The sequence below is a fragment of the Culturomica massiliensis genome, assembly GCF_900091655.1.
Taxonomy (GTDB): domain Bacteria; phylum Bacteroidota; class Bacteroidia; order Bacteroidales; family Marinifilaceae; genus Culturomica; species Culturomica massiliensis.
In genome coordinates this window covers 1784581-2499257 of record NZ_LT594621.1, presented here as the reverse complement: position 1 = coordinate 2499257, position 714677 = coordinate 1784581, and the positions used below count along the sequence as shown (strand labels likewise).

At 43.9% G+C, this 714677-nt stretch carries 552 protein-coding genes, 10 tRNA genes, 13 pseudogenes, 1 CRISPR repeat array and 2 riboswitches (1 of these 578 running past the window's edge); of the genes and pseudogenes, 334 read left to right on the top strand and 241 right to left on the bottom strand.

The features are described from left to right. The 20 genes from BN8908_RS11830 to BN8908_RS11735 form a co-directional block, all read left to right on the top strand. Positions 1-798 (top strand): FISUMP domain-containing protein (locus tag BN8908_RS11830; protein ID WP_276525972.1); only part of this gene is annotated, 798 nt, incomplete at its 5' end. A 56-nt stretch (positions 799-854) separates the two neighbouring features. After that, positions 855-19733 (top strand): immunoglobulin domain-containing protein, encoded by an 18879-nt coding sequence (locus tag BN8908_RS11825; protein ID WP_068690749.1) that lies wholly within the window; start codon positions 855-857, stop codon positions 19731-19733. A gap of 76 nt (positions 19734-19809) precedes the next feature. Next, positions 19810-22866 (top strand): SUMF1/EgtB/PvdO family nonheme iron enzyme, encoded by a 3057-nt coding sequence (locus BN8908_RS11820; protein WP_021988033.1) that lies wholly within the window; start codon positions 19810-19812, stop codon positions 22864-22866. Positions 22867-22886: 20 nt separating this feature from the next. Beyond that, on the top strand, positions 22887-34583 hold the full coding sequence (locus BN8908_RS11815) for an immunoglobulin domain-containing protein (protein ID WP_068690747.1): 11697 nt from the start codon (positions 22887-22889) through the stop codon (positions 34581-34583). Between the two features lie 248 nt (positions 34584-34831). After that, entirely contained in the window at positions 34832-37291 is a 2460-nt protein-coding gene (locus BN8908_RS11810) for a hypothetical protein (RefSeq protein ID WP_021988040.1), read from the top strand. Between the two features lie 12 nt (positions 37292-37303). Further along, entirely contained in the window at positions 37304-44131 is a 6828-nt protein-coding gene (locus tag BN8908_RS11805; protein WP_068690745.1) for a hypothetical protein, read from the top strand. Then, complete coding sequence (locus tag BN8908_RS11800) at positions 44109-50945, top strand: T9SS type B sorting domain-containing protein (protein WP_068690743.1); 6837 nt, start codon at positions 44109-44111, stop codon at positions 50943-50945. The genes BN8908_RS11805 and BN8908_RS11800 overlap by 23 nt, the downstream gene beginning before the upstream one ends. Positions 50946-51170: 225 nt before the next feature. After that, positions 51171-52115: a PorP/SprF family type IX secretion system membrane protein gene (locus tag BN8908_RS11795; protein WP_021988043.1), complete on the top strand. Its 945-nt coding sequence runs from the start codon at positions 51171-51173 to the stop codon at positions 52113-52115. Positions 52116-52361: 246 nt separating this feature from the next. After that, a complete protein-coding gene (locus BN8908_RS11790; RefSeq protein WP_021988044.1) occupies positions 52362-54353 on the top strand; it encodes a tetratricopeptide repeat protein in 1992 nt (663 codons plus the stop codon). 258 nt (positions 54354-54611) lie between these two features. Beyond that, complete coding sequence (locus tag BN8908_RS11785) at positions 54612-55085, top strand: four helix bundle protein (protein ID WP_068690741.1); 474 nt, start codon at positions 54612-54614, stop codon at positions 55083-55085. Next, positions 55082-55978, top strand: coding sequence for an NAD kinase (locus BN8908_RS11780; RefSeq protein WP_021988046.1), 897 nt, complete (start codon positions 55082-55084; stop codon positions 55976-55978). Before BN8908_RS11785 ends, BN8908_RS11780 begins: the two co-directional genes overlap by 4 nt. A gap of 10 nt (positions 55979-55988) precedes the next feature. Then, complete coding sequence (gene porG, locus BN8908_RS11775) at positions 55989-56714, top strand: type IX secretion system protein PorG (protein ID WP_021988047.1); 726 nt, start codon at positions 55989-55991, stop codon at positions 56712-56714. A gap of 161 nt (positions 56715-56875) precedes the next feature. Next, complete coding sequence (locus BN8908_RS11770) at positions 56876-57619, top strand: isoprenyl transferase (RefSeq protein WP_021988048.1); 744 nt, start codon at positions 56876-56878, stop codon at positions 57617-57619. Between the two features lie 71 nt (positions 57620-57690). Beyond that, complete coding sequence (locus BN8908_RS11765; RefSeq protein WP_068690739.1) at positions 57691-60243, top strand: BamA/OMP85 family outer membrane protein; 2553 nt, start codon at positions 57691-57693, stop codon at positions 60241-60243. Between the two features lie 44 nt (positions 60244-60287). Then, positions 60288-60821, top strand: a complete 534-nt coding sequence (locus BN8908_RS11760; RefSeq protein ID WP_161945868.1) for an OmpH/Skp family outer membrane protein — start codon at positions 60288-60290, stop codon at positions 60819-60821. Positions 60822-60861: 40 nt separating this feature from the next. Then, positions 60862-61383: an OmpH/Skp family outer membrane protein gene (locus BN8908_RS11755; protein WP_021988051.1), complete on the top strand. Its 522-nt coding sequence runs from the start codon at positions 60862-60864 to the stop codon at positions 61381-61383. Positions 61384-61540: 157 nt separating this feature from the next. Beyond that, on the top strand, positions 61541-62371 hold the full coding sequence (murI, locus tag BN8908_RS11750; RefSeq protein ID WP_021988052.1) for a glutamate racemase: 831 nt from the start codon (positions 61541-61543) through the stop codon (positions 62369-62371). Between the two features lie 303 nt (positions 62372-62674). Continuing rightward, positions 62675-64864 (top strand): RelA/SpoT family protein, encoded by a 2190-nt coding sequence (locus BN8908_RS11745; RefSeq protein WP_021988053.1) that lies wholly within the window; start codon positions 62675-62677, stop codon positions 64862-64864. Between the two features lie 4 nt (positions 64865-64868). Beyond that, positions 64869-65324, top strand: coding sequence for a Fur family transcriptional regulator (locus BN8908_RS11740; RefSeq protein ID WP_021988054.1), 456 nt, complete (start codon positions 64869-64871; stop codon positions 65322-65324). A 136-nt stretch (positions 65325-65460) separates the two neighbouring features. Next, a complete protein-coding gene (locus BN8908_RS11735; protein ID WP_021988055.1) occupies positions 65461-66729 on the top strand; it encodes an adenylosuccinate synthase in 1269 nt (422 codons plus the stop codon). Positions 66730-66871: 142 nt separating this feature from the next. On the opposite strand, the gene BN8908_RS11730 is transcribed toward BN8908_RS11735, so the two are convergent. The 9 genes and pseudogenes from BN8908_RS11730 to secDF all read right to left on the bottom strand — a co-directional run bounded on the left by BN8908_RS11730 (position 66872) and on the right by secDF (position 79973). Next, complete coding sequence (locus BN8908_RS11730; RefSeq protein WP_021988056.1) at positions 66872-69013, bottom strand: cation:proton antiporter; 2142 nt, start codon at positions 69011-69013, stop codon at positions 66872-66874. A 313-nt stretch (positions 69014-69326) separates the two neighbouring features. Beyond that, a complete protein-coding gene (locus BN8908_RS19105) occupies positions 69327-69539 on the bottom strand; it encodes a Fic family protein (RefSeq protein ID WP_021988057.1) in 213 nt (70 codons plus the stop codon). Positions 69540-69611: 72 nt separating this feature from the next. After that, positions 69612-69830 (bottom strand): annotated as a pseudogene (locus BN8908_RS19100) (ATP-binding protein); the annotation flags it as partial. Positions 69831-69956: 126 nt separating this feature from the next. Beyond that, positions 69957-71027 (bottom strand): leucine-rich repeat domain-containing protein, encoded by a 1071-nt coding sequence (locus tag BN8908_RS11715; protein ID WP_068690732.1) that lies wholly within the window; start codon positions 71025-71027, stop codon positions 69957-69959. 32 nt (positions 71028-71059) lie between these two features. After that, positions 71060-72184 (bottom strand): leucine-rich repeat domain-containing protein, encoded by a 1125-nt coding sequence (locus tag BN8908_RS11710; protein ID WP_021988106.1) that lies wholly within the window; start codon positions 72182-72184, stop codon positions 71060-71062. A gap of 243 nt (positions 72185-72427) precedes the next feature. Then, on the bottom strand, positions 72428-73840 hold the full coding sequence (locus BN8908_RS11705) for a monomeric [FeFe] hydrogenase (protein WP_021988107.1): 1413 nt from the start codon (positions 73838-73840) through the stop codon (positions 72428-72430). Between the two features lie 130 nt (positions 73841-73970). After that, on the bottom strand, positions 73971-75149 hold the full coding sequence (locus tag BN8908_RS11700; RefSeq protein WP_021988108.1) for a SpoIIE family protein phosphatase: 1179 nt from the start codon (positions 75147-75149) through the stop codon (positions 73971-73973). A gap of 34 nt (positions 75150-75183) precedes the next feature. After that, a complete protein-coding gene (locus BN8908_RS11695) occupies positions 75184-76893 on the bottom strand; it encodes a [Fe-Fe] hydrogenase large subunit C-terminal domain-containing protein (protein WP_021988109.1) in 1710 nt (569 codons plus the stop codon). An 86-nt stretch (positions 76894-76979) separates the two neighbouring features. Then, positions 76980-79973, bottom strand: coding sequence for a protein translocase subunit SecDF (gene secDF, locus BN8908_RS11690; RefSeq protein WP_021988110.1), 2994 nt, complete (start codon positions 79971-79973; stop codon positions 76980-76982). A gap of 188 nt (positions 79974-80161) precedes the next feature. Between secDF and BN8908_RS11685 the strand changes: the two genes are divergently transcribed. Next, positions 80162-80617 (top strand): retropepsin-like aspartic protease, encoded by a 456-nt coding sequence (locus BN8908_RS11685; RefSeq protein ID WP_021988111.1) that lies wholly within the window; start codon positions 80162-80164, stop codon positions 80615-80617. A 71-nt stretch (positions 80618-80688) separates the two neighbouring features. Here the strand turns inward: BN8908_RS11685 and mdh are convergent, their stop codons facing one another. Continuing rightward, positions 80689-81624 (bottom strand): malate dehydrogenase, encoded by a 936-nt coding sequence (gene mdh, locus BN8908_RS11680; protein WP_021988112.1) that lies wholly within the window; start codon positions 81622-81624, stop codon positions 80689-80691. Between the two features lie 155 nt (positions 81625-81779). After that, positions 81780-83150, bottom strand: a complete 1371-nt coding sequence (locus BN8908_RS11675; protein ID WP_068690730.1) for an MATE family efflux transporter — start codon at positions 83148-83150, stop codon at positions 81780-81782. 449 nt (positions 83151-83599) lie between these two features. Between BN8908_RS11675 and BN8908_RS11670 the strand changes: the two genes are divergently transcribed. From BN8908_RS11670 to BN8908_RS11645, 6 genes are all read left to right on the top strand, one after another. Further along, complete coding sequence (locus BN8908_RS11670) at positions 83600-84574, top strand: D-alanine--D-alanine ligase (protein ID WP_021988114.1); 975 nt, start codon at positions 83600-83602, stop codon at positions 84572-84574. 325 nt (positions 84575-84899) lie between these two features. Beyond that, entirely contained in the window at positions 84900-86741 is a 1842-nt protein-coding gene (locus tag BN8908_RS11665) for a sensor histidine kinase (RefSeq protein ID WP_021988115.1), read from the top strand. Positions 86742-86748: 7 nt separating this feature from the next. Continuing rightward, positions 86749-88650, top strand: coding sequence for a tetratricopeptide repeat-containing sensor histidine kinase (locus BN8908_RS11660; RefSeq protein ID WP_021988116.1), 1902 nt, complete (start codon positions 86749-86751; stop codon positions 88648-88650). Positions 88651-89402: 752 nt separating this feature from the next. After that, positions 89403-90455, top strand: a complete 1053-nt coding sequence (locus tag BN8908_RS11655; RefSeq protein WP_021988118.1) for a hypothetical protein — start codon at positions 89403-89405, stop codon at positions 90453-90455. A 109-nt stretch (positions 90456-90564) separates the two neighbouring features. Next, a complete protein-coding gene (locus BN8908_RS11650) occupies positions 90565-91023 on the top strand; it encodes a hypothetical protein (RefSeq protein ID WP_021988119.1) in 459 nt (152 codons plus the stop codon). 32 nt (positions 91024-91055) lie between these two features. After that, a complete protein-coding gene (locus BN8908_RS11645) occupies positions 91056-91421 on the top strand; it encodes a hypothetical protein (RefSeq protein ID WP_021988120.1) in 366 nt (121 codons plus the stop codon). Between the two features lie 386 nt (positions 91422-91807). On the opposite strand, the gene BN8908_RS11640 is transcribed toward BN8908_RS11645, so the two are convergent. Beyond that, positions 91808-91883: transfer RNA gene (locus tag BN8908_RS11640), tRNA-Arg, on the bottom strand. Between the two features lie 238 nt (positions 91884-92121). Here BN8908_RS11640 and BN8908_RS11635 point away from each other — a divergent pair. From BN8908_RS11635 to floA, 4 genes are all read left to right on the top strand, one after another. Next, entirely contained in the window at positions 92122-92640 is a 519-nt protein-coding gene (locus BN8908_RS11635) for a DUF6913 domain-containing protein (protein WP_118773353.1), read from the top strand. Between the two features lies 1 nt (position 92641). Further along, positions 92642-93517, top strand: a complete 876-nt coding sequence (dapA, locus tag BN8908_RS11630; RefSeq protein WP_021988122.1) for a 4-hydroxy-tetrahydrodipicolinate synthase — start codon at positions 92642-92644, stop codon at positions 93515-93517. A 178-nt stretch (positions 93518-93695) separates the two neighbouring features. Beyond that, entirely contained in the window at positions 93696-94172 is a 477-nt protein-coding gene (locus BN8908_RS11625; protein ID WP_021988123.1) for an NfeD family protein, read from the top strand. Continuing rightward, a complete protein-coding gene (gene floA, locus BN8908_RS11620; protein ID WP_021988124.1) occupies positions 94165-95163 on the top strand; it encodes a flotillin-like protein FloA in 999 nt (332 codons plus the stop codon). Before BN8908_RS11625 ends, floA begins: the two co-directional genes overlap by 8 nt. 180 nt (positions 95164-95343) lie before the next feature. On the opposite strand, the gene lysA is transcribed toward floA, so the two are convergent. The 4 genes from lysA to BN8908_RS11600 all read right to left on the bottom strand — a co-directional run bounded on the left by lysA (position 95344) and on the right by BN8908_RS11600 (position 100406). Next, a complete protein-coding gene (gene lysA / locus BN8908_RS11615; protein ID WP_068690726.1) occupies positions 95344-96486 on the bottom strand; it encodes a diaminopimelate decarboxylase in 1143 nt (380 codons plus the stop codon). 129 nt (positions 96487-96615) lie between these two features. Beyond that, on the bottom strand, positions 96616-97935 hold the full coding sequence (locus tag BN8908_RS11610; protein WP_068690724.1) for an aspartate kinase: 1320 nt from the start codon (positions 97933-97935) through the stop codon (positions 96616-96618). Positions 97936-98158: 223 nt separating this feature from the next. Beyond that, entirely contained in the window at positions 98159-99010 is an 852-nt protein-coding gene (gene prmA, locus BN8908_RS11605) for a 50S ribosomal protein L11 methyltransferase (protein ID WP_068690722.1), read from the bottom strand. Positions 99011-99029: 19 nt separating this feature from the next. Continuing rightward, positions 99030-100406: a methyltransferase RsmF C-terminal domain-like protein gene (locus tag BN8908_RS11600; protein WP_068690720.1), complete on the bottom strand. Its 1377-nt coding sequence runs from the start codon at positions 100404-100406 to the stop codon at positions 99030-99032. Positions 100407-100819: 413 nt separating this feature from the next. Here BN8908_RS11600 and murB point away from each other — a divergent pair, with 413 nt between their 5' ends. Together murB and BN8908_RS11590 are read left to right on the top strand one after the other, a co-directional pair. Continuing rightward, complete coding sequence (gene murB, locus BN8908_RS11595; RefSeq protein WP_021988129.1) at positions 100820-101833, top strand: UDP-N-acetylmuramate dehydrogenase; 1014 nt, start codon at positions 100820-100822, stop codon at positions 101831-101833. 78 nt (positions 101834-101911) lie between these two features. Further along, positions 101912-101984, top strand: a tRNA-Trp gene (locus BN8908_RS11590). A 70-nt stretch (positions 101985-102054) separates the two neighbouring features. Here BN8908_RS11590 and BN8908_RS11585 read toward each other — a convergent pair. From BN8908_RS11585 to BN8908_RS11565, 5 genes are all read right to left on the bottom strand, one after another. Continuing rightward, positions 102055-102681 (bottom strand): outer membrane beta-barrel protein, encoded by a 627-nt coding sequence (locus tag BN8908_RS11585; protein ID WP_021988130.1) that lies wholly within the window; start codon positions 102679-102681, stop codon positions 102055-102057. Positions 102682-102736: 55 nt separating this feature from the next. Beyond that, positions 102737-103399 (bottom strand): DUF4136 domain-containing protein, encoded by a 663-nt coding sequence (locus BN8908_RS11580; protein ID WP_021988131.1) that lies wholly within the window; start codon positions 103397-103399, stop codon positions 102737-102739. Positions 103400-103614: 215 nt separating this feature from the next. Next, the gene (locus BN8908_RS11575) at positions 103615-104007 is read right to left on the bottom strand and encodes an ExbD/TolR family protein (RefSeq protein WP_021988132.1); all 393 of its coding nucleotides are present in this window, start codon (positions 104005-104007) and stop codon (positions 103615-103617) included. A gap of 1 nt (position 104008) precedes the next feature. Next, the gene (locus tag BN8908_RS11570) at positions 104009-104686 is read right to left on the bottom strand and encodes a MotA/TolQ/ExbB proton channel family protein (RefSeq protein WP_021988133.1); all 678 of its coding nucleotides are present in this window, start codon (positions 104684-104686) and stop codon (positions 104009-104011) included. Between the two features lie 249 nt (positions 104687-104935). Then, entirely contained in the window at positions 104936-105832 is an 897-nt protein-coding gene (locus BN8908_RS11565; protein WP_021988134.1) for a LysR substrate-binding domain-containing protein, read from the bottom strand. A gap of 222 nt (positions 105833-106054) precedes the next feature. Here BN8908_RS11565 and BN8908_RS11560 point away from each other — a divergent pair, with 222 nt between their 5' ends. The 8 genes from BN8908_RS11560 (at position 106055) to BN8908_RS11525 (ending at position 114529) form a co-directional block, all read left to right on the top strand. Continuing rightward, on the top strand, positions 106055-106660 hold the full coding sequence (locus BN8908_RS11560) for a V-type ATP synthase subunit E (protein WP_021988135.1): 606 nt from the start codon (positions 106055-106057) through the stop codon (positions 106658-106660). A 90-nt stretch (positions 106661-106750) separates the two neighbouring features. After that, on the top strand, positions 106751-107566 hold the full coding sequence (locus BN8908_RS11555) for a DUF2764 family protein (RefSeq protein WP_021988136.1): 816 nt from the start codon (positions 106751-106753) through the stop codon (positions 107564-107566). A 161-nt stretch (positions 107567-107727) separates the two neighbouring features. Then, positions 107728-109488 carry a V-type ATP synthase subunit A gene (locus tag BN8908_RS11550; RefSeq protein WP_021988137.1) on the top strand — a complete coding sequence of 587 codons (1761 nt, stop codon included), beginning with the start codon at positions 107728-107730 and terminating at the stop codon, positions 109486-109488. Positions 109489-109591: 103 nt separating this feature from the next. Further along, positions 109592-110914 carry a V-type ATP synthase subunit B gene (locus BN8908_RS11545; protein ID WP_021988138.1) on the top strand — a complete coding sequence of 441 codons (1323 nt, stop codon included), beginning with the start codon at positions 109592-109594 and terminating at the stop codon, positions 110912-110914. A 39-nt stretch (positions 110915-110953) separates the two neighbouring features. Continuing rightward, positions 110954-111313, top strand: coding sequence for a four helix bundle protein (locus BN8908_RS11540; protein WP_068690719.1), 360 nt, complete (start codon positions 110954-110956; stop codon positions 111311-111313). A 53-nt stretch (positions 111314-111366) separates the two neighbouring features. After that, a complete protein-coding gene (locus BN8908_RS11535) occupies positions 111367-111963 on the top strand; it encodes a V-type ATP synthase subunit D (protein WP_021988140.1) in 597 nt (198 codons plus the stop codon). Between the two features lie 110 nt (positions 111964-112073). Then, on the top strand, positions 112074-113972 hold the full coding sequence (locus tag BN8908_RS11530; RefSeq protein WP_068690717.1) for a V-type ATP synthase subunit I: 1899 nt from the start codon (positions 112074-112076) through the stop codon (positions 113970-113972). Positions 113973-114079: 107 nt separating this feature from the next. Then, entirely contained in the window at positions 114080-114529 is a 450-nt protein-coding gene (locus BN8908_RS11525) for a V-type ATP synthase subunit K (protein WP_161945899.1), read from the top strand. Positions 114530-114605: 76 nt separating this feature from the next. Here BN8908_RS11525 and BN8908_RS11520 read toward each other — a convergent pair whose 3' ends face one another. The 7 genes from BN8908_RS11520 to folE all read right to left on the bottom strand — a co-directional run bounded on the left by BN8908_RS11520 (position 114606) and on the right by folE (position 122842). Further along, positions 114606-116108 carry a GldG family protein gene (locus BN8908_RS11520; RefSeq protein WP_068690715.1) on the bottom strand — a complete coding sequence of 501 codons (1503 nt, stop codon included), beginning with the start codon at positions 116106-116108 and terminating at the stop codon, positions 114606-114608. A gap of 7 nt (positions 116109-116115) precedes the next feature. Beyond that, positions 116116-116838: an ABC transporter permease gene (locus BN8908_RS11515; RefSeq protein WP_021988144.1), complete on the bottom strand. Its 723-nt coding sequence runs from the start codon at positions 116836-116838 to the stop codon at positions 116116-116118. Between the two features lie 5 nt (positions 116839-116843). After that, on the bottom strand, positions 116844-117764 hold the full coding sequence (locus BN8908_RS11510; RefSeq protein ID WP_021988145.1) for an ATP-binding cassette domain-containing protein: 921 nt from the start codon (positions 117762-117764) through the stop codon (positions 116844-116846). A 297-nt stretch (positions 117765-118061) separates the two neighbouring features. Then, complete coding sequence (locus BN8908_RS11505) at positions 118062-119096, bottom strand: LacI family DNA-binding transcriptional regulator (RefSeq protein ID WP_021988146.1); 1035 nt, start codon at positions 119094-119096, stop codon at positions 118062-118064. 18 nt (positions 119097-119114) lie between these two features. Continuing rightward, entirely contained in the window at positions 119115-121202 is a 2088-nt protein-coding gene (locus BN8908_RS11500; RefSeq protein WP_068690713.1) for an HD family phosphohydrolase, read from the bottom strand. 88 nt (positions 121203-121290) lie between these two features. Beyond that, entirely contained in the window at positions 121291-122166 is an 876-nt protein-coding gene (gene fabD / locus BN8908_RS11495; RefSeq protein WP_068690711.1) for an ACP S-malonyltransferase, read from the bottom strand. A gap of 52 nt (positions 122167-122218) precedes the next feature. Next, on the bottom strand, positions 122219-122842 hold the full coding sequence (gene folE / locus BN8908_RS11490; RefSeq protein ID WP_021988149.1) for a GTP cyclohydrolase I FolE: 624 nt from the start codon (positions 122840-122842) through the stop codon (positions 122219-122221). A 197-nt stretch (positions 122843-123039) separates the two neighbouring features. Here folE and BN8908_RS11485 point away from each other — a divergent pair, with 197 nt between their 5' ends. After that, the gene (locus BN8908_RS11485; protein ID WP_068692257.1) at positions 123040-123747 is read left to right on the top strand and encodes a DUF169 domain-containing protein; all 708 of its coding nucleotides are present in this window, start codon (positions 123040-123042) and stop codon (positions 123745-123747) included. Here the strand turns inward: BN8908_RS11485 and BN8908_RS11480 are convergent. Further along, positions 123744-124733, bottom strand: coding sequence for a cation diffusion facilitator family transporter (locus BN8908_RS11480; protein ID WP_068690710.1), 990 nt, complete (start codon positions 124731-124733; stop codon positions 123744-123746). The genes BN8908_RS11485 and BN8908_RS11480 overlap by 4 nt on opposite strands. Positions 124734-125032: 299 nt before the next feature. On the opposite strand from BN8908_RS11480, the gene BN8908_RS11475 reads away from it, so the two are divergent. Together BN8908_RS11475 and BN8908_RS11470 are read left to right on the top strand one after the other, a co-directional pair. Further along, complete coding sequence (locus tag BN8908_RS11475) at positions 125033-125866, top strand: formamidopyrimidine-DNA glycosylase (RefSeq protein ID WP_068690708.1); 834 nt, start codon at positions 125033-125035, stop codon at positions 125864-125866. A 33-nt stretch (positions 125867-125899) separates the two neighbouring features. Next, positions 125900-126763 carry a nitroreductase family protein gene (locus tag BN8908_RS11470; RefSeq protein WP_021988153.1) on the top strand — a complete coding sequence of 288 codons (864 nt, stop codon included), beginning with the start codon at positions 125900-125902 and terminating at the stop codon, positions 126761-126763. Between the two features lie 76 nt (positions 126764-126839). On the opposite strand, the gene BN8908_RS11465 is transcribed toward BN8908_RS11470, so the two are convergent. Next, positions 126840-127415: a GNAT family N-acetyltransferase gene (locus BN8908_RS11465; RefSeq protein ID WP_235837437.1), complete on the bottom strand. Its 576-nt coding sequence runs from the start codon at positions 127413-127415 to the stop codon at positions 126840-126842. Between the two features lie 167 nt (positions 127416-127582). Here BN8908_RS11465 and bla point away from each other — a divergent pair, with 167 nt between their 5' ends. The 3 genes from bla to BN8908_RS11450 all read left to right on the top strand — a co-directional run bounded on the left by bla (position 127583) and on the right by BN8908_RS11450 (position 130718). Beyond that, positions 127583-128461: a class A beta-lactamase, subclass A2 gene (gene bla, locus BN8908_RS11460; RefSeq protein ID WP_068690706.1), complete on the top strand. Its 879-nt coding sequence runs from the start codon at positions 127583-127585 to the stop codon at positions 128459-128461. A 32-nt stretch (positions 128462-128493) separates the two neighbouring features. After that, the gene (locus BN8908_RS11455; protein ID WP_021988156.1) at positions 128494-129066 is read left to right on the top strand and encodes a sugar O-acetyltransferase; all 573 of its coding nucleotides are present in this window, start codon (positions 128494-128496) and stop codon (positions 129064-129066) included. Between the two features lie 167 nt (positions 129067-129233). Beyond that, positions 129234-130718: a catalase gene (locus tag BN8908_RS11450; protein ID WP_068690703.1), complete on the top strand. Its 1485-nt coding sequence runs from the start codon at positions 129234-129236 to the stop codon at positions 130716-130718. Between the two features lie 161 nt (positions 130719-130879). Here the strand turns inward: BN8908_RS11450 and BN8908_RS11445 are convergent, their stop codons facing one another. Together BN8908_RS11445 and BN8908_RS11435 are read right to left on the bottom strand one after the other, a co-directional pair. Beyond that, complete coding sequence (locus tag BN8908_RS11445) at positions 130880-131626, bottom strand: class I SAM-dependent methyltransferase (RefSeq protein ID WP_068690700.1); 747 nt, start codon at positions 131624-131626, stop codon at positions 130880-130882. A 258-nt stretch (positions 131627-131884) separates the two neighbouring features. Continuing rightward, positions 131885-132214 carry an RNA recognition motif domain-containing protein gene (locus BN8908_RS11435; RefSeq protein WP_021988160.1) on the bottom strand — a complete coding sequence of 110 codons (330 nt, stop codon included), beginning with the start codon at positions 132212-132214 and terminating at the stop codon, positions 131885-131887. Positions 132215-132692: 478 nt separating this feature from the next. Between BN8908_RS11435 and hydG the strand changes: the two genes are divergently transcribed. The 3 genes from hydG (at position 132693) to BN8908_RS11420 (ending at position 136368) form a co-directional block, all read left to right on the top strand. Next, complete coding sequence (hydG, locus tag BN8908_RS11430; protein ID WP_068692253.1) at positions 132693-134111, top strand: [FeFe] hydrogenase H-cluster radical SAM maturase HydG; 1419 nt, start codon at positions 132693-132695, stop codon at positions 134109-134111. A 317-nt stretch (positions 134112-134428) separates the two neighbouring features. Beyond that, positions 134429-135403 (top strand): NADP-dependent oxidoreductase, encoded by a 975-nt coding sequence (locus tag BN8908_RS11425; RefSeq protein ID WP_068690696.1) that lies wholly within the window; start codon positions 134429-134431, stop codon positions 135401-135403. An 83-nt stretch (positions 135404-135486) separates the two neighbouring features. Further along, positions 135487-136368 carry an ATP-binding protein gene (locus BN8908_RS11420; RefSeq protein ID WP_068690694.1) on the top strand — a complete coding sequence of 294 codons (882 nt, stop codon included), beginning with the start codon at positions 135487-135489 and terminating at the stop codon, positions 136366-136368. On the opposite strand, the gene BN8908_RS11415 is transcribed toward BN8908_RS11420, so the two are convergent. Both BN8908_RS11415 and BN8908_RS11410 read right to left on the bottom strand, forming a co-directional pair. Beyond that, positions 136365-136952 carry a Crp/Fnr family transcriptional regulator gene (locus BN8908_RS11415; protein WP_021988164.1) on the bottom strand — a complete coding sequence of 196 codons (588 nt, stop codon included), beginning with the start codon at positions 136950-136952 and terminating at the stop codon, positions 136365-136367. The two genes, BN8908_RS11420 and BN8908_RS11415, sit on opposite strands and share 4 nt — an antisense overlap. Beyond that, positions 136949-138298, bottom strand: a complete 1350-nt coding sequence (locus BN8908_RS11410) for an MATE family efflux transporter (protein ID WP_068690692.1) — start codon at positions 138296-138298, stop codon at positions 136949-136951. Before BN8908_RS11410 ends, BN8908_RS11415 begins: the two co-directional genes overlap by 4 nt. Positions 138299-138751: 453 nt before the next feature. Between BN8908_RS11410 and BN8908_RS11405 the strand changes: the two genes are divergently transcribed. The 10 genes from BN8908_RS11405 (at position 138752) to BN8908_RS18540 (ending at position 150349) form a co-directional block, all read left to right on the top strand. After that, positions 138752-140092 carry a sigma-54-dependent transcriptional regulator gene (locus tag BN8908_RS11405; protein WP_068690690.1) on the top strand — a complete coding sequence of 447 codons (1341 nt, stop codon included), beginning with the start codon at positions 138752-138754 and terminating at the stop codon, positions 140090-140092. Between the two features lie 408 nt (positions 140093-140500). Beyond that, entirely contained in the window at positions 140501-140581 is an 81-nt protein-coding gene (gene kdpF, locus BN8908_RS19165; RefSeq protein WP_068690688.1) for a K(+)-transporting ATPase subunit F, read from the top strand. A gap of 11 nt (positions 140582-140592) precedes the next feature. After that, positions 140593-142299, top strand: a complete 1707-nt coding sequence (gene kdpA, locus BN8908_RS11395; protein WP_068690686.1) for a potassium-transporting ATPase subunit KdpA — start codon at positions 140593-140595, stop codon at positions 142297-142299. A 71-nt stretch (positions 142300-142370) separates the two neighbouring features. Further along, positions 142371-144404, top strand: a complete 2034-nt coding sequence (kdpB, locus tag BN8908_RS11390) for a potassium-transporting ATPase subunit KdpB (RefSeq protein ID WP_068690684.1) — start codon at positions 142371-142373, stop codon at positions 144402-144404. 103 nt (positions 144405-144507) lie between these two features. Then, positions 144508-145086, top strand: coding sequence for a K(+)-transporting ATPase subunit C (locus tag BN8908_RS11385; protein WP_068690682.1), 579 nt, complete (start codon positions 144508-144510; stop codon positions 145084-145086). 25 nt (positions 145087-145111) lie between these two features. Then, positions 145112-145810, top strand: a complete 699-nt coding sequence (locus BN8908_RS11380; RefSeq protein ID WP_068690672.1) for a hypothetical protein — start codon at positions 145112-145114, stop codon at positions 145808-145810. Positions 145811-145905: 95 nt separating this feature from the next. Further along, positions 145906-147030: a histidine kinase gene (locus BN8908_RS11375; protein ID WP_068690671.1), complete on the top strand. Its 1125-nt coding sequence runs from the start codon at positions 145906-145908 to the stop codon at positions 147028-147030. Between the two features lie 37 nt (positions 147031-147067). Beyond that, the gene (locus tag BN8908_RS11370; RefSeq protein ID WP_068690669.1) at positions 147068-148516 is read left to right on the top strand and encodes a sensor histidine kinase; all 1449 of its coding nucleotides are present in this window, start codon (positions 147068-147070) and stop codon (positions 148514-148516) included. Positions 148517-148615: 99 nt separating this feature from the next. Continuing rightward, entirely contained in the window at positions 148616-149704 is a 1089-nt protein-coding gene (locus tag BN8908_RS18545; RefSeq protein ID WP_068690667.1) for an FMN-binding protein, read from the top strand. A 12-nt stretch (positions 149705-149716) separates the two neighbouring features. Further along, positions 149717-150349: a nitroreductase family protein gene (locus BN8908_RS18540; RefSeq protein WP_068690665.1), complete on the top strand. Its 633-nt coding sequence runs from the start codon at positions 149717-149719 to the stop codon at positions 150347-150349. 134 nt (positions 150350-150483) lie between these two features. On the opposite strand, the gene BN8908_RS11355 is transcribed toward BN8908_RS18540, so the two are convergent. Beyond that, entirely contained in the window at positions 150484-151011 is a 528-nt protein-coding gene (locus tag BN8908_RS11355; RefSeq protein ID WP_068690663.1) for a DJ-1/PfpI family protein, read from the bottom strand. A 144-nt stretch (positions 151012-151155) separates the two neighbouring features. On the opposite strand from BN8908_RS11355, the gene BN8908_RS11350 reads away from it, so the two are divergent. Genes BN8908_RS11350 through BN8908_RS11340 form a run of 3 tightly spaced genes read left to right on the top strand, consistent with a single transcriptional unit; the run spans position 151156 to position 153422 of the window. Further along, positions 151156-151575, top strand: a complete 420-nt coding sequence (locus tag BN8908_RS11350) for a winged helix-turn-helix transcriptional regulator (protein WP_021988176.1) — start codon at positions 151156-151158, stop codon at positions 151573-151575. Beyond that, positions 151517-152572: a winged helix DNA-binding domain-containing protein gene (locus BN8908_RS11345; protein ID WP_068690661.1), complete on the top strand. Its 1056-nt coding sequence runs from the start codon at positions 151517-151519 to the stop codon at positions 152570-152572. The genes BN8908_RS11350 and BN8908_RS11345 overlap by 59 nt, the downstream gene beginning before the upstream one ends. Before the next feature lie 49 nt (positions 152573-152621). Beyond that, the gene (locus BN8908_RS11340) at positions 152622-153422 is read left to right on the top strand and encodes an MBL fold metallo-hydrolase (protein WP_021988178.1); all 801 of its coding nucleotides are present in this window, start codon (positions 152622-152624) and stop codon (positions 153420-153422) included. A gap of 35 nt (positions 153423-153457) precedes the next feature. Here the strand turns inward: BN8908_RS11340 and BN8908_RS11335 are convergent, their stop codons facing one another. Continuing rightward, positions 153458-154291 (bottom strand): MerR family transcriptional regulator, encoded by an 834-nt coding sequence (locus tag BN8908_RS11335; RefSeq protein WP_021988179.1) that lies wholly within the window; start codon positions 154289-154291, stop codon positions 153458-153460. A gap of 117 nt (positions 154292-154408) precedes the next feature. Between BN8908_RS11335 and BN8908_RS11330 the strand changes: the two genes are divergently transcribed. Together BN8908_RS11330 and BN8908_RS11325 are read left to right on the top strand one after the other, a co-directional pair. Next, complete coding sequence (locus BN8908_RS11330) at positions 154409-154855, top strand: GNAT family N-acetyltransferase (protein WP_068690659.1); 447 nt, start codon at positions 154409-154411, stop codon at positions 154853-154855. Next, entirely contained in the window at positions 154852-155424 is a 573-nt protein-coding gene (locus BN8908_RS11325) for a DUF6434 domain-containing protein (RefSeq protein WP_021988181.1), read from the top strand. Before BN8908_RS11330 ends, BN8908_RS11325 begins: the two co-directional genes overlap by 4 nt. A gap of 135 nt (positions 155425-155559) precedes the next feature. Here the strand turns inward: BN8908_RS11325 and BN8908_RS11320 are convergent, their stop codons facing one another. Both BN8908_RS11320 and BN8908_RS11315 read right to left on the bottom strand, forming a co-directional pair. Continuing rightward, positions 155560-156279 (bottom strand): Crp/Fnr family transcriptional regulator, encoded by a 720-nt coding sequence (locus BN8908_RS11320; RefSeq protein ID WP_021988182.1) that lies wholly within the window; start codon positions 156277-156279, stop codon positions 155560-155562. Between the two features lie 11 nt (positions 156280-156290). Then, entirely contained in the window at positions 156291-157859 is a 1569-nt protein-coding gene (locus BN8908_RS11315) for an NAD+ synthase (RefSeq protein WP_021988183.1), read from the bottom strand. 109 nt (positions 157860-157968) lie between these two features. On the opposite strand from BN8908_RS11315, the gene gldB reads away from it, so the two are divergent. Beyond that, positions 157969-158964, top strand: coding sequence for a gliding motility lipoprotein GldB (gene gldB / locus BN8908_RS11310; protein WP_068690658.1), 996 nt, complete (start codon positions 157969-157971; stop codon positions 158962-158964). A 12-nt stretch (positions 158965-158976) separates the two neighbouring features. Further along, the gene (locus tag BN8908_RS11305; RefSeq protein ID WP_068690655.1) at positions 158977-159504 is read left to right on the top strand and encodes a 5-formyltetrahydrofolate cyclo-ligase; all 528 of its coding nucleotides are present in this window, start codon (positions 158977-158979) and stop codon (positions 159502-159504) included. Between the two features lie 37 nt (positions 159505-159541). Here BN8908_RS11305 and BN8908_RS11300 read toward each other — a convergent pair whose 3' ends face one another. Then, positions 159542-159712 (bottom strand): 4Fe-4S binding protein, encoded by a 171-nt coding sequence (locus BN8908_RS11300; protein ID WP_021988186.1) that lies wholly within the window; start codon positions 159710-159712, stop codon positions 159542-159544. Between the two features lie 392 nt (positions 159713-160104). On the opposite strand from BN8908_RS11300, the gene BN8908_RS11295 reads away from it, so the two are divergent. From BN8908_RS11295 to hisIE, 13 genes are all read left to right on the top strand, one after another. Beyond that, entirely contained in the window at positions 160105-160674 is a 570-nt protein-coding gene (locus BN8908_RS11295; RefSeq protein ID WP_021988187.1) for a 50S ribosomal protein L25/general stress protein Ctc, read from the top strand. 14 nt (positions 160675-160688) lie between these two features. Next, positions 160689-161264, top strand: a complete 576-nt coding sequence (pth, locus tag BN8908_RS11290) for an aminoacyl-tRNA hydrolase (protein ID WP_068690653.1) — start codon at positions 160689-160691, stop codon at positions 161262-161264. Positions 161265-161515: 251 nt separating this feature from the next. Then, positions 161516-161911 carry an RNA-binding S4 domain-containing protein gene (locus BN8908_RS11280; protein ID WP_021988189.1) on the top strand — a complete coding sequence of 132 codons (396 nt, stop codon included), beginning with the start codon at positions 161516-161518 and terminating at the stop codon, positions 161909-161911. Positions 161912-161922: 11 nt separating this feature from the next. Then, positions 161923-162462 carry a DUF4924 family protein gene (locus BN8908_RS11275; RefSeq protein WP_021988190.1) on the top strand — a complete coding sequence of 180 codons (540 nt, stop codon included), beginning with the start codon at positions 161923-161925 and terminating at the stop codon, positions 162460-162462. 30 nt (positions 162463-162492) lie between these two features. Next, positions 162493-163539: a hypothetical protein gene (locus tag BN8908_RS11270; RefSeq protein ID WP_021988191.1), complete on the top strand. Its 1047-nt coding sequence runs from the start codon at positions 162493-162495 to the stop codon at positions 163537-163539. Positions 163540-163905: 366 nt separating this feature from the next. Further along, complete coding sequence (hisG, locus tag BN8908_RS11265) at positions 163906-164763, top strand: ATP phosphoribosyltransferase (protein ID WP_021988192.1); 858 nt, start codon at positions 163906-163908, stop codon at positions 164761-164763. 19 nt (positions 164764-164782) lie between these two features. Further along, positions 164783-166063, top strand: a complete 1281-nt coding sequence (gene hisD / locus BN8908_RS11260) for a histidinol dehydrogenase (protein ID WP_068690651.1) — start codon at positions 164783-164785, stop codon at positions 166061-166063. An 11-nt stretch (positions 166064-166074) separates the two neighbouring features. Continuing rightward, complete coding sequence (hisC, locus tag BN8908_RS11255) at positions 166075-167127, top strand: histidinol-phosphate transaminase (RefSeq protein ID WP_068690650.1); 1053 nt, start codon at positions 166075-166077, stop codon at positions 167125-167127. Then, entirely contained in the window at positions 167124-168221 is a 1098-nt protein-coding gene (gene hisB, locus BN8908_RS11250) for a bifunctional histidinol-phosphatase/imidazoleglycerol-phosphate dehydratase HisB (protein WP_068690649.1), read from the top strand. Before hisC ends, hisB begins: the two co-directional genes overlap by 4 nt. Continuing rightward, the gene (gene hisH / locus BN8908_RS11245; protein ID WP_021988196.1) at positions 168218-168802 is read left to right on the top strand and encodes an imidazole glycerol phosphate synthase subunit HisH; all 585 of its coding nucleotides are present in this window, start codon (positions 168218-168220) and stop codon (positions 168800-168802) included. Before hisB ends, hisH begins: the two co-directional genes overlap by 4 nt. A gap of 26 nt (positions 168803-168828) precedes the next feature. Next, on the top strand, positions 168829-169539 hold the full coding sequence (locus BN8908_RS11240; RefSeq protein WP_068690647.1) for a 1-(5-phosphoribosyl)-5-[(5-phosphoribosylamino)methylideneamino]imidazole-4-carboxamide isomerase: 711 nt from the start codon (positions 168829-168831) through the stop codon (positions 169537-169539). 102 nt (positions 169540-169641) lie between these two features. Then, complete coding sequence (gene hisF, locus BN8908_RS11235; protein WP_068690645.1) at positions 169642-170397, top strand: imidazole glycerol phosphate synthase subunit HisF; 756 nt, start codon at positions 169642-169644, stop codon at positions 170395-170397. Positions 170398-170511: 114 nt separating this feature from the next. Beyond that, the gene (gene hisIE / locus BN8908_RS11230) at positions 170512-171117 is read left to right on the top strand and encodes a bifunctional phosphoribosyl-AMP cyclohydrolase/phosphoribosyl-ATP diphosphatase HisIE (RefSeq protein ID WP_068692251.1); all 606 of its coding nucleotides are present in this window, start codon (positions 170512-170514) and stop codon (positions 171115-171117) included. A gap of 48 nt (positions 171118-171165) precedes the next feature. On the opposite strand, the gene obgE is transcribed toward hisIE, so the two are convergent. After that, on the bottom strand, positions 171166-172155 hold the full coding sequence (gene obgE / locus BN8908_RS11225; RefSeq protein ID WP_021988200.1) for a GTPase ObgE: 990 nt from the start codon (positions 172153-172155) through the stop codon (positions 171166-171168). Positions 172156-172202: 47 nt separating this feature from the next. After that, entirely contained in the window at positions 172203-172760 is a 558-nt protein-coding gene (locus BN8908_RS11220) for a phosphoribosyltransferase (RefSeq protein ID WP_021988201.1), read from the bottom strand. Positions 172761-172869: 109 nt separating this feature from the next. Here BN8908_RS11220 and purE point away from each other — a divergent pair, with 109 nt between their 5' ends. The 3 genes from purE (at position 172870) to BN8908_RS11205 (ending at position 176318) form a co-directional block, all read left to right on the top strand. Next, the gene (purE, locus tag BN8908_RS11215) at positions 172870-173376 is read left to right on the top strand and encodes a 5-(carboxyamino)imidazole ribonucleotide mutase (RefSeq protein ID WP_021988202.1); all 507 of its coding nucleotides are present in this window, start codon (positions 172870-172872) and stop codon (positions 173374-173376) included. 71 nt (positions 173377-173447) lie between these two features. Further along, positions 173448-174248, top strand: a complete 801-nt coding sequence (locus BN8908_RS11210) for a hypothetical protein (protein ID WP_021988203.1) — start codon at positions 173448-173450, stop codon at positions 174246-174248. Between the two features lie 3 nt (positions 174249-174251). Further along, entirely contained in the window at positions 174252-176318 is a 2067-nt protein-coding gene (locus tag BN8908_RS11205; protein ID WP_068690643.1) for a helix-hairpin-helix domain-containing protein, read from the top strand. A gap of 204 nt (positions 176319-176522) precedes the next feature. Here BN8908_RS11205 and BN8908_RS11200 read toward each other — a convergent pair whose 3' ends face one another. Beyond that, on the bottom strand, positions 176523-177257 hold the full coding sequence (locus tag BN8908_RS11200; RefSeq protein WP_068690642.1) for a hypothetical protein: 735 nt from the start codon (positions 177255-177257) through the stop codon (positions 176523-176525). A 157-nt stretch (positions 177258-177414) separates the two neighbouring features. Next, positions 177415-177573, bottom strand: coding sequence for a 50S ribosomal protein L34 (rpmH, locus tag BN8908_RS18245; RefSeq protein WP_074042463.1), 159 nt, complete (start codon positions 177571-177573; stop codon positions 177415-177417). Positions 177574-177789: 216 nt separating this feature from the next. Between rpmH and BN8908_RS11195 the strand changes: the two genes are divergently transcribed. The 7 genes from BN8908_RS11195 (at position 177790) to BN8908_RS11165 (ending at position 185044) form a co-directional block, all read left to right on the top strand. Then, entirely contained in the window at positions 177790-178659 is an 870-nt protein-coding gene (locus BN8908_RS11195; protein WP_021988206.1) for a sigma-70 family RNA polymerase sigma factor, read from the top strand. A gap of 231 nt (positions 178660-178890) precedes the next feature. Beyond that, on the top strand, positions 178891-179985 hold the full coding sequence (locus BN8908_RS11190; protein WP_068690641.1) for an aldose epimerase family protein: 1095 nt from the start codon (positions 178891-178893) through the stop codon (positions 179983-179985). A 35-nt stretch (positions 179986-180020) separates the two neighbouring features. Next, a complete protein-coding gene (locus BN8908_RS11185; protein ID WP_021988208.1) occupies positions 180021-181307 on the top strand; it encodes an MFS transporter in 1287 nt (428 codons plus the stop codon). A gap of 30 nt (positions 181308-181337) precedes the next feature. Then, positions 181338-182486: a galactokinase gene (gene galK / locus BN8908_RS11180; protein WP_068690640.1), complete on the top strand. Its 1149-nt coding sequence runs from the start codon at positions 181338-181340 to the stop codon at positions 182484-182486. Between the two features lie 277 nt (positions 182487-182763). Further along, entirely contained in the window at positions 182764-183633 is an 870-nt protein-coding gene (gene pdxS / locus BN8908_RS11175) for a pyridoxal 5'-phosphate synthase lyase subunit PdxS (protein WP_021988210.1), read from the top strand. A gap of 116 nt (positions 183634-183749) precedes the next feature. After that, the gene (gene pdxT, locus BN8908_RS11170) at positions 183750-184322 is read left to right on the top strand and encodes a pyridoxal 5'-phosphate synthase glutaminase subunit PdxT (protein WP_068690639.1); all 573 of its coding nucleotides are present in this window, start codon (positions 183750-183752) and stop codon (positions 184320-184322) included. Positions 184323-184357: 35 nt separating this feature from the next. Continuing rightward, positions 184358-185044, top strand: a complete 687-nt coding sequence (locus BN8908_RS11165; protein ID WP_021988212.1) for a DUF3298 and DUF4163 domain-containing protein — start codon at positions 184358-184360, stop codon at positions 185042-185044. A gap of 47 nt (positions 185045-185091) precedes the next feature. Here BN8908_RS11165 and prfB read toward each other — a convergent pair. Both prfB and BN8908_RS11155 read right to left on the bottom strand, forming a co-directional pair. Then, positions 185092-186205, bottom strand: a protein-coding gene (prfB, locus tag BN8908_RS11160; protein WP_148453293.1) for a peptide chain release factor 2 whose coding sequence is annotated in 2 segments (ribosomal slippage) — positions 185092-186141 and positions 186143-186205 — 1113 coding nt in all. Because the reading frame shifts where the segments join, the coding sequence is not laid out codon by codon here. A gap of 86 nt (positions 186206-186291) precedes the next feature. Continuing rightward, positions 186292-189432, bottom strand: a complete 3141-nt coding sequence (locus BN8908_RS11155; RefSeq protein WP_021988214.1) for a glycosyltransferase family 117 protein — start codon at positions 189430-189432, stop codon at positions 186292-186294. A 192-nt stretch (positions 189433-189624) separates the two neighbouring features. Between BN8908_RS11155 and BN8908_RS11150 the strand changes: the two genes are divergently transcribed. The 4 genes from BN8908_RS11150 to BN8908_RS11135 all read left to right on the top strand — a co-directional run bounded on the left by BN8908_RS11150 (position 189625) and on the right by BN8908_RS11135 (position 191608). Further along, a tRNA-Gln gene (locus BN8908_RS11150) sits at positions 189625-189695 on the top strand. Positions 189696-190110: 415 nt separating this feature from the next. Then, positions 190111-191325 carry a site-specific integrase gene (locus tag BN8908_RS11145; protein ID WP_068690638.1) on the top strand — a complete coding sequence of 405 codons (1215 nt, stop codon included), beginning with the start codon at positions 190111-190113 and terminating at the stop codon, positions 191323-191325. 98 nt (positions 191326-191423) lie between these two features. Beyond that, a tRNA-Leu gene (locus BN8908_RS11140) sits at positions 191424-191507 on the top strand. Between the two features lie 17 nt (positions 191508-191524). Continuing rightward, positions 191525-191608: transfer RNA gene (locus tag BN8908_RS11135), tRNA-Leu, on the top strand. A 397-nt stretch (positions 191609-192005) separates the two neighbouring features. Here BN8908_RS11135 and BN8908_RS11130 read toward each other — a convergent pair. Both BN8908_RS11130 and BN8908_RS11125 read right to left on the bottom strand, forming a co-directional pair. After that, positions 192006-192554: a hypothetical protein gene (locus BN8908_RS11130; protein ID WP_068692242.1), complete on the bottom strand. Its 549-nt coding sequence runs from the start codon at positions 192552-192554 to the stop codon at positions 192006-192008. A gap of 417 nt (positions 192555-192971) precedes the next feature. Continuing rightward, positions 192972-195479, bottom strand: coding sequence for an ATP-binding protein (locus BN8908_RS11125; RefSeq protein ID WP_235837436.1), 2508 nt, complete (start codon positions 195477-195479; stop codon positions 192972-192974). Positions 195480-195747: 268 nt separating this feature from the next. Here BN8908_RS11125 and BN8908_RS18990 point away from each other — a divergent pair, with 268 nt between their 5' ends. Further along, positions 195748-195975, top strand: coding sequence for a hypothetical protein (locus BN8908_RS18990; protein ID WP_235837435.1), 228 nt, complete (start codon positions 195748-195750; stop codon positions 195973-195975). Positions 195976-196458: 483 nt separating this feature from the next. On the opposite strand, the gene BN8908_RS11120 is transcribed toward BN8908_RS18990, so the two are convergent. Continuing rightward, on the bottom strand, positions 196459-197295 hold the full coding sequence (locus BN8908_RS11120) for an OmpA family protein (RefSeq protein WP_021988220.1): 837 nt from the start codon (positions 197293-197295) through the stop codon (positions 196459-196461). A 111-nt stretch (positions 197296-197406) separates the two neighbouring features. Further along, positions 197407-198261 (bottom strand): type I methionyl aminopeptidase, encoded by an 855-nt coding sequence (gene map / locus BN8908_RS11115; RefSeq protein WP_068690634.1) that lies wholly within the window; start codon positions 198259-198261, stop codon positions 197407-197409. Between the two features lie 398 nt (positions 198262-198659). On the opposite strand from map, the gene pfkA reads away from it, so the two are divergent. The 4 genes from pfkA to BN8908_RS11095 all read left to right on the top strand — a co-directional run bounded on the left by pfkA (position 198660) and on the right by BN8908_RS11095 (position 203914). Beyond that, a complete protein-coding gene (gene pfkA, locus BN8908_RS11110; protein WP_068690632.1) occupies positions 198660-199643 on the top strand; it encodes a 6-phosphofructokinase in 984 nt (327 codons plus the stop codon). Positions 199644-199772: 129 nt separating this feature from the next. Next, positions 199773-201683 carry an amidophosphoribosyltransferase gene (locus tag BN8908_RS11105; RefSeq protein WP_068690630.1) on the top strand — a complete coding sequence of 637 codons (1911 nt, stop codon included), beginning with the start codon at positions 199773-199775 and terminating at the stop codon, positions 201681-201683. Positions 201684-201795: 112 nt separating this feature from the next. Continuing rightward, positions 201796-202785, top strand: a complete 990-nt coding sequence (locus BN8908_RS11100; RefSeq protein ID WP_068690628.1) for an aldo/keto reductase — start codon at positions 201796-201798, stop codon at positions 202783-202785. Positions 202786-202963: 178 nt separating this feature from the next. Beyond that, the gene (locus tag BN8908_RS11095) at positions 202964-203914 is read left to right on the top strand and encodes a 3-oxoacyl-ACP synthase III family protein (RefSeq protein WP_068692239.1); all 951 of its coding nucleotides are present in this window, start codon (positions 202964-202966) and stop codon (positions 203912-203914) included. Positions 203915-203960: 46 nt separating this feature from the next. On the opposite strand, the gene BN8908_RS11090 is transcribed toward BN8908_RS11095, so the two are convergent. The 3 genes from BN8908_RS11090 to BN8908_RS11080 all read right to left on the bottom strand — a co-directional run bounded on the left by BN8908_RS11090 (position 203961) and on the right by BN8908_RS11080 (position 207174). Continuing rightward, positions 203961-204626 carry an MgtC/SapB family protein gene (locus BN8908_RS11090; RefSeq protein ID WP_021988226.1) on the bottom strand — a complete coding sequence of 222 codons (666 nt, stop codon included), beginning with the start codon at positions 204624-204626 and terminating at the stop codon, positions 203961-203963. A gap of 18 nt (positions 204627-204644) precedes the next feature. Continuing rightward, a complete protein-coding gene (locus BN8908_RS11085; protein ID WP_021988227.1) occupies positions 204645-206147 on the bottom strand; it encodes a potassium/proton antiporter in 1503 nt (500 codons plus the stop codon). Positions 206148-206271: 124 nt separating this feature from the next. After that, on the bottom strand, positions 206272-207174 hold the full coding sequence (locus tag BN8908_RS11080) for a DMT family transporter (protein ID WP_202668899.1): 903 nt from the start codon (positions 207172-207174) through the stop codon (positions 206272-206274). A 329-nt stretch (positions 207175-207503) separates the two neighbouring features. Here BN8908_RS11080 and BN8908_RS11075 point away from each other — a divergent pair, with 329 nt between their 5' ends. The 4 genes from BN8908_RS11075 (at position 207504) to lpxA (BN8908_RS11060) (ending at position 214155) form a co-directional block, all read left to right on the top strand. Beyond that, the gene (locus BN8908_RS11075) at positions 207504-208691 is read left to right on the top strand and encodes an efflux RND transporter periplasmic adaptor subunit (protein WP_148453291.1); all 1188 of its coding nucleotides are present in this window, start codon (positions 207504-207506) and stop codon (positions 208689-208691) included. A 23-nt stretch (positions 208692-208714) separates the two neighbouring features. Next, positions 208715-211891 (top strand): efflux RND transporter permease subunit, encoded by a 3177-nt coding sequence (locus BN8908_RS11070; RefSeq protein WP_021988230.1) that lies wholly within the window; start codon positions 208715-208717, stop codon positions 211889-211891. A gap of 8 nt (positions 211892-211899) precedes the next feature. After that, positions 211900-213285, top strand: coding sequence for an efflux transporter outer membrane subunit (locus BN8908_RS11065; RefSeq protein ID WP_068690624.1), 1386 nt, complete (start codon positions 211900-211902; stop codon positions 213283-213285). 90 nt (positions 213286-213375) lie between these two features. Continuing rightward, positions 213376-214155, top strand: coding sequence for an acyl-ACP--UDP-N-acetylglucosamine O-acyltransferase (lpxA, locus tag BN8908_RS11060; protein WP_021988232.1), 780 nt, complete (start codon positions 213376-213378; stop codon positions 214153-214155). A gap of 82 nt (positions 214156-214237) precedes the next feature. Here lpxA (BN8908_RS11060) and BN8908_RS11055 read toward each other — a convergent pair whose 3' ends face one another. Continuing rightward, positions 214238-215125 (bottom strand): DMT family transporter, encoded by an 888-nt coding sequence (locus BN8908_RS11055; protein ID WP_262361137.1) that lies wholly within the window; start codon positions 215123-215125, stop codon positions 214238-214240. 375 nt (positions 215126-215500) lie between these two features. On the opposite strand from BN8908_RS11055, the gene BN8908_RS11050 reads away from it, so the two are divergent. From BN8908_RS11050 to BN8908_RS11015, 8 genes are all read left to right on the top strand, one after another. Further along, a complete protein-coding gene (locus BN8908_RS11050; protein ID WP_068690622.1) occupies positions 215501-216313 on the top strand; it encodes a class I SAM-dependent methyltransferase in 813 nt (270 codons plus the stop codon). A 220-nt stretch (positions 216314-216533) separates the two neighbouring features. After that, on the top strand, positions 216534-217298 hold the full coding sequence (locus tag BN8908_RS11045) for a M23 family metallopeptidase (RefSeq protein ID WP_227461769.1): 765 nt from the start codon (positions 216534-216536) through the stop codon (positions 217296-217298). Positions 217299-217436: 138 nt separating this feature from the next. Next, positions 217437-219098: a putative transporter gene (locus BN8908_RS11040; RefSeq protein WP_068690620.1), complete on the top strand. Its 1662-nt coding sequence runs from the start codon at positions 217437-217439 to the stop codon at positions 219096-219098. Between the two features lie 78 nt (positions 219099-219176). Beyond that, positions 219177-219740, top strand: coding sequence for an RNA polymerase sigma factor (locus BN8908_RS11035; RefSeq protein WP_068690618.1), 564 nt, complete (start codon positions 219177-219179; stop codon positions 219738-219740). Positions 219741-219804: 64 nt separating this feature from the next. Continuing rightward, a complete protein-coding gene (locus BN8908_RS11030) occupies positions 219805-220638 on the top strand; it encodes an energy transducer TonB (RefSeq protein WP_068690616.1) in 834 nt (277 codons plus the stop codon). A gap of 230 nt (positions 220639-220868) precedes the next feature. After that, entirely contained in the window at positions 220869-221552 is a 684-nt protein-coding gene (locus BN8908_RS11025) for a queuosine precursor transporter (protein WP_068692236.1), read from the top strand. Continuing rightward, the gene (locus BN8908_RS11020) at positions 221546-222199 is read left to right on the top strand and encodes an HAD family hydrolase (RefSeq protein WP_068690607.1); all 654 of its coding nucleotides are present in this window, start codon (positions 221546-221548) and stop codon (positions 222197-222199) included. Before BN8908_RS11025 ends, BN8908_RS11020 begins: the two co-directional genes overlap by 7 nt. Positions 222200-222209: 10 nt before the next feature. Next, the gene (locus BN8908_RS11015; RefSeq protein WP_161945867.1) at positions 222210-224036 is read left to right on the top strand and encodes a DUF255 domain-containing protein; all 1827 of its coding nucleotides are present in this window, start codon (positions 222210-222212) and stop codon (positions 224034-224036) included. 112 nt (positions 224037-224148) lie between these two features. Here BN8908_RS11015 and kbl read toward each other — a convergent pair whose 3' ends face one another. Continuing rightward, entirely contained in the window at positions 224149-225339 is a 1191-nt protein-coding gene (gene kbl, locus BN8908_RS11010; RefSeq protein ID WP_068690602.1) for a glycine C-acetyltransferase, read from the bottom strand. A 232-nt stretch (positions 225340-225571) separates the two neighbouring features. Here kbl and BN8908_RS11005 point away from each other — a divergent pair, with 232 nt between their 5' ends. From BN8908_RS11005 to BN8908_RS10990, 4 genes and pseudogenes are all read left to right on the top strand, one after another. Continuing rightward, entirely contained in the window at positions 225572-226093 is a 522-nt protein-coding gene (locus BN8908_RS11005; protein WP_068690599.1) for an ECF transporter S component, read from the top strand. Beyond that, a complete protein-coding gene (locus BN8908_RS11000) occupies positions 226083-226481 on the top strand; it encodes a phosphoribosyltransferase (protein ID WP_068690597.1) in 399 nt (132 codons plus the stop codon). The genes BN8908_RS11005 and BN8908_RS11000 overlap by 11 nt, the downstream gene beginning before the upstream one ends. Positions 226482-226680: 199 nt before the next feature. Then, positions 226681-227622, top strand: a pseudogene (locus tag BN8908_RS10995) (DUF362 domain-containing protein); the annotation flags it as partial. A gap of 169 nt (positions 227623-227791) precedes the next feature. Next, positions 227792-229306: a 4Fe-4S binding protein gene (locus BN8908_RS10990; RefSeq protein WP_068690593.1), complete on the top strand. Its 1515-nt coding sequence runs from the start codon at positions 227792-227794 to the stop codon at positions 229304-229306. A 76-nt stretch (positions 229307-229382) separates the two neighbouring features. Here the strand turns inward: BN8908_RS10990 and BN8908_RS10985 are convergent, their stop codons facing one another. The 11 genes from BN8908_RS10985 to BN8908_RS10935 all read right to left on the bottom strand — a co-directional run bounded on the left by BN8908_RS10985 (position 229383) and on the right by BN8908_RS10935 (position 245889). Then, positions 229383-231566 carry a S46 family peptidase gene (locus BN8908_RS10985; RefSeq protein WP_148453288.1) on the bottom strand — a complete coding sequence of 728 codons (2184 nt, stop codon included), beginning with the start codon at positions 231564-231566 and terminating at the stop codon, positions 229383-229385. A 4-nt stretch (positions 231567-231570) separates the two neighbouring features. Further along, positions 231571-233523 carry a 4Fe-4S binding protein gene (locus BN8908_RS10980; protein WP_068690591.1) on the bottom strand — a complete coding sequence of 651 codons (1953 nt, stop codon included), beginning with the start codon at positions 233521-233523 and terminating at the stop codon, positions 231571-231573. Between the two features lie 194 nt (positions 233524-233717). After that, the gene (locus BN8908_RS10975) at positions 233718-235295 is read right to left on the bottom strand and encodes a DUF6850 family outer membrane beta-barrel protein (protein WP_068690590.1); all 1578 of its coding nucleotides are present in this window, start codon (positions 235293-235295) and stop codon (positions 233718-233720) included. A gap of 89 nt (positions 235296-235384) precedes the next feature. After that, positions 235385-236566 carry a DUF4876 domain-containing protein gene (locus BN8908_RS10970; RefSeq protein ID WP_068690589.1) on the bottom strand — a complete coding sequence of 394 codons (1182 nt, stop codon included), beginning with the start codon at positions 236564-236566 and terminating at the stop codon, positions 235385-235387. A 23-nt stretch (positions 236567-236589) separates the two neighbouring features. Then, on the bottom strand, positions 236590-239424 hold the full coding sequence (locus BN8908_RS10965; protein WP_068690588.1) for a TonB-dependent receptor: 2835 nt from the start codon (positions 239422-239424) through the stop codon (positions 236590-236592). A 43-nt stretch (positions 239425-239467) separates the two neighbouring features. Beyond that, the gene (locus BN8908_RS10960) at positions 239468-239764 is read right to left on the bottom strand and encodes a hypothetical protein (RefSeq protein WP_021988252.1); all 297 of its coding nucleotides are present in this window, start codon (positions 239762-239764) and stop codon (positions 239468-239470) included. Between the two features lie 118 nt (positions 239765-239882). After that, a complete protein-coding gene (locus tag BN8908_RS10955; protein ID WP_021988253.1) occupies positions 239883-240455 on the bottom strand; it encodes a hypothetical protein in 573 nt (190 codons plus the stop codon). 7 nt (positions 240456-240462) lie between these two features. Further along, positions 240463-241011 carry an RNA polymerase sigma factor gene (locus tag BN8908_RS10950; RefSeq protein WP_021988254.1) on the bottom strand — a complete coding sequence of 183 codons (549 nt, stop codon included), beginning with the start codon at positions 241009-241011 and terminating at the stop codon, positions 240463-240465. Between the two features lie 134 nt (positions 241012-241145). Then, positions 241146-242825 (bottom strand): metallopeptidase TldD-related protein, encoded by a 1680-nt coding sequence (locus BN8908_RS10945; protein WP_068690585.1) that lies wholly within the window; start codon positions 242823-242825, stop codon positions 241146-241148. A 33-nt stretch (positions 242826-242858) separates the two neighbouring features. Beyond that, a complete protein-coding gene (locus BN8908_RS10940; protein WP_021988256.1) occupies positions 242859-244544 on the bottom strand; it encodes a TldD/PmbA family protein in 1686 nt (561 codons plus the stop codon). Between the two features lie 91 nt (positions 244545-244635). After that, positions 244636-245889: a Calx-beta domain-containing protein gene (locus BN8908_RS10935; protein ID WP_068690583.1), complete on the bottom strand. Its 1254-nt coding sequence runs from the start codon at positions 245887-245889 to the stop codon at positions 244636-244638. Positions 245890-246383: 494 nt separating this feature from the next. Then, positions 246384-246504: riboswitch (FMN riboswitch) on the top strand. Positions 246505-246588: 84 nt separating this feature from the next. Here BN8908_RS10935 and ribD point away from each other — a divergent pair. The 4 genes from ribD (at position 246589) to ribH (ending at position 250175) form a co-directional block, all read left to right on the top strand. Continuing rightward, a complete protein-coding gene (gene ribD, locus BN8908_RS10930; RefSeq protein ID WP_068692229.1) occupies positions 246589-247710 on the top strand; it encodes a bifunctional diaminohydroxyphosphoribosylaminopyrimidine deaminase/5-amino-6-(5-phosphoribosylamino)uracil reductase RibD in 1122 nt (373 codons plus the stop codon). A gap of 13 nt (positions 247711-247723) precedes the next feature. After that, the gene (locus tag BN8908_RS10925) at positions 247724-248356 is read left to right on the top strand and encodes a riboflavin synthase (RefSeq protein ID WP_068690581.1); all 633 of its coding nucleotides are present in this window, start codon (positions 247724-247726) and stop codon (positions 248354-248356) included. Between the two features lie 39 nt (positions 248357-248395). Continuing rightward, positions 248396-249628, top strand: a complete 1233-nt coding sequence (locus BN8908_RS10920; protein ID WP_021988260.1) for a bifunctional 3,4-dihydroxy-2-butanone-4-phosphate synthase/GTP cyclohydrolase II — start codon at positions 248396-248398, stop codon at positions 249626-249628. A gap of 85 nt (positions 249629-249713) precedes the next feature. Further along, the gene (gene ribH, locus BN8908_RS10915; protein WP_021988261.1) at positions 249714-250175 is read left to right on the top strand and encodes a 6,7-dimethyl-8-ribityllumazine synthase; all 462 of its coding nucleotides are present in this window, start codon (positions 249714-249716) and stop codon (positions 250173-250175) included. Positions 250176-250247: 72 nt separating this feature from the next. Here the strand turns inward: ribH and tpx are convergent, their stop codons facing one another. Together tpx and BN8908_RS10905 are read right to left on the bottom strand one after the other, a co-directional pair. Then, entirely contained in the window at positions 250248-250745 is a 498-nt protein-coding gene (gene tpx / locus BN8908_RS10910; protein WP_021988262.1) for a thiol peroxidase, read from the bottom strand. A 212-nt stretch (positions 250746-250957) separates the two neighbouring features. After that, positions 250958-252754 carry a right-handed parallel beta-helix repeat-containing protein gene (locus BN8908_RS10905; protein ID WP_235837471.1) on the bottom strand — a complete coding sequence of 599 codons (1797 nt, stop codon included), beginning with the start codon at positions 252752-252754 and terminating at the stop codon, positions 250958-250960. Between the two features lie 291 nt (positions 252755-253045). On the opposite strand from BN8908_RS10905, the gene BN8908_RS10900 reads away from it, so the two are divergent. After that, a complete protein-coding gene (locus BN8908_RS10900) occupies positions 253046-253924 on the top strand; it encodes a hypothetical protein (RefSeq protein WP_148453285.1) in 879 nt (292 codons plus the stop codon). 20 nt (positions 253925-253944) lie between these two features. Here BN8908_RS10900 and BN8908_RS10895 read toward each other — a convergent pair whose 3' ends face one another. The 10 genes from BN8908_RS10895 to BN8908_RS10850 form a co-directional block, all read right to left on the bottom strand. Next, a complete protein-coding gene (locus BN8908_RS10895) occupies positions 253945-254157 on the bottom strand; it encodes a 2TM domain-containing protein (RefSeq protein WP_021988265.1) in 213 nt (70 codons plus the stop codon). Between the two features lie 9 nt (positions 254158-254166). Next, positions 254167-254508, bottom strand: a complete 342-nt coding sequence (locus BN8908_RS10890; RefSeq protein ID WP_068690578.1) for an alpha/beta hydrolase family protein — start codon at positions 254506-254508, stop codon at positions 254167-254169. 58 nt (positions 254509-254566) lie between these two features. Beyond that, positions 254567-254857 (bottom strand): winged helix-turn-helix domain-containing protein, encoded by a 291-nt coding sequence (locus BN8908_RS10885; RefSeq protein ID WP_068690577.1) that lies wholly within the window; start codon positions 254855-254857, stop codon positions 254567-254569. Then, positions 254850-255449 carry a hypothetical protein gene (locus BN8908_RS10880; RefSeq protein ID WP_068690575.1) on the bottom strand — a complete coding sequence of 200 codons (600 nt, stop codon included), beginning with the start codon at positions 255447-255449 and terminating at the stop codon, positions 254850-254852. Before BN8908_RS10880 ends, BN8908_RS10885 begins: the two co-directional genes overlap by 8 nt. A gap of 186 nt (positions 255450-255635) precedes the next feature. Continuing rightward, positions 255636-257495 (bottom strand): membrane protein insertase YidC, encoded by a 1860-nt coding sequence (gene yidC / locus BN8908_RS10875; RefSeq protein WP_068690573.1) that lies wholly within the window; start codon positions 257493-257495, stop codon positions 255636-255638. An 86-nt stretch (positions 257496-257581) separates the two neighbouring features. Beyond that, positions 257582-259177: a CTP synthase gene (locus BN8908_RS10870; protein ID WP_021988270.1), complete on the bottom strand. Its 1596-nt coding sequence runs from the start codon at positions 259175-259177 to the stop codon at positions 257582-257584. Between the two features lie 132 nt (positions 259178-259309). Next, positions 259310-261154: a DUF349 domain-containing protein gene (locus BN8908_RS10865; RefSeq protein WP_021988271.1), complete on the bottom strand. Its 1845-nt coding sequence runs from the start codon at positions 261152-261154 to the stop codon at positions 259310-259312. A gap of 110 nt (positions 261155-261264) precedes the next feature. Continuing rightward, entirely contained in the window at positions 261265-262308 is a 1044-nt protein-coding gene (locus BN8908_RS10860; RefSeq protein ID WP_021988272.1) for a GNAT family N-acetyltransferase, read from the bottom strand. Then, positions 262287-263177 carry a DUF2156 domain-containing protein gene (locus tag BN8908_RS10855; protein ID WP_021988273.1) on the bottom strand — a complete coding sequence of 297 codons (891 nt, stop codon included), beginning with the start codon at positions 263175-263177 and terminating at the stop codon, positions 262287-262289. Before BN8908_RS10855 ends, BN8908_RS10860 begins: the two co-directional genes overlap by 22 nt. 189 nt (positions 263178-263366) lie before the next feature. Beyond that, positions 263367-265367: a glycoside hydrolase family 97 protein gene (locus BN8908_RS10850; protein ID WP_068690571.1), complete on the bottom strand. Its 2001-nt coding sequence runs from the start codon at positions 265365-265367 to the stop codon at positions 263367-263369. Between the two features lie 211 nt (positions 265368-265578). Here BN8908_RS10850 and BN8908_RS10845 point away from each other — a divergent pair, with 211 nt between their 5' ends. From BN8908_RS10845 to BN8908_RS10810, 8 genes are all read left to right on the top strand, one after another. Next, positions 265579-266457, top strand: coding sequence for a lysophospholipid acyltransferase family protein (locus tag BN8908_RS10845; RefSeq protein ID WP_021988275.1), 879 nt, complete (start codon positions 265579-265581; stop codon positions 266455-266457). An 80-nt stretch (positions 266458-266537) separates the two neighbouring features. Beyond that, on the top strand, positions 266538-267548 hold the full coding sequence (locus BN8908_RS10840) for a glycosyltransferase family 2 protein (protein WP_068690567.1): 1011 nt from the start codon (positions 266538-266540) through the stop codon (positions 267546-267548). 63 nt (positions 267549-267611) lie between these two features. Next, positions 267612-268172 carry an RNA polymerase sigma factor gene (locus tag BN8908_RS10835; RefSeq protein ID WP_202668898.1) on the top strand — a complete coding sequence of 187 codons (561 nt, stop codon included), beginning with the start codon at positions 267612-267614 and terminating at the stop codon, positions 268170-268172. Positions 268173-268197: 25 nt separating this feature from the next. Next, positions 268198-268584, top strand: a complete 387-nt coding sequence (locus BN8908_RS10830) for a hypothetical protein (RefSeq protein WP_068690565.1) — start codon at positions 268198-268200, stop codon at positions 268582-268584. Positions 268585-268591: 7 nt separating this feature from the next. Further along, on the top strand, positions 268592-269041 hold the full coding sequence (locus BN8908_RS10825; protein ID WP_021988279.1) for a hypothetical protein: 450 nt from the start codon (positions 268592-268594) through the stop codon (positions 269039-269041). A gap of 102 nt (positions 269042-269143) precedes the next feature. After that, positions 269144-269231: transfer RNA gene (locus BN8908_RS10820), tRNA-Ser, on the top strand. A gap of 406 nt (positions 269232-269637) precedes the next feature. Continuing rightward, the gene (locus BN8908_RS10815) at positions 269638-270696 is read left to right on the top strand and encodes an NAD(P)H-dependent flavin oxidoreductase (RefSeq protein WP_068692228.1); all 1059 of its coding nucleotides are present in this window, start codon (positions 269638-269640) and stop codon (positions 270694-270696) included. A 282-nt stretch (positions 270697-270978) separates the two neighbouring features. Continuing rightward, positions 270979-271917: a DUF1848 domain-containing protein gene (locus BN8908_RS10810; protein WP_068690561.1), complete on the top strand. Its 939-nt coding sequence runs from the start codon at positions 270979-270981 to the stop codon at positions 271915-271917. Positions 271918-272277: 360 nt separating this feature from the next. On the opposite strand, the gene BN8908_RS10805 is transcribed toward BN8908_RS10810, so the two are convergent. From BN8908_RS10805 to BN8908_RS10795, 3 genes are all read right to left on the bottom strand, one after another. Beyond that, on the bottom strand, positions 272278-272526 hold the full coding sequence (locus BN8908_RS10805) for a hypothetical protein (RefSeq protein WP_021986888.1): 249 nt from the start codon (positions 272524-272526) through the stop codon (positions 272278-272280). Positions 272527-272536: 10 nt separating this feature from the next. Then, entirely contained in the window at positions 272537-272938 is a 402-nt protein-coding gene (locus tag BN8908_RS10800; RefSeq protein ID WP_021986887.1) for an ATP-binding protein, read from the bottom strand. A 69-nt stretch (positions 272939-273007) separates the two neighbouring features. Next, positions 273008-273988: an IS30-like element IS4351 family transposase gene (locus tag BN8908_RS10795; RefSeq protein WP_005794072.1), complete on the bottom strand. Its 981-nt coding sequence runs from the start codon at positions 273986-273988 to the stop codon at positions 273008-273010. Between the two features lie 236 nt (positions 273989-274224). Between BN8908_RS10795 and BN8908_RS19160 the strand changes: the two genes are divergently transcribed. Then, the gene (locus tag BN8908_RS19160) at positions 274225-274446 is read left to right on the top strand and encodes a helix-turn-helix domain-containing protein (protein WP_021986886.1); all 222 of its coding nucleotides are present in this window, start codon (positions 274225-274227) and stop codon (positions 274444-274446) included. Positions 274447-275000: 554 nt separating this feature from the next. Here the strand turns inward: BN8908_RS19160 and BN8908_RS10790 are convergent. The 10 genes from BN8908_RS10790 to BN8908_RS10745 all read right to left on the bottom strand — a co-directional run bounded on the left by BN8908_RS10790 (position 275001) and on the right by BN8908_RS10745 (position 287022). After that, a complete protein-coding gene (locus BN8908_RS10790; protein ID WP_068690559.1) occupies positions 275001-276101 on the bottom strand; it encodes an OmpA family protein in 1101 nt (366 codons plus the stop codon). Between the two features lies 1 nt (position 276102). Beyond that, positions 276103-276639 carry a DUF3575 domain-containing protein gene (locus BN8908_RS10785; RefSeq protein WP_068690555.1) on the bottom strand — a complete coding sequence of 179 codons (537 nt, stop codon included), beginning with the start codon at positions 276637-276639 and terminating at the stop codon, positions 276103-276105. 46 nt (positions 276640-276685) lie between these two features. Further along, complete coding sequence (locus BN8908_RS10780; protein WP_068692227.1) at positions 276686-278194, bottom strand: hypothetical protein; 1509 nt, start codon at positions 278192-278194, stop codon at positions 276686-276688. A 17-nt stretch (positions 278195-278211) separates the two neighbouring features. After that, positions 278212-279237 (bottom strand): hypothetical protein, encoded by a 1026-nt coding sequence (locus BN8908_RS10775; protein WP_068690554.1) that lies wholly within the window; start codon positions 279235-279237, stop codon positions 278212-278214. Positions 279238-279372: 135 nt separating this feature from the next. Continuing rightward, complete coding sequence (locus tag BN8908_RS10770; protein ID WP_068692226.1) at positions 279373-280452, bottom strand: FimB/Mfa2 family fimbrial subunit; 1080 nt, start codon at positions 280450-280452, stop codon at positions 279373-279375. 23 nt (positions 280453-280475) lie between these two features. Then, positions 280476-281354, bottom strand: a complete 879-nt coding sequence (locus tag BN8908_RS10765; protein WP_068690553.1) for a hypothetical protein — start codon at positions 281352-281354, stop codon at positions 280476-280478. Positions 281355-281525: 171 nt separating this feature from the next. Further along, positions 281526-282989 carry a sodium:solute symporter gene (locus BN8908_RS10760; protein WP_068690552.1) on the bottom strand — a complete coding sequence of 488 codons (1464 nt, stop codon included), beginning with the start codon at positions 282987-282989 and terminating at the stop codon, positions 281526-281528. Then, positions 282986-284248, bottom strand: a complete 1263-nt coding sequence (locus BN8908_RS10755) for an MFS transporter (RefSeq protein ID WP_021986733.1) — start codon at positions 284246-284248, stop codon at positions 282986-282988. Before BN8908_RS10755 ends, BN8908_RS10760 begins: the two co-directional genes overlap by 4 nt. Then, a complete protein-coding gene (locus BN8908_RS10750) occupies positions 284241-285566 on the bottom strand; it encodes a SpoIID/LytB domain-containing protein (RefSeq protein WP_068690550.1) in 1326 nt (441 codons plus the stop codon). Before BN8908_RS10750 ends, BN8908_RS10755 begins: the two co-directional genes overlap by 8 nt. 1 nt (position 285567) lies before the next feature. Next, positions 285568-287022, bottom strand: a complete 1455-nt coding sequence (locus BN8908_RS10745) for a glycosyltransferase family 2 protein (RefSeq protein ID WP_068690548.1) — start codon at positions 287020-287022, stop codon at positions 285568-285570. 174 nt (positions 287023-287196) lie between these two features. Between BN8908_RS10745 and BN8908_RS10740 the strand changes: the two genes are divergently transcribed. Then, positions 287197-288036 carry a hypothetical protein gene (locus BN8908_RS10740; RefSeq protein ID WP_068690546.1) on the top strand — a complete coding sequence of 280 codons (840 nt, stop codon included), beginning with the start codon at positions 287197-287199 and terminating at the stop codon, positions 288034-288036. Positions 288037-288198: 162 nt separating this feature from the next. Here the strand turns inward: BN8908_RS10740 and BN8908_RS10735 are convergent, their stop codons facing one another. Then, a complete protein-coding gene (locus tag BN8908_RS10735; protein WP_068690543.1) occupies positions 288199-288810 on the bottom strand; it encodes an NUDIX hydrolase in 612 nt (203 codons plus the stop codon). Between the two features lie 83 nt (positions 288811-288893). On the opposite strand from BN8908_RS10735, the gene pyrE reads away from it, so the two are divergent. After that, positions 288894-289523, top strand: a complete 630-nt coding sequence (gene pyrE, locus BN8908_RS10730; RefSeq protein WP_068690542.1) for an orotate phosphoribosyltransferase — start codon at positions 288894-288896, stop codon at positions 289521-289523. 65 nt (positions 289524-289588) lie between these two features. Further along, entirely contained in the window at positions 289589-290056 is a 468-nt protein-coding gene (locus tag BN8908_RS10725) for a hypothetical protein (protein ID WP_068690539.1), read from the top strand. Between the two features lie 33 nt (positions 290057-290089). On the opposite strand, the gene clpX is transcribed toward BN8908_RS10725, so the two are convergent. The 3 genes from clpX to BN8908_RS10710 form a co-directional block, all read right to left on the bottom strand. Further along, a complete protein-coding gene (gene clpX, locus BN8908_RS10720) occupies positions 290090-291304 on the bottom strand; it encodes an ATP-dependent Clp protease ATP-binding subunit ClpX (RefSeq protein WP_068692222.1) in 1215 nt (404 codons plus the stop codon). Beyond that, positions 291294-291986: an ATP-dependent Clp endopeptidase proteolytic subunit ClpP gene (gene clpP, locus BN8908_RS10715; RefSeq protein ID WP_021986741.1), complete on the bottom strand. Its 693-nt coding sequence runs from the start codon at positions 291984-291986 to the stop codon at positions 291294-291296. Before clpP ends, clpX begins: the two co-directional genes overlap by 11 nt. Before the next feature lie 62 nt (positions 291987-292048). Further along, entirely contained in the window at positions 292049-292774 is a 726-nt protein-coding gene (locus BN8908_RS10710; RefSeq protein ID WP_068690537.1) for a DUF4396 domain-containing protein, read from the bottom strand. A 70-nt stretch (positions 292775-292844) separates the two neighbouring features. Between BN8908_RS10710 and BN8908_RS10705 the strand changes: the two genes are divergently transcribed. Together BN8908_RS10705 and BN8908_RS10700 are read left to right on the top strand one after the other, a co-directional pair. Next, positions 292845-293333 carry a pentapeptide repeat-containing protein gene (locus tag BN8908_RS10705; RefSeq protein WP_068690535.1) on the top strand — a complete coding sequence of 163 codons (489 nt, stop codon included), beginning with the start codon at positions 292845-292847 and terminating at the stop codon, positions 293331-293333. Positions 293334-293584: 251 nt separating this feature from the next. Next, entirely contained in the window at positions 293585-294841 is a 1257-nt protein-coding gene (locus BN8908_RS10700) for a YeiH family protein (protein ID WP_021986744.1), read from the top strand. Positions 294842-294871: 30 nt separating this feature from the next. On the opposite strand, the gene BN8908_RS10695 is transcribed toward BN8908_RS10700, so the two are convergent. Next, positions 294872-295750: a carbohydrate kinase family protein gene (locus BN8908_RS10695; protein ID WP_068690531.1), complete on the bottom strand. Its 879-nt coding sequence runs from the start codon at positions 295748-295750 to the stop codon at positions 294872-294874. A gap of 186 nt (positions 295751-295936) precedes the next feature. On the opposite strand from BN8908_RS10695, the gene BN8908_RS10690 reads away from it, so the two are divergent. The 6 genes and pseudogenes from BN8908_RS10690 (at position 295937) to lgt (ending at position 299087) form a co-directional block, all read left to right on the top strand. Next, complete coding sequence (locus BN8908_RS10690) at positions 295937-296755, top strand: NigD1/NigD2 family lipoprotein (RefSeq protein ID WP_068690529.1); 819 nt, start codon at positions 295937-295939, stop codon at positions 296753-296755. A 112-nt stretch (positions 296756-296867) separates the two neighbouring features. Further along, positions 296868-296950, top strand: a tRNA-Tyr gene (locus BN8908_RS10685). A 180-nt stretch (positions 296951-297130) separates the two neighbouring features. Then, positions 297131-297203 (top strand) — tRNA-Gly (locus tag BN8908_RS10680). Between the two features lie 103 nt (positions 297204-297306). Further along, positions 297307-297399 (top strand): annotated as a pseudogene (locus BN8908_RS19095) (Arm DNA-binding domain-containing protein); the annotation flags it as partial. Between the two features lie 72 nt (positions 297400-297471). Further along, a pseudogene (locus BN8908_RS18985) lies at positions 297472-297618 on the top strand (IS256 family transposase); the annotation flags it as partial. 638 nt (positions 297619-298256) lie between these two features. Then, a complete protein-coding gene (gene lgt, locus BN8908_RS10665) occupies positions 298257-299087 on the top strand; it encodes a prolipoprotein diacylglyceryl transferase (RefSeq protein ID WP_068690522.1) in 831 nt (276 codons plus the stop codon). Between the two features lie 376 nt (positions 299088-299463). On the opposite strand, the gene BN8908_RS10660 is transcribed toward lgt, so the two are convergent. The 8 genes and pseudogenes from BN8908_RS10660 to BN8908_RS10630 form a co-directional block, all read right to left on the bottom strand. After that, positions 299464-300456: a hypothetical protein gene (locus BN8908_RS10660; protein WP_068690520.1), complete on the bottom strand. Its 993-nt coding sequence runs from the start codon at positions 300454-300456 to the stop codon at positions 299464-299466. Positions 300457-300633: 177 nt separating this feature from the next. Next, positions 300634-300783 (bottom strand): annotated as a pseudogene (locus tag BN8908_RS18235) (ATP-binding protein); the annotation flags it as partial. Positions 300784-300848: 65 nt separating this feature from the next. Further along, positions 300849-301067: a hypothetical protein gene (locus tag BN8908_RS10655; protein ID WP_021987383.1), complete on the bottom strand. Its 219-nt coding sequence runs from the start codon at positions 301065-301067 to the stop codon at positions 300849-300851. Between the two features lie 90 nt (positions 301068-301157). Further along, positions 301158-301610: a cold-shock protein gene (locus BN8908_RS10650; RefSeq protein ID WP_021987384.1), complete on the bottom strand. Its 453-nt coding sequence runs from the start codon at positions 301608-301610 to the stop codon at positions 301158-301160. 81 nt (positions 301611-301691) lie between these two features. Beyond that, complete coding sequence (locus BN8908_RS10645) at positions 301692-302816, bottom strand: DEAD/DEAH box helicase (protein ID WP_021987385.1); 1125 nt, start codon at positions 302814-302816, stop codon at positions 301692-301694. Positions 302817-302908: 92 nt separating this feature from the next. After that, complete coding sequence (locus tag BN8908_RS10640; RefSeq protein ID WP_068690517.1) at positions 302909-303982, bottom strand: NAD(P)H-dependent flavin oxidoreductase; 1074 nt, start codon at positions 303980-303982, stop codon at positions 302909-302911. Positions 303983-304187: 205 nt separating this feature from the next. Then, the gene (locus tag BN8908_RS10635) at positions 304188-304469 is read right to left on the bottom strand and encodes an RNA recognition motif domain-containing protein (RefSeq protein ID WP_021987387.1); all 282 of its coding nucleotides are present in this window, start codon (positions 304467-304469) and stop codon (positions 304188-304190) included. 325 nt (positions 304470-304794) lie between these two features. After that, on the bottom strand, positions 304795-305289 hold the full coding sequence (locus BN8908_RS10630; protein ID WP_161945866.1) for an FUSC family protein: 495 nt from the start codon (positions 305287-305289) through the stop codon (positions 304795-304797). A 460-nt stretch (positions 305290-305749) separates the two neighbouring features. On the opposite strand from BN8908_RS10630, the gene BN8908_RS10625 reads away from it, so the two are divergent. The 8 genes from BN8908_RS10625 (at position 305750) to BN8908_RS10585 (ending at position 319717) form a co-directional block, all read left to right on the top strand. Further along, complete coding sequence (locus BN8908_RS10625) at positions 305750-306346, top strand: RNA polymerase sigma-70 factor (RefSeq protein WP_068690516.1); 597 nt, start codon at positions 305750-305752, stop codon at positions 306344-306346. An 8-nt stretch (positions 306347-306354) separates the two neighbouring features. Continuing rightward, positions 306355-306603 carry a hypothetical protein gene (locus BN8908_RS10620; RefSeq protein ID WP_148453279.1) on the top strand — a complete coding sequence of 83 codons (249 nt, stop codon included), beginning with the start codon at positions 306355-306357 and terminating at the stop codon, positions 306601-306603. A 142-nt stretch (positions 306604-306745) separates the two neighbouring features. Next, positions 306746-307924, top strand: a complete 1179-nt coding sequence (locus BN8908_RS10615) for a FecR family protein (RefSeq protein WP_068690513.1) — start codon at positions 306746-306748, stop codon at positions 307922-307924. A 75-nt stretch (positions 307925-307999) separates the two neighbouring features. Further along, positions 308000-311485, top strand: a complete 3486-nt coding sequence (locus BN8908_RS10610) for a TonB-dependent receptor (protein ID WP_161945865.1) — start codon at positions 308000-308002, stop codon at positions 311483-311485. Between the two features lie 12 nt (positions 311486-311497). Beyond that, positions 311498-312946 carry a RagB/SusD family nutrient uptake outer membrane protein gene (locus BN8908_RS10605; RefSeq protein ID WP_068690509.1) on the top strand — a complete coding sequence of 483 codons (1449 nt, stop codon included), beginning with the start codon at positions 311498-311500 and terminating at the stop codon, positions 312944-312946. 82 nt (positions 312947-313028) lie between these two features. Then, on the top strand, positions 313029-314507 hold the full coding sequence (locus BN8908_RS10600; protein ID WP_068690507.1) for a M28 family peptidase: 1479 nt from the start codon (positions 313029-313031) through the stop codon (positions 314505-314507). A gap of 34 nt (positions 314508-314541) precedes the next feature. Next, positions 314542-316965, top strand: a complete 2424-nt coding sequence (locus BN8908_RS10595; RefSeq protein WP_068690505.1) for an alpha/beta hydrolase family protein — start codon at positions 314542-314544, stop codon at positions 316963-316965. 418 nt (positions 316966-317383) lie between these two features. Beyond that, positions 317384-319717, top strand: coding sequence for a sensor histidine kinase (locus tag BN8908_RS10585; protein ID WP_068690503.1), 2334 nt, complete (start codon positions 317384-317386; stop codon positions 319715-319717). A gap of 6 nt (positions 319718-319723) precedes the next feature. Here BN8908_RS10585 and BN8908_RS10580 read toward each other — a convergent pair whose 3' ends face one another. The 7 genes from BN8908_RS10580 to pstS form a co-directional block, all read right to left on the bottom strand. Continuing rightward, positions 319724-321484 (bottom strand): sensor histidine kinase, encoded by a 1761-nt coding sequence (locus tag BN8908_RS10580; RefSeq protein ID WP_068690502.1) that lies wholly within the window; start codon positions 321482-321484, stop codon positions 319724-319726. A gap of 71 nt (positions 321485-321555) precedes the next feature. After that, a complete protein-coding gene (locus BN8908_RS10575; RefSeq protein WP_021987404.1) occupies positions 321556-322239 on the bottom strand; it encodes a response regulator transcription factor in 684 nt (227 codons plus the stop codon). 33 nt (positions 322240-322272) lie between these two features. Further along, on the bottom strand, positions 322273-322992 hold the full coding sequence (locus tag BN8908_RS10570; protein ID WP_021987405.1) for a phosphate signaling complex PhoU family protein: 720 nt from the start codon (positions 322990-322992) through the stop codon (positions 322273-322275). 25 nt (positions 322993-323017) lie between these two features. Next, a complete protein-coding gene (gene pstB, locus BN8908_RS10565) occupies positions 323018-323788 on the bottom strand; it encodes a phosphate ABC transporter ATP-binding protein PstB (RefSeq protein ID WP_021987406.1) in 771 nt (256 codons plus the stop codon). 21 nt (positions 323789-323809) lie between these two features. Continuing rightward, positions 323810-324673 carry a phosphate ABC transporter permease PstA gene (pstA, locus tag BN8908_RS10560; RefSeq protein WP_068690501.1) on the bottom strand — a complete coding sequence of 288 codons (864 nt, stop codon included), beginning with the start codon at positions 324671-324673 and terminating at the stop codon, positions 323810-323812. A gap of 66 nt (positions 324674-324739) precedes the next feature. Further along, the gene (pstC, locus tag BN8908_RS10555; RefSeq protein WP_021987408.1) at positions 324740-325591 is read right to left on the bottom strand and encodes a phosphate ABC transporter permease subunit PstC; all 852 of its coding nucleotides are present in this window, start codon (positions 325589-325591) and stop codon (positions 324740-324742) included. A 25-nt stretch (positions 325592-325616) separates the two neighbouring features. After that, positions 325617-326675: a phosphate ABC transporter substrate-binding protein PstS gene (gene pstS / locus BN8908_RS10550; RefSeq protein ID WP_068690500.1), complete on the bottom strand. Its 1059-nt coding sequence runs from the start codon at positions 326673-326675 to the stop codon at positions 325617-325619. Between the two features lie 828 nt (positions 326676-327503). Between pstS and BN8908_RS10545 the strand changes: the two genes are divergently transcribed. Beyond that, positions 327504-328007: a hypothetical protein gene (locus BN8908_RS10545; RefSeq protein WP_021987411.1), complete on the top strand. Its 504-nt coding sequence runs from the start codon at positions 327504-327506 to the stop codon at positions 328005-328007. A 49-nt stretch (positions 328008-328056) separates the two neighbouring features. Here BN8908_RS10545 and metF read toward each other — a convergent pair whose 3' ends face one another. The 5 genes from metF to BN8908_RS10520 all read right to left on the bottom strand — a co-directional run bounded on the left by metF (position 328057) and on the right by BN8908_RS10520 (position 335172). Then, positions 328057-329010, bottom strand: a complete 954-nt coding sequence (gene metF / locus BN8908_RS10540) for a methylenetetrahydrofolate reductase [NAD(P)H] (RefSeq protein ID WP_021987412.1) — start codon at positions 329008-329010, stop codon at positions 328057-328059. A 109-nt stretch (positions 329011-329119) separates the two neighbouring features. Continuing rightward, positions 329120-332644 carry a methionine synthase gene (metH, locus tag BN8908_RS10535; RefSeq protein ID WP_068690498.1) on the bottom strand — a complete coding sequence of 1175 codons (3525 nt, stop codon included), beginning with the start codon at positions 332642-332644 and terminating at the stop codon, positions 329120-329122. A gap of 72 nt (positions 332645-332716) precedes the next feature. Beyond that, positions 332717-333466: a UPF0280 family protein gene (locus BN8908_RS10530; protein WP_021987414.1), complete on the bottom strand. Its 750-nt coding sequence runs from the start codon at positions 333464-333466 to the stop codon at positions 332717-332719. Between the two features lie 116 nt (positions 333467-333582). Beyond that, a complete protein-coding gene (locus BN8908_RS10525; protein WP_068690497.1) occupies positions 333583-333993 on the bottom strand; it encodes an NIL domain-containing protein in 411 nt (136 codons plus the stop codon). A 27-nt stretch (positions 333994-334020) separates the two neighbouring features. Continuing rightward, positions 334021-335172, bottom strand: coding sequence for a homocysteine biosynthesis protein (locus tag BN8908_RS10520; protein WP_021987416.1), 1152 nt, complete (start codon positions 335170-335172; stop codon positions 334021-334023). A 257-nt stretch (positions 335173-335429) separates the two neighbouring features. Beyond that, positions 335430-335533: riboswitch (SAM riboswitch) on the bottom strand. 180 nt (positions 335534-335713) lie between these two features. On the opposite strand from BN8908_RS10520, the gene BN8908_RS10515 reads away from it, so the two are divergent. From BN8908_RS10515 to BN8908_RS10470, 10 genes and pseudogenes are all read left to right on the top strand, one after another. Further along, positions 335714-336889 carry an acyltransferase family protein gene (locus BN8908_RS10515; protein ID WP_068692221.1) on the top strand — a complete coding sequence of 392 codons (1176 nt, stop codon included), beginning with the start codon at positions 335714-335716 and terminating at the stop codon, positions 336887-336889. Positions 336890-336900: 11 nt separating this feature from the next. After that, the gene (locus BN8908_RS10510; RefSeq protein ID WP_068690496.1) at positions 336901-339051 is read left to right on the top strand and encodes an alpha-N-acetylglucosaminidase; all 2151 of its coding nucleotides are present in this window, start codon (positions 336901-336903) and stop codon (positions 339049-339051) included. Between the two features lie 34 nt (positions 339052-339085). Then, positions 339086-339277, top strand: a complete 192-nt coding sequence (locus tag BN8908_RS10505; protein ID WP_068690494.1) for a hypothetical protein — start codon at positions 339086-339088, stop codon at positions 339275-339277. Between the two features lie 314 nt (positions 339278-339591). After that, positions 339592-340445, top strand: a pseudogene (locus BN8908_RS10500) (site-specific integrase). 100 nt (positions 340446-340545) lie between these two features. Further along, a complete protein-coding gene (locus tag BN8908_RS10495) occupies positions 340546-340749 on the top strand; it encodes a helix-turn-helix transcriptional regulator (RefSeq protein WP_068690492.1) in 204 nt (67 codons plus the stop codon). Positions 340750-340752: 3 nt separating this feature from the next. Then, the gene (locus BN8908_RS18810; RefSeq protein WP_068690490.1) at positions 340753-341514 is read left to right on the top strand and encodes a DUF2971 domain-containing protein; all 762 of its coding nucleotides are present in this window, start codon (positions 340753-340755) and stop codon (positions 341512-341514) included. Between the two features lie 4 nt (positions 341515-341518). After that, positions 341519-343108 carry a class I SAM-dependent DNA methyltransferase gene (locus BN8908_RS10485; protein WP_068690487.1) on the top strand — a complete coding sequence of 530 codons (1590 nt, stop codon included), beginning with the start codon at positions 341519-341521 and terminating at the stop codon, positions 343106-343108. Further along, positions 343095-344138, top strand: a complete 1044-nt coding sequence (locus BN8908_RS10480) for a PDDEXK nuclease domain-containing protein (protein WP_068690482.1) — start codon at positions 343095-343097, stop codon at positions 344136-344138. The genes BN8908_RS10485 and BN8908_RS10480 overlap by 14 nt, the downstream gene beginning before the upstream one ends. Position 344139: 1 nt before the next feature. After that, positions 344140-345264 (top strand): restriction endonuclease subunit S, encoded by a 1125-nt coding sequence (locus tag BN8908_RS10475; protein ID WP_068690481.1) that lies wholly within the window; start codon positions 344140-344142, stop codon positions 345262-345264. A 12-nt stretch (positions 345265-345276) separates the two neighbouring features. Continuing rightward, on the top strand, positions 345277-348504 hold the full coding sequence (locus BN8908_RS10470) for a type I restriction endonuclease subunit R (RefSeq protein WP_068690480.1): 3228 nt from the start codon (positions 345277-345279) through the stop codon (positions 348502-348504). Between the two features lie 113 nt (positions 348505-348617). Here BN8908_RS10470 and BN8908_RS10465 read toward each other — a convergent pair whose 3' ends face one another. Both BN8908_RS10465 and BN8908_RS10460 read right to left on the bottom strand, forming a co-directional pair. Continuing rightward, a complete protein-coding gene (locus BN8908_RS10465) occupies positions 348618-349199 on the bottom strand; it encodes a porin family protein (RefSeq protein WP_021987419.1) in 582 nt (193 codons plus the stop codon). Between the two features lie 44 nt (positions 349200-349243). After that, on the bottom strand, positions 349244-350005 hold the full coding sequence (locus BN8908_RS10460; RefSeq protein ID WP_068690479.1) for a TrmH family RNA methyltransferase: 762 nt from the start codon (positions 350003-350005) through the stop codon (positions 349244-349246). A gap of 99 nt (positions 350006-350104) precedes the next feature. Between BN8908_RS10460 and tamL (BN8908_RS10455) the strand changes: the two genes are divergently transcribed. The 8 genes from tamL (BN8908_RS10455) to BN8908_RS10420 all read left to right on the top strand — a co-directional run bounded on the left by tamL (BN8908_RS10455) (position 350105) and on the right by BN8908_RS10420 (position 366244). After that, on the top strand, positions 350105-352423 hold the full coding sequence (tamL, locus tag BN8908_RS10455; protein WP_068690477.1) for a translocation and assembly module lipoprotein TamL: 2319 nt from the start codon (positions 350105-350107) through the stop codon (positions 352421-352423). A gap of 99 nt (positions 352424-352522) precedes the next feature. Then, the gene (locus BN8908_RS10450) at positions 352523-353464 is read left to right on the top strand and encodes a sensor histidine kinase (RefSeq protein WP_021987422.1); all 942 of its coding nucleotides are present in this window, start codon (positions 352523-352525) and stop codon (positions 353462-353464) included. Positions 353465-353570: 106 nt separating this feature from the next. Beyond that, positions 353571-354224 (top strand): response regulator transcription factor, encoded by a 654-nt coding sequence (locus tag BN8908_RS10445; protein ID WP_021987423.1) that lies wholly within the window; start codon positions 353571-353573, stop codon positions 354222-354224. Between the two features lie 156 nt (positions 354225-354380). After that, positions 354381-357482, top strand: a complete 3102-nt coding sequence (locus BN8908_RS10440) for a SusC/RagA family TonB-linked outer membrane protein (protein WP_068690475.1) — start codon at positions 354381-354383, stop codon at positions 357480-357482. 50 nt (positions 357483-357532) lie between these two features. Continuing rightward, a complete protein-coding gene (locus BN8908_RS10435; protein WP_068690473.1) occupies positions 357533-358984 on the top strand; it encodes a RagB/SusD family nutrient uptake outer membrane protein in 1452 nt (483 codons plus the stop codon). A 139-nt stretch (positions 358985-359123) separates the two neighbouring features. Beyond that, complete coding sequence (locus BN8908_RS10430) at positions 359124-363788, top strand: translocation/assembly module TamB domain-containing protein (protein ID WP_068690471.1); 4665 nt, start codon at positions 359124-359126, stop codon at positions 363786-363788. After that, positions 363785-366091 (top strand): translocation and assembly module lipoprotein TamL, encoded by a 2307-nt coding sequence (tamL, locus tag BN8908_RS10425; RefSeq protein ID WP_068690469.1) that lies wholly within the window; start codon positions 363785-363787, stop codon positions 366089-366091. The genes BN8908_RS10430 and tamL (BN8908_RS10425) overlap by 4 nt, the downstream gene beginning before the upstream one ends. Positions 366092-366156: 65 nt before the next feature. Beyond that, positions 366157-366244 (top strand) — tRNA-Ser (locus BN8908_RS10420). Between the two features lie 128 nt (positions 366245-366372). On the opposite strand, the gene BN8908_RS10415 is transcribed toward BN8908_RS10420, so the two are convergent. Further along, complete coding sequence (locus BN8908_RS10415; RefSeq protein ID WP_082989247.1) at positions 366373-367395, bottom strand: M48 family metallopeptidase; 1023 nt, start codon at positions 367393-367395, stop codon at positions 366373-366375. Positions 367396-367612: 217 nt separating this feature from the next. Between BN8908_RS10415 and BN8908_RS10410 the strand changes: the two genes are divergently transcribed. Further along, a complete protein-coding gene (locus BN8908_RS10410; protein ID WP_068690462.1) occupies positions 367613-368929 on the top strand; it encodes an acyloxyacyl hydrolase in 1317 nt (438 codons plus the stop codon). A 173-nt stretch (positions 368930-369102) separates the two neighbouring features. On the opposite strand, the gene gpmA is transcribed toward BN8908_RS10410, so the two are convergent. The 5 genes from gpmA to rimP all read right to left on the bottom strand — a co-directional run bounded on the left by gpmA (position 369103) and on the right by rimP (position 375681). Continuing rightward, positions 369103-369849: a 2,3-diphosphoglycerate-dependent phosphoglycerate mutase gene (gene gpmA / locus BN8908_RS10405; protein ID WP_068690460.1), complete on the bottom strand. Its 747-nt coding sequence runs from the start codon at positions 369847-369849 to the stop codon at positions 369103-369105. 36 nt (positions 369850-369885) lie between these two features. Further along, complete coding sequence (locus BN8908_RS10400) at positions 369886-370938, bottom strand: class I fructose-bisphosphate aldolase (protein ID WP_068690459.1); 1053 nt, start codon at positions 370936-370938, stop codon at positions 369886-369888. 146 nt (positions 370939-371084) lie between these two features. Next, positions 371085-373868 (bottom strand): translation initiation factor IF-2, encoded by a 2784-nt coding sequence (gene infB / locus BN8908_RS10395; RefSeq protein WP_068690458.1) that lies wholly within the window; start codon positions 373866-373868, stop codon positions 371085-371087. 40 nt (positions 373869-373908) lie between these two features. After that, on the bottom strand, positions 373909-375150 hold the full coding sequence (nusA, locus tag BN8908_RS10390; RefSeq protein WP_068690457.1) for a transcription termination factor NusA: 1242 nt from the start codon (positions 375148-375150) through the stop codon (positions 373909-373911). A gap of 63 nt (positions 375151-375213) precedes the next feature. Further along, positions 375214-375681: a ribosome assembly cofactor RimP gene (gene rimP, locus BN8908_RS10385; protein WP_068690455.1), complete on the bottom strand. Its 468-nt coding sequence runs from the start codon at positions 375679-375681 to the stop codon at positions 375214-375216. 369 nt (positions 375682-376050) lie between these two features. On the opposite strand from rimP, the gene lpxD reads away from it, so the two are divergent. From lpxD to lpxA (BN8908_RS10370), 3 genes are read left to right on the top strand one after another with little or no spacing between them, the layout of a single operon-like run. Then, entirely contained in the window at positions 376051-377085 is a 1035-nt protein-coding gene (gene lpxD / locus BN8908_RS10380) for a UDP-3-O-(3-hydroxymyristoyl)glucosamine N-acyltransferase (RefSeq protein ID WP_021987435.1), read from the top strand. Next, positions 377085-378485, top strand: a complete 1401-nt coding sequence (locus BN8908_RS10375; RefSeq protein ID WP_021987436.1) for a bifunctional UDP-3-O-[3-hydroxymyristoyl] N-acetylglucosamine deacetylase/3-hydroxyacyl-ACP dehydratase — start codon at positions 377085-377087, stop codon at positions 378483-378485. Before lpxD ends, BN8908_RS10375 begins: the two co-directional genes overlap by 1 nt. Positions 378486-378535: 50 nt before the next feature. Beyond that, a complete protein-coding gene (gene lpxA, locus BN8908_RS10370) occupies positions 378536-379315 on the top strand; it encodes an acyl-ACP--UDP-N-acetylglucosamine O-acyltransferase (protein ID WP_021987437.1) in 780 nt (259 codons plus the stop codon). Positions 379316-379429: 114 nt separating this feature from the next. Here lpxA (BN8908_RS10370) and pckA read toward each other — a convergent pair whose 3' ends face one another. Together pckA and BN8908_RS10360 are read right to left on the bottom strand one after the other, a co-directional pair. Then, positions 379430-381037 (bottom strand): phosphoenolpyruvate carboxykinase (ATP), encoded by a 1608-nt coding sequence (pckA, locus tag BN8908_RS10365; RefSeq protein ID WP_021987438.1) that lies wholly within the window; start codon positions 381035-381037, stop codon positions 379430-379432. A 148-nt stretch (positions 381038-381185) separates the two neighbouring features. Beyond that, a complete protein-coding gene (locus BN8908_RS10360; protein ID WP_235837433.1) occupies positions 381186-381770 on the bottom strand; it encodes a DNA alkylation repair protein in 585 nt (194 codons plus the stop codon). Between the two features lie 98 nt (positions 381771-381868). On the opposite strand from BN8908_RS10360, the gene BN8908_RS10355 reads away from it, so the two are divergent. Next, positions 381869-384172: a S9 family peptidase gene (locus BN8908_RS10355; protein WP_068690453.1), complete on the top strand. Its 2304-nt coding sequence runs from the start codon at positions 381869-381871 to the stop codon at positions 384170-384172. A 59-nt stretch (positions 384173-384231) separates the two neighbouring features. On the opposite strand, the gene BN8908_RS10350 is transcribed toward BN8908_RS10355, so the two are convergent. Beyond that, positions 384232-387660, bottom strand: a complete 3429-nt coding sequence (locus BN8908_RS10350; protein WP_068690451.1) for an ATP-binding protein — start codon at positions 387658-387660, stop codon at positions 384232-384234. Positions 387661-387932: 272 nt separating this feature from the next. Between BN8908_RS10350 and BN8908_RS10345 the strand changes: the two genes are divergently transcribed. Further along, on the top strand, positions 387933-388421 hold the full coding sequence (locus tag BN8908_RS10345) for a Dps family protein (RefSeq protein ID WP_021987442.1): 489 nt from the start codon (positions 387933-387935) through the stop codon (positions 388419-388421). Between the two features lie 166 nt (positions 388422-388587). Here the strand turns inward: BN8908_RS10345 and rlmD are convergent, their stop codons facing one another. Both rlmD and BN8908_RS10335 read right to left on the bottom strand, forming a co-directional pair. Then, positions 388588-389991, bottom strand: a complete 1404-nt coding sequence (gene rlmD / locus BN8908_RS10340; RefSeq protein WP_068690449.1) for a 23S rRNA (uracil(1939)-C(5))-methyltransferase RlmD — start codon at positions 389989-389991, stop codon at positions 388588-388590. 83 nt (positions 389992-390074) lie between these two features. Next, positions 390075-390767: an SIR2 family NAD-dependent protein deacylase gene (locus BN8908_RS10335; protein WP_021987444.1), complete on the bottom strand. Its 693-nt coding sequence runs from the start codon at positions 390765-390767 to the stop codon at positions 390075-390077. A gap of 213 nt (positions 390768-390980) precedes the next feature. Between BN8908_RS10335 and BN8908_RS10330 the strand changes: the two genes are divergently transcribed. Together BN8908_RS10330 and BN8908_RS10325 are read left to right on the top strand one after the other, a co-directional pair. Then, entirely contained in the window at positions 390981-398978 is a 7998-nt protein-coding gene (locus tag BN8908_RS10330) for an immunoglobulin domain-containing protein (protein ID WP_068690444.1), read from the top strand. Between the two features lie 10 nt (positions 398979-398988). Continuing rightward, complete coding sequence (locus BN8908_RS10325; RefSeq protein WP_021987446.1) at positions 398989-399993, top strand: PorP/SprF family type IX secretion system membrane protein; 1005 nt, start codon at positions 398989-398991, stop codon at positions 399991-399993. Positions 399994-400279: 286 nt separating this feature from the next. On the opposite strand, the gene BN8908_RS10320 is transcribed toward BN8908_RS10325, so the two are convergent. Beyond that, positions 400280-401044: a YaaA family protein gene (locus BN8908_RS10320; protein ID WP_021987447.1), complete on the bottom strand. Its 765-nt coding sequence runs from the start codon at positions 401042-401044 to the stop codon at positions 400280-400282. 312 nt (positions 401045-401356) lie between these two features. Between BN8908_RS10320 and BN8908_RS10315 the strand changes: the two genes are divergently transcribed. From BN8908_RS10315 to BN8908_RS10285, 7 genes are all read left to right on the top strand, one after another. Continuing rightward, the gene (locus BN8908_RS10315; RefSeq protein ID WP_068690441.1) at positions 401357-402346 is read left to right on the top strand and encodes a FimB/Mfa2 family fimbrial subunit; all 990 of its coding nucleotides are present in this window, start codon (positions 401357-401359) and stop codon (positions 402344-402346) included. Positions 402347-402360: 14 nt separating this feature from the next. Further along, positions 402361-403191, top strand: coding sequence for a hypothetical protein (locus BN8908_RS10310; RefSeq protein ID WP_021987449.1), 831 nt, complete (start codon positions 402361-402363; stop codon positions 403189-403191). A 23-nt stretch (positions 403192-403214) separates the two neighbouring features. After that, positions 403215-404144: a hypothetical protein gene (locus BN8908_RS10305; protein ID WP_068690436.1), complete on the top strand. Its 930-nt coding sequence runs from the start codon at positions 403215-403217 to the stop codon at positions 404142-404144. Continuing rightward, positions 404141-405055, top strand: coding sequence for a FimB/Mfa2 family fimbrial subunit (locus BN8908_RS10300; RefSeq protein ID WP_148453276.1), 915 nt, complete (start codon positions 404141-404143; stop codon positions 405053-405055). Before BN8908_RS10305 ends, BN8908_RS10300 begins: the two co-directional genes overlap by 4 nt. Positions 405056-405060: 5 nt before the next feature. Next, positions 405061-405387 (top strand): thioredoxin family protein, encoded by a 327-nt coding sequence (locus tag BN8908_RS10295; protein WP_227461758.1) that lies wholly within the window; start codon positions 405061-405063, stop codon positions 405385-405387. A 259-nt stretch (positions 405388-405646) separates the two neighbouring features. After that, complete coding sequence (locus BN8908_RS10290) at positions 405647-406330, top strand: response regulator transcription factor (protein WP_068690429.1); 684 nt, start codon at positions 405647-405649, stop codon at positions 406328-406330. 9 nt (positions 406331-406339) lie between these two features. Continuing rightward, the gene (locus BN8908_RS10285; protein ID WP_068690427.1) at positions 406340-407611 is read left to right on the top strand and encodes a sensor histidine kinase; all 1272 of its coding nucleotides are present in this window, start codon (positions 406340-406342) and stop codon (positions 407609-407611) included. On the opposite strand, the gene BN8908_RS10280 is transcribed toward BN8908_RS10285, so the two are convergent. Beyond that, on the bottom strand, positions 407595-409487 hold the full coding sequence (locus BN8908_RS10280; RefSeq protein WP_068690420.1) for an AAA domain-containing protein: 1893 nt from the start codon (positions 409485-409487) through the stop codon (positions 407595-407597). The two genes, BN8908_RS10285 and BN8908_RS10280, sit on opposite strands and share 17 nt — an antisense overlap. 296 nt (positions 409488-409783) lie before the next feature. On the opposite strand from BN8908_RS10280, the gene BN8908_RS10275 reads away from it, so the two are divergent. The 4 genes from BN8908_RS10275 (at position 409784) to trxA (ending at position 412366) form a co-directional block, all read left to right on the top strand. Continuing rightward, complete coding sequence (locus BN8908_RS10275; RefSeq protein WP_068690418.1) at positions 409784-410440, top strand: HAD family hydrolase; 657 nt, start codon at positions 409784-409786, stop codon at positions 410438-410440. 270 nt (positions 410441-410710) lie between these two features. Then, positions 410711-411154: a PepSY-like domain-containing protein gene (locus BN8908_RS10270; protein WP_021987457.1), complete on the top strand. Its 444-nt coding sequence runs from the start codon at positions 410711-410713 to the stop codon at positions 411152-411154. A 25-nt stretch (positions 411155-411179) separates the two neighbouring features. Further along, a complete protein-coding gene (locus tag BN8908_RS10265; protein WP_068690414.1) occupies positions 411180-412004 on the top strand; it encodes a PepSY-like domain-containing protein in 825 nt (274 codons plus the stop codon). A gap of 59 nt (positions 412005-412063) precedes the next feature. Continuing rightward, the gene (gene trxA / locus BN8908_RS10260) at positions 412064-412366 is read left to right on the top strand and encodes a thioredoxin (protein ID WP_068690412.1); all 303 of its coding nucleotides are present in this window, start codon (positions 412064-412066) and stop codon (positions 412364-412366) included. A 110-nt stretch (positions 412367-412476) separates the two neighbouring features. On the opposite strand, the gene BN8908_RS10255 is transcribed toward trxA, so the two are convergent. From BN8908_RS10255 to BN8908_RS10210, 10 genes are all read right to left on the bottom strand, one after another. After that, a complete protein-coding gene (locus tag BN8908_RS10255; protein ID WP_068690410.1) occupies positions 412477-413913 on the bottom strand; it encodes a BACON domain-containing protein in 1437 nt (478 codons plus the stop codon). Positions 413914-414021: 108 nt separating this feature from the next. Next, on the bottom strand, positions 414022-416370 hold the full coding sequence (locus BN8908_RS10250; protein WP_068690408.1) for a BACON domain-containing protein: 2349 nt from the start codon (positions 416368-416370) through the stop codon (positions 414022-414024). 40 nt (positions 416371-416410) lie between these two features. Further along, positions 416411-417850 carry a BACON domain-containing protein gene (locus BN8908_RS10245; RefSeq protein WP_021987462.1) on the bottom strand — a complete coding sequence of 480 codons (1440 nt, stop codon included), beginning with the start codon at positions 417848-417850 and terminating at the stop codon, positions 416411-416413. 15 nt (positions 417851-417865) lie between these two features. Further along, positions 417866-419173, bottom strand: a complete 1308-nt coding sequence (locus tag BN8908_RS10240) for a DUF4302 domain-containing protein (RefSeq protein WP_068690404.1) — start codon at positions 419171-419173, stop codon at positions 417866-417868. 44 nt (positions 419174-419217) lie between these two features. Next, positions 419218-420096 carry a zinc-binding metallopeptidase gene (locus BN8908_RS10235; protein WP_021987464.1) on the bottom strand — a complete coding sequence of 293 codons (879 nt, stop codon included), beginning with the start codon at positions 420094-420096 and terminating at the stop codon, positions 419218-419220. A 25-nt stretch (positions 420097-420121) separates the two neighbouring features. Then, positions 420122-421627, bottom strand: coding sequence for a RagB/SusD family nutrient uptake outer membrane protein (locus tag BN8908_RS10230; protein ID WP_021987465.1), 1506 nt, complete (start codon positions 421625-421627; stop codon positions 420122-420124). A 12-nt stretch (positions 421628-421639) separates the two neighbouring features. After that, complete coding sequence (locus BN8908_RS10225; protein WP_082989246.1) at positions 421640-425248, bottom strand: SusC/RagA family TonB-linked outer membrane protein; 3609 nt, start codon at positions 425246-425248, stop codon at positions 421640-421642. A 135-nt stretch (positions 425249-425383) separates the two neighbouring features. Next, entirely contained in the window at positions 425384-426574 is a 1191-nt protein-coding gene (locus tag BN8908_RS10220; protein ID WP_068690402.1) for a FecR family protein, read from the bottom strand. A gap of 60 nt (positions 426575-426634) precedes the next feature. Further along, positions 426635-427201, bottom strand: a complete 567-nt coding sequence (locus BN8908_RS10215) for an RNA polymerase sigma factor (RefSeq protein WP_021987468.1) — start codon at positions 427199-427201, stop codon at positions 426635-426637. A gap of 123 nt (positions 427202-427324) precedes the next feature. Beyond that, positions 427325-427846: a C40 family peptidase gene (locus BN8908_RS10210; RefSeq protein WP_068690400.1), complete on the bottom strand. Its 522-nt coding sequence runs from the start codon at positions 427844-427846 to the stop codon at positions 427325-427327. A gap of 221 nt (positions 427847-428067) precedes the next feature. Between BN8908_RS10210 and BN8908_RS10205 the strand changes: the two genes are divergently transcribed. Then, a complete protein-coding gene (locus BN8908_RS10205; RefSeq protein ID WP_068690399.1) occupies positions 428068-428640 on the top strand; it encodes an acyl carrier protein phosphodiesterase in 573 nt (190 codons plus the stop codon). 48 nt (positions 428641-428688) lie between these two features. Further along, positions 428689-429093 (top strand): hypothetical protein, encoded by a 405-nt coding sequence (locus BN8908_RS10200; RefSeq protein ID WP_021987472.1) that lies wholly within the window; start codon positions 428689-428691, stop codon positions 429091-429093. 242 nt (positions 429094-429335) lie between these two features. Here BN8908_RS10200 and BN8908_RS10195 read toward each other — a convergent pair whose 3' ends face one another. Both BN8908_RS10195 and BN8908_RS10190 read right to left on the bottom strand, forming a co-directional pair. Beyond that, entirely contained in the window at positions 429336-430250 is a 915-nt protein-coding gene (locus BN8908_RS10195) for an RluA family pseudouridine synthase (protein WP_068690398.1), read from the bottom strand. Between the two features lie 77 nt (positions 430251-430327). After that, positions 430328-432175, bottom strand: coding sequence for a biotin/lipoyl-containing protein (locus BN8908_RS10190; RefSeq protein ID WP_021987474.1), 1848 nt, complete (start codon positions 432173-432175; stop codon positions 430328-430330). A 350-nt stretch (positions 432176-432525) separates the two neighbouring features. On the opposite strand from BN8908_RS10190, the gene coaD reads away from it, so the two are divergent. Both coaD and BN8908_RS10180 read left to right on the top strand, forming a co-directional pair. Beyond that, a complete protein-coding gene (gene coaD / locus BN8908_RS10185; protein WP_021987475.1) occupies positions 432526-433017 on the top strand; it encodes a pantetheine-phosphate adenylyltransferase in 492 nt (163 codons plus the stop codon). Positions 433018-433019: 2 nt separating this feature from the next. Continuing rightward, entirely contained in the window at positions 433020-434165 is a 1146-nt protein-coding gene (locus tag BN8908_RS10180) for a serine hydrolase domain-containing protein (protein WP_068690397.1), read from the top strand. Between the two features lie 61 nt (positions 434166-434226). Here BN8908_RS10180 and glyA read toward each other — a convergent pair whose 3' ends face one another. Beyond that, a complete protein-coding gene (gene glyA / locus BN8908_RS10175) occupies positions 434227-435507 on the bottom strand; it encodes a serine hydroxymethyltransferase (RefSeq protein ID WP_021987477.1) in 1281 nt (426 codons plus the stop codon). Positions 435508-435911: 404 nt separating this feature from the next. Between glyA and BN8908_RS10170 the strand changes: the two genes are divergently transcribed. From BN8908_RS10170 to cas2, 12 genes are all read left to right on the top strand, one after another. Next, positions 435912-436412, top strand: a complete 501-nt coding sequence (locus BN8908_RS10170; RefSeq protein WP_021987478.1) for a hypothetical protein — start codon at positions 435912-435914, stop codon at positions 436410-436412. A gap of 139 nt (positions 436413-436551) precedes the next feature. After that, a complete protein-coding gene (gene cas6, locus BN8908_RS10165; RefSeq protein WP_068690396.1) occupies positions 436552-437583 on the top strand; it encodes a CRISPR system precrRNA processing endoribonuclease RAMP protein Cas6 in 1032 nt (343 codons plus the stop codon). A gap of 11 nt (positions 437584-437594) precedes the next feature. Continuing rightward, a complete protein-coding gene (locus BN8908_RS10160; protein ID WP_148453273.1) occupies positions 437595-439880 on the top strand; it encodes a CorA family divalent cation transporter in 2286 nt (761 codons plus the stop codon). Further along, positions 439877-440278, top strand: coding sequence for a hypothetical protein (locus BN8908_RS10155; protein ID WP_068690395.1), 402 nt, complete (start codon positions 439877-439879; stop codon positions 440276-440278). The genes BN8908_RS10160 and BN8908_RS10155 overlap by 4 nt, the downstream gene beginning before the upstream one ends. A 4-nt stretch (positions 440279-440282) precedes the next feature. Further along, positions 440283-441977 (top strand): hypothetical protein, encoded by a 1695-nt coding sequence (locus BN8908_RS18805; RefSeq protein WP_068690391.1) that lies wholly within the window; start codon positions 440283-440285, stop codon positions 441975-441977. A gap of 1 nt (position 441978) precedes the next feature. Next, positions 441979-443610, top strand: a complete 1632-nt coding sequence (gene cas10 / locus BN8908_RS10145; RefSeq protein WP_068690390.1) for a type III-B CRISPR-associated protein Cas10/Cmr2 — start codon at positions 441979-441981, stop codon at positions 443608-443610. A 6-nt stretch (positions 443611-443616) separates the two neighbouring features. Further along, positions 443617-444726, top strand: coding sequence for a type III-B CRISPR module-associated Cmr3 family protein (locus BN8908_RS10140; RefSeq protein WP_068690389.1), 1110 nt, complete (start codon positions 443617-443619; stop codon positions 444724-444726). Positions 444727-444738: 12 nt separating this feature from the next. Next, entirely contained in the window at positions 444739-445650 is a 912-nt protein-coding gene (cmr4, locus tag BN8908_RS10135) for a type III-B CRISPR module RAMP protein Cmr4 (RefSeq protein ID WP_068690387.1), read from the top strand. 31 nt (positions 445651-445681) lie between these two features. Beyond that, positions 445682-446056, top strand: coding sequence for a hypothetical protein (locus tag BN8908_RS10130; protein WP_148453269.1), 375 nt, complete (start codon positions 445682-445684; stop codon positions 446054-446056). A 1-nt stretch (position 446057) separates the two neighbouring features. Then, positions 446058-446834: a type III-B CRISPR module RAMP protein Cmr6 gene (cmr6, locus tag BN8908_RS10125; protein ID WP_161945864.1), complete on the top strand. Its 777-nt coding sequence runs from the start codon at positions 446058-446060 to the stop codon at positions 446832-446834. 6 nt (positions 446835-446840) lie between these two features. Continuing rightward, positions 446841-449105 (top strand): CRISPR-associated endonuclease Cas1, encoded by a 2265-nt coding sequence (gene cas1, locus BN8908_RS10120; protein ID WP_068690383.1) that lies wholly within the window; start codon positions 446841-446843, stop codon positions 449103-449105. Positions 449106-449115: 10 nt separating this feature from the next. Then, complete coding sequence (gene cas2 / locus BN8908_RS10115; RefSeq protein WP_068690382.1) at positions 449116-449406, top strand: CRISPR-associated endonuclease Cas2; 291 nt, start codon at positions 449116-449118, stop codon at positions 449404-449406. A 446-nt stretch (positions 449407-449852) separates the two neighbouring features. Beyond that, positions 449853-450919: direct repeats of the CRISPR family, unit length 35 nt; unit sequence GATTTAGAGAATAGCTGTAATCACGGCATTGAGAC. A gap of 155 nt (positions 450920-451074) precedes the next feature. Here the strand turns inward: cas2 and BN8908_RS10110 are convergent. The 9 genes and pseudogenes from BN8908_RS10110 to BN8908_RS10075 form a co-directional block, all read right to left on the bottom strand. Next, entirely contained in the window at positions 451075-452268 is a 1194-nt protein-coding gene (locus BN8908_RS10110) for a DUF4468 domain-containing protein (protein WP_068690381.1), read from the bottom strand. 327 nt (positions 452269-452595) lie between these two features. Next, positions 452596-452763: a hypothetical protein gene (locus BN8908_RS18515; protein ID WP_021987484.1), complete on the bottom strand. Its 168-nt coding sequence runs from the start codon at positions 452761-452763 to the stop codon at positions 452596-452598. A gap of 7 nt (positions 452764-452770) precedes the next feature. Further along, on the bottom strand, positions 452771-453628 hold the full coding sequence (locus BN8908_RS10105) for a hypothetical protein (RefSeq protein ID WP_068690379.1): 858 nt from the start codon (positions 453626-453628) through the stop codon (positions 452771-452773). Between the two features lie 648 nt (positions 453629-454276). After that, positions 454277-455545, bottom strand: a complete 1269-nt coding sequence (gene nqrF / locus BN8908_RS10100; RefSeq protein WP_021987486.1) for an NADH:ubiquinone reductase (Na(+)-transporting) subunit F — start codon at positions 455543-455545, stop codon at positions 454277-454279. 196 nt (positions 455546-455741) lie between these two features. Next, positions 455742-456359 (bottom strand): annotated as a pseudogene (gene nqrE, locus BN8908_RS10095) (NADH:ubiquinone reductase (Na(+)-transporting) subunit E); the annotation flags it as partial. 43 nt (positions 456360-456402) lie between these two features. Then, complete coding sequence (locus BN8908_RS10090; RefSeq protein ID WP_068690372.1) at positions 456403-457044, bottom strand: NADH:ubiquinone reductase (Na(+)-transporting) subunit D; 642 nt, start codon at positions 457042-457044, stop codon at positions 456403-456405. A 1-nt stretch (position 457045) separates the two neighbouring features. Next, entirely contained in the window at positions 457046-457732 is a 687-nt protein-coding gene (nqrC, locus tag BN8908_RS10085) for an NADH:ubiquinone reductase (Na(+)-transporting) subunit C (protein WP_021987489.1), read from the bottom strand. A 68-nt stretch (positions 457733-457800) separates the two neighbouring features. Beyond that, positions 457801-458937, bottom strand: coding sequence for an NADH:ubiquinone reductase (Na(+)-transporting) subunit B (locus tag BN8908_RS10080; RefSeq protein ID WP_021987490.1), 1137 nt, complete (start codon positions 458935-458937; stop codon positions 457801-457803). A 94-nt stretch (positions 458938-459031) separates the two neighbouring features. After that, the gene (locus tag BN8908_RS10075; RefSeq protein WP_021987491.1) at positions 459032-460387 is read right to left on the bottom strand and encodes a Na(+)-translocating NADH-quinone reductase subunit A; all 1356 of its coding nucleotides are present in this window, start codon (positions 460385-460387) and stop codon (positions 459032-459034) included. 122 nt (positions 460388-460509) lie between these two features. Between BN8908_RS10075 and BN8908_RS10070 the strand changes: the two genes are divergently transcribed. From BN8908_RS10070 to BN8908_RS10055, 4 genes are all read left to right on the top strand, one after another. Further along, positions 460510-461745 carry a type IX secretion system plug protein gene (locus BN8908_RS10070; protein WP_021987492.1) on the top strand — a complete coding sequence of 412 codons (1236 nt, stop codon included), beginning with the start codon at positions 460510-460512 and terminating at the stop codon, positions 461743-461745. A gap of 136 nt (positions 461746-461881) precedes the next feature. Continuing rightward, the gene (locus BN8908_RS10065; protein WP_021987493.1) at positions 461882-462313 is read left to right on the top strand and encodes an META domain-containing protein; all 432 of its coding nucleotides are present in this window, start codon (positions 461882-461884) and stop codon (positions 462311-462313) included. A gap of 359 nt (positions 462314-462672) precedes the next feature. Further along, on the top strand, positions 462673-464139 hold the full coding sequence (locus tag BN8908_RS10060) for a Do family serine endopeptidase (RefSeq protein ID WP_021987494.1): 1467 nt from the start codon (positions 462673-462675) through the stop codon (positions 464137-464139). A gap of 97 nt (positions 464140-464236) precedes the next feature. Then, a complete protein-coding gene (locus tag BN8908_RS10055; RefSeq protein WP_021987495.1) occupies positions 464237-465097 on the top strand; it encodes a sigma-70 family RNA polymerase sigma factor in 861 nt (286 codons plus the stop codon). 51 nt (positions 465098-465148) lie between these two features. Here BN8908_RS10055 and BN8908_RS10050 read toward each other — a convergent pair whose 3' ends face one another. The 3 genes from BN8908_RS10050 to BN8908_RS18800 form a co-directional block, all read right to left on the bottom strand. Next, complete coding sequence (locus BN8908_RS10050) at positions 465149-465913, bottom strand: TIGR03915 family putative DNA repair protein (protein ID WP_068690370.1); 765 nt, start codon at positions 465911-465913, stop codon at positions 465149-465151. 19 nt (positions 465914-465932) lie between these two features. Further along, complete coding sequence (locus BN8908_RS10045; protein ID WP_068690368.1) at positions 465933-467201, bottom strand: putative DNA modification/repair radical SAM protein; 1269 nt, start codon at positions 467199-467201, stop codon at positions 465933-465935. Between the two features lie 247 nt (positions 467202-467448). Continuing rightward, positions 467449-467988 (bottom strand): NUDIX hydrolase, encoded by a 540-nt coding sequence (locus BN8908_RS18800; protein WP_068692215.1) that lies wholly within the window; start codon positions 467986-467988, stop codon positions 467449-467451. A 1144-nt stretch (positions 467989-469132) separates the two neighbouring features. On the opposite strand from BN8908_RS18800, the gene BN8908_RS10030 reads away from it, so the two are divergent. The 13 genes from BN8908_RS10030 to BN8908_RS09970 all read left to right on the top strand — a co-directional run bounded on the left by BN8908_RS10030 (position 469133) and on the right by BN8908_RS09970 (position 496869). Then, a complete protein-coding gene (locus tag BN8908_RS10030) occupies positions 469133-470770 on the top strand; it encodes a hypothetical protein (RefSeq protein ID WP_161945863.1) in 1638 nt (545 codons plus the stop codon). Positions 470771-471022: 252 nt separating this feature from the next. Then, positions 471023-480658: a PKD domain-containing protein gene (locus tag BN8908_RS10025; RefSeq protein ID WP_068690362.1), complete on the top strand. Its 9636-nt coding sequence runs from the start codon at positions 471023-471025 to the stop codon at positions 480656-480658. Positions 480659-480729: 71 nt separating this feature from the next. Then, the gene (locus BN8908_RS10020) at positions 480730-481575 is read left to right on the top strand and encodes a PorP/SprF family type IX secretion system membrane protein (RefSeq protein WP_068690360.1); all 846 of its coding nucleotides are present in this window, start codon (positions 480730-480732) and stop codon (positions 481573-481575) included. 97 nt (positions 481576-481672) lie between these two features. Then, a complete protein-coding gene (locus tag BN8908_RS10015) occupies positions 481673-482599 on the top strand; it encodes a GEVED domain-containing protein (protein ID WP_021987502.1) in 927 nt (308 codons plus the stop codon). A gap of 219 nt (positions 482600-482818) precedes the next feature. Beyond that, the gene (locus BN8908_RS10010; RefSeq protein WP_068690356.1) at positions 482819-483805 is read left to right on the top strand and encodes a hypothetical protein; all 987 of its coding nucleotides are present in this window, start codon (positions 482819-482821) and stop codon (positions 483803-483805) included. A 26-nt stretch (positions 483806-483831) separates the two neighbouring features. Further along, positions 483832-486912, top strand: coding sequence for a SusC/RagA family TonB-linked outer membrane protein (locus BN8908_RS10005; RefSeq protein ID WP_148453266.1), 3081 nt, complete (start codon positions 483832-483834; stop codon positions 486910-486912). A 21-nt stretch (positions 486913-486933) separates the two neighbouring features. Then, entirely contained in the window at positions 486934-488451 is a 1518-nt protein-coding gene (locus BN8908_RS10000) for a RagB/SusD family nutrient uptake outer membrane protein (protein WP_021987505.1), read from the top strand. Positions 488452-488549: 98 nt separating this feature from the next. After that, positions 488550-488813 carry a LysO family transporter gene (locus tag BN8908_RS09995; RefSeq protein WP_021987506.1) on the top strand — a complete coding sequence of 88 codons (264 nt, stop codon included), beginning with the start codon at positions 488550-488552 and terminating at the stop codon, positions 488811-488813. A gap of 114 nt (positions 488814-488927) precedes the next feature. Continuing rightward, positions 488928-489530 carry a LysO family transporter gene (locus BN8908_RS09990; protein ID WP_021987507.1) on the top strand — a complete coding sequence of 201 codons (603 nt, stop codon included), beginning with the start codon at positions 488928-488930 and terminating at the stop codon, positions 489528-489530. Between the two features lie 84 nt (positions 489531-489614). After that, positions 489615-492749 (top strand): beta-galactosidase, LacZ type, encoded by a 3135-nt coding sequence (gene lacZ, locus BN8908_RS09985; RefSeq protein ID WP_068690354.1) that lies wholly within the window; start codon positions 489615-489617, stop codon positions 492747-492749. Between the two features lie 32 nt (positions 492750-492781). Next, positions 492782-494698 (top strand): MGH1-like glycoside hydrolase domain-containing protein, encoded by a 1917-nt coding sequence (locus BN8908_RS09980; RefSeq protein WP_068690353.1) that lies wholly within the window; start codon positions 492782-492784, stop codon positions 494696-494698. Between the two features lie 81 nt (positions 494699-494779). Beyond that, positions 494780-496057 (top strand): M64 family metallopeptidase, encoded by a 1278-nt coding sequence (locus BN8908_RS09975; RefSeq protein ID WP_021987510.1) that lies wholly within the window; start codon positions 494780-494782, stop codon positions 496055-496057. A 488-nt stretch (positions 496058-496545) separates the two neighbouring features. Further along, entirely contained in the window at positions 496546-496869 is a 324-nt protein-coding gene (locus tag BN8908_RS09970) for a hypothetical protein (protein WP_021987511.1), read from the top strand. A gap of 61 nt (positions 496870-496930) precedes the next feature. On the opposite strand, the gene gap is transcribed toward BN8908_RS09970, so the two are convergent. The 6 genes from gap to BN8908_RS09945 all read right to left on the bottom strand — a co-directional run bounded on the left by gap (position 496931) and on the right by BN8908_RS09945 (position 504678). Then, positions 496931-497935 (bottom strand): type I glyceraldehyde-3-phosphate dehydrogenase, encoded by a 1005-nt coding sequence (gene gap / locus BN8908_RS09965; protein WP_068692213.1) that lies wholly within the window; start codon positions 497933-497935, stop codon positions 496931-496933. 139 nt (positions 497936-498074) lie between these two features. Continuing rightward, on the bottom strand, positions 498075-498209 hold the full coding sequence (locus BN8908_RS19045) for a hypothetical protein (protein ID WP_262361115.1): 135 nt from the start codon (positions 498207-498209) through the stop codon (positions 498075-498077). A gap of 340 nt (positions 498210-498549) precedes the next feature. Next, positions 498550-499896: a tRNA lysidine(34) synthetase TilS gene (gene tilS, locus BN8908_RS09960; protein ID WP_068690350.1), complete on the bottom strand. Its 1347-nt coding sequence runs from the start codon at positions 499894-499896 to the stop codon at positions 498550-498552. Between the two features lie 79 nt (positions 499897-499975). Further along, positions 499976-501844 (bottom strand): ABC-F family ATP-binding cassette domain-containing protein, encoded by a 1869-nt coding sequence (locus tag BN8908_RS09955; RefSeq protein ID WP_068690342.1) that lies wholly within the window; start codon positions 501842-501844, stop codon positions 499976-499978. A gap of 77 nt (positions 501845-501921) precedes the next feature. Further along, positions 501922-502629, bottom strand: a complete 708-nt coding sequence (locus tag BN8908_RS09950; RefSeq protein WP_068690341.1) for a DNA alkylation repair protein — start codon at positions 502627-502629, stop codon at positions 501922-501924. 3 nt (positions 502630-502632) lie between these two features. Next, positions 502633-504678: a BatA domain-containing protein gene (locus tag BN8908_RS09945; protein WP_068690340.1), complete on the bottom strand. Its 2046-nt coding sequence runs from the start codon at positions 504676-504678 to the stop codon at positions 502633-502635. Positions 504679-504907: 229 nt separating this feature from the next. Here BN8908_RS09945 and BN8908_RS09935 point away from each other — a divergent pair, with 229 nt between their 5' ends. The 14 genes from BN8908_RS09935 to BN8908_RS09870 all read left to right on the top strand — a co-directional run bounded on the left by BN8908_RS09935 (position 504908) and on the right by BN8908_RS09870 (position 518674). Further along, a complete protein-coding gene (locus BN8908_RS09935; RefSeq protein WP_068690337.1) occupies positions 504908-505681 on the top strand; it encodes a ParA family protein in 774 nt (257 codons plus the stop codon). A gap of 63 nt (positions 505682-505744) precedes the next feature. Further along, a complete protein-coding gene (locus tag BN8908_RS09930; protein WP_021987519.1) occupies positions 505745-506644 on the top strand; it encodes a ParB/RepB/Spo0J family partition protein in 900 nt (299 codons plus the stop codon). A 20-nt stretch (positions 506645-506664) separates the two neighbouring features. Further along, complete coding sequence (locus tag BN8908_RS09925) at positions 506665-507327, top strand: DUF5683 domain-containing protein (protein WP_068690335.1); 663 nt, start codon at positions 506665-506667, stop codon at positions 507325-507327. A gap of 12 nt (positions 507328-507339) precedes the next feature. After that, positions 507340-508899 (top strand): lytic transglycosylase domain-containing protein, encoded by a 1560-nt coding sequence (locus tag BN8908_RS09920; RefSeq protein ID WP_148453263.1) that lies wholly within the window; start codon positions 507340-507342, stop codon positions 508897-508899. A gap of 295 nt (positions 508900-509194) precedes the next feature. Next, on the top strand, positions 509195-509914 hold the full coding sequence (locus tag BN8908_RS09915) for an MBL fold metallo-hydrolase (protein WP_068690333.1): 720 nt from the start codon (positions 509195-509197) through the stop codon (positions 509912-509914). Between the two features lie 51 nt (positions 509915-509965). Next, positions 509966-510343, top strand: a complete 378-nt coding sequence (locus BN8908_RS09910) for a VOC family protein (protein ID WP_021987523.1) — start codon at positions 509966-509968, stop codon at positions 510341-510343. Between the two features lie 133 nt (positions 510344-510476). Further along, positions 510477-511133, top strand: a complete 657-nt coding sequence (fsa, locus tag BN8908_RS09905; RefSeq protein WP_021987524.1) for a fructose-6-phosphate aldolase — start codon at positions 510477-510479, stop codon at positions 511131-511133. A 92-nt stretch (positions 511134-511225) separates the two neighbouring features. After that, the gene (locus tag BN8908_RS09900) at positions 511226-511831 is read left to right on the top strand and encodes an L-threonylcarbamoyladenylate synthase (RefSeq protein ID WP_021987525.1); all 606 of its coding nucleotides are present in this window, start codon (positions 511226-511228) and stop codon (positions 511829-511831) included. A gap of 208 nt (positions 511832-512039) precedes the next feature. Continuing rightward, positions 512040-513356 carry a TolC family protein gene (locus BN8908_RS09895; RefSeq protein ID WP_068690332.1) on the top strand — a complete coding sequence of 439 codons (1317 nt, stop codon included), beginning with the start codon at positions 512040-512042 and terminating at the stop codon, positions 513354-513356. 26 nt (positions 513357-513382) lie between these two features. Further along, positions 513383-514588, top strand: a complete 1206-nt coding sequence (locus tag BN8908_RS09890) for an efflux RND transporter periplasmic adaptor subunit (RefSeq protein ID WP_068690329.1) — start codon at positions 513383-513385, stop codon at positions 514586-514588. Between the two features lie 154 nt (positions 514589-514742). Then, positions 514743-515483 carry an ABC transporter ATP-binding protein gene (locus BN8908_RS09885; RefSeq protein WP_021987528.1) on the top strand — a complete coding sequence of 247 codons (741 nt, stop codon included), beginning with the start codon at positions 514743-514745 and terminating at the stop codon, positions 515481-515483. Positions 515484-515599: 116 nt separating this feature from the next. Further along, positions 515600-516820: an ABC transporter permease gene (locus BN8908_RS09880; RefSeq protein WP_068690327.1), complete on the top strand. Its 1221-nt coding sequence runs from the start codon at positions 515600-515602 to the stop codon at positions 516818-516820. 87 nt (positions 516821-516907) lie between these two features. Next, positions 516908-517951, top strand: a complete 1044-nt coding sequence (locus BN8908_RS09875) for a sensor histidine kinase (RefSeq protein WP_068690325.1) — start codon at positions 516908-516910, stop codon at positions 517949-517951. A gap of 9 nt (positions 517952-517960) precedes the next feature. Further along, on the top strand, positions 517961-518674 hold the full coding sequence (locus tag BN8908_RS09870) for a LytR/AlgR family response regulator transcription factor (protein WP_068690323.1): 714 nt from the start codon (positions 517961-517963) through the stop codon (positions 518672-518674). A 71-nt stretch (positions 518675-518745) separates the two neighbouring features. Here the strand turns inward: BN8908_RS09870 and BN8908_RS09865 are convergent, their stop codons facing one another. Next, positions 518746-520752 carry a DUF4954 family protein gene (locus BN8908_RS09865; protein WP_021987532.1) on the bottom strand — a complete coding sequence of 669 codons (2007 nt, stop codon included), beginning with the start codon at positions 520750-520752 and terminating at the stop codon, positions 518746-518748. Between the two features lie 943 nt (positions 520753-521695). Between BN8908_RS09865 and BN8908_RS09860 the strand changes: the two genes are divergently transcribed. After that, positions 521696-522802 carry a DUF4434 domain-containing protein gene (locus BN8908_RS09860; protein WP_068690321.1) on the top strand — a complete coding sequence of 369 codons (1107 nt, stop codon included), beginning with the start codon at positions 521696-521698 and terminating at the stop codon, positions 522800-522802. A 35-nt stretch (positions 522803-522837) separates the two neighbouring features. Next, the gene (locus BN8908_RS09855) at positions 522838-524235 is read left to right on the top strand and encodes a sugar porter family MFS transporter (RefSeq protein WP_068690319.1); all 1398 of its coding nucleotides are present in this window, start codon (positions 522838-522840) and stop codon (positions 524233-524235) included. Positions 524236-524304: 69 nt separating this feature from the next. On the opposite strand, the gene BN8908_RS09850 is transcribed toward BN8908_RS09855, so the two are convergent. Together BN8908_RS09850 and BN8908_RS09845 are read right to left on the bottom strand one after the other, a co-directional pair. Beyond that, on the bottom strand, positions 524305-525678 hold the full coding sequence (locus BN8908_RS09850) for a sensor histidine kinase (RefSeq protein ID WP_082989245.1): 1374 nt from the start codon (positions 525676-525678) through the stop codon (positions 524305-524307). 6 nt (positions 525679-525684) lie between these two features. After that, positions 525685-526386, bottom strand: coding sequence for a response regulator transcription factor (locus tag BN8908_RS09845; protein ID WP_021987561.1), 702 nt, complete (start codon positions 526384-526386; stop codon positions 525685-525687). A gap of 300 nt (positions 526387-526686) precedes the next feature. On the opposite strand from BN8908_RS09845, the gene BN8908_RS09840 reads away from it, so the two are divergent. Next, positions 526687-529188, top strand: coding sequence for a TonB-dependent receptor (locus tag BN8908_RS09840; RefSeq protein WP_068690317.1), 2502 nt, complete (start codon positions 526687-526689; stop codon positions 529186-529188). Positions 529189-529273: 85 nt separating this feature from the next. Here the strand turns inward: BN8908_RS09840 and BN8908_RS09835 are convergent, their stop codons facing one another. Beyond that, positions 529274-529966, bottom strand: a complete 693-nt coding sequence (locus BN8908_RS09835; RefSeq protein ID WP_021987559.1) for a hypothetical protein — start codon at positions 529964-529966, stop codon at positions 529274-529276. A 310-nt stretch (positions 529967-530276) separates the two neighbouring features. Between BN8908_RS09835 and BN8908_RS09830 the strand changes: the two genes are divergently transcribed. The 4 genes from BN8908_RS09830 (at position 530277) to BN8908_RS09815 (ending at position 536312) form a co-directional block, all read left to right on the top strand. After that, positions 530277-530696: a DUF6769 family protein gene (locus BN8908_RS09830; RefSeq protein ID WP_021987558.1), complete on the top strand. Its 420-nt coding sequence runs from the start codon at positions 530277-530279 to the stop codon at positions 530694-530696. Between the two features lie 123 nt (positions 530697-530819). Further along, the gene (locus tag BN8908_RS09825) at positions 530820-531968 is read left to right on the top strand and encodes an efflux RND transporter periplasmic adaptor subunit (RefSeq protein ID WP_068690316.1); all 1149 of its coding nucleotides are present in this window, start codon (positions 530820-530822) and stop codon (positions 531966-531968) included. 54 nt (positions 531969-532022) lie between these two features. Then, positions 532023-535133 carry an efflux RND transporter permease subunit gene (locus tag BN8908_RS09820; RefSeq protein ID WP_068690314.1) on the top strand — a complete coding sequence of 1037 codons (3111 nt, stop codon included), beginning with the start codon at positions 532023-532025 and terminating at the stop codon, positions 535131-535133. A 3-nt stretch (positions 535134-535136) separates the two neighbouring features. Then, positions 535137-536312 carry a TolC family protein gene (locus BN8908_RS09815; protein ID WP_021987555.1) on the top strand — a complete coding sequence of 392 codons (1176 nt, stop codon included), beginning with the start codon at positions 535137-535139 and terminating at the stop codon, positions 536310-536312. A 342-nt stretch (positions 536313-536654) separates the two neighbouring features. On the opposite strand, the gene BN8908_RS09810 is transcribed toward BN8908_RS09815, so the two are convergent. The 14 genes from BN8908_RS09810 to ppdK all read right to left on the bottom strand — a co-directional run bounded on the left by BN8908_RS09810 (position 536655) and on the right by ppdK (position 550089). Then, complete coding sequence (locus BN8908_RS09810) at positions 536655-537125, bottom strand: hypothetical protein (RefSeq protein ID WP_068690313.1); 471 nt, start codon at positions 537123-537125, stop codon at positions 536655-536657. Then, positions 537118-537594 (bottom strand): hypothetical protein, encoded by a 477-nt coding sequence (locus tag BN8908_RS09805; RefSeq protein WP_068690312.1) that lies wholly within the window; start codon positions 537592-537594, stop codon positions 537118-537120. The genes BN8908_RS09810 and BN8908_RS09805 overlap by 8 nt, the downstream gene beginning before the upstream one ends. Then, the gene (locus tag BN8908_RS09800) at positions 537587-538000 is read right to left on the bottom strand and encodes a pepsin/retropepsin-like aspartic protease family protein (protein WP_068690311.1); all 414 of its coding nucleotides are present in this window, start codon (positions 537998-538000) and stop codon (positions 537587-537589) included. The genes BN8908_RS09805 and BN8908_RS09800 overlap by 8 nt, the downstream gene beginning before the upstream one ends. Next, the gene (locus BN8908_RS09795; RefSeq protein WP_068690304.1) at positions 537997-538395 is read right to left on the bottom strand and encodes a hypothetical protein; all 399 of its coding nucleotides are present in this window, start codon (positions 538393-538395) and stop codon (positions 537997-537999) included. Before BN8908_RS09795 ends, BN8908_RS09800 begins: the two co-directional genes overlap by 4 nt. Beyond that, complete coding sequence (locus BN8908_RS09790; protein WP_068690302.1) at positions 538396-538812, bottom strand: hypothetical protein; 417 nt, start codon at positions 538810-538812, stop codon at positions 538396-538398. A gap of 229 nt (positions 538813-539041) precedes the next feature. Next, positions 539042-539335 carry a WG repeat-containing protein gene (locus tag BN8908_RS09785; protein WP_262361136.1) on the bottom strand — a complete coding sequence of 98 codons (294 nt, stop codon included), beginning with the start codon at positions 539333-539335 and terminating at the stop codon, positions 539042-539044. Between the two features lie 72 nt (positions 539336-539407). After that, positions 539408-540388: an IS30-like element IS4351 family transposase gene (locus tag BN8908_RS09780; RefSeq protein ID WP_005794072.1), complete on the bottom strand. Its 981-nt coding sequence runs from the start codon at positions 540386-540388 to the stop codon at positions 539408-539410. A gap of 162 nt (positions 540389-540550) precedes the next feature. After that, on the bottom strand, positions 540551-541444 hold the full coding sequence (locus tag BN8908_RS18340; RefSeq protein WP_082989243.1) for a WG repeat-containing protein: 894 nt from the start codon (positions 541442-541444) through the stop codon (positions 540551-540553). Beyond that, positions 541431-541706 (bottom strand): hypothetical protein, encoded by a 276-nt coding sequence (locus BN8908_RS09770; protein ID WP_068690300.1) that lies wholly within the window; start codon positions 541704-541706, stop codon positions 541431-541433. The genes BN8908_RS18340 and BN8908_RS09770 overlap by 14 nt, the downstream gene beginning before the upstream one ends. A gap of 962 nt (positions 541707-542668) precedes the next feature. Next, positions 542669-543121, bottom strand: a complete 453-nt coding sequence (locus BN8908_RS09765) for a JAB domain-containing protein (RefSeq protein ID WP_068690298.1) — start codon at positions 543119-543121, stop codon at positions 542669-542671. An 89-nt stretch (positions 543122-543210) separates the two neighbouring features. Then, entirely contained in the window at positions 543211-543483 is a 273-nt protein-coding gene (locus BN8908_RS09760; protein ID WP_068690296.1) for a hypothetical protein, read from the bottom strand. Between the two features lie 252 nt (positions 543484-543735). Beyond that, positions 543736-545628 carry a DEAD/DEAH box helicase family protein gene (locus tag BN8908_RS09755; RefSeq protein ID WP_068690294.1) on the bottom strand — a complete coding sequence of 631 codons (1893 nt, stop codon included), beginning with the start codon at positions 545626-545628 and terminating at the stop codon, positions 543736-543738. 351 nt (positions 545629-545979) lie between these two features. Continuing rightward, a complete protein-coding gene (locus BN8908_RS09750) occupies positions 545980-547188 on the bottom strand; it encodes a tyrosine-type recombinase/integrase (protein WP_068690291.1) in 1209 nt (402 codons plus the stop codon). A gap of 168 nt (positions 547189-547356) precedes the next feature. Then, entirely contained in the window at positions 547357-550089 is a 2733-nt protein-coding gene (gene ppdK, locus BN8908_RS09745; protein WP_021987554.1) for a pyruvate, phosphate dikinase, read from the bottom strand. Between the two features lie 324 nt (positions 550090-550413). Here ppdK and mnmL point away from each other — a divergent pair, with 324 nt between their 5' ends. From mnmL to mnmA, 7 genes are all read left to right on the top strand, one after another. After that, complete coding sequence (gene mnmL / locus BN8908_RS09740; protein ID WP_068692212.1) at positions 550414-551346, top strand: tRNA modification radical SAM protein MnmL/YtqA; 933 nt, start codon at positions 550414-550416, stop codon at positions 551344-551346. Positions 551347-551450: 104 nt separating this feature from the next. After that, positions 551451-551945, top strand: a complete 495-nt coding sequence (locus tag BN8908_RS09735) for a prolyl-tRNA synthetase associated domain-containing protein (RefSeq protein ID WP_021987552.1) — start codon at positions 551451-551453, stop codon at positions 551943-551945. A 109-nt stretch (positions 551946-552054) separates the two neighbouring features. Next, entirely contained in the window at positions 552055-552717 is a 663-nt protein-coding gene (locus BN8908_RS09730; RefSeq protein WP_021987551.1) for a hypothetical protein, read from the top strand. 54 nt (positions 552718-552771) lie between these two features. Further along, positions 552772-554094: a signal recognition particle protein gene (gene ffh / locus BN8908_RS09725; protein ID WP_021987550.1), complete on the top strand. Its 1323-nt coding sequence runs from the start codon at positions 552772-552774 to the stop codon at positions 554092-554094. A gap of 34 nt (positions 554095-554128) precedes the next feature. Continuing rightward, complete coding sequence (gene folD / locus BN8908_RS09720; protein ID WP_021987549.1) at positions 554129-555004, top strand: bifunctional methylenetetrahydrofolate dehydrogenase/methenyltetrahydrofolate cyclohydrolase FolD; 876 nt, start codon at positions 554129-554131, stop codon at positions 555002-555004. A 66-nt stretch (positions 555005-555070) separates the two neighbouring features. Next, a complete protein-coding gene (locus BN8908_RS09715; protein ID WP_068690289.1) occupies positions 555071-556303 on the top strand; it encodes a nucleoside recognition domain-containing protein in 1233 nt (410 codons plus the stop codon). A 5-nt stretch (positions 556304-556308) separates the two neighbouring features. Then, a complete protein-coding gene (mnmA, locus tag BN8908_RS09710; RefSeq protein ID WP_068690287.1) occupies positions 556309-557358 on the top strand; it encodes a tRNA 2-thiouridine(34) synthase MnmA in 1050 nt (349 codons plus the stop codon). Between the two features lie 3 nt (positions 557359-557361). On the opposite strand, the gene BN8908_RS09705 is transcribed toward mnmA, so the two are convergent. Further along, positions 557362-558627 carry a DUF3472 domain-containing protein gene (locus BN8908_RS09705; protein ID WP_021987546.1) on the bottom strand — a complete coding sequence of 422 codons (1266 nt, stop codon included), beginning with the start codon at positions 558625-558627 and terminating at the stop codon, positions 557362-557364. A gap of 293 nt (positions 558628-558920) precedes the next feature. On the opposite strand from BN8908_RS09705, the gene BN8908_RS09700 reads away from it, so the two are divergent. After that, positions 558921-560342 carry a tetratricopeptide repeat protein gene (locus BN8908_RS09700; RefSeq protein ID WP_068690285.1) on the top strand — a complete coding sequence of 474 codons (1422 nt, stop codon included), beginning with the start codon at positions 558921-558923 and terminating at the stop codon, positions 560340-560342. Positions 560343-560381: 39 nt separating this feature from the next. After that, the gene (locus BN8908_RS09695) at positions 560382-561137 is read left to right on the top strand and encodes a CPBP family intramembrane glutamic endopeptidase (RefSeq protein ID WP_235837431.1); all 756 of its coding nucleotides are present in this window, start codon (positions 560382-560384) and stop codon (positions 561135-561137) included. Positions 561138-561226: 89 nt separating this feature from the next. Here BN8908_RS09695 and BN8908_RS09690 read toward each other — a convergent pair whose 3' ends face one another. The 4 genes from BN8908_RS09690 to BN8908_RS09675 form a co-directional block, all read right to left on the bottom strand. Then, the gene (locus tag BN8908_RS09690) at positions 561227-561514 is read right to left on the bottom strand and encodes a winged helix-turn-helix domain-containing protein (protein ID WP_021987543.1); all 288 of its coding nucleotides are present in this window, start codon (positions 561512-561514) and stop codon (positions 561227-561229) included. Then, positions 561499-562086, bottom strand: a complete 588-nt coding sequence (locus tag BN8908_RS09685; RefSeq protein WP_021987542.1) for a hypothetical protein — start codon at positions 562084-562086, stop codon at positions 561499-561501. Before BN8908_RS09685 ends, BN8908_RS09690 begins: the two co-directional genes overlap by 16 nt. Positions 562087-562217: 131 nt before the next feature. Beyond that, positions 562218-564614 (bottom strand): outer membrane beta-barrel family protein, encoded by a 2397-nt coding sequence (locus tag BN8908_RS09680; protein ID WP_082989242.1) that lies wholly within the window; start codon positions 564612-564614, stop codon positions 562218-562220. 5 nt (positions 564615-564619) lie between these two features. After that, positions 564620-565042 carry a DUF2141 domain-containing protein gene (locus BN8908_RS09675; RefSeq protein WP_021987540.1) on the bottom strand — a complete coding sequence of 141 codons (423 nt, stop codon included), beginning with the start codon at positions 565040-565042 and terminating at the stop codon, positions 564620-564622. 433 nt (positions 565043-565475) lie between these two features. Here BN8908_RS09675 and proC point away from each other — a divergent pair, with 433 nt between their 5' ends. Beyond that, positions 565476-566276 (top strand): pyrroline-5-carboxylate reductase, encoded by an 801-nt coding sequence (gene proC, locus BN8908_RS09670; protein WP_021987539.1) that lies wholly within the window; start codon positions 565476-565478, stop codon positions 566274-566276. A 132-nt stretch (positions 566277-566408) separates the two neighbouring features. Here the strand turns inward: proC and BN8908_RS09665 are convergent, their stop codons facing one another. Further along, on the bottom strand, positions 566409-567089 hold the full coding sequence (locus BN8908_RS09665; RefSeq protein WP_021987538.1) for a response regulator transcription factor: 681 nt from the start codon (positions 567087-567089) through the stop codon (positions 566409-566411). Then, positions 567086-567556 (bottom strand): sensor histidine kinase, encoded by a 471-nt coding sequence (locus BN8908_RS18710; protein WP_161945861.1) that lies wholly within the window; start codon positions 567554-567556, stop codon positions 567086-567088. The genes BN8908_RS09665 and BN8908_RS18710 overlap by 4 nt, the downstream gene beginning before the upstream one ends. A 1030-nt stretch (positions 567557-568586) precedes the next feature. Here BN8908_RS18710 and BN8908_RS09655 point away from each other — a divergent pair. From BN8908_RS09655 to BN8908_RS09620, 6 genes and pseudogenes are all read left to right on the top strand, one after another. Further along, the gene (locus tag BN8908_RS09655) at positions 568587-570053 is read left to right on the top strand and encodes a TlpA family protein disulfide reductase (protein WP_068690281.1); all 1467 of its coding nucleotides are present in this window, start codon (positions 568587-568589) and stop codon (positions 570051-570053) included. Between the two features lie 376 nt (positions 570054-570429). Further along, positions 570430-571725 carry a TlpA family protein disulfide reductase gene (locus tag BN8908_RS09650; protein WP_148453260.1) on the top strand — a complete coding sequence of 432 codons (1296 nt, stop codon included), beginning with the start codon at positions 570430-570432 and terminating at the stop codon, positions 571723-571725. Positions 571726-571746: 21 nt separating this feature from the next. Then, positions 571747-572419: pseudogene (locus tag BN8908_RS18215) on the top strand (cysteine peptidase family C39 domain-containing protein); the annotation flags it as partial. 542 nt (positions 572420-572961) lie between these two features. Next, positions 572962-573846, top strand: a complete 885-nt coding sequence (locus tag BN8908_RS09635) for a GLPGLI family protein (protein WP_161945860.1) — start codon at positions 572962-572964, stop codon at positions 573844-573846. An 85-nt stretch (positions 573847-573931) separates the two neighbouring features. After that, complete coding sequence (locus BN8908_RS09630; protein ID WP_068690271.1) at positions 573932-576568, top strand: peptidase associated/transthyretin-like domain-containing protein; 2637 nt, start codon at positions 573932-573934, stop codon at positions 576566-576568. 802 nt (positions 576569-577370) lie between these two features. Then, complete coding sequence (locus tag BN8908_RS09620; RefSeq protein ID WP_068690267.1) at positions 577371-578237, top strand: BRO-N domain-containing protein; 867 nt, start codon at positions 577371-577373, stop codon at positions 578235-578237. 664 nt (positions 578238-578901) lie between these two features. Here the strand turns inward: BN8908_RS09620 and BN8908_RS09615 are convergent. Then, positions 578902-578975: transfer RNA gene (locus tag BN8908_RS09615), tRNA-Pro, on the bottom strand. A 177-nt stretch (positions 578976-579152) separates the two neighbouring features. Here BN8908_RS09615 and BN8908_RS09610 point away from each other — a divergent pair. Continuing rightward, the gene (locus tag BN8908_RS09610) at positions 579153-580166 is read left to right on the top strand and encodes a metallophosphoesterase family protein (protein ID WP_068690265.1); all 1014 of its coding nucleotides are present in this window, start codon (positions 579153-579155) and stop codon (positions 580164-580166) included. Between the two features lie 116 nt (positions 580167-580282). Here BN8908_RS09610 and BN8908_RS09605 read toward each other — a convergent pair whose 3' ends face one another. Then, a complete protein-coding gene (locus BN8908_RS09605) occupies positions 580283-581785 on the bottom strand; it encodes a potassium/proton antiporter (RefSeq protein ID WP_021986507.1) in 1503 nt (500 codons plus the stop codon). 162 nt (positions 581786-581947) lie between these two features. Here BN8908_RS09605 and BN8908_RS09600 point away from each other — a divergent pair, with 162 nt between their 5' ends. The 3 genes from BN8908_RS09600 to BN8908_RS09590 all read left to right on the top strand — a co-directional run bounded on the left by BN8908_RS09600 (position 581948) and on the right by BN8908_RS09590 (position 587068). Next, positions 581948-584197 (top strand): cation:proton antiporter, encoded by a 2250-nt coding sequence (locus tag BN8908_RS09600; RefSeq protein ID WP_068690263.1) that lies wholly within the window; start codon positions 581948-581950, stop codon positions 584195-584197. 244 nt (positions 584198-584441) lie between these two features. Further along, positions 584442-584663 (top strand): hypothetical protein, encoded by a 222-nt coding sequence (locus BN8908_RS09595; protein ID WP_021986505.1) that lies wholly within the window; start codon positions 584442-584444, stop codon positions 584661-584663. Between the two features lie 29 nt (positions 584664-584692). Further along, positions 584693-587068 (top strand): FtsX-like permease family protein, encoded by a 2376-nt coding sequence (locus tag BN8908_RS09590; RefSeq protein ID WP_068690262.1) that lies wholly within the window; start codon positions 584693-584695, stop codon positions 587066-587068. Positions 587069-587964: 896 nt separating this feature from the next. Here BN8908_RS09590 and BN8908_RS09585 read toward each other — a convergent pair. Next, positions 587965-589194 (bottom strand): IS4 family transposase, encoded by a 1230-nt coding sequence (locus BN8908_RS09585; protein WP_068688501.1) that lies wholly within the window; start codon positions 589192-589194, stop codon positions 587965-587967. A 480-nt stretch (positions 589195-589674) separates the two neighbouring features. Here BN8908_RS09585 and BN8908_RS09580 point away from each other — a divergent pair, with 480 nt between their 5' ends. The 4 genes from BN8908_RS09580 (at position 589675) to BN8908_RS09565 (ending at position 596703) form a co-directional block, all read left to right on the top strand. Continuing rightward, positions 589675-592002, top strand: coding sequence for a GH92 family glycosyl hydrolase (locus BN8908_RS09580; protein ID WP_068692199.1), 2328 nt, complete (start codon positions 589675-589677; stop codon positions 592000-592002). A gap of 29 nt (positions 592003-592031) precedes the next feature. Next, positions 592032-594341 carry a GH92 family glycosyl hydrolase gene (locus BN8908_RS09575; protein ID WP_068690261.1) on the top strand — a complete coding sequence of 770 codons (2310 nt, stop codon included), beginning with the start codon at positions 592032-592034 and terminating at the stop codon, positions 594339-594341. A gap of 274 nt (positions 594342-594615) precedes the next feature. Then, positions 594616-595752: a clostripain-related cysteine peptidase gene (locus BN8908_RS09570; RefSeq protein ID WP_021988282.1), complete on the top strand. Its 1137-nt coding sequence runs from the start codon at positions 594616-594618 to the stop codon at positions 595750-595752. A 159-nt stretch (positions 595753-595911) separates the two neighbouring features. Next, on the top strand, positions 595912-596703 hold the full coding sequence (locus BN8908_RS09565; RefSeq protein WP_021988283.1) for a C40 family peptidase: 792 nt from the start codon (positions 595912-595914) through the stop codon (positions 596701-596703). A 66-nt stretch (positions 596704-596769) separates the two neighbouring features. Here BN8908_RS09565 and BN8908_RS09560 read toward each other — a convergent pair whose 3' ends face one another. Then, positions 596770-597873 carry a PdxA family dehydrogenase gene (locus tag BN8908_RS09560; protein WP_021988284.1) on the bottom strand — a complete coding sequence of 368 codons (1104 nt, stop codon included), beginning with the start codon at positions 597871-597873 and terminating at the stop codon, positions 596770-596772. 450 nt (positions 597874-598323) lie between these two features. Here BN8908_RS09560 and BN8908_RS09555 point away from each other — a divergent pair, with 450 nt between their 5' ends. Further along, positions 598324-599559 carry a site-specific integrase gene (locus BN8908_RS09555; RefSeq protein ID WP_068690260.1) on the top strand — a complete coding sequence of 412 codons (1236 nt, stop codon included), beginning with the start codon at positions 598324-598326 and terminating at the stop codon, positions 599557-599559. Positions 599560-599571: 12 nt separating this feature from the next. Beyond that, positions 599572-599934 carry a virulence RhuM family protein gene (locus BN8908_RS09550; RefSeq protein WP_004308431.1) on the top strand — a complete coding sequence of 121 codons (363 nt, stop codon included), beginning with the start codon at positions 599572-599574 and terminating at the stop codon, positions 599932-599934. 79 nt (positions 599935-600013) lie between these two features. Here the strand turns inward: BN8908_RS09550 and BN8908_RS09545 are convergent, their stop codons facing one another. Next, a complete protein-coding gene (locus BN8908_RS09545) occupies positions 600014-600319 on the bottom strand; it encodes a helix-turn-helix domain-containing protein (RefSeq protein ID WP_004308430.1) in 306 nt (101 codons plus the stop codon). Positions 600320-600351: 32 nt separating this feature from the next. Next, positions 600352-600645, bottom strand: coding sequence for a helix-turn-helix domain-containing protein (locus tag BN8908_RS09540; protein ID WP_008645715.1), 294 nt, complete (start codon positions 600643-600645; stop codon positions 600352-600354). A gap of 210 nt (positions 600646-600855) precedes the next feature. Between BN8908_RS09540 and BN8908_RS09535 the strand changes: the two genes are divergently transcribed. From BN8908_RS09535 to BN8908_RS09410, 26 genes and pseudogenes are all read left to right on the top strand, one after another. Further along, on the top strand, positions 600856-601215 hold the full coding sequence (locus BN8908_RS09535; RefSeq protein ID WP_005830221.1) for a helix-turn-helix domain-containing protein: 360 nt from the start codon (positions 600856-600858) through the stop codon (positions 601213-601215). Positions 601216-601218: 3 nt separating this feature from the next. Beyond that, positions 601219-601569, top strand: a complete 351-nt coding sequence (locus BN8908_RS09530) for a helix-turn-helix domain-containing protein (protein WP_004308425.1) — start codon at positions 601219-601221, stop codon at positions 601567-601569. 20 nt (positions 601570-601589) lie between these two features. After that, complete coding sequence (locus BN8908_RS09525) at positions 601590-603179, top strand: DUF3945 domain-containing protein (RefSeq protein WP_008780589.1); 1590 nt, start codon at positions 601590-601592, stop codon at positions 603177-603179. 59 nt (positions 603180-603238) lie between these two features. Further along, positions 603239-605350, top strand: coding sequence for a type IA DNA topoisomerase (locus BN8908_RS09520; protein ID WP_005643883.1), 2112 nt, complete (start codon positions 603239-603241; stop codon positions 605348-605350). A 168-nt stretch (positions 605351-605518) separates the two neighbouring features. Then, entirely contained in the window at positions 605519-605971 is a 453-nt protein-coding gene (locus tag BN8908_RS09515) for a DUF1896 domain-containing protein (protein ID WP_005830224.1), read from the top strand. Continuing rightward, positions 605961-607626: pseudogene (locus tag BN8908_RS19155) on the top strand (N-6 DNA methylase); the annotation flags it as partial. The gene BN8908_RS09515 and the pseudogene BN8908_RS19155, both read left to right, overlap by 11 nt. Before the next feature lie 116 nt (positions 607627-607742). Next, positions 607743-611741, top strand: a pseudogene (locus BN8908_RS09510) (helicase-related protein); the annotation flags it as partial. 217 nt (positions 611742-611958) lie between these two features. Continuing rightward, a complete protein-coding gene (locus BN8908_RS09505) occupies positions 611959-613041 on the top strand; it encodes a helix-turn-helix domain-containing protein (protein ID WP_068692197.1) in 1083 nt (360 codons plus the stop codon). 236 nt (positions 613042-613277) lie between these two features. Then, complete coding sequence (locus BN8908_RS09500; protein ID WP_068690258.1) at positions 613278-614378, top strand: DUF3575 domain-containing protein; 1101 nt, start codon at positions 613278-613280, stop codon at positions 614376-614378. A 16-nt stretch (positions 614379-614394) separates the two neighbouring features. Beyond that, the gene (locus BN8908_RS09495) at positions 614395-615282 is read left to right on the top strand and encodes a FimB/Mfa2 family fimbrial subunit (RefSeq protein WP_068690257.1); all 888 of its coding nucleotides are present in this window, start codon (positions 614395-614397) and stop codon (positions 615280-615282) included. A 20-nt stretch (positions 615283-615302) separates the two neighbouring features. Beyond that, positions 615303-616190 (top strand): fimbrillin family protein, encoded by an 888-nt coding sequence (locus BN8908_RS09490; protein WP_068692196.1) that lies wholly within the window; start codon positions 615303-615305, stop codon positions 616188-616190. 34 nt (positions 616191-616224) lie between these two features. Continuing rightward, complete coding sequence (locus tag BN8908_RS09485; RefSeq protein ID WP_068690255.1) at positions 616225-617787, top strand: fimbrillin family protein; 1563 nt, start codon at positions 616225-616227, stop codon at positions 617785-617787. Between the two features lie 22 nt (positions 617788-617809). Beyond that, positions 617810-619519 (top strand): fimbrillin family protein, encoded by a 1710-nt coding sequence (locus tag BN8908_RS09480; RefSeq protein ID WP_068690252.1) that lies wholly within the window; start codon positions 617810-617812, stop codon positions 619517-619519. A 228-nt stretch (positions 619520-619747) separates the two neighbouring features. Further along, positions 619748-620245: a DUF2589 domain-containing protein gene (locus BN8908_RS09475; RefSeq protein ID WP_005680436.1), complete on the top strand. Its 498-nt coding sequence runs from the start codon at positions 619748-619750 to the stop codon at positions 620243-620245. A gap of 21 nt (positions 620246-620266) precedes the next feature. Further along, positions 620267-620971: a DUF2589 domain-containing protein gene (locus tag BN8908_RS09470; protein ID WP_007749099.1), complete on the top strand. Its 705-nt coding sequence runs from the start codon at positions 620267-620269 to the stop codon at positions 620969-620971. 4 nt (positions 620972-620975) lie between these two features. Further along, positions 620976-621569, top strand: coding sequence for a hypothetical protein (locus BN8908_RS09465; RefSeq protein ID WP_068690250.1), 594 nt, complete (start codon positions 620976-620978; stop codon positions 621567-621569). A gap of 179 nt (positions 621570-621748) precedes the next feature. Next, positions 621749-624094, top strand: coding sequence for a hybrid sensor histidine kinase/response regulator (locus BN8908_RS09460; RefSeq protein ID WP_008616536.1), 2346 nt, complete (start codon positions 621749-621751; stop codon positions 624092-624094). Beyond that, positions 624075-625382 (top strand): sigma-54-dependent transcriptional regulator, encoded by a 1308-nt coding sequence (locus BN8908_RS09455; RefSeq protein ID WP_008019868.1) that lies wholly within the window; start codon positions 624075-624077, stop codon positions 625380-625382. The genes BN8908_RS09460 and BN8908_RS09455 overlap by 20 nt, the downstream gene beginning before the upstream one ends. 868 nt (positions 625383-626250) lie before the next feature. Beyond that, on the top strand, positions 626251-626544 hold the full coding sequence (locus tag BN8908_RS09450; protein WP_007215943.1) for a hypothetical protein: 294 nt from the start codon (positions 626251-626253) through the stop codon (positions 626542-626544). Positions 626545-626549: 5 nt separating this feature from the next. Next, complete coding sequence (locus tag BN8908_RS09445; RefSeq protein WP_005807227.1) at positions 626550-626732, top strand: hypothetical protein; 183 nt, start codon at positions 626550-626552, stop codon at positions 626730-626732. Positions 626733-626737: 5 nt separating this feature from the next. Continuing rightward, a complete protein-coding gene (locus BN8908_RS09440; RefSeq protein WP_005807225.1) occupies positions 626738-627070 on the top strand; it encodes a hypothetical protein in 333 nt (110 codons plus the stop codon). 12 nt (positions 627071-627082) lie between these two features. Then, positions 627083-627385, top strand: a complete 303-nt coding sequence (locus tag BN8908_RS09435) for a hypothetical protein (RefSeq protein WP_068690248.1) — start codon at positions 627083-627085, stop codon at positions 627383-627385. Beyond that, positions 627369-627626 carry a hypothetical protein gene (locus BN8908_RS09430; RefSeq protein WP_022209415.1) on the top strand — a complete coding sequence of 86 codons (258 nt, stop codon included), beginning with the start codon at positions 627369-627371 and terminating at the stop codon, positions 627624-627626. The genes BN8908_RS09435 and BN8908_RS09430 overlap by 17 nt, the downstream gene beginning before the upstream one ends. A gap of 788 nt (positions 627627-628414) precedes the next feature. Further along, positions 628415-628798 carry a single-stranded DNA-binding protein gene (locus tag BN8908_RS09425; protein WP_005807219.1) on the top strand — a complete coding sequence of 128 codons (384 nt, stop codon included), beginning with the start codon at positions 628415-628417 and terminating at the stop codon, positions 628796-628798. A gap of 355 nt (positions 628799-629153) precedes the next feature. Then, entirely contained in the window at positions 629154-629468 is a 315-nt protein-coding gene (locus BN8908_RS09415; RefSeq protein ID WP_005807217.1) for a hypothetical protein, read from the top strand. 28 nt (positions 629469-629496) lie between these two features. Then, the gene (locus tag BN8908_RS09410; RefSeq protein ID WP_005807216.1) at positions 629497-629778 is read left to right on the top strand and encodes an LPD11 domain-containing protein; all 282 of its coding nucleotides are present in this window, start codon (positions 629497-629499) and stop codon (positions 629776-629778) included. Positions 629779-630134: 356 nt separating this feature from the next. Here BN8908_RS09410 and BN8908_RS09400 read toward each other — a convergent pair whose 3' ends face one another. Next, positions 630135-630749: a recombinase family protein gene (locus BN8908_RS09400; RefSeq protein WP_068692195.1), complete on the bottom strand. Its 615-nt coding sequence runs from the start codon at positions 630747-630749 to the stop codon at positions 630135-630137. Positions 630750-630987: 238 nt separating this feature from the next. On the opposite strand from BN8908_RS09400, the gene BN8908_RS09390 reads away from it, so the two are divergent. From BN8908_RS09390 to BN8908_RS09360, 7 genes are all read left to right on the top strand, one after another. Next, positions 630988-632028 (top strand): hypothetical protein, encoded by a 1041-nt coding sequence (locus tag BN8908_RS09390; protein ID WP_068690242.1) that lies wholly within the window; start codon positions 630988-630990, stop codon positions 632026-632028. An 18-nt stretch (positions 632029-632046) separates the two neighbouring features. Then, the gene (locus BN8908_RS09385; protein ID WP_005815981.1) at positions 632047-632493 is read left to right on the top strand and encodes a hypothetical protein; all 447 of its coding nucleotides are present in this window, start codon (positions 632047-632049) and stop codon (positions 632491-632493) included. Between the two features lie 13 nt (positions 632494-632506). After that, entirely contained in the window at positions 632507-632908 is a 402-nt protein-coding gene (locus BN8908_RS09380) for a hypothetical protein (protein ID WP_005807212.1), read from the top strand. Positions 632909-632982: 74 nt separating this feature from the next. After that, positions 632983-633477: a hypothetical protein gene (locus BN8908_RS09375; RefSeq protein WP_225678910.1), complete on the top strand. Its 495-nt coding sequence runs from the start codon at positions 632983-632985 to the stop codon at positions 633475-633477. A 1-nt stretch (position 633478) separates the two neighbouring features. Continuing rightward, positions 633479-634324 carry a helix-turn-helix domain-containing protein gene (locus BN8908_RS09370; RefSeq protein ID WP_068690240.1) on the top strand — a complete coding sequence of 282 codons (846 nt, stop codon included), beginning with the start codon at positions 633479-633481 and terminating at the stop codon, positions 634322-634324. Between the two features lie 219 nt (positions 634325-634543). Then, the gene (mobV, locus tag BN8908_RS09365; protein ID WP_032529487.1) at positions 634544-636001 is read left to right on the top strand and encodes a MobV family relaxase; all 1458 of its coding nucleotides are present in this window, start codon (positions 634544-634546) and stop codon (positions 635999-636001) included. 52 nt (positions 636002-636053) lie between these two features. Then, a complete protein-coding gene (locus BN8908_RS09360; RefSeq protein WP_068690239.1) occupies positions 636054-637478 on the top strand; it encodes an OmpA family protein in 1425 nt (474 codons plus the stop codon). 93 nt (positions 637479-637571) lie between these two features. On the opposite strand, the gene BN8908_RS09355 is transcribed toward BN8908_RS09360, so the two are convergent. Together BN8908_RS09355 and BN8908_RS09350 are read right to left on the bottom strand one after the other, a co-directional pair. After that, the gene (locus BN8908_RS09355) at positions 637572-637745 is read right to left on the bottom strand and encodes a histone H1 (protein ID WP_005807207.1); all 174 of its coding nucleotides are present in this window, start codon (positions 637743-637745) and stop codon (positions 637572-637574) included. Between the two features lie 78 nt (positions 637746-637823). Continuing rightward, positions 637824-639077, bottom strand: a complete 1254-nt coding sequence (locus BN8908_RS09350) for a retropepsin-like aspartic protease (RefSeq protein WP_068690237.1) — start codon at positions 639075-639077, stop codon at positions 637824-637826. Positions 639078-639487: 410 nt separating this feature from the next. Here BN8908_RS09350 and BN8908_RS09340 point away from each other — a divergent pair, with 410 nt between their 5' ends. The 6 genes from BN8908_RS09340 (at position 639488) to BN8908_RS09310 (ending at position 643037) form a co-directional block, all read left to right on the top strand. Next, on the top strand, positions 639488-640069 hold the full coding sequence (locus BN8908_RS09340; RefSeq protein WP_005807206.1) for a hypothetical protein: 582 nt from the start codon (positions 639488-639490) through the stop codon (positions 640067-640069). 426 nt (positions 640070-640495) lie between these two features. Continuing rightward, positions 640496-640981: a hypothetical protein gene (locus BN8908_RS09330; RefSeq protein ID WP_005807200.1), complete on the top strand. Its 486-nt coding sequence runs from the start codon at positions 640496-640498 to the stop codon at positions 640979-640981. A gap of 85 nt (positions 640982-641066) precedes the next feature. Further along, positions 641067-641261 carry a hypothetical protein gene (locus BN8908_RS18970; RefSeq protein ID WP_068690231.1) on the top strand — a complete coding sequence of 65 codons (195 nt, stop codon included), beginning with the start codon at positions 641067-641069 and terminating at the stop codon, positions 641259-641261. A 52-nt stretch (positions 641262-641313) separates the two neighbouring features. Beyond that, on the top strand, positions 641314-641604 hold the full coding sequence (locus BN8908_RS09320; RefSeq protein ID WP_068690229.1) for a hypothetical protein: 291 nt from the start codon (positions 641314-641316) through the stop codon (positions 641602-641604). 192 nt (positions 641605-641796) lie between these two features. Continuing rightward, entirely contained in the window at positions 641797-642234 is a 438-nt protein-coding gene (locus BN8908_RS09315) for a DUF2867 domain-containing protein (protein ID WP_068690227.1), read from the top strand. Between the two features lie 41 nt (positions 642235-642275). Continuing rightward, complete coding sequence (locus tag BN8908_RS09310; RefSeq protein WP_021891532.1) at positions 642276-643037, top strand: class I SAM-dependent methyltransferase; 762 nt, start codon at positions 642276-642278, stop codon at positions 643035-643037. Between the two features lie 121 nt (positions 643038-643158). On the opposite strand, the gene BN8908_RS09305 is transcribed toward BN8908_RS09310, so the two are convergent. From BN8908_RS09305 to BN8908_RS09230, 16 genes are all read right to left on the bottom strand, one after another. Then, positions 643159-644847 carry a zincin-like metallopeptidase domain-containing protein gene (locus tag BN8908_RS09305; RefSeq protein WP_068690225.1) on the bottom strand — a complete coding sequence of 563 codons (1689 nt, stop codon included), beginning with the start codon at positions 644845-644847 and terminating at the stop codon, positions 643159-643161. Between the two features lie 5 nt (positions 644848-644852). Continuing rightward, on the bottom strand, positions 644853-645464 hold the full coding sequence (locus BN8908_RS09300; RefSeq protein WP_068690223.1) for a hypothetical protein: 612 nt from the start codon (positions 645462-645464) through the stop codon (positions 644853-644855). Positions 645465-645543: 79 nt separating this feature from the next. Then, complete coding sequence (locus BN8908_RS09295) at positions 645544-645735, bottom strand: hypothetical protein (RefSeq protein WP_005815998.1); 192 nt, start codon at positions 645733-645735, stop codon at positions 645544-645546. Continuing rightward, positions 645732-647282, bottom strand: a complete 1551-nt coding sequence (locus BN8908_RS09290; RefSeq protein ID WP_068690221.1) for a glucosaminidase domain-containing protein — start codon at positions 647280-647282, stop codon at positions 645732-645734. Before BN8908_RS09290 ends, BN8908_RS09295 begins: the two co-directional genes overlap by 4 nt. A 4-nt stretch (positions 647283-647286) precedes the next feature. Next, positions 647287-649671, bottom strand: a complete 2385-nt coding sequence (locus BN8908_RS09285; RefSeq protein WP_068690219.1) for a MutS N-terminal domain-containing protein — start codon at positions 649669-649671, stop codon at positions 647287-647289. Between the two features lie 25 nt (positions 649672-649696). Continuing rightward, positions 649697-651505, bottom strand: a complete 1809-nt coding sequence (locus BN8908_RS09280) for a hypothetical protein (protein WP_068690218.1) — start codon at positions 651503-651505, stop codon at positions 649697-649699. Positions 651506-651512: 7 nt separating this feature from the next. Further along, on the bottom strand, positions 651513-651797 hold the full coding sequence (locus BN8908_RS09275) for a hypothetical protein (protein WP_025068803.1): 285 nt from the start codon (positions 651795-651797) through the stop codon (positions 651513-651515). 23 nt (positions 651798-651820) lie between these two features. Further along, positions 651821-652651: a M23 family metallopeptidase gene (locus tag BN8908_RS09270; RefSeq protein WP_068690216.1), complete on the bottom strand. Its 831-nt coding sequence runs from the start codon at positions 652649-652651 to the stop codon at positions 651821-651823. Positions 652652-652675: 24 nt separating this feature from the next. Then, the gene (locus BN8908_RS09265; RefSeq protein WP_008781610.1) at positions 652676-653341 is read right to left on the bottom strand and encodes a hypothetical protein; all 666 of its coding nucleotides are present in this window, start codon (positions 653339-653341) and stop codon (positions 652676-652678) included. A gap of 12 nt (positions 653342-653353) precedes the next feature. Next, on the bottom strand, positions 653354-654037 hold the full coding sequence (locus BN8908_RS09260; RefSeq protein WP_068690214.1) for a hypothetical protein: 684 nt from the start codon (positions 654035-654037) through the stop codon (positions 653354-653356). Positions 654038-654048: 11 nt separating this feature from the next. Continuing rightward, complete coding sequence (locus tag BN8908_RS09255) at positions 654049-654744, bottom strand: hypothetical protein (protein WP_005807186.1); 696 nt, start codon at positions 654742-654744, stop codon at positions 654049-654051. Next, entirely contained in the window at positions 654725-655213 is a 489-nt protein-coding gene (locus BN8908_RS09250; protein WP_005816004.1) for a PH domain-containing protein, read from the bottom strand. The genes BN8908_RS09255 and BN8908_RS09250 overlap by 20 nt, the downstream gene beginning before the upstream one ends. 12 nt (positions 655214-655225) lie before the next feature. Beyond that, a complete protein-coding gene (locus BN8908_RS09245; protein ID WP_005807184.1) occupies positions 655226-656377 on the bottom strand; it encodes a toprim domain-containing protein in 1152 nt (383 codons plus the stop codon). A gap of 4 nt (positions 656378-656381) precedes the next feature. After that, positions 656382-657881: a hypothetical protein gene (locus BN8908_RS09240; protein WP_068690212.1), complete on the bottom strand. Its 1500-nt coding sequence runs from the start codon at positions 657879-657881 to the stop codon at positions 656382-656384. Positions 657882-657906: 25 nt separating this feature from the next. Beyond that, positions 657907-658131 carry a hypothetical protein gene (locus tag BN8908_RS09235; RefSeq protein WP_005807182.1) on the bottom strand — a complete coding sequence of 75 codons (225 nt, stop codon included), beginning with the start codon at positions 658129-658131 and terminating at the stop codon, positions 657907-657909. A gap of 12 nt (positions 658132-658143) precedes the next feature. Further along, positions 658144-658902 carry a DUF4099 domain-containing protein gene (locus BN8908_RS09230; protein WP_008781608.1) on the bottom strand — a complete coding sequence of 253 codons (759 nt, stop codon included), beginning with the start codon at positions 658900-658902 and terminating at the stop codon, positions 658144-658146. A gap of 218 nt (positions 658903-659120) precedes the next feature. Between BN8908_RS09230 and BN8908_RS09225 the strand changes: the two genes are divergently transcribed. Continuing rightward, positions 659121-659789, top strand: a complete 669-nt coding sequence (locus tag BN8908_RS09225; RefSeq protein ID WP_068690210.1) for a M23 family metallopeptidase — start codon at positions 659121-659123, stop codon at positions 659787-659789. Here the strand turns inward: BN8908_RS09225 and BN8908_RS09220 are convergent. After that, a pseudogene (locus tag BN8908_RS09220) lies at positions 659784-660035 on the bottom strand (phosphoribosyltransferase); the annotation flags it as partial. The gene BN8908_RS09225 and the pseudogene BN8908_RS09220 overlap by 6 nt on opposite strands. Positions 660036-660303: 268 nt before the next feature. Here BN8908_RS09220 and BN8908_RS09215 point away from each other — a divergent pair. Continuing rightward, positions 660304-660528, top strand: a complete 225-nt coding sequence (locus BN8908_RS09215; protein ID WP_005807178.1) for a DUF7688 family protein — start codon at positions 660304-660306, stop codon at positions 660526-660528. Positions 660529-660836: 308 nt separating this feature from the next. Here the strand turns inward: BN8908_RS09215 and BN8908_RS09210 are convergent, their stop codons facing one another. Both BN8908_RS09210 and BN8908_RS09205 read right to left on the bottom strand, forming a co-directional pair. Next, a complete protein-coding gene (locus BN8908_RS09210; protein ID WP_007215973.1) occupies positions 660837-661688 on the bottom strand; it encodes a hypothetical protein in 852 nt (283 codons plus the stop codon). Positions 661689-661697: 9 nt separating this feature from the next. Then, on the bottom strand, positions 661698-662504 hold the full coding sequence (locus BN8908_RS09205; RefSeq protein WP_034752794.1) for a DUF4377 domain-containing protein: 807 nt from the start codon (positions 662502-662504) through the stop codon (positions 661698-661700). A 798-nt stretch (positions 662505-663302) separates the two neighbouring features. On the opposite strand from BN8908_RS09205, the gene BN8908_RS09200 reads away from it, so the two are divergent. Both BN8908_RS09200 and BN8908_RS09190 read left to right on the top strand, forming a co-directional pair. Next, the gene (locus BN8908_RS09200; RefSeq protein ID WP_068692194.1) at positions 663303-663944 is read left to right on the top strand and encodes a hypothetical protein; all 642 of its coding nucleotides are present in this window, start codon (positions 663303-663305) and stop codon (positions 663942-663944) included. Positions 663945-664373: 429 nt separating this feature from the next. Beyond that, complete coding sequence (locus BN8908_RS09190) at positions 664374-669359, top strand: N-6 DNA methylase (RefSeq protein ID WP_068690206.1); 4986 nt, start codon at positions 664374-664376, stop codon at positions 669357-669359. A gap of 300 nt (positions 669360-669659) precedes the next feature. On the opposite strand, the gene BN8908_RS09185 is transcribed toward BN8908_RS09190, so the two are convergent. The 3 genes and pseudogenes from BN8908_RS09185 to erm(F) all read right to left on the bottom strand — a co-directional run bounded on the left by BN8908_RS09185 (position 669660) and on the right by erm(F) (position 672693). Beyond that, on the bottom strand, positions 669660-670946 hold the full coding sequence (locus tag BN8908_RS09185) for a retropepsin-like aspartic protease (RefSeq protein WP_068690204.1): 1287 nt from the start codon (positions 670944-670946) through the stop codon (positions 669660-669662). Positions 670947-671130: 184 nt separating this feature from the next. Beyond that, positions 671131-671342: pseudogene (locus tag BN8908_RS18965) on the bottom strand (mobilization protein); the annotation flags it as partial. Between the two features lie 550 nt (positions 671343-671892). After that, on the bottom strand, positions 671893-672693 hold the full coding sequence (gene erm(F), locus BN8908_RS09180) for a 23S rRNA (adenine(2058)-N(6))-methyltransferase Erm(F) (protein ID WP_002682030.1): 801 nt from the start codon (positions 672691-672693) through the stop codon (positions 671893-671895). A gap of 193 nt (positions 672694-672886) precedes the next feature. Here erm(F) and BN8908_RS09175 point away from each other — a divergent pair, with 193 nt between their 5' ends. The 5 genes from BN8908_RS09175 (at position 672887) to BN8908_RS09145 (ending at position 677036) form a co-directional block, all read left to right on the top strand. Continuing rightward, on the top strand, positions 672887-673867 hold the full coding sequence (locus BN8908_RS09175; protein ID WP_005794072.1) for an IS30-like element IS4351 family transposase: 981 nt from the start codon (positions 672887-672889) through the stop codon (positions 673865-673867). A 286-nt stretch (positions 673868-674153) separates the two neighbouring features. Next, entirely contained in the window at positions 674154-674567 is a 414-nt protein-coding gene (locus BN8908_RS09165) for a DUF4313 domain-containing protein (protein WP_068690200.1), read from the top strand. Between the two features lie 804 nt (positions 674568-675371). Beyond that, complete coding sequence (locus tag BN8908_RS09155; RefSeq protein ID WP_005807140.1) at positions 675372-675785, top strand: single-stranded DNA-binding protein; 414 nt, start codon at positions 675372-675374, stop codon at positions 675783-675785. A 233-nt stretch (positions 675786-676018) separates the two neighbouring features. Continuing rightward, positions 676019-676774 carry a ParA family protein gene (locus BN8908_RS09150; protein ID WP_068690196.1) on the top strand — a complete coding sequence of 252 codons (756 nt, stop codon included), beginning with the start codon at positions 676019-676021 and terminating at the stop codon, positions 676772-676774. A gap of 7 nt (positions 676775-676781) precedes the next feature. After that, on the top strand, positions 676782-677036 hold the full coding sequence (locus BN8908_RS09145; RefSeq protein WP_068690194.1) for a hypothetical protein: 255 nt from the start codon (positions 676782-676784) through the stop codon (positions 677034-677036). Positions 677037-677078: 42 nt separating this feature from the next. Here the strand turns inward: BN8908_RS09145 and BN8908_RS09140 are convergent, their stop codons facing one another. After that, positions 677079-678398 carry an ATP-binding protein gene (locus BN8908_RS09140; protein WP_068690192.1) on the bottom strand — a complete coding sequence of 440 codons (1320 nt, stop codon included), beginning with the start codon at positions 678396-678398 and terminating at the stop codon, positions 677079-677081. A gap of 512 nt (positions 678399-678910) precedes the next feature. On the opposite strand from BN8908_RS09140, the gene BN8908_RS09130 reads away from it, so the two are divergent. The 6 genes from BN8908_RS09130 (at position 678911) to BN8908_RS09100 (ending at position 683302) form a co-directional block, all read left to right on the top strand. Beyond that, entirely contained in the window at positions 678911-679168 is a 258-nt protein-coding gene (locus tag BN8908_RS09130) for a hypothetical protein (RefSeq protein WP_007216000.1), read from the top strand. A 45-nt stretch (positions 679169-679213) separates the two neighbouring features. Further along, a complete protein-coding gene (locus tag BN8908_RS09125; protein ID WP_068690188.1) occupies positions 679214-680944 on the top strand; it encodes a ParB/RepB/Spo0J family partition protein in 1731 nt (576 codons plus the stop codon). A gap of 422 nt (positions 680945-681366) precedes the next feature. Further along, positions 681367-681810 carry a JAB domain-containing protein gene (locus tag BN8908_RS09115; protein ID WP_005807125.1) on the top strand — a complete coding sequence of 148 codons (444 nt, stop codon included), beginning with the start codon at positions 681367-681369 and terminating at the stop codon, positions 681808-681810. A 531-nt stretch (positions 681811-682341) separates the two neighbouring features. Continuing rightward, positions 682342-682620, top strand: a complete 279-nt coding sequence (locus BN8908_RS09110; protein WP_005807124.1) for an RNA-binding protein — start codon at positions 682342-682344, stop codon at positions 682618-682620. Between the two features lie 7 nt (positions 682621-682627). Continuing rightward, positions 682628-682900 (top strand): hypothetical protein, encoded by a 273-nt coding sequence (locus tag BN8908_RS09105; RefSeq protein ID WP_005807122.1) that lies wholly within the window; start codon positions 682628-682630, stop codon positions 682898-682900. Between the two features lie 33 nt (positions 682901-682933). Then, a complete protein-coding gene (locus BN8908_RS09100) occupies positions 682934-683302 on the top strand; it encodes a hypothetical protein (protein ID WP_005807120.1) in 369 nt (122 codons plus the stop codon). Between the two features lie 137 nt (positions 683303-683439). Here BN8908_RS09100 and BN8908_RS09095 read toward each other — a convergent pair whose 3' ends face one another. Further along, positions 683440-684651, bottom strand: coding sequence for a hypothetical protein (locus BN8908_RS09095; RefSeq protein WP_068690184.1), 1212 nt, complete (start codon positions 684649-684651; stop codon positions 683440-683442). 382 nt (positions 684652-685033) lie between these two features. Between BN8908_RS09095 and BN8908_RS18330 the strand changes: the two are divergent. The 12 genes and pseudogenes from BN8908_RS18330 to BN8908_RS18500 form a co-directional block, all read left to right on the top strand. Next, a pseudogene (locus BN8908_RS18330) lies at positions 685034-685651 on the top strand (sugar O-acetyltransferase); the annotation flags it as partial. A gap of 12 nt (positions 685652-685663) precedes the next feature. Continuing rightward, positions 685664-686167: a GNAT family N-acetyltransferase gene (locus BN8908_RS09090; RefSeq protein ID WP_068692193.1), complete on the top strand. Its 504-nt coding sequence runs from the start codon at positions 685664-685666 to the stop codon at positions 686165-686167. Positions 686168-686206: 39 nt separating this feature from the next. Beyond that, entirely contained in the window at positions 686207-686647 is a 441-nt protein-coding gene (locus tag BN8908_RS09085; protein ID WP_068690182.1) for a hypothetical protein, read from the top strand. Positions 686648-686752: 105 nt separating this feature from the next. After that, complete coding sequence (locus tag BN8908_RS09080) at positions 686753-687922, top strand: IS4 family transposase (protein WP_068688305.1); 1170 nt, start codon at positions 686753-686755, stop codon at positions 687920-687922. Next, positions 687923-688681, top strand: a complete 759-nt coding sequence (locus tag BN8908_RS09075) for a TraB/GumN family protein (protein ID WP_068690180.1) — start codon at positions 687923-687925, stop codon at positions 688679-688681. It begins immediately after the preceding gene. Between the two features lie 49 nt (positions 688682-688730). Then, positions 688731-689645 carry a hypothetical protein gene (locus BN8908_RS09070; protein WP_068690179.1) on the top strand — a complete coding sequence of 305 codons (915 nt, stop codon included), beginning with the start codon at positions 688731-688733 and terminating at the stop codon, positions 689643-689645. 48 nt (positions 689646-689693) lie between these two features. After that, the gene (locus BN8908_RS09065) at positions 689694-690146 is read left to right on the top strand and encodes a hypothetical protein (RefSeq protein WP_068690177.1); all 453 of its coding nucleotides are present in this window, start codon (positions 689694-689696) and stop codon (positions 690144-690146) included. Between the two features lie 115 nt (positions 690147-690261). Beyond that, complete coding sequence (locus tag BN8908_RS09060) at positions 690262-691242, top strand: IS30-like element IS4351 family transposase (protein ID WP_005794072.1); 981 nt, start codon at positions 690262-690264, stop codon at positions 691240-691242. A gap of 14 nt (positions 691243-691256) precedes the next feature. Then, positions 691257-692156 carry a gluzincin family metallopeptidase gene (locus BN8908_RS09055; protein WP_148453257.1) on the top strand — a complete coding sequence of 300 codons (900 nt, stop codon included), beginning with the start codon at positions 691257-691259 and terminating at the stop codon, positions 692154-692156. 17 nt (positions 692157-692173) lie between these two features. Further along, positions 692174-692866 (top strand): DUF6624 domain-containing protein, encoded by a 693-nt coding sequence (locus tag BN8908_RS09050; RefSeq protein ID WP_068690174.1) that lies wholly within the window; start codon positions 692174-692176, stop codon positions 692864-692866. Between the two features lie 8 nt (positions 692867-692874). Further along, positions 692875-693510, top strand: a complete 636-nt coding sequence (locus BN8908_RS09045; protein WP_148453254.1) for a hypothetical protein — start codon at positions 692875-692877, stop codon at positions 693508-693510. Beyond that, positions 693492-693638, top strand: a complete 147-nt coding sequence (locus BN8908_RS18500; RefSeq protein ID WP_154670136.1) for a hypothetical protein — start codon at positions 693492-693494, stop codon at positions 693636-693638. Before BN8908_RS09045 ends, BN8908_RS18500 begins: the two co-directional genes overlap by 19 nt. A gap of 123 nt (positions 693639-693761) precedes the next feature. On the opposite strand, the gene BN8908_RS09040 is transcribed toward BN8908_RS18500, so the two are convergent. Both BN8908_RS09040 and BN8908_RS09035 read right to left on the bottom strand, forming a co-directional pair. After that, positions 693762-694295, bottom strand: coding sequence for a glycoside hydrolase family protein (locus BN8908_RS09040; RefSeq protein ID WP_068690170.1), 534 nt, complete (start codon positions 694293-694295; stop codon positions 693762-693764). Continuing rightward, a complete protein-coding gene (locus BN8908_RS09035; protein ID WP_005807115.1) occupies positions 694292-696478 on the bottom strand; it encodes a type IV secretory system conjugative DNA transfer family protein in 2187 nt (728 codons plus the stop codon). The genes BN8908_RS09040 and BN8908_RS09035 overlap by 4 nt, the downstream gene beginning before the upstream one ends. A 152-nt stretch (positions 696479-696630) precedes the next feature. Between BN8908_RS09035 and BN8908_RS09030 the strand changes: the two genes are divergently transcribed. Together BN8908_RS09030 and BN8908_RS09025 are read left to right on the top strand one after the other, a co-directional pair. Then, positions 696631-697350: a DUF6088 family protein gene (locus BN8908_RS09030; protein ID WP_005816027.1), complete on the top strand. Its 720-nt coding sequence runs from the start codon at positions 696631-696633 to the stop codon at positions 697348-697350. Next, positions 697347-698339 (top strand): nucleotidyl transferase AbiEii/AbiGii toxin family protein, encoded by a 993-nt coding sequence (locus tag BN8908_RS09025; RefSeq protein ID WP_007216011.1) that lies wholly within the window; start codon positions 697347-697349, stop codon positions 698337-698339. Before BN8908_RS09030 ends, BN8908_RS09025 begins: the two co-directional genes overlap by 4 nt. A 48-nt stretch (positions 698340-698387) precedes the next feature. On the opposite strand, the gene BN8908_RS09020 is transcribed toward BN8908_RS09025, so the two are convergent. The 20 genes from BN8908_RS09020 to BN8908_RS08920 all read right to left on the bottom strand — a co-directional run. Then, complete coding sequence (locus BN8908_RS09020; protein WP_235837428.1) at positions 698388-699059, bottom strand: DUF1566 domain-containing protein; 672 nt, start codon at positions 699057-699059, stop codon at positions 698388-698390. A gap of 8 nt (positions 699060-699067) precedes the next feature. Continuing rightward, a complete protein-coding gene (locus BN8908_RS09015) occupies positions 699068-699580 on the bottom strand; it encodes a hypothetical protein (RefSeq protein ID WP_022209712.1) in 513 nt (170 codons plus the stop codon). Continuing rightward, positions 699577-700428 carry a conjugative transposon protein TraN gene (gene traN, locus BN8908_RS09010; protein ID WP_068692191.1) on the bottom strand — a complete coding sequence of 284 codons (852 nt, stop codon included), beginning with the start codon at positions 700426-700428 and terminating at the stop codon, positions 699577-699579. Before traN ends, BN8908_RS09015 begins: the two co-directional genes overlap by 4 nt. Before the next feature lie 46 nt (positions 700429-700474). After that, positions 700475-701254 (bottom strand): DNA-methyltransferase, encoded by a 780-nt coding sequence (locus BN8908_RS09005; RefSeq protein WP_068690168.1) that lies wholly within the window; start codon positions 701252-701254, stop codon positions 700475-700477. Next, complete coding sequence (locus tag BN8908_RS09000; protein WP_068690166.1) at positions 701251-701604, bottom strand: hypothetical protein; 354 nt, start codon at positions 701602-701604, stop codon at positions 701251-701253. The genes BN8908_RS09005 and BN8908_RS09000 overlap by 4 nt, the downstream gene beginning before the upstream one ends. Positions 701605-701618: 14 nt before the next feature. Then, positions 701619-702764: a conjugative transposon protein TraM gene (traM, locus tag BN8908_RS08995; protein ID WP_068690163.1), complete on the bottom strand. Its 1146-nt coding sequence runs from the start codon at positions 702762-702764 to the stop codon at positions 701619-701621. Next, positions 702761-703150, bottom strand: a complete 390-nt coding sequence (locus BN8908_RS08990; RefSeq protein WP_068690161.1) for a hypothetical protein — start codon at positions 703148-703150, stop codon at positions 702761-702763. The genes traM and BN8908_RS08990 overlap by 4 nt, the downstream gene beginning before the upstream one ends. Positions 703151-703162: 12 nt before the next feature. Next, the gene (gene traK, locus BN8908_RS08985; RefSeq protein WP_068690159.1) at positions 703163-703777 is read right to left on the bottom strand and encodes a conjugative transposon protein TraK; all 615 of its coding nucleotides are present in this window, start codon (positions 703775-703777) and stop codon (positions 703163-703165) included. A gap of 6 nt (positions 703778-703783) precedes the next feature. Beyond that, a complete protein-coding gene (locus BN8908_RS08980; protein ID WP_008781598.1) occupies positions 703784-704179 on the bottom strand; it encodes a hypothetical protein in 396 nt (131 codons plus the stop codon). Positions 704180-704221: 42 nt separating this feature from the next. After that, on the bottom strand, positions 704222-705355 hold the full coding sequence (locus BN8908_RS08975; RefSeq protein ID WP_005807089.1) for a hypothetical protein: 1134 nt from the start codon (positions 705353-705355) through the stop codon (positions 704222-704224). A gap of 21 nt (positions 705356-705376) precedes the next feature. Continuing rightward, positions 705377-706135, bottom strand: coding sequence for a DUF5045 domain-containing protein (locus BN8908_RS08970; protein ID WP_008781597.1), 759 nt, complete (start codon positions 706133-706135; stop codon positions 705377-705379). An 18-nt stretch (positions 706136-706153) separates the two neighbouring features. Then, positions 706154-706879 carry a hypothetical protein gene (locus BN8908_RS08965; RefSeq protein WP_005807085.1) on the bottom strand — a complete coding sequence of 242 codons (726 nt, stop codon included), beginning with the start codon at positions 706877-706879 and terminating at the stop codon, positions 706154-706156. After that, complete coding sequence (locus BN8908_RS08960; RefSeq protein WP_446479571.1) at positions 706876-709413, bottom strand: hypothetical protein; 2538 nt, start codon at positions 709411-709413, stop codon at positions 706876-706878. Before BN8908_RS08960 ends, BN8908_RS08965 begins: the two co-directional genes overlap by 4 nt. 5 nt (positions 709414-709418) lie before the next feature. Further along, positions 709419-709898: a DNA-directed RNA polymerase subunit alpha C-terminal domain-containing protein gene (locus BN8908_RS08955; protein ID WP_068690157.1), complete on the bottom strand. Its 480-nt coding sequence runs from the start codon at positions 709896-709898 to the stop codon at positions 709419-709421. An 11-nt stretch (positions 709899-709909) separates the two neighbouring features. Next, positions 709910-712615, bottom strand: coding sequence for a TraG/VirB4 family ATPase (locus BN8908_RS08950; RefSeq protein ID WP_068690155.1), 2706 nt, complete (start codon positions 712613-712615; stop codon positions 709910-709912). Between the two features lie 104 nt (positions 712616-712719). Continuing rightward, the gene (locus BN8908_RS08945; RefSeq protein WP_005807076.1) at positions 712720-713016 is read right to left on the bottom strand and encodes a hypothetical protein; all 297 of its coding nucleotides are present in this window, start codon (positions 713014-713016) and stop codon (positions 712720-712722) included. Positions 713017-713028: 12 nt separating this feature from the next. Then, complete coding sequence (locus BN8908_RS08940) at positions 713029-713406, bottom strand: DUF4134 domain-containing protein (RefSeq protein WP_005807074.1); 378 nt, start codon at positions 713404-713406, stop codon at positions 713029-713031. Between the two features lie 49 nt (positions 713407-713455). Next, positions 713456-713779: a DUF4134 domain-containing protein gene (locus tag BN8908_RS08935; RefSeq protein ID WP_005807072.1), complete on the bottom strand. Its 324-nt coding sequence runs from the start codon at positions 713777-713779 to the stop codon at positions 713456-713458. A gap of 1 nt (position 713780) precedes the next feature. Then, the gene (locus BN8908_RS08930) at positions 713781-714236 is read right to left on the bottom strand and encodes a hypothetical protein (RefSeq protein ID WP_005807070.1); all 456 of its coding nucleotides are present in this window, start codon (positions 714234-714236) and stop codon (positions 713781-713783) included. A gap of 245 nt (positions 714237-714481) precedes the next feature. Continuing rightward, a protein-coding gene (locus BN8908_RS08920) for a toprim domain-containing protein (RefSeq protein WP_068690151.1) crosses the window boundary here: on the bottom strand, positions 714482-714677 show its 3' end. The gene runs 692 nt beyond the window's last position; 196 of the gene's 888 nt are visible here — the last part of the coding sequence; the start codon falls outside the window, past its right edge; it ends in the stop codon at positions 714482-714484.

The window sequence follows — 714677 nt, the reverse complement described above, 5'->3', positions numbered from 1 at the left end:
CTGATCGACAGTGAGGAGGGTATCGCGAGCAAGAAGCGTTACCGTACGGTGGAGATCGGGGGTAAGTGCTGGTTTGCCGATAACCTGAACCGTACGCTGGCGTCGGGTCAGTCGGGGGCGGTGAAGTGTTACGGTGATGTGGAATCGAATTGTGACACTTACGGACGTTTGTATAACTGGCTGGCAGCGACACAGAACGATGCTGGGGCCGGTGTGCAGGGTATTTGTCCTACGGGCTGGCATTTGCCGACAAATGACGAGTGGATCGATTTGTTTGCGACCTTAGGAACAACGGTGGATGCTTCGAATTCGGTTGTTGACGGAAAAGCGATTAAGGGAGAATTGAATTATTGGGGAGGAAAAACCAATCCGGCAGCTAATATCGGTGATAATACGATAGGCTTTAATGCCCAGCCGGGAGGCGGTTTGTTTTATGCATATAGCGGCAGTTATATGACGGAAGCCGGCATTGCTTCGAGGAACGGTTATAATGATATTGGTGAGCGTGGTTGGTGGTGGACGTCGACGACAACCGGAACATTGTGGAGTTATTGGTATTCCAATAGTACGGGTTGGTCGATGCAGTATATGCCTTATTATGTGCGGATGGATGAGGACGGCAAAGTGGCTTTCAATATCAATAAGATTGTAAATCCGTCTTATGCTTCTCTGACGAATACGATTTTCCATTCGACTGTACACCATTATATTTTGGATAATACAAGTTCGAACAATGGGAATGCATTGACCCGGGTGAGGACTAATTTTTATTTCAGTGTCCGCTGTGTCAAAGATTGAGGGACGAAGAGAGAAAAGGTGATAAATGAATGAACGTATCTGTAAAATAAGATAGAATGAAAGCGTGGCTTTTGGTCATATTGTTTTTTGTATGGGGAATACCGCATTTGTCGGCTGGGAATATAAGCCCGGTGCAGGGAAGGTCTGCGGGTGCAACCGGTATCGCTTCCGTAAAACTGACATTGACTCCTGATCCTGTAAACCGGGTGTTCAGAGGAGGGGACGATGTACAGTTCGGTTTGGATTTGGCATTTGAGGCTGACGGAAGACCGGCTTATAAATTGGCATGGCGTAAGCTGGGGCGGTCGGAAATCCTTTCGACGGAGGAAACGTTGAGTCTGAACAATATGACTGCTATCGAGAGCGGCCGTTATTATTGCCTGGTTACCGATACGGATCACAGTTCTGTCTATACTTCGGATACGCTGGAAATCAAAGTAATAGATACCAAGGTAAATGCCTACGGCTTTACCCGTCTTTGTCTGGGAGATACTGTAAAATACGGTGTGGCGGTGAGCGATACTTTTCAATATGCCTATACCTGGTATCATCTGCCTTCGGCAGATCCCGTCGGGCATGCTGAATTTTATACCGTCGAACCGGTGGAGCTCGCCGATGCGGGAGAGTATTATTGTAAGGTAGAAGATTTAACCAACGGTTTTGTGTTTTTATCGGATACCCTGGATGTCCGGGTTTCCGGTTATCCGCAGGTTGGGATCACCGTGAATGGGGTTACCAATAATGCGGCTAAGTCCTTTGCTTTCTGTTACGGCTCGGAAGTAACGCTTACGGTGGCAAACGGGGAAAGCGGACAGCCCGATGCCCGGTTTTTGTGGACCGGGAATGCTTTGGAAGGCGATTCCGGAGATCCGACGGTGAAAGTGAACCTGAAGCATACGTCCGTTTACCGGGCGATGATTACCAATAACGGTTGTGTGCGGGAAGATTCCGTCGAGTTGACGATGGTGCGTCCCGATGTGTTGTTGCCGGAAAGCCGTTATGTTATCGAGGGGGAAAATGTGACGCTCCAATCTTCAGCTGTCGGCGATAATTACACATATTCCTGGACCAATGGAACAAATGCGGGGGTAGCTACGTCGAAAAGCTATACTTTTAAGGCAGTGAAGGGAAAGACTGTCGTGGCTCTGGAGGTAAAGACAGCCGATGCTTTGCAGTGTAGCAACAGCGATACCTGTCAGATCATCGGGTTGCCTAAGATTGCTTATACGACATCCGTTAACGACGGCTATGTAATCAGTCGTAAACCGCTGGACATTATCCAGACGGATACGGTTCTTTGTGCCCGTCAGCCGTTGACACTGGAAGTTGCATACGGAGGATATGACGGTTATACCTACGAGTGGATGAAAATAGAGGGTGCTTCTGTATCTCCGGTAGATACGGGACGCATTATGCATATTGCTTCGGCAGAAGTGACGGCTGTCAGCGGCGTGAAGTATTTTTGCCGGGCTTATGATGTGGAAGCCGACGGCTATGTGTATTCGGATACCGTAAAGGTGGTTGTAAAATACAGACCTGTCGCAGAAATAACGGAACCGGACGCTCTGACCGGACAGTGCGGTGGTTATTTGGTAACTCTGAAGGGACGGGATGTTTTACAGGCATCTCCGATGACTGAATACCGTTGGACGGGTTCCGGTATCGTCAGTGGACAGCATTCGTCCGAACTGACGGCTAAAATGGGCGTAAACGGATTCTACCAATTGGAGGTAGGGATGGACGGCTGCTGGGATACAACGGATATTTACATCCCTACCATTATACGTACGATAGATATTGCTTCGCAATTGATTCTGCCGCAAGCTACGGATCAGGTGCAGTTTGTGGCTGCCCGTCCGGAGGGCGGCATTCTGACGTGGTATCCGAATGCCGACCCGGCCCGAGCCGTACAGGAGGGCAGTGGAGACGGTCCGACAGCCTATCTGAATATTCAGGAAGGCGATTCGCTGGTTGTTGTTAAAATGGACAAAGAAGGGTGTAGTTTTTACGACACCTGTATCGTTATGATCCGGGAATTCGTGCCTTCGGCAGATCCGGCGGCTCCGGATGACGGTTTCGCTTTATCCTATCCGAGTCTGCGGGTAACGTCTACGGTTCCCCGGGTGTGTATCGGCCGGGATGTTACGCTTTCCGTGTACAATCTGGGGTATGATAATTACAAATACGAGTGGCGTAAAGTCGGGGCTCCGGATCAGACGGGTTTGAGCGACAGTATTTCCTATACGATATTTCACGCCGGAGCCAATGATTACGGAAAATATTATTGCGTGGCTGTCGATCCGGAAGATCCGGCTACGATCATTTATTCCGATACCCTGACCTTGACGGTAGATGAAGGTCCGGAGGCCATTATCGATAGGGACGGGCTTGCACAGGCCTGTTACGGAGAAATCATCGATATCCACAGTTCTACGCTTTTCGGTGGTAGCGGTGCTGAAGTTGCCGACGTTTTATTATGGACGGGAGAAGGTATTGTGTCGGGACAAGGTACTCCGAATATAAAGGTAAAGGTAGGCGATGCTTTGCATTTTACCTTACGGGCCTCAAAAAATGAAGGTTGCTGGTCGGAAGATACGATTACCATTCCGGTTGTGAAACCTCAGGTTAAAATTTATCCGCCACTGACTTCCCTGGAAAAAGGAAAAGAACTTACTTTCCGGGCGGAGACAGCCGTTTCGACTTTTGAGTGGGGAAAAAACGGTGTCGCCGATGCGCAGACAGGAAAAGAGGTGAATATGACCTTCGATTCCACCGGTTATGTAACGGTTATCGCCAGTGAGAAAGGATGTATGGGCCGGGATACGGCACGGGTGTTTGTGAAATTCGCTCCGACATTTAACGGAGGAGAGAACGACGGGTTTACACTTTCCCGGGTAAAACCGAAAATCCCCGGAGAATTGCAGTTGATTAATGCCTGTCCGGATTCTTTGTTGACTTTCCGTATCCTTTATCCGGAAGTGGAGAATTTCAGTTATATATGGTGGAAGTTCGTACCGGGAGGTGATCCGCAATTGATATATGAAGGAGCCGAATATACGTTTAATGTGAAACGGGACGACGGCGGCCGTTATTTCTGTACGGCTTCCGGGCTGGATGGGACTGCCGACGGAACGGGAGTGCTGTATTCCGATACCTTACTGTTGCAGGTGGGGATCGGTCCGATAGCGCAGATTACGCCGACTCAAACAGTCGTTTGTATTGACGGGGAAGTTTCGTTGGATGCCAGCGCTTCGGCTGACGGAGCCGGTGGAGCTGTTACTTACCATTGGACCGGAGAGGGCATTACAGCAGAGAATGCAACGGATGCGATTGTTACCGTTTCGCCTCAGGCCGATGCCGTATATACGGTACGGGTCAGCAATGAAGGTTGTTCGGATACGGCTTCGGTAGCGATACAGGTAAATTCTCCTGTAATCGGATTGCCCGACCGTGTGCAATTACCGGCGCCCAATGCTTCTTATAAGGTCAATGCCGATATCCCGCAGGGAACTACGGTAGAATGGAGTTTCCGGGAAACAGCCACGAACGCTCTGATTCCCGGTAGCGGTGACCGGATCAGTGTGGCCCGGGACGGTTGGGCGATTGCCCGGGCGACGGATGGAAACGGATGTACCGTTTATGATTCCTGTTATATCCGGGTACGTCAGTTGGAACCCTATTACGGAGGGGAAGATGACGGTTTCAGCGTATTGGAAGTATCCACCAACGTGTGGCTTGAGCCGACCATAGATACCCTGCATTTATGTCTTAACAACCGCCTGTCTTTGAAGGCGGGTATCAGCGGTTTGGGACGTTATACTTATAGCTGGCACCGGGTGGAAGACGATACGGAAGGACATGTCGGTCCGGAATTGGGTACGGCAGCGGAACTCGATATCGACTATATGGGATTTGATCAGGCCGGAATATATTACTGTATTATTTCGGACCTGGAAGATTTGAAAGACAGTAAACCGAAAATGTATTATACGGATTCCATCCAGGTGCTTATTAAGAACGGTCCGGTGGCTAAGATTGAGCAGAAAGACGGTTCGACCGATTGGAATACGTGTTTGGGAAGCGAGACGGTATTGTTCGGAGGTTTGGAAAATGAAGGGGAGTTTTCCGGGGTGACCTACACCTGGTCGGGGGATAATTTCGAATTGATGAGCGAGGAGGTGATCAAAGCCCGGCCGTTGAGGGACGGTGTTTATTTACTGACGGTGAAGGATGGAGAAGACGGCTGTCAGGACACCGTGCATGTTAAATTCAATATATCCTCTCCGAAAGTGCGGATTCCCGCGACTTATCAGTTGGCGGCATCGGGAAATATAACGATTCAGGCAGAAGCCAACGGGACGGGGAGTTTTACCTGGCATAAGCGGGTGTATCCGAGTACTTCCCTGACATCGGACAATCCTGCCGTTATCAACGTAACGGAAGACACCCGTATTATCGTATGCTTCCAACAGGGAAGTTGCTATGGATTCGATACGACCGAAGTGTTTGTCAAGTATCCGCAGACTTTCGGCGGGGGTGAGGACGATGGTTTTGTCGCTTCGGATTTGGAATTGAAAGTAGGGTTGCTGAAAAATAAACTGGATGTGTGCCGGGGTTGGGATATCGTTATTCCGCTGTATACGGCTGAGTTGGGACGGGTGTTGAATTACAAATGGTATAAGGTCGGCGATGAAAGCCGGACCGTATTGAGTGAAGAGTCTACTTTGGTGTTGCGGGCAAATAGTATGGACGATGCCGGCGAGTATTATTGTATTGTAGCCGATCCTTCGATCAAGGATAATTTAAAAAAGACGGTCAGTACGGATACGGCTACCGTCACCATGATCAACGGTCCGTTGGCTGAAATCTCCGTACCCAATGCCAACCGGTTGAAAGATATTTTCTGCCGGGGCAGTGAGGAGACGATCAGTGCGCTGGCTACGGAAAATAAGAAGGTAAACGGTTCGGATGTTTATGCTTACGAATGGTTTGGGGAAGGCATTACATTTACAGCCCGTGATTATGAGATTACGGCAAAGATGGGAAATTCAGGGCGTTACATTGTCAAAGCTTCGCTCGGAGAATGTTATACCTACGATACGGTAGATATGCAGATATACGAGCCGGATATTTACGTGCAGCCGGTGGTTTTCTTACCGAAACCGGAGAATGTGGCGATCGGCGTGGATAATCCGGACGGGGATGAGATTATGTGGCGTTTTTATTATAATAATGCCCCTGATTATATGGTAGAAATGCAGCCGGGTGATACGTTGAAGTACAGAGTGATTGACGATGGCTTTGCAATTGTGGAGCGTTACGACAGCCGTTGTATCGGATACGATACCTGCCGCTTTTTTGTGAAGACGACGGGAACCTTCTCCGGAGGAGAGGACGACGGTTTTGTGACGGGAGGTTCCGGTGCCTATTGTAAACCGATTGTATTGACGGATGAAGTGTGTGAGGGCAATGTGGCAACGTTGTACGTACCGATGGTCGGAGATGATTTTTACCGCTATAAATGGGTAAAGGTCGGTGAAGAGAGCCGGGAATTCCCTTCTTCTCCGTTGTGTAAGTTCGAATCGGTAACGAAGAAAGACGAGGGTTATTATTATTGTATCATTACGGATGTCAATAACGATAAGACACTGACGACCGAGCGGGCTTATATGAAGGTGAAGGAATTGCCCAAATCTTCGATTAAGGTGGACGAGACCTCTGTTTGCTACGGAGAAGATATACGCCTGGAAGCGGACAATTCCCAATTGAAACCGGATATTACCTATAGTTATTTGTGGGGTGGGAAAGGACTGAAAAATTATGTAAGTCCGGTAACCGAGGCCCGGATTGAGGAAGACGGTGTGTATCGGTTGGTGGTATCCGACGGGGATTGTTATGTTACCGATTCGGTATCCGTGTCTGTTGTAAAGACACGCCTGGAAGTGGAGACAATCCACCACCTGAAAAAAGGAGAGGGGTTGACGATGACGGCGAAAGTGAACGGTTCGGCGACGGAGCCGGTGACCTGGCTGGTGGGCAGTAATTATTACCGCAATATCAATCCGTTGGAGTTGGCAGCTTCTTCTTTGACCAAATCGATGGCTTATACGGTCAGTACAACCGGTAAATGTACGGTAGAGCTGAACGGAATGATCTATGTGCGTGAGAATACGGCTTATGCCGGTGGTAATGACGACGGGTATGTGTTGCCGAACAACCTGCCGCAGATTCTCGATCAGTGTGATGTATTGCTGGGATGTAATGTCGATACGGCAGTATTGTGGGTGTCTGTGCTGGAATCGGAAAATCTGATTTACAGTTGGGAAAAATATTTTGAAACGGGAGGATGGAAGACTTTCCAGCCGGTTGTCGGAGATACCCATGTTTCCGGACAGGATTCGGCCCGTTTGATTTTTAAATCGATATTGACTGATGACGGTGGCCGTTATCGCTGCAAGATACGTAACAATTACGGGTATACGTATAGCCGGGAAATCCGTCTTGTCAAAGGAGGAACACCGGATTTGTCGGCTTATCCGATTGTCGGTACTCCGGTTTGTGAGAAGACGGAATTTACCTTTATTACGAATGCGGATATTCCGCACGGCGGAACTGCACAAGGAACGAATCTGCATTGGAAATGGTATTATTCGAAAGACGGTATCAATTTCTCGCAACGCAAGCCGGAGGTAGATTACGATAATTCTTCCTTTACGGTGAAGCCGTGCAAGGAGTCGGATGAAGGTTATTATATGGTGCAGGCGGAAAATTTCTGTGGTTCGGCTTACGATACTACTTTCCAGGAAATCTGGGAGGCTCCGCGTTTTGTACAGCAGCCGTCGGATATTTATGTGTGCGACCGGGGAAGTGTCGAAGTGGTTACGGAAGTAGAAGGCGGTGGTACCTATAAATATTCGCTCTGGCAGGTAAATGTCGATAATAAAGGAAATTATGTGAGCGATAAACGGCGTATGATGCGTGAGCAGACCTCTCCGAGCTATACCTTTAATATGGTAGAGGCATTCGATGACGGGTATTACCAGTGGAGGGTATCCAATCAGTGTGATTCTGCCCGGAGCAAGCTTTTCCGCTTGACGGTAGAGCAACCCATTGTGGCTGATTTCGAGTTAGTGGATACGACCGTATGTGCCGGTGTGGGTAATTCGTTGCTGATGGTGGCACAGGGGAATGTAACGAATCCGACTCCGACCTTGCAATATTATTGGGAAAAAGACGGTGTACGCTTGTCCGGAAGCAGTAGCAGTTACCGGATTACCAATCTGGAAGAGGCGGATGCCGGAGTTTATATTTGCTGGGCTAAACATTCCTGTCCGGAAAAACAGATCAAGCAATATACGGTACGTACGAAATCCCGTCCGAAAATTACGATGCCTGTCGAGTTGAATGACGGCGGTAATTATTGTGAGGGAGCTACCGTAGAGATGAAGATCGATTATACGTCGGATGCCGGAGAAGTGAAATGTTTCTGGGTGCGTGAAAATACTCAATTGGCAGACGACGGGCATTTCAGCGGAACACATACCTGGCATATGACCATTAATAATGCGGTATATGCCGACCGGGGGACCTATTATGTGAAATTACAGAACGATTGCCCGGGTGTGACTTCCAGTAATCAGGTGTATCTGAATATAAAAGAGAAGGCTCGTTTTACCCGTGATCTTTCGGATCAGGCAGCGAAGCTTTGTGTCGGCAGTACCCTGACTCTTTCGGTCAGTACGAGTGGGGTAGCTCCGATTACCTATACATGGATGAAAAACGGGGAGCCGATCAGCGGAGCGAGGTCTTCTTCCCTGAAACTGTCTAATGTGACACATGATGCAACAGGAGAGTATGCTTGTTATATACAGAATGAATGCAGCGGTGTGGAGGGTGCTACAACCAAGACAACGGTAGAAGTGATTACGCCCGTTGCATATGAAATTCAGGGCGGCGGCGGTTATTGTGCCGAAGATTTCCGGGAAATCAGACTCAGCGGGTTTGAGACGGGAGTAACTTATACGTTGAAGCGCAGGAATAAGCTGGATGAAACGTCATATACGACCCTGAGAACAATCGACGGGGATACGGTAAGCACGCCTTATCTGACTTTCGGCAGATGGGGAACAGGGTATTACCATGTGGAAGCTTCTGCCAGAAAAGGGACGACGACCTGTACCGCTACAATGCAGGGAGAGATATACATTTATCAGAAGCCGACACCGCAGCAATTCGATTTCTTTGTTTCAGACCCGATGTGTACCGGAGAAAAGTACGGTTCGTTGAAACTGGCGCAGACGGAAACACAGGATGTGGAATACGAGTTGCAGGTTTACCGGAAACTGGCGATGTTGGAAGGCTGGGTGACCTTCCGGGCTCCGCTGCCGGGAACGGGAGCTCCGTTGGTATGGGAGAATATTGCTCCGGATGCTTATCGGTTGATTGCCAGAAATAAAGTATCGGGTTGTGAGGTGCAAATCGGAGAAAATGATACGATAGCTGAGCGTCCTTATCCGGTGGCTTACGATTTGTTTGCCGTAGGCGGCGATACGACGGCCTGTTACGGTATGGAGAGTGATGTGGTGTTGCAATTGGCCAATAGTCAGAAAACCTGTCAATATACTTTGTATAAAGACGGGGAAACAACCGGCAGAACCGAGTCCGGAAACTTGATTCTTTGGGATAAGGTGAAAGGCGGTGTCTATACCGTACATGCCGTTACGAATTACGGTTGTGAAAAAGATATGGGCCGGGTAGAGGTAGTCGACTTGCCACAATTGGATCTCTGGCTGTTGAGCGGCGACCGGGTGTTCTGTCAGGAAGAAACCGGGGAGCGGCATTATGTTGTTCAGGAAGGCTCTACGCCGGGAACCGAATACAGGCTTTATGCGGCTTCTTCAAGTGTAGCGCTGGATACGATGTTCGGAGACGGTAAGTATCTGAATTGGCCGGTGACCCTGACAAAAGACGAGACGTATTATGTTGTTGCCCGGGATACGCACGATATGTGTATACAAAATATGGGGAATGAGGTTAAAATAGACGCCAATAAATTAAAAATCAGCGTTATACCGGATACCTTGATCATTGTTAATACGAAGGCTCATTTGTGGGTAAATATAGAGAATGCCATGGGAACACCGGAAGTTGTCTGGGCTCCTGCCGGTAAATATACGCCGATTGAAGGCTCGTATGATGTGATGACGGAGATATTGACAAAGGGTGAATTGTATGCCGTTACCGTACAGGACGACTATTGCTCGGCCGAAGGGATGGTGCAGGTAAATGTGGAAGGACAGGAGTTGGCGGCAGAATTAAGGGCTTCGGATTGTTTTACCCCGATCGATACCTTGTATCTTTGCGAGGGGGACAATGTCAGTTTGTGTGCTTTTGTAACCGGCGGCGGCGGAGATTACGTTTACTCGTGGACGGATGATTTTTATACGGACAGCATTCCTGTGGCTCATAAGAGTAAAATTACATATATCCGGAACGGTAATCAGGACGGCTTTGTCGCTCTGAAGGTGCAATCTGTCTATAAAGACCATATACAGGAAGTGCTCGATACCGTGTGGATACGGGTACGTAAAAAACCGGATGTATTCCTGGAAAACGGTTCGTTAACCTGTGTTGTTCCGGGAGCGGATACGGCTGTCAGACTTTCGGGTACGGAAGCCGGTGTCGTATATGAATTGTTCTGGCGTCCCCAGGTAACGGTGGCTTATGCTTCCAGGGGGCAGGTGACGGGTGACGGCAACGCTGCTTCTTTCCCGGTTAATGCCTATGCAGATGCAGAACATGCCGGTTATTACCAGTTGAAGGCAACGAAGAATTATACGGAGGTCGAAGGAAATACACAGTGTGTATTTACTACTCCTGTATTCCAGATCAGACGGGCTCCGAAGCGCGATACCCTCAGGACCGGTGATTTTACGGAATATTGTGAGGGAGAGCGGAAGGATACGCTATATCTCGGCCATTCGGAAACCGATGTTACCTATCGTTTGCTGAGAGGCAGCAAGATTGCCGGACAAAATCCGGTGTTTGTGGAACAGAAGACCGGAACAGGAGATCGGTTGGAATTCAGGGGAACATACGGCACAGGACATTATCAGGTTGTTGCTGCCTTGGATCGGTGTATCGATACGATGGCCCGGTTTGCGGATATCAATTCCAAGCCCCGCCCGGTTATTGATCCGTTGGTGGAAGGTATGCACGATCATTGTATCAGTGAGACGGCCATTCGTGTGAAGATCGTTAATCCGAAGTTTGGAGTGAGGTATTCGATTTACCAGCAAGATAATGTAAACGAGATCGTCGGAGAAGCCGGGGGCTCGGAAGATTTCCCCCTGATTTTACCCGATCCGGTTACTGTCGGAAATTACTTCCTGGTGGCTTACGACCCGAGTGTGCAATGTAGCGATACCGTGCAGGGATTGACGGTTATTGCCGATCCCGGAAGCCTGACATTGCCGAAGACGGCTTTTAAATACTGTAACAATGAAGCCGGGGTTGACGGCGGGGAGATCATTGCAGTGGGGGCTGATCCGTTGGTTAAATATGAGTTGCGTGATGCCTTGGGGAATAAGATCGGCGATTTTATGCACCTGAAAGACGACACGATCTGTTATAATGGTGTGATTCAGGTGACCGGAACAAGCGGTAACGAGTTTGATATTTATGCCAATGCCGGAACCTGTTCGGCTGCCAAGGGGTATTTCAATGTGGGGATTTCCTATGCGCCTTCGGACATGGCTTTGCTCGGCGATACACTCGGATGTATCGGAATGCCTCATTTGATGGGTCTGGCCACTTCAGCTACGGGCGTAACCTATTCCTTGTACAAGGATGATGATACGGAACCGTTGCAAACATTGGAGGGGGGCGGTAAGCTGACTTTCGGCTATTATCAGGACCTGGGTATTTATTCCATCCGGGCCCGGAATGCCGAAGGTTGCGAAAGTGTGATGAGCCATCGGTATCATATCCGGGAATTACCAACTTTCTATAAGATCTATACGGAAGGGAATGTCCTGAGTTATTGCGAAGGAGACGAAGGAGTACAATTCGGAATAACCGGAACACAGGAAGGCGTGATTTATTATCTGCAGGCCTGGGATATCGTTAAAGAAAATTTCAAGGATGTGCAGGGTGTTCAGTTGTCCGGTATCGGTTCCGGTCCTATGTTGTTCGGAGGCCGCTATAAGAGCGGTACTTACCGGATACGGACGGACTATTGCAATCTGCCTATGCTGGATACGATCGAGATTACGGAGCGGCCGTTACCGGCGTTGGTAAATCTGGATTATGAAGGGAAGGCTTGTATCGACAGTCTGATGTCGATCGTGGTGAAACAACCGGAGAGCGGTTCCAGCTATATGCTGAAATACAACGGAGTGGATGCCGGGATGACGGTATTGCCCGGGGATGCGGAAGTGAAATGGGATATTGCACAAGTCGGCAGCGGAGTATATACCGTATCGGCAGAGAGGGACGGATGTACGCGGGAATTGAAAGACAAGATCACGGCTGCTGCGGCTCCGTTGATCGGGGAGTTGCAGGGTATTGTTACCAATAAGTGCGAGGGAGATACGGCGATGTTGTATCTGGAGGAATGGGAAGGAAATGCCGTTTATTCGCTGTATACGCTGGATGGTAAGTCCGGATATAAAGGGACGGATATCGACGGTAAAATGGTATTTGCCGAGGTGCCTGCCGGATCGGATTATTATGTGTCTGCCAGACGGGAAAATTGTACCGTGGAACGGGGGGCTTTCGAATTCCCGGGTATTGCGTTGCCGGTATTGGCAGAGAATACGATGCAGGTAATCGATTGCCAGCCGGATCGGATTTCCTCGATTCAGTTGACCGGGTTAAAATCCGATTATCAATATACTTTGGCCGGAATGACTGAATCCTATCAGGTGAAAGCTTTTGCCGGCGATACGTTGATCCGGAATGTCAGCAACGGAGAATATGCGTTGGTGGCATACGATCCGTTGACTACCTGTACGTCAGAACCTTTGACCGCAACCGTACGGAACAGCGTACCGCAGGATTCGATTGTCGGACAGTTGGAATATTGTCAGAATGAGAAAGGAGTGCAGGTGCATATTTCCGGACAGACTTACGGCGTACTCTATACCTTGAAAAATGCCGATACCGGAGTGCCTGTCGATAGTATGACTTCGGCAACGGTGTTTAACAAGACCGTTCCGGCCGGTCGTTATGTATTTAAGAGCGAGCGTGTCGGATTGTGGGGAGGGTGCTGGACGACGGATACCTTTACCGTTCAGGAATATCCGTTCCCGAATGTCCGGTTGGATGTCGAAGTGCCGGAAGGGGCTTTGTGTGCTGCCGGGTCGAATGAGATTACGATAAGCAATTCCGAGGAGCATGTATATTACATGTTAAAAAATACGGATACGGATACCTATTTGGATACCATTTACGGAAACGGCGGGCGTATACAGTTCGTCGGGCGGAAGCCGGCCGGCCATTATAAGATAGAGATGGCGTATAAAGGGTTGTGTGCGAAAAAATATTACGATACGTTTACCGTCAGTGATGTGCCGCCTAAAGCAGAGGTGTCCGATTGTGATTATTGCCAGGATGCCGATATACAGGAGACGGGATGTGAATTGTATCTTGCCGGGTTGAAAACGACGGCCGAATATGTATTGTACAATAAAGCCAACAGTCAGGCTCTGGATACCCTGTACGGTGTCAGTGCCGGATATTACAAGGCGTTGCCGGCAGGTGACTATTTCGTGACCGGTACTTATATCGAGAATCAGTGTGCCGACGTCGTAGCGGAAATGTCTATCCGCCGTCTGACCAAACCGAAAGTCTATCCGATTGTCAATGCAAACGGAGGCGGGGATTGTGCTACGGAGGTACAGGTGGCGCTTTCCGGCGGATATGAAGGAGACAGTGTGAAGTATTACCTCTATATGGATGGTTTCTATCAGGTGGAAGGTCCGGTAACGGCTTCGCAGACAGGGGTTAACTTTAAAAAATATAAGACTCCGGGTAACTATACGGTGTATGCCGTGAAAGGGGACGGAACCTGTTCCGCCTGGATGGACGGCAGTGTCGTGTTGTACGACCGTCCGGCCAATGCCGAGTTGAAAGTAGATGGTTATAACTGTAGCGGGGAAGCATCGGCAAGAGAAGTGACGATTACGGCAACCAAGACGGAACGCGACTGGAAATATTATATCGCCAACGAAACTTCGGTATCGGAGAAGAAGGAGGGAGCACCTTATGTCGAGCTCACCTGGAATAAGATCGGCGGTAAACGGTTGCCTTCCGGCCGGTATATTCTGTATGCTTCCAATGCATGTGATTCCGTCATTGCTATGGATACGGCCTGGGTATACGATGCGGCTGCTCCGCAGCAGGTAAGTCTGAAACGTTACAGGGACGGTGTCGTTTGTGACGAGGATAGTTATGATTTCAATTTAGGCACCAGTGAAAGAGGGGTTACTTATACCCTGAATTTCGGCGGAGAAACTTTTGAAGCGATCGGAGACGGAAAATCCGAACTGTATCTGGGATCGGTAACGATGAATACGAATCAGCGGGTAGCGATGTTGTATGCGACGGTAGATACTTCCCAGTGTACATATTTTATCGACTCACTCCGGTTGATTAAGGACCGTACAACGGAGAATCCGCATGTCGTCGGTACGGATACCTGTGTGGAAGCGGGGAGTTCCATTACGATAAGTTTACATCAGCCGCGTGTGCCTTTGCTGGATTACTACCTGATGGTAAACGGACATCCTGTAGATACGATACGCGGGGATGCTCCGACGAGTAATCTGAGCTTTAAGCCGCAGACGGAAATCGGATGTTATTCGTTATATGCTACCAGTAAAACGCGGAAGTGTGATGCCGAATATCCGGCCCGGTGTATGAGTCTGGCTCCGGACGTACGTTCGATTGCTACGGATTGGAACGGGCAGTTGTGTGAAGGGGAAAGTCATGAGGTGGTCGTGTTGCAACCGCAGGCCGGTGTGAAATACCATTTGGTAAAGAACGATGTGGTTCAGCGGGACTCGGCTTACGGAGAAGGGGAATCGCTGGTGGTTGCTCAGGTAAGCGAGCCCGGTAATTACAAAGTAATGGCCCGGGTATCCGATGCTTGTACGGCTATGCTTGACGGCGAATTGAACGTCGTTTTGAATCCGAAACCGGAATTGCATGTGATTAAGGAGTATACTTATATAAAGGGAGGAAACGGGGTTGAGATTACGATACCCCGACCGACCAGTCCGGGAGTATATTATCAGATCGGTACCAAACAGGACTATCCGAATAAGACGATTTACTATGCGGCTGCCAATGAATACGGGGATGCTGTCAATTTGAGCACAACGGGTATCCGTTATAAAGCCGGGACATATATGGTATGGACTTTCCAGACAGGACCGGGTGCATTCAAATGTGTGGCCGTCGATAGTATTGTCGTGAAAGAGGTCGGGGTCGAAGAGTTCGATCTGGAGGTTATCGGTACGCCTTACATGTGTGAGGCGGGAGAATGTCGTAAGCTCCGCCTTTCCGGTAGTGAAAAGGGCACGCATTACGAGTTGTTCCGCCGTGCGGGTGAAAAGGTAGACTTTGTGGCTTCGGCCGATGGTTCGGGGAAGACGATCGATTTCGGTTCACAGTGTGATACGGGTTACTATTATGTCATCGCTTCCAAGGATATTCTGGATGTGGCGAGCGGAGAGACGATCAGGGCAGAAGCCCGGATGGGGGCAGAGGTGCATTTGTATGTGGCTTCTAAACTTGAGAGATACCGGCTGATTGCAGAGAACGACGGATATTGTTATTTGGGTGCCGACGGAATGCCGGCAGCACCGGGAGGTTCTGTGATATTGGAAAGCAGCCAGTCCGATCAGGTGACATATCAGTTGTATTGTAACAATAATCCGGTACCGGGACAGACCCTGACGGGAACCAGCGGCGGTAAGCTGAAATGGTCGAACTTGCTGGGTAAAACCTGTGATAAGAACAGTGATATCGGAAATGAATATAAAGTAGTGGCTACCGACGGTAAGTGCCAGGTAGAAATGTCCGGAACGGTGAATATCGTTGCCGTAAATCCGCCCCAATTGATCAAACAGCCGCATGACGTTTCCGTTTGTACGGGTGAATTGGCTGTACTGGGAATTCAGGCTTACGGCTGCTTGCTGCATTACGAGTGGAGGTCGCGCGACCGTATTGTTCATACGGATGAGGGTGATGTGCTTGTGAAAGGGGAAATTGTCGGCAATTCTTCTTCTTATGTGATCGACAGCGTGACAATGGCGGATATGGGCGTTTATGAATGTACCGTCTCCAATTATTGTAAGAGTATCGACATCGATACGATAACGGTATCGGTGCGGGAAGTCGTTCGTATGCCGGAGAAGATGGTCGATAAGATGGTCTGCGGCACGGCAAGCGACAGTGTCAAACTGGCCAGTCTGGCCGTCGGTGAAAACTATTTCTGGTACAAGGCCGGATCAACGGATACTTTGGCCAAAACGCCCGTATTGACATTGAAAAATGTAACCGAAGCGGCAGATGCCGGAGACTATGTCTGCTGTACATGGAACAGTTGCGGTGCTTTGTTCGATACGGTACGGCTGGAATTCAACCGGGAACCGGATGTGACGGGCTTTACTTATCGTACCGATACCCTTTGTGCCGGTTCGGCATTCGAATTGAATATCGAGAGCCGGGATACGCTGTATTGGTACCGGAATGACCGGCTGATCAGCGGTAAGCAGGATCAGAAATTGCAGATCGATTCGGTTACGTATGCTGAGGCGGGTACGTATAAAGTATTGGCGCGTAATGCTTGTAAAGAGAAGGAATTCAATCTTGTCCGACTGTATGTTGACGATACATTGCGTCCGACAGTTCTGCCTGTGGACAGCAAGCATTATTGTGAAGGCTCCTTGTTGCAATTGAACGTGCAGTTCGAACCGGCTGCGGATCCGGAAGCCGGATCGCGTATCTATACAATGTGGGCGAAACGGAATGTTGTTGATCCGGGCTATACCAATGCGCTGACTTATTCCATCAATACCACGGCCCGGGATGAAGGCGGATTTATAGAGGTGAACTATTGGAACAAATGCGGCCGGGGATCGAAGGTACATTATATGTATATCGATAAACCGGTGAAACTGGCGAATTTTGTGAAAGATTCCGTAGTCAGTGTGTGTTCGGGAGAAGGAAAGACGGAAGTCATTATCCGGGATCCGGTACAAAACCTGCCTTCCTATAATACCTATCAGTGGTTTAAACGGAGTGGAAGTACGACAATACCGGCCGGTAACAGCGATACGTTGCAGATTGAGAAAAAAGTGGCCAATACGGGGGTATTCTATTGTGTTGTCAGCAATACCTGCAGTACGGTTACTTCCGGAGATGTGAATTTACATATCGACACGATTCCGACAGTCATCACTCAGCCGAAGGCCGACAATCCGTATTGTGAAAACAGTACGCTGGGCGTGAAAATGAAAGCCCGGGGCGGGGATTTGAAATACAATTGGTATGCGATAAAGAAGAATTCCGCTGTTGCCGAGCGTGTCGGTTATCTGGAGAAAGGTGAGATCGAGTCGGAAGCGCAGTGTACGATGGAGAAATTGTCTTATGATTTCGATAGTTGCCGGTTGTGGTGTATGGTTGAAAACAGTTGCGGTTATGTGTTGACGGATACGGTGATTGTCCGGGTAGACCGGGAGGTTGATCTGAGGACGAACAGGACGTTGGCTTATATTTGCCCCGATGATGTGGCGAAGGTTGTGGTATCCACGACTGTCCCGGCCTGTACCCGCTGGGATTATTATGTGGCCCGCGAAGGGGAGGAAAAGGTGTTGCATTCTGTAGCCGGTTCCGATAGCGATACCCTGAGATTGAACCGGGAAGGGGTGTACCGGATATTCGACATCTTTACGACGGATACGAAATGTTATGCCGCAGAGAGTGAGGTGATGGTGACCGTACAGCCGCATGATTTGTTCTATGTCTCTTTGGACCATGTCGGCCGGGATACGGTTTGCCGCGGCGAGTCCGTTCGGTTGAGGGTTAAAGTGGAAGGAGGCGAAGCTCCGTGGCGGATCGATATCCGGCGCAGGGGAGATGGAAATACGGCTCCTGAATTGGGAAGTTTACCGGTTGAGATCTGGTCCAACGATACGATTTTCGAACTGAATGTAATTACCGATCAGAAATTCTATATTGCCTCTGCCTCTCAATTTACGGACCCGGATGCATGTGCCGGTATTGTCCGGGGCGAGGATGTGCTTTTCGTGATACAGCAGCCTTACGGCACACGTATCGGAAATGTGACGGATACCGTTTTCGGACAATGTCAACAGGTGAATCTGGTGGATTTGCTGCAGCCTTATCCGGATGCCTCCATCGGTAAATTCTACCTCAACGGTAAATTGAGCGATGATAATATCCTGTCCGGTGCTGCGGGAAGGTATAAGGTGGTGTACCGGGCTGAGACATCTGCGGGCTGTGCCGATTCGGCTCAGGTTTATCTCCGGTTGGATAAGCTGCCGGAACCGAAGTTGAGTTTGAGTACTCCGGATATTTGTCACGGCGGTAAAGCTGATCTGTTACTTGAAGCCAACGGTGCCGGTGCCTTTAATTTTACGATCCGGGCCATTGCTTATGATGTCAACGGAAAGATGATCGGCCGGCCTACGTCGTTGAGCAATACGATGGATAATGCGATTTCTTACGCGCTCAGTTACGATGAGACGATGAATTCTTCGGATTCATATCGTACGTATCAATTGATCAGTATTACGGACAAGCACGGTTGTGTTGTCAAACCGGCCGATGAGCCGCTGAAATTGAATTGCCGCAAATCACCGGGATTCCGGGTAACCGGCAGGCATCCGATCGTGACGGGAAATAACGAGGACGAAACGATTCAAAATTTCGTGGTTCCTGTTTCCAATAAGATTGTGAGCTTTATGGTATATATGCCGAACGAGTTGGGGACCAAGCCGTGGAACAGTTATGTCGAATACACCCGTCTGGACGGGTCTGTCGGTACAAGTTCGAAATTGAAACTGACGACAGATGCGCGTCTCTTCCAGTCGACGGAAGCCGGAACTTACCGTTTTACGGTTTCAGATGCCTATTGTCCGGGCCGGAAGACGGTTGTACGTACGGTTACCGTATTGGATACCGTCTTTATCAGGACGAAAGTGCTTCTGGAAGGGGCTTATCGCAAAGATGAAAAGAAAATGGCCAGTACGTTGTGGACCAATAATAAGGTTCCCAATGCCCAGTGGGGAAATAAATGGCCGGCATTGGGCGAACGGAAAGGTGTCGATTGGGTTACGCTTGAATTGAGGAAAGACAGCGTCAACGGAGAAAAAGCATTCAGCGGTCAATTCCTGTTGTTGGATGACGGAACGGTGGTCGACCGAACGGGAAGCGAAGCCTTGCCCATACCCAATGTCGATTTCGATACGAAATATCATCTGGTCATTAAACACCGGAACCATTTGGCTATCGGTTCTGCCTTGCCGGTTACTCTGGCGATGACCCGTGACGAAGCAGTACTGATGGATATGCGTATGCTGGGGAACATTTATGTTAAGGAAGGGGATGCAACGCTGCATGTCGTTTGGCTGGGCCAGATCAATTCAGTCTCGGTATTCGGAATGTGTGTCGGGGATGTATTCGACAATGCTTTGATAACCATAAACAATGCGAATGAAAGTATCTGGAAGGCGATTCATGAATTCGGATACTATAAAGCAGACGTGAATTTCGACGGATTCGTTACGATTCCGCAGATTTCCTCTTCGGACGGAAAACTTTATCCGGACCCGGCAGGAGCGGAACGGGACGATATGTCTAAAATTTATAACAACCGGGATAAATTTTCGGAGATAATAAATTAGCATATATTTTGAAAAATGTGTTAATGTTAGTAAATTTGCAAGAAAATGTCAATATTTTATAATATTTCCCATAATTATGGTAAAAATAATAATTGCAATCCTATTGCTGATTGTTTGGTTACAACCGGCAATAGGTAATGATGTTCGTATCCGGGGCGAGGCGAAAGTTCAGGCTATTACGGAGAATACGGCATTGATTACGTTCCCGTTGTCCTGGGAGCATTCCTGGCGGGAAAGTGAGAGTTGGGATGCCGTGTATTTATTCGTAAAGTACCGGCGGGTAGGAGTGAATGAGCCGTGGCATCATGCTTATCTGAAAGAGGACGGACACCGGGTGACGGGGGGAGGAAATGTCCCGGCGATGGAATTTTTGCCGGTAAAAACGGAGAACATCAATTTGTTGCGGATGGACGTCATATATGCCGGAAATTATCAGCCGACACAGATTACATCCAAGCAGGAGGTAGCGGGGGTATTTTTATTCCGGCGTACACCCGGAAACGGGAATCTGAACATTCCCCGGGTGTCTTTGGAATGGGATTTCAAGCAGGGGGATTTGAATCTGTATTATGATGTAACGGTAGAGGATATCCGTCAGGGGAAAATAGAGGTTTCCGTACAGGCGGTAGAAATGGTGTATGTTCCTAACGGGCCTTATTACCTGGGGGACCGGATTTCTCCTTATTCTTTCGTTTCCGAGGAATGCAACTCTGCTTTTTATGTAAATACGGACGATGAGGTAAAGGTGCATATTATGGGAGCGACGGCAGACAGGGGAGTACTGAACAGATGGGTGGTGCCGGATTTGTATCCGACGGGCTATACCGGATTTTATACGATGAAGTATGAGGTGTCGCAGGAACAGTATGTGAATTTCCTGAACCGGATTACCTATACCGATCAGAAAAAACGCATCGGAAACGACCTGGACAATCTGGCTCCGGGGCAATTTGCTTTCGGAAAAAAAGATGTGCCGAATTACCGGAACGGCATCATTTTGCAGGAACGGTTCCGTACTCACGATACGGCCGTTATCTTCGGTTTCGATCTGAACGGAAACGATCCGATCAATTCGGATGCCGACGGAAAAAGTGTGGCCTGTAATTACCTGACGCCCGATGATGTCCGGGCTTATTGCGATTGGGCGGGTTTGCGTCCGCACAGTGAAATGGAATATGAAAAAGGATGTCGTCAACGGAATCCGGCTATTGGGGCCAATGACCGCTCTTTTGCGTGGGGCACGCCTAATTTTGCTTCTTTGCAGGCCTGGAATATTTCGACCGTGAAAAATGACAATGCGGAAGACGAGGAAGTATTGATCGCCAATGCTGCCAATACCGGTCGTATGAACGGTCCGAAAGTGCATAATCTCGGGCCGGTCAGATGCGGGGCTTTTGCGACGGAGACTTCCGATATCTATAAAGCCGGTGCTTCCAAGTGGGGAATTATGGAAATGACGGGGAATTTAGCCGAGATTTACTACAATGCCCGGCAGGGAAAAAATTTCAACGGGGAAGTTTTCGGGGATGGGAATATATGGTCGTCTGTGGCTTCCTGGCGGACGGATACGGTGGTACATGTTTATGGAATATTTGATGTCGGACAGGGAAATTATACGGTGATTGCTTCCAAAAGTCTTCCGATGCAGACCATCAATAAAAAAGGCAACCGGATGACAACCATCGTCCGGCAGGCGAAATCCGGATATTGCGGAAGTTATTGGGGGTGTGAGATTGTGATAGACGAAGATGTAACGATTCCCTGGCCGGTAATGGACTGGCCGGCTGCGAAAGAAAACTTTATCCTGAAAGGCGGTTCTTTTGCTTCGGAGGCTTTAGGCGCAGGCAGTTCTTTGCTGGTGGGCGACAATATGGCGGTGTCGTATCGTGGAGATACGGTATATGCCAGGGCTTTGCCGGATGAATTGCGTTATGCTTATTCCGGTTTCCGGGGAGGACGCAGTGTGCCGATGAAATCGATCCTTACCGGAAAGATTGAGGGACAGGGAGGCAGAAACCCCGATACGGCCCTTATATGTGCCGCTCAGCCGTATGCGATTACGGAAGTTGAGCCGGGAGACGATACCCCGGCTTCTACCGTTTATTTGTGGGAAATGAACGATGAGGGAGCAGGCTGGGAGGCTTTGCCCAACAGCAATACCCAGAACTGGACTCTGAATACCTGCCTGATCGATGAGACATTGTATCACACTTATAAATTCCGGCGGCAAAGTATTGCTTCACATGCCGAGTCATACGGGAACGAGGTAACGGTAGTCGTACCGGGCTATGTCATTAACGGAGGGAACAGCTATATGGAGATGAACCCGTATGTTTCTTCGGTTACTTTACAGACGGACCTGGGAATTGCCGGAGATGTAAAAGTGGAATGGAGGTTGGAGTCGAAGAGTACGTGGCATTTGTTGTCCAATCAGATAGGAGTAACGAAAGATATCGTGACGGTTAACCGGACCGATCTGACTTCCGAGATTCCTTTGAATGACGGTGGTGCCTGTAAAGTGCGGGTAACCGTGACATTGGGGGCCTGTACGTTTGAAAAAATCCTGGATTTGGCGGTTCGGGTGGCCGGATTGGCTTGTCCGGCTACAGTAACGGATAATGACGGAAATTCCTATGCTGTAGCACAACAACCGGACGGACGTTGCTGGATGATGGTGAATTCGAAGGTGTTTGTAAACGGTGCTTCTACCGGAGGATTGTATACGTGGAAGCAGATACAGGCCAACGGAGATAATTTGTGCCCGCCGGGATTTGCTATTCCGACGAAGCAGATGTGGGATGTGCTGTGGCGTTTTTATGCGACACAGGGAGAATCTCCGTGCGGCGATCCGGCTACACAGGATTATGTAAGTGACGCAGATCCATGCAGTACTGGGTATAATCCGGGCTTGTATGCACCGGGACTCGATAATTTTATGGCAGCGATGGGCGTACCTCCTGCCGACGGTAATTTAGGTGGCTGGTGGCTGAAGGATTTGAACGGTTGGTATGTTAATATCAGCTACGATACGACGGATCCTTATTTTAGTGTTATGTCTTTCGAACCGGATGCGACCGTAGGAAATCCGCTGGCTACGGAAGGAAAACACCCGATACGTTGTTATAAAAAGTAAGAAAATAAATTATATTGCGTATGAGACGCTTTTTAGTGTGCATTGTTTTGCTGTTGACAGGCTATATGGCTGCCGGACAGATATACACCGGAGGAAAAGGGGACGGAGCGACTATGTCGTGTGTACCTCCGGTGGTAAAAACGTTAAGTGCTACGGAAATTACCTGTGTCAGCGATACGATTCTATTGGTCGTACATGCCACGGGCACCAATCTGCAATACAAATGGCAGAAGCTGGGTGCTAATTTCTTTACGGATTTGACAGATGCGTCCAGGTATTTAGGATTGGGGACCGATTCCTTGCGGATATTGAATCCGACCAGTGCCACCGATTCCGGACGTTATCGCTGTCTGGTGGTGAATAGTTGTGATTCGGATACCAGTGAGGTATTCCATATCGATCTCAACCGGGCGCCCTGGCTGACGAATCCGATGGCGGCTCACGAATATTTACAATATGCCTGTATCAATACCGGTTCCGTACAATTGGTACCCAGTTTTGCTGCAGAGAAAAACGATATTCAATATGCCTGGAAAAGGATAGATACGTTAAGCGGAAGAACGACGATATTGCCCGATACGACCCGGGATCTGACCGTTAAGCTGACACCTCCCGCCGAAGATGTGGAAGGGCTGTATGTGGTATCGGCCTATAACGAATGCGGTATCGTTTCGGATTCGGTCTTTTTGCCGGTATACGATATTCCTCAGGTCATCTGGGATAATGTTGTTGTCGACGGGGTGTTGACGACCTGTGAATACGAACGCCTGGAACTGAGGGCTAAAATTACAGGAGGCGGATCTTATACCTGCTATTTGGAGAAGTTATATAAAGATTGGAGTACGGGAGAATGGAGGGTACAGAATTCCAAATTGCTGCCTTCTTCCTCTATTTTTATCAACGGGGTGCTGATGTCGGATGCCGGTTATTACCGTTGGGCGATTTCCAACCAATGTTCGGATGAAGATTCCTACAGTGAGATCATCGAATTGAAAGTAGAAAAAAAGCCCAGTTTTATCCGGCCGGTGAGTGAAGTGTATGTATTTCCGGATACGACGGTCTGTGAGGGGAGTACGCTTGTAATGACCTGTACGGCCAGCGGTTCGGCAAACCAGTATTACTGGACGAAAGACGGAGTACGTATTCCGGAATCCGAAGGCAATGTGCTTCGTCTGGAGAATATTCAGGAAAGCGATGCCGGTAATTATTTCTGTGTCGCTTATAATAATTGTATCGAAAAGGAGACATCCAGACCGATTCGGGTAAAAGTGACTTTACGTCCGCGTTTCGACCGGGATCCTTTTTTGAAAAAACGGGCTTGTGTGGGAGATTCCATTACCTATTTCGGTGTGGAACCCGATCTGACAACCGATAGTTTGCGCTGGTATTTCAACCGGTTGCCTTTGTATGATAACGGGCATTATGAAAATACGACTTCGGAGGATTTCGATATTCTTCATATCGGAGAGAGTGATCTGGGACTCTATCAGGTGAAGGCCTATAACCAGTGCGGGGGTACTCTGAGTGAGCCTGTGCGTCTGGAAAATCTGGCGATTCCGGTCAGCTTTAAAAAGGGTGTCGGAGGATACAACATGCTTTTGTGTGCCGGAATGGAACAAAAACTTTCGGTAGCGACGACGGGTACGACTCCCATCCATTACCGGTGGGTACTTAACGAACATACATACGAATCGGATACCAATTTCGTAGAAGTGAAGGGCCAGGATGTGACGGAACGGAATAAATACAAGGTATATGCTTATAACGTATGTAATGCGGCCTTGGACAGCGGTTGGGTGGATGTAGAGGTTTTCGAGCATTATAAATTCACCGGAGAGGGGGAATACTGTGCCGGGCATACGCCGACGGGAAATTTGACCTTAGCCGGTTCTTCCGATACGTTAACTTATTCACTATACCGGGATTACGGTATTTTTGTCAAGGAATTGAAAGGTACGGGCGATTCCCTGAAATTCGAGAATATGGCGGGTGGTATATACTACATTATGGCCACGAACCCCAAAACCGAATGTTCCCAGGAAATGAACGGACGGCCTTATATCGACGAATGGCCTTCGCCCAAGGCCCCGAACTTTTTTATTTCCTCTTACTATTGTATGGGAAACAGCGGTGCCACCCTGGTATTGGGAGAATGGGAAAACGATGTGCAGTATCAGTTGGAACGCAATCAGGGAAGCGGCTTCCAGAATGTGCCTTATACGACATTTACGGGAGGTGTACGCATCTTTGCCGTTCCGGAATTGAATTCGCCTCCCGACGGGGAGCCTCGTATTTATGAAAATATGGATTACGGGCGTTACCGGGTCGTGGCTACCGGTGTCAACGGTTGTACGACGACCATTACGCTCGAAGATTCCGTGTATATGTTGCCTCCTCCTTCCATTCATAAGTTGTCGGCTCTGCACGGAGATACTGTAAATTGCAACATCAAGCTTGCCGACGGTACGATCTATACGGAATTTACCGAGTTGCAGGTTGACCGTTTTATGGAAGGGGCGACTTATACCTTGTATAAGAATGGGGTACCGGATCCGGACAAAGAACCCGACCGTACCTCTCCCATCGGCTGGTCGCATATCGGCGAAGGGGAATATGAGGTGCATGTGGAGACACGTGAAGGTTGTACGGGAACGACCAATAAGGTCCGGATACGCAATGTGGATGCTCCCAAGGAGCAGACACTTTCGGCCAGCGGCAGCCTGTGTGCCGAGCTGGATACGGACGGGGATACCAAAACATTGACGATAGATGCGACGGAGCCGGGGGTAACTTACGAAGTATATCGTCAGGATCCGGCAAAGTTGTGGTATAAATTTATCGGTGACGGTAATCCGAAGGATATTATTATTCCGAATCAGCGGGCGACTTTTTATGCCAAGGCGATCGACCCGACGGGTATGTGCAGTACTTCTTTTTCCAAGGATATTACTGTCAAAGCCAGTAATTTCCAGGTGTCGACCAATCCGGCGGATATTTATCTGGACGCTAAAGGATTGACGACCTGGCTGCATGTCGATATTACCGGAAATTATGTACAGCCGCTGGAAGTACAGTGGGAGAAAGAGTCGGAATTGCAGCAGACGGGAGTGATTTCTTTACCCAATACGACAGTGCACAAACAATATTATTGGCCGTTCTGTCCTTGTGCAGCCAAGCATGATTCCTATGGATCGGATTGGGTGCATCGGTATTCCCACGGTCCGAACTGTACACTGACGAATTGCCCGTACCTGTACCATGCTTACAATCCCGCCGCACACGGTTGTGTTTATATGGGAACGGAGTGGAATACGTATACGGTGGCCGGTTATGCCCGTAGGGGAAAATGGTACGACCTGTACTATTGCCGGGATCAGGTGACGGATGATGCCGGACAGGAGTGGTATGAGAACGATAAGAGCAATCCGTTCCGCAACCGGCTGACGACACCGGTGAACGAAGACCGTACTTATAAAGTGACGGTAACCGACGGAGCCGGGTGTGTACACAGCGATGACGTAACCGTCCGGGTGATCGGCGGTAAATTACGGGCGGAAATTCTTTTTTCCGACATACACAAGCATTACGAATATCCGTTCTGTCCTTGTGTCGCCCAGCATACAGGCTACCATTACTGTTCGCGGAATTGTAATTCCGAAAACTGTATCCGTCAGTACCATGCCCACAAACACGAGGGGTGTATCAAGCGGAAGACGGAATATATCGAATACCGGGGACGCTACCAGAAATATTACGACCTGTGGTATTGCTGTACCAATCTCGAAGCAACCGATACCATTGTGTATAAGAACGACGAATTGTTTTTCTGTTCGGATGCCAAAGGAGGAGATTATGTGTACGAGAAAAACTGGTCGTTCGACGCTCCCGGATATGCCGATGCTTCATGGGGCGGAATGAAGGGGGATACCGTGATGTTTACCGCCAAGCAATCGGGCTGGCTGCGTCTGCGTGTTACGAGTATGGGACAGGAAGTGCGTGACAGTATCTGGATTGAGGTATACCGCCGTCCGTTTACCGCCTATATACAGGACGGGAACGGACAGGACCGTATCGATTCTTTGTATCTGTGTAAAGGAGAAGAAACGAAACTATACGCCTATACCGCGGGAGGAGACGGGGATGTAACGACAACCCAATGGTGGGGAGACGGTTTTACCGGTCCGAATACCGGTTGGTGGATTTTTACGCCGGAAAGAAGCGGCTGGTTCTTCCTGACGGCCCGCAACGACGATGTGGTGATTACCGACAGCGTTTATATTCTGTTGCGGGAAAGTCCCGGCACACCCGAGGTCGAAGATCCGGGAGCGCGTTGTGTTTTGCCGGGACAGAGCGAGACCATTAAAGTGCTTAGTCCGACAACGGCGGGAGTCAATTATGTGCTGGAATACAGTGTGGACAACGGCGGTTCTTTTGTCGAAAAAGACCGGTATAATAATTCCAGAGGGGGAGCCATTCCGTTCCGGGTGGAGTCGCCTGTCAGGGATGCCGGAGTCTACCGGGTAAAGGCCGAGAGTGTTGCCGGCGATCATCATTGCTCCACTTATTCCGAGCCGATCGAATTTATTGCGCCGCCTTCTCACGATGAGCTTACTTCTTTGAAATATTGTGACGGAAAGCAACTGGTGTTGCAGTTGAACTCGACGTCGACGGATATGTCTTACTCTATTTTGTCGAACAGAAACATCTGTTTCGAGACGATCCATGCACCTAACGATTATTTCCACAAACAGTTCGGAGCCGGTACGTATAAATTCGTATATACCCGTAACGGTCATTATCCGTTCGAGAACGGATTGACAAAATCCTGTTCGGATACGGTCGATATCGAAATACGTAAAGTCGTTCCTCCGGCGCAGGTAGACGCTGTTGTCAACAACGGATTGGGAGCCTGTGAGGGACAGAATGCGACACTTGCTTTGTCGCCGACCGAAAGAGATGTGACTTATTTCCTGGAGGCTCCGAACGGAGAGCGTACGGAGTTGTTTACCGGAAACGGGGGCGTGGCTGAAACGGTGCTTTCGGCCAGACCTTACGGCACCTATCAGGTGAAGGCCGAACGGGAAGGCTGTCCGACACTGGTGAATTGGTTTACTTTCAACCGGAATCCGAAGCCGGTGGTTCAGCCGGATGTATATTATTGCTATCCTTATGGCAGATTGAGTCTGGGCGAAGGAAGCGATCTGACCTATACCGGTCTGGAAGCGGGAGTGACCTATATATTGCAACGGGAGGGCATTTCTTTCGATACGATTGTCGGACCGGGCACCAAAACCTTTCAGGGAATACAGAATGGAAAATATACGGTGCTTGCCCAAAATGACGAGACGAATTGTTTCTCGACGACGGATTTTGAGGTAAAAGCCGAAGAAGCTCCGAAGGAATTTACCCTGTACGCCGATTGTGCACAGGAGAAAAATATCACCCTTCGCTCGAGCGAGAGAGGAGTACGTTATACCTTGTACAGAGATAACGAGGTTGTTGCGACAATGGCCGGTACGGGAGATACCCTGAAATTCGGAGTTTACAATACGACCGGCGTATATACGGTGAAGGCTGAAAATACAACGACGAATTGTAAGGCTGATATGAACGGCAATGTGCAGATTACAGAACTCGATATCTGCGATCTGGTACAACAGCGGCCCACCTGTACTGCGGCTACGGTAACCGATTTGATCTATCCTTGCAGCAGTAAGGGTTGGTCCTATTACCTGAAAGACGTCACCACTACCGATACCTTGATGAGTGACGTGCTTGCGGGTACCGGCTCTGCGATCAGCTGGTCGTCGGTGGGGCCCCGGATGATCAAGCCATATGTTTCCGGCAGGGTGACCAAGAATTCCCGGTATATTTTATGGGGACGGGATGTGTGTGGCGATATTCCTTTGGATACGATCGAGGTCGGTGTAACAAAGCCCGGTTCCGGTGTGCTTTCCATGGAAAATGTCACTTCTTTGGACAATGTTCCGGCAGAATCCTGTATCAACGAGTGGGAAAATATTTACCTCTCCCAGGTGAAGGCGGATAATAAATATGTATTGATCGGTTTGATGGATGGCGGGTACCGGGATTCGCTGACGTCTTATACCGCTACGGAAGATAACAATACGGACCGGATTTTCCTGGGGGCATACAAGGCTTACGATGCTTATGTGCTGGATATGGATCACAAGGGATGTATTTCCAGTTCCCGGATCAACGTCAATTACAAACCGATGCCCCAGTTATCGGGTTTGGACGGAACAAGCATCTGCGGTAACGAAGGGCAACTGGAGGTGAGTCTGGTCGGGAAATTACCGAATCAGAATTATTACCTCTACATTGATTCGAAAGCAGAGGCGCTGGATACGTTGTCGGCTTCGGAAAGTGATATACAGTTCAGGCCCCAGACCGAACCGGGACGTTATTGGGTGATCGTAGACAATATCGATCCGGTGAGTAAAGCCCGTTTCTGCCGGGATACCATGTATCCTTCATACGCTATCGGGCAGGCCCCGCAGGCATTCGATATTACCCGTTATCCGGAACTCGACGGCGGAAATATTTACCTCTGTAAGGGAGATACGGCGACGATTTCTCTGGGTAGAACCGAAAAGGCTGTAGAATATGCCTTGTTCCGGGACGGCGTGGAGGTGTCTCCGATGCGGCAGTACCGTGTCGATGGCGGTGAGATTACGTTTAGCGTACGCGAAGCCGGGGTATACTCCGTGGTCGGCTTTTTAGGAGCCTGTACACAGGAGATGAATAATAAGATTACGGTGTATATGGATACTTTGCCGAAATTGCAGCTTTACGATACCTATTATTATTGTAAGGGTGCAGAGACGGGGGCTAAGATCGAAGTACTCGGAGCACCGTACAAATGTGTCTTTGAGTTGAGGGACGGAGGACTCGGAACGGATCCTATTGAGCGGGATACGGTACAGCGGTATTGGGGAGACGGTATCAGCGATACGATTTCTTTCAATCACCTGTGTCCGGCCGGTGAGCAGTATTCATACGTGCTGACTTTCCAGACAAAAGGAGGATGCCGCGGGCATCATTATTTCGATGTCGAGGAGGTCGAACCTCCCACGAAGTTCGAGGCCATCAGTACGGGAGATGCCGTGTGTGAAGCCGAATGTACCCGTTTCGGTATTGCCGGCGACCAATACAATGTCGAATATTCATTGATGAAGGTCGATCCGGACGGAGATTACGAATACAACGACAATTATATTGTCGGCTGGGGAGACCGCGATACGTTGTGGTTCCCGTACCCGGTTTGTGAGCGGGGAGAATTCTATGTAAATGCGACCTTCTATACCCGCCCGCAATGCAGCAGCCGTTTGAAAGTAAACGGTGTAGATACGGTATTTCTGGCCGAGGTAGATACGATACGGGAATGTAGCCTCAGGGATTATGAAGTACATTACTGCTCGGAAACTGCTGTCGGAGGAACAATTACGCTGTTGAATGCCCAGGCGGGTATCGAATACCGGTTGTGTAAGGATGGTGTCGATCCGGTTGTGGTCGGGGATTACCTGAAACAGGTATGTACCGTTGAAGGGGAAACGCTCGAATGGACGGATGTGGCTGCCGGAGAAATTTGTAAGGGCGAGGATTTCGACAACGGAACATTATACAGAATATGGGCCTATAACCCGGCAACCCGTTGCTCCAAATGGATGGAGGCACCGGTGTTGGTTATCGGAGACAAACGGCCGGAGGTTTCGGCAATGACGGCTCCTTATTATGAATTCTGTGACGGAGAGGGTGTATTGCTGAAAACCCGGGCTACCGGATGCGGTTTAAGTTATGAATGGTTCCGGGTGGGTACTTCCGGTAATATTGCAGTGGGAAGAGATGCCGACCTGGAAATCGGACAAACGGGAAGTTACTATTGTAATATTACCAATACATGCGGTACTTTCCGCAGCGAGCCGAACATAGTGCTTTATGTAAAAGATGAGACCGTCATGACTCCGATGGGTGTCAAAACCCTTTGTGAGGGTACGCCGGGATTGATTTTCAGTGAGTTCGAAAATGTTAATGACGGAGATTACATCTGGTACCGGGCAGAAAAACCGGATGCCGTACTCAGTACGCATCCCTGGCTGGAATTTGAGAACGTAACTCATACCGACGAAGGGTATTATGTTTGTGTCGGCGGAGATATGAAAAAAGGATATTGTAATGTGTATGCCGATACGGTGTTTGTGAAAGTATCCAATCATGTGGACAGTGCCCGCATACAATTGAAGCGGGATACTCTGTGCTGGGGAACGACAAAATCCATGAGTGTGGATTTGCCCGGTTACAATATACAATGGTATTTTAACGGAGAGGCGATACCCGGTGCGACAGCCAGAGCGTACAGCAAGACCTTCTATACAACTGATGCCGGGCGTTATGCGGTGAAGATCAGCAGCGGTTGCGGAGAACGGGATTTGATTCCGGCCTACGACATTGTTGTGGATACGGTCATCGATCACATCTGGCATACGGACGATCAGAACCTTTGTACGGATGGTCCGCTTTACCTCGAAGTACGTACTTCTCCGATGTCCGGAGTCAATTATGTATGGCAGCAGATTATCGCCGGAGAACCGAAAACGGTGATCGGAAACAGCGCCGGTATAAAGGTGGATGTACCGAAGGATGTGGCCCATGTTACTTACCGGGTGTTCTATTACAATACCTGTAACGATTATGCAAGCAGTGCTTATCAGGATGTGGAGGTCAATGTGGCAGTCAGCATTAAAGCGACGACGCCCTGGCCGGAAGAAATGACTTTCTGCGAAGGTTCGGGAGGTTCGTCGGCGGATCGAACCCTGACGGCTACGATGACCGGTACCACCGTTCACGAGTATGTCTGGATTTTTAATCCGGCAGGTACCGCGGAGACGGATACCGTTGCCCGGGGAAAAACGGTGAATTCCTACACGATTCCCGATAATAAGGATGCTTCCGGGCTCTATACCTGTATGATGACGACCGATTGCGGACGGATGCGCTATGACTACAGTTGCTGGGTACGTATCAATACTCCGGCTTCGATTGTAACCGATTTGGCGGCTACTGCCGGTAAGATGTGTGAAGGAAGTTTGTATACGCCTTCCATTACGGCGACAGGTAGTGATCTGCAATTCCGCTGGATACTGTGCCATAAAGACGGGACAGTGGATACCGTGGCGCGGGGGATCGGCTACGAATGGGAAGATACCCATATGTTGTCGTTGGTAACGGAAGAGCGGTATGCCGGAGATACCTTGAAGTGTATCGTGTATAACAATTGCGGCTTGGATGAGTCCACTCCGGTGATCCTGGAGATCGAAGGACGGCACAACATAGATGTGGAACCGGAAACGTGGGTATGTTATGATTCCCTGGCGACGGTACATGTCAAATTAATGGACGGACACGGTGCTCCTTATGTATCCGGCGCCTGGAGTTATGAGCTTTGCCGGGAGGATTACAACCCGATCGACCGGGATGTTGAGGCCGGTAGGGCTGTGGATACCGTTACCCGTTTGCAGCCCGGAAACTATGCTGTGAAGAACCTGACGGACGGCGTATGTGATTACAAAGACCAGGAAATGGCCGTCTTTACGATAAGCGAACGGACGAAGGCTACGGCTCAGATGTCTTTGCCGAACGGGAAACGGGACACAACCTTGTGTGCCCAGGCCGACTTGCCGATTTATGTGAAGATAGCCGGAGGCACCGGACCGTTTGAAGTAACCATCTGGCAGAAAAAGACCGGAGAGGCGAATTGGTCGGTGTTCAACGAATGGATCAATGTCAATCCGTTCTATATAGAGGCTGCCGAAGCACATGCCGGCTATGTATACAATATTCCGGTGGTAAATCCGGCCCGCTTTATGGTAACGGTCCGCGACCTGAACGGTGGCGACGGAATAGACGGGGCTTGCGAGGTATTTATCGACTCCGGAACGGAGATCATCGATGTAAATATCGTACCCAAATCGAATGTGAACTGGGGCATGCCGGTCGGACGTACCGATTACGGAGAGTGTGAGTTACCGATTAACCTGAACACCATTCTCAATCCCTCGGTGGCCAACGGTATATACCATATTACCAAGTTGCAACCCGGAGGAAGTGAGGATATTACTTTTGACCGTAATTGGAACTCTCCGTTTATTTTACAGACGGACGGTCCGGGGCGTTATCAGGTAACTTATTCTACGGGAGGCATCTGTGATGAGGTAACCAATTCGAAAATTATCTTTGTGATCGATTCGTTGCCGAAGGCTCATTTTATACCGAAAGATACGATTATCTGTACGGGAAATATGCCGCCGAGGGTGTATGTTGAAATGCGGGGAGCAGAACCGATGGATTATATCCGTGTGGAATCGAGCCGTCTGAGACGGGACGGAACGGTAGAGCCGTTTACGCGGCCGGGTTGGGAAGCCGGTACTCCGGTGGGGACAACCATCAGTTATCCGAGACAGGAAGTACCGTTCTACATCGTCAATACCGATTCGATCGTGCGCTATGTGCTGAAGGAACTGAAAGACCGTCACGGATGTGCTATGGCTGCGGGACCGGAAATTTCGACCTCGCTGACAATTGCCCAATTGCCGCGGGTGACCGTGGAAGGTTCCAACCAGGCATATGACAACGGCTTCTGGAATTCCGTATTGCAGGAATACAGTATAGCGACGGGAGATAGCGTGCGCTTCCGCATCCGGATGACGTCCGGAACGGCACCCTGGACCTTGACGGTGACTTACGGCAATTCCTATCCGATTATGGACGGGGAGGTGACGACCTATACCGTGTATGCCAAGGATACTATTTTAATCGAGAAACGGGATGGACATTATTTGTTCAATTGTGAAGACGCTCACGGTTGTAGTCTGAACAACTTAGGGACGACACACCGGCAAATCAGTATCGAACCCGACGGCTACTTTAAGCTGGAAGGAGTGTTGTTGGGAGGTGCGGTCGATCCGACGCTGCGCGGACAATCTGTCAATGGAAGTCAATTGATGTTGACGGGGGTTATGAAATCAGATTTGATGACCTACGGATTATTGCCGACTACCGATCTGGAACCGATGGCCCTGGCGAAGAGTGCCGATTTTATCGATTGGATTTATGTGGAAGCCCGTACGCAGGATGTACTGGGTAAGTGGACAGTCGTGGCCCGGGATAGCTGTATCCTGTTGAAAAACGGTAAGGCGCTTGGCAGAGACGGTTCCAACGTTTTGAAACTACCCAAAACGGGAACGCATGGGAAGACTTTCTACATTGCCGTATTGCACCGGAATCATTTGCCGGTGATGACGGCGAATCCGATACAGTTGGGAGCCAGTCCGACGGCGCCGCAAACGGTGACCTTCTGGTACAAAGAGAATTTCTGGACCCGGGATAACGATTTGGAAAAACACGCCTGGAAAGGGATTGTGTTGCTTAACGGCGGTATAGATATCTGGGCGATGGCACCGGCTTACCTGAACATCAATCAAAAGGCCTTGCTGGTAAGTATGTCGAATCCGAATGCCTCCTTCTTCAATGCAGGAGCTCCCGGTTATAGTATTTTCGATGTGAATTTCGACGGTATTGTCGATTTCCCCGGCTATATTTCAGACTGGAGCCAGATTAACAGCTACGGCAGCAGTGAAGATGCCTGGTTGTTGTTGTTGAACCGGGATAAGTTTTCGGAAATAGAACTCGAACCTTAAACGAAGGACGGCAGGTATGAACATAAAGTATAAATTATTGCCTTAAATGTGAGTTTGAATTTACAATTTGAAGTTATGGTGCTGACAGATTGATTTGTTATCGGATTTGTTTAATCTAAAATCGTAAATCTGAAATCTACAATTCAAATGCCGGTTTAAAGCAACAGTCCGGCTTCAAAATCGGGTAGGTTAATTTTAAGAAAAAATGTAAAAAAAAGTTTTTTTACAAAAAATATATTAACTTTGTAATGTATAATATGAATGTGATGAAGGGGATTTTATGCAAGTGGTTAGGGATCAGTGTGTTCCTGCTCGTTCTTCTGTTTTGTACCCAAAAGACAGAGGCGGCTGTATATACCGATTCATTGACTTTTAAGATCGATAGCGCCAAAATCGAGGGGGATTTTTTGGAGTATTCGGTAATGTTTTGGCGGACGAATGAAAGTTGGGTCGGAGACAATGGAATACAGGATACATTATTGGGGAATACCGACCTTAATTTTTGGTTGGAAGATGTCGTGTTCGATAAGAATGTGGCACCTCAGATTGTACGTAAACATGCGGATTTGGATCTGAATACGGCGGGGGGCTTTGCGTTGATGAATATCGAAGCCCGTTATTATGCTTACCGTTTTTCCATCAAGGTCAGTCCGAAAGAAAACCCCATGAGCAATATGCGGGTGGTGTCCGTTTTATACAACCAGCCGGTAGAGTTGTGCCGGGTGCGTTTGAAGATGACGAATCCGAATCAGAATCCCGGTTTGGAATGGGATGTAAAAGCTACGGGCGGTCAATCGACGATAGGGGAGCCCCTTATCCTTGCTTTGGATGGAAATATCAGACTCAATCCTCAAAAAGACATTATACTGGTTGATAATTCCCATGTACAATGGGTATGTGAAGGCGGGGATGCCAAAATCTGGGCCAAAGGACATTCGTCCGGGGACAAACTGAAGATTGCCTGGTATATGGCCGAAGACCCGGATTGTGTGGGAGCTTACAACGGCAATCCGAACGATGCAGCTAAATTTACAAGTAATATTACCGGAAACCTGGTTTCCGGTCAAGTGCATGTAGCCGATTTCCTGAATACTTCGAAATGGGGAAAACTTCGTTACCACATTACCTGTGCCAACGACGGTTTGGAGCGGGTGGATACGCTGCATATTTTCAATGTGCCGATATCCATGGACAGTATTTATTTCCAATGTGAATTGTCGGATGCCTCTTTGTCCGGAGCGCCCCGTTATTCGACGAATACGGCAAACGGTACGGACAATCAAAAAACACAGCTTTTGGTTCGGGACAGCCTTCACGGTTGGTTCGCTTCTTCCGATCCGACGCTGCGGGACGATGGCCCTGCCGGTATCGGGGCGAGTGACCGGACCGATACGGTGATGAGATGTCCCAGTATCGGGGCCGTGGTGTCTTTCTATTTCTTCGGACCGGATTGCGATGCCGATCACCAGATAATCGGGAGTTATATGGACGTGACCTACCAATGGCAGGATGCTTTGGGAGCCAGTGATGTAGATACCTACCGCGTTTCGTCCTGGGAAAAGGTAAACGGGAAAAACGCTCCCAACGGCAAATGTTTGTATAAGGGCTCGGTTTTACTGGCACAGGAACTTACCGACAAATTGGTGTGGATCAGATCGATTTCTACCGAAGCGGGATGTAATAACGGTTCTTCTTACCGGAAATACGATACCCTGTATGTAAAAGACCTGCCCCAGGACCAGACTCTGGTGGCTACCCTGACCGATACGACCCTGTCAGCGGGAGAAAGTATGACATTAAGACCCGGTTTTGATAGCTATACGTTGAAACAACCGGCACTCGGTTCGATAAATACTTCTGCAAAGACGTATACGGCTCCTTCGGCCTCCTGTTCCGATCCGGACGGATGCCGCGATACCCTGGTCTATAAATATACCATGAATATCGGAGAAGGTACCGATTGCCAGATGGAATTCCAGCAGGTAGTGAATTTAAGTGATGTCTACTATTTGAGTTTAAAAGTTTTGTTGGAAGGAGGGTTTGCTTATAGTTCGACAAATTTGATGGTTTCTTATCCGGTAGCCTTGTTTCCTCGAGATGCCAGTGGATATTATACTTCTCCATATTGTGATCAGAAAGTGGCTGTAATGCCTTCAATTGCGACACCGACAGAAGGGGACATTACAGATTGGATATATATTCAGTTAAGAGATGTTTCTAATATTGGTAATTTGTTTGAATCTGTAGATTCAGTTTCTGCAATTGTTAGACAAGATGGGACTGTTTTTAGTTTAGATGGTAAGCCGTATGTTACTTTTAAAAATCTTGCTAAAACAAAATATCATGTTGTTGTAACACATAGAAATCATGTAGGAGTTATGTCAAAAGAACCAATAGAACTTAAAACTTCTGTAGCTTCTTTACCTGCAACTCCATTGATTGATTTTACAAACGTATCTTTAGTGTATGTATCTGATCCAACGATACCTGTTATGTATTTATTACCGGATGGACGGGCTGCTCTTTTTGTTGGAGATGTTACAGAAGATGGCTTTATAACGGTTCCTGATGCGAATGAGATTATATTTAATATGAGCAGCACTACAGGTGATGTTTATCGGCCATCTGACCTTGATTTTGATGGTGTTGTGAATGCATCTGATTACAATAGATGTTTAAATAATTTGGGGAAAAAGACTCAATATTAAAAGCGAGTATTTATGAAGAGGATACTTTTTATAATATTTTTTGTAATACAGATACTCCAAGGGGGAGCACAGACCTTTTATGGTACAGAAAATTTGCCAACGGATTGGTGTGGCTCTAAATTCGGGAATAATGAATGGGATAATACACTTGAGACTGCTATTCAAAATGTGACAGTTAATGGGGATTATCTTGAGTTTGATATTTATTTGAGCAGGATTGGTAAATGGTTTAATCAGGCATGGACATCGGAAAGGAAAAGGTTGTCTATCGTGACTCTTGCTTTTGATTATAATTATAATGTTTTAAGTACGAATAAATCAGATTTTACTTATACAATAGGAGAGGAGTGGGAAGCTGATGTAGATGTTAAAAGCTGTGGTTTGGAAGAAGCTCCTTCATTTGGAGATCCTCATTTTTTGCAAATGAATTTTGCAAGTATGAATTATTATACATTTTCTGCTCCGGGAGAAGGTGTATTTTTTATGCATATAAAATGGAAAATAGCATCTAAATCAGGAAAAACAGGAGTAGTACTTCGTACACCAGGTCCTCCAAGATCTTCTGAAGCAACGACAGATCAAAGTGCTGCGGTATGTGTTGTTCAGACAGGAAATGCTGACATCCAACTCGGGTCAGAATCCGCTCCGGTAATAACGGATCTGGCTGTTGCTGACGCTTGTGCCGGGACGACTCAGGGAATCACGGCGACGGTTACCGGTACTTATACGGGGATTAACTGGGAATTAAAAAAGAACGGAGCAATATCGACCGATGGTACGATTACGGTCGGAGCTTCCAAAGAATTGGCTTCTGTTGCTTGGGGAACATCGGCCAGCGGCACTTATGAAATTTGCGGAACGCCTCAGTCTTCGGTAGCCGGAGCTGTACCGTTTTGTAAAAACGTAACGGTGACGGCTGCACCGGCCTTGGAGATTGCCAAGAGTACGACTGATGAATGTGTGAATACGTCTGTAACTCTGACTCCACAGCAAGTGGGCGGGGGGGCCGTCGGTTCGTTACTGAATGCCTCTTCTTATAAATGGACTAAAGATGCGAGTGCTGCCTCTTTGGCTACTTCGTTAACCTATACAACCGGTTTGACAACCACGTCTACGGTTTATCATTTTACGGCAACCACGGTAACGGGTAATTGTCCGGTGTCTGCCGATATTACCTTGCAGGGTGTAGCTGCTCCTGTCGTTTCCGGCATTTCAGCTATTGTGGCAAGCGGGGCTTCGCTGATAGACAAGAAATATTATGCCGGTGACAATATTACATTCAGTGTACCGAATAATGTCGATTATACCTATGCATGGACCATCGATGGGGTATCTGCCGGTAGCGGCAACTCCTGCCAGATCGAGAGTGCGACGGCAGCTTCTTATGTTGTAAAGGTTACCGTAACCAATAGTGCCGGTTGTTCTACCGAGCTGACGGAAACTTATACGTTATCTGCCGGTTGTGGACTTACGGTGGCTTTGCAGGATCATTTCAATCCCGGAAATCCGGTTCGGATTTGTGCGAACGGTGTTGCTCTGATAGATGCTGTGGCGACAGCTAATTGTGCCGGAGAGTCTGTGCTGTATTATGTATGGTATCAGAAACAAGCGGATAATACCTATAAAGAAGTATTGCGGGATGAAAATCCGGGGGCTTTGAAAAGTACTTTTGCAGCGACTGTGGCAGGAACATATCAGGTATGGGTATATAGTGCCAGAGGCATGATAAAGAGTGCCGATTTGCAGGTGAATGCTTCCGGATCGATTTATACCGCTGATATCGTAGAAGCCTGGGATCCGGTGTACATACCCCTGGGTGGAGGCCCTGCCGATTTGGGAGCGAATGGAAACAACATCGACAGCTATTACTGGAAACCCGAGAAATGGTTTACCGGGTCTGCCCATACGGCGCAGTTCCCGACGACTTCGGCTTTGTCGCAGGCGACGACATTCTTTGTATATGCCTCACACTCCGACGGTTGTGTGTCGATGGATAGTTCGCATGTCGTGTTGTCTGATAAGACATTGGATATAACGATACAAATAGCGGGTAATCCCGTTTGTGCCAATGGTAAAATCCGTTTGACGGCAGAAGTGTCGAACGGAAGCGGAAATTATGATTATACCTGGGCAACGAATGAATTTACAATCGGCTATCCTAATAAAAATAAGGAAATGGTTTTTGAAGCCAACAAGAGCCTGATTCCGGCAGAAGGAAAAGTGTTGACACAGACACTGTATGTAAAGGATACCGATACGGAGGTTGTGGGAACGGCTAAAGCGGTGATCAATTTATCGAACCTGGAAGATCCGAAACTGAAATTCGATCTGGTCGGTAACGCTACCTGTGAAGGAAATACCCTGAGCGTAGTTAAAACTGCCGGCCCGAATATCGCTACCTATTATTGGTTTGTGCGGGATGAATCTTTACCGAATAAACCGGTGACGATGACGACTTCGACGACTCCCGGACTGAAACTCGATAAACGGGGCGATTATACCGTATGGGTAGGAGCGAAGACAATTAATGTCAGTGGCTTGGAAGGGTGTTATTCGGATACGGTGAATGCCCGTTTACCGCTGAAAGTGAAAGGGTTCGATCTGGCATGGTCTACCCAGCCGGCGGCAACCTATGTTTCCGGTCAGGTGTTGAAAGCGGGTGCTATAGCTTCCAATTCGACGACCTCGAATGATTATACTTTCGAGTGGCTTTCTCCGGCAGGAGGAACGATGACTTCGGCTACTCAAACGACAAATCCGAATAATTTCCAACTGGAAGGGGCAGAATTGGCCCAATACGAATTTAAAGTAAAAGTGACGAACGACGGATGTCCGAAAGAATTATCCGAAATCGTAAACCGCAACGCTACCGATAACGGCTTGTTGCTGACACTGGCATCCGATCAGGTGAAATATTGTGCCGGCGGAGCTGCTATCATGAGCGCGAGGGCTACCGGAGGAAAAGCGCCGTACCGGGTGACCTGGTATAAAGCGGGCAGTGAATCTTCTCCGATCGAAGGACCGAAAGAGATGGCTATCGACGGAGGTGCCGGTTTCGACCGTTTGATCATTACGACTCCCTTATCCGATGGCGATAAGATTGTTGTAAAGGTAGAGGATGGAAATACAGCTTCTCCGAAAATCCGCAGGGATACGGTGACCGTAAATGTGACGGGAGCTGTTCAGGCCCCGCAGATTTCAGCCGGGGCTGACCGGACGATTGCCAGAGGTACTTCTACTTATCTGCTGGGTGAAGTGCTGGCGGAAGGCAACGGGATTACTTCCTGGACCTGGTGGGACGGAAATAATCTTGTCGCCGATGCGACAACGGCTAATCCGCAGACGAAAGCTTTGAACAGTGCTACGACTTTTTCGGCCTATGTGACCGATGCTGCCGGATGTACGAGTTTGCCGGATGAGGTGGAAATCCGTGTGACGGCAGATCCTTACGATCTGGCCGTGGATATGAACGCACCCGGCCTATTGTGTCATAACAGTAAGGTGCCGTTGTCGGCTGACGTTACTCCGGGTGACCGGGCGATAAGCAAATGGCAGTGGACCACGACCTTGGGAACTTTGTCGAATGCTGCGTTGGCAACTCCGGATTGGACGATGAACGTATCGGCCAACGGTACGGCTACTCTGATGGTATTGGTTGAAGACGGAGCGGGGGTAACGGCTGTCGATAAGGCTGTTGTGACCGTTTCGGATAAAACGGCGCCGGAATTGATTTTGGCCGGCTATAATACTGCCGGGGGTAAAAATACGCTTTGTTCGGGCAGTACGGAATTGAAAGTAACGGAGAAAAACGGAATCGCTTTGTCGGGATATGTATGGTATGCTGACGGTGCGGTCGTGGCCCGGGATGTTGATACCTATATACATGCTGTTAGCGCGACCTCTTTGGTGACGGTACGGGTGACGGCTTCGGCTGCAAGCGGCGGATGTCCTGCCAGCAATGTAGCGGAAGTGCCGTTGACGGCTTATCCGCAACCGGCTATTGCCTGGGCGGCTTCTTCGACTCCTGAATTTGTTGATGCAAATACGACGGTAAAAGTGACGGCCGAAGTGACGACGACCACAAAAGCACCTTATACCTATACCTGGAAACATATTTCTACGCCGGTCAATCCGAATGCACCGGGCTATACGGATGAAGCGAATGCTGCCGGTACACCTCCTGCTGCCAGCAGTGAGGCAAATCTGGCGGGCGGTGCTTCAGCCGATTCTCATCCCTATGATTTTCAGGTAACGGTGACCGATGGAAACGGTTGTCCGTCGGATGAAATAACCCGTTCTATCGTGGTGAACGACGGCAGCCTGTATGTAACGGTAGCACCGAAATACGGCGACTATTGTATAAACGGGGCCGGTGTGCTTACCGCATCGGTGAAAGGGGAAGGGGTAACGGCTGACAATGTTACCTACCAATGGTATAAAGATGGAATCTTGATGGCGGGAGAAACCGGTAAGGAACTGGTTGTCATGAACCCGAATGAGACGGACAAATATCATGTGGAAGTGGAATGTGGAGGAAAAACCGGTTCTACAGCGGGCGTTCCGACTCAATTGAAACAAGGTACGAATACGGCTCCTACGCTTACGGGTATCGATCTGCAGATTCCGACTGGGTCGCGTACGGCTTTGGTGGTCGATCCGAACGGTGCGGTAATCACCGAATGGCAATGGAGTCCGGAAGATAAGCTGGCCAGTGGAGAAAGTACACTATCGTCGCCTTATACGGTTGCTTTGAATGCTTCGCAGCAATATACGGTTTACGGTGTAGATCGGAACAAATGTGTCAGTGCTCCGGCTATCGTGAATGTAGATGTCATCAATGTACTGGATCCCGCCGACCGGCAGGATAATCTGATGGTGAAGGCCTGGCCGACACCGGATACGGTTTGTATCGGTAACGAATTGAATATCTATGCGACGGTTTGGTCTTCGGTAACCGGTGATAAAACCTATACCTGGATGGGCGATGATAACCTGAACGTTAAAAATACACCCGGTGTGATTTTCAATCCGACCAACCAATCGTTGCCGGCCGGTACATATACTTATGCCGTGATTGTCGAAAATGCTGTCGGTATGAAGGCTGTCGACCGGGCTATAGTAACGGTTATCGACGGTACGACACCGACGTTGACGGAACAAAATCCGGGTGACCGTTGTGCCGGAAACGATGTGGTCGTAAAACTGACCCCTTCCTCCGGAGCTGAGTATACGTGGATTGTCAACGGGGTTGTCGATGAGACGGTTACGGGTAACACCTTTACCTGGCCGGATGTAATGGATGAAACCGGGGTTCATTATAACCTGAAAGTCATAGCTAAAACCGCCGGTTATTGCCGTACGGATACATTGAAGATCGATGCGGATGTGCAACCGGGCGTGAAGTTTGAAGGTTTGCAGATTGCCGATAGCTGCGGACAGGTCATTCTCTATTCGAAGACGAAAGAAAATGCCAACTATAGCTGGAGTTTGACCGCAGGTGCGCCTTATTTGAAGACAAAGGCCGGAGGATCGGCAGATACTTGTTATGTTGTTCAGGATATGGAATTTACAACACCTTCGATGGGATATACGCTGAAGGTCGAAGTAACGCCTAACGGTGGCGGTTGTAAAGCAAGCGGCCAGTATACGGGTAAATTGTACTACAGGCCGACTGCCCGGATTGCAGGCTGGAATCCGGCAGGAGAGGCGACACCTTTGTTTTATACAATGGTGGAGAAAAACGGATCGGAAACCGTTTATCTGGATGCCGTTAACTCGCATTATACGACAACCAATTCGGATGTCGATTGGACGGCTTTACATGCTAACATTACGGCAGCCAGCAATAAACAAACGGCTACTGTCAGAAACGTGGCTGTGGACGATTCCGTTTTCCTGACTATCGCCAATAAGGAAGTAGCTACCTGCCAAAGCCGCGATACCATGCCGGTATACCTCTATCCGGAGGCACCGACTTTAAGGATCGATACGGTTGACGGTAGTTTTGTGAACGCCGGATTATATCTGGACGGCGGTAGCGGTGACAACTATACTATCTGGAGCCGGAAATGGGATCCGTATTGTCTGACCGACCGCTTTACCGGTGATCAGGTGTATAAGAAAGAGCCGGGGGCTATAAACATCACGGATAAATTGTGGAAAGAACCGGCTATGGATACATTGGAATTCTATTATGCTACAGCCGGAAGAACTATTGCAGGACGTACCTGGGATAGTCCGACGACAAGTGATACGGTTGGATATTATTTGCAAGACATAAACAAGAATACAACTTCTGGTAAAACCTCAAATAATTTAGTTCCGGTTTATTTTGATTTTACAAAAATGGGATATCCGACTTCTGGAGATTTATTGAAATTGTGGACATCTAAGTTTAGTGTTGTAAGAACGTTTAATTATAGTACTCAAGGATGGTCTGGAACAACAAATCCGGCTGGTTCGATTATTATAGGTTCATTTACAATTGTACAAGGGACTGTTATTCAGATTGAACCAAAAATAAATTGTCAGTTTATGCAGTACGGTAAGTTGCCGAGTCTTTATGATTTTTCTGTAAACAAAACAAATGCAACGAGTAAAGGGAATAATAATTTAGTCTTTTTACAACCTTCAAGAGCTGCAATGTTGATGGCTAGGGAAGTGTTAGATGAGGTTGTAGATTTGAGTACTGTACGTTATTTTGGTTTTGATAATCAGGGATGGAATGCAGCACGATATGTAACATCTACAGTATTTTTAGGTGATTTTAGTTTAATACCTTTATTGCCATTGCAAATGGAATTGAAGGCGGCATTTAATGGCAGTATTAATTGGAAGTAATATCAGCGTGATGAAAAAATGTTTATTGGTCTTCTTTTTGTGCATAATTACAGTAGGGGCTTTTGCACAATTGAATTTCACGTTTACTATTTGTAGTTCGGGCACAGATTTGACCGGAAGTTCTGTTTTGACTCAAGGGGATGTGACTTGGACTATGGAAAATAAGGGGGTAACAGTTACAAATGCAGAGTCTACTTTTTGGTTAATGGATAATCAAGGAGGCCAGGTGTTTATAATGTTTGACCCGATGACAGACATGGCTTCTAAAGGGGGGTCCCTTTCTCTCGGTGATGTCGTCAATATAACGATAAAGGTTACAAATCCGGCTCATCCTTTATATAATAAAACAACGAGTGCCTCAATTCCTATTAATTCAATGAGTTCAGATGATTATGTAATGTTCTGTGCATTGAATTTTACGGCAACGCTTCCAACAATAAATATTCCTGATTTTACAATGTGTGCAGGTGAGACAGGAAAAACGGTGATTGCTACAATCACTGATGCTCCTGCTGATATTGCTAGTTATACGATTGATTGGGGTGGAGGAATTACAACAGCAGGTGCTGTTGGTGCAACGACAACAGGAAATGTTCCTTCTTCTATAACGAGTGGTACTTATACTGCAAATTTGAAAGATGGAGGAGGAAATATAGTTGCTTCTAAGACATATAAAGTTACTGTTAATGCGGCTGCTACTATATCAATTACAGTGCCCAATACGCAAAAAGATGGGGCGGACGCTTACTATTGTAGCGGGGGATCGGATAAATCGACAGTTGTCCTTACGGCAAACGGGCCCAGCGGTTATACCTATGCCTGGGAAAAAGACGGTGCAGCTATTGCGGGTGCCGGTAGCGTTACGGCAAATCAGCCGGGTGTTTATAAGGTAAAAGGAACGCATACAACGGGTTGTCCGGGCGAGGCAACGGTTACGGTAGGTGAAAAGACGGCTCCGGCTGCTCCGGCTATTACGGCTCCGGCGAAAGCGGATGTCTGTGTGGAAGACGGAGGTTCGACGACCCTGGCTGTGACTTCCCCGAATGCCGGTTATACTTATATATGGACAGGAGCAACTGCCGGTACGCCGACCAGTTCTGCAACGGTACAACACAGTAGTGTTGCCACAAATGCAGCCGGTTCGCAATATACGGTAAAAGCCAAAGATAACTTTTGTACATCAAATTCTTCTACAGCGGCTGTTTTGAAAGGCCATAAGATCAGTGTTACCCTGGATAAAACCGGATCGATACAGGTGGCTGACGGTGTGACGCAGACTTTGACGGCAACCCCGACGACAACGCCGGCGACCGGTACCGTAGATGCTACGACCTGGAACTGGACTTCTACCGGAGCGGCAATCGCTTCCGGGCAGGGAACGGGCAGTATTACGACCGACCCGATCCATGCGACGTCTACCTATAAGGTGACTGTAAAAGACCAGTACGGATGTCCTGCTACCAGTGCAACAACAACCTTTACGATCAAGGCCGGTACGACCTGGGACATTACATTGGCCGATGCCAAGGCTTGTGCAGGAACTCAGATCAATTTGGCCCCCACGACGACTGCCGGTGTAACTTTGCCGGCTCCGGTTACTTATGCGTGGTCTTCTTCCGACGGGTTGACATTTACGAGTACGAATACATTAAATACTTCTGTTCCGACGACAATGGCGCCGGGAACTTACAAAGCGAAGATTAAAATCACGGACGGTAACGGCGTTTCCAAGGAAAAAGAGGTAACGGTTAAGGTATACGGTAAACCGACTTTGACGGATGTTACGGTTACTTCTACAGAGGTTTGTAAAGGAGATGCCGTGGAATTGTCAGCTAACGGCGGTGCTGCTTCGACAACGGTGATCGATAATTCGGCAGTATTGACGTATAACTGGACGGGGGCTACGAAAAAGGCCGACCAAACGAAAGCTTCGGCAACATTAAAGGCCGGCGACAATCTGTATGAAGTACAAATCGTCGATGGTAACAATTGTAAAAGTGAAAAAAGAAGTGTCACTTATGTCGGACATGAAGTAACGGTTATTGCTTCGCTGAACGGAAGTACTTCTTCTCCGGTGAGTGTACCTTACGGTTCGGCGGGAGCGTTGGATTGTACGCCGAGTTTCAATCCGGGCACAGGAGCCGCCGCCGGGCATGCGGATACTTACGAGTGGGTAAAAGCGACGGGTACAGCCGGTATTGACGGTGTAAATACGAATAAAACCGCGACGACGGAAGCTTTGACATCGGCCGGTTCTTTTAAAGTGACGGTTACCGATCAGTTCGGTTGCCCGGGTACGGGTACGATCAATTATACGACTACCGGCGGTGCGTTGACCGTTTTATTGAATCCGGCATACATTTGCGCCGGTTCGGATACTCCATTGTCCTGTACTCCCGGTGGAGGAACGGGGGGAGTTATTACTTACGAATGGATTGCTGTGAACGGCGATGTGACGTTTGACGATCCGAGTGCTGTTCAGCCGAAACTGGCAGCGGCAACCCTACCGGGTGTATATAAAGTAAAAGTGAAGATTAAACAGGGAGCTCAGACTGTAGAGTCGGCCGTTGTGGATATTACGGTCGGTGCACAGCCCAAGCTCGCTACGATCGGAATATTCCAGAACGGCAACCTGATTCCGGACGACGGAACTTCCGTATTGCCGGGTAGTAAGGTGTCGGTAGTGGCAACGGGGACAAACCTGCCTGCCGGTACTGTTTACGACTGGACTCCGCCGGCTTTGGTAGAGTCTGTTTCAGCCGATCAACTGACGGCAGAGAGTGTGGCGTTGTCGAGAAGTGCTTCGACGTGCTTTAAACTGACGGTGACGAATGCTGACGGGAAATGTCCGGATTATAAAGAGGCTTGTGTGCCGGTAGCCGGTACGGAATTCGTACTGGATATCCCGGATGCTTCGGTCTGTTTCGGAATGCCGTTGAATGTGACTTCTGTCGGAAATATAACCGGAGGTGTGAAACCGTATGTCCGTTATACCTGGACGTGTGCCGATCCGAATTTCAATTTCACCGAATCAGCCGATCATCAGTATATTACAGTGGCAGCTACGACTCCGGTCGGCACCTATACCGTGCATCTGGAAGTTGAAGATACCAAAGGCAATGTCGTTGCCGATGATTTTACGGTAACGGTGGCTGCTGTTCCTGTGTTTACTGCCGTGCCGGCTTCCCCGCAAACGGCGAAAGTGGGTACGACCGTGAATTTGTCGGCTACGGTAAATCCGGGTACGGCTACGGTAAACTGGATCCCGGGAGGTCCGGTACAGGGAGCACAAACCGGCGGTACGGGCTATGCCCAGATTACGGCAGGACAATTTACGGCTGCAGGGGCTTATAATTACAGAGTGGAGGCGGCCCTCGGCACTTGTAGTATAGATTCGGTTATTGTGATCAATGTACAGGAAAAAGTGGATGATATTGTTATTGTTGCGGCTGATGCAGAGGCTTGTGAGGGAGACGGAGATATCCGGCTGAGCGCTTCGGCAACGGGCGGATCGGGTAGTCTTTCTTACCGCTGGGAGGTACTTAGCGGAGATATCGTGTTGTCCAGTTCTACCGGACAGACGACGACGGTGCAATCTGCATCCGTCGGTTCACACCGGGTAAGGATACATGTGACGGATAATTCGGCCACCGATCCCGCACCGGCACAGTATAAGGATATTCTTGTTACCATATATGGCAAGCCGACGATTACTTCGATTGCGGTAGATAATGTAACGAGCGGTGCTTCCAATGTAACGGTGGTGGATTTCGGAGACGAGTTGAAACTGACCGGTACGGTTGATCCGACCAATGCAACCTGCGCCTGGACGGACGACCGGGGAGCTTTGCTTTCTCCGAACGGTAATCCGGTATATACCAAGCCGATGACGGATAATACGCGTTTTACCCTTAAGTTGACGAACAACAATGGATGTTCGGTGAGCCAGGATGTAAGCGTGACGGTAAAACAACCGGAAAACGGGGCTTTGCTGCGTCTGGAACTGGCGAAAGAGTGTGCCGAATCGGGCCGGGATATGGTACTGACAATGACAGCGACGGGAGGTACGACCTATTCCTTCCATTTGAGGAATAATGCCGGTCTGGATGTACTTTTCGAAGGAACGGGTCCCTGGACCTACAATATTCCGTTGAGCGGTCAGGATACTTATTTTGCACAGAACTTCCAGGCTTTTAAAAACGGGGTGGAAATTTTACCGACCTACGTACAGCCTGAAAATCTGGAAGCTTTGTTCTATACGACTCCGGTTATTACGATAGCCGGCGGAAATACGAAGACTGTTTGCGAGGGTAATGCTTTGACCTTGTCGGCTTCCGCCCAATTGGGAAATACGGTTTTCGAATGGGATGATCCGAATGTCGTGAACGGGCGGCCTTTCTTCCCGACGACATCGGGTACCTATACGGTTACTGCGACGTCAGACCGGGGATGTGAAGCAACCTCCAGGGTAGATGTGACGATAATCCCGAGACCGACGGTGACGATCAATGCTTCGCCGGAAACGATCTGTCTGGGAGATACCGTATTCCTGACAGCCGGAGGATCGGCTACGGAATTTACCTGGAACAACGGAAAGACGGGAACGGATATTTTTGATATACCGAATGTGGGAGGAACGATAAAATACGTGGTATCCGGTAAGGAAACCGTAAACGGCTGTACCGATACCGCTTCGGTGAAGGTGCTTGTAAATGAGCCGCCGGTGATTGTATCGACTTCCCGTACGACACGTAGTATCGCCATCGGTAAGAATGCGACTTTTGCAGTCAAGGCTACCGGTAAGGATCTGAGATACGAATGGCAGCGGTGGACCGGTTCGTCCTGGCTGACTCTTTATGACGGCGATGACGACCAGCCCGGTGTATCCGGCTCGCGTACCGATTCGTTGACACTGACCGGCGTGCCGATGAGTTGGAACGATACGAAGCTGCAATGTATCGTTACCAATGATTGCGGTGTTGCCGATACGACCTTCCTGCTATATGTGAAAGAATGTTTCGATATCCTTGACCTGGAATGGGATATGTGCGAAGGTATCCGTCCGGAAACCGATCCGACGGTGGCAATTGACGGCTGGTATTGTCCGGGAACAAAGATTGCCATCTGTGCCAGACTGATTCTCGACGATCCGGATGCCGATCTGGGAAGTGCCGTGTATAAATGGACGGTAGACGGATTATCTACCGATGACGGCCGCTGGGGAGAAATGGTGTTTATTTCCGATTCCAGTGTATTGAGTTGGGTACCGCCCGCCTCCTGGCAGGATAATATTACCATAGCCTTGTGCGCTTATATCGACGGAGCCTGTGATACGGTATGTAAGAGTTATCTGCGCTTGAAGGCAACGGCTTATACCGAACTCGACTGGAAGATGATGACTTCCGTCGATCCGTCCAGAATGTTCTGTCCGGGAGATACGGTAACTTGTTGGATAGACGATCCGAAACAAACGGCAGGTTTGAACCCGACCTATAAATGGTATAACGATATTTTCGATCTGTCGACGGAAAAGCCTTCGACCAACGAAGTGGTCAGCTTGAAGAACGACCGGGTAGTGATGAAGATGGGACAAAAAGATACGTGGATGAAGGTGGTGATGACTCCTTCTCCTGAAATCTGTACCCGCCAGGGAGAATATGCCGATACGGCTTTCTTGCAGGTAAAACAGATCGTAGAACCGGAGTTCTCAATCTGGAGCGAGGATACATTGGCTTGTGCCAATGACGAGATTTACCTGGAAGCCCGTTGGAAAAATGCCGGAGAGCATCCTAAATTCCAATGGACACGCAGTATCGGAGAACCTTATTGGAACCTCGGAACCGAATATTATGCCAAGACGGTATTGGATGAAAACGACGTATGGATCAAATGCGTACTGACGCCTTCGGATGAAGTTTGCTTCAGACAGGATACCGTATTTGTCGGAGCTAAACAGATTAAGGTTATCAAGGATCCGGCCGTAGTGATTTTCGCCGACCTCGAAAATAAAGTGCAGGGAGACGAAATCATCATCGAATCGGATATTACGAAAATGCCGATCAAGGATCCGTCTTATACCTGGTATGTCAATAATCTGATCGAACCGAGCGAAACGGAAGAGGAATGGATTTCTTCCGATTTTAAACAAGGCGATAAGATACAATTGGGTGTGAAAGGAGAACGGATTTGCCAGAACCAGATCATGTCCAATATTCTGGAGATCGATTTCAACAACTCGGCCCGCGATACGCTGGTAGTGATCTATCGGGACGAACGTATCCGTAATCTGGATTTGTTTAAACCGGGTGACGAACTGAAAGAGTTCTCTATCGCCCAGGGCGGTTATACCGGTTCGGGTAAGGTTTCGATGGGACTTGACGGGAAGTTCAATTACATTCCGGATCGTGATTTCATCGGTATGGAGAAAGTGACGTATGTGATCTATAATAAGTATACGGGAACAACGGAAACCGGGCATGTTTACATTCAGGTAAAAGACAAAGACCGTTTCTTTATTCCGAATATCATTACGCCGAACGGGGATGGTTTGAACGATACCTGGAAGCTCGATTTCCTGGCTGATTACCCGGAACACAGAGTGACGATTTACAACCGTTACGGTAAGGTCGTCTTCAGGGCTGACCATTACAACAACGACTGGGATGGATCGGGTCAGGGAAACAGTGGCTATGTGGCCTACTTCAACCTGCCGAACGGAATTTATACTTATGTGATCGATCTGGGTAATAAGGAGATATTGAAAGGATGGGTAGAGATCCGGAAAAATATGAACCTCGGGAGATATTCGCGCTAAACGGGTATAAAACGTGGTGATGAAAAGGTGAAAATCTCCCGGGCTGTAAGGGCCGGGGAGACTTTTGCCGTTTATAAATATTTGAAGGAAGGACGCGGAATTTTGAAAATTAATTTGTAGTTTAGAGCGTTTTAAATTAGGTTAAAATTATACGAAAGTTTATAAAGTTTTTAAATCGGTATTCCGTCTTTACTTTCGTATTTTTACCTTAACAGACATGGTATTATGAGATTTATTGTTGCAGGTTTATTGGTGGTAATGTCGGTGACTGCGGGGATTGCGCAGACGAATGTGTTGAGATTTACGGATTATGCAATGGTACAGCCGGTTGTTAATCCCGCTTGTATGGGTATGGAAGAAGGGGTGGCCGGGTTATTACTTTACCGGAGTCGTTTTGAGAAATCCGATTACTGGCCTTCTACCGGTGTGTTTAATATCAATTCCGGTATCAAAGGGAAGAATCTGGGAGGGGGTATAAACCTGATTTACGACAAATACGGTCCTTATGAAAAATTGTTCGCTTATGTAGCGGGTTCTTATAAGCTGAAAGTGAATGAAGGTAAGTTTTTATTTTTCGGATTGCAGGCGGGTATCAATTATGTCAGCAATGCCGGAAATTATAAAAAATACGAGGAAGAAGTCATATTCAGTGATAATTACAGTCAGCCGAACTTCGGTTTCGGTTTGCACTTCCAGGCCGATAAGTATTATGTCGGTTTGTCGATTCCGGAATTCAGGTATAATACAATCAACGAAGAGGGGCAAAAAGTAAATTCGATGATGTCGAATATGCTGAAGGTATTTCTTTATGGCGGTTACCGCTTTAAAATTGCGGAGAATACAGATTTGGAGCCTTATTCCTGGATTACATATTCGGGAGAGGAAAATACGATGCTGGATCTGGGAGCCAAATTGATATACAAAGACAGCTTTATCGTCGGTGCTCAATACCGTACGGAGGAAGCATTCGCTGCCATGGTAAGGGTAAGATTGACGGGAGATATCTGGCTGGGGTATGCGTTTGAAGGCAATCATTCGGATATTGACAACAGCTTTAACAGTGTACAGGAAATCGGACTGACTTTCCGTTTCGGCGGTAAGAAAGGAACCGGCGGCAGTGCGACGAGTGACGAGAAATACGACGATATAAAATCAATCCGTTATTTTTAATACGGAGTCGCAAAATCATAAAGTCGCAGAGAATTTTGGATTGAATACACAAGGCTGAATTTGAGAGGAATTAAAAATTGCAGATTTACGATTTTAGATGAAACGGAGCTGATAACGAATCTGGATGCCCGATAATCTAAAATTAAAATCTGAAACCGTAAATAAGTTAGGAAGCAGGAATAGTAAAATCAGCGTGGGATCCGGGAGAACTGCGGAAGTAATTTACAATTTAAATCTAAAATCAGGATGAAGTTCATATTCACCATATTGTTTGTGATGCTGATGTCGATGGGGGCTTTTGCACAACAGCAGAGCCGGGCTGACCGGATGTTTGAGAGGGGGGATTATTTGGGTGCTATGAAATTGTACCGGAAGGAACTGGATGCGGGTACGGGAGACCAGGAGCGAACGAAAGCACGGGTAGCCAATTGCCTTTTTCATTTGAATGATGTTATCCGGGCCGGACAATTGTACCGGGAACTGGATCCCGATAAACTTGGGGCGGATGATTTGCTTTATTATGCGATTACCTTACAGCGCTCGGGGGAATATGATAAAGCATTGGGGCTGGTGGATATGATCGAAAGTATGGGAGGTGATGTTATCGCTACGGAGCGTTTGCGTCAATCCTGTAGTTTTGCAGAGCAAATGAAGAAGGAAAAGCCGGTGTATGCCGCTAATAAGACAAATATCAATTTTGCCGGCTTTTCTGCCGGTGTTACCTATTATAAAGGCAAGGGGGTTATTCTGGCAGCTCCGGGCAGCGGCGAGAATGCCATGCAGGACTCTAAAGGCTATAAGTTTACCCGTTTGTACAATGCCGTATTTTCCGGAGATGGAAAAGGAGGACGCCTGATACCGTTCGGAGAGGAACTGGTAGATAAATACCACATCGGAGCGGTGACTTTTTCGAAAAATTTTCAACGGATTTATTTTACGAAAACCATTTTGAAAAAAGACGGCACCAGTATATTGAAGCTGATGACGGCAGAGAATAATGCCGGGAAATGGGAGAACATTCGGGAGTTGAATATCAATTCTGACGATTACTCCTGTGCTCATCCTTGTTTATACCGGGATTCGCTTTTGTTTTTCGTTTCGGATATGCCGGGAGGGTATGGCGGGAAAGACATTTACAGGACGGTGGTCGATGGGGACGAGTGTGGCGAGGTACAGAATCTGGGAGGTGTCATCAACACGGAAGATGACGAATTATTCCCGTTTATTGATAGTGACGGTTGTCTGTTTTTTGCTTCCAACGGGCATGTCGGTTTGGGAGGCTTGGATATTTTCGAAAGCCGGATGACGGCGGAGGGATGGACAGCACCCCGAAATATGGGCCGTCCGATAAATTCGTCGATGGATGATTTCGGGCTGGTGTTTCTGGATACGAAGCGCACCGAAGGCTATGTTTCTTCCAACCGGGGAGGTACCGGATATAACGACTTTTTATTCAGTCTGCGGATATTGCCGAGCCGGTCTCCTAAAGTAGACGTGCCGGCGCCTGTGGATCAGCAGGTTGTCGTCGATCCCAAAGACATGTTCAAGGTGGATTACCGGTATGCGATACAGGTAGGGGCTTTTCGGAATCCTGTGCCGCGGGTCTATTTCGATAAATTTCAAAATGTCAAGGTATATCTGGGGTATGATAATATCTATCGGTATACGTTGGGAGAGTATCCGGAAGAGCAGGTGGCGCAGAACGACTTGAAAGAAGTCCGGAAAGTGATAGGCGACGCCTTTGTGTGTAATGTCGATAGTTATGTTGTACAGCAAAAAATCCGGAACGATGTGCAGGGGGATAAAATCAGCGATGACGAACTGTTGTTAATCCGCCTGAAAAATCTCGAAATACAGGAAAAGGCGAAGAGAAACCGGCCACAGCCGCAAAAAACACACCGTTATCTGGAAAAACCCCGGGATACGGAAATGGCCGTGAGGCGTAGTGCCTATACGGTGGTGCTGATGTCTGTCAATCAGGTACTCGATATGTCGAAATTCAACGGTATCCGGGAAATGGATGTTTATGAGGTGGAGGATGGAAGCTACCGTTATTGTACCGGACGCTACAATAGAAGGGAAGATGCGGAGAATGCCTTGCAGCGTGCGCGTAATTTGGGTTTCCGGGAAGCATATGTTACCAATACCAGCGAATACGGCTATGAACGGAGAAGGGTTGCTGAAGACAGTCCCTCCCGGGATGTACACGGTATGAAAGAACTGCTGAAAGATTTGTAAAACCGGCTTATAATTAAGCCTGCACTTTGCCGAAAATTACACACTGGGACGGACTCAATGTGTAATTTTTGATTTACGACTTTACTTTTTTGCCGGGTCGGATTGTGTGTTGAATCTGTAATCTACAATCGTAAATCAAAAATCATAAATCGTAAATCGTAAATCATAAATCTGTCTGGTGGACTAACGAAAATCAAAATTCGTTTACTTTTCATTGATTTTCCTTCGTAATCTCCAAAAAGTTGTATCTTTATTGCGTTGAAAAATGGAGTTTTCAGATATGCGGACACGAAGTATTTGATTATGGGTGATGATGTGAATTTAAGCGGGTGGCGGCTTTGGAAGGAGGCCCGGCATTTGGTGCAGGAAATATTCCGGTATATACCGGATGTGAAAGCAAACAGCGTTTATATCCAGATGCGGCGTGCTGCCCTGCAATTGTTGTGTTCCGTTTCTGAAAGCCGGCTTGCGGCGTCGCGCCGTCAGGCTATTGTGTTGTTGGACGATGCTTTACAAATTTGTGCAGAACTTAGGCACATGTTACGTATATACCGTTGCTATCGTTATATACCGAATGAGGTATCGAGGGAGTTAGATGTACTTTGCCAAAAATTATATCCGGCCCTGGAACAGGAAATTCAGCGGTTGAGTATGGGGTTCGGACGTTTATACCCGGAAAAACCGGAGGAAAAAGGCACTGAAGATTCGGATCTTGTAAAAGGAAAGGAATGAACGGGAGAAGCATTGCTATTTATGGAAAAACGATTCAGGATGAGTTTTTTCCGTACCTGGAGAAGATGTTATGCCGTATAAAAGCGGAAGGTATTGCGCTCGATTGTGAAGTGGGGTTCGCTGCTTTTTTGGCGGAACATTTCGGTTGCAGGGATTGGTTCCGCCAATTGTACCGGCAGTCTGATTTCCCGCGGGAAGATACGGCTTTGCTGCTGAGTATCGGAGGAGACGGAACTTTCCTGGATGCCGTGCTTTATGTGAGAGACAGTGGTATTCCCGTACTGGGGATGAATACGGGGCGGCTCGGTTTTCTGGCTAATATTTCGGTCGATGAGGTAGACGAAGCCGTCGAATATATTTGTGGGGGGGTGTATGATACGGAACCGAGGGATGTATTGGGACTGAAAGTGAAAGGAGGCAATTTCCCGGGGTTTACTTACGGACTGAACGAGGTCGGAGTACACAAGACGGACAGTTCGTCTATGCTGAAAATCCATGCTTATATCGGAGATATTTATCTGACGACTTATTGGGCGGACGGCTTGATCGTTGCGACGCCGACCGGTTCAACAGCCTATTCGCTTAGTGGGGGAGGACCGATTGTGAGTCCGGCGTGTAAGAATATTATTTTGACGCCGGTATGTCCGCATAATCTGACAATGCGGACGCTGGTGGTGCCCGATACGGCCGTTATCCGGCTGAAGGTGGAAGGACGGTCAGGTGATTTTATGTTGAGTCTGGATTCCCGGCTCGAACGAATGAGTGACGAGTGTGAGATCGAGATTACGACCGGTGATTTCAAGATTAATGTCGTAAAGTTACCGGGACACGATTATTATGAGACATTACGGGATAAATTGGGATGGGGAGGAGATATCCGGAATGGAAAATAGAGAATGAAAAATGAAAAATAACGAAGAAGCGGCATTTGAGCATCGGAAAATGAAAAAACGGCCAACACTTTTTGTGTTTATTACCCGTTTTTTCACTTTTCACTTTTCGCTTTTCCTGCTATTGTTGTTATCTTTGGACGGTTTTAGTCAGCCCGGAGCGGAAATTGGGATCATGGGAGGCGGTGGATATTATTTAGGTGAATATAATCCGTCCCATCATTTTAAGTTTACGCAAGGGTATTTCGGCGGATTATACCGTTATAATCTGAACGACCGTTTTGCTTTGAGGCTGAATGCCGGCTTTTCGCGCATTGATATTAAAAATGTCATATTGCCGGATAATCACGGGGTAATTTATCCCACCGGTTTTAAAGCCAATATCCGGGATTTAAATCTTGTGGGAGAATTTAATTTCCGGAGTTTTATGGTTCCTAAAGTCGATAAATCTTCTTTATGGTCGCCATACATTTATGCGGGGATCGGTTTTTTGAGTGCCGGAGATGCCGGGAGTATCAGTATACCGCTCGGCGTAGGAGTGAAGTTTAATTTATGGGGTCCTGTATCCTGTGGGGTAGAATGGGGCTGCCGGAAATTGTTTACGGATAAATTAGACGATTTGGAAGATCTTTGGAAGACAGGGGAAACGAACTTTATTTTCAATAAGGACTGGTTTTTTGTCGGAGGGGTAACACTGACTTACCGCTTTCCGATTGATCCGGTTTGTTGGGGATATTGATTTGATTGTAAACGGAAAAATATTGTATTCGATGTATAATCCGATTTATGATTTACGATTTTATTTTGCCGGGTTGGCTGGTTGGTTGGTATAATCTGCAATTTGAAATCTGAAAGGGGATCGGAGTGTTTATAGTATATTATTAATAATTCAGGCTACTTATGACGGATGAAAAAATGCCGCGGCATGTGGCAATTATCATGGATGGAAACGGAAGGTGGGCGAAGGAGAGAGGTTTGGAGCGTGTCTATGGGCATCAGAAAGGAGTGGAGACTGTCAGGCGGATTGTAGAGGCTGCCGGGGAGATCGGGCTGGAATACCTGACATTATATACTTTCTCGATTGAAAACTGGAACCGGCCTAAAGCGGAAGTCGATGCGTTGATGGGATTGATGGTTGATGCGATTATCCGGGAAACGCCGGACCTGATGGAGAAACATGTAAAAGTGCTGGTGATCGGAAATGTCGCTGATTTACCGGAGACGGTACGTCAGAAATTAGGGGAGCTGGAGGCAAAGACGGCTGCAAATGACGGGGTGAAGTTGGTGTTGGCGCTGAGCTATGGTGCCCGCTGGGAAATAACGGAAGCGGCTCGTAGAATAGCTGAAGCCTGCCGATCGGGAAAAATCGGAGATGTCGATGAAATAACCGAGTCTTTGTTTGCTACTTATCTGACTACGGCAGGCATTCCGGATCCGGATTTATTGATCCGTACCAGCGGAGAATGCCGGTTGAGTAATTTCCTGTTGTGGCAGTGTGCTTATACGGAATTTTATTTTATTGATAAATTTTGGCCTGATTTTGAAAAAGATGATTTATATTTGGCAATTCGTAATTTTCAGTTGCGCGAGAGGCGGTTTGGCATGACGGGAGAGCAGTTGAAAGCCGGAAATGCCGGAAAATAAAGTGGGGCGGATCTTTGAAAAAAGAAGTGGGAGGTTTGTAAAATAGATAATACTTGGTAACAATAATACAAATGATAAAGAGGGTAATTCTTTGTTTTATAATAACCTTTTTGTGTGGTAGTGGAATAATGGCGCAAACAACCGATTCCATTGTGCAGCCGGAAGTTTACTATTCTTCACCTAAAACGTATGAAATCGGAGGCATAGAAGTAACGGGTATTGCCGATCACTATGATCCGGAAACTTTGGTTCAATTGGCCGGATTGAAGGTCGGCCAGGAGATTAAATTGCCCGGAGACGAGATCACGAAAGCCATTAAACGCTTGTATAGTAACGGTCTTTTCTCGGACGTCGGTTTTTTTATCGATAGAGTGGTCGATGGTAAAGCTTATTTGATTTTACATTTGCAGGAAAGGCAGAAATTGTCGAAAATCAATTATATCGGCTTGAAAAAGTCGGAAGAAAATAAGATCAAAGAAAAGATCAATCCGCTTCCCGGTACGCAGGTGACCGATAATATGATCACTAATTTGAAGCATATCGTTGAAAAGCATTTCAAGGAAAAAGGATTTTACAATATCAGTATCAAAGCTCTCCAGCGCGACGATCCGGAAAAGGACAACTTCGTGATTCTGGATGTCATCGTAGAAAGGAATAACAAGATTAAAATTCAGGATATTGTCATTAACGGTAATAAGGAGATAAAGGCTTCGGTGTTGAAACGGGCCATGAAGAAAACCCGGGAGAAATCTTTGGTGAATTTTTTCAAATCGTCGAAATACATTGAAGCAAGTTACGAGGACGATAAATACAACTTGCTGGATAAGTATAATGAGAAGGGATACCGGGATGCCATGATATTGTCAGACAGCGTGGTACAGGTTTCTCCCAAGCGGGTGAAGATTTATATCAATGTGGAGGAAGGTAAGAAATATTATTACAACAATATCACGTGGGTAGGTAATACGGTATATGATTCGGAGCGTCTTTCCCGTATTCTGAATATCCAGAAAGGGGATGTCTATAATAAGAAATATTTCAACGAACGTCTGAACGACGATGAAAATACGGCGGTTAATAAATTGTATGTGAACAACGGTTATCTGTTTTTCCGGGCAATACCGGTAGAGACAGTTGTCGGTAATGATTCGATCAATGTGGAAATCCGTATTTTTGAAGGTCCGCAGGCTACGATCAACCGGGTAATCATCAAAGGTAACGACCGTACGCACGAGCATGTTGCCCGTCGTGAGTTGTATGTCTATCCGGGGGAATTGTTCAGCCGGGAAGACGTCATGCGTAGTTACCGGGAATTGGCGAATCTGGGACATTTCGATCCGGAGCAGATCAAACCGGATGTAAAACCCGATCCGGAAGCCGGTACGGCAGATGTAATTTTCAGTGTTGTGGAAAAAGCCAATGACCGGGTGGAATTGTCCGGTGGTTGGGGTGCCGGTATGATCATCGGTTCGCTGGGGTTGACTTTTACGAATTTCTCTATCCGGAATATCTTTAACTGGGAATCTTACCGGCCTTTGCCGCAAGGGGACGGACAGACATTGAGCCTGAAAGCTCAAACGAACGGTAAATATTATACCTCGTTCAGTGCTTCTTTCCGGGAGCCCTGGCTGGGAGGACGGAAACCCAATTCGTTGAGTGTGTCTGCTTATTATTCCCGTCAGACCGGTTACTCTTCCAGCTATTATAACCATTCCTATTATGTCAACAATTCAAAAGACATGTATGACGACAGTCAGTTGATGACGACTTTCGGTGTGAGTGTCGGATTGGGACGGCGAATCAAGTGGCCGGATGACTTTTTCACAATGTATACGGAGGTATCCTATCAGCGTTATCATTTGAAAAACTGGCCGTACTATATTTTCAGTAACGGTAATTCCAACAATTTGTCGTTTGCTTTCCAGTTGAAGCGGAGTTCTATCGATAATCCGTTGTATACCCGTAAGGGAAGTGATTTTACTTTCGGGCTATCCTTTACTTTGCCTTATTCCTGGTTTGACGGTATCGATTACGACAAATCGAACCTGGAGGAGAAAAACCGTTACAGATGGATTGAATACCACAAATGGAAATTTATCGGTAAAACGTTTATGCCTTTGGACAGAAACGAGAAACTGGTATTGTATGCCGGCGTTCAGTACGGTTATCTGGGTTATTACAACAAACACAAGCGTTCTCCGTTCGAAGGTTTCGAGATGGGAGGTGACGGAATGTCCGGTTATAGCCTGTACGGACGTGAATACATCGGTTTACGGGGGTATCAGAACGGTTCGTTGACAAATGCCGGATCAAACTTTATTGCTCCGAATGCTGCGGATGCCAGTCTTTATTCCAAGTGGACCATGGAGGTTCGTTATCCGATCTCTCTGGCACAGTCGGCAACGATTTATGCCCTGGCATTTTTGGAAGCCGGAAACTCCTGGTATGAGCTGAAAGAGTTCGAGCCGTTCAATCTGTACCGTTCTGCCGGTGTCGGCCTGCGGGTATTCCTGCCGATGTTCGGATTGCTCGGTATCGACTGGGGATACGGTTTCGACGAAGTTCCGGGACGTCCGGGTGCAGCCGGTTCGCAGTTCCATTTTGTATTGGGTCAGGAGTTTTGACATTAATTATAAATAATTTTCAGCGTTCAATTTGCATGATACAATTGAAAACCATAATTATTTTACTATTTTTGTCCTGTATTACGGGTATGGGAATGGCACAAAGCCGCTATGCTTTCGTTAATATGGATTACATCCTGGAGCATATTCCCGATTACGCCAAGGCGAAGCAGGAGTTGGACGAATATTCCCGGAAGCTGCAGGCCGATATTGACGCTTTGTATGCGGAGATTACGGAAATGCGCGACAAATATAATTCGGAACGGGTGTTTCTGACACCGACGATGCGCGAGCAACGGGAAAAGGCAATAGCGGAGAAAGAAAATAAAGCCCGCGTATTGCAACAGAATTATTTCGGACCGAACGGGGAGCTTTTCCTGAAACGTGAGGAATTGATCAAACCGATTCAGGACGAAGTGCTGGACGTGATCCGGGATGTGGCCAAAGAGGGGAATTTCGGGGTTGTTATTGATATTTCAGCCGATAATTCGGTGATTTATTACGATCCTAAACTGGATAAAAGTAAAAATGTCCTGCGCAAGTTAGGATATTCGACAGCAGAGAAAAGTGAGGAATGAGACTTTGCAATTAGAAATTGGTTAATTAAAAATAGAGAAAATGAAGAATACAATGAAATGGTTGTTACTGGCCGCTTTTATGGTGGCTGCAATGAGTTTGTCTGCTCAGCAAAAACCGCTTAAACTGGGACATATCGAGAGCAGTAAGCTGGTGGCTGCAATGCCTGAGATGGCCCAGGCCCAGAAAGATTTGGAAGCTCAGCAAGCAGAGGTACAAAAGGAAAGCCAGAATCTGCGCGATCAATATCAGAAATTGATTGTGGAATATACACAAAACCAAAAGACTTACTCAGAAATTATCCTGGCTTCTAAAGAGCAGGAAATTAATGAATTGGGTCAGCGGATACAGAAGTTTGAAGAATTGGCTATGAATAAGTTGCAAAAAACACGGGAAGAATTGTTCGAACCGGTGATGACAAAAGCAACCAACGCAATTAAAGAGGTGGCCAAAGAGAACGGTTTTACTTATATTTTCGACATGAGTTCCGGAGCTATTTTGTTTGCATCCGAAACATCGGAAGATATATTGCCTTTAGTAAAGAAAAAATTGGGGATCCAGTAATAACTGCAATTTATCCATCCTGCCGGATGCCGAGAAAATTGAAGTGTATGCGATCCTGAATTTTGAAATTCACGATAATTTTAAAAATTAGTCGGACACCCGTAAGGTCTTAAAATAGAGATACTGCGGGTGTCTGTTTTTTATATTGAAATCCGGTATGACAGATAGAAATTCCATCGGCGTTTTTGATTCCGGTTACGGAGGCCTGACGATATTGAAAGAGATTGTACGGGTTTTGCCGGAGTATGATTATATCTATCTGGGAGATAATGCCCGTACGCCTTACGGAACCCGTTCGTTCGAGGTGGTTTACCGCTATACCCTGGAGGCCGTCCGCAAGTTGTTCGGTATGGGGTGTCCCCTGGTGATCCTTGCCTGTAATACGGCGTCGGCAAAAGCCTTGCGTACGATTCAGCAGGTAGATTTACCCCGCATGGAAGCTACGCGCCGGGTGTTGGGTGTGATCCGGCCGAGTGTCGAGGCTTTGGCTTCCTTTACCCGGAACGGGCATGTCGGAATCCTGGCAACGAAGGGAACCGTAGCCTCGGAATCCTATCCGCTGGAGATCGAAAAATTGTACGGTAAAGAAGCTTTTCGGATTACCCAGGTAGCTTGTCCGATGTGGGTGCCTTTGGTCGAGAATAATGAGTTGGCAGATGAAGGGGCCGTTTATTTTGTCCGGAAATATATTGCGGAACTTATGACGGCCGATCCGCAGATCGATACCGTCATTCTGGGATGTACGCATTATCCTTTGTTACGGTCTCTTATTTTGCGTTATTTACCTGCTCACGTGAAATTGGTGGAGCAGGGACATATCGTAGCAGATAGCCTGAAAGATTACCTTTTGCGGCATCCGGAAATGAAAGAACGTTTGTCGGCGGAGGGCAACCGGCATTATCTGACTACGGAAAAGACGGAATTGTTTGAGCGGATGGCCGGTTTGTTTATGGGAGAAGAACTCCGGGCCGAACAAATAGAAATTTAAGAAGGATGCGGGATTTGGAAGCAGAGTTTTCCGCTTTTGGTTTATATTTTATATATTTACGAGATAAAGGGGTTTTATTGTAGATTTTTGATTTACGATTTACGATTTACGATTTTTGATTTACGATTTCTTTTTGCGGGGTTGTATTGTGTGTTCAATCTATAATCTGCAATTAAAACGTTTATGTAGATTGTAAATTTTAGATTTTAGATTTTAAATTGCTTGACAATCTGGTTTGTTATCAGATTCGTTTCATCTGAAATCTGCAATTAAAACGTTGGTTTGAGGACTAATAGGAATAGCATGACAGAGCAGGAATTGATAAAAAATGCTTTTGAAGATTTGATGGCGAACCTGCGTCCCGGGACGTCGAAGGAAAGCCGGCAATTGATCCGAAAAGCTTTTGATTTTGCGAATGAAGCGCATAGCGGTGTAAAACGACGTTCCGGAGAGCCTTATATCCTGCATCCGATAGCTGTAGCCCGTATCGCAGCCAAAGAAATCGGGCTGGGAACTAAATCGGTCGTTGCGGCTTTGCTTCATGATGTTGTGGAGGATACGGACTATACGGTGGATGATATCGCGAGCCTTTTCAGTCCGAAGATAGCTTCGCTGGTCGATGGATTGACCAAGATCAGTGAGGTGATGGGAGCCGACAGTAGTAAACAGGCCGAGAGTTTTCGGAAAATGATACTGACATTGGCGGATGATGTGCGGGTGATTCTGATCAAGATCGCCGACCGCCTTCACAATATGCGGACGCTGGAGTCCATGCCGGAACACAAACAGGTGAAGATTGCCGGGGAAACACTATATATTTATGCGCCTTTGGCTCATCGTATGGGATTACATGCGATCAAAACGGAGTTAGAAGATTTGAGCATGAAGTACGAGCACCCGGAAGAGTATGAGGTAATTGCCCGCAAAATAGCCGTTTATCACCGGGAGTTTTCCGATCTGCTGGAAAATTTTGTCGGTCCGATCCGGGAAAGCCTGGATAGGAACGGATACGAATATACGCTTACAGCACGTACGAAAAGTGTATATTCCGTATGGTTGAAGATGCAGAAACAGAATATCAGCTTTGATGAGATTTACGATTTATTGGCCGTAAGGGTTGTTTTTACTCCTAAGCCGGAGCAACCGGAGAAGTGGCAGTGCTGGAATATTTATTCCCTGATTACGGATTTATACCGGCCGAAGCCGGAGCGTATCCGCGACTGGATAAGTACGCCTAAGGCTAACGGTTATGAGGCTTTACACCTGACGGTTATGGGCCCTGAAGGGCAGTGGTTTGAGGTGCAGATCCGTTCGCAGCGTATGGACGAGATTGCAGAGAAGGGATGGGCAGCCCATTGGAAATATAAGACGGAAGGGGGAGAAGGTAATTCAGAGCTCGACAAATGGCTGGCGAGCATAAAAGAGATGCTGGAGCAACCTGATTCGGATGCCCTTGAATTTCTGGACGAGTTTAAGCTGAATTTGTATACGAAAGAAATCCGGGTATTTACTCCGAAAGGATATATGAAGACCTTACCCAAGGGAGCTACTGCTTTGGATTTTGCTTACGAGATACACACAGAGATCGGTAATACCTGTATTGGGGCGAAAGTCAATCACCGCCTGGTACCGATGAGTTATAAATTACAGAGTGGCGATCAGGTTGAGATCCTGACAAGTGATAAGCAGACGCCCCAGAAAGAGTGGTTGGATTTTGTCATCACGGCCAAAGCAAGGTCACATATCGATGCTGTTTTTAAGAAAGAGAGAAAAGAAGCCATCCGGCAGGGAATTGCTTATTTCGAGGGAATGGTGAAAGAGGCGAATCTGCCGCCGACATCGGAACCCTTGAAAAAAGCGTTGGCTTTTCTGAAGTTGACGAATAAAGACGATTTATATATCCAATTGTCGAAAGATACCGGTGTCCGGGAACAATTGTTGAAGGAGCTGAAGAAGAAAAACGAAAACCGGTTTATGAAATATTGGACTCTCCAATTCTTGTGGAGCGATAAGGATAACGAAGGGAAAAAAATCAAGCGGAACGAAGAGTTGGGAATTACCGATACGAATACGGATATCGTCATCGCTCCCTGTTGCAGTCCGATACCGGGGGATGATGTGGTGGGTATGAATATCGGCGGTAAGGTGACGGTACATAAGCGTAAATGCCCGGAAGCGATTCGCTTGATGTCCAGTTACGGGGATAAAATTGTGCCGGTGAAATGGGTCACCCAGAAGGTGATGTCTTTCCAGGCGATCCTGAAATTGTCAGGGATTGACCGGGTCGGGATGGTCAGTGATATTACGACGGTGATATCAAAAGAAAGCGGAGTAAATATGCGGGTGGTGCATTTCGAGACCAAGGACGGCGTTTTTGAGGGGATGATTCATGTGTATGTTCATAATACACAGGACTTGAATCGGTTGATCAGTAAAATTTCCGCTTTGAAGGGAGTGGAAAAAGTAGTAAGGGTAGAAAATATCGAAAGTTGAGAATATGCCGAACGAAATGGAAAAGGTGAAGACCGTAAAAGATATTTTTACAGCTTATATGCAGGAAAAAGGACTGCGTAAAACTTCCGAGCGCTATGCCATATTGGAGGAAATCTACATCCATCCGGGGCATTTTAATGTAGAGTCTTTGTTTGAAGCGATGCTGCGTAAAAATTACCGGGTCAGTCTGGCAACGGTATATAATACATTACAGTTGTTGCTGGATTGCAATCTGATCGTCAAACATCGCTTTGAGAATAATATGTCTTTGTTTGAACCTACATACGACATTACCCCGCATGAGCATTTGGTGTGCCTGCATTGCGGGAAGGTGGAAGAACTGACGGATATACATATCGATGAGGCGATAGAGAGTGTAAAGGACAAATGCGGATTTTCCGTCCACCATCATTTATTGTATATCTACGGACTCTGTAAAGAATGCCAAAAGAGTCATTAATTTTCAGTTTCTGATTTCCAATTTTCGATTTTTAAAGCTACCTTTGTACGTTTGCGTTTTTCAGGAGGAAAACGTGTAACGATGTGGAATTTTATAAACCGGGACTGTTCCGGCAGTCGTAACTAAACGAATACAGATGAAAGTAGATGTGTTACTTGGATTACAATGGGGTGATGAAGGAAAAGGCAAGGTGGTGGATGTGCTGACACCGAAATATGATTTGATAACCCGTTTTCAGGGAGGGCCGAATGCCGGTCATACGTTGGAATTTAACGGAGAAAAATATATCCTTCGTTCTATCCCTTCGGGAATCTTTCAGGGCGGAAAAATGAATATTATCGGAAACGGAGTGGTGTTGGATCCGGTACTTTTCAGACAGGAAGCTGAAAGCCTGGCTGCCAGCGGACATGATATCCGGAAGCAACTTTGTATATCTAAAAAAGCACATTTGATTTTGCCTACTCATCGCATGCTCGATGCTGCAAATGAAGCAGCCAAGGGAGATGCCAAAATCGGTACTACCGGTAAAGGTATCGGACCGACTTATACGGACAAGGTGAGCCGTAACGGTGTCCGGGTAGGAGATATCCTGCATAATTTTGAAGCGAAATATGCCCGTGCTAAAGCCCGTCACGAAACGATGCTGAAAGCATTGAACTATACTTACGATATTACAGAACTGGAAAAAGAATGGTTTCAGGCCATCGACTATCTGCGGCAATTCCGTTTGATAGACAGTGAGCACGTTATCAATAACCTGTTGAAAGAGGGCAAAAATGTCCTGGCAGAAGGCGCTCAGGGAACGATGCTGGATATTGATTTCGGTTCTTATCCTTTTGTGACTTCTTCCAATACAATTTGTGCAGGAGCCTGTACGGGACTCGGTATCGCTCCGAAAGCGATCGGAGAAGTATACGGTATTTTCAAAGCCTATTGTACGCGTGTCGGCAGCGGGCCTTTCCCGACCGAGTTATTCGATGATCTGGGTAAGGCTATGTCTACGTTGGGCCATGAATTCGGTTCGGTAACGGGACGTGCCCGTCGTTGCGGATGGCTCGATCTGGTGGCGTTGAAGTATGCCGTTATGATCAATGGTGTGACTCAGTTGATTATGATGAAGAGTGATGTGCTCGATTCCTTCGAGACGGTGAAAGCTTGTGTTGCCTATGAGATTAACGGAGAAGTGACAGATGAGTTTCCCTATGAGATCAATGACGATATCAAGCCGGTTTATGAAGAATTCCCCGGTTGGAAAACAGATATGACACGGATGACATCCGAAGACGAATTCCCGGAAGAGTTTAATGCTTATGTCAGCTTTATCGAGGAGCAGACCGGAGTACCGGTGAAAATCGTATCTGTCGGAGCCGATCGTGAACAGACGATCGTGCGTTACGAAGATTAACTTCATGCCGGGCCCGCAGATTTGGTCAATTGGATTTACGATTTTAGATTCGATAAATCTGACAACGGATTCGTTTATCAGACAATTTAAAATCAATCTATGGGATCAACAGAATCTGCGGGTCCGGTCTGTCTGAATAATTCTATTTATTTCGCTTAAACAAACGTCCGAGAACGTTGGCCAGATTCTCTCCTTCGGAGTGATATACCATGGAGATACTGCGGAACGTGTCGGTTTCCTCTTCTCCTATACCCATTTGTACCGGATAAATCAACAGGCAACTGTTGGTTTGAAAGTATTTATTCAGATAATTGGGTATCAGCGACATTTGTCGCAAGTAAGAAGGACAGTTTTTCCGGCTCATCACGACAATCAAGGCGTCGTCGGGATGAATGGCCCGGGATACGACCAGAAAGTCGTCCCAATTGGAAAACTCATTAAATTCGGCTACAATACGGTGTTTCCGTTGTACTTCCTGTAGTATGGACAATACAGAGTAATTGCCGTAAAATACAATTTTATTTCCGGTGTTCTTACTCAAATTCCACACCCGGATCAGCCAATACGGGAAACCGATTTCTTTTTCCGCATCGGGAGGTATTAAAACGATGTAGCGTTTTACCGTCGATAAAGGCTGTACCGGACGGTATATCATCGTCGTTGTCGCACACTTGGTTAGGACGCCTTCCGTTAAATTTCCCAGAAAGGTATCCGAGATATCACTTTCTTTTCGTAATCCCAATACGATATCGGTTATCTTATGCTCCTTAACGACATTTTTTATCCCGTTTACAATATTGATATCGTAACGCATCAATCCCTGAATCGCATGATCGGAAGCTGCTGCCGTCTTCGCCGCTTTATCCAGTAGAGCCTGTGATCTTTTCTCCGCGGAAAGGTCGTTGCTATCCGATTTAATAATGCTCAACGCCATCATCATCGCTTTGCATTTCCGGGGTTTCACCGTTGTCCCTAAGGTGATCAGTTCTTCCACATTTTCAGCATTGCTCAAAGGAATCAGGATTTTGTCCCCGGTATCTTCTTCTCCGGACAATTCCTCTGCAGATATGTCGGCGATTGCTACATTCTGCGCACCCCTTTGGGTGACGAAAGAAGCAATGGTACAAGTCACCAATATCATCACGACGGTACCGTTCAATACATTCTCATCCAATAGGCGGATGGCTTCCCCCTCCGGAGTCCACCCCAGGACGACCTGATAGCCTACCAGTACGGCTGCCAATGTCGCTGCCGCCTGGGCATTCGACAAGCCGAACAGTAAACGCCCTTCGTCCCGGGTATAGTGCAGGGTCTTTTCCGTAATATAGGCTGCCAGCCATTTGGACAATGTAGCTACCAGACACATGATGAAAGCCACCCACAGGGAAGCCCAGCCGTTCATAAATACCCGGTAGTCGACCAACATACCGACACCGATCAGAAAAAAAGGAATAAAAAGTGCATTCCCGACAAATTCGATCCGGCTCATTAATGCCGAAGTGTTCGGAATCAGCCGGTTTAACGCTAATCCTGCCAGGAATGCACCGATAATATCTTCCAGACCGGCAAGTTTTGAGAGGAAGGAAGCCATAAATACCAATGCCAGGACAAAAATATACTGGGCAATGCTGTCCTCATAGCGTTTGAAAAACCAACGTCCCAGAATGGGAAAAAGGAGGAGTATGCCGGCTACGAATATCGCCGTAGATAAAGAAAGCCGCCACCAGAAATTACCGTTGATTTCTCCGGTAGACATTCCGACAATCACTGCCAGCACCAATAAAGCGAGCAGGCAGGTAATTACCGTAGCCCCGATTGAAACGTTAACCGCCCGGTTTTTGGTTACTCCGTATTTACTCACAATCGGATAGGTCATCAGGGTGTGCGAAGCAAACATACTGGCCAATAATACCGAACTGGGCCAGGACAGTTGCAATAAATATACTCCGGCAGCCGTTCCCATACCCATTGGGATCAGGAAGGTGAGTAAACCGAAATAGACCCCCCGGCTGTAATTTTTCTTTAAATCCGCCAGATCGATTTCCAAGCCGGCAATAAACATGATATATAAAAGTCCGACTTTACCGAACAGTTCAATGCTGCTGTCCCGCGCCATGATGCCTAAACCGTTCGGTCCGATAAGGGCCCCGGCAAGAATAAGGCCGATAAGATCGGGTATTTTAAAGCGATGCAGGATAATCGGTGCCAAGAGGATAATGAACAGGATCACCGAAAATATCAGCACCGGATCTGTCAAAGGAAACTTTAACAATGAAGAAAACATAGACATAATTTATCGGAACAAAAATACAAATAAAAGCCGATATTGAGAAATTTGGGGCAGATTAGTTTATAATTAAGCATTTAGGGCTTTGTGACAAAAATCGGTAAAGTCAGTCGAAACCATAAAAAAGACAAGTTAAACCGGAGCAGAATGGCCAAAGCAATACTTTTGGAGCAGCAGGGATTTTGTTTCCCCATTTGAACTCCGCTTTCATTTCCTTGCCGAGTTTCTTAAAACAGGTTTGCTTACCATGATTATCTGTAAGTTCACATCTGAATCCTTCTTATGTTTTTTCTTTTTCGCCATACAACCATTATTGTTTCAGCAAATCTTTCCCTTTATCCGTGAGACGGTATTTCTGTTTTGGATGCTTAGGGTTTTCAGGATGTGTCTGTTCTATCAGTCCGTCTTTCATAGCGGGATTGAGATAGCCGGTAATAAAATTATCACGTCCGGTCAAGGATAATCGTTCCATGATTTCCTTTAATGACAGAACATTATTTTTCAAAGTAGATACAAGCGACATTACTTGTCCTGTTACTTGTCCTGTTACTTGTCCTGTTACTTGTTGTAAAGCCCTATACCGAAAAACAAGTTTTACTTGTGAGGCATCTGCATTGAACTCTGGTTCAGGTAGATTGGCTTTGCGACACTCTTCCATTATAAGACTAATGCCACGACCCCAACTTTCCAATATCTTGCGTTTATAAAGAACATTGGCAATCAATGGGTTTTGTGGTTCTGAGTTATGTTCAGACTTCAATTTTTCAACACTCCACCCAACGGGAAGTGTTCCGGGATTCTCTATTTCCAATCTATCATCATAAAAATGCTATTTTTGCCGAAAAATCAAAAATCCGCCCTTTTCCGGAAATTGTAAATTTGCAATTTTTACCGACTTCTTTTTTGAGTTTTAAATCTTTATTTCAGGGGATTTAGAATTTTATTGCCAGTCAGCAGGAATATTGTCCGTTATATTCAGACATCCTCCGAAACATTTGGTTCCATTGATTGTCGGCGGATAACCGGGTTGCCCGGCTCTGTCCCATAGTTTAAGATTACCTGTTGTGGGAGTCGTCCCGGTCAAAGAACTACATCCAGAAAAAGTGTAACTGAAATTTGTGACATTTTTACAGTTATCAAATAAAGAAATTGGAATTGTGTAAAGATTATTACAAGAGGAGAAAGTTCTCATAAAAGATGTAACATTGGGACTATAAGAAAATAAATCGGCTGGTAAAGTTGTCAGGTTTTTACAGTTTCCAAAAGTGAAAGTAAAGTTTGTTACTTTGGAGCAATTTTCGAATAATCCTTGTGGTAAAGAGATTAGTCCTGTATTTTGAAAGGTTACTGCGAAATTTTCCGCGTTATAACAATCTTTAAATAAACGGGGAGGCAGACTTTTTAGATTGGTACAATTGGAAAATGTCATAGGAAAAGATTTGCTTTTGGTGCAATTGCTGAACAGTCCATCCGGCAATGTCATCAATCCAGTACAATGACTAAAGGTTGAAGAATAGCTTTCTAAATTAGGAATACCGGCAGCAATGGAATAGAGGTTTTCACATTTAAAGAATGCCAAAGCAAGGGTTTGAAAACTTACATTTCCCCATTGGATAATTTGGTATAAATAAGGCTTACAATTTTCCTGAATATTTAATTGAGGGAAAATACCCAGAATTTTTATCCGATAGGTCGCTGTAGCGGCATATTTATGTTGTGCCCGGTAGTAATCGGACTTATGAAATATCATTGTTAAATCGCTGTTATCCCCCCAGTCAATAATGCAGTTGTATTGTCGGTTGGTATCCAGTGTAAAGGTTACCAGGGAGTCCTTAGGTACGGTCCATTCCGTAATAAAAGATTCGGAGTCGTAATCTGCCCTGCTTAGCAATTCTTGCTGATAGTTGTCGTCGTTTGTTAATTTTGGATCATTTTGGCAGGCATATATTAAGAGTATACCTAAACAGGTATATAAGAGATGCTGAAGTAAATTATTCGATTGTTTTTTCATGGTGATGGATATTTGGTGATTGTGCATGTAGTTTATTTCCAGTTTGTTGGAATAGAATTGTAATTAGTTAGATTTGTACAGCCATAAAAACAGATAAGTCCGTTAATCGTTGTAGGATAGCCGATTAGTCCCGCTCTTTCCCACAATTCAATACCGTTCGTTTTGGGTGTCTCACTTGTTAAATTGAAACATAGATAGAAAGTTAACATGAAATCTGTTGCTTTTTTACATTTATCGAATAATCCCAATGGAATTGTTTTTAAATTGTCACAAAATGCAAAGGTTTGGAGAAATGAAATGACATTTTCATTTTTATCAAAGAGTCCGATAGGAATATTTGTTATATTTTTACAATTTCCAAAAGTGTTTTGAAAACTGGTAATGTTTTGACAATTATCGAATAATTTCTCTGGAATATATACAAGTCCCGTAGTATAAAATGTTCCGTTAAATTCAGTAACAGCTGTACAAGCATTAAATAAATCCTGCGGTAGAGACCTTAAAGAAGTACAGTGACTGAATGTATTCGAAAAGCTGGTTGTATTGACACATTTGCTAAATAGTCCAGAAGGTAAGGTTGTTAAACTTTCGCAGCCATAAAATGTATTGTTGAAATTTTCCATATTGGGAATGCCTGCTGGGATAGAAGATAAAGCAATGCAGGCAGCAAAACTTTCCTCAAAATTTTTAGCGTGGACATTTCCCCATTGAATAATTTTTGTCAGAAATTGCCGGCATTCTATAGGGTGTGTGGACCTGCCCCATCTCCAGGCTTCACAAGTGCCCAATATACGGACGGTATAGATTCCGCTGTTCATATAGGTGTGACGGGCGTTGGGATCGTTGAAGGCAACCACTTGGCTTAAATCGGAATCGTCGCCCCAGTCTACGATAAAGTTATAGGAGTAAGCGCTGTCGAGTGGCAACACGATCGTAGTTGCTGCCGGTACGGTCCATTCTGTAATAAAGGCATCCGTTTCAAAGGAGCCGCGTTGCAGTATGTCGAGTATGCCGGTATTTAGCATGCCGGAACCGGTCGGTGCAAATGTGTTAAATTCTTTTTCCTGGCAGGAGAACATTAGTGCTATTCCTAAAATTAATATTCCCCAATAACTGATATTGGAATTATTTGCCAAATGAGTTCTTTTTATGATCATACTATTGTATTTGAATTAATATATAAATATTAACAAATGTATACAATTTATTTAAATGACAATGTATTTGTACTAACTATTTGCTATGTAAATTAAATAATAGGATATAAATGGAATGAGTTGAATGGAAAGAGCCCGGCATTGCACCGGGCTCTTATATAAAAAGAATTCTTAACTAGCCGACTTTAGAAGATATGCGGCTTATTTAAAGCTTTACTTTTTTGTTCTGTCTTTACAATAAAGTTATAGTATTTTTTTGATTTGCCGTCTGGCGAGGGTCAAGGGGGCTAATGAACAGGGGCCGTTGATGCATCCGCCGTCACAGGCCATGACTTCTATAAAGTTGGCTTCCGGTCTTTTGATCATGGCTTTGAGTAAACCCTGATTTTTTTTATCGAGTCCTTCGATGGCTGTAGTAGTGACTTCGTCTCCGACGGCATTGGCAATTGCCTGGCGAACACCTCCTGCCTGGGCAAAGCCGCGACCGAAGCGTGTCACTTCGCTGCTTAATTCTTTCTCCCCACAGTTGGCGACATCTATGTCGTAGGCTACCATAAAAGCGCCCAACTCTTCGAAGCTCATGACATAATCCACTTCCGGGACCGATTCGGCTTCATAACGTTTGGCCAGACAGGGACCGATAAATACAACTTCCGCATCCGGATACTTTTCTTTGGCGTATCGTGCGGCATAGACCATCGGGCTTCGGGTATCCGACACATAAGGTTTCAGCATGGGAGCGTGTTTGTCTACCCAGCCGGTATAAGCCGGACAGCAGGAGGACGTCATAAATGTCACACCTTCAGCCAAACGTTCTTTCAGCTCTTGGGCTTCGTTAGCTGCTGTGACCTCGGCTCCGTAAGCAACTTCGATGACGTCATCGAAACCGATTTGCTTGATGGCGGATAGGATCTGTCCCGGAGAAGCATTGAATTGCCCGTATATGGCAGGAGCCGGAATGGCAACGATTTTTTTATTGGGGTGGGTCATCGTTTTATGTATGTCGATGATCTTCGAACGTTCCATAATGGCGCCATAAGGACAGGCTTGCATACATTTTCCGCAATAGATGCATTTACTTTTGTCGATGTGTTCGATTCCCTCTTCGTCTTTGTCGATTGCATTTACCGGGCAAGCTTCCTGGCACGGTACAGGGGTGTATACAATGGCGTGATAGGGACATACTTTCTGACACAGTCCGCAACTGACACAATCTTCGGTGCTGATCGAAGCTTTACCGCCTTTAAAAGAAATGGCGGCTTTGGGACAGTTCATAACACAGGGACGTCCCTCGCATCCCCGGCAGAGGTTGGTAACCGCATACTGGGATTGGATACAGGCACTACAGGCCTCGTGCACAACCGACAAAATGTTTTCTTTCGTGTTTTTGTTGGCCATGGCCATGCGGGCAAATTCCGACAAGTGAATCAAATCGATTTCTTCGTCTTTGATTTCAAAGCCGAGAATGGAAATGATTTTGTGTTTGAGAATGTAGCGGTCTTTATGGACACAACATCTTACCGGTTTTTTATTGCGGGGGCGCATTTCGACCGGCAGGTATTTTAGCTTTGTAACTAACTCATCCTCTTTCAGTAATTTGACGATCCGGATCAGCAACTCCCGTTTGGTGAGCATTGCAAAGTTATCGTACAACATTTTATTTTATTTTAGATTTTAGATTTTAAATTTACGATTGTTTCAGGCTCTGAACGGTTCCGTAAAGAGATAGTCCTAATTCATAAATTATAAACCGTAAATTGAATGACCTCGTTTTTAATTTCAGGGCTCAAAGATAGCTAATTTCAACGTCTTTAAGGAATTTTGTCTCTAATAAAAATTTGATATTTTTGATGACGTTCCTTCGGATTTCCAGTTCTACCGGCAATGTCGGGTCCTGGTGGGCAATGTTAATACAGGTGCCGACCAGGAATGTGATTTTGTCGCTGTTGTGTAGCAGGCGGAATAACTCGCCGGCTCCTCCTGCATTTTTGTCGTCTTCTTTGCCGGAGAGTATGCGTTCGGTTTGGCTCAAAGTCAGGATACCTTCGGTAACGAGATCAACTCCTTCCATGTCAGAGGTCGGAGGCAGGTCATCGCCGTTGTCGTTTGTTGAGATTTCGATGGGGATATGGAGTTCCCGCGAGAGTATCCGGGCGGTTGTTCCTCCGCAAATTACTTTTTTCCCTTTGAAATCCTTGAATTTACCGGCTAGGTAGTTGTCGTTTTTCGGATCGTAAGGCGGGCCGGAACAGATGAGTAAGTTGCGGGGAGTCCGGTTGTATATGACAAAGCAACTGGCATCGTCGAGCAGGTTATAGCCGTCGTTTTTTTCTGCCTGGATGACCATACGGTGGGCCAGTTCTTCGGCTGAGATCGTTGGATGTGAACGGACGATTTCCCGAAGATAGTCAGGGATTTCTTTATCCCAGCCTGCCGGAAAGCGGGAGCCTCCCATGCCCGATTGGCTGATGCCGTCTGTAAAAAAGATCAGACGATCTTCTTTTTCCAGTTTGAATTCCGAGATCCACATGGCAGAGTCCAGTAAATCCAATCGTTTGACCGGTATTTTTTCCTTCCTTACTTCCTGTAATTCTCCCTTCCGGAGAAGATGGAATGCCGGCGTTTCATATTCGATGACCTTGGTATTGCCGAAACAGTCGATATCCAGGATACAGAATGTCGAATAACTGATTTGTTTGTCCCGGTCTTGGGGAAGTGTATCGATAATGGAACGGGCTGTCGAGAGAATGGATTCATTCATTGCCGTATAATTGATGGCCATTGTAGCTGTCATCGAAGAAAGCACGCTGGCTTTGATGCCGCTTCCCAGGCCGTCTGAAAGTACGCCGATAATACGTCCTTCTCCTTTCAGACGTCTGGACATAAAACAATCGCCGCAAACGCTGTTACCGGCTTTGTTTTTTTGGTAATAATCGATCTCGATGAAAATATCAGAAGCAATCATAGTGGCGTTGAGGTTTGGGATGACGGTATTGTTCTTATTCTTCTTTACCTTTCAGGGTTTCTATTACGGCTTTCAGGGAAGTATCCGTGAAGGCCGCATTCTCTCCGAGTAAGCAGGCGATCTGCCGGACGGTTTCCATGTGTTTCCGGATCACTTCATCCGTTTTATTCAGCATCCACTGTTTTTTTCCGTAAGGTTCGCGCATGTCTTGCAGCAGGCCGAATACCAGGCGATGAGGCTGGATGTTGTATATCGAGAGCATCCATATCTTGTCGTTTTCCCGGATTTGCCGTTCGATAATTTCTTTTCCGGTTGAGAGGGCCGCTCCGAATAGTCCAGGGAAGGAGCATATATCTTCCAGGGCAACACCTTGCAAGCCCGGAGAAGCGTCGTATACCAGTGATGTTTCTTCTCCCAGAAGCTCGGCGGCAAACCGGTTCATATCTACTACCTTTAAATCGGAATCGGCCAGAATAACACCTGCCGGGATTTTCTGCAATAATACGGTGGCTTTATCGTGAGCGATTTTACGCATATACGATACACACATGTTTTCTTCTGCTCTGCCGGCCAGCAATGCCCGGGCAAAATCGCGGCAACTGTCGTATCCGCAACCGCTGCAATTCAGTTCGTCGGCAGCAGATGTTTTGCCGACGGCAGAGAGGGCCTGAACAATCTGTTCCTCGCTGTAATCGGCGGTGTCAGTTTGGGGATCGGCTTTATAGCAAGCAAAGAGGTCCGGGGGGGCTACCAACGGGGCGGGGCGCTCTTTCTCCGCTTTGCGGGTAACCTCGTATCGTTTGAGTGCCAGCGATGACGGGCTCAGTTTTCCGGGACCGTTGATGCATCCTCCCTTGCAGGAAAGAAGTTCCAGGAATACGCTGTCTTTCCGGTTTTCCCGATGCAGATTACGGAGTACATCCCTTACGTTTTCCATACCCGAAAACGCCATTTTGATAATTTTTTTATCATCTCCGTGGATGCCGGCCAGCATACCGCCTTCCACCGGGTAAAGTGCACCTTCTCCGGAATGGTAAGGTACGAATTCCGAATTCTCCTTATTTTGAGGAGACACGTCTAAGGCGATACCTTCTTCTCCCAGCCATTGGCGCAGATCTTTAAAGGTGATGGCGATCTGAACCAATTCCTTATGATTGTCGGCTTCTATCTTTTTGCCGATACAGGGACCTGCAAAAATGACCTTTGTGTCTTCTCCGTATTTGCTTTTCAGCAGGCGTGCATGTGCCAGCAGCGGAGATAAAACCGGCGTGAGGGACGGAAGAATTTCCGGGGCATATTTCCGGATGTATTCGACGACGACCGGACAGGCGGAAGAAATGTAAATTCCGGGAGGAGATTCCAGCAAATACCGGTTTACAGTGTCCGAAACCAATTCTGCACCGAGGGCTGTCTCGGAGACATCACTGAATCCCAGCTGCTTGATTGCATGTATGAGGACCGGTGTCGGAATATCGCTGAATTCGCTCACATAGGAAGGAGCCAGAGATAGTATGACTTTTTTGTGTTGTTGTAAGATTGCTTTTACGACGGGTACTCCATTACGTATTTTTTTGGCTCCGGTCGGACATATTTGCGTGCAATGGCCGCAATAGATACAACGGTCGGCGATAATATAAGCTTTGTTATTCTCTATCCGAATCGCTTTTACTGGACATTCGCGGATGCATTTGTAACAATCCTGACAATTGTCCGGTTCCGTATAAATGGGACGCTGAGTCATCATAGAAGATATGTTTGGGTTGATATATTCTACAAATATATAAAAAAAGCCGCCGAAAAAACGGCGGCTTTCAAAGACAATGCAGTCTTTTATTTCTTTATTTCTTTTTTCTTGCCGAATCTCCGTCTCAAGTCATAAGAAACCGGAGTGGCAACGAACAAGGAAGAATAAGTACCGACTACAATACCGATCAACAAGGCGAATATAAAGCCTTTGATTGAAGTACCGCCGAAAATGAAGATAGCCAGCAATACGACAATGGTAGATAACGAGGTGTTGAACGTACGGCGCAAGGTCGAGTTCAATGCTTCGTCGGTCACTTCCATATCGTCCCGTTTCGGATATAGGTTGTGGTATTCACGGATACGGTCGAATACAACCACGGTATCATTGATCGAGTATCCGACAACCGTCAGGATAGCGGCGATAAATGCCTGGTCGATTTCCAATGAGAACGGCAGAATACCGGAGAAAGCAGAGAATGCTCCCATTACGATGATGACGTTGTGAGCCAAGCCGATCACGGCACCGGCACCGTATTGCCATTGAGAGAAACGGACCATGATGTAGAGGAATATACCGATCAATGCGAAGACTACAGACCAGATGGCTGCCCGGGTGATGTCTTCGGCTACGGCGGGTCCTACTTTTTCAGACATCTGACGGTTTACTTCCAGGAACTGCTCGCGGGAAGTACCTTCCGGCAAATATTGCTGTAAGCCTTCGTATAACAAGGTTTCAACTTCGTCATCCACTTCGGTGCCTTCTGCATCGATTTTGTATTTGGTGGTGATTCTCACCTGGTTGTCCCCTCCGAAAGTTTTTACCTCAGGCGCACTACCGTATACCTCTGCCAGACTGCCAGCCACTTCTTCCACCTGAACCGGACGGTCGAAAGTAACGGTATAGGTTCTACCACCTACGAAGTCGATACCTTTATCCAGTCCTTTTCCGAAAAGGAAAACAAGGGATAAGATTACGACTGTCCCGGAAAGGACATAAGAGATTTTGCGTTTTTTCAGGAACGGGAATTTCGGGTCTCTCAACCAGTTTTGTGTCAGTTTGGTCGTGAAAGGTACGCTTTCGCTTCTGGAGGCTGCCCGGTCTAAGATCAAACGGGTAAGGAAAATGGCACAGAACAAAGAAGAGAAAATACCGATGATCAATGTCGTAGCAAAACCTTTGATCGGACCTTCACCGAAGTAATAAAGGATAAAACCGGTCAGTAAGGTCGTTACGTTACTGTCGATAATGGCAGAATAAGCATTTTTGTATCCCTCTTTAATAGCGAGTTTCAGGCCTTTTCCGGCACGTCTTTCTTCCTCGATGCGTTCGTATATCAATACATTGGCATCGACAGACATACCCATTGTCAACACAATACCGGCGATACCCGGCAGTGTCAGTACCGCTCCGATGGAAGCCAGAATACCGAACAGGAAGAATAAGTTCGCCAGCAATGCAATGTCGGCAGCTAATCCCGCACCTTTACTATAGAAGAAAAGCATGTAGAACAATACCAATGCGAAAGCAATAATAAAGGACCACATACCGGTCTGGATGGATTCCTGTCCCAGGGAGGGTCCTACGATTTCGTCGGCAATGATACGTGCCGGAGCCGGTAATTTACCGGATTTCAGAATGTTGGCCAAGTCTTCTGCTTCTTTTACGCCGAAGTGTCCGGAAATCTGAGAGCTACCTCCTTTGATTTCGGTATTTACAACGGGAGAAGAGCATACATAACCGTCCAATACGATGGCGACACAGCGTCCTACGTTTTCTTTGGTCATCCGGGCCCATACTTTGGCACCTTCACCGTTCATATTCATGGATACGACAGGAGAACCGCCGCTTTGCTCGTCGAAAGATTTACGGGCATCTACAATGACACCGCCGTCCAACGGTGCTTTACCGTCACGGGTAGTGATTTTGATGGCATGCATCGCTAAGAAATCACCTTCCGGTTTCATTTCCCAATACAAGCGTGCGTTACGTGGGATCAAAGATTTAACCTGTGGTAAAGCTAACATAGCATTGATTGCCGATGTATCTTTCAAGCGGGCATAACCTACGGTAGATCCGGGACGTAATGCTCCGTTTTGTGCAACTGCCGGATTTAAGAGAGCGAAAAGCGGATTTTGTTTCCGGAAAGCTGCTTCATCATTGCTCAGTGAGCTTGAATCTTGGGCTGCTTTCAACAAAGCATCGATACCTTCATCGGTGGAGTCGGCAGCTACTTCTTCGGTTACTGTTGTAACCTGAACCGTATCTTTACTCAACCCGAGAATGTCTCCGGTAATTTCAATATCTCTCAGTTTTTCGTTGATAGCTGCCAAATGAGGATAGAACTCGGAATTTTCGAACGTTTCGAAAAATTCCAGGGCAGCCGTTCCTTGCAAGAGCTTTCTTACCCGTTGTGCATCTTTGATACCCGGAAGTTCGATGTTGATACGTCCGGAAATATCTGCTTTACGGATGTTGGGTTGAGCTACGCCGAAACGGTCGATACGGGTACGTAAAATATTGAACGTATTGTCGATCGCTCCTTCTGCTTCTTTGCGGATGACATCCAGCACTTCTTTGTTGCTGGCTCCGACTTTGATTTTATCTTTCATCTCTACGGTACCGAAAATGTCCGGAGATGCCAATTGAGCATTCGGTGCGATCCGGGCAAAAGCTTCCCCGAACAAGGTAACGAAGTCTTTGGGACTTTTCGTACGCATGGTTACAGCTTCGTTGATAGCCTGCAAGAAGGCCGGATCCTGACTGTTGTTTGCTAAGCTTTTGACAACATCCACCACATCCACCTCCATGGTTACATTCATACCTCCACGTAAGTCGAGGCCTAACGGAAGCTCTAATTCTTTACATTCTTTGTACGTAAATTTGGCAAGTCCCAGAAAATTATATACGTTCTGGTTTGCAATAGAATCCAGATATGCTCTCTCTTTCACGGGGTCGCCATTGGCGTATTCCCGGGCCGCTTTCTCCACCTGGGATGTCTTGAAAGTGAAAAACAACTGGTAAGCACTCACTAGCGCGAGCGCTATTGTGAGTAGTGTGATCGCTCCTTTGTTTCGCATTTTTAACTAATTTATATTTAAACTTTAATAATTCTTCCACGAAGATTTAATGCGCAAAAGTATAATATTTTTTTGAAATAACTATGCTAATTTTTAATTCTCCGTCTTCAAATTTCAATTATTGGTTATTTTCGCTTTTTTGATTGCAAAAATGTATCTTCGCCGTGGTTAAATCCGATAAAGTAAATATGCAGCGTAAGAGAAATAATAAAATAACGGTACCTCTGGAAATTGTGGAATTGGAAAGTGATAGTTTTCATTTGCTCGTTCCGGTTGTGATCAATGGGGAGCAGGGAGATATGATTGTGGATACCGGGGCTTCTGTGACTGTGGCAGACCGACGGTTTTTTCCTGACGGATGTGAGGAGGAAACAGACGTGCAATTGCAATCCGGAGGAATTACCGGTTCGATTTCTGATGTTCGTACAATAAGTGTAAGGCAGTTTTGTATCGGAGAACTGAAATTGCGGGATAAACGGATTGCGGTGATCGATTTGGATTATGTCAATGATATGTACCAAAAACATGTACACCGGAAGGTGATGGGTTTGCTGGGGTCCGATTTCCTTATCGCTCACCGGGCGGTTATTGATTATCCGGGCCGGAAATTGTTACTGGAGAAACCGGAGGAGACAACGGAATAAAAAACAACCCCGGATATCCGCTGTTGTACACAGTGTCCGGGGTTGTTTCGGTTATGCCGTTTCAATTAAAATCAGAACATTTTCATGTTGTCCAGTACACTCATTACTGTCTTCACGGCTTGTGCCGAGTTTTTCAATAACTCTTTTTCGTCATCGTTCAATTGTACTTCAACGATCTTTTCAATTCCGTTTTTACCGAGGATAACCGGAACTCCCAGGTAGATATTTTCCATTCCGTATTCACCGTTCAACAGAGCACATACCGGGAATACTCTTCTGGAGTTGCAAATGATAGCTTCCACCATCTGGGCGGCAGCAGCACCCGGAGCATACCAGGCAGAAGTCCCCATCAATTTAACCAATTCACCACCTCCGACTTTTGTTCTTTCGATGATGGCCTTCAATTGCTCCATGTCGATCAGTTCGGTAACAGGAATACCGCAAACTGTGGTATAACGTGGCAGGGGCACCATTGTATCTCCGTGACCTCCGAGTAATAATGCCTGTATGTCTTTCGGAGAAACATTCAACGCTTCTGCCAGAAATGATTTGTAACGGGCTGTATCCAGGATTCCGGCCATACCGAATACACGTGAAGAATCGATTTTGGCTGCCAGATAAGCACAATAACACATGACATCCAACGGATTGGAAACAATGATTATTTTTGCATTCGGAGAATATTTGATTACATTTTCAGTTACGGATTTAACAATACCGGCATTGGTAGAGATTAAATCGTCACGGCTCATGCCCGGTTTACGGGGAAGGCCGGAAGTGATGACTACAACTTCCGAATCGGCAGTGGCAGAGTAATCGTTTGTAACACCTTTAATGCGGGTGTCATACATATTGATCGGGGAGGTTTCCCACATATCCAGGGCTTTACCTTCGGCAATACCTTCTTTGATATCCAAAAGGATTACTTCATTGACAATGTCTTTTTCGGCGATGCAGTTTGCACATGTTGCTCCTACGTTACCTGCTCCAACAACTGTTACTTTCATTTCAGATAATTTTTATGTGTTATACTTAAGATGTTTTTCTTTATAAAATGGAATAAAAACCGGATAGTTGCCCGGATCGTTCGTTTTTTCAAAATTCCGGCGGCTTCTATTACCGACGTCAAATTTAGACCTTTTTTTCAATATCAGCTAAAAAATTAGAGAATTTTTTCTTTAATTTTTGAGGCCTTCAGGAGCTTCTTCTGGAAGTAAAGATACCATATGGGGAGAACTGTGCCTTTGGCAATGCTGGAGATGGTAATACTCCACCAGATACCGGTTAATCCGAGTGCAGGCAGGGAGCATAAATACCAGGCCAAAGGAATTCTGGCTCCGGTGAACAGGATGCCGGAGAGGGAAGGGGGAATCGTTTTTCCGCATCCGTTAAAAGCACCTTGAGTAACTAATTCCGTTACCATAAATACCTGGGAGAGGGCCAGTATTTTCAGATAAGTACCTCCGGCGTCAATGGCTTCGGGTTCCGGGATAAATAAACTGAAAATTTGCCGGTCGAATACAAAAAACAGAATGCCTGCGGTAAGTCCAATACTTCCGGCGATATACAAGGTCAGTTTGTAGCCTTGCCGGATGCGTTCGTAATTTCCGGCTCCGTAATTTTGACCGACAAAGGCAGCCAGAGCCGTTGAAAATCCGGTGGCTGTCATCCAGGAGAGGGCTTCTATTTGTGAACCTACGCTTTGTGCGGCAACTCCTACGGCTCCCCAGCGGGCTGCCAGTGCTGCCAGTGTTAAGGAAAACATAGAAAATAATGCACTTTGCAAACTGACCGGCAGTCCCAAAAGTATGATTCTCCCGGAGGTTTTTTTTTGTAAGGCGGAGAATGGCCGCATTTTTCCGAGGGGAAAATGTACGGAGAAAATACGGCGGGCAAAGAGTAGGCAGACAACCAACTGGGCCAGTATCGTGGCAATGGCGGCTCCTGCCGTACCCAGACCGGGGAGCGGTCCGTAGCCGTAAATCAATAGCGGATCGAGTACGATATTGATCAGTAGTCCTACGGCTGTGATCCGGAAAGGTGTTTTGCTGTTGCCTTGTCCGTTATACAAGCCGCTGAACGTATTGTTGTTGAATTGAAAGAAAATACCCGGAGCGACGATCCGGAGATAAGTGACGGATTGGTGCGCTATAGGCGAGTCGAAGTTGAAGAAACCGATCAGAAATCCGGCAGCAATCAAAATGAAAACGACATAGCCTAGTCCGATGAGTGAGGACAGGATAATGGCATGGTTGGCATAAGTCGCGGCCCGGGGGAGATCGCGTGCTCCTATCGCCTGGGAAATGGTGATCTCAGCACCGGTTTTCGTCATGTAAGAGAGCGCGTTGCTGAGCCAGACGAAAAATCCGGCAGCACCGACAGCAGCCACCGCCTCGCTTCCCAGACGTCCGAGCCAAAGCATGTCGGTCATGCTGTAAGCCATCTGTATGAAGGAAGAGGATATCAATGGCACGGCCATGATCCAAAGATTGCGGATGATGCTCCCCTGTGTGAGATCTGTTATTTTTTTCATAAAGTACGTAATTGTTCAAAATTATATTATGCATTTAAATACTTTAAGTATCTGTACACAAAGAGTCTGCGAAAATATGAAAAAAGTCAACGGATTTGTTGAAAAATGTGTGCAAAGATAGGAAAAAATTGAGAGATGAAAATGGAAGGACAGAAATGAAATTTTTAGCGATTTCTTTCTATTTTTGCAGTTGGCATTATAGAGCCGTAGAGAATTTTGATTGACGATTGGGGACGGGTCCGTTGGCCTCATTAATGGTACGGATTTATGATTTTAGTTGACGATTGGCAATTTTTGACAGGATGTATCTGTTGGAGGGGGCATGTTTTGTGGAGGATTTATATACTTCGTTTACAATCTCAAATTTACAATATTGTCTGCGGAATCTGTGAAGTCTGCGGGGAATCTGAATAATTCAATCAACGGGAGCAATTTAAAATTTAAAATTGATGAAAAAGAATGTGGTAGTCATTGCGGGAGGTAATTCTTCCGAATACGGAATTTCCATTCAGTCGGGAAATTATGTGTATGCAGAGATCGACGGGGAACGATACAATAAATACCTGATGATATTGAAAGGGCGTGATTGGCATGTACAATGGAACGGCAAAGAGTATGCCGTCGATAGAAATGATTTCTCTTTTGAATGCGAGGGGAAAAAGGTCAGTTTTGATTTTGCGTATATTACCATTCATGGAAATCCCGGAGAAAACGGTATGTTACAGGGATATCTGGATATGATGGGGGTACCTTATTCGACCTGTAGTACTTTATGTGAGGCACTTACATTCGATAAATACACTTGTACCAATTATTTGCAGGCATTTGGGATACGGACGACAAATCCGGTTTTGCTGTTGCGCGGGAAAGCCTATGATAAAGAGGCTTTGTTGAAGGCTGTAGGATTACCTTGCTTTGTGAAACCTAATGCAGAAGGGTCCAGTTTCGGTGTATCGAAGGTAAAGACAGCGGAAGCTTTTGATGAGGCCTTGGATTTGGCTTTCGGGAAATGTAAAGAGGTATTGGTAGAGGCGTTTCTGGACGGAACCGAGTTTACCTGCGGTTTGTATCGTGCCGGGGATAAGAAAGTGATTTTTCCTGTCGCCGAAGTGGTGCCGAAAAAGGAATTTTTCGATTTTGAAGCAAAATACGATGCGAAGATGTCGGACGAAATTATTCCCGGTCGTTTTTCAGATGAAATTACGGAGAAAATTCAGGAAATGGCTTCGGAAGTATACGATATTCTGCGTTGTGAAGGGATTATTCGTATGGATGGTTTTGTATGCGGAGACGAGGTCATTATGCTGGAAGTAAATACGACTCCCGGAATGACAGCAAACAGCTTTATTCCCAAAATGGTGAGAGCGATGGGAGGCAATCTGAAAGATATCCTGACTGAAATCATTGAGGACAAGCTGGTTTGAGTTTTTTGATACGTCCGCTGACTTATTTTATATTTTAGCAGACTCTTTGTGTACAGATACTTGAAGTATTTAAATGTATAATTAATTTTGAACAGTTATTTGTGTAATTGACGATTTACGCCGGGGGTATTTGCCGACCGTTTAAAAGATTGCAGGGTGGTTATGTATGATTTGTCTGCGGAATCCGTGAGATTATCGGAGACGATAAAAATCAGAGTCGTTTCCGGTTTATTTTTTCCGGCTCATAAAAACGGAAATTTGTTTATGTTGTTTTTTTAGATTGTATGTTGGAAGCTGTTTCTTGTGTTTTTGTAATATAAGAAGAATGAGGATCTTGTTCCTATTGTCATTGCTGGTCGTTTTCTGGGGAAAATGTGATGCGCATACTGTTTCGAAAGTAGACGATCGTTTGTACGGACTGTTATTTCTGCTTTCCAGTGAAAGCCTGAATTACAGTACGACACTTCCGGAGGACAGTCTTATCTGTCTTTGTAATAAGTTGGGGGAGCAGGCATTGGGGGCAAAGGATTATGTTACGTATTTCAAAACAGGACAAATTGCCGTAAATTCCCTTTGTTTGCAGGGTGACTGGGGGCTTGCCCTTGACAAAGCTTCTAAAATGTATAAGGAAGCCAGAAAACAGAACAATCGTTTGGGAATCGCTTTGGCACTTCAGGCATTGGGGGATACTTATATGTATACCAATCGTTATGAGCAGGCGGAGGAATCTTTTGCAGATGCTTTTAAGATGCTGGAAGGAATTCGTGATGATGATGCTAAGATCCGCCTGTTTATACAGTATATGCATGTTTGCCTGCACGCTGATAAAATAGATAGGTTGCCCGGCTATATGGATCAAGCTGAGGAATTGATTATCCGATTGAATTCCCGGGAGAAAGAAAACTATCATTTTTTCTTACGTTGTTACCAGACCTTGTATTTCCTGTCGGTGAAGGATGAAGAACGAGCCGTAGCTTGTCTGGAACAAGTTTTAAAGGCAGATGTTTCCGAACGGGTATTTAATCAATGGATACACCTGCTGTTTGCTCAATTTTGTCTGGGCCGGGGAGATTATGAAAATGCGTTGCTGTATTCCGATTCGGTATTAATGGATTTGAAGAAAAGTAATAATCTGGGCGGATATATCTACTTTTTGAAAAATAAAGCATTGATATTTGAAAAAAAGGAACAGCCGGAAGAAGCTTTTCGTATTTATCAACGGGTAAATACCCTTTCCGATTCGGTGAATGTGGCCAGATACCTGCATCAGCTCAACGAATTGCATCTTACTTATCGAATCGATCAGACACAGTTGGATACGGCAGCCGAATACAATCGTCTGTTGAGTTGGATCGTTTTTTTCTGTTTTTTACTGTTGCTGACAGTGATTGTCGTTGTCGTTATACTCAAGCGGAAAAACCGGACTTTAAAGCTTTGCCAGAAACACCTGGAGGCGGAAACGGAAAAAGCGGTACGGTCTATTCAATCGAAAAGTTTATTTCTGTCGAATATGAGTCATGAAATAAGAACCCCGTTGAATGGTATTGTGGGCTTTTCGGAGATTCTGGCCGCTTACGGGGATATCGATGCAGAAACAAAGCGTTTGTATGGGGACAATATCCGCCAGAATTCGGATTTATTGCTGAAGTTGATAAATGATCTCATGGATTTATCTGACTTAGAAGAAAATACGATGAGCTTTACATTTGCTGTCTGCGATGCTGTCGATGTTTGTCACAGCGTTATCCATACGGTGAATGCAGTAAAGACAACGGCGGCGCAGCTTATATTTTCCTGTCCTTTGCCTTGTCTGGAGCTTTATACCGATAGTAACCGGCTTCAGCAAGTGCTTATCAATCTGCTGGTCAATGCTGCGAAGTTTACAAAAGAGGGCACAATCCGGCTCGTATTGGATGTTGATGCTGATAAGCATGAGGCGATATTTGTAGTAGAAGATACGGGGTGCGGAATTCCTCCGGAAAAGCAAAAATATATATTCAATCGCTATGAGAAATTGCACGAAGACATACAGGGCAGCGGATTGGGGCTTTCTATTTGCCAACTGGTGATAAAACGTATCCGGGGACGCATCTGGCTGGATACCGGATATACGCAGGGAGCCCGTTTTGTTTTTACGCATCCTTTGCCCCGAACGTCTAATGAATAGCGTATCTATGAAAAAGCTGATTCTTTTATTGTATTTGTTATTTGCCGGAATGTTTTACGCTTTTTCGACAATTAGCGATGTGCAGCGTGAATTGCTCCGTCAGCTGGAAGTTGCAGGACATGATACGTTGCGTCTGAATATATTGGATGAATTGGTCGGAATAAATAAGCAACAACCTGAGGCAAGGGCGTATTATGCCGGGGAACTTTTAAAGGAAGCCGAATGGCAGAAAAATAGTACATTTCAATGTAAAGCTTATCTCTATTTTGTATTTATAGAGTTTAACAAGCGGAATATACGAGCGGTAAAGTCGTGGATGCAGAAACTGGAACTTTTGGCGCGTCGGGGAAAATTATATGATATAATGTGGCAGGGACAGCAATGTTATATTGAGTTGCTGGTGCTTGATGAAGAATATGAACTGGCGGAACGGGAGACACAGAAGATGTTGAAAGAGGCCGAAAACCTGAATAGTGTGTATGGACAGATTATTGCCGATATCTGTTTGGCCGGTATTTATCAGACGACTTTTCGTGGGCAAGAGGCTACCGAAGCTTTAGAGCATGCTTTTGCACTTTCATCAAAGATCGATAATGAATTGACGACGACTGAAATCATCAGTTATCTGATTGCTCATTACCGGAATATGGAAAATAATTCTCAATGGTTGAAATATTTGAAAATCAAGGAATCGTGGATCAAGTCATTGATAAAGAAGCATCCGCAGAGAAAAAATGCCCTGAAAGGCGATCTGTTGATGATTTATTTATCCTATATGAGATATTATGCGCTGCAGAATCGACTGGATTTGGCCGGACAATATAAACAACTGGCAGATAAATATTACATTGATGAGTATGTCGCTTACAGGTTCAGCTATTATATGGAACTTGCGGTTTACTATCAGGTTATGGGAGAGCTGGAGAATGCTTCGGAAGCCCTTGACCGGGTACTTGGCATACTTAAAGGCAGGTCGAAAAAGGATTATTGTGCTGCTTTATTCATGAAGGGAGAGCTATTGGGGAAAATGGGACGATATGAAGAAGCTTTGGGGATTGAAAAAGAATTATTGCTTGCCAAGGATTCATTGCGGATAACTGTGTATAACAAGCAGATCGGGCAATTGAATGAAAGCTATAGCATTGACTCTGCGCTTTTGATGCGGTCCCGTATTCAGAGCTGGTTTAAGTTGGTTGTATTAGGTGTGATTGTTTTATTGATTGCAATTTTATTGTACTTTGCGCTTCGTTTTTATTACATCCAGCGATGTCTTAATAAATCGGAAAAAAAGATACGGAAAATAGCGGAAGATGTCAATCGGGCAGTCCGGGTAAAAGAACGTTTTCTGACCAATATGAGTTATGCCATCCGTATGCCTTTGGGGGAGGTTGTAAGACATTCGTTGCTGTTGGCATCCGATGAGCCGATGGATGAGGCGAGACGGGAAAAAATAGTACATATCATTAGCGATAGTTCGACCCAATTGATTGCTTTGGTAAATAATATTCTCGATCTGTCGCGTCTGGAAGCGGGTAAGATGAAATTCAGTGTCAGTGAAATAGATGTGAAGTATCTTATTCAGGATGTCATCGGGAGGGCGGCTGTGAAAGATATTCAATTTAATTCAGCCATCCCGGAATATGGGAAAGTGAACATAGACGGTATGCAACTGAGACAGATATTGGACAGTTTGTTGGTGTTGGCGGACGGGGCTGTTTTTTTACGTATAAACCTGGAGCAGTCAGGCGGAAAGTTTTTCGTGGTGACCGTCACCAATAGCGCACTTGCCTCTGTGGAACCGACGCAAGAAATGATTATCCGGAATGAAATCAACCGGATGATTATCGAATATTTCGGCGGCCAGTATGAAGTCCGTTCCGGTTTTATCCGTTTTACCCTGAAAATATAAATTGCCGCAAAGATTTTTCCAATATTTGAAATAAAAGATTTCATTAACAGGTTGAATTCACCGATTACGGAAAGGCATCCATCGTCCTGCTTTACCGGTTCGGTCAGCACATCCGTCAATAAGGGTTTTCAAAAGTCGGACATATTCCGTTCATCGTTATCCGGCAGTTTTACACTACCTTCCAAACGGTAGTGCTTGATGCGGGTCCATCGGCCGGAGCAGGCCATATAAAAATGAGCAGATCCACAGATGGTCGTTCGTATATGGTAAATTCCCAGGCACGCAGATGCCGGTAGACCATTCCATTCAGGCTATTTCTTCTATTGAGCTATATATGTTTTGAAATTTTACTAAATAAATGTAATTTTATCCGTAAATTACAATACGATGAAGCTGTGGTTCAAAAATATATTTTCCCTCAGAGAGGCTGCCGGTTTTGTGCCGGACGGACAGGAAAGGAAGGAGCTGGGATGGAGAAGAAATATGCACTATTGAAATATACGTGATCAGGCCGTAGAGGGTTGTGTCGTTGTGCGTATGCATCGTCATTGGTGGAGTTGCTTTTTCGGGTATACAAAAGAATAGCCGGATAAAAAAAGGCGGTCAAAGAGAGATAACTCACGGGGCGCAACCGTCGGGTTGTTTTGGGGCGGAATCGGGAACAAAGCGGAAATGAATGGCGGTCCACAGCCCGGAATACCCGTTCCCGCAGGCTATTTGTTTAAGCGATAAAGACAATAAATAAAATGATTATGAAATATTTTTCAAACTTGCTACTGTTATTCGTTTTCTTATCTGTTTCCATTATGATTCAGGCACAGACGCCGGTAAGACCTTATAATCAATGGGAGGCAACCCAGTTTATCGCAGTAAACGGACATCAGCCCGAAGACTATGTAATGCCGGACAATAATTGGGAAATACTATACAATCTGCGGACTCCGCACACCCAGGCTGAACTTCGTGAGATGGGGGTCAAATGCACTGACAGCCAATTACTGCTATTGGAGGTTGGCGGACTTATCAGTAAAACAAGAGGAAAATGGAAGACCACCATACCTATTCTCGACAAAGAACAAACCAGTTCTTTAAGAAGTTTGAGCAAAGAGCTGGCCGGGGCCATTTATGCAAAAACAAAAGCAGACTTTATATCACTGAGCCAGACTATCAGTGATATGGGATTTAAGAATAATACGCTCTCACTCGTCTTTTCATATCTTCTGGACGGTAGAATGTGGACAAAACTGGTATTGTTTGAGGATATTAATAATTATACAAGCTGGAGTGGCTGTTACTGGGTATTATACGAGCCAAGAAATGGCCTTTCATGCGGTACGAATGGTTTCGGAGAACAGGATTTGATATTGACTTACATCAACAGCGGCATTGCTCCCGGAAACAACATTATGGACCAGTGTGCTGATGAAATAGCCAGGTTCGGAAAAATAACAGATACCCAACTCATTTCCCGGTTAAAACCCTACGGACTGGCAGACAATAATGGAAATGTATTATTTCCTATTATTAAGAAACAGCAAGATAGTTTTCATCAGATAAGTGAAAAACTGGTAAACGCCATCAGTGCAGAACTAAAGAATAATTGTGGTTCATTGACAACCCGATACGGCATTGAGAATGAAAAAGTAGCGACGGTGATGTTATACCATGAAGTCATGTGGTATTTGGTAGATAAGCTGATTCAAGATAAGGTAATTTCCCTTCCGGCTATTTTTAAAGATGAAAAAGCGAATAAAAACCGGTTAAATGAGGTTGTTTTCTTTATAGAGGGAGGATTAATGCAATAATTCAATAGAAAAATCTACAGTATCCGGTTTGGCAGACAGTCTGTGTCATTAGTATTGTTGGGTTATTCCGGTAATGTTATTTTTTGGGTGTTTTTAAAATTGAAACGATATGAGTTGGGACGTATATTTGATTAAGAGTGAAACCAATCAGGAGTCCAGTCCGGACGAAATTGAAAAGCCACTGCCAATTGCTGCGAAATCCGAGGTGCACGCCTGGTTGCGACAGAATTACCCGGAGGCGGATTTTACGGATCCGAATTGGCCGGTGGTGTTTACGGACAATTATTCGGTGGAAATTATGCTGGAGGAAGAAGAGGTGCAAAACGATATTATGCTGGCTATCCGGGGGAATGAAGCTCCTTATGATTTGATTGAAGCGATGTGCCAGGCGTTTGCTTGCCGGGCTGTGGATACCGGCACTGGCGGTTTTTTGGAAGGTCCGGAAACAGCTTCGTTCGAAAGCTGGAAAGATTTCCGGGACGAGGTGCAGGCCGAGTATGAAGCTCCCCGGGAAGGATGGTTCCGGAAATTGATGGCGTCATTGGGAAGATGGTTTTCGGGGAAATGATCCTTTTTTCAGCTATTTTTAAATAAAGGTCTATGTTCAAAGCGCTTCTTGTTTTTCTGACCGAAAGTGTGCTGGTATTGCCTTTTCCGCTATATTGTATATATGAGGAAATGTGGGGAGCAGGGAGTGGTTGGTTGGCCGGCATCGGTTATGTTCTGGCAGTTCCTTTGCTCGCCCTGTATGCGGGATCGTTTCATGGACTGGTTGCGTCGCTGTATTCAAACGGGTTATATTATTACTTGGTATCTTTTGTATTGACAGGTTTACTTTGCTGGTTGGGATTAGTTTGGGTGGACGGTGCTTCTGTCTATGGTAAGGAAACCTGGCCTGTTGCTTTGGGTATATCCGCCCTCATGGGACTGTTGGGACTTATTCCGGCAGCTATTCTTCGAGGATAGAGGATTAATCGGGGAGGCGGGTATGATGATTTCCCCGACATCAAAGCAGAGGAATTTGAAGAAGATTCCGATATTTCATTTTGCACGTTTGCGTGAAATTTAAAAAGGAAGACTGGTAAAACTTGAAATTATAGATAAATCAGACCTGTTGCTGGGTATTTTTCACAAATATCATATACTGTTTGAGAATGAAAATGAACATTCTGCTGTTAGTTGTTGCTTTCCGGCAAAGATAAATTCTGTGAAGTTATAAAAGGGTATCTGATTGTCAGTTGTATTTTGCCGCTCATCGCTCTGTGCTGCATGGGATTTTGTTGTGTTTCCGGTAAGTCTGATAAAAGAAAAACTCCTGAAAATTTTGATTTTCAGGAGTTCGCTTTTTGATCTGGTGAACTCGGCGGGAGTCGAACCCACAACCTCTTGGGCCGTAACCAAGTGCTCTATCCATTAAGCTACGAGTCCGTTGTTCTCTAAAGCGGTGCAAATATAGACAGCTTTCATGAATTGTGCAAATGTTTTGTTGTTTTTTTTATTTTTCTATGAAATTCTGTTGTAAAAGTAATAAAATAACGAGGGTTCTATTTAAATTGTTATTTTTGTAAGCACGGAGGAGAGAAGCTATAAATTCCGTATCGGTAGAGGTACCGGAAGACATAATAGGGTGAGGTCGGTGTGACGGCCGAAAGCAAATAAGAGACGTATGAAAATAATAAAGAGCATTTTCCAGCGTATGAAAGGAGATTCGCTGGCGAGGAAAATGACAGAGGTACGACGGGAAAAGGAATATAGTCATATGCATACCGTTAAAAGCGGGGTGGTATTTTGGATTGCGGGGGTTGGGGAGCAGCCGGGCTTGGAAACGATCCGGGAGAAATTCCCGGAAGTGAAAATGGATAAGGTGTGTTTTTTGCCGGCTAATTATCAGGGATTGCAGGTGGATGATGTCGTATATGTCAAGGCGGAGGATGTAGGGTTCGGAGGAAAAATTATGAATGATAAGCTGTTTCATGTGCTGGAAAAACCTTATGATTTACTGATCGACTTGACCCGTGAATCCAATGTTCTCGTCGACTATGTGTTAAAGAATTCGCAGGCGAAATGTAAAGTCGGGATGGAAAAAGAAGGCTTTGAAGCGGATATTGTTTTGAAAGGAATTTCTGATCCTGTGGTTTTCATTGGAGAGTTAGCAAAATTGTTATCGGATTTAAAGGAATATTGATATGAAATTTAAAGGAGTAGGGGTTGCTTTGGTAACTCCGTTTGATGAAAACGGAAAAATAGATGAGGTGGCATTGGGAGGCTTGGTGGATGATGTGATTGCCGGAGGTGTCGATTATCTGGTTGCTTTGGGTACGACTTCGGAAGCAGCTACAATGTCGGAAGCCGAACGCATGGAGGTGTTGCGTTTGATTCTGGAGAAAAATAACAAACGGGTACCGGTGATGGTCGGTATCGGTGGAAACAATACGGCTGAAGTTGTGAAGAAATTACAGGAATTTCCTTATGCCGATGTCTGTGACGCTGTTTTGAGCGTTGTCCCTTATTACAATAAACCTTCACAGGAGGGAATGTATCAGCATTTTAAAGCTATCGGAGCATGTTCGCCGTTACCTGTTTTCCTGTATAATGTACCGGGACGTACCGTTGCCAATCTGGCGGCATCTACGGTTGTCCGTTTGTCGAACGATTGTCCGAATATTATCGGAATCAAGGAGGCTAGCGGTAATTTCGCACAAATCAGTGAGATACTGAAATTCAAACGGCATGATTTTACTGTTGTTTCGGGGGATGATGGGATTACCCTGCCTTTGATGGCCATCGGGGTGGAAGGTGTTATTTCTGTGATTGCCAATGCCTGCTCCCGTGAATTTTCAGCTATGGTGCATTTGGCACAAGTGGGCAAGTTCGGGGAAGCTGCGGAGATACATTTACAATTGAGTGAATTGTTTCAGGCTTTGTTCGCCGAAGGAAATCCGGCAGGTATAAAAGCAGCTTTGCATCTGAAAGGAATTATCCGGAATAATAGTCTCAGATTACCCTTGATACCTGTAACGCCGGCACTGTATGATCGGTTGAGAATGTTGTTGGGGTGTTGATTATTAACGTTTTTTTTATATCTTTATCGGCAAAAGAGATAAATTGCCGGGAAAAGCCGGTGCCTTCATGAGGTCGTGAGATACGGAAAAGGCCGGAGGGTTGTTTTTATTTCGGAGTGTAGGGGGATTGGCAGGGAGAGTATTAGGGATCAAAAATCGTAAACTAATTATAAGGGTTATGGAATGGTTGGTTTTGATCGTACTTATTTTAATCGGTTTTGTGTTGCTGATATTGGAATTTCTGGTTTTTCCCGGTGTAAATATCGTGGGATTGATCGGTTTTGCCTGTTTGTGTTTCGGTGTTTATTTGGGGTATGAGTTTTTTGGGACGAAAACCGGTCACCTGGTGGTGTTGGGGACGGCGTTGGGGGGATGTGTACTGACGTGGTATGTTTTGCGGGCTCAAACCTGGAAAAGATTGAGTCTGGAAAGTAAGATCGATGGAACAGTGGAGCCGGTAGACGAGCGTATACGGCCCGGAGATTGCGGTGTCTGCATCGGCCGGCTGGCACCGATGGGAAAAGTGAAAATCGGGGAATCGGTTGTGGAGGCTTTATCTGAAGACGGCTATGTCGATGCCAATAGTAAGGTAGAAGTTGTGAAAGTATATAGAGATAAAATTGTTGTTAAATTAAAAGACAGTTTGTATGGATAATAATTCAGTCATTATTTTGATTGCGGCGATCGTAGGCGGTCTGTTCCTTTTGTGGATTATTTTGTACCTTATCCCGCTGGGTTTGTGGTTTCAGGCGTTGGTGTCGGATGTAAAAATTTCGCTTTTACAGTTGATATTGATGAGGTGGCGTAAAGTGCCGCCGACGGTTATTGTGGGGGCTATGATCGAAGGGAAGAAAGCCGGAATCGAGTTATACCGGGATATGCTCGAGGCCCATTATCTGGCCGGAGGACATGTGGCACAGGTTGTGCATGCATTGGTATCCGCGTCGAAGGCAAATATCGATTTGACATTTCAGATTGCGACTGCTGTGGATTTGGCCGGCCGGGACGTTTTTGAGGCCGTACAAATGAGTGTCAACCCGAAGGTAATCAATACTCCGCCGGTGACGGCCGTGGCCAAGGACGGTATTCAGTTGATCGCTAAAGCACGGGTAACGGTACGGGCCAATATCAAGCGTTTGGTCGGAGGTGCCGGAGAAGAAACGATATTGGCGCGTGTCGGGGAAGGTATTGTCTCTTCTATCGGTTCGTCCGATTCACACAAATCTGTGATGGAGAATCCGGATTTTATATCCAAGGTCGTGTTGGAAAAAGGTTTGGATTCCGGAACAGCTTTTGAAATTTTGTCTATCGATATTGCCGATATTGATGTCGGTAAGAATATCGGTGCCGGTTTACAGATTGACCAGGCCGATGCCGATTTGAAAATTGCACAGGCAAAAGCAGAGGAAAGAAGGGCAATGGCTGTTGCCAAAGAACAGGAAATGAAGGCTTTGGCACAGGAGATGAAAGCCAAAGTGATCGAAGCAGAGGCTCACGTGCCGTTGGCTATGGCAGATGCATTCCGTTCCGGTAATTTGGGGGTAATGGATTATTACCGGATGAAAAATATCGAAGCAGATACCCAAATGCGGGAATCTATTGCTAAACCGGAAGATAAAAAGAAGAAATCGGATAAGTTGACATAGTAAAAGTTAGCCGGAGATTGTCCCCTAAAAAATGCGGCATTTTTACAGGTGCACCGCATTTTTTAGGGGCGTTTTATTTATGATTTACGATTTACGATTTTAGATTAAAAGAGTCTGATAACGAATCTGTTTGCCAGGCAATTTACAATCTAAAATTTATAATTTGTATAAACGATTTTATTACTCAGAGAAATAAGTTTGCGGCAGATCCCTTAGATTGTAACGGGAAGACATGGTTTCGCCATAGGCTCCGGCCGTATGAATGACGATCAGGTCGCCCCGGGATACTTCATTCAGGGAAACATCTTTGCCGAAACAATCCGAAGATTCGCATATCGGACCGACAACGTCGTATTTTTCTTCCGGCCGGTCGGAACTGATATTCTCGATTTTGTGAAATGCCTGGTAAAGGGCCGGTCGTAACAGGTCATTCATACCGGCGTCGAGAATGGCAAATTTTTTATTCCGTCCTTCTTTTACATACAACACTTTGGCGATTAGATCCCCGCAATGTGCAATTACGGAACGGCCTAATTCAAAATGAATGTGTTGATGAGGAAGCGGTTCGTAAAATCGGGCGAAAGTCGCGAAATAGTTTTCAAAGTCGGCAATCGGTTCTCCATAGGGGGTATTGTATTCGGTACCTAACCCGCCGCCGAAGTTGACATGCGGAAGACGGATACCTCTGTTTTGTAACTGTTGCTGGATTTCGTTAACTTTCAGGCACAGGCTGCGGAATACATTCATATCGGTAATTTGGGAACCGATGTGGAAATGCAGGCCGATCAGTTCGGTGTGAGGCAGTTGAAGCGTTTCTTCGATCACATGATTTAAATCATACAGGTAAATACCGAATTTGTTTTCTTCTATACCGGTTGTAATGTAATGGTGGGTATGGGCATCGACATTCGGGTTTATCCTTAAAGCGATACGGGCTTTCTTGTGCATTCGCCCGGCAATTTCATTGATGACGCGGATTTCCGGCAGAGATTCGCTGTTGAAACAAAAGATATCGTTTTGCAGAGCGATTTCGATTTCCGCATCGCTTTTCCCGACTCCGGCATAAACGATCTTATCCACAGGAAAGCCGCATTCCAATGCGCGTTGTATTTCGTTACCGCTGACACAATCTGCTCCTATCCCGTAGCTGCTGATGATTTGCAACAGGACCGGGTTTGCATTGGCTTTGACTGCATAATGGACATGAAAAGCCGGATATTTTCCCGATTCGGTATTTATTTTTTCCAGCGTTTTCTTTAATAGTTCGATATTATAGTAATAACAGGGGGTTTGTATTTCCCTTAATTTTTCTGTGAACACCATTGGTTTATATTGTAAGTTCCGGACTTAAGTCCGTGGATGTTTTAATTTTAGATTAAAAATCTGATATCGAATCAAGTGGCAAACAATTTAAAATTTGCAATCTGCAATTTCCAATTTATATGAATTCATTTATTCTTTTTCAAGCAGTTGGGCACTCAGGTCGCGTAAGGCTTGTTGCTTGTCTTCTTGTTTTACGAGAAAGGAAATGTTGTGTTCGCTTCCTCCGTAAGAGATCATACACAAAGGAACATGAGACAGAGCATTTAATACTTTTGCACCCAGGCCGGTTTTGGCTGCCGAAAAATCACCGACAATACATATAATGGACAGGTTACTATCGACTTCTATCGTGCCGAATTTTTCAAGGTCTTTGATTATATTTTCCAGGTGTTCGGTGCAGTCGATCGTTAAAGATACGGCTACTTCCGAGGTTGCGATCATATCGATCGGGGTTTTCCAGGATTCGAAAACTTCGAAAACTTTACGCAGAAAGCCATAAGCCAGCAGCATATTGGTTGATTTGATTTTAATGGCCGTAATGCCGTCTTTGGCTGCAACAGCCTTGACGTTTTGTGCCGGACTTTCCTTGGTGATTAATGTACCTTCGTCCTCGGGATGGAGGGTGTTTTTCAGGCGTACCGGAATGTTTTCTTTTTTAGCCGGTTGAATACTGGAGGGGTGGAGGATTTTGGCACCGAAATAAGCCAGTTCAGCAGCTTCGTCGAAAGACAAATGACGAATGGCTTTCGTATTTTCGACAAAACGGGGATCGTTGTTGTGTACTCCGTCGATGTCTGTCCATATTTGTATTTCGCTAGCCTGTATAGCAGCTCCTACCAGTGCCGCAGAATAATCGCTGCCGCCTCGTTTGAGGTTGTCTATTTCTCCGTATGCATTCCGGCAGATAAATCCCTGGGTAATGATAAGCGGCCTGATATCCGGTTTGGCTAATTCCCGCTGCAGGTTTTGCCGGATGTAAAAATAATCCGGTTCACAGTCTTTGTCGATCCGCATATATTCCAGAGCGGACACCAGACTGGAGGGGATACCGCATTCCTCCAGGTAATAATGCATCAGGGTGGTCGACATGATTTCCCCTTGCGCTACGACCGCTTTTTCCTGAAGCGGATAGAAGTCTTTGTTAATGAATGAACGCAGATAGGTGAAAACGGTCTGAACAAACTCTTTGGCTTTTCGGATATAAGGTTCTGTTTCATATAATTCGCTGATGGTAATATAATAATTCAGTTCCAGATTCTGAATAATGTCCAACGCTTTTTGCTTGTCGGTGCGATACAGGCAATCTGCAATTTCCAATAACTTATTGGTTGTGCCGGACATAGCCGAGAGCACGACAATTTTGGGTTGGTTGTCGTCGATTAATGCAGCTACCGATCGTATTCTGTCTGCACTGCCGACAGAGGTTCCTCCGAATTTTAAAACTTTCATGTTTATTTTATTTCTTAGTGTGTTGTCAATGTATTGTTTTTCTGCAACTGAAAATAAAGGCTATTTTCTATCTTTCTCATCGGTTACAATGAGGACCGGCACTTTATAATAAAATGAAGTGGGTACAAAAAAGATATGCGGAATAGCTATCTCTGTTCGCGGGTGCAAATATCATATATTGTGTTCAATTAAACAAGTGATTGTTTAAAAATAAACATATTGTTTATTCTTTGTAGAAAGATGCAGCTACCCAATTGTCCTGTTCTTTGTGTGTCTGATAGGTGAGTGCCAATTGTTTGGCTTTTTCCCGGATCATGGGCAGGTCTTGGGAATAAAAGCCGCTCATGATTAAAAAGCCTTTTGCAGCCAGGTGAGCTGTGTAACGGTGCATATCGTTCAAAAGAATGTTCCGGTTGATGTTAGCTAGGATAAAGTCGAATTTCCCTTCCTGCTCCAGTAAGGAGGCATCTCCGATTTTTATTGTAATGTTGTTTAAACCGTTGGTATGGATATTTTCCATGGCGTTGTTATAGGCCCATTCGTCAATATCGATACCGACAATTTTCAGGGCTCCTGTTTTGGAGGCCATAATGGAAAGTATACCGGTTCCGCATCCCATATCCAGTATTTTTTTGTTTTTTATCCGGGGGGCAAAATCCAATAGCGTTTCAAGCATCAGGGCTGTTGTGGCGTGATGTCCGGTTCCGAAGCTCATTTTAGGGTCGATAATGATTTCATATTCGATACCCGGAATCGGGTCGTGAAATCCGGCTCTTACCTGAATCCGGTCGTTGACTACAATGGGCGTAAAGTTTTCTTCCCATTCTTTATTCCAGTCCCGTTCTTCAATTTGTTCACAACTTTTCCCGATTCTATAGGTGGAGGGGAGAATATCCGGGAGTTTCAGGTTATCCAATGCTTTTTCATTATAACGGGAAGAAGGTATATAGGCGGTGAAGCCGTTTTCATTGTATTGAAAGCCGTCGTATCCCAATTTACTTATTTCTGCGATGAGTGCATCGGCGATATCTTCCGAAAAAGGAGTGATGGTAAAATTTATTGCTGTGTATGTCATGATGATGAAGGTAAAATTTCTAAATAAGGTCGGTTGGCAGATCCATGCGGATTCTCCATTCTTTGGGTAAATAATTGTTCAATCGGTTACCGAGGTTTTTGCCCCATCCGAGGGCAATATGCCGGTAAGTGATCAATATCCATTCCCCGGTTTTTGCATTTACCTGTATGTCTTCTTTTTTCAAATAGCGAAGAGCTTCCGGCAATTCGGCTTCATAACAGGAGCAGGCTTGCTTGTTGAGCCAGGTTGTGAGTGCCAGGGGATGTAATAATTTGATTTTCCGGTTGTATAATTCGGCTGCTTCACAGCCGTAAGCCGTAACTTTTAATTCCGAACGGAGTTGCCGGATAAATTCACCGTGCATATCCGGCAATATCGTAATCCGGTTGTCTTCGTTTTGTGCAGTAAGATTCTCAGAATGAATCAGTAGCCGACTTAGTTCCGGAGGAATAGGGAATGTAGTCGTTTTTTGTTTTTTATTTTTCTTCGGGCGGTATTTTTCTCCGTCTTTTTTCCGGATAAGTCCGCAGAAAAATCCTTCCCCGGTTGTCTTATGCGGGTAAAAATGGTAACCGTAAGCAGTTGAATTTCCGGGTGTAATTGTATCGGCCGGCAGTGAAACCGGGATACTTTCGGCCTGAAACTGCCGGCAGATCCATTCCAGTATTTCTTCGTTTTCTCCGGGGTTATAGGTACAGGTGCTGTAAATCAGGTAACCGTCGGGTTTCAGTGTTTTCCAGATATCCGTCAATATCCGTTTTTGCCGGTCCCGGCACACGGTCAGGTTGTTTTCGTTCCATTCGCCGATAGAAGCCGGATCTTTGCGAAACATCCCTTCCCCTGAGCAGGGAGCATCTACGATGACGATATCGAATGCACTTTCAAATGCGGAGAAATCTGATGGGTCGTTGTTGGTGACAACGACGTTGCTGTATCCCCAGCGGAGCATATTTTCTTTGAGGATGGTTGCCCGTGAGCGAATGACTTCGTTGGAAACCAGCAGACTGTCGGCGGGAAGGGCCGAAACGGTCAGGCTTGATTTTCCTCCGGGGGCGGCACAGAGATCCAGTACTTTTACCGGTTGTTCATGTATAATTTGCTTTAAAAGGTATCCGATAAACATGGATGAGGCTTCCTGAACATAGTAGGCTCCTCCCTGATAACAGGGGTCCAGGGTAAATACCGGGCGTTGGGATAAGAAATACCCTTCCGGACACCATTCGGTCTTTTTGTCTACGATGGATTGAAGCGTATCCGGTATTTTACCGGTTGTTTTAATCGGATTAAGGCGGATGCTGACCGGTGCCGGTTGGTTGAGGGCCTTGAAGAATGCATCGGCCTCCTGACCGAGTTGTTTTCTCATGCGTGATTCGAAAGCCGGCGGTAAATTGCTCATTTCGGGATATCCTTTATATTAATTTTAGATTTTAGATTTTAAATTTTAGATTTTAAATTGCCTGGCAACTTGATTTGTTATCAGATTTTTTGATCTGAAATCGTAAATCTACAATTAAAACGTTCTTTTTTTATAAGTTGTCCTGCATAACTGAAATATATTTGGCTCTGTACCCGGCTTGCATTATCTTTGCAACAAATAAGTCTGCCGGATTGAACTCAAATGGACGTTGTACTGCATTCTGCTTGTATTATATTGGGTGCAAAGATAATGTAAGTTGAATGCAGAATCAAATTTATTTGAGTTCTGCTGAAAATGTCATCTGTTTTGTGTAAAGATAATAGAGACTGGCATTCATTGTCTTTTGACGTATCATTATTTATTTGAGTGTATTAGAAGCGGAATAATAGAATATGAGAATTGAAGAAAATTTTAACTTAAAGAAATACAACACCTTTGATATAGATGTTTGCTGTAAATATTTTGTAGAAACGGAACAGGAAGATGAGTTGATCGGGTTTGTATCGGAATATGAATTGAAGCCCGAAGAAATATTGATTCTGGGAGGGGGGAGTAATTTTTTGTTTACCGAGGATTTTGACGGAACGGTCCTTTATCCGTTGATGTCCGGTATTGAAATAGTTGATGAAAATCAGGATAAGGTGTGGGTACGTGTCGGAGCCGGTGTCGTATGGGATGATTTTGTTGCCTGGGCGGTGGAGCATGGTTATGGAGGTGTAGAAAATTTGTCTTTGATTCCGGGACATGTCGGAGCTGCACCGGTACAAAATATCGGTGCTTACGGTGTTGAAGCCAAAGATACCCTGTGCCGGGTTGAGGTTATTGATCTGGAAAAAGCCTGTAAGGTGACGATAGAGGCTGCCGATTGTCGGCTGGCTTATCGGAACAGTATTTTCAAGCAGGAATGGAAGAATAAGTATGTGGTGACTTATGTTGTATTCTGTTTGGATAAACAACCGGTTTTCAAGCTCGGATACGGAAGTATCCGGCAGGAGTTGGAAAAGACAGGAGAACAGCTGGGGTTGAAGCAGATCCGGGAGGCTGTGATCCGTATCCGAAAGGCTAAATTGCCGGAAGTATCGGAGGTCCCCAGTGCCGGAAGTTTTTTTAAAAACCCGGTGGTAGCCGAAGTCATTGGCCGTCAGTTGCAGGAAAAATATCCGGCTATGCCTTTATATCCGGCCGGAGAGGGTATGGTAAAACTGGCTGCCGGTTGGCTGATTGAGCAATGCGGATGGAAAGGGAAAACGTTGGGGCGTGCCGGGGTATACGAGAAACAGGCTTTGGTGTTGGTAAACAAAGGAGGTGCTACCGGTATTGAAGTCACCCGGTTGGCCAATGCGATTAAAAAAAGTGTATTTATGCAATTTAATATCTGGATTGAACCCGAGGTTATTATCATATAATCCGGAGAGGGTTGGCCTACTTTCTCCGGTTATTGTTTGCATTATTGGGAAACTTTTCTTTCCTTTGCACCGCGAAATACGGAAGTAGCTCAGTTGGTAGAGTACCGGTCTCCAAAACCGGCTGTCGGGGGTTCGAGCCCCTCCTTCCGTGCAAAAAGAGGTTGCCGTTTTTCGGCAACCTCTTTTATTTGTTTTTCCTTTCTGAGGAATTTTTGCGGGAATCAATATTGTTGACCACCGCCCATCAGTATCAAGCCGACACTGAAGGTGAGGCTTTGGAATTCAGGAATCCTTCCGTGTGAGGCTTTGGTTCCGTAGCTGTATTTGGCTCCGAAGTTCAAAGCCAATTGTTCGTTGAGAGGTACATACATACCGACCTCCGGGGCAAATGTGAATTGCCATCTGGAGATTGTCGATGTATACTGGCCTATTTCCAAACGTTTTTCAGTCCAGCGGGTTCCTACACCCAATCCGAAGAACGGGCGTACGGCGGTTGTATTGTCGGTGAAATAATAACGGCCGACAGCCATGATGGGCACAGTATTGACATAGCGGTACTGGTTTCCGGTAATGGTGTAGATGTTATCATTGCCGCTGAAGCGGAAATCTCCGGTTTCGTGATCCAGGTTTTTGTAAAATACGTTCCAACCGATGGCACCACCGATAGAGAAGTGATCACCTAAAAATTGGTGGTATTCGATGTCCATACCCCGGAAGCTGGCTTTGTCAGTAAAGTCTTTAATATCTCCCAGCGGTACGCTTATCTGATAATTTAAGTTAAGCATCTGAGCTTTTACAAGCGGGCTCAGGCTGAACAGAATTATAGCGAGGGTTAATATTTTTTTCATAATCATTTGTTTTTAAGTCACTGTTAATTTATACATTTTTCCAAGTTTGCCGTTTTTATTTGGTTCCCAGATAAGGAGATTGTGCAAAACATTGGTTGATTTGTTTTTCTGCCCGTTGTTGTATTGAGCTGGCAGAACCGGCGATAATGCCGTCGGCAATACCGCTCCATAATACCGGTACCTGATTGCTTGATTCATTAACATTAGACGGATCCAACATATCGATTACGATCGAACCGGAACGGTAAGAGAAGACATTGACAGGTCCCCACGGGTAGTAAGGTCTGAAATAAGGCCAATCCCAGCCGTACCAGTTCCAACCCGGATACCAACCCCAATAGTCATACCAGTTGTTGCCTACGAAATAGTAATTTACATTCGAAAAGGCTGATACGGTTACGAAGAAATCGGGTTTATCCGTTTCCGAGCCCACAATTCTCTGGTATCCCAAAGCTTCAAATTTTGAAGCGACCAGGGTCAGGATGGCTTGGTCAAATTGGTGATTTCCCATAATTTCGTCATTTTTACTGACAAAATAAACGATAGAGTCCGGCATGGAGAAAGTTTTCAGGCCTGCAAAATAAGCGGCATCTTTATCCCTGTCGTAGCTGGTCATGGCAACATCATAGTCCTCTGTGTTGTCTGCACCCTCCGGATAGCAGGATACTAACAGTTGCGCAAACAATCCGGTTAGTAGTAAAAAAAGTAAACGTCTCATACTTAGTTTGTTTTTAGTTTGACATTTTTTTATTAGAAATCTGCATTTTGAGATTTTAATAAACCATTTTTAATGTAGGAAGGTATACGCTGATGATTTTAAATAGTTGCAATAAGTGTTTTAATTGTAGATTTTAGATTTACAATTTTAGGCTAGACGTACAATCCTCTTCTGTCGAAAGAGGTATCGTAAATTAAAAATTGAATAATTGTTATTTATTCCGGATCGGTAGCGAGAATGGATTTATAACCGTGGGTTTTGGCGATATTCATTACCCGTACGACATGTTCGATGGGAACCGATTTTTCAGCCTGGATGGTGATACAGGGATCGTCGGAATTTTTCAATTCCTCTACGATTTTACTTTCCAGCATGGAAAAGGGGGTAACCTTGGCATTGAAATAGTAGACGAGATTTTTATCGATGGATACGGTTACGGATTCCCGGTTGGAAAGCTGGTTGGTACTTTTGGGTAGTAATAGTTTTAAGGCATTGGGATTGACCAATGTAGAAGTGACCAGAAAAAAGATAAGTAAAAGAAATACGATGTCGGTCATTGACGACATGTTGAAATTCGGATTTATTTTACTTTTTCTTTTGATCGCCATGTTATTTCCGGTTTTGAGTTTCGTATTGTGAATCGATAAATTCTGCAGATGCGTTTTCCATATCGGCAGCAATCCGGTCGATCCGGCTTACCAGGGCATTGTAGGCTAAATAGGCAATGATCCCGACAATCAAACCGGCGACCGTGGTAATCATGGCCGTATAGATACCCCGGGAAAGCAGGGTGATGTTTATGTTGTTTCCGGCAAGAGACATATCGTAAAATGCCTGTACCATACCGACAACCGTACCTAAAAAACCGATCATGGGAGCCATCCCGGCTATCGTTGCCAAGGCAGGCAGGCCTTTTTCCAATGCAGCTATTTCTTTATTGGCGGTATTTTCCATGGTTATCCGAAGTTCCGTAGTCGGGATATGGCTGTAATGTATTCCTTTTTTAATCATCCGGGAAACCGGAGAATCTTCTGTATCACACTCCTGCAAGGCTGCCGTTTTGTTTCCGTTTTGAAGGTAGCTGAATACTTTTTCGGTAAATACTTTCGGGGAAACGGAAGCCTTCCGGATGACCGTAAATCTTTCACAGATGATGTATACCGCTATGATTGAAAGAATGAAGATAGGGATCATCAGCCAGCCTCCCTTTACGATCATATCCCATAAGTTCATTTGCTGGTCGCTGACGGGGGGAACCGGTGCTGTGATGAAAGTAAATATATTCATATCCTGATACTGAAATTATTCGTTTGTATGACGGGTTTACACCTGCCCGTTTATTTTCGCAGCGAAGATACTGTAGTTTTCACAAAAAACAAAGGAGATTTTTAATTGCAGATTCTTAATTTTAAATTTACGATTTACGCTTTTAGATTGCACGCACAAACTCACCCGATCTTGAGGATTTACAATTCTTCTTTATTGGGTGGGAAATTGCGAATTTAATTTAAAATCGTAAATCTAAACTTTTAATAGTCATTTGTCGTGTTTTTGACTGTATCGGATGGCATAGTCCATGAATTTGCGGGCATACGCATCCAGGTAGCCCTGTTTGTGTATGATGTGAAACATCCGTTCGATGGTAACATCCTCGATGTCGATGATTTTTAATTTTCCCGCCATCAATTCATGACGGATGCTGTATACGGAGAGGAAAGCAAAACAATCCGTCAGTTGAAGGTAGTTTTTGATGCCTTCGGTCGTACCCAATATGAGTTGTTCGTGCAGGGAAGACAGGGGGATGCCGATTTCGGATAAAGCTTTGCGGATAACAGAGAGGGTGCCTGAATCTTTTTCTCTGAATACGAATTTCAATTGCGGGAGCTCTGTTTTTTGCAGAGTAGCCGGAATTTTGGCAGATGCGGCGCCGGTGAGTACGATCTCGTCTTTTAAAAAGGGGATGTAATGGATGTCGGGTTGGTTTGGTGTGCCTTCAATAAAAGCGAGGTGCAGGTTATCGTTACAGATTTCCTGTTCGATTTGAGCGGTATTGCCGCTGATAACCTGAATATGTATATTGGGATAACGGGCCGTAAATCCGGACAGAATTTCCGGCAAAATATACTGGGAAAGGGTTGTGCTTGCTCCCAGGCAGAGTGTTCCCGAAAATGTATTTTTCAGCCGGTCGATATCAGACCGGATATCCCTTTCTTTCCGAATGAGATCTTCGGTTGCTTGCAGCAGATATTTCCCCGCAGTCGTCAGTTGCATACGTCCTTTTATCCGGTCGAAAAGGGTAATGGAAAGCTCGTTTTCCAGTTCTTTGATGCTTTTGGATACGGCCGGTTGGGAAAGGTGAAGTGTTTCAGCCACTTTGGTCATATTGGGATTTTTGGCCAGGTGATTGAATATGATTAATTTATGATCGAGCATGTAAATTTTTTTTAATATATCGGATAAACGAAGATACGGTCTTAAAATTGAAAAAGCAATATGATTTGCAGGCGACTGACAAAAAGCTTTTCGAAAATGTTTGCAGGAGTGGGGCTGAATATTGTTTTTTCCCGTAAAAAGAGGTAAATTGAGCCCGAAAATAAAATAAGGTTTGCCTGTTTGTTTGTATTTTTAAAATCAGGAATAAAAAATAAATTTTATATGGAGAATAAATTAGATGTTTTAACTAAAAAGCTGTATGAAGAGGGGGTAGACAAAGCGAACCGGGAAGCTGAAAAAATTATGGCTAAAGCGAAGGAGGAGGCAGCGAAGCTGATCGCTGACGCCGAGGCTAAAGTGAAAGAAATGAAAGCCGGTGCAGAAGCGGATATCGAGAATCTGAAGAAAAAAGCCGAATCGGAAATGGCTTTGAGTGCGCGTCAGGCTATTACGGCATTGAAACAGTCGGTTACGAATCTGATTTCCGGAGAAGTGGCCGGCGAGATTGTCAAGTCCGGATTTAAGGATGAGGCTTTTGTGCAGGAGTTACTGGTTGAAATTGTGAAAAAGTGGGATGTTGCTTCCGGGAACCTGAATCTGGAACTGATTCTTTCTGAGAGTGAAAAAGCAAACTTCCAGAAGTTTGTGGCTGCAAAGTATAAAGATTTGTTAGACCGGGGGCTGGAAATCAAAACGGGAAATACGGAAGGTGCTTTTGTCATCCAGCCGAAAGAGGGCGGTTATCAGGTCGCTTTTTCCGAAGAGTTGTTTGAAGCTTTCTTTAATCAGTATATGAGAAGCTTTACGAAGACCTTACTCTATAAATAATTGTAAATTGTAAATTTTAGATTGTAAATTGATTGGGCAGCTTGTTCTGATAAATCTGAAATCTAAAATTTAAAATCTAAAATTAATCACGTGGATTATATTGCTTTTATAGCAGGTTTGCCGGAGATAGCCTGGGATGACCGGAAGTTATCGTTGACGGTCGGAGAATTCCGGGCACAGTTGAAAGATTATATCCGTGGCAGGGATGAGCAGTTGGTCGATTTGTTTTTTTTGCCGAACGACAATGCGCAGGTATTGCGTTTACTGAACAAACAGGAGGCTGACCCGGGATTGACGACGGTGTATCCGGTGAAATTGCTGGAAGATGAAATACAGGAACCGGATAAGATGATACCGTCTTATTTGCGGGAATTTATTACGGATTTTAAGGAAGAGCATCTGCGTTATGAGGTGTCGCCTGAAAATGTGTTGAGCTGGATGTATCACGATTACATGATGAAAGCCGATAATCTGCTGGTCAGAAAGTATGCGGAATTTTCCATGAATCTGAAAAATTTGGTGGCAGCGTTGAATGCCCGGAAATACGGTATGAATGTCGCAAGAGAAATCATCGGTAGTAATGAATTTGCCGTGGCGTTGCGTACATCGAATGCCAAGGATTTCGGGCTGGGGATGGATTACCCTTATGTCGAGAAGGTGATTGCTTTGATGGAGAATGATAATTTGGTCGAGCGGGAGCGGGGATTGGATTTGATCATCTGGAATTTTCTGGATGAGGCTGTGACGTTCGAATATTTTTCTCTGGAAAGGGTTATCAGCTATATGTTGCGTTTGATGATCGTCGAACGCTGGAGTAAGATGAATTCCGAATCCGGCCGGAAGGTATTTATGGAAATGATTGAAAAATTCCGGCAGAGTTTTCAGTTTGAAGAACAGTTTAAATAATAATTGTAAATTTTAGATTGTAAATTTTAAATTGATGGGGAGTAGATTCGCAGTCCGCTTTTTAATCTGGTATCTAAAATCAGGACTTCAGCTATAGATTGTCGGGAGATATCGAAGCAATTTAAAATTTAAAATTTAAAATTTAAAATCGAATAGGATTTATGGCTAAAACACAAGGAAAAGTCCATAGCATTATTTCCAACCTTGTACTGGTAAAAGTCGAAGGGCCTGTTTCCCAAAATGAAATTTGTTTCATTGAGGTGAAGGAGGAACGTTTGATGGCCGAAGTGATAAAGGTTGTGGGAGATCTTGCTTATGTACAGGTATTTGAAAGTACCCGAGGCTTAAAACCCGGGATGCTTGTGGAGTTTCAGAACCACATGCTTGAAGTAAGTCTGGGACCCGGTCTGTTGTCGAAAAATTTCGACGGTTTGCAGAACGACCTGGATAAGATGACCGGCGTTTTTTTGAAAAGGGGTGAATATACCAATCCGTTGGAAGACGATAAAAAATGGAGCTTCACTCCTTTGGCTAAAGCCGGGGATAAGGTAAAAGCTGCCGATTGGTTAGGGAATGTAAAAGAGAACTGGCTGGATCATAAGATTATGGTTCCCTTTAAGTTAGAGGGAGAATATACGGTTGTTTCTATTGTATCCGAAGGGGAATATACCATTAAAGATACGGTTGCCGTATTGAAGGATGATGCTGGAAAAGAGTATCATGTATCTATGGTGCAAAAATGGCCGGTGAAGGTTGCTATCCGTAATTATGTAGATAAGCCTCGTCCTTTCCGGCAGATGGAAACCGGTGTGCGGGTTATCGATACGATGAATCCGATGCTGGAGGGAGGTACCGGATTTATTCCCGGTCCGTTCGGTACCGGTAAAACGGTGTTACAGCATGCTTTGGCGCGTTTTGCAGATGCCGATGTCATTATCATGGCGGCTTGTGGCGAGCGGGCCAATGAGGTGGTGGAAATCTTTACGGAATTTCCGGAATTACAGGACCCGCGTTCGGGACGTTCATTGTATGAGCGTACGACGATTATTGCAAATACGTCCAATATGCCGGTGGCGGCCCGTGAGGCTTCCGTATATACGGCCATGACGATCGGAGAATATTACCGTGCTATGGGCATGAAGGTATTGCTATTGGCGGATTCGACTTCGCGTTGGGCGCAGGCTTTGCGTGAGATGTCAAACCGTATGGAGGAATTGCCCGGGCAGGATGCTTTTCCGATGGACTTGTCGGCAATTATCTCTAATTTCTATGCGCGGGCCGGTATGGTTTATCTGAATAACGGGAAAACCGGTTCGGTTACTTTTATCGGGACGGTATCTCCGGCCGGAGGTAACCTGAAAGAGCCGGTGACGGAATCGACCAAGAAAGTGGCCCGTTGTTTCTATGCGTTGTCGCAGGCCCGGGCCGACTCGAAACGTTATCCGGCAATTGATACGTTGGATTCTTATTCAAAATATCTGGAATATCCCGAGTTTGTCGAGTATGCGAAGAAAAATATTTCTGCGACCTGGATTGCCGATGTGAATGAGGCCCGTAATATGTTGGTGAGAGGGCGTGAAACGGCAGAGCAGATCGATATTTTGGGTGACGACGGAGTGCCTTTGGATTATCATGTGATTTTCTGGAAATCAGAGTTGATAGACTTTGTCATATTGCAGCAGGATGCATTTGATAATATCGATGGTTCTACTTCTATGGAGCGTCAGCAATATATGTTGAATATGGTACTCGAGATTATCCGTTCGGATTTCGATTTCGACTCCTTCGAAGAGGTGAATCCTTATTTTAAAGGGATTATCAACGGCTTTAAACAGATGAACTATTCCGAATTCCAATCCGATAAGTTTAAAAAATTCGAGTCGGAAGTACGGGATATGATTAGTGAAAGAAGAAAGGATTAATTTACGATTTACGATTTATGATTTACGATTGGGCTATACGTTGAGGTATTAGAGAATTGTGAGAGAATCATAAATCGTCAATCCAAAATCAAAAATAATAAGTATGAACACTGCTTTTCAAAAAGTATATACCAAGATCACGCAGATCACAAAAGCGACTTGCTCGTTGAAAGCTCAGGGGGTTGGAAACGATGAGTTGGCTATTGTGAACGGTCGTTTGGCGCAGGTTGTCAAAATCTGGGGGGAAGATATCACGTTGCAGGTGTTTTCAGGTACCGAAGGTATTCCCACCAATGCTGAAGTAACTTTTCTTGGAAAGGCTCCTACACTGAGAGTAGGGGATGATTTATGCGGACGTTTTTTCAATGCGTTCGGTGATCCTATCGATGGCGGACCTGCTGTGGACGGAGAGGAACGAGAGATCGGCGGTCCTTCGGTAAACCCGGTGAGACGTAAGCAACCGTCAGAATTGATTGCTACCGGTATTGCCGGTATCGACCTGAACAATACCCTGGTGTCCGGTCAGAAAATTCCGTTTTTTGCGGATCCGGACCAGCCTTATAATCAGGTAATGGCGAATGTGGCTTTACGTGCCCAGACCGATCGTATTATATTGGGAGGTATGGGGCTGACCAATGACGACTATCTGTATTTTAAGAATTTGTTCGATAATGCGGGAGTACTCGATCGCATTGTCAGTTTTGTAAATACGACAGAAGCTCCTCCTGTCGAACGTTTGCTGGTGCCGGATATGGCATTGACGGCAGCCGAGTATTTTGCCGTTGAGAAGAATGAAAAAGTGCTGGTGCTGCTCACCGATATGACATTGTATGCCGATGCTCTGAGCATTGTGTCCAACCGAATGGACCAGATCCCTTCGAAGGATTCTATGCCCGGATCTCTGTATTCCGACCTGGCAAAGATTTACGAAAAGGCCGTACAGTTCCCGCAGGGAGGCTCTATTACGATTATTGCGGTAACGACATTGTCCGGAGGGGATATTACCCATGCTATTCCGGATAATACGGGATACATTACGGAAGGACAGTTGTTTTTGCGTAAGGATACGGAAATCGGGAAGGTGATTGTCGACCCGTTCCGGAGTCTGTCCCGCTTGAAACAGTTGGTAATCGGTAAGAAGACCCGGAAAGATCATCCGCAGGTTATGAATGCCGCCATCCGTCTGTATGCCGATGCTGCCAATGCCCGTACGAAGCTGGAAAACGGCTTCGACCTGACGGATTACGACAGGCGTACCTTGGAATTTGCCAGAGACTATTCGAATGAATTACTGGCCATTGACGTGAATATCGGTATTACGCAGATGTTGGATACCGCCTGGGCCCTGTTCCGGAAATATTTTACACGTTCAGAACTGGGTATTAAGAAAGAGATTGTGGATGAGTTTGGAAATTATAGCGATTAAAAGATTTTAGATTTTAAATTTTAGATTTTAAATTAATGGATGGACAGCGCTGATTTTCAGAAAAGGACAAAGAAATTGGGTTTGCTGGTGATTGAATTGGTTGAGTTATTACCGCAAACGAAGGCTGCTTCGGTGATAGCTGGTCAGATACTGCGTTGTTCTTTGTCTGTCGGCGCTAATTATAGGGCTGCTTGCCGGGCTAAGTCTGACAGGGACTTTATTCACAAAATGAAAATTGTGGAAGAGGAAACCGACGAGACAATGTATTGGCTCGAAATTATTCAGGAATCTGGTTTGCTTTTACCGGATCAATTGAAAGAGGCAGGGAGAGAGACGAAGGAAATACTTGCAATGATAGTTGCATCGATTAATACAAAATTGAGAAATCTGAAATCTTGAATGGTATAAAGGTAATTTACAATTTACAATCTACAATTTAAAATTAAGAATGGATGATAAAGTTTCAATACAATAAAACGTCGCTCCAGGGGCTTGATAAACAACTCAAGATGCGGGTGCGGGCTTTGCCTACCATCAAGAATAAGGAATCTGCCTTGCGGTCGGAAGTAAAAAAAGCGAAAGAGGTTGCAGATGAGTTTGATACGAAGTTGAGCGATACCCTCAATAGCATTAACGATATGTTGCAGCTTTACGACGAATATCGTCCCGATATTCTTACGGTGAAGGATGTGGATATGTCGGTTAAAAAGATCGCAGGTGTACGGACGCCGGTGTTGGATCATGTGGAGTACGAAGTACAGGACTTCAGTTTGTTCAATACGCCGGGATGGTTCCTCGACGGGATACAGCATGTGAAAGAAGTCGTTCATATAGCTCTTGAACGGGAGTTTTATATGCGAAAGATGGAATTACTGGATCGGGCACGTAAAAAAACGACACAGAAAGTGAATCTGTATGAAAAGGTGCAGATACCCGGTTTTCAGGAAGCTATCCGTAAGATTAAGCGTTTTCTGGAAGACGAGGAGAATCTTTCGAAATCGGCGCAGAAAATTGTAAAAACCCGTAAAGCGACGGAGGAAGAATACTAAATTTACGATTTACGATTTATGATTTACGATTGGATTAAATCTTGAGATACTTTTGAATAGAGGGACAGAATCGTCAATCAAAAATCAACAATCATAAATATGAAAGGATTATGATAGTACCTATGCGAAAATTATCCCTGCTGGTATTCTACAAGGATTATCAGGATTTTCTCGAAGAACTTCGGGACAGGGGTGTGGTTCATATCCATGAAAATAAAAAACGATCGGCCGAGGACGAAGAGTTGAAGCAGAAATTGGCTGTTATTAAGCGGATTATTGAGATCACTAAGCAATTATCTAAACGGGTTCCGAAGAAAGAAATGTCTTTTACTGATATGTTGGAGCGTTGGTCTCTGGCGGTTGAACCGAAAGACAAGCTGGCTTTTTATCGGCAAATTTTCTACCCGGAGGAGCAATTGCCTGAAGAATCGGAAGTGACAGAACTGGATGTACTGGCTTTTTTGGAAGGTCAGTTTAAGCGGATGGAACAGCTGGATCAGCAGATCGCTTCCCTGGAAAAAGACGGTACGATATATGTGCCTTGGGGAGATGTACCGACGGAGCGGATCAACGGTTTACAGGATGCCGGCTGGGATCTGCGCTTTTTTACGGTTCCTGACCGGAAATATTTACCGGAATGGGAAGATAAATACAATGCTTTTATTGTTCATCAGGATAAGGGGCAGAAGTATTTTATCACAGTGCTGCCTAAAGATGGCCAGGAATATCTGGAGGCCGACAGTGTTCAGTTTCCGCAAATGAGTGCGGCTGAAATCCGTGAGCAGGTGGAAAAGTTGCGGTCGGAAAAAGCGGACATTACAGACTCATTGAAGAAGACGGCCGTTGTTTCAATCGAATATCTGAAGGATTTGCGGAGGCAGATCAATGAGGATGTCGATGTGTTGAAAGTGAAAGATGCCGCCCAGGTATTACTGGAAGATAAGGTCATTGCTCTGGAAGGATGGGTGCCGGAAAATATTGCCGAGGCTACGGATGAATGGTTGTCCGGAAAGGATATCGCTTACGAACTGACGGAGCCTGAGAAGCAGGATAACCCGCCGATACAATTGAAGAATAATAAGTTTGCCCGTTTGTTTGAATTTATCGGTGAACTTTATTCATTACCGAATTACCGGGAAATTGACCTGACTCCGTTTTTTGCTCCGTTTTTCGTGTTGTTCTTCGGCTTTTGTCTGGGGGATGCCGGATACGGCTTGTTGATTTTGTTGGGCATTACCATTTATAAGTTTAAGGCTAAGCCGTCCATAAAACCGATTTTATCATTGGCACAATGGCTGGGGTTATCGACGGTGATTATGGGCATTGTCAGCGGTACGTTCTTCGGGATACAATTGCTGGATGTACAGGTGCCCTGGGTCGTAAAAATAAAAAGCCTGATGCTCGATTCACAACAATTGTTCAATCTGGCCTTGATGATCGGTGTGGCGCAGATTATTTTCGGTATGTTCCTGAAAGTGGCTAACCAATGGAAACAGAATGGTTTGGCGGGGGCATTGTCGACAATCGGCTGGCTGGTATTGATCGTAGGCGGCGGGGTTTGCTACGGACTTTCGCTAAAAGGCTATGATGTCACGATTCCGTTGTATACGGTGGTTATTATTGCCGGTCTGCTGATCTTTATATTCAATAATATACGACGGAATGTATTTATCAATATCGGTGCCGGATTGTGGGATTCTTACAATATGGTAACGGGTTTGCTGGGGGATACGCTTTCGTATATCCGTTTGTTTGCTTTGGGGATATCAAGTGCCGTGTTGGGCTTGGTGTTCAATGATCTGGCAATGAATATGAGTCCGGATATACCGGGAGTAAAACAACTGGTGATGTTGATTATTTTGCTTTTTGGCCATAGTGTAAATATTTTTATGGCCGGTCTGGGATCGTTTGTTCATCCGATGCGTTTGACCTTTGTTGAGTTTTATAAAAATGCCGGTTTTGAAGGTGGGGGCAAGAAGTACCAACCTTTTAAAAAGCGGACCAATTAATTTCAGGTTTGTGATTCTAAATTGAAATACATGTAAAACGAATCACAGGCCGTTGATTATGAATCAAAAATTTAAATAGTAATTATAATAACAATTAAAACACAAAAATTATGAATGAGATTATTTTAGCTTATATCGGAGTAGGATTGATGTTAGGATTATCCGGTATTGGTAGTGCTTATGGTGTGACAATTGGCGGTAATGCAACGATTGGGGCTTTGAAGAAAAATGACGAAGCGTTCGGTAATTATATGGTGTTGTGTGCGCTTCCCGGTACGCAGGGACTTTATGGTTTCCTGGGCTTTTTCCTGTTGAAGAACGTTTTGGTAGCGGGAATAACCTGGTTACAGGCTGCGGCCGTATTCGGTGCCGGTTTAGGTCTTGGTTTGGTTTGTTTGTTTTCTGCCATCCGTCAGGGACAGGTTTGTGCCAACGGGATCATCGGTATCGGTTCCGGTTACGATGTATTCGGTAAAACGTTGATCTTGGCTGTGTTCCCGGAATTGTATGCTATTGTGGCGGTTGCGGCAACCTTTATGATCAGTACGATGATTTAATAATTCATAGGAGATAAAAAATGCCGGCTGAAAATTTCAGCCGGCATTTTTATTTTTGATTTACAGACGTTATATTTTATATATATCCCGGTCTCGAGCGGTTGATACGCTTGATGCGCTTGGTGTGGAAGCGTATGGCTGCTGCTATCAGGGTGATGAGTAGCGGGAGCAGAAAGTTGAAATATTTGAGAAAACTTTTGGTATAATCGTCTATCGGTTCCAGAGAGGCAAATGTGGTAAATTTATTCCGTAGTTTGATCAGTCCGGAATTATCGCCGAGCCATTCGATCGAATTGACCGCAAAGTTGATGTTGTCGGTTCTTAACGGATGGGCGTAAATACCGATGTCATTGATCAGAAAGTCTGCGTCTGTAATTGTCACGATAGCACTGTTGTTGTCGTCATTGGTCAGAAGAGCGGCCACGATACTGTGCGGTTGGTTGAAGTCGTTACGGGTCCATTGTTTTTGCAGATTGAAAAATACCGGAGCCTGTTGTCTGCCGGAGATAGAGGATGTTGTTGCCAGGGGCGTAAAAATATAGGTAGAATTTGTTTTTACCTGTTGGATACTACTGGCAAAAGGTAATAAAATCGCATTCAAGCCGTGGGTGATGGTATGCTTGCTGAAATTTGTGATGATAGGCAAGTAGGGAAAGCTGACACTACTTTGGTAGCTCATAAATCCATTGTGCTGTTTTACCGTGATGGTACTGCAATTGTTGTCTACAACAAAATCATACCGTATTTTCAGACCTTTGTCTTCCAGTAAATCTTCGATACCTGTCCGGTTGATAAATCCGCTGTTTTGGCTTTCGTTTATTTGTCCGACAGCGTGGTTAAGCGCTATAAACAGCCGTCCGCCCTGGCGAAGGTATTTGTTGAGCTGTTCCTTTTCATAAGGTGTGTATACATCTTTCGGATCGATGATACACAATACGCTATAAGGTGACAGATCGTTTGTGGAGAAAAGATCGATTACCGAAATATCGGTCAATTGAGAAAGTTCGTTGATCAATTGCGGCATTTGTCCCAGACTGGCTTCCTGATGCCCTTTGATAAAAGCGATATGGGGTTTCAGGGTATCCGAGGCCTGCTTTAATAAGCGTGTAATTTCATATTCCAACGGGGTGTTGTAATTGATGAAAGGCAATACTGCTTTTTTCTCTCCGATGCTGAAAACGGCACCCATATAGATATTCTGGATTTTTTCCATATCCCGCTCGCTGATCTCGATCAATATCGGCTGTATGCCGGCTTGCAGGGCTTTGTGCTCTGTCTGCTCGTTATCGGGGTGTATCGTATTGATCTTAAAATAGACGTTGCTGAGTGATTTGTATTCTTTCAGGATGTAGATAAATTCTCTGGCTATTTTTTTCAGTTCTTGCGGAAGGTCTTCCGTTACGTAAAAATCCACGGTGATAGGCTCTGTATTTGTCTTTATCGTGCTCTTACTGACTTTACTCAGGGAATATCGGTTGTTGGATGTAAAGTCGATCCGGACGAATGCGAATACAGAGAAAATATTCACCAGAATGATGACGATGATAATGTATATATTATTTTGAACGACTTGTTTCATATTGTCTTTAAAAGCGGGTTTTGCAGATAAATAATTTAGCTAAAGACAGGAAAATAGTGATGACAGAGGTAAAATATATGATATCTCTGGAGTCCAGGATGCCTCTTGATAAGGGGTCGAAATGTTCACTGATGGACAGATAGGCAAATAATTCAGCTATAAAACCGGAACCGAATTGTTGTGCCAGTATTCCGAATAATAATTGGAAACAGAGGCCGATCCCCAGGCTGACAAAAAAGGCGGTAACAGGCGTTTTGGCAAAGGAGGATGCAAAGATACCGATACTGATATAACAGGCGCTGATTTCTATCAGCCCGAAATAGCCTAGTATGACACTTCCGTGATCGACATGACCGATGAAGGCGATCGTAATATAGTAAGGTAGCGTTAATAATAATGCAATCAAAATGATAAAAAGCTGCGCCCAGAACTTTGCAGCGATCAACTGTGATGTACGTATCGGTTTTGTCAGTAACAATTCTAACGTACCGCTTTTCTTTTCGTCGGCAACCGATTTCATGGTCATGGCGTGGACGAGGAAGAAGATGGTCCAGTTGATGACTGTAAAAGAAGACAGCATATTGGCCTGTCCCATTGAAAATACATTGGACGGGGACAGCCAGCAAACAAAGCCGCATATACAGAAAAACAACAGGTATCCTGTATAGATCATCCAGGAGTCAAAAGCGGTGCTCAGTTCTTTACCGATAAGTATTTTTATTATTCTCACGCTCGTTAGTTTTGGGTTACCTGACGGAAAATGTCTTCCAAATGCTTTTCAATAGGAGTCATTTCTTTGATATACCATTGTTTGGATGCACACAGTTGAAATATATCTTTTTCGATTTCATAATTCAGGGAGGTTTGTAATTTGAATTTTCCTTCTCCTGTAATGTCAATCTGTTCGATGTTATCCAGATGGTTTAAATTTTCATAGATAATATCTGTATCTCCACCACTGATCTTTATGTTCAACATTTTGTTCGTATTTGATTTCCGGAGTTCGGCAGAGGTGCCGTCTGCCACGATTTTACCTTTGTTGATGATCAGAACCCGGTCGCAGGTAGCTTCAACCTGTGCCAAAATATGTGAGCTAAGGATGACGGTTTTTTCTTTGCCGATCATTTTTATCAGTTCCCGGATTTCGATAATCTGGTTCGGGTCCAGTCCGGTCGTGGGCTCATCCAGGATCACAATTTCCGGGTCATGTATCAAAGCCTGTGCAAGACCGACCCGTTGCTTATAGCCTTTGGACAGTTGGTTTATTGTTTTGTGTTTTTCATTTTCAAGACCGCATAAGCGGAGCATATCCAATACCCGGGCCATGATCTTATACCGGGGAATATTGTGTATCTTTGCAACAAAGATCAGAAAATCAATGATGTTCATGTCTTCATAGAGCGGGTTGTGTTCCGGCAGATAACCTATCAGTTGCTTGATTTTGTAAGGATGTTTGCGGATAGAGTATTTGTCGATAAACACTTCTCCCTGGTCGGGGAACAGAAAACAGGTAATGATTTTCATTGTTGTCGTTTTACCGGCTCCGTTCGGCCCCAGAAAGCCCAGAATCTCGCCTTTCCCGACCCGGAAAGAGATCGAATCGATAGCTTTTTGTGAATCGAAAGATTTCGACAAATTTTCTACAACGACATCCATATAGCTGCTTTTAGATTTTTACAAATATAACGACGGAAGCTTATAAATATAAGGGTTTAACAAACTTTAACCGCATTCCTGAAACGGAAAGGGAAGAGGTTAAAAGTGGTTTATAAAACCGAAACGATCTGTAATGATTAATGTCTGTCCAGACAAAATGGAGGATGGAAAGTAAAAAATAGCATATAAAACCCCAAAAGATAAAAATGTATCGTTTTTATCCTTTGGGGGTCTTGAACTTCCTGACAATTATTAAGCCTTCGTTTGTCTTGCCTGTACCGATTACCGGCAGACCGGTCAATCGTTCAGATAAGAACGGTCGGAGGACTCCCGTATAATTAATTCACAGTTTACAATTTCTTCCCGGACCTGAGCATGTTTCGGATTCAGGATTTGCTCGAAAAGAAGCTCTGCGGCTACTTCTCCGATTTTTTCCGGAAACTGGTTTACCGTACTTACGGACGGGTTCATGTAACGGGAACGTTTGGTGTTTGAGAATCCGAAAACGGCAATATCTTCCGGTATTTTTAAGCCTTTTTCTTTAATGGCTTCGATGGCTCCGATCGCCATATCGTCGTTAATACCGAAAATGGCATCCGGAATATGTTTCAGATTTAATAAACGTGTTGTTGCTTCTTTAGCCGATTTTACAGAGAAATCTTCACATCTTACGATATAGTCGGTGTTGATTTCCAGTTTGTTGACTGTCATAGCCTTCAGATAGCCTTTCATTCTGTTTTTACCGATGGACATGTGTTCCGGGCCTGTCAGCAACGCAATTTTGCGGGCTCCGCCGTGAATCAGGTGCTGTACGATTTTATAAGCGGCATCAGCATCGTCGGCAATAACTTTCGACACGTCTAATTCCTTGGTTGTACGATCGAATAGTACCAAGGGTACTCCCTGGTTTTGGATGTTTTTGATATGCTCGAAGGAGGACGTCGCTTTGGAAATGGAAAGGATGATGCCATCTGTCCGGTTGGCTAAGAAAACATCGATGTTTTTCTTTTCTTTTTCGAAACTTTCGTTGGACGAAGCCACCAACACATTGTATCCGTATTTGTCGGCAATTTCCTCTACTTTTTTCACTACCGTTGCGAAAAAGGTGTTTACAATTTGAGGTACGACTATTCCGATGGTATGGCTTTTGTGGGTTTTCAGAGCAACCGCAATCGGATTGGGACGGTACCCCAGTTCTTTAGCTAAAGCCTGAACCGTTTTACGGGTTTGCTGGCTGATTTCCGGATTATCTTTTAATGCCCGGGAGACAGTCGATACTGAAATGTTTAGCTTTGCAGCCAAATCTTTGATGGTAATGGCTTTCTGTGTCATATTGTTCAAGTTTATAATTTATTTTTCGTCTTCTTTATTTTTATCCTTTGGCTTTTCTGTTTTTTTCAAAGGAGGATAAGCAATTCGTGAATGATAAATATTGGTAAGCATGTCGATAAATACCCGTTTTACGGCAGCTATATCCTTAAAGGTTATGTCTGCGTTCTGGAAACGGCCGTCGGCGACCTGTCCGTCAATGATATCGTTGACCAATTTCGTGATATTATCTTCTGTTTTGTCACGTAAAGTACGGGATACGGCTTCCACGGCATCGGCCATCATGACAACCGAACATTCCTTGCTTACCGGATCGGGACCGGCATAGGTAAATAAGGTTTCGTCTATGGGTTTGTCCGGATATTTGTTTTTAAATGAATTATAGAAATATTTGACCTTGCTTTTACCGTGATGGGTGCGGATAAAGTTGATAATGGCTTCGGGCAAATTGTATTTTTTAGCCAGTTCCTCTCCTTGGGTGACGTGGTTGATGATGTGTTGGGCACTGACGTCGAATTCGCACTGGTCGTGCGGATTAATTCCTCCGGTCTGATTTTCGATAAAATAAATCGGATCGTAGGATTTGCCGATATCGTGGTACAAAGCTCCGGTACGGGTCAGAAGCGGATTTCCCCCGATCCGGTAAATGGCTTCTTCAGCCAGGTTTGCAACCATAAGAGAATGCTGGAAGGTGCCCGGTGCTTTTTTGGTTAATGCCCTTAATGCAGGATGATTGGGGTTTGATAATTCGATTAAGGTGATTTCGGAGATAAAACCGAATATCCGTTCGAATATGTATATTACCGGATAGGTCAAACTCAGCAATAAACAGTTTACAAATAGCCAGAGCAGGCCGAACAGATGTGTCAGTACAAATTCTCCTTCCTGGGTAAGCAGAAATGCGATGTAAACTGCGACATAGGTCAGAAAGATAAAGAATATCGAAATAAATAACTGTCCCCTGCGTTGTAATTGTGCCAGTCCGAAAATAGCGACGATGCCGGCTGCTATCTGCATAAAAATGTACATATAGCTGTTCGGTGCGAAATAAGATATGAGCAGAGAGGAGCTTAAGAGCAGGTATAAGGCAGAGCGGCTGCCGACCAGTATGTTGACGATGATGACAAAAAACAGCACCGGAAGAGACAGCATATTGATATTTTGGTAATAACCGACACTTCCCAGCAATACGGTTGCCAGAAAAGAAGCATATAAAAAGATGAATTCCTTGTTGTTATAAAAAATCCGTTTTTTGGAATAGTAGAAAAATATCGAAAAAATAGTTAAGGCTATCAATGTCAGAATGATCTGTCCGCCGGTGAGACGGAGGTTGCCCGACGAACTGCCTGCATTATGCCGGTATTCTGTTTTCAAAGAGTTCAACAGTTTGACTTTTTCAGGAGTCACCAATTCTCTTTTGGCAATAATGACTTCACCATTGCGCACCATTCCTTGTGTCAAACTGATGTTCTTCAACTGATTGGCCAGTTGAAGACTTGTTTTCGAGGCGTCGAATTCCAGATTGGGCTGGATGTAGTTGTTCAGGTTCAGACTGAGGATATGTTCTTTGACGGTTTTAGGCAGGGAGAGCGATTGTACCAGTTCGTTTAAAGCCGAATAAGCTTTTTTGAGGGTGTATACGTTCTGAAAATCGACATCCCGTCCGATATTGTTGTGTACGATTTTAATGGTTTTGATATTACCGGCCTCCAAAGCATCCGGAAGTTGTAATATACCGTAGTCATAAAAAACAGCTAATTTTTTGCGAAGTAATTCTATGGCGGCACTGTTGCCCGGTGTCATGTATTTGTCGGTAGCCGCAATAAATTTAGTCAACTGCGTATGCTTGACGTTTTCGTTTAAATTGAAAATCGGAGGTTGTTCTTTAGCAACTTTGGCACTTTCAGCCTCTAATTCGGCTTCTGTTTTATATATCGGGAAGTCGAATGGGGCATACAGGGTTTCATACCGCCAGGGCATACCCTTCTGAAATTCGTATTGGAAACTACCGGCTTTGGGAAATAGAAATACGATTATACTGCAAATAACCAGTATAATGACAATGCGGAAAATAATATTGAATTGTTTTTTCTGCTTTTTATTCGACATAAATATCCTAAGATACGTTTTAATTTGCGACTTAAAGATATAAAGATTTTACAAAAAAAGGTTCCGTTTCCAGAACCTTTTTTTATGCTTATTGGATACCGTTTGTTTCCATTTCCTTGTCCAGCTTTTTTATCAACCCCTGCAGCACTTTTCCCGGTCCGATTTCCAGGAAAGAAGTTGCTCCGTCTGCAATCATGTTTTTCATGATCTGGGTCCATTTTACGGACGATGTCAACTGGGCAACGAGATTTTTTTTGATCTGTTCCGGGTCTGTGTAGGGGTGTGCGTCTACGTTTTGATATACCGGGCATATCGGTGTCGAGAAATGGGTGGCTTCGATAGCGGCAGCCAGTTCCTGACGTGCCGGCTCCATTAACGGAGAGTGGAAGGCACCGCCGACATTTAAGGGAACGACTCTTTTGGCTCCGGCTTCCGATAGCTTGGCACAAGCGGTTTCAATTCCCTTATTGCTTCCGGAGATTACGATTTGTCCCGGACTGTTATAATTGGCGGGAACGACAACCTCGTCTATTTCTGTACAGATTTTTTCTACAATCTGATCATCGAGTCCTAAAACGGCCGCCATGGTTGACGGATTGGCTTCACATGCTTTTTGCATTGCCAGAGCCCGGGCGTGTACCAAACGAAGTCCGTCTTCAAAGGATAAGGCTTTGGCTGCAACCAGAGCAGAAAACTCACCGAGGGAATGACCGGCTGTCATATCCGGTTTTTCAGTCAGGCTGTCAGCCAGAATAACGGAATGCAAAAAGATCGCAGGTTGTGTCACTTTGGTTTGTTTCAGATCGGCATCCGTACCGTTGAACATCAGATCGGTGATACGGAATCCTAAAATATCATTTGCCTTTTCAAATAATTCTTTGGCTTTGGGAGAGTTTTCATAAAGTTCTTTCCCCATCCCAACAAATTGTGCTCCCTGTCCGGGAAATACAAATGCTTTTTTCATATTGCTGGTTTTTAAATTATATGGTGTCAATACAACACCGGATGATTAATTTTTAATGTAAATTCGAACTGATCAGACGGATAAATTCTTCCCGGGTGGCCAGTTTTTCAAAGGCTCCGCTAAAATCAGACGTAGTCGTTACGGAATTTTGTTTCTGTACCCCACGGATTGCCATACACATATGTTTTGCTTCGATAACGACTGCCACACCGAGGGGGTGTAACGTGTTTTGAATGCAGTTTTTGATTTCGTGTGTCAGGCGTTCCTGTACCTGTAAACGGCGGGCATACGTTTCTACAACGCGGGCTATTTTACTTAAGCCTGTGACATAGCCGTTGGGAATGTAAGCGACATGAACCCGTCCGTAAAAAGGGAGCATGTGGTGTTCACAGAGTGAATAGATCTCGATGTCTTTCACGATGACCATTTGCTGATAATCTTCTTTGAACAGTGCGGAGCTTAAAATTTTTTCCGGGTTCTGATAATATCCCTGGGTCATAAACTGCATGGCTTTAGCTACCCGGAGCGGAGTTTTTTGCAGGCCTTCGCGTTCCGGATCTTCACCCAATAGTTTCAGAATTTCCCGGTAATGATAACTCAATTTTTCGGTTTTTTCCGTATTGAAATATTCTACTTTTTGGTAAAATTCAGCTTCGTTTGTAATTTCCTGGTCCATTACTTTTTTCATTTAGATACGGCATGTCGTGTAAAAACAGGCCTGAAAAACGGTACAAAGTAAATATAAATAATTGTAAGTCCATGGACTTACTGAAATCTTTTTAAGCCGTTCTTTCCGTATCTTTGAACAGGTAATAATTTGTTGTAACCGGGGAAATGCCTATATTTGATAGGATAAACAAATGAGATAAAATGATGGAAGTAAAGGCATTTATAGAAAATTACAAGGAAGCTTTCGGAGAAGCGGCCGAGTTGCCTCTTGGGTTTTGGTATTCTGACGAACGTATCGGAATAACAGAAAAGACCGGAGGGTGTTTTTTCAAAGCAATGAAAGATGTACGTGCCGGCCGGATGATCAGCCTGAATGCAGAAGTAATCGGTTGCGGCGGGGGTAAGTTTTATACCGGGTTTACGGAAATGCCGGAGTTTGTTCCGGAGTTTGTTTCTTTGAAGGAAAAGTATAAAAAGACACCGGAAATGGTTGTTGACTATGTGAAGGCTTTGAAGGTACCGTCTGCTTCCCGGCAATATCTTCATTTTGCCCGTATCGATTGTGTGGATTGTTTTGACGAACTGGAAGGCATTCTGTTTTTAGCCGGTCCGGACATGCTTTCCGGTTTGGTAACCTGGGCTTATTTTGATAATAACCGGGAAGATGCTGTTGTGGCTGCTTTCGGTTCCGGATGCAGTACAATTACTCAGGCTGTTGTTGAAAACCGTAAGGGAGGCGACCGGACATTTCTCGGTTTTTTTGATCCTTCGGTGCGGCCTTGGTTTGAGCCCGGCATATTGAGTTTTATCATACCGATGTCCAGGTTCCGGGTTATGTGTGGGACGATGCGTGATAGTTGCCTTTTCGGTACTCATGCATGGGGGAAAATCAGGGAACGGATGAACGGTTAATTTTCATTTTTTTCTTCGTCATTTTGGGTCATATTCGATAGCGTTATTTTTTCCAGCTCTGAAAACGGGGATTTCCGGAAATGACAGTCGGCTATCTCACAATGTTTGCAATGTGCCATCCGGCAGGGATCGGAGTGAATGGAAATTTGTATTTGGGGAGAAAAATTGGTTGTAAGTGTTTTTCTGAGGTTTTCACAAGCTTGATGTCCTTCGGTAAGATTGTAGTAAAAGGGTAGAGTCAGGTCACAATCGATGTAAAGATAACTTCCGTATTTTATGATTTTTGTGTTGTGAATATCTATCCAGTCGGGTTGGCGGTGTTTGTTGATGCTTTCTGCCATGTCGTTTAATGTCTTGTCGTCGGCTTTATCCAGTAAGCCGGCGACTGTTTTTTTGAGAATAGATATGCCTGACAGGATAATGATACTTCCGAATATGAGGGCCAGAGCGCTGTCGATCCACTCGATACCGGTGTAATAAAGCAATAAGAGGCCGATGACGAGTCCGATTGTGGAGTAAGTGTCCGATTGCAAGTGTTTTCCGCCGGCAATCAGTGCTATAGAGTTGTATTTTTTCCCCGCTTTTATACTGAACCAGCCCATGAAATAATTGATCAGGCCTGCGGCAGCAACGACAATGATACCGATGTCGAGTTTACCGATAGAGGCCGGAGAAAAGAGTCTCTGTATGCCTTCATAGATAATTAACCCTCCGGCAAGGGCGATCAGTATTCCCTCTATTGAGGCTGATATCAGTTCTATTTTACCATGTCCGAACGGATGCTCTTTGTCTTTGGGTTTAGCCGCCCATCGCAGGCTGAACAGGCTGATGATTCCGGCTACGATATTGACGATACTTTCCATAGCATCGGTAAGAATACCGACAGAATTGGTTATATAAAAGGCGATAAATTTTCCGCCTAAAATCAATAGGGAGATAAGTACAATCCATTTTTGGATTTTTTGTTTTATGAAATCTTCGTTCATTTGGCTGTAAATTAATCCATTCGTAAGGCGGGTATGGCTTTTTTATCACGTTTGTTGTCTGTCTTCCTTGCTGTCGGTTTGCAGTTGTGTGGGGAAGGAATTACCGCCGTTTATGATTTTAGCAAAGATAGAAAATAAAACCGAGAGTAAGAGCCGGTTAAAACAGGCGTGTCGTAGCAAGGGGATTTTATGCCTCGGCTTGCTTTACGAAGATACAATTATTTGTTTCTTTTTGTCATACAATAATGGAAGGGGGATAAATTATCCGTATATTTGAAAAACGATAATATTGAAAAATCATGATCGAAATTCCCGAATCTGCCATTATCAGTCGTCAGGCTGCCGGAGTGCTTACAGGCAGGAGAATAGCCGAAGTGATACCTGCAACCAGTCCGCACAAGTTTACCTGGTATAACGGGGACCCGGCCGGATATCCTGAAGTATTGGAAGGACGCAGTATTGAGACCGTCGATGGGCATGGGGCATTCATCGATTTGGTGATGGATAAGGATACGCATTTTTTAATCAGTGACGGGACGATTATGCGTTACGGTCAGGCCGGGGAACTCCATCCGGTAAAGCATCAGCAACTCCTTGTATTGGACGACGGGAGTTTTTTGGTGTTTACGGTAGCGATGTATGGGGGAATTTATGCTTTCCAGGGAGAATATGACAATCCTTATTATCAGGGAAGTATTCACAAGTTAAATCCCTTGGCAGAAGCTTTTGATGAAGTTTATTTTGAAAATATGGTCCGGGGATTGAAAAAAGATGTATCCGCCAAGGCTCTGTTGGCGACAGAACAACGTATACCGGGACTTGGAAATGGGGTTGTACAGGATATTTTATACAATGCCGGTATTCATCCCAGGCGCAAGGTATCTACTCTCGGGGATCTTGAAAAATCCGATTTGCTGTACAGTATGAAAGGAACTTTGGCAAATATGGTTGAATTGGGGGGCCGGGATACCGAAAAAGATTTTTTCGGGAATTGGGGAGGTTATAAGGTTATTTTATCTAAGAATACATACAAAGAGCCGTGTCCGAATTGCGGACATGGGATTATCCGGGAGGCTTATTTGGGAGGAACAGTATACTATTGTCCGGTTTGCCAGCCTTTGGAACTGAAATGATATTTTTGACCTGAAATGATAAACAGATTGACGATGGAACTGATGTTAAGTATTGATATTGAGAAATGTATCCGTTGCGGGAAATGCGTGAAAATTTGTCCTTCTATGATTCTGGGACAAGAGAAGACAGGAGGGGAGATACGGGTGTTAGCCCCGGAAAATTGTATCCGTTGCGGACATTGTGTGGCGGTCTGTCCGACAGGAGCTGTCGTACATGCAGATTTTCCGCCGGAAAAAGTACATGCGTTTGATTATAAAGATTATCCTGCAGCTGAGCAAATGATGTTGCTGTGCCGCGCCAGGCGGTCGAACCGGGCTTTTGCTGAAAAACCGGTGCCGGAAGCTTTACTGTCACAGATTGTAGAGGCGGCTTATCGGGCACCGACCGCCAGTAATGCGCAGGAGGTAGGATTTACCTTGGTCACCGATCCGGCTAAATTACGGTTGATAACAGAATTTACTTTAGGGGTATTCGGTAAGGCTCTGAAAAAAATGCGGCATCCTTTATTACGACCTTTGGTAAAATGGACAATGCCCGATGCATTGCGTTACGAGCCGGTGTTTGAGCGGTTATTACGGGAGGATGCCCAAGGTCATGATATGATTTTACGGAATGCGAAAGCGGTCCTTTTGATTCATACGCCGCAAGCCAGCCGTTTCGGATGTCAGGATGCGAACCTGGCTTATCAGAATGGATCGTTGATGGCGGAGTGCCTGGGAGTAAGTCAGTTTTATACGGGCTTTGTCTGTTCAGCTATTCAGCAGGACCGTAAGAGCCATTTGGAGAAAATGCTGGGTATTGAAGGGCAGATTCATGCCGGAATGGCTTTGGGAATGCCTGCTTTCCGGTATGTGAATTATATCGACCGGCTGGGGCTGAGGGAAAATACATTGTAGTTGATCATTTATGATATACGATTTTCTTTTTCACAGGGCCGGATGTGTGTTTAATCTAAACTATTAAATGTGGGATTTACGGGAATATCTCATTTTTCAATATACTGTATACATTGAGGTTTGCATATTCTCCGGAAATCATTAATTCTCCGGCCCGTTCGATTCCTTCCCAACGAAATCCCAGGCGTTTCGGAATCGCATTACTGGGTACGTTCCCGACAGCACAACGGATCTGAATACGTTGCATGCCACGGTATTGCACTGCCCATTCACATAAGCAACGCACACAGCGGGTCATTATTCCCTGTCCCTGAAATTCAGGCAAAAGCCAATAACCGATTTCAGTCCGATGATTGACCCGGTCGGTCGTCACAAAGCCGATTAAGCCGCAAAATACCCCTTTTTTTTCAATCACCATCACCAAATTCCTTTCTTCAAAAGGTACGGCAAGGACTTCACGTAGAAAAGCTTCTTCATCTTCTATGGTATGCAGTCGCAAAACAAAGGGCAGCCAGGTCTTCAGATAATCCCGGTGATCATATATGGCCTGCCAGACAAGGGCTGCATCATCCAAACGGGCTTCCCGCATGGTAACATCTTCATATACTTCGAGTACACCTATCGTTTCCTGTTCCGACATCGCAATCATCATTTATTATTCCTCTTTTTACATAAGGAGGGTTGTGTGTTCAATCTAAAATCTAAAATCGTAAATTTAAAATCAACGATCTATATGTATAAATTCACTACCAAATATACTTAAATAGACTGGAAAAATATATCTTCGCCGGAAAATAAAATTCCGTATAAAAAATAACGATGACGAAACTTCTCACAACTCTATCGGCTGTGTTTTTGTTTTTTTCGGTCAGCACAGCCGGTACATTGCAAAAACAAATCCGTTCCATCCTGAAAGATAAAAAAGCGATGATCGGTGTTGCTGTATTATACAATGGAAAAATAACGGTTTCTGTGAACGACGATCAGGGGTATGCCATGTTAAGTACTTTTAAATTCCCTTTGGCATTGGCCGTATGTGATTATCTCGACCGACAAAAATTGCCACTCGAAACGGAAATTTATGTATCCAAAGCAGACCTGCACCCCGATACTTACAGTCCTCTGAGAGACAAACAACCGGAGGGTGACTTTCATATATCGATTAAAGAATTGCTCCGATACTGTGTATCCCTGAGCGATAACAATGCCTGTGATATACTGATCCGTTATATCGGAGGCATCGAAAGACTCCAGCAATATATCGCAGATCTGGGTTTCCCGGATATGGTAATCGTTGCTACGGAAACACAAATGCATCAACAGACAGGCAACCAGGCCCTGAACAGAACCCGCCCTTCCGCGGCAGTTCTGTTATTCGAGCAATTCCTGCAAAAAAAATTATTGTCGGCAACTTACCAGGATTTTCTCGAGCAAATTTTAATTGAGACAACAACCGGAGCGAACAAACTCAAAGGACTTTTACCGTCCGGCACTCTTGTCGGTCATAAAACGGGCAGTTCCGACCGGAATGCGGCCGGCTTGAAAATCGGTGATAACGACATGGGATTTGTTTATCTCCCCAACGGTAATTATTTCGTTATAGCCGTCTTCATTATGGACTCCATGGAAGACGACGACACAAATGCTTCCATTATTGCCCGAATTTCCAGGACCGTTTATGACCATTATACTAAATAATTCAATAACAGAACAATTTATAATCCGCAACGATGACAGAAAAAGAAAAAGCGAGACAAGGTTTACTATACGATGCTAATTATGATCCTGCGCTGGCACTGGAAAGAGAACAGTGTCAATCCCTTTTATTTCAATACAATCAGCTCTCTCCTCAACAATCTTCTGAAAAGAAGCAGATACTGCAAAAATTATTAGGCAAAACCGGAAAAAATTTCATTTTCACACCTCCTTTTTTTTGTGATTACGGCTACAATATAGAAATCGGAGAAAATTTTTATGCCAACACAAATCTGGTAATCCTGGATGCAGCTAAAGTGCGGGTCGGTGACAATGTCTTTATCGCTCCCCATGTCGGCATATACACAGCAGGCCATCCTCTGGATATCGGACAAAGAAATGCCGGTCTGGAATACGCCCGGCCGATAACTATCGGTAACAACGTATGGATCGGCGGTCACGTCGTTCTTTTACCCGGTGTCAGTATCGGCGACAATACGACAATCGGAGCCGGCAGTGTCGTAACCAAAAACATTCCGGCCAACGTATTGGCTGTGGGAAATCCTTGCCGGGTTATCCGTCCGGTATCGCCAAAAGAAAACAAATAGTTTACAATAAAATTTACAAACATTATACTTTTATGTGATAAATTAATCTGTATTATTGGTCCAGGCAATTAATATTCTTTACCTTTAGTCGAAAGTTTTACCCGAAATTATACATCAACTTCCTGTTGATCTCTTTCACGTATATTTTTACCCTCAAAATAAATGTTATGGAAAGAAAGAAAAAACGACTCACCACTCAAACGGGTTCTCCTGTCGGCGATAACAAGAACTCCCGCACGGCAGGGCCTAAAGGTCCTGAATTACTCGAAAACGTATGGTTGCTTGAAAAGCTGGCCCATTTCAACCGGGAACGTATTCCGGAACGTATTGTACATGCTAAAGGCTGCGGTGCATTCGGTACTTTTACCGTCACCCACGACATCACCCGCTATACCCGGGCAAAGATTTTTTCCGAAATCGGTAAAAAAACTGAAATGTTTGCCCGTTTTTCTACTGTAGCGGGAGAAAGAGGTGCTGCCGATACGGAAAGGGATGTGCGTGGATTTGCGTTGAAATTTTACACCGAAGACGGTAACTGGGATCTTGTCGGTAATAATACTCCCGTATTTTTTGTCCGTGATCCATTGAAATTTCCGGATTTTATTCACACCCAGAAGCGAGACCCCAAAACCAACCTTCGTAGCAATACCGCAATGTGGGATTTCTGGAGTCTTTCTCCCGAAACCCTTCACCAGGTAATGATATTGATGAGTGACCGCGGAATTCCTCAAAATATGCGGCAACAACATGGTTTTGGCAGCCATACATTCAGTTTTTACAATGACAAGGACGAACGGGTATGGGTTAAATTTCACATGATCAGTCAGCAGGGTATCGCTAACTATACTAATGCAGAAGCAGAGCAAATCGTCGGTAAAGACCGGGAACACTCTCAACGCGATCTTTTCGAGAATATCGAGAAAGGTAATTTCCCGCGTTGGAAAATGTGTGTGCAGATTATGCCCGAACACGAAGCACATACTTACCGTTTCAATCCCTTCGATCTGACGAAAGTATGGAGTCACAAGGACTATCCCCTCATTGAAGTTGGTATCATCGAGCTGAACCGCAATCCCGAAAATTATTTTGCCGATGTCGAACAGGCTGCGTTCAATCCGGCCGATGTCGTTCCGGGAATCGGATTCTCTCCCGACAAAATGCTGCAAGGACGCCTCTTTGCTTATGGTGATGCACATCGTTACCGGCTTGGTGTTAATGCAGACTTGATTCCGGTTAATCGTCCCCATTGTCCGGTAAGCAACTATCACCGGGACGGCTATATGCGTGTCGATGAAAATGGGGGAGGAAGTGTCAATTACGAACCCAACAGTTTCGACGGACCGGTTTCCGACACACATTACAACTATCCGCCGCTTTCACTGGAGGGGGCTGCCGATCATTACGAACAGGACCACGATTTTTACACACAGCCCGGTGATCTTTATCGTTTGCTTCCCGCTGACGAAAAAGACCGCCTGACCTCTAATTTTACGGCTGCGACAGCCGATGTCCCGGAACACATCCGTATTCGGGCTATCGCCCGCTTCTATCAGGCCGACGAAAATTGCGGTAAAGATATGGCACGGAAAACAGGCATCGATATCCATAAAATTCTGGAAGAAGTCAAACGCCAGCAAACAGAAGAAAGATAATTTACACCGATATGTAAGGTGTGAAATTCTACCGTCTTTCAGAGGTTTCGTTTTTGTCTATAGCCTCTGACTAGGACTTTATAACGAACGGGAGTTCCGGCAGTCAATCGCCGGAAAACTCCTGTTTGCTAATTCGCTTTTTTAATCGGATACCTGTATTTCTACAATCTGTGATTTTCTTTTTTCCGCGCAGCGATAATCAGCATCATGGGACGGCGCATTTCGTCTTTCATGCCTTCAATGGAAAGCATACGTACAGGCGGTTGAGGTTCTACGATGTTTAACAGTTCAAAACCGTTCGTCAGCAAGCCGTTCAGATAAGTTGTAAGCGTTTTGTGATATTTTGTCACTTCTTCACCTAAAAAATGTGCTTTGCGTTCTCCCTCGTAAAAGTAATTGTCGACCGGAAAGTGTAAGATTTTCCCATCTTTATCGGAATACCAATCCTGTGTTCCATAAGCCGTGAAGACCGGATGTTCTACCGAAAAAACGAAAAATCCCCCATCGGTCAGGCAGGCGTTTACTTTTCGGACAATATCTTCAAAAGACCGGAGATAGTGGAACGCCAGCGAACTCATGACGATGTCGAAGCTACCGGGTTTAAAATCAATGTCTTCTATCGGCATGCAAAGGTATTCGATTTGTGGATATGTCGTCTTTTTTTGGGCTATAGCCAACATTTTTTGGGATATGTCGATACCTGTAACAGAAACGGCGCCTTGCTCTATGGCATAAATACAATGCCAACCGTAGCCGCATCCTAAATCGAGCACCCTTTTACCGTTGAAATCAGGCAATAACTTTTTTAAGGTTTCCCATTCTCCTGCACCGTGAAGTCCTTCTTTAGAGCGGCTCATCTGACTGTATTTTTCAAAAAATACAGGATCATCGTATTTGTTTTCCGGCATGTTTTAATTTTATTTTCAGATACAAAGTAATGAAAATTTCCGGATTGAACCGATGGATCAGGTGCGTATTTTATGCTCTGATGGTGAGTTACCGGAAAAAACGGGTGAATATCGTTTTTCAAAAGGAGAAGGGTATTTTATCGATATTGCTCTGACGAGGGCAAGCATCCGGTTTGCGGGTAAGATCAAAAAAATCGTACAAACAGACGTCCGTACGATTTTTATTTATTTCCGGAGTATTTCACTCCTTATGCGAGATTAATATCTGCGATTGGAATTGTAACCTCCACCGCGGTTTGAGTTGTAACCTCCGCGACTGTTGTTACCGCGATTGTTGCCTCTGTTTTCACGGGGTTTGGCTACGGATACATTGATAACCTTACCGTCGTATTCAGCTTGGTTCAATTCGTTAATAGCCTTTTCAGCTTCTTCGTCGTTAGACATTTCTACGAAGCCGAAGCCGCGGGAACGTCCTGTTTCGCGGTCTGTAATGACTTTAGCAGAAGAAACTTCACCGTATTCGCTGAATAACTGGTTTAAATCGGCGTCGCTTATGCCGAAACTTAAATTTGAAATGTAAATGTTCATTGTAAATAAACTTGAAAAAATAATTAATAAATAAATGAGGTTGAAAAAAATTGAACGGAAAGTCTGTTAAAACAATAAAACATTTACTGTTGTCTAAGAATTTCGAATACCAAAAATATTTCTTCTCAATTACGGGGTAAAGGTAAGATTATTAATTGAATTGCCGTTATAAAAAATGTAATTTATTTTATACTAAAATTTTATCTTTATTTATAGACGGAAGTCATCCTGGAAAATTGAGCTGCACAGCATGAGAATTCAGGCTTTCAGCTTCTTCTGCACCGCTTCCAGAGGTTGTCACCGGAAGGAATAAAATGTTTGAGACACATTGGGGATACAGGCGACCAACGGCGTAAAAGGAGGGCCGGACCGGAATGAAATGTAAATTCCGGAATTTATAGCTTCTTTTTCTGAAAATATTCTTTCAATCGGGTAAAATCTTGTACTTTTGTTAGCACTAGATTATAAGCCTGAAGATATGTACAATGTAAAATCAAAAGTAGCGGAGGAGTTTATTGACGACGCAGAGATTTTATCTACCATAGAATATGCCCAAGCCAATAAAAATAACCGGCAGCTGATAGAAAGCCTGATAGAACGGGCCCGGAATTGTAAAGGACTGACACATCGTGAAGCAGCCTTGTTGCTCGAATGCGAAGATCCCGGTCTTATAGAGAAGATGTTTGAGGTTGCCAAAGAAATCAAGCAAAAATTTTACGGCAACCGTATTGTTATGTTTGCTCCGCTGTATTTATCCAACTACTGTGTGAATGGCTGTGTTTATTGTCCCTATCATGCGAAAAACAAGACGATAGCACGCCGTAAACTGACCCAGGAGGAAATCCGTCAGGAGGTGATCGCCCTTCAGGACATGGGACATAAGCGTCTTGCCCTTGAAGCCGGAGAGCATCCGGCGATGAATCCCATAGAGTATATTCTGGAGAGTATAAAGACAATATATTCCATTAAGCATAAGAACGGAGCTATCCGCCGCGTGAATGTCAATATTGCGGCAACGACGGTGGAAAATTATCAGAAATTGCGGGATGCGGGAATAGGTACTTATATTCTTTTTCAGGAAACTTACCATAAGAAGAATTACGAAGCTTTACATCCCAGCGGTCCTAAGAGCAACTACGCCTATCATACCGAAGCGATGGACCGTGCGATGGAAGCAGGGATAGATGACGTGGGTATTGGAGTATTGTACGGATTGAATACCTATCGTTATGATTTTATCGGGTTGCTGATGCATGCGGAACATTTGGAAGCGACATTCGGGGTCGGACCGCACACAATCAGTGTACCTCGTTTGTGTGATGCCGATGATATCGATACGGATGATTTTGCCAATACTGTTCCCGACGATATTTTCCGGCGAATTGTAGCCGTGATCCGGATTGCGGTGCCTTACACCGGGATGATTGTTTCTACCCGGGAATCTCAAGCTTCCCGGGAAAAAGTGCTGGATATCGGTGTGTCGCAGATCAGTGGCGGATCGCATACCAGTGTCGGCGGATATGTCAATAAGGAGGAATTTGATGAAACGACTTCTCAGTTCGATGTTTCCGACCGCCGTACTTTGGACGAGGTGGTGTCGTGGTTGCTGGATTTAGGATATATTCCAAGTTTTTGTACGGCTTGTTATCGTGCCGGACGTACAGGCGACCGTTTTATGTCTTTGGTAAAGTCAGGACAGATAGCCAATTGCTGTCAGCCGAATGCCTTGATGACGTTGAAAGAGTATTTGGAAGATTATGCTTCGCCGGAGACCCGTTTGAAGGGAGAACGGATGATTGAAGCAGAAATGCAGCGGGTGCCTAACGAGAAAGTACGTTGTATTGCTGTGGAAAATCTGGAAAGAATTGCCAAAGGCGAACGGGATTTCAGGTTCTGATTCCAGAAATATTCCGATGATGATTTGATATATCGGGAGCAGCTTATCGGTAAAGCTGTTCCCGATATATTGTTTAGAGAAAGCTTTATGTTTATTTCCGGTTATATGTACAAACGGACCCGGTTTTCGGAAAAAATCCCAATCGGTATGAATTTTAAGCCGGCATAAATCAGCCTGTTATTTTTTAATTTAAAGTTTGATTCTCTTTGACCGGGAGATCGGAATCTTTGGGAACAATATGAGATTGTAAATCGTAAATTAAAAATTTACGGGAAGCAAAGTATTATATGGTATAAATTGAAAAATCAGGTAAGGATATGAAGGCAATGGTATTGAAGAAATTCGGAGGGATAGAGAACTTTGTATTGGAGGATATTTCGAAGCCGCAAGTAAAGGCGGGAGAGGTATCGGTCCGGGTTATAGCGATCGGTCTTGATCCGATTGATGTGAAAACCCGCAGAGGGGGCGGGGTGGCTTCCGGGTATGAAGGGGATGCTCCGATGGTATTGGGATGGAGTATTTCCGGAATTGTGGATCGGGTAGGGCCGGGGGTCGAGAATTTTTCAGCCGGAGACGCTGTTTTCGGAACAGTAAATTTTCCGGGGCGGGGAGGTGCCTATGCTGAATATGTTGTGGCTCCCGCCGGCCAGCTGGCCCGGAAACCGTCCGGAATTTCTTTTACGGATGCAGCCGGGGCTACATTGGCGGCTTTGACAGCCTGGCAGGCGTTGGTAGACAGGGGGCATGTGAAGCAAGGCGATAAGGTGCTTGTTCATGGGGCTGCCGGAGGAGTCGGAAGTTTTGCCGTACAGATCGCTAAATTTTTCGGGGCCTGTGTAATAGGAACAGCTTCCGGTGAAGATATCGGTTGCGTGAAACAACTCGGAGCAGATGAGGTGATTGATTATAAAAATCAACGGTTTGAAGAGATTACTTCCGGATTCGACCTGATCCTGGATACGATCGGAGGGGAAAATTTTGTGCGTTCATTAAAAGTGCTCAAACCGGAAGGGGTGATTGTATTGTTGCCTTCGGATAAAAAAGACGAAGCGGAAAAGGTGATGCAGGACCGGTATATCCGGAATTATTATCACATACTTGTACATCCCAATGGAAGAGAAATGCAAAAGATAGCTTCTTTACTTGGGACGGAAGACATAAAAGTAAGGATTGGTAAAGTTTTTCCTTTCAGGCAGTTGCCTGAAGCCCATGCAGCTTTAGAAAACAGAAAAGTCAGAGGAAAGATCGTTGTTTCCTTAGCCGATTTGGGTGGAGAGATGTCGGTTTGTTAGGAATTATTAAAGGACGGTGTAACAAATGTGACGTTCATTGAAGGCCGGAGCTATTATCTTTGTACAAAAAAGATAGTAAATTGATGAAAGGAAAGAGAAAAATTATCAGCATAGACGAGTCGTTGTGTAATGGATGTGGTGCTTGTGTTGCCGGATGTCATGAAGGAGCTTTACAATTGATAGATGGAAAAGCCCGGATTGTGAGTGAACTTTATTGTGACGGCTTGGGGGCTTGTATCGGAGAATGTCCTGCCGGAGCAATAACGATAGAAGAACGGGAAGCGATGCCTTATGACGAGCGGGCTGTAATGGCCCGGATTGTGCCCCAGGGAGAAGAAACCGTTAAAGCCCATTTGGAACACTTACAAAAACACGGAGAGACGGCTTATGTCCGTCAGGCCCTTGACTATTTGAAAGAGTCCGGGATAATGATGAATTTTTTACTTTCTGGCCCGGAGGATAGAGAAACCTCATCCGGCATGGGAAAACCTTTGCCTTGCGGATGTCCCGGTAGTATGTCCCGTTCTTTTGTCGCTCCGGCTAAAATTTCCGGGACGACTCATGGGGAAGTTCAATTACCGTCACAGCTTAGTCAATGGCCGGTGCAATTACATCTGCTGAATCCCCAAGCCGGTCATTTCCAAGGTGCGGATGTTGTATTGGCAGCCGATTGTACGGCTTATGCCTACGGGGATTTTCATCGTCGTTTCCTTCGGAACCGTACGCTTGCAATTGCTTGTCCCAAATTAGACTGTAATAAAGAATCTTACGTGGCCAAACTCGTCGGTATGATCGATTCGGCCGGGATCAATACATTGACTGTTGTTATTATGGAGGTTCCCTGTTGTGGAGGACTGGTACGCATTGCCCGGATGGCAGCAGAACAGGCAAGCCGTAAAGTACCCCTTAAAAAAGTGGTTGTTGGTGTACAAGGGGAGATTGTAGAAGAAACCTGGCTTTCTTAAATATGCCTCGATAATCCCGCCAAACGATTTCTGATACGACTGAGCGATTGAGCGGTGATTCCCAGATAGGACGCGATGTATTTCAAAGGAACAGCCCGGATGATTTCGGGTTGTTTTTCCAGGAGGGTGACATAGCGTTCTAAGGCCGTACGATTGTATGAGTCCAGCCAGGCCACCTCGATTTCAAGCATGAAATTTTCGAGTATTTTCCGGCCTAAATTGGCCAGGGAAATAGAAGACTGAAACAGTTGTTCCAGTTTGGATCTGGACAGGCAATAGGCTTCGCTGTCCGTTACGACTTCCAGGGTCAGGTGTGAAGGAAGATTCGAAGTATATCCCCATACAGAGAGAGCCATTTCTCCTTCGGAGACAAACCATAACGTCACTTCGACTCCGTCTTTAAATGTATATGCCCGCCATACGCCTTGGGTGATAAAATACAGGTTACTGTTTATTTCCCGTTCATGGACGACAATATCTTTCGGGGTAAAGGATATTTTTTCCGCGTCTTTCAGTAACAGCCGGATTTCCTGCCCGGAGACGGCAAAATGTTCGGCTATTTTCTCGAAGGTATTGTCTTTCATTGTTTTTTACCTTGTTTTAAATAATAGAGGACAATGATTACAAAGGTAAATAATTCTGTGAATGGGACAGCTAACCAGATGCCTTTAATCCCTAAAATAAGCGGAAGACAAGTAAAGTTCAGGGATAAAATAACAATGCCCCGCAATACGGTAAAAATCGTTGCCGGCCGGAATGATTCGATGCTTTGATAATATCCGATGCAGACGATATTAAGTGCAAAGAAAATAAATCCGAGAGAGAACCATGGAATCCCGTGTACGGCAATTGTATATGCCGGCCCGGTATCTCCTAAAAATAAGGCTACGACAGCAGTGCATAAGGCAATCGTAAGTAATGTGGCAATCGAACCGCATATCACGGCATAGGTTACGGAGAGGCGGAATGCCTGTTTTACCCGTTTCCATTGCTTTATTCCGTAATTGTAACTGATGATGGGCTGTGTGGACTGGGCTATAGCATTGTTTATCATAAAAACAATGGGAAAGCAGTAGCAGGCGACACTGTATGCAGCAACACCGTTTTCGCCTAAATAGTGAATGAAAACGTAATTCCCTACCAATAACATACAGGCAATGGCAGCTTCACTAAGGAATGCGGAAAAGCCTAATTTTACCATATAGCCGATATTTCTTACAGTCAGGCGTATGCTTTTACGGGTGAATTTCGGCCGGTAGAGGTGTAATACATTTGCATATTTCAGTAAATAAACCAGAATCATGATGCTACCGATAACAACTGAGATTACGGATGCCAAAGCAGCTCCTGCCAGGCCGTAATCCAGCGGATATACGAAAACATAGTCTAGTACAAGGTTAATTAAGGCCGGAATAGCGCTGCATAGCATGGCGAACGTCGGTGAGCCGTCCAGTCGGATAACAAATAATCCTATACTTAACAGCATGTTGAATGCCAGAAAGGGGACGATCCAGTTCATGTATTCCAATACCAAAGGCAACAGGGCCTCCGAACTTCCCAACAGATAGGCGACATCGGTTCTGAATGCCATAACGACAGCGGATAACAGTAGTGTGAGGCAGAGAGAAACGGAAAGTGCCTGGGTAATATTGATGCAGGCAACTTTTATTTTGTGCTGTGACAGGCGGATGGAGGCGACGATTGAAGCTCCGACACCGAACATCAGGCCTATGCCGGTGGATAGCATGAAAAAAGGAGCGACGATGTTTACGGCAGCGAGGGCATCACTTCCTATCCCCCGGCCTACAAAGATACCGTCGGCAATGGTGATTGTTGCTGCAAGAACCATCCCCAACAGGGTCGGAATGAACATTTTACGAAATAATCTGGGGATATTCATTGTCCCGAAGTCAATATTGTCCTGCATCATCTCCTCTTTATGCTTAATTTCAGGCTGCAAAAGTAGGTATCCTTTTTTCGGAAAAAGTTATCGTTAGGGTAAAAAATAAACTAAAAAGTAAGCCTTAGAGAAAGGAAAATCTTATTTGCGGCGGAAAGAATTGATTTCCAGGCAGAACAGATGAAATTTTTAAATGTAAGTTTTTCAAACGGATGACGTTACAGGGGATGAGGTGATAAAGAATGGCGGAATTTATTAAATTTACCGTCCGGATTTCTCTCTCGGAATCAGTTATGGATAAAATTCGGAAATCGTATATTTCGCCTGTCATTGATATTGACGGTTTTATTGAACGGAGACCGTTGCCGGCCGTGTTTTTAGAATGGTATTGACGGTAGTCGGTTCATACTTGTATTAATTTTATAGGATTAAGATTTCAGGGGTCTTGGGGAATCTATAATTTTGCATACTAAATTTTGCTTTATGGACAGCATATTGATTATAGATGATGAGCCGCAAATACGCAAGCTGCTTTCGCGTATTATGGAGCTGGAGGGGTATGAGGTGTGGCAGGCTGCCGATTGTCAGTCGACGTTGAAACAGTTGAAGCTGCACCGGCCGCAGGTGGCCCTGTGTGATGTATTTTTGCCGGATGGGAACGGGGTGGAGTTGGTGAGCACAATAAAACGACTTTATCCGGAAATTGAGGTGATTTTACTAACGGCTCACGGAAATATTCCGGATGGGGTACAGGCTATTAAAAACGGGGCTTTTGATTATATTACGAAAGGTGACGATAATAATAAGATCATCCCGCTGATCAGCCGGGCTATGGAACAGGCCAAAAAAAATATAGGAGAAAATGTAAGTAAGGATGTGTCTGTTATAGGGACGTTCGATATGATTCTGGGAAAATCGGCTTGTTTGCAGGAAGCGGTGAAACTGGCACAGAAAGTTGCTGCAACGGATGTCACTGTATTACTGACAGGCGAAACCGGGACGGGGAAAGAAGTATTTGCACAGGCGATTCATTATAACAGTCGTCGCCGTGAACGTGCGTTTATGGCCGTCAATTGCTCTGCATTTAGCAAAGATTTACTGGAAAGTGAATTATTCGGGCATAAAGCGGGAGCCTTTACCGGGGCTGTAAAAGATAAAAAAGGACTTTTTGAAGTGGCAGATAACGGAACAATTTTTCTCGATGAAATCGGAGAAATGGCTTACGATTTGCAAGCCAAACTGTTGCGGGTGCTTGAAACAGGAGAGTATATTAAAATCGGGGATACGAAACCGACTAAGGTAGATCTGCGGATTATTTCTGCTACCAACCGCGATTTGAAAAAAGAGGTTGTAGAGGGACATTTCAGAGAGGATCTGTATTATCGTTTGTCCGTTTTTCAAATTCATTTGCCTCCGTTGCGTGAGCGTCGGGAAGATATCGAATTATTGGCCCGTTCTTTTGTGCGTCTTTTCTCCCGAAAACTGAATAAAGAGATCGGGAGTATCACTCCCGGTTATTTGAATGTTTTGCAAACTAACGAATGGAAAGGGAATATCCGGGAATTGCGTAATGTGATCGAACGTAGTATGATCGTTTGTGACGGTCAGCTCACAGTGGAGGACTTACCTTTTGAGTTGCAAAATATCCATGTAGCCGATGCCGGTAGTCTGAATTATCCGGAATTTGAATTGGCAGCGGTCGAGAAACGTCATATTGCCCGGGTGCTTCAATATACACGCGGTAATAAAACAGAGGCGTCCCGTTTATTGAAAATCGGTTTGACGACCTTATATCGTAAAATTGAAGAATACGGACTTTCATGATGCTGTCGCTGTATTTCAGTGTGTAAATTGTTTGACAGCCTGATTCGTTATCGGATTTTTCGAATCTGCAATCGTCAATCTACAATCACGAATCGTGGTTTATAAATTAAAAACTGTATCATTTTGGTAAGGGACCTTTTCATTTTGGAAAGGTCTTTTTGTTTTTATTTTTACCCTTCTCTCTGTATCTCTTTATCTATCAAAATGTTTTGAATGCTGTCGTCGTTGTGGCACGAGCTTGGCATATTCGTCAATCGGTTAATGATAATATTTATTTAATAAAATGATTATGGACTTCATTTCGATTGGATTTTTAGTGTGTGTACTGAGCGGGATTGCTTGCTTTTGGTTTTTCTTCAAATGCATAGATTGGTTTGAAAAGATTTAATAAAAAGGAGGAATTGTAGGATGTATACGGTTTTATTTATTCTCAGTATTGTGATGTTCGGGTATCTGTTGTATGTGCTGATAAAGCCCGAAGAATTTTAAAATGATGTAGTATGAATGCGGAAATTTTAGGGGTAATCGTGCAAATTGTTCTGATGGTAGCGATCAGTTATCCGTTGGGAAAATATATTGCTAAAGTTTTTAAAGGTGAAAAGACGTGGATGGATTTCATGAAACCCATCGAGTGCTGGATTTTTAAATTGAGTGGTATTCATCCGGAAAAAGAGATGAACTGGAAACAGTTTCTGAAAGCTTTACTGACGGTGAATTTATGTTGGTTTCTTTGGGGAATGCTGTTGTTAGTCCTGCAAGGTGTCTTGCCGCTGAATCCGGATGGTAATCCCGGACAGACGGCTCATCAGGCATTCAATACCTGTATCAGCTTTATGGTGAACTGTAACCTGCAGCATTATAGCGGTGAAAGCGGATTGACTTATTTTACCCAGTTGTTTGTAATTATGTTGTTTCAATTCATTACCGCTGCCTGCGGTATGGCTGCGATGGCCGGAATTATGAAAGCTCTGGCGGCAAAGACCACCCAAACAATCGGGAATTTCTGGAATTATTTGGTACTGAGTTGCACCCGTATTCTGTTGCCGCTTTCGTTAATCGTCGGTTTTATTTTGATACTTCAGGGAACGCCGATGGGATTTGACGGTAAGATGGAAGTTACTACGCTGGAAGGAACGACTCAACTGGTTTCACAGGGACCGACGGCGGCGATTGTGCCGATCAAGCAGTTGGGGACCAACGGCGGTGGCTATTTCGGGGTCAATTCTTCTCATCCTTTGGAAAATCCGACTTACCTGACGAATATGGTGGAATGTATAGCGATATTGATTATTCCGATGGCCATGGTTCTTGCATTCGGATTTTATTTACGCCGTAGAAAGTTGGGATATTGTATTTATGGGGTGATGTTGGTGGCCTATTTAATCGGTGTCGGTATTAATGTTAGCCAGGAAATGGGCGGAAATCCGCGGATAGATGAGATGGGTATCGCACAGGGAAACGGAGCGATGGAGGGGAAAGAGGTGCGTTTGGGAGCAGGGGCGACGGCTTTGTGGAGTGTAACGACTACGGTTACGTCTAATGGTTCGGTTAACGGGATGCATGATTCTATGATGCCGCTTTCCGGTATGATTCAAATGCTGAATATGCAGATTAACACCTGGTTCGGAGGTGTCGGTGTCGGATGGATGAATTATTTTACGTTTATAATCATAGCCGTATTTATCAGCGGATTGATGGTGGGACGTACGCCTGAATTTCTGGGGAAAAAAGTAGAAGCGCGGGAGATGAAGATAGCCTCTATCGTTGCTTTGCTCCATCCTTTTATCATATTGGTCGGAACCGGATTGGCCGCCTGGCTTTTTGTCCATGCTCCCGGATTTGTGACGGGTGAAGGCGGATGGTTGAATAATCCCGGATATCGTGGATTGGGGGAGATGCTGTATGAATATACTTCCTCGGCTGCCAATAATGGATCCGGTTTTGAAGGCTTGGGTGACAACACCTGGTTCTGGAATTTTTCCTGTGGTTTGGTACTGATATTGGGACGTTTTCTGCCTATCGTCGGGCAAGTTGCCATCGCCGGGTTGTTGGCCCAGAAAAAGTTTATACCTGAAAGTGCCGGTACACTCAAGACGGATACGGTGACTTTCAGTGTGATGACTTTTGCGGTCATATTTATTGTAGCTGCATTGTCGTTCTTCCCGGTACAGGCGTTGAGCACAATAGCCGAGCATCTCAGTTTGTGATACCGGGGGATTTCAAGTGTTTCCGGATATGGTTTAAGGGGTTTGATTTGTTGGAATAATAAATTTAAAATATGAGAAATAATAATACATCCTCCCTGTTTCAAAAAGATCAGGTGAGGGAAAGTTTGAAACAATCATTCGTGAAATTGAATCCGCGATTGATGATTAAGAATCCGATTATGTTTACGGTGGAGGTTTGCACGGTCGTCATGTTTTTTGTGATGCTGTATTCTGCTGTTAACGATTCGCAAGGTTCGTTTGCCTATAATACCTGGGTTTTTATAATCCTGTTTGTTACCTTGTTGTTCGCTGATTTTGCAGAGGCGATTGCAGAGGCCCGCGGTAAAGCCCAGGCCGATAGTTTGCGTAAAACCCGTGAAGAGACTCCGGCAAAATTGCAGGTAAACGGTAGAATTGTAACGGTTACCAGCTCTGAATTGAAGAAGGGGGATATTTTCATCTGCGAAGCGGGGGATATCGTACCTGCCGACGGCGAAATTATAGAAGGGCTGGCTTCTATAGATGAGAGTGCAATAACGGGAGAATCGGCACCTGTCATTCGGGAAGCCGGCGGAGATAAAAGTTCAGTGACCGGGGGAACGAAAGTTTTGTCCGACCGTATTGAAGTATTGGTTACGACTCAACCGGGAGAGAGTTTTCTGGATAAGATGATTGCTCTTGTAGAAGGGGCGTCCCGGCAGAAAACTCCGAATGAAATCGCTTTGACCATTTTGCTGGCAGCTTTTACGCTGGTGTTTGTGATTGTGTGTGTGACGCTGAAACCTTTTGCCGATTATACTGGAACGGTAATTACGATCGCTTCTTTTCTGTCTTTATTTGTTTGTCTGATTCCGACGACAATCGGCGGTTTGCTTTCTGCTATCGGTATTGCCGGAATGGACCGTGCATTGCGTGCCAATGTGATTACTAAATCCGGTAAAGCAGTGGAAACGGCCGGCGACATAGATACATTGTTGTTGGATAAGACAGGAACGATTACAATCGGTAATCGTAAGGCGACCCGGTTTTATCCTGTAAACGAAGCGGAGCATCAGGCGTTTGTCAGGGTTTGTGTACTTTCTTCCGTGTCTGATGAGACTCCGGAAGGGAAATCGATTCTCGAATTGGCCCATGAATCCGGAATCCGTATGCGTGATTTACATACGGAAGGGGCCCGGATGATTAAATTTTCGGCTGAAACGCGTTGCTCCGGTATTAATTTGAAGGACGGAACCGAGATTCGTAAAGGGGCTTTCGATACCATTCGTAAACTGACCGAATCTGCCGGATATGTATTCCCTGCGGAAGTGGCAGATCTGATACAGAATATCACAGCGAACGGAGGTACGCCACTGGTTGTGTGTGTCGATAAAAAAGTGGCCGGCGTGATTGAATTACAAGATGTTATAAAGCCGGGCATTCAGGCTCGTTTTGAACGCTTGCGGAAGATGGGGGTCAAAACCGTTATGGTAACCGGTGATAATCCCTTGACAGCTAAATATATTGCAGAAAAAGCCGGGGTCGATGATTTTATTGCGGAGGCCAAACCGGAAGATAAGATGGAATACATCAAAAAGGAACAGGCTGCCGGGAAGTTGGTCGCCATGATGGGAGATGGCACAAACGATGCACCTGCATTGGCACAGGCAAATGTGGGGGTTGCAATGAACAGTGGGACTCAGGCGGCAAAGGAAGCCGGTAATATGGTGGATCTGGATAATGATCCGACGAAGTTGATCGAGATTGTCGAGATCGGTAAACAGTTGCTGATGACCCGTGGTACGTTGACTACTTTTTCCATTGCCAATGATGTGGCGAAGTATTTTGCCATCGTGCCCGCTTTGTTTATGTTATCGATTCCTGAGTTGGCTGCATTGAATATCATGGGATTGCATAGTCCGGAAAGTGCCATTTTATCGGCAATCATTTTCAACGCAATCATTATCCCGATTTTGATTCCGCTGGCATTGCGGGGAGTGCAGTATAAACCGGTCGGGGCTTCGGCTTTACTTCGCCGTAATCTGTTGATATATGGCTTGGGTGGTGTAATTGTTCCGTTTATAGGGATTAAGTTGATCGATTTGTTGATCGGTTTGTTCTTTTAATGATGGTTGCACTTCGGTTTTATTTTCAAAATTCGCTGAATACAGCGTATATTGAGACGTTTGTGTGTTATCATTTATTATATGTATTTAATAGAAATTTAGTATGAATAACTTTATAAAATCATTGCGGCTTACGGTTGTTTTTTGTCTTTTCTTTTCGGTATTTTATATTTTGATATTGTGGTTGTTTGCCAAAGTAGCCGGACCGAATTCGGGAAATGCCGATGTGGCTATATTGAACAGTAAGGTTGTCGGAGCCGCGAATGTCGGACAGATGTTTACCCAAGACTGCTATTTCTGGGGACGTCCTTCCTGTGCCGGTGCCGGTTATGATGCTGCTAACTCTTGCGGGAGTAATAAGGGCCCGACGAATGAAGCATATCTGGCAGAAGTGAATGTCCGTATCGACAGTTTTCTTGTTTATCATCCCTATCTGAGTCGTAAAGATGTGCCTGCCGAGATGGTTACGGCAAGCGGTTCCGGCCTGGACCCTCATATTACGCCCGAAAGTGCTTATGTACAGATGGAACGTGTGGCTAAAGCCCGCGGGATGGATGTTATCTCTGTAAAAGCGATTGTCGACGAGCTTGTAGAGAAGCCGTTGCTGGGTATATTGGGAACGGAAAAAGTAAATGTATTGAGGTTGAATATTGCCTTGGAAGAGGCTCGGAAAAACAAATGAGAGAATTGTAATTTTTGTGATCGATATGAAAAAGATAATATTGTTTTGTGTGTTGGGTATTGTCATAAAGACAGAAATGAAAGCACAATCAACCTTCGGTGTAACCGGAAAGATTGATTTTGTCAGTGATTATATCTGGCGCGGAGCTTACCAGAATTCCGGTTTTTCGTTACAACCGGCTCTGGGCGTATCTTATGGAGATCTTGCCTTAACAGCCTGGGGAAGTCAAAGTTTGACAAAAACGGACGGAGCACAGGAGGTCGATCTGACTTTAAGTTATACCTTGGGACGTTTCGGAATTGCGGTGACCGATTATTGGTGGAACGGGATCAGTAGTCCCTATGGTGATTATAAGCATGATCATCATTTTGAGGCTGCATTGAGCTGTTCTGTCAGTGAGACGTTCCCCTTGACACTGGGATGGGCGACCATGTTTGCGGGGGGAGACGATAACGATGAAGGGGACCGTGCTTTTTCCACTTATATTTCTGTATCGTACAGCTTTCATGGCCCGGCAGATATTCAACTGACCCCGCTTGTCGGCTTTACTCCCTGGCAAGGAATGTATGATGCCGATGGAGCCAATATAACCGATATTTCATTTAAGGCAAGTAAATATCTGCAGGTGACGGATCGTTTTTCATTTCCTGTATTTATTCAGGCGATTGCGTCGCCGGTTTATGATAAGGCTTATTTGATCGGAGGTGTCGGTCTCGGATTTTAAAAACCGGAGCTTTCGGGCTGAATACATTCTTCGGGTGGCTTTACCTGAAGGACTGCTTTGTAAACTTTACGAATGTTGAATTTATAAACCGTTCTATGAGCAGAGAAGAAAACGTACAACACTTTCTGGACCTGATAAGGCGTTCCCGGCGGGGAAAGTTTAAGATATACATCGGTATGATAGCCGGAGTCGGAAAGACGTATCGTATGCTGCAGGAGGCGCATGAATTACTGGAAAACGGCATTGATGTACAGATCGGTTATATCGAGACACACGGACGGGCAGGCACCGAAATATTACTGGACGGTTTGCCCCTGATTCCCCGTAAAGGAATATTTTACAAAGGCAAGGAGCTGGAAGAGATGGACCTGGATCGTATTCTTCTTTTGCATCCCGAATTGGTGATTGTAGATGAGCTCGCCCATACCAATGTCGAAGGAAGCCGTAATGAAAAGCGCTGGCAGGATGTACTGGAATTATTGGATGCAGGAATCAATGTGATTTCAGCAGTCAATATCCAGCATATTGAAAGTCTCAATGAAGAGGTGAGAAGTATTGCGGGAATTGAAGTGAAAGAACGTATTCCCGATAAGGTTTTGCAGGATGCCGATGAGGTGGTGAATATCGATTTGACAGCGGAAGAGTTGATAAATCGGTTAAAGGCCGGAAAAGTTTACCGGCCGGAAAAAATACAGGTGGCGTTAAATAATTTTTTTAAAACCGAAAATATTCTTCAATTGCGGGAGCTGGCTTTGAAAGAAGTGGCTTTCCGGGTGGAAAAAAAGGTGGAAAATGAGGTCGTATCGGGAGATGTTGGGGTTCGTCACGAGAAATTTTTAGCTTGTATCAGTACAAATGAAAAAACGCCCCGTCATATTATCCGTAAAGCTGCCCGGTTGGCAACGCATTACAACACGACTTTCATTACACTTTATGTGCAGACACCCGGAGAGCGTTCCGACCGTATTGATTTAGCCTCTCAACGGCATTTGCTGAATCATTTTAAACTGGCAACGGAACTGGGCGGGGAGGTGGTACAAATAGTATCGCCTCATGTGATAGATACGATTATCGAAATCTGCCGTAGTCGCCAGATTACAACCGTGTGTATGGGACAACCGGCTTTTCAGATGCCTTCCTCATTATTGAAGATTTCAAAATACCGAAAATTTTTGAGAGCTTTAAAAGAAATGAGTATTGATTTGATTATACTTGCATAACGAAAGCTTGCGGATAGTGTTTATAAACAAATTGATTATGAATATAAAAGCTAAATTAACGATCGGTATTGGTGTTTTGGTTGCCATGATTGTATTGCTGGTTGTACTGGCGGTGGTAAATTTGCAGATATTGACGGCAACCGATCCGGACAGTCCGGCTGCCGGTCCGGGGTTATACCGTGCATTGATTTGGATTTCAGTGGTCGGCGTCGCTTGTATCGCTATCGGGTTTACCATGCTATTACGCTTGCCTTCTGCTATTAATAAACCGATTAAGGAACTGACAGATGCAATTCTGGAGATTGCGAATCACAATTATGAAAAGCGTTTGGATATCCGGGATAATGCGGAATTTGCCGAAGTGTCCCGGAATTTTAACAGGATGGCTCAGCGTCTTGCCGATTATCATGCCAGTACATTAGCTGAAATGATGGCTGCCAAAAAGTATATGGAGACGATTATCAATAGCATTAACGAACCGATTATCGGTTTGAATAATGAGATGGAGATTTTGTTTGTCAATGATGAGGCGTTGAATGTGTTTGGTTTGAAGCGGAACGATGTGCTCCGGCATTCGGCCCAGGAAATCGCTTTGCGGAACGATTTATTGAGAAAGTTGATCCGGGAATTAATCGGAGATATTCCTCAGGGAAAAAAAGAACCGTTGAAAATTTATGCTGATAATAAAGAAAGCTATTTTCAGGCTAAATACATGACGATTACCCAAACAAAGACGGACAACCGGACTCCGGAAAAGAAGGGATATGTTATTTTATTGAAAAATATTACCGAATTTAAGGAGCTCGATTCGGCTAAAACGACTTTTATTTCGACAATTTCGCATGAATTGAAGACTCCGATTTCGGCTATATTGATGAGTTTAAGATTGTTGGAAGACAAACGGGTCGGAGCTTTGAATCCTGAACAGGAAGAATTGTCCGGCAGTATCAAAGAAAATGCGGACCGATTGCTTGATATTACCGGAGAATTGCTGAATATGACCCAGGTAGAATCCGGTAAGTTGCAATTGAAACCTAAGATTACAAAACCGATAGAATTGATAGAATATGCCATTAAAGCCAATCAGGTACAGGCGGAGAAATTCAATATTCAGATAGAAGTAGAATATCCCGAAGATAAGATAAACAAACTGTTTGTCGATAGTGAAAAAATCGCCTGGGTACTGACGAATTTGTTGAGTAATGCAATTCGTTATTCTCATGAGAACAGCCGGGTTATCATCGGAGCCCGTAGTGTCGGTGACGGTTACATTGAAATGTATGTGCAGGATTTTGGCAAAGGCATCGATCCGCGCTATCATAAAAGTATTTTCGACCATTATTTCCGGGTTCCGGGTACCAAGGTACAAGGTAGCGGTTTAGGTCTTTCCATTTCCCGGGATTTCGTGGAGGCGCATAATGGCTCCCTTACTGTGCAGAGTGAATTGGGTAAAGGAAGTACTTTTATTATGCGATTGAAATCATAACAAGTGTTATCGGATTGCAAAAAATAGTGAATTTGCAAATATTTGTCAATTAAAAATATAACTTCGCATTGGATTAACCAAGGTCTGTATGTGCAACTTATGAAATATTTAAAAATCCGGCAAATCGTTTCGTTACTTACTTGCCTTTTACTACTTCTGGCTGTCGCCATAAATAAAGAACACAAAGTTTTCGGTATTCCGTTGACGAAAAAAAGTATTCCTGTCGGGCAATCGGATACGATTGCTACCCTCCGCCAGGCAGCTGACGGAATCCAGATTCTGACAACCGGTCAAATTGCTAAGGATATTTTCGGGTATGGGGGAAATATACCACTTGATATTTATCTGAAAGAAGGGCGTATTATTAAAATTGTAGTACTGGAAAATTCCGAAACGCCTGGATTTTTGGCAGATGTCGTTGATAACGGACTTCTTACGCAGTGGGATAACCTGTCTCCGGATGAAGCACTGGAGAAAAAAGTCGATGCCGTTTCCGGGGCGACATTTTCATCGGATGCCATTATTCTATCGGTGCAAAGGGCCATGCAATACTTGAAAAGTGTCCCTTCGGCATCCAGTCAAAGTATACTTCCGAGTCTGGATTTTAAATTTTTTTGTGTTCTCTTGGTCGTCCTGTTGGGGCTGATCGTTCCCTGGATGACAAAATCTCCTAAAATCAGATTGTTTCAATTGATACTGAATGTTGTCATTTTGGGATTCTGGAGTGGAAGTTTTATATCACTGCCTTTACTGACCAACTATTTTTCCAATGGTATCCGTATCGGAACCGCCCTTATTCCGTTGTTACTTTTAATTGCTGCTTTTGTCTTTCCGTTATTGGGGAAAAAAAGCCACTATTGTTCCTGGTTGTGCCCTATGGGATCTTTACAGGAATTAATCGGAAAAGCTGTCCCTTACAAATTGCCGATAAGTGCAAAAATCAATATATACCTGACCTATTTCAGGGAAAGTTTGTGGTTTTTACTTTTGTTTTTCATGTGGTTGGGGGTCGGTTTCCAGCTGATGGACTACGAGCTTTTTACGGCTTTCCTGTTTGATCAGGCTGCCTGGCCGATTATTATTGCGGCCTGTGTTTTTCTGTTGTTATCCTGTGTGATCCAAAGACCGTATTGTCGTTTCGTCTGTCCGACCGGGACCTTATTGAAACTGTCGCAACAAACCAAATAAAGTCTTCTGATTATGAATACGTCTAAAGTTCTGAACCTATTGCTGGCTATTGTACTTGTTATACTGTGCATAAAAATAGCTTTTGATACAAATGAGTCACCTTCCTCAAGCGATTCACCGTCCATTCTGGATGTCATCGCTACCAGGACAAGTGTCCGGGCTTATCAACAACAAGCCGTCGAGGAAGAAAAAGTCGAACGATTGCTTCGGGCAGCCATGGCCGCTCCTTCCGCAGTCAACAAACAACCCTGGGCTTTTATTGTTGTGAGAGAGAAAGAAACATTGGAAAAATTAGCCGCTACTCTTCCTTATGCAAAAATGACGGCTGAAGCACCACTGGCGATTGTCGTTTGCGGTGATTTAACCAAAGCTCTGGAGGGTGAAGCCGCCGATTACTGGATACAAGATGCTTCTGCTGCTACGGAAAATCTGTTATTGGCCGCCCATGGTTTAGGTTTGGGAGCCGTATGGACAGGACTTTATCCTATACCGGACAGGGTTGAAAGTGTACAACAAATACTCCGTCTGCCTCAGTATATCGTTCCGTTAAATGTCATTCCTATTGGCTATCCCGCAGAAACACCTGCCATCAAAGACAAATGGAAACCCGGGAATATTCATTATGAATATTGGGGAGAGGACTGACTGTCTTTATGGATTTCAGGTTTATGATTTTTGATTTACGATTTTAGATTGAGCCCGTAAATCTTCCTGATTCTCAGGCGTATTTTTCTTTAATCGTAAATCAAAAACAGGAATGTCCGTTGACTGCCGTTATCTTATTGTAAAGCTTTCAGCAATTCGGGTAGGAAAGAGGAAATACTGTGCTCGCATTGGGCGGTATAGAAATTTCCGTCGATAGTGAAAGCTTCATCGGTAGGAATACCTTTCTGTATTGCCGGTTTAGCCAGCGGATGTACAGCCAGTTTCCGGCCTTCGGTGATGCCTGCTATTTCAAACAGTAATGCGGCTGCACAATGGCCGATCATCAGTTTTTTATGCTCTGCAAATTCTTTGATAACGGCCAGCATATCGATGTTGAACGGTTTGTCTGCATTGTTCTGAAAAACCGGAATGGCATCTCCGCAGGCAAATACCAAGGCATCGTATTCGTCAGCATGTCCTTTGAGATGGGCAATTGTGTCATGGACTTCCAGTTTTATGCCGGAGTTCGTAGAGATGGAGGTCGAGTCGGCTACAGCAAATACTTTGTAGGAAATACCTTTTTCGAAGAAAGTTTCGAGATACTGAAACAAACCGAAGCCGTTTACAGGATTTACAGCTAGTACAGCAATTTTCTTTGTCATGATAGTTATTTTTAGTAAGTTTATTATTTTTGTATCGTAAAGTTAATGGGTCTGTGGCGGATAAACAAGAACAAACCTGTAGATAAGATACTTACACGGGTGTTACTAATGTTGGTGCACAGGCGGATAAAGTAAAGTTAAAATATGCAAAATTTCCATCATACAACGGATTGCCCGGTTCGGGATATAATCAGTCGCTTGAGTAGTAAGTGGGGAATGCTGGTGTTGTCAACGCTGCATGCGAATGAGGTGATGCGTTTCTGTGACATACAGAAAAGTATCGGTGATATTTCACAGCGGATGCTTGCCGTTACTCTCCGGACTCTGGAAGCAGATGGTTTGGTCAGTCGTAAAGTGTATCCGGAAGTGCCTCCTCGTGTGGAGTATCGGCTGACGCCGAGGGGGGATAGTCTTATGCCTTATCTGGATGGCTTGGTCGGATGGGCAATGGCCAATATGCCGCAGATTTTGGCCGAGAGAAAATTTAATAACGAAAACCAGGATTATGGAGAAAATTGCTCAAATGCGTTTCAGAAGCCAGCAACTGGCGACTCCGGCTTTTAAATGTCCGCGTGATTTGGTCGCGTGGATGGGGGCTGTACAGGCACAGGATTATGATATGTCGAAATGGGCCGTGGGGATGCGGATAGAAGGGGGAACGCTTCGGATGGTCAATGAAGCTTTGGAGAAGGGGGAAATTGTACGTACCCATATAATGCGTCCTACCTGGCATTGGGTGGCGGGAGAGGACATCCGGTGGATGTTGAAATTGTCGGGAGCACGCATAAAGAAGTGTGTAGATTTGTGGACAAAAGCAAGTGGGATTGATATTCCGGAGGATGTATATACCCGGTGTAATGATTTGCTGGGAAAAATATTGTCGGGGAACAAAAGCCTGACGAAAGAAGAAATGACGATTGAATTCAATAGAGCCGGAATTTTGACGGAGGATGAACGGGTAAGACGCTATATGCTTCGGGCAGAGGTGGAAGGCATTATTTGTAGCGGTGCCGACCGGGATGGAAAACCGACTTATGCCCTTATCGAGGAGCGTGTTGCTCCGGTACGGGAATTGAGCAAGGACGAGGCATTGGCTAAATTGGCATTGAATTATTTCAGGAGTCATTCTCCGGCGACGCTGAAAGATTTCGTATGGTGGTCCGGATTGACGGTTGCAGAAGCAAAATCGGCAATAGGGGCGATTGGAAATCAATTGATTACCATGCAGTTTGAATTACAGGAATTTTTTATTCATGAATCTTGCCGGGAAGCTATCGGGGACCACATACATTTTTTGCCTTCTTACGACGAATATTTGATCAGTTATAAAGATCGGAGTGCTGTTTTGGATCCTCAGCATTATCCGAAAGCGTTCAACAGATGGGGGATTTTTTATCCGGTACTGCTTTATAAAGGACGGATTATCGGTAATTGGAGCAGGGAGACTAAAAAAGGAAAAATCAATATTGATGTGTCCTTTTTTGAACCGGCGGACAAAGTGGAGAATGGACCGTTGAAAGCAGCCGAAAACAGATACCGGAAGTTTAGGGAAGAAAAATAGAATTTGAAAAAAACGGATTATTTTTATCGTGTAATAAAGTCAATCGGATATGGAATTAATTATGTTAGGCACAGGGAATGCCATGGTAACGAAGTGCTACAATACCTGTTTCGCCCTCCGGAACGAGGACGAATATTTTTTGGTGGATGCCGGCGGAGGAAACGGAATTTTCAATCAGCTTGAAAAAGCGGGTATTCCCTTTACCGGGATACACCGGATGTTTGTGACACATGCACATACGGACCATGTATTGGGGGTAATTTGGGTAATCCGAAAGATCGCTACCCTGATGTCGCAAGAAAAGTATACGGGTGATTTTGTAATTTACGGACACGATGAAGTCGTGAAGGCATTGACCGTTTTTTGCCAATTGACTTTGCCTCGGAAGATTGTACGGTATTTGGGCGACCGGATTCGTTTACATGAGGTTACGAACGGGGAAAAGGCGGAAGCCCTGGGGATGGAGTTACAGTTTTTTGATATTGCATCGACAAAGATGAAGCAGTTCGGTTTCCGGGCTGTATTGCCTGATGGGAAGAGATTGGTTTGCTTGGGGGATGAACCTTACAATGAAGTTTGCCGAAAATATGTGGAAGGAGCTGATTGGCTGTTGTCAGAGGCTTTTTGTCTGTATGCCGACCGGGAAATTTTTTCGCCTTACGAGAAACATCACAGTACGGCATTGGATGCGGGAAAGCTGGCTGAAGCTTTGCAGGTGCGAAATCTGGTTTTATACCATACGGAAGATAAAAACCTGGTATTCCGTAAAGAAAAATATACCGGAGAGGCTTGCTCTGTCTTTTCAGGCCATGTGTTTGTTCCCGACGATCTGGAACGCATCGGGTTGTAAAACACAGAGGAACGATCCTCTGTGTTTTTCGGGGGTTAATCTATGCTTACGGGAATTTCGATTTCGGAGAGCCATTCCTCTTCGGATTCTTTATTCCAGATGCCGTCGATATAACTGAAACGGGGACTATCTATGATTTTGTAGCCGTTTTGTTCAACAAACTCAAAGAGTTGTGCAAATGTTTGGGGAAAGGTTTCGTACCCTCCGCGATGTTTTATGCAGACGGCTATAGGGACGGCTGGTATTTCTTTAAAGCGGATTAATTCTGAGTCTTCCCTTTTTTCATTAACAGATTCACAGTATTCGATGTCGATGTTGCTTTCGTTGTATTCTTTATTGTGTTCGATGGTATAGCAATAACCCGGCTCCGGACAGGTGCATCCCAGTCGTTCCATTTCCGGACCGATAATTTTCGGGCAAAGATCGAATAATTCCCGGTATCCGTTGATGATACGACGATGACTGGCTACGATAATGGCCGGAAGCGATTTGATAAATACTTTTTCCATTTTTTTTTCTTTTTGCAGGGATTTTGCCAAGCTGTTGAGTTCATTGTAACGCCGTTGAAGTTGTTTTTGCTCGCCTTCACATTGCCTGATTTTAGCTTCGATCGCAGCTAATGAGGGTGTATGTCGACCGGTCGCAAACAGGTCCCGGATTTCTTCGAGAGAAAAACCGAGCTGTTTCAAATAGATGATGGTATTCACCTGTTGGAACTGTTCTACCGAATAGTAACGGTAACCTGTCCATTCGTCGGTTTCGTAAGGAACCAGCAATCCGATTTCTTCATAATAGCGGAGGGTTTTGACTGTTACACGGTTGAGCCTGGAAAATTCACCGATTTTAAATTTAATTTTATACTCACTCATAAACTTTTGCGCAAATGTTTCGGATGCAAAGATATACTATGCCCTAAGGTACGAGTCAAGGAATCGGGTGTTAAATTTTTAATTATTTTTGAAGGCAAATAATTAGGTATAAAATTTATGGTTTTGGATAAGGATATTATTCCGGTTAAACCGGAAAAAGTGGATGAATTGGTGAAATTGTGGGAATTGTCGGTCCGGGCTACACATTTTTTTTTATCGGAATCTGATATTGTAGCCTTGCGGCCTTTGGTAAAAGAGGGGATAAAACAGTTGGAAAATGTCTATTGTATTTGTGACGAATGGGATAAGGCTGTTGCTTTTATGGGAATAGAGGGGAATAAATTAGAGATGTTGTTTGTACATCCTCAGTGCCGGGCAAGAGGGGTGGGGAAAAAAATGATAAATCAGGCTTTGTCATTGGGCGTCCGTTATGTGGATGTCAATGAGCAGAATCCACAGGCTGTCGGTTTTTACGAGCATTTGGGATTTCGTCGTTTTCGTCGTTCGGAATTGGACGGACAGGGAAATCCTTTTCCGATATTGCATTTAAAATTGAAAAAATGACCGGGAGACCTTTATTATGTGCAGATTTAGACAGCACGACTTTTAAACAGTATTATTATTTGCGGAAAGAGTTGGTCGCTTTTTGCCGTGCATCCGGATTGTCAAGTTGCGGAAACAAGGAAGAACTGACAGAGCGGATTCGGTGTTTTCTGGATACAGGGGAGAAATTGCAGCCTGTGGTGCAGCATAGAGCAAGACACCGGCAGCGGGAGATTACCCTTGAAAGCCGGATTGAAGAAAATCTGGTTTGTTCCGAAAGGCACAGGCATTTTTTTCGGCAGATTGTCGGTCCTTCCTTTACTTTCCGGGTTGCTTTTCAAAAGTGGCTGAAGTCTCATGCCGGGAGTACTTATGCAGAAGCGGTGAACGTGTGGTTTGAAATGTGCGGACAACAAAAAACGGCAGAAATTGACAGGCAGTTTGAATACAATACTTATATCCGTGATTTTTTCCTTGATAATCCCGGAAAATCTTTCCGGGAAGCGATTTGTTGCTGGAATTATAAAAAATCATTACCCGGAACGCACCGCTATGAACGTTCGGACCTGAGTGTGTTATCCGAAAAGTGATTTGCTTTGAAAGGGAGTTTGTAATTTTGAAATCCGGCTTCTCCTTGTAAATTTAAAATGGTCTGGTGATTTACTTTGTATCAGATTCATTTACTCTAAAATCGTAAATTAAAAGCTGTAAATTTGAAGATTACTTTATCCTTGCTCATTGATTTGTTCCAGTTTTTCTTTTTGTATAATTTTTATTTTTTTGCCGACAAGTTCTACAACGCCTTCTGTGGCAAAGTTGGAAAGGGTTCGGATTGCGTTTGCCGTTGTCATATTGGACAGATTGGCTAAATCTTCCCGGGTAAGGCATACTTTGAGGGTTGCGTTGTCTTCTTCATAGCCATAGGTGTCTTTCAGTACCAGCAATGCTTCGGCAAGGCGTCCCCGGATGTGCTTTTGGGTAAGAGTCACAGTCCGGCGATTGGAAAAGCCGAGGTCGGTAGCAAAAGCCCGGATAATGTCCATCGCTAAGTCGGGAGTGGTACGGACCAAATTGAAAATCAACTCTGTTTTTATGCGGCAAACGATAGAATCTTCGATCGCTTCTGCTGAAGCGATATGTATTTCTTCGGCAAAGAAAGCCCGGTAGCCGATAAAGCCTACCGGTTTTGCCATACGGACGATTTGTTGCCGGCCTCCGATACCTGCTTTGAATATCTTGACTTTGCCGGTAAGAAGGCATAATAACCCCATCGGCATATTTCCCTCCTCATAAATGATATCTCCTTTTTTGTAGGAGATGCATACAGTGGCTTCGACGATTTGCCGTTTTGCTTTTTCGTCGAGTTCTGACAACAGCGAGTGAGGGTTTTCAATGCATACCCGGCATAGCTGATTGTGAAGGTTATTGTCAGTAATGATTTGCATGGCACTTGTTTTTAGAAAGGCATTCTCCGGCCGGATCCGAATGCTTTTTTACTGATTTTGAGAATAGGCGGACATTGAGCCCTTTTGTATTCGTTACGGGTAACCAATTGAATGATGTGATCCACGGTTTCCGGATTGTATCCTTGGGCTTTGATTTCTCTTGCCGACCGGTTTTCTTCCACGTATAGTTTCAGTATCGTGTCTAAAATATCATAGGGCGGAAGGCTGTCCTGGTCTTTCTGATCCGGCCGTAACTCGGCCGAAGGTGCTTTCCGGATCGTATTTTCCGGGATAATCGTTTTTTCACGATTCAGGTAAACGGCCAGTTTATATACTTCGGTTTTGTATAGGTCGCCGATAACAGACAGGGAACCGCACATATCTCCGTATAGAGTTCCGTATCCTACTGCGGCCTCACTTTTATTCGAGGTATTCAACAGAATAGAGCCGAATTTATTGGAGGCAGCCATAACCAAAGTCCCCCGGATACGCGCCTGTAAATTCTCTTCCGCTACATTGAAAGGCAGGTCTTTAAAAAGGGGTTTAAGACTTTGCAGATAACCGTTGTATATTTCCTTAATCGGCAGGGTTTCATAGGGCATACCTATGTTCTCGGCCAGTTCGATGGCATCGGTTACGGAATGATCCGTAGAATAAACGGAAGGCATCAGTAGTCCCATCACCTTGTCTTTTCCAAGAGCTTCCGCTGCCAATGCTGCGACAACGGCCGAGTCGATACCTCCCGACAAACCGAGCACAGCCCGGGTAAAACCGTGTTTGTAGAAGTAATCCCGTATGCCGTTTACCAGGGCATTGTGGATCAGTGCAATCGGTGTATCCGGTTTGTTTTTTATCGGAGGTAAACTATTCAGTTTAGTCAGGTCGATGGTTTGGAAATCTTCGGTAAAAGAGCGCATTTGACAGACCGATGTGCCTTTGGGAGTGTATACCATCGAATTGCCGTCGAATAAAACAGAGGTTGCCCCGCCCGTATAATTTAAAGATACAATGGGTTTACCGTATTTCCGGGATATACTCTCCAGTATTGTTTTGCGATAATTAAGGCTGTCCGTCGTAAATGGGGCGGTACCGACAAAGATAACCAGACTGTCCTGTTTTTCGATAAATTCCGTTTCGTATTCGTCGAATAAGATGCGGATGTTTTGGTTGCGGAAACGAATGGATGAGTTGTCTTCCCCTGCGACAAAATAACGGCTTTCATTGAAGATATCGTAATCGCTTAAAATCGTTTTATGAACACCGTCACAAACTTCGCCGTTTTGAATAAAATAGGCTGAATTATACATGATCCCATTGGATATATCCAGATTCGGGGCTCCGATAATAGCGGCCATCGGTCCGCAGGCTTCTGCCAGCCGGTCTACGGCCATCCTGCATGCATCAATAAAATCTTCCCGTTCGAGCCAATCGCCGGCCATCGGTCCGCATACGGCAAGTTCCGGAAAAACAATCAGATCTGCTTTTTCACTGCGTGCTTTTCGGATAGCTTGCAGCATGATTTCCTGGTTTTTTTGAATATCTCCAGTATGATAGTTGAGTTGAGGTATGGCTATACGCATAAATTTATATTTGGTATATCTTTTGTCTTTAAGGCTTTACCTTTGATTTTAAGTTTTATCTTTGTCGTAAAATTACAATTTCTACCTTTAAAAATGAATAAAAAATAAGATGAAGTTTAAATATATTCTTTTAATTTTTTTTCTTTTGTTTATGGGATGTCATTCGGATAAGCGTCCGGATGTCAGTAAGCTGTTAAAAGACAGAAAAATCCTTCGTTTTGACCGGGATGTATTTGCATTGGATAAGGAGCAGCCGGATGTGAAGAAAATGCGGGAGAAATACGGTGCTTTTTTTGAGGTGTATGTTGCCGGTGTATTGCAATTGGGAAATGCAGATGACCCGGAACTTCCCGGATTGTTTTCATTGTTTTTGAAAGATTCGGTCATTAACGAGGTATATGATTCTGTACAGGTAAAATATAAAGATATGTATGAGCAGGAACAGGAATTTTCCCGGGCTTTTGCTTATTACGCCTATTATTTCCCCGACAGTCGGATTCCGCAGTTGTATACTCATATTTCCGGTTTTAATCAATCGGTCATTGTAGACAGTAGCTTTATAGGAATCAGTCTGGATAATTATTTGGGAGAAAATTGTGTTTTTTACCGGATGTTGGCGACTCCTATACCGGCGTATATGCAGAGACGTATGGGGAGAGAAAATATTGTGAAGGATGCCTTATTCGGCTGGTTGTGTACCGAGCTCCCTTTTATTCCCCGGCACAATGATTTGGTAAGCGGGATGTTGTATCAGGGGAAGGTTATTTATTTGTTGGAGAAATTATTGCCGGACTATGCTCCGGAAAGGTTGTTCGATTATACGGCGGAACAGTTGCAATGGTGTAAGGATAATGAGAAGCAGATGTGGGATTTTCTGGTCGAGAATGAATATTTATTTGGAACAGGACAGATGCTGTTGCGTAAATTTTTGTTTGATGCTCCTTTTACATCGGGAATGCCGGCAGAATCTCCCGGTAAGGCTGTCGTATGGAACGGATACCGGATAATCCGGTCCTATATGAAGAAGCAGGACATTTCTATGGAAGCATTGATGAAAGAACAGGATTACCATAAAATATTGCGGATATCCGGCTATAAACTTTAATTGATCTGAAAGATGGAAAAGAAAGAATTGAGAAAATACATCCGGGAACTGAAGAGGCGGTATACTCCGGAAGAAAAAAGAGAAATGTCTTATCCTTTGTGGAAAAAACTGGAGCAAAACGAGTGTTTCCAGCAGGCTGAGGTGGTGTTGGGGTATTGGTCGATGGAAGATGAAGTGTATACCCATGATTTTATTATCGAATGGGCAAGAGAGAAAACGTTTTTATTGCCTTGCGTCCGGGGAGACGAATTGGAATTGCGTTATTTTGATAGTGAAGAAGCCTTGTGTCCCGGGGAAGCATTTGCTATCCCGGAGCCGGTCGGGACTTTGTTTACGGATTTGAGCCTGATAGATTTTGTAATTGTCCCGGGAGTGGCTTTTGATGCCCGGGGAAATCGTTTGGGGCGGGGCAAAGGCTATTACGATCGGATTTTAAAATATTGCCGTGCTTATAAAGCCGGATTGTGTTTTGATTTCCAGTTTGTAGATGAGGTCCCGATAGACGGGAATGATGTCCGGATGGATATTGTCATCCATTAAAAAAGCGACTTGAAAAAGTCGCTTTTTTTATTTTTTCTTAAGCTTGTTTGATGGCTTCCACCGGACAAACTCCGGCACAAGTTCCACAATCGGTACATGCATCCGGATCAATTTGATAATGATCAGCACCCATAGAGATTGCTCCTACCGGGCATTCTCCTTCGCATGTACCACAAGAGATACAATCATCAGATATAACGTAAGCCATTTCTTTTAGGTTTTATTGATTAATAATGGGCAAAAATAAAATCATTATTTGAAAGAAAAAAGGTTTTCGGGGTTTTATTTGTTCCTGCAAAAAACTTTAGGGGTATTTAATTGTTATTAAAGAGTAGAACATCTCTGTTTTTTTTGCGTAAATAAATGACAAATTTTGAGGCTTTTCGGATGACGCAGTATCTTTCCCAATACACACACGCTAATGCTAGTCCGGGAGGCCTCATTTTTTATATCGGCTTATTTCTGTTTTCCAATAATTTTTGTAATTTTGCCACCTGATTTTAAACGGGGAATAATGGAAAATAGTGTGATGGGAAAACAGGCTGGCTTATACCCCCGGAGTTTAGGCCTGTTTTTGAGTAGCACGTAATATGAGTTATTATGCAAGTATTTGAATTAAAAGGAGAAAAGAGAAACGATTTAGGCAAGAAAGCAACAAAAGCTGTAAGAGTAGATGCAAAAGTTCCCTGTGTGCTTTATGGTGGTGGAGAAAATGTACATTTTTCTGTTGTAGAGAAAGATCTTTCTAAATTGTTGTATACTCCGGTGGTATATACGATAAAATTGGATATCAACGGAACTTCTTATAATGCTGTAATGAGAGATATCCAATTTCATCCGGTGACAGATCGTGTATTACACATTGATTTTTTCCAGATTTCTGCTGATAAACCGGTTATAATGGAAATTCCTGTGAAATTGAGAGGTTTTGCAGAGGGTGTTCAAGCCGGTGGTAAATTGGTGCAGGTTATCCGTAAATTGAAGGTAAAAGCACTTCCGGCTGATCTTCCGGGAGAGTTGGATGTTGACGTAACTTCTTTGGGATTGGGTAAATCAATCAAGGTAAAAGAATTGTCTTTCGACAAATTCGAGATTGTAAATGCAAAAGAGGTGGTTGTTGCTCAGGTTAAGATGACAAGAGCTGCAAAAGCCGCAGAAGATAAAAAATAGTTTGAAGTGAAATTATGAAGTATCTTATTGTCGGGTTGGGTAATATCGGCCCCGAATATCAGGATACGCGACATAATATCGGATTTAGTGTGTTGGACGCCTTTGCTGAGGCGTCCAATGCTGTTTTTGAAGATATGCGTTACGGAGCTGTTGCCGAAGTCAAATTGAAAGGACGTTCTTTGGTGTTACTGAAACCGAACACCTATATGAATTTGAGTGGAAAAGCCGTGAGTTATTGGATGCAGCGGGAAAAAATAGCGTTGGAAAACGTGTTGGTAATTGTCGATGATTTGGCATTGCCGTTTGGAACCCTTCGGTTGCGGGGACAAGGTAGTGACGGAGGGCATAATGGCTTGAAAAATATCAATCTGATTCTCGGCACGGATAATTATGCCCGTTTGCGTTTTGGTATCGGGAATGTATTTTCAAAAGGATACCAGATCGACTATGTGCTGGGGACCTGGCATGAAGACGAACAAAAACATTTACCGGCTATGTTGCACCGGTGTGAAGAGATTATCGTTAGCTTTGTATTGCAAGGCTTAGGGAAGACGATGACGATGTTTAACGGCAAGGTAATTACGGAATAACAACGGAATCATAGCACCCTAAAGATTTTTGATTTACGATTTACGACCGGGGGTGCGACCGGTTCCGGCTGGAATTTCAGATTTTAAACTGAAAACAGAGCCGGCCTGGAAATTACACACTGGGACGGACTCATTGTGTAATTTTAGATTTATCGGAGCAGGAGTTTTGTTGAGGGGAGTAAATTCTTTTTTAACCGGAGAGGTTGTATTTTTGTAACGATAGAAAGACACGAATCTATAATTTAAGAGGTATGTTAGAGGGAGATCGAGTAAGGATAGACAAATGGCTGTGGGCTGTCCGGATTTTCAAAACAAGGACGTTGGCTGCTGAGGAATGTGCCAAAGGACATGTAAGGATTGGAGATGTGCATGTGAAGGCGTCGAGGGAAGTGAGAGCCGGTGAGATTGTCCGGGTGAGGATGTCTCCTATCGAGCGTCATTTTTTGGTGAAAAAGCTTGCTGATAAACGCATGTCGGCTCAACTGGCAGCAGATTTTGTGGAGGACATTACACCGCAGGAGCAGTTGGACTTGCTGAATGCGGCAAAGGTATGGGGCTTTGAATACCGGGAAAGAGGAAGCGGTCGTCCTACGAAGCGTGACCGCCGGATGATCGACCGGATGAAAAATTGTGATGAGGAGGATTAAATACAAGTATCATGTTAATAGCCAGAGAGAAAAAAAAGAGTAATATTGCCGAATATATATTGTATATGTGGCAGGTGGAGGATATGTTGAGGGGATTGGGCTTGGATATCAACCGGGTAAAGAACGAATTGATCGCTCGTTTTCAGGTGGATGAAAAAACGGCACAGGAAATGTACGACTGGTATGACAATCTGATCGAAATGATGCGGATGGAAAAAGTGGAGCAAGCCGGACATATCCAGGTTTTGAGAAATGATGTGAATGAGTTGACGGAATTACATTTTTTCTTGCTGCATGAGGTTCACGATATGCGTTATCAGCAGATTGTCTCCGGGGCTGCCATGAATCTGGTGGAATTCCGGACAAAAGCAGGTGTCGGGAATGAGGTGTCGGATGTTGAATTGGCATTGAATGCTTTATATGGACATTTGATGCTGCGGTTGCAAAAGAAAGAGGTGTCGGCTCAAACGTTGCAGGCCATGGAAGCCTTTGGTAAAATGATCGGTTATCTGGCTGCCCGGTATAAAAAAATGGAAGAAGAAAACAAATAAGCTTATTATTGTATTTAATAGAATAAACCCATGAAGGCTATATTAATTATTTTAGGGATTATGGTGATCAGCTTGAATTTACAAGCTGTAACCAGTAAAAAAGAATATCAGAAGTCATTCGATAAAGGCGATATTAAAGAGGTTGTGATTTCCAATCAATACGGACAGATTGAAGTCGAGCAAAAAGAGGCGGATCAGATTACCGTTTCAGCCAGTATTGCTGTGACGGCAAAATCCGGTAGTAAAGCCGATGAGCTGATGGAGTATATTGATGTGAAGGACGTCGTGAACGGTGCTTTTTTGAATCTGGAGACGACAATCGGAAAAGACATGACTTTTAAGCAATTGCTGTCGGGAGTCGAGATCGCAATAAATTATAAGGTGATTATTCCGAAAGGAATAAAATTACGTTTGATTAATAAAGAAGGAAACGTATTTGTCGATAATTTTTCCGGAGATTTGATTGTGGATATCAAATCCGGTAATTTTCAGGGAGGCAGTTTGAAAGAAGGAGAATTGCAGATCAATCAATCTGACGGGAGCTTGAGGATAACCGATGTGGATAAACTGAACGGGCAGTTTAAGGGATGCGATATTAAGATCGATAATGCCAATGAGATAAAAATAAGTCCGGATAATTGTACGGGGACACTGGAATCTGTAACCAGATTGAACATTTCATCCCGTGGCGGAGAGTGGAAGTTGGGACAGATCGAGAGTATGAACGGTAATGCCGGTTCGACGAAATTTGAGATACAGGATATTGGTGACGAGTTGAAGATGGATATGAAATATGGGGAAATTAACGTGCGGAATATCCATTTTAATTTTTCTGCCGTAGAGGTGAAAGGTTCTTATACAAAAGTAGGTCTGACTTTTATGGACGGTGCCGGATATAACCTGGAACTTAGATATAATAAAGCTTTGAAGAGAATGGATTTACCCCGCAGTCTGAAGCTGACAGAGCAGCCGGCATCAGAGAAGAATGTAATTGTGAAAACCGGGTTTGTCGGAGATAAGAAATACAACGGAAAAGTGTTGGTTGATATCAGAAGCGGTAACCTTTATATTCAGTAGACCGTTTGTTACGGCTATAGTGTGCAAGGAATGCCCGGAATTCAGGATACCCGTAAGGTTTGATAAATCTTACGGGTATCTTGTTTCATTTCCGGCTGCTTTTATACGTTCGATTGTTAAAAATGTAACATTTTGTTCTGTATATTTTGGATAATCCATATTTCCTTCTACATTTGTCCCTGTAAAATTGAAAAAATGAGAAAATCTGTATTACATCATAATCATCATCATTGTCATCGCTGTTTTCAGGTGAGATGATGCTCCTGTGCTGTAATCTTAAATAGTATAGTAAGCTCGCCTGAATCAGGCGGGCTTTTTTTATATTCCTTTCTGGTTCAGGTATAGCGTTAAAATCATCCTAACGTTATGACCAATTTAAAAATCGCTGTTCAGAAATCGGGTCGGTTAAGTGAAGACTCCCTGACTTTATTAAAAGAGTGTGGTATTTCTCTCAATGTGGGTAAGGATCAGTTGATAGCTCAGGCTTCTAATTTTCAACTGGAAGTATTGTATCTGAGAAATTCAGACATACCTCAGTATGTACGGGATGGGATTGCCGATATAGCCATTATCGGAGATAATACCGAAAAAGAAAAGAAAACCGGTATTGTTCCTGTTTTGGATTTGGGTTTTTCCCGTTGCCGATTGTCGATAGCAGTGCCCAGGGCTGTTGAGTTCAAAGATTTGTCTTATTTGCAAGGCAAGAAAATAGCAACTTCCTATCCGAATACGTTAAAAGACTTTCTGACGGAGCATGCTATTGAAGCCGAAATACACGAGATTTCCGGTTCTGTCGAAATTGCACCGAATATCGGGTTGTCGGATGCGATTTGTGATGTTGTCAGTACCGGCAGTACACTGGTAAAGAACGGTTTGAAAGAAGTGTATAAGATATTCGAATCTCAGGCCATATTAGCGGCGAATCCAAACCTGGAAACAGAGAAAAAGGATATACTGGATCAGTTGGTGTTTCGGATCAAGGCTGTGTTAGCTTCTAAAAATAGTAAATACATTTTATTGAATACTCCGGAAAAAGTATTGGATGAAGTGTGTGCTTTGTTGCCGGGAATGAAGAGTCCGACAATTATGCCTCTCCGTCAGAAAGGTTGGGTTTCGGTACATTCCGTCGTTCAGGAAAATGAATTTTGGGAAGTGATCGGGAAGTTGAAAGCGGTAGGTGCCGAAGGGATATTGATAATTCCTATCGAAAAAATGATTCTTTAATTTTAATCGGACATATAAAATGAAAACATTGATTAATCCATCTGAAGAGCAATTGGCGGATCTGTTGGTTCGTCCGGGGATAAAAACGGATGATCTGGAAAAAATCGGCCGGGATATTTTTACTGAGGTCGGTAAGACCGGTGATGCGGCTGTGAAAAAATATACCTGGTATTTCGACCGGGTGCATCTGGAAAACTTACGAGTATCACCGGAAGAATTGGACAAGGCAGAGAGCATGATCCGGGAGGAACTGAAAGAGGCTATCCGGCAGGCAGCGGGACATATAGAAGCTTTTCATAACGGACAGAAGATGAAAAAATGCGAATACTTGAACGAAGCCGGATTCCGGTGTTGGATGGAAGTGAGAGGCATCGAGAGGGTCGGTTTATATATTCCGGGAGGAAGCGCTCCTTTGTTTTCGTCGGTATTGATGCAGGCTATTCCGGCCCGCATTGCCGGTTGTCGTAGGATCGTCATGTGTACACCCCCCGACAGGGAAGGAAACGTTAATCCGGCGATTTTATGGGCAGCTCGTTATTGTGGTGTGACTGAAATATATAAGATCGGAGGGATGCAGGCTATTGCCGCTATGGTATTCGGAACGCAAACCGTACCTAAGGTGTATAAAATTTTCGGACCCGGTAATCAGTATGTGACGGCGGCAAAACAGCTGGCTTTGCAATATGGTGTGGCTATCGATATGCCGGCGGGCCCTTCCGAAGTAATGGTGGTTGCAGACGAGTCGTCCCGGCCCGGATTTGTGGCTGCCGATTTGCTTTCGCAGGCAGAGCACGGGAAGGATAGCCAGGTCATTTTGGTCACTTGCTGTCCGGAAATACTTCCGGATGTAGAGCGGGAACTGGAAAGGCAACTTGCCGTTTTGCCCCGGAGGGAAGTCGCTGTTGCTGCTTTGCAATACGCTAAGTTTGTCGTTATGCCGGATATAGCCGGTTGTATACGGGTCGTAAATGAATATGCCCCGGAGCATTTGATTTTGTGTGTAGCCGATTACAAAAAATACATCCCGGATATACAGAATGCCGGTTCTGTATTTTTGGGTAATTATTCTCCGGAAAGTGCCGGGGACTATGCCTCCGGCACCAATCATACTTTACCGACAGCAGCTTATGCGAAGGCATATAGCGGGATAAATCTGGATGCCTTTATAAAAAAGATCACTTTTCAGGAAATCACGGCTGCCGGGTTGAAGTATCTGGCTCCTGTCATTATGACAATGGCTGAAAATGAACAATTGTTCGCTCATAAAAATGCCGTGAAAGTGAGAATGGAGGATAAATAACAGAAAATCGTATGGAAATAGAGTCTTTAATACGGAAAAATATCCGGGAACTGAAGCCTTACCGCTGTGCCCGGGATGAATATGAGGATATGGATGCTGTCTTTCTGGATGCGAACGAGAGTCCGTTTGAAAACGGATTCAATCGTTATCCGGACCCTTATCAGCGTTGTTTGAAATTTATTCTGGCCGATTTTAAGCAGGTTGCGGCGGAAAATGTGATTCTGGGAAACGGAAGCGATGAGCTGATCGATTTATTGATCCGTTCGCTTTGCCGGCCGGGGATAGACAATATCATTGTTTTTTCTCCGGGCTACACCATGTATGAAGTGTGTGCGGCAATCAACGATGTCGAGGTCCGGAAAATAAATTTAACAGTGAACTTTTTACCGGATTGGCGGAAGGTAGAGCAACAGAGGGATTGTTGCACAAAGATTATTTTTTTATGTACGCCGCATAACCCGGTCGGGAATATCATTCCTTTATCCGATATTGAAAATTTATGTAAGGTGTCGGACTGCATGGTTGTCGTAGATGAGGCTTATATCGATTTTACAGATATGCCGTCGGCTATCGGTTTACTGGAACGGTATGAGAATCTGTTTGTTTTACAGACGTTGTCGAAAGCCTGGGGAATGGCCGGGCTACGTTTGGGAATGGGATTTGCGAACGAAAAGCTGATCGCTGTTCTGAATCGGGTGAAGCCACCTTATAATATCGGCGTTTTAGCCCAGCAGACTGCTGTACGGACATTAAAGGACCGGGACGGTTTCCGGAACAACGTTGCTTGTATCCGGAGGGAGAGGGAGCGTCTGTTACAGGCATTTTTGCAATCGGGTATTTTTGAAAAAGTATACCCTTCCGAGGCAAATTTTATACTCGTAACTTCCCCGCAGGCAGATGAGCTATACCGGTTTCTTCTCCGGAATGGGATCGTTACCCGTTTGCGGGATATACCTCCTTTACTGACCGGAGGGATACGGATTACAGTGGGAAACCGTGAGGAAAATGACCGGTTATTGGGTTTGCTGGCTTGCTGGACAAATAAATTATATCCGTCGGAATGAGAAAAAAGATTTTGTTTATCGACCGGGACGGTACGATTATCCGTGAACCGGAAACTGATTTTCAGGTAGATGAGTTGAGTAAATTCTGTTTTTTCCCGGGTGTTATCGGAGCTTTGCGGAAGATAGCAGAGGAAACCGATTATCGTTTGGTATTGGTGACGAATCAGGACGGTTTGGGAACAGGTCGCTTTCCCGCAGAAACTTTCTGGCCTTTACAACAATTGATGGAAAGAACCCTGGAGGGAGAAGGCATTGTCTTCGATGAGATATTAATCGATTCGAGTTTACCCGAAGAATATTCTTTTGGCCGTAAGCCGGGTATCGGACTGGTTGAAAAATATCTTAATGAGAACCTGGACTATGAGAATTCTTATGTAATAGGGGATCGTTTAACCGATATGCAATTGGCTGCCAATATGGGGTTAAAAGGAATATATTTAGGCATGCAGGATTGGAAGGATTTGCCTGTCGTATATGTATCCCGGGATTGGAATATGATTTATGCTTTTTTGAAGCAACGGAGCCGTCGGGTTGAACGAGTGCGTAAAACGGAGGAAACAGACGTCCGGATCAGTTTGAATCTGGAGGGGAGCGGGAGAGGTAAGGTACATACCGGAATCGCTTTTTTCGATCATATGTTGTTACAGGTTGCCCGGCACGGTGGTGTGGATTTGGAGATAGAGGTCAGGGGTGATCTGGAAGTAGATGAGCACCATACGATAGAAGATACGGGGTTGGTTTTGGGCGAATGTTTTAGGACGGCTTTAGGAAGCAAGAAAGGAATCGAGCGTTATGGCTTTGCTTTGCCGATGGATGATTCGAAGACGGAAGTGTTACTGGATTTTGGAGGCCGAATGTATTTGAAATGGGAGGTGGAATTCAGCCGGGAATATGTGGGGGATTGTCCGACGGAAATGATCCGGCATTTTTTTGCCTCATTTTGTCAGGGGTGTATGTGTAATTTACATGTGAAAGCTGATGGTGAGAATACACATCATTTGATTGAAAGTATATTTAAGGCATTTGCCCGGAGTGTGCGTGCCGCTGTGCGGCAGACGGGGATAACGGTGCCTTCCTCAAAAGGTATGATATGAAAATAGTGATTATCGATTATGGTGCCGGGAATGTATTTTCGGTACAAAGGGCTGTAGAACGCCTGGGATACGAGGTGCTTCTGTCGCGGGACCCTATGGTTGTACAGTCTGCTGACCGGGTGATTTTTCCGGGGGTAGGACAGGCTTCCGTTGCCATGAAGCGATTGAGGGATTGTGGTTTGGATCAGGTTATACCGGAGTTGAAAGTACCTGTTCTGGGCATCTGTTTAGGTATGCAATTGATGTGCAGATATACGGAAGAAGGAGATACGGCCGGATTGAACATTTTTCCATTGGATGTTTTGCAGATCAGGGGAATGCAAAAGATTCCTCATATAGGATGGAATACTATAGATGAATTGGAGTCCGGTTTGTTTACCGGTTGCCAATCCGAAGAATGGATGTATTTCGTGCATTCCTATTATGTCCCGGATAATGGATACCGGATAGCGGTCTGTAATTATCAATGCCGTTTTGCGGCTGCCATTCGAAAAGAGAATTTTTATGGCTGTCAGTTTCATCCGGAAAAATCTTCACGAACGGGTGAAATGGTGTTACGGAATTTTATTTGTGGATATTGAATGTTTGAATTTATAAAAGATAGAAAATGGATATTATACCTGCGATAGATATTATAAATGGAAAATGTGTTCGCCTGACAAAGGGCAATTACAGTCAGTGTAAGATATATGCCGAAGATCCGTTGGAAGTTGCTTTGCGTTTTGAAGCTGCCGGCTGTAGGCGTTTGCATCTGGTCGATCTGGACGGGGCGAAATCGTCGGGGGTTATACATGAGGCTGTTTTGGCTAAAATTTGTAGACAAACCGGATTGATTGTCGATTTCGGAGGGGGTGTTAAGTCTGATACGGATATCAGAAAGGTTTTCGATGCCGGGGCAGCTTTTGTCTGTATCGGCAGTCTGGCACAATCCGCACGGGAGCAGGTGTGTCAATGGCTGGCCCGTTATGGCGGAGAGCGCCTGATAATAGGGGCGGATGTCTGGAATCAAAAGGTGTGCATTAACGGTTGGAAAAAAGTGACGGATACGACAGTATATCAGTTGGTCGATTTTTATGAAGGGCAACTGAAGTATCTGATGTGCACAGATATCACCAAAGACGGAACGCTGGAAGGTGCCTCGCTTGGCTTGTACCGCGAGTTGAGAAAGAAATATCCGGTATTGAAGCTGATCGCTTCCGGTGGAGTATCGCGGATGGCTGATTTGGCCGGGTTGGAGGAGCTGGGGATGTATGGGGCAATTGTAGGAAAGGCAATCTATGAAAACCGGATCAAATTGGAAGAATTGTTCGGTAATTGAAGTCTGATGTCCGGCGGTTGGCGGACAACCGGGTTTTACAGATTGTAAGTCGGTGTGAAATTTTTGAGAATGATTATTTGAGGATTACTAAAAGATCAGCATATGTTGGCGAAACGTATCATTCCGTGTCTGGATGTTTTGAACGGAAGAACAGTGAAAGGGATAAATTTTTTGGATTTGAAAGATGCCGGAGACATTAGCGATCTGGCATCCCGTTATTCGGAAGCGGGTGCAGACGAATTGGTGTTTTTGGATATCACGGCAAGTAGTGAGGTCCGGAAAACACAGTCTGTCTGGGTCGGGTGTGTTGCTGCCGCCGTCAATATCCCTTTTACGGTGGGCGGAGGTATTACAACAGAAAAAGATGTCGAATTTTTATTGAAAAAGGGAGCGGACAAAATATCGGTGAATTCGGCTGCTTTGCGATGTCCGGAATTAATCGGACAGTTGTCTTACAATTTTGGGAAGCAATGTGTCGTTGTGGCAATAGATGCCCGGGAAGAGGATGGGGTTTGGCAGGTGTATGGCAAAGGAGGACGGGAAAAAACCGGAAAAGAACTTTTCAGTTGGGCGCAGGAAGCGGAAGAACGGGGGGCAGGTGAGATCTTGTTTACTGCAATGAGTCAGGACGGAACCCGGCGCGGATTTGCCTGTAAAACTTTGGCCCGGCTTACCGGAAAACTCGGCATTCCGGTTATTGCTTCGGGGGGAGCGGGAAAACTGGCCGATTTTTACGAGGTTTTCGATACCGGAAAAGCGGATGCCGCTTTAGCTGCAGGTGTATTCCATTATGGAGAATTGACTGTTGGTGAAGTTAAGGAGTATCTGGAGGGGAAAGGAATACCGGTGAGGATGTGATTTAATGGTAGTTTTTGGATTTTAAATTAAAAGATAAGCTCGTGGAAAAATGACACAATGAGTCCGTCCCCGTGTGTCATTTCACGAGTCAGTGCGTATTTTAAATAAATGAAAATGGATATAGACAGTTTGAAATTTGATGAAAAAGGATTGATTCCTGCTATCATACAGGATATAAATACACAGGTTGTATTGATGCAGGCTTATATGAACCGGGATTCGCTGCTAAAAACGATAGAATCCGGTAAAGTTTGTTTTTTCAGCCGTTCCCGGCAGCGATTGTGGGTAAAGGGAGAAAAAAGCGGGCATTATCTGTATTTAAAAGAGATAAGGTCCGATTGTGACAAAGATGCGTTGTTGGTAAAAGTAGCTCCGGCAGGACCGGTATGTCATACCGGAAAGGATACCTGTTGGGGGGAAACCAACAGGCACTCCGGTTTCCTTTTTTATTTGCAGGAATATCTGAAGATACGAAAAGAAGAATCTCCGGAAGAATCCTATACGGCACGTTTAATTTCCAAAGGAATAAATAAGGTCGCTCAAAAAGTAGGAGAGGAGGCTGTGGAGTTAGTGATAGAAGCGAAGGATGACCGGGAAGATCTGTTTTTGAATGAGGCCGCCGATTTGATGTATCATTATTTGGTTTTATTAATTGCGAAAGGATACGGTCTGGAGCAAGTCATAGATGTATTGAAAGGCAGGCATAAAACAGAAAAGTAGATGTGTCGGATGAAAAATCCCCGCATGGTATGGTGCGGGGATTTTTTATCAGCTATTGAGGGCTTTCCACAATGTATCTTTTAGCTCGGTGATACCGGTTCCGGCAACGGAGGATATGAAAACATAAGGAATTTTCGGAAGGTCTTTTTCAATCTCTTCGATCAGTTCCTGGTCTGCGTAATCACATTTGGTGATTGCGAGGATTCTTTTTTTATCCAGTAATTCCGGGTTGTATTCCCGTAATTCGTTCAGCAGGATTTTGTATTCGGCATGAATGTCATTTGAGTCGACGGCGACCATGAACAAAAGCACGGAATTACGCTCGATGTGACGAAGGAATCTGATTCCTAATCCTTTGCCGAGATGAGCCCCTTCAATGATACCGGGAATATCGGCCATGACAAAAGATTTACCATCCCTGTAGGATACGATACCCAGATTGGGAACCAGAGTGGTAAAGGGGTAATTGGCTATTTCCGGTTTTGCGGCAGAAACAACAGATAACAAGGTCGATTTTCCGGCATTGGGGAGTCCTACCAAACCGACATCGGCCAGTACTTTTAATTCCAGGATGACGGTACGTTCTACCCGGGGATCTCCGGGTTGTGCGTAACGGGGAGTCTGGTTGGTGGCGGATTTGAAGTTCCAGTTACCGAGTCCGCCGCGTCCTCCTTTTACGAGGATGACCTGTTCCTGGTCCTGAGTGACTTCACATATGACTTCTCCGGTGTCGGCATCTTTGGCAACGGTACCCAGAGGTACATCGATAATCTTGTCCTCTCCGTCGGCTCCTGTACAGCGGGATTCACTACCGCTTTCTCCGTCGCCGGCAAATACGTGACGTTGGTATTTCAGGTGGATAAGGGTCCAGTAGTTCCGGTTGCCCCGAAGTATTACATGGCCTCCGCGTCCTCCGTCTCCACCGTCGGGACCGCCTTTTGCGGTGAGTTTATCCCGGTGTAAATGTGCAGAACCTTTTCCTCCCGCTCCGCCGCGGCAGAATATTTTTACATAGTCGATGAAATTCGTTGAAGCCATATAGGTATTGTGATTAATTTAAAATGAAATCGGTCACGGAAATGAGATTAAGCGTGATTTGCCGGTTGGTCGTCCAGAATGTATAAATCCGGTAAATTGCGTCCCAAATCGTCATAGTCGAGGCCCCGTCCTACGACAAAGTCATTTTCCAGAGATAATGCGTAATAATCCACCGGGATTTTGCAAACCAGGGCTTTGGGTTTATAGAACATGGTCGCTACGACAATTTTTTTCGGATGGCGGGCAGCCAGCAGATCCAGCAAATAAGCCATCGAATTTCCCGAATCGATCATGTCTTCCAGGATAACGATTGTTCTGCCTTCGATGTTTTTATTGAAGCCGATTAATTCCCGGACTTTTCCTGTAGAGCAAGTGCCGGCATAAGAAGCTATTTTGATAAAACAGATTTCAGTTCCGGGAACAGTAATCTGTTTGATCAGGTCAGAAGTAAACATAAATGAGCCGTTGAGTACACTTAGAAATAACGGTTTTTCTCCTTCCAGATCCCGATTTAATTTTTGTGCAAGTTCTTGTATGGCCGAATCTATAACAGAAGCTTCAAGAAGCAATCTGAATTCTTTGTCGTGTAATTTTATTTTTTTCATTGTATATTACTGTTTATGACCCGGAGAATCTAACGATCTCTTTTTTGTTTACGTTACATTTTTATTTACTTTGCACAAAAGTACAATTTTGAATTTAATATATGATAAAATGACACCGAAAGTAAGTATTATTATGGGAAGTACTTCGGATTTGCCTGTCATGGAGAAGGCAGCGAAGGTATTGGATGATTTTTGTATTCCGTTTGAAATAAATGCCTTATCTGCACATCGGACTCCGGCAGAAGTGGAATCTTTTGCTACGAATGCGGCAGGCAGAGGTATCGAGGTCATTATCGCCGGAGCCGGAATGGCAGCACATCTGCCCGGGGTTATTGCTGCGATGACTCCGGTACCGGTTATTGGTGTGCCGATTAAAGCTTCAATGGAAGGTATGGATGCCTTGCTGGCTATTGTACAGATGCCTCCGGGGATACCTGTGGCAACGGTGGCTATCAATGGGGCAATGAATGCCGGAATACTGGCGACACAGATCTTAGCCGTAGGAGATATTGAGCTGAAGAAGAAAGTTGTGGCTTACAAGGAATCATTGAAAAAGAAAATTGTGGATGCGAATAAAGAATTGGCAGAAGTAAAATATACTTATAAGACCAACTGATTTTATTTATTTCCAAAAATAATTAAATAAACGTTACCGCTCATGTCCTTAAATTTTGTAAATTTGAGGATATGAGATGTTTGTTTGTGTTAATATTCTTAACGGCAGCAAATATCCAGGCACAGGTGCAGGACGCTGCTACGCCCTTTTCCGGAATGGCTGACGTCGACTGTGCTTCTTTTTCCCCGTGGTGTGTTTTTTCAAATCAAGCCGGAATCTCCCGGACAGACCGGATTGCAGTCGGCGTTTCCTATCGGCAGGTATTGGGATTACATGAACTCAGTATAAAGTCGCTGTTTGCCCTCTTACCTACCCGATGGGGAGTGCCGGCTATTACTTATTCACATTTCGGTTATGAAAAATACAATGAACAACTCATCGGACTGGCATACGGACGTCGTTTGGGACGTTTCCTGAATATAGGGGTAAAAATCGATTATTTATATTCATTTGTAGCTAAGCAGCCGCAGGTCCGCCAGGCTTTTTTTTTCGAGACAGGTATTCTGATTGCTTTACCTGAAAATATCTTATGTGGCTTACATGTTTATAATCCCGGGGATATCGCCCGGTTGACGGCTCCGGAACAATTGTATGTAGCGGAAGCCTATGCTATTGCGGTTTCCTGGCAACCGGACAGTATGTTTTTGTTGGCTATGCAATCGGACCGGATTGATGGGGTCTGGTATTTTTCGGTGGGGACTGCATTTACCTATAATAATTTACTGACTTTTCGTGGTGGACTGAAAAACAGATACAATAAGATTTATGCGGGAGTCGGTTGTTTGTTGGATTTTATGGAGCTGACTCTGGATTACAATACACATCCTCAGCGGGGGAATACGCTTGGTATCAGTTTATGCGGTAAGTTTTGAACAATGAAACGGTTGTTTTTTATCGGATTTATTTTGCTGGGTACAATCGGTTTATTGTATCCACAGGAACTTGCTGACATTGAAGAGTTGCTGGAATCGAATGATATCCGGCCTTCGGAAGAAGGCTATGAAGAGATGGTTTCTGGTTTACTTCAGTTGCAGGTTTCTCCGCTCGATATCAATACGGCTGATTTCGATTCATTGAAAATGTTGTTTTTTCTTTCCGACAATCAGATTGACAATATACTGGCATTTCGCAGAAAATACGGGGTCTTTCTCGCTTTGGAGGAATTGCTGTTGGTGGGCGGTATCGGGAAAAAGGATTTGACCAATATCCGGCCTTTTGTCCGGATAGGAGATGTATCCGTAAGGGATAGGGTAAGGGCTGTCAAAAAAACGATGTCCCATGAAATTGTCGCACAAAGTAAGCTTGCCTGGCCGTTTCAGGAAGGGTATAAAGTTTATTCGCCCCGGAATTTTAAAACAGAAGCACAATACCGGAAAAAACTGGATAGTCGTTTCAGGGGCATACCGTTGGGAACATTCGTAAAATATAAGATGAAAATAGGAAAACATTTACAGGGGGGAATTACGTTGGAGAATGATCCGGGGGAAGCCTATTTTACGCGTTATCAAAAGACCGGATTCGATTTCTTTTCTTTTCATTTATATGCTACTGCCGGCGGAAGAATTCGTACGCTGGCTTTGGGGGATTACCGGATACAGTGGGGACAGGGGCTTTTGGTCTGGAGTGGTTTTACATCGGGAAAATCGGCATTGGCATTGGGAAATGAGAAGTCGGCACGGGGGATTGCTCCGTATACTTCTACCGATGAGAATAATTACCTGCGGGGTATGGCCGTCGCTTTAAAGCCATGGCAAGATGTGACGGCAGAATTGTTTTTCTCTTATAAAAGGACAGACGGAACCATTTTAGAAATGGATAGTCTTACCGATGATGATGTACTTACTGCGGCATTGTATCGTTCCGGGTATCACCGGAATAAGAACGAATGTGAAAAAAAGAATGTATTGAAGGAATTGACGACAGGGGCTTCGGTACGTTGGAATACTCCTTTGTTGCGGTTTGGGGTGAATGCGCTGTATTATGATTTCAATCCGGAAATCGAAATCGGAGATAAAGTATATCGCCGGTATCATGATACCGGCAATCGCCGTTTTTTAGTCAGTGCCGATTATAAAACGGGATGGGGAAATATATATTTGTTCGGAGAGACGGCTTATGCAGCCCGGAGAGGTTGGGCTACGGTGAACGGATTGCGTTTCAGCGGTAGCAGTAAAGTGGCTTTATGTGCCTTATACCGCCGGTATGATAAGAAGTATGTATCGCATTATGCGGGCGGATTTGGCGAATATTCGAATACTTCGAATGAAGAAGGTGTATATCTGGGGGCGGATTTAACTCTTTTCCCTAATCTGAAGATCAATGCTTATTACGATTGGTTTCATTTTTTCAGTCCGCGTTACAATGCCTTTATGCCGGGATACGGGCAGGAGACATCGGTTGTTGTAAGCTATACCTGTTCCGCTTTCGGACATCTTTTTCGTTATAAGCGGGAAAAAAAGCCGGAGGATAGAAAAGGTGCGGTATTGGGATCGGTTCTTCGCCGGAAAGAAGAGTTCCGCTATCAGTTTACCTCCCGGATAAACCGGCAATGGGAACTCCGCTCCCGGTTTGATCTTTCTTTATATGAGAAAGGGGGGCGGAAGGAGAGTGGATATATGATTTATCAGGATGTGGTTTATACGGCAGCTTCTCCGAAATTCAAAGGGTATTTCCGGGTCGCTTATTTTGATACGGATTCTTATTATTCCAGGATATATACTTATGAGAATACGGTTTTGTACGGTTATTCTTTTCCTGCTTATTTCGACCGGGGGATACGTACTTATGTGAATTTAAACTGGAAACCTTTTTCTACGGTGACGCTTTATTTGAAGTCCGGTATGACTTATTACCCGGACCGGGAATATTTAGGTTCTTCGGTAACTAAGGTAGAAGACAATAAACTTTTTGATGTAATTGTGCAATTGCGTGTAAAATTGTAGACTCACGATTGAAGAACGAATCGAAATTGTAGGTCTGTAAATCTGAAATTGTTTGACAAACCGATTCGTTATCGGATTTATTTGATCTGAAATCTGCATTTATTTTTGATTTATCATTTATGACACCTCTTTTTGCAGGGGAGGATATGGGTATAATCGTAAATCTAAAATCAAAAATCTGAAATCTAAAATTTTAAACCTGGGTTATTTCTTTTTGAGAAGGCTCTGTATTTCTTCATCGGACAATTTTTTCACGTTTGTGATGATCATATTTTCGTGTAGAAAATTTCCGTATAGGTTGCATTCCTCGACAATGCCCGAAAATAATATTTTCAGGTCTGCATTCAGCGGTATGAGAACGGTAAATGTGGAGTAACCGGTTGAAAAATGAATCTGTTCCAGTTCCCCTTTTAAAGGAGATAAGGCTGCTTCTGTCTCGTTGCGGACGATTTTTTGCTGGAATTCCTCCAGGGAATTCTCTTTTTGCCGGTTTAAAAACACGCAAAAATAACGCAACAGGTTGCCTCGTCCACCCAATCCCGTAGAAATAAAAATTTCAGGATCTTCGAGAAGATTGGATTGGATAAGCATCCGTGACTGTTGAAGAGCTACCGTTGCCCAGGATTTTAGCGGAGTGTCCTGTTTCGAAAAATTTTCGATAGCCCGGTAAATGGAGATGTCGTCCAGTGTCGCCAGGACGGTGAGCATTTCTTTTTTTTGTTTCTCCGGTATATTTTCGTCGAATAATTGGTTGATGTTTTCTGTATACTTTTTACAGAGTTGCTTGAATTTCCGGGGCTTTTTGGTTATGGAATGAGCAAGGTTGAAGTATTCCCGTTGAATTTCGATGTCTATTTCCTCTTCCAGGACATTTAAATGAGCACCGTTTTTCGATAATAACTCATTTATTTCGTTCCATTGTTCTGTGTTCTTGTCCATTCTATCTGTTTATGCTACAAATTTAAAGCATTTCTGTGTGAATAAAAATAGTAGGAACGATTCCCGGAGGTTTTGTCCTTATTATTTCCATAAACAGTCCGGAGTATTGCATAAAAAAAGCTGCCCTCAGAGCAGCTCTTTTTATATCTTGAAAAGATTAAGCTTTGTGTCTGTGTTCGTCAGATACAGTTAACTTTTTTCTTCCTTTAGCTCTTCTTTTAGCTAATACAGCTCTACCGCTTGCAGTAGACATTCTTTCCCTGAAACCATGTTTGTTTCTTCTCTTTCTGTTAGATGGTTGAAATGTACGTTTCATTGCACTTATTTTTTGAATATTATTTTCAAACTTCGGACTGCAAAAGTATGGATTTTTTTGATTACTACAAAGAAATGCTATTTTTTTTAAGGGAGAAAAAGCAGGTGTTTTTATTTATTTTTTGAAACTTTTTTTTTCTTTTCACGTATAATGGGGTAATTGCGAGTCAAATGATAAATTATTTTGATTGATTAAATCAAGGAGGATAAAGCTATTATGAGGCAATTGAAGATCGTCAAACAGATTACCGAAAGAGAATCTTATTCCATCGACAAGTATTTACAGGAGATAGGTAAGATTCGTGCAATTTCGCCCGACGAAGAAGTGGTTTTAGCTAAGCAGATCAAGGCTGGTAACAGGCAAGCCCGGGAGAAGTTGGTGTTGAGTAATCTGCGCTTTGTTGTATCTGTTGCCAAGCAATATCAGAATCACGGTCTGACTTTGGGTGATTTAATCAACGAAGGGAATTTGGGATTGATGAAGGCGGCCGAATGTTTTGACGAAACAAAAGGATTCAAGTTTATTTCATATGCGGTATGGTGGATACGGCAGTCTATTTTACAAGCTATTGCAGAAAATTCCCGTCTGATTCGTTTGCCTCTCAATAAAATCAGTACCATTAATAAAGTAAACAGATATTATACTTTACTGGAACAGGAGTATCAGCGGGAGCCTACGGCGGAAGAAATTGCCGAAAAAATGGATATTTCCGCGGAAGATGTAAAAGAAAACATGAAGATTGCTGTCAAGCCGTTGTCTATGGATGCTCCGTTGACAACCGGAGAAGAAACGATTAATCTGTACGATATTTACATCGCCGGTGACAATGTGATGCCTGCGCCGGAAACCGCTTTGATTCAGGATTCTTTGAAAAAGGATATCGAACGTTCGTTGTCTATGCTGAATGAGCGTGAGGCAACGATTGTCAGTATGTATTACGGCTTAAACGGTAAGCCGGGTATGTCTTTGGAGGAAATCGGAGAAATACTGAAACTGACCAGTGAACGGGTACGTCAGGTGAAATCGAAGGCCTTGCGTAAGTTGAAAGAAAACGGAGGAATTCGCCGGTTGAAAACTTATCTTTAGTTATTTATTTTTAATTTGTTGTATTATTTGTTGCATAAATATTCCTAAAAGAGGTCGAAAGACCTCTTTTTTATTTGATATTGTATAAAATCGGATTATTTTTGCAAATGTATGTCGGATCGGTAGAAAATATATTGAAAGCCGGTGTGATGAAGAAATAACGGAGAAAAATTTGAGAAATTTCCGAATCCTGAAGGGTGCGGAAAGGTATTTATTATATAAACGAAAATTATGACACCTAACAATTTATTGCCTAAAAGTCGGATCGCTTTAAAGCGTGAAGATTTCCAGGCGGAAGTGAATGGGAAGGAAACCGACCTGTTCATTTTGAAGAATAAAAATGAAATGGAAATTGCTGTAACCAATTACGGAGGTTTTGTTGTTGCAGTAATGGCTCCGGATAAAAACGGCGATTATGCCGATGTTGTATTGGGGCACAGTAGTCTGCATGATTATCAGCATACACCGGAGCCATACCTGGGGTCTTTAGTAGGACGTTATGGTAACCGGATTGCCGGAGGAAAATTTACGCTGGAAGGGAAGGAATATACATTGGCAATAAACAACGGGCCGAATACGCTTCATGGTGGTTTAACAGGTTTTAATGCTGTCGTTTGGGACGCTGAACAACTGAATTCGCAAACGTTAAAGTTGAATTATTTGTCGGTAGATGGTGAAGAAGGTTTTCCGGGCAATTTATCTGTAGAGGTGATTTATCACTTGAGCAATGATAATGCCTTGGAGATTTCTTACCAGGCAATGACCGACAAGACAACGATCATCAACCTGACTCAGCATTCATTCTTTAATCTGGCCGGAAATGCCAAGCCTACACCTACGATTTGTAATCATATTCTGACGATTAATGCAGACCATTATACCCCGATGGATAACGTTTCCGTTCCGACGGGACAGATTGCCCCCGTGGCCGGGACCCCGATGGATTTCCGGACTCCGCATGTTGTCGGAGAGCGTATCGATGACAAATTCGAGCAGTTGGTTTTCGGGAAGGGATATGACCATTGTTATGTGTTGAACAAAAAAGAGACAGGTGAGCTTTCTTTTGCCGCTAAAGTTACAGAACCCGAGAGCGGACGTACCCTGGAAGTATATACGACAGAACCGGGGGTTCAGTTGTATACGGGCAACTGGCTGGGCGGATTTGAGGGCAAGTATGGTGCGACTTATCCGGAACGGAGTGCTATTTGCCTGGAAACGCAACATTTCCCGGATAGTCCTAATAAACCTCATTTCCCCTCAGTGGTATTGCATCCCGGGGAGGTTTATACACAAAAATGTATCTATAAATTCGGTATAGAAAAATAATTCCAGAATAATCATTACACTAAATATTTTAAATTATGACACAAGAGAAAAAAAACTACACTTTGCCTATTATAATGATGATCATGCTTTTCGGTATGATTTCATTTGTAACCGGTTTACAAAATCCGATGGGCATCATCGTCAAAAGCCAGTTCGGTGCTTCTAACCTGATGGCTACATTGGGTTATGCGGCCAATTTTATCGCTTATGCTTTTATGGGTATTCCTGCAGGTTTCCTGTTGCAGAGAATCGGATATAAAAAGACGGCTTTAGCGGCTATTATCGTCGGTTTTGTCGGGGTTGGGATTCAGTATTTTTCAGGTATCGCTGAAAGTTTTGCTATTTATTTGATCGGTGCATTTGTTGCCGGTTTTTCCATGTGTATGTTGAACACGGTCGTAAATCCGATGTTGAATACCCTGGGAGGCGGCGGAAATAAAGGAAATCAGTTGATACAGATCGGTGGTTCCTTTAACTCATTGAATGCAACTATTGTTCCCGTATTGGTAGGTTATCTGATCGGTAGCAATGTGAGTACGGCCACAATTCAGGATGCAAATCCGGCATTATTTCTGGCGCTTGGTATTTTTGCGCTGGCATTTATCGTGCTTTTCTTTGTGAATATTCCCGAACCGCGCCAAACTGTCAGTGAAAAAACGGCTGAAAAGAATGAACACAGTGCTTTGTCATTCCGGCATTTTAAATTGGGAGCGATTGCTATTTTCCTGTATGTAGGTATAGAAGTCGGTATCCAGATGTTTATCAATCCGTTTATGACCGGTAGTGCTACCGAAGGCGGACTTGGTATCGATACGACGACAGCGGGTTCGGTAGTCGGTACCTATTGGTTTTTAATGCTTGTCGGACGTTTGGTAGGCGCTTCTATCGGAGCGAAAGTATCCAGCAAGGCGATGCTTGTTTTTGTTTCCGCTTTGGGTATTATTTTGACATTGGCGGCTATGTTTACTCCGATCTCCAGTACGATTAAAATGCCTGTTTTCCAGTCTGATATTTCTTTCGGAATGGCAGAAATTCCGGTTAGTATCATGCTCCTTGTGTTGTGCGGTTTGTGTACTTCCGTTATGTGGGGTGGTATCTTTAACCTGGCTGTGGAAGGTTTGGGTAAATATACGGAAGCTGCTTCCGGTATTTTCATGGTGATGGTTTGCGGTGGCGGATTATTGCCTTTACTGCAAGGTGTTGTTGCCGACGTTTCTTCATACCTGGCCAGTTATTGGGTTATTTTCGGAGCGTTGGTATACCTTTTGTATTATGCGATTGCCGGTTCGAAAAATGTCAACAAGAACATACCGGTTGAGTAATGGATTATGAACAATAAAGATAAAAGTAGTATGGATACTAATATAGTAAGAACGAAATTCAAAGAAAAATTCGGAACAGAAGGTATGTTGTATTTTTCTCCGGGACGTGTGAATCTGATCGGGGAACATACCGATTATAACGGAGGATGTGTGCTCCCGGGAGCAATCGATAAAGGAATTCTGGCAGAGATCAAGCCGAACGGAACCGATAAGGTAAGAGCTTATTCTGTGGATTTGGATGATTATACCGAATTCGGCCTTCGTGAGGAAGATAAGCCGAAAGCTTCGTGGGCATGTTATATTTTCGGCGTGTGCCGGGAGATGCAGAAAAGGGGAGGAAAAATCGAAGGTTTCGATACTGTTTTTGCAGGAGATGTACCTCTGGGAGCCGGTCTTTCTTCATCGGCAGCTTTGGAGAGTACCTATGGATTTGCTTTGAATGAAATCTATAATTGCGGTTTTGACAAGAAAACGTTGGTATTGGTCGGCCAAAAAACAGAACATAACTACTGCGGGGTGAATTGCGGTATTATGGACCAGTTCGCTTCTATCTTCGGTAAGGAGGGGAATCTGATCCGTTTGGATTGCAGTACGATGGAATATGAATATGTTCCGTTTAATCCGAAAGGATATAAAGTAGTACTGGTGGATTCTGTCACCAAGCACGAGTTGGTGGATTCTCCTTACAACAAACGCCGGCAATCATGCGAACGGGCTGCTGCTGCCATTGCGGTAAACCATCCGGAAGTTAAATTGCTGGGAGATGCCAACATGGAAATGCTGGAAGAAGTAAAAGGTAAAATCAGCGAAGAAGATTATATGCGGGCAACTTATGCCATTCAGGAGAATCAGCGTTTGATTGACACTTGCGAGGCTTTGAAAAAAGGAGATTACGAGACCGTGGGTAAGAATGTATATGCAACCCATTACGGTATGAGTAAATTGTATGAAGTGAGTACGGTGGAACTGGATTTCCTCAACGATGTGGCTAAAGAATGCGGGGTAACCGGTTCCCGTATTATGGGAGGTGGATTCGGTGGTTGTACCATCAATTTAGTACCGGAAGACAAATACGATCACTTTATCGAGACCGCAATTGCTAAATTTAAGGCGGAATTTGGTAAAGAGCCGAAAATATATCCGGTAAAAATCAGTGACGGAGCCCGTCGTTTAAGCTGATCCGGCTCTATATAAAAGAAATGCGGGAGGGAATACCTCCTGCATTTTTTTTATTGCTTTTTCTCTTCTATTTTCAGTTCTTTGTTTACGCTTTTTCTCTTTTTTCTTAAACTAAATTCCTATATTTGCGAACATTTAATGAGATTTTACAACTTTTTACCTAAAATATGTAAGTGAAATAGGGGGTGAATGTTGGAACTTGAAACTCGTAGATGTATATTGCGTAAATGCAGAGATTTATAATATCTTATATATTAATTTTATAAAATATAACCTTATGGGAAAGTACGAATTAAATAAAAACCTCGCACAAATGTTGAAAGGCGGAGTTATTATGGATGTGACAAACGCAGAGCAGGCTAAGGTAGCTGAGGCTGCAGGTGCCTGTGCTGTAATGGCGCTCGAACGGGTTCCGGCTGATATCCGTCGTGACGGCGGTGTGGCCCGTATGTCGGATCCACAGATGATAAAAGAAATTCAGAAGGCAGTTTCTATTCCGGTAATGGCCAAAGTACGTATCGGACATTTTGTAGAAGCTCAGATATTGGAAGCGATAGGGATCGATTTTATAGACGAGAGTGAGGTGCTGACTCCGGCAGATGAGTTGTATCATGTAGATAAGACCGCTTTTAAAGTACCTTTCGTTTGCGGTGCCCGGAATCTGGGAGAGGCATTACGCCGTATTGGAGAAGGTGCTGCTATGATCCGTACCAAGGGAGAAGCCGGAACGGGAAATGTTGTGGAAGCTGTTACCCATATGCGTCAGATTGCAGATGATATGCGTCGGGTAAAAAATGCACCTGCTGAAGAACTGATGAGTTTGGCTAAAGAATTCGGAGCTCCTTTCGAACTTGTAAAATATGTGCATGAAAACGGTAAGTTGCCGGTTGTGAATTTTGCTGCCGGTGGTATTGCAACTCCTGCTGATGCTGCCTTGATGATGCAGTTGGGTTCTGAAGGTGTTTTTGTGGGATCCGGTATTTTTAAATCAGGCGATCCGGCAAAACGGGCCAGAGCTATCGTACAAGCTGTTACTTATTTCAACGATCCGGCTAAGTTGGCTGAATTGTCCGAAAACTTAGGAGAACCGATGTCCGGACTTGAAATTAAAACATTAGAAAACAAGTACGCAGAAAGAGGTTGGTAATAAGGATGTCCCAAAAATCAGTTTCAGCGGTGAAATCATAGTGATAAGCTTTATTTTACTGGAAAGACTGATTCTTGGGACATTTTGTGTAAATACCTGGCTTAATGAATAATCGAATGAAAAAGATTGGAATTTTGGGCTTTCAAGGGGCTTTTGTCGAACATGAGTTGCATATTGAACGATTGGGACATGAGGCTGTGGATGTCAGATATCCCGGGCAATTGGAGGAGTTGGATGGTATTATTTTGCCCGGAGGAGAGAGTACTACGATCGGTAAATTGCTGATAAGGACCGGTATGATGGAACCCTTGCGGCAGAAGATCGAAAACGGTTTGCCGGTATGGGGAACTTGTGCCGGAATGATATTGCTGGCAAAGGAACTGGAAGACGATCCGATGAAACATTTGGCTGTAATGAATATCAAGGTAAGGAGAAATGCATACGGGACTCAAATTGATAGTTTCGATACGGATATTTTAATTCCGGCAGTCAATTCCGAGCCGATTCCTTTGGTTTTTATCCGGGCTCCCTATGTGACCAAAGTCGGGGCCGGAGTAGATGTCCTGTGTGAAATTCAAGGGCATGTAGTAGCTGCCCGGGAAAAAAATATGCTCGCCACGTCTTTTCATCCGGAATTGACGAATGATTCTTCTTTTCATCGTTATTTTATCGATATGTGTAACGAATAACCGGATACTCCGTATAAAATCTAAAAAAATAAGTAATGAAAAATATTTTATTGATAATGACAGGCCTGGTGTTTCTGCTGGGAAGTTGTCAGAAACCGGTACAAATTGATGTGTCTGAGGTAAAGTTTGTTGAGGAGACACCGAATTGGGAAGTGCATGTAGAGAAAAGTGTTTTTTCTTCTGCCGATCCGAAAGTAAATAAAGCCTGTGTGGCTGTCAATGAGGCGATTCAGAAGCGCATTGATACGTTACAGGCTCAATTGAAGAAAGATGCCGACGATTTATTCAGTACGTTTGAGAAAGATACAATCAATCGGCCTGTATGGAGTTATCAGTTGTATGTAAGTGATACCGTCCTTATGGCGGATGAAAATTATATCAGTGTCCGTATGCAGGTATATACTTTTACGGGAGGTGCCCATGGTATGACGGGTTTTGATGCATTCAATTACGATATCAAACGGCAGGCTTTTGTTGCTGCCGATCAGGTTTTGAATTTTAAAGAAGCAGAAAAACTCAACGATTTGCTGGCTCGTAATTTTAAAGATGAACAAGGATGCTTTACGGATAAACCGACCTTGACAAACGGATTTACGGCTTTTAATCTGACACCGACGGCGGTTTGCTTTACTTATCCGCAGTATGTCCTGGGACCTTATTCTTGCGGTGTTGCCGAAGTCTACATACCGAGAACGGAATTACAGGGACTTTGGTTGAAATAAAAACGATAGAAAAATAAAAAATGGAGAATTTTTAATTCTCCATTTTTTTATCCTTCCCCGCCGAATTCCATGAGGTAGGCTTTGATGAAATCATTGATATCGCCGTCCATAACCGCTTGCACATTGGATGTCTGGTAGTTTGTCCGGTGATCTTTTACCCTTCGGTCATCGAAAACATAACTGCGGATTTGCGATCCCCATTCGATTTTTTTCTTATTGGCTTCTACTTTTTCTTTTTCAGCCATACGATGTTGTAATTCTTTGTCGTAAAGAATGGAGCGCAATTGGCGCAGTGCATTTTCTTTATTTTTCGGTTGGTCGCGGGTTTCGGTATTCTCAATCAGAATTTCTTCCTCTTCTCCGGTATACGGGTCTTTGTATTGATAGCGCAAACGTACACCCGATTCAACTTTGTTGACATTCTGGCCTCCGGCACCTCCGGAGCGGAAGGTGTCCCAACTGATAGCTGCCTGGCTGATAACAATGTCGATTGAATCGTCTACCAAAGGGGTAACGAATACAGAGGCGAAAGAGGTCATTCGTTTGCCCTGGGCATTGAACGGAGACACCCGCACCAGACGGTGTACGCCGTTTTCACCTTTTAAATAACCGTATGCCGAGTCTCCTTCGATTTCCATTGTCACTGTTTTAATACCGGCTTCATCGCCGTCCTGAAGGTTACTGATGGCTAATTTATAACCGTTGTCTTCTGCCCAACGGATATACATCCGCATAAGCATGGAAGCCCAATCCTGGCTTTCCGTACCTCCGGCTCCCGAATTGATTTTCAATACGCAACTCATGGAATCTGCTTCCTCGCGCAACATGTTTTTCAATTCCAGGTCCTCGATCAGTTGCAATGCATGCCGGTATTGCTTTTCGACTTCTTCTTCCGTGGCTTCGCCTTCTTTGGCGAAATCGAAAAGTACTTCCAGGTCTCCGACAGCCCGGTGAATATCTTCACATCCCGAAATCCATTTTTTTAATTCGCGGACTTTCCGCATAACGACTTCTGCCTCTTTCGGATTGCTCCAGAATTCAGGAGCCTGAGTGCGCAATTCCGTTTCTTCTAATTCGATCTTTTTGTGATCGACGTCAAAGATACCTCCTCAAAGCGTCACCACGCTCTTTTAGCTCTTTTATATGATCTACTGTAATCATGTCATTAATATTTTTAGTTTTAAAATAAAGTTGTCCCAAAACGGTCCGTTAACGGAACTTTCGGGACAACGATAGAATTCAATAAGTTAAGACGGACGATTGGTATCCTTTATTTCCTTCTGCAATTCCGGTTGGTAAGGATGAATAGCAGTCGGATTATAAAGGCTTTCTACCTGATTGGCCCATTCTTTAGCCACATCGGACTGACCTGCCCGGCTGGCAAAATTGATCAGAATCTGGAGAACATTCAGACTGATCCGTTCGTCCTGTGGTATATCCCCGCTATGGGCATCTTCCGGTGAAAGGGAATTGATATACCTCAAGGTTTGGTAGTTGATCGTTGCCAACTCATTCAACAGGTGATTTGCCTTGTCTGTTTGTCCTAAGGTGTAATAAAGCGGGATATAATTGATCAGGCTGTTGTCCGGCGGAATCTGCGACAATGGAAGTTCTTCCAGACTTTTATCCAGTACGGCGATGGCTTTTTCGTGCTTACCCTCTTCCTGTAGTTTTTCTGCAAGGCGTAAGAAGGTGGTCCGGTATTTCATCACCCCGATGTTATTATCGTGGAAATAATCGATGTTTACTTTCGGGTCTTTGATATTGCCCCATTCGAATTTGTTCATGAGGTTATCATAGAGTATATCCGAATCGATCTGTCCGTACTCATAGTAATCCGTTGCTTTGGTATAAATCGGAACGACGCGGTAAGCGGCTCCTTCCAGTTGGAAATAATTTTCGAATCCCATATAGCTGTCCGGGCCCATACCGATACCGAAATAAACAGGACGTTCCCAATTGTTGGTAGCCAGAATATCAAGTACCATCAGGCTGGATTTGCTGATCATATTGCCTTTTAAAGGTATCGTTACCTGTTTTACGATTTTATCGGCGTCTTCCGGACGTACGGTTCCGTTTGCAATGACTTTGGCCGAATCCACCGGAATATAGACATTGCGGGTCGGGATGTAATCCAGGGATTCACCGGAGTAAGTCCTGACCTTGGTATTGGGGTTATCGCTGGCAACAAATGCCATGACATCCTTCAGGTTGGCAGATTTGATTTGCTCCTGAACGACAGTCCACTCCCGTACTCCGTCGTGATATTGATCGTGGGTGAGGGAAATCGGAACTCTGTCGCTTTCATAAGCTTTTCGGTTGATTTGGTCAATATACCAGCCTCCGTTAAGCAGGCTGAGATTAACGATGCGTATATCTCTTCTTACCCCTTCTACTTCCTGGGCATACCATAACGGGAATGTATCATTGTCCCCATAGGTAAAGAGAATGGCATTCGGTGCACAGGAGTTGAGGTAGTTCTTGGCATTGGCAATTGTTGCGTACCGTCCGCTACGGTTATGATCATCCCAGTTTTGAGCAACCATGTTGACCGGAACGGCTACCAGACAGATTCCTGTTACTATTACGGCTGCCGGAGCCGATTTCATGCGCTTGCGTAAAAATTCCCATAACGATAGTACGCCCAGACCGATCCATATAGAATAGGCATAAAACGAACCGGCATAAGCGTAATCCCGTTCCCGTGGTTCCCGCGGTGTCTGATTCAGGAAGATGATGATAGCGATACCTGTCATGATGAAGAGCAACATGACTACCCAAAAGTCCTGTTTCCCTTCCCGGCCTTTACGGTATTGGTAGAACATGCCCAATAATCCCAATAAGAAAGGAAGCATGTAATATTTATTGAGTGCTTTTTCATTTTTCAGGGTGTCGGGAATTTCAGATTGATTTCCCAAACGAAGCTGATCCAGGAATTTAATACCCGTGATCCAGTTTCCGTAACGGATGTCACCGTAACCTTGTATATCGTTTTGTCTTCCGGAGAAATTCCACATAAAATACCGCCAGTACATGTGCCCCAACTGATAATTGAAGAAATACCGCAGATTGTTCATAAAGCTGGGGCTTTGTACGTCTTCTCCGTTGACCCTGTATACAGGACCGTTGGGCTTACCTCCCCAGGCTTCGTATTCCTGAGCAAAATAAGGACGCTGACTGCTGTGCATACGGGGGAAGAACGTACAGAAACGGCTGTCGTATTCAAATTTCTGGGAATGTCCGATGACATCGTATTTACCTGTTTTTTTATTTTGGTAATATCTGGGTGCCCCTTCTTCGATTTTGAGTAGGGGAGCATTGTAATATTGACCGTAAAATAACGGATTTTCACCGTATTGATCCCGGTTCAGGTAGGATAACAGGGCGAATACATTATCCGGGCTGTTTTCATCGATAGGAGGATCGCTGATAGAACGGATAACGACCATGGAATAAGAAGAATATCCGATCAGCATAACCACAAAGCAAGTAAAAATGGTATTCAGGATCGTTTTGTTTTTATTCAAGGTGTAACGGATTCCGTAGGTCAGACCGATAATCAACAGGAGGGCATAAATGATTACGCCGGTGTTGAAGGGCAACCCCATACCGTTGACGAACATCAGTTCGAACCACCCGGCGATTTTTACGACACCCGGGATAAATATGAAATTGGTAAACCCAAGGATAACCAAAGAGATCAGTCCTGTTTTGATAACCCCCGACCTGGTCGGTGTGTATTTTTTAAAATAATATACAAATACGATGGCTGGAATGGCCAATAAGTTCAATAGGTGTACACCGATGGAAAGTCCGATTAAATAAGCAATCAGCACGAGCCAGCGATTGGCGTAAGGTTCGAATGCTACATTTTCCCATTTCAGGATCGCCCAGAACACCAGTGCGGTAAACAGGGAAGACAGGGCGTATACTTCTCCTTCCACAGCGGAAAACCAGAATGTATCCGTAAAAGTATAGGTCAATGCTCCGATCAGAGAGGCTCCCATGACGGCAATCACCTGACCTAAGGTGCATTCCTGTGTTTTAATAATCAGCTTACGGGCCAGGTGGCTGATACTCCAGAATAAAAACAGTATCGTAAAGCCTGAAGCAAGGGCTGACATGTAATTGATCATTGCCGCTTGCTTTTCAGGGCTGGGGGCGAAGATAGCAAAGAGGCGGGATATAATCATAAATAACGGGGCTCCGGGAGGATGCCCTACTTGCAATCCCACAGATGTGGTGATGAATTCGCCACAATCCCACAGACTGGCTGTCGGCTCGACCGTAAAAATATAGGTGAGACTGGCAATAATGAATGTTACCCAACCGACCAGATTGTTAATCAGTTGGAAATTTAAATTCGGATGATTTTGAATCTTATACATTGGCTATTAATTGATTTTTCCTTGTTTTTTGTGATAAAAAATATTAAAATTCAGCAGGCAGGAAGTGCCTGTAAATCCATATCATTCCAAAATTACAAAGCACGAAAATAATTATTTTGATTTAAATTCTGCACTTTTTTTGGCAGGAAATAGAAAAAGTTTTACATTTGCACCGTCTTAGAAGGAAATGATTGTCCCATTGTGTAATGGCAGCACAGCAGATTTTGGTTCTGTCAGTCCAGGTTCGAGTCCTGGTGGGACAACAGAAAAAAGACAAACCCTTTGAAAATAAAAAGTTTCGAAGGGTTTTTTTGTGAGTAAACCTGAAATGTGGCGGCATTCTCGGGCAAGCGTAGATGTATTGACTATATAACCGAAGAGGGGTATTGTTATTTTGCGTGGATAACATATATAGGCATGCTGATTAATGCTTTGTTGGTGATGTCGCTTTTGTCATTATCAAATACGTCGATTCCCCGTACCAACATTTGTCAGGTCCTTTTGATGCAATTCATGCAGATTGTCTGATACTACCTTTTTAATTTTCATTTTTTGACCTGTTGGCATTTTATTGTAAAAAATGTTTATCGATTTTAGCTTTACAGTACAAATTGTAGAACAATTGTGCCGATAATCGTATACTTATAGGATCATGAACTATTATTTAAACATACACTTATGGCTACATTAAAAGTAATGATTGACAAGCAAAAAATGACTCGTGAAGGAGTCTGTCCTATTGTAATTAAAATTCTTCACAACAAGGGAAGACGTGTTATCCAATTGCCTCAGCGTATCATGTTTGAGCAATGGGATCTGAAAAGATCTATGATTAACGAAAAATTTGGCACACCGGAACAAAGAAGGGAATGGCAAAGGATAAATTACAGTATAGAATGTGAAATCATGAAGCTTAAAAAGATTATCTTGGATTGTGAGGCTTCCGGTATCAATTATTCTGTTGAGGATATTTTTGAGGCTTATTATCATAAAACGTCAAGGGTTCCTGTCTTTGACTATATCCGGGAGATTATCACCTCTTTGGAACGGGTTGGAAAAAATGGAAATTCAAATGTATATAAAGGAACACTGGGTATTTTACGGCGATTCTGCGGGAAAGAGAATCTGACATTTGAAGAGGTCAATTACAGTTTTTTACGGAATTTCGAGGCCCATTTGCAGGAACGGGGATGTAAAATCAATACCATTTCGTTTTATCTCCGAACCATTCGTTCGGTTTTTAACCGGGCGATTAAAGATGGGATCGTATCTGAAGATCATTATCCTTTTAAAAAGATTACGATCCGGAAAGAGAAAACAGTAAAGCGTGCAATATATAAGGATGAGATTGCCCAGATAAAAAATCTGGATTTGTCTTCTATGCCTCATTTGGAAATGGCCCGGGATATCTTTCTTTTTAGTTTTTATATGCGGGGCATGTCATTTAAGGATATTGCATTCCTGAGGGTAGCTAATATTGTCGGCGACCGTATTTATTATTCGCGCCAGAAAACGGGACAGAAGCTGAATATAAAATTAACGGACCGGGCAATGGAGATTATACGGAAATACAATAATCTGACCGACCGGAAAGCTTTTATCTTTCCGATCATCCTTTTCCCGGGCAAAAATGAATTCAGTCAGTATAAAAACAGTTATCGGAAGATCAATCGCCGGTTGAAAACCGTCGGATCGATATTGGGCTCGCGCGTTCCGCTTACAACTTATGTCGCCCGCCATTCATGGGCTTCGATTGCGAAACGTTCCGGGATACCGATATCCGTCATTAGTGAAGGACTCGGGCATGATTCTGAAAAAACGACTCAAATCTATTTGGATAGTTTCGAGAATAATGTACTGGATGCTGCCAATGAAATGGTTACGGATATATGAGTGGGAGCGAAAGCAGAGGATGAATTTTTTTGTAATTTCATCCTCTGCAAATTTGGAGGTAACGGAATTGTTTGTATCTTTGCATCGCTAAAGAAAAAGCCCAAATGGCGAAATTGGTAGACGCGCTAGTTTCAGGGACTAGTGTCCTTACGGATGTGCAGGTTCGAGTCCTGTTTTGGGCACATTGAAATTTTGAAAAGCCCGGATGGTGGAATTGGTAGACACGCTACTTTGAGGGGGTAGTGGCCGTTAGGCCGTGCAAGTTCAACTCTTGTTTCGGGCACGAATCCGAGCTGAAAAAGCTAGTAAAGCCGCAGGTTTCCTGCGGCTTTGGTGTTTTCTTAATTCTTGTTGTTCTTTATCAAACATTCCAGGTTTAATTTTATTTACCATTTCGTTATTTTAGATTTCTATCGATTTGATTTAACCGATTGAGGAATAAACTTTTAACGAATTATTTGAGAAATAGAGGTAACGATTTGGTAACCGTGCAAATTTCGGCGTTATCCGTTATAATCTGCCAATTGCTCCATTCTGCTATTTGTTGTGCGGAAACCGTTCCGCACAACAGTAAAAAGATGTATAGCGTTAAAAGGCTATTCATTGTATTTTTTGTCTTTCGGGGGTGCTAATGGTTTGCAGTTTGCAGCCGTTAGGCGGCAGAGGTGTTTGTTATCCAACTATGCAATTTGCTCAATTCGACTTTTTTGACATAGAGGATAAGAAGTAATAAATGGTTCTATTTTTTGTTTCATTTCAACAAATGAAGTCCCGTAAAAATACAAGGCTGTCCATTCATTACTTTCCCAATAACTATATAAACAACCTATGTCTTCCATTGCTGCTTCCATCTGTTCAATGACGTAGTTGATATTACAATTCTCATAAACCTCATTAGGCAACTCCGTTCCATTGGAGTAATAAGCCAATCCTTCCAAAGTTCCGACTTCTATCTTAATTTCTGGCTCCATACATAATAATGCCGATCCTTTAGGGATACCTATTCTATTAACGAGCTCCACCAAACGGTTTATGTTGTTTTGGTTATCATCATTTAGGTGAATCTCTATGTCACAGGACACAATTTCTCCATCTTTGGGATTTTGGAGGGTTCCTCCACCCGTCACTTCTCCCAGTTTCTCCTTTTCAAAAATTCCTTGAAGTGCATCTTCCAAATCATGTCTGTGCATAGGTTGCAAACGTGAATTTAAATTCAGTGTTAGTTCCATATTTTTCATTATTTTATTTGTTGGATAACGTAATATATCAGCGAAATCGACTGTTATTTTTTTTATTTAACTGTCTCATTATCATCTTTTAAAATATCATTGACAAAGTGCGCAGGTGATATATTTGAACGTGTGAGCGACACTATGTTCATTGCTCCATTTGCAAATATAATAAAAGTGTTATTTACAAGGTATTATGGATGATACTTTTTGTTGAGATTCAAATAGTTGCAATATTTAGAACCTGATTTCCCTTCACACTTATCACAACTCGTGATAAGCGTGAAGGGAAATGCAGCCTTACTTTCACCATAACGGACGAATTCGGGATGACGGAAAGCAAAACGCTGAAATTCACGGTTACAAATAACCATGGGAGTATGTCAATTTTGCTTAGGTATAAATATTTATTTGTATTTATAACAACATTACCCTCGCACTGAGCAGGTCGATGATTTTCGATCGTAACACATTGGGGTTGATCGGTTTTGCGGCATATCCGTCGAACCCGTGGCTGAGGATACGCTGTTCATCTGAAGCATAGGCATAAGCTGTAATGGCCAGAATGGGCACATCGGCCGAAATCTTACGGATCTCGGCCGTAGCTTCGTATCCGTCCATGACGGGCATATTCACATCCATCAATAGGATGTGCGGATTGTGGGCCTTGAATAATTCAACCGCTTCCTGCCCGTTCCAAGCATGGAGGATACGGTAATCCTTTTTGAGAATCGTCTCGAATAATTTAAAATTACTCATATTGTCTTCGGCGATCAGGATTGTGACCTGATCTTTCGTCACGGCCTGAAGTGTGTATTCCTGAACGTTTTTCTTATTCAGTTCGGCCGGGACATTGCGGACGGTAAACCAGAAAGTAGAACCTTTGCCCGGTTCGGATTCTACTCCGATCTCGCCGCCCATCCGGGTCACGATGGTCTTACAAATGGGCAGACCCAGCCCCGTTCCTTGCGCGAAACTGTCCAGCTTGACGAACCGCATGAAAATTTCGGACTGTTTATCCGGGGCGATGCCGCACCCGGTATCGGTAACGTGGAAACGAAGCATTCCGTCCTTTTGCAGCGCATAGCCGACCGCGATACCTCCCGTTTTGGTAAACTTGATGGAATTGGTGATCAGGTTAGTCAGCAGTTGGCTCAGTCTGTTATGGTCCGTCAGGATATTGCATTCGGGCAGTCTCTCTTCGAACCGGAGCGTAATACCCTTCGCCTCTGCCCGTAATTGCAGCGATCGGACTGTCTCTTCGATGAGTGCGTTTATGTCTACGGGGGCTTCGACGAATTCCAGCGTGCCGGCTTCGATCTTCGACAGGTCGAGTATATCGCCGATCAGTTGAAGCAGCAATTCGTTATTATTTTCGATGATCCGGACGAACTCGTCCCGGTCTTCGGGCTCATCGGTCGAATTGAGCAGGTGGGAGAAACCGACGATAGCGTTCAGCGGTGTGCGGATCTCATGGCTCATATTGGCCAGAAAAGCCGATTTGAGCCGGTTTGACTCTTCGGCTTTGTCACGTGCATCGATCAGGTCCTGCTCTATCTTCTTGCGCTGTGTAATGACCAGCGATGAACCGACCAGGGTAAGCGGTTTGCCGTCTGCGTCGCGTTCTTCCACGGTGGCCTTTGCTTCCACCCAATCTATCTTATATCCGGTCTTATCGCGCGATATGACCCGGTACTCTTCGCTCACTTTCTCCGAACGCCCCTCAATCAGGTCGCTGTAAGCCTGCATCACCCGCTGTTGATCTTTCTTATGTATCTTGGAGAAATACTGCGTGTCCGGTACCGACAATTTTTCCTCGTCGACTTGATTTACCATGTCGCTCAGCTCTACGGGCCGGTTTACGTCGCAGAGGATCTTGTGCTCGCGCAGGTTCCAGTTCCACGGCACAATGTTAGCGACATCAAGTGCCATGGCCAGTTTATGGTTCGTATCGTTGAGCTTTTGCTGGGCTTTGTGCAGCTCTGTCGCGTTGACGTAATAGGCATCCACATAACCGTCCTTTGTGGCCGGCGTTACCACGATGTTCTGGTAGGAATCCGACTCGGAAAAGTATTGCGTGTAGGTAATTGCTCTCTTCTCAGCATCCGCCAATTTTGCAAGTTGTAAGGTGACACTTAAATCCCCGTCGAAAAGTTCGCTTCCCAGGTAGCGGTCCGATTCGATGCTCCGGGCGAAATTAGTAATAAAACGTCCGTTCGTCCGGCATATCTCCAGATCGGCGATCTCTCCCGATGGGTCGTGCAGGAGTTTCGCTTTCATATAAGCGATCGGCATATTATCGAAAAGGTTAGCCAGTTCCCGGTTGGCTTCCACCTGCTGCCGCTGCGCCTCGTTCAGTTTTTTCAACGAGCGAACGCGGTGGTGCATATAAAGAAAAAACAGCAAAGCCGCCATTAAAACTCCACCGGAGATAATCAAGGCTTTGTTCCGTTGGTAGAATGTAGGCCGGTCTATGAATTGGCTGGCCGGCGGGCATTGGTCTATGGAAAAGCCTTTCAACAGCAGCGAAGGATAGCTGAAAGTAGGAACCGCTTTGGGCGGAATATAAAATGGAATGTCCCGCGCGGGAGTGTTTGCCAATACCGACTCGATAGTCTGCTGTAAATGGGTGAAAAATGGCGTTTTATCGAGGAAGCAGCCTCCGACCATGCTGCTGTTTTCCAAGACAGCACGTTTCATGGCAAAGACCGGGACGGAAAGATTGGAGATCACCCGGTATGAATTCGCATTGAGAACGGTGTTCCCGGCGATGTCCGACTTGCTGAACCAGGAAGAGAACAGCACGCCGGTAGAGTCTATATCTACTGTTTCCAGGCAGGCGATCAATTCCTCCAAAGACATATCTGCCGCCGAGAGGAAACGATATTCGAGGTCCGGATACTCCTTAGCCATCAGGCGCTCCATATCGTAATTGAGTTGCTGGTTGATATAGCGGCCGTCGCCAATCAGCAGCACCTTTTTCACGCCTGGAACCATCCGTTTCAACAATTCGATATCGTCCTTCGGGAACATTTTAGTTTGCAAAACCGTCATATTGTATCGATCCGCCAACGTCGAGAGCGGCACGCGCTCCCCTTCCGGAATCGGAAGTTTTTCGATATAGACCGAGTCCGGGCCGAAATAATCTTCTTCCGCACATAGGATCACAGGCGGGTCGCCCCAAAGTGCCCGGATGTCGTCTTTTAGCAGCAGGGAAGGGTTGCCCAACAGCATTACGGCTTTCGGAGCTTTGTCTGAATATTTGTTCAGAATAGCCCGCTTTACCTTGTCGAATTGCACGGTATCGCTTATCATCAGCATATTGAGATGTTCGACAAAGAGGGCGACACCCTGTTCGGCCGAAACCCATTTCTGGACCGGTTCGATAAGTGCGTTGCTCCACGGTGCATCAGAGGTGTAGGCATTTATCACCAGAAGATAGTCGCTTTTTATATTGAGAGGCTTGTTGCCCTGACCTTGTGCCGGCAGCACGAATGCAAGGGCGGTAAATAAAAGCAGACTCCACTGATGCAGGGTGGAAATTCCGCGGGAAGAATTCAATTTCATATTCGAATAAATAATTAGTGCAAAATTAGAATTTAATTGCAAGCATGATTATCAATTACTTAAATTTAATTTTTATATTTTTAATATCATCGTCCAAACTACATATTTTGAACTTCGGAATAACAATAACCTGTCAAAATACTACATAATAAACTGAATGAACTACTTGAAATTCATTAATATATTCCCACGGTGAAAACCCACGTGTTTTCACATTTTATTTAAAATCTTATCGGTAAAGGGGAAAGGAATAGTATACAAAAGGTATATTCAGAAAGGAAAGCGATCTGAATAATACCTGGGTGGATAATATCCGGGAATGATAAATTCGAAACTTTTATTTTTGCAGCAGTTGCATCAGTTTGTCCAGTTTGGGAGCCATGATGATTTCTGTGCGGCGGTTGAGGCTGCGGCCTTCGGCTGTGGCGTTGTCGGCTACGGGCATATACTGGCCGCGGCCGGTCGGCTGGATTTGTAACGGATTCACTTTGTAGTCTTTTGTCAGTATGCGTACGACAGAGGTGGCACGGATCACGCTAAGGTCCCAGTTGTCCTTGAACTGGACGGTGTTGATGGGTTTGGTGTCGGTGTGTCCTTCGATAAATACATCGATGTCCGTTTGCTTGTTTAATACCTCGGCAAGCTTTGCCAGAGCTTCTTTTCCGCGTTTATCCACCTTTGCACTGCCGGATTCAAATAAAAGCTTGTCCGACATGGCAACATATACTTTCCCGTCTTTCTGTCTGACGGTGAGTTCTTCATTGCCGAATCCCATCAAAGCATCCTGAACGCTGTTCAATAAATTCTGAACTTTTTGGTTTTGTGTTTCGATCATGGCTTCCAGCTCTTGAATTGTAGCCTGGCGGGCATTCAATTCCTCTATTTTTTCCTGGAGCATGGTGTTTAATTTGGCTTGTTCGGATTTGTTGGAATATAACAACTTTTTGTAAGCTCTGACCGTTCCTCCCAGTTCTGTCGTATCGTCAAGCAGGCTGTCGATCCGGTGTGATTGGCGGGTATTTTCATTCGTACAGTCGGTTAATTTCTGCCGGAAATTTTCGCTTCGTTCGATGGCTGCCAAACGGCCGTTTTCAGCAACCAGGTATTTTTTCTTGGATACGCATGAGTTGCATATAAGCAGAAATACGATAACCGGGAGTATTGTATTTTTCATCTTTACTATTGTTGGTTTGTACGAGGATTGGATATTCATATACAAACATAAAAAATAATTCGGGACCGGAAAAGAAATTGCTGATTTTCAGAAAATGATTCCGGAATTATTTCAATGTGTCAGTATTTCACATCCGTTGTCCGTAATTAAAACCGTATTTTCCCATTGAGCGGAAGGTAGTCCGTCTTCCGTAAGGACAGTCCAGTCGTTGTCCGCATCGATAAATATTTCGTATGTCCCCATGTTGATCATGGGCTCGATCGTAAATATCATACCGGGAACAAGCAGCATGCCTGTTCCTTTACGTCCGACATGCTCAACTTCGGGTTTTTCGTGAAATTCCAGACCTACTCCATGTCCGCAGAAGTCACGGACTACAGAATAACCGTTGGCTTCGGCATGTTCCTGTATCGCTTGTCCGATATCTCCCAGAAATCCCCAGGGACGTGCGGCTTTAACGCCTAACTCCAGGCATTCTTTTGTGACTTGCACCAGGTGTTTTCTTTCAGCGGTGACATTACCGATCATAAACATGCGGGAAGCATCCGAAAAATAACCGTCCAATATGGTAGAAACGTCTACGTTAATGATATCTCCGTCTTTTAAGATGATGTCGTCTGAAGGTATGCCGTGGCATACTTCGTCGTTGATGGAGGTGCATACGCTTTTGGGAAAACCTTCGTAGTTTAACGGAGCAGGGACAGCATTGTGGGCTATTGTAAAGTCGTAGACCAGTTTATCTATTTCCTGGGTCGTCATTCCGCAGTGTATATGAGTTGCAATATGATCGAGCACTGCGGTGTTGATGACTGAACTGCGCCGGATTCCTTCTATCTGGTCTGCATTTTTTATGATTTTCCGGGGAGGGACGATGTGGCCGAGGCGACGATATTGGCGTAGCTTTTCATTCAATATGTCCGGATCGTAATATCCGTTCCAGGGATGGTTGTGTTGTATGACTTCCATTTGTTGTTATAGATACTCTCTGAATGATTGATAGTCAATGCAAATTGAGCATTGTGATTTACTTGGAACAAGTATGGTTCATTTTGGTCCAAAGATACAAAAATTTAATATGACCTGTCCACTAAATGAAAATTTATACTTTTCTGTTTGTGATGGGATAAAAATGGGGGGTGAATTGTATATTATTATATATAATCGATAAATAGATTGGTGAAAATGGGGGTGTTGTGTGAAATATTGTATGTTTTTGTCGGATTGCCCCTGTTTTTTTGTGATATTGTTTTGAAAAATATGTATATTTGCATGTTGTCTGGGGGAAAATTTAGGGGTGTTGAGGAACGGATAACTTTTAACCGAAAATTTACGTTATGAAGGGAAGCGATTAAAATTGGCCGATTATGAATGGGATGAAAAAAATAGGCGTGTTGACGTCCGGGGGAGATGCTCCGGGAATGAATGCTGCCATCCGGGCTGTCGTCCGTGCCGGTATTTATAATGGATGTCAGGTATTTGGTATTTCCGGCGGTTATCAGGGACTGATTGACGGACAAATCCGTCGTTTAAAATCTTCGGATGTAAGTAATATTATTCAGCGTGGAGGAACGATTTTAAAAACGGCACGAAGTGCGGAATTTCGCACTCCGGCGGGGCGGATGAAGGCTGTAGGACAATTGGCAGCCTTTGAAATCGACGGCCTGGTCGTGATTGGTGGGGACGGATCGTTTACCGGTGCCGGTTTGTTAGTGCAGGAATATGATATTCCGGTTGTTGGTATACCGGGTACGATTGATAATGATCTTTTCGGAACAGATTATACCATAGGTTATGATACGGCTGTAAATACGGCGATTTGTGCGATTGATAAAATCAGAGATACGGCCAGTGCCCATAATCGTCTGTTTTTTGTGGAAGTAATGGGGCGGGATGCCGGTTTTATAGCTTTGCGTTCGGGAATTGCGAGCGGAGCAGAGGTGATATTGGTTCCAGAATTGAAAAATGATATTGAGGAATTGCAGCAATATGTGAATGAAGAGTACGATCCGAATCACTCCAGTGGGATTGTGATTGTAGCCGAAGGGGATGAGGGGGGTGGTGCTTATAAAATAGCAGAGAAGGTGAGTCGGGAGCATCCGGAGTTTGATGTCCGGGTATCGGTTTTGGGACATATACAAAGGGGGGGAAGTCCTACGGCTTATGACCGGGAAGCTGCCTGCCGCCTGGGGGTAGCTGCTGTAGATGCTTTGCTGGATGATCAGAAAAGTATCATGATCGGTATTACAAACGGTAAAATTGTACATGTACCTTTTAATAAAGCGATTAAAAATAGTAAAGGATTAAATCCGAGACTGCTTGAATTGCTCACGTTGTTATCAGCCAGATGATAGAAAAAATTTCTTCCGGATTATTTGTATGAGACCGAAAATTGCAATGAGTAACGTGGAAATGGGATGCGGGGGATACCAGGCCCTGTTTGTTGCAGTCACCGTTACCTTACTGATTAAAAATAATTTATGAGCGATGCTATTAAACATGAGTGCGGGATAGCACTCGTCCGGCTTTTAAAACCGGCAGAGTATTACCGGCAGAAGTATGGAACTTCAGTTTATGGGTTGAATACGCTTTATCTGTTGATGGAAAAGCAGCACAACCGGGGACAAGAAGGGGCCGGAATGGCCTGTGTCAAGTTGAATGCCCGGCCCGGGGAAGAATATATCTTCAGGGAACGGGCCTTGGGAAGCAGTGCTATTACAGAGGTGTTTGATGCTGTAAATCGTCAGATGGCTGTACAAAAAGCAAACGGTGTAACGGAACCGGATAAATTGCCTTTTGTCGGGGAGTTGTATCTGGGGCATTTACGTTACAGTACAACCGGGAAGTCTGGTATTTCATACGTTCATCCCTTTTTAAGACGTAATAATTGGCGTAGCCGGAATCTTTGCCTTGCCGGGAATTTTAACCTTACCAATGTCGATGAAATTTTGGCGGATATTGTAGCTAAAGGCCAGCATCCGCGGAATAGCGGAGATACGTTTATTATTTTGGAACAGATCGGCTATTTGTTGGATCGTTATGTGGAAAAGTTGTATGAACAGTACAGTTCCAGCGGTTTATCCGGCCTTGAATTGAACCGGGTAATAGAAGAGCATCTGGATATGGCTTCCATCATCCGGACAGCTTCTGAAAAGTGGGACGGCGGTTTTGTTATTTGCGGACTGACAGGAAGCGGGGATGCTTTTGTGTTTCGGGACAGGTGGGGGATACGTCCGGCATTTTATTATGCGGATGACGAGATTATTGTCGTAGCTTCTGAACGTCCCGTAATACAGACGATTTTAGATGTCAAGACGGATCAGGTACGGGAATTGATGGCCGGTGAAAGTTTGATCGTTAAGAAAGACGGAAAGATGACTTTGGAGCAGATCGAGCGGGCGGATCAAATAACTCCCTGTTCTTTTGAGCGGATTTATTTTTCAAGGGGAAGTGACCGGGATATTTACCGGGAACGTAAAATGCTGGGATATTTGTTAACGGACCAGATTTTGCAGGCGGTGTATTACGATACGGACAATACCGTTTTTTCTTATATTCCCAATACGGCGGAAATTGCTTATTATGGGATGCTGGAAGGCCTGGAAGATTATTTGGACTCCAAAAAAAGTGTAGAGTTACTGGGGACAAATGATAATGTATCTTCGTATCGGGCTGATCAAATTTTATCCCGGCGTATACGTACAGAAAAATTAGCCATAAAAGACATTAAGCTCAGGACTTTTATTGCAGAGAATAACAGCCGGAACGATTTAGCGACACATGTGTATGATACGACTTATGGTACGATTGTCGAAGGAGTGGATAATATTGTGGTGATCGACGACAGTATTGTGAGGGGAACGACGTTGAGGCAAAGTATTATCAAGATTTTGTGCCGCTTGAACCCCAAAAAGATCGTGATCGTTTCTTCTTCTCCCCAGATTCGTTACCCGGATTGTTATGGAATCGATATGTCCCGTATGGATGAGTTTATCGCTTTCAATGCTGCCATTGAATTGCTGAAAGAAAGAGGAAAAGAAAAAATTATAGAGGATGTTTACCGGAAGTCGAAGGAGCAGCAGTATAGGCCGAAAGAAGAAATCGTTAATTATGTCCGGGAGATTTATGCTCCGTTCAGCGATAAAGATATTTCGTCGAAGATTGCAGAGATGGTAAAGCCTAAGGATTGCGGGATCGCTATCGAGGTCGTCTACCAGACCATATCGAATCTTCGTAAGGCTTGTAAAGGTCATGACGGAGATTGGTATTTTTCAGGAAATTATCCAACACCCGGCGGGAACCGGGTAGTGAATAATGCATTTATAAATTACTATGAGAATAATTATTCTTCTGACCGGAAGGATAAAAGGCAGGTTGTTTCTGAGGGCTGATTTATAAGAATGCATAATGAAATGAATTTGAGTTTGGAAAGGAACAAAATAAATTAACTTTCTCCCGGGATATTCGTAGATAATCCTGAATCAGATAATAAATTTAAATAGTATGGAATATCGGAAAATTGGTAATACAGATTTGGAATTGTCGGTGATTACTTTCGGTTCATGGGCTGTAGGCGGCTGGATGTGGGGTTCTTCAGACCGGATGAAAGCCGTTCATGCTATCCGGGCTGCTTTTGACGAAGGAGTGACTTCTATCGATACGGCTCCGGTCTATGGTCAGGGGACCAGTGAGAGCATTGTCGGGCAGGCGCTTGAAATTATCCCGCGGGATCAGGTGCAGATATTGACGAAATACGGTATGCGCTGGGATTTGGCGAAAGGAGAATTTGCTTTTAAAAGCAAAGATAATAGCGGAAAGCCGATAGATATTTATAAATATGCCGACAAAGAAAGTATCATCAAAGAGTGCGAGGATAGTTTGAGACGGTTGAAGACCGATTATATCGATCTTTATCAGATACATTGGCCGGATAAGACGACCCCGCAGAGTGAGACTTTTGAGGCTGTGGAACGTTTAATTGAACAGGGAAAGGTCCGTTACGCCGGCGTTTGTAATTACGACGTCAGTTTGATGGAAGAAGCCGGAAAATATATCAATCTGGTTTCGGATCAGATTCCGTTCAGTATGGTAAACCGGAAAACGGACGAGACGACAATACCCTGGTGTATGAAACACAATAAATCGGTATTGGCATATAGCCCTATGGAACGAGGCTTGTTGACGGGAAAAATAACGCCCGGATATAAATTTGCCGAAGGGGATCATCGTGCAAATAATTCTTTTTTTACGGAGAACTGTATCCGGCAAACGAATGCTTTCCTGGATAAGCTTCGTCCATTGGCACGGGAGAAAAACGTTGCTTTATCCCAGTTGGTATTGAGATGGACAATCGATCATCCGGGAATTACCGTTGCTTTGGTGGGTGCCCGGGATTCGGTACAGGCTATCGAGAACGCCCATGCTGTCGATGTGAAATTGACACAGGAGGATATTGCATTCATCAATAAAGAATTGCCTGATATTTCACATTAGGCTGTATGATCGATTTATTGTGAAAGGTCACAAAATCAAACTGTATGAAGTCGGGATTTTGTGACCTTTTTGTATGTCACAGCATAGACCGGTGTCTCCGATTATTGCCTGTGGCATACTTTTTGTTGCACAATTTGCTTTAAAATGTGAAATTTTTGGCTGGAAAATAAATGGAATGATGGATTTATATATTAATAAAATCTCGCACTACATACCCGAAAATGTTGTACCTAACTCTCATTTTAAGGATTTAAACGGGTTGGATGATGAATGGATTTATTCGCGTACCGGTATAAAAACCCGTAGTAAAGCCGGTATCGGTGAAAATACCAATACAATGGCCGTAAAGGCTGTGGATGTTGCGGTAAAGGATTTGCCTTATCCCATGGAGGAGATAGATCTGATCGTTGCAGCGACTTATTCACCTTACGATACTGTAGCTACGGCAGCTCATACGATACAGCATCGCTATCATATCGAAAATGCCCAGTGTTTGAGCGTATCTTCGGCTTGTTCTTCTTTTATCAATGCCATGGAGGTTGCAGAGGGGTATTTTGCTTTGGGAAAGGCCCGGAAAGCTTTGGTTATTGCGTCAGAGCACAACACCAAATATGCCAATGAGACGGACCCGCAAAGTGGGCATTTGTGGGGAGACGGAGCGGTGGCTGTCTTCATTTCAACAGAATCGTACAGTGAGAAAGATGCCCGGATTTTGAGTATATATACGCGTGGGTTGGGGTATTTGCCGAAAGCGATGTCAGCAGTACATTTACTGCCGAAGGACGGGGGTATCAGTATGCCGGAAGGACGTGATGTGTTTATGAATGCCTGTCATTATATGGTAGATGCCTTGCGGAAAGCAGGAGAGAGGTGTGGGAAAAAACTGGAGGATTTGAATTATATTTCTTCTCATCAGGCTAATCAGCGTATTATTCGTAATATTGCCCATCAAACCGGTTTTCCGGAATCGTGTTTTTTAATGAATATTGAGACCCGGGGGAATACGGGGTGTCCGAGTTGTGCGATATCTCTTTCTGAAAATTTGGATAAAGTGAAACGAGGTGATCTTGTCGGATTGACTGTTTTTGGAGGCGGTTATTCCTGTGGGGCTATGTTGTTGCAGTTTTAATGAGGTTTGCATTATACGGCATGGAGTTCCGTACGGAACTCTTTTTTTATTCCATTTTGTTGATGGTAAGGTCCGGAAGAGACTGTATGTACTGAAACAATGTACTTTCTTCTCCGAATTTGCGAACCTTGATGATCATTGATACTTTGAATGTGGTCGTATCACCGAAATGCTCTTCTTCCGTTGTGTAATTTACAATACGGTGTCCCAAACTATTGATTTGGTTGGTGATGAGCCCCAGGTTTTCTTTTCTGACTGTTGTGAATGCCAGCAACATACTGTGTAATCCCACTCCGGGTAAAAAAAAGTGAGTGAGTTCCAGACCTGCCAAAACTAATATTACTCCTGCAATACCGATGTAATACATGCCTCCTCCGATAACAAGTCCGATAGCGGCTGTTGCCCATAGTCCTGCGGCGGTAGTCAATCCCCTTACGAATTGTTTCTGGATAATGATTGTGCCGGCTCCGAGGAAGCCGATTCCGCTGACGACTTGTGCGGCTATTCGGCTGGGATCGAGGGCAACTCCCGGAGTATTCACCGTATCCCTGAAACCGTGTTGTGACACGAGCATAAACAGGGCACTGCCTAAACAAACCAGAAAATGGGTACGCAAACCGGCTTCTTTGGCCCGGTATTCTCTGTCAAGTCCGATAAGGGCGCCGAAACAGGAAGCGACGATAAGTCTTAGAATGAAATCCCATGTGTCCATATTTCTGTCTGTTATGGGTTAATTTTTTTCGATTGTATAATCCTGTATGCCCAGACTTTCGTATGTATCTTTAAGGGCTGTGTCGTTGTCTGTGATAACCAGTAGTTTATCTCCGGATTGAAGTTTGGTTTTTCCGGTCGGAACCATATAATTGTTTCCCCGGTGTATCATGACGACAAGTGTATTGTCCGGCAATGACAGATTCATCAGGCGGTCTCCTTTCCGAAGCAGATCCTCTGTCAGTTCGATCTCGGACATGGCTGATTTGATCGCTTCCGGCAACTCAACCCCGAACGTGTTGCCTGTTTTGGGTTCCGGCAAGGCTAAGTGAAGCCGATTGGCTACCCAGGGTATGCTCATACCTTGAACGACGAGGGATAATATTGTGATGAAGAATACGACATTGAAGATCAGATTGGCTTGAGGGATACCTGCAATTTGCGGATAGGTTGCAAAAATAATGGGTACGGCTCCGCGAAGACCGACCCAGGATACGAAAAGCCGTCCTTTTAAAGGCAGTTTCCGGAAGGGTAACAGGCATAGAAAAACACTTACCGGGCGGGCAATCAGAATGAGGAATATACCTACCAGGAGACCGAGGCTCGATACTTCCAGAAGCTCGTGCGGATTGACCAATAATCCCAGGGTCAGGAACATGATGATCTGGCATAGCCAGGCAAAGCCGTCGAAGAATGATGTGACACTTTTTTTATGTATGAAAGGACGGTTTCCCACGACGACTCCTGCAATGTAGACGGCCAGATATCCGTTTCCTCTCAATAGGTTGGTGAATGAAAATACAAAGAAGACGAGTGATAATAAAAGTACCGGATAAAGCGATTCATACTGGATATTGATTTTATTTAATATCAGTATGGCTAACCGGCCCAGAAAATACCCGCACAAGGCACCGACACTCAATTGCATAACTAATTCACCCGCCAGTTGTCCGATTCCCATATCCGCAGATTGTATCATTTGAATAAAGAGAATTGTAAGCAGATAGGCCATTGGGTCGTTACTACCGCTTTCGAGTTCCAGCATGGGGCGCAGATTGTATTTCAAATGTAAATTTTTGGAGCGCAAAATAGAGAATACCGATGCGGAATCGGTGGAAGACATTACCGAGGCCAGCAACAGGGATTCTATCAGTGTCAGGGCGATGTGTTGTCCTGTTTTGGCAGAGATCCAATAAACGAAAGCACCGGTAATGAAAGCTGTCATAAATACGCCTGCGGTTGCGAGCACGACTCCTTCGCCTAATACGGGGCGGATTTCCGACATTTTGGTATCCATGCCGCCCGAAAACAGGATGATACTTAAAGCAATCATTCCGATAAATTGAGCCTGTCCGGGGTTGTTGAACTGGATCCCTAAACCGTCACTGCCGAATAACATGCCGACGAGTAAAAATAACAAAAGGGCGGGGACTCCGAAACGGTATCCGGTTTTACCAACTATAAGACTGACAAACAATAAAATAGATCCTATAAGAAGGATGTTTTCAGTTGTAAAGAACATAGGAGATTTGTTTAATTTGTTTCGTGAACAAGCGTATGTTGATCACTCGCTTAGCAAAATTAACGATTTTTTCATGAAATAACACGGGTATAAAACGTTAGTATCTTTCAAAGTATGTTAAATTTTATTTTTGTTTGACTGTGTGCCGGGAATGGTCTGCAAAATAGACGCCTGAAAGAATAAGTATTGCGCCTCCGATGGCATACCCTGTGATTTTTTCGTCCAATACCGACCGGGAGACGGCTATGGTGACGATACTGATAAAATAGATGTAGTTGTTTGTCCGGACGGCTCCAATGTTTTTAATGACCATGTTCCAGACAAAGAAGCAAAGTGAAGAAGCGATAACGCCGAGAAAAAGTAGGTTAAACAGAACGGCTGGCTTTAGGAACAAGGCCGGCTCCCAATGAAGCGGTTCGTAGATGAACCAGGGCAATAGCGTGAGTATACTGTAAAAGAATACCCGCCGGGTAATGAACAGGATCGGGTATTTGGAGCTTATTCCTTTGATTAAGATGGAATAAAGGGCCCATGATAGTGCAGAGATAAAAGAGAGAAAATCGCCCCACGGATTTAATTCGAGAACAAAGTTACCGTTGAATACGATCAGAAACACACCGGTTAGTGCAATGACGGATCCGAATAGGGTGTTACGTTTTAGCGGTTCGCTTTTTAAAGTAAAGTTTGCAATGAGAGCTGTCAGCAAAGGGGCTGTTGTAACGATTAATGCAACGTTAGAGGTGTTTGTAATGCCAACTGCCGTGTTTTCGGTCAGGAAATAGATTGTTCCTCCGGATAGGCCTGTCAGTAAAAGTATGCCTTCGTCCTTTAGACGAGTTACTTTCCCCCAATGCGGATAAAGTATCCACAATACGGCATAAGCTATCACGAAACGGTAAAGCATGATGGCGGCCGGACTCAGCCCGTTTAATATCAATACTTTCGTCGAAATGAGGGTGATTCCCCAGATGATGATGGTAAGGATTGCCAATATATGCGATAACGTCTTTTTTTTACCCATACCGATAGTTGCTAATACGGCACAAATATATAAATGCAAGAAATGAATTCCGAATGTTTTGTTGTTTTAATGGATTTTTTTAATCCTTTTCGGAAGAAATTTCGAAAAAGAACCATAGCCCGAAGCGGTTTTAGAATCCGGTTTTATGAAATATATTCTTTAACATAAAATATTTTTAACAAAATTTAGTGGAGGGGAAAGTTTTTTTTGACAATTATTATACATAGAGAGTATGATTCGTCGTAGTTTTGCATGATTTTTGTATAAAGTTCTCTCAAAAAAATAAAACTTCACTAAAAGTATCGGTTGATAGAATATTTCAAATAACAAATGATATGAAAATTCAAAGATTAATGATGAATTCTTTCCGTAAATTTTTGCTGGCGTCGATGTGCCTGGTATTTTTTGCTTGTAACGGTAAGCAACAAACGGGAACCGGTATGCTCCCGGATTATGCAGTTGTAGAAGTACAGCCGGATTCCGTAGTGTTGAGCTCTTCTTATCCTGCTACGATCCGTGGGCGGCAGGATGTGGAAATCAGGCCGAATGTGAGTGGTTTTATTACTAAATTGAGTGTAGACGAAGGTGCTGTTGTCCGGAAGGGGCAGACGTTGTTTATTATCGATCCGGTGCAGTATGAGGAGGCCGTGAATGTGGCGCGTGCTGCCGTGAATGTGGCTGAATCCGCTGTCGCTACGGCTCAATTGACTGTCGATAATAAGCGGGAACTGGCTAAAAAGAACATTATCAGTAATTACGATTTGCAGATGGCGGAGAATACGTTGGCTTCGCAACAGGCAACATTGGCACAGGCTCGGGCACAACTGGTCAATGCTGAGAAAAATCTTTCCTATACACAGGTTACGAGTCCTTCCGACGGAGTTGTCGGTACGATACCGTTCCGTGTCGGTGCATTGGTCAGTCCGAGTATGACGACCCCATTGACTACGGTTTCCGATATTTCGGAGATGTATGTTTATTTTTCAATGACGGAGAAACAATTGCTGGATTTAATTCGTCAGGACGGTTCTTCCAACGGAATATTGGAGAAAATGCCGATGGTCGGGTTGGCTTTGGCCGACGGTTCTTTGTATCCGGAAAGGGGAAAGATCGAGACGATCAGTGGGGTGATCGATCAATCTACAGGGGCCGTAAGTGTGCGTGCTGCTTTTAAAAATCCGCAGCATCTTTTACGGAGCGGTGGTACCGGTTCGATCAAAATACCTTCGGTTCTTCCGAGTGCGATTATTATTCCGCAGAAAGCGACTTATGAAATGCAGGATAAAAAATTCGTATATGTGGTGCAGGCTGATTCCAAGGTGAAGAATACGGAGATACAGGTGTTTAATTTGGATGATGGAAAAAATTATATTGTGACTTCCGGATTGAATCCGGGGGATCGCCTTGTTGTTGAAGGTGTCGGAACTTTGAGAGAGGGAATGCAAATACATCCGATAAGTCCGGAGCAGGCGGCGGCTAAATTGAAAGCGATGACTCAGCCTGCAGGTGAAAAAGGTGAATAAGTAATTCGTTAAAAGCAGAAAAGATGAAATTAGATAAATTTATAAACCGTCCGGTACTTTCGACAGTGATTTCCATACTGATCGTCATATTGGGTATATTGGGACTGATCTCCCTGCCTGTTTCCCAGTATCCGGACATTGCTCCTCCGACCATTCATGTGTCTACGTCATATACGGGAGCAAATGCCCAGACGGTACTGAATAGTGTGATTGCTCCGTTGGAGGAACAGATAAACGGAGTAGAGAACATGATGTATATGACTTCTACCGCAACCAACACGGGAGAGGCTGCTATCGATGTGTATTTTAAACAGGGTACGGATCCCGATATGGCAGCCGTCAATGTACAAAACCGGGTGGCTAAGGCTCAGGGATTTTTGCCGGTGGAGGTGACTAAGGTGGGAGTTATTACTTCCAAGCGGCAAACCAGTATGTTGATGGGATTCTCTTTTTACAGCTCGGACGATCAGTATGACATAAAGTTTTTGGAAAACTATGTCAATATCAATATTATCCCGGAAATTAAGCGTATACCCGGTGTCGGGGATGCTACGGTTTTGGGTACGGATTATTCCATGCGTATTTGGTTGAAACCGGATGTCATGGCACAATACAAGCTGATGCCTGAAGACGTGACACTGGCATTGGCGGAACAGAATATTGAAGCTGCCCCCGGACAATTCGGAGAGCGGGGGGATCAGTCGTTTCAATATGTGATGAAATACAAGGGGCGTTTGCAGACGACGGAAGAATTTGAGAATATGGTTATCCGTGCGACACCCGATGGAGAAATTCTGAGATTGAAGGATATTGCCAATATTGAGTTGGGGCGTTTGAGCTACGGTTATAGCAATGAGGTAAACGGACATCCCGGAGTGACGGCTATTATATATCAGACGGCAGGTTCTAATGCTACCGAAATCATTAACGATATCAGTACTTATCTGGATAAAATCGAAAAGGATTTGCCTTCAGGAGTGAAGGTGGCAACCTTGCTCAATGCCAATGACTTTTTGTTTGCATCTATACATGAAGTACTTAAAACGCTTATCGAAGCTTTTATTCTGGTGTTTTTGGTCGTATATGTTTTTTTACAGGATTTACGTTCGACCTTGATTCCGGCGATTGCCATTCCTGTGGCATTAATCGGTACTTTCTTTGTATTGTATCTGATCGGTTTTAGTGTGAATTTGTTGACACTGTGTGCTTTGGTGCTTGCCATTGCGATTGTGGTGGATGATGCGATTGTGGTGGTGGAAGGTGTACATGCCAAACTGGACCAGGGGTATAAGTCGGCTCGTTTGGCTTCAATCGACGCTATGAGTGAATTGGGGGGAGCTATCGTGTCCATTACTTTGGTGATGATGGCTGTATTTATACCGGTTAGTTTTATGACGGGTACTTCCGGTACTTTTTACCGGCAGTTCGGTTTGACCATGGCTATTTCGATCGGGTTATCCGCTGTAAATGCTTTGACATTGAGTCCTGCTCTTTGTGCGATCTTTTTGAAGCCTCATGATAAAAAGGCGGAAAAGACGAAGAAAATTTCTCTGGTAGAGCGTTTTCATATCGCCTTCAATACGGCATACGATACGATTTTGAAGAAGTATGAAAAGAGCGTATTGTTTTTTATCCGGCGCAGATTTTTATCTTTTATGATTGTCGTTGCGACGGTAGTTGTGCTGGTGTTGTTGATGAATGCCACGCCGACCGGGTTGGTGCCGAATGAGGATACCGGAACGATTTTTGCGGTAGTAGATATGGCTCCGGGAACATCGCAGGAACGGACCGAATACGTGATGAAGCAGGTAGATAGCCTGGTAGCGGCGGATCCTGCTGTGAAAAACCGTACCCAAATTACCGGTTACAGTTTTTTGGCCGGACAAGGGAACTCTTACGGTACGCTGATCGTGAAGTTGAAAAATTGGGATGAACGTACCAAGGGGCAGGATGTGAATTCAGTTATCGGAAAATTGTATATGCAGGCTAAGACGGCGATACGGGATGCCCGGGTATTGTTTTTTTCACCTCCGATGATTCCGGGATACAGTGTTACAAACGGTTTTGAGTTTAACTTGCAGGATAAGACCGGTGGGGATTTGAATGCTTTTTATGAGGTGGCGCAGGATTTCCTGAAGAAATTGCTGGAACGGCCGGAGATTGCCACGGCTCAAACTTCATTTAATCCGACGTTCCCTCAATATATGATCGATATCGATGCGGCTAAATGCAAACAGGCGGGAATCAGTCCGAACGATATTCTGACGACATTACAGGGATATTACGGCGGTATTTATGCGTCCAATTTTAACCGGTTCGGTAAACTTTACCGGGTAATGATCCAGGCGGATCCCCGTTATCGGATGAATCCGGAATCTTTGCAGAATGTAAAAGTCCGGAATGGGAATGAAATGGCGCCGATTACTCAGTTTATGACATTGAGAAAGGTGTATGGGCCGGATAATATCAAGCGTTTCAATATGTTTACCGCTATGAGTGTGAATGGGGCTCCGGCAGACGGGTATAGTTCCGGACAGGCGATTAAAGCTATTGAAGAGGTTGCCGCTCAGGCCTTACCTACCGGTTACGGATACGAGTTTTCCGGAATGACGCGGGAAGAGCAAGGGAGTAGCGGAGCGACTACCGCAATGATATTTGCCCTCTGTCTGGTGTTTGTGTATTTGCTGTTGAGTGCCCAATACGAAAGTTATATTTTGCCGTTGGTGGTTATTTTGTCCGTGCCTTCGGGATTGATGGGAAGTTTTATCTTTGCTCAGATGATGGGTGTTGAGAACAATATTTATATGCAGATTGCTTTAATCATGCTGATCGGTTTGCTGGCCAAGAATGCGATTTTGATTACAGAGTTCGCTTTGGATAGGCGTAAAACCGGGATGAGCATCCGGGATGCAGCCGTATCCGGGGCTTCAGCACGTCTTCGTCCGATTCTGATGACTTCTCTGGCGATGGTTATCGGCTTGATACCTTTGATGTTTGCACACGGAGTCGGAGCTAACGGTAACAGTACCTTGGGTACGGGAGCTATCGGAGGTATGCTGATCGGTATGATTTGTCAGATTTTTATCGTACCGGCTTTATTTGTGGCTTTCGAATATATCCAGGAAAAATTCAAGCCGATAGAGTGGCATGATCTGGATAATTCAGAGATCGAGTCTGAAATTGAACAATATACAAAATAAAGAGCCAGATGAAGAAGAATATTTTATTATATACCGTATGTGTTGCCGCTTTTTTGAGTAGTTGCAACATATATAAAGAGTATCATACGCCGGAGATGGATGCCCGGGGGTTATACCGGGATCCGGTATCTGTGAGTGATACCCTTGTAGCCGATACCGTCAATATGGCTGATTTGCCCTGGGAAGAGGTTTTTACGGATTCTCAATTGCAGTCTTTGATTCGTTTGGGATTGGAGAGAAATACGGATTTACAGACGGCTATGCTGCGTGTAAAAGAGGCTCAGGCCAGTTTGATGTCGTCGCGGCTGGCTTATCTGCCTTCATTGGGCTTATCGCCTCAGGGAGGAGTAAGTAGTTTTGATAAAGGAAAGGGAAATTGGACCTATTCTTTACCTGTTGTGGCCAGTTGGGAGATTGACCTTTTCGGTAAACTGCTCAACACAAAACGGGCGGCTAAAGCGGCATTGATGCAGAGTGAGGCTTATCAGCAGGCAGTACAGACCCAGGTTGTTGCTGCGATTGCCAATTATTATTATATGTTGCTGATGTTGGATAAGCAGCTTAAAGTGACGGAAGAAACCGCTTTGTTGTGGGAAAAGAATATAGAAACCATGAAAGCGATGAAAATCGGTGCGATGGTGAATGAAGCCGGAGTCGTGCAGAGCGAGGCCAATTATTATATGGTTGTAGCTTCTGTTTCCGATTTGAAAAATCAGATCCGGGAGACGGAAAATGCTTTGTGTATGTTGTTGAGACAAGCGCCGCGTAGAATTGAGCGGGGGAGATTGGAAGAACAACGTTTGCCGGAAGTACTGAATGTCGGTATTCCGGTGCAGTTGTTGTCCAATCGTCCGGATGTGAGAGCGGCTGAAATGGCTCTTGCCGGCACGTTTTACAATGCCAACCAGGCCCGTGCGGCTTTTTATCCTCAATTGACGATTTCTGCGTCAGGAGGATGGACCAATGATGCCGGCAGTACGATTATTAATCCCGCAAAGATGATTGCTTCTGCTGTCGGTTCACTTACTCAACCGTTGTTTAACAGAGGGGCTAACCTGGCCAGATTGCGTATTGCCAAGGCACAGCAGGAAGAAGCTTTGTTAAGTTTTGAACAATCCTTGCTCAATGCCGGCAGTGATGTCAGCGATGCTTTGAGCCAGTACCAGTCTGCTTCGGATAAATTGGTGCAACGTGCCAAGCAGATAAGTGCATTGGAAAAGTCTGTGGAATATACGCAGGAATTGTTGATGTTGGGCTCTTCTACGACTTATCTGGAAGTGCTGACGGCTCAACAGTCTTTACTGAGTGCCCAGTTATCGGGAATATCCGATGAGTTTCAGCGGATGCAGGCCGTCGTAAATCTTTACCATGCATTGGGAGGTGGAGTAAGGTGATTTGCGTTTTAATTTATGGTTCCGGATTTTGTTTGTGACAAAATATCCGGAACAATCAACCGAAAGATAAAGAATTAAAATTGAAAAACTATGATCAGTCCGTTAGCTTATATCGATCCGGAGGCGAAAATCGGCACGAATGTCACTGTTCACCCGTTTGCCTATATTGATAAAAATGTAGAGATTGGTGATAATTGTACGATAATGCCGTATGCCAGTATTTTAAGCGGTACCCGTATGGGTGCCGGTAACACGATCTATCAGGGGGCTATTATCGGTGCAACACCGCAGGATTTTAAATTCAAAGGAGAGGATACTCTGTTGAAGATCGGGAATCAGAATACGATCCGGGAAAAGGTTATTATTAACCGGGGAACAGCACAATCCGACAGTACGATTATCGGGGACGGTAATTTTTTGCTGGAGGGAGTGCATCTGGCTCATGATACGCATGTCGGCAATAATTGTGTATTCGGTAACGGTGCCAAAACAGCCGGAAATTGTATTGTAGACGATAGGGCCATTCTGGGCAGTGGGGTTATTCTGAAGCACGCCTGCCGTGTCGGCCGTTGGGCGCTGGTAAGAGACGGATGCCGTTCCAGTAAAGATATTCCTCCTTATATTGTGGCCGATCATAATCCGATAACGTATTATGGTATCAATGCTGTGATTTTGGCCAAGGAAGGGCACTTTCCGGAAGAGCTTATCGATAATATAGCAAAGGCTTACCGGCAGATATACCAATGTGGAACCAGTCTGGAGAATGCCATAAGGAGAATACGGGAATTGATACCTATTACTTCGGAATTGGAGTATATGCTTTCTTTTATAGAGCATTCCGGGAAAGGAATCATAGGTGTAAATATCTGATTTTTCGTATTCCGGGAATAATAAAGCCGTATCGGAAATAAACGATTTGATTTCCGGTACGGCTTATTTTTGTATTTCACCGCTATTTAATGCGGGTAGTTGAGTGTGAACGTTTTTGGTTGATCAGGATAAAACCACTGATGATCAATGCGAGTGCAATCGGATCGTGCCATGAGAATTTTTGCAGTCCCATTAAAATGGTAACGATAGCTCCCGTGACCGGTAGTAGATAGATGTAAGCGCTTTCTACAAACGGAGTAATATAGTTTAAGGCTTTTACCGATAAAAAATAAGCTACCATTGTGGTTATAACAAGGACGAAACAGAGTTCAAACCAGATTAGCCCGGAAGCTTCTCCGGAGAATATATGGGCATGGGCCAACTGACGATAGCCGAATGGAAGAGCAACGATAAAAGCAGACAGGCTCATCCATTTCATGACGGTGAAGGCATTGAATTTTTGGGTGTAAGGTTTTATAAGTATTAAAAAGAAAGAGTTGCAGATAGTTGCAGCCAATACCAGGGCGTCGCCTGTGAAAGAGTCTTTTACGTTTCCGCTGTGAGGCATAAGGGAGACGTACAGGGTGCCTGCAATCCCCAGCAGTATACCGATTGCCTTGTAACGGGTAAAATGGGCACCCAGAAAAACAACGGCTAAAGCCAGTACGATAATCGGTTGAGAAGTCCGGATGACGAAAGCATCTACAGGGCCTGTCAGTGCCAGACCTGTGATGTATAGCAATAAGTATCCCCCCAAACCTAAAATACCTCCCAGCAGCATCATACCGATATCTTTTCGTTTGGGTTTGTTGCCGGATTTTTCTTTTATAAAAAAACCGATGATCCAGAAACCGATCAAACTGACTGTGCAACGGGCTAAAACTAATCCTTGTGCTTCTATCCAGTCCGGCATGAGGACTTTCATAAAGTTGGTATTGAAGCTATAAATTAAAATTGTGGTCAACACCATTAAGTTTCCGGTCAATGCTCCTGATTTCATATTTTGTTTTTATGTGGAATAATACGTTAATTCTTTATATAGGGTTCCGCATATAATTTAAATTGCAACTAATTAGAAGGATAATGGGGGAACACAAAAGCAGGCGAGTCGCTTTCGTTTGTTTTAACTCGTTTGTTATTAGCAATAAAGTTGTTGTCAGACGAAATATTACCTATCTTTGCCGCATGTTAAACAATCTATTTCAATCGGATTTGGTGAGTTAAACAATCTGTATTTCCTGTACAGATTGTCTTTCGGTTTATTTTCGGGTAATTCTACCCGAGGATAGTTTCTGTTTATTATAAATTAGGTTTTTAATCCGCGTACAATGATGAAAGCATCGTTATGCTTTCCGTGTATGCAAAATATACGAAGACAATGGATAATGAGAATATCACAAACATTCACGAATTTGATTTTAATTTTATTTGTGACTTTTTTTTAAATACGGAGCGGCAGGGACCGGGTAGCCCCGAAGTAACCCTTAAAGCGTTGAGTTTTATAGATAACCTTACCGATAACTCCCATATCGCTGACATCGGTTGTGGAACGGGCGGTCAGACGATGGTATTGGCACAGCATGCACCGGGACATATTACAGGTATCGATTTTTTTCCGGGATTCATTGACCGGTTCAACCGTAACGCCGGGAAACTGAATCTTCAGGACAGAGTGAAAGGTGTTGTTGGTTCGATGGACAATCTGCCTTTCCGGGAGGAAGAATTAGACTTGATCTGGTCGGAAGGCGCTATTTATAATATCGGTTTTGAAAGGGGCCTGAACGAGTGGCGTAAATATCTGAAAACAGGAGGATATATTGCTGTTTCCGAGATCTCGTGGTTTACCGAACAACGTCCGGCAGAAATTCATAATTTCTGGATGGAACTTTATCCGGAGGTAGATACGATTCCCAATAAAGTGGCCCGGATACAGAAAGCGGGGTATATTCCCGTTGCTACCTTCATTCTGCCTGAAATTTGCTGGACTGAACATTATTATGCTCCGCTGGCTACGGTCCGGGAAAAGTTTCTGGTTGAATATGCAGGAAATAAAAATGCCGAAGAGTTTGTTGCGTCTTCGGATCATGAAGAGGAATTATACCACAGATACAAAGAATTCTACGGTTATGTATTTTATATCGCAAAAAAGATAGTGTAATGATTTGATGGCAGATTTATTTTATCTAAAATCGCAGATATACGATTGGAATATGCAGTTTGCCATACTTTCGTCGTTGGATTTGTAGAATTAATCTAGCTTATAAAAAGTTAAAGAGTGTTGACCTGGCCGCTGGTTTTATGTGTGTTAGGCGTATTTTCTTTATCTTTGTCCTTTGTTCTTATTTCAATTAAAGCAATTGAACGTGATTTAAAAAAAAATGAAGTTTAGCAGTCTATTCATATTTGTACTTTTCGCTGTAGCTTTCGTATCCGCTTCTTGTTCATCTCAGCGAATAACTGCTTGGCAACCTTCTCCGGTTAATCCTGAAATCAAGCCTTTTTCTACAGAAGAATTGGTCGTTGTACCTCAAGTTGTGATGGCTGATTACATATCTCAACCGGTAGAGTTTATTTCGATGGCGGTAAATATTTCGGCGGATTTTACTTTGGAAGAGAAATATCTGGTACGGGCTAAGACGGATAAGTTGTTTTATAAACGCGATGAATTATTTATCGATTTTGGACAAATTGCCGAGAACTCTTTTGTCTTTCCTTTGCCTGATGCGCGGGTTTTGTCTCCTTATGGAAAGCGGCACGGCAGAAATCATACGGGGTATGATTTGAAGACTTTTGCCAACGATACGATACGGGCGGCTTTTGATGGGATAGTCCGTATAGCGGGTAAGAGCCGTGGTTATGGAAATGTGGTGGTCATCCGACATTACAATGGGCTTGAGACCGTATACGGTCATAATTCCAGATTTTTGGTAAAAGCAGGGGATAGAGTAACCGCCGGTACTCCTATTTCTTTAGAAGGGCGGACCGGTCGTGCAACGACAGAGCATCTGCATTTCGAAACGCGGATAAACGGTCAACCTTTTGATCCGAGCCTAATTATTGATTTTACCACCCAAAAACTATATAATAAAAGTTTGGTATTTACTCCCGATAACAAGGGAAAAATCCGGATCGATCAGGTATAAATATAGCAAGTATGGAGAAACCGCCTGTTTTTTCAGGCGGTTTTGTTTTGTCTTTTTATGATAGATGATTCCGAAACGACCGAACTTGAATTCTGTTTAAAATGTGCTACCTTTGTTGCGTTTTATTTGAGATAGACAATGGAATGGTTAAGAGGACTTTTTGTTGAGCATTCGGTTATTCAGGCAGTTGTCGTGCTTTCTTTGATAACGGCTGTGGGCTTGGTTTTGGGGAAAGTGAAGATTCTGGGAATTTCATTGGGAGTTACTTTCGTTTTTTTCGTCGGAATATTGGGCGGACATTTCGGGCTTGCTATAGACCCGCAAATGTTGAATTATGCGGAAAGTTTCGGTTTGATTATTTTTGTCTATGCTTTAGGTTTACAGGTGGGGCCCGGTTTTTTCGGTTCTTTTCGTAAGGGAGGCATGACATTGAATATGCTGGCATTGGCTGTTGTTTTTCTGGGTACATTGATGACGATTGTTTTTCATTTTGTGTGCGGGGTATCTTTGGCGGATATGACCGGTATATTGAGTGGAGCAGTTACAAATACGCCGGCATTGGGTGCTGCGCAGCAAACTTTGAAGCAATTGTATATGGAGGATACGGATCCGGCTTTAGGTTGTGCTGTCGCTTATCCTTTGGGGGTTATCGGAGTCATTTTGGCTATCGTGGTGGTCCGGAAATTGTTTCCTTGCCGGAGTATGAATGCAGGTGAAAATGAGAACAAGGCGCATGCGCCTTTTATTGTCGGTTTTCAGGTATGTAATCCGGGTATTTTCGGAAAAACAGTTAAAGAGACTGCACTTTTGGCTTATCATAAATTTGTTATTTCCAGGTTGTGGCGTGATGGGAAGGTAACGATACCGACCTCCGATACCGTATTGCGGGAAGGAGACCGTTTGCTGGTTATTACTTCGGAGGCAGATGTCAATAAGCTGACCATGTTGTTCGGCGAGCAGGAACATGCCGATTGGAATAAGGACGATATCGACTGGAATGCAATTGATAGCCAACTGATATCTCAACGTATTTTGGTCACCCGCTCTGAAATCAACGGAAAAAGATTGGGATCGCTTCGGTTACGGAATCATTTCGGAATAAATATTACCCGTATATACCGGGCAGGAGTCGAATTGCTGGCGACTCCGGAACTGGTGTTGCAATTGGGGGATAAATTGACGGTTGTCGGAGAAGCGAATGCTATTTTAAATGTAGAGAAGGTGCTTGGCAATAAGGTACTTAGCCTGAAAGAGCCGAATTTGGTTGCTGTGTTTATCGGTATTGTTTTAGGATTGTTTTTGGGTACCGTACCTTTTATCATACCGGGAATCAGTTACCCTGTAAAATTGGGAATAGCCGGCGGTCCTATTATTGTCGGGATACTGATGGGTGCGTTCGGTCCCCGTTTGCACATGATTACTTATACTACCAGAAGTGCAAATTTAATGTTGCGGGGATTGGGCTTGTCGATGTATCTGGCTTGTCTGGGGCTGGATGCCGGTACTCATTTCTTTGAAACGGTTTTCCGGGCAGAGGGGCTTCTGTGGCTGGGTCTCGGGTTTGCTATTACTTTTGTGCCTGTTGTGGTCGTGGCGGCTCTGGCTTTAAAATTTATGAAAATTGATTTCGGTTCTGTTGCCGGAATGTTATGTGGCAGCATGTCTAATCCGATGGCTTTGAATTATGCGAATGCTGTAACTCCCGGAGATAATCCATCTGTGGCTTATGCAACGGTATATCCTTTAATTATGTTTATCCGTGTCATTATAGCTCAATTGATTTTGATGTTATTTCTTTAGTTTACTCATATTCTGTATTTGATCTTTTGCATTTTCGGAAAAAAAAATCATCTTTGTATTTAATCAATAGGTGTACAGTTGAGGAAGATTGTCCGAAATATAAATGATGAAGAATTACTGGCAGCTTACCGGGAGAGCGGTAAGCCGGAGCAATTTGCCATACTTTATGAGCGGTATATGCCCTTGGTGTACGGTGTAGCCTTGAAATATCTTAAAAATAGTGCGGATGCACAGGATGTTGTCATGCAGATTTTTGAAGAGCTGTTGGAAAAGGTTTTACACAGTGAGATCCGTTTTTTTAAAGCCTGGCTATACACTTGTGTCCGGAATTGTTGCTTACAGGAACTTCGTCGGCGTGCGCGGGATTTGTCTGTGAATTTAGATGAAAATTTTATGGAATTCTGCGATGAATTTAATCTGGATGATATAAAGGCACAGGATCATAATGAAAAAGTTTTACGAAAATGTATAGAAGTCCTGCCTGAAAAACAGCGGATCAGTATTTATCGCTTTTTTATGGAGGATCGTTCTTACAAAGAAATAGAAGAGGCGACCGGTTTTTCGTTGAAGTTGGTGAAGAGTTTGATTCAGAATGGGAAACGTAACCTGAAATTGTGCCTGGAAAAGAAAGGTATCGTATAATTCTTTCGTTTACAGGCGTTCATGTTAATAAAATCTGAGGCAAAAATAGTATAATTGTTAATCAATGGAGTTTACGGATAGATTGATGGAATATCTTCGGGGGGACCGGAGGGGGAAAAAAGCCAACCGCCTGGAACGGGAGGCTTTGTCTGATCCGTTTATGTTTGAAGCCTTGGAAGGATTGACCGCCGTCGACGATTCGGCAAAGGGGTTGGATAATTTGACTGTACGTTTGCATAAACGTGTGAACGGAGGTTGGCATATGGCTTGGAAAGCATGGGCTATTGCCGCTGCTGTATGTGTAATAGGAGGTATGATTTGGTGGGTTATACCGCATCAGGAGATACAACCTCAATTGGCCCGTTCTGTAGCTTTCATGCATGAAGAAGAGAGCCGGGACAGTACCCATGCGGCAGTAGTAAGTTATAACGCACTGGAAAGTAGAAGCGTGGCAGATCGTGCCGAAGCATTAACAGATTCTTCCGAAACGGAAGCGGAGAAAGAGACGATGACTTTAGTGCCGGCTCTGAAAAAAGCAAAGGTCCTTGCCGATACTTCTGAAGATAGTGATATGCTTGTAAAGATAGAGAATAGTGTTGAGGGCGGACCGATGCCGGTGGGAGGGATTGAAGTTCTTAACCGTTTTGTGCGGAACTCTTTGGTCTATCCGGAGGATGCACTGAAGGCTGGTTTGCAAGGTGATATCCGTCTTTCGTTTATTGTTAATCAGAACGGCCGGCCTTCCCGGATCCGGGTAATAGAATGGATTACCCATTCCTGCAACAGAGAAGCGATTCGTTTATTGGACGAAGGTCCCGTATGGACGTATACGGGCTCTGAGGAATTGACCTACGTTACGATTTCTTTCCGTTTACCTGAAAAGGAAAAAACGAACTAATATGAAGTGATTTTAAATTGTAGATTTTGGATTACAAAAATCTGATAACGAATTTGTATACCATCAATCTACAATCTACAATTTATAATCTAAGTTTAGTGGAATCTGCAACAGGTAAATGTCCTGTTTTTGAGTATTGGATAAAAAACTTTATTTTTGTGACCTCATTCGGAAAAACGGAAAGTCCTGTTTTTCCCGTGTGCTTGATAAACCACGTAAAAAACAAGAAAATGCAAAAGACAGTAACGGTTCCTTTTATGTTTTTGGGGGTACTTTTCAACGTTTGTTTGATTGCCTCTAATTTGTTGGAGACTAAAGTAGTGCAGATTGGCGGTATTACAGCTACAGCAGGTCTCATTGTTTTTCCCATATCTTATATTATTAATGATTGTATTGCTGAAGTATGGGGCTTTAAAAAAGCCCGTTTGATTATTTGGTGCGGGTTTGCGATGAATTTTATGGTCGTCGGGTTTGCTCAGCTGGCTGTGGCTTTACCGGCTGCACCATTCTGGGAGGGTGAATCCGGATTCAATTTTGTTTTTGGGATGACACCTCGTATTGTGGTGGCCAGCCTTTGCGCTTTTTTAGCCGGTTCGTTTTTGAATGCTTATGTGATGAGCCGGATGAAGATTGCTTCAGGGGGACGCCATTTTTCTCTCCGGGCTGTTGTCTCTACTTTATTCGGGGAGAGTGCGGACTCTTTGATTTTTTTCCCCATAGCTTTCGGAGGACTCATTCCATTCCGGGAATTGATGATTATGATTGTGACTCAGGCGGTTCTTAAATCGCTTTATGAGGTTTTGGTATTACCGATAACGATACGGGTGGTCCGTTATATCAAAAAGGTAGAAAAAACCGATGTGTATGATTATGATATTTCATATAATATATTGAAAGTTAAAGATTTATGGTAAACAAAGAATACGCTCATATTTTATTGGATTTAGACGGTACGATTATTGATTCGGGGGTCGGAGTGACAAAATCCGTACAATATGCATTGGCCTGTTGCGGCATTAAAGAGACGGACCGGGCCCGTTTGAATCGGTTTGTAGGTCCGCCGTTAAAAGATTCTTTTATGGATTTTTATGGGCTTACCGAAGAGCAGGCAGAGGTGGCCATTGAAAAATACAGGGAGAGATATGTCGCAAAAGGAATCAATGAAAATCGGGTTTATAACGGGATTCCTGAAGTACTGAAAGCATGGCATGAGGCTGGAAAGAAATTATATCTTTGTACTTCTAAGCCCGAAATTTTTGCTGAAAAAATTTTAGAAGACCTCGGTTTGACTCGTTATTTTGATTTTATAGGCGGGGCCAGTTTGGATGGGGTGCGTAACCGGAAGGAAGAGGTTATGACTTATGTTTTGAATCGGGCCGGCATAACAGACCGGAGGAGTTGTGTTATGATCGGTGACCGGAAGTTTGATATTTTAGCGGCCGGGGAAATGGGTATAGATTCGGTAGGAGTTTTATACGGTTACGGTTGCCGGGAGGAATTTGAAACAGCAGGGGCTACTTTTATCGTAGAAACAGCAGCGGAATTAACGGAACGAATTTGAATCGATGACAATGAAGCTTACATATCGGATTATCGGAGGAATAACCTGTATTCTATTACTTATTATAAATAGCGGACAAAAAAGTGCGGCTCAACAAATGTCGCCTGTTATGAATTGGGAAGATGCAAATATGTTGGCTGTCAGAGAGAATAAATTGGTGTTGGTTGCGGCCGGAGTACAGCCCGACAAAAAATTATTTTCCAATCCGGACATAAAGCATTTTCTGGGACGGACTTCGGTTGCTATATATATGGATATGCAGAGTGAAGCCGGTAAACGTTTTGAACCGAAATTATTACTGACCCCTTTTCCTGTCTATGCTTTTTTTATGCCGTTCGGGGATTTGCTGATAACAGCCGATGCCCGGGAAGTTGCGCGTAATCCGCAAGTATTGGCCGATGCCGCTAAACAGGCCCAGGAAATAGCCCGGATCAAACAAAATAACAGTCGTTCCATACAATTTGTGAAATCTCTTTCAGATGAACAATTCCGGGCTGCTCAGGAAGAGAGTAAGACGATTTTTATGTATTTCCGCCGTTCCGATTGCCGGAAATGCCTGTGGATGGAGAAAAACGTATTTAATCTGGATAAGGTTGCCGATTTCTATAACCGGTATTTTATTCCCTGTGAGATCGATGATACAACGGGGGGCTGGGCAGAACAGTATGGGATAAAGAATTTTCCGGCTTATCTGTTTGTCAATCCGGAAAAAAAAGTGATTTATAAGACAGAAGGGGAGTGGTCTGCCGACCGTTTTCTTGAGGAAGGAGAAAAAGCGTTGGAAAAAGCAAAAGGGATTACTTTTATAAATATTCCCTGGCCGGAAGTATTGGAAAAAGCCCGTTTGGAAGGGAAGTTGATTTTTGTCGACGTATACGGTCAGTTGGGGAAAGAAAGGCGTGCATTGGGAAATACCGTGTACCGGGACCCCGGAGTTGCTGACTTTTTTAACCGCCATTTTGTAAATGTGGATTATGATCTGACTAAAACAGATGAAAAATCTTTCTCCTCCGATTTTTCTTTTGCAATGTATTTTTTGGATAATGCCGGAAATATGCTTCATCAGGTGGTGGAATTGCCGGATACGACGGGCTTGGTAGAGGAAGCCCGGCGAGCTATGGAAGGCAGGGGATTAACGGCTGTAGCTGCCAAATACCGGGATGGATATCGTGATAAGGAGTTTATAGAAACATATATTCAGTTATTGGCACGGGCCGGGAAGCCGGATGAGGCTGCACGTATCACAAAAGATTATCTGGAAGAATTTTCGTGGGAGAAATTAAAGGAAATGAAGTATTGGAAACTGTTCCGGGCTCATTTTAAAGCTGCCGACTCCGGTTTGTTTGCTGATTTTTATATCCACCGGACGGAGTTTTATCCGTTATTCGGTGAAAAAGAGGTTGATGATAAAGTTCGTGAAGTCTGGGAAGCCGGGGCGGAGAGCTATATCCGGGAGCAAGAGGGAAAATTTGTATTCGATGAAAAGGGTTTTAAAGAATACGGAAAGCGATTGAAAAAGGAAAAAGTGGAGAACCGGAATTATATTTTGCGCAAAGCCCGGATGAATGCGGCGGAAAAAGTGGGAGATTGGCGGGTGTTTTCCGAACTGGCGGAAGAAAGATGGAATGAAGAACGGATACCGGAGACCGAGTTATATGCCTGGGGGGTAAAGATCAATGAGCATTGTCAGGATAAATCCATTCGGTATAAAGCAGCCCGTTGGTTTGCCATTGCCGCTTACCAGATCGAAGAAAAAGAAAAACGGGAAGGCAAAATCAGAATTTCTTCCTATAAAGGTTTTTTTGAGAAGCTTGTAAATGATTTGTTGAAAGAATAGGATGGACTTGTGATTTACTGTTGTCTGTTCAATATCCGGATATATCTTGAGATTTAAATAAAAAAGCTGCCTTCGTTTGAAGACAGCTTTAAGGGTCTGTTTACTGAAACTTTTATTTGATTACATTCAGTTTTTTACCGATTTTAATGAAAGCTGCGATAGCACGATCCAATTGTTCGCGGGTATGAGCAGCAGATAGTTGGATACGGATACGAGCCTGGCCTTTCGGTACTACCGGATAATAGAAACCGGTTACGTAGATGTGTTCCTTTTGTAATTCGGCAGCAAATTCCTGAGACAATACGGCGTCGTATAACATCAGGGCACAGATGGCTGATTCTGACGGTTTCAGGTCGAAGCCGGCTTCCGTTAATTTGGCACGGAAGTATTCTGCATTTGACATCACACGGTCTCTCAATTCCGTGCTGGCACTCAACATATCGAAAACAGCGATAGAAGCTCCGCAGATAGCCGGAGACAATGAGTTGGAGAACAGATAAGGTCTGGAACGTTGACGTAACATTTCAATGACTTCTTTTTTACCTGTCGTATAGCCACCCATAGCGCCGCCTAATGCTTTACCGAGTGTTCCGGTCAGGATGTCTATACGGTCCATTACATTGTGATATTCTCCGGTTCCCCGTCCGGTTTTGCCGATAAATCCGGAAGCATGGCTGTCGTCAACCATAACCAGAGCATCGTATTTTTCTGCCAGGTCACAGATTTCATTTAGTTTGGCAATATCTCCATCCATAGAAAATACACCGTCAGTAACAATGATCCGGAAACGTTGTGCCTGGGCTAATTTCAATTGTTCTTCCAAATCTTCCATATTGGCATGTTTGTAACGGTAGCGAACCGCTTTACACAAACGTACGCCGTCGATGATGGAAGCGTGATTCAGTTCATCGGAAATAATTGCATCTTCCTGACCGAACAATGGTTCGAATACACCGCCGTTTGCATCGAAACAGGCTGCGTACAAGATCGTATCTTCTGTGTGGAAGAATTTAGATATTTTGGCTTCAAGTTCTTTGTGGATGTCCTGCGTACCGCAAATGAAACGTACTGATGACATTCCATAACCACGGCTGTCTAAGCCCTTTTTGGCTCCTTCAATTACTCGTGGATCGGAAGAGAGGCCCAGGTAATTGTTTGCACAAAAGTTCAATACAGTTTCACCTGTGGTTAATTTGATCTCAGCCCCTTGTGGTGTTGCGATCAGTCTTTCGGTTTTATACAAACCTGCATCCTTGATGGACTGGATTTCAGCCTTCAGGAAATCTTGAAATTTTCCGTACATATCAGTAAAATTTATGTTTTATTGAGACACAAAATTAAATAATTTTTAATCAAAATGTCATCCTTTGTTTAAAAATTGAAACGTTACAAACGTTATTATTTTTTAGTCCTGAAATATACTGAAAATACTTCGGAATCCCATCTATTTTTCCGTTTTTCGGCTTTGTATATATATTAAAAAAAAATATCTTTGACTATCTTAAAATTTTATAGCGGAATTTAATTTGTGTATTATGGTTTCAGCGATTTTATTCAGACCGGTAAGCCTGGGCTTATCCAATGCACGTACCTATTTGTTCGGTGCTGCTTTTATTCTCGGTAATTTACTTTTACCTCAGTTGTGTCATTTTATTCCGGAGGGCGGAAAAATGTTGTTGCCGATTTATTTTTTTACATTGATCGGAGCTTATAAGTTCGGTATCCGGGTCGGATTATTGACGGCTATCTGCTCACCTCTGTTAAATTGTCTGTTATTCGGAATGCCTCCTGTTGCCGTCTTGCCCGTCTTGTTGATTAAATCCTCTTTATTGGCGATTGCAGCGGCGGCTGTTGCCGGTTATACCCATAAATTATCCCTTTTACACGTTGCGTTTGTGGTATTGGCTTATCAGTTAGCGGGGGGAGTTGCAGAATGGGGCTTGGCTGGGAATGTACAAGCTGCTATTCAGGATTTTACATTAGGTTTGCCGGGTATTTTGGTGCAGATAGCCGGAGGTTGGTTGGTCCTTAAACTTTTAGCAAAATATGAGTTCTAAAAGTTTTGCAGAAGTATTGGAGAAGATCCGTACCCTGGAGTTTAAAGAAGAGTTTGACATGATTGTGGCCATTGCCAATGGCGGTATTATTCCGGCGGCTTTGTTGAATCAGCGCTTGAATATCGATATACAGTTGCTGAAGCTGAATTTACGGGATGCCAGTCAAAGGCCGTTGTACGATAGCCCCCGTTTACTGGAAGAAATAAAGTTTGACGTAAGGGGGAAAAAAATATTGCTGGTAGAAGACCGGGTAAAGACGGGAATGACGTTGAACTATGCCAGGCAATTGCTGGCAGGGGCGGCTTTGGTGAAAACTTTTGCGGTAAACGGAAAAGCGGATTACTGTCTGTACGATGAAGCGTGTTTTCGTTTCCCCTGGATACTGTAGAATGCATTTTTAGACTTACGATGTTGATAGGATAAGTTGGGATAAAAATTATATGCGGGGCCGGACTCATTGTGTGATTTTTGATTTGCAGTTTTAGGCGGGGCCGGCTTTGTGTACAATTTGCAGTCTGGAATTTACAGTTTCAAATCAGGATCACGGGGTTTATAAAAAATTAATTTTTGATTCTTAATAGTATTATAATATGGATAGGCGAGAATTTTTGAAGGCTTTGGCTGTTGCCGGAGCTGCTGCGACGATAAAGATGAGCGGGCCTATGGAAGTATTGGCTCAAACGGTTCAAAACAGTATGACTGGTAGTAATTATGATTTAGTGGCGGTAATGGGGGGTGAACCGGTGGATATGTTCCGGAAAGCCATTTCCGAAATAGGTGGAATGGGACGGTTTGTGAAGGCGGGGCAGAAAGTTGTCGTAAAACCGAATATCGGTTGGGATAAGACTCCCGAGTTAGCCGGGAATACCAATCCGGATCTGGTTGCCGAGATTATCCGGCAATGCTTTACTGCGGGAGCCAAAGAAGTGGTTGTATTCGATCATACCTGTGACGATTGGCGTAAATGTTATAAGAATAGCGGTATAGAAGATGCGGCTACGGCTGCCGGTGCCAAGGTGGTTCCGGCCCACGAGGAAAGCTATTACCGGGAAATCGATTTACCCAGGGCTAAAAGCCTGAAAAAAGCGATGGTTCACAAAGCCCTTTTGGATAGTGATGTGTGGATTAATGTACCTATTTTGAAGAATCACGGTGGGGCCAAAATGACAATAGCCATGAAAAACCACATGGGTATCGTATGGGATCGGGGATATTTCCACAAAAATGACTTGCAACAATGTATTGCAGATATCTGTACGATGGATAAACCGGCGGTTTTGAATGTCGTAGATGCTTACCGGGTGATGAAGACCAACGGTCCCCGTGGTAAGTCAGCTGCCGATGTGGTGACACCCAAGGGGTTGTTTCTTTCTACCGATATTGTAGCGGTAGATACGGCTGCGACCAAATTTTTCAATCAGATCGAATCCATGCCGCTGGATGTTGTGGGGCATTTGTCGAAAGGTGAAGAATTAGAGGTCGGGACAATGGCCATCGATAAGCTGAAAGTGAAGAGAATAAAAATGTAGGATTGAAATTGTAGATTTACGATTTTAGATTGATCGTGTGAGGCTGATCCCGGATGGATATACGATCGGAATTCGGGATTGTTCGTTACCGGTTATTTTAGTATGGAATCCGGAATTTATAATTTAAAATCACTTTTTCGGATTTTGTAAGCATTTGATTGTTTGAGGTATGTTGCGAAAATTACGAATTGTTGTATCGTTGGTATTTTTTGTTCTGCTTACGTTTTGTTTTTTAGATTTTGCAGGCATTAGCGGGACAGAATCATTTCTACCCCGGATTCAGATCGTACCGGCCGTTCTTTCTTTGAGTGCCGGTATCCTGATTGTTTGGATCATATTGACTTTGTTATTGGGACGGGTTTATTGTTCTTCGGTATGTCCGATGGGGATATTTCAGGATGTTATCGCCTGGTTATCCAGGCGGCAGAACAAAAGAAGAAAGTACGGCTATCGTCCGGCAAGAACAATTTTGCGTTGGTCGGTTGTAGGGATCGTTATTCTTGCTTTTTTAGTCGGTTTCACGTTCTTATTGAGTCTGACAGATCCGTACAGTGCTTACGGGAGGATGATTACAAATGTATTCAAACCTTTATATGTAGCTGGAAATAACGGATTGGCCTGGGTATTTACAAAATTCGGTAATTATACCTTCTATTATATCAACGTAACGATCTTAAGCTTGTTTGCTTTTATCGTAGGATTGGTAACTTTCGGCGTTGTCGGTATTTTGTCCTGGCGGTATGGCCGTATGTACTGCAATACCTTTTGTCCGGTGGGCACATTGCTCGGCTTTTTATCGAGGTATTCTTTATTTAAAGTGCATATAGATACGTCGAAATGTAACGGTTGCGGTTTGTGTGCTTTAAAATGTAAAGGTTCATGTATCGATAGCAAGGAACATTCGGTAGATTACAGTCGTTGTGTGGCTTGTTTCGATTGTCTGGAGAATTGCAGACAACAGGCGGTTTCCTTTACTGTAGGGAAAAAGAAAGCCGGCCGGCCGCAATCTGTAACAGACGAATCGAAACGACGTTTTCTGGCAACGACGGTCGCGACAGCCTTGGTCATACCGCAGGTAAAGGCCCGGGAGCATTTGGAAAATTTACAGCCTGCCCAAGCCTATAAGCGTGAATATCCCCTCTCACCTCCGGGGGCTGTCAGTGTGGAACATCTGTTGAAGCATTGTACGGCTTGTCATTTATGTGTTACCAAATGCCCTTCACACGTGTTGAAGCCGGCTTTTAAAGAGTATGGCTGGGGAGGGATGATGCAACCTATGATGTATTTTGAAGACGGTTTTTGTAATTTTGATTGTACCGTTTGTTCGGAGGTTTGTCCTAACGGAGCGATTTTACCTTTAACTGTCGAACAAAAACATGTGACCCAGGTAGGAAGAGTTATTTTTCTGATACAGAATTGTATTGTCAATACGGATAAAACGAGCTGCGGAGCTTGTTCGGAGCATTGTCCGACTCAGGCCGTAACAATGGTACCTTTTGAAGACGGTTTGACCATTCCGCATGTAAATCCGGATATTTGTGTCGGATGCGGAGGGTGTGAATACGTCTGTCCGGTACGGCCGTTCCGGGCGATTCATGTCGAAGGAAACCCGGTACATCTGGAAGCGAAGCCATTTAAAGAGTCCGAGCAGAAAGAGGTCGAACTGGATGATTTCGGCTTTTGAAAAGGTGATAGATATGAAGAGAGGAAGAAGTTCCCGGTAAAAAGGGTTCTTCTTCCTCATTATAGAAAGGGTTAGTTTAGGAATGAATGCTCAGTTCTTCCAGCAGATGGGAAGCCCCGGCATATTTGTCGATGATCCAGAGTATAAACCGGATATCTACACATACACATTTGTTGTAATTCGGATGGAAATAAAAGGCTCCTGCCATGGATTCCCAGTTTCCGTCGTATGCCAGACCGATAAGTTCTCCCTGGGCGTTCATTACCGGACTGCCGGAATTACCTCCGGTGATGTCCAGATTACAGAGAAAGCCTGTGTGTAAACGTCCGTCTTTATCGGCATAATTTCCCCAGTTTCCTTGTTGGATAGCGCTCAGACAACTCGGGAGCAGGTCGAATTCGGAATCTCCTTTTTTGTATTTTTCCGTATATCCGACGATGGTGGAGCAATAGTCGTCGTAAATCCCGTCCCGGGGGGAGAAACCTCCGATTTGACCGTAAGTGATCCGCATGGTCGAATTGGCGTCCGGATAGTATGGAATACCCTGTTCCGTCCGCATTTCGATAAAAGCCTTGGTGTAAAGGGTGCGGTAAGTCGACAGTTCCTGTGCGTTTTTCTCAAGGGCTTTTCTCCATTCGAAATCTCTCTCCAAAGTCGTATTCAGAATTTGGTAAATCGGGTCCTTGAAGATCGCCTCCTTGGTTACCCGGCGGGATAAGAATGTTTCGAGCCGATGCGGATCGGTCAGAACTGAACGGGCGTATATGTAATCGGTCAGTTTCGAGTAGTCTTTTTTGAATTTGCTGATAAGACCGGATACTTCGGCCGGTATTTTTTCCGGAGAAACATTTTCTGCATAGAGGCGGAGCATGGAAGCAAAAACCTGCCGGTCCGTTTTGCTGTCGAATGTTCGGAAAAATTCTTTTCCGTCTTTTTTCAATCCGATGATTTCCGGATCGTCAGCAGGTAGTTGTTGTTTTTTTGCAATTTCCATGCCTTTAGCCGTCCCGTAGAAACGGAAAAAGAGGTTGCGTACATACGGGCCATTCAGTAGGGTTTCGGTATAATAAGCTGTCGGTGCGACCTCCGGAATTCTTTCTGTGTAGATTTTTGCTAACTCGTCGAGTATATTTCCGTATTTTTCACGAAGTTCAGGCCTGCTATTGATCCAGGTTAAAAGTTTGGCTTCTTCCTGGCGTTGGCGGTCGATCACCCGGTAGCGCTGAAGGTATTCATTTTCTCCGATGGCATATTTCCAGTAATTGCTACAGGAGAAATATTCGGAAGCATAGCCTAATTGCATCCGGGAGTCGGCATCCATAGCTTTGCGCAGTATGTCCAGTTTGGCCTGCCGTGCCTGTATTACGGCGGGATTTTTCAGTTCCATTTTTTCTTTGATTCCCCAGGAAGGGGTGTAGCGGGTTGTAGAGCCTGGGTAGCCCAGGATCATCGCATAGTCGCCCGGTTGTATGCCTGCAATAGATAGTGTGAGGACTTTGCGGGGTTTTAGCGGAATATTGGCTATGTCGTATTTTGCCGGTTCTCCGTCGGGAGACGTATATACACGGTAAAGGGAAAAATCACCTTTGTGTTGTGGCCAGGTCCAGTTGTCGGTATCTCCTCCGAATGTCCCGAAACAGGAGGGAGGCGCGGCTACCAGGCGTATGTCTTTGTATATTTTGTAATAAAAGAGAAAATAGTTTTCTCCCCGTGCCATACAAACACAACTGGTTTCATATCCTTTTTTAGCGTATTTCTTTTCCAGCTGAAAATTAATTTTCCGGGACGTTAACGGGCGGTAACCTTTTTCCCAGGCCGGATTCTCCATCTTATCCAATTCTGCTTTGTACTCGTCCGTTATGTCGATGATCCGGTCGAGAAACATGACGGTTTTGCCCGGTACCGGTATTTCTTCCCGGTAGTTTTGGGCCCAGAATCCGTTTTTCAGGTAGTCGTGTTCCAGACTACTCAATTGTTGGATATCGTTATAAGCACAATGGTGATTGGTTATCAGCAGGCCGTTATGTGAAATGATGCTACCGGTACAACTCCCGTTGTCAAGGGCAACGATGGCATCTTTTAAGGAGGGGGCCGTTTCACTGTAAATGTCCTGGGCTGTCAGTTGCAGTCCTTGGGTCTTCATAACTTCGTAGTTGGTCCGGGCCATCAGGTTGACCAGCCACATGCCCTCATCCGCCCGTCCTGTCTGGAACAGGACGAGCAGGAGGAAGGACAATACGGATTTTATTCGGATAGTCATATCTTTATTTTATTTCTGCAGATTGAGAATCCGGGGACAGGGTTGTACCCGGCTGTTCAAAATTATAAGGAGCATTGATATCCTCTGTTGTCCCGTCGGAGTAATGGATTGTCCATTGCGGTTCCTGCAATATGTTCCATATATCTTCTTCCGTCGCAGCTTCTTTGGCATAGGTGATCCGGATGACCGGTACATCTATTTTCAATGCTGTTTCGAATCCGATAATTCCCGGTTTTACAGAGATGAAATTGGCAAAATAAGGGAGCATATTCTGATACATCGGTAAATCCAGTTGCGGGAACTCTATTTCATATACGGCTGTTTCTTTTCCTTTGTAAGTTTCGTCGGCTTGTTTAAATGTCGTTCCGGATTTTGGAAACATTTCCTGTAAAAATTCCAGTCGTCCGATGGTATCCACTTTTTCAGAAAGAGATATCAACCGGTAATCACATTTGATTTTCTGAACGGTTCCTCCGTGTTGCGGCATGTCGTATTCCGGGGTTTCCACAATTGATTTTAGTTCCTTTTTGTCAATTTGTTTATTGATATCCATATACAATTTGATACGAACAGGACAGTCGTATTCGGAAACAATGCCGTAGAAACCTCCGTGGCTGCGTATGATATTTCCCAGATAAACAATGTCCATCCTGTCGAAAAGATTTTCAACGCCTAATGTGATGATTTTCAATTTATCGATTTCGGCCGGTGGGGTCTCGAGTTTACGCTTTGTAGGGGTAAACATGGCTTTTTCAACTTCTTCCTGAGTTGTTTCCTGAGGATCGTAATACACTTGAACTGCGAAACGGTTGACATAGGTCGTTACTCCGTAAACGCCCGGTACGTGTTGCATTTTAGCCGAGAAAGCTTTTGAACTGCCGTAACATTTTACTGTTCGCATTCCTTCTTTTTCAAACATAACGAGGTGTTTGGAGGTATCACCCCAACGTTCGCTTATTGTCGGCAATTCCCAATGGCTGCTTGTCCAGATACTGAAAAAGAAGAGTACAACAACCAGTACGGCAGGTATCCAACGGAAGGCGGTTTTACCGTTGACACTAAGTGCCTGTTGATGGCAGGAAGCGATACATTCTCCGCAAAGTGTACAGTCGACGTCTTTTATTACTTTGCTTTTCGTCAGGTTAATGGCATGCGGGCATTTTTTTGTACATACTCCACAATGATTACATTTTTCGTTATCACGTACAATATTCAGAAGCGGGAAGGTTTTGCTCTTGTGCAGAATGATTTCATAAAAATAAGTGATAATACTTGTAATACCCAATGCCCAAATGACAGAGATATGAACTACGCCGGTGTAATTCAGCAATACGGTAAGTAATAATATCGCGATAAACGTAAGTGTAAATTTGAATATGATACTCAAGGCTCCCAGCGGGCATATGTATTTACACCAGAACATCCGGATCGTCAGATTACCGACCACGAGGAGAAGAAGGGAAATAACGGACATCCATACTGTGATTTCACCTTGAAATCCGGTGGCTACCGCATAGTAAGGGTCAAAGTTCTTACAGAACAGTTCACTGCTGGCTAATGTCATGTAGAATATCCAGAAAAGCAATATGTATTTGACGATTCTTAATGCTCTGTCAGCAACAGATGCGGTTGGGATTGTGTGATTGATCTTCATTTTCCGTCCCCATTTACCCAACCATTCGGAAACGGTCCCTAACGGGCAGACATAACCGCAGAAAAGCCGGCTGAATAATATGACACATACGGCGAGCATGACACCCATCGTAATTTGAATGACCGACATACTGCAAGCCAGGGTTTCTGTGTTCAGATAGGTCGCCAATGATTCTAATCCTCCGAAAGGACAATAACTTTCCACATTGGCCGGGGCTCCTCCGAAGAATACTTTCAAGATAAATCCTGCAATGAGAGCGATAACGCCAAGTTGCAGAACATGTTTCCAACTATTTTTTTTCATGATATTTTATTTAGGTGTTTGTATTTTATGTAAGCTGAAATGATGAATAACACATTTTGATACCCTATATTCAAAATAAAAACCAATGTTTTAATTGTAAATTTTAGATTAAAAGAATCTGATCATGAATCGGGTTGTCAGATAATTTAAAATTTACAGTTTTAGACCAGGCTTTAAATCAGTCAACGGGCTTGTCAGAAAGCAAATCCGATGAGGGCCTGTATGTTTGTTCTGGTTTTGTCTTGAAATTCGCCGTTCAGTGAACGGTTATATATAAATCTGGCATCTCCGTATAAATTCATACCTTTGGCTTTATTGAGGAAACGGGTGTAGCGGATATTAAGTCCTCCCCTGAAACGATCGGAAGTAAGGTATTCGAATTCCCGGGTCAGTAAATCGTCACGCCTTTTGTATTGGTCGTTATCCGGGATTTCACCTGTCGCTTCCGTTTTTGTTTCGAGCCGTTTTCCGTCTCCGATGGTATAAGCCAAATCTATCCGGCAATCGAACATGCCTTTATGGCGTAGAAAGTTTTTGTTAAAAGAGAGATAGCCTTCGTAATTTTCCAGTTCCTGGGTAAATTTAGCCGGGTATAGCCTGTACCCTCTTTTGACGGAGAATCCTCTGGCTCCTATACGGGCATCCCAGGAGCTGTTATAGGCTGTACGGTTTCTGAAAAGCTGATAGTAAACATCAGCATTGACGACATCGGTATACGCTTTATTTTTGATGCCGTATTGTACCCACACTTCATTTTGATCGATGATTTCTATTTGCTGAATGTTTTCGTACATCAGGCAATTGGATGTCCGGAGGGCGAGTGAAAGGTAATGATCGTATTTTTTACCGTTTATATGTAAAAGTCCGTTATAGTCGTATATTCTTTCTTTTATTTCTCCGCTTTTTTCATTGGTAAAACCGCTGGGAAAGCTTTCCTGTTTGCGTTGGCTGAAAGAGAATTCATTGAAAAAACTGAATTTTTTGCTGAATATTTCGGCTTGTACAGATCCTCCGTAGGTTTCTTGCTGATAGTCGCGCTCGATGCTGCCGCCTCCGTCTGTCATAATATAGGATTTGTAATGCCAAAGGCCTTCGAATTCGAATATCTCATGTATTTTACCCGAGCCGATGACCTTGACATCGACTAGTTCGGTCATTTTCTGGTAGATCATGTTGGCTCCGATACGTAACGGACCGGTTTGAAACATAATACCCGGATAGAGATTAAGGTTCATGTAAGTATTTTGATTACGGGCATCTTTGTGTTTGGCATTACTTGTCGTTTCATAACCGATCTTCGCACCTATGGCAAAATGTTTTCCCAACGGATAACCTACGCCTCCGTCGATGCGGTATACTTCCATCGTTTGTTCCCCGGGAACGCTGTCGGCCAGATAAATGGGCGTGTTATAAGTAGAGAGCACATTGGTCCAACCCATATTCTTACGAATATTATAATCGAATGAAAATTTTCCATAAAAATAAACTTTATTCAATTGTAAAATCGATTCTGTGAGTAAGCTCATGCGGTTGAAACTGCTGGGATCCTGTACATTTCTGAATTTGCCGTTCTCGTATTGCCAACTGCCTTCTACGACGGAAAACCGGTCAGATCTGTTCGTCGTGAGACCGGCGGCATTGTGTGATGTGATCCACGGATTGTTCGCTTTGAGACGTTCCATCCGGTAGTAATTCTTTTCCTGTCCCAGGGTATTTGCAGTGAATGCAAGTATAATTCCCAGGCTGAACAGATATATTTTAGAATTTTTCATTTGTGCTGTTATTTAGTGAAACCATGGGTTTCATTCGTAATCTAGTCATGTTTCCCGGTTGCGTTTCCGGTTATAAATGCATTGCCTGTTTATTTGTTTCTCAAGCTGGCCGGCAGGACTTCGACGTCTTCCGAAGAATTGTTGCTATCCATATAAATGATTTGTCCGTTGTCTGCCGTTTTTTCAACCTTACGTTGTACAGAAAGACCGGAATATAGTTTTTCCTGACAGACGAATCCTGCATCTACATTGGATGTCAGTCGTTTGTATACAGCGGATTTGCTTTGAATACATTCGATACCGTCTACAACCCATTCTTTATCTATCATCAGATGATAGAGACCGGTATGGGTAACGGGATCCTGCATCAGATGGCTGGCATCGGAAGCATAGTCGGTGGCGTTGCCCGGAATTTTAAACATAATCATTGCCGGTCCGCCGTTAGGCACCAGTCCGTAAGCTTCTCCCGGACCTTTCCAGATCAGGTTCAATGAAATAACTCCGGGGGCTGGGGCTTCCTGCATGGAGAGGTTTACATTGTAGAATGCAAATTTTACGTGAGACAGATCGACGGATTCCGTATGTCTGGCTTTGTGGTTGACTGCATTAACTGCAATAACGACCTCTTCTCCCGGTTGGAGCGGATAATCCGTTCCGCTACCGGGTATTTGCCAGGCCATCATGGCTACGGGCAGTAAATCCATCAATGTGCCGTCCGGTTTGACGAAGTTACTTTTGCTGGCACTGGTAATCGGTGCGACAAATCCGAGGCAGATACTGTCCAGGTAAGCTATTTGTTCGGAGTTGTTGTAAATAGCCAGGTAATTGTCATTGCTGTATGTAATGCCGTCGTCCGTCATACATCCTCCGAAATAAATTTCCCGGATAATCAGATTCGATTTCAAAGCATAGGTCAGGGGTACGGTGTAAAAATCGTTTATGTCTTCCCGGCCGGGAGCCAATACGATATCGCTGTATCTTCCGTTGAAAACGTAAGTGTTGTACTCCTCTGTCAATTGATATTGTACGATGGCATCGTAAAAGCCGTATTCGACGTCCAGATTTGCTATGCCTTCTTCATTCGTCACAGACGTGTAGTAACGTCCGGAGGCAGTGTTATACAGCTTGACGGGGATACCGCTTCGGGAGATATGTTGGAAGTCTTCCGGGAATTCGATCCCAATACGGATTTGGGTGTCGATTTTCTCTTCTTTCAGGCATCCTGTACATAAAAATAAGGTCAGGATACTAAAAATATAATATGTTTTCATGTTCGTCTGCTTTAAAGTGTGTATTAAAATTTCAGGCTGATCTCTGCACCGAAGAAAATTCCGGAGTTCATTCTGACATCCATACCGTTGGCTTTTAAATAGCGTTTCGGCCGGGCATTGGTGAAATTGTTAGCGTAGAATGAGAGTGAAGCATAGTTCCCGATTTCTTTGGTCAGACGCATATTCAGCATAAAATAGGGACTGGGATCATTTTCTGCAAATGTACTGGCCCTGTTTTTGAGTATCATTTTCTGGAATAAGGGGTCATTGGCCTCTTTGTCGGTGAAAAGATGAACCATGCCGTAGGTGTCCATATAAGCAACCGGATTGACACATTTCAGGTATTTCATGTCTTTGCCCGGATCACCGAAAACATAATTTCCGTCGTCATCCTGCATGTATACCATGTTGATCCCGCGGTATTTGTTAAATACCTGGTTTTTGTCCATCCATACGCATTGACCGGATAAGGTGACGATCAACCGCAATTGCGGGATATGGGTAATGAGGCGTATATTGGTGTTCAGGCGCTGCATTTTTGTGCCGTTGCTACTGCCATTGCCTCCGGCGTAGATGCCCATGTAAGGGTAAGGTTTGCCGTCGACCATGTCGCTTACATAACCTGTTTGCAATACATCGTTGTGTTCTTTCTGATTGAAATAAGCCCCGTCTATAATAACAGAAGTTTGGAGCGGATTGATTTTTCCGAAATCCAGGTTGTATTCGATCCCCCATTTATTGATGGTCATACCGTTTCCGGGGAGTCTGTAACCTAAAAAGGTATTGATCGTCTGATACCCTACCGGTGTACCGCCTACTGTTACCTCTCCGTTTGTGTATTCCGGCCGTCCCATCATCGGGTCGTAATTATACTGTCTGTAGTTGGAGGGACGGGCCGTACTTTCCCATGTAAATGCGTGGGTCAATTTCTCTTTAAAATAGGTAAAATTTCCGGTTATACCGAATGCTTTCAGGTCCAGTCCGATTTCCATGTTACGACTGGAGGGGAGTTTCAGGTTCGGGTTTTCCGTTTTTTGCACATCGGTGGTGATCACCGTCAAATTATAGTTATTGGCATCATCGTTGTAATTAAAGCTGATATGATCGGAATATACCGGATCGGGGTATAAGTGGGCCAGGGTCGGCATTTTGGTAAGGATACCCCAGCCGCCCCGGACACTCAGATATTGTATACCTTCCCGGTTATAATTACGGTCGATCAGCGTCAATTTAGCATTGAAGCGGGGGTCGACGGTGATGTCGTAATCGGCAGCTTTAGTGGCAATATTGGTCAGGCGTACGCCGGCAGAAAATTGAAATGATATTTCTTCGCTGAACGGAAGGATGACTTTATCTTCTGCAAATCCGGTGTATTCGTGAATGAACGGAATGTCTTTAAAAGGCCGGGGACGCAGGTTCTGGGCCGGCGGATAATGTGAGTCGAATGTCTTGCCGTCGCCCCGGTTCCCCTTGGTGGTCCATTCCGCTCCGAGCATAAAATTATTGTATATTTTACCGTACTTCCCGGTTACATTGGCCGTTAATTTGGCTTGTGCATAAATCGGAATACCTTCGATCCTCAAGTCACTGAAATATTCGTAAGGCAGTAATACGCCCAGATGTTCTCCCGGTTCTTTCGCATTGGTATTAGGCAGTTTGACAGCAGAATGCCACTCTTTGTTTCTGTTGTATTGACGTCCATAAGAGCCGGAGGCACTGTATTCCAGACTGGTAAGCCAAGGCTTTTTCACCATCCAGTTACCGAAAAAATTCAATCCTATTTTGTTGTCTTCGGATTTGGTCAATTCGTCTAAAGACTGGTCCGGATCTTTTTTCACTTTATCCATCGTTATGCTACCGTTCAGTTTGGCGTTAAAACTGACAGGACGGCCCTTGGTGTTGAAGATATTGGAGTAACCGATCTGTAGCGTACCTCTGCCGTAGGAGCGGGAGGGGGTACGTATGTCACTCAATGCCTTGGCATAATCGGCATCGAAGTTTAAAAATCCTTTGTTCGGACCTAAAGCAAACCCTTTACTCAGGGAGGCTTGTTTCAGGTGTGGGTCTGTTTTAAAACGGGCTTCCCAGGGGGCTTTCCCCGCTTTCGTCTTGACAATGACGGCACCGGAGTTCAGGTCACCGTATTCTGCAGAGGCGACTCCTCTGATGACTTCTATGGATTCGATGTTGTCTACCGGAATTTGCCGGGCATCGACTCCTGTGCCGCTGGTGGAGGAAGAGGCCGGATTACCGCCCGATACCATCTGCATGTTGGCGTCGTTGGAAATTTTTGCTCCGTCGACAATAATGGAGGTACCCAGCGAGATGGCACTGTTCGTACCCGAGATGTCCCGGATCGTAACTTTGGCGACACTTGTCAGTTGGGGGTTTTTTGTCAGGGAACCGGGCAATAATTGCATAGCATCCTGAATATTGGCTGCTTGTAAGTGTTCCAGGGCTGTCTTGCTGATGTTGGACGTACTGTTCATTTTTCTGGCATCGGTGGCCGTTACGGTCACTTCATCCAATGCCAGTGACTGTGCCTGGAGCTTTAGCTGGTATTTGGATATGTTCTGGCGTATGATGATTCTGACGGAATACTCCTCGAAGCCCAGACATTTGGCTTCCAGCGTATATTCTCCTCCGGCGATGTCTTTGAGGATAAAATTCCCGTCGACATCGGAGGTTGTCCAAAGGGATAATTCTTTGACCAAAATCGTCACATAAGGTATGGTTTCTCCGGTTTTGGCATCGATGACCGTCCCCGAAAGCGTGAACTTGCTGGATTGGGCCTGTAAGGATAACGGTCCCGGTAACAAGATCACCAAGATGAATAAGAAAATGTTCCTTAAATTCATGATTTTATGGATTAGCGGTTAGTAGTTTTAGGGTTATGTCAGTTTAAAAAATGGTACAATCCACTTTTTCTATGACCATATCGTCCAGGTAGTAGCGGTTGATCCAGGCTTCCATTTGAGATATTTTCAATTCCGATTCCTGTATGTGGTTCTGCAGATTCAGCATGATCAATCCCAGCAGTATTCCTGCTGCCACACTCATCCAGATATGCTTTTTATGAAAAAAACGTTCTGTTTTGCGGGATTGGATATGTATTCTCAATTTTTTCAGCACATTGTCGTAAAATTCATCACTGACGGATGTAATTTTATCTTTTTCGATTATTTTTTCCCACGCCATAACATTGTATATTTTCAATTGCACCATTTTTACACACAATCGGAAACATTTATACCTGACCAGAGATCGTTCCCGTTTTAATATTCACACCTTGTCAGAACAAACACGCCTGAAATATTCAGTGTTGTCCCAGTTGTTCCCTCATCTTAGCCTCTGCTTCGTGATCGTAGGGAAAGAATACCGGATAGCGCTCGTTTTTTTGAGTTACAGAACATTTTTCTTTACAGAACGGACAATAATGGTCCATATCCAGCATTTGTCTGAAAATGTCGTTCAGACGGCCCGTTTGTTCCGGAGTACAAGTTTTTTTGATGTTCATAAGGTGTTCAATCGTTTGCTTTTTTAAAGCCCGGTGAAGGAAGCCGATCATTTCTGCCAGACTGTCCATTTGTATTTCAGAAGGATACGGCTTAGCCAATTCATTTAATAAGCGATAACGATTTTGACACAATAGTTTCAATACGATTTGATATTTATACTGGATTTCCCGATCGGCGTCCATCAACAGTTGGAATTGTCCGTCTGTAAATCCCAGTTCGTTTTTGATGAACTCATTTGAAAGTTCGGTCTCGCTTCTTGTCGGGATTTCATCTTTGCCTGCCGGAAACAGGAAAATGAAAAAAGTGACATTTACCGTTAACAGAATGATATTGGCCCAGTAGATTAGCTGTTTTTTAAATTCTATTTTCATAGCCGTTTTATTTTAGTCTTTTGAAAATTTTTTCCAGATTATTTTTTGCTCTGAAAAGGAGCGATTCTACGGATGAAACCGAAATGCCCATTACATCGGCGATTTGTTGATAGGATAAATTTTCATATTTACTTAAAATTAAAGCTGTGCGTTGTCTCTTTGGCAGGCTGTCGACAGCCTGGTGGAGCAATGTTTTCGTTTCGTCTTCAGCCAGGTGTTCCCAAGCCAACGGATCTTCTGAAGAGGGTTCTGTTTTAAGATTCCATTCTTCTACATTTATTTTTTTTATGCGTCCCCGCAATGATTTGCGATAATCGATACATAGATTGACAGCTATCCGATGAAGCCATGTTGACACACTGCATTCTCCCCGAAATTTTCCGATGGATTGGTAAAATGATATAAACACTTCTTGCGCAAGATCTTCGGCATCCTCCCGATTGTGGACGAATGCATAACAGGTATTGACAATTTTGGCCTTGTACTTGTTTACAAGTTCTTTGAAAGCCTTTTCGTCACCTTCCCTAATTGCTTTAAGGTTTCTGTCTTCGTCCATCTATCTCCGCCTTTCCAAAATATATACCCATAGTTAATAATATTGCCAACGGAAGTTCCGGATGTGTTTACTTATTGCATCTGTCAACCTGGCAAGGATACTGCAAAGTTCCCGGCTTTGCAGTATCCCGTGATTCATTTATCCACCTTTTCGCTCAAGGGGAATTGCAGAACCGGAGCACTTTCTTTGGTGACCGTCGTTTTGTTGATTTCAACATCCTCCACCAATAGAGCCGACGGGTAAATCATCGAAGTCAGTACATAGTCGTCCAGCATGAATTCGGTGACTTTTTCCTTTGCCGAAATGCCAGCCAAACGTCTCAGATTTTTCAGTTCGACTGAAGAAATATCAGCGGAACGCATCAGCGTTTCTTTTCCGTCTTTGACATCGACTCTGTAGATGACGGATGCTGTCGGATCAATGCTCCGTACAATATATGCATACGATAAACCGTCTTCTTTGGCTATTTTTATCAATTGTTTTTTCAGCATTTCGGGTTTCGCTCCTTTGTCAGCCGAGATATGAAGGGTGCCGGGAGCTGTTGTATATAGTATTTCCCTCGGATAGGCATAATATTTAGAACTTCCGGTTGTCTCTTCACAATTCAGTCCCGGTACGCGTCCGTTGAGCATTTTTTTGAAGATACCATGTTCCACTAAGGTCAGTTCTTTCGGAGGAACAACTCCTTCGGCATCGATACTGTACGCTCCGTAAAGAGGTTTTCCATTGTATTGATCCAGATCACTATAACTCTTTACCGTAATTCTGTTGTCGATAATTTTCATATTGATCCGGGAATTGATGGGTTTTACCTTGTTCTGGACCGCTGTGAACCGGTCTTCCGGTTTCCGGTAAGCAAAAAGTCCGTTTTGGGTCAATAGATTTTTTTGAAGGATAGCAGCAGCAGCTCCGTCCTCGAATAGTACCGGACCGCAATAGAATTGAGTTACCGGCTCTGCATTCCGGAGTTTCGTCAGGCTTTCAGCAAATTCGGTAATTTTGATTTTTAATTCGTTCATATCCGGCAATTGCTCAGGAATATTGGCGATAGCCGAATAGCTGTCCTTGATCTGAATGCCATCGTCCGTACGGGTAGAAGCTTCTGCTTGTAGGCAGATGTAACGGACCGGTTGTTTCACCCGGGTACCTTCAGTTGTGGAAAGATAAACCTCCATATCCATTCCTTTGATTGTTACGGACGAATTGTACAATTCCGGATATTTACCGAAGATGGACGACAGGGTACGTAAATTGGCTTTCCATTGTTCTTCATCTACCACAAAAGGTTTTTCAGGAACGATGATTTTCTCTACCGGCTGTATTTTTACCAGATCGGTTAAACGGGCTTCTTCCGGCGTGCTGATTTCTTTTTGGCGTGCTGTCAGTTTGGCTGCCAGTTCTTTGGAAGCGTCTTTGAATGCGACGTCGGTTCCCAGCCATAAGCATTGGCGGATCAGATCGTAGTCGGCTTCGGCCGGCATGATCGTTCTTTTGTATCTGCCTTGGTATTTGCTGTCGCTGGTGCGTGTATAGTCACCCAATAATACGTTTACAGATCCGATCATTTGCTCGGGTTGGTTGTTGATTTTTGTGATAGCCCCGAGCACTCCTTGCATTTCATATTGACGGATCGCTCCGATGGAATAGGAGATAAAGAACGGTTTTTCTACGTCCGGCAGCGAAAGCTGATCCAGATTTCGCTTCAGTTCATCCTGCATCGCTTTAAAGATAATCTGATCGTTCCTGTGCTGGGCATGTGAAGGAATGATGAAAAGCAGCAGTACCAGAAATAATATATATCGTGTATTTTTCATTGCGAATAAGTTTATGAGTTTTTGTCAGAACGGTTATTTGAGCGGTTTCTCCAGGATAGGAGGTAAGTCTGCGGATTTATCCTGCTTTTGCATTTCTACTTTTTTGACCAGGATGGTGGGGGAGGTTGCCGTAACCGGAACTCCACCCGAGTCGGCTCCACAGGTCCCGGTAAATACCTGGGATTCTCCGCCTGCATGTATAATGTTGGAGAACATCGACAGCGGTGTTCCGATCAGGTCTACTCCTCTGACCAGGCGATCCGGGCGCCCGTCGACATATATTTCGTATACTTCCACCGGGATAACATTAAATGAATTGGCCATCATCCTGCCGGTCATCGTAAATCCTCCGGTCACCTCTTTGAAAAAATACCCGTATTCTTTTCCTTGTGCTTTGGCTTCGGCAATAAGCATACGGCGCAGTTCTGCCTCGCTTTTCGGATCTTTGGTTTCTACAATCAGATTCGATTGTCTGGAAGTCGGGTCATAACCGAGTGCGGCCCGGGCATGTCCGTTGGAACGGGGATGTCCGTCCAAAGGGGTACGGGTCATTAAAAACTCATTCAGTTTTCCGTCGACAACAACATCTACACGTTGGGCTTTTACTCCCTGGTCGTCATATTTGTAATGTCCGTTCAATTTTTCTCCGGCATATTCTTTCAATGTCGGGTCTGCATATACCTGCATGTCGGCAGGCAATACCGGTTTACCGACCATGGTTTTGAATGTTTGGGCATCGTCTTCTTCCTTCATGCGCTGGCCTTCGATGCGGTGACCGAATATTTCGTGGAAAAATACACCCCCCGATGCTCCGGAGAGAATCGCCGGGCCCGTGTAAGGTTCTACAATGGGAGCTTCTCTCAGTTCCAATAATTTTTTGACCAATTGTTGTGTCTCGGCTATGATCTGTTCATTGGAAGGAAGATCTTCCGGACGATAGGCAAAATATGAGAGCGATAAGGGGAGTTTCATACCGTCGTCGGCTTTGGTCATGCCGCTTACCAGTATTCTGGCCCGGGTTTGATTTTGGACGACAGCCGTACCGTCCGTATCGATGAAATAGATGCGTTTGACGATGTATTGCAGATAAGCTTCTCCTTCCAAGAGCTTGGGTTGATTCTGGAAAACGGCCGAGATTTCTTTCAGTCGTTTAATCCAGGCTTCCCGGTTGATGTGTAATTGGGCGTCCGGAAGCGGTTCTTCGTAATAAGTTTCTATCGGAGCCTCACTGAAACAGGGAGATTTATCGTCTTCTTCAACGTTGATCTTCATACTGGCTTTGGCTTGCTGGTACATTTCTACAGCAAATTTGTAACGGCTGTTGACTTCTTGCCAGATCGCCTGACGAATTGCATTTTCATTGTTGTTTTCGTCCAATGGTAAAACGGCATAGGAGGGACCTTCCCAAAAGGTGATCTTACATCCCATTGCTCTTTTTTTGAAGTTGTCGAATTCTTTACTTCCGATACGAATCTGGGGAACCAGCGTACGCTCGTGCTTGTAAGTGTCGTCCATTAATACACCGAAAGCCGTTGTAATCCGGGTAGCATATTCGTCAACCATCCGGTAATTCATGTAATAGGGGGGAAGTTCTTGCTGCTGTAATTCCTGCATCTGGTGGGATATTTCCCGTTTGAGCAGATCAAGTAGCCTATCCTGTCCGGATACTCCGGGGGTACACAGGATAAAGAATAGTATTCCTGTAATAAAGTTGCGCATATTTTTGATCTTTTAAAAGTGGTTTTTATTTCGATTCGGTAAAAGGTGGCAGATAAAGAAGTAAATTCTTTATCTGCCTGGCTGTTTTCGGCTATTCACGCCTAAAATTGAAAACGAGGGGATAAAAATCTTTCATCGGATAGAGCAGATCATCTCCGCTCAGACTGTTCAACATATCCTGGTAAGAAGCTGTTAAGAAATCTGTCGGCTCGTAGTCGATGATTCTGACTTCCAATATATTTTTTGAATCATCCGGGAAACGGAAGCCGATCATAACCGGACGTTCACTGGTGTGAGCGGCGGAGAAATTTACATTGGCTTTTCCCAGCGTGGCATAAGTTATCGTAGCATCCAGCCAATCTTGTTCCATCAACATTTCAGGAACTTCTTTCAAGAAACTGACACTTGTACTCCTGAAATATTCAGCCAGGTCTCCGGTCAGATTGATGGCTAAGGAGTCACTCTCTTCCGAGATAAAACGTAACGTACCGGCAGAGGATTCGTTATCGGGTAAATGAACCAGGTCTTCAGGATAGCTTACCCACCAGGCAAAAAGGTCCAGACTTATAAATTGGTTGGCATAGGTCCAGGTGCCTATCATATCCGATAAGATGTTGGGCTGTACGATCCGCACCGTTATCGTACCGGTGGTACTGGTGTGGACACCGCTGTTTTCGATGACACTCAATTGTATCAGATCGTAATTTTCCACTGCATTTTGGTAGTTAATCGTAATTGTGGCTTCATCTTTGCCTGCCGGTATGACAAATTCGCTGACATTATTTTCGATTGTGTAATGCGTACCGGCTTCTGCCGTTCCTTCAGTTTTAAACGGAATGTGCAGATCTCCGGCAGCAGACCAGGGATTCCCTTCATCATCCGTAACTTTAAGTTTGATGACACGCGAAGTATACAGATCGGTTGTCGCTCTGGTAAAGTTGCAGATTACCGATTTCCGTGCTTCTACGGCGACAGTGGCAGTAGTGTGCCCTTGTAATTCAAAGCCGTTTACCGGATTCAGGGAAAGGATAATATCCCGGTCTTTTGCATAGTTTTCTTTTGGCGTAATCCGAATGCGTGCGCTCCGGGTGGCGGGTAAGAAAACGAATTCTTTGTCTGAGATGGTATAGTCCTCATCTTCTACGGCAGAACCGGAAAGCCGGAAAGGTACGGCTGTCAGACCTCCCATATTTTCAGAAGCGTTTAGCACGATTTCCAACGGAGTGTCTGCTTTCAGTATATACGTCGGATTTTCCAGGGATAACGTGATGACGTTGTCTTCATCGTCGTCACAGGCAACCAAAAGGCCGATTGCCAGTAGCATGAACAGATACATTTTTTTCATAGTCGCACGTTTTAGTAATTATACACCTTGAGTAGTAGCTAGTAGGTCGTTTGTTTCAGACATTTAAAATTTGTCCTTTATATGAATAGACGATAAAAAAATAAAAACTTGCGCTAAAAAATGTTATTTTATTTTTGAGACCGGGAAATTTGGTGATATAAAGTTGTGTATGTGTTTGATACGTAGATGTTTGTATGTGTGATTGAATTTTGAATTAAAATAGTAAAAAGATTTGTAACGTTGCAAATGTGGTTGAAAATTTGATTCAGTATTGGAATTCAAGGTTGTTGGGCAAGAAGTGATGGAGGTTTTGTTGACCGGGCTGCTGAATGGTAAATCAAAATTCCGGGTTTGTATTGTTCCGGTAAAACCAGGTACCGGATTTTAAATTAGAATGGCAAACAGCGGCAGAGGGTGGTCCTGACCTGTAAATTTAAAATTTATATAACGGATTTGCTTATTCTTTTGAAAATGTTTATTTTTGCTTGTGATAAATATTTCTTCGGGGCAGGGTGTGATTCCCTACCGGCGGTGATAGTCCGCGACTCCCTTTTAAGGGACTGAATCGGTGAAATTCCGGTACCGACGGTAAAGTCCGGATGATAGAAGGAATAGGAAGGTATATGTATATATCTTTGATTTTAATATAGTATCATGCCCCGGATTTATATCCGGGGTATTTTTTTTGAAAATCAGGACATGGAAAACAAGCAATTTACAGAGGCTGACAGGCAATTTATGCTGCGGGCGATGGAGTTGGCTGAAAGAGGAAAAGGTTTTGTCAATCCCAACCCTCTGGTCGGGGCTTTGATTGTTCGTGGAGACCGGATTATCGGTGAAGGTTGGCATGAATATTACGGGGGCTTGCACGCGGAGAGGAATGCGTTTAAAAATTGTATCGAAGATCCGAGAGGAGCTACTCTGTATGTGACATTGGAGCCTTGTTGTCATCACGGGAAAACGCCTCCCTGTGTGGATGCTGTGATTGAACAGGGGATCGCCCGGGTTGTGGTCGGTTTGGAAGATCCGAATCCTTTGGTGGCAGGTAAAGGATTGGAAAAACTGGTGAATGCCGGAATAGAAGTTGTTACCGGGGTTGAGGAGGAGGCTTTACGTGAGCAAAACCGGGTGTTTTTGAAGTATATTGCGACCGGACTGCCTTGGGTTGCCCTGAAAACGGCTATGACTTTGGATGGTAAGATTGCTGCCTTTACCGGCGATGCCAGGTGGGTGACCGGCGACGACGCGCGGCTCCGGGTACATCGGATGCGTTCTGAGTATATGGGGATTATGGTCGGATCGGGTACAGTGAAAACTGATGATCCGCTTTTGAATTGCCGTTTGGAAGGCGAACACAGACAACCGGTACGTATTGTTGTGGATAGTAAGGCTTCGGTTGCTTTCGATTCGCAGGTCGTCCGGACGGCCCGGGTCTTTCCGCTACTGGTGGCTCATACTGTTCAGGCAGATGAGGAACAATTGGAAATGATACAGGAGGCCGGAGGCGGAACTTTATTGTGTGAAGAAAAAGACGGTCGTGTAGATATTACAGATTTATTGAAAAAACTAGGCGCAAGGGGGATTGATTCTGTTTTGCTGGAAGGTGGAGGCGAGTTGAATTACACCTTTGTAAAAGCAGGAGTGATAGATGAGGTATATGCTTTTATCGCTCCGAAAATTGTGGGAGGAAAAACGGCTAAAACTCCGGTAGAAGGAGAGGGATTTAAGCGGATGGGAGAAGCGTTGGAATTGAGTCCTTTTGCTGTGGAAGCGATAGGCAGGGATATTTTATTGATGGCCCGGCCGATTGTAAAACATTAGATTTTGACATGGTATGTTTACAGGAATAATAGAGGAAATCGGTAAGATAAAAAGTATTACCCGTAGCAGCCGTAGTGTTGCCCTGGAAATACAGGCAAAAAAAGTACTGGAAGATACAAAGGTGGGCGACAGTATTGCAACCAATGGAGTATGCCTGACGGTGACTTCGCTGACCGGCGGGGGATTTCGGGCGGATGTAATGCCGGAGACCATGCGACGGAGTAATCTGGGGACTTTAAAGCCGGGGGACCGGGTAAATCTGGAACGGGCACTTTGTTTGAGCAGCCGTTTGGGAGGACATATTGTAGCCGGACATGTGGATGGAACTGGACGGATTACAGATATACAACGGGACGATATTGCCGTTTGGATTACGATATCGGCCGATGCGCAATTGTTGAGATATATGATCGAGAAAGGTTCGATAACGGTAGATGGGGTTAGTCTGACGATCGCTTACGTCGATGAAGCGGTATTTCGGGTATCGGTTATTCCCCATACCCAGGAGGAAACGACATTAACGGGAAAACACACCGGAGATATTGTCAATTTGGAGAACGATATGATTGCCCGTTATGTGGAGAAACTGATGGGCAAGGAAAACAAGGGGTTATCCCTGGAGTTTTTGCAGGCGAATGGATTTTAAGAAACAAGCTTATAGGTCAACAAATAAAAATATAATGATATGGAAGAGATTAAGTTTAGTACAATAGAAGAAGCTGTCGCCGATTTAAAGGCCGGGAAGATGATTGTGGCTGTAGATGACCCCGACAGGGAAAATGAGGGGGATTTGATATGTGCGGCAGAATTCGCTACCTTGGAAAATGTCAATTTTATGGCTTCGTATGCAAAAGGGTTGATATGTATGCCTATGGGGCGGGCATTGACGGAGAAGCTGAATCTGCAACAGATGGTAGCAAACAATACGGATAACCATGCGACGGCTTTTACCGTGTCTATCGATCATATCTCGACGACAACGGGGATTTCGGCTCTGGAACGCTCCGTTACGGCAATGAAATGTGTAGAAGACGATGCAAAACCTTCCGACTTCCGTCGTCCGGGGCATATGTTTCCGTTGGAAGCCAAGCCGGGAGGTGTTTTGGAGCGGATGGGGCATACTGAAGCGACCGTCGACCTGATGCGGATTGCCGGCTTAAAGGAGTGCGGTTTATGTTGCGAAATTATGCGGGAAGACGGAACGATGATGCGTACCACCGAATTATTGGCGTTTGCCCGGGAACACGGTCTGAAAGTAATAACGGTGGCTGACCTGATTGCCTATCGCCGGAAAACGGAAATTCTGGTAGAAAGGGTAACGGAGGCCGAAATGCCTACAAAATACGGTATTTTTAAAGCGTACGGATATGTGAATAAGATCAACGGAGAACACCATGTCGCTTTGGTGAAGGGAGATGTGGCCGACGGAGAGCCGGTATTATGCCGGGTACATTCGGAATGTCTGACGGGGGATGCTTTCGGTTCGTTGCGTTGTGATTGCGGAGAACAACTGGCGGAAGCTTTACGGAGAATAGAAAAGAATGGCCGGGGTGTATTGCTGTATTTGCGTCAGGAAGGCCGGGGAATCGGTTTGATAAATAAATTAAGGGCTTATCATTTGCAGGACGGAGGTATGGATACAGTAGAAGCGAATCTGGCTCTCGGGTTTAAGGCTGATTTGCGGGAATACGGTACAGGTGCGGAAATTTTGGCCGATTTAGGCGTGAAGAAAATGATACTTATGACCAATAATCCTTTGAAGATAAGAGGATTGGATGGGTACGGACTGGAAGTGGTCGGACGGGAACCGATAGAAATGACCTGTAATGAAAAAAATGAGTTTTATATGTATACCAAATACAAAAAAATGGGGCATATATTGCATGTGAAAGGGGATTGGAAAAAGGCTGAGAAATAGAGGTTTCAGACTGATTTTCAAATAACTGGCATGTAATGTATTGATTGATAATGTAATAATAAAAAAAAATATAAATTTTGGTACTATGAATGTTTTGGAAGGAAAATTATTGGCGGAAGGACAGCGTATAGGAATTGTCGCCGGCCGTTTTAATGAATTTATTACCAGTAAATTACTGGGAGGTGCAATCGACGCCTTTGTACGTCACGGCGGATGTGAAAAAGATATTACCTTGGCCTGGGTACCGGGAGCTTTCGAAATTCCCCTGACAGCGCAGAAAATGGTGGAAAGCGGAAAATACGATGCCGTTATTTGCCTGGGAGCGGTTATCCGGGGAGCGACACCTCATTTCGATATGGTGGCCAATGAAGCGACGAAAGGAGTGGCGCAGGTCGGATTGCGTACCGGTGTACCGGTGATTTTCGGTATTCTGACGACGGATTCGATTGAGCAGGCCGTAGAAAGGGCCGGAACAAAAGCCGGAAACAAAGGTTTTGAAGCAGTGGCTACAGCTATTGAAATGATCAATTTATTGAAGCAAATTTAAGTTTATAAAGCCGGATATAAAAAAAGTTGCCGCGACACAGCCGTGGCAACTTTTTTATCGGAGAAAAATGAATTATATTTTTTTCAATGCTTCCATAGCTTTGTCATAATCCGGTTCGTGCGTGATTTCCGGAACATATTCTACGTATTTGACTTTCCGGTCTTTACCGACGATAACGATCCCCCGCGACAACAACCGGAGTTCTTCAATCAAAAAGCCGTATTTTTTACCGAAATCGACATCTTTGTAATCGGACAAGGTAACCACTCTGTCGATGCCTTCGGCTGCGCAATAGCGGTGAAGGGCAAAAGGCAGGTCGCATGAGATGGCGATAATAACGATATCATTACTCAGTTCCGTTGCGATTTTATTGAACCGGTGCATCTGTGCCGAGCATACCGGCGTATCTATAGAAGGGAATACAGATATAACCACCTTCTTGTCTTTGAACTGATCCAGGCTGACGGGTTTTAAACCTTGGTCGGCAGCCGTGAATACCGGAGCTGTTTCTCCTACTTTAATCGGTTGGCCCGCAAGTGTCAGCGGGTTTCCATGCATTGTAATTTTCATGTCTTTTTTATTGGTTTTACGTTAGTATAAAAGAAATGTTTTGCTTTTTTAATAAATCAAAAGAATCTTCCGAATTGTATTGTCAAAATGCAGGATATTCTGATCATTTATTGAGCAATAAATTTATACAAAATTTGAATGATTATCAAGCGATGATTCTGTCTTAAATTAAAGAAACCGGGTCGTATCATATCAGTACAACCCGGTTTTCTTTATTTTTCAGTAACGTCCCGCCGATAATCGAATCCGCCGTCGAATTTATTGTGACGGATATCTATGTTTTTGACCCGTTCAAAAAGAAAGCGTTTTTTGTTCCAATGGAAGGCCGGATATTCCTGATTCTGGCGGATCGTATTTTTACGAAAGACAAATCCGTCCAGAGATTTGGCATATACGACCGGTTGGTCGAAAGTCTCGAAAAAGTTGTTTTCGATAATGACACCTTTACCCGGACCTCCGTGGAAGTATAATTTTTGGGCTTTCAGATCCGGAATTTCCGGATAGATGGAGATGATTGCATTGGTGAACTGGAACATATTCGTCAATGCGTTGATAAACCGGTTATTGCGGATGATGACTTCCCGGCAGGCTCCGGTTTCAAACCAGCCGTTACAGTCGCCGCAGAGCAGAATGGCGGTGCCGGAAGTATGGTCGAACGTATTGTTTTCGACGATGGTCTTTTTCGGTGTACTGAATAAGGCACCCCGGGCTCTGTTGTTACGGACTGTGTTATTGCTGAAAACAACTTCCGGAGTCCATTCAAGGTTTTCTATTCCGCAACCGGTTCGGGCATTGATGGCCGTATCTATGGGATGTTCGAATTGGATCAGGTATTCCCGGGCACCGGTTATCTCCTTTTTGTCATACGGATGAATCGTTTTGATTTTGTTGCCGTTCCCGACTAACTCCATGGTAGACGAGTTGACGAATTGAACGGCGTCGCCCGGCCGTCCCCATTCGAATCCCCAGGCTTGGTCGTGCATGTATCTCCCTACCAATGTGTTATTGTCCAAGCGCCGGATCACTTTCAGGTAGGTCCCGTGTATGTTGATGGCGTCGTCCATCATACCTTCATACAGTCCGTTTTTGGAGATAATTTTACCTTTGCATCCGGAAAAATGGGTCGCATCGGCCTGGGTGGTGAAGTAACGGGGATCGTTTTCCCCTTTCAGGCACACGCTGAAACCGTCTAAAGTGATGTTTTCGCACAATTGGGCCAATAGGCCCATGCCTTCTGCATAATGTACTTTTACATTTTGCAAACGGGTATTTCGGTTGTGGGAAAGAAACAGTCCCGGAGTCGGGCGATACCAGGTGCGCATAGCAATGACAGTTCCCGGTATGAGGCGTTTGTCTTTCCATTGCGGAGCCAGAATTGTACGGGGCGCTACTTCCTGAGCTCCCTGTGTGTTATAGAATAAATCGCTTGTATTGTATACGATGTGGCGGCTTTCGGCTTCAAAAGCAATTCCCGTAGATTGACGGGCTACCCAGCCTTCTCCCGTCGTTTCGAAATAACCTTCTTCTCCGATACGGTATTTTACCCACGGGGCTACTTCAAATGTGATCCCTTCCTGCGGATCATTTTTTATCACTTTGATTTGGGCAATGTGGGGGTTTTCAAAATCGATACTGAAATTTTTCAGTGTACAGTTTTCCGAATTCAGCAGCGAAAGAGGAATCATACGTCCGTGAAAGACAAATTCGGAATGCTGACCGTCGATGGTGACATGTTTTAAATTTTCCAAAGCAATTCCGACAATTTTCGGGTTCACCTGGTCGTGGTTGGAAATATAATATTCGCGCCGGCTGGCTCCCGCTTCGTGGAAATCATATCTTCCGGCCGGAAAAATAAGGGTAATCCGATCCCCTTCGTGGTATTCGCCTTTTATGGTTTCAATCGCTTGGACCAATAGGGGGGAAGCATTTTCACCGCTGTTGGCTTTTAAACCGAAATCGGCCATGTTGTATACTTTGCTTTTACCTGTAGCCAGGAAAACGACACACATGAACAGAATACTTGTCAGTAAGTATTTTTTTCTCATATCCACTAGTTTAAATTAAAAAATCAGAATCACACTGCCACTTTATAAAATAATGGACAAAGATAACGGTTTTCTTGGATAATATATATTCCGAAACGAATTTGGCTATTGGAAAGATAATTCAGGTATCTCGAAGGGATTTATTGGGGGAGAAATAACGAGTTTTTATTTTTGGTTTTATTGTTTAAATGCAGATGAAAGATGTATTGTGAAAGACAGATAAATCAGGAATCGGGGATTTTTTCGCCTTCTTCATTGAGGAAACCACAACAATATTTTGAGGATAAAAGGGCTATCCAGGCTTGTTTTGCTGATTGGGTTTCTAAGTTGGGGCAAAAACCGGACATTATTTTCGGAAAGGGAAGCTATGGAACGGGAGAACGCTTGAATTTGGTTCAACGCAAGATAAATTATGAATCATTGTCTAAAAGAGTATCTTTGGGAGAGGGTGAAAAAAATTTAGAATCTCTTATTAGCAAACTTCAGGATTTTTACAGCAGGTATGGAATGAAATTTAAGGAAAAAATTCGAGGCTGGCTGAAAGAAATAAATGTGCAAAGTGATACGTGGACTTTGGGAGATATTTTAAGATTTTTGGATGCCAGAGCAAAAGAAGAGCCTATTCCTATTGCTCCTACAGAGAAGGGGATAGCGGAAGTGAGATTACCTTTTTCTATGAGTGCCCAGCGCGATTTTGCTTTTCCAGCGCATACCAGGGCAGTAGCCGTTTTTGGTCAACGAATGTTTGAAGAACAATCTTCAGACGGAGTGCATGCAGAAGAACAGATCGTAACCAGACTTCAAAAATTAGAGGCTGAAGTGGCAGAGCTGGAAGTAAGAGAAAGAAAGCTATCCATTACAATTAATAATTTCCCTTGTTTGGAGAGATGTACTCCTCAGATCATAACATTGACAACAATATTTCCGACGATAACGATTTATTATGCAATACCGTATGGGGGAGAAGATTTTGAAGCTGCGGCACGAAAATTGAAGAGTGCCGGAATAAATTTGATTCCTATCGACCCGAGGGATTATATGACACCGGAAGTGAAGAGAGACCTTACAACGGATCAAGCCTACAGATTTGAACAGGCAGCGAAACGTAGAACCCTCAATCCCTTACCTAAATAAAAGATAGAGGGAGGGCGAAATCAGTCGTCTTCTTCGTCTGAAGGGAAGAAGGTATAAATCGCTTGTAACAGGATAGCAAGTCCCCAGCCGGCTGCCGGCCAGATAACCCACCAATGTCCGGGTGTCTGATTGTAATTGATAAAGGTCAGGAACAACATAATGACAATGTAAATCAAAATTTGCCGGTAGAGTTTGTTCAGTCTTTTTTTCCGATTTTCTGTGTTTGTTTCCATGATAGCTTGTTATTTAGTCAAGTTATTGATTTGTTCTAAAATCCGATCCGGTTTCGCTAATAAAGCTTTCAGATGTTTGCCCCGGACGGAGAGAAATGTTTTGGGTTCCTGGGCGGCCTGAAATACTTGTTTTCCTTGTGCATAGGGAACGACTTCGTCTTCGGGACTGTGGATGATGAGCTTGGGGATACGGGTGATGGAGGGGATATCTGTGTCGGCGGAATAGGGAAATACCAGATAAGGTTTTACCGTTTCCCGCTGTTCTTCCGGTATATACTGTAAAGCGATAGCGGCAAACGAACTCATTCCGCCTTCGAGTACAAGGGCCAGGATGATAAAGATTTTTTTCATAGTTTATTCTTTTTTAAATTTGCAACGACCGTGAGGTCGTTCAATTTAAAGTCAGTTATTATTCTAACTTTCCGATGTAGGATTTCAAGGCTTCAATATAGCTTTCGAAAGCAGAAGAACCGGCAGGCGGGATTTTACAAATGGTTTGCGGCATTTTTCCTTTGAATGTTTTTTCGATGCCAATGTATCCAGCTTTGTTCAGCTTGTCGATCTGTACACTGAGATTGCCGGCAGTTGCCTTTGTTTGTTCCTTGAGAAAAACAAAGTCGGCACTTTCAACAGAGATCAGAATCGACATGATAGCCAGTCGTAATTCCGAATGCAATAAAGGATCCAGTTCTTTAAACATATCGTTCTGATTTTATGCGATTTTTCTTTTCTGCCTGTTGTAATATATGTCCCGGAATGATCATGCAGAAAAGGAAGATCGCGGCGAAAATCAGAATACATTCCAGACTGGTAATGAAAATCAGGGAAAAAGATAGTCCGATACCGATAAATCCGCCGATTGTCAACGCTTTGAATTTAATGATCAGTCCGGTCATTGCTGTTCCAGCATTGGCAAATAAAGCAATTAACAACAGAACAGGAATAGGTTCGAAAAAAGCGATACCGGCAGTTATCCATATCATAATACCTAAAACAATCCAAACATAGCCGACTACCCGGTCTATGAAAGTGGTCACTCTTTTAGGATGATTACGTTTTTCGAAATATTCCCAGAGGCCGCCGATGAGGATGATGCCGAACCAAAGCAGGAAATAGTAATTGTTGTGCGTGTAACGAACGAGAAAATAAACGAGTAGCGAAATAAAGAGTGTGCAGTAGCCATTGACAAGCAAGCCAATATAACCTCTGCTTTCCAGATTGTTGTGGGTGTTCTGAATCATGCGGGCGATCAGTTCCAGACTTTCTTTTTCATTGAGAGATTTGTTTTCCATAGTTATTCGTATTAATAGATCGGGATTATTTTTTTATTTCTGATACAAAAATAAATTAGTTTATAATATAAACAAAATTATTTTATGAAATAATTTAAAAAATAGGAGAAACCGCTAGAAGTAAAATAGAAAACGGAGAAGTAAAATTTTATTTACTCCTCCGTTTAGGATATTCAGCTAAATTTCTTAATTCTTTTTCTTCTTTTGTTGTTGTTCTCTGGCGCGTTGTTCCTGCATCCGTTGCATTTGTTCCAGACGTTCCTGGAATTTGGATTTTTTTACCGGTTTGGATTTTGCCAATTCGATCTGCCGCAACAATTTCTCATCGTTTACATAACGCTGGATAACCCATGTCTGGATGATCGTAATCAGCGTGGCAACGAAATAGTAATAACTCAAGCCGGAGGAGTAGCTGTTGAAAATAAACAGGAACATAATCGGCATGAGGTACATCATAGTCTGCATGCCTTTCAACTGATCGTTTTGCGGCTGGTTTTTCTTATTCATAATCATGTAGATGATATTGGTAGCTGTCATCAACAGGCAGAATAAACTGACATGATTACCATAGAACGGTATGGTGAACGGCAGAGTGGCGATGGAGTCATAGGAAGCCAGGTCGGTGGCCCATAGGAAACTTTTTTGCCGGAGTTCTATTGCACCGGGGAAGAACCAGAACAGGGCGATAAGAATCGGCATTTGCAACAGCATCGGCAAACAGCCTCCCATCGGATTTACACCGGCTTTTTTATACAAGGCCATTGTTGCTTTTTGGCGTTCCAGTGCTTTTTCTTTGGGGAATTTTTTATTGATTTCGTCGATTTGTGGTTTCAGTACCCGCATTTTGGCCTGTGACAAATAGGATTTGTAGGTTAAAGGGAAAAGTACCAGCTTAATGATCAACGTCAATAATAGAATGATCAAACCGTAGTTGGTCGTTACATGATTTTCCAAAAAGCCGAAAAGAGGAATCACAACATATTGGTTGAACCAAGCCACCCATTTCCATCCCAGGTTTACGAGTTTAGGTAATTCTATGTCGGCACCGTATTCTTTTAAAACAGGAAATGAATTCGGACCAAAGAAAAATTTCATATTGTAAGCTTCGTTGGCTTTTCCTTCGTAAACCAGAGGAATCTCTGCGTATACTTTTTTCAGATAACCGGGTTCATTGCTTATCTGGGTAGATAAACTGACGTCGGTAAATGACTCGCCTGCGATCAATACCGATGTAAAAAACTGTTGTTTGAATGCCACCCATTTAATTTTATTGGTCAACGTTTCTTTTTCATCGGATGTCATGGACATGTTTTCTACATCGTCGCTTAAGAAATCATAATACACTCCGGTATAGCGGTTTTCAAAATCCTTGCTTTTTTCCAATTGCGGCATATCGGCTCCCCAGAATAGAGTCAGGAAAGAAGAATTGGAAGCAATGACATCATTCATATTGTGGGTGAGGATACTGAAGTCGGCCATATAACTGTCCGGAGCCAGTTTATATAAAAATTCGACGTATTTATTGTCCTCGGAATAGAGTTTCAGCGATAATGTCTGTTCTCCGTTCTCGGCGTAGAGCACGGACTCAGTTGTATTGGGCTGAAACAGATATTTTTCGGTATTGACCTGTTTGTTGCGGGCGTAAAAATTCAGGCCGAACGTACTTTTGTTTTCGTTCCATAAAATAAGCGGCAGGGAATCGTGGGTGCAGTAGTCTTTTAAATCCACATTTACGATGCGCCCTCCCAGGGTACTGATCTGGAGCCGGATTTTGGCATTTTCCAGAGTAATGATTTTTTCCGTCAGACTATCTTGTACAAAGACTGTATTCTGATTTTGGGGTAACGAATCGTTTTGCCGGGCCAATTCGAAATCTTTCTTTTCCTGCTCGGCAACCTGTGCCGCTCTTGCTGCTTCTACGCGGGCGATGGAATCCCGTTGCTCCTGGGCACGTTGAAGCTCTGCTTCACTCGGACGAGTTAAATATGAAAATCCGATAAGGATTAAAAAAATAAGCACTAAGCCGAAAATGGTGTTTTTATCCATATTTAAAGGGTCTATAAATTTTTATGTTAAAGAAATCGGAGCTTTACGCGGAAAATAATCCGTAAATACTCCTGGTCTCTGGTGTATTAAGATATACAAGCTTTTATAAAGGCTACAAACAAAGGATGCGGTTTGATGACCGTACTCTTGTATTCCGGATGAAACTGTGTTCCGACGAACCATTTATGGCCGGGTATTTCTATAATTTCCGTCAGTCCGGTGTCCGGATTGATGCCGGTTGTGATCATTCCTGCTTTTTCGAAAGCTTCTTTATATTCATTGTTAAATTCGTAACGGTGACGATGTCTTTCTTCAATGGTTTTCTGTCCATAAGCTTCATAAGCCTTAGAACCTTCTTTCAGTTCGCATTTGTAAGCCCCGAGCCGCATCGTTCCCCCTTTTTCCGTTATATCTTTCTGGCTGTCCATAAGATCGATTACCGGATATTTGGTTTTTGCCGCTATCTCGGTCGAATCGGCACCTTCCAGATTCAGTACATTGCGGGCAAATTCAATGACTGCCATTTGCATGCCCAGGCAAATACCGAAGAAAGGGATATTGTTGGTCCGGGCATAGTGAATAGCTGTCAGCTTGCCGTTAATACCCCGGTGGCCGAAACCGGGAGCAACCAAAATTCCGTGCAGATCTTTCAGTGTTGCTTCAACATTTGCTTCATTCAGGGCTTCACTGTGAATCCAATGGATATTTACTTTGCAGTCATTGACGGCTCCGGCATGAATAAAAGCCTCTGAAATGGATTTATAGGCATCGTGTAATTCTACGTATTTGCCGACCAGACCGATTTGTACTTCCTGACGGTAGTTCTTTAATTTATACAAGAATTTTTTCCAGGAATCGAGATCCGGCTCACTGTTAAGAGGAAGGTCCAGTTTTTCGAGAACAATCTCATCCAGTTTTTCCTCTTCCATCTTAATCGGCACTTCATAGATCGTAGAAACATCTATCGATTCGATGACGGCTTCCGGTTGTACATTACAGAATAAAGCGACCTTCCGTTTGAGATCACTGTTTAACTTGTGCTCCGTACGCAGTACCAGAATATCGGGTTGTACTCCGATTTCCAACAGCGATTTTACAGAATGTTGTGTCGGTTTGGTTTTCAATTCGCCGGAAGCGGACAGGTAGGGCACCAGTGTCAAATGAATCAATACCGATTTTTCTCCCAGTTCCCATCTGAGCTGGCGAACTGCTTCGAGAAAAGGTAAAGATTCGATGTCACCGACCGTGCCGCCGATTTCGGTAATGACAACGTCGTATTCACCTTTGCTGCCCAATAATTTGATGTTTCGTTTGATTTCGTCGGTAACGTGGGGTACGATCTGAACGGTTTTTCCCAAGTAATCCCCCCTTCTTTCTTTGTTGATGACGTTTTGGTAGATCCTTCCCGTAGTAATGTTGTTTGCCTGCGAGGTCGGACAGCCGGTAAAACGTTCGTAATGTCCGAGATCCAGGTCGGTTTCAGCGCCATCGTTCGTGACATAGCATTCTCCGTGTTCGTAAGGATTGAGGGTACCTGGGTCGATATTAATATATGGATCCAGTTTTTGATTAGCTACTTTATATCCCCTTGCCTGAAGCAATTTTGCCAGAGAGGAGGCGATAATACCTTTTCCTAACGAGGAGGCTACACCTCCGGTAACGAATACATACTTTGTTGACACGATTCAGAATTTTTAGTCTTTTCAATCAAAGTGACAAAGGTAATAAATTTAAAAGTGAAAAGTGAAAAGAAGGGCGGGAAAATGAACGAAAAATGCAGAGGGTAAACTCTGCATTTTCACATTTATTGTGTTTTAAATCAATGTATCGAGGGCTTTTAATTTTTCCTGTAATAAAGCCAGGCGTTGTTTTGTCTTTTCGATTTTATTTTTCAGCTCCCGGATCAAGCCTTCCGATTTATTGGATTTTGCTATGAACCCGATGTTGTTTTCCCAGGTATTGATATCTGTTTCCAACTGTCTGATTTTTATAACTAATTTCTCCCGTTCATTGATGATTTTGAATTCTTTGTTTTCATCTGTATCCAGTGCATTGATTTTCGCCCTGTATTTTTCCAGATTTTTATCGAATTCGTCCAGGTTCATTTTATCGAAATACGTGTTGATGGCATTCCTGAATTCATCCTGGAGGGAATCTTTGAATTTGATCGGAACATAACCGATTTCATTCCAGCGGGTCTGGAAGTCTTTCAGCTTTTGAATGTTTGCTTCCGTATTTTCGGACAATGTAAATTGTTTTACTTCTTCCAGTAAGGCTTTTTTCAGTTCCATATTTTTTTCCTGTTCGGAATCGATATCTTTAAAATGAGCCTTTTTATTGTTGAAGAAGGTGTCACAGGCTGCCCGGAAGCGCATCCAGACCTTATTGGAATATTTGCGGGGTGCTGGTCCGATTTTCTTCCATTCTTTTTGATAAGAAATAATTCTGTCCGTGGTGGTCTTCCACTCCGTGCTGTCCTGGATAGCCTCTACTTTTTCACATAGTTTGATTTTCAATTCCAGGTTTTTTTCCTGGTCAACCAACATTTGCTTGTAAAATTCCCGTTTGCGATTGAAAAATTCGTCACAGGAGGCCCGGAAAGTTTTGAATATCCGGTTGCGTTCTTTTTGGGGAACCGTTCCGGAATGTTTCCATTCTTCCTGTAAATCAAGCAACGCTTTGGCTCCGTTATTCCATTCGGCAATTCCGTTGTATTCGGCAGCAGCAATAACCGCTGCTTTTTCACAGATTTCTTCTTTTACTTTCAGGTTATTTTCCTGTTCTTGCTTTAAGGTCTCGAAAAAATTGTGGTAGCTTTCATTGATTTTGCCGGTGGCCGCTTTAAAACGCTCCCAGATAGGTTCTTGCTGTTCTTTGGGGATCGGACCGATCTCTTTCCATTGGGCATGCAAAAACTGTAATTGTTTGAATGCTTCGTTTATGTCGTTTTTCTCAATCAGTTGTTCGGCTTCTTCGCAGAGTTTGATTTTGGCATCCAGATTTTTCTTTAAATCCAGATCCCGTAATTCTTTATTGATCTTGATGTAATTGTAGAAATTTTCTACGTGATGATGGTAGGTTTCAAGTAAGTTATTTACCTGGCCTTGAGGAACAAGCCCGGTATTCCGCCAGCGTTCCTGTATGTCTTTGAATTCCTGGAATGTTTTATTGAGAGCTTCCTCTTTTTGAACGAGTTCCTTCAATTCTTCGATTAGCTGAAGCTTGATCTCCAGATTCTTTTCCCGTTCAGCCTCTGTTTGTTTAGCCATTGCCACCTTTTTGTCTTTCAGACTTTTACAGAGGTTGTAAAATTTCTCCTTGGCATCGTTTTTGTATTTGAAATCGGTGGCAGGAGTCCCGTCGGCGGTAAAGTCTGCCAATGCCTGATCGAATTCTTTCTGATACTGCTTCTCGAATATGTCCGGAAGATGATCGGTCTTTATTTGCCCCGGAGCGTATTGCTCTATCAGTTTTTGTAATTCAGAAACAATCTCCTGGGTACTCAATAACGTGAAATCTACATTCGGGATTTCAGGTTTATCCGGAGATTCTGCGGTTTCTGACGATAATTGTTCCGGAACATTGCTTTCCGTTTCGTTTGCTGGTACTTCGGAAGTATTGTTCAATTCTTCGTTCAGTAACGTGTTGTCTTGCTCCATAGTTTGTATGCCGTGTTAGAATTCACTATTATATTAACATACGAAATTAGTTAAATTCTATGAGAAAGACAATATTTGACCCGAAAAAGTCAAAAATGGTTTTAAACGAACTAATCCAGCATCAGGCTGATATAGGCCGGATAATGGAAAACAAGTTGGGTTAGTTCCTGTATATCCAATGATAGATCAGGACGTTGTACACCTGCGCCCGTCCGGAAAACCTGACCGTTTTTCAACCGGTAATATCCGTTGTTAAAAGGAAGCTGCTTGTCGGATAAAAAAAGCAGGACAGATTGATGGGGATGATTGGCCGCATAGATACCGAGTACTTGGCGGGCGTCGATGATCCGTGCCATTCCTCTGCGGCTGCTGTGTCCGGAACGTGCCGGCACTTTACAGCTGATCTCATTCGTATGCCATATTCCGGCCGCTGTATTTAACAGAGCACTTTTCTCTTCTTCGGAATCATACAGTAATTCGTTGATCCGGATATTATCCGTGGTGGGAAGAGTGAATGCCATTCCACCCGGTTGTCCCGAAGGATGCCGGAATACCAGTAAGCTTCCGCCTGAAAGGTATAAGTCTTCCAGAATGATATCGAAGTCTTCGGAGGAATGCTGTACGCAATTGGGACGACGTAGCATATTCCGGTTGAAATACTTGTATAATTCCTGGCGTTGTGCGAGCGTTTGTGCAGCGGTCAGTGCAGTTACGGCAGGATGCTTATGGTAGACGGGTAAATAATAATTTTCGGATGTGTACCGGAACACCGGAGCATAACCCGCCTGGCTGTAATAGTCGTATAACCAATCCTCCTGGGGAATCAGTATGCTGAAAATGAATTTCCGGTTTTTCATGGTGAAAAACGCTTCCGTCAGCAGTTTTTGCATCAATCCTTTATTACGGGCATCGGGATGTGTCGATGCCCCGGAAATATAAGAAACCGGAACTTCTTGCTGATTCCAGGTCATTGTATAAGGAAGCATTTGCAGGACGGAAACGATTTGTCCGTTTTCTTCAATACCGATTGTATTTTCATCCTTGTATTTCCGTTCGAAATAAAAACGGATAAATTCCTCCGTGTCATTGAAGCAAATGCGCCAAAGGTTAATCGTACCTTCTTTGAGTGTTTCTATTTTTTTATCGCTATGCATTTTTCCAATAATATGTCAGGATGGTATGAGAGTTTTGCCTGACGTAATCCCGGAAGACCGAGGTCTTCTTCCCGGTTGATATAGAGATATTGCTCCGGAAGATGGGCGGCAAATTCTTTATTGATGATGCTGTATGTACCGTCTATTTTCATCGTGGCTTTTTCAACATGTGTTGCAAATGTGGTTTCATTGACCGGAGAGCCGAAGGTGAAGGCAAGCATTTTATCACCGACCCATATCGCTCCGCCCAAAAGCCCTAGTTCTTCATAGTGATGGATGTTATAGGTCAATGCCCGGCGTTCGGCTTTCATGCTTGCCTGTACGACGTAGTCGTGCTCCATGCACCAACGGGATTCAAGTTCGAGACATTGAGGCAGCATCTCCGGTGTCAGCATTGTATAACGATATACGTGCTCTTTTACAAATTTGTTGACATGGTTTCTCTTGGGTTGGTAATATTTCCCTTTCAATTCCGCTAATGCCGAGCGGCTATAGATGTAATCGGCATAATCCCGGTGTATATCATATTCGAAAAGTGTCGGATAGTATTTTTCGAGTTTATCCCGGGTGTCCGGATAAGGACCTTGCAATCGTAAAGGCTGACCTTCTGCTGAAGCTTCCCGTTCCAACAGGTCGATGACATGCATGATGTTACCTTGTCCGATAGGCATTAGGTAAATGACTCGGTTGTCTTCCATACGAAAACGGATGACCAGACAATTTTCAACCTCGGCGAAGCTACTGTCATTACTGAAATGCCACGCGCACAAATTAGCAAATGAAAAATCACAATCCTGTGGAGCGTAAGTCAGCGTATATGAAGTAATGAGGTTTTTATCTTTTAGGGTAATTGGTTTAAAATCAATCATATATATGTGTGCAGAAAAATAAACATTCTTTTCGTTCGATAATACGAAATTATCTGATTTTAGGTTTAGTTCTGTGAAAAGAAATATATTTTTTTACGCAAACGAAATAAATTCAACGATTGAATTGTAGAATTTAGACCGGACTTCCAATTCTCCCTGTTCCGAAAAAACGATCGTAAATTTTAAATCCTATTCGGTTTTCTTCAGTACCAAGGCAAATCCGCCTCCCGGAGCTTCCTGTATAACAATTTGCTTATCCGTTGTCAATTCGAATTCCTCCCGCTTGTAGTCTCTTCCGCTACGGTCTGCATTTATACCGTCTTTAAAGAGGATAGCCTGATATTTATCGTTACCTAAGAAATTGAGATCGAGCGTCGTTTCCCGGGGGGTCCAGTTGGTCAGGCCTCCGATATACCAGTTTGCACCTTTACGCCGGGCAATGGTTACGTATTCTCCGATTTTCCCTTCCAGAACACGTGTTTCGTCCCAGATAACGGGTATGCCGGCGATAAATTCCAGGGATTCTTTTTCACGGAGGTAGTTGCTGGGATTGTCACACAACATATTCAAAGGGGATTCAAAAATAATGTAGGTCGCTAACTGACGGCAGCGTGTACCCTGACTCATCGGTTCGGAATATACCGGCGCATAAGCACCTTTGGCTGCATTCCGCATAGCTCCTTGTGTGTAGTCCATCGGGCCGGCCGCCATGCGAATAAACGGAATAGTAACGTCATATGTCACAAGGTCTGTAGAAGCCGGAGCCCATTTGGCATTTTCCAGGCCGAATACACCTTCATTGTTGAGCACATTCGGATAAGTGCGTTGTAAGCCCGTCGGTTTATAAATGCCGTGTAAATCCAATACTAAATTATAACGGGCTGCCGTCGCTGCCGCTTCATACACAAAATCAACGACTTGCTGGTCGTCCCGGTCCATAAAGTCAACTTTAAATCCTTTTACACCTATATTGGCATAATGTCTGCATACATTCTCCATATCTTTGCGGAAAGCTTCGTAACCGGCCCAAAGGATAATGCCGACTTCTCTGTCCATGGCATAATTGACCAGTTCCCGGATGTTTATTTCCGGTATGACTTGCAACAGATCGGCCTGTTTGTTTACCGCCCAGCCTTCGTCCAGAATCACATATTCGATACCGTTGCGGGAAGCAAAGTCGATGTAATATTTATAGGTGTCGTTGTTGATGCCGGCTTTGAAATCCACGCCGTCGATATTCCAGTCGTTCCACCAGTCCCAGGCCACTTTTCCCGGTTTGATCCAGGTGATGTCTCCGATGCGGGAAGGTGAGGCCAGACGATACACCATGTCGCAGTCTGCCAGTTGCTTATCGTCGGTGGAAATGACTGCAATTCTCCAGGGGAAATCGCGTTTCCCCTCTACTTTTGCCATGTACGGTTCCCGGGCTGTAACCAGTCCTTGCAACATATTGTGACCGCCTTGTACAACCGTCTTGGGGTAGGGGGCAAATACGCCGGTCAGGGCACGTTCTTTTTGCCCGCTGTTGAGATATAGTCCGGGGTAACTTTCGAGATCCGCCTCTGTGATCAATACTTTTCGGTTCTGTTCCAGTTCTACGACAAGGGGCAGGAACATCAGTTTATCTTTGTTTAACCGGGAAATAGAGGTGTGAGTATATGTATTTTCAAAGGAATTGAAAAATTGAGTTTCGAACGATTTCTCTTTGTCATGGCGGGCTTTTACATAAGGTACAATGGTATTGTAATCTTTATCAAAGCAAAAAGCGGCTTCTTCATTCACAATTGTAAAAGCCTTGTCTGCCAGATTCCGGAAGCGGTAGGCGACGCCGTCGTCGTAGACCCTGAATACCAATCCCCAGTTGCCTTTGAATGTCAATGTCAACTGATTGTAAATGTCGGCAACTTGATTTTTTTTATAAAAAGGGGCTGTGATGATGTTGTCGGCAGTTTGTTTGCTTGTTTTCTGTATGCGGGCATTCTGTCCCCAGATTTCTCCGTTCCCCAGCGTGACAGAAAGGGGAGACGGAGCAATAATGGTTTGGTCTCCGGTCTTTACACTCCAGGTAATAATATTTCCGATTTCTACGGTTAATTGCAACCGTCCGTCGGGGGAAGTGATCTGTTCCCGCTTTTGCGCCTGCGTTGAAACGATTCCAACGAATAAGAGAAAAGAAAGTATAATTTTCATAAATAGTCGTTTTTATGAATTCTGAATTGGAAATTTTAACCGGATGTTAAGTGGTTAAAGCACACTTCGCTGATTGAAATTTGTAAATTTCCTTATGCAAATTAATGTAAAAATCAGGATAAATCAAAATTTTACCGTTTTCCGGGCAAAATAAGTCCGTATTTGGATATGAGTAGGAAAGGCTTTATCTTTGATAGCTGAAATGAAACTTATGCTCTCTTATATTTTATATGGCCTGATCTGGCTGGTAAGTTTTTTGCCGTTGTGGTTATTGTACTTGCTTTCGGATGTCTTGTATTATATTATATACTATATTGTAAGATATCGCCGGGAAGTGGTGTGGGTTAATCTGCGTAATTCTTTTCCGGAAAAAAATGAAGCTGAATTGCGGAGAATCGAGCGGCGCTTTTACCGCAATCTGTGTGATTTTTTCGTAGAAATGTATAAGCCCTGGCATATGTCGGAACGGGCGATCCGCCGCCGTTGTGTATTCAAGCATGTCGAAATATTACAGCGTTATTTCGATGCCGGAAAAAGTGTGATAGGAGTATTGGGACATTATGGAAACTGGGAATGGATGGCGTCTTTTTCGTTATGGATGAAAGGAGATGTTGATTTTTATACCTTATACAAACCGCTTCATGATAAGGTGATGAATCGCCTGATGATACGTGTCCGCTCCCGTTTCGGGGCGAAGCCGGTTCCGAAGAAGGAGGTATTCAGACGGCTGGCCCGGGATTGTCAGCAGGGACATTTGTTTTTGGCCGGTTTTATCGGAGATCAGACTCCCGATAGCGGTAATCTGAATTTTTGGATGGAGTTTTTGCATCAGGATACGCCGGTATTGGAAGGAACAGAACGGATTGCGACGAAATTTAATCTTCCGGTTATTTCTTTACGCATGAGGAGGGTGAAACGGGGATATTATGAGGTTGATTTCGTGAATTTGTGTGAAGAACCTGTGAAACTGCAACCCGGGGAATTGACTCGGATGCATATGCGCCTGTTGGAACAGCAGATACAGGAAGCCCCTGAATATTGGCTGTGGTCCCATCGCCGATGGAAACACAAGCGGAATGTAAATCGCTGATGGTAAACTGTTCCGGAGTATTTTCCTGCAGAATTTACATTTTCAACTTTTAAATCTCCGAATTTTCAAATCTTGAATATATGGCACGGGTAGCGGTAATTATTTTAAATTGGAACGGCCGGCATTTGCTGGGAGAATATTTGCCGTCTGTTATCCGGAATACGAATCCGGCCTTGGGACGGGTTGTCGTTGCCGATAACTGCTCTACGGATGATTCATTGGCGTTACTAGCTGACGGATTTCCGGATGTGGATGTCATTCGGTTCTCTGAAAATTACGGTTTTGCCGGCGGATATAACCGGGCGATTGTACAGGTGGAAGAAGAGTATGTCGTTTTGTTGAATAGTGACGTAGAGGTGGCTCCGGGATGGTTAGAACCCATGATAGCTCTTTTGGACGGAGACTCCGGACTTGCGGCCGTCCAGCCTAAAGTACTTGCCTGGAAGGAAAAGAAACGGTTTGAATATGCAGGGGCCTGCGGCGGGTATATCGATAAGTGGGGATTTCCTTTTTGCCGCGGACGTATATTGGATACGACGGAGAAGGATGAAGGGCAATATGATGACGTGGCTGAAGTATTTTGGTGTACCGGGGCGGCTCTTTGTATCCGCCGGGACGTCTATTTAACCTGTGGTGGCTTGGATGAGCGTTTTTTTGCCCACATGGAAGAAATCGACCTTTGCTGGCGTTTGCGTAATAGGGGGTATACTTTGAAAGTTGAACCTGAATCTGTGGTTTATCATTTGGGAGGGGGGTCTTTACCGATGAATCACCCGCGTAAATTGTTTCTGAATTATCGTAACAATTTACTGATGATGTATAAAAATCTGGATGCTGCGAATTGGCGGCGGGTTATATGGTGGCGCCGTTTACTGGATTTGGCGGCGTTTGCACTTTTTTTGTTAAAAGGACAATGGGCCAATGCCCGTTCTGTGTGGAAGGCTTACCGGGCTTTTCGTAAATTGAAAAAAGAATATACTGAAGGAACGGGAAACCGGAAAGATAAGTGTATCTATAAAAAAAGTATTGTGTATGCTTATTTTATCAGGAAAATGCGTCGTTTTTCGGATTTGCAACAAGGGTGGAGATAAAAAATAATGTGGAAAGTAAACCTTTCGATCAGATATTTGTCAATATAAAGAGAATAGAATAAAATTTCCGGCATGGAGGACAAGGAGATTATAGAACTTTTTCATCTTAAGAATAAAAAGGAAGAAGCCTTTCGCTTGCTTGTAGATGAGTATAAGGAAAAGCTTTATTGGCATATCCGGAAAATTGTGCTCAGTCATGAAGATTGCAACGATATTCTACAGAATGTTTTTGTAAAAGTATGGCAGGGATTGAAAGAATTTAGGTATGAAGCGAAATTGTATACCTGGATGTACCGGATTGCGACGAATGAAGCGATTAATTTTCTGAATGAAAAGCGGCGGAAAGTATTTGGAAATTCGTCTGAAATTACGGATGTATTGGAGAATACGCTTGAGAGTGACCCTTGGTTTTGCGGAGACGAAATTCAGGCAGAATTACAACGGGCTATTTTAAAATTGACGGACCGCCAACGCTTGATATTCAATATGAAGTATTTTGACGATATGACGTATGAAGATATTGCAGAGGTATTGGATGTTGCGGTAGGAACATTGAAAGCGACGTATCACAATGCCGTGAAAAAAATAGAAGAAAGTATGCGAATAGCCGATAACTGTTTCTGATGGTTCAACCTTAAAATTTGGAGCAATGGAAAACTTTGACGATAAATATAAAAAGAAAAATCCTTTCTCGGTTCCGGATGGATACTTCGATCATTTGACGGATCAGGTGATGGAACGGGTTAAAGAGGAGAAAAAGCCCCGGCGGACAAGTTTTGTACATATACTAAAGCCTTATATCGGTTTGGCTGCCATATTTTTGTTGGCCCTGTTTGTGGTGCAGATTGTCCTGCCCCGTTTTATAGATAATTCCCGCATGCTGAAAAAGGAAAGTACGGAAGTTGTACAGGAGGCAAATGACAGGAAAGAGGATATAGAGCTGGATAGTAGTTTTAATCCAACCAGCGAGGAAATATTAGAATATCTTTCAACGGAGGTGAATAGTTATGATTTGATTTATGCTGAACTTTATTAATAGGATGATGAAATATTTGTTAATAATTATAGGTTTGTTGTCGGGTACGACACTATGGGCGCAAAATAATAAATTGAGTGAAGAAAAGCGCGATGAATTCGAGGCTCAGAAAGCTGCATTTTTTACGCAGGCTTTGGATCTTACACCTCAGGAGGCTGTCTCATTCTGGCCTTTATACAACGAGATGTTTAAAAAAATCCGGGAAAAAGATATGGAGATGCGTAAAAAAGCGAAGGTCATGCGGGAGACCAAAAACCTGACAGAAGCCGATGCACGTAAATATGTCGAGGGGTCTTTGGCTGCGGAACAGCAAATGCTGGATATCAAGAAACAATATTATCAGAAATTACTGGAAGTTATCCCGGCTAAAAAAATTGCGAAATTGGATTGGGTAGAACGTAAATTTCACAGGCAATTGTTGGATAAAATGCGTAAATGCTCGCAGCCTTCCAAATAAGCCGCGAAGATTTGCGGACCATCGTTAAAAAAATGATGCAAAAGTTTGCTGATTTAATTTAAAGCACTACTTTTGTGGACGCAATTCAGCACAGAACATCAAGGAGAGATGGGTGAGTGGCTGAAACCAACAGTTTGCTAAACTGTCGTATCCGATTAGGGTACCGGGGGTTCGAATCCCCCTCTCTCCGCCGAAGGTTAAGCCAAAAACAAGAAAAATCCCTGCTAATCAATGATTGGCAGGGATTTTCTCTTTCCGGCAGATAGCCCAAAGGCAAAAATTTGCACACTTTTCGGGAGACTATCCTATCTTCCGGAGTGCTATAAACGGGGGGATGGGTATCTAATATTTACAATGATTTTATGGTTCCGGAGGATATAAATTGTAAATATATTTCTACCTTTACCGCTATAAACAACGTGAGTTCATTCAGATCATTCTCTTCTGTGTATTTTTTTCGGAGTTTTAGCTCTGATTCTTTTCATTGTAGAACTAGACCGGTATAAGCTTTCTTTGTTCGGCGAATAAATGCCCCGATAGGTTCATGGTATGAATTAAAAAAAGGGGATATGTCAAATTTCAATGATTATGTAGATATGAGATCATTTTTTATTGGTAAATATGAAATTAAATTACCTATTATTCAAGGAGGTATGGGTGTTGGTGTATCGTTAAGCGGTTTGGCCTCTGCAGTTGCTAATGAAGGCGGGGTCGGAGTTATTTCGGCTGCCGGCTTGGGGTTACTTTATCCGCAATTCGGGGGAAATTATCTGGAGAAATGTATTTTGGGACTGAAAGAGGAAATTCATAAAGCCCGGGAAAAAACACAGGGGATAATAGGAGTTAATATTATGGTTGCCCTTTCTAATTTTTCCGATATGGTGCGGACGGCTATTGCCGAAAAAGCGGATATTATCTTTGCCGGTGCCGGCCTTCCCCTCAATTTGCCCTCGTTTCTGAATAAAGACAGTAAAACGATGCTGGTTCCTATTGTTTCTTCTTCGCGGGCAGCACAGGTGATTTGTGAAAAATGGGAAAACAATTACCATTATCTTCCGGATGCGCTTGTCGTGGAGGGACCTAAGGCTGGAGGACATCTCGGTTTTAAAAGCGAACAGATTGAAGACGAGCATTATTCGCTTGAACATCTTATACCTGAAGTGGTTGAAGTCGCTAAAACCTATGCCGGCAGAAAAAATATTCCGGTTATTGCAGCCGGAGGGATATCTACACCGGAGGATATTGCAAAATTTATACACTTGGGGGCTTCGGCTATACAGATGGGGTCGGTTTTTGTCCCGACCGAAGAATGTGATGCTTCCATTGAATTTAAGAAAGTATATATTGATTCGGGAGAAAAGGATATTCGTATTATCCAGAGTCCGGTGGGTATGCCCGGACGTGCTTTTGACGGTGAATTTATCCGGAAGGTGGCTGAAGGAAAAGAAAAACCGCGTTCATGTCCGTTTCATTGTATAAAAACATGCGATTATACCAAAAGTCCTTATTGTATCATCAAAGCCCTGTATAATGCGGCGAAAGGAAACATGGCGAAAGGGTATGCTTTCGCGGGGAAAAATGCCTATCTGGCCAGTAAGATAAGTAGTGTAAAAGAAGTTATCGAAAAATTGAAATCCGGTTTTTCTTTGGCTTAATAATGGCGGAAATGCTCTTTTTGCCTTATTTTATTGACGGTGAGTGGTAGTAAAATAACTGACCGTGAAATGGCAAGTATATATTGGATAAGGTTATTGCATATCGGAAAACAGGATTGAATACAATTGTAAATTCTTGACAATTAAGGATATCTTTTTGTTATTGAGGTGTTTGCAGATGAATTGAGTCCGGGGTATATCTGATTCTGGCATTTCGGATTATTTTATATTTTTTATAAACATATCCTGTTGTGATGCCCGGCTTTTTGCTAAATTCGTTTTATGATAATCAGTGCCAGCCGAAGAACCGATATTCCGGCCTTTTATTCACCGTGGTTTTTTAACCGGATAAAGGAAGGATATGTACTTGTCCCTAATCCGTTTGATGTTCATCGGATCAGCCGGATTAATCTATCACCAGTTGTGGTGGATTGTATTGTTTTCTGGACGAAGAATCCGGCTCCGATGCTCGATAATCTTGAATTATTGAAAGATTATAAATTCTATTTCCAGTTTACTTTGAATCCTTACGGGAGTGAGCTTGAGAATAATTTGCTCCGGTTTCATAAACGTATCGAAATATTTAAACGGCTTGCCGATAAGATCGGCCGGGAAAGAGTGATTTGGCGTTATGATCCTATTTTAACGAACGGGATCTATACGGTGCAATTTCACCGGGAAAAATTTGCAGAGACAGCGGAATTGCTGAAAGAACATACTGAAAAATGTATGCTCGGATTTATCGATCATTATCATCACATCCGGTCTGCTGTCGGTAAATTCAATATACGTCCTTTATTGTCTGAGGAAATCAGACAAATGGCTGTTTCATTCCGGGAGACAATAGATGCTTATCCTGCGATAACCCTGGAAACCTGTACCTCGAAAGTCGATTTATCGGCTTTCGGAATTTCTGCCGGATTGTGTGTGGATAACAGGCTTGTCGAAAAAATTACGGGATACCCCATTATAGCCCGTAAAGATAAAAACCAGCGTAATATTTGTGCTTGTGTGGAAAGTATAGATATCGGCACTTATGAAACCTGTTTGAACGGATGTATCTATTGTTATGCTATCAAAGGAAATTATGCCACAGCCCGGCGTAATTCGGCAAAACACGATAAAACATCTCCTTTGCTTATCGGTCGGCTGAATGAAGGAGATATCGTCAAAGAACGCGAAGTAAAAAGTCTTCGGACCGATCAACTCTCTCTGTTTTAATTATAAAAAATTTAACCGGTAATTTTGGGGGACAATAAGCCAGACTCGGAACAGAGTTTTTATTGTAGATATTTGGAATAATTTTTCATATTTGTTGTATGCTGCTTTCTTGATTAACAGGGGTATGTGAAATATGTATGTGTGTCCCGATTTTTTTCAAGATAGGGGATATAAAGAGCACTTTTTTCGTTTTTTGGGAATAGCGGAGAATGTGTTTATAAAAAGCAAAGTATGGTTATTAAGAATACGTCTTTGTTGAATCGTCTATTTATTCTTGTCTCTAACGGAGAATACAAATGAGAAGGAAGTGTCTGAAACTTGTTAGATACTTCCTTTCTGTTTATATCTTTTCGATATTCGTTATACCGGATGGCAATGCTCGGACTCCTGCTGTTGTAAATATTCCAGCCATACTTCCAGCCAGTCGTCTTCTTTATAGTTGATTATTTCCAAAGTTTTATCCTTGTCTTCAAAAGATTTGTTGTATTCTTCAATTTCTTGAAGTTGTTCTTTTTTCCATGTTTCATTTTCGATATACATGTCCCGGTAAAGATAACCGATGACCATGCCTAGAAGTAATGCGATAATTGTTGTACATATTGTTTTCATAATTTGAATATTAATTTAATACGAATGTCATCTCTACTTTTGCACCGTTTCGGGTAAATAACAAATTGTCGGTCAGAGTCATCATCAGATACAAACCTCTGCCTGTTGTTTTCATTAAATTTTCAGGAGTTGTGGGATTCGGAATGTGACTGAAATCAAATCCTTCTCCTTCATCTTCAACTGTTATGATCATTTCCCGGTTATTCATAGCAGCCGTCAATTTTACCGTTTTTTTTGAATCTTTTTTATTTCCGAATAAAATAGCATTGTTTACGGCTTCTATTACCGGAAGCATTATTCTGACCCGTAAATTTTCCTCTATCCCGAATTTATCAATCAGATTTTCAATGAAATCTTCAACTTCCGGAAGATTATTCAAGTCTGAAAATATCGTAAGCTCTGATTTACTCATTTGATCATATTTTAATTGTATATCTTATCTCTGGTTATCTAAATTTTACATATAAATTAAAAGCTGAATTCAACTTGCAAATGCAACAGAATTCTGATTAATAATTTGTTTAAATTTTTCGTTTGGCGTGAGGTATCCAAGTCTTTTACGAGGTCGATTATTGAGTTTATTTTCAATCCACTTAATCTGTTTGTTGGTTACTTCACTAAAGTCCTTACCCTTTGGGATATACTGCCTGATAAGCCCGTTGGTGTTTTCATTGGCACCACGTTCCCATGAGTGGTATGGTTTGCAAAAATAGAATTTTATTTCCAATTTTTGCGCAATTTCCTCGTGCTTTGCAAACTCCTTTCCATTGTCAGCCGTAATTGTGTGTATTAAGTTTTTCACTTTCCGCAGTGCCCATACTGCAATCTTAGCTACCGGGATGGCTTCTTTTCCCGACAACTTGCGTATCCAGACCCTGCTTGTTGCTCTGTCGTTAATGGTAAGAATGGCACCTTTGTGGTTCTTACCAATAATTGTATCTATCTCTAAATCACCAAATCTCTCCTTCAGTTCCACTATCTCGGGACGCTCATCAATATCCACCCTGCCTGGGATAAATCCTCGCCCTGCATTTTTAGAACCACGTTTGGCATACCTGCGACCTTGTCTGCGAAGATATTTGTGCAGTTTGCCACCCCGCCGCTTATCCTCCCAAATCCAGCGATATATCGTTTCGTGAGATACCATCGCAATTCCCTCCAAGCGGCTCCTGCCGACAATCTGCTCCGGGCTGAATCCTTTCTTCAACAGCTTTATTATCCGTTTTCTCATTGCCGGTGTAAGCACTTCCTTGCGATGTTTTTGCTGCTTGCGCCTGTCTGCTTTTCGCTGGGCAAGCTCCATGCTATAGCTACCACTTCGGGCGTCGCAATTGCGCTTTATCTCCCTGTAAACAGTGCTTTTATCTACTCCGATAGCTTCCGCTATTGCTTTTTTGCTCATCGGTATTTGCAACATCATAGAAATTGCATACCTTTGTTCCTCGGTTATATGTTTGCTCATCTGCAACTTTTTTTTCTTTGGACGGACAATTAAAGCAAAGATAGCAAACTTTATCCATTCAGAGTGAGAGAAAGGGGGACATTGTCTCTCTTTCCTCTCTGAAAAATAAATGTTTTTATTGCTTATTATCCGCACCCAAAAAGTTGCATTTATAAGTTGAACTCAAGAAAATATGGGACAATTGCACCACCTATCGTATACAAAATATTTTTTCATTCGTAACTCAATTTATAACTATGAGAACTAAGATAGAGTTAGACATAATTGCTCGGGTGAAGAAAATGAGAGAAGTGCACGGATATACACAAGAAGCTTTATCTTATGCTCTTGGGTTTGAGCGTACATTTATCAATAAGTACGAGCGAGGGCTTAGGTGTTATAATTACAATCATTTAAATGCCTTAGCTAAGATATTCAAATGCTCTCCTCGTGATTTCCTTCCCGAAAATCCTATATAAAAATCATTACTATAAATCAATTCAGTTGGAGAAATACGTGCAAAGGGCGCGAATTATATCCTCTATTTCGCGAGTACCGTAGGTATCGCCAAACACCAGTCTCTGCCCGCTCATAGATTCAATAGTTCACGCCCCATAGGGGAGTTAAACTATTTTGTTAAATCATCTGGCAGAGAAAAAAAATTGGCGATTTTACGATACTAGATTATAAACAAAAAGTTTTAACTCTTTAATTTTTATATTTAATATTTATTCTATTTCTGTTTCTTTTTCTTATTTTTAATATTGATTACATTATGCAAAATTAAAATAACTAAGTCTATTTGCAAATATAATCTTCTTATTTTAGTATAATATATATATGTTATGTTGTTTTTAAAGGAAGATTATTGGAATTGATAATGTGCTTTACGCTTCTGAAAGAGAGATATATGGACTAATCGGTTGATCGTGTAGAGAAAGATGATTTTACTAGATACAAAAAAAGTATTTGATATGTTATGAGACACATCAGATACTTTTTATGGCAGAAAATAAACAATTTAAAGTGGTAATTATTGAGGAACAATTTTAGTTTCCTCTTGGCGTTGGGTGTAATAAAATATACAGGTTACTTTTTGCAGGTCCGGGTACATATTTAGCCGGATGTATTTATATTGAGGTAATGCCTGCAACAATCTGTTGCGTTCGGCGTCATTGTAATTCCGGTTTATAATCCGGAGAATTGTTGTTTTGTCCGGGAGATCGGAATCACTGACCAATTTACGCAGGCCTGTCCAGTCTTCATTTATCATGTTGACGACAATGTGTTCAGGTGGGAGTAATTTACTTTCCTCTAATTGTTGTTTGATCGATAGGGCTCTTTGACCGGCCAGCCAGGCATTGAAATTCATATTGCCGATAGGTGAGCTGCTTCCGGTAATAACGATTTTATTTAATTTCATATCCGGATTGTTCCGGAGTGAATTTATCAGATCTTTCATAGCTTGCATACGTTCTACATTGCCGACATATTCCGGAGCGTAAAAATCCTGAGCAAGCGGATAGTAAAATTTAAATACAGCCACTTTCTCCGTTGTTATGGTATCTTTGGTGTATTGAATGGCTTCAGGCGTACTAACTAATTCCGGACCGGGGCCTTCGGGAAACCAGATAGCTCCATCTGCCAGGATGAGGGTTGCAGTTTCTTTTTCCCGGTCGCAGGCCTCTAAAATAATATCTGCCTGTAATTTTGACTGTGCCATCCACACTTGAAAGGGAATAGTGTCCGATAGTTCTATTTGCATACTGTCTTTCTCCGCTTTTAGATAAATGGCATTCGGAATCTCCCGGTAGTTACCGTTTAATTCTTCCAGTCTTTTCTCTTGCCGGATATTTTCGCGACCGCTAATGACGAGTGTAGGTAAGTCATAACGGTGTCCGGGTGTCAGAAAATAGGGCCTGTATATCAGCCGGGCGCAAGAATGAATATAATGTGGCGGGATATGCAGAGTATAAGCGATCTTAATCGTATATGGATCGGTTTGCTGATCGACGAATAGCTGCAATTTTTGGGGTGAGACAGTCACTCCCGGATGTTTGTCGGTTAAACGTGCAGCACTGCATAAAGACATAATGCATATAATTCCGAAACATACAGTTATAAACCTGTTCATTTTATCTGGCTTTAAAAAGGTACATAAAACTGATACTTAATTTGGTCGGTCCCCAATAATTACGGTGTCCTGAATCGATAAACCGTCCGCAGCGGTTCCGTAGGTATTTATCGTAGTCCAGATATGCATATCCGACGCCGATTTCTGTTTCCAGATTCCAGTGTTTTCCGATGATCCATTGATAGCCGTATGATATACCGCCGCCTGCAAACCAACCTTCATAGCGGTATTTTTCCAAACCTCCGTTGTATTTTCCTCCATGGGCATGTATGCCGATGAAATGTCCCATAAAACGCCGGCAGGTCCAGTAACGCCATTCGGGTTGTACTGCCCAATGCATGATCTTTTTGTTATCGCTAAAGCGGAAAGGATTGTAGGTCGCTGTTAAATCGAGAGTCTGCCGGGGCGCGAGTGCCATTTCTCCGCCGATATTCAGGGTAGTTGTAGCCCAATAGGCTGCATTGGTCTTTACGGCCCATTTCTGACCGTAAATCATTCCCGAAGTGAAGCAGAACAGTAACACGAGTATCTTTTTCATGTTGTTTTTTAGTTTATGAACCGTTTATTTTCCAGAATGTCCCCTTTTAATACGATGTGGGGGTACTCCATCCTCCGCTGAGTTTTAAATTATCAACGCCGAGTAACGGAAGGTTAAGCGGAACGGAGATGGTAATATTTTTAATCGGGCTGAGAACGAGATTTAAAATCGTATTGAGTATGGGTAATCCTCCTAATATACCGTTAATGTTAGCAATTTCCGTAAGTTGGACGGTGACACTGAGTGAATGGTTACCGTCGGTTTGTTGTGTATATGACTTCAAGCCCAGATCCAAAAGCGAATAGTCGGCCTTGTAACGGCGATTGGCAGGAACATTATAGGATAGCGGATCGTTGATATCGATAAATGCTCCGTTTAATAAAAGCGGACTGTCTACAATTCCGTCGAATACGACTCCACTCAACAAGCCTTTTTTTATTACATTGATTTTTCGTATATCGAATAAGTTGGAAAAACCTTTAATATACAAGCATTTTTGAGCAAAGAAGGTGTTGTTGACAAAATCGTAGCGGAAGTTGTGGAGTCCGGTGTATTTGTCTGTTACGTTCAGGTTGAAATCGATGGTTTTGGGGAAATCGTTGATTGTGACAATGGCCGTATGTGCCTGGCTGAATTCCCAGGGATTGAGCAGTTCTCCCAAAACTCCTAACAGACCGTTTTGATTCTCATTGGCTCCCAGGGTCGTACCGATCTGATTGACCAGTTGTTTTAGGAGACGGTTGTACAGCGTATCCGTAACCGGTTGTATCAGATTGGCAACAATCGGATTGACAATGGCATCGATACCTCCGAGCAGGCCGATCGTAATTCCGTCGACTCTGCTTCCGACGATATTTTTTATTTCTGTTGTCAATAGTCCCTGGGCTGTATTTTGAATGATATTTTTATACCCGATTTGGGTAACGATGTTATTGACCAGTTTGTTTAAAGCATCCTGTGCGTCTACGACATTCCGGTGTACATTCATCATCCCGATGATTCTTTGCAATAGAATATAGGGCGTCGGTGAAACATCTGAAAAAGTAACATTTGCCCAATAATATTCGGAATTATTTCGGAATTCGGCATTGGGTAAGGCTATCCGGGCATTGCTGTAGGTGGTGGTATAATTCAGTAATATATCATTGTAGTTTACTGCAGCAGAAGAGGTGGCATAAGGGAATTGCGTTTTTTCAGTATTCCCTAAAAAAACAGCCCGGTATGACCCTTTGGGCAGTGTGTCTTTTTGGGCGGCAAGAGGCCATTGGGTACTTGTACCGTTTTTTGAGAACACCAGGCGTTCCTTGACAAATTCTCCGGTAGATTTGTATAAAATATAGCGCAAAGATTGTACTCTGTAGGTGGTGTCGTTGATGGCAGCCCGGCTATCCGGAGAAAATCCGGAAAAAGTTACGACAAAATACCCTTCAGGTATATCTGCATCAGGAACCGGAGTAAATCCCGGATCATCTTCGGATGGCAATAATTCCGTTTTGCCGCAACCTGATAATAGCAGCAGGGCCAATAATCCGATGAGTGTCAAATGTAATTTCATATCAATAATCGTAAAAGTCAAGGTGTCGGGTTTATGCCGTCCCAGACATCATCTTCCAGGTTGATGTCACGGGTGATGACAAACCCGTAATTTATTTTGTCGTAGCCGGCAGAAACGATGACAGCATCGTTGGGGAGTAACATCAGTTTCCCGCCTTGTGTAACATTGGAATCTTCGATATACATCGTATATCGCTGGGTTAAAGAGCCGAGACCGATGTCCAGGTAAAAAGTCAGTTTATTGGTTTTGCCTGAAGGCAATAGAAATACACCGAAATCGACAGTCCCGTTGACTACGTTTTGTTGACGGATGACCCGGCTTTCATTATCTCCGGTCGTCTGTATAACTGTAATTGTCGTATCTGCGACCCGGATTGCTTTTACCATATTGTCGGCCAGTAAGGTTACTGAGTTCACATAGGAAGGAATATTGGTAATCTTCACTCCCAGGCCGCTGACGATACGTCCGAGGGTACCGCTCAGGGTAACTCCGTCGTCCGGAACGAATACAGTACCTAGTGTCGTACTTCCCTTAGAGGCAGTTCCATAACAGATAAAAAATTCAGGAACTTGATTGGGTAATTTCGGATAAAGTTGGAAATTCGCCAAAGTCGTCGGTAACGGTTGTGCCGAAAGAATCACCCGGTTACCACTACCGGAAGGGTTATTATGGTCGTAGTCTGCATGATTGTAACCGATAACCAATATCTTGTACGTTTTCGAGTTCTCGAGAGTGAACGATAGATTTGTAGATGGAAATACCGGAATATTATATTGCCGGGCAAGGGGCCAGACCGGAATAAAGTTGTCGTTTTGTGTATCGGGTAATGACAAATTTACTTTTTGGAAAGGGAGGACCAGGATCCGGTCTACCGAATGTGTCGCCACTCCGATATCCGATGATGCACGGGTACTCATGTCGGTATTCAGTGATAATTTCACCTCTACCAATCCTTTTTCGTTGAGTAGCTTATCGTCCGAACAAGCGGACAAACTCCAGCATAATATGCCCAACCACCAGATGCAGTGTATAACCTTTGTCATTCTATTTCGGTTTAATTTTGTCCGGTCCGTTTATTGTCGGTAATAGGGTTGTCTGAAAAGTTTTTTTTACCCGGTAAATAATGGTGTCGTGATATAAACATCACTATTCCGGACTTTTCAGACAACCTTAGAATTTTAATTGATAGTCAGATTATGAATGGTATTCCAGTTGGGATCTACCGTTATAACGATAACCTGATCTTTTAATAAGTCTACAGGAGCGTCGTCATCTCCGGGATCAGGAGTACCGCCACCGGTGACATCACCTTTGCTTACTTTTTGTCCCAGGCCATAAAAATGGTTAGCCGTAATATTGAACGTCGTGTTGCCATTGTCTTGTACACTCCAGGTTTTCAGGGCATTTCCGCTGGCGTCGTACAATCCTAATGTCAATGTAATATTACCGACGGGCAGCATGAAATTACCGTATAGTTGAGAATTGTCGACTTTTACGACTCCTTGTGCCGATAAATCGTTGCCGGTATAAACCCCTAAATCCGTATTTTTGGCTTGTCCGGAGAGGTCTGCATTGATCAGCATATAAGATGCATTCGTTGGGTTGCTTCCGTTACCGGTGGCCAGGATGACAGCCGTATCTGCATTTGTGAAAGTCAGACGTAAATATTTTACGGCACTCCCGTTTATATCGTAAGGAACATTTTTAAAATATCCCAATACACCGGCCACTTTCCGGGTCATTTGCATGGTTATCCGAATCCCTTGTGAAGATACCGTTACCGGTTTTGTTCCGGCGAAAATTTCAGATTCTTGTCCGGGAGTAGTTATGTGGGCAATCATATCGTTTATTTTGGTTGTGCCGACAACCGGTGTGGGAATTCTGTAGTTGTCCGTAGCCTCTCGTCCGATAGCCAAAAACTGGTAGTCGCCGGCAGCCAGCTTGTCGTTGTCCGGAACAGCAAAACGCATGAAGCTTGAACCTTTATTCCAACCCGATACGGTATAGGTTTTCAGGTAAAAATAGTCGGATGAACTGGCATTATAGCTGAAAACATAGATACTCACCCTTTCTATTTCCTGTATAGCCTCCTGACTATACAGCGGTCGTGTACGGGTTATTGCATTTCCGTCCGTCGGCTCATTTACTGCCGTTAGTTCGATAACCTGTCCTGAAGGTTCGTCTATTGAGGTGCCTTCCTCTTTTGAGCAAGCAAATATCAGTATACTTGCCGCCATTATTAAAAAAAACTTTTTCATCATTTGTCGTATTAGATTAATATTCATTCCAAATCCATATTGTGTTGTTGACTCCATCCTCCATCGGCGTATACCCATATTTCAATGCCACCTTCGGGTTTATAATTTATTTTTACGGATGAGATTTCATTTCTTTTTATTTTCAGAACGATGTCCGGTAAATACATAAACGGTCGTGTCGCGTCGGAACTGTAAAAAGCCAGTTTTAAAATCGATTCTTCATTTGCAGGCGTAGGGGCCGCATATAGGGACAGATTGGTAAGAGAAGACTGCTCCCGGGTAAAGAGTTTATTTACGGACGTTTTTACGGCATAATTCAGGGCGGGGTCCGTTTCTCCGTATACATTTTGCAGTTGCAGGCCAATTTGACTGACACTGTCCGGAACGCCTTCCAGTTGAATCATCAGATAACCTTTGGTCCGTTGTAATTCAATGGAGTGGTTTGTCGCTTTCGGATGGAAACTCAACGTATCTCCGCCTACATAAATATCAGTGCCTTCTGCTCCGTTCGGATGTAAAATCCGGCGTGAATCCGGAATGTCTGTCCTGGAAGAGGCTATTGTATTCCCAGATATGTCCAATATGTAATCTCCCTCTTTAAATGAAGGGAAAATAAGGGATGTTGTCTGGTCATTATGAGTGACCGGTTGTGCTGAAACGGTCGTTATCGGATTACCCGTAGTTTGTTCCAGTAAGCTGTATGAAAGATCCCTGACATACATTCTGAACGGCAGTTGCTCATCTACAGGAGAAAGACCTACAAAATCGCTGATATTGAAATAGTTTTTGTCTTTGACTTCCACTGTTACAGTGTAATCAAACGAACATTTATCCTTATCTTGTTCTTTTAGACAAGAGCAGAGACAAACAGATAGTAGTATGCCGATATAAGCAAATTTCATTTCATAACTTTTTTCTTCGTTACAAAACGAATTGTACGGAATTATGTTTATTGTTTGAGTGTTAAAAAACGGCTATACATATGAATAATCAGTAATTTTTCAGAGAGTATGAAAAATGCAGGCAGAAATAGGATTGTATTTCTGCCTGTAAAGAATCGCCGGGGGCTTATTTTATTGTCGGGCGGCATGATGTTTTTTCCGGAACAGCAGTAAGCCGATAATGGTGATCAGTCCATTGACCAGAAGTATTTCAAAGCCAAAACGATAGCCGTAGAATAGAGTGGTGGAGTAACGGTCGATCAATATGGTTAAAACAATCGATAGAGCTGCGATATAAGGGATGGCTTTATCATATACCTGAGTTTTATATAAAATACCGATAAAGAACAGTCCGAGTAACGGACCGTAGGTGTAGCCGGCAAATTTGAATATCGCATACACGACGCTTTCGTTGTGAAAGGCATTGAAAGCTACGATGACTAGTGCCACGATGACGGCATTGGCGAGATGTGTATAAAACCGGATGCGTTTTTGTTGTTGCTCGGTTTTGTTTTGTATGCCGTAAATATCCACGGTAAAGGACGTCGTCATGGCAATAAGGGCTGAGTTGGCACTTGAGAAGGCTGCAGCAATGACACCCAGCATAAAAAAGACACCGGTGGCTGCCGGTAGATATTGGGTTGCCAATAAGGGATAAATATTGTCGGTTTTGGCCGGAATAGGAATGCCGTTGATATTCATATAAATAAAAAATAATACTCCCAGACAAAGGAATATGAAATTGACAGGAATAAACGCGAGACTGAATGAAAGAAAATTCTTTTTGGCTTCTTTTATGTTTTTAAGGCTGAGGTTTTTTTGCATCATATCCTGATCGAGTCCGTTCATTACAATGGCGATAAAGATACCCGCTATGAATTGCTTCCAGAAATTGTTCGGGTTGGACCAGGGATCAGAGAAGTCGAATATTTGTGACTGTGGGTTCCCGGCAATTGCCGATACCATATCTCCGAAAGAGAAGCCGAGGGCTTTCTGAATGGAAAAAATCGTAAATATAACGGCAAAAATCAGGAAAAATGTTTGTATCAAATCTGTCCAGATAATGGTTTTGATACCTCCTTTAAACGTATAGGCCCAGATGATGAATACAGAAAAAAAGGCGTTAAAAATAAACGGAATATGCAAGGGTTCGAATATGGTGATCTGCAATACAAGGGTTACGATAAACAGTCGGAAAGCAGCCCCGATGATTTTGGATAAAAGAAATAGTACGGCACTCGTTTTATAGGCTTTATACCCGAATCGTTTTTCTATATAGGTGTAAATGGAGGTCAGGCTTAATTTGTAATAGAGGGGAAGCAATACCTGGGCAATAATCAGGTAGCCGGCAAAATTGCCCAATATAACGGCCATATAAGTCATTTTGGCGGGTGAGGACACCCAACCCGGTACGGAGATGAAGGTGACGCCGGAAAGAGTGGTCCCTATCATGCCGAAAGCTACGGCCCACCAGGGTGATTTATTGCTGCCTTTATAAAAATCTGCCGTGTCTGAATGTCGTGCCGTATACCACGAAATCAATAGCAGCATTACAAAATAAGCGATTAGAATGGAAATAGAAAACCAGGCATTCATAATTGTTCTTTTTCAGGGATTCGGAGATAACGGACGACGATAAAGGCTGGAATAGTACAAAGCATTACCCATAGAAAAAAACGGGGATAGCCTTTTGCTTCCTGTATGTAACCGGAAATCATTCCGGGCAGCATCATACCGAGAGCCATAAAGCCGGTACAAATCGCATAATGGGCTGTTTTGTATTTTCCCGCACTGAATAAAATGAGAAACAGGGTATAGGCCGTAAAGCCAAGGCCATAACCGAATTGTTCTACAGCAACACAGGAAGATATAAGCAATATATTTTCCGGCTGGGCATGAGCGAGCCAGACGTATACCAGGTTGGGTAAATTCATGGCGGCGGTCATCCACCATATCCAGCGTTTTAGACCGTTACGGGCGATAAGTATTCCTCCTGTAATGCCGCCCAGGGCCAGTGCGATGACACCGACAGTTCCGTAGATAAATCCGACAACGGAAGTTGAAAGCCCCAGGCCTCCGGCCGCGCGTTCATCGAGCATAAAGGGGGAAGCCAGTTTTAGTAATTGAGATTCTGCCAATCGGAACAATAACATAAACGCCAGTGCAATACCGATGTGGTCTTTTCGGAAAAAGCTGGCGAATGTATCCCAGAATTCCTGCCATATATTTTTCCCGCTTGCAGCACTGCGGTCTTCTGTGGGCCGGGGGAGTACAAACAGGTGATAAATGAAAAACAGAATAAAGAGAACGGACAGGAAGCCGATGGCAATTGCCCAGGCATAAGCGACGGGCATCTGTTTTTCGAGTTGTCCTGCCAGCATGACGGCACCGCCTTGGCCGACAATGAGTGCTAACCGGTAAAATGTGTTTCGTATGCCGACAAAATAAGCCTGGTCTTTGGGGTGGAGACCGATCATATAAAACCCGTCGGCGGCTATGTCGTGAGTTGCAGAACTGAAAGCCAGCAACCAGAAAAAGACCAGCGAGTACCGGAAAAAGTCCGGCCCGGGTAAAGAGAGGGCTACTCCTGCCAAACCGGTTCCGATAACCAGTTGCATGGTCGTGATCCACCAACGTTTGGTTTTGAAAAGGTCGACGATGGGACTCCACAGGGGCTTGATAACCCATGGCAGATAGAGCCAACTGGTGTATAAAGCCAGTTCGCTGTTGGAAATTTCCATCCGTTTATAAAGAATGGCAGAAACGGTTATGACAACGATATAAGGGATGCCTTCCGCTAAATAGAGGGAAGATATCCAATACCACGGGTTTATCTTGTCGGACGATTTATTCATAAGCTTTTAATATGTCGGTACCGGGAAAATAATGTTGCAGAATTTCCCGGTAATTATATCCTTTGGCACTCATCACTGCTGCGCCGATTTGACAAAGTCCTACGCCATGTCCCCAGCCGGCACCGCGTAAACGGAAACCGCTGGTTTTTCCGTTCTCCGTTATTTTCTCGACGGTAAATGCTGAACTGTATAAATGAGTCGGCGAGAGGGCTTTCCGGATAAGCAGTTCTTTACCGATAATCAATGTCTTCCGGGTACCCGTTATTTTCAGCCGTATCAATCGCCCCGACGCTCCTCTTTCGATAGGAATGAGATCGGTGACGGTCCCGAAATCGATGGATAATTTTTGTCTTATCAATTCGGAAATTTCTTCGGTTCGGTAAGAGACTTCCCAACGGAAAAAATTTGTGGTTTCCCGGTCATAATCGTTCAGTACTTCAGATAGTATATGGGTGTCGGTTGTGTTGCAGAATACGTCCGGATGACTTTCCACCCAGCGGGCGGTGTCACTTTCCCGGTGTATGTCGCATTGTCCGGGTTGTTTCGCGCTGTCATAAATAGCTTTGAGATAAGGATGGGGGCGGGGCTCCCATACATTTTCAAAACTTTCGGTAATACCTCCGCAGCATTTGGAGAAACGGGCGTCGCAAATCGTGTTGTTGTAATAAAGCACCTCTCCTCTGGTGGCGGCGATAGCTTCGCGTACGGCGGCTGTCGTCGCTTTTTGTATCCCTTGATAACGTTGGCAATGATCATCGGCACAAACGTCAAAATTCGTATGATCTTCCCGGTCGAACCAACGGATGTATTCGTCTTCCTTATGGATGGAAGATCGGTAACCGGCATGATCCCGGCGAATGGCTTTTGCCTTATTTTGCTGAGCCAGTAACCAGCTGCGTGAAATGACGGCATGGGTTTTCAATAACTCCAAAGAGGACGTCGCACTCATTTCGGACGAGATAACACTTTGCAAATAATCCTCGAGGTCGAGGATATTGATAACCCTTACCTGGCCGGATTCTTCAATGCAGGTGAGTGTGCCCTGGAATTGCTGGTTTTCTTTGCGTTCCCAGTGAAAATCAATGCCGATAGTCACGTCTGCCAGCTCGAAAAAAGAGGTGGCAGGCTCCACAGGACTGAAAGTTACCGGTAAGTTTACCGGTTCTTCGGTCGAATCTGCTTGTATGAAAAAGTCCTGTCCTTTTCGTATGAGGTCTATTTCTCCCCGGCAAATATTTCCGTTATCGGATCTTTTGTATGCGCCGTTGAAACGGACTTTTATTTCAGGTCGGGCGAGTATACCTACTTTTATTTCCATATTATCTGTCGCTTAAGTTCCTCCGTGCTGCGATTTCTGAAGAACGGATCCAGTCTTTGTAATAATTGTTTTTATTTTCCTGCTGGATACTGAGTGCAGCATCCGAATTACCTTCCCATCGGCGGCACAGGTATAGCGGTTCGAATATCCGGGCAATACGGTGACTGCGCGAAACGGCAAGAACTGCTGCGTAGTCTTCGCCGTAACTGGTATCGGGAAAACCGATATCCCGGATGATGGGTGTGAAAAATGCCCGAGGAGCACCAAATCCGTTGATGCGTAGTGCGTTGTTAGGTCCGTTTTCCGGGGTCCATTCCCGGTGATCGATCAGACCGGGCGGGATTTCCTGAAGCCGGAAATCGACCATACGATAGGAACCGATAACGGCAGCGGCTTTTTCCCGGTAGAAAGCGGTTACGATGCGTCGGATAACAGACGTATCGATATACAGGTCGTCGCTGTCGAGTTGTATGCAGAAGCGTCCGCAACGGGAATCGTGCAATGCCAGATTCCAGCATCCGCCGATCCCCAGGTCGGTCCGGTCGGGGATCAGGTGCACTAGTCTCGGATTTTTCCGGGCTATATCTTCCAATATCCGGGTTGTTCCGTCGGTGGAATGATTGTCTACGGCTAATACGTTAAAATCAAAATCTGTTGTTTGCTGCAGGGCAGAATGTACGGCATCGGCAATGGTCCGCTCCCGGTTGCGTACGGGGATGATAACGCTGGCTTCTACCGGAAAATTTCCGGTAGAAAAATCGGTGTCTTTTCTCATGGGGGGAAGCCAGGCTCTTGTATCTTTCAGATAGCGGGTACAGGCCTGCTCCATTTCAGTTTGCACTTCCCGGTTACGTGGGTTTACATAGTCAAATTGCTTTTCTCCGGTTCTGCGGATATCCTGTTCTTTTTCCGTATAGAGATATTCCGGAATATGTACGATATTGCCTTGCAAAGATAATTTCAACCGTAAATCGTACAGGGCTGCAGCATGGTAATGGATTTGCATAAGGGCAACCGCTTCCTTAAATTGCCGGGTGTCGATGAACCACAGCGAACCGAAATTGAAATCATCCCGTAGGCTGCCTTGTTGGTAACCGATCAATGGGTGAGAACATATCTGGCCGTTTTTATCTTCATAATAATCGGCATATACGAAAGCTGCGGAAGTGGCCCGGGCTATTTGAACAAATCGCTTTAAAGCCGTAGGCTTTAACCGTATCGTAGTCGGTTTGTTGGATAGTAATAAATAGGGCGTATCGCAGATATCCGACAGCCGGATCAATGTTTCTGTTTGGCAGAGAGAGCCGCCGCCTGTCGGCTGTAAATGGGGCAGAGGTGAAGACTCTCCTGCCAGATAAACGGTTTTTACCTCCGGATAGCCGGAAAATTCAGTGTAATTTTTCCGGATGTCTTCCGTGTGACTGCCGGTGATAAAGCAAGTAATTATTTTTTCCATAAACGACGCAGCTTACTTTATATTTTGCACGAAAACGATAACAAATTTAAACGGTAAAATTTATGCGGCGATAAATTTATCAAATATATGGCTTTTCCTGAAATAAATTCCCGTTTTCGGTTTTCGGTTTTTAAGATTGTTCTATCTTTGTTTAGAAGAATAAAGTAGTGCGATATGACTTATGTAATTGCAGATAGCGGTTCGACGAAAACGCAGTGGTGTGTGGTAAGTGACGGGAAGGAAGAAATGTATCATACGACGGGTATTAATCCGGTGTATTTGTCGGAAAGTGAGATTGTCGGCTTGTTGGAGCGGGAATTTGCGGGGCGGCCCCGTCAGGTAGGCCGGGTGTGGTTTTACGGTGCCGGTTGTGCTTTCCCGGAAAAAAATGAATTTGTAAGAAGGGCGTTGTGTCGTTGTTTCGGAACGGCAGAGGCTGAAGTGATGACGGACCTCGAAGGAGCTGCCCGGGCGCTGTGTGGCTGTAACCCCGGTATTGTCTGTATTTTGGGTACGGGGTCTAATTCCTGTTATTATGACGGAGAAATGATTCGTGAAAATGTTTCTCCTTTGGGATTTATTCTCGGGGATGAAGGCAGCGGGGCTGTCCTGGGAAAAAAATTGCTGGCGGATGTGTTGAAAGGCGTGGCTCCGGGAGAAGTGAAGCAACTGTTCTTTCGGGAAACCGGATTGACGTATGCAGAATTAATGGACCGGATTTACGGTCGCCCGTTAGCCAATCGTTTTTTGGCTACTTTTACTACGTTCCTGTCTGCGCATATCGATATGCCTTATATAGAGGGACTTGTTTCCGGCAGTTTCGACGAATTTATCCGGCGTAATATACTGCAATACAAAATGGCGCAGCAATTGCCGGTATCCTTTACCGGAAGTGTTGCCTGTGTTTTCCGCCCGCAACTGGAAAGACTGTTATTGCAAAACGGCTTACAGCCGGGGAGGTTTATGCCGGCCCCCATGCAGGGGTTGATTACATATCACCGGGACAGATCCTGAATTTCAGATTTCATTTGAGGGAAAATAAGATTTGAAAATTGGGAGAAAACGGCGGACCGGATAGAAATTGTAGTTTTGATTTTTTGGGGGTGTAACAAATCTGCCGGTTCCGGATTCAGTTGTGGAGTGGACGGAATCCGGAAGTCCGCTAAAAATCGTAAATCAAAAATCCTGTTTCTGCATTTGTTCCAGCACCGGTCTTAAAGAGGCGTAGGTTTTCGGTAAAATACGCGAAATATCGGCGGTTTTCAACCAGAATACTTCTTCAATATCTTCTTCGGTTTGTGGTGTCAGATGTTGGATAGGGGGGCAGTGCATGACAAACCAATAGGTGTGTTTCAGATGCCATTGCCCGTCCCGGTAATAGATATGCCAGGTATCGTTCAGGGGAATGTCTGTTTCCAGACCCTGTACACCGCATTCTTCGGTAACTTCGCGGACGGCACATTTTTCCGCATTTTCTCCGGGTTCGATATGTCCTTTGGGCAGATCGTACATGCCAAGCCTTTTTATCATAAGTATGGTGTCGTTTTGCCGGACGACACCTCCTGCTGCTCCGACTACTTTAAAGCAGGCTTTGAAATCTTCGAACAAACGGCTGATGTCCCGGTGATAAATCGTGATATGAAAAATTTCGTCCTGCTGTAATCGGGTGTAAATGTGATTGCAGGTCGTTGCCCTATCTGTATGGACGAAAGAGTCCGGAACATTTTTTAACCGGGATTGGTTATCGGTTAACAGAAAGGAGGATTCTTTAAAAAATACTTTGTACATTTGCGGTGTTATATTGGTTTCGGCCTTTAGGGGAAGAAACGACATAATGAGCATTGAATAATAACCTTACAAAAATAGTAAAAATGAGTACAGTTGCTGAAAATGTAGCCTTACATTTATTGAAAATCAAAGCAATTAAACTGGAACCCGCTCATCCGTTTACCTGGGCTTCCGGTTGGAAATCTCCGATTTATTGCGATAACCGGAAGACCTTGTCTTACCCGGAGGTACGTTCGTATATCCGTGATCAGTTTGCGGCTGTCGTACGCGAAAAGTATCCGCAGGCTGAAGTAATTGCCGGAGTTGCTACGGGAGCGATTGCCCAGGGGGTATTGGTAGCTCAGGAACTGAATTTACCTTTTATATATATACGTTCTTCTGCAAAATCGCACGGATTGGAAAATCTGATCGAAGGGGAATACAAAGCCGGACAAAAGGTTGTGGTTATTGAAGATCTGATATCTACGGGCGGTTCCAGCCTACAGGCTGTCGAGGCGTTGCGGAAAGCCGGTTGTGAAGTGTTGGGTATGGCGGCGATATTTACTTATGGTTTTCAGAAGGCAACCGATAATTTTAAGGCAGCCGCTTGTGAATTGACAACGTTGAGTAATTATAATGCGATGATCGATCTGGCCGTGAAGACGGGATATGTACAGGAGGCCGATGTCGAGAAGCTGAAAGAATGGCGGAAGAGCCCGGAAACATATCAATAAAAATCAGAAAGACAAGACATCACAGGGGAAAGTTGATAGCGTGAATGTTATGAAATGTTTTATTTATGGCAGAAGTAAAAATTGTAAGCGAGATTGTAAAAATTGACAGTACGATCGATAGCGTATATTCCTTTTTGTCGGATTTCAATCGTATCGGGACAGTGGTGAATATGGCAAAGCAAATGGGGGTAGGACAGGAGCAGATGAAAGAGGTGAGTGATAAGATCGAGGATATCCGTTTTGAAGAGGATAGATGTACTTTTAAAGTAAAAGGACTTGGGGATGTAGCAGTAAAAATAATAGAAAAAGAAGAACCTAAGCTGATAAAGATCGGGGGAGACGGGAGTGTGCCTTTTGAGTTTAACCTATGGATACAGTTGCTGGAGAACGGTCCTTACGATACGCGCTTGCGGCTTACTTTTCTGGCAGAAATGAATATGATGCTGAAAATGATGCTGAAAGGAAAATTGGAGAAAGGAATCAATCAGTTGGCGGAGGGACTTACCAAAATTCCTTATATGATGTTTAAATAAAAAAAGCGAATCGGAAGATTCGCTTTTTTTATTTCAGGCTCTTAGTTGTTGTGCATTGAGGTGGCTGAGTCGCTTCTCTGCATAAGCTTTGGTTACTGTAATGCTTTTTTGAGTCCCCGAGGGCACCTCATACATCAGATCAGTCATGATGGCCTCGCAAATAGAGCGCAATCCGCGTGCCCCGAGTTTGAATTCGACAGCCTTGTCTACAATATATTCATATACCTCTTCATCGAATTTCAGGGCAATGCCGTCCAATTCGAACAGCTTGATATATTGACGGATAATAGCATTTTTCGGCTCTGTCAGGATATTCCGCAATGTTGCCCTGTCCAACGGTTCCAGATAGGTCAGAATCGGAAGCCGGCCGATGATTTCCGGTATCAGTCCGAAAGCTTTCAAATCCTGGGGAGCGATATATTGTAAGAAATTGTCCCGGTCGATCATGGCATTATTCTGGCTGGCATTAAATCCGACTACTTTGGTATTCAGGCGTAATGCAATTTTACGCTCGATACCGTCGAAAGCGCCTCCGCAGATAAACAATATGTTTTTTGTATTTACGGGAATCATTTTTTGCTCGGGATGCTTACGTCCGCCCTGGGGAGGAACATTTACAACCGAGCCTTCCAGTAATTTCAGAAGTCCTTGCTGCACCCCTTCTCCGCTTACATCGCGGGTAATCGACGGATTGTCGCCTTTGCGGGCGATTTTATCCAGTTCGTCGATAAATACGATTCCTTTTTCAGCAGCTTCGACGTCATAGTCGGCTGCTTGTAACAGGCGGGTCAGGATCGATTCGATATCCTCTCCGACATACCCCGCTTCCGTTAATACCGTAGCATCCACAATCGTAAACGGCACGTGCAGCATTTTAGCAATGGTGCGGGCCAAAAGTGTTTTTCCGGTTCCGGTGCGTCCGACCATGATGATATTGGATTTCTCGATTTCCACATCGTCGTCCTGTCCCTTTTGGGTGAGTCGTTTGTAATGATTGTATACGGCAACAGCTATGTGTTTTTTAGCCTCGTCCTGTCCCACGACATATTGGTCAAGAAAAGCCTTGATCTCCATCGGTTTTTTTACTTCGATATTGTTCAGGTCGAGAGTCGATTTACTCTTCATCTCTTCTTTGACGATCTCGAAAGCCTGGGTAGCACACTGGTCGCAAATAAATCCGTCGGTTCCTGCAATCAATAAGTCGACTTCATTGCGGAAACGACCGCAAAACGAGCACTTATCCTGCATTTTCATTCTTTTTTTCTCTGATTAATACTTTATCGATCATGCCGTAGTCCATCGCTTCCTGGGCAGTCATCCAGTAGTCACGATCGGAATCTTTTTCTACTTTCTTATAAGGATTACCGGAATGGTCGGCGATGATTGTGAACAATTCTTTTTTCAGTTTTTGTATTTCCCGGGCTGTGATCTCGATATCTGAAGCTTGCCCCTGGGCTCCTCCCAGCGGCTGATGGATCATGATGCGGGAATGGCGCAAAGCCGAGCGTTTTCCTTTTGTACCTGCGGTCAGCAGTACGGCACTCATAGAAGCTGCCAGGCCTGTACAGGTCGTTGCAACATCACACGATATGTATTGCATGGTATCGTAAATCCCCAATCCGGCATAAACCGATCCTCCGGGGCTGTTGAAATAAATCTGGATGTCTTTTCCGGGATCGGAAGTTTCCAGAAACAGCAATTGAGCCATGATAATGTTGGCGACATCGTCGTCGATAGGTACACCGAGGAAGATAATGCGGTCCATCATCAAGCGGGAAAAAACGTCCATTGAAGCAATATTCAATTGACGTTCTTCAATGATATTCGGGGTTAAATAGCTATTGGTCACAGATTGGAATTTTTCCAGTGTCAAACTGTTGATCCCTTTGTGTCTTACAGCATATTTCTTGAATTCGTCTTGTGAAAACATATTCTATTTTTTTAATTCAGACGGCTAAATTACAAAAAACTAACCGAACAAAAAAAGATTTTCTACATACCGTGTTTTATACCGGCTTTGATCAGAAGTTTGTTGACAGGATAAGAGGTCAGGAAACCGGCACACATGGCGAGTTGCATGATAAACCAAAATTCCCAGGAGGTTTTCGGTGGAAGGAAACCGCTGTTGAATCCGAAAATAAACAGAGCCATGCAACCGTACATACCTGTTTGCCAGGCAGTGAGTGAAAGAAAATCGACTTTAAATGCTTTCCGGATACCCTGAAGTATCGGTAAATGTTCCATTGATTGTATCGCTGCATATTGAAAAAATATACCGATGATTAAGGCCAGGATATAGTCGAGTACCCATTGGCCGGCCAGCAGGCTGCCGCCGATATACAGAGGGATAAAGAAGGTGAACCATTCCCCGGTGATATCGGCTAATGAGCATCCGGCTCCGCAATGAAGTGTCGAAAGGGTTGTTTGCTGCCAATGGGGGCGGATGGTTTTATTATTTATGTGATTTCTGTTCATTTCAGACCTATCCATTCCGGGCATATCGTTCATATTCATCGAAGAATCAGAACGCGCGGATGCTTTCCCGAAAGCATAATAGGCCCACAGGGCCAGCCAACTGGCCCAAAGTCCGGTCAGTGGCCATACGGCTTCCATGATTCTCATCGGTTGCGGGTGTTTCCGTATATGCAAGGCGATAATTCCGGCACATACGAAACCGGATATGACAAAAAAAGCTGAGATAATCTGAAGGGTTGTCATTGTATTTTTGTTTTTTTGTTTAACGAAGTTTCCGGTAAAAGGTTGAATGCTTAAAGGGAAAGTATAACGTTTGTTGTTCTGTTGCTTTGGTTCGGGACGATGTATATGTGTCGGTAAAAAAGACACAACAGCTTTTTATGATACTTGTGATTTTTCACTTTCCAAGCTAAAATATACGGCGTTTTACGATGTTCTTTTTAAAGAATGTAAACTCACGGGAACGGATTTTTCTTCCTGCAATCTTTTTTCCTCTTTTCGTTTCGGGCAATGTCAGATGCGTTATGTCAATTTCAGAAGGATGAAAATGATAAAAACGTCTTTTACAATGTGTGATATGGCAGGTGCGGATTTTGCAAATGCCAATCTGCAAGGAAGTTTTTTCGGACAATGTGATTTGTCCGGAGCGATGTTTCATAATACGGACCTTACGGCGGCCGACTTTTCTATAGCCTATAATAGGGTTGTTATTCCCGGAAATAATAAGCTGAAAAATGCCGTTTTTTCCCGTTTCAACATAGAAGGGTTAGTTGTTCATCTGGGAATTAAACTGAAGGATTGAATGAAAGATATTGATTTGTAGGTAAATAGGGTGTGAATTGCATTTTTTCCGGATCGATGTCAGCTGTCGCTTCCTCGCGATATATGAGGTCGTCTATAGCTCATTCTTGTCTGTAAAATCTGCCGGATCTGGCCTGAAATTGTAAACCGGCAATGAAAACATGAGGCTAAAATAAAGAGGGAATCAGCAAAAATGCCTATTAAAATTTGAGAAAGAATGTTCATTTTTGCAGCGAAAAAAATGATAAAAAAATGAAGCGATTTAAATTAACGGAAGATTGGACGGCTACGGTTGTCGGGTGGTTGATTATTTTATTGATTGTGTGTCAGTTTAAACCGACCTGGCCTTCGTTTGCATGGCCGGATGCAGAAATATTGTTGAATAAGGTAATAGCCTTGGATAATGTCGGGCATTCCCTGATCGTATTCGGTTTTATGTTTTGTCTGGCGTTGATCGCCGGTTTGTTTTCCGGTAAGAGATGGACTGCAGTGGTTTACAGTTTCCCGGTCGTCTTTTTTCTGACGTTGATAGCGATGGTTGTCGGCGGCAATAAATTTTTAAAGACCTGGGGATTCGAAACCGTGATATTCAGTTTATTGCTAGGACTTTTTATCAGTAATATATTTACCTTGCCGAAATGGTTGAAAGATTCGCTTTCTTCTGAACTTTTTGTAAAGATCGGATTGGTATTGCTCGGAACAAATGTTTTATTCGGTGATTTACTTGAAGCGGGAGCTCTGGGATTGATCCAGTCTTGTGTCGTGGTGTTTGTGGTTTGGAATTTTTGTTTTTGGCTTTGCCGGAAAATGAAAATCGATAAAGAAATGGCTTTGATGTTGTCGAGTGCCGTATCTATTTGCGGTGTGTCGGCAGCGGTTGCTACGGCCGGAGCTATCAAGGGAGATAAGAAAAAACTGTCTTATGTCGTGTCGCTGGTAATGGTGGTAGCGGTGCCTATGATTATTATATTACCTGTACTGGCGAAGTTAATGGGGTTGTCGGAACCGATGGCCGGAGCCTGGATCGGAGGTACGATCGATACGACAGGAGCTGTTGCGGCTACGGGGGCAATTTATGGGGACGTAGCTTTGCAGACGAGCACGATTGTAAAGTTTTCACAGAATGTATTGCTGGGAGTGGCTGCTTTTGCCATCAGTATTTATTGGTCGTATACGAAAAAAGAAGGTGTTGAGGAAGAAAAACCGGGTTTAAAGGTGATTTGGCTGCGGTTCCCGAAATTTGTCCTGGGTTTTGTGGCTGCTTCATTGATTTTTTCCTTTGCGGTATCACCTGAAGTCGTCAAAGAGACTACTCCTATTTTGAAAAATATTCAGGGGATGTGGTTTGCTTTGGCGTTCACCTCGATTGGTCTGGAAACCGATTTCCGCAGTTTACTGACCTCGGAAAACAGGCGCTCTACCTATGCTTTTATCGGCGCACAGACATTCAATGTGTTTTTTACGCTTTTAATGGCTTGGTTATTGTTCAGCGGAATTTTGACTGCATAAGGACAGAGCCCCGGTGAAGGGGCTCTGTGTTTAATATTTCAGGTGATCGGGCAACGGGGGCATTGCGCCGTCTTGTGTACAGACATAGGCTGAAACTTCTACAGCCAGACGATGGGCTTCCCGGAGATTCCGGTTTTTGAGCAAGGCTGCACAGAATGTCGCAGTGAAAGAATCTCCGGCACCGACAGTATCCCGTACCTGTATACGGGGAGTTTCGTAAAACGAATTTCCCTCGCAGGTAAATATATAACTGCCGTTTACCCCGCAGGTCAAAATCACTATTTTCAGATCGTAATCCGAGCGCAGAGCGTTGCAGATAGCCTGAGTATCCGTTTGTTTATAACCGAACATATTCCGGATAATCACTAATTCTTCATCGTTTAACTTCAAAATGTTGCATCTGCGGAACGATTGCGCGAGTATTTCCCGGTTATAAAAATGCTGCCGGAGATTGATATCGAATATTTTATATTGTTTGTCTCCGTCTGGCATACGGTCGAGAAAGCGGTTTATCGTGACGCGGGACACCTCCTCGCGTTGCGCCAGCGTACCGAAACATACCGCATTGGTTCGGGCTGCGATCTCTTCCAGTTCCGGGGTATAGGCAACATTATCCCAAGCCACTTGCTGTTGGATTTCATAACACGGAATCCCTGCCTCATCTAAATGAACCAACACACTGCCCGTCGGATAATCGGTTTGTCGGATACTGTAATTTAATTTTTTCATTTTCAGGTGTTCCAATATCTCCCGGCCTGCATTGTCGTTACCGATTGCACTGACAACACAACTGTTTAATCCCGACTGACCGGCATGATAAGCAAAATTGGCGGGAGCACCACCCAGTTTTTTCCCTTCGGGTAGCATATCCCATAGAATCTCTCCGATTCCGACGATAAGTTTGTCCATGATTGATCGTGTATGTATAAAACCGTCTCTAAATTACTAATTTTTCAGTGAATCTGATTCGATGGGAGGAGGAATGATAACCATAAGTTTTCCTCTTTTAGTTAAAATTTCTTATTCTACGCAACTTCTGTTGTTTTTATACATCTATTAAACAGAATTTATGAACAATAATGAAAAAATAAAAGCATGAAAACGGCGAGTATAATGAAGACAGAACAGGTTGCTGCAAATAAAAACAAATCTTTTTTTAAAGGATTTACAAAAGCGAAGTATTTGTTTATTGCATTTTTTACTTTGTTGTTACTGAATATACTGTTATCGTCTTGCGATGACGACGGTTATAGTCTAAACGATCTTTACGGAGATTACGGTGTCGTAAATAAAGAAGGGAGTTCCTATACGATCAGTACTGATTTAGGAGCGGTGTTATTTCCGTCCGCCTCGAATGTTTCTCCGAATTATCTGGAAGACAAAGACCGGGTTATTGTTACTTTTTCAATTTTGGGAGATGCTGACACCAGTAGTATGTACGATTATTATGTGAAAGTTGTGGATGTTTATAAAGTACTGACGAAAGATGTTATTCCTTTTTCCGCCTCTATATCGGATAGTTTGGGAAACGATCCGGTAATATTGGATAAGGCTTGGATCAAACACGATTATCTGACTTTCGATTTTGTATTCGGCGGGGGACTGCCCGGTTTGAAACATATGGTGAATCTGGCACAACACCCGCAGAAAACCGAGGATGGACGTATTCTGCTGGAATTCCGTCACAATGCGTTCAGAGATATGAGTAATTATGCCTATCGTGGAGTCGTGGCTTTCCCGGTCTCTTCTATTCAGACAGAGGCACAGGATTCAGTACAGCTTCGTATAAAATACCGGGAAAATGGACGGGATAAGCAATACGATCTTACCTGGTACAAGGATGAACCGCAAAATTCCGGTGATAAATTGTATTCTATAACAGGAAAACGTTATCAATCAGAGAGTCTGAAATAGAGTTATAGATTGTAGGTTTGTTATGTGTAATTTTTTAGGTGAAAAATTTGCGGTTTAAAAACAAAGGGCTATCTTTGTACCCGCAAAAGAAACAACAGTTCTTTGATAAGATGGGGAGATACCAAAGCGGCCAACTGGGGCAGACTGTAACTCTGCTGACTTATGTCTTCGTAGGTTCGAATCCTGCTCTCCCCACAAATTTTAAATTGCGGATACAAGGCATCCGATGATTTCGTTTTTCGCAATTCAAAATTTACAAGGTTCCCCTTTACGGATCGACGGGCCACACAAACCTGTCCTGCCACGGGAAATTCTTTGAATACTTTCACTCAAAGAAAAAACGTAAAGCCGCCTAAAGGGAAAAACCTGCATCACGCGGAAATAGCTCAGTCGATAGAGCACTAGCCTTCCAAGCTGGGGGTCGCGGGTTTGAGTCCCGTTTTCCGCTCTCAATCACAGGTAGTTACGAAAGTGACTACCTTTTTTCTTTTCCCTGTTTTTTGTGGTTTTGAACCATCTGTTTAAACCGAGGTTTAAACCAGAATTTAGCCATGAATGCCTCTATTTCAGTGGTTTGTTACAAATCAAAAACATTATCCAATGGCGAACACCCATTAATGCTCCGAGTTACCAAAGACCGGAAGATAGTGTTTCAAAAAGTGTGTAAATCCCAAGTTTAATTATTTTTGTAATGCAACTTTCAAAAATGAATTATTATGGAATTTACACATGAACAAATTTCGGAAATAATTTCTGAAATCACAAATGGGGAACAAGGTTTACAAGGCTTGGTAAAACAAGGCCTGGAGAGCTTAATGGTGTCTGAGCGTCGTCTTTATAATTCAGATCAGCCGGACGTGAGCAAATGTTTATTGAGAGTTCTAACGAACCCCACGATTATGTCGTTTTGATATTAATAGTTACAAAGAAAACACAGATCAATATAACTTTAACAGCTCAATGGACAATCTTCTTCAGGTAGCCATATATATAAAAAGGCCGGGAAATATGAAGTTATGATAGTATCTATAAAAATGGACTGTTTGGATTTTTATGATTTTAAAATGAGAGAGAGATTGAAAATAGAGTTTAAGCATGTTCATTATTGGTCGACTATTCCACTTTCTTATTTTATGACTATATTTTGTTTCCTTATTAAGGATTATAATAAAGCTTTGAAATATTTAAATTATTATATTAAAACATCCAAAATTCAAAAAGACACCTATTATGATGAAGTAATCAAGTGTTTTTAATTATCTTAGTCAAGGAAAAGACAGACAATTTTTAAAACGAAATATTTCTTTTGAAATACTTTCAGATTTTAACGAGGCTGATATTTGGAATAAAATAGATTTACCGGAATGTCCGAATTGTTTTATTTGTAAATTAAAAGAAGCATGCAATACACAGGGTAAATATATTCTTGAAAAAAGGATATTGGAAAAGAAAAAGGAGTGTGTTATAAATCAATCTGAATTTAATCAATTTTGCAATTAAGATGTTAATGTATATTAATTGGAATGTCGATCCCGTTTTTTTAAATTTAGGCGTAATTGAATTACGTTATTACAGTTGTTTGTTTGCTTTAGGGATATTTATTGGCTACAATTTAGTAGCAAAGTTGTATAAACTGGAAAATATACCTCAAGAAAAAGTTTATTCTCTGTTTGTTTATGCTGTTTTGGGTATTGTTATTGGAGCCCGTTTAGGGCATTGCCTGTTTTATGACTGGGATTATTTCAGTAAACATCCGTTGGAAATTATATTACCTTTTAAATTTCAACCTGGTTTCAAATTTGTCGGTTATCAGGGGTTGGCGAGTCATGGCGGAACTATGGGTGTTTTGATAGCCCTGTATTTGTATAGTAAGAAATATAAACTGAATTATTTAGGAACTATAGATAAAGTTGCGATAGTAGCACCTTTAACGGGGGCTTTTATTCGATTTGGTAATTTAATGAATTCTGAGATTATAGGAAAAGAATCAACCGCTCCTTTTGCTTTTATTTTTAAGCGTATTGATTTTATACCGCGTCATCCCAGCCAGTTGTATGAGGCTTTGGCTTATTTGTTTATTTTCATTGTTTTGTGGATATTGTTTAAAGCATTAAGAAGTAGAGTTGCTTATGGTTTTTTTACGGGATTAGCTATTGCTTTGATATTTCTGGCCAGATTTTTTATCGAATTTACGAAAGAGAACCAAGTCGGTTTTGAGGATGGAATGTTTTTTAATATGGGGCAATTGTTAAGTATTCCATTTGTTATAATAGGGATAGGACTGGCAGTTTTTAAATGGAGATCCTCGAAGTGTAGTAATGTACGAAAATGACCGATACTATTTTAGAAATTAAAAATTTGAGGAAAAGTTATTTTTAGAATTCAATAGCACCCGGGGACGGGGGTAAAGTGCTAATTGTACCTTCCTTTTGGACTTTAAAAGGCAATTCTTTCACTGCATTGTTCTCATTAAATGAAGTATACAACAAAAGGGGATATTCATTATAAATTATCATTTCAGCTATTAATTTTAATGGTACTATTATTATTGTCATCCCGGACCTGGTTCGGGACCGCAATGGAAACGAAACGTAAAGTTTTAATCAGAAGAGGAAAGGTTCCTTTGGAATTTGGTATAATCTGGTATATAAGTGCCTTATGTTAATAATAGTACTATATTAGTGTAAAGATGTATACTCCTAACATAATTATCCGTGCCCATCTGCCTTTATATGGTCCCAATTCTGCCTTATTTCTTCTCCTCTCTCTTGTGGAACCCCCATGCTTATCAATTTGTTTTTATCAATAGCAGGAAGATCCTTTTTTAACAATAGAAAAGGTGTCACAAATATAAAATTTTTATTTCGCATTAAAAATGTCACTTCATCTTTAGTTCCTTTGATCTGACGATTCCTTATTTGTCTGGTTTGGTAAGCCTGAGGATTTTGATTTAAATTGAAGATAATATCAGTGTGACAAATCTTTATATAATTACAATTTAAACTATTTATATAATTGTAATTATTTTCAAATGAGTAAGTTTTTTGATTTTGAACTAAATTAAGAGTGAAAAAATCAGGAAGTTTATTATTATGTAGAACAAACTCATCAATACCACTTTCTAAACTCCTAGCTCTGCTCTGATCATGTCCTATGTAACAAATGTCACCTTCTATATTGTCCGCCTGCTGTCTTAATTGTTGCCATCTTTCGTTAGCCCGGGCTGAGGTGAACCTCGCCTCTGTAGGTGTTGCCTGTCTTTTAGCTTTCTTTAAGTCAAAAAATAACACGACATCAATCTTATCATCTGCATTATTGTCATTCCATAAATTGATGAATTGTCCTATCTTTTCTAATTTCTTTTTTATATCATTGGTATTATTGATAACCCGAGATAGATAACCTAATGTTATTGCATTAATTTGTACTCCTTTCCCCATGCATGCACGTAATCGTCCTTCGACATAGGCCTTATTGATTTCAGGTACATATTCTGTAATTCCGAAATGACTTAATGCTTCATCTTTAGTTCTTTGCATTACTTTAACATTCTGTTCCGGCATTCTGTTATATATAGATTCTATCAACACCCGTTGCATAACAGTTCTTTCCCGGTTATCAGCAAACGACCTCAACTGTTTACAGGCAACATGTACTTTTCGAGGAGATAAATTCTTACTTGCCTCACTTTGTGTATACATTTTCAGAGCATTTAATAAATTACTTGCAATAGGTAAAAAAGAGCCCGCAGGCCTCTGTTACAAATATATTTTGTTCTTTTCCGGAAAGAAACTTTTATTTACTGACCTCCGATTCCGGTTTGTAAACAATTGCGAAGCAACTTCAGACGTAAGCGGAATGAACCTTTAAAGCAAAGCTTAAACTGTCAGATACATTTTCATTCTCAGCACATTTTCTCCATTTTCGCGTATATACTCCACTTCATCCATCACCTGACGGATCAGGAAAATACCGAGTCCACCGACCTCCCGTTCATCATCAGCCAATGTAATGTCCGGATTTTGCCGGGTTGTCGGGTCAACAACATTCGGGGACGGGGGTAAAGTGCTATTTGTATTTGATTATGATTGCTTTACCATCCTCCCGATCTTAAACTGTGTCGTTTTTTATAGTTTTCTATGCGAATGTCGATTTCTTCCTGAGACAGATAGGCTGGGAATTCGAAGGTAGTTCGTGCGCTGATGGCGACATGAATTACTTCACCTATTCTCTTTTTATATTCATTCAATGCATTTTCAGCCGACTGGTTGGATGAACTTTTTTCAGAACGGATGTTTTTATTTTTATCCATATTTTAAATTGTATTTTAGGATTGTCATATTTTTTCTGAAAACGGTTTATCTTCACCTTCATAATGACCTTTGGTCGGAGATAGGAGATATCAGGACGCTGATCTATCTATAGTACAAATATTTATTGCATTCATGCCTCTTTTGCCGCGTTCCAGATCGAACGTTACAATATCGTTCTCGGCAATATCGTTCACTACATTGCTCACATGAAAAAAATATTTATCTGTTCCTGAAAGGTCCTTTATAAAACCGTAACCTTTTGATGTGTTTAAATGTTCTATTCGTCCTTTCAGAACGGCTTGTGCTTCCTTTTTAGGTGTCGATATCCTGATTTCCTCCTGATCTATTTCCTTCTTCTTGCAATTGTTTTCCGGGGGCGTGGATGTGATCATGCCGTTTTCATCGACGTAGGCTATCATATCATCGAAATTACTCACTTTACCGGATCGCTTTCTTTCCTCTTTTCTGTTTTGTTTTTCCACTCTCCGGGCTTGTTTTTTCTTTTCATTTTCACGCTTACCGAGAATTGCAGGTCTTGCCATATAATATGTATTTAATTTATGATGTGAATGAATAATTTTTTTGAATCCGGATAGAATTCAGTGTAATTTAAAATCTGTGCATCAGGCTGAAAGTTCGGCTTTGCAGAGTTTCTTGCCTGTTAATTTTTGAATGTTATTGACCAGTTTACGTTCTTCCTGAGAGCAAAAAGTGAGTGCCGTTCCTGTGTTTCCCGCTCTTCCGGTTCGTCCGATACGGTGTACGTAGGTTTCAGGGACGTCGGGGAGGTCATAATTGATCACCAGCGGTAATTCATTGATGTCGATTCCCCGGGAAGCGATGTCTGTCGCTACCATCACCCGTGTTCTGCCCGATTTAAAATTTCCCAATGCCGCTTGCCTGGCTGCCTGGCTTTTGTTGCCATGAATGGCCTGGCTTCCGATACCAGCTTTGTTCAACGACCGTACAATCCGGTCGGCATTGTGTTTGGTACGTGAAAAGACAAGTACCGATTGATTTTCTGCTTTTCGTAAGAGTGAAATCAGGAGGTGTCCTTTTTCTTCTTTTTTTACAAAATAAATGAATTGCTCGACCGTATCGGTGGTTGATGACACGGGTGTTATTTGTATTTTTACCGGATTTTTCAGTAAAGTGCTTGTCAGAGAAACGATACTGGGCGGCATCGTCGCTGAAAAAAACAGGGTTTGCTTTGCTTTCGGCAGTTTGGGTAAAATCCGTTTGATATCGTGAATGAATCCCATGTCGAGCATCCTGTCGGCCTCGTCGAGTACAAAATACTGTACGCTTTCCAAATGTATATACCCCTGATTCATTAAATCGAGCAGACGTCCCGGAGTAGCTACGAGTATATCCGTACCTTTCTGTAACATCTTTACCTGTGGATGCTGGTTTACTCCTCCGAATATAACTCCGTGATGTACACGGGTGTATTTGGCATAGTCGCCGATACATTCACTGATCTGTAATGCCAGCTCCCGGGTGGGAGTCAGGATCAGGGCTTTGATACCCTTCCGGTTCATCGTCTCTTTGTCTGTTTGTATATGTTGTATGATGGGTATTGCAAACGAGGCGGTTTTACCTGTTCCTGTTTGGGCACACCCCAGCACATCCCTTTGGGCCAGTGCGGCAGGAATTGCTTTTTCCTGGATAGGTGTCGGTACGGTATATCCTTTTTCTTCAATAGCTGCTAAAATAGGTGCGGCTATATTTAATTCTTTAAATGTCATATCTATTATTTTTGCTGTATAGAAAACAGCAGTTATACAAATGCTTCATCCCGGTCTGCAACGGAGAGGATTTTGTCAAAATTCCTTCTTTCTCAGGCCAGACAGTGAGAAGCTGAAAAAAAATCCTTTTTTAAAGTGTGGATTACTTCTTTTACACTTCTTATTTTTTCTGCCAGATAGGCATTGCTGCCTGCAAAGGCATATCCTTTGGTCATATGGCCAATGGCTGCATTATATAGTGCGGCCATAATACAATAAGGGCTTTGCGTATAATCGCAGGTTTTGATACAATGCAACGGACAACATGCAGGTTTTTCCAACCCTTTTTCCACCCTGCGGAGAAATTCTCCGTTGATGGCTCGTCCCGGCATGCCGACAGGACTTTCGATAATGATTATATCTGTGGATTTTGCATGCAGATACACATCTTTAAAAGCCTGGGCCGCATCACACTCCCATGTCGTAACAAAAATACTTCCCAGCTGCACGGCTGAAGCACCGAGCTTAAAAAAGCGGGCAATATCTTTACCGGTGGATATACCGCCAGCAGCAATTACCGGAATGTTTTTTATGTCTTTATAAGCGGATATTGTCGTTAACACTTGGGGAACCAGTGATTCCAGGGCATAATTTTCATCCTTCAGTTGGGCTTTCTTGAAACCTAGGTGTCCGCCTGCTTTTGGTCCCTCGACTACAATCGCATCCGGCAGATAAGCGTAATTTTTTTGCCATTTGTCACAAATAATTTTTGCTGCTCTTGCAGAAGAGACAATGGGTATTAATTTCGTACTGCTTCCTTGAGTCAAATAGGAAGGCAAATCGAGCGGCAAGCCTGCTCCGGAAAATATAATATCGGCTTTTTCCCTGATAGCCGTACAAACCATATCGGCATAATTAGAAAGGACTCCCATAATATTTACACCGATAATCCCGTTTGTTTTTTGACGTGCTTTCCGGATTTCTTCTTCTAATCCCCGGATGCATTTTTGGGCGTAATCCCCTTTTTCTTCGGAGTATAGTAATCCTAATCCGGCACAGGAGATAACGCCTATACCTCCTTCGTTAGCAACGGCAGAGGCCAGACCGGATAATGAAATGCCGATTCCCATACCCCCTTGGATAATAGGTATTTTAACCTCAGTGTTTCCAATAAAAAATGATTTCATAAATTTTTGTTATGATAAAACGAGAACAAAAAAGTTTAATAAATCTATTTCAGAATGGAAAGATACAGGCTTGCAAGAACCTGATACAACATTGAGGAGGGAGAGTAAATTGAACTTAATTGCTGTATACTGTTTCCTAATTGTATACAACAGAAAATTTATTTTCTGTTGTATAGGATAGGGATGTGAATATTATTCGCAACTATTATCGTCTTTCACGGTATCCGCCGTTTGACGGTCTTTCTGTCCGGGGACGCGCAATATTTACCATAATTGTTTTACCGTCGTATTCTGTTCCGTTAAGTTCGTCGATTGCTTTTTGGCCTTCTGTATCGTTTTGCATTTCAACGAAACCGAATCCTCTGGATTTTCCGGTATATCTGTCTGATATGATTTTAGCTGAAGAAACGTCTCCGTACCCTGTAAATAATTCGTTTAAGTCTGCATCATTTGTGCCGTAGCTCAAACCTGAAATGTAAATGTTCATTTGAAATTTTTTAAATAAATACTGAATTAGAGAGAAGGATAATTAAAGGAGAGACCTGCTTAATATGTAAAGAAGAACTATAACGATAATGATTCATAACTCTAATTGCAGACAAAGGTAATACAATAAATAAGATAAGCAATTTTATTTGCCGTTTTTATTATTTGGAATGTTCCGGGAGAAGCAGGCCCGGTGTTATACACACTCATCTCTCTGTTTACAGCCTGACAGGAACGCGATGGTCCGGTATAAACGGTCTCCGCCGGAATTATCTTATTAATTCCGGTTCGTCCTGTGCGGATAACACAAGACTCTCGTATGTTGTCTATATTCTTTTATTCGGGATGTCTACATTTTTCCAGATGGTCCGGAATTTCTGAAATATATATTCCAGCCACACCATAAAGATACCGATGCCGGCTCCGACAGCCGATTCGCTGAAACGTAAAAGTCCGTTCGCCCATGGAGGCAGATCCGGATATTCCCGGGAGATAATAAGAATCACGGATAACGTGATCGTAGCCATTTTCCCATTGTCGGGAACCTTTAAAAGCATACAAATCACTTCCAGAATAAATACGGCAACAATCATTCCGATAATCGTAAATGGATAAAACAGTAGATATATCCAGGCGATAAGAGCTCCCATAAAAGTACCCAATACCCTCAGCCAGCCGTTATGAAGCGAATTTTTCAGATCATTTTCCTGCAATACGACAATAGAAGAGGTACAAGCCAGTATAGCACCGATATAACCGGAATTTTCGTGAAAATGTCCGGTGACGTAATTTCCGAAAAAATAAGATAGTAAGACAGCCATACATTTCAAAAAAGCTGTCTCTGGATGAATACGCCGGATTATATTCAAGAGCTTCATATTCCTGATACAATAATGACTTACATACGCATATTTCCTGTTTTAGTTATGTATTTTATATTTTCACGAATGTATTTTGTTGTTACGGGAATCCCCCGAACTTATTTGTATTATGGCATTTAATTTTGATATTCAGTGTGTTTTTTGCAAATTTATAGAATGGTTAAATTTAATGCGTGTTGTGATGGGGCAGCATTTACAGATACTCCATCGTAAAATATATAAAATCCGGGGACTGCGGGTAATGCTGGAGCGTGGTTTAGCAGAAATGTATAAAATGCTGACAAAAGTAGCACTTTAGCCCCGTCCCCGGGTGCTATTTGTGTTTTTTTCGTGTAATATTGGAGTTAATAAAAACGATATATTGCATTTTTTATATTTTTGCCTGTGTATCTGATCGATTATGGTGGAAAAAGATAAATTATTGGAAAAAGTCTGTTGCGGGGATGAGCGGGCCTATCAGGGTTTGTTCAGGATGTATTATGCGGATCTGGTGGCTTTTGCCTATAGTTTGTTGAAGGATTTGGGGAAGGCGGAAGATGTGGTGCAGGAGTTTTTTGTCAATTTCTGGTGCGAAAAAAAATATAAGAATGTACATTCTTCTCTGGACAGTTATCTGTTCCGGGCGGTGAAGAATGCGTGCCTCAACCATATCCGCGATGAGCGGTACCGCGTTAGGAAGCTGGAGGAGGTATGGAAGAACCGGGAAGAGGAGGAGACAGACAAGGAGGAGGAGACAGAGGAAAAGGAGGCGGTGTATAAGGCTATTGCCGAATTGCCGGAGCAATGCCGGCGTATTTTTATGATGTGTTGCGTGGAGGGGAAAAAGTACCAGGAGGCTGCCGATGCTTTGAATATTTCCGTAAATACCGTCCGTACGCAGATGGGGAGAGCTTTTAAGACGTTGCGGGAAAAGCTGGCCGGAAAAACTTATTCTATGTTGCTTTTGCATTTTTTTACCGGAGGGTGGAAATTTGTTCCGGAAGATAGCGGAATGTAATGTCCGGAGTGTCGTTAAAACTGTTTCCCGGTGAGTCATTTGAAGGTATCCGTTTCCCGGATGCGGTTATTCCGGTAGCTGTGTCCCTGAAAATTTCATATCCGGATGTCCTTAAGCCTGTTTTTGAGTTTATGCCTGATACCGTCTTTACGGAGGGGCTTGTATTGCGGAAAAGACCGGGTAAATGCGGTCGTGTGCGAGGCAATGGCGGTTGCCGTTTCGGGTGTATTTTTCCGGTGGTTGTTGTTTTGGGGTAATGCTGTGATCGGATAGATACCGGATAAGAAAAAAATTAAAAAATAATTACACTTTTTGTCATACGATCGGAAAGTTTGTGTGTCTTTTGGGTATAAAGTGGAGAAATGTGTGTTTAAGGGAAAGATTATAAAATTGGTAAAGATGGATTTTAGAAACGACAGGATGTGGGAAATTATTGCAGCCTATTTGTGTGGAGAAGAGGTGGAGGCTGCCGATATGGAACGGTTGCAGCAGTGGCTGGAAACCGGGGATCACCGCCATGAATTGAGACAGTTGGAGCGTTATTATAAGGAACAATCGGTTCGGCAAGGAATAGACGAGGAGAGGGCTTATCATTCGGTGTTCGGAAAGATACGGGAGGAGAAACGAGGCAGGCGTTTGGGGGTGATCCGGTGGTGGGGTGCGGTGGCTTCGATTGTGATGCTCGGCATCGTTACGGCGACAGTTTTATTGCGTACAGGTGCATTCCGGCCTGAGGTTTTGGAGGTGGCTGGAAACGATTTCACCGTGTCCGATCCGATGGAGGTGGTTTTGCAGTTAGCCAGCGGACAACAGATTTTGTTGGAGGAGGACGATAAACTGTCTTTGCCGGATGAGTACGGGGCGGTTTATAATCAGAACGGTGTGTTGAGTTTCGGAACTGCCTGTCCGAAAGGGGGTACGGGCGAGAAGTATAATGTGTTGAAGGTACCGAGGGGAAAGGAGTATCAGGTTATTTTGCCGGACAGCACCCGGGTGTGGCTGAATGCAGACAGCCGGTTGCGTTTCCCGTTGGCTTTCGGAGAGAAGGAACGGCGTGTATTTCTGGAAGGAGAGGCTTATTTCGATGTGAAGAAAGCAAAAGATTGTCCTTTTATCGTGGAAACCGACCGGATCGATGTGGAAGTGTTGGGTACTCGTTTCGATGTCAAGGCCTATTCTGATGAGGAAACCGTATATACGACTTTGCTGACCGGATCGGTGCGGATTGTTGCAGACGGGGTGCGTGACCGGAATGTGGAGTTGAAACCGGCTCAGCAATATAGCCTGGACCGGAAATCCAGACAGCAGAAGGTGGAAGAAGTCGATCCTTCGTTGTATGTGGCCTGGATGGACCGGATGTTTGTTTTTTGGAATCAGCGTCTGGAAGATGTGATGAAGGATCTGACCAAATGGTATGATGTGGAGTTTGTCTTTGCCGATGAAGTTGCCGCAGATATGAGGATTTCAGGGAATATCGAACGTTCCAGGGATTTGACTGCGGTGTTGGATATGATTACGGGGTTGAGGAAGGTGGAGATCGTGCAACGGGACGGAAAATATGTGGTACGTGCTAAATAAAAACAGGACGAGCCGATGTTGCAGCACCGGTCTCGCCCTTACTGGTTGTTTAATCTTAATAAACATTACAAAGTTATGAAAAAAGTAAGTGAAAACGTTTTCCCTCCGTCCGGGAAAATAAAAAAATTGTGGTTGACCATGAAATTTTCTTTTTTGATCTTGTTTTGCCTTGCAATGCAATCTTTTATCGAGTTGGAGGCACAGAAGCTGACGGTAAAGATGGAGAACGCTTCTTTGGAAGAAATTTTATGGAACTTACGAAAGCAAACCAAGTTCGTATTTTTGTACAGCAATCAGGATGTGGCGCCTTTTAAGGGATTGAATGTATCGGTGGAAAATGAGAATATGGAGGTGGTGATGAAGGAGGTGCTGAAAAATACAAATCTGGAATACAGTGTGACGAACGATGCTATCGTGATCCGGAAAAAGATGCCCGACAACCGGGTGAAATTTGCTGCTGCACAGCAAAAAATGCGGACGATTCAGGGAACGGTGATGGATAAAAGAAAGGAGTTGCTTCCCGGGGTTACTATTATGGTGAAGGGAACGACTTACGGAGGGACTACGGATATAAACGGAAAATTTTCCTTTCAGGTACCCGATAAACCGGAAACCGAGCTGAGTGTCAGTTATGTGGGCATGGTGCCCCAAAAGATCGTGTTGGGCGACCGGACCGAATTGCATATCGTTATGGAAGAAATGGTGGAGACGATGGAGGAGGTTATGGTGGTGGCTTATGGGACGGTAAAGAAGGAGTCGTTTACGGGGTCTGCCGCTGTGGTGAAAGGAGATCAGATTATGAGGGAATCGGCACCTGTTTCGGCAGAGAAGGCTTTGCAGGGGTATGTGGCGGGGGTGCGTATTACCCAGACCGACGGGCAACCGGGCGCCAAGGCTACGGTGCAGATTCGCGGTATCGGATCGATCAACGGTAATATAGAGCCGTTGTATGTGATCGACGGGGTACCGGTGATTTCCGGGGATATGTCGCAGGTGATGTCTTCTTCCAATGTGATGACGGCTCTGAATCCGAATGATATCGAATCGATGACCGTTTTGAAGGACGCTGCCGCCACTTCCCTTTACGGCTCCCGGGCTGCAAACGGGGTCATTATTATTACCACGAAGCAGGGGCGTGCGGGTAAAACCGTTTTTAATGCCGATTATGAGCACGGTTGGACGACAACGGCTATGCCGCATGAGTTGTTCGGTTTGTATATGACCGGGAAGGAGTATACGGAATATGCTTTGGAAGGCTTGAAAAACCGTTATCTCTATGACCGGAACGCTTTGCCGGGGCAAGCCGCTTACGATGCCGGAAATGCCGGGATTGTGGAGGATGCGATGGCCTATGCTTACAGTAACCTGAATAGCCGGGCCAAGGTGATTCATCCGGACGATCCGTTGGACGGGTCTTTTGATTATAAGCAGGCAGACCCTAAAAAATATTTGTCCCATGCTCGCAATACCGATTGGGCAAAAGCTTTATTCAGTACCGGAAAGGAGGACCGTTTCAATTTTTCGGCCCGGGGAGGAAACGATAAGCTGAAATTTTTCTCTTCTTTTGGGTATATGAAACAAGTCGGTTTGCTGCCTACCAGCAAGTTTCAGCGGGTGACCGGGAAAATCAATGTGGAAAGCCGGGTAAATAAACAAATCAAGTATGCCATCAACCAGACTTTAGCCCAAACGGATCAGTCGGGTACGGCTTCCGGAGGTTATTATTCGAATCCGATCTGGGGAGTGAAGAATACCAATCCGACGGCACCGGTTTATATGCCGAACGGGGAATATTACCGGTATCCCGGTTTCGTTACCAAAATTCCGAATTATAAGAAGAATGTACGGGAGCAGGTGAGGGAATCCTCGAACTTCCGGAGTATGACGACGGTTTCTCTGACGATTGACTTTACCGACTGGCTGACTTTCCGTACGGTGAACGGCATCGACTATCTGCATCTGACGGAGTCTTCCTTTTCGGGGATCGACAGTCATGACGGCCGGAACGAAAAAGGAAATCTGGGTGAGTATCTGACGAAGGTATACGATTTGACGACGTCCAATACCCTGAATTTTACCAAATCTTTCGGGCAGCATAATCTGACAGTATTGGGAGGATATGAGGCCAAGAAGTATAAAAATAAATATTTCGGCGCCTATGGAACGGGTTTTATTTCCGATAAGTTTCTGCAATTGGATAATGCGGCCAACGCTGCAGAGGTCGGCGGGGCATATAGTGACGACCGGTTGGTTTCCTGGTTGCTGAAAGCCGATTACAATTACAAGAATAAATATTATCTTTCTGGTAGTGTGCGTCGTGACGGATCTTCCCGTTTGGCGCTGAAAGAGCGTTGGGGAAATTTCTTTGCAGCCTCGGCAGCCTGGACGATGTCGCAGGAAAAGTTTATGAAGCCGGTGACGTGGATAGATAATCTGCGGTTGAAGGTTTCTTTCGGAACGACCGGAAATTTACCTTCCACTTATTTCGGATCCCAGTCTTTATTTTCTCTGGAGAACAAATACAACGGGAATCCTGTTTTTTTCCTGAAAACGGTAGGAAATCCGAAGCTGACCTGGGAACATTCCTATACCTGGAATGCCGGGATCGATTTTCGCTTGTTCGGTTCCCGTTTGTCCGGCGGTATAGAGTATTATAACAAGATGACGGATAATTTGCTGAACAATGCTTCGGTTTCTGTCAATACGGGTTTTTCCAGTATATTGGTTAACGAAGGCCGGTTGAGAAATTCCGGCGTGGAACTGACTTTAAGCAGCCAGAATGTTGTCGGGGAGGGTTTTAACTGGAGCACCGATTTCAATATTTCCTGGATGACGGCCAAAGTGGAGTCTCTGAAAGACGATGTGATCAGTTCCCAGCGTATTTTCCGGGAGGGAGAAAAGCTTTATTCATTCTATATGCGGGAATGGGCCGGTGTTGACGGACAAACCGGACGTCCTTTGTGGTATAAGAATGTTTACGGCCCTGACGGGAAGACTCCGGTGAAGGATGGAAGTACCACCAGTAAGGTGGCAGAATCGAACCGGGTGGTGCTTTGTAAGGCATATCCGGATTTTTACGGGGGTATGACCAACCGTTTTTCTTACCAGGGAATCGAATTGTCGTTTTTGCTGACGTTTACTTTGGGAGGAAATATGTTTCACAATCTGGACCGTTTGAGTGCCGACGGTCGTTATATCGGTACTTACAATCCGTCCAAGAATGCCGCTGAAGGGGTATGGAGAAAGCCCGGCGACAAGGCTTCAAAGCCTTTGATTATTTACAATAATCCTTACCAGTCCCAGGAATATTCCAGCCGCTATATTCATTCTACCGACCATTTGCGGGTAAAGAATATTTCTCTTTCTTATAATTTGCCGAAAAGGTGGATGGAGAGATGGGGGATTGCCAATACCAAGGTTTATTTTAATGCCACAGATGTACTGACTTTCTATAAATATAATTACATCAATCCGGAAGTGAGTTATACGGGTAATACGAATTCAGGCTCCAGTTATCCGGCGATTAAGTCTTACCGTTTCGGTATTCAGGTTCAATTTTAAAATCGACGAATTATGAAAATGAAATTATATATAGCCGTGTTGTTCAGCTTGCTGTGTTGTTCCTGCGGCAATGATTTTTTAGATATTTCACCCTCGAATTCTGCCGGAGACGCTAATCTGATCAATTCCGTTTCCGATCTCAGGATTGCTACGGAAGGTGTTTATGAGGTGTTGACCAGTTCTTCCTATTATGCGGGAGAATATACATTTGTGGCCGATCTGATGGGGGATCATATGATGGAACCGTCCTGGGGAAGCCAGCATTTAAAGTATTTTTATGCTTACGGTTTAACTAAAGTATCTGCCGGCACCGGTTTTTACCGGTTGATATATCTGGGGGTACAGGATATCAATCTGATTATCGAGAAGGCGGATAAACTGGAGAATACGCCTGAAAAGAAAGCGTTGATTGCCGAATTGAGGACGTTGCGGGCTTTGCTGCATTTTGATCTGGTTCGTATGTACGGTCCGATGTACGGTAATCTCGGTAAAGGCACAATCAAATCCGATGCGTTGGGTATTCGTGTTGCCGGGAAAGCTTACAAGGATGTAAGGGAGGTGTTTTACAGGAGTAAGGTGTCCGACGTGTATGGTTTTATCTGTACGGAGTTGGAGGAAGCCGTGCCTTTGTTGTCAGTAAAGAAGCGAAACGGTTATTTCGATTATTGGGGAGGGCGCGCTTTGCAGGCTAAGGTGTACCTGTATATGGAAAAGGACGCACTGGCTCTTGCGGCAGCCGAAGATGTCATTAAAAACAGCGGTTGTGAACTTTATTCGCGTGACGAATATGTCGCTTCCTGGGGAAAGGAATACGGCTCGGAGTCTTTGTTGGAGTTGCCTACTTCCCTGGAGGACAATGCCGGTTATACTTCGTTGGGATGGATTTGTTCGGAGGCGGGCTATAAGACGGTGGTGCCTACCCGGGATTTTCTGGATTTGGCAGAAGCCGATCCTGAAGATGTACGTTTTAAGTTACTCCGGTATTCAAGTAAGGATAAGTGTTATTATATCTCCGGTAAATATCCGGGCCGGGAAGGAAATATCAAAATCAATAACCCGAAGGTGTTGCGGTTGAGCGAGGTGTATCTGATAGCAGCCGAAGCCGCGTTGAAGGTAAATGATATGAAAAAGGCAAGGGATTATTTGGGAGATTTGCGCAGGGAGAGGACGACGACCGATCCGGATAAGTACAATACAAGGGTAACATTGGAGGATGTCCTTTACGAACGTGCTGTCGAGTTGTACGGCGAGGGCAGCAGGGCCTGGGATTTGTGGAGAAACCGTAAACCGGTGATCCGCTGGCGTACTCCACAGGAAAAGGATGAAAAAGGACATACGGATAATCTGGAGAGTGGAGTGATTCCTTTTGATTTTTTCCAGACCATTTATCCGATCAATGAACGGGAATTGGAGTTGTTGCCGTTAAAAGACCGGGAGTCGCAACAAAATCCCGGTTATTGATACATTATATTGCAATAGGGTTAGTTTACAGTTGATCGAAGGAGCTGTCTTTCGGGGCAGTTCTTTCCTAAAAAAGAAAGATATGATAAAAAAATATATACTTTGTCTGGGTTTGTGTATCGGTATGTTTATGTCCCAGGCCCAGCGTGAATATACGGCTTTCGATAAAGCGTTTCACTCTGTTTCCAGCAATGAAATCATGGAGTTCGTTTATGAAATGTGTAAACCGGAACATAAGGGACGCTTGGCCGGATCACCGGAATATACCCGTTGTGCTCATTGGGCTGCGAATTATTTCTCCGCCTGGGGACTGACACCGGGAGGGGATAACGGGTTTTATTTTCAGAATTTTCCCGTACAATATACCGATGTCAAGGATGCCGGAGTGCTGAAGGTGAAAGGAGAGGATATGGATGTAACTTACCGGATGCCGGACGATTATTATCCGGGTACACATACGGCTTCCGGCGTATTGAAAGGTGAACCCGTTTATGTGGGCTTCGGTATTACGGCACCGGATTTGGGGTATGACGATTATGCCGGGATTGATGTGCGGGGAAAGATTGTGGTCATCGAACCGGGAGTGCCTTGTGAGCGTGAGAATCAGGCGTATGCCCGTTGGGATGAATTTTATTCGGGCTCTGTTTATAAGATTAAAAATGCGGTCAGTCATGGTGCCGCAGGGGCTTTGTTTACCGGAAAATTTTCCCATCCCGGAATTCTCTATAATGACGGTTTTATTTATTGCCATGTCAGCGATAAGGTGGTGAACGATTTATTGACCGGAACATCCTGGACAGCGCGGACTCTGAAGGATAAGATCAGAGGCGATAAGCGTCCTCATTCCATGGTATTGACGGGGAAAGAAGTGGAGATGATGTTCCGGTCTTTTCATGCGCCGAGCCAGACTCAGAATGTGATCGGTTATATTCCGGGGACAGACAAGCGGTTGAAGGATGCACCGATTATCATAGGTGCTCACCTGGATCATCTGGGGTGTCCGGGTATTCTCTTCCCCGGGGCTTTGGACAATGCTTCGGGTAGTGCTATTGTGATGGAGACGGCTAAGGCTTTTGCACAGAGCGGGGTTAAACCTTTGCGTCCGGTGGTGTTTATTCTGTTCGGGGCAGAGGAGCCGGGAATGCTGGGGTCTAAGTTCTATGTCAAACATCCGCTTTTCCCTTTGGAGAAAACATTATGTATGTTCAATCTGGATATGGTGGGGAATGGAACGGAGTTGCGGGTAGGAGGGGTGAATACTTTTCCTGAATTGAAAAAATATTTTACGGAAGCAAATGAACAGTATCTCCGCCGGATTTTACATACTTCGGATTACAGCAAAGCTTCGGGCAGGATGTATACGGACGGTGAGATTTTCAATTTTAACGGTGTACCGGCTTTTTCGCTGGGTACCCGGAATAAGGTGGGAAGAACGTATTATCATGTACCCCAGGATGTGCCTGAAACGCTGACGCCTGAAATTATGGAGGATGTTTCCAAGCTATTGTATACGGTTTTGTGTAAATTGGCATGTGATCCTCACATCCGGCTTTCTGAATGAGATTTTAATATTGAACCATATAATTGATACGATTATGCGAAATACATTTTTTTCTGTTTTTTTAGGTCTGTTATTTGCTTTGCCGGCTCTTCCGACGCTGGGACAGAGCGGTTATCAGCATCCGCCGAAAGCCGTGGAAGATTTGGTTCTTGCTCCGGCTACTCCGGCTTTCTCTCTCAGTCCGCGTATGGATTGTTATCTGATTATCCGGCAAACGGATATTCCTGCGATCCGGGAGCAGGCTCAAGCCGAGTTGAAACTGGCCGGCCGGCGTGTGTTGGCTGCAACGAATTGTCCGAAGATGAGGACAAAAATAAAAGAACTGGAAATCAAATCTTTACCGGGAAAGAAAGTGAAGGAGGGCGTGATTACCGGTTTTCCGGCGGATGTCAACCTGATTAGTTATAAGTGGTCGCCGGATGGCAGCCGTGTCGCTGTTTGTGAAGAGCGGCCGGACGGTATTTATTTATGGGTGGTAGATGTTGCCGACTTGAGGGCCCGGTTGCTGACCGGACGAAAGCTGAATTTCTTTTTCGGGCCGGGGATGTATAGTTGGTCACCCGACAGTAAGTACCTTGTGGTAGCTTTGATTCCTGCGAACCGGGGAGCAATGCCTGCGGATAAGATGCAGAATATCGTTCCCGTCATTCAGACGAGCGAAGGAAAGAGCAATCAGGCGCCGACATATCAGGATTTACTGACTGATGCGTACAGTGAATCGGTGTTCGATTATTACGCTACCTCGGAGCTGGGTATCGTATCTGCCGATAACGGAGAGTTTATGCCGAACGGAAAAGCAGCGGTGTATCTGCCGGCAACTTATTCTCCGGATGGAAAATATCTTTTGGTACGGTATCTGAACCGTCCTTATTCGTATGTTGTTCCGTATACTTTTTTCCCGTCTACAATTGAGATCCGGGATCCGGAAGGGAAGTCGGTGAAGCAGGTTTATCAGAAACCTTTGGTAGAATATGAGTATATCAGTAATAATTCGGCTTCTCCCGAGCCTCGCGGATACGATTGGCGGGCCGATCAACCGGCAACCCTGTATTGGGTAGAGCCTTTGGATGGCGGAAACGGTAAGGTTAAGGCGGAATTCCGGGACCGGGTGATGTTTCTGGAAGCTCCTTTTGAAGGTCAGGCCCGGGAGCTGGTAAAAACGGAGAAACGATATGACGATATTTTTTGGGGGGATGCCCGGCATGCTTTTTTGATGACGTATGATTACGATACCCGTCAGAAAAAATGTTGTCTGTTCGATCCTTCCGAACCGGGAAAAATGCAGGTTGTTTACGATCAGAGTGCAGAGGATTTGTATGCGGATTGCGGTAGGTTGGTTACGACTAAAAATGCTTTCGGACAATATGTGGTGTTTAGCGGTGATAAATATAAGACGGTGTATTTCAGCGGGCGCGGATACTCGCCCCGGGGTGCTTATCCGTTTATTGATGCCCGTCGGTTGGGGACGAACCGAACCACCCGTTTGTGGCAATCGGAGGATCCCTGGTACGAGTATCCGGTGGCTTATCCGGATTTGCTCAAAGGGGAAATCATTACTTCCAGGGAATCCAATACAGAAGCACCGAATTATTATCTGGTGAATTTCAAAAAGAAAAAACAGGTGGCTTTGACTGATTTTCCCGATCCTTATCCGGGGATGAAGGGGGTAACCAAACAGGTGGTCGAGTATACCCGGAACGATGGCGTGAAGTTGAGTGGAACGTTGTTTTTACCTGCCGGGTATAAGAAGGAGAACGGACCTTTGCCGGTTTTGATCTGGGCTTATCCTTCGGAGTATAAAAGCAGTGCCAATGCCGGCCAGCGAAGGGATGCCCCGAATCAATTTATCCGTTATACCCGGACGTCCCCGATCCTTTGGGTGGCGGAAGGTTATGCCGTATTGAACAACGCTTCGTTCCCCATTATCGGAGAAGGTGAAAAAGAGCCTAACGATACTTATGTCGAACAACTGGTTGCCAATGCCAAAGCGGCTGTCGATAAGCTGGTGGAGATGGGAGTAGGTGATCCGAAACGAATGGCTGTGGGCGGTCATTCCTACGGTGCTTTTATGACAGCCAATCTATTGGCCAATTGTGATCTGTTTGCGGCCGGCATAGCCCGCAGCGGAGCCTATAACCGGACACTGACTCCTTTTGGTTTCCAAAATGAAATGCGTACTTTTTGGGAAGCTCCGGAGGTTTATCTGAAAATGTCGCCTTTTGTAAAAGCGGATAAATTGAAGACTCCGATTTTACTGATTCACGGACAAGCCGACAATAATACGGGTACTTTCACGATGCAAAGCGAGCGTTTGTATACGGCTCTCCGGGGGAACGGCGGTACGGTGCGTTTGGTGTTGCTGCCTTATGAAAGTCACGGTTATGTAGCCAAAGAATCCATATTGCATCAAGCGTGGGAAACTTACCGGTGGTTGGAAAAATACGTTAAAAATAAATAATTACCGATAGGAAGGGGAAAATAGTGCTGCAAATGTACGTAGGCATTTGCAGTACTATTCCCCTGATTTATTTTGTATCTCAGTTCGGTACGATTCGTTTTACTTTTGTCAGCTCCTTTCCGATTCATTTTCCTGCTTTTTGTTTCCGGTGTGCCGGTAAACCATCCGGACTTTGTCGTTTTAAACGATACCATCCGAAAAAACGGATCCGGTCCGATATGATCTGTTGTTTTACGGGTATTGAGTTAATTCCGTTATTTTCCTGTTTTAGAAAAGCTTAGATTCGGGGAATAATTTTTATATTCGCAATCGCTATTACCGGTAGTTGATATGATTTCATCATCCGGCAGGAGTAGGGAAATTGCCGTCCGGGGTGACGGTTACTGTGCCATATTATTTTAATTCGCTGATACAATAGATGATTTCGGTAAGAAGGAGATACAGTTATTTTTTTTGTGCGGTTCTTTTCTGTCTTTTATTTGGGGGGATATGGTATTGGGGAATTCAAAATAAAGAGGAGGTAAAGAGGCGGATTGTTTTGTTGCATTCTTTTACGGAGGATACCGGTGTGTACGGAAAATTTCAGGAATTGCTGGAGAAACAATTGAGTCAGGACGGTGTGGAGGTAGAAACACAGGTGTTTTATCTGGATTGCGGGCCATTGAATGAGCAGCAGGAAATTGAGAAGACAAGGAGCTTTCTGAATACATTGGCGGATGATATGCCTGATTTATTACTGGCAGTGGGCGATCAGTCTTCGTATGCTTTACTGATGACGGAGCATCCTATCCTGAAAGAGCTTCCGGTGATTCTTTGTAATGTGCATTATCCCAACGGGCCGGTACTTGAAAATTATAAGGACGACCGGGTTTATATGCTTAGTGATGTGCCTGATTTTCAAAAAAATATAGATTTCATCCGGAGGTTGTATAACCGGGACAATATCAATATCATTTACAATCTGGAACTGACCTATCTGGGGCGTCAGTCGTACAAGGTTCTGAAAGAACAGGTAGACAGAAACAGTATTCATTTTTGGGGCAGGGAATGGGGAATCGGTAATGAAGTGATTTATGAGAAGATAAAAAAGCTGCTGGAATGGGATTCGATTCCGGAATATCCGAATTTCAAACTAAGAGAGAAGATTGCTCCTACCATCGATCTTTTTCCGTTTCGTTATATGCAGGGATTTTCCATGATAACCGCTATGAGTCAATTGAAAGATACCCAGTATTATCAGACGTTTTTAATGGATCGTTCGGATATTGTTTTGGTGCCTTATATTTTGAATATCCCGGCTTTCAGTTGTATTCGGGAGGGCTTTAACGAACAACTGAAGATTATCGGGGGATATATGGCGACAGACGAGAATTCGGCCGCTGCCGCTGCGCAGTTGGCATTGCCGTTATTGTTGGGAAAAAATATAGAAGAGCCTAAAATACAACCCTTGAAAAAGGAGTATGTTATTGATTGGACTTATTTCTCTGTTTTCGATGTATTTGATGCGAAATATATTCCGTTGGGGACAAAAGTTATCAATTATCCGTTTTATGTCCGTTATCGCAAGGATTTGTATATCGGTTTTGGGTTGTTTGTGGTTGTGTTTATCGTTTTGGTCGTCAGTTTAGTTCAGGTGCGTTATAAGTCGCGGATGGAGCGAATGGATATGAAAGCTTTGAAAAAAATTCAGGAGCATTTATCGCTTTCGATTCACGGCGGTCATATTTCGTTGTGGAATATCAGGGGAAAGGAGTTGCATTTCGACCGGAATATTATAGCATTGACCGGGATATCGCAACTGGTTTATGTCTTAACGGATTTTTTGAAATTCGTTCATCCTGAGGATTTGATTTTTATTCATCGGGTATTCGGGGAAATTCACGGGCGGCGTATTGTTATTCAGCGTTTGCGATTGTGCTTTGACGATAGTCAGGCATACCGGTGGTATGAGATCCGTTGCAATAGTATGACGGATAATGCGGGACAATTAATTATAGCCGGTATTATCCAGAGCATCCAGGGGGTGGTGGAGCGTGAGCAGGAATTGATCAAAGCGAAAGAATTGGCCGAACAAGCGGAGTTGAAGCAATCGTTTCTGGCGAATATGAGTCATGAAATCCGCACACCTTTGAATGCGATTGTGGGTTTTACCAATTTGTTGCTTAGTGAAGATTCTGCTGTCGGCGAGGATGAAAGAAAGGAAATTCTCTCGATTATTAATCAAAGTTCAGATTCCTTACTTAAGCTGATCGGAGATGTGTTGGAAATATCCCGTCTGGATTCCGGGAATATGGAGTTTCATATCGAGGAGTACGATCTTACGAAGGTGTTGAAGGAAATATACCGTACTCATCAGGTCGTACTCCATTCTCATTTACAATTTAATCTGGTGATGGAAGAGGAGTTGCCGGTTCGGGTGAATATCGACAAGCTTCGTTTTAACCAGGTGATTTCCAATTTTTTAAGTAATGCGAATAAATTTACGTCAGAAGGCTATATAACTTTGGGCTGTGAGATCCGGCGGGAGGAACAGGAAGTGGTTGTGTATGTAGAAGATTCCGGACGGGGAATAGATGAGGGACATCTGATGTTGATTTTTGATCGTTTTTATAAGACAGATGAATTTGCCCAAGGTACGGGCTTGGGGCTTGCTATCAGTAAAGTGATTATGGAGAGACTTTCCGGCCGTATTGAAGTTGTTTCTCAGGCCGGAAAGGGGAGTCGCTTCTCTGCTGTTTTACCTTTGGTTTAGATTTATTTAAAACAATCTTTTGCGTAAGGAGAATATAAATTCCAGTCCGCCGCTTTTCCGGTTTTTGGCGGAAATCTGTCCTTTATGGAATAATACGGCATTTTTTACGATGGACAGGCCTAATCCCGAACCTCCGTTTTTCCGGCTCCGGCCTTCGTTTATACGATAGAAGCGATCGAATATCCGTTCGAGATGAGCTTCGTCTACCCCACGTCCTGTGTCGTACAGGGAGAAATAGTAGAATTCATTGTCTTCTGCATATTTGTCGATACTGATGGTGATGCCTTCTCCGGCGTAGTTGATCGCATTATCGATCAGGTTTTGGAAAATGGAATATAACAAGGTATGATTTCCTTCAATTTCGACTGCTTCTTCAACGTGATTCTGTACTGTGATGCGGTTGTTCTGAATTTGATTTTGCAGGTCGTTGGTGACTTCGTTGATCGTGTCCCTGATGTTTACGTCTTCTTTTTCAAATAGATCCGCCGCTTCTTCGGTTTTGGTAATCAGAGCAACGTCCCGTATCAGTTCGGAGAGACGAATGACCTGGGTATAGGTACGTTCCAGGAAAAATTTTTGTTTGGCCGGATCGATGTTTTGCTGTTCCAGTAGTGTTTCGATGTATCCCCGTATGCTGCTTACCGGTGTTTTTAATTCATGGGCAATGTTATTGGTCATTTCCTGTTTCAACAGCCGGTTTTTTTCTGAGGAGGAAATATTGTTCAGGGTGATTTCGAAACAATTGTCTGTGAATATCAGTAATTTGACGGCGAAGTGCTTACCGTTTTTCGATATTTTGCTTTGATAGATGGGAAGGGTGTTGGCTTGCGGATTGACAGGGGTATGTTTTTTCAGGAATATCCGCAGGTCTTTGAAATCCGGTTCCTCGAGGATCATATCAACGTCGAATGTCGGTTCGTCCAATATGGTATTGACGTATTGGATAAAGTGGGTGTTGGCATAAATTTTTTTCTGGTCGGCGGTGAAAATACAAATTCCTTCTTCCGAGTAATGAAAATGGCGGAGTAATTTTTCTTTTTCCTGATTGAGCTGATTTTTGCTTTCCTGCAACAATTTATAGTTTGCAATGATTTTATTTCCGATTTCTCCTAATTCCGTATCCGGGAAGCTGATTTTATCGTAATCGGGCTGGTCGTTTTCAGCAGACGTGATAAATTCGTTAAGTCCTGTAATTGCCCTCCCGAAACGGTCGGCCAGATACAATAGGGATATCAGGGCAATGAAGAAAAGCAATACGATAAAGTACATGAAGATGTTGTCGCCTTCCAGGAAATCTTTGAGAGTGATGTTATAAGGAAGGGCTACGCGGGTAAAGTAGGGTGCGGTGAAGCGTGCGTAGTAGTAGTAGTCCATGTCGTTGGTGGCCGAGAAACGGATGGTTGAGCCGTTGCCGTGGATGAGTGCCGAAGATATTTCGGGCCGGCTCAGGTGATTTTCCAATTCCCGGTCATCGATAACGGTGTTATCGAATAGTACTTCTCCTTTCTGATCGACAATGGTGACTCGTAAATCAGGAGGGAGCAGGGAGAGTATCTGATTAACAGAATCCATCTCTGTTACAGAATGCAGATTTTTCTTTTGGATATAATTGGCGATGACTTCTGCGTAAGCATTCAAGTTGGTACGCAGGTTTTCCGTTTTGTATATTTTTTCCCGGTTTCTTTGAACGAGAACGATAACCGCTGTAAATACGGTGAATACCAGGAAGAAATAGAGGAACAGTTTCTTTTTATAAGATAAACGCATGGAGAATACGGTTTATGGTTTATTCCGGCCGGTCCTTGCAGGACTCACCGGGTGATATGATGTTGTTAATTTTAAAGTTCAAAGCAATAGCCGTAGCCGGAACGATTGATGATGTGTTTTCCGAAATCGCCGAGTTTTTTACGCAATCGGGTGATGTGTACATCGACGGTTCTTTCCAGTACATAACCGTCATCATTCCAGACTTTGCTCAGAAAATCCTCTCTGGAGAATATGCGTCCCGGAGATTGTGCCATTGTACTGAGTATTTCGAATTCTTTTTTCGTCAACAGTATGGATTTTCCGTTTAACGTTACATTTTTGGTTGTCAGGTCGATCAATAGGTCGCCCGCTTCCACAATACGTTTTATTTCCGGTATATCGGCGTTTCCGCTTCTTTTTAAGACGGCTTTCACTCTGGCGCTGACTTCTTTGATGGAAAACGGTTTGGGAATATAGTCGTCCGCTCCCAGGCTGAAGCCGGTGAGCATATCGTTTTCCGTATCTTTGGCTGTCAGGAAGATTATCGGTACATTCAGATGCAATTCTTTACGTACTTTTTCTGCCATTTTGAATCCGGACATGCCTTCCATCATGACATCCAACAGGACAAGCTGATAGTCGGCAGAAATGATTTTAAGTGCTTCTTCGGCAGAATTGGCGATATCTACGGCAAAGCCTTCGCTTTCGAGATTGAACTGCAGGATTTCGCATAAATCCTCTTCATCGTCGACGACTAAAATTTTTTTACGTTCCATAATACTGTATAATCCAAAGTTAAAAGATTGAAGTTATTGGTCTCTCATTTCCCCTTCGCTTCCGGCCATCAGAATGTCTTTTCCTTCATTTTCCCGGTGTTTGATATTTTTTCCTTCCATCAGGTATATGGCAGCTTCTGCAATATTTGTCGCATTGTCTCCGATACGTTCAATGTTGTAGGAGATTCCGCTGAGGCAAAGAATATCGGTCAGATGCTGCTCTTTCAGTGTCTGATTGCCGTAGCCGCGCAGCCGCCGGATGATGTCGTGGTGTAAGGTGTCGACCATATCGTCCAAATCAATCGTATCTTTAGCCAATTTATTATCCTGGCATGTAAAAGCAAATATAGCATTTTGTGTCATGTTTTCGGCTGATGACAGTAATTTTGATAAATCTGCGTGAAAATGAGGGAAGACAGCTCCTTTCAAATCGATTTGCTGCATGAATCTCCTTATGTTCATCAGCAGGTCGCCGATGCGTTCGAGGTAAGCCGTCATATCGTAGTAGGACATGATTTTGCGCAGGTCTGTCGCTCGCGGACTATAGAGGACGATGACGTTTATCACTTCGTTGCGCAGTTTGACATCCAGGCTGTCGATGATGCGTTCTGTGTTGTCTATTTCGGTATATAACTCCGGATCGGAGTTATCATCCAATAATCTGGCCGTTTGATTGATTTGCTGGATGACTATTTTCGACAAGACTTCAAAGTCCTGGTTGATTCTTTCAAAAAATTTTTCTCTTATGTTCATAGCTAAAATGTCTGTTGTCCGGGGATTAGCCGAATTGTCCGTTGAGGTATTCTTCTGTCCTTTTGTCTTTCGGATTGGTGAACATGTTTTTGGTTTTGTCATATTCGATCAGTTCTCCGAGGTACATAAACATGGAATAGTCGGAAATCCGTGCTGCCTGGGACATATTGTGGGTTACAATGATGATGGTAACCTCTTCTTTTAATTGCAATAATAGTTCTTCTATGCGATTGGTGGCAATCGGGTCCAGGGCTGAGGTCGGTTCGTCCATCAGTAAGACTTCTGGTTTCAGAGCCAGAGCCCTTGCGATGCAAAGCCGTTGTTGCTGTCCGCCGGAGAGGAAAGTGCCTTTTTTGAGCAGGGAATCTTTTACTTCGTTCCAAAGTCCGACGTTTGTCAGGCAGTTTTCTACCAGTTCGTCTTTTTCACGTTTGGAAAGACGGATTCCGTTCAGTTTATAACCGGCGAGTACATTATCGTAAATGCTCATGGTCGGAAACGGGTTGGGACGTTGGAATACCATGCCGGCAATCCGTCTTACTTCCATGGGGTTCATTTTTAAAATGTTCCGGTTGTCCATCAGAATTTCTCCCGATATCCGGATATCCGGGTATAGTTCGTGCATCCGGTTGATGGCCCGGAGAAGGGTGCTCTTACCGCATCCGGAAGGGCCCATGATAGCCGTAATCCGCTTCTTTTTTATGTCGGCATTTACGTCATTCACGGCATTTTTACCGGGAGTGTAAGATATGGAGACGTGTTTCAGTTGTAATATAGGATCTTCAATAGGAATCATAGATGATTTTCATTTTAATTATTAAGCCGTTTTCCATTTTTTAGCTACCTGTTTGGCAATGATATTCAGTACCAGTATCAATAAAAGTAAGAATAATGATGAGCTCCAGATCATATCAATCAGGTTGGGATCGTTGTAAAACTCCCAGATCAGCAGCGGTACTGCACTTGTCGGTTGGAGTACATCCCAGTTGATGGCGGAACTGCCCAAGGCCGTCAGCATCAGAGGAGCTGTTTCTCCCATAACCCGGGAGATGGCCAGTAGTATGCCGGTAAACAAGCCTCCGAATGCCGAAGGAATCAATACTTTTATTACAACACTGGTGTACGAACAACCTAGTGCCAGTCCGGCTTCCTTTAAGCTTCCGGGCAGCATTTTCAATGTCTCTTCCGTGGAGCGGATGATCAGGGGGAGCATCATAATGGCCAGTGCTGTACTTCCGGCAATGGCGGAATAACTGCCCAAGGGTTTTACAACCCAACTGTAAGCAATGATACCGATCACTATCGACGGACTTCCTTGCACCAGGTCTGTCAGAAAACGGATAACGGAAGTAAAGACGGCTTTCGGCTTTTCGGCCAGGTATACACCTCCCAAAATACCAACCGGGATAGCGATAACAGAGGCCATGGCTACCATCATCAATGTACCGGTAATGCCGTTGGCAATACCGCCTGGAATCAGTTCACCGCTATTGCGGGCAAGCATGGCGTCCAATGTACTCGGAGCTGTTTCTACGAAAAAACGGAGGTTGATTTGTTTGTATCCCTTTTTGACAACTTCCCAAATGATTAAGAATAGGGGAATAGCTGTAAGAGAAGCGAAAAAGCAGACACTCCAGAAAAAGAGCCGGTCTTTAAATGTTCGGTAACCTAATGCTGACATATGTTCTTTTTTAAGCGGTTATCTGTCGGTTTTGTCTGTTCATATCCAAATACATCGGGGAAATCATCAGCTATATACTTTCATAATCATTTTACCGATAAAGTTGATTATAGCGGTAATCAGGAATAGGAGTAAGCCGATTCCAATCAGAGAACTCAGTTTCAGACCATCCGCTTCTCCGAATTGGTTGGCGATGACACTGGCCATGGTGTTACCGGTAGCTGTCAGTGAGTCGGGAAGGTTGTTTGTATTCCCGATCAGCATGGTGACTGCCATTGTTTCTCCCAAGGCTCTTCCCAATGCCAGTATATAGCTGGCGAAGATACCCGATCCGGAAACCGGAAAAATAACGTTACGGATGACATCCAGGCGGGTCGCTCCCAGACTGTAAGCACCTTCTTTCAGTTCTTTGGGCACCATGGAGATAAATTCGGAACTCAGTGAGGCTGCGTAGGGAATAATCATGATGGCCAGAACGAGGGAGGCCGTGAGTATTCCGAAGCCTTGTGAAGATAAACCGAGGTCGGTGATCAGCGGACGTAAGGTGTAAAATCCCCATAAACCGTAGACGATAGAAGGAATACCGGCTAACAGATCTATGACGGCACTGATGACAGAAGCGATTTTTTTACCTTTGAAATACTCTCCGGTGAATAAAGCTACCGGCAGGGAGAAAGGGATACAAAACAGCAATGCCAGAAACGAAGTAAGTACCGTACCGGTGATGAAAGATAAGGCTCCGTATTGTTCTGCATCCGGATGCGGGTCCCATTCGGTGGAACCGATGAACCGGAAGAATCCGAAATGCTCGAAGGCCGGAGTCGCTCCGCTGATTAAGGAGTAGAACATTCCTCCGCATATCAGTATGATAATCAGGGCGCAGACAAATAGGAGCCGTTTAAAAATATAATCCCGCATTTACAATGATGTTGAGTATGAAATATTATTCAGAAAGGGGAATTCCATTATAAGTTACCGATTGCAGCAAAAGTTTTGCATTATCTTTGGCACTGACCGGTAGCGGAGAGTAGTGTACTTTTGTGGTCAGGCTTTGTGCTTCGTCTCCCAGCATCCAGTTCAACAGTTTTACCGTAGCTTCAGCTTGTTCTTTTTTCCGGTTGTTATAGTTTTGCTCTTTATAGATGAGGATCCAGGTAAAGCAACTGATCGGATAAGCATCGGCCGCCGGAGAATCGGTTATCATCGTGCGCGTGTCTGCCGGTAGTTCCGTCTGAGCTGCTGCGGATATGCTTTCAGTGCTTGGAGTAATGAAATTACCTGCTTTGTTCTGTAAGAGGGCAACGGGTATTTTTAAGGCAAATGCATATTCGGATCCGATGTAACCGATGGCACCTTCTGTTTGGCTGATGGTTCCTGCAACTCCGGGATTACCTTTAGCTGCAATACCTGCCGGCCATTTTAACGCTTTTCCGGTACCGACCTGGGTATTCCAATCCTGACTCACTTTTGACAGATAATCGCTGAAAACATAGGTGGTTCCACTGCCGTCCGACCGATATACGGCATTGATGGCTTTATCCGGAAGTGTAATGCCGGGATTGACCGCCTGTATTTGAGAATCGTTCCAACGGTTGATTTTTCCCAGGTATATATCGGCGATAATTTTACCGTTCAACCGCAGGTCTTTTACTTCGGGGAGATTATAGGCCAGTACGACAGCTCCCATGCAAGTCGGGATATGAATGGTGGGAGCTGGCATTTCTTCCATTTCTTTTGCAGATAGAAAAGCATCGCTTCCGGCAAAGTCGACAATTTTGTCTTTTAAGCTTCTGATTCCTCCGCCACTGCCGATTCCTCCGTAGGTTACGCTAACTCCGGTCGAATCTTTATACGTTTTGAAGGCCAGATTGTAGTAAGGCAAAGGGAATGTTGCGCCGGCTCCCGTAAGGGTGATGTCTGAAGCCGTATTTTTCCCCGATTTTTTCGAATTACCGCATGCCGTTAAGGCTAAAGCCAGAATAATAATTAAGAATTTGTTCATTTTATTGTCGTTTAATTGATCTCTGTTTTCCTGTTGCAATATTACAAAGGCATTGTGAAGCTGATGTTACGCTTTTGTTACAATAATGTTACATGAAAGACGGGGCCGGTAATGGGCTTATTGCTAATGTTTTGTATCGTATTTTTAATGGGAAGGCGGATGAAAACCCGGGATTCGGAAATTGTGGATTTTAGATTAAAGATAATTTAGAATTTACAATCAAAGATTTAAAATATGATTAATTTTATACAAAAGTAAATTTGTAAGATTCCGGAGATGCTATCGACGGAAAAGTGTGCTGCACAGAAAGAGTACAGAAATAAAATTGTTGTATGGTTTTAAAATATGGTATGTTTTCAAAGGTGCCGTCGGTAGGTGTGATAAAATGAAGTTTGTTTTAAATATTTTTTAAAAGTTGCAGAAAAATGAGTAAAAAACGAAGTTAAAAACAATTATATGTAAAGATAAAGTATGTTTTATTTGTAAGTTTATGATAATTATGCAGATGTATAATGATACCGTTTTTTATCAATATTGTTTTCTGTAAATCGGTAAATAATAAAAAAAATCTTCTTTTTCTCTAATATATTTAGTTTCATATAATTATTAATGTTGTCTATGAATGATTCGTACCTATTTTATTTTTACACTTTATATGATAATTAAAATTATTTTTACAAATATGTGTGTTATTTAACTTAAACTGTGTGTTTTATATAAAGTGAAAACAAATTTTTAACGAAATATAACTTCTAGCTTTATAGGACTTCTGTGCGTTCTGGGGTAAAAAGAATGTTCAAGTATGTGTATGCTATAAAGAAAAAAGTTATGAATAAGAAGACATTGATGCTTTATTATCCTTACGGAGTAAGAGTGGTTGCCGGACCTTATTATAAAGAGTCTTTCCGGGTTGTAGATCTGAAAGAGAAAACGTATATTGTCGTTTCTTGTTGGGAAGAGAAGAAACCCATAGAAATCGATTACGGTTCCCGGTTGTATCAGCCGGCTCTTTATCCGTTTGCAGCCCTTACTTTGCCTATGTGGGTAAACGGAAAAGAAATTATTCCTTTGGAATTGTTGTGTAAGATTGTCTTTGAAGATGCTAATATTTTGAGTTCGGGCAGTACATCCGGTTGGTTTAGAGATTCTCTTCATACCTATTTTATCAACAATGGATGTTGTCCTTTTTCCCGGGATTTGATGAATCGGATTTATTATATTTTGCAGGCTTTGCATTTTGATATTTCGAACTCAATCCGGCAAAGGGAGGCAAAAAATATTTTGAAATTGGGGTATAATCCTTATGTGATAGACCGGATTGTGTTGCCTTAGCAGAAGTTGATAGGAACAAATAATATTGTTCCTATCACTTATTATGAGTTTAGAATACGGCAGTCAGGATTTTACGGATATTGTCGGCTTTGCCCATGGTGTAGTAATGGATTGCCGGAGCGCCCCGGGACAATAGTTCTTTACTTTGCATGGTACACCATTCGATACCGACTTGATAGATTTCTTTATTGTCTTTGCATTTCCGGATTTCTTTCATCAGTTCTTCCGGGATATCGATGCTGAATGTGCGTGGAAGCATTTCGATATGTTTTTGAGTGGAAATCGGTTTTAATCCGGGTATGATGGGGACCGTAATCCCTGCAGCCCTGCATTTTTCAACGAAGCTGAAAAATCTGGTGTTGTCGAAAAACATTTGAGTAACGATGTAATCGGCTCCGGCCTGTACTTTGTGTTTGAGGTTGCAGATGTCGGTTTCGGCATTCGGTGCTTCGTAATGTTTTTCTGGATAGCCGGCTACTCCGATGCAGAAATTGGTCGGGACGGTATCGGTTAAGGTGGTGTCCAGGTATTTACCCCGGTTCATGTTGTGGATATGCTCTACCAGTTCACAACTATATCGGTAGCCATCCGGTTCGGGGGTGAAAAATTTTTGACCGGGTATTGCGTCTCCGCGAAGGGCGACAACATTTTGGATATCCAGAAAGTTGAGATCAATCAGGTCGTTTTCGAGTTTATGTTTTGAAGCACCTCCACAAATCAGGTGGGGGACTACCTCTATTTTGAATTTTTTCATAATAGCGGCTGCAATAGCGACTGATCCGGGACGTTTCGTGACCGTAATTTTTTCGAATGTACCGTCCGGTTTTGGGCGAAATTCGATTTCATCCCGATGGAAGGTGATATTGAGAAAAGGAGGATTGAAATCCATCAGGGGTTCTATGGATTCATATAGTTTATGTACATCGCTGCCCCGCAGGGGAGGAACCAATTCGAAGGAAGCAAACGGGCTTGCTTCCCGATTTAATATATCTGTTATTTTCATTGTCGGTTTATTAAAATGATTGTTTGTATGTAAAAACGGGTCCGGGTGTTTTTTTAATTTCGCATACTTCCGTTCTGGTTTTACGGATATCCGCCTTTACGGGCAGTTGCTATTTTATAATATGGCTTAATAGGCGTTTCCCCTCTGTTTCTGATATTCCTTTGTTTTTACAATAAGCCGCAAACTGATCCGGTCCGATTTCTCCGATACCGAAATACCGGGCTTCCGGGTGTGCGATGAGCATACCGCAAATGCTGGTCGAAGGTGTGATAGCATAGGAAGGGGTCAGGGTAACGCCTATTTTTTCCGGGGCATCCAATAGTTCGAATACTTCTTTTTTCAGGGAGTGGTCGGGACAGGCCGGATAGCCGAAGGCCGGCCGGATCATCTGTAATCCGTCATTTACTTGTTCCTGCATCCATACGGCTAAAGCTTCTGTCAGGCGGGCACAGAGACTTTCCCGAAGCAAATGCTCGAAATCCCGGCAGTCCGGACAGTTGTGCCGGTCCGATACTTTCAGGCAAAAAACACCGATCGTACTCGGTTGATCAGCTTGTGGAGAGATAAAATCCGACAGGCAGAGGCAAACCGGACTGTCGCTTTGTTGCCGTAGCATCGGTAATCTGTGTCCGTTATCGAGAATAATGGTGTCGTTTTCCGTATGAGCATTGAAAAAACGTACGACGAGTGAAGCATCGAATTCCTGGCCGGCAATGATCCGGCCGAGCATTTCGAGGGCTGCCTGATAGGTTTTTTCGGCTTCTTCCCGGGTGTAGATGATTTCCGGAAATTTACCTTTGAATCCCCAGAAATGAAAAAAAGGCGTCCAGTCGATGCGTTCTGCGAGTTCTCCCAGGTCTAAGTGTTTTACGGTTAAGTTGTGTTCCCCAAAATTTTCCGGTTGTCTGTAACTTTCCGGGGTGAATATCGGTTTTCGGGAAATCGCTTCCGGATAGGAAATACATTCCGTATGTGATAGCCGGTAAGCTTCGCGGATTTTAGCCTGTTCGGTTTTTATTTCCTGAAGGTAGGCATCCGGGTGTTGTAGAAAGCGTTTGATTATTCCGGCGGTCCGGGAGGCATCTCCTCCGTGTATCACCCCATAGTTGTATTTGGGGGCCAGTTTGACGGCCGTGTGTACGGAGGAAGTGGTTGCACCTCCTACCACTAACGGTATCCGGATGTTTTCTTTTTGTAACAATTCACACAAGGCTTCCATTTCACTCAGGGAGGGCGTGATGAGTCCGCTGATTCCGATAACGTCGGGCTTGTAGGTGTGTATTGCTTCCAGGATGCGTTGGTTGTCGACCATGACTCCCAGATCGATAACTTCCATATTGTTACAGGTCAGTACGATACTGACGATGTTTTTCCCGATATCGTGAACATCTCCTTTGGCTGTTGCGATTACAATTTTATTTCGTTTAATATTCCGGTTACCGCTTTGGTTGTGGCGTTCGATTTCCGGTTGTAATATGGCGACAGCCTCTTTCATAATCCGGGCCGATTTAACGACCTGAGGTAAAAACATTTTGCCTTCTCCGAACAGGGTACCTATTTTATCCATGCCTTTCATCAAAGGGCCTTCGATGATTTCAACAGGAGAGGGGTATCGGGAGAGGGCTTCTTCAATGTCGGCGGGAAGATAGTCCTTGATACCTTTTACGAGTGCATAACTGAGGCGTTCTTCCAGGCTGCGTTCCCGCCATGTTTCGTTTTTTATATTTTTTCCTGTTGTTTTGTTTGCTTTGATTTTTTCAGCTAGTTCGATCAGTTTTTCGGTGGCTTCCGGATATTTGTTAAGTACGACGGCTTCAACCGCTTGCAATAGTTCCGGCTCGATTTCGTCGTATACCTGTAGCATGGAAGGATTGACGATTGCCATATCCAGACCGGCGTTTATGGCATGATACAGGAAAACCGAATGCATGGCTTCTCTTACCGGACTGTTTCCGCGAAATGAGAAAGAGAGGTTGGAGACTCCTCCGGAGGTTTTACATCCCGGAAGATTTTCCTTGATCCATTTTACAGCGCGTATGTAGTCTACAGCATAGTTGTTGTGTTCTTCCAGGCCGGTGCCTATAGCCAGGATATTGACGTCGAAAATGATGTTTTCGGGGTGAAATCCGGCTTTCTGTGTGAGCAGACGATAGGCCCGGCTGCAAATACTGATTTTTCGCTCGTAGCTTACGGCCTGTCCTTTTTCGTCGAAAGCCATAACGACGACGGCAGCCCCCAGACGTCTGATTTCGGATGCTTTACGCAGAAATTCGCCTTCTCCTTCTTTCAGGCTGATGGAGTTGACGATACATTTTCCCTGTGCATTTTTCAGGCCGGCGAGTATGGTGTTCCAGTCGGACGAATCGATCATCAGGGCGGCTTTGGCGATATCGGGGTCGTTGCTGATAATGCGTGTGAATGTCGCCATTTCTTTGGCACTGTCCAGCATGGCATCGTCCATATTGATATCGATGACTGAAGCTCCGTCCTCAATTTGTTTCCGGGCAATGCCGGCTGCTTCTTCATAAGCCCGGTCATGAATCAGTCTGGCAAATTTTGCCGATCCTGCGACATTGGTACGTTCGCCGATGTTGATAAAGTTGTTTTGGTTTTTATCGACGACAACCGGTTCCAAACCGCTGACAACCAAGTGTGAGGTTGGGGATTGGGGCTGACGCGGGGGGATGCCGGTCATGGCATCGTGTATGGCCCGGATGTGTTCCGGGGTGGTACCGCAGCAACCGCCTGCGATGTTCAGTAACCCTTCCCGGGCCATGTTTTGCAGGCATTGGGCTGTAAAGGCCGGACTTTCGTCGTATTCACCCATCTCGTTCGGTAGTCCGGCGTTGGGATATAAGCTCAGATAGCAGGGCAAAACGGCAGAGAGCCGCTCGACGAAAGGCTGTAGGTCGGGAGCTCCGAACGAACAATTCAATCCGAAGCTCAATAGCGGGTAATGGGCAAGGGCTGTGTACAGCGCTTCTAAGGATTGGCCTGTCAGGGTACGTCCGCTTTTGTCGTTAACGGTAGCGGAAACCATGACCGGTATAGTCGTTCCTTTCTCCTGTTGTACCCGGTCGATGGCGTACAGTGCGGCTTTGGCATTCAGTCCGTCGAATACCGTTTCAATCAGCAGTAAGTCGGCTCCGCCGTCGATCAATCCATTTATTTGGGTCGTGTAAGCCGCTGTCAAGGTATCAAAATCTACCGGACGGAATTCCGGATGATTGACGTCCGGAGACAGGGATAGAGTTTTGGAGGTCGGGCCGATACTGCCGGCAACAAATACCGGACGATTGGCCAGTGAAGCGGTTTGTTTTGCCAGGCGGGCTCCTTCGTAATTCAGCGTATATACCAGTTCACTGCAATGATACTCTTCCTGGGAGATTGCATTGGAATTGAACGTATTGGTTTCGATAATATCAGCACCTGCTTCTATGTAAGACCGGTGTATGGACTGAATGACTTCCGGTTTTGTCAGGTTCAATATATCGTTGTTACCTTTCAGGTTTACCGGGTGAGTGACAAAACGTTGTCCTCTGAAATCTTTTTCAGTCAGTCCGAATTTCTGAATAGCCGTGCCTGTGGCTCCGTCTAAGATGAGTATTTTCTCTTTTAATAGCTTTCTCAGCATATATACTACAATATAGATCCGGAGCTTTAAATACGGCAGGTCGTAAAACCTGCCGGTATATATGTCCGGAAGTTAGTTAAAAAACTTGAGTTCAAATTTACCGACAGCCCCCATTTTATCGTCTTTGATCAGAACAGCCGAGATAATATCTTCTATTTTTCCGATTTTTTCCAGTACCGGATTTATATCCTCGGCTTTTCTGACAAAATTAGCAAAGGCGGTGGCATAGCTGTCAGCTAACAATACATCTTTACAAATAATCATTACTGCGTCGGCTTTTCCGAAGCTTAATGACGGTCCGACTGTACCGGAAGAGGTACAGATACCCAACGGCGCTTGTGACGCGTTGATGTGTAATCCCACTTTCTCGGAGAGGGGAGAAGCTCCTGCGAATACCGATACGTCAATGTCTTCCAGAATATCGGCATAGATATCCCCTCCGTTTTCAATGATTACTTCTTTAACTCCGAAATGCCTTTTCAGTGCATTTGCAATATACAGAGCAATGGCACCGGCAACGGCACTCATCGGTCCGATATTGGTCCGGTGGGAGATTTCGGACATTTGTGTAAATATGGCCGGAGCATCGGGTTTGGCGTCGTAAGGTACCAGTGATGTCAGATAACAGGGATCTTTTTGCAGATACTTTTCCATGGTATCCCGCAGTTCTGTGATCAATGTATTGCTGTATTCAGGCATCTCAGGGCGGTATGATGTTTTATCTATACCGATCCACAAGTCCGATTCTTTGCATTTTACGACAAAGCTGGTCCAGCGACCTTCCCGAAAATGTTCCCGATAGGTTCTGTTTTTATATTCCATGATCTGTAAGGTTTAGGGTTTATTCTCGATCATAAAATTATAAATTTTCTTCCAGCTTTGGTATCGAAAAATGAGCAAAGTTTGATATTGTACAGACATTTGTCCGCGTTGAAGCCTTATTCCGAAAATTCGATCCGGAAAAGTTTTAACGGGCATGATTTCAGACAAAGCTTACAGACGATGCATTTTTCCGGGTTGAATTTGAGTTTCCAATCCGGTTCTCCGATTGTCAGCGCATGGGAAAAGCAGGCCGAAGCACAGTTGCCGCAATTGATACACCGGCTTTCGTCGTATGAAATTTTACTTGCCAGCGGGCTGACGGTAACTCCGTTGTCGGTCAGAAAGGCAAGACCTTGTTCCAGCAACAGTTCGTCAGCTTCCAGTTCTACAAGTAATTTTCCGGATTTTCCGGCTTCAATTTCTGCTTTTAATATATTGATTCGGATATCGTATCGTTTTACGAGATCGTACATCAACGATCTGTCGGTAGCATCTACCGGGAACGATAATACAACTTTTTTTATCATAGGATTCGTGTTTCAGTGTTTGTGGTTTCAATTTTCCGGTTTGGTTTCGAGCAATGATTTCAGCCCGGTGTTCGTCGGCATCGGACGAACGGGTTCTGTCAGTTGGAAATGGCCTCCGGCAATCCGTTTTTTTAGCATTGCAGCGATTTCCCGGGCTTTTGCCAGGCTGGAAACCGGAGCCGTCCGGACTTTTTGTCCTTTGATTTCAATTTCTCCGCTGTGTAATGCGGCATAGTTCGTTTTGCCCAGTATCTGATTTCCGTTTCCATAATCTACGATCGTCGTTTCGATCTGTTCGTTACGGATGGAGACTCTGCGGGCCAGATCTTCGTCCAGTATGGGAATGGGGATACCGATGCCGACAAACAGGCTTATTCCGTATTTTTCATAATAAGCGGCCCGGAGGTATTCGCTACTCATATTTTTAAGATCTCCGATTACGGCAATGGTACGGGCGTTGCTTGTCGGTATGCCATATTCGTTTACTTCTTTTGTCGAATGAAACTGTGTTCCGTTCCAGGTGACGTAACCTTCTGTACCGCCAAGGAAGATCCGGGTGCCTAACCCGATCGTCCGGCATTCCGGATCGTTGATCAGGGGAGACAGTTCTCCGGCCGTACTGTAGGACGCATTGCGCATACGGGGAAGCAGGGTTCCCATGTAAGTGTATTTAAGCTGGTCCGTGGTATTGGTCGCTACATTGTAATTTTGATATGCGTTTCTCGGATTGTAAAGGATGGCTTCGTTGACGGTGTCTTTATTGATGACCGTTTTGATGTGTTTACGCGGGTAACAGTCGGTGCCTTTTCCCCAAGCTTCCAGTAAAATATCTTTACCGTTGATCAGGTCTTCGATGATATGGGCACCACCGTATGCGGGACGCTCGGGGTTGCAGTCGGTTGCTCCTATGTAGGTGTCTACCGCTGCCAATCCGCCGCTTACTCTCACACCGTTCAATTCGATTTTTTCCATCCGGATGGGTGGATTGGCGTGTCCGAAGTTGATAAATGCACCGGACGAGCACATTGCTCCGAAAGTACCTGTTGTTACGACATCTACTTTTTGTGCAATTTCTTTGGGGGATAATGTACGGGATAGTTCCGCTACTTCTTCTGCCGTTAACACGACAGCCGTTCCTTTCTTTATTTTTTCGTTTATTTCAGCGTATGACTTAGCCATGGAATTAAAATTGAAATTTGATACAATAAGTTTAAGGTCGAAAAATCTATCGTATACAAGCGGAAACTCCCTTCCGTCCGGGTACTTTAGTTTTTCGTCCGGCTATAATATAAGCCGTTATTGGCGGGGAAAAATAAAAGATCAGCGCATACAGCGCATATACATGAAGAAACCGTTAAGAAAAGAATAGGTTGCCTGAAATACTTTTGTGGACACTTTTACTGAATGACTGTCTGTTTTCATCTGCTTCTCGGTTTAAATTATAATTCCTGATTTTCAGGACGGGTTTTGGCACCTTTCAGAAAGTTCTGAGGTTGTCGGAGTTTCATAGAGCCCGTCTCTCAACTCCTCTTTATAATTCAAACAATCTTTCTTACGGATTGAATTGATGTTGCAAAGAAAAGTCAAAATCTTGTAAATTCCAAAAAAAGGAATAAAAAATGCATTTTTATTTATTTGTACGGCATAAATTCTTACATTTTCTTTTTCTTTGTAAAAAAATGTATTGAGATGTAGCTTGCGTTTTTTTTAGATGTATGATATGACAAAACAGACAAATCGTTTATTGGCACTGGATGTATTGCGGGGTATTACGATAGCGGGTATGATTTTGGTGAATGATCCCGGTTCGTGGGGAGCTGTATATGCGCCTTTGTGCCATGCTTCCTGGAACGGACTGACTCCTACCGATTTAGTGTTCCCTTTTTTCATGTTTATTATGGGGGTATCCATGTATTTTTCTTTGCGGAAATACGATTTCACTTTTTCCGGGGAAGCAGCCGTAAAGATTTTTCGCCGGGCTACGGTTATTTTTTTGATCGGAGTCGGGATCAATTGGTTTGCTTTGTGGTTCTCGGCTGTCTGTAGTCCGGAGGAGATGCCTTTGGGCGAACGGCTTACCTTGAATTTATTTCCTTTTGACCGGTTGCGGATATTGGGTGTTATGCAACGATTGGCGATTGCTTATCTGGGGGGAGCTTTGTTGAGTCTTTGGATAAAGCCGAAGTATTATCTTGGGGCTGCATTCGGCATTTTATCGGGTTATTTTTTTATTTTATGGGCAGGAGACGGGTTCGCCCGGTCAGCGGATAATATTATTGCCGTGGTAGACCGGACCGTATTCGGTGTGAATCATTTGTATGGCGAATGGTTACCGGACGGGACCCGCATTGCTTTCGACCCGGAAGGTTTGTTGAGTGCTTTGCCTTGTGTGGCGCATGTGTTGTTGGGGATGTTTATCGGCAGGGCGTTGGTGGAGGCTAAGGATAATACGCTGCGTATACAACGGCTTTTTATTTTCGGAACTCTTATTTTATTTGCCGGTTTTCTGCTGCAATACGGTTGTCCGATAAATAAGAAAATATGGAGTCCTACTTACGTGCTGGTTACCTGTGGGTTGGCTTCACAGTTGTTGGCATTGCTGATTTTTGTCATAGATGTAAAGGGGTATAAGCATTGGAGTCGTTTTTTTGAGGCTTTCGGGGTTAATCCGTTGTTTATATATGTATTGGCAGATGTGCTGGCGATTGTTTTGGGGTATGTTCATTTTTTCCGGCAAGGAGAATATATCAGTTTGCAGGGTTACATTTATTCCGTCGGTTTGGCTTCCTGGCTGAATCCTTATTTTGCTTCTCTGGTGTATGCTGTATTGTTTGTATTTTTGAACTGGTGTGTGGCCAGGGTGTTGTATAACAGAAAAATCTACATTAAAATCTGATAAAACGAAATATGAAAAGTATCTGTTTATTTATTTTTTTGTTGTCGGGCTATCTTGGGAATGCCTCACCGGTTCATGAGTTGCTGGACCGGATAGATCCGGGGGCTTCAAAGAAGTTTAAGATTGAGCTGGTTGAAGGTAATACGGATTTTTTTGAGCTGGATCAGGATGGGGACCGGGTGGTTGTGCGGGGAAACAATTATGTCAGTATCGCTACTGGTGTGAACTGGTATTTGAAGTATTATGCCGGAATTCATTTGTCCTGGAACGGTATGAAAGCAAAATTACCTGCTGTTTTACCTCCTGTCGAAAAAAGGGAACGCCGGGAAACATCGTTGAAGTACCGGTATGACCTGAATTATTGTACTTATTCCTATTCGATGGCGTTTTGGGATTGGGAGCGTTGGGAGAAAGAGCTCGACTGGATGGCATTGCATGGGATAAATCTGCCTCTGGCATTGACCGGAACGGAAACGGTTTGGCGCAATGTGTTGTTGCAGTTGGGGTATAGTGCGGAGGAGATCGGAAAGTTTATTGCCGGTCCGGGATTTTTAGCCTGGTGGCACATGAATAATCTGGAAGGGTGGGGAGGTCCTAACCCGGAAAATTGGTATAAACAGCAGGTGCAATTGCAACAGCGTATTTTAAACCGGATGCGGGAATTCGGTATAGAACCCGTTTTCCCGGGGTATGCCGGTATGGTACCTCATGATGTGAAGGAGAAACTGGGGCTGAATGTAACCGATCCGGGTAAGTGGTGTGGTTTTACCCGTCCTGCTTTTCTGCAACCGGAAGACCCGGCATTTCAGCGTGTTGCTGGTTTGTACTATGCGGAAATGGAAAAGCTGTTCGGGAAAGCCCGGTTTTACAGTATGGATCCTTTTCACGAGGGAGGAAATACGGAGGGGGTTGATCTGGCTGCTGCCGGCAAATCGATTCTGGAAGCCATGAAGCGTGCTAATTCTTCGGCTGTCTGGGTTATTCAGGCCTGGCAGGCCAATCCCCGGCCGCAGATATTGGATGCTATTGAAGCCGGAGATATGTTGGTATTGGATCTTAGCAGCGAGAATCGTCCGATGTGGGGTGATAAGGAGTCGCCCTGGTACCGGGAGAACGGTTATGGAAAGCACGACTGGTTGTATTGTATGTTGTTGAATTTCGGTGGTAATGTCGGGATGTACGGGCGGATGGACCGGGTGATCGACGGATTTTATGCTGCCCGGGAGTTGCGGAAAGGTACTTTGTGCGGAGTCGGAATTACAATGGAGGGGATTGAGAATAATCCGGTGATGTACGAGCTGTTGCTGGAGTTGCCCTGGCGGCCGGAAAAATTTACAAAGGAAGAGTGGGTGGAGGGGTATGTGAAGGCCCGTTATGGATGTGACGATTCCCGCTTGCGGCAAGTCTGGCAAATATTGTCGGAGACGGTTTACAATTGTCCGGATATCCGGGAAGGAACTGTGGAGTCTGTATTTTGTGCCCGTCCGGCTGAGGAAGTGCACAGTGCTTCCAGTTGGGGAAGTTCCCGTATGTATTACCCACCGGAGGAATCGGAGAAGGCTGCGAAGCTGATGTTGTCGGTGGCTGACCGTTATGCCGGTAATAATAATTTCGAATATGATTTGGTCGATGTGGTACGACAGGCTATTGCTGATCGTGGAAATCGGCTGCAAAAAGAAGTTACGGCGGCATACCGTGCGGGTAAAAAGGCTGATTTCCAAAGGTTGAGCCGGGAATTTCTGGATTTGATTTTGGTGCAGGACAGTCTTTTGACTACACGCCGGGAATTCAAAGTCGGCAACTGGATTGCACAGGCGCGGAAAATCGGACGGACAGAGGATGAGAAGAGGTTGTATGAATGGAATGCCCGGGTACAAATTACAACGTGGGGGAACCGGAAAGCGGCAGATGAAGGCGGTTTGCGTGATTATTCCCACCGGGAATGGTCCGGTTTGCTGAAAGATTTTTATTATCCCCGCTGGAAGGCCTATTTTGACATGTTGGGACAACGCCTGAACGGTGTGCAAGTCCAGGATATCGACTGGTATGCGATGGAAGAACCCTGGACATGGCTTCGGAACGATTATCCAGCAGAGCCGGAAGAAAATGCAGTGGAAGTAGCTCAGTGGGCTTATGGGAAGGTTTTTGTAAAAATCCGATAGCAAACAGATTGTGTTATCCATCAGCTACTAACAGTTGCTGCACGATAACCTTCCGGACGACGATCTGCCCAAAAGAGAATGGATGCAAAAAGGCTTTTCAGAATTGATGAAACTACCCGATGCCAGACAAGCATGTAGTGAACTACTCCCTGAAATGCCACAAATGGCAGATACAATACAACTTATGGTCTTCAATGCCGGCCTACAGGAAGTGACCGGCGAATGAAAAGACTTTATTTCCGGGTTATAGCAGTTTTTTCATTGAAAATATAAAATAAACACATAACGAGAAGTCAAAATTGAAAAAATCGTAGCGAACCGACTGAAAAATGTGTTCGTTACGCTATATTTTTCTCTTGACAAAAAGCCAAAGGAAACCATAATATAGACAAACGGCGCAAGAGTTCTGTTACCACATCATTACCCTTGGTATGATGAAAATTTCTTGCGAAACCGAAAGATTTTACCGTTTGGCATAATTTGTCTTATCTGTCGCTAACTCACTATAAACTAATTTTGTAACAAAAAAAAGAGAGAGTTATGCGAAGTATATTCAAAGTGTTATTCTACGTGAAGAAAGGTAGCGAAAAGCCCAATGGCAACCTGCTTTTGATGTGCCGTCTTATCGTTGACGGTGAGATCAAGCAGTTCAGCTGCAAAATGGATGTTCCCCTGCGATTGTGGGAGGTGAAAAACAACCGTGCTTCGGACAAGAGTGTCGAAGCACAGAAAATCAACATTGCCGTTGATAAAATCCGGGTGGAGGTAAATCGCCGTTATCAGGAACTGATGCAGACGGACGGATATGTCACCGCTGTCAAACTCGAAGATGCCTATCTCGGTATCGGTGTCAAGCAGGAAACCCTGTTGTCACAAAAGAAGAGATAAACACCATGATGAATATCGAAATGCCCGACAAGACGCACGAGCTTGTCCGGGACTTGTTCCTGTTTTCCAGCTTCACAGGTTTGGCATATTCTGATGTCAAGAACCTGACCAATGACAATTTGCAAACATTCTTTGACGGCAATCTTTGGATTATCACCCGAAGAAAGAAGACCAACACGGAATCCAATATCCGTCTGTTGGATGTATCTCTAAGAATAATCGAAAAGTACAAAGGCATGATAACGGACAACAAAGTGTTCCCTATGCCGAGCAACACGATACTGAAAACCATCGCCGGGCTGTGTGGTATAAAAACGCACCTTACCTATCACACTGCCCGGCATTCGGCAGCAACCACCATTCTGCTATCCAACGGAGTGCCGATTGAAACCGTCAGCAGACTGTTAGGACATACCGACATAAAAACAACCCAAAACTACTTGCAGAAATCTTCCCCTCCAAAGTCGAGAAATAGAGGTTACCATTATTTGCCAAGTAGCAATTGACTATTTCATCATTTTATTGCAACATTTCCACAAAATATAACCGAGACAATCAAAAGAATGGATACCTTTGGATTCATATAGATGGAATAAAATATCTAATATGGAACGCAAATTAATAAATCGCATCAAAGTTATTCTTGCAGAGAAAAACAAGAGTAATAAATGGCTCTCTGAACAATTGGATAAAGATCCCGCTATAATCTCCAAATGGGTTACCAATACAACACAACCCAATGTGGAAACGCTAATTGAAATATCCAAAGTTTTGGGTGTAACCGTGGATGACTTATTAAGAACGGAATAATATATGGGAGCAGTCAAATTATATAAATATCTTGATTTCAATGGCGGATTGATGATGTTGCATAATAGTAATCTTCAATTTACCAATGCTATGCAGTTGAACGACCCATTTGATTGTCACCCATCATTAATTGATTTCTCCAATGTTCCGAAGGAAGCGTGTGGAGGATGGACTCTGGAAATAATCGAAGAATTAAGAAGAGATCCATTTCGTAGAACAAGAGAAAGGGCATGGATATGTAGTCTTTCCAAAATATATGATTCAATCTTGATGTGGAGCTATTATAGCAAACATCAAGGTATCTGTATTGGTTTGGATATGGAGAAAGCCCAAAAGTCTCTTTCGAGAATACAAGGAACAGTCATGATTGGTTGTTCTGAGGTGGAAGTGCAATACAAGGATATTATAGAGAAGCCTGATTATTTCAGGGATGCAAAAGATTTCTTCCATTATCAGTTATCCACAAAGGCAAAAGCTTGGGAGCATGAACAAGAGGTTAGGCTATTTATTTTAGACCCTAGTCCCATATATATGGCATTACCGGATCAGAATGATGATAAAGGTTCGATAGATTGGAAGGAAGTACGAGCTTTTTCTAAAATCGGAGGAGAGTGTTTCGAGTCCGTTTATTTGGGAATCAATATGAATACAGATGAGAAATCAAAAATAATAAGCGTTGCACGGAAACTGAACCCTGATATTAAGATTTACCAAATGGGGATTGATGCAAATGCTTTTAAGTTAAATACTGAACTGATAAAATAATAGAATGGCTAAGAAACAGAATAAACCGGTAAAGGAAGAAACTCTTGAAACGATACTTTTCAACTGTCGTAACAGTCTGCGTGGGCGTGCAGCCATGACAGATAAACGCGACTTGCTGTTGACCCTTGTATTCCTGAAATTCATAGGAGAACGGTTCAAACAGCAAAAGGAGAAAATCAGGCATGAGATAGTGGAAGTTCAAGGCATTAATGATACGGATTTCATTGAGTTGCAACTTTCTCGTCCCAATCAATATATGCAGGACGGAGTGTTTTTCCTGACAGATGAAACATTTTGGGACAAACTGATTCTTACATTACCTACCGGCATGGCTATCGCTTTCGATACGGCCATAAAGACTTTGGATGACAACGAACCTAAATTGAAAAATGCCCTTCCGCAGCAGATTTTTACGAAAACAGCCCTTGAACCGGGAGTTCTGAAAAGCGTAGTGGATGAGATAAACAAGATAGACCCACAGAAATTTAATGATCACGACCTCATAGGACGTGTATATGAGTATTTTTTGCAGGCTTTTTCTATAAACGCAGACAAAGAGGAAGGAGAATTTTATACACCACATTCTATCGTAGAGCTTATCGCATCTCTTATTGAGCCTTTTGATGGGACAGTCTATGACCCTTGCTGTGGTTCCGGAGGTATGTTTGTTCAAGCTGCAAAGTTCATAGAGGCCCACGGTGGAAATACGAAAGCCGTCAATGTGTATGGGCAGGAATCAGAACCGGCAACTTATCGCCTTGCAAAGATGAATCTGGCTATACGAGGTATCTCTTACCATTTGGGCGATAGAGCCGTGTCCACTTTCTCTGATGACCAGCATAAGGAACTTAAGTTTGATTACATCATGGCTAACCCGCCGTTCAATTTGAAGAAATATGCCGAATACGGAGGTTTTGAGACTGATCCCCGATGGCAAGGCTATGGAGTTCCTCCTGCCAGCAATGCCAACTATGCGTGGATTCTTCATATCTTGAACAAATTGAATGTCAGTCGTGGAATCGCAGGATTCCTGCTTGCCAATGGTGCTTTGGATGATAGTGATACGCAGGGAATACGCAAACAGCTAATCGAAAGCGACAAAGTAGAAGCTATTATCGTTTTGCCGCGAAATATGTTCTATTCTACCGATATATCCGTCACCCTTTGGATTTTAAACAACAATAAGAAAGGCGGTCCATGGCATGGCAGACAACTTCGCGACCGTACAGGTGAAATTCTTTTCATTGACTTGCGGACATGGAACAATAACATATATGAAAAGAAATACGTCCGCTTGTCGGAGACGGAAATAGACAGAGTGCGTCAGATATACCTCGATTGGCAAACCGAGAATTTTGCCGAGTATGCCGAGCCGGAATTATACTATGCTGCACATCGTAACGAAATTCAAGAAAAGGGATTTTCTCTCGTGCCATCCAGATACATTGAATTTATAGACCGTGATACGGAAATAGACTATAAGTCTGCCCTTTCAGAAATGAGTTGTAAATTTGATGAATTGAAGAAAAGATGGGATGCAAACGAAACGGAACTTATAAACGCTTTCAAAGTTTTAGGTTATGGAAAAGAATAAGCTGCAACATGGTATGACAACTGATAAACTGGTTTCTGATATCCGGAGTATCATTGAACAAGGCCGTCAACAGGCATATGCGGCAGCTAATCAGATTGCTGTACTTACCTATTGGCACATTGGGCGGCGAATAGTGGAAGAAGAACAGCATGGAGAAGTTCGTGCGCAGTATGGCACCCGGTTGATTAAAACATTAGCAGAGCAACTGGTACCTAAATACGGTAGTACATTCAGTAAACGCAATTTGGATTACTTCCGCCAATTTTACCTGTGTTTTAATGATTTGGAGATTGTGAACACGCGTGTTCACAATCTGACATGGTCGCACTTCCGCTCGATTATACAGGTTGCAGACCCTAAGGCCAGAGAGTGGTATGTAAAAGAGGCATCGGAACAGATGTGGAGTGTGAGGACACTCAATCGCAACATCGGTACACAATACTATGGCCGCCGTATGGCTTGTGTAAGGGAAGGGCTGGCATTGCCATCCCCCGATATTGAAGTCAATGATCCATTGGAATATATAAAGAGTCCGGTGGTTGCCGAGTTTTTAGGTTTTCGCAAGGATAGCAAATATGACGAAAGCCAGTTGGAACAAGCCTTAATAGATCATCTGCAACAATTTATCATGGAATTGGGACGTGGTTTCGCATTTGTCGACAGGCAGAAACACATTTCAACGGATACTGGTGATTTTTACATTGATCTTGTGTTCTATAACATTAAGCTCAAGCGTTACGTGTTGTTTGAATTGAAAACACATCCTCTGGCTCACGCAGATGTGGGGCAATTGGATATGTATGTACGAATGTATGACGACCTTGTAAAAGATGAGAATGATAACCCGACAATAGGCATACTGCTCTGTACCGAGACCGACAAGGTAATGGCAAAATACTCTGTCCTTAACGGTAGCGAGCAACTTTTTGCAGCCCAATATATGGCCTATATGCCAACGGAAGAAGAGTTGAGCAGAGAGATAGAACAGCAAAAACGTTTCTTCTTGGAACAACACGGAATGGAGGAGTGATATGGGAGCGAGTAATGTAAAATGGGTTAGGCTCGGAGATTATATCGAACAATGTGATGAAAGGAACTCTGCGAGTGTCAACTATCCTGTAATCGGTATAAATCGAGACAAAACATTTATGCCGACTGTTGCAAATTTGGATGGAGTAGATATAGCCAAATATAAAATTGTCACAAAAAGAATGTTTGTATTTAGTGGGATGCAGACTGGGAGAGACATCTGTATTCGCATCGGATTATACGACAATGAACAACCTGCTTTAGTCTCTCCTGCATATACAACATTTGTCATCAACGATGATAAGAAAGTTTTGCCAGAATACTTTTTCATGTATTTTAATCGAGCCGAGAGTGATCGTTATGGTTGGTTCATTAGCGATTCCAGTGTTCGAGCCAACTTGGATTGGCCGCGTTTCCTTGATATTGAAATTCCGCTGCCATCACCTGATGAACAACAGAAAGTGGTGAATGCATGGAAAGCATTTAGAGAGATCAAAGAACAAAACGAGGCTGAGGCGGCTCCGCTTATGCAAGTCTGCCAAAGCTATATTCAGGAATTGAAGCATAAATATCCTTTGCAGGAGATAGGGCCATACATTGAAGAATGCAATGAACGCAATTTGAACGGCAAATTTACAGAAAAGGAAGTTCGTGGAATAGCAACATCGAAAGGTTTGATTGAAACAAAAGCGAATTTGGATGGAGTCTCGTTAAATTCGTATAAATTGGTAAAGCCTAAAGAAATCGCTTTTGTATCTGACACCTCTCGCCGTGGAGATAAAATGAGTTTAGGATTGAACGATTCAGATAAAACTTATATTGTTTCATCTATTTCGTCTGTATTCAACGTGGATGAAGAAAATATTTTACCAAATTTTATTTACTTATGGTTCTGTCGAGCGGAATTCGATCGTTATGCCCGTTTCAATTCATGGGGAAGTGCTCGTGAGGCTTTTTCATTTGAGGATATGAAGCGTTGTAAGATACCTATTCCACCAATTGATGTTCAGCGTGCAATCGTCAATATCTATAAATGCGCAAATGAAGCAAAGCAAATAGCAGAAGAAGCTGACAGACTTTCACGCGAAGTTTGTCCGGCATTGCTTCAACATGTCATACATTCTTAAATAGCAGCGATTATGGCAAACAAAGGGAAATATTATGAAAGTCAATTCGAGGAAGCAACCATCGAGCTCCTCCGTGAGACACATTGGCAATATGCATTTGGTGATGACATTCACAGAAAATATACCGACCCACTCATCGAAGAGGATTTAAGAAGTTTTCTTGCTGATCAATACAAGGATAAGAATTTGACATCCTCCGAGATGGACGGCATTGTCGCCAATTTGCGCAATATAGGCGGTCAGAATGACTATTACGCTCTCCGGAATACTTTTTTGCTTTATCGTGACGGTTATGACTTTGCATATAGCGATGGTCGGGATAATCCGTTTCGTTTGGAATATATCGACTTTAAGCATCCCGACCATAATATTTTCCGTTGTGTCAATCAGTTTGTTATGGAACAGGGACGTGAAAATCGCCGTCCTGACATATTGCTTTTCATAAACGGCATACCCGTCTGTATTATCGAGTTGAAAAACCCGACCAAACAAAACGCTACTATACGCGATGCGCATACGCAGATTTGCACACGCTATATGCGGGATATTCCGGTATTGCTGAAATATTGTGCATTGGCGGTAATTAGCGACGGTGCAAAAAATGCTTTGGGTACGACATACACGCCATTTGAATTTTTCTACGAATGGAAAAAGATTGATAATGAAGACAAAGCAGGAAAGGGACTTGACACACTGCGTACACTTATTCGCGGAGCACTTTCTCCGGAACGTATATTGGAGATATTGCGGGACTATGTTTATTTCCCTGATCCTACAAAAGAGGATGACACGACTGAAATTGTATGCCGTTATCCACAGTTCTTTGCTACACGCAAACTGCGAGACCATATTCTGAATCATTTGCGTTCTGTCGGAGGTGATGGTAAGGGCGGTACATATTTCGGAGCCACAGGGTGTGGAAAAACATATACAATGTTGTTCCTTGCCCGCCAATTGGCTTTGCGATGCAGAAAGCAACTGGGTAGCCCTACTATTCTCATCATAGTAGATAGGGAGGATTTGGAGACACAGACCGGAAAACTATTCTGCCGTTCGAAACAATACCTTGAAGACGAAGCTGTAAAAGTCTTTGAAACAAGAAAGGAACTTGCAGAAGAGATGAGTATGCGCAAGACTGGCGGGGTCTATATTACCACGATTCAGAAATTCGCAGAGACTACAGGATTGCTTGCAGAGCGTTCCAATGTCATTTGCCTAAGTGATGAAGCGCATCGCTCCCAAAATAATATAGGTTCTAAACTATCCATCCAAACCGAAGGAGAAGCCGACAAGATAGGAGCGAAAATCACATATGGCTTTGCCAAATATCTGCGGGATGCATTGCCGAACGCTACATTTGTAGGTTTTACAGGAACACCCATTGACGAAACTGTACATGTATTTGGGAAGGTTGTAGATCAATATACGATGAAGGAGTCAGAGGATGACGGCATCACTGTCCCAATCAAATATGATCCTCGATTAGCTCGTGTGTTCCTCAATAAAGAACAGGCAGAGAAAGTAGAAAAGTATTATCGCCTATGTGCAGACGAAGGGGCAACGCCGGAGGATATTGCCAAGAGCAAGGCCGCCATGTCAAGTATGGAGGTGATTATCGGTGATGAAGATGTCCTGCATCGTGTTGCCAAAGACATTATCGAAGACTATAAGCGTCGGACTGAGACAACAGACCGTTTGCAAAAGGCTATGATTACTTGCGCCGACCGCAAAATAGCATTCAGGTTGTATAAAATCATGCGGGAGATGCAGCCTGACTGGTTTGAGAAGAAGAAAGCATTGAACGAACTTATATTGACTGCAGACGAAAAGGAAAAACTTAGCGACATCGCTTTTGTCAATATGGTCATGACACGTGACAAGGATGATGAAAATGAACTTTACAATCTGCTTGGCGACAAGGAATATCGTAAGTTTCTTGATGCAGAGTTCAAATCGGAAAAATCGAATTTCCATATCTCCATCAATGTAGATATGTGGATTACCGGATTCGATGTACCATGCCTGACGATGCTTTACAACGACAAACCGCTATCTAAACATACGCTTATTCAGACCATTTCGCGTGTAAACCGTAAATTCGGCACAAAAGAGTGTGGCTTTATCATCGACTACATAGGTATCCGCGAAGAGATGAAAAAGGCCATGAAAAAATATGGTGGTGAAGTCGGACCTCAGGAAGATTTGGAGGTTGCACGTGAAGTATTGCAGAACGAATTGCAACTTTTGCAAGAGCGATTGTCTGGGTTGGTATTTGACCGTTTTTTCGGGAACAATGACCTTGCCCGACTTCAGTTCATTCAGGAAGCGGCTGAATATGTCCTTGCCAACAGTGTGGAACGAAAAGGAGAGATTTCCTTCCTCAAACTTTTCAAGGAACATGTTAAACGGCTGCGCTCTGCTTATAATATCTGTAACCCAGCCGGTATTCTGACAGACGAAGAAGTAACATGGAGCCAATGCTTTATGGGTATCTGCTCATACGTGAACAAAATGACCACCACAGAGCACGATACGGAGAACATGAACAGGCACGTGGAACAGATGGTTCAGGAAGCAATTCTTGCAAGTGGTGTAGAACGAGTAATAAATGAAGGTGTTGAAGAAAATATTTTCAGCGACTCATTTGCCAAAGAGGTCGATGAAATAAAAATGCCATTCACCAAGTTCCAGATTCTTTGTAAACTTGTCGCTAAAGCCATCAGAGCATACAGCCGGACAAACAAGATTCAGGCTGAACATTTCCAGAAAATGCTTGAAGATACGATAGATGCCTATAATACACGTGATAAGCTGACATTTACCAACGAAGTGACACAGAACGTAGTGAATGAGGTATGTGATATCGTTTCATACAAAATCAACGGACTTTCGAACAAGTTAATGAATATTCTGAAAGAACTAAAAGCTGACAGCGAGAAATTCAAGGTTTTGGGTATCACTTTCGAAGAGAAAGCATTTTTTGATGTCCTTGTAGAAGTTCGTGACAAGCATAACTTTGAGTATGCGGATGATCGTTGTATAGAATTGGCTAAGAAAATCAAAATTCTAATAGATGATACCGCCATCTATGCAGATTGGTTGAATAATGACAACCTAAAAAGCAAACTCGCCAGCCAGCTTACTTACCTTCTCTACAAAGAGGGTTACCCGCCCCAGTGGGACGAGGAAGTCTTTCAGAAAGTTTTAGAGCAGGTAGAGAATTATAAGAAACATGAATGAGAATTATATCCGTTTGTTTTAAAGTATTTGTATTCCTAAATAAAGAGTCGCAAAATCCCGAATGGTTTGCGACTCTTTTTATGTATTACGATTCTGTAATTTACGATTCGTTTTTAGATGATCTTGAATCCAAGGGTAAAATTAAAGGAACGGGGAGCTTTGATTTTGATTTCGTCGTTCTGGAATTTTTTGAGTCCCTTCTCATAGTCGATATCGAAGGTCAATTTCCATACGTCGACACCGACACCGATTTTTCCGTTCCACATGGTTTTGTCGTTGTCGATTGCATTGCCGAAGTCTCCTTTGTCCCATTTTAATTTACCTGTAAAAGACACAACCGGTCCCAGATAAGCCCTGAGTTTTACGATCGGTAAGTCTAAGATATGCAGCCCTACCATTAACGGAATGTCGAACGAATTGTATTTCAGGGAACTGCTATAACCGTCTCCTTTCACTTCTCCCTCTTTATGCGAGTAGTTTAAAGAGGGCTCTACATATAGCGGTCCCAGGTTGACACGGGCAAATACACCGAACATGTAGCCGGTATTGGAACCGTTTTTTAACACAGTAGGTACGTCTTTTACTTTGATTTTGGTGTTGGAAATACCTCCGTGAATACCGAAATTCAGCGGAGATTGTGCCATACAGGTCAATGTACCCAGGCAAACGGCCAAAAGAATAAACAGTTTTTTCATATTTAGCGTTTTAATTGATTTGATTATTTTTACGTTATTTAAAATTAGTTGTTCCGTTTGAATTCCGATAAAATAATACCGGTAGCGACTCCTACATTCAGCGATTCCGTCGAATAAGTACTGTCAGCAAAACTCGGAATGGTCAGTTTACTGTCGATGCAGGATTCGAGTTCCGGACAAATACCTCTGCCTTCGTTGCCCATAATGATAAAGCCTTTGGCTGATAATTCCGTTTTATAAATATTTTCTCCGTTCAGAAAGGTTCCATAGCAATGGAATTCCGGGGAGCTGAATTTTTTCAGCAAACCGACCAGGTTCGTATAGATCGTTTTCACCCGGAAAACAGCTCCCATGCTGGCTTGAACACATTTCGGACTGAATGCTCCGGCGCAATCCATATCGCAAAAAACGTACCGGATTCCGAACCAATCGGCTACCCGTAATATCGTACCCAGATTTCCCGGGTCCTGAATGCCGTTTAGAACCAGGGAAAGGGATTGCCGGATCTCGGTTTCTGTGTACCGGTATTCCGGAATTTCGGCTAATGCTATTACTTCCGGTAATGACTGGAAATTGGAAATGGTATGCATTTCCCGTTCGTTTACTTCTACAATTTCCCGTACCCCTTGTATGTCCGGATGTGATGCAAGCCATTGCGGATAAGCCAACAGCATATCGATTTTCAGATCGGATTGCAGCAGTTCGCTTACCAATTTTCCACCTTCTGTCTTGAAGAGATTATATTTATCTCTGAATTTCTTTTTTTCAAGACTTTGGATTATTTTTGTTACATGTTTGCTTAGCATACTGTGAATCGGAATTTCAGATTTAGGTATTTCCTTATTTTGAAACCTAAATCCGAATGAGTTGTATTTCGCTTACAAAAATAATAACATTTTTGATAGTTGGAGAGGTATACCGGATATAAGATCGTATTTGTCGGTCTGTTGTTGTTGTTGTTTTATGCTTGTTCCCCGACGAAATATATCGGTGAAAATGAATATTTGCTCAATAAAGTGACTGTTAAAACGGACGATAAAGCCGTTAGCCGGTCGGATTTAAAGAAAAATATTCGGCAGAAACCCAATACCCGTATTTTAGGGGTACTGCGCTTTCATTTGGGGATGTATAATTTAAGCGGCCGTAACGGAGAGAAACGCTTTAACAAGTGGTTGCGTACGATTGGAGAAGCTCCTGTCGTTTATAATGATTTTCATACGCAGCGGAGTCTGGCACAACTGAAGTTGTATCTGAATAATAAGGGGTATTATCATGCTTCGATATCGGATACCGTTATCTATAAAAATAAGAAAGCAAATGTGGAATACCGGATATCTCCGGGAAAACAGACGGTAATCGAGGAGTTCGGATACCGGGATAAGCAGGATTATGTGCAGAATCAGCTGGAGGATTCGACGGAGCTGATGCAAATTGTCCTGGCCGATTCGGTACATAGTCTGTTGAAGACGGGTAAACCCTTGGATATGGATTTGTTGGAATCGGAACGGGAACGGGTTACGCGTATGCTTCGGGAAAAAGGATATTTCAATTTCTCTAAAAATTTCATCCAGTTTTATGCGGATACTATTCAGGGACAGGAGGTTGATAAAGCCCATTTGTTGTTGAGTGTGATCGGTAATCCTGCGGATTCCTCTGCCTACCGGAAGTTCAGGATAGGCGAAATCAATATCAATTTCGATTATGATCCGCTGTATCTGGCGTCCGGTGCGGATTCTTCATATGTAGATACGACTTATGGGGGATATGGGATCATCTACCGCGATAAGTTGAAAATCAAGCCGAAGTTAATTGAGGAAACGATTCAATTCAAAGAGGGAGAGCTTTATAATGTACAAAAGGTTGTCGATTCTTATTCGCGTTTGCAGGCTTTAAATCTCTTTAAGTTTATCAATATTGTTTTTAAGGAGAAGGTGGATACGACGGGAGTAAAATCTTTGGTTTGTGATGTACAGTTGATACCGATGAAGCGTCAGTCGTATAATGTTTTTCTGGAGGGAACGCATAATTCGGGTAATATAGGGGTCGGAGGTAATCTGACTTATAATCACCGGAATTTGTTTCAAGGGGGAGAAAATCTGACTTTTAGTATATGGGGGGCTTTGAAGAAGGAGCAGTTGAATGAAAATAAAATTTTCAGTACCCGGGAATTGGGTGCCGAGTTGAAGTTTATCACGCCTCAATTTTGGCTACCGATTTTTAAGATGAAGGATTTCCGTCGCAATTTTGCTCCTAAGACGTCGGTGTCCCTGTCTTATAGCTATGAATATACACCTTTTTATGACCGTCGGGTAGCGAGTGTGAAATTCGGTTATTTGTGGCGTAAAGCGGATAAGAGGTGGCGGTATAATTTCGATTTGGTCGATCTGAATTATGTGATGATGCAGAAGGTGGATTCTGCTTTTCTGTCTGGTTTGAAAAGTGATTATATAAAGAGTGCTTACCGGAGTCACTTGATTTTTTCGGCTAACTTTATGACTATTTTTACCGATCAGCAGTTGAATACTCCCGGAAGTTACAATTATTTCAGGAGCAGTGTGGAAAGTTCCGGTAATTTGCTTTGGGCTGTCGATAATATGTTCGGGGTGAAGCGTATCAAGAGCAGCGGCGATTCATATTACGAAGCTTTGGGGGTACAATATGCCCAGTATGTAAAGGCCGATGGAGAATATCGTTTTCACCATTATCTGAACCGGGCCAATACCATAGTGTATCGTTTTTTCATCGGTTGCGGTTATCCTTACGGGAATATGAAGGTGTTGCCGGTGGAAGAAGCTTTTTACGGAGGCGGTGCGAACGGGATAAGGGCTTGGCAGGCGCGGACTTTAGGTCCCGGAGCTTATGTAGCGACGGATAATTATCCGAATAGTGTCGGGGATTTTAAATTGGAAGCGAATGTGGAATACCGGTTCAAGCTTTTTTGGTTATTGGAGGGGGCTTTGTTTGTGGATATCGGCAATGTGTGGAATATAACTAAATACGAAGACCGTAAAGGGGCAACGCTGGGGGCTGATTTTTACCGGCAACTGGCTATCGGCACAGGGACGGGGTTACGTCTGGATGCCAGTTTTTTCCTGCTGCGCTTCGATTGGGGTATAAAAGTGTCTGATCCGGCGAAACCTGAAAATAGCCGTTTCGTATTGTTTGATAACGGCAAATGGATGAAGCATACGGTTTTCAATATTGCGATCGGTTATCCGTTTTAAGCAGTTAGGATGTTTGTCCGTAAAAAATTATAAATTTACCGTTTGAATGAGAGTCGGAGGGTGCTGCAAGGAATTCTTATAATGCTATAATACAAATTTATGCTATCTACTATTCTGGTATATATGTCGTTGTTGTTTCAGGTACTGGCAGCGGCAATTGCTATCAGCTTGTTTAAACGGACGAAGTTCAATGCTTCCTGGATATTGATTTCAACGGGATTTATATTGATGGTGGTGTCCCGTATATTCGAACTTTTCCCTACAATCTACCCGGAATGGGAAGAGGAGTTGGCTGTGGTGCAGAAGTGTCTGGCTTTTGTGATTTCTTTGGTGTTGTTGATCGGCGTGTTTTATATCCGGAAGATTTTTCAGTTTATGAGACGTCTGGATGAGATTCGCCGGGAAACGGAAAATAAAGTGCTTTCGGCTGTCATTCGGACAGAGGAGCGGGAGCGGCAACGGTTTGCCAAGGAGTTGCACGATGGGCTCGGGCCTTTGTTGAGTGTCGTAAAAATGTTGTTGTCGGGATTAAGCGGGGATGCCAAACCGGAAGTGAATGAAAAAATAAAACAAAATCTGAAACAAGCCGTAGATGAGGCTATTATCAGTGTGAGGGATATCTCTGCCAATATCAGTCCCCACATTTTGAATAATTTCGGGTTGAAGGATGCCGTCGATTCTTTTATTAAGAAATTGCGTTCGGCAAAAGCTCTCGATATCAGTTTTACAACCAATATCGGAAACCGCCGGTTCGGTTATAATGTAGAGGTGATTATGTACCGGGTGATTTGTGAATTGATCAATAATACTTTGCGTCATGCCGAGGCGGATAAAATCCGTATCGAATTGAAGCTTACCGATGAAATTATATATTTGACATATACCGATAACGGTATCGGTTTTGATGTGAGCCGTCAGGCTACAAAATACGGTATGGGGTTGGATAATATGCAATATCGTCTCAAGTCCGGTAACGGGGGAATTGAGATAATGAGTGAACGGGGAAAAGGTATGCAGGCGAAGGCATTTATTAAGTTGTGATGAATTCATGGACTTATTTAATATTTACGTAGCCTTTTTGAATATAGAATGTTGCAACCTTGGAACGTATAATTAATTTTGACAGATTACTTATTATAGAAAGTATATGCAGAAATTGAAACTTTATCTGGTAGATGACCATAAGCTGTTCAGGGAAGGGTTGAAGCTGCTGTTGTCGACACAGGATTTCGTAAAGCATATTTACGAAGCTTCGAACGGACGGGAATTTATTGAAAATTTACCATTAACGGAATGTGATGTGGTGCTGATGGATATTGAGATGCCTGAAATGAATGGGATCGAGGCCACCCGGGAAGCTTTGCATTTGCATCCGGAATTGAAAATCATTGTCCTGTCGATGTATGGGGACGAGCAATACTACTATCAGATGATCGATGCCGGAGCCAAGGGCTTTATGCTGAAGAACACCGGGATCGAAAATGTCATCAAGGGAATTCAGAAGGTAGCCGCCGGGGAGAATTTTTTTTCGGAAGAGTTGCTGTTCAATATTCTGAATAATATGCGGGATAACAGTAAAACTACCGCAGATGTTCCTGATAATGAATTATCCGATAGGGAGATGGAGATTTTATACCATGTTTGCAAGGGGGAATCCAATCAGGAGATTGCAGAGGCTTTGTTTATCAGTAAGCGGACGGTAGATAAGCATCGGGCTAATTTATTGAGTAAAACCGGTTGCCGCAATACGGCGGCATTGGTCATGTATGCCATTAAGAACAAGATGATCGAAGTAAATTGATGTTTTAATTTACTAACGAATGTAAAAGAGGACTACGGTCCTCTTTTTTATTTTGTTAAAATTAAGAGGTATTGAAACCGATAACGTTGGAATTCGTTAAACAAATCAAAAAAAGTTGCAATAGCAGGTTTTTATAACTAATCTAAACTAACATTTATGAGAAAACTAATCGGTTTATTGTCTCTCCTGTTTTTTATCGGTTTACAGGTGAGTTACGCTCAGACGCGTACAATCAGCGGTATTGTGACGGATATAAGTGACGGGCTTCCGCTGCCCGGCGTTTCCGTTGTGATAAAAGGAACGCAGACCGGAACGGCTACGGACGTGAACGGTCGTTACACAATTGAAGCAGCGCCTTCAGATGTACTTATTTTTTCTTTTGTCGGCATGAAAACGCAGAACGAGACTGTCGGCAATCGTCAGGTGATTAATGTTGCTTTGGAGAGTGATGCACAGAATCTGGAAGAAGTTGTGGTGACCGGTTATGGAGTGACCCGTAAAAAAGCATTTACGGGGGCAGCTTCTACTGTGGGTTCCAAGGATATTGCCGATAAGACGGATGCCAATCCGATCAAAGCGCTGGAGGGAACCGTGCCCGGATTACAGATGAATGTATCTTCCGGACAACCCGGTGCTCCGGCAACCATTTTCATCCGGGGACGTAATTCTTTGAATTCCGGTACACAGCCTTTGTATGTGATTGACGGTGTTCCTGTTACGGCAGAAACAATGGGGATGCGTTCTTCCGAATCGCAATCGTTGTCTCCGCTTTCTACATTAAGTCCTTCGGATATCGAATCGATGACCGTATTGAAAGACGCTACGGCAACTTCTATTTATGGAGCCCGGGCTGCTAACGGGGTAATCGTCATTACGACAAAGAAGGGCCGGGCCGGAAAGTTGCAGGTGAACCTGACGGTTAAATTGGGTATGGAGATGAAACCTTCCATTCCTAAAGCTTATAAACCGTTGGATGCAAAACGTTACACCGAATTACAGGTGGAAGGGTTGATGAACGATTACGAATTGTATGGGGAGGGCGGTAATGCCGCTTATTATAATAACGTGGTGTTCGGCGGTTATTTCCCTTATACTCCGGAAGGTATGAAGGATATGATGTATGCTTATCTGGAAACCGACGGAAAGACGAATACCAATTGGTTTGACGAGGTGACCCGTGTCGGATTCGTTCAGGAATACAATCTCGATTTACAGGGAGGGGGTAATACGGAAACGGCTCCTAAGTTCTATACGTCTTTCAACTATTTTAATAATAAAGCATTGGTGATCGGTAAGGACCTGGAGCGTTATTCCGGACGTTTTAATTTTTCCCAGTCTCCCAGTAAACTGATCAGTTACGGATTTGCTTTGAATCTTTCTTATACCAAAACCAATATGGGTGCTGGGGGCGGTTATTTTTCCGACCCGATTACCCAGGCTTATATGCAATCTCCTTTGATACCGGTGAAAGATGAGAACGGAGATTGGAATTTCAATACCCTTAACGGATATAATCCTGTGGCTCAACGAAGCAAATACGGAGATAAGAGTGAGGGGAAACAGTACCGTGCGACAATTACTCCTTATCTGACGGTAAATTTCCGGCCGGATTTGATTTTTAATTCCCGTATCGGTATTGATTTTTATGATTTGAAAGAATTCGGGTATTGGTCGTTTTTGCAGCCGCAGGGTGCGGATATGAGGGGTTTGGGCGAACAGGGTACGACAACCCGTACATTGCTCAGTATCACCAATACATTGAGTTATATCAAGTCGATAAACGACGTGCACAATCTCAATCTGATGGTTGGTCAGGAAGTACAGAAAACGAAGGAAAATCTTTCTTACCTGGCAGCTTCCAATTATCCGTTGTTCAATATGAACCAGGTGGCGAATGCTGCTGTGCCCAGTTCTGCCTCGACCAGTAAAAATGATTTTGCGTTGGCTTCCTTCTTTTTTAACGGCCAATACGATTATATGAATAAATATTATTTCTCTGCCAGTGCCCGGGCCGACGGTTCTTCCCGTTTCGGAAAGGATCACAGATGGGCCGGATTCTGGTCTGTCGGAGTCAAATACCGTTTGACGGAAGAAGATTATATGGCATCGGTAAAATCCTGGATGAACAACCTGACTTTACGAGCCAGTTACGGTACTTCCGGTAATCAGGATGTCGGGGATTCGGCATTTGCCCACGGTTGGTATGCTTCCCGGAATTTGTTCGGATTCGGCTATAATTACAACGGTCTGCCGGGAAGTGCACACGAGCAGCAGGGGAATCCCAAGTTGAAATGGGAGCAGACGAATAAATTCAATGTCGGACTGGATGTTTCTTTCCTGGACCGTATTACTTTGGAATTCGATTATTATTACCACCGGACCAAGGATATGGTATTTCTGGTGCCCGTATCCCGGACTACCGGATTGGAGACGATACCTAAAAATATCGGTAAACTGGAAAATCAGGGTATTGAGTTTACGATTAATGCCAAGGTTTTGCGCTTGAACGGTTTTAATTGGGATTTGAGTTTGGTCGCTTCTCACAATAAGAATAAGATTGTCAAGTTGAGTACGGACGAACCTATAGAGGGGGCGATTACAATTGTCGAGAAAGGACGTGATATTTATACGTTTAAGATGAAGAAATATGCCGGTGTGGATCCGCAAACCGGAGAAGCACAATGGTATAAAGGAACAACAGGAAGCGAAATTACGAAGAATTACAACGAAGCCGGCAAGCGTTATGTCGGAGCTGCCAGTCCTAAATTTCAGGGGAGTATTATCAGTCGTATGAGTTATAAAGGGTTTGATTTTTCATTTCAGTTGAATTATTCATTAGGCGGTAAGATTTACGGAGATAATCTGACGTATGACGAACAGATCGGAGGTTCCGGATTTGATAATACCACCCGGTATGTATATGACCATCGCTGGCAGAAACCGGGAGACCGTACGGACGTGCCGCGCTTTGTATTCGGAGACGGCTCTGCGGCTAACAACGCTTCTACCCGCTTTTTGATGAACGGGCGTTATTTGAAGATCCGGACGATGTCTTTGGGGTATACATTGCCGAAACGTATTACGGATATGGCTCATTTGGGATCGGCCCGTGTTTTTATGACGGCTGACAATCTGTATACTTTCTGTGCCAAGAATTTCCGGGGATTCGATCCTGCAGGTATCGGCGCTAACGGTATACAATGGTGGAATTATCCGACACCGCGGAATATCATGTTCGGTGTAACCATCGGTTTTTAAAAGATAAAATACAATTGCCGTCCGACGGCTTATAATTAAAAAATCAGTATATGAAAAATAAATTGAAATATTTAATCGGGCTGCCCGTATTGCTGTTATGTTCCTGTAATGATTTTCTGGATTTGGACAATTTCCAGAATGTACCTACGGACGATGCATACAAAACGGTGCAGGATGTACAGAACGGCATGAACGGTATGTACTATGCTTTCGGCTATTATTATTTTTACGGAAGAAATGTCGTAGCTTTGGGAGATATGGCTGCAGACAATGCTGTTGCCAGTGCTTCAACAGGTCATTTCCTGTCTATCAACCGGTATAATTTTTCGGATACCGACGGGAATCTGGACGAAATCTGGCTGGGAGGCTATCAGGTGCTCGACCGGGCTACCCGTACGATTGCAGGAGCTAAAGCCGTGTTGGAAAAGGCCGGGTCTTTGCATTTATCGGATAAGGATGTGGCCAGCTTGCATTCGTACATCTCTCAGTGCTATGCATTGAGAGCTTTGTCTCAGCATGTGTTGGTCAACGTATTTGCTTTGCCTTATAAAGCGGGGGAAGCCAATTCTCAATTGGGGATCGTATTGCCGGGAGAAGAACCCATTCCTTCTTTTACAAAGGTAGAACGGGCGACTGTGGATGCAACTTATGCCAATATATTGGCAGACATAGCAGAATCTGCCAAATGGTATACTTATGTTGACAATTACAATCTGAATAATGAGGACGATGTTATTTTGCCGGATCAGTATTATATGAACCGTGCGGCTATTTATGCTTTGGAGGCCCGGGTGTCGTTGTATATGGAGAATTATAACCGGGCGATCGTTGCAGCCGATTCAGCCGTTATTTTACGGAATGCTACGGAGATTTCCAATGAGGCTTATTTGAAGATGTGGTCGTCGACGGCCATCAGTGACGAAGATATTTTTACAATTGCCAAATCGGAGAACGATAATTTGTCGGCTAATTCGTTGAATACGCTGTATGGCAGCTACAGGGGTGCTCTTACCGATACGGTTGTCAAAATTTTCGGTGCAGATGATGTCCGGCTGAAGCTGATCGATGTAAAAACGCGGCATCCGAAAAAATTCGACGGTATACCGACTTCTCAAGCTGTCAATAATATACCGGTGTTCCGGATTTCAGAGATGAAGCTGATTGAGGCGGAAGCTTATGCCCATCTGAACAATACGGGTGAAGCACAAAAAGCTTTGCTGTATACGGCCAAGCGAAATCCGGCTATCACTGCGGTTACGGACTTACCTTCGGGAACTGCTGATTTGCTGGATTTCATCGCCCAGGAGCGGAGACGGGAGTTTTTCGAAGAAGGTTTCCGCTGGTATGATGCACGGCGTACCGGAATGCTGATCAGTGTATCCAATGGCAGCTATAAGGATTTTAATGTGGCAGCCTTTGTATATCCGATACCTGCTTCCGAAGTAAACGCCGGTTTCGGAGTCGTTCAGAACCCCGATTGGGAAAATAATATGCCTTCTTAATACAGAAGAGCTGTGACTGGTCACTCATGAAGGGGATGTGTCAAAAGTTTACTTTTGACACATCCTCTTTTTCCCATATTATTTCTTTATTTTTGATGTTTGACTTTTTATCTTTAAACTGTATGTATCGGGCTGAAGTATGAGGAAGTTTTTTAAATATCTTTTTCGGACGCTGGGGGTTCTTGTGGCGTTGATTCTACTGCTGGTTAGCTTGCTTTATATACCTGCCGTACAGCGTTATATAAAGAACAGGGTGGTGGAATATGCAGCCTCGCGCTGGGATATGACGGTCGGGATCGGAGAGTTATCTTTGAAATTTCCGGTAGATTTATCTTTGAAAAGGGTATATGCGGGAAAAACGAATACCGATACGTTGGCTTATCTGGGACGTTTACGTCTGAATGCGGGGATAGGCCGTTTAATGTGGGGACAGATTGCCGTAGATGATTTACAACTGGAAGATGTGGTGTTGAATTTGAGAAACGACACTACCGGTATGGTTTTGAAAGTACGTACCGATCGGGTCGGGTTGCAGGCGGATGTGGTTAGCTTGCGGGAGAAACGTGTGGATATCAGCCGTCTGTTGTGTTCCGGAGGAGATGTGTTTCTTGCGACCGGCGTGAGCAGGGAAGATCGGGATACTATAAAAAATGCTTCTTCATTCGACTGGACATTTGTTATCCGGCAATTGGAGATCGATCGGGTATATTATACAATGACCTCGGAGGCTTTGTCGCGTTTGTATGCCGGAGTTGGAAAAGGAATAATTGCCGGAGGTGTTGTCGATATGGTGCACCGGCAGGTGAATGTCGATTCTGTGAATTTGTCGGGAGGTGTTTGCGATTTGATTCCAATGGATACGCAGAGTGTAAGTCCGGTACAGGGGGCGGTATCTCCGGATACTGCCGGCTTATGGACCGTAGAAGCCGGCCATCTGGAATTGGAAAATTCGGCTTTTTCAATGTCGGGAACTGAAAATAAAAAGTTTGAGCTTACTTTGACGGATATCGGACTTCGGATCGATAGCGTATATAATCGGGGAGCTGTTGTAAAGGCTGATTTGAGTCGTTTGCAGGTTGTGAGGGCGCAAGGTGGACGGATTGAAAAGATGCAGGCGAATGTCGATATGGGTGAGGAACGGACCGAGTTGGGAAATGTCAGCATCCGGACCCCATACACTAGTATACGTTTGAACGCTTTGTCCGATGCTCCGTTGGCGGAGATAGGCAAAACCGAGCCTTTGCGGGTTGTTCTGGAAGCTTCGGTGGGGATGGAGGATGTCCGTTTGTTTTGGGCGCAGATGCCGTTGGGGATGGAGAGAAAAAGTGTAAAGTTCGATATGGATATTTCTTATCGGGAGGATCGTATCGGTATCCGGAAGTTTATGGCCGTGATGCCCGGTAATTTCGATTTGTCGGGTACGGGGGAGGTGGCTTCATTCCGTGATTTGAATAATCTTGCCGGAGTTTTGAATCTGGAGGGAAATATTCAGGATGTTTCTTTTTTGAATGAAAAGAATAAGCGATTCCGCATACCGGATCAGATGCGGTTGTCTTTGGTGGCTCGTGCCGGGGCAGGGGTGTTACATCCCCGTCTGGAACTTTGCCGGGAAGCCGGCTGTGTTACTGTAGACGGCAGTTATGACGTGAAGAATGAAGGGTATGATGTACGTTTGGTATCGGACCGTTTTGATATCGGACGTTTTTTGCCTGCGGATTCTCTCGGAATATTGACGACGGATATTAAGTTGACGGGGCACGGGTATCGGTTCGGAAAGGCTAATGCCCGTTTGACTCTCGATTTACGGGAATTGGTTTATAAAGGACATCGTTACCGGGATATTTTATTGGCAACCGATGTGCAGGGGCCCCGTATAAACGGGCTGTTGAAGAGCGGTGATCCGGCATTGTTGTCGGAGATAGCCTTTAAAGCCGATTCTATCGGGAAAAGGTATGCTGTGGATGTAAACGGAAAGGTAGAAAAAGTCGCTTTGCAGGAACTGCATTGGGTGGCTGAAGAATTTTCTGTCGGGATGAATTTCGATATTAAAGCAAGTCTGGGGAGGCAGGGAGAAATATTGTTGAATACGGATATCCGTCAGGTGAAGGTTGAGGATGCCCGTAATTCTTATGATTTAGGCGGTTTAACTTTGCGCCTGGACAGTGAACCGGCAGAAACGGAAGCGGATTTGGTTTCCGGTGATTTCCGGCTGGCATTCAGGAGCGATACGGCTGTGACGGAGATTTCGGCGATGTTGGGAAATGCCGTCGGCGAGATTCAGCGACAGGTGCGGCAGCGGCGTTTGGCAATGGATAGCATACAGGCATTGTTACCTTATTATACACTGACAATAGAAGGAAGTGTCGATAATGTCATGGGACGTTATTTGCAGGCCCGGGGCATTCGTTTTAAAGAGGTGTCGTTGAAATCCGCTTCACAAAAAGGCGAAGGGGTGAATATGGAGGCCATGATTGTCGGACCTGTTTTGGATAAGGTGAAATTCGATTCCGTATGTATCTCTTTGCATCAGCAGGAGAATGGCATGGATTATCGTGTTAAAGTTCTCAATCCACAAGGGATTGTAAAAGATTTGTATGATGTCGTGCTCTACGGCTCTGTTCGGGATAACCGTTTTAAGCTTGCTGCGTTGCAGAAGAATAAGGAGGGGCAGGTCGGTGTGGATTTCGGAGCGGCGTTTACTTTCCGGGATAGTTCTTTTTCGGTTAACTTTTTTCCGCATGATCCGGTTCTGGGATATACGAAATGGATGGTCAACGCCGGTAATGAATTGAATTTTTATAAGGGAGGGGTGATGACTGCGGACTTGCGTATGGCTTATCAGGAGAAGTTGATCAGTTTGCAGTCTTTGGAAGACCACGGAGATGAGAAAAGACGTCTTCAGGTGGAAATCAATGGCATTGATCTGGCTTCGGTTTCGAATATGATTCCTTTTGTGCCGGATATACAAGGTATTCTAGGAACGGATTTGTTGTTTTATACGGTGGATGGACATACGATAGCCGAAGGGGATTTTAATATTCTGAATTTTTATTACCAACAACAGCGGATCGGGGATGTTAATCTGGATGTCAGTTATAGTGCGGCTAACCGGTTTACGGATCATTCCGTCGATTTTACCCTTTATCTGGATGATAAACCGAGGGCTGTGGCCAAAGGTGATTTCTCGACTTCTGACCGGAACAGGGAGATTACCGTGGATGTAGATCTGCCTTCTTTACCGTTATCCGTCGTCAATGCTTTTTTACCGTCGGATTTGTTACGGTTGACGGGAGAATTACAAGGGAAGATAGACCTCCGGGGAACGATGGATAATATGTCGGTCAACGGAGGAATTGCTTTCCGGGATGCCAAAGCAGATATAACGATGCTGGGGACCGGATTTGTATTGGATACGACTTATATTCCGGTAAAAAGCGGAAAGATTCTTTTCGAGAAGTTCGGTTTTTGGGCACCGAACCGGCATGCACTGACAGTGGACGGTTCGGTTACCGTGATGCCCTTGACGAGGATGGGGATGGATTTGACTCTTGCTGCCAGGGATTTCCAGATTGTGAACGTGAAGGCCAATCCGGAGTCGATGGTGTATGGAAAGGCATATACCGATTTGTCGGCTTCTATCCAGGGACCTTTCGACCACCTGAAGTTGACCGGGAATGTCAAATTGCTGAATAATACGGCAATCAATTATGTGTTACGTAATTCTTCCCCTGAATTAAAGGACCGGAGTGTGGATTTGGTGCGTTTTGTTTCTTTTCGGGATACAACGTTACTGGAAAAGGATTTGTTGACCAATCGGGTGAATACCGGAAGTTTCAATATGAAAGTGTTTATCGAGATCGGAGATGCCGTGAATGTGAATGTGGATTTGTCGGAAGGGGGGGATAACCAGATTGCTATTCAGGGAGGGGGTAATTTGATTTTTTCGATTACTCCCGAGGAAGGAAATAATTTAAGCGGTAAGTATACGTTGGCAGGAGGTACTGTACGTTATGCAATACCGGTGGTGGGGAATAAACTGTTTACCATACAGAGCGGCAGCTATGTCGAGTGGACCGGGCCTGTCGATAATCCGGCATTTCACATTACGGCCAGCGAATCGGTAAGGGTCAGTGTGACGGAGGATAATCAATCTTCCCGCCTGGTGAATTTCGATGCTATGATTCTGATTCAGGGAAATTTGCAGCAACCGCAGATTACTTTTGATCTGGCGGCTCCCAATGATCAGGCTATTCAGGTGCAATTGGCGGCTTTCTCTCCGGAAGAAAGGACGAAACAGGCTATGAATCTGCTGATATATGGGACGTATTCAGGACCCGGTACTGTCAATACGGGAAGTACTGCCAACAATACGCTGAATAATTTTGTGGAAAAAGAATTGAATCAGTGGAGTCGTAAATATTTGAAGAATGCCGGGTTGACGTTCGGTATCGATACTTATAATCAGATCGGGGCCGGAGGACAGGAAACGAAACGTACCGATTATTCTTATCAGTTTTCGAAGCAATTGTTCAATGATAAGGTGAATGTAAAGATCGGAGGACGTATATCTGCGGATAATGATCCGGGAAGCAGTATGGAAGATAATTTGGTTGATGATATCGCTATTGAATATATGTTTACCAAGAACCGGAATTGGTTTTTAAAGGTATTTCGTCATACCAATTATGAAAGTGTTCTGGAAGGAGAGGTGACCCAAACGGGTGTCGGTATTGTGTTGCGAAAGAGTTTCCGGAAAGTAAAGGATTTGTTTATACGAAAGTCAAAACGGGAAACCAGGAAATGATGAGAAACTGTATCCTATTGTCCTTTTTCTGTCTGTTGTTTTTTTCTTGTTCTACAACGAAAAAACTGACAGACGGGGAGGTGCTGTATATCGGTGTAAAGAAAATGAAAATTGAAACTCCGCCGAAGTTGAAGCTGAAAGGGCCGGAGAAATCCGCATTGACGTCACCGATGTCTTATCCGCCTAACAATCCTTTGTTTGCACCTTATGTCAGAAGTCCGTTCCCGATCGGTTTGTGGGTGTATAACTGGCATATAAAGAAAGAAAAAGGGCTCAAATGGTGGCTTTATCGTAAGTTGGCGAAAGAACCGGTACTGATATCGGATGTACAACCTGAATTGAGGTTGAAGATGGTGGAAAACAATATGAAAGATTTCGGTTTTTTCGGTCTGGAAAGCCGTTATGAGATTATTCCCCGTAAACGCAATCCGAAAAAGGCCAAAATCAGTTATTGGGTGAAGTTACCCGATCCTTTCCGTTATAGTTCCGTCGATTTATGGGGATGGAAAGGACAGATGGATTCTTTGGTCAGGCAGTCGATGCGGTTTAGCTTGCTCAAGGCCGGCGAACAGTATGATGTAAATGTGCTGGAGCAGGAACGACAACGCATATCGGATATATTACGCAATCGGGGATATTATTATTTTCAGCCCCAGTATATCGAATTTTTGGCGGATACCACCCGGCGGCACGGGGAAGTCGATTTGCGTATCGGATTAAAGCAGGGTATCCCGGAAGTGGCTTTTCATCCCTATACAATACGGAATGTGGACGTTTCATTATTCGGGAACGACGATTCGGACCGGCGGGATACCTTGGAATACGATCGCCTGCAAATGGATTATTCGCCTCCCCAGACATTAAAACCGAAAATCTTGTCTCAGGCCGTGAAAGTGCGTCCCGGACAATTGTATACGGCCCGCCGTCAAAACCGGACCCAAAGCGGAATCGTGCAACTGGGGGTATTTAAATTCGTCAATTTGACGATCAATCCGGTCGATACTTCATACGGACGTAAGCTGGATTATAAGATATCGGCGGATTATGCCTTGCCGATAGAAACGGAAGTGGAAGTCGATATCGCCTCAAAATCGAATAATTTATTGGGGCCGGGATTGATCTTGAGTTTGAATAATAAGAATATGTTTAAACGGGCGGAAACTTTTTCTTTAAAATTGACCGGAGCCTATGAATGGCAAGTCGGAGGGGAAAAGACGACGAAAGGCCGTTCCGGGTTGATTAACTCTTATGAGTTGGGCGTCAATCTGAATTTGTCGGTTCCGCGCTTGCTGGTACCCGGCTTTCTGAAATCAGGAAAGGATCGTCAGGAGAGGACTCATTTTCAGATCGGAACGGATTTTCTGAACCGGCATAGCTATTTTCGAATGATTTCGTTTTGGGGAAGCGCTACTTATGATTTTAATTCTTCCCGGCGGAATTATCATTCGGTGGTGCCTTTCAAATTGAATTATACTCATTTGTTGCGAACGTCACATGAGTTTGATTCTACCCTGAACAAAAATCCGGCGATAGCCCTGAGTTTTAAAGATCAGTTTATACCGTCGATGTCGTATACCTATACTTTTGACCGGGCGGCGACCTACCGGAATCCCAACCGGCTTTTCTGGCAAACTTCCATTACACAGGCCGGGAATATTATTTCCGGTATTCAGTATCTGGCCGGGAAAAGGGGAGAAGGGCGTGAGATATTGGGAAATCGCTATTCACAATTTTTGAAATTGACGAGTGAGATTATCAAATATCGTCAGGTATCCGAAAACAGTCAGGTGGCTATGCGGCTTATGGGAGGAATCGGCTATGCATACGGAAATTCGAGAGTGATGCCTTACAGCGAGCAGTTTTATATCGGAGGAGCCAACAGTATCCGGGCTTTTCAGATCCGATCGATCGGACCGGGAAGCTATCATCCGGAAAAACGGTCGGTGACGGCTTACCTGGATCAGACCGGAGATATTAAGCTGGAAGGAAATATCGGTTATCGTTTTAAAATTGCCGGCCGGTTGAATGGAGCTGTATTTGTCGATGCCGGAAATGTTTGGTTGTTGCGGAAAGAAAAGGAACGTCCCGGCGGGGAATTCCGCTTGAAAGATTTGTGGCGGGAAATTGCCTTGGGGACCGGCTTCGGGTTACGTTACGATATTACTTATATCGTTATCCGGGCAGATTTGGGCGTGGCCTTGCATGCTCCTTATAATACGGGGAAACCCGGATATTTTAATATCAGGAATTATGATTTCAGAGACGGATTAGTATTGAATCTGGCCATCGGTTATCCTTTTTAGATTGAAAATAATTCGGGTTCTTGTTATATTATTTACTTTTTTTTCTATCTTTGCCCCGCTGTATTGGAGAGATGCAGGAGTGGCTGAACTGGCTCGCCTGGAAAGCGGGTATACCTCAAAAGGGTATCAGGGGTTCGAATCCCCTTCTCTCCGCTGAAGTTAAAGAGTTAATCGGATCGATTAGCTCTTTTTTTAATGTACCGGGATTCGAATGGAAGGATTGCCGGGAGGTGTTGCATACAGAGGTTTGGAATCACCTGAAAAATGCCATTGTGAATATGTTAATGTCGGTTTTTGCAACATTTTTTTATATTTTCAATTCTATCTTTTAATCTGGGATGTTCAATATCGTATTTATCCATTCTGCCCGCAAAGAGTCCGTTTAATTTTGTAAGAGCCGATATATATGTATCAGCACCAATAATTTGAACTGCGTAACCATCTGCTTTTTTCTCATATTGCTTCATTATTATTCTGAGAAATGGTATTAACCCTCCGGCTAATCCGATTGCAGCGACGATGACATAGGGATTCTTGTTGCTGCTGTAGGATGCAAGAAAACCGGTGAGCATGGTAATATATACGCCGACAATGTCGATAAGTATGAGTTTACGTAAATGCTTGTATTTGATATGTCCAATTTCGTGGAGTAAAATACCTGTATATTCATCTTTAGACAGATTTTCTATAAGATTAGAACCAATCATTATTATTTGACTTTTCTTTGTTATCCCCATAGTACATGCAATATTGGAGTTTTTAATGACAAAAACTTTTCCATGACAGTCGTTATCGGTCAAAAGTTTGGTGTATTCAGGATTCATTTCTTTTTTCCGGAATAAGAGATAATATAACGGGATGACAATGTACTTGTATAAGAATATGGGTGTCGTCATAATTGGCATACTGATAATTAACACGAGGAGTATATATTCATTAGCAATGCCCAATGCAGACAGTCCGAACGGTACGATTACCGATAGTGAAATGACACACATAAAAACAGGAATAATTAAAAGGGATGAGATGAGTGTTTCTTTCCAGCATTCTTTTATATTTTCGCCGTAAAATGTAACAGAAATAATAAGTCCTGATAGAGATATTCCGATCGAAGCTAATAATATTGTAACCCACATAATTGAGGAATAAAGGATGTTTACTGTTTCAGATGTAATAAATTTGAAGCTCCCAATAAGTTGTTCATTGATTTCGCGGATGCAATGTAGTATGAAATATTTTAACCTGCAACTCGGATTTAGCGAATGGATTTTTACGGTATTTTTACAGGCTTTCCCTTTTTCCATAATTCAAGCAGTTAAGGGAGGTGAGCAAGAAATACCCGGATCCGGGATGAGTTTATAGAGGAAGAAGTGGAGGGTGAAATTTAAGTATCTGTGCGGTTTACCTCCTTTTTTCTTAACTGTTTGTAAGGTATTATCAATTTTATTATCATTATATTTGCACCTTATTGGAAAAAAATGCTCCTGCATATCTATTGTAAAATAAGGCTTGGGAAGTTATATGAAAAGTAAGATGCAGATGTGGAACGTGATATCCCTTTTGGGTGTGATGCTTTTTTATTTGTCCGGTATAGCCTGTGCAGAAGAAGGGATACTTATTCCCGGAGGGGCGGGAGGGGCGACCGTATCGTTGCCTGAAAAAAAAGAAGCGGTTGATTACTTTGCTTCCGATACGGCTTCTCTGCCGTTTTCGCGTCGCTTTATTCATCGATTAAGTGTAGAAGCCCGTCCGGGGTATATTTTTACGACAAATTCTTTTCTGCGGGGAGAGAATATGTATCGGAAACCGATCAAACATACCTTTTCCTCTCATCTGAATTATTCGTTTCAATTTCGTCCCAATACCTGTGCCGACCGGATTTACGGAGGGGCATACCAGGGGGCCGGATTGGCTTACTATACGTTCGGGGACCGGAAGGAAATAGGAAATCCGGTTGCATTTTATTTGCTTCAGGGGGCACGTATCACCCGTTTTACTTCTTATTTGTCACTTAATTATGAGTGGAATTTCGGATTTTCAGTGGGATGGAAACCGTACGATTACGGAAAAAACAATTATAATAAGGTGATCGGGTCGAGTACAAATGCCTATATCAATACTAATTTTTATTTAAACTGGCGTCTTTTCCGGCATTTGGATTTGATGACCGGTGTGACGTTGAGTCATTTTTCCAACGGTAATACGCGTATTCCGAATGCGGGTTTGAATACCGTCGATTTGAAAATAGGTTTGGTATATAATATCAACAGAAAAGAGGATTTACTGGGTAAGTCTTTGTTTAAGCCTTTTGTACCGAAGTTTCCCCGTCATATCAGTTACGATTTGGTGTTGTTCGGTTCGTGGCGCCGGAAAGGGGTTATTTTCGGTGATAAGCAGGTGGCTTCACCGGAGGCCTATACGGTGTTCGGCTTCAATTTTAATCCGATGTATAATATCGGATATAAGTTCCGTATCGGATTGTCGTTGGATGGGGTATACGATGGAAGTGCCAATGTTTTTACAGAGGATTATATTGTCGGTACGACACAGGAGTTTTATAAGCCTCCGCTCCATCAACAACTGGCATTGGGTATTTCGGGCCGGGCGGAATATGTGATGCCTTATTTTACGATCGGAATCGGTGTCGGCGGTAATGTCTTACACGGAAAAGGGGATTTGAAGGCTTTTTATCAGATTTTGGCATTGAAAATTGCCGTTACCCGAAGTTCTTTTGTTCATGTCGGTTATAGTATTCACGATTTCAGTACGCCTAATTTTCTGATGCTGGGGGTGGGCTACCGCTTTAACAATAAATATCCGAAAGTTATTCAACGCTGAATTTAACTTTGAATCAGCAGTGGCGGGAGGAAGGAAAGATGATTTATGATTTTTGATTTACGGTTGCAGATTATCTCCTGAACCCGTTTATGGCTGATTTGAAAGTTCGTTTGTGAGATTTGCGGAATTTACCGGTTGATAAGAATCGTAAATCAAAAATCATAAATCATAAATTATTTTTTCTGGCCTTGTTTGGCGACAGCTTCCATCATTTTACGGATTTCTTCGGGATCGCCGAGGAAGTAATCTTTTTGTAATTTTAACGTATCGTCGAATTCAAATACATAGGGAACGGCTGTCGGGAGGTTTAGTTTTACAATCTCATTGTCCGGAATATTTTTGAGGTATTTTATAATTCCTCTCAGGCTGTTGCCGTGAGCTACAACCAGGAGCTGGTCGAAATGTTGTAATGTCGGAACGATTACTTCTTTCCAGTAAGGAAGTATACGTTCGACCGTGTCTTTCAGGGATTCCGTCAACGGGAGATGATCGCTTTGAATTCCCATATAGCGGATGTCCAGACGCGGATTTCGCGGATCGTTTTCCTGGAGTGCCGGCGGAGCGATGTCGTAACTACGGCGCCAGATCAATACTTGTTCTTCTCCGTATTTAGCGGCTGTTTCGCTTTTGTTCAAGCCTTGCAGGTTACCGTAATGCTTTTCGTTTAACCGCCAGGTTTTTTCTACGGGAATCCAATCGAGGTCCATCCGGTCGAGTACGACATTCAGGGTTTTTACTGCCCGTTTCAGAAAGGAAGTGTAGGCTTTTTCAAACTGAAAACCTTTTTCTTTCAATAGATTTCCGGCTTTTACTGCTTCTTCGATTCCTTTTTCCGTTAGATCAACATCCGTCCATCCGGTAAAACGGTTTTCTTTATTCCAGGTACTTTCGCCGTGGCGAAGTAATACTATTTTCTTCATGTTTATCGATTAAAATTAAATATGTATGGATTTGTATTATGCCAGCGTAATGCTTTTGTCCAGGTATACATCCTGAATAGCATTGAGCAGGCGTACTCCGTCTGCCAACGGTTTTTGAAAGGCTTTGCGGCCGCTGATCAGGCCCATACCTCCTGCTCGTTTATTGATAACGGCGGTTATAATGGCTTCCTGTAAATCCGTATCTCCGTGTGATTCCCCTCCGGAGTTGATCAGGCCGGCACGTCCCATGTAGCAATTGGCCACCTGATAACGGCATCTGTCGATCGGGTGCTCACTGCTCAATGCCGAGTACATACGGGGATCCGATTTGGCAAAGTGCAAGGTGGTAAACCCACCGTTTGTTTCGGGTAATTTTTGTTTGATGATATCGGCTTCGATTGTAACACCCAGGTGATTGGCCTGTCCGGTAAGATCGGCAGCCGTATGGAAGTCGGTTTGTTCCGTTTTAAAGGCAGGGTTACGCAAGTAACACCACAGAATGGTAGCCATTCCTTTTTTATGGGCGTATTCGAATGCCCGGGCTATTTCGATGATTTGTCGCCGGCTTTCAACCGAACCGAAATAAACGGTCGCTCCGACAGCAACAGCTCCCATGTTCCAGGCTTCATCGATAGTACCGAATAAGATCTGGTCGTAGCTGTTGGGATAGCTCAACAATTCATTGTGGTTGATTTTTACGATAAACGGAATTTTATGTGCGTATTTCCGGGCGACAGAACCGAGTACCCCAAATGTGGAGGCTATGGCATTACAACCGCCTTCTATTGCCAGACGGATGATGTTTTCCGGGTCAAAGTAAAGGGGATTGGGAGCGAATGAGGCTCCGGCCGTGTGCTCTATTCCCTGATCGACCGGAAGAATGGAAAGATAGCCTGTATCAGCTAAACGGCCGTGACTAAAGAGTGTTTGTAAGCTTTTCAGTACGGGAATATTCCGGTCGGAATTGCTCCATACTTCACTTACAAAGTCGGGAGAGGGAGCATGTATGAGTTGTTTGTCTATGGTTTTACAGGTGTGACTGAGGTAGTATTCCTGTTTGTCGTCTAAAATTTTTGCTATGTTATTCATAGGATTTAATTTTTACACATTGTTGTATTAAGAGTTTTACGAATATACAAAAGCAAAAGTTTTTGCCGCGCTGGAAAAAGAAAACCTGTAAAGTCCGGTATTGACCGAAGCTTTACAGGTTTCTGTGGAAATGACCTTCAATGGGATTATAAGGTCTTTTTAATTTCTACTTCTTCAAAAGCTTCGATCATATCTCCGATACGTAAGTCGTTGTAGTTCGTAATGTTCAGACCGCATTCAAAGCCTTTGGAAACTTCTTTCACGTCGTCTTTGAAACGTTTTAAAGAACCGAGTTCGCCTGTATAAATTACAATACCGTCACGAATGATGCGAATCTTGGAAGAACGGGCGATTTTTCCGTCACGTACGATACACCCGGCAATTGTACCGACTTTTGAAATTTTGAATGTTTCCAGTACTTCGACTGTCGCTACGACTTCTTCTTTGATTTCCGGGGATAACATACCCTCCATAGCAGCTTTGATTTCTTCAATGGCGGTGTAAATAATAGAATATAGGCGGATATCGATTTGCTCTTTTTCCGCTAACTTCCGTGCACTCATGGAAGGACGTACCTGGAATCCGACGATGATGGCATTGGAAGCCGCTGCCAGCATGACGTCTCCTTCGGAAATTTGTCCGACAGCTTTGTGGATTACATTTACTTGAATTTCATCCGTAGACAGCTTGATCAGGGAGTCGGAAAGGGCTTCTATCGATCCATCCACGTCGGCTTTTACGATGATATTCAATTCCTGGAAGTTACCGATGGCAATCCGTCGGCCGATTTCATCCAATGTAATATGTTTTTGCGTACGCAAGCCTTGTTCGCGTTGTAATTGCTCGCGTTTGTTTGCCAGGAGACGGGCCTCTTTTTCGTTGGCCATTACGTTGAATTTGTCTCCTGCCTGGGGTGCGCCGTTTAATCCAAGGATCAATGTCGGTTCTGACGGACCAGCTTTTTCCAGCTTTATACCTCTTTCGTTGAACATGGCCTTTACGTGGCCGAAATATTGACCGGCAAGAACAACATCACCTACTTTTAGAGTACCGGATTGTACCAATACGGTAGCAATATATCCCCGTCCTTTGTCCAAAGAAGATTCGATGATAGAACCGACGGCCTTTTTGTGCGGATTGGCTTTTAAGTCGAGCAATTCGGCTTCCAGCAATACTTTTTCCAGCAGTTCCTCGATATGCAGACCTTTTTTGGCTGCAATTTCCTGACATTGGTATTTACCTCCCCATTCTTCGACGAGGTAATTCATATTGGCCAGTTCTTCACGGATTTTGTCCGGATTAGCTCCGGGTTTATCAATTTTGTTGATCGCAAATACGATGGGCACTCCCGCTGCACTTGCATGGTTTATGGCTTCAATGGTTTGCGGCATGACATTGTCATCGGCTGCAATAATGATGATGGCGATATCCGTTACTTGCGCACCGCGGGCACGCATAGCGGTAAATGCCTCGTGTCCCGGAGTATCCAGGAAAGTTACAGCACGACCGTCAGACAATTTTACGTTGTAGGCACCGATATGCTGGGTGATACCTCCGGCTTCGCCTGCAATCACATTGGTTTTGCGGATGTAGTCGAGCAATGATGTTTTACCATGATCGACGTGTCCCATAACGGTTACGATCGGCGGACGCGGGAGCATGTTTTCAGCGGAATCTTCCTCTTCTTCAATTGCTTCCTGAATATCGATACTGACGAATTCAACGGAGAAACCGAATTCATCGGCTACCAGGTTAATGGTTTCGGCATCCAGACGTTGGTTGATGGAAACAAATAAGCCTAAACTCATGCAAGCCGATATAATATCCGTTACCGGTGTGCTCATCATGGTTGCCAATTCAGCAACGGTAACGAATTCCGTCAGTTTCAGAACGCTTTTATCTTTTTCTTCCTGTTCCATTTCTGCCTGCAATTTTTGTTGCACGGCATCCCGTTTGTCACGGCGGTGTTTGGAAGCAGCAGATTTACCTTTATTTCCGAGACGTGCGAAGGTGTCTTTAATTTGCTTGTCGACATCTTCTTCCGAAATTTCGGTTTTGTCCTGTTTCTTTTTCTTCAGTTTTTTGAGTTTCTTTTTATTCTCTTCGATTTTGCTGTTTTTATCGTTTGAAGGATTAACAGCTACTTTTTCATCCGAACGATGAATCCTTTTCCGTTTTTTCCGGATGTCTCCGTCATCTTCCGAGTTTTCTTCGGAATTGGTATTCGTATTGGTATTTTGGGTTTCTGTCCTGACCGGCACAGCGACCCGGTTTACTTTTTTCAATTCTTTACGATCCCTTTCTTTCTCCTGTTTGCTTTTTTTCGGAGGACGGGTACGTTGATTAATGGAGTCGAGATCAATGCTGCCTACGACTTTGACGTCTTTGACTGTCGGTTGCGTAATTTTAAACGGTGTCTCGTTGTTATCGGTTTCTGTATTCTCTTTTTCTTCCTCCGGTTTAACAGCAGGAACTTCCTGTGTCGTTTTTTCTTCGGCAACAGGCTTTTCTGTTTCTTTCGGTTCCGGCTCCGGTTGCTGCTGAACGGGTTCTGCTTCCGGTTCTTTCTGCACTTTGGCCGGTGTGTTTAAATCAATGTGATCGACTACTTTGATTTTGTTTTCCAGTTTTACTTCGTCTTTTACAGAAATGAACTCTTCCTCATCATCGTTCTTTTCCGTGATAATACCCATGTCGTCAATGGAAACGGTTTCTTTTTTCTTACGGGTATTTTTCAGGTCAACCATTGTGGATTCCTTTTTCACTTCGCTGTCTGAAGAAAATTCTTTAGCCACCAGGGCATAATTTTCGTCAGAGAGTTTGGTGTTGGGATCAGAAGATATCTTGATCCCTTTTTCATGCAGGAATTCTACAATTGTAGCGACTCCTACGTTAAATTCTCTGGCTATTTTACTTAATCTTACTGGCATATAGAGATTTTAATTTTTTACAAGATTGTTTTCGGCGGAATTATTCGAACTCTGCCTTCAATATACTGATTACTTCGCGTATGGTTTCGATTTCGAGATCTGTTCTCTTTTCGAGTTCATCTTCGTTTAATTCCAGTACACTCTTCGCTGTATCACATCCGACTTTTTTCAATTCGTCGATGACCCACGGTTCGATTTCGTCTTTGAATTCGTCGAGGTTCACATCCTCTTCTTCCTGGGCTTCGTCGAATTCTCTGTACACGTCGATTTCATAACCGGTCAGCTGACTGGCTAATTTGATGTTGAGACCGCCTTTCCCGATTGCCAGAGAAACTTCTTCCGGATTCAGGTAAACATTGGCTTTTTTGTTTTTATCGTCGATTTCAATGTGGTTGATCTTAGCCGGATTCAATGCACGTGTAATGTATAATTGGAGATTATTGGTGTAATTGATGACATCGATATTCTCGTTTCTCAATTCACGTACGATACCGTGTATACGGGAACCTTTCATACCGACACAAGCTCCGACCGGATCGATACGATCGTCATAGGATTCGACTGCAACTTTAGCCCGTTCTCCCGGAGCCCGTACGATATTTTTAATTGTGATCAGGCCGTCGAATATTTCCGGTACTTCATTCTCGAAAAGTCTTTCCAAAAATACAGGTGAAGTTCTGGAAAGGATGATATAGGGATTTGAATTCCGCATTTCTACCCGGATAACGACTGCTTTAATCGTATCTCCTTTTTTGAAGAAGTCAGAGGGAATCTGTTCTTGCTTGGGAATAATCAGTTCGTTGCCTTCATCATCGAGAACAAGTATTTCTTTTTTCCACACCTGATATACTTCTCCTAAAATGATCTGGCCTACTCTGTCTTTGTATTTGGTGTAAATGTTGTCTTTTTCCAGTTCCAGGATTCTGGAAGAGAGGTTTTGTCTTAAAGCAAGTACGGAACGCCGGCCGAAATCTTTCAATTTTACTTCGTCGGTAACGTCTTCTCCGATTTCGTAATCTTCATCAATTTTCTTGGCTTCGCTTAAAGCGATTTCCGTGTTCGGATTCTGTAAATCTTTGTCTTCAACAACTATCCGGTTTCTCCAGATTTCCAGGTCTCCTTTGTCAATATTAATGATAATGTCAAAATTTTCGTCTGTTCCATATTTTTTCAAGAGCATATTTCTGAAAATATCTTCCAATACACTCATTAAAGTAGCTCTGTCAATGTTTTTGAATTCTTTAAATTCGGCAAATGATTCTACTAAATTAAGATTTTCCATTTGGCTTTTTAGCTTTTATTTTGATTATTTATTTTTCTTTCTTCCTTCCTTTTGACGACCGTGTTATTTTATCTCGACGACATCCTTAATTTCTTTGATATCGGATAAAAGAATTGTTTTTTCGACTTTAACAGTTTCTTTTTTCTTTTTGCCTTCTACCGGTCTTTTCTCTTCGCATTCCAGTATAATTTTTTCTCCGTCATAGGCTTTTAAAATACCTTCTGCCCGGAGGGTATCTACCGTTTTCACGACGACTTTGTTGCCGATGTTTTTTTGGTATTGGCCGGCGACTTTAAAAGGATAACCGATACCGGCACTGGAGACTGTAAGTTCGAAATCTTCATCTTCCCTGTCCAGACAGGCTTCTATTTGCCGACTGATCCGGCTGCAGGTGTCGATATTTATACCTTTCGGAGAGTCGATGAAAATTTCGATGATATTGTTTTTTAAAACTTTGATTTCAACTACAAATAATTCGGAATCACCGATGATCCCTTCTGTGATCGTTTTTATTTCTTCTACAGTTTTCATCCGTTCGTTTCTTTGTCAAATTACTGATTTCTGACAAGCTTTAGATTCGTTTTACAGTATCGTATATTGATTTTTTTCTATAACAAAAGGGGACGACTTCGTCCCCTCGTGTTTGTGATCGCTTAAAATCAGTGCAAATGTAATACTAATTATTGAAAAACAAAATATTAAGTGGATAAAAGTTTATTGGTTTTATAGGTTTTTGCCGGGATGTTTTGCCAGAAGTCAGGCATACTTTTTAAAGGTTTGTTGTAATGTGTTGTTTTTTAGTGTGTTGTATTGAAAATGGGGAGGTAAAAACGAAACATATTTGTAATAAACTTATTGAGTTACAAATAAAATTTGTAAGTTTGCCGAAATTTTAATTTTATGGAATTTAAAGCAAAGGATATAGCAGCTTTATTAAACGGAGTTGTAGAGGGTGATCCGGAGGTATGTGTGAATAATGTTTCCAAGATTGAGGAAGGAAGGCCGAATACGCTCGCTTTTTTAGCTAATCCGAAATACGAGCATTATATATATACGACGGAGGCATCTGTCGTTTTGGTAAATCAGGATTTTGTGGCTGCTCATGCCGTATCGTGCACATTGATACGTGTGGCTTCTGCTTATGAAGCTATCGCAAAATTATTGCAGATGTATGAGAATATGCGTCCGCAGCCAAGTGGAATAGAACAACCGTCATATATTAGTGAGAACGCCGTCATTGGGGAAAAACCCTATGTCGGCGCTTTTGCTTATATCGGTAAAGGTGTGCGTATTGGCAATCATGTAAAGATTTACCCCCAGGCTTATATCGGAGATGGGGTGACGATCGGAGACAATACGACTATTTTTGCCGGAGTGAAGATTTATCACGGTTGTGTTGTGGGTAACGGATGTACGATTCATGCCGGAACTGTGATCGGTGCGGATGGTTTTGGGTTTGCTCCTTCTTCCGAAGGGTATAATAAAGTAGCTCAGATTGGAAATGTGATTATTGAAGATCATGTGGAAATCGGAGCTAATACTTGTATCGACCGGGCAACGATGGGATCGACCCGTATCGGTAAAGGTGTAAAATTGGATAATCTGATTCAGATTGCCCACAATGTGGTTGTCGGAGAGAATACGGTGATGGCTTCTCAGTGTGGTATTGCCGGGACGGCTAAGATCGGTGCAAATTGTATGTTAGGAGGACAGGCCGGAGTTGCCGGGCATTTGGAGGTCGGAAACGGGGTGAAGATTGCCGGGCAGGCGGGAATCGGTGGTAAAATTGCTGATGGGGCTGTTGTTATGGGTGCTCCGGCATTTGATGCCGGTCAATATCAGAAATGTTACGTACTATTCAGAAAATTCCCTGAATTATATACACGTATCCGGGAAATGGAAAAAGAAATTCAAACATTAAAGTCAAAACAATAATGTCAGTAAAACAACGTACGCTAAAAGCAGAGTTTTCCCTAAAGGGTAAAGGGTTGCATACGGGAAAAGAAGTATGCGTGACTTTTAAACCGGCAGAAGAAAATTCCGGTTATAAAATTATAAGAACAGATGTGGAAGGTAGGCCGGTTGTACCGGCTTTGGCTGAATATGTGAAGTTTGTGGAACGTGCCAGTTGCCTGGAAAAAGACGGTATATGCATATATACCATGGAACATGCCATGGCAGCTCTTTACGGTTGCGGTATCGATAATTGCGATATCGAACTGGAAGGGGAAGAATTTCCGATCCTGGACGGTAGTTCCCGTTTTTATGTCGAGGCTATTGAAAAGGCCGGTATTCAGGAGCAGACGGCAGAACGACGCTATTTTGAGGTGAAGGAGAAAATGGAGTTCGTTTCTGAAGATGCGCAAACGAAGATTACATTACTGCCGGATACGGATTATAGTATAAATCTGGTTGTTGCTTATGATTCTCCTTATTTGTCGATGCAATATGCCACTTATTCTGCACAGCATTCGGATTTTGCAAAAGAAATTGCTCCGTGCCGTACTTTTGTTTTTTTACGGGAAGTGGAGTTTCTTTTTGCCAATAACCTGATTAAAGGAGGAGATTTGCAGAATGCCATTGTTATTGTGGATAAAGAGGTTTCAGCAGAGGAGATCGACCGTTTGGCCAAGCAATTCGGATATGAGGACATCGAAGTGCGTCAAGGCATTTTGAATAATCTGGAGCTTTATTTTGGAAATGAGCCGGCCCGTCACAAATTGCTGGATGTTATCGGAGACCTGGCGTTGTGCGGTCGTTTTATAAAGGGACGTGTGATTGCAGAGAGACCGGGACATAAAGCGAATACGGCCATGGCACAGAAGATATACAAGGCGGTATTGAACGAGGAAAAAGACGATGCATATCCGATAAATATCGATTTCGAGAAAGAACCTTTGATGGATATCAATAAAATCCGTGCTTTGCTGCCTCATCGTCCGCCTTTCTTGCTGGTGGATAAGATTTACAAGGTAACGGATGATATGGTGATCGGATGTAAGAATGTCACCATGAACGAACCTTTCTTTGTCGGTCATTTTCCGGAAGAGCCGGTAATGCCGGGTGTGTTGATTGTGGAAGCAATGGCACAGTGCGGAGGAATTCTGGTGTTGAGCGGGGTGCCTGATCCGGAGAATTACTCGACTTATTTTATGAAAATAGACGGAATAAAATTTCGTAAAAAAGTAGTGCCGGGAGATACGTTGATTTTTAAATTAATCACGCTGGCCCCTGTAAAACGTGGCATTGTGACGATGAAAGGATATGCTTTCGTCGGTAAAAAACTGGTTTGCGAAGGAGAATTTATGGCTCAAGTAGCAAAAACCAAGAACTAATATTATATTTGCAGGCTGGAATTTTATTTAGTAACTAAAACAATAAACGAATGAAACAACCGTTGGCATACGTTCATCCCGAAGCACAGATTGCAGACAACGTGGTGATAGAGCCGTTTGTAACGATAGATAAAAATGTCGTAATTGAGGAAGGGACGCGTATCGGTTCAAATGTAACGATTCTGGAAGGAACTTATATCGGTAAGAATTGCAAGATTTTTCCGGGAGCTGTTATTGCAGCCGTTCCCCAGGACTTAAAGTTCAAAGGAGAAAAATCTATTGTAAAGATAGGTGATAATACGACAATCCGCGAATGCGTGACTGTTAATCGCGGGACTGCAGCTAAAGGAGTTACACAAATAGGAAATAATTGTTTGATTATGGCTTATGCCCATATCGCTCACGATTGTACCATCGGTAATAACTGTATTATAACGAATGCTTGTCAATTAGCGGGTGAGGTTGTGGTGGATGATTACGCTATTTTAGGCGGAATGAGTGCTGTGCATCAGTTTGTCCATATCGGTAAGCATGTTATGATTCAGGGCGGTTCCTTGATCGGTAAGGATGTACCTCCTTATGTAAAAGCCGGACGTTTGCCGCTTTCTTATGCGGGTGTGAATTCTATCGGTTTGCGCCGCCGGGAATTTACCAATGAGAAAATCAATGAAATTCAGGATATTTATCGTATTCTTTATCAATCCGGGTTGAATAATTCGGATGCCATCGAGAGAATAGAAGCTGAAATGCCTGCTTCCAAGGAAAGAGATGAGATCATCATGTTTGTCCGTAACAGTAAGCGGGGAATCATGAAAGGATATCTGGGATAACAGAGAAATTGAAGTAATGAAAAAGCAGTTCTTCCGAACTGCTTTTTTATTTAGGCCTTGTATAAAAAAACTCCCGGTTTTGCCGGGAGTTTTGTATGAATAAAGAATCCGTTATTATAATTTCGGACCGGCAGCAACCAATGCTTTACCTGCTGTATTGCCTTCGAATTTTTTGAAGTTTTTGATAAAACGTTCAGATAAATCTTTGGCTTTGGTTTCCCATTCGCTTGCATTAGCGTAAGTGTCGCGAGGATCGAGGATCTTCGGATCAACGCCCGGTAAGGCTGTCGGCACAACGAAATCGAAATACGGAATGGTCTTGGTCGGGGCTTTGTCGATAGAACCGTCCAGAATTGCATCGATGATACCGCGGGTATCTTTGATGGAAATACGTTTTCCGCTTCCGTTCCAGCCGGTATTTACCAGATAAGCTTTTGCACCTGATTTTTCCATTTTCTTCACCAATTCTTCTGCATACTTGGTCGGGTGCAATGATAAGAAAGCAGCTCCGAAGCAGGCAGAGAATGTCGGCGTCGGTTCGGTAATACCGCGTTCCGTACCGGCTAATTTAGCTGTAAATCCGGACAGGAAATAATATTTGGTCTGTTCTGCATTCAGAATAGATACCGGAGGCAATACACCGAATGCGTCGGCTGATAAGAAAATGACTTGTTTGGCAGCCGGACCTTTGGATACCGGTTTAACGATGTTGGTAATATGATAGATCGGATAAGAAACACGGGTGTTTTCGGTTACGCTCTTATCGGCGAAATCAATTTTGCCGTTTGCATCGACAGTTACGTTTTCCAATAAAGCGTCGCGTTTGATGGCGTTGTAAATATCCGGCTCTGCTTCTTTGCTCAGGTTGATTACTTTAGCGTAGCAACCGCCTTCGAAGTTGAATACTCCGTCGTCATCCCAGCCGTGTTCGTCGTCTCCGATCAATAAACGTTTCGGGTCAGTTGATAAAGTGGTTTTTCCGGTGCCCGACAAACCGAAGAAGATGGCCGTATTTTGACCGTTCAGATCAGTATTGGCAGAGCAGTGCATAGAAGCCATACCGTGTAACGGAAGCAGATAGTTCATATAAGAGAACATACCTTTCTTCATTTCACCACCATACCAAGTGTTGATGATTACCTGGATTTTTTCTGTCAGGTTGAATACTACCGCTGTTTCTGAATTCAGGCCCAGATCTTTGTAGTTTTCAACTTTAGCTTTGGAAGCGTTCATGATTACGAAATCAGGTTCGCCGAAATTTGCCAGTTCTTCTTCACTCGGGCGAATGAACATGTTCTTTACGAAGTGTGCCTGCCATGCAACTTCCATGATAAAGCGCAATTTCAGACGGCTGTTTGCATTTGCCCCGCAGAATGCGTCAACAACATACAATTTTTTGTTTGATAATTCTTTTACGGCAATTTCTTTTACAGCTTTCCAGCATTTTGCATCTACCGGTTTATTGTCGTTTTTGTACTCTTCGGAAGTCCACCATACTGTATCTTTGCTGGTTTCATCCATTACAAAGAATTTATCTTTAGGAGAACGGCCGGTATATACACCTGTCATTACATTTACTGCACCCAATTCGGTTACCTGGCCTTTTTCATATCCGGTCAGTGTAGGATCGGTTTCAGCTTTGAACAACTCGTCATAGGAGGGATTGTAAACAATCTCTTTTACTCCCGTAATGCCATACTTACTTAAATCTAATTTTGACATGTTTGTTATATTAAATGATTAATTAATACTTTTTTTCTCTAATTTCGTTACAAATGTAACAAAGATTTCCCATTAAAAATTACCCCCAAGAAATTTATAACGCCTGTTTAACATTAATTAATATTAACAGTTCTTTCTTTTTTCTTTTTTAGGAATAACGGCTTGCAACCAGTTTTACATATTTGTCCGTATAGTCTTTGTGAGACAGTAATTTGAGAAAATCAGCCGAAATTACAGGGGCTGATTTGTATAAGATCAGATGGCGGGCACAGGCAGTCAAAGCTGCAATTTGTTGGAAAGGGATGTTCGAATCACTCCATTCCGATGCTATTTCTTTTAAATTTTCCTGATGACAAAGATACAGGGAACCGAAATATTCAGCGAGTTCTGTATTGTAGCAACTTTGAATTAATTGTGTAATTTTTTCTTTATTTATTTTTTTAGGAAGTAGGAGGCAGGCGACGATTTGCTCTTCTCTTTTACAGGTATTCCAAAGAAGGATTGCCAGGTTTTCATCGGGTTGATAACAGGCAGCTAAGGTCTTCAAAGATAAGAAGCTGGCTCCGATCTGGTTTTCGGTATTTATCCCCAAGTGTTCCAAACTTTCGATATTCCCTCTGTTTTGCAAACGCCTGATGCGTTTTTGGATTTCTTTAAACCGGGGCTCTGTATCCGGTGATAGTACACTGTATTCCATGAATTGCCTGGATGATTTTGTTTGTTTTTGTTTCACAAAAATAATGTTTTTTATTTCTTTTTTCCTATTATTGTCTGCCGATGGAGAACGTATGTGTGTAAGGGATGGAATTTTTAAACATAAAAAAAATAAATATGAATAAAAAATGGATGACAATCCTGCTGGTTTGTTTTGTTGTTTGCGGGACACAGGCACAGAAGGCTAATTTCCGGGCAGCGGAAAAATTCAGAAAGGTGGCTGACGAGGTCGGGTCTTTACAGGTATCCCCTCATTTTTTGGAAGACAGCGATAAATTTTGGTATTCTTACCGGACGGGTGACGGTGTGCAATATTATTTTGTGGACCCTGCCCGGCGGACCAAAGATTTTCTTTTCGAGAATATGTATCTGATGGGAGAGTTGACTAAGATGACCAATAAACCATATAATTACAGAAATTTGCCGGTCAAGGATATCGAGTTTAAAAAGGATGAACGGACGGTTAAATTTAAGGTGGAAGATTTTAATTATGAGTATGATATTTACACGAAGAAGTTGGTGCAGAAAGACTCGGTGAAGAAGGAAAAGGAGAATAAGTGGATGTCTTTTTCTCCGGACAGTACCTATATTGTATTTGCCCGGAGACATAATCTTTATTTGATGAAGACGGGAGATAAAGATTCGGTTGAAATTCAGTTGACGACGGACGGAGAACCGTTTTTCTCTTATGCTTATAAAGAGCGGGATACGACGAATGAGCGGGGCTGGGCGCGTGCACGTTGGTTTAAGGATTCCAAAAAATTGTATGTTGTCCGTTCGGACAACCGGAAGGTAAAGGATTTATGGGTGATCGATGTATTGGCCGACAGACCGAAATTGGAGGAATACCGTTATGCTATGGCCGGCGATAAGGAGGTGCCGCAGTATGAGCTTAGCGTGATCGATGTGCAGAGTCGGAAGCAGGTGAAAATCAATACCGATAAATGGAAAGATCAATCCTTGGGTGTTTTACATGCCGGAAAAGAATCCGGGCAGATTTTCTTTGAGCGCCGTCGTCGTACCTGTGATGAGTTGGAGATTTGTAAAGCCAATACGGAAACGGGAGAATCGAAAGTGTTGATTAGTGAAAAGGCAAAGCCCTATTTTAACGATCAGATGTATGAGGCGGCTTTTTTAAATGAAGGGAAGGATATTATCTGGTGGTCTGAACGTACCGGTTGGGGACATTTTTATCACTATGATGCAGACGGTAATTTGAAAAACCGGATTACGGCGGGCAATTGGGTCGCCGGTCAGATGGTAAAAATTGATACGGTAGGACGTATGCTTTATTTTGAAGGATACGGTAAGGAAAAAGGACGCAATCCTTATTATGCTTTTGTTTACAAAGCCCCCATCGACGGAGGCGGTGTAACGTTATTGACTGCGGAAGATGCAAATCACAAGACCGTAATGCCGAAATCCTGCCGTTATATGGTGGATAATTATTCCCGGGTGGATTTGGAGCCGCGCTCTGTTTTACGGGATAATAACGGCCGGGAGATTATGGAATTAGCACGTCCGGATTTGCGGCGTTTGTATGAGACGGGATGGAAGATGCCGGAACGCTTTGTGGTAAAGGCACGGGATGGTGTAACCGATTTATACGGTGTCATGTGGAAACCTTATGATTTTGATTCGACAAAGCACTACCCGATAATTTCGTATGTATATCCCGGTCCGCAGACGGAGGCGATGGTTTTGGATTTCAGTGTTTCGGGTGTTTATAATGCGGCTTTGGCTCAGGTCGGCTTTATCGTTGTGAATTTCGGGCATCGGGGAGGAAGTCCGCAGCGGGATAAATGGTATCATACCTATGGGTACGATAATTTACGGGATTATGCACTGGCTGACGATAAGTATGGTATAGAGCAATTGGCAGATCGTTTCCCGTTTATCGATATCACAAAGGTCGGTATTTTCGGACATTCCGGCGGAGGCTTTATGTCGACGGCTGCTTTGTGTACTTATCCTGATTTTTATACGGCGGCAGTATCGTCTGCGGGGAATCATGATAATAATATCTATAATAAATGGTGGGGAGAGACACATCACGGAGTGAAAGAGGAGAAAAAGACAATAAAAGATACGGTAAACGGAGACCGGGAGGAGATTAGCTTTAAAACGAAAGTGCCGACAAATCAGGAATTGGCACGTAATTTTAAAGGCTATTTGTTGTTGGTGACAGGAGACATTGATAATAATGTACATCCGGGAAATACGCTCCGGATGGCCGATGCATTGATAAAAGCAGGGAAGAATTTCGATATAGCAGTGTTACCGGGACAGCGGCATGGATTTAGAGGTGTGCAACGGGATTTTTATGTTCGTAAGATGTGGTTCCATTTTGCGAAATACCTCTTGGGGGATAGTCGTGCTGATCTTTATTATCAGATTGACGGCTTTGAGCGGAGAAATTAAAACAAAAAGCAAGGCGTAGGTAATCCCAGTCGTTTTTCGGCTGGGATTATTTTTGCCGGTTATAGTATGAGGTATTTTTGCAGATACTGAATAATCAGCTTTTTCAGACCGATTGCATTTACCGGTTTAGCCGTGTAATCCGTGAATCCGTTTTGTTTGATCTGGGATTCGTCCGTTGCAAATGCATAAGCCGTTACAGCAATAATCGGAATCGTATCTGAGTATTTACGAATTTCCCGGGTTGCTTCGTAACCGTCCATTCCGGGCATTTTGATATCCATCAATATCAGATGCGGGTGGGTGGTCTTGAACAGTTTGACAGCTTCTTGTCCGTTCCATGCATGTACTAACTGATACTCTTTTTTCAGAATGGATTCGAATAGCTGGAAATTGCTGGGATTGTCTTCTGCAATTAAGATGATCGGCTTTATGGTTAATAAAGATTGTTGAACGATACCGGTTTCCGGTTCTTTCCTGCCGGGTAGCTCTGCCGGTTGATAGGGGAGAGTAAACCAAAAGGTCGAGCCTTTGCCTGGTTGGGAAATAACGCCGATTTTTCCTTTCAGATGGGTGATAATCATTTCGCAGATCGCCAGGCCGAGGCCGGTGCCTTGTTTAAAAGAATTGAGCTTGACAAAACGGCCGAAGATTTTTTGCTGTTGATCGGCTGGAATGCCACAACCGGTATCGGAAACAAAAAAGTAAAGGGTTTCCGGGTCTTTTAGCTCGTATCCGAAGGTGATTTCGCCTGTGGCGGTAAATTTTACGGCGTTGGTGAGGAAGTTTGTGATTACCTGTACCACCCGGTTGTAATCCGTAGAGATAACACAGGTATCCATGTGTTTCGTGTATTTCAGTGCGACTTTTTTGTTCTGCATTTTGAGCAGAAAGCTTTGTTCGATTTCATAACACATTTTATTGATATCCGTAGGCGCATAAGAAAATTCCAGTATCCCGGCTTCGATTTTGGAAAGGTCGAGAATATCGTTAATCAGTTGCAACAGTAATTGATTGTTATTTTCAATAATGTTAACATACTCGTTTTTTTCTTTGGAATCTTCGGTGTTGACGAGTAGTCCTGAAAAGCCGACGATTGCGTTTAACGGGGTGCGGATTTCATGACTCATATTGGCCAGGAAAGCTGATTTCAGCCGGTTGCTTTCCTCTGCTTTTTCTTTGGCTCTGATTAGCTCCTGCTCGAGTTGCTTGCGCTCGTTGATGTACATCGATGCGCCGACAATGGTTGTCGGACGTTTGGTTTTGGGGTCGCGTTTGCCTATAATGGCATAGCTTTCCATCCAAACCGGTTTGTGTGAATCCTGTATCTGGCAACAGTATTGTTCGTGGTAGATTTCTGTCCGGCCGGCGATAATGTTGAGCATTGCTTTTCGTATTTTAGCGCGGTATTCCGGAGTGATATACTGAAATGTGTAGTTATCGATCTTAATGCTCGAAGGGAGTTCTATGGTGTCTGTCAGTTTGCGATCTCCCATTTCGAAGTGTAACGTATCAGTCTTGGTATCTATCGTCCAGGTCAGGAGGTTTACGGCCTGCGTGACCATTTCATATTTTTGGGCAATTTCTTCCAATTCACGGCGGTTGCGTTCGGATTCTGTCAAGTCGAGAGCAGAACTGACCAGCCATGTTTGGGAACCGCGGCGGATGATTTTTTTATACATCAGGATTTTCTGTTCTTCCTGGTCTTTTATTTTAAGGGTAAAAAGCCGGGGAAACGAAGCCGGATTTTGGATGAATTCCTGGTCTAAGCCCGAAAATGTCCGGAAAACTTCCGGAGGCAGGACGTCTTTTCCCGTTGTTCCGATCAATGTTTCGTTTTTTGTTTGAAATAGTCGTTCCGAGCTTTTGTTCCAAATGACATATTTTATCTCATTGCCCAGGTGTTTTACGCTTGTCGGTACAGGCATACTGTTCAGAACGGAATCGAGAAATTTTAGATTTTCTTCATCTGTCAGCCGGCGGTTTTCCGATTCGGAGATATCGTGAACCAGACAGATAACATGTCGGGAATCATAGTGTATGATTAATGTATGCAGAAACATCGGGTCTCCGGAAAGGTTTATGATGTTCAGGTTGGCTCGCTGGGTTTCTCCGGTAACGATGACTTGTCGGATTTGTTCCAGGAGTGCTGTCGCATCCTGGGGATTGCGGAAGAGTTTTTTCAGGTTGGTTCCTTCTATTTGTCCTTCACCCAGAAAATGGGTGGTATGTCTGGATTTATTGACCAGTTTACGGATAATTCCGTACTCATTGATCAGTAGGACGGGATTTTCCAGCCCGTCGGTCATGCGCTGCATTAATTTGCGCTGTAATACATTACGATGCTGGAAATGGGAATAGAAGATAATCAGAATGAGCAGCATGATGATGCCCGACCAAATATGGGCTTTGTAGCTATCGTAAAGGGTGGGTCGGGTGTTGAGGTATACGGCGTTTTTGGGAAGAAGGTGCGGGTCGATATTGTACCACAGTAGGTGGGGATAGTCGATATAAGTTTGCGCGACACCACTGTTGCCGGGTGGTAAGGAGGAGGCTGGGGTACCTTGAAGTATAAGTTTGATACGTTGGTAGGCCGTTTTGATCAGGTCGGCGGCACGGATGTAGTGGCCTCCGATACAATTATTTCTGTCTTCCTGATCCTTTAACGTGAAAACAGGTACTTTGGCAAAGTTGCAAATGATGTTTTGTATGTTGTCGACCAGGCTTGTTTTGTCCTGGGCTTCGAATTGCCTGAACCAGGAAAAATAGAGAATACCTGTCGTTTTGTCGAATTGTTGTAACGTATCAAGTAATTTTTCCGTGGAAATCTGGTCGGACCGCAATTGTATCAATTGCAATCCGGGATAATACTCCTGTATGCTCTGTTTTACGGCTTGTCTTGCTTCCATACTGATAAAACGATCGTCGGAAATGAATGCCAGGCTTTTCATGTGGGGAAGAATCTGTTGCATGACAGCAACGGTTTCTTTGACATAGAAAGGGACCTGTAAGGTGGTTACTTCATATCCTTTGTTGAAGTCTTCGGCCAGAATGCTGTTGGAGTCTGTCAGGATTTCTTTGTTGAGAAGAGCTTTTAGGGTCAGAGGTAAGCGGGCTCTGGAATAACATACTAAAGCGGGTATACCTTTCCAGGCTTTTTTGAAAATGGGCGTACATACGATCCATCCCGGATCTCCGATGAAAATGACTAGTTCCGGACGCTTTTTATAGCGTGACAGTAATTTTGATCGCAGTGCTTCTGCTTCTTTTTCGTTTTGTAAGGTCGGTATGGATAGTTCTTCACTGTAACAGGAAATATCTTTGAAGTCCCGCGTAAGGTTTTGCTTGATTTCTGTTCGCAGAGTTTGCGTCCAGTGGTCGTTGAAACTGGCAGAATTGAATAATAGTACATATTTCCCTCTTATTGAATCTTGTCCGCAACAAGATATAGTAATGACAAACCAAAACAAAAATAGTAAAGTGTTTTTCATGAATACACACACGTAATTTTTACAAATATAGGAAAATAAAATAAATTTAAGATTTATTTATGATTTAATTCTATAAGCTATGAACTGTGGGACAATGCGGAAGAGCTGTTTCTGAATTGTCTGGCCGTGTGAAAATGGTGTCCGGATACAAACCGGAATAGGGGAATTCGGAGAGGCAGCAGCGAAACTCTTCCTGAATTTGTGTAACAAAAGTTGTTTTCCTGCGTTTATAGGCATACTAAAAAGAAGTTTAATTTTAAATGAAGTTTATTATGGCAGCAAATATCGGGTTGGAACCCAAAACAGTGAAAGCCAGTAAAACGGTATTGAATAATCTGTTGGCAGATCATTTTGTATTGTTGGCAAAAACTTGGAATTACCATTGGAATGTAAAAGGCGTAAGTTTCCATTCATACCATGTTTTTATGGAAGATTTGTATAACGGTCTGATAGAGGATATCGATTCTATCGCTGAACGAATCCGCTCTTTGGACGAACGTCCTCTCGGGTCGTTGGCCGGCTATCTCGAACACAATCGTATCAAAGAACATTGCGAAACGGAACCGTTGCCGGAAGCCAAAAAAATGTTGGCTATTCTGAGTGAGGATAACGATACTTTAATCCGCGAGATAAGGAAAGATATCGAACAGTTGGAAAAAGAAGAAGATACGGATGATGCCGGTACGACTAATTTTCTGGAAGATATGATAGAAAAGAAGGAGAAGACAGCCTGGATGATCCGTGCTTATCTGGAAAAATAATCGGAAAATCAGGTATATTGAAATGATTTGCAGATATTTTTGATGATTTGCTTTACGGCCGGGAACGGCTGGGTAAAAGATAAACTTTCGGTTTAGATTGAATTTTTTAATCGGAACCGAAAGTTTTTATCTATCTTTTATTTTTAAACCACTTGCAGCAGAAGGATTATCTTTTTTCCAGAAGTACGATGTTCTCTACGTGATGTGTGTGGGGGAACATGTCAACGGGCTGAACGGCCGTTACTTTATATTGGGAATCCATCTGTTGCAGGTCTCTGGCTTGCGTGGCAGAGTTGCAACTGACATAGACGATTCGCCCGGGGGCCGCGTTCAGTATGGTTTGTACGACATCCGGGTGCATCCCGGCACGGGGAGGATCTGTAATGATTACGTCCGGATGTCCGTGCTCCCGGATGAATTCATCGTTTAATACATCTTTCATATCTCCTGCGTAGAAGAGGGTGTTGGTGATGTTGTTCAGTGCAGAGTTGATTTTAGCATCTTCGATGGCTTCCGGGACATATTCGATACCGATCACCCGGGCTGCGTTCCGGGCAACGAAATTGGCAATGGTTCCGGTGCCGGTATATAAGTCGTATACGGTTTCTTTTCCGGTCAGGCCGGCTAATTCACGTGTCTGGCAATAGAGCTTGTAAGCCTGTTCTGAATTGGTTTGATAAAAGGATTTCGGACCGATTTTGAATTTCAGGTCCTCCATGGCTTCGAAGATGTGATCCTGCCCGTGATAGCAGATGATTTCCTGATCGGTGATTGTATCGTTGGCCTTTTCATTGATGACATACATCAGGGATGTAATCCGGGGGAACTGTTGTAGTAATGTGTTTAGCAGGGCTTCCCGGGCTTCCCGGTCTTCATGGAAAAAGGCGAGGATAACCATGGTGTCGCCGGTAGATGCCGTTCGGATGATTAATGTACGCAAAAAACCTTCCTGATTCCGGATATCAAAGAAAGGGAGTCCTTGGGTGATAGCATATTGTCTGATAAAGTTACGGATCTCATTAGAAGGAAAGCCTTGCAGGTAACAGGTTTCGATATCTACGATCTTGTCGAATAATCCCGGAACGTGGAAGCCTACAGCCGGTGTACGTGCGATTGATTCGTCCCGTCCGATTTCTTCCCGTGTCAAAAAACGTTTGTTGCAAAATGTGAATTCGAGTTTATTGCGGTATTCCCGGGTTTTCGGGGAACCGATGATCGGACGAATGTTTTGTAATTCTATTTTTCCGATGCGTTGTAAGTTGTCGATGACTTCCTGCTGTTTGAATTCAAGTTGTTTCTCGTAAGGGAGGTTTTGCCATTTACAACCGCCGCAAATACCAAAATGAGCACAAAACGGCTCGGTTCTCCATTCGGAAAGTTTGCGGATGTTGATTACAAATCCTTCCAGGAAGCTTTTTCTCTTACGTGTTACTTGCACATCGACGATGTCTCCCGGTACGGTGTTGGGGACGAATAGTACTTTTTCATCGACGTAGGCAATGGATTTACCTTCTGCTGCTATTTTTTTTATTTCAACATTTTCCAATACTGGTTTTTTTCCTCTTCCCATATATAATTTGTGATTGATTTAAATGCATTCGATTTTTTGATGCTGTTATTTATTGTTATCTGAAAGCAGATGTATGTCGGGTTTTAATGCCGGTTGCTTGTCAGAAGTATTTTTTTCAATTCTTCCACCCCTGCAGAAGCTCCTTTTTCAATGAGGTGAAATCCCCATTGCCGGGCTTGCTGTGGAATTTTGGGATCAATGACGAAAACAGGAATGCCGTCGGGGGCATAGCTGAGCAGGCTGGCTGCAGGATATACGGCTAAGGAGGTTCCGATAACGACAAAAATGTCGGCCTGGCGGACAAGTTCTGTAGCCGGCTCTATATTGGGGACTGCTTCTCCGAAAAATACGACATGAGGACGTAGTAACGATCCGTCTTCACAACGGGTTCCCGGTTTTAGTTCCCAGTCTTCCAGGTCATATATCAGACTGGGGTTTTTACTGCTTCTTACTTTTTTCAGTTCGCCATGCAGGTGCAACACATGTTTGCTGCCTGCCCGTTCATGTAAGTCATCAATGTTTTGGGTGATGATCTGCACATTGAAATAATGATCTAGCTCTGCCAGTCCGATATGTCCGGCATTGGGCTGGGCTTTATAAAGTTGCTTGCGTCTTTCGTTGTAAAAATTATTGACGAGTTCCGGGTTGCGTTCCAAAGCTTCGGGAGTACAGACATCTTCGATCCGATAATTTTCCCATAATCCATCGCTGTCCCGGAATGTTTTGATTCCGCTTTCGGCACTCATTCCGGCACCGGTCAATATAACTATTTTCATATTTCGTTTTTGTAAAATGTCTCTCTTTTTCTTTGTTCTCAGAGTTTCCGCTTTTGAATCTTCAAATTTTCAAATCTTTATCTGAAATTCCAAACAAAGATAAAAAATATATTTTGAGCCCTGTTTTGGGTGTAATTGTTGTAAAAAAATGCTAGATTGTTCTATAATTAATTAAATTTGTGAATTAATTTGCGCGCAAATTTCTTTGTCGTTATGAGTGTCAGGAATAAATCAAATCATATATATATTTTTTTCATCGGCCTTTTTGCTTTATTATTTGCTTATCCTTCTTTTTCTCAGAGTATAGGAGACCGGGTTGAGCTGGATACATTTTATCTGGGAATGCGTGTGGCGGATACGATCTGTGTCGGTGAAAGTGTGCGTTTGTCTTGTGATCCGAAATATGCGGATAAGGATATCCTGTCTTATGAATGGATTGATGTGGAGACGGGAGCTGTGGTGTCGAGGATGCGGGATTTGGTTGTCAGTCCGAAAAAAACGAAGAAGTACGTTTTATCGTTCCGGTATTTGAGCCGGAGTCCGGAATTGGTGACCAACGGAGATTTTGAAGCCGGGAGAACCGGTTTTACGACGGAATATCGCTTTGTCAATACTACACCCTGGAATGCCGGTTCGGAATTATGGGACGAAGGAACCTATGTGGTCGGTAGAAACCCGCAGACTTATCATCCTAATTTTATCAGTCTCGGAGATCATACGACGGGGAGGGGTGAGATGCTGATCGGTAATGGAGATCCGTCGCGCAACCGCATTGTATGGACACAGGATATACAAGTGGTTGCCGGGGAAATTTATGCTTTTTCCACATGGGTGAATTGGGTGAACCGGGGAACGGGAAATGCCAGTCCCTTGTTGTATTTCAGAATCGGAAATCAGGAAGTGCCTTGCTATGGTAAGAACAATCAGATCAGTTATTTTGATCAGGGGAAGTGGCTGCAATATTATACGACTTATCAGGCTCTCAATACGGGGCGAATAACTATTTCCTTACGGAATAAATGTACGGACAGGAACGGTAATGACTTTGCCGTGGATGATATTTCCTTTACGCCCGTGTCGGTTGTAATCGATTCGGTTGTCGTAAAAGTCAGTCCTCAGGTGGAAATCGGTCCGTTGAGGTCGCCGGAGTATTGTGAAGGAACGAATGTCAATATACAGCCGGATGTATATGGAAGCGGTACGTTGACCTATCTTTGGAGTAAGTTGGAAAGCGGGGTTTATCAAACAAAGAGTACGACTCCGCGACTTTCGATCCCGGGTGCGCAATTGACGGATGCCGGGCATTATCGTTATGTCGTACAGGGGGTTTGTAAACCGGATACGGTGGAATTCGATCTGGCTATCCGGGAAAAAGTGCGGTTGAATGGTAAATTACGGGATACGGTCCGGGTTTGTGTGGGGGAAAAGGCAACATTGGATGCGGATTGTTTTACCGGGTATGCCATCGGTTATAAATGGAGCGGTCCCGGTTCGGGATTCAGGCCTTATACGGCTGATTCGGCTTTGTATTATAAGTCTTCTGCAAATCTGGCGGACGCCGGACAATATACTTGCCGGGTGATGGATCTGGCCGGATGCAGTGGCCTTCAAACGATATTCCGGGTGTTGGAAGTAGCGGAAAAACCGAATTTGCGGGATGTTTCGGTATCGGATACATTGGTTTGTACAGGGACAAGTGTGACATTGAATGCCTGGACAGATAATGTGGGCGCTTCGTTGTTGTGGGAAGACGTTGAGACCGGAATAACGTATACCAAAACGTCGGGAGAATCGTTTCAGGTAACGGTAAATAAGGCTATGAAATTCAGGGTATGGGCCCGTAATGCTTGTGACGATAGCGAAGCGCAGTTGGTGGAGATCGGGGTAAAGCCGGAATTAACAACGTTGAATGTGACCGGCGATCAGACGGTATGTGCCGGAACGGATGTAACTCTTTCGGCATCGGTCAATACGGATGCCGAAAGGTATGTGACGTATTTATGGACGGGCCCCCGGACAGCTTCGACAGCAGATTTATTTATCGATCTTGTAACTCCGGCAGATGCCGGCCAATATAAAGTGACGGTAACCGATGAATGCGGTCATACTTTACAGGATTCTGTAAATGTCGGTTTAATGAATGATTTGGACGGACTTCGCGGTCCCGGAAACCGGGAGGTGTGTGCCGGGGAATCGGTATCGTTTACCTTATCGGGTGGGGGCAACAGTCTCCGCTATGTATGGATGACTCCTGCCGGACAGCGTGTGCCGGCCAATCCAATGATTATAAATAATGTGCAGGCGACGGATGCCGGAATATATATCTGTTGGGTGACAGATCGCTGCGGTCATTCGCAGCCTTATACGACTAGTTTGCTGATCCGGCCGGAAGGAAACATCACCCCTTTGGCAGATAAGGCTGAGGTCTGTCCCGGGGAAACAGTTGCGTTTAAGGTAAAAAAGGAAGGAACGGGAGGATATTACGAATGGTTTCGCGATGGAATGCCGATTGGAACCGCAGATCAGGATTTGATTCTGACTTCCGTTACCAGTGCGGCAGCCGGTGACTATGTGTGTGTCTATACGAACGGATGTCCCGGAAATGAGAAAAGAATCGTTTGTAACCTGGGGGTATGGGATGCCACCCGGATTGTTTCCCGGAGTCCGGCACAGTATGTACAGCCGCATTCGCCTGTGAACCTGTTTGTCAATGCAGAAGGAGAAGCTAATGAGTATGTGTGGACAATAGGGGATGTGGAGGTCGGTCGGGGACCGGTGTTGAATATTCCCGATATAGGAGAGGCCGGAACTTACCTTTATGTGTGTACCGTTACCGGTAAATGTGGAAAATCCTGGATTGCAATACCGGTGAATGTAGACGATTATATTCATTTGACAGAAAATAAATCCGTCGTTTTATGCGAGGGAGTAAAATATGCTTATTCGGCAGAATTGTTACCGGTGGGGTGTACGGCGAGTTCGGATATACAGTATTCCTGGAAATTTAACGGACGGGAGGTGAGTGATAAAAAAGCGCTTTCTTTTGCGGATTTTTCGGAAGCCGATGCCGGAACATACATCTGTGAGATAACGGGAACCTGTGGTACGGCCCGGCTGGAATTAACCGTATCGGTACTCCGAAAACCCGTATTAGCCTCTTTGAGTGTGGATAAGACGTTGTATTGTGAAGGAGAAGATGTGCGTATCCTGACGGGTGCGGATGTCGCTTCGGGATTGACTTATTCCTGGCAGAAGGATTCGAAAAGAATACCCTGGAACGGGGAGACTTTGATTTTGAATGATGTTTTGCCGGTTGATGGCGGTAATTATACCTGTAAAGTCGAGAATGTGTGCGGTAATGACGAAAAGAGTGTTGCCGTGGTTGTGAAACCGCAGTTACAGGTAGCTCCGGCAGATTCTGTGTTGGAGCTGTGTATCGGAGATCCGGTGCGTTTGTCAGTCAGGGCGGGTGGAGAGAATATTGCTTATGCTTGGTCAGGACCTTCGGCAGAAAATTGGACCGGCGGAGATAGCCGGGAGTATTCTAATTCCGGTATTACGGCGGACGGAGCAGGACGCTATCGGTGTCATATAACGAGTATCTGCGGTACGGCTACCGTTTATCGGACACTGAGGGTTGAAAGTGAACTGGCGGTCAATGTCCCTGCCAGCCGGACGGTTTGTACTCATACGGATCAGGTTCTTGAATTACGGACAAATTTTGAAGAGAATGTAACCTGGAAATGGATATTGCCTGACGGGACGGTCAGCGATCAAAGGATTTTGTATGTGAACGATGTCGTTAGCTCCGGGGTATATAAATATGAAGTGGAGAGCCGGTGTGCCCGGAATAGCGGAGAGGTCAGCCTGAACGTTTATCCGGAAATGGGAGCCTTGTCTTTTACGCCTGATACCGCAGTATGCGAAGGTGGAACGGTGAATCTGAGTGCTTCGGTCAGCGGGGAAGGCATTTCTTACCAGTGGATGGGTCCCCGGGCTTTTGTGGTGAATGGGGATAAAGCGACGATTGCCGGAATCACTCCGGGGCAAGCGGGAGTATATGAAATTGTGGTTACAGATATCTGTAACCGGAGTAAAAACGGAAAAACTGACGTTTCCATTTTAAGGTCACTCGAAAATATAGAAATTAGCCGGGATACGGCTGTTTGTCCGGGAGAAAACATACGTCTGGAAGTGAAAAAGGGGGCTCCCGGTATGGCTTATGAATGGCGCTTTAAAGGAAGTGTGAAAGGGAGTGATGCGGCATTGGAGCTGACGGCTTTGGCTGCTGCCGATGCGGGGGATTATATTTGCCGGACGACCGGAGTATGCGGAGTTCGGGAAGACACAGTACATGTAGATGTATATAAGCCGTTGGTGGTGACTCCTGCTCCACCTTTAGCTCCCGTGTGTCCGGGAGAGGATGTCATGTTTACTGCAGTTGCTGACGGTGAATCGCTGCGTTATGTGTGGAGTAAAGAGAATGCCGGTTATGTCGGTACGCTCGATCCTTTCCTGCAATTGCGGGATGTGCGCCCCCGGGATGCCGGTACTTATTTTTGTGATATTACATCGTCGTGCGGGACTGCCCGTCTGGAATACGAGTTGGACGTGTTGCCGTCAACTCTGATTGTCGGTGCTCCGACCTATAAGCATGCCAGTAAAGATACGTCGGAGACGCTGACTGTTCGGGCGGAGGGAGATCATCTCACTTACGAATGGCATCGAGATGGCGTAAAACAGGCTTGTGATTCGGCCACATTTGTTCAGGAAGCCTTACATTATGTGGATACATTGTATTTTATGTGTATAGTCAGCGGTACCTGTGGAACCGATACCGTATATACGACACTTGATGTCGGCGATTACCGGCTGGCGAATTCTTCGCCGGATACCATATGTGCCGGAAGTAGTTATGCTTATTTGGTGGAGGTGGTTCCGTATGATTCTCCTTGTTATGGAGACGAGCCGGCTGTGTACACATGGTACCGGAACGATAGCGGGGTGAACGATACGATTAAAGGTGCCGGTCAGGTGTTACGTTTTCGGGATGTACAGCCCGGGGATGCGGGTACTTATTATTGTCATGTGTGGCGGGATTGCGGGGATACGACTTTTGCCTTGACATTGGTTGTGTTGGATGTACCGGATGTGCATTCGATCAGTGCTGTGGATAGTATTGTCATTGAAGGAACGGATTATGCCATTGAGGTGACGGCTTCCGGAAGCTCGCTTTCTTATAGCTGGGCAAAAGATGCTGTACCTTTGAGGGGAGAAAACAGGCCAATACTGGAGTTTTTGCCGGCAAAAGTGGAAGATAGTGGGAAATATACGGTTACGGTTGCTAATAAATGCGGGTATTTTTCCCGGAATTCGGTATTGAGGGTCTATGAGAAGACAATCGTGACTTCGCCTAAACGTCAGGCTGTTGCGGTATGTTATGGGGAACAGGCAACTTTCAGGGTGGAGGCTGTTGGAAAAGACCTGATGTATCGTTGGTATCTGGACGGGCGGTTGCTTGCCGCTTCGTACGATAATTTCTATTGTCCGGAAGATCAGACCGTATCAGGAGAGTATCTGTGTGAGGTTACAGGGGTTGCCGATGCGGATTCTTGTTATATTTCTTTTACGGTGAATTCGTTACCGCAAGTGCTGTTCAATGGAAATTTAGCGGTTTGCCGGGGTTCTTATCTTCAGGAATATAGCAGTGGCGTAGCGAACGGTGTGGCTTATGCCTGGACTTTTGCAGGGGCGGAAATCATCGGAAACTCAACCGATAGAGTAATACAGGTAAATTGGAACGGAGTAGGAGAAGGCGGAAAAATTAATCTGGTACATACGGATTTACTTACCGGTTGCCGGAATTCGTTGGAAAAGGAGGTAATATATCAGGAATTGCCGGAAGTGAATCTGGTGCTTCCGGAAATGGTGGGATATTGTTTTGATTCTCTGGCTTTGAATCAGGCTTGGCCTTCCGGAGGACAGTATATCGTGAATGGTTTTCCGGAAACGGTGTTGCAACTTACCGATAAATCGATTGATTATCAGGTTGTATATACTTACACAGATGCGACTACCGGTTGTGCTGCAAATGCGGACAGAACCGTCAAAATCGCTCCGCAACCCATTGTCCGTCTGGAAAAGAGAACGGATATGACAGGGCGTTGCCATACGCTTCCTTTGAATGTGGCGGAAGCGACTCCCGGAACGATCCGGTGGGATGGAGATGTAGATTTGGATGTTACCGATCCTTTGCATGCCGTTTATGTACCTTCGGATCAGGATCCGGAAATTCTTTATTTCGAGGTTTCCCTGGAAGATGGTTACGGTTGCCGGGAGGAGGATTACGAATACGTAACTTCAGTGCCGTTACCCCGGATTGCATTACCGGCAGATACGATTATCGGTAAATGCGATGCAGCGGAAAAGATATTGGAGATTCCGGTGGAATACCGTACAGGTTGGTTGGAAGACATCCGCTGGTCGCCCGATACCAATGTGACGGATTTGAGTTATTCTTCGGCTGTTTTGCGTTTTACACATTCCGGGAAATATTTATTCGAAGCGACTGTTCTTGATGCTTTAGGATGTGAGAGTAAGGATACGATGAACGTGACAGTATCCGACGGACCGACGGTAGCGAGCCGGGACGTCTGTTACGGGGAAGCCATTCATGTGGATTGCCTGGATTACGATTTTGTGTGGAGCGACGGATATGGAGCGGCTTACCGGGAATTGAGGGATACTGGAAGCGTGAGTGTCCATCTGGAGGATACCCTGGGATGCCAGGCCGATGCTTATTTTTCCGTCCATCCTTTACCGGAATTGAGTTTGCCGGATACGTTGCTGATATTGAAAGGAGAGACGTTATTGCTGCAACCGTTACTGGATCCGAAGTATGCGCCTTATCAAATCCGTTGGCAGGACGGTAGTACGGATACAGAATATACGGTTAGCGAAGCCGGAGAGTATGAAGTGGTTGTAGCCGACCGGCTGGGATGTGCTACAGTGGCCACGGTTGTCGTTTCGGATAGGATGAAGATTCTTTCTCCGGAGGAACGTAAAATAATTCTTTGTTTTGGAGAAGGTGTGGATTTCGATGTGAAGGTACAGGGGGAGGCAGAGGAGTATAGGTGGTATAGAAACGGCGAGCTTATGGAAGTATCCCGAAGCAATATCTGGAAGTTGTCCGGTCTGACAGAGGATGCCGAATATATGTGTGAAGTTATCGGGCCTTCGAATTCCGATACTTGCCGGATGAGTGTTGCTGTAAAAGCATTACCGGAAGTGTATTTGCCGGAGGATAAAGTGGTGGATGTCTGTCGGGAAGACCTTACTTACCGGATCGAAGGACGCTATGTAACAGCGGCGTTCGATACCTTGTTCTGGTATCCCGAAAATAGTGTCCGGCAAACGGGAAATGCTACCGGAGAGGTTGTTTTCCGGGATCCCGGAGAATATGAATATAAGCTTACTGTCAGAGATATATGGGGATGTGAAGGTTCCGACACCATCCGTTTTTCTGTCATCGGGCCTTTGGTTATCGAAGGAAAAGAAGTGTGTGCGGGAGAAACCATATCTGTCGATTGCAGCGGTTATCCTTTTGTGTGGAATGACGGTTATAATCAGGCGTACCGCCAGATTTCCGAGGTCGGACAGTATGTATTGCGGGGAACCAATCCGTACGGTTGTGTAACGGAGGCTGTTTTTGCCGTCCATCCGCGACCGGTATTCGAATTGCCGGATACGCTCTATTTGTATGCGGGGCAACGTCATCTTTTCGAAGTGAATCCGGATGAAGTGTACGGGCCTTATTCGATTCGGTGGTCCAACGGCATATTGGGAGAGTCCTGTGAGATCAGCGACGAAGGATCGTACAGTGTAGAGGTGACCGACCGGGTCGGTTGTACTACCCGGAAAACGGTGGAGGTAATTCGTCCGGTACATTATTATGCTCCGAATGCCTTTTTACCGAATAGCAGCGGGGAAAATTCCCGTTTTTATCTGAAGGATGTCAATTTCTCGGAGCCTTTCGAGATGTATATTTATAACCGGTGGGGAGAATTGGTATATAAGACTAAAATGATTGGTTTTGAAGGGGGATGGAACGGAGTGTATGAAGGTGTTGATTGTTTGCCCGGTGCCTATGTATGGGTTGCTTACAGTGGTGGAAAGGTGTTGGGTAAAGGTACGTTGATGTTGATTAGATAATATGGATATTATGTGGAGATTGTTGTGTATATTATTGTTTATCGGGGGAGGTAGGCTTTGTGCCCAGGATTTGCAGTATTCGCAGTTTTTTGCGAATCAGCTTGATCTGAATCCTGCTTTTGCCGGTTCGCAACAATACCATCGTATTATTATGAATTACCGGAATCAGTGGCCGGAGATGGGAAATCCGTATGTAACTTATTCTTTTTCGTTTGATACTCATTTATACAAATGGAATAGTGGGGTAGGCGTAAGAATAGAACAGGACCGTCAGGGTGCCGGAGCATTGAAAACATTGACCGTAAGCGGGATGTATTCTTATTTGGTGAAGATTCGTCCGGAAGATGCCGGTTTGCGGTTTGCGGTAGGAGCTTCGATGATACAGAATTCCCTGGACATGTCGAAATTGGAATTTCCTGATATGATCGATCCGATTTACGGTTCGATTTATCCGCATAATCCTGCCGATGACCCGCAGAAATATAAAAAAGTTACCTGTGATTTCAGTGCGGGAGTACTCGGTTTTTTCGGACCTTATCATTTTGGTGCTTCGGTACAGCATATCGGAGAGCCTTCTCTGGCTTTTGGAAGTGATGCCCATTTACCGATGAAATATACAGTACATGCCGGGATGGAGATCGGGGTGAGAAGCGGGAAAATGTTCGGTTTGCATTGGCCGGTGAAGTTGACAATAAATCCTCTTTTGATGTATCAGAAACAAAGTGTTCACCAACAAATGAACTACGGGGCTTATTGTACGTATGGAGATTTTATAGCGGGGGCCTGGTATCGTCAGAATTTCGATCGTCCGTTGAGCGCCATGCTTTTTATGGTTGGCTATGATACGAAATATTTCCGGGTCGCTTATAGTTTCGATTGGACGATATCTAAACTGGAAACCGTAGGTAACGGGGCGCATGAAGTGTCGTTTATGTTTCTTTTCTGGAATAGCACCAAGAAAAAGTACAAGGCTATTCCTTGTCCTTCCTTCTATGGAAAGAACGGATTTTCGTAAAGCATAGAAAAATGTAGCCTGCAAGTTTGAAAGATCCGCATAAAATTACACGCTGGGACGGACTCATTTGTGTAATTTTGATTTTTGATTCTTTTGCAGTAGCAATGGTTATTTTGCTTTATTTTGTTTAAAACAGATTTTTTTGCTTCAACAGAACGTTTTCCCGGAAAAGGGTTAATTCCAATTGTATATCCGATATCGGAAATCGGAAATAAATTTGTAGAATCGGCGAAATCTGCGGGGCTCATTAAAAACAATTCTATTGTCTTTCCGAATTTGCATTTTATTAAGATTTTACGAAGATGTAATTCGTATTATCGGAAAGTTTTGCATTAAATCGGAAAGCATCCCATTCGAATTGCTTGATTTTTTCCGGTTCTTCGATTCGGTTTAACAGGATGTAACGGGTCATTTCACCCCGGGCCATTTTAGCGTAAGTACGGATGGTTTCATATTTCCCATTCCGAAATTCTTTAAATTCCGGCGTAATGACCCTGACTTTCTCGTTCAGCATTTTCATATCCAAGGCTCCGAGAACATCCAGGCTGGCCAGGTTAATTAAAATATTCCCGCTTTTTTGTGTCGCTTCAATTAAGGGGGTGGTGAGTTTGGGCAACCAGTATTCGTATAAATCTTTTTCTTCTATTCCTTTCAGTTTTATTTTGAAAGCAATGCGATAGGCTTTGATTAAGTCGAGTGGTTTGACGAGACCGTATAGGGTTGAGATGATGCGCAGGTGGTCTTGTGCATACCGGAAATCTTTATCGGTAAATGTAGACGGATTGATGTGTTGGAAAACATTTCCCGTATAGGCCAGTAAAGCCGGTTTTGCCGGTGTCGTATTCAAGCCGAAATCCCTGTATCTTTCATAATTGATATCTGTAAGCTTATTACTGATCTGAAGTAGAATTTGTAGTTGGTCACGGGAATATTCCTGCATTTTGGATGCGATAAATTCTGCATCGCTCTGAAATTGCGGTTTCGTTCCGGCAGGGGCATTGGCTACCGGATTCATATCCATTGACTTGGCAGGTGAAAGAATAATTAGCATGGTTCCAATCGGTTTATCGTGAAACAAAGATATAACTTCTTCGGGTTTTACGGAATTTTTGCATTTTTGATTTACAATTTACGGTTTATAATCAATCCGATCGTTTCCCTTTCTCAACTTTGTTTTCGAAGTTCTATTTAAAATCTGTAATCCGGCTGGTTTTATAATTTTCCGGTATTGTGTAACTAACTGTCCGTTATTAGGGTATAAATAGCACACGGGGATATTGTGCCTGAATGTTATAATGGATTATAAATCACGGGTGCAGGAACCGGGAAAAGTTTGTGATACATTGATTTAAAATTAAATATTATGAGACGTTTTTATGGAGTGATATTTATTTTAGGTGTCGTTTTACTGGCGGCATGTAATGATGACAATAGCGACCAATCGGGAAAACCGGGTGAAGGTCCCGGGAGAATAGAATTATCGGTTACCGGACGGGTTGGAACTGTAACGGGGGAAAAATTGATTAATTATGTCAAATCTCTGGATTTGTTTTTGTTCCGGGAGAATACGAACGGTATTTATTTGTTGACGGAAACCGCTTCGCTGGATAAAGAGCAATTGGATGCATTAACCAATAGCACTACCGGAAGTAATGCCGGATTTACAGAACCGAAGGATGTCGATTTCGATAATCTGCCTATCGGTAATTACATGATTGTAGGGCTTGGAAATATGCTCGATTCGACGGGTATGGAGTTAGAGAATGCGAATCTGACCGGAGCTGTTATCGGGAATACGATGGACCAGGTAATTGCTTCGGTCGTATCGGGTAATACCGCACCACGTCTGTTTTTCGGACAGACGGAACGGATCGTATTGGGAAGTGCTATGCCGGTAACGCCGCAATTGACACTTTTCCGGAAAGTAGCTATGTTTTACCTGACGCTGGAAAATGTACCTTCTGCGGTGAAGCGTATCGATGTCGGAATTCAAAATACATACGGAGCATTCGATATGACCGGAGATTTTCTGAGTAACCGGATTATTTCAGTTGTTTCGTCGAACGAGTATATGTTTACGGAGGATCAGCCGCAGTTGCCGATAGGAGTGATCGCTTTGCCTACGGTTGCAGGACAACAGTCTGCTTTTACATTGACTTTTTATCTCGATAACGGACAGGTAATTGATATTCCCTTGCAGAATGAATATACGTTGAAGAGTAATACGATTACGAAATTGACAGCGACCATCGATGCTAATCAGTCGGGAGGGGTATGGAAAGTAGATTTGACGCTTTCAATTTCAGCCGATGTCGAGTGGAATGTAGATCAGGAACCCGGAATAATCATCTAATTATAGCCCTATAAATGAGAAAATTGTTAATCGGCTTGGGTGTCCTTTGTTTCGGATGTTCGGATAATACCGGAGAAATCGGCAATTTACCGGACCCGGATCCTTTTACCCGTTTGACGTTGACATCTGATGTTACAATAGACAGTTCGCAAGTGTTGTTTTTTCGTCAATTGGCAGAAGGAGATTCCCTGGTATGTCAGATAGGGATAGAAGGACCGAAAGCGGATCCGGACGAACATATTTTCAGTGTACCTGCAGGATATTATCAATTGGTGACAATCGGGAACGGAGAACCGGAACATATCCGGTTTATGGGGGGACAACGCACGAAAGACAGTACTTTGATTGAGTATACCGGAGGGGTGCAGCCGCCTGATTTGTATTACGGGTCGGGTTATGTAAAAGCCGGAGAACAGAAAAGAATCGGTTCTGCCTTTCTGATTCTTACTTGTCGGATTGCATTGACAATACAGCAGGTGCCGCAGGAAGTAAAACGAATCCGGGCGGTTTTGGAAAATACGGCGGAGGGCGTGTACTTAAATCTGGTTATCCGGAAAAAGCCTGCTATACCGCCAATTTTTACAGAATTGACAGAGTTGCAGCCCGGAACGAGTCCGACGATTCATTTTAAATCGTTTCCGTCTGTCTCGTCAACGGACAGTTCTTTTCTGAATGTGAGTTGTTTTGATGCGGCAGATAATCTACTGTATCAGGGAAAATCGGTTTCTTTTCGTTTGGTGGGTTCGGAGGATATTCAGGTCAGTTGTCGTTTTCAATCGGTAGGGCGTACGGATGTGAAGCCGGTAAAGAAAAATAGCATTGTTTCCGATTTCCTTTTGCAATGAGATAAGATTTAAATCTGAAGAATATGAGGTATATACTCTTTTTTTTGACAGGAATATTACTGGCGGCTTGTTCCGATGATACCTCTTCTTTGCCGGCAAACCGAAAAATGATAAGGTTGAGCATGTCGACCCGGGGAATTTATGATTTTGCGACCTATATCAGAGATCTGCAAATATTTGCTTTCAAACAGGATATGAAAGGGGAATATGTCTTTTACGATAAATTGGCAGATTTGAATGAGCAGGAAATCCGGGAATTGGAGGAGGGAAAATCTCCGGGAACGACTTATACCGAATCAAAGTTATTGGATACGGAATTAGAGATCGGAAAGTACCGTTTTTATTTTGTAGGAAATGCACGGGCTGAGAGTGGGGGTATATTACAGGAGGGTATCACACGTCCTTCTGACGTCTGGTTGAATTATCCGGAGACCGGATTGTCTCTGCCTTATTTTCTGGGGCAGACGGAGACGGCGGTCGGAGAGGTTATCGAGACTGTAGCGGTCGAATTGCACCATGTTGTCAGCCGTTTGTTTATAAAGATTGACGGTGTCCCCCTGGAAATCGATACGATCCGTATGTCGGTGAAAAATATCGACCGTCGCATTACGCTGGAAGGTGAGTATTCAGAACCGGGGGATGCTCCGGCAGAGGTTTTTATTGTGAAAAATGAAAAACCTCACCAGCAGGTTACTGCTCTGTTCGATTTATATATTTTTCCATCTGCCGGAGAAACATCTGAAATTGAACTGGTGTTTCATGCCCGGAACGGGGAGGAAAGAACAAAGTTAGTGCCGGTAGAATTATTACCGGACCGGTATGTAAATTTGTTTGCAACCGTAAACAGTAGTTACGGGGCATTGTTGAGTTTTGAATTTACCTGCGTTTATTTTTTCGCTTTCGATTGGCAGAATATCGTATGGCCGGATTTTCCTTTAATACCGCAAAAATGATGAAGATTACCGGATATTGGATCATAGGGTGTATCCTTTTTGGGGGTATAGCTTGTACGGACGAAAAGGAATGTTCCCGGGAGGTGGCAGGAGCAGAGGGGCGTTTTAAAATGCAGGACGTAGCTTATGCTTTCGAGGGGGATGAGGCTGCGGATTACAAGCCTTATTATAATTTTACCGATCGGCTGGAATTATTGGCATTCCGGGAAAACCATATAGATACTTCTTTTGTTTATGATTATAATTACTGTCGTGAACATCCGGTTATTTCGGAATTTTTGAGACCGGGGAGCTATTATTTTTTATTTGCCGGGAATTTATTGGATCACAAATTAATGAACTGGCAGTTTATGGATTCCGGGATATTACAAGCCGTTTTCCGGATTGAGGATCATTTGGAGCCTCCGGTTTATCTGATAGATATTCTTCGGGGAAATCTTTGGGGTGTGGTTGATTTGCCTGTACAATTGCAGATGATTGTTTCCCGTTTGGAAATCAAAGTTATTAATCCGCCGGAATGGGTTACCGGCTTGGAGTTTTCTGTGCAACAAATTGCCCGGGAAATTCGTATTCGTAGAAATAATTATATGCAATTAGACGGGTTGGAAAGTGAACTTTCAGATACGACATCCGTATATAAAACAACCGATTTGAAATATATCGGTCCCGGTGATTATTGGGTCGGCGTAAACACCTTCCCGACTTATAAAGATCATCCGGCTGTCGTTGATGTGAAATTGAAAGGTGCTGAGAAAGTAAGTCAATTCGTCATTAATGATAACCGTTTGCTTTTTCGTCCGGGGCAGATCGTACGTATGAGTATTCTTTTTGAGACGGAGAGTACTATCCGGGTATCAGTAGAAATAAAAGAGAAATGGGAAATAATAGACGAAGGGAGAGTTGAAATTTGAGAAGGATGATTGTTAACAGAGAGGTAGAAATGGTCAGGTTAAATGGAATCCTAAAGGGGAAAAAACCGGTTTTAGTTCAATTCTATGCGAATTGGTGTCCTCATTGTCAACGAATGCGACCGATTTTGGATGCTTTGGAAAAAGAAAACAGTGAACACCTGATCGTAGAAAGGTATGATATCGATGCCCCGCAGAATGCGAGGTTGTTGGAATATTACCGAATACAATCTGTACCGACATTCCTGTTATTTTATGACGGGGATCAGGTATGGCGGCAAAGTGGCGAAATGCCTTCGGAACAATTGGAAGAAGTGGTCCGGAAATATGAATGAGTTTTTGATTGACGATTTACGATTCTGTCTCTCGATCCGAACAGTTAGTTTTGCTTTGTCCGGTTTAAAACAGATGTATTCTGACTCCGGCAAAACATCCTTGAATAAACACAGTTTATTCCGATCGTAAATTAAAAATGAATCGGCGGGAGCAATCCTGAATCGTCAATCAGTCGATTCTTTTTTAAGCGGGGTTAAAATCGGAAGATTCCAGAATCTTTCCTAAATATTTGCTTAGATTTGCAAAAATAGGAAAGATATGAAAGTGCTTGTTATTGAAGATGAAGATAGTTTGCGGGGAACAATTGTGCGTTCCCTGGAGAAGGAACGGTTTATTGCGGAGTGGGCGGCAGATTACCGGACAGCTATGGAAAAGCTGAATGATTATGATTACGACTGTGTGTTGTTGGATATTATGCTACCGGATGGAAACGGTCTGGCTTTGTTGGAAGAGTTGAAAAAAATGCGTAAGAAAGAAAGCGTTATCATTATTTCAGCCAAGGATTCGATTGAAGATAAAGTGACCGGATTGGATCTGGGGGCGGACGATTATCTGGCTAAACCTTTCCATCTGGCGGAACTGCATGCCCGGGTGAAATCTGTTATCCGGCGTAAGCAAAATGACGGTGATGTGTCTATTGTATTGGAAAATTTGCATGTTTTTCCCGACCGGCATATTGTTTTTGTCAATGATGCTGAATTGGTGCTGAATAGAAAAGAATTTGATCTGCTTTATTATTTTGTGACGAATCCGGATCGTTTGATTCATAAGGAAGCTTTAGCCGAGGCTGTCTGGGGGGATTGTATAGATCAAGCGGATAGTTTTGATTTTATTTATTCTCAGGTAAAGAACCTGAGAAAGAAGATGAAAACAGCGGGAGCTTTGCCGGAAATAAAAGCCGTTTACGGTTTCGGATATAAAATGAATACAAAAGGGGACTGATTTTTAAGTATGAAACTGATTCACTATACAATAGGACGTTTGGCAATTGTCGTTTTAATAATTATGGCTTTCTGGTCGGTATTTTTCTATTTTCAGATTGTAGACGAGGTGTACGACGAGACGGACGATAGCCTGAAAAATTATAAAAAGATCGTTATCAAACAGATGTTGCGGGATGCAGACATACCGCGCAGTCATACGGATATTCTTACCCGTTATTATATTACGGAGATTCCTGCTGACGTGGGTAAACATTATCGGGAGCATTTTGAGACGACGGAGGCTTTTAATGAGTATGAAATGGACGATGAGCCTGTACGATTGTTGAGAACTGCTTTTAAGACGGAAAACGGACAGTATTACGAGTTGACGATCATGACCTCCATTATAGAGGAAGATGATATGCTGGAATCGATTTTATGGTCGATTGTTTATTTGTATGTTGCGGTGGTCATCTGTATTTTATTTGTTTCCCATTGGATGTTCCGGAAAAGTTTCCGGCCATTTTATGCTTTGATGGGGTGGCTGGATAATTTTACGGTGGGTAAACCCAATGCACCTTTGGTAAACGAAACCCGGGTAACGGAATTCAGGCGTTTGAATAAGGCAATCGCAGAGATGGCCGGGCGGAATGAGACCGTATTTCATGAGCAGAAGCGATTTATTGAAAATGCTTCCCATGAATTGCAGACACCTTTGGCCATTTGCCGGAATAAACTGGAGTTATTGGCAGAGAGTCCGGCTTGTACGGAAGAGTTGCTGAATGAAATCGGAGATATACATCAAACTCTCGACCGGATTATTCGTTTGAATAAATCTTTGTTGTTGTTGTCCCGTATTGAAAATCGTCAGTATACGGAGGTTAAAAATGTGGTATTTAATACAATATTGCATGGAGCGGCAGATGATTTTAAAGATATTTATGCTTACCGGAATATCCGGATCGAAATAAAGGAGGAAGGCGTGTTTAGCTGTCAGATGAATGAAATGCTGTCTGTTGTTTTAATGACGAATTTACTTAAAAATGCGATTGTCCATAGTCCGGATTGCGGGGCTGTGAATATCGGAATTACGGTTGATGAGGTCCGGTTTGCTAATGATGCTGTTGACGGACCTCTCGACGATAAAAAGGTGTTTCAGCGTTTTTATCATGCAGGAGGTAAAAAGGAATCGACAGGCTTAGGCTTGGCCATCGTTAAGTCGATAACGGATATGTATGGTTTACGGATAGATTATCGTTATGACGGGCGTCATCATTTTTGTATCAGAAGGAATAGGTAGTGATGTATTCGAAAAGAGAACGGTAGAACGGGTGTCGGGTGAGTGTCGTGGAATTTCCCAGAATAATGAGTTTCATGCGGGCACGGGTTATGGCAACGTTCATGCGGCGCAAATCATTTAAAAAACCGATGTTTCCTGCTTCATTTGCCCTTACAAGACTGACAAAAATGACATCGCGTTCCTGTCCTTGAAAGCCATCTACGGAGTTTACTGTAATCAGAGACCGGAAAGGCTTGAAAAAACGGTCGGCTTTGAGGAGTCTTCGGATATAGTATACCTGTGCTTTGTATGGAGAAATTAATCCGAAATCGATTCGTTCTTCCAGAATACGGCTCATCCCGATTTTTTCAATATATGTCCGGAGGTGTTCGATCAGTAATGCAGCCTCATTTTTATTCATGCGGCTCATGCTGTCTCCCGCAGTTTCTTCCGCTGCTTCCGGTTCGGCGGTATCTATCCATACCAATGGCGAATCATACTCGAGAATGCTTCGGTGCTTTACTTCCGGTGCAGCTTCCAGACGATTGTGATAAAACCAACGGGAAGGAAAAGCCATTATGGCTTCATGCATACGGTATTGGGTTTGTAAGAGGGTTACGGCCGATGGCTGACGTCGGACCACTTTTTGCATTAATGTCTGTTCGAGCCCGCCTCGTGCCGCTTCGGGGCATTTTACCGTCGGTGGTAACTGACAGTGGTCGCCGGCAAAAATGACCCGTTCGGTTTTGCTTATTGCAATCCAACAGGCTGCTTCCAGGGCTTGTGATGCTTCGTCGATAAAGAGGGTGCTGAAACGTTTATTTGCCAGTAAACGGTTGGCAGCTCCGACCAGAGTACAGGCAATTACTCTGGCTTCGGCAAATAAATCGCGGTCGATTCCGATTTCCAGCTCGGTAGCCCGGTGACGTAGCTGGAGCAAACGGTCGTATTGTATTTTGCGATGTTGTCCTTCTGCTTTATGTATTATGCCGATGGCTTCCCGGATCATCTTTCTGATTTTCCATAATTCGGGGTAATCGGGATGTGCTTCGAAACGACGTTCGTAGCTGAAAGAAAGCATTTTGTCATTGACCCGCGTCGGATTTCCGATCCGAAGAACAGGAATTCCGCGGTCTGTCAGTTTTTCGGCAATCCAGTCGACGGCTGTATTACTTTGGGCGCAGACCAGAACTTGATTTTCTTTGTGTAATGTTTCATATACAGCTTCGACGAGCGTAGTGGTTTTCCCCGTTCCGGGAGGACCGTGAACGATACCGGTGTCTTTGGTATAAAGAATCCGGTTGACGGCTTCTTCTTGTTTCCGGTTGAGCCAGGGAAAGCGCATCGGCGGTATATTCCGGAAAGAGGCCGTTTGTTTGCCCAATATGATTTCGCGAAGCTCTGCCAAACGGTTGTCTTTAGCCTGCATCACTTCGTTCAGGGCTGCAAACATGGTTTTGTATGTCGTTTCGTCGAAATAAAGTTGTATGCCTAAATCCGTGCATTGCTGCAATGTTGTGGCCACTGAGGTATTGGGTAAAACCACGACCATGCGGTTGCCGTCTACATAGCTGATTGTACCGTTGAAACTGAAGTAGCGTTGGTTTCCCGCTGCATCCGGCGTAAAAAAACAAACCGGACGCCCGTATTCGAAGTTATGTTCCGTGTCATCATCACTCTCTTTTGTAATTTCGATGACCGGCAGGTTCAATGAATTGTAATAGTTGCGTCCGGCTCCGACCGGATACCAGCAGAAACCCTGCCGTATCTTATGTAAAATCCCTCCCGTTCTGGATTTTTGGAGGTAGCTTTCTTTTTCATAAGCGTATTCCTGTTCCAATAGACGGTATTGCTGTTGTAATTCAGCCAGGGAGGAAGGGAGGGTACGGTTGTTCATCGGTTGTTTATGTATCGGCAAAATTACAGACTTTCAGTTGAAATGAAAAAGATTAAAGAGAAAAAAGGAACAACCGGTGGATTTGTATTTTTATTCTGAATAAAATCGTTTTGTTTATTTCGGTTTTTACGGTTCCGGACCGGATTTGTCGACCGGAGCAGGAGAAGACGTGTTACCTGAATCCGGAATTGAGCAATACGCTTTGGCAGATTAAAACTTTTCCGGTCGCTTGCGGAACAAATTGCAGCAATAAATCGTTACTTTTGTCAATCGGGTTCTTTTGATTTTAAATGGTAATGAAAATGAAATTAGTAATATTTGATTTGGACGGGACATTATTGAATTCTCTGGAGGATTTGGCAGTCAGTGCCAATTATGCTTTGCGGAAATTCGGTTATCAGGAACATGTAACGGAGGACTATCGTTATATGGTGGGAAACGGTATTACGAAATTAATAGAGCGGGCATTGCCTGAAGATGCACGTACGGAAAACGAAATTATGCATGTCCGGGCCGAGTTCGTTGCCTATTATTCCGGACATATGATGGATAAAACCAAACCCTATCCGGGAATTCCGGAGTTGTTGAAAGAACTTAAGCACCGTGGATTGATGCTGGCAGTGGCATCGAATAAATATCAGGATGCTACGCGGGAATTAATCCGTACTTATTTCGGAGAGGGAATTTTTCAGGTCGTATTGGGACAACGCGAAGGAGTTCCCGCTAAGCCGGACCCGGCTATCGTAAATGAAATATTGGGAACGACAGGGGCCGGCCAAGACGATACACTTTATGTCGGAGATTCCTGTGTAGATATGCAAACGGCAATCCATAGCGGAGTCACTCCTATTGGAGTCTCCTGGGGCTTTCGTCCTTGCAAGGAACTGATGGATAACGGTGCCGTTCATATTGTGAACCGGCCGGAGGATATACTGAAGTATATAGGGGAATAAATTGTCCGTTTCGGATTCGCATTTTTTATAGATTCCGCTGATTTTACAGATTTATAGGGTTTTGGCTATTCTGTTTCAATGGATTATTATTTTTGATTTGTTTGAAATGAATCTGTTCTCATTTCAGCGAAGTGCTCTGCCAAATCGTATTTAAACCGATCGTAAATCCGAAATCGCAACTTACTAAGTTTTCCGGAAAAATATTTCTATTCCCAAATGTTTCCCAAATTCGATATTTTCTTTGTATCGTAAATTTAAAATATAAACGATATGAAAAGAGTATTTTTTCTGATAGTAGTCAGTTTATTTTTGGTACAGGCAGTTTTTGCCGATAAGAAAGTGTATACGACGGATACCCTTCAATTGCCTCAAACGGCCCGGGAGTTTATACGTAAACATTTTCCGGCTACAGGCGTATCTCATATTAAGATTGAAAAAGAGTTCTGGGAAGGAAATCAGTACGATGTCATTCTGACGAACGGTTTTGATCTGGATTTTGATAAAAACGGACAGTGGAAAGAAATCGACGGGCATAAAACCGCTTTGCCGGTGTCTGTTCTCCCGGCTAAAATCGCAGATTATCTGTCAAAGAACTTTTCCGGTATAGCTGTATGGAGTATCGATAAAGACAAAAACGGTTACGAGGTGAAACTGGCAAACCGATTGGAGTTGAAATTTAATCTTGCGCAAGTATTTGTCAGGTTTGACGATTGATTATTAACCAATAAACGCTAAGGATATGAAAACTGTATTATTTATTTTAGGTTTGATTTTTTCTTTGCCATTTGTGGCTTGTAGTAATGATGACGATCATTATAAACCGGAAGAGCCGGTGACCCGCGCTTTCGAGCAGAAATATCCGGGTATTACACCCAAAGAGTGGGAGCGGAAGGGAAATTATGTTGTAGCAGAATTCTATGAAAACGGAGTAGAAAAAGAAGCTTGGTTTGATAATACCGGTAATTGGTATATGACGGAAAGTGATATCCGTTTCAGCGCTTTACCGGAGGCCATTAAAACGGCTTTTGCTGCCGGTGAATATGCACAATGGCATGTTGACGACGTGGATATGCTCGAGCGGGCCGGAATGGAAACGGTTTATGTAATCGAGGTTGAACAAGGCAAGCAAGAGGTGGATTTGTATTATACGGAGAACGGCACTCTGGTAAAAACCGTTGTGGGCGACGACGGGAGCCATGTACCTTCTGCCGGTTTGCCTCAGGCTGTAACGGATTATTTAAATACACATTATGCCGGTGCCCGGATTGTTGAATATGAAATTGAAAAAGGTATACTGGAAGTCGATATTTATCATGACAATAGGTATAAGGAAGTAAAATTTGACAGTCAGAACCAGTGGTTATATACCGAATGGGAGGTCCGGCAATCGGATGTTCCGGCTGTTGTACTCGAAACCATTCGTACACAGTATGCCGCTTACCGGATTGACGACATTGATTTTATTGAAAGTGCAGCCGACGGTTCTTATTACCTCTTTGAACTGGAGCAAGGCGAACGGGATATTTATGTCAGAGTGAACGAGGACGGAACGGTATTGCCTTGATCGGATGTAACCCTGCCCCGGGCTATTGAGTATAAATAGAAAACTAAATCAAAATAGCTATGGGGAAATTTGAAGAATTAATAAAAGGTGATAAACCGGTGCTGGTGGATTTTTTTGCTACCTGGTGCGGTCCGTGTAAAGCCATGCACCCGATACTCGAAGAGTTGAAAAAGGATATGGGAGATAAAATCCATATTATTACGATAGATGTAGACGGAGAGTCAAACCGGGCATTGGTTATGAATCATCAGATTCAATCTGTACCGACCCTGATGATCTTTAAGAAAGGGGAGATGGTTTGGAGGCAAAGCGGAGTTATGCAATCGGTACAGTTGAAAAATGTACTTGAGAAATATGTATAATGTTTGAAAATACGGGATAATTACTATCCCGTATTTTCGTTTTTAGCCTAAATATGTCTAACATTCCGGAGAAAACTCGGTGTTTAACCAAGGCATAACCGTCCGGCCGGTTATTCTTTGATCCCTCGTATCATACATCCCAGTGAACGTCTGTATGAGGTGGCGTAGCTGACGGCTATGTTGGAAAGCACATACGCATTGGCTGCCGTTTTGTATTCATAGGACGGAGTATTGTTCCAATAACCGCTGGTACCGGGACTGGCAACTTCGGCGTTTTCCCCCCAAAGTACTCCGCAAATCGGAAAACAAAGCTCGGCGGATCTTGTGGCGTTTGTAAACAGGTTTTCCGCTTCTCCTGCGGTTTGAAAATCAGTGTCGGCATTTCCTTTTATTTCTGTAAGCCTGATCCAGCCGTTGTAGGAAGATATGCCTTTGAATTCATACCGTATAACATAAGCTTCGGATGTCCCGAACATTTTTATGATATAAATCTTCGATGCTCCGTCAGAAATGGATACATAGTCGTATTCTGTGCCTATGATATCGAGAACATCCTTACCTTCCATCCGTTCCTTGTTTTTAAATGGAGTCTCATCACCGGGGAATATCCGTAAACATTCGTAATCATAAGGCAGACGATAGCCATTCCGGCAAGGATTGCTACCGGACCGGTCTGTCCAGCCGTATGTATTTTCAAGAGTGGGAAGTTTAGTGGTAAGGCTACCGTCACACAACCAATCATCCACGTGAGTAATGAATTCCGGCATTTGCTGGGCCTGGGCTGCTGTAATGTCGGAATTGGCGGCTATTGTTGTGACTGTTGTTACATTTTCGCAAGGAAATTCCACATTTCTGCCCCATTGGTAATAATTTCCCCAGGCTTGTTTAAATTGTTTTCCGGATAAGTTGGTCGGTGTGGAAGGGAGAGTTGCTCCTTCATTCGTATCTGACCATTTTTCAAGATTGAAATCTTTGTAATGAGTTTGAATGACCGGAATGATCCTTGCATTCTGGCCGTCGACCTGTACCGTAACGGTTGCATAACGCGCTTTTTGCTCGTCTTTGTAAGTATCGGCGGAGATCATAAGGGTATCTCCCTGCGCTACCGGGTGGCACCAGCTTTCATCCGTTTGGGCTTTCCACTCTACATTTCCCTTGATGGCAATGGGTACACCTTTTCCGGAGGCAGGGACATAAAGTTTTTCCGGGAAAATATCAAATTTCGAACCGGCTTGAATAACGGTAAATGTACCCTCACCGTTTCCTTCGGTTATTGTGATTACAGCTGTTCTTGTGGCTATTGTTAGGTTTAAGGGAGCTGTCAGGGTTAGTTTATTAGCGTTTTTCCCTACTGTACACCAGCTTTTGTCGGATACGGCTTGCCAGTTACCGTTCAGGTTGATGGAAACCTCCCGGCTTCCTCCGTTCGCTTCAAACGAAATATCCTGAATTCCTAAATCCAGAATGGATTTCCCCGTATTGTCATCCGAGTCGCATCCTGTTAGAAATAAAGTGAATAACAGTATTATATAACTTATTAGTTTCATATGCTTCAAATTAAAATCGTGTCATAAAATCCGGGAGAAGGAGTGGTAAAGCAAGCTTTACCGACTCCTGATCGTTTTCATTGTTTGGGTTCCCGGAATATTTCGGTATTATTCCATAATGCAACGTAACGGTGTTGCATAGCCGCAGATTGCCCCGGCTTCATTGATGCGTGTTGTGTTGAGTATATACATGCAACGCATCTTTTTATCAAGCCAGTACCAGGCGGCAGCACCCGGAGCCAGTAAGGTTGCTCCGTCACTCATGTTCAACATTCCGGCTGCCGGGAATATCCGGACTTCAGATTCTGTGGCTTCTGCAAATAAGGCTTCTGCATCTGTTGCATTGTCGAATACGGTATTTTCATCTGCTAGAATTTCAGTAATTTTCAAGTATAGATTTTTACCTACTTCTCCCAGCATTTCGAAACGAAGTATGTATGCATCAGCCGTTTCAAATTTCTTTATCGCGTAGATTTTAGAGTTTCCTTCATAAACGTATAAGGTACGGTCGGGTACTCCGGGTCTGTCTTCCAGGCGTTCATAGATAACGACGCTCTGGGAATTGCTGAATGTCCCTTTGTCTTCCGAAGAAGGATAGATACGTAATAAATCCATTTGATTGGGTAACCGGTAACCGGAAGGACATGGATAGGAGCCTGCCCGGTCGTTCCATACGCTTTCCGATCCCGGGTTGGTCAGCCAGTCGCCGTTTGAGGTAATAAATTCTGTCATCTCCTGTGCTTGTTCTGCCGTAATTGATTCATTGGCGGCAATCGTGGTTTCAGCTCCGGAATGAGGGAATCCGACATTTCGCCCCCATTGGTAATACATCCCCCAGGTGTCTTTGTAGTCAGGACCTGACATATTTTCTTCCGTTGCCGGTAATTTTGCACCTAAATTGCTGTTTGACCACCTGGACAGGACAAATTCCCTTTTGGCTGTCGGAGTCTGTATGATTTCAAGAGTTACCGGGTCGAGATCGGGAGCCGTTACGGTAACGGTTGCCGTACGTTCGTTATCACCGGAATAGGCTTCGGTAGTGACAATGAATGAACCTGAACCCGAACCGGTTGCCGGTTGTAATGTACACCAGGCGGCACCTGCGGACACCGTGGCCGTCCAGGTGATATCGGTATCTGTTGTAATGTCGACCGGAAGTTTACCTCCCTGGTTTCCGAACGCGTAGCTGACAATGCTTAATTTGAGCCGGGATTTGTCATACAGTCTGTCATTCGTCATGTTTTCGGTATCTTCTGTATTTCTCAATACTAATTTCCAGCTTTCCGCATTAGTGATATGCCCGATAATCGCTCCGTTTTTAGCAGCGACTTTTTGTTTCCGGAATGTCGCTGTCGCGGCTACAGCGAGAGGTAATTCTTCCGTTCCGTTCCAGAGGATAGGCTGATTGCCGTATGTTTGAGTTATATCTTTGAATTCGACATTTTCGATTTTTACCAGCAAACCGTCTCCGGCTTCTCCGGCAAGTATCTCTGCGATGGTTTTTACAGTCGGGTTTATAGTGATTGTCGCTGTCGGTACAGAGGTAATATTAGCGGTTTTCAAATTGTTAATGGTTGTCAGGCCGTTTACTGTTGTTCTGCTGCCTCCGTTTAATAATACATCGACCTGAGTACCGGGTGCGATATTATGTTCTTCTGTAAATTGCAGGGTGATCGCGTTACCGGTACCGTCTTGTATGATCATTTGGTTGTCGCCGATATTTTTGCCGGTGTTGTCAGAAGTTACAAGTCCGGTAACATATGTATAGTCCGTTTTACTGTTGGCTGCCAGGGCCCGCAATGCCGTAATCGTCATATTGGCAGGACCGTCCTGAATGATGGTAACGACATCGCTTTTTTCCTGATTGCCTTCGAGAGTCAGGGTGGCTTCTCTTTGTTCGGCAGTCGTATTCGGTGCCGATGTAATGGTTATACCGGTTTTATCTTCGGATACGGTAATTGTCAGCCAGCCATCGGCACCATCGGATAATTGGGGCGTCCAGGTAACATTGGAAGTAACGGATACGGTTTCTGTTCCGCCGTCTACTTCAAAACCGATATTCTTCGGGTTTACGCTTAATACCGGGTCTAGGCCAGGCTGGGATACGACAACTCGTCCGCTCAATGAACCGGCTGTAACGATAAGGGTGAATTCCCGGGGAGCATAATCTTTATTTTCTGTAGCAGTTACGGTAACTGTAGCATCTTTTTTTCCGGAAGTTTCGGATAGTGTCAGCCAGGCCGGGGGAGTATTGAATGACCAGTTCTGATTGGTTGTGATTTCGATAACGTCATTTCCTCCCGTTTGCAGGAAGCTCATCGTGTTCTTTTGTATTTCCAGGGTAGGATCGGGACTCTTGTCGTCGTCTTTACATCCGGTTACGGTTATGACCAGCAGTAATGTCAATGCACTTAGCAGACAAAACCAACTTTTTGTGTTGTAATTTGTTTTTTTCATAATCGATAATTTAATTGTGAGAAAGTATAGGTTTAGGGTATTATTCGGCTTTGATACAACGGATCTGGCATCCTAACGACCGGGGACAATACAATGCGTCCACATGAAGCTGGAAGTTCGTCGCGCTCACATAAGTGGCGTATTCTTTATAGGGAGAAGCTGTCCAATAATTACAACTGACACCTAAAGAAGTCGCAGTTGCTGTGTTGCAATAGAGATAACCGCTGGCCGGAAATATTTTTGTCGCTTGTTCGTCACTGGCGGAAAATAAAGCTTCGGCTTCCTCTGAGTTGGTAAAATCGGTGTAAGCATCTCCCCGGATTTCGGTCACTTTCAGATAACCGTTGTTATAGGGGCCTGTCTTCCATTCGTATTTCATTACATAGGCATTCTCGGTGCCGAATTTTTTAATTGCGTATTTGGTATAATTACCGTCGCCTACAGAAACACAGGTATAAGACGTACCGGCTGCATCCAAAACTTCCGTATTTGTGCAGCGGTCAATGACTACGTACCGTCCTTCTATTTCTCCGTAAGGAAATATTTGCCGGGCTTCGTAATCGAGAGGTAATCGCCAACCGTCCGGGCAGGGTTCCTGACCCGCACGGTCTTTCCAGACGTACGAGTTTCCGGTAGCGGGGAGGGTGGTTGCACTCCCGTCACTCAACCAGTCAAAAGGCGTCAGTTCACTTCCTATAAATTCCGTCATCGTCTGTGCGGCTTGCGCAGTTATTGAAGCATTTGTCATAACGACTGACGGTAAAATATCTCTGGAAAATGTCACATTGCGTCCCCATTGATACATGTCACCCCAAGTCTGTTGATAATCGGGGTTTTGCATATTTTCCTCCGTGGCTGGAAGGGTGGCGCCCAGGTCGGTATCCGACCATTTTTCAAGCATGAAATCCCCTTGATTGCGCTGGGATACCGATAGTATTTTGGTATTTTTCCCGGCACTTAATGTGATTTGTGTTGTCCGGGGGTCCGTATTGTCATAATGATCGGCGGATACTTTTAATGTATCGTCTGTGATATAGATATGACACCATCTGTCTTTGCTGCTGGCAGTCCATTTCAGATTGCTCTGAACAGTGACGTTTTTGGTTTTACCCGAAGCACCTAAAGTCAGTTTCGGTTGGGAAAGAGCAATAATGGAACCTTGCTGGGATACCGGTATTGTTTTATTTCCTTCGGGGGCTTTGATGGTAATCAGGGCTATCCGGGAAGAGATGGTCGGGTTTTCCGGGACGGTCACATGTACGATTTTGCCTGAAACGGTTACGGTACACCATGTTTTATTGGATGTTGCACTCCAGGCACCAGCGGAGAATACTTCGATCGTGCCCGTTCCTCCGACAGCCTCTATGGATAGGTCGGAAGAAATAACTTCCAGTTCGGACGAATCGGTTTTGTTGTCATCCGAATCGCAAGCTGCCAAAAACAGGCAGAAAATCAGGATGAGGTATTTAATTTTTTCCATATTCATATGTGAATTTTATAGGTTATATACTTTTTCTAGCGATAACTGAAACCATACATCCTGTTTGTCAGTTGACTTAAACATAATCACGGCCGGTTTGGACGGATTATCACAAGTGATGGTGTATTTACCGTTTAGCATTTGAAGAATAGCTTCTCCTCCGGAGTTGTAGAAAGCATTTCCGTTATCATCTACTTTTCCGGTGAATTCGATCTCAAGTTGATCGTCAGTCCATTTTACAGGCCGGCAATAAATCAACAACAAACATTCATACAGGTTATAACCATCGGTGAGTACGACGTTCAGAATCTGTGCTTCGAGTTCTGCATTGTAACTTAGATAAGCCTGGTAAATTCGGAGTCCTTGTCCTGATTGAACTAATTCACCGGCTTCTTTCCATTTTTCCCGGAAGGGAGAACTCATGATACCGGTGTGGAAGTACCACTCTTCTTTTGTGTAACAGAATCTTTTATTGAGGGGCATCGGATCAAAGGTAATCCGGGCATTTACGTCGTTGTCCGAACAAACCAAAGTACGTTCGATTTCGGACCAATCAAAGTATTGCAGGGTTTTTCCGCCGATCTGAATCGGTTGGTAGAGTTTGATACCGCTGGTGGTATAAATAAAGGGGGCGTTGATTGTCAGCGTATCCTTGCCTTCGATATAGTCAATTTCAAAATTTCTGCCGTTGGGTTCTGTCGTCAGTGCCCGTCCGGTCTGTGTCAAGAATATCTCCGTATTTTCTACTGTCAGGCCATAACCATAGTAGTCGGGAGGGGTAATTGTACGGATGATACTTTTGAGATCGTTCAACGTTTGTTCCCAGCTTTGATTTTTGGACAGGGGATGCATACGGAAAGTATTTCCCGTCTTTTTCCCTTTTAATATCAGTTCATTGTTTTCCTGTCCCATGAATATGAATTCGTAATCCCCTTCATAGCCTAATCCGGGAAGTCCGGGAATAGCGGGATCGGAAAAGAAGTGGAAGATCTCGTTGTAGGTATCGAAACTCAATACCGGTCCCATATCTTCTTTCAATGAATACAGGCTTTTGGCGGACCTGGAAGAGATTTCCGAGGCGACAGTTACATCTTCTTCAGTGAAGGAAAGTAGTACGGTATATCCCCCGTAAGAACAATCGCCTTTGGGGTAATATTCCATAACCCAGCCGTTTTCAGGAGCAGTCAGAATCTTTTGGTAGGCTTGCAGGGCTTCAGAAAGACGTTCTGCTGCCGGTTTGTTAAAGATATCCTCTTCGTCCTGTACACAGGATTGTAAACCTAACAGGAAGCCGAAGATGAGCAGGTATGGTAGTTTTTTCATAATAGTACTTTTAGTAAACAAACATTTATCGGTTTCGTTTCACGTTATTCGTCGAGGTCGTAATCGATATTGCCGATTTCTGAAGAACGGCGTTCTACGACTTTCCGCAGATCGTCGATATTGATATTCCAGGAGTTTTTCAGCCAGTTGCGTACAATACCGAACTTTTTCTGGATAATTTCACTACCGTCAGTGCCGGCCCCTTTTAATATTTCTTGCCAGGCTTCATTGTTGCTGGTTAGATAGATAGCGATGATCTCGACAAAATCTTCCTGCGGCTCACTGCTGGCATATTTGGAAACAAATCCCATTTTCCAGGCTTCTTTTTCTGTCCGGTTCATCCAGCCTGTGGGAGAGTAATCGGAGGTCGTGATTTTCTCGAAGTCTTTGGGGTAATTTTTAGTTTGATGGAGAATGTGAGCGAATTCGTGATGCATTGTCTTGAAATAAAAATAATTCAGACTGTCGATGTTTTCCGTATTCAGTTCATTGACCTTGTATAACGTGACCATCAATCCGCCTTCGGCTGTCCCCAATACTTCGGTTTGTGCTTCGGCATCGATAGCCGGAGAACCGATCAGGTGAATCACTTTAGGAACATAGGTACGCATGAAATCGACCCCGGCTACTTCGTCATAAACTTCCAGCCAGAGATGCTTTATCAGCTTGGATATTTTGATGGAATTTTCCAGACTGGCCGGTACCAGGTTGAACGTCATATCCGATATAACGTCTTCCATCCGATACTTCATGTCGATGTTATAGGCATTGACGTAATTGTCCAATAGCCAAAGATCAAATTCGGTGCGTTTTACTTCCGAAGGTTCGAAAATGGATTTTCCGCCGGGATCGTCTTCTGAGCAACCGTAAAAGAGGGGGGCCAGAGAGAAAAGGAGAAGCGTATAAATAACTGTTCTTTTCATATTATTTCGGTTATAAGTTTTGTAATTATCTCGGATTGGCGGGCATGCCTGCGCTGATGACGGATGACGGAATCTGGATCGCCCGGCGGAGATCGTCGGTTGTCAGTACGTCGTCCGTTTTACCGTGGCGGTTGTGGGCGATTTCAATACCGTAGCGTTTGATGTCGAACCACCGTAATCCTTCGTGTATATTTTCGATTCGTCTGCAATGGAGAATGAAATGGATAAAGCTTTCCTGAAGTCCTGTCTCTAAGGTGAATTTCGGATGCAACGGTTTCTTCGTCGTAAGATCCTGGGCATAATAGTTTTTGATATTATCCAGGCTCAGGCTTCCGCCTGTTGTCGTGTGTCCTTTCAGCCAGGTTTGCATGTCGGCAAGGGCCCGGGCATATTCTTGCCGGTAGACATAGGCTTCTGCCCGGCATAAAATAGCTTCATCTGTTGTAAATGCCGGATACACCAGATTAATGAAGCCCGTTCCCGCAACTTTATCCGTATATTCGACAAAAGCTCCTAATTTAGGATATACCATTTTTGGTGTAGAGCCGAAAACCGTATTGTAGGCACTCAGGTTTTCTCCCCATAACCCAGGTGACCAGAAAGTTTGGGTTTTGGCAATGGAACGGGCGTGACCATACCGTTCTCCCTGGCTATAAGGACCGTGTATAATAGGCCAGTAGGATTTGGCGGGCAATAGCAGCAGATTGCTGTTGAGTTCTGCACTGACATAATTATTGATTCGCCAGTTCCAGTCGGAGGTTTTTGCGTCGCCGTTAAAATCCCGCATCACTTCGTCAGGTGTTTCTCCCAATGCTAATGTGGCGTATCGGATGACTTTGTCGTATTTCTCATACCATAAGTAAAAACGGGATGCAAAAGCACAGGCTGCTTTGTAGTTGAAATGATAACGGGGGACGGTATAGATTTGGTCGTCGATCAGGGGGATTCCGGCTTCGATATCTTCGGCAATTTTAGCGTAGACATCGGCAACGGTTCCGCGGTCGTAATTTTTGGATACGGTTGTTTCCGGTTCCTCTACATAGGGAATACCCATATCCCGGGTGCTGGTTGCCGTATTGTAATGTTGGCAAAATAAATTCACCAGGATAAAATGAGCATAGGCACGACACAATAAGGCTTCGCCTTTTTGGGGACTGTTTTTGTCCATGCCCAGTTCCTCAATAGCCTTTATAGCATGGTTTGCCGAAGCAATCGCCAGGTAGTAGTTGTCCCAGATATATTGGGGCGAATCCTGGCTTACTTCCGTCACATCCTGCCAATGATAAGCTTCCTCGTCCATCAGGGAATAGGCCGAATATAATGTTCCATTGTCTTGGGTATTATCTGACATCATTTCTGCCAGCATACTGAAAGAGGCGCTTGGATAGGCCGATACCAACAGACGGGTAATTTTTTGTTCTGTTGTCAGTTCTGCCCGGTTGTCCGGCATCTTATCCAGAAAGTCGTTACAGGAACTGGCCAGCAACGATGCTATAAAAAGCAGGGGGATAATTATATTTTTCTTTTTCATAATCTGTATGTATTAAAATCCAAACCTCAGAGTAAATGTAAATTGCCTGGGTACCGGGGCAGAAACCCCTCCGGAGCGGAAAAACTCCGGGTCCTGGCCGTTCAGTTTCGAATCCGCATAAAGCAGAAATAAGTTCGTTGCCTGTGCTTTCAGGGACAGGTTGTTCAGGTTGAGCCGGCGGATGAATTTTTGAGGGAAATCGTAGGTAAGCGATATTTCTTTCATCCGGATAAAGCCTCCGTCTGCAATTCGGGCATCCGAGTAATTGTAAGCATTGTATGCATACCTGAGATTTTTGATGTCTTTATCCTGGCGGTTACTGGCAATGACCGGAATATCGGTGTGAGCTTCATCGCCCGGCATCATCCAACGGTTTTTAAATTCTTTGGGCATGGCGTCCAAATCGGAATAAGAACTGCTGAATACCGGATCCAGACGGATAACATTGCCGAACGAGTAGGTTATAAAAACGTTTAATTTGAGATTTTTGTAAGTGAAAATATTTCCCAAACTTCCTGTAATTGTCGGGTCGGTCGGACCTTCGTATTTTAGGAAGTCAACCATGTCCCGTTCCTGGAAATTGATATCCGTAATCGTAATTTCACCTTTGTGATTCAGGAATGTCGGCAAACCGTCCTTATTCAATCCTTTGAACGGCATTGAAAACAGAGAACGTACCGGATAGTTTTTCCGTGCAAAACCATTACCGGATACCAGGTCGATAACTCTGGAGCGGGCATCCAGTTTCGTCACTGTGTTTTTATTTTTGGAAAAGATCAAATCGGTACTCCAGGTAAAATTGGGGAGTTTGATATTTTTTGTCGAGAGGGTAAATTCGAATCCACTCGATTTCATGGAAGCGACATTGGCGTATTTGATGGTTTCACCTCCGGCACCTTGTGTGTTGATTAAACCGATCAGGTCGTAGTTATTACGGGTGTAATAATCACTACTAAGGTTGATCCGGTTATCTAAAAAACCGAAGTCCAATCCAATATTCAATTCGTGTTTTTTTTCGTAAGTCAGTTCGCTGTTTTCCAAAGAACTGATTTCCAATCCCGGCTCTTTTACCGTAGAGGAAGGACGCCAGGGGGTGTAACTGGTATATATGGCTCTTGAATTGGATACGGAGGCCGGTCCCCGGTCGGCAGTCAAGCTGTAGGATGTTCTGAAAGTAAGGTGTGAAACCGCAGGTTTTAAACTTTCAAAAAATGATTCTTCATGTGCATTCCAGGCGAGAGCGATATTCCAGGTCGGGAGCCAGCGGGAACTTCTTGATTTACCCAGTTTGTTTGATCCTTCGTAGCGTAAGGTTCCGTTTAAGGTATAGATTCCTTTGTAGGAATACGTGGCTGTTCCGAAAAATGCGACATTGCGGGAAGTTGTGCTTGTATTTTGGTAATATTGTCCGTTCTCTTCGGCCAATTGTTTGAAAGCATAGTAGTTAAAGAACGGATTACCTCCCATATCGTATTGATATCCCATTCCCATAAACCAGGTGGCTTGACGTTCTACCGAATTGGTTTCCATACCGCCGAAAAAATTGGTAATATGCGTTTCGTTGAAAACTTTGTTAAAACTTAATGTTGCCCGAAAATCCGTCCCGAACATTTTGTAATTGGTACGTTTGTAGATACCGCCTTCCGGTAATATGCTTACAGGTAAGGAATAGGCAATGTCCGGATCGGTGTACAGGAAAGGGTTGGCGTCGCGAATTGTCGCATCGCTCATTTCACGGTAGGCTTGTGCTTGGTTGGACTGATCTTTGATGTGATGTTCCTGTGAGGAATTCTGGTATTTAACTGCTCCGACCATGCTGACTTCCAGGCCGGTTCGTATTTTCCATTTCAACTCTCCCTGGAATTTCAGATCTACCATGTTCAGATCGATGTAATTGTTTTCCAATTCATGTAATATGTTGAACGGAGCGTAGTTTCGGGTATAGTAAGTGTACCCTTTTGCATCTTTTACCGCCAGCGCTCTGGAGGTGTTCAAAGCATAACTGTACGGGTTTATATCGAAATCCCGTTTTACTTCTCCGCTGACAACGTCGACTTGCTGGCTAAGTGTTCCCGGAGCTTGTTGATCCCGGTAAGAGCCGTTTGTAAGCAGACTGAGGGTAAGATTCGGTAAAATGTCATAAGAAGCATTGGCATTGGCCGTATAACGGTTTACCGAACTGGCTTTTGACCATCCCGGATCGTGATATATACTCATTGAAGCGTAATATCTGGCTTTTTCAGTACCGGAGCTGATACTGATAGAATGATTTTGCGTCAGTGAATTCCGAAATAATTCATTGAACCAGTCCGTATTCCGCATTTCAGCTTCCTGCAAATATTTATTCCGGGCTTCCGGTGTATTTGCCAGTGCCCATGTCCCGGATACCGGATCATAAGTGTTCATCAGTTTGTACATTTTCCCGTACACGCCGCTTTCCGATGCCCGATAGGTTTTGGCAAAGCTTAGCCAGCCTTTCTGATACATTTCATTATAAACACTCATCTGGTCCTGGGAGTTCATGATGTTGAACGTAGAATAGTCAGGAACCAGCCGCATGGATAATTCTCCGGTGTAATTGATGTGGCTTACGCCCGCTTTGCCCCGTTTGGTCGTAATGACGACAACACCCGCCATGGCCCTGGCTCCGTAGATTGAAGTAGCAGAGCCGTCCTTTAAAATTTGAAAATTTTCAATGTCGTCGGCACTTAAACCGGCAATTGCAGAACTGATGAGTGTAACGGCATCTCCCGAGGATAGTTCGTCGGCTCCCAGTTCAACAACATCCTCCATGACAACACCGTCTACAACCCACAACGGTTTGCTGCTTCCATAGATAGAAGTAGCTCCCCGTACGCGGATTTTAGGTGCCGTACCGAATGTCCCTGAAACATTTTGTACGGATACACCGGCTGAACGGCCTTCGAGAGCCCGGCTTACATCAGGTAAACCCTGTACGATGACCTGATCGGCCGACAAACGGTCGGTGGCTCCCGTAAAGAGTCGCTTGTCCATTTGTGCCATTCCGGTTACAACCACTTCTTCCAGTGTTTCACTATCCGGTTTAAGTGTAACATCAATGACATTTTTGTCGGCAATACGAACTGTTTGGTCTTTCATTCCTACAAACGAGAATTTCAGAGTATTTCCGGCTCTGACTTTCAGGGTGTACTTCCCTTCGACGTCAGTTGCCGTTCCGGAGGTCGTGCCTATGATCATAATTGTCACGCCGGGGAGAGGTTCACCTTGCTCATCGGTTACTTTCCCGGTAATTGTTCGTTCGTCCGGATTGCTTTTCTGCTGTTGCTGATTGGCTTGACTGGGCCGGATAATGACATAGGTACTGGTGATTTCGGCTTGAAGATGAGTGCCTTTTAAAATGAGGTCATATAACTCCTTTACCGTGAAATTCGCTTTTTCAATCTGTACTTTGCGGTACATATCCAACTCGTTGTTACTGAAAAAGGTCAGTAAACCGGCTTGTTTTTCGACTTCCTCAAAAAGGGCTTTCAGGGTATGCTCCTGTTCTTTGAGGTGTACTACCTGAGCTGAGGTATGGGCAGAAACTTGCAAGGTCAGGCCCAAGGTCAGGAAAAATACAAACTGAGTCACACGCAGCATCTTTCCCGAAATTTTTCTGGAAAGTACTCTTGGCTTTCGGATTTTTTCCATACATTTGTTTTTGAAGTTAGTAATATTGTCTGTTGTTACGAACAGACATTTGGTTAGCTGGAATGAGGAGTGTTAGCGCACTCCTTATTTTTGTATTATCTCTATTTCATTGTTATTTATTTTGAATTGTATATTGGGGTTTGTTGCCTCTATCCGGCGTAAGAGTTCCTGTAAGTCTCCGTCTTTTCGGGCAGCGCCGGTAAACCGGTATTTTTTGCATTGCTCATTTTTAAAAATGAAACAGACATTATACCAGCGTTTGAGTTTTAGTGTAATATCTTCAATCGGAAGGTCTACAAAACGGAATAAATCGTTCCGCCAGGATGTGTATAACTCCGTATCGACTTCTTTGATTTCTACTTTTTCCGATGATTTTCGGGAAATCAGTTGTTGTCCCGGACGGAGTGGGTAATTTTTTTCACCGACTTTTACTTTTACGGCTCCGTTTACAAGTGTAATTTGTTCCGATTTTTCGTCGTGATAACTGCATACATTGAAAGCCGTACCCAAAACCCGTATGGAAGAAGAGCCTGTGTTGACGATGAAAGGCTTACCGTTTTTGGAAACTTCAAAATAAGCTTCTCCGCTTAACTCAACGGTCCGCTCCGGACCGTAAAAGTGATTGGGAAACGTAAGACGACTGTCGGAATTGACCCAAACTTTAGTACCGTCACACAAGATGATGCTGTATTCTCCGCCGACCGGAACGTAAATACGGTTCGGTTTTTCAGATGCTTTAACCGAATCTCCGGCATGTGTAATGGCTATGGTATTGGTAGAGTCTATTCCGACAATGAGACCCTCGGCACTCTGAATTTTTTGATTGACAGATTTATCCAAAACAATTTGTTCTCCGCTCGATAATTCCAATATTGCTTGGGTAGAATGCTCCGGCGAACATTCTGGAGTTTCGGCAGTGATAGCCGGTGTGATTTGTTCGTTCACTCCTGGATGTTGAAGTAAAATAATACCGATCACTAACGGAAATATAAGCCCCGCTGCAATTTCATAACGATGTAAAATGACTTTTCTTCTCCATCGGGCACGTGGAGCTGTACGGGAATTGATTGTAGCCCAGGCTTTGTTGGTATCTATATTTTTGAAACGAATAGCATCCGTCGTGTTTTTATAGGTATCTTTTAATCTTCCGATTTCTGTTTGATGTTCCGGATGTGTTTCCAACCACTTTTGCAGGCGGCGGGAATCGGACGAATTAAGCCGTCCTTTCAGGGAATCAATCAATAAGCAGATAATATAGGACGGAATTTTTACCATATTGTTTTTTCTCCTATGACAGGAAAAAAACAAAAACGGGTGACAAGATTTTTATATTTTTTATTTAAATTTAGCGATAAAGAGTAAAAACAGATAAGATTTTTTATTCAGATTGTTTTTAAGGGTAAGCATTGCACGGGAAAGAATCGTTTTTACTGTATTGACAGAAATATTCAATTCTCCGGCGATTTCTTTATATTTTTTATTATGAAAAACGATAGCAATAAAGATTTCCCGGGAACGCGGAGGGAGATTGTTAATTTCCTGATATATTTCCTCCATGCGGAGATTCCAAATGGCTTCTTCCGACATTTCCTCTTCTGTAATTTCTATCCGTTCAAATGAATTCTCAAGGCGATGATTTGCATTTTTTTCGAGATAGTTCAGGCAATGATTCCGTACGGCCTGATAAAGATAAGCTTTCAATTGAGAAGCAACCGAGATAAAACTGTTTTTTTCCCAGAATTTAATGAAGACTTCCTGTACCATGTCTTCGGCTTCGTCCTGTCTGTGTACATATTTCATGGCATACATAACCAAAGGCTTGTAAAATTTATGGAACAGTAACTGTAAGCCTTTTTTCTCTCCCCGCTTCAACAAATCTAATATTTCCGTCATGTTCTCCATATGACACGGTGTTAAGGCTTATAATTACTATAAATGTAAATTGTTTGTTTTTGATATTCCACAAAATTTCATAAATATGCACAAATACCGAAAGACAAATAAAATAAATTTATATTAAAAATCCTAACGGAAATTTCTTACTTTTCCACCATTAATCCATTTCTTTTTGTAATAGGTTTCGTCTAACGTATTGAGACGTACGCCACTATGGGTCGTGGAATGAATAAATATGTTGTTTTTTAAAAAGATGCCGACATGACTGACAGATTTGTGTGTTTTAGCCGTATTGAAAAATACCAGATCGCCGGGCCGGAGTTTGGCACGTCCGATTTTCCGGCAATTTTTTTTATACATTCCTGCTACAGTACGTTCTAATTTGATGTTGTAAGCATTACGGTAGATATTGCAGGTGAGCCCGGAACAATCTACCCCTGTTTTCGTATTTCCTCCGTATTTGTAGGGAACTCCCAGCCATTTTACAGCTTCACTATAGAGTTTCAGATCATCTTTCCGGGTGACCTTAAACCCTAGCTTTTGGGACAGTTGTGCGGTTGATACCCGGGAAGTTGTCATTTTGCGACTACTGCTACAGGATAGAGTCAAAAGTGAAAAGAAAATCAGCGTGTAAAACAGGATTGTTTTCATTGTTTTTTATTTGTCCGACAAATATACGTTCCTTTTGGCAAATTTTAAATTGAAAGACAGATGTTTTAGATGTACGATTTTGACTGATCATACAAAACTACTTTTTTTGAAAAATGAGATTTGTATGAAATAAATGAATAACCTATCCAAATGCATGGAATCGTAAATCAAAAATCGTAAATCAAGAATTTTAAACATTACTTTTGTTGTAAAATTTAGGTATGAATTATCTGGCTCATATATTGCTTTCGGGAAAAAACGGACAAATTCAAGTCGGTAATTTTATCGGAGATGCCGTAAAGGGCCGATCTTACGAAAATTATCCGGCCCATATCCGACAGGGAATTTTGTTGCACCGGTCGATTGATGATTTTGCGGATCACCATGCGGATGTTAAGCAAGCTGTGGCTTTGGCTAAGGTGAAATTCGGCAGATATGCGGGGGTAATGACCGATATGTTTTTCGATTACTTATTGGCACGTAATTTCCGGCAATATTCCGGAATTTCACTTCGCTACTTTACGTTTCGTTTCTATTTGTCGCTTGTGCGGAATTATTTTTATTTGCCGGTACGTATAAAACGATTCGTGTGGCATTTTATTCTGACGGACAGGCTGAATCGTTATGCTTCGTTACGGGGATTGAAGCAATCGCTTCGGATAATGGCAGAATATAAAAAGTTGCCGGTAGATCCGGAGGAAGCTATTGTTTTTTTGACGGAACATGAACGACAGTTAGAAAAATTGTTTGCTCATTTTTTTCCGGAAATATGTAAATTCTGCCGGGAACAATAAACTTTTTGTTACTTTTGATACTCATATTGGATTTAATCTTAACTACAAATGAATAAGACCGATTGGCAAAAAGAGTTGGCTGAATATGCCGATAATGAAGAAATTCTTCAGGTATATGAAGATTGGGGAAATTCCGGATATTTACAAGAGGTATTCCGGTTGTTGAACGAATTCAACCCGGATTGGAATAAAGAAAAAGAGTTGGGAAGCTGGGCTGCTGAATTTATATTGGATATGCTGGAAGAGGCGGAGGAAGAATTGGAGGATTCGACGCCGGAAAATCGGGAAGAGCTTTTCAGAGAAATGCTGGAAGAGCGTTATGAGGATTTCCGCAATGGGCATCAGTTTGCACGTATAAATAATGTCGCTATTCAGGCAACCGGAGATTCTCCGGAAAATATTCGTGAAAATGCAGCGGCTGAAGGAGAGAAAATCGGCTTTCCGGTTTTATGATTTCCGGTTTTAGAGCATGCTGGAAAGATTTGTTTTTAAATTGTCAGTAAAATCCGGCATTAAATCGGTCGATTGGGATTTTCCAAATCGGTTCAGTACGAAAAAAAGGAGCATAATGTAATATTTATATGCTTTATTATCAATGTATTATATGTTTTTGTTGTAAATTGAAATTACACAATGAGTCCGTCCCAGTGTGTAATTTTTATACGTTTACTCAAAAGTCGTAAATCCAAAAGCTTTTAGCTTTGCCTGTTTTTTACCTGCAATAGAAAATGCTTGGGGATTACTGTTTCGAATGTCATTTCTTTCCCGCTTTCCGGATGGATAAAATGGAGTTTAAAAGCATGTAAACATAATCGGTTCAACGGATTATAACGGGCTCCGTATTTTTTGTCTCCGGTAACGGGACATCCGGCTTCCTGCATGTGTACCCGGATCTGGTTTTTTCTGCCGGTTTCCAATTCCAATTCCAGGAGAGAAAATTGTTGGTTGCTTTTTAACACCCGGTAATGCGTAATGGCTAATTTACCCTCTTCGGCAGAAGCTTTATGTACAACTAAAGCCGTGTTTTCGGATATATAAGATTTTAGGGTACCTTCTTCCTGCTTCGGTTTACCTTCGACAACGGCGACGTATTTTCGTTCCGTGATCGCTTCGTTCCAATGCCGTTGTAATTTTTCCTGAACATTTTGGTTTTTGGCAAACATCATCAGGCCCGAAGTTTCGCGGTCCAGACGATGGAGTATAAAGATCCGGTGATATGGATTTTTTCTTTTTACATATTCACTGAGAATGTGGTAAGCCGTTTTTTCCCGGATCTTATCCGTAGCCATCGACAGCAGGCCGGCTGCTTTATTGACGACGATCAGGGAATCGTCTTCGTATACGATCTCTATTTTAGGGTGGCTGAACGGCAAATTTGCTTTATCGAATCCGACAGTGACTTTATCTCCTTTTTTCAAAGGCTTATCGAACTGGGTCGTCATACGGCCGTTGATACTGATTTGCCGGTGCGCAAGCAGGGATTTAACCGTCGTCCGGCTCAGGTGATTCAAAGATAGCAGTAAAAAATTCAATAAAGTATTTTCTTCCGTTACCTCTAAAGTTTGATTTTTGGGAGAGGAACGACGAGCTCCCTGACGACTTGTTTTCATAGTATGGATTTTGGGGGACAAAGATAACAAAAAATCCGGTGGAATATTCCACCGGATTTTTTATCATATAGTTGCCGTTAAGCTTCGATTTCGATTAATTTGGCACCGGCCTGAACGCTGGCTCCTTCTTTAACGAATATACGCTTTACGGTTCCGGCGTAGTCTGAAGCTATGTTGTTTTCCATCTTCATGGCTTCGAGGATAATTACAGATTGTCCTTTTGTTATTGCATCACCGGGTTTTACCTGTATTTTAAAGATATTCCCCGGCATCGGAGCTTCCACTACTTTTCCGGTGATCGGTTCTTCCTGTTTAACCGCAGTCGTTTCTTGTTTTACTTCTTCAGTTTTGTGTTGTGCCTGATAACGGGCTTCTTTTTGTTTGGTCAGGAAGTTTTTAGCAACTTGCGGGAACAATTCCAGCAACAATATTTCTTTTTCATTTTCAGCCAGTTTTACACCTCCGGCTTCCGCTAAAGTCGGGTTGGGCTGCATTTGGTATTTGGAGGTATCATAAGGGGTTTCTTCCCGGACACCGGCAATTTTCAAGCGGAATTCCGGATCAACGGGAACCGGTGTTTTTCCGTATTCGCCTTTAACCAATGCGACAAACTGGTTGGAGACATTGGAATACATCGGTTTCCCGGCTTTGATGTCCAATGCACAGTTTACAGCTTGAGCACCTACAATCTGACTGGTAGGAGTAACCAAAGGAGGCAAACCGGCAGATAAACGTACTGTCGGGATCAACTCCATCGCTTTTTCCAGAATATCCATGGAATTCAGTTGTTTCAACTGAGCGACCATGTTGGTATACATACCTCCGGGGATTTCAGCTTTCTTGACCAATTCGTTCGGTTTCGGGAAATTGAAATAAGCTTCAATAGCATGACACGCATCCAGTAAGGTTGTTTCGTCATTCGTTTGTGCAGCCTGGATGGCTTTATCAAACAGTTTATCGATTTCAGCCGGGAGTGTATCGGTCAGTGGATTGAACGGATTCGGGATTTGCTTAACAGCATCGAAAGCTTCCAATTCTTTACGGATACCCAACAGCTCTTTGTTGATCTGAGCAACGGCTTCCATGTTGATATCCAGTTCTACGCCGAGTTTCTTACAGAAAATATAGACTAATTCGATGGCCGGAGCTGCAGGACCGCCTGCAAAATTCCAGATATTGGTATCTACGATGTCTACACCTTTGATGATAGACATCAAAACGGCTCCTAAACCATAACCCGGCGTACAATGGGTATGAAAATCAATAGGAACTTTCAGATTTTGTTTGAATAAAGGTATTAATTCTGCTATGCGGGAAGGAGGCACCAAACCACTCATGTCTTTAATCGTGATCATATCAGCACCTAACGCTTCCATTTCCTTGGCTTTATTCAGAAAGTATTCATTGGTAAAAACCGGTTCCGGATTCTTTTTTCCTTTCAGCTTATCGAAAAAGCCGAGCTTCGGATATTTGGGGTCGATTGTATAGCAAACGGCACAATCGGCAATACCGCCGTATTGTTTAACGTATTTTACAGTTGACTTTACATTGTTTACGTCATTCAGAGCGTCAAAGATACGCATGATACCCAGCCCCGATTCAATAGCGTTTTTACAGAATCCGTCGATAATTTGATCGGTGTAAGGAGCGTATCCGAAAAGGTTACGACCCCGGGAAAGAGCGGTTAATTTAGAAACATCGCCGATTGCAGCTTTGATTTTCTCTAATCTGTCCCAGGGGTTTTCATTCAGGTAACGCATTACGGAATCGGGTACGGCACCACCCCATACTTCCATGGCATAGAAGCCCGCATTTTTGTAGTAAGGTAATACCCGGTCTACCTGTTGTTGATTCATACGGGTTGCGAAAGAAGATTGCTGCCCGTCACGTAACGTAAGATCTCTGATCAGTAGTTTCTTAGTCATAACAATAACTGTATTAATTCGTTAGATGTTTATTGTGTGGTTTGTCCTGCTGTGTTCATTGGGCGAGGGCAAAATAATTGTTTTTAGAACTCTACAAACTTATTAAATAAAATCCGAAATTGTATCAAATTCTAAGAAAATTATAGAAAAATTTCAGTATTTATTCTTGGAACGATAAGATAGATTATAAACTGTAAGTTTGTCGGCACTTTTTCTTTTTTTTCTTTCGTTTATAACGTTTGTTTATCTATGTTTGTATCCTTAAACCGGTCTGAGGTGTTAAAATGCCGGATATGTTGCTGTTCATCCTTTCCAGGCTTTTTGTCTCTTCCGACCTTTGATTTTAAATTATGGAAAAAATAGCAGTATTTCCCGGTTCTTTTGATCCTTTTACTGTCGGTCATGAAGAAATTGTAAACCGGGGGTTGAAGATTTTCGATAAAATTGTGATTGCTGTCGGAGTGAATGCTCTGAAAAAGGAATTTCTGGATGTCGATAGCCGGGTGCAATTAATACAGAAAGTTTTCTCTTATACGGATCGGGTTATTGTAGAACCTTATTCCGGCTTGACCGTTGATTTTTGTAAAGAGATGGGAGCGCCTATTATTATCAGAGGTTTGAGAACGGCGGCTGATTTTGAGTACGAACGGGCTGTAGGGCAGGCTAACCGGGCCATGGATTCGGAAATAGAGACGGTTTTTATTTTGACATCGACCGAACACACTTTTATCAGTTCCACGATTGTCCGCAATATATATATGAATGGAGGTAATATAGATCGTTTTTTGCCTTCCGGCTTGAAGACGGAGGATTTATGCAGGTTTGACAAAAAAAGTAAATGATTATGATGAGCAGAAAGCGGTTGCGGATCAGTTCGGCCATATTGGTACTGATCGCCCTGTTCTTTTTATGTATGCCTACCTATATGCGGGAGGCATTGATTCATTGGTATCCGGATATTTCCGATACCTATTTGTTTGCCTCCCATACGGTTGAAAAACCGGATACATGCTGGGAATGGCCGGTTGCTCCGGATTGTAACACCTATGTTTTGGACAGTGCCGATAATGCTTATCTTGACGAGTTGAAAACCGTGGCTTTTCTGGTTATACAAAATGACAGTATTTTGTATGAGGAATACCGGGAAGACTGGACTCCTCGAACCTTATCGAATATTTTTTCCGCGACGAAAAGTATTGTGGGGTTGTTGATCGGGGTCGCCTGCGATGAAGGGTATATCAAAAGTCTGGATGATCCGGTCGGTAAGTATCTGCCGGAATTTCAGCAAGGTGAAAAATCCAGGATTACGGTGCGTAATTTATTGACGATGAGTTCGGGTTTAAATTGGGACGAGGCTTATACGGCTCTTTTTTCCAAGACGACGCAGGCCTATTACGGGGACAATATACGGGAGTTGGTTATGGGACTCGAGCCGGAAACGGAACCGGGAAAGCAGTATTCATATAAGAGCGGGGATACCCAGCTTTTATCGTTTGTTTTGGAAGCGGCCACCGGCCGTACGATCAGTGATTATGCACAGGAGAAACTTTGGAAACCGATGCAGGCCTGCAACGATGCCTTGTGGAATTTGGATAAGAAGGGAGGAGATGAAAAATCTTATTGCTGCTTTAATACGACGGCCCGGGATGTGGCTCGTTTTGCCCGTTTGATGTTGCATAACGGGAATTGGAATGGGCGTCAATTGGTTTCTGAAGCTTATATGGCGGAAGCGATGGCTCCGGCTGCCTATCTGGAAAATGAGTTCGGGGACGGGGCGTTGGATTATTACGGCTTTCAGATATGGATTGTGCATTATAAAGGAATGCAATTCCCTGCATTTCGGGGATTAGGGGGACAGTATATTTTTGCTATCCCACAGAAAAATGCCATCGTTGTTCGTTTGGGACATAAGCGGAGCGATGAGTATAACCGGGAAAAGACAATCGATCTGGACCGTTATCTCGATATTGCTTTTAAAATCTTGAAATAAAAAATGTGATATAAAAAAACCGAAGGCTGAACCTTCGGTTTTTTATTTTTAATTTTGATGCTTACCAGGCAAACATCGGACGTGGATTCATCATGGCGTTCACTTCTTTCTTTACTTGTGCAATGACATTCTCATCATCGATGTTCGACAGGATCCGGTCGATCATATCTACAATTACAGTCATATCGGCTTCTTTCAGTCCGCGGGTTGTAATAGCAGGTGTGCCGACGCGTATACCGGATGTCTGGAACGGAGAACGGCTGTCAAACGGTACCATATTCTTGTTGATGGTAATATCGGCTTTTACCAATGTATTTTCAGCCTTTTTACCGGTTAATTCCGGGAATTTTGTACGTAAATCGATCAGCATGCAATGATTGTCAGTGCCGCCTGAAACAACTTTGTATCCTTTGTCAATGAAAGCCTGAGCCATAGCTTTGGCATTCTTTTGCATCTGTACAGCATATTCGGTATATGAATCAGAAAGAGCTTCTTCAAAGGCAACGGCTTTGGCAGCAATGACATGTTCCAGCGGACCGCCTTGTTGTCCCGGGAATACGGCAAAATTGAGTACTTGTGACATCATTTTGATTTCGCCTTTCGGTGTTGTTTGTCCCCATGGGTTCGGGAAATCTTTGGGCAGAAGAATCATACCTCCGCGCGGTCCCCGCAATGTTTTGTGAGTCGTGGTCGTTATGATGTGACAATATTCAAACGGGTTGTTCAACAAGCCTTTGGCGATTAAACCGGCCGGATGGGACATATCGCACATCAATAAAGCATTTACTTTGTCGGCGATTTCACGCATGCGTTTGTAATCCCAGTCTCTGGAATAGGCAGAAGCTCCGCAAACGATCATTTTGGGCTGATGTTCCAAGGCCAGTTTTTCCATTTCGTCATAATCAACCCTGCCGGTTTCCTCTTTTACATGATAAGGAACGGGTTTGTAGTTGATACCGGAAAGGTTAACGGGAGAACCGTGTGACAGGTGACCTCCGTGAGCTAAATCCAAACCCAAAAAAGTATCGCCCGGTTTCATACAGGCGAAGAAAACAGCTGCATTAGCCTGTGCGCCGGAATGCGGCTGAACGTTTGCATATTCGGCTCCGAATAATTTGCAAGCCCGGTCAATAGCCAACTGTTCTGTCTGGTCTACAATTTGACAACCGCCGTAATAACGGGCTCCGGGATAACCTTCTGCATATTTGTTGGTCAGGCAGGACCCCATAGCCTGCATTACTTCTTCACTGACAAAATTTTCTGAAGCAATCAGCTCAATACCTTCTTTTTGGCGATGGCATTCTTTTTCAATCAGATCAAATATTACTGTATCTCTTTTCATAACTGCTATTAAATTTGTAGAAATTTTTCTCAAATGTAGAGGTTTCATTCGGACTTAACAAATTTTCCGGAGGAATTCTGAAAACGTTTGAATCTCAGGTTCCGGATTCGGATATTCCGGTATTCATTTACGATCGGATCCGCAGATTTTACAGATACTACAGATTCATTTTTAATTAACGACCGGAGTCATTTGTCAATGTTGATTTGGGGTGTAAACGATCACTGAAACTTTTGATCTATGGGAAATCTGACGATCTGAAAATCCGCAAAAATTGTGGTTTTGATTTAAAATCTACAGACTGTATTTCGAATTACCTGAAAGAGAAAATTATGAGGTTTTTAGTTTCCCTTATACATCTTTCCTTTTTTTCTTTATTTTTGTAGTAATAAAAATAAGAAATTATGGAAAATCCTTTTGAAACAAATCAATTGAAGCGGCCTACATTTTTGACCGTATTGTGTATTTTAACCTTTATCGGTAGCGGTTGGGGCGTACTATCCCAATTATTTAGTCTTTTGTTTACAAATCTGGTGGATGTGAGTGCTCAGACCGAGCAGCTCAATACTATGATGGATAATATGGAATCCGGAGCCGGAACTTCTTTTCTTTCCGGTATCTTGAGTTCATCGCAGGAGGTTATGCAGGCGACGATGATGCATGCAAAGTCCATAGCTGTAATTAGTCTGGTACTTTCTTTATTGAGTTTATGCGGAGCTATTCTGATGTTTTCCCTTCGTCGTATCGGATTTTATATTTATACTGTCGCTCAATTGCTGCTGCTTTTCGTTGTACCCTATTTTGCCGGCTTTTCGATGATTGTCGTTATGGGAATGCTATTCTCGGCCTTATTTACCGTCGTTTTTATCATTTTGTATGCGCTGAATCTGAAAGCTATGCGTTAGATTTTTGCAAGAATTTTAGAAAAAGAGATCAGTAATGATCTCTTTTTTTTGTATACATTTAGTTGTTTTAATAGAAATTAATGATTATATTGCAAATACAATTGTTGTGTATTTATTTATAATTCATATAATATAATTAATGGAAAACTGGAATCAATATATCGAATCCTTGGTTTATCATCGCTTAGAGGTGCGTATTATGGCAAAGAACGATGGCTTTTGGAATGCATGGCCGGGAGCTGTGATACGGAATAATTTATTATATGCCTGTGCAAACGTTTGCGTAAGGAAGGATATTTCTTTGCTGGATGTCCTTGAACGTTTTCCGCTGAAAGAAACTCATCCTTTATATAAAAATTTGACTGGAGGTTTCCCTAAAGGGCTTGTGCTCAAGTTAGGACCGGAATTAATGCATGCCTATGAACCCCGACGATTTATCCGCCGGGGAGAGATATTGTCTTTTTCTTTGTTATTGATAGGAAACCATGCCGTTTATTATAAATATTACGTTGAAGCATTACGGCAAATGTGTGCCAGAGGAATAGGGCATCCGATGGAGCCTTTTAACTTGGTGGATATTTGTGAACGGCATCCGGTTTTGGGGATCCGGCGGATTGCTTCCGAAACTACAAAGAAAGTGGAAAAGTTACAAATGCCGGTTACATTTGAGGATTTTGCCCGGTTCAAGTGTTTTCCGGGTCTGACAATTTCTTTTCAGACACCCGTTTTGCTGCATGAAAACCGACTCGGTAAAGTAAGAAGTTCGGGTTATCAGGAAAAGTTGAACGGTTTTCCCAGCTATTATCAGTTTGTGCGTTCTGTGGCCTTTCGTAGTTTGAAATTAGCCGTGTTGTATGTATATCCGGAAAATGCTGCCTATTGCCGGGAGGCATACGAATGTATCGACCATTACTTGGAGCGGGCGTGTATTCCTTTGTTACAAAGGGCAGCACTGGAAAGAATCTCATTAGCAGGAACCCCAAAAGAAGGGGAGAAAAAATCGATACTTTTTCACGGTTATATCGGGGAGATAGACTATTCCGACCGTACTTCTGACTACCGGCAATTGATGTTATATATGCAGGAACTCGGGGTCGGTAACGACACCATATACGGCCTCGGCCAATATCGGATAAATAGTTGGAAAAATTATCGCAATGAACAAATATAAATGTCGAATATATGAAAATAAAGATTTTTTTATTAGGAGGATATGATTTGGAGATGATGGAGATAGCTGTTTTGTTAGAACAGCAAGGAATCTGTTTTTTTGATCGGCATTTGAATTGGGAGAAAGCTGTTTTATCTGCATATAGAGAAGAGTTGGAAAAATATGGGAATCAGCCTGAGACAACTATTTTTGGGGTAGAGTTACAGGATGATGGGATAGCTTCCCGATATACCAATTATGTTCGGATTGATCACCACGGTGATTATAGTGGGCGTCCTTCTTCTTTGGAGCAGGTAGCTGCTTTGCTGGAATATCCTTTGACCCGGTGGCAGTTTTTGGTAGCAGCTAATGATTCGGAGTATATTCCGGGTATGCTGAAGAGGGGGGCTGTTCGGGAAGAAATTGATAGAATACGTCGGGAAGATCGGGCGGCTCAGGGGGTAACCCCAAATGAAGAACAATTGGCCGAGAGAGCGATTGCCGAAAATCTCGAAGAATATGCTAATTTGAAAATCGTTCGTGCTTTTTCGGATCGCTTTTCCCCTATTTGTGATCGTCTCTGGCCATATGAAAGTTTATTGGTTTATACTGATGAAACCTTGTGCTATTATGGAAAAAGGACCGATAAATTAATTGATATTTACATTAAAGATAAAATTCAGCCGCCTCCTCTGTATTATGGGGGAGGACCTTCCGGTTATATAGGAACAAAGGGGAAGTGGGATGTGGAACGTATCCTGAGGTTGAAACGTCAGATTATAAAGTATATTACTGTGAATAGTTATCATATTTTTTATTTTCCATTTAAATGGGACGTTCTAGGTCGCGAATATGCGACTTTTTCAGAAGAAGTGAATCTCGGGCAGATACAACCGCAGTCATATAGTGAATGGGAAGCGAATTCAGAGCCGGATGAACAGGAAAAGCAGGAGTTATATAATGAAAAAAATTATTATTTTGAATTTGTGCATCCTGTTCTGTACGATAGTACCAATGAAAATACTCTATTGAAACATTATGAACGAAAAGAACCGAAGTATAAAAAAGTTTTTTATCATATTGATATCACTAAGGATAAAGGTGAAGTAAAATCTCGTAGATTCCATTATCGGTTGCGGGTAGATTCCATTAATCTGAATTTTTATTCTACCGGAGTAGGGATGCTGACTTTTTATTTGGAAAATACAGATTATAAAGAACCTCAGGCTATTTTGGATATAAACCAGTATGGTCGCCGGATATTTCCGCCTTTTTATGCGGATATTGAGGGGAGAGGTGAAATTGCAGAATCTATCCGGATTGAGGGGTTGGAAGGAGAAAAATTCAGGTATCAGGAAGATTTTAAAGGCTATCGGACGGATTCAACTTGGTGTCCGGGGGCGTTTATTTGTAATTTGATTTCTGATCTGATGCAGAATTTGGAAATCACACCGGTGATTGACGACAGAATGTTTGTCAATTGTTGGTATGGAAATGATGATGTAGCTAAAGAATTCCGGATACCTGGGGATCTATTGGAGGAAATAAGAGAAAAAAATAAAGAAGAACAGCAAAAAAAACATTTTGAAAAATTTCTGGAAAAAGACTTTTGGTATAAATATGTGTTTGTCGATGCTGATTTCCCTTGTTGTAGTAACGGAGAAATGAAAGCAGAACTTTTAAAGATGGCTACTTATACGCGTTGGCAAGGAACGGGAAGTCTTTATGGGGTTTCACGTTATTCGATGGTGTTACTTACAGATGAAAATTTATTCGCAAAAGATGTATTACAGGTTTACATGCGAACCGTTTATTCTCGGATGATAGAATTGGTTTTGGTACAAAGAGCTTCCATGCTGCGTTTTTCAGGTGAGGTGACGGTTTTAAGTCAGTTGACGAAAGAGAATTACAGGGATAATGCGATAAAAATAGCTTCCTTGTATAAAGAATATATCCGGTTTGTGAATCAGATTTTTTTCCGGTCGGTTACTTCTCAGGAGCAAGGTATCGAGTTGTATCAGATTTTAGGAAAACAATTTCAGATAGAAGAACAGATAGAAGATTTGGAGTCTGAAATCGGTGAATTGCATCAGTATATCTCTTTATTAATCGACTCCAACCGGAACGAACAGGGGGCTCATTTAAATGTATTGGCTGCGTTGTTTTTGCCTGCTACGATTATTACCGGATTTTTTGGGATGAATTCTATTTTTCAGAGTGAATTTGAGGGACGGTCGCTGGCTATTCAGGTTCCCATACTTTTGATGGTGACAATAGGTATTTATTTGTGGTTAAAGTATAGAAAAACGAAGTTATGAAAAAAGAATCGTTGTTGGCAGGTGTTTTTGGAATATTCCTGCTGGTGTTAATTATTTTGTTTGCATGTTTTTACCGTCTTTGTTATTTAAAGCTATTAATTGTAATAACTGCGATGACTTTAGCATTTATTGCCTATTTGATCGTAATGACTATTATGGTGAAATGTACAACTCGTTTAAAAGAGAAGGAACTGGAAGATGAATACAGTGATAATGAATTTCAACGAAAGCAAAAAATGAAATTACTGGACAGAGGAATGTATAGGTTGGAAGAGTTAGAGAAAAAGTTGATAAATATGGAAGATCGTCTTGTTGCTGGAGAAGTCGAACCTATAAAAGAGGAATTGCAAAAATTGAATCAAAGTATTCAGGAATTGAAAAGTTATTTCAAACAATAATTATATGTATAGACTGGAAGTAAAACTAAAACAGCATACGCCCTTGATCCACTTTCAGTGGCAGCAAGCAGGGGCTACTTTGCGGGCTTCGGAGGTAAAACCACGGCTTGATCGATTTATCTTGACGAAGTTAGGAAAGACATGTACACAGGAGGAAAATAATTCTGGTAAATATGATCTATACGATGCAGAATGGATCACTCAATTATGCCGGTGGACTGAAGAAGCGAAAAATTGGAATAGTCAACTTCCCCGCTTGCAGAGAAAAGAATGGGATCAGTTGGATGAATATGGACGGGGATGTTTAATAGCTGCCATGAAAAATTGGTTTATAGGGGAAGGAGCTCATCCTGCTTTAGATTATAAGATGAATATTATCCCGGAAAGTTATATAGTAGAGGGAAGTACAATCCGATTGGCAGGAAAAGATCAGCACTTTGACAATCAATGTTTGGAATTAGAATTGAAAGGGAAAAATGCTGAATATAACTACAGTAATGAATCACGGATGTATTATATTACTGCTCAATTGTATAATAATGCTGAAGATGAAAAAAATGATAAACGGTATGATGAAATAATTAGTAAGGGTATACGTTGTTTAGACGGAACTCCTTTTTTTGCCCAGGAAGAGCAGAAAGTAAAATTAATCACAGGTTCTGGAGCAAATTTTAAATTTCAGAGTGGAGTTTGGGAGAAGCTGGAAAAGAAAGGAATTTTATATCCAGGGTGGATAAATTTGACGTGTAGAAGTTTTTATCAGGATATAAATCATTTGCTAGAAGTTTATATCCGGGAATTTTTTGCGTGTACAAATTTTGGAACACGGCAGAGTAAAGGATTTGGAGGATTTATGGTGTTGGCTAAAGCAGATGAAAGTGGTGTGTACAATACATGGACATTAACAGACTTAGAGAAAGTATGGAAAGCCAATTTTGCTTTTGCCTATAGTAAAGAAGTGAAAAATACACAACGTACTTTCTTCCAAACCATCCAGAAAGATTACAGATTGTTGAAGTCTGGGAGAGCTAAATTAGGAGGAGAAACGTATGCCAAGGCTAAGATGTTCCGTTATGGACTTCGTATGAAAGAAAAATATCGTTGGGAGAAAAGGTTTATTAAAAGAGCTGTACATAACGTTGTCCCTTTAAAGGCAGATCATGCACCTTGGTATGATGATAGCAAAGCTGTGTGGGAGGATGTTCCAGAACCGAACTATATTTATTTAAGAGCTGTTTTGGGACTTGCAGAACAGTATGAATTTCTAGTTAATAGTGAGGATAAAAAGGAAAAATTGATTATTGAAATAGACAGTTGTAATAAAAGTATTCAGCGTATAGCTTCTCCTTTATTATTTAAAGTGATTGGACAAACGATTTATTTACTTGGAAATGACATTCCTGATGAAATAAAAGGAAAAGGTTTTTGTTTTTCTTATTATTTAAAAAGTAGAGGAAAAAAAAGTGCAAGAAAGGTTAGGATCTTTCAGAATAAAAAAGCCATAGAAGAGTTAGTTATTCCGAAAGATTTTTCTTTACCTGAATTTATTGAATACGCTTTAAATGATGCCTTATGTACTCGTAAGTATAATTATTCGAATGCTAGACAAGCAGGGAGATCGGATGTTAGCAAAGAAAAAATACAATATGAGAATGATGATGCTCCATTAGGATATACAAAAATATTTAATAAAAAGTAGGATGAGAAAATATATTTGCATGACTATCGGGCCGATAGTGAATACTTTAATAAAAGCGAGAAAAACACGTGAAACATGGATGAGTAGTTTCCTTTTTTCGACTCTGATGAAAATTTTAGTTTCTAAAGTAGGAAACAGAGAACAAATTATCATTCCATATTCAGAAGACAATTTTGAATTACAAGGAGTTGGACTGTATCCGGACCATCTTGTATATTACTGTAAGGATAATTCTGTCCCGGATCTGGATGCTTTGATAGAGGAAGCCCGGGAAGAATTATTGAAAGAGATTATCGGAATAGATGAAAAAGGGAACATTTTATCTAAAATCGGAGATTATCCGGTAGAGGTTCTTCGAAAATTTTTGAAAGATTATTTGCTGATTTATTATTTTGTTCTCGATGTTTCAGTTCTACCAGAAGAAGACAAGAAAGAAAAAAATTTTCTGACATTATTAGATCAAGTATTTAATACCATTGAATTGCAAGGGAAAGTAACTCCCTATGGGACTTTTAAACTAACTGATCTATTCCGGATGATTCCAAAGATGGCGTTGTATGAAAAAGCTTTTGTTGAAAATCAAATGAAGCGGATGCCTTCTTTAGTTGAAATTGCCACTAAAGGCCTATATGGATTAGATCGGGTAAAATATGAGAAGTTGGTTTGGAATAAAATAATAATGACAGATGAAGCTGAAGATACTGATTTCTTGGAAGGAATAAAAGCAGCATTTCCTGAGAACTTTAAAAATCACCATAAGTATGTGGCTGTAATTCAATCGGATGGTGATAAAATGGGGAAGTTTAACCAAAGATATATAGATTATTATCTTCAGACTCATCCAGATTCTTCAGAGAATGCCATACAAGAGGTGTCGAATGCTTTATTCAAATGGGCAAAAGGAGCGGCTAAAAGAATCAAAACTTATGGGGGAATCCCTGTATATGCGGGAGGAGACGACCTATTTTTCTTTGCTCCATTAAGAGATGAAGAAGAAAATAATACTTTGTTTCATTTGTTGGAAGAATTGAATGTTGATTTTACTGCTTGTATGAGTGAATTGCTTGGGGAGCAAAAAGAGGGAGGCATATTGCCAACTTTGTCCTTTGGGGTATCTATTACTTATTATAAGTATCCATTAGGAGAGGCACATCAGGCAGCTTTTGATTTGATGTATGAAATGAAAGCTAATGGTGGGAATGGAATCCGTTGTAAAATTTTACGTCATAGTGGATCTGATTTTGATTTTTGTATGCATTTCGGTTCAACTCTATGGGAGAAGTTTGAAGAGTTGTTGACTTATGAGAATTTAGATGAGAATGTTCTATGGGGAGTAACGCGTTGCTTAAGAGGACATCAGGCTGTGTTTAAAGCAATGATTGGAAATATTGAAAAACAAAAATTATTGGACAACATTACTATACAGAATAAAAAAGATAGAATACAACAGTTTTTTATTCATAATGTCGAAGGGTACCAGGAGGATGCAAAAGATTCTTTTTTGGGTAAGGTTGAAAAGTTAGTAGAAGAAATATATACTATTATATTATCAGAAAAAACCGATCCGATGTTGTTGATATATGATGTATTGCGGATAGTTAAATTTATTAATGGTTTAGAAGAAGTAAAATAACGAATTATGGGATTTACTTATAAAATATGTATAAAACCGGTTGGTACTTATTTTTTGGGAGGAGAAAAGACATTTGTAGATGATGATGAGCGTGCCAACTATAGGGTAGAGTCACGTCCAATACCTCAGCAAACAACTATCTTAGGAATGTTGAGATATGCTTTACGAAGTGGATTATTATCATTGAAAAATTCTGATGATAAATTAGAGTTAACTCAATTGATTGGAGCTTATGGTTTTGATGGGACGGATCGTCCGATCGGAATTATTGAGCGTCTTTCTCCACTGTTTCTTTGGCATGAAAAATATGGGCTAATGGAAGAGGCTGGATTATATTTCCAACTAGAGGATAAAGAAAAATGGACTCAGATTCAATATAGACCCTGGAAAGCAGAACGTGTTATTTCGGGTGTAGTAAACCGACAAGCTTTAGCACCCCGTTTGTTAGCTTTTGATTATAAACATGAGCGTCCAAAAGCATGGCGTTATAAAATGAATGAAAGAGAGAATATTTTAACTTATGATGAAATTTTTTTTAGCAAGGAACAGGTCGGAAACTTGAAGAATAGAGAGGATATTGATGATGATAAAGGATTCTTTAAACAGATACGTTATAGTATGGCTAAGGAATTTTCTTTTTGCATGTATATACAAACCGAAAAGGAATTGAAAGAAAATGTTTCTTTTCTGGCCTTTATGGGAGGAGATCAGAGTGAGTTTAGAGTGAAAATTTTTAAAGAAGATTTTAGTTTTGAGGTAAAATTAGAAGAATATCCAGAATCAGAGGGTAGAGTTGTATTATTGTCAGATTGTTTTATACCAGAAGAATTACTGCGGTATTGTGAGTTTGCCTTGATCGATACATTGAATTTTCGTTATATCCGAACCTTGACAAAAATGACTGATTTTAGTGATATGGACAGGACAAAATATATGGCCTTTGATACAGATGAGAAGCGGACTGCCGTAAGCCAACTGCCCCGTAAAAGTGAAGATATAAAACTGGTGACAAGGGGAGCTGTATTTTATTGTCATAATGTAAACAAATTTGTAGAAGGTATAATTAATCATCCTTTTCATCGGATTGGGTATAATTATTGTCGGATAGAATTATAAAAATAAAGAGATATGAAAAATCAAGTAAATGCCTATTTAATTTGTTGTCAAACAAATTTACACGTTGGAAATGGAAAAAGTGATCAAGGGATTATTGACAATTTAGTTCAGCGTGATCATATTGATGAAACTCCGATAATTAATGCCTCTAGCTTAAAGGGGGCTTTAAGAGAATATGCCAGAATACAATGGGGAGAAGATAAAGATAAGTTTAATAAAATAGAATTAATTTTTGGAAGTGAGAATCCGGCCGGACAGAAAAAGAGTGAGGAAAATCAATCCCCTGGAAAACGGAAAGTGGTAAAGGGAGAGACAATATTTCATGATGCTATGTTATTGGCTTTGCCGATGAGGAGTAATATACGTCCTTATTTTCTGGCAACATGTCCTATGATCCTGAATAAAATTTGTGATATGGCAAAGATCATGTTTGAAAATAGTGAACAGATAGAATTTTTTCAAAATCTAACAAAGATGACGAAAAAATTGAAGGAAAGCAATGTGAATTTGCCTTGTACTTCAGATGGAAATAACATCAGAGGTCAATATTTTATAGAATATGCAGATCGATTCTCTTCTAATAATAAAGTGACCGATATAATGAAAAAGCTTTTCCCTTCTGAAGATTGGGTTATCTTTTCAGATCAGGAATTTAAAGATTTGGTAAGTGATTATAATTTACCGGTTGTTGCCAGAAATTATTTGAATAATGGTGAAAGTAAGAATCTTTTCTATGAACAGATAGTGCCTCGCCAAAGTCGGTTTATCTTTTTTGTAAGTAGTTATGCCAATGATCTATCGAAAGAATCGGATGCTAATAACTTTTTTGATGAATTGATAAAGATGGGTAAATGTGTACAAATTGGCGCTAACGGTTCGATTGGTTATGGTTATTGTGTTGTTAAAAATGTAAAAGAAGTATAGAAAGGGGGATTTCATGATTAATAAGAAGAGAATGGAAAAAATGTTGGTTGCTGCAGATAAAGCGTTACAATCAACAGGTATATTAAAAAAGAATAATGAAGGAGTATGGTTAGTTGATAAATCGGAATATGAAGCTTATTTAGCTGGTTTTGGAGCGATTGTCATTAACTTAGGATTGAAGTCTGCTATTATTTATTATCATAATTCCAGAAAAATTATATTAACTGCTATTGGAGAAGTATTATCAGAGTTTCCGGAAAGAAATTTGGGAAAAAATGCTGAAGAATTGAAAGAAATGGTGGTTCGAGAAGATCTTCGTTTAAATGATCATATACAATGGATTGTAGATGCTTCGGTTGCTTTGAAAATGATGATCCGTACTTATGGTATTAAAAAAGATAAATAATATGAATGGTAATTTAGGTTTAAAATATAACCGTTTGTATTGGGAAAAAGGATTTAATATAGATGAGGGTGAATTTTCTCAATATGAGGATGTGGAGAATTGTTTCTATTCTTCAACAGAACATTATTTTGAATTAGAGACGGTTTATCCTGGGTTGTTAACAGGGATTGGTTGGATACATGAGAGAGGTGAAAAAGAAGATACTGGTTTGAAATTAGGATTTTATTTCGACTATACGACTGGTATGCCCGCAATTCCGGGTTCCTCTATTAAAGGATGTATACGGAGTGTTTTTCCTCAGTATGACCAGGAGGATAATGAGGATTCCGTAAAAACAAAGCAGTTGAGAGAGGAAAAAGAAAATTATGTAATCTCTCTATTGGAAAAATTGAAAATTGAAAATACTGGTTTTTCTATTAAGGATTTGGAAAATGAGATTTTTAGGGGAATGAATACGAATGAAGAACCTTTGGGAATTTATAAAAGGGATATTTTTTATGATGCCTTTATTCTTGGTAGGAAGGGTAAGTTTTTAGGAATTGATACATTAGCTCCTCATGCAACTTTGAGTGAGGATTATTCTAAAAGCTTGCTTAAAAATCCCAACCCTGTTTCATTTTTGAAAATTTTACCTGGAATTAAATTCCGGTTTAATTTTGATCTGAAAGATGGATTGATTCAAGCTGATAAAAAACTTGAATTGTTTAAATATATATTACTAGAACGGGGAATTGGAGCCAAAACGAATGTTGGATATGGTTGTTTGAAGGCTTGTTAACATTATATGGATATCCTTTTTCAAATATTATGCAATGAACAGACGTTACGGAATGCCTGGCTGTTGGTGAAGCAGAAGAATTCGGCAGGAGGCATTGATGGGATGACTGTGGCAGATTTTGAAAAGGAGGCGGAAAAACAGATTCAGGAATTGACCAGGCAGTTGAAAACGAGAAGTTGGAATCCCGAACCTTATTTGCGGGTGGAGATCCCGAAGAAGGATTCAGAGAAGCGGAAGCTGGGACTATTGTCCGTGAAAGACAAAATTGTGCAGCAGGCGATTAAAAATTTGATCGAACCTTATTTTGAAAAAATCTTCCTGAATAATAGTTACGGTTATCGTCCCGGGAAAGGGCATGTCCAGGCGATTAAGCGTACGATGAGTGAGTTCCGGATAAAGAAGAATAATTGGATACTTCAATTGGATATTGATGACTATTTTGATACGATCGACCATAGTCTGCTTTTTGAAAAAGTTCAGAAACTGATTCAGGATGAAGAAGTGGTACGGTTGATTGCATTGTGTGTTAAAATGGGAGTGGTGAATAAGAAATTGAAGTGGAATGAGATTACCTGTGGAGTGCCCCAGGGAGCTGTGCTTTCTCCTTTATTGGCCAATTTGTATTTGCATTCATTTGATAAGTTTATTGCGGTAAGAACTGATTCCTATGTGCGGTATGCAGATGATTTTCTGATTTTTTGTGAAAAACGGGAACAGGCAGAACAAATGCAGAAACAAGCCACGAAGTTTTTGACAGAGCATCTGTTGTTAAAACTCAACGATCCGGTGATTACCGACGTGAAAAGCGGAGTGGAATTTTTAGGGATTACTTTAAAAAGAACCGGAATCACTATCTCTAAATCTAAACGGGATGATTTGGAAGAACGGATTCGGTCTATTGTACTCGAAGAAGGTGGAGTTACTAAAAAAAGTCTGGAAACATTACAAGGGATTCGGAATTATTATGGTAAATTACTTGCTACAAAGTTATTGTTGCAATTGGATCGGGTCTTAAGGGAAAAACTGAAAGATCTGGTGAGAAAGCAAAGTTTGATTTTTCCGAATAAAAAGATTTTGGGAGAATGTTTGAATGTGATCACTTTTTTTGCGGAGGAGAATAATAAGAAGAGAGGTGTACTTATCGCAGAGATATTGTCTGCTTATACTTCAGCTAAACAGGAAAAGAGAAGTAAAAAGCCGGAGAAAGAGAAAAATAAGCTATTGATTGAACGGAAAAAGCGGGAATATCAAAAGAAAGAAGGAGAGGGGACTGATTTGGTGATAAATTCTTATGGGTGTTTTGTTGGTTTGACGAATCGGGGCATTTCTGTCAGATTAAAGGGGAAGGTGATTCATAAAAATCCGTCCCGGGCATTGGAGCATATTACTGTTGTTGTAAAGGGGGTGACCATCTCTACCAATGCTATTCAATATTGTATGCGGAATAAGATTCCGATTGATTTTTTCGATGGTACTGGAAAGCATTACGGTTCGATCCTAAGCCCTTCCTACATGGAAAGTACATTGTGGGAGAAACAGGTTATCATGCCTATAGAAAGAAGGGCTTATTTAGCTACAAAGATTATTTATGGAAAACTGAAAAATCAGTTGAATCTGGTAAAATATTTTCATAAATATCATAAAGTATTAGCTGGAGCTTTGGCTGAAAAATATGCTGAGGTATGCGTGCGCTTGGAGGAAATTATTGATAAGGTAAAGCATTTTAAACAGAGAGATGGGAACTATGTTATTCCTTTATCTGCTTTGGAATCAGCAGGAGCAGTACAATATTGGGGCTATATCAGATTATTAATTTCGGATGATGGGGTTGAATTTGAATCACGGGAGCGAAAAGGGGCGACAGATTTGGTAAATTCTTTGTTGAATTATGGGTATGCCCTTTTATATGCCCGGGTATGGCAAGCATTATTAGGTGTTCAGTTAAATCCTATGTTGGGAGTACTCCATGTGCGACAGTCCGGTAAACCGGCTTTTGTGTTTGATGTAATAGAACTTTTTAGAACACAGGCTGTTGATCGTGTTGTAATTAGTTTGATACAAAAAGGTGAGCCATTGAGTATGAATAATACATTATTATCGGATAAAACCAGAAAATTGTTGGTACAAAATGTATTGGAAAGAATCAATCGATATGAAAAATACAGGGGAGAGGAAATAAAATTTAGTCGGATTATTTATCGGCAAGCTAAGGAAATTGCTGCATATGTTAATGAAGAGGCTTATTATAAACCTTATATAGCAAAATGGTAGGAGGGGGTATATGAAAAGAACAAAACGGATATTTTGTGTGGTTGCTTATGATGTGAGTGATGATAAAAGAAGAGCTGGAATTACAAAATTATTGGAGAAATATGGAGTTAGAGTAAATTTGAGTGTATTTGAATGTATGTTTACTCCGGTGCAGTTTTTGAAAATCCAGGAGGCTATTGGACAATTGATTTGTGGTAGGGAGGATACCGTGATATACTATCCGTTATGTATGGAATGTTTTGCTAAAATCGTGAGATTACCTAAGCGAAAAGAGTATATAACTAATGTTTATATGGTATGAACATTTGCGAAAAAGGGGAGATCTGTAATATGTCTGATAGCGAAGTATAAAGTACATCGGTTGCATAGATAAAAGATATTATTTTTTCGCAAAAGAAATATCTATGATTTTAACGGTTTTGATTTGCGAAAAATGGATATTGAATGATAAAAAGTTCTTTGATGTATTGCATTGTAAGTAAGTGATTTATGTTTTTAATAAAAAGGAAGATTTCGCAAATTATCAGTGAATGATAAAATTTGTAATTGGTTTCGAAATACATCTGAGTCGTAATTTGTTTATTTTTAATGTCTTATATTGTATCTATCGCATTTTTATAAATGTTTTATTAAAAAAAATATTACTTTTGCGAAAGATGATAAAATAAAAGAAAAAAGTTTGGTGGAAGCGCAAAGAAAGAAAAATATGAAATGTAAAAATTTTTAGTTATTATTGATAATGATGAGGATTTAGAGAATAGCTGTAATCACGGCATTGAGACAAATATCTATCCAAAGATGTAATATCAACATCTAAGATTTAGAGAATAGCTGTAATCACGGCATTGAGACATTTTACCGCTGTACGTTGTTTAACTTTTTATAAGATTTAGAGAATAGCTGTAATCACGGCATTGAGACATGATACCGGCATTTTGTAAGTCTGTGGCACAGGATTTAGAGAATAGCTGTAATCACGGCATTGAGACAACTCTTCTCGGGCGATGCCGTAGATATCGTAAGATTTAGAGAATAGCTGTAATCACGGCATTGAGACGTATCATTAGCAGATAATACCGGTTTGGTTGCGTGATTTAGAGAATAGCTGTAATCACGGCATTGAGACAGTACGTAAACGCCACAATCACTCCATCTTGAACGATTTAGAGAATAGCTGTAATCACGGCATTGAGACTATTCATGGTATCCTCGGTAACTACCAACGTTTGATTTAGAGAATAGCTGTAATCACGGCATTGAGACATAAGGTTTCAACTTTTTCTTATCGCTACGCTCAGATTTAGAGAATAGCTGTAATCACGGCATTGAGACATAAGGTTTCAACTTTTTCTTATCGCTACGCTCAGATTTAGAGAATAGCTGTAATCACGGCATTGAGACATAAGGTTTCAACTTTTTCTTATCGCTACGCTCAGATTTAGAGAATAGCTGTAATCACGGCATTGAGACATGATTATCAAATTCAGTCATCAGCCCCTTTTTATTGATTTAGAGAATAGCTGTAATCACGGCATTGAGACGAACTCTTGGTTTCTCGTCTTAAAATACAAAAGATTTAGAGAATAGCTGTAATCACGGCATTGAGACCCAGAATGCTCGTATCGAAGCAAAGCTTCAACCGGATTTAGAGAATAGCTGTAATCACGGCATTGAGACAAGCGGTAATCAACATATCCGCCGTCATCGTAAGATTTAGAGAATAGCTGTAATCACGGCATTGAGACTTGATATCGAACAATAAAAAGGTAAAAAGAGCCAGATTTAGAGAATAGCTGTAATCACGGCATTGAAGTTCTGTAAAGGCTTTAGGATTGTAAAGTTAAGTTGTTGTAATGATTTCTAGAGGAAGGGGAGGTAGGAAGAAGGGAATGTTAGCTGATTGGTTTAAAATGAAAATGGCGTTGTCCGGTTCTCCGGATAACGCCATTTTTTGTTGTATCTTAAATTATTATTTCACCCATACGTTCAGGATTTCGCCGATGTACATTTTGTGCATGGGTTTGCCGCTCCATTGTGTTTTTAGGGTAGGATCGGCGAGGGCTTCGGGGATTAGTGACTGGGATACCAGTTTTTTGCATTCGAGGATAAGCCAGGCCTCGGAGAAGGCTTTGGCTCCGGAAGGCGTGGTGATGGGGGTAAGGCCGGCTGCCTTTACCTTATCGCCGTCTTTACCGGAATTGTGACCGCAATAGTTCAATGCATCCCGGTAGGCTTCGGTATAGAAACTAAGAGTATAGGTATCTCCGGATTCCATCAACTGATAGGTATAACGGGCAGGATTAATGAAGCAAATGCTTACGGGTTTGTTGTATAAATGTCCCAAACCTCCCCAACTGGCTGTCATCATATTGAAACGGCTGTCGTTACCTGCAGTGATCAGCATCCAGTCTTCGGAAAGCATTTTGATTATATTTCCGGGAATTCTGTCCGGAGCGATTTGACGGTAGCCTTGCAATGCTCCGCTTGTTGCCGCTGCTGTCGGAATATGGGCTGTCAGTTGTGAAGCCGGAGTTTCCGGTTTTGGAGTGGTTATTGCCGGCGGTGTAGTTGCCGGTGCTGTGGAGGGTTGCCCTGCGGTCAGAACAGCGGCTGCATCCGTAAATAGCTGATCGACCATATCGATGGTGTGGGTTCTGAATTTGCCGGTTTTACGGATCAGTTTATCTTTGTTTTTATTCAGGGTGTATTCATCTGTAATAAGTTCTTCGGCCATGTATTTTTCCGGTTCGTTCTTATTGGCAACATTGTAGCTGTAGCGAATAGCCGTAATTTTTAAGTTACATTCCCCGGGCTCGCAGGTGATGATCATCTGGTAGGTAATGAGCGTTCTGTCCAAAGAAAGAGCTGCTTTGTTGAAAGTGAGGTATTCTTCTCCCCAGCAGGCGATATCCCCTTTTGTCTGATCCGAATATAATATTCTGCCTTTTTGTTCTTTATCGGTAACAAACCGCTCGCTGGTCCATTGTTGTATGCGCTTGAAAATTTCGTCTTGCGACAGGCCGGGAACGGATATGGTTTTGGTGAAAACGACTTTGCCGTTGACAACGGGAACGGCACCTGCCAGATATTTACTATCGTCTTGAGCCAGAAGGCATAGTGGGAGGCACACAAAAGCCGCGAGGAAATAAATCATTCTTTTCATGGTGTTATTTAAATTGCTGATTAGGCAAAGATAACAGGTGTAAATGAATTTAAGCCTTTCCGAAGCTATAAAATATGTTTATATTTATGGAAAAGCGGGTGGGGAGAGGATACCGGAAATTTATGGTTTGTTTTAGCGCATGAAAAAAGCAGCTTCCGTACTTCGATCGTTTTTTTATTTATTTCGATTATCTGTTTTTCAGTGGTTAATTGGAACAAAAGCTAAACAGGCCTCCTAAACCGATGGCTTCCGGAGATCGAAAAAAGAGGGAAACCGAAATTATTATTCCGGGATTTCCCTCTTTTTATTGTTTAAATGGTTAATGACTCACTTTCCATTGTGGGCATCCTGTCCCTGATTTTTGTTCTGTTTTCTTTGTTTTCTTTGCTCTTCTCTCTTTTTTTGCCAGTCAACTAATTTCCTTCCAAGAGGTTGTGCAAAAATTCCAGCGAGCAAGATAGTTACAATTGACGAAATAATATCTACTGTTGTCATTGCTTTCTTAAAATAAGTTAGATATCCATTTCCCAACCTTTGTTACGACTCCTGTCGAGCCTATCGCGGCACCACTAACTGTTTGCCAACCAAGGCTTGTCCAACTAAATTCATTGTCAGAAAGAACAAGTTGATTCACTACACTCGAAGCAGCACCTAGTACTGCTCCTATAACATCAGCACCTACCCATAAAGGTAAAGCCCTTGTTTCTACGGTATTTTCTGACCACCAATCCATTGATGATTCGGATACCGATAATGCAATAGCCAAAGTTCTGCCGTATTTACTTTCTTCGGTATAATGTTGTGCTTCCCACTTTGTAATCAGATCGGCTATAATTGCCTTAAATTCTGCAACAGACAATTCCCCGTTATAATTTGCCAAGGAAGCATCACAGAGAGTAAGTAAACCGTCATGTTCGAAATGGTCTATTACCCCTGCTTCATAAATCTGTCCAATTTTGTCTTTTAATAAACCTTCTGAGCTACTCTGGGTAGAAAGTAAACTCATATTGTATAGCTGATCTTGCGCATAAAAGTCCTTATATTCATCCAGACCAGCTTTCAACAAAGCCTTTGCTTCATCGTCAATAGACATTTCGTTTACATGCTCTTTTTGGAAATTTGCCAGGTATTGAAGCCCGTCTTCCAATGACATGTTATTGTTGCTCCGGGTAACAATAAAATGATCATTCGCATGGCTTAACAACTCATTATGGGATTTTCCAAAAATTTTGTAATCCTCAAATTTTTGAAGATTACCTTTAACCGGTTCTGAAAGATTTTTTTCGTTATTACATGAAAAAAGAATACCGGAAATACACAATCCTAATAGAACCATTAATTTGAGAGAATTCTTTTTCATAATTCAAAAGTTTTTAGGTTAATAAATAATTTGACAATTTTATATATAGTAATATATAAAATTCTAATTGATTATATAACGTATTAAAAACAAATAATATAGTATTTTAAAATATAACAATTGTATTAACAATTGAAATGAATGAAAATCTAATAAAATGATCTTCTTTCAGGAGATGTTTGTGCAATATACTATAAATAAGTTATAATATGCAAATTTGAAAGAAAAAAATAATTCATTGTGTAGTTTCTATCTGCCTGCCTGCCGGATATGGAGGTCTTTATCAATATCAACTAACGCATCAGTCAGATTATTCAAGTCTTCTTTTTGTATGTTGTAGGGCTTCCAAAACGGATGAGGGGCACCGTTCCGTTTTATTCCGGGATAAGTGGACCTGCAGGCATATGTTCCTTTTTCAAGTAGCCGTCAAATAACAACGTTGACATTTGACGGCAGATGATTCTGCCTCTTTCGTTAACGTCGATTATGTAGATTATCAATCATATTAAGATGAGGGATTGAATTTTGAATCTCTCGCAAATCGGCGTATATCGGAGAAGAAAATGTTTGGTAGGAAAGAAAAATCGTGATAAAAAATACATTTTATCACGATTTTCTACATCAAAAATGAAACTCAGTTCCTTTTTATTAACCTCCGAAGTTATCGTACATGACGTTCTCGTCGGGTACTCCCAGATCGTACAGCATTTTGGTAACTGCTGCAATCATCATAGGAGGTCCACAGAGGTAGTATTCAATATCTTCCGGATTTTCGTGGTTTTTGAGGTAGTTCTCAAAAATCACCTGATGCACGAACCCGGGTTTATAAGCTACGCCGGCGGCATCGGCTTCCGGATCCGGTCTGTCGAGGGCCAGCGTCCAATGGAAATTCGGGTTTTCTTCTTGTATTTTGTTGAATTCATCCACATAGGGGGCTTCCTGTAAAGCACGGGCACCGTACCAGAAAGAAACTTTCCGTTTGGTGTGCATGGTGTGGAAAAGATTGAAAATATGTGAACGCATCGGGGCCATACCCGCACCACCGCCGATAAACATCATTTCATTGTCGGTTTCGCGGAGGAAGAACTCACCGTAAGGTCCGGAAATCGTTACTTTGTCACCCGGTTTGCGGGTAAAGATGTATGACGAGCAAACTCCGGGATTGACAGGCATGAACGTTTTCGTAGCCCGGTCGATCGGAGGAGTGGCGATACGGATGTTCAGCATGATGATATTGCCTTCTGCCGGAGAGTTGGCCATTGAATAAGCGCGGTAGGTCGGTTCCGGGTTACGCATTTTCAAATCGAACATCTTCATCCGTTCCCAGTCGCCTTTGTACCTGGCATCAATGTCCATGTCTTTGAAATCCACGTCGATAGCCGGAACGTCAATTTGAATATAACCTCCGGATTTGAATTTCAGGTTTTCCCCTTCCGGTAATTTTACAACAAATTCTTTCAGGAAGGTCGAGATATTCCGGTTGGAAACGACGGTGCATTCCCATTTCTTGATACCCAATACAGCCTCAGGTATACGCATTTCTATGTTTTCCTTTACTTTTACCTGACAGGCCAGACGCCAGTCGTCGTGTTGCTGTTTGTAAGAGAAAAAACCGGTTTCTGTCGGCAGAATGCTTCCTGCTCCGGATAAAACCTGGCATTTACACATACCGCAGGAACCTTTTCCTCCGCAAGCCGAAGGCAGGAATATTTTTTGTGCTCCCAATGTCGAGAGCAAAGAACTTCCCGGTTCTGTAGTAATTACCCGTTCACCGTTATTGATGCTGACTTGTACGTCTCCTTTTGCTGTCAGTTTAGCCTTGGCAAATAGAAGCATGCCCACCAGAATCAGGGTTACGATCAGGAATACTACAATCCCGGCAGTAATGATTGTTGTATTTATTGCTAAAAGTATCATCTTGATTTTAAATTTTAGATTTTAAATTTTAAGATTATTCCGCTTCAGCAGTGCTTTCTGTTTCCGATGAAGGTGTCTCCACAGTGCCTGTATTTGCATTTGCTTTGTCATTCCCCGTAACAGATTCATTCTCCGGAGCGGTTGCCGGTAGGATTTGTGCCGTTTCGGTTTGGGCGGATTCTGCTTTCATTTTGTCCAGGTCGATACCCAGGAAACTCATAAAAGAGATCGCCATTAAACCGGTAATGATAAATGTGATACCGATGCCGCGTAACGGAGCCGGGATATTGGAATATTTCAGTTTTTCGCGGATAGCAGCAATACATACGATAGCGAGCAGCCAGCCTATACCGGAACCTAATCCGAAAGTCGTTGCTTCGAGTACATTGGCATAGTTGCGCTGTTGCATAAACAAAGACGCACCCATAATGGCGCAGTTTACTGCAATCAAGGGTAGGAATATACCCAATTGATTGTATAAGGCCGGAGCGAATTTCTCAACAACCATTTCAACCAATTGTACCATTGCTGCAATGATGGCGATGAACATGATAAAGCTCAGGAAGCTCAGATCGATTCCTGCAGCCTGTTCGCCCAACAGCCATTGTAAAGCACCGGGTTTCAATACGAAATTATCCAACAGGTAGTTGACCGGAACAGTGATAAACAAAACGAATATAACTGCTATACCCAGTCCGAAAGAGGTTTTCACGGTCTTCGAAACGGCCAGATATGAACACATACCTAAGAAGTAGGCGAAGATCATATTGTCGATGAAGATCGAACGGACGAATATGTTTAATAGATTTTCCATGTTTCAGTGTCTTCTTTAAATAACGTAAATAAGTCGACAGACTTTATTTTTCTATTAACTCCTTATTTCTGGAACGGTGTACCCAAATGATCAGGCCGACCAGGATCAATGCCATGGCCGGCATGATCATCAAACCGTTGTTGGCATAGAAACCACCGTTTTTTACGTACCATGATTCAGGAATGATGCGGAAACCGTAAAGGGTGCCGGAGCCGAATAATTCGCGGAAAAAGGCTACGATTATCAGAATGATACCATATCCCAATCCGTTACCGATGCCGTCCAAAAGGGAAGGCCAGGGTTTGTTTGCCAAAGCAAAAGCTTCGATACGTCCCATGATGATACAGTTGGTAATGATCAGTCCGACATATACGGAAAGCTGTTTGCTGACTTCGTAAGCAAAAGCTTTCAGTAACTGGTCAACAATGATTACCAGAGCGGCCACAACGACCAATTGTACGATGATACGGATACGTGTAGGAATCGTATTTCTCAGTAAAGAAAGGATCACATTTGCGAAAGCGGTTACGGCGGTTACTGAAAGTCCCATCACGATAGCGGGCTCCAGCTTGGCTGTAACGGCAAGAGCAGAACAGATACCAAGCACCTGTACGATTACCGGATTGTTCTTACTCAGAGGACCGAGCAGAAATTCCCGGTTCTTAGCTGAAAATAATGCGCTCATTTTATTTTTGTTTTAAAAACGGTTCGTAATAGGTTAAGTAATTTTTAAGCATTTTCTCCACTCCTTTGGAGGTAATCGTACCGCCTGAAATGGCATCTACTTCGTGTGTACCGGTAGCATTGCCGCCTTTAACGACAGCTATACCTACCAGTTGATCACCGGAAAATACCTGCTTGTTCTGAAATTGATTGTTGAATTGCGGTGTTGTAATTTCAGCACCCAAGCCCGGCGTTTCGCCCTGGTGGTCAAAGAACGTACCGTAGATGTTGTCTTTATTGGCATCCAACGAGATATATCCCCAGATGGGACCCCAAAGACCGGCACCGTATATCGGTAATATGTATTTGACCGCCCCCTCGATCTCCGCTACAAAAACCGGTAATTCCCTTTTTTCAACCGGAAGATTGTATTGTGTCGCAATGCTTACATTGAAAGCATTGCCTTCTACTTTTTTCCCTTTTGCATTCACAATAAATTGCTCTTTGATGTATTTGTCGAACAATTCGGCTGAATTTTCTGCCGTAGAGGAAATGTGGATTGCACTCAGAATATTCTGTCTCTTTTCATTTTGCTTATTTTCGTTTTGGCGCGGTTGCAGAGAAAGAGATATCACGGATAGTAATGCTGCAACGACTACTACCAGAACTACTGAATACAGGAATGTATATGTATTTCCTTGTCTATTCATAATTTATTTCAATTTTAGATTTTAGATTTTAGATTTACGAAAGAAAATTAATCGTCAATCATCAATCATCAATTTACAATGGCTTTAGCTCTCTTTAACCGGCGTTTAATGTTGGATTGTACGACAAGCCAGTCGATCAGCGGAGCAAAGGTATTCATCAGTAATATCGCCAACATCATACCTTCCGGATACCCGGGGTTGATACAGCGGATAATGATAGCCATAGCACCGATGAGTAATCCGTAAATGTATTTACCTGTATTGGTTTGAGCAGAGGTTACCGGGTCTGTAGCCATAAATACGGCTCCGAAGGCGAAACCTCCCATCAGCAATTGCTGGTAAGCTTCGACACCTGAAATCGACTGGAATGCCCAAGCCATTAAGAAACCTCCTGCAAATACCGACAACATGGTCCGCCAACTGGCAACATTGGTCATGAGCAACAGAATTGCACCGAGTAATACACAAAAGGTCGATGTTTCTCCGATAGAACCCGGGATGAGGCCCCAAAACATGTCGGCTGTGCTATAGCTTAACGGTTGTCCCAATGCCATCTGTGCCAGCGGTGTCGCCTGAGAAATGGCGTCGGCCGTATCGCTGGCAATCCATACCTGGTCACCGGAAATCATAGACGGGTAGGAAAAGAAGAAAAAGGCCCGGGCCAGCAAGGCCGGATTCCAGATATTCATTCCTGTTCCGCCGAAAATTTCTTTACCGATAATAACGGCAAAAGCCGTTGATAAAGCAACCATCCACAGAGGAGCTTCCACCGGCATAATCATCGGAATCAACAGCCCCGAAACCAGAAAACCTTCGTTGATTTCATGCCCTTTTACCTGGGCCACAGCAAATTCAATTCCTAAACCGACAACGTAGGAAACGATAATCATCGGCAACACTTTCCATAATCCGTAGAAGAACAGTTGCCACATACCGGTTTCTCCCAACAGACCTAATGCGTTGAAATGCTGGTATCCGACGTTGTAGATACCGAATAATAAGGCCGGTATCAAAGCCATAACGACAACAATCATCGTTCTTTTCAGATCGACAGCGTCACGGATATGAGCCCCGGAGGTCGTTGTGCGGTTCGGCACAAAAAGAAAAGACTCGAAACCCGTAAAAACAGAGTGGAATTTTTGTAATTTCCCTCCTTTTTCGAATTTGGGTTTTTGCTTATCTAAGAAATTCCTTAAACAATTCATTTTTATTATTTTTTGATTTTTGATTTACGATTTTTGATTTACGATTAAAATTTTTGTATGATAAATCGTAAATCGTCAATCATCAATCGTCAATTTAGTTGGTTTCTTTCATCATCAGTTCAATACCTTGCTCGAGAATTTTCTGTACCGGAGTTTTGGACGTGCAGACAAATTCACACAAAGCCATATCTTCGGGAAGTACTTCGTAGATACCCAATTGCTCCATATTATCAATATCACCGGCTAAAACGGCTTTTAACAGGTATACGGGCAGAATATCCATCGGTAGTACTTTTTCATATTGTCCGGATACAACAAAAGCCCTTCTTTCTCCGTGGTAATTTGCGTCGAGTGAATAATGCTTGTTCGGGAAAAGAAATGAAGGAAATAGCTTGGAAGCTGAAAACTTGTTGAATCCGGGAGTTGCCCAACCCAAGAATTCATAACAGTCGCCTTCCGGTATAACTGTAATCTGGTTGGCATAGTAACCGATGAAGTTGTCAGAAGTAACCTTCTCTCCGGTCAATACGTTTCCGGAAATGATACGCTGGTGCACCTGATTTTTCAGATTGCCTTCCGTCAGGCATGCTACTTTAGCCCCTAAGATCGTATGGTAATAAATCGGTTTTTTTACTTCGGAACCGGTCAATGCAATGATTTTTTGTGCGTCAAAATACCCTTCGGTAAACAGACGTCCGATAATCGCCAGGTCCTGTATATTGACCGTCCACACATGTTCTCCTTTGTTGATCGGATTTACATGATTGATTTGTATACCGACATTTCCGGCCGGATGCGGACCGTCAAAATAAGTGATCACCGTGTTTTTCAAACGGGTAAAAACGGAATTCATGGTTGTGCCTTCTTTCACTCCGATATTTACATCTTTTCCGCTGATTTTTTTCAGACAGTCGATACCGGCCTGAAGATTTTTCTCTTCGTTTTTCAGTACCAATTCGAAGTCCGGAGCCAAAGGAGCTGTGTCGAAAGTGGAAATGAAAACTGCTTTGGGGGTAATTTCCGGATTAGCGATGATTCCATAAGGGCGCTGGATGATCATCGGCCAAACACCGCTATCCATTAATTTGGAAATAATTTCTTCCCGGCTTAAAGAGTTGACATCTGCTTTTCCGAAATCTTTATACGTAATTTCGGCGTCGGCTTTTACGACGACTTCCAGCAGTTTTCTCCTTTCTCCTCTCGTAACGGCAGCGATTGTGCCGCTGACCGGAGCTGTGAATTTAATTTCGGGATTCGCTTTATCCGTAAATAAAACATCGCCCGCTTTTACTACATCACCAACCTTGACAGCAAGTCGGGGAGTCAGTGTCCTGAAATCGGTCGGCTTTACAGCATATAAATCGCATGATTCTGCTTGTAGAACCGTTTTTTCGGCTTCTCCGTTCAACTTTATATCAAGGCCTTTTTTTAATTTGATTACCTTGGACATGTTATATTATATTAAATAGTTTAATTATATTAGATGCTGAAGTCTAATTTTTCCAAATTAGCCACAAATATACAAACCTATTACGTAATTTTGTCGTTAATTGGATTTTAAATTTGCCGGATATGAGATTTTTTTTGTTTTTGCTTTTGAGTGGTATTATAACCGGGGGATTTGCCCAGCCGGATTACATACGGACGGTACAGTGCTATCCGGAAGGTAAGCCTTTTGCAGAACCTGTCATTGAATTGGGGGGAGCTACCCCTTTATTGTTTTCATTCGATGATTTGAGTCCTGATATTAATTCATATACTTACAAAATTCAGCATTGTGATCCGGACTGGAATAGTTCGAATCTGAGTCCTTTTACCTATCTGAACGGATTTTTCAGTAATCCGTTGGAAGATTATAATTCTTCTTTCAATACGGTGGTTGCTTATACGCATTTTACGTTGACATTGCCGAATGAAAATGTCAGTATGAAGTTGTCCGGAAATTATCTTTTACAGGTTTTTAACGATGCCCAATCAGATACGCCTGTGATTTCACAGCGTTTTTCGGTGGTGGAACCCAAGGCAACAATACAAGCCAATCTGACGACAGCAACGATCCCGCAGTATTTGCAAACTTCCCAGCAATTGAATTTTACGGTAAACTATGATAATTTGCCGGTATACAATCCGATCCGGGATCTGAAAGTATATGTAACCCAGAATCAGGATCCTCACAGCAGGCGGGCGTTTACGCCGACTTTTGTCCGTGACGGGCAATTGGTGTATGGCAACGGCCAGAATAATATATTTAACGGATTGGCTCCATTTCGTAATTTTCAGTGTTCCAGCTTGGTTTATTATACGCAATATGTAAAAGACGTTATTCGGGGCCCACAGGGGGTATATAATTTTATTTTACAGCCGGCTTCTGTTTATACGAATTATGTTCCGTTGCCGACTCTTCATGGTAATTACCGGATTGAGGCAGAGAATACAAACGATCCGGAACTGGAAGCCGATTATGTGACGGTACATTTTGCCATATATTATCCGGAGCAGATACCGCAGGCCGATGTCTATGTTTACGGCAAATTCTCAGACTGGCAGTTATTGCCTTCCCAAAAGCTGCAATATGATTTTAAAAATAAGGCGTATGTGGGAGAAGCTGAAGTGAAGCAAGGGAACTACGACTATATGTTTGCCGTTGTACCGTATGGAACCGGACAGCCGGACCTGATTACGCTGCAAGGAAATTTTTATCAGACACAGAATAATTATTATATACGTTGTTATTTATATAATTTTAATCAGAACTACTACGAATTGGTCGCTTATTCACCGGTTTTTTATAACGGAATCGGATTTTAATATCCCGGAAAAGTTTTCTTTGAAAGCACGGTTAAAGAGTATTTGGGAAAAAATAAGTGAATAAAGTTTTCTGTTTTTTGTCATTTTGGCATAAGTTTTGATAATATAGTGACAGTAATAATAAAATGAAAATAAAATGATGAAGACATTGTTAATTCTGATAGGTATGATTGGTTTGGGATTTACCTCCTGTGATTCGGCTGATAAGAAAGTAGATCTGACGGGTATGAAATGGGTATTGCAAACCTTGGATGGGAAAAAAGTGGATTTACAGGAAGAACGGAGTCAGGTTTATATTCAGTTTAACGCAACAGATAAAAGGGCAATAGGGATGGCCGGTTGTAACCGTTTTTTCGGTGGCTATGAATTGGATGGTACAAAATTGAAATTCTCCCAGATGGGAGCTACCCGTATGGCTTGCCCGGATATGCAGGTGGAGTCGGCATTTTTTAAGATGCTGGAAAGTACGGATAGTTGTGGAATAAAAGAGCATACATTAACGCTGTTTTCAAAAGGAAAAGCATTGGCTGTTTTTAAAGGCGAGCCTCTTACGGAAGAAAAAGAATAGTTTATTTTTGATTATACTGAAAAATCCTGTAAACCGAAAGATTTACAGGATTTTTTAATTTGCGGTTTTACGCACAACTCTGCACTGTTTCCGGAAAAGACCCGTATTTAAGTTTATATAAATTGTAAATTTAAAATGGCTTGCAACCCGATTCGTTATCGGATTTTTGGGTCTGAAATCTACAGCTAAAACTTTCGTTTTAACATTTAACAAATGCATTTCAAAGTTAAGCTTTACTAATTAAGATTTTATTAATAGTCTCTTGGCAAAGATATTGCATAAATTGTCGTACAACAGGAAGGCAAGATGTATAAGGCGTGTTTTGTTGTAAATAGTTGAATAATTAAAATGAGGAAGATATGGATGTAAAAAAAACAGTAATCAGTCTTTTGTTGGGAATTGCAGGTGGGTTTATCGCATTTTTTATTGCAGATAGCCTGAAAGATAAACAAGTTACTCCGGAAATCCGGCATGAAATTGTCGGCCCCGGTATCAAATCAGTTGCTTATCGGCCGGAGCCGGAAAATACCGTCGGCGGAGCCGGAAGTGTTGATTTAAGGGAGGCTGCCAAAAAGTCAGTACCGGGAGTAGTACACGTGAAAACCATGCAGATGGGAAGGGAGTTTGTCGGAAATTCATTGTTGGATTTTTGGTTCGGAACTCCTTCTCAAAGCCGGGAGGTCCCTATGGCGATGGGATATGGTTCGGGGGTAATTATTTCGGATGACGGATATATTATTACGAATAATCATGTCATTAAAGATGCTGATAAAATTGTCGTTGTATTGAATGATAAAAAAGAATACGAGGCCAAATTAATCGGGCAGGATCCGATTACGGATATCGCTTTGCTGAAAATCGACGGGAAAAATCTTGCATATGTAGAGTATGGAAATTCGGATGAGGTTGCTTTGGGAGAATGGGTGTTAGCTGTCGGTAATCCTTATAATCTGACCTCTACCGTGACTGCCGGAATTATCAGTGCAAAAGCCAGGGATCTCGGTATGAGCCGGGGACAGATGAGCCTGGAGTCTTTTTTGCAGACCGATGCTGCTATCAATCCGGGGAATAGCGGTGGTGCTTTAGTGAATGCTAAAGGCGAACTGATCGGTATCAATACCCTGATACAATCTCCGACTGGGGCATATTCGGGATATGCGTTTGCCATACCGGTGAATATTGCGCGAAAGGTTGTAACCGACCTGAAAGATTACGGGAAGGTACAACGGGGTGTACTGGGTATCCGTATGGGAGAATTGACTCCGGTATTGGCAGAGGGCCTGGGAGTCAAAGAAACGTCCGGTATATATGTGGGGGAAGTCGTGAGCGGAGGTGCCGCCCAGAAAGCCGGAATAAAGAAAGGAGATATTATCCAGGGAATAAATGGCATCGATGTAAAAACCACGCCGGAATTTTATGAGCAACTGGGAAAATATCATCCCGGGTCAGAGATACAGTTGAAAATAAAGAGAGGAGGACAGGAAAAACTCGTTGATGTTACTTTACAGAATTCTTATGGAGATACAGCTTTAGAACAGGCTCAGGAATTCGGTGTATTGGGTGTAAAAGTAAGTCCGTTGACAAAGGAAGACCGTTATCGCTATCGTCTGAATAAGGGCGTAAAGATTACAGAAATCCAAAATGGTAAGTTTAAAGCTGCCGGCCTGGATAAAGGATACATCATTGTCAAGATTAACAATAATGTAATTTATGATCAGGAAGATTTAAGCCGGGCGATAAGTTCTGTAGGAGATAACGGCGTGTTTGTTACGGCGGTAAGTCCACGCGGAAAGGTTGAATATTTCGCGTTTTCATTGTTGAATTAAAAAATGTTAATATTGAATATCGGCAAGTTTCCGACATTGGTATATGAATAAAAAAGACTACCTTTGCGAAATATTTGCGGTGGTATAAAAATATAGTATGAGACAACTAAAAATTACAAAGTCAATAACCAACAGGGAAAGTGCATCCCTCGACAAGTATTTACAAGAAATTGGTAAGGAAGACTTGATCACGGTTGAAGAGGAAGTTGAATTAGCACAACGAATCAGGAAGGGAGATCAAAAAGCGTTGGAGAAGTTGACGAGGGCTAATTTACGTTTTGTGGTATCCGTCGCCAAGCAATATCAAAATCAAGGACTGAGTCTACCGGATTTGATTAATGAAGGTAATTTGGGATTGATCAAGGCTGCAGAGAAATTCGATGAGACCCGGGGATTCAAGTTTATTTCTTATGCAGTATGGTGGATCCGGCAGTCGATTTTACAAGCTTTAGCCGAACAATCGCGTATTGTACGTTTGCCGTTGAATCAGGTGGGATCTTTGAATAAAATCAATAAGGCTTATTCCCGTTTCGAACAGGAAAACGAACGCCGTCCTTCTCCCGAGGAGTTGGCAGATACGTTGGATTTACCGGCAGAGAAGGTTGCCGATACGTTGCGTGTTTCCGGACGTCATATTTCTGTGGATGCTCCGTTTGTAGAAGGTGAGGACAACAGTTTGCTGGATGTTTTGGTAAACGATGATTCACCGGTAGCCGACCGTACGCTGATCAATGAATCTTTATCTACGGAAGTAGAACGTGCTTTGTCTACATTGACAGAACGGGAAAGAGACATTATCAAATCGTTTTTCGGTATCAATACACAGGAAATGACTTTGGAAGAAATCGGCGAACAATTCGGATTGACTCGAGAGCGGGTCCGTCAGATCAAGGAAAAAGCAATCCGCCGTTTGCGTCATTCTTCACGCAGTAAGTTGTTAAAGACCTATTTAGGATAAATTTCAATAGAATAAAAAGGCGCCGGGAGGCGCCTTTTTTGATTTAATACCCTATTGCTTTTCAGGTAAGAATTTCCAGAACCGGGCCGGCATATTCTGGCGGTGTAGCTTAGGATTGATGCGTTCGCGGATGGTGATGGACTGGAAATAAGCTTTCCAGAGTCGTTGAAATTGTTTTTCATCTTCAGCAAGTAGCTCTTCTGCCGGTTTGCCTGTAAACAGATGCGGAAGTTCTTCATCAAAGCTGACTTCCGTTGCCTCTTTTAAATTGTAATAGTAGCCGTATTTTCTTTTTACATCGTAAATTAACCATTTTTGGTCGCGGAATCGGTCTGTAAAATGAGGAATCACTAACGGTAAAACATTATAGAGTGGTTCGAATACAGCGAAAAAGATATTATCTGCCGTTTTGCTGAAACGGATAAACTGAGTGGCCCGGACTCTCTCATGATCTACTTTTTTCCAGATTTTGGATATTTCCAGTACATCCGGATCTCCGAAATTCATTTCTACAGACCGGGAAGCATCGATATTTTTACATATATAACGGAAAAGGAGCATGTCAATGCCGTCTAATTCCGATAACCAGGTTGCACGGAGTATGCGGAGGCCTCCCGGAGTTACTTTTTTTTCCAGGCTTTTCCATACCCGTTCGGCTTTACTGTCGTTCGTTGCAATAGTGATATTCCGGTCATAAAATAGGGGGAGAGGGGTACCTTCCTCAAGCAGTATATCCGGTTTCAATTTGTGAATATAAGATTCGAATACGGCGCATAACAAACCTTCGAAACTTTTATCATAGGTAAAGATGGTCATAGCGGAGTAACTGTGATTGTTATATGTAATTTTCAAAAGGGATTTTTAATTGCCTGTCATCTTCTTTTTTCCCCTTTGTTTTTGGGGTCAATATTTTCCGGATGTAATCGGGATGTACTTCATTTATCGTCTGTAAGGGCAATTCGTGACAGGTGATAAAATATTGGGCTTTTTTCAGTACGATACCCATTTTTTTCAATTGGAAAATACCTATTCGTCCGTAACGCCGGGAAGCAATAATCAGTTGGGCCGATTTTACGCCGATACCCGGTACTCTTAGGATCAGTTCATACTCAGCTTTATTGATATCCACCGGAAATTTTTCAGGGTGGCGCAATGCCCAGGCCAGTTTGGGATCGATTTCCAAATCGAGATTCGGGTAGGCGTCATCGACTATTTCTTCGGCTTTGAATTGATAAAAACGCATCAGCCAATCCGCCTGATACAACCGGTTTTCCCTTACCAGCGGAGGCTGTTTGAGCATCGGCAGCCTTTTGTCGTAAGTGTTTACCGGAACAAAACCGGAATAATATACCCGTTTCATGGTCGGGCGGTGATACAAAGCCGAGGATAACCGTAAAATTTCTCTATCCGTTTCGGGAGTCGCACCGACAATCATTTGAGTACTTTGTCCGGCAGGGGCAAAACGAGGTACTTTCCTGAATTTTTTCCGGTCTTCGAGATTTTCCAATATGCCTTGCTTTATATAACGCATAGGGGCAAAAACACTTGGAAAATCCTTTTCCGGAGCCAATTTTTGCAGGCTTGTCTCATTGGGGATTTCTATGTTTACACTTAACCGGTCGGCATATCGCCCGGCTTCGTCGACGAGTTCTTTGCTGGCACCCGGAATACTTTTCAGATGGATATAACCGTTGAAGCGGTATTGGAGACGGAGGTCTTTGGCGATACGGACCAGACGTTCCATTGTATAGTCCGGATTTCGCACGACACCGGAGCTTAAAAACAGACCTTCTATATAATTGCGGCGGTAAAACTCGATAGTGAGATTTACCAGTTCGGAAACGGAAAAGGTAGCTCTCGGGATGTCGTTACTGCGGCGGTTGACGCAGTAGGCACAATCGTACATACAGAAGTTGGTCAGCATAATTTTCAGCAGAGAGATACAACGTCCGTCTTCAGCAAAACTGTGACAAATACCCCAGCCGGTAGCATTGCCGATGCCGTTGGCCTTATTGCGCCGGGTCGTACCGCTGGAGGCGCACGAAACGTCGTATTTGGCCGATTCTGCAAGAATTTTGAGTTTTTCGAGAATATTGTCGTTCATCGTTTCCTGAAAATGTACATATAAATTGTAGACTTTGGATTTACGATTTTAGATTATGCGTATGAACCAACCCGATTTTTTGGGAAAATCTTCAATTAAGATATATTTTAATTGTAGATTCTGGCTGGACCTGCCATTCTTCCTTGTAAAAAAGGAAAATCATAAATCGTAAATCAAGAATAATCGTACCTACAAAGAAACGAATTAAATTGAAGATCGTGAGCGAAGAAATAAAAATTAACAGGGATTATTTATTTTTCCTGTTCGATACTTCTCTTAGCTGTGGTTCAATGATTTGCCGATATTCGTAGATAAAATTGGGGGTAAAAATATTTTTGTCGAGATGGGCTTCGATCTCTGCTTTCGGCCAAAACCGGCCTTCGTCAACTTCGTCGTTATTGATGTTTATCCGGTTGTAACGGGTACAGAAAAAAGAAAATACCAATTCTTTTTCGCGGGGACTTTCCCAAAGATAGGAACCGTTGAAACGAGCTTCGAATTCTGTGATGCCCAGCTCTTCAAACGTTTCACGCTTTAAGGCATCTTCAAGTTTTTCATTGACACCGATATGACCACCGACAGCCGTATCCCACATACCGGGCAGCAAGTCTTTTTTCATGCTTCTTTTTTGCAGGAAAATTTCATTCTTTGCATTGATGATTTGTAAATGGACTACCGGATGAAGCAGTCGGGAACCGGAGTGACAGATACTACGGGGGGCTTTTCCGGTAACTTCTCCTTTTTCATTTACAAGAGGTAGCCATTCTTCTTTGTTGTATTTTTTCATCTGTAGGTATTTTTTACAGAATAGAAGGAGTAAAAAGATACCGATAAGAATATAGAGCAAAGGACCCCCAATAAATGTCTGTAATTCGGAAGATAATAAAAAGTAAGCGCAAAATATGAGTACCAGGTGGCCGCTTAATAAATAGAACAGGTATTTAAGGGACATTTTCATAGCCCGCTGTTGTTCCGGACTGAATTGAATACTTTTGCGGGCCGGAGCGGGGAGGGTTGAAAGCGGATTCGCTTTTGAAAAGGCAAGTATGCCTGTAAAGAGCCATAGTCCGGCTTCAATAATAATTGTATTCAGATTTAAAGAAGAAACTTGGATTTTGTATAGATTTAATAATACAGGCACACAAAATAGGACGGTTAGCAGTAAAATCAGCCAGTCTGTCGATTTTTCCTTAAAACGGGTGTAAAGAAATTCTCCGATACCCAGGCCGCTCAGACAGATGAGGGCAGGAAGCGGAGGCAGGAATTCATCGGCAATAAGATAAATTGCTAATAGCAAAATAGACGGTAGTAATTTTTTTAAAGAAAACATGTATGTTTTGGTTTTGTCAGACAAAGATGGCGTAAATCGAACGCAATACTAAACTTGTATAAATATTGTAAAGCTACAACCAATTTTTTGCAAAGATAATGCAAGTTGAATGCAGAATCAAATTTATTTGAACTCTGTTGAAATATCTTATGTTTTCTGTAAAGACAATGCTTGTAGCGGAAAAATTACACAATGAGTCCGTCCCAGTGTGTAATTCTGCTGATCAGTTTGATGCTGAAAAAGTGAACTTATTATTTAAAGACTTGTCTTTCCAAAAGTTATTTCAAATGGTCAGTTTCAAATTTAGAATCCACAAATTTTTTGTATACGTTTAGCAAGCATGTATTGTTACCTGAATTATGTTATTTTTTGAGGAAGAATATTTTGAATCAGAATGATTAAGAGTGTTAAAATGAACTTTTTAACTGTTTGTAAGGAGTGCTTTTGACTTTATATGCTTATATTTGTTTTGTTTTTAGTGGGTGAGTTAAAAATCTGCTTTTTTCAAACGACAACTTTGGGATTTTCTGATAAAGAGGTGGTTAAAGAGGGTGATACATGCTTGCTAAGCAGGTATCACTTTATAGAATATTACGGTGCGATGAAAGGGTATATATTATTTGTTTTTACTTTTTTATTATTGTTTTCGGCTCGGGGGGAGGAGCCGGGGCAGAAAGAACTGTTAAAGAAAGAGGTGGACGAATATATTCGTAGGGCGCATCAAAGTACTTATGCAGATCCGGTAAAGGCTGTTTCGTATTCCAATACGGCAATATTGAAAGCCGAATTGTCGGGGGATGCAAATCTTATTTGTTTGTCGCTGCTGGCACTGGGACGTTCTTACATCAATCTGGGATCGTTCGATATGGGCTTTGAAGCGTTTTATAATGCATTGGATAAATGTCCGGCCGATAATAAAGGATTGTTAGCAGAGATTCATGTAAATATCAGTTATTTGTATATCAGTCTCGGGGATGTTAAGAAAGCTTTTCAATTTGTAGATAAAGGGCTGGAATATTTTTGGGAATTGCAGGATTCTTCAGGAATAGCCAGGTGTTATAATGCCAAAGGATTGGCTTATGAACGCTCGGAAAATAATCCGAAGGCAGAAGAGTGTTTTAAATACGCTCTCAAGATTAATCGTGAACTGAACGATTCCAAAAATGTGGCGGCGAATCTGAACAACCTGGGATTGCTGGAAGAAAATCCGGATGAAAAAATCAAATGGCTGGAAGAAGCCGTTCAAATCAACAGGTCCTTGGGAGCAAATTGGTCGTTGGCGGAAAATTACAATAATCTGGCCACGCAGTATTTTAATAAGCGGGATTACAACAAAGCCTTGGAATGGTTGCAGAATGCTTTTATTCTGGCCAATAATTTAAGTGCAAAAGAGTTGATTTGTGATAATTACCGCTATCAGACCTGGGTTTATAATGCACTCGGCAATTATAAGAAAGCCTACGAATGCATGCAGAGCCTTTATGAAATAGAAAAGGTTATGCTGTCGGAGCGGAAAATCCGGGAAATCGAACTGAATGTCGCGGACCGGCGTTTTAAATCGCAGCAGCAGGAATTGAATCTGAAGCAAAAGGAATTGAAGATTAAAGGACTTCAGCGGGATATGTCGGTAATGCTGGCTATCGGCTTGGGGATTTTATTGTGTCTTTCTTTCGTTGTATGGAGGGTGCGGCAGCGTCGCAAATTGATCTTATTGGAAGCTACTCAAAAAATTGAAGCGCAACAGAAAGAAATGATGCAGCTTCAACTCGAAAAAACAGAGAAGGAACGTGAGAATGTCCAGATCGAGTTGGAACATAGTAAAAAAGAATTGACGAACTTTGCCTGTTATGTGCGTAGTAAGAACGAATTGATCGAAAAAATCAAATCGATGATCAAAGAGTCTTATAAGGAAGCCAAACCTGATGTAAAGGCGCAATTGAAAACAATAAATGCTTTTATTACCCAATACCAGAATAAAGAAGATAATCTCGGTTCTTTGATTACGGAAATCGATCGTATTAATGCTGAATTTGTCGTGCGTCTGACAGAAGCCCATCCGGATTTATCCAAAAACGAGAAACAACTTGCCTCTCTATTGCGAATCGATTTTACGACCAAGGAAATTGCACTTTTGGTCGGTTCGACTCCCAAAACCGTCAATATGGCCCGTTACCGGTTGCGTAAAAAGTTGGGTTTGGAAACGGACGAGGGATTGAATGAATACATGAAAAAGATGTAATATTGGAAGGGTTTTGCAGAACTTTCTAAATTTTTTATCATTATTTATATAAATTGGCCTGAATGTAGGTTAAATTTTGTTATCATCTGGTTGTAAATAAGATGTTTAATTTTTGTAATGTAGGTATAAAACGTCTTTAAAATCCCGTTTTGTAGTACTCATATAAAAACGAAAACGATTTCGTTGGAGGTGGTTTAATTAATATTGTATTCGGAAAATTGACTGAAATTAACAATCAAACCATAATTGAGTATGAACAAAGCTAAAATTTTTTTGACTTTTTTCCTGTGGTTTTGTATGATTTGTATTGCGATGGGGCAATCCTCGCCAAAACATAATCATCGACCGGGAGAAAAATGTTTAGATTGTAGAGCCTCGGAAGTAAATGAGGTCGCTGCAAGAGAAGAAGCGGAGTATTTGAAGACCCGTCCTTTGAAATCGCGTGCAAAATCGGTTCGGGTGACAACCCCGCCGGACGATTTTGAATATGTAATACCGGTCGTATTCCATGTTTTTGGTGCAGAGTATGACAACGGGGCAAAAATAACTGTCGATCTTATCCGGAATGCTTTGGTGGAAACCAATAAGGATTATTGGGGATTGCAGGCTGACTGGCAACAGTTGCATCCGGAGCGGGATCCTTTTAAATGTCCCCTGAAAATAACATTTCGTCTGGCAGAAAAAGATCCGGACGGAAATCCGACGACCGGTGTTACCTTTCATGATTGGAACTCGGGATTCGGTAACGGTGGCGGATACGATGCCGAGATACAAAAATATGCCTGGGATAACTACCGGTATATGAATGTATACATCATGCAGGATTTGTACAATGATGGAGCTACCAATAACTCGGGTGTGGCCTGGTATCCTTCTGTCAGGATGAGTGATGCGAACCTGGCCCGTGTCGTATACAACGGAAGTTATATCGGAACGAATACCGATTCGGAGTTCCGTTCCGTATTGACCCATGAGTTCGGGCACTTTTTTAATTTGATGCATACGTTTGAAGGATGTGAGAACGGTGAGTATACTTATCCGAATGATGAGATAGACGACACGCCGGTTCATCTTAAGAACTCGAATCTTCGGGAAGGCGATAAGAACCCTTTCGGTGAAGTGATAGACGTGTGTAATTTTATGAACTATCCTCGTGAATACAAGAATTTCACCAAAGGACAGGTAGCTCGTATGAAAGAGGCTTTGATGCATGAGGCACGCGTTACCTTATGGCAGGAGGAAAACCACAAAAAGGTGTTCTATACAGAGCCGACGCCGCGGATTGAAGTTGCAGAAAATACAATACGTGAAGCTGCTGCGAACGACGGTTCGTTTACGGCTGTATATAAAATTTTATTGCGCGATTGTAATTTAAAAGTAGCGGAAGGTGAATATCTGGCAGCAACGGATTATACGGTAAAAGATTTGCCGGAAGGTGTGACCCTGAAATTAAAAGCGGCTCCTGAAAATTATCTGGAAGGTGAACTTACCGGAAAATTTGCAGCTCATGCAGCAGCTAATAACGGTTCTTTTTCCGTAACCCTGAAAAATTCGATGTTAACGGAGGGGACAATCCTGAATCCGACCTTTACTTTGAACTATACTTTCCGGGATACTTATACTATTATATATGGTGATGCCGGGAATATTTCCATTTCTCCTGCGAATACCTGGAAATTCTTTTCTTTAGGGGCAGGCAATGCAGAATACGGAGCCTGGTATTCCAATAACAGCGATATTGTAGATGCTTATAAATTGCAGAGCTATAAAAAACCGCTTGTTATTTATCCGGGAACATTGAATATCAAGCCGTTGATCTTGGGTGAGGTTATTGATGAGAATGCAAGTTGGGGAACGCCGGCGGATGAATATGCAGGTGTTTTTGATTTGAAATCGCCGGATTATAACGAATGGGTGGGGCAGAATGCTTATGTCGGCATACAATTCGTTGTAAATGGAGAGACGCTTTACGGCTGGATGAATATCAGTTTCAATGCGGACGGTAAAGGATATACGATTCATGACTGGGCTTATAATACGGAACCGGGAGGAGCGATCAAAGCCGGGGAAACGGCTGACGGTATTCAGGAAAAGGTACAGGTATCTCCGTCGGAAGTTGTTGAGGATGTGGTAAATGACGGAACTGTAAATGAAAAAGTATCCCTGAAAATATCCGGGGTAACTTCGGAGTTTACAAAATCCGGTCTTTTGGTGGCTGGAACCGATTATACAATTACCGGCATACCTGAAGGTTTGGCTGTTAAAATTTCTTTGACAGATAAAACGAATGGAGTGATCGATATCAGCGGTAAAGCTGTACAGCACAGTGAGGCGGATGGAAAAACGATAAAAATCGACTTGAATAAAGCGTTGGTAAGCAATGCTAAGATCGGAGGTCTTTCACAGAAGATAAAGATTGTGTTTAAAAATCCGTATGATATTTTCTATAATGATATGGATGATTTGTGGTGTGCACCGAGCGGAAGTTGGGGAGAATTCAGTTTCGGTATCGGTAATGCCGATTATGAAGTGTGGTATGCTGAAAAATTGGGCGGAAAATACAAATTGGTAAGTGCGAACAATCCGTTGATTGTTCATAAAGGAACTTCAAATATCGTAGCTTTGGAGTTCGGGCAGACGATAGGGGAGACATTGATGGAAGGTATGGAATGGAAACAACAGAAAACAGGTGTTCCACAGCCGGAAATCGACGAAAGTATGCTGGATGTAAAATCTGATACTTATTTGGATTGGGTTGGAAAAACCGCTTATGTCGGTATTCAGTTTGTGAATGACGGATTGTTGCATTACGGTTGGATCGGTATCCGTTTCGAGGCCGACGGCAATATGATGACGGTGGAAGATTGGGCTTATAATGAAGCTCCGGGTGAACCTATTCAGGCCGGTTATAAGAAAAAAGATCAGAAACCTTATCTGGCTTGGACGACAACAGAGTTATACGAACCTGTTATTAACGACGGTAGTCTGGATTCTGTATCTGTATCGGTAAAAGGAGCGGAGTTTGCTGTGGCAGCCGGAGAGAAATTGACGGCAGGTACTCATTATACGGCTGATGGTTTACCGGCCGGATTGAGTGTTGCCGTGCAGGTGATCGATAAAGTAACGGCGCAGATACAATTGATCGGTAAAGCTCAGAATCATGCGGCTGCCGATAGCATAAAAGATTGGAACATTGCATTTAAAGATGCTGCTTTTACAAAACCCGTAGAGGAAAAGGAACATAAGTTCAATATTTATTTCCGGGATCCTTTCGGTATCGTATATGTGGATATTGAGGACGTTATTTGTAATGCAAGCAATACATTTACTCATATTTTCCCGGTAGCCGGACATAAAGAGATCGACTTTGCAGTGTGGTTTGATGACGAAGGGGCATTGCGTTTGGAAGCTTATAAGCAAAATATAATTTGTACCAATGCGGGGGAAAGCACTGCATTTGTGAAACCTTTGGATAAAGGTTACCTGATTGCGAATGAAGATTTATGGAACATCGGTGGTGATTGGCCGAACGAGCACTGGATTTTTGGACCTAATTATACGGATTGGGCCGGAAAAGAAGCTTATCTCGGTTTTGCATTCCAATTGGAGGGTAATTTCCATTTCGGTTGGATGCGCTTGGAGGTTACAGCCGACGGTTCTTCCTATACTGTAAAAGATCTGGCTTATCATTCCGGACCGATGACTCCGGTGCGTGCAGGCGATAACGGAACTTTAGAGCCGCCGTTTTTAGTGGCTAAAAATACGACTTTCCATGAGGGAATAAATAATGACGGTGCAGTAACGGATTCTGTCGTGATCGATCTGGTTTTTGGAAAATTTGCCAAGACTTCCGGTGTATTACAGGCCGGGACCGATTATACGTTTGATGGATTGGGAGAAGGACTGACCCTGGTTGCTGAATTGAGAGGGGATGAAAAAGTTGTGCTGAAAGTAAACGGTAAAGCAGCAGCCCATGATAAAGCAGCTTCTGTGAAGAATCTGAAGTTTTCATTTAAAGATGCTGCATTTGTAGCCGGTACGAATTTGGCGAAAAAAGATGTACGTCTGGCATTCGAGTTTTTGGATCCTTATAAAGTTGTGTATGTGGATATACCTAATTTCGAATGTTCCCGCTACAATACCTGGACAATTTTGGAGATTGACGGTAACGCTTACGGAGTATGGTATGATATTAATGACAGATTGTCTTTGCGTTTGGAGACTTACGGTGCTCCGTTGATTTGCGAGGGTACCAGCCGGAATATTGCACCGGTGAAAGCGGGAGAGATTATCGGAGGTGCTTCTAATTGGGTGGACGGCGGTGATTGGCCGGACGAGCATTTTATTCATCATCCGGATTATACCGTTTGGCGCGATAAGGAAGCCTATATCGGTATTAAGTACGATTTTCAGGGACATACCCGTTACGGATGGATCCGGATTGAGGTTGCCGCTGACGGTCAATCCTATATTGTTAAGGACTATGCTTACAATGAAATGTTTGATGAACCGATCATGGCAGGGGCACAGACACAGCAAAACCTTATGGTTTCGTTTGCTGCCGACAAAACCCTGACATACGAAGGTTTTGATATTGATTTTACAAACTATAGCTATTCGGCTTTGCCGGTAGAAAGCTATAAATGGACTTTTGAGGGTGGAACGCCTGCTGTATTCGAGGGAGAGAAGCCCGGTAAAATTACGTATCATACGGCCGGTTCTTATGCTGTCGGATTGGAAGTAAAAACAGCCGATACGACTATTACTTTGACTCGTAAAGATTACATTACGATTGAGCCTGTTATGTTGAAAGCCGATTATACGGTTTCTGCATCCAGTTTGGTAGAAGGTGGAAAAGTAATGTTTACGGATGCGTCTACCGGTTCGTTCGATGTTGCAAAATGGGAATGGACTTTCGAGGGAGGTCAGCCTGCTTCATTCGAAGGTCAGCATCCGGGAGAGGTGACTTATGCAACAGCCGGAGATTATGAGGTGATATTAAAAGTAACGGATGAAAAAGGACGTGTACATACCCGTTTTGCGACACCGGGCGTGACCGTGTTCCCGGCCGATTATAGAGATTATTGTCAGGTAAGCGTAACACCTCCGACAGAAAATACTTATTGCTATATCAAGAATGTGATTTTCGGAGAACAGAATAATGCATCCGAATCCGGTAATTACACGGATTATAGCCGTACAGTACAGTTTGCTGCCCAAAAAGGTGAGGTTTTACCTTTCGATGTGGATCTGAACACCAATAATCAGGAAGCCCGCGTAATGGCTTGGATCGATTGGAACGGTAACGGTACCTTTGAAGATGCTGAAGTTGTAGCCAGTTATATTTCCAATTACGACAAACCGGAACATTTGACGGTTACCGTGCCGGAAGATGCAGCAGAAGGTATTGTTGGTATGCGTGTAAGGGTAAAAATCGGAGATAAGGTACTTAAACCTTGTGAGGATGAAGGATATTACGGAGAAGTAGAAGATTATTCATTGGTCATCAGTCAGCCTGCAAAATCAGGAGATATTTTGGCCGATAAACAGAATATCAAGAACGGGGAATATGTGACTTTCCGGGCTAATATCAATGAAATCACCGAAGCCGGTGTTGAATCTTATAAATGGATTTTCGAGGGAGCAACACCTGCAACTTCCGGTGAACGTGTTCCTGCTCCGGTACAATATACGGAGGTCGGTGTACATCCGGTGGTTTTGGAATTGACCTTACAGGGAGGAGAGAAGAAGATTGTCGAGAAGAAAAACTTTATTGTAGTCAATCCGGCTACTACCCTGGCAAGATTCGAGGCTTCGTCTACCGATATTGTGAAAGGCGGTAGTGTGAACTTTATCGACCGTTCGGAAAGTTCTGCCGGAATCGCTGCCTGGGAATGGTCGTTTGAAGGCGGTATGCCTGCCACATTCAGCGGACAGACTCCGCCCGATGTATTTTATAATCAGGCCGGACTTTACGAAGTCGTGTTAAAGATTACCGATGTCAACGGTGCAACCCATACACTTATTCAGCCGATGCTGATCAATGTGTATGAAAATACAAATACTTATTGTCAGATCGCGGATAAAGGAAGTTATTATTCCATTATCAATGTGGCTGTCGGAGATCAAAAACATGAGACGACTCATGCGCCTGAAAAATGGGTGAATGACTATACGGATTTTGCTTTTGTATTGTCCAAAGACAGTGCCCTGCCGTTTGTGGTGGATTTAAGTATGGATGGAACCCCTGCCAAAGTAATGGCTTGGGTGGATTGGAATCAGGACGGTACATTCGACGAAGCAACCGAAACGATTGCCCGTTATCAGGATGATGCAAAACCTGCCGAAATTATGATAACCGTACCGGCAGATGCCAAAGAAGGTGCAACCCGTATGCGGGTGCGTACCTCTTATTACAACTACCGTACTCCGTGTGATCAAATGGAAAGTATGGGAGAACTGGAAGATTATACGGTTATCGTAAAGAAGGAACGTCCGACCGGCTATATCGTGGCGGACAATACCAATCCGGCGATTGCCGAACCCGTACAGTTTACCGCTTTTGTCAATCAGATTACCGATGAGAATGTGACCGGTTATAAATGGACATTTAATGGCGGAACGCCGGCTCAAAGTACGGACCGGAAACCGGCTGAAGTGACTTATGCAGCAGAAGGTGTATACGATGTTACTTTGGAATTGACCTTGGAAGGTGGAGTGAAGAAGAATATTACGATGTATGATTTTATCACGGTCGGAGAGAAAGCTCCTGAGGTAAATGTTGATTTTACGGCTACTCCAATGGAAGTCTTTGCAGGATCGGCTGTCGATTTCAGTGCATCTGCAACAGGAACCGGCTCGGTGACAGGGTACTCATGGACTTTCGAGGGCGGCACGCCTGCAACCTCTGCTGTGGCAACGCCGGCTGTCAGTTATGCAACTTCCGGCAGTTACGACGTGACCTTGGTTGCTACGTTAAACGACGGATCACAGCGTGCAGTGAAGAAGAGCAATTACATTACAGTGAACCCTTTCTTGCTGAGAGCTGCTTTTACCGCTTCGTCGACAAAGGTGAACAGCGGTACGGATGTTGTATTTACAAATACCTCGATCGGGGCTGAAACTTATAGTTGGGATTTCGGTGACGGTTCGGGAGCTGTTACGACGGAAAATGCAACACATGCTTTTGCGGCTGCCGGTACGTATACGGTTACATTGACTGTGACCGGTAACGGAGAAACGCAGACGAAAAGTGTTGTGATTGTTGTTTCTGCTTTGAAAACGGCCTGTATACCTGCTATAAATCCATGGGCAGGTGTATTTTTACGATCAGTTCAATTTGGAGAAATCAGTAATGATGTGGAGAGGGATGGAAGTAGTTCTACAGGTGTATTTGATTTTACAAACTTGGCGCCTTTTATAATGACTCCCGGAGAAACGGTTCATTATAGTATAACAGTACCTTATAGTGATGTACATTTAACTGTATGGATTGATTGGAATGATAATGGAGAGTTTGCAGGAGAGGAGCAAGTTATAAGAGTTGAATCAACAACGACAAGTGCTCAGACAGGGACAATAACAGTACCTTCTGGATTGTCTGACCGATTGGTTAGAATGAGGATTTTGGTTGATGGCTATGATGCTGTATCTAACCCATGTGGCGGACAGGCTTGGACGACAGAGGATTATGCCGTACGTATCGGAGCTGCAGGAGGGGATGACGAATTGGTGATGAATATCGTTGCCGATAAACCGGCAGTACGTGAAAACGAAACGGTAATCCTGAGTGTAGAAGGGGCTCCGGAAGGTGCTGCATACGCCTGGACATTTGCAGGAGCTAAGACCACTACCAGTACTGAAGCACAACCGGTTGTCAGCTATGCAGCTGCAGGTGCTTATGATGTACAGGTTGTTGTAACACCTCAGGGGGGAACGGCAAAGACGTTGCAGGAAAATCGCTTTATCGTAGTCAACTTGGCCAAAGTATCGGCTGATTTTACAACGGATAAAACGTTATGTGCAGTAAGTGAAGAAGTAAACTTTGCTTCGACTTCTACGGCAACTGCTACTATTCAATCTTTGGAATGGACATTTGAAGGTGGTGTTCCGGCTACCAGTACAATGGAAAATCCGGTTGTAACTTATGCAACGCCTGGAAAATATGATGTAACCCTGAAAGTAACGGATGAATTCGGAAAGACCGATACGAAAGTAATGCCGGCTTTTATCGAAGCCAGGGAATTTATCAAGGCTGATTTTATGGCCAGTGCCAAAGCCGCTGCTGTCGGTGAACCGGTAAGTTTTACCAACCGTTCGGTTGCTGCTGTAAACTATACATGGACTTTTGACAACGGAGAGCCTGCTGTTTCGACTGAGACGAATCCGACTGTAAGTTTCAAGGTGAAAGGAGCTGCCATGGTAACGTTGGTTGCAGAAGATGCCGATGGAAACAGGAGTGTCAAGAGTGAAGTACTGACTATTACTTCCAAGGCATTCGGCGCTATTCAATTGGATAATCTGGTGCAGGAGTATGACGGTCAGGTAAAATCGATTGATTTTACAGCTACTCCGTCTGAATTGAAAAATGATATCCGTGTCGAATACAAGCAGAACGGTGTGGAAGTAACTCCGAAAGATGCCGGTATCTACGATGTAACTGCGTCTTATGCCGGAACGATTCCGTATAGCGTGGAGGATGTTCATGCTCAGTTGGAAATACGTAAAATGCCGATTCAGATCGTTGCTTCCAATTTACGTCAGAATTATACCGGTGAGACATTGAAGGCAGAGGTTACTACTGTTCCTGCCGGATATGAAGATATGGTAACGGTGAAATATATGCAGAACGGTGTAGAGGTGGCTGAGCCGAAGAATAGCGGTAATTATGTGTTGATTGCCGAGTTGGAAGCCGATAATTATATGGCAGAACCTTTGGAAACCGAATTCGCTATCCGGAAAATAGACGGAACTGTAAGCATTATACTGGAACGGGAATACATCTTTGACGGTACTCCGAAATATGTTGCTAAGGTGAAGACTATACCGGCAGACCTTGAAACGAGAGTTACTTATAACGGAAGTGAGGAAGGTGCGGTAGAAGTCGGAGAACATACTGTCATCGCTACGATTACGGATGTAAATTACGAAGGTGTTGTCTGGGAAACTATGGTTATTAAACCGGCTGCACCGGAAGTGAAGATTCAAAAAGACAGATTTGTTTATGACGGTAATCATCACGATCTGGAATTTACGACTGTTCCGGAAAATCTGGATTATGAGATTATTTACCGGAAAGACGGAGAAGTGACGAATACGGTTGTCGACGGCGGTATTTACGAATACGCTATTCAGATTATCGATGAAAATTACGACATTGTTACGACCGGTGAAATGGAGATTACCAAAGCGTTGGCTGTCGTTCGCATTTCCGATTTGCGTTTTACCTATGACGGGAATACGAAAACGGCTGCTGTTGAAACGAATCCTGCCGGATTGGCTGTGGATGTGACTTACAACGGTTTCGCACAGTTACCCTATGCTCCGGGCGAATATACGGTGTTTGCTGAAATCCAGGATCAGAATTATCGCGGATACAAAACAGCAACAATGCAGATTGTTCGTAAGGGGGCCGATATGAAGATCATGGACTTGGTCGTATCCGACGGTACACATGATTGTATTTTCCGTATTCCGGAATTGGCCGGGATCAAGAAGAGTCTGGTGATGTACAATCAGCAGGGAGTCGTTATCTATGAAACCAAAGATTATTACGATGATTTCGATATGAGAGACCTGCCTGCCGGTACTTATTACTATATCTTGAAGTATGTAGAGAATGGTAAACCTCAGGCTGTTAAGAGCTTCGTGGAAGTGATCAGAAAATAAAAGCAAAAGCGGGTTACGGGCTTTTGCCTGTAACCTGCTTCCCTGCTGCTTAAACGATAAAGTAAGTAACAATGAAAAAAATTATATTGGTAATAGTAGCTTGCTGTATGGCAGGAACTATCTGGGCACAAACGGCATCTCAATACCTGGAATTGGCGAAGCATCCGGAGTTGGTGAATCCCTCTTACGAGAGCGGTCAGAAAGGTATCAGTGCACTGGTATTGTATGGTGAGAAATGGTCGGGCTTTAAAGGGGCTCCGAAAACAACCGGATTCAATGCCCGTTATGGATTCAATAAATTTGTCGGAGTCGGTGTTAAAGGTGATTTCGAAAAAGTAGGACACCGGCATAACAACATCATCGGAGCGAATGCCGATGTAAATATCCGGATAAGTGAACAATCCTATCTGGGATTCGGTCTGTATCTGGGAGCGGAAATATGGCATTATTCGTTAGAAGATGCCGTTAACAGCGATAATGGTATGGTACTTGAAAATTACGATAGAAGTAATTTTATCGGAGGATTCGGTTTGACTTACCGTTGGAAAAGATTAGTGGTTGGCGCCAGTTCGTATATTTCGTTTTATACGGATGAAACGAATATGGCCAATTGTTATTTCACCGGCTCCTATGATATTTCCGTCTCTAAAAACTGGTACATCCGTCCGCTGGCGATGTATTGCTACAATAATAAATTTGATAATTTTTATGAAGCCGGGGCGATGTTCGGTTACCGGAATCTGGCCGGAGTTGGTGCAACTTACCGTGAAAACCAGGGGATAAATATTATGGCGAACGTAGAGGTTATTAAAATGTTGACGGTAGGAGCTTGTTATGGAATCAATACCGGGGAATTGTCGGATTTGTCCAAAAAGTCATTTGAAATATCATTGGGTTTCAAGATGAACAGGGATTAAGGGATTATTTGTCGAGCGTTTGGTTGTATCATGGGGCGTGTTCCCGGGCAATCAGACGGCTGACAAATAGGTAAATTAACAATTAAGAATTAGAGATATGAAAAGAATATATTTAGTATTGATTCCGCTTGCCGCTCTGCTTTTTTCGTGTGAGAGCGATACGCCTGCACCTGCGGTGAAATTGACGGTAGGGGGACTTCATATGCGGGATGTTGTGTTGCAGGATAAGGATATCCCGGTCGTATTTGATGTTATAGCCGACCGTCCGGTAAACGAGGATACACATATTTTGTTATCGGTAAACGGAGAGACAACGGCTAAGTTGAATAAGCATTTTAGGATAGAAAAGTCTACCCTGTGGATTGGTAAAGGCAATAGCAAGACGTATGGGAAACTGATTATTTTGCAGGAAAACTTTGCCGATGGGGACGCACAAAAAATCCGTATCGATATGAGTAGTTCTGATGCCGTTTTTGCCGATACCTCTTATATCGTATGCAATATTACGATGGGAGCTATTCGTTCTCCGCGTCCGGAATATTGTTTGCCCGAGTCGAACTGGGGTATGTATGCCGGAATCAATGGGTTTGAATTTGCCGGCATCAACAATGCGGTTTTGACTGCCGATGCTGCCGACTATTATGGAAATTCTGCCGTTGTGAATTATTCTGATATTCGGGGAGAAGCGGTAAAAGGGGAAACCTATAGCTACAAGTTGACTCCGGATTGGTGGAAAACAGGAGATGGGGATATTTATGAAATTGTATTCTTTATCGACTGGAACCGGGACGGGCGTTTTGACGGGAAAGACGAACTTATTTTGCGTCAGGATATGGATAAAGCTGCTGCTGCTAATCCGTTGACAGGTGAGATTACTATTCCGGCGGATGCGTCGGTCGGTCTGACCGGTATCCGGGTCGGTTTCTTTGCTAAACCCGATACAGATATCGATAATGGGGGATGCGGTTATATTGATTCCGGCGAATTTGAAGATTATACATTGTTTATTTCTGATCCCGAGTAAATTTTTATTTCGTATTTGAAAAATATCTGAAATGTAGATTTCTGCAAAAAGTTATTTTATTGGTTTATAGTATATTGGTTTGTGGCGTGTAGATTTAAAATACCTGTAAAATAGCTTTTTGTAGGCTCGGAATGTGTAAAATTTAAAACGATTGTGTAGTTGCCATTCTATTTTTGCGTAACGATTTTTTATTATCAATAAATATAAACACCAGAACAAATGAAAAAGTATGTTTTACAAGCGTTATTGGTTGTGTGCAGTTTTCTGATTATTCAGGGCTGTAGTGATGACGATAATGCCATTGATTTGAAGGAAGTGAGTTCGGCAGCGGCAGCGGTACCTGCTAAAGTTTTCTTTGCCCAGGGAGCGACGGAGGCTGCAACGGTTCAGTTGAGTGTGGCTGTCGATGCGAAATCTCCGGAAGCCATCGGGTTTGAAGTAAAGGTTGCTGATAATAGTGAGGTGAGTGCTGATAAAGTGACCTTTTCCCGGGAACATTTTACGATAGAAAAAGGAAAGCGTTCTTTTGAATTTAGTTGTACAGTGGAAGCTGATGCAGTAGAAGCAGGTATGACAAAACTTTTAAAGATCGATTTTATGTCTCAGAATGCCAAGGTTTCTCATTTGAATTTAGAAGTTCCTGTGGAGGCAGAAAAGGTTGAAGAACCGAAGCCGGAACCGGAACCAGAACCGGACAATACGATTGTGTATATTGCCGATTTTAAAGGTACCGTAGATATGGATAAACAGAATTGGTTGGCCGTTATGCTCAATGAAGTGCAGGTTGCCGGTTTCTTCCAGACTTCTGTTGCAGTTGGAACAGCTCCCAGTGCCAAGAGAATTCATTTTGACAATTACGGACAGGATATTATCGGTGTGGCAGAAGGCGATTTGATCCATATCACACCGCTGGAAGAAGGGGCTGTAATTGGAGAAGGTGCGTCTTGGGTTGCTAATCCTGAATGGGCGGATGATGCTAATTACGTATATATGCCGGTATTGTATTCCGGAGCCTATACGGAATGGGAAGGAAAAACAGCTTATATCGGTGCGAAAATCAGCCTGTCCGGTAAAGTGTCCGGAAAAATTTGCAATGCCTGGATTAAAATTACAGTATCTGCTGGCGGTGAATGTGAGGTAGATGGAATAGCTTACGATGCGTGGGGATACGATATCAAAGCCGGACAGACGGTATCGGAAAAGTGATAAATATTAAATCTAAATAATATAGCATGAAAAATAAAGCAATAGGTAAGATGAAGTACTTGCAACAAGTACTGCTTATGATGCTCGTTTGGTTTATACCTTTCGGGGCAATGGCGCAAAGTTATTCGTTGAAGGGTACGGTGGTTGATAATAAGGGAATCACAATTCCCGGCGTAAATATCCTGATCAAAGGGACGACTAACGGTGTCGCTACTGATATTGACGGTAATTTTGAATTGATCGTGGATAAAGGAAACGTATTGGTCGTGTCTTTTACCGGTTATAAAACACAGGAAGTTCCGGTAACAGGCCAGAATAATCTTAAAATCACTTTATTGGAAGATGTAGAGCAGTTGGAAGAAGTGGTGGTGATCGGGTACGGTACAATGAAGAAGAGTGATTTGACCGGTGCGATTACTTCTGTAGATGCTGAAAAATTGGCTGAAAAATCAACAATTAATATTGCTGAAGCATTACAGGGGCAAGTTGCCGGTGTAAGTGTTTCTAAATTTGGTGGATTGGCTGGCCAGGGTGTTTATGTGAAAATTAGAGGATTCGGTACTTATGGCAGTAGTGAGCCTTTGTATATTATAGATGGTTTCCCCGGAGATATTTCTACATTAGCCCCTAATGATATCAAATCGATGGAGGTATTAAAGGATGGTGCTGCTGCTGCTATTTACGGGTCTGTTGCTGCTAATGGTGTAGTTATCATTACTACTAAAAGTGGAAAAAAAGGCGAAGTGAAGGTTGATATTAACTCTTACGTATCTTTGAAGAAGGTGACTAATCTTTTTGATATGCTGGACGCAAAAGGTTTTAAAACCATGGGTCGTATGATGTATGAGCAATATAATATGTATGCTAAGCCCTTGCCTTTGCCTGCTTATGTAACTAAAGATGCAACGGCTGATACTGATTGGCAGGATGAGGTGTTCCGTACAGGTTATTCACAAAGTCATAACGTATCAGTACGTGGCGGTAGTGAGAATACTCAATTCTCTATATCAGCCAATATATATGATGAGCAAGGTGTGGTGTTGGATAATAAGTATCTTATGCAGAATGCACGTATGAAAGTAGATACAAAAAAATCTATTTTTGATATTTCAGCAGGTTTGACATATACGGCTAAAAGATATAGTGATCCTGATTTCTCGTTAACGGAAGTGTATCGTTCAAGTCCTTTAACTCCTGTATTGGATCCTACACAGAAATATGGTTACGGTATTGCTAATATGGACGATGGATTGGCTGCGACACATAATCCCGTAGCTGACGCACATTTTAAAAATAATCGTACAAAAACACAGGATGTTGTGGCAACATTTTCTGTAACAGCTAATTTTACAGAATGGTTACAATTCAAGACTGCTTATTATTATAATGGTACAAATACCCAGTATTATTATCATACTCCGGATTATCAATCAAGTCCGACGGAATCTGTAAAATTCCCGATAGTAATAGAAAAACGTTCTTATTGGGAAAACCAGACTGTTGATAATTATTTGACATTTAATAAAAAATTCAATCAACATGCTGTTACTTTTATGGCCGGTGTTTCTGTTTCTATGGAAAAGAGTAATTATAATACTTTGACGGGGGAAGGAAAAACGACAGTTGATGGTGAGGATATTCCTGCTGGTTTCCCGAATCCGAATTGGAATACTCCGAATGCTGCTAATGGTGGTACCTTTTCCGGAGAAGGTACGAATACGATATATAATCGCCTTTCTTATTTTGGACGTTTGAATTACTCTTTCAAAGATCGTTATTTGTTACAGGTGACTGTTCGTCGTGATGCTTCCTCAAAATTCGGACCGGATTCCCGTTGGGGAACTTTCCCGTCGGTTGCATTGGGCTGGAGAATCAGTGAAGAAGAATTTTTTCCCAAAGACGGTGTTATTTCTAATTTAAAATTGCGGGGAAGCTGGGGACGTTTAGGTAATGAAAATGTTTTAGATTCATATGCTTACTTAGCATTGATGACTCAAGGTAACGGCGGAAGTTTGGGATATGTACAGGGGACAGGTAAAAATCCTTGGTTGGCAACAATTGCGAATGATATGGAAAACCGGGAAATTAAGTGGGAAACCAGTCAGTCTATAAATATCGGTTTTGATTACGGTTTGTTTGATGGAAAGTTGTCGGGAGCTCTTAATTATTTTAATAATAAAACCATAGATTTGTTGATTACTAAAAAATTAGCGCCTTCTGCTGGTATAGCTAATCCGATTTTGAATGTAGGAACGATGCGGAATTCAGGAGTTGAATTTGATGTTAACTACCGGGATATGATTGGAGAATTTAGTTGGAACGCCGGTTTCAATGTTACTTATTTAAAAAATAAGGTTGTGAAAATGGCTAACCCGGATCAGATTCTTTACGGTGGATTCTCTGCAACTCAGACACGTAAGGGAAAATCAGTTGCAACGTTCTATCTTTATGAGACAGACGGTATTTTCCAGAATATGGCAGAAGTATATGCCCATAGTAAGGACGGCAAGCTTATTCAGCCGAATGCAAAGCCCGGAGATATTCGTTTTAAGGATAAAGATAATAACGGAGTGATAGACGGTGATGATAAAGTTGAGATGGGCAGCGGTATGCCCAAAGTAGAAGCCAATTTATCATTGGGAGCCCAATATAAAGGATTTGATTTTTCTGCCTTAATTGGCAGTGGTTGGGGACATAAGATTTTTAATGGTACGCGGACAAAAATTGAAGGAATGAATGAAGTATATAATATGTCTCGTTCGACACTGAGAGCTTGGACACCTGAGAACCGGAATACTACTATGCCACGTGCTGTTTTAGGAGATCCGAATGATAATATACGTGAATCAGATCGTTTCTTAGAAGACGGAGATTTTATTCGTCTGCGCCAGGTTCAGGTAGGATACACATTGCCGAAAATGTGGTTGAATAAGATCAATATGGAGAAAATCCGGGTATATGTGAGTGCAGATAATCTGTGGACTTGGACGAAATACAGTGGTGTAGATCCTGAATTTGCACAAAGTAATGTATTAAATACAGGTATTGATAGTAATATTTATCCGTTTACTAAGTCGTTCGTTTTCGGCTTGCAAGTAACTTTTTAATAACTGATAAAAATATTGATTATGAGAAAGATATTAAATCTGATATATATACCCATGTTATTACTGGGATTGTCAGGATGTGAGGATTTTCTGACAGTTGAATCTCCAGATCAATCAACATCGGGTAACTATTGGAAAACTCAAAGTGAGGCTCTTTCCGGATTGTCAGCGGCTTATTCACAATTGTATTATGGAGGAAGCTGGGAATTCCATGAATTGAAATTTGTATTTGAACCTTTTCGGGAAGATGTAGTTGAGATGGGGAAAGGTGCTTCCAGTTATGGTTATATGACTTCTATTTATAATTTTAGTTATACTATGACTAGTAGTACGCCTGCGAGTATATGGAGTTACAATTATTGGGGCTTAAGTTATTCCAATCAGGTAATAGATAAAGTCAGTGCTATGGATCCTGCCGTATTTGAGCAAGGTATGCAGGAGCGTATTATTGCCGAAGCCCGCTTTATGAGAGGTTATTATCATATGGTTTTGTTAATGAACTGGGAGAAGATTATTGTACGTGAAAAATACATTACTTCAGAGTCGGATATTGATAAGGCTTTATCTTCTCGGGACTATGCCTGGGATTTTATCATGAAGGATTTCGAATATGCAGCCACCAAATTACCGATGACACGAGGTGATTCAGATAAAGGACGGGTTACTTCTGCAACGGCTAATGCTTACTTAGGTTATGCTTATTTAACAAGGGCGTATGAAGAACCGACCCGTAAAGATGAATTTTTGACAAGTGCCGTAGAAGTATTGAAACCTGAAAATTTTGTAGGTTATAGCTTGGTTCCGATGAATAAATGGATCGGAATGTTTGACGGTTCAAATGAAAATTCCGTAGAATCTTTATTGGAGGTTCAGTTCTCTCCTACGACATCCGGTAATGCATATTACAAGCATCAGACTCAGTATTGGGTTGCATCTTCAGAGTTAGGTGGTTGGGAAGGAATATTACCTTCAGATATGTTATTTAATGAGTTCAAGAAAGAAGGTAAAATTTCATTGATGGGACGTTATGATAGTCGTTTGTATAGTACTCTTTGGTTCAAAGATGATTATTTTAACGGTAGTCCTGAAAAAGTATGGGATTGGAATTATGACGACTTGTTTGAGGTTAACAAACCGGTATTCCGGAAATATCTTCCGGTTAAATATTCGGGAATGTCTACTTATGAAACAGCTATGAATATCATATTAATGCGTTATGCCAATGTATTGTTGATGCGGGCAGAGGCATATAATGAACTTAATCATCCGGAATTGGCTAAACCATTGATTGATGAGGTGAGAGCTCGTGCCAATATGCCGGGAATGAAAGGTTCTTCTCAGGCTGAAGTAAGAGCACAGATCGAGCACGAACGTATTGTAGAATTTGCACTGGAAAACTACCGTTTCTATGATTTACGCCGTTGGGGCAAGGCAGAATCAGCCTTAGCTGCTGTGGGTAGAAAATTTAATCCTGCTACGAATAATTTCTTTTTTACTCCGCAGGGTGAGATTGATTCAAATGGACAGATAAAAAAATAGTTAGATTAGGCTGGGTGGAATGTCCCGCTTTTGGGGCATTCCACTTTTTAAAAAAAATTGTAAATTGCGTGCGTTTTATATAACGTCATACTGAAATTATGCTGATAGTAATAGGATTAATGGTAAGTGGTATCCTGTTGGGATATTTGTTCCGGGAGAAAAATCTGAAATTTGTTCAGAAACTGATTACTCTTGCCATATTCGCCTTATTGTTTTTGTTAGGATTGAGTGTAGGTACGAACGATCAGATTATGGATAATCTGGATACGATAGGCTTAGATGCTTTGGTTATTACATTCGGAGCTATTGTCGGGAGTGTATTGTGTGCCTGGGGGATTTATAAATTTTATTTTTCAAAATAAAAAAGATTACGAATTGGCAATAAAAGAAATAATCATTGTCAAAAGTCGTCAATTAGAAAAGAAATCCTCATTCGTCATTTGAATCAGAGGAATTGTTTTAAACGTGGGGAATATATGTTAGGAAGTTTAATTATAGTAACTTTTTTTGTACTGGGAGCTGTACTCGGACGATTTGTTGAGATGCCGGGTTTTATTACAGAAAATGATCCGACTTTGTATGCTTTGTATGTTTTGATGTTTTTGGTAGGTGTCAGTATTGGAAGTGATAAAAAAGCATTGCGGGCATTGCGGCAGCAAAACATAAGAATTGCATTGGTTCCGCTGGGAACAATTCTGGGAACATTGGCCGGTTCTGCCTTGATTAGCTTTTTCTTGCAGCACAGAAGCATGACTGATTGCCTGGCTGTAGGTTCCGGATTTGGTTACTATTCGTTGTCTTCTATTTTTATTACGCAATATAAGGGAGCCGAGCTGGGGACAATCGCTTTGGCTTCCAATATTATCCGGGAGTTGGTGACATTGCTGGCTGCCCCCTTTTTGGTGCGTTACTTTGGGAAACTGGCGCCTATATCTGTGGGAGGAGCGACGACAATGGATACGACTTTACCGATTATCACCCAGACTTCAGGTAAGGAATTTGTCGTTGTATCGATTTTTCACGGTATAACGGTAGATTTTACCGTACCTTTTCTGGTTACTTTTTTTTGTACGATCTGATTTTTATCAACTGGGAAAATATATAGAATGGCGACCTAAAGTTGCTATAATGGGATAGATGTTGTAATTTTTAATGGATTTGAGATGAAAAGATATATCTTCATTGTATGGGTTCTACTGTCTTGTTTTGTCGGAAAAGCGCAGTACACAGGAATGGAAAGAGAAAATCCGGCTGTTAATCAAATAAACCGGGAGCGGATGCATGCTCATTTTATTCCCTATACCAAAGAGGCTGATGCTGTTGCTAAGGAACGGAAGGCTGCTTCGCGGGTATCCTTAAACGGTATATGGCAATTTAAATACTCCGTAAATCCGGCCAGCCGTCCGCAGGATTTTTATAAAAAAGGGTTTAAGACCAAAGGATGGAACAGGATAGAGGTTCCGGGAAGTTGGGAATTACAAGGATTCGATGCTCCGATATATACGGATACAAAATATCCTTTCCCGGCAAATCCGCCTCATATCCCGGCAGATTATAATCCTGTCGGATCTTATATCCGGGAATTTACATTGCCTGAAAACTGGACGGGTAAAGATATTATTTTACATTTCGGCGGTGTTGAATCGGCTTTTTATTGCTGGTTAAACGGGGAATTTGTCGGATATAGTGAAGACAGCCGTTTACCGGCGGAATTTGATATTACCCGCTTGGTAAAAAAGGGAAAAAATAAATTGGCTGTAGAGGTATATCGTTACAGTGACGGTTCCTACCTTGAATGTCAGGATTATTGGAGATATAGCGGTATTGAGCGGGACGTATGGCTGATCGCCCGTCCGTTGTCGCGTATGCGTGATTTTGAAATTTCACAGCAATTGGTAGATAATTACCGGAACGGGGATTTTCAGGTGAAAGTAATGGCTGAAAAACGGGGACTGACACCGGGGACTGCTTTTGAAGTGAAATTGCTGGACAAGGACCGGGTGATCTTTTCGGAAAAATCGGTAGTAAAATCCGTTTCGGATACCCTACATGTATTTTCGAAAAAGGTGATGGATGCCCGGAGATGGACGGCTGAAACGCCGGAATTGTATACATTGGTGATCAATACGTTGAATCCTGCGGGTAAAGTGACCGAATCTGTGGCTCATCGCTTGGGCTTCCGGACGGTGGAAATCCGTAACGGCATGTTGCAGGTGAACGGGGTGCCTGTCTTTATCAAAGGGGTCAATCGTCATGAGCACGATCCGCATAAAGGAAGAAGTGTCAGCTATGAAAGTATGCTACACGATATCACTTTGATGAAGCAATTCAATATCAATGCGGTACGTTGCAGTCATTATCCGAATATAGAAGAGTGGTACGAATTGTGCGATGAATATGGTATTTATCTGGTTGATGAAGCCAATCTGGAGTCACACGGTATGGAAGATACTGAAGTCGGCACATTGGCAACTACTCCGGAGTGGATAACTCCATTTATGGAAAGAATGAGCCGCATGGTAGAACGGGACAAAAACTATACATCCGTCATTACCTGGTCTTTGGGGAATGAATCCGGTTACGGAGAGCATTTCGAAACAACGTATCACTGGACCAAACAACGGGATACGACTCGTCCGGTACAATATGAAGGTTCGGGCCGTGAAGGCGCGACCGACATTTATTGTCCGATGTATGCCCGGATATGGCGTTTACGCGAACATGCCAATCAAAGACGTTCGGAACCATTGATTTTGTGCGAGTATGCACATGCAATGGGAAATAGTGTCGGAAATCTGCAGGATTATTGGGACCTTGTATACAAGTACGATCAATTGCAGGGGGGCTTTATCTGGGATTGGGTTGACCAAACTTTTGCTATAAAAGATAAAAACGGGAATCCGATCTGGGGATACGGCGGTGATATGGGATATGTGGGCGTGAAAAACGATTCTAATTTCTGTGCTAACGGATTGGTTGCTGCCAACCGTTTCTTACATCCCCATATCTGGGAAGTGAAAAAGGTGTATCAGGGTATCCATTTCGCCGGTGAGCCTTTCCAGCCCAATCGTCTGAAAATAACCAACCGGAATGATTTTGTGACTTCCGGTGTCTACGATTTTATTTGGAAAATAAAAGCTGACGGAAAAGTGGTAGCACAAGGTCTTTTAAATGTACCGGAGGTGCAACCTCACGGGTTTGCAATAGTGGAACTGCCGCTACCCGTTTTACAACCGTTGGCCGGTACGGAATATTTCTTACATCTTGAGGCCCGTACCAAACAAGCAACCGACCTTGTTCCTCAAGGTCATCTGGCAGCCAGTGAACAATTCTTATTGCCGGTGGAGGTATTGGCACCTGTTGCACCTGCAATTGAAGGCACTCTGGCTTTGACGAAGGAGAATAAGCAAATCCGGGTTTCCGGTGCGACTTTTGAAGTTCGTTTTTCGGAAGAAACCGGAGACCTTACCGGATTGAAATATGACGGGAAAGAAATGTTGAAAGAAGGATTGCGCGCTAATTTCTGGCGGGCACAAACGGATAATGATGTTGCCAATCGCATGATGCAACGGTGTGGGACCTGGCTGAATGCAGGTAAGGAGATGGTTTTGCAGCAACTGGAAACTCATTCCTCCGGTAACCGGGTGATTGTATCCGCTGTTTATCGGATGCCGGAACAGGCTTCTGTATATAAGGTCGTATATACTGTATATGCAGACGGAGCCGTGAATGTCGACAATGTATTTCTGGCCGGACAGAAGGCTTTGCCTGAAATGCCTCGTTACGGGATGCGGATGATATTGCAGAGTGAATACGATCAGATGACCTGGTTTGGACGCGGACCGCATGAAAACTATTTCGACCGGAAGTCTTCTGCCGATATCGATTTATATAAAGCTACGGTGTGGGAGCAATTTCATCCTTATGTGCGCCCGCAGGAAACGGCCAATAAGTCGGATGTACGCTGGTGTACTTTACGGAATAATGACGGAAATGGGATATTGGTTATCGGGGCACAACCATTGAATGTGAGCGCCTGGAATTTCCCGATGCAGGATATTATGCATGTCAGCCCGAATGTTGAAAGAAAGCACGGCGGGAGTATCCTGAAACAGGATATGGTATGGTTCAATATCGATTTACAGCAGATGGGGGTCGGCGGAGATACATCCTGGGGAGCGCAAACGCATCCAGAATATACGATTACTCCGGATAATAAGCATTATTCCTTTACGATCGTACCTTTACGGTCCGGAGATGAGCCTTTAAAGCTTTCTAAAAAAGGCTACGGGAAGTAGAAATAAAATAGTTAGGTTAAAAAATAAATGCAATGAAAAAATTCTGGTGGATTGGGTTTGTGGCTTTAGCAGCGTTCGGATGTTGCCGTAACGAAGCTTGTAAAGAAGAACAGGCCCTGAAGTATCCGAACATTTTGGACATCAATTACACGCCTGAAACAATTCGTGGAGGGGCCGGTTGGTTTACCGATCAGGGTGCCTGGATGGGGTTTACGCTCCCGACGGCAGAGAAATTTACGAATGGATTTTGCGGTCCTTTCGATTTGGATAATCGTCATTGGTTAAGCCGCTCATTGGTGAGACCGGGATTTATTGATAACGGCAAAGTCGTTTCACCGGAAGCTTTTCAGGCTGACAGTATGGCTTATTTCCCGGGACAACTGTATATGCAGAGTAGTTTCTCGGATATTCGCATAGTTCAGCGGCTCTTTTTTACGGATAAGAATCATGCCTTGCTCGTATGTGAAAGCAATCGGAAGATCGACTGGTTTTTCGAGGGGAAACTTTGGGATGAAGACGATACGGTGGAAGTCCGTGATAAAAGTCTGATCATTTATTTGCCTCGGGGAGAAGTTGCTGCGGTGACTTTTCAGAACGATGCGGAATTGATGCAAATGTCTTCCGTATATAAAGCTTCATTTAAGCAGGTTGCCGATGTGCGGGCGGCTGTTTTCTCCTTTTTTAATACGAAGGAGGAAATGGAAGCCGGATTACCGGTGGCTGAAACAATCCTGGAAAACATAAAAGCCGAAAAGGCGGCTCATTGCAGCAGATGGAACAATTACCTTTCCAGTGTTTTGCGGACAGATATGCCTGCTGCTTATGACCGCGTAGCCGTGAAGGCGATGGTAACGCTTTTGGCTAATTGGCGGAGCAGTAAGGGAGATATGCTGCATGACGGAATGGTGCCTTCACATGCCGTTGGATATTTTGTCGGCTTTTGGGCTTGGGATACCTGGAAACAGGCCGTTGCAACCGTACATTTTGAGCCTGAATTGGCAAAGAATCAAATTCGTTCCATGTTCGATTATCAGGATGAGTACGGAATGATAGCCGATTGTATCTATAGCGATAAACGTGAAAATAATTATCGCGATAGCAAACCGCCTTTGGCAGCCTGGGCTGTGATGGAAGTGTTTCGTCATACGGGAGATACGGCATTTATCCGTGAAATGTATCCTCAATTGTTGAAATATTACCGTTGGTGGTATCAATACCGGGATCATGACCGGAACGGTATTTGTGAGTTCGGTGCAACTGACGGAACCGAAGAAGCCGCTAAATGGGAGAGCGGTATGGATAATGCGGTTCGCTTTGACGAGGCCACTATGGTCCGGAATGCTGAGAATGCCTGGAGCTTTAATCAGGAATCTGTCGATTTGAATGCTTATCTGGGATATGAATACGAGCTTTTACAAGAGATGGCCGGAATAATCGGTGAAAGCTTTGAGGAGCCCGATTATCGTGAAAAAATCCGGACTTATTTTTTCGATCCGCAACAAGGTTACTTCTTTGATCGGGTTTTGAACGGAGATTTGGTAAGGGTAGAAGGACCTGAAGGTTGGACGCCGATATGGACGGGGCTGGCTTCCAAAGAACAAGTGGAGGCTGCCATGAAGATCATTGCAGATACCAGTAAGTTTTCGACTTATATACCTTTCCCGACTTTGGCTGCCGATCACCCGAAGTTTTTACCGAAAGGATACTGGAGAGGTCCGATTTGGTTGGATCAGGTGTATTTCGGTATTTCCGGTATCCGGAAGTATGGCTATATAAAAGAAGCGGATACATATACCGATCAGGTGTTTACCCGGTTGCAGGGACTGACGGAGGGAGCTCCTATTCATGAAAATTACGGAACCCATGACGGAGGACTTTTGAAAGCCCCTCATTTCAGTTGGTCTTCGGCACACTTGCTGATGCTTTATTGGGAGTATGGGAAAAAATAAAGTTAAAAAGAGATTGTCTCGCGGCAATCTCTTTTTTATTCATATTAATCATTATTTTTGCTGAAAATCAATTGTAACGTTATGAATAAATTCCTTTTTTCTTTGTTTTTTGCATGGGCTGTCAGTTTTTCTGCCGATGCGCAGTTCGATAAGTATTTTCAGGATAAGACAATGCGTTTTGATTTTTATCATTGCGGAAATCAGGAATCTGAAAATTACTTTTTTGACGAGTTGATAGAAGAGCCTTATTGGGCCGGTTCCAAGACTTCTTTGATCGATGATTCCGGTTACGGAAATCAGATGTTTAAGATATGGGATGCCGCTAGTGGAGAGTTGCTCTATTCCCGTTCGTACTGTACACTTTTTAATGAGTGGCAAACGACTCCCGAGGCGATGGAAACATCCAAATGTATGCCGGAATCCGTAGTGTTCCCGTTTCCTAAAAAAGATGTGAAATTGGAATTATATGCCAGAAACAAGAAAGGAAAATTTGAGAAAAAATTCGAATATGATATTCGGGTAAATAGTTATTTTATTAGAAAATTTATTCCGAAATACGAGACTTTCGAGGTAAGATACAATGGGAATCCGGAACACCGGGTGGATATTGTCTTGTTGCCGGAGGGATATTCTGCCAACGAGAAAGAGAAATTTATGGAAGCGTGCAATACGTTTGCCGGGGAATTTTTCACCTATTCACCTTATAAAGAAAATGCTTCCCGTTTCAATATCCGTGCCGTATGGGCTCCGTCAGAAGAAAGCGGTGTGACCATACCGGGGGAACATATCTGGAGAAGGACGGCTTTAAAGGGAGCTTATTATACATTTGATTCGGAACGTTATCAAATGGTGGAAGACTTCCAGAATGTACGGGATATTGCAGCTCATGTTCCTTATGATTATATCTATATTTTATCAAATACCCAAAAATACGGAGGAGGAGGTATTTATAATTTTTATGGAATCAGTGCGGCGCATCATCCGACCCGTACGGGAAAAATTTATGTACATGAATTCGGGCACGTATTGTTGGGATTGGGAGATGAATATGTAGGGAATGTTTCTTATAATGACATGTATCCGCTGGATGTCGAACCATGGGAAGAAAATCTGACAACATTGGTTGATTTTGAGAGAAAAGACTGGTACCGTATGCTGGATGCCAAAACACAAATACCGACTCCGCTGAATACAAAGGATATGCAGGCTTTAGGGGTATATGAAGGCGGGGGATACGTACAAAAAGGTGTTTACCGGCCCTGGCAAAACTGCCTGATGAATAATTTGCATAAAACAGATCAGTTCTGTCCGGTGTGTACACATGCTATTCAGAAACAGATCGATTTTTTGTGTAAATAATGGAAAATATATAGATAAAAACGTTGGAATACGACCTTTTTAATTTTAGATTTACAATTTACGATTAGAAAATCTGATAACGAATCAGGTTGCCTGGCAATTTGCAATTTATATGAACGTATATCCGGCTATGTTTTGAATCGGGGGTGTGCTTTATCACAACCCCGGTTTATTGTATCTGAATAAATGAATGAGTTTTATCTGTTCTGGTTGCCCATTGGCTCTGAGGCTTTTCTCGTGCAGGGAAATGTCCGGATTCGTAGAAATATTGTGTTTAGGAGATGATGTGATGCATAATCAGTCTGCCTGTTCCTTTTGACCTTCCAAATTCCCGATTATTTTTTTTAATTGGTATTGAGACAATCCGAGGTAGTCGGCAATTTTGGTCAGGGGAATGCCGTCTGCCTGCATTTTCCGTACGGTTTCTTTCTGGCGCTGCTTCTCCTCCAGTTGGTCGAATAGGATGTCGGTAAGCGTGTCGGGACGACATGGTGTTCTATGTAAGAATTGTAAGTCAGAACAAGATCGTTTCGGGGAAACTTTTTGATGAAGAAGAAGGAAATAAGATACCACTTTCTCCTGATGTTTGTGAGCAGATGAAAAAGATGCGGGATCAAAGGCATGAAGAGATGGTAAAATACAGCGATGATGAGCTGAATGAGGGGCAGAGTTCATTGAGATTTATGAACTTAAACGTTATGACTTATGTAAATATGCCGTTTTTACCGGGTAAATATGAAATTTGGTACATTTTCAGGGGCTTGGAGTTCAATCACTCCGTGATTGAAATAATCTCCGGGAAACCGATGTAAGTGTTTCAAAAAAAGGATACTGAAACCAGTATCCTTTTTTATTTTCGTTGTGGTAATTCTATTACTTAACGGTAGACATGTGAACGATCAATTCCAATACTTTGTTTGAATAACCCCATTCGTTGTCATACCAGGAAACAAGTTTCACGAAGTTTTTATTCAAAGCGATACCGGCTTTGGCATCGAAGATAGAAGTACGGGCATCTCCCAGAAAGTCAGAAGAAACGACTTCTTCTTCAGTATATCCCAGAATACCTTTCAATTCACCTTCAGAAGCTTCTTTTACAGCAGCTTTGATTTCATCGTAAGATGCTTCTTTAGCCAAACGACAAGTTAAATCTACAACAGATACGTCCAATGTCGGAACCCGGAAAGCCATACCGGTCAGTTTACCGTTCAATTCCGGAATAACTTTACCTACAGCTTTTGCGGCACCGGTAGAAGAAGGAATAATGTTACCGGCAGCAGCACGACCACCTCTCCAGTCTTTCATAGAAGGACCGTCAACTGTTTTTTGGGTAGCGGTTGTAGCGTGAACTGTGGTCATCAAACCTTCGATAATACCGAATTTATCATTGATAACTTTGGTTAACGGAGCCAGGCAGTTGGTTGTACAAGATGCATTGGATACAATAGTTTCACCTGCATATTTTTTGTTGTTTACACCCATTACGAACATTGGGGTATCGTCTTTTGACGGAGCTGACATAACAACACGTTTTGCTCCGGCTTTGATATGTGCTTCAGCTTTTTCTTTGGTCAGGAAAAGACCGGTTGATTCAACAACGTATTCAGCACCTACTTCATTCCATTTCAGGTTTGCCGGATCTTTTTCTGCAGTTACGCGGATAGCTTGGCCGTTAACAACCAATTTGCCGTCTTTTGCTTCTGCGGTTCCGTTGAAACGACCGTGCATCGTGTCGTATTTCAACATATAAACCATGTAGTCTACATCGATCAGGTCGTTAATACCTACGATCTCAATATCATTTCTGCCCATTGCAGCGCGGAATACCAAACGTCCGATACGTCCGAATCCGTTGATACCAACTTTAATTTTTGACATTTTCGTTGTTTTATTAGGTGATACAAATTCAAAATTTTCCTCAAATTTATAATAAAGCATTTTATTATATGCATAAAGGAATTAAAACCGACAGAAAAATTAACTCAAACGATTACAATCAATTCTGTCGTTTTTAAGCTCAGACTGTATGTGAAATCGTGTTTGCAGGAGCCTGAGTATAAGCCGGACATTTACGGTCGATGGCACATGATGAAAGCAGACCGGCTAAAAGTAATGAAATAAGGATGTATATAATCCGTTTTTTGTTTTTCATGATCAGATAAGTTTTAAAACAATGATAGTCACAAAGGTAGAAATAAAAATCAAAATTAAAAATAGCAGGGTATGCTTCTGGCTTGCAAATAGAATTAAATGAAATAGAAAAAGGCCAAGAGTAGATAATAACTTATAATTAAATACTTCTGTTTCTCAAAAAAATGTAAGTTTTTTCCTTTTTTTTCTTAAAAATGTTTTGTGCAAACGTTTTAAGTTTTTATATTTGCAGCACGATATAGGAATATATTGCTTTATAAGTGTAGTAAATTTATTGTTAGTGTGTTTAAAAAGAGGCTTCGGCCTCTTTTTATTTGTGTTTTGGAATGTCTATTCGTTTGCTACGTTTTTTGCGTTGCCGTTTTGTCCGATACGGAGATTTTCAGGATGTTTTGGGTAACAGAAATAATTTTGAAACGTTCGTCCGGACGATGTCCGATCACCCAGGCAATGTGTTCCCCGGATAAGAGGAGAAGGCAATCTTTCTTTTGTTTGGTGCTGAATTTTTGGTCGATAAAAAAATCACTTATTTTTTTTTGTAGTTTTTTCATACCGAGCGGGCAAAAGCGATCTCCTTTTTCCCAATTTCTGATTTTCAAAGGGAAGCCGAGTTTATCCGCATCCAGGCAGGCAATCGATGAATCGTCCGGAATTTGGAAATCCGGTGTTCGGGGGATGATTTCGAATCGGTAATGTTTATCGTTAATTGTGTATTCTCCCGGTTTTGGAATTTCGATATTCGTTACCGTTTGGGTGGTGTGACAAAACATGCGCCAGTAGGTTCTGCCTTTTACGAGTGTATAATTTTCGGAAAGAAATTGTTTTCCGGATAAGGCGTCCCGACTGTTGAATATGTCTCTGATCTGCGTTTTGTTGAACCCGAAAGGAGTCAAAAGTTCGTAAAGCAATGTGCATGGGGCCGGAGTGGCCAATGTTTTTCCGATATGTATCAGTATTTCTTCTCCCTGATGCTCCATGACCTGCGTTTTTAATTGCCCGATGGCATATCGGTAGATTTGTTCCGTTTCTTTTAAGGTTTCACAGTTTTCGCGGATGATATTTAAAAATGCCGGATTGATTTCTTTACATACGGGAATAATCCGGTGTCTGATTTTGTTCCGGACAAAATCCAGGGAATTGTTGGTTGAGTCCGTCCGGTAACCCAATTGGTTGTCTTGTATATATTGTAAGATATCGGTTCTGGAACAATCGAGCAGGGGGCGCAGCAGGTCGCCGTTTATGGGCTTGATACCTGTCAAACCTTTGATACTGGTACCTCTGCACATATTAATCAGTACCGTTTCTGCCAGGTCGTCGGCATGGTGGCCGGTGACGATATAGTCCATTTTTTTCTTTTCTTTCATTTCCCGGAACCAGTTGTAGCGCAGTTCACGGGCAGCCATTTCGATACTCAGACTGTTTTGCCGGGCATATCCGAGGGTATCGAATTTTTTTACACTTAAGGGAATGCCGTAGCTATCACAAAACCGCTTGACGAATTGTTCATCCATGTTGGATTCTTTTCCCCGTAATCCGAAATTACAATGAAGTGCCTGAATCCGTAAATTCATGTATTTGAAAAGATGCAACAAGGAAATGGAGTCGGCACCGCCGCTAACGGCGATCAGAAATCCGGCATCTGCCGGAATACGGTATTTTTCCAGAAAATTTTCGATAATCTTCCGCATGGTATTGTGTATTTGAATGTCTGAAACGTTAAAATAAACAAGTGAGCCTTTAGGTCTTCTGTAAATATAGGAAGAATTTTTATATTTCGCTAAGTTCCAGCCAGCGCATTTCTTTTTCGTCGAGTAAGGCTATCACTTCGCTGATACGTTCTGACTTCCGGACTAATTCTTCTGTAGAAAGACTGCCGGAACTTAGTGCAGACTCGATTTCCGTTTTTTCATTCGTCAGGGATTCGATTTCTTGCTCTAATCGGAGCATTTCCTGTTGTTCTTTAAAGCTAAGTTTTCTTTTTTTGGAGAGATTGTCTGACGGAGCGGACTTGGGTTCTTTGGGTGTTTGCTTTTTTGCCCGTTGTTTTTCTTCTTCCTCTTCTTCTTTGTGGTTTTTATATATGGTATAATTCCCGGGGAAGTCTTTGATTTTTCCGTTCCCTTCAAAAGCAAATACCCTGTCGACTACTTTGTCTACAAAAAAGCGGTCGTGGGATACGATCAGCAAGCAGCCTTTAAAGCTTTGCAGGTAGTCTTCCAGTACGTTTAGGGTGATAATATCCAGATCGTTTGTCGGCTCGTCCAGAATCAGGAAATTGGGGTTACTCATCAAAACGGTAAGCAGATACAAACGTCGGCGTTCGCCTCCGCTAAGCTTGCTTACTAATGAATACTGCTGTTTGTCGGTAAACATGAAATATTCCAGAAATTGTGAGGCCGACATGATACGGTCGTTGCCCAAATCGATTCGTTCGGCAATATTTTTTACAATGTCGATGACCCGGTCTGTTTCAGAAAATTCGATGCCTGATTGCTTGTAATAGCCGTAAACGACGGTTTCTCCTATGTCGATTTTTCCCCGATCGGGTTCCAGATTACGGGTAATGATATTCAGAAAAGTGGATTTCCCGACGCCGTTTTTTCCTACAATTCCGATTTTTTCACCCCGGACGAATTTATAGGAGAAGTCGTCAATCAGGCATTGGTCTTCATAGCTTTTGCTGATGTGTTCCAATTCCAGTATTTTTTTCCCTAACCGTTGTCCTTTTATGTCCAGTTCCAGTTTTTTTTCATCGGTTTTCTGGGAAGCTGTTTCCTGAAGCTTATAAAAGTTATCGATCCGGTATTGTGCTTTATGGCTGCGGGCTTGCGGCATTCTGCGCATCCATTCCTGTTCGGTACGCAATAAATTCCGGGCTTTATCGATGGTAGCATTTCGTGTTGCTATCCGTTGAGCCCTTTTTTCCAGGTAATAAGAATAGTTTCCCTCATAATTGAAAATACCGAAATCATCTATTTCAATGATATTGGAGCAGACCCGGTCCAGGAAATACCGGTCATGGGTAACCATGAGTAATGTTGTATTCGATTTTTCAAGGTAATTCTCCAACCATTCGGTCATTTCGATATCCAGGTGGTTTGTCGGCTCGTCCAATATCAGAAAATCGGGATTACTGATCAGTACTTTAGCTAATCCGACTCTTTTTTTCTGTCCTCCGGAAAGATTGGCGATTTTTTTTTCGTAGGTGTCGACTTTCAATTCTGACAGGATTTGCTTGATTGTCGTATCATAGTCCCAGGCTGATTGGGCATCCATCTGTGGAATGAGAAGTTCCAGTTGCTTCAGGTTGTTTGTTGCAATCGCTTTTTCATATTCCTTGATAATATTCAGTATCGGGGAATCGGAACTGAAAACTTCTTCAAAAATCGTATTGTTGTCGTTTAAATCGGGATTCTGTTGCAGGTATCCGATGGATATGTCGTTTCTGAAAATGACACTTCCGCTTTCAGGTATATCTTTGCCGGCAATAATCTGTAACAGGGTGGATTTCCCCATACCGTTTTTGGCGATTAAGGCGGTTTTCTGATTTTTTCCGATACCGAAAGAGATACCCTCAAACAATAATTGTTCACCGAAACGTTTACTGAGATTTTCAACCTGTAAGAAACTAATCATAAGATAAAGAATTTGTGATAAATTGTCATGTTACTGTGCCAGATCAATAATTTTTACGGCTTTTGGAATTTTAAGGGCTATTTTTTTATACGATATTTTTTTCTCGTTTCTTCCGGGAAACGTTCGATGGCATACCGGAGCATCGTCCGGGGCATTTTAGAGTAACGGGATGCCAGAAAATCCACCAGCGTTTTTTCGTCTTTTTTACCGGTTTCCCGGAGTAGCCAGCCGACGGCTTTTTGTATCAGATCGTGCGGATGTTGCAAAAGCAGGTCTGCAATTGCCAGACAATCTTTGAAGTCCCCTTGCCGGACGAAATGCATGCAGGTAACCATTGCGATGCGTTGTTGCCACAGATGTTCTGATTTTGCCCATTCGTATAATAAGGACCGGTCTTTGCCCATAAACCATTCGCCCAGTAATTTGTAACAGGACAGATCGACCAGGTCCCAGTTGTTGATATATTCCGTATGGGAAATATAGAAGTCGACATAGGTTTTCCGGCCTTCTTCTGTCTTGCATTTATGAAATTTGTACACTAAAATCAGCAGAGCCGTCAAACGTTCTTCGTGCCAGGGAGAACGGATCAGTTTTTCAAGTACACTGAAATCAGCGTCTGTATATTTCTGGGCAATATTCCTTTGCCGGGGTACTGTGACACCGATAAACCGGTCGCCTTCTCCGTATTCTCCTTTTCCGGTTTTGAAAAAACGGGAAAGATGAGCGGCTTTGTCGGGACTACCGGCTTGCCGTAATTCTTGTGTTATATTTTCGTAGATGTTCATTGGTCATTGTAATTTTCTTCTCCATACCCATTGTTCTGCCAATAGAGCGATTACTGCCAGGAGCAGAAACCAGCGAGTCAGGTATTTGTTATTGTCTTCGGAGACTATTTCTTTTACAATTTCGCTGTTACGGTCGAATTGTGTCGTTTTGATATTTTCTACCCGGGCTTTGGGAAATTGTTTTTGTAATTCCTGCAGGTTGCAAAAATGCAGTTGGGATTCTGTGCGGTCGAAATTGCAAGCCAATACATCGATGATTCGGTTTCCGGCGATGACTTCGTACAGACCTGCATTTTCCAGGTTTTCGGTGTTTTGTAATATCAGATTACCACTGATGTCTTTTCGGATTTCCGGAATGAATTCCAATTGTGAATGTTGTCCGGTAATTTTCAACGGGGTATTGTCCGGCAAGTTCTTACCGTTGATGACAATGCGTTCATCGGAATGAATCGTCCATGAGTTTTTTAGGTTTGAGTTGATGTTATAAGCCATATTTACCAGCAGAGGTACGAAGAGCGGATGGAAGACCAGGTCGCTGTTTTCCGGTTCGAAGGAAAAAGCTGAAGTATATATATTTCCGCTACCGTAAGTATAGGCCGAAAACAGCGTATTCCCTTTTTTGTCCGTCAGTAATTTTTCGCTGTTTGCCGTAATTTGCAACGGGTAAAAAAGGTTGACGGAAGGCAAGGTCGTGTTTTTATCCTGTTTTTCGAATGCGTCTTTAAAAAGGAAGGCTTCGCTTTCCAGATGAGTGATCACTGTGTTACTATCGGCTTTGCCGAATTGCGGGGCATGTATTTTTTGCAGTAATTGATTCAAGGTGTTGGCTGAAATTTCTGTTCCCGGTAAAAATAGCAGGTTCCCTCCTGCAATGACATAATTTTCGAGTGCGCTTTCCAGGCCTGTCCAGGTGGTTGAAAGCCTGTCCAGGATAATCAGATTGTATTTTTGAAAATCGATGTTTGCCGTTTGGTTGATATTGACATAGGAGATCGAATAGGATGAAGTGTCGGAAAAAAGTTTTCCGAAATAGGGACAATGTTTGTCCTGTTCGATGCAGAGGACATTGATTTTATCGTCGATCTTATAGCTGAAATAGAATGTATTGTCGAATATCAATGGAAAATCGGTAATTTCTACACAGCCTTTATAAAAGCCGTTTTCTGTATTTAAATAACTGATTTCAACGGATCGTTCGCTTCCTGCTGGAAGATTTACTTTACTGATGCTTTTTTTCTTGTCATTGATGGTCAGGCTTACCGGTACGTTGTTAAAATCTTTCGGGGATGAATTGACGAGGTGAATTGAAATTTTATCGTTTTGATTTTTTTTGTGGAAAGCCTGATCGAAAGATACCTCTTTTATGTAGAGATTATTCCGGTTTTCCGGTTCCAACAGCAGAAATACCGGTTCTATCAATGAATCGGGAGAGATGCTCTGAAAGTCGCAATTGCGGGTTTGGAAATCGGAAAGCAGGAAAAATGTTGTTCTTTTTCCGGCACTTATTTCTCCGGCTTCTTTGAATAAGTCGGAAAGTTTCTTGTTACGGGAGGTCGTTTTGACAATTCCTGTAACGGTCTGGATTTCCTCTTTTGTTTTATTGACCGATTGCAGAGGGTCATTCGTCAACAGGGTAAACGATATGCCGGGTGGGTAGGTATTGAGAATATCGAGTATTTGTTTTTTGGCTTCTTCCAATAATATCCCTTTACTTCCTGTGTTTGACATTGAAAATGAATTGTCCAGGTATATGACGACTTGTGGCTTTTCGCCGTTGTTGCCGGCAGAAACAGTGCGGGTTGCGGAATAGGGATTGGCAAATGCAATGACGATCGCAGCCAGTACGGTCAGGCGTAACAGTAGCAATAACAGATTCTTTAGCCTGGAACTGTTTTTTTTCTGTTGTTGGAGTGAGGCCAGAAAATTGAAATTGCTGAAATATATTTTTTTATATTTCTTAAAACTGAAAAAATGCAGGATAATCGGTATGGATAGAGCGAAAAGACCGTATAAAAATTCAGGATATAAGAAATGAATCACCAGCAACATATTTTTCCTTGTTTAAGCGGCATAAAATTAGCAAACAATTTTGTATTTTGGATGAAGGGTATTCCGGATTTTCAGAAGAGAAGCGTGCTGATTTGTATGTTATTGAAATATAACGTATTAATAATGGTTGTTAGTAAAAAGGCAGGAGTTGTTATTAAAAAATCAGGCAAAAAACAGTAAGGTTTGCTTTTTATATGTATTTTTACGACATAATATAAAATGGTCATTTATGTCTAAAATTATTGCTATTGCTAATCAAAAAGGTGGTGTAGGAAAAACGACGACTTCCGTTAATCTGGCGGCAAGTTTGGCTGTATTAGAAAAAAAGGTTTTGCTGGTAGATGCCGACCCACAGGGGAATGCGACGTCAGGGTTGGGATATGAGCTGAAAGAACTGGACAGTTCTACAATTTATGAATGTATTGTGGACGGTCTGGAGCCTAAGAAAGCAATTTTGAAGACTGAAATTGACGGTTTGTTTTTGTTACCTTCGAATATTGATTTGGTCGGGGCGGAGTTGGAAATGTTGAATTTTGAAAACCGGGAAAAGGTTTTATCCGGTATTCTTGATTCTGTCCGCGATGACTATGATTATATTTTAATCGACTGTTCCCCTTCGTTGGGATTGATTACGGTAAATTCTCTGACTGCTGCGGATTCGGTAATTATTCCGGTGCAGTGTGAGTATCTGGCGTTGGAAGGATTGGGTAAATTGTTGAATACGATAAAGATCATTCAAAAACGATTGAATACAAGCCTGGAGATAGAAGGGTTTGTATTGACGATGTACGATGCCCGGTTGAGGTTATCCAACCAGGTTGCTGCAGAAGTCAAAAAACATTTTGAAGATATGGTTTTTGAAACGATGATTCAGCGGAATACCAAATTAGCCGAGGCTCCGAGTTACGGTCAACCGGTAATTCTTTACGATGCAGAATGCCGGGGAACGGTGAATTATCTGAATTTGGCAAAAGAATTGCTGGATAAAACAGCAATGAGGTAAAGAACTGAGACGTTTTGTTTGTTAATATTCTAATGCTGTTCTGACAGCGATAACATTTTGAATATGGTGAAAAAAAGTGCATTAGGAAGGGGTTTGGGTGCTTTGATAACAGATGCGGCAGAAGATCCGAAACCCCGGGTTCAGGCTGTGTCGGCTATTCAAGAGCTGCAATTGGAAGATATCCGTCCGAATCCTTTTCAACCGAGAACGGAATTTGACGAGGAAGCATTGAATGAGTTAGCGGCTTCCATAAAATCAATAGGGATTGTACAACCCATTACCGTAAGGACGGTAGAAGAGGGAAAATACGAGATTATTGCCGGTGAAAGACGTTTCCGGGCTTCTAAGATTGCCGGTTTGACGACGATACCTGCATATATTCGCAAGACAGAAGATGAAAGCTTGTTGGAGCTGGCTTTGATTGAGAATATTCAGCGGGAAGACCTGAATGCAATTGAGGTGGCTATCAGTTACCAGCGTTTATTGGATGAATGCAGTCTGACACAGGATGCATTGAGTGATCGTGTGGGGAAGAAGAGGGCAACTATTGCCAATTATTTGCGTTTATTGAAATTACCGGCACAGATACAGTTGGCGATACGGGATAAAAAAATCAGTATGGGGCATGCCCGGGCCATTATAAATATAGAGGATCCGGATACCCAGTTTATGATTTTCGAGCAGATTCTGAAGTACGATTTCTCTGTACGGAAGGTGGAAGAGATTGTGCGAGAGTTGGCCAATCCGCGGCCTGAAAAACCGGAAACGGATGCTCCGCAAGCAGGGAAGCAAAAAAATGAGCTGGGAGATTATATCGAATTACAGAAACATTTGTCCCGTCGTTTCGATACGAAAGTAGAATTGAAGCGGAACGAGGCCGGAAAAGGAAAAATCGTTATTTCTTTTAAGTCTGATGAAGAACTGGAAAAAATAATAGAGTTGTTGGATAAAATCGAAGGCTAACGGATAAGCGGGAGAAATAAGTGAGAGCATTTTTAATAGTCATATCGGTATTGTTGGCATGTGTCAGTGTCCGGGCTCAAAATGTGGAAAGCAGTGCGGATACGGCGACCGTAGTAACGACAGATACACTTATTGTTGCTGAAAAAATTACCAAAAAGCCGCATTCTCCCAAAAAAGCGACCTATATGGCTTTGGCCCTTCCGGGGTCCGGACAGATTTATAACGGACAGTGGTGGAAAGTACCTATTCTGTATGGTGGTATCGGAGCTACGGTATATGGTATCAGTTGGAATACCAAGCAATTTAAGAAATATAAGAATGCTTTTGTGGACTATACCGTTTATTTGGAAGAGAAAGCCAAAGATCCCAATACTCCTTATCCTGAAAATCCATCTTGGGATAAGGTATATGTCGGAGGAGATGTTGAGAATTTTACACCTCAGCAGCAGTCTAATTTTAAGCGTCAGTTACAGAATAAGAAAGATAATTTCAAACGTAACCGGGATTTGCTTTACATTACAATGGGAGCAATCTATGCTTTGCAAATTATCGATGCCTGTGTTTTTGCTCATTTTTATGATTTTGAAATAGACGACGATCTTTCGTTGAATATACAACCTTCTTCTTTTTACAGTCCTTCTTCGGGTGGAATGGTAGGACTGACTTTAACCTTAACTTTTTAATCGGATTGAATTATGCGTTTGTTGGTTTGGATTGTATTTTTATGTGTATGTAAGATTGCCGGAGGTCAGGAGCTTGTGTCGGTAGAGGATAGTAGTATGTTGAAGTCCGAAGGGCAGTTGACGGATAGTATTCAGCCTTCTTTTATTCAGACGATCGATAATTACTATCTTCAATGGTTGCAAAACCAGAAGAAAACAGATACTTATGTCGATTCGGCCTATATTGCAGAGATGTTGAAAACCGTTCCGGAATTCCCGGATTCTCTTTATCTGTTGCGGTTGGATTCCCTGAATCCTGCTATAAATTTGTCTTATAATAATATTGTCCGGAATTTTATCGATTTGTATACGGTACGGAAACGGATGCAGGTAGCGACGATGCTGGGGGCAAGTGAATATTATTTCCCGATTTTCGAAGAAGCTTTGGCGGCTAACTGTATGCCTTTGGAATTGAAATATCTACCGGTAATCGAAAGTGCCTTGAATCCGGTTGCCCGCTCCCGGGCCGGGGCTTGCGGATTATGGCAGTTTATGTATCCGACAGGGAAGATGTATAAACTGGAAATCAACTCGTTTATCGATGAACGTTTCGATCCGGTGAAATCGACACAGGCAGCTGTACGTTATTTGAACGATTTGTACAGCATATATGAAGACTGGATACTGGTGATAGCTGCTTATAATTGCGGTCCTGGAAATGTCAACAAGGCCATCCGGCGTTCCGGCGGGAAAAAGAATTATTGGGATATATATTACCATTTGCCGAAGGAGACCCGCGGATATGTACCTGCATTTATTGCAGCAATATACGCTTTCAATTACAGCAAGGAACATAATATTTATCCGATAGAGAGTACTTTACCTCCGATTTGTGATACGATTGTGGTTGAGGACGCCCTTCATTTTGACCAGATATGTAAGAATATGGATATTTCAGTGGAAGAGTTACGTGATGTAAATCCACAATATACTAAAGATATTATTCCGGCCGGGTTAGGAAAGTCGTATGTTTTGAAAATGCCTTATAATTATGTCGGTAATTTTATCGATAATCAGGATACGATTTTTGCCTATAAGCGCAATGTGTATTTTGACAATAGCGACCGGACGGCTAATCCGAACGACCGTTTTAAACGTTATGCCCATGTTGCGAGTGTGACGGGGGATAAAGCCCGGTTGGTTTATACCGTTAGGAGCGGGGATGTCCCGGGAGCGATTGCTGCTAAATTCAATGTTCGTCTGGCTGATTTGAAATATTGGAATAACCTGAACAGACGTTTGACGATCCGGGTTGGTCAGAAGCTGGTGGTATATGTACCTAACAGTAAAGTCGGGAAGTATAAAGATAAGGCCAGCTATAGAGGGAAAGTGACGAATGAAACGGACGTTCCGAAGGTGGAAACAATAGACGGCGAATTTGTATATTATACTGTTAAAAAAGGAGAGAATCTTTGGACGATAGCCAAAAAATATCCGGGAGTGACAAACCGGGATATTATGCGTTGGAACGGAATCAGTGAGAACGACGTTAAAGATATAAGGCCGGGCCAGAAACTGAAGATAAAAATTTAAGGATATAAAAGCTGTTGGAAACGACAGCTTTTTTCATCAACAAACGAGATATACATGGTTGATTTTAGATTTACAGTTTTAGGCGGAACATACCATTCTCGCTGTACAGAGAAAGAAGAACCGTAGATCAGAATAAATCGGCATTTCAGGATGGAGCGATCGAAAAGTGTCAGTTGCGGATCAATAATTCCGCTTAAACCGGCGGATATGGCCTGTTTACAATTAAATCCGTTTTTACATTTGTCGGTATTGATTTTTGAGCTAATTTTGATAAGACTACAATATAGAATCGGTTATGAAGCTTATTTATGTATACCACAGTGGTTTTATACTCGAGAATGACAATATCGTCGTTGTGATCGATTATTATAAAGACAGCGGTTGGAAGGGAAAAGAGGGAACTGTTCATGAATATTTGAGGAATACGGAGAAAAGAATGTATATACTCGCTTCCCACGCACACCCCGATCATTTTAATCCGGAGATATTCGGTTGGTCGGAGAAGAAAAATCTTCGTTATATCCTTTCTTCGGACATACGAAAAGGAAATAAAGAGTGGGAAGATGATGTGGTTTGGTTGGATAAGGGAGAAACATGGCAGGATGATTTCTTACGGATTAAAGCATATGGATCGACGGATGTCGGCATTTCTTTTTTATTGCATACAGAGGGGAAGCGTATATTTCATGCCGGAGATTTGAATAACTGGCATTGGAGAGAGGAATCTACCGAACAGGAAGTGGAAGAAGCGGAAAAAGCTTTTTTGCGGGAAGTGGCTGTTTTGGCAAAGGATGCCGATTTTTTGGATTTGGCGATGTTTCCGGTTGATCCTCGTTTGGGAGCGGATTATATGTCAGGCGCAAAACAGTTTATAGATCGTATTCCGGTCCGGAAATTTGTTCCGATGCATTTTTGGGAAAGGTATGCGAAAGCAAATGCTTTTCGGGAATATGCGGAGAATCATGGAACGGAATTCATTGTATTGACACATCCCGGCATGTCGGTTGAATTTTAAGTTATTTTTCTTTTCGGGAGAGGCTATAAACAGGAATTAAAAATAAAAGTTATGGAAATCAAGAGCAGGTTTGATCATTTCAATTTTAATGTATTGGATTTGGACAAAAGTATTGCCTTTTATAATAAGGCTTTGGGATTGAAAGAAATACGTCGTAAAGTGGCGGCAGACGGTTCTTTTATATTGGTATATCTGGGGGATGGGGAGACCGGTTTTTCGTTGGAATTGACATGGCTTAAAGATCGTAAAGAACCTTATGATTTGGGAGAAGGAGAATATCATCTGTGTCTTCGGGTAGCCGGAGATTATGAGCAGGTACGTGCTTATCACAGGGAGATGGGATGTATCTGTTATGAAAATGTGCAGATGGGGTTGTATTTTATCTGTGATCCGGATGGCTATTGGATTGAAATATTACCTCAGAAGTAGGTTGCAAACGGAGTTTAGAACCTAATAAAGAAATATTTCTCCTCTTCTGCCGTTTTTTAGGGATAAAATCATAATTTTGTTTCGTCACTAACGCTAACGTATGCGGACTTTTTTAATTAATAAAATCTAAACTATGAAATTTTTTATAGATACAGCAAACTTAGATCAAATCCGGGAAGCAAACGAGCTTGGAGTTTTAGACGGTGTTACAACAAATCCTTCTTTAATGGCGAAAGAGGGTATTAAAGGAGAGGAAAACTGCAAAAAGCATTATGTCGAAATTTGCAAGATTGTCAATGGAGATGTAAGTGCAGAGGTGATCGCTACCGATTATGAGGGAATGATTAAAGAGGGAGAGGAATTGGCTGCTTTGCATCCGAATATAGTTGTAAAAGTTCCCTGTATTGCAGACGGAATCCGGGCCATTAAATATTTTACCGGAAAAGGGATCCGTACCAACTGTACGTTGGTATTTTCTCCGGGACAGGCATTGTTGGCTGCGAAAGCCGGTGCAACTTATGTTTCTCCTTTTGTAGGGCGTTTGGATGATATTGCCAGTGATGGCGTTGAGTTAGTGGTGAAGATTGTAGATATGTATGGTTATTATGGATTTAAAACGCAGGTGTTGGCTGCTTCGATACGGTCAACGCAGCATATCATTCAATGTATGGAAGCCGGAGCAGATGTTGCTACTTGCCCGTTAGCAGCAATCAAGGGATTGTTAAAGCATCCCTTGACAGATAGTGGTTTGGCAAAGTTTTTGGAGGACTATCAGAAAGTAAATTCATAATTTTTGCCGGATTCCGGCAAAAGAGTCTCAAGGGCACCGGTCTGGAATAGGCTTGATGACTTTGAGACTCTTTGACTTTGAGACTCTATATTATGCTGATTAAATTATTTGAAGATAATCCCAATGAAAGGGATATCCTCAAAATTGTAAGTCTGCTGCGAAAAGGCGGAATCATTATTTATCCGACGGACACTGTATATGCTATCGGGTGTGATATCAATAACGTAAAAGCTGTCCAGCGGATTGCTGCATTGAAGGGGATAAAGCCGGAAAAAGCCAGTTTTTCGATGATATGCCGGGATTTGAGTAATATTGCGACCTATGCTAAGGTGAGCGATGAGGTTTTCAAAATAATGAAACGTTGCCTTCCCGGGCCTTTTACATTTATATTGAATGCGACGACAAAGCTGCCTAATGTTCTGATGAATCGCAGAAAAACGATTGGAATCAGAATTCCGGCCAATTATATCGCAATGGCTATTGTGGAGGAATTGGGTAATCCTTTGCTTACGACTTCGGTGCATGATGATGACGAAATTGTCGAATATACGACAGATCCGGAATTGATTCACGAGAAATATTGCAGATCGGTCGATTTGGTTATCGATGGCGGCTATGGGCATAATGTAGCTTCTACAGTTGTGGATTGTACGGGAGATGAGCCGGAAATTATCCGGCAGGGGATCGGAGAGTTGTAAGCGGTTATAATGAATTATAGTGAATGTCGGTGTTCTTGCGTAGAATACCGGCATTTTTTATAACGGGGTGTCGTATATCCTGTTCTTCAGATGTGGTTTGATAGGTAAAAAAGGGAAATCAGTCGATAAATAGCTGGCCTGTGTCGAATAAAATTGTCCTTAAAATGATCGCTTTCTATTTTTGTTTGTATAAAATACAATAAAAGATATGAAAGGGGTTATAACTTCGATAATGATTTGGCTGGCATTTTCCCCTGTAGGGGTAAAAGCCCAGGATAAACCGGAAGAGTGGAATTTGTCAAGGTGTATCCGATATGCCCGCGAGCAAAATATCCAGGTGAAGAAAAGCAAAATCTCTTTGGAGGAGAACCGGGAGCAGTATTTGAAAAGTAAAGCACAATTATTCCCTTCTCTTTCCTTCTCAAGTTCGCACAATTGGGTAAATCGTCCGAAGTCCGTGGAGGCTGACGAGAACAGTTATAGTGGAAATTACGGATTCAGTTCTTCCGTTGCCTTGTATCAGGGAGGACAATTACGAAAACAGGTTCGTCAGCAGGAATTACAGAATCAGATACAGGAACTGTATATCCGGGAAGCTGAAAACAATATAGAGATCGCAATCACGGAAAGTTTCTTGCAGGTATTATATGCGATGGAATCAGTCGGAATCAATAAAAACACCGAAGAAGTTTCCAGACAACAGTGTGAGCGTGCCCGGCAGTTGTATACGGCCGGTTCGATTTCGAAAAGCGATTTGGCCCAACTGGAATCCCAGTACAGCACCGATAAGTATCAAACGGTGGCGGCCCGGGCGACTTTAGAGGAAAACAGGTTGTCTTTAAAGCAATTGCTTGAATTGAATATAATGGACGATATCCGTTTGAATATTCCTTCTCTGTCGGAGAGCGATGTATTGAAACTATTACCGTCGAAACAAGAGGTATATACGGCGGCATTGGATTTTATGCCGGAAATTGCGGGGAGCCGTTTGTCGGTAGTGTCAGCACAGAGCGATGTTGCTATTGCAAAGGCCGGTTATCTTCCTTCTTTGAATTTGACGGCAGGTATAGGTACAAGTCATGTTTCCGGTTCCGGTTACTCTTTTTCAGATCAGTTAAGGCATAATTTCAACGAGAGTGTAGGAGTTACTCTGAGCGTACCCATTGCCGGTAACCGTAAGAACAAATCGGCAGTAAAACTGGCTCAATTGAGTGTCGAAAATGCAGAATTGGATTATTTAAATTCCCAAAAGGAGTTGTTGAAAACCGTTGAGACGGTGTATTTGGATGCCCTGTCTTCGCAAAATCGTTATAAAGCTGCCATGGAAAGCGTAAAGGCTGCCATGCAGAGTTATAGCCTGGTGGAAGAACAGTTTAATCTCGGCATGAAAAATACGGTAGAATTGTTGACTGAAAAAAATAATTTGCTGGCAGCACAACAAGAATTGGTACAAGCCAAATATATGGCTGTATTGAATTTACAATTGCTGAATTTTTACCAGGGAAAAGGGATACAGTTGAATTAATTAAAGAAATCGATAAATAAAACGATATGAAAATGAAAAAGATTGTTTTAGGAATTGCCGGAGTAGCGGTTATCGGAGTTGTCTGCTATTTTTTTCTGGGAGCTTCGCCCGGGAGAGCACTCAGCTGGGAGACAACACAGGTGAAAAGAGAACGTATTTCGAATATGGTCTCTGCAACAGGAACGGTTGAGCCGGTGACGAAAGTCGATGTCGGTACCCAGGTATCCGGAATCGTAGATAAAATTTACGTCGATTACAATAGTGTCGTAAAAAAAGGGCAGTTGATAGCAGAAATGGATAAAGTGACTTTACAGGCCGAACTGGAATCACAGGAGGCTCAATTGGCGAATGCCAAGGCCGAATATGATTATCAGCAGAAAAATTATGCCCGGAGCAAGGTACTTTTTGAGAAAAAACTGATCAGTGATACCGATTACGAGAGTGCGACCTATAATTACGAAAAAGCGAAAAGCACTTATGACAAATCCAAAGCAGATATTGTAAAGGTAAGGCGTAATCTGGGGTATGCTGTGATAACCAGTCCGATTGACGGTGTCGTGATCAGCCGGGAAGTGGAAGAAGGACAGACGGTTGCTGCCGGTTTCGAAACACCGACTTTGTTCACAATTGCTAAAGATTTGACGGAGATGCAGGTAATTGCGGATGTAGATGAGGCCGATATCGGTCAGGTGATGGACGGACAGCGGGTGACATTCTCTGTAGATGCCTATCCGAACGATATTTTTGAGGGAGTGGTAACTCAGGTACGCCTGGAAGCGACTGTCGAGTCGAACGTCGTGACTTATGAAGTCGTTATCAGCGCACCGAATCCCGATCTAAAGCTGAAGCCGGGATTGACGGCGACGGTATCTATTTATACCCTGGAAAAGAACGGTGTGCTGACAATTTCTCCGAAGGCCCTGAAGTTTGTCCCCGATTATCAGGTTGCTGAAGCAAGCGGAGTTATTTTGGAACCGGTACAGGTAGAAAATCCGGCATTGCAAAAAACGGTGTGGGTGAAGAAAGGAGATACGTTGGAACAGAAAGAGGTTCGGTTAGGTACTTTGTTGACCTCTGTTGTGGAGGTGGTAAACGGCTTGCAGGAAGGAGAGGAGGTCGTGATCGGGATGCAAACGGGTAAACCGGCTATGGGGCCTCCGCAAACCGGAGAAACCGAATCCAGTCCGTTTATGCCTAAACCGCCGGGAAGCGATAAGAAAAATAAAAAGTAAGAGACGACAGATTGATGGCAGATAAAAGGAGAGAGGCCTGGAAACAAGGTGAAAAGTAATAACAGGTAATTTGCGATCGCCTAAATGTGTTTCATAATTGTAAATGAGTGGTTTGTTGGGGATAGCCGGAAAGACAGATAAATATAAATGAGTGATGAATGCGATTATAGAATTAAAGGATATCAAACGGGATTTTGTTGTAGGAGATGAAATTGTTCACGCTTTGCGCGGAATATCATTTTCCATACAGGCCGGAGAGTTTGTCACGATCATGGGGACAAGCGGTTCGGGAAAGTCTACATTGCTGAATCTTCTGGGATGTCTGGATACTCCGACGACAGGCGAGTATTGGCTGGATGGCTATTCGGTACGGCAGATGGGAAAGAACGAGCGGGCGGAACTGCGGAATCATAAGATCGGTTTTGTTTTTCAATCTTATAATTTGTTACCTAAGACAACAGCCATTGAGAATGTTGAATTGCCGTTGATGTATAATGCGGCTGTTTCAGCCAAAGAGCGGGAACGCCGGGCTATTGAAGCTTTGAATGCTGTTAGTCTGCAGGACCGGCTTTACCATAAATCGAATCAGATGTCGGGGGGACAGCAGCAACGTGTGGCCATTGCCCGGGCTTTGGTTAATGATCCGGTATTGATATTGGCGGATGAGGCAACGGGGAATCTGGATTCCCGTACTTCTTTTGAAATTCTGACGTTGTTTCAGGATTTACATGCCCGTGGGCGTACCATCGTGTTTGTGACACATAATCCGGAGTTATCGGCTTACAGCAGTCGGACCATTGTTCTGAAAGACGGGCATGTGATACAGGATACCCGGAATGAACATATCGCTTCAGCTAAGGAAACATTGGCTGCCCTACCGAAAACGGATGACTGATACCGGTTTGAGAAATTACCGGGGATGAACGGTATTGCCGTGAGGATTTCCGGTTTTAATAATGAAAAAGAGTAACCCGGTCTGTGGCGACGGGGATACGCAGAAACGGAGAAGATATGAATTTTACAAACTTATTCAGAATAGCTTTAAAAGCTTTGGGAAACAATAAGATGAGGGGATTCCTGACGATGTTGGGAATTATCATCGGTGTCGCTTCGGTGATCACTATGCTCGCTATCGGTCAGGGATCTAAACGCAGTATCAAGGCGCAGATTTCTGAGATGGGGTCTAATATGATTATGATTCATCCGGGAGCAGATATGCGTGGAGGAGTACGTCAGGACCCCGCCGCCATGCAGAGCCTGAAATTAGAAGATTATAAAGCGATTGTGAATGAAACACGCTATGTGGCAGCTTGTTCTCCTTCCGTGAGCAGTAGTGGACAGACGATTTTCGGAGCGAATAATTACCCGACTTCCATTTATGGGGTGACTCCGGATTACCTGGACATCCGGAAATATTCAATAGCAGAAGGTGATATGTTCGGAGAACAGGACATTGTGAGTTCTGCTAAGGTATGCGTGGTCGGAAAAACCATTGTGGAGAATCTTTTTAACAACGGAGAGAATCCGATCGGTAAGATCATCCGTTTTGGTAAGATACCTTTTCGTATTATCGGCGTATTGACATCTAAAGGTTACAATACAATGGGGATGGATCAGGACGATCTGATTTTAGCACCTTACACCACGATTCAAAAACGTGTTCTGGCCATCACCCATTTACAGAGTATCTTTTGTTCTGCATTGAGTGAAGGGCAGACAGAGGATGCCGAGGAAGAGATTTCGAGTATTTTACGGCGTAATCACAGATTGAGGGATACAGATGATGACGATTTCAATATCCGTTCGCAACAGGAATTGAGTTCGATGATGAATTCGACCTCAGATATGATGACGGTGTTGTTGGCTTGTATTGCCGGAATTTCGTTGTTGGTGGGGGGTATCGGAATTATGAATATTATGTATGTATCCGTGACCGAGAGAACCCGGGAGATCGGTCTGCGGATGTCTATCGGGGCAAAAGGCAGGGATATTCTGGCGCAATTTCTGATAGAGGCGATTTTGATTAGCGTGACAGGGGGACTGATCGGAGTTGTTTTCGGTATCGGAGCTTCCTGGACGGTGAAGCTGTTCGCAGGCTGGCCGGTATATGTAGAATGGTATTCCGTCATACTTTCTTTTGTTGTATGTACGGTAACGGGTATATTTTTCGGTTGGTATCCGGCACAGAAGGCTTCCGGACTGGACCCGATAGAAGCTATCCGTTATGAGTAGTGGGCGGAGGTAAATCCCGAAGGGAGATGAATGTATAAAAGAAATTATTATTTTTGAGACAGGCTTTTGTCGGGTAAAAATTGTATGATGGAACAAGTAAAGGATAGGTCGAAATTATTTTGGCTGATACATGTGATCGGTTGGGGTATTATGTTCGGTTTTCCCCTGTTTTTTGCAACACGGGAGGGAAATGCTATAACCTGGCGTTGGTTTTTAGGATATGCCTTTGTACCGCTGGCTTTTATGATTGTTTTTTATACGAATTATTTTTGGCTGATCCGGCGGGTTTTGTTTCGTAAGAAATTATGGCGGTATATTTTTCTGAACCTTTTGCTCATATCGATTATATGCGTATGTCTGGATGCGTGGATGACTTATCATTTTACACATTTTGCGGAAAAAACGGTTTCAACACATCCGGGACCTCCAAAACTGCTGTTTATTTCGCGTGATTTTGTGTTGATGGCTTTGACAGCCGGTTTAAGCGTAGCTATCCGGGTGACCGGGAACTGGTATCGTTCTGAAACAGAACGAAAGGAGCTGGAACGGGAGCATGCCGAAGCGGAATTAAAAAATTTGAAGAATCAGTTGAATCCGCACTTTCTTTTCAATACGCTTAATAATATTTATTCTTTGATTGCTTTCAGTCCGGAAAAGGCACAACATGCCGTACATGATTTGAGCCGGTTGTTACGTTATATGCTGTATGAGAATAATCAGACATACGTTCCTTTTATGAAGGAAATCGAATTTGTGAATAATTATATTGCCTTGATGAAAATACGGCTACCGGAAAGGGTACACATCGGGACCGATATTTATGCGGAAAGCGATCCCGAAGTGGCCCCTTTGTTATTTATTACTTTGGTGGAAAATGCTTTTAAACACGGGGTTCATCCGGTAGGAGAGTCTTTTATACATGTAAATTTACATACTATTGGGGAACGGGAAATTATTTGCCGGGTAGAAAACAGTTATTTCCCGAAAGCGGAAAACGATAAGAGCGGGTCGGGGATCGGATTGGAAAATTTACGGAAGCGTCTGGCTTTGCTTTATCCGGGGCGATACGAGCTCGGAATGGAAGTGAAGGAAGGACGTTTTATTGCAGAGTTGAAATTGAATACGTTGTAAATCGGGGGTATGAATCTGACTTGTTGTATTATCGATGATGAGCCTTTGGCTTTGGAGTTGATGGAGAGTTATGTGGCAAAGACTCCTTTTTTGAAGTTGGCCGGTAAATTTTCCAGTGCTTTGGAAGCTATGGAAAAAGTAGGCTGGAGAGATATCGATTTGATTTTTCTGGATATTCAGATGCCTGAATTGAACGGGATGGAGTTTTCCCGGATCGTAGGAGAACATGTCCGGATTATTTTTACGACGGCTTTCGAACAGTATGCGGTGGATAGCTATAAGGTGAATGCTTTGGATTATTTGCTGAAGCCGATCAGTTATCCTGACTTTTTACAGGCTGCCAATAAGGCTTTGCAATGGTATGAGATGGTTCGTCGTATACCGGAGGAAGAAAAATTAAAGAGTATATTCGTGAAAACGGATTACAAACTGCTACAGATAGAATTGGACCGTATTCTATATGTAGAAGGATTGAAGGATTATGTCAAAATTTATCTGGAAGGAGAGGGCCAACCTATCGTTCCGTTGATGAGCCTCAAAGCTCTCGAGGAAATATTGCCTTCTTCCGATTTTATCCGGGTACATCGCTCGTTTATTGTCCGGGCCGATAAAATCCGGGTTGTAGAGCGAAACCGGATTGTTTTCGGTAAACAATATATCCCGGTTTCGGATTCTTATAAAGATAAATTTATGACTTTGTTGAATCGGGGAGGGATAAAGTAGGTTTTGATTTTAGATTTTAGATTTTAGATTGGGATCTGAAGCAGAGGGGAAAATGGAAAGGCTGTTCCAATTTACGTTTGGCAGTCTGTATGTATTTTTTCCATGCGTTCGATCAGTTCATTCCCCAATGCCGTTTTGTCGGAGATGTGATGACGGACGGTTTCTACAAAAGGATTGCTTTCAAAATCACCTCTGACTTGTTCGAAGTCCATCTGTTTTTGATGATTTGTACCGTCTACCCCAAAACCGGTTTGGGCCATTAATGAAAATTCTTTCCGGGCATCGTTATAAAGCATTTCATCCAGTGATATGACGGCTTCTTTCCATATATTTACGATACGGATGATATCCTGAGCCGTGATTGAGTCGGGAGAGATATCATACCATTTCTGTATGGTATCCCAAGCCCAGGTCCATTCCAGGGTATAGTAATCACGGTGTAAGGCTTCCAAAAAAGAACAGATTTGTTCTACCGAATCGATTTCTCCGTTTTCAATGGCGGTAATCAGATTTTCTATTTCCTTTTGCGGAACAATCAGTCCTGCAAGATCGATCCATTCTCCAGCCCCTTTGGAGGTATCCGGTTTGAGGCGTGAACGTATTTCTTCATTTGTCCGGAACCGGATGTTTTCAAGACGTTTTATTAACGAGTTACCCAAAAATTTGTTGATGGCCTTGGCATATAAAACGATGCCTTTTTCCAGTGAACTGTTTTTGATCCGGGCACTTTGGTAGGAGTATTCTTCGGAAGTTTCGCCCGATACGGAACGAAGGGAATGCAGTACTTCGATACCGGCGATCATTTTGCGTATGGTGTATGGGCTAAGTAAATTGAAATTGATATAATCCAATTTGCAGGGATCGGTACGTTTGTCCCGTTTGGGCCATTTCAGTGCATCACGAATTGTTCCGACGCTTCGTAGATTCACTCCCGGAACCAGATACGTCTGGTTATTTTTTTCAATCAGATAGGAAAACGGAAGGTCGGAGGTATCGGGATGATTTACATGGCGTCCCATGATTAAGGAAAATGCTCCGATTTTGGCCGGCCACAGTATATATGAATCGCTGGTAGTCTTAGATCCCCGCTCTACAATTCCCTGATGTATCGGTCCCAGTTTATAGAGATGGTTACTCTGGTTCGAACCGCTTCCGGCGTTCAGGAACGAAAACATACCGGCAATCAACAGACTGGATTTGTGCATCGTTACGGTATATGGACCGGCAAATACGGCGCAGGCTTCTCCGTTTTCTCCCTGGCAATTGCTGAAAAATAAAGAATCATGAGCCGAGAACAAATGTCCCAGATGACAGGCTTGTCCGATAAAGCAGCGCACCAATGTTGCCCCGTCTGTAATACTGGTGCCGGAAGCGATGATGAAATCTTCGGCGACAACGTTATGCCCGATATAGACCGGAGCGGTTTCGTTACTGTTTATTGTCCCGTTTTTTAGTCGGGAAGCACCGTCAATCGTACATTTGTCGCCGATTATGACGTTACGGATACTACCGCTGCTGACAATGGTGACACCCCGGCCGATCGATCCTGTTTCAGAGCTATGTTTTTCGGTGTATCGGTCGATCAGCCGTTTTAATTTTTCAGTTAATACGGGAAGATGGCGGTATAAAGCTATAATATATGCCAGATGTGCGGATAATTCATTGAAGATCGGAACTTCACGTCCTCCGGTTTCATTCAGCACGGAAACCGGTGTTCCGTTTCCGAAACTACTTTTCTGTTCGACGACGATGAGGTTTACATTCTGGATGAAACAATCGTCACCGATGGTGTAGTTGGCAATATAATTCGGTATGTTTTCGATTAATACATTGTTCCCGATACGACAATTGTGCAGTGTCGCATAATATATGCCGGAATGTTTGCAGAGTCCTCCGTCCAAATGGAACGATTGGGAAAATTCACCCAAATAGATATCTCCGGAAAACCGGACATTTGAAATGTAGTCGGTAGTGAAATGAGGGGCTACTTTTATGTGATTCCAGTCGGTAGCAGTACAATTTTGTTTTTTTAATGTGATTATTTCTTCTTGGGTAAGCGGTCTGTATATTTCGTTCATATTCTTCTTTTTTGTGGTCTTAAAGATAATACATTCTCGACTTTCAACCAGATGTTTTTGTAAATATTTAAATGCTAACGTTTGATATAGAATGAGTTGTGTATTATTTTATAAAACACTCGTTCTCTATGCATATAATTTTACGAAGCCGGTGAAACTATGTATAAAATATTTTGCAATAAAATAAAAATGACACACTGGGACGGACTCATTGTGTAATTTACGATTTTTGATTTTTGATTTACGATTGGGGAGATTGCTGATTTGTAGAAGGTTTTAGAAGAGGTGGTTTATGATTTTAAATTTTAGATTTTAGATTTTAAATTACAAAATGGGTATGAAGAAAATAACACATTGGGACGGACTCATTGTGTAATTTACGATTTTTGATTTTTGATTTACGATTGGGGAGATTGCTGATTTGTAGAAGGGTTTAGAAGAGGTGGTTTATGATTTTAAATTTTAGATTTTAGATTTTAAATTACAAAATGGGTATGAAGAAAATAACACACTGGGACGGACTCATTGTGTAATTTACGATTTATGATTTTTGATTTACGATTGGGGAGATTGCTGATTTGTAGAAGGGTTTAGAAGAGGTGGTTTATGATTTTAAATTTTAGATTTTAGATTTTAAATTGTAAAATGGGTATGAAGAAAATAACACACTGGGACGGACTCATTGTGTAATTTACGATTTATGATTTTTGATTTACGATAGGATCAGTGGATTCTGCAGATGTATTTTCAGGTTGAAATGAGCGATTATTGATTTGGGATGAGATGGAATTGTAAATAATTAAACATCATAAATAATTAAACCATACATTGAATATCAGTGGGTGATACTGTAGGATATTAGTAAAAAAGTGTATGTAATCCTTGTTTTTTAATAAATATGTATATCTTTGTGTGGCTGAATTATTAAAAAAATTCAATAAATATGTGTGCAAAAATAAATAATCGTCGGGATTTTCTAAAACAAATGGCAGTGGCTGGGGCTTCTGCATTGGTTGTACCGTCTGTACTGGGTGGATGTGCGGGTGCTGTTGCTAAATCAAAAGAAACGGAGTCGGCTTTGTTGGCTTCCGGTGATCTGATCGTACCTAAAAATAACGGTTTGCAGATAACCGGAACTTTTTTGGATGAGATTTCTCATGATATTCCTCATCAAAATTGGGGAGCCAAGGAATGGGATGCGGATTTCGGATATATGAAAGCAATAGGGATAGATACGGTCATTATGATTCGTTCGGGTTATCGGAAATTTATTACTTATCCTTCGAAATATTTATTGAAGAAAGGGTGCTATATGCCGTCGATGGATTTGCTGGACTTATTTTTACGTTTGGCGGATAAGCACGGGATGAAGTTTTATTTCGGTCTTTATGATTCAGGTAAATATTGGGATACGGGTGATTTAAGCTGGGAAGTAGAGGATAACAAGTATGTAATAGATGAGGTATGGGAAGATTACGGTTCTAAGCATAAGAGTTTCGGAGGTTGGTATATCAGCGGGGAGATCAGCCGCAAGACAAAAGGGGCTATCGGGGCTTTTCATGTGATGGGTAAGCAGTGTAAAGAAGTTTCCGGTGGATTGCCTACATTTATTTCTCCCTGGATAGATGGAAAAAAGGCCGTGATGGCGAGCGGAAATACTTTGACAAAAGCAGATGCCGTGTCGGTGCAGGAACATGAACGGGAGTGGGGAGAAATTTTTTCGGGTATTCATGACGTTGTAGATGCTTGTGCTTTTCAGGACGGACATATCGATTACGATGAGCTGGATGCTTTTTTTGAGGTAAATAAAAAATTGGCAGATAAATACGGTATGCAGTGTTGGACGAATGCCGAATCTTTCGACCGGGATATGCCGATCCGTTTTCTTCCGATTAAATTCGATAAGCTGCGTTTGAAGTTGGAAGCTGCAAAACGAGCCGGATACGATAAAGCGATTACCTTTGAATTTTCACATTTTATGAGTCCGCAGTCAGCCTATCTGCAAGCCGGTCATTTGTACGACAGATACCGGGAGTATTTTGAGATTTGATTCTGGATAAATAAAATTAAAGTAGAGATATTGATATGAAATCAGGGATAAACATCGGTTATATTGTTTTTCTGGCTGTTGTGGCTGCTTTGGGTGGATTTCTTTTCGGTTACGATACGGCTGTCATTTCCGGGACCATAGCTCAGGTGTCCCAGCTTTTTTCATTAGATGCCATAGAGCAGGGGTGGTATGTAGGGTGTGCTTTGGTCGGGTCGATTGTCGGCGTGTTGTGTGCCGGAGTGATGAGTGATTATTTGGGGAGAAAGCGAACAATGCTTATTTCGGCTGTTTTATTTACCGTATCAGCAGTCGGTTGTGCCGTGTGTGGGAATTTTAATCAGTTGGTCGTATATCGGATTATCGGAGGTGTGGGTATAGGTGTTGTTTCTATTATTTCACCTTTATATATATCGGAGATTTCCGTTGCCTGTTACCGGGGGCGTTTGGTCTCTTTGTATCAGTTGGCTGTAACCGTCGGTTTCCTCGGGGCTTATTTGGTCAATTATGCGTTACTGAACAATGCTTCTGTTGGTAGTGTATCGGGAGAATCCTTATGGAATCAGGTTTTTTATACAGAAGTATGGAGAGGTATGCTGGGGATGGAAGCCTTGCCGGCTATCTTGTTTTTTGGGGTTATATTTTTTATTCCGGAAAGTCCCCGTTGGCTGATTCTTCGCCGGCATACGGAGTCTGCCCATCGTATTCTGAAACGGATTTACGGTTCGGATGAAATGGCCGGAGAGGAGTTGAACGCTACCCGGGAAGTTGTGAAGAGTGCAACAAAATCCGAATGGAAATTGATTTTGAAACCCGGGATACTGAAAGCTGTCCTGATTGGAGTCGGTATTGCTATACTCGGGCAATTTATGGGAGTGAATGCCGTATTGTATTACGGACCGGCTATTTTTGAAAGCAGTGGCTTGTCCGGAGGAGATTCCTTGTTTTACCAGGTAATGGTGGGGGTTGTAAATATGCTGACCACTGTATTGGCATTGGTGATTATCGATAAAGTCGGACGAAAACAATTGGTATACTACGGTGTTTCGGGTATGATCCTGTCTTTGATACTGATTGCATTTTATTTTACGATGGGAGAAAACCTGGGGATTTCCAGTATTTTCCTGTTGATTTTTTTCTTGTTTTATATTTTTTGCTGTGCCGTATCGATTTGTGCTGTGATTTGGGTATTGCTTTCAGAAATGTATCCGATAAAAGTACGGGGAATAGCGATGTCTATTGCCGGTTTTTCCTTGTGGATAGGAACCTATCTGATCGGTCAGTTAACTCCTTGGATGTTACAGCATCTCAGTCCGGCCGGAACATTTTTATTATTTGCAGTTATGTGCGTGCCTTATATGCTTATTATTTGGAAGCTGGTTCCGGAAACTACCGGTAAATCATTGGAAGAAATTGAAAAAATGTGGGAAAAGTGATGATGATTTGAGTTTATTTTAGTATTAGGTGTATCGGGGGAAGGCTTTCAGGGCTTTCCCCCGGTATTATTATAATATCGGTAAATAAATGGAGGTTCGGAATCCGGAGGGGGTGTTGGTTGAGAAGGTAATGTTGCCGCTGTGCATTTTTATGATCTGGCATACGATGTAAAGCCCTAATCCGTGTTCCTGGCCTGAAAGGAGAGTGGAGTCCGCTTCTTTACCCTGGATTTTTTTTAGTTTTTCCAGTAATGTATTTTGTAATCCGATTCCGTCATCTGTAATTGATATTTTACACTGGTGATCGGTCCGTTCCAGCCGGAATGTGATGGTGCATCCGGTCGGATTGTGTCTTATGCTGTTTAATAATAAATTGTAGATACTTCGTTTCAGCAGATTGGGAGAACCGTTTATTTGTGTCGTTTGAACGGATTTATTGATTTCAATATGTATCGGATAATTTTCATCGGCATAATCGTTTAGAAATTCGGCTATAATTTTGCGGCAGAAAGGAGCGATACCGAAGATTTCGCGTTGTATGAGGCGGTCGTCGTGTTCCAGACGGGAAGATAGGTTCAGGTCACTGATCAGTTCCCGTAATCTGACAGCCTGGTTACGTATGATTGTGGCTTTTTGGATTACATCTTCCGGCAGCGATTTATCGGTTTCGATTTGTCCGGAATATCCCAGAATGGAGGCCAAAGGTGTCCGGATGTCGTGTGAAACTCCTGCCAGCCAGTTTTCCCGCACTGTTGCCCTTTTCTTTAGTAATGCAGAAGTCCGGTTAAGGTAAGCGGCAATTTCCGAAAAGGTCCCTTTTTCTTTCACATGCAGGTCTTTACCGTCAGCAACATCCTGTAATCCTTTTAGGATAGGGCGCATAGAGCGGAATGTCCGTCGTTCGAAGAAATAGAAGACGAGCAACAGGGTAATTAACTGAATGATATAAGAAGACAGGGTGAGCCAGGGCATATCCCGGATTAAGCTAGCCGGTAAATAACCCCGTAAAGGCGTATACCGCTCTTTCGGCATGCCGATCATAATCAGTCCGTCGTCGTGTGTCCATATAAAGGTTGGGTAGCCTTTCAGGTAGTTTTTGGAGGATAAAGCGATTTCCGATAGGGTGTAATGTGTAGGGATATTGTCTGGAAGCGCATGACTCCAGATGACATTTCCGTTATTGTTGTCTACGAGTATTGCCCATGTATCGGATTCGTCCAGGATACGAATGCCGGTGCTGTCCAATTGAATGGAGTCGTTGTTATGGTAAAGCCCTTTGCTTACTGTTCTGAGTATCTCCGAAGGGGTGTGACGTGAGAATTGTACATAAAAGTAATAACCGAAAATCAATACATAAGTAAGAATACCTGATATGAACAGGAAAAGCATCATCAGAAGTGTCTGACGTATGGTTCTTTTGGCTAGTTTCTGGAATCCTTTCATAAGTTGTTATACCATTAATTTGTAACCGAGACCTCTGACGGTAATCAGTGAATCTGGAGCAGAGGGGTTGATTTCTATTTTTTCCCGGATTCGGCGGATGTGTGCCATCAGGGAATTTTCATATCCGTATAAATTGTCCCCCCAGGCTGCATTACAGAGGGCATCGATTGTAACAATCCGGTTCGCTGCTTTGCTTAGTGTGGTGAGGATGGCATGTTCTTTTGCTGTCAGAGGAAATATTTCTCCTTGCCGGATTACTTCCGCTTTCTCAAAATCGATAACAGCGTGAGCCAATTGCAGCTGTGATTTATCGTTTTTATAACAGCGTCGCAGAATAGCTGTAATCCGCAATATCAATTCTTTAGGTAAAAAAGGCTTTACCATGTAATCGTCGCCGCCGGCATCCAGTCCGGCATATATATCTTCCGGCTGATCACAGGCCGTCAGGAAAAGAACAGGGATATCGGAATTTTGTCGGATTTCATGTAATATATTGTATCCGTTTCCGTCCGGAAGCATGACGTCGAGTATAGCCAGGTCCGGCTGTTCCTTTCCGCATATTTCCAAGGCTCTTTTTACACAGTCGGCTGTTATGATATTATAAAATCCGGCTTCATGCAATATCCCTTCTGTCATTTTCAGTAATTGAGGTTCATCGTCAACCAATAATATCTTTTTGGCTTTCAAATGATCGGATATCTGGTTCATAGATTTTTTGTTCTTGTTATGACAAAGTTATACAATCTTCTGTTTTTAAACTATACCTGATCAGGATGGAAAAATCATGTAAGGAAATGTGATTGTGCTTAATGTGTTTTCAATCAGTGTTTTATATTGAGTGTGTAAGAAGGATGAGGCGAAAATGTAAGGTAAATGTAAGGAAGTTGTAAAGTCCGGGTAAGGTTGGTGTCGTATTTTTGTACAGGACCGATAGAGAAAGGTTATGCTTTCGGGGATTCGAAAATAGAGGGAAATGAATAAAAATGATTTAAAAATAAAATGATAGTTATGAAAAAGATGCTTTTTCTTTTGTGTATGATGTGTCCGTTGGTTTTGTTTGCACAAAGCGTTTATACGGTAAAGGGTATTGTCGTCGACTCGATTACGGGAGAAACCGAACCTTATGCAACCATCCGGGTACTGAAAAAAACGGATCTGAAAAATCCTGTCAAAATGTTGGTAACGGATGTAAACGGTATGTTTCAGTTTGAATTACAAACTCCCGGAGCCTATTTGTTTACTTTGACTTATGTTGGTCGGAAACCTTTGGAACAGGAGTTTCAGATAAAAGGTGACGAAAAGATAATCGATCTGGGAAAATTGAAAATCAGTAATGAATCGAATGAATTATCGGAAGCCGTTGTAAAAGTACAAAAGCAACTGGTAAAAAACGATGTAGATAAATTGTCTTACAGTGTGGCTGACGATCCCGATTCTAAAACAAATACGGCATTGGATATGCTTCGGAAGGTACCTCGTGTAACTGTTGACGGAGAAGATAATATCCGTCTGAACGGGAATACGAATTATCGGATCTTCATTAACGGTAAGCCATCCAATTTATTAACGAATAATCCGGGGCAGATTTTGAAAGGGATGCCCGCCAGCAGTATTAAAAATATAGAGGTAATCAGTAATCCGGGAGCCCGGTATGATGCGGAAGGAGTGGGTGGGATTATCAATATTGTAATGGGCGGTAGCGGAATGGAGGGGTTTATGGCGACTTTGAATGCTGGTGTGAACAGTTTTGGTACCAATGCCGGTGCATACATTTCGGCTAAAGCGGGAAAGTTGTCGTTATCGGCTAATTATGGGTACCAATACTATAAAGCTCCGGCTAATTTGGCTACTTCAATCCGGGAGGACCTGACCGATCCGGCCCGAAAATTCCTGTATACGAGGAATGAGATGAAACAACGTTTGCCCTTGCATTATGGCGTAATAGAGGCCAGTTACGAAATCGATTCGTTGAATTTACTGACTCTTTCCGGAAATTTGTACGGAGGGAATGTAAAAATGGATATGAATTCCCGCACCTGGATGAATAATAACAGCGGAGATCCGGTTTATGCTTATCGTCAGCAGGGAAAAGCAAATACGGATTTGGGAGCACAGACCGTTACCCTCGATTATCAGCATACGGCTCGTCGGAATAAACAGGAATTTTTTACGCTTTCCTACCGTTTCGATCGCACTCCTAAGAATTTCGGATCATTTTATCATATTTACGATTTGGAAGGAGACGATCCTTTTCTGAACCAATTGAGCCGTTACCAGGACAGGAGTAATGAGGCATCTACGCGGGAACATACGGTGCAGGGAGATTATGTCAATACTTTTGCTAAATTTCATACAATTGAAGCCGGGGTAAAGTATATTTTCAGAAATAACGACAGTAAAGGCGATTACCGGATTAAAGGGACGGAGGACGGAGACTGGCAGCCCGATCCGTTACAAAGTTCAGAGGATTACGAGCATTTGCAGCGTATAATAGCAGCTTATACCAGTTATGGTTTGAAATATCGTAAGATAGGCATGAAAGCCGGGATTCGTATGGAACATACGGCACAGAAGGTACGTTTTAACACGGATAAAGATGAAAATTTCGATGTAAACTTTACAGATGTTGTTCCTTCGGTGGTATTGTCCTGGCAGCCCGGTATGTTCCGGACCGTGCAGCTGACTTATAATATGCGTATCAGCCGTCCGGGAATCAGTTACCTGAATCCTTTCCGTCAAGTGATTACCCCTTTGGATGTCAGGTACGGTAATTCTGATCTGGAATCGGAGAAGAATCACAATGTAACCTTGAATTTCAGTAGTTTCTCCCAGAAGTTCAATATTAATCTGGCAGCTTTGTATAGTTTTACGAACAATAGCATCAATCAGTACCAGTTTATCGATGCCGATGGGGTGTTAAATACGACATACGGGAATATCGGCAACAATCAATCGGTCGGTATGACTGCTTTTGTGAATTGGAATGCCAGTCCCCGGGCCCGGATATATCTCAACGGAAATTTGAATTATGTAAAATACAGCAGCGGAAATCATGGAAATCCCTATACGAAAGGGATGAGTAACGAAGGAATGACCGGGAGTATTTATCTGGGTGCACAGCAAGGTTTCAATCATGGGTTTCGGTTGAGCCTGAACGGAGGTTATTTTTTGCCCGCTATCTCTTTGCAAGGAGAAGGGATGTCCGCCTATTATTATAGTGTGAGTCTGAATAAAGCCTTCCTGAAAGATCGTTTGAATCTGACATTGTCGGCAGCCAACTTTTTGGAAAAAGACCGCACTTATACGAATAAAACCCAGACTCCGTATTTACGGACAAAGGACGATTACCGAATGACCGTAAGATCGTTTGCCGTAAATGTATCCTGGCGTATCGGCAGTCTTTCCGAACGTGTGAAAAAAGTTTCCCGTACCATTACGAACGATGATGTAAAAAATATTCAGGAAAGCGGAGCAATGGGAGGAACCGGAAATATGGGAGGGAAGAAATAGATCGGATCGGTTGAAAAAGCAGTCCGGAACCTTTTACTTTCCGGACTGTTTGTATGAGGTAACGGGTTAGTATTGGTAATTGAAGTCAATTACTTTGTTTACCGATCTCGTTTATTATAGATTTAATTTCATTTTTACATTTCTCAAATTCGTCGGAGGATATCAGTGTATTGCCGGTATAAATGAATAGTCTGAAGACATTGTCATTGAGAGGGATGGAATAAAAATCGTAAACGCTGCCGTTTGTCCATTTTTCAAGGCTGATTTTGTCTATGTTATTTATCATGTGATTCAGGCCGTTTCCTTTTGTATTGGTATAGTTGTTCAGCTTATTGTCGATCAGACTGATGTTGCCGTACGTTTTGGATAACTCACTTAAAAAATCTTTGTCTTTTATGTATTGCATCAGTAAAGACGACTTAAGTACTTCGTATGAATCATTACTGGCAGCCAAAGAGTGCTTATCTCCGATGACTTTCATATACCTTTCAAGCGTATCGACCGGCAATTCTTCTATCTTATCGATATGCTGTTTGATGAGGTTATATATCCTTTGCTCTGTTTCCCATTTTTGTTGTGCCAGTCCGATCTGATGCAAATTTTTTTCCAACTCTATTTTAACGAGTGTCAATGCTCTTTTTACTTCATTGTGTTTTGTTCTGTCAGATATAATATTCGTTATTAAAAGCGTTATTAAAACGCCGATGATTACGATCGACAATTCTCTTGTGTATCTGGTAAAATCTGATACGATCCGTTTATTGTGTTTCTTTGACATATGAATATCGCTAAAATGCTTTATGTAATATTTCCGTAAAAATAGTATTTTATTTTATATGGTTTTCTTTTTCCGTGTAATATAAGGCTTCTTTGCTGTCATTGTTTTAGAACCATAAGTTCAGCTTTGAAGATGTAATAGGAGTAAGGAGTGGCTTTTTAGGTCGATCTGCGGTTAACAGACAGGCATTCCGTTGAATTACTCTTGAAATGTCTGTAGCACGAGTGTTTCCATACGATGGCAGGCTGTAAAGATTGCAACTTAGTTGCAGGTTTTCTCTTTTATTTTTACACCGTAATTAAGAAAAAGAATGAAACGTATATTTTCCATAGTACCCATAGTCATAGCGATCTTATCGATTGTGGTGATTTCTGCTATGCCGCATCATCACCACGGGGAGGTGTTGTGTACGGTCGTGGAAAGATGCGAACAGGACAATGCATATAATGATGAGCATACAGGACAGGAGTCCGGTGAAAGCAGGGAAATCAACTGCATTGCCGATGCGGAATATGTATTGTCCAATACAAACAAGGACGAGCTTGTTTCCTATAACGAGGGGTACTCCTTGTCTTTTTTTCTGTTTTTTTCCGCATTTACCGGATGCTTGGTTCGCGTTAGGGTGCAATTGTACCGGGAAGTTATGTACGGTGAATACGGAGTTTCCTGCACTTCGGCCTTACTCGGAGATAGCCGTGGTTTGCGAGCCCCTCCTTATTACTTTTTTTAAGGCACATCATTTTACCGATTACAGGTTTCTCTTTAGAGTTTTCAGGGAAAGTAATTTATCCACTTTTACTCCGGGTGTCAAATCGGTATACCCCATTCTGTTTAATTATAAAATAACAAAAAAATGAAAAAGTATATATTTATCATATTGACCTTGTCTGTCGCTTTAATGGCTTGCAATAATAAGCCGAATAATGAAAAAGCATCGTCTTCAGCAGAACTTCATGCACAGGGAGACGGTCATGAGCACGGCGATGAAATCTTTTTTTCAAAAGAACAATCTGAAGCAGTCGGATTGGTTGTACAAAGTATAAAACCGGAACTTTTCCATGAGGTAATCCGAACGAGCGGACAAATACAAGCGGCGCAGGGGGATGAAGCGACGGTCGTTGCCACTACCAACGGGATTGTCTCATTTCCGGGGCAGTCTGTCATAGAAGGTTCGGCGGTTACCAGGGGAGGGACTATTGTGACCGTTTCTGCTAAAAATCTGTACGAAGGGGATCCTGTGGCTAAGGCTAAAATTGCTTACGAGACGGCTTTGAAAGAGTTAAAACGTTCTGAGGGGTTGATTAAAGACAAGATTATCTCAGCCAAGGAATTCGAGCAAACACGTATGAGATACGAAAATGCCCGGACAGTTTACGAGGCTCAGGCGGCTAATGTGACTGTTGCCGGTGTGAAGGTTACGTCTCCCATTAGCGGTTATGTCAAGAGCAGATTGGTCGGTGAAGGAGAATATGTGTCCGTAGGACAGCCTGTTGCAGTTATTGCTCAAAATAAAAGATTGCAATTGAGAGCCGATGTTTCGGAAAATTATTTTAATGCGCTCAGAAAGATTACCAATGCAAATTTTGTCGTGTCTTACAATAATGAAGTCTATAAACTGTCGGATTTGAACGGTCGTTTGTTATCGTTCGGAAAAGCTTCGGATAAAACGTCGTTTTATATTCCCGTCATTTTCGAGTTTGATAACCGGGGGGATATTATACCCGGTTCTTACGTTGAAGTTTTTTTATTGGCTACACCCGAGAACGATGTACTCTCGATACCAACCTCGGCCCTGACGGAAGAACAAGGTGTGTATTTTGTCTATATACAGGTCGGAGAGGAGGAGTTTTTGAAACGTGAAATTGTCGTCGGAGCAAGTAATGGAGAAAAAGTTAGAGTTCTGTCCGGTTTAAAGCCGGGAGATAAAATCGTGATCAAAGGTGCTTATCAGGTGAAGCTGGCAGCAAATTCATCGGTAGTTCCGGAAGGCCATGGTCATTGATGAAACGGCAGGCATACAGAATGTTTGTGAAATTTCAATTAATAAGAAAAAATCATGCTGAATAAGATAATAGAATTTTCTCTGAACAACCGTATCGTTGTTCTCATAGGTGCCGTTTTGTTGATATTGGCCGGTACTTATACCGCTACAAACATGGAAGTCGACGTTTTTCCCGATTTGAATGCCCCTACAGTCGTCGTTATGACAGAGGCTAAAGGTATGGCACCCGAAGAGGTGGAACGTCTGGTTACATTTCCGGTGGAAACAGCAGTGAATGGTGCTACCGATGTACGTCGTGTCCGTTCTTCGTCTACAACCGGTTTTTCTATCGTATGGGTCGAATTTAACTGGGGAACCGACATTTACAGAGCCCGGCAGATTGTGTCTGAAAAGTTGGCTGTCGTAGGAGAAGTATTGCCCTCGAATGTGGGGAAGCCGACTTTAGGACCTCAGTCTTCCATATTGGGGGAACTGATGATTATCGGTTTGACGGCCGATACGACTTCCTTACAGGATTTGCGGACGCTGGCAGACTGGACGATTCGTCCCCGTCTGCTTTCTACCGGAGGTGTGGCGCAGGTTACAGTGTTGGGTGGAGATATCAAAGAATATCAGATACTTCTCGATCCCGGTAAAATGAAACATTACGGCATTGGCTTGGATGAAGTGATTGGAGTTGTCAAGGATATGAATCAGAATGCTTCCGGAGGTGTGTTGTATGAATTCGGGAATGAGTTTATTGTTCGTGGGATTCTGTCTACCAATAAAGTAGAGGCATTGCAAAAAGCGGTTATTAAAAATGTAAATGAAGTACCCATCGTCCTTGAAAATATTGCTGAAGTCAGGATCGGAGCCAAGGCTCCTAAACTGGGACTGGCGTCTGATCATGGAAAAGAAGCTGTGCTGATGACGATTACCAGGCAACCCGCTACGAGTACGCTGGAATTGACGGATCAATTGGATCGGTCGCTGGCCGAGTTACAAAAGACTTTGCCTAAAGATGTGAAGGTGACGACCGATATTTTTCGTCAGTCGCGTTTTATCAATAGTTCTATCGATAATGTACAAAAATCTTTGTATGAAGGAGGAATATTCGTAGTAATCGTTCTCTTTCTCTTTTTGATGAATATTCGTACAACGGTTATTTCGCTCATTACAATTCCACTGTCTGTTATTGTAGCTCTTGTTACACTGAAAATTATGGGGTTGACAATCAATACCATGAGCCTGGGGGGGATCGCCATTGCTATCGGTTCGCTGGTCGATGACGCTATTGTGGATGTTGAAAATGTTTTCAAACGGCTTCGCGAGAATCGTCAGAAGCCGGAAAAGGAACGGAAAAGTGTTATTACCGTTGTGTTCGAAGCTTCGAAAGAAGTACGTATGCCGATCCTGAATTCCACATTGATTATCGTGGCGAGTTTTGTGCCGTTGTTTTTTCTTTCCGGCATGGAAGGCAGAATGCTGGCTCCGCTGGGGATCACATTCGTTATTTCATTGTTTGCTTCTACTTTTGTCGCTCTTACCCTGACTCCCGTTCTTTGCACCTATTTGTTGGGGAATTCCAAAAGCAAAACGGAACGGGAACCTTATTTGGTGCGGAAACTGAAAAAGGGGTATGAGAGGGCTTTGGAATGGACGCTTTTGCATAAAAAAATCGTATTGGGAGGTATAAGTGTCGTTTTTGTTCTCGCTGTAATTATGCTCTCTTCCTTTGGACGCAGTTTTCTGCCCCCTTTCAACGAAGGTTCGTTTACGGTAAGCATCAGTACCTTGCCGGGAGTATCACTCGAAGAGTCGGACAAGATCGGTCGAATGGCGGAAAATATTCTTCTTTCCGTTCCGGAAATACAAACTGTGGGTCGTAAAACCGGACGTGCGGAATTGGACGAGCATGCTTTGGGAGTAAATACGTCGGAGATCGAGGCTCCTTTTATACTCGGTAAACGCTCGAAAGATGAGGTTCTCGCCGAAATCCGGGAGAAAATCAAAATGATTTCCGGTGTAAACATTGAGATCGGCGCTCCCATTACCCATCGTATCGATGCCATGTTGTCCGGTACAAGAGCGAATATTGCCATAAAGCTATTCGGTACGGACCTGAATAAAATGCATGAAATCGGTAAACGGATAAAAACTTCGATTCAGGATGTGAAAGGCATAGCTGATCTGAATGTGGAACAACAAGTAGAACGTCCTCAACTCCGGATTGAACCCAAGCGGGAAATGCTTGCCAAATACGGTGTTACACTTCCGCAATTTGCAGATATGGTAAATGTTATGCTGGGAGGTGAAGCTGTATCACAAGTGTATGAAGGAAATAAGTCGTTTGATCTTACCTTGAAGGTGAATGATGTGAGCCGTGAAAGTGCCGGACGTATCCGGCAGTTGATTGTCGATGCCAACGGACGGAAAGTTCCCTTGGAGAGTATTGCCGATGTCATTTCATCTACAGGTCCCAATACCATCAGTCGGGAAAATGTAGCCCGTAAGATTGTCGTTTCCGCTAATGTTTCAGGCCGGGATTTAAGGGGAGTAGTTAATGATATCCAGGCTAAAATCAGTAATGAAATCGATTTGCCGGAGGGCTATCATGTTGAATACGGCGGACAATTTGAGAGTGAGCAGGCGGCTTCACGCATCATACTTATTGCATCGATATTTTCTATCGTAATTATTTTCCTGTTGCTTTTTAAGGAATTCAGGAATGTAAAACAATCGTTGGTGATTTTGCTGAATCTGCCTCTGGCTCTTATCGGCGGGGTTATCAGTATTTATTTTACGAACGGTATTATGAGTATCCCGGCCATCATCGGTTTTATTTCCTTGTTCGGTATCGCTACCCGTAACGGAATGCTCTTGATAGACCGATACAATAGTTTGCGGGAATCGGGAATGTCTTTGCGTGAAAGTATTGTGCAAGGATCACTGGACCGTTTGAATCCGATCCTGATGACGGCGTTGACGTCGGGACTTGCATTAATACCTCTTGCTTTAGGAGGAGATCTGCCGGGCAATGAGATACAGAGTCCGATGGCGAAAGTCATTTTGGGTGGTTTGATGAGTTCCACGGTTTTGAATGGTTTTATTATTCCTATTATGTACTTGTACCTGAACCGGCATGGAGAGAAAAGATCAGAAACAACAGAATTAATTGAAAAGTAAATCATGAAAACAATTTTTATAATAGTGGCGATATTGGCGAGCATACCGCTTTACGCCCGGAATAATATAAAAGAGATTCTTTCTTCCATAGAAGAGAACAATACGACATTAAAAACTTTGCGGGAGGAAGTGAAGGCACAGCATCTTGGAAACCGGACCGGTATTTACCTGGCTAATCCTGAGTTGGAATTCAATTACTTGTGGGGACGTCCCGGGAATGTCGGCAGCCGGAAAGATTTCAGTGTCAGACAGACGTTTGATATTCCTACCGTTACGGGGATGAAGAGCCGGCTGGCGGACGATAAAAACCGGTTAGTCGATCTGCAATATAAATCCGATCGTTTGAATATTCTTCTTGAAGCAAAGCAATATTGTATCGATTTGGTGTATTACAACGCTCTTCGGAAAGAGTTGGAATTGCGTCTCCGACATGCCCGGACAATAGCTGATGCTTATCAAAAACGATTGAATCAGGGAGATGTCAATGTTTTGGAATACAATAAAATACAATTGAATCTGTCGGTGGTTCAAGGTGAATTGTCGCGGGTAAATATAGAAAGAAATATACTTTTATCCGATTTGAAGCGTCTGAACGGGGGAATAGATATCGTGTTTGAAGACAGTAGCTTTGAAAATGTACTTTTGCCTGCCGATTTTGAAACCTGGTATACTTCCGCTGAAGAAAATAATCCGGTTTTACAATATGTCAGGCAAGAAATAGAGGTGGGGCGGAGTGAAATAAAATTAAGCAAAGCATCCGGTTTGCCTGACTTTTCGGTGGGTTATATGTCTGAAAATACGACCGGACAAAATTACAAGGGGATCAGTTTCGGTGTTTCTATTCCTTTGTGGGGGAACAAAAACCGCGTAAAACAGGCAAAGGCGAATGTTGTAGCTGCGGAAGCCCGGCAGGTAGAAAATAAGCAACAGTTTTACGATCAATTGCGGAATCTTTACACACGCGCTGACGGTTTGAAACAAACAGCCGATAATTACCGGAAATCCCTGACTGCACTCAATAATACGGAGTTGCTGATGAAAGCGTTGAATGCAGGTGAGATATCCCTTTTGGACTACATCGTCGAAATAGGTCTGTATTATGATATGGTCAACCAGACTTTGGCGGCGGAACGTGATTTTGAAAAGGCACAGGCCGACTTATCGGCTGTGGAACTGTAAAAAGTGCCGGTACTTCGGGATAGGATTCTAGGAATACAATTCAGAACATAAATTTTTAATTCGGAATAAAATATATTGGAAAATGAATAAACAAACAAGGACTTCCCGAAACCGGGAAGTCCTTGCTATTTGAGGGTGTAATATTCGATATTACTTTTTAGCATGCATGATAGCAGCCTGAGCAGCAGCTACGCGGGCTTATTAATCAAGGTTTTCAGAGGTTTGGTGTAAACTATTTGTAAACAACTTTTTTATTTAGGTTTGATGTAATGTTTTTGTTGTTATTGAACTTATAGTTTCCTTTATATAAGCATAGCTTTGAGATAGGTTTTAGAAAGTGATTTATTTTTTGTTTTTAGTTGATATTTCTAGTTTGTTAAAGTCAATAATCCATTTGTGTTTCTTGAGAAATCTACTCCTTAATATACTTGAACAGGAATATAAACTTTGGTCAATATAGAACAATTCAGAATAAGCTCTCCCATTGTATTCAAAATTAAATATAACAGACTTGCATTTTCTGAGTTTATTATTACTACATTTAACTACTTTACAACCTGCTTTTTTATATACATCTTTGAAGAAGTAGTGCTTTAAATTCTCTGGGAAAATAGGAAAAGCTTCTCCACTTTCCCTTATAATCTTTTCTACTGCCATTTGATTAGCCTGATATCCTTCTTCTGTTGGAGGATATTTCTCTTTAAAGAAGCTCAGGAAGAAAGGACTAATTAAATTATGCTTAATCTTACTGTTCAGAAGAAAGGTAAAATGAAGGTTGCTTATATTTATTAAAATTGAAGTTTGATTATTCATTTCTCATTTTATAAACAAATAGATATATACCATTTAACATTTTGACATAAATGTCAATTGTAACGCCATTTCTTTCACATATCCATTCAAGTTCACCTGTTTTTAAATAAGCCATATTGAATGCTTGAAATATTTTAGTAGCTTCCTCTCCAGAAGAAGGAATAAGAGTAGATAACACACATTTTCTCTTATTGAAATCTGGATGCTTGGAAAAGAAACACAAAAAATAGCTATCAGGAGCTTTAATTATGCATGATGCACCATATTCATCAGTTCTATTTTTTTCTATTTTTTCAATAGAAGTTTTATAACCTTCTGAATTATCTAAACTTATTTCCTTTTGAATCTCAGCTATAGTCATCCCTATATAGCCCTGTGATTTAACCTCAATTGTATCAAATAGTATTATTAAAGTAGTTACTACTTTAAATAATGATTGTAAATTACATTTCAACATAGTATTAGTCATATATTTGATATTTATTAAAATCAATAATCCATTTATTTTCCAGAAGAAATGCTATTCCCAACACTCCATGAATCTGTACTCCAGTTTCATCTTGTACCTGTTTTACAGCTTCAGAAGTATCCAGTACAAAAAAAGTTGAAGTATAATCAACTCCTTCAAAATTAAATGTAGCTTCAATGATGGGAGTTTCTTTATAATGTCCCTCTATTCCCATTGTTCTAAATGTTCCTTCAAGTAATTTAAACTCATCTTTGAAGTGATTATATACAAAATCAAATAAGGAGTTATGTGTTGAGCCTGTATCAATTAAGAAACAGAGGTTTTTTAGTTTACCAGATGTTAGTATCAGTGGTAGACCGGCTTTTTGTATTCCTAAAGTAATTGGGAATGAAAACCTATCATTCATAAGCCACGTTTAAAATTATCAGGTAAACCACGTTCAAATTCATAGAATACCCCTTGATGATTTAAGATGTCATCAACATAATTTGAGGTAACAACATCTTTAGATATGATTTCTTTTAGCCTGCCAATAGTTAGGTTTAGTCCACTATCAATTGTCTCCTTTCTTGAACTGAAAAGTCCAGTTGGAATCCTGATAGGAATAGTTGGATTTCTTATGTAACTATTGTTTTCTATCCTGTCAAGGATTCCAACTCTACACATATATGCAATACAACAAAAGTCTTCCTTGTGTTCATATACATCATCCCCATTTGAGATCACTGGCTGTAATTCTGATAATAATTTTATTACCTTCCCCATGCATACAGCAATTCTATTAAAGTCTATTGTTCCCATTTATTCGTTATTTAGATGTTCATAAGGATTATTTTGTGCCCCTTTCTTTAACTGTTCTATTTGCCAGTTAAAATAATTTTCAAATTCTTCAATCATTTTTTCTTGTGGATATCCATCAGGGAAACTCCACGTCTTATTGATATTATCCAATAGTGGCATATATCCTTTCATTCTAATCTCAAGGTTATGCCCGACATAATCCAAAGTCCAAGTATTACTTTGTGAAGAAAGGATGACACTATCCTTTGTTGTTTTTTGGATAGATAATCCAGATGATTTTAAATAATTTATTACTACCCCATATTTCCCTATCATTCCTCCGAAGTTAGAGACATGGGTATTTACATGTTCTTTGTGGTCTTTATTTATATTGTAAATAATAAGACCAACTACTGCTATGACTATAATCCACCACATGATTTTATCTGTTTTTATGTTTGTTAATTGATTGTATTTACTTCATTCTTAGATTCCCCTATTCCATTTCCTTAAGTAAAGTTTACCATGTTCTTGAAATATTCTACTACATTATTGTCAATCAAATTACATGTGCTTCTTGTATTGAGGATGAGCACAAAAATTTATTTTTTATTTTCATATGAATAATAAGAGACTGCATTTTACCTAAGCTATTTATGAGAGTACATTACTGCCAATTGGAATATTCTTTTTGCCAAACAACTTCTCCTTTCTTATTGATATACCCTTCAATTATTAAACTTTTTCCTCCTCTAATTTCAAAAGAAGCCAGTCCATTTTTAAAAGAAGAGCACTGGTCATATTTATATGAAATCTTCACTTGAAAGGTAGTATCTATGTATCCCCATAGATTATTCTTTTTTACAGCTGCATAGCCTTCATTAAAAGGTTGTACATCTTCATATTCTTCTGATATGATATTCATCTCTTTATCAACAAATACCCAATTAGTGCTATCTATTTTTACTCCTGCATACCCATTGCCAAACTTTGTTATATCTATTAATGTGCCATCTATTAGATAATGCTGAATTCAACTTGCAAATGCAACAGAATTCTGATTAATAATTTGTTTAAATTTTTCGTTTGGCGTGAGGTATCCAAGTCTTTTACGAGGTCGATTATTGAGTTTATTTTCAATCCACTTAATCTGTTTGTTGGTTACTTCACTAAAGTCCTTACCCTTTGGGATATACTGCCTGATAAGCCCGTTGGTGTTTTCATTGGCACCACGTTCCCATGAGTGGTATGGTTTGCAAAAATAGAATTTTATTTCCAATTTTTGCGCAATTTCCTCGTGCTTTGCAAACTCCTTTCCATTGTCAGCCGTAATTGTGTGTATTAAGTTTTTCACTTTCCGCAGTGCCCATACTGCAATCTTAGCTACCGGGATGGCTTCTTTTCCCGACAACTTGCGTATCCAGACCCTGCTTGTTGCTCTGTCGTTAATGGTAAGAATGGCACCTTTGTGGTTCTTACCAATAATTGTATCTATCTCTAAATCACCAAATCTCTCCTTCAGTTCCACTATCTCGGGACGCTCATCAATATCCACCCTGCCTGGGATAAATCCTCGCCCTGCATTTTTAGAACCACGTTTGGCATACCTGCGACCTTGTCTGCGAAGATATTTGTGCAGTTTGCCACCCCGCCGCTTATCCTCCCAAATCCAGCGATATATCGTTTCGTGAGATACCATCGCAATTCCCTCCAAGCGGCTCCTGCCGACAATCTGCTCCGGGCTGAATCCTTTCTTCAACAGCTTTATTATCCGTTTTCTCATTGCCGGTGTAAGCACTTCCTTGCGATGTTTTTGCTGCTTGCGCCTGTCTGCTTTTCGCTGGGCAAGCTCCATGCTATAGCTACCACTTCGGGCGTCGCAATTGCGCTTTATCTCCCTGTAAACAGTGCTTTTATCTACTCCGATAGCTTCCGCTATTGCTTTTTTGCTCATCGGTATTTGCAACATCATAGAAATTGCATACCTTTGTTCCTCGGTTATATGTTTGCTCATCTGCAACTTTTTTTTCTTTGGACGGACAATTAAAGCAAAGATAGCAAACTTTATCCATTCAGAGTGAGAGAAAGGGGGACATTGTCTCTCTTTCCTCTCTGAAAAATAAATGTTTTTATTGCTTATTATCCGCACCCAAAAAGTTGCATTTATAAGTTGAACTCAAGAATTACCATTCTCGTCAATAAAATTATAACCTAAATCTAGTTTGCCAATATGCTTATGAGTGCAAGCGATCCCATTATTATAGGAATAAATTGTTGTAACTATGTCAAATGGAGTACCTATCATTTTACCTGATTTATTAATTATAATAGAAGACTTTGTAAACCTAAAGCCGCTCCTATCATCCATTTTTATATCACTGAATCCAACAATAGCCTTACCTTCTCTAAAAGTAGATGCAGAAGAATACTTGCTTTCAATCATCATGTTGCCACTCATATCAATATATCCCCATTTGGAAAAATTATTTGGCCCTTTACTTTGAACTTGAACAGCAGCTAATCCTTCGGAGAATTGATATCCATCCCTGTATTGAGGAGCAATGATGGTTTCCCCTTTAGAATTCATATAACCAAATAATTTAGTTATACTGTCTTGATATAAAATTCTATTATCGGAACAGTTCAACCATCGTAGATTTAATTGCTTCCCATTTGATATAAATTCTTTTATATTATCCCAATCATTCTCTTTGTCTTCAAATTCATAAATTAAAGTTGTGTCAATGGCTAATTTATTATCTAATGAGATATATCCATATTTATATCTAATCTTCTTTTGTTCAGCGGATACATAAAGTGATGAAGCTATATTACTTTTGAGAGTATCAGAGAATGTGATGCAAGTGGTATCAACAATAATTAATGCTATTCCTTCATTAAAGTATGAAGCATATAAGTACTGTGGCTTTATAATTTCATTGCCTAAGCTATCAATATATCCATATTTCCCATCTTTATATATAGGATATAAATTCGTGGGGGTCTGAATGCATGAGCACAGTACTAAAGTGCCCCATAATAATAGTAAATAATATCTATAACTTTTCATTTGTTCTTTGATTTATATCATTTATAATAAGAGATAATAGTTGATTAATCTGATTAATGTTGCAAGTAAAAGGATAGCCATAGCCATCTTTGGTAATAGCCATGTAACTATTATGAGTAGGATTACTTTCATCGTCTTCAAGTGGTAGTTTTGACAAATCTCGAATGATTAGTGAATGTGTTATTGAAATATTATCAATATTCAATACTGGCATGGAATTAAGAAAGGTAGCTAACTCTTCTGTAATCAAAATTCTTTTCATGTAATTTTTCTTTTTGTAGCCATACTACAAAAAGAAGGTGTGGTACTTTCCTGCTGAGTCCAAGGTATCACCACAACACCTACAATCACAAACAAGGAAAGCCCACACCTTATGATGCGAGCATTCACTTACCTACTGTTGTGATTGTTAGTCTTCAAAGTGGTGATTTTAGGACTTCACAAGTAAGAAGCAAACACTTCTTTTTCTAATATGTCTTGATTAAACTTTTATTTCATTAGCAATCATTTAACTGATCATTTTGCAAAGTTAAAAATTTGCATAAATAAATAGTTATTTGAAAGCTACTTTTAAATAAAAATAAATTCAAATCCATATCAGCACCATAGGCATGAGCTTATATCCTTGTATGTTTGTCATATAGTATAGAAAGTAGATGAAGCACTTCCTTATTATATGATCATCAATGGTAAATATACCATAAAATTATATTACATATCTCTGATTCTCATTATTTTTCAATTTTAAAGCTCCAATTCTTAATCAAAGAACTGAGGCTTACAACATAATAAAACACAATACAAGGATATTGTTCTTTATTCATCTCTGGCTATTATGCACATCACAATCACACAAATAATTAGTAGGATAACAGTTTTTACAATTAAATTCATTTTACTGGCTTTTATTTATACAAATTAAATACAGGCATCCTTAGCTACTCTAGAAGGGAGAATTGGTGATAAACTGGAAAAAACATCATTCCCATATATCCTCGTGACAGATGTACTCACTTTAATTTATTATTATAGGAGAAGTGAATACATTTGTTCATTTAGATTATATAATTATATTACATAAGTGAGCAATGTCGAATTTTTCTATTCTATCCCTATAAGGTATATCATATTTTTTTCGACAATACATTTTTTCCTAGCATAATGGATAAGAAATGAATGAGATTCCAGAAGGAATATGAATATTCTATAATAATTAATGTATTCTTATTGTCTTATTTTCCTTTCATCAGAATAACTATAATAATTATCCCTCGTAACAATTAAATGGTCATATAATTTGATATTTATTTGTTGGGCAGCTTCTTGTATTTTTTTAGTCATTACATCATCATTATTGCTTGGTAGTATATTACCTGCTGGATGGTTATGAGCAAGGATAATACTTGAACTATGAGTTAATAAAGCAGTTTGCAGTATCAACCTGACATCAACAATTGTACTATCCATCCCTCCTTCTGAAATAGTTGTAATACCTAAGACCTTATTTGCATTGTTAAGTAATATTAGTTTTAAATATTCCTTGTATTCCAGTGTATCAGCATTGAAAGCCTCCTTTATTAATAGTTCATAGGCATCTTTGGAGCAATGAATGGTATATCTTTCTGATGCTCTTACTTTAGGTTTATAGCTGATAGCAATTTCACTCACTTGTTTCATAATTCAGTGTTATATTAAGGTTATTCTATCATAAAAAAAGCAGTCAGGTTTATCACCCGACTGCTCTCCTGGAGTATATTCATTAGTTCCTATAGAGTTGCTAATATAGTAGCCCCTCCTTCTCCTTGCTGATGCAATAAAAAGAACATATCCCCAGTTTCAGCAGAACATACTTCTGAGATTACAGGAGTTGTTAATTCTCCTGATTCTGCCTTTTTAGAACAAGCACCAGTTTCAAAGCCATAGACAAAGAAGCATTTGCCAGTGTGTTCATTTTTTTTCACTTCGATCTTTTCTACATTGTGCTGTGCTTTAAACTCAGCGACACTCATTGTCTTTAAGAACTTCAAGTTTCTTTCCATAATTGTAATTTTTTATTGTTGCATAGGGGACTATCCCCACCTGCCGAGTGATGGGGGAGGTGTGGTTGGCGTACACATTGCTCTTGGAAATAAAAAAATATCAGAAAAAAATTTAGAAATGAGATTTTTGTCAGTAAGACCTGTTATACATTACCCTAGGACTATATAAAAATATCCCCTGCTTTGTGGTGAAAACAGGGGATTATGAGTAGATGCCAATTCTTACAAATTACATTTTATATAGCACAATATTTAGAATTTAGCATTTTTGACTTTCCAACCAAGGGTAAAAAACATCTTGTTTAGAATTTCAAAGCCATCAATCCTCTTACCAAAATCTGATATTTTAACTTTTCTAACGTTAAAATACTGTTTAATCAAACTTGCTTTTGCTGTAATATCTATTCTCAATTTTTGGAAGCATAATCCAAGCTGATATTTTATTTCTTTCAGAGAGTATCTATGGCCTTCTTTAAATGTAATACTCAACTCCTCTTGTAATGCAGCCTGAGTTTCAGGTAATTTGAAGTGTGCCATATTTCTGATTTCAATTTCATCATACTTCAATTCTGCTACTATCTCATCACCTAATACATTATATGCAAAAGGAATAATATCATTTTGCATTTCAATATCTTTAGCTAAATCTGACATTGCAACTGGATGCTCTTTCCTTTCTTTTGAATACATTTTATAAAGTACCTCAAAATTACTTTCACCCATTCCAAAATAAATATTATTATGTATGTTTTGCTCCCAAGAATTTTCATCTTCAATATCATATCCTGCTTTCAAATATGCTTCTCTTAATGAAATTCCGTTAGAATAAATATCATCAATAGTTTCAAATTTGTACTGCGCATGGGCAATTTTCATTTTATCTATCTCAACTTTTTTTTCTTCTGCATTATAACAAGCAAATTCTTCTGGATCATCGAGCCTTATTTTTTCTACTATAACAGTTTTCAAATCATCTCTAAGATTGTGATATGCCTCAATTGTCCTTTCAGCACTAACTAATCTCCTATTCAATTTTTCTTCATACTCTTTTCTACTTTCACACATAATTCCTGTGTTATATATATGAAGGATAACATTTTTAAAAGGATTTTCTTTGGTTCTGATTCTTCCAGCTATCTGTACGATATCTGTTGATATATCTAAAAGAGAACTTTTTGCATATCCTTCACTTGCAATAACTACTAATCCTGCTTTGGAATAAAAATCTGCTCCATAAAAAGCTGTTTTAGTACAGAAAGTAAAAGTTTTATTTTTACCATTTGCCTCCCCAATAGTAAAACCCTCTAATTTCTTTTTATTGATTTCATTCTTGGCACATATAATTTTCACTTCATTGGGAGATAATCCTGCTGATTTTATGATGCCCTTAATTGCAGATACTGAGTTTACAAAAAAGAAATATTCTTCAACTTTATTACCTCTCAGTTCAAAAGGATGTCCCAATTTATGATTTCTGATAATATTGGCAACTATAGCTAATGGGTGATTTGACTGTATTCTAAAGGGCATTATCCTGACAGAATTTTCCCATTCTATCTCATGTTCAGGCAATCCTTCAAGTTCTGATGGTTTCCATTTATATGGGATTGGGGTTGCAGAAAGATAAGTCACATTTGAAATATCTTTCAGTTCATTCAATAAATTCCTTATCGCAGCATTTCTATAAATATAAGCATCCAAGATTTCCTGATATTCATCCACGACAATTTTGCATTTAATAGATTGCTGCTTCATTACAGCATATACTCTTGGAAAAGAATCATATGTAACCATTATTTTCACGGGTTGTTTCCCTTGGCATTCTTCGATATATTTTTCAATATCTCTTTGTCCAACTCCCTTTTGAACTGCAAAAAGTTTATGATGGCATCTTTCGTTGGGATATTGAGCCACTTTATTATTTATTAATTGTCTCGTAGGGCAAGCGATAATAATATTTTCTTCATTCTCCAGTACAACAGTGGTTGCCCCACAGCCTGTTTCCTTTTTGTTTAAAATACCCGCTGGTAATGTCGTCATAAACTCACTGAGATATACTGCTCCAGTAGGTGCAGTAATCACAGTCTTTCCACCTATCTCATGAGTAGAAAGACTTTGCTCTTTTTTTGATAAATACTTTTTCATTTTATTTATTTTTAAATTAATAATACTGTCGAAAAACTATTTCACTCCTTTTAAGGAGTAAGGTAGGAAATTCGACAAAAAGATATAACTTACCTGTACAGCCACATACAAGCATACATTTCTTTTCTTCCCACAAAAATTTTATGAATTTTACTCAGAGGTATTGCTTCTTGCCACCTCTCGGAGTACACTAGGCATTGTAGTATAAAAATAACTACTAGCCAGAAAAGTTTTGCAAAGGACAGTATTTTTTTTATAAAAACAAATAAATTTGAAAATATATTTTTAATCTTTTGAAAATAAATAAAGAAATCTCTATTATCAAGCTGATTACAGAGATTCTTTTTTTACTCACTTCTGGAGACAATTTCCAAACACACAAGTAATGACCTTTTCATTAAGTACACTGATAGGAGAGTAGTCTTTCTTAATATAGCCTTCTGTTATTCTGTGAGCAGAAGAGTGATTTAAAGCAAAACCTACTTCCTCTGTGCTTGCATGGCAGTTATTTTGAGCAATGGTAGCCCATGAATGTCTGAAATTATAGATACATATAGGGGGAAGATTATTTGCTTTACAATAGACTTTTAGACCTCCATTTACATTTGTATTGAATGTATTACTGTCCTGATACCTATAATTGAAGTTGAGTAAATACTCATTGTCTGATTTATACTTTTCAAACAAGTGCTGTATTCTGAGAGGTATTTTGATTTCCAGATATGCCCCATCACTTCTGTGCTTTTTGGTTTTCTGTCTATGGTAGCATAGTAAATCTCCCTTTAGGTTCTCTTTTTTTAATTCATATAAATCTGCTGTATTCATTCCTACCAGACAGAATACCATTTCTGCAACATCCCTGCTTATTTCTGTTCTAGAAGATAAGTACTTTGTCATAGGCATGGAGCCATTAAAAAAGGCTTGTAATACAGGTATTTCTAAAGCTCTTTTTGTGGGAGTGTCAGCTTTAGGGATTTCAATCTTTCTGAAAGGATTGGTTTTAATTCGGATAATATCATGGTCATAATCATTGAACTCTTCAAGGGCTGCATTGAAAATCATCCTGATACAGATAGGATACATTTCTTTTGCTCTATTGGTATTGGCTAAAGAATTTATCCAGTCTTGAATAAATTTGCTTGTCAGTCTTGAAAACATTATATTTTCATTGTTAGCAAATCTTTCTAAAGATTGATAAGCCCATTTGTAGTTTTTAGAATTCCTTTCCATCTTTCTGAGGCTTGCCATTTCAAAAATATATTTTCTGGCATAGTCAGAGAAAGATATATCTTTATCTTCATTTTCTAAGAAATTGACTACCTTATTGACAGTCCATAAACTAATATCCTTTTGATTAAGTTTCGAATTATAAGCTTTGATAAGGTTTGTACAGTAGGATAGTACTTCTGTGTCTTTGACTTCTCCTTTCCTGATACCTGATTTATCTACTACCTTTTCTGTTTTGATATATGCGGTTTTTCTATGATGAGTGATTCTGATGTAAACAGGGTACAGATTATCTGTTCTTTTCTTCCTGACACATATTTTGAAATTTGCCATAATTGATTGGTTTATATTTGTTTACAGATTGTATTTTGGTGTAAACATTTCATCAATTTGGTGTAAACAATGTGTAAACATTTCCTCTGAAATCCCTATATGACCCCATAGAAAAAGGACTTCCCGGTTTCGGGAAGTCCTTGCTATTTGAGGGTGTAATATTCGATATTACTTTTTAGCATGCATGATAGCAGCCTGAGCAGCAGCTACGCGGGCGATGGGCACACGGAACGGTGAGCAGCTTACATAGTCCATGTTTACAGAGTCGCAGAAGATAACCGATGAAGGTTCTCCACCATGTTCTCCGCAAATACCTACTTTCAGGTCCGGATTGGTTTTACGTCCCAGACGAACACCCATTTCAACCAAACGGCCTACACCTTCCTGATCCAATACGGCAAACGGATCGGTTTTCAGGATACCTTTCTTGATGTATTCCGGTAAGAATTTGCCGGCATCGTCACGAGAGTAACCGAAGGTCATCTGTGTCAGGTCGTTGGTACCGAATGAGAAGAACTCTGCCACTTCTGCGATCTGATCGGCGGTGATAGCGGCACGCGGGATTTCAATCATCGTACCTACTTTATAGTCTACTTTACATCCTTTTTCTTCGAAAACCTGAGCGGCAACACGGCGGATGATTTCAGCCTGTTGTTTCAACTCTTTTACAGTTCCTACCAACGGAACCATGATTTCCGGACGAGGATCCAGGCCACGTTGTTTCAAATTGCAGGCAGCTTCGATGATGGCACGGGCCTGCATTTCGGTAATTTCCGGATAGGTAACACCCAAACGGCAACCACGGTGACCCAACATCGGGTTGAATTCATGCAGAGCATCTACTTTTTCTTTGATGCGTTCTGCCGGAATTCCCAATTTCTGAGCCATATATTGTTGTGAAGCCGGTTCGTTCGGCGTAAATTCATGCAAAGGCGGGTCGAGCAAGCGGATGGTAACGCCCAGTCCGTTCATAGCTTCAAGGATACCTTCGAAATCACCTCTCTGCATCGGCAGGATCTTGTTCAAAGCATCGCGGCGTCCTTCTACTGTGTCAGAAAGGATCATTTCACGCATAGCATCGATACGGTGTCCTTCAAAGAACATGTGTTCCGTACGGCAAAGGCCGACACCTTTAGCACCGAAATCACGGGCTTTGCGGGCATCTTTCGGGGTATCGGCATTCGTGCGTACATACATCCGGGTATATTTTTCTGCTAAGTTCATGATCGCAGTGAAGTCTTCATCCAAAGTAGCGTCTTCGGTTTCCACTTTTCCGAGGTAAACCTCACCGGTAGAACCGTTCAGAGAAATCCAATCGCCTTCTTTTACGCAGGTTCCGTTAACGCTGAAATTACGCTTAGCATAGTCGACAACGATGTCTCCGGCACCGGATACACAGCATTTACCCATACCGCGGGCAACAACAGCAGCGTGGGAAGTCATACCTCCACGGGCAGTCAGGATACCTTCGGATACATTCATACCGCGCAGGTCTTCCGGAGAAGTTTCCAAACGCACCAAAACTACTTTTTCACCTCTGTTTTTCCATTCTTCTGCTTCGTCAGCGAAGAATACGACACGACCGCAGGCAGCCCCCGGAGATGCAGGTAAACCTTTGGTAATGGTGTGTGCTTTTTTCAATGCTTCTTTATTGAATACCGGGTGAAGGAGTTCGTCCAATTTAGCCGGTTCCTGACGTAACAAAGCCGTTTTTTCATCGATCATACCTTGTTTCAGCATGTCTACAGCCATTTTCACCATGGCAGCACCGGTACGTTTTCCGTTACGGGTCTGCAACATCCATAATTTACCGTCCTGGATGGTAAATTCCATGTCCTGCATATCCCGGAAATGATCTTCCAATTTTTCCTGAACAGCATTTAAAGAAGCGTACGCTTCCGGCATAGATTCTTCCAATGACGGGAATTTGGTTTTACGTTCTTCTTCGGATACTCCTTGCAGTTTAGCCCAACGACGTGAACCTTCGATAGTGATTTCCTGCGGGGTACGAATACCGGCAACAACGTCTTCTCCCTGTGCATCGATCAGATACTCTCCGTTGAAGATATCCTCTCCGGTAGCAGCGTCACGGCTGAATGCAACACCGGTAGCCGAATTGTTACCCATGTTACCGTAAACCATAGACTGTACGTTAACGGCAGTTCCCCATTCTTCAGGAATTTGATTCAATTGGCGATACAGAACGGCACGTTCGGTCATCCATGAATCGAATACGGCGCAAACAGCACCCCATAATTGTTCCCACGGACAAGTCGGGAAATCTTTTCCGGTTTTGGTTTTTACCACTTTCTTGAAGTTTTCAACCAATACCTGTAAGTCTTCTACCGTAAAGTCCGTATCGTTTTTGATATGTTTAGCTTCTTTCAGCTTGTCGATTTCCACTTCAAACGGATTGTGCTCGCCTTTACCGGCAGCAACACCCATTACAACATCACCATACATCTGGATGAAACGACGGTAAGAGTCCCATGCGAAGCGGGCATTGCCTGATTTTTCAGCCAATAATTTCACGGCGTCGTCATTGATACCCAGGTTTAATACAGTGTCCATCATACCCGGCATGGAAACACGGGCACCAGAACGTACAGATACCATTAACGGGAAAGCTTCGCCTTTAGAACCGAATTTGGCATTCATGATTTTTTCCATGTGTGCAATTCCGGCTTTAACGTCGTTTTCGATTAATTTGATAACAGCGTCTTTTCCTTGCTGATTGTAAAGGGTACAAACTTCAGTTGTGATCGTGAAACCTGCAGGTACAGGCAGACCGATAAGGTTCATTTCTGCCAGGTTGGCACCTTTACCACCAAGCAGATTTTTCATGTCTGCTTTACCTTCAGCTTTTCCGTCTCCGAATGTGTAAACGTACTTAGTGCTCATAATTGTTTTCGATTTTTTAAAATTCCTTTTGATCGGAATGTGATTTATGATTATAGAATTTTTTCTTTATTAAAGTTCTGATTCGCAATGCAATCGGTTGTGAGACCTTCGCATTTTTTCAGGTGCGCAAATATAAATTATTCTATTGAGAAATGGAAATAATGTATCTTGTTTTTCAGAAATATTGTTATGAAAACGTTGTAAATAAAAGAATGTTGTAAAATGATGTAACAGAATGAAATAACTTTATTTGTGGAGAAAAGGAAAATAGAAAACGGATTTCATCGGAAAAAGCTATTTTTGCGTAAAAATTTAGAAATAAGCATGACGGAAAAAAGATATCGTGATTACCCGTCCTTTTTTAAAACCTTGTTTCAGGAAAGGGTTCAGAAGTTGTCGATAGATGGGGGATTTACCTGTCCGAACCGGGATGGGAGCAAAGGGAAAGGCGGATGTACCTTTTGTAATAATGAGAGTTTTAATCCGGATTATTGCAGGGCTGTGAAGGGGATAACCTGTCAGATTGAAGAAGGGATTCGTTTTTTTGATCATAAATATCAAGGTCAGAAATACCTGGCTTATTTTCAGGCTTATTCCAATACCTATGCGCCGTTGGCAGTGTTGAAACAGAGGTATGAAGAAGCCCTGGCACATCCGAAGGTGATCGGTTTGGTGATCGGTACCCGGCCGGATACGGTAACGGATGAAGTGCTGGATTATCTCGGGCAGTTGGCCCGGGAAAATTATATATGTATCGAATATGGTGTAGAATCGGCTAATGATGATGTATTGCGTACGATAAACCGGGGACATACTTTTGCGGATGCTGAAACTGCTATTCGCAGGACTGCCGGGCGGGGAATCCGCATCGGTGCTCACATGATTTTCGGGTTACCGGGGGAATCCCGGGATTCGATGCTGAACGGAGCTGTCCGGTTATGTAATCTGCCTGTAGATGTTTTGAAGCTGCATCAGTTACAGATTATCCGGGGTACACGCATGGCCGAGGAATATTTACTGAATCCGTCTCAATTCCGGTTGTATTCATTGGAGGAGTATCTTGATTTTGTAGCCGATGTTATCGGACATATCCGCCCGGATGTTTATTTGGAACGTTTTGTCAATCAGGCTCCCGATGCGTATTTGCTGGCGCCTAAATGGGGCATCAAAAATTTTGAATTTGTAGCTAAGTTGGATAGAAAGCTGGAAGAGAAAGATGTGTGGCAGGGTAAATTTTCAGAACCACAGAGCTACTGAGGATTTTAGAAGGAAAAATTACACAATGAGTCCGTCCCAGTGTGTAATTTGCGGGGTAAGTTAAGATTGAAAATGATAAAATTGTACATTTCAAATTATTGGGAATGATGATAGGGCAACAAAAGGTATACGATACGCTGAAAGATTTAGGTATCGGATTTGATTATCTGGAGCATCCGGAAGCGCCGACGATAGAAATTGCACGTCAATACTGGAAAAATCTGGATAGTACACATTGTAAGAATTTATTTTTTCGGAATCACAAAGGAAACAGGCATTACCTGGTTATTTTTCATTGTGACCGGGCGCTGGCTATACACGATCTGGAACATCTGTTGAAGCAAGGAAAATTATCTTTTGCTTCTGAAAAGAGAATGGAGAAATATCTGGGGTTGAAACCCGGTTCGGTGAGTCCTTTCGGTTTGGTCAACGATAGTGAGCATCATGTCTATGTATTTCTGGACGAAAATTTGAAACAGGCCGGGAAGTTATCTTTCCATCCGAATGATAACCGGGCTTCTTTAGCAATCAGAACGGCGGATTTTATCCGTTATATGGATGCTACGGGGAATGGCTACGAATGGATAAAACTTTACTGACACCATGCAGGCTGTTTGCCGGAAATGAAAAACTGTATAATTTTTGGTATAAAGCACGTATCATATAAAGGAATTTTGTATTTTTGTTGAAAATTAAACAGAATAGATCATGATAAGTATTTCACATGCGGTTGAAGAAATTGTAAAACATCGTCCTTATCTGTCAGAGTCTTTAGCTGCCGGCATTATTAATGTTTCTGCATTGGCCCGGCAATTACAGCCTGAAGTGGAAAAAATGTTGCAGAAAGAAGTGAATACCGGAGCAATTGTAATGTCGTTAAATCGGTTGGCACCTTATTTACAGATCCGGGAACAAGTGCAGTTGAATAAGTTGTTGAATAATATGGGGGATATTATTTTACGGAGTAATTTATGTGATTATACTTTCAAAAATTCATCTACCTTGTTGGAGTGTCATATTGAGGTATTGAAAAAATTAGTGAGGAATGAGGAGGTTTTCTATACGATGGTACAGGGGGTTTTTGAGACGAATCTTGTTGTGAGCGATACGATGGAGGAGCTGATACTCAATTATTTTAAAGATGAGGTTTGTTTGTTTAAACAGAATGCGTTGTCTTCTGTCACGTTGAAGTTACCGAAAGGGAATAGTATGCAGCCCGGTTTTTATTATAGTATTATGAAGGAGCTGTCCTGGGAAGGTATTAATCTTACGGAAGTGATTTCTTCGACCAATGAGTTTACTGTTGTTGTGGATAATGCATTGATAGACAAAACATTCGTGGTATTAAAGAATATGGGAAAAAAGGCGTGAATTGCCCGGTGAGATGGTAAATCGAGAATTAAATAAATAAAAATATATAGAATTATGTTTGAGAATCTATCGGAGAAACTGGAACGTTCGTTTAAGATATTAAAAGGCCAGGGAAAGATAACAGAAATAAATGTCGCAGAGACTTTGAAGGAGGTAAGGCGCTCTTTGTTGGATGCTGACGTTAACTATAAAATTGCGAAAGATTTTACCAACCGGGTGAAAGAGAAAGCAATGGGTATGAATGTACTCACGGCTGTAAAACCGGGCCAGATGATGGTAAAGATCGTACACGACGAGTTGGCCGAATTGATGGGTGGACACAATGTGGATATAGATCTGAAAGGCAATCCGGCTATTATTTTGATGTCGGGTCTTCAGGGGTCCGGTAAAACGACCTTTTCCGGTAAACTGGCCAATATGCTGAAAAACAAACGGGGTAAAAAACCTTTGTTGGTTGCTTGTGACGTTTATCGTCCGGCTGCTATCGAGCAGTTGCGCGTGTTGGGTGAGCAGATAGAGGTTCCGGTATATACGGATGAGACGACAAAAGACCCTGTAAAGATTGCTTTGGATGCGATCAAGCAGGCCCGTTCGTTCGGAAATGATGTGGTTATCGTCGATACGGCCGGTCGTTTGGCGATAGATGAGCAGATGATGGCGGAGATTGCGGCGATTAAAAAAGCAATCGATCCGAATGAGACGTTATTCGTTGTGGATGCGATGACGGGACAGGATGCGGTGAATACGGCGAAGGAATTCAATGAAAGATTGAATTTTGACGGTGTAATCCTGACGAAACTGGATGGTGATACCCGGGGTGGTGCTGCCTTATCTATTCGTACGGTGGTTAATAAACCGATTAAATTTGTCGGGACCGGAGAGAAAATGGAGGCGGTAGATGCTTTCCATCCGGAACGTATGGCCGACCGGATTCTGGGGATGGGAGATATCGTGTCTTTGGTAGAACGGGCACAGGAACAGTTCGATGCAGAGGAAGCCAAGAAGTTGCAGAAAAAGCTATCTAAGAATCAGTTCAATTTCAATGACTTTTTGGGACAGATCCAACAGATTAAGAAGATGGGTAATATCAAGGAATTGGCATCTATGATTCCGGGTGTCGGAAAGGCCTTGAAAAATATAGATATCGATGACGATGCGTTTAAAAGTGTGGAGGCGATTATCCATTCAATGACTCCCGGCGAGCGAGAAAATCCGGAAGTTATCAATGGCTCCCGGAGAAAACGTATTGCGGAAGGCAGCGGCACGACGGTACAGGATGTAAATCGCCTGTTGAAGCAATTCGAAGAATCCAAGAAAATGATGAAAATGCTTTCAGGCGGTAATATGATGAAGCGTATGCCCGGGATGAGAAAATAAACTGAAATTCAATTTTGGATACAAAATAGTCGTCATGGAGTTAATAGATGGAAAAAAGATTTCGGCACAGATCAAGCAAGAGCTGGCTGATGAAGTTGTCCGGTTGAAGGCAGAGGGGAAAAAAGTGCCTCATTTGGTTGCGGTATTGGTCGGTAATGATGCGGCCAGTGAAACGTATGTCGCCAGCAAGGTAAAGGCTTGCCGGGAAGTCGGATTTAAAAGTACAGAACTACGTTATTCTGCGGATATGACAGAAGAGCAATTGCTGGAAGTCGTTGAAAAACTGAATGCAGATACGGATGTGGACGGCTATATTGTACAGCTTCCTCTTCCGAAACATATATCGGAACAAAAGATATTGCTGGCTATCGATCCGGATAAGGATGTAGACGGTTTTCATCCTTGCAATGTCGGAAAAATGGTTACTGGTTTGCCGACTTATTTACCGGCAACGCCGGCGGGAATTGTAGAATTGCTGAAGCGTTATCATATCCCGACTCAGGGAAAGCACTGCGTCGTTATCGGGCGTAGCAATATCGTCGGTACGCCGATGTCTGTTCTGATGTCCCGTAAAGCGGAATATGCCGATTGTACGGTGACGATTTGTCATAGCCGGACGCCTGATATTAAAGAATATACATTACAGGCGGATATTCTGATCGTAGCCTTGGGTAAGCCTCATTTTGTTACGGCCGATATGGTAAAGGAAGGTGCTGTTGTTGTGGATGTGGGGATTCATCGGATAGCTTCGGATAAAACGAAGTCCGGTTTCCGGTTGGCCGGGGATGTGGATTTTGAGAATGTAGCGCCGAAATGTTCTTATATTACACCGGTTCCCGGTGGTGTCGGACCGATGACAATTGTATCGTTGTTGCAGAATACATTGAAAGCCTGTAAAGGTTTGGTGTGATATTATTTTTGATTTACGATTTGGCGGATTTTCTCAGGTCGTAAATCATAAATTTAAACTTTCGGGATGGTTCTGAATTACATTTGGATATTCTTTTTTGTCGCGGCTTTTATCGTTGCCTTATTTAAGTTGGTTTTCGACGGGGATACGGAAGTATTCGGGCAAATGATGAAATCGACATTCGATATGTCGAAGACCGGATTCGAGATTTCCTTAGGATTGACGGGCGTCCTGACGTTATGGATGGGAATTATGAAGGTCGGAGAGAAGGGGGGAGCTGTAGGAGTTATGTCGCGTTTGATCCATCCGTTTTTTCGTCGTCTTTTTCCGGAATTACCTGCCGACAGTCCTGCTTACGGATCGATCATGATGAATATTGCGGCTAATATGCTGGGATTGGATAATGCGGCGACTCCGATGGGATTGAAGGCTATGCAGCAGATGCAGGAGACGAATGTACGTAAAGATACAGCGACGAATGCTCAAATCATGTTTCTGGTGCTGAATACATCGGGTTTGACGATTGTGCCGGTGTCGATAATGGTTTACCGGGCTCAATTGGGAGCAGTTAATCCGGCAGATATTTTTATTCCCATTTTATTAGCAACTTACTTTTCGACCCTGGTCGGTTTGATTGCCGTTGCAATTTGGCAGCGTATCAATTTATTGAATAAGGTGATACTGGCTTATCTGGGTGGCGGAACATTGCTGATCGCCGGGGTAATCTGGTATTTTTCGACTCTGGATAAAGAAATGATTGCCACAGTATCCGGTGTCGTCAGTAATGTTGTGCTCTTTTCGATTATTATTTCTTTCATTGTCATGGCGTTTATCCGGCGGATAAACGTATATGAAGCTTTTATCGACGGAGCTAAGGAAGGTTTTTCCGTGGCTGTGAAAATTATTCCTTATCTGATTGCTATATTGGTGGCTATAGGTGTATTCCGGGCTTCCGGGGCGATGGATGTCCTGATGAGTGGTATCGAACGTATGGTGGAAGGGATGGGATTTAATTCAGATTTTGTGGCAGCATTGCCGACGGCTTTGATGAAACCATTGAGTGGCAGCGGGGCCCGGGGATTGATGATCGATACGATGAATACATATGGGGCTGATTCTTTTGCCGGACGTTTGGCTGCGACTTTTCAAGGGGCTACCGATACTACTTTTTATATTATCGCCGTTTATTTCGGTGCTGTCGGCATTAAAAATACACGTTATGCAGTTCCTTGCGGATTGATTGCCGATTTTGCCGGTATCATTGCCGCTATTGTTATTGCTTATCTCTTTTTTGCCTGAGTGTTATGAGACAATCGGTGGTGGTCGGTTTGAGCGGTGGAGTCGATAGTTTTGTGACGGCTCTGCTATTGAAGCAACAAGGCTATGAGGTGATCGGGGTACATCTGCAATTGTGGGATGACAAGGGAAAGCCGCAACTTGACTCTTTGTGCCGGGATTTAGGGATTGAATTGTTAAGGTATGACGGGCAGGAATTGTTCCGTCGTCAGGTTGTGGATGTGTTTGTGCAGGAATATTCGGAGGGCCGGACGCCCAATCCTTGTGCTTTGTGTAATAATACCGTGAAATGGAGCTTGTTGTTACAGGTTGCCGATGAAATGCGTGTGGAGAAAGTGGCTACCGGGCATTATGTGAAGATTTTGCCTTTGGCGGGACATTGGTATGTCTGTAAGGGAGAGGATGCGGTAAAGGACCAATCCTATTTTTTATGGGGAGTGAAAGAGAAGTTATTGATGCGTGCGCTTACTCCTTTGGGTGATTTTACCAAAGTCCAGGTAAAAAAAATGGCTCAGGATTACGGATATGCAGATTTGGCGTATCAAAAGGAAAGTATGGGAATATGCTTTCTGGAGGGTAGGGATTACAGAGATTTTATTTTTCATTATTCCGGACGGATATGTAAACCTGTACCCGGAGATATCCGGGATACCGACGGACATGTAATCGGACAGCATACCGGTTTATTGAATTATACGGTCGGACAAAAGCGGGGTATGCCGGTTATCGGGAATGAGCCGTTGTATGTAAAAGAAATATGTACCGGGCAAAATCTGATTGTTGCGGATCGTAAAAACGGTTTGTTTCAACATGTATTGGAAATCGAACAGGTGAACCTGATCGATCGGACAGATTTAGAGTTGGAAAATATTGAAGTGAAAGTACGGGGTTTGGGATTGAATCCGGCCGGAAATGCAAATGTCCGGGAAATCGGTGAAAGCCGCTTGCAGATTTATTTGGAAAATCCGGCCTGGGCCCTGGCTCCGGGACAACCGGTTGCCCTTTATTGCGGCAATCGGTTGCTTGGAGGAGGGATCCTGTCTTCAGGCCGGATATAAGGATCAGAGTGTTTCCAGCATTTTGAAATTGATTTTCGGAGCTTTTTTCCGGCCTTCCCGTTCAAATTTGGTCCCATAAGCTGTATGCTCATTAAAAAATCCTCCGTTTTTTAAGTAGAACGCCTGTTTATCCGGGAGAAGACCGCCCTGGTAATCCAAACGTACACCCGCGTTGGCAGTTGCATCATACGTAAAACCGGCCTCGGTCATTTCCCGCCAGATACCGTCTTGTCCTAAAGCCCATTGGTTGGAGAACTGAACGCTGCGTGCAAGGTAGCCTTGTTCCGGATTAAAATTTTCCAAAAACGAATGGGCCCGGGTATACCAGGTGTCTGTTTTTGGACGTAAAAAACTAGCGATAAGTCTCCAGCGGTTTTCGTCCGTAGCATAGAAATAAGCGGTATAAATCGTATTTCCTTTCCCGTCGGGTTTGATGTGGGTTAAAAATTTGTAGGTGGTACCCGCTTTCCAGTTGTAAATCAGATAGCTTTGTCCTCCCGAACCTTCATTCCCGAATTCTCCGATATGAACGTCTTCGCCGCGGCGTAATACTTTGATTTTATCCTCTTCCGGTATTTCGTTCGGGTCTTGGGTATTGAAGGGGCTCCATACTGAAAATAATACTCTTCTTTCTGTCGGTGAATTGTATTGTATACCGAAGTATCCTTCCCCGAAGCCGTTGGCCATGTAATAACTGTGTAGAATTTCACCTTCTTTGGGTACTGTAATTTCATTGTAAAACCATTCCGTAGTTTCCGTCGGCATGGTATAGCTTAAATGAACGGACGGACCGCGTCTTCCCCAATATGAGGAGAAGTTATTTACGTAATGGGTTTCTCCTTTCAATTCTGAAACAATGAGTTCCCTGATAATACCGAAACTGGCTTCTTCTTTGCTAAGGCCTTGCAGATCGATGCGCACATAGCCCGGTGAACTGATTTGAAATGTTCCTGCCGGTATGGCTGTATAATAATCCGAATTTAACGTTATCGGTCGGTTTTGACCGTTACAACTGACTTTTATACGGGAATGCCCTTTTCCGAATACAGATAGATCGAAAGAGCCGGCTTCACCGGCGTAAAAAAATATACTGATAACGGAGCTTGGGTCAGTCCAGTTTAAAATACCGTTGTCGGTGATTTTTGCTCCGTCCTGGTATGCAGTGACGTAAGCATTTCCGCCTATAAGAATCCGGAGATCATTGTTTCGGGCTTGGCCGGGGAGATGTATGCTCAGAAATAATAGGAGCAATCCAAGAAATGTTTTCATAATTTTGTTTAATTTTTTAAATAAAATATTCAGATTTCAACAATCTTTCCAACAAGGACGGTTAAAATGAAACTGAAATATAAAACTTTTTAAATCGATAAACTGAATGAAATAATGACTTTTATCGAGGTAAAGATAAGATTTTTTCTATCGAATGCAGTTGCTTTGTAAATTTTATTAGAAAGTTTTTTGACGTGTTTGAGCTAAAAATGGTATAACTATAATTTTAGTTGAAAAAATTTGTATTTTAAATGGAATATCTATTTCTTTATACAATAAAATAGGATTGTATTATGAGGTACTGTTTGATATGTTTTTTTGTCGTTTGGGGTACTGTTTTATATGCACAGGAAGAACCTCTGCGAAAAGTCGAAAGCTTAATGGCAAAAAATCGCTACTACGAGGCGTTAAAATGTGTGGATTCATTGAATAATGCCGGGGTAAAGATTTCGGATTTGTTGTTTTATGCGGGGAAGGCAAGTGAAGGTGTATTGCGGTATAAGGATGCTTATCGTTATTATAAGCAATGGTTACTGGCGGACACGACGAACCGGGAGGCCCGTATTGCAATTGCCAGAGTACTTGCCTTGGCAGGCAAAACAGTAGATGCCGTTGGTGCGTATGAGAAGCTGGCCGGGGAGGATTCTTTGGATTTTGCGATAAATTATCAGTTGGCCCGTTTGTATCAGCAAACCGGGAAAACGTTGAAAGCTGTACCGGTGTATCTTCGATTGGCCGGGGCAGATACGACAAATGTAACCTTATTGAAGAGATTAGGAGATTGTTATGTGGAGATTGGATTGAGTACCGGTGCAGCCCGGAGTTATTGTGATGCTTTTTGGTTGGATCCTGCGGACGGGGGGACGGCGGTGAAAGCTATTAATGTAATGCTGGCCGATCAAAATATGTTTACTGATTTTGTCGATTATGCCTTAGATATGGTCGATACGGCTTTGGTGTATTCACCTCATTCGAATACAGTAAAGCAAACGCGTGGGGTCTTGGAGTATGTGGCAAAACGTTTCGGGAAATGTGAGAAAACATTTGATGAATTGATTGTAGGAGGTGATTCTGTGCGATTTAATTATAAATATCTGGGATTGGCGCGTTATCAACAGAAACATTTTAAGGAGGCTTTACTACCTTTGGCTTTGGCTGACTCCCTTTTCCGGGATAAACAAGGCAATCGGACGGATATGGAAGTGGCGATGCGGTATGGGGAATCGTTAGCGAAGAGCGGAGAGCCCAGAAAAGCTTTACAGGTTTTTCTGGAAATTGAAGATCAGCTTCAGCCGGATCCTCAGTTTCTTTCTCAATTGGCTGTGATGTGCGGAATGGCTTGCGGGTATTCTATGCAACAGTCTGGTGCCGTTGATTATTATTGGAAAGCATATAAGCTGGATCCTAAAAATAAGCAAGCGATATCTAATTTTGTTAATTGGAAATACGATGTATTGGTGGATAAAGAGAAACGGTCCAAAGCTTCGGAGAAAGAAATACGTGTAGCCCTGTTTGCTCAGATTTTATTCTTACAAAATGTGAAAGATTTTGCTCCGGCTCGTGGAAATACGATGCATTCCGTTTCCCGCGAAATTTTGAAACAGGAATTGGATGAATTGTTTTTCAGTGATGACAAACACCTTACTGTAATGGACCCGGACGGTAAAACTTACGTTTATTCTGCCGATGATATTCGGGAATTGATTAATCGGTAGCTTTGCAATATAGTGATCGGGATAAAGTACGCTGTAACTATGGATATGGATGACGGTTTGTTGCGGAGTTTATGGACGCGTTTTTTCAGATATAACTGGGCGTTCGGTTTGTTTTTAGTGTTATTGTTCGGAATTCCTCGTTTTGTATTGGTACTTGAGGCTAATGTCTCGGGTACGTATAATTTTGCATTCATTATCTTTTTTCTGATGTGGTTTACCCCTTTCGTTTTTTTGACGAAAAAAGGGCGGAAGAAAATAGGGTTGAAGTGTCCGGGGCATTATCGGTATTTGCTTGTTTCGTTTTTATTGGGTGTATTGTCCTGTGCCGTCGTATTTGGGATATTTACTTTATTGTATCAAATCACTTTAGATCATGCTTTTGTCTATATATCGAGGTCGGGGGGAGTTCCTTCTGGTCTTGCTGATTCCGATAAGTTGATTTATTTTTCCATTGCCGTAATTCCCAGTATGTTATTTAGTCCGATAGGGGAAGAATTTTTATACCGTGGAGTTGTTCACGGTAGTTTTGTGAATCGTTTTGGGGAAGTCAAAGCCTCGTTTTTCGATAGTTTGGCATTTGCGTTGACTCATTTGGCTCATTTCGGGATCATTTACGATGCCGGCCATTGGCATTTCTCCGTGTTACCGGCATTGCTTTGGGTTGTGTGTATGTTTTCCGTCAGTCAGGTGTTTTTCCGTTGCAAGCTATTATGTGATTCTATTACCGGAGCTGTTTTGGCTCATGCGGGTTTTAATTTTGCTATGATGTATTTTATATTCTATTGGATTTATTAATCTTTCTGATTTGTAAACCCCGGACCTGAGGGGAGGTTGAAAGGTTTTTATCATCCGGTCCGGGGTATAAAATGACAGTTGCGGCTGTTTTATAATTTTTTCAGGTAACTTTTTAATGTTTCCACATATTCGGCAATCGCCTTTTTACCTGTGGGGGTAATCCGGCAGACAGTACGGGTCTTCTTCCCGACAAAGCTTTTTTCCACGTCGATATAGCCTGCTTGACTCAATTTATCCAATTGTATACTGATATTTCCGGCCGTAGCTTCAGTTTTTTCTTTCAGATACACGAAATCTGCTTCTTCTGCTGAAAGAAGAATCGACATGATCGCTAAGCGAAGTTGAGAGTGTAGGAGGGGATCTAATTCTTTAAACATTGTTTCATGTGTTTATTAAGGATGTGTCCCGGAATAACCATCATTACGATAAAGATTGCAGCAAAAGCCAGTAGCTTGTCCGTTCCCTGAATGAAAAGAATGGAGAATGAAAGCGCCGTACCGATTGTTCCTGCAATAATAAGAGGCCTGTATCTGGTAACACAGCCGGATAAGGTGGTACCCATGCCCATGAGTAAAGGAATGATAAATAAAATGTCGATACGGATCATAAATGACAGAGCCGATAGCGTCATTCCGACCAAACCGAATACAATCCATATTTGATTGGTGATCCGGTCCACGTAGTTTTTTACACCTTCTCTTTTATTCTTTCCGGAAAAATACCAGGTAAGCGGCCCGGCAATCAGAGGCAGAGCCGGCCAGAGATAATTTACTTGGTGTGAGCCCGTTTGTAAGTAGAGATACCAGATTGCAATTGAAATTCCAACTGTCGTATATCCCCATATCAGGAAAGGATAAGCAGCATAGCGAGCGATATTTTCCTGGGTGTCTTTGATCATTTGGGCGATCAATTCCAAACTTTCTTTTTCAGAGATTCTTTTGTCTTCCATGATGTAATGAATTTCGTTTCAAAATTAACTTTGTTTATTTAATAAACCTACGTATTGATTGTAGATTTTTAGATTTACGATTTTAGATTGATCACACAATACCGGCTTTGCCGGAGGTGTTTGTCTGTGTTTTACCTGTTTTTATCTGTTTTTTCATTTAACCGGTTTCTTTCTTCAGCCGAATTTTTCTCTACGGTAATTTTTTTAATTTTTTGTCCCTGATTGAAATGCCAGGTTAAACTCAATTTTAAAGACCTGCCGTTTATTGCCGAATCGTATATGCTTTCGGTTGTATATTCTTCAATATGGCTGACATAGCTGTTTTTACGATTGAGAAGATTGTCGGCTTTTAAAGTAAATATCCATTTCCCTTCTTTCCATTTTTTACTTATACGGGCGTGAAGGGTGTGATAAGGTGCTACTTCACTATTTCCCGAGTAGAGACGGCTGTTTCCGTTATATCGAAGTTCCAGCGTATAATTCCGGGGAATGTAAAACGATGTCATAACATTACCGAAATAGAGATAATGGTTGTTGTAAGGACTTTTTTTATACATTTTAATGCATTGCCGGACTCCGATAATATTTCCTGTCAGATGAAACCAGGAAAGGGGTTGCCAGGGGATACTGAATACTGCAAACCAATGATTTTCCCGGTAATGGTTTTCATAGGTGATGTAAGAGATATCGGAATTTTCGGCATCCTGTTTACCGAATTCACGAATCAGATCCCGGTGTAAGTTTTCTCCGATGGTTAAGGTATAATGATAATTGTACACCAGGGTTGCACTGAACCGATGGATATAGGTCGGATGTAAAGCCGGATTGCCGATTTGATAAGTATATTCGGATGTCTGTATCCTATTGGGATTCAGGGTGGAAAATGCCGGGCGCTCGATATTTCGGGCATATTGGCCGATGAGTAGCCATTGTCTGACAGGATCAAAAGCATAACTTAGGTCGATGTGAGGAAACCAGTCCCAATATCTTCTTTTTAAATGATTGCTCCGATCGGTAGTCCGGGTATATTCACCTCTTAACCCGATGTGAAATGACCACTGTTTTCGATCTGATGCATAGGTGGTATATAGAGCTCCTATGTCTTCCTGATAATCGAGACTATAATCATAAACCGGAATTGAAGTCCATTCCTTGGCTGGCGTAAGACCTTCATAGTGTGCGTTGTCTTCCATGTCCGTATAGGTGTATTTGACACCGGCCTGGATATATGATTTTTTCCGTATTTGTTGCTTCCATAAAAAATCTGCCGTAGCAATCCGATAATCTATGGATGACCGGGAACGGTAAATGGTGTCGTTGATCTGCTTTTTAATTTGTTGAATGACTTTATAGTCGTTGTTCCCTTGTGAATTTTTCGAGGTAAAATCGGTTATGAATTTTAAAACCGATCCCCGGGAGTCTAATTTCCGAAGGTAGTTTACCGTACCTGAGTACATGTCGTATGCTTCGCGCTGACGGTATTTGCCGGTACTTTCCGACGAATAGCAGGGAGTAGAAAAATCAGCATGACTTGAGGTATTCCAGGTGTATGAACGCCGGATATATTCGAATTCGGCACCGATATTATTCAGTGTGTCTGCTGTAAATACGACCCCTGTGCGGACGGTGTGGTAGCGAATGTTTTGTTGCATTGCCGTCAGACCTGAAAAATGTTTTTCTGGTTCCGGATAATACCGCATCGAATTTAACCAGGCTCTGTTTTGAGGGATAAATATCCCCGAGGCGGAAACATACCCATCCCATTTTCCGCTGTGTATGTTCAGATTTCCTTCGGGTTGGTAATACCGGAGGGAGGGAGCAAAAGCTGTGGTTGCGGACAAGCTACCCAATAATCCATTGTCTGTGGGGCGACGTAAAACGATATGTATTATACCGCCTTGTGCATTGGCATCCCGGTCGGCTCCGGCCATGGGGAGGACCTCTATTCGTAAGATATTTTCCGATTTTAAAGAACGGAGATAAGTCATCAATAGTTCGCCGCTTAGTTTGATTTCCCGGTTATCGACAAAAACTTTCGTGCCGCTTGCTCCGTTGATGGAAAGACGGTCCCCGGCCAGCCATACTCCCGGGGCCGATTGTAGTAATTCGACTCCGTCTTTATCGGCTGTCGGAGAAATCCGTACAATGTAACGATCGGCTTTTCGTTCGACCGGATGAGCATGTACGGCTATTTCTTTCAGTAAATGAGCCATCGGTTTCATTTGTATGCTATCATAGAGGGAGGTTGTTATACTGATATTTTTACTGATTAGATCATAACCCAGGCATTGTATTGTTATCTGATAAATACCCGGAGAAATCTGCAATTGAAAATGGCCTGAACTGTCCGTTACCGTTCCTGTTTGTTTGTTATCCGGGGAACATAAAAGCAGGGTCGCATATCCGATGCTTTTACCTGTTGTATCCGACAAGTGTCCGGAATAGATCACAGTCGTAACAGACGACTGTGACCATAGGGATAAATGTACCAGCAGACCGATGACGAGCAGATAAATAGAAGGTTTCATCGTGTCTATTCTTTAATTTCGGGGTAGAATAATTTGATTTTGACATTTGTTGTGGTGTCTTGTTGTAGTTGGCAATTTTTTCTCCCGTATCCTTCTGCCGGCATACCTTGCTCATTCATGTCCATTTGCCAGTTTCCGTTTTCATCGTGAAAGACAGAAATTGTAAATTCTTTCCAGGGGATTGCTTTCAAGGTGATGCTGATATTCCCTTTATTGGCTTTTTCCTGATTGTATATCGGTTTCGAATCTTTGCCGGCTTGCGCCATGATTAAAATGCTTCCTTTATCGTTGCGGATACCGCGGATATCAACCTTTACATCCTGAGCAAATAATATTGAAAAACTACTCATGGTAAGGATGAAGAGTAATGCATATCTGAGGCATGACATTTGTCTGTTTGTGGAATTGAATTTCTGAATGGTTTTCATAATGAAATAGATTTAGTTGTGATTGTTAATCGGTTTATTTTATAAACTACATGTTGTTTAAAATAAGCAAGGAGTGCGCATCTCACTTGCTTGTGTTGCAAATATAAAATGGTTTATTTTATAAACCAAATAAAAATCAAAGAAAATGAGAAAAATTTTATAGGCAGGGTTTTCGGGAGATAAATAAGGATTATGTTTTCATTTTTAGATTTGTTCATTCTTTATATTCTCTGTAACTTGCCGCAATATTTGAATGGCATTTAATTGTAGATTGTAAATTCTGAATAAATGGTGAACAGATTTGCAATCAAATTGTTTTTTCATTTGAAATTGAATCCTGTTTTGGGTTTGTAGCAGAATGTGGGGAAAACAGGGAAGATTGCGGAGAAGAAAAGTGTGGGAACAGCATACTAATTACAAAAAATATATAGATATGAAAGTAGCATTGATTGGTGGAGGAAATATCGGCTCTTCCGTTGTAAAAGGATTGGTAAAGAGCGGGATTGTACAACCGGAAGATATGACGGTAACGAATATCATAATGGAGGCCATACAGCCTTTGAAGGATGAATTCGGGGTTCGCATTACGACGGACAACCGGCAGGCTATCCGGGATTCGGAAATTGTGATTGTGGCGTTGAAGCCTTATGTCGGACCGCGGGTTTTGGAAGAGTTGAAAGATTGTTTCGAGCCGGGACGTCATATTTTAATTTCTTTTATTTCCGGTAAGACCATTGCAGAGTTGAAAGCCATTGTCGGGAATATTCCTCTTTTTCGGGTGATGCCGAATACGGCGGCAGAGTTTTGTGAGTCGTTGACGGCTGTGGCTCATGCCGGAGAAAGTGAGGAGAATAAAGCCAAAGTCAGCCGTTTGTTCAGCAAGATGGGTTTATGTATCGAGATACCGGAAACGATGATGCCGGCGGTGACTGTATTGGCTTCCTGTGGAACCGCTTTTGCCTTGCGGTTTATGCGGGCGATGGCTCAGGGAGGTATCGAGATCGGCTTCAGTTCGGCACAGGCTCATCAGATTGCTTCCCAGGTTATGCTCGGTGCTGCAAAACTCATTCTGGAGACGGGGCATCATCCGGAAAGGGAAATCGATAAGGTATGTACTCCTAAGGGCGTGACAATTACGGCCATCAATACTATGGAACACAACGGTTTCAGTTCTTCTGTCATCAAAGGAATCACCGCCGGTTACGATCTGGTCAGTGGTAATGAAAGCAAATAATGGCGAAAGAGAAATGATTGTAGATTTTAAATTAAAATTTACAATTTCATACTCTTAATGAGAATTGTAGAATAGAAAGGTCGGCATATTTTGCTGACCTTTTATATTATGAGATTATTGACAGAAGGGAGATTAAAGTATGTTCATTTGATATCCAAGGCCTTTTATTGTGCTAATAGAGAGTTGTCTGTCATAATTTAATAATTTGCGTAATTTAAATATTAGGTTGTAGATACTTGCTTCTGCATCTGCGGAATACTTCTTTCCCCATAATGTTTTAGCCAGAAGATCCAATGATACCAGTGTATTTTGGTTTTCCCAAAATAACAGCAATGTATTTTTTTCCAAAGGGCTGAGTTTTTTGATGAGTAATTCATTACAGAACAATTCACTTGTTGTTGTATGAAATGTGTAGTTATTACCTATTTTGATTGTTGATGAAGATGATTCTTGCTGTGCAAAACGAAGGATATAAGCTTCCAGTTCTTTTATATCGAAGGGTTTCCGGATGTAACAGATTCCTCCGGCTGCAATTCCTTCTGTAATATAAGATATATCCGTGTGGGAAGAAACAAATAGTACAGGGATCCAAGGATATTTTCTGATAAGTTCCCGTGCTTTTTCGATTCCGTTATCATTTCCGATTTCGACATCTAATATTATAATTGCCGGTGAAAATTGTGAGATAATCTCTTCAACGGCAAACAGAGAGTTTTGGAAATGTACCTTATAGCCTAACAATGAAAGTCCGGAGGTGATAATATTTCCCAGGTGAATATCGTCGTCGATAAATAGTATCTTTATTGATTTCATGATTTGACTATTTTGTTTGGGAGCGTTATAGTAAAAGTGCTGCCTTTTTCAGGAACACTTTGCAGGTCAAGTTTGCCTCCGTGTATTTTTACAATTTGGCGGACGAACGCTAATCCGATGCCATGTCCTTTTACCACTGGGGCCTCTGCGGAGCGGAAGAACGAGCGGAACACTTTTTTCCGGTTATTCCGTGAAATTCCAATACCGTTGTCAGTAATGATAATACTGGTCTTTTCTTCAGACTGGGTACAAGCCATCGTAATAATCGGTTCATTTCCGGAATATTTAATAGCATTGTCGAATAAATTCCGGAGACAATTATCGAAATAGAACGGGTCGACATATAATAATTCTGTATTGGGAGGAATATTCAATGAGAAAGTAATCTTTTTTTCATTATAAATTATTCTGAATTCGTTTATAAGCTCTGTGCTGCGTGATTCAATATCATAGCTGCTTCGGTGCAAGATTATTTTTTTTTCATTTAGTCTGATTTCTGACAGTAATCGGTCGATATTGGCAGTTAAGTTTTTTATGTACAATTTTCCAATGATGAGTTGTTTTGATTTTTGGATATCTCCTTCGCTCAATTCAAGAACATTCAGCATGGAATAGACATAAGACAGGGGGGATTTCAAGTCATGTATAATTCTTCTTGTGTACTTCTTTTGTGATTGTAACCGACGGTTTTGCCGTCGTAATAACCACAGTAACATGAAAAAGATAAAAGAGAATATGATTACAGATATTTCTGTCAGACAGGCGGGAAGAAGCTCTCTCTCTGTAATACTGAAGGGTTTAAATAGAAATTGTAGATGATTTGTTTCCGGTAAAAATCCGAGTGAGATGCATTTTATTGTATTGTCGGGTATCTGTATGCTTTTTTCTCTGCAAAATAAAGGGTTGATGGTTTTGTTTTCATTGAGAATTTGTTTTTTATAAGCGTTGGGGTTCGAGGGGAGGATAAAATTATTTTTGGATTCTCTATGTACTGATTGTAAATTCGATTGATTTATGGAATCGGTTTTTTCCTGATGTTTTATAATGACATTCGAAGACCTTTCCAATCCATTTTCCCGAAAGATTTTGTTCCATTTTGTTATCCCGTTAATCCATATTGCTTGTGAAATGGTAAATAATGCCAAAACATAGAATACGGATATAACAAGATATTTTTTCATGTATTATAATATTATATATCAAGTGATAAATATTATACTAAAATAATGAACTATATTATTCGAATAATTCATGATTGAATTAGTTATTTGTTGATTGTGAGTTGTTTGTGTAGTGCAAATTTAATTGAAATAATATATTTTGATTAGATTGATTAGGTGAATTTTGTATTTTAATTAGATAATTATAGCGAATTGTATTGTATATTTATTGCCATAAATATACATTAATTTATTTAAAAAGCAAAATATGAGTGATAGCTTCTTTTGCTACTTTGTCAGCCTTTGGGTTTATTTTATAATTTAATACGATCATAGTATGTACAGAAAGGTTTTCTCTCTTTTGGTATTTTTAACAGGTTTAGTATTCCTGGTCAGTTGTACAAACCGTACGACAACCATTAGCGGTACGATTGATAAACAGACGAAGTTATTGTATAGCAATCCGGATTTGGCAGTGTGCTTTGATAATTTTTTGGATACGCTTGTACCGGATGATCAGGGAAGGTTTGAATTAAAATTCAATTTGAAAGAAGGGAGGTTTATGATTTTAAAAATGCCTGATTCCCGAAATAAATATTTTATTCCTGTTTTGCCGGGGGAACATTACGAAATATCTATCGGTAAAAACAACGAATTTTCGGTTGATGGAGCAAATAAAGAAGGGATAGCACTGTATCAATCCGTATTGAATTATGATCCATATACAATGAAATGGAGTATATTTAAAAATGATACACTCTCCCGTGATGAAATGATTAAAAAGATCAAGCAAGGAGAATTAACCCAATTCAAAAAATTACTGGACGATAAGGAAATTACTTCGTCCTTTTATAAATTAATAAATGATGACAGAGATTGTTTTTATGCTTTTGTTGCGGCTTGGTTGAATTTATGGGATATGTTGGCAATATATAGGAGGCCGGAAACCGACGAGAGTATTTTGGCAGAGAAAAATACGATGAAGCAGTTGCAAAATATTTTTGACCGGTATAAACCGGATGATAAAGATTTTATAAAATCTCCTTCATGGACAGAGTATGCATTGTTTATGTATACGGAAATTTATCTGCAATACTTAAAAAAGCATATCGACCGGGACCGTATAGAAAGCTTAATAGATCCTGAACAGCATTTTTCTTTTTGGTTTGAACAGACAAAGCAATCTTTTTCGGGTAATCGTTTAGAATCGGCCTTGGCTCTTTTAATATACAGAAAAGGTTCAGAGGTAGAGTCGAGTATTCCGGCTTATCGGTATTTTAAAGAAAAATATCCTGTCAGTCCTTATCTTAACTATTTTGAAGAACAAATGAATGAAACGATAGAGCTTTACACGGGGAATAAATCCGATCCTTCGATCCGCTTTACCGAAAACAGTGATAGTATAAACAGTTTATCAGCATTGATTTCCCGGTTTAAAGGGAAAAAATTGTATGTTGATGTATGGGCAACCTGGTGCGCTCCTTGTAGAAAAGAATTTCAATACAAGGATTCTTTGGAAATAATTTTAGAGCAGCATGATATAACCCCTCTTTATATATCATTGGATAATGAAAACCAGAATAAAAAATGGAAGGCCCTTGTTTATGCTAATCATTTAAAAGGGTTTCATTTTCGGGCAAACCAGGCTTTTATCGATGATTTGAAATTGTATTGGGGGGGAGAAAAAGGGAAAAAATCTTTTTTAATCCCCTGGTATATGCTTATCGATGAAAATGGAAATATTTTAGAAAAACATGCCAGGAGACCTTCTGAAATCGTAGCTACAAAACGTTTATCGGATTAACCGGAAATTTTCCGGTTTTTGGGGAAGATCATCGGATTTACTTGAATACTGAACGACAAAATTGAGTTTATGATTTTAAATTGGGTGTTTATTGGAGGAACATTGTAAATCAAAATCAATATCAATGACCGGAACCTGGGGTTGTGTTATAACTTTAATTGTGTATGATATGTATAGAAATGTCCTATTCCTTTCTGTCTTCCTGATCGGTTTATTTTTTATTTCCAGTTGTACAAACCATACGACAACCATCAGCGGTACGATTGATAAACAGACGAAATTATTGTATAGCAATCCTGATTTGGCGGTGTGTTATGATGGTTTTTTGGATACGCTTGTACCGGATGATCAGGGAAGATTTGAATTAAGACTCGATTTGAAAGAGGGGCGGTTTATTTTTATCAGAACTTCCGGTTCCAGATATAAATATCTTTTGCCTTTACAGCCGGGGGAGAAGTACAAAATATCTATTGATGAAAATAATGGACTTTTAGCCTATGGGCCGAACGAAGCAGGGATTGAATTGTATCAATCTGTATGGAATGAAGGCTTAAGGCCGATGGCAATGGATTGGGGGGCGTTTTTTGAAAATGATACTTTTTCCCGTGATGAGATGATTGAAAAAGTTAAACAGGAAGAATTGACCGGGTTTAAAAAGTTGCTGGATAACAAAAAAATTACCCGATCCTTTTATAAATTAATAGCTGGTGACAGAGATTGTTTTTATGCTTCGATTTCAGCAGAGTTGTATTTGCAAGATATGCTAAAAATATACAGGAGTCCGAAAACAGATAATAGCATTCTGGCAGAGGAAAATACGATGAAGCAGTTGCAAAATATTTTTGACCGGTATAAACCGGATGACAAAAATCTGATGAAATCTCCTTCATGGACGAAGTATGCATTGTCTATGTATACTAAATTTTATAAACAATATTTTGCAAAACACATAAATAGAGATAATATAGAGAGTTTAATAAATGCAGATTCGCATTTTTCTTTTTGGTTTGAACAAATCAGACAATCTTTTTCGGATGAAGCCTTAGAATCAGCTTTAGCTCTTTTAATATACAGGGCAGGACCTGAAAATAACGATGTAGTTGAGGCAAGTGTACCTGCTTTTGAATACTTTAAGGAAAAGTATCCGGCAAGTCATTATCTTCAATATTTTCAGTATTATATGAATAGAGCGATATTGTTTTATTCAGGAAATAAGCTGGATTCTTCGATTTATTTTATCGAAGCCGGAGACCGTATCAATAGCTTTTCGGAGTTGATTTTTCAATTGAGAGGGAAAAAATTGTATGTTGATATATGGAGAATTACCTGTGGTCCTTGCCGGGGAGAATTTCAATACAAGGATTCTTTGGAAATAATTTTAGAACAACATGATATAATCCCTCTTTATATATCATTGGATAATAATAATCAGGATAAAAAATGGAAGGCACTTGTTTATGCGTATAATTTAAGAGGTATTCATTTTCGGGCAAACCAGGCTTTTATCGATGATTTGAATAAACTTTATTTAGATGGTAAAAATCCGGGTGGAAATGAAAAAAAATCTTTTTCAATCCCTTGGTATATGCTTATTGATAAAAACGGACACATTGTAGAGAAACAGGCTAAAAGACCTTCTGAAATTATAGCTACAAAGCGTTTATTGAATTAACCGGAAAATTTTTCCGAAATGATGAAAAAATTTCCTTCCTATATCCAACTCGATGCGATGGATTGCGGTCCCACTTGCTTGCGTATGATTGTCAGGTATTATGGGAAACATTATAGTCTTCAAACTTTGCGTCAGTATTCATTTATTACGCGCGAAGGTGTGTCGATGTTGGGAATAAGCGATGCTGCAGAGCGGATCGGTTTTCGAACATCGGGGATAATATTTCATTTGAACAATTGGTAACAGATGCCTTGTTACCGTGTATCGTGCATTGGAGGCAAAACCATTTTGTTGTATGTTATGATATAAAAAAAGATAAAAATAATGGTCATCGGATATTTGTTGCTGATCCCGCCTTGGGTTTGGTCGTGTATAACGAAATGGATTTTAAAAATGTTGGATAAGTACGTCAAAGAATAATGAAAATAACGGTGTCATATTGCTTTTACAACCCGGTCCGGAATTTTACAACCATGAGGATGAGAAGGAGGAGTGTAAACACCGTAGTCTTCGTTTTTTTCTTCGTTATCTGACACCTTATAAAAGCCAATTTGTACAATTGGTATTGGGGATGGTGGTGGTGAGTATACTGCAATTTATTTTTCCGTTTCTTACTCAGTCGTTGGTCGACGTAGGTATCCGCGATGGGAATCTGGTTTTTATTACATCAATCCTGATTGCCCAATTGATTATTTTTTCGGAAAAGTAGAAAGTGTTTCAAGGGTTCCGACTGCGGAAGGGTTTTATGTTGTCGAAATAAATTTCCCCGATGGTATGAAGACAAATTATGGTAAAATATTACCTATAACTCAACAAATGCAAGGGAGCGGAGATATTATCACAGACGATTTGCGACTGATTGAACGTCTTTTATGCCCATAAAGAAATTGCTGAAAGAGCGATGGTTGTGAACCGAAGGCGGGTTTAAAGATTTGTAAATAGAGCCAACGCCAAAAATTCAGTCGAAAATTTATAATTTCGATTAGATTGGAGACGTGGTTTTGGTTAGATTGGATAGATAAATAATAGGTTTTGGTTAGATCGCTTCGTGGTTAAAAATGTATATTTATTATCTGTAAAAAGATCAGGTTTTTATACGATTGGATAAATGTTCATGGAGAATGATCAGACAGAGACTTTGCGTTGTTTGGGAATTTAGTGTTTGCATCCTAAATAATTATTATTAAGTTGCAAGATAATAAGTCATTGGTATTGAAACCGAAAATTATGTTGTGTATGAAAGTAAAATTATTTATTCTGCTTTGTTTTTTGTTTGTATTGGGCAATCAAGCGGTTGTTGCGCAGGAGAGGACTGTAGAGCCGGAGGTGGGGGAACCGGTTGTTTTGCGGCTGGTTTATACATTTACCCAACAAGCTGTGAAAGATCGCGAGTCGGTTTATATTACCGATACGATGGCACTGGAGGTCGGGATGAACGGGTCTGTATATTACGATTGGAATAAAAACCGGAGGGATTCGCTTGCAGCCATTCGATTTACGGAACCTGTCAATCATAAAATTACTTTAAGTGTGGATGAAAATGCTTTGCAGGTGCGGTTGGAAGCTCAAAAGCAGGTATACGATGTTTTGGATGCAGGTAAAGGACAATCTTACCGGATTTATAAAAAGAGAGATAAGGAAGAGGTCGTGACGATTGATGAGGGACCTTTGGAAGGCTTTGATACGGAAACTTATTTTCAGTTGACGGAGAACATCCCTCCCCAGGCTTGGAAGATGAGTAGTGATACATCGACCGTGTTGAATTATCTTTGCCAAAAGGCATCGGCTACTTTCCGGGGAAGAACTTATGTTGCCTGGTTTACATTGGATATTCCGATAAACGACGGACCGTGGAAATTTTACGGACTTCCGGGCATGATATTAAAGGTACAGGATACGGAAGGGCAGTTTTGTTGGGAAGTTATCGGGTTGCAAAATGTCCGTGATGAAATTTTGATACCGACCGATAGAAAGAAAATTCCCTGTAATTTGAAAGAATTGAGTGACTTTAAAAGGAATGAAAGGAGATATATATCTGTTGGTTTTGTGGAAAACGGAGGGGTTGTTTATTACAGGACGAAGAATCCGGTTACTTATTTTTCATTGGAAAGAGGAGATTAAACCGGTAAGCTTTTCTGCTATATTCAGAACGGAAAGAATTATTGGGAGTTCGAACGTGTCGGTTTTGTCACAGCATATTTGATGTATGAAATATCAGTTGGTTGTTTTTCTATTTTTACTTCCCTTGTTTTCTTTTGCTCAAAAAGAAATAAAAGGACGGGTAGTGGATAGAAAGACATTGAAACCGGTTCCGCTTGCCACGGTTACCCTACATCCCATTGGTTCACAAAACATTCTGGCTTATACGATGACTGCCGATGACGGAACGTTTTTTTTAAAAAAGGACTTGATGCCGGATTCTGTTGTCATTTCTGTAAGAGCAATGACAATCGAGACGCAGTCCAGACTAGTCAAAAGCGACGTCGGATTTGTGGAATTCCGGGTAACGGAAAAAACGACGGAGTTAAAAGAAGTTATTGTAAAGGCTCCTAAGATCAGGCAGACCGGTGATACACTCAATTATTCGGTAGCCGGTTTTGTGGATGCGACCGATCGCAGTATCGGTGATGTATTAAAAAAACTTCCAGGTATCCAGGTGTTGCCTTCCGGACAAATTCTGTATCAAAATAAGGCGATCAGCAAGTTCTATGTGGAAGGGCTTGATTTGCTGAAAGGTAAATACGGCATTGCGACCAATAATATAGATGCGTCTGATGTTGCAACGGTACAGGTACTGGAGAACCACCAACCTGTGAGGGTGTTGAAGGATATGGAATTACCTGAAGCCGCTGCGATCAATTTAAAACTTAAAGAGTCGGCTTTGGGGGCTTTTTTTGCGTCGGCACAGCTTGGGTTTGGATTGCCCCCAGCCTTGTTCAGTAACGAACTGGTCGGTATGCGGTTTACCCGAACCCAGCAGAATATGCTTGTGTATAAAGGGGATAATACGGGGCGTGATATTACCCGCGAACTGGTGTCTTTTTACGATGCTCCCGAGACCTCTGACAGGGAATTGCTGTCTGTACAATTACCGTCTGCTCCTCAAATTAAGGAACAGCATTTTTTGTTTAATGATGCCCACCTGATTTCCTTGAATGATTTAAGAACATTGAAAAAGGAGATGACCTTGACAGGAAATCTGAGTTTTATATATGATAAGCAGAAAAGCGACAGTTATTCCAAACGCGATATCTTTTTGGAAGATGCCGATACGATTCATATCGCGGAGGATATCGATATGAAATTTTTAAAACGGGAACTGGAAGGTTCTTTTACTCTGGAAGGGAATACGGAAGATTATTTTTTGAATAATACCTTGAACGTATCGACTAAGTGGAACAGCCGGAACAGCGATGTAGCGGATATAAAGCCGCCTCCTGTTTCGCAATATCTGAACTTACCTTCTTTTCACATCGGGAATGATTTTGAGTATATACACAGAAAAGGAAATAAGAGATACCGGATGGGAGCATCGTTTGCCTATACTTACCGGAATAATTTTTTGCGTGTCGTTCCGTCTTCTTTTGCTTCTTTACTTACAGATAACCAAGTCTCGGATTCGTCAATGCTCCAAAAGGTCGTTTATGATTACCTGGCGACAAAAGTATATATTTCCGGTGGGATTGATAAACAACGTATAACCGCATGGTATACTGCGGGTGTTTTTTATAATCGTTATCATCTTCGTTCCCGTCTTTATGCCGGTATTCCTTGGATGCCGATAGCCGCCGACAGTGTGCGCAATGATTTTATACGCAACGAGATCGGGTTGAAGATAACACCGACGTTTATGTTCAAGATATCTGCAAAGCTTAACACCCAACTTTCTTTGCCCGTAACTTATCTGATGCTTGACAGGAGCGACGAGGTCAGGCATAAGGAGCAGCGGAAAGGCAATGTGCTGTATGCTCCTTTTCTTTCGGTAGAATGCCCTTTTAGTCCCCGTATCAGTTTGTTTTCCAACGTCTCATATGCCAATAATCTTGGAGGTATCGAAGAGGATTACCGGGGGTATATAATGACGACTTACCGCACCATGAACCGTACTGGCGGTTTGATGAGCGAGGAGCGTAAGTTGAATGCATTCGTATATCTCAATTACAAAAATCCATTTACGACACTGTTTACATCGGTTCGTCTATCGTACTCCAATTTATGGAGAAACAGGCTCAGGGATATATATTATGATGGTATTTTGAGTCATACGACGAGTATTCGTCGTTCCAATACATGGCATTCTTACGGAATTAACTATTCGTTGGGGCAAAGTATCGATGTCCTTCGTTCCGAGGTGAAGTTGAGTACAGGTTATACCGTTAATCGGTATATCGTCTTGAATCAGGGACTGATTTCTAAAGTTAAATCCCGTTTGTTTTCCATATCTCCTTCCGTTGTCACGGATATCGGAAAATTCGCCGTTATTAAATATAAAATAAGTTATAATCAAAGTCGTAATAAAATCGCAGCAGCCCGAATGCCGGCGATCCATTATCTTGCACAAGATATATCCGCCTCTTTTATTCCTATGAAAAAATTAGTTCTGAATCTGTCGTTCAATCATTATTATAATAGTTTGCTGGAATCTTCAGACCGTTCGTCATGGTTTGGAAATATCGGGTTAAAATATGGATTTAAACGGGTAGATTTTATGCTTGACTGGAACAATATTTTCAATACGAGGCGATTTATAAACTATTCTTATAATGATGTGAGCAGTTACTATTCAGATTATCGTTTACGTTCCTCGGAAATTTTATTTCGAGTCCGGTTTAAGGTCTTTTGAAAGATAAGTTTCAAATGATGTGATAATGGATAAAATTTGCTGTGTTTTGCTATTTTATTTGCCAAATTTACATGGATTTCAGTACAAAATTGTTGCTTTTAAGGCAAGAAAAAAGGGGCTGTAAATCTATTGTTTGATTTACCCCCCTCTGATAATCAATTGTTTTTTTATTGTCGGGATAACAGGATTTAAACCAGCGACCACTCGCCCCCCCAGACGTTGAAATATGAATTGTATTTATTTGTATATCTGTATGTTGTGTGGGAAATTAAAGGCTGAGGATTTATATAACAGACAGGTATTTTGGCAATTCATTTCTGAATGGTTTGGTGCTTATGAGGATATAGGGAAGGTATCTGATAAGCTCTTTGATGTTACTTTTGAACAAATTAAATCAGTAAAAGATTTGGAAAATTGGTGTATGTGTCTCGCTAATAGTATTATCAATCTTCCCAACTTCATTAAAGACCAACTGTTCAAGTATAGAGAGAAACTGTTGGATACAGATTATCAGTATCATAAAGAATCCAAGATAGATTACAAAAGGCTTTCTCTCAATTTGCTGAGTATATGGGACAATCAGATTTAATGATAGAATTGACAGAGAAGATTGAAAAATACCTGTCTTGGAAATTTACAGAGTCCCCCGATGCTTACGACAAAGATTAGGGATTCAAAATAGTGGTGCGGATAACTCATTCAGACATGAGAATTAAATGGCTATAAGAAGCCAAGCGAGGAGTAAAATTTAGGATAACTCATTCCTAACAGGTATATTTGTAACAATCAAAAGCCGGGTGATATGACAAAGCAGAATGCAATAAAAATCTTCGAGGAGAAGAAAGTCCGTACAGTATGGGACAGTGATAAAGAGGAATGGTTTTTCTCTATTGTGGATGTGATCGAGGTATTGACAGATAGTGATAATCCACGCCGATATTGGAGTGACCTAAAACGTAAGCTGACAAAGGAGGGAAGTCAGTTGTACGCTGAAATCGTACAACTGAAAATGCCCTCGTCTGATGGTAAGTATTACAAGACAGATGTTGCTGATACTGAACAGTTATTCCGGTTGATACAGTCAATACCCTCTCCTAAAGCTGAACCTTTCAAATTATGGATGGCACAGGTAGCTAAGGAACGGTTAGATCAAATGCAAGACCCGGAACTGTCCATCGAACAGGCAATGCTGGACTATAAACGGTTGGGGTATTCTGACAATTGGATCAATCAACGGCTCAAAAGTATAGAAATCCGGAAAGATTTAACAGATGAGTGGAAACGTCACGGATTACAGGAGGGAGTACAGTTTGCTACATTAACTGATATCATCTATAAGACATGGGCGGGAAAGACAGCTAAGGAATATAAACAGTTCAAGGGGTTGAAGAAAGAGAACCTACGGGATAATATGACTAACAAAGAGTTGGTGTTGAATATGCTCGCAGAACTTTCTACTAAGGAAATATCAGAGGTACAAAACCCGGAATCTTTTGATGGGCATATAGACGTAGCCAAACAAGGTGGAACGATAGCCCTTAATGCCAGATTGGAATTAGAAAAGAAAACCGGAAAATCTGTCGTAACTCCCCTAAATGCAAAAGACGTTTTAGGGCTACAAAGCGGAGAAGTGGAAGATGTTGATTTAGACAGTGAAGAAGCAAATTAATAAAACTAAGGAATAATGATATCGAGGGAGCTGTTAGTGGTTCCCTTTTTTTGTATATACCTGTTGAAAAGAAAAGTAAGGAGTGAAAATAAAACGATACAGGGATTTATACCATCATCCCGAAGTATTTTATTCTACAATAAATATCTTTCCTTATAGAGACCAATAGAAGAATAAAAGTGATGAGGGGGTGATTGTCGGATTCGATAGATTGAAAATATTATAACTCATAAAAAGTAAGTACAGAGGATATCATATACAGGTGGTGATGTTATCAAATGATGAAAAGGACGATAGATATACAAACGTTTAATTTTGACTCATCATAAAAATTTGAATCGAGGAGATTATTTGATTGATGACAGAGAAAATAATGGTGCCGGGCAATTTGAGGGAGAATTAATTTTGTTCGGTTCAGACAAATTCCCGGATTGGAATAAAGTACAGGATTATTTATTGTAGGATTGTTGATGCTTTATTCATGTTAGGTGTAGATTCCCCTGAATTGCATAAAACCGGGGTTTCATGTGAATAAATACCAAATGAATTTAGTATTGCGATTGCTATCTGATTAGATTAAGTTTCCCGAAAAGTGTAATCAAAATGTAATCGTTGTAATAAAAAAGAGGTCAGACTTTTGGTCTAACCTCTTGATTTCCAGTAGTCGGGATGACAGGATTTGAACCTGCGACCACTCGCCCCCCAGACGAGCACTCTACCGGGCTGAGCTACATCCCGAAATGCGGGTGCAAATATAATGGGAATATTTTAATTTGGCAACAGGATGAGGAAAAATATCTCCAAAAAACCGATTTCGGAAGCTGATTTTACGGATAAAACGGGTTGAAAATGTTTTAATTTATTTAATTTTACCTGCCGAATGAAAAGGAGACTAATTTTTGACATTGGACGAGTATGGCATTTATACGTATAATAAATAAATTTATTCTGGTGTTATTGTTTGGAACGGTCGTCGTATCGACGGAGGCACAAAAAACTGTGCTGAAATTCAATCCGGATGGAACGTTTAAAATTGTACAATTTACAGACGTACATTTCAAATACGGTAATTCAAATTCCGATATTGCGTTGGAACGGATGAGGCAGGTATTGGATATCGAAAAACCGGATCTGGTGATTTTCACCGGAGATGTGATTTATGGAAAACCGGCGTCAGAAGGTATGAAGACGGTGTTGAATGTGGTGGTGGAACGTAAAATACCTTTCGGAGTCGTCTATGGAAATCATGATGACGAGCAGGGGATGGATCGTCAGGAGTTATTGCAGGTGATACAATCTGTACCTTTTAATTTGACGGAACAGACGGAGGGTTTGAGCGGAGTGAGCAATTATATTCTTCCGGTGAAATCTGCTGACGGGAGTCGGGATGCTTTGATTCTGTATTGTTTGGATTCTCATTCTTATTCTTCGGTGAAGGGAGTCGGCGGTTATGATTTTCTGAAGTTTGATCAAGTCGATTGGTATTTGAAGAATAGTACGGCTTATACAAAAGTAAACGGAGGAAAGCCTTTGCCTTCGCTGGCTTTTTTTCATATCCCATTGCCGGAATACAGCCGGGCGGCTGCGGCAGAAGGAGCGATCCTGATCGGTGCCCGGATGGAGCCTGCCTGTGTTCCGCAGCTGAATACCGGTATGTTTGCCGCGATGAAGCAAAGCGGGGATATAATGGGTGTTTTTGCCGGACATGATCATGATAATGATTATGTGGTGTATTGGAGAGATATTTTGTTGGCTTACGGGCGTTATACCGGAGGGAATACGGTATACAATAATATTCAGAACGGTGCCCGGGTGATCGAATTGAAAGAAGGAGCCCGGGAGTTTAAGACCTGGATCCGTCAAAAAGACGGTGTTGTCAATCCGGTGGATTTTCCTGCTACTTTTCAGAAAAAAGGAGATCCGGAATAAGTATTGATTTATGATTTTGGATTGTTGATTTACGATTGTTGATTTACGATTGTTTTGAGAAGGGCAGGTGGCAGATTTTGGGTTGAGTTTATAAGTTTTTCCATTTCCCTTTCCCTTTAGTTTCTTCGGATGGTGTATTCTTCTATACCGAGATCGGCAAGGGTATGTTGTAAATCCTCCTCATTGTCGGAAAGGAGCAGGAGCTTGTCTCCGGCAAGAAGCCGGGTGGAACCGTTGGGAACAAAATAGCTGTCGTATCGTTTGATCATAATGACGAGTGTATTGGGGGGAAGGTGCAGTTTATGGAGGTGGTCGCCGTCGATTAACAGGTCCGGCATAACGGTAACTTCTGCAATGACCGATTTGATGTTTTCAGCGAGAGCCATATTGAATTCGTCCGGCAGGTTCTTTACCGGCTGTGATAAACCGAGTAGTTTTGCCGAGATAGATACTGTCGTACCTTGTAGTAACAGGGAAAGAATGGTAATGAAGAATACGATATTGAATATTTGTCGGGCACCCGGTATGTCGGCCAAAAGCGGATAAGTTGCAAAAATGATAGGTACGGCTCCCCGTAAACCGATCCAGGAGGTAAATAAACGTCCTTGCCATGTCATTTTCCGGAAAGGGAGTAAACACAGAAAGACGGCAAGCGGCCGGGCGATGAATATCAGAAAACCTCCGATCAGCAGACCGATAGGAGCTATCCCCCATAGTTCTGCCGGGTTTACCAGTAGGCCTAGTGCCAGGAACATAATGATCTGGAATAACCAGGCGATACTGTCGAAAAAGTTACTGATATTTCTTTTGTAAACAATCTGATGATTTCCGACGATCAGGCCGGTGATGTAAACGGCCAGATAGCCATTGCCTTTCAGGAGATCGGTGATGGAGAATGTAAAGAATACGAATATCAGTAATATGATTTGATAGAGGGAATTGTTTGTCAGGCAGATGTGATTGATGATGTATATGGCCAGACGTCCGAGCAGGTAACCGGTGGCGATTCCGATACTGAATTGTAAAAATAGAGAGAGAAAGATATAATTCCAGCTCATTTCACCCGATTGCAGTACCTGTAAGAGGAGTATGGTGAGCATATAAGCCATCGGATCGTTACTTCCGCTTTCGAGCTCGAGCAGAGGGCGCATGTTTTGTTTCAGGTGAAGGCCTTTGGAACGCAGAATATTGAAAACGGAGGCCGAGTCGGTGGAAGACATGACGGCTGCCAGTAACAGACAGCCGGCTAAAGGCGTGATAAGATTGGGATAGAAGTATCCGACCAGCCAATATATAAAATATCCGGTAAACAACATGGTAAATAGTACACCCAGGGTGGCCAGTATAATACCTTGAGGTATAATTGGACGGATATCGTTGATCTTGGTATCCATGCCGCCCGAAAACAGAATAATACACAGAGCTAAAGTGCCGATGAATTGGGCTTCCGAGGCATTGTGAAATTGGATGCCTATACCGTCGCTTCCAAAGATCATGCCGACAACCAGGAAAAGGAGCAATACCGGAACGCCCAGTTTATATCCGGTACGGCCGACAATCAGGCTTACAAAAAGGAGGGTGGAACCGATAAGTAATATATTTCCGGTAGTGAATGACATACGATTGTTTTTTTTGTGTAAACGCATGAAAAAGAAAAAATGTTTTGTCTTTTTTCTGTTGGGGAAACTTTGCGAAATGTTTGTTTTTCGATAAAAAGAAAATTGAAAAGAGGTAGCGGTTTGTATTGAAATATCTATTTTTGTAGATCAATTTGACGACGTATGTCTCACTTGCCTACTTTAATTAGTGACCTTGCTTTGATACTGGTGGCGGCCGGTGTGGTTACCCTTATTTTCAAACGGTTGAAACAACCGTTGGTATTGGGATATATTGTTGCCGGTGTAATTGCCGGCCCTCACATTTCTTTTACACCAACAGTGATAGATACGGCAAATATTCAAACCTGGGCGGATATCGGCGTTGTCTTTTTGTTGTTTGCTCTCGGGTTGGACTTCAGCTTTAAAAAATTGATGAAGGTGGGGGGACCTGCTGTGATTGCTGCAGTGACGATTATAGTCGGGATGATCATGCTGGGAATGCTGGTTGGTTCGTCTATGGGGTGGAAACGGATGGATTGTATCTTTTTAGGAGGGATGTTGGCGATGTCTTCGACGTCTATTATTTATAAGGCGTTGAATGATATGGGACTGCGTACACAGCGGTTTGCCGGTTTGGTTTTGGGAATATTGGTCATTGAAGATTTACTGGCGATTGTATTGATGGTGTTGTTATCGACGATGGCAGTAAAAAATAATTTCGAAGGAACGGAAATGATATACAGTATCGGTAAATTGTTTTTTTTCCTTATGTTGTGGTTTATTATCGGCATTTATATCATACCGACTTTTTTCCGGAAAACGAAATTGCTGATGAATGACGAGATGTTGTTGATCGTGGTTTTGGGAATGTGTCTGTTGATGGTGGTGATTGCGACCTATGTGGGTTTTTCTTCTGCTTTGGGGGCTTTTGTCATGGGGTCTATATTGGCGGAGACGATGGAGGCCGAAAAAATCGAACATTTGGTGAGACCGGTAAAAGATTTGTTTGCAGCCATCTTTTTCGTTTCGGTGGGCATGTTGATTGATCCCGGGATGATTTGGGAATATATCGGTCCGATTTTATTGATCACCTTAACTGTTCTGACCGGACAGTCTGTTTTGGGAACTTTTGGGGTGGTTTTATCCGGACAGCCATTGAAAGTGGCGATGCAATGCGGTTTTTGCCTTTCACAGATCGGAGAATTTGCTTTTATCATTGCTTCTTTAGGGATTGCTTTACATGTGACCGATGGTTTTTTATATCCGATTGTTGTGGCCGTATCGGTGATTACGACCTTTTTGACACCCTATATGATACGGTTGGCCGAACCTGCTTATCCGTATGTCGAACGTAAACTTCCCAAAAGATGGAAAAGGATATTGGAGCGTTATACATCCGGTACACAGGTAGTGAATCACGAAAGTAACTGGAAAAAACTACTGATGGCTTTGGGAAGGATCGTGATCGTTTATTCTGTGATTATTATTGCGGAATTGATTCTGGCCTTTAGTTTATTAGTGCCTTTTATCCGGAATCATATTCCGGGAATATGGGGGAATATAGTGAGTGCCGTGTTGATAATCGCTTGTATGGCTCCTTTTTTACGCGCGATTGTCGCTAAAAAAAATCATTCGGTGGAGTTTCAGATATTGTGGGAAGACGGTCGTTTTAACCGGGGATATTTAGTGTCGTTGATCGTATTCCGGTTTGTATTGGCGATGTTTTTCGTTATGTTTGTCGTTTCGGCTTTGTTTAAAATATCGGTGGGTTTGTTGATCGGGATAGCCGGAATGGCTGTTGCCGGAATGATCTATTCCCGTTATCTGAAAAAACAGTCGATATTGATTGAACGCCGGTTTTTGCGTAATCTGAACATTCGGGATATCAGTGCCCGGCCGTCAGGTAAAGCCGTGCCCCGATTTGCCGGAAATCTGTTGTCCCGCGATTTGCATATGGCCGATTTTATCGTTCCCCAGGAATCGAAATGGGCGGGAAGAACTTTGGCGGATTTGAGGTTGAAAACCCGTTTCGGAGTGCAGGTTGTTGCTCTTTTCCGGGGTAATTATTGTTTGAATATTCCGGGAGGAAAAGAACGTATCTTTCCGCGGGATCGGATTCAGATAATCGGAAGTGATGAGCAATTGTTGAAATTCGGAGAATATTTGGAACAGCAGGTTATTCCGGAGGAAGATTGTGATTTGAGTCAAAGTGCTGTAAACTTACGGCAGTTTATTATAGATGCCGAATCGGTATTTTCCGGAAAAACCATTGAGGAGTCCGGTATTCGTGAACAATATCGTTGTCTTATCGTCGGTTTGGAACGTGGGGATACCTCTTTGCATGATCCGACAGCCGATACTGTATTGGAAGAAGGAGATCTGGTATGGATCGTCGGAGAAGACAGTAATATTTACCGGCTTATTCACGGTTAATCTTTTTTATTTTAAATTGACTTATACGCTTTTCTTGCAAAAAAGACCGTAAATCATAATTGTATGAGTTGTGGCTGAAATTACACAGTGCATCTTTCCCGGTATGTCATTTTTTTAGACACGTTTGTCTAATTCTTTTACGTAAATGTAAATTTTAAATACATTTAAATCTCTAATAATCAGGTTGTTGTATTGAGTGGTATGTATTTTGATGTATATAATTGAATTTTAATCTTTAAAATATATGTGGCTTCAAGTCAGGGAATTTATCCGGTTGAAACGAAATAAACCGTTTTCTTTTATTGTAAATAATATCGGAATGTCTTTGGCTTTTACAGCTTTGATTATATTGTTCACTTATGCTCTGGCGTTTGTGATTATGCTCATCATTGCCGTCTTGAGCGTGAGCGTTCTCACCTGGAAAGCTGCCACGGCCAATCCGGTCGATTCGCTGAGAACGGAATAGCACTTAGAGAAAACTTAATTTTTTTTGTTATGTGGACATCTTTGAAAGAACTCATTTGGGAAAAACGGAACCGGCCTTTTACTTTTATCGTGAACGTCGCCGGTTTGATTCTGGCCTTTACGGCTGTCATCGTCATGTATACTCATCTAATCGGCGAATGGAATCATGATGCAGATGTGGAGCATCGGAAAGATATCGTGCGGGTGGAGATGTCCTGGGGGCTGACTGGAGGAGCATACGCTCCTTGGTTGGGCGACGTTATGCCGGAAGTGGAACAATACTGCCGGATTTTTCTGGATAACAATGCCGCGGTACATGTGCCGGCTCAACAGGAGACGGAGGAAGTGTTTATCCGGGAAAAAGTTTTTCTGGTCGATTCCACTTATGCTTCCTTTTTTTCCCTCCGCATGGTCCGGGGAGATTCCACTTACCGTCCCGACGGAGTTCTGCTGAGTGAATCGGCGGCAAAACAGTTGTTCGGCGAGTCCGATCCTATCGGAAAAACTTTAATCCTCCGGCATAACATTCCTTTGACCGTACAAGCTTTATTTAAAGACATAAAAAATCCGGGAATCCGAAGCCCCCGGATTCTGGGAATGCTGGAAACGGCCAATCGTTTGTTTGGGAGTAAGATGACGGAAGAGTGGGATTTCGCAAATTTCGAAACCTACCTCCGGTTAAAACCCGGTACCGACAGAATACAATTTACCGGGAAATTCAAGCAGCTATATGCCGCTAAATTGAAAGAAATCGGTTATAAAGAGGATCAGATTTCGCAGTCCGTAAACCAGGATTTGATACGCAACTACACGGATATTTATTTCGATAACGAAGTTTTGGGATTTGCTGATCACGGCAATTATAACGACCTCCGTATTTTGATGATGCTTACCATCCTGGTCCTGGGAATAAGTATTATCAATTATGTCAATATCGCTACGGCTAAAGTAGCTGAAAAATCCCGTACGATCGGGATGAAACGGATATTGGGTGCCGGGCGGACCTCCCTGATAGCCTTCCTTGTATTCGATTCGGTTTTTACCTGTTTTATAGCGATGGGCGCGGCTTGGGCGCTAGCCCAGGGACTGGCCTTTTTCCTGCAACAGTGGATCGGTCTGGGGGATATGTCTCAACTCACCTTTTGGTCTGCTCTGGTATTGTGGGTAGCCGTGCCTTTACTTTGCGGTTTGTTATCCGGTATATTTCCGGCCTTTTATCTCACTCGGTTGAACCGATTCGACACGATGAATTCGCAGAGAAACGAAAGCCTGGCTTTGCAGCGGTTTAAAAGCGGATTGATGATTCTACAGTTTGCCGTTTCGATGGGATTGATCATATCCACACTTTTTATCTATAAACAGGTAAATTACATGAAGCATTTCGACACCGGATATGACCGGAAGAATATTGTCGTGGTGCATGGGAACCGGGAACAGGTTTTGTATAGTAAATATCCCGGTTTTAGAACGGCTTTATTGCAAAATCCGGCGGTACTGAAAGTAGGAGCTTCCAAAGATCCGATTTACAACATCCGGGAAAGGGGTTTTCACCTGGATGTGAGCGGTTGGGATAATAAAGGAGCCGCGTATGTTACCTGGGTAGATGTTCCCTTTCTGGATTTAATGGGTTTGAAAATCCTGGAAGGAGAAGGTTTTCATGAGGCAGACCAAGTGATAAAAGACATCGGTTGGAGCATCAATCAAAAATTTATTATCAATCAGCGGATGGCGAAGGAAATCGCATCCTTAGCTCCTGGGCAGAATTATTTGGGAGGTAACCGGATCGGCGTGGTAAAAGATTTCAATTTCAGGTCGATGCATGAACCGGTTAGTCCGATGTACCTGGGTTTGCTAGGCGGTTTTAATAGTCAAATCGATGTTTACATCCGCATTGCGCCTGAAAACCGGGAAAAAGCCCTGCAGTATATTGAGAGTTGTTATCGGGAGTTTTACCCGGGAACTTTGTATCAGTATAGTTTTATGGAGGACGATTACGCCCGGCTTTACGGTTCGGAAGATGTTTTTGCTTTGAAGTTGCTCTTCTTTTCGGTTTTGTCGGTTGTCATCGCCTGTCTGGGATTGCTGGCTTTTGTGGTATTTTTTATCGAACAGAAAACGAAAAGCATCGGTTTACGCAGAGTAATGGGAGCTACCGAATTCCAGATTATGGGGTTGCTGAACCGTAATTTCCTGATTCGTTTGCTGGCCGGTTTCGTTTTGGTATGTCCGGTGGCCTATTTTGTGGTTTTGCGCTGGTTATCGGATTTCGCCTATAAAACGGAATTAAGCTGGTGGGTATTTGCTGGGGCTTTTATATTGATGTTCGTTATAGCCTTGCTCTGTGTAAGTATGCTGACTTGGAAAGCTGCTACGGCAAATCCTGTGAATTCTCTGAAAAATGGGTAATTTTGTGTCCGGATAAATCCGAGATAACACACCGGGACGGACTCATTGTGTAATTTACGATTTATGATTTTTGATTTACGATTGGGGAGATTGCTGATTTGTAGAGGAGTTTCGAAGAGGTTGTTTCTGATTTTAAATTTTAGATTTTAAATTGTAAAATGGGTAGGGAGAAAATAACACACCGGGACGGACTCATTGTGTAATTTACGATTTATGATTTTTGATTTACGATTGGGGAGATTGTTGATTTGTAGAGGGGTTTTGGAAGAGATGGTTTCTGATTTTAAATTTTAGATTTTAGATTTTAAATTGCAAAATGGGTAGGGAGAAAATAACACACCGGGACGGACTCATTGTGTAATTTACGATTTATGATTTTTGATTTACGATTGATGTGGATATTGATCTGTATAGAGTTTTGGAAGAGGTTGTTTCTGATTTTAAATTTTAGATTTTAGATTTTAAATTGCAAAATGAGTAGGGAGAAAATAACACATTGGGACGGACTCATTGTGTAATTTACGATTTATGATTTTTGATTTACGATTGGGGAGATTGCTGATTTGTAGAGGAGTTTCGAAGAGGTTGTTTCTGATTTTAAATTTTAGATTTTAAATTGTAAAATGGGTAGGGAGAAAATAACACACCGGGACGGACTCATTGTGTAATTTACGATTTATGATTTTTGATTTACGATTGGGGAGATTGCTGATTTGTAGAGGAGTTTCGAAGAGGTTGTTTCTGATTTTAAATTTTAGATTTTAAATTGTAAAATGGGTAGGGAGAAAATAACACACCGGGACGGACTCAGTCATGTTCGGAAGAAAAAATATTGTCCATGGTTGTCTTTTTCCATATATTCTTTTTTTCTGGTCTTCTCAAGTGCTCCTAAATTTTCAGACAGGAGGTCTGAGTTGCGTTTTATTCAGATCTCCCCCGCTTTCAATAACGATAATGGCCATAATCAGATTTTCGAGTTCAATGCCCATTCTTCTGACAGCCGTGGTATATCCGATATTATTTTCCCGTTTATAAATCATCACCAGCATAGCCGTAATCAGGGTCATATACATCACAATCTGTATTCCGTTTTCATTCATGGAGAGAAAATGGCTGAAATTCAGTTCCTGTTTGATAAAACGAAAAAAGACTTCAATATCCCACCGTCGACGGTATATCTGAGTAATAGTCTGAGCTGTAAGTTCCAGACAGTTAGTTATGAGTAAAATTTCGCCTTTACCCTGAGGTTTAAAACGCACTACCCGGAAAGTTTCATCAACGAGTCTGGTTGTTACTACTTTTCTTCCTTCTTTATTGAGTTTTTCTTCCCGTTTATAAAGTTTAACCAATTTGTCTTCAAGAAGGTCTCCGTCTGTGAAAACATCATTTCCCTTTTTCAGGTCCTCCACCACCAGCATTTTCCGTTTATCGGTCAGTCTGCCTACAAAAAGGAGTCCATCCTGACTTTTCATTGTCCTGAATGCTTCGGCAGAATTCTGACCGCGGTCAAGGATATAAACAGAAGAATGATCCTTTATCTTTTGAAAATGGCTGAGCACATTCTCAGGAAGTACATGGGATTCGCTGGCTTCACTATCACCCGAATGAGTCGTTGCAAAAGAAGCAAACATTCCGTCAAAATTGATGGTATATTTCATCATTTTCTTTTTCCCGTAAAGATTGCCGCACGGCATTCCCTGTTTGAGGTGATTGCAGGCTTCACTTACAAGAGTACTGTCCACACGCTGAAGACATAAGTTTTCGATCTCTTTCGTACTGTATAAAGAACTGAAAATATGATAGATCGTTTCGTAGCACTCCCGGAAGAAATCAGTATTCATGGTGGACAGACGATCGGATATGGAACTATGGGATATCGTTGGTTTACCTTTAAAATTAAATAAAGTACGAAAAAGAGGAGAGGAAAAGGAATCAGCCAGACCACGCTGGCTCAATTTATCTGTACGAAGGATTCCTGATAAAAGCAAATAAAACATCAAACGGCCATTCAATACTTTGGCATAATGATCAACTTTACTTTTAGTGGCTATTTTTAGGATATGTTCATCAGGAATCTGACGCAATAGCTGAATCAAATCAATTTTCTGATTAAAGATGGTTGACATATATCTATTGTTTATGAAAACAAATATAGATATTTAAATACAAGTCAATACACTATAAAACAATTAGTTACTAACAAAATAATACATGATTGTTAATAACTGGTATGTTTTTTTTGATTTCCAAAATTGGAGGGACTGTTCTTCCGAACATGACTGGGACGGACTTATTGTGTAATTTACGATTTATGATTTTTGATTTACGATTGATGTGGATATTGATCTGTATAGGGTTTTGAAGAGGTTGTTTAGGATTTTAAATTTCAGCTTTCAGTTTGAAAGTTGGGTTTGGAGTAAAAATGGCAGGATGTGTTTGTGAAGTGTGCTGAAAGTTGGTTAAACTTAGGGAGTATTTTTTATAAAAATTAACGGATATTTTGAAGTTTGATTATTTTTGTATCGGACGTCTTTCCTCTGTATTAATTTTGAGGGAGAGGATAACATCCTGTGTCCGGAAAAATGAATGATCTGCATCGTATTCGTATGAAAAGGATATCCGTATTGTTATTGGTTTTGATTTTCGTAGGAGGAAGTGTTGTTAATGCTCAACGAAAAATCGATTATGTGAATCCGTTGATCGGAACGAACGGAATGGGGCATACCTTTCCCGGAGCCTGCGTTCCTCACGGTTTAGTGCAATTGAGTCCGGATACCGACACTGTTCCGCATAATATTGACGGAAAGTATCAACCCCGGGTATATGAATATTGCGCCGGTTATCAATACCGGGACAGTTCGATTGTCGGTTTTAGTCATACTCATTTTAATGGGACGGGGCATTCGGATCTGGGTGATATTTTGCTAATGCCGGTGACCGGACCGGTAAAATATAATCCGGGGACAGCGGAAAATCCGGATAGCGGTTATCGTTCCCGTTTCTCACATGCAACGGAAAAAGCTTGTCCGGGGTATTATTCCGTTGTGTTGGAGGATTATGGTGTGAAGGCCGAATTGACGACGACGGAACGGGTAGGGGTACATAAATATACTTTTCCGGAGGGTGACGGACATATCATACTGGATTTGAAGCATGGTATTTATAATTACGATGGAAAGGTGTTGTGGGCCAATTTGCGGATAGAGAATGATACGTTGTTAACGGGCTATCGTATAACGAGTGGCTGGGCCCGGGTGAATTATACTTATTTTGCAATTACTTTTTCCAAGCCGATAAAGAGTTATGGTTACCGGGAGATGAAGCCTTTGCTTTACAATGGTATGTGGCGGAAGTTTGATGTTTACCGGAATTTTCCGGAAATCGGCGGACGGAATGTCGTTGCCTGTTTCGATTTTGATTTTTCCGGCGGAGAGACACTGGAAATAAAGGTGGCTCTTTCTCCGGTGAGTAGTCGTGGTGCATTGAACAATTTGCAGGTTGAAACTGCAGGAAGGAGTTTTGATGAATTGTGTCGACAGGCAGAACAAAAGTGGGAAAATGCTTTGAGTGTGGTCGATGTGACAGGGGATTATGACCGGACCTGTAATCTTTATTCTTCTCTTTATCACACATTAATCAATCCTTCGGTTTATATGGATTGCGACAGTTTGTACCGGGGTGTGGATCATGAAATACACAAAGCCGGTGATTTTACCAATTATACCGTTTTTTCCGTGTGGGACACCTACCGGGCTTTGCATCCGTTGTTCAATTTGTTTTATCCTTCTTTGAGCAAAGATATCGTTGCTTCGTTTTTGGCTCATTACCGGCAGAGCGTACACGGATTGCTACCGATTTGGTCTCATATGGCCAATGAAAACTGGTGTATGATCGGATATCACGGAGCTTCGGTTGTGGCGGATGCCTGTGTAAAAGGAATCGAAATGGACAGGGAACTGGGATTAGAGGCGGTTGTGAGTAGTTCTACGGTGCCTTATCTGGAAGGATTGGCTGAATATATGGAATCAGGATATGTACCGCAGGAAAGAAGTAGTAGTTCGGCATCTGTGACACTGGAATACGGATACGACGATTGGGCCATTTATAATATGGCCCGGGTGATGGGCGAGCAGGAGATAGCGAACAAATATTTCAAGCGGGCAAAGGCATATAAACATTTGATTGATCCGAAGCTGGGATTTATTCGTCCGAGGGACAGGGCCGGAAATTGGAAAGCGGATTTTGATGTTTTGGATACTCATGGACAGGGTTTTATTGAAGGTAATTCCTGGAATTATTCTTTTTATATACCTCAGGATGTGAATGGATTGAAGGCTTTTATGGGAGGAGATAAACGTTTTATCGAACGATTGGATTCTTTGTTTACAATGGAATTACCGGCTAAATATTATGCAAATACAGAGGATATTACAGCGGAAGGGTTGATGGGGAATTATGTACACGGTAATGAGCCCAGCCAGCATATCCCGTACCTGTATATGTGGACTTCCCAACCCTGGAAAACACAGTATCGTTTGCGTGAAATAATGGACCGGATGTACCGGAATAATATCGACGGGCTTTGCGGGAATGACGATTGCGGGCAGATGTCGGCCTGGTATATTTTTTCGGCCATGGGCTTTTATCCGGTTTGTCCGGGCTCGGATCAGTATGTATTGGGAGCTCCTTGTTTTAAAGAGATGACCGTACATCTTGAAAATGGTAAAAAACTGGTGATTAAGGCTCCCCGTGTGAGTGCTGAAAATCGTTATGTGAGGTCTGTAAAATGGAATGGAGAAGAGTATAAAAAAGCCTATCTTACTCACGAGGCTCTCCGTGAAGGCGGGGAATTGTATTTTGAGATGGGGGCTACTCCGAATAAGAAACGGCTGTTTACGAAGGAACAGAAGCCGTATTCCATGACGAAGGAATAATGTGTGTTTATTCGTTAAAATCAAAGTTTATGAAAGAGAAGGCGGTTGTATTATTGGTTTTGTTGGCTCTGGTTTGGGGATATCATTCTCCGGTAAGGGCAGAGGAGAAAGATTATTCGGACTATGTAAATCCTTTAATGGGGACATTGTCTGAATATCAGTTGTCTACCGGCAATACTTATCCGGCAATAGCCCGTCCTTGGGGGATGAATTTCTGGGTTCCCCAGACCGGCAAGATGGGAGATGGATGGATTTATGTATACGATCATTATCGTTTGCGCGGTTTTAAGCAGACCCACCAGCCCAGTCCGTGGATCAATGATTACGGTACGTTTTCCCTTATGCCTGTGAAGGGAATGAAAATTACGGAGGAGGACCGGGCGAGTTGGTTTTCACATAAGGCGGAAGTAGTCAAACCTTATTATTATAGCGTATACCTGGCTGAACACGATATTGTGACAGAGATGACACCGACTGAGCGGGCAGTTTACTTCCGGTTTACTTTTCCGGAAACGGACGAGGGATATATCGTGATCGATGCTTACGATAAGGGGTCGTATATAAAAGTGATTCCGGAAGAGAATAAGATTATGGGTTATACAACCCGTAATAGTGGCGGTGTGCCGGCGAATTTCAAAAATTATTTCGTCGTTGAGTTTGAAGATACCCCGGATGCATGGCATATTTGGAAAGATGGAAAGGTGTGTGACGGCAGGGAAGTGCAGGACGATCACGTGGGGGCTTTGATCGGCTTCAAAACCCGGCGGGGAGAAAAAATCCGGGCTCGTGTGGCTTCTTCTTTTATCAGCTATGAACAAGCCGAACGTAACCTGAAAGAATTGGAGAATAAAACGTTTGAAGAGGTAAAGGCAGAAGGACAGAAAGTATGGAATAAAATTTTAGGTGTGTTTGATGTTGAAATGAGCCTGGATGAGATGCGCACTTTTTATTCCTGTTTGTATCGTTCTGTTTTATTTCCGCGTAGCTTTTACGAATTTGACGAAAACGGACGTCCTGTTCATTACAGTCCTTATAACGGAAAGGTATTGCCGGGTTATATGTTTACGGATACGGGTTTTTGGGATACTTTCCGTTGTTTATTTCCTTTACTGAATCTGGCTTATCCTTCGATGAATGCTAAGATACAGGAAGGATTACTCAATACGTATAAAGAAAGCGGTTTTTTGCCGGAATGGGCGTCGCCGGGACATCGCGGTTGTATGGTGGGAAATAATTCGGCTTCAGTAGTGTCTGACGCTATCCTCAAAGATATTACTCCCAGGGATATTCAGTTGCCTTTGTATGAAGCGATGTTGTCTACTGCTAACAGTTGTCATCCGCAGGTGAAATCGACCGGGCGGTATGGCTATGAGTATTATAACAATTTAGGTTATGTACCTTATGATGCCGGAATTAACGAAAGTGCAGCCCGTACGTTGGAGTATGCCTATGATGATTGGTGTATTGCCCAGGTGGGGCGGAAGCTTGGCCGGTCGGCAGAAGAGACTGGTCTGTATGAAAAACGTTCACAGAATTATAAAAATTTGTTTGATTCTTCTCATAATTTGATGCGTGGTAAAAACAAGGACGGACGGTTTCAGGAGCCTTTTAATCCATTGAAATGGGGGGATGCGTTTACAGAAGGTAACAGTTGGCATTATACCTGGTCGGTGTTCCACGATGTGAAAGGGTTACAGGATTTAATGGGAGGGCGTGATGTTTTTGTATATATGCTGGATTCCGTATTTACCGTTCCACCGGTTTATGACGATAGTTATTACGGCGGGGTTATTCATGAAATCCGCGAGATGCAAGTAATGAATATGGGAAATTATGCTCATGGTAATCAGCCTGTACAGCATATGATCTATCTGTATAATTATGGCGGTGAACCCTGGAAGGCTCAATATTGGGTGCGGCAGACGATGGAGAGGATGTATCGTCCGACTCCCGACGGATATTGCGGGGATGAGGATAACGGACAAACTTCGGCCTGGTATGTGTTTTCCAGTTTGGGTTTTTATCCGGTATGTCCCGGTAGCGATCAATATGTCATCGGAGCGCCGCTGGTCCGGAAAGCAACGATTACATTGGAAAACGGTCATAAAATTGAAATATCGGCTCCGGACAATACTCCGGAGAATTGTTATATCCGGAGTTTGAGGGTGGATGGGAGAGAATATGACAAAAACTATTTTAGTTACGGAGATTTGATAAAAGGTACGACTTTGCAATTCGATATGAGTCATAGGCCGAATAAAAAACGCGGGATACATCAGTCGGCATTTCCTTATTCGTTCAGTGATCAGAAAATTTTTGATCAGGGATTTTACAGATAGGTTTTTCATTGAGGGATGAATTTCAAGCAGGTGGTATTTTATATAAGTATTGATTCCCGGTTAATTTCGATGTATGTTATTCGAACGGTAAATCAAGCGGATATTTATCGGGTCTGAAAATATATTAATTTGCAATTGAAAATCAAAGATTTATTATCTGTCAGGCTGGAATCGGATTTACAATCTACAATTTACAATCAGAATCTATAATTTTGCTACCGATGTTTTACTTTTTGAAAAATAATCCGTATACTCGAATTTTAATTTGAATAGCATGATGCGGATTATAGGTATACTATTATTGTTTCTGGGACTTTGGGGATGTAGTGACGACAAACATACTCCTCCTATGGCAGATCGGACTGTGATTGTATATTTGGGTGTAGATAATAATTTCAGCGGGGAGGATGATGAAAAGATTGCCGGGTTGACAGAGGGGTGGAAAGAAAGTTTCACCGGTCATTTATTGGTTTATGCAGACCCGCGACCTAAGGGTAGTAATTCGGATAATCCGCAGGGAGAGCCCTACTTAACGGAAATATTGTGGGAGAACGGGAAAGCCGTTGCCCGGGAAGTGAAACGCTATGAAGAAAGTAATTCTGCCGATCCGGTTATTTTTCGCCGGGTATTGTCCGAGATTGTAGATGAATATCCGGCTCAGTCTTACGGTTTGGTCGTTTTATCACATGCTTCCGGTTGGCTTCCTGTCAATACGTTGGCCCGTCCGCGTTCGGTTATATCCGATAAAGGAGAAGAAATGGAGGTCCGTGATTTTGTAACGGCTTTGCCCGTAAAGATGTCTTTTGTTATTTTTGATGCCTGTTTGATGGGAGGCGTTGAAGTTGCTTACGAGTTTAAAGAGTGTGCCGATTATCTGGTATTTTCTCCGGCCGAAGTATTGGTGCCCGGTTTCGTATATAAAACGATGATGGGTCATCTGATGAAGGAAAAACCGGATTTAACGGCTGTTGCCCGTGAGTTTTACGAATATTACGATAAACTGAGCGGTGCATGGCGTTCTGCGACAGTTACGGTTCTTGATGTGTCGAAAATGGAAGCATTGGCGAATCTTGCCAAAGAGTTGCTGGCCGGTGTCGACGGTGAAAAGCATCTTGATATCGGTCATATACAACGTTACGGATACGGCTGGAATAATCTGTATTTCGATTTGGGAGATTACCTGGAAACGTTATATCCTCAGCGTGTCGGAGAGATAGAGGCTGCTTTGAATGCATGTATTGTGTATAAGGCTCATACTCCCGGCTATTATTCGGCAGGTAACGGTTCTTATTCTGCCATTGATTTTTATAGTGGTCTGACTGTTTATATACCGCAGGAGGCTTATCCTTATATGAATAACGAATATAAGAAGATGAAATGGACACAACAGGTAAATCCTTATATTCCCTGATATTTTTGAATAATTTATTACCTTTGTTCGAAGTTGGGGGTTGCCTGGCTTAAGTCTATAGACTTGTTTATCATTTTTGCAATTTGCTAAAAAAGTTTTTACAATATTTGAATAGATCAACTGATTTTGATGTATTATTATAATTCCTAATCTATAAAGATGGCTTTCGGAATAGCAGATTTGAGTATTGTTCCCATGCGTCGGGAACAGTCGGAAAGAAGCGAGATGGTTTCGCAAATATTGTTCGGTGAATTATATGAAATATCGGAGGTTGCCGAAAAATGGGTGTATGTGAAATTGCTGCATGACGGTTATGAGGGGTGGATCGACCGGAAGATGTGTAAACCGGTGAGTGATGAATATGCGGAAAAATATCGGACCGATGTTCCTGTTCTGACAACCGAAGTTTTTAATATTATTACGAAGGAGGGGGATTACGGCAATAAACTGATTGTTTCCGGGAGCGTTCTTCCGTTTTTAGAAGCAGATAGCCGTAAGTTGCTGATCGGGGAAGATGTGTATACGATGGTTACACGTCCGAAGGATGTCGGGATAGACAGTTTGCGGGAATTGATTATCGAATATGCGTTGATGTATTATAATACCCCTTATTTGTGGGGAGGGCGTTCGCCGTATGGAATTGATTGTTCGGGTTTGGCACAGATTGTCTATCGTATTGCCGGTATCGATTTGCCCCGGGATGCCTCCCAGCAGGTTAATTGCGGGCAGAATTTTTCTTTTGTAGAAGAAGCTTTACCAGGTGATCTTGCGTTTTTCGGAGATGATGCTGGGGCTATTACTCATGTCGGCATATTGTGGGAACAAAACCGGATCATTCATGCTTCCGGGCGGGTACGGGTAGATAAAATCGATCATCAGGGAATTTTCAATGAGGAATTGAAACGGTATACCCATAATCTTAAGGTTATCAAACGGGTTATAAATGATTGATTCTGGTATAAATAAAGGGTGGCTGTAAAATTTGCCACCCTTTTTTATAATTGTTTTTCGAGGAAATTAATCTTCCGGAAAATCTTTGACACCTGCGATTTGTTCGACATTCAGGTCGCTTTCATTGGCATTTCCGGCGACGTCGTAATGTTGTAGCGGGTTAGCAGTCAATTCCGCATTTTGTTGTCTGTTGTTGAATACATCTATGCCGAGGTATAATGCCGAGTTCAAAGCGATTTCATCCGCCTGGTTCTGGCCGACGATGTCGTAAGCTGTTCCCGATACGGTTGAGGTATATACGATCGGAAGCCCGGCAATAAGGACTGCCCCTTCGTTGCCTTCTATCGTTTTGAAAGGAACCATGCCCTGATCGTGATACAAAGCCAGTATAGCATCGAATTTTTCGTAATCCGTACCTTTGAACAGGTTTTCCGGGGAATAAGGGCCGAGAGCCATAATTCCGTTTTCCCTTGCTTTTTCAATGGCCGGGATGATGATGGATTTTTCTTCTTCTCCGAAGAGACAGTTCTCTCCGCTATGGGGATTTAGTCCCAATACGGCAATACGGGGTTTCCGTATGGTAAAATCTTTTTTAAGTGTATTGTCGAGCATCTTCAGCTTACTGAGTATGTTGACCGGCGTAATATTGGCTGCAATTTCCTTAAAGGGAATATGCGTTGTAACAAATCCGATTTTCATTTTTGTACCGACCAATACCGGCATAACATTTTTAACGCCGTATCGTTTGGCCAGATAGTCCGGACATCCGTAGGCACCTTCTGTTTTGAAAGATTCGATCCCCTGGGGTGCTGCAACGATGATTTCGATTCCCTGATGATCCAGATCATCCAGAGCTTTTTTCAGGGCGATCATGGCAGCTTTGTCCGATTCGGCCGTTTCCTGACCCAATTCGACTTTTACTGCATCGTCGATACAATTGATTACATTACAACGTTTGGGGTTCGCTTCTCTCGGTGTTTGTATGCTATTCAGATTAAAATTTTCGATATTTAAAGTTTTCCGGTGATAGGCTGCGACTTTTGAAGAACCGTAGAGGATAGGAGTACATATTTCACAAATCCGGTTTTCTGCCATCATTTTTATGATTAGCTCGTAACTGATACCGTTTACATCTCCGTGTGTGATACCTACATTTAATCTGTTTTCCATATAATCTTTTTTTAGATGCTCTCCGTTGTATTATTATTATACGGCTGGACTTTGAATTGTTGTTGTATAAGCCGCTCAAATCCCGTCGGATTTTTGCCGTACCGGGGCATAACTTTTTCGGGCAAAGTTATTACAAAAAAGTGAAATGCGGAAGAATATGGTAATGGATTTGATTTACAGGGGTTTCATTAACGCTGCCAATTATTCTGAGAGCCATTACAATCCACGCCGAAGCCAAATCAAGACGGAGCTACGTTACTTGTTCGTAACCACGCCCAATAGGTGACGAAATGGACACGAATAACGAAACAAGGCCTTAAGGATTAGTGAGTTACTGACAACTCACGCAAAAAATCCGGTAACAAAAAAAGATTGCGCCGTTCTTCCGCGATTTGCGTATCAGAGGAGGGCTCTTCACCAACTAATTTTGAACAAAAAAAATTAAGGACGATGAAGAGTACATTTTCAGTTATTTACTACCTCAAACGTCAGGTAGTGAAAAAAGACGGGACGGTTCCCGTCATGGGACGCATCACGGTGGACGGCAGCCAGACGCAATTCAGTTGCAAACTGACCATCGATCCCAAGTTGTGGGACACCAAAGGGGGACGTGTCACGGGCAGAAGCACGGCGGCACTCGAAACGAACCGCATGCTTGACAAGATGCGGGTGCGCATCAACAAGCACTATCAGGAAATCATGGAGCGTGACAACTTCGTCACGGCAGAGAAGGTGAAGAACGCCTTTCTCGGACTGGAACACCGCTATCACACGCTGATGCAGGTGTTCCAGCAACACAACGAGGACTATGCCAAGCAGGTGGAAGCAGGCATGAAAGCCAAAGGCACACTCTTGAAGTACAAGACCGTTTACAAGCACCTGCAAGAGTTTCTCAACATCCGTTACCACGTGAAGGACATCGCGTTGAAAGAGCTTACCCCCGCTTTCATTTCCGACTTCGAGATGTTTCTGCGCACGGACAAACACTGCTGCACCAATACCGTGTGGCTGTATGTATGCCCACTTCGGACGATGGTGTTCATCGCCATCAACAACGAATGGCTCACACGCGACCCGTTCAGGGAGTATGAAATCAAGAAGGAGGAAACGACACGCAGTTTCCTGACCAAAGACGAAATCCGCCTGCTGATGGAAGGTAAACTGAAGAACGCCAAACAGGAACTATACCGCGACCTCTACCTGTTCTGCGCCTTCACGGGCTTGTCATTCGCCGATATGCGCAATTTGACGGAAGAGAACATCCGCACCTACTTCGATGAACACGAGTGGATAAACATCAACCGCCAGAAGACGGGCGTGGTGTCTAACATCCGCCTGCTTGACATTGCGAAACAAATCATCGACAAATACCGCGGGCTGTGCGAAAACGGCAGGATTTTCCCTGTTCCCCACTACAACACGTGCCTCGCCGGGATCCGTGCCGTCGCCAAGCGTTGCGGCATCACCAAGCATATCACGTGGCATACCAGCCGCCATACGGCAGCCACGACGGTGTTCCTCTCCAACGGTGTACCCATCGAAACAGTCAGTTCCATGCTGGGACACAAGAGTATAAAGACAACGCAGATATACGCGAAGATAACCAAAGAGAAGCTCAACCAAGACATGGAGAACCTTGCCGCAAGATTGAACCAAATCGAGGAATTTGCAGGATGTACCATCTAAAACAGAGACGCCATGAAACGTGACATAATCATTATAGAGGACAAGACGGTCAGCGTAACCGGTAACGAGGTATGGATGACCGCCGGGGAAATCGCCGAAGAGTTCCATGCCACCGTCCCGGCAGTGAACGCCGCCATCAAAGCCGTCCGCAAGTCGGACGTGCTGAACGACTACGAGGTATGCCGCTACATACAGCTTGAAAACGGCCTGTACGCGGATGTTTACTCGCTTGAAATCATCATTCCAGTAGCCTTCCGGCTGAACACCTACTATACACACGTGTTCCGCATGTGGCTGGTGGAGAAGGCTCTCTCAAAGGAAAAGAGGCAGGCATACGTGATGTTCATACAGAACGGGAAAACCGGATATTGCTGAACACGCATACAGACAACGAAAAAGGAAACGGACAACACCATCGGGTGCTGTCCGTTTCCTTTTTTTTCATGCAACCGCCTTATTCCAGCGGCTTGAGGTAATTCGCCTCCAACAGTTCACGCAGTCCCGATTCGGGATAAAGCACCTTACCTGCCAGAAGGATAAAGGGCAGCATCCTGTTGTTGCGATACTCCTGCAAGGTGCGGCGGCTTACCCGGAGCATTTCCGCCACCTCCCTGTCCGTCAGGTAATGTTCCCCGTCCAGTGGCGGACGGTAACTTTCCAAAAATGCGGAGAGCCATTTGGAGCCTTTGAGCATATTCTGTATCGCGGTGGCAACCGGCTCGTCCTCCATTGAGAAAACCTCGTTGTTCTCGTTCATCATAACATCGGATTAAGTGGTTAATAAAAACAGAGTCATTTTCCATCGGGATAGATCGTGCCGATAAGCGGAATAAGCCGCCTGACCTCCTCCGGCCTGTAATAGAACCTGCGGTTCATCTGCGAGTAGCCGATAAGCCGCCTGTCACGCAATGACTGCAACGTGCGCGGGCTGATTCTCAACTGCCCGCAGACCTCCTCGCCCGTGAGCCACCTTTCCAGCCGCCCGCCGTCGCTTTTGCGCCTGAGGGCGGCGACTTTCTCCGAGAGGGCGTTGAATGACGCCAGCATCATCTCGAAGGTCTTTTTCTCGATAGATACGATTTCCATATACCAAAACATTTAATGATTTACCGCAAAGGTAACGCAGCCGCCTTGAATGCGTGCCGTTTTCCGCTATACGGCAGCTTGTTGCGCCGGTTGTCCGGGTTACGGAGTCACTTTCAAAGAAAATCTTACGTGAGTCACGTAATGAGTTGTTAAAGCCCCTTTTGTTTATTGCCGAATTTTGCCGCAGAGAAACAAAAGAAAGGACAAAATATGAAAGTGATAACGATTGAAAGTTCCGCCTTCACCGCCCTGACGGAACAGATAGCCGAGATAGCGGTCTATGTGCGTGCCGTTTCCGGTGAGAGGAAGGGAGAGTCTTCCGACATGCTGCTCACCACCCGCGAGGCGGCGCACCTGCTGAACGTGAGTACCCGTACCCTCCAACGTATGCGCAGCGAACAGCGCATCGGCTATATCGTGCTGCGCGGCAAATGCCGCTACCGCCGGTCGGAAATAGACCGCCTGCTCGCAGACTGCACCGTGGCAGAAGATGCAGCGACACTGACGGAACTGAAACGCAACCACACGCTGCGCACGGGCGGCGGCAAACCCAAAGGAAGGAGGACATAAGATATGGAACTGCTTACACGAAACAATTTTGAGGACTGGATGCAGAAGCTGATGGAACGGCTCGACCGTCAGGACGAGCTGCTGCTCTCCCTGCGACCGTCCGGCAAAGCCCCAAACCCGATGGAAAGTATCAGGATGTTCGACAACCAAGACCTCTGCATGCTGCTCCAGATAAGCAAGCGTACCCTGCAGCGCTACCGCAGCATCGGTGCATTGCCGTACAAGACGCTCGGCAAAAAGACCTATTACAGCGAGGAGGACGTACTGACATTCCTCTCCGAACACGTAAAGGATTTCCGCAAGGAAGATATAGCCTTCTACAAGGCGCGTATCCATAATTTCTTTAATAAATAACCCATTAAAACATTTTTCAAATGGCAAAGAAAACAACAGAAAAAGACGTGCTGATAGTCCGCGACGAGAAGACGGGCGAGATTAGCGTGGTAGCCGGGCTTAACGCCGACGGCTCACCCAAGCGTACCCCCGCAAAGGCGGAGAACGCGCAGAGTTTCCTGCAATTCGACAGGCACGGAGACGTGCTGGACAACTTCTTCAAAAACTTCTTCCGGCAGTGCAAGGAACCCAGCCGCTTCGGTTTCTACCGTGTCGCGGCGGACCAAGCCGACAAGCTGCTGGAAGTTATCAAGGACTTGCTGAAAGACCCCGAGGGCAACAAGGAGATGCTTGCGCCCCACAAGGTGGACACCTCCGGCTACGAAAAGAAAGTACAGGAGGAGCAGTCCGCCGAAAAGCAGGAACAACCGGGACAGAAACAAGATGACGAACCTAAAAAACAGGAAGAAATGGAACAGAAAAACGAACAGAATCAGGAAAACCCGCAGCAGGCGCAGAGCAACCGGGGCTACCAACCCATCGACGAGAGCAAGATCAACTGGAAGGAGTTGGAGGAGAAATGGGGCGTGAAGCGCGACGACCTTGAAAAGTCGGGCGACCTTGACAGGATGCTCAACTACGGCAAGTCCGACTTGGTGAGGGTGTCGCCCAATTTCGGCGGAGAAGCTTTCGAGCTGGATGCCCGCCTCTCCTTCAAGAAGGACGGCGAGGGCAACGTCAGCCTTGTGCCGCACTTCATCCGCAAGGAGCAGAAACTCGACGAGTACAAGGAACACAAGTTCTCCGACGACGACCGGAAGAACCTGCGCGAAACGGGCAACCTCGGCAGGGTTGTGGACCTCGTGGACAGGGAAACGGGCGAGATCATCCCCTCGTTCGTCAGCATCGACCGCAAGACGAACGAAATCACGGATGTCCCGGCAAACAAGGTGCGCATACCGGAGCGCATCGGCAAGACGGAAATCACCAAGCAGGAGCAGGACATGCTGCGTGCCGGGCTGCCTGTGCGCGACAAACTCATCGAACGCAAGGACGGCAGGAAGTTCGTCACCACCCTGCAAGTGAACGTGGAGCAGCGCGGCGTGGAGTTCGTGCCGGGAACCGGCAGGTCGCCACGTGCCGCACAAGCACAGGAAGCCAAGAACAACCCCGCACAGGGACAGGCGCAGGGTACGGAAAATACAGCCAACACGAACAAGGAGCAACGCCGCAACACGTGGACGAACGCCGACGGCAGCATCCGCCCCATCAGCAAATGGAGCGGCGTGGACTTCACCGAGCAGCAGAAAGCCGACTACGTGGCTGGCAAAGCCGTGAAACTGGAGAACGTGACCGACAAGCAGGGCTTCCACGCCACGATGTACATCAGGTTCAACCCGGAGAAGGGACGCCCGTACCGCTACGACACCAACCCCGACAACGCGCAGAAGGTCGCGCCTTCCAACGAGAGCCGCACGCAGGTGGCGGTGAACAGCGAGGGCAAGACCAACGAGGCTACCAAGAACCTGAAGGAGCCGTTGCGGAAGGGACAGACCGCCCCGAAGGACACCGCACAGCAACAGCAGCAGGAGAAGCCGCAAAAGAAAAACAATAAGGGCATGAAGATGTAATCCGGTGTCCGCCACTAAATCCGAAGTAACATTTGTAAAATTCAAAACGACAGAAAAATATGAAGACAATCATTGCAGAAAAGCCGTCTGTGGCACGTGAGATCGCCCGTATCGTGGGCGCGACAAAGAGAGAGGAAGGATATTTCGAGGGAGGCGGCTACGCCGTGACATGGGCATTCGGGCACCTCGTCCAGCTTGCCATGCCCGACGGTTACGGCATACGCGGCTTTGTCCGTGACAACCTGCCCGTCATCCCCGACTCCTTCACGCTCATACCCCGTCAGGTAAAGGCTGAGAAGGGCTACAAACCCGACAGCGGCGTAGTGGCACAAATAAAAACCATAACCCGCCTGTTCAATGACAGTGAGCAGATCATCGTGGCGACCGATGCCGGTCGCGAGGGCGAACTTATCTTCCGATACCTCTACCATTACATAGGATGCGCCACCCCTTTCGTGCGCCTCTGGATAAGCTCGCTTACCGACAAGGCCATCCGCGATGGACTGCGCAACCTCGAAGCGGGGAGCAAGTATGACAACCTCTACCTCGCCGCCAAAGCGCGGAGCGAATCCGACTGGCTCGTGGGCATCAATGGCACGCAGGCTCTCTCCATCGCCGCCGGACACGGCACGTATTCCGTCGGGCGGGTGCAGACACCCACGTTGGCGATGGTGTGCGCACGCTATTGGGAGAACCGCCGCTTTACCCCCGAAGCCTTCTGGCAGCTCCATATCGCAACGGACGGCTGCGATGAAGGAACGGTGAAGTTTTCCTCTTCCGAAAAATGGAAAGAGAAAGAGTCCGCGACGGAACTGTATAATAAGGTGAAGTCGGCAGGCACAGCCACCGTCACGAAAGCCGAACGCAAGGAGAAGACGGAGGAAACACCGCTCCTGTACGACCTGACCACGCTCCAGAAGGAAGCCAACGCCAAGCATGGCTTCACGGCGGAACAGACGCTTGAAATCGCGCAGAAGCTCTACGAGAAGAAGCTCATCACCTATCCGCGAACCGGAAGCCGCTACATTCCCGAAGACGTGTTCGCGGAAATCCCCAAGCTGCTTGCCTTCATCGGCAGCCTGCCCGAATGGAAGGGCAAGTTGCAGCCGAAAGCCGTGCCGACACGCCGCAGCCTGGACGGCGGCAAGGTGACAGACCACCATGCCCTGCTCGTCACGGGCGAGAAGCCGCTGTTCCTCTCCAAAGAGGACAGCACCGTCTATCACATGATAGCCGGGCGCATGCTTGAGGCTTTCTCCGAAAAATGCGTCAAGGACACTGCCACCGTCACGGCAGAGTGTGCCGGAGTGGAGTTCGTGGCAAAAGGCAGCATCATCAGGCAAGCCGGATGGCGTGCCGTCTATGGCAAGGAGAATGGAGAAGAGAACAACAGCCAAGAGGAAACCGCCGCCATTCCCTGTTGGCAGGAAGGCGACACGCTGGCACTGAAAGCCGCCTCCATCACGGAGGGAAAGACCAAACCCAAGCCGCTGCATACCGAAGCCACCCTGCTGTCCGCGATGGAAACGGCTGGCAAGGAGATAGAGGACGACGCATTGCGGCAGGCTATGAAGGATTGCGGCATCGGCACGCCCGCCACCCGTGCGTCCATCATCGAAACGCTTTTCAAGCGCGGCTATATGGAACGCTGCAAGAAGTCGCTTGTCCCCACCGAAAAAGGGCTTGCCCTTTACTCGGTCGTGAAGGCGATGCGTATTGCCGATGTCGCCATGACGGGCGAATGGGAAAAGGAATTGGCACGCATCGAGCGTGGGGAACTGCCCGCCGATGACTTCCGCAGGAAGATTGAGGCATATACACGGGAAATTACCTCCGAACTGCTGTCGTGCGACAAGCTGTTCGCCCGCAGGGATTCCGGCTGCAAGTGTCCCAAGTGCGGAGCGGGGACGATGCAGTTTTACGGCAAGGTCGTCCGCTGCGACAACGCGGAGTGCGGTCTGCCCGTGTTCCGCCTGAAAGCAAACCGCACCCTCTCTGATGATGAAATCAAAAACCTGCTCACCGACGGACACACGAAACTGCTCAAAGGATTCAAGAGCAAGCAGGGCAAGAGTTTTGATGCCGTAGTCGCCTTTGACGGGGACTATAACACGGTTTTCGTGTTCCCAGAAAGGAAAAGTAAAGCGACCTCTGCGAAAAGAAGAAAATAAATGTTTAACTTTGCCACTGGTTCAGAGTAATGAATTGTTCTTCGATACCGGATTACACTCATACTTTGGATTTAGTGGTGGCACTCGGAGGGATACCGGGTGCCTTTTTCTTCTCGTTTTCCAACGATTATCCCTATCATCATTATCAATCCACTAAATTCCAAAGAAATGAACAACAAGAAGAAAAACGAGGGTCGGACCGACTTTTCCTATTACGGTCTGTACCTGCTGGACTACCTCACCACGAACAAGTTCGAACAGGCAGCCGATGAAGCCTTCATCCGAGAAAGAACCGACCGTGCCGCCGAAGCGTATGAACGGGCAAGGCTCGAAGGCTATCCTGCCGACGGGGCGCAGGAACTGGCGATGAAGGTGCTGACGGAGGGCCTTCGCTACTCCAGGCACGCCATCCTGCGCGAAGTCGTGGAGAACGAATTTGCGGGTGAAGTACCGGGAGAAAAATGTGAAGCCTTTACCCAGAAGCTGCTACCGCTTGTCGGAAACGTATTCTCCATCTATGACCTCTCGGACGACAATTTCGCCCTGTCGCCCGAATATGACCTGCTCTACACGGAGCTGACGGGAGCCGTCATCCTCTATATCGAAGAGTATGGCGTTTAACCGCAAACAGAGGCTGCGGGACAACATCGAGGCGATACGGACGGCATTCCTCCTTGACAGGGAACAGCGCACACCCACCGCACGCGAACGGCTCTTGTTAGAGCGTTATTGCGGTTTCGGGGGACTGAAGAGCATACTCAACCCTGCAAGGGAACTGACGGATGCCGTCCACTGGGCGAAGTCCGACCTCGAACTGTTTGCCCCTACCGTGGAACTGCACAGGTTGCTGCGGGAGAACACAAAAGACGAGACGGAGTACAAACGGTATATGGATGCCATGAAGCAGTCCGTGCTGACCGCCTTCTATACCCCGCCGGAGATAACCGGGACCATCGCGGACGTGCTGCATGAACACGGCATCCGTCCCGACCGGGTGCTGGAGCCGTCGGCAGGTGTCGGTGCATTCGTGGACGCCGTGCTGGAGAACAGACCGGACGCGGACATCATGGCTTTTGAGAAAGACCTGATGACGGGCAAGATACTGAAGCACCTGCATCCCGGACAGAAAGTAAGGGTACAGGGCTTCGAGAAGATAGAAAAGCCGTTCATGAACCATTTTGATTTGGCTGTCTCCAATATACCGTTTGGCGATGTGGCGGTGTTCGACCCGGAATTTTCGGGCAGCAAGGATCCTGCAAGGCACTCGGCGGCACGGACGATACACAATTACTTTTTCCTGAAAAGCCTTGACGCGGTGCGTGAAGGCGGAATCGTGGCGTTCATCACCTCGCAGGGGGTACTGGATGCCCCGACCAACGCGCCCATACGCGAGTATATGATGAACCATACCAATCTGGTGGGCGTAGCCCGCCTGCCGAACAACCTCTTTACGGATAACGCGGGAACGGAGGTGGGCAGCGACCTGATTATCCTGCAAAAGAACAGCGGAAAGAATGGTGAACTGTATTACAACGAAAAACTCTTCGTGCAGACCGAACAGACCCCTATCGGCACTTCCGTAAATGGGTATGTATGGAGCATCGGCTCGCTTTCACACACGGATTTGATCAGAAGTACCGACCCGTACGGGAAACCAGCCTATAAACTCCTGCACCGTGGGGACATCGCACAACTGGCGGAAGACTTGCGGGAGCATCTGAAAATAGAACTGCAACAACTTGACAGGAAACTGTATGAGAAACACAGCCTGCATCCGACAAAGGAGGAAAGCACGGCTGCGGAAGTGCAACCTGCTCCGAAAACAGAAAAGGTATCACCTTCTGTAATAGCCCCCGTTTCTGTAATTGAGCCTGTCAAGGGAGTGGAGAAGCCGCAGGCACAGCCCATAGAGGAAAAGCCGGAGATTGAGCCGCGCCAACCCAACCATTCGTCAGCCGTGCAGCTTACCCTGCTCGACCTTTGGGGTATGCCCATAGAGGAACCGGCAAAAAAGAAAAAGGCAGCGAAAAAGGAAAGCAAGCCGAAGCCTATGCCGTCCACGCCTAAACCGCAGGTCAAAGTTACTCCACCCGTTGAAGCCGCCAAGCCGGTAAACGGTAATAAGGAAGAAAAGCCGGAAAATGCCGAAAAGCCAAACGACCCGGACGACATTTACGCCACTCTGGATTGGGAAACCAATCCTCCCATCAACGGCTTCTATGAGACAATGATGAGTCTGACAGCGGAACGGCGCAAGGCCCTACGGCTTGAGGCAGAACGGCACAGGCAGGAACAACTGAAAAAGATGGGTATCAAAGACACGTTGAACCCTGCTTTTGCGCCTTCTTCGGACAATATGGATAAAAAGCCGGAACAAACGGAAGAAATAAAGCAACCTGAAACACCGGCAGAAGTTGTGCCTACTTCCGAAACGGTTGCCACTTCCCTGTTCCCGGAATTTGAAACGGAAAAGCCGAAAAAAGAAGCCCTCGACCTTACGCCGCGTCCCTATCACCGCACGCCGGAAATGCACCTGCGTGAAGGGTCGCTGGTGGCAAACAGGGCACGCGACATCGGTTATCTGAAGGACATTACTCCCTACGGTGCAACCTTCCAGCCGCTTGGACTAACCGGTTATCAGAAAGAGAAAGCGTTGCTGTATGTATCGCTCCGTGACGCATACGAGCGGTTGTACCGCTATGAATCGAACAGACGTGAGGAAAATGTACCTTGGCGTGAACACCTGAACACCTGTTACGACGAGTTTGTCATGCGTTATGGCAACCTCAACGCCAAACAGAACGTGAAACTGGTGATGATGGACGCCGGAGGGCGCGACATCCTTTCGCTGGAACGTGCGGAGGACGGCAAGTTCGTCAAAGCGGACATCTTCGACCGTCCCGTTTCCTTCTCGGTGGAGAACCATGCCAACGTCGGTTCTCCGGAAGAAGCCTTGTCTGCATCGCTCAACAAGTATGGTACGGTCAATCTCAACTATATGCGGGGGATAACAGACAGTACGGAAGAGGAGCTTCTCAATGCCCTCAAAGGGCGTATCTTCTACAATCCGCTCGTAACCGGTTACGAGATTAAAGACCGCTTCATCGCGGGAAACGTGATAGAGAAGGCGGAGCGTATAGAGGCATGGATGGAAAATAATCTGGAAAGCGAAAGATTGCCGGAAGTGAAACAGGCTTTGGAGGCTTTGAAGGAAGCCGAGCCGCAGCGTATCGCCTTTGAAGACCTCGACTTCAACTTCGGTGAACGCTGGATTCCTACGGGCGTGTATGCCGCCTACATGAGCCATCTTTTCGACACGGACGTGAAAATCGCCTATTCCGCCAGCATGGACGAGTTTTCCGTGGCGTGCGGCTACCGCACCATGAAGATCACGGACGAGTTTCTGGTAAAGGGCTATTACCGGAACTATGACGGTATGCACCTGTTGAAACACGCTTTGCACAACACCTGTCCCGACATGATGAAAAGTATTGGCAAAGATGAGAACGGCAACGACATCAAGGTGCGTGACAGCGAGGGCATACAGCTCGCCAACGCCAAGATTGACGAAATCCGCAACGGGTTCTCGGAATGGTTGGAAGAGCAGTCGCCGCAGTTCAAGGAACGGCTCGTGACAATGTATAACCGCAAGTTCAACTGTTTCGTGCGCCCGAAGTATGACGGTTCGCACCAGACGTTTCCCGACCTCAATCTGAAAGGATTGGCAAGCCGGGGTATTCAAAGCGTTTATCCGTCGCAGAAGGATTGCGTCTGGATGATAAAACAGAATGGCGGCGGAATATGCGACCATGAAGTCGGAACAGGTAAAACACTGATAATGTGTATTGCAGCGCATGAAATGAAGCGTCTGAACTTGGCGCACAAGCCGATGATTATTGGTCTGAAAGCCAATGTCGCGGAGATTGCCGCCACTTATCAAGCTGCCTATCCGAATGCCCGCATCCTCTACGCTTCGGAAAAGGATTTCTCGACCGCCAACCGTGTGCGTTTCTTCAACAACATCAAAAACAATGACTATGATTGCGTCATCATGTCGCATGACCAGTTCGGCAAGATACCGCAGTCACCGGAGTTGCAGCAACGCATCCTGCAAGCGGAGCTTGACACGGTGGAGGAAAACCTCGAAGTCTTACGGCAGCAAGGCAAGAACGTGTCGCGGGCGATGCTGAAAGGATTGGAGAAGCGCAAGCACAACCTTGTGGCGAAGTTAGAGAAAGTGGAACACGCCATCAAGTCGCGCACAGATGACGTGGTGGACTTCAAACAGATGGGCATCGACCACATTTTCATAGACGAGAGCCACCAATTCAAGAACTTGACTTTCAACACCCGGCATGACCGTGTGGCGGGGTTGGGAAACTCGGAGGGGAGCCAGAAAGCCCTGAATATGCTTTTTGCCATACGAACTATACAGGAGCGTACGGGCAAAGACTTAGGGGCTACGTTCCTGTCCGGCACGACTATTTCCAACAGTCTGACGGAATTGTACCTGCTCTTTAAGTACCTGCGCCCGAAGGAACTGGAACGGCAGGACATCCGCTGTTTCGACGCATGGGCGGCTATCTTCGCCAAGAAGACGACCGACTTCGAGTTCAACGTGACAAACAACGTGGTGCAGAAGGAGCGTTTCCGCTACTTCATCAAAGTGCCGGAGCTTGCCGCCTTTTACAACGAAATCACCGACTACCGCACGGCGGAGGACGTGGGTGTGGATCGTCCGCACAAGAACGAGATACTGCACCACATACCGCCTACACCCGACCAAGAGTATTTCATCAAACAACTGATGGAATTTGCCAAGACAGGTGACGCGACGTTGTTGGGCAGGTTGCCGCTGTCTGAAACGGAAGAGAAGGCTAAGATGCTCATCGCTACCGACTACGCGCGGAAGATGGCTTTGGATATGCGCATGATAGACCCCAATTACGAAGACCACTCCGACAACAAGGCGAGCCACTGCGCCAAAATGATAGCGGAGTATTACCACAAATACGATGCGCACAAAGGAACGCAGTTCGTGTTCTCCGACTTGGGTACATATCAGCCGGGGGAAGGATGGAACGTGTACAGCGAGATAAAACGCAAGTTGGTGGAGGATTACGGCATACCGGCAAGTGAGGTGCGCTTCATTCAGGAGTGTAAGACGGATAAGGCTCGTAAGGCGGTGATAGATGCCATGAACGCCGGGACGGTGCGCGTGCTGTTCGGCTCCACAAGTATGCTCGGAACGGGCGTGAATGCGCAGAAAAGATGTGTCGCCATCCATCACCTTGATACACCGTGGCGACCGTCCGACCTGCAACAGCGTGACGGACGGGGTGTTAGAGCCGGGAACGAGATTGCCAAGCATTTTGCCGAGAATAACGTGGATGTCATCATCTACGCGGTGGAAAAGTCGCTGGACAGCTACAAGTTCAATCTGCTGCACTGCAAGCAGACGTTCATATCGCAGCTCAAAAGTGGAGCGATGGGCGCACGTACCATCGACGAGGGAGCAATGGACGAAAAATCGGGTATGAACTTCTCGGAGTATATGGCGTTGCTCTCCGGCAATACCGACCTTTTGGATAAGGCGAAATTAGAGAAGCGTATCGCCTCGCTCGAAGGGGAACGCAAGTCGTTCAACAAGGGCAAGCGCGATTCGGAGTTCAAGCTGGAATCCAAGACGGGAGAACTGCGCAACAACACGGCTTTCATCGAAGCCATGACGGAAGACTGGAACCGTTTTCTTTCCGTTGTGCAGACTGATAAGGAAGGCAGCCGCCTTAATCTTGTCAAGGTGGACGGCGTGGATTCAACGGATGAGAAGGTCATCGGTAAGCGTTTGCAGGAAATCGCCAAGAACGCCACGACTGGTGGACTGTACAAGGCTGTCGGGGAACTTTACGGCTTTCCGATAAAGGTGGTCAGCGAGAGGACACTCAAAGAAGGTCTGGAGTTCACTGACAACCGCTTCGTGGTGGAGGGTAACTACAAGTACACCTACAACAACGGGCATCTGGCGATGGCAGACCCGATTGCTGCCGCACGAAACTTTCTGAACGCATTGGAGAGGATTCCGACCATCATCGACCAGTACAAGTCTAAGAACGAAGTGCTGGAAAAGGAGATTCCGCAGTTGCAGGAGATAGCGGGCAAGGTGTGGAAGAAGGAGGACGAGCTGAAACAGCTGAAGTCCGAACTCGCCGCACTGGACCGCAAGATACAGCTTGAGCTGGCTCCGGCTCAGGAAAACACGGAAGAGAACCGGCAAGGCAACGAGAAAAAACAGACGGAACAACAGCCGGAAAGCCCGCACGTGGACTTTGTACGCAGTCATTTAATTATAGGGAGACCCGGTTTATCGGAATCCAAAGGTGTAAAACTTTAATATCGAAGTCTTGACAGAAAAAGCCAGTGGTTGAATTTTTCACCACTGGCTTTAATTCTAATAATTTTTCAATCTAATATGACCGAATCTATAACGTTAAATCATAGATTATGTGTCTATTTGTGAAGAAAAAGACGTAACTTTGTATCAAAATCAAATAAGCATAACAATGGAGCCATCTATATACAGTTTTTCACTTTATACCGCACTGCCGTTGATGTTATTCTTCGGCTTTTATTTTTTGTTTGCAAAGACTCCTGAAAAGAAAATTTTCAAGAATTATCTCCGCTCCCGACAGATTATGGGTATAGCTATGCTGCTGCTTTCGGCAAATTATTCGGTACATTTCTTCTTTGGTATCCGATTCAAAAATGCGGATTCTGCCATATTGATGAACATGTCCACATACTTCCTGTGCTATTCTCTGTTCAGTTCGGCATTGATAATGTTGCTTGATCGTTTTTACATTACCAAACGGCGTGTGTGGACACATATCATTTTATGGATTATATTTTCAACTCTTTCCGGAGTTGTGTTGTTCCTGTTGCCAAGCGGAATCATGCAAAAATTCTCTTTATTTGCTTTAGCTGTATGGTTAGTCGTTTTTGGAGTCGTTTTAGCTCGCAGAGTCATAATTGCATACCGTAGAGCCATTCGGATTTTCAATGAAACTCAGGCGGATGATATAGGTACATATATCGAATGGCTTTCCATATTCACTTATTGGGCTGTTATCTTCGGTGTCGGATGCGGATTGCTGACATTTCTGCCAGACAAATATGTTTTTATCTGGATTTTGTCGTCAATACCGTTCTACAGCTATCTTTTCTACAGCTATCAGAACTACCTGCTGTTCTATGAACAGGTGGAAAATGCTTTTGAGCAAGATATACAGTCTGAAGAAGAACTTCTGACAGATACAGAAACAGAACCTAAAATAGTTTCTGAGAAAGAAGTTCCAGTGTCCTATACAGAAATTATAGAGAAAGTGGCCAACTGGATAAAGACAGACGGCTATGTCCAGCAGGGACTTACCATAAAAGAACTGTCCGAAATACTTCATACGAACCGTACCTATCTTTCCGCTTATATCAAGACTACGTATAAAATGACATTCCGCGAATGGATAACCGGTCTCCGGTTGGAGTATGCGAAAAACATACTGAAGGAACATCCGGAAATCAATATACAGAAGCTGGCTGAGTCTTCCGGTTTTCTTTCCCGCAGTAACTTTATCAAATTATTTTCCGAGAAGGAAGGATGTACGCCTGCCAAATGGAAAAAAGCAAATCGGGAATAATTTGTATACTAAAAAACATTGAAAGAGGTCTCAGAAACCCATTTTCAAAAAGTGCTCAAACGACAAAAAAAGTGCTAATTCGACAAAAAGGTGCTCTAACGACAATTTGAAAAGTGCTCAAACGACTATTTTTCATAAAACGCTGTATTTCAACAGAAAAAGTTTTTGTAATATTTTGGGCGCTGAATGGCATTTATTACCTTTGGAGAAGACAAAGATAATAAATTCAAGTTTATATGAGCAGAAAAATCACTTTTCTTACCCTGTTTCTGTGGCTGATGACGGTAACTTTTCCTGTCATTGCGCAGCAGAAAGCAGACACGACCTACACCTTCCGCTTCGTTCCGCAGAAGGACATGTTCTACGTGCCTTGGAATGGCAATGACACGGAACTTGCCCGCCTGTTGGAATGTATCGAAAACAACAAAACCACAATTCTTGACGGCAAACTGCCGCTACTGGTTGACGGCTACTGCAATTCGCTGGGCAGTGAAGCCGAGGACCTTGCCACGGCCAAGATCCGTGCCAACCGAGTGAAATCCGAACTGATTATCCGTGCGGAAATAAAAGAGGAGAATTTCATTACCCGCAACCATGCGACAGGGGGTGATTTTGTCACCGTGCGCCTGACAGTACCAGTAAAAGAAACAGCCGCAACGGATGCGGAAGCGGAAGCACGACGCAAGGCGGAAGCCGAACGACTGGCAGCCGAGAAGCGTGCCGAGCAGGAACGGCTTGCCGAAGAGCAGCGCAAGGCGGAAGAAGCCCGACTTGCCGCTGAAAAGGTAAAAGCCGAGAAAGCTGCTCAACAAAATAAACTTACCGACATGCCATTGGAAACCAAAACCCCAACCGACTATCATTTTTCCCTGCGTGCCAATCTGCTGCGCTGGGCTACCCTGACACCAGATCTTGGCGTGGAATGGCGCATCTGCCCGTCGTGGGGCATTGCCGTAAACGGCTCGTGGACTTCTTGGACGTGGAGCGACAAGGACCACCGCTATGCACTCTGGGAAGTGGCTCCGGAAGTGCGTTACTATATGGGTGAGAAGAAAGCCTGGTATCTGGGCGCGATGTTCAAGGCCGGACAGTTCAACTACAAGCTCTCCGAAACAGGCAAGCAGGGCGACCTGATGGGTGGCGGCATCACCGCCGGCTATCAGCTGCGGCTGAACAAGGCACTGGCTCTTGATTTCAACCTCGGTTTGGGCTACCTGAATGCCGATTTCGAAAAATATGAAGTCATCGACGGTGTACGTGTACGCCGTGGCAACGAGACAAAAGATTGGTGTGGCCCCATCAATGCCGGTGTGACATTGGTATGGAAGTTATTCTAACACGGAGGAATAGAATATGAAAGCAAGACAATATATAAATATGATGGGAATGGCAGCCGCCGTGCTGCTCTCTTCCTGCGTGAAGGACACGCTTTATGACACGCCGCATCCCGACTACGGGAAGATTGCGGTAACAGCCGACTGGTCGGCCCGCGGTGAGGGTATCGACATACCTGCCACATGGACGGTCACCATGGGCAACTATACGGGTACGGAGACTTCCGCCACCCATGCCCCCGACCATCTGTTTGCTCCGGGCAGCTACACCCTTGCGGTGTGGAACCCGGCTGAAGGAATCACGGTGAACGGCACCACAGCCACCATTGCCGCAGCCACGGGAACCCGGGCAGGCACGGATACCTTTGTGAACAATGCCCCGGGATGGTTCTTCACCTATACGGAACAGGTGACCATCGAGAAAGACAAGGACCATCCGCTGACCGCCGCAATGAAGCAGCAGGTACGCGAACTGACGCTCATCATCAAACCGACGGGTGATGCCGCCGGACGCATCACGGAGATTGTTGCCCATCTGACGGGTGCAGCCGGAACACTCGACTTCGCTACCGATACCTACGGAGCCGCTTCAAACGTCGTGCTGCCCTTCACCAAGATTACCGAAGGTGACGATGCCGGCAAGTGGAAAGCCACGGTGCGGCTGCTGGGTGTGACCGGCACGGAACAACTGCTGACGGGTGAAATCCGCTATGCTGACGGCAACCCGAGCCCCACCACGCTGAAAAGCGACCTCACGGAAGCCCTCAAGGATTTCAACACCGGAAAGGGCGAATCGCTGACCCTCGGCGGAACGCTGGTTGAGACTCCCGAAGGCATGGAAGTGGACGGAGCCGAAATCAACGGCTGGGAAGAAGTGAAAGGTGATGATGTAAATGCCGATTTGTAACTAATAAAATGACAGATATAATGAAGACAAGATTTTTTGCACTTGCGATGCTCGCCCTCGCACTGGCAGCCTGCAACAACGACAACGAGAACCTGAACGGTGCCCCCGTGGCCGCCCAGTTTACCGCCGACATCGCCCCCGCCACCCGCGCCAGCGGAACTACCTGGACTGGCGGCGACCGTATCGGCATCACCGACATCGGCAACGATTCCCAGTACGGCAACGTGCCTTTCATCCTGAAGAACGGGAAATTTGAGGCAGAAGGAAAGGTCATCTATATCGAAGATACAAAGGCCCATACTTTCCGCGCCTACTATCCGTACAACGCGGCGGGAGGTATCCTCGCAGCCACGACCGATGCCACGGCGCAGCAGAATCAGTCTGCCATTGACTTCCTCTTTGCCACAGGAGCCACGGGAGACAAAAAAAGCCCGGTAGTGAGCTTCACCGACAAAACCGCCAAGGGCGGTGAAGACAACTCCTTCCACCACCGCATGAGCCGGATAACCCTTACCTTCGAGGCGGGCGACGGCGTGGATTTCAGCGTGGTCAAGCCTGAACGTTACACGCTGGACGGATTGTTACTCACCGGTACGTTCAACACGGCCGACGGTATTGCCACCGCAGACAACGGGGCACAGACCGGAGAACTGGCCATGAATTTGGCAGACGGCGTTCTCACGTCATCGATCATCCTCTTCCCGCAGACAGTTGCATCCCTGCCGTTGGTTGTGAATTACAAAAGTCAGGAATATCATGCCACACTCACCGTGCCCGAAGGCGCACTGCAGGCGGGCAACAACTATACCTATACCGTCAAGGTACGCAACAAAGTCCTTGAAGTCAGCGAAGCCACCATTGCAAAGTGGAACGATATAGACGGCGGAGAAGTGGGCGCTGACCTGTAGGATGTTAATAATTAATCGATTAGAATAAAGAATTATGAGACATAGATTATTTATCCCCGCAGCCACCGCACTGCTGTTCGCCCTCGCCGCCTGCACACAGGACGAACTTGCTGGCGATAACCGTCTGCCCGAAGGTGAATACCCTGTATTCATCCGTGCCACCGGACTGTCCGTAGAAGCAACGCCGCTGGCAGCCTCTTCCACCCGTGCCGCTGTGGACGGCGACTGGCAGGGCGTCACTTCCGTGGCACTCAAGATGGGCGATGCGGTAAAGGAATACACCGTAACGGCTTCTACCGATTTCAAGAGTGCCACGCTTTCACGCGAGAACGACCCGTACTACTGGACCAGCCGCGACCCGATTACCGTATCGGCATGGTGGCCCTTCAATAATGCCAACATCACACAGATGCCTGCCGTGAAGGTGGCCGAAGACCAAAGCAAATTGGCTGACTTCCAGAACAGCGACTTCATCTCTGCTGAGAACCGGAAGGTGGAATTTAACACCCCGACTCTTGAATTTACCCACCGCACGGCACGCGTGACAATCGAACTGAAGCCCGGCACGGGATTCACGAGCGTCGCCGGTGCCACGGTGAGCCTCGTGAGCCTGTCCGCCGATAACGGCAACCCGACTGCCATCAAGACCTACAACGCAAGCGGCAACACCTACGAGGCACTGACCGCCCCGCAGACCGTTGCGGCAGGCAAGCCATTCGTCAAGGTGGAACTCGGCAGCGGCACTTTCTACTTCCGTCCGCAGAACAACGTCGTGCTGGCAGCAGGCAGTCGCTATAAATATACCGTTAAGGTGAACGCCACTGGCTTGACGTTAGAGGGCTGCACTATCGGTGACTGGGCTGACGGAGGCGGCGAGAGCGGTGAGGCTGAGGATTTGGGTTATTCTATACAGAACGACGGCAGTTACACGGTCTATAACGCAGACGGCCTGCTGGCATGGAACAAAGCCGTACAAAAAGATGAATCAATAAATTGCACCCTCACCGCCGACATCGACCTGACGGGTAGGGAATGGACACGGATAGGCACATGGCCAGGTTACTCCGGCATCTTTAATGGGCAGGGACACCGCATTACGGGATTAAACTTTTCAGCAGCGACTACTGAACTTTTTGGGTTATTAAATGAACGTGGTGTGATAAAGAACTTACAACTCATAGATGTGAATCTGTATGGCAATAGTGGATCAGCAGCTGGAATAGTGGAGCAAAATAATGGCCAAATCATTGCCTGCTCTGTGACGGGAAAAATTTCTGCATATGGTAGAACTTGTGGTATAGCCGATTTAAATTATGGCAGTATCACCGCTTGCTGGTTCGACGGCACATTGAAAGAGTATGAATCTGGAGCTATAGTGCGTTATAACTACAAAATTTTAACTTCCTGTTATTGGGGAGGCAATGCCGGGCTAGGAGTATTCCGTAATCATGGAGGAACGGTAGATGCCACGAAGGTGGACGGCGCGACCGTGAAATGGCAGACAGCCGTCGACGGCATGAACACCGCCCTCACCGGTAACGACTACCAGTGGGCACTCGGCACCGACGGCCTGCCCGTACTGCAAAAGAAACAATAACAACCCCTAAACAACACGCATCATGAAACGAACAACCATTCATACATCCGCAGCCATCGCCCTGCTGCTCGGCCTCGCCGCCTGCACGCAGGACGAAGCGGGCTTCCTGCCGGAAGGGGCGGAAGGCACACCCATCGTCTTTACCGCCACGGGGCTGAACCCCGCTGCGACAGCCACCGCCGGCACCCGTGCCCCAGCGGATGGCAATTGGACGGGTGTGCAGAGCGTGGCAGTCATGATGGACGGCATGGTGAAGACGTACAACGTGACGCCCTCCACCGCCGACCCCACCAGCGCCACACTGACCTCCACCGACCCGTACTACTGGACCAACCACAACGACATCACCGTCACGGCGTGGTGGCCCTACACCGCTGGCGAGACAACTCCGCCTGCGGTAAAGGTAAAAGCCAACCAAAGTGCCCAGAAAGACTTTGAGGGCAGCGACCTCATCGTAGCCGACGGACAGACGGTGACCTACGGTAGCCCCACGCTCCGCTTCACCCACCGCACGGCACGGGTGACCATCGTTCTGACGGACTACACCGAGGGGCTGGCATCCGTGCAGCTGACGGGCCTCTCCACCGAAGGCGACAACCCGGATATAATCGTCCCGTATGACAAGGGCAGCAACACCTACACCGCCATCGTAGCCCCGCAAAATGTGGCAGCTGGCACTACCTTTATCACCTGCACCTTCACCAACGGCAAGACCTTCGTTTATAAGATGAAGAATGCTACCGACTGGCAGGCGGGCGGTGAATATACCTACACCGTCTCCCTCGCTGCGGCAAAAGACCTGGGCTATACCATAGAGAGCAACGGCAGCTACACCGTGACCTCCGCCGATGGTCTGATGAATATAGCCAAATTAGTGAACGGAGGTAAGAGCGACATTAACATTACCCTCGACACAGACATTGACCTCACAGGCAAAGACTGGACACCGATAGGCACAGACTACGACAACTCATACAAAGGCACCTTCGACGGTGGCGGCCATACCATTACGGGGCTGACCTTTACGACAAATGACGAATATGCGGGTCTGTTCGGCTGGCTCAATAGAGCTGGTACGGTGAAGAACGTGGTGATGGAGGGCGTACAGATAACAAGCAATCAAATATATGGCGGCAGTATTGGCGGCGTGGTAGGATCTGGCTGGGGCACCATTGAAAACTGCTCGGTGTCGGGCAGCGTCAGCGGCACGGTGTATGTCGGCGGTGTGGTGGGTGTTCAAATAGGCGGTTCCATCACCGGATGCAGCTCCTCTGCCACAGTGAAGGGAACGGTCGATGTCGGCGGCGTGGCAGGTCAGACGAATTCGAGTGCCACCCTGACCGCTTGCTATGCCACAGGCAACGTGATCATAGAAATGGCCCTCAAAAAGAATATCGCTGGCGGCGGTCTGGTGGGAATGAACGCAGGAAGCAGCCTCCTTGCCTGCTATGCCACGGGCAACGTAACCAGTACGGGTAGTAGCACTGGCTATGTACATATCGGCGGTTTTTTGGGAAATAACTACGCCAACGTGATGACCGCCTGCTATTGGAAGAACAATCATGAACAAGGTATCGGCTACAATAAGAAAAGCACCGAAGCCACGAAGGTGGACGGCACTGACGTTACCTGGCAGAAAGCCGTTGATGCCATGAACACCGCCTTGCAGAACGCAGGCTCAAAGTGGCGTTACGAACTTAAAGGAGCATTGCCTACCTTGAGGAAGCAGTAAACCGTCGGGCGGAAAAAGTTCCGCCCGCAACAAACATTAACCGAAGTATAACCCCAATAAAAAAAGGAGGACGTGATGGAACACACGGAGAATCCACCATATAGGTTTTGGCATCAAGGCATTGTTAATAATAATATAGACTCCAGTGTAAATATGGAAGCTGTAAGCCGGACATTGCCAAGATTGGTGCTCATTAAAGGCAACAAATCAAGTAATTAAATTAAAAACATGGGACTTTTTCACAGAGACAAGAAAAATAATGACGATGAGCCGGACAGTGTTCAAACCAATTCATTCTCTGATATTATGAATGGTTTGCAATACGCCGTAAACTGTGCACAAGATACATTGCAGAATCATCAGATACAAAATCTGACCAGACTTTTTGAAGGAACAAATGCAAATAACGCAAATACGTTCCAATCGAAAAAAATCATGGTTGGAGACAAGACTATTGATATTCCACTTATAGCTTTGATATCCCATCATTATCTTGCGATGGATAATGTGCAGATAAAGTTCAAGGCGAAGGTCGGAAGCGTGGAATCACAGATTCCGGAAAACAACTTATTGTTATCCAGCCCACAAAGAGCCAATCTCCAGATGCAGATGAGCAACATAAAACCGGATGCGGATGATGTCATGGAGGTTTGCGTCAATTTTAAGGTTCAGGAGACTCCGGAGAGCATTTCCCGAATTATTGACGATTTTGTAAAAAATATCTAACAATTTTAAAATTCAAATGTTATGGCAGAAGAAATAAAGAACCAAGGGCAACAAGAAAATGCGGAAAACTTGAATGAAAATGTAAGCGGACAGGCGAAAGAAATTATCTCCGCTGCATTGGAAGAGACTCAAAACAGAGAAACTTCTCCAGTTCTTAAAGCAGATTCAAACGTGACTGACAAATTCAAGGGGCTTCCCATGCGGGAACTTATTGCAGCTCCACTTATTGCAGCAGCCGAAGCACAACAGGAATTGGCAGCGACAGCATGGAATTTCTACCAGCAAATTGCATTTGATGGTAAAAGCGGCAATAAAGCGCGTATATTGGAATTCGATGTCGAAAGACCGATACAGCAGGATGGAAAAATGACAACAATGTCACAAAGTGTCAAGGCTCCGTTTATAGGATTGGTGCCTATTCCTTCCCTGCTCATAGATCGCGTGGATGTCGATTTCCAGATGGAGGTTACCGATACATCAAACGTAAAAAGCACTACCAACGCAGAAGTAGAGGCAAAAGCTTCTGCAAAACATTGGTTTATAAATGCGGAAATCAGCGGCAAAGTCACGACCGCCCGCGAGAACACCCGCATGACCAACCAAACGGCAAAATACCAGATACATGTGACAGCCAGTCAGCAGCCGCAGACCGAAGGTCTGTCTAAACTGATGGATATAATGGCATCATGTATCGAGCCTATAACAAACGAAAGTAACAGTAAGTAAATATATGAATTTGATTCAAGCATTAAGATTACCAAACAGTCGAGCAGTAATGACAAATATTGCACGGTTTCATTATCAAAATATTTATAATGTAGGTTTGACCCCTCCGATTTTCACGCAAAGTAATTTGACATTTCAAATAAAAGGATATACCCGTAACTATCGTTTTCTTAGATTAGACTACGCCTGTGTCATATATATTGCGGATAGAATAGCAGTCGTTGCTTCAAATGGCATAGATACTTTAAGTTCAGGTTTTTCGGGGTGTTATATGGCCAGTTTTAGGCACAATGGCATTAGGTATGTTGCTCATATTCCAACGCCTAACAATAGTATTAAAATATCATGGAATCGGGCGGTTAAAAATCGAATAATAGATAATGTTGTTCTTTTTAAACCTACTGAAGGATTGGCGAGAATCCCAGGAACCATTGGTATTTGGGGAATTATAACATTTAACGATAGATGTTATCGGCTTGATGTAAATGAAAACGCTCCTCCAAGTCAAGCCATACGTGGCCAAAGAATTTTTAACTCAATCCCGAGAAATCCCATACTAACAGAAATTCCACCTATCGCCGGTGGTCAGATGCCTTAATAATTATAACAATTGTAAATAAGGGAAGAATGGTTGTTTCATTGAGGAGTAGAATTCTATTCGGATATATAATTCTGGTGGCGGTCATAGGCAGCATGGCCGCCATTCTCATCCATGAACCTGCGAAGTTCCACGACCTATATGCGTATTTTAAATAACGGTATTTACACAAACAGCAAATGAGCGAACAATTCGTTACCACTACCAAGCATTTCCGCAAGCTGCTTGCCGCAGGCTATCTGTTGATAGTCCTGCTGGTGGGCGGCATCATCTGCACGTGGCTCGGAGAATGGCGCGACTTGGAGTTGCTGGAACGGGAGAACCGTGAAATCAACCGCTTCCGCAAGGAAACACACGATGCGTATGTGGGTGTGGTGGAGTTGTCTCTTTTGGGCGAGTCGGTGCTGGAATGGGACGATAAGGATGTGGCGGCATACCGGCGGCAACGGATGACGGTGGATAGTATGCTTTGCCGCTTCAAGAGCCATTACGAATCGGTGCGCATAGACAGCGTGCGCCACTTGCTGGAGGACAAGGAAAAGCGGCTGTGCGCCATCATGGAGGCTCTGGAACAACAGGCGGACATCAACCGCCGGATAGCCAAGCAGGTGCCGGTGATAGTGCAAACGAGCAGGCAGGAAGAGCCGAAGAAACAGAGGAGGAAAGGTTTTCTCGGGTTGTTCGGCAAGAAACAGGAAGCACCTCCGACGACGACCACCACGATGCTCTACACACTGAACCGTGATATGATAGCGCAACAACGTGCCCAAAGCCATCGTCTGTCGGAATATGCCGACAGCCTTGCCAGCCGCAATGCGGAACTGAACCGCCAACTGCAAACCCTTATCCAGCAGATGGACCACAAGGTGCAGGCTGACTTGCAGGAACGTGAGGCGGAAATATCCGCTATGCGTGAAAAGTCGTTCTTGCAGGTAGGTATCATAACGGGTGTCATGCTGCTGTTGCTCATTATTTCATACATCATCATTCACCGCTATGCCACCCGCATCAAGCAGTACAAACGTAAGACAACAGATTTAATCGGGCAACTGCAAAAGTCAGTAAAACAAAACGAATCGTTGATAGCCTCACGCAAGAAAGCGATGCACACCATCACCCACGAGCTACGCACACCACTGACTGCCATACATGGATATGCGGAACTGATGCAGGACAACGAAGAAGAAAAGATAAGCGGTTATGCGGACAATATCCTGCAAGCCTCCAAGAGAATGACCGACATGCTCAACTCCCTGCTTGACTTCTTCCGCTTGGACAGCGGCAAGGAACAGGCGAATGTCCGTCCGTTTCGTTTGGAAAACATCGCGGAGCTGTTGCAAACGGAGTTTACGCAACAAGCAGAAGCAAAAGATCTTAAACTTACCATCGAGTGCCCGGAGGGTATTATCCTGAATGGCGACAAGGAGCGCATCATACAGATATGCGACAACCTGCTGGGCAATGCCGTCAAGTTCACGAATGCCGGAAGCGTTTCACTTGTCATAAGCTATGACGGCAATAGGCTGACCCTTGTAGTAGAGGACACCGGAACCGGCATGAGTGCGGAAGAACAACAGCGAGTGTTCGGAGCGTTCGAGCGGCTTTCCAACGCCGCCACGCAAGACGGTTTCGGATTGGGGTTAAGCATTGTGAAACAGATAGTCGGGATGCTTGGCGGCACTATACGCTTGGAAAGCGAAAAAGGAGAAGGCAGTCGTTTTACTGTGGAGTTGCCAATGAACACTGCCGATATTGGTATTGAAGAACAGACAGCCGCAGAAAGTCTGGCTCATATAGAAAGACCTTATTCTGTCATCGTATTGGACGACAATCCGATGGTATTATCCATGACAAAGGAAATGTATGCTGGTATAGGTGTGCATTGCGACACGTTCACCACTATTGGCGATGCAATGGAAGCCATGCGGCAGCACACATACGACCTCATGATAACCGATATGAAAATGCCGGAGATTAACGGCTATGAGGTGTTGGAGTTGTTACGCTCGTCAAGTGTCAGCAACTCGAAAGAGATTCCCATTGTCGTGGCGACCGCCTCCGGCAGTTGCAGCGAAGAGGAGCTGTTGGAAAATGGATTTACCGCCTGCCTGTTCAAGCCATTTTCCATTTCCGAACTGGTTGCTGTATCAGACAAATGCCTTTTGACAAGTACGGACAAGGATGAACTTCCCGACTTGTCCTCTCTGCTTGCATATGGTGACAAACGGGCGATGCTCGACCGTTTGATAACCGAAACAGAAAAGGATATGCAGGCTGTCCGGGAAATCATGGAGAGGAATGACCGCAAGGCGTTGGACGAATGGATGCACCGTCAGCGAAGTTCATGGGCTGTTATCCGTGCTGACAAACCCTTGTGGAACCTGTATGAACTGCTGCATCAAGAATCTGAATGTTCCGAAATGGAATTGCGGAAATGCGTGGATGCCATGCTTCGTATGGGAACAGTTATCATAGAACTTGCGCAAAAGGAAAGGAGGTTGTCGGATGAAAGTATTTGTGATTGAGGACAACCCCGTCTATAACGATTATGTCTGCAACCTGCTGAAGAAAGACAGCTTCGATACTATGTCGGCATATAATCTTGCCACTGCCAAGAAACTATTGGCAAAGTCAGAGGTGGATGATATTGTCGTTGCCGACCTACGCCTCCCCGACGGTGAAAGCATAGAGTTGTTACGGTGGATGCGTGCCAACGACAAACAGCAGGTGTTTATCGTTATGACCAATTACGGGGAGGTGCATACGGCAGTGGAAAGTATGAAGCTCGGCTCAAAGGATTACATACAGAAACAGTTGTTGGAGGATAAACTGATACCGCTTATCCGCACCCTGCAAAAAGAACATGAAAAGCGACTACAATGGAACATTCCGATATTCGTCCGGCAGGGCGAAGCCTATCAGAAAATCAAGAAACGTGTGCGCCTTGTAGCCACCACCCGGATGAGCGTGCTGATACTGGGCGAGAACGGTACGGGCAAGGAACATATCGCACAACATATACACCAACAAAGCAAACTTGCCGATAAACCTTTTGTGGCAGTGGACTGCGGAGCCTTGTCCCCGTCATTGATACAATCCGCCTTCTTCGGACACGTCAAGGGTGCGTTTACTGGTGCCGAAGCAAACAAGACGGGGTATTTTCTGGAAGCGGATGGCGGCACGCTGTTCCTTGACGAAGTGGGCAACCTAACAATGGAGATGCAACAGATGCTGCTCCGCGCCATACAGGAACGCCGTTACCGTCCCGTCGGTGCAAAGGAGGACAAAACAGCCAACGTGAGGATAGTGGCTGCAACCAACGAGGATTTGCAGAAAGCCGTAACGGAAAAGCGGTTCCGGCAGGATTTGCTCTATCGCTTGCAGGAGTATGTGATAACCATGCCGCCCTTGCGCGACTGCCCGGAAGACATCATGCCATTGGCCGAGTTCTTCCGTGAAATGGCAAACCGTGAGTTGGAACGTGAAGTAAAAGGGTTTGCCGCATCTGCCCGTAATGCCCTGCTCGCCCATGCGTGGCCGGGCAACGTGCGCGAGTTGAAACAGAAGATACAGACGGCAGTCCTGCAATCAGAAGGCGATATGATAACCGAAGCCGATTTGGAACTTGACAATGAACCGTCCGCTACTTCCGCTTGTTTTACATTGAAGAGCGGGGATGAAGAAAGAGGACGTATCCTGCGTGCTTTGAAACAAGCAGCCGGTAACAAGAAAATGGCTGCAAAGATACTGGGTATCGGCAGGACAACGCTGTATAATAAATTGGTAGAGTATGGATTGAATGAAGAAAACTGACCGGAGTATGGCTGTAAATGGCAATAATTGATTAACTTTGCAATTGTATTTCAGAAAATAGCAGGCGATCGGGTAACTTTTCGCCGATGATATAGACATAAGACCGCAAGGCGTTTCGAGCGAAAATCTGGTGAATTTAATATATAACTATTTAACCATTTGTAAATGAGTAGTTTATGAATTTTGTTTCTGAAACAAGAAACAAATCAGGAACAAAAATGGTTTTTTAGGTAAATCCTCGTTTTTTTGTTTGCATTACTTTTCATTCCTTTCACTTGCTTGCAATCAAAGCACCAATCCAAGCTATTACTATGCTTTCTCATCCTGATTCAATATATGTTTTTTCATATATCCAGGAATTCGCAGCGAAAAGAGAAAAGTATTGTTTTCAATGATCGATATCAATATGTGCAAAGTTAAAAATAATCATCCAAGCAATCAAATATTTGTCTATTTTTAGTTTACTTTAGTTTAGCATATATATAGGCTAATGGACTAAACTAAACTGTTTTTGCTCACTCTGCCACTCCCTTTTTAGACAGCAGAAAGTGGACTCCCTTTGACTCCGTCCTTTCTCTTTTCGCTGCAATATATTCCTTTATAAGTTTACGAGTAAATATTTGTCCCTATAAGCATTCGACTTCGGGCTATTTGATGAATTGTGCCGCAAAGGTATTTGTCATGTCTTTCTTGTATGCAAGGTATCCTTGATGTTCACAACAAAATCTCCACCTTGCTTTGCAGCAGTAGTATTTGGTCGTGAAACCTTGCATAAAGAGCCATGACACCTTATGAAGCGACATAATTAATCAAGCCTGAAGTAGTAAATGCTACATGAGGGAAAAAAGAAAACTTAAAATAGAATTATATGGCAAATTATGCGACAAACATTTTCTACGCAAGTACGGAAAACCAAAATGACCTCAATAAGATAGAGGCTTTCTTGGATGACAATTTCAGTTGTTATGCAAACAAGTATGGCAATTCTGTTGATGCAGAATTTCCTTCCCGGTGGGAATATCCAGAAAAAGAAATGGACCAATTGGTTGACTCACTGGAAGCAAAAGATAAAGTCTATATTAAAATTCTAACTTATGAATTTGAAAATGAATATGTGAGTTTTAGAATCTTCTCTCAAGGCAAGTGGGAAATAAAAATATAATAGTGATGAGCAACAGAACATTTGATAACGAAAGCGATATTATAGGTTTATCCTGTACTTTATCCACGGCTTATAAAGGCTACACGGAAGGTGTAATTGTGGACGACTATGGCACTACCATAGTTGTCCGCCTTGAAAGCGGCAAAGAGATTTCAGTATTCCGAGATGAAATTATTATTCATGATTAAGCAATATGGCACAGATAGCAACAAAATTCGTTCAATGGGATGTTCCGGAGCTGGCAACATTACAAGGCAGCCGAGTGTATAAGTTACGGGAACATCTGAATAATGGCGGCAAACTCAATAGAGAAGACAAGAATTGGATTACTCGCAACGTGAGCGAAAGCACCTATTTCAAACGGGGGATTGCCTTGAGCGGTTATCATTTTGATTTTTCCGATGTTCTCAAGCGGTATTTCGTCAAACAATACGGGCATATCCAAGAATATTATGCCATAGACAAAACCGCATTACGCTCAATACTGTATGGCAGGATTGAGGATATAGTTGAAGTAGTACGTTAGAATACATGGCTTATGGGAAAATTTGAATTTTATCAAGACTGTAAAGTCACAAGTTGGGAAAGAGACTATTTCACTGTGGAAGCCAACAGTTATGAGGAAGCAGAGGCAATCGTCCGGTCCTGGCGTTGCAAAGATGTTTCGAATATCATTGACAGCCGTCTTTCTCATGGACGAAGTGAGGCTTTGCGTGATACTTCCGAGCTTTTGTTTCCCGGAGAAAACGATGGTTACTCGACTATTGAGATTTTCAACCAGGAAGGAGAATCTATCATGACTAATGCACTAAACGAAGACAATTATGAACGTAACGATTGAACACCCTTTTTGCCCTTACTGCAGCGAAGTGACAAATCTATATTTCAGAATTATTAACACGCTTCTTTTTTCAAAAGACGAAAACGAACTTCGCACAAGCATGGAGAGTCTAAAGAAAGAGACCCGGCTTGACGAGTATTTCACGTTCGGCTATGGGGCACACCATCTTTGGATATGCCAACGAAAACCGAGCGACAAAAACAAAATTTTTCCACACCGCATCATGATGATCCAATTCTGACATGGAGCCTCTGTACTATACGGACTGGAGTTGAATATTCAGTTCCAGCCCGTAACTTCATTTACCGCAATAACCTTTTATATCCAAAACTTCATTGAGACGCAGATGGCCATTGGACGGACAATGATTTTTGCAGGATTATCCATTTATATTCTCTTTTGGCTGCGCCATATCCCTTTATAAAATAGAAGCTGAAACTCGCATAACGCGCCCGTTCCGCTTTGTCTCCCAATCGGGCTTCAGCCCTTTTTTCATTTTGCCTTCTTTTCCCTCATTTCTCTTGCCGGATAAAGGCTGCAACACCGATACGCCAGCACCCCTTTGCCAGTTCTTCGTCTTACGGCCTTTCCCACGCCGCAGCTTATACGCTTACTGCCTGTACGGCATATCATCCTTGCCGCTTCAAATCATGAGACATGGTGCTGTTTACCGCCAGAAGCTCTTCTTCCTATGCCAGCCGAGAGTTGAAACCAATTCGTGCCCATTGACAGCACCGTCCGTCTTTATTATTCCTTTAACCAGTTGCCAATTGTTTTTCCTCTTCTTTTTCGTGACTGCTTTCTATTGAAGTCGCCATATCGTTTTTCGTTGCAAAGTTAGTATGCAGCCGGGCGCGACCCATGGTCTTGACCAATGGCGTAACAGTACAAATCTTCCTTTATCAAGCCTCCGGTTTGGAAGAACCCCAAAATAAAGAGTATTTATACGTTATCCTTGGTGCATCCCTTTACTGCACCTACTTTTTATGCACCGTAAAACTGATTTATTAACTTCAAAAAGCAATCGAAATGAAAAAGTACGAGAACAATTTCGCAGTAACCGGTTATGTCGCAAAAGACGCCGAGGTTTATCAATTCACCAACACAAGTGTTGCACGTTTCCCTCTGGCTGTTGCCCGCCAGGAGAAGATCGGCGAAGAAACCAAGCGCATATCCGCTTTCATGAACATTGAAGCGTGGCGCAAGAATGAAAATTCCGGGTCGTTTGACCAGCTTACCAAAGGTACGCTGCTGACCGTGGAAGGCTACTTCAAGCCTGAAGAATGGACTGACAAAGATGGAGTGCAGCACAACCGCATCGTGACGGTTGCAGTCAAATTCTATCCGGCTGTCGAGAAGGAGGAAGAAGTTCCTTCGAAACCGGCAAAAGAAGCGAAAAAGGGCAAGAAGTAATCCCTGTTTTCCTGACAAAGCGGCTTTCGGGCCGCTTTTGTTTTGCTCGAAGCCTTCCGTAATATAGCCTTTTGTATTTCACGTTTTCCCCTTTTATTGCAATGCCTGAAATTCCCTACACGCCTATTTCGAAAGCCCGGTTATTTATTCTGCAAAGTTTGATTGCCGGTTGTTTGTCCTGTCAAGGAACGCTTATGCTTGCTGCTGAAAAATCTTCCTTTCCGACATGTCGGAAAGAGTATTTTTCGCATCCTCCTTGCCTGACAGACCGCCAATCTTGTGGGCAGAAAAATAATCAACCTTCCGATACAGGATGTATCAGAGGGAAATAAAAACAATTAAAAATTTTAATGATATGACATTCAGAGCATTTATGGCAGAGAACGGGTATAACGTACAGACTACTTTTTGGGAAGATTTTTCAGCGGCCGACATTTTCGGGTTATCGGCTATTCAGGACACTTTCAACCGTGCCTTTGAAGAGTGGAAAGGCAACTGCAAGTACCTTACGGAATTGGTGTTGGTATTGAATCACAAGATATGGCAGCACTATAAAACGAAACCGAATGTGGCGGCGTTGTATGATGCACTCTGGAGACAGGCAGACCAGTATGCGGTTGAGAATCTGAAGGACGAAGAGTTAAGCTATTATTATGACGTAACGGACTGATTGTATAACAAGTTAATGTAAATTGAGTATGAACACGAATAACAAGCCAAGCACAGCAGGAAGGACAACGGCTGATGATATATTGCAACGAGACGCACGGTTCAGATATATGCTGTTAGCCAGGATGCAGTCAGATTGTGAGTATTATTTGGATTACGGAGGCAGAGACCCCAAACGCCTGTGGGCAGGTGATGAAGAACGGCAAATCGATTTAATGATAAAGTTGCACGACAGCTTCAAGGAAGGAGAAAAGCCGCAGTGGCTGACAATGGACAAGATTTTGGAATACAAAAAGGAAATGAATAAATGACACCAAGCCCCCTAAAAGTCAAGCAAAACCTTTGGGGGGCTTATATTGATATAACGAGGATGCTATTCATGACGCAGTTTTCCTCTTTTAGTTTTCCTTTTTTACTGTTCCCTTGCGTGAACAGTTGGCAGCAATGATTATTTATCATGACGGAAGCTGCTTTTGCTGAATCCGCCGAATATGCCCTTCACGATTTTGCAAAAGACATAAAGTACCAATACTACGACTATAATTTCTCCCATATCCTTTTTTATATTTAGCGTTACAAATTTCCAATAAGGGTCAGAGGCTTCCCTAAATATACTTAAACTGACAGGCAAATCCGTCACTAATATGGCATCGGTTGCCTTGACTTCCTATTTCCGATTTCCAGGTACGCGGCCAGGTTTCCTGCTGAGTGCCACATTGTACTTGCCTAAAATTTGGTACACAGTACTTTTGCTCTTGACATTGCAATGCGCCATGATTTCATTGACTGAATACCCGTTGTTGTACATGTCCACAGCTATTTTATCCCGCTCGGTCTTGCTCAACATTTTGCTCGTCTTCACCGGTACACTGATACTCTGTTGCAGGCGTATCACCCGGTCAGATGACTTGCGTAATACAGCCACTTCTTCCGGAAGAGATCCGAACATGGTCAGCACCTCCGCCGCCGTCGTGTCCGGAAACAATTCACCACGGGAGTCAATCTTGTCATGGATGGAAATAATGCGGACCACTTTGATCCGGCATAACTCTATCAATGCGGCCAACTCCCTCAAACCGCGCACGGCGTTACTGAATTTCGAGACAACCAGTTCGTCCCCTCTCTCAAGATTTGTCATGAGCTGTTTCCAGCGAGGTCTGAGCGTCTCGTGCTGGACTGATTCCTCTATCACTTGTACACAACCGTACTGGCACATCCATTCCTTGTCCGCATCATATTCATTATACGAATTTGCCTTAAATATATAACCAACTTTTGCCATGTCAATATCCAATACAAATGATAACAAGTGCAAATATACAAGTTTTATTTGAGTGGCCAAATCAAACCATTATAAAAATCGAACTATTTATTTTTTCGTCCTTTTTTCTTTCACTTGTTTTCATTGATAATCATACTATTAAGTACGATATTGAAAAATGCACAAAATACAGTTCCAATGGTATTAAGTATAGAAAATTATATATAGTTTTGCGTGAAATAGTACGAAAACATATAGTATGAAAATTCAAAAAACGAACCTTAAAGCATCAAGTTTTTTACACATGATAGCTGCCGCTTCAATCACGGTATGCATGTTCACATCATGTAATGGCGGATTGACTGAACAGTCCGAAAGCGATCCTGCCGGTACATACAGAAATTATCTGCTCGAAGTAAGGAAGATGAAATCTATTTCATTTGAAGAGCTGTCAGAAAACCTTTGCCAATGGCAAGCCATAAGAGATTCCGTTTTTAACCATGTCCGGCAGGACACGGTTGGGACCCATGGTCAAGACCTTCGTAAAACATGCGAAGGCATACATGATTCCCTACGCCTGGAGTTCTCGCGTCTGGCTTTGTCAAGGCCACGTTCCTATCAGGAGTTATTCCTATTGAAAAGAAAACTTTCATCTAATGACAAAGACAATGGATTAATCCGGACCGTGGAAAAGATCCGTCCATTCTTTGAGTCATTAGATAAACGCCCAATCCATAAGGGAGACAGGAAGCAAATCATTTCGGATTATCGTACTTTGCTGGCCAACACTCTCCGAAATGGCATACACGGGACAGATGACATGACAGAGTTCATCGGAAAAGAGGATGCTATTTTTCGGGCGTTCTTGCCATATCTGTGCAGCATTGGTGATGAAGACATTTCCGATATAACGCGTGATACGGAAAAATGCTGTTTGCAGATTTTGTTTGCCGCCGAACGTAAAGAGATACCTCACCAGGATGCCCTCGTTTACCTGGCCATGCGAACCAATCGCAGACTGATACTTAATACCGGAACCTGCATCAATGACATTCATAATCAAAAGGTCCAAACAAAAGCACAAGCCTACGCATATATCTGGATGCTTATGCGCCCATACGTTTCTATGGACAGTTTCCACCTGTCGATGCTTTCTTCCAAAGACCAGGAACAGCTTGAACGGTTTGCCGCACAGACACCGGCCATATTTGAGACTTTGTGCCGAATCTTGAACTCGGGAGACAACCGCCTGGATGAATTACCCGGAATGCTTATGGAGATTTACATTCACACGCTATAAACATAAAATCAAATGAATATGCTACGACACTTTCTGAAAGACTTTATGACGTTTGTCCCCCTTCAGTTGCCACAGCTGCTCGATGTAACCACTATGGAGGAGCCGCAGTTTTACGGGGACTATGTCCTGCTGACTTTTCCATTGCATGATCCTTATGACCTGGAAGAAGTGATGGATATGCTGGAGGATGATATGGAACTGATTGTGCTTTATCATCACATTCCTATGCAAGACGAACCGTTCGGCCATAGTACATGCGCTTACTCCAATCCATCTTTCGGCCAAATGTTCAAGGTGAACGCGAAGACTGATTCCGATGGCAAGGTCCATACCGTCCTTGTAACCATATATGATTCACTTGAACAAATGTACGGGGATCTCTGCCTTGACTTGCAACTCCATTCTAAAAGCGGAAAGCTGAAATACCAGAAGAACAAGGAGGACATACTTATTGACTTTTTATAAAAACAACATCATCATGAGAAATACATTATACAGGCAGATGGTCTATTGGATCAATGCCCACCGAACATGGATAGAGGTCGCAGACGACAACCTCTATAAAGAACATATCATCTCAAGAAGTGACAGGACGGACTACCTTGTCTCCCGAACTTTGGTCCTGCGGGCGTTCAAGACAAACGGAACATACCTCGAAGGTACCACATGGGCCATCCCTGAACATGAACTGAACAAAGCTTTGGCTATCTATCGCAAACAGGACCGGTCATTCAAGCAGCGAATCAAAAAAGCTGCAATGAACCTCACGGCCGTGGATGCCGAAACCATTATCCGCTTGGCAACTTATGATATTGTCCACTTGGAACTCAGAGCAACACCTATACACGTACCCGAAAAACCATATTACTTATGTTACTGAAAATATTGCAACTCATCTTTTGCGTGACCCCTCTTGTACTGTCATTGATATTGTACAAAAAGCCATACCGGTTTATGGCAAAGTTTCACGCTTCCATGAAACAAAACATCAGAGCCCGCAAACTTTATACACGGGTGATTCTGTTCCTGCTACTGCTTTTCCACTATGTCTATGCAAGTGGACATGCTGGTGAATTCGGCATCCTGGTATCAACCGTTATCTGTGCCGCTATGTTCTCGTTCAAGCTGGCGGACAGGTGTCTGAGCCGTTTGCATGATTCCATGGGTCTGTTTGCCGGCATCAGTGCTATAACATTGGTCAGCTGCTTTGAACCGTATCTGTACACTACTACCGTAACTGCGTACTATATTCTTTTGGCAGCCTTGTTCTATCCCTCTGCTCCGGTCACAGCCGAATGCGATGATGAAGAAAAGGCTGAAGGAACGACAACGCATCCTGAAACGATATCCGAAAAGAAACACGATAATCATCACGCGATGGTGTCTTTGAAGCGGACAAAGGCAGCATTTCAGAAACTCCGCACTGTAATAATCATTAAAACAAAGTAAAATGGAAAATAGTCAAGAGAATACGACCTTTATATTGGCAGATGTCAAGGTGTTCGATTTCCTGAAGGAGAAAGCCGGAGACCGTAAAACGAAGACGGAAGCGTATTGGGACCTGCTGGACAGATCAATGGCAGGTTTTGTTTCTCCATTTGTAAGAAAAGTGGAGCGAAAACTTCTTCCCAACCAATGTCATGTGACAATCTCCGATCTTGCGGAATTCTGGCATTGGCATCGTGCCACTGTCCGAACCTTTCTGGATGCTCTGGAATCTTTCGGGCTACTTGAACGCACAAAACTTAATAAAAGCGTCATCATCACCATGACCGTGCAGTCTGGAAAAAATGCAATAGCCGGAACTGAACAGGAAGAGCCGGACTTTGCCACACGAATCGGCAGTATATTGTCCGAATGGGTCATCGGCAAAAAGACATCGGAGGATGCCGGTCATTCATGTGGTCAGGCTCTTTGCCAGGCATTAGCCGCCATTGCCGGTAAAGATAATTCTCAGGCTTCCGGCAACGGCGCCGATACGGTATCGGCAGAAGTCGTCAGACAGGAAGAAAAACTAAGGGAAACAATATTAGAGTGTATTGCCAATGCCGCTCTCCAGCGTGTGTTGCGTAAGTCAAGATTCGATAACAGTTCACAACTGTCGCAGTTCTTCACCCTTGACCTCGGCGGTGAATGGGGCGCGTTTATCGAGACCGCCAAAGAGCTTGCGGAGCTTGTATTTAATCCCGAAACATCCGGCGCAGGTGTTGATATGGACAGGAACAAAGAACTCCTTAAATCGTTCCGTATTCCCTTTTTATCGCTTGCGGCAAAAGCCCAGACATTGTCGGACTGAACCGGGAAACGAAAATGAATTGTATAACCAGGAACAATCCATCCCTATCTCAGTCCTGACATCCTTCCAGTTTTATGAGGCAAGTGGGCTTGCCCACATGCCACGAAACAGAGGGAGTGGGTAGCCTAATACCCCTGCCTACTAACGTCGCAGGGAGGCATGTCCGAACAAGCAGCAAGCTGGGACATGATGGATTGTACAAAACAACACGGAAACAATATGGCAAATGCAAAACAGGTACTTGACGTACATGTATCCAAAGGGATAACAGTGGCTCAGAGTAATGAACATATGCGCAATTGGACAGAGAAAGGTTGGAAAAGGGCAACTGACCTTGGTAATTATGACCCGACACGTGAACACCTGAATTTTGAAGTCGTATCAGGAGGTAAGATCCGTCCTATCGACAAAGGCCGGAGCATTCCTGAGCGAATGGCTGAACTGTTGCATAAACGAGGCATAAAGGATCCCAATGAAGGTTTGGAAGAACCGAGATTCCGTACAGTCGTAAATATCATTTTTGGGGGCTCTCGCACACGGATGCAGGAACTCGCATTTGGCAAGCAGGAAGTCGATTTTGAAAAAGGTGCGGACAATAGACACATAAAAAGGAAGAGTGAGATTGAACGTTGGGCAAAGGATGTCTATTCATTTGTCTGCGGCAGATATGGTGAACAGAATATTGCCGCATTCATTGTACATCTGGATGAGTTGAATCCACATGTGCATTGTACTTTGCTGCCAATCAAAGATGGGAAGTTTGCGTACAAGGAGATATTTGCCGGTAAGGACAAATATGAATTCAGCGAGCGCATGAAACAGCTTCATACGGACTTTTATGCAGAAGTCAATAGCAAATGGGGCATGTCCAGAGGCTCAAGTGTTTCCGAAACGGGAAAGAAGCATCGCAGTACAGAAGAATACCGTCGTATGCTGTCAGAGGAATGCTCTACAATAGAAGAGAATATCAGCCGCCATCAGCAAGTCCTTTCCTCTCTCCATTCGGACATCCGGATGGCAGAGCGCAGGGTCAAGGGCTTGACTTCAATGGTGGAAAACTTGAAAAAGGAGCAGGCCGAAAAAGAAGCCCAATTGTCGGCACTCAAAAATGATATGGAAGCCCGGAAAGGTGATGCACAGACTTTATCTGCCGAGAAAGAAAAGCTCGAAAATGAGCTGGCCGCTATCCAGAATAAATTGGCAGACAAACAGGAGAAGCTACAGACCGCTGACCGACAACTTTCCGAGCTCAAGGAAAATATGGATGCCATTCAGGAGCGGACAGAAGAATTGAAGGAAGAAGCATACAAATACTCGCGTGATGTCCATTCCAAAGTGGACAGTCTGCTCAAGGATGCCATGTTGGAGAATATGGTCAATGAGTGGCGGGAAATGTCGGCACAGATGAAGCCTTCCGAACGGCAACAGTTCGATGACACGCTCCTGTGTTCCGTGGCGGAACGGGGGACGGAAGTCATGCGCTGTGCGACAATGCTGTTTCTTGGAATGGTCGATGATGCCACAACATTTGCCGAAACACATGGCGGCGGAGGTGGCGGAAATGACCTCAAGTGGGGACGTGATGAAGACGAGGACAACCGTGCCTGGGCTCTCCGGTGCATGAAGATGGCAAGTCGCATGATGCGTCCTTCCAGTGGCAAAAAAGCCAAACGATAAATGGCAGAAATGTATTACAATCAAAGTTATAACAAATAAAAATCATTTGAATATGACAAAACAAATCATTCTTATCTTTGCCGTTCTCTGCTCCGTGCAGGTACAGGCAAATTCACGATATACAGAAAGAGATACTGTACAACATGAGTTCTTCCATGATGCCACAGAACTGTTCCAACCCCTCCAGCCGGTCTATCTTGACGGTGTGGTAGTGCCAAGGACCGGGAGTGGCAATTGGTTTGTCAGTGTCACCGGAGGGGCAACCGCTTTTCTCGGAACGCCTCTTGGCTGCGAAGATCTGTTCGGACGTGTGAAACCCTCGTACAACCTTGCCGTCGGAAAATGGTTTACTCCTGCCGTTGGCGCCCGCATACATTACAGCGGTTTGCAATTCAAAGATGCCGGGTTATCCACGAAAAATTACCATAGCGTCCATGCAGACCTGCTATGGAACCTGCTTGGTTATCGGTATTCCGGACAGGAGCAGACACGCTGGGGACTTGCCCCATTTGTCGGAGTCGGACTGATACACAATTCCTCCAACAAGACTTCTCCTTTCGCCTTCTCATACGGTATTCAGGGACAATATCGGATTTCAAAACGGGTAAGTGCAGTACTGGAGTTCTCGGGGACAACAACCTCACAAAAATTTGATGGCTATGGCCGAACAAACCGCCTGGGTGATCATATGGTATCACTGACAGCCGGATTCACCTTCCATCTCGGGAAAATAGGTTGGAAACGAGCTGCTGATGTCACGCATTACATCCACAGGAATGAACAGCTCATCGATTATTCCCGTGCCTTGTCCGAGAAGAACAGCCGCTATGCCGGACAACATGACTGCGACAAACGAACGCTTGCTGAACTGAAGAAGATTCTGGAAATCGAAGGTCTGCTTGATACCTACGGGCACTTGCTGGAAGATGAGAAGAATGGACAACAAGGATATCCTGTAAACAATTATAGTGGCTTGAACTCATTGCGTGCAAGACTGAAACACAGACATTGGGACGGAATATCCCCTCTCGATACGGCATTCATTCATAACAACAATAACAACAAGGACAAACAGAATCCGGATTCCCTGGTATCGAATAAATTCATAACGGCTGAAGGGCACAATCCCATGGTTGTGAATCATGTCTCGGATAGCTGTATCGGAGCTCCTGTATATTTCTTTTTCACTCTTAACACTGCCCGCCTGACAGATGTTTCACAGAAACTCAATCTGGATGAATTGGCAAGGGTCGCAAAGAAATATGACTTGCATGTAAGAGTTACCGGGGCTGCGGACAGTTCTACAGGGACATCCGGCATCAATGATTCATTGAGCCAGTCAAGAGCGGACTTTATCGTTTCGGAACTGAAACAGCGCGGCATTCCTGCAGAAAGGATCACAAAAATCAGCAGAGGTGGAATTGCCGACTATCTGCCGACCGAAGCCAACAGACACACGAAAGTTGAACTGTTTTAGCCATAGAGAATCTATTATTAACCAAAAGCCTCTCCGCTGTGAAGCGCAGAGGCTTTTTACTTGATACCTGGTATGTACGTATTCCGAAAGGAATCATTTGGAGGCTTCCAGTGATTCTTTTCTGAACTGTTTCAGAAGCTTTTCAAGTTCAAGTGACGCTTTACGGGCACGCATTCCTGCTGCCTTATTGCCTTTTTCAATCTGAAGTTTGGCATTCTCTGAAAACTGAGCGAACAATTCGCTGATCTGAGCAAATGAATTTTCCATTACTTTGTACTTTTAATTATATATTATTGCAACAAAGATAATAGCGGAATGTCTTGATGTATGATAATGATATAAAAATTATTCGATAAAAATAAGTTTCTTGTTGTTGATGCTCATTATAAGTTTTTGTCGTGATAGAATTTCATAACCCAAAAGTCCATCAATCTTGTTTGTCCAACGAGCGTTTAGATGACTGATATCACTAAATACTGTTGGCAGGTGCTTAAAGCGTTTTTTGCCAATATTCAAAGATTTTATATCACCGTTTTTTACTGTAGTTGATTCTTTTGATGCTCCATTCAATTCCGTAGTGGAAATATTTGACATTCGTTTTTCCAGTTTACTAAACATTGAGTCATCAATCAGGTTAACGGCAGCACCACAATCAATACCCATCATGAGAGTAATATCACCAATCTTTGTCTCGATAAAAGGAATGTGCGACTTTTCAGAGGTCATCTGCATCGGAACCTCATAGGTCTTATATCTCATTTCCTTTATATAATTTTCTGTTTTATCACTCTTGATTAATGTCAATGTTTTCCCTTCATAATCGAATAGCCAATCGTAGTCCTTTAGCACTTGATAACCAATTAATCCATATATTTCTCGATCTTTTGACAAGTGAGAAATGTCTGACATTACAAAGTCTGTATTTTCAGCACGAATCCCATGAAAATTGAAAGTGTTGACACGAAAAACATCTTGACCCGAAATTCCAGAACTTACGCCTTGTGCACTGCTTATTGAGTTTACTGTATCATTAGTGTGGGAAAAATATTTACTGTTCAGGTAAAGACTCGGCGCACCACTATCCAAGATAAAATCACGTTCAATACCATTCAATTCTGCCTTAACAAAAATAAGTCCGTCAGATATTTCCATTGGTACTGTAATAACATCATCGGATGGAGTTTCAAAATCTTTTTTCATATCTACCTTTTTAACTTGTACGGGTAGCAGATCCATCTGTTTTATCTGATTGTCACTATTAAAGATAAAGGTTGCTTCTTTATGCCCCAGTCGTTTGCTGTAATTGAAGTCATATACTAAAGTCAAAGTCGCATCTGCTTGCCGTTCGTCTATTTTATTTATATTAGAGATATGTTCGTCTATTTGTGTTATTATTTGCGCTAAAACTTGGATAGCGATTGGACCGCTCTGACCTGCACAGACGAAATCCGGTGCAAGATGTTCATGCAGATTTTCAACCGAGTGATTGTTGACAGCGTCAACAGCAATGTTAACTATTTCCATACACCGCTGGCTATCCTGTGCTGAAACGGTATATATAGAAAAAAATGTAAAGATAAGAGCAATAAAATATTTCATAATATTCTGTTTATATGTGTTTATATGCGAATATATAAATATTTTTACAGTTGTAACAGTATTCAATTATAATTTAACGGCATATTGTCATATATATTGCCTTTTCTATATTCAATAAATTGATATTCTCTCTCATCACCGGCTTTCCTTGCCGGAGAGATTTCATATGCAAAGGTACAGCGACGGACGGTCGCCAAGTACCGCTGTGCTAACGGCTCCCGGATCTTCACGGCAGCCTTCCACAAATCGAAGATTTGGGTATTCCGCTTTATCCTGTCACTGTTTACTTGTCTTGTTCGTCCTATGCTCGCTGTCTGTCCTGCATAAAAATCATTCCCCGACAAGAAGCCGGAAGAGCTTCGATAAGAGGGATAACAAAAACAATGTTCAACAATTAAATTATTACGATTATGCCGAATTGGTGCAGTACTGCGTATGTGATAGATGGCGACGCAAAAGAAGTGAAGCAACTGTATGAGTTGATGAAAGGACTGGAAGAACGTAAGACACCTTCAGTAGAAAACGGATTTGGGACTACTTGGCTGGGATGTCTCGTGGATGCTTTGGGTAAGGATTGGAACGATGTACGTTGCCGTGGCTCTTGGAACGGACTTGAAATGGACGGTGATGTATTGAAGTTTTCAACAGAAACAGCGTGGGCCCCATGCAGTGAGACATTTGACCTTGTGAGGGAAGCGTTCCCCAATCTTCGCTATTACTTTCAGGCGGAAGAGCCAGGCATGGAAGTATATGAAACAAACGATGAATTTGGTACATATTTCAGTGACAGGTTCTTCTTGGACGCATGTTCCCCAGAGGAAGAGTATCTCAGTGAATATTTCGAGACCCAAGAAGATGCGTTCGCTTGGCTTGAAGAAAAATGCGGAGAGCCGATAAAGTCAGCAGAGGATGTCAAGGCACTTGACGAACGCTGGCAAAGCAAGAGCGAAGATGCCTTCTGCTACCTGCATGAATTTCAAATAGTAAACTAATTCAATCCGACATCAGCAAATGATTCCCGAGCATTATTTGTTCGGGAGTCTTTTCTATGCTTTTATAGACAGCCTGTTTTACAAAACTGCGCTGGAGGTGCATACCCTTTATATTCGGCCAGGTTATTCCTCTTGTAAGAAATATATGATTTCCTACCTGCCGGCACTTTCTTGTCGGAGAGATTTTATATGCGAAGGTACAGCGACGGACGGTCGCCAAGTACCGCTATGCTAACGGTTCCCGGATATTCACGGCAGCCTTCCGCAAATCATAGATTTGGGTATTCCGCTTTATCCTGTCCACTGTTTACTTGTCTTGTTCGTCCTATGCTCGCTGTCTGTCCTGCATAAAAATCATTCCCTGACAAGAAGGCCGAAAGGCTTCAAGAAAAGGGAAATAAAAACAACAACTTAAAATTCAGAATTATGCACAGCAGAGTTTTTCAAATTTCAACAACGCAGATAGACAAGGAAAACTATCTGAACGAAGACACCCTCAATCAGGGCGACAACAGTTTTTACGATTATTGTGCCGACATCAGCGATGAAGAGCGCAAGGAAGAGATAACCAATTTAGTCAATTCCATCCTGCCGAAAGGAATGTTCGAACTTGTATCGGAAGACACGATACGTTATACAGGTGATGGCATGGAACAATGGAAAGAGAAGTATGTTGCAGAAATCCGGAAGAAAGCGGACGCCATTACTGTCGAAAATATGTTTGAGTGGAGTTCTACATATTACCTCAAGCAGGCAATAGATAATCCGCTGGATACCGGCTATCATTTTTATCTGAATGGAGACGGATGCCAGTCATTTGCCGAGCCATCCTTTGAGTTCATGCTGTTTGTCAGCTCTCTTGAACCCGGCACTTTGCTCTATGTCGGAGGCGTCATTGATTATCACTTCTGACGGTATATGTCGTATAGCCACCCGCTACCATGCGGGTGGTTTCACCCAACTCATTTAATGAAGTACAGCAATCGAAAGTATTACAATGAAGACAAAAACACTCCATAGTCAGGATGCAAAAAAAGTTGGCATCAGCAGTTTTCCCAATTTTCACAAGTCAGGAAGCATCAGTGGAATGAAAAAAGCCTATTATGGACAGGACGCCCTGCTTGTGCGTTGTGGCAGTAATATTTACAATGTGTCAAGTGCCCCTGAAATATACTACAAAGTAGCACATTAGTATTTTAGTAAAGTAGTAAAATAGTAGAATAGTAAATAAGTAAAATAGTAACATGAAGACTTGCAGAAAAGATTTTCAAGGCAGGAAAAGCACAACGATTCTTAAATTGCTTTGCCGTAATATAGCTGCCGGACGTTTTAACTGGCGGAGATACTGTACGCCTCAGACTTATTTCGGTCAGGAGATTTGCGTTACACCATTGCACTGTTCCTATGGCCAAATCGGCTACACCGTGCATTTCCCTTACTCCAACATGCCGGAAGTGGAATATGATTGGGAAATGGGGAAATTGACAATAGATGAAGAAAACTGGAAAGAATATTTCCGACATAGCGAACAATGACAAGGGGCTGGCATCACACCAGCCCCAAATCCTTTTCTCAATCGTTGTATTCCTCTTATAGCTTTTTCTTGGCTTTTCTATATTGCTTATCTTGTTAATTGTCCCTCAAAAAGGACGCAATATCATAAATTATAGCGAACTTTGTAATTAAACGGTGAAAATCAAAAATGTAAACTGTTGAGATAATGAATTATGAGAAACAATAAGAGTTACAATTATACAGATGAGTTTAGTGATATAGTCCATACTGCAAGATTTATAAATGCTGCAGAGTTGTCTGGGCTGTTCTTTTCTGCACCAAAGTGGATAACCCTATTGATGAAAATTCGTAATGCCATTATGAAGCCTTTTGGACTAAAAAGAGGAAAAGATTTATCGGATTTGGTGCATATTGAGACTGAGAATTTGGCAACTATAAGCAAAAATGACAAGCATCTTGATTTGGAAATTGCTTTTATGACTGGGCGTGTGGAATGTGACAGTCAACGCATATCTGTAAGTACAAAAGTCAGATTCCATAATCGTTTTGGAAAATGTTATTTTGCCATAATCAAACCGTTCCACAATTTAATTTGCAAAACACTCTTGCTACGAGCAAAAAACAACATTGAAAAATCTGTTTGCAGATAAGCATTATAATGCACCTGCAATCAATAAAGAAATCAAGGAATATGAATACAGATTATAAAGTCGGAGATTTTATCTATGATGCAGATATTTATGATGGACTGAATAAATTTCTGTCCGATTTAGAGTTTTACAAAAAATGGTTACCCAAAAACAAAGAGGCCAAAATACTTGAACTTTGCTGTGGAACGGGAAGACTTACGATTCCAATAGCAAAGGATGGCTATGACATTAAGGGCGTTGATTATACTTCATCCATGCTTGAACGGGCAAAGGAAAAAGCGCTACAAGCCGGATTAAAAATAGATTTCATTGAAGCGGATATAAGAGAACTAAACTTGGGAGAGAAATTCGATCTTATTTTTATTCCTTTCAATTCTATTCATCATCTGTATAAAAATGAAGATTTGTTTGAGGCGTTGAACACTGTAAAAAAACACCTGAAAGATAACGGTTTGTTTTTATTGGACTGCTTCAATCCCAATATCCAATATATTGTCGAAAACGAACGGGAACAACATGTTATGGCTGAATATACTACAAATGATGGAAGAAGTGTATTGATAAGACAAAGTATGCATTACGAAAGTGCATCTCAAATCAATCGTATAAAGTGGCAGTATTTTATTGACGGTGCATTTCACTCAGTCCAGAATATGGACATGAGACTGTTCTTTCCACAAGAGTTAAATTCATATCTTCATCAAGCGGGATTTAATGTTGTCCATAAATTCGGTGATTTTACAGAGTGTGAGTTTAATGACAATTCGGAAAAACAAATATATATACTGGAACTCAAGAAGTAGTGATGAGCAATAGAATTATATCATCTAAAAATAACCTGCACTGTTACGTATGTCGTAACCTGAAAATGATTATTGTATAGCAAAGGGGCTGGCATTCACACCAGCCCCAAATCCTTTTCATTCATCGTCGCATTCCACCGCTATATTCGGTCTCCTGCTGTTCCTCCCTGTATTCTTCCAGGTCGTTCAGTTGCTCATTCACGCCCTGGAGATTGGCATCCAGTGTCATGTTGTGGTCATAAGGGTAATGATGCTTCACGGTCATGCCCGCGTTGGTCATCGTCCCCACATCCAGTGAGTCCCTGTCCCTGTTGTAATTGACATGCAGCACGTCACCGTTCGGCATTTCGAAGACCGGCATCTTGTGCCGCGTCATTTCCGCAAACTGTTCTGCAGCCATTTCCCTCGCCAATGCCTTCACATCCTCGCTGGCCCTGTCAACTCCATATCTTCGGATATGGTCTCGTACTTCCTGTTCGGTGTATTTCAGCATCACGTCATAAGTTCCTCCTACACTACCGTTATACACGACAGCGAAATGCTGGTCTTCAATCAGCAGGTCATCGCCACGGTTCTGCAAAGGAGAGGCATAGGTGTACTGTTCATCCATTCCGTTCCCGTCGTAATACTCTTTCGCAAGAGTGAGCAGCCCGTTGTAGTCCCCTTTGTCTTTCAGTGCGTCAAGTCGGTTGGTATCGTCCGCCATTTGCAGATAGGCTACAGAAGCATAATATACCTTTTCCTTCGGGGTTTCCGTCCGTTCCTGATTTTCGGTCTTTTCCCTTTCTATATCCCTGGCTATCTGGTCTATTTTCTGCGTGATCATGGATGATGCCTTCTTCACGTCCATAAGTACGGTCTTAATGTACTGGGGTGACTCCTTCAGGTTATCCAGCCACGATTTCAGATACGGACAACTGTCCTCTTTTATATGTTTGGCCATTCCGTAGCGTTGGGAGATCAATGCACCGCACAATTCGGCCACAAGTTCTTCATCGCTATACTCCTTTGAACCGAAAGAGGTCGGTTGGAAACGGTTTAGCACACCTTCCGCTCCAGTTGAATGTCCCATCTCATGGAACAGTGTTCCGTAGAATGCTTCCCCGTCCTTGAACTGCACCTTCTCCGGTACGGTGATTTCATTCTTGCTAATCGAATAAAAGGCATCATCCTGATGTTTCACGTTGATGGGACATATCCATAGATTGTCGCGTATCATCCTCTCCACCGGTTCGAAGCTGAACATTTCACCTTCATGGACGAATGGACGGCCGTTTTCCTTTTCCAGCTTCTCCCACAGTTCAGGGCGAGCCTCTTTCAGATTCGTCTGGGCGACGTTGAACACGCGGAATACCTGCATCTTGGGATACACGTTATACTCTTTCTTTTCGTCCTCGGACAAGTTTTTGTAATCGTCATACTTGATCTTCTCCTTGGTCTCCTTGTGGATGCAGGTAAATGTGGTCAGCATGACGGGAAACGATTTCTCGCCTTTCAGTACCGATACCCTCGGCAGTTCCTCGCCGTTCTTGCCCGGTTTGTTCAGTCTCTGCACGCAATCAAATGTGCAGAATCTCGGAATAGTGTATCCTTCCTTTTCGCAGTGCAGCATGAGCATAAGCGCATTCATACCATTGTATTCGCGTCCGGACAGATTGCGTGGCCACTGAAGGCTGCCCTCGGTGAACCAGGGCTTCTTCCAGTCCTTGCTGATAGTCTCCAGCTTTTCAATCATCATTTCCGCAAAGAGGTCGAGAGCCTTGTCTTCGCTGTTCGGCCCTTCTGTATTTTGTCTCCTGTAGCCTGCCATAACCGTTACTGATTGGAGTTAGACGAATCTGCGACACATTGTGTAAGTTCCTCTACACGGCAGGATACATTAGGCTTACCGTTATGGACAGTCAGGCCCATTTCGCCCTTGGCATCGATCTTCACACCAGGCTGGAGCCATTCTTCACGCTGCCTGTTGAAGCAGAAGAAACGTACCCATTGGTACTCAAAGCCGTCAGCGACTTTCTCCGTGCTGAATGCCGAGAACATCGTGTAGGACTGGTCTTTCTTGTCCTTCTTTTCCTCGATGTTCTTTCCGACCTTTCCACAGAAAACCATCTCTCCTTTGAGAGTATTGGCCGCATCGGCAGTCACATCGCGGATCTCGTTTGCGAATAGGTTGAAATAGGTCCTGTCGCCCCTGTGCTTCAGGTACATCGTACCGTCAATCTCGACACGTGAGCCTTTCCTGTAGCAGGAGGCTTCCTCCTGACCGCCATCTTTGCTCACATCGATCTCGACAGGCTTTTCCTGACCGTCAGTTGCAGGAACCATTATCTGGAGAGGGAACGTAAAAAACGGTTTTCCCTCCTTGTTTGTGCGTGTAGTAGCATCGCGGTTGATAATACCGCATACAGTAACATTACATTTAATCATAACTCGTTTTGTTTTTAGAATGGTACATATCATCCGGCAAATGCTGGTTATATTGATGTTGAAGGTCTGAGAGCATATTCTAATCGGGCGCACGGATCATTGCCCAGACAAGCCATCCGGCAACGAGCAGCTGCACTCCCACGATAAGGAATGTTGCCGTCAAGCCAAACAGCTTGTAGCAGGACAGGACATACAAAGCCAGGTAGGATAATCCTGCCAGATACTTGCATAGCTGTATCATCACGCATTTTATCATATCGCCATGCTTCATCTTTTCAGATTTTCCGTTTGTCCTCGCTGCTCGGACATGCCCTGTTCGAAATTCTGTGAAGCCATTTCCGAAAGGATGGCAGTATTCAGCAATCCCGTCACGCGCATCCGCTTGGCTTCATCCGTAAGGGTACTGTTGTTCAGCACGGCCGACAGCCGGCTCAATTCTGCGGAACTCAACTCGCGCGATATATGCTGTTCGCCGTTATCCGCCTGAAGGACGGCTTTCCCGTTCTCTTTCATGGTCAGACTACAGCTTTTCATGTCAGGCAGCAGTGGTTTCAAGTCAATCTTTCCGCTATCCATGGCCCCCGAAACGGCGGCTTTCTGCTCTTCCTCGTTCTTGCTGTCAATCTGAACGGCCAGCACCATCAGTGAGGTAAAGGCCGTCATGGCCATCTCCATGACAGGGTCATTGCATCCGGACATGCCGACGCCACTGTCCTCCGAGGACAGCAGCTTTTTCATCCAGTCTTCGGTAGAAAGAGGTTTCTCGATTTTGGGTTCTTCCGTACTACGGTATTTCGCGAGCAGGTCATTGCCGTTGTACAGCACCTGCTGCTTGATATTGCCTTTCTGCGCAATCTCGGCCAGATATGCAGCCGGGTCGATGTCACGGCGCGTCCCGTCCGAATGGATGTTCACCACCCCGAAATGCAGGTGCTCTCCCGTGGTCCGTGTCCCCGTGTTGCCCGAGGTTCCAAGGCGTTGTCCTGCCTTGACACTGTCTCCCGCCTTGACTGCGATATCGCCAAGGTGCATATAGGTACACTGCACCTTGCTTCCATCCGGGCGGCTGTATTCGACGGTTACGCTCTTGCCTCCGGCAGAGTTGGCATTGCCGTTTACCGAAACGACCTTTCCGCCGTTTTCCGTGGCCAGCACCGCATCGCCTTTGCATCGTATGTCAAGCCCCTTGTGCATCTGCTGCTTTTCTTTGTCCATCGGGTCCTGACGCATTCCGAAAGCGGAAGTGACAAAGAGGAACTCCTTGCGTTCCACCGGAAATGAATAGGCTTCTGCCTTTTCTTTCTCCTGGAGAGGATTACTTTCCAGACCGAACTGCTTGCCCTGCGCGGCCATTTCCTGCATGACCTGACGGTCGTATTTGTCCAGGCCGTTCTGCTCGATGATCTTCTGCAGAGTCCCGGCATAGTTGCCCCCGGTCGCGTAACCGGCTTTGGCTATACCTTCCGTCCATCCTTTGTAGTCATCGGGACGGAGATTGAAACATTCCGCGTAGCGGCTGTTCTCCTTAAGGAACCTCGAATGGTGTTCATAGGAGTCTCCTACGTTATCATAGCTGCAGAATTTCTCGTTCGGCTTGTCATCCGAATACAGGCTGTACCGGCCGCCTTCCGCAATCCATGACTGAGTGGCCTTGATGCCGAAATGATTGTTTTCCTTGCGGGCCAGTTCACTCTGTCCGTTGGAACTCTCAAGGATTCCTTGCGCAAGTGTTACCGAAGCGGGGATGCCATACCGGCGCATCTGCTCCATGGCGTACTCCGCATACTTGTCTGCATATTCTTTATTTTTTCCTGCCATATCATTACCTCCTCATGCTTGAACGATGTTCATTTTCCTCCGGCTCAATCCTGCGTTCGGACTGTTTCTCCTGTGCCGTATCAAAGAGAGTCCGTGTCTGGCCGTTTCCGGCTGTCCTTTCTGTTATGCCCGTTGTTCTGTTCCGGGCATCCGCGAGTCCTTCTGCATCCCGTATCACCACTCTTGCACCGCTTCTCGCAAGTTTCTGAAGGAAAGTATCGAGCTGGCTGACTGGGAATGTCACGGAAGCCGTAAAGCCTTTTTTCATGTCAGCCTCGTGCTTCTCCATTTTCAAGGCAAGCGTTTCCGTTATCTTGACGGCATCCTCGTTATAAGCCGTATAGTTGTCACCGGTTCTTACAAACTGGATAGCGTCCGGGTGTTTGGCCTTTATCTTGTCCCAAGCCTCTCTCTGCGGACTGACGGATTCAACGGTACGCTCTTCTCCATTCTGTCGGCTGACAGCTTCTCCCTGCCGTATCTCGGTTTCCTTCTCCTGCTTTTCCCCGGCGTGTTCCTCCTGCGACTGTCCCTTTTGCAGTATATCGGCAAACAGCGAGGCAGCCAGGTGCCGTTTGTAGCTGTCACGGTCTTCCGCCACCCACATGCGCTGCCATTGTTGCGGTGATACACTGCGCGGCTGCAGTTTCTGCCCGTCAATCGTTACGGCACACAGTACACCGTCCTGCTTGGTTTTGAACACGGACACACGCTGTATCCGGTTCAGGTCCACGTCCTGTGTTCCGCTGTTGAACAGATCGACTTTCAGGTCGGGCTTGATTTCAGCAAGCGCGTAATATTTATGAGCCAGTTCCATGCGGACCTTGTCTATATTATCCATGGACTGCTTGAGTGTGGAAAAGAAGCGGTTTATGTCTTCCTTGTCGGGGTATATGCTATAACCTCTCTGATGCTCCGGCTTTATATAGAGAGCCCATCTGTTCTTGTCGTCCTGAATCATCTGGATCTTGTCAAATCCTACTTCGTTGGCCCGTTTTACTGCAGGGCTCACGTTCAGGGTCGAAAGCACTTCCAGGGCCCAGTTGTTCAACCGTGCCAGAGAGACCTGCTTCTCGGCAAAATACTTGTCATCAGGTCTGTAGCCCAAGGCTCCGTCCGGATTGAAGAAACGCACAGTCTCGATGCCTTCCCGACGTAAAGCACGTCCGATACGGGCTTTGTTCATGCCGGGAATCTCGTTGTCCACCTCCGGTGATGCCCCGGCAGGAAGGATCACATCAGCCGACTTTGATACGGGATCTATGACAAGGACAATGGTTTTCTTGTCCTTGTCCGGACGTTTCCGTAACTCATCGGCCACGAAATAATGCTTGGGCAGCTGGTCCTGCATGTCAGATGTCTGTTTCCTGTTCCGCAAGGTGGCATATTCGATTTTCTCTCCACGTTCCGCTTTACGGATAACTTCGAGAGCATTGTTCACGTCACTCTCGAGGGCATCTATCATATTCGGGTTCTCTTTGAGTTCCCGGTCCCAATATTCCACCAAACTGAGACTTTCGTCGGACAAGCGGGCAGGCAGTCCCAGCTCCAGCATCTTGATTCCCGATGCTATTTCCACGACCAGCCGTTCCTGTTTGACGGCATCGTCGGAAGGCGGCATACCGTTTTTCATCACCATTCCCTCGCGGGCAAGCCGCTGCTGATGCCCGGTGGCACTCACTATCTGGCGCAGGGTTTCCTGCACATAATCGTTGTAATGGTCAAAGTTCTTTTGGCGGGGCATATAGACGGCATCTTTGTCCGTTTCATAATGGGGCATTCCGCTGCCATCGTAACGGACCGGCACAAGGTTGTCACGCATTTTCAGCAAGAAATCATTGAAACGGATATGCATACGCCGTGTGTCTGCCTCCGAATATCCTCGTTCCATGGCATTCCCATCCTGTTGCAGAACGGCCCTGTAAGCCTCTTCGTCCACATGGGGAAATGTCGTCTGGTCTATATTGAACAGAGTGCGTATCTCTCTGTTATGTACTCCCTTATATTGTTTCTTCTGCTCATCGTCCAATGTAAGGTAGGTTCCCCGGTTGATGAACTCTTCAGGATTGTTCCTGTGGACATATTTGTTCCAGTTATAGTACAGGAACGGCACACCCTGTTCATGCTCACGTACCGACGTGCCGCGGGCCTTGGCATCACTGAACAAGGTGAACAGGTTCGTATTGCATCCGTTCCGGTCGGAATGCAATGCCATGAACAGTGCATTGAACGGGCTGGCCGACACGCCGTGCGGGTACAGCCTCGGATACCTCTTTCCAGAAGCGTTGAGCCAGTAACCATTGGCCTTCGAAGCCTCTCCCAAAGCAGTGGAAAGCAGACTGATTTGCCTTTCCTCTGCATTTTTCTCTATTTTGGATTTTTCTTTCATACAGTATATGTTTTGGGGTTATATGCTACTGGATACCTCGTGTACGCACGATAGTCTCCTGTTGTCCGTTGTCGTAATTGTCCGAAGCCCTTTGACGGAGCTGTTCGCTTCTGGCGAGTACGGCGTTTGCCAGCGTGTTGAGCGGTAAGGCTCCGGCCCGGTAAGCGTCAGTCACGGTCTGCGATAATTGAATAGTACAGGGTACACGGTCAAATGTCGCGACAAGCATGTTGCCTTGAAGTACGGGATTCGTGATGCGGGGATTGAGCGGTTCGTCAGGATAATGGCGGTATTGGGCTGCACCTCTATTGGCCGTGTTCATTTCGCCTTCTGACCGTTCACGCAGCACTTCATGCCCGGCCTTGTTCAGCAGGTTCGCCCCGCCGAGACCGATAAGGAGCATCTTCAGCAGCGGATTCCGCACAAACATACCGGCCACTATGCTGGCTATCGGCAGCAGGTTGTCCTTGATGTTCAGGGACTGTGTCTTGCCTGTAAATACTCCCAGCAGAATATCCGGCAGCATCGCCATCACATAACCGAGATTGCCGGCAATGTCTCCCATGCCCCTCAGTCCAAGGGTGCCGAGCAGATCTTCCCATCCGCCCGTGTTGCCGTTGGATGCCGGCGTGTCAGACAAGTCATTCTTGGAAGATGTACCTGTTTCCTGCATAACCTCTTGTTCTGTTTCCTGCTGTAATGTTTCCTGCCGTGTTTCCTGCTGTACCTGTTTGGACTCGTCCGATTTCACTTTTTTCTTTTCCTCCAGACTTTTCAGGTAGGCTTCTTCCTGCCCCGATGCAACAATCAGCGGCACATCCTTGTAGCGTTCCGCACGTTCCTGTTTCAGCTTGTCCTGCAAGCCTTTCAGGAACGGGAACGGCTGCTGCTTCTTCATCCAGTCCGTAAAGTTGAAATTGCAGACCGGTATCTGTTTCTTCAGCTGCTCATTGGCGGTTGCTGTGAAACTATCCTTGTCTGCGGTCATGGTGGCTGCTTCACGCCGGAAATCTTCAAACACATTGTGTTCGCTGCCGAATACACCCTGGCTGATACATTGTTCGACTGAAATCGACTTGGGGTCTTCCGGCTCCAAATGCGCCATGGTGGCGGAGACGGCAGCATCCACACCGATGAATCTGGCGAATGCCGCCCATGAGCCGGCACCGCCCAGCATGACGGTATCCGCCGAGGCACCCAACAGCCATCCCGCACCCTGCTCGACCTTGCTCGGCCGGTAAGCGGCCTCGCCACGCTTCTCGATCTCCTCGGCAAGCGGGGAACGGCTCAACATCTGCGGCAGGCCGAACAGGCTTGATTCCGCGGCCTTGCGGATGATATAATCAGCCGAAGACTTGGGCATACGGTCTTTCACCAGTTTGTCTATCATCTGCTGTTCCAGACGATAGTCCATGTAGGCATAGGCGAGATCGCCGCCAAGCTGTTCCGACAGTTCGTCGTACCGTTCGCGGCCGATTTCCTTCACGACTGCATCACGCCATTGCCCGGCCATATACGCAAGGTCGTGCTGTATGTCTTCCGATGCGGCGATTTTCTCCTTACACATCTCTACATAATCTTCCGTTGTCTTGGAGTTCCATTCGCCGGTAACTTTGAGCAGCTGGTACGGGTCGTTCAAAGGTTGGGCTGAAGAAGCCATCATGCTGAGAACCCCGCCAAGGGAGGTGGAATATTCCTTCATTTCCTCACCTTGTTTCCGGGCAAGATAATCTCTTGTCTCATCCATGACGGAAGCAAGGTGGTAACGGAAATAGTCATCCGAAAGACGTTCCAGTTCCGCGAATCGTCTGCTTTGTTTTATAGTTCCGTCCATAAGTATCCTATATCATATTTATCTGTTTCAACAGTTGTTCTTTTGTCTGTTCAATCGCATTGTGGTACACTTCCATCTGTTTGGGGAAGAACTCCTCCAGCCATGCGTCTTTCTCGATGTTGTCATGGATGAAGCGTATCGCCTGTTCACGCTCTATCTCCACGGAGGCTTCACCTTCCTCCCGGTTGTTGAACCATGCCTTTGTCCACCAGCGGACACCGGCCCGGTCCGGATATACCGACACGATACGCGGTATGTCGAAGCTCTGGATGTCGATGTCGAGTTCAGCCAGCGGATCAATGATGCCGCTGTAGCTTACGGCTTCGTCATGGAGTTTTTTTTTATGTCTCCGCTCATGGTGGAGAGGTACACGTTGTGACGCAGGGCCAGGTAATGCAGGAAATCAGCGATGAGCAGGTTCTGTACCTTGCTGACCAGCGGAATGGATTTATGCCCCAGTCCGAGAGGATTGGCCATGCTCGGCATGTTCTCGTAGAAATATTCTCTCATCGCCCCCATGGTGAAGATGTGGCGCAGGGACTGCTCCGTGTGCTCGGGCAACACGTAGGCTCCGCGTTGCAGATCCTCCATGTAGTACGGCAGGAAACGCAGCATCAGTTCCTCGATTTCCCGTTTGTCCTTGTCGTAATCGGTCTTCACGCTCATTTCCAGATCCGGGAATGCCGCCGTTTCATGTCCTCCCGCCTGACGAAGCGCACGGATGTTGCCGTAAAGCATGGTCAGGAACTCCAGCGGGTTCAGTTCCTCTCCCTTGAACCGGGCTTCGACGTGCAGCCTGTCACCGCTCAAGGCCACAGTCTGACCGGCTTTCACGCGTTGACCGAACTGCGCAAAGACATTTGACAGGTGTCCGTATGTCACCTCATATTCCCCGTACCGGATAGTCTGGCATATCCCGTGTACCGGATCATTGCCGACCCCTGACACGATTCCGCTCGCGACGGCAGACAGCCTGTAATATCGGGCGTTGAAGTCAATGCCATGGTGGAAAAACGGCTTGCCCGTTCCCGGGTCGGTCTGTTCGCCGTAACCGAGAGTCATTTCCACCTCCTTGCCCTGGGGCTCCTCGAAAGGCATACAGTAGCCGCTCTCGGAGTGAAGTATCATTTCTTCTGTATATTTCATTTCGTTCTGTATTGGTTCATAATGTTATCTTCTCATTCCTCCGTTATAGGTCTGTTCCTCGCTCTGGCCGGGGGAAGCCTGTGTCCTTGCCACGCTCTCCGTGTTCGTGTCACGGAAGACGCCGGCATTGTTGCCGATGAGCATCATGCCGAGGAAAGCCCCGGCGATCTTGCCCAACCACCCGAAACGTCCGAAAATGAGAAAAGCGGCGGCTATAAGGCCCGCGATGCTCAATCCAGATACGTTGCCATGGCCGAGGTTACGGACAAAATTGCCGAGCATGTTCATGCCTCCGCCACTCGAAGCCTGCCGCAGGAAATTGGATACCCCGTCAAGTTTGGAATCTATTCCCGCCACAGCTCCGCTTAACGTGCCGACGGCTTCTCCGGCCTTGTCCGTCAGTCCCCGTACATCCTCGGCGGTATCAGCCAAGGCATCCGTGGCCGGTTCTCCGATGACCGCATCGCTCACGATGCGCACCACGCTCTTGTCTGTCGTCAGCTTTTCCCAGCCGACATAACCGATCGCACCTCCGACGGCGGCAGTCTTGACGGCTTGTCCGGCGCCCCGTAACGTCTGCGACGGATGAAGTGCCGCTTCACCCACGTTTTTCCCGGTTGCCAAAACAGCCTTGCCGGTACCTTTGGCCGCCTTGCCGCCATACTTCAATATTGTACTCCATACTCCCATATCTCGTTCTTTTTAAGGTCTTACATTTTTTCCGATCTGCTTCCATCTTCGTTTGGCGGCTTCCACAATGTCGCGTTTGTCCGCAACAGGGCGTGCGCCTTCGTCGATTTCATACCAGATGTCACTCATAGTCGTATATTTCACGGCCTTGGTCAGCCGTTGCAGCTTGGTGTTCATCAGCTTGAGCTTCGGCCTGATCCCGAAGACTATCTCCATGCGTTCCCTTTCCGTCATCTTGTTTTCCGCAAGACAGGCCATTCGTATGTCATTTACTATTTCCACACTGCCAAGCATCAGCTCCCGGTAAATCCTGTTGCGCTCCGTGGAAAGGGCTACTGCCAATACGTTGGTCGTGCTCCGGCTAACCTGCCTGGTAAAATCTTCCATATTGTCCGTCAGCCTTGAGATTTCGTGATAAAAGCCATAAATCTGTGCGGCGTAGCAGACGATGGACCGGAAAGAATCCAGATACTTGTTGAACTCCCTTTGCAGGTCGGCCGTAGCCTGTACTTCCTCTTTCGTCCATATATGTCCGGTAGTCTGCAGCATCATCACCTTCTCCTGGTTTTTCAGCTCTTTCTGCGCCTTGTCCGTGTAGAGCAGTATCATTCCGGCCAGAACCGGATCGTTCTGTGCCTGTATCTTGCCGATACAGATGCCCGTCAGCAGCATAACTATCAAAATCGTCCGTTTCATCGCGTCATTCTTTATCGTGTCAGGGAGGCTGCCCGGCGCCAGCGTGACATGGCCATGCGGGCAACTTCACCGTTGTTGCGGTCAAGCATACCTGCCGTCACATTTCTCCATACATCATTGAAAGTATAGTACCGGATGCTCAGGTAGAGCAGATGCAGCTTCCGGCTGAAAGCCGACAGCCTGTCATTCAGCGCCCATAGCGTAGTGCTGCGCTCCGCACCGGTCAGCATATTCTCTTCACCGCCTTTGGCAACGGCATCGTTCAGCAGTGTATATACGGAGACCAGTTCCGTGGCCGTCTCGATATAAAGGTTGTTCATGCCCATACTGGCAACGATACCCTGCGGGTTGTCCTTTATCGCTTTGCCCAGTTTACCCAGAGTCAGGAAGATCCGGACCCCGTCGTTATAGAGATGCGTACAGGCTTTCAGTGACGAAGCGTATCCGTTCACCGTCTTCAGGTAGCCGTTGTACTGTTTCTGCCATTCATGGATGCGGTTGAATTCGGCGGCGATGCTGTTCTGCAGGAGTGCCGTCTGCGTCTGTCCCTTGATCTGTTTTTCAATCTGGCCGTTTATCAGCTCGTTGCCCTCCGCCAGAGCAATCCACTCCAGCGGATTGGAAGCCGCTATCTGGGCTTTGGACACCTGCGGCAGAAGCAGGACGGCAACGAGGGCCAGACTCCAGTTAATGATTCGTGATCTCATATATTCCCTTTTTTCTTTTGTTGTATTCCACCCGTTCGCGGACAAGTGTTACTATGTCATCCCTGCGCCGGATACCGGTCAGATCAAGCCTGGGGGTATTCCGGTCCATCGAGAAAATGCTCACCGTCTTCAGCCCGCAAAGCTGCTGCAGCAGGCTTTGATTTTCCGTGAAGTCCACGATACGGTATAATTCCATATAATCTGTCTTACGCCAGATGATGCCATGCTCGCACACGAGCTGTTCGGACCCGATGCGATAGCGTATGCGTCGTAGATAGATGAACCTGTACACCAGGAACAGGGAAAGCAGAAGGGCGACCCACATGGACAGAGTCGTGAACGGCAAGCCGTCAATTCCGCCAAAGACCCATCCTGCACAGCATAACACAAGAATGGGCAGCTCGTTGATGACGAACTGTCCGGTGTGGGGCACAAACACATGAGTGCGGAATAAACGGTCTGTCTGCATGATGTTTTCGTTTTATCTGTGATAACTGGTCTGCCGTTCTTCCTCGTCCTGTCCTGAATGCCGTACTTCAATCGGATTGACCAGCCCCTCGGTCTCTTTGAGGTACTCGGGATTGGTCTTGCCAAGCAACGCATCGTTCCAGTCCTTGTAGCAAGGCAGAATGGGAAATTCTCTGATATTTTCCGGGGAAATGTTCATCTGTCCGGCTATTGCCTTGAACTTTTCCACGAACAGCCGTCCGGCGGCATCATTGTCGAAACAGAGGTAATGGTGTGCCTCCGGTGTGGCGGCAAGCATACCCTTGATCTGACCCTCTGTAGGGGTACCGCCGGTAGATACATACACGCTCTTCCTGGATAGGTCCGGGTTGCTCTTGATCTGTTCCCGGTTGAGCTGATAGAAGGCCATCGCGTCATAGGCACTTTCAAACCATGCCACTCCGCCGACGGAATCCAGGTCACCCTTAAGGTTGGCTATCCACAGCCCCTCGCTTGAATTGCTGCCCTCAGCCTTGCCCTTGTAACTGCCGCTGCCGTCCGGACGCGGGCGGCCTCGTTCCTCAAGGCCGACAACCGTCCCCGGGTCTTTGGGCAAAGACATCGGAAAGGCAAGGTTCGTGTATCGGGTCCCGTCTTCACGGACTTTTGTCGCCAGGTAGAAATCTCGGTGGAAGGCATACTGTGTGTAGAGGTCGATTCCACGGTGTTTGAAGAAAGGATAGAACTTCTTCTGCGTATCCCTGTCCTGAGGGTTGAACCTGTGAATCTCGTAATCCGTTATGTCGAACGGTTTCACGTCACGTTTCGGCTGGATAATCCGTGTACTGCGTTCCTCGATGGGATGGTTCAGCAACCGGTTGCACACGAGATTGACAAGCCGGTCCGGAGATACTCCTGCCCGGTATTCCGCGAAAAACTGCGGGTATTCCTTGATGAAGGATATGATGTTATAGACTTTCTGTTCCTGTGCCTTGAAACAGCACTTGCCGTTCGGCATCACGATGAACTTGTCGCCACGGATACGACGGCCTTCGCTGTCCATCCGCACATACGACGGATAACGCAGACCGTCACGCTTGTTCAGATGATAGCCCGCGTCAATGAGTATGTCCTGAATGTTCAGTCTCTGTAGAAAATCATCGTATGTAAGGTCTCCGTTCCTCATAAGTTTACCTCCCCATTCTCATATCACCGATTTCCCGGTTCATCTGTGCCTCGAAATTCCGGATGGCAACATCCCTCGGAGTGTCAACACCGGGTTTGAAATAAGGACGCGGCCCATGGTAATGTTCCTCATAACACTCCGGCCCGTGATGGCATCTGAGATTATGCACGACCTCGGAAACCACCACGGCACCTGCTGAAAGGGCCGCAAGAATCTTTATGCCCAGTCCTTTGCTTGTTTCCGGACGGGGGCGCAGGTCTGCCTCGCTGAAGATCTTCGCGAAAAGTTTCGTCCGATGGTAGTCGTCCGTGGCGAGAAACTTGTCGTATTCCTTCTGGGTAATCTCGTGGCTGTAGGTCTGCCCGTCGATGACGGCGGTCATCCTGTACTTTCCCTCTTCCGGTCCGGGTTCCACGGCAATCCGGCTTATCTCGGTTCCATGCCCGCCGATCTCATCCGACAGCTGCAGGCTGTTGCCATAGTCTTTCGTCTGCCCGTTCGCCTGTGCGTATTCCTGGTAATGTCTTGCGGCCAGTTCCTCGTGCACTTCAGGATGGAGGCCGATGGCGATATGCTTGTCACTGTTCAGATCATCCAAGGTCACTTTATCCGCGAAATCTCCGGCAATGACCCCGTTCAGGAGCTCCAGACGTTGCTCAATGGAATGCTCTTCAAGAGAATTCGATGTAAGCGTTTTGATTTCCTCTTCCGTCAGGTCATAGACCATGTCCGCATTGACATTCTCGGACTGCACGGTGAGGGTTCTGTTCTCCGCATCGACAATAAGCCCGTGCGAAGCAAGGCACTCCGACCATTTTTCGTTCGAGAAATAGACAGGCGAAGCGACAAGCTCCCTGTACGGGCGGGCAGGTTCCTGGCTGCGGGGACGGCTGACCATCGGTGTAATGGCAGCCTGCAAGTCCTGCAGGACATCACGGGGCTGTACGGGTTGTTCCGGCTGTCCTCCCTTGTAATAAAAGCCGTAGCCTCCGGACTGCAGCTCGCCGGGCTTCATGCGTCCGTCAGGACGTTCGGGGACAATGGGCGCTCCGGGGAAAAAGAGCTGTCCGCCGACCCTGCGCAGATGAAAACCGCCCTGCTGGCGCGGTGTCCATCCGAGTATGGGAGGAAACAGCCCCCAACGGCCTGTACGCCCGTATTCACCCATTCCGATACGGTAGCCGTGCAGACCCATCGCCACACGTCCGTTAGCATTGCGGGCATGGACAAAGTTCTTGGGCAGATAGAAATCCTTTGCAAGGATGCTCGTGAGCACATTGTAGGCTTTCTTGTTGGCGGTGTTCGTTCCCCAGTCCGTAAGCGCCAACAGTTGTTTCTCGGTAATCGGATAGGTCAGCAGCGGCGAATCGTGTCCCTGTACGATCAGCTTGTAGCCGCCACCGTCAAATGCGATATGGGCTTGAAGCCCGTTGCGCATCAGTATGTCGCGCATTTCAGGCTGCAAGTCCATCGCTCTGGGGTTTGTATTGGTTCGTATTGCCATAGTCTGATGTTATGATTGTTATCCGCTATGCGTTTCCTTCCTCCATCGCCGCTTCCAGCTGTTCGTCCTTGTAGCGGACAAATTCGGCGGCAGAATCATTCCCGATAACGAGGTTGCGTTCCTCACAGTAACGGGCATATTCCTCCTGCCACTCCGCGGAAAAATGGTTCACATAGTCGAGCCAGCCGTATTCGCCGCTCTGCATTTTCTCTATCAATACCTCTTCGGGATAATACTGGTGCTGTGCCATATCAATCGGTTTTTATTTGTGAATAGCTGCCGAGCGGTTGCGTTCCCCGGCTTTTTTCTGTTCGTTCCACAACTCTTCGGTATATTCCTCTTCCGGAACATAGTCGAGGTTTCCGTCATCATCCATGACCCAGCAACCGTAACAGCCGAACGTGTATTTGTCCCATTCACGCTTGGACTGTTCCCTCCATCGCTGCTCGTCGCCGGTACAGAAACGGATACCGGTCTTGGAATGAAGGTCAATACCTACCGTGACGGGCTCATCGTCCACGACCAGCGTCAGCGGATCTCCGTGCTGCATTCCGTTCACCTCTGTTGCACCGAGATGCAGCTCCTCGGCCAGCACCTGCAGATTGCGCCCGATGATGGGCGTGGGAACATACATGACCTGCTTCGTCCCCGTGTCAATCTGGACGAAAGCCTTGTTGTGCCTGCCGTCAGCGGTTTCCACATCCGCGATGATGGCCTTGCCCTCAAGCAACTGTTTCTGCTGCGTTTCGTCAAAGCGTTCCAGCGGCGAAGATTTTAATGCCGGATAGAAGACCACGTCCGTCTGGCCACCCTCCATGCGGATAAGAGCGAATCGGGTACGGCTTTCCACCGTTTCTCCGTGCTCGTCGGTGACACGCACGGGAAGAACGGGCGAATGGCGTCCGTTGTAAATATCATCAAGGACGTGCATCGGCAGATCCTCGATCATCTCCTGCGTGAGCCCGAATCGGGCAAGCGTCGAAAAGGGAATCTCTTCAAATTCAAAATGCGCCTTTTTCATACTATATCAAGTTTGTAAAATTATGTTCGGCAAATATAGTATGACCTTGTAAATTCAAACAAAAACACAGATATATAAATGATTATAATATACCATTTTTATAACATTAGTACGATTTTATTTGAATAATCGTACTAATTACGATAAAATATGCAAACTAATAGCAGAATGTATGGCCGTTCATGTCCAACATAGACAGACCATGCTAATTTTGCAGCATGAGAAAAATTTTATGGATGATTATATCAGGCATTTCGCTCAGTCTGATACCGGCAATGGCACAATTCAATACAGTTTCCTCCGCTTCCGATTACTATCGGGAGGAAAGTGTGCAGGCGGCCACCAAGGACAAGGAAACAGCTTCAGACAATACGGGTTCCGGGAAAGGTGTATCGGAAAACACCGATAAATCCGGGGCTCGCGGCGATGTGCAAAGGCAGATGGTGGTTGAGCGTTACCTGAGTGTCAGTTATCCGTTACCGAGAATCAAGGTGACTTCTCCATACGGTTACAGGAAAGACCCCTTTACCGGCAAGCGTAAATTTCATGGGGGAATCGATTTGCAGGCACGTGGCGACAAGGTGCTGGCGATGATGGCGGGAACTGTCGTAAAGGTCGGGCAGGACAAGACTTCCGGCAAGTATGTTACGCTGCAGCACGGGAACTGCATGATCAGCTATTGCCACCTTTCAAAGATTCTCGTAGCCAGGGGAACAGCCGTCCGGCCGCGTGATGCGGTCGGTATTACCGGCTCTACAGGGCGCAGCACGGGAGAACACCTGCATATCACCTGCCGCCTCAATGGCAAGAGTGTCGATCCCGCAATCCTTTTTGAGCATGTCAGGAGAGTACAGCAGGAATGTGTTTCGGCACTGGCCGAACTATGACTTTTTTCTCCCTTTGATTGCATGGCTGATACTGTCGCCCCATACCGACATCCGGACGACGGACATCTGCGGCATGGAAAACGTCTTTCCATAGAAAATGGCGGCAACCACCTTGCCGCCGTGCCTTTCTATTTCCTCCTTGTAGTCGGACACACTCTGTCCGGTCGTCAGCACATCGTCAATGATAATGATTTCTTTTCCCTTTATATCACCGGTAATCTCGTAATTCCGCTCTATAACCTTCTTGCCGTCCTCTTTTACAAGTCTCTTCCTTTTTCCTATGGGGCTTCCTTTCTCTTTTCGTCGGCGAATATAGGACGAAGCGTATCAATGCCAAACCGCATTCCATTCGGATGACGAAAACAGACTGCTGCACAATCGGTTTTCTATCCGGATTTGGCTTATGATACCAGCTGCTTCATCCTCCTTATGCCTCAAAAAGTTGAAAATACAGCCCTCAGTTCAAAAAGAGGGAAATAAAAAACAGATTTTCAAACAATTAAAACGGAAAGAAATGAAAGAAGAAATCAGACAGGACGGCAGGACAATACTGTCAAGTGAAGACGGATTCAGCATCCGCATGTTTTTCAACAACCTGAGCGGAAAGAACTTTTCCGGAAAGGAGTACCGGGACTATGTCAGAAACATAGCCTTTGGCGAAATGGGATTCAGACCGGGAACAATCGAACTCTATTGCGACGGGAAGAAAGTCAGAACAGGCACGCTTCCCGAACTTTGAAACACAGTCAGGACGGATATGCAGACAGCATATCCGTCTGTTTTTTTAAGCCCCGTATCACTTTTATATTCCTCCGTTGCCGGATTTTCCCTTTTATATGTGAGGAGATTCCTCACTCTGCAATAAAGGATGTAAATCAAGTTTTTTGAGAGATTGCAGTTTTTACGCCAATAATGAAAGATTGTTTTTCTGTAATTTCCAGAAGAATAATCCTATAGGTAGCGATTAAAAACAAAGCAAACGAAAAGAGAAAACTTGAGTATTCTTTTCGTTTGCTTTGTAAGATATGTTGGTTCAACCACTTACTTTTACTCTAATATGTGTTCCGGAATGGATACTGTACTTAATACTCCTCTAATTCGATAGTCTGTATCTGGGACAGTCATTATCATTGTCATATCTATGGGGGCAGGTGATTTTGTCTGAATATTACCCTTAAGTTCCTCCCAATCTACGTCTAAATAGGCTTGAATGACTTGTAGCACGTATGAAGAACTTGCATCTTCTCCATACATTTCTATCTCAAAATCGTAGAACTCCGCTGTGGTTGTTCCAGTATCAGCGGGATTGTGCATGTATAAGCGTAAGTAGGGAATAGCGTAGTTGGCGGGCTCAGAGCCAGTACCGGTGTCGGTGTCTTGGGTGATGAAGAACTCGTAACTGTTGTCTTTTAGTATAGGCTTGTTATATATGTTATCTTGGTCAAACAGATAGTAGTCCTGCGCTTGATTGTTCACTAAAAAGAGAGTGGTGCCTGCCGGCAATATCGGGTGGTTGCTGTCATTGATCACGTATGCAAGATAGCAATCCGTCACCTTCACTTCAACGGTTTCCACATCCTTGGTGACATTGTCGGTAATAGTCAATGTCGTGCTTCCTTTTTGCAGTCCATACAGGTGGATGACACCTCTTAAGCCATCCGCATACAATCCTCCTGCATACTTGGCATTCAATATTTTTTCATCTTCTATGCTCAAACTGATGTAGCCGCTGCCGTTTGTTACATGAATGTTAGTTGAACCTCGTCCCAATCTTACTTCGTAATAGGTCTTATCAAGACTGAATGAAGAAATAGGTTCATTTCCGTTATTATCATCACTGCAAGCTGTAACAAACAGACACATGATGAAAAGAATCGGGTTGATAAGTTTATTCATCATGGCTATGTGCTATTGTTTCTTTATCGTAAATTCCAGTTTCTGAAGTCCCTTCTTATAGACATTGGCAAGGATGAGAGCGTAACGGAGTTCTTCGCCCGGCTTCATGGATTGGGTGATATGGGCAAACTCACTTTCAGGAATGACCTCCTTGAACATTGGACCGGATGATTCGTTGCGCACCAGCCGTATTTCATCCGTAAGCGGTGACAATACAAATGAATAGATTGCCATATAGGGTATTTTATTGAATTGAATCCAATTCGGATCTGCCTTATCAAGAATACACTCTAACCAAATGCGGGCATTATCATAAGACGGAAGGTTGTGACCATCGGAATAGGAAATTTCTCCATTCTCATTGACAATGATTTCCTTTTCTATGGCATACTTGTTAAAGGGGCACATATCATAGTACTCAATGTCTTCCTCCGAATTGATTTCTTTATCTACAGGTATCTCCGGCTCTGTGACAATACGGTCTTCAAGAATTCTCAATAGAGAATAGGTTCGGTCTGAACCATCCATTGGAGGATTGGCAAGGATAGTCCGCTCCACCGAAAGGTAATATTCATGTCCTCTTTCGTATGTAAACCATTTAATACTATTAAATCCGAGTGGCTCCCATACTCCGGGATTGTCTTCAGACATAACAAGCATACACTCAACAGGAATATCACTGCCCCATGGTATGTACGTACCTGTTTCAGCAGAAACGGACATCTTGATTTCATTGACAACATCTTTCGGCTCATCATCGCTGCAACTCACTGCAAGGAAAGCGGTGATTAGGAGAAACGAAATAACAAATTTGTTCATATTCGTATAATTCCCCATCGGCTCTATTATGGGTTATTGAGGTTAATATTGAAAAAACGTGAGCCGACTATGTCACGTCTAAGTGAAGGTCGTAAGAAACCTGTAATGTAGATGTAACAATAGCAGTCCACACTATATGCGTAAGAACCACTAAGCTATCTATTGTATCAGTCTGAAATTTTCCTCCGTTTTCACCTATAAGATAAACATAACGCTTCTTCTTTATTCATATGCCTTGGAAAGAATGGCCTCTATCCGAATACAAAATTAGTTATTTAATTGATACTTTACTATGTTTTGAACTGATTTATAACTTGAATCCTCTATAGTTTCTTGTTTATTCCTCAGACTGTAGCAAACTTCATTTTAACTTTTCCATCGTTCCCTGAAACATTCTCCTAATTCTGTTAGCTGTCTATTTATTTTTAGCAACTGAACTTTTATCAACTTTGAAATTATCATTTCTCTTTTTACCCACAGAGCGTTTTCCTTTTGTACCGTCACATGTTCCGATTCATTTCCTGTTACGCCTCACATACGGTACTCATCACCGGCATTGATTTTCTTCGCGAATCTACTGGCCGGTCCGAACCGCAGATACCGCTATGCTAATCGGGTACGGATTTGACGGCAGCCTTCCGCAAATCGGAGATTTGGGTATTCCATAAAATCCGCAGCCGCTTTACCTGCTTTTGTCGTCCGCTTTTCCAGTCTTCATTGCTCGAAAATTCCAATCCCGGCATGAGAGTCCGAAGCGGCTCGAACCAAGGGAAATTAACAACTAAAAAAAATACAGGTATGGACACAACAGCAGCAACAATGCATCCGGCAGAAGAATTTCTCCGTAACGAACAGAACCCACCGGTCTTGTATGTCAGGATTTACGGGGAACGCAGGAAATTGTTTATCAACCGAGGCAGGGAGAACGTCGTCGGTATTATAGCGAAAGGAAAACGCAAGCATGGCTACATTTTTTCAGATTGGAACAGCATCGAAAAAATCTATTATCCGTCACAGGAAAAGGAAGACGAAAAGGATATGGACAGGAAAATGATTCTCAAATACCAGAAGCTCGCACGCCTTGCCACGCATACCAATGACTGGCTCCGCAAGATTGCAGCAGCAGACCTTGAGAAGTCCCTGTACGAAAACCGTATCACCACGGGAACGGCTATTGACGGAAAGTGCATCCGGCTCTCCACGATTGAGAAGTATTGCGGAAGCTGGGACATGAAGCGGTTCCGCCAGGCCATGAAGAATAAGGAGAAATTCTCGACGCTTCGTTTCGACTTTTGCGGTTATGACGGTACGCTTTGGTGCGAGCCGCGGGAAAACGGTGACATGGCTGCCGGATTCAGCAAGGAGTACCGGAATTGCGGCAACGGCTATTACTATCTGCTAATCAATGACGAGTTTGTGATTGGTTACGATATTGACTGATAATCCACGGACAGACCTTACCGGGGCCCGGCAGGGTCTGTTCCGGCTTCGGTCTGCCGACGGCATAGTCCCTTTTTATCGACGGCATGGCCATGCGCCGTCCTTTTTTACCTCAGATCTTCCTTTTCTATCTTTCCATCCGCCTGTTTTCAATCCTTTTCTATCCATCCCTCTTGTAGCTGCTCTTCCGTTCTCCGCCGTGCGACCTCGGGGGATTGGATTTTTCAGCAAAGGTAACCGCCGGTTTCCATTCCTGCCAATGCCGGCATTCTGCCCGTGGGGTCTCGGAAAAATCTTCCTCTCCGGCTGTCGAGCGTATTTTTCCTTACCGGCCATGGCGGATGTCCACCGCCACCTTTCAAGGCAGAAAAATAATCCCTGCGGCCGCAAACGGGCCGAAAAAAGGGAAATAAAAAAATAGGTTAAATCATGGGTTACAACAAATTGACATCATTATCGGCCAACATCAAGGCCATAGAGACAGCAGTAGCTATCCACTCGCAGGGCAGGACAGCCACGCAAGAGGAAAAACAGGTATTGGCGCAGTATTCAGGTTTCGGCGGTATCAAGGATGTACTGGACTTGGGTACAGACAAGCCGCTTGACAAAGGGCTTGCCGGGCTTTTGAACCGTCTGCTGGATGCGTTAAGGACACTTGCAGGGGGTGACGAGGCAGCTTGCCGTTCGCTTGTTGAAAGCATCAAGTCATCTGTATTGACAGCGTTCTATACGCCGCAATTCCTGATTGACGCAGTGGCAGCACAAATACACAAGACATTTTCTGCCAACGGCTTGCAGATGCAAAGTTTTCTTGAACCGAGCGCAGGCATCGGCGGTTTCCTGCCTGTAGCCATGCCCGGCACACGCAGCTATGCTTTTGAGAAAGACACCATTACAGGACTTGTACTTTCGCTGCTGCATGAGGACGCAACCGCCGTAACGGCAGGGTTTGAAACGATAGGCACACAGGAGCTGGAGCATCGGAAATTCGATGTCATTGCGTCAAACATTCCTTTCGGCAACTTCCGTGTCTTCGATGCCGACCTGTGGAAAAAGGGCGGTATCTACGAACAGGCCACAAAGACCATTCACAACTATTTTTTTGTCAAGGCTATGGAACTGCTTTCTGATGGCGGTCTGCTTGCCTTTGTCACTTCAAGAGGTGTGGCCGACACGGCAGGAAATAAGTTTGTACGTGAGTATCTGGTGAACCATGCCGACCTTATCAGCGCAGTACGTTTGCCTGACGCTCTTTTCATGCAGACAAGCGGTATCGAGGTGGGCAGCGACCTGCTCATATTCCAGAAGCATACCAATAAGGCGGCACTCTCCGCACGTGAACAGATGTTTTTGCAGGTGGGCAAAGAAATGTACGACATGAACGGAACGATGACCGAAAATGCCAACAGGCTGTTTTCCATGCCGAAGACCGTACTGGCGACCGACAGCCGTATTGTGATGAACCAGCACGGCAAATATGTACGCAAACACCAGTGGCTCGGCTCTGATGCGGCCATGGCACAATACCTTTCCGCTTTGCTCAAATACGACTTTGACCGGTATTTCCGCAAAATACTTTTCGGACAGCAGGGCGAAGCGTCCGTGCAGATGTCGCTGTTCGGGATGCAGGAGACGACCGCACTCTCCGTAAACAGAGGACGGAGAGCCTACACGGAAAAACTCGAGGACTGGATGAAAAGCGGTACATTGGTAATGTTCGAGGGGCAGATTGGTACGGTCGTGTTCCGCAAATCAAGCCACTATGCCGATGTGGCCGTGGATTTCGTTCCGGTGGACGAGGGAAAGGTCAATATGGAGCGTGCAGCCGACTATTTCCCTGTCCGTGAAGCGTATTTCATGCTTTCTGTCAGGGAAAGGGATCTGCAGACCGAACAGACGGCCATACGTGAGCGGCTGAACACGCTGTATGATGCCTTTGTAGCCAAATGGGGATTTTTCCATGAGAACGACAACAAGGAGTTTATCATGCTTGACAGCCTCGGTGTCGAGGTGTTCACTATCGAAATGCAGCTTGGCGGCGATATAGTCAAGGCTGACATTATGCGTGAGCCTGTAGCTTTCACAAAGATTGTGACTGACCGCATTTTACAGCCGTCGGAAGCGCTGGCAAGCAGCCTCAATTTCTACGGCAAGGTGGAAATGGACTATATCATGCGCTCTACCGGCCTGTCTGATGAAGATGTAATCGCAGCGTTGCAGGGCGAGATATTCTACAATCCTGTTACGGATGAATGGGAACACAAAGGCAAGTTCATTGCAGGCAACGTGATAGCTAAATGCACGGAATTTGTTTCCTGCATTCCCGACCTTTCGGAGAGGCAGCAGCAATGGACGGAAATATCCGTCAAGGCACTGGAGAACGCAACGCCCGAAACAATTCCCTATGAAGAGCTGGATATAAACATGGGCGAGCGTTGGATTGACCCGCAGCTTTACGCCGACTTTGCGGCAGAACTTTTCGGGGTGGAAGCCGAAGTGATGTACTTTGATGTCAACGATACCTATGTAGTGCGTCTGAAAGGTTACTCCCCGGCAGCATACAACACCTATTCCGTGCGCAATTTCAACGGTGAAGACCTGTTTGTCCATGCCTTGCATGACACAGTGCCGGAGATAACCAAAGAAGTGTATCGCAACGGCGACAAGGTACGTGTGCCCGACGAGGAAGCCATTCAGGAAGCGGCCACCAAGATACAGGAAATCCGCAGCAATTTCAACCAGTGGCTCGATGCCCGTCCTCTGGAAGTCAGGGATGAACTGGTACGCATATACAACGAGCGTTTCAACTGCTATGTCCGTCCGGCCTATGACGGTTCGGCACAGACCTTTCCGCAGCTTTCCTTTGAGCAGTTCCCGTACAACGAACTCTACCCGTCACAGAAAGACGCAATCTGGATGATTAAGCAACTTGGTGGCGGTATCTGCTGGCACGAAGTAGGCACAGGCAAAACCATGATTATGTGCGTCTCGGCCTATGAAATGAAGCGTCTGGGATTGGTACAGAAGCCTCTGATTATCGGCCTGAAAGCGAATGTACACGAAATTGCCGACACGTTCCGCAAGGCATACCCGAACGCAAAAGTCCTGTACCCGGGCAAGGAAGATTTCACACCGGCCAACCGCAGAGAGGTATTTTCCAAAATCAAGAACAACAACTGGGATTGCATCATCCTGACGCACGAGCAATTCTCCAAGATACCGCAGTCCGAGGAAACCATGATAGAGATATTCACAGAAGAGCTTTACGATGTGGAGCGAAGCCTTGAAGTGTTGGAACAGTCCACCATGCGCTACCGTAGCCGCAAGATGCAGAAAGGGCTGGAAGTGAGACAGGAAAATTTGAAGGCGAAGCTGTCCGAGCTTCGTAAAAAACTGGACGACCGCAAGGATGATACCGTGGACTTTCATTCAATGGGTATAGACCACATCTTTGTCGATGAATGCCACATGTTCAAGAACCTAATGTTCCAGACACGCCACAACAGGGTGGCAGGTATCGGCAATACAAAAGGCTCGCAAAGGGCAATGAACCTGCTGTTTGCCATCCGTGACATCCAGCACCGCACAGGCCGTGACCTTGGGGCGACTTTTTTGTCCGGTACGGTGGTGGTAAATGCGCTGACAGAGCTTTATGTGATGTTCAAGTATTTGCGCCCACGTGAACTCAAGCGTCAGCAGATTAGCTGTTTCGATGCCTGGGCGGCCATATTTACCAAAAAGACAGCCGACTATGAGCTGAACGTGACAGGGGCAATCAAGCGCAAGGAGCGTTTCCGCACTTATATCAAAGTGCCGGAACTGGCGATGTTCATGCGTGAAATCACCGACTACCGTACAGCCGACATGATACATCTTGATGTGCCGGAGAAAAATGTCCGCTTCCTCTCTCATGCGCCGACAATCGAGCAGGAAGAAATGATCGGACGTCTCGTTTCCTTTGCAGGTAGTGGAAACTGGGAAGACCTCGGGCTTGACACGATCGAGCCGGACAACCTCGACAAGGCAAAGATGCTCATCGCTACCAATGTGGCACGCAAGATGGCTCTCGACATGCGCCTTTTGGGTAACAAATTCCACGACGATGCGGACAACAAGGCTTCCATCTGTGCCCGGACCATCTATGACTATTATGTACGCTCGGCGGCCAATAAGGGTACGCAGTTTGTCTTCAGTGACCTTTCCACTTACAAGCCGAACGAGTGGAACATCTATACCGACATCAAGGAGAAACTGGCACGGCTCGGCATTCCGGCTGACGAAATCCAGTTTATCCAGTGCGCTACCACGGAGAGAGCGAGAAAACGGCTGTTTGAAGACATGAACAGCGGCAGGGTGCGTGTTCTCTTCGGCTCTACATCCATGCTCGGTACAGGAGTGAACGCCCAGCAGCGGGCTGTGGCGGTGCATCATCTGGAGATACCATGGAGACCTGCCGACATGGAGCAGCGCAACGGTCGTGCGGTACGCAAGGGCAACACCGTGAAACTCTGGGGCGGTAACGTGGTGGACATAATCATCTATGGAACAGAGAAGACTTTGGATGCCTACAAGTTCAACCTGCTCAAGAACAAGCAGATGTTTATCAACCAGATAAACAACGGCACTATTGCCGTGCGCCGCATCGACGAGGACTGCATGGACGAGGACAGCGGAATGAACTTTGCCGAGTTCGTGGCTATTCTTTCAGGAAATACCGACCTTTTGAACAAGGCCAAGCTCGACAACAAAATCATGCAGCTGGAGAAAGAACAGGCCATATTCAAGAAAGAGCGCATCCGTGCGGAGCGTAAGATTGCGGCCAACACGGAAGCTGTCGGCAAGGCAGAGCGCATCGTGGCGCAGGTCGAGCAGGATATGGAGTATATCGCATCCTATAGCGGCAACAGGGAAACGCTGTTGCTCAATCTGCCGCAGGCTACCCGGGAAGAGACAGGCCGTGAACTGCACCGCATAGCCAAGACATACAGGGGCGAGGCTTACCGTACCATTGGCAGCTATATGGGGCTGAATCTGCTTGTCCGCAGCGAGTACACCCTTTCCGGCTCGTTCGACCGTAACGCTTTCTTTGTAGAGGGCGTAAGCGGACTGAAATACCGCTGTGGCGTGTCGGGTGCCCTGCCGTTGGGATTTGCCGAATCGGCACGATACCCGCAGGCCGCACTTGAAAGGATGCCGTCTTTGATAGAGAAGCAGCAGAAACAGATAGCCATGCTGCAGCACGAAATACCGACCTTGCAGGAAATCACCGCCCGGAAGTGGAGCAAGGCGGAAGAACTGGAGCGGTTGAAACAGGGATGTAAGGAATTGCAGCAGCGGATTGACGAGGCACTCAAGGAAGCCGAGCGTCCGCAGTCCGAAGTTCCCGAAGAAGAAAATACTGTCAGGGCTGCCTGACCGTGATTCATTGATTTAACCTTTTGCCTGTCCGGTCGTGATGATCGGGCAGGTTTTCCTGTGTTCCGACCTGCCGGGGCCCGTCTGACTTTTATAGGCTGGCATCTGCCTTTTTTATCCTCCTTTTCCCTTTTTATCTGTAACAAGCACTGAAAATCAGAAAATTGCAAGAAAATTACCCTGTTTTACACCCAAGAATGTAAAGCTGGGTGTTTATTGAGAGAAACAAAAGAAAAATAGGATAAATATTTGACAATAATATCCTATTTCTTAATTAATAATATTATGATGGCTTTAATATTATTCTCCACGTATAAACATATTCTGATAGTTAATCACAAGCCGTTTGAATGACAATACGAAGTCTGCTCCCAATGAACCTGAAAATAGCTGGCTGCTGGATTCTGTCTTCTTAACGACTTCCGTATCATATAATGTTACCGTAGTACCTGCTACCTTAAAACAGAACTTAGGCAATGTGACTGCTGTTGTCTGAGATATTCCACCAAAGCCTCCACGTGAGGTTGTATGTTCTGCAAGCCCCTCAATGGCATGAGGAAATATATCTGCGAATTTGTTCCCCAAATCTGACTTTACGTTTCCGGTATCAAAAATCAGATCAAAAGGTTTCTCGTCATAATTTATTCGTACCTGTGGTGTGTTTGAAGACAGATACATATTCGGCTCTCCGTCTGACACTTTGTGGGGAAAAAGATACTTGCCAGCTTCATTGTCTATGATTATTTCCCGTGCGTCCCTTATAAAGTTATAACCAAGCACTCCGTCAAATGTAAATACAGAATCTATTTCATTGTCGGGAGGAGCAACCATAAAAACAGGATTATGATATACCAGTTCTCCGATTTTCATAGAATCTGCCGTGGCGAGTCTCACAAAACCAATCTCCATACCTGATACGGGAATAGAATCTGCCACGATTTTCAAACCTGCTTCTTTCGCATATTTCTCTGAAACGAAATTGCCGAAAGAACAGCCTGTGTCGAAAATATAGTTTTTTGTTATGCCGTTTACTTCCACGGGGATATAAATATGCTTGCCTCTACCTACGGTTTCAACACTCATCAACACAGTAACATCTCGATTGGGACGTTCAAGATAAGGCTTTGGTACATTGGCAAGGGCTTTGCCTACTTTTTCTATAAACACAAAACTATAAAGAGATTCAAATGGTACAGATTGTTTAAGTGCATTAACCAAATCTTCTCCAACTTTTCCGGCTTGTTCGTACATTCCTAAATTTAAAAGATTCATACCCTGTAAAGCTGCCATTCCTATTGAGGTTTCTGCCCCCATTTCTTCTTGATGATATAACAATAGGCTATCAAGGGCAATAGCAGCATTATCCAAATTGTTGAATCCAATACCTAACTGTGTATCTGCTATAAGATTAAGCATCTTTATACTCACAGAGTCTCTTAATTTCGGATATTCATTTCTCAATTGGAACAAATCTCCGCTGTTCAGAATTTCCCCCATTTTCACATCAGCCTGTGTTTGTGAATAGACAGAATTATATCCGAACAAGATGGCAATAAAAATGAATGATAGTCTACTTGCAATTTTCATATTTATTATATTAAAGATTAAATATAAAGCAAATATAGTAAAAAAAAGTATGGGAAGGAGCTATCAAAATATATTTGATTACTCCTCTTTACGTGATTTGATTAATTTAACATTACAATTTGAAGCCTCTGTCTTTTTGCTCTTCTGTCGATCTTAGTAAACTATGCCGTCATTTATCAAACTGTTCTTTGAACATGGAAAACCATTTATACGCTTTTTCAAGTAAGGAGTTCAGCCGGGAAATATCCCTGTCTTTGGCTTCAAGTTCTTGACTGTGTATTCTTGAAGATCGCGTATCTGTTTGCCGTGCTATTTCTGCATTTGTTGCATCTTAACTTTTAATTCATCAATTTCTTTATCACACTTGGCAATTTCCTGACGCAAATTCCCATTGGTATTATCTATGATTAGAAATTGTATGATATTCTTGAATGTATAGGCTTGAGAGCCTTTTTATCGCCTCCCTTTATATCTTGAATTCAAATCACAGAGAAGTGAATAGACAGTATTACCCGACAGAGCAACTACGACAAAGCAATGCCATCAAAAAAAATGACAGCACACACAAAGCATAGACTGATTGTCTTGCCCTAAAAGATTGATTGGAATTTATTCAGGACTGCCTATCACTTAGATAGAAGTCCAAGGTCTGCTGAAATACATAATTCAAAAATTGAAATTGCTTGACTGCAAATTTAGTAACTTTGCTTGACAAATTAACGAGAAAGAAGAGAAAATGAAAGCCGACCGCATAACATCACCTATACGCAAGCAGGGGGTTCGTGCTTCGTAAGACAGGAAAGTGGTAAATTTAAAGTTCAGTTCATCGTAGGTAGCTTAGTGGTAAAAATCCCTGCCTGCGTATAGCTGCAAACCGTTATGCGGCAGCTTAAAAAAAGACGACACCAAACCAAAAAAATCATCTTGACAACCACCCGACTTTGAACTACGAAGGATGAAATTTTTCAGGGACAACTTCCAGCATTTCCAAAAAACAGTTTAACCATTGACTTGGAGACAAACAAACAATTTGAGCATTAAGGTTTAAACCGAATTTTTCCGAAATTGACCTGACCTGACTTTTCCTGAAAATCGACTTTAAAGCTGTTTTTACAGATAAATCAGGTTTCTCTAACAGACAGGAAATAAATGCTAAGTATTTGGCTTTAAACTTAAAATCAAAAAATAAGTGTTTTCTTTTAATGTTTAACAGGGCTGATTTGACAGTTGGCGGTGGCAAGAAACTTTCAGGACCTACCTCATAGACAAGTTTCAAATCAAAAAAAGTATGATAGAAAACGGTATATGGATTGTAAAGCTTCCTCGAAAATAACTTTTGTGTAGGTTCTAATTGAAGGACAATGGAACCTCCCAGAAAATTTCCAAGACTCTCAAACATCAGGATTTTGAAAATATCGGAAGTAATGCCATAAGGAATATTTGACACCACTTTGAAAGGAAATTTCGGAACTGCAAAATTCCTAAAATCACAACCGACAACTTGAACATTTCGGGCATCAGAAAATAATTTTCGTAAATGTTCAACCAAAGCTGTGTCGTTTTCAATAGCAACAACATTGTTGGCGATTTTTAATAAATGAACAGTAAGAAACCCCTTGCCTGCCCCAATATCTAAAACCGTATCCTGATTACTTATATTTGCTTGTCTTATTGCATCTTTTATTAGCACTTTATCAATAGTAAAGTGCTGACCCGTAAAACGAACGGGCAATTTCTTTTTTGTCATTAGTAACTTCTTACAGGTGAATACTTCTTGAGTTCAACTTATAAATGCAACTTTTTGGGTGCGGATAATAAGCAATAAAAACATTTATTTTTCAGAGAGGAAAGAGAGACAATGTCCCCCTTTCTCTCACTCTGAATGGATAAAGTTTGCTATCTTTGCTTTAATTGTCCGTCCAAAGAAAAAAAAGTTGCAGATGAGCAAACATATAACCGAGGAACAAAGGTATGCAATTTCTATGATGTTGCAAATACCGATGAGCAAAAAAGCAATAGCGGAAGCTATCGGAGTAGATAAAAGCACTGTTTACAGGGAGATAAAGCGCAATTGCGACGCCCGAAGTGGTAGCTATAGCATGGAGCTTGCCCAGCGAAAAGCAGACAGGCGCAAGCAGCAAAAACATCGCAAGGAAGTGCTTACACCGGCAATGAGAAAACGGATAATAAAGCTGTTGAAGAAAGGATTCAGCCCGGAGCAGATTGTCGGCAGGAGCCGCTTGGAGGGAATTGCGATGGTATCTCACGAAACGATATATCGCTGGATTTGGGAGGATAAGCGGCGGGGTGGCAAACTGCACAAATATCTTCGCAGACAAGGTCGCAGGTATGCCAAACGTGGTTCTAAAAATGCAGGGCGAGGATTTATCCCAGGCAGGGTGGATATTGATGAGCGTCCCGAGATAGTGGAACTGAAGGAGAGATTTGGTGATTTAGAGATAGATACAATTATTGGTAAGAACCACAAAGGTGCCATTCTTACCATTAACGACAGAGCAACAAGCAGGGTCTGGATACGCAAGTTGTCGGGAAAAGAAGCCATCCCGGTAGCTAAGATTGCAGTATGGGCACTGCGGAAAGTGAAAAACTTAATACACACAATTACGGCTGACAATGGAAAGGAGTTTGCAAAGCACGAGGAAATTGCGCAAAAATTGGAAATAAAATTCTATTTTTGCAAACCATACCACTCATGGGAACGTGGTGCCAATGAAAACACCAACGGGCTTATCAGGCAGTATATCCCAAAGGGTAAGGACTTTAGTGAAGTAACCAACAAACAGATTAAGTGGATTGAAAATAAACTCAATAATCGACCTCGTAAAAGACTTGGATACCTCACGCCAAACGAAAAATTTAAACAAATTATTAATCAGAATTCTGTTGCATTTGCAAGTTGAATTCAGCTCTGTCTTTCAATCCTTTTATATCTTTGTCCTTGCAGTCCGTCCTGACCTTCCGGCTTATTGTTCCGCGAAAGTAACGGATAACAGCTGCACCTTGCAAATCCTCACGGCCTGCGGTGGCCGACGGAAATCTTCCTTCTCGGGGAGAAGCGTATTTCTGTCGCCAGATTTGTCCGGTTGCCGTTATCACTTTCGTGGTGCGGAAAAATAAATCCGGCGAAGGTCTTTAAGGACCGAAAGCAGGGAAAGAAAAAAGTAAACTTAAAAAAACGATAGCATTATGGAAAATGAAATCAGAGAGAGAAGCGTGGAAGTGGACGGCATGACCTTGACACTGCTTCATAAGGACGGTAAATGGGTTTTCCCCCTTGTCACATATTACCAGCATGGACTCGGAACACCGCTTTGTCTGGCATTGTTGGCGTATGTAGAAGACAGTAACGAATTTGAGTCGGAAACCATCATCACGGTCAATCTGCCTGGTGCGGAACGCAGTGCCGGGTGTCAGTTCATCGACACGAACAACAACGGGGAAGAAGTTCTCGACTGGCTCATGCTTTACGGATTATGTACCCCTACCGGCAGATACGCCGTTTCGGGTTTCTGCAAGTATCCCGAGGTGGATTTTTATCAGAGCGAACGCTTCATGCAGCAGAAAGAGCTTTGCGACAGGTATTTCAACTTCGTTGATTGACAGGCAGGAGAAGGCGGTCATACGGGACTGCCTTCATGGCCTTGCCTGCCAGTGTCCTTTTATATGGATACCTTTCCGGTATTTCCTCCCTTTTCTATCCGGCTTTCCCCACCCGAAAATTAAGGTATGATGTCTGTGCCGCGGTCCGCCCTCCACTCCAAGGTACGGAAGGCTGTGCCCGATCAACGGCAGTCTGCATCATACCGCTTCATGCCGGAGCTTCGACATGTCGAAACAACCGGTATTCCGCTATATGGGCATCCTGCCTGATTGTTGCTCCGGCACATTCCGCCTTTTGTCCGCAGCTTTCCTTTCCGGGCCGACGGCGTCATGGGCAAACGGTGACACATTCTGCTTGTGCCGTCCGTCGTGTCTCCGGCATGTCACAATCAGAAAGAGTCCCCATTTTGTTTGCCCGGCAGACCGTTTTTTACCCGCCCAAGCCGTCATTCATCACTTTTATAAACATCCCCTTATATATGGGACAATTCTGCCTTTTATATCTGTATCGGGATTACCTTCTCTCGTCATACCTTGCCTGCCGCCGCGTAGGTTTTATCAGGTGCGAATGTAGGCTGTCGCGCCTGATTCTTCCGTTTTGAAGTGCATTTTGAAGGAAAATCTTCCTTGCCTGGCAAGAGTATTTTGCTTCAAAAAAACGTCGAATGGGCTGTACCGACATCCTTGTCATGCACCATAAAACCCCAAGGCGGTCCGGCAGAAAGGATCCGACCAGAGGGAAGAAAAAACAAAGTCACAGGTAATGGCAGGACTAACCACCTTGCCGCAAAACATTTTCAAATTATGCTATACATTCACACTATCGGTCGCATCGGAAAGGATTGTCAGGTTATCGAGGGTACACACGGTTCGTTTATTGCTTTTGACATGGCAGTAGATGACTTCTCGCACGGAAACGCCGTTACCACATGGGTAAGGGTACGCAGCAACAAGGAAAACCATATCCGCCTCTCCGAATACCTCACCAAAGGACGCATGGTCCTTGTCGGGGGAACTTTGTCAACTTCACTGTGGAAGGACAAAAACGGCGACAGCCAGATCCAGCTCTCCATCACGGCGGATGCCCTGGAGTTCATCAACACCGGTAAGCGGGAAGGTACAACCTCCGAAGCCGACGGCCAGGCCGCAGCTGCCGATAACGCACCCGTTCCTCCGGCGGACATGCCACAGGACGGGGAGGAAGACCTTCCGTTCTGACATCTTACGGAAAACGGTCATGGATGTAGTATTTACTAATTGTAGTAATTTAGGAGATTAGTAAATCCCGGGTTACGAAAAATAGTAGATACTACATTTAGTGGCTTAGTCTTTTAGTAGAGTAGTAAATACTACAATACTAAAATATGTTATATTAGTAAAATAGTAAATACTAATTGTAGTGAAGACTAAAAATAGTATTATCTTTGTACCAGACATTAAGACTCTGAATCATGACAAAAATTATAGCAGTTCTGAATCATAAAGGTGGGGTCGGAAAGACAACCACTACCATAAATCTCGCTGCCGCACTGCAGCTGAAGAAAAAACGTGTGCTCCTGATTGACATGGACGGTCAGGCAAACCTCACGGAATCCTGCGGCCTGTCCATCGAGGAAGAACAGACCGTGTACGGGGCGATGAAGGGCGAATACCCTTTGCCGCTGGTCGAACTGAAGAACGGCCTTACCATCGTTCCCTCGTGCCTTGACCTGTCGGCTGCCGAATCGGAACTTATCAACGAACCTGGCCGGGAACTGATACTGAAAGGGTTGATTGCGAAGCTGCTTGACAGCCGGAAATTCGATTATATACTGATTGACTGTCCGCCATCGCTGGGACTGCTCACGCTCAATGCTCTTACCGCGGCGGACTTCCTGATTATCCCGGTCCAGGCACAGTTCCTCGCCATGCGCGGTATGGCAAAGATTACGAATGTGGTTGAAATCGTCAGGCAACGCCTGAATCCGGGACTGAGCATCGGAGGTATCGTGATCACCCAGTTCGACAAGCGCAAGACGCTTAACAAAAGCGTGTCCGAGCTCATCAACGATTCTTTCTGCGACAAGGTGTTCAAAACCGTCATCCGGGACAACGTGGCTCTGGCGGAAGCCCCTATCAAGGGTCTGAACATTTTCGAGTATAACAAAAGCAGCAACGGGGCCAAGGATTATATGGACTTGGCGCTGGAGGTACTGAAACTAAAGTAAAAACAATATGGGCAAAAGCGATTTATTGAAAGACGGTATGAAAAGCGGCCTTGACGGGCTGCTTTCATCAACCAAAAAATCCCCGCAGAAAAAAGAAACGGCTCCGGCCAAGGCGGAAAAGGAACCGGCGGTACATTGCAATTTCGTCATCGACAAAAGCGTGCATACCCGCATGAAATTCCTGGCCATCGAAAAGAACATGTCTCTCCGTGACATCGTCAACGAGGCCATGAGAGAGTATCTTGAAAAGAACGGGAAGTGATGGGATTGCCCTCACTTCCCGGCTTTTTTATGCGAGAATGAACTACATGTCATCCATAGACAGCCCTTTGTAGGAGATTTTATACCCCTTGAACTCGCCCGTGGCACGCAGGAAGGCAGCCGCCTTATTCTCCAGCACCTTCATGTCAATGTTGTCTGCCTTACGCTTCACCTCGAAAAACGTGGCTTCTTCGTCCAGTTCGTTCTCGGCCACAATGTCGATTTCATTCTCGCCCTTGCGGTCCCACCATCCGCCGATGCGTGTGTAGGCATGGCGTTCGATCAGCACACGCCTGAAATAGCGTTCGAGCATCAGGCCGCTGAACGTCTCGTAGTCCCGGTTGATGATCGTCTTCACGCTCTCGTAGTTCTCTATTTCCAGCATATAGCTGTACTTGTAGATGAAGCGGAACCAGAACGTGAAGAAGTTGTCCTCTATCGTATAGCGGACATTCTTGGTGGAACTCTTCTCAAAGAGTGGCTGCTTCTTGGCAATGACCTCGTACTCGTTTTCCAGCTTGGTCAGGTAGCCGCCGATTTCCCTGCCTACTACGTTCTCTATTTCCGAACGGGAGGTCTTGCCTCTCGCTATGGCTGACAGAATCGAGAAATATACCCCGTAATCCTTGCCGAACTCCTCGATAAGGATAGCCTTGCCTTCTCCCAGGAAGATGGAGTCGGCCTTTATGATGTGGTCAAGCATGGCTGACTTGGTCGTGGCTCCGGCATCCACAAGCAGTTGCACGTACTTGGCCACGCCGCCCGTGAAGGAATACAGGGCCAGCAGATCTTCCGCCGTGTGTCCCGGATGGTATTCCGTGAGGATTTCCTTCAGCACCGCCGGAGTGAACGGGCGCACGGTCATAAAACGGGTCTGCCTGTTATACAGAGGTTCCTTCTTGTCCTTGAATATCTTCGTCATCATGGAGTATATCGAACCGCAGACGACAAGGTTCATCCGGGCTTTCGGGCTGTATATGTCCCAGATGCGCTGCATGTCGCTGTACACCGACTTGTTCACGCGGAAGAACTCCTGGAACTCGTCAATGAACAGCGTGATGGGACGTTCCGTGGAAAGTTTCATCAGAAACTCGAACACATCGGCGAAATGCTCCGCACGTCCCATCGTGGGGATTCCCAGCTTGCTCTCTATTTCAAGCCGGTAATCCTCGCATAAGTCCCCTTCAGCCTTGCGGGCAACAAAGAAATAAAGGATAGGTTCGTCCTCGTATGCCTTCCATACGAGGTATGTCTTGCCGATACGGCGCCGTCCTGTCACTACCGTGAACTGGGCGTTGTCTTTCGACATCCTGCGAATCTCACGCAGGGATGCTATTTCTTCTGTCCTGTCAAAAAATCTCATATCCTAAGTCCTTTCATATTACAATTTACGAAACGCCCGTTTCGGAAATGGCTGTTTCTCTACTGCAAAGATAATGTGTTTTTCCATAAAAACAGGCAGTTGGCCAGATTTTATTCCGGATAAGCCCATCCTTTTGTAATGGCGAACCTTTCGCTCTATTCATTTTTAGCCTGCTCGCATAGTCCTGTTATAACAACTTTAACAGGCTCCCTTTACTATCAGCCAGGCTCTTCCTTTTCTATCCGTTTCACCTTATTATTCTCCGGCTTAATTCCCGCCGCACCGGCCTTGGTTTTATCAGATGCAAAGGTCTGCTGTCGCGCTTGATCCTCCGGCTTGAAGTGCATTTCCTGCAAATTCTTCCTTTCTGTGAAAGAGTAATTGGCAGGAAAAGCCGTCGTATGAAGCTGTACCGACAGCTGTAAACCGCATCCATAAAACCCCAAGGCGGTTCAAACGGGAAAAGAACCGACCAGAGGGAAATAAAAAAACAATTCAAAATTGACATCGACATGGATAAAATAAGATTGGTAGTTTACAACGAATATGCACTGGGCTATATCATGCCCCAACAACCCGACAAGGTTTGCACATTGGCAGACAGGACTACGCTCGGCGCACCGTTTCGGACAATGCTTGAACCCTATTTCATCGGAAAGAACGATACCGTAAGGCTGGCCGGCAGGAAAGACTTCGACACGTTCCGGCTATCGTTCGAGGGGTACGACAATACGCAGATGTACGAGTATGACACCAACCAACAGGAATAGCAGTAATCAGAAAATCAATGTATAACAAATCAAAATTTATGAATTATGGAAACAATGAACATTCAATCAGTAGCAGAGAAGAACATCGTATCAGTAGTTTTGGCAGATATTCAGCCGAGTAACTATAACCCACGCAAGAATTTTGATGTAGCAAGCCTTGCGGAATTGGCGGAAAGCATCCGTCAGCAGGGCGTCCTCCAGCCTATCGGGGTGCGCCCCATTGCGGAGAACCGCTTTGAAATCATATTCGGGGAACGCAGGTATCGTGCCTCACTCATGGCAGGACTGGAAGAAATTCCGGCAATCGTTCTGAATGTTTCGGACGAGACCGCCGAAGAAATGGCGGTGACGGAAAACCTGCAACGCAAGGATGTAACCCCTATCGAGGAAGCAAACGCCTATCAGAGGCTGATAGAAAGCGGACGGCACGACATCCAGTCTTTGGCCATGCAGTTCGGCAAGAACGAGACCTATATCCGCACCCGACTGAAGTTCGTCTCCCTTATCCCCGAAATCGCAGAATTGTTGGAAAAGGACGAAATCACTATCAGCGTGGCAAGCGAAATTTGCCGATATGGCGAGGACATCCAGAGAGAGGTTTTCGACAAGCACTTGAAAGAGGGTATCATGTTTGGCAGTTGGCGAGGCATGAAAGCGACCGAGGTGGCAAAGAACATCGAGCGCCACTTCACGACAGACCTTGAACGCTACAACTTTGACAAGACCCTTTGCCTGTCATGTCCCCATAATACCAACAACATGACATTGTTCTGTGAGGGAACATGCGGAAAATGCGCCAACAAAGGCTGTCTTGATGAAATGAATGCAGCATTTTTGACGGAAAAGGCAATAGAGACCATTAAGGCTTATCCTGCACTCTCTCTAAGCCATGACGCATATTGCTATAATGCGGATGCGGTAAATCGCCTCAAGGAAATGGGCTATGAGGTTGTGGCACTGCAATGCAGATACAAAGACTACCCGACATTTCCCGAAGAGCCTGAAGCCGGAGAATATGAGACGGAAGACGAATATAAGGAAGCCAAGATTGAGTATGAGCAGGATATGAACGATTATATGGAAGAGGGCAAGGAACTTGTACGCAGGGCAGAAGCAGGCGAAATATCGCTCTTCGCACGGATTGGGAACGAAGACATTGTCAAATGTTATGTGGAGAATTCCATGATGAATGCCGTCAGTGGACAACAGGCAGGACAGGAACAGCTTTCCCCGATTGAAAAACTGGACAAGCAGGACAAGCGAAACAAGGAGATTGCCAGGGAAAAGACCGTGGAAGATACCAAAAAACAGATTTTGGAAGTGGATATGACCGAAACCAAGTTCGGGGCTGACGAAGAAAAGATGATTTATTTCTTCCTGCTTTCATCGTTGAGAAAGGAACACTTTGCCGCCGTTGGTATAGAGGGAGAACATTCGCCCTATCTGTCCAACGAGGACAAGACAAATATTGTGGCCAATCTTACCCCAAAGGCAAAAGCCGTCATCCGCAGGGATTTCCTGATTGAGAATTTCAAGAACGCATACGGAAGCAACGCCATAGCCGACATGTTGCTTGAATTTGCAGGAAAACACATGCCGGAAAGACTTGCCGACATCGAGAATGGACATAATGAAGTTTACGAAAAAAGACATCAGCGCATCGAAGAAAAGAAAGCCGTCCTTTTGGTGCAGGAACAGGCCAAACAGGAAGCGGAGCAGACGGAAGACGATGCGGACAACGAAAAACAACCTCAATCCCAAGAGGTTGCTGCTTGACCATAATTCATAGTTGATTTCAGATGCAGGGCGGAGAAATCCGTCCTGCTTTTCTGTTGCGTGCCGGAGGCAGACCGGCGCCGCCTGACCTTTTTTATACACCTACCTGTCTTTCGGCAGTCTCCGTCTGCTGAAACAGTACGGACCGGGTTCTGGCTGATTCCTACAGGCCGCACGGGCGGTCTTCCGTCATCGGCCGGCCCGGATATCCTTTATAGCCGGACCTCTTATAATACCCCGGTAGTCTCAACATTTGTTTTCAGCGAAGTTACAGCATCTTTCCGGACAAACGCAAGATCCGGGTGAATTTGGGAAACAATCTCCAATCCTGCGGATAGTATTCTTTCCCAAAATCTTGCACGAAGTCCAGACAGAGCTGTGCACGGGCGAAAAAAATTGTTTCACCTTAAATCTTCGTTATTATGAATACATTTTCTTTCCCTCAGATTTCAGTAAATTACAAGGATGCCGATGCTGCAAAACGTACCTTGGTAAACTCCTCCAGGGTGAGCTACGACATCTTCAAGGAGGCATACGATGAATGTATGCAGCATCATGAGGAATGCTGGGTGATGTTCCTCAATCAAGCCAACAGGCTTCTCGGACTCTCCTGCATATCAAAATGCGGCATCAGCCAGACCGTTGTGGATGTCCGTATCATCCTGCAGACGGCTCTTCTGGCCCATGCCTCGGGCATAATCCTCAGCCACAACCACCCGTCAGGCAACATGGTGGCCAGCTCCAGTGACAATGCCATCACAAGCAAACTCAAGAAAGCCTGCGAAATCCTTGACATCACTCTCCTTGACCATATCATCCTCTCGGATACAGGCTATCTGAGCTACGCGGACGAAGGGATGCTTTGACAGCATCTCTTTTCACGGCAAATCCCGTTATACTGCCGCCCTCATGTGCGCCAGGCGAAGACTGTTATAAAACCTTCATGTACGACGGCAGCCCTGGGCTGCTGTAAGCACTCCGGTCCGGATCTGTGGCTGATGACGGAATCCGGCACGGGCCGTATTCTGCCATCGGCCGCTCCGGGAACCTTTATAGCGGCACCTGTTTTAACGCCGTCCGTCATAAGCCCCCGCCACCACCCTTATCCCTTTCTATTTTCCCTCTTGTATTGACATGAGAGTCATTTCTTCTTTCGTCGTCCTTCCCGTCGCCGTGTGGACTTTACTGGTGCGAATGTAGGCGGTCGAGCCTGTTCCCTCCGTTTTGAAGTGCATTTCCTGCAAATTCTTCCTTTCTCTGAAAGAGTAATTGGCAGGAAAAAACATCGGGAGAGGCTTTGACGACCGTCTCTCGATGCACCGTAAATCCCGAAGCGGCTCCTCCGAAAAGGAGGCCGAACAGAGGGAAGAAAAACAAAATCGTTAAATATCAGAATTATGGACAAGGACATCAAAGAAAGCAGAGAGTACCGTCTCGCTAAAGACTGGGAAATGGCAGTCAACAATTACAGTTTCAATCCGGCTCGATTTGCAGCAGCAATACCGACCATGCACCCGACACTGCAGCAAAGCCTGTACAGGTTGATTAAAGAGTGCATCAAGGTTATGGCGGATGACAGCCGCAGGTACGACGAACGCAATATGGCTTCGCACGAGGAAGCGAAATGTATCATGGAGTACCTGAAAGAACACGGGAGAAACATACCATTAAAGTGATAGACCGATGAAAAAGAAAGAGGTGGAATTTGCCGGCAGAACTTATTCTTGCCGTGTGGTGAAATCAAATGAAGGTGAAGAACTCCTTATCGGCTCAACAGGTTTGCTTGACGCACTCCAGCCCGGTAGTTTCGACAGCGAGAACGAGGGCTTTGCGAGTAAGGAGGCTGAGAAATTATACGATGAGATTTTCTTCTTCACCGATGCCGGAAGTCTCGAGCTGCCGGATGACGAGCTGGTTGAGATGCTGAAAGAAGACAACCCGGAATGGTTTGAATAAAATGAATATATAAATCTATTAAAAATCAAGATTATGGATAAAGAGTATGTAATGAGAGTGGCTGCGACAATTCGCGAACAGCTGGTAACGATGACCGACACGCCGGTCCTTATGTCATGGGGCATCGGGGAGTTTATGGCAACAGTATTCAATGACCTCCCGGGACTGAAATTCCATGTAAACGGAAGACTCTTCCAAGGGGAAGTGCTGATCTGTCTGAACGGCTCGGACTATTATGAAGTATATCTCCGGAACGGGACAGACATAGAATGCCTCAGTGACGAAGTCTGTTTCGATGAACTGGGAGAACTGATAGACCGCCATATTGAAAGCGGAACTGACAAAGAGGAATATGCACGCTTCTGTGAACAGGCAGCCATGTCATTCGGATTTGGCAATTGATGAAGTGCTGTACTTATTCATTCTATAATGTAAAATTAGAGCCAGGTTTGTGACTTGGCTCTAATTATATATACTACTTAAAGTTAGAATACGACTTTTCTTGCATATTCCAGAGATATATAGGTTAATTAGTGAAGTTAATTATTATTTTCCAACACACTTTTAATCAACTCTTTAACCTCATTTCTACTTTTAATAGCGGCTGGATAAGTGTGAAAAACGTTATATTCATCGATGGCAGCCTCCATGGGTATTTCTGCACCGGGTTGTGTCGCCTCGAAAAATATTGTCAGGCGGCGCTTGATTTCAGGTTCAAACTCTTTGGTTACTAAGCCTTCAATGCCCCATGCCGCGACATGGTCATAGAGGGGGGCATAGTAGATAACTCCATCTGCCACATCCTGCCAACACTTGTTCTTTACATTGGTCGTGGTACCTCCGACGAAACCGTTGTAAGCCGTTTCTCCGTATGGTGTATTTTTCAAATCAATGGCGAACGGGCGGCATTCCAACAGTTCAAAGGCCGCATCCCAATGTCCGTCACCGGTCATCGGGAAATTACTCCCGTCAAACAGGTTGTAATCAAACCAGTTCAGCACCACGATTTTGACTCGTTCTTCTCCAAAGATTCTCTTCATCCACCAGCCCTGTGTTCCATAAACCGTATTGCTCTTCTTGAGAATTAACGAATCGTTGATGGCATGAGGCTGATTGGTTATCACCAAGGCCTTGCGTTTACCGTTCAATGGAGTCTGGCGGGCATACATTTCCGAAATATGGGCAGCCATTAAACTGTCGCGATAGTTCACCGTGCGGGATTTCCAGAATTTCTTGTAGTCTTCTACAGTACGGATTTCATCCCATGAGAACTTGCGGTCAGTCAGTCCGAGCCTGATTTTCTTCGGAGAGGTACGGTTTATTTCATATATACCTTTCAAGAACTTCACACGGTTGTATTTTTCCCAAATCGGATAGAAGGTCTCCGACTTCCTGTAATAGGCATATAGGCTGTCCATGAAGGCCGCCTCCGTCGGATAACTGCCTTGCAGCAGGCGGTTTACATCATCGTTCATGTTGTACGAGCCGACTTCAGTATAGACATATCCTATCTGCTCGGCAAAACGGGGATCGGCCAGGATGTCCTGAATCAGGTCGTATTGTACCGTGTCACGGTGGTCGCGCTCACCCAGCACGACTATATCCGATTTCTCGAACAGCTTGAATATGTATTCTTTGGGAGGCATCCCCTTTTCAGCTGCGCATGTACGCAACGCCTCAATAGAAGGTGTTTGTGCCTTTAATGTAATGGTTGTCAAAGCGCAAAAAACAAAAAGCAATAAATATCTCATATTATAAAGTTCTAAATTATATTTTCATTACATTAATACTCCAACAAATTTATCGATAACTTTTATTGTGAAAATAGAGCTGGACTACATACTGACTGGTAGTATTATGACTGTCAGTACAAACAAAAATACTTTATTAAATCTCATCGTTACAACAGATGATTATAAATTGAACAACAAAGTTAGTATAACAACTTTAAAATGAAAAAAATATATCTACATTTCTTTATTTGTTTCACATTATTTCAAATATTGAAAACTTATAATATGTCTAAGAATTCTCCCTCTTAGTTGTTTAATCTATGATTCCAAGAAATAAATGTTAACCTAATACAGTGAATTTGTGGATTATGCGTATCTTTAGGGCATAATAAAGAAAAACATGGAGAAAGAACACCGTCAACATCATACAAGCAATTACGACCGATTCATGTCCGGAGAATATTGCAACAGTCTGAACCAGGAGGTACTTGAAATGATTTCCAATACCAAAGCCTGTCTTGCCAGACTTGACAGCCCGGACTTGGAAGATTCAGAGAGAACCGGTATTTTAAGGAATATGCTCGGGAGCATAGGCCAACGATCAGCAGTAGGATGTAATTTCTTATGTCAGTGCGGAAAGCATATTTTCATTGGGGATAAGTCTGTCATCAATGACAACTGCACAATGATGGACGAGAATCATATCCGTATAGGGAATCAGGTTCTGATAGCCCCCAATGTACAGTTCTATACGGCTACACATCCGATAGACTACAACGAAAGATTCGTCGAGAACTGGGATGAAAATTCGGGCGAACTATTTTTCCGTACACGGTCTCTTCCGATTACCGTAGAGGACAATGTGTGGATTGGTGGCGGCAGTATAATTCTTGCCGGCATAACAATAGGAACAGGAAGTGTGATTGGTGCCGGAAGTGTTGTGACAAAATCAATCCCGGCAAACTGTGTGGCTGTCGGGAATCCATGTAAAGTGATCCGATACCTGAAGTCTGACAATAAAATCCAAGCAATTAAATCATTCAAACTACGAACTTGGACCAGAGCGGACATACCGGCACTGGCAAAATACCTGAACAATAAAAAGATTTGGGACAATTGCCGTGATGCTCTTCCTTATCCCTATACGGAAAAGGATGCAGAGCAATTCATAAGTTTTGTTGAAGGACAAAGCGAACAAAATAATTACTGCATCGAGATCAATCACGAGGCGGTAGGAAATGTCAGCTTCTTCAGAGGTACGGACGTAGAACGATATAACGCTGAACTGGGCTATTGGCTTGCAGAGCCATATTGGAACCTGGGCATCATGACCGAAACCATAAAGCTGGCAGTGGAAGATTATCTAAGCCATTCCGATACAGTACGGATCCATGCCCATGTTTATGAAAACAACCTGGCATCGATGAAGGTTCTCGAAAAAGCCGGCTTCCATAAGTGCGGCATTCTTAGGAAAGCCTGCTTTAAAAACGGTCAGTTTGTCGATTGCCATTGTTATGAATTGCTGAACCGATAGTAAACCGCAAATTTATAATCAACAATAACATTACATAATATGAATAGAATTTATCTTTTAATTTTACTTTTGATAGTCTCAAGTAATATTTCCACAGCACAAGATTGTCTTGACACTGAATCTTATTATCAATACATTAAAAATAATGGACAACCCCATTTGGAATATGTACTGGATAAAATACGTTCACATTCAGTCGTTGCAATTGGAGAAGACCATTGGATAGATGCACATCCTCAATTTTTGTGCGAACTGATAACTGCTTCGGCACAGGATTCAACGGCGAATATTGATGCGGTAGCAGTTGAATTTGGCTCTGAAAGATATCAGTATCTCGCAGACAGCCTGATAAAATCCCCAGTTTACAGAGAAGACTTGGTCTTTAAGATATTGCAATATACACCTGATGATTTGGGTAATCCGTATAAAGAATATGCAGATGTTTTTAAATCTGTATCACTAGTGGGCACTTTAAATTAAACATCGTTCTTTGAAATCTTTGATAATCGCATAGTTAAATATCTTTTTGGAGCGTGACGATTTGAATTGAAAAGTTGTTTTAGCTTTGTCCAAAAGCTAAAAACAATGAACCAAGGCAAATATATCTTCGCTCAACTTACAGATTTTCTTCCCCGTCGTGTCTTTGACCGTTTGGTAGAGAAGTATTCCGGGAATAAGAAAATCAGAACATTCACCTGTTGGAATCAGATGCTGTGCATGATTTTCGGACAACTGACCGCCCGAGATAGTATGCGTGAGCTTATGCTCAGCCTTGAGGCACACAAGAGCAAGTACTATCACTTGGGATTCGGTGCAACAGTTAGCCGTACCAATCTGGGGAAAGCAAACCGGAATAGAGATTATCGTATCTACGAAGAATTTGCTTATACCCTGATTGCGGAAGCCCGTAATAGCTACAACAAAAATGACTTCGAGGTGAAAGTTGACGGTAATGTTTATGCCTTTGATTCCTCCACCATAGACCTTTGTCTGAATGTTTTTTGGTGGGCGGAATTTAGGAAACACAAAGGAGGCATCAAACTTCATACCTTGTATGATGTAAAGACTTCCATACCGACAATCGTACTGGTAACCAATGCTAAAGTACATGACGTAAACATGCTGGATGAGTTGAGTTATGAAAAGGGAAGTTTCTATATCATGGATAAAGGATATGTTGACTTCACCCGTTTGCATAAGCTTCACACCTGTGGTGCTTACTTCGTTACACGTGCAAAGGATAATATGAGATTCCGTAGAATGTATTCCCGTGAAGTCGATAAAACAACCGGAATAAAATGTGACCAGATTGGAATACTTGAAACGTATAAATCGCTCAAAGCATATCCGGACAAACTTCGGCGGGTTAAATACTACGATGAAGAACTGGGCAGAGAATTTGTGTTCATCACCAACAACATGGAACTCTCAGCAGAGGAAGTAGCCTTGCTATACAAGAACCGTTGGCAGGTGGAACTATTTTTCAAATGGATAAAGCAACACCTGAAAGTAAAATCTTTTTGGGGAACCACGATGAATGCAGTCAAGACACAAGTCTACTGTGCCATCATAACATACTGTCTGGTTGCCATTGTCGCTTACAAATTGAAAGTTAACCGTCCAATCTACGAAATCCTACAAATTTTGAGTTTTTCTCTACTGGATAAAACGCCTGTAAGAGAGATACTTACCAATTGCGATTACAAAAATGTCAAAGAACTAAATTATAAACAATTGAAAATCAGCTGGGACTAAGTGCCCAGCAGTGAATCTGTATGGGAAAACAATCAAAAGAAACCTGAAAGTCTCCGAACACGTATTCTTTTAGTGGATCCGGCGTATATACAAGATTATTTTGATGGCAAAGACTATGTATATACGGGCTCAAGGGATGATAATATGTTTGATATAATTAGAAACTATATCATTAAACGTTCGCACATAGTATTTTATGCAGGAGCAGCACATACCTTGGCTCGTATAAATGGTACACGTCAAGGGGACTACTACTATAATTGGGCTTCAGCCGGATTTTTACTAAAAAAATGTTATCCTCAAGATGTATTCATAATTAATTTATGGGGTGGCCAAATGGGAAGCAGAGGATATATCGAGAACAGTCAGACCCGGTGGAATCTTATAGCGGACGGTGTAATAGATAAAGCATTTCAGAAAAATGGCAATAAGCCGGTTGGATTTGATTTAAAAGATGATTTCCCTCTACTAAGGACCGAAACATATTTCGCTAATCCTACAATAAGACTGTCAGGTTATGGTGAGAAAGGTTCGCCTTACTCAAAAGAACAAAAATTAAGTGATATATGTGATGGTATTGTATTTATCAAACCTGTTTCAGAATTTAATGGAATACACCTTATCAATATCTATGATGAGGAATTTATTGAGAAGGCAAATAAACGTACTAACGGCTCCTGTAAAACAGCAGAAGACATTTTGAAAACAGTGAAAGAATGGCACCCGATTCTTCAACTGGAATTAACGGAAAAAGAATAAACAATTTTTCTCGAATAAAGCTTGTTTCAAGATAGAATATTTATAAAATATGAAAAACATATTTTCACTTTTGTCGATTCTATTACTTGGTTATAATACTATTTTAGCCCAATCAAATAGCGATGGCTCTTTTGAATTGAAGGAAGAGAACGGCCATTATTATTTTGAAACTCAAATTAACGATAAGGTCCCGGCTAAAATGATGTTGGAATCCGGAATTTTCGTAATGGTGATGGATTCTCTTTATGCATTTGAAAACAAGGGTGCCATCAATCTGGACTATGTCAGAACAGATGGTAATGAAAAAATGAATCTTGGTGGGAAAGCCTATAATATAACCCACAAGGCAAAAGGAAAGGTCCGATTAGGAAACAATATGGAGTACAGTGGTGAGGTTTTCATTCTCTCAGAATATAATACCTACAGCGGAATAGCTATACCGATACAGAATATATTTAATACGGAGGACGGCAGCCGCATTATTAAACTTGATATGGAAAAACTCGAACTTCAGTCGATGAGCAGAAAACAATTCAAATCTGAGGCTGGAGATTATAAAGCTACTGCCATCAACTACGACAGCTATATGGGGATGCCTGCCGTCAAGACACACCTTGACTTTGAGACAGAAGGTAAAAAATATTCTATCCCCGGTAATTATTTGCTTGACTTGGGGAATGCGTCTTTTGTTTTCCTGATGAAGCAAAGTCAGGCTGTACAGGACTTCCTTCATAATAATCCAGACCTTGAGTTAAAGAAGGCATATAACAAGAAAGGAGTGCTTGTTGCAGAAGCAATTACTACAGAAAAGGCCAGTCTGTGTAATCGAGGTTTTGAAAAGCAGGTTATTGCCATAACCACTTCCTTACCTAAATTTACAGTGGAAGGAAGTGTCGGTCTTAAATTCTTTGAAGGATCAGTGTCTGTTTTTGATTTTGACAAAAAAATGTTCTATACAATGTAATTGGATCAGACTAATCCGTTTTTGAGGCATAAAGTGCAGGATAGGCATATGAGTAAAATAATTTTCATTGCAACATTGATGATGATGGTCTGCCATCTTACTATGGCAGAAGAAATCAAAAATTATACGCTTGACATCAGCAAGGTGAATCAGGAAGCCTCCAATCTTCATGTCAAATGTTCTTTTTTGCTGGATTTCCAGGGCAAGGACAGCGTATCCATGAATTTCGGAGGCGGTCAGGAGTTCTCCATAGACAACCTGAATATCAATAGTGGAGAGTTCGAATATGAACTATACCTGGAATCTAAGAGTATCGTGTTCCGAAAAGTGTCTTCGCAGAAAATTTTCGTCAACATGAACTACAGCTATACAAACCTTTCCTCATTCTTCATTTATGGGAAAGGGGATGCGGAATTGTGGGAGACAAGTTTCGGAGAATATTTCTATCCCTTGAGTTCAACTTATAAATGCAACTTTTTGGGTGCGGATAATAAGCAATAAAAACATTTATTTTTCAGAGAGGAAAGAGAGACAATGTCCCCCTTTCTCTCACTCTGAATGGATAAAGTTTGCTATCTTTGCTTTAATTGTCCGTCCAAAGAAAAAAAAGTTGCAGATGAGCAAACATATAACCGAGGAACAAAGGTATGCAATTTCTATGATGTTGCAAATACCGATGAGCAAAAAAGCAATAGCGGAAGCTATCGGAGTAGATAAAAGCACTGTTTACAGGGAGATAAAGCGCAATTGCGACGCCCGAAGTGGTAGCTATAGCATGGAGCTTGCCCAGCGAAAAGCAGACAGGCGCAAGCAGCAAAAACATCGCAAGGAAGTGCTTACACCGGCAATGAGAAAACGGATAATAAAGCTGTTGAAGAAAGGATTCAGCCCGGAGCAGATTGTCGGCAGGAGCCGCTTGGAGGGAATTGCGATGGTATCTCACGAAACGATATATCGCTGGATTTGGGAGGATAAGCGGCGGGGTGGCAAACTGCACAAATATCTTCGCAGACAAGGTCGCAGGTATGCCAAACGTGGTTCTAAAAATGCAGGGCGAGGATTTATCCCAGGCAGGGTGGATATTGATGAGCGTCCCGAGATAGTGGAACTGAAGGAGAGATTTGGTGATTTAGAGATAGATACAATTATTGGTAAGAACCACAAAGGTGCCATTCTTACCATTAACGACAGAGCAACAAGCAGGGTCTGGATACGCAAGTTGTCGGGAAAAGAAGCCATCCCGGTAGCTAAGATTGCAGTATGGGCACTGCGGAAAGTGAAAAACTTAATACACACAATTACGGCTGACAATGGAAAGGAGTTTGCAAAGCACGAGGAAATTGCGCAAAAATTGGAAATAAAATTCTATTTTTGCAAACCATACCACTCATGGGAACGTGGTGCCAATGAAAACACCAACGGGCTTATCAGGCAGTATATCCCAAAGGGTAAGGACTTTAGTGAAGTAACCAACAAACAGATTAAGTGGATTGAAAATAAACTCAATAATCGACCTCGTAAAAGACTTGGATACCTCACGCCAAACGAAAAATTTAAACAAATTATTAATCAGAATTCTGTTGCATTTGCAAGTTGAATTCAGCTCCTTATGTGCCGAATACCTTCATGGATGTAGCCTTGAATGTGGAAACACCAGATTCACTTTCTCTTATCTGCTCATATCCGCTGGATTCGGACGATACTATGAAGTACAGCGGCAAATTCAGCCGTATCCTGTCGCAGTCGTTGACGCTGGCCTTTATACGCGATGAAGCTTATCAACGGACAGATGAATACATCCCGGGCAAGCTGCCTATCTACCAGATCAAGGACATGCAGTGCGGCAAGGAGAGATATGACGAACTGCTTGCACTGACTGAAGCCGCTATCGTATTCTTTGGCAAAGTTTATGGAGAAGACTATATTTCCGCAGAGCGGAATGTGACGGCTCTTCCCGTGTATCTGTTCCATAACGGAGAAGGGTTCAGCAACAGATACAACATAGGTTTCATTTCAGCTTCGCAGGAAAAGTTCTCCACAAAACCCGACATATATCCGCTGATGCACGAAATCGGGCACCGGTGGCTGGGAGAATGGACGCTGCTCATTGATGACGGACAACCTGGTGCCTATTTCATCAAAGAGACACTGAATGAATTCATGACCCTCATGTTTATCAGGTATGTCTGTGGCAACGCATACTACGAAACCCAACTTGACTGGTGCAAGGCGGAATACGAGAAAATCAAAGGAACCCCGCAGGATGAACCTGTCGTCAATGTCGTGACAAACAACAACAATACCGTCATTTACAGAAAAGGTTCTCTGGCGCTGATCCGTATTGCGGAACAGATAGGATACGGTGAACTGATGAGCGTCATATCCAGATTCTATAAGGAGTATGCGGGAAAGTATCCGTTGAAATATACGGACTTCATCGACATGCTCAATGAAAGCCATGCAGGAGTTGGAGATCAACTTGACCAATTGTTAACAGCTAAATCATTGTAATTTCTAATAAAGTTTTTATGAAACAAATATTCTTATCCATTTTGCTTATATTAAGCATATCCCTGAAAGCTCAAAGTGTTCAGGAAATAGATTCCCTGCTGACTGGAGCATATGAGAGAGACCAGAAAGTCCGGACTGAATCCTTGACTCTGATGAATAAGCTGACCAGCACCGGAGCTGATAATGTTCAAGTCTCCATAATAGATTCTCTTATGCTGCTTCAGGAACAAACAAAGGTCATCGACAAGAATAACCAGATTCTTGTTGCTTCAATATTGAAGAAAGGACTGCCGAAAGGTTTGTCAGCACAATCCTATAAGGCTATATGGTTGATAGTAGATCATGCCGGTCTGAAATTCCAGAAAAAGCATCTCCCTGTAATGGAAGAAGCTGTGCGGAAAGAACTGATAAATGCAAGTGATTATGCAGTTTTGACAGATAGAATCAGAATGAGGGAAGGCAAGCCGCAGAAATATGGAACACAATCTTATACCGTCACAGTGGACGGCCGACAGGTTATATATATCTGGCCTGTAGAAGATGCCGAAAATTTAAATGAATTTCGTAATGAAATTGGTACCGGTGATATTGAAACATATATCCAAGTCCTTAAGGCAACGGCTGGATGTGACGTAATTTACGATCCTGAACTTACTGTCCGTCAAATGAAAAAGATGGGACTGCTGAAAAACATGAACACAAGCAAATAGAAAAGCTTATGAACCAGCCACTGTCATATATCGGATTTATTCTATGTCTTGTCCTGACTACAATCTGCTTCATTGCAGCTGTCTATTTATCCTACAGAAAGAGCAGCAGATTACGTGACATGGTGCAGTTCGTCGTTTCTCCCAAAGATGATTTGGTATTGGATTTCAAAATTACCAGTATCATAAAAACCGCCCTTTGGCTTATCTTGATACATGTATCCATTACCGTAGTTTATCATTTTGCGGATCTGATGTTTTATTCAGAAAGTGCAGAAACGAGTATTGGCGTTTCCATACAAACCTTGCCGCTGTGGGTAGTCCTTATACTGCCGCCTGTACTGGAAGAAACAGCCTTCCGTCTGCCTCTCAAACGCAAGAGACTATACATTACATTGTCAAGTGCAGCGGTAATGTTCTTTATATCGGCCATCATATTTTCCTCCAAGGTTTACGATGTTACATGGGAAAGACTTCTTTTTTGTTCGATTATAGCATTGGCCACATGGTTCTGGGGCTATAAATGGGGTTCAAAGGTAAACTTCAAAACCTGGTTATGGATTTTGGTACTTTCCTTTTCCATACTGCATATTATCAATTATGACCTCAGTACAATGGATATAGACGGATGGATTCGGGTAGTCTAAAAGAGGCTGTCAAGATACCGAGTGCATTGATGTTCAGCTATGTGAGAATCAAGCATGGATTCGGAACTTCTGTTGCCCTTCACTTTGCTGTCAATTTATCTGCTTATTTTTTGGGAACGGTGGTGTGAAAATATTGTTGGTGACAAATTGATGTAAAAATAATTTTAACTATTTCAAGAAACTACAGAGTTCATGACTGAAATAAAATGGAGAACCAATCGGCTCAATGTCGAAAGGTTCTCCCTTCTCTTTTACTCTTCAAAAAGCAGCAGATATTCCACCTTCCTTCTCCGCTCGATGCTCGGAACTACCTTGCCTTTATAGCAGCGGAAGGAAATGTACTCCTTGTAAATGTCCCTGTTCCCGGCTTCCAGTTTTTGTATCAGCTTGCTTTTGGGAAAGTCTTTGCTGCCTAAAAGCCGGTACGGGCCTACCTGGTAGGCAAGACACGAGAGCAACGTAGAATCACGCCCGAATCTGCTGAACAGACGGCAAAGTTTCATCATGTCCGCTCGCAGGATAGAGTCTCCCTGAGCTTTTGTGATGTCGTTGGTAAAGCTCTCTCCGGGAAGAACCTTATGACCCCATCCCACATAGGGCCAGTGTTTTTTCTCACCATGCCAGCCCTCATAGTATTTCGTACATCTGATTGCCCTCTCCACCGGGGGCAGTTTGTATATGGACAGTCGGGCAGTTCCCGTTTCTGTTCCATGCCTTTCCTGCCCATAGACTGTTGTCACTGCAGATACCAGCAGTATGATGACAAACATCCTTACGTGCTTCATTTCGCACCCCGTTTGTTCAACACATCCTTGATCATCTCCTTCACGTCCTGACCCACCTGCACGAAGTTCTTGTACAGGATGCGTTCCCGTTCCTCCCTCGATTTGAAAGTGTAGAATCTCGGCAGCGGCACATATGCGGCTTCCTCTTTCTTTATCTCTCCCATATCGAAGTCCGTCTTGCAGAAGAACTTTGTGGTCTTGAACTCTTCCGACTCCTGAATGTTCATCGAGCCGCCTACGCCGGTCTTGGTTTTCACGAAGTCCCTCGCTGTCTGCCCGCATATCCATCCCGTTGCCATATCGGAAATCTTTGATGCCGGCACCAGACTGTCCATGTTCTCGTTCAGGTTAATGCTGGTCTTGTCACGGTCAATGGTCACGCCCTTCTTCACTTGCACGACCTTACCGAAAATGTCATTCGATAGCCATTCCAGTGTCTCTTTCGAGCGGGCCGAACCGCTGACCACGTTACCCACGGTCGTGATGATCTTCTGCATACCTACCTTGCCGTAGTCGGCCTCCAGCTGCGGCAGCTCCTGGAATCCCAGGGTCACGCTCACCTTGTTGCTTCGGGCTGTTCCTATCAGTCGGTCTATCTTGTGGAAATACAGCGTCGGCAGCTCGTCCACGATGATGCTCACCGGGATGTTCTTCCCTTGGCCCGTATTTACTCGGGTGACAAGGCGGTTCAGGATAAGGGCGTTCAGCGCACCGATAATGCTCTCCATCTCCGGGTCGTTGGCGATGAGCAGGTAGCTCGGATTCTTTGGATCGCTCACCTTCAGGTCAAAGTCATCACCGTCACGGTGGAATATCCAGTACGATTCCTTGGTCGCCAGACGGGACGTATAGACACGCAGCGTACCGATCATACCTTCCAACTGCTCCATGGCCTTGTTCCTGAAGGCAGTCTGGAACGGCCCGAGCAGCGGTGCCACCTCGTTGTCAGTCTCCAGTACCTCAAAGATGGTCTGATAACTTTCGTTCAGGAACGATAATATGTGCGGCATGTCCGAATACTTTCCCAGCCAGTAGGCCGGCTCCACGATGTTGCCGCCCTCTTTGTCACGCACGACTCCGGTCGGCTTCCAGAATTTGGTTTCCGGGTCCTGACGTTTCTCCGCGTACAGCATGTTTCCGTCCTTGTCATACGGTTCCCGTTCGTAATTGACAAAGAAATAGATGCAGGCAGCAAGGAAGTTCACAGCGGATGTCTGGAAAAACTGGTCGCTTCCGCCGCCACCTTCCTTCTTGCCCTTCTGCAATGACTCGAGCAGGGTTTCCGCCGTCTCACTGGCTGCCGCCAGGTTGTTGATGTATTTTGCCTGAATAGGATTGACACGACGGCTGTATTCCACGTCCACGAAGTTGATCATGTTGAACTTGCACCCCTTGGGAACTCTTCCAAGCTTCTCGTTCAGCTTGTAATGGTAGTAAAGTTTCGTGGCGAGTGTCGGGAATTTGTAGTCATATACAACCATCGCAAATCCCTTTGCACTGTGCTGACGGATGAACGGTTCAATGATACTGAATGTTTTACCCGAGCCGGGAGTTCCCACGACCCACGTCCCGCGGAAAGGGTTGCTGATGCTGACCCATCCCTTGCGGAACTTCCCCTTGTAATAGTAGCGCATGGGGATGTTTACGCTGTATTTGTTTTCCTGAATCTCTTCGCTCTGCTCGAAACTCTCGTTCTCGAAGTTGAAGCGGTCCTTCATCAAGCCCTCCTTGATGAACTTGGAGATATTGTCCAGGGCTATATGTACCAGTATCACTCCCACGAGCGAAGCCGCCATGTATAGGATACGGTTCAGCGGCAGCGTATAGAGCCGCATTTCCATCGGATGTCCGAACAGCCACACAGACAGGACAAGCAGAAGCAGTCCGCCAGTCAGGGGAAAAATCACCTGCTTGCGGGCGTTGAACTCCAGATGCTTCTTGTTCCTCGTACCGATACAGGTGATGCAGATCAGCAGTATCGTGGCTATCTTGCTGTACACGAGATGGCCGTCCTGATAGATCGTCCATCGCTTGATACGTCCGTGGATGTCAGTCAGTATGCCGCCCCACTGGTCGAATACTGCCGGGTCAATGGCATACTCGAAGAACTCCAGCAGAACCGACACATAGACGACTGCACGGAATATCTTGTAGAATCCTTGTAACTCTTTGCTTTCTTCCATTTTTTTATAGCTTTTTTATTGAGTTGTGGTTCTGATCGCCTCGGATATTGTTGGACTTGATTATTTTGATTCAGACGAAAATAAATGTCATGTTTTTGCAGTAAAAAACAAGACTTTTCTTATATTTGCATCCGGAACAAAACGATTCGATTATGGTGATTACTAAACAGGTACAGGAAATACTGGACGCCACGCCTCCGGGCAAGGTGCTTACCATTGCTGATTTCAATGTGCTGCCGGAGTACCAGCCTGCGTTGGTCAAGGCACTCAGCCGTCTGGTGGCAGAAGGCTCTATATGCAAGATTGCCAAAGGACGGTACTACAAGCCTAAACAGACGGTGTTCGGCACATTGAAGCCTCCGGTGGCAGAGGTGGTCAAGGACCTTCTGGAACGTAACGGCAAGCCAATCGGCTATATGACCGGTACGGCAGCATTTGCGCAGTTGGGGTTGACGACACAGATCACATCGGCCATTACGATAGGCACGAACAAATACCGCCGGCCTATGAAACGGGGCGAATACAGCGTGTCCTTCCTTGTACAGCCTAATGCAATCACACGGGAGAACATTCCTCTGCTGCTGATCCTTGACGCGCTCAAATTGCTCCGTGAGATTCCGGCAACATCACCTGACGATTGTGTGCGGGGCGTTGCTCGGCTGATAGCCGCTCTGTCCGAAGGCGATCTGGAGAAACTGGCGGACCTGGCCGAAAATTACCAGCCGTATGTCCGGGCATTGCTGGGTGCCATTCTGGACAGTCTTGGAGCTGACACCCGACAATTGCGTGCGACACTCAATGGGGTCACGACCTACAAACTTCCTGTCACCGCACAGGCTTTACCCACCAAATTAAAATGGAACATCGTATGAGACTACACGAGAATCAGCAACTGTTTGCCGATGCCATAGAAGCGGCTGCACGTCCGGTACAGGACGGCGGACTCGGCATCAAGAGTATCTTTATCGAGAAAGACTATTGGATCTGTCGTTCGCTGTCGCTTATGGCTGCCGGAGACAAGGATAATCGTGCCATTTTCAAGGGCGGAACTTCCCTGACCAAGGCCTACGGCATCGGGGCACGTTTCTCCGAGGACATTGACGTGGCCATCGCCGAAGCATGGACACTGAGCGGAAACCAGCTAAAGAACCTCATACGCCGTACATCGAAGAATATGACAGCCGGACTGGAGGAACTGGTCATCCCCGGCATGACAAGCAAGGGATCGCATTACCACAAGGCATTTTACACCTATCCACGGGCCATAGATACGGAACAGGTCGGAGCAATCCGGGCTGGGCAACTCCTGGTAGAAATCAACAGTTTTGCCAATCCATATCCTTTCGAGCGGCGTTCTCTCTGCAGTTTCCTGACAGAGTTCCTGCAGGCTACCGGCAACAACCGTATGATAGAGGAATACGGGATGCAGCCGTTCGAGGTCAATGTGCTTGACCGTCGCCGCACGCTGACCGAGAAATTGGTGTCACTCATCCGATGCTCGCTGGCCAATCTGTATATGCCGCAGTTGACGGCCAAAATCCGTCATTTCTACGATCTGCATCATCTGCTGAAAGATGAAGAGTGCCTCACGTATCTTCATAGCGATGCTTTCCCCGAAGATTTCAGGTCACTGCTCGAACACGACCGGCAGAGCTTTGACAAGCCCGAAGGCTGGCGTGACCGGCGACTGGAGGAGTCCCCGTTGATGACAGATCTGCCGCAGGTTTGGGGCAACTTGCAGACAGTTTACATGGGTGAACTCCCGGATTTGGCATATCGTGCCATTCCGGCCCCCTCGGATGTCGAGGAAAGCATACGTCGCTTGATGGCATTACTGCGTGAATTCGGCTCTGGTTTGTAATCGTATGTTGTCCAACAATGTCAAAGAACGCAATCGTATATCTCTGGTTTACCGGTTGATGGTTATAATCGGGCGTACCTTGTGCGCCTGTGTCTTGGGTGTTTCCTGTATGGCTCCGCTGCCCATCGAGTAAAGCCAGGCTTTTGCCGTTTCCTGTTCGGCCACTTCTGTGGATGTCCAGTACCAGCAGTCGCCGTCGGTCAGGGGCAACGGATCGCCCCCGCACTGTTCGATGACAGGATTTACCGTTTCCCGGATAGTATATAGCAGACGCATCTGTGCCACCGACGGAACGTATGCGCTCTGCCCGTAACACCAGAGGTCAAAGACCGCTTCCGCCATCGGCGAAGTCGTTTCCTTCGTTTCATATAGAGCGAATGTATTGGCATTGCCGTCATGTGCCGCGAGGTCCGCAGACGTGCCTTGGGCAATACCGAGGCTGTCGGCAAATGCCTGCGGGGTGATGTTCCACAGGTAAACCGCGTAGCCGTTTCCTTCCGCACCCTCATGCTGTCGGGTGTCGAACACGACGGCCACAGCCTTTTTCCCGGATTGCTGGTATTCCGTGTAGGACAAGGCCGTTCCGTCCTCGCACAGGACATGTCCCGGGCGGACAGCCGTGTCCGGTACGTCTATATGCGCGTCACAGCCTGTCAGGGCGACTGTTGCGACAAGTACCGGTACGAACCGGCTTACTTTTCTGAAAATGTTCTGTTTCATCTTTTCCTTTATTTTATCGGTAGTTTTACACCAAGGGCTACACCTACCCGAAGCAGATCCGCACCCTTTATCATCAAATCACTCTTCGCCTGCCAGTACAGCGTCCATCCGGACCGCAGCACGTAATTGTGCTCGTAACCGAAATGCAGGCCGCCCAGGAACTTCTTCGTGTCGCTTCCTGCCGAAGCTCCTATACGCAGGTTGCCGTAATGATTGCGGCCCCGTATCACGCAAGGCTTGTATGCCACGCCAAAGCCATAGGTGCGGTAGTTGCGCCAGAAGGATTCCGGACAGATATGGCCGCACGAGCCGCATTCGGCCCACTGCAGGTAGCCGTTGGCAAAGAACTCCCACGCGTGCCGGTAGTTCATTTCATGTTCGTATGAAAACGTCACGTCCATACCGTTCCTGTAAAGCAGCCCGACCCCCAGTGAAAGACGGCCGCTGTTGCGTTGCGCGTTCGCGCTGAAGGCAAGGCACATGCAGGCAAACATCAGAATCAGAGTCTTTCTCATAATCATTCCTCCTCCAGCAGGTCAGCGTTAAACGAATCGGCAGACAACACATCCTCATAATCGATGTTCAGGCTGATATTGCGGCCGCTGATTTGCTTTTCCGTCATTTCGACAGTCAGCACCTTGTCGTTCGGGAAAGTCATCTTCTTGATGACAAGCACATTCCTGTAGCCATGTCGGAATGTCTTCCCCGGCTCCAGTATCATCGCCGGAGTAAGCTCGATAGTCTGGGCGTTGGTGGCCTTGGCGAGTTTCTTGTCAACGAGCTTTACCCTGATCTCATCGATGTCGAAACGGATGTTCGTCTTGTTCTCTATGGAAAAGTCTATGAAGAAGTAGTCCCCGACAGAGTATATGTTGTTCAGGCGCATCACCATACGGTGTGCCTTGGTGGCCACATTCCTGATTCTCGCCGGAGAGTTCCAGATCCGTCTGGCAAAGCGCGTCATCTCGGCGGTTGACATCGATACTGCCGGGTTGTTGTAGGCGTTGCGCTCGTGAGGGAGTATCTCCTTGTCCGTTACGGCTTCCTTAAGCCGTGTGGTGTAAACCAGCGCGTATTGCGTGCGGTAGCGTTCCGTGATGACGGTCACGATGGCAACCACCTCGCCGTCCTCGTGTCCGGCTTCCTTGGGTTTCAGCCGTACAATGTTGTCCAAAGGCTGGTCGCCAACCACCTTGTCGGTGGAAATGTCCACCATGCGTACCGGCTCCGATGCCGTGATGACGGTCGTCACCTGTTCGTTGACCGTCAGTTGTTCCATTTCCTCGTAGGTCGTCTGCGCCTGTGCATTCCGCGTTCCCAGCAGTCCGGCTGTCAGAAGAAATACCGTTCCGATTTTCTTGAGATTCATATTCATGTCGTTGATTGTTTATATTCCATTTGTTTTTCTTTTACCCTTATGTCATCGTATGTATTCGCTCCAGTTCTTCCCGGATACGGAGTTCGGCGATGTCGCAGTACTCCTTCACGGTCTCGAATCCGATATAGTGCCGTCCCGAACGGATTGCGGCAATGGCAGTCGTTCCGGACCCGATGCAGTTGTCCAGCACGGTGTCCCCCTCGTCGGTGTAGGTGCGTATCAGGTACTCGACCAGTGCCACAGGCTTCTGGGTCGGATGATAGAATGCCCCTGTCTTGTGTTCTTTCGGGATGAAAATGACCGATGTCGGATATTTGTTGTCCGCCATGCGTACCGGTACCAGCTTCATCTCCCCGTAGCACCGGTTCGTGAAACTGTCTTCCGTCATGCTGCGTCCATGGTTTCTCCTTTCGGGAGAGCACGGTGTCATCTGCGGATGATACACGGGCTGCTTCATGTAGAACACCAGAATGTCCTCATGCTGGCGCAGCGGCATCCGGTTGGCATTGAGATGGCCCGTAACACGGTCCTTCTGCCACACGAGGTTATAGCGCCAGATTCCCGGTTGGGAAAGCATGAGATGCGCGGAGAAGATTCCCTGGGCGAACAGGATGATCGGACTGTCCGGCTTGATAATCCTACGGTACTGCTCCCACAGCGGGCCGAGGGGTATCTGCCTGTCCCAACATGCTGACCGGTTGCCGCGGTTCAATACACCGTAAGGCAGGTCTGCGATGATGGCATCGACACTTCCCTCCGGCATACGGCTCATGCCTTCCAGACAGTCCATGTTGTATATCTTGTCCGTCTCTATCATATCGCGTTGTTTTTCGGCCCTCCAATCTGCAGGGCACTCGCCCAAGTACAACGTCCTTTCCGGTTTTCCCGGACCTCACACTCCCAGAAGGTATTCATCTCCGCGTGCTTGAAATTGACCGCCCCGTCTCCCCGCCCGTAAAAGCCGGTGTATTTCTGGAAGGCGAACAAGGCGATTTTCCGCCCGTCCTTAGCCAGAAAGTTGCATATCAGGGCGAAGCGTCCACCTTTCTGCCACCATTGGGTACTCATGAGTTGCCCGACGAATGTTTCGGCCTTGTCGGGAGCGAGGAAGTCATCGTAGTAAAAGCCGTCCGTTCCCTCATGTAGTTTTGAAATATCTGTTTCCATTGTCTCGAACCTTTTTATTTCCTTTTTTTCTGACCATTGACCAGATAGACGAAAGTCCCGTATTTCAGCTTGACCTTGTTTTTCTTGATGGCCTTGCCGATGGCGTTGCTCGTCTTCTGGTAAGCGTTGTTCACCGCCTGCATTCCCCATTGGGCGAGGCTGTTCCCGGTAGTTCCGGTACTCATGCTCATGTTGCCCGATATGGCACTGCTGGCCACATCCTTGCTCGTTTCCCGGAACTGGCTGTTCGGGACATACAGTCCCTCCATACCGTCCGTGTCATAAAGCGCAAGACTGACCTTCACAAGCTCGTCGTCCACAAGGATGCTGTTGATGTTTCCCTTGACACGTCCGGACGAGAACCCGCTTACCGTGGCGTACAGGTACGTGCCCCGTTTCACCACGCACTCGTCTATTTCCACGTCATCCAGCAGGCGTAGCCTGATTCGCGAGCCGTCCACAGCTTTGATGTCCTCGTCTATGATGGCCTGGATCAGCTTAGGTTCACGGGCATCCTTCGCCAGAGTGTTGAAATAGTCCGAGGTGGTCTTCACCTTGCGGACTACCGCGCTGGGCGGTTCGTCTGCCGACGGTGCTTTCACCGGACGTTTCTCCTCGTCGATGGTGCCGGCTTCCGGTACATTCTGCGGCGGAACGATGTCCGTGGTATCCGTCTCTTCTGTAGTCATCACCATGTTCTGTCCTTTCAGCCGTGCTTCGGCAAGGGCCTTTTCCAACTCCGCGAGTGCTTCCTGTTCACGCTCTTTGGCGGCGGCAATTTCCGCTGCCGCTGCTTTTTCCTGCTGTTGCTCATCGAGCAGGGCGATGTCATCCTGCGTGTATTGTGATTCATATTCTTCCTTGTTTTCATCAGGTTCGTCTCTTTCTATGTTACCGACCGCCGAGTAGTCCTGTATCTTGCCCCACGATTTCTCCATGTTCTCGTATTTGCTGCCAATGCCGTCATCCTTGATCTGCGCTTCCGGCAGTTCCGGATTCAGGAATTCCGTTGTCTGCAGCGTCTTGTCCGGTATATCCGCCGTTTCGGTATGAAACAGGTCGAATATGAAGTAGGACGCACCGAGCAGAGGGATATAAAGAATGGCAGGGAGCATGTACTTCGGCTGTCTGAAATTGATTTTCTCAAATATCTTTTTCATGGCAAGTCTGTTTTGCTACGGTTTGTATTTCCTGTCCCGGTTTCCCCCAGTTCCTCTTCCTGCAACATCCTGTGCCGCTCCCTCAATACCGAATCCTGCATCTCTGTCGCTGTCCTCTCCGTCGGCTGATGACGATATACCACCGTTATACGGTAGATGTTCCATGCCAGCCCGCCCAGCACGAAAGCGAACACGATGACCAGAAAAAGAGTACGGTGCACGTTGGCAAAGCCCTGCACCTTGGCTGCCGCCTTGTCTATACGGGTCGCCTTGGCAAACTTGCGTCCGGCTTCCACATCACGCTCATAGCGTTCCTTGTACTTCGGATCATTCCTGTCAGGCATCTTTTCGCCCAGCAGCATCCGTCTGAATCCCTTGATGTTCATATCCTTGATTGTTTAATAGTTGCTCTTGCTTTTCTGTTCTATATCCTTGTTAAGGAGAGTGCGCCAGTTCACTATCAGCAGACCGTGAGGGTTGTTCTCCGTTCTCGGTACACGCCTGAGCTGACCCGCAGTCACCAGCTCACGCATCAGGATGTTGCTTCTGCGCTCGATTCGCTGGCGGCCGTAGTAGGTGAACTCCATGGTGCTCTTGTCAAAGCGGATGCTGTCACAATAAATCGAAAACACGGCACTCGTGCCGAGGATGTTAGAGTAAAAACCTTTCTCCTTAAGAGTGTTATATTGCGCCAGACCTGTTTCGTCCACCAGGTACATCGCCTTTTCCATCGTGTATTTGATGTATTTGTCATCAGGCGGCAAGGTGAAGAAATAGTGGTGGAACATCTCCACATGGCTTTTGGCTTCCACGTCAAGCGTTTCATCCATCGTGGTACGGTTGACAAGAATGGGCACGTTGCCGTCCAGCACGTACACCTTTTTCTGTGCATCCGACACCATTGTCCTGGCTGTCCAGATGCTCGATACGCTGATGATGACACATCCCACGAGAAAGGCCGTGCAGATAATGCCCACCAGCCGTATCTTGTTTTCCAGATGCTTGATAATCATATCGGTTTATTGTCTTTTCCCGTTCAACATCATTACATATTCATCGTGCAGCATCGGCATGACTGTTTCCTGCAGTTCCGCGGCGAGAGCCCCGAACTCATCGGAAAAGACATGCACGTAATGGCCCAGCGTCATGACCTGCACGAATACCCACCAGATACCGCGTTTGCGCACTTTCGCCTTTTTCTGCAACTTGGCCATTTGCAGACGGTAGGTCAGGTAAGCGGCCAGCGGGGCCGCATAACGGTCGTCATACTCGAAGCCTTCGTCAAGGGCTTCATACTCCGGGGTAACCACATGGTTTTCCGGAACTTCGGTAATCTCTTTTCTCATGCGTTCATTCGCGTAGAGCAGGAAGCGTCCGTCCTTGCACCATTCTTTGATTTGTTCTTGTACGTTCATACTTTTTTATTTTTAAGGATTGTTGTTTATATGTTTTTTATCTTATCTCATGATTGCCCCGATACCGCCTGTCGCTGTCATCTTGGCCTGCTGTGCCACGCCTTCTCCAAAATTTCTCGTACTGAAGGCCGTGTCGCCCTCCGGTATCATCCACGCCGCAAGGTCAGGTACAAGGTTCAGACATTTCAAGGCTACAATGCTTGCCGCCATCAGATAACCGGCGGAGAAGAAACTGTTCTGCAGGTAGGCCGCCATTGTCTGCTCGCTGGCCGTGATTGCGGTCAGGTTTTCCACCTGGATGCACAGCACGATGTCGAAAAGGAGCAATACATAGAAGCCCACGAAGTAGAGCATGGCCCCGTAGAAATGTACCGTCAGGTAACGCGTCAGCCATTTTGCCCAGGAACCTTCCCATTTCGGCAGCAGAGAGAACGCCCATTGCAACGGGCCGAATATCGTCAGCATACCGAGCAATATCTGCTGGCAGTAGATCGTTGCCCACCAGCCTATGCGGAACACGACAAGGGCAATCAGCATGATGATTTTGTCTATTCCCACGACGACACCGGCCGTCAAGGAGGTGAACCACAGTTCCGCGGCATCCTTTTCCATGCTGGTCACTTCATCCACACCGGTCTGCTCCATGGTCGCCTCGATAAGGTTGGGGTCTGATGTTCCCGTGTGGGCGACATCCGCCTGTGCCTGCAGGCTGTGGTACATCGTGTCCCTTACGTGGATGAGCTGCTGCACTTCCTCGAACTTGTCCGCTATCTGTGTGGCTTCCGCCTCGTACAGGTCATGCGTGTACGAACCGATGCAGTTCGGGATGTAGGAAAGGAAGTCCAGAAAACACCAGTTGCTTCCGCTGCCGGCCATACCCGTGTCTGCAGGCGGATACCACCAGCAGAGAACGATGGAAACAGCCAGCGGCCTGAACAGCTTCATCACATCCAGCGGCTCATGCTTCACCATCATCTTGTAGGCCATGCCTGCCGCCATGACAAGTGAGAACAAGGCGGCCAGAGCCATGCACATCTGCAGTATCCACCAGAACGGCCCCTGCGAACCCGTAAACGTCGCGTCCGTGAGGAACTCGTTCGTTTGAAAAATCACATCGTCAATCTCCTCCTCAAGAAGATTGATACCAAAATCAGTGAGTATATTTCCGTCTGCCATTTGCCGTCTGTCTTTTTAGTTTCACCTGTTTACACTCTCTTCACCGTCACCCCCGGAACTGCCGCCCGACTGTGAGCCACGCACCGCGAGACGCGATTCGTTCCAGCGGCTCATGGCTTCCCTGATGACGCTGCCTTTGTCCAAGGTACGGTCCGAGGTCGCGTTCAGCAGGTTGCTCGTCAGGGTGGCATTCTGCCGTTTGGCGAGATAGCTGACAAGAATCTCATTCTGCTGCACCACGTCGTCGTAGATTCGCAGATACTCTTTCTTCCGCTGCGCATTGGGCATATAGGCATCCCTGGTAGCATCAATGGCGCACTGGAAAACATGGTAGTATTCCGTCCAGCGTTCCCTGTCCTCCGGGGTACCTCCCGCAGGAAGGATACGGTCGATGTTACGCTTCATCCTTTCCATCTGGCCGTTGATCTTGTCACCTTCGGCAAGCCAGGCGATATCAGCCTGTCGGTCTGCCACGTTCAGGGCCTCTATTTTCGCGCGGCTCACCAATGCCGAATCGATGGATTCGGCTTCGTCCGTCTGGTTATAGAGGTTGATGCCGGCTGTCGTGCGGAACGCCAGTTTGTTCTTTGCCGCCGCCGATTTCTTGTATTTGTTGTGTAATGCCCAGTAGTACAGTTCCGGCGTGAGGGAGCCCGCACCGGTTTCCATGACCGTAATCTGGTTCTGCTTCGGCGAGTCGTGGTTATAGGTCACATACTGCGCCTGTGCCGTTGCTGTTGCAATGATCGCAACCGTCATGAGCATGAGTTTTCTGTTCATCTTTTTTCCCTTTTATCGTTAGTAATCAAGCCTTCCGGAGTTGCGCCAACGTCCGAAGGCTCCTTCAATTATCTCCTGTTTGGTATGTTCACGGTATATCTTCGACTTCCAGTAGCCGATTCTTACCTGTATGTATCGCCAGGTCTCCATATAGGCCCGGTTCAGATGCCGTTCGATGTCGTCCAGAGACCTGTTCACGGCCTCCAGCACCATCAGCAGATCCGAAGTGGAGCAGGCCGCCGCTCCCGTGGCATACAGCGCCAGGTCGCTGACCGACTTGTAGAGTTGCTCCCCGTCATGGGCTATATCCCGTATGGCTTTCTCGTTGATGGTGATGAGCAGGGCGTCGGAGGGTTCGATGCGTCCGCGTTTCAGCACCTTCTCGTGAAATGCCTCCAGCATGGACTTGTAGTCCGCTATCCGGTCACTTACCGTATTGTAGGTGTTCTTTGCGTTCAATACCGTGCGTAACGACTGGTACATCACATCAATGACATCAAAGGCACGGGTGTACCGGTCAAGGTCGATATTCAGCTCCTTGTATTCGCCGACCTCCTTGCGGCTGTATTCGTGCAGCAGCTGGTTGCTGTACTCAAGGGTACTTCGGGCCAGCAACAAGCTACGCTGCTTCTTATGGTCATTGATATAGGCTTCAACGGACACCACGTCGAATGTCCATTGTGCTTTGACGACATCAGGCAGGAGTGCAAGCAGCACTATGGTTATCAGCAAGGCCCGTTTCATGGTCTTTCCTCCTTTCTCCCGCTTCGCAGGCTACGGGCGTTTTCCACCCAACGGTCATGGCATTCTTCCACGAGAGTGAGGCGTCGCCCTTCGTCCATATTCAGATCCGGAAGGACATCCTTCAGCACGTCGATGATGCTACGCTTGTAATGCATCATCTTTTCCAGGGATACCAGGTCGGCGTATATCTGCGTAATCCGGGAATCCACTTCACGCGCGATTTCAAGACGGTCACTTGACCACAGCAGGTGGTACACCTCTCCGGTAGAGGTATCTTCCATCGGGGTGGTACGGGCATATTCCGTCGTGATCTTGCATGACGGATGCTCCCGGGCAATTTCCGCGATACGTTCATTCACGATCCGCTCTTTTTCTTCTTCCGGAAGGTCCGGGTCGAATGTCAGCACGTCGGCCACATACGTGTCGGTGTATTGCGAGGTCAGTTCCCAGCTGATCTGTACAATGGCACGGTGAATCTTGATGCCGAGGAAGTATTTCGGCTTGCGTGCTATGCTGATGGTTGCCTTGAAAGTTATCTCGCCGTCTATATTCGGCATGGTCGCCTTGCGGACGAACGTGTATCCGTTCCACGAACCGCCGTCCTGCCACGACAGACTGTAGGCAGTCTTGCAGTCCTGCATGATGGCCGGGATACGGTAGTAGTCGTCCGTCGGCACGTCATTGTCGTTTGCCGCTTCCTGCTTCGCATCCGCGTATTCCTTCTGTTTCTTCTGCCACTCGGCCAGTTCTGCCTTCAACTCTCCGATACGCGTCAGGTTGGCGTTGTACTGCTGCCTGTAAACGGCAGCATCCTCCACACTGGCCTGGGATATTTTCTTCAGCAGCTCCTTGTTCTCATCCTCCAGTGCCTTGATCTGTGATTGAAGCATGGCTACCTGGTTGTCTGCCTCCCGTATCAGCTCATCCAATTCCGAAAAGTCAAGTTCATTTTCCGTCACGGAGGTCTGCATGGAGCAATCCTTGGTATGGGCATTGGGTGAACCGCCGCATTTCCTGCATTTGTACTGGGTCGAACCTTGGCCCAGAGTAGCCCCGTCCGAGCAGGTGACGCTGATGGTCACGCTCTCGCATCCTTTAAGTTTGGCGGCATCCGTTGCCTGATAGTAGTTCCGCGCGTCGGAAGCTATGTAATAGACATAGCCGTCCTCGTTTTCGTTGAATTCCGACAGACGGGCATTGAGCTGCGCCTTGAAGGTCTCCAGATCCATAGTGTAGGAATCGAATATCTCTTCATACACGATTTCCTCATGGTTCCAGCTTTTCTTGACATGTATCTCGTAGGCGTAAGCCTTCTTTGTCTGCTTGCCGCCGCGGCTGATGATGTAGGCGTTCTGCCAGTAGTTGATGCTGTAAGTGTTGCCGTCATTCTGGTTGTTGAGCTGCTGTACACGGTTTCTCGACCATCCGGCATATCGTTCCGAGTTGGAGAGAGCCTGTTCCCGCTGCGAGGCATTGGGATAAAAACCGGGGGCGCTCGTTTCGAAACGGGTCCACTCACCGCCGTTCAGGATGCTGTTGTCGTCCGTGGGCGGGTAATAGTCACACAATGACACGCTGCCCTGGTCACGTCTGGCGATGTACCAGCGCTGCGTGTAATAAGTCCCGGCTTCGTCGTCTATATAGTCACTGATCCAGCCGGCAAGGTCGTAATCCCCGAACTCGAACAGGCCGGCCACGTTGTCAGGACCGCCGATCTTGTCCAGCAGCAGGTTCCCGATACCTTGTTCCGCTTCCTCGAACAGGCCGGAGTAATGGTCGTACAGGTTGGCAATCTCGCTGACCTTGCCCGAAAGCAGGTTATGGAACATACTTTCAGGCAGCAGGGCATCGCCGAGATTACCCGCACCGGCCGTTGCCAGACCGACACCCAGATTGTAGAGATTGTCAAGATCGCTTTGCAGGTTCTCCCGTGTAAAGCGGTCAGAAATCCGGGAAAAATCGTCCAGCATCCGCTGCCAGTCTATACCGCCCAGTTCCGAAAGTTTCAGCAGAGGCACGACCTCGCTGTTGATCTCCAGAAAAGCGATGTCCGAGAACGAAAGTGTACTGTTTGTCACAACGCTTTCGAACTGCATACACAGGCTCTTCGTCTCATCGCATACCTTCATCAGGTAGCTGCCCCAGTGGATCGCTGTCTGCGGGGAGTGAAGCATCTGCTTTGCCACCACCCAGATTTTCGGTATGATCTTGTCGGCCACCATGTGGTAGATGCGGCGGTAATAATAATTCTCTGTGCTGCTGCACCAGATACCGAGGTCCGAGAGGGCTTTGTGTTCCAGAAATTTGGAAGAGAAAATTCCGGCTGCCGCCACCTCCGCCGCCGTATAGTGCTTCAGGATGTCATCGACCTGCTCACGGTAGTAGCTTTCAGCCACGACCTCCGTACCGAACGCGGCTGCCATTGCCGCCACGGTACGTGCGTCATAGTTCACGCTGTAATACTGGGCGTGGACATGCTGCGTGAAGGCAAGCAGCAGAACTGCAAAGACAAGTGACAGTCGCTTCATGTTCATTCTGTTCAACGGTTGAAAATATTACCTCTCCGCTTGCTGCGGTTGTTCTTCTCAGGTACTCCCTGCAGGGCCAGTATCAGCTTCTCTGCTTCCTCCATAGCCTCGTATGGGGACAGACCCCTGTATCTGACATACAGGTCTCTGGCTACTTCATACCGGCGCTGGTCCCACTTGACCTCCTCCGATTCCTCGAAACGCATGATGGTAGTGACGTCTTTGTCATCCTCGGTTTCAAATCTCATATATGCGTCCAGATCCTCTTCGGTCATGCCCAGTCGCAACCCGAATTTGCCCAGCATATCCTCTATGTGTATGATGCTTCTTTCACCCAAATGGCGGAAATGAAGCAAGTCCCAGTTGCTGTGCTGGCACAGTTCCCGGATGGTGGCAATATCGTGGCTGTTGCACACGTTGCGGATGCGGAGAGCGTAAGGCTCAACACTGAACAGTTCCGCTATAGGTCGGTCTATATCAAATTTTCCCATTGTATCTGATTTTATTGTTTTGCTTTCAGGTTCAGTACCCGTCCGGCCTCGTTGACCTTCTGGGCGAATGTCAGGGACTTGCTGATGCCGCTGGCATCCCAGTCCCGGCAATAGGCTTCGATGGCTTCCTGATGGCTGCACCGGAGCTCCCTCTTGTAGAGTTTCAGGGCTTCCTTCTCGGCACGTTCGGTCGTGTAGGTCATGTAGCATTCATGCGGCTCTTCCACGCCATACACGCCGCTTGTCGTTCCCCTTCGTATGAATACCTCCCGGAAGAACGAACGGCCGTCCTTGTTGTCCAGACGGTTGATCGTGAATATCTTCTTGCAGTCAACATCGGTGAGCCCGAGAATGGCCTTGATGGTGTCGAAACGCTCCTTGAACTTGCTCTGGTCAAGCAGCATCACCACGTCGCTGTTGTTGATGATGGCCTCTTTCACGATTTCACTGCCGATAATGTCCTGTATCTCCTGTGTCACAACGCCCACGCTGGCCCAGAACTTACGGGCCGTCTTGTACATGAACTTGATGTACTCGGCCATCAGCGGACTGGCAATGGCTTTCCAGGCTTCCTCGATGACAAGCACCTTGCGGTTCTTCTTGATTCGCATCTTCTGCAGGAACACATCCATGATTATCAGCGTGACAAGCGGGAACAGCAGCGGATCATCCTTTATACTGTCAATCTCGAACACCACGAAGGTCTCGTCGAACAGCGAACTGTCCATGTTCTCGTTCAGGGTCTTTTCATGGTTGCCGCCCCTGTAGAAGTCCTTCATCATGTAGCGGTAAGTCGAGAGGTCTATGCCCGAAATGTGGTTCTCGTGACAGATGTCCGGAATACGCTGGACGGAGTATTCGTAAAATGAATTGAACGAGAGTTCTTCCACCTTCAACTCCTTGCGCCTGCGTTCCATTTCGTCTATCATGCACTCGATACGGCTGTTCCGTTCCTGCTCGCTTTCCTCACGGTTCCCGTCACGGTTGCGTTCGTCTATGGCGAGGCTTTTTCTCAGGTCTTCCCGCTGCATGGGCGTGAAGCCGTCGAAGCCGTTGAAATACGCATCGTAATAATCGGTGATTACATTTTCCACCAGACGGTCTTCCGTCTTCGTGACTGTTCCCTGCGTGCCCTTCCAGATCAGCAGGACAAGATTCTTCAGGAAGCCGGTCTTTTCCACGTTCATCTCTTCCTTGTGGATACGGAACGGGTTCATCGTGATGGGGCGTTCCTCCGTGTAGCTGATGTACTTGCCTCCCAGATACTCGCACAATCCCTCGTAGGAGTTACCGGTATCGACCATTACGATGTCCGTACCCTGTTCGTGCAGCTGGCGCACGACAGAGTTCATGTGGAAGGATTTCCCGGAACCGCTCGGTCCGAGGGCAAAAAAGTTCGAGTTGTCCGTCAGCTTCTGTCTGCCTTCCTTGCCGGTGATGTCGATGGCGACAGGCACTCCCTGGCGGTCAGTGTAATAGACTTTCACCGGGGTGTCTTCGCTGTGCTGCACACGTTCCTTGTACATCAGGCACATCGCTGCGTCCGATAGGGTCAGGAACCGGTCATACTCTTCATTCAGGCTGTAGCAGTTGCCCGGGAACGAACCGACGAACAGCTCCAGCTGGTTGTAGGCTCGTTTGGAAATATGGATTCCCATTCTACCGAAAGCGTTCTCCAGATGATTCGTACACTTCTGCAGGTCCGTATCGCCGGACACGGCCACTATAAGGTTGAAATGGCTGTACACGAGCTGCTTGCTCTCGCGGGCAATCACCTCCTGTACACGTTTTATGTCTTCGACCGCTGCCTGGTTGCTCGGGTTGGGAATACTCGCGTGCCGGTTCTTCTTCTTGTCCAGCAGCGATAGTTCACGCTTCTGGTTGGGAAGGAAGATGACCTGGTTATAGACCACTGTATCGGCATTCGGAATGCTGTCAATGGCCGAGACAAGATCCACGGGCATTTCCGTGTTGTTCACTTCTATATTGGTATAGGGTCTGATCATCGAAGGCAGCGAGATGCAGTCCACGTCCACGAGACTGTACACCTTGCAGCGCTTGTCACCCATCGAGACGCTCTCATCGTCCGACTTGAAGTTCGTCATCGAGATGATACGGTCCTTGAAGTCCATGGCGAAATACCGGTCCACGTAATCGCTTGCCTCGGATTTGTTCAGGAAACGCGCCTGCACTCCGCTGTCCCGCAACTGGTCCTGTACCTTCCGGATCTTGACAAGGAAATCACGCCATTTCTTGTTGTCGAACGAGAAAAGGCGGCTTTTCCTGGCTTCCTGCGTGATGGTCAGGTAACACATGCTGTCCGTGTACGCCCTTCCCTTGAAATACCGGAAATACGATTCAGAAAGGAACTCCTGTTTCCCGGTATCCTCGTTGACAAAACGCTTCCTCACGAAGATGTCCTGCTTGTGAATGGCATAACCTTCTCCCAAGGTCAGGGCAAGGGCGGAGAACAGATGCGTGAAATCGTAGTAGCTGTCTATGTTCGCCGAATACTTCTGTACCGGATTCTCGATCTTCAGCACGGCGGAGTATTCGCCCGTCTTGGTGTACAGGACACCCACGCCTTCCGTGTCTTCCACCGAGAAATAGATGTCCTTGAAGATACGCTTGCGCTTGCCTCCGGTACCGAACGCATGGACGGATATGGCCATACCCGCGCATAAGGCAACGAAAATCAGGATAATGTATAGGGTCATTTCAATATACGTTCAATTAAATAGGGGTAGGCCCGTATCTCATACGAACCTACCCGCGTTCAACATTCAATATAGCCACACATTGCTGTGATGGTTTAATTTTGTCAGACCTTACGCGAGTAGGCATAGACGAACACGCCTCGGTCCGTTCTCTTGCTGTGCAGACCTTTCCGCTGCTTGAAGATGATTAGCACGATGCCCACCGACAGAATGACTGTCAGCGCGGCCAGCCCGGCCACGAATCCGGCAAGGCAGTAAGCGGCTATGAAGCCCGCGATGGCTCCGCCTGCCGTTCCTGCCGCCCAATAGATGTAACGGCCCTGCAATCCCATCACTTCAAGAGGACGTTGCAGCCCCTTGAACAGCGGATAGTCCGGATAACGTGTTTCCTTGCTTTTCATCCCTCGGTACTTTTATGCGTCAATGCCGAAAAACAAAGGAAGAGCCTGTGCTGCTGCAATCAGGAAAAGACATGCACCAACCACCATCATGATCTTCTTTTTGACATCCTGCTCTTCGTTGTTCATGGCGATGTAAACGGAGATGGCGCCGATAATGGCGACTACACCGGCGATGGCATAGCAGAGCTTGACCATGACTGGTACATACTTGACAATTTCCTCCGCCACGGTAGAAAGTGCGGTAGTACCGGCTGAATAGTCGCCGGCCGTACTCTGGGCCATTGCCGTGGTACCAGAGAACAAAGTGAGTGCAAGCATCTTCACTTTGGTGGAAACACCTTGGATGAATCCTTTTGCCTTTCGGCACATTTGTTTTACTTTCTGAAACATACTTGATCGTTTTTGAGTTAATATTTATGTATTGGATTGTTAAACAGCCTTATATGCGATAACCGAAAAATGCCGGAAGCACGATGGAGGCCCCGATGATGAACAGGCACGCGCCAAGCAGCGATAAAAAGGATTTGACGATGCCGTCCTCTCCAGTGTTCATCTTGATGTAGATCTGGAAGGCGGACACGATGACCAGAACGGATGCGATGGAGTAGCATATATACAGGACATACAGCATCATCGTGACCACGAAGTCGTGCATCGTGGCCAGCGCATCCGCTCCCCAGCTGTAGTTCACGCTGCCGCTCTTGGCGAAAGCCGCATAGGGTACAAGAATTAACAGGCATACTATCTTTTGCTTAATCGACATGCTACAATTTGTCTTTAATTGGTTTCCAGGCCATCTCCGGACGATTTTCCAGTTTGCCCCTGGAAAGCATCGCCTTGTACATTTCATCTGCACTGAAGCCATCAGACAGGTAGGGCGTGGTTTCCTCCATCTTTTCCTCCGCCTTGGCTTTGAGACGCTCCAGTCTTTCTTCCGGGGTCTCCTTTGTCTCCGGCTTTTTGTCCGCCGGCTTCTGGTCGGTGGCAGAATCGCCGCCTGATGCTGTTTCAGTATCGTATTGCTCGTTGCCGACACGGAACCCGGTTTCACTCTCGCTCACGGCAACACTCTCTTCGTCCTCCAGTGTGCCGAGGTCGAAAACTTCCTCCTCTGTCTTGCCGGTTCTCCTTTTTCCATAGAGATCCTGCATAATGATGACCGCGTAATAAATGAGGTACGCGACCGTCAGAACAATGGCAAAAATGAAATATGATCTCATATCTTTTAGTATGGATATTGAATTTTGTATTAGTTTGATTTCACAAATAAAAAAGGAGAATTCCGAACTACGAAATAATTGTGTATTAAACGGATGTTTTCTTTACAAGATTTATATCGATTTTGAAAATCGTACTATAAAATCGTACTATATCGCCTTAATGAACGGGAAAAATGAAGAAGTCAGGGCATAAAAAAAGCCCTCCGTTCAGGAGGGCTTCCATTGGCAGATTCGCTTTTTTTAGGTCAGCGTTTCTTGCCTCGCAAGCAATCATTCAGATCCTTGTATTCGCTATATCGGACAGCTTCGTTGCTGACCCGTTCGCCGTATAGTCCGGCTATGGTTTCCACGGTCTTTTGCCCGGCAAGGTCGTTGTCGAGATAACAATGTATATGCAGGTATCTCTGCAGGTACATCAATGCCTTTTTCAGGTTGTTTACG

Coding starts and splice junctions, on each gene's coding strand:
- BN8908_RS10480 (WP_068690482.1), top strand. CDS start 343,095: ATGGAAAAGAATAAGCTGCAACATGGTATGACAACTGATAAACTGGTT.
- BN8908_RS09675 (WP_021987540.1), bottom strand. CDS start 565,042: ATGAAAACCATTCAGAAATTCAATTCCACAAACAGACAAATGTCATGC.
- BN8908_RS09130 (WP_007216000.1), top strand. CDS start 678,911: ATGGATAAAATAAGATTGGTAGTTTACAACGAATATGCACTGGGCTAT.
- BN8908_RS10440 (WP_068690475.1), top strand. CDS start 354,381: ATGAGAAAACTAATCGGTTTATTGTCTCTCCTGTTTTTTATCGGTTTA.
- BN8908_RS11635 (WP_118773353.1), top strand. CDS start 92,122: ATGAAAATAATAAAGAGCATTTTCCAGCGTATGAAAGGAGATTCGCTG.
- BN8908_RS10805 (WP_021986888.1), bottom strand. CDS start 272,526: ATGAAAACAATATGTACAACAATTATCGCATTACTTCTAGGCATGGTC.
- BN8908_RS09140 (WP_068690192.1), bottom strand. CDS start 678,398: ATGAGATTTTTTGACAGGACAGAAGAAATAGCATCCCTGCGTGAGATT.
- BN8908_RS09895 (WP_068690332.1), top strand. CDS start 512,040: ATGAAAGGGGTTATAACTTCGATAATGATTTGGCTGGCATTTTCCCCT.
- tpx (WP_021988262.1), bottom strand. CDS start 250,745: ATGAAAATTACAATGCATGGAAACCCGCTGACACTTGCGGGCCAACCG.
- BN8908_RS08955 (WP_068690157.1), bottom strand. CDS start 709,898: ATGGGAAAATTTGATATAGACCGACCTATAGCGGAACTGTTCAGTGTT.
- BN8908_RS09750 (WP_068690291.1), bottom strand. CDS start 547,188: ATGGCAAATTTCAAAATATGTGTCAGGAAGAAAAGAACAGATAATCTG.
- BN8908_RS09505 (WP_068692197.1), top strand. CDS start 611,959: ATGTTATTCTTCGGCTTTTATTTTTTGTTTGCAAAGACTCCTGAAAAG.
- bla (WP_068690706.1), top strand. CDS start 127,583: ATGACGAAACTTCTCACAACTCTATCGGCTGTGTTTTTGTTTTTTTCG.
- BN8908_RS09695 (WP_235837431.1), top strand. CDS start 560,382: ATGGATATGGATGACGGTTTGTTGCGGAGTTTATGGACGCGTTTTTTC.
- BN8908_RS10865 (WP_021988271.1), bottom strand. CDS start 261,154: ATGGAGCAAGACAACACGTTACTGAACGAAGAATTGAACAATACTTCC.
- BN8908_RS11580 (WP_021988131.1), bottom strand. CDS start 103,399: ATGAGACGTTTACTTTTTTTACTACTAACCGGATTGTTTGCGCAACTG.
- BN8908_RS11665 (WP_021988115.1), top strand. CDS start 84,900: ATGAGGATCTTGTTCCTATTGTCATTGCTGGTCGTTTTCTGGGGAAAA.
- BN8908_RS10545 (WP_021987411.1), top strand. CDS start 327,504: ATGAATAAGAAGACATTGATGCTTTATTATCCTTACGGAGTAAGAGTG.
- BN8908_RS11805 (WP_068690745.1), top strand. CDS start 37,304: ATGAAGAGGATACTTTTTATAATATTTTTTGTAATACAGATACTCCAA.
- BN8908_RS09060 (WP_005794072.1), top strand. CDS start 690,262: ATGAGCAAACATATAACCGAGGAACAAAGGTATGCAATTTCTATGATG.
- BN8908_RS09765 (WP_068690298.1), bottom strand. CDS start 543,121: ATGAAACAAGTGAGTGAAATTGCTATCAGCTATAAACCTAAAGTAAGA.
- BN8908_RS10660 (WP_068690520.1), bottom strand. CDS start 300,456: ATGTATACACAAAGTGAGGCAAGTAAGAATTTATCTCCTCGAAAAGTA.
- BN8908_RS09835 (WP_021987559.1), bottom strand. CDS start 529,966: ATGTCAAAGAAACACAATAAACGGATCGTATCAGATTTTACCAGATAC.
- BN8908_RS11670 (WP_021988114.1), top strand. CDS start 83,600: ATGAAAAAGAATGTGGTAGTCATTGCGGGAGGTAATTCTTCCGAATAC.
- BN8908_RS11105 (WP_068690630.1), top strand. CDS start 199,773: ATGAGCGATGCTATTAAACATGAGTGCGGGATAGCACTCGTCCGGCTT.
- trxA (WP_068690412.1), top strand. CDS start 412,064: ATGGGGAAATTTGAAGAATTAATAAAAGGTGATAAACCGGTGCTGGTG.
- BN8908_RS10645 (WP_021987385.1), bottom strand. CDS start 302,816: ATGACATTTAAAGAATTAAATATAGCCGCACCTATTTTAGCAGCTATT.
- BN8908_RS09265 (WP_008781610.1), bottom strand. CDS start 653,341: ATGGGAGTATGGAGTACAATATTGAAGTATGGCGGCAAGGCGGCCAAA.
- BN8908_RS10080 (WP_021987490.1), bottom strand. CDS start 458,937: ATGAATTGTTTAAGGAATTTCTTAGATAAGCAAAAACCCAAATTCGAA.
- BN8908_RS11485 (WP_068692257.1), top strand. CDS start 123,040: ATGGAAGTAAAGGCATTTATAGAAAATTACAAGGAAGCTTTCGGAGAA.
- BN8908_RS09535 (WP_005830221.1), top strand. CDS start 600,856: ATGAAAGTGATAACGATTGAAAGTTCCGCCTTCACCGCCCTGACGGAA.
- BN8908_RS11825 (WP_068690749.1), top strand. CDS start 855: ATGAAAGCGTGGCTTTTGGTCATATTGTTTTTTGTATGGGGAATACCG.
- BN8908_RS09330 (WP_005807200.1), top strand. CDS start 640,496: ATGCACAGCAGAGTTTTTCAAATTTCAACAACGCAGATAGACAAGGAA.
- BN8908_RS08990 (WP_068690161.1), bottom strand. CDS start 703,150: ATGAACATCAAGGGATTCAGACGGATGCTGCTGGGCGAAAAGATGCCT.
- BN8908_RS11735 (WP_021988055.1), top strand. CDS start 65,461: ATGAAAGTAGATGTGTTACTTGGATTACAATGGGGTGATGAAGGAAAA.
- BN8908_RS09525 (WP_008780589.1), top strand. CDS start 601,590: ATGGCAAAGAAAACAACAGAAAAAGACGTGCTGATAGTCCGCGACGAG.
- BN8908_RS09595 (WP_021986505.1), top strand. CDS start 584,442: ATGTGGCTTCAAGTCAGGGAATTTATCCGGTTGAAACGAAATAAACCG.
- BN8908_RS10320 (WP_021987447.1), bottom strand. CDS start 401,044: ATGCTAATTATTCTTTCACCTGCCAAGTCAATGGATATGAATCCGGTA.
- BN8908_RS11675 (WP_068690730.1), bottom strand. CDS start 83,150: ATGAAAAAAATAACAGATCTCACACAGGGGAGCATCATCCGCAATCTT.
- lpxD (WP_021987435.1), top strand. CDS start 376,051: ATGGAATTTAAAGCAAAGGATATAGCAGCTTTATTAAACGGAGTTGTA.
- BN8908_RS09540 (WP_008645715.1), bottom strand. CDS start 600,645: ATGGAAATCGTATCTATCGAGAAAAAGACCTTCGAGATGATGCTGGCG.
- BN8908_RS10530 (WP_021987414.1), bottom strand. CDS start 333,466: ATGGAATATAAAAACAGAACCTATCGGGAACATTTTCGGGAAGGTCGC.
- BN8908_RS18340 (WP_082989243.1), bottom strand. CDS start 541,444: ATGAAAAGTTATAGATATTATTTACTATTATTATGGGGCACTTTAGTA.
- BN8908_RS09570 (WP_021988282.1), top strand. CDS start 594,616: ATGATGCGGATTATAGGTATACTATTATTGTTTCTGGGACTTTGGGGA.
- BN8908_RS11795 (WP_021988043.1), top strand. CDS start 51,171: ATGAGATTTATTGTTGCAGGTTTATTGGTGGTAATGTCGGTGACTGCG.
- BN8908_RS10190 (WP_021987474.1), bottom strand. CDS start 432,175: ATGACTAAGAAACTACTGATCAGAGATCTTACGTTACGTGACGGGCAG.
- glyA (WP_021987477.1), bottom strand. CDS start 435,507: ATGAAAAGAGATACAGTAATATTTGATCTGATTGAAAAAGAATGCCAT.
- BN8908_RS11025 (WP_068692236.1), top strand. CDS start 220,869: ATGCAAAAGACAGTAACGGTTCCTTTTATGTTTTTGGGGGTACTTTTC.
- BN8908_RS11730 (WP_021988056.1), bottom strand. CDS start 69,013: ATGTTTTCTTCATTGTTAAAGTTTCCTTTGACAGATCCGGTGCTGATA.
- BN8908_RS10465 (WP_021987419.1), bottom strand. CDS start 349,199: ATGAAAAAACTGTTTATTCTTTTGGCCGTTTGCCTGGGTACATTGACC.
- BN8908_RS09205 (WP_034752794.1), bottom strand. CDS start 662,504: ATGAACAAATTTGTTATTTCGTTTCTCCTAATCACCGCTTTCCTTGCA.
- BN8908_RS09855 (WP_068690319.1), top strand. CDS start 522,838: ATGAAATCAGGGATAAACATCGGTTATATTGTTTTTCTGGCTGTTGTG.
- BN8908_RS09730 (WP_021987551.1), top strand. CDS start 552,055: ATGATAAGTATTTCACATGCGGTTGAAGAAATTGTAAAACATCGTCCT.
- BN8908_RS10460 (WP_068690479.1), bottom strand. CDS start 350,005: ATGCTAAGCAAACATGTAACAAAAATAATCCAAAGTCTTGAAAAAAAG.
- BN8908_RS09815 (WP_021987555.1), top strand. CDS start 535,137: ATGAAAACAATTTTTATAATAGTGGCGATATTGGCGAGCATACCGCTT.
- rpmH (WP_074042463.1), bottom strand. CDS start 177,573: ATGAAACGTACATTTCAACCATCTAACAGAAAGAGAAGAAACAAACAT.
- BN8908_RS09475 (WP_005680436.1), top strand. CDS start 619,748: ATGGGACTTTTTCACAGAGACAAGAAAAATAATGACGATGAGCCGGAC.
- pstA (WP_068690501.1), bottom strand. CDS start 324,673: ATGTCAGCATTAGGTTACCGAACATTTAAAGACCGGCTCTTTTTCTGG.
- clpX (WP_068692222.1), bottom strand. CDS start 291,304: ATGCAGGATAAGTGCTCGTTTTGCGGTCGTTTCCGCAATGAAGTCGAC.
- BN8908_RS11770 (WP_021988048.1), top strand. CDS start 56,876: ATGACGGATGAAAAAATGCCGCGGCATGTGGCAATTATCATGGATGGA.
- BN8908_RS10985 (WP_148453288.1), bottom strand. CDS start 231,566: ATGACTATCCGAATAAAATCCGTATTGTCCTTCCTCCTGCTCGTCCTG.
- BN8908_RS11075 (WP_148453291.1), top strand. CDS start 207,504: ATGAAAATTCAAAGATTAATGATGAATTCTTTCCGTAAATTTTTGCTG.
- BN8908_RS09430 (WP_022209415.1), top strand. CDS start 627,369: ATGAACGTAACGATTGAACACCCTTTTTGCCCTTACTGCAGCGAAGTG.
- BN8908_RS11565 (WP_021988134.1), bottom strand. CDS start 105,832: ATGCTCGATCATAAATTAATCATATTCAATCACCTGGCCAAAAATCCC.
- cas10 (WP_068690390.1), top strand. CDS start 441,979: ATGAGAAAATATATTTGCATGACTATCGGGCCGATAGTGAATACTTTA.
- BN8908_RS11570 (WP_021988133.1), bottom strand. CDS start 104,686: ATGAATATATTTACTTTCATCACAGCACCGGTTCCCCCCGTCAGCGAC.
- BN8908_RS11065 (WP_068690624.1), top strand. CDS start 211,900: ATGAAGAAGAATATTTTATTATATACCGTATGTGTTGCCGCTTTTTTG.
- BN8908_RS09735 (WP_021987552.1), top strand. CDS start 551,451: ATGATGATAGGGCAACAAAAGGTATACGATACGCTGAAAGATTTAGGT.
- BN8908_RS10155 (WP_068690395.1), top strand. CDS start 439,877: ATGAAAAAAGAATCGTTGTTGGCAGGTGTTTTTGGAATATTCCTGCTG.
- BN8908_RS09050 (WP_068690174.1), top strand. CDS start 692,174: ATGAAACAAATATTCTTATCCATTTTGCTTATATTAAGCATATCCCTG.
- BN8908_RS11305 (WP_068690655.1), top strand. CDS start 158,977: ATGGAAAAGAAAGAATTGAGAAAATACATCCGGGAACTGAAGAGGCGG.
- BN8908_RS09545 (WP_004308430.1), bottom strand. CDS start 600,319: ATGATGAACGAGAACAACGAGGTTTTCTCAATGGAGGACGAGCCGGTT.
- BN8908_RS11505 (WP_021988146.1), bottom strand. CDS start 119,096: ATGACACAGAAAGCCATTACCATCAAAGATTTGGCTGCAAAGCTAAAC.
- BN8908_RS09340 (WP_005807206.1), top strand. CDS start 639,488: ATGCCGAATTGGTGCAGTACTGCGTATGTGATAGATGGCGACGCAAAA.
- BN8908_RS09210 (WP_007215973.1), bottom strand. CDS start 661,688: ATGATGAATAAACTTATCAACCCGATTCTTTTCATCATGTGTCTGTTT.
- BN8908_RS09025 (WP_007216011.1), top strand. CDS start 697,347: ATGAGACTACACGAGAATCAGCAACTGTTTGCCGATGCCATAGAAGCG.
- mnmL (WP_068692212.1), top strand. CDS start 550,414: ATGACGGAAAAAAGATATCGTGATTACCCGTCCTTTTTTAAAACCTTG.
- BN8908_RS09970 (WP_021987511.1), top strand. CDS start 496,546: ATGGTGTTCTATGTAAGAATTGTAAGTCAGAACAAGATCGTTTCGGGG.
- BN8908_RS11330 (WP_068690659.1), top strand. CDS start 154,409: ATGGTTTTGGATAAGGATATTATTCCGGTTAAACCGGAAAAAGTGGAT.
- BN8908_RS11085 (WP_021988227.1), bottom strand. CDS start 206,147: ATGTTCTTTACAACTGAAAACATCCTTCTTATAGGATCTATTTTATTG.
- gpmA (WP_068690460.1), bottom strand. CDS start 369,849: ATGAAGAAAATAGTATTACTTCGCCACGGCGAAAGTACCTGGAATAAA.
- BN8908_RS09200 (WP_068692194.1), top strand. CDS start 663,303: ATGGACACAACAGCAGCAACAATGCATCCGGCAGAAGAATTTCTCCGT.
- tilS (WP_068690350.1), bottom strand. CDS start 499,896: ATGCGGAAGATTATCGAAAATTTTCTGGAAAAATACCGTATTCCGGCA.
- BN8908_RS09165 (WP_068690200.1), top strand. CDS start 674,154: ATGGAAAATGAAATCAGAGAGAGAAGCGTGGAAGTGGACGGCATGACC.
- BN8908_RS11540 (WP_068690719.1), top strand. CDS start 110,954: ATGGACAGCGCTGATTTTCAGAAAAGGACAAAGAAATTGGGTTTGCTG.
- BN8908_RS10690 (WP_068690529.1), top strand. CDS start 295,937: ATGAAAACGGCGAGTATAATGAAGACAGAACAGGTTGCTGCAAATAAA.
- BN8908_RS10335 (WP_021987444.1), bottom strand. CDS start 390,767: ATGAAAATAGTTATATTGACCGGTGCCGGAATGAGTGCCGAAAGCGGA.
- BN8908_RS09955 (WP_068690342.1), bottom strand. CDS start 501,844: ATGATTAGTTTCTTACAGGTTGAAAATCTCAGTAAACGTTTCGGTGAA.
- BN8908_RS11090 (WP_021988226.1), bottom strand. CDS start 204,626: ATGGACACATGGGATTTCATTCTAAGACTTATCGTCGCTTCCTGTTTC.
- BN8908_RS09975 (WP_021987510.1), top strand. CDS start 494,780: ATGAATAAATTCCTTTTTTCTTTGTTTTTTGCATGGGCTGTCAGTTTT.
- BN8908_RS18500 (WP_154670136.1), top strand. CDS start 693,492: ATGGATTCGGGTAGTCTAAAAGAGGCTGTCAAGATACCGAGTGCATTG.
- BN8908_RS10880 (WP_068690575.1), bottom strand. CDS start 255,449: ATGGAAAACAAATCTCTCAATGAAAAAGAAAGTCTGGAACTGATCGCC.
- galK (WP_068690640.1), top strand. CDS start 181,338: ATGGATACTAATATAGTAAGAACGAAATTCAAAGAAAAATTCGGAACA.
- proC (WP_021987539.1), top strand. CDS start 565,476: ATGAAAGTAGCATTGATTGGTGGAGGAAATATCGGCTCTTCCGTTGTA.
- hisC (WP_068690650.1), top strand. CDS start 166,075: ATGGAAATAGAGTCTTTAATACGGAAAAATATCCGGGAACTGAAGCCT.
- BN8908_RS09560 (WP_021988284.1), bottom strand. CDS start 597,873: ATGGAAAACAGATTAAATGTAGGTATCACACACGGAGATGTAAACGGT.
- pstS (WP_068690500.1), bottom strand. CDS start 326,675: ATGAACAAATTCTTAATTATTATTCTGGCTTTAGCCTTAACGGCATGC.
- rlmD (WP_068690449.1), bottom strand. CDS start 389,991: ATGGGAAGAGGAAAAAAACCAGTATTGGAAAATGTTGAAATAAAAAAA.
- BN8908_RS09425 (WP_005807219.1), top strand. CDS start 628,415: ATGAAAAAGTACGAGAACAATTTCGCAGTAACCGGTTATGTCGCAAAA.
- BN8908_RS09845 (WP_021987561.1), bottom strand. CDS start 526,386: ATGAACCAGATATCCGATCATTTGAAAGCCAAAAAGATATTATTGGTT.
- BN8908_RS11205 (WP_068690643.1), top strand. CDS start 174,252: ATGAAACGGTTGTTTTTTATCGGATTTATTTTGCTGGGTACAATCGGT.
- floA (WP_021988124.1), top strand. CDS start 94,165: ATGGATAATAATTCAGTCATTATTTTGATTGCGGCGATCGTAGGCGGT.
- BN8908_RS09840 (WP_068690317.1), top strand. CDS start 526,687: ATGAAAAAGATGCTTTTTCTTTTGTGTATGATGTGTCCGTTGGTTTTG.
- BN8908_RS10585 (WP_068690503.1), top strand. CDS start 317,384: ATGATTTCGGTAAGAAGGAGATACAGTTATTTTTTTTGTGCGGTTCTT.
- BN8908_RS10950 (WP_021988254.1), bottom strand. CDS start 241,011: ATGGACGAAGACAGAAACCTTAAAGCAATTAGGGAAGGTGACGAAAAG.
- BN8908_RS09455 (WP_008019868.1), top strand. CDS start 624,075: ATGAAAGTATTTGTGATTGAGGACAACCCCGTCTATAACGATTATGTC.
- BN8908_RS11790 (WP_021988044.1), top strand. CDS start 52,362: ATGAAGTTCATATTCACCATATTGTTTGTGATGCTGATGTCGATGGGG.
- BN8908_RS10975 (WP_068690590.1), bottom strand. CDS start 235,295: ATGAAAAATTCTAAAATATATCTGTTCAGCCTGGGAATTATACTTGCA.
- BN8908_RS09610 (WP_068690265.1), top strand. CDS start 579,153: ATGGCATTTATACGTATAATAAATAAATTTATTCTGGTGTTATTGTTT.
- BN8908_RS09530 (WP_004308425.1), top strand. CDS start 601,219: ATGGAACTGCTTACACGAAACAATTTTGAGGACTGGATGCAGAAGCTG.
- BN8908_RS10240 (WP_068690404.1), bottom strand. CDS start 419,173: ATGAAAAAACTACCATACCTGCTCATCTTCGGCTTCCTGTTAGGTTTA.
- BN8908_RS09370 (WP_068690240.1), top strand. CDS start 633,479: ATGGAAAATAGTCAAGAGAATACGACCTTTATATTGGCAGATGTCAAG.
- BN8908_RS10760 (WP_068690552.1), bottom strand. CDS start 282,989: ATGAATGCCTGGTTTTCTATTTCCATTCTAATCGCTTATTTTGTAATG.
- BN8908_RS09450 (WP_007215943.1), top strand. CDS start 626,251: ATGGCAAATTATGCGACAAACATTTTCTACGCAAGTACGGAAAACCAA.
- BN8908_RS11520 (WP_068690715.1), bottom strand. CDS start 116,108: ATGAAACAAGTCGTTCAAAATAATATATACATTATCATCGTCATCATT.
- BN8908_RS11125 (WP_235837436.1), bottom strand. CDS start 195,479: ATGGAGCGCCTGATGGCTAAGGAGTATCCGGACCTCGAATATCGTTTC.
- BN8908_RS10920 (WP_021988260.1), top strand. CDS start 248,396: ATGGAAGAGATTAAGTTTAGTACAATAGAAGAAGCTGTCGCCGATTTA.
- BN8908_RS09150 (WP_068690196.1), top strand. CDS start 676,019: ATGACAAAAATTATAGCAGTTCTGAATCATAAAGGTGGGGTCGGAAAG.
- BN8908_RS09490 (WP_068692196.1), top strand. CDS start 615,303: ATGAAGACAAGATTTTTTGCACTTGCGATGCTCGCCCTCGCACTGGCA.
- BN8908_RS08930 (WP_005807070.1), bottom strand. CDS start 714,236: ATGAGATCATATTTCATTTTTGCCATTGTTCTGACGGTCGCGTACCTC.
- BN8908_RS09715 (WP_068690289.1), top strand. CDS start 555,071: ATGGTTCTGAATTACATTTGGATATTCTTTTTTGTCGCGGCTTTTATC.
- BN8908_RS10575 (WP_021987404.1), bottom strand. CDS start 322,239: ATGGAACGTAAAAAAATTTTAGTCGTCGACGATGAAGAGGATTTATGC.
- BN8908_RS10770 (WP_068692226.1), bottom strand. CDS start 280,452: ATGAAAAAGTTTTTTTTAATAATGGCGGCAAGTATACTGATATTTGCT.
- ribH (WP_021988261.1), top strand. CDS start 249,714: ATGAATGTTTTGGAAGGAAAATTATTGGCGGAAGGACAGCGTATAGGA.
- BN8908_RS09260 (WP_068690214.1), bottom strand. CDS start 654,037: ATGAAACGGACGATTTTGATAGTTATGCTGCTGACGGGCATCTGTATC.
- BN8908_RS10005 (WP_148453266.1), top strand. CDS start 483,832: ATGAAAAATAAAGCAATAGGTAAGATGAAGTACTTGCAACAAGTACTG.
- kbl (WP_068690602.1), bottom strand. CDS start 225,339: ATGTACGGAAAATTTCAAGATTTCCTGAAGGCTGAAATCCAGTCCATC.
- BN8908_RS10525 (WP_068690497.1), bottom strand. CDS start 333,993: ATGATAAAAAAAGTTGTATTATCGTTCCCGGTAGATGCTACCGACAGA.
- BN8908_RS10305 (WP_068690436.1), top strand. CDS start 403,215: ATGAGGTATATACTCTTTTTTTTGACAGGAATATTACTGGCGGCTTGT.
- pstC (WP_021987408.1), bottom strand. CDS start 325,591: ATGCGGGATTATATTTTTAAACGGCTCCTATTTGTCTGCGCCCTGATT.
- BN8908_RS11545 (WP_021988138.1), top strand. CDS start 109,592: ATGAACACTGCTTTTCAAAAAGTATATACCAAGATCACGCAGATCACA.
- BN8908_RS09800 (WP_068690311.1), bottom strand. CDS start 538,000: ATGAATGATAGGTTTTCATTCCCAATTACTTTAGGAATACAAAAAGCC.
- BN8908_RS09000 (WP_068690166.1), bottom strand. CDS start 701,604: ATGGAAACAGATATTTCAAAACTACATGAGGGAACGGACGGCTTTTAC.
- BN8908_RS09245 (WP_005807184.1), bottom strand. CDS start 656,377: ATGAGGAACGGAGACCTTACATACGATGATTTTCTACAGAGACTGAAC.
- BN8908_RS10070 (WP_021987492.1), top strand. CDS start 460,510: ATGAGATTTTTTTTGTTTTTGCTTTTGAGTGGTATTATAACCGGGGGA.
- BN8908_RS09320 (WP_068690229.1), top strand. CDS start 641,314: ATGAAGACTTGCAGAAAAGATTTTCAAGGCAGGAAAAGCACAACGATT.
- gldB (WP_068690658.1), top strand. CDS start 157,969: ATGAAGTTTAAATATATTCTTTTAATTTTTTTTCTTTTGTTTATGGGA.
- BN8908_RS11045 (WP_227461769.1), top strand. CDS start 216,534: ATGAAGTTTAGCAGTCTATTCATATTTGTACTTTTCGCTGTAGCTTTC.
- BN8908_RS10415 (WP_082989247.1), bottom strand. CDS start 367,395: ATGGAAAAAGGGAAAGCCTGTAAAAATACCGTAAAAATCCATTCGCTA.
- BN8908_RS10605 (WP_068690509.1), top strand. CDS start 311,498: ATGAAAATGAAATTATATATAGCCGTGTTGTTCAGCTTGCTGTGTTGT.
- BN8908_RS10375 (WP_021987436.1), top strand. CDS start 377,085: ATGTCAGTAAAACAACGTACGCTAAAAGCAGAGTTTTCCCTAAAGGGT.
- BN8908_RS08980 (WP_008781598.1), bottom strand. CDS start 704,179: ATGAACGTACAAGAACAAATCAAAGAATGGTGCAAGGACGGACGCTTC.
- BN8908_RS11130 (WP_068692242.1), bottom strand. CDS start 192,554: ATGGAACTAACACTGAATTTAAATTCACGTTTGCAACCTATGCACAGA.
- BN8908_RS10600 (WP_068690507.1), top strand. CDS start 313,029: ATGATAAAAAAATATATACTTTGTCTGGGTTTGTGTATCGGTATGTTT.
- BN8908_RS10510 (WP_068690496.1), top strand. CDS start 336,901: ATGAAAAGTATCTGTTTATTTATTTTTTTGTTGTCGGGCTATCTTGGG.
- BN8908_RS10130 (WP_148453269.1), top strand. CDS start 445,682: ATGGAAAAAATGTTGGTTGCTGCAGATAAAGCGTTACAATCAACAGGT.
- BN8908_RS18515 (WP_021987484.1), bottom strand. CDS start 452,763: ATGACAACAGTAGATATTATTTCGTCAATTGTAACTATCTTGCTCGCT.
- BN8908_RS18805 (WP_068690391.1), top strand. CDS start 440,283: ATGTATAGACTGGAAGTAAAACTAAAACAGCATACGCCCTTGATCCAC.
- porG (WP_021988047.1), top strand. CDS start 55,989: ATGAAAAATAACGAAGAAGCGGCATTTGAGCATCGGAAAATGAAAAAA.
- BN8908_RS11220 (WP_021988201.1), bottom strand. CDS start 172,760: ATGAAAAAAATAAAATTACACGACAAAGAATTCAGATTGCTTCTTGAA.
- BN8908_RS09680 (WP_082989242.1), bottom strand. CDS start 564,614: ATGAAACCTTCTATTTATCTGCTCGTCATCGGTCTGCTGGTACATTTA.
- BN8908_RS10740 (WP_068690546.1), top strand. CDS start 287,197: ATGACTTATGTAATTGCAGATAGCGGTTCGACGAAAACGCAGTGGTGT.
- BN8908_RS11810 (WP_021988040.1), top strand. CDS start 34,832: ATGTATAATATGAATGTGATGAAGGGGATTTTATGCAAGTGGTTAGGG.
- BN8908_RS10755 (WP_021986733.1), bottom strand. CDS start 284,248: ATGAATAAATCGTCCGACAAGATAAACCCGTGGTATTGGATATCTTCC.
- BN8908_RS11445 (WP_068690700.1), bottom strand. CDS start 131,626: ATGCCGGAAAACAAATACGATGATCCTGTATTTTTTGAAAAATACAGT.
- kdpB (WP_068690684.1), top strand. CDS start 142,371: ATGAGAAATAATAATACATCCTCCCTGTTTCAAAAAGATCAGGTGAGG.
- BN8908_RS11370 (WP_068690669.1), top strand. CDS start 147,068: ATGAATATAAAAGCTAAATTAACGATCGGTATTGGTGTTTTGGTTGCC.
- BN8908_RS09825 (WP_068690316.1), top strand. CDS start 530,820: ATGAAAAAGTATATATTTATCATATTGACCTTGTCTGTCGCTTTAATG.
- BN8908_RS11055 (WP_262361137.1), bottom strand. CDS start 215,125: ATGGTGTTGACCACAATTTTAATTTATAGCTTCAATACCAACTTTATG.
- BN8908_RS10075 (WP_021987491.1), bottom strand. CDS start 460,387: ATGTCCAAGGTAATCAAATTAAAAAAAGGCCTTGATATAAAGTTGAAC.
- BN8908_RS10785 (WP_068690555.1), bottom strand. CDS start 276,639: ATGAAAAAGATACTCGTGTTACTGTTCTGCTTCACTTCGGGAATGATT.
- ribD (WP_068692229.1), top strand. CDS start 246,589: ATGGAAAACAAGCAATTTACAGAGGCTGACAGGCAATTTATGCTGCGG.
- BN8908_RS09350 (WP_068690237.1), bottom strand. CDS start 639,077: ATGAAATATTTTATTGCTCTTATCTTTACATTTTTTTCTATATATACC.
- BN8908_RS09045 (WP_148453254.1), top strand. CDS start 692,875: ATGAACCAGCCACTGTCATATATCGGATTTATTCTATGTCTTGTCCTG.
- BN8908_RS09515 (WP_005830224.1), top strand. CDS start 605,519: ATGAACAACAAGAAGAAAAACGAGGGTCGGACCGACTTTTCCTATTAC.
- infB (WP_068690458.1), bottom strand. CDS start 373,868: ATGCCAGTAAGATTAAGTAAAATAGCCAGAGAATTTAACGTAGGAGTC.
- BN8908_RS09390 (WP_068690242.1), top strand. CDS start 630,988: ATGAAAATTCAAAAAACGAACCTTAAAGCATCAAGTTTTTTACACATG.
- BN8908_RS09920 (WP_148453263.1), top strand. CDS start 507,340: ATGCGTTTGTTGGTTTGGATTGTATTTTTATGTGTATGTAAGATTGCC.
- BN8908_RS11050 (WP_068690622.1), top strand. CDS start 215,501: ATGCTTTCCGTGTATGCAAAATATACGAAGACAATGGATAATGAGAAT.
- BN8908_RS10700 (WP_021986744.1), top strand. CDS start 293,585: ATGAAGCGATTTAAATTAACGGAAGATTGGACGGCTACGGTTGTCGGG.
- BN8908_RS11780 (WP_021988046.1), top strand. CDS start 55,082: ATGAACGGGAGAAGCATTGCTATTTATGGAAAAACGATTCAGGATGAG.
- BN8908_RS10940 (WP_021988256.1), bottom strand. CDS start 244,544: ATGCGCAACTTTATTACAGGAATACTATTCTTTATCCTGTGTACCCCC.
- metF (WP_021987412.1), bottom strand. CDS start 329,010: ATGAAAATAACAGATATATTAAATCGGGAAGCAAGCCCGTTTGCTTCC.
- mobV (WP_032529487.1), top strand. CDS start 634,544: ATGGCAAATGCAAAACAGGTACTTGACGTACATGTATCCAAAGGGATA.
- BN8908_RS09700 (WP_068690285.1), top strand. CDS start 558,921: ATGAGGTACTGTTTGATATGTTTTTTTGTCGTTTGGGGTACTGTTTTA.
- pstB (WP_021987406.1), bottom strand. CDS start 323,788: ATGATTCCTATTGAAGATCCTATATTACAACTGAAACACGTCTCCATA.
- BN8908_RS09105 (WP_005807122.1), top strand. CDS start 682,628: ATGAAAAAGAAAGAGGTGGAATTTGCCGGCAGAACTTATTCTTGCCGT.
- BN8908_RS09885 (WP_021987528.1), top strand. CDS start 514,743: ATGAATGCGATTATAGAATTAAAGGATATCAAACGGGATTTTGTTGTA.
- BN8908_RS10200 (WP_021987472.1), top strand. CDS start 428,689: ATGAATAAGACCGATTGGCAAAAAGAGTTGGCTGAATATGCCGATAAT.
- BN8908_RS09850 (WP_082989245.1), bottom strand. CDS start 525,678: ATGAAAGGATTCCAGAAACTAGCCAAAAGAACCATACGTCAGACACTT.
- murB (WP_021988129.1), top strand. CDS start 100,820: ATGAGAATTGAAGAAAATTTTAACTTAAAGAAATACAACACCTTTGAT.
- BN8908_RS10265 (WP_068690414.1), top strand. CDS start 411,180: ATGAAAACTGTATTATTTATTTTAGGTTTGATTTTTTCTTTGCCATTT.
- BN8908_RS09290 (WP_068690221.1), bottom strand. CDS start 647,282: ATGGCAGGAAAAAATAAAGAATATGCAGACAAGTATGCGGAGTACGCC.
- BN8908_RS10630 (WP_161945866.1), bottom strand. CDS start 305,289: ATGGCTGTCTTACTATCTTATTTTTTCGGAAATTACGTCACCGGACAT.
- lgt (WP_068690522.1), top strand. CDS start 298,257: ATGTTAATGTATATTAATTGGAATGTCGATCCCGTTTTTTTAAATTTA.
- secDF (WP_021988110.1), bottom strand. CDS start 79,973: ATGCGAAACAAAGGAGCGATCACACTACTCACAATAGCGCTCGCGCTA.
- BN8908_RS11300 (WP_021988186.1), bottom strand. CDS start 159,712: ATGGCTTACGTTATATCTGATGATTGTATCTCTTGTGGTACATGCGAA.
- BN8908_RS09485 (WP_068690255.1), top strand. CDS start 616,225: ATGAGACATAGATTATTTATCCCCGCAGCCACCGCACTGCTGTTCGCC.
- BN8908_RS11380 (WP_068690672.1), top strand. CDS start 145,112: ATGAAAAAGATAATATTGTTTTGTGTGTTGGGTATTGTCATAAAGACA.
- gap (WP_068692213.1), bottom strand. CDS start 497,935: ATGTCAAAAATTAAAGTTGGTATCAACGGATTCGGACGTATCGGACGT.
- BN8908_RS11435 (WP_021988160.1), bottom strand. CDS start 132,214: ATGAACATTTACATTTCAAATTTAAGTTTCGGCATAAGCGACGCCGAT.
- BN8908_RS09065 (WP_068690177.1), top strand. CDS start 689,694: ATGAGTAAAATAATTTTCATTGCAACATTGATGATGATGGTCTGCCAT.
- BN8908_RS11030 (WP_068690616.1), top strand. CDS start 219,805: ATGGAGTTTACGGATAGATTGATGGAATATCTTCGGGGGGACCGGAGG.
- BN8908_RS11280 (WP_021988189.1), top strand. CDS start 161,516: ATGTTAGAGGGAGATCGAGTAAGGATAGACAAATGGCTGTGGGCTGTC.
- BN8908_RS10800 (WP_021986887.1), bottom strand. CDS start 272,938: ATGAGTAAATCAGAGCTTACGATATTTTCAGACTTGAATAATCTTCCG.
- BN8908_RS10595 (WP_068690505.1), top strand. CDS start 314,542: ATGCGAAATACATTTTTTTCTGTTTTTTTAGGTCTGTTATTTGCTTTG.
- BN8908_RS09500 (WP_068690258.1), top strand. CDS start 613,278: ATGAGCAGAAAAATCACTTTTCTTACCCTGTTTCTGTGGCTGATGACG.
- folD (WP_021987549.1), top strand. CDS start 554,129: ATGGAGTTAATAGATGGAAAAAAGATTTCGGCACAGATCAAGCAAGAG.
- BN8908_RS10790 (WP_068690559.1), bottom strand. CDS start 276,101: ATGAACAGGTTTATAACTGTATGTTTCGGAATTATATGCATTATGTCT.
- purE (WP_021988202.1), top strand. CDS start 172,870: ATGACACCGAAAGTAAGTATTATTATGGGAAGTACTTCGGATTTGCCT.
- BN8908_RS09705 (WP_021987546.1), bottom strand. CDS start 558,627: ATGAAAACATTTCTTGGATTGCTCCTATTATTTCTGAGCATACATCTC.
- BN8908_RS11185 (WP_021988208.1), top strand. CDS start 180,021: ATGACACAAGAGAAAAAAAACTACACTTTGCCTATTATAATGATGATC.
- BN8908_RS09020 (WP_235837428.1), bottom strand. CDS start 699,059: ATGAAACAGAACATTTTCAGAAAAGTAAGCCGGTTCGTACCGGTACTT.
- BN8908_RS10355 (WP_068690453.1), top strand. CDS start 381,869: ATGAATAAAAAATGGATGACAATCCTGCTGGTTTGTTTTGTTGTTTGC.
- BN8908_RS09980 (WP_068690353.1), top strand. CDS start 492,782: ATGAAAAAATTCTGGTGGATTGGGTTTGTGGCTTTAGCAGCGTTCGGA.
- fsa (WP_021987524.1), top strand. CDS start 510,477: ATGAAATTTTTTATAGATACAGCAAACTTAGATCAAATCCGGGAAGCA.
- BN8908_RS09795 (WP_068690304.1), bottom strand. CDS start 538,395: ATGGGAACAATAGACTTTAATAGAATTGCTGTATGCATGGGGAAGGTA.
- BN8908_RS10815 (WP_068692228.1), top strand. CDS start 269,638: ATGAGATCATTTTTTATTGGTAAATATGAAATTAAATTACCTATTATT.
- traM (WP_068690163.1), bottom strand. CDS start 702,764: ATGAAAAAGATATTTGAGAAAATCAATTTCAGACAGCCGAAGTACATG.
- pdxS (WP_021988210.1), top strand. CDS start 182,764: ATGGGAAAGTACGAATTAAATAAAAACCTCGCACAAATGTTGAAAGGC.
- cas1 (WP_068690383.1), top strand. CDS start 446,841: ATGGATATCCTTTTTCAAATATTATGCAATGAACAGACGTTACGGAAT.
- BN8908_RS09495 (WP_068690257.1), top strand. CDS start 614,395: ATGAAAGCAAGACAATATATAAATATGATGGGAATGGCAGCCGCCGTG.
- BN8908_RS08945 (WP_005807076.1), bottom strand. CDS start 713,016: ATGAAAAGCAAGGAAACACGTTATCCGGACTATCCGCTGTTCAAGGGG.
- BN8908_RS09690 (WP_021987543.1), bottom strand. CDS start 561,514: ATGTTTAAAGAATTAGATCCCCTCCTACACTCTCAACTTCGCTTAGCG.
- BN8908_RS09255 (WP_005807186.1), bottom strand. CDS start 654,744: ATGAGATCACGAATCATTAACTGGAGTCTGGCCCTCGTTGCCGTCCTG.
- BN8908_RS08965 (WP_005807085.1), bottom strand. CDS start 706,879: ATGAAACGGGCCTTGCTGATAACCATAGTGCTGCTTGCACTCCTGCCT.
- BN8908_RS11470 (WP_021988153.1), top strand. CDS start 125,900: ATGGAACTGATGTTAAGTATTGATATTGAGAAATGTATCCGTTGCGGG.
- BN8908_RS11100 (WP_068690628.1), top strand. CDS start 201,796: ATGGAATATCGGAAAATTGGTAATACAGATTTGGAATTGTCGGTGATT.
- BN8908_RS11535 (WP_021988140.1), top strand. CDS start 111,367: ATGATAAAGTTTCAATACAATAAAACGTCGCTCCAGGGGCTTGATAAA.
- BN8908_RS10750 (WP_068690550.1), bottom strand. CDS start 285,566: ATGGAAATAAAAGTAGGTATACTCGCCCGACCTGAAATAAAAGTCCGT.
- mdh (WP_021988112.1), bottom strand. CDS start 81,624: ATGAAAGTAACAGTTGTTGGAGCAGGTAACGTAGGAGCAACATGTGCA.
- pckA (WP_021987438.1), bottom strand. CDS start 381,037: ATGTCAAAATTAGATTTAAGTAAGTATGGCATTACGGGAGTAAAAGAG.
- BN8908_RS09555 (WP_068690260.1), top strand. CDS start 598,324: ATGAAGAGTACATTTTCAGTTATTTACTACCTCAAACGTCAGGTAGTG.
- BN8908_RS09240 (WP_068690212.1), bottom strand. CDS start 657,881: ATGGCAATACGAACCAATACAAACCCCAGAGCGATGGACTTGCAGCCT.
- BN8908_RS11155 (WP_021988214.1), bottom strand. CDS start 189,432: ATGTATAAGATTCAAAATCATCCGAATTTAAATTTCCAACTGATTAAC.
- kdpA (WP_068690686.1), top strand. CDS start 140,593: ATGAATGCGGAAATTTTAGGGGTAATCGTGCAAATTGTTCTGATGGTA.
- BN8908_RS09185 (WP_068690204.1), bottom strand. CDS start 670,946: ATGAAAATTGCAAGTAGACTATCATTCATTTTTATTGCCATCTTGTTC.
- BN8908_RS09355 (WP_005807207.1), bottom strand. CDS start 637,745: ATGGAAAATTCATTTGCTCAGATCAGCGAATTGTTCGCTCAGTTTTCA.
- BN8908_RS09600 (WP_068690263.1), top strand. CDS start 581,948: ATGTCTCACTTGCCTACTTTAATTAGTGACCTTGCTTTGATACTGGTG.
- BN8908_RS10625 (WP_068690516.1), top strand. CDS start 305,750: ATGGTGGAAAAAGATAAATTATTGGAAAAAGTCTGTTGCGGGGATGAG.
- BN8908_RS10435 (WP_068690473.1), top strand. CDS start 357,533: ATGAAAAATAAATTGAAATATTTAATCGGGCTGCCCGTATTGCTGTTA.
- BN8908_RS11585 (WP_021988130.1), bottom strand. CDS start 102,681: ATGAAAAAAATATTAACCCTCGCTATAATTCTGTTCAGCCTGAGCCCG.
- BN8908_RS09590 (WP_068690262.1), top strand. CDS start 584,693: ATGTGGACATCTTTGAAAGAACTCATTTGGGAAAAACGGAACCGGCCT.
- BN8908_RS09990 (WP_021987507.1), top strand. CDS start 488,928: ATGTTAGGAAGTTTAATTATAGTAACTTTTTTTGTACTGGGAGCTGTA.
- BN8908_RS08975 (WP_005807089.1), bottom strand. CDS start 705,355: ATGGCAGACGGAAATATACTCACTGATTTTGGTATCAATCTTCTTGAG.
- BN8908_RS10350 (WP_068690451.1), bottom strand. CDS start 387,660: ATGAAAAACACTTTACTATTTTTGTTTTGGTTTGTCATTACTATATCT.
- BN8908_RS11575 (WP_021988132.1), bottom strand. CDS start 104,007: ATGGCGATCAAAAGAAAAAGTAAAATAAATCCGAATTTCAACATGTCG.
- BN8908_RS11465 (WP_235837437.1), bottom strand. CDS start 127,415: ATGATGATTGCGATGTCGGAACAGGAAACGATAGGTGTACTCGAAGTA.
- BN8908_RS19105 (WP_021988057.1), bottom strand. CDS start 69,539: ATGTCGCTTGTATCTACTTTGAAAAATAATGTTCTGTCATTAAAGGAA.
- BN8908_RS09310 (WP_021891532.1), top strand. CDS start 642,276: ATGAATACAGATTATAAAGTCGGAGATTTTATCTATGATGCAGATATT.
- BN8908_RS09270 (WP_068690216.1), bottom strand. CDS start 652,651: ATGAAATATACAGAAGAAATGATACTTCACTCCGAGAGCGGCTACTGT.
- BN8908_RS10050 (WP_068690370.1), bottom strand. CDS start 465,913: ATGACCATCTTTACCTATGATAAAAGTTTCGAAGGTTTGTTATGCGCC.
- BN8908_RS09620 (WP_068690267.1), top strand. CDS start 577,371: ATGACAAAGCAGAATGCAATAAAAATCTTCGAGGAGAAGAAAGTCCGT.
- BN8908_RS09790 (WP_068690302.1), bottom strand. CDS start 538,812: ATGTGGTGGATTATAGTCATAGCAGTAGTTGGTCTTATTATTTACAAT.
- BN8908_RS08935 (WP_005807072.1), bottom strand. CDS start 713,779: ATGTCGATTAAGCAAAAGATAGTATGCCTGTTAATTCTTGTACCCTAT.
- BN8908_RS10235 (WP_021987464.1), bottom strand. CDS start 420,096: ATGAAAAGAACAGTTATTTATACGCTTCTCCTTTTCTCTCTGGCCCCC.
- BN8908_RS11650 (WP_021988119.1), top strand. CDS start 90,565: ATGAGTTGGGACGTATATTTGATTAAGAGTGAAACCAATCAGGAGTCC.
- BN8908_RS09285 (WP_068690219.1), bottom strand. CDS start 649,671: ATGAAAGAAAAATCCAAAATAGAGAAAAATGCAGAGGAAAGGCAAATC.
- BN8908_RS10515 (WP_068692221.1), top strand. CDS start 335,714: ATGACAAAACAGACAAATCGTTTATTGGCACTGGATGTATTGCGGGGT.
- pdxT (WP_068690639.1), top strand. CDS start 183,750: ATGAAAAAGATTGGAATTTTGGGCTTTCAAGGGGCTTTTGTCGAACAT.
- BN8908_RS09440 (WP_005807225.1), top strand. CDS start 626,738: ATGGCACAGATAGCAACAAAATTCGTTCAATGGGATGTTCCGGAGCTG.
- BN8908_RS09110 (WP_005807124.1), top strand. CDS start 682,342: ATGGACAAGGACATCAAAGAAAGCAGAGAGTACCGTCTCGCTAAAGAC.
- cas2 (WP_068690382.1), top strand. CDS start 449,116: ATGAAAAGAACAAAACGGATATTTTGTGTGGTTGCTTATGATGTGAGT.
- BN8908_RS11145 (WP_068690638.1), top strand. CDS start 190,111: ATGGCTACATTAAAAGTAATGATTGACAAGCAAAAAATGACTCGTGAA.
- lpxA (WP_021988232.1), top strand. CDS start 213,376: ATGATCAGTCCGTTAGCTTATATCGATCCGGAGGCGAAAATCGGCACG.
- BN8908_RS10285 (WP_068690427.1), top strand. CDS start 406,340: ATGAAACTGATTCACTATACAATAGGACGTTTGGCAATTGTCGTTTTA.
- BN8908_RS11740 (WP_021988054.1), top strand. CDS start 64,869: ATGCCGAACGAAATGGAAAAGGTGAAGACCGTAAAAGATATTTTTACA.
- BN8908_RS10775 (WP_068690554.1), bottom strand. CDS start 279,237: ATGACAAAGGTTATACACTGCATCTGGTGGTTGGGCATATTATGCTGG.
- BN8908_RS10400 (WP_068690459.1), bottom strand. CDS start 370,938: ATGAATAACATAGCAAAAATTTTAGACGACAAACAGGAATACTACCTC.
- hisG (WP_021988192.1), top strand. CDS start 163,906: ATGACCAATTTAAAAATCGCTGTTCAGAAATCGGGTCGGTTAAGTGAA.
- BN8908_RS10855 (WP_021988273.1), bottom strand. CDS start 263,177: ATGATTGATTTTAAACCAATTACCCTAAAAGATAAAAACCTCATTACT.
- BN8908_RS11320 (WP_021988182.1), bottom strand. CDS start 156,279: ATGCAAATCATTACTGACAATAACCTTCACAATCAGCTATGCCGGGTA.
- BN8908_RS10640 (WP_068690517.1), bottom strand. CDS start 303,982: ATGAAATCATTTTTTATTGGAAACACTGAGGTTAAAATACCTATTATC.
- BN8908_RS10615 (WP_068690513.1), top strand. CDS start 306,746: ATGGATTTTAGAAACGACAGGATGTGGGAAATTATTGCAGCCTATTTG.
- BN8908_RS11410 (WP_068690692.1), bottom strand. CDS start 138,298: ATGATGCAGGACAATATTGACTTCGGGACAATGAATATCCCCAGATTA.
- prmA (WP_068690722.1), bottom strand. CDS start 99,010: ATGACATACACAGCAATAAATTTTACCATCACTCCTTTTTCGGAAGAT.
- BN8908_RS09805 (WP_068690312.1), bottom strand. CDS start 537,594: ATGACTAATACTATGTTGAAATGTAATTTACAATCATTATTTAAAGTA.
- BN8908_RS09870 (WP_068690323.1), top strand. CDS start 517,961: ATGAATCTGACTTGTTGTATTATCGATGATGAGCCTTTGGCTTTGGAG.
- BN8908_RS11240 (WP_068690647.1), top strand. CDS start 168,829: ATGGATATTATACCTGCGATAGATATTATAAATGGAAAATGTGTTCGC.
- BN8908_RS10295 (WP_227461758.1), top strand. CDS start 405,061: ATGATTGTTAACAGAGAGGTAGAAATGGTCAGGTTAAATGGAATCCTA.
- BN8908_RS08940 (WP_005807074.1), bottom strand. CDS start 713,406: ATGTTTCAGAAAGTAAAACAAATGTGCCGAAAGGCAAAAGGATTCATC.
- BN8908_RS11450 (WP_068690703.1), top strand. CDS start 129,234: ATGGAAAGAAAGAAAAAACGACTCACCACTCAAACGGGTTCTCCTGTC.
- BN8908_RS10475 (WP_068690481.1), top strand. CDS start 344,140: ATGGGAGCGAGTAATGTAAAATGGGTTAGGCTCGGAGATTATATCGAA.
- BN8908_RS11480 (WP_068690710.1), bottom strand. CDS start 124,733: ATGAACGAAGATTTCATAAAACAAAAAATCCAAAAATGGATTGTACTT.
- BN8908_RS10225 (WP_082989246.1), bottom strand. CDS start 425,248: ATGCTGCGTGTGACTCAGTTTGTATTTTTCCTGACCTTGGGCCTGACC.
- BN8908_RS11600 (WP_068690720.1), bottom strand. CDS start 100,406: ATGAGCAATTTACCGCCGGCTTTCGAATCACGCATGAGAAAACAACTC.
- map (WP_068690634.1), bottom strand. CDS start 198,261: ATGGAAGTCATACAACACAACCATCCCTGGAACGGATATTACGATCCG.
- BN8908_RS10655 (WP_021987383.1), bottom strand. CDS start 301,067: ATGGATAAAAATAAAAACATCCGTTCTGAAAAAAGTTCATCCAACCAG.
- BN8908_RS08950 (WP_068690155.1), bottom strand. CDS start 712,615: ATGACCCTATACATTATCCTGATTTTCGTTGCCTTATGCGCGGGTATG.
- BN8908_RS09655 (WP_068690281.1), top strand. CDS start 568,587: ATGTACAGAAAGGTTTTCTCTCTTTTGGTATTTTTAACAGGTTTAGTA.
- BN8908_RS09520 (WP_005643883.1), top strand. CDS start 603,239: ATGAAGACAATCATTGCAGAAAAGCCGTCTGTGGCACGTGAGATCGCC.
- BN8908_RS11455 (WP_021988156.1), top strand. CDS start 128,494: ATGACAGAAAAAGAAAAAGCGAGACAAGGTTTACTATACGATGCTAAT.
- BN8908_RS11625 (WP_021988123.1), top strand. CDS start 93,696: ATGGAATGGTTGGTTTTGATCGTACTTATTTTAATCGGTTTTGTGTTG.
- BN8908_RS10520 (WP_021987416.1), bottom strand. CDS start 335,172: ATGGCTAAGTCATACGCTGAAATAAACGAAAAAATAAAGAAAGGAACG.
- BN8908_RS10795 (WP_005794072.1), bottom strand. CDS start 273,988: ATGAGCAAACATATAACCGAGGAACAAAGGTATGCAATTTCTATGATG.
- BN8908_RS10250 (WP_068690408.1), bottom strand. CDS start 416,370: ATGAAAAAAACAAATTACAACACAAAAAGTTGGTTTTGTCTGCTAAGT.
- BN8908_RS10895 (WP_021988265.1), bottom strand. CDS start 254,157: ATGGAAACAAACACAGAAAATCGGAAAAAAAGACTGAACAAACTCTAC.
- BN8908_RS09015 (WP_022209712.1), bottom strand. CDS start 699,580: ATGATTATGAGAAAGACTCTGATTCTGATGTTTGCCTGCATGTGCCTT.
- BN8908_RS11530 (WP_068690717.1), top strand. CDS start 112,074: ATGATAGTACCTATGCGAAAATTATCCCTGCTGGTATTCTACAAGGAT.
- BN8908_RS10450 (WP_021987422.1), top strand. CDS start 352,523: ATGCTATCTACTATTCTGGTATATATGTCGTTGTTGTTTCAGGTACTG.
- BN8908_RS09400 (WP_068692195.1), bottom strand. CDS start 630,749: ATGGCAAAAGTTGGTTATATATTTAAGGCAAATTCGTATAATGAATAT.
- BN8908_RS18545 (WP_068690667.1), top strand. CDS start 148,616: ATGAAATATTTAAAAATCCGGCAAATCGTTTCGTTACTTACTTGCCTT.
- BN8908_RS09950 (WP_068690341.1), bottom strand. CDS start 502,629: ATGAACATCTACGAAAATATAACACAAGAATTACGGCAAGCCGGTAGT.
- BN8908_RS10010 (WP_068690356.1), top strand. CDS start 482,819: ATGAAAAAGTATGTTTTACAAGCGTTATTGGTTGTGTGCAGTTTTCTG.
- BN8908_RS10030 (WP_161945863.1), top strand. CDS start 469,133: ATGAAAGGGTATATATTATTTGTTTTTACTTTTTTATTATTGTTTTCG.
- BN8908_RS09550 (WP_004308431.1), top strand. CDS start 599,572: ATGAAACGTGACATAATCATTATAGAGGACAAGACGGTCAGCGTAACC.
- murI (WP_021988052.1), top strand. CDS start 61,541: ATGACAGATAGAAATTCCATCGGCGTTTTTGATTCCGGTTACGGAGGC.
- BN8908_RS09945 (WP_068690340.1), bottom strand. CDS start 504,678: ATGTTGCTGGTGATTCATTTCTTATATCCTGAATTTTTATACGGTCTT.
- fabD (WP_068690711.1), bottom strand. CDS start 122,166: ATGAAAAAAGCATTTGTATTTCCCGGACAGGGAGCACAATTTGTTGGG.
- BN8908_RS10300 (WP_148453276.1), top strand. CDS start 404,141: ATGATGAAGATTACCGGATATTGGATCATAGGGTGTATCCTTTTTGGG.
- BN8908_RS10830 (WP_068690565.1), top strand. CDS start 268,198: ATGGAAAACTTTGACGATAAATATAAAAAGAAAAATCCTTTCTCGGTT.
- BN8908_RS10825 (WP_021988279.1), top strand. CDS start 268,592: ATGAAATATTTGTTAATAATTATAGGTTTGTTGTCGGGTACGACACTA.
- BN8908_RS10905 (WP_235837471.1), bottom strand. CDS start 252,754: ATGTGTGTCGTTTTCCTGGCTACAGGTAAAAGCAAAGTATACAACATG.
- BN8908_RS11685 (WP_021988111.1), top strand. CDS start 80,162: ATGCAGCGTAAGAGAAATAATAAAATAACGGTACCTCTGGAAATTGTG.
- ppdK (WP_021987554.1), bottom strand. CDS start 550,089: ATGAGCACTAAGTACGTTTACACATTCGGAGACGGAAAAGCTGAAGGT.
- BN8908_RS11500 (WP_068690713.1), bottom strand. CDS start 121,202: ATGTCGAATAAAAAGCAGAAAAAACAATTCAATATTATTTTCCGCATT.
- BN8908_RS10765 (WP_068690553.1), bottom strand. CDS start 281,354: ATGAAATTTGCTTATATCGGCATACTACTATCTGTTTGTCTCTGCTCT.
- BN8908_RS10170 (WP_021987478.1), top strand. CDS start 435,912: ATGGAAAATCCTTTTGAAACAAATCAATTGAAGCGGCCTACATTTTTG.
- hisF (WP_068690645.1), top strand. CDS start 169,642: ATGTTGGCGAAACGTATCATTCCGTGTCTGGATGTTTTGAACGGAAGA.
- BN8908_RS10160 (WP_148453273.1), top strand. CDS start 437,595: ATGAAAATAAAGATTTTTTTATTAGGAGGATATGATTTGGAGATGATG.
- BN8908_RS10810 (WP_068690561.1), top strand. CDS start 270,979: ATGATAATCAGTGCCAGCCGAAGAACCGATATTCCGGCCTTTTATTCA.
- BN8908_RS10255 (WP_068690410.1), bottom strand. CDS start 413,913: ATGAAACTAATAAGTTATATAATACTGTTATTCACTTTATTTCTAACA.
- BN8908_RS10280 (WP_068690420.1), bottom strand. CDS start 409,487: ATGAACAACCGTACCCTCCCTTCCTCCCTGGCTGAATTACAACAGCAA.
- BN8908_RS09810 (WP_068690313.1), bottom strand. CDS start 537,125: ATGAATAATCAAACTTCAATTTTAATAAATATAAGCAACCTTCATTTT.
- BN8908_RS09575 (WP_068690261.1), top strand. CDS start 592,032: ATGAAAGAGAAGGCGGTTGTATTATTGGTTTTGTTGGCTCTGGTTTGG.
- BN8908_RS11755 (WP_021988051.1), top strand. CDS start 60,862: ATGAAGAATACAATGAAATGGTTGTTACTGGCCGCTTTTATGGTGGCT.
- hisIE (WP_068692251.1), top strand. CDS start 170,512: ATGGATATAGACAGTTTGAAATTTGATGAAAAAGGATTGATTCCTGCT.
- rimP (WP_068690455.1), bottom strand. CDS start 375,681: ATGAAAACTGTAGAAGAAATAAAAACGATCACAGAAGGGATCATCGGT.
- BN8908_RS11015 (WP_161945867.1), top strand. CDS start 222,210: ATGAAGCTTACATATCGGATTATCGGAGGAATAACCTGTATTCTATTA.
- BN8908_RS10290 (WP_068690429.1), top strand. CDS start 405,647: ATGAAAGTGCTTGTTATTGAAGATGAAGATAGTTTGCGGGGAACAATT.
- BN8908_RS09880 (WP_068690327.1), top strand. CDS start 515,600: ATGAATTTTACAAACTTATTCAGAATAGCTTTAAAAGCTTTGGGAAAC.
- BN8908_RS11345 (WP_068690661.1), top strand. CDS start 151,517: ATGGAGAAAATTGCTCAAATGCGTTTCAGAAGCCAGCAACTGGCGACT.
- BN8908_RS09300 (WP_068690223.1), bottom strand. CDS start 645,464: ATGATTAAATGTAATGTTACTGTATGCGGTATTATCAACCGCGATGCT.
- BN8908_RS09410 (WP_005807216.1), top strand. CDS start 629,497: ATGAACACGAATAACAAGCCAAGCACAGCAGGAAGGACAACGGCTGAT.
- BN8908_RS09935 (WP_068690337.1), top strand. CDS start 504,908: ATGTCTAAAATTATTGCTATTGCTAATCAAAAAGGTGGTGTAGGAAAA.
- BN8908_RS18810 (WP_068690490.1), top strand. CDS start 340,753: ATGGGAGCAGTCAAATTATATAAATATCTTGATTTCAATGGCGGATTG.
- BN8908_RS19160 (WP_021986886.1), top strand. CDS start 274,225: ATGAGAACTAAGATAGAGTTAGACATAATTGCTCGGGTGAAGAAAATG.
- BN8908_RS09190 (WP_068690206.1), top strand. CDS start 664,374: ATGGGTTACAACAAATTGACATCATTATCGGCCAACATCAAGGCCATA.
- nusA (WP_068690457.1), bottom strand. CDS start 375,150: ATGGAAAATCTTAATTTAGTAGAATCATTTGCCGAATTTAAAGAATTC.
- BN8908_RS10470 (WP_068690480.1), top strand. CDS start 345,277: ATGGCAAACAAAGGGAAATATTATGAAAGTCAATTCGAGGAAGCAACC.
- BN8908_RS11195 (WP_021988206.1), top strand. CDS start 177,790: ATGAGGCAATTGAAGATCGTCAAACAGATTACCGAAAGAGAATCTTAT.
- BN8908_RS11315 (WP_021988183.1), bottom strand. CDS start 157,859: ATGCGTATAGCCATACCTCAACTCAACTATCATACTGGAGATATTCAA.
- BN8908_RS09005 (WP_068690168.1), bottom strand. CDS start 701,254: ATGATAGAGACGGACAAGATATACAACATGGACTGTCTGGAAGGCATG.
- BN8908_RS09250 (WP_005816004.1), bottom strand. CDS start 655,213: ATGCAGACAGACCGTTTATTCCGCACTCATGTGTTTGTGCCCCACACC.
- BN8908_RS11800 (WP_068690743.1), top strand. CDS start 44,109: ATGGCAGTATTAATTGGAAGTAATATCAGCGTGATGAAAAAATGTTTA.
- BN8908_RS10885 (WP_068690577.1), bottom strand. CDS start 254,857: ATGTTTAAAGAACTGGATCCTTTATTGCATTCGGAATTACGACTGGCT.
- BN8908_RS09865 (WP_021987532.1), bottom strand. CDS start 520,752: ATGAACGAAATATACAGACCGCTTACCCAAGAAGAAATAATCACATTA.
- BN8908_RS10925 (WP_068690581.1), top strand. CDS start 247,724: ATGTTTACAGGAATAATAGAGGAAATCGGTAAGATAAAAAGTATTACC.
- nqrC (WP_021987489.1), bottom strand. CDS start 457,732: ATGAATAGACAAGGAAATACATATACATTCCTGTATTCAGTAGTTCTG.
- BN8908_RS10060 (WP_021987494.1), top strand. CDS start 462,673: ATGGATGTAAAAAAAACAGTAATCAGTCTTTTGTTGGGAATTGCAGGT.
- BN8908_RS10055 (WP_021987495.1), top strand. CDS start 464,237: ATGAGACAACTAAAAATTACAAAGTCAATAACCAACAGGGAAAGTGCA.
- BN8908_RS11165 (WP_021988212.1), top strand. CDS start 184,358: ATGAAAAATATTTTATTGATAATGACAGGCCTGGTGTTTCTGCTGGGA.
- hydG (WP_068692253.1), top strand. CDS start 132,693: ATGTACAATGTAAAATCAAAAGTAGCGGAGGAGTTTATTGACGACGCA.
- BN8908_RS09215 (WP_005807178.1), top strand. CDS start 660,304: ATGAAAGAAGAAATCAGACAGGACGGCAGGACAATACTGTCAAGTGAA.
- BN8908_RS10960 (WP_021988252.1), bottom strand. CDS start 239,764: ATGGCGTGGGAAAAAATAATCGAAAAAGATAAAATTACATCCGTCAGT.
- BN8908_RS11710 (WP_021988106.1), bottom strand. CDS start 72,184: ATGATCATAAAAAGAACTCATTTGGCAAATAATTCCAATATCAGTTAT.
- BN8908_RS09235 (WP_005807182.1), bottom strand. CDS start 658,131: ATGGCACAGCACCAGTATTATCCCGAAGAGGTATTGATAGAGAAAATG.
- BN8908_RS09280 (WP_068690218.1), bottom strand. CDS start 651,505: ATGGACGGAACTATAAAACAAAGCAGACGATTCGCGGAACTGGAACGT.
- BN8908_RS10695 (WP_068690531.1), bottom strand. CDS start 295,750: ATGGACAAACTTATCGTCGGAATCGGAGAGATTCTATGGGATATGCTA.
- BN8908_RS11765 (WP_068690739.1), top strand. CDS start 57,691: ATGATAAAGAGGGTAATTCTTTGTTTTATAATAACCTTTTTGTGTGGT.
- BN8908_RS09760 (WP_068690296.1), bottom strand. CDS start 543,483: ATGGAAAGAAACTTGAAGTTCTTAAAGACAATGAGTGTCGCTGAGTTT.
- BN8908_RS09435 (WP_068690248.1), top strand. CDS start 627,083: ATGGGAAAATTTGAATTTTATCAAGACTGTAAAGTCACAAGTTGGGAA.
- pfkA (WP_068690632.1), top strand. CDS start 198,660: ATGAATGGGATGAAAAAAATAGGCGTGTTGACGTCCGGGGGAGATGCT.
- hisH (WP_021988196.1), top strand. CDS start 168,218: ATGAAAATAGTGATTATCGATTATGGTGCCGGGAATGTATTTTCGGTA.
- BN8908_RS09635 (WP_161945860.1), top strand. CDS start 572,962: ATGAAAGTAAAATTATTTATTCTGCTTTGTTTTTTGTTTGTATTGGGC.
- BN8908_RS10325 (WP_021987446.1), top strand. CDS start 398,989: ATGTGGAGATTGTTGTGTATATTATTGTTTATCGGGGGAGGTAGGCTT.
- BN8908_RS09460 (WP_008616536.1), top strand. CDS start 621,749: ATGAGCGAACAATTCGTTACCACTACCAAGCATTTCCGCAAGCTGCTT.
- BN8908_RS10650 (WP_021987384.1), bottom strand. CDS start 301,610: ATGGCAAGACCTGCAATTCTCGGTAAGCGTGAAAATGAAAAGAAAAAA.
- BN8908_RS09070 (WP_068690179.1), top strand. CDS start 688,731: ATGAAAAACATATTTTCACTTTTGTCGATTCTATTACTTGGTTATAAT.
- BN8908_RS10710 (WP_068690537.1), bottom strand. CDS start 292,774: ATGACAACCCTTCAGATTATCTCAGCTTTTTTTGTCATATCCGGTTTC.
- pyrE (WP_068690542.1), top strand. CDS start 288,894: ATGAGTACAGTTGCTGAAAATGTAGCCTTACATTTATTGAAAATCAAA.
- BN8908_RS10105 (WP_068690379.1), bottom strand. CDS start 453,628: ATGAAAAAGAATTCTCTCAAATTAATGGTTCTATTAGGATTGTGTATT.
- BN8908_RS09100 (WP_005807120.1), top strand. CDS start 682,934: ATGGATAAAGAGTATGTAATGAGAGTGGCTGCGACAATTCGCGAACAG.
- BN8908_RS10330 (WP_068690444.1), top strand. CDS start 390,981: ATGAGTGTCAGGAATAAATCAAATCATATATATATTTTTTTCATCGGC.
- BN8908_RS09085 (WP_068690182.1), top strand. CDS start 686,207: ATGAATAGAATTTATCTTTTAATTTTACTTTTGATAGTCTCAAGTAAT.
- BN8908_RS10850 (WP_068690571.1), bottom strand. CDS start 265,367: ATGAAAATTATACTTTCTTTTCTCTTATTCGTTGGAATCGTTTCAACG.
- BN8908_RS09360 (WP_068690239.1), top strand. CDS start 636,054: ATGACAAAACAAATCATTCTTATCTTTGCCGTTCTCTGCTCCGTGCAG.
- cmr4 (WP_068690387.1), top strand. CDS start 444,739: ATGAAAAATCAAGTAAATGCCTATTTAATTTGTTGTCAAACAAATTTA.
- BN8908_RS19045 (WP_262361115.1), bottom strand. CDS start 498,209: ATGAAAAACAAAAAACGGATTATATACATCCTTATTTCATTACTTTTA.
- BN8908_RS10020 (WP_068690360.1), top strand. CDS start 480,730: ATGAAAAAAATTATATTGGTAATAGTAGCTTGCTGTATGGCAGGAACT.
- BN8908_RS10935 (WP_068690583.1), bottom strand. CDS start 245,889: ATGAAAAAAATGTATCTGTTCATGCTACTGGCAATCGGCCTTTTGGTT.
- BN8908_RS11295 (WP_021988187.1), top strand. CDS start 160,105: ATGCAAGTATTTGAATTAAAAGGAGAAAAGAGAAACGATTTAGGCAAG.
- BN8908_RS10735 (WP_068690543.1), bottom strand. CDS start 288,810: ATGTACAAAGTATTTTTTAAAGAATCCTCCTTTCTGTTAACCGATAAC.
- BN8908_RS10195 (WP_068690398.1), bottom strand. CDS start 430,250: ATGAAAACAAGTCGTCAGGGAGCTCGTCGTTCCTCTCCCAAAAATCAA.
- BN8908_RS18800 (WP_068692215.1), bottom strand. CDS start 467,988: ATGAAAAAATACAACAAAGAAGAATGGCTACCTCTTGTAAATGAAAAA.
- BN8908_RS11420 (WP_068690694.1), top strand. CDS start 135,487: ATGAAAGGAAAGAGAAAAATTATCAGCATAGACGAGTCGTTGTGTAAT.
- BN8908_RS10230 (WP_021987465.1), bottom strand. CDS start 421,627: ATGAAAAAGAAAAATATAATTATCCCCCTGCTTTTTATAGCATCGTTG.
- dapA (WP_021988122.1), top strand. CDS start 92,642: ATGAAATTTAAAGGAGTAGGGGTTGCTTTGGTAACTCCGTTTGATGAA.
- pth (WP_068690653.1), top strand. CDS start 160,689: ATGAAGTATCTTATTGTCGGGTTGGGTAATATCGGCCCCGAATATCAG.
- BN8908_RS10345 (WP_021987442.1), top strand. CDS start 387,933: ATGGCAGCAAATATCGGGTTGGAACCCAAAACAGTGAAAGCCAGTAAA.
- BN8908_RS10635 (WP_021987387.1), bottom strand. CDS start 304,469: ATGAACATTTACATTTCAGGTTTGAGCTACGGCACAAATGATGCAGAC.
- BN8908_RS11000 (WP_068690597.1), top strand. CDS start 226,083: ATGAGTTCTAAAAGTTTTGCAGAAGTATTGGAGAAGATCCGTACCCTG.
- BN8908_RS11350 (WP_021988176.1), top strand. CDS start 151,156: ATGCAAAATTTCCATCATACAACGGATTGCCCGGTTCGGGATATAATC.
- BN8908_RS09175 (WP_005794072.1), top strand. CDS start 672,887: ATGAGCAAACATATAACCGAGGAACAAAGGTATGCAATTTCTATGATG.
- BN8908_RS09820 (WP_068690314.1), top strand. CDS start 532,023: ATGCTGAATAAGATAATAGAATTTTCTCTGAACAACCGTATCGTTGTT.
- BN8908_RS09585 (WP_068688501.1), bottom strand. CDS start 589,194: ATGTCAACCATCTTTAATCAGAAAATTGATTTGATTCAGCTATTGCGT.
- BN8908_RS08960 (WP_446479571.1), bottom strand. CDS start 709,413: ATGAACATGAAGCGACTGTCACTTGTCTTTGCAGTTCTGCTGCTTGCC.
- traN (WP_068692191.1), bottom strand. CDS start 700,428: ATGAATCTCAAGAAAATCGGAACGGTATTTCTTCTGACAGCCGGACTG.
- BN8908_RS09830 (WP_021987558.1), top strand. CDS start 530,277: ATGAAACGTATATTTTCCATAGTACCCATAGTCATAGCGATCTTATCG.
- BN8908_RS11745 (WP_021988053.1), top strand. CDS start 62,675: ATGACAGAGCAGGAATTGATAAAAAATGCTTTTGAAGATTTGATGGCG.
- BN8908_RS09605 (WP_021986507.1), bottom strand. CDS start 581,785: ATGTCATTCACTACCGGAAATATATTACTTATCGGTTCCACCCTCCTT.
- BN8908_RS09465 (WP_068690250.1), top strand. CDS start 620,976: ATGAATTTGATTCAAGCATTAAGATTACCAAACAGTCGAGCAGTAATG.
- BN8908_RS10840 (WP_068690567.1), top strand. CDS start 266,538: ATGGCACGGGTAGCGGTAATTATTTTAAATTGGAACGGCCGGCATTTG.
- BN8908_RS10980 (WP_068690591.1), bottom strand. CDS start 233,523: ATGAAAAAAAATAGTTGGAAACATGTTCTGCAACTTGGCGTTATCGCT.
- BN8908_RS10270 (WP_021987457.1), top strand. CDS start 410,711: ATGAAAAGAGTATTTTTTCTGATAGTAGTCAGTTTATTTTTGGTACAG.
- BN8908_RS10245 (WP_021987462.1), bottom strand. CDS start 417,850: ATGGAAAAAATTAAATACCTCATCCTGATTTTCTGCCTGTTTTTGGCA.
- BN8908_RS09910 (WP_021987523.1), top strand. CDS start 509,966: ATGGAAATCAAGAGCAGGTTTGATCATTTCAATTTTAATGTATTGGAT.
- BN8908_RS11550 (WP_021988137.1), top strand. CDS start 107,728: ATGGCTAAAACACAAGGAAAAGTCCATAGCATTATTTCCAACCTTGTA.
- BN8908_RS11655 (WP_021988118.1), top strand. CDS start 89,403: ATGAAATATTTTTCAAACTTGCTACTGTTATTCGTTTTCTTATCTGTT.
- BN8908_RS09080 (WP_068688305.1), top strand. CDS start 686,753: ATGAACCAAGGCAAATATATCTTCGCTCAACTTACAGATTTTCTTCCC.
- BN8908_RS10140 (WP_068690389.1), top strand. CDS start 443,617: ATGGGATTTACTTATAAAATATGTATAAAACCGGTTGGTACTTATTTT.
- BN8908_RS11700 (WP_021988108.1), bottom strand. CDS start 75,149: ATGATTGCTTCTGATATTTTCATCGAGATCGATTATTACCAAAAAAAC.
- BN8908_RS10015 (WP_021987502.1), top strand. CDS start 481,673: ATGAAAAGAATATATTTAGTATTGATTCCGCTTGCCGCTCTGCTTTTT.
- BN8908_RS11705 (WP_021988107.1), bottom strand. CDS start 73,840: ATGTTGTACGATAACTTTGCAATGCTCACCAAACGGGAGTTGCTGATC.
- BN8908_RS10025 (WP_068690362.1), top strand. CDS start 471,023: ATGAACAAAGCTAAAATTTTTTTGACTTTTTTCCTGTGGTTTTGTATG.
- BN8908_RS10445 (WP_021987423.1), top strand. CDS start 353,571: ATGCAGAAATTGAAACTTTATCTGGTAGATGACCATAAGCTGTTCAGG.
- BN8908_RS10580 (WP_068690502.1), bottom strand. CDS start 321,484: ATGCGTTTATCTTATAAAAAGAAACTGTTCCTCTATTTCTTCCTGGTA.
- BN8908_RS10110 (WP_068690381.1), bottom strand. CDS start 452,268: ATGAAAAGAATGATTTATTTCCTCGCGGCTTTTGTGTGCCTCCCACTA.
- BN8908_RS11190 (WP_068690641.1), top strand. CDS start 178,891: ATGACACCTAACAATTTATTGCCTAAAAGTCGGATCGCTTTAAAGCGT.
- BN8908_RS09995 (WP_021987506.1), top strand. CDS start 488,550: ATGCTGATAGTAATAGGATTAATGGTAAGTGGTATCCTGTTGGGATAT.
- clpP (WP_021986741.1), bottom strand. CDS start 291,986: ATGTTTTCACAAGACGAATTCAAGAAATATGCTGTAAGACACAAAGGG.
- BN8908_RS11660 (WP_021988116.1), top strand. CDS start 86,749: ATGAAAAAGCTGATTCTTTTATTGTATTTGTTATTTGCCGGAATGTTT.
- BN8908_RS09115 (WP_005807125.1), top strand. CDS start 681,367: ATGAATACATTTTCTTTCCCTCAGATTTCAGTAAATTACAAGGATGCC.
- BN8908_RS09305 (WP_068690225.1), bottom strand. CDS start 644,847: ATGGCAGGCTACAGGAGACAAAATACAGAAGGGCCGAACAGCGAAGAC.
- BN8908_RS09315 (WP_068690227.1), top strand. CDS start 641,797: ATGAGAAACAATAAGAGTTACAATTATACAGATGAGTTTAGTGATATA.
- BN8908_RS11275 (WP_021988190.1), top strand. CDS start 161,923: ATGTTAATAGCCAGAGAGAAAAAAAAGAGTAATATTGCCGAATATATA.
- BN8908_RS10970 (WP_068690589.1), bottom strand. CDS start 236,566: ATGAAAACATATTATATTTTTAGTATCCTGACCTTATTTTTATGTACA.
- BN8908_RS10965 (WP_068690588.1), bottom strand. CDS start 239,424: ATGAATTTAAGGAACATTTTCTTATTCATCTTGGTGATCTTGTTACCG.
- BN8908_RS10860 (WP_021988272.1), bottom strand. CDS start 262,308: ATGCATAGCGATAAAAAAATAGAAACACTCAAAGAAGGTACGATTAAC.
- BN8908_RS09375 (WP_225678910.1), top strand. CDS start 632,983: ATGGCAAAGTTTCACGCTTCCATGAAACAAAACATCAGAGCCCGCAAA.
- BN8908_RS09780 (WP_005794072.1), bottom strand. CDS start 540,388: ATGAGCAAACATATAACCGAGGAACAAAGGTATGCAATTTCTATGATG.
- BN8908_RS10745 (WP_068690548.1), bottom strand. CDS start 287,022: ATGGAAAAAATAATTACTTGCTTTATCACCGGCAGTCACACGGAAGAC.
- BN8908_RS11610 (WP_068690724.1), bottom strand. CDS start 97,935: ATGAAAGTTTTAAAATTCGGAGGAACCTCTGTCGGCAGTGCAGACAGA.
- BN8908_RS10310 (WP_021987449.1), top strand. CDS start 402,361: ATGAGAAAATTGTTAATCGGCTTGGGTGTCCTTTGTTTCGGATGTTCG.
- BN8908_RS08970 (WP_008781597.1), bottom strand. CDS start 706,135: ATGAACAGAAAACTCATGCTCATGACGGTTGCGATCATTGCAACAGCA.
- BN8908_RS10485 (WP_068690487.1), top strand. CDS start 341,519: ATGGCTAAGAAACAGAATAAACCGGTAAAGGAAGAAACTCTTGAAACG.
- BN8908_RS11020 (WP_068690607.1), top strand. CDS start 221,546: ATGGTAAACAAAGAATACGCTCATATTTTATTGGATTTAGACGGTACG.
- BN8908_RS09755 (WP_068690294.1), bottom strand. CDS start 545,628: ATGAAAAAGTATTTATCAAAAAAAGAGCAAAGTCTTTCTACTCATGAG.
- lacZ (WP_068690354.1), top strand. CDS start 489,615: ATGAAAAGATATATCTTCATTGTATGGGTTCTACTGTCTTGTTTTGTC.
- BN8908_RS09030 (WP_005816027.1), top strand. CDS start 696,631: ATGGTGATTACTAAACAGGTACAGGAAATACTGGACGCCACGCCTCCG.
- BN8908_RS11695 (WP_021988109.1), bottom strand. CDS start 76,893: ATGATGACTCAGCGTCCCATTTATACGGAACCGGACAATTGTCAGGAT.
- BN8908_RS10205 (WP_068690399.1), top strand. CDS start 428,068: ATGAATTATCTGGCTCATATATTGCTTTCGGGAAAAAACGGACAAATT.
- BN8908_RS10495 (WP_068690492.1), top strand. CDS start 340,546: ATGGAACGCAAATTAATAAATCGCATCAAAGTTATTCTTGCAGAGAAA.
- BN8908_RS10890 (WP_068690578.1), bottom strand. CDS start 254,508: ATGAAAAAAATCTTTATCATCCTGGCCCTTGTACTCGAAGGCGGAATG.
- BN8908_RS09385 (WP_005815981.1), top strand. CDS start 632,047: ATGCTACGACACTTTCTGAAAGACTTTATGACGTTTGTCCCCCTTCAG.
- BN8908_RS10090 (WP_068690372.1), bottom strand. CDS start 457,044: ATGAGCGCATTATTTTCAGCTAAGAACCGGGAATTTCTGCTCGGTCCT.
- BN8908_RS11425 (WP_068690696.1), top strand. CDS start 134,429: ATGAAGGCAATGGTATTGAAGAAATTCGGAGGGATAGAGAACTTTGTA.
- BN8908_RS11325 (WP_021988181.1), top strand. CDS start 154,852: ATGACCGGGAGACCTTTATTATGTGCAGATTTAGACAGCACGACTTTT.
- BN8908_RS11820 (WP_021988033.1), top strand. CDS start 19,810: ATGGTAAAAATAATAATTGCAATCCTATTGCTGATTGTTTGGTTACAA.
- BN8908_RS11405 (WP_068690690.1), top strand. CDS start 138,752: ATGGACAGCATATTGATTATAGATGATGAGCCGCAAATACGCAAGCTG.
- BN8908_RS09770 (WP_068690300.1), bottom strand. CDS start 541,706: ATGAAAAGAATTTTGATTACAGAAGAGTTAGCTACCTTTCTTAATTCC.
- BN8908_RS11415 (WP_021988164.1), bottom strand. CDS start 136,952: ATGAAAGACAATACCTTCGAGAAAATAGCCGAACATTTTGCCGTCTCC.
- BN8908_RS09875 (WP_068690325.1), top strand. CDS start 516,908: ATGGAACAAGTAAAGGATAGGTCGAAATTATTTTGGCTGATACATGTG.
- BN8908_RS10990 (WP_068690593.1), top strand. CDS start 227,792: ATGTTGCGAAAATTACGAATTGTTGTATCGTTGGTATTTTTTGTTCTG.
- BN8908_RS09125 (WP_068690188.1), top strand. CDS start 679,214: ATGGAAACAATGAACATTCAATCAGTAGCAGAGAAGAACATCGTATCA.
- BN8908_RS10215 (WP_021987468.1), bottom strand. CDS start 427,201: ATGGAGAACATGACGGAAATATTAGATTTGTTGAAGCGGGGAGAGAAA.
- nqrF (WP_021987486.1), bottom strand. CDS start 455,545: ATGATACTTTTAGCAATAAATACAACAATCATTACTGCCGGGATTGTA.
- BN8908_RS09230 (WP_008781608.1), bottom strand. CDS start 658,902: ATGAAAAAGGCGCATTTTGAATTTGAAGAGATTCCCTTTTCGACGCTT.
- BN8908_RS11475 (WP_068690708.1), top strand. CDS start 125,033: ATGATCGAAATTCCCGAATCTGCCATTATCAGTCGTCAGGCTGCCGGA.
- BN8908_RS10065 (WP_021987493.1), top strand. CDS start 461,882: ATGATGAAGACATTGTTAATTCTGATAGGTATGATTGGTTTGGGATTT.
- BN8908_RS11070 (WP_021988230.1), top strand. CDS start 208,715: ATGAAATTAGATAAATTTATAAACCGTCCGGTACTTTCGACAGTGATT.
- folE (WP_021988149.1), bottom strand. CDS start 122,842: ATGGACCAGGAAATTACAAACGAAGCTGAATTTTACCAAAAAGTAGAA.
- BN8908_RS10780 (WP_068692227.1), bottom strand. CDS start 278,194: ATGAAATTACATTTGACACTCATCGGATTATTGGCCCTGCTGCTATTA.
- BN8908_RS18990 (WP_235837435.1), top strand. CDS start 195,748: ATGTCGTCTTTTAGCAGCAGGGAAGGGTTGCCCAACAGCATTACGGCT.
- BN8908_RS10275 (WP_068690418.1), top strand. CDS start 409,784: ATGAAAATGAAATTAGTAATATTTGATTTGGACGGGACATTATTGAAT.
- BN8908_RS11385 (WP_068690682.1), top strand. CDS start 144,508: ATGAATAACTTTATAAAATCATTGCGGCTTACGGTTGTTTTTTGTCTT.
- BN8908_RS10570 (WP_021987405.1), bottom strand. CDS start 322,992: ATGAACATAAGAGAAAAATTTTTTGAAAGAATCAACCAGGACTTTGAA.
- obgE (WP_021988200.1), bottom strand. CDS start 172,155: ATGGCTTCAACGAATTTCATCGACTATGTAAAAATATTCTGCCGCGGC.
- BN8908_RS09470 (WP_007749099.1), top strand. CDS start 620,267: ATGGCAGAAGAAATAAAGAACCAAGGGCAACAAGAAAATGCGGAAAAC.
- cmr6 (WP_161945864.1), top strand. CDS start 446,058: ATGAATGGTAATTTAGGTTTAAAATATAACCGTTTGTATTGGGAAAAA.
- BN8908_RS09685 (WP_021987542.1), bottom strand. CDS start 562,086: ATGGAAGACAAAAGAATCTCTGAAAAAGAAAGTTTGGAATTGATCGCC.
- BN8908_RS09445 (WP_005807227.1), top strand. CDS start 626,550: ATGAGCAACAGAACATTTGATAACGAAAGCGATATTATAGGTTTATCC.
- metH (WP_068690498.1), bottom strand. CDS start 332,644: ATGCTGAGAAAGCTATTAAAAGAGAAAATACTCATCTTAGACGGAGCC.
- BN8908_RS09665 (WP_021987538.1), bottom strand. CDS start 567,089: ATGAAATCAATAAAGATACTATTTATCGACGACGATATTCACCTGGGA.
- BN8908_RS11355 (WP_068690663.1), bottom strand. CDS start 151,011: ATGACAAAGAAAATTGCTGTACTAGCTGTAAATCCTGTAAACGGCTTC.
- BN8908_RS09380 (WP_005807212.1), top strand. CDS start 632,507: ATGAGAAATACATTATACAGGCAGATGGTCTATTGGATCAATGCCCAC.
- BN8908_RS10220 (WP_068690402.1), bottom strand. CDS start 426,574: ATGGTAAAAATTCCGTCCTATATTATCTGCTTATTGATTGATTCCCTG.
- tamL (WP_068690469.1), top strand. CDS start 363,785: ATGATGAGAAACTGTATCCTATTGTCCTTTTTCTGTCTGTTGTTTTTT.
- BN8908_RS10610 (WP_161945865.1), top strand. CDS start 308,000: ATGAAAAAAGTAAGTGAAAACGTTTTCCCTCCGTCCGGGAAAATAAAA.
- BN8908_RS09095 (WP_068690184.1), bottom strand. CDS start 684,651: ATGAGATATTTATTGCTTTTTGTTTTTTGCGCTTTGACAACCATTACA.
- BN8908_RS09890 (WP_068690329.1), top strand. CDS start 513,383: ATGAAAATGAAAAAGATTGTTTTAGGAATTGCCGGAGTAGCGGTTATC.
- BN8908_RS09630 (WP_068690271.1), top strand. CDS start 573,932: ATGAAATATCAGTTGGTTGTTTTTCTATTTTTACTTCCCTTGTTTTCT.
- BN8908_RS18970 (WP_068690231.1), top strand. CDS start 641,067: ATGAAGACAAAAACACTCCATAGTCAGGATGCAAAAAAAGTTGGCATC.
- BN8908_RS09295 (WP_005815998.1), bottom strand. CDS start 645,735: ATGAAGCATGGCGATATGATAAAATGCGTGATGATACAGCTATGCAAG.
- BN8908_RS09035 (WP_005807115.1), bottom strand. CDS start 696,478: ATGGAAGAAAGCAAAGAGTTACAAGGATTCTACAAGATATTCCGTGCA.
- BN8908_RS18540 (WP_068690665.1), top strand. CDS start 149,717: ATGAATACGTCTAAAGTTCTGAACCTATTGCTGGCTATTGTACTTGTT.
- traK (WP_068690159.1), bottom strand. CDS start 703,777: ATGATTATCAAGCATCTGGAAAACAAGATACGGCTGGTGGGCATTATC.
- BN8908_RS09580 (WP_068692199.1), top strand. CDS start 589,675: ATGAAAAGGATATCCGTATTGTTATTGGTTTTGATTTTCGTAGGAGGA.
- BN8908_RS09915 (WP_068690333.1), top strand. CDS start 509,195: ATGAAGCTTATTTATGTATACCACAGTGGTTTTATACTCGAGAATGAC.
- ffh (WP_021987550.1), top strand. CDS start 552,772: ATGTTTGAGAATCTATCGGAGAAACTGGAACGTTCGTTTAAGATATTA.
- BN8908_RS09565 (WP_021988283.1), top strand. CDS start 595,912: ATGGCTTTCGGAATAGCAGATTTGAGTATTGTTCCCATGCGTCGGGAA.
- BN8908_RS11270 (WP_021988191.1), top strand. CDS start 162,493: ATGAAGGCTATATTAATTATTTTAGGGATTATGGTGATCAGCTTGAAT.
- yidC (WP_068690573.1), bottom strand. CDS start 257,495: ATGGATAAAAACACCATTTTCGGCTTAGTGCTTATTTTTTTAATCCTT.
- mnmA (WP_068690287.1), top strand. CDS start 556,309: ATGAGACAATCGGTGGTGGTCGGTTTGAGCGGTGGAGTCGATAGTTTT.
- hisD (WP_068690651.1), top strand. CDS start 164,783: ATGAAAACATTGATTAATCCATCTGAAGAGCAATTGGCGGATCTGTTG.
- lysA (WP_068690726.1), bottom strand. CDS start 96,486: ATGGTGTTCACAGAAAAATTAAGGGAAATACAAACCCCCTGTTATTAC.
- BN8908_RS10430 (WP_068690471.1), top strand. CDS start 359,124: ATGAGGAAGTTTTTTAAATATCTTTTTCGGACGCTGGGGGTTCTTGTG.
- BN8908_RS11560 (WP_021988135.1), top strand. CDS start 106,055: ATGGAGAATAAATTAGATGTTTTAACTAAAAAGCTGTATGAAGAGGGG.
- BN8908_RS10955 (WP_021988253.1), bottom strand. CDS start 240,455: ATGAAAATAGAATTTAAAAAACAGCTAATCTACTGGGCCAATATCATT.
- BN8908_RS10180 (WP_068690397.1), top strand. CDS start 433,020: ATGATGAGCAGAAAGCGGTTGCGGATCAGTTCGGCCATATTGGTACTG.
- BN8908_RS11335 (WP_021988179.1), bottom strand. CDS start 154,291: ATGAGTGAGTATAAAATTAAATTTAAAATCGGTGAATTTTCCAGGCTC.
- BN8908_RS09145 (WP_068690194.1), top strand. CDS start 676,782: ATGGGCAAAAGCGATTTATTGAAAGACGGTATGAAAAGCGGCCTTGAC.
- BN8908_RS11120 (WP_021988220.1), bottom strand. CDS start 197,295: ATGAAAAATACAATACTCCCGGTTATCGTATTTCTGCTTATATGCAAC.
- BN8908_RS10210 (WP_068690400.1), bottom strand. CDS start 427,846: ATGAAAACAATCCTGTTTTACACGCTGATTTTCTTTTCACTTTTGACT.
- coaD (WP_021987475.1), top strand. CDS start 432,526: ATGGAAAAAATAGCAGTATTTCCCGGTTCTTTTGATCCTTTTACTGTC.
- cas6 (WP_068690396.1), top strand. CDS start 436,552: ATGGAAAACTGGAATCAATATATCGAATCCTTGGTTTATCATCGCTTA.
- BN8908_RS09225 (WP_068690210.1), top strand. CDS start 659,121: ATGAGAAAAATTTTATGGATGATTATATCAGGCATTTCGCTCAGTCTG.
- BN8908_RS11375 (WP_068690671.1), top strand. CDS start 145,906: ATGAGCAGAGAAGAAAACGTACAACACTTTCTGGACCTGATAAGGCGT.
- BN8908_RS09155 (WP_005807140.1), top strand. CDS start 675,372: ATGCTATACATTCACACTATCGGTCGCATCGGAAAGGATTGTCAGGTT.
- BN8908_RS10845 (WP_021988275.1), top strand. CDS start 265,579: ATGCTCTCTTATATTTTATATGGCCTGATCTGGCTGGTAAGTTTTTTG.
- BN8908_RS11040 (WP_068690620.1), top strand. CDS start 217,437: ATGGAATGGTTAAGAGGACTTTTTGTTGAGCATTCGGTTATTCAGGCA.
- BN8908_RS11340 (WP_021988178.1), top strand. CDS start 152,622: ATGGAATTAATTATGTTAGGCACAGGGAATGCCATGGTAACGAAGTGC.
- lpxA (WP_021987437.1), top strand. CDS start 378,536: ATGAAACAACCGTTGGCATACGTTCATCCCGAAGCACAGATTGCAGAC.
- BN8908_RS11005 (WP_068690599.1), top strand. CDS start 225,572: ATGGTTTCAGCGATTTTATTCAGACCGGTAAGCCTGGGCTTATCCAAT.
- BN8908_RS10315 (WP_068690441.1), top strand. CDS start 401,357: ATGAGACGTTTTTATGGAGTGATATTTATTTTAGGTGTCGTTTTACTG.
- BN8908_RS09860 (WP_068690321.1), top strand. CDS start 521,696: ATGTGTGCAAAAATAAATAATCGTCGGGATTTTCTAAAACAAATGGCA.
- BN8908_RS11210 (WP_021988203.1), top strand. CDS start 173,448: ATGAGATGTTTGTTTGTGTTAATATTCTTAACGGCAGCAAATATCCAG.
- BN8908_RS09415 (WP_005807217.1), top strand. CDS start 629,154: ATGACATTCAGAGCATTTATGGCAGAGAACGGGTATAACGTACAGACT.
- BN8908_RS11715 (WP_068690732.1), bottom strand. CDS start 71,027: ATGAAAAAACAATCGAATAATTTACTTCAGCATCTCTTATATACCTGT.
- BN8908_RS10000 (WP_021987505.1), top strand. CDS start 486,934: ATGAGAAAGATATTAAATCTGATATATATACCCATGTTATTACTGGGA.
- BN8908_RS11510 (WP_021988145.1), bottom strand. CDS start 117,764: ATGGATGTCGTTGTAGAAAATTTGTCGAAATCTTTCGATTCACAAAAA.
- BN8908_RS09040 (WP_068690170.1), bottom strand. CDS start 694,295: ATGAAGCACGTAAGGATGTTTGTCATCATACTGCTGGTATCTGCAGTG.
- BN8908_RS09930 (WP_021987519.1), top strand. CDS start 505,745: ATGGTGAAAAAAAGTGCATTAGGAAGGGGTTTGGGTGCTTTGATAACA.
- hisB (WP_068690649.1), top strand. CDS start 167,124: ATGAGAAAAAAGATTTTGTTTATCGACCGGGACGGTACGATTATCCGT.
- BN8908_RS10945 (WP_068690585.1), bottom strand. CDS start 242,825: ATGAAAAATACACGATATATATTATTTCTGGTACTGCTGCTTTTCATC.
- BN8908_RS09480 (WP_068690252.1), top strand. CDS start 617,810: ATGAAACGAACAACCATTCATACATCCGCAGCCATCGCCCTGCTGCTC.
- BN8908_RS10410 (WP_068690462.1), top strand. CDS start 367,613: ATGAAAAGTAAGATGCAGATGTGGAACGTGATATCCCTTTTGGGTGTG.
- BN8908_RS11200 (WP_068690642.1), bottom strand. CDS start 177,257: ATGGACAAGAACACAGAACAATGGAACGAAATAAATGAGTTATTATCG.
- BN8908_RS11095 (WP_068692239.1), top strand. CDS start 202,964: ATGGATTTATATATTAATAAAATCTCGCACTACATACCCGAAAATGTT.
- kdpF (WP_068690688.1), top strand. CDS start 140,501: ATGTATACGGTTTTATTTATTCTCAGTATTGTGATGTTCGGGTATCTG.
- BN8908_RS10725 (WP_068690539.1), top strand. CDS start 289,589: ATGGCAGAAGTAAAAATTGTAAGCGAGATTGTAAAAATTGACAGTACG.
- BN8908_RS10045 (WP_068690368.1), bottom strand. CDS start 467,201: ATGAACGACAATATTCTCGAAAAACTCAAAATTCTTGCAGAATCGGCC.
- BN8908_RS09900 (WP_021987525.1), top strand. CDS start 511,226: ATGCTGATTAAATTATTTGAAGATAATCCCAATGAAAGGGATATCCTC.
- BN8908_RS11645 (WP_021988120.1), top strand. CDS start 91,056: ATGTTCAAAGCGCTTCTTGTTTTTCTGACCGAAAGTGTGCTGGTATTG.
- BN8908_RS11815 (WP_068690747.1), top strand. CDS start 22,887: ATGAGACGCTTTTTAGTGTGCATTGTTTTGCTGTTGACAGGCTATATG.